This window comes from Streptomyces sedi (assembly GCF_006335015.1).
In the GTDB taxonomy this organism is placed as follows: domain Bacteria; phylum Actinomycetota; class Actinomycetes; order Streptomycetales; family Streptomycetaceae; genus Streptomyces; species Streptomyces sedi.
On the sequence record NZ_VDGT01000001.1, the window covers coordinates 56,290 to 705,547 of the forward strand.

Annotated in this window: 500 protein-coding genes, 5 tRNA genes, 2 rRNA genes, 1 other RNA gene, 9 pseudogenes, 1 CRISPR repeat array and 1 riboswitch (1 of these 519 cut by a window edge); of the genes and pseudogenes, 232 read left to right on the forward strand and 285 right to left on the reverse strand. The window is 72.3% G+C overall.

Annotated elements, in window-relative coordinates:
- Nucleotides 1-259, reverse strand: partial view of an LLM class flavin-dependent oxidoreductase gene (locus FH715_RS00275; protein WP_139639941.1) — the start only. The gene continues 971 nt to the left of window position 1, outside the view; the window shows 259 of its 1,230 coding nt (coding positions 1-259); its start codon is at nt 257-259; its stop codon lies beyond the left edge, outside the window.
- Between the two features lie 584 nt (nt 260-843).
- On the opposite strand from FH715_RS00275, the gene FH715_RS00280 reads away from it, so the two are divergent.
- From FH715_RS00280 to FH715_RS00305, 6 genes are all read left to right on the forward strand, one after another.
- Nucleotides 844-2,667, forward strand: a complete 1,824-nt coding sequence (locus FH715_RS00280) for an acyl-CoA dehydrogenase family protein (RefSeq protein ID WP_425472630.1) — start codon at nt 844-846, stop codon at nt 2,665-2,667.
- 395 nt (nt 2,668-3,062) lie between these two features.
- Nucleotides 3,063-4,247, forward strand: a complete 1,185-nt coding sequence (locus FH715_RS00285; protein ID WP_139639942.1) for an ATP-binding protein — start codon at nt 3,063-3,065, stop codon at nt 4,245-4,247.
- Nucleotides 4,244-4,642, forward strand: coding sequence for a roadblock/LC7 domain-containing protein (locus FH715_RS00290; RefSeq protein WP_097229367.1), 399 nt, complete (start codon nt 4,244-4,246; stop codon nt 4,640-4,642). Before FH715_RS00285 ends, FH715_RS00290 begins: the two co-directional genes overlap by 4 nt.
- Complete coding sequence (locus tag FH715_RS00295; protein ID WP_139639943.1) at nt 4,639-5,016, forward strand: DUF742 domain-containing protein; 378 nt, start codon at nt 4,639-4,641, stop codon at nt 5,014-5,016. The genes FH715_RS00290 and FH715_RS00295 overlap by 4 nt, the downstream gene beginning before the upstream one ends.
- Nucleotides 4,988-5,596 carry a GTP-binding protein gene (locus tag FH715_RS00300; protein WP_139639944.1) on the forward strand — a complete coding sequence of 203 codons (609 nt, stop codon included), beginning with the start codon at nt 4,988-4,990 and terminating at the stop codon, nt 5,594-5,596. Before FH715_RS00295 ends, FH715_RS00300 begins: the two co-directional genes overlap by 29 nt.
- A gap of 47 nt (nt 5,597-5,643) precedes the next feature.
- Nucleotides 5,644-6,996, forward strand: coding sequence for a cytochrome P450 family protein (locus tag FH715_RS00305; RefSeq protein WP_246108458.1), 1,353 nt, complete (start codon nt 5,644-5,646; stop codon nt 6,994-6,996).
- A gap of 330 nt (nt 6,997-7,326) precedes the next feature.
- Here FH715_RS00305 and FH715_RS00310 read toward each other — a convergent pair whose 3' ends face one another.
- The 3 genes from FH715_RS00310 to FH715_RS00320 form a co-directional block, all read right to left on the reverse strand.
- Nucleotides 7,327-8,151, reverse strand: a complete 825-nt coding sequence (locus FH715_RS00310; RefSeq protein WP_139639945.1) for an ABC transporter ATP-binding protein — start codon at nt 8,149-8,151, stop codon at nt 7,327-7,329.
- Nucleotides 8,152-8,153: 2 nt separating this feature from the next.
- Nucleotides 8,154-9,329 carry an ABC transporter substrate-binding protein gene (locus FH715_RS00315; protein WP_139639946.1) on the reverse strand — a complete coding sequence of 392 codons (1,176 nt, stop codon included), beginning with the start codon at nt 9,327-9,329 and terminating at the stop codon, nt 8,154-8,156.
- Nucleotides 9,330-9,551: 222 nt separating this feature from the next.
- Nucleotides 9,552-10,400, reverse strand: a complete 849-nt coding sequence (locus FH715_RS00320) for an ABC transporter permease (protein ID WP_139639947.1) — start codon at nt 10,398-10,400, stop codon at nt 9,552-9,554.
- Nucleotides 10,401-10,538: 138 nt separating this feature from the next.
- Here FH715_RS00320 and FH715_RS00325 point away from each other — a divergent pair, with 138 nt between their 5' ends.
- A complete protein-coding gene (locus FH715_RS00325; RefSeq protein WP_211367345.1) occupies nt 10,539-11,630 on the forward strand; it encodes a LacI family DNA-binding transcriptional regulator in 1,092 nt (363 codons plus the stop codon).
- Nucleotides 11,631-12,258: 628 nt separating this feature from the next.
- Nucleotides 12,259-15,270, forward strand: a complete 3,012-nt coding sequence (locus FH715_RS00330; RefSeq protein WP_139639948.1) for a 3-keto-alpha-glucoside-1,2-lyase-like domain-containing protein — start codon at nt 12,259-12,261, stop codon at nt 15,268-15,270.
- A 274-nt stretch (nt 15,271-15,544) separates the two neighbouring features.
- Here FH715_RS00330 and FH715_RS00335 read toward each other — a convergent pair whose 3' ends face one another.
- Entirely contained in the window at nt 15,545-17,167 is a 1,623-nt protein-coding gene (locus FH715_RS00335) for an MFS transporter (RefSeq protein ID WP_139639949.1), read from the reverse strand.
- A 114-nt stretch (nt 17,168-17,281) separates the two neighbouring features.
- On the opposite strand from FH715_RS00335, the gene FH715_RS00340 reads away from it, so the two are divergent.
- The 3 genes from FH715_RS00340 to FH715_RS28685 all read left to right on the forward strand — a co-directional run bounded on the left by FH715_RS00340 (nt 17,282) and on the right by FH715_RS28685 (nt 35,354).
- Nucleotides 17,282-17,986, forward strand: coding sequence for a TetR/AcrR family transcriptional regulator (locus FH715_RS00340; RefSeq protein ID WP_139639950.1), 705 nt, complete (start codon nt 17,282-17,284; stop codon nt 17,984-17,986).
- 158 nt (nt 17,987-18,144) lie between these two features.
- A complete protein-coding gene (locus FH715_RS00345; RefSeq protein ID WP_139639951.1) occupies nt 18,145-18,897 on the forward strand; it encodes a thioesterase II family protein in 753 nt (250 codons plus the stop codon).
- 77 nt (nt 18,898-18,974) lie between these two features.
- Nucleotides 18,975-35,354 carry a type I polyketide synthase gene (locus FH715_RS28685; RefSeq protein ID WP_139639952.1) on the forward strand — a complete coding sequence of 5,460 codons (16,380 nt, stop codon included), beginning with the start codon at nt 18,975-18,977 and terminating at the stop codon, nt 35,352-35,354.
- Nucleotides 35,355-35,620: 266 nt separating this feature from the next.
- Here the strand turns inward: FH715_RS28685 and FH715_RS00355 are convergent.
- The 4 genes and pseudogenes from FH715_RS00355 to FH715_RS00370 form a co-directional block, all read right to left on the reverse strand.
- Nucleotides 35,621-41,650: pseudogene (locus tag FH715_RS00355) on the reverse strand (SDR family NAD(P)-dependent oxidoreductase); the annotation flags it as partial.
- 41 nt (nt 41,651-41,691) lie between these two features.
- Nucleotides 41,692-52,191, reverse strand: a complete 10,500-nt coding sequence (locus tag FH715_RS00360) for a type I polyketide synthase (protein ID WP_139639953.1) — start codon at nt 52,189-52,191, stop codon at nt 41,692-41,694.
- A 197-nt stretch (nt 52,192-52,388) separates the two neighbouring features.
- Nucleotides 52,389-62,642, reverse strand: coding sequence for a type I polyketide synthase (locus FH715_RS00365; RefSeq protein WP_139639954.1), 10,254 nt, complete (start codon nt 62,640-62,642; stop codon nt 52,389-52,391).
- Nucleotides 62,643-62,840: 198 nt separating this feature from the next.
- On the reverse strand, nt 62,841-63,989 hold the full coding sequence (locus FH715_RS00370; RefSeq protein ID WP_139639955.1) for a DegT/DnrJ/EryC1/StrS family aminotransferase: 1,149 nt from the start codon (nt 63,987-63,989) through the stop codon (nt 62,841-62,843).
- Nucleotides 63,990-64,243: 254 nt separating this feature from the next.
- Here FH715_RS00370 and FH715_RS00375 point away from each other — a divergent pair, with 254 nt between their 5' ends.
- The 3 genes from FH715_RS00375 to rfbB are packed head-to-tail and all read left to right on the forward strand — an operon-like array spanning nt 64,244 to nt 67,718.
- Nucleotides 64,244-65,746: an NDP-hexose 2,3-dehydratase family protein gene (locus tag FH715_RS00375; RefSeq protein WP_139639956.1), complete on the forward strand. Its 1,503-nt coding sequence runs from the start codon at nt 64,244-64,246 to the stop codon at nt 65,744-65,746.
- Nucleotides 65,743-66,750, forward strand: a complete 1,008-nt coding sequence (locus FH715_RS00380) for an aldo/keto reductase (RefSeq protein WP_425472632.1) — start codon at nt 65,743-65,745, stop codon at nt 66,748-66,750. Before FH715_RS00375 ends, FH715_RS00380 begins: the two co-directional genes overlap by 4 nt.
- Nucleotides 66,744-67,718 (forward strand): dTDP-glucose 4,6-dehydratase, encoded by a 975-nt coding sequence (gene rfbB / locus FH715_RS00385; RefSeq protein WP_139639957.1) that lies wholly within the window; start codon nt 66,744-66,746, stop codon nt 67,716-67,718. The genes FH715_RS00380 and rfbB overlap by 7 nt, the downstream gene beginning before the upstream one ends.
- Nucleotides 67,719-67,821: 103 nt before the next feature.
- On the opposite strand, the gene FH715_RS00390 is transcribed toward rfbB, so the two are convergent.
- Nucleotides 67,822-69,396 carry an AMP-binding protein gene (locus tag FH715_RS00390; RefSeq protein WP_246108460.1) on the reverse strand — a complete coding sequence of 525 codons (1,575 nt, stop codon included), beginning with the start codon at nt 69,394-69,396 and terminating at the stop codon, nt 67,822-67,824.
- 149 nt (nt 69,397-69,545) lie between these two features.
- Nucleotides 69,546-70,493 (reverse strand): ACP S-malonyltransferase, encoded by a 948-nt coding sequence (locus FH715_RS00395; protein ID WP_211367347.1) that lies wholly within the window; start codon nt 70,491-70,493, stop codon nt 69,546-69,548.
- Nucleotides 70,494-70,837: 344 nt separating this feature from the next.
- Here FH715_RS00395 and FH715_RS00400 point away from each other — a divergent pair, with 344 nt between their 5' ends.
- Nucleotides 70,838-72,130 (forward strand): activator-dependent family glycosyltransferase, encoded by a 1,293-nt coding sequence (locus tag FH715_RS00400; RefSeq protein WP_139639958.1) that lies wholly within the window; start codon nt 70,838-70,840, stop codon nt 72,128-72,130.
- Entirely contained in the window at nt 72,127-73,023 is an 897-nt protein-coding gene (gene rfbA / locus FH715_RS00405) for a glucose-1-phosphate thymidylyltransferase RfbA (RefSeq protein ID WP_139639959.1), read from the forward strand. Before FH715_RS00400 ends, rfbA begins: the two co-directional genes overlap by 4 nt.
- A gap of 280 nt (nt 73,024-73,303) precedes the next feature.
- On the opposite strand, the gene FH715_RS00410 is transcribed toward rfbA, so the two are convergent.
- The 4 genes from FH715_RS00410 to FH715_RS00425 are packed head-to-tail and all read right to left on the reverse strand — an operon-like array spanning nt 73,304 to nt 78,025.
- Nucleotides 73,304-74,665 carry a methylaspartate mutase gene (locus FH715_RS00410; protein WP_246108461.1) on the reverse strand — a complete coding sequence of 454 codons (1,362 nt, stop codon included), beginning with the start codon at nt 74,663-74,665 and terminating at the stop codon, nt 73,304-73,306.
- Nucleotides 74,662-75,231: a cobalamin-dependent protein gene (locus tag FH715_RS00415; RefSeq protein ID WP_139639960.1), complete on the reverse strand. Its 570-nt coding sequence runs from the start codon at nt 75,229-75,231 to the stop codon at nt 74,662-74,664. The genes FH715_RS00410 and FH715_RS00415 overlap by 4 nt, the downstream gene beginning before the upstream one ends.
- Entirely contained in the window at nt 75,228-76,481 is a 1,254-nt protein-coding gene (locus tag FH715_RS00420; RefSeq protein ID WP_139639961.1) for a type III PLP-dependent enzyme domain-containing protein, read from the reverse strand. The genes FH715_RS00415 and FH715_RS00420 overlap by 4 nt, the downstream gene beginning before the upstream one ends.
- Nucleotides 76,478-78,025, reverse strand: a complete 1,548-nt coding sequence (locus FH715_RS00425) for an AMP-binding protein (RefSeq protein ID WP_139639962.1) — start codon at nt 78,023-78,025, stop codon at nt 76,478-76,480. The genes FH715_RS00420 and FH715_RS00425 overlap by 4 nt, the downstream gene beginning before the upstream one ends.
- 368 nt (nt 78,026-78,393) lie before the next feature.
- Between FH715_RS00425 and FH715_RS00430 the strand changes: the two genes are divergently transcribed.
- Complete coding sequence (locus FH715_RS00430) at nt 78,394-78,642, forward strand: phosphopantetheine-binding protein (protein WP_139639963.1); 249 nt, start codon at nt 78,394-78,396, stop codon at nt 78,640-78,642.
- A gap of 125 nt (nt 78,643-78,767) precedes the next feature.
- Here FH715_RS00430 and FH715_RS00435 read toward each other — a convergent pair whose 3' ends face one another.
- From FH715_RS00435 to FH715_RS00460, 6 genes are all read right to left on the reverse strand, one after another.
- Entirely contained in the window at nt 78,768-79,670 is a 903-nt protein-coding gene (locus tag FH715_RS00435) for a proline iminopeptidase-family hydrolase (RefSeq protein WP_139639964.1), read from the reverse strand.
- A gap of 116 nt (nt 79,671-79,786) precedes the next feature.
- Nucleotides 79,787-81,379, reverse strand: coding sequence for an alpha/beta hydrolase (locus FH715_RS00440; protein ID WP_139639965.1), 1,593 nt, complete (start codon nt 81,377-81,379; stop codon nt 79,787-79,789).
- 192 nt (nt 81,380-81,571) lie between these two features.
- Nucleotides 81,572-82,297, reverse strand: coding sequence for a class I SAM-dependent DNA methyltransferase (locus FH715_RS00445; protein ID WP_139639966.1), 726 nt, complete (start codon nt 82,295-82,297; stop codon nt 81,572-81,574).
- A 61-nt stretch (nt 82,298-82,358) separates the two neighbouring features.
- Nucleotides 82,359-85,157 carry a helix-turn-helix transcriptional regulator gene (locus tag FH715_RS00450; RefSeq protein WP_139639967.1) on the reverse strand — a complete coding sequence of 933 codons (2,799 nt, stop codon included), beginning with the start codon at nt 85,155-85,157 and terminating at the stop codon, nt 82,359-82,361.
- A gap of 1,070 nt (nt 85,158-86,227) precedes the next feature.
- Complete coding sequence (locus tag FH715_RS00455) at nt 86,228-87,403, reverse strand: zinc-dependent alcohol dehydrogenase (RefSeq protein WP_139639968.1); 1,176 nt, start codon at nt 87,401-87,403, stop codon at nt 86,228-86,230.
- Between the two features lie 50 nt (nt 87,404-87,453).
- Complete coding sequence (locus FH715_RS00460; protein ID WP_139639969.1) at nt 87,454-88,362, reverse strand: SDR family oxidoreductase; 909 nt, start codon at nt 88,360-88,362, stop codon at nt 87,454-87,456.
- Nucleotides 88,363-88,765: 403 nt separating this feature from the next.
- On the opposite strand from FH715_RS00460, the gene FH715_RS00465 reads away from it, so the two are divergent.
- The gene (locus tag FH715_RS00465; protein WP_170184576.1) at nt 88,766-89,845 is read left to right on the forward strand and encodes an aromatic acid exporter family protein; all 1,080 of its coding nucleotides are present in this window, start codon (nt 88,766-88,768) and stop codon (nt 89,843-89,845) included.
- Between the two features lie 545 nt (nt 89,846-90,390).
- Here the strand turns inward: FH715_RS00465 and FH715_RS00470 are convergent.
- The 3 genes from FH715_RS00470 to FH715_RS00480 form a co-directional block, all read right to left on the reverse strand.
- Entirely contained in the window at nt 90,391-91,392 is a 1,002-nt protein-coding gene (locus FH715_RS00470) for a proline racemase family protein (RefSeq protein ID WP_139639971.1), read from the reverse strand.
- On the reverse strand, nt 91,389-92,300 hold the full coding sequence (locus FH715_RS00475) for a dihydrodipicolinate synthase family protein (protein WP_139639972.1): 912 nt from the start codon (nt 92,298-92,300) through the stop codon (nt 91,389-91,391). The genes FH715_RS00470 and FH715_RS00475 overlap by 4 nt, the downstream gene beginning before the upstream one ends.
- A 321-nt stretch (nt 92,301-92,621) precedes the next feature.
- A complete protein-coding gene (locus tag FH715_RS00480; RefSeq protein ID WP_139639973.1) occupies nt 92,622-94,187 on the reverse strand; it encodes a PQQ-dependent sugar dehydrogenase in 1,566 nt (521 codons plus the stop codon).
- A 356-nt stretch (nt 94,188-94,543) separates the two neighbouring features.
- Here FH715_RS00480 and FH715_RS00485 point away from each other — a divergent pair, with 356 nt between their 5' ends.
- Nucleotides 94,544-95,779, forward strand: a complete 1,236-nt coding sequence (locus tag FH715_RS00485) for a Gfo/Idh/MocA family protein (RefSeq protein WP_139639974.1) — start codon at nt 94,544-94,546, stop codon at nt 95,777-95,779.
- A 70-nt stretch (nt 95,780-95,849) separates the two neighbouring features.
- Here FH715_RS00485 and FH715_RS00490 read toward each other — a convergent pair whose 3' ends face one another.
- Nucleotides 95,850-96,524: a helix-turn-helix transcriptional regulator gene (locus tag FH715_RS00490; protein ID WP_139639975.1), complete on the reverse strand. Its 675-nt coding sequence runs from the start codon at nt 96,522-96,524 to the stop codon at nt 95,850-95,852.
- 344 nt (nt 96,525-96,868) lie between these two features.
- Between FH715_RS00490 and FH715_RS00495 the strand changes: the two genes are divergently transcribed.
- The 4 genes from FH715_RS00495 (at nt 96,869) to FH715_RS00510 (ending at nt 99,940) form a co-directional block, all read left to right on the forward strand.
- On the forward strand, nt 96,869-97,711 hold the full coding sequence (locus FH715_RS00495) for an RNA polymerase sigma factor (protein ID WP_246108462.1): 843 nt from the start codon (nt 96,869-96,871) through the stop codon (nt 97,709-97,711).
- A gap of 4 nt (nt 97,712-97,715) precedes the next feature.
- Nucleotides 97,716-97,925 (forward strand): anti-sigma factor family protein, encoded by a 210-nt coding sequence (locus tag FH715_RS00500; protein WP_211367349.1) that lies wholly within the window; start codon nt 97,716-97,718, stop codon nt 97,923-97,925.
- Nucleotides 97,926-98,355: 430 nt separating this feature from the next.
- Nucleotides 98,356-99,102: a phosphotransferase family protein gene (locus FH715_RS00505; RefSeq protein WP_139639977.1), complete on the forward strand. Its 747-nt coding sequence runs from the start codon at nt 98,356-98,358 to the stop codon at nt 99,100-99,102.
- Between the two features lie 13 nt (nt 99,103-99,115).
- Complete coding sequence (locus FH715_RS00510; RefSeq protein WP_139639978.1) at nt 99,116-99,940, forward strand: serine/threonine-protein kinase; 825 nt, start codon at nt 99,116-99,118, stop codon at nt 99,938-99,940.
- Between the two features lie 34 nt (nt 99,941-99,974).
- On the opposite strand, the gene FH715_RS00515 is transcribed toward FH715_RS00510, so the two are convergent.
- From FH715_RS00515 to FH715_RS00525, 3 genes and pseudogenes are all read right to left on the reverse strand, one after another.
- Nucleotides 99,975-100,169 (reverse strand): DUF397 domain-containing protein, encoded by a 195-nt coding sequence (locus FH715_RS00515; RefSeq protein WP_139639979.1) that lies wholly within the window; start codon nt 100,167-100,169, stop codon nt 99,975-99,977.
- Nucleotides 100,170-100,253: 84 nt separating this feature from the next.
- Nucleotides 100,254-100,568, reverse strand: a pseudogene (locus FH715_RS00520) (transposase); the annotation flags it as partial.
- A 29-nt stretch (nt 100,569-100,597) separates the two neighbouring features.
- The gene (locus FH715_RS00525) at nt 100,598-102,187 is read right to left on the reverse strand and encodes a DHA2 family efflux MFS transporter permease subunit (protein ID WP_139639981.1); all 1,590 of its coding nucleotides are present in this window, start codon (nt 102,185-102,187) and stop codon (nt 100,598-100,600) included.
- A gap of 184 nt (nt 102,188-102,371) precedes the next feature.
- On the opposite strand from FH715_RS00525, the gene FH715_RS00530 reads away from it, so the two are divergent.
- Nucleotides 102,372-102,992, forward strand: a complete 621-nt coding sequence (locus FH715_RS00530) for a TetR/AcrR family transcriptional regulator (protein WP_170184577.1) — start codon at nt 102,372-102,374, stop codon at nt 102,990-102,992.
- A gap of 947 nt (nt 102,993-103,939) precedes the next feature.
- Here the strand turns inward: FH715_RS00530 and FH715_RS27995 are convergent.
- Nucleotides 103,940-104,260, reverse strand: coding sequence for a hypothetical protein (locus FH715_RS27995; protein ID WP_170184578.1), 321 nt, complete (start codon nt 104,258-104,260; stop codon nt 103,940-103,942).
- A 286-nt stretch (nt 104,261-104,546) separates the two neighbouring features.
- Nucleotides 104,547-105,662, reverse strand: coding sequence for a glycoside hydrolase family 10 protein (locus FH715_RS00535; protein WP_246108463.1), 1,116 nt, complete (start codon nt 105,660-105,662; stop codon nt 104,547-104,549).
- Between the two features lie 113 nt (nt 105,663-105,775).
- Between FH715_RS00535 and FH715_RS00540 the strand changes: the two genes are divergently transcribed.
- From FH715_RS00540 to FH715_RS00565, 6 genes are all read left to right on the forward strand, one after another.
- A complete protein-coding gene (locus FH715_RS00540) occupies nt 105,776-106,795 on the forward strand; it encodes a LacI family DNA-binding transcriptional regulator (RefSeq protein ID WP_211367351.1) in 1,020 nt (339 codons plus the stop codon).
- 127 nt (nt 106,796-106,922) lie between these two features.
- The gene (locus FH715_RS00545; RefSeq protein WP_139639984.1) at nt 106,923-108,227 is read left to right on the forward strand and encodes an extracellular solute-binding protein; all 1,305 of its coding nucleotides are present in this window, start codon (nt 106,923-106,925) and stop codon (nt 108,225-108,227) included.
- Nucleotides 108,228-108,234: 7 nt separating this feature from the next.
- Complete coding sequence (locus FH715_RS00550) at nt 108,235-109,137, forward strand: carbohydrate ABC transporter permease (protein WP_139639985.1); 903 nt, start codon at nt 108,235-108,237, stop codon at nt 109,135-109,137.
- Complete coding sequence (locus tag FH715_RS00555; protein WP_139639986.1) at nt 109,134-110,024, forward strand: carbohydrate ABC transporter permease; 891 nt, start codon at nt 109,134-109,136, stop codon at nt 110,022-110,024. Before FH715_RS00550 ends, FH715_RS00555 begins: the two co-directional genes overlap by 4 nt.
- 43 nt (nt 110,025-110,067) lie before the next feature.
- Nucleotides 110,068-112,374 (forward strand): beta-xylosidase/alpha-l-arabinosidase, encoded by a 2,307-nt coding sequence (locus tag FH715_RS00560; RefSeq protein WP_139639987.1) that lies wholly within the window; start codon nt 110,068-110,070, stop codon nt 112,372-112,374.
- Nucleotides 112,375-112,450: 76 nt separating this feature from the next.
- Nucleotides 112,451-113,362, forward strand: coding sequence for an oxidoreductase (locus FH715_RS00565; RefSeq protein ID WP_139639988.1), 912 nt, complete (start codon nt 112,451-112,453; stop codon nt 113,360-113,362).
- Here FH715_RS00565 and FH715_RS00570 read toward each other — a convergent pair.
- On the reverse strand, nt 113,341-114,333 hold the full coding sequence (locus tag FH715_RS00570) for an ArsR/SmtB family transcription factor (protein ID WP_139639989.1): 993 nt from the start codon (nt 114,331-114,333) through the stop codon (nt 113,341-113,343). The two genes, FH715_RS00565 and FH715_RS00570, sit on opposite strands and share 22 nt — an antisense overlap.
- Before the next feature lie 489 nt (nt 114,334-114,822).
- Between FH715_RS00570 and FH715_RS00575 the strand changes: the two genes are divergently transcribed.
- From FH715_RS00575 to FH715_RS00595, 5 genes are all read left to right on the forward strand, one after another.
- The gene (locus FH715_RS00575; RefSeq protein ID WP_139639990.1) at nt 114,823-115,452 is read left to right on the forward strand and encodes a DUF4178 domain-containing protein; all 630 of its coding nucleotides are present in this window, start codon (nt 114,823-114,825) and stop codon (nt 115,450-115,452) included.
- The gene (locus FH715_RS00580) at nt 115,449-115,949 is read left to right on the forward strand and encodes a DUF2617 family protein (protein WP_211367353.1); all 501 of its coding nucleotides are present in this window, start codon (nt 115,449-115,451) and stop codon (nt 115,947-115,949) included. Before FH715_RS00575 ends, FH715_RS00580 begins: the two co-directional genes overlap by 4 nt.
- Entirely contained in the window at nt 115,946-116,371 is a 426-nt protein-coding gene (locus FH715_RS00585) for a DUF4247 domain-containing protein (RefSeq protein WP_170184579.1), read from the forward strand. The genes FH715_RS00580 and FH715_RS00585 overlap by 4 nt, the downstream gene beginning before the upstream one ends.
- 257 nt (nt 116,372-116,628) lie before the next feature.
- A complete protein-coding gene (locus tag FH715_RS00590) occupies nt 116,629-117,066 on the forward strand; it encodes a DUF350 domain-containing protein (RefSeq protein ID WP_139639992.1) in 438 nt (145 codons plus the stop codon).
- Entirely contained in the window at nt 117,063-118,610 is a 1,548-nt protein-coding gene (locus tag FH715_RS00595) for a polyamine aminopropyltransferase (RefSeq protein ID WP_170184580.1), read from the forward strand. The genes FH715_RS00590 and FH715_RS00595 overlap by 4 nt, the downstream gene beginning before the upstream one ends.
- 133 nt (nt 118,611-118,743) lie before the next feature.
- Here FH715_RS00595 and FH715_RS00600 read toward each other — a convergent pair whose 3' ends face one another.
- Nucleotides 118,744-119,976: a caspase, EACC1-associated type gene (locus tag FH715_RS00600; protein WP_139639994.1), complete on the reverse strand. Its 1,233-nt coding sequence runs from the start codon at nt 119,974-119,976 to the stop codon at nt 118,744-118,746.
- Complete coding sequence (locus tag FH715_RS00605; protein WP_139639995.1) at nt 119,976-120,362, reverse strand: effector-associated constant component EACC1; 387 nt, start codon at nt 120,360-120,362, stop codon at nt 119,976-119,978. The genes FH715_RS00600 and FH715_RS00605 overlap by 1 nt, the downstream gene beginning before the upstream one ends.
- 107 nt (nt 120,363-120,469) lie before the next feature.
- Between FH715_RS00605 and FH715_RS00610 the strand changes: the two genes are divergently transcribed.
- A complete protein-coding gene (locus FH715_RS00610; RefSeq protein WP_139639996.1) occupies nt 120,470-120,715 on the forward strand; it encodes a hypothetical protein in 246 nt (81 codons plus the stop codon).
- A 120-nt stretch (nt 120,716-120,835) separates the two neighbouring features.
- A CRISPR array of direct repeats spans nt 120,836-121,291; the repeat unit is 28 nt; unit sequence CTGCTCCCCGCACGCGCGGGGATGGTCC.
- A 97-nt stretch (nt 121,292-121,388) separates the two neighbouring features.
- On the opposite strand, the gene FH715_RS00615 is transcribed toward FH715_RS00610, so the two are convergent.
- Genes FH715_RS00615 through FH715_RS00630 form a run of 4 tightly spaced genes read right to left on the reverse strand, consistent with a single transcriptional unit; the run spans nt 121,389 to nt 123,093 of the window.
- Entirely contained in the window at nt 121,389-121,847 is a 459-nt protein-coding gene (locus FH715_RS00615; protein WP_139639997.1) for an NUDIX hydrolase, read from the reverse strand.
- A gap of 18 nt (nt 121,848-121,865) precedes the next feature.
- Nucleotides 121,866-122,219: a DUF7848 domain-containing protein gene (locus FH715_RS00620; RefSeq protein WP_139639998.1), complete on the reverse strand. Its 354-nt coding sequence runs from the start codon at nt 122,217-122,219 to the stop codon at nt 121,866-121,868.
- Nucleotides 122,207-122,590 carry a hypothetical protein gene (locus FH715_RS00625; protein ID WP_139639999.1) on the reverse strand — a complete coding sequence of 128 codons (384 nt, stop codon included), beginning with the start codon at nt 122,588-122,590 and terminating at the stop codon, nt 122,207-122,209. Before FH715_RS00625 ends, FH715_RS00620 begins: the two co-directional genes overlap by 13 nt.
- 17 nt (nt 122,591-122,607) lie before the next feature.
- The gene (locus tag FH715_RS00630; protein WP_139640000.1) at nt 122,608-123,093 is read right to left on the reverse strand and encodes an ATP-binding protein; all 486 of its coding nucleotides are present in this window, start codon (nt 123,091-123,093) and stop codon (nt 122,608-122,610) included.
- A 219-nt stretch (nt 123,094-123,312) separates the two neighbouring features.
- On the opposite strand from FH715_RS00630, the gene FH715_RS00635 reads away from it, so the two are divergent.
- The 6 genes from FH715_RS00635 to FH715_RS00660 all read left to right on the forward strand — a co-directional run bounded on the left by FH715_RS00635 (nt 123,313) and on the right by FH715_RS00660 (nt 127,016).
- Nucleotides 123,313-124,173, forward strand: coding sequence for a helix-turn-helix domain-containing protein (locus FH715_RS00635; protein ID WP_139640001.1), 861 nt, complete (start codon nt 123,313-123,315; stop codon nt 124,171-124,173).
- An 11-nt stretch (nt 124,174-124,184) separates the two neighbouring features.
- Nucleotides 124,185-124,391, forward strand: coding sequence for a DUF397 domain-containing protein (locus FH715_RS00640; protein ID WP_139640002.1), 207 nt, complete (start codon nt 124,185-124,187; stop codon nt 124,389-124,391).
- 19 nt (nt 124,392-124,410) lie between these two features.
- Complete coding sequence (locus FH715_RS00645) at nt 124,411-125,001, forward strand: GNAT family N-acetyltransferase (protein WP_139640003.1); 591 nt, start codon at nt 124,411-124,413, stop codon at nt 124,999-125,001.
- Between the two features lie 502 nt (nt 125,002-125,503).
- Complete coding sequence (locus FH715_RS00650) at nt 125,504-125,953, forward strand: hypothetical protein (protein WP_139640004.1); 450 nt, start codon at nt 125,504-125,506, stop codon at nt 125,951-125,953.
- Between the two features lie 260 nt (nt 125,954-126,213).
- Nucleotides 126,214-126,759: a DUF2975 domain-containing protein gene (locus FH715_RS00655; RefSeq protein ID WP_139640005.1), complete on the forward strand. Its 546-nt coding sequence runs from the start codon at nt 126,214-126,216 to the stop codon at nt 126,757-126,759.
- On the forward strand, nt 126,759-127,016 hold the full coding sequence (locus tag FH715_RS00660) for a helix-turn-helix domain-containing protein (RefSeq protein ID WP_139640006.1): 258 nt from the start codon (nt 126,759-126,761) through the stop codon (nt 127,014-127,016). Before FH715_RS00655 ends, FH715_RS00660 begins: the two co-directional genes overlap by 1 nt.
- 30 nt (nt 127,017-127,046) lie before the next feature.
- On the opposite strand, the gene FH715_RS00665 is transcribed toward FH715_RS00660, so the two are convergent.
- The 3 genes from FH715_RS00665 to FH715_RS00675 all read right to left on the reverse strand — a co-directional run bounded on the left by FH715_RS00665 (nt 127,047) and on the right by FH715_RS00675 (nt 128,988).
- The gene (locus FH715_RS00665; protein ID WP_097233802.1) at nt 127,047-127,217 is read right to left on the reverse strand and encodes a hydrophobic protein; all 171 of its coding nucleotides are present in this window, start codon (nt 127,215-127,217) and stop codon (nt 127,047-127,049) included.
- A 268-nt stretch (nt 127,218-127,485) separates the two neighbouring features.
- Nucleotides 127,486-127,656 carry a hydrophobic protein gene (locus FH715_RS00670; RefSeq protein WP_139640007.1) on the reverse strand — a complete coding sequence of 57 codons (171 nt, stop codon included), beginning with the start codon at nt 127,654-127,656 and terminating at the stop codon, nt 127,486-127,488.
- A 129-nt stretch (nt 127,657-127,785) separates the two neighbouring features.
- On the reverse strand, nt 127,786-128,988 hold the full coding sequence (locus FH715_RS00675) for an RtcB family protein (RefSeq protein WP_139640008.1): 1,203 nt from the start codon (nt 128,986-128,988) through the stop codon (nt 127,786-127,788).
- Between the two features lie 361 nt (nt 128,989-129,349).
- On the opposite strand from FH715_RS00675, the gene FH715_RS00680 reads away from it, so the two are divergent.
- From FH715_RS00680 to FH715_RS29260, 5 genes are read left to right on the forward strand one after another with little or no spacing between them, the layout of a single operon-like run.
- On the forward strand, nt 129,350-129,619 hold the full coding sequence (locus tag FH715_RS00680; protein WP_139640009.1) for a hypothetical protein: 270 nt from the start codon (nt 129,350-129,352) through the stop codon (nt 129,617-129,619).
- A complete protein-coding gene (locus FH715_RS00685) occupies nt 129,612-130,256 on the forward strand; it encodes a DUF6879 family protein (protein WP_211367355.1) in 645 nt (214 codons plus the stop codon). The genes FH715_RS00680 and FH715_RS00685 overlap by 8 nt, the downstream gene beginning before the upstream one ends.
- A gap of 55 nt (nt 130,257-130,311) precedes the next feature.
- The gene (locus FH715_RS00690) at nt 130,312-132,684 is read left to right on the forward strand and encodes an ATP-binding protein (RefSeq protein ID WP_246108465.1); all 2,373 of its coding nucleotides are present in this window, start codon (nt 130,312-130,314) and stop codon (nt 132,682-132,684) included.
- A 37-nt stretch (nt 132,685-132,721) separates the two neighbouring features.
- Nucleotides 132,722-133,468 carry a response regulator transcription factor gene (locus tag FH715_RS00695; protein WP_139640010.1) on the forward strand — a complete coding sequence of 249 codons (747 nt, stop codon included), beginning with the start codon at nt 132,722-132,724 and terminating at the stop codon, nt 133,466-133,468.
- Nucleotides 133,465-135,183, forward strand: coding sequence for an ATP-binding protein (locus FH715_RS29260; RefSeq protein WP_211367357.1), 1,719 nt, complete (start codon nt 133,465-133,467; stop codon nt 135,181-135,183). The genes FH715_RS00695 and FH715_RS29260 overlap by 4 nt, the downstream gene beginning before the upstream one ends.
- A gap of 102 nt (nt 135,184-135,285) precedes the next feature.
- Here FH715_RS29260 and FH715_RS00705 read toward each other — a convergent pair whose 3' ends face one another.
- The 3 genes from FH715_RS00705 to FH715_RS00715 are packed head-to-tail and all read right to left on the reverse strand — an operon-like array spanning nt 135,286 to nt 138,702.
- The gene (locus FH715_RS00705; RefSeq protein ID WP_139640011.1) at nt 135,286-137,091 is read right to left on the reverse strand and encodes a CotH kinase family protein; all 1,806 of its coding nucleotides are present in this window, start codon (nt 137,089-137,091) and stop codon (nt 135,286-135,288) included.
- A gap of 2 nt (nt 137,092-137,093) precedes the next feature.
- Complete coding sequence (locus FH715_RS00710) at nt 137,094-137,780, reverse strand: DUF4956 domain-containing protein (protein WP_139640012.1); 687 nt, start codon at nt 137,778-137,780, stop codon at nt 137,094-137,096.
- A 34-nt stretch (nt 137,781-137,814) separates the two neighbouring features.
- Nucleotides 137,815-138,702, reverse strand: coding sequence for a polyphosphate polymerase domain-containing protein (locus FH715_RS00715; protein WP_139640013.1), 888 nt, complete (start codon nt 138,700-138,702; stop codon nt 137,815-137,817).
- Nucleotides 138,703-139,090: 388 nt separating this feature from the next.
- Here FH715_RS00715 and FH715_RS00720 point away from each other — a divergent pair, with 388 nt between their 5' ends.
- Nucleotides 139,091-139,828, forward strand: a complete 738-nt coding sequence (locus FH715_RS00720; protein ID WP_139640014.1) for a transglycosylase SLT domain-containing protein — start codon at nt 139,091-139,093, stop codon at nt 139,826-139,828.
- Between the two features lie 544 nt (nt 139,829-140,372).
- Here FH715_RS00720 and FH715_RS00725 read toward each other — a convergent pair.
- Nucleotides 140,373-141,569, reverse strand: coding sequence for an ROK family transcriptional regulator (locus FH715_RS00725; protein ID WP_139640015.1), 1,197 nt, complete (start codon nt 141,567-141,569; stop codon nt 140,373-140,375).
- Between the two features lie 167 nt (nt 141,570-141,736).
- Here FH715_RS00725 and FH715_RS00730 point away from each other — a divergent pair, with 167 nt between their 5' ends.
- The gene (locus tag FH715_RS00730; RefSeq protein WP_139640016.1) at nt 141,737-143,119 is read left to right on the forward strand and encodes an MGH1-like glycoside hydrolase domain-containing protein; all 1,383 of its coding nucleotides are present in this window, start codon (nt 141,737-141,739) and stop codon (nt 143,117-143,119) included.
- Between the two features lie 100 nt (nt 143,120-143,219).
- Nucleotides 143,220-145,157 (forward strand): amylo-alpha-1,6-glucosidase, encoded by a 1,938-nt coding sequence (locus tag FH715_RS00735; protein ID WP_139640375.1) that lies wholly within the window; start codon nt 143,220-143,222, stop codon nt 145,155-145,157.
- Here FH715_RS00735 and FH715_RS00740 read toward each other — a convergent pair.
- The 3 genes from FH715_RS00740 to FH715_RS00750 form a co-directional block, all read right to left on the reverse strand.
- Nucleotides 145,108-145,737, reverse strand: coding sequence for a DUF4291 domain-containing protein (locus FH715_RS00740; RefSeq protein WP_139640017.1), 630 nt, complete (start codon nt 145,735-145,737; stop codon nt 145,108-145,110). The genes FH715_RS00735 and FH715_RS00740 overlap by 50 nt on opposite strands.
- Before the next feature lie 596 nt (nt 145,738-146,333).
- Nucleotides 146,334-147,470, reverse strand: coding sequence for a tRNA dihydrouridine synthase DusB (dusB, locus tag FH715_RS00745; RefSeq protein ID WP_139640018.1), 1,137 nt, complete (start codon nt 147,468-147,470; stop codon nt 146,334-146,336).
- A 147-nt stretch (nt 147,471-147,617) separates the two neighbouring features.
- Nucleotides 147,618-149,000, reverse strand: coding sequence for a glycine--tRNA ligase (locus FH715_RS00750; RefSeq protein ID WP_139640019.1), 1,383 nt, complete (start codon nt 148,998-149,000; stop codon nt 147,618-147,620).
- Between the two features lie 207 nt (nt 149,001-149,207).
- Here FH715_RS00750 and FH715_RS00755 point away from each other — a divergent pair, with 207 nt between their 5' ends.
- The 4 genes from FH715_RS00755 to FH715_RS00770 all read left to right on the forward strand — a co-directional run bounded on the left by FH715_RS00755 (nt 149,208) and on the right by FH715_RS00770 (nt 153,071).
- Nucleotides 149,208-150,332, forward strand: a complete 1,125-nt coding sequence (locus FH715_RS00755; RefSeq protein ID WP_139640020.1) for a metal ABC transporter substrate-binding protein — start codon at nt 149,208-149,210, stop codon at nt 150,330-150,332.
- A gap of 135 nt (nt 150,333-150,467) precedes the next feature.
- Nucleotides 150,468-151,256, forward strand: a complete 789-nt coding sequence (locus FH715_RS00760; RefSeq protein WP_139640021.1) for a metal ABC transporter ATP-binding protein — start codon at nt 150,468-150,470, stop codon at nt 151,254-151,256.
- Nucleotides 151,256-152,149, forward strand: coding sequence for a metal ABC transporter permease (locus tag FH715_RS00765; protein WP_139640022.1), 894 nt, complete (start codon nt 151,256-151,258; stop codon nt 152,147-152,149). The genes FH715_RS00760 and FH715_RS00765 overlap by 1 nt, the downstream gene beginning before the upstream one ends.
- Before the next feature lie 490 nt (nt 152,150-152,639).
- A complete protein-coding gene (locus FH715_RS00770; protein WP_139640023.1) occupies nt 152,640-153,071 on the forward strand; it encodes a Fur family transcriptional regulator in 432 nt (143 codons plus the stop codon).
- A gap of 72 nt (nt 153,072-153,143) precedes the next feature.
- Here the strand turns inward: FH715_RS00770 and FH715_RS00775 are convergent, their stop codons facing one another.
- Both FH715_RS00775 and recO read right to left on the reverse strand, forming a co-directional pair.
- The gene (locus FH715_RS00775; protein ID WP_139640024.1) at nt 153,144-153,986 is read right to left on the reverse strand and encodes an isoprenyl transferase; all 843 of its coding nucleotides are present in this window, start codon (nt 153,984-153,986) and stop codon (nt 153,144-153,146) included.
- Nucleotides 153,987-154,128: 142 nt separating this feature from the next.
- Entirely contained in the window at nt 154,129-154,878 is a 750-nt protein-coding gene (recO, locus tag FH715_RS00780; protein ID WP_170184582.1) for a DNA repair protein RecO, read from the reverse strand.
- Between the two features lie 134 nt (nt 154,879-155,012).
- Here recO and FH715_RS00785 point away from each other — a divergent pair, with 134 nt between their 5' ends.
- Both FH715_RS00785 and FH715_RS00790 read left to right on the forward strand, forming a co-directional pair.
- Entirely contained in the window at nt 155,013-156,185 is a 1,173-nt protein-coding gene (locus FH715_RS00785; protein ID WP_246108466.1) for a PP2C family protein-serine/threonine phosphatase, read from the forward strand.
- 87 nt (nt 156,186-156,272) lie between these two features.
- Entirely contained in the window at nt 156,273-157,205 is a 933-nt protein-coding gene (locus FH715_RS00790) for a hypothetical protein (protein WP_139640025.1), read from the forward strand.
- Between the two features lie 500 nt (nt 157,206-157,705).
- Here the strand turns inward: FH715_RS00790 and FH715_RS00795 are convergent, their stop codons facing one another.
- Genes FH715_RS00795 through FH715_RS00805 form a run of 3 tightly spaced genes read right to left on the reverse strand, consistent with a single transcriptional unit; the run spans nt 157,706 to nt 161,764 of the window.
- On the reverse strand, nt 157,706-158,416 hold the full coding sequence (locus FH715_RS00795) for a response regulator transcription factor (RefSeq protein ID WP_281290678.1): 711 nt from the start codon (nt 158,414-158,416) through the stop codon (nt 157,706-157,708).
- Nucleotides 158,413-159,627, reverse strand: a complete 1,215-nt coding sequence (locus FH715_RS00800) for a sensor histidine kinase (protein WP_246108467.1) — start codon at nt 159,625-159,627, stop codon at nt 158,413-158,415. Before FH715_RS00800 ends, FH715_RS00795 begins: the two co-directional genes overlap by 4 nt.
- Before the next feature lie 7 nt (nt 159,628-159,634).
- Nucleotides 159,635-161,764 (reverse strand): MMPL family transporter, encoded by a 2,130-nt coding sequence (locus FH715_RS00805; protein WP_139640027.1) that lies wholly within the window; start codon nt 161,762-161,764, stop codon nt 159,635-159,637.
- A gap of 379 nt (nt 161,765-162,143) precedes the next feature.
- On the opposite strand from FH715_RS00805, the gene leuA reads away from it, so the two are divergent.
- Both leuA and FH715_RS00815 read left to right on the forward strand, forming a co-directional pair.
- On the forward strand, nt 162,144-163,919 hold the full coding sequence (gene leuA / locus FH715_RS00810) for a 2-isopropylmalate synthase (protein ID WP_139640028.1): 1,776 nt from the start codon (nt 162,144-162,146) through the stop codon (nt 163,917-163,919).
- Nucleotides 163,920-164,115: 196 nt separating this feature from the next.
- Nucleotides 164,116-164,757 carry a TerB family tellurite resistance protein gene (locus FH715_RS00815; protein WP_246108468.1) on the forward strand — a complete coding sequence of 214 codons (642 nt, stop codon included), beginning with the start codon at nt 164,116-164,118 and terminating at the stop codon, nt 164,755-164,757.
- 31 nt (nt 164,758-164,788) lie between these two features.
- Here FH715_RS00815 and era read toward each other — a convergent pair whose 3' ends face one another.
- Genes era through FH715_RS00830 form a run of 3 tightly spaced genes read right to left on the reverse strand, consistent with a single transcriptional unit; the run spans nt 164,789 to nt 166,886 of the window.
- Nucleotides 164,789-165,739 (reverse strand): GTPase Era, encoded by a 951-nt coding sequence (era, locus tag FH715_RS00820; RefSeq protein WP_139640029.1) that lies wholly within the window; start codon nt 165,737-165,739, stop codon nt 164,789-164,791.
- Nucleotides 165,739-166,113 carry a cytidine deaminase gene (locus FH715_RS00825; RefSeq protein WP_139640030.1) on the reverse strand — a complete coding sequence of 125 codons (375 nt, stop codon included), beginning with the start codon at nt 166,111-166,113 and terminating at the stop codon, nt 165,739-165,741. Before FH715_RS00825 ends, era begins: the two co-directional genes overlap by 1 nt.
- 50 nt (nt 166,114-166,163) lie before the next feature.
- Nucleotides 166,164-166,886 carry a hypothetical protein gene (locus tag FH715_RS00830; protein ID WP_139640031.1) on the reverse strand — a complete coding sequence of 241 codons (723 nt, stop codon included), beginning with the start codon at nt 166,884-166,886 and terminating at the stop codon, nt 166,164-166,166.
- A 249-nt stretch (nt 166,887-167,135) separates the two neighbouring features.
- Between FH715_RS00830 and FH715_RS00835 the strand changes: the two genes are divergently transcribed.
- Complete coding sequence (locus FH715_RS00835) at nt 167,136-167,729, forward strand: MFS transporter (protein ID WP_139640032.1); 594 nt, start codon at nt 167,136-167,138, stop codon at nt 167,727-167,729.
- On the forward strand, nt 167,726-168,304 hold the full coding sequence (locus FH715_RS00840; protein WP_139640033.1) for a hypothetical protein: 579 nt from the start codon (nt 167,726-167,728) through the stop codon (nt 168,302-168,304). Before FH715_RS00835 ends, FH715_RS00840 begins: the two co-directional genes overlap by 4 nt.
- 45 nt (nt 168,305-168,349) lie before the next feature.
- On the opposite strand, the gene FH715_RS00845 is transcribed toward FH715_RS00840, so the two are convergent.
- The 4 genes from FH715_RS00845 to FH715_RS00860 all read right to left on the reverse strand — a co-directional run bounded on the left by FH715_RS00845 (nt 168,350) and on the right by FH715_RS00860 (nt 172,505).
- Nucleotides 168,350-169,681: a hemolysin family protein gene (locus FH715_RS00845; protein ID WP_139640034.1), complete on the reverse strand. Its 1,332-nt coding sequence runs from the start codon at nt 169,679-169,681 to the stop codon at nt 168,350-168,352.
- The gene (gene ybeY, locus FH715_RS00850; RefSeq protein WP_139640035.1) at nt 169,678-170,175 is read right to left on the reverse strand and encodes an rRNA maturation RNase YbeY; all 498 of its coding nucleotides are present in this window, start codon (nt 170,173-170,175) and stop codon (nt 169,678-169,680) included. The genes FH715_RS00845 and ybeY overlap by 4 nt, the downstream gene beginning before the upstream one ends.
- 12 nt (nt 170,176-170,187) lie before the next feature.
- On the reverse strand, nt 170,188-171,195 hold the full coding sequence (locus FH715_RS00855) for a PhoH family protein (protein WP_097232896.1): 1,008 nt from the start codon (nt 171,193-171,195) through the stop codon (nt 170,188-170,190).
- A gap of 191 nt (nt 171,196-171,386) precedes the next feature.
- Nucleotides 171,387-172,505: a PfkB family carbohydrate kinase gene (locus FH715_RS00860; protein ID WP_139640036.1), complete on the reverse strand. Its 1,119-nt coding sequence runs from the start codon at nt 172,503-172,505 to the stop codon at nt 171,387-171,389.
- Between the two features lie 49 nt (nt 172,506-172,554).
- Here FH715_RS00860 and FH715_RS00865 point away from each other — a divergent pair, with 49 nt between their 5' ends.
- Nucleotides 172,555-173,889 (forward strand): family 4 glycosyl hydrolase, encoded by a 1,335-nt coding sequence (locus tag FH715_RS00865; protein ID WP_139640037.1) that lies wholly within the window; start codon nt 172,555-172,557, stop codon nt 173,887-173,889.
- Between the two features lie 45 nt (nt 173,890-173,934).
- Here FH715_RS00865 and FH715_RS00870 read toward each other — a convergent pair whose 3' ends face one another.
- Together FH715_RS00870 and FH715_RS00875 are read right to left on the reverse strand one after the other, a co-directional pair.
- Nucleotides 173,935-174,843, reverse strand: a complete 909-nt coding sequence (locus FH715_RS00870; RefSeq protein WP_139640038.1) for a ribonuclease Z — start codon at nt 174,841-174,843, stop codon at nt 173,935-173,937.
- A gap of 13 nt (nt 174,844-174,856) precedes the next feature.
- The gene (locus FH715_RS00875) at nt 174,857-175,216 is read right to left on the reverse strand and encodes a histidine triad nucleotide-binding protein (protein ID WP_139640039.1); all 360 of its coding nucleotides are present in this window, start codon (nt 175,214-175,216) and stop codon (nt 174,857-174,859) included.
- 213 nt (nt 175,217-175,429) lie between these two features.
- Between FH715_RS00875 and FH715_RS00880 the strand changes: the two genes are divergently transcribed.
- Together FH715_RS00880 and FH715_RS00885 are read left to right on the forward strand one after the other, a co-directional pair.
- The gene (locus FH715_RS00880; RefSeq protein WP_139640040.1) at nt 175,430-176,986 is read left to right on the forward strand and encodes a sodium-dependent transporter; all 1,557 of its coding nucleotides are present in this window, start codon (nt 175,430-175,432) and stop codon (nt 176,984-176,986) included.
- Nucleotides 176,986-177,123: a methionine/alanine import family NSS transporter small subunit gene (locus tag FH715_RS00885; RefSeq protein WP_139640041.1), complete on the forward strand. Its 138-nt coding sequence runs from the start codon at nt 176,986-176,988 to the stop codon at nt 177,121-177,123. The genes FH715_RS00880 and FH715_RS00885 overlap by 1 nt, the downstream gene beginning before the upstream one ends.
- 80 nt (nt 177,124-177,203) lie before the next feature.
- On the opposite strand, the gene FH715_RS00890 is transcribed toward FH715_RS00885, so the two are convergent.
- A complete protein-coding gene (locus tag FH715_RS00890; RefSeq protein ID WP_139640380.1) occupies nt 177,204-177,731 on the reverse strand; it encodes a DapH/DapD/GlmU-related protein in 528 nt (175 codons plus the stop codon).
- Between the two features lie 114 nt (nt 177,732-177,845).
- Here FH715_RS00890 and FH715_RS00895 point away from each other — a divergent pair, with 114 nt between their 5' ends.
- Nucleotides 177,846-178,784, forward strand: coding sequence for a LysR family transcriptional regulator (locus FH715_RS00895; RefSeq protein WP_139640042.1), 939 nt, complete (start codon nt 177,846-177,848; stop codon nt 178,782-178,784).
- Here the strand turns inward: FH715_RS00895 and FH715_RS00900 are convergent.
- The 3 genes from FH715_RS00900 to FH715_RS00910 form a co-directional block, all read right to left on the reverse strand.
- Complete coding sequence (locus FH715_RS00900) at nt 178,781-178,957, reverse strand: DUF397 domain-containing protein (RefSeq protein WP_139640043.1); 177 nt, start codon at nt 178,955-178,957, stop codon at nt 178,781-178,783. The two genes, FH715_RS00895 and FH715_RS00900, sit on opposite strands and share 4 nt — an antisense overlap.
- Before the next feature lie 85 nt (nt 178,958-179,042).
- Nucleotides 179,043-179,219, reverse strand: a complete 177-nt coding sequence (locus FH715_RS00905) for a DUF397 domain-containing protein (RefSeq protein WP_139640044.1) — start codon at nt 179,217-179,219, stop codon at nt 179,043-179,045.
- A complete protein-coding gene (locus FH715_RS00910; RefSeq protein WP_170184584.1) occupies nt 179,212-180,057 on the reverse strand; it encodes a helix-turn-helix domain-containing protein in 846 nt (281 codons plus the stop codon). The genes FH715_RS00905 and FH715_RS00910 overlap by 8 nt, the downstream gene beginning before the upstream one ends.
- Nucleotides 180,058-180,218: 161 nt before the next feature.
- On the opposite strand from FH715_RS00910, the gene FH715_RS00915 reads away from it, so the two are divergent.
- The 22 genes from FH715_RS00915 to FH715_RS01020 all read left to right on the forward strand — a co-directional run bounded on the left by FH715_RS00915 (nt 180,219) and on the right by FH715_RS01020 (nt 206,998).
- A complete protein-coding gene (locus FH715_RS00915) occupies nt 180,219-180,455 on the forward strand; it encodes a hypothetical protein (protein ID WP_139640046.1) in 237 nt (78 codons plus the stop codon).
- Between the two features lie 67 nt (nt 180,456-180,522).
- Nucleotides 180,523-181,305: an aminotransferase class IV family protein gene (locus FH715_RS00920; RefSeq protein WP_139640047.1), complete on the forward strand. Its 783-nt coding sequence runs from the start codon at nt 180,523-180,525 to the stop codon at nt 181,303-181,305.
- Between the two features lie 384 nt (nt 181,306-181,689).
- Nucleotides 181,690-182,808, forward strand: coding sequence for a DegT/DnrJ/EryC1/StrS family aminotransferase (locus FH715_RS00925; protein WP_139640048.1), 1,119 nt, complete (start codon nt 181,690-181,692; stop codon nt 182,806-182,808).
- A gap of 50 nt (nt 182,809-182,858) precedes the next feature.
- A complete protein-coding gene (locus FH715_RS00930; RefSeq protein WP_170184585.1) occupies nt 182,859-184,154 on the forward strand; it encodes an NDP-hexose 2,3-dehydratase family protein in 1,296 nt (431 codons plus the stop codon).
- 8 nt (nt 184,155-184,162) lie between these two features.
- Entirely contained in the window at nt 184,163-185,119 is a 957-nt protein-coding gene (locus FH715_RS00935; protein WP_170184586.1) for a Gfo/Idh/MocA family protein, read from the forward strand.
- A gap of 57 nt (nt 185,120-185,176) precedes the next feature.
- The gene (locus tag FH715_RS00940) at nt 185,177-185,950 is read left to right on the forward strand and encodes a sugar phosphate nucleotidyltransferase (RefSeq protein WP_139640051.1); all 774 of its coding nucleotides are present in this window, start codon (nt 185,177-185,179) and stop codon (nt 185,948-185,950) included.
- 53 nt (nt 185,951-186,003) lie between these two features.
- The gene (locus tag FH715_RS00945) at nt 186,004-187,416 is read left to right on the forward strand and encodes a GNAT family N-acetyltransferase (RefSeq protein ID WP_170184588.1); all 1,413 of its coding nucleotides are present in this window, start codon (nt 186,004-186,006) and stop codon (nt 187,414-187,416) included.
- A gap of 60 nt (nt 187,417-187,476) precedes the next feature.
- The gene (locus tag FH715_RS00950; protein WP_139640053.1) at nt 187,477-188,964 is read left to right on the forward strand and encodes a glycosyltransferase family 4 protein; all 1,488 of its coding nucleotides are present in this window, start codon (nt 187,477-187,479) and stop codon (nt 188,962-188,964) included.
- Nucleotides 188,965-188,971: 7 nt separating this feature from the next.
- Nucleotides 188,972-189,718: a class I SAM-dependent methyltransferase gene (locus tag FH715_RS00955; RefSeq protein WP_170184589.1), complete on the forward strand. Its 747-nt coding sequence runs from the start codon at nt 188,972-188,974 to the stop codon at nt 189,716-189,718.
- Nucleotides 189,715-190,263, forward strand: coding sequence for a nucleoside 2-deoxyribosyltransferase (locus tag FH715_RS00960; RefSeq protein ID WP_139640055.1), 549 nt, complete (start codon nt 189,715-189,717; stop codon nt 190,261-190,263). Before FH715_RS00955 ends, FH715_RS00960 begins: the two co-directional genes overlap by 4 nt.
- Entirely contained in the window at nt 190,260-191,471 is a 1,212-nt protein-coding gene (locus FH715_RS00965; RefSeq protein ID WP_139640056.1) for a hypothetical protein, read from the forward strand. The genes FH715_RS00960 and FH715_RS00965 overlap by 4 nt, the downstream gene beginning before the upstream one ends.
- A 12-nt stretch (nt 191,472-191,483) precedes the next feature.
- Nucleotides 191,484-192,425, forward strand: coding sequence for an NAD-dependent epimerase/dehydratase family protein (locus tag FH715_RS00970; protein ID WP_139640057.1), 942 nt, complete (start codon nt 191,484-191,486; stop codon nt 192,423-192,425).
- A gap of 42 nt (nt 192,426-192,467) precedes the next feature.
- On the forward strand, nt 192,468-193,970 hold the full coding sequence (locus FH715_RS00975; RefSeq protein WP_139640058.1) for a class I adenylate-forming enzyme family protein: 1,503 nt from the start codon (nt 192,468-192,470) through the stop codon (nt 193,968-193,970).
- A complete protein-coding gene (pabB, locus tag FH715_RS00980) occupies nt 193,967-196,000 on the forward strand; it encodes an aminodeoxychorismate synthase component I (protein WP_139640059.1) in 2,034 nt (677 codons plus the stop codon). The genes FH715_RS00975 and pabB overlap by 4 nt, the downstream gene beginning before the upstream one ends.
- A gap of 44 nt (nt 196,001-196,044) precedes the next feature.
- Nucleotides 196,045-197,364: a lipopolysaccharide biosynthesis protein RfbH gene (gene rfbH, locus FH715_RS00985; RefSeq protein ID WP_246108470.1), complete on the forward strand. Its 1,320-nt coding sequence runs from the start codon at nt 196,045-196,047 to the stop codon at nt 197,362-197,364.
- A gap of 97 nt (nt 197,365-197,461) precedes the next feature.
- Entirely contained in the window at nt 197,462-199,090 is a 1,629-nt protein-coding gene (locus tag FH715_RS00990; RefSeq protein WP_425472649.1) for an ATP-binding cassette domain-containing protein, read from the forward strand.
- Between the two features lie 54 nt (nt 199,091-199,144).
- Complete coding sequence (locus tag FH715_RS00995) at nt 199,145-199,759, forward strand: TetR/AcrR family transcriptional regulator (protein WP_139640062.1); 615 nt, start codon at nt 199,145-199,147, stop codon at nt 199,757-199,759.
- Nucleotides 199,760-199,810: 51 nt separating this feature from the next.
- Nucleotides 199,811-201,004, forward strand: a complete 1,194-nt coding sequence (locus FH715_RS01000; RefSeq protein ID WP_139640063.1) for an MFS transporter — start codon at nt 199,811-199,813, stop codon at nt 201,002-201,004.
- A 61-nt stretch (nt 201,005-201,065) separates the two neighbouring features.
- Nucleotides 201,066-201,965, forward strand: coding sequence for a hypothetical protein (locus FH715_RS01005; protein ID WP_139640064.1), 900 nt, complete (start codon nt 201,066-201,068; stop codon nt 201,963-201,965).
- A gap of 140 nt (nt 201,966-202,105) precedes the next feature.
- Nucleotides 202,106-203,464, forward strand: coding sequence for a serine hydroxymethyltransferase (locus FH715_RS01010; RefSeq protein WP_246108471.1), 1,359 nt, complete (start codon nt 202,106-202,108; stop codon nt 203,462-203,464).
- Nucleotides 203,465-203,612: 148 nt separating this feature from the next.
- Nucleotides 203,613-205,925, forward strand: a complete 2,313-nt coding sequence (locus tag FH715_RS01015) for a non-ribosomal peptide synthetase (RefSeq protein ID WP_139640065.1) — start codon at nt 203,613-203,615, stop codon at nt 205,923-205,925.
- A gap of 2 nt (nt 205,926-205,927) precedes the next feature.
- Nucleotides 205,928-206,998, forward strand: coding sequence for a dTDP-glucose 4,6-dehydratase (locus FH715_RS01020; RefSeq protein ID WP_170184590.1), 1,071 nt, complete (start codon nt 205,928-205,930; stop codon nt 206,996-206,998).
- Nucleotides 206,999-207,028: 30 nt separating this feature from the next.
- Here the strand turns inward: FH715_RS01020 and FH715_RS01025 are convergent, their stop codons facing one another.
- From FH715_RS01025 to hrcA, 3 genes are all read right to left on the reverse strand, one after another.
- Entirely contained in the window at nt 207,029-207,775 is a 747-nt protein-coding gene (locus FH715_RS01025) for a 16S rRNA (uracil(1498)-N(3))-methyltransferase (RefSeq protein WP_139640067.1), read from the reverse strand.
- A gap of 81 nt (nt 207,776-207,856) precedes the next feature.
- Nucleotides 207,857-208,993: a molecular chaperone DnaJ gene (dnaJ, locus tag FH715_RS01030; RefSeq protein WP_139640068.1), complete on the reverse strand. Its 1,137-nt coding sequence runs from the start codon at nt 208,991-208,993 to the stop codon at nt 207,857-207,859.
- Complete coding sequence (gene hrcA / locus FH715_RS01035; protein WP_139640069.1) at nt 208,994-210,010, reverse strand: heat-inducible transcriptional repressor HrcA; 1,017 nt, start codon at nt 210,008-210,010, stop codon at nt 208,994-208,996.
- 394 nt (nt 210,011-210,404) lie between these two features.
- Between hrcA and FH715_RS01040 the strand changes: the two genes are divergently transcribed.
- Nucleotides 210,405-211,127: an MBL fold metallo-hydrolase gene (locus FH715_RS01040; protein ID WP_139640070.1), complete on the forward strand. Its 723-nt coding sequence runs from the start codon at nt 210,405-210,407 to the stop codon at nt 211,125-211,127.
- A gap of 36 nt (nt 211,128-211,163) precedes the next feature.
- Nucleotides 211,164-212,024: a DUF3097 domain-containing protein gene (locus FH715_RS01045; RefSeq protein ID WP_139640071.1), complete on the forward strand. Its 861-nt coding sequence runs from the start codon at nt 211,164-211,166 to the stop codon at nt 212,022-212,024.
- A 197-nt stretch (nt 212,025-212,221) separates the two neighbouring features.
- Here FH715_RS01045 and FH715_RS01050 read toward each other — a convergent pair whose 3' ends face one another.
- Nucleotides 212,222-212,485: a hypothetical protein gene (locus FH715_RS01050; protein ID WP_097232917.1), complete on the reverse strand. Its 264-nt coding sequence runs from the start codon at nt 212,483-212,485 to the stop codon at nt 212,222-212,224.
- Between the two features lie 55 nt (nt 212,486-212,540).
- Between FH715_RS01050 and hemW the strand changes: the two genes are divergently transcribed.
- A complete protein-coding gene (gene hemW / locus FH715_RS01055) occupies nt 212,541-213,773 on the forward strand; it encodes a radical SAM family heme chaperone HemW (protein ID WP_139640072.1) in 1,233 nt (410 codons plus the stop codon).
- A gap of 60 nt (nt 213,774-213,833) precedes the next feature.
- Here hemW and FH715_RS01060 read toward each other — a convergent pair whose 3' ends face one another.
- Nucleotides 213,834-215,708 carry an AMP-dependent synthetase/ligase gene (locus tag FH715_RS01060; RefSeq protein WP_139640073.1) on the reverse strand — a complete coding sequence of 625 codons (1,875 nt, stop codon included), beginning with the start codon at nt 215,706-215,708 and terminating at the stop codon, nt 213,834-213,836.
- A 167-nt stretch (nt 215,709-215,875) separates the two neighbouring features.
- Nucleotides 215,876-217,741: a translation elongation factor 4 gene (gene lepA, locus FH715_RS01065; protein WP_139640074.1), complete on the reverse strand. Its 1,866-nt coding sequence runs from the start codon at nt 217,739-217,741 to the stop codon at nt 215,876-215,878.
- A 256-nt stretch (nt 217,742-217,997) separates the two neighbouring features.
- On the opposite strand from lepA, the gene rpsT reads away from it, so the two are divergent.
- On the forward strand, nt 217,998-218,264 hold the full coding sequence (gene rpsT / locus FH715_RS01070) for a 30S ribosomal protein S20 (protein ID WP_097232921.1): 267 nt from the start codon (nt 217,998-218,000) through the stop codon (nt 218,262-218,264).
- 336 nt (nt 218,265-218,600) lie between these two features.
- Here rpsT and holA read toward each other — a convergent pair whose 3' ends face one another.
- Entirely contained in the window at nt 218,601-219,593 is a 993-nt protein-coding gene (holA, locus tag FH715_RS28695; protein ID WP_139640382.1) for a DNA polymerase III subunit delta, read from the reverse strand.
- Nucleotides 219,594-219,662: 69 nt separating this feature from the next.
- On the opposite strand from holA, the gene FH715_RS28700 reads away from it, so the two are divergent.
- Together FH715_RS28700 and FH715_RS29640 are read left to right on the forward strand one after the other, a co-directional pair.
- Nucleotides 219,663-219,902 carry a hypothetical protein gene (locus FH715_RS28700; RefSeq protein ID WP_139640383.1) on the forward strand — a complete coding sequence of 80 codons (240 nt, stop codon included), beginning with the start codon at nt 219,663-219,665 and terminating at the stop codon, nt 219,900-219,902.
- Between the two features lie 124 nt (nt 219,903-220,026).
- Entirely contained in the window at nt 220,027-220,500 is a 474-nt protein-coding gene (locus FH715_RS29640) for a pyridoxamine 5'-phosphate oxidase family protein (protein ID WP_139640384.1), read from the forward strand.
- 275 nt (nt 220,501-220,775) lie between these two features.
- On the opposite strand, the pseudogene FH715_RS28710 reads toward FH715_RS29640, so the two are convergent.
- The 6 genes and pseudogenes from FH715_RS28710 to leuS form a co-directional block, all read right to left on the reverse strand.
- Nucleotides 220,776-222,377, reverse strand: a pseudogene (locus tag FH715_RS28710) (ComEC/Rec2 family competence protein); the annotation flags it as partial.
- Nucleotides 222,378-223,026: 649 nt separating this feature from the next.
- On the reverse strand, nt 223,027-224,094 hold the full coding sequence (locus FH715_RS01095; protein ID WP_246108472.1) for a ComEA family DNA-binding protein: 1,068 nt from the start codon (nt 224,092-224,094) through the stop codon (nt 223,027-223,029).
- Nucleotides 224,095-224,415: 321 nt separating this feature from the next.
- Nucleotides 224,416-225,255: a DegV family protein gene (locus FH715_RS01100; RefSeq protein ID WP_139640075.1), complete on the reverse strand. Its 840-nt coding sequence runs from the start codon at nt 225,253-225,255 to the stop codon at nt 224,416-224,418.
- Nucleotides 225,256-225,484: 229 nt separating this feature from the next.
- A complete protein-coding gene (locus FH715_RS01105; protein ID WP_139640076.1) occupies nt 225,485-225,880 on the reverse strand; it encodes a group I truncated hemoglobin in 396 nt (131 codons plus the stop codon).
- Between the two features lie 174 nt (nt 225,881-226,054).
- Nucleotides 226,055-226,759 (reverse strand): hypothetical protein, encoded by a 705-nt coding sequence (locus FH715_RS01110; RefSeq protein WP_211367362.1) that lies wholly within the window; start codon nt 226,757-226,759, stop codon nt 226,055-226,057.
- Between the two features lie 189 nt (nt 226,760-226,948).
- The gene (gene leuS, locus FH715_RS01115) at nt 226,949-229,795 is read right to left on the reverse strand and encodes a leucine--tRNA ligase (protein ID WP_139640077.1); all 2,847 of its coding nucleotides are present in this window, start codon (nt 229,793-229,795) and stop codon (nt 226,949-226,951) included.
- Nucleotides 229,796-230,391: 596 nt separating this feature from the next.
- Between leuS and FH715_RS01120 the strand changes: the two genes are divergently transcribed.
- From FH715_RS01120 to FH715_RS01150, 7 genes are all read left to right on the forward strand, one after another.
- Nucleotides 230,392-231,354, forward strand: coding sequence for a DUF1702 family protein (locus FH715_RS01120; protein ID WP_139640078.1), 963 nt, complete (start codon nt 230,392-230,394; stop codon nt 231,352-231,354).
- Between the two features lie 394 nt (nt 231,355-231,748).
- A complete protein-coding gene (locus FH715_RS01125; protein WP_425472642.1) occupies nt 231,749-233,638 on the forward strand; it encodes a CRTAC1 family protein in 1,890 nt (629 codons plus the stop codon).
- A complete protein-coding gene (locus FH715_RS01130) occupies nt 233,635-234,648 on the forward strand; it encodes an RnfABCDGE type electron transport complex subunit D (protein WP_170184591.1) in 1,014 nt (337 codons plus the stop codon). The genes FH715_RS01125 and FH715_RS01130 overlap by 4 nt, the downstream gene beginning before the upstream one ends.
- 321 nt (nt 234,649-234,969) lie before the next feature.
- Nucleotides 234,970-240,735 carry a type I polyketide synthase gene (locus FH715_RS01135; protein ID WP_139640079.1) on the forward strand — a complete coding sequence of 1,922 codons (5,766 nt, stop codon included), beginning with the start codon at nt 234,970-234,972 and terminating at the stop codon, nt 240,733-240,735.
- On the forward strand, nt 240,728-241,192 hold the full coding sequence (locus tag FH715_RS01140) for an acyl-CoA thioesterase (RefSeq protein WP_139640080.1): 465 nt from the start codon (nt 240,728-240,730) through the stop codon (nt 241,190-241,192). The genes FH715_RS01135 and FH715_RS01140 overlap by 8 nt, the downstream gene beginning before the upstream one ends.
- Nucleotides 241,192-241,728, forward strand: a complete 537-nt coding sequence (locus tag FH715_RS01145) for a flavin reductase family protein (protein ID WP_139640081.1) — start codon at nt 241,192-241,194, stop codon at nt 241,726-241,728. Before FH715_RS01140 ends, FH715_RS01145 begins: the two co-directional genes overlap by 1 nt.
- Entirely contained in the window at nt 241,725-243,098 is a 1,374-nt protein-coding gene (locus tag FH715_RS01150) for a cytochrome P450 (RefSeq protein ID WP_139640082.1), read from the forward strand. Before FH715_RS01145 ends, FH715_RS01150 begins: the two co-directional genes overlap by 4 nt.
- 81 nt (nt 243,099-243,179) lie before the next feature.
- Here the strand turns inward: FH715_RS01150 and FH715_RS01155 are convergent, their stop codons facing one another.
- The gene (locus tag FH715_RS01155) at nt 243,180-243,995 is read right to left on the reverse strand and encodes a helix-turn-helix domain-containing protein (RefSeq protein WP_342782147.1); all 816 of its coding nucleotides are present in this window, start codon (nt 243,993-243,995) and stop codon (nt 243,180-243,182) included.
- Between the two features lie 364 nt (nt 243,996-244,359).
- Here FH715_RS01155 and FH715_RS01160 point away from each other — a divergent pair, with 364 nt between their 5' ends.
- Together FH715_RS01160 and FH715_RS01165 are read left to right on the forward strand one after the other, a co-directional pair.
- On the forward strand, nt 244,360-245,400 hold the full coding sequence (locus tag FH715_RS01160) for an SDR family NAD(P)-dependent oxidoreductase (protein WP_139640084.1): 1,041 nt from the start codon (nt 244,360-244,362) through the stop codon (nt 245,398-245,400).
- Nucleotides 245,401-245,447: 47 nt separating this feature from the next.
- On the forward strand, nt 245,448-246,200 hold the full coding sequence (locus FH715_RS01165; RefSeq protein WP_170184592.1) for a maleylpyruvate isomerase family mycothiol-dependent enzyme: 753 nt from the start codon (nt 245,448-245,450) through the stop codon (nt 246,198-246,200).
- A gap of 91 nt (nt 246,201-246,291) precedes the next feature.
- Here FH715_RS01165 and FH715_RS01170 read toward each other — a convergent pair whose 3' ends face one another.
- The 5 genes from FH715_RS01170 to FH715_RS01190 all read right to left on the reverse strand — a co-directional run bounded on the left by FH715_RS01170 (nt 246,292) and on the right by FH715_RS01190 (nt 251,089).
- Nucleotides 246,292-246,972, reverse strand: coding sequence for a TetR/AcrR family transcriptional regulator (locus tag FH715_RS01170; RefSeq protein ID WP_139640086.1), 681 nt, complete (start codon nt 246,970-246,972; stop codon nt 246,292-246,294).
- 94 nt (nt 246,973-247,066) lie between these two features.
- On the reverse strand, nt 247,067-248,125 hold the full coding sequence (locus tag FH715_RS01175; protein ID WP_139640087.1) for a carboxymuconolactone decarboxylase family protein: 1,059 nt from the start codon (nt 248,123-248,125) through the stop codon (nt 247,067-247,069).
- Between the two features lie 90 nt (nt 248,126-248,215).
- Nucleotides 248,216-249,883, reverse strand: a complete 1,668-nt coding sequence (locus FH715_RS01180; RefSeq protein WP_139640088.1) for a GMC family oxidoreductase N-terminal domain-containing protein — start codon at nt 249,881-249,883, stop codon at nt 248,216-248,218.
- Nucleotides 249,880-250,410 (reverse strand): DUF5987 family protein, encoded by a 531-nt coding sequence (locus FH715_RS01185; RefSeq protein WP_139640387.1) that lies wholly within the window; start codon nt 250,408-250,410, stop codon nt 249,880-249,882. The genes FH715_RS01180 and FH715_RS01185 overlap by 4 nt, the downstream gene beginning before the upstream one ends.
- Nucleotides 250,411-250,654: 244 nt before the next feature.
- Nucleotides 250,655-251,089 (reverse strand): SgcJ/EcaC family oxidoreductase, encoded by a 435-nt coding sequence (locus FH715_RS01190; RefSeq protein WP_139640089.1) that lies wholly within the window; start codon nt 251,087-251,089, stop codon nt 250,655-250,657.
- 314 nt (nt 251,090-251,403) lie between these two features.
- Between FH715_RS01190 and FH715_RS01195 the strand changes: the two genes are divergently transcribed.
- From FH715_RS01195 to FH715_RS01220, 6 genes are all read left to right on the forward strand, one after another.
- Nucleotides 251,404-252,207, forward strand: coding sequence for a TIGR03084 family metal-binding protein (locus FH715_RS01195; protein WP_211367364.1), 804 nt, complete (start codon nt 251,404-251,406; stop codon nt 252,205-252,207).
- Between the two features lie 47 nt (nt 252,208-252,254).
- On the forward strand, nt 252,255-253,250 hold the full coding sequence (locus FH715_RS01200; RefSeq protein WP_139640090.1) for a DUF1702 family protein: 996 nt from the start codon (nt 252,255-252,257) through the stop codon (nt 253,248-253,250).
- A gap of 100 nt (nt 253,251-253,350) precedes the next feature.
- A complete protein-coding gene (locus FH715_RS01205; protein WP_139640091.1) occupies nt 253,351-254,415 on the forward strand; it encodes a carboxymuconolactone decarboxylase family protein in 1,065 nt (354 codons plus the stop codon).
- 63 nt (nt 254,416-254,478) lie between these two features.
- Nucleotides 254,479-255,546: a sigma-70 family RNA polymerase sigma factor gene (locus FH715_RS01210; RefSeq protein WP_139640092.1), complete on the forward strand. Its 1,068-nt coding sequence runs from the start codon at nt 254,479-254,481 to the stop codon at nt 255,544-255,546.
- Nucleotides 255,543-256,127 (forward strand): TIGR03086 family metal-binding protein, encoded by a 585-nt coding sequence (locus FH715_RS01215; RefSeq protein ID WP_139640093.1) that lies wholly within the window; start codon nt 255,543-255,545, stop codon nt 256,125-256,127. The genes FH715_RS01210 and FH715_RS01215 overlap by 4 nt, the downstream gene beginning before the upstream one ends.
- Before the next feature lie 376 nt (nt 256,128-256,503).
- Complete coding sequence (locus FH715_RS01220) at nt 256,504-257,952, forward strand: MFS transporter (RefSeq protein WP_170184593.1); 1,449 nt, start codon at nt 256,504-256,506, stop codon at nt 257,950-257,952.
- Nucleotides 257,953-258,059: 107 nt separating this feature from the next.
- On the opposite strand, the gene FH715_RS01225 is transcribed toward FH715_RS01220, so the two are convergent.
- Together FH715_RS01225 and FH715_RS01230 are read right to left on the reverse strand one after the other, a co-directional pair.
- Nucleotides 258,060-258,809: an SDR family oxidoreductase gene (locus FH715_RS01225; RefSeq protein ID WP_139640094.1), complete on the reverse strand. Its 750-nt coding sequence runs from the start codon at nt 258,807-258,809 to the stop codon at nt 258,060-258,062.
- Between the two features lie 112 nt (nt 258,810-258,921).
- Complete coding sequence (locus tag FH715_RS01230) at nt 258,922-259,905, reverse strand: DUF1702 family protein (protein WP_139640095.1); 984 nt, start codon at nt 259,903-259,905, stop codon at nt 258,922-258,924.
- Between the two features lie 203 nt (nt 259,906-260,108).
- Here FH715_RS01230 and FH715_RS01235 point away from each other — a divergent pair, with 203 nt between their 5' ends.
- The 3 genes from FH715_RS01235 (at nt 260,109) to FH715_RS01245 (ending at nt 262,994) form a co-directional block, all read left to right on the forward strand.
- Nucleotides 260,109-260,930, forward strand: coding sequence for a DUF6008 family protein (locus FH715_RS01235; RefSeq protein ID WP_211367366.1), 822 nt, complete (start codon nt 260,109-260,111; stop codon nt 260,928-260,930).
- Between the two features lie 375 nt (nt 260,931-261,305).
- Nucleotides 261,306-262,106 carry a hypothetical protein gene (locus tag FH715_RS01240; protein ID WP_139640096.1) on the forward strand — a complete coding sequence of 267 codons (801 nt, stop codon included), beginning with the start codon at nt 261,306-261,308 and terminating at the stop codon, nt 262,104-262,106.
- A 117-nt stretch (nt 262,107-262,223) separates the two neighbouring features.
- Nucleotides 262,224-262,994 (forward strand): helix-turn-helix transcriptional regulator, encoded by a 771-nt coding sequence (locus FH715_RS01245; RefSeq protein WP_139640097.1) that lies wholly within the window; start codon nt 262,224-262,226, stop codon nt 262,992-262,994.
- 93 nt (nt 262,995-263,087) lie between these two features.
- Here FH715_RS01245 and FH715_RS01250 read toward each other — a convergent pair whose 3' ends face one another.
- The 3 genes from FH715_RS01250 to FH715_RS01260 form a co-directional block, all read right to left on the reverse strand.
- Complete coding sequence (locus tag FH715_RS01250; protein WP_139640098.1) at nt 263,088-263,759, reverse strand: peptidoglycan recognition protein family protein; 672 nt, start codon at nt 263,757-263,759, stop codon at nt 263,088-263,090.
- A gap of 201 nt (nt 263,760-263,960) precedes the next feature.
- Complete coding sequence (locus FH715_RS01255) at nt 263,961-264,890, reverse strand: GH25 family lysozyme (protein ID WP_425472643.1); 930 nt, start codon at nt 264,888-264,890, stop codon at nt 263,961-263,963.
- 380 nt (nt 264,891-265,270) lie between these two features.
- Nucleotides 265,271-266,248 carry an LLM class flavin-dependent oxidoreductase gene (locus tag FH715_RS01260; protein WP_139640099.1) on the reverse strand — a complete coding sequence of 326 codons (978 nt, stop codon included), beginning with the start codon at nt 266,246-266,248 and terminating at the stop codon, nt 265,271-265,273.
- Between the two features lie 143 nt (nt 266,249-266,391).
- Here FH715_RS01260 and FH715_RS01265 point away from each other — a divergent pair, with 143 nt between their 5' ends.
- The 3 genes from FH715_RS01265 (at nt 266,392) to FH715_RS01275 (ending at nt 269,811) form a co-directional block, all read left to right on the forward strand.
- Entirely contained in the window at nt 266,392-266,964 is a 573-nt protein-coding gene (locus tag FH715_RS01265; protein ID WP_139640100.1) for a TetR/AcrR family transcriptional regulator, read from the forward strand.
- Between the two features lie 97 nt (nt 266,965-267,061).
- Complete coding sequence (locus FH715_RS01270) at nt 267,062-267,742, forward strand: maleylpyruvate isomerase N-terminal domain-containing protein (RefSeq protein ID WP_246108474.1); 681 nt, start codon at nt 267,062-267,064, stop codon at nt 267,740-267,742.
- A 146-nt stretch (nt 267,743-267,888) separates the two neighbouring features.
- Nucleotides 267,889-269,811 (forward strand): alpha/beta fold hydrolase, encoded by a 1,923-nt coding sequence (locus FH715_RS01275; protein WP_170184594.1) that lies wholly within the window; start codon nt 267,889-267,891, stop codon nt 269,809-269,811.
- 277 nt (nt 269,812-270,088) lie between these two features.
- Here the strand turns inward: FH715_RS01275 and FH715_RS01280 are convergent, their stop codons facing one another.
- The gene (locus FH715_RS01280; protein ID WP_139640102.1) at nt 270,089-270,565 is read right to left on the reverse strand and encodes a TIGR02611 family protein; all 477 of its coding nucleotides are present in this window, start codon (nt 270,563-270,565) and stop codon (nt 270,089-270,091) included.
- A 198-nt stretch (nt 270,566-270,763) separates the two neighbouring features.
- Between FH715_RS01280 and FH715_RS01285 the strand changes: the two genes are divergently transcribed.
- From FH715_RS01285 to FH715_RS01295, 3 genes are read left to right on the forward strand one after another with little or no spacing between them, the layout of a single operon-like run.
- Nucleotides 270,764-271,327 carry a TetR/AcrR family transcriptional regulator gene (locus FH715_RS01285; protein WP_246108475.1) on the forward strand — a complete coding sequence of 188 codons (564 nt, stop codon included), beginning with the start codon at nt 270,764-270,766 and terminating at the stop codon, nt 271,325-271,327.
- On the forward strand, nt 271,324-271,725 hold the full coding sequence (locus FH715_RS01290; protein WP_139640104.1) for a (R)-mandelonitrile lyase: 402 nt from the start codon (nt 271,324-271,326) through the stop codon (nt 271,723-271,725). The genes FH715_RS01285 and FH715_RS01290 overlap by 4 nt, the downstream gene beginning before the upstream one ends.
- Nucleotides 271,725-272,285 carry a DUF4865 family protein gene (locus FH715_RS01295; RefSeq protein WP_139640105.1) on the forward strand — a complete coding sequence of 187 codons (561 nt, stop codon included), beginning with the start codon at nt 271,725-271,727 and terminating at the stop codon, nt 272,283-272,285. The genes FH715_RS01290 and FH715_RS01295 overlap by 1 nt, the downstream gene beginning before the upstream one ends.
- A gap of 36 nt (nt 272,286-272,321) precedes the next feature.
- Here FH715_RS01295 and FH715_RS01300 read toward each other — a convergent pair whose 3' ends face one another.
- Nucleotides 272,322-272,696, reverse strand: coding sequence for a DoxX family protein (locus tag FH715_RS01300; protein WP_139640106.1), 375 nt, complete (start codon nt 272,694-272,696; stop codon nt 272,322-272,324).
- Nucleotides 272,697-272,846: 150 nt separating this feature from the next.
- On the opposite strand from FH715_RS01300, the gene sigJ reads away from it, so the two are divergent.
- A complete protein-coding gene (sigJ, locus tag FH715_RS01305; RefSeq protein WP_139640107.1) occupies nt 272,847-273,833 on the forward strand; it encodes an RNA polymerase sigma factor SigJ in 987 nt (328 codons plus the stop codon).
- Nucleotides 273,834-273,852: 19 nt separating this feature from the next.
- Here sigJ and FH715_RS01310 read toward each other — a convergent pair whose 3' ends face one another.
- Entirely contained in the window at nt 273,853-274,431 is a 579-nt protein-coding gene (locus FH715_RS01310; protein ID WP_139640108.1) for a TetR/AcrR family transcriptional regulator, read from the reverse strand.
- A 178-nt stretch (nt 274,432-274,609) separates the two neighbouring features.
- Here FH715_RS01310 and FH715_RS01315 point away from each other — a divergent pair, with 178 nt between their 5' ends.
- Nucleotides 274,610-276,283 carry an FAD-dependent monooxygenase gene (locus FH715_RS01315; RefSeq protein ID WP_139640109.1) on the forward strand — a complete coding sequence of 558 codons (1,674 nt, stop codon included), beginning with the start codon at nt 274,610-274,612 and terminating at the stop codon, nt 276,281-276,283.
- 80 nt (nt 276,284-276,363) lie between these two features.
- Here FH715_RS01315 and FH715_RS01320 read toward each other — a convergent pair.
- The 12 genes from FH715_RS01320 to FH715_RS28000 all read right to left on the reverse strand — a co-directional run bounded on the left by FH715_RS01320 (nt 276,364) and on the right by FH715_RS28000 (nt 285,968).
- A tRNA-Ala gene (locus FH715_RS01320) sits at nt 276,364-276,436 on the reverse strand.
- A 125-nt stretch (nt 276,437-276,561) separates the two neighbouring features.
- Complete coding sequence (locus FH715_RS01325) at nt 276,562-276,795, reverse strand: hypothetical protein (RefSeq protein ID WP_049575784.1); 234 nt, start codon at nt 276,793-276,795, stop codon at nt 276,562-276,564.
- Nucleotides 276,796-277,091: 296 nt separating this feature from the next.
- Entirely contained in the window at nt 277,092-278,141 is a 1,050-nt protein-coding gene (locus FH715_RS01330) for an iron-siderophore ABC transporter substrate-binding protein (protein WP_139640110.1), read from the reverse strand.
- 21 nt (nt 278,142-278,162) lie between these two features.
- A complete protein-coding gene (locus FH715_RS01335) occupies nt 278,163-278,990 on the reverse strand; it encodes an ABC transporter ATP-binding protein (protein WP_139640111.1) in 828 nt (275 codons plus the stop codon).
- Nucleotides 278,991-279,046: 56 nt separating this feature from the next.
- Nucleotides 279,047-280,105 (reverse strand): FecCD family ABC transporter permease, encoded by a 1,059-nt coding sequence (locus FH715_RS01340; RefSeq protein WP_139640112.1) that lies wholly within the window; start codon nt 280,103-280,105, stop codon nt 279,047-279,049.
- The gene (locus FH715_RS01345) at nt 280,102-281,151 is read right to left on the reverse strand and encodes a FecCD family ABC transporter permease (RefSeq protein ID WP_139640113.1); all 1,050 of its coding nucleotides are present in this window, start codon (nt 281,149-281,151) and stop codon (nt 280,102-280,104) included. Before FH715_RS01345 ends, FH715_RS01340 begins: the two co-directional genes overlap by 4 nt.
- 97 nt (nt 281,152-281,248) lie before the next feature.
- Entirely contained in the window at nt 281,249-281,875 is a 627-nt protein-coding gene (locus FH715_RS01350; protein WP_246108476.1) for an MSMEG_1061 family FMN-dependent PPOX-type flavoprotein, read from the reverse strand.
- A gap of 140 nt (nt 281,876-282,015) precedes the next feature.
- Complete coding sequence (locus FH715_RS01355; protein ID WP_211367397.1) at nt 282,016-282,636, reverse strand: histidine phosphatase family protein; 621 nt, start codon at nt 282,634-282,636, stop codon at nt 282,016-282,018.
- 20 nt (nt 282,637-282,656) lie between these two features.
- Complete coding sequence (gene rsfS, locus FH715_RS01360) at nt 282,657-283,088, reverse strand: ribosome silencing factor (protein ID WP_139640115.1); 432 nt, start codon at nt 283,086-283,088, stop codon at nt 282,657-282,659.
- Nucleotides 283,089-283,198: 110 nt separating this feature from the next.
- Nucleotides 283,199-285,139, reverse strand: a complete 1,941-nt coding sequence (locus FH715_RS01365) for an LCP family protein (RefSeq protein WP_139640116.1) — start codon at nt 285,137-285,139, stop codon at nt 283,199-283,201.
- A gap of 21 nt (nt 285,140-285,160) precedes the next feature.
- Nucleotides 285,161-285,784 (reverse strand): nicotinate-nucleotide adenylyltransferase, encoded by a 624-nt coding sequence (nadD, locus tag FH715_RS01370; RefSeq protein ID WP_097232951.1) that lies wholly within the window; start codon nt 285,782-285,784, stop codon nt 285,161-285,163.
- 10 nt (nt 285,785-285,794) lie between these two features.
- Nucleotides 285,795-285,968 (reverse strand): hypothetical protein, encoded by a 174-nt coding sequence (locus tag FH715_RS28000; protein ID WP_170184595.1) that lies wholly within the window; start codon nt 285,966-285,968, stop codon nt 285,795-285,797.
- 137 nt (nt 285,969-286,105) lie between these two features.
- On the opposite strand from FH715_RS28000, the gene FH715_RS01375 reads away from it, so the two are divergent.
- Nucleotides 286,106-287,281: a M48 family metallopeptidase gene (locus tag FH715_RS01375; RefSeq protein WP_211367367.1), complete on the forward strand. Its 1,176-nt coding sequence runs from the start codon at nt 286,106-286,108 to the stop codon at nt 287,279-287,281.
- Nucleotides 287,282-287,687: 406 nt separating this feature from the next.
- Here FH715_RS01375 and FH715_RS01380 read toward each other — a convergent pair whose 3' ends face one another.
- The 5 genes from FH715_RS01380 to proB all read right to left on the reverse strand — a co-directional run bounded on the left by FH715_RS01380 (nt 287,688) and on the right by proB (nt 292,782).
- Nucleotides 287,688-288,764, reverse strand: a complete 1,077-nt coding sequence (locus FH715_RS01380) for an SCO2583 family membrane protein (RefSeq protein WP_139640117.1) — start codon at nt 288,762-288,764, stop codon at nt 287,688-287,690.
- 114 nt (nt 288,765-288,878) lie between these two features.
- Entirely contained in the window at nt 288,879-289,643 is a 765-nt protein-coding gene (locus tag FH715_RS01385) for an SCO2584 family spore wall biosynthesis protein (RefSeq protein WP_139640118.1), read from the reverse strand.
- Nucleotides 289,644-289,692: 49 nt separating this feature from the next.
- Nucleotides 289,693-290,988, reverse strand: coding sequence for a glutamate-5-semialdehyde dehydrogenase (locus FH715_RS01390; RefSeq protein ID WP_139640119.1), 1,296 nt, complete (start codon nt 290,986-290,988; stop codon nt 289,693-289,695).
- A gap of 46 nt (nt 290,989-291,034) precedes the next feature.
- Nucleotides 291,035-291,541 carry a hypothetical protein gene (locus FH715_RS01395; RefSeq protein ID WP_425472644.1) on the reverse strand — a complete coding sequence of 169 codons (507 nt, stop codon included), beginning with the start codon at nt 291,539-291,541 and terminating at the stop codon, nt 291,035-291,037.
- A 122-nt stretch (nt 291,542-291,663) separates the two neighbouring features.
- On the reverse strand, nt 291,664-292,782 hold the full coding sequence (proB, locus tag FH715_RS01400) for a glutamate 5-kinase (protein WP_139640121.1): 1,119 nt from the start codon (nt 292,780-292,782) through the stop codon (nt 291,664-291,666).
- A 429-nt stretch (nt 292,783-293,211) separates the two neighbouring features.
- Here proB and FH715_RS28005 point away from each other — a divergent pair, with 429 nt between their 5' ends.
- A complete protein-coding gene (locus tag FH715_RS28005) occupies nt 293,212-295,296 on the forward strand; it encodes a hypothetical protein (RefSeq protein ID WP_170184596.1) in 2,085 nt (694 codons plus the stop codon).
- Between the two features lie 108 nt (nt 295,297-295,404).
- On the opposite strand, the gene FH715_RS01410 is transcribed toward FH715_RS28005, so the two are convergent.
- Nucleotides 295,405-296,064, reverse strand: coding sequence for an alpha/beta hydrolase family protein (locus FH715_RS01410; RefSeq protein ID WP_139640122.1), 660 nt, complete (start codon nt 296,062-296,064; stop codon nt 295,405-295,407).
- A gap of 150 nt (nt 296,065-296,214) precedes the next feature.
- Between FH715_RS01410 and FH715_RS01415 the strand changes: the two genes are divergently transcribed.
- Complete coding sequence (locus FH715_RS01415) at nt 296,215-297,378, forward strand: acyltransferase family protein (RefSeq protein WP_139640123.1); 1,164 nt, start codon at nt 296,215-296,217, stop codon at nt 297,376-297,378.
- A gap of 289 nt (nt 297,379-297,667) precedes the next feature.
- On the opposite strand, the gene FH715_RS01420 is transcribed toward FH715_RS01415, so the two are convergent.
- The 12 genes from FH715_RS01420 to FH715_RS01475 all read right to left on the reverse strand — a co-directional run bounded on the left by FH715_RS01420 (nt 297,668) and on the right by FH715_RS01475 (nt 316,866).
- Nucleotides 297,668-300,406, reverse strand: a complete 2,739-nt coding sequence (locus tag FH715_RS01420) for a CDP-glycerol glycerophosphotransferase family protein (protein ID WP_139640124.1) — start codon at nt 300,404-300,406, stop codon at nt 297,668-297,670.
- A 117-nt stretch (nt 300,407-300,523) separates the two neighbouring features.
- Nucleotides 300,524-302,578, reverse strand: coding sequence for a hypothetical protein (locus FH715_RS01425; protein WP_139640125.1), 2,055 nt, complete (start codon nt 302,576-302,578; stop codon nt 300,524-300,526).
- A complete protein-coding gene (locus FH715_RS01430; protein ID WP_139640394.1) occupies nt 302,575-304,080 on the reverse strand; it encodes a bifunctional cytidylyltransferase/SDR family oxidoreductase in 1,506 nt (501 codons plus the stop codon). The genes FH715_RS01425 and FH715_RS01430 overlap by 4 nt, the downstream gene beginning before the upstream one ends.
- Nucleotides 304,081-304,287: 207 nt before the next feature.
- Nucleotides 304,288-305,730 carry a GTPase ObgE gene (obgE, locus tag FH715_RS01435; RefSeq protein ID WP_139640126.1) on the reverse strand — a complete coding sequence of 481 codons (1,443 nt, stop codon included), beginning with the start codon at nt 305,728-305,730 and terminating at the stop codon, nt 304,288-304,290.
- A 176-nt stretch (nt 305,731-305,906) separates the two neighbouring features.
- Nucleotides 305,907-306,167, reverse strand: a complete 261-nt coding sequence (rpmA, locus tag FH715_RS01440) for a 50S ribosomal protein L27 (protein WP_139640127.1) — start codon at nt 306,165-306,167, stop codon at nt 305,907-305,909.
- A gap of 14 nt (nt 306,168-306,181) precedes the next feature.
- On the reverse strand, nt 306,182-306,505 hold the full coding sequence (gene rplU / locus FH715_RS01445; protein ID WP_097232965.1) for a 50S ribosomal protein L21: 324 nt from the start codon (nt 306,503-306,505) through the stop codon (nt 306,182-306,184).
- A gap of 255 nt (nt 306,506-306,760) precedes the next feature.
- Nucleotides 306,761-310,720: a ribonuclease E/G gene (locus FH715_RS01450; RefSeq protein WP_139640128.1), complete on the reverse strand. Its 3,960-nt coding sequence runs from the start codon at nt 310,718-310,720 to the stop codon at nt 306,761-306,763.
- Between the two features lie 197 nt (nt 310,721-310,917).
- On the reverse strand, nt 310,918-311,697 hold the full coding sequence (locus FH715_RS01455) for a TIGR03936 family radical SAM-associated protein (protein ID WP_139640395.1): 780 nt from the start codon (nt 311,695-311,697) through the stop codon (nt 310,918-310,920).
- A 167-nt stretch (nt 311,698-311,864) separates the two neighbouring features.
- Nucleotides 311,865-312,410 (reverse strand): GNAT family N-acetyltransferase, encoded by a 546-nt coding sequence (locus tag FH715_RS01460; RefSeq protein ID WP_139640129.1) that lies wholly within the window; start codon nt 312,408-312,410, stop codon nt 311,865-311,867.
- Nucleotides 312,411-312,574: 164 nt separating this feature from the next.
- Nucleotides 312,575-313,078 (reverse strand): pyridoxamine 5'-phosphate oxidase family protein, encoded by a 504-nt coding sequence (locus FH715_RS01465; RefSeq protein ID WP_246108477.1) that lies wholly within the window; start codon nt 313,076-313,078, stop codon nt 312,575-312,577.
- A 188-nt stretch (nt 313,079-313,266) separates the two neighbouring features.
- Nucleotides 313,267-315,528, reverse strand: a complete 2,262-nt coding sequence (locus FH715_RS01470; protein ID WP_139640131.1) for a glycosyl hydrolase — start codon at nt 315,526-315,528, stop codon at nt 313,267-313,269.
- A gap of 591 nt (nt 315,529-316,119) precedes the next feature.
- A complete protein-coding gene (locus tag FH715_RS01475) occupies nt 316,120-316,866 on the reverse strand; it encodes a transglycosylase SLT domain-containing protein (protein WP_139640132.1) in 747 nt (248 codons plus the stop codon).
- Nucleotides 316,867-317,300: 434 nt separating this feature from the next.
- Here FH715_RS01475 and FH715_RS01480 point away from each other — a divergent pair, with 434 nt between their 5' ends.
- Together FH715_RS01480 and FH715_RS01485 are read left to right on the forward strand one after the other, a co-directional pair.
- Entirely contained in the window at nt 317,301-318,608 is a 1,308-nt protein-coding gene (locus FH715_RS01480; RefSeq protein ID WP_139640133.1) for a M14 family metallopeptidase, read from the forward strand.
- 968 nt (nt 318,609-319,576) lie between these two features.
- The gene (locus FH715_RS01485; protein ID WP_139640134.1) at nt 319,577-320,827 is read left to right on the forward strand and encodes a serine hydrolase domain-containing protein; all 1,251 of its coding nucleotides are present in this window, start codon (nt 319,577-319,579) and stop codon (nt 320,825-320,827) included.
- Between the two features lie 168 nt (nt 320,828-320,995).
- On the opposite strand, the gene FH715_RS01490 is transcribed toward FH715_RS01485, so the two are convergent.
- The 6 genes from FH715_RS01490 to FH715_RS01515 form a co-directional block, all read right to left on the reverse strand.
- The gene (locus tag FH715_RS01490) at nt 320,996-321,256 is read right to left on the reverse strand and encodes a hypothetical protein (protein ID WP_246108478.1); all 261 of its coding nucleotides are present in this window, start codon (nt 321,254-321,256) and stop codon (nt 320,996-320,998) included.
- An 88-nt stretch (nt 321,257-321,344) separates the two neighbouring features.
- Nucleotides 321,345-321,566 carry a hypothetical protein gene (locus FH715_RS01495; protein ID WP_139640136.1) on the reverse strand — a complete coding sequence of 74 codons (222 nt, stop codon included), beginning with the start codon at nt 321,564-321,566 and terminating at the stop codon, nt 321,345-321,347.
- A 191-nt stretch (nt 321,567-321,757) separates the two neighbouring features.
- The gene (locus FH715_RS01500; protein ID WP_139640137.1) at nt 321,758-321,970 is read right to left on the reverse strand and encodes a hypothetical protein; all 213 of its coding nucleotides are present in this window, start codon (nt 321,968-321,970) and stop codon (nt 321,758-321,760) included.
- 8 nt (nt 321,971-321,978) lie between these two features.
- On the reverse strand, nt 321,979-322,545 hold the full coding sequence (locus FH715_RS01505; protein ID WP_139640138.1) for a hypothetical protein: 567 nt from the start codon (nt 322,543-322,545) through the stop codon (nt 321,979-321,981).
- Between the two features lie 165 nt (nt 322,546-322,710).
- Nucleotides 322,711-323,304 carry a hypothetical protein gene (locus FH715_RS01510; RefSeq protein WP_139640139.1) on the reverse strand — a complete coding sequence of 198 codons (594 nt, stop codon included), beginning with the start codon at nt 323,302-323,304 and terminating at the stop codon, nt 322,711-322,713.
- A gap of 8 nt (nt 323,305-323,312) precedes the next feature.
- The gene (locus FH715_RS01515) at nt 323,313-323,894 is read right to left on the reverse strand and encodes a putative T7SS-secreted protein (RefSeq protein ID WP_342782148.1); all 582 of its coding nucleotides are present in this window, start codon (nt 323,892-323,894) and stop codon (nt 323,313-323,315) included.
- 521 nt (nt 323,895-324,415) lie between these two features.
- Between FH715_RS01515 and FH715_RS01520 the strand changes: the two genes are divergently transcribed.
- The 3 genes from FH715_RS01520 (at nt 324,416) to FH715_RS01530 (ending at nt 325,748) form a co-directional block, all read left to right on the forward strand.
- A complete protein-coding gene (locus tag FH715_RS01520; RefSeq protein WP_139640141.1) occupies nt 324,416-324,883 on the forward strand; it encodes a MarR family winged helix-turn-helix transcriptional regulator in 468 nt (155 codons plus the stop codon).
- Between the two features lie 115 nt (nt 324,884-324,998).
- A complete protein-coding gene (locus FH715_RS01525; RefSeq protein WP_139640142.1) occupies nt 324,999-325,307 on the forward strand; it encodes a GNAT family N-acetyltransferase in 309 nt (102 codons plus the stop codon).
- 30 nt (nt 325,308-325,337) lie between these two features.
- The gene (locus tag FH715_RS01530; protein WP_139640143.1) at nt 325,338-325,748 is read left to right on the forward strand and encodes a (4Fe-4S)-binding protein; all 411 of its coding nucleotides are present in this window, start codon (nt 325,338-325,340) and stop codon (nt 325,746-325,748) included.
- 422 nt (nt 325,749-326,170) lie between these two features.
- On the opposite strand, the gene FH715_RS01535 is transcribed toward FH715_RS01530, so the two are convergent.
- Nucleotides 326,171-326,818 (reverse strand): hydrolase, encoded by a 648-nt coding sequence (locus FH715_RS01535; RefSeq protein ID WP_139640144.1) that lies wholly within the window; start codon nt 326,816-326,818, stop codon nt 326,171-326,173.
- 405 nt (nt 326,819-327,223) lie between these two features.
- Here FH715_RS01535 and FH715_RS01540 point away from each other — a divergent pair, with 405 nt between their 5' ends.
- The 6 genes from FH715_RS01540 to FH715_RS01565 all read left to right on the forward strand — a co-directional run bounded on the left by FH715_RS01540 (nt 327,224) and on the right by FH715_RS01565 (nt 332,590).
- On the forward strand, nt 327,224-328,366 hold the full coding sequence (locus tag FH715_RS01540) for an LLM class flavin-dependent oxidoreductase (RefSeq protein ID WP_139640145.1): 1,143 nt from the start codon (nt 327,224-327,226) through the stop codon (nt 328,364-328,366).
- Entirely contained in the window at nt 328,363-329,058 is a 696-nt protein-coding gene (locus FH715_RS01545; protein WP_139640146.1) for an NADPH-dependent F420 reductase, read from the forward strand. Before FH715_RS01540 ends, FH715_RS01545 begins: the two co-directional genes overlap by 4 nt.
- Before the next feature lie 88 nt (nt 329,059-329,146).
- Nucleotides 329,147-329,533, forward strand: a complete 387-nt coding sequence (locus FH715_RS01550; protein ID WP_139640147.1) for a GNAT family N-acetyltransferase — start codon at nt 329,147-329,149, stop codon at nt 329,531-329,533.
- A 115-nt stretch (nt 329,534-329,648) separates the two neighbouring features.
- On the forward strand, nt 329,649-330,977 hold the full coding sequence (locus tag FH715_RS01555) for a glutaminase (protein ID WP_139640148.1): 1,329 nt from the start codon (nt 329,649-329,651) through the stop codon (nt 330,975-330,977).
- 147 nt (nt 330,978-331,124) lie between these two features.
- Nucleotides 331,125-331,598, forward strand: a complete 474-nt coding sequence (locus tag FH715_RS01560) for a carboxymuconolactone decarboxylase family protein (RefSeq protein WP_139640149.1) — start codon at nt 331,125-331,127, stop codon at nt 331,596-331,598.
- On the forward strand, nt 331,595-332,590 hold the full coding sequence (locus FH715_RS01565) for a pirin family protein (RefSeq protein ID WP_139640150.1): 996 nt from the start codon (nt 331,595-331,597) through the stop codon (nt 332,588-332,590). Before FH715_RS01560 ends, FH715_RS01565 begins: the two co-directional genes overlap by 4 nt.
- A 93-nt stretch (nt 332,591-332,683) precedes the next feature.
- On the opposite strand, the gene FH715_RS01570 is transcribed toward FH715_RS01565, so the two are convergent.
- Together FH715_RS01570 and FH715_RS01575 are read right to left on the reverse strand one after the other, a co-directional pair.
- A complete protein-coding gene (locus tag FH715_RS01570) occupies nt 332,684-333,271 on the reverse strand; it encodes a hypothetical protein (RefSeq protein WP_139640151.1) in 588 nt (195 codons plus the stop codon).
- 69 nt (nt 333,272-333,340) lie between these two features.
- Entirely contained in the window at nt 333,341-334,003 is a 663-nt protein-coding gene (locus FH715_RS01575; RefSeq protein ID WP_139640152.1) for a TetR/AcrR family transcriptional regulator, read from the reverse strand.
- A 151-nt stretch (nt 334,004-334,154) separates the two neighbouring features.
- On the opposite strand from FH715_RS01575, the gene FH715_RS01580 reads away from it, so the two are divergent.
- Nucleotides 334,155-334,913: an SDR family NAD(P)-dependent oxidoreductase gene (locus FH715_RS01580; RefSeq protein WP_139640153.1), complete on the forward strand. Its 759-nt coding sequence runs from the start codon at nt 334,155-334,157 to the stop codon at nt 334,911-334,913.
- 39 nt (nt 334,914-334,952) lie between these two features.
- Here the strand turns inward: FH715_RS01580 and FH715_RS01585 are convergent, their stop codons facing one another.
- The 4 genes from FH715_RS01585 to FH715_RS01600 form a co-directional block, all read right to left on the reverse strand.
- A complete protein-coding gene (locus FH715_RS01585) occupies nt 334,953-335,753 on the reverse strand; it encodes an ABC transporter permease (protein ID WP_139640154.1) in 801 nt (266 codons plus the stop codon).
- A complete protein-coding gene (locus FH715_RS01590; RefSeq protein ID WP_139640155.1) occupies nt 335,741-336,793 on the reverse strand; it encodes an ATP-binding cassette domain-containing protein in 1,053 nt (350 codons plus the stop codon). The genes FH715_RS01585 and FH715_RS01590 overlap by 13 nt, the downstream gene beginning before the upstream one ends.
- Nucleotides 336,794-336,861: 68 nt before the next feature.
- The gene (locus FH715_RS01595; protein ID WP_139640156.1) at nt 336,862-337,065 is read right to left on the reverse strand and encodes an MbtH family protein; all 204 of its coding nucleotides are present in this window, start codon (nt 337,063-337,065) and stop codon (nt 336,862-336,864) included.
- Nucleotides 337,066-337,169: 104 nt separating this feature from the next.
- Complete coding sequence (locus tag FH715_RS01600) at nt 337,170-347,654, reverse strand: non-ribosomal peptide synthetase (RefSeq protein ID WP_139640157.1); 10,485 nt, start codon at nt 347,652-347,654, stop codon at nt 337,170-337,172.
- Between the two features lie 279 nt (nt 347,655-347,933).
- On the opposite strand from FH715_RS01600, the gene FH715_RS01605 reads away from it, so the two are divergent.
- From FH715_RS01605 to FH715_RS01625, 5 genes are all read left to right on the forward strand, one after another.
- Nucleotides 347,934-348,227 (forward strand): hypothetical protein, encoded by a 294-nt coding sequence (locus tag FH715_RS01605; RefSeq protein WP_139640158.1) that lies wholly within the window; start codon nt 347,934-347,936, stop codon nt 348,225-348,227.
- Nucleotides 348,228-348,666: 439 nt separating this feature from the next.
- On the forward strand, nt 348,667-349,026 hold the full coding sequence (locus FH715_RS28010) for a hypothetical protein (protein WP_170184597.1): 360 nt from the start codon (nt 348,667-348,669) through the stop codon (nt 349,024-349,026).
- A gap of 163 nt (nt 349,027-349,189) precedes the next feature.
- Nucleotides 349,190-349,630, forward strand: a complete 441-nt coding sequence (locus FH715_RS01615; protein WP_139640160.1) for a hypothetical protein — start codon at nt 349,190-349,192, stop codon at nt 349,628-349,630.
- Nucleotides 349,631-350,226: 596 nt separating this feature from the next.
- Complete coding sequence (locus FH715_RS01620; RefSeq protein WP_139640161.1) at nt 350,227-350,616, forward strand: hypothetical protein; 390 nt, start codon at nt 350,227-350,229, stop codon at nt 350,614-350,616.
- Between the two features lie 4 nt (nt 350,617-350,620).
- Nucleotides 350,621-351,103, forward strand: coding sequence for a hypothetical protein (locus tag FH715_RS01625; RefSeq protein WP_139640162.1), 483 nt, complete (start codon nt 350,621-350,623; stop codon nt 351,101-351,103).
- A gap of 647 nt (nt 351,104-351,750) precedes the next feature.
- On the opposite strand, the gene FH715_RS01630 is transcribed toward FH715_RS01625, so the two are convergent.
- On the reverse strand, nt 351,751-354,699 hold the full coding sequence (locus tag FH715_RS01630; RefSeq protein ID WP_211367375.1) for an FG-GAP-like repeat-containing protein: 2,949 nt from the start codon (nt 354,697-354,699) through the stop codon (nt 351,751-351,753).
- 416 nt (nt 354,700-355,115) lie between these two features.
- Between FH715_RS01630 and FH715_RS01635 the strand changes: the two genes are divergently transcribed.
- The 7 genes and pseudogenes from FH715_RS01635 to FH715_RS01665 all read left to right on the forward strand — a co-directional run bounded on the left by FH715_RS01635 (nt 355,116) and on the right by FH715_RS01665 (nt 365,533).
- Nucleotides 355,116-361,301 carry an RHS repeat-associated core domain-containing protein gene (locus FH715_RS01635; protein ID WP_139640164.1) on the forward strand — a complete coding sequence of 2,062 codons (6,186 nt, stop codon included), beginning with the start codon at nt 355,116-355,118 and terminating at the stop codon, nt 361,299-361,301.
- A 34-nt stretch (nt 361,302-361,335) separates the two neighbouring features.
- Nucleotides 361,336-361,776, forward strand: a complete 441-nt coding sequence (locus FH715_RS01640; RefSeq protein ID WP_139640165.1) for a hypothetical protein — start codon at nt 361,336-361,338, stop codon at nt 361,774-361,776.
- A gap of 399 nt (nt 361,777-362,175) precedes the next feature.
- On the forward strand, nt 362,176-362,427 hold the full coding sequence (locus tag FH715_RS01645) for a DUF7660 family protein (protein ID WP_425472650.1): 252 nt from the start codon (nt 362,176-362,178) through the stop codon (nt 362,425-362,427).
- A 45-nt stretch (nt 362,428-362,472) separates the two neighbouring features.
- Nucleotides 362,473-363,362, forward strand: a pseudogene (locus FH715_RS01650) (IS5 family transposase).
- Nucleotides 363,363-363,671: 309 nt separating this feature from the next.
- On the forward strand, nt 363,672-364,379 hold the full coding sequence (locus tag FH715_RS01655) for an RHS repeat-associated core domain-containing protein (RefSeq protein WP_246108479.1): 708 nt from the start codon (nt 363,672-363,674) through the stop codon (nt 364,377-364,379).
- Nucleotides 364,376-364,819, forward strand: coding sequence for a hypothetical protein (locus FH715_RS01660; RefSeq protein ID WP_139640168.1), 444 nt, complete (start codon nt 364,376-364,378; stop codon nt 364,817-364,819). The genes FH715_RS01655 and FH715_RS01660 overlap by 4 nt, the downstream gene beginning before the upstream one ends.
- A gap of 102 nt (nt 364,820-364,921) precedes the next feature.
- Complete coding sequence (locus FH715_RS01665) at nt 364,922-365,533, forward strand: hypothetical protein (RefSeq protein WP_139640169.1); 612 nt, start codon at nt 364,922-364,924, stop codon at nt 365,531-365,533.
- A gap of 746 nt (nt 365,534-366,279) precedes the next feature.
- Here the strand turns inward: FH715_RS01665 and FH715_RS01670 are convergent.
- The 10 genes from FH715_RS01670 to FH715_RS01715 form a co-directional block, all read right to left on the reverse strand.
- Nucleotides 366,280-368,202, reverse strand: a complete 1,923-nt coding sequence (locus tag FH715_RS01670) for a TIGR03960 family B12-binding radical SAM protein (protein WP_139640170.1) — start codon at nt 368,200-368,202, stop codon at nt 366,280-366,282.
- A gap of 152 nt (nt 368,203-368,354) precedes the next feature.
- A complete protein-coding gene (locus FH715_RS01675; protein WP_246108480.1) occupies nt 368,355-369,545 on the reverse strand; it encodes an FtsW/RodA/SpoVE family cell cycle protein in 1,191 nt (396 codons plus the stop codon).
- Nucleotides 369,546-369,555: 10 nt separating this feature from the next.
- Nucleotides 369,556-371,913 carry a penicillin-binding protein 2 gene (gene mrdA, locus FH715_RS01680; protein WP_139640172.1) on the reverse strand — a complete coding sequence of 786 codons (2,358 nt, stop codon included), beginning with the start codon at nt 371,911-371,913 and terminating at the stop codon, nt 369,556-369,558.
- On the reverse strand, nt 371,910-372,602 hold the full coding sequence (mreD, locus tag FH715_RS01685) for a rod shape-determining protein MreD (RefSeq protein WP_139640173.1): 693 nt from the start codon (nt 372,600-372,602) through the stop codon (nt 371,910-371,912). Before mreD ends, mrdA begins: the two co-directional genes overlap by 4 nt.
- Nucleotides 372,603-372,604: 2 nt before the next feature.
- Nucleotides 372,605-373,708 carry a rod shape-determining protein MreC gene (gene mreC, locus FH715_RS01690; protein WP_139640174.1) on the reverse strand — a complete coding sequence of 368 codons (1,104 nt, stop codon included), beginning with the start codon at nt 373,706-373,708 and terminating at the stop codon, nt 372,605-372,607.
- A gap of 78 nt (nt 373,709-373,786) precedes the next feature.
- A complete protein-coding gene (locus FH715_RS01695; protein WP_097233690.1) occupies nt 373,787-374,806 on the reverse strand; it encodes a rod shape-determining protein in 1,020 nt (339 codons plus the stop codon).
- Between the two features lie 317 nt (nt 374,807-375,123).
- Nucleotides 375,124-375,540: a nucleoside-diphosphate kinase gene (gene ndk, locus FH715_RS01700; RefSeq protein WP_139640175.1), complete on the reverse strand. Its 417-nt coding sequence runs from the start codon at nt 375,538-375,540 to the stop codon at nt 375,124-375,126.
- A 155-nt stretch (nt 375,541-375,695) separates the two neighbouring features.
- Nucleotides 375,696-376,037 carry a DUF4233 domain-containing protein gene (locus FH715_RS01705; protein ID WP_139640176.1) on the reverse strand — a complete coding sequence of 114 codons (342 nt, stop codon included), beginning with the start codon at nt 376,035-376,037 and terminating at the stop codon, nt 375,696-375,698.
- On the reverse strand, nt 376,037-377,548 hold the full coding sequence (gene folC / locus FH715_RS01710; protein WP_246108508.1) for a bifunctional tetrahydrofolate synthase/dihydrofolate synthase: 1,512 nt from the start codon (nt 377,546-377,548) through the stop codon (nt 376,037-376,039). The genes FH715_RS01705 and folC overlap by 1 nt, the downstream gene beginning before the upstream one ends.
- Before the next feature lie 135 nt (nt 377,549-377,683).
- Nucleotides 377,684-380,314: a valine--tRNA ligase gene (locus tag FH715_RS01715; protein ID WP_139640178.1), complete on the reverse strand. Its 2,631-nt coding sequence runs from the start codon at nt 380,312-380,314 to the stop codon at nt 377,684-377,686.
- Nucleotides 380,315-380,561: 247 nt separating this feature from the next.
- Here FH715_RS01715 and FH715_RS01720 point away from each other — a divergent pair, with 247 nt between their 5' ends.
- A complete protein-coding gene (locus FH715_RS01720; RefSeq protein WP_246108481.1) occupies nt 380,562-381,701 on the forward strand; it encodes a hypothetical protein in 1,140 nt (379 codons plus the stop codon).
- Nucleotides 381,702-381,827: 126 nt separating this feature from the next.
- Here the strand turns inward: FH715_RS01720 and clpX are convergent, their stop codons facing one another.
- The 5 genes from clpX to FH715_RS01745 all read right to left on the reverse strand — a co-directional run bounded on the left by clpX (nt 381,828) and on the right by FH715_RS01745 (nt 386,535).
- On the reverse strand, nt 381,828-383,123 hold the full coding sequence (gene clpX / locus FH715_RS01725; protein WP_139640179.1) for an ATP-dependent Clp protease ATP-binding subunit ClpX: 1,296 nt from the start codon (nt 383,121-383,123) through the stop codon (nt 381,828-381,830).
- Nucleotides 383,124-383,315: 192 nt separating this feature from the next.
- On the reverse strand, nt 383,316-383,966 hold the full coding sequence (locus tag FH715_RS01730) for an ATP-dependent Clp protease proteolytic subunit (protein WP_139640180.1): 651 nt from the start codon (nt 383,964-383,966) through the stop codon (nt 383,316-383,318).
- Between the two features lie 73 nt (nt 383,967-384,039).
- The gene (locus FH715_RS01735; RefSeq protein ID WP_170184598.1) at nt 384,040-384,654 is read right to left on the reverse strand and encodes an ATP-dependent Clp protease proteolytic subunit; all 615 of its coding nucleotides are present in this window, start codon (nt 384,652-384,654) and stop codon (nt 384,040-384,042) included.
- A gap of 282 nt (nt 384,655-384,936) precedes the next feature.
- Nucleotides 384,937-386,358 (reverse strand): trigger factor, encoded by a 1,422-nt coding sequence (gene tig / locus FH715_RS01740; RefSeq protein ID WP_139640181.1) that lies wholly within the window; start codon nt 386,356-386,358, stop codon nt 384,937-384,939.
- Between the two features lie 100 nt (nt 386,359-386,458).
- Nucleotides 386,459-386,535, reverse strand: a tRNA-Pro gene (locus FH715_RS01745).
- 173 nt (nt 386,536-386,708) lie between these two features.
- Here FH715_RS01745 and FH715_RS01750 point away from each other — a divergent pair.
- Nucleotides 386,709-386,779: transfer RNA gene (locus FH715_RS01750), tRNA-Gly, on the forward strand.
- 92 nt (nt 386,780-386,871) lie between these two features.
- On the opposite strand, the gene FH715_RS01755 is transcribed toward FH715_RS01750, so the two are convergent.
- Nucleotides 386,872-387,084 (reverse strand): hypothetical protein, encoded by a 213-nt coding sequence (locus FH715_RS01755; protein WP_097233682.1) that lies wholly within the window; start codon nt 387,082-387,084, stop codon nt 386,872-386,874.
- A gap of 475 nt (nt 387,085-387,559) precedes the next feature.
- Here FH715_RS01755 and FH715_RS01760 point away from each other — a divergent pair, with 475 nt between their 5' ends.
- On the forward strand, nt 387,560-388,726 hold the full coding sequence (locus FH715_RS01760; protein ID WP_139640182.1) for an acyltransferase family protein: 1,167 nt from the start codon (nt 387,560-387,562) through the stop codon (nt 388,724-388,726).
- A 378-nt stretch (nt 388,727-389,104) separates the two neighbouring features.
- On the opposite strand, the gene FH715_RS28715 is transcribed toward FH715_RS01760, so the two are convergent.
- Nucleotides 389,105-389,860: a M23 family metallopeptidase gene (locus tag FH715_RS28715; protein WP_246108482.1), complete on the reverse strand. Its 756-nt coding sequence runs from the start codon at nt 389,858-389,860 to the stop codon at nt 389,105-389,107.
- Between the two features lie 222 nt (nt 389,861-390,082).
- On the reverse strand, nt 390,083-391,240 hold the full coding sequence (locus FH715_RS01770; RefSeq protein WP_246108483.1) for a PP2C family protein-serine/threonine phosphatase: 1,158 nt from the start codon (nt 391,238-391,240) through the stop codon (nt 390,083-390,085).
- Between the two features lie 155 nt (nt 391,241-391,395).
- On the opposite strand from FH715_RS01770, the gene FH715_RS01775 reads away from it, so the two are divergent.
- Complete coding sequence (locus FH715_RS01775; protein ID WP_139640183.1) at nt 391,396-392,628, forward strand: GNAT family N-acetyltransferase; 1,233 nt, start codon at nt 391,396-391,398, stop codon at nt 392,626-392,628.
- A gap of 79 nt (nt 392,629-392,707) precedes the next feature.
- On the opposite strand, the gene FH715_RS01780 is transcribed toward FH715_RS01775, so the two are convergent.
- The 4 genes from FH715_RS01780 to FH715_RS01795 form a co-directional block, all read right to left on the reverse strand.
- Nucleotides 392,708-393,517: an Fpg/Nei family DNA glycosylase gene (locus FH715_RS01780; RefSeq protein WP_139640184.1), complete on the reverse strand. Its 810-nt coding sequence runs from the start codon at nt 393,515-393,517 to the stop codon at nt 392,708-392,710.
- On the reverse strand, nt 393,517-393,996 hold the full coding sequence (locus FH715_RS01785; protein WP_139640185.1) for a ribose-5-phosphate isomerase: 480 nt from the start codon (nt 393,994-393,996) through the stop codon (nt 393,517-393,519). Before FH715_RS01785 ends, FH715_RS01780 begins: the two co-directional genes overlap by 1 nt.
- Before the next feature lie 56 nt (nt 393,997-394,052).
- A complete protein-coding gene (locus FH715_RS01790; protein WP_139640186.1) occupies nt 394,053-394,661 on the reverse strand; it encodes a biotin transporter BioY in 609 nt (202 codons plus the stop codon).
- Nucleotides 394,662-394,845: 184 nt separating this feature from the next.
- Nucleotides 394,846-395,511, reverse strand: a complete 666-nt coding sequence (locus tag FH715_RS01795; protein ID WP_139640187.1) for a mycothiol-dependent nitroreductase Rv2466c family protein — start codon at nt 395,509-395,511, stop codon at nt 394,846-394,848.
- A gap of 190 nt (nt 395,512-395,701) precedes the next feature.
- On the opposite strand from FH715_RS01795, the gene pepN (FH715_RS01800) reads away from it, so the two are divergent.
- From pepN (FH715_RS01800) to pepN (FH715_RS01810), 3 genes are all read left to right on the forward strand, one after another.
- Nucleotides 395,702-398,293 carry an aminopeptidase N gene (pepN, locus tag FH715_RS01800; RefSeq protein ID WP_139640188.1) on the forward strand — a complete coding sequence of 864 codons (2,592 nt, stop codon included), beginning with the start codon at nt 395,702-395,704 and terminating at the stop codon, nt 398,291-398,293.
- Between the two features lie 205 nt (nt 398,294-398,498).
- Entirely contained in the window at nt 398,499-399,497 is a 999-nt protein-coding gene (locus FH715_RS01805) for a hypothetical protein (RefSeq protein WP_139640189.1), read from the forward strand.
- 127 nt (nt 399,498-399,624) lie between these two features.
- Entirely contained in the window at nt 399,625-402,186 is a 2,562-nt protein-coding gene (gene pepN, locus FH715_RS01810; RefSeq protein WP_139640190.1) for an aminopeptidase N, read from the forward strand.
- 510 nt (nt 402,187-402,696) lie between these two features.
- Here pepN (FH715_RS01810) and FH715_RS01815 read toward each other — a convergent pair.
- The 4 genes and pseudogenes from FH715_RS01815 to FH715_RS01830 all read right to left on the reverse strand — a co-directional run.
- Nucleotides 402,697-402,906 carry a hypothetical protein gene (locus FH715_RS01815; protein ID WP_139640399.1) on the reverse strand — a complete coding sequence of 70 codons (210 nt, stop codon included), beginning with the start codon at nt 402,904-402,906 and terminating at the stop codon, nt 402,697-402,699.
- Between the two features lie 46 nt (nt 402,907-402,952).
- Nucleotides 402,953-405,031, reverse strand: a complete 2,079-nt coding sequence (gene malQ, locus FH715_RS01820) for a 4-alpha-glucanotransferase (protein ID WP_139640191.1) — start codon at nt 405,029-405,031, stop codon at nt 402,953-402,955.
- Nucleotides 405,031-405,264, reverse strand: coding sequence for a hypothetical protein (locus FH715_RS01825; RefSeq protein WP_139640192.1), 234 nt, complete (start codon nt 405,262-405,264; stop codon nt 405,031-405,033). Before FH715_RS01825 ends, malQ begins: the two co-directional genes overlap by 1 nt.
- 350 nt (nt 405,265-405,614) lie before the next feature.
- A pseudogene (locus FH715_RS01830) lies at nt 405,615-406,142 on the reverse strand (HNH endonuclease); the annotation flags it as partial.
- 252 nt (nt 406,143-406,394) lie between these two features.
- Between FH715_RS01830 and FH715_RS01835 the strand changes: the two are divergent.
- The 10 genes from FH715_RS01835 to FH715_RS01880 all read left to right on the forward strand — a co-directional run bounded on the left by FH715_RS01835 (nt 406,395) and on the right by FH715_RS01880 (nt 419,624).
- A complete protein-coding gene (locus FH715_RS01835; protein ID WP_139640193.1) occupies nt 406,395-407,258 on the forward strand; it encodes a mechanosensitive ion channel family protein in 864 nt (287 codons plus the stop codon).
- 82 nt (nt 407,259-407,340) lie between these two features.
- Complete coding sequence (locus FH715_RS01840) at nt 407,341-407,967, forward strand: GNAT family N-acetyltransferase (protein WP_139640194.1); 627 nt, start codon at nt 407,341-407,343, stop codon at nt 407,965-407,967.
- Between the two features lie 235 nt (nt 407,968-408,202).
- Nucleotides 408,203-409,633 (forward strand): hypothetical protein, encoded by a 1,431-nt coding sequence (locus FH715_RS01845; RefSeq protein ID WP_246108484.1) that lies wholly within the window; start codon nt 408,203-408,205, stop codon nt 409,631-409,633.
- Between the two features lie 232 nt (nt 409,634-409,865).
- Complete coding sequence (locus FH715_RS01850; protein WP_139640195.1) at nt 409,866-410,924, forward strand: glutamate ABC transporter substrate-binding protein; 1,059 nt, start codon at nt 409,866-409,868, stop codon at nt 410,922-410,924.
- Nucleotides 410,925-411,239: 315 nt separating this feature from the next.
- A complete protein-coding gene (locus FH715_RS01855; RefSeq protein WP_139640196.1) occupies nt 411,240-412,523 on the forward strand; it encodes a hypothetical protein in 1,284 nt (427 codons plus the stop codon).
- Nucleotides 412,520-415,024: a serine/threonine-protein kinase gene (locus FH715_RS01860; protein WP_139640197.1), complete on the forward strand. Its 2,505-nt coding sequence runs from the start codon at nt 412,520-412,522 to the stop codon at nt 415,022-415,024. The genes FH715_RS01855 and FH715_RS01860 overlap by 4 nt, the downstream gene beginning before the upstream one ends.
- A gap of 2 nt (nt 415,025-415,026) precedes the next feature.
- Nucleotides 415,027-416,355, forward strand: coding sequence for a PP2C family protein-serine/threonine phosphatase (locus tag FH715_RS01865; RefSeq protein ID WP_342782156.1), 1,329 nt, complete (start codon nt 415,027-415,029; stop codon nt 416,353-416,355).
- 440 nt (nt 416,356-416,795) lie between these two features.
- Nucleotides 416,796-417,752 carry an FHA domain-containing protein gene (locus FH715_RS01870; protein WP_139640199.1) on the forward strand — a complete coding sequence of 319 codons (957 nt, stop codon included), beginning with the start codon at nt 416,796-416,798 and terminating at the stop codon, nt 417,750-417,752.
- Nucleotides 417,753-417,825: 73 nt separating this feature from the next.
- Nucleotides 417,826-418,560 (forward strand): ABC transporter ATP-binding protein, encoded by a 735-nt coding sequence (locus FH715_RS01875; protein ID WP_246108485.1) that lies wholly within the window; start codon nt 417,826-417,828, stop codon nt 418,558-418,560.
- Entirely contained in the window at nt 418,557-419,624 is a 1,068-nt protein-coding gene (locus FH715_RS01880; protein WP_139640201.1) for an ABC transporter permease, read from the forward strand. Before FH715_RS01875 ends, FH715_RS01880 begins: the two co-directional genes overlap by 4 nt.
- Nucleotides 419,625-419,652: 28 nt before the next feature.
- On the opposite strand, the gene FH715_RS01885 is transcribed toward FH715_RS01880, so the two are convergent.
- From FH715_RS01885 to FH715_RS01915, 7 genes are all read right to left on the reverse strand, one after another.
- Entirely contained in the window at nt 419,653-420,039 is a 387-nt protein-coding gene (locus FH715_RS01885) for a globin (protein WP_139640202.1), read from the reverse strand.
- A gap of 57 nt (nt 420,040-420,096) precedes the next feature.
- On the reverse strand, nt 420,097-420,756 hold the full coding sequence (locus FH715_RS01890) for a DUF8185 domain-containing protein (RefSeq protein WP_139640203.1): 660 nt from the start codon (nt 420,754-420,756) through the stop codon (nt 420,097-420,099).
- On the reverse strand, nt 420,753-421,181 hold the full coding sequence (locus FH715_RS01895; protein ID WP_139640401.1) for an acyl-CoA thioesterase: 429 nt from the start codon (nt 421,179-421,181) through the stop codon (nt 420,753-420,755). The genes FH715_RS01890 and FH715_RS01895 overlap by 4 nt, the downstream gene beginning before the upstream one ends.
- A gap of 2 nt (nt 421,182-421,183) precedes the next feature.
- On the reverse strand, nt 421,184-422,848 hold the full coding sequence (gene ettA / locus FH715_RS01900) for an energy-dependent translational throttle protein EttA (RefSeq protein ID WP_139640204.1): 1,665 nt from the start codon (nt 422,846-422,848) through the stop codon (nt 421,184-421,186).
- A 279-nt stretch (nt 422,849-423,127) separates the two neighbouring features.
- Nucleotides 423,128-424,534 carry a thioester domain-containing protein gene (locus tag FH715_RS01905; RefSeq protein WP_139640205.1) on the reverse strand — a complete coding sequence of 469 codons (1,407 nt, stop codon included), beginning with the start codon at nt 424,532-424,534 and terminating at the stop codon, nt 423,128-423,130.
- A 226-nt stretch (nt 424,535-424,760) separates the two neighbouring features.
- Nucleotides 424,761-426,524, reverse strand: a complete 1,764-nt coding sequence (locus FH715_RS01910) for a GTPase (RefSeq protein ID WP_246108486.1) — start codon at nt 426,522-426,524, stop codon at nt 424,761-424,763.
- Between the two features lie 83 nt (nt 426,525-426,607).
- Nucleotides 426,608-428,233 (reverse strand): dynamin family protein, encoded by a 1,626-nt coding sequence (locus tag FH715_RS01915; RefSeq protein ID WP_139640206.1) that lies wholly within the window; start codon nt 428,231-428,233, stop codon nt 426,608-426,610.
- 298 nt (nt 428,234-428,531) lie between these two features.
- On the opposite strand from FH715_RS01915, the gene FH715_RS01920 reads away from it, so the two are divergent.
- Nucleotides 428,532-428,604: transfer RNA gene (locus FH715_RS01920), tRNA-Arg, on the forward strand.
- 341 nt (nt 428,605-428,945) lie between these two features.
- On the opposite strand, the gene FH715_RS01925 is transcribed toward FH715_RS01920, so the two are convergent.
- Entirely contained in the window at nt 428,946-430,325 is a 1,380-nt protein-coding gene (locus FH715_RS01925; protein WP_139640207.1) for a gluzincin family metallopeptidase, read from the reverse strand.
- Nucleotides 430,326-430,665: 340 nt separating this feature from the next.
- On the opposite strand from FH715_RS01925, the gene FH715_RS01930 reads away from it, so the two are divergent.
- The 3 genes from FH715_RS01930 (at nt 430,666) to FH715_RS01940 (ending at nt 433,707) form a co-directional block, all read left to right on the forward strand.
- The gene (locus FH715_RS01930) at nt 430,666-432,024 is read left to right on the forward strand and encodes a hypothetical protein (RefSeq protein ID WP_246108487.1); all 1,359 of its coding nucleotides are present in this window, start codon (nt 430,666-430,668) and stop codon (nt 432,022-432,024) included.
- Nucleotides 432,025-432,157: 133 nt separating this feature from the next.
- Nucleotides 432,158-433,273, forward strand: coding sequence for a molybdopterin-dependent oxidoreductase (locus tag FH715_RS01935; protein ID WP_139640208.1), 1,116 nt, complete (start codon nt 432,158-432,160; stop codon nt 433,271-433,273).
- Nucleotides 433,270-433,707: a hypothetical protein gene (locus FH715_RS01940; RefSeq protein WP_139640209.1), complete on the forward strand. Its 438-nt coding sequence runs from the start codon at nt 433,270-433,272 to the stop codon at nt 433,705-433,707. Before FH715_RS01935 ends, FH715_RS01940 begins: the two co-directional genes overlap by 4 nt.
- Here FH715_RS01940 and FH715_RS01945 read toward each other — a convergent pair.
- The 3 genes from FH715_RS01945 to FH715_RS01955 form a co-directional block, all read right to left on the reverse strand.
- Entirely contained in the window at nt 433,679-434,344 is a 666-nt protein-coding gene (locus FH715_RS01945) for a methyltransferase domain-containing protein (RefSeq protein ID WP_139640210.1), read from the reverse strand. The two genes, FH715_RS01940 and FH715_RS01945, sit on opposite strands and share 29 nt — an antisense overlap.
- Nucleotides 434,341-434,976: a TIGR04282 family arsenosugar biosynthesis glycosyltransferase gene (locus FH715_RS01950; RefSeq protein ID WP_139640404.1), complete on the reverse strand. Its 636-nt coding sequence runs from the start codon at nt 434,974-434,976 to the stop codon at nt 434,341-434,343. The genes FH715_RS01945 and FH715_RS01950 overlap by 4 nt, the downstream gene beginning before the upstream one ends.
- Nucleotides 434,977-435,113: 137 nt before the next feature.
- Entirely contained in the window at nt 435,114-435,779 is a 666-nt protein-coding gene (locus tag FH715_RS01955; protein ID WP_281290681.1) for a glycosyltransferase family 2 protein, read from the reverse strand.
- A gap of 126 nt (nt 435,780-435,905) precedes the next feature.
- Between FH715_RS01955 and FH715_RS01960 the strand changes: the two genes are divergently transcribed.
- The 5 genes from FH715_RS01960 (at nt 435,906) to FH715_RS01980 (ending at nt 440,174) form a co-directional block, all read left to right on the forward strand.
- The gene (locus FH715_RS01960) at nt 435,906-436,613 is read left to right on the forward strand and encodes a response regulator transcription factor (protein WP_139640212.1); all 708 of its coding nucleotides are present in this window, start codon (nt 435,906-435,908) and stop codon (nt 436,611-436,613) included.
- Nucleotides 436,614-436,638: 25 nt separating this feature from the next.
- Nucleotides 436,639-437,745, forward strand: a complete 1,107-nt coding sequence (locus FH715_RS01965; protein WP_139640405.1) for a sensor histidine kinase — start codon at nt 436,639-436,641, stop codon at nt 437,743-437,745.
- Nucleotides 437,746-437,873: 128 nt separating this feature from the next.
- On the forward strand, nt 437,874-438,920 hold the full coding sequence (locus FH715_RS01970; RefSeq protein ID WP_139640213.1) for an NAD-dependent epimerase/dehydratase family protein: 1,047 nt from the start codon (nt 437,874-437,876) through the stop codon (nt 438,918-438,920).
- A 110-nt stretch (nt 438,921-439,030) separates the two neighbouring features.
- On the forward strand, nt 439,031-439,615 hold the full coding sequence (locus FH715_RS01975) for a GNAT family N-acetyltransferase (protein ID WP_139640214.1): 585 nt from the start codon (nt 439,031-439,033) through the stop codon (nt 439,613-439,615).
- Nucleotides 439,616-439,877: 262 nt separating this feature from the next.
- Nucleotides 439,878-440,174: a hypothetical protein gene (locus FH715_RS01980; RefSeq protein WP_139640215.1), complete on the forward strand. Its 297-nt coding sequence runs from the start codon at nt 439,878-439,880 to the stop codon at nt 440,172-440,174.
- 164 nt (nt 440,175-440,338) lie between these two features.
- Here FH715_RS01980 and FH715_RS01985 read toward each other — a convergent pair whose 3' ends face one another.
- From FH715_RS01985 to FH715_RS01995, 3 genes are all read right to left on the reverse strand, one after another.
- Nucleotides 440,339-440,938, reverse strand: coding sequence for an LURP-one-related family protein (locus FH715_RS01985; RefSeq protein WP_139640216.1), 600 nt, complete (start codon nt 440,936-440,938; stop codon nt 440,339-440,341).
- A gap of 137 nt (nt 440,939-441,075) precedes the next feature.
- On the reverse strand, nt 441,076-442,416 hold the full coding sequence (locus FH715_RS01990; RefSeq protein ID WP_246108488.1) for a nucleotidyl transferase AbiEii/AbiGii toxin family protein: 1,341 nt from the start codon (nt 442,414-442,416) through the stop codon (nt 441,076-441,078).
- Nucleotides 442,413-443,168, reverse strand: a complete 756-nt coding sequence (locus FH715_RS01995; RefSeq protein ID WP_211367377.1) for a hypothetical protein — start codon at nt 443,166-443,168, stop codon at nt 442,413-442,415. Before FH715_RS01995 ends, FH715_RS01990 begins: the two co-directional genes overlap by 4 nt.
- A gap of 187 nt (nt 443,169-443,355) precedes the next feature.
- Between FH715_RS01995 and FH715_RS02000 the strand changes: the two genes are divergently transcribed.
- The 3 genes from FH715_RS02000 (at nt 443,356) to FH715_RS02010 (ending at nt 447,731) form a co-directional block, all read left to right on the forward strand.
- Complete coding sequence (locus FH715_RS02000) at nt 443,356-444,855, forward strand: glucose-6-phosphate dehydrogenase (protein ID WP_139640217.1); 1,500 nt, start codon at nt 443,356-443,358, stop codon at nt 444,853-444,855.
- On the forward strand, nt 444,852-446,753 hold the full coding sequence (locus tag FH715_RS02005; RefSeq protein ID WP_139640218.1) for a glycoside hydrolase family 15 protein: 1,902 nt from the start codon (nt 444,852-444,854) through the stop codon (nt 446,751-446,753). The genes FH715_RS02000 and FH715_RS02005 overlap by 4 nt, the downstream gene beginning before the upstream one ends.
- 195 nt (nt 446,754-446,948) lie before the next feature.
- On the forward strand, nt 446,949-447,731 hold the full coding sequence (locus tag FH715_RS02010) for a S1 family peptidase (RefSeq protein ID WP_139640219.1): 783 nt from the start codon (nt 446,949-446,951) through the stop codon (nt 447,729-447,731).
- A gap of 15 nt (nt 447,732-447,746) precedes the next feature.
- On the opposite strand, the gene FH715_RS02015 is transcribed toward FH715_RS02010, so the two are convergent.
- Nucleotides 447,747-447,977, reverse strand: a complete 231-nt coding sequence (locus FH715_RS02015) for a hypothetical protein (RefSeq protein ID WP_139640220.1) — start codon at nt 447,975-447,977, stop codon at nt 447,747-447,749.
- Nucleotides 447,978-448,149: 172 nt separating this feature from the next.
- Here FH715_RS02015 and FH715_RS02020 point away from each other — a divergent pair, with 172 nt between their 5' ends.
- Nucleotides 448,150-448,740, forward strand: a complete 591-nt coding sequence (locus FH715_RS02020) for a riboflavin biosynthesis intermediates N-glycosidase (RefSeq protein ID WP_139640221.1) — start codon at nt 448,150-448,152, stop codon at nt 448,738-448,740.
- A 263-nt stretch (nt 448,741-449,003) separates the two neighbouring features.
- Here FH715_RS02020 and FH715_RS02025 read toward each other — a convergent pair whose 3' ends face one another.
- Nucleotides 449,004-449,288, reverse strand: coding sequence for a hypothetical protein (locus FH715_RS02025; protein ID WP_139640222.1), 285 nt, complete (start codon nt 449,286-449,288; stop codon nt 449,004-449,006).
- A 278-nt stretch (nt 449,289-449,566) separates the two neighbouring features.
- Nucleotides 449,567-451,879, reverse strand: a complete 2,313-nt coding sequence (metE, locus tag FH715_RS02030; protein ID WP_139640223.1) for a 5-methyltetrahydropteroyltriglutamate--homocysteine S-methyltransferase — start codon at nt 451,877-451,879, stop codon at nt 449,567-449,569.
- Between the two features lie 175 nt (nt 451,880-452,054).
- A riboswitch (cobalamin riboswitch) is annotated at nt 452,055-452,264 on the reverse strand.
- Between the two features lie 173 nt (nt 452,265-452,437).
- Between metE and FH715_RS02035 the strand changes: the two genes are divergently transcribed.
- Nucleotides 452,438-453,703: a hypothetical protein gene (locus FH715_RS02035; RefSeq protein ID WP_139640224.1), complete on the forward strand. Its 1,266-nt coding sequence runs from the start codon at nt 452,438-452,440 to the stop codon at nt 453,701-453,703.
- Between the two features lie 22 nt (nt 453,704-453,725).
- Here the strand turns inward: FH715_RS02035 and FH715_RS02040 are convergent, their stop codons facing one another.
- Entirely contained in the window at nt 453,726-455,816 is a 2,091-nt protein-coding gene (locus tag FH715_RS02040; protein ID WP_139640225.1) for a tetratricopeptide repeat protein, read from the reverse strand.
- A 427-nt stretch (nt 455,817-456,243) separates the two neighbouring features.
- Here FH715_RS02040 and FH715_RS02045 point away from each other — a divergent pair, with 427 nt between their 5' ends.
- Both FH715_RS02045 and FH715_RS02050 read left to right on the forward strand, forming a co-directional pair.
- Nucleotides 456,244-457,113, forward strand: a complete 870-nt coding sequence (locus FH715_RS02045; protein WP_139640226.1) for a DUF5753 domain-containing protein — start codon at nt 456,244-456,246, stop codon at nt 457,111-457,113.
- Nucleotides 457,106-457,921, forward strand: a complete 816-nt coding sequence (locus FH715_RS02050) for an SAM-dependent methyltransferase (protein WP_139640227.1) — start codon at nt 457,106-457,108, stop codon at nt 457,919-457,921. The genes FH715_RS02045 and FH715_RS02050 overlap by 8 nt, the downstream gene beginning before the upstream one ends.
- Before the next feature lie 235 nt (nt 457,922-458,156).
- Here FH715_RS02050 and FH715_RS02055 read toward each other — a convergent pair whose 3' ends face one another.
- The 7 genes from FH715_RS02055 to FH715_RS02085 form a co-directional block, all read right to left on the reverse strand.
- Nucleotides 458,157-458,747: a GTP-binding protein gene (locus FH715_RS02055; RefSeq protein WP_139640228.1), complete on the reverse strand. Its 591-nt coding sequence runs from the start codon at nt 458,745-458,747 to the stop codon at nt 458,157-458,159.
- Entirely contained in the window at nt 458,728-459,114 is a 387-nt protein-coding gene (locus FH715_RS02060) for a DUF742 domain-containing protein (RefSeq protein ID WP_139640229.1), read from the reverse strand. Before FH715_RS02060 ends, FH715_RS02055 begins: the two co-directional genes overlap by 20 nt.
- Before the next feature lie 4 nt (nt 459,115-459,118).
- The gene (locus FH715_RS02065; RefSeq protein WP_139640230.1) at nt 459,119-459,547 is read right to left on the reverse strand and encodes a roadblock/LC7 domain-containing protein; all 429 of its coding nucleotides are present in this window, start codon (nt 459,545-459,547) and stop codon (nt 459,119-459,121) included.
- A complete protein-coding gene (locus tag FH715_RS02070) occupies nt 459,544-462,513 on the reverse strand; it encodes a sensor histidine kinase (protein ID WP_139640231.1) in 2,970 nt (989 codons plus the stop codon). Before FH715_RS02070 ends, FH715_RS02065 begins: the two co-directional genes overlap by 4 nt.
- Before the next feature lie 293 nt (nt 462,514-462,806).
- Nucleotides 462,807-463,997 (reverse strand): NAD(P)/FAD-dependent oxidoreductase, encoded by a 1,191-nt coding sequence (locus FH715_RS02075; RefSeq protein WP_139640232.1) that lies wholly within the window; start codon nt 463,995-463,997, stop codon nt 462,807-462,809.
- A 99-nt stretch (nt 463,998-464,096) separates the two neighbouring features.
- Nucleotides 464,097-465,650: an AMP-binding protein gene (locus FH715_RS02080; protein ID WP_139640233.1), complete on the reverse strand. Its 1,554-nt coding sequence runs from the start codon at nt 465,648-465,650 to the stop codon at nt 464,097-464,099.
- Nucleotides 465,647-467,641, reverse strand: coding sequence for a type I polyketide synthase (locus FH715_RS02085; protein WP_246108489.1), 1,995 nt, complete (start codon nt 467,639-467,641; stop codon nt 465,647-465,649). The genes FH715_RS02080 and FH715_RS02085 overlap by 4 nt, the downstream gene beginning before the upstream one ends.
- Nucleotides 467,642-468,702: 1,061 nt before the next feature.
- Between FH715_RS02085 and FH715_RS02090 the strand changes: the two genes are divergently transcribed.
- Nucleotides 468,703-469,749, forward strand: a complete 1,047-nt coding sequence (locus tag FH715_RS02090; RefSeq protein WP_139640235.1) for a GAF domain-containing protein — start codon at nt 468,703-468,705, stop codon at nt 469,747-469,749.
- A gap of 327 nt (nt 469,750-470,076) precedes the next feature.
- Here the strand turns inward: FH715_RS02090 and FH715_RS28720 are convergent, their stop codons facing one another.
- Nucleotides 470,077-470,682 (reverse strand): TetR/AcrR family transcriptional regulator, encoded by a 606-nt coding sequence (locus tag FH715_RS28720; protein WP_139640236.1) that lies wholly within the window; start codon nt 470,680-470,682, stop codon nt 470,077-470,079.
- A 101-nt stretch (nt 470,683-470,783) separates the two neighbouring features.
- Between FH715_RS28720 and FH715_RS02100 the strand changes: the two genes are divergently transcribed.
- Nucleotides 470,784-471,761 carry an NAD(P)-dependent alcohol dehydrogenase gene (locus FH715_RS02100; RefSeq protein ID WP_139640237.1) on the forward strand — a complete coding sequence of 326 codons (978 nt, stop codon included), beginning with the start codon at nt 470,784-470,786 and terminating at the stop codon, nt 471,759-471,761.
- 261 nt (nt 471,762-472,022) lie between these two features.
- On the opposite strand, the gene FH715_RS02105 is transcribed toward FH715_RS02100, so the two are convergent.
- Complete coding sequence (locus tag FH715_RS02105) at nt 472,023-472,601, reverse strand: TetR/AcrR family transcriptional regulator (protein ID WP_139640238.1); 579 nt, start codon at nt 472,599-472,601, stop codon at nt 472,023-472,025.
- Between the two features lie 88 nt (nt 472,602-472,689).
- On the opposite strand from FH715_RS02105, the gene FH715_RS02110 reads away from it, so the two are divergent.
- The gene (locus FH715_RS02110; RefSeq protein WP_139640239.1) at nt 472,690-473,280 is read left to right on the forward strand and encodes a dihydrofolate reductase family protein; all 591 of its coding nucleotides are present in this window, start codon (nt 472,690-472,692) and stop codon (nt 473,278-473,280) included.
- Here the strand turns inward: FH715_RS02110 and FH715_RS02115 are convergent.
- Nucleotides 473,258-475,072, reverse strand: coding sequence for an ABC transporter ATP-binding protein (locus FH715_RS02115; RefSeq protein WP_139640240.1), 1,815 nt, complete (start codon nt 475,070-475,072; stop codon nt 473,258-473,260). The two genes, FH715_RS02110 and FH715_RS02115, sit on opposite strands and share 23 nt — an antisense overlap.
- A gap of 85 nt (nt 475,073-475,157) precedes the next feature.
- On the reverse strand, nt 475,158-476,018 hold the full coding sequence (locus FH715_RS02120; RefSeq protein WP_139640241.1) for a helix-turn-helix transcriptional regulator: 861 nt from the start codon (nt 476,016-476,018) through the stop codon (nt 475,158-475,160).
- A gap of 247 nt (nt 476,019-476,265) precedes the next feature.
- On the opposite strand from FH715_RS02120, the gene FH715_RS02125 reads away from it, so the two are divergent.
- A complete protein-coding gene (locus tag FH715_RS02125; protein WP_139640242.1) occupies nt 476,266-477,213 on the forward strand; it encodes an SDR family oxidoreductase in 948 nt (315 codons plus the stop codon).
- Between the two features lie 46 nt (nt 477,214-477,259).
- Here the strand turns inward: FH715_RS02125 and FH715_RS02130 are convergent, their stop codons facing one another.
- On the reverse strand, nt 477,260-479,527 hold the full coding sequence (locus tag FH715_RS02130; protein WP_139640243.1) for an MMPL family transporter: 2,268 nt from the start codon (nt 479,525-479,527) through the stop codon (nt 477,260-477,262).
- Nucleotides 479,528-479,811: 284 nt separating this feature from the next.
- Between FH715_RS02130 and FH715_RS02135 the strand changes: the two genes are divergently transcribed.
- Nucleotides 479,812-480,579: an SGNH/GDSL hydrolase family protein gene (locus tag FH715_RS02135; RefSeq protein ID WP_139640244.1), complete on the forward strand. Its 768-nt coding sequence runs from the start codon at nt 479,812-479,814 to the stop codon at nt 480,577-480,579.
- 117 nt (nt 480,580-480,696) lie between these two features.
- Here FH715_RS02135 and FH715_RS02140 read toward each other — a convergent pair whose 3' ends face one another.
- From FH715_RS02140 to FH715_RS02155, 4 genes are all read right to left on the reverse strand, one after another.
- Nucleotides 480,697-481,440: a hypothetical protein gene (locus FH715_RS02140; RefSeq protein WP_139640245.1), complete on the reverse strand. Its 744-nt coding sequence runs from the start codon at nt 481,438-481,440 to the stop codon at nt 480,697-480,699.
- Nucleotides 481,437-481,961, reverse strand: coding sequence for a SigE family RNA polymerase sigma factor (locus FH715_RS02145; RefSeq protein ID WP_139640246.1), 525 nt, complete (start codon nt 481,959-481,961; stop codon nt 481,437-481,439). The genes FH715_RS02140 and FH715_RS02145 overlap by 4 nt, the downstream gene beginning before the upstream one ends.
- 25 nt (nt 481,962-481,986) lie before the next feature.
- Entirely contained in the window at nt 481,987-482,349 is a 363-nt protein-coding gene (locus FH715_RS02150; protein WP_139640247.1) for a hypothetical protein, read from the reverse strand.
- Between the two features lie 293 nt (nt 482,350-482,642).
- Complete coding sequence (locus FH715_RS02155; protein ID WP_139640248.1) at nt 482,643-483,212, reverse strand: hypothetical protein; 570 nt, start codon at nt 483,210-483,212, stop codon at nt 482,643-482,645.
- A 494-nt stretch (nt 483,213-483,706) separates the two neighbouring features.
- On the opposite strand from FH715_RS02155, the gene FH715_RS02160 reads away from it, so the two are divergent.
- From FH715_RS02160 to mnhG, 6 genes are read left to right on the forward strand one after another with little or no spacing between them, the layout of a single operon-like run.
- Entirely contained in the window at nt 483,707-486,568 is a 2,862-nt protein-coding gene (locus tag FH715_RS02160; protein ID WP_170184600.1) for a Na+/H+ antiporter subunit A, read from the forward strand.
- Nucleotides 486,565-486,996, forward strand: a complete 432-nt coding sequence (locus tag FH715_RS02165) for a Na(+)/H(+) antiporter subunit C (protein ID WP_139640250.1) — start codon at nt 486,565-486,567, stop codon at nt 486,994-486,996. Before FH715_RS02160 ends, FH715_RS02165 begins: the two co-directional genes overlap by 4 nt.
- Nucleotides 486,993-488,492, forward strand: a complete 1,500-nt coding sequence (locus FH715_RS02170; protein ID WP_139640251.1) for a Na+/H+ antiporter subunit D — start codon at nt 486,993-486,995, stop codon at nt 488,490-488,492. Before FH715_RS02165 ends, FH715_RS02170 begins: the two co-directional genes overlap by 4 nt.
- The gene (locus FH715_RS02175) at nt 488,489-489,058 is read left to right on the forward strand and encodes a Na+/H+ antiporter subunit E (protein ID WP_139640252.1); all 570 of its coding nucleotides are present in this window, start codon (nt 488,489-488,491) and stop codon (nt 489,056-489,058) included. The genes FH715_RS02170 and FH715_RS02175 overlap by 4 nt, the downstream gene beginning before the upstream one ends.
- Nucleotides 489,055-489,321 carry an MrpF/PhaF family protein gene (locus tag FH715_RS02180; RefSeq protein ID WP_097233540.1) on the forward strand — a complete coding sequence of 89 codons (267 nt, stop codon included), beginning with the start codon at nt 489,055-489,057 and terminating at the stop codon, nt 489,319-489,321. The genes FH715_RS02175 and FH715_RS02180 overlap by 4 nt, the downstream gene beginning before the upstream one ends.
- A 13-nt stretch (nt 489,322-489,334) precedes the next feature.
- Nucleotides 489,335-489,757, forward strand: a complete 423-nt coding sequence (gene mnhG / locus FH715_RS02185) for a monovalent cation/H(+) antiporter subunit G (RefSeq protein WP_246108490.1) — start codon at nt 489,335-489,337, stop codon at nt 489,755-489,757.
- Between the two features lie 51 nt (nt 489,758-489,808).
- Here mnhG and FH715_RS02190 read toward each other — a convergent pair whose 3' ends face one another.
- Both FH715_RS02190 and FH715_RS02195 read right to left on the reverse strand, forming a co-directional pair.
- Nucleotides 489,809-490,015, reverse strand: coding sequence for a hypothetical protein (locus tag FH715_RS02190; RefSeq protein WP_139640253.1), 207 nt, complete (start codon nt 490,013-490,015; stop codon nt 489,809-489,811).
- 473 nt (nt 490,016-490,488) lie between these two features.
- Nucleotides 490,489-491,478, reverse strand: coding sequence for a zinc-binding dehydrogenase (locus FH715_RS02195; protein ID WP_139640254.1), 990 nt, complete (start codon nt 491,476-491,478; stop codon nt 490,489-490,491).
- A gap of 107 nt (nt 491,479-491,585) precedes the next feature.
- On the opposite strand from FH715_RS02195, the gene fdh reads away from it, so the two are divergent.
- The 3 genes from fdh to nrfD are packed head-to-tail and all read left to right on the forward strand — an operon-like array spanning nt 491,586 to nt 496,831.
- Nucleotides 491,586-494,828 carry a formate dehydrogenase gene (gene fdh, locus FH715_RS02200; RefSeq protein ID WP_139640255.1) on the forward strand — a complete coding sequence of 1,081 codons (3,243 nt, stop codon included), beginning with the start codon at nt 491,586-491,588 and terminating at the stop codon, nt 494,826-494,828.
- A gap of 3 nt (nt 494,829-494,831) precedes the next feature.
- Nucleotides 494,832-495,797 (forward strand): 4Fe-4S dicluster domain-containing protein, encoded by a 966-nt coding sequence (locus FH715_RS02205; protein WP_139640256.1) that lies wholly within the window; start codon nt 494,832-494,834, stop codon nt 495,795-495,797.
- A complete protein-coding gene (nrfD, locus tag FH715_RS02210) occupies nt 495,794-496,831 on the forward strand; it encodes an NrfD/PsrC family molybdoenzyme membrane anchor subunit (RefSeq protein ID WP_139640257.1) in 1,038 nt (345 codons plus the stop codon). The genes FH715_RS02205 and nrfD overlap by 4 nt, the downstream gene beginning before the upstream one ends.
- Before the next feature lie 22 nt (nt 496,832-496,853).
- On the opposite strand, the gene FH715_RS02215 is transcribed toward nrfD, so the two are convergent.
- The 20 genes from FH715_RS02215 to FH715_RS02310 form a co-directional block, all read right to left on the reverse strand.
- Nucleotides 496,854-497,516 (reverse strand): hypothetical protein, encoded by a 663-nt coding sequence (locus tag FH715_RS02215; protein ID WP_139640258.1) that lies wholly within the window; start codon nt 497,514-497,516, stop codon nt 496,854-496,856.
- 205 nt (nt 497,517-497,721) lie between these two features.
- Nucleotides 497,722-498,240, reverse strand: a complete 519-nt coding sequence (locus tag FH715_RS02220; protein ID WP_139640259.1) for a mycothiol transferase — start codon at nt 498,238-498,240, stop codon at nt 497,722-497,724.
- 187 nt (nt 498,241-498,427) lie between these two features.
- On the reverse strand, nt 498,428-499,759 hold the full coding sequence (locus tag FH715_RS02225; RefSeq protein WP_139640260.1) for an SPFH domain-containing protein: 1,332 nt from the start codon (nt 499,757-499,759) through the stop codon (nt 498,428-498,430).
- A complete protein-coding gene (locus FH715_RS02230) occupies nt 499,756-501,501 on the reverse strand; it encodes an SPFH domain-containing protein (RefSeq protein WP_211367383.1) in 1,746 nt (581 codons plus the stop codon). The genes FH715_RS02225 and FH715_RS02230 overlap by 4 nt, the downstream gene beginning before the upstream one ends.
- A gap of 154 nt (nt 501,502-501,655) precedes the next feature.
- Entirely contained in the window at nt 501,656-502,639 is a 984-nt protein-coding gene (locus FH715_RS02235) for an aldo/keto reductase (protein WP_139640262.1), read from the reverse strand.
- Nucleotides 502,640-502,944: 305 nt separating this feature from the next.
- A complete protein-coding gene (locus tag FH715_RS28015) occupies nt 502,945-503,103 on the reverse strand; it encodes a hypothetical protein (RefSeq protein WP_170184601.1) in 159 nt (52 codons plus the stop codon).
- 47 nt (nt 503,104-503,150) lie between these two features.
- On the reverse strand, nt 503,151-506,162 hold the full coding sequence (locus FH715_RS02245) for a BTAD domain-containing putative transcriptional regulator (RefSeq protein ID WP_139640263.1): 3,012 nt from the start codon (nt 506,160-506,162) through the stop codon (nt 503,151-503,153).
- 117 nt (nt 506,163-506,279) lie between these two features.
- Nucleotides 506,280-506,738 (reverse strand): pilus assembly protein TadG-related protein, encoded by a 459-nt coding sequence (locus FH715_RS02250; protein ID WP_139640264.1) that lies wholly within the window; start codon nt 506,736-506,738, stop codon nt 506,280-506,282.
- Nucleotides 506,735-507,184 (reverse strand): TadE/TadG family type IV pilus assembly protein, encoded by a 450-nt coding sequence (locus FH715_RS02255; RefSeq protein WP_139640265.1) that lies wholly within the window; start codon nt 507,182-507,184, stop codon nt 506,735-506,737. Before FH715_RS02255 ends, FH715_RS02250 begins: the two co-directional genes overlap by 4 nt.
- 1 nt (nt 507,185) lies before the next feature.
- Nucleotides 507,186-507,653 (reverse strand): TadE family protein, encoded by a 468-nt coding sequence (locus tag FH715_RS02260; RefSeq protein WP_139640408.1) that lies wholly within the window; start codon nt 507,651-507,653, stop codon nt 507,186-507,188.
- A 12-nt stretch (nt 507,654-507,665) separates the two neighbouring features.
- Nucleotides 507,666-507,899, reverse strand: a complete 234-nt coding sequence (locus FH715_RS02265) for a hypothetical protein (protein WP_122399581.1) — start codon at nt 507,897-507,899, stop codon at nt 507,666-507,668.
- A gap of 33 nt (nt 507,900-507,932) precedes the next feature.
- Nucleotides 507,933-508,883 (reverse strand): type II secretion system F family protein, encoded by a 951-nt coding sequence (locus tag FH715_RS02270; protein ID WP_139640266.1) that lies wholly within the window; start codon nt 508,881-508,883, stop codon nt 507,933-507,935.
- Nucleotides 508,883-509,848: a type II secretion system F family protein gene (locus tag FH715_RS02275; protein ID WP_139640267.1), complete on the reverse strand. Its 966-nt coding sequence runs from the start codon at nt 509,846-509,848 to the stop codon at nt 508,883-508,885. The genes FH715_RS02270 and FH715_RS02275 overlap by 1 nt, the downstream gene beginning before the upstream one ends.
- A gap of 4 nt (nt 509,849-509,852) precedes the next feature.
- Nucleotides 509,853-511,178: a TadA family conjugal transfer-associated ATPase gene (locus FH715_RS02280; protein WP_139640268.1), complete on the reverse strand. Its 1,326-nt coding sequence runs from the start codon at nt 511,176-511,178 to the stop codon at nt 509,853-509,855.
- Entirely contained in the window at nt 511,175-512,248 is a 1,074-nt protein-coding gene (locus FH715_RS02285) for a hypothetical protein (RefSeq protein ID WP_246108491.1), read from the reverse strand. Before FH715_RS02285 ends, FH715_RS02280 begins: the two co-directional genes overlap by 4 nt.
- 145 nt (nt 512,249-512,393) lie before the next feature.
- A complete protein-coding gene (locus FH715_RS02290; RefSeq protein ID WP_139640269.1) occupies nt 512,394-513,119 on the reverse strand; it encodes a hypothetical protein in 726 nt (241 codons plus the stop codon).
- Between the two features lie 220 nt (nt 513,120-513,339).
- Nucleotides 513,340-514,188: a hypothetical protein gene (locus FH715_RS02295; protein WP_139640270.1), complete on the reverse strand. Its 849-nt coding sequence runs from the start codon at nt 514,186-514,188 to the stop codon at nt 513,340-513,342.
- 188 nt (nt 514,189-514,376) lie between these two features.
- Nucleotides 514,377-515,042 carry a hypothetical protein gene (locus tag FH715_RS02300; protein WP_139640271.1) on the reverse strand — a complete coding sequence of 222 codons (666 nt, stop codon included), beginning with the start codon at nt 515,040-515,042 and terminating at the stop codon, nt 514,377-514,379.
- A gap of 120 nt (nt 515,043-515,162) precedes the next feature.
- Nucleotides 515,163-515,570, reverse strand: coding sequence for a hypothetical protein (locus tag FH715_RS02305; protein WP_139640272.1), 408 nt, complete (start codon nt 515,568-515,570; stop codon nt 515,163-515,165).
- A 113-nt stretch (nt 515,571-515,683) separates the two neighbouring features.
- Nucleotides 515,684-520,252, reverse strand: a complete 4,569-nt coding sequence (locus FH715_RS02310) for an FtsK/SpoIIIE domain-containing protein (protein WP_139640409.1) — start codon at nt 520,250-520,252, stop codon at nt 515,684-515,686.
- 620 nt (nt 520,253-520,872) lie between these two features.
- Here FH715_RS02310 and FH715_RS02315 point away from each other — a divergent pair.
- From FH715_RS02315 to FH715_RS02335, 5 genes are all read left to right on the forward strand, one after another.
- On the forward strand, nt 520,873-521,169 hold the full coding sequence (locus FH715_RS02315; RefSeq protein ID WP_139640273.1) for a WXG100 family type VII secretion target: 297 nt from the start codon (nt 520,873-520,875) through the stop codon (nt 521,167-521,169).
- 172 nt (nt 521,170-521,341) lie between these two features.
- Nucleotides 521,342-521,641: a hypothetical protein gene (locus FH715_RS02320; protein WP_139640274.1), complete on the forward strand. Its 300-nt coding sequence runs from the start codon at nt 521,342-521,344 to the stop codon at nt 521,639-521,641.
- Between the two features lie 6 nt (nt 521,642-521,647).
- Nucleotides 521,648-523,027: a WXG100 family type VII secretion target gene (locus FH715_RS02325; protein ID WP_139640275.1), complete on the forward strand. Its 1,380-nt coding sequence runs from the start codon at nt 521,648-521,650 to the stop codon at nt 523,025-523,027.
- Nucleotides 523,024-523,776, forward strand: coding sequence for a hypothetical protein (locus FH715_RS02330; protein WP_139640276.1), 753 nt, complete (start codon nt 523,024-523,026; stop codon nt 523,774-523,776). The genes FH715_RS02325 and FH715_RS02330 overlap by 4 nt, the downstream gene beginning before the upstream one ends.
- 49 nt (nt 523,777-523,825) lie before the next feature.
- Nucleotides 523,826-524,806, forward strand: coding sequence for a hypothetical protein (locus FH715_RS02335; protein ID WP_139640277.1), 981 nt, complete (start codon nt 523,826-523,828; stop codon nt 524,804-524,806).
- Between the two features lie 424 nt (nt 524,807-525,230).
- Here the strand turns inward: FH715_RS02335 and FH715_RS02340 are convergent, their stop codons facing one another.
- The 3 genes from FH715_RS02340 to FH715_RS02350 all read right to left on the reverse strand — a co-directional run bounded on the left by FH715_RS02340 (nt 525,231) and on the right by FH715_RS02350 (nt 533,145).
- A complete protein-coding gene (locus FH715_RS02340; protein WP_246108492.1) occupies nt 525,231-530,081 on the reverse strand; it encodes a DNA repair ATPase in 4,851 nt (1,616 codons plus the stop codon).
- Between the two features lie 74 nt (nt 530,082-530,155).
- On the reverse strand, nt 530,156-532,225 hold the full coding sequence (locus tag FH715_RS02345) for an SPFH domain-containing protein (protein ID WP_139640278.1): 2,070 nt from the start codon (nt 532,223-532,225) through the stop codon (nt 530,156-530,158).
- A 272-nt stretch (nt 532,226-532,497) separates the two neighbouring features.
- Nucleotides 532,498-533,145: a hypothetical protein gene (locus tag FH715_RS02350; protein ID WP_139640279.1), complete on the reverse strand. Its 648-nt coding sequence runs from the start codon at nt 533,143-533,145 to the stop codon at nt 532,498-532,500.
- Nucleotides 533,146-533,489: 344 nt separating this feature from the next.
- Here FH715_RS02350 and FH715_RS02355 point away from each other — a divergent pair, with 344 nt between their 5' ends.
- From FH715_RS02355 to FH715_RS02390, 8 genes are all read left to right on the forward strand, one after another.
- Nucleotides 533,490-534,869: a TrkH family potassium uptake protein gene (locus FH715_RS02355; RefSeq protein ID WP_246108493.1), complete on the forward strand. Its 1,380-nt coding sequence runs from the start codon at nt 533,490-533,492 to the stop codon at nt 534,867-534,869.
- Between the two features lie 81 nt (nt 534,870-534,950).
- Nucleotides 534,951-535,679 carry a potassium channel family protein gene (locus tag FH715_RS02360; RefSeq protein ID WP_139640281.1) on the forward strand — a complete coding sequence of 243 codons (729 nt, stop codon included), beginning with the start codon at nt 534,951-534,953 and terminating at the stop codon, nt 535,677-535,679.
- Nucleotides 535,680-535,814: 135 nt separating this feature from the next.
- Nucleotides 535,815-537,092, forward strand: a complete 1,278-nt coding sequence (gene nhaA, locus FH715_RS02365) for a Na+/H+ antiporter NhaA (protein WP_139640282.1) — start codon at nt 535,815-535,817, stop codon at nt 537,090-537,092.
- A gap of 74 nt (nt 537,093-537,166) precedes the next feature.
- The gene (gene ehuB, locus FH715_RS02370; RefSeq protein ID WP_139640283.1) at nt 537,167-538,078 is read left to right on the forward strand and encodes an ectoine/hydroxyectoine ABC transporter substrate-binding protein EhuB; all 912 of its coding nucleotides are present in this window, start codon (nt 537,167-537,169) and stop codon (nt 538,076-538,078) included.
- A 2-nt stretch (nt 538,079-538,080) separates the two neighbouring features.
- Nucleotides 538,081-538,824, forward strand: coding sequence for an ectoine/hydroxyectoine ABC transporter permease subunit EhuC (ehuC, locus tag FH715_RS02375; RefSeq protein ID WP_139640411.1), 744 nt, complete (start codon nt 538,081-538,083; stop codon nt 538,822-538,824).
- Nucleotides 538,821-539,474 (forward strand): ectoine/hydroxyectoine ABC transporter permease subunit EhuD, encoded by a 654-nt coding sequence (ehuD, locus tag FH715_RS02380; RefSeq protein ID WP_139640284.1) that lies wholly within the window; start codon nt 538,821-538,823, stop codon nt 539,472-539,474. The genes ehuC and ehuD overlap by 4 nt, the downstream gene beginning before the upstream one ends.
- A gap of 52 nt (nt 539,475-539,526) precedes the next feature.
- Complete coding sequence (gene ehuA, locus FH715_RS02385) at nt 539,527-540,351, forward strand: ectoine/hydroxyectoine ABC transporter ATP-binding protein EhuA (RefSeq protein ID WP_139640412.1); 825 nt, start codon at nt 539,527-539,529, stop codon at nt 540,349-540,351.
- A 199-nt stretch (nt 540,352-540,550) separates the two neighbouring features.
- On the forward strand, nt 540,551-541,324 hold the full coding sequence (locus FH715_RS02390) for an IclR family transcriptional regulator (protein WP_139640285.1): 774 nt from the start codon (nt 540,551-540,553) through the stop codon (nt 541,322-541,324).
- 16 nt (nt 541,325-541,340) lie between these two features.
- Here the strand turns inward: FH715_RS02390 and FH715_RS02395 are convergent, their stop codons facing one another.
- Complete coding sequence (locus FH715_RS02395) at nt 541,341-541,655, reverse strand: antibiotic biosynthesis monooxygenase family protein (protein WP_139640286.1); 315 nt, start codon at nt 541,653-541,655, stop codon at nt 541,341-541,343.
- 184 nt (nt 541,656-541,839) lie between these two features.
- Between FH715_RS02395 and FH715_RS02400 the strand changes: the two genes are divergently transcribed.
- On the forward strand, nt 541,840-542,268 hold the full coding sequence (locus FH715_RS02400) for an OsmC family peroxiredoxin (RefSeq protein ID WP_139640287.1): 429 nt from the start codon (nt 541,840-541,842) through the stop codon (nt 542,266-542,268).
- 63 nt (nt 542,269-542,331) lie between these two features.
- Here the strand turns inward: FH715_RS02400 and FH715_RS02405 are convergent.
- Together FH715_RS02405 and FH715_RS02410 are read right to left on the reverse strand one after the other, a co-directional pair.
- Nucleotides 542,332-542,416, reverse strand: a tRNA-Leu gene (locus FH715_RS02405).
- 158 nt (nt 542,417-542,574) lie between these two features.
- Nucleotides 542,575-543,963: a DUF445 domain-containing protein gene (locus FH715_RS02410; RefSeq protein WP_139640288.1), complete on the reverse strand. Its 1,389-nt coding sequence runs from the start codon at nt 543,961-543,963 to the stop codon at nt 542,575-542,577.
- Nucleotides 543,964-544,141: 178 nt separating this feature from the next.
- Between FH715_RS02410 and FH715_RS02415 the strand changes: the two genes are divergently transcribed.
- Nucleotides 544,142-545,461, forward strand: coding sequence for an SGNH/GDSL hydrolase family protein (locus tag FH715_RS02415; protein WP_139640289.1), 1,320 nt, complete (start codon nt 544,142-544,144; stop codon nt 545,459-545,461).
- Nucleotides 545,462-545,681: 220 nt separating this feature from the next.
- Nucleotides 545,682-548,222, forward strand: coding sequence for a transglycosylase domain-containing protein (locus tag FH715_RS02420; RefSeq protein WP_139640290.1), 2,541 nt, complete (start codon nt 545,682-545,684; stop codon nt 548,220-548,222).
- 64 nt (nt 548,223-548,286) lie between these two features.
- Here the strand turns inward: FH715_RS02420 and FH715_RS02425 are convergent, their stop codons facing one another.
- Nucleotides 548,287-548,589, reverse strand: coding sequence for a GroES family chaperonin (locus FH715_RS02425; protein WP_139640413.1), 303 nt, complete (start codon nt 548,587-548,589; stop codon nt 548,287-548,289).
- A gap of 105 nt (nt 548,590-548,694) precedes the next feature.
- Entirely contained in the window at nt 548,695-549,039 is a 345-nt protein-coding gene (locus FH715_RS02430) for a DUF3618 domain-containing protein (RefSeq protein ID WP_246108494.1), read from the reverse strand.
- 158 nt (nt 549,040-549,197) lie between these two features.
- Between FH715_RS02430 and bcp the strand changes: the two genes are divergently transcribed.
- From bcp to FH715_RS02450, 4 genes are all read left to right on the forward strand, one after another.
- A complete protein-coding gene (bcp, locus tag FH715_RS02435) occupies nt 549,198-549,665 on the forward strand; it encodes a thioredoxin-dependent thiol peroxidase (RefSeq protein ID WP_139640291.1) in 468 nt (155 codons plus the stop codon).
- A 32-nt stretch (nt 549,666-549,697) separates the two neighbouring features.
- The gene (locus FH715_RS02440) at nt 549,698-550,477 is read left to right on the forward strand and encodes an HAD-IIA family hydrolase (protein ID WP_139640292.1); all 780 of its coding nucleotides are present in this window, start codon (nt 549,698-549,700) and stop codon (nt 550,475-550,477) included.
- 156 nt (nt 550,478-550,633) lie between these two features.
- Nucleotides 550,634-551,554 (forward strand): hypothetical protein, encoded by a 921-nt coding sequence (locus FH715_RS02445; protein ID WP_139640293.1) that lies wholly within the window; start codon nt 550,634-550,636, stop codon nt 551,552-551,554.
- Nucleotides 551,551-552,240, forward strand: coding sequence for a class F sortase (locus tag FH715_RS02450; RefSeq protein ID WP_139640294.1), 690 nt, complete (start codon nt 551,551-551,553; stop codon nt 552,238-552,240). The genes FH715_RS02445 and FH715_RS02450 overlap by 4 nt, the downstream gene beginning before the upstream one ends.
- A 25-nt stretch (nt 552,241-552,265) precedes the next feature.
- Here FH715_RS02450 and rdgB read toward each other — a convergent pair whose 3' ends face one another.
- The 15 genes from rdgB to clpS form a co-directional block, all read right to left on the reverse strand.
- Nucleotides 552,266-552,877 (reverse strand): RdgB/HAM1 family non-canonical purine NTP pyrophosphatase, encoded by a 612-nt coding sequence (gene rdgB / locus FH715_RS02455; RefSeq protein ID WP_139640295.1) that lies wholly within the window; start codon nt 552,875-552,877, stop codon nt 552,266-552,268.
- Between the two features lie 30 nt (nt 552,878-552,907).
- Nucleotides 552,908-555,019: a beta-galactosidase gene (locus FH715_RS02460; RefSeq protein ID WP_139640296.1), complete on the reverse strand. Its 2,112-nt coding sequence runs from the start codon at nt 555,017-555,019 to the stop codon at nt 552,908-552,910.
- Nucleotides 555,020-555,072: 53 nt separating this feature from the next.
- Nucleotides 555,073-555,957, reverse strand: a complete 885-nt coding sequence (locus FH715_RS02465) for a carbohydrate ABC transporter permease (RefSeq protein ID WP_246108495.1) — start codon at nt 555,955-555,957, stop codon at nt 555,073-555,075.
- On the reverse strand, nt 555,954-556,892 hold the full coding sequence (locus FH715_RS02470) for a carbohydrate ABC transporter permease (RefSeq protein ID WP_246108496.1): 939 nt from the start codon (nt 556,890-556,892) through the stop codon (nt 555,954-555,956). The genes FH715_RS02465 and FH715_RS02470 overlap by 4 nt, the downstream gene beginning before the upstream one ends.
- A 9-nt stretch (nt 556,893-556,901) precedes the next feature.
- Entirely contained in the window at nt 556,902-558,308 is a 1,407-nt protein-coding gene (locus tag FH715_RS02475; RefSeq protein ID WP_246108497.1) for an ABC transporter substrate-binding protein, read from the reverse strand.
- A gap of 248 nt (nt 558,309-558,556) precedes the next feature.
- Nucleotides 558,557-558,931, reverse strand: coding sequence for a hypothetical protein (locus FH715_RS02480; RefSeq protein ID WP_139640297.1), 375 nt, complete (start codon nt 558,929-558,931; stop codon nt 558,557-558,559).
- An 85-nt stretch (nt 558,932-559,016) separates the two neighbouring features.
- Nucleotides 559,017-559,745, reverse strand: a complete 729-nt coding sequence (rph, locus tag FH715_RS02485) for a ribonuclease PH (RefSeq protein WP_139640298.1) — start codon at nt 559,743-559,745, stop codon at nt 559,017-559,019.
- 99 nt (nt 559,746-559,844) lie between these two features.
- Complete coding sequence (locus FH715_RS02490) at nt 559,845-560,600, reverse strand: MBL fold metallo-hydrolase (RefSeq protein WP_139640299.1); 756 nt, start codon at nt 560,598-560,600, stop codon at nt 559,845-559,847.
- A gap of 136 nt (nt 560,601-560,736) precedes the next feature.
- Nucleotides 560,737-561,939 (reverse strand): rod shape-determining protein RodA, encoded by a 1,203-nt coding sequence (gene rodA / locus FH715_RS02495; protein ID WP_246108498.1) that lies wholly within the window; start codon nt 561,937-561,939, stop codon nt 560,737-560,739.
- Between the two features lie 280 nt (nt 561,940-562,219).
- Entirely contained in the window at nt 562,220-563,170 is a 951-nt protein-coding gene (locus FH715_RS02500; protein ID WP_139640301.1) for a PLP-dependent cysteine synthase family protein, read from the reverse strand.
- Entirely contained in the window at nt 563,170-563,448 is a 279-nt protein-coding gene (locus FH715_RS02505) for a ubiquitin-like small modifier protein 1 (RefSeq protein ID WP_139640302.1), read from the reverse strand. Before FH715_RS02505 ends, FH715_RS02500 begins: the two co-directional genes overlap by 1 nt.
- 386 nt (nt 563,449-563,834) lie before the next feature.
- Nucleotides 563,835-564,290, reverse strand: a complete 456-nt coding sequence (locus tag FH715_RS02510; RefSeq protein ID WP_139640303.1) for a M67 family metallopeptidase — start codon at nt 564,288-564,290, stop codon at nt 563,835-563,837.
- A 68-nt stretch (nt 564,291-564,358) separates the two neighbouring features.
- On the reverse strand, nt 564,359-565,942 hold the full coding sequence (locus FH715_RS02515) for an alanine/glycine:cation symporter family protein (RefSeq protein WP_139640304.1): 1,584 nt from the start codon (nt 565,940-565,942) through the stop codon (nt 564,359-564,361).
- A gap of 98 nt (nt 565,943-566,040) precedes the next feature.
- Entirely contained in the window at nt 566,041-566,646 is a 606-nt protein-coding gene (locus FH715_RS02520; protein ID WP_139640305.1) for a DUF2017 domain-containing protein, read from the reverse strand.
- Nucleotides 566,646-566,939, reverse strand: coding sequence for an ATP-dependent Clp protease adapter ClpS (clpS, locus tag FH715_RS02525; protein ID WP_139640418.1), 294 nt, complete (start codon nt 566,937-566,939; stop codon nt 566,646-566,648). Before clpS ends, FH715_RS02520 begins: the two co-directional genes overlap by 1 nt.
- Before the next feature lie 126 nt (nt 566,940-567,065).
- Here clpS and FH715_RS02530 point away from each other — a divergent pair, with 126 nt between their 5' ends.
- Complete coding sequence (locus FH715_RS02530; RefSeq protein WP_139640306.1) at nt 567,066-568,415, forward strand: nicotinate phosphoribosyltransferase; 1,350 nt, start codon at nt 567,066-567,068, stop codon at nt 568,413-568,415.
- Nucleotides 568,416-568,503: 88 nt separating this feature from the next.
- Nucleotides 568,504-569,094 (forward strand): isochorismatase family protein, encoded by a 591-nt coding sequence (locus FH715_RS02535; protein ID WP_139640307.1) that lies wholly within the window; start codon nt 568,504-568,506, stop codon nt 569,092-569,094.
- A gap of 204 nt (nt 569,095-569,298) precedes the next feature.
- Here the strand turns inward: FH715_RS02535 and FH715_RS02540 are convergent, their stop codons facing one another.
- Both FH715_RS02540 and FH715_RS02545 read right to left on the reverse strand, forming a co-directional pair.
- Nucleotides 569,299-569,619: a hypothetical protein gene (locus FH715_RS02540; protein WP_139640308.1), complete on the reverse strand. Its 321-nt coding sequence runs from the start codon at nt 569,617-569,619 to the stop codon at nt 569,299-569,301.
- Between the two features lie 183 nt (nt 569,620-569,802).
- Nucleotides 569,803-572,157, reverse strand: a complete 2,355-nt coding sequence (locus FH715_RS02545) for an immune inhibitor A domain-containing protein (RefSeq protein ID WP_211367385.1) — start codon at nt 572,155-572,157, stop codon at nt 569,803-569,805.
- A gap of 415 nt (nt 572,158-572,572) precedes the next feature.
- Here FH715_RS02545 and FH715_RS28540 point away from each other — a divergent pair, with 415 nt between their 5' ends.
- Nucleotides 572,573-572,944 (forward strand): hypothetical protein, encoded by a 372-nt coding sequence (locus tag FH715_RS28540; protein ID WP_211367387.1) that lies wholly within the window; start codon nt 572,573-572,575, stop codon nt 572,942-572,944.
- A 21-nt stretch (nt 572,945-572,965) separates the two neighbouring features.
- Here the strand turns inward: FH715_RS28540 and FH715_RS02555 are convergent, their stop codons facing one another.
- Nucleotides 572,966-573,616 (reverse strand): RDD family protein, encoded by a 651-nt coding sequence (locus FH715_RS02555; protein WP_139640309.1) that lies wholly within the window; start codon nt 573,614-573,616, stop codon nt 572,966-572,968.
- A gap of 76 nt (nt 573,617-573,692) precedes the next feature.
- Nucleotides 573,693-575,426, reverse strand: coding sequence for an RDD family protein (locus FH715_RS02560; RefSeq protein ID WP_139640310.1), 1,734 nt, complete (start codon nt 575,424-575,426; stop codon nt 573,693-573,695).
- A 429-nt stretch (nt 575,427-575,855) separates the two neighbouring features.
- Here FH715_RS02560 and FH715_RS02565 point away from each other — a divergent pair.
- Nucleotides 575,856-576,269, forward strand: a pseudogene (locus FH715_RS02565) (SsgA family sporulation/cell division regulator); the annotation flags it as partial.
- Nucleotides 576,270-576,599: 330 nt separating this feature from the next.
- Here the strand turns inward: FH715_RS02565 and FH715_RS02570 are convergent.
- A pseudogene (locus FH715_RS02570) lies at nt 576,600-577,067 on the reverse strand (Lrp/AsnC family transcriptional regulator); the annotation flags it as partial.
- 168 nt (nt 577,068-577,235) lie between these two features.
- Here FH715_RS02570 and hppD point away from each other — a divergent pair.
- Complete coding sequence (gene hppD / locus FH715_RS02575) at nt 577,236-578,369, forward strand: 4-hydroxyphenylpyruvate dioxygenase (RefSeq protein WP_139640312.1); 1,134 nt, start codon at nt 577,236-577,238, stop codon at nt 578,367-578,369.
- Nucleotides 578,370-578,448: 79 nt separating this feature from the next.
- On the opposite strand, the gene FH715_RS02580 is transcribed toward hppD, so the two are convergent.
- The 9 genes and pseudogenes from FH715_RS02580 to FH715_RS02620 all read right to left on the reverse strand — a co-directional run bounded on the left by FH715_RS02580 (nt 578,449) and on the right by FH715_RS02620 (nt 589,819).
- Nucleotides 578,449-579,285, reverse strand: a complete 837-nt coding sequence (locus tag FH715_RS02580; protein WP_246108499.1) for a hypothetical protein — start codon at nt 579,283-579,285, stop codon at nt 578,449-578,451.
- Nucleotides 579,286-579,342: 57 nt separating this feature from the next.
- Nucleotides 579,343-579,987, reverse strand: a complete 645-nt coding sequence (locus tag FH715_RS02585; protein WP_139640313.1) for an IclR family transcriptional regulator — start codon at nt 579,985-579,987, stop codon at nt 579,343-579,345.
- A 483-nt stretch (nt 579,988-580,470) separates the two neighbouring features.
- Nucleotides 580,471-582,273, reverse strand: coding sequence for a DEAD/DEAH box helicase (locus FH715_RS02590; protein ID WP_170184610.1), 1,803 nt, complete (start codon nt 582,271-582,273; stop codon nt 580,471-580,473).
- 297 nt (nt 582,274-582,570) lie between these two features.
- Entirely contained in the window at nt 582,571-584,136 is a 1,566-nt protein-coding gene (locus FH715_RS02595) for an MFS transporter (protein ID WP_139640315.1), read from the reverse strand.
- 68 nt (nt 584,137-584,204) lie between these two features.
- Complete coding sequence (locus tag FH715_RS02600; protein ID WP_139640316.1) at nt 584,205-586,541, reverse strand: xanthine dehydrogenase family protein molybdopterin-binding subunit; 2,337 nt, start codon at nt 586,539-586,541, stop codon at nt 584,205-584,207.
- A pseudogene (locus FH715_RS29490) lies at nt 586,541-587,173 on the reverse strand ((2Fe-2S)-binding protein); the annotation flags it as partial. The pseudogene FH715_RS29490 and the gene FH715_RS02600, both read right to left, overlap by 1 nt.
- A 611-nt stretch (nt 587,174-587,784) precedes the next feature.
- On the reverse strand, nt 587,785-588,678 hold the full coding sequence (locus FH715_RS02610; RefSeq protein WP_139640318.1) for an FAD binding domain-containing protein: 894 nt from the start codon (nt 588,676-588,678) through the stop codon (nt 587,785-587,787).
- Nucleotides 588,679-588,956: 278 nt separating this feature from the next.
- Nucleotides 588,957-589,250, reverse strand: a complete 294-nt coding sequence (locus tag FH715_RS02615; RefSeq protein ID WP_139640319.1) for a DUF3039 domain-containing protein — start codon at nt 589,248-589,250, stop codon at nt 588,957-588,959.
- A gap of 11 nt (nt 589,251-589,261) precedes the next feature.
- Nucleotides 589,262-589,819: a YqgE/AlgH family protein gene (locus tag FH715_RS02620; protein WP_139640320.1), complete on the reverse strand. Its 558-nt coding sequence runs from the start codon at nt 589,817-589,819 to the stop codon at nt 589,262-589,264.
- Between the two features lie 495 nt (nt 589,820-590,314).
- Between FH715_RS02620 and murA the strand changes: the two genes are divergently transcribed.
- Nucleotides 590,315-591,634, forward strand: a complete 1,320-nt coding sequence (murA, locus tag FH715_RS02625; RefSeq protein ID WP_139640321.1) for a UDP-N-acetylglucosamine 1-carboxyvinyltransferase — start codon at nt 590,315-590,317, stop codon at nt 591,632-591,634.
- Between the two features lie 106 nt (nt 591,635-591,740).
- Here the strand turns inward: murA and FH715_RS02630 are convergent, their stop codons facing one another.
- From FH715_RS02630 to FH715_RS02665, 7 genes are all read right to left on the reverse strand, one after another.
- Entirely contained in the window at nt 591,741-592,022 is a 282-nt protein-coding gene (locus FH715_RS02630) for an HU family DNA-binding protein (RefSeq protein ID WP_097233273.1), read from the reverse strand.
- 458 nt (nt 592,023-592,480) lie between these two features.
- Complete coding sequence (locus tag FH715_RS02640) at nt 592,481-593,884, reverse strand: NAD-dependent malic enzyme (RefSeq protein WP_139640322.1); 1,404 nt, start codon at nt 593,882-593,884, stop codon at nt 592,481-592,483.
- 344 nt (nt 593,885-594,228) lie between these two features.
- On the reverse strand, nt 594,229-596,589 hold the full coding sequence (locus FH715_RS02645; protein ID WP_246108500.1) for a HelD family protein: 2,361 nt from the start codon (nt 596,587-596,589) through the stop codon (nt 594,229-594,231).
- A 104-nt stretch (nt 596,590-596,693) separates the two neighbouring features.
- Nucleotides 596,694-597,887 carry a uroporphyrinogen-III synthase gene (locus tag FH715_RS02650; RefSeq protein ID WP_139640323.1) on the reverse strand — a complete coding sequence of 398 codons (1,194 nt, stop codon included), beginning with the start codon at nt 597,885-597,887 and terminating at the stop codon, nt 596,694-596,696.
- 163 nt (nt 597,888-598,050) lie between these two features.
- Nucleotides 598,051-599,442 (reverse strand): nitrate/nitrite transporter, encoded by a 1,392-nt coding sequence (locus tag FH715_RS02655; protein ID WP_139640324.1) that lies wholly within the window; start codon nt 599,440-599,442, stop codon nt 598,051-598,053.
- 244 nt (nt 599,443-599,686) lie between these two features.
- Complete coding sequence (locus FH715_RS02660; RefSeq protein WP_170184602.1) at nt 599,687-600,685, reverse strand: DUF1015 family protein; 999 nt, start codon at nt 600,683-600,685, stop codon at nt 599,687-599,689.
- A gap of 16 nt (nt 600,686-600,701) precedes the next feature.
- Nucleotides 600,702-601,934: an ATP-grasp domain-containing protein gene (locus FH715_RS02665; RefSeq protein WP_139640326.1), complete on the reverse strand. Its 1,233-nt coding sequence runs from the start codon at nt 601,932-601,934 to the stop codon at nt 600,702-600,704.
- A 413-nt stretch (nt 601,935-602,347) separates the two neighbouring features.
- On the opposite strand from FH715_RS02665, the gene FH715_RS02670 reads away from it, so the two are divergent.
- Together FH715_RS02670 and FH715_RS02675 are read left to right on the forward strand one after the other, a co-directional pair.
- Nucleotides 602,348-603,256, forward strand: a complete 909-nt coding sequence (locus FH715_RS02670) for a helix-turn-helix transcriptional regulator (RefSeq protein WP_246108501.1) — start codon at nt 602,348-602,350, stop codon at nt 603,254-603,256.
- A 32-nt stretch (nt 603,257-603,288) separates the two neighbouring features.
- A complete protein-coding gene (locus FH715_RS02675) occupies nt 603,289-604,308 on the forward strand; it encodes a helix-turn-helix domain-containing protein (RefSeq protein ID WP_246108502.1) in 1,020 nt (339 codons plus the stop codon).
- A gap of 72 nt (nt 604,309-604,380) precedes the next feature.
- Here the strand turns inward: FH715_RS02675 and FH715_RS02680 are convergent, their stop codons facing one another.
- From FH715_RS02680 to ftsE, 6 genes are all read right to left on the reverse strand, one after another.
- On the reverse strand, nt 604,381-606,255 hold the full coding sequence (locus FH715_RS02680) for a penicillin-binding transpeptidase domain-containing protein (protein WP_139640328.1): 1,875 nt from the start codon (nt 606,253-606,255) through the stop codon (nt 604,381-604,383).
- A 237-nt stretch (nt 606,256-606,492) separates the two neighbouring features.
- Nucleotides 606,493-606,861, reverse strand: a transfer-messenger RNA (tmRNA) gene (gene ssrA / locus FH715_RS02685).
- A 134-nt stretch (nt 606,862-606,995) separates the two neighbouring features.
- Nucleotides 606,996-607,475, reverse strand: coding sequence for an SsrA-binding protein SmpB (smpB, locus tag FH715_RS02690; protein WP_097233263.1), 480 nt, complete (start codon nt 607,473-607,475; stop codon nt 606,996-606,998).
- Between the two features lie 53 nt (nt 607,476-607,528).
- Nucleotides 607,529-608,683, reverse strand: coding sequence for a S41 family peptidase (locus tag FH715_RS02695; RefSeq protein WP_139640329.1), 1,155 nt, complete (start codon nt 608,681-608,683; stop codon nt 607,529-607,531).
- Nucleotides 608,684-608,762: 79 nt separating this feature from the next.
- Nucleotides 608,763-609,671 carry a permease-like cell division protein FtsX gene (gene ftsX / locus FH715_RS02700; protein WP_139640330.1) on the reverse strand — a complete coding sequence of 303 codons (909 nt, stop codon included), beginning with the start codon at nt 609,669-609,671 and terminating at the stop codon, nt 608,763-608,765.
- 21 nt (nt 609,672-609,692) lie between these two features.
- Nucleotides 609,693-610,382, reverse strand: coding sequence for a cell division ATP-binding protein FtsE (ftsE, locus tag FH715_RS02705; protein ID WP_097233260.1), 690 nt, complete (start codon nt 610,380-610,382; stop codon nt 609,693-609,695).
- A gap of 262 nt (nt 610,383-610,644) precedes the next feature.
- Between ftsE and FH715_RS02710 the strand changes: the two genes are divergently transcribed.
- Entirely contained in the window at nt 610,645-610,839 is a 195-nt protein-coding gene (locus FH715_RS02710) for a hypothetical protein (RefSeq protein ID WP_139640331.1), read from the forward strand.
- 135 nt (nt 610,840-610,974) lie between these two features.
- Here FH715_RS02710 and FH715_RS02715 read toward each other — a convergent pair whose 3' ends face one another.
- From FH715_RS02715 to FH715_RS02730, 4 genes are all read right to left on the reverse strand, one after another.
- Nucleotides 610,975-611,712, reverse strand: a complete 738-nt coding sequence (locus FH715_RS02715) for an LPXTG cell wall anchor domain-containing protein (protein WP_170184603.1) — start codon at nt 611,710-611,712, stop codon at nt 610,975-610,977.
- 270 nt (nt 611,713-611,982) lie between these two features.
- The gene (gene prfB / locus FH715_RS02720; RefSeq protein ID WP_139640333.1) at nt 611,983-613,089 is read right to left on the reverse strand and encodes a peptide chain release factor 2; all 1,107 of its coding nucleotides are present in this window, start codon (nt 613,087-613,089) and stop codon (nt 611,983-611,985) included.
- Nucleotides 613,090-613,156: 67 nt separating this feature from the next.
- A complete protein-coding gene (locus FH715_RS02725) occupies nt 613,157-614,446 on the reverse strand; it encodes a serine/threonine-protein kinase (protein ID WP_139640334.1) in 1,290 nt (429 codons plus the stop codon).
- Between the two features lie 197 nt (nt 614,447-614,643).
- Nucleotides 614,644-616,347, reverse strand: coding sequence for a serine/threonine-protein kinase (locus FH715_RS02730; RefSeq protein WP_139640335.1), 1,704 nt, complete (start codon nt 616,345-616,347; stop codon nt 614,644-614,646).
- A 533-nt stretch (nt 616,348-616,880) separates the two neighbouring features.
- On the opposite strand from FH715_RS02730, the gene FH715_RS02735 reads away from it, so the two are divergent.
- From FH715_RS02735 to FH715_RS02750, 4 genes are all read left to right on the forward strand, one after another.
- On the forward strand, nt 616,881-619,526 hold the full coding sequence (locus FH715_RS02735) for an FHA domain-containing protein (RefSeq protein WP_139640424.1): 2,646 nt from the start codon (nt 616,881-616,883) through the stop codon (nt 619,524-619,526).
- A gap of 401 nt (nt 619,527-619,927) precedes the next feature.
- On the forward strand, nt 619,928-621,301 hold the full coding sequence (locus FH715_RS02740) for an ABC transporter substrate-binding protein (protein WP_139640336.1): 1,374 nt from the start codon (nt 619,928-619,930) through the stop codon (nt 621,299-621,301).
- A 20-nt stretch (nt 621,302-621,321) separates the two neighbouring features.
- Nucleotides 621,322-622,620, forward strand: a complete 1,299-nt coding sequence (locus FH715_RS02745) for a carbohydrate ABC transporter permease (RefSeq protein WP_139640337.1) — start codon at nt 621,322-621,324, stop codon at nt 622,618-622,620.
- On the forward strand, nt 622,617-623,543 hold the full coding sequence (locus FH715_RS02750) for a carbohydrate ABC transporter permease (protein WP_139640338.1): 927 nt from the start codon (nt 622,617-622,619) through the stop codon (nt 623,541-623,543). The genes FH715_RS02745 and FH715_RS02750 overlap by 4 nt, the downstream gene beginning before the upstream one ends.
- 145 nt (nt 623,544-623,688) lie before the next feature.
- On the opposite strand, the gene FH715_RS02755 is transcribed toward FH715_RS02750, so the two are convergent.
- The 3 genes from FH715_RS02755 to FH715_RS02765 all read right to left on the reverse strand — a co-directional run bounded on the left by FH715_RS02755 (nt 623,689) and on the right by FH715_RS02765 (nt 630,151).
- The gene (locus tag FH715_RS02755) at nt 623,689-628,647 is read right to left on the reverse strand and encodes an NAD-glutamate dehydrogenase (protein ID WP_139640339.1); all 4,959 of its coding nucleotides are present in this window, start codon (nt 628,645-628,647) and stop codon (nt 623,689-623,691) included.
- 255 nt (nt 628,648-628,902) lie between these two features.
- Entirely contained in the window at nt 628,903-629,601 is a 699-nt protein-coding gene (locus FH715_RS02760; protein WP_139640340.1) for an HAD family hydrolase, read from the reverse strand.
- A gap of 46 nt (nt 629,602-629,647) precedes the next feature.
- Nucleotides 629,648-630,151, reverse strand: a complete 504-nt coding sequence (locus tag FH715_RS02765) for a DUF6912 family protein (protein WP_139640341.1) — start codon at nt 630,149-630,151, stop codon at nt 629,648-629,650.
- Between the two features lie 205 nt (nt 630,152-630,356).
- On the opposite strand from FH715_RS02765, the gene FH715_RS02770 reads away from it, so the two are divergent.
- Nucleotides 630,357-630,788, forward strand: coding sequence for an Rv3235 family protein (locus tag FH715_RS02770; protein ID WP_139640342.1), 432 nt, complete (start codon nt 630,357-630,359; stop codon nt 630,786-630,788).
- A gap of 125 nt (nt 630,789-630,913) precedes the next feature.
- Here FH715_RS02770 and secA read toward each other — a convergent pair whose 3' ends face one another.
- Nucleotides 630,914-633,739: a preprotein translocase subunit SecA gene (gene secA, locus FH715_RS02775; protein WP_139640343.1), complete on the reverse strand. Its 2,826-nt coding sequence runs from the start codon at nt 633,737-633,739 to the stop codon at nt 630,914-630,916.
- A 131-nt stretch (nt 633,740-633,870) separates the two neighbouring features.
- Between secA and FH715_RS02780 the strand changes: the two genes are divergently transcribed.
- On the forward strand, nt 633,871-635,064 hold the full coding sequence (locus FH715_RS02780; protein ID WP_139640344.1) for a winged helix-turn-helix domain-containing protein: 1,194 nt from the start codon (nt 633,871-633,873) through the stop codon (nt 635,062-635,064).
- Nucleotides 635,065-635,142: 78 nt separating this feature from the next.
- Here FH715_RS02780 and FH715_RS02785 read toward each other — a convergent pair.
- The 7 genes and pseudogenes from FH715_RS02785 to mtnA all read right to left on the reverse strand — a co-directional run.
- A pseudogene (locus FH715_RS02785) lies at nt 635,143-635,874 on the reverse strand (response regulator); the annotation flags it as partial.
- A 116-nt stretch (nt 635,875-635,990) separates the two neighbouring features.
- Nucleotides 635,991-636,683, reverse strand: a complete 693-nt coding sequence (gene hpf / locus FH715_RS02790) for a ribosome hibernation-promoting factor, HPF/YfiA family (RefSeq protein ID WP_139640345.1) — start codon at nt 636,681-636,683, stop codon at nt 635,991-635,993.
- A gap of 299 nt (nt 636,684-636,982) precedes the next feature.
- Nucleotides 636,983-637,687: a ComF family protein gene (locus FH715_RS02795; protein WP_139640346.1), complete on the reverse strand. Its 705-nt coding sequence runs from the start codon at nt 637,685-637,687 to the stop codon at nt 636,983-636,985.
- Nucleotides 637,688-637,855: 168 nt separating this feature from the next.
- On the reverse strand, nt 637,856-639,688 hold the full coding sequence (locus tag FH715_RS02800) for an LpqB family beta-propeller domain-containing protein (RefSeq protein WP_139640347.1): 1,833 nt from the start codon (nt 639,686-639,688) through the stop codon (nt 637,856-637,858).
- Nucleotides 639,675-641,405, reverse strand: coding sequence for an MtrAB system histidine kinase MtrB (gene mtrB / locus FH715_RS02805; protein WP_425472651.1), 1,731 nt, complete (start codon nt 641,403-641,405; stop codon nt 639,675-639,677). Before mtrB ends, FH715_RS02800 begins: the two co-directional genes overlap by 14 nt.
- A 121-nt stretch (nt 641,406-641,526) precedes the next feature.
- The gene (gene mtrA, locus FH715_RS02810) at nt 641,527-642,204 is read right to left on the reverse strand and encodes a two-component system response regulator MtrA (RefSeq protein WP_139640349.1); all 678 of its coding nucleotides are present in this window, start codon (nt 642,202-642,204) and stop codon (nt 641,527-641,529) included.
- Nucleotides 642,201-643,295, reverse strand: coding sequence for an S-methyl-5-thioribose-1-phosphate isomerase (mtnA, locus tag FH715_RS02815; RefSeq protein ID WP_139640350.1), 1,095 nt, complete (start codon nt 643,293-643,295; stop codon nt 642,201-642,203). The genes mtrA and mtnA overlap by 4 nt, the downstream gene beginning before the upstream one ends.
- 176 nt (nt 643,296-643,471) lie before the next feature.
- Here mtnA and FH715_RS02820 point away from each other — a divergent pair, with 176 nt between their 5' ends.
- Genes FH715_RS02820 through FH715_RS02840 form a run of 5 tightly spaced genes read left to right on the forward strand, consistent with a single transcriptional unit; the run spans nt 643,472 to nt 648,851 of the window.
- The gene (locus FH715_RS02820) at nt 643,472-644,689 is read left to right on the forward strand and encodes a glycerophosphoryl diester phosphodiesterase membrane domain-containing protein (protein ID WP_139640351.1); all 1,218 of its coding nucleotides are present in this window, start codon (nt 643,472-643,474) and stop codon (nt 644,687-644,689) included.
- Nucleotides 644,690-644,693: 4 nt separating this feature from the next.
- Nucleotides 644,694-645,353 (forward strand): DUF4129 domain-containing protein, encoded by a 660-nt coding sequence (locus tag FH715_RS02825; RefSeq protein ID WP_139640352.1) that lies wholly within the window; start codon nt 644,694-644,696, stop codon nt 645,351-645,353.
- The gene (locus FH715_RS02830) at nt 645,350-646,579 is read left to right on the forward strand and encodes a DUF4350 domain-containing protein (protein ID WP_170184604.1); all 1,230 of its coding nucleotides are present in this window, start codon (nt 645,350-645,352) and stop codon (nt 646,577-646,579) included. The genes FH715_RS02825 and FH715_RS02830 overlap by 4 nt, the downstream gene beginning before the upstream one ends.
- Complete coding sequence (locus tag FH715_RS29265) at nt 646,576-647,544, forward strand: AAA family ATPase (protein ID WP_139640354.1); 969 nt, start codon at nt 646,576-646,578, stop codon at nt 647,542-647,544. Before FH715_RS02830 ends, FH715_RS29265 begins: the two co-directional genes overlap by 4 nt.
- Nucleotides 647,544-648,851 (forward strand): DUF58 domain-containing protein, encoded by a 1,308-nt coding sequence (locus FH715_RS02840; RefSeq protein ID WP_139640355.1) that lies wholly within the window; start codon nt 647,544-647,546, stop codon nt 648,849-648,851. The genes FH715_RS29265 and FH715_RS02840 overlap by 1 nt, the downstream gene beginning before the upstream one ends.
- 122 nt (nt 648,852-648,973) lie before the next feature.
- Here FH715_RS02840 and rrf read toward each other — a convergent pair.
- Nucleotides 648,974-649,090 (reverse strand): 5S ribosomal RNA (gene rrf, locus FH715_RS02845).
- 61 nt (nt 649,091-649,151) lie between these two features.
- Nucleotides 649,152-649,258 (reverse strand): 23S ribosomal RNA (locus FH715_RS02850); the annotation flags it as partial.

Consider the following 649,258-nt stretch of genomic DNA (forward strand, 5'->3'; position numbering starts at 1 on the left):
GCACCCTGTCGGTCCTGCCGTCGGGGCCGTCGAGGCGGGCGGACTGGAGGGAGAACGAGTCCTCGATGGTGACGAAGTCGAGCAGCCCCGACTCGGCGGTGGTCACCAGGTCGGCCCAGTAGCGGGCGGTGAACAACTCGTCGGGCCTGGCCCCGGGTTCGCGCCAGGCGGCCGGGTGCCAGCCGGCGCCGTCCAGGGCGACCGCGAGATGGAGCGGATAGGAGGAGGGGGTCGGGGACGACGGGGCGGAAGGGGGCATGGGAGTGGCCTCACTTGCCTGTCGGGGAACGTGCCGGAACATGCCGGTGCGGAACGCGCGGGCGCGGAACGGCGGCCGGCGGCGCACCCGCCGGTCGGGAGAGAGAGGGAGAGGTCCGCCGCGGAACGCGCCTCGGGCGCACGGGAGAAGCCGCGCGGCGCGGGGGTGGGCGGGGCGAGGGGAACGTTTCGCCAGGTCAGCGGACGCGCCCCGGCCGGGGGCGGGGAACGGAGGGCGTCAGCGACAGAGGGAACTGGCCGAACGGACCAGGTCGATGGGGAGACGCCTGGTCAACCGACGGGACGCGGCGGGCGCGTGGAGCGCGGCCAAGGCGTGACCCCCTTCGGCGGGACGCGCGCACCCCGGGAACGGGGCCCGCGCTCGACGACCGGCCCGACAGCCGGTGGTGGCAGAACGCTAACGCGGCGACTCACGCCCTGTCTACGGACCCCCGGGAGCCGGCGGCGGGCACCGGGGCCACTGCCGCCCCACAGGGCACGGAATCACCTACCGCATATTCCGCCCCACCAATCGTGTTCAACCTCATAACGTCACTCTCGGCCACCCGGGGGTAACTTTCTCCGGTGACTGTCACTCACCTCTCCGCACACGCGCCACAGTTGACCTCGACGACCCCACCGGCCCCGTCGTCCACCCTCAGGGAGCTGCTCTTCGCGACGCGGCGGCCCGTCCACGAACCGCTGCGGGACTTCTTCGGCTCCGCCGTCTTCGACTACCAGGAGGGGCTCACCCACGACGAGCGCATCGCGCTGTCGTACCAGCGGCTGCGCGTCGTGAACGCGGGCCTTCCCGATCCGGAGGCGCTGGTCCGGGACGCCGAGGCGCTGAGCGCGCTGCACGAGTGGGCGGGCGTCGTGGACGCCGGCCTGGCCACGATCCTGAGCATCCACTACAACCTGTTCCTCGGCAGCCTGCTCGATCACGACCACGGTGAACGGGACCTGGGCCCCTATCTCCGGATGGAGAGAGTCGGCACCTTCCTGTGCACGGAGCGGGCCCACGGCAACGACGCCGCCCAGCTCAGGACGACAGCCACGCTGGACCGCGCCACCGGGACGTTACTTCTGGAGACCCCGGACCCGGGCGCCCGCAAATGGATGCCCAACACGTCCACCACCGGCGGCCCCAAGGACGCCCTGGTCGCTGCCCGTCTGGTGATCGACGGCAAGGACGAGGGTGTCTTTCTCTTTCTGACGCCGCTGACCGACGCGCACGGCCGCCATCTGCCGGGCGTCGAGGCGGAGGCGCTGCCGCAGACGGCCAGCAGCCCGGTCGACCACTGCGCCACCACCTTCCGCGGGGTGCGGCTGCCGCTGACCGCGATGCTCCAGGGCGACCACGGCCGGCTGACCCCGGACGGCGCGTTCACCTCCTCGCTGGGCAGCCCCCGGAAGCGGTTCCTGCGCTCCATCGGCAGGGTCACCAGCGGAAAGCTCTGCATGAGCGCCTACAGCCTGGGCACCATGCGGCACGCCCTGGCCGTCGCCGTGCGCCACTCCCACCAGCGGGTCACCTCCGGCATGACCAGCGGCCAGCGGGTGCCGCTCTTCGCACACCGCACCCACCACACCCCGCTGGTCGAGGCGCTGGCGACGACGTACGCGGCCAACTTCCTCCAGCGGGAGGTGACCGACCGCTGGTCGCGCGCCGAGGGCGACGAGGAGCGGGAGGACGCCGAACGGCTGGTGGCCATAGCCAAGGGCTGGATCACCTGGCAGGCCCGGCTGGTCATGACGGAGTGCCGCGAGCGCTGCGGCGCGCAGGGGCTGCTGCTGGCCAACGGCATCGCGGGTCAACTCGCGGCGAACGAGGGCACGATCACCGCCGAGGGCGACAACACCGTCATCTGGGTCAAGGCCGCGGGCGAGATGCTGCTGGGCGGCTTCGCCCCGGAACCGGTCGCGGAAGTGCCGCCCGGCGAACGTTCGTTGCTCGACCCGCACCATCTGCTCGACCTGCTGGCCGACCTGGAGCGGACGCGTCACCAGCGCGCCAGGACCCGGCTGCGCGACCGTCGGGCCGGCTCCCCGCTGGACCGCTGGAACGGCGCGTCCGGCCACGCGCTGTCGCTGGTGGAGGCGCACGCGCACCGTCTCGCCGCCCGCGCGGTGCTGTCGGCGGCCGAACGGGCCGGCGACGATCAGACCCGCGCGTTGCTGACGGACCTTCAGCGTCTCTTCGCGCTGCGGTATGTGGCCGCGCACAGCGGGGAGTTGCTCGCGCACGAGCGGCTCACCGCCGACCAGGTCAGGCAGTTGCCCGAGACGGTCGAGTCGGTCGTCGGCGCGCTGCTGCCGCACGCCCTGACGCTCACGGACGGTTTCCACACCCTCGGGGAACTGACGGACCGTCACCCCATGTTGCACACCGAAACGGTCCCCGCGTGACGCGGGTAGCGCCTCCCGCGGCCCGTTGACCCGGCGGTGGCCGCGGCGGGCACGCGCCCCCCACGTCCACCGCCCCCTCACCGTCGAAGAGGCTCCGATCAGGCACAACGCCACTGCCGGGCGTTCACATTCGTCAGCGTTCCGGCACATCGCCGCCGCTCGTCCGAGCCCTCGAACGGTCTTCGACAGGGGCGCCGGCTGTTAAGATCAATACGCTTTTCAGCGGGCTGACGGTGCGTCACATGCGCCGACGGGGGAACAGCCACAGCAGCCCCATCGTGAAGGAGCGATCGTTGATCCGCCGGTAAAGCCCCACGGCCGCAACGCGGCGGTCGCTTGCCGGGGGCTTCCCCAGCGATCGGTATCCCGACGCGAGGCGACTTGAAGAGAGTCTCATGACGTCATTGTTTGCGGACCCACTTCTGTGGGTCCTGCTTGTGGTGCTCATCGCTGCGGTCCTCGCAGTGACGCGAGCGCGGAGAACCAACGTCCAACTCCGCGCGAGCAACAACACCCTTCAGGGTGAACTCACCACCGCACGCGGTCAGTTGACTGACCTCCGGGCGCGCCACTCCAGTGAGAGCTCCCGGCACGCCTCGGATCTTGAGGAGGTGCGCAAGGACGCGGAGTCCGCGACCAAGGCCACCCTGAAGTCGGCGGTGGGCACCCTGGCCACCCTGGCCGAGGAGCAGTTGGCCCTGCTGGACGAGCTCCAGCAGAAATACGGGGACCACCGCGCGTTCCTCGCCGACCTGATGCTGGTCGACCACACCGGCAGCCAGTTCAGCCGCCGCACCAAGGGCATCTCGGTGCTCTGCGGCGGCTGGCTCGGCCGCAGGGACCGCGACGCCTCGGTGTACGACGTGGCGCGCAGCGCGCAGGGCCGCATCCGCAGCTTCGAGCGGGTGCGCATCCACTCCCAGGCGAACGTCGCCGTCTCCAGCCGGGCCGTCGAACCGGTCGCCATGGTGCTGGCCGAACTGCTCGACAACGCCACCAAGTACAGCGCGCCCGGCTCGCCCGTCGAGATCAACGTGCAGCCCGTGCCGACCGGCATCTGCCTGATCGTGGACGACGCCGGCCTCGGCATGGACCAGGAGACGAAGACGCGCGCCGCGTCCCTGCTCTCCTCCGGCGGCGCCGTCGACATCACCAGCCTGGGCGACCCGCCGAAGTTCGGCTTCGCCCTCTCCGGGAAGCTCGCCGCCCACTACGGGTTCCACGTCTCCGTGGACGCCGTCTCGCCCTACGGCGGCGTGCGCGCCGTCATCCGGGTACCGGAGAGCCTGCTGACGGCGGAGCTGCCCACCCCGGAACCGGTCGCGCTCGACACGTCCCACGAGGACGAGGAAGAGGACAAGCCGACCCCGATCGCCTCCCTGGTCATCGGGCAGACGGCCGGCGGCCTCCCCAAGCGCCGCCGGCGCCGCGGCGGCGCCGTCACGGTGGTGCCGTCGTCCCCGTCGGAGCACGGCGCGGACGACGTCAACGCGGAGACCGCTTCACGCCTCAAGGCGTTCGCGCGGGGCACCGCGCTCGGCCGCGACTCAGACAACACGGAAGGACCTCAGAACCAGTGAGCGCAGATCTGTCCTGGGTGTTGAACGACGTGCTCGAAGTGCGCGGGGCACGCCACGCCATCCTCGTCTCGGCGGACGGCCTGCTCATGCAACGCTCCGACGGCATCGACCGGGACGACGCCGAACGCAACGCCGCGGCGATGAGTTCCCTCCAGTCCCTCTGCCGGAGCGTGGCCTCGTTCCTCGGCGACGGCGGGCACTGGAAGCAGACGCTGATCGAGTTCGACGGCGGCTGGATCTTCCTGATCGCCGGCGGAAGCGGCTCCTACCTCGCCGTCTCGACCACCCTGGACGTGGACATGGAGGCCATGTCGATCCGGATGCAGAAGACCACGGGCGCGCTGGCCAAGGCCATGAGCGCGGCTCCTCGTCTGACCGCGGACTCGGACGCATGAGTTCCCCCCACGAGGAAACCCCGGCGACCAGCGGATTCGTCCGTTCCTATGTCATCACGGGGGGCCGCACCCTGCCCTCCGAAGGCGAACTCGCCCTGCACGCCCTGGTGTGTCTGGCGCCCGGCAGAACGCTGCCGCCCGGCGCCAGCCCCGAGGTGCGGGCCATCTGGGACCTCTGCGCCGGCGGCTATCTGTCGGTCGCCGAGGTCGCCGGCCACCTCGGCCTGCCGGTCGGGGTCACCCGGCTGCTGCTGTCCGACCTGGCCGATCAGGGCCACCTCCTGCGCCGCGCCGAACCGCCCCCGGCGCAGGGCGTTCCCCGACCGATTCTGGAGAAGGTTCTGCATGGACTCGAAGCCCTCAACATCGGCTGACGCCGCGGTGAACGGATCCATCTACGTCTCCGACGACGTGACCGCCGCCGCGAAGATCCTGGTGGTGGGCCATTTCGCGGTGGGAAAGACGACCTTCATCGGGTCGCTTTCCGAGATCGCTCCGCTGCGCACCGAGGAGAAGATGACCCAGGCGTCGGTACACGTCGACGACCTGCGCGGCGTGCCGAACAAGGCGACCACCACCGTGGCGCTCGACTTCGGCCGACTGACCCTCAGCGACGAGCTGGTGCTCTACCTCTTCGGCACCCCCGGGCAGCACCGCTTCATCCAGGTCTGGGAGGACATGGCGCGCGGGGCGCTGGGCGCCCTGCTGCTGGTGGACCCCGCCAGGCTGGAGGAGACCTTCCCCGTCATCGACCTGCTCGACGAGTACGGCCTGGACTACGCCATCGCGGTCAACTCCTTCGCCGACCCCGAGAAGTTCGACGAGGCGGAGATCCGCGAGGCGCTCGACCTGCTCCCGGAGACCCCCGTCGTCTACTGCGACGCGCGCGACCGACGTTCCTCCAACGAGGCCCTGATCGCCCTGGTCCGTCACCTCCTCGACCGCGCGGCCTGACCCCCCTCACCGGGCCCCAAGGGCCCGGGCCCCCAAAGGACACGAAGATGGACGAGCACAACCCCGCCGCCGGTGCGGCGAGATGCCCCATGTACGACCAGGGCTTCGCCGACGCCCCGGAGAAGGTCTACGACTACCTCAGGGCGCACGGCCCGGCCGGCCCCGTCGAACTCGCGCCCGGCGTCGAAGCGACGCTCGTCGTCGAGCACGAGACCGCCCGGCGGGTCCTCCAGAACCCGGGTCTCTTCGCCCGGGACGGGCGGCGCTGGACCGACCTGAACGAGGGCCGCATCCCCCTCGACAGCCCGGTGCTGCCGATGATGGTCTACCGGCCCAACTGCCTGTTCACCGACGGCGCCCAGCACCTCAGGCTCCGCAAGGCCGTCACCGAGAGCCTCGACAAGCTCAACGTGGCGCGGGTGCGGCGCGACGTCGAACCGATCGCCGCCTATCTGATCGACCGGTTCAGCGAGACCGGCCGGGCGGACCTGATCAACGACTACGCCAAGCTGCTGCCGATGCTGCTGATCAACAAGCTGTTCGGCTCGCCCGCCACCATCGGCGACCGGGTCACCACGGCGATGGCCGACATGTTCGACGGCCGCGACGCGCAGGCGGCCAGCGAGGAACTGACCGCCTGCTTCCTGGAGTTGGTCTCCCTCAAGCGCCGCACCCCGGACGAGGACGTCACCTCCTGGCTCGTCCAGCACTCCGCGGGGCTCAGCGACGAGGAGCTCAAGGACCAGCTGGTGATGCTGATCGGCGCCAGCGTGGAGCCGGAACGCAACCTGATCGCCAACTCCCTGCTCCTGCTGCTGGAACGGGGCGGCGCCGAACCGAGTATGCAGGTCGAGGACGCCCTCGACCGGGTGCTGCTCAACAACCCGCCCATCGCCAACTACGCGACCCACTTCCCGTTGCAGGACGTGGACCTCGGCGGGGTCCTGGCGAAGGCCAACACCCCGGTCGTCATCAGCTTCGCCGGCGCCAACAACGACCCGGCGCTCACCGAGGCGGGCCAGGCCCACAGCCGCAGCGCCCACCTCGCCTGGGGCGCGGGCCCCCACGCCTGCCCGGCCAAGAGCCTCGCGCAGGTCGTGGCGGTCGCCGCCATCGAGCAGCTGCTGAACGCGCTGCCCGACATCGCGCTCAGCCAGCCGGCCTCCGAACTGGCCTGGCGGCCCGGCCCGTTCCACCGGGCGCTGGCCACCCTGCCCGTCGAGTTCAGCCCCGCGCCGGCCACCCGCACGGCGTCGGCGTTCCGGACCTCCGGCACCCGCGCCGCCGCCGGCTCCGGCGCCCAGCCGGCGGCCCCCATCCCGGTGCCCCCGGCGGGCTCGGGCAAGACGCCACCGAAGAAGGGCTTCTGGAGCAGCTTCCTGGAGATCTTCCGCGTCTGAACGGCTGACGGTCGACCGCGGTCCCGGGTACCTACCCACCGCGGTCGACCACGGTCCCGGCAGCCGGTTGCTCGCGGCGGACGACCACGGTCCCGGGTGCTTACCCACCGCGGTCGACCACGCCCCGCCAGCTGGTTGCTCGCGCAGTTCCCCGCGCCCCCAAGGTGCACCGTGGCACAGACCCGCGACAAACCCGCAGGTCAGAGAGAACCCCCGCCACGACGCACCCCCAAGGGGCGCGGGGAACTGCGCGGTGCATCCGCACCACCCCGCAGACGACAACGGCGCCCCACCAGCAAGGTGAGTTGTCGACCACACGCCGCCGGCAGGCTACTCCGCGTGGGCCGCCGAGCCGAGCAGTTCCCGCACCCTGCCGGAGACCCGGCGGAACTCCGGGCTCTCCAGCGTCGGTTCGTACTCCCGGTGCCCCGGCAGGTCGATGGGGAACTCCTCGATGATCCGCCCCGGCCGCGGCCCCATCACGATCGAACGCGACGCCAGATAGACCGCCTCCGCCACCGAGTGGGTCACCAGCACCACGGTCATGCCGGTGGCCTCCCAGATCCTGCGCAGCTCGACGTTCATGTTCTCCCTGGTCAACGCGTCCAACGCGCCGAACGGCTCGTCCATGAGCAGCACGTCGGGCTCGTGCAGCAGGGCCCGGCACAGGGAGACCCGCTGCTGCATTCCGCCGGACAGTTCGTAGGGCATCGCGTTCTCGAAGCCGGTCAGCCCCGTCATCTCCATGAGCGCGTCGGCCCGTTCGCGCGCCCACGCCTTGGGCAGTCCGCGCATCTCGGCCTGGAAGAGGATGTTGCCCCGCGCGTTCCGCCAGTCGAGCAGCGCCGCGCGCTGGAAGACGAAGCCCACGTCGCGCCGTGCGCCCTCGACCGGCGTCCCGCGCAGCGTGACCTCGCCGGCCGTCGCCTCGGTCAGCCCGGCGATGACGCGCAGCAGCGTCGACTTGCCGCAGCCCGAGGGGCCGGCGATGGTCAGGAACTCGCCGGGCTCGATGGCCAGGTCGATGCCGCTGAGCGCGTGCACCGTGCGGCCCTTGGAGTGGAAGGTGACGTCCAGCCCCCGGATGTCCACCATCGGCGCCTCGGACGGCGCCCCGGCGCCCCGGGCCGCGCCGTCAACGGTCTCGGCCGCCATCGTCACTCCCCCTCCCCCGCGTCACCCGCGTCACCCGCGTCTCCGGCATCACCGGCATCACCGGCATCACTGTCCGCAGCATCGCCCGAGGTGTCGCCCGCCGCACCGCCGCCCGTGAACGAGGCGTCGAAGTACGCCTCCGTCTCCCTCGCCTCGTCGATCAGCCCGGCCTCGGCCAGCGTCTCGATGGTCTGCCGCCAGTCCGCCTCGTCGGTGGTGCCGGGCGCCTGGCCCTCGGTGTTCTCCGTGGCCAGCAGCGGGATCGTCGCCTCCCACTGGTTGAGCAGCACCTCGGCGCTGGGCATCTGCGGATCGCCGTCGTCCATCGCCGCCACCGCGTCCTCCGGCGACTGCCGCGCCGCCTCGAACGCCTCCGAGGTGGCGGCCACCATCCGTTCCACCAGCTCCGGGTCGTCGGCGAGCGTCGAGCCGTGGGCGATCAGGCCGTTGCTGAAGAAGTTCAGCCCGGCGTCGGTGTAGCGCAGGTAGTTGACCTCCTTGCCGCTCTCGTGGGAGAGCGTCGGGCCCTGGTCGTGGGCGAAGCCGATCAGCCCGTCGACCTGGCCGACCATCATCGCGGCGTTCTTGCCGGCCGAGTCGAGGTTCTGCTGCTCCACGTCGCCCTCGGCCAGCCCGACCGCGTCCAGGTAGAGCGGGAAGGTGAGCGTGACCGCGTCGCCGGCGGAGACCGCGATGGTGCTGCCGCGCAGATCCCCGGGTTCCTCGATGCCGGTGTCGCTGAAGACCTGGACCGCCGAGGGCGTGGACTGGAGGAAGACGGCGACGGACCGGACGTTGACGCCCTGGTCGATGTTGGCCAGCACGGCGGGCGCGTCGGCCCAGCCGAAGTCGAAGTCCCGCTGGCCGACAGCCTGCACGGTCCTGGCCGAGCCCTGGCCCGCCTCGATGGAGAGCGAGATGCCGTGCTCCTCGAAAATCCCCTCCTCCACGCCGTAGTAGAAGGGGGCGTGTTCCCCGTAGGGATACCAGTTCAGTTGGAGCGTGACCTCGTCCGTGCCGTCGGCGGAGCCCGACCCGCCGCCGCCACCGCCGCCACCGCAGGCGGCGAGGGCGAGGGCGCAGGCCCCGGCGAGCAGGGCGGTGCGCCGGGCGCGCGCCGGGCGCGGGCGCGGCTGGCCGGTCGAACGCTTCGGACTGAGGGATGTGCGCAGGGCCATGGGTCATCCTTCGGTCGTGCGGGACGGAGGGAACGGGCGAGAAAGGTGCCGGGTGACGGAGGAGCAGGGTGACGGAGGCGACGCTGATAGGGGTGCCGAGGCGCGGGGAGTAGGGGTGGGGTGGTGCCGGGCGCGGCCCGCGCGAGACGGAGGGCGGCGGCGCGAGCCGGTCGTTCGGCCGCCGTCGCGGCGCGCCGTTCGGCCGCCGTCGCCGCGCGACGTTCAGCCGCGGTTGCGGCGCGACGCGTGCCAGGGGATCAGGAACATCTCGGCGACCTGGATCACCGCGAAGAGCAGCACCCCGAGCAGGGACATGATGATCAGCGCGGCGAAGAGCATGGCGGTGTCGATGTTCCCGTTGGCCTGGAGGATCACGTACCCCAGCCCCGAGTTGGCGCCGACGAACTCGCCGACCACCGCCCCGGTGACCGCCAGCGTGGCGGCGACCTTGAGCCCGGAGAGCAGCTCGGGGAGCGCGGCCGGCAGGCGGACCTTGAGGAAGGTCTTGACCGGGGAGGCGCCCATGGTCGAGGTGAGTTCCAGCAGTTCGGGGTCGACGGAGCGCAGCCCGCTGATGCCGGAGATCACCACGGGGAAGAAGGCCATCAGCACGGCCACCAGGATCTTCGGGCTGGTGCCGAAGCCGAGCCACACCACGAACAGCGGGGCGATGGCGATCTTCGGGATGACCTGGGCGAAGAGGATCAGCGGGTAGAACGTCTTCTCCAGCGTCGAGGAGTAGACCATCAGCACCGCGACCAGCACCCCGACCAGCGCGGCGATCGCGAAGCCGGCGAGGGTCTCCCGCGTGGTGACGAGCGTGTGTTCCCACAGGTAGTCGGGGTAGTCGGTGAACGCCGCCCAGGTGTCGGCCGGCGAGGGGATGATGTAAGGCTCGACCATCTCGGTGGCGGTGGCGAAGAACCAGGCCGCCACCACCAGCGCGAGAAAGACGGCCGGGTAGAGCGCCGCGACCAGCCCACGCGAGGCACGACGCCGCCGGGAGGGCCGCGGCCTCCGAACGAGCCGGGCCGAGGGGAGAGTTGGGGTCTGCCGGGTGAGTTCGGTCATGCGGACCTCGCGTCACGTTTCAAGGGACGATGGGGGAAGTCTCGCCGGGCTGGGAAAGCGCTTACACAACGATTCGCGGAAGCCGGGATAGCGCTTTCCCGTTTCGGGGATGTTAGGTACATGCCAGTTGGAGGGTCAATGCCCTTGCAAGGACCGGGACAGGGGAAGCGCAAGCCGAGGGCCAGGGCGTCCAGCGGCAATCCAACCCTGACCGACGTGGCCGCCCGCGCGGGGGTCTCGCTGGCCACGGCCTCGCGGGTGCTCAACGACAGCGACCGCAAGGTGGGCGCCGAGCACCGCGCGCGGGTGCTGCGCGCGGCGGCGGAGCTGGACTACCGCACGGACCTGTCGGCGCAGGCCATGGCGCGGGGCAGCTCCCCCGTGCTGGCGCTGCTCGTCAGCTCCATCGACGATCCCTACTTCTCGGCGATCGCCGAGGGCGTCGTCAGCTCGGCGCACACCCACGGCGTCATCGTGACCATCGCGATCACCGCACGTGACAGCGCGCGCGAGCTGACCTCGGTGCGCACGATCCGGGGCCAGCGACCGCGCGCGATCCTGGTCGGCGGCAGCCGCATCGCGGGGAACCCGCACACCGACGCGCTCCTCGCCGAGCTGCGGGCGTTCGCCGACAGCGGCGGGCGGGCGGTCTTCCTGAGCCAGCCGGCCGGCGGCCTCGGCGCGGTGCGCCCGGCCAACGCGGCCGGCGCCCGCGACCTCGGCACCGCGATCGCCCGCCACGGCTACCGCAGGGCGGCGGTGGTCACGGGGTCGGAACGGCTGGAGACCGTGACCGAGCGGACCGAGGGGCTGCGGCGGGGGCTTGCGCCGCTGGGCGGCGGGATCGCGGTGGTCGAGAGCGACACCTTCGACCGCTCCGGCGGGTACCGGTCCACGCGGCGGCTGATCGAGTCGGGGCGGATCGGCGGCGCCGACGTGCTCTGCGCGGGCAACGACTTCATGGCGGTCGGCGCGATGACGGCGCTGCGGGACGGCGGGATCGAGCCGGGCCGCGACATCGCCGTCACCGGCTTCAACGACATCGAGACGGCGGCGGACGTCACGCCCCAACTCACCACGGTGCGCTTCCCGCTGGCGGCGATCGGGCGGCGGGCGGCCGACCTCGCGCTGGGCGCGGACGGTCCGCCGAGCCAGGACATCAGCGTGCCGGGCGAGGTGATCATGCGGGCCTCGTGCCCGCCGCGTGACGGCGCGGTCGGGAGCGGTTAAGCGATTCCTGGGGGTTGTCCGGGTTTTGCCCGGGTCATGGATGTGAATCATCCTCAACTCCTGCGCACGTTATTGACACCCGATAGAGGCGACCGTAATTTCCAGCGATAGAAACCGCTTTCTGTCGAGCGAACGAGGGTTGCCTGTGTCTCCATCGTCGCCCTTCCTCCCGCACCTGACGAAGCGCCGCAACCGAGCCGTGTCCGCCACCCCCGCACCCCCCGTTCGCGACACCAGGTAGCGCGAATACCCGCGCGCCGTGGGCGCTTCCGCCCATGGGCGCGGCGAATTCGCGCATGAGTGATGGCCCATCAGGTTCGCGCAGGCCAGCGGCCGTTCCCGGCCGTGCGCAGGCCGAACCCCTGATACACGCCGGCTGAATCCGGCGTGAAATCGAGCACGGCCGACGGGCGTTACCGTCGCGCCGAACGCACGGAGATCATTCCGTCCTGCCCGTTCATTCGCCGTTTCCCCCGCCGCGCGTATCCGGCGCGGGTCACCGGCCGATCAGACCTGCCCTGCGCGCGCATTCCCGCACGCCCTAGACCGCCCCTTCGCCGATTCCGCCGAACGAACCGACGAAGGGGTTCTTCCCGAGTCGCACGAGTCGCATCAAAGGAGTCTGTCCATGCATGTGAGACCACGCGCCAGACGGCGCCGCCTTCCGGCGGCGACCCTGGGCGTCAGCCTGGTCGCCGCGGTGGTCCTGCCGATCGGCGCGGCCCAGGCGGCGCCGGAGGACGAACTGCCGCCGCAGGAGCCGGGAGTCACGCTGCGGGCCTTCGACGTCGGGCTCGAACTGGAGCAGATCTGCCAGTTGACCGAGGGCCAGACCCCCAACATCGACGTGCTGCGGCCGACCGTCGACTGGGAGTCCGACGAGGACTTCGGCGGCATCGGCAACAACTTCGTCGCCCATGTGATCGGGAACATCCACGTCCCGGACGACGGCACCTACGACTTCCGGCTGATCAGTGACGACGGCTCGCGTCTGTACCTGGACGACGAGGAGATCATCGTCAACGACCAGCGGCAGCCGCCGACGGCCGTCGACGGCACGGCGGAGCTGACCGCCGGGGCGCACGCCCTGCGCATCGAGTACTTCCAGGGCGCGTACGACAAGGCCCTGCGCCTGGAGTGGAGCCCGCCGGGGCAGGAGGACTTCGAGCTGGTGCCGGAATCGGCGCTGAGCACGGACGAGGGCGTCACCCGGGTGACCTCGCCCGGCGTGAAGTCCTGCTCCGACGTGGACGCCAGCCCCGGGGACGGCGCGCCGCTGGCGGGCGTGCACCCCAACTACGAGGTGACGGACCTGCGTCCGGAGGGCTACGAGCCGCGGATCACCGGCATGGACTGGTTCGACGACGGGCGCATGGTCATCACCACCTGGGCCGGCCGGGAGAGCTTCGACGGCGCGGTGGAGATCGTGGACGGCACGGTCGGCGAGGACGCGGACCCGGCGGACGTCACCACCGAGGTGGTGGCGACCGACATGAACGAGCCGCAGGGCGTGCTGGTCGAGGACGGCGAGGTCGTCGTCGCCGAGAAGCACCAGCTCAGCCGGTTGATCGACGCGGACGGCGACGGGATCTACGAGGACAAGGAGTCCCTGGCGACCTGGCCGAGCGGCGGCACCTACCACGAGTTCGGCTTCGGGCTGCTGGCCGACGAGGAGTACTACTACCTCAACCTGTCGGTGGCGATCACCCCCGGCGGCAGGACGACGGTCCCCCAGCACGTGGAGAACCGCGGCACCTCGGTGCGGATCGAGAAGGAGACCGGCGAGCTGGAGTACGTCGCCGGCGGCCTGCGCACCCCCAACGGCATCGGCTGGGGTCCCGAGGGCGAGGTCTTCGTGACGGACAACCAGGGTGACTGGCTGCCGTCCTCGAAGCTGCTGGAGATCGAGGAGGGCGCGTTCTACAACCACTACACGACGCCGCCCGGGCCGTTCGACGACCAGCCCGTCACCGAGCCGGTGCTGTGGCTGCCGCACGGCGAGATCTCCAACTCCCCGACCAACCCGATGGTGGTCCAGGAGGGACCGTTCGCGGGTCAGTTGGTCTTCGGTGACGTCACCTACGGCGGCATCCAGCGGGCCTATCTGGAGGAGGTCGACGGCCGGAAGCAGGGCGCCGTCTTCCGGATGACCCAGGGCCTTGAGTCGGGCGTCAGCCGGCTGGCGATCGGTCCCGACGGCTCGTTCTACGTCGGCGGCATCGGCGGGGGCGGCAACTGGGAGCAGCCGGGCAAGTTCCCCTACGGCCTCCAGAAGTTGACGCAGACGTCCGAGGACGCCGCGATGGACATCCTGTCGATGGAGGTCACGGAGTCCGGGTTCGACCTGACGTACACCAAGCCGGTCGCCGAGGACGTGGTGGAGAACGCGGCCGAGCGGTACGAGGTGGAGCAGTGGTCCTACACCCCGACGCAAGCGTACGGCGGGGAGAAGCGCAACGAGGAGGTGCTCGCGGTCACCGGTGCCTCCGTCTCGGACGACGGCCGCACGGTGAGCCTGGAGATCCCGGGGCTGCGTGAGGACCGCGTGGCGCACGTCCGTTCGCCCCGCCCGTTCGAGGCGGCCGACGGCACGGAACTGTGGAGCACCGAGGCCTGGTACACGGTGCACACCATCCCCAACTACGAGGAGCCGCCGAACGAGATCGGCGTCTACGAAGCCGAGGACGGGACGCTGGCCGGCCTGGCGGACATCGACGACGAGCACGGCAACCACACCGGTGGCGGCTATGTCGACGGGTTCGACAACATCGGCTCCCAGCTGACCTGGGACGTGTCCGTCGACGAGGCCGGCACCTACCCGGTGACGTTCCGCTACGCCAACGGCCCCAACCCCTACGTCGGCACCAAGACGATCTCGCTGGACGTCAACGGCGAGGACAAGGGCCAGATCGCGGTCGAGACGACCGAGGTGTGGAACGCGTGGGCGGACCACGTGGAGCAGTTGGAGCTCCAGGAGGGGAGCAACACCATCACGGTCTCGGCCGGCGAGGACGACGACCGCCACGTCAACTGGGACCATCTGCGGATCCAGCGGGAGCCGTGCGCCCCGGCGCAGCCGGACGAGGGCTACCGGATGCTCTTCGACGGCACCGAGGGCTCGCTGGCCGACTGGGACATGGCGGCGCCCGGTGACTTCATCCACCAGGCGGACTGCACGATCCGCTCGGTGGGCGGGCTGGGGCTGCTGACGCACCCCGAGGAGTTCACCGACTACCGGCTGAAGCTGGACTGGAAGATGGGCGGCGACGACAACTCGGGCGTGCACATCGGCGTCCCCGACCCGCAGGGCGACCCCGAGGTGCGCAACCAGGGCTTCGAGGTGCAGATCGACGCGACCGACGAGCCGGAGAAGACCACCGGCGCGATCTACAACTTCCAGGGCGCCGACATCGAGGCGCGCGACGGGGCGCTGAACCCGCCGGGCGAGTGGAACAGCTACGAGATCGTGGTCGAGGGCCTGCGCGTCCAGGTCTATCTGAACGACGTGCTGATCAACGACTTCGACACCGAGGGCGCCGACCCGGAGCGTGATCTCAGCTCGGGCCGCGTCGGGTTGCAGAACCACCACACCGGCTCGGACGTGTGGTTCCGGGACGTGCAGGTGATGCCGCTGGCCTGACCCGGCCGTCCGGGGAGCCGTGGCTCTTCGGAACGAGAAGCGGGAGGGGCGGAGACGGTGTACGCCGTCTCCGCCCCTCCCTTGTTCGGGACCAGCGGGGGTCCGGTCCCGAAGCGGGGGGCCACGCCCGACCAGGCCGGCCTGGTCGGGCGTGGGGTCCGGGGGTGGCTCCGCGTCCGTGCCCTGACGCGGAGCCGGTCACCGTGGTGCGGTGGTGACCCCGTGGGGGTGCTGCTCGGTACTGCCCGGTGGTGCGCGGTGGCGCGGGGTGTGGTCAGTGGTGCTCGGGGGTCCGCCGCTCGGGGGCCGGCGTCGGCTCGCCGCCGCCGTGGTCAACGGAGACCGCGCCCTTCTCCGCCGCGGCGACCCCGCGGAGGGCGAAGGCGGCCAGCAGCGTGGCTCCCAGCAGGAGCACGGCGCCGACGCCCGCGGCCAGGTTGAAGCCGTTGGTGTAGGCCTCGCGGGCGGACTCCAGGACGTCCAGGGCCAACTGCCCGTCCAGCGTGCTGGCGACGTGGGCGGCGCCGGCCATGGTCTCCCCCGCGGCGTCGGCCGCCTCGGCGGGGAGCCCTTCGGGCAGCGTGTCCTCGATGTCGTTGCGGAACACCGCGGTGCCGACGCTGCCCAGGACGGCCATGCCCAGGGCGCCGCCGAATTCGGTGGCGGTCTCGGAGAGCGCCGAGACCGACCCGGCTTGGTGGGTGGGCGAGATGCCCAGTGCGATGTCGACGACCTGGGAGAGGACGCCGACGACGCCGCCGCCGAGGATGCCGGCGCCCGCGATCAGCACCCACAGCGAGTCCGTGCCGACCTGGGTCAGCACCCCGAACCCGGCCGTGGCGACGGCGAACCCGACGACGATGACGGGCCGTCGGCCGAACGCCTGGGCCGCGGCGGCGGCGGCCGGCGCGCTCATCAGGACGGCGACCGAGGGCAGCAGGCTCCAGAGGGCGGCCTCCAGCGCGGACTTGCCGAGCACCGACTGGAGGTACTGGGCGGTGAAGTACGCCGAGCCCATCATGGCGAACATGACCAGCATGTTGAGGACCATGACCGAGCCGAACCCGGAGTTCCGGAAGAGCGCGGGGTCCACCATCGGGCTGTGGTACGTGCGCTGGCGGTAGACGAACAGGGCGGCGAAGCCGAGGCCGACCGCCATGCTCACCACGTAGGTGACGTCGTAGCCCTCGGCGGCGAACTCCTTGAGGGCGTAGACCACCGGCAGCACGGCCGCCATCGACAACGGGACGCTGACCAGGTCGAACTTGCCCGGGTTGGTGTCGCGGAACTCGGGGACCAGCAGCGGCATGGCCACCAGCAGCAGCACCATCGCCGGCAGGTTGATCAGGAAGACCGAGCCCCACCAGAAGTACTCAAGCAGCACGCCGCTGAGCACCGAACCGAGCGCCACACCACCGGCCATCGCGCCGGACCAGATGGCGATCGCGGCCGAACGCTGCTTGTCGTCCCGGAAGATGCGCCGCACCAGGCTGAGCGTGGAGGGCATCAGCGTGGCGCCACCGAGGCCGAGGAGCGCGCGGGCGGCGATCAGCATCTCGGGGCTGGTCGCGTACGCCGCGGCCAGCGAGGCGAGGCCGAACGCCGTGGCGCCGATGAGCAGCAGCTTTCGCGGACCGATGCGGTCACCGAGCGAGCCCATGGTGATCAGGAGGCCCGCGATGATGAACGCGTAGATGTCGAAGATCCACAGCTGCTGGGTGCCGGTCGGCTCCAGGTCGGCGCTGAGGGCCGGGATGGCGAAGTAGAGGACGGACACGTCCATCGACACCAGCAGCAGCGGCAACAGCAGGACGGTGAAGGCCGTCCACTCCCGCCGACCGGCGCGCGGCGGGAGAGAGGACGGGCCCGGGGGCGAGGGCACGGTGGCGTCTGTCATGGCACTCAATGTACACGCGTTTAATACGGCTGTCTAATACGGGCGTCTGAGACGCACGTCTGAGACGGTCGTCTAATAGAGCCGTTTAAAACAACCGTGCAGTACGCTGGCCCCATGGGAGCTCGTGACGATCTACTGGAGGGCGCGAAGCGCTGCCTACTGGACAAGGGGTATCTGCGCACCACCGCGCGCGACATCGCCGCCGCCTCCGGCGCCAACCTGGCCTCCATCGGCTACCACTACGGGTCCAAACAGGCGCTGATGCGCCAGGCCCTGCTCCAGGCCATGGGTGACTGGGCCGAGGACATGCAGCTGGCGCTCAACGCCGAGCTGGCCCCGGACATCGACCCGCTCGTCCGGCAGGAGCGCAGCTGGCAGCGGGCCGTCGAGCTGCTGGAGGAGCACCGGGGCCTGTGGCGCGCGCAGTTCGAGGCGCTGGTGCAGGCGGACGACGACCCGGAGCTGATGACGGTGCTGCGCGCCGCGCAGCCCGAGGCACGCCGGGCGTTGGCCGCCCTCTTCCAGGGCGTGCCCGAGGAGGAGGTGAGCAGCGAGGACGAGAGGGTTCTCGGCTCGTTCTACATGACGCTGGTGACCGGGCTGCTGATGCAGTACGCGGTCGGCCTGGAGGACAGCGCCCCCACGGGCGCGGAGTTCGCCCGGGCGCTGCGCCGCACCACGGGCTTCATCGCCGACGCCAGGGCCGAGGCGTCCGCCCCGCCCGAGGCGGCACCCCACGGCGACAACGGCGCGAGCGGCAGCTCCGGCAACGGCGACAACGGCCACGCCCGCTCCGCCTCGCTCACCGGCGGGCGTTAGGTCGTCTCGTTTGGATCTTCGCCGGTCGGCTTCCGGCGAAGACCCGAAAGACGGGCCCTGACCGGCCGGTTCAAGGGTGCGATAGGGGTTGGCCTCCGCGTCCGCCCCGCCCACCATGGCTTCGCCATGGCAGCGGGAGCGCGGGAGCGGGGATAAGGATGTCGAGAGCCGTAGACAGCGACCTGTGGATCCGCCGGTTCCACCCCGCCCCCGACGCCAAGGCCCGCGTGGTCTGCTTCCCGCACGCCGGCGGCGCCGCCAGCGCGTTCCACGCCGTCTCCGCCTCGCTCCACCCGGAGATCGAGGTGCTCGCCGTGCAGTACCCCGGCCGCCAGGACCGCCGTTCCGAGGAGCCGGTCACCGACCTGCGGACGCTCGCCGACCGGGCGTTCCACGCGCTGCGGCCCTGGCGGGAGGCGCCGCTGGCGCTCTTCGGCCACAGCATGGGCTCGGCCGTCGCGTTCGAGGTCGCGCTCCGCATGGAGGCCGAGGGCCGCCCGCCGAGCGTCCTGGTCGCCTCCGGCCGCCGCGCGCCCGCGCTGACCGGCACGGAGAACGTGCACCTGCGGGACGACGACGGCATCATCGCCGAGCTGCGCACCCTCAGCGGCACCGACAGCAGGCTGCTCGACGACCCCGAGATGCGCGAGGCGCTGCTGCCCTCGATGCGCGGCGACTACCGGGCCATCGAGACCTATGCCGGCGCGCCCGACGCCCGGCTGACCGCGCCCGTCGAGGTCTTCATGGGCGACAGCGACACCCAGGTCTCCCCCGAGATGGCGCGCGCCTGGGCCGCGCACGCCGCGGGCCCCTTCGGTCTGCGGTGGTTCACCGGCGGCCACTTCTATCTGACGGACCGTCACGCCGACTTCGTCGAGCACCTCTCCGAGGTGGTCCGCGCACACGCCTGACCTGCCAGGGAACCGCCCGGGCCGGTAGGGGGCGATAGGGGTATGACCCCCGTCCGCCGAGGTGGTGGAGTGCGCGCATGAGCGAGCCCGAAGACCTCATTCCGAAGTCGGCAGACGACGCGAGGGGCAGCGAGGCCGCCCTCTCCGAGCGCCTCGCCGGACTGCCGGCGACCGCGCGTGAGGACATCCTCGTTGACCTCGTGTGGACCCACACCGAGGCGGTCCTGACGGCCATCGACCAGGACCCGCCCGACGGTTCCGGCGCCGACCTCACCTTCCAGGACCTGGGCTTCGACTCGCTGGCCGCCGTCGACCTGCACGAGCGCCTCGCCGCCGCCTCCGGCGTCGACCTGCCGGTGACGCTCGTCTTCGACCATCCGACGCCCCGCGCCGTCGCGCTCTTCCTGGACGACGCGCTCGTCGGCGAGGACACCCCCGCCGCGCCCCGCGCCACCCTCGCCGAACGGGCGCCCGCCCTCTCGGACGAGCCCATCGCCATCGTCGGCGTCGGCTGCCGCTACCCCGGCGGCGCCACCTCGCCCGACGCCCTGTGGCGACTGGTCGACGACGAGCGGCACGTGCTCTCCCCGCTGCCGGACGACCGCGGCTGGGACATCGACGGCATCTACGACCCGGACCCCGGCAAGGCCGGCAAGAGCTATGTGCGGCACGCCGCGTTCCTGGACTCGGCGGGCGAGTTCGACGCGGACTTCTTCGGCATCAGCCCCCGCGAGGCCACCGCGATGGACCCGCAGCAGCGGCTCGTCCTCGAACTGTGCTGGGAGGCCCTGGAACGCGGCGGGTTCGACCCGCACACCCTGCGCGGCAGCACCACCGGCGTCTTCGTCGGCGCCGAACCGCAGGAGTACGGCGTCCGCCTCCACGAGGCGCCCGACGGCCTCGACGGCTACCTGCTCACCGGCACCGCGCCCAGCGTGGTCTCCGGCCGCGCCGCCTACGCGCTCGGACTTGAGGGCCCCACCCTCACCGTCGACACCGCCTGCTCCGGCTCGCTGGTCGCCCTGCACCTGGCGTGCCAGTCGCTGCGCGCGGGCGAGTCCACCCTGGCGCTCGCCGGCGGCGTCGCCGTCATGGGCAACCCGGGGGTCTTCACCGCGTTCAGCCGCCAGCGCGGGCTCGCCGCCGACGGCCGCGTCAAGCCGTTCGCCGCCGCCGCCGACGGCACCGGCTGGGGCGAGGGCGCCGGCGTGCTGGTGCTGGAACGCCTCTCCGACGCGCGCCGCAACGGGCACCGCGTGTGGGCCGTCGTCCGCGGCTCCGCCATCAACCAGGACGGCGCCTCCAACGGGCTGACCGCCCCCAACGGCCCCTCCCAGCAGCGCGTCATCGAGCAGGCCCTCGCCGCCACCCGGCTCACCCCCGCCGACGTCGACGCCGTCGAGGCGCACGGCACCGGCACCACCCTGGGCGACCCGATCGAGGCCCAGGCGCTGCTGGCCACCTACGGCCAGGAACGGCCGGAGGGCGGCGAGCCGCTGTGGCTGGGCTCCATCAAGTCCAACATCGGTCACACCCAGGCCGCCGCCGGCGTCGCCGGCGTCATCAAGATGGTCATGGCCATGCGGGAACGGCGACTGCCCAGGTCACTGCATGTCGACGCGCCCACCCCGCACGTCGACTGGTCGGCCGGCGCCGTCGAGCTGCTGACCGAGGCCCGCCCCTGGGAGCCGGGCGACCGGCCGCGCCGCGCCGGCGTCTCCTCGTTCGGCATCTCCGGCACCAACGCCCACGTCATCCTGGAGGAGGCGCCCGCCGAGGAGCCCGCGGAGCAGCCCGAGGCCGAACTCCCGGGCCCCGCACTGCCGTTGACCCCACTGGTCGTCTCCGCCCGGACCGGCGACGCGCTGCGCGCCCAGGCGTCCGCGCTCCACGCCCACCTCACCGAGCGGGACACCGACCTCGCCGACGCCGGCCACGCGCTGGCCACCACCCGCGCCGCCCTGGAGCGACGCGCCGTCGTCCTCGCCGAGGACCGCGACCACGCCCTGCGGGCGCTGGCCGCCCTCGCCGCCGGGCAGCGGGAGACCGGCGGCCTGGTCACCGGCGACGAGACCGCGCCGCGCGGCAAGACCGCCTTTCTCTTCTCCGGCCAGGGCAGCCAACGCACCGGCATGGGCCGGGAGTTGTACGAGACGTTCCCCGTCTTCGCCGCCGCGCTCGGCGCCGTCACCGCCCAGTTCGACCCGATGCTGGAACGCCCGCTGCGCGAGGTGATGTGGCGGGAGGACGAACGGGAGACCCTGGAGCGCACCGAGTACACCCAGCCGGCGCTGTTCGCCGTCGAGGTCGCCCTCCACCGGCTGCTGGAGTCGTTCGGGCTGCGCCCCGACTACGTCGCCGGGCACTCCGTCGGCGAGATCGCCGCCGCCCATGTCGCCGGCGTGCTCTCCCTGGAGGACGCCGCCGTCCTGGTCAGCGCCCGCGCCCGACTGATGGGCCAACTCCCGGCCGGCGGGGCCATGTTGGCCGTCGAGGCCACCGAGGACGCCGTGCGCGCGCTGCTCGGCGACCGCGACGACCTCGCGATCGCCGCCGTCAACGGCCCGCGCTCCGTGGTGGTCTCCGGCGCGGAGGAGGCCGTCGCCCGGATCGCGGAGCGGATCGAGGGCCGCACCACCAGGCTGCGCGTCTCGCACGCCTTCCACTCGCCGCTGATGGAGCCGATGCTGGCCGAGTTCCGCCGCGTCGCCTCCGTCCTGGACTACGCGCCCCCGCGCGTCGCGCTGGTCTCGAACGTCACCGGCGCGCTGGCCACCGCCGACGAGGTGTGCGACCCCGAGTACTGGGTGCGGCACGTGCGGGAGGCCGTGCGCTTCGGCGACGGCGTCACGACGCTGGAGAACGCCGGCATCGCGACCTTCGTGGAGGTCGGCCCCGACAGCACCCTCACCGCGCTGGCCCGCGCCTCGCTCACCGGCGACGCCCGCTGCTTCGCCACGCTGCGCCGCGACCGGCCCGAACCGGCCGAGCTGCTGGCCGCGCTGGCCCGGGTCCACACGGCCGGCGGTTCCGTCGACTGGAGCACCGCGTTCGCCCAACGGACCGAGCCCGCCGTCGAGTTGCCCACCTACGCCTTCCAGCGCCGCCACTACTGGCTGCGCGGCACCGAAGCGCCCAGGGACACCACCGGTTTCGGCCAGGCGCCCGCCGGCCACCCGCTGCTCGGCGCCGCCGTCGCCCTGCCCGGCACCGGCGGCATGGTGCTCACCGGCCGGCTCTCCGCCGCCGCCCACCCCTGGCTCGCCGACCACGCGATCCTCGACACGGTGCTGCTGCCCGGCACCGCGCTCGTCGAGCTCGCCGCGCACGCCGGTGAACTCACGGGCAGCCCCACCGTCGAGGAACTGACCCTCCAGGCCCCGCTCGTGCTGCCCGAACACGGCGGGGTCGCCCTCCAGGTGACGGTCGGCGGCGTCGACGAGTCCGGCCGCCGCGCCGTCGAGGTCTACTCGCGCGCCGAGGAGACCGCCGGCGGCGTCCCCGACGACGCCGAGGACGTGCCCTGGACGCTGCACGCCACCGGCGCCCTCGCGCCCGGACGACCGGCCGCCGCGACCGCGCGGGAGACCGGGGCGGCCTGGCCGCCGGCCGGCGCGACCGCCGTCGACGTCGGCGGCCTCTACGCCGGGCTCGCCGCCCGGGGATACGGCTACGGCCCGGTCTTCCAGGGCGTGCGCGCCGCCTGGCTCCTGGAGGGAGCCGTCTACGCCGAGGTCGCGCTGCCCCCCGAAGTCGCCGCCGAGGCCGCCGACTTCGGGCTCCACCCGGCGCTGCTCGACGCGGCGCTGCACTGCGCGGAGCTGCTGGAGCCCGGCTCCTCCGAGAAGGGCGCCGCCTCCGATGCGGGGCGCGCCAGTATCCCGTTCGCCTGGACCGGGGTGCGGCTGCACGCCAGGGGCGCCGCCACCGTGCGGGTCCGCGTCACCCCCGTGGGCGACCAGGCCGGCGGCGAGTCGCTGACCGTCGAACTGACCGACCCCGCCGGCGCCCCCGTCGCCACCGTCGACTCCCTCGTCTCCCGCCCGGTGCCCGCCGAGGCGCTCCGCGCCGACGCCGGCCCCGTCTACGGCCTCACCTGGCAGCGGCACGGCGCCGTTCCCTCGGCCGCGCCGACCACGCCGTGGACCACCGTTGAGACGGCCGCCGACCTGGCGCCCGGCGCCGAGGCCGTGCCGGGCCTCCATCTCGTCAACGGCGTCCTCCCGTCGGAGGGCACCACCCCCGAACGGCTGCGCGCCGCCACCTCGCACGCGCTCGCGCTGCTCCAGGCGTGGACGGCGGTCGAGCGTCATTCCGAGGCCCGGCTCGTACTGGTAACCCGCGGCGCCCTGGCCGCCGTTCCGGGCGACCCGCCCGCCGACCCGGTGGCCGCCGCCGTCCGGGGACTGGTCCGCTCGGCGCAGGCCGAACACCCCGGCGCCTTCGTCCTCGTGGACGACGCGGCCGACAGCCCCACCCGCCCCGAGCGGATCGCCGCCGCCGTGCTCGCCATCGAACAGGCCACCGGCGAGACGGAGTTGGCGCTGCGCGACGACGCCGTCCGACTGCCGCGCGCCATCCGGCTGCCGGCACCGGCGCCGGAGACCCCCTCGCCCTGGACCGAGGGCGGCACCGTCCTGGTCACCGGCGGCACCGGCGGGCTCGGCGGCCTGGTCGCCCGGCACCTCGTCACCGAGCACGGCGTCCGCCGTCTGCTGCTCGCCAGCCGCAGCGGTGAACGGGCCGCCGGCGCGGCCGAACTGGTCGCCGAACTCGCCGAGTCGGGCGCCGAGGTCACCGTCGCCGCCTGCGACGTCGCCGACCGCGAGGCGCTGGCCTCGCTGCTGGCGGCCGTCCCCGCCGAGGCCCCCCTGACCGGGGTCGTCCACACGGCCGGCGTGCTCGACGACGCCCTGCTCGCCGGGCTCACCCCCGAGCGCCTCGACACCGTGCTCCGCGCCAAGGCCGACGCCGCCTGGTACCTGCACGAGTTGACCAGTGAACTTGACCTGTCAGCTTTCGTGTTGTTCTCCTCGGCCGCCGGGCTGCTCGACGCCCCGGGCCAGGGCAACTACGCCGCCGCCAACGCGTTCCTCGACGCCCTCGCCCACCACCGCCACGCCCTCGGCCTCCCGGCCCAGGCGCAGGTGTGGAGCGCCTGGACCGGGGAGCACGGCATGGCCGCCACGCTGAAGGCGGCCGACGTGCAGCGCATCGACCGGCAGGGGCTGGTGGCGCTCTCCCCCGCCGACAGCCTGGCCCTCTTCGACCGGGCGCTGGCCGGCGACGACAACCCCGTGGCGCTGACCGTGCGGATCAACGCCACCGCCGTCCGCGCCCGGCCCGACGGCGTGCCGCCGCTGCTGCGCGGCGTCGTCCGCCCGGCGCCGCGCACCGTCGCCGACGGCGGCGCGGGCCGCGCCGACGCCACCGCCGAGACGCCGACGTCCGGCACCCCGTTCGCCCGTCGGCTCACCGAACTGACCAGTGCCGAACGCGAACGTTACGTGTTGGAACTGGTCCGCTCCCAGGTGGCCACCGTGCTGGGCCACGAGGGCGCCGAGGCCATCGCGCCGTCCCGCGCGTTCCAGGAACTGGGCTTCGACTCGCTGGCCGCCGTCGAACTGCGCAACCTGCTGATCAGGGCGACCGGCCTGCGGCTGCCCCCCACCCTGGTCTTCGACCACCCCAACTCGGCCGCACTCGCCGACCATCTCGTCCGCGAGGCCGTCGGCAGCGCACCCGCCACGTCAACGACCGTTTCCGCGCGGCCGGTTGACGACGAGCCGCTGGCCATCGTCGGGATGAGCTGCCGCTTCCCCGGCGGGGTTACCAGTCCCGAGGAGCTGTGGCGACTGGTCGCCGACGAGCGCGACGGCGTCTCCACGTTCCCCGAGGACCGGGGCTGGAACACCGCGGACCTGTATGACCCGGAGCCGGGCGTACCTGGTAAGAGCCTCACCAGGGAGGGTGGTTTCCTCCACGAGGCCGCCCAGTTCGACGCCGACTTCTTCGGCATCAGCCCGCGCGAGGCGTCCGCGATGGACCCGCAGCAGCGGTTGCTGCTGGAGACCTCCTGGGAGGCGCTGGAGCGCGCCGGCATCGACCCGCTGTCGGCCCGGGGCAGCCAGACCGGCGTCTTCGCCGGCGTCATGTACCACGACTGGGGCAGCACCCGGCTCGGCCAGGTCTCCGAGGAACTCGCCGGCTACCTCGGCAACGGCAGCCTCGCCAGCGTGGTCTCCGGCCGCGTCGCCTACGCCCTCGGCCTGGAGGGGCCGGCGGTCACCGTCGACACGGCCTGCTCCTCCTCGCTGGTCGCCCTCCACTGGGCGATCCAGGCGCTGCGCAACGGCGAGTGCTCGCTCGCCCTGGCGGGCGGCGTCACCGTGATGTCCACGCCCGACACCTTCGTCGACTTCAGCCGCCAGCGCGGCCTCTCCCCCGACGGCCGCTGCAAGGCGTTCTCCGGCGCCGCCGACGGCGTCGGCTGGGGCGAGGGCGTCGGCGTGCTGGTCGTGGAGCGGCTGTCGGACGCGCGGCGCAACGGTCATGAGGTGCTGGCCGTCATACGCGGTTCCGCCGTCAACCAGGACGGCGCCTCCAACGGACTGACCGCCCCCAACGGCCCCTCGCAGCAGCGCGTCATCGAGCAGGCCCTCGCCACGGCCGGCCTCACCGCGGCCGGCGTCGACACCGTCGAGGGGCACGGCACGGGCACCACGCTCGGCGACCCGATCGAGGCCCAGGCGCTGCTGGCCACCTACGGCCAGGAGCGCGCGGAAAGTGGTCAACCGCTGTGGCTGGGCTCGTTGAAGTCCAACATCGGCCACACCCAGGCCGCCGCCGGCGTCGGCGGCATCATCAAAATGGTCATGGCCATGCGCCACGGCCTGCTGCCGCGCACCCTCCATGTTGACCAGCCCTCGCCCCACGTCGACTGGTCAACCGGAGCTGTTGAACTGCTGACCGAGGCCCGCGCCTGGGAGCGCGACGGGCACCCGCGCCGCGCCGGCGTCTCCTCGTTCGGGCTGAGCGGCACCAACGCCCACGTGATCCTGGAGGAGGCCCCGGAGACCGAGCCTGTCGAGGCGGCGCCGCGGGTCGAGCCCGCAGCCGTCCCGTGGCTGGTGGCCGGCAGGACCGCGGAGGCGCTGCGGGCCCAGGCCGGACGGCTGGTGACGTTCGTGCGCGAGCGCCCCGAGCTGACCCCCTCCGAGATCGGCCACGCGCTGGCCACCACCCGCGCGGCGCTGGAGCACCGGGCGGTGGTCGTCGGCGGCGACCGGGACGCGCTGCTGCGGGAGTTGGAGAACCTCGCCAACGGGACCGCGGTCGGCGCCGCGAGGGACGAGGCCGCCGGGCGGACGGCGTTCGTGTTCTCGGGGCAGGGTGCGCAGCGGCGGGGGATGGGCCGGGAACTGTATGGCTCGTTCCCGGTGTTCGCGGCGGCGTGGGACGAGGTTCTGAGTCTTCTCGAACCCGAACTGCCGTTGTCGCTGCGGGACGTGGTCTGGCCGGCCGAGGACACCGAGTCGCCACTTGACCAGACGCTCTACACCCAGACGTCGATCTTCGCGTTCGAGGTGGCGCTGTATCGGTTGCTCGAATCCTTCGGGCTGCGGCCGGACTTCGTCGCCGGTCACTCCATCGGTGAGCTGGCCGCCGCGCACGTGGCCGGTGTGCTCTCGCTCGGCGACGCGGTCACGCTGGTCGGTGCCCGGGCGCGGCTGATGCAGGAGCTGCCGGAGGGTGGCGCGATGGTCGCGCTGGCCACCGACGAGGCGACCGCACGCGAACTGGTCGGCGACCGTGCGGATGTGTCGATCGCCGCCGTCAACGCCGCCCGCTCCGTGGTGATCTCCGGCGCGGAGGACGCGGTCTCCGGGATCGCGGACCGCTTCGAGGGGAAGAAGACGCGTCTTCGGGTCTCGCACGCCTTCCACTCGCCGCTGATGGACCCGATGCTGGAGGAGTTCCAGCGGGTCGCCGCCGGGATCACCTTCCAGGCGCCGACCATCCCCCTGGTCTCCACGGTCACCGGCCAACTGGTCAACCCGGACACCATGAACGACCCCCAGTACTGGACTGGTCAGGTCCGCGGCACCGTCCGCTTCGCCGACAGCGTCAGCACGTTGAACGGCCAGGGCGTGGGCACCATCGTCGAGGTCGGCCCCCAGCCCGCCCTCACCCCACTGGTCGGCGACGCGATCCCGACCCAGCGCAAGGACCACCACGAGACCACCCACCTGCTCCGCGCCCTCGGCACCCTCCACACCCAGGGCCATCCCCTCAACTGGTCAACCGCCTTCCCGGAGGCGCCGAACCGGCGCCTCGGGGACCTGCCGACCTACGCCTTCCAGCACAAGCGGTACTGGATCGACGCCGTCGCCTCCGCGGGCGACCCCACCGGGTTCGGCCAGGCGCCCGCCGGCCACCCCATGCTCGGGGCGGCGGTTGTGCTGCCCGCATCCGGCGGGACGGTGTTCACCGGCCGGCTCGCCGGTGACACGCAGACGTGGATCGGCGACCACGCGGTGCACGGCACGACGATCCTGCCGGGCACCGGCTTCGTCGAACTCGCCCTGCACGCCGGCGACCGCGTCGGCTGCCCCGCGCTCGACGAGTTGACCAGTCATGCGCCGCTCACCCTCGCCGAGGGCGGTGCGGCGGCCGTGCAGGTCGTCGTCGGCGGCGAGGACGGCTCGGGCCGCAGGACCGTGGAGATCTACGCCCGCCCGGAGAGCCGGGACGCCGCCGAGGACCCGGCCGACGGCTGGACCCTGCACGCCTCGGGCACGCTGGCGCCGCAGGGGCGGCCGGCGGACTTCGACCTGACGCAGTGGCCGCCACCGGGCGCGACCCCCATCGACGTGGGTGACGCCTACGCCCGGCTGACCGAGCGCGGCTACGGCTACGGCCCCGCGTTCCAGGGCCTGCGGGCGGCCTGGCGGCGCGGCGACGACATCTTCACCGAGGCGGCGTTCGCGCCCGAGGTCGGGGAGGACGCCTCCCGCTACGCGTTGCACCCGGCGCTGCTGGACGCCGCCATGCACGCGGATCTCCTGGACGACGCGGAGGGGCCGACGCTGCTGCCGTTCTCCTGGAGCGGGGTCAGTTCCTACGCGACCGGCGCCGGCGAGCTGCGGATGTGGATCTCGCGGATCAGGGGGGCCGAGGTGTCCGCGATGCGGATCGCGGACGGCGCCGGCCGCCCGGTCGCCGCCGTGGAATCGCTGGTCTCCCGCCCGGTCGACCGGGAACGCCTGGCACGCGACAGCGCCAGGACCGGTCGCGATCCGCTTTACCAGGTGCGGTGGAACGCGCTGACCACTTCGCCCGGTCAGGCGCCGACCAGCTGGGCCGTACTGGGCGACACGCGCCCGGAGTTGACCGGTGCGAGCGCCCATCACCCTGACCTGACCACGCTGTTGACCAGTCTTGACTCGGGACCGGCGCCCGAGGTGGTGGTCCTGCCGGTGCCGGCGGCGGATGACGGCGACGGCGACGGCCTGCCGGAGCGGACCCTCGCCGTCACCCAGCGGACGTTGGCGCTGCTGCGCGACTGGCTGGCCGAGAGCCGGCTGGCCTCGACCCGGCTGGTGGTGCTGACCGGCAACGCCGTGCGCGTCGAGTCGGCGGACGACGACCGGATCGACCTCACCCAGTCCCCCGTCTGGGGCCTGGTGCGCGCGGCTGCCGAGGAGAACCCGGGACGGTTCGCCGTTCTGGACGTCGACGGCACGGAGGCGTCGGCGCGGGCCGTGCCGGCCGCGGTGGCGTCGAAGGAGCCGGAGGCCGCGGTACGAGCCGGACGCGTTCATCTGCCGCGTCTGGCCCGCGTCAACGAGAGCGGCCCCGCGGGCGAGGAGCGGCTCTGGCGCCGGGACGGCACCGTGCTGGTGACCGGAGGCACGGGCGGCCTCGGCGCGCTGGTCGCGCGCCATCTTGTGACCGCCCACGGGGTGCGGCATCTGGTACTGACCAGTCGTCGCGGCGACCAGGCGCCAGGAGCCGCCGAACTCGTCTCGGAGCTGGTGGAGTTGGGGGCGCGGGTGACGGTCGCCGCGTGCGATGTCGCCGAGCGCCCGGCCGTCGCCGCCGTCCTGGACGCCATCCCCGCCGCCCATCCCCTGACCGGTGTCGTCCACGCCGCCGGGGTCGCGGACAGCGGGATGATCGGCAACCTCACCGAGCGCCAGACCGAGCGGGTGCTGCGCCCCAAGGTGGACGGCGCCTGGCACCTGCACGAGTTGACCAGTCATCTCGAACTGTCGGCGTTCGTGCTGTTCTCGTCCGCCGGCGGCCTCGTGCTCGCCGCCGGGCAGGCCAACTACGCCGCGGCCAACGTCTTCCTCGACGCCCTCGCCCACCACCGCCGGGGGCTCGGCCTGCCGGCCTCCTCCATGGCCTGGGGGCTGTGGAACCAGAACACCGGTCTCGGCGGCGAGTTGGGCGAGGCGGACCTGCGTCGCATGGCGCGGCTCGGGCTGCCCGCGTGGGAGGTGGAGGCCGGCCTCGCCGTCTTCGACCGGGCGCTGACCGCCGGCGGCCCCGCCCCCGTGGCGGTGCGCGTCGACACCGCGGCGCTGCGCGCCCGCGGCGAGCGGGTGCCGGCGCTGCTGCGCGCCCTCGCCGGACCCCGCGGGGCGGCGGCCACACCGGCCGCGGCCTCCCAGGTCGTCGCGTCCCCGCTGGCCGAGCGGCTCGCCGGCCTCACCGAGTCCGAGAGTGACCGGCTGCTGCTCGACCTGGTGCGCGGCCATGTGGCCGCCGTGCTGGGGCACGAAGGCGTGGAGGCGATCGAACCGACGCGCGCCTTCCGCGAGTTGGGTTTCGACTCGCTGGCCGCCGTCGAGCTGCGCAACGCACTGACCAGTTCGACCGGTGTCACCCTGCCGGCCACACTGGTCTTTGACCACCCCAACACCCGCGCCGTGGTCGACCTGTTGAAGCCGCAGCTCACCGGGTCCGCCGAAACCGGCTCCGGGCGCGCGGCGGCCACGGTGTCGAGCGCGCACACCGACGAGCCGATCGCCATCGTCGGCATGAGCTGCCGCTACCCCGGCGGTGTGCGCAGCCCCGAGGACCTCTGGCGGCTGGTGTTCGACGGGACCGACGCGGTCGCGGGCTTCCCGACGGACCGCGGCTGGGACATCGCCGGGCTGTACTCACCGGAGCCCGAGGACGACCGGATCTACACCCGCGAGGGCGGATTCCTGCGCGACGGGACGGAGTTCGACCCCGACTTCTTCGGGATCGGCCCCCGGGAGGCACTCGGCATGGACCCGCAGCAGCGGCTGCTGCTGGAGACCTCCTGGGAGGCGCTGGAGCGCGCCGGCATCGACCCGCGGTCGATCCGCGGCAGCCAGACCGGCGTCTTCGCCGGCGTCATGTACGACGACTACGGCACCCGTCTGGGCGACAGGGTGCCGGCCGACATCGCCGGCTACCTCGGCAACGGCAGCGCGATCAGCATCCTCTCCGGCCGTGTGGCCTACACCTTCGGCTTCGAGGGCCCGACCATGTCGGTGGACACCGCCTGCTCGTCCTCCTCCGTCGCACTGCACCTCGCTGCCCAGTCCCTGCGGGGCGGCGAGTGTTCGCTGGCGCTGGCCGGCGGGGTGACGTTCCTGTCCACCACGGATGTCTTCGTCGACTTCAGCCGTCAGCGCGGCCTCTCCCCCGACGGCCGCTGCAAGGCGTTCTCCGGCGCCGCCGACGGCGTCGGCTGGGGCGAGGGCGTCGGGATGCTGGTACTGGAGAAGTTGTCGGACGCGCGGCGCAACGGTCATGAGGTGCTGGCGGTCATACGCGGTTCGGCCGTGAACCAGGACGGCGCCTCCAACGGACTGACCGCCCCCAACGGCCCGTCCCAACAGCGCGTGATCCGCGCGGCGTTGGCCAACGCGCGGCTCGCCCCCGCCGAGGTCGACCTGGTCGAGGGCCACGGCACGGGCACCACGCTCGGCGACCCGATCGAGGCCCAGGCACTGCTGGCCACCTACGGCCAGGAGCGCGCGGAAAGTGGTCAACCGCTGTGGCTGGGCTCGTTGAAATCCAACATCGGCCACACCCAGGCCGCCGCCGGCGTCGGCGGCATCATCAAGACGGTCATGGCCATGCGCCACGGCGTCATGCCGAAGACCCTCCATGTTGACCAGCCCTCGCCCCACGTCGACTGGTCAAGCGGCGCCGTCGAACTGCTGACCGAGGCCAGGGCGTGGGAACGCGACGGCCATCCGCGCCGCGCCGCCGTCTCCTCGTTCGGGCTGAGCGGTACCAACGCCCACGTGATCCTGGAGGAGGCACCCGACACCTCCCCACCCGCCGACGCCCGTCCGGCGCCGGCCCCCGAGCCCGTCGCGGTCCCGTGGGTCGTCTCCGCACGCTCGGCTCCGGCGCTGCGGGCGCAGGCACAGCGACTGGTGTCGTTCCTCAAGGAACGCCCGGAGCTGACGCCGTCCGAGGTGGGCTACTCGTTGGCCACGACGCGGGCGACGTTCGAGCACCGTGCGGTGGTCGTCGGCGGCGATCTGGAGTCGCTGCGGCGGGAGTTGGAGTCCGTCGTGACCGAGGGCGCGGCCTCGGCCGCCCCGGGCTCGGCTGGTCCGGTGGCGTTCGTGTTCTCGGGGCAGGGCGCGCAGCGGCGTGGGATGGGTCGGGAGTTGTATGACTCGTTCCCGGTGTTCGCGGCGGCGTGGGACGAGGTTCTGAGTCTTCTCGAACCTGAACTGCCGTTGTCGCTGCGGGACGTGGTCTGGCCGGCCGAGGACACCGAGTCGCCACTTGACCAGACGCTCTACACCCAGACGGCGCTCTTCGCCTTCGAGGTGGCCCTCTACCGGCTGCTGGAGTCCTTCGGCCTGCGGCCGGACTTCGTCGCGGGGCACTCGATCGGCGAGCTGGCCGCCGCCCATGTCGCCGGAGTGCTCTCCCTGACGGACGCGACGAAGCTGGTGGCCGCGCGGGCACGGTTGATACAGGCGTTGCCCGAGGGCGGCGCGATGGTCGCCTTGGCGACGGATGAGGCCACCGCGCGGGAGCTGATCGGCGACCGGAACGACGTGACGATCGCCGCCGTCAACGCGGCCCGTTCCGTGGTGATCTCCGGCGCCGAGGACGCGGTCACCGAGATCGCCGCCCGGTTCGAGGGCAAGCAGACCCGCCTGCGGGTCTCCCACGCCTTCCACTCCCCACTCATGGACCCGATGCTGGCCGAGTTCCAACAGGTCGCCGCCAAAGTCACGTTCCAGGCGCCGACCATCCCCCTGGTCTCCACCGTCACCGGCCAACTGGTCAACCCCGAGACCATGAACGATCCCGAGTACTGGACTGGTCAGGTCCGAGGCACCGTCCGCTTCGCCGACAGCGTCAGCACGTTGAACAACCAGGGCGTGCGCACGATCGTCGAGGTCGGCCCCCAACCCGCCCTCACCCCCCTGCTCGACAACGCCATCCCCACCCAACGCAAGGACAACGACGAAACCACCCACCTCCTCCGCGCCCTCGCCACCCTCCACACCCAGGGCCACACCCTCAACTGGTCAACCACGTTCGCCCAACCCCCGCAGCGCGGGGTCCAGTTGCCCACCTACGCCTTCCAGCACAAGAGGTACTGGATCGACGCCGTCGCCTCCGCCGGCGACCCGACCGGACTCGGACAGTTGCCGGCCACTCATCCGCTGCTCGGCGCGGCCGTCGCCCTGCCGGGCATGGACGGCGTGCTACTGACCGGACGGCTCGCGGCGGACTCCCAGTCGTGGCTGGCCGACCACCGGATTCTCGGCGCGACGATCCTGCCGGGCACGGCGCTGGTCGATCTCGCCGTGCACGCCGGTGAACAGGCGGGTTGCCCGGTGATCGACGAGCTGACGCTGGAGGCGCCGCTTCCCGTTCCCGACGAGGACGTGCTGGACGTCCAGGTCACCGTGGGCGCTGCCGAGGGGTCCGGGCTGCGTGGCGTGGAGATCCACTCCCGCCCGGCGGCGGCCGGCCTCGCCCCGGGCGAGGGCTGGACCCGCCACGCCGTCGGCGTGCTGGCACCGGCGTTCGACGACGAGGTGCCGCCGGTGGGGGCGACCTGGCCGCCCGAGGGCGCCGTGCCGGTCGCCACCGACACCATGTACGAGACGCTGGCGGCGGCTGGCTACGACTACGGCCCGCAGTTCCGCGGGGTGCGCGCGATCTGGCGGCACGGCGAGGACGTGTACGGCGAGATCGCCCTGCCGGACGACGCGGTCGGCGCCGGGTCGTTCGGCGTTCACCCGGCGCTGCTGGACGCGGCGCTGCACCTCACCGACTTCCTGCCCGGCGGCGAGGGTGCCGCGGAAGGTGGGGAGGAGGAGACGCGCATCCCGTTCGCGTGGAGCGGGGTCCGCTTCCACGGTGTCGGCCCGCGTGCGCTCCGGGTGCGGATGCGGGCGGCCGGCGCCGGGGGTGGCGCGGTCTCGATGGCCATCGCCGACGACTCCGGCGCGCCGGTGGCCTCCGTCGCCTCGCTCGCCCTGCGGCCGGTGACCCCGGAACAGCTGGGCACCGGGCCGCAGTCGCTGTACCGCTTGGACTGGTCAACCGTTCCGCTGACCGGCGGCGACTCTGTTGAACGAACGCAACTCACCGAGCTGGCCGAGGTGTTCGACATGTCGGGCACGGCCGGTGTCGCCGAACTGGTCGTGTTCCGGGCGCGCGCCGACGAGGCCGAGACCTCGTCGGAGGAGGGCGGGCTGCCGGCGGCGGTCGGCCGGACCGTCGTCGAGGTGCTGGACGCCCTGCGCTCCTGGCTCGCCGACGAACGGTTCCACGGCCGGCTGGTCGTGGTCACGCGCGACGCCGTGCGGGCCGGCGAGTCCGGTGACGGTTCGCTCGACCTGGTCCAGGCCCCGGTCTGGGGGCTGGTCAGGGCCGCGCAGGCGGAGAATCCCGGCCGGTTCACGGTGATCGACGTGGACGGTTCCGAGGAGTCGGAACGGGCACTGGCCGCCGCCGCCGCGACCGGTGAGCCCGAGCTGGCGCTCCGCCGGGGCGTGGCGCTGGCGCCACGACTGGCCAGGTCCGGAGCGACGAGCGAGGGCACCGCGTGGAACGCCGAGGGCACCGTGCTGGTGACCGGCGGCCTCGGCGGCCTCGGCCGCCTGGTGGCGCGCCATCTCGTGACCGAGCACGGGGTGCGGCATCTGCTGTTGACCAGTCGCCGGGGCGACCGGGCCCCGGGGGCGGAGGAACTGGTTGACGAACTGGTCAGCCTGGGCGCGGAGGTCACCGTCGCGGCCTGCGATGTCGCCGACCGCGCGGCCGTCGCGGCCGTCCTCGACGCCGTCCCGGCCGACCGTCCGCTCACCGGCGTCGTCCACGCCGCCGGGGTGATGGACAACGGGGTGCTCGCGGACCAGACCCCGGAGCGTGTGGCCCGGGTGCTGCGGTCGAAGGTGGACGGTGCCTGGCACCTGCACGAGCTGACCAGTGGTCTCGAACTGTCCGCCTTCGTGCTCTTCTCCTCCGTCGGCGGGCTGATCCTCGCCGCCGGGCAGGCCAACTACGCCGCCGCCAACGTCTTCCTCGACGCGCTCGCCCACCGTCGCCGCGCCCAGGGGCTGCCTGCGGCCTCCATGGCGTGGGGGCTGTGGGAGGGCACCGCGGGGGCCGACGAGGGGACCAGGGGGGTCGATGCCGGCCGGATCGGCAGGCTCGGCGTGCGGGAGCTGTCCGCGGAGAAGGGCCTGGCGCTCTTCGACGCGGCGTTGGCCTCCGGTGAGGCAATGCCGGTCCCGGTCTCGCTCGACCTGGCGGCGCTGCGTTCCCGTCCCGACGAACTCCCCGCGGTGCTCCGCGGGTTCGGTCCGGCGACGCGTGCGGCGCGCCCCTCGGCCGAGGAGGCGTCGGCCTCGGGAGCGGCCGACGGCGCCACGGAGGCGGCCGAGGACGACCGTCCGCTGGCCGAGCGGCTGGCGGAGCTGCCCTGGGAAGAGGCGGGCCGCACGCTGGTCCAACTGGTAAGGACCCATGTCGCCGCCGTGCTCGGGCACGAGGGGCCGGAGGCGGTCGCGCCCGAACGCGGCTTCCTGGAGCTGGGGTTGGACTCCCTCGCGGCCCTGGAGCTGCGCAACAGGCTGAGCGGTGCCACCGGCGAGCGGCTGCCCGCCACACTGATCTACGACTACCCGAGCACGGACTCCGTCGCCGACTACCTGCGGCTGGAGATGGTCGGTGAGGAGCCGACGACGAGCGCCGTGTCGGAGATGGAGGAGGAACTGGTCAGGCTGGAGTCGGTGATGCTGGACGCACGTCCCGACGACGCCGAGGCCGCGAGGATCGAGAGTCGGCTGCGGGCACTGGTCTCCAAGTGGTCGGAGACGCACCGTGGCGCGGACGCCGCCGACGAGGAGGAGGACGCACTGGCCGCGGCCACCGCCGACGAGTTGTTCGACATGCTGGATGACGAGTTGAACGACCGCTGATCCCCCACTGACCACCGCCCTGAGACGGCGGGTGTCCGGAGCCTCTTCCCCCTCGGCTTCCGGTCACCCGCCGTCTCGCCTTGTTCGTACCGGCGCTCGGATCCGCCGTACCGCCGAGTGCGGTCATGACCGGTGGGGCGGTGGGGCGGTGGGCAACGAGAAAGGGCGGTCGGTTTCCCCGCGCGGTTGCGCGCGGGGAAACCGACCGCCCGAGGAAGGCCCTCCCGAGGGCGCGGCGGGAGTTGCGCACTCCCGCCGCACCGCGTTCAGTTGTCCAGCGAGGAGAACCAGGAGGCGATGATGTCGGCCGTCTGAGGAGCCTCGGCCTCCACCATGGTCAGGTGGTCACCATCCAGTTCCCTGACCGTGTGCACCGTGTCCCAGGAGGCGCGCCACCGGCCGGACTCGGCGCCCGTGTCCTCGCCTCCGGCCCACCTGGTGGGCCGGACGAACAGCACCGGCGCCGCCACCTCGTCCACGTCCCGGCCCTCCATCAGGTCGCCGTACCAGGCCATGGCGGAGAGGCGCGCACTGGTAAACGGCCCGAACAGTTCCTCGCGCTCGAACATCCCCTCGAACATCTCGGCGACCAGGGCGCTGAGATCCTGCGTCTTCGGGTGGTAGGTGTCCAGTAGAACCACCGCCACCGGCTTCACGCCGGTCTCCTCCAGTCGCCGCGCGACAGCGTGCGCGAAGACCCCGCCGGCGGAGTACCCGGCCAGCGCGAACGGCCGGTCGCCCGCGGCTCGTCGGATCTGCTCGGCGCACCCCTCGACCACCGTCTCGAACGAGTCCGGCAGGCTGGTGTTGTCCGCGAAACCGGGCAGCGGAACGGCCGTCACGTCCATGGACTCACGCAGGCTGGACGCCAGCCGCACGAACTGGTGCGCACCACCCATCGCGCCCGGCGACGGCAGACAGAACAGCTGCGGGCCCGGCGCTCCCTCCGTCAGCCGCACGGGCGCCGGCAACTCGGCGGCCCCCGCCGCGTTCTGAGGCGTCACGGCGAAGGTGGGCCGCAGCGAGGCGACGGCACGCAGCAGGTTCAGCCCTTCGACGAGCTTCCCCCGCCGCAGCCCCTCCTGGAAGAGCGAGTTCAACGACTCCGAAGGCAGCCCACCGCCGCCGGCTCCCCCTGCCCGCTGCCCGCCCGTCTCGGCGGCCGACGAGGCGGCGGTCGGGTGGGCCGAGGCGCCGAAGTGGGCATGGAACTCGACCAGCAACTGTGCGCTGAGCGCCCGCGTCGTCGGGTGGTCGAAGACCACCGTGGCCGGCAGCGGCACGGCGGTCGCGGACTTCAGACGGTTGCGGAGTTCGACGGCGCCGAGCGAGTCCAGGCCCATCTCCAGGAAGGCCCGCTCCGGATCGATCGCCTCCGGGCTGGTGTGCCCGAGCACGGCAGCGAGGTGACCGCGGACCAATTCCACCACGGCTTCGGCCCGTTCGTCCTCGTCGAGCCCGGCCATCCGTTCACCGAAGGAGGGGCCGGCCTCCAGCACCGGTCGAGCACCGGCCGCCGCGGCCCGACGGGCGGGCTCGCGCACCAGACCGCGCAGCTTGTGCGGTGTGCCCGGCCCCCGTCGCTGGATCGATGCGGCGTCCAACCGCGCGGGAAGCAGAGCAGGCACGTCGACCAGTTGGGTGGCGGCGTCGAGGAGGGCGAGTCCCTCGTCGGGCCGCAGTGCGCTCATGCCCCAACGACGGATGCGCTCCACATCAGTATCGGAAAGACCCTGGATCATGCCCTCGGCCTCATCCCACAACCCCCACGCCAGCGCCTGAGCCGGCAGCCCGGCCGCGGCACGATGACTGGCCAACCCGTTCAAGAACTGGTTGGCCGCCGCGTAGTTCCCCTGACCAGGACCATCCACGATGCTCGACGAAGAGGAGAACAGAACAAACGCGGACAGGTCATACCCACTGGTCAACTCGTGAAGATGCCACGCCGCATCCACCTTCGGACCAAACACATAGTCCAGACGCTCCGACGTCAGATCACCGAAGAAGGCGTTGTCGGCGACGCCGGCCGCGTGCACCACACCCCGCAGCGGAACGGTCAGCCCATCCAGAACGGCCGCCAGCGCGGCACGGTCGGAGACATCACACGCCTCCACCGAGACCGACGCACCCTGATCCTCCAACTCCTTGACCAGTTCACCAGCGCCTTCCGCAGCCAGACCACTGCGGCTGACCAGCACCAGATGCCGCACACCATGCTCAGCCACCAGATGCCGGGCCACCAGACGACCCAGACCACCCGTACCACCGGTCACCAACACCGCACCCGACACATCCCACACCGGGGACCCCACAACCTCACCAGCAGCCCGAGCAACACGCGGAACAAACCAACGGTCACCACGCACCGCAACCTCAGGCTCCCCCACCGCCAACACCCTCGAAATATCCACCTCGTCATCCGGCCCCGCATCCACCAACACAAACCGACCAGGCACCTCCGCCTGCGCCGACCGCACCAACCCCCACACCGCAGAACCCACCACATCCACCACACCCTCAGAACCACCCACCGCAACAGCCCCACGAGTCACCACCACCAACCGCTCACCCTCACCACACCCCTGCAACGCCCCCAACACCCCACCCGACACCCCACGCACACCAGCAACCACATCGGTCTCGGAGCTGTCCGCGACCGCGTAGTGAACGAGGACGTGAGCGTCGCCGACCTCTCCGGAGTCACCGTCCGGAGATGCCGGCACCCAGGTCACCTCGTACAACGAACGGCGGGCCTCGCCGGCACCGCCACCACCCAACTGCTCGGTCGACACACTGCGGGCGACAAGGGAGTCGACCGACGCCACGGGGGCACCCGCGCCGTCGGCCAGTTCGATGCGCATTCCCGAATCCGCCTCGGAAAGCGTCACGCGCAAAACGGTCGCCCCGGAGGCGAACAGCCGAATCCCCCGCCAGGAAAAGGGAATCGAGGGGCCTGACGCGTCCTCCTCGCCCTCCCGCCGCTCAAGAAGACTGACATGAAGCGCCGAATCCAACAGGGCGGGATGGACGGCGAAGCTCTCCGCGTCCGTCACGGCCTCGTCCGAGAGCGCCACCTCCCCGAAGAGAGTGCCGTCCTTCTCCCACGCCGCCCGGAGGTTCCGGAAAACCGGACCGTACTGGAAGCCACGGGAATCCAGATCCTCGTAGAACGCGTCGAGCGAGAGCGCGGTCGCCCCCTCGGGCGGCCAGACCTCCGTGGTGCTCGGCCCCGTGACCTGCTCGGACTCGGCAGCGAGAACGCCCTCGGCGTGCAGAGTCCACCGGTCGTCGACCGCCGCGTTCTCCTCGGGACGCGAATGCACCCACACCTCGCGCCGGCCGAGCTGGTCGGCCTCCCCGACACCCACCCGAACGGCGACACCACCGCTCGCGGGCAGAAGCAACGGCGCGTGGAGCGTCAGTTCCTCGACCACCGAGCAGCCGACCTCGTCGCCCGCCCGAATCGCCAACTCTACAAAGCCAGTTCCCGGGAACAGCACCGAACCCAGCACCGCGTGATCCGCCAACCACCGCTGGCTCTCCACCGAAAGCCGCCCGGAAAACACCAACCCACCGGAACCCGGCGCCTCGACGACCGCGCGCAGCAGAGGGTGTTCCACCACTCCGAGACCGGCCATCTCGACGTCGGCCATTCCCTCCAACGACTCCAGCCAGTAATGCTGCCGCTGGAACGCGTAGGTCGGCAAATCGACAAGCCGCCGAGCCGAACCGGGAGGAAAGACCGCCGGCCACTTCACCGAGCGCCCTCGGCTGTGAAGAGTCCCGAGGGTGTGGAGAAGGTCCGCGGTCTCGTTGCCTTCCTTGCGCTGGGTCGAGATCGCCTCCCCGACCAGCGGGGTGAGGACCGGCTGGGGGCCAACCTCCACGATCGTGCCCACGCCCTGACCGTTCAACGTGCTGACGCTGTCGGCGAAGCGGACAGTCCCCCGGACCTGACCAGTCCAGTACTCGGGATCGTTCATGGTCTCGGAATTGACCAGTTCACCAGTCACCGTGGAGACCAGCGGAATGGTCGGCGCCTGGAACGTGACTCCGGCGGCGACCTTCTGGAACTCGGCCAGCATCGGGTCCATCAACGGCGAGTGGAACGCGTGCGAGACCCGAAGACGCGTCTGCTTCCCCTCGAACCGGGCAGCCACCTCACCGACCGCGTCCTCCGCACCCGAAACCACCACGGAACGGGCCGCGTTGACGGCCGCGATCGACACATCGGTCCGGTCGCCGATCAACTCCCGCGCGGTGGCCTCATCCGTCGCCAAGGCAACCATCGCGCCACCCTCCGGCAACGCCTGCATCAACCGCGCCCGCGCGGCCACCAGCTTCGCCGCGTCCGCCAGCGACAACACTCCCGCCACATGGGCGGCGGCCAGCTCACCGATCGAATGCCCCGCGACAAAGTCCGGACGCAGACCAAACGACTCCAGCAACCGATACAGCGCCACCTCGAACGCGAAGAGCGCCGTCTGCGTGTAAAGCGTCTGGTCAAGCGGGGACCCGGCACCCTCCTCCGACCAGACCACCTCCCGCAACGACAACGGCAGTTCAGGTTCCAGCAGTCCAACGATCTCGTCCCACGCAGCCGCGAAGACCGGGAACGAGCCATACAACTCCCGCCCCATCCCACGCCGCTGCGCACCCTGCCCCGAGAACACGAACGCCACCGGACCCGCGGCCGACAACCCCGACGCGCCCTCACCGGCCGCCACCGACTCCAACCCCCGCAACAACCCCTCACGGTCACCACCAACCACCACCGCACGGTGGTCAAACGACGCCCGCGTCGTCACCAGCGAGAAGCCCACATCCTCCGGCTCCAGCCCCGGCCGTTCGCGCAGGAACGACACCAGCCGTCCCGCCTGCGCCCGCAGCGCCTCCGCCGAACGGCCAGAGACCACCCACGGCACCGCCACCAACGGACGGCTCTCGACGGGGGGTTCGGCGGACTCGGCCGGCTCGGCCTCCGGCGCCTCCTCGACGATCACGTGCGCGTTGGTCCCGCTCATCCCGAACGAGGAGACCGCGGCGCGACGCGGACGCCCGTCGCGTTCCCACGCCCGGGCCTCCGTCAGCAGCTTCACCGCGCCGGACGACCAGTCGACGTGCGGCGAGGGTTCGTCCACGTGCAGCGTGCGCGGCATCACGCCGTTGCGCATCGCCATGACCAGTTTGATGATGCCGCCGACACCGGCCGCCGCCTGGGTGTGACCGATGTTGGACTTCAGCGACCCCAGCCACAGCGGCTCGCCGTCCTCCGGGCGCTCCTGACCGTAGGTCGCGAGCAGCGCCTGGGCCTCGATCGGGTCGCCCAGCGTCGTCCCCGTGCCGTGGCCCTCGACCAGGTCCACGTCCGCGGGCGCCAGCCGGGCGCTCGCCAGCGCCGCGCGGATGACGCGTTCCTGGGCGGGCCCGTTGGGGGCGGTGAAGCCGTTGGAGGCGCCGTCCTGGTTGACGGCGGAACCGCGTATGACCGCCAGCACCTCATGACCGTTGCGCCGCGCGTCCGACAACTTCTCCAGTACCAGTACGCCCACACCCTCTGACCAGCCGGTGCCGTCGGCCGCGCCCGCGTAGGAACGACAGCGGGCACCGCGCGAGAGCGCGCCCTGGCGGCTGAACTCGCTGAACATCCCGGGCGTCGCCATCACGGTCACGCCGCCGGCCAACGCCAGCGAGCACTCGTCGCGACGCAGCGACTGGACAGCCAGGTGGAGACTTACCAGTGAGGACGAGCACGCGGTGTCGACGACAGCCGACGGCCCCTCAAGGCCGAGCGCGTAGGAAACCCGCCCGGACACCACACTGCCGGAGACCGCGCTGCGCGCGTAGTCGTGGTACATCAGGCCGGCGAAGACGCCGGTCTGGCTGCCCTTCAACGTGCTCGGGACGATCCCGGACCGTTCCAGCGCCTCCCAGGACACTTCGAGCAACAGCCGCTGCTGCGGGTCCATCGTCAGCGCCTCACGCGGGCTGATCCCGAAGAAGACCGGGTCGAACTCGGCCGCGTCGTGCAGAAACCCGCCCTCCCGCACATAGCTCGTGTCGGGGCGCGACAGCTCCGGGTCGTAGAGCCGCTCCACGCCCCAACCACGGTCCCTGGGGAACTCCGTGATCCCGTCCCGCCCCTCGGCAACCAGTCGCCACAGGTCCTCGGGACTGGTCACCCCGCCGGGGTACCGACACGACATCCCGACGACCGCGACGGGTTCCCTGGCCGCGGATGTCAGCTTCCTGACCTGGTCGCGCAGCCTCTCCGTCTCCTTGACCGAGGAGCGGAGCGCCGCGACCAGTTTCTGGTCGTTCGCAGTCACCACGTTGTTCAGGCCTCCTGACCACTGTCAGCGAGATCAGAGTTGTCCAGCGCCATACTGATCAGGCTCTCGGTGTCCATCGCGTCGATGTCGAGCTTCTTGGCCTGTCCGTCCAGGCCGTCGTGGGCGGTGCCGTTCTCCTCGTCCGCGAGTCCGGCGAGTCCCAGCAGGTCGGCCATCAGGCCGGCGTCCCGCAGCCGTTCCAACGGAATCGACTGGAGCGCCAGACGGACCCGCCGCTCCTCCTCCGTGGCCTCGCCCTCCTCGGGCGGGGCCAGCTGCGCGAGCAGCGAGCCGGCGAGCGACTGGGGCGTGGGGTGGTCGAAGGCCGCGGTGGACCGCACGTTGAGGCCCGTCGCGGACTTCAGACGGTTGCGGAGTTCGACGGCGCCGAGCGAGTCCAGGCCCATCTCCAGGAAGGCCCGCTCCGGGTCGACGGCCTCGGAGTCGGCGAGCCCGAGCACGGCGGCGAGGTGCCCTCGCACCACGTCCAGCACCGCGCGCTCCCGCTCCTCCGCGCCGAGCCCGGCCATCCGCTCGCCGAACGCCGCGCCCGCGTCGTCCGACGGTGCGCCGGCGGCTGCGGCCCGGCGGGCGGGCTCACGCACCAGGCCACGGAACTTGTGCGGTATTCCGCCGGCGCGTCGCTGAATGGCGGCGGTGTCGAGGTGCGCCGCCAACAGCGCCGCAGACCCGCTGAGTTGGGTGGCGGCGTCGAGGAGGGCGAGTCCCTCGTCGGGCCGCAGTGCGCTCATGCCCCAACGACGGATGCGCTCCACATCAGTATTGGAAAGACCCTGGATCATGCCCTCGGCCTCGTCCCACAGCCCCCAGGCGAGCGCCTGGGCCGGCAGTCCGGCCGCGGCACGATGACTGGCCAACCCGTTCAAGAACTGGTTGGCCGCCGCGTAGTTCCCCTGACCAGGACCGTCCACGATGCTCGACGAGGAGGAGAAGAGGATGAACGCGGTCAGATCATGGCCACTGGTCAACTCGTGAAGATGCCAGGCCGCATCCACTTTCGGTCCGAACACGTAGTCCAGACGCTCCGACGTCAGATCACCGAAGAAGGCGTTGTCGGCGACGCCGGCCGCATGCACCACCCCACGCAGCGGAACGGTCAAGCCGTCCAGAACGGCCGCCAGCGCGGCACGGTCGGAGACATCACACGCCTCCACCGAGACCGACGCACCCTGATCCTCCAACTCCTTGACCAGTTCACCAGCACCCTCCGCGGCCAGACCGCTGCGACTGACCAACACCAGATGCCGCACACCATGCTCACTGACCAGATGCCGAGCCACCAGACGACCCAAACCACCCGTACCACCGGTCACCAACACCGCACCCGACACATCCCACACCGAAGAACCACCCACACCCTCACCAGCAGCCCGAACGACACGCGGAACAAACCAACGGTCACCACGCACCGCCACCTCAGGCTCCCCCACCGCCAACACCGACCCGACATCCACCTCGTCATCCGGCCCCACATCCACCAACACAAACCGACCAGGCACCTCCGCCTGCGCCGACCGCACCAACCCCCACACCGCCGAACCCACCACATCCACCACACCCTCAGAACCACCCACCGCAACAGCCCCACGCGTCACCACCACCAACCGCTCACCCTCACCACACCCCTGCAACGCCCCCAACACCCCACCCGACACACCACGCACACCAGCAACCACATCAGCCCCAGAGCCAGTCGCATGATGCACCGTCACCGCACCCTCAACAGCGTCCGGTTCAGGCGACGGAGCCGCAACCCACTCCACCTCGAACAGCGAGCGACGGGCCTCACCGGCACCGCCGCCCAACTGATCCGTGGAGACGCTGCGCGAGACCAGTGAGTCCACCGTCGCCACGGGGGCACCGGTGCCGTCTGCGAACGACAGCCGGAGACCGGAGTCGGCCGAGGAGACCGACACGCGCAGCGTGGTCGCCCCGGAGGCGAACAGCCGAACTCCGCGCCAGGCGAAGGGAATCGAGGGGCCGGCCGTCGCGTCCAGGTCGTCGCCTTCGACGAAGAACTTGACGTGCAGCGCCGCGTCCAGCAGGGCGGGATGCACCCCGTAGACGCCGTTGACCTCGGTGTTCTCGGGGAGTGCCACCTCGCAGAACACCTCGTCGCCGCGCCGCCAGGCGGCGCGCATTCCCTGGAACATCGGGCCGTATCGCAGGCCGTAGTCGGCGAGGTTCTCGTAGAACGCGTCGAGCGAGAGCGCGGTCGCCCCCTCGGGCGGCCAGACCTCCGTGGTGCTCGGCCCCGTGACCTGCTCGGACTCGGCGGCGAGAATACCCTCGGCGTGCAGAGTCCACTGGTCGTCGGCCTCCGCGTTCTCCGGGCGGGAGTGGACCCGCACCTCGCGCCGGCCGAGCTCGTCGGCCTCCCCGACACCCACCCGAACGGCGACACCACCACTCGCGGGCAGCACCAGCGGCGCGTGGAGCGTCAGTTCCTCGACGACCGAGCAGCCGACCTCGTCGCCCGCCCGAATCGCCAACTCGACAAAGCCAGTTCCCGGGAACAGCACCGAACCCAGCACCGCGTGATCCGCCAACCACCGCTGGCTCTCCACCGAAAGCCGCCCGGAGAGGACGAGTCCACCGGACCCTGGAACCTCGACGACCGCGCGCAGCAGGGGGTGTTCGACGGCCCCGAGACCGGCCATCTCGACGTCGGCGGCACCTTCCAGCGAGTCCATCCAGTAGTGCTGCCGCTGGAACGCGTAGGTCGGCAGATCGGTGACTCGCTCCGGCCTGCCCGTGAACGTGGCGGCCCACTTCACGTTCCGGCCCCGGGTGTGCAGGACGCCGAGGGCACGGAGGAGGTCGGCCGTCTCGTTGCCGTCCTTGCGCTGGGTCGGGATCGCCTCCCCGACCAGCGGGGTGAGGACCGGCTGGGGGCCGACCTCCACGATGGTCGCCACGCCCTGACCGTTCAACGTGCTGACGCTGTCGGCGAAGCGGACCGTCCCCCGGACCTGACCAGTCCAGTACTCGGGATCGTTCATGGTCTCGGAATTGACCAGTTCACCAGTCACCGTGGAGACCAGCGGAATGGTCGGCGCCTGGAAGGCAACACTCCCGGCAACCTTCTGGAACTCCTCCAGCATCGGGTCCATCAACGGCGAGTGGAAGGCATGCGAGACCCGAAGACGCGTCTGCTTCCCCTCAAACCGGGCAGCCACCTCACCGACGGCATCCTCCGCACCCGAAACCACCACGGAACGCTCAGCGTTGACGGCCGCGATCGACACATCAGTCCGGTCACCGATCAACTCCCGCGCGGTGGCCTCATCCGTCGCCAAGGCGACCATCGCGCCGCCCTCCGGCAACGCCTGCATCAACCGCGCCCGCGCACCCACCAGCTTCGCCGCGTCCGCCAGGGAGAGCACCCCCGCCACATGGGCGGCGGCCAGCTCACCAATCGAATGCCCCGCGACAAAGTCCGGCCGCAGACCAAACGACTCCAGCAACCGATACAGCGCCACCTCGAAGACGAAGAGCGCCGTCTGCGTGTAAAGCGTCTGGTCAAGCGGGGACCCGGCACCCTCCTCCGACCAGACCACCTCCCGCAACGACAAAGGCAGTTCAGGTTCCAGCAGTCCAACGATCTCGTCCCACGCAGCCGCGAAGACCGGGAACGAGCCATACAACTCCCGCCCCATCCCACGCCGCTGCGCACCCTGCCCCGAGAACACGAACGCCGTCCGCCCGGCGGCGCCACCGCCGCCCGCGGTGGTGGCGCCCGCGGCGACCGCCTCCAGTTCGCGCAGCAGCTCCTCACGGTCGGCGCCCACGACCACCGCGCGGTGTTCGAACGAAGCCCGTGAACTGACCAGTGAGAAACCGATGTCGACCGGCTTCGACTCCGGTCGCTCCCGGACGAACGAGGCGAGCCGTCCCGCCTGCGCCCGCAGCGCCTCCGCCGAGCGGCCAGAGACCACCCACGGCACCGCCGCCAGCGGCGAGGACTCCGGGGGTTCGGTCTCCGAGGCGTCCTCGGCCGGTTCGTTCTCCGGCGCCTCCTCGACGATCACATGGGCGTTGGTGCCGCTGAGCCCGAACGAGGAGATGCCCGCGCGGCGCGGCCGTCCGTTGCGCTCCCACGCCCGTTCCTCGGCGAGCAGCTCGACCGCGCCGGACGACCAGTCGACGTGCGGCGAGGGCTCGTCCACGTGCAGCGTGCGCGGCATCACGCCGTTGCGCATCGCCATCACGGTCTTGATGATGCTGCCGACGCCCGCCGATGCCTGTGCGTGGCCGATGTTGGACTTGAGGGAGCCCAGCCAGAGCGGCTCGCCGTTCTCCGGGCGCTCCTGGCCGTAGGTCGCGAGCAGCGCCTGGGCCTCGATCGGGTCGCCGAGGGCGGTGCCGGTGCCGTGGCCCTCGACCATGTCGATGTCCGCGGGGGCGAGACCGGAGCTCGCCAACGCCTGCCGGATCACCCGCTGTTGGGACGGGCCGTTCGGAGAGGTAAAGCCGTTGGACGCACCGTCCTGGTTGACGGCCGAACCACGTATGACCGCCAGCACCTCATGACCGTTGCGCCGCGCGTCCGACAACTTCTCCAGCACCAGCACGCCGACGCCCTCGCCCCAGCTGGTGCCGTTCGCCGCGCCGGAGAACGCCTTGCAGCGCCCGTCCCTGGAGAGGGCGCCCTGCCGACTGAACTCGGTGAACATGTCCGGGGTCGCCATGACGGAGACGCCGCCCGCCAGGGCCAGGGAGCACTCACCGTTGCGCAGCGCCTGGGAGGCCAGGTGCAGCCCGACGAGCGAGGAGGAGCACGCGGTGTCGACGACCGCCGACGGGCCCTCAAGGCCGAGGGTGTAGGAAACGCGCCCGGAAATGACGCTGCCCTGGATCGCACTGGTCACATAGTCGTGGTGCATGAGGCCGGCGAAGACGCCTGTCTGGCTGCCCTTCAACGTGCCGGGGTCGATACCCGCCCGCTCCAGCGCCTCCCAGGACGTCTCCAGCAGCTGACGGAACTGGGGGTCGAGCGAGGCCGCCTCGCGGGGCGCGATGCCGAAGAAGAGCGGGTCGAACTCGGCGGCGTCGTAGAGGAATCCGCCTTCGAGCACATAGGTGGTCTCGGGGCGCGACAGCTCGGGGTCGTAGATGCGTTCGACGTTCCAGCCCCGGTCGGTCGGGGGGTGGGGAGTGATCGCGTCGACCCCGTCGGAGACCAGTCGCCACAGGTCCTCCGGACTGGTAACCCCGCCGGGGTAGCGGCAGGCGATTCCGACGATGGCGATCATGTCGTCGCCGTCGGCCCGTGCCACCGGGAGAGTCGGGGCCGCCACGGCGACCTCGCTGCCCATCGCCTCGGCCAGCAGGAAGTCGGCCAGCACGCGTGGGCGCGGGTAGTCGAAGACCACCGTGGCCGGGACCCGCAGGCCGGTCGCGGTCTGGAGACGGTTGCGCAGTTCGACGGCGGCCAGCGAGTCGAAGCCCATCTCGCGGAAGGCGCCCTCGCTCTCGATGGCGTGCGGCGAGTCGTGGCCGAGCACGGCGGCGACGTGCGCGCGCACCAGGTCGAGTACGAGTTCGGCCCGTTCGCCCTCGGGCGCCGTGGCCAACTGGACGGCGAGCGCCGGCCCTTCGGAGGTGGGTGCACTGCTGGCGACGCGCCGGGGCGCGACGCGGACCAGTCCGCGCAGGATGTGCGGAACGCCCTCGGCCCGCGCGCGGATCGCCGCCGTGTCCAAGGTGGCGGTCAACAGGCCGGGTTCGCCGGCGGCCCGGGTGGCCGCGTCCAGCAGTCCCAGACCCTGGGTCGCGGACAGCGGGACGATGCCCCAGCGGTTGACGCGTTGCACGTCGGCCTCGCTGAGCTGCTGGATCATGCCGTGGTCCTCGTCCCACAGCCCCCAGGCGAGCGCCTGGGCCGGCAGTCCGGCCGCGGCACGATGACTGGCCAACCCGTTGAGGAACTGGTTGGCCGCCGCATAGTTCCCCTGACCAGGACCGTCCACGATGCTCGACGAAGAGGAGAACAGAACAAACGCGGACAGGTCATACCCACTGGTCAACTCGTGCAGATGCCACGCCGCATCCACCTTCGGACCAAACACATGGTCCAGACGCTCTGGCGTCAGGTCCGCTATGACGCCGTTGTCGGCGACGCCCGCGGCGTGAACCACTCCACGCAGCGGAACGGTCAGCCCGTCCAGAACGGCCGCCAGCGCGGCACGGTCGGAGACATCACACGCCTCCACCGAGACCGACGCGCCCTGATCCTCCAACTCCTTGACCAGTTCACCAGCGCCTTCCGCGGCCAGACCACTGCGGCTGACCAGCACCAGATGCCGCACACCATGCTCAGCCACCAGATGGCGGGCCACCAGACGACCCAGACCACCCGTACCACCGGTCACCAACACCGCACCCGACACATCCCACACCGACGAACCACCCACAACCTCACCAGCAGCCCGAGCGACACGCGGAACAAACCAACGGTCACCACGCACCGCAACCTCAGGCTCCCCCACCGCCAACACCCTCGAAATATCCACCTCGTCATCCGGCCCCACATCCACCAACACAAACCGACCAGGCACCTCCGCCTGCGCCGACCGCACCAACCCCCACACCGCAGAACCCACCACATCCACCACACCCTCAGAACCACCCACCGCAACAGCCCCACGCGTCACCACCACCAACCGCTCACCCTCACCACACCCCTGCAACGCCCCCAACACCCCACCCGACACACCACGCACACCAGCAACCACATCAGACCCAGAGCCAGCCGCATGATGCACCGTCACCACACCTTCAACCGCAACCGGTTCAGGCGACGGAGCCGCAATCCACTCCACCTTGTAGAGCGACTCCTGGTCGCCGCCGAACGCGCTCAGTTGTTCGGCGGAAACGGGGCGGGCCAACAGTGACTCCACCGTCACCACGGGCGCACCCGCGCCGTCGGCGACCAGCATGCGCAGCCCCTCGCCGTGCGGCGAGACCTTCACCCGGACCGAGCTGGCACCCGCCGCGTGCAGGGTGACGCGGTTCCAGGAGAACGGGATCGACGTGTCGCCGAGGCCGTCGCCCTCGCCCGCGCCGTCGAGGAAGCGGGTCTGTAGCGCCGCGTCCAGCAGGGCGGGGTGAACGCCGAACGCGGCGGCGTCGTCGCCAGCTTCGGGCGGCAGCACGATGTCGGCGAAGAGGTCGTCTCCCAACCGCCAGGCCGCGCGCAACCCCTGGAACGAGGGGCCGTAGGCGAAGCCCTGCTCGACCAGGCGTTCGTAGAGGCCGTCGACCGGGAGCGAGGTCGCCCCCTGCGGCGGCCAGACCGTGAGGTCGACGGCGGTCAGCGACTCGTCGGGCCTGGCCAGTGCCGGCACCATGACGCCGCTGGCGTGCCGCAGCCAGGGTTGCTGAGCGGCATCCACCGAGTCGTCGGGTCCCGCGTCGCGGGAGTAGATGGCCACGGACCGACCGCCGGAGGCGTCCGGCGCGCCGAGCACCACCTGGAGCATCACGCCGTCGCGCTGGGAGAAGACCAGTGGTGCCTCGATGGTCAGTTCGTCGACAACTGGGCAGCCCACCTCGTCGCCGGCGCGTATGGCCAGCTCGACGAAGCCGGTCCCGGGCAGCAGCACGGTGCCCATCACGGCGTGGTCGGCGATCCAGCCGTGCGAACGTTCGGCCAACCGGCCGGTGAACACGACCCCTTCGGAGTCCGCGAGCGCCACCGTCGCGCTCAGCATCGGATGCCCGGCGGCCCGCAGACCGATCGAGGCGGGGTCGCCGGTGCTCTTGGCGTCCAGCCAGTAGCGCTGGCGTTGAAAGGCGTAGGTGGGCAGTTCGGTGGTAAGCGAGGACGACGTGCGGCCCGGGAACGCGACTGACCAGTCGAGGTCATGGCCCCGGGAATGAGCGGCGCCCAGGGCACGCAGGAGGTCGGCGGTCTCGTTGCCTTCCTTGCGCTGGGTGGGGATGGCGCCCTCGACCAGCGGGGTGAGGACCGGCTGGGGGCCGACCTCCACGATGGTCGCCACGCCCTGACCGTTCAACGTGCTGACGCTGTCGGCAAAACGGACCGTCCCCCGGACCTGACCAGTCCAGTACTCGGGATCGTTCATGGTCTCGGAGTTGACCAGGTGGCCGGTCACCGTGGAAACCAGCGGAATGGTCGGCGCCTGGAACGTGACTCCGGCGGCAACCTTCTGGAACTCGACCAGCATCGGATCCATCAACGGCGAGTGGAAGGCGTGGGAGACCCGAAGACGTGTCTGCTTGCCCTCGAACCCGGCGGCGACCTCGGTGACCGCGTCCTCGGCGCCGGAGATCACCACGGAACGGGCCGCGTTGACGGCGGCGATCGTCACGTCGTTCCGGTCGCCGATCAGCTCCCGCGCGGTGGCCTCATCCGTCGCCAAGGCAACCATCGCGCCGCCCTCGGGCAACGCCTGCATCAACCGCGCCCGCGCGGCCACCAGCTTCGCCGCGTCCGCCAGCGACAACACCCCCGCGACATGGGCGGCGGCCAGCTCACCGATCGAGTGCCCCGCGACGAAGTCCGGCCGCAGGCCGAAGGACTCCAGCAGCCGATAGAGGGCCACCTCGAACGCGAAGAGCGCGGTCTGGGTGTAGAGCGTCTGGTCAAGCGGGGACCCGGCGCCCTCCTCCGACCAGGCCACCCCCTGCAACGACAACGGCAGTTCGGGCGCGAAAAGACTCAGAACCTCGTCCCACGCAGCCGCGAAGACCGGGAACGAGTCATACAACTCCCGCCCCATCCCACGCCGCTGCGCACCCTGCCCCGAGAACACGAACGCCACCGGACCCGCGGCCGACAGCCCCGACGCGCCCTCACCGGCCGCCACCGACTCCAACCCCCGCAACAACCCCTCACGGTCACCACCAACCACCACCGCACGGTGGCCGAACGTGGCCCGCGTGGTCACCAGCGAGAAGCCCACATCCTCCGGCTCCAGACCCGGCCGTTCGCGCAGGAACGACACCAGCCGTCCCGCCTGCGCCCGCAGCGCCTCCGCCGAACGACCAGAGACCACCCACGGCACCGCCGCCAACGGACGGCTACCGACGGGGAGTTCGGCGGACTCGGCCTCCGGCGTCTCGGGGGCTTCGGGCGCCTCCTCCAGGATCACGTGCGCGTTGGTGCCGCTGAGCCCGAACGAGGAGACGCCGGCGCGGCGCGGCTGGCCGTCGCGTCCCCACGCCCGGGCCTCCGTCAGCAGTTCCACTCCGCCGGAGGACCAGTCCACCCGGGAGCTGGGTTCGGAGACATGGAGCGTGCTGGGGAGCACGCCGTGGCGCATGGCCATGACCATTTTGATGACGCCGCCGACGCCGGCGGCGGCCTGGGCGTGGCCGATGTTGGACTTCAGCGAGCCCAGCCAGAGGGGTCCGCGTTCCCGAGGGCGGTCCTGGCCGTAGGTCGCGAGCAGCGCCTGGGCCTCGATCGGGTCGCCCAGCGTCGTCCCCGTGCCGTGGCCCTCGACCGCGTCCACGTCGGCGGGGGTCAGTCGGGCGTTGGCCAGCGCGGCGCGGATGACGCGTTGCTGGGAGGGGCCGTTGGGGGCGGTGAAGCCGTTGGAGGCGCCGTCCTGGTTGACGGCGGAACCGCGTATGACGGCCAGCACTTCATGCCCGTTGCGCCGCGCGTCGGAGAGGCGTTCGAGGAGGATGAGTCCGACGCCTTCGGACCATCCGGTGCCGTCGGCGTTGTCGGAGAAGGGCTTGCAGCGGCCGTCGGTGGCCAGGCCGCTCTGGCGGCTGAAGGCGACGAAGGGGTCCGGCTTTACCAGTAGGGCGACGCCGCCGGCCAGCGCGAGTGAGCACTCCTTGCGGCGGAGTGACTGGGCGGCCAGGTGGAGAGCGACCAGTGAGGAGGAGCAGGCGGTGTCCACCGTCACGGCGGGGCCCTCAAGGCCGAGGGTGTAGGAGACGCGCCCGGAGATGACGGCGCCGCCCGCGCCGGTGCTCATGTGGTCGGCGGCGACCTCGGGTTGGGAGGAGACGACCTCGCCGAAGTCGTGGCTGCCGGCACCGGTGAAGACGCCGACCTGGCCTCCGCGCAGGGTGTGTGGGTCGATGCCGGCGCGCTCGAAGGTCTCCCAGGCGACCTCAAGTACCAGTCGCTGCTGGGGGTCGGTGGTAAGGGCCTCGCGCGGGGAAATGCCGAAGAAGCCGGCGTCGAAGCCGGCGATGTCGGACACGAAGCCGCCTTCGCCGACCTGGGACGAGCCGTGGCGCGCCCGGTCGGCCCCGAGGAGCGCGTGGAGGTTCCAGCCCCGGTCCTCGGGGAAGGGGCCGATGGCGTCGCCCCCCTCGGCGACCAGTTGCCACAGGTCGCCGGCCGAACGCACCTCGCCGGGGTAGCGGCAGCCCATCGAGACGATCGCGATCGGCTCCTGGTCCTGGGATTCGACCTGCCGCAACCGTTGACGCGTCTGGTGCAGTTCGGCGCTGACCTTCTTGAGGTAGTCGAGAATCGTCTTCTCGTCCGCCACCAACATCACCCTACCGAGCAGATACGGAGCGGATTCGGTACCGAGCGGTCTTTACCGGACGGGCACCAGTACCGGACGGGCACGGGCCCGGCCGAATCCGCGAATCATGAGCAAGAGTCCTGAGGGGCCGGCGGGGGCGGCTACCCCTAGCCGCCCCTACTGGACCTGTTTCTCGGGCCGGCGTGTGCCGGCCCGTCTCAGTTGAGTCCGAGTTCCTTGTCGATGAAGGACAGCACGTCAGCGGCGCTGGCCTCTTCCAGTTGGTCGGCGACGTTGGGCCCGTCGCCGGTGCCGTTCGCCGTGCCGTCGGCGCCGGCGTGGTCGCCGGTGCCCTCGGTGAGGCGGGAGACCAGTGCGGTCAGTCGACTGGTCAACCCGGCGCGTTCGATCTGGTCGGCCGGGAGCGCGGTGGAGGCCGCTTCCAGGCGGGCCAGGTCGGCCAGCAGCCGTTCGACCGTTCCCTCGTCCTGGCCGAAGAGCTCGGTCCGCAGATGGCGGGCGAGCGCGGCGGGCGAGGCGTGGTCGAAGACGAGGGTCGCGGGGAGCGAGACGCCCGCGACCTGGCTGACCCGGTTGCGGAACTCGACCGCCGTCACGGAGTCGAACCCGAGGTCCTTGAAGGCTCGTTCGCTCTCGATGGCGGTCTCTCCGTGGTAGCCGAGTACGAGCGCGGCTTGTTCCTTTACCACTTCGACCAGTGCCGGCTCGCGCTCCTCCTCGGGGAGGGCGGCGAGCCGGGTGGCGAGGGCCGCCTCGCCGCCGCCGTCGGTGGCCTGGGCGCCGTTCTCCGGCCCCGCGAGGGCGTCGGCGGCCTCGGGCAGCGCGGCGAGCAGCGGGCGCCGCCTGGCGAGCGCGTAGGCGGAGGCGAACCTGTCCCAGTCGAAGTCGCTGATGACCAGGTAGGTTTCGTGGTCTTCCAGGGCCTGGCCGAGCAGTTCGAGCGCCGGTTCGGGGTCGAGGGTCGAGACGCCGATCCGCCGCAGCTGCGCGTCGGCCTCCGCGTCGACCATGCCGCCCCGCCAGGGGCCCCAGGCGAGGGAGGTCGCCGCCAGCCCGCGTGCCCTGCGCCGGTGGGCGAGTGCGTCGAGGTAGGCGTTGGCGCCGCCGTAGGCGGGCTGCCCGGCGGTGCCCCAGACGGCGGCGCCGGAGGAGAAGAGGACGAACGCCTCCAGCGGGGTGTCGGCGAGCAGTGTGTCCAGGTGGGTGGCTCCGTCGATCTTGGAGCCACCGATCTCGGCGAACTCGCGGACGGACGTCTCGGGCAGCGGCTTCGGTTCGCGCATGACGCCGGCCGCGTGGAAGACCGCCGTCAACGGCTGGTCGTCCGGGATGGCGTCGAGCACCGCGGCGACGGCGTCCCGGTCGGCGACGTCGCAGGCGGCGACGGTGACGCGGGTGCCCAACTCGACGAGTTCGGCGGTCAGTTCGGCCACGCCCGGCGCCCGGTCGCCGCGGCGACTGGTCAGTACCAGGTGGTCAGCTCCGCGGTGGGCCAGCCAGCGTGCCACGTGTGCGCCGAGCGAGCCGGTGCCGCCGGTGACCAGCACGGTTCCGTGCGGGCGCCAGGGGTCGCCGGCCGCGGCGCTCTGGCGTGGCGCGTGGACCATGCGGCGGGCCAGCGTTCCCGAGGTGGTCAGCGCGAGCTGGTCCTCGCCGTCGGTCCGGCCCAGTGCCTGGGCGAGACGGTCGGCGAGTGTGTCGTCGAGCGTTTCGGGGACGTCGACCAGTCCGCCCCAGGTGTCGGGGTGGTCAAGCGACAGCACGGTGCCGACGCCCCACAGGGTGGCGGCCGTCGGGTCGGGGGCCTCGGTGCCGACGGTGACCGCGCCCGAGGTCAGGCACCACAGGGGTGCCTTGACCCCGAGGGTGTCCAGCGCGCCGACCAGTCCGACGGTCGCGGCGACGCCGCGCGAGAGCGTCGGCTCCTCGGCGTGCGGCTCCGCGTCCAGGGCCAGCAGGGAGAGCACTCCCGCCGGGGTCGACTCGCCCACGCGGTCGCGGAGTTGGGAGATGAACGTGTCCCGTTCATGGCCGTCGGCCAGCAGCAGTTCGGCGCGGGCGCCGGCCCGCTCCAGGCCGTCGAGTACCGCCAGGACACGCGAGGTGCCGCCGAGCGCCGCGGGGGCGATGACCAGCCAGCCGCCGGCCAGCCCGGAGGCGTCGGGGTCGGCCTCGACGGGGTGCCAGTCGACGCGGTAACGCAGCCGGTCCAGGGCGGCCTGGGCGTGGCTGCGCCGGTGCCAGGTGGAGAGCGCCGGCAGCACCGCCTCCAGGCTGGCCGGCTCGACGCCGAGGTCGGCGGCGAGCGAGGCGGCGTCGCCGCGCTCCACGGCCCGCCAGAACCCGTCGGCCGCCGGGTGCCGTTCGTCGCCCGGTGCCTGGTCGGCGTGGGCGGCGTCGATCCAGTACCGCTGGTGCTGGAAGGCGTAGGTCGGCAGGTCGATCAGCCGGTCCGGCGCCTCGGGGAAGACCGCCTGCCACCGCACGGCCCGGCCCCGGGTGTGGAGGGTGCCGAGGGCGCGCAGCAGGTTGGCGGTCTCGTCGTCGTCCTTGCGCTGGGTCGGGATGGCGTCCTCGACCAGCGGGGTGAGGGCGGGTTGGGGGCCGACCTCGACGACGGTGGTGGCTCCCCGCGCGAGCAGGGTGGTCACGGCGTCGGCGAAGCGGACGGTGCCCCTGACCTGACCAGTCCAGTAATCGGGATCGTTCATGGTGTCGGGGTTGACCAGTTCGCCCGTCACCGTGGAGACCAGCGGAATGGTCGGCGCCCGGAAGGTGATCCCCGAGGCGATGTCGCGGAACTCCTCCAGCATCGGGTCCATGGAAGGCGAGTGGAAGGCGTGCGAGACCCGCAGCCGGGTCTTCTTGCCGTCGAACCGCTCGGCGACCTCTGTCACCGCGTCGTCGGCGCCCGAGATCACGACCGAGCGGGCCGCGTTGACGGCGGCGATCGTCACGTCGGCGCGGTCGCCGAGCAGCGCACGCACCGTCGCCTCGTCCGCGTCGAACGCGACCATCGCGCCGCCCTCCGGCAGCGCCTGCATCAACCGGGCCCGCGCGCCGACGAGCACGACCGCCTCCTCCAGGGAGAGCACGCCCGCGACATGGGCGGCGGCCAGTTCGCCGATCGAGTGCCCGGCGACGAAGTCCGGCCGCTGACCGAAGGATTCGAGCAGCCGGTAGAGGGCCACCTCGAAGGCGAAGAGCGCGGTCTGGGTGTAGAGCGTCTGGTCAAGCGCGGACTCCGCGTCCTCCTCGGGCCAGACCACCTCGCGCAGCGGCCGTTCCACCTGTCCGTCCAGCAGCCTGACCACCTCGTCCCAGGCAGCCGCGAAGACCGGGAAGGAACGGTACAGCTCCCGTCCCATGCCGCTCCGTTGGGCGCCCTGACCGGAGAAGACAAACGCCGTCCTCCCGGCGCCGCCCGCCGCCCGCACGAGAGCCGTTCCGTCGGTCAGGGACTCCAACTCCCGCAGCAGCGACTCACGGTCACCGCCGACGACCACCGCGCGGTGGTCGAACGTCGCACGGGTGGTGGCCAGCGCGTAGCCGACCTCGGCCGGCGCCAGCTCCGGCCGTCCCAGCAGATGGGAGGCGAGCCGCCCGGCCTGCGCCCGCAGCGCCTCCGCCGACTTCGCGGAGACCACCCACGGCACGGCGGTCAACTCGACTCCGGCGGCGGGCGGTTCCGCGGTCTCAACGTCCGGCACCTCGGCCTGGGGCGCCTCCTCGACGATGACGTGCGCGTTGGTGCCGCTGAAGCCGAACGACGAGACACCGGCGCGGCGCGGGCGCCCGTTGCGCTCCCATGGCCGTTCCTCGGTCAGCAGCTCGACGGCGCCGCTTGACCAGTCGACGTGCGGCGTGGGCGCGTCGACATGCAACGTCCTGGGCATGACGCCGTGGCGCATGGCCATGACCATCTTGATGATGCCGCCGACACCGGCGGCGGCCTGGGCGTGGCCGATGTTGGACTTCAACGAGCCCAGCCACAGCGGCTCGCCGTTCTCCGGCCGGTCCTGACCGTAGGTGGTCAACAACGCCTGGGCCTCGATCGGATCGCCGAGCGTGGTGCCCGTGCCGTGGCCCTCGACCAGGTCGACCTCGGCGGGGGCGAGCCGCGCGTTGGCCAACGCCGCGCGGATCACGCGCTGTTGGGACGGGCCGTTGGGGGCGGTCAGTCCGTTGGAGGCGCCGTCCTGGTTCACGGCCGAACCGCGTATGACCGCCAGCACCTCATGACCGTTGCGCCGCGCGTCCGACAACTTCTCCAGCACCAGCATCCCGACGCCCTCCGACCAGCCGGTGCCGTCGGCCGCGCCCGCGTAGGAACGGCAGCGGCCGTCGCGGGAGAGGCCGCGCTGACGGCTGAACTCGACGAAGCTGTCCGGGGTAGCCATCACGGTGACGCCGCCGGCCAACGCCAGCGAGCACTCGCCGCCGCGCAGCGCCTGGGCGGCCAGGTGGAGGCTTACCAGTGAGGACGAGCAGGCTGTGTCGACAGCCATCGCCGGGCCCTCAAGGCCGAGCGTGTAGGAGATCCGGCCGGCGACGACGCTGCCGGAGCTGCGGCCCGTCAGATAGTCGTGGTACATCAGGCCGGCGAAGACGCCGGTTCGGCTGCCCTTCAACGCGTTCGGGACGATCCCGGACCGTTCCAGCGCCTCCCAGGACACTTCGAGCAACAAGCGCTGCTGCGGGTCCATCGTCAGCGCCTCGCGCGGGCTGATCCCGAAGAAGACCGGGTCGAACTCGGCCGCGTCGTGCAGAAACCCACCCTCGCGGGTGTAGCTGGTGTCCGGGCGGGTCGACTCCGGGTCGTAGAGCCGCTCCACGCCCCAACCACGGTCCCTGGGGAACTCCGTGATCCCGTCCCGCCCCTCGGCGACCAGTCGCCACAGGTCCTCAGGACTGGTCACCCCACCGGGGAACCGGCAGGACATTCCCACCACCGCGATCGGTTCATCGGCGTCCGCACTGGTAAACACGGGGGTCGCCTCGACGGCCGCCTCAGCCTCCACGCCCCGGACCTCGGAGAGCAGGTATGCGGCGAGCGCGCGAGGGCTGGGGTGGTCGAAGACGACGGTGGTGGGCAGCGGCACACCGCTGACGATCTTCAGCCGGTTGCGCAGCTCCAGCGCGGTCAGGGAGTCGTAACCCAGCTCCAGGAACGGGCGCTCCGGGTCGATCGGGTCGGCGGAGTCGTGCCCGAGAACCCAGGCGGTGTGGCTGCGCACCAGGTCGAGCGTGGTGTTCCGCGCTTCCTCCTCGGTCAGCCCGGCGAGCCGTTCGGCGAGCCCGGTGCCGGAGCCGGCCGCGGCGGCCGTGCTGGTCCTGGTGTCGGCCTTGGCGCGGGTGAGGGGGCGCAGCAGGGGCGGCAGTTCGGTGCCGCCGCCGATCCAGGAGCCGCGCCTGCGGGTGTGTAGGATCGCGGAGTTGAGGATCAGCGGCGCCAGCAGCGGGTGCTCGGTGGTCAGCGCCTTGTCGAACAGGTCGAGCGCCGGGCCGTGTCCCAGCGCTGGTACGCCGAGCGAACGGATGCGGTTGAGGTCCACCTCGGTGAGCTGCGCGGTCAGGCCGACCGGCGGGTCCCAGGTGGCGTAGGCCAGGGAGGTGGCGGCCATGCCCCGGGCCCTGCGGTGCTGGGCGAGCGCGTCGAGGAAGACGTTGGCCGCGGCGTAGTCGCCCTGCCCGGCCGCCAGGATGAGACCGCCGGAGGAGGAGAAGAGGACGAACGCGGACAGGTCGAGATGACTGGTCAACTCGTGCAGGTGCCAGGCCGCGTCCATCTTGGGGCGCAGGACACGGTCCAGCGAGTCAGGGGTGAGGGTGGTGACCAGGCCGCCCTCGGCGATGCCGGCGGCGTGGACGACACCGGTCAGCGGGTGTTCGGCGGGGACGGCTTCCAGGACGGCGGCCAGCGCCTCGCGGTCGGAGACATCGCAGGCGACGACGTCCACATGGGCCGAGTGGTCGGCCAGTTCCCTGACCAGTTCGTCGACGCCGGGCGCGTCCGGGCCGCCGCGACTGGTCAACAGCAGCCGGCGCACCCCGTGCCGGGTGACCAGGTGCTTGGCCACCAGACCACCGAGGCCGCCGGTGCCGCCGGTGATCAGCACGGTCCCGGTCTCGTCCCAGGGGTTCGCCGACGGGGTGCCGGCGGCGGGAGGTGGGGCCGGTGTCGCGGTCAGCCTGGGCACCAGCACCCGGCCGGCGCGCAGCGCCATCTCGCCCTCGCCGCTGCCGAGCGCCTCGGCCAGCAGGGCGGGCTCCGGCGCGGCGAGGGCGTCCGCGGGGTCGGTGTCCAGCAGCCCGAAGCGGCCGGGGGTCTCCTCGGATCCGGCGCGCACCAGGCCCCACAGGGGCGACAGCCGCAGGTCGGTCACGTCCTCGGGGGCGCCGTCCGCCTCCGGGCGGGCGCCGACGGCGCCGGTGGTGACCACGACCAGCCGGGAGCCGGTCAGGCAGTCGTGGGACAACCACTCCTGGAGCTCCGCGAGTACGGGCGCGAGGGCGTCGCGCACGCCGTCGGGCACGCCGCGCGCGCCGGCGGCCGGGCCGTGGGCGCCCAGCGCGCGGGCGTCGAGCAGCACATGGCGGGGCGCTTCGCCTCCCGCCTCGATGTCGGCGACGAGCGAGGCGACATCGCGGTGGAGCGACGCGCCGTCGGCGCCGGCCAGTTCGGTGTCCGCGCCCAGGACCGCCCACGAGTCCAGGGGCGTGCCGGGCCCCGGCGCCTGCTGCCAGACGACCCGGTACAGCTCGGGGCGCTCGGCGTCCCCGCCCAACTGCTCGGGCGAGACCGGGCGCGCGACGATGTTGGCGATCTCGGCGACCGGCTCGCCCTCGGTGTCCGCGACGGAGACGGACCGGCCGTCCGACGAGATCCGCACCCGCAGTACGGCCGCGCCGGCGGCGTGCAGGGAGACCCCGTTCCAGGCGAACGGGATGCCGGGGCCCTCGTCGGCGCCCTGCTCGTCGAGGATGCTGACGTGCAGCGCGGCGTCCAGCAGCGCCGGGTGGAGGCCGAACGAGGCGGCGTCTCCGATGGCCTCGTCCGGCAGCGCGACCTCGGCGAAGAGCTCGCCTTCACGCCTCCAGGCCGCGCGCAGCCCGCGGAAGACCGGACCGTAGCCGAAGCCGCGGTCGGCGAGCTGGTCGTAGAAGCCGGTGACGTTCATACGGGAGGCGCCCTTCGGGGGCCAGACCCGCAGATCGGTGTGGGTGACGGGGGCGGACGGCGCGAGCACGCCGCTGACATGCCGGACCCACGGCTCGTCGGCGGCGGCGAAGTCGGCGCGGGAGTGGATCACCACGCGCCGGCGGCCGGCGTCGTCCGGCCCGTCGACGACGACCTGAAGGGCGATGCCGCCCGCGTCGGGGACGACCAACGGGGCCTCGATGGCCAGTTCCTCGACCACCGGGCAGTCGACCTTGCCACCGGCGTACACGGCGAGCTCCACGAAACCGGTGCCCGGCAGGATCACCGTGTCCAGCACCGCGTGGTCCGCGAGCCACGGGTGGGTGGCCAACGACAGCCGGCCGGTCAGCAGCAGGCCATCGGTCTCCGGCAGCGCCACCACGGCGCCGAGCATGGGATGGTCGGCGGGCCGCTGTCCGAGCCCGGTGGGGTCACCGGACGGGGTACTGCCGTCCAGCCAGTAGCGCTGGTGTTGAAAGGCGTAGGTGGGAAGGTCGACCAGCCGGTTGGGCCCTTCGGGGAAGGCGGTTGACCAGTTGAGGGTGTGGCCCTGGGTGTGGAGGGTGGCGAGGGCGCGGAGGAGGTGGGTGGTTTCGTCGTTGTCCTTGCGTTGGGTGGGGATGGCGTTGTCGAGCAGGGGGGTGAGGGCGGGTTGGGGGCCGACCTCGACGAGGGTGCCCACGCCCTGGCCGTTCAACGTGCTGACGCTGTCGGCGAAGCGGACGGTGCCGCGGACCTGACCAGTCCAGTACTCGGGATCGTTCATGGTCTCGGGGTTGACCAGTTGGCCGGTGACCGTGGAGACCAGGGGGATGGTCGGCGCCTGGAAGGTGATCCCGGCGGCGACCTGTTGGAACTCCTCCAGCATCGGGTCCATGAGTGGGGAGTGGAAGGCGTGGGAGACCCGCAGGCGGGTCTGCTTGCCCTCGAACCGGGCGGCGATCTCGGTGACCGCGTCCTCGGCGCCGGAGATCACCACGGAACGGGCCGCGTTGACGGCGGCGATCGTCACGTCGTTCCGGTCGCCGATCAGCTCCCGCGCGGTGGCCTCATCCGTCGCCAAGGCAACCATCGCGCCGCCCTCCGGCAACGCCTGCATCAACCGCGCCCGCGCGGCCACCAGCTTCGCCGCGTCCGCCAGGGAGAGCACCCCCGCCACATGGGCAGCGGCCAGCTCACCGATCGAATGCCCCGCGACAAAGTCCGGCCGCAGGCCGAAGGACTCCAGCAACCGGTAGAGCGCCACCTCGAAGGCGAAGAGCGCCGTCTGCGTGTAAAGCGTCTGGTCAAGCGGGGACCCGGCACCCTCCTCCGACCAGGCCACCTCCCGCAACGACAACGGCAGTTCAAGTTCCAGCAGTCCAACGATCTCGTCCCACGCAGCCGCGAAGACCGGGAACGAGCCATACAGTTCCCGGCCCATCCCACGGCGCTGCGCACCCTGCCCCGAGAACACAAACGCCACCGGACCCGCCGAGCCCGGGGCGGCCGAGGCCGCGCCCTCGGTCACGACGGACTCCAACTCCCGCCGCAGCGACTCCAGATCGCCGCCGACGACCACCGCACGGTGCTCGAACGTCGCCCGCGTCGTGGCCAACGAGAACCCGACGTGCGCCGGGTCCAGCCCGGGGCGCTCCCGCACGAACGAGACCAGCTGCTCGGCCTGCGCCCGCAGTGCCTCCGCCGTGCGGCCCGACAGCACCCACGGCACGGCGGTGGGGGTCGAGCGGCCCGGGGCCCCGGCCTCCGGCGCCTCCTCGGTCGGCTCGGCCTCCGGCGCCTCCTCGACGATGACATGGGCGTTGGTGCCGCTGAGTCCGAACGAGGAGACCGCGGCGCGGCGCGGGCGTCCGTTGCGTTCCCACGCCCGGGCCTCGGTCAGCAGTTCAACAGCTCCGGCTGACCAGTCGATGTGGGGCGAGGGCTGGTCAACGTGGAGGGTCTTGGGCATGACGCCGTGGCGCATGGCCATGACCATCTTGATGATGCCGCCGACGCCGGCGGCGGCCTGGGCGTGGCCGATGTTGGACTTCAACGAGCCCAGCCACAGCGGCTCGCCGTTCTCCGGCCGGTCCTGGCCGTAGGTGGCCAGCAGCGCCTGGGCCTCGATCGGGTCGCCGAGCGTGGTGCCGGTGCCGTGGCCCTCGACGACGTCCACGTCCGCCGTCGACAGCCGCGCGCTCTCCAAGGCGGCCCGGATCACGCGCTGTTGGGACGGGCCGTTGGGGGCCGTGAAGCCGCTTGAGGCGCCGTCCTGGTTCACGGCCGAACCGCGTATGACCGCGAGCACCTCGTGACCGTTGCGCCGCGCGTCCGACAACTTCTCCAGTACCAGTACGCCCACGCCCTCGGCCCAGCCGGTGCCGTCGGCCGTTCCCGAGTACGCCTTGCAGCGACCGTCGGGCGAGAGGGCGCGCTGGCGGCTGTACTCGACGAACATGTTGGGGGTGGACATCACGGTGACGCCGCCGGCCAGCGCCAGCGAGCACTCGTCGCGGCGCAGCGACTGGACAGCCAGGTGGAGGCTTACCAGTGAGGACGAGCAGGCCGTGTCGACGGAGAGCGCGGGGCCCTCAAGTCCGAAGAGGTAGGAGACGCGGCCGGAGACGATGCTGGAGACGCTGCCGGCCGCGAGATAGCCCTCGATGTCGTCGGGGATGGTGGCCAGCGCGGCGCCGTAGTCGCAGTACATGACGCCGCCGAAGACGCCGGTGCGGGTGGAGCGGAGCTTGCGGGGGTCGAGGCCGGCGCGCTCCAGGGCCTCCCAGGAGGTTTCCAGCAGCAGCCGCTGCTGCGGGTCCATGGCCAGGGCCTCGCGGGGGCCGATGCCGAAGAAGCCGGCGTCGAAGCCGGAGACGCCTTCGAGGAAGCCTCCCTCGGTGACATAGCTGTGGCCGTTGCGGTCGGGGTCGGCGTCGTAGATGCCGTCGACGTCCCAGCCCCGGTCGGTGGGGAACGGGCCGACGCCGTCCCGGCCCTCGGCGACCAGTCGCCACAGGTCCTCGGGGCTGCGCACGCCGCCGGGGTAGCGGCAGCTCATGCCGACGATGGCGACCGGCTCGTGGTCCCGTTCCTCGGCCTCGCGCAGGCTGCGCTTGGCCTCGCGGAGGTCGGCGGTCGTCCGCTTGAGGTAATCCAGGAGTTTCTGTTCGTTGGACTGGCTCGCCTCGTTCGCCTTTTTGGGCTCGTTCGCCTTTTTGGGCTCGTTCGGCTTGTTCGGCTTGTTCGACTTGCTGGCCTTGTTCGACATCTCTCCGACCCCACCTGCTTTTCTGCGTCAAGAGGTGGGCGTCGCGAGGCCAGCGGAATTCACCGGCTATCGATTCAGCAGCACCCGGCCCTCGTGTTCTTTTATTCCGCTCTTCCGGCCACTGGTGAATTCACCGGGTCGACGCCCGTCGGGTCAACCCCTGTCCAGCCGGCCCCTGTTCGGTCAACCCTTGTTCGGTCAACCCCTGTTCTGGACGGCCCAGCGGACGATGTCGCAGACGCCCGCGATATCCGTCGCGTCGACGGCCGAGCCGGTCGGCAGCGACAGGACGCGTTCGGACAGCGCCTCCGCGTGGGGAAGCGGTAGCGGCGCGTGGGTCCCGGGGCTCGAACGGTAGGGCTCGACCTGGTGGCACGACGGGTGGAAGTAGCGGCGGGAGAGCACGTTGCGCTCCGAGAGGACCGCGTGGACCCGGTCGCGGTGGACCCCGGCGACGGCCTCGTCGATCTCGATGACGACGTACTGGTGGTTCGCGCGCTCTCCGGGCTCCTGGCGGCGCACGGTGACGCCGGGCAGGTCGCCCAGACCGTCCTCGTAGGCACGCTGGTTGGCCAGGTTGTGGGCCATCAGGTCGTCCATGCTCTCCAGTGAGGTGAGGCCCATCGCGGCGCTGGCCTCGCTCAGCTTGGCGTTGGTGCCGGCCGTTCCGACCTGGCCGTCGTCCTGGATGCCGAAGTTGCGCATGGCGCGGGCGCGGGCGGCGGTCTCGGGGTCGTCGGTGACGACGGCGCCGCCCTCGAAGCTGTTGATGAACTTCGTGGCATGGAAGCTGAACACCTCGGCCGCGCCGAATCCGCCGACGGGCCGGCCGCGGTAGGTGCTGCCGAGGCCGTGGGCGGCGTCGAAGAACAGCGGGACGCCGCGGTGTTCGGCGAGTGCGGTCAGCTCGTCGACGGGGCAGGGCCGGCCGAAGACGTGCACGCCGAGGATGCCGCCGGTCGCCGGGCCGATGAGCTTTTCGGCGTGCGCCGGGTCGATGTTGCCCGTCTCCTCGTCCACGTCGCAGAAGACCGGTGTGATGCCGATCCAGCCGAGCGCGTGCGGGGTGGCGACCCAGGTGAACGCGGGGACGATGACCTCGGCGCCCGGCTCGATGCCGACGGCGCGGGCGGCGAGTTGGAGTCCGATGGTCGCGTTGCAGGTGGCCACGGCGTGCCGGGTGCCGGCCAGCGCGGCGACCCGCTCCTCCAGCTCACGGACGAGCGGGCCGCTGCTGAGCCAGCGCCGGTCGAGCGCGGCGTCGATTCTCTCCCGCAGCCGGTCGCGGTCGCCTATATTGGGGCGACCGACGTGCAGCGGCTCGCGGAATGCAGGAAGTTGAGGCACGCGGTGAAGAGTAAATAGCGCCCGCCTTCCGGCTAACCCCTACCAGCCGTCGGCCGCCCCCCTACCGTGGCGGTCGGGGGCGCGACAGGTCCCCTAGCGGGCCTCTTTTACCCCTATTTCCCTCGGGGACTCCTCCCTGATTGCGGTAACTGACGGAGCATGGCCACCGAAGCGTCATTCCCACGTCACCAGTCGATATTTAGACTGCGTCGCGCCACGCATTCAGGAGCCGTGCACGGCAAGAGAGGTTTTCCATGGCGGAGGATTTTCCCACGACATCGAGTGCGACGCGGCCCTCGGGCCGGCCGGCCGACGCCGACGCCGACGCCGTGGGGCGGATAGCCGAGTCGTCGCTGGCGCGCGAGGGGGTCGTGAGCACGGCGGAGTTCCGCGAGTGGTACGCGGAGCGTCAGCGGGTGGATGTCGCGGACGTGCGGAAGGTTCCGCTGGAAGCGTTGGCAGGTTGGAAGGTCGAGTCCGGCACGGGGAACATCGCGCATGAATCGGGTCGGTTCTTCTCCGTGGAGGGCGTGGACGTCCGGCTGTCGGACGGGCCGTGGCAGTCGTGGAGCCAGCCGATGATCTTCCAGCAGGAGATCGGGACGCTCGGGCTGATCATGAAGCGGTTCGGTGGCACCCCGCACTTCCTGATGCAGGCGAAGAACGAGCCCGGCAACCACAACGGCGTCCAGCTGTCGCCGACGGTGCAGGCGACGCGGAGCAACTACACGCGGGTGCACCGGGGTTCGGCCGTGCCGTATGTGGAGTACTTCCAGGAGGCCCACCGGCACCGGCTGTTGACGGACGTCCTCCAGTCGGAGCAGGGCTCGTGGTTCTACCGCAAGCGCAACCGCAACATGGTGGTGGAGGTCGAGGAGGACGTCGAACAGCTGGAGAACTTCTGCTGGCTGACGCTGGGTCAGATCAGTCGGCTGCTGGCCGAGGACGACGTGATCAACATGGACTCCCGGACGGTGCTCGGCTGTCTGCCGTTCGCCGGTGAGGGCGCGGTGCCGCCCGGGTTCGAGCTGGGGGACGACCTGCGCTCGGCGCTGGCGCGCTCCTGTCACGGCGGCTTCGGCGCGCTGCACCCCATGGCGGCGATCCGCCGCTGGCTCAACGACCAGCGGGTGGTCACCGAGCTGCGGACCCGGCAGGTCCCGTTGAACGAGGTGGTCGGCTGGGAGCGTTCGGAGGAGGTCGTCGAGCATGAGGACCGGCGGTTCTTCCGGGTGGTCGGGGTGGATGTGCGCAGCGGCAGCCGAGAGGTCAAGCAGTGGACGCAGCCGATGATCCAGCCGTGTGGTCAGGGCGTGATCGCGTTCCTGGTCGCCCGGTTCGACGGCGTGTTGCACGCACTGGTCAACGCCAGGCCGCAGCCCGGCTTCCTGGACGGGGTGGAGCTGGCGCCGACGGTCCAGTGCACCCCTTCGAACTATTTGCCGGGGCCCCGCCCGCCGCATCTGCGGTATCTGGACCAGGTGCTGGAGGCGCCGGCCGACCGGATCGTCTTCGACAGCGTCCACTCGGAGGAGGGCGGGCGCTTCTACCACGCGAGGAACCGGTATCTGGTCGTCGAGCTCGACGACGGGGCCGGGGTGGTGGACTCGGGCGGGGACGACGCGTTCCGTTGGATGACCCTGAACCAGTTGTCCGCGCTGACGCGGCACAGCTACTACGTGAACATCGAGGCGCGCAGTCTGACCGCCTGCCTCTACAGCCTGTTCGGCGCGACCGAGGAGCTATCCACGCGATGACCACAGCAGAGACCGACATGCCGTACTCGACGCTGGGCCGCACCGCGCTGCGGGTGTCCCGACTGTGTCTGGGGACGCTGAACCTGGGGGTGCGCACCTCGAAGGAGGAGGCGTTCGCCCTGCTGGACGAGGCCCTGGAGCGGGGCGTCAACTTCGTCGACACCGCCGACCAGTACGGCTGGCAGGTGCACCGGGGCTTCACCGAGGAGCTGCTGGGCGAGTGGTTCGCGCGGGGCGGAGGGCGGCGCGAGCAGGTCGTACTGGGCACCAAGGTGTTCAACCCGATGAGCGACAGGCCCAACGACCAGGGTCTTTCCGCGCGGCACATCATCGCGGGGTGCGAGGACTCGCTGCGGCGGCTGAAGACCGACTGGATCGACCTTTACCAGATGCACCACGTGGACAGGTCGGCCTCCTGGGAGGAGGTCTGGCAGGCGATGGAGATGCTGGTCGCCCAGGGGAAGATCCGCTACGTGGGCTCGTCGAACTTCGCGGGCTGGCACGTGGCGGCGGCGCAGGAGGCGGCCAACAGGCGGCACTTCCTGGGGCTGGTCTCCGAGCAGTGCGTCTACAACCTGGTGACCCGGCACGTGGAGATGGAGCTGATTCCCGCGGCCCAGTCCTACGGCGTGGGGATTCTTCCCTGGTCGCCGCTGCACGGCGGGCTGCTGAGCGGCGCGCTGCGGAAGCTGGAGGCAGGCACCGCGGTGAAGTCGGCGCAGGGCCGGGCGCAGGTGGCGCTGGAGCGGCACAGGGACGCGATCGGCCAGTACGAGAAGCTGTGCGCCGACGCGGGGCTCGACCCGGCCGAGGTGGCGATGGCGTGGGTGCTTGGCCGCCCCGGGGTGACCTCGGTGGTGACCGGGCCGCGCACCATCGACCATCTGGCGGGCGCCTTCCGGGCGTTGGAGCTGCGGCTGGACGACGCTTTCCTGGCCGAGCTGGAGCGGCTCTTCCCGCCGTTGGGCAACGGTGGGCCGGGTCCGGAGGCGTGGGCGTGGTGAGGCGGGTTCTGGTCGCCGGCGGGGCCGGGTTCATCGGTTCGCACTATGTGCGGACGCTGCTGACCGGCGGCTACCCGGCGTGGGCCGATGTCTCGGTGACGGTGCTCGACAAGCTGACGTACTCGGGGAACCTGGCGTCGTTGGCGCCGGTGGAGGGCCGCTTCGCGTTCGTGCGGGGCGACATCTGCGACACCGAGCTGCTGTCGAGGGTGGTTCCCGGTCACGACGTGGTGGTCAACTTCGCGGCGGAGACGCATGTGGACCGCTCCATCACGGGACCCGACGTGTTCGCCCAGACCAACGTGCTGGGGACGCACCGGCTGGTGCGGGCCGCCTCCGAGGCGGGCGTCGGGGTCTTCGTGCAGGTGTCGACGGACGAGGTGTACGGCTCGATCGCCGAGGGTTCGTGGGCCGAGGACGCGCCGGTGTCGCCCAACTCGCCCTATTCGGCGGCCAAGGCGGGTGGTGACCACCTGGCGTTGGCGTATGCGCGGACCCACGGGATGGACGTGCGGCTGACGCGCTGCGGCAACAACTACGGGCCTTACCAGTACCCGGAGAAGATCATCCCGCTCTTTGTGACCCGTCTGCTGGAGGGCCGCAAGGTCCCGCTGTACGGCGACGGGCTGAACGAGCGGGAGTGGATCCACGTCGACGACCACTGCCGGGGTATCCAGCTGGTCGCCGAGCGCGGGCGGGCCGGCGAGGTGTACCACGTCTCGGGGTCGACGCCGTTGACCAATCTGGAGCTGACGGAACGGCTGTTGCGCGCGCTGGACCTGGGTTCGGACCGGATCGAGTGGGTGGAGGACCGCAAGGGCCACGACCAGCGGTACGCGTTGGACGACAGCAAGCTGCGGGCCCTGGGCTTCCGCCCCGGCACCGGCTTCGACGAGGGGCTGGCGGACACGGTCCGCTGGTATGTGGAACGCCCCGACTGGTGGAAACCACTGCTGGCCGCGGGTTGACCTGACCTGACCAGTTCGCGGGGTCAGCGCACACGTAAGGGCGCGGGTGGCGGATCTTCCGGTCCGCCACCCGCGCCCTTCCCGCTGGCCGAGGGGGAGGCGGTCAGCCGTCGAGCAGTGCGGAGGCGCGCGCCCGCAGGGCGGCGCGGTCGGTCTTGCGGTTGGGGTTCAGCGGCAGCTCCGGCAGGTGCGCGAAGCGGCGGGGGATCATCCGTTCCGGCAGGGCGCCGCGCAGGGCACGCGCCAGGGCGGCGGCCGGCTGGGCCTCACCCGTGTAGAAGCCGACGAGCGCGGTGTCGCCGTCCGGGGCCGGCACCGCCACGGTGACGGCCTCGGCGACGCCCCCGCAGGCGCGCAGCGCCTGGTCGATCTCGGCGGGCTCGATGCGCAGCCCCTGTACCTGCACCTGCGCGTCGAGGCGGTCGACGTAGACCAGCACGCCGTCGGCGACCTCGCGGACCCGGTCGCCCGTGCGGTACCAGGTGCGCCCCTCGCGGACGACGAACCGGCCCTCGCCGTCCGCCCGGTCCAGGTAGCCGTTGGTCAACTGCGGTCCCGCGATGAGCAGTTCGCCCTCCGCGCCGCTGCCGGAGACGGTCCGGCCCTCCGGGTCGAGCAGCAGCCGCCGGTGGCCCTCGTGGACCTCGCCGATGGGAACGATGCCGTGCACGGCGAGGCCGGGGGTGTCCTGGGTTGACCAGCGGTAGGCACAGATGGTGATGGTCAGCTCGGTGGGCCCGTACAGGTTCTCCACGGTGGAGGCGGGCGCGGCGCGCTGCCACTCGTCGGCGTCGACGCAGCGAAGGGCCTCGCCGGCGAAGAGGCTCCAGCGCAGCCCGGGGAGCGTGCCCGGGCCGAGGTCGCCCATGCGGCGCAGCAGCGAGATGGCGCTGGGCGTGGAGAACCAGACGGTCAGCCCGTGTTCGGCGGCGAACGCCGGCAGGTCGCGGTAGGCGGTGCCGGGGATCAGCTGCACGGTGCCGCCGGCGCCCCAGGCACTGAACAGGTCGAACATGGCGCAGTCGAAGTTCAGGTCGAACGTCTGGGAGAAGACGTCGTCCGGGGTGAAGTCGTAGCGCTTGTCGAGGAGTTCGAAGTAGTGGGCGGTGCCGGCGCGCGGGATGCGGACCCCCTTGGGACGCCCGGTGGAGCCCGAGGTGAACAGCACGTAGTCGGTGCCCTCGGGGTCCGCCGGGAGGGGCGCGGTCAGGGCACGGTCGGCGGGCGGCTCGTCCTCGTCGAGGGCGAGCACCCGCGGGCCGGGGGCGCCCGGCGGGGCCTGGGCGAGGAGCGCACGGCCGCGCGCGTCCGCGAGGACGGCGCCGACGCCGGCGGCCTCGATCATGGCGGCGGTCCGCCCGGCGGGGAAGTCCGGGTTGAGGGGCACGACGGTGGCGCCGGCGTAGAGCCCGGCGAGTATCCCGACATACGCCTCGGGCCCCTTGCCGGCGAGCACCCCGACGGCGGCGGGCGGCGGGCCGTCGCCGGCCCGCGACAGCGCGCCGGCCCAGGCCAGCGCCCGCCGGTGCAGCTCCTCGTAGCTGAGTGACCAGCCGGGTGAACGCACGGCCGCGCCACGGGGGTTGAGGGAGAGGCCGCGCAGAAAGCGGCCGGCGAGGCCGCGGGGGCCGAGGGCCTCGGCGGCGGGCGACGCGTCGGACGCGGGGGGCATCGACATCACGTGTCCTTCTCGGTGCGGTCTTCGCTGGCGCGGTGCGGTGTTTCTCGACGCCCGGGCGGCGCCCGGGCCGGCGCCTCGCCAGGCGCTCGGCTCAGGCGCCCTGGCTCAGGCGCCCTGGCTCAGGCGCCCTGGCTCAGGCGCTCGGCTCAGGCGCGGTCCGCCGCCCCGCGTGGGCGCAGGGCCATGCGGGGAGTGAGCCGGACGACGTCGAAGTGGGCGGTGGTGCGGCGGACGCGTCCGAAGAGGTTGTCCGGGCCGGCGACATGGACCGTGCCGACGCCGTTCTCCCGCAGCGCGTCGACCACCAGCGGCCAGCGCAGGGGGCGGACGATGCCGTCCAGCAGCAGGGTCCGCACCTCGTCGCCGGTGCGCAGCACGGTGCCGTCGTGGTCGGAGACCACGGGTGTCCGGGGGTCGGCGAAGGTGAGCCCGGCGAAGACCTCGTCCTCGGCCCGCCGGCGCAGCGGACCGAACGCGCCGGAGTGCAGCGGGGGGCGCATGGTGTAGAGGGAGAGGCCGCCGGCGTTCCTGATCCGTTCCTTGAACCAGTCGAGGGCGTGTTCGCGCACGGAGACCATGTGCATGTCGTCGTCGACGTAGCAGGCCATGTCGTGCCACCAGCCGCGCGCGTCCATCTCGGCGAGGATCTCCGTCAGCCGTTCCGTGGGGGTGCGGACGAAGGAGTGGGTGACGACGTCCTTGTGCTCCTCGGAGAAGTACTCGTCCTGGAGGCGGGCCAGCCGGGCCGTCATCCGGACGGTGTCCTCGACGGAGAGGCAGCCGGTGTGGGCGGCGGTGGCCTTGCCGCCGAAGCTGGGGCCCGCGCACAGCAGCGGGTCGAGGCCGAGCTGGTCCTCGGCCCAGCGGGCGAGGGCGAGGCAGTTGACCAGGAAGGCGACCTGCGCGGCCTCGGAGTAGTCCTGTTCCGCCTCGCGGAAGCGGTCGACCACCGAGTAACCGACCACCTCGTCGGCAGTGGTCAACAGGTCACGCGCCTGTGGGTTGACCACCATGAACTTGCCCACGTCATCGAACGGCATGGCCCCCATGCCGGGGAACACCACCGCCGCACCGGACCGGTCTTCGCTCACCATCGCCACTCCCACCTCCGGGTACGCGGTTCTCGCGCGTGCCGGTTCACTATGGGTGGCCGCCCGGGCGGGGATGAACCCCTACCCACCCGCACACCGCTAGGGGGCGCACCGCCGAGATGGGCGGCGCCGGGGTGAAGTCAGGGGCGCGCGGGGCGCGTTCGAGGCCCGTTCGGGGCGTGCGGGGCGGGGTGGCTAGGGGTTGGCCGGGTGGTGCGCCACTCCTAGCGTGAGCCCGCATGTGAGCGAACCCCGTTGTGCGCTCCCCGAGACCGGAGACGGACCAGCGGGCCGGCAGAGCCGGTCCCGTCCGCACCGCGGCCTTCCGTCGGACTGGAGACTGAGCCATGCGTGTCCTCATCACCACCCTCGCCCTCGATTCGCATTTCTTCAACACCGTTCCGATCGCCTGGGCACTGCGCACCGCGGGGCACGAGGTGCGGGTGGCGAGCCAGCCCGACCTCATGGAGTCGATCACCCGCGCGGGGTTGACGGCCGTTCCGGTCGGCCCCGACCTGAACCTGATGGAGCAGAACCGGGAGGCCGACGGCGGCGACCAGCCGGGCTACGGCTTCGGCTACAACATCGCCGAGACCGACCCGGAGAAGCTGACCTGGGAGTACGTGCGGGACACCCTCAAGACGTACGCGCACATAGCCGAGTTGGCCGCCAACCAGCAGACGCTGGAGGACCTGGCGCGGCTCACCGACAGCTGGCGTCCCGACCTGGTGATCTGGGACGCCATGACGTACACGGGCCCGATCGCGGCCAAGGCCAGCGGCGCGGCGCAGGCGCGGCTGGTCTTCGGCACCGACCACTGGGCGCGGATGCGTTCGCTGTTCCTGAGGCTGCGCGAGGAGCAGGCGCCGGGCGACCGGGAGGACGGTCTCGGCGACTGGATGCGCGGACGGCTGGAGGGGCTGGGGCTCGACCCGGCGAAGGCGTTCGGCGAGGAACTGGTCTACGGGCAGCGGACCATCGACCCGATGCCGGAGTTCCTGCGGGTGCCGGGCGAGCCGACGAACCGCATCCCGGTGCGTCCGGTCTCCTACAACGGCCGTTCCGTGGTGCCCGACTGGGTGCACGAGACGCCGAAGCGCCCCCGGGTCTTCCTGACGCTGGGGCTGACGCTGCCGGAGGCCAACCACCAGGGTTTCCCTGTTTACAACCTGTTGAAAGCCGCTGCCGACCTGGACGTGGAGCTGATCACCACCGTCGGCGCCGGCGCGGACCCCAGCGAGGTCCCCGGACTGGACAAGCTGCCGGAGAACGTGCGGCTGGTCGACTTCGTGCCGTTGAACGAGGTGCTGCCGAGCTGCTCGGCGATCATCCACCACGGCGGTGGCGGGACGCTCCAGAACTCGCTGCGCCACGGCACGCCGCAGATCATCGTTCCCGGCTGGCTGTGGGACGAGAAGGCGACGGCCCAGGCCCTGGCCGGCGAGGGCGCGGGGCTGTGCATCGACCCGACGGAGTTCACGGCCGACTCGCTGAGCGAGAGCCTGGGCCGGGTGCTGGACGAGCCCGGGTTCCGGGAGCAGGCCGGCCGGCTGCGGGACGAGCTGCTGGCGCGGCCGACCCCGCACGACATCGTTCCCGAGCTGGAGGCGCTGGCCGCCGAGGGCGGTTCCCCGGCGTGAGGGGCATCGTTCTCGCCGGTGGGCACGGTACCCGGCTCCACCCGTTGACGCTCTCGGTGTCCAAACAGCTGCTTCCGGTCAACGACAAGCCGCTGATCTACTATCCGCTGTCGGTGCTGATGCTGGCCGGCATCCGCGACATCACGGTGATCTCGACGCCGACGGACCTGCCGCAGCTGCGGCGGCTGCTCGGCAACGGCGCCCATCTGGGGCTGAACATCGACTACGTGAGCCAGTCCCACCCCGGCGGGCTCGCGGAGGCGTTCATCCTGGCCTCGGACCAGATCGGCGACGGGCCGGTGGCGCTGGTGCTGGGCGACAACGTCTTCCACGGCCACAACTTCTACGAGATCCTCCAGAGCCACGCGCGCGACGACATCGACGGCTGTGTGCTGTTCGGCTACCCGGTGGAGGACCCGCACCGGTACGGCGTGGGCGAGACGGACGACGAGGGCCGGCTCGTGTCGTTGGAGGAGAAGCCGGCGAACCCGAGGTCGAACCGGGCGATCGTCGGGCTCTACTTCTACGACAACGACGTGGTGGACATCGCGAAGAACCTGCGGCCCTCGCCGCGCGGGGAGCTGGAGATCACCGACGTCAACCTGGAGTACGTGCGCCGGGGCAAGGCACGGCTGGTGGATCTCGGCCGCGGCTTCGCGTGGCTGGACGCCGGCACGCCGTCGTCGCTGCTGGCCGCCGGGCAGTACGTGCAGGTGCTGGAGGAACGGCAGGGCGTGCGGATCGCGTGTGTGGAGGAGGTGGCGCTGCGGATGGGGTTCATCGACTCCGAGACGTGCTACCGGCTCGGCGCGCGGCAGTCCTCGTCGGCGTACGGGGCGTATGTCCGCACGATCGCCCAGGAGTTGGCCGACACCCCGGTGTCGGCCCGCTGACGCCTTGCCGGCGGGGGCGCAGACGACAACCCGCCTTGCCGGCGCGGCACCGTGGTCGTCTCACCCCCGCCACGAATGCACCGCGCAGTTCCCCGCGCCCCCAAACAGGCCGCCACCCGCACCCGACCGACCACGCCAACCCACACCAGGGGCGCGGGGAACTGCGCGAGCAACCACACACCGAGCCGCAGACGACAACCCACCCAGACCGGCAAGGTCAGTAGTCGACTGCGACCCGCCACACATGCACCGTGCGAGCAACGCAGCGCCGGGGCGGGGTCTATGGGCCCGGGGGCAGGGCCGGCAGGGCCGGCAAGGCCACCGCGGCGAGGATGTCGTCCGCCGGTCCCTCGTCCGCGTCGTACGCGTACCGCACATGGTGCAGGTCCGCGTGGAGCGCCGCCGAGGTGACGGTCCGCGCCCGGCCGGCGAGGCCACCCCCGTCCCCGCCTCGGCCGAACGGCAGGTCGCCGCTGTCGGCCCAGCGCAGCCGCCCCTCCTCGTCGATGTAGCTGCGGGTGCGGCCCTGGTTGTCGGGGTGGAGGCAGTAGGGGATGTCGAGATAGCCCTTGGTGAACGCCTCGGCGAGCGCCGTGCCCAGGTCGGGGTGGAGGTCGCGGACGGCGTCGACGAGGGCCGCGGCCTCCCGGTAGACCTCGTTGTCGGCGTCGACCTCCGCGACCTCTCCCCCGGTCCAGCCGCGCACGGTGTCGGCGGCGGCTGCAGCGAACTCCAGGGCGGCGACGTTCTCCTCGACGGTCGGGATGCGCATCGACTCGGCGACGGTCTTCACGATGAGCCGCTCGGCGCCGGAGCGGACGGCGAGTTCCGCCGCCGACGCCAGCATCCGGTAGGCGCCGCGCGGGGTGACCGGGTAGAGGCCCATGTAGGCGTAGATGACGACGTGCCAGCTGGGTTCCGGCAGCAGTTCGGCGCAGAGTCGGCGGAGCGCGGCGACGGCCTCGCGGTCCTGGGTGGCGTTGGTCTGCTGCGCGTAGCTGACGGAGACGCTGCGGACGCCGTGCTGGTGGAAGAAGAGCGCCTCCAGCACGGACACCGCGACCAGCAGGCTCGGCGGGCACAGCTGCCCGAGGAGGCAGCCGCCGAACGACTCCAGGTGTGGCTGGGCGCCGCGTTCCCGCAGGGTGGCGAAGAGCCGGGTGCTGTCGGCCCAGTTCCGCACGGACTGCGCCAGGGGGGTGCGGCCGTAGGGCAGGCAGTAGGAGATCGGGCCGCCCTCGCTGGCGCTGAGGCCGAGCCCGATCATCGACTCGAAGATGTGCCGGGGCACGGCCGAGCCGTGCCGGACCTGGACGGGGAAGTCGGGGCCGCGCAGCCCGGCCAGCATGCGGGCGGTGACCTCGGGCGGATGCGTGGTCAACGGGTAGCCGTTGAGTGGCCTGCCCTCGGCGAGCGCGGTGGCGAGGGCGGCCTCGTCCCGCAGCCGGGTGTAGCTGTCGAGGGTGAGGGTGCCGACGGTGGTGGCGTCGGCGGCCCTGGTGGCGGCGAGTCCCGCGCGCATCGCCTCGGGGTCCATGAACCCCATGCGCGGCTGCACCACCAGGGCGCCGGCGCTGGCGCGGCGGCGGACGAACGCGTCGAAGTCCACCGCCCCGACGGCGGGGAGCGGGGCCTCGGTCACGACGCGCTCGACGCTCCCGCCAACTCGCCCCGGGCGTACTCCTCTTCGAGGGCCGGCGCCGCGGCGGCCTCGCCCGGCCGTTCGCCGGAGAGGAGGTAGCGGCGCAGGTCGGCGGCGGCGGCGTCGAAGAAGACGGCGTCGAAGCCGGCCTCCAGCAGCGCCCGGGAGCCGCGTTCGCGGTCGGCCGCCTCGCCGCCGACGCCCAGCTTGCCGCCGATGATCATGGAGAGTTCGGCGAGTTCGGGCCTGGCCCGGACGCGGGGCGCCAGCCGGAGGCCGTCGGCGTAGCCGTGGCCGTTGATGCTGCTGATGACGACGAGTTCGGGCCGGTGCCGCAGGCACTCCTCGACGAGCAGCTCCTCGGGGACGCAGGGACCGAGGTTGACCACCTCGAACCCGCATTCCTCCAGCAGGAGTTGGAGGAGCACCAGGTTCCAGGTGTGAGAGTCGGAGGGCACGGTACCCAGGACGACGGTGCCGCCGGGGGTGGCCGGTGCCCCGCCGCCGGGCGCGCCGGGTCCGGAGGGGGTCGGCTCGTGCGCATCGCGTCGCGCGGGGGCGGTCATCGGGCGGCCCCGTCCGGCTCCAGATAGGCGCGGCGGTAGTCGAGGCGGGAGGCGGAGACGACCTCGCCGCCGCGGACCGTGACCTCGACGGGCGCGGGTCGGCCGAGGAACGCCAGCAGGCTGGCGCTGACGCCGTAGGCGCCGGCGTTGGGCACGGTCAGCACGTCGCCCGGCGCGAGGTCGGCGACCTCCACGTCCCGGCCGAGCACGTCGCCCGGGGTGCACAGCGGCCCGGCCAGCGTCGCGGTGCCGGTGGCGGGGCCGCCCTCGGGGAGGACGCTGGCGGGCAGCAGCCGCCCGAGCCCGGACATGCCGCCGAAGATGTTGATCCCGCCGTCCAGGATGGCGAACGTGCGGCCCCTGCCGACCTTCACGTTGGTGACGCCGAGCAGCAGCGTCCCGGCGCAGGCGACCAGGAAGCGGCCGGACTCGAACGCGATGCGGGGCGAGCCGTCGCGCCAGGACGGCAGGTGGGTGTCGAGGGCGGTGGTGAGTTCGCTCCGCAGCTTGGGGTAGCTGGCCCGGCCGCCGGGGACGCCGTAGGGCGCGGAGAACCCGCCGCCCAGGTCGAGCAGGGAGAGCGGGATCTCCAACTCCTCGGCGAGCGCGGTGGCCTGTTCCAGGGTGTTCTGGAACTCGGCGACCAGGCCCTCCTCGTCGGCCGCGTTGCTCAGCGGGAAGTAGTGCATCCCGGCCAGCCGCGCGCCTCGGGTGCCGGCCAGCTCGCGCACGGCTTCGGGCAGGTTCTCGACGTCGAAGCCGAACTGGGAGGGGCGGCCGGTCATGCGCACGCCGGTGCCGGCGGCGGCCGAGGCGCTGTTGACGCGCAGCAGGCAGTCGGCGACCAGGCCGCGGTCGGCGGCGGCCGAGCCGACGCGCCGCACGTCGGTGACGGAGTCGGTGGAGAAGGTCCGCACGCCCAGTTCGAGGGCGTGGCTCAGCTCCCCGGTGGTCTTGCCGGGGCCGGTGTAGAGGCACTCGGCGGGGTCGAAGCCGGCTTCGAGGGCGGCGGCCAGTTCGCCGCTGGAGGAGATCTCCGCGCGGCAGCCCTCCTCGCCGTCGGCGGTCTCGCGCAGCGCGCGGGCGACGTCGGGGTGCGGGTTGGCCTTGAGGGCGTAGTAGAGGGCGCTGCCCTCGGGGAGGGTGGCGCGCAGCTCGTCGCGGGCGGCTGCCACCTCGTCGAGGTCGAAGACGTACAGGGGCGTTCCGAAGCGTTCGGCCAGCTCGGCGTGACGGTTGTCGACGGTCACAGGTTCTCCTCCTTGAGCAGCGCGGCGATCTCCCGGTGCGCGATCTTGCCGTGGGCGGTCAGCGGGAGCCGCGGGACGACGCGGCACAGCGCCGGCACCTTCGCCGGCTCCAGGCGGGTGGCCAACTCGCGCAGCACCGCGTGCGACTCCACCTCGCCCTCCACCACGATCGCCAGGTCCGTGCCGTCGGCGGGGGGAACGACGCAGGCGGCCTCCACCCCCGGCACGTCGGTCGCGGCGGCCTCGATCTCGACGGTGCTCATGCGGATGCCGCGGCGCTTGAACATGTCGTCGCGCCGGCCCTGGAAGTAGAGGTAGCCGTCCTCGTCCAGCCATCCGTAGTCGCCGGTGTGCAGGCGGGGTTCGCCGGTGTCGGGGTCGGCCCTGAAGACGCGCGCGGTCTGCTCGGGCGCGCGCCAGTAGCCGGGCATGACGTGGGGTCCGGCGGCGACGATCTCGCCGACCTCGCCCGTGGGGACCTCCTTGCCCTCGCCGTCGAGGATGAGGACCCGGGTGCCGGGGAGGGGGACGCCGACGGAGTCGGGGCGTTCGGCGTCCTCCTCGGGGGGCATGACGGTGACGCGCTTGCACTCGGTCTGCCCGTACTGGCGGACCACCCGCACGCCGGGGAAGAGTTCGCGCAGCGAACGGATGGTGGCGGCCGGCAGGGCGGCGCCGGTGTTGGTGAAGAGCCGCACGGCGGGCAGCCCGTCGCGTGCGCGGGCGCCGAGGGCGACGATCATCTGCGCCAGGGACGGCACGATGGGCACCACGGTGGCGCCGGTCTCGCCCATTCTGCGCAGCAGCGTCAGGTCGGACTCCTCGTCGGCGAGGACCAGTTCGGAACGGCCGAGGCAGGCGAGCAGCACCTTGTAGAGGCCGTAGTCCCAGGAGATGGGGAAGCGGCAGAAGACGACGTCGTCGGGCCGGTACCGCAGCACGGCGGCGATGGCGCGCGCGGCGAAGGCCATGTGGGAGTGGTGGGACATGACGGCTTTGGGGGCCGCGGTGGAGCCCGAGGTGTAGACGAGGACGGCGAGGTCGTCGGGGGTGACCTCGGCGGGGGGCGGGCCCGCGGGTGAGGACTTCGCCAGCTCGTCGGCCTCCCGCCACACGTCGTCCTGGTCGCGCACGGGTGCCTCGGTGACCTCGGTGAGGCGCGCGACGCCGGCGCCGGCGCCGATGACCAGCTTGGGTTCGGCGTTGGCCAGCACGGACCTGAGGTGGAACGGTTTCATGCCGGGGTTGAGCGGAACGAAGACGACGCCCCGGGCGAGGGTGCCGTAGAGCATCGCGACGAGTTCGCGGCGGCTGGGTGCCTGGACGACCAGCCGGTCGCCGCGCCGCACGCCCTGCGCGTCGAGCCAGGCGCCGAACTCCCGGCTCCGTTCGGCCAGCTGCCGGTAGGTCCAGCCGCCGGAGGCGTCCCGCACCGCGGGTGCGTCCACCGCCGTCAGCAGGGCCTCGTCGAGGAAGTCGTGCACGCGCTCGGTGCCGGGGGCCAGCACCTGGGGGGCGTCGTCCGACTTCGCGAGTCCCTCCATGATCTGCCTCGCCTCTCCACCGGTGGCTCGAATCCCCGGTGATCTCGTGGGAGTTGTCCTGCGGAGTTGTCCTGCGGAGCTGTCGAGCGGAGTCGTCGTGCGGGGTTCCGCTGCTCGGGCACCCTAGGGACGGCGTCAGTGACTGCCACACCCCTAGCCACCCCTAGGCGGGCGCCGCCGGTCCCGCGGGTTCCGGGCCGCCGGGGGCGTGTGGGCGGGAGCTGCCAGCGGGTTAGGGGCCGCTAAGGGTTTCCCGGGATCGCCGGTGCGGTTGCCATGGGGGTGCGGGGTTTCCCGCGGGTTCCCGGCGGCCGGCCCGATGACCGCTCGACGGGTTCGGCCGACGGTTCGACGCACAGGGAGTACACATGTGGGATGAGCAGTTCGAGGCGATCGTGCGCAAGCACCTGCCCTTTCTCGGCGGCGACGAGGAGCTCGCCGGCGGGGCGTCGCTGCGCGACCTCGGTCTCGACTCGCTGGGCACGGTGGAGCTGTTGAGCGCCCTGGAGAACGAGTACGAGCTGCGGTTCGTCGACGACGCCCTGACGTTGGAGACGTTCGCCACCCCCGACCGGCTGTGGTCGACGCTCAGCGAGCTGCGCGGGGCCAGCGCCTGACGGGCGTGCCGGCGCGGAGCGCGTGGGGCCGCCCGTCGACGTGGGACGCACGTCGGCGGGCGGCTCTCTCGCGGGCTTGGGGGCGGCGGTTCCGGGTCAACGGCGCCCGTGGGTGGTCGGTGCGCCTATCCGGCGATCTCCTTGAGGAAGCCGCCGAGCACCTCGCGGAACCGTTCGGGCTGTTCCAGGTGCGGCACGTGGCTGGCGTCGTCGACGATCTCCCAGCGCACGTCCGGGATGTGGTCGTGGAACGGCCGCATGGTGGCGGGGGTCGCCTCGTCGTGCTCGCCGGCCAGCAGCAGGGTGGGGGCGGCGATGTCGGGGCAGGACTCGATCACTCCCCAGTCCTTGAGGGTGCCGATGACGTGGAACTCGTTGGGCCCGTTCATCGCGTAGTAGACGCTGGGGTTGTTGTAGATCTCGTAGAACGACGCCATGAAGTCGCGGGGCCAGGGGTTCACCCGGCAGACGTGGCGGTCGTAGAACGGCCGCATGGCGTTGGTGTACTCGTCGCTGTCGGTGGTGCCGGCCGCCTCGTGGCGGAGCAGCGTCTCGTTGACGCCGTCGGGCAGCCGCTCGCGCAGCTTGCCGACCTCCTCCAGCCACAGCGGGTAGGAGGCCGGCGAGCTGACGATGGCGAGGCCGCGCAGCCCGGCGGGGCGGGACGCGGCGTGCCGCGCGATGAGCAGTCCGCCCCAGGAGTGGCCCAGCAGCGTGTAGTTGTCGGCGATGCCGAGCTTGGTGAGCAGGTTGTCCAGTTCGTCGAGGAAGAGCTGGACGGTCCAGAACTCCGCGTCGCGGTCCGGGAGATGGGTGGAGCCGCCGTTGCCCAGCTGGTCGTAGTGGACGACGGGCCAGCCGTCCTCGGCCAGCTCGGCGACGGCGAGCATGTAGTCGTGGGTGGAGCCCGGCCCGCCGTGGACGACGACCAGCGGGGGGCGTCCCGAGTCGAGGTCACCGGTGATGCGGTACCAGGTGCGCCACTCGCGGAACTCCACCGTTCCACGGGCGCTCGGAGGGGGAGCCATCGTGCCGGGTCACCTCGGTCTCTTCCGGTTCGGGCGTGGTCTGCTGGCTTGGCGGTCTGGTGGTCTGGTGGTCTGGTGGTCTGGTGACCAGTTGACGGTGGTCAGCGGACCGCTGGTCAACTGAAGGGCGGGGCGTCCAACTCGACGACGGTTCCCTCCTCGGGGACCCGCAGGTCGAGCAGGTAGTCGGAGACGAGCGCGTCGCCGGCCTCGGAGAGGCCGGTGAAGCAGTGGCCGAAGCCGTCGACCGTCACCAGCCGCGCCGCGCCGAGCTGCTCGACCACGCGCTCGGAGAACGCGTAGGGCGTCGCCGGATCGTGCACGCCGCCCAGGACCAGCACCGGGATCTCGGTGCTCAGCTCCCAGGGGCCGGTGTACGGGTCGGGGGACGCCGCGGGCCACAGCGGGCACAGCGCCGCCTCGCCGAAGAGCTGGAAGCGGCTGAAGGTGGGCATCTCCGCCTCCCACTCCTCGACGAGCGCCGGCACGTCGCCCTGCGCGTGGTCGAACGGCTTGTCCGAGCAGTTGAACGCGAAGTGCGGGTCGGAGAAGAGATGTGGGCTCGGCTCCGCGTCCGGGCCGGCCGCCCCGAGCGGGGCCTCGGCCGTCAGCAGGGCGCGCGGGTCGGCCGCGCCCTCGGTGGTCGCCCCGGTCATCGCGTCGTGGGCGCCCTGGAGCTGGGCGGCCAACTGGCCGAGCCCGGCCTGGGAGAACAGCCCGTAGGCGACCCCGGTGATCAGCCCGTCGGCCGTCAGCGGGGCGCCGCCCGGCACGTCGATCGGGCCCTGGTGGAGCCGTTCGCGCAGCGCGTCCCACTTGGCGTGCGGGTCGCCCGAGCCGAAGGCGCACGCGTCACCGGCCTCCGCGCACGCGGTCAGGAAGGCGTCCAGCGCCTCCTCGTGCGCCCCGGCGCGCTGCCTGTCCTGCTCAAGCCCGTCGTTGGTGCGCAGGTCGGGGTCGACGGACGCGTCGAAGACCATGGCCCGCACCCGTTCCGGGTAGAGGTTGGCGTAGGTCGCGCCGATCAACGTGCCGTAGGACTGGCCGACATAGGTGATCCGCTCCTCGCCGACGGCGGCGCGCAGCGCGTCGAGGTCGTGCGCGACGTCCCGGGTCGACATGTGCTCGATCAGCGGGCCCGCGTTGGCCGCGCAGTGCTCGGCGTAGCTCCGGTAGCCGGCCAGCGAACCGCTGACCTCCTCCTCGTTCACCGGCGTGCGGATCAGCCGGCCGAAGACGCCGGCCGCCTCCTCGTCGCTGGTGAAGCAGCTGAACGGGGTGGAGGCGCCGGTGCCCCTGGGGTCGAAGCCGACGATGTCGAAGGAGTCCAGCACCTCCTCGTCGAGGTGGTTGGCGGCGTTGACGGCGAGGACGCGGCCGGCGTTGCCGGGGCCGCCCGGGTTGACGAAGGCGGAGCCGATCCTGGCGTCCGGGTCGTCGGCGGCGCGGCGGAGCAGGGCGATGCTGATCCGCTCCCCCTCCGGGTCGGCGTGGTCCAGCGGCACCTCGTGGTCGGCGCAGCTGTAGCGGTCGCGTTCGCCGTCGGGAACGGTGGCGAGGATGTCGTCGTCGCAGGCGCCCCAGTCGACGCGGGGGTCGGGCGCGGTGGCGCCCGCCGGCGTGGCGGCGGCCAGCAGCGGGGCGGCGAGGGCGAAGGAACAGGCCGCGGCGAGCGCGGCACGGCGTCGGGGTCGTGCGTGTGCGGGCATCGGCTTCCTCCGGTCTGATCACGACGGGCCACGAGTACCCGAGGGGTCTCGCAGACTGCCGCCGTCCGCCCGGCGGACGCACCCCCTAACTCCCCCCTATCCGCCCTTCACATGGGCAAAGCCGCCGCGGCTCGAAGGTGGCGGGACGGCCGTGGGGGCGTCACGTCGGCGGGACGCCCCCGCGGCCCTTCGTCAGGCCGTCCCGGCCGTTCGCGTCGCGACGTAGACGCCGCGGTCGCCCCGGCCCACGGGCAGCAGCCGGGGCGTCAGGCCGGCGGCGGTGAACGCCTCCTCGTACGCGTCGCCGGAGAAGAGCGCCAGGTCCTCGCGGTCGACGAAGTGCCGCACGCCCTCGCCGCCCGGCTCGGAGACCAGGTAGTGCATGTCGACGGCCGACCGGTCGCCCTCGGTGCGCCACTGGCCCATCCGGGAGATGGTCACGCCGTCCCGCTCCACGGAGGCGTGGGCGAGCTGCCCGCCCCGCCAGCGTTCGCGGAGGATCCACGGTTCGACGATCAGCACCCCGGCGGGCGTGAGGTGGCGGGCCATGGTGGCGACGGCGTCGCGCAGGTCGGGAACGCCGCCGAGGTAGCCGACGGCGCTGTACATGGAGCAGATCACGTCGTACGAGCGGCCGAGGTCGAACTTCCGCATGTCGGCCTGGTGCAGCGGGACGTCCGCCGGCAGCTTCTCGCGCGCCCTGGCCAGCATCGGCTCGGACAGGTCGAGCCCCGTCACCGCGAACTCGCCGCGCAGATGGCGCAGATGCTCGCCGGTGCCGCAGCCGACGTCCAGCAGGGTGGCGGCTTCGGGGGCGTGTTCCCTGGCGAGGTCGGCGATCAGACGGGCGTGGGCTGCGTAGTCGTACAGGGTGCAGTAGACGCGGTCATACACTTCGGCGAACTGGGTGTCGTACACGAAGGGACGCCCTTCTGGCGGTCAGGACGGGGTGGTGTGGGCGGTTCCGGCGAGGAGGGGGTCAGCCGGTGGCCGCCCGGACGGTGCCGTTGCCCGCGTGGATGCGTTGCAGGTCGGCGCGGCCGGAGAGCTGGAGCTTGCGGTAGACGCGGGTCAGGTGCTGCTCGACGGTGCTGATCGTGATGAAGAGCTTCCGGGAGATCTCCCGGTTGGTGTCGCCGGCCGCCGCCAGTTGGGCGACCCGCTGCTCGGCCTCGCTGAGCTGCGCCGCCTCCCAGCCGGACCAGGCGGGCAGCGTCGCCGGCTCGGGGGCGCCGACGGTGCTGGACTCGGGCAGCAGGGTGCGGGCGACCCGCTCGGCGCCGCAGCGGACGGCGCCGCGCCACGCCAACTCGCCGACGGCGCGGGCGCTTTGGGAGTCACCCATGTCCTGGTGGGCGAGGCTGAGGTCGACGAGCACGAGGAACCGCTGGTGCAGGTCCTGCCCCTCGGAGAGCACCTCGGCGGCCTCCGTCAGCACCCCGAGCCTGCGGTGGCGGTCCACCACCCGCGCGTAGACCCGCAGCGCGGCGCCCCGCACCCGCGGATGCTGGCCCCGTGGGTGGCGCAGCTGCTTCTCCAGCAGCCGCCTGGCCTCGGCCCGGTCGCCCTGCGCGAGCGACACCTCGGCGAGGCCGAGCCGCCAGGGCGCGAGCGCGGGGATGTCCATCTCCCAGCGCGTCAGCAGCTCGCCGCAGCGCAGGAAGTCCCGGTGGGCGGCCTGGTACTGCCCGCCGGCCAGCCGGTAGCGGGCGCGGGCGTGCAGATAGGCGACGCCGTGCAGCGTCTCGAACATGTTCTGCGGCACGATCCAGGAGAGGTACTCCTCAGCCTGGTCCAGGTCGCCGCGCGCGGTGTGCGCGGCGACCAGCACGCTCAGCGGCAGGCCGAGCGCGACGCCCCAGGCGCGGGGCGCCAGGTGCTTCAGGGCGGTCGTCGCGTACCGCTCGGCGGTGATCAGATCGCCCCTGCGCCGCATGGTCTCGGCGCGGATGGCCTGCGGGACGCCGCGCAGCGAGTCGATGCCGGCGCCTCCCGACTCGGTGACGACGCGCGTAGCGCACCGTTCGGCGCGGTCGAGTTCGTCGACGCACACCAGCGCCTGGAGCACGGTGGCGACGGCGTCGCCCCTGGTGACCCCGTCGGTGCCGATGCTCTCGCTGAGCGCGGCCACGTCGCTGGGGCCCTGCTCGCTGAACGCGCCGCGCAGCGCCCGCAGATGGCGCAGCAGGGCGGGGTCGTCGACCTCGGCGAGCCGGTCGAGGAGCGCGGGGTCGGCCTCGTCCAGCCGGTGCCGCAGCGCCGGGTAGCTGATCAGCGCCCAGCCGAGGAACGCGCGTAGCTCGGCCCTGCGCTCGGATGTCGTCGCGCGCATCGCCACGTCGACCAGCATGGCCGCGGCCTGGTCGGTCCGGCCGTGCCACAGGAAGATCGTCAGCAGCGTGACGGTGTCCTCGTCGGGGACCATCCCCGCCCGTTGGAGCGCGTGGCACTGGTCGAGGTAGCGGATGACGCGCGCCGGGTTGAGCCGCCACTGGGCCCAGATCAGCTTGGTGATGACGCGGCCCTTCTCCGCGTCGTCGAGTGGGCCGCGCATCGCCAGCGCGAGGCACCGGACGGCGAACGACCAGTCGCCCTGGCCGACGGCCTCCATCGCGGAGTCCCGCAGCACGGAGGTGGTCCACGCCGCGGAGGTGGCGTCGGAGGCGACCAGGTGCCTGGCGACCAGGGAGCTGCTGTAGCCCTCGGACTCCAGGATGGCGGCTACCTGGTAGTGCTGGGTGGGGAGCTCGGTGAACTCCGGGTCCTCCAGGAGGGTTTCGGCGGCCCGGGGGTGGCGGAACCGCACGTCCTGGACGCCGACGTCGTCCGGGTGGTCCGAGTCGTGCAGGATGCCCGCGTCCGTCAGGGAGCGGAGCTGCTCGGTGACCAGTTCGGGGTCGGTCTTCAGCAGCTGCGCCAGCAGGTCGACGTTGGCCTCGGCGCCGAGCAACGCGATGCCGCGCGCCACGGCCAGTATCTCGGGGCCGCTGCGGTGCAGGGAGGCGAAGACGGCCAACGCGGAGACGCGGCCGGCCTCCAGGCGCGGCGCCTCGGTCGGGGTCGCTTCGCCGCGACCGCGGGGGGAGTTGGCGCGCCACTCCTCGATGAGGGTGCGCAGGACCAGGGGGTTGCCGCCGCTGGTGCGGTAGCAGTCGTCGGTCATCCACTCGGCGGCCTCGGGGCCCAGGTCGCGGCCGACGACCTCCCGCACGCCGTCCCGGGTCAACGGCCCGAGGCGGAGCTGCGAGTAGTGCGGCTCGCGCATCAACTCGGCGCAGAACAGGGGGATGATGAGGTGGGAGCGGTCGGGGACCACCAGCACCACCACGACGGGACTGGTGCGGGCGAGGCGGACCAGGTGAAGGATACCGGTGAGCGACTCGGGGTCGCTGTGGTGCAGGTCGTCGACGACGGCGAGCACGGGAGTCCGCCGGGACATGCGCGCGATGTCCTCGGCGATCTGCTTGCCGTCGTTCTCCAGATCGGGCCACGGGGCGATGGGCCAGGAAGCTGTCGGCCTGCCCTCAACTCCCTCGTATTCCTTAGCCAGTTGAGTTAACATATCCATGGGTCGTCGCTTTCCCATGCGGGTGGCGTGCGCACGGAGCACGACCAGCTCGGACTCCCCTTCGAGGGATTCGATCAGGGAGTGCGTCAGCTCGGTTTTACCGACTGCGACAGGGCCGGCGACAACCGCGACGCTTCCACGCCCTTTTCGGGCGGCCTGGACAAGCTCCTGGAGTTCGGAAAGCGCACGCGAACGTTCGCTCAGAATCACGTCTTCCCCCTAATTATGGTGGCCAGAACCCGGGGAAGCACTTCTGCGGTCACACAGAATCCCCGTTGGTCGCCAGGGTCAAACTCGGTATTCCTCACTCTCCCGGGATGGCGTTTCGCGGTCCCGAGGGCGCCCTCGGCGATCGAGGACAGGAACCCCCGCATGGACGAAGCGAAACCGCGCAGCGAGGCGCGGTCTCCGTGTCGGTCCTAGCTTCGTGCACACGCCTGGTCCTTGCTCCGTGTACACGCGTCTACTATAGACACGCCACCTCAACTTGACCACCCCTTTAAAGCACCTTTGCGTTGCACCATTCTCACAACGATGCGCCACTACACGGCGAGAGGCGCGGATACGTCGCACTGTGGGGCGGCCACGGGGAGATGGGACCGAGGCGCGCACAATGTCCGACTCGCCGTTTTTACCCGCCCGGGCGCGCTCCGCCCTCGCCAGGGATTCGACCTGCGTACACGGCTCCGACGGCGGCCACACGCGCCCGCGCGCCCGCCGTCGGCACCACCCGGGGCAACGGGGCGCGGAGGGGCGAGTTCGCCCGCGCAACGAGAAGGGCGTCGGCTACGGAACGGCGTTCCGAGGCCATTCCAACGGCTTCCGGAACACACCTGATGATCGGAAAGCGCTTTACCAAGCGGGACTGCGAACTCTTGGGATTGGGAGGTGAATGCCGCGCCGGCCGACGCGGCACTCCTCTCCGCACAGAACCGGAATTCTTCCCTCCGCTACGGGTTCCCCCGCCCGCCGACCGCCCCCGGAAAGCGCCGCCCGAGGCGCGGTTTACACCGCCTCGCGGCGAACGCCGCCACGACGTACCACCGGAGAAGGTACGAATCCTCCACCGCCACCGAAGGCGGCACGCAATCCGAGTGAACGGTGAAGATCCGTCCACACGGGACGTCTTCGACGTTCATCCCCCGGGCGGCACCACCCGGTTCGGGGAGAGATAAACGCGCCGTCGCCCACAGTTTCTCGACCGTTTCTCGCGCGTTTCTCCGGTATGGCCGGCTCCCTGAACGTCGCCTGACCGGTCTTCCCCGTGCCGGCCGGCGCGTTCAGGGGAGCAGCACGACCTTTCCCGTCTCCTTCCGCTGAAAGCGCTCGTACGCGTCGGGTGCTTCGCTCAGCGGGCGGTGTTCCGCGGCGAAGTCGTCCACGCCCAACGGGTCGTCGTCACCGAGCAGCGGCAGGATCTCCGGCACCCAGCGCCGCACGTTGGCCTGCCCCATGCGGAGTTCGATCTGCCGGTCGAAGAGTTTCAACATCGGCATCGGGTCGGCCATGCCCCCGTAGACGCCGCTCAGCGAGATGGTGCCGCCGCGCCGCACCATGTCGATCGCCGGATAGAGAGCCGCCAGCCGGTCGACCCCCGCCTTCGCGGCGGCCCGTTCGGCGAGGTGCCCCGGGAGGAAGCCGACCATGCTCTGGAGCAGCGAGGCCACCACCCCGCCGTGCGCCTCCATTCCCACGGCCTCGATCACCGAGTCGGGGCCGCGCCCGGCCGTCGCGTCGCGGACGGCGCCCACCACGTCGTCAAGCTGGTTGAGGTCCAGCACCTGCACGCCCCTGGCGGCGGCCCGCTCCAGCCGCTCCGGCACCAGGTCGATGCCGATCACCTGGCCTGCGCCGCGGTGCAGGGCCACCCGGCAGGCCATCTCCCCGACGGGTCCGAGCCCGAGCACCGCCACGCTGCCGCCCGGCGGGATGCCCGCGTACTCGACGGCCTGCCACGCCGTCGGCAGCACGTCCGAGAGATACAGGTAACGGTCGTCCGGCCCCTCGTGCGGCACCCGGACCGGGCCGTACTGCGCCTGCGGCACCCGCAGGTACTCGGCCTGGGCGCCCGGAACCGAGCCGTAGAGCTTGGTGTAGCCGAACAGCGCGGCGCCGCTGCCCTGTTGACGCACCTGCGTGGTCTCGCACTGGGTCTGGAGCCCCCGCCGGCACATGAAGCACTCACCGCAGGCGATCTGGAAGGGCACCACCACCCGGTCGCCCGGCGCGAGATCGGTGACGGCCGAACCGGTCTCCTCCACGATGCCCATCGGCTCGTGCCCCAGCACGTCGCCGGGCGTCATGAACGGCGCCAGCACCTCGTACAGATGGAGGTCGGAGCCGCACAGCCCGGTGGACGTGACGCGCACGACGGCGTCGGTCGGCTGCTGGATGACCGGGTCGGGCACCTCCTCCACCCGGACGTCGCGCTTGCCGTGCCAGACATTGGCCTTCATCTCGAAACACCTCCGTGGATGCGGGGGACAGGAGCCGGACGCCGCTTCGTTCAGGGCAACGGTGCGCCGCCCGTGGCGTTGACCACCTCAGCCGTGATGAACGCGGCGTCCTGGGAAGCCAGATAGACATAGGCGGGCGCCAACTCGGCGGGCTGCGCGGGCCGTCCGAACGCCGACTTGGCGCCGAACTCCGTGGTGTCCGGCATCGTCGACGGGATCAGCGGCGTCCAGACCGGGCCTGGCGCCACCGCGTTGACCCGGATGCCGCGCTCGGCGAGATGGGTGGCCAGTCCCTTGGTGAAGGTGACGATGGCGCCCTTGGTCATCGCGTAGTCCAGCAGGTGCGGCGACGGCTGGTAGGCCTGCACCGAGGTGGTGTTGATGACACTGCCGCCCTCGGTCAGGTGCGGCAGACACATCTTGGTCAGCCAGAACATGCCGTAGAGATTGGTTTTGACCACCCGGTCGAACTGGTCGGTCTCGATCTCGTCCAGACTGCCGGGCCTGGCCATCTGGTAAGCCGCGTTGTTGACCAGCACGTCGACGCCGCCGAACTCCGCCACCGCGCGGTCCACCACCCGTCGGCACTGCTCCTCCTCGCGGATGTCGCACTCCACGGGCACGGCGCGCCGGCCGGCCTCGGTGATCAGCCGGGTGGTCTCACGGGCGTCGTCGGCCTCCTCGGGGAGATGGGTGAAGAGCACGTCGGCGCCCTCCCGCGCGAAGGCGAGGGCCACGGCCCGTCCGATCCCCGAGTCGCCGCCGGTGATCAGCGCGCGGCGTTCGCCGAGCCGCCCGCAGCCCCGGTAGGAGTCCTCGCCGTGGTCGGGGCGCGGCGCCATCTCGTCGGTGTGGCCGGGTAGCCGCTGGGACTGGTCGGGAAACTCCGGGCTGGGCTGTCGCTCGGCCGGGTGGGCCGCGCCGCCGTCGGGGGTGTCGTCCGGGCCCCGCTGGTTCATGTCCGTTCCTCCTCCGTGTTCCTTCCGTCCGCCCGCCGCCGTGTGCGGCGCGGCCTCGCCTGGCCCCGCGTGCGGCGGAGCTCCCGGGTGCCCGGTGCGACGGGGGAATATGCGGGCGCCCGCCGCCGGGTCGACGACGGTGCCGGGTGGGCGGGGCGCGGTCGCACCGGTGAGTGGCCGCTCGCGCGGTTTCCCGCGTCCCTCCCTCACGCCGCCGCCCGGGACCCGCCGGCGGGCGCCGGGCGCGCCGCCTCCCCGCGGGGCGGTTGAGACGCGTCCCGCCGGGCAACCCGGTGTGCTCGCCCGGTGGCGGGACCGGGCGACGGCCGGAGAGAGGGGAGGCGGACAGATGCGCGGGGGAGCGTCACGGCTCCGGTGGTCAGCGCGGCGGTCCTGGGAGGCCGTGCGGCGCGCGGCCCACGGTCCCGGGCGGGAGCGCGACCTGGCGGCGCAGTCGGCGAAGAGCGCGCTGGCGGCGCTGCTGGCCTGGCTGGTGGCCTCCTGGCTGTTCACCGACAGCCTGAGCCTGATGGCGCCGTGGGTCGCCGTGGTGCTGGTGCAGTCGACCGTCTACCGCTCGCTGGCGGACGGGCTGCGGCAGACGGTGGCGATCGTGCTGGGCACGGCCCTGGCGACGGGGACGGCGCTGGTGCTGGGCGACCAGTTGCTCACGCTGGTGGTGGTGCTGCCCGTCGCGCTGCTGGTGGGGAACCTGGACAGGTTCGGCGAGCAGGGGGTCACCGTGGCCACGTCGACGATCTTCGCGCTCGCGGGCGGCCCGGTGACCCCGCTGGTCAGCGCGGAACGGGTGGGCGCCGCCGCCGTGGGAGCGGCGCTGGGGATCGGGGTGAACGCCCTGGTGCGGCCACCGCGCTATCTGCGGGACGCGGGTGCGGCGGTGCGCGACGCCACGGACGAGGTGGCAGGCGTGTTGGCGGAGCTGGCCGCGGTGTTCGACGAGGCCGACTGGGGCGATGCCCCGCGGGTCGCCGATCGGGCCCGGCGCCTGCCGCGGTGGGCGAGGGCGACACGCGCGGCCTGGGAGTGGGACCGGGAGAGCCTGCGGCTGAACGTGCGCCGCCGGGCGACGGAGAGCGTGCTGCCCTCCGACTACACCACGGAGGACGTGGTGCACACCGTGCGGCAGCTGGTGGACAACGCGGAGGGACTGGCCCGCGTCGTGGAGGAGGCCGCCGCGCGGACCGCGGACGAGCCGGCCCTGCCCGGCTGGCTGAGGCCCACCTACGCCCGCTGTCTGCGTGACACCGGGGCCGCCGTCGACGCCTACGGCCGGTATGTGACGGGCGCGGGCGCGGAGGAGCGGCGGGAGCTGACCGACGCGGTGGCCCGCGCCTCGGCGTCGCTGGAGCGGCTGACGGTCAGGGTCGTGCCGTCGGAGCTGCCGGATGTCGGCGCGATGGAGGTGGTCGGGCCGCTGCTGTCGGACGCCCGGCGGATGGTCCGCGCGTTGGACGCCTCCTGAACGGGCCCCGCCCGGCCGCATCCCGCCCGAGACCACGGCGGCCCGCAGCGCGTCGGCCACCATCTCGCGCAAGCCGCCCACGGCCGTGCAGGGGCGCGGGGAACTGCGCGAGCAACCCACCACCGGGCTCACGCCGACCACCCACCTTGCCGGTACCGCACCGTGGTCGACTGACCCCCGCCACACATGCACCGCGCAGTTCCCCGCGCCCCCAAGCAGGCCGCCACCTGCCGCAGGTGAACCCGCACCCGCACGACGGCGCCAGCCCACACCAGGGGCGCGGGGAACTGCGCGAGCAACCCACCACCGGGCTCACGCCGACAACCCACCCAGACCGGCAAGGTCAATAGTCGACCAACCCCCGCCACCCAGCATGCGCGCAGTTCCCCGCGCCCCCAAACAGCCGCTCCCGCCTGCTCAGCGGCCCCAATCCCGCGACGGGCGCCGTCTCCCTCTTCCCCTCCGGACCCTTCACCTTCGCCCGCCTCCCCTTGCCCCCGGCCCCGTCCCGCACGCCGCCGCGCGGGACCGTGCCGCCGCCCCGCTCACAGCACGAAGCCGCGGGGGAACGGGTCGCGCGGGTCGAGCAGGTACTGGGCGGTGCCCGTGATCCAGGCGCGGCCCCTGATCGTCGGCACCACCGCGGGGCGCCCGGCGACCTCCGTCGACTCCACCAGGCGGCCGGTGAAACTGGTGCCGAGGAACGACTCGTTGACGAAGTCGGTCCCCAGCGGCAGCAGCCCCCTGGCGTGCAGCTGCGCCATCCGCGCGCTGGTGCCGGTGCCGCACGGGGAGCGGTCGAACCAGCCGGGGTGGATGGCCATGGCGTGCCGCGAGTGGCGCGCGGTGGATCCCGGCGCCTCCAGATAGACGTGGTGGCAGCCGACGGTGTCGGGACGTTCGGGGTGGACGGGCGGCCCCTCGTCGTTGATGGCGCCCATGATCGCCAGCGCGGCCTCCAGCATCCGCCCGCCGGCGGCCCGTTCGAAGGGGATCGCCAGGTCCTCCAGGCGGACGACGGCGTAGAAGTTGCCGCCGTACGCCAGGTCGTACGGAACGTCGCCGAGCCCGGGGACCGCCGCGACGCGGTCCAGGGCGACGGCGTACGAGGGCACGTTGCGCAGGGTCACGGAGAGGGCGGCGCCGTCGGCGACCTCGACCTCGGCGACGACCAGGCCGGCCGGGGTGTCGAGCCGCACGGTGGTGACCGGCTCGGTGACGGGCACCGCTCCGGTCTCCACCAGCACGGTCGCCACACCGATGGTGCCGTGCCCGCACATCGGCAGCACGCCGCTGACCTCGATGAACAGCACGCCCATGTCGGCGTCGGGCCGGGTGGGCGGCTGGAGGATCGCGCCGCTCATCGCGCTGTGCCCGCGCGGCTCGTTGACCAGGAACTGCCGCAGCTCGTCGGCGTGTTCGACGAACCAGAGGCGCCGCTCCGCCATGGTGGCCCCGGGGAAGACCCCGACGCCACCGGTCACCACGCGCGTCGGCATCCCCTCCGTGTGGGAGTCGACGGCGTGCACGACGCGCCCGCTCCTCACCGGTGCCCCCGCGCCAGCACGGCCTCCGTCTCGGCCACGACGCGGGCGGCGGCCTCGGGGGGCAGCGGGGAACGCGGCGGGCGGCAGGGCCCGCCGCGCAGCCCGGCCACGTCCATGGAGAGCTTGATGGCCTGCACGAACTCCGTCCTGGAGTCCCAGCGCAGCAGCGGGTGCAGCTCCCGGTAGAGGGGCAGCGCGCGGGCGATGTCGGCCGGGTCGCCGGAGGTCGCCAGCCGGTAGAGCTCGACGGTGGCCTTCGGCAGGGCGTTGGGGTAGCCGGCGATCCAGCCGACCGCGCCGGCCAGGCCCAGCTCCAGCAGCACGTCGTCGGCACCCACCAGCAGGTCCAACCCCGGTGCCAGCTCGGCGATCTGGTAGGCGCGGCGCACGTCGCCGGTGAACTCCTTGACGCCGACGATCAGTCGCTCGTCGGCGAGCCTGGCGAGCAGCGCGGGGGTGAGGTCGACCTTCGTGTCGACGGGGTTGTTGTAGGCGACGACGGGCAGGCCGACGGCCGCCGCCTCGCGGTAGTGCTCGACGACGGCGGCCTCGTCGGCGCGGTAGGTGTTTGGCGGCAGCAGCAGCACGGAGCTGGCGCCGGCCCGCGCGGCCTGTTCGGTCCAGCGGGCGGCCTCCCGCGCGCCGTAGGCGGCGACGCCCGGCATCACGCCGAACCCGTCGGGCGCGGCGGCGACGGCGGTCTCCACCACGGCGGCGCGCTCGGCCTCGGTGAGGGTCTGGTACTCGCCGAGGGAGCCGTTGGGGCAGACGCCGTCGCAGCCGTTGTCGGCGAGGAAGCCGACGTGGGCGGCGAAGGCGTCGAGGTCGACCTCGCGGTCGTCGGTGAACGGCAGGGCGGTGGCGACGTGCACACCGTGCCATGCCGGCCGGGGAGCGGTGGTACTCATCGTTCTCCGATCGGTGGGTGGAGCGCGGAGTCGCCTCCCCGCGGGGCCGGGGAAGGAGGCGCCGCGGGGAGGTTCACCGTTCGCCGCCCCGGTCCCTGACCAGTTCGCGCGGACTGGTCAGGGACCGGCCGCCGCCGGGGCCGTCGTGCGCGAGGTCGTGGGTCGGGGGCCGCGATGTGGTGGGTGACATTGCACCGGCGTCGGCCCTCGTGGCGCAAGGGGTCCGCGCGGGCCCCGGGGAACGGGCGAACGCCCGCCGGCGGGGCCGACGGGCGTTCCCACCGCCCCGGAGAGGCGGCGTTCCGACATCAACTCAACGCGTCAACTCAACGCGCAGGCGCCCTCGTTGAGGGTGAAGGCGACCGGTCCCGTGGCGTCGCCCTGGTGGCGGGCGACCAGGCCGAGGCTCACGCTTCCGCCGGCCGGGATGGTGGCGTTGTGCGCGTCACCGCGGGCGACGACGGTGTTCCCCTCCGCCGTGAAGACCGCGCCCCAGCCGGAGACGAACCGCTGGCCGTCGGCGAGCGCGAACGTCAGCTCCCAGCCCTCGACCGGTTCCTCGCCGGTGTTGGTGAGGGTCAGCGAGGCGTTGTAGCCGTTGTTCCACGACTCGACGTCGACGGCGACCTCGCAGGTGGTGGCCGGCGCTGTCTCCTCGAAGGTGATCCGGTGCAGGCCGCCCGGCAGGTCGTTGACGGCGTAGAACTCGCCGTCGACGGTGGTGCCGATGGCGGTGATCTGGGTGCTGTTCTGGCTCACGTTGCCGATCTCGGCGGTGTCGTAGCCGCCGCCCTCGGCCGGGCGGATGCCGAAGATCTTCGACGAGCAGTAGTCGACGGTCACATAGGTGCCGCCGGCCAGGTCGGCGAACTCCTGGCCCCGGTAGACGTGTCCGCCGATCACGGCGCAGTTGCCGCCGGTCAGCGGGTAGGTGAAGATCGGCTCGGTCAGCTCGGCCGAGGGGTCGCACTGCTCGGGGTCGAACTCGGCGTCGCCCTCGCGGCAGGACCAGCCGAAGTTGGCGCCGCCCTCGCCGGCCGGCAGGTGGTTGATCTCCTCCATCGTTCCCTGCCCGACGTCGCCGATCCACAGCGAGCCGTCCTCGGGGTCGAACGAGAACCGCCACGGGTTGCGCAGCCCGAAGGACCAGATCTCCCCGCGGGCGTCGGGGTCGTCGGCGAACGGGTTGTCCTCGGGCACGCAGTAGGCGAGTTCGCCGCAGGACTGGCTCACGTCGAGGCGGAGGATCTTGCCCAGCAGGGTGTCGACGCGCTGCCCGGTGTCGAACGGGTCGCCCGAGCCGCCGCCGTCGCCGATCGACAGGTACAGATAGCCGTCGGGGCCGAACGCCAGCTGGCCGCCGTTGTGGTTGTCGTACTCGGCGTGCTCCTGGCTGAGCAGCACCTCCAGGCTGTCGTCGTCCAGCCCGTAGCGGGCCAGCGTCACCGCGCCGTCGGCGGCGGCGGTGTACGCGAGATACAGCTCCTGGCTCTCACTGAAGTCGGGCGCGGGCGCGATGCCGAGCAGGCCGCGTTCGTTGGCCGAGGAGTCCACCTCGTCGATCACGTCGAGCAGCGGCTCCGTCTCCAGGCCCGAGTCCGGGTGGTAGGCGCGGACGGTGCCGGGCTTCTCGGTGATGAACAGCCGGCCGGTGCCGTCGTCGGGCGCGACCACGGCGGTCGGGCGGCGCAGCCCGGAGGCGACCTGGGTGGTGTCCGCCGTCAGGTTCTCCAGCGGGACGGCGGTGGTCCCGACGTCGCCGGGCGCGGACTCGGCCGCCGTGTCCTCGGCCCCCGAGGCCGTGGCGGTCGTGGTGAGGGCGAGCGGGGTCAGCAGGGAGAGGGAGGCGGCGACCAGCAGGGGCGTTTTCCATCGGCGTCGTGGCATAACGGCTCCAACGGCGTGAGGGGGTGGGACCCGGATCGACCGGGGGCGGCCGGGCGCGCGGGGGTAACGGCCGCGACCAGGCCGCACGCGGGGTGGGATGTGCGCGACGCTAGCCGTTCACCAGGCGCCACACCAGGGCGCCCACGCCAGTTCCCGGTAGTAAACGTTGTCCCCAACTCGGCTTGTTTGGCGGGTGGTTGGGAATCCCGTCCGAAGCGCGTGGAAGTTGACAGGCGACAGACCTTTGACCAGCGCATCACGCCCTGCCTAGGGTTCTCTGTGGGAAAGAGTTTGTCCGTGATCGTTCCTGATGCCCATCCGGTGTCCCTTCGGAACCCCCAGTGAGGATTCGCTCCATGCCCCTTCCCAGGCGCCCCAGGCCCTCCGGCCCCTTCTCCATCGGCATCGTCGGCGCCGGCCAGTTCGCCGGCTCGTTCAGCAAGCTGTTCCATCTGCACCCCGGTGTCGGCTCCGTGTACGTCACCGACCTGATCCCCGAGCGGGCCGACTCGCTCGTCGCCGACCAGGGCCTCGCCGGCACGCTGCCGTCGTTCGAGGCGATGCTGGAGGACGACCGGATCGACGCCGTCGCGCTCTTCACCCAGCGCTGGACCCACGGGCCGCTGGCCGTGGCCGCGCTGCGGGCGGGCAAGCACGTCTACTCGGCCGTGCCGATGGCGGTCTCGGCCGAGGAGATCGCGGCCATCGTCGAGGCCGTCCAGGAGACCGGCCTCACCTACATGATGGGCGAGACCAGCCACTACAACCCGGCCACCGTCTACGCCAGGAACCGCGTCGGGGAGAACGCCTTCGGCCGGCTCTTCTACGCCGAGGGCGACTACGTCCACGACATGGACCTCGGCTTCTACTCCGCCTACCAGTACAGCGGCGGCGAGAACTGGAAGGCCACGGCCAGCTACCCGCCGCTGCTCTACCCGACCCACTCGGTCGGCGGGGTCCTCGGCGCCTGGGGCACCCACGCGGTCAGCGTCTCCGCCGTCGGGGTCCGCGACGAACGCGGGGACGGCGTCTTCGACAAGGAGATCAGCCAGTTCGACAACGACCTCTCCAACGCGACCGCGCTCTTCGAGGTCGCCGGCGGCGGGTCGTTCCGCATCAACGAGTTCCGCCGGGTGGGCTACCCCTCCCACATCCGGGAGTCCAGGTTCCGCTTCTTCGGCACCGAGGGCAGCTTCGAGCAGCTGGCCACGTTCAGCGTATGGCAGGACAAGGAGGGCGTCCACGACATCAGCGAACTCCTGACGCCCAAGCGGACGTTGGCCGCCGACGACCCCTCACTGGAGCACGTCGACCCGGCGCTGCGCGACGCGTTCGTCTCCGGCACCGCGCCGGTCCACGACATCTCGCGACTCCCGAGCCAGTACGCCCACGTCCCCAACGGGCACGAGGGCAGCCACCACTTCCTCGCCGACGACTTCGTCAACGCCGTCAACCAGGGCACGCTCCCCTCGGTCAACGCCTGGGTCGCCGCCCGCTACACCCTCCCCGGCGTGGCCGCCCACGCCTCCGCGCTCCGCGGCGGCGAACGCGTCCCCGTCCCCGACCACGGGGACGCGCCCGAGATCGGCTGAACGAACCGACGCCGCCGGGCCGTTGCTCCCCACCCCCAGCCCGGCGGCGTCGTGGCGCGGCGCACCCGTGTCACGGCTCAAGGAACTCGGGGGCGACCCTCGGGGGCCAGGAATTCCTGACGAGGGCTCCCGACGCATAGGCGCGGGACACGAGCGCCGTCCTGTTGGGAACCCCGAACTCACGCAGGAGACCCGTCATGTGGTACTCCACGCCCTGGCGGCTCAGGTTGACGAGAACGGCCAGGGACGAAGTCGACCTGCCCTCCGCGACCCCCTCCAGAATCCTGGCGTTGATGGCCGTCAGAGTCCGCGTCTCCCGAGGATCCGGCGGCGGCCGTACGTCGTCGCGCGCGCCCGGCGCCTCTCCCCGCATGACGAGCGTCATGGCGGAGACCTTCCGGGCCTCGCCGTAGACCGCCACGGCGGTCAGGGCCACGGGCCGCGCGGTTCCGCCCAGCGACGTGACCACCGCCCGCATGAAGAAGTGGTCCTGTCGCCCGTCGAGCAGCGCGAACAGCCTGCTGCGGAGGCGCCTCTGGACTCCGGGATGCACGAGGTCCATGATGCCGCGCCCGAAGACGCCCCTTCCCTCGCCGTCGAAGACACTCACGAAGGCGGCGTTCGCGTGCCGCACCCTCAGCGCCGTGTCCAGGTGCACGACATACGTCTCCGCTTCGGCGGGCCGCGACGAGGGCTGCTCTGCCGAGCGCTCGAAGGAACCGGCGTGTGAATCGTTGTGCCTCATGCCCGTCAGTGCGGCGGGACCGCCGGAACGTTACAGCCGGCGCGCCAGCCCGGAGGGCCGCACTGGGGAGTCCCCCAGTGATGCGCGGAGAACCCCGCGTCGCGCGCGTCTGCGGAGGAACGGCCGGGGAGCATCTCCCCACCGGTCTCCACCGGACTCCACCGGTCTCCACCGGTCTCCACCGGTCTGTCGAAACCCGAGCAGAAGGAGGGGCATCGATGCCACGCCCACGGGGGTCGCGCACGGGTGCCGTGCGCGCGGGTGGCGCGTACACGGGTGCCGTGCACCGAAGTCGTCACCACGGCCTTCGGCATGGCCGGCCCTCCGGCGAACGCCCGAGCCCGGTGACCTTCCCGTTCCACCCCGGGCACCACTCCCACGACGCCCACGACGCCCACGACGCCCACGACGCCCACGACGCCCACGACGCCCACGGGACGGAATCCCCGGCGCGCCCTACGCTGTTCCCGCAACTGACGGCCGTCGAGGGGAAGACAGTGGCGGATGCGCGCGAACTGCCGCCGGACGGGGAAGTGGTCCAGCGCTTACGGGACGGCGACGAGGAGATGTTCGCCCTGGTGCTGGACACCTGGTCGAGCGGGATGCTCCGGCTGGCCACGTCGTTCGTGTCGACCAGGGCCTCGGCGGAGGAGGTCGTCCAGGAGACGTGGCTGGCGGTCATCAGGGGCCTCGGCGACTTCGAGGGGCGTTCGTCCCTGAGAACCTGGGTGTACCGGATCCTGGTCCGCACCGCGAAGGCCCGCGGCACGAAGGAGAGCACCACCATCCCCTTCGCCAGTTTGCGACCGCGGGAGGAAGGACCAACGGTGGACCCCTCGCGCTTCCGGGACGCGGGTCACCCCGAGGCCGGGCACTGGGTCACCGGCCGGGAGCCCCGCTTCTGGCACGTACCCGAGGACCACGTGCTGCGTGGCGAGGTCCGCACGGTGATAGCCGAGGCCATCGACGCGCTGCCCTCCCGGCTCCGCACGGTACTCAGCCTTCGCGACGTCGAAGGGTACAGCTCGGAGGAGGTCTGCTCGCTGCTGGACATCTCCCCGGGGAACCAACGCGTTATTCTCCACCGCGCCAGGGCCGTGGTACGCCGCAGGCTGGAGAAATACCTGTCGAACTCCCAAGGCGCCACGGCCGGAGAGGACCATCGTGGACTGCGTTGCATTCGTTGAACTGGTGACGGACTTCCTTGAGGGCGCGCTCCCCGAGGACGACGAGCGACGCTTCGTCGAACACCTGGCGGAATGCCCTGGTTGCGAGCGCTATCTCGACCAGTTCCGGCAGACGATCGCCATGACGGGCGAACTGACAACGGAACACATCGCTGCGGACGCCAGGCAGCGGCTGCTCACCTCTTTCAGGGACTGGCCGCGGCAGCAGGCGTAGGGCGCGCCATCTTCTGTGGTGCGTGGTGGTGCCGTTGCATTCTTCTGTGGTGCCGTGGTTGCGGTGTGCGGCAGCGGTGGGCGGTCTACGTGGCGGGTCGGGTGCCGGCTTTCCCTCTCGTGCGAATGACCGCCGAGGGCGGCTACGAGGGGGAGGGGTGGGGGTACGCGTGTCCCGGCTGCCGACCGGTGAACGGTGGTGGCGGGCCGCGCCAACCGGGCGCCATGACCGCGCCGTTGTCACGGGCCGACCCGTGCCCGGGGGCACAGGTGGCGCGCACCCGGCTCCGCCGGGCCACCCACGGCGCCTCCTCCCCACGCCCCTTTCCCTCTCCCCGGGCTGAACGCCCACGAACCGCCGAACGGGGCGGGGCTTCGTGCCCGGCAAATCCCGGCGACATCCCCGACCAGCCCCGGGATACTCGGCGCCCATGGATGAGGTCAAAGTCGTCGTCGCCCATTCCGAGCGCGCGACCCTGCGCGTCGGCGACGTGTTTCTGAAGGTGGACGCCGATCAGGCGCGCATCGATGTCGAGGTCGAGGCGTTGGCCCTCGTGCCGGTCCCGACTCCCCGGGTGCTGTGGCGCGAGCCGCCCGTGCTCGCGATCACCGCGGTCCCGGGAACGGCCCTCGGCCGTCTCGGCGCGCCGTCGCCCGCGTCGCCGGCGGCGTGGGCCGCCGCGGGCGCCGCCGTCCGGCGGCTGCACGAGGCGCCGTTGCCGCCGTGGACCGGCCGACGCCGCCGGGGGCCCGAGGAGTTGGCGGCGGAACTCGACGGTGAGTGCGAGTCGCTCGTGGCGAACGGCATCCTGCCCGCCGACCTCGTCACCCGCAACCGCCAGGTCGCGGAGGCCGCGATCCGGCCGTGGACACCGGCGTTCACGCACGGCGACCTTCAGCTGGACCACGTGTTCGTCGACGGCGACGAGGTCACGGGCATCATCGACTGGTCCGAGGCGGGCCCGGGCGACGCCCTGTTCGACCTCGCCACCCTGACGCTCGGACACGAGGAGCACCTCGACGACGTCCTCGCCGGTTACGGCACCGACGTCGACGTCGACGTGATCCGCGCGTGGTGGTCGTTGCGGAGCCTGCTGGGCGTCCGCTGGCTGTTCGAGCACGGCTTCGACCCGTCCGCGCCGGGCTGTGAGGTCGACGTGCTGAGAGCCCGGATGTAGAGAAGGACCCGTCATGAGTGCGGGACCCTACGAACCGACCGAGGAGATCAAGCGTCTCCTGCGTCCGCGTTCGACTCACCCGGTGACGAACCGGCGCGGTTCCTCCGTCTGGCGCGTCACCGGCGAAGACCGCCGCCGGCACGCCGTGAAACTCGGGTATGTCTCCTCCCCCACACACACCTTCACGGCGCTCGCACCGGCGAGGGAAGCGGTGATCCTGCGCCAACTGGACCGCACGGGAGTGCACTGGGGCGAGTGGGAGCACGGCACGTGGAGCGTCCAGCCCTGGCGGAAGGGCGAGAGTCTCTGGGAGCTTTGGGAGGGCTACCGAAACGGCAGCCGCGACACGGACGCGCAAACGGCCGACGCCCTCGCGTGCGCGAGGGAACTCGCCCGTCTCCACGACGCCGGTTGGGTGCACGGTGACGTGCAACCGCATCACTTCATCATCGGCGATCAACGTACCGATCTCATCGACCTCGGCCTGGCGCGCGGGGGCGACATTCCCGAAGTCCTCGACTTCCCGTTCCGCGGTTGCCTGGTCATCTACGAGAGCCCCGAGATCTCGCGCAGCGTCCTTGAGTACGGCCATGCCGTCCCGACCACGGAAAGCGACGTCTTCGGGCTGGGTGCGAGTCTCTTCATCAGCGCGACGGGGCTGCGGGCCGTGGAGTTCCCGCCCGACGCGGAACGGGAGGAGCAGCGCCGGGTGATCGCGAAGGGGCACCACCGGAAGGTCACCGTTCCGGGGCCCCTGGGGGCGGCCATCGAAGCGATGCTCAGCCCCGTTCCGGCCGACCGGCCGACACTCGCCGAGATCTGCGACGCGTGGGAGTGAGCGACCTGGCGTGGTCGCCGATCGGACGGAAAGCTCAGCGCTTGACCCGCGCGAGGAAGGCGGCCCAACTCCCAGCGGGGAACGCCACGGTGGGCCCGTCGACATCCTTGCTGTCACGCACCGGCACCATCCCCGACACCCCGTCCGCGACCTCCAGGCATTCGCCGCCGTTGGGGCCGCTGTAGCTGCTGCGACGCCACGTGGGCTCGGAGTATTCGTAGCGAGTCATGAAGCAAAGTCCTTGAGTGCGGAGCCCAGCAGGCTCACCGAGTCGTCGGGCGAGAGCGCGACCGCCTTACTGTAAGACCGTGTCCTACGTGGTGAGTCGGCGGAGGCGTTCGCAGCAGGTGAGGGTGGCGGCGAGGCCGAGAAGGGCCAGGTAGTCACGGGGATGGCGTTCGTAGCGGGGTGAGAGGCGCCGGTAGCCGGATAACCAGGACCTCGTGCGTTCGATCACCCACCGGTGCCGGCCGAGCGTCTGGCTGGACTCAACTCCCTTACGGGCGGTCCTGCACGCGATGCGCTTGCCTCTCATCCATCTGCGCAGGCCGGGCTGGTCGTATGCCTTGTCGGCATGAACCTCGCCCGGGCGGTAGTGCCGGCCGCGTTCGGGGTCGTCTCTCGATCGCGACATCCCTCGCGGGCGCCGCCACCGGATCAGCGGGGTGCGGAGTCGGAGGCGACCGTGGGACCGGTCGCTGCGGGGGCAGCCGCGGCCTTGGCGGCCTGCTTCTTCCGGCTGGGCAGGATGATCAGGGCGAACAGGCCGCCGACGAGCGTGCCGATCGCGGCGGTGGTGAAGCCGATCCGTAGGCCCTCGGTGAAGACCGGGCCGACCGCGTCCATCACCGGTCCCTGCAGCCGGGCAGGCAGTTGTTCGATGACGCTCAGATCGCCGTGTGAGAGCGCGCTCACGGTCTCCTGCCGCGCGTCGGGGGCCATGGCGATCCCGCCCACCGCGTCCGGGACGGCGCCACCCAGGTGACGGAGGAGCAAGGTGCCGCAGAGGGCCACGCCGAAGACGCTGCCGACCTGCCGGAAGGTGTTGGAGACGCCGGAGGCGGTGCCCGCTTGCTCAGGGCGTACCGAGGAGAGCAGGGCGACGGTGGCGGGCGCGCCGACCAGGGAGACGCCGGCGCCGAGCAGGGCCATCGACCACCAGTACTCGCCGAAGCCGCTTCCCGGGTCCAGCAGGCCGAGCTCGAAGAGACCCACGGCGCTGGCCACGGAGCCGATGAGAATCGGCACCTTGGGGCCGAACTTGGCGGCGACCACACTGGCGACGTACGAGAACACCATGATCGAGACGTTCAGGGCGAGGAAGCGTACGCCGGTCTCGGTGGTGGACAGCCCGTTCACCTGCTGGAGGTAGAAGGTGAGCAGGAAGATGCTGCCGTAGAGGCCGAACAGGCCGAGGAAGTTGACCGCGCCGGCGACCACGAGCACGGGGCTGTGGAAGAGGCTCATCGGCAGCATCGGCTGCTCCTGGCGCAGCTCCCAGCCGATGAAGGCGGCCATCGCGACGGTGGCGAGGGCGAAGGCGGCGACGATCACCGAGTCGCTCCAGCCCCTGGCGCTCGCCTCGATCAGCGCGTACGCCAGGGCGGCGATGGAGACCACGAACAGGATCTGGCCGACAACGTCGGCACGCCGGCGGCCGGGGGCCTTGCTCTCGGGGAGCCTGGCGTTCAGTACGGCGAGCGCGATCAGCCCGAAGGGCAGGTTGACCCAGAAGATCGACTGCCAGCCGAAGGCGTCGACCAGCACGCCGCCGAGGACGGGGCCGGCGGCGAGGGCGAGGCCGCCGATGCCGGCCCAGATGCCGATGGCGCGGGCGCGGGCGGCGGGCTCGGGGAAGGTGGTGGACACCAGGGCCAGCGAGACCGGGATCATGACGGATCCCGCGGCACCCTGGAGCACCCTGGCGATCAGCAGGAACTCGTAGCTGGGCGACACGGCGCACAGCATGGAGGCGACGAGAAAGCCGACCAGGCCGCTGAGGAAGATGCGCTTGCGGCCGAAGATGTCGCCGAGCGTGCCCGCCGTGAGCAGCAGACAGGCGACGACGAGAGCGTAGGCGTCGATGATCCACTGCAGCTGGGTCAAGTTCGTGGACAGGTCGTGCTGGATCTCGGGGAGTGCCACGTTCACGATCGTGGAGTCGAGATAGACCATGAAGATCCCGATGCAGATGAAGGTCAGCAGGAGACCTTTGCCTCGGGTGGCAGCTGGACTGGAGCTTGGCATGTCATCCTCAGGTTCGCGCGGGAGCGGAAGGGGGATCGCAGCTGGCCAGGGCGACGACGCGGCAGGCCCTGCCGGGACTGCGGCACCACCGAACGCTAAGGGACTGACCGTCAGTCAGTCAATCGACCGACGGTCGGTCATGTACTCTGGGGAACGAATGAGCCATGGAAGGAAGGCGTGCGGAATGCCCCAGAGCTCGGCCCCGGCCAAGCGCAAGCGCGTCCACAAGAGTCCGGAGGCCCGCAGGGCGGACATCCTGCGGGCCGGGCGCGAGGTGTTCAGCACCATCGGGTTCTCCGAGGCCACCATCCAGGACATCACCACCGCTGCCGGCATGGGCAAGGGCAGCTTCTACATGCACTTCGAGACCAAGGACCACGTACTCGGGGCCATGTGGGAGGAGTACATCAACGCCTTCTACGACACCACCGAGGCGATCCTGGCGGAGGGCGAGGCCTGGTGGCCGACGCTGGACGAACTGCTGACCCAGCTGATCCAGCACGCGGTCAACCACGCCGAACTGCACCGCCTGGTCTACGGGTCGGCGAACGCGAAGGCTCTGGACCTGTGCAAGGAGTCCAACGCGCGGGTGGTGAACCGCATTTGTGAGTTCGTCGTGCGCGGAGAGCGCGCCGGGGCGTTCCGCAGCCGCAATGCCGACTGGGCCTTCCGCATGATCTATTACGCGGCCGACGGACTGCTGGACGAGCTCATCGCGCAGGGCGGGACCCTCGACACCGAGGAGATCACACGCAGCGTTCTGGAACTCGCGCACCGGACTCTGGGCGCACCGGCCACCGGGTGAGCGCCGTCCGCGCGAACGGAGAGCCAGGTCGCCCTCGGGAAAGCAGACTCCGTCTCGGCGGACCGAAATGCCCCTGAGGGGCGTTGCCGAGATGGAGAGGGCCATCCGTCGGCATGGCATCGTCCTGACCGAGAAACTGATCGCCGTCCTCGACGCGGCGCCGCCCTTGACCGGCGGTGCCGATGAGACCGCCCGTGCCCGCCGAGGAGCCGCCTCCTCCTGATCAATCCGCACGACGACGAGACGCACCTGCTCTATGAAGCGGGGCTCGCCGGGACCCACCAGATCAAGGTGTTGAGCACCGGCCTGGAGACAGGCTTCCTGGAGAAACTCGGAAGTGTCACCGCGAAGGCTGATTGAGCCGGAGCGCGGGGACGGACTTCCCCTTCTGAACAAGCCACCCCCTACCGATCGCTTTCCCGGTAGGGGGAATTCCCCTCTGCCCGGACAGAGGAAGTTATTCCGGCGTTCAGCCCGGCGAGAGGGGAAGGGGCGTGGGGAGGAGGCGCCGTGGGTGGCCCGGCGGAGCCGGGTGCGCGCCACCTGTGCCCCCGGGCACGGGTCGGCCCGTGACAACGGCGCGGTCATGGCGCCCGGTTGGCACGGCCCGCCACCACCGACCACCGGTCGGCAGCCGGGACACGCGTACCCCCACCCCTCCCCCTCGTAGCCGCCCTTGGCGGTCATTCGCACGAGAGGGAAAGCCGGCACCCGACCCGCCACGTAGACCGCCCACCGCTGCCGCACACCAAAACGGGCGCCGCACGCGCCCGCTGCCGAACCCACCACAGCGGGAGCGCGCCTCAGCGGGAGCGCGCCACAGTGGGAGCGCGCCTCAACGGGCGCACGCCTGAACGGAAGCACGCCATGACCATCGGGACTGGTCAGGCGAACTGGTCAGATGAACTGGTCAGGCGAAGCTGGTCAGACAGGGTTGTCAGGGCTGGTCAGGGCTGGTCAGGAGCCAGCACGGGCGCGAGTGCGGGGCCGCCGGCCGGTGCCGGGAGCTGGGAGGCCGGCACCGGTGGCAGCCGTGGCGGCGCCTCGGGGGCCTGCGCCTCGGCGCCGGTGAGGAGGACCGTCCCGGAGAGCAGCACGCCGGCGCCGACGCCGACGGCGGTGCGCCGGGCGACCCGGACGGCGAGCGGGGCGGGGGCCGAGAAGTCGGCGAGGTCCTGGAGCTCGTCCACGGTCGGTGGCCCGACGCGGGACGCGCGAACGTTCTCCCGCGGCCCGGCGGGACGCAGCCGCTCCAGAGCGGATAACACGCGTGGAACTGTCATGCTCCCGCAGAGTAGGCCCGGCGCGGCGCGCTGTCGAACTCGCCGCCCGCGCACGGGCGTTCACGCGGAGCGGTCTCCGCAGCGCACCCCCGCAAGGGGGCGGGGGCGCGGGGCACGGCCCGAGCGACCACCAGCCGCAGCGGGCGGCGGACGGCGGACGGCGAACGGCGGACGGCGGACGGCGGACGGCGGACGGCGACTCATCCACACCACCCGGGTGAGTCGCCGCCCCCGCCCCGCCGGCAAGGCGCTACGCGCTACGCGCTACGTGCTACGCCGCTCCGAAGCCCTGGAGGATGCCGTCATAGGCCGGCTTCGGCTGGTAGTTCTCGTCCCAGGGCAGCGCCGCTCCCTGGCCGGGGAACGTGCCCGGGACCCAGGAGTCCGCGTCCCCGAAGCCCCAGATGGTCACGCCGGCGCAGCCGTTCACCGCGACGCAGACGCCGACCACGTCGGCGTACTGCGTGGCCTGGGCGGCCAGCTTGCCGTCGTCGGACGGCATGTCCATCCGGATGTCCAGCTCCGTGATGACCACCTCGACGCCGAGGTCGGCGAAGCGTTGGAGGTTGGACTGGATGTCGGAGGCCGAGTACTGGTCGAGGATGAGGTGCATCTGGAAGCCGACGCAGTCGACCGGCACCCCCTGGTCGAGCATCCCGGAGACCAGGTCGTACAGGGCGTCGCTCTTGGCGTTGGTGTGCTCGGTGCTGTAGTCGTTGATGCACAGCTTGGCCGAGGGGTCGGCGGCCTCCGCGTAGCGGAACGCGTCGGCGATGTAGCCGTCGCCCAGGGTGTTGAGGAAGACCGACTGACGCAGCGAGCCGTCGTCCTCGAAGACCTCGTTCACCACGTCCCAGTAGGCGATCTCGCCGGCGTACTCGCCGACCACCGTGGAGATGTGGTCCTGGATGATGCCGTCCAACTCGTCGGCTCCGAAGCCTCCGTTGCTCACCCAGCCGGGCAGCTGGCTGTGCCAGACCAGGGTGTGGCCCCAGACCTGCTGGGCGTTGGCGGCGGCGAAGTCCATCAGCCGGTTGGCGGGCTCCAGGTTGAACTGGCCGCGCTGGGGCTGGATGGCGTCCCACTTCATGACGTTCTCGGCGGTGACGCTGGAGAACTCGCTGCTCGCGATGCCGGTGTACGTCGAGTCGCCGAGGCGGCCGTCCGCGATGGCGGTGCCCATGAAGCGGCCGGTGGCCTCGGCCGCCTCCTTGAGGCTCTCGGCGTTGGGCTCCACCTCGGTGGTTCGGGTATCCGGGGCGGTGCCCGGGCTTTCGTTGGCCTGTGCGTTGACGAGGGCCGCTCCGGAGAGCAAGGCTCCGACGGAGACGGCGATCGCGGCTCTGCGCACCAGGGGAGACATAGCGATGCCCCTTTCGGTTGTCATGCCCCCGCAGGCTGACTGGACCGTTTCTAAGGGGCACTTGGGGACGCGTCAACCCTTCCGGAATAATGTTGAAAATCTTCCGGAGCAGCGAGAACCAACGAAGAGGTACCACCATGGCAGCGGAACGCAAGGTCACCATCACGGCCATCGCCCGGGAGGCGGGCGTCTCCGTGCCGACGGTATCGCGCGTGGTCAACGGGCGTTCCGACGTCGCGCCCGAGACCCGCGCCCGGGTCGAGGAGCTGCTGCGCCAGTACGGCTACCGGCGGCGCACCCATGCCCCGGGAGACCGGGCCGCGCTGATCGATCTGGTCTTCAACGACCTCGACAGCCCCTGGGCCGTGGAGATCATCAGGGGCGTGGAGGAGGTGGCGGGCGCAGCCGGCGTCGGGACCGTGGTCTCGGCGATCCACGACCGGGCGGGCGCGGCGCGGCAGTGGATGACCAATCTGCGGGCGCGCGCGTCGGACGGCGTGATCATGGTGACCAGCGTGCTGGAGCCGTTGCTGCACAAGGAGTTGCACCGGCTGGGCGTGCCGCTGGTGGTGGTGGACCCGGCCGGCGCGCCGCCGTTGGACGCGCCGACCGTGGGCGCGACCAACTGGGCCGGCGGGCTGGCCGCGACCGAGCATCTGCTGTCGCTGGGGCACCGGCGGATCGGCTTTGTCGCGGGGCCGCCGCGGCTGCTGTGCAGCCGGGCCCGGCTGGACGGGTACCGGGCGGCGCTTGAGGGCGCGGGGGTGCCGGTGGCCGAGGAGCTGATGGTGCCCGGCGACTTCTACCACGAGTCCGGTTTCACCGGCTGCGATCGGCTGATGGAGCTTGCCGACCCGCCGACGGCGCTGTTCGCGGCGAGCGACCAGATGGCGATGGGCGCGATGGAGGCGCTGAGGCGGCGTGGGCTGCGTGTGCCGCAGGAGGTGAGCGTCGTGGGTTTCGACGATCTTCCGGAAATGCGCTGGTCCGCGCCGCCGTTGACCACGGTCCGCCAGCCGCTCGCCGAGATGGGCAAGGTTGCCGCGCGCACGGTGTTGCGGCAGACCAGGGGCGAGGAGATCGACACGCCGAGGCTTGAGTTGGCAACGGAGTTGGTGGTGCGCGCCTCGACCGCGCCGCCGCCGCCGGCCGGCTGAAAACTGACGTCCCCTCAGGGGCGGACACGCGCCAGTTCGGTCAACACCGTTGACGGGGCGCCGCCGCGCCCGTAATTTGCCACACCCATCCACCGATAATTATCGGCGTCCTTCCGGAAGGTGTGCGATGCGAAGCCCCAACCTGAGACCGCGACTTCGGTTCCTGGCCGTGTCGGCCGCGTGTACGGTGGCGGCGACCACCCTCGCCGCCTGCGGCAGCGACGGCCCGGGCGGCAGCTCGGACAGCCTGGAGGTCTGGGTCTACCAGGACGGATCGACCACGATCCAGCAGGACTTCGTCGACCAGTTCAACGAGAACTCCGACATCAAGGTCAACCTGACGGAGATACCGGGCGACAACTACCAGGACCGGATGCGCACGGCGATGGGCAGTCCCAACGCGCCGGACATCTTCTTCAACTGGGGCGGCGGCAGCATCTCCGACTTCGTCGAGGAGGACATGCTGATCGACCTCACCGACACCCTCGCCGAGGACCCGGAGTTCGGCGACGCGTTCCTGCCCACCATCCTGGACTCCGGCGCCATCGACGGCCGCCACTACGGGGTGCCGATGCGGGGCGTGCAGCCGGTGATCCTCTTCTACAACCAGACGCTCTTCGACGAGGCCGGCGTCACGCCGCCCACCACCCTGGACGAACTCCTGACGCTGGTCGACACGTTCGCCGACCGGGACGTCACCCCCGCGGTGCTGGCCGGCGGCGACCCGTGGACCGAGCTGATGTGGCTGGAGTACCTGCTGGACCGGCAGGGCGGCTCCGAGATCTTCGAACGGATCAGGAACGGCGACTCCTCGGCCTGGGGCGAGCCCGCCGTGCTCGCCGCCGCCGAGCACGCCGCCCACCTGGTCGACGCGGGCGCCTTCGGCAACAACTTCCGTTCCGTCAGCTACACCACGGACGGCGCCTCGACGTTCTTCGCGCAGGGCGAGGCCGCGATGCACCTCATGGGCAGCTGGGAGTTCCCCAACCAGCTCTCCAACCAGCCGGATTTCGCCGAGAACGACCTGGCCTGGGCCACCTTCCCCTCCATCGAGGGCGGCACCGGAGACCCGGCCGCGCTGGTCGGCAACCCGACCAACTACTGGTCGGTCAACTCCAACGTCGAGGGCGAGAAGTGGGACGCCGCCGTGGAGTTCCTGAAGCTCCACGCCAGCGACGAGTACGCCGCCGCCCTGATCAGCAACGGCGACATCCCGACCACAGCCGACGCCGAGTCGCTGCTGGACGACGCGCCCACGCCGGACTACGCGCGCTTCCAGTACGAGCTGGTGCGCGACGCCCCCAGCTTCACCCTCTCCTGGGACCAGGCGCTCACCGCCGACCAGGCCACGCCCATGCTCGACAACATCGAGAAGCTCTTCAGCGGCCAGCTCGACGCCGAGCAGTTCGTCGAAGCGATGCAGAACCTCTAGGACTTCCGTGAAGCGCGAGACGACCCACACCCCGCGCGCCGGGCGCCCAGGCATCGCCTGGGCGCTCCCGGCCGTGCTCTTCTTCTTCCTGTTCGCCGCCGCCCCCATGGGGATCGTCGGCTACCTGTCCTTCACCGACTGGGACGGCCTGAGCGACCCGAGCTGGACCGGGATGGACAACTGGTCCCGCCTCTGGAACGACGACGGGATGCGCAACGCCATCTGGCTCAGCCTGCTGCTGACCGCCCTGACCTGGCTGACGCAGACGCCCATCGTGCTGCTGCTCGGCGTGTGGGCGGCCGGCCGGCAGCGGAACCGGGCCGTGCTGTCGGCGATCTTCTTCCTGCCGCTGCTGGCCTCCTCCGTGGCGCTGGCGCTGCTGTGGCGGACGATCTTCGACCCCAACCTGGGGCTGTCCGCCGACGTCGCCGACTGGTTCGACCTCGACAACGCCGACCTGCTGGGGTCCCCCACCGGCGCGTTCGCCGCGATCCTCTTCGTCACCGGCTGGCAGTTCGTGCCGTTCCACACCCTGATCTACCAGGGCGGCGCGCGGCAGATCCCGCAGTCGCTCTACGACGCGGCGGCCATCGACGGCGCGGGCACCGTGCGGCAGTTCTTCCACATCACCCTGCCGCAGCTGCGGAACACCATCGTCACCTCCACGGTGCTGATGGTGGTGGGCGCGCTGACGTACTTCGACACCGTGCTCATCCTCACCAGAGGCGGCCCGGGCGACTCCACGTCGATCGTGCCGTACCTGATGTACGAGACCGGCTTCAAGGCGTTCGACCTCGGCTATGCCAGCGCCGTCGCCGCCGCGCTGGTGATCGTCGCGACGGGCACCTCGCTGCTGCTGGTGCGGCTGACCGGGTTCAACAGGATGCGCAGCACCCGGGAGGGCATGTGAGCACCGACACCGCGCCTCGCCCGGCGCCGCCGCGCGAGGAGAACGCGCCGCGGAAGCCGCGCACCCGACGCGCCCGCCGCGCCAACTACCCAGCCGGAGTGGGGGCGTTCATCTGGCTGGTCATCGTCGTGGTGCCGCTGTACATCCTGGTGGCCTCGACGCTCCAGAGCCGCAGCGAGTACCTGGAGAACGGGCCGCTGTCGCTGCCCACCAGCCTCTCCTTCGGCAGCTACCAGCAGGTGCTGGAGGGCGACTTCCCGCGTTACCTCCTCAACACCGTGATCGTCACGGTCTCCTGCGCCGCGCTGGTACTGGCCCTCTCGGTCACCGTCAGCTACAGCATCGTGCGCACCCGCTCGCGGCTGAGCCAGAAGACCTTCCAGCTCTTCCTGCTGGGGCTGGCGATCCCCTCCCAGGCGGTGATCATCCCGATCTATCTGATCATCACCGAACTCTCCCTCTACGACTCGCTGTTGGCGATCATCCTGCCCACCGCCGCGTTCTCGCTGCCGGTGAGCGTGCTGATCATGGTGGGCACGATGCGGGACATCTCGGAGGAGCTGTACGAGTCGATGGCGCTGGACGGCGCGCGCTCCGTGCGGGTCCTCTTCCAGCTGGTCATCCCGATGTCCAGGGCGGGGATCTCCACGGCGGGCATCTTCTCGGCGCTCAGCGCCTGGAACGGCTTCCTCTTCCCGCTGATCCTCACCCAGTCCCGCGAGACACGGGTGCTGACGCTCGGCCTCTACGACTTCGTGGGCGAGTTCCGCGTGGACATCCCCGCGCTGCTGGCCGCCGTGGTGCTGTCGATCGTGCCGATCTTCACGGCCTACCTGTTCGCACGGCGTCAGCTGATCAACGGGCTGATGGGGGTGGGCGGCAAGTGAGCCGTCCCGCGCCCCGGACGCCCGCACCGAAACGAGGAGTTCGATGAACCACCCCTGGCACGACGCCACCCGCGGCCCCCTCGACCGGGCGCGGGCGCTGCTGAGCGAGCTGACGCTGGAGGAGAAGCTGGCCCAGCTGGTCGGCCTCTGGCCCGGCTCGGACGTCGGCAACGCGGACGAGGCCGACGTCGCCCCGCTCCAGCACGAGATCAACGCCGGCCAGCCCGACCTCGCGGAGCTGCTGCCGCACGGCCTCGGCCAACTCACGCGCCCGTTCGGCACGTTGCCCGTCGACCCGACCGAGAAGGCCAAGCTGCTCGCCGAGGACCAGCGGCGGATCGTGTCCGCCGGGCGGTTCGGCATCCCGGCGCTGGCACACGAGGAGTGCCTGACCGGGTTCACCGCCTGGCAGGCCACCATCCTGCCGACGCCGCTCGCCTGGGGGGCGACGTTCCACCCCGAACTGGTCGAGCACGCGGCGGAGTTGATCGGCGAGTCGCTGCGTTCGGTCGGCATCCACCAGGGCCTGTCCCCGGTGCTCGACGTCAGCAGGGACCCGCGCTGGGGCCGCACCGAGGAGACCATCGGCGAGGACCCCTATCTGGTGTCGACCGTCGCCACCGGCTATGTGCGGGGCCTGGAGTCCGCCGGGATCGTCGCCACCCTCAAGCACTTCGTCGGCTACTCGGCCTCCCGCGCCGCCCGCAACCACGCCCCCGTCTCGATGGGGCCGCGAGAGATCGCCGACGTGCTGCTGCCACCGTTCGAGATGGCGCTGCGCGAGGGCGGCGCCCGCTCCGTGATGGCCGCCTACAACGACATCGACGGGGTGCCGGCCTCCGCCGACGAGGCGTTGCTGGTCGGGCTGCTGCGCGACGAGTGGGGCTTCGAGGGGACGGTCGTCTCCGACTACTTCGGGATCTCCTTCCTTGAGGTCAACCACGGCGTGGCCGGCTCCCCCGCCGAGGCGGCGGCCCTGGCGCTGGCCGCGGGCGTGGACGTCGAACTTCCGGCGCAGCGCTGCTACGGGCCGCCGCTGGCCGAGCTGGTGCGCGCGGGCCGGGTACCGGAGGAGCTGGTGGACCGCTCGGTGCTGCGGGTGCTCGCCCAGAAGGCCGAACTCGGCCTGCTGGACGCCGACTACCGCCCCGACCCCGCCGCGCTCGACGACGGCGCGCGGGTCGACCTCGACCCGCCGGCGCTGCGTGCCGCCGCCCGGTCGCTGGCCGAGGAGTCCGTGGTGCTGCTGGCCAACGACGGCGGCGCGCTCCCCCTCGCGGGCGAGGCGCGGATCGCGGTGGCCGGGCCGCTGGCGGACGACGTGGCGCCGCTACTCGGCTGCTACACCTTCCCGCGCCATGTCGGCGTCAGCCACCCGGAGTTGCCGCTGGGTGTCGAGGTGCCGACGCTGTTCGCCGCGCTGAGGGCCGAACTGCCCGACGCCCGGCTGACCAGGGCGGCGACGGCCGCCGACGTGGCGGGCGCCGACGTGTGCGTCGCCGTGGTCGGGGACCGCTCCGGGCTCTTCGGGCGCGGCACCTCGGGCGAGGGCTGCGACGCCGCCGACCTCGAACTCCCCGACGGTCAGGGCGCGTTGCTCGACGAGCTGGTGGCCGGCGACGTTCCGGTCGTGGTGGTCGCGCTCACCGGCCGGCCCTACGCGCTGGGCCGGTGGGCGGACCGGCTGGCCGGCATCGTGCAGGCGTTCCAGCCGGGGCAGGAGGGCGCCGGCGCCGTCGCCGGGGTGCTCTCCGGGCGGGTCAACCCCGCCGGCCGGCTGCCGGTGGGCGTCCCCCGCGACGCGGGCGGCCAGCCGGCCGGCTATCTCGCGCCGCCCCTGGGGCAGGCGGGGGAGGCCAGCGCCGTCGACCCGACCGCGCTGTTCCCGTTCGGCCACGGGCTGAGCTACACCTCGTTCGTGTGGAACGACCCGGCGCTCACCACGGCGACCGTGCCGACCGACGGCGAGACCACCGTCTCGGTCACCGTCACCAACACCGGGGAACGGGAAGGCACCGAGGTCGTCCAGCTCTATCTGCACGACCCGGTCGCCCGCACCGCCCGCCCCGTCAACCGGCTGGTCGGCTACGCGCGGGTCCCGCTGGCGGCCGGCGCCTCGGCCCGCGTCGACCTCGCCTTCCACGCCGACCTCGCCGGCTACACCGCGGCGCCCGGCCGGCGGATCGTGGAGCCCGGCGCGCTGGAGCTGCGGCTCGGCGCCTCCGTCGGCGACCTGCGGCACGCACTGCCGCTGACGGTCACCGGCCCCGAGCGCCGGATCGGCCACGACCGGCGGTTGCGCTGCCCCGCGACCGTCACCCCGCTGCCCGCGCCGCCACCCGCGACGTGAACGCCGCCACCGACGCGCCGAGGTGACGGTCAGTCACCTGGCCGTCGGCCACCGGGGCGCGGCCTACCCTGGGTCCATGCGATGGACCGCACGGGACATCCCCGACCTCAAGGGCCGCACCTCGGTGGTCACCGGCGCCAACGGCGGCCTCGGCTACGTCACCGCGCGTGAGCTGGCCAGGCGCGGCGCCCGGGTGGTGCTCGCCTGCCGCAGCCAGCGGCGCGGCGAGTCCGCGCTCTCCCGGCTCTTCGACGAGGTTCCGGAGGCCCGCGCCGAGCTGCGCCTGCTCGACCTGGGCGACCTCGCCTCGGTGCGCGCCTTCGCCGGCACCTGGGCCGACGCCCCGCTCCACCTGCTGGTCAACAACGCGGGAGTGATGGCCGTCCCCCGCTCCACCACCGCCGACGGCTTCGAGAGCCAGTTCGGCGTCAACCACCTGGGGCACTTCGCCCTCACCGGCCTGCTGTACGGGGCACTGCGCAACGCGCCCGGCGCCCGCGTCGTCACCGTCTCCAGCGTGCTCCACCTGCTGGGGAACATCGACATCAACGACCTCAACACCGAACGCCCCTACCGCCGTTGGCTGGCCTACGGCCGTTCCAAGACCGCCAACCTGCTCTTCACCCGCGAGCTGGCGCGCCGCACGACCGACGTGGACCTGCTGGCCGCGACCGTGCACCCCGGCTACGCCGACACCGACCTCACGCTCCAGTCCGCCCGGGCGCGGCGCAAGCCGGCCGGGGAGCGCGCCGCACGACTGGTCAACCGGACGTTGGCCAGTTCCGCGGAGGCCGGCGCCATGCCCACCCTCTACGCGGCGACCGCGCCGGACGTCGCCCCCGACTCGTTCACCGGCCCCGCCACCGTGCGCGGCCGGCGCACCCCCACCCTCCGCGCGCCCTGGACGCTCAACGACGCGGTCGCCCGCCGCCTGTGGCAGGTCTCCGAGGAGCTGACCGGCGTCCGCTACCCCGCCTCACGCGGCTGACGCGCCCCGGGACCGCCGTCGGCCGGCAGCAGCGTCCTGCCGACCGGCGTCACCGTGTGCAGCACCTCGTTGCCGCGGCGCGTCGAGTACAGCAGCCCCGACTCACGTAACACGCGGGCATGTTGGGACACCGAGCCCAACGAGACCCCCACGCTTCTGGCCAACTCCCCGGTCGTCGCGCCCCCTTCGGCCGCACACACCAGCACCCGCGCCCGCGTCGTCCCCAACAGCCGCCCCAGCGCCGCCGGATCGGCCGTGGTCACCGGGGCGTGAGCCACCGGATAGACCAGCACCGGCGGCAGCCCCGGGTCGGCCAGCATCACCGGCGTCCGCCAGCAGAAGAACGACGGCACCAGCAGCAGCCCGCGCCCCGCCAGCCGCAGCTCCCGGTCCACCGGATAGTCCACCTCCAGCACCGGCGGATCCCACCGCATCGCCGGCCGCAGCCCGGCCAGCAGCGCCTCCACCCCGCCCGACGCCAACCTCCGTGCCCGCACCGCCAGATCGGCGTCCACCGCGGCCCGCACCGTCGACCACACCGGATGCCCACCCACCGCGACCCGGTGGTAACGGTCCAGGTCGTCGACGAGCCGCCGCAACGCGCCCGGCCGCCCCTGGGCCAACTCCCGTAACCACACCGGGTACTCGGGGCTCCTCGCCAGCCGCGCCAGCTCGGAGGCCAGCCGCCGCCTCGGCGTCGCCCGCACCGCGTCCAGCGCCGCGCCCCAACCCGCCGCCGACTCCTCCGGGTTGAGGAAGTCGGGGAAGTAGCCGTGCCCCGGTATCAGCACCCGCAGGGTCTCCGGCACCTGCGCCGCGCGCAGCGAACGCCGCCACGCCCCGTACACGTGCGGCGCGTGCCCGTCCCGCAGCCGGTGCACGCTCAGCACCGTCTCCCACATCGGGTCGGCCCCCGCGGCCAGCCTGACCCGCCCCAGATCCTCCCCCGTGAACCGCACCCTGAGCGCCATCGGCCCAAGCCTCCCCTGAGCCAGGCCGAACCCCGGGGAACGGGAAGGTGTCCACCGGCCCCCGGTAGTGCGGCTGTTCGCGACTACCCGGCGGTTTTAGCCTACGTCGAAGCCGCTGGCCCCACATTGCCCCAGGGGCCACCCTTGGCCATCCGGCCCCGCTCGGGTCGGGGGAAAGAAACGGTGCCTGACCAGCGCCGGCGACCAGTCGTTGGCCGCGCCGGGCGGAAGACCCCTTCCTGGTGTCCCGGCGCACCGACGACTCCCCCGAGCGGAGGCCGCCCCCACGGGGATCCGTGCCGGCGCCGGCCCGAATGTCATCACCGGGACACAGTCCCGCACCGCCCCGGGAAACCGGCTGGTTCTCGTGCCATACTCTGCGCCGAACGGCCCCGGTGGAGCCTCGCTTGCGCACATCCGCGCGCATCGGGGCGCATCCGGGGGAATCCCGGTGGTTGCCGGGGAAATGCTCAACGGGGGAAGAACGTCATGGGGTTGGTACTGGCCTTCGTCGGACTGGTCGCGCTCGCGGCCGTCGTCGTCACCTTCGTGCTGCGCGCCCGCGCCAAGCCGCGGGCCACCGCGCCGCGCGCGCCGCGCGACCCGTTCGCGCCGGACGCCGAGACCGGCGGCGACCCGAGAACGCTGAAGGCCGGCGACATGGTCGAGTACCTCGGTCAACGCCTGTTCGTACGCGGCTCGTTGCGGCTCACGGAGGGCGGCTTCACCTGGTCGGAACACTTCCTCGACCCGATGGACGCCGACGTCGGCGAGGACGGCCGCCGCTGGATCTCCGTCGAGGAGGACCCCGACCTGGAGGTCATGCTCTGGACCGAGTACCGGGGCGAGGGCGAACTGCTGCCGTCCGCGAAGACGTTGACCGTCGAGGGCGTCACCTATGTCCGCGCCGAGCACGGCACCGCCGCCTACCGTTCCGAGGGCACCACGGGCCTGGGCGCCGACGGCCGCGTCGAGTACGCCGACTACGAGGCGCCGGGCGGCCGGGGCCTCGCCTTCGAGCGGTTCCCCGGCGCCGGCGGCCCCGGCCGCTGGGAGGTCTCCCTGGGCGAGCGGGTGCCGCGCGGCACCCTGACCATCTACCCGGGCGGCGACGCGTGAGCGGCGGCATACGCCTGGCCACGCCCTACCGCGACACCAGCGCCGACCAGCTCCGTTTCACCCTGACCGGGCCCCGCCGGCCGGCGCTCGCCGTCACCGACGCCGAACTCGACGGCGTCACCGTCCAGTTGCGTCTACTCGGCGCCTCACACCAGGTGCTGGCAGGACCCGTCAGCGAAACCCTCGCCTGCCTCCCCGCGGAGCCGGGCCAGGGCCCGCCGCACACCGTGCGCCGCGACATCGACGGCTGGCGCTACGCGTTCGACTCCACCGTGACGCGGCTGGAGTCCGACCAACTCAGCGCACGCGCGGCGGAGTTGCGCGAGGACCTCGCCCACCGACCGGCCGCGCTGCACGGCGTCTTCCCCGGTTCGCCCGACGCCCTCACCGGTCTGCTCACCTGGCGCGCGGGCCGAGTGGTCAACTGGCGCACCTGGCATGTCTATCCGCAGGCCGGCCAGGTCGTGACGACCGAGACCCGTCTGGAGATGCCGTGACCCACCGTCAACCGAGGCGCGTCGGCGTCGCCCTGGCCACGACCGTCGGACTCCTGCTGGTCGGCTGCTCCGGCGGCGGCTCCGCCGACGCCCCGCGCCGCTGGATCGCCGAGAACTACCAGCGCGACACCACCGCCACGTTCACCTATCTCGACACCAGCGACGCGCCGCGCGAGGTGGCCGACGAGATCCGCGGCAAGGCCAAGCCGGAGGACCAGATCACGGACTCGACCAGCGGCCAGATCTTCCTCCGCTACGACGACGACATCGTGGCCGTCAGCCCCCACCGGCCGAGCGGCAGCCGGATCGAGATCGAGGGGTACCGCAAGGGTGTCCAACGCTGGCACTCACACGTCGGGCACCGCTGGTCCTCCTCCCAGCACGACAACTTCCGCGGCGGCGGCCCCGGGACCGGCAAGTGACCCCCGCGCCCCGCACCCGCCCGCGCCCCGTTGCCCGCTGGCTGCCCCCGCTGACCGCACCGGTCCCCTCGGCCTTACCAGTCGGTTCGCCGGACGCTTACCAGTCGCGTTCCACTTACCAGTCCGTCGACCTGACCAGTCGGTTGACCTCACCAGTCCGTTGACCTGACCAGACGGTTGACCTCACCAGTCCGTCGACCTCACCAGTCCGTCGAATCAACAGAGCAGAAGTGCACCGCACAGAAGGCAGGTAGACCATGGGGGACATCTTCGAGTCCGCCGGCGAGACTCTCCTCTATGGCCTCGTCGGCTTCGCCGTGATGGCCGTCGCGTTCGTCGCCCTCGACCTCGTCACCCCCGGCCGGCTGGACCGCGTCGTCTGGCGGGACCGCAACCGGGGCGGCGCCATCGTCCTCGGCAGCCAGATGCTCGGCGTCGGCTGGGTCGTGATGCGCGCCGTCGGCAGCAGCGAGTCCGAGGACGGCCTCGGCTGGGGCCTGGTCTCCACCGGCGTCTACGGCCTGGTCGGCGTCGTGCTGATGATCCTCGTCTTCGTCGTCATCGGCTGGCTCGCGCCGGGCCGCATGGGCGCCGTCGCGTTCGAGGACCGGGACGGCCAGGCCCACCCGGCGGCCTGGGTGCACGGCGCCACCTACCTCGGCACGGCACTGATGGTCGGCGCGGCCCTCTCGTGATCCCGCGCCCTCGGCTGGCGCGGTTCCTGCTGCTCCTCACGGTCTTCCTCTGCGCCGCCTGCGGGCTGGTCTACGAGCTGGCCCTCGTCGCCCTCGGCGGCTATCTGATCGGCAACACCGTCTTCCAGACGTCGCTCGTCCTGTCCGTGATGGTCTTCGCCATGGGCGTGGGCTCGCTGGCCGCCAAGCCGCTGCGGTCCCGCGCCGTCGGCGCGTTCGCCCTGGTCGAGGGGCTGCTGGCGCTCGTCGGCGGCTTCTCCGTGCTGCTGCTGTACGTCCTCTTCGCCTGGGTCGGCATCTACACCGAGGCGATGGTGGTCGTCGCGTTCGTCGTCGGCATGCTGATCGGCGCGGAGATCCCGCTGCTGATGACGATGCTCCAACGCATCAAACGCCAGGAGGCCGGCGGCGCCGTCGCCGACATGTTCGCCGTCGACTACCTGGGCGCCCTGGTCGGCGGACTGTGCTTCCCGCTGATGCTGCTGCCGACGTTCGGGCAGCTCAAAGGCGCGCTGGTGGTCGGCGCCGTCAACGCGGCGGTCGGCATGGCGGTCGTGCTGTGGATCTTCCGCCGCCAGACGCGGCGCTTCGTGCGCGCCTCGCTGCTCACCACCATGGCGGTCATCCTCGCCCTGCTCGGCGGCGCCTACGCGTTCGCCGAGGACATCGAGGTCACCGCGCGGCAGCGCCTCTACCGCGACCCGATCCTGCTGGCCGAACGCACCCCGTACCAGGAGATCGTCGTCACACGGTCGTTCGCCTTCACCGGCGGCCGGGACCTGCGGCTCTTCCTCAACGGCGACCTCCAGTTCTCCTCCGTCGACGAGTACCGCTACCACGAGGCCCTCACCCACCCGGCGCTCGCCGGGACCCGCGGGCGGGTGCTGGTGCTGGGCGGCGGCGACGGGCTCGCGCTGCGCGAGATCCTGCGCTACCCGGACGTCGAGGAGGTCACCCTCGTCGAGATGGACCCGGCGATGACCGACCTCGGCAACGGCTTCGGGCCGTTGCGCGACCTCAACGAGCGCTCGTTCGAGGACGAACGGGTGAACGTCGTCCACGACGACGCGTTCAACTGGCTCCGCGACGCGCGCGGCCCCTGGGACGCGGTGCTGATCGACTTCCCCGACCCGGAGGACACGGCGACGGCGAAGCTGTACTCGGTCGAGTTCTACTCGATGCTCACCCGCGTCCTCGCGCCGGACGCCCGGGTGGTCGTCCAGAGCGGTTCGCCGTTCTTCGCCCCCAACAGCTACTGGTCCATCGAGGCCAGCCTCCGTGAGGCCGGCCTGTCGACCACGCCTTACCACGTGGACGTGCCCAGTTTCGGCAACTGGGGCTTCGTCCTCGCCGCCCAGTCCTCCGACCCCCCCGACCTCGCGCTCTCCCCCGACGCCCCGCCCCAGCGCTACCTCTCCCGCGAGGTCCTCGCCGCGTCCAGCGTCTTCCCCCCGGACCGCCAACGCCCGCCCGGTATCCGCCCGAACACCCTGATGGAGCCGGTGATCATCGAGTACAGCAAGGACGAGTGGCAGTACAACTAGGTCGGGTGGACGGCGCGTTCCACCCTCGCGTCCGCGGCGTTTCGGTACGGCAGGGCACGGGACGGCGGGGCACAGAACGGCTCGGCACGGCGCGGCCACCGCTGGCCGGCCCCCGGCCCTCCGACTCACGGACTCACGGACTCCGCTGACGCGACGGCACCACCCGCACCGCCTCCTCCATGATCCGGGCGTCCGAGACGCGGTGGGACCGCAGTTCGACGCTGTCCGGGTGTGGGATGGCGACGATGACGAGATGCCTGCCGGTGCGCTCCTCGTCCAGAAAGGCGACATCGAGCTTCGACAGATAGGCCCCCGGCTCGGGACGCGAATGGTAGACGACGACGAGGTCCTCGCCGTTCCGCTCCATGCGCTGATACGCCCTGACCGCCTCCAGGCCGTCGAACTCCCACATCTTCTCGGGCGAGTGCGCGACGTTGGTGATCCGGATCAGATGATCGGGGCGGTCCGAGCCGGCGGGACCCACCACCACGCCGCAGGCCAGCCGGGGGTACTCCTCCCTGGCATGGGCGACGATCTGGTCGCAGACCTCCTGGCTGAGGGTCAGCACCGCACGCGCGCCCCCGCCCCCGAGCGCCGGCGCGGCGCGCGGCGGCTGGTGCAGCACGACGTCCGGCGGCGCCCAGGCGCGGTTGCGGCCAAGCGCCAGCTGCCTGGCGGTGTTGCGGAACGCCCCCTGCGGCACCGGCCGCCCCTTCGCCCGCAGGGCGCGTTCCATGGTGCCGAAAACGGTCTCCAGATCGAGCAGTTCCGGGCCTCCGGGGATGCCCCGCGAGAGCAGCCCGACCAGCTCCCCGGTGAACGCGGTGTGCGGCTCGTCCGGCGGCGCGGCGGCCACCCGGTTCTCGTGGGCGGCGGCGAGCACGGCGGTGCCCTCCGCCGCGGCGACGGCCGCGATGCCGTCGTCGGCCATGCTGTTCAACGCCCGCCCGCTGAAGCAGCAGTCGAGCACGACCAGGCGTCGTTCCGGTCCTCGCGGCAGGCTGCGGCGGACCCATTCGTACGGGGTCGCCGTCGCGTGCACCCGGGCCGGGTCCGTGCGGTGCGCGGCGAGGTGCAGCGTCCCGTCGTACTCGTCGACCAGGCCGTGCCCGGCGTAGTAGACGATCAGGGTGTCGGTCGCCTCGGCCGCCGCCGAGGCGACCGCCCGGTCCATCTCGTCCGGAGACACCGGGCCGTCCAGCACCGTGCAGTGGTCGGCCGGCAGGCCCAGCAGATCCGGCGCCGTGAACAACGCGCGCAGCGCGGACAGGTTGTTGACGACACCGGGGAGGCCCGGCAGCGACTCGTACTCACCGACACCGATCAGCACGGCGCGGGTGCCGGCCGGGTCCGGGAGCCCGGCCATCAGTCGGCTCCCCTCGGCGCCCCGTCGCCGTCCCGGCTCTCCCGCTCCGCGGCCAGCACGTTCTCGATCAGGGCGGGAGCGTCCCGCACCCGCCGCGCGGTGACCGACACGCGCCTGCCGTCGCTCGCCGTGATCTCCACCCGCACGTCCGAACGGCGCTGCCGCAGCCACCCGGACAACGAGCCCGCCAGCACCGTGACCACGCCGCCGGCCCCCACCGCCACCGTCAGCGTGTCCGCCAACGCGCCCATCTCCCCGGCACCGACCGGGCGCCGCTCGACATCGACGGCGCCCCGCAGCCCGGCCTCGGCCTCCAGCCAACGCCGCAACGACGCCAGCTCCCGCGCCCCGTCCTCCCCCGCCGCAACGCGAATCCGTACCCGCACGCCCACCCCCAGGTGTCCGAACTCCGGTCCCCCCGCTTCGTCTTGATGGTGCCACGGCCGGGGCGTCGCAGCGTGCCGCTCACTCCTGCTCCGCGAGCGAGCACGCCGTGACGGTGAGCGTGGCCGCGTCCGTCTTCCTTCCCACCACGGCGATCGAACGCTACGGCGGGCCCGAGCAGATCGCCGCGGGCGACCTCTTCCTCGCCAGCCTCAGGCGTCCCACGCCACCAGCCCGGATGCGCTGGCCGCGCGGCGCGGCGCGGCGCGGGGTGGGGCGGGGTGGCGGGGCGCCGCCCGCCCGCCGCAGGGCGGGCGGCCACGCGACTAAGCTGGCGGCGGCGGCCGTTGGCTAAGCGACAGAGTGGGAGGAAGCCGTGACGCCTCGGAACAGCGGTGAGCGCGGCCGAGTTGGACCTGAAGGTAAAGTAAGTAAAATCCACCACCCCCACCGATAAACCGGCAGGTCACGAACCCTGCTCCCCGCACGCGCGGGGATGGTCCTACGGTCCTTCGTCCACGGCTGCACCGTGCGGGCTGCTCCCCGCACGCGCGGGGATGGTCCCGGCTGGTGTCCCGCTCACGGCGGCGGGCCTCCCTGCTCCCCGCACGCGCGGGGATGGTCCTGTCCCGGGCCACGTACTCGCCCGCACCCTCCGACTGCTCCCCGCACGCGCGGGGATGGTCCCGGGGAGCTGCGCCTGCTCCTCACCCGCCCGCTCTGCTCCCCGCACGCGCGGGGATGGTCCAGGTCCGCTGGTCAACCCGAGTCGATTGGTACGCTGCTCCCCGCACGCGCGGGGATGGTCCCTCGATGCTCACTCCGTGCCTCCGGGCAAGCAGCTGCTCCCCGCACGCGCGGGGATGGTCCCTGGGCCATGGGCCGTGTACCTGACCAACGACCCTGCTCCCCGCACGCGCGGGGATGATCCGCCGCAGTGGGTATACGACTGGCAGGACGCGTTCTACTCCCCGCGTTGCGGGGGTGCCCCCGGCCCGGGCCGGCGCCTGGGGCGCCCCGACCGTCGGTCAGATGAAGGCGGATTCGGGGCGGTCGGTGTTGATGAGGAGGGGGAGGCGGCGGCGTTGGCCGGTGGCGATGATGGCGTACTGGTAAAGGGCCGGGGGCTCGTACAGCTCCCGCATCGGGACCCAACTCGCCCCCTCCTTCGGGTCCCTGGACGGCACGTCCGGGAGGACGCCGCCGTCCAGGACGTACGTCAGCCCGTTGAGCGTGCCTTCGTCGTCCGTCGTCGGAGTCACCGCCACCACCTCCGACAACGCCCGTTCGCAACCCGTCGCCTCAAGGAACGCCTCGCGGGCGGTCAGGATGATGCAACGGCCGGGCGGCACCTGGCCGTTGGGCAGGATCCACCCCTCCTGGCCGTCCTCCCGCAGACCGCGCACCATCAGCATGTGGTTGCTCTGCGTCGTGGCCAGCACATGGAATGTGATCGGGATCGGGGAGTGGTTGATAGTGGTCAACATGACTGGTTTCTCCTTGCGTTAACTGGTCAAGGCAGGCAGAAGGCCCGACAGGGCCGTGAGCAGGCACATCAAGCCGACGAACGCCGGCCCCAGGAAGTCAGAACCCGAAGAGGCGGCCGGTGGTGGGTCGTCCGGGCGCGGGACCACCCGCCAGTGGCATTCCGTCCGGGCCAGGAAGAGCGTGTGGTCGGGCCGGTCCTGGGAGTGTTGGAGCGCCCAGACCGCGACCGGGAGCGAGTCGTCGTCGAAGAGCGGGGAGACCGCCTCGCAACTCATGCACTCCGCCCCGTAGATGCCCTCCGGCACCCCGGGCCCCCGCTCCTGGATCAACACCCGATCCGCGCCGCGCACGATGTCGTTCACGACGGACACGCCCCCGTCCAGAAGCGGGTCCCGAACGTCGTGCGGGCCCGAGGCTGCCAGCGGCCCCGCCGGCGCCGGGACGTCCAGGCGTCGCCGGGCGGCCGGTAGGGTTCCAACGCCCGTCCGTCGGGCGCGCGGGGCGCGGCCCGTTCGGCGTCGGTGAAGTCCCATGCCATCGCGGCCAGTTGGCGTAGGCAGGCGTCGCAGGCGTAGAGCGGGGCGGTGGCGCCCTCCGAGGTGAGGCACCCGATCCACACCACCGGCGAGACGCGATACCCGCACCAGAACCAGCAGGGCCCCAGAGCCCGTTGCTCCGCACCGACGATCCCCGGCACCGGTATCTGGAACTCCCACTCCGAAGGCTCCGTGTCCGAACGCACACCGTGCGCCCGCGCATTCACCCGATGCTCCGTTCCGGGACGACGCCCCTGCACGAGAACCAAACACTCTTACCCATGCGCAGCACGGTTCCTCGGCGAGCGACCCGCTGGGCGTAGGGCCTGGGCATGTAGCCGAAGTCGTCGACCATTTCGCGCAGCATCCACAGGCCCCGCCCGGACTCCGCGTCCCAGTCGGGCACTTTCCCAACCAACGGCGGTCGGTCGGAACGGTCGACGACCTCGACCAGCACATCGCCACACGCACGAGTGACGTTGAGACGGCAACGTTGATCCTCGACATGGCGGCTGACGTTCGCCAGCAACTCGGAGACACCGAGCCGAACGACCTCGGTCGCGGCCGTGGAGGCACCCCAGTCGGCCATAAGCCGACCGACGGCCTGGCGCCAGAACTCGATCTCGGCAGGGCGCACTTGTAAGGCCCAGCCACGTTTCGCTCGTACGGCCACACCGTGGCCGTCAACGGGTCGCAACGGATTCGTCATGGCACCTCCCGGACACGCCAACGCTCGATGAGGGCGCGCGAGGGCAACGGCTAGTCACTCGCCAGGCGCGCAGCGTCAGCGCCTTCAGAGTGACCCAACGGTCAGCGCTTCGCAAGCCGCTCAGCGCAGATTTGCGATTCGTCCAAGCGTTCTGATATCCCAACAGGTGCGGGATGCGGCAGACTTGTGCGCCATTCACCGAAGTCACGGGAGGTAGACATGGGACGACCGGTCAGCACTGTTCGTCGGATCAGGCTCGGCCTGGAGCTGCGTCGACTGCGCGAGCAGGTCGGCAAGTCGCAACAGGACGCGGCCGAGGCCCTGGACACCAGCGACACCAAGGTCAGTCGCCTCGAAGGCGGCAAGACCGGGCTCAGCCGCCTCGAACTGGTCGCGCTCCTGGACCTCTACGAGGTGTCCGACCGCCGCCTACGTGACGGGCTCCTCGAACTCAACCGCAACAGCAAGCAACGCGGTTGGTGGCAGCAGCGCCAGGATGTGATGACTCCCAAGCTCGTCGAACTGATCGAGCTGGAGTCCACCGCGAGCACCATTTTCCAGTACGAAGCGCTGGTGGTCCCGGGGCTGCTCCAGACCGAGGCCTACGCCCGCGCCATCATCAGCGGCTTTCCAACTCCGCACAGCCCATCCGTCGACCACGCCGTCCAGGTGCGCATGGAACGCCAGCAGTTGCTCACCCAAGACGAGAAGCCACGCCTGCTCTGCCTGTTGGACGAGGCGATCCTCCGCCGCCAGGTCGGAAGTCCCGAGGTCATGGCCGAGCAGCTCCGCAAGCTGGTCGCGGTCAACAACCCACCGCATCTGGCCATCCAGGTCATCCCGTTCGCCCGTGGAGCGCACGCGGGTCTGGACGGGAGCTTCCTCCACTTCACCTTCAGTGGAGCCGCGGACATGGACATCGTCTTCCTGGAGCAGAAGGGCAGCCGGGTCTTCGTCGAGGAGGAAGCCAGCGTGGAACCCTACCGAATCGCGGCTGAACACCTCCGCACCCAGGCGCTATCCTCGCCAGAGTCAATGACCTTGATCTCCGCTATCGCTGCGGAGTTCGACGGCAAGTGAAGGACACGACGATGCGATACGACCTGCCGGCCTCCAGGTGGCGCAAGTCGACCTACTCCAACGGCGGCAGCGGCAGCTGCCTCGAAACTCAACGCACCAACGACGGCCTCGTGGCCGTCGGCGACAGCAAGGACCGCGCCCTCGGCGCGTTCACCTTCCCCACCCCGGCATGGAACGCCTTCGTGACCGCCGCGAAGCGTTCCACCTTCGCCGACTGACCGCACGACCTTCTACGGCATGTACCCGATCGACCTCTCCACCGACCGGCTCTCGCTGCGCGAGTTGACGACGGACGACGTGGACGCCGTCCACGCCCTCTACGGGAACGCGGAGGCGACCCGGCACCTCTCGTTCGAGCCGCGCACCCGGGACCAGGTCGGTGGGATCGTCGCCCGTTCGATGGTCTCCGCCGTTGCGCAGCCGCGCGACGAGTACGCCCTCGCGGTGTGCGCGGCGGACGGCAAACTGATCGGGTACGCCCGCCTCGCACTCGAAGGACAACGCGCCGCCCAGATCGGATTCGCCCTGCACCCGTCGGTATGGGGACGCGGCCTGGGCACCGAACTGGTCACCCTGCTCCTCACGTTGGCCTTCGACCGCCTCACCCTCCACCGCGTCTGGGCCGCCCGCGCCCCGCGCAACGACGCGTCCGCCGCGCTGCTGCACCGCGTCGGCATGACCGAGGAAGGCACCATCCGCGACCACGTCCACGTCGCCGGAACCTGGCGCGACTCCGTGGTCCACTCCATCCTGGAACAGGAGTGGAAGGCGGGCGCGGTGCTCACCGCGGCGAGAGACGACGGACGCGCAGCGGCCTACGACCGATGAGTTCGTGTTCTGGCTGATGGGGGAACCGTGAAAGCCAACAGCGAGTGAGCAGAATGCCTCCCTCGAATAAACCCGCGGCTCACGAACCTCGCGCCCCGCGCCTGCGGGGGTGTTCCGCACTTGTCCCACGCGCATCACGAAGGTTCGAGAGCGATCTGCTCCCCGCGTGTGCGGGGATGTTCCAGCCCGGTGGCGCGGGCGGCGTCGACAGTCGGGAAAGCACGTCTTCGACTCCGCGCCAGCTGCTGGGTAAGCCAAGTGCCCTCCAGCGGCTACGACCAGAAGGGGCCGACTCGTGGTTCAAGGCCCACTCCCCCATACACCCCGGCACGAGTTTCCGCCCGACCTACGGCGCCAGCTCACCCTTGGGCATATCCGGGAATGCGGGATCGGACGGGTCGCGGAGTCTCCGGTCCCCTACCGGAGGTGGGGTGGCGCCGGACTGTCGATCGGGGTCACCCTCGGAGTGTTCCTGGCCCTGGGGATCGCGGCGGCGGTCGGTGTGTCGAACAGTGATGACGCCGATGTCCCGGTCGCCGTACCGGTGTTGGCCTCGATGGGCGCCTGGGCGGTGCTCTACGGGCTGCCGGTCCTGCTGCCTCACGCCCTCCGGGCCCGCCGCCTCAGGCGCCGGCTCACCGCCGCAGCGAACGCCTCCCCCGCATACGCTCAGACGCTGCCGGGATTCGCCGAAGAGGCGGCGGGCCGGGTCAGCTACGGCGATGGCCGACTGCGGCTGCTCACCGCCGAGGGGACGGCGTGGGAGGTGCCGTTCGCCTCCATCCACGTGGTCGAGGAGCTGCCGCCCAAGGGGCTGTTCGGCCTGCCAGGGATCGATGTGCTGACCCATGGCGGCACTTGGACGGAGATCCGCGCCGTCAGCAACCAGGAGCTGCTCAGCACCCTGGAACAGGCCGGCACCCCGGTGCTGCGGGCCGTCAACCGCATGTGAAAGTCGGCTGTGCTCCTGCCTGCGCCTTCGTGGACGCCGCCAAGCGCTCCCCCCCCCCTCGCCGACTGACTCCCCACTCCCCACGCGCGCCGACGAGGCCGCTTCGCACCGAGACCGAGGTGCGGAGCGGCCTCGTCGCTGTTCTGCGCCATGTCGGTCGGAAACCGACCGGACCCGACCGGACCGCGGACTCGACCACTCCAAGGGGCTATCGAATAATGATAGAGTTCTATCGTTAATCGATAGAACATGGAGTCCGGATGACACACCTCCTCCCACGCGCCCTGCGCGCCGCCCTTGTCGCGGTGTTCGCCCTCGGCCTGGGCATCCAAGCGCTGACCGCGTACCTCGCGCACACCGAGGGCGGCCGGAACGGCGACCTCACCGTGTCACCCGACGGGACCGTCACGGTGGGCGGCGACCTGGTGTCCTCCGTCATGCGGGCGCACGGCACCGAGGTGGCGCTCTACACCGTCGCCGCCCTCGTGCTGGTTCAGGTCGTCGTGGTCTGCGTCTGGCGACTGGCGACTCTCGCCCAGAACGGCGAGGCCCTCAGCTCCGCCTCGCTGCCCTACCTCACCGTCACCATCCGCGCGTTGGCCGGCGCGACGGTCCTGCTGACCCTTCTCGCGCTACGCATCGGCGACGCCGTGCCGCTCAGCTTCACGCTCTACCCCTGGGGGGCCGTTCTGGCCGCCGGCACCGGGACGCTGGTCATGGTGCTGCTGCGCACCCTGCTGCACCAGGCCATCGAGCGCGACGTCGAAGCCACTCGTATGCACGATGAACTCAAAGGGCTGGTCTGATGCCGATCGTCGTCGACATCGACGTGATGATGGCCAAGCGCAAACTCACCACGGGCCGGCTCGCCGACTACGTCGGCATCTCCCCCGCCAACCTCGCCGTGTTGAAGAACGGCCGCGCCAAAGCCGTCCGCTTCAGCACCCTTGAGGCCCTGTGCGAGGTGCTCGACTGCCAGCCGGGCGATCTCCTGCGCTACGTCCCCGCCACTGACGACGCCGAGCCTGCCGAGCCTGCCGAAGCGGACGGCCCGCCCGAGTGAACGAAGCTCCGTCCGGTCCCCGTCCGCGCCCTACCAGCGGTACCAGCGGCCCCGCTGGCCGCCCGCTCCGGCGGGGCGGATGAAGAAACCGAGGAGCCAGATGATCAGAATGATCACGGCGATCCACCACAGAGCCTCCACCGCGAACCCGAGGCCGAAGAAAATCAGAGCGAGAAGCAGTACGAGAAGTATCGGACCCACGAATCAAACCTCCAGCGCTTCGCGTTTCCCGCTCAGCGCGGGACGCCCGTGAAATGTCTCTCTCACGTTGCGCCCAGGGCCCGAGTACGGCGACCCGGGTGAGGCATTCGTGTTCAGACCTCACCGCACACGTTCATTCGGTCACGCGAAAAACGTTCCCGCTGTCGAATAGTGGGCGCTGCCGGCCCGGTGTGTCACCGGCACCGGGCCGGCAGCGGGTCTGGGAATTCCCCGGCGGCGTGCGCTCGGGGCAGAGGAGATAGGTCCGCTACCAGCGGTACCAGCGGCCCCGGCTTCCGCCCGTTCCCGCGGGGCGCACCACAAAGCCGACGACCCACACGACCAGCACCACCACGGCGAGCAGCCAGAGAACCTTGAACGCGAATCCCAGGCCGAACAGCAGCAGTGCGAGAAGCAGAACGAGCAACAGCATGCCCATGGTTACCAACCTCCTGACTTCGCTGCTGCCCGACCGTCCCGAGAACATTCCCCGTTTCGCCGGGAAATGACGAGAGAGACGACGGGTCCCCGGGATCGGACGACCCCGGGGACCCGTGCCGCAAGGGCCTCAGCCCTTGACGCAGACGACCTGCCGCAGCTCCGCCGTCACCTCGACCAGGTCGCCCTGACGTGCGATGACCTGCTCGATCGGCTTGTAGGCCGAGGGGATCTCGTCGACGACCCCCGCGTCCTTGCGGCATTCGACGCCGCGCGTCTGGTCCGCCAGATCCCGTTCGGTGAACCGCCGCTTCGCCGCCGTCCGGCTCATCCGCCGGCCAGCGCCGTGCGAGGCGGACTGGAAGGAACGGGGATTGCCCAGCCCCCGCACGATGTAGGAACGCGTCCCCATCGACCCCGGCACGATTCCGTACTCGCCCGCGCCTGCCCTGATCGCGCCCTTGCGGGTGACAAGCAGGTCCATTCCCTCGTAGCGTTCCTCGGCCACGTAGTTGTGGTGGCAGGAGATCTCCTGCTCGAAACGGGGCTTCGCCTTTCCGAACTCCTTACGGATCACGTCCTTCAGCAGCGCCATCATCACGCCACGGTTGTAACGCGCGTATTCCTGCGCCCAGAAGAGGTCGTTCCGGTACGCCGCCATCTGCGGCGTGTCGGCCACGAAGACCGCGAGGTCCCGGTCGATCAGGCCCTGGTTGTGCGGGAGGCCCTGGGCGACGCCGATGTGGTGGTCGGCCAGCTCCTTGCCGATGTTCCGCGAGCCGGAGTGCAGCATCAGCCAGACCCGGCCCTCGGTGTCGAGGCAGATCTCCACGAAGTGGTTGCCCGAGCCCAGCGACCCCATCTGCTTGGTCGCCCGTTCGCGCCGGAACGACACGGCGTCCGCCACCCCGTCGAACCGCGACCAGAAGTCGCCCCAGCGCGCGCCCGTTCCGGAGCCGTAGTCGAACAGCCGCGTCGGGTCGACCGGCTCGTCGTGCATACCGCGCCCGACCGGGATGGCCCGCTCGACGCGCGAACGCAGCCGCGACAGGTCACCCGGCAGGTCCTCGGCGGTCAGCGAGGTGCGGACGGCGGACATGCCGCAGCCGATGTCGACCCCGACGGCGGCCGGGCAGACGGCGCCCTCCATGGCGATCACCGAGCCGACGGTGGCCCCCTTGCCGTAGTGCACGTCCGGCATCACGGCGAGCCCGCGCACCCACGGCAGCGTGGTGACGTTGCGCAGCTGGCGCATCGCGCTGTCCTCCACCTGCGTGGGGTCGGCCCACATCCGGATCGGTACCCGGTCCCCCGGCAGCTCGGTGAATCCCATGTCTCCCCCTCGGTCGTCCGCGGTCACGCACACCGCAGCCGCCCCCAACCGCCTTGCGGCGGCCGGGCGTTGTCAGCGCGCGGTGCCTCCATGGTCGCGCGCGGGGGTGGGTCCCGCACAACGGGTTTTCGCCCCGCGCCCCGGCCACGCCGTTGGTCAACCCGGCCGGCGCGCTTCGCTCAAAGGGGCTAACTTCGGACGAACGCCGGTGGGACAGCCTCACGCCCCGGCGCTTTCCTGCGCGGGATTCCCCGTGTCAACTGGCCGAGCGCCACCTTGTGACACCGGGAAGGCGCTCCCTACGCTGTGGAGAATTCTCACGAACGGGGTGGAAGCAGCGGAGAGAAGCGGAGTGCGGGCCATGACACGTCCCTGGGAGGCCGACCCCTCGGCCTCGTTCCACCGCAGGCTGGGCCGTTCGGCGCAGGAGACCGACGACTCGGACGGGCGGGACGCGTGTCCGGACATCTGGCAACTGAGCAACGGCGATGTCGCGGTGATCGGCCGTGACCTCACGGGGACTTACGCGGCTCGCCTGCCCTCCGGGGTCAGCGTCGCCGCGGACGAGCGTCTCGTCGTCATCCCGGGGAACATGCTCAGCGCCGCGAAGAGCGACATTCCCGATGCCTGAACTCAGCATCCCCCCACTCGACCCCGCGCGCGGCCTCCTTCTCGACAGCGACGCGTACCGGGAGGACTTCCGGGCGACGGACGCGCGGGTGCACGGGCACGACTCGTGGAAGTTGGAGCGGGCGCAGCACTTCGAGGAGGCCGGACGGCCGGCGCGGGAGGCACTACGGCAGGGTGACTGGGCACGTTCGCTGAGCCTGCTGGAGGAGAACCGCGAGTCGCTGGCCCGGTTCGCGGAGGAGGACCGCCGCAAGGAATCGTTCTTCCACCGGGTGCGGATTGTGGAGGAACCGCTGACGCCCTATCTCCAGTGGGAGTTGCACTCCCTGCGGCTGGCCGCCGAGTACGGCGAGCGGGTGCGGGTGGTGCCGGTGGATCTGGTGCGCCGTTGGGAGGCAGCCGGGCCGCTGCCGGAGCTGGTGGTGCTCGGCGGTCTCGCGGTCTACCAGGTGCGCTACACCCCGGAGGGGGTGCCCGACGGGGGGGTGCGGTTCGACGATCCGGCGCTGGTGGCGTCGTGGGAGGGGTTCCTCGCCGGCCTGTACGGGCAGGGTGAGGAGTTGGGCGCCTACTTCACGCGCGCGGTCGCCCCGCTGCCGCCGCCCGTGCTCGGAGGCTCGGGCCATCAGCCGTCCTGAGGACGCCGAGTCGGGCGGGACACACTCCGAACTCTCCGGCATCTCGCGCGACGTAGTGCAGGCGGGAGCCGTCAGCGGCGGGGTGCACTTCCACTCCGCACCGGGGCCGACCGGGACCGGTGGTGGCCCGGTACCACGTCAACTCCCCGGCGGCATACCGCACTTCGTCAACCGGGACCGGGAGCTGGCACGGCTGGACGCGATGCTGGTAGAGGAGGGCGGTCCGCCGTTCGCCGTCCCCGTCTGTCTGATCACCGGCACGGCCGGCGGCGGCAAGACCTCCCTGGCGCTGCGGTGGGCGCGGCAGGTGCGGGAGCGCTTCCCCGACGGGCAGTTGCACATCAATCTGCGCGGCTACGACCCGGGCGAGCCGGTGTCCGCCGCCGAGGCGCTGCACCGCTTTCTGGGCGCGCTCGGGGTGCGGCCGGAGAACGTGCCGGCCGCCCCGGACGCCGCCGCCGCGCTCTACCGTTCGTTGCTCGCCGGCCGGCGGATGCTGGTGCTGCTGGACAACGCGGCGACGGCCGCGCAGGTGCGCCCGCTGCTGCCCGGAACAGCGAGCTGTCTGACGTTGGTCACCAGCCGGAGCCGGCTGCCAGGGTTGGCGATCCGGGACGGCGCCCGGCGGATCACGCTCGGCACGTTGCCGGAGGCCGAGGCGGTCACGCTGCTGCGGTCGGTGACGGCCGAGACGCGAACGGGGGACGCGCCGGAGGAGTGGGCGGAGTTGGCGCGGCTGTGCGCGGGATTGCCGTTGGCGCTGCGGATCGCCGCCGAACGCGCGGCGGGGCGCCCGCATCTGGCGCTGGGGGAGCTGATCGACGAACTCCGCGACGAGTCGGCGCTGTGGGACGCGTTGAGCACCGGGGAGGACGAGGAGGCGGAGGCGGTGCGGACCGTCTTCGCCTGGTCCTTCCGCGCGCTGCCCGCGGAGGCGGCCCGGATGTTCCGGCTGCTGGGCCTGCATCCGGGCCCCGACTTCGCGCCGGGCGCCGCCGCCGCGCTGGCCGGTGTGGGGCGGGCACGCGCCAGGCAGCTGCTCGATGTGCTGGTGGGCGCGCACCTGTTGGAGCAGTCGGCGCCCGACCGGTACGCGTTCCACGACCTGTTGCGGGCCTACGCCTTCGACCAGGCGCGGCGCGACGAGCCGGAGGAGGGGCGGCGCGCGGCGCTGCGCCGTCTGCTGGAGTGGTATCTGGGAATGGCGGTGGCCGCCGCCGCGTGGCTGAGCCCCACCGAGGAGTGGTCGGTACCGGAGGCAGGGGATCCAGGGGTGGCGGCGGCTCTGGTCGAGGCGCGCTTTCCGGGGTTCGACGCGGCGATGGACTTCGCGGAGCGCGAGTTCGCGAACCTGGTGGCCGCGGTACCGCTGGCGGCCCGGCTGGCACTGCCGAAGCTGGGGTGGCGGTTGGCCGCCGTGCTGTGGGATGCCCAACCGCCTTCGACCGGAGCGTTGTTGTGGCCGCCCGCCGGACGTGTCGGGCGGGAGATGGCGGAGGCGGCCGGCGACGCGGTGGGGCAGGCAGTCCTGCTGACCAGTCTGGGGATGGCACTGGTCCGGGCCAACGAGCTGACGGACGCGGTCCTCCACTACCGGAACGCGCTGGACCAGTGGCGGGGCGTGGGTGACCGGGCCGGGGTGGCGGATGTGCTCAGCCTGCTGGGGCTGGTGCATATGCGTCGGCGAGAGCTGGGGCAGGCGGTGGCGTGCTTCGACGAGGCGCATGCCACGTTCCGCGCTGTGGGCCCGCCGCACCGGGCGGCGACGGTGCTCGCCAACCTGGCGACGGCACGGCTGCGCGCCGGTGAGTCGGCGGCGGCGGGCGCGGGTGCGGAACGTGCACTGGCCGAGCACCGGGAGTTGGGCGACCGACGCGGTGAGGGGAACGCCTGGAGCCTGATGAGTGAGGTGCTGCGGGAGCGCGGGGAGTTCGAGGCGGCGCGGGACGCCGCGCGGCGGGCGGTGGGCATCGCGTGGGAGCTGCGCAACCGGCGGTTGGAGGGCTACTGGCTACTGGCTCTGGGCGCCGCCCAGTTGGCTCTGGACGACCCTGCCGAGGCACTGGTCTCTTACCAGCGTGCCGCTGCCCTCCAACGGCGGCACGCGGATCGGGGCAGGGAGGCGTTGGCCTGGCAAGGGGCCGGGGTGGCCTATCGGCGGCTCGGCCGGGCGGCGGAGGGCGTGGACTTTCTGCGGCGGGCCGTCGCCGCGCAGCGCGCGGTGGGCGATGACTGGCACGCGGCGCTCGCGCTGGCCGACCTGGCAGACGCGCTGGCCGACGACGATGCGCCGACGGCGGCCGGGCATCGGGCGGCGGCCGTGCGTCTGCTGGGCGGCGCCGACGATCCGCGGGCCGTGGCCGTGCGGGAGCGGCTGCGGGGGGCGGAGGCCCGGAGTGACCGGGGTGGCCGGAGCGGCGGGCCATAACGGTGGTTTTACGTGTCGTGGGTCAGGGTTCGGCCCCATGGAGCCGCGTGTCATAGCCGAGGGGGTCGCCGGTGAGGTGGCCCGGGTGCTCATCGTCGAGGATGAGCCGAACATTCTGGAACTGCTCACCGCCTCGCTGGAGTTGAGTGGGTTCGACACCCGGGGGGCGCCGGACGCGCGGGGTGCGGTGGTCGCGGTGGGGGCGTTCGCGCCGGACATCGCCGTGGTGGACGTGACGCTGCCGGACCGCAGTGGGCTGGAGCTGGTGGGGGATCTGCGGGGGGTGCGGCCGGGGCTGCCGGTGTTGTTCCTGACGGCGAGGGACACGGTGGACGACCGGCTGGCCGGGTTCCGGGCGGGGGCGGACGACTACGTGACGAAGCCATTTAGCCTGGAGGAGGTCGTCTTCCGGCTGCGCGCGATCCTGCGGCGTTCGGGCGGCGACGGGGAGGAGGACGCCGGGGGCGCGGAGCCGTTGCGTTACGCGGATCTGGAGCTGGACGAGGACGCGCACGCGGTGCGCCGGGGCGGGCGGGCGGTGCGGTTGTCGCCGACCGAGTTCTCGTTGCTGCGTTACCTGTTGCTGAACTCCGGCCGGGTGGTCAGCAAGTCCCAGATCCTGGAGCGGGTCTGGGGCGGGCAGACCTGCGACACCCGGGTGGTGGAGACCTACGTCAGCTATCTGCGGCGCAAGGTGCACGCCGCGTCGCCGGGGCCGGCGTTGATCGAGACGGTGCGGGGGGTCGGCTACAGTCTGCGGCTCGCGGAGGAGGAACGGCGGTGAAGGCGGCCGGTGCGCGGCGGTGGCGGCTGTGGCCGCGGAGCCTGGGCGGGCGGCTGACGGCGGCGCTGCTCTGTCTGACGGCGGTCGGTCTCGTCGCGTTCGGCGCGGCGGGGACCACGCTGTTGCGGCACTCGATGATCGACGAAGTGGACAAGCGGCTGGTCAGCCTGCGTCCCGCGGACAGCCACCCCGTCGAACTGCCCGCCCCGACCGATCCGTTGCACCCGGGAGACCAGTTGGAACCGGGAGACCTGTCGGATTCGTCAGGTGACCAGTCGGACCACTCGGACGACCAGCCGGACCCCTCGGGTGACCAGTCGGAGCACCCGGACTACCAGCCGGCCCCTTCGGGTGACCAGTCAGCACCTTCGGGTGACCAGTCGGTGCCTTCGGGTGACCAGTGGGATCTGGGTGATCCGTCGCGTCCGGCCGCGCCGGGTGCGGTGCCGGAGGGGCGGGGGGTGCCGCCGTTCCCGACGGATTTGCGGAGCCTGGAGGTGGACGCCTCGGGCAAGGTGCGGAGCGTCGTCGGGATCACCAGGGACGACCAGACGTTGCCGGATCTCTCGGGCTGGAACGTGGAGGAGCTGCTCGCCGAGCGGGACAAGCCGTTCACCGTGCCCAGCACGGGAGGCGACGGCTCGTGGCGGGTGCTGTCGTTGCCACGGGAGGAGGGGGGCGTGCGGATCACCGCCCAGTCGCTGGACGAGGTGGACGACACCCTCGGCCGGCTGGTGATCATCGAGACGGTGGTGGGGTTGGCGCTGCTGGTGGTGCTGGGCGCGGGGGCGGTGGCGACCGTGCGGCTCCAGCTGCGGCCGTTGCGGGAGATCGAGAGGACGGCGGCGGCCATCGCCGGCGGGGATCTCGACCGCCGGGTGCCGGCCCAGGACCCGGCGACCGAGCCGGGTCGGCTGGGCGCGGCGCTCAACACGATGCTCGGCGAGCTGGCGAAGGCCATGCGGGAGCGCGACCGCTCCGCCGAGACGACGAAGCGGTTCGTGGCGGACGCCTCCCACGAGCTGCGCACGCCGCTCTCCTCGATCGTCGGGTTCGCGGCGCTCTACCGGCAGGGGCGCGACCAGGGCGTGGTCGCGGACGATCCACGCACGGAGCGCTGGATGTCGCGCATCGAGGAGGAGGCCCAACGGATGGGGGCCATGGTGGACAACCTGCTGGTTCTCTCCCGCTTCGATGAGACGCCCCATCTCCAGCCGGCCGACGTGGAGTTGGGGGGCATCGCGGAACGGGTGACGCAGGCGGCGCGGGTGCGGGCGCCGAAGACGCCGATCGCGCTCGACGTGCCGGAGCCGGTGTTGGCGGTGGCCGACGGGGAACGGGTGCGCCAGGTGCTGGAGAACCTGGTGGGCAACGCGCTGCACCACCCCCCGCCCGGCACCCCGGTGTCGGTCGCCGTGCGGCGCGCGCCCCGGGCGCCGGCGCCGGGGGCGGCGGCGGTGGGCGCGCTGCCGGCCGGGGTCAGCGAGGTGGCGCTGCTCACCGTCCGGGACGAGGGGCCGGGCATCGCGGCGGAGGAACTGCCCCGGCTCTTTGACCGGTTCTACCGCGCCCCTGGCGCGCCGGGCGGTCGCGGCGGCGCCGGTCTCGGGCTGGCCATCAGCGCGGCGTTCGTCGCGGCGCACGAGGGGCGGCTGTCGGTGACCTCGGCCGAGGGGCGCGGCACCGAGTTCACGGTGGTGCTGCCCCTCGGCTGAGGCCGGGGCTGAGGCCGGGGCCAGGGCCGAGGCCAGGGCCAGGGCTGAGGCCGAGGCGACCGGGATCGGCCCAGCGACGGGACGGCTCCCGGCCGGACCGTCTCACTCCGGCGGGGCCGCTCCCTCGGGGAGGCCGCCGGTCTCCTCCGGCGGGGCCGGGCCCCGGCCGCCGCCCGAGCCGAGCGGGGTGTCGTCCGGGTCCTCCGGCGTCTGGGCCAGCAGTCCGGTCAACTCGTCCGCCGCGCGGGCGGCTTCGTCATCCCCCGCGCGTTCGGCGCGGGCGGCAAGGGAGTCGAGGAGATCCCGCACGGAGTCGACGCCGCCTGCGTCGCCCACATAGCGCTCGCGCAGCTCCGCGTAGGCGTTCTCGTACAGTTCGTCGAACGCGTCGTCGGCGAGGAAACGGTTCACCAGCGCCCCGCTGCCGACGCCTTCCATCCGCATCATCCCGCCGGCCCCGTCGTCCTCCTCGTCGGTCTCGGCTGGCGAGCGCGCTCCGTCCGGGAGTTGGCCCTCGTCGGTGAACGCGCCCCCGTCCGGGAGGCCGCCGCCGTCCGGGGAACCGCCGCCGTCCGGGAGCGGGCCGTCGCCCGGGGGACCGCCGCCTTCGGGGAGCGTGCCGTCGCCCGGAAGTTCGGCCTCCCCGGGAAGTTCGATGCCCTCGGTGACCCGGCCGTCTCCCATGCCCGCGAAGGCGAGGTTGAGGTCCCAGGAGAGCACGGTGAACCGTTCCTCCTCGATGTCGTACCAGAGGTAGTAGTTGTTCCCCGGACCGTTCATACCGTCGAAGTTGGCGAACAGCGCCTGGGTCGCGAGATAGCGGGCGAACGAGTCGATGTCCACGAACTCGCCCAGCCGCTCGGCGAACTCCTCGTCGTCCGCCTCGTCGACAAAGCGCAGCAGCCGCATGACCGGTGTCAGGTCATGGCTGCCGAGGCCGTTGATCTGGCGGAAGGACTCCTCGTAGTCGGTGGGGTCGTCGCCGAGGTAGTCGAACGAACCGCCGGCGCGCGCCTTGTAGAGCACGCCGTCCCCCGGCGCGCCCTCGCCGAGCCCGCCCTCGCCCAACTCCGTCGCCCACGGGCCGTCCGGGGACTCCAGCAGCAGCCGGGGCGCGGAGTCGCCGCCGTTGACCGAGACGGAGGCGAAGGTGAAGCGCTGCGTGGGCTGGCCGTCGTCCGCCGTCAGCGAGAGCGCCAGCGCCTCGTTGAGCGCCGTCCCCGAGGTCATGGTGCCGGGGCGCAGGGCGATCTCCGTGCGCCCCTGGTAGGCGCGGCCCGCCTGGAACTCGTCGAAGCTGATCAGCCAGGGCAACGTCTCGGGGTGGTCCTCCGACAGCGCGGCGTCCCTCTCCGGTTCCTCCGCGCCCGCCAACTCGCCACGCTGGGCGGGACGGGCGCCGTCCGGAAGCCCGCCGTCCGGAAGCTCGCCGTCGTCCTCGACCGGCACCCCGGGTTCGCCGCCGAAGCCGTCGCCGCGCAGTTCCATCAGCGTGGAGTTGCCCTTGAGCCGCAGCGCCACGTCGTTGATCGTCGTGCCGTCGATGACGATGTCCGCCCTGATGTACTGCTTCTCGCCCTCCTCGCGGAAGACGCGCAACATGTCGGCATACTCGTCCTCGTTGAACGTGACCTGGATGTCGTGTTCCCCGTCGTCGAAGAGGTCGCCCTCGCCCTCGATGTCGTGGATGACGGTCTCCTCGGCGACCAGCTCCGAGCTGACGTAGGGGCGCACCCGTTCCGCGCCGACCAGCAGCGACAGGACCAGCACCGTGGCGCAGAGCGCGCCGAGCGTCGGCCAGTGGCGGCGCAGCCGCACCGGCAGCCGGTGCCGCAGCCGACGGCGGGGGCGGGCGCTGGGACCTGGACCGGGAGCGGAACCGGGGTGCTTAACGGCCTTCGCGGGCACGGTCACAGGTCCGTCTGGTCGTAACCGGTCAACACGGCGGCCTTCTGGCCGGCCGTCGACTCCCGCAGGGAGCTGACCAGTTGACCAGGGGTAACGTCCTTCTTCAACCGCGCGGTATAGGCCAGTTCCAGCAGCGCGCCGCCGCGCACGGACTCCGTGCTGATCAGCTCGTGTTCGTCGGTCAGGCGCAGCAGCACGTCCTCCACGGTCGGGCCGTGGTCCTCGCCGTCGGCCGGGACCTGCACCTTGACCAGTTGACGCTTGACCTCCAGAGCAAACCAGTTGAACCGGTGCATCAACAGGATGACCAGGCAGATCAGCAGCGTCGCGATAGCGGCCAGCGCGTAGAAACGGGTGCCGCAGGCCATGCCGACGGCCATCACCAGGAAGATGAAACCGACGTCCCTGGTCTCCTTGATCGCGTTGCGGAACCTGACCACCGAGAGCGCTCCGACGAGCGCGAAGGCGCGGGCGATGTTGGAGCCGACCACCAGCATGATCAACGCGATCAGCATCCCCAGGATGATCAGCGTGTGCACATAGCTCTGGCTGTAGGAGATGTTGCGGTGGGTGGCGCGGTAGGTCCAGGCGACGACCACGCTGGCCACGAAGGCGAGGGAGAGCGCGAGCGTCACGTCCAGCACGCTGAACGTGCCGGACAGGTCGGTGAGACCGAAGTCGAGATCCATGGGGCTCCTCGATCGAAGAAACGGCTTGCGGGGTTCAGGCGGGCTGCCGCTCGACGGCGGTGCCGGGGCCGCCCGGAGCGGCGAGGGGCGTGTCCTCGGTCTCCGGCACGTGGAAGACGGAACGCGGCGCGCGGCCGAACGCCTCGACGCTCTGGCAGTACTTGGAGATGCGCCGCACCTGGAGCCCGTGGCGGGCGGCGAGGTCGGTGATCCAGTAGGGCGCCCGCTCGTTGGCCTTGACCTCCATCACCACCAGGTGCGGGCTGATGATCGAACGGTTCTGCGCCTCGGCACACAGGTCCAGGTCGTGGTCACGCCCACGGACCCGGTGGTCGAAGGTGACGCGCAGCCCCAGGTCCGAGTCGACCCCCACGTAGGGCTCGCGCCGGTAGCCGGTGATGGCGGTGGGCCGCAGGTCGAGCCGGGTGACCAGTTCGAGCACCTCGTCAACGAACGCCCGGTCCGCGTCGGCGCGGCCGGAGTCGGCACGGCCGGAGTCGGCACGGTCCGCGCCGGCACGGTCGGCGTCGGGCGGGACGATCGGCCGTCGACCGTCGCAGAGTTCCCTGGCCGCCGCGTAGGGGAGCAGCACGCGGCGCTTCTGGGTGACGCGGTTCACCCGTTGCTTGATCTCCAACGAGACCGGCAGGTCGTCCGGTGCCGCACCCGGCTCGCCGTAGCGGCGGATGCGGAGCTTGCGCCGGAAGCGCAGCCCCTCGATCTTCTCCCAGTAGAAGCGGAGCCCGGTCGTGTCGTAGTAGAGGCTCCACACCCCGTAACCGTTGGGCCCTGCGTTGCCGTCCTGGCGCATCCTCGCGGCCACCTCGCGACGGATCTCCGCCACCCCGGCGGCCGGCACCAGGTACTTCAGCTCGTAGCGATTGAAGGCGTGCGGCGCGTGGGCGGGTGCCGTCGTTGCCATGAACGCTCCTCTCTCCGTGGCGACAGGGAGTAGAGAACGCCATGGAGATGGGAGAACCCGCAGAGTTACCTGAGAGAACCCTGGGAGCCCCCGAACGCGCCACCCTCAGCGGTCAGTTGCCGACCCTGAGTGGGGGTGGGGGGTGTGGGGGTGTGAGGGGTGGCACAGGTCGTTGGTCCTCTACGAGGGGTGTTCGTGGGTGGGTGGGGGTGGTTTCGGGGTGGGGTGCGGGGGGTGTGGGCGGGGTCGAAAGCCCCCCACGGTGGGGGTGTTTTCGCAGGTCAGGGCCTTGCGTGGGGGGTGGAGCGGCGTGCATGTTGGGGGTCGTCGCGCAGTCGGAAGCGGCGCTCGCACCGCACCATCTCCCCTCTTGCTTGGAGGCAGCTTCATGACCGCCAGCACCCACGGCACCCACCGGACCATGACCCGTCCGGTCGTGATCGCCGGCCTCGTGACCGTCGGCGCCACGGCCCTGACGCTCCCCTTCGCCGCCACCGCCCACGCCGAGGACACCCACGCGGGCGTGGTCGCCACCGCCGAGCAGACCACCTCCCCCACCGCCTACACCCCCACCACCGGCACTCTCGCCCCCGACAACGGCACCCCGGACAGCGGGGCCCCGGAGGGCGACGCCCCGGCCAAGGAGCCCCAGGCCCCCGAGGAGCCCCAGGCGCCTGAGGCGGGTGTGACGGACGGGCGTGCGGACGGCTTCACCGCCGACACCGGCCGGGGCGAGGAGTACGGGGACGACGGCTCGCTGGTCGTGATCGACAAGGCCGAGCAGCCCAAGCCCGAACCCGCCACCGACGAGGACATCGAGGGCTGGATCAACGAGGCCCTGGAGATCATGGACGAGGAAGGCATCCCCGGCACCTACGAGGGCATCCACCGCAACCTGATGCGGGAGTCCGCCGGTGACCCCCTGACCATCAACCTCTGGGACACCAACGCCGAACAGGACATCCCCTCCAAGGGCCTGCTCCAGGTCATCGACCCCACCTTCGACCAGTACCACGTCGACGGCACCAGCAAGAACATCTACGACCCCGTCGCCAACATCACCGCCGCCGCCAACTACGCCGCCGACCGCTACGGCTCCATGGACAACGTCGACAGCGCCTACTGACACAGGCGGCCGGTGAGGTCCGAGCGTCCCAGCCCGCCGCCGCTGAGGGTTGAGAGGTGGCGGCGGGCCACGACGTTCCCTGCGACCCGGAAGGGCCGCGGGGAGGGTGTCTGCCCTGACAGCGGGAGGCTACCCCGGATTTTGCTCATCTGAGCATTTCTGTGATCAGACGTGGCGGGCGTCACGGTGTTCCGCCGGGGGCGGGGGCGGGAGCGACCACCCACCTTGCCGGTGCGGCGTCGTTGTCGACTGCGTCCCGCCACGGATGCGGGCCGGCGGACGACCACCCACCCGGACAGTGCGGCAGCGTCGTCGACTGCAGCCCGCCACCCAGCATTCGCGCAGTTCCCCGCGCCCCCAAGCCGCCCACCGGCGGTGAAGGGGCGCGGGGAACTGCGCGAGCAACCCACCACCGGGCCGCACCCGACAACCCCTAGAACCCGCAGCGCGAGCAAGCCACCACCGGGCCGCACCCGACAACCCACCCGACCACGAAGCTCCGTAGTCGACCAACCCCCGCCACCCACCGCCGCCCGTTCGGCGTTCAGGGCATGTCCGCCAGGCGGCGGTCCGCGCGGTCGGGGGCGTAGAGGGATTCGACGACCATCGCCGCCGCGCCGGTCAGGCCGGCGCGTTCGCCGAGGCGGGACGTGACGACCTGGAGATACGCGGTCGTTCTGGGCATCGCCCGCTGGTACAGCGACTCCCGCACGCCGGTGAGGAACGGCGGGCCGGCCAGGTCGCCGGCGATGACGAGGACGCCGGGGTTGAGCAGCGTGACCACGGTCGCCAGCACCCCGCCGACCAGCCGCCCCGCGTCGCGCGCCAGGCGCAGCGCGTCCGGCTGGCCGACGGTGAGTTGCTCGCGCACGCCGGAACCGGAGGCGGTGGGGACGCCGGCCGCCGTGAGCTGTTCCGCGAGGGCGCGCCCGCTGGCCACGGCGGCGAGGCAGCCGTAGGAGCCGCAGCGGCAGAGCGCGTCGGGATGGTCGCCCAGCCGGATGTGGCCGATGTCACCGGCGGCGCCGTCGAAGCCCCGGTACATCTCGCCGTCGACGACCATCCCGGCGCCGATGCCGGTGGAGACCTTGAGCAACAGAAACGCCGAGCAGTCGGGGTAGCCCTCGCGCTGCTCGGCGTACGCCATGAGGTTGGCGTCGTTCTCCACCAGCACGGGTATCTCGGCGGCGCGCGCGCCGACCTGGGCGGTGAACGCGCGGCGCATGGTCTCGACGATCGGGTGGCGGTCCCAGCCCGGCATCATGGGCGGCTGCACCACCTGCCCCAGCCGCGCGTCCACGGGGCCCGGAACGGCGAGGCCGATGCCGCAGACCGCGTCGAGGGGGACGTCCGCCTTCTCCAGGAGCAACGCGAACCACTGGGCGAGCCGTTCGATGACCTCGTCGGGGCCCTGGTTGATCAGCAGCGCGCCCGAGTACTCGGCGAGCACGGTGCCGCCGAGGTCGAGCAGGGCGGCGCGGGCGTGGCGGGTCTCCAGGTCGGCGCAGAGGACGACGGCGTGCTGGGTGTCGAACCGGAGCCGTACGGCGGGCCGTCCGCCGGTGGGGGCCTCCACGGGGTCGCCGGCGCTCTCCCGGACCCAGCCGGCGCGGAAGAGCTGGTCGAGGCGTCCGCCGACGGTCGATCGGGAGAGCCCGGTGACGCGTTGCAGCTCTCCCCGCGTGGTCGCGCGGCCGGTACGGATCAGCCGCAGAAGGTGACCCGCGCTCGACTGGTTCATGCCCGCTGCCTTCCCCTGGGGCGGATCTCTCACCCCCGGAAGCTTGTGAAGTAGATATTACAGCGGTACTTTTGCGTGTTAAGTAGACGTAACTCTACGGTACCTTCGACATAACACCGTGTGCCGTCGCGCCCCGGTCGCCGGCGCCACCGTCCATCGGAGATCACGTGGATCGCGCTGACCAGTCCACCAGCCCGCACACAACCGCATACAACGGAGCGCGCCGCGTACTCACGGGGAACTGGGTCGGCGCCTCCACCGTTCCCTCGCGTTCCCTCTATCCGCACCAGTGGAGTTGGGACTCCGCGTTCATCGCGATCGGGCTGCGGCACCTGTGGCCGCTGCGCGCGCAGCGGGAGTTGGAGACGCTGCTGGCGGCCCAGTGGGACGACGGGCGGGTGCCGCACATCGTCTTCAACCCCTCGGTGCCGCTGGCCGCGTACTTCCCGAGCCCCGACTTCTGGCGCTCCTCGTCGGCCGGCACCGCGTGCGGCGCGCCGCGCGCCACCGAGACCTCGGGGCTGGTGCAGCCGCCGGTGCACGCGCTGGCCGCGTGGCTGGTGCACCGGGCGGACCCGGTGTCCTCGCGGCAGCGGGGCTTTCTGCGGCGGATGTATCCGCGGCTGGTCGCCTGGCAGCGCTATCTGACGGGCGCGCGCGACCTGGGGGGCCACGGGCTGGCGTCGATCGTGCACCCGTGGGAGTCGGGGATGGACAACAGCCCGTGCTGGGACCCGCCGTTGTCGCGGATCGAGCCGGTCGGCAGCGACACGTTCCACCGCGCCGACCTGGACCACGGCCGGGCCGACGACCGGCCGACCGACCTGGACTACGGCCGTTACGTGCGGCTCGCGGAGAACTACCGGGACCACGGCTACCGGGACCACGACTGCGGGCATCCGTTCGCCGTCGAGGACCCGGGGGTCAACGCGCTGCTGGTGCTCTCGGAGTACGCGCTGGCCGAGATCGCGGGGGCGCTGGGGCGCGACCCGGCCGATCACCTGGTGCGCGTCGAGGAGTTGACCAACGCGCTGGTGAAGCGGCTGTGGGACGAGGAGTCCGGGCTCTTTCTGCCGTTCGACGTGATCGCGGGCGAGACGGTGCGGGAGCACAGCGCGGCGGGGTTGATCCCGCTGGTGCTGCCGGGTCTGCCGGAGCGCACGGCGCGCGCGCTGGTGCGCACGGCGCGCGGGCCGCGCTTCGGTCTTGGCGACACGACCCGGATGGTGCCGAGCTACGACCTGACCGGCCACGCGCACGACCCGTCGCGCTACTGGCGCGGCCCCGCCTGGTTCAACGTGAACTGGCTGGTGGAGCGCGGCCTGCGCCGCCACGGGGAGTTGTCGCTGGCCAACGGGCTGCGCGCCGAGCTGATCCACCTGGCGGCGCGCTCCCGCTACGCCGAGTACGTCGACCCGGTGTCGGGCGAGGCGCGCGGCACCCGGGACTTCAGCTGGACGGCGGCCGTCACCATCGACCTGCTGACCGGCGGCCCCTCGGCCGCCGCGCTGCCGGCCGAGGGGCGAAGGATCGCCGTCGCCGTGGACTGACCCGCCGCTCGCGGGGCAGGCCGTTCTCATGGGTGCCCACCAACGCCCGCCCCTCCCGTCAACGCACTTGATGACCTCAAGGACCAAAGGAGTCGCGGTGATCCCGACGCACCACTGCCTGCTCGTCCGGGACGGCACGTTCGCAGCCGTGGGCGAGGGGGGTGACATCACCGGTGAGCGCGGGGTCGCCCCCGACGGTCTCTTCGCGCGCGACGCCCGGCACCTCAGCCGCTGGCAGCTGACCATCGACGGCGTGGCGCCGACGGTGCTGGTGGCGACGCCGACCGGGCCGACCGGTGAGACGCCGGCGCGGGCGAGCGCCGTGCTCACCCAGCCGGCCGGCCGCTCGGACGTCCCCGGCATCACGCTCTTCCGGGAGCAGACCGTGGCGCAGGGCGAGCTGGTCGACGAGATCCGGGTCGAGGGGAACGGCGCGCGGCCGGTCTCCGTGCTGCTGGCGCTCACCGTGGACGCCGACTTCGCCGACCAGTTCGAGCTGCGCGACGACCACCGCTGGTACCAGAAGCCGCACGCGGTGCGCACCAGGAAGCGACGGCCGGACGGCGTCGAGTTCGGCTATCTGCGGCAGCAGTGGCACTCCCGTACGGTCGTCGCGGCCGACCCGGCGCCCGACGCCGTCGAGGAGACCGGCAGCGGCGCGCGCCGGCTGTGCTGGCGGATCGAGCTGCCGCCGCACGGCGGCACCACGCTGCGGCTGACGGTGACCGCGTTCCCGCACGGCGTGCCGGTGCCGCTGACGGCGCCGCCGCCCGTGCCGGCGGCGCCGGAGCCGGCCGCGTACGGCGGCGGCGAGTTGGGGCGCGCCTGCGCGCAGGGCGCGGCCGACCTGGAGGCGCTGCGGATGCCGGCGCTCGGCCCCGACGCGGAGCAGCTGCGGGTGCCGGCGGCGGGGGTGCCGTGGTTTCTGACGCTGCTGGGGCGGCACGCGTTGCTCACCTCGCTGCTGACCCTGGACAGCCACCCCGACATGGGCCGCGACACGCTGCTGGCGCTGGCGGCGACGCAGGCGGTGGACGCGGAGCCGGAGCGCATCGCGCAGCCGGGGAAGATCGTGCACGAGGTGCGGAACGGCGAGTTGGCGTACTTCCGGCAGGTGCCCTACGGCCGCTACTACGGCTCGGTGGACGCCACCCCCCTCTTCCTGCTGCTGCTCGGCGCGCACGCGGAGCGGACCGGGGACGACAAGCTGGCGCACCGCCTGGAGCGCGCGGCGCGCGCGGCGGTCTCCTGGATGTTCGACCACGCGGGCCTGGGCGACCACGGCTATCTGCGCTACCGGGCCGACGAGGGCGGGCTGGCCAACCAGAGCTGGAAGGACTCCCCCGACGCGATCTGCTTCCCCGACGGCGAGCCGGCGCGCGGCACGATCGTGGCGGCTGCCCCGCAGGGATACGCCTACGCGGCGCTGGTCCGCACCGCCGAACTGGCCCGCGACGTCTGGGCCGACGCGGCGTGGGCCACGCGCCTGTCGGAGGCGGCGGAGGCGCTGCGGGAACGTTTCCTGCGCGACTTCTGGCTGCCCGAGGAGCGCTTCCCCGCGCTGGCCCTGGACGGCGAGGGCCGCCAGGTCGGAACGCTCGGCTCGGACGCGGGCCATCTGCTGTGGACGGGCGTGCTGGAGGGCGAACGGGCCGACGCGGTCGCCGAACGGCTGCTGTCCCCCGCGTTCTTCTCCGGCTGGGGCATCCGCACGGTGGCCGCCGGGCAGGACGCCTACCACCCGCTCGCCTACCACCGCGGCGCGGTCTGGCCGCACGACAGCGCGATCGCCGCGCTGGGCCTGGCCCGCGCCGGCCACCACGAGCGGGCCGCGACGCTGACCGACGGGCTGCTGGCGCTGGCCGCCGCGCACGGCTACCGGATGCCGGAGGTGATCACCGGCTACGGCCGCGAGGACCACCCGGTGCCGGTGCCCTACCCGCACGCCTGCTCGCCCCAGTCGTGGGCGGCTGCCGCCCCGTTGGCCCTCAGACGCTGCCGCTCGGCCCGGCCGGACGCGACGGCAGAAGGTGACTGACGTCGGCCTCCGCGACCGGATAGGGGCGCTCGGGCGGCAGCAGCGCGGTGGCCCGGTCGAGTGCGCCGGCGCGCACGAGGGCGTGGATCTCGTGGGCGAGCGGGGTGACGTCGCGGATCGAGACGATCCACTCGTCGGCGTAGCGGCGCACCGCCTCGCCTGACAGGCCGAGTTGGAGCGAACGGTGACCCAACGGGCGCAGACGCAGGTCGCGTTCGGGGTCCCACTGCACGCGGGTGGGGGCGGCGCGGAGGGCTGCACGCCAGGTCTCGCGGTCGGGGTGGACGGCCGCGTCGTGGTGGGAGAGCGCGGCGTTCCGCAACGCCCAGCCCAGTCCCTCTCGGCTGATCTCGACGGCGAGCACCGTCTCCTGCCCCGGCTTCTCGCCCCAGCCGCAGCGGTACATCATCCAGCGGAACGAGGGCTTGACCCAGGTCATCCGCTCCCGCTTCCACGCGGCGGGGAACCTGCCGTCGCGGGCGGCCGGCAGGCCGATGTGCGGCCCGTACGCCTGGTAGACCGTGACGGTCTCGTCCGTGTACACCGCGCGGATCTCCCGCGCGGGAACGTTGTGCGCCATCCGGCGATGCTCCCCGCGGCGGCCTGCGGCCGGCAACCGGGTTTGTCCCCACCGGCGGTGGAGGGAGCGCCGGGAACCACGCACCGGGCTCACGCCGACAACCCGCCTTGCCGGCGCGGCACCGTCGTCGTCTCACCCCCGCCACACATGCACCGCGCCGCCAAGCAGGCCGCCACCTACCGCACGTGAACCCGCACCCGACCGACCACGCCCGCCCCCACCAGGGGCGCGGGGAACTGCGCGAACAACCCACCACCGGGCCGCAGACGACAACCCACCCAGCCACCAAGCTCCATAGTCGACCAACCCCCGCCGCCCATGCACCGCGCCCCCAAGCAGGCCGCCACCTACCGAACGCGAACCCGCACCCAACCCACCACGCCAACCCACCCCAGGGGCGCGGGGAACTGCGCGAGCAACCCACCACCGGGCCGCACCCGACAACCCACCCAGCCACCAAGCTCCGTAGTCGACCAACCCCCGCCACACAGCATTCGCGCAGTTCCCCGCGCCCCCAAACAGGCCGCCACCTACCGAAGCTGAACCCGCACCCGACAACCCACCCCGACCGGCAAGGTCGGTAGTCGCTCCCGTTACTACCCCCCGGACGTGGACAGCTCCGCGTCCGCCGCGACCGCGGCATCCGCGTGGGGGTCGTCGAGCCAGCCGTCGGGGAGGGTGACGCGGTTGCGGCCTGAGGTGCGGCCCCGGGGGCCGTCCGCGCCGGCGGGCCACGGCTGGTCGAGGTCCAACTGGTCCAGCAGCGACGCGAGTTCGTCGAGCGAGCCGGCGACGGCCAACGCGCGCCGCAGGTCGGAGCCGACCGTGAAGCCCTTGGTGTACCACGCGACATGCTTGCGGAAGTCGATCACCCCGCGCGCCTCGTCCTCCTGCCACTCCCCCAACAGCCGCGCGTGCCGCAGCATCACGTCCGCCACCTCACGCAACGCCGGCCGCGCGTAAACCGGTTCACCGCCGGAGGCAAAGGCCGAGACCAGGTCCGCGAAGAGCCAGGGCCGGCCCAGGCAGCCGCGGCCGACCACGACGCCGTCGCAGCCGGTCTCCCGCACCATCCGCGCGGCGTCGGCCGCCGACCAGATGTCGCCGTTGCCCAGCACGGGGATCTCCGGCACGGCCTCCTTCAGCCGGGCGATCGCCGACCAGTCGGCCTCGCCGCCGTAGTGCTGGGCGGCGGTGCGGCCGTGCAGCGCGACGGCGGTGACGCCCTCGTCGACCGCGATGCGGCCGGCGTCGAGATACGTCAGGTGGTCGTCGTCGATGCCCTTGCGCATCTTGATGGTGACCGGCAGCCCGCCCGCGTTGCCGACGGCCGCGCGCAGGATCGCGCGCAGCAGCGGTCGCTTGTAGGGCAGCGCGGAGCCGCCGCCCTTGCGGGTCACCTTGGGAACGGGGCAGCCGAAGTTGAGGTCGATGTGGTCGGCCAGGTCCTCGTCGGCGATCATGCGCACGGCGCGGCCGACGGTCTCCGGGTCGACGCCGTAGAGCTGGAGGGAACGCGGCTTCTCCGCCGCGTCGAAGTGCACCAGCCGCATGGTCTTGGCGTTCCGCTCCACCAGCGCCCTGGTGGTGATCATCTCGCTGACGAAGAGCCCGCGCCCGCCGGAGAACTCGCGGCACAGGGTGCGGAACGGCGCGTTGGTGATCCCCGCCATGGGCGCCAGCACCACGGGCGGGTCCACCGTGTGCGGGCCGATCTGCAACGGCTGGGACATCGGGCGTTCCTCACGTTCCTCACTGCGGCGAAGGGGGCGGCGGCCTCGGGCCGTCTCCCATTGTGCGGCCCCCCGCGTCGAACGGCCGACGGCCGGGCCCCTGGGGAAGGGTCCCGGCCGTCGGCCTCGGGCATGCGCGGCGCGGGGTCAGCAGCCGATCAGGCGGGCGCCGAGGTAGCTCTCCACCTGGTCGAGCGAGACCCGCTCCTGCTTCATGGTGTCCCGCTCGCGGACGGTCACCGCGTTGTCCTCCAGGGTGTCGAAGTCGATGGTCACGCAGAACGGCGTGCCGATCTCGTCCTGGCGGCGGTAGCGGCGGCCGATGGCGCCGGCGTCGTCGAACTCGATGTTCCAGTGGCGGCGCAGGGCCGTCGCCAGCTCCTTGGCCTTCGGCGACAGCTGCGGGTTGCGGGAGAGCGGCAGCACCGCGACCTTGACCGGGGCCAGCCTGGGGTCGAAGCGCATGACCACGCGCTTCTCCATCTTGCCCTTGGCGTTGGGCGCCTCGTCCTCCCAGTAGGAGTCGAGCATGAAGGCCAGCATGGTGCGGCCCACGCCCGCCGCCGGCTCGATCACGTAGGGGATCCAGCGCTCGCCGGCTTCCTGGTCGAAGTAGCTGAGGTCCTGGCCCGAGGCCTTGCCGTGGGCGCCGAGGTCGTAGTCGGTGCGGTTGGCCACGCCCTCCAGCTCACCCCACTCGGAGCCGCCGAACCGGAAGCGGTACTCGATGTCGGCGGTGCGCTTGGAGTAGTGGGACAGCTTCTCCTTGGGGTGCTCGAACCACCGCATGTTCTCCTCGGAGAGGCCGAGGTCGCGGTACCAGTTCCAGCGCTGCTCCATCCAGTAGACGTGCCACTCCTCGTCCTCGCCCGGCTTGACGAAGAACTCCATCTCCATCTGCTCGAACTCGCGGGTGCGGAAGATGAAGTTGCCCGGGGTGATCTCGTTCCGGAACGACTTGCCCATCTGCGCGATGCCGAACGGCGGCTTGCGGCGGGAGGTCTGCTGCACGGCGGCGAAGTTGGTGAAGATGCCCTGCGCGGTCTCCGGCCTGAGGTAGGCGACGGAGGCCGAGTCCTGGGCGGGGCCGAGGTGGGTGGACAGCAGCCCGGAGAACTGCTTGGGGTCGGTGAAGGCGCCCTTGTTCCCGCAGTTGGGGCAGTTCACGTCGGCGAGGCCCTGCGCCGGCGGGTGCCCGTGCTTGGCCTCGTATGCCTCCTCCAGGTGGTCGGCCCGGAAACGCTTGTGGCAGGAGGTGCACTCGGTGAGCGGGTCGGTGAAGGTGGCCACGTGGCCGGAGGCCTCCCAGACCTCCGTCGCCAGGATGACCGAGGAGTCGATCCCCACCACCTCGTCGCGCGAGGTCACCATGGCCCGCCACCACTGGCGCTTGATGTTCTCCTTCAACTCGACGCCCAGCGGGCCGTAGTCCCAGGCGGCGCGCTGTCCGCCGTAGATCTCACTGCTGGGGTAGACGAAGCCACGGCGCTTGCTGAGGCTGACGATAGTGTCGATCTTGTCGGCGGCCACGGTGCTCTCTTCAGGACGAGGGGAGACAGGGAATTGCCTCAGGTTACCGGCGTCTCCCAGGGCGTCGGCAAATCGGTTGGCGGGTATCGGCCCACGGGGTGCGTTACCGGTGGAAACAGGGCCGTGACCGGGAGTTCCCGTTCGCCACAAGATCTGTTTCGTTCACCCACTTGACCCATTTGACAATCGTTTCCACCTAACTTGAAAATGGCTGTCATGACCGGACGACGCCGCCCCCGCAGCCGAATAGCCATCGCCGCCCTCGCCGCCTCCAGCCTGATCGGGCTGACCGGCTGCGGCCTCTACGACGACGAGGGCGGCGGCGGGGGTGGGTCGTCCGACGGCACGCTCGACGTGGTCGCGTCGTTCTACCCGATGGCCTATCTCGCCGAGCGGATCGGCGGGGAGCACGTCTCGGTCAACACCCTCACCGGTCCCGGGGTCGAGCCCCACGACCTGGACATCAGCCCGCGCCAGACCGCGGCCGTCGCCGACGCCGACCTGGTCGTCTACCTGAAGGGCCTCCAGCCGGCCGTCGACGAGACAGTGGAGCAGTCGGCCACCGGCGAGGTCGCCGAGGCGACCGGCTTCACCTCCCTGGAGAGCCACGACACCGAGGAGGAGGACGGGCACGACCACGAGGGCGAGTCCCCCGAGGAGCACGCGGAGCACGCCGACGAGGGCCACGACCACGGGGACGAGGGCCACGCGGAGGACGAGGGCCACGCCGAGGAAGAGCACGACCACGGCGAGGAGGAGCACGACCACGGCGAGGACGGGCACGGCCACGACCACAGCCACGACATCGACGGCATGGACCCGCACATCTGGCTCGACCCGTCGAAGTACGCGCAGGTCGCCCAGGGCGTGGGCGCCTCGCTCGTCAACGCCGACCCGGACCACATGGCCGACTACGAGCGGAACACCGCCGAGCTGGTCGAGGAACTGACCGCGCTGGACGAGGAGTTCACCGAGGGCCTCGCCGAGGTCGAGGGCGGCACGTTCATCACCACCCACTCCGCGTTCGGCTACCTGGCCGCACGCTACGGGCTGCACGAGGAGTCGATCACCGGTCTCGACCCGGAGGCCGAGCCCAGCGGGGCGCGGATACGGGAGCTGCGGGAGGTCGCCGAGGCCGACGACGTGACCACGGTCTTCTTCGAGACACTGGTCAGCGACGAGACGGCACGCACCCTCGCCGACGACCTGGGCCTGGAGACGGCGGTGCTCGACCCGCTGGAGGGAATCACCGAGGACTCCCCCGGCGCTGACTACCCCGAGGTCATGCGGGCCAACCTGGAGGCGCTGCGGCAGGCCCTCGGCGCCGCCTGACCCGGCACGCCGCGGGGTCGCCGAGGCCGAGGACGGCCCCCATCGTGGGAAGACGACCCCCATCGTGAGAAGCAGAGAAAGCGGGAAGCCGGGAGGCGGACCGCCAGGACGGCACCAGGAAAGCGGAGGCGAGCCATGGAGCGCGAGGCCGAGCCCGTCATAGGGGCCGAGCCCGTCATAGGGCTGGACGAGGTGTCCGCCGAGCTGGGCGGGCGCCCCGTGCTGCGCGGCGTCAGCCTCACCGTCGGGCGCGGCGAGGTGGTGGCGCTGCTCGGCGCCAACGGTTCGGGCAAGTCGACCGCCGTCCGGGCCGTCGTCGGGCAGGTGCCCGTCACCGGGGGCCGGCTGACGCTCTTCGGCACGCCCGTGCGCCGCTTCTCCGACTGGTCGCGGGTCGGCTACGTTCCGCAGCGCTCCACGGCCGCGGGCGGGGTGCCGGCCACCGTGCGGGAGGTCGTGGCCGCCGGGCGGCTCGCGCGGCGCCGGCTGCGCCCCATGCGGCGGGCCGACCGGGAGGCGATCGACCTGGCCATCGAACGGGTCGGGCTCGCCGACCGCGCCGGGGAGCCGGTCGACGCCCTCTCCGGCGGCCAGCACCAGCGGGTGCTGATCGCCAGGGCGCTGACCGTGGAACCGGAGCTGCTGGTGATGGACGAGCCGCTGGCAGGCGTCGACCTCGACAGCCAGCGGGTGTTGGCCGAAACGCTTCGCTCCCAGGTGGAGGGCGGGGCCTCCGTGCTGCTGGTGCTGCACGAGCTGGGCCCGTTGGCGCCGCTGATCGACCGGGCCGTGGTGCTGGGGCACGGGCAGGTCGAGCGGACCGTCGACAGCCCCTCGCGGCTGCCGGAGGGCAGCCACCCCTGCCATCCGGCCGACGCGCTGGAGCCCTCGGCCGAACCGACCCTCCAGACCGGAATCCTCTGATGACCACCACGCTCGCCGGCTCCGGCGTCCTCGAACTCCTCGACTACCCGTTCATGCAGCGGGCGCTGCTCTCGGCCGTGCTGATCGGGCTGGCGGCGCCGGCCGTCGGGATCTACCTGGTGCAGCGCCGACAGGCGCTGATGGGCGACGGCATCGGCCATGTGGCGCTGACCGGCGTGGCGCTCGGCTTCCTGCTCAACACCAGCCCGGTGTGGATGGCGGTCGCGGTCTCGGCGGTGGGCGCCGTCGCGATGGAGCTGCTGCGCGCCTCGGGCCGGGCGAGGGGCGACGTGGCGCTCGCGATGCTCTTCTACGGCGGCATGGCCGGCGGCGTGATGATCGTGAACCTGGCGCCGGGCGGCTCGACGGCCAACCTCACGTCCTATCTGTGGGGGTCGGTCACCACCGTCTCGCCCTCCGACATCACCGCGATCATGGTGCTCTCGGCGCTGGTGCTGCTGGTCACGCTGGGGCTGCGGCGGCAGCTGTTCGCGGTCTGCCAGGACGAGGAGTTCGCCCGCGTCACCGGGCTGCCGGTGCGGGCGCTGAACCTGCTGCTGGCGGTCACGGCGGCGGCGACCGTCACGGTGGCGATGCGGGTGGTCGGGCTGCTGCTGGTCAGCGCGCTGATGGTGATCCCGGTGGTGGCGGCGCAGCAGCTCACACGCGGCTTCGCGGCGACGCTGGCACTGGCCGTGGGCTTCGGCGTGACGGTCTCGGTGGCCGGCACGACCACGTCGTACTACGCGGACGTCCCGCCGGGCGCGACGATCGTGCTGCTGGCGATCGGGGTGTTCGCGCTGGTCTCCCTGCTGGCGCTCCCACTGGCCCGCCGCAGGGCGCCTGCCGGCGGGGCGGAAGCGACGACCCACCTGGCCGGCGCGGCACCGTAGTCGACTGCGGCCCGCCACGGATGCACCGCGCAGTTCCCCGCGCCCCCAGGCAGGCCGCCACCTACCGCACGCGACCCGTACGAGAACGACCACGCCAGCCCACCCCAGGGGCGCGGGGAACTGCGCGAGCAACCCACCACCGGGGCGAGGACGACAACCCACCCAGACACGAAGCTCCGTAGTCGACTGCGGCCCGCCACGGATGCACCGCGCAGTTCCCCGCGCCCCCAAGCAGGCCGCCGCCTACCGCACGTGACCGACCACGCCAGCCCACCCCAGGGGCGCGGGGAACTGCGCGAGCAACCCACCACCGGGGCGAGGACGACAACCCACCCAGCCACGAAGCTCCGTAGTCGACCGCGGCCCGCCACGGATGCACCGCGCCGGGGCGAGGGCGGCGACCGGCCCCGGCCGGCAAGGTCAGCGTGAGGCCGTCAAGGGGCTACCCTGGGCCGGCAGGGGATGCGAAGCACATGGCAGGAGGTACCCCGTGGGGACGGCAGAACCGCCGGTTCGCGGACGTTCGACCAGGCAGCGCGCGGCCGTGGCCGCCGCGCTGGCCGACGTCGACGAGTTCCGCAGCGCGCAGGAGCTGCACGACATGCTCAAGCACCGGGGGGACTCCGTCGGGCTGACCACGGTCTACCGCACCCTCCAGTCTCTCGCCGACGCCGGCGAGGTCGACGTGCTGCGCACCAACGACGGCGAGGCCGTGTACCGCAGGTGCAGCACCGGGGACCATCACCACCACCTGGTCTGCCGCTCCTGCGGCAAGGCGGTCGAGGTGGAGGGCCCGGCCGTGGAGCGCTGGGCCGACACGATCGCCGAGGAGCACGGCTTCGTGGACATCGACCACACCGTGGAGGTCTTCGGCACCTGCGGCGACTGCGCGCGAAGCGCGGGCCGCGCCGACCGCTCCTGAGAGCCGACCGCGACTGAGAACCGGCCGCGCCCGAGAACCGGCCGGCGCTGAAAGCGCACCGGCCGGCACCGTTCAGCGAACGGACGGCTCGCCGCCCTCCATCTCACGCGCGATCTCGTTGGGGATGGCCCCGCCGAAGCGGCGGTCCCTGGAGGCGTACTCCAGGCAGGCCTTCCACAGGTCGCGGCGGTCGAAGTCCGGCCACAGCACGTCCTGGTAGACCATCTCCGCGTAGGCGCTCTGCCAGATCAGGTAGTTGGAGATCCGCTGCTCGCCCGAGGGGCGCAGGAAGAGGTCCACGTCGGGCATGTCCGCGTGGTACATGTAGCGCGCTATCGTCTTCTCGTTGATCCGCTCGGGGCTCAGCCGCCCCTCCCGCACGTCGCGCGCGAGCCGCGTCGTCGCGTCCACGATCTCCGCCCGGCCGCCGTAGTTGACGCACATGTAGAGCGTCATGGCGTCGTTGTCGCGCGTGACGTCCTCGGCGTGCTTGAGCTGGTTGATCACGGACTTCCACAGCTTGGGCTCGCGGCCGGCCCAACGGACCCGCACGCCCAGCTCGTTGAGCTGCACGGTGCGCCGGGCGATCACGTCCCGGTTGAACTCCATCAAAAAGCGCACCTCGTCGGGCGAACGCTTCCAGTTCTCGGTCGAGAACGCGTAGAGCGACAGGTTCTTCACGCCGAGTTCCAGGCAGCCGGCGACCACGTCGAGCACCACGCTCTCGCCGATCTTGTGCCCCTCGGTGCGCGGCAGCCCGCGCTCCTTGGCCCAGCGGCCGTTGCCGTCCATCACGATGGCCACGTGCTGGGGGACCAGATCGGACGGCAGCCGCGGCGGGCGGGCCCCGCTCGGGTGGGGGTCGGGGGCGCGATAGTCGCGACGCTGCCGGGACAGTATTCCGCGGCGGCTCATGGGGCACTCCAGTGGTCGGACGGTCCTGCCGCGAGCGTATCCCCTCCGCGCCGCGCGGCCGAACCGGACGAACGTTCCTGCCCAGGCGGCCCGTTGCGCGCCCGCGTCACACCACCGCACCGAACGGCCCCCTCCCGAACGGTCACCCCTTCTGGACGAAGCGCAGCGACCGCAGGCCGCGCTCCAGGTGCCAGTGCAGATAGGCGGAGACCAGCCCGCTGCCCTCCCTGACGTGGCGCCGCTCGGCCGCGTCCGCCGTCGGCCAGTCGCCGGTGAGCAGCGCGCCGAGCAGCAGCAGCGCCTCCGGCGAGGGCACCACGCTGCCCGGCACCCGGCAGTCCACGCATATCGAGCCGCCGGCGGCCACCGAGAAGAAGCGGTTGGGCCCCGGCAGCCCGCACCGCGCGCAGTCCGCGAAGCTCGGCGCGTACCCGCCGACCGCCAGCGAGCGCAGCAGGAACGCGTCCAGCACCAGGCTCGGCGCGTGCTCCCCGGCCGCCAGCGTCCGCAGCCCGCCGACCAGCAGCAGATACTGCTGGACGTTGACCTCGCCCTCGTGGTCGGTGAACCGTTCCGCCGTCTCCAGCATCGCGGTGCCCGCCGTGTAGCGGTCGTAGTCGGAGACGATCGAGCGGCCGTACGGCGCGATCGACTCGGTCTGGGTGCACAGCGGCAGGCCGCGCCCCACGAGGGTGCTGCCCCGCGAGAAGAACTGCACGTCGACATGGCTGAACGGCTCCAGCCTCGCGCCGAACTTCGACTTGGTCCTGCGCACCCCGCGCGCGACCGCCCGAATCCGCCCGTTGCCGCGGGTGAGCAGGGTGATGATCCGGTCTGCCTCGCCCAGCTTCTGGGTGCGCAGCACGATGCCGTCGTCGCGGAACAGGCTCATGCCGCCCATTGTCGCCCGGCCCGGCGGCCGGCCGGTCCCCGGCTTCATCCGCCGCCGCGCGCCCCCGCGACGACGGTCCTCTTTCAGCGGAGCGCGCCCGCGCGCCCCGCGCGCTCCTGCGGGATGGTGAGAGGGTGAGCCCTCTCCTCCTGCCGCGCCGGCGCAACGAGCGGGAGACGCCGTCCGACGTTCCCGCGCTGGACCCGCCGATCACGGTGGGGCGCTGGGACGTGTCCTGGACGCTGCCGGCGGCGCTGCTGCTGCTGATCGTGGTGGCGGACTGGCGGGCGCCGGAGCACATGCGGATCGTCACCTGGGTGGGTCTGGTGCCGGCGTTCGCCGCCGGGATGTGCGGGGTGTGGACGACGGCCGCGTTCGCCGTGGTGTGTCTGGGGACGGTGATCGGGCTCGAACAGTCGCTTGACCACCAATACCCGATGGGCGTCAGCGAGTTTCTGCTGGTCGTGACGGCCTGCGTGCTCTCGGTCCTGGCCTCGGCGCTGCGGCTGCGCGCCAACCGCCAGGTGCGGCGGCTGGAGGACGCGGCGCAGGCGACCCGGCTGGCGGTGCTGCGGCCCATCCCGCCGCGGATCGGCGGGGTGCGGACGGCCAACGTCTATCTGGCGGCGGAGCGCGCGGCGAAGGTCGGCGGGGACTTCTTCGACGTGCAGCCGACGCCGTTCGGGCCGCGGGTGCTCCTCGGCGACGTGCAGGGCAAGGGAACGAGCGCGGTGGACGCGGCGGCGGCGCTGCTGAGCGCGTTCCGCGAGACGGCGTACTACGAGGCCGACCTGGCGGTGGTGGCGGAACGGCTCGAACACCGGATCCGGCGGCAGAACCAGTATGTGTCGCTGCTCGGGGAGAGCGGCGAACGGTTCGCCACGGCCGTGCTGGTCGGGCTGCCCCCCGAGGACAGCGGCTGGCTGGAGATGGTCAACTTCGGTCACGAGGCGCCGTACGCGATCACGGGCGAGCGGGTGTGGGCGCTCCCCGAGGGGGAGGGCACCCCGCTGGGCCTGACCGAGCTGACGGGGCGGCTGCCGCCGGTGCGGAGGGTGGCGTTCCCCGGGGAGGCGACGCTGCTGCTGTACACGGACGGCGTCAGCGAGGCGCGGGACCGGAACGGGACGTTCCTGCCGCTCGCCGAGGAGCTGGCGGGCGCCTCGGACACCTCGCCGCGCGGAGTGGTGGAACTGGTGGAGCACGCGGTGCTGCGCCACACCAGGGGCCGGCTCACCGACGACACCGCCGTGCTGGCCGTGCGCCGCGACCCGGACCCGCCGGCGGACGGGCTCACGCTGGACTGACCCGTCCCGCTCCGGGAGAGACCCCGCCGTGGCGGGGAAACTACCCGGGGTGAGGGAACGGGGGACGGTCCGGCTACTCTCCTGCCCATGTCAGCTGTGGGAGACCGCGCGAGCGGTCCGAGACCCGGACGCCGCGCCGCCACGGCGCTCACGCTCGCGCTCGCGCTGGTGGGGACCGCCGGCTGCACGCTCACCGAACGGGCGGGGCCCGGCGGCGACGTGCTGGCCGCGCTGGAGGAGGTGCGCTACGAGTCGCCGCCGCCGACCGGCCTCACCTATGTGGACGCGACCAGGGCCAACGAGCTGCGTACCGAGGACGCCGAACGGTTCGCGTTCGTCGCCGGCCTCGGCACCCCGCTGCTCAACCTCAGGGACCTGCCGGCCGAACGCTACGGTCTTGTCCCCGGGGACGCCGAGACCACGGTGACCGTCGACTTCGGCGCGCCGTTCGGGCACTGGGACGGCTCCTTCGACGCGGCGGCGATCGTCGACGACCTGGCGGCCGACGGCTTCACCGAACGGGAGACCGACGCGGGCACCGTCTGGATCAGCCACGACCGCGGGCTGGGCCTGATGGTCACGGACGACCGCATCCACTGGGGCGACGAACAGCTGAACCCGGCGCGAACCGAGTCCTCGGGCGAGCCGCTCGCGGCGCGGGACGCCTACCGCGACCTCGCGGACTGCCTGGGCGACGTCTACCGCGCGGACTTCGTACAGGCCCGCGAGGGCGCGGCCGTCCCCGTCCACGCCGTCGGCCACCGGGCCGAGGCGGCGGACGAGACGTCGACGGTGCTGTGCGCGGTGACGGAGGACGAGGCGACGGCGGACGCGGCGCTGGAACGGCTGCGGGAGGAGGTCGAACGGGCGACGACGCGGTACGCGGGCGCGGAGGTGTCCGCGCTGGACGCGGGGGGCTCCGTCGGCGTCCGGGTCACCGTCCCCGACCGCCCCGAACAGCGCCCCGGCCGCCTCCTCGCCGGCGACACGGACCTGACGGACGCGCTACGCGAACTGTGACCTGGCGGCCGGCCGCCCCCGCAGGGGCGCCGACAACCCGCCTTGCCGGCGCGGCACCGTCGTCGTCTCCATGCACCGCGCCCCAAGCCGCCCACCGGCCGAGAAGGGGCGCGGGGAACTGCGCGAGCAACCACGCACCGGGCCGAGGACGACAACCCACCCACCCACGAAGCTCCGTAGTCGACCAACCCCCGCCACACATGCACCGCGCAGTTCCCCGCGCCCCCAAACAGGCCGCCACCTACCGCACGTGAACCCGCACCTGACCGACCACGCCCACCACAACCAGGGGCGCGGGGAACTGCGCGAGCAACCACCCACCGGGCTCACGCCGACAACCCACCCACCCACGAAGCTCCGTAGTCGACCAACCCCCGCCACAGATGCACCGCGCAGTTCCCCGCGCCCCCAAGCCGCCCACCGGCCGAGAAGGGGCGCGGGGAACTGCGCGAGCAACCACCCACCGGGCGCACGCCGACAACCCGCCCCGACCGGCAAGGTCAGTGGTCAGTCGGCGTGATGAGCCCCGACTCGTACGCCGCGATGACCAGTTGCGCGCGGTCACGCGCGCCCAGTTTGCCCATCACGTGGCTGACATGCGTCTTCGCCGTCAGCGGCGACATCCGCAACGACGCCGCGATCTCCGCGTTGTTCTGGCCCCGCCCGACCAGGACGAGCACCTGGCGTTCGCGGTCCGTGAGCCGTGCCAGCGCCGCCGTCGGCGGCGCCGGCGCGTCCGGCACGCGGAGGGCGCGGGCGATGAGGCGCGCCGTCGGGCCGGGCGACAGCAGCGCCTCCCCTCCCGCCACGGTGCGGATCGCCGCGAGCAGGTCCGCCGGCCGCGTGTCCTTGACCAGGAACCCGGACGCCCCGGCGCGCAGCGCCGCCAGCACGTGGTCGTCCGTGTCGTAGGTGGTCAGCACCAACACCCGCAGCCCGGCGAGCCGTTCGTCCCCGGCGATCCGCCGCGTCGCCTCGATGCCGTCGAGGTCGGGCATCCGGATGTCCATCACGACCACGTCGGCCGGGGTGGAAAGGGCGAGGGCGACGGCGTCGCGCCCGGTCCCGGCCTCGCCGACCACCGCCATGCCGGGCGTCGCGGAGACCAGCATCGCGAACGCCGACCGCACCAGGAGCTGGTCGTCGGCCAGAATGACCCGCGTCTCGGGCGTGCCGTCCGTCGTGCCGTCCGTCGTGCCGTCCGTCGTCACGACAGGTCTCCCTTCAGGGGCAGTTCGGCGGTGACCTCGAAGCCGAGGGCACCGTGGGCACGTGGCCCGGCGCGCAGCGTCCCGCCGGCGGCCCGGGCGCGTTCCCGCATCCCGGTCAGCCCCAACCCGGGTTCCGAGGACGCCGGTTCGGGCCGGGCCGTCCCCGGGGACGGCCCGCCGTCGGCCACGTTCACCCGCAGGGTGTCCCCGTCCCGCCGCACCGCGACGGCGACCCGCGTTCCCGGCCCGGCGTGCCGGACCGCGTTGGTGAGGGCCTCCTGGACGACACGGTAGGCGGCGGCGCCCACCAGTCCCGGGACCGCTCCGAGGTCGGGCGCCACGGTCGCCTCGACGACCGCGCCCGCCTCCTCGGCGATCCTCACCAGGTCGGGGAGGGCGTCGATCCCGGGCGGCGGCCCGTCCGGCTCCGGCTCGTCGCCGCGCAACCCGCGCAGTGTGTGGCGGAGTTCGGCGCGGGCGTCGCGGCAGACGTCGGCGATGGATTCCAACGTGCCGGTGACGGCCGGCAGGTCGGCCCTGGCCGGTTCCACGGTGAGCAGATGGGCGGCGACCGAGGCGCGGACCCCGATGACGGTGACGCTGTGCGCCAGCAGGTCGTGCAGGTCGCGCGCGATCCGCAGCCGTTCCTCGGCGACCCGGCGCGCGGCCTCCTCCTCGCGGGTGCGTTCGGCGCGCTCCGCCCGTTCCCTCGCTGCGGCGAGCAGCCGGCGGTGCAGCCGCGCGGCCTCCCCCACGGCCAGCACGCACAGCAGCCAGCCGGAGATCCGCAGCAGTTTGAGCGCCGAGCCGCCGCCGTTGCCCTGCCAGACGACCAGCACCGCCAGCAGCACCCCGCCCGCCAGCACCAGGGTCCGCCACCGGGGGCCGGCGGCGGCTGCCGTGTAGGCGCCGACGGCGGTGGCGGCGAACGGGGCGGCGTGCTGGTAGTCCAGCCGGTGGTAGACGGCGGCGAAGGCCAGCGACAGCAGCAGCGTGCCGAGCGGCGCGCGCCGCCGCCACGCCAGGGGCGCGACGACGGCGCCCAGCAGCGCCAGCGCGGGGCCGTCCGTCGCCCGCCCGTCGTGCGGCAGCAGCACGGCGATCGCGCCGCAGGCCACGGCCAGGGCGGCGGCGAGCAGGGCGTCGACCCGGAACTCCCCGAGCCGCGCGGGGAGTTCCGAGAGTCGCCGGACGGCCGACACGGAGGTCACGCGGCCATCATCCGGCATCGCCGCGCGGCCCCGCCCCGGCGGGCACCGCGTCCACCGCCGCCCGCTGGCCCGGCGCCGCGGGCCGCCGGCCCAGCGGCCCCGGCCACCACACCCGCCGGCCCAGCAGCCAACTGGCCGAGGTGACCAGGTAGGTGCGGACGAGGAACGTGTCCAGCAGCACCCCGACCGCGACCACGAAGCCCATCTCCGCCATGACCACCATCGGCATCCCGGCCAGCACGCAGAACGTGGCCGCCAGCACCACGCCGGCCGAGGCGATCACCCCGCCCGTGGTGCGCAGCGCGTCGAGCGCCGCCGTCCTGGTGTCCGCGCCGTTCAGCGCCTCCTCGCGCATCCGGTGCATCAGGAAGATGCCGTAGTCCACGCCGAGCGCCACGCAGAAGACGAACGACAGCAGCGGCACCTGCGCGTCCAGCCCCTCGAAGCCGAGGACCGGGCCGAAGACCAGCCCGCCCAGGCCCATCGCCGCGCCCCAGGAGGCGACCACGGCCGCCAGCAGCAGCAGCGGCGCGACCAACGCCCGCAGCAGCACCGCGAGCACCAGCAGCACCACCGTCAACACCAGCGGGATGACGAGGCGTTGGTCGTGTGAGGCGGTGTCCGCCAGGTCCATGGTCTGGGCCGTGGGCCCGCCCACCAGCGCCTTCGCCTCCGGCAGTTCGGCCAGCCGTTCGCGCAGCGCGTCGACCGTGGCCTGCTCGCCCTCCGACTCCGGCGGGTCGGTCGCGAAGACCTGGATCTCCCGCCAGCCGCCGCCCTCCCGGCCGGCCTCGGCCTCCGCGACGCCGTCGGTGGCCAGCGCCGCCTCCCGCACCTCCTGGGCGTGGTCCGCGTCGGCCAGCACGGCGATCGGCTGCCCGCTGCGTTCCGGGAACGCGTCCGCGACCAGTTCCATCGCGCGCACCGAGGCGGGCGTCTCGGTGAAGTTGTCCTGCTCGGCCAGCGGCCCCGGCAGCCGGAACGTTCCCAGCGCCAACGCGCCCAGCAGCAGCGTTCCGCCCACGAGCACGGTGACCGGGCGGCGGCTGATCGACGAGCCGAGCCGCGCGAAGAACGTGTCGCGTCCCGTCGCGCGGGACTCCCCGTGGCGCGGAACCAGCGGCCAGAACACCCGACGTCCCAGCAGCACCAGCAGCGCCGGCAGCAGCGTGACCATCACGGCCAGCGCGCAGAGCACGCCGACGGCACCCACAGGGCCCAGGCCGCTGCTGCTGTTGAGGTCGGCGAAGGTGAGGCAGAGCAGGCCGAGCGAGACCGTTCCCGAGGAGGCCAGCAGCGCCGGGCCGCAGCCGCGCAGCGCCGCCGCCATCGCCTCGCCCGCGCCGGGCAGCCGGCGCAGCTCCTCCCGGTAGCGGGCGACCAGCAGCAGGGCGTAGTCCGTTCCGGCGCCGAAGATCAACACCGTCATGATCGAGCTGGACATGGTGGTGACGGTGAGGTCGAACCACGACACCAGCCCGTTGACCAGCGCCATCGCCGCGACCGCGGCCACCCCGACGGCGAACAGCGGCAGCAGCCACAGCAGCGGGCTGCGGTAGGTCAGCACCAGCAGCACGGCGACGATGCCGGCGGTGGCGAGCATCAGCGTGACGTCGATCGACTCGAAGACCGCCTCCGCGTCCACGCCGAGGGCGCCCGGGCCGCCCAGCGCGAGGGTCAGCCCCTGGGGCGGGTCGGCGATCAGCTCCCTGATCTCGCCGACCGCCTGGCCCTGCTCCTCCTCGCCCAGCTCCCCCAGCGAGAACGGGTGCAGCGCGGTGCCCCCGTCGCCCGAGACGACCCCGGCGGCGGCCGGGTCGCCGGCCGCCACGTCGAAGAGCGCGTCGATCCGTTCCAGTCGCCGCTCGACGAGCGCCCGGTCCTCGGCGGTCAGCCCGCCGGGCCGCTGGGCGACCAGCAGCAGGTCGGTGGTGTCGCCGCCGGGCAGCAGCTCCGTGAGCCGCGCGACCTCGGTGGACTCGGCGCTGGCGGGGAGGTAGTCGACACCCTCGTCCTCGGTCGACTCGCCCAGCTGGCCGGCGAGGGGCAGCGCGAGGACGACGACCAGCAGCCACAGCCCCAGCACCCCCCAGGCCAGCGGGGAGGAACGGGAAGGGCGCACGTCTGATCGACCCATGGCGGGGCTCCTGGGAGAGGAAGGGGAACGCGGCGAAGCGCCGCGACCGTTCCAGACTCCCGCCCCGTTCCGCCGTCCTCGTCCCCCCGCGGACCGGTCTTCGCCCGCACCCCCGGCAGGCCTCCGCCCTCCCCCTACTCCCCCGGGAGTAGACCCGCCGGCAGGGAGGCGGGTCATCTCGCATCGTGGGACGTGGGGGAACGGCGCACACGGGCCGGTTAGGCTGGTCGTCGCGATGCGAATCTGGACGCTCCTCCTTAGCCGCCGCGGCGAGGGTCCCTAGGCCAGGACCGACCCCCTCCCCGCGGAGTTCGGCGCTGCCTGTCGGTCATACCGTCCCTGCCTCACGCCCGACCGCGCCCCAAGGAGTCCCTCGCCCATGAGCACGCCGCCCCTGAAGAAGCCCACGCCGCAGACCAACGCCACCGGCACCCAGCGGCCCTCCGGGATGCCGATCCACCGCTACCGTCCGTTCGAGGCGGTGGACATCCCCGACCGCACCTGGCCGGGCAACCGCGTGACCCAGGCCCCGCGTTGGCTCTCCACCGACCTGCGCGACGGCAACCAGGCGCTGATCGACCCGATGTCGCCGGTCAGGAAGCGGGCGATGTTCGACCTGCTGGTGCGGATGGGCTACAAGGAGATCGAGGTCGGCTTCCCCTCCTCGGGTCAGACGGACTTCGACTTCGTGCGCTCCATCATCGAGGAGGACGCGATCCCGGAGGACGTCACCATCTCGGTGCTGACGCAGGCCAGGGAGGAGCTGATCGAGCGGACCGTCGAGTCCCTGGTCGGCGCCCGCCGCGCGACCGTCCACCTCTACAACGCGACCGCGCCCACGTTCCGCCGGGTGGTCTTCCGCGGCGGCAGGGACCAGGTGCGGGCGATCGCGGTGGACGGCACCCGGATGGTGCTGGAGTACGCGGAGAAGCTGCTGGACGACCGCACGACGTTCGGCTACCAGTACAGCCCCGAGATCTTCACGGACACCGAGCTGGACTTCGCGCTGGAGATCTGCGAGAGCGTGATGGACGTCTGGCAGCCGGCCGAGGGGCGGGAGATCATCCTCAACCTGCCGGCCACGGTGGAACGTTCGACGCCCTCCACGCACGCCGACCGCTTCGAGTGGATGGGGCGGCACCTGAGCCGCCGCGAGTTCGTCTGCCTGTCCGTACACCCGCACAACGACCGGGGCACCGCCGTGGCCGCCGCCGAGCTGGCGCTGATGGCGGGCGCCGACCGGGTCGAGGGCTGCCTCTTCGGGCAGGGCGAGCGCACCGGCAACGTGGACCTGGTGACGCTGGGCATGAACCTCTTCTCGCAGGGCGTCGACCCGCAGATCGACTTCTCGCAGATCGACGAGATCCGCCGCACCTGGGAGTACTGCAACCAGATGGAGGTCTCCCCGCGCCACCCGTACGTGGGGGACCTGGTCTACACGGCCTTCTCCGGCTCGCACCAGGACGCCATCAAGAAGGGCTTCGACGCGATGGCGGCCGAGGCCGAGGCGGCGGGCCGCTCCGTCGACGAGCTGGCCTGGGACGTGCCGTACCTGCCGATCGACCCCAAGGACGTGGGCCGCAGCTACGAGGCCGTGATCCGGGTCAACTCGCAGTCCGGCAAGGGCGGCGTGGCGTACGTGCTGAAGTCGGAGCACGCGCTGGACCTGCCGCGCCGGATGCAGGTGGAGTTCTCCCGCACCATCCAGGAGAAGACCGACGCCCAGGGCGGGGAGCTGACGCCGGCCGCGATCTGGGAGATCTTCTCCGACGAGTACCTGCCCGGCGGGCCCGGGGTGCCCGGCTGGGGCCGGATCGCGCTGCGCGACGTGCGGACCACCAGCACCGGGGACGGCGAGGACGCCCTCACCGTGGACGCGGTGCTGGACGGCGCCGAGACCACGCTGACCGGCGCGGGCAACGGGCCGATCGCCGCGTTCTTCGACGCGCTGGCCGGCACCGGGGTGATCGGGGACGACATCCGGCTGCTGGACTACGTCGAGCACACGATGAGCGAGGGCGCCGGCTCCCAGGCCGCCGCCTACATCGAGTGCGCCGTGGGCGACCGGGTGCTGTGGGGCGTCGGCATCGACGCGAACATCGTGCGCGCCTCGCTCAAGGCCGTGGTCTCCGCCGTCAACCGCGCGGCGCGCTGACGTCAACACCGCTTGACGGCGGGCGCGTTGTCCGCACCGGGTCGGGGTGAACGTTTCTCGTCCGCCCCGACCTGCGCTTTCCCGGCCAGGGAACGGTCGGCCCCGGTCACTTCGTTACGCACTACTGACGGCACCCGCCGACTGTGGTTAACATCACGGACGCGGCGATGGAGCCAGCGGGTAACGGAGGTACAGCGTGGTGCACTCCCGGTTGGCCGGGGTCAGGACTGTCTGGCGGGTCACTGACGACGGGGATTTCTTCTGCGTCGACTGCGGCGGCGACCGTCGTTACCAACGCCTGGAGGGCAGGCGGCGGTTGACGGTGCTGGCCGTGCCCGTGCTGCGCCGGGGCGCCGCCGAGCCGGTGGTGGAGTGCGTCTCCTGCCGCGCCCGGTTCCCCGAGCGGGCACTCGCGCAGCCCACGACGACCCGGCTGGCCACCCTGCTGCGCGAGGCGGTGCACTCGGTGGCGCTCGGCGTGCTCGCCGCCGGCGGCACGGAGTCCGAGCCGGCGCGGCGGCTCGCGCTGGACGCGGTGCGGGACGCGGGCTTCCCCGACTGTTCGGAGGAGCGCCTGCTGACGCTCCAGGCGACGCTGGCGGCGCGCAGCCTGTCGCTGGTCGCGACGGAGATCGGCGAGACGGTCTCCGTGCTCACGCCGCACCTGTCGACGCCAGGCCGGGAGAGCCTGCTGCTGCGCGGCGCGCGGATCGCCCTGGCCGACGGCCCCTACCGGGAGGCCGAGCGACGGATGCTGACCGCCCTGGGCGAGGCCCTGTGGCTGCCGAGCGCCGACACCGAACGCCTGCTGGAGGCCGCGGCCACGGCCAGCAGCTGAACCGGTCCCCGCGGGGCTCCCCGGTGACGGCTCAGAAGCCCAGGCGGCGCAGCTGCTTGGGGTCGCGCTGCCAGTCCTTGGCGACCTTCACGTGCAGGTCGAGGAAGACCGGCGTGCCCAGCAGCGCCTCGATCTGCCGCCTGGCCTTGGTGCCGACGTCCTTCAGCCGCTGGCCCTTGGGTCCGATCACGATGCCCTTCTGGCTGGGGCGCTCGATGTAGAGAAACGCGTGCACGTCCAGCAGCGGCCGGTCGGCCGGGCGGTCCTCGCGCGGCAGCATCTCCTCGACAACCACGGCGATCGAGTGCGGCAGCTCGTCCCGCACGCCCTCCAGCGCGGCCTCCCTGATCAGCTCGGCGATCATGACCTGCTCGGGCTCGTCGGTGAGGTCGCCCTCCGGGTAGAGCGGCGGGCCCTGCGGCAGCAGCGGCACCAGCAGGTCCGCCACGAGCCCGACCTGCTGGCCCGACACGGCGGAGACCGGCACGATCTCCGCCCACTCGATGCCGGCCTCGCGCCCCAGCTGGTCGACGGCGATGAGCTGCTGGGTCAGCGTCTCGCGGTCGGCCAGGTCGGTCTTGGTCACCACGGCGACCTTCGGTGTGCGCTTGACCTGCGCCAGCTCCTTGGCGATGAAGCGGTCCCCGGGGCCGACCTTCTGGTCGGCCGGCAGGCAGAAGCCGATGACGTCGACCTCGGCCCAGGTGGTGCGGACCACGTCGTTGAGCCGCTGCCCGAGAAGCGTGCGCGGCTTGTGCAGCCCCGGGGTGTCGACCAGCACCAGCTGCGCGTCGTCGCGGTGCACGATGCCGCGCACCGAGTGGCGCGTGGTCTGCGGCCGGTTCGACGTGATGGCGACCTTCGTGCCGACCAGAGCGTTGGTCAGCGTGGACTTGCCGGCGTTGGGGCGGCCGACGAAGCAGGCGAAGCCGGAGCGGTGCGGGGCGGCGGCCTGGCCGGCCGTGGGATCAGGGGAGTTCATCAGGCCGCGATGGTCCCACGAAGCGTGCCGTCCGGGCCAGCCAGCAGCAACGGCGTTCCGGCGCCCCCCAGGTCCCGCACCGCCGCCAGGTCCGTCTCCGGCAGCGTCTCAGCGGCGGTGACCACGGCCGCCGCCTCCAGCGAACCGGCGCCGCTGGCCACCGCCATGGCGACGGCGGTGCGCAGCGCGCTCAGCCGCAGCGAGTCCAGGGCGACGGTGCTGGCCACATAGGTGCGGCCCATCTCGTCGCGCACGGCGGCGCCCTCGGGGGCGCCGTTGCGGGCGCGGGCGCTGCGCGCCAGCGTGAGGATCTTGCGGTCTTCGGGGCCGGGCTCCTCGGGGCCCGCCGCCGGGGAGGCAACGCCATCGGTCATACCGGTGAGCTTATGCGGTGGCCCGCGCGCCATCGCCACCGGTCAGCCCCTCACAGCCGGGTGGTGCCCGGCTGGTCGGGGCTGGGCGCGGGGGTGCCGCCGCCGGCGACCTCGGCGAGCTTGGCGACGGCGCGCTCGGCCATGGGCGCCAGCTCGCCCTCCTCGGCCGCGTCGCCCGCGTCGCGGCCGGCCTGCGCGACCCGCACCAGGTGCGGCCCGACGCGGGCGACCACCACCTCCAGCCGCACCGGGGTGCCGGCGCCCTCGCCGTCCAGGGAACGCCGATAGCTCAGCGCGGTCGACTCGTCGCCGAGCCCGCCCGGCGTCTCACCGGGCTGCGCCTCGTAGGCGACGGTGACGGCGTTGCCGGCCGGGCCCTCGTCGGCGTGGAACGTCTCGCAGCGGCCGGCCGCCGCCCGGAACTCGGCGAGCGCCGCCCGCGCCTCCCCCGTCGAGCCGTGGTCGGTGGCGGTGGTGGTGACGAACGGGCCCGTCTCGGTCTTGGCGAAGCCGGCGCTCTGGCTGCCGTCGACGGAACTGTCGAACAGCTCGCGGCAGCGGCGTTCGCTTGGCTCGGGAACACCGAAGCCGCGCCGCTCTGCGGCCTCCTCGCTGTCGCTCGCCCACCCCTCGGGGAAGTCCACCGCGTCCAGCAGCGCCTCCCGCAGCCGGGCCTCGCCCAGCGAGTCGTCGGCGGCGGGCTGGCCGGGGGCCAGCGCGAGGCTGAGGGTGGCGAACCCCGCGACGGTGACCGTCCTCAGATGCGCGTTCATCCCCCCATGGCGCCACCCGAACGGCCCCCCTGCCACCCCACTGACCCGTTCGGGTGAACGGGGATGTCGACGACCGGGGTGTCGCTGAGTCCCGTCGCAGGACGAACGGCTTGGCGAGCGCCGGCATTTCCGCGAGAGTGGAGCGCCGGGCCTTCAGGAACGGTCTCGACGTCCTGCTCGGCGCCCCGTCCGCTGCGGGGTTCCCCCGCCGCGCCCCTCAGCGGCGGAACGAGAAGAAGGGGTCTGATCGTGCCGGAACACGAGATCGTCGCGCGCTTCGACGGCTCGCCTCGGGTGGAGTTCCCCGTGCGGCTCAACCAGGGATTCGTCGTCTCGATAGCGCACGAATTCGGCTACGCGGTGGACGAGGTCAAGACCACCAGCCAGCACATCGCCCACCGCCTGGTGTTCCGGAGGGACGACAGCGAGGCGGCACGTCAACGCGCCGCGTGGGCACAGCACATGTACCGCACCACCGGCGCCTGGTGGGCCGTCTGCTGGCCGCCCCATCTGCACGACAAGCCGGAGACGGTGCACCCCACCAAGGCCGGTGAGGTGCGCCTGGCCCTGCACAGACTCGAATACGACGGCCAGGTCCGGCTCGTCGCCGTCATGCTGATCGTCGCGGCCTTCACGCTCATCATGGCGTGGCTGAACCGGGCCACCGTGGGGCTCGCCATCCCGCTGGGCGCCCTTTCTGCCGGCCTGCTGGCGGGAACGCTGCTGACCGGTCGCCTGTCGCGGTGGACGCGAGCGCGCCATCGAGCGCTTCTCGCACGTTTCGAGGCGCAGCGCTACTACCCCTCCCCCGACGACGGCTTCGAGAACCAGGGAGCCTCGTGAACGAGCATGAGCTGATCACCCGCCTCGACGGCTCCGAGCACGTCTCGATCAACATCAACTCCGACGGTCGCCTGCTCGTCGCGATCAGTCACGAGTTCGGCTACCGATTGGCGGAGATACGGGGCCACGGAGTCAGCATCACGCTGGTCTTCCAGCGGGACGACAGCGAGGAGGCGCGGCATCGAGCCGCCTGGGCGACCCACCTCTACCGCACCACCGGCGCCTGGTGGAACCCGTGCTGGCCGCCCCATCTCCAGAACCAGCCGGACACGGTCACCCCGGCCCAGGCCGGAGCGGCCAGGATCGCGATCCACCGCTTCGAGCGCGGCGGCGGCACCGCACCCCCGCGTGCCGTGCTGCTGATCGGCGCGGTCGCGGCCCTGATCGGAGCCGGCTTCGCCCTCGACACCCCGTGGCTGGCGCTGTCCCTGGCGGCCCTCGGCGTCCTTCTGCTCGCCCTCGTCCCCGTGGCGGGGCGGTGGGTCCTCAACGGACACCAACGCCAGCTCGCACGCGTCGAACGGTTCGAAGCGCAGCGCTACTACCCCTCGCCCGACGACGCGAGGGGGGCCTGACGCGCGTCGCGCCCGGCGTATCCGGACCGGCACCCCCGCCAGGGGCTACTCGTCGCTCCCCGCCTCCTCCGGCAGGTCGCTGACCACCGGCTCGACCAGCACCCGTTCGATCCGGTTGCGGCGGCCCGACGGGGACTCCGCCGTCAGCCGCAGCGCGGCCACCGGCGGGCCGGCCGCGTCCAGCGGCTGCTCGTCGGAGACGTCGACCACGGCCCGCGCCCCCGCGATCGGCACCCGTCCCAACGCCTTCGCCAGCAGCCCGCCGACGGTTTCGACGTCCTCGTCGTCGAGCCGCAGGTGGTACAGCTCGCCGAGCGCGCCCAGGTCGAGGCGGGCGGTGACCCGGTAGCTGCCGGCGCCCAGCTCCTCGACCGGGGGCAGCTCGATGTCGTACTCGTCGGTGATCTCGCCGACGATCTCCTCCAGGATGTCCTCGATGGTGACGAGCCCCGCGGTCCCGCCGTACTCGTCGATCACCACCGCCACGTGGATGTGGTCGCGCTGCATCTCGCGCAGCAGGTCGCCCGCGTTCTTCGTGTCGGGGACGAACGTCGCCGGCCGCATCACGGACTCCACGGACTCGCTCTCCGACTCCCGTCGGACATGGGTCTGCCGGGCCAGGTCCTTGAGGTAGACGATGCCGACGATGTCGTCGTCGCTCTCGCCGGTGACCGGTATCCGCGAGAAGCCGGAGCGCAGCGCCAGGCTGAGGGCCTGGTGGAGTGTCTTGCCCCGGTCGATGGAGACCAGGTCGGTGCGGGGCACCATCACCTCGCGCACCAGGGTGTCGCCCAGCTCGAAGATCGAGTGCACCATCCGGCGCTCCTCGTCCTCGATCAGCGACTCCCGTTCGGCGAGGTCCACCATGGCGCGCAGCTCCGCCTCCGAGGCGAAGGGCCCCTTGCGGAAGCCGCGGCCCGGGGTGACCGCGTTGCCCAGGATGATCAGGGCCTGGGTCAGCGGGTTGAGCACCCGCACGAGCGGGACCAGCACGAACGAGGCGGCGATGGTGGTGGTCAGCGGGTGCTGGCGCCCGATGGTGCGGGGCGAGACGCCGACCGCGACGAAGGAGAGCAGCACCATGATCCCGAACGCCACCGACAGCGCCGGCAGCAGACCGTCGAAGAGCTCCAGGCAGGCGTAGGCGACGAGCACGGCCGCCGCCATCTCGCTCGCCACGCGCAGCAGCAGCGCCAGGTTGAGGTAGCGGGTGGGGTCCTTGGCGACCTCGGCGAGCCGGTCGGCGCCGCGCCGACCGGCGCGCGCGGCCTCCTCGGCGCGGTAGCTGGTGATCACCGCGAGGCCGGCCTCGGCGCAGGAGGAGAGCCAGCCGACGGCGAGCAGCCCCACGACGGCGACCAGCAGGGTGCCGGTCATGTCAGCGTGGGGGCCGGGGAGGGCCCGGAAAGGCCGCGCTCGGCGCGCCAGCCGTCGACGATGGCCTGCTGGAGTCCGAACATCTCGGCGCGCTCCCCCGGCTCCTCGTGGTCGTAGCCCAGCAGGTGCAACACCCCGTGCACCGTGAGCAGTTGCAGCTCGGTGTCCATGGAGTGCCGGGTGGGTGCGGCCCGGCCCTGCTCGGTGGCGACCTCGGGGCAGAGGACGATGTCACCGAGCAGGCCCTGCACGGGCTCCTCGTCCTCCTTGGCCGGCGGACGCAGCTCGTCCATCGGGAAGGACATCACGTCTGTGGGGCCCGGCAGGTCCATCCACTGGAGATGGAGCCGCTCCATCGCCGCCGCGTCGACCGCGATGACGGACAGCTCGGAGAGCGGGTGGATCCGCATCCGGGCCAGCGCGTAGCGGGCGATGTCGAGCAGCGCGTGCTCGTCGAGCGGCTGGCCGGACTCGTTGTTGACCTCGATCGCCATGGTGTGCGGCGGCTACTTTCCGGTCCGGTGGTCATAACGGTCGTACGCGTCCACGATGCGCCCGACCAGCTTGTGGCGCACCACGTCCTGGCTGGTGAGCCGCGAGAAGTGCACGTCGTCCACGCCGTCCAGGATCTCCTGCACCTGGCGCAGACCGCTCTGGGTGCCGCCCGGCAGGTCGACCTGGGTGACGTCGCCCGTGATCACGATCTTCGACTCGAACCCGAGCCGGGTGAGGAACATCTTCATCTGCTCGGTGCTGGTGTTCTGCGCCTCGTCGAGGATGATGAACGCGTCGTTGAGCGTCCGTCCGCGCATGTACGCCAGTGGGGCGACCTCGATGGTGCCGGCGCTCAGCAGCCGGGGGATCGAGTCCGGGTCCAGCATGTCGTGCAGCGCGTCGTAGAGCGGGCGCAGATAGGGGTCGATCTTCTCGTAGAGCGTGCCCGGCAGAAAGCCGAGCCGCTCGCCGGCCTCGACGGCAGGGCGGGTCAGGATGATGCGGTTGACCTGCTTGGACTGGAGCGCCTGGACGGCCTTGGCCATCGCCAGATACGTCTTGCCGGTACCGGCGGGGCCGATGCCGAAGACGACCGTGTGCTGGTCGATCGCGTCCACGTAGCGCTTCTGGTTGAGCGTCTTGGGCCGGATCGTCTTGCCCCGGTTGGACAGGATGTTCTGGGTGAGCACCTGCGCCGGGCTGGCGTCCTCGCCGCCGGTGCCGCGCAGCATGGCGATGGAGCGCTCGACGGCGTCCTCGGTGAGCGGCTGGCCGGTGCGGAGCACCAGCATCATCTCGTCGAAGAGGCGCTGCACGAGGCGGACTTCGGCCTCGTCTCCGGTGGCTCGGATCTCGTTGCCCCGCACATGGATGTCGGTGGCGGGGAAGGCCCGCTCGATCACGCGCAGCAGCGTGTCGCCCGAGCCCAGCACGGTGACCATCGGGTGCTTGGCCGGAACGGTGAACCGCGCGGTCGCCTCGTCGGTGGGGCTCGGCTGGTGTGTGGGTGTCTGCGTCATGGGCGGCCCGGAAGGACCTGCTCATCCCTCTCTGCGCTGGGGTGCCTTGGGTCCCAGAGTACGACGGGAAGCGGTCGTTCCCCCAGGACATTACGGAGCGCGATCCGCCTGCCGCGCTGCGGTGTTGACCACCCGGCCGGCCTCACACGGAGCCGCCACTGAGCGACGATTCGATCACTCCGAGTCATCGTTCAGCCCCGGAATCCGAGGGTGGGAACGGCTCTGCGGCGCGGACCCGCGGCCGTGGCGGCCGGCAGCAGGCCGGCCAGGAACGCGTACCGCTCGACCAGCGGGTGGCCCTCGGGCTCCGGTCCGGCCGGGGTGAGGGCCTGGGCGTTGCGCCACCATGTCTCGATCTCGGTCCAGCCGGGGGCGGAAAGCGAACCGCCGAACTCCCGCACCGAGAGTGAGGCCGTCAGCCCGGCCAGGGCCAGCCGGTCGGCGAGCGGCCAGCCCGCCAGCGAGCCGGTGACGAAGCCGGCCATGAAGACGTCCCCGGCGCCCGTGGTGTCGAGCGCGTCCACGACGATGGCGGGCACGTGCGCGCTCTCCCCCGTGCGGCCGTCCACGCCGTAGGCGCCGTCGGCGCCCATGGTGACCACGGCCAGCGGCACCCGCTCGGCCAGCGCGTGGGCGGCGGCCCTCGGGTCGTCGGTGCGGGTGTAGCGCAGCGCCTCGGCCGCGTTGGGCAGGAACGCCTCGCAGTGCGCGAGGTCGGGCAGCGCCGCCAGGTCCCAACGGCCGCTCTCGTCCCAGCCGGTGTCGGCGAAGAGCAGCACCCCGTCGCCGGCCGCCTCCGCGATCCACTCCTGCGGGCGGCCCGGCGCCAGCGAGGCGACGGCCGACCGCGCCTCCGGCACGTTCCCCGCCGTCGGCTCGGCGGCCGGCGGCGGCGCCTCGTGGCCGTGGGAGACCATGGTGCGCTCGCCCTCGTAGGCCATGGAGACGGTGACCGGCGAGTGCCACCCGGCGGGCGTCCGGGAGCGGGAGAGGTCGATGCCCTCGCCGCGCTCCAGCGTCTCCCAGCAGTACTCGCCGTACTTGTCGTCGCCGAAGGCGGCGGCGAGGCTGGTGCGCAGGCCGAGCCGGGCGAGGGCGGTCGCCATGTTCGCCACGCCGCCGGGGCTGGAACCCATGCCCCTGGCCCAGGACTCGGTGCCGCGCACGGGCGCCGAGTCGAGCCCGGTGAAGACGATGTCCAGGAAGACCGTGCCGGTGAGGAAGACGTCGCAGGCCGGGTCGGCGGGCCCGCGCACGGCGGCGAGCGGGTCGATCGGGCAGCGCTGCGGGGGCTCGTTCTCGGGGGTCACCTGTGGCTCCGGGCTGGGTCGTGGACATTTCTACGGTACGTTCCGGCCCATGAGGCTCACGATCATCGGCGGCGGTGGGTTCCGTGTCCCCCTGGTATACCGGGCGCTACTGACAACGGCGGGTGACGGTTCATCCGTTCGCTGTAGCGAGGTCAGACTCCATGACACGGACCCGGTGCGCGTGCGGGTGGTGGCGCGGGTCTGCGAGGCGCTGGCCGAGGGCGTGCCGGGGGCGCCGGCGGTGCGGATCGCGGAGACGCTCGACGAGGCGGTGCGGGACGCGGACTTCGTCTTCCACGCGATCCGGGTCGGCGGCACCGGGGGCCGGGTGCGGGACGAGCGGGCGGCCCTGGACGAGGGGTTGTTGGGGCAGGAGACGGTCGGCGCCTCCGGGGTGCTCTACGGGCTGCGCACGGTGCCGGTGGCGCTGCGGGTCGCGGAGCGGGTCGCCGAGCTGGCGCCGCGCGCCTGGCTGATCAACTTCACCAACCCGGCGGGCATGGTGACCGAGGCGATGGCGAGCCGGCTCGGCCACCGGGTGATCGGCATCTGCGACTCTCCCGTCGGGCTGGTGCGCCGCGCCGCGTGGGCGGCGGGGGTCGACCCGGCGGAGGTCAACTACGGCTATGTGGGCCTCAACCACCTGGGCTGGCTGAACTCCCTCAGCCACCGGGGCGTCGACCTGCTCGCCGGGCTGCTGGCCGACGACGCGGCGCTGGCCGGCTTCGAGGAGGGCCGGCTCTTCGGCGGCGAACTGCTGCGCGCGCTCGGCACGTTGCCCAACGAGTACCTGCACTACTACTACCTGGCGCGGGAGACCAGGCGGGCGGTGGCGGAGGCGGAGCAGACGCGGGGCGCGTTCCTCGCCGCCCAGCAGGGCGCGTTCTTCGACGAGGCGGCGCGCGCGTTGGAGGACGCGCCGGCGCTCTGGGAGCGCACGCGCCTGGAGCGCGAGCGCACCTACGGCGCCGAGCAGCGGACGGCCAGCGGGGGCGGCGAGCGCGACAGCCGCGACCTGGAGGGCGGCGGCTACGACGGCGTCGCCCTGGCCCTGATGCGCGCCATCGCCGACGACCGCCGCACCCGGCAGATCCTCAACGTGCGCAACGCGGGCACCGTCCCCGGGCTGCCGGACGACGCGATCGTGGAAACCGTCTGCGAGGTCGACTCCCAGGGCGCGCACCCCGTCCCCACCCTCTCCCCCGGCCTCGCGGAGCTGGGGCTGATGCTCCAGGTCAAGGCCGTGGAACGGGCGACCATCCAGGCGGCGTCGACCCGTTCGCCCGCGCTGGCCCGGCACGCGCTGGCGCTCCACCCGCTGGTCGACTCCGCCCGGGTCGCGGAGCGCGTCCTGGCCCGCGCCGGCTGGCCGGAAACGGTCTGAGCGGCCCCCGGCAGAAGCACCCGGATCAGGCCAGGTTGACGCCGGTCAGCCGGCCCTCGCCGGTACCGGCACCCGGCTGAGGTCCTCCGCCACGGTCAGCTCGCCGGTGAAGCCGGCCGCCCGCGCCTCCTCGGCGAACGCGGCCGGGTCGCGGTAGCGCTGCGAGAAGTGCGTCAGCACCAGGTGCCGCACCCCGCACTCGGCCGCGACCCGCGCCGCCTGCCCCGCCGTCAGATGGCCGTACTCCTCGGCCAGCGCCTCGTCGGCCGCCAGAAAGGTGGACTCGATGACCAACAGGTCGCAGCCGTCGGCGAGTTCCCCCACCGCGTCGCACAGCCGGGTGTCCATCACGAACGCGAACCGCTGCCCCGGACGTTCCTCGCTGACCTGGTCCAGGGTCACCCCTCCAAGCCGCCCCGCGCGCCGCAGCCGCCCCACGTCGGGGCCGCTGACGCCGAGCGCCGCCAGCCGCTCCGGCAGCATCCGACGCCCGGCCGGCTCCTCCAGCCGGTACCCGAAGGACTCCACCGGGTGGGAGAGGCGCCGCGCGCTCAACGTGAACGCGTCCGTCCGTTCCAGCACGCCGTCCTCGGCGACCGGCGCGGGGCGCAGCTCGGCCGTCTCCTGGTAGGCGGTGGCGTAGCGCAGCCGCTCGAAGTAACGCTGCCCGCTCGCCGGGTAGTGCACGGGCACCGGGTGCGGCACCCGGTCCAGGTTGATCCGCTGGATCACGCCGGCCAGCCCCAGCGAGTGGTCGCCGTGGAAGTGGCTGACGCAGATCCGGTTCAGCGAGTGGGCGCTGACCCCGGCGAGGGTCAGCTGCCGCTGGATGCCCTCGCCCGGGTCGAAGAGGATGCCCTCCCCGTCCCAGCGCAGCACGTACCCGTTGTGGTTGCGCCGGCGCGTGGGCACCTGGCTGGCGGTGCCGAGCACCACCAGTTCACGACCGGCCATCGAACGGCGCCCCTCAGCCGGGCGGCCAGTTGAGGCCGCGCCCGCCCAGCACGTGGGCGTGCGCGTGGAAGACGGTCTGCCCCGCGCCGGCGCCGGTGTTGAGGACGACGCGGTAGCCGTTGCCCGCGACCTTCTCCTGCTCGGCGACCGCGCCCGCCTCACGCAGCACGTCGGCGGCGACCTCGGGCGCGCCTGCGGCGAGCGAGGCGGCGTCCGGGTAGTGCGCCTTGGGAATCACCAGCACATGGCTGGGCGCCTGCGGGTTGATGTCCTGGAACGCGACGGTGGTCTCCGTCTCCCTGACCACCGTCGCCGGCACGTCGCCCGCCACGATCTTGCAGAACAGGCAGTCAGCCTGCGGCTCTCCGGCCATCCCCCGGGACCTCCCGTGCCTTGACGCTGGGCAGTGACCGAAGGATGGTATCGCCTCGGCGCCGGCCACGGACTTCCCCGCCCTTGACGGCGCGGGGATCGCGGCCCGTGAGTCCGTTCCGAGGGAAGTGGCCGACTGGTAGCGTGCAGCGGTCATTCGTTCCACCATCAATGCGAGCAAAGCGAGCAGTCGCCCGAGGAGACCTCCAGAACCATGTCGACCAAGGCCGCACAGCCGCAGCGCGAGCAGTGGGGAAGCCGGCTGGGCTTCCTCATGGCCGCCATCGGATCAGCCATCGGGCTGGGGAACATCTGGCGCTTCCCCGCCGTGACCTACGAGCACGGCGGCGGCGCGTTCCTGATCCCGTACCTCGCCGCGCTGCTGACCGCCGGCATCCCGCTGCTGATCCTGGAGTACACGATCGGGCGGAAGTACCGCTCCTCGCCGCCCGGCGCGCTGAGAAAGCTGGCGAAACCGGCCGAGGCCATCGGCTGGTGGCAGGTGGCGATCTGCTTCGTGGTGGCCACCTACTACGCGGCGATCCTGGCCTGGGCGGTCCGCTACACCGGCTTCTCGTTCGACCAGGCGTGGGGCGACGACCCCGAGGGCTTCCTCAACAACGACTTCCTGAAGCTGAACGAGACGCCCGGCGAGGTCTCCACCTTCGTGCCGGGCGTCGCCTGGCCGCTGGTGGCGGTCTGGGTGCTGACCCTGGTCGTCCTCGCGTTCGGCGTCCGCCGGGGCATCGAGCGGGCCAACATCGTCTTCATCCCGCTGCTCGTCGGCTTCTTCCTGGTGCTGGTGGTCAGGGCGCTCACCCTGGACGGCGCCGCGGAGGGCCTGAACGCGCTCTTCACTCCCGACTGGGGCGCGCTGAGCGAGGGCAGCGTGTGGGTGGCGGCCTACGGCCAGATCTTCTTCTCGCTCTCCGTCGGCTTCGGCATCATGATCACCTACGCCTCCTATCTGCACCGCAAGTCGGACCTGAGCGGTTCGGCGATGGTCGCCGCGTTCGCCAACAGCTCGTTCGAGATCCTGGCGGGCGTCGCGGTCTTCGCGACGCTGGGCTTCATGGCGCAGGCAGCGGGCGTCGGCGTCGCGGACGTCACGTCCAGCGGCGTGGGGCTGGCCTTCGTGGCGTTCCCGCAGATCATCTCCGAGATGCCGATGGGCGCGCTCTTCGGCGTGCTCTTCTTCGTCTCCCTGGTGATCGCGGGCCTCACCTCGCTGATCAGCATCGTGCAGGTCATCGTCGCCGCCGTGCAGGACCGCACCGGTCTGGCCCGGGTGCCGGCCGTGCTGGGCGTGGGCGGCGCCGTCGCCCTGGTCTCGCTGCTGCTCTTCGCCAACGACAGCGGCCTCTACTTCCTGGACACAGCCGACCACTTCATCAACCAGTACGGCATCGCGCTCGCCGGCCTGGTGCTGCTGATCACGGTCAGCTGGGGTCTGCGCAAACTCCCCGCGCTGCAACGGAACGCCGACGCGACCTCGTCCGTCGGCCTCGGCAGGTGGTGGCGGATCTGCCTCGGGGTGATCACGCCCCTCGTGCTGACCTGGATGATGGTGGACAGCCTCCGCCACGAGCTGGACGAGAACTACGGCGGCTACTCGACGGACTTCCTGCTCTGGGCCGGCTGGGGCGTCGCCGGCGGCGCGCTGCTGGTCGGCGTGGTGCTCGCCCTGCTCTTCCGCCGCAGGCCGGCCGCCGACCATCCCGAATCCGCCGACCGGCCAGAATCCGCCGACTCGCCGGAGAGGAGCGCCTGATGTCCACCTCGGCCATCGTGATGATGATCGTCGCCATGCTGGTGGTGTGGGGCGGCCTGATCGCCGCCATCCTCAACCTCCGCGGCCACCCCGACGCCGAGGAGCCGGACCCGGAGGACGTTCCGCACCCGCTCTGACCCACGAACGACCGGCGGGCCGCCCCCACATCGCCAACGGGGGCGGCCCGCCGTCCGTCACGCGGCAGCGGCCGGCGGACTCAGTCGACCGACTTGACCACCCGGGCGGGCGTCCCCGCGACCAGGGTGCCGGCGGGAACGTCGCGGCTGACGACCGCCCCCGCGGCCACCACCGCCCCGGCGCCGATGGTGACTCCCTGGAGGATCACGGCCGTCGCCCCGATCCACACGTCGTCCTCGACGACGATCGGCGCGAGGGACAGATACGCGCGACGCTCGGCCAGCGGCAACGGATGCCCCCCGGTGATCAGGCTCACCCTCGGACCGATCATGACACCGTTCCCGATGCTGATCCCGCCCTTGTCCATGAACGTGCAGCCCTGGTTGACGAAGACGTTCTCCCCGAACGTCGTGTGCAGCCCGCACTCGGTGAAGAACGGCGGGTAGAGCGTCACCGACTCCGGGAGCGCCCCGCCGAACACAACGGCGAGTAGTGCGGCGCGACCCTCCCTGTCGCCGAAGGGCAACACGTTCAGCCGGGACGTCGCGTCGGTCACCTCCTCGATGCGCGCCGCATGACGTGCGAACTCGGCTGTTCTGACATACATGACCTGCTCGGTACGGGTGGACATGCGGCGATCACACCAGCACGAGAAGCCGGCGATCAAACAACCACCCAACCCCCCGGACACAACCAATAGTTGTGCGGTTAGCCTGACGGCGTGGACGTGGAAGCCCTGCGCACGCTCGTGTGCGTCGCCGAGACCGGCCAGTTCCAGGCGGGCGCGGACGAACTCGGCATCAGCCAGCAGGCGGCCTCCAAGCGGGTCGCCACCCTGGAGAGACAGCTCGGGGTCACCCTCCTGACGCGCACCCCGCGAGGCTCCCGACTCAGCCTGGACGGCCAGGTCTTCCTCCCCCACGCCCGGCGCATCCTCGCGGCCGTCGACCAGGCCGAACGCTCCATACGCCCCGGCAGCCGTCCCCTCCGCGTCGACGTACTCCACCGACGCATCGCGCCGGCCCAGGCCGTGTACCGCTTCTACCGCGCCCACCAGGAGAAACCACACCTCGACGCGGTGACCCTCGGCGACGAGAACGCGGCTCAGGCCGCCCAGGCGGTGCGGGAGGGAACGGTCGACGCGTCCTTCCGAGCCCTGCCGAACGACCGGGTCCCGGCCGGGATCAGGGCCGAACGGCTGCTCGACGCGCCCCTGGAACTCCTGGTCGGGCCCGGCCACCCGCTGGCCGGCGCGTCACGGGTCCGGCCAACGGACCTGGCCGGCCACCGCATCTGGGTCCCCGGGATCAGGCCCGGCACGGAGTGGGGGGCGTTCTACCAGGCGCTCTCCGAGACCTTCGGCCTCAGCATCGACGCGCTCGGCCCCCACTTCGGGGACGAGGCCCTGATGGACGCACTCGCCGAGTCGCCCTCCCTGGCCACCCTCGTCGGCGGCGGCGACCGTTATCTCTGGCCCGAGACCCACGACCTGCGGCGCATCCCGCTGCACCAACCGACCCCGGTCTACCCGCACATGCTGCTGACCCGCACCGACGACCGCCACCCCGTCCTGACCGCGCTCCGCGACCACCTCCGCGCGACGGGCCCACGGCTCCCCGACGACGCGTGGGTGCCAGCGGCTTGGGCGGAACGGATCTAACGCGCGACGTGCCGTACGAACGCGCTCCAGGCGCCCGCCCCGAACGTCACGACATCCCGCTTGTCCTTGCTGTCCCGAACCGGCACCGCACCCGGCACCCCGTCCCGGATCTCCACACAGGCTCCGCCGTTACCACTGCTGTTGCTCGACGTGCGCCACCGCTGCTCACTCACGGATTACCTCCTCGGTATGGCCAACGACCAACGGCGGGCCGCCCGTTCAGGACAACCCGCCGCATGGATGCAACGCGCAACGGATCTAACGCGCGACGTGCCGCACGAACGCGCTCCAGGCATCCGCCCCGAACGTCACCACGTCGCCCCTGACCTTGCTGTCCCGAACCGGCACCGCACCCGGCACCCCGTCCCGGACCTCCACGCAGGCTCCGCCGTTACTACTGGTATAAGTCGACGTACGCCACCGCTGCTCACTCATGGAATTCCTCAGCCAGTTGGTTCAGAAGAGCGACTGAGTGTCGTGGGGCCAACGCATCAGCCTTCAGCCGCTCGATCCTCCGGGCCGCATCGCTCAGACGAGCCTCGTCATTGCTGAGCTGGCCGCCCATCACTGTATCGGAGTACAGGCATTCCAGGCCGTCTGATTGTCGGAGCATGATCATCGGGTCGGCTGACGGAGGGGCACCCAACTCGATCGGCAGCACCTGGAGCGTCACCTGCGGCAGCGCCGCCATCGTCACCAGATGAGCGAGCTGCGCCCGCATGACGCCTCGGCCACCAACCGGGATACGCAGGCAGCACTCGTGCAGGATCGCCCAGAACACCGCAGGTGTCTCACCCGCGAGTACCTGCTGGCGCTCCAGCCGGGCCTTCACCTGTGCTTCGATCTCGTCGGCCGTGGCCTCCGGCGCGTACGCCTCGAAGGATGCCCGCGCGTAGTCCCCCGTCTGAAGCAGACCAGGCACGAGTGTCAACGAATACTCCGTGATCCACCGCGCCTTCCGCTCCTGCTGGACGAACGGCTGGAACCACGCCGGGAGGCCGGTGTTGACCACCCGGGCCCGCAGCCGCGCGTACAACCCGTCCGTCCCCAGCGCGAGATCGCAGCCCTCCACGAATCGCTGCGACGGAACGATCAGCCCGGACTCCACCTTGGACACGTAACTCAGGCTGTAACCCGTGGCCTTGGCCAGATGCTCCTGAGTGAGACTGCGCCCCAGACGGCCGGCTTTGATCTCGGAACCGAGAAACACGAGATCGTTCAAACCACTGCCGAGCTTCCCCGCCTCGTCCCCGTTGACCTGCTTCTTTGCCACAACTTCCCCCCATAACCCACCGGTTGGACTTGAATTTCGGCCAATGTACCCACTGCTCACGGCTTTGTATGTGCTCTGCTGAGGAAGTTCCCCCGCAAGAGCGACTCCGGACCGCCCGCAGGCCGGCCCGGGTTATTCCCAAACAAAGTGGAGGCCCAGCCGTGATCTTCCAGTCCCACGCCGACTACCTCGCCCCGCACCTCGGACTCCCCGAAGGCCCCCTGCCCACCGACCCCATGGGCAGGGCGGCGCTGCCCGAACCCGAACCCGTCGAGGGATGCGCAGAGTGCCTGCGCCTCTCCCACGGCAGGGACCGCGCCAAGTACCTGCGCGACTGGTCCTACGTCACCGACTTCAACATCTTCCTGCGCCAACACCCCGACCACCGGCCGATCTGAGGCCGCCGGAGGCGGTCCGGGCCCAACGGCGCGAGGAGTCGCGCAGTCGCCTGAGACACTGATCGGCATGGTGACACTTGACGGAAGGCCGGTATCCACCGCCGAGCTGCTCCCGCTGGCGCTGACCAACCTGGGGCACTTCACCACGATGCGCGTCGACGCCGACGGCACCGTCAGAGGGTTGTCACTGCACATGGAGCGTCTCGCCCGGGACTGCGCGACCGTCTTCGGGGCCGAGCTGGACACCGCGCGCGTCCGCGCGTTCGTCCGCCGCAGCCTGACGGGGCATGAGTCGCCCTGCGTCGTGCGCGTCACGATCTATGACCCCAGCACCGACCTGGGGCACCTGGCGGAGGCCGACGACCCGCACGTCCTGGTGACCGTACGCGCGGCGGCCACGGGGCCGCTCCCGCCGCTACGCGTCCGGAGTGTCAGGTACGAACGCGACCTCCCGCCGGTCAAACACGTCGGCCTCCTCGGCGCTCTGCACGCCCGCCGCACGGCGCAGTTCGCCGGATACGACGACGCGCTCTTCATTGACCGCGACGGTCACGTGACCGAGGGGAGCAGCTGGAACGTGGGCTTCGTCGACCAGGGCGGCGCCGTCGTGTGGCCGCTGGGAGACGTGCTGCCCGGCGTCACCATGGCGCTACTCCAAGAGAGCGCAACACACCGGGTCGCCGTCGTCACCCCGGAGCAGGCCGGAAACATGGCCGCCGCGTTCGCGACGAACACGAGCTTCGGCGTCCGCCCCATCGCCTCCCTGGACGGGATCGAACTCGCCGTGGAGCACCCGACGTTGGAGCGTCTGAGCGCGACGTACCTGGGGCTCCACGGCGCGCGCCCGTAGCTTGGGCAGGGCCGCCTCCGCTCGACCCCGAACACTTACCGGTGGCCCCTGCGGCCGGATTCGTTTAACGTAACACCGACAGTCGACACGCTCGGCCGCAGCAGCGAGGCCCCCCGAGGGGGGCCTCGCGCAGGCACCCCCTGGCAGGGGGCGCGTGTCACTACGGCGCGCTCCGCAAGTACGCGCACCGCGACGCTCGACCACCCCCGAACACCCCTCCCAGGCGGAAGCTTTACGTTTTATCACAGTCGAGATAGGGTCTGGTCTCATCACCGATCCGACGCGGGCTTGGGGAATCCCGTTGAGGCGCGCACAGCCGTGCGCAAGGCCAGTTGAGGTTTCACCGCAGTGTCGCCACACACGTGGTTAAGGGGGTGCGTGAGGATGAAGTCCATCCCGCAGAAACGTGAAATCAGCATGTACAGACCAGAAGTGGCCGCGTCCTCGATAGAGCGACTCCGTATGGTTCTGGAATCTGGCTGGATCGGCCTTGGACCGGCCACTAAGAAGTTCGAGGAACAGTTGGCTAAGTCGGAACTGATCGGCAAGCATCCGGTTGCCGTCAATTCCGGTACTGCGGCGCTTCATCTTGCTCTGGTGGTGGCAGACGTCCCCCGGGGCAGCGCCGTGATCGTGCCAGCCAACACCTTTGTCTCAACCGCTGCGGTGGCGCTCCAACACGGGTGTCGCGTCGTTCTCGCCGACATCGAACGCACGACGGGCAACCTCGATCTGGATTCCGTACGGGAGATCCTCCGCACGGAGCCGGACGTCAGCGCCGTCATCGCCGTTCACTACGCCGGCATACCTTGCGACATAGCCGGCCTGAACGAGATATCGGCCCGCCACGGCGTGACCGTGGTGGAGGACTGCGCCCACGCCATCGGCTCGACATGGCGAGGGCGCCCGATGAGCGAGTCCCCGAACATCCAGGCGTATTCCTTCCACGCGACCAAGGCCCTCGCCATCGGCGAAGGAGGTTGCGTCACCTTTCCTGACGCCGCGTCCGCCGAGCGCGCCAGCAAGCTGCGCCGACTCGGGATTGACATGGGCGCCCGGTCCTGGTCGAACCCCTACGACATTCCCGAATTGGGTTTCAAGTACAACATGGGCGATGTCGCGGCCGCGATCGGCCTCGCCCAACTGGAAACGTTGCCGGAGAAGCTGCGTCAGCGCAGGTCGATCGCCCGTCGCTACCGGGAACAGCTGGCCGACTCCCCGGTGGAACTTGTCCACGAGCGCCACGAGTCCGACCGGTCGGGGGGCTTCGCCGTCCCGGTCCTGGTCCCCGAACGGGACCGCGTCCGCAAGGAGCTCAGCGCCGCGGGAATCCAGTCCGAGATCTATTTTCGACCGCTGGGGGAATTCCCTCTTGGCGCGACCCGTTCCACGCCGGTGGCCGAGCGGTTCGCCCGGGACGTCATCTGTCTACCTATCCATCCGCTCCTCGACGTCGACGATGTCGACCGTGTCTGCGACCGACTTCTCGGGTGCGTGGCATGAGTACGCGCACAAGGGGAGGCACACACGTTGTCGACGGACCCTGCACACAAGTGATCGACAGCGTGGGGGAATTGCGCTCGGAGTGCCTGCGTCGGCGTCATTCCCTGACCGCGCGCGTTCTTCCGCTGCCGCTGGCCGACCTCCGCCGCTGGTCTCTGACCGAGGAAGGGGCCCTGGCCCACGAGACGGGAAGGTTCTTCCGGATCGTCGGCGCGCGAGACACCTCAGACCCGCTTCACCCTCTCGAACAACCCCTCATCGAGCAACACGAAGTCGGAATGTTGTGCCTGTTCGTCACACTTTTCGACGGCGAGTTCCACGGCTTGATCACCTTCAAGTTCGAGCCGGGAACCCCCGACGGCGTCGAGGTCGCGCCAACCGTGCAGGCCACCCGCAGCAACTACGAGGCCGCACATGGTGGAACACGTGTGCCGGCCGCCGAGATCGCGCTCTCCAACGACGTACGCACGTTCGCCGACGCGGTCCAGCGTGAACAGGAGTCCTGGTTTCTCGGGAAGGTGAACCGGAACCGAGTCGTCCGCCTCGCCCCCTCCGAGGCAGTCGAAGTCGCGCGGTCCCTCCCAGAAAGTCGATGGGTTCCTATACGAGTCCTGTTGGCAGCGGCTTTGGAAAGTCGACTGCTCAATATGGACCTGCGCTCCGTCCTGTCCATGTGGCCGCTGGAAGCCCTTTCACCCGTCGTTCCCCACCTCGCCGAGGAGCCCCCAACCCGCGGGCTGGAACCGCCGGTAGGGCGCTCGTCCCCCGCGCTGGTGCCGCTGCGCCGATTGTCGGAGTGGTACATGGCCGACAACATCGAGCACCGACAGCGCCGCTTCTTCTCCGTCGTCGGCTGTCGCGTCGAGGGCCAGGGCCGCGAGGTCGCCTCCTGGGATCAGCCGCTGCTCGCGCCGGCGGGCATGGGCCAGTGCACGCTGCTGATGCAGCGGAGCGTGCGTGGACTTGAGTTGCTTGTGGCCGACCGGGTACGGATCGGCTCTGTGCGCGGCGCCAGCCTGGAGGCACGGTTCCAGCGCGGCGACATCGCCGACCACGCCACGGGCGCGCGGCGCCTGTCGATGAGCGAGGAGGCGTCGGGGCTGGCCCGCTGTGCGACGGTCCACGCGGTGGTGCACGCCGAGGAAGGCGGCAGGTTCCGCGGCGCCCTCACCACCTACCAACTGGGACTGCTGTCCGACGCCGCGGGCGAACGGCCGGCCGGCCGCTGGATGACGCTGCGCGAGGTGGAGGCGCTGGGCCAGCGCGGTGACCGGCTCGGCGTCGAACTGCGCACCTGTCTGGTGATGGTAAAGGGACTGCTCGCGACCGGGGTCCTGACAACATGATCGCGGCAATGGGCAACTCCGAGTACCTGAGCCGCAGGACCGCACCGCTTCTCCAGGAGTTCAACGCACCCGACTCGCGTCTCCTCGTGGGCACGGACCACACCCCGGGGTCGGGCGCCGACGCGCGGGCCGAGGGGATCGAGTACGCCGACCGCGACGCGGTGCTGTCCGACCGGGACGTCGAGACCGTCTACGTGTCGAGCGCTACCGGCCGTCACTTCGACGACTGCCGCCGGGCGTTGGCGGCGGGAAAGCACGTGCTGGTCGAGAAGCCGGTCTGTCTGACGGCCGAGGAGGCCGGGGAGTTGGACGGCATGGCGCGCGCGTGCGGCCGCACGATCTTCGAGTGCCTGTCCTACCCGTACCACCCGGCCTGGGCGGACTTCTCGGCCCGGGTGCGCCGCCAGCGCTGGACGGGGCCGGTATCCGTCTCCGCCGTCTTCCGTATCCCGGGGCGGGTGCCGACGGACTTCCGCCTGCATCCCCGCCACGGAGGAGCCGCCGCCGACCTGGGGACGTACTGCGTCGACGCGCTGCTGCGGCTGGGCGCCGTCGCCGAGGACTTGGGCATCGGCACGGTGATGTTCGGCGGCGCGGAGACCGACGGCGGCACGGCACTCACCAGTCGCCTGGTCGACGGGCGCCTCTCCACCTACACCGGCTCGTGGGCCATCGGCGATTCCTACGCCAACAGCGTCGTCGTCGCGGACAGCCGGCGGCGGCTGGAGCTGCTGCGCGCGTTCTCACCGCCAGTGGACTCCCCTGTCCGGGTGGTCGAGAGACGCCCGGGCGCGCCCGGGTCGGCGGTCGTCGCGACCTCCGCGCCGGCCAACGCGACCCGCGCCTGTCTGAGCGCGGGTGCCAGACACGTGCGGGACACCGGGACGGCGGGACTCGTCGACCATCGCGGAATTCTGCGCCGCATCGCCGTCCTGGAAAAGGCGACGGCACCTCTTCCCGCTTGACCCACTCCCGACCACGGATCGACCACGGCCCCACTGCGGGTCAGAAGGCGGTAGGCAATGGGGGAACTGAACCCTGTCAGTGAACGAGTCGCCGGAATCGTGCTGGTGGGAGGCACCGGATCACGGTTGTTTCCCACCACCCGCGCGGTGAACAAGCATCTCCTCCCGGTGTACGACAAACCTGCGGTGGCCTTCTCCATGGAGGTCATGGCGGAGTGCGGCGTCGACACCCTCGTTCTCGTCTGCAACGCGGAGGACGAACCGACGTACCGCAGCATCCCGTCGTGGCTCGGCTACGCGGAGAGCGAGATCCGTACGGTCGTCCAGCGGGAGGCGAACGGCATCGCCGGCGCCATCTCCTGTGCCCGGGAGCATCTTGAGCCCGAGGGCTACGAGCGGGTCGTCGTCGCACTCGGAGACACGCTCTACGTGCACGACTCGGCCTGGGCCGGCGGCATCCTCGGGGCATTCGAGACCACCGGGTGCGGCGCCGCCGTCGCGGTCATCGAGCATCCGGACCCGAGGGACTTCGGGATCGTCGAGAGCGACGAGAACGGGACGGTCGTCCGTGTCCGGGAGAAGGCCGACGTGCGCTACGGAGGCCAAGTGTGCACGGGCCTCTACTCGTTCGACGGCTCGCTCTGGAAGCGGCTGGAGTCGGTCGTCCCGTCCGCCCGGGGCGAGTTGGAGATCACGTCCCTCCTGGAGTCGTACATCGACGACGGAGGCCTAGCCACCGTGACCGTCCCGGAGGAGGCCGGCTGGTTCGACGTGGGCACGCCCGACCGGCTGGTCGACGCCGCCGTCGCCCGCCGTCGCCTGCTCGCCTGATCCGTCCGGCCACCGGACACGCCTTAACCTCACGCAAGTCTCGGGGAGTTGCCTTGACCACTCAGCAGAAGAACAACGAGAAGCCGTCCGGCGAGAGCGACGAGATCGTCATCAGGGACGCGACCGAGGCGGATCGCGCGGTCATCCGGGCGCTTTTGCACGGCTCCCTCCGGCGGAACTACGACGGCGACCACGTTGCCCAGGCGGACCGCATCATCGACGCGCACCTGGGCGGCGGACGCGACCCGGTGGGCCACTTCTCGAAGACCCAGCACGTGTATGTCGCCGAGGCCGACGGCGAGGTCGTCGGCGTGATGAACATCGCTGAGAAGCGCCAGGGCACGATGAAGATCAGCCCGCTCATCGTCAATCCGGACTTCCGCGGCTCCAACGGCGCCGGCTCCGCACTGCTCGCGAAATCCGTCGAGGTGGCGAAAGCCCGCGGCGTGCGGCAGCTCTACGGCACGGTCGCCGAACCCAGCTCCTGGATCGAGACCTTCTATCTCAACCGGGGCTGGACATGCGGCTCGCAGTCCAACAGCCAGTACCGCCCTGGCGTCGTCGAGCACGCGATCTACTACGACGTCGAGGACGACGACCCAGCCCCGGCGCCCGAGCCACTGAAGTTCGAGGAGTACTCCCCGTCGAGGTACGAGGAGCTGGAACACTTCCTGATATCGCGTATGGACGTCTTCGTCGACGGGATCGACGAGGAGTTCGTGCGCGCCCTGGTCGCAGGGCACGAACGGCGGAGTTCCGGTGCGGTCGAGGCCAAGTACAAGGAGGTTTACCTCGGCTACGAGTCCGATGTCCTCAGCTCGGTCGTGGCGTTCGGCCCGAAGAAGGGCGGCTCGGTCAAGCTGATGCCGCTCAGTGCGACCTCACGGCGGGCGCTGCGGGAGACCCTGAGGTTCGCGCAGGGCTGGGCCGAGGGGAGGACACACAAGCTCTACACGCACCAGCACGTGGACCCCGAGGTGGTAGCGGCGTTCCAGAGTGAGATGTGGACGCTCGAAGGACTGCTCCCGCAGGCCTACTCTGCGGAGAAGGTCGCCGCCCAGTGGGGTTGGCTGCCTGGCGAGACCACCCACCTGGGGCGTGACTCCGATCGGCTGAAGGCCTACACCGAGCGCTTCCTCACGTTCGTCCGCGACCGCGGCTGGGACGAGTTGGAGGAGGCGCGCAGCCTGGCGATGGCGGTCGGCGGGGAGGCCGGCGAGCTGCTCGCCGAGCTCCAGTGGCTCAGCGAGGCCGACATCGTCGAACTGCTCGGCTCGGAGCGTGGGTTCAGGGCCAAGCTCTCCTTCGAGGCGGCGGACATTCTCAACTACCTCATCCGGTTCGCCCGTTACTGCGACTTCGACCTGATCGAGGCGGCGGACAAGAAGCTGGCCGTCAACATCGACCGGTTCCCCGTGGAGGAAGTGCGTGGATCGAAGGGAAAGCGGTACAAGTCCGACCGCTGATCCCCGGTCGCCGGCCGGCGACGAGTCGAGGCAGGAACCGGATCGAGGATTGCGGAACCAGTGAACATTCTCTTCGTGTGCAGCGTGTACCACCCGGTGACCGGTGGCGCGCAGGACCCCATAGACCAGCTCGGGGCCGAGCTGGTCACCCGCGGGCACCGGGTGGACGTGCTCACCCGGCACGTGCCGCCCACCACTCCGACGCGCGAGGTCCGCAACGGCGTTCGCGTGCACCGCGTGCCCAACACCGTGCTGCCCTCGGATTTCCGGGCGCTGTCGGACGAGCTGCGGGAGTTCGTCCGCGAGGTCCACAGGCCGGACGTCATCCATGTCGTCGGCCTGCGCCGGCCGCTGCCGCTGGTCGCCGAGTTGCTTGCCCGACTGTGGGGGGTGCCGGTCATCCAGACGGTCGGCGGCTACGACATCCCAGACGTGGTCGACCCCGATCCGCGACTCGTCTGGCTGACCGGCCGGGACCTGGTTCTGCCGGCCATGCGGCGGGCCGACCTGCTGAACGCGGCGTCGGACGACCTCGCCCGGCAGACCGAGTTGCTGCTCGGTGACCGTGCGCCGGTGCCCACCCTCTACGTGGGGATCGACCACGGCCTCTTCGCGGACGCCGAGCCCCACCGCGACGCGTCGGCCTGGGGGCCCTATGTGCTGTCACTGCGGCGTCTGGAACCTGCCAAGTCCGTGGACAGGACGATCGAGGCGCTCGACCACCTGAGGGACGAGATTCCCGAGCTGTGCCTGGTCGTGGCGGGTGACGGCAGCGAGCGGGCCGCCCTGGAGGAGTACACCGAGAGGCTCGGCCTGTCCTCCCGCGTCCACTTCGTCGGGGAGGTGCCGTTGGAGGAGGCGGCCTCCCTGCTGAGGAGCGCGTTCGCCACCGTCGTGGCGTCCAAGTCGGAGGGCGGCGGTCTGGTCAACATCGAGGCGCAGGCAGCGGGTTGTCCGGTGATCGCGACCCGGGCCGGGGGCATCGGCGAGTATCTGGGCGGCGAGTCCGGCGCGATGTACGTGGACGCACCGGACGGCGCCCTGATCGCCGACGCGCTGCGCGCCCTGTGGAACGGCCCCGAGGCGCGGGCCCGGCTCGTCGAGGACGCGCGCCTGCTGTCCGAGCGGCTGTCGACCCGCACTCTGGCCGTCGAGTACGCGGAGCTGTACGCGGAGCTGGCCGCGGGCCACCGTGCGCGGGAGTTCGTTCCCTGGGAGGCGATCGGCGCGGCCCTGTGGGAGGACCTCGCCCTCCCTGAGGGGCGCGCTCCGACACTGGACGCGCCCTGGCGTGCTCCGCTCGCCGTCGAGGAACTGGTGCTGTCAACGGCGGACAAGGAGTTCCGCGCGCTCGGGCCCGGGGCGGAACGCTTCTACTACCTGGCCTGGTCAAGCGGCGTGTCGACCGAACGGTTGGGCGAGGTCTGCGCTTACGTGCTGCGGGCCACGCGGGAGCTGCCCGGGGAAACCGTCGCCGCCGGCCTGGAGCACGCCGCGGACTGGGGGCGCTTCGACATCGAGAGCTGCCTCAGCTATGTCCGGGACTAGGAGAGCCATGTCGAAGAGTTCTACACCGCCGACCTCCTCGGTGACGTCGAAGCGGTTCTACGACGCCTACGCCCACGGCTACGACTCCTACATGACTCGCCACGAGGGCTACTTCGAGGCGGTGGAGGGTGAGGTCGCCGCAGCGGTCGGACAGCCGGGGCTCGCGTTGCTCGACGTGGGCACCGGAACCGGCGAACGACTGAGCCGAGTCGTGGCCCGAGTCCGCCCCGGTCATGTCGCCGCCATCGACGAAAGCCCAGAGATGGCCGCGCTCGCCCGGAGGAACTGTCCCGAGGCGCGAGTCCTGGCGAAGCCGCTCGGGGCACCGGAGCTGCCGGACGCCCTCGCCAAGCGTTTCGACCTGGTGACCTGCCTGTCGAACGTGCTGGGCCATGTCCCGAGCGCCCAACTGGTGCCAGGACTACGGCAGATCAGGGAGCTGCTGACGCCGGGCGGCGTCCTGGTGTTCGACGTCAACAACCGCTACAACGCCGTGGCCTACGGCCGGCTCAGCGCGCTGCGCAACGTGGCGCGAGACCGGCTCCGATCCGGCAGCGGCGACTTCACGGCGTCCTACCGGAACGGCGACAGAGTCCTGCACACCTCAGTTCATTTGTTCAGCCCCTCCGAAGTGGCCCGGCTGCTACGGGAGTCCGGTTTCCGGGTGGCGCGTATGGCGTTCCGGGACTACTCCACGGGACAGGCACGCGGCCGGTTCGGCGGAAGCATCGTGGTAAAGGCGGTCAGCGCATGAGAGTGTCCCCGGTCCCGACGCCGAAGGTGTTCCTCGCGGCACCCTTCGGGAACCTCGTCCGCGACGGGGTGTTCCTGCCGGAGCGGAAGGCGGAGATCCTCGCCTACCACACGCGTCTCTCCGAGCTGGGAGCCTCGGTCTTCAGCTCGCACCTGAACGAGAAGTGGGGGGCGGCGGGGCTGCCTCCGGAAGAGTGCATGCGGGACGACCTCCGTGCCCTGCACGTCTCGGACAGCCTGTGCGCGCTGGTCGGTGACGAGCCGTCCTCCGGGGTGGCCTTCGAACTCGGCTACGCGGCCTCGGTTCGCCGGCCGACAGTCCTGGTCACCTCGTCGTTCGCGTCGCTCTCCTCCATGATCCGCGGCATGGGCACCCTCCTCGAACTGGAGGTGGTCGAGGGCGATCCGGCCAACCCGTCCGTGGTCGAGAAGGCGTGCTCCCTCGCCTACGACCTCGGAACGAGGTTTCGCGCCACGGATCGCCTCTGGGAGAGCGCGGAGGTCGCACAGGCCCTGAAGTTCCGCTCGCGGGAAGAGGCACGGTGACCGCGCGGGACCGGGCCGGTAGCGGGCTCCGGGTCGGTGTCCTCGGCGTCAACTTCGGCTGGGGGCCACATGCCGCGCTGGAGACCGTGATCGGCGAGATCCGACGGATGGCGCCGGACGACTGCCGGATCGTCGCCTTCGGCAGCGAGTACGGGCGCTCCCTCATGGAGGACGTCGTCGACGAGTGGTGCACGTTCGACGGCGCGGACTACGACGCGCTGACCCGGGCCGCCGCCGCGAAGGAACTCGACGTGGCACTGGTGACGTTGGAGGGGTTCGCCGCCCGCGCCTTTGAGGCGGCCGGGGTGCGCACCGTCTTCCTCGACCTCATGCCGTTCCTGTGGCACGGCGCGGACCTCGCCGTCCCCCCGCTGGAGGTCAGCCGTTATCTCGCCCTCCGACTGCCCGGGCTGTCCGACGAGACCCTCGGCTGGATGCGGGACATCCGCGCGCTGCGGTGGATCGGCGCGGTGGTCCCGTGGCAGGCGGGGCGGGCGGCCCGGCACTCGTTCGGCCACGCCGACGGCAACCGGCAGGCGATCGTCACGCTCGGCGGGATGCTCGGCCTGACCTCGCGGGACACGACGACCTATCCATCGCTGGTGCTCCCGGGGGTCGTCGAGGCCCTGGTCGAGGCGGGCTTCGACCGGGTGCTGGTCGCCGGCAACACGCCGGTGGCCGCGTTGGAGGCCGTCGTCGAGCCGTATCGGGGGCGGGCAAAGTTCCGCTGCGGTCCCCTGCCCCGCGCCGAATACCGGGCGCGAATCGCGGAAAGCGCACTCTGCCTGAGCCAGCCGGGGCTGATGAGCCTACTGGAGGCGAGTGCGTGCGGGACCCCGCTGATCCGGCTCCCACCGCAGAACGTCTCCGGATTCCAGCAGGCGGAGATCCACCGGATCGCCACCGGGTCCGGAACGGGGGCTCGCTGGCCCGCCGAGGTCGTCGACGAGGCAGTCGTCGCGCGGGAGGCTGCCAGGACCGAGGCGGCGGGAAACGAGTACGTCTACGGGGCCATCGCCGACGGGCTGGCGCTGCGCTCCGAGCTGACACGCCGGTCTTTGAAGGCCCAGGTCGAGCGGCTGATCCCGGAGGCCCTGACGCTCCCGGCCGACACCTGGACAGGCATGGTCGACAAGATCGGGACCGACGGCGCGAAGGTGGCCGCGGAGGTCGTGCTCGACACGGCCCGTGCGGCCACCGGGAACTGACGGGGCAGCGGGATGACAGGCACCGTGGTCGTTTTCGGCGCCGGGGGGTTCCTCGGGGGGCACGTGGCCGAGGCGCTCGCCGCCGACGGTTGGAACTGCACCGGCGTGGACCGGCGCGGACGAGCGACGGACGGCGGGCACGTCACCGGCCCCTACTACTCGGGGCACGACTGGTCGTCCGCCGCCCTGTCCCGCTTCCTGAGGGCGCGCGGCCCCGCCGTGATCGTCAACGCGGTCGGCGCTCCCTGGGCCATCGACCCATCGGTGGTGCGTCGGGACAACGTGGTGTGGCCGTGCCGTCTGGCGGAGGCGTGCGAACTCTCCGGGACGGCGAAGTCGCTGGTGCACCTGGGGTCGTCACACGAGTACGGCGACACGGTCCCCGGTATCCCGGTGAGCGAATCGACCGCGCTGGCGCCCACGACGGAGTACGGGAAGTCCAAGGTGAGCGGCGCCTCCTATCTGGTGCGGGCTGCCTACCGGACGCGCCAGCCGCTGACCCTGGTCCGTGCCTTCAACGTGATCGGCCCCGGGCACGGCCGCCACGGTCTGTGGGCGGCGGCCGCCGGACTGTACCGGGCGGCCACGGCAGCGGGCCACGACCGGGTGGTGGCCAACGTGCCCCGACCGGAGACGGTGCGGGACCTCGTCGACGTCCGGGACGTGGCACGGTTGGTAGCCCTGGCGGCCCGTCGCCCCGGCCCTCCGGTGGCCGTCTACAACGCGGCGTCGGGGACCGGGACCAGCATCGAGCAGCTCTTCGAGGCGTTCGCCAAGCAGACGGGCGTGCCCTGCCGGTTCGTCCCGGGCCCCGGTGGACTGCGCACCGGCTCGACCTGGCAGCACGCCGACATCTCGCGGGCGACGACGCGGCTGGGCTGGACACGGCGGTACACACTCGCCGACTCGATCGGCGCGGCCCTCGGGCGCGCCCCAGCGGTCGCACCCGGCTGACCGCGACCTTCCGACGGCATATCCACGAAACGGGGGAGATCCATGGAAAGCGACACACTTCTTCTCGCCACCCACCTCGCGGACCGCGGCGGCTGGGGCGACACGGCTGCGGTAGTGGACGAGCGGACGGGCGACGTCCTGCGGCATCGGGACGTGCACGCACGTGCCCAGGAACTCGCCGGGACGTTCGTTGACCACGGGATCAGGTCCGGGGACCACGTCGGGCTGCTGATAGGTGACCGGCCCGACTGGATGCCCGCGTTCCTCGGACTGCACTCTGTCGGTGCGGTGCCGTTGGTGGTCAACCCCGATCTCGACTCACGCGTGCGGGTGCGGATGCTGGGCGTACTGCCCACCAGATTCGTGGTCTCGCACCGGGAGTGCGGCCCGCACATCGAACGCGTCGCCACGCGACCGCCGCACGGCGAGGAAAGTCGCCGGTCCCTCGACGGCGCGGCCTCCTCGCGCTACTACCTGTACAGCTCGGGCACGACGAGCGTCCCGAAAGCCGTGGCGCACACCGTCGCCGACCTGCCGTACTTCCACGCGGCGGTCGGTGGCGCCGACGGGCTGGACCTGCGGGCGGACGACACCCTGGTCTCCCTGTCGCAGTACTACTTCACCTACGGCTTCAACAACCAGTTCGTCTACCCGCTGTTCAGCGGGGCCTCGGTCGTGGTGAGTCCGCGGCGCAGAAGCCCGGAGGGCTTCGCCGACACCCTGCACCGGTACGGCGCCACCGTGGCGTTCTCCGTCCCGTCGGCGCTCGCCAGGCTCGCCGACCATGTCGAGGCCACGGCCATGGAACGCCCGGAGGGGCTGCGGGCGCTCGTCTCCGCCGGCGAGCCGCTCCCCCACTCCGTCGCCGCGCGGCTGGAGGACCGCTGGCAGGTTCCGGTGCTGAACCAGATCGGCTCGACGGAGGTCGGCAACGCCTTCTGCGCGAACGGCGTGGCCCGTCGGGCGGAGGGCACGACGGGTCCGGTCTGCCCAAACTACCGGGTCGAACTCCGCGAGGCGGCCGATCTTCCGCCGTCGGTGGGGCCCGACGGGCGCAAGATCGGGGAGGTCTGGGTGTCGGGGCCGACGCTGCCCCGCACCGCGGTGACCGTGGACGGCCCTCTCGAACTGTTGGCAGACGGCTGGTGGGAGACCAAGGACTACGGCTACTGGGCCGACAACGGGGGGCTCGTGGTCGTCGGCCGCACCGATGACTTCCTGCACGTCGGCGGCATCTCCCTGTCGGCGGTCGAGATCGAGACGGCTCTTCGCAGCCGGCCGGAGGTGGTGGACTGCGCCGTGCTCGCGCCCCTGGTCGATGGCGTCACCACCCTCAGCGCGCTGGTGGTCCTCGCCCCGTCGGTCGAGGATCCGGAGGAGCGCTTCGCCGAGCTCCGGGCGGAACTACGCCGGCATTTGGACCCCTTTCGCGTCCCGAAACGGTGGACGCCGGTCGCGGAGATCCCGCGCACCGGCAGCGGAAAGATCATGAGGCACCAGCTGGGCCACGCGCTCGGCGCCGGAGAACCTGGAATGGATCGATGACCCGAATCCTTATCGTCGACAACTACGACTCCTTCACCTACAACCTCTGGATGTATCTGAGCGAGCTTCCGGACGTCACGTGCGTGGTCGTCAGGAACGACGGCCCGTTGGCGTCGGTCTCCCTGGACGAGTTCGACGGCGTGGTGATCTCGCCGGGTCCCGGAAGTCCCGACGTGTCGGCGGACGTCGGAATATCCCGCGCGCTCGTGACCTCGGTGGATCTGCCGCTCCTCGGGGTCTGCCTGGGGCACCAGCTCATCGGTGACGTACACGGGGCGAAGGTCGGGACGGCGCCGCGGATCATGCACGGCAGGACCTCGCGCGTCCGGCACCGCGGCGACCGGCTGTTCCACGGGATGCCCGAGGAGTTCACCGCGGTGCGGTACCACTCCCTGGCGTTGTCAGACGTCGGGGAGCCGCTGCGGGTCGTCGCCGAGGACGAGGACGGTGTCCCCATGGCGATCCGTCACGTCGAGCGGCCTCTGTGGGGAGTCCAGTTCCACCCGGAGTCGGTCCTCAGCGACGACGGAAGGGTTCTGCTGCGGAATTTCGTCGAGATTGTGGAGGAGTACCGGAGGCAGCCGCGTACCGGCCTCCCCGCCGACGACGCGGTCGAGTGCACGTGGACACGCGTGGACGGCGAGGTCGACTCCGCAGCGCTGTACGAGGCATTCTGCGGGGCGTCGCGGGAGAGCTTCTGGCTCGACAGCTCCGCCACCGGTCACGGGCGGTTCTCCATCATTGGTGGAATGCCGGACGCCCGTTCCACAACGGTGAGTTATCGGGTGGTCGAGGGACGCACCACCGTGACCCGCCCGGACGGCTCGGCGTGGAGCGTCGACGAGGACATCTTCACGTTCCTCAACAGCCAGCAGCGGGCTGTGCGTGTGACCGGGGACACGGCGCTCCCCTTCCAGTTCCGCCCGGGCTTCGTCGGCTACTTCGGGTACGAGTTGCGGGCCGACACGGAGAACATGACCGTCACCCGGCACTCCCCGCTGCCTGACGCCCGCTTTCTGCTCACCGACCGCTACGTTGTCGTCGATCACGCCGAGCACTCGGTCTATCTGCTGTTCGCCTCGGGGCGAGGCCTCGGTGAACGCGCCGAGGGACGAGCCTGGTTGGAGACCGCGGCCCGCACGGTGGCCCGGGTGCGGGCGGCTCCACCGCACGCCCCGGAGCCCGGACCGCGCGCCGAGTCGGGCGAGATCGTCTTCCGAGACGGCAAAGACGCGTACCTGGCGAAGATCCAGCGCTGCCAGGATTATCTGAGCAGCGGCGAGTCGTACGAACTCTGCCTGACTAACACCGCCACCGTACGCGGCGAGTTCGACGCTTGCGAGACCTACACCCGGCTGCGCGCCGCCAGCCCGGTGCCCTACGGCGCGCTGCTGCGGAACGCCGAGTTCTCCGTGCTGTCCGCCTCGCCCGAGCGGTTCATGGGCATCGACGGAGACCGGCGGGTGCGGGTGAGCCCCATCAAGGGCACCCGCCGACGCGGCGTCAGCGCGCGTGAGGATGCGGCGTTGAAGCGGGAACTCGCCAGCGACGAGAAGGAGATCGCCGAGAACCTGATGATCGTGGACCTGATGCGCAACGACCTCAGCCGCGTCTCGGAGATCGGCTCCGTCCGCCCCGTCGAGCTGTTCGGGGTACACACGTTCGCCTCGGTCCACCAGCTGGTGAGCACGGTGGAGTCGCGCCTGCGCCGTGACGTCACGGCGGTCGACTGCGTGCGCGAGGCTTTCCCGCCCGGCTCGATGACCGGCGCACCCAAGCTGCGCAGCATGGAGATCCTGGCCACCCTGGAGGAGGAGCCGAGGGGAGTCTATTCCGGGGTGCTCGGCTGGATCTCGCTCGACGGGCGCGCCGACCTGAGTGTGGTGATCAGGACCCTTGTACTGCGGCGGGACTCTGCGTCGTTCGGGGTCGGCGGCGCCATCACCCTGCTGTCGGATCCGGAGGCGGAGTACGCGGAGACGCTGGTGAAGGCAGCCGCCCCGCAATCCGCCTTCGGAAACCTCGACTGAGCAGGACGCGGAAGACAGCACAGGACGAATCTCAGGAGGCATGTGTGTCCACCGGCGGCGAGAAGGACGAGATCCTTCGACTCACCCGCAGCTACCACCAGGCGAGTGCGGAGGGGGAGTTCGTTCCCGGCGTCACCCCCATCTGGCCCTCCGGCGCCGCGCTCGACGAGAACGACCGGGTGGCGCTGGTCGCCGCGGCGCTGGACATGCGCATCGCCGCGGGAACCAGTGCCCGGAACTTCGAGCGCCGCCTGGCGCGGCACCTCGGGCTGCGGAAGGCCCACCTGACGAACTCGGGGTCGTCGGCCAACCTGCTCGCCGTGTCGGCGCTGGCCTCACGCCAGTTGGGCGAGGAGCGACTGCGCCCCGGGGACGAGGTGATCACCGTGGCGGCGGGATTCCCCACCACGGTGAGCCCGCTCATCCAGAACGGCCTGATCCCCGTGTTCGTCGACGTTGAACTTGGCACGTACAACGCCACGGTCGAGCGGGTGGCCGAGGCGATCTCCCCACGCACCAAGGCGATCGCGATGGCGCACACGCTGGGCAACCCGTACCGGGCGGCGGAGATGGCCGCTCTCGCCGAGGAGCACGGCCTCTACCTGGTGGAGGACAACTGCGACGCCCTCGGCTCGACATACCGGGGTCAACTCACCGGTACGTTCGGCCACTTCTCCACGGTCAGCTTCTACCCCGCGCACCACATCACCACGGGAGAGGGCGGCTGTGTCCTCACCAACGACCTGCGGTTGGCGCGGCTGGTGGAGCAACTGCGCGACTGGGGCCGGGACTGCTGGTGCGAGCCGGGGCAGGACAACACGTGTTTCAAACGGTTCGACTACCAACTCGGGACGCTCCCGCACGGCTACGACCACAAGTACATCTTCTCGGAGATCGGTTACAACCTGAAGGCCACCGACCTCCAGGCTTCGCTCGGTATCAGCCAACTCGAAAGGTTGCGGGAGTTCGGCGAGATCCGGCGGCGGAACTGGAACCATCTCCGGAAGGCGCTGGACGGGCTCCCGGGGCTGGTGCTTCCGGAGCCGACGCCGGAGAGCGACCCCAGCTGGTTCGGTTTCGTGCTCACGGTGCTGCCGGAGGCACCGTTCAGCAGGCAGAAGCTGGTGGCGTTCCTGGAGGAGCGGCGCATCGGAACCCGACGGCTGTTCGGCGGGAATCTCACCCGTCATCCCGCCTATGTCGGGCGTGATTACCGGGTCTCCGGGGAGCTGATCCACACCGATCTCATCACGGAGCACACCTTCTGGGTGGGGGTCTATCCCGGTCTGAGCATCGAGAAGATCGACTATGTGGCGCAGAGCATCACCGAGTTCGTGAAGGCGCGTGGCGGCCCCGGGGCGTGACACCGAACTCGACCCCGTCTATCACACCCGTGATAAGATCGCGGCCGTGGGATACATCGACGTCAACACTGTTTCGTACGGGCTGCCGGACGGCCGGATGCTGCTGGACGAGGTCTCGTTGCGGGTCGGCGAGGGCGCGAAGACCGCGCTGATCGGGGCCAACGGGTCGGGGAAGACGACGCTGCTGCGGATGATCTCCGGCGACCTCGCGCCGCACTCCGGTGCCGTGACGCGGGGCGGAAGCCTCGGTGTGATGCGGCAGTTCACCGCCCGCGAGGGCGACCAGGTGCGGGACCTGCTGCTGTCGGTCGCCGACCCGCGCGTCCGCCGCGCGGCGGCCTCCGTCGACCGGGCGGAGGCGGCCATGGAGGCCGGCGGCGACACCGCGGCGCAGATGGCGTATGCGAACGCGCTGGCCGAGTGGGGCGACGCCGGCGGTTACGACGCCGAGGTGCTGTGGGACGTCTGCACCACGGAGGCGCTCGGGATGACCTTCGACCAGTGCCAACGACGCCCCGTGGACACGCTGTCGGGCGGCGAGCAGAAGCGGCTGGTGCTGGAGGCGCTGCTGCGCGGCACCGACCAGGTGCTGCTGCTGGACGAGCCGGACAACTTCCTCGACGTTCCCGGCAAGCGCTGGCTGGAGAACCGCCTGCGCGAAACCCCGAAGACCGTGCTGTTCATCAGCCACGACCGCGAGTTGCTGGCCCGCACGGCCCAGAGCATCGTCACGGTCGAGCTGGGCGCGGCGGGCAACACCGCCTGGGTGCACCCGAGCGGCTTCGACAGCTACCACCGGGCCCGCGTCGAGCGGTTCGAGCGCTTCGACGAGATGCGCAACCGCTGGGACGAGGAGCGCGCCAAGCTCAAGGCCCTGGTGCTGATGTACAAGCAGAAGGCCTCGTACAACTCGGACATGGCCTCCCGCTACCGCTCCGCGCAGACCCGGCTCGAACGCTTCGAGAAGGCCGGTCCGCCGCCCGCGCAGCCGCGCGAACAGCAGCTGGCGATGCGGCTGCGCGGCGGGCGCACCGGCAAGCGGGCGGTGGTCTGCGAGGGGCTGGAACTGACCGGCCTGATGAAGCCGTTCGACCTGGAGGTGTGGTTCGGCGACCGGGTCGCCGTGCTGGGGTCCAACGGCTCGGGCAAGTCGCACTTCCTGCGGCTGCTCGCCGCCGGCGGCAGCGCCCCCGAGCCGGAGCACGAGCCGGTGGGCGACCTCCCGGTGGATCCTGTGGCGCACACCGGGGTGGCGCGGCTGGGGGCGCGGGTGCGCCCGGGGTGGTTCGCGCAGGTGCACGGGCGGCCCGACCTCGCCGGCCGCACGCTGGTCTCGGTGCTGCACCGGGGCGACGAGCGCCGGTCGGGGCTGCCGCGCGAGGAGGCGTCGCGGGCGTTGGCGCGTTACGAGTTGGCGGGCGCGGCGGAGCAGACGTTCGACTCGTTGTCCGGCGGGCAGCAGGCGCGGTTCCAGATTTTGCTGCTCGAACTCGGCGGCACGACGCTGCTGTTGCTCGACGAGCCGACGGACAACCTGGACCTGGTCTCCGCCGAGGCGCTCCAACACGCGCTGCGCGCCTTCGAGGGAACGGTGCTCGCCGTCACCCACGACCGGTGGTTCGCGCGGGACTACGACCGTTTCCTGGTCTTCGGTTCCGACGGCGCCGTGTACGAGTCGCCCGAACCGGTCTGGGACGAGAAGCGGGTGGTCAGGCGCCGAGGTTGAGCCCGCGCGTCGGACAACCCCCTCTTTTTGTCACACCTGTGATACCATTCGGCAATGCCAGCTCGGATTGACCTTGAACAGCGCCGCAGGGATGTCATCGAGGCGGCTTTCCGCCTCCTGGTCTCCGAGGGCTTCAGCGGCGTCTCTCTCAGGAAGGTCGCCGCGGAGTCGGACTTGAACATCGGTTCCGTACGCCACTACTTCGACGACCACAGAAGCCTTCTCGTCGCCGCCGTGACCGAGGTCGGCGACCGCATGGGCGCGCGACTCACCCGCTATCCGACCGACGCGCTGGCCGGCCTCACTGGGGAAGCAGCCGTGGAAGCGCTCCAGCGACGACTGGAGGAGCTGTTGCCGATCGACGAGGAACGTCGCGTCGAGTCGATCGTGCTGACGGAGTTCATCGTCGCCGCCCGGGTGAACCCGACGTTCCGCCCGGTGACGGAACAGATGGCCGCGGACATGCGCCTGGTCATCACGGACGCGCTGCGCGTCCTCGAAGTGGGCGACCCGGCCGAGGAGGCCGAACGGATCATCGCCGTCCTGGGCGGCCTGATCCTGGACTCGGTGACACCGCACGGGTCGCTCGGCGTGGAGCGCGTCCGCACGACACTGCGCGCGCACCTGAGGTCGACCCTGAGGACCACCCCCGCACCGATCGACGACTGATTCGGCTTCCGCGCCCCAGGCGCGAACGACGACTCACGAAGGAGACCAGTAGTGCCCGCGTGGCTGTTCGCGCTACTCGCTGCGGCTTTTGTCCTGTATACCGATGATTACGTCATCGCGGGAGTCCTGCCCGAGATCGCCCGGGACCTGGATGTCAGCGAGGCACAGGCCGGTCAACTGGTGACCGTTTTCTCCCTCACCGTCGCCCTGGCGGCGCCGATCGCCGGAGTCGCCCTGGCACGAGTGTCCCGGCGTCTTCTGTTCAGCGCCGCGTTCACACTCTTCGTCGCGGCGAACCTGATGGCTGCCGCCACCCACAGTTTCGAACTTCTTGTGGCCCTGCGGATCGTGGCAGCACTCGCGGCAGCGGCCTCGACCCCGGCGGTGTTCGCCTTCGCCGCAGAACACGCCCCGGAAGGCCACATCGGGCGGTACGTCGCCGTCGTGGCCCTCGGCGTGACGGGCTCGATCGCCGCTGGGGTCCCGATCGGCACCTGGATCGGTGGCCACCACGGCTGGCGGACAACCTTCGTCGCCATGGCCGTAGGCGGGGTGCTGGCGCTGCTCCTTCTGCTCACGGCGTTGCCGCGGGAGGGCGACACGGCGGACGATGTGCCCCCGGTGCGGGACCAGCTGCGGACGCTCGCCAGCGCGCCGATCTCCCTCGGGCTCCTGGCGAACTGCGCGCTCATGACCGGTTCGATGATGATGCTGACCTACATGGCGCCCTATCTCGCGGCGGTGAGCGACGCCAGCGTGAACCAGCGCGCCCTCGCGTTCAGCCTGTCGGGGTTCGCCGGCATCGTCTGCATCTGGGCCGGGGGGAAGGCGACCGACCGGTGGGGACCGGACCGCTCGCTGGTCGCCGGCATCGGCATCTTCACCGGGATCATGGTCCTCCTAGGGCTGGCCTGGTTCGTACGCCCGGTGCCCTTCACCGTGCTCGTCGTGGTGGGCACGATCTGGGGCGGCATGGCCTTCTGGAACTCCCCCGCCATTCAGGCGCGCCTGTATCTCCTCGCCGGGCCGGTCGCCGCCCAAGCTCTGGCGCTCAACACGTCGAGCACCTACCTGGGGGTCTCCCTGGGCGGGGCCATCGGCGGCCTGACCCTCACCAGCGCCGGCGCCGGGTTGTTGCCCGTCGTCGCGGCCGTACTCGGTGTCAGTGCCCTCGGGTTGCTGACGCTGGCCATCAACGCGGCGAAACATTCGCCGATCGCCGCGGGGGCCGTGGCGAAGCCCTGAGTCGGAGCCAAGGAGTCCGGCGGGCGCGATCGTTCCCCATACAGCGAAGGACGGGGTTGCCATGACGAAGTGCATATTGTTCGGACCTGCCGACGCCTCGGTGGACTTCCGCGGATACGAACCGGTGTTGCGAAGTTCTGCGGTCGCGCGGTCGGTCTATCGCGAGTTCGCCGACGTGGTCGGCATACCAGTGGACCAACTTGTCGACGGCGAGGTGCCGCACATCCATCCGGTGCTGCTGCGCTGGGTCCGGCAGCTTGCCGCCATGCTCAGCGCGGCGCGCGTCCTGGAGCAGCGGCACGGCGCGGCCTCTGTGTACGGTGGCGTCTCCCTGGGCGAACTCGCCGCCCTGCGGGCCGCCGGCTCGGCCTCCACGGAGACGGTGGTGCGCTTCCTCAGCGAGCGGCACCTACAGGACACTGATCGGGACGAGGCGATCGGCTTCGCGTTCGTCCCGGCCTCGGTCGACTGGCGCTACTACGAGCAGCCGACGCACATGACCGTCTCCTGCGACTTCGGCCCGGTCCTCGGCGGCGCCGGCCGCATGATCATGGTCTCCGGCCTCCGTCCGGTTCTCGAAGCCGCGCGCGCCGACGGCCCAGCGGAACTACAGGTCGTCGAGCGCTCCCTCGCACACCAGGCGTACCACTCCCCGTTGCGCGAGCCCAGCCGTCGACGGCTGGAGGCGCTGCTGCGCTCACGCCCGCTCGCCCATCCGCGCGTGCCCGTCGTCACGGCCGTGCCTGGCATGTACACCGTGACGTCCGCCGAGGAAGCGGCCGGTGCCCTCGTCGCGAGCGAGACCCGGAGCCTCGACTTCCCGGGCCTGGTGGCGGCGTTGAGGCAGGTCCCCATCGACAGGGTTTTCGTGGTCAGTTCCTTCCTGCGTCAGCTGGAGATCGATTTCGGCGTGACGACCAAGCACGTCGACGACGACTGGGTGAAGCGGAACTTCGGTTAGGTCGTCCCGTTTGGACCTTCATGGATCAGGGCGCGACGCCCTAGGGCCGGACCGGCGCGCCACGCGCCAGCAGCCCCCGCAACGGATTCCGAGACCTCTTCGACGACCAGCGGCATGCGATCACCTGTAAGGAATCTCCTGTGCTCGAACCTGGGCGGATAGCCGCCCCTACGACCCGTTCCCTCTCCGCGCTGGGCTGGGACACGCTGACGAGAGCAGACCCGGACCTCGGGACGCTCCTCGACGCCGAGGCGCGTTACCAGGCCGACAGCCTGTCGATGGTCGCCTCCGCCAGCGCGGCCCCGCCCTCGGTGCTCTGCGCGCACGGCACGGTCCTGTCTAACGTCACCGCCGAGGGCTATCCCGGGGCGCGCTACCACCCGGGCGCCGCGCAGTTCGACGCGATCGAGAGGCTGGCGGTCAGCCGCGCCCGGCGCGTCTTTGGCGCCCGCTACGCCAACGTCCAGCCGCACTCCTGCTCCTCGGCCAACCTCGCCGTGCTGGGGGCGCTGCTGCCACGCGGCGGCCGAGTCCTGGCGCTGGGCCTCGATGCGGGAGGACATCTGACGCACGGCGCCACGGCCTCGGTGAGCGGCAAGTACTACGATGTGGCCCACTACGGCGTGGCGCCCGACGGAACCCTTGACTACGGCGCGGTCCTGGACCGCGCTCTCGCCCACCGTCCGCACGTCGTCATCGCGGGGGCCAGCGCCTACCCCCGGAGGTTGGACTTCGCCCGCTTCCGGGCCGTAGCCGACCGCGTGGGCGCCTGTCTGATCGCCGACATCTCGCACATCGCCGGGCTGGTCGCCGCAGGGCTGCACCCGAGCCCCATCGATCACGCCCACATCACCACGACCAGCACGTACAAGCAGCTCGCCGGGCCCAGGGGCGGCCTGATCCTACTCGGCGAGGACCACCGCCGCACGGCGCCGGACAACCGGACCGAACTTCGAAAGCTGATGCAAAGCGCCGTCTTCCCCGGGTTCCAGGGGACGCCGGACGCCTCCGCGATCGCGGCCAAGGCGCGCGCCCTGGCCATTGCGTCGACCGAGTCCTTCCGCGCCACGATGGGGCGCGTCGTGGCGAACGCGAGGACGCTGGCGGACGAACTCGCCACCCTCGGCTACAAGGTGCTGACGGGCGGCACGGACAACCACATGGTGCTGGTCGACATCCGGCCCGCAGGGCTCACCGGCGTCGTCGCGGAGCGCGCGCTGGAGGAGTGCGGAATCCTGGTCAACAGGAACAAGATCCCGGGAGACGCGCTGCCCCCGTCGGTGAGCGGCGGCCTGCGCTTCGGCACCAACATCCTCGCGCAGCGCGGCATGAGCCCCTCCCAGGTCCGCGCCTGCGCTGGCGTCGTGCACGACGTGCTGCGCGGAGTCACAGCTCTGGGCACCACTCGTTACGCGCTGGACCCGGCCACGCGCGACGCGGCGCGCGCCCGGGTGGACGCCCTCTGCGCGCGCTTCCCGCTGCGCTCCGACGACGCGTAGACGCCCCGGCACGATCGGAAGGAACGCACTGGTCATGACACTCGACGCCCCCTCGCCCCGACCGGCCCCACCCGCCTTCCCCCCGTGGTTGGGACCGCGCGCGTCAACAATGCCGCCCGGCGGGCGTCTGGAACGCGCCCTGGACCTCGTGCCGCTGCCAGAGGACGGCAAGCTGCCCACCGCCCCGGTCCTCGCGGTGGCCATGGCCCTGCTCACGCACCGGTACACCGGCTTCGACCGGGTCGACGTCGACGTGCTCGACGGCCCGGAGACCCTGTCCGTCGCGCTCACCGAGGAGGCGACCACCGCCGACCTCGTGGCGGGTCTCGCCGACGCGCCCCGCGCAGGTCGCCAACCGGCGCCACTGGCCCTCTCGTTCGCCGTTGGCCCGGACGACGCGGCGTACGCCGGGCGTGAACTGGTCCTGCGCGTCGACACGGAGACGTCGAGGGGGACTCTCAGCTTCGATGCCACGGTATTCGACGCGCCCTACGCGGACCAGGCCGCCGGACACTACCGCGCGCTGCTGAAACGGATGACGAGCTCCCCGCACACGCCCGTCGCCCTGCTGGACATCCTGACGCCCGACGAGGCCGACACCATGCTGCGCGCCTGGAACGCGACGGACGCGCATCTCACCGAGGACGTCTGCCTGCACCAGGTGTTCGAGGAAAGGGCGGCACTGGAGCCTGCGGCGGTCGCCGTCGTGTGCGGCACAGACGCCTGGACCTTCGACACGGTGAACCGGCGGGCCAACGCACTGGCCCACCGGCTGATCGCGCTCGGGGTCGGGCCTGACGTCACAGTGGGCATCCGGCTGGAAAAGAGCCCCGAGCTGCTGACGGCGATCCTGGGCGTGCTGAAGGCCGGAGGAGCGTATGTGCCGCTGGATCCGGGCTATCCGGAGGACCGGTTGGAGGCGATGCTCCTCGGCACCGGCTGCGCCGTGCTGATCGGCGGCCCGGAAGGGGACCTCTCCGCACAGGTGCGCCACCACCTGTCCGTGAAGGATCTGGAGGCCCCGTGTGGCGCGCACGAAACGGAGAACCCTGCCACCGCGGTGCGCCCGGACAACCTTTGTTACGTCATTCACACCTCGGGCTCCACCGGGGCGCCCAAGCCGATCGCCCTGTGCCACCGAGGGGTGCTCAACAACCTCGCCGATCTCAACGCACGTCACGGGGTCGGGTCAGATGACGCGGTGCTCGCGCTGTCCTCGCCGGGATTCGACATGTCGGTCTACGAGTTCCTCGGCATCACCCTCGCCGGCGGAACAGTCGTCATCCCCGAGACAACGGCCGGATACCACCCGGCGTCGTGGTGGGAACTGATCCACCGGCACCGCGTCACGGTGTGGAACACGGCACCGCCGCTGATCGAGCTGTTCCTGGACTTCGCCGAGGCCGCTGGTAGCGCCCGCCCACTGCCCTTGAGGCTTTGCATGACCGGCGGTGACTGGGTTCCGGCGACGATGCCAGAACGCTTCCGGGCGATCGCCCCCAACCTCAGGTTCGTCGCGTTGGGCGGCGCGACGGAGGCCTCCATCCACTCGACGGCTCACGAGTGGCGTCCGGGGGGCTGGAACGGCGGCCACCTTCCCTACGGCCGTCCGCTGGCCAACCAGCGGACGTACATCCTCGACGAGTCGATGATGCCGGTACCTGTCGGCGTACCCGGGGAGCTGTACCTCGCTGGCGTCGGCCTGGCCCGTGGGTACCTCGACCGCCCCGAGCAGACGGACGAGCGCTTCGTCCAGTGGTCCCACGACGGGCACCGGCCCGAACGTCTGTACCGCACAGGCGACATGGCGCGCTTCTGGCCAGGAGGGCTTATCGAGATCCTCGGTCGGCGCGACTTCCAGGTGAAGATCAACGGAATCAGGGTGGAGTTGGGGGAGATCGAGTCCACACTGGCCGCGTATCCGGGGGTGCGCCGCGCGGTGGTGGTCTCCCGGCCGGCCCCGGACGGGCGACCGGCAATGGTCGCCTGGGTGACCGCGGAACGTGGCCGACGGCTGGAGCAAGCACCGCTGTTCGACGCGCTGCGCGCACGACTCCCCCGGCACATGGTCCCCGGCGCGATCGAGATCGTGAGCGCCCTGCCGCTGAATCCGAACGGCAAGGTCGACCGGCGCGCGCTCGGTGCCATGGAGCCGGGGCGTACGCCCTCACCGCCGCCTACCCCCACGCCGGGACCGGAGGGCGCCGGGGGGTGGTACGGGCTGGTGCTCGACGCATGGCGTGATGTCCTGGGCGTCCCCCTGAGAGGACACGACGACTTCTTCGAGAACGGCGGGGACTCCATGAAGGCCATCAGAAGCATGGTGCGCATCGATCGTCGGCTGCGCGTCTCTGACATCTACCGCCACCCCACAGCCGCCGCGCTGACGGATCACCTGACCAACCGTTACGGCACGCGACCGGACGCCTCATGCCCCGAGTCGCCCGATCTCAGGAGCTGACCATGCCCGTCTATCTCGTGACCGGCGCCGCGGGTTTCATCGGCGCGAACTACGTGCGGCACCTGCTGGAGTGGGAGGCAGACGCCGAGGTGGTCGCTGTGGACTACCTGGGCTTCGCCGGTAACCGGTCAAACCTGGACGGCGTCTCCGACCGGGTCGTCTTCGAGCAAGCCGACATCGCCGATCTCGACACCATGCGGGCCCTCTACCGCCGTTACCGGCCGGACCATGTGGTCAACTTCGCCGCGGAGTCCCACAACGACCGCGCGATTCTCGACCCCAGCCTGTTCATGCGATCCAACGCGCTCGGGGCGCAGGTCATGGCCGAGTGCAGCCGGCTGGTGCCTGTCCGGTCCCACGTCCATGTGTCGACGATCGAGGTGTACGGAGAACTACCCTCCCGGAGCGCGTGCTTCACCGAACGCTCCCCGTTGAACGCGAAGACGCCGTACAGCGCCGCCAAGGCGGCCGGAGACCAGATCGTGCGCGCCTACATGCAGACTTACCCGGAGCTGAACATCCGGATGACCCACTGCGCCAACAACTACGGTCCGTTCCAGATGCCGGAGAAGCTGGTGCCGCTGGCGGTGACGAACCTGCTGCGCGGGCGGAAAGTGCCGGTCTACGGCGACGGGCTGCAGCGCCGCGACTGGCTGCACGTGACGGACCACTGCGCCGCGGTGCACCGAGTTCTCCATGCCGACCTGCAGCCGCCCCCTCCGGAGGCGGCCACCGCGCCGGAACTGTTGCCTATCTTCGATGTCTCCGCCCGCCACGAGGTGACCAATGTGGAGATCGCGCGTCGAGTCGTCACCGCCCTCGGGATGGACCCGTCGGAGTGGATCGAACACATCCCGGACCGGCCGAACCACGACCGACGTTACCTGATCGACCCGAGCAAGATCGAAACACAGCTGGGCTGGCGCCCCGTACACGAGTTCGACGCGGGTCTCGTAGGAACGGTCGACTGGTACGTCGAGCAACGTCCCTGGTGGGAACGGATCCTGGAGACAAAGGGAGAACTCGGCTTCGACTGGGGTGCGGTGCGCCCCGGCCACGTCCCCTCCCGGTAGCCACGCCACCGGCACCGGCCCGGTAGCGGATCAGCTCCAGCGGCCGGTGCGGGTCAGCAGCAGGGCCGTGGCGGCGGGGCCGGCCGTCGAGGTGCGCAGGACGGTGGGGCCCAGCCGGTAGGGGGTGGCTCCGGCGTCGGCGAAGGCCGTCAACTCGGCCTCGGTGATGCCCCCTTCGGGGCCGACCACCAGCAGCAGCGGGCCGCCGGCGGGCAGCGGGGCCGTGGCCAGCGGCAGCGTGGCGCTCTCGTGCAGCACGGCGGCGAACGAGGCGCCGGCGACCAGTTTGGCCACGCCCGCCGAGTCCAGCGGCTCCGCGACCTCCGGCACCCGCAGCCGGCGGGCCTGCTTCGCCGCCTCGCGGGCCGCGGCCCGCCAGCGTGTCAGCGACTTCGCGCCGCGCTCGCCCTTCCACTGGGTGACGCAACGGGCCGCCGCCCAGGGCACGACGGCGTCCACCCCGGTCTCGGTCATGGTGCTGACCGCCAACTCGCCGCGGTCGCCCTTGGGCAGCGCCTGCACCACGGTGATCCGGGGCGTCGGCTCCGGCTCGTCGCGGCGCTCCAGGACCGTCACCTCAAGCCGGTCCCGGCCGTCGACCTCGGCGACCCGGCCCAGCACCCCGGCGCCCTCGCCGTCGCTGAGCACCAACTCCTCACCGACGCGCAGCCTTCGGACCGCCACCGCGTGCCGCCCCTCGGCGCCGTCGAGGACCCACGGCGCCCCGGGCTCGGCGCCGGCCAGCGACCCGACGAGAAACACCGGCGCGCTGCTCATCGGACGCCGCTCGTCGAACGGCCGCCCGCCGAAGGGCCGTTCATCGACCGCCGCTCCTCGAACCGCTTCATCGAAACCGCTTCATCGGCCGTTGAACGCGTCCTTCAACCGCGAGAACAAGCCCTGCTGACCCGGCTGGAACTGGCCTGTCGGCCGCTCCTCACCGCGCAGCTTGGCCAGCCGCCGCAGCAGCTCCTCCTGCTCGGGGTCGAGCTTGCCCGGCGTCATCACCTCGACATGGACGATCAGATCGCCCCTGCCGTTCCCGCGCAGATGCGTCACGCCGCGGCCGTGCAACGGGATGGACTGCCCCGACTGCGTGCCCGGGCGGATGTCCACCTCCTCGCGGCCGTCGAGCGTGTCCAACGGCACCTGGGTGCCGAGGGACGCCGCCGTCATCGGGATGGTGACCGTGCAGTGCAGGTCGTCGCCGCGACGCTGGAACGTCGAGTGCGGCTTCTCCTGGATCTCCACGTACAGGTCGCCGGGCGGGCCGCCACCGGGGCCGACCTCGCCCTCGCCGGCCAGCTGGATGCGGGTGCCGTTGTCCACGCCCGCGGGGATCTTCACGTTCAACGGGCGGCGGGTGCGCACCCGGCCGTCGCCCGCGCAGTCCGGGCAGGGGTTGGGCACCACGGTGCCGAAGCCCTGGCACTGCGGGCACGGACGCGAGGTCATCACCTGGCCGAGGAACGAACGCGTCACCTGCGAGACCTCGCCGCGACCGCGGCACATGTCGCAGGTCTGCGCCGAGGTGCCGGGGGCGGCGCCCTCGCCGTTGCACGAGTTGCACACCGTGGCGGTGTCCACCTGGATCTCCCGGGTGGTGCCGAAGGCGGCCTCGTTGAGGTCGATGGACAACCGGATCATCGCGTCCTGGCCGCGCCTGGTGCGCGACTTGGGCCCGCGCTGGGACGCCGTGCCGAAGAACGCGTCCATGATGTCCGAGAAGTTCCCGAAGCCCGCGCCGAATCCGGCACCGGCGCCGCCACCGCCCGCGCCCCCGAGCGGATCCCCGCCCAGGTCGTACATCTGCTTCTTCTGCGGGTCGGAGAGCACCTCGTAGGCGGTGTTGATCTCCTTGAACCGCTCCTGCGTCTTGGGGTCCGGGTTCACATCCGGGTGCAGCTCCCGGGCCAGCCGGCGGAAAGCCTTCTTGATCTCGTCCTGCGAGGCGTCACGCTGCACGCCGAGGACCGCGTAGTAGTCCGTCGCCACCTAGTTCTCCGCGAGGATTTGTCCGACGTACCGTGCCACCGCGCGTACCGCTCCCATCGTTCCGGGGTAGTCCATCCGGGTCGGTCCGACGACTCCGAGCTTCGCGACCGCTTCGTCCCCAGAACCGTAGCCGACCGACACAACCGATGTGGAGGTCAGGCCCTCGTGAGCGTTCTCATGGCCGATGCTCACCGTCATCTCCGAGCCCCTGGCCTCGCCCAGCAGGCGCAACATGACCACCTGCTCCTCCAACGCCTCCAACACCGGGCGGATGGTGAGCGGGAAGTCGGTCGGGAACCGGGTCAGATTGGCCGTGCCGCCGATGACCAGGCGTTCCTCTGTCTCCTCGACCAGGGTCTCCAGCAGGGAGGAGAGCACGGTCGAGACCGCGCCCCGCTCCTCGGAGACGAACGCCTCGGGCAGCTCGGCGACCAGCCGGGGCACCTCGGAGAAACGTTGACCCACGATCCGGCTGTTCAGCCGGGCGCGAAGATCGGCCAACGAGGTCTCGCCCAGCGGCGCCGGGCAGTCGATCATCCGCTGCTCGACCCGGCCGGTGTCCGTGATCAACACCAGCATCACGCGCGCCGGGGCGAGCGCCAGCAACTCGACGTGCCGCACCGTCGAGCGGCTGAGCGAGGGGTACTGCACCACCGCGACCTGCCGCGTCAGCTGCGCCAACAGCCGCACGGTGCGCGCGATCACGTCGTCGAGGTCGACCGCGCCGTCGAGGAAGTGCTGGATCGCGCGCCGCTCGGGCGACGACAGCGGCTTGACGCCGGCGAGCCGGTCCACGAAGAGGCGGTAGCCCTTGTCCGTGGGCACGCGCCCGGCGCTGGTGTGCGGCTGCGCGATGTAGCCGTCCTCCTCCAGCGCCGCCATGTCGTTGCGCACCGTGGCGGGTGAGACCTGGAGGTTGTGTCGCTCGGTCAACGCCTTGGAGCCGACCGGCTCCTCGGTGCCCACGTAGTCCTGGACGATGGCCCGCAGCACTTCCAGCCTGCGCTCGTTGAGCACGCCGCACACCTCCCGTCCGGCTCGTCGGTCCCTCGTCGCTCTCCTGGCACTCAGCGGCGCAGAGTGCCAACACTGCTCCAGTGTACGGCGGAGTAGCCCGCCCGGGGAACGAGCGACCGAAGAGAACCACGCCGGAATCCACGGGCAAAGCGGGACACTCGGCGCTACCGGGGCACTACGGGAAGTCGACCGGAACCCCGCCGAAGAACGGCCGGAAACGGACGGCCTCCGCGACCGGCGGAGGGAGAGCGGAGGGAGAGCGGAGGGAAAGGAGCCGCCCAGCGGCACGGGAGGGGCGCGGGAAACCGCGCGAGCGATCACACACCGGGCTCACGCGTACACCCCACCCAAGGCGCTGACGTGAGTGGTCGACCTCCGCCGCTACGCTCACCCCGTGGCAACGGGAAACGACCAGCCCCCATGGGAGCAGCTCGCCGCAGGGGTGGCGCGCCGGCGCCTCCCCGGCTGGGACGAGACGGTCGGCGCGGTGGCCGGCCCGGAGGGCGTGCTGGTCGTGGACGCGGGGCCCTCGCTGGCCGCGGGCGCCGCCCTCCACGCCGAGATCACGGAACTCGCTGGCCCACCGCGTTGGTTGGCCGTGACCCACCCGCACTTCGACCATGCGCTGGGCGCCGGCGGCTTCCCCGGCGTCGAGGTGCTGGCCGGCGGCCCGCTGCCGGCGGCCGGGCTGGCGGCGGACGCCGTCGCCCACGGCCTGGACCGCGCTGAGGCGGAACGTTCGGCCGCCGCGCTGCCCACCCCGGCCCGCCTGGTGACCGAACCGCTGACGCTGGGGCTGGGCGGCGGCCGGCGCGCCGTGCTCACCCCGCTCGGGCCGGCGCACGCCCCGCACGATCTGGTGGTCGCGGTGTACGACGGGGCGGCCGAACCCTCGGTGGTCTTCTGCGGCGACCTGGTCGAGGAGTCGGGCGAGCCTCAGGCGGGGCCCGACGCGGAGCCGGCGCGCTGGCCGGCCGCGCTGGACCGGCTGCTGGCGCTGGGCGGCGGGGACGCCGCGTATGTGCCGGGGCACGGCGCGGTCGTGGACGCCGCGTTCGTCCGCGCCCAACGGGCGGCGCTCGCACGGCGCTTCGGGGTGGCGGACGGGGCGGGCTGACCGCCGACGGGAACGGTCGCGTGGTCGAATGGGGCCATGCGCGCGCGTTCCTATGACCCGGACCTGACCCCGCCGTGGAAGCGCCCGGCGGCGGTGCCCGAGGTGGAGGCCGAGCCGGGGCTGGTGGTGGAGGAGGTCGCCACGGGCTTCTGCGGGGCCGTGATCCGCTGGGAGAAGACGGCGGAGGGGCCGACGGTCACCCTGGAGGACCGGTTCGGGGCGCACCGGGTCTTTCCGATGGTGGCGCGCGGCTTTCTGCTGGAGGGGCGCGAAGTCACCCTCGTGCGCCCCAAGCCGGCCGCCGGGGCGCGCCCACCCGCCCGCACCGCCTCCGGCTCGGTCGCCGCGCCCCGGGCGCGGGCGCGGGTGGCGCGCGCCGGGCGGATCTTCGTCGAGGGGCGGCACGACGCCGAGCTGGTGGAGCGGGTCTGGGGCGACGACCTGCGGGCCGAGGGCGTGGTGGTGGAGTTCCTGGCGGGCGTGGACGATCTGGCGGCGGTGGTCGAGGAGTTCGGGCCGACGCCGGAAGCAAGGCTCGGGGTGCTGGTGGACCATCTGGTGCCGGGTTCCAAGGAGTCCCGCATCGCCGACGAGGTGCGCGCGGTGCACGGCGAGGACGTGGTGCTGGTGGTCGGGCACCCGTTCGTGGACATCTGGGCGGCGGTGCGCCCGGCGGCGGTCGGCATCCCGGCCTGGCCCGAGGTGCCGCGCGGCCAGGACTGGAAGACGGGGGTGTGCCGCGCCCTGGGCTGGCCGGAGAACACGGGTGCGGCGTGGCAGCGGGTGCTGCGGAGCGTGCGGGACTACCGCGACCTGGACCCGGGGCTGCTGGGCCCCGTCGAGCACCTGATCGACCACGTGACGGTCGGCTCGCCGGCCGGTCCCGTGGGTCCCTGACCCGGGCGCCCGTCGAGAGCCCGCGCGCCGGCGGCGCGCGGAGCGGAAGAACCTCGGACCGGAAGACGTTCAGAGCCGAGGACGTTCAGAGCTGAAGACGTTCCGACCCGAGGACGTTCAGACCCGAACACGCTCAGACCCGAACACGCTCAGACCCGAAGACGTTCCGCCTCGAACACGCTCAGCCGCGAAGACGCTCAGACCAGGAACAGGTCCTCGTCGAAGACGGTCACCACCACGACCACCATCAGCCCCTGACCGATCAGGTACTCGATCAGGATGCCGGGCGCGACCTGCGCCTTGCGGTTGTCCTCGTGGGTGCCGACCGGGGCGCTCGCCTTGTGGTACGGGTCCTGGGCGAGCTTGGCGAGGCCCCGTTCCAGCAGCTTCTTGCGGTGCGGCGCCATCCGCTCGGCGGACTCGGCGGCCTCGGTCGTGAAGGAGATCCGCAGGTCGAACACGGTGCCTCCTCCCCGCCTCGCGGCCGTTCCCCGTCGATGCCGGACAATGGCGAGTATGCCCTCCGCCCTGCCCGAAGGCGACCCCGCGCCGCGTGACGGCTCCCTGCCGCCCGCCGCGCTGGCCAGCGCCGCCGAACGCCCGCTCGCGTTCTATCTGCACGTGCCGTACTGCGCGACCCGCTGCGGCTACTGCGACTTCAACACCTACACGGCGAGCGAGCTGCGCGGCTCCGGCGGGGCGCTGGCCTCGCGGGAGAACTACGCCTCGGTGCTGGCCGAGGAGATCCGGCTGGCCAGGAAGGTGCTGGGGGACGATCCACGCCGCGTCGCCACCGTCTTCGTCGGCGGTGGCACCCCGACGCTGCTGCCGCCGGCCGACCTGGCGGCGATGCTGGACACGGTGCGCCAGGAGTTCGGGCTGGCCGAGGACGCCGAGGTCACGACGGAGGCCAACCCCGACTCGGTGGACCGCGCCGGGCTCGCCGCGCTGCGGGAGGCCGGCTTCACCCGTGTCTCGTTCGGGATGCAGAGCGCCAGCCCGCACGTGCTGCGCCTGCTGGAGCGCACCCACACCCCCGGGCGCCCGGAGCGCGCCGTCGCCGACGCGCGCGCCGCCGGGTTCGCGCACGTCAACCTGGACCTGATCTACGGCACCCCGGGCGAAAGCGAGGCGGACTGGCAGTCCTCGCTGGAGGCGGCGATCGCCGCCGGGCCGGACCATGTCTCGGCGTACTCGCTGATCGTGGAGGAGGGCACCAGGCTCGGGCAGCGGGTGCGGCGCGGCGAGATGCCGATGACCGACGACGACGTGCACGCCGACCGCTATCTCCAGACCGAGCGGGTGCTGGGCGCGGCCGGGTTCGCCTGGTACGAGGTCTCCAACTGGGCCACCGCTCCGGCCGGGCGCTGCCGTCACAACGAGCTGTACTGGACCGGCGCCGACTGGTGGGGCGCGGGCCCGGGGGCGCACAGCCACGTGGGCGGGGTGCGCTGGTGGAACGTGAAGCACCCCGGCGCGTACGCCCAGGCGCTCGCGGAGGGCCGTTCGCCGGCCGCCGGGCGCGAGGTGCTGGACCCGGACGACCGGCGGGTGGAGCGCGTGATGCTGGAGCTGCGGCTGGTGGACGGTTGCCCGTTGGCGCTGCTGCGGCCGGCGGGGCTGGCCGCGGCGCGGCGGGCGCTGGCCGACGGGCTGCTGGTGGAGGAGGCGTTCGCTGACGGCCGCGCGGCGTTGACGCTGCGCGGCCGTCTGCTGGCGGATGCCCTGGTCAGAGACCTGGTGGACTGAGCCGCCGCCCTGCGGGCCGGGGCCGGGCCGACGGGCAGGGGGCAGCGGTCAGGGCCGGGGTCAGGTCGTCGGGTACATCTCGTCGATCAGGTGCTGGTACTCGCCCTCGACGACGGGGCGCTTGAGCTTGAGGCTCGGGGTCAGCTCGCCGTGCTCGATGTCCAGTTCGCGGGGCAGCAGCCGGAAGGACTTCACCGACTGCCAGCGCTGGAGGCTCGCGTTGAGCTGCTCGATGTAGCCGTCGACCATCGCGACGGTCCGCTTGTCGGCGATCACCTCGGCGTAGTCGCCGGGGACGTCGTTCTCCTTGGCCCAGGCCATGAGCGCCGGCTCGTCGAGGGCGATCAGCGCGGAACAGAACTTGCGGCCGGCGCCGATCACCAGCATCGAGGAGGCCAACGGGCAGATGACCTTGAAGCGGCCCTCGATCTCGGTGGGCGCGACGTACTTGCCGACCGAGGTCTTGAAGAGGTCCTTCTTGCGGTCGGTGATGGTCAGATAGCCGTCGTCGGACAGTTCGCCGATGTCCCCGGTGTGGAACCAGCCGTCCTCGGTCAGCACCTCGGCGGTCAGGTCCTCCCTGCCGTGGTAGCCGTCCATGATGCCGGGGCCGCGCAGCAGCACCTCGCCGTCCTCGGCGATCCGCACCTCCAGGCCGGGCAGGGCCTTGCCGACGGTGCCGACGCGGTTGGCGTCGCGGCGGTTGACGAAGCTGGCGGCGGCGGACTCGGTGAGCCCGTAGCCCTCCAGGATGGGGACGCCGGCGCCGGTGAAGAAGTAGCCCAGCTCGGGGGTGAGCGCGGCGGAGCCCGAGACGCAGCCGATCATGTTGTCGCCGAAGGCGGCCCTGATCTTCGCGTAGACCAGCTTGTCGGCGATCCGGTGCTTGGTCGCGAGGGCCGGCGGCACGCTGGCCCGCCCGGTGCGGCGCCGGGTGTCCTGGGAGACCTTGGCGTACTCCTTGGCGACGTCGGCGGCCCACGTGAAGATCCGGTGCTTCACCGCGCCGCCCGCCTTGGCCTTGGCGGCGACACCGTTGTAGACGCGTTCGAAGATGCGCGGAACGCCACACATGATGGTCGGGCTGACGACCGGAAGGTTCTCGATGATCTTGTCGACCCGACCGTCCACGGCCAGGACGTGACCGACCTTGATGTGGCCGGCGAGCAGCACCTTGCCGAAGACGTGGGCCAGCGGCAGCCAGAGGTACTGGGTGTCCTCCGGCAGCATCATGTCGATCTGCTCGATGCCGCACCCCATGTACGACCAGGTGTCCTGCCGCAGCCGGACCCCCTTCGGGCGGCCGGTGGTGCCCGAGGTGTAGATCAGCGTGGCCAGCTGGTCGGGGCGGAGCGCGGAGACCGTGTCGCGGACCGCGTCCGGCTTCTCCTCCAGAAAGCGGGCGCCGCGCTCGGCCAGCTCGGCGAGCGAGAGCACCCAGCCCTCGGGGTCGCCCTCGGCCGCGACCGCGTCGTCGCCCTCGATCACCACGACGTGCTTCAGCTCGGGCAGCTCGGCGCGGCGCTCCCTGACCTTGGCCAGCTGCTCCGCGTTCTCGGCGACCAGCACGCGGCTGCCGGAGTCGGCCAGGATGAACGCGGTCTCGTCCTCGTTGGTCTGCGGGTAGACCGTGGTGGTCGCGGCGCCGGCGCACATGATGCCGAGGTCGGTCAGGACCCAGTCGACGCGGGTAGAGGAAGCGATCGCGACCCGTTCCTCGGGACGGACGCCCAGGTCCATCAGCCCGGCGGCGATGGCGAAGACCCGGGTGCCGGCCTCGGCCCAGGTGTAGGAACGCCAGTCGTCGGGGCCCTCGCCCGCGCTGGGCACCGGGTAGCCGTAGGCCTTCCGGTCCGGGGTGGCCTCGACCCGCTCCAGGAACAGGTGCGCCACGGACGGTGGCCGGTTCGCCATGGCCTGCTCACTCTCGCTCACGAATTCCTCCGGGTGCCGCGCTGCAACGGGGGTGACCTGCGGGTAACTTTCCGCCGGGGCGAACAGACTAAGCGGCGCGGCCCTCTCTGTTAAGGGGGATGTCAAGGGGGGATGGTCACTCGTGCCGTCGTGGGCGGGCGGGCCCCGGGCGCCGGGGCCCGCGCACGCTACTTCTTGCTCTTCGCCTCGCCGCCGCCGTCGGAGTCCGAGGAGAGAGCCGCGATGAACGCCTCCTGCGGCACCTCGACCCGGCCGACCATCTTCATCCGCTTCTTCCCCTCCTTCTGCTTTTCCAGCAGCTTGCGCTTCCGGGAGATGTCACCGCCGTAGCACTTGGAGAGCACGTCCTTGCGGATGGCGCGCACGGTCTCGCGCGCGATCACCCGCGAACCGATCGCGGCCTGGATCGGCACCTCGAACTGCTGCCTGGGGATCAACTCCCGCAACTTCCCGGCCATCTTCACGCCGTAGGCGTACGCCTTGTCCTTGTGGACGATCGCGGAGAAGGCGTCGACCTTGTCGCCGTGGAGCAGGATGTCGACCTTGACCAGCGCGGCGGTCTGCTCGCCCGTGGGCTCGTAGTCCAGCGAGGCGTAGCCCCTGGTCTTGGACTTCAGCGCGTCGAAGAAGTCGAAGACGATCTCCGCGAGGGGCAGCGTGTAGCGCAGCTCGACGCGCTCCTCGGAGAGGTAGTCCATGCCCTGGAGCGAACCCCTTCGGGTCTGGCACAGCTCCATGATCGCGCCGATGAACTCGCTGGGGGCGATCAGCGTCGCCCGCACCACCGGCTCGCGGACCTCGTCGATCTTGCCGGTGGGGAACTCGCTCGGGTTGGTCACGATGTGCTCGGTGCCGTCCTCCATGGTCACGCCGTAGACCACGTTCGGAGCGGTGGCGATCAGGTCCAGACCGAACTCGCGCTCCAGGCGTTCACGGATGACCTCCAGGTGGAGCAGGCCGAGAAAGCCGACCCGGAAGCCGAAGCCGAGAGCCGCGGAGGTCTCCGGCTCGTAGACCAGCGCCGCGTCGTTGAGCTGGAGCTTCTCCAGGGCGTCGCGGAGCGCCGGGTAGTCGGAGCCGTCGATCGGGTACAGCCCGGAGAAGACCATGGGCTTGGGGTCCTTGTAGCCGCCGAGCGGCTCCGTGGCGCCGTGGCGCTGGAAGGTGACCGTGTCGCCGACCTTGGACTGGCGGACGTCCTTCACCCCGGTGATCAGATAGCCCACCTCGCCGACGGCCAGACCGTCGGCGGGGGCCATCTCGGGGGAGTTGACCCCGATCTCCAGCAGCTCGTGGGTGGCGCCCGTCGACATCATCTGGATGCGCTCGCGCTTGCTCAGCCGGCCGTCGACCATCTTCACGTAGGTCACCACGCCCCGGTAGGAGTCGTAGACCGAGTCGAAGATCATCGCGCGCGCCGGGGCCTCGCCCTCGCCGACGGGTGCCGGCACCTGGCGGACCACCTCGTCGAGCAGCTCGGCGACGCCCTCGCCGGTCTTGGCCGAGACGCGCAGCACGTCGCCGGGGTCGCAGCCGATCAGGTGCGCCAGCTCGGCGGCGAACTTCTCCGGCTGGGCGGCCGGGAGATCGATCTTGTTGAGCACGGGGATGATCGTGAGGTCGTTCTCCATGGCCAGATAGAGGTTGGCCAGGGTCTGGGCCTCGATGCCCTGCGCGGCGTCGACCAGCAGGATGCAGCCCTCGCAGGCCGCCAGCGAACGGGACACCTCGTAGGTGAAGTCCACGTGGCCCGGGGTGTCGATCATGTTGAGCACATGGGCCGTGCCGTCCTCGGCGCCCCAGGGCATCCGGACCGCCTGGGACTTGATGGTGATGCCGCGCTCGCGCTCGATGTCCATCCGGTCGAGGTACTGGGCGCGCATCTGCCGCTGCTCGACCACCCCGGTCAACTGGAGCATCCGGTCGGCGAGGGTGGACTTGCCGTGGTCGATGTGCGCGATGATGCAGAAGTTGCGGATGATGGCCGGGGCGGTACGGCTGGGCTCCGGCGCGTTCGAAGGGATCGCGGGCACGCGGGGTCCTGTCGGTGATGGCGGTGGGTCGCTTGGTCGCTCCCATGGTCCCATGCGCGGGAAGCCGGCTCCGATTGGGAAGGGCTCGGGGGGCGCTGGTACGCTGGCACACTGCCTCCGGTATGGGACGGACCGCCGGGGGCGGAACCACGCTTCACCCGCTTCACCGCCGTCCCGTGCACGACCGAACATCCGAAACGTTCGGGCGCCCCGTCGGGGCTTCCGATACTTCTCGAACCTGCAAAGGCTCTCTTTCGTGGCGAACATCAAGTCCCAGATCAAGCGGATCAAGACCAACGAGAAGGCCCGGCTGCGCAACCAGTCGGTCAAGTCCGAGGTCAAGACCGCGATCCGTCGCGCCCGCGAGGCCGCGGCCAGCGGTGACTACGAGTCGGCCGAGGCCGCTCGCCGAGTCGCCGCCCGCAAGCTGGACCAGGCCGTCAGCAAGGGTGTGCTGCACCCGAACAACGCGGCCAACAAGAAGTCCGCGCTGGCCGCCCGGGTCAACGAGCTCCAGGGCTGACCGACTCCGCGCCCGGGGCTGAACGAGCCCCGAGCCCGGGCGGACGACGACGCCGGTCAGGCTTTCGCGGCCCCTCTCTCCGCGCCGACCGACGCTCACCGGCACCGCGCTGATCCCAAGTTCGCCACGCGGGTGCGGTGCTCACCGCCCGGCCGCCAACCGGCGGAGCCGGCAGGACCGGACGACACACACAGCAGGGCCGCTCACGCGGCACCCGAGGGGCCCCGACCGCCACCCCAGGCGGCCGGGGCCCCTCGACGTGTGCGGTCCGGCATGTGGGGATCCGGCATGTGGGGATCCGACGTGTGCGGGCCGACGTGTGCGGGGACGGAGCGCTCAGCGGCGGGCGTGGGCGATGGTGATCACGGCGTGCTCCAGGGCGTACGCCGGGTCGTAACCGCCGCCCTTGACCGCGGCGTCCGCGTCCGCGACGGCGCGCAGCGCGACGGCGACGCCGTCGGCCGACCAGCCTCGGGCCTGCTGCCGAACGCGGTCCACCTTCCACGGCGGCATCCCCAGCTCCCGCGCCAGATCGCCGGGACGCATCCCGCCCGGCGCCGAGGCCAACTTCCCAATGGCCCGCACCCCCTGGGCCAGCGCGCTCGTCACCAGCACCGGGGCCACGCCGGTGGCCAGGGCCCAGCGCAACGCCTCCAGGGCCTCAGCCGTGCGGCCCTCGACCGCGCGGTCGGCGACCGTGAAGCTGGACGCCTCGGCGCGGCCCGTGTAGTAACGGCCCACCACCGCCTCGTCGATGGCACCCTCGATGTCGGCGGCCAGCTGGGCGCAGGCCGAGGCCAGCTCCCGCAGGTCGGCGCCGATCGCGTCGACCAGCGCCTGGCAGGCGCCCGGGGTGGCCGAGCGGCCCAGCGCGCGGAACTCGCCCCTGGTGAACGCCACCCGGTCCGCCGGCTTGGTCATCTTCGGGCAGGCGACCTCGGCGGCACCGGCCTTGCGGGCCGCGTCCAGCAGCCCCTTGCCCTTGGCGCCGCCGGCGTGCACCAGCACCAGGCTGATCTCCTCGGCGGGCGCCGCCAGATAGTCCTTGACGTCCTTGACCGTGTCGGCCGCGAGGTCCTGGGCCGCCCTGACCACCACGACCTTGCGCTCGGCGAAGAGCGAGGGGCTGGTCAGCTCGGCGAGCGTCCCGGGGCGCAGCTCGGGGGCGGCCAACTCCCGCACGTCGGTGTCCGGATCGGTCGCCTTCGCCGCGTCGACCACCTCGCGCACCGCGCGGTCCAGCAGCAGCTCCTCCTGGCCCACGGCCAGCGTCACCGCCGCCGGCTGCCCCGTACTTCCGCTACCCCTGCCAGCCATGCCGCCCAGCATCGCACGCGCCACTGACAGCGGAGACCAGGTCCGCTTCGGCCGGAGCGTGGAGGGCGGGAGAATGGCGGCGTGACTGACGCGCGACTCATCCTGGTGCTGCCGGACCGCGAGGCCGCCGAGGAGGTGGCGGAACGGGTGGCAGAGCTGCTGGGGCTCCCGGAGGAGCCCGAGCCGCTGCGGGACGCGCTGGCCGGCGAGGACGACGCCGAGGACGCCCAGTGGCTGATCGTCCTGGAGGGGCCGGTGGCCGATCCCGCGCCGCTGACCGCCCTCGCCGAGGAGCACGACGGCTGGCTGGAACGGGAGTAGGGCTCCCGGCCGAGCCCGGTCCCCATGCCCTCGGGCCTGCGCCCTCGGACATGCGGCCTCGGGCGGGAGCCCGAGGGCGTGCGGCCGATGTGGCCGAGCCCGGACGGGGGTTAGCGTCCACGCCATGGTCGACAACCCGAACACGCCCCGCACCGGCGCCCAACGGCGACGAGACCTCCTGGCCCGCCTGGAGCGGGAGCCGGACTGCTGGGTGGCGACGGCGGGTGCCAACAGCCCCGACGGCGGCGCGGTGCCGTGCATGGTGCCGCTCTCCTTCCTGTGGTGGGACGGAACCGTGCTGTGCAACACCCGCGAGACCAACCCGACCGCCCGCAACGTGGCAGCGAACGGGCACGCGGTGATCAGCCTCGGGCACACCAGGGACGTGGTGCTGATAGAGACGGCGGGCGAGCTGCTGCCGGATGAGGCGCTGCCGCCGGCCGTGGGCCAGGCGTTCGTCACCAAGTCCGGCTGGGACCCGAGGGGGAAGGCACCCTGGCGGTTCCTGCGCTTCCGTCCACGCCGTATCCGCGCCTGGCACGAGGAGCACGAGATCGAGGGCTGGGAACTGATGCACGAGGGGCGCTGGCTGGTCTGAACCCGGCCGTCGCGGACCACGCCGCCGGGACGGCCGGGGGCGGACTCGACCACGGCCAGCGCGCCTTCGGTGTCGGTGCGCAGCACCACGGCACCGGCCTCGGTGAGGGCCGTGACCGTGTCGGGCGCCGGATGACCGTAGGCGTTGTCCGCGCCGGCCGAGATCAGCGCCAGCCGGGGCCTCGACGCCCGCAGCAGCGGCGGATGCTGGTGGCCAGAGCCGTGGTGGGGAACCTTCAGCACGTCGACCGGGCCGAGGTCGGGGTGGGCGTCCAACAGCCCGCGCTGGCCCGACGGTTCGAGGTCGCCGGGGAGCAGCAGCGTCAGCCCGCCGGCGCGCAGCAGCAAGGTGACGCTGGCGTCGTTGTCCCCCAGCCCGGTCGCGTCCGCCGGCGGCCACAACACCCGCCAGCTCAACTCGGGACCGGCCCGACGCCGTTCACCCGGCTCCGCGCGGCGCAACGGCACCCCGGCCTCGGCGGCGGAGCGCGCCACCCGCGCGGCCTCGGCCGAGGACTCCCCCGCCGGCCCCGTCTGAATCGCCGCCACCTCTCTACCGCGCAACACGCCATCCAGACCGGCCACATGGTCGCTGTGGAAATGGGTGAGCACCAACAGCGGCACCCGACGCACCCCGAGACCGGTCAGGCAACGGTCCACGGAGGCCGGATCGGGCCCGGCGTCCACCACCAGCGCCGTCCCGGGGCCCGCCGCCACCACCAGGGCGTCTCCCTGACCGACGTCGCACGCGACCAGCCGCCAGCCGTCCGGGGGCCAGCCGGTAAGCACCCGGGTGAGGGGCGCGGGACGCAACACGGCCACCAGCAGCGCCAACACGGCGAGCAGCGCCCACACACGTCGCCACGGGGAGCGGCGGGCCAGCAGCACAGCCAGCGCGACACTGACCGCGGCCAGCAACGCCGCGCCCCACCAACCGGCCGGCCAGGCCAGCTCGGGGCCGGGCAGCGCGGCGCCGCCCCGCGCGACGGCCGCGATCCACCGCGCGGGCCAACTCACCAGCCAGGCCAGCACCTCCCCGGCCGCCGGCCACCACGGGGCCAGCGACAACAGCGCCCAGCCCAGCACCAGTACGGGCGCCACGGCCGGCTCGGCCAGCAGGTTGCACGGGATGGCGACCAGACTGACCTGGCCCGCGAAGACCGTGACGACCGGGGCACAGACCAGATGCGCTGCCGCCGCCACCGCGAGGGCGTCGGCCAGCCGCACCGGGACACCACGCGCGCACAGCGCCCTGCTCCAGCCGGGGGCGAGCAGCAGCAGGGCGCCCGTCGCCAACACGGACAGCAGAAAGCCGAACGAGCGCGCCAGGGACGGATCGTGCAGCACCAGCAGCAGCGAGGCAGCTGCCAGCGCCGGCAGCAGCGCGCGATGGCGGCCGGTGACCACGGCCAGCAGCGCGATCCCGCCGCAGAGCGCGGCCCGCAGCACGCTGGGCTCCGGGCGGCAGATGAGCAGAAACCCCAGCAGCAACAGCCCGCCGCACAGCGCCGTGGTGCGCAGCGGCAGCCCCAACCGGGCGGCGAGGCCGCCGCGTTCGCCCCGGGAGACGCTGCCCGGGGTGCCGATCAGCAGGGCGAAGAGCACCGCGAGATGCCCTCCGCTGACCACGATCAGATGGCTCAGCCCCGTCGCCACCACCGCGTCGTGCAGCTCCTCGGGGACGCCGGAACCGTCCCCGACGATCAGGGCGGGCAACAGCGCCTCCGCGTCCGGCGGCAGCCCCGCGACCGCCTCGCGCAGCGAGGAGCGGAGCATCCCCGCGAACCGCTGGAGCGCGTCGGGCGCGCCGGTGACCTGGGGCGCGCTCGCGCCGTCGGCGCGCAGCACCGCGCTCCACTCGCCGTCCCGGTGCGGCATCGGCTCGCCGACCCGGACGGTCAACTCAAGCCGGGTGGAGGGCAGTAACGCCAGCCAGGGCGCCGGTTCCTCGGCCTCCACCACCAGCAGCACCGGCCCCGCCGACGACCAGACCTCGCCGGGCCCCGCGGTCAGCCGACGCACCTCGGCCGTGAGCAGCACGGAGCGGGTCGGACGCTCCGGCCTGGCGGCTGCCAGGCGCGGGTCATCGGTCAGCCGGGCCTCGACCGTCACCTGTCTGCCGGTCAGCTCGGTCCAGGGGCCCGAACGGATTGTCGCCACATGGCTGGTGGCGGCCACCGCGCCGGCCGCCGCGCAGAGCAGCGCCAGGCTGAGCGCCGTCACCACCGGCCGTGGGCGGCGTCGAAGGGCCAGCGCCAGGAGGGCCAGTCCCGCCAGGCAGCAGACGGCGGCGGAGAGGACCCCGGCCCGCACCGGCAGATCCCAGGCGACGGCGGCAGCTCCCCAGGCCGCCGCGGCGCCGGGCACCAGCCGCAGGTCCAGCGGGCCGCGCTCGGCGGGCGGCAGGGCCGACCGCCGTCCGCCCCGGGCGTCGGACGGGCTGTCGGGGGGCGCCGCCCGCGGCTCGTCGGCGACCGGGCGGAGGCGGCGGGCAGCCGACCGGTGGCCGTCGGCCGGGCGGAGGCCGTCAGAGGGTGACACGGTCGCGCAACTCCGCCAGTCGGCGTTCGCCGATGCCCGAAACCTCGCCCAGTTGCTCGACAGCGGTGAAGCCGCCCCGCTCCTGACGGTGGGCCACGATCTCCTGGGCCAGTACCGGGCCGATGCCCGGAAGCGCCTCAAGCTGCTGGGTCGTCGCCGAGTTGAGGCTGACCGGTCCCGCCGGTGGTCCGCCGCCCGGTCCGCCGCCGCCTTCGGGTGGTGGTGCGGCGGCGGGGACCGGCGCTTCCTCGCCGACCAGCAGTTGCTCGCCGTCGATCAACAGCCGTGCCTGGTTGAGCCCTTCGGCGTCGTCCGAGGCGACCGGGCCGCCGGCCGCCTCCAGCGCGTCCGCGACCCGGGACCCGGTCGGCAGCCGGTAGAGCCCGGGCTCCCGCACCTCGCCCGCCACGTCGACCACCACCACGCTCCCCCCGCCCCGCTCACCGGCCGATGCGCCGGCGGCCTCGGCCGAGGCGGGGTCTCCCGAGGTGAACTCCCCCTCGGCAGCCACCTCGGCCGTGGGGTCGTCGTCCCCCGTGGTGGCCGGCTCGGTGACCGGGACGGCGCGCGCTCGCCCCGACCAGAAGTGGTGGACGGCGAAGCCGGAAGCGACGACCAGCACCAGCAGCAGGGCCAGCCAGGAGCGTGGTTCGAGACCGCAGCGCCCCCGCAGCCAGGCCGGCATCCGCTCGGACAGCGCCAACCGCGTCCGCTGCCGCCAGGGCAGCGCGGCCGGCGGCGGCTCCGGAAGCTCCGGATCCTCCCCGCCGGCGTCGTCCGCGTCGCGCGAGCCGACGAAACCCCCCGACGCATCCGACGCATCCAACGCCTCCCCCGAGCCCGAGGTGGCGAACTCGGCATAACCACCGCGTGCCCCGAACCCGCCCGGCACGCCGGACCGCCGCTCCGTGCCCTGCCGTGGCTCCGCGTCCGCTCCGCCGGCCAACGGGCGGGGCCACGGCTCGGGCGGCGGGTCGAGGCGGGCCGTCGTCGCCACCGGTGTCGGCGGTGTCTCCCTGTCGCTCGGGAAGAGGTCCGCCGCGCGGCGCTCCACGCCGCCCGGCGGTGGCGCACCGGGCCGGCGCGGGCGCGGCCGGCGCCGCACCGCGTGCCGCGGCCCGGCGCCACGCGCCGGTCCGCGACCGCTCTTCCGCCCGTCGCCCGGCCCTCGGCGCGAAGCGCCCCCATGGCGCCCCTGGCGCCCGTCGAACTGCTGAGTCTCCATGACCCAGGAAACTAGCCCGATTTCACACTCCGTGACCGAACGGGCCGAAATCTGTGGACAACCCGCCCCCTGTGGATAACCTCGTCACCCTCCGGAGTGAAACCGCCGAAAGCCCGGCGCGACGGGAACCACCACCGACGCCGCCCCCGTTCAACGAGGCGACACCACCGCACCCAGCAGCCCGGGCCCCGTGTGGGCCCCCAACACCGCGCCCACCTCGCTCACATGGAGGTCCACCAGTCCGGAAAGCCTTCCCCGCAGCCGGTCCGCGAGCTGGCCCGCGCGTTCCTCGGCCGCCAGATGGTGTACCGCCACGTCCACGGGCCCCGACCCGGCGTGCTCCACCGCCAGTTCCTCAAGGCGGGCGATGGCCCGGGACGCGGTACGCACCTTCTCCAGCGGTTCGATGCGCCCGTCCGTCAGTTCGAGCAGCGGCTTCACCGCCAACGCCGACCCCAACAGCGCCTGGGCCGTGCCGATGCGGCCACCCCGCCTGAGATGCTCCAGCGTGTCGACGTAGAACACCGCCCGGGTCGCCTCGGCCCGCTTCACGGCGGCGGCGACGGCCTCGTCGAGGGAGCCGCCGGCGTCGACGACGTCGGCGGCGGCGAGGACGCTGAAGCCGAGCGCCATGGCGATCATGCCGCTGTCCACCACCCGCACGGGCACGGGGGCCTCCCGAGCCGCCAGCACCGCGGCGTCGTAGGTGCCGGAGATCTCGGACGACAGATGAAGGGAGACGATGCCCGTAGCGCCCTCCTCAGCGGCACGACGGTAGGTCTCGCCGAACTCGGCGGGGCTGGGGCGGGACGTGGTCACCGGCTGCTTCTGCCCGAGCGCCTGCGCCAGCCGGCGGGCGGCGTGCTCCGTGCCGTCTTCCAGCGCCTCGTCGCCGAGCACCACGGTCAACGGGACGACGCGCACCCCCCGTCGCTCGACCGTCGGTCGCGGCAGGTAGGCCGTGGAATCGGTGACGAGGGCGACGGGCATAGACCGGAGACTAGCCGAGCGAACGCTTCCGCCTCGCCTCGGACTCCCGGCCACCGCGCGCCGGCCCCGAGGGCCCCAAGCGGCGGGCCTGGGAGCACGTCCCCGTGGAGTCGCTGGAGGAGATACGCCCGGGGAGCGGGTACGCGCCGCACACGGACGGCGCCCGTGCCACGGGCAGCGGCGCCCGGTCCGGAGCCGGGTGACCGCGCCCGCCGGCCGAGGACGAGCGTCAGGCGGTGACGATGTCCGCCTTGAGTGGAAGCAGGACCTCGGCGATCGTGCCGATGGTCGCCTCGTCCACCCCTGACTCCATGAGCGCGCCGGCCAGGTGGTCGACGACCTTGCCGAAGGCGTCGTCCGTGATGGCCAGGTTCTCGTGGGCCCTGCGCATGGAACGGCCGGAGTAGGGACGGGTGGCGCCGAGGGCCTGGCTGAGGAAGCGCCGCTGGTGCAGCTTGAGACGGTCGAGGTCCACCCCGGTGAAGTACGGCTGGAGGTCGGGGTCGGCGAGGACCTTGCCATAGAAGATGTCGACAACGGACCCTATGGCGTCCTCTCCTCCGAGCTGCTCGAAGAGAGTCGGGGAAGGGTCCCCGGATGGCTTGCCGGAGATTGTCTCGGTCATGGTGTCAGCGTCGTGCCGCCGTCTTGCCGGTACGTGAGGAGACGGTTTCCTGGCTGTCAGAAGACCCTCCGGCCCGCCCGGGACGGCGGTGAACTCTTCGCAACCGGCTCCTCACACGCCGAGTGGACGCCGGTAACACGGCATCAGTTGCTCCGGTACGCCTTCAGGACACGCTCAGCCGCGCCGCTCCCCCGGCTCGTCCCCCTGCGCGACGCCGGGGTGCTTCTCGCTCCGCGCGACGCCCGGGCGTTCCTCGCTGGGCGCCGGAACCTCGGCGGACCCGCCGTGGACCGGCCTGCCCTCCGTCGACCTGCCCTCGGTCGGCCTGCCCTCGGCCGGCGACCAGTGCCGCAGCGCCGTCGCCTCCAGCTCGATCTGCCGCTGAAGGGAGTCGAGGTCCGACCCCTCGTCGTGCTGGGCGCGGTCCCTGGCCGCCTCCCGCAGGGAGTCGGCCGAGGAACGGATGGCCTCCGCCCGCTTCTTCAGCTCGGGGAGCCGGGCGTTGATCCGGGCCCGGTCCCGCTCGCCGCCGGCGACCAGCGCGTTCAGCTCGCCGTCCAACCGTTCGGCGTGCCCCGAGAGCTGCTCGCAGAGCGCGAGCGCCTCCCTCAGCGACTCGTCCTGGGCCGCACCGGCCAGCAGGACGGCCCTGGTGTTCTCCACGCTGGCGCGCAACTCCCTGCGCACCCGCGCCACTTCGCCGACGGCGCCGGGCTGCGCCGCGCGCGCGGTCAGCGAGGCGTTGGCGGCGCGCCGACGCAGCTCCTGGTTGGCCTGACCCAGGCGCGCACGCAGCTCACGCACGACACGTCGCACCACGACGACCGCCGCCGCGACGCTCATCGCGAAGAGCACGAAAAGGACGAGGACCCACTCCATGCCTCCAGAGTAGGCCCTCGCCCGCAGTAACCCTTCCGGTCAGGTCCGGTCAGCACCGTTCAGGCCCGGTCAGCGACACCGACCGGCGTCCGCCCCAAGTCCGACCACCGTCCGACCGGGCTCCGGCCGAGTCCGCACGAAGTCCGACCGGGCTCCGGCCGAGTCCGACCAATGTCCGACCGACCCGGCTCACGCCGGAACGATGTTGACCAGCTTCGGCGCCCGCACGATCACCTTGCGGATCTCGGCGCCGCCCAGGGCCGCGACCACCGCCGGCTCCGCCAGCGCCAGCCGCTCCAACTCGGCCTCGCCGATCCCCGGCACGACCTCCAGCCGCGCCCTGACCTTGCCGCGCACCTGGACCACGCACGTCACCGTCTGGTCCGCGACATACGCCGGATTGGCCACCGGGAAGCGCGCGTGCGCCACGCTCGGCTCGTGCCCCAACCGCCGCCACAGCTCCTCGGCGACGTGCGGCGCCAGCGAGGCGATCAGCAGCACCAGCGTCTCCGCCGTGCTCCTGGGGACCTCGCGCAGCTTGGTCACATGGTTGTTCAGCGCCGTGATCTTCGCGATCGCGGTGTTGAAACGCAGCTGGTCCAGGTCCTGGCCGACGCCGTGGATCGTCTTGTGGGTGATCCGCAGCGTCTCGTCGTCCGGCTCCGCCTCGACGACGGAGACCTCGCCGGTCTCCTCGTCCAGCACGTTCCGCCAGATCCGTTGCAGCAACCGGAACTGGCCGACGACCGCGCGGGTCTCCCACGGCCGGGAGACGTCCAGCGGGCCCATCGCCATCTCGTACAGCCGCAGCGTGTCGGCGCCGTAGGCGGTGAAGATCTCGTCCGGGGAGACCACGTTCTTCAGGGACTTGCCGATCTTCCCGATCTCCCTGTCGACCCGCTCGCCCTCGTGGAAGAAGGCGCCGTCGCGCTCCTCCACCTCGGCGGCCGGCACCGGGAAGCCCCGGGCGTCCCGGTAGACGTACGCCTGGATCATGCCCTGGTTGAACAGCTTGTGGTACGGCTCGGGCGAGGAGACATGCCCCAGGTCGAAGAGCACCTTCTGCCAGAAGCGCGCGTACAGCAGGTGCAGCACCGCGTGCTCGGACCCGCCGATGTACAGATCGACGCCGCCGGAGGCCATGCCCTCGCGGGGCGCCATCCAGTACGCGTCGATCTCCGGGTCGACCAGCTTCTCCGCGTTGCGCGGGTCCAGGTAGCGCAGGTGGTACCAGCACGAACCCGCCCAGTTGGGCATCGTGTTGGTCTCCCTGCGGTACCGCTTCGGTCCTTCGCCCAGGTCCAGGGTGACCTCGGTCCACTCGGCGTTCCGCGACAGCGGGGTCTCCGGCCGGGTGTCGGAGTCCTCGGGGTCGAAGGTGCGCGGCGAGTAGTCGTCGACCTCCGGCAGCTCCAGCGGCAGCATCGAGTCGGGCAGCGCGTGGGCCACTCCGTCCTCGTCGTAGACGATGGGGAACGGCTCGCCCCAGTACCGCTGCCGGCTGAACAGCCAGTCGCGCAGCCGGTAGGTGACGGTGCCCTCGCCCAGCCCCGTGGACTCCAGCCAGGCCGAGGCGCGGGCCTTGGCCTCGGGGACGCTCAGCTCGTTCAGCGACAGCGAGTCGTTGGCCGAGTTGACCAGCGTCGCCTCGTAGGAGGTGTAGGAGTCGTCCCAGGTGTCCGGGTCCGTGCCCCGGCCGTCCGTCGGGCGGACGACGCAGCGCATCGGCAGCCGGAAGGCGCGCGCGAACGCGAAGTCCCGGGAGTCGTGCGCCGGGACGGCCATGATCGCGCCGGTGCCGTAGCCGACCAGCACGTAGTCGGCGACGAAGACGGGTACCCGTTCGCCGTTGGCCGGGTTGGTGGCGTAGGCGCCGGTGAAGACGCCGGTCTTCTCCCGGGCGTCGGACTGCCGTTCCACGTCGGACTTGGCGCCGGCCTGCCGCCGGTAGGCGGTGACCGCCTCGGCCGGCGTCGCGTGACCGCCGGTCCACTCCTCGCGGGTGCCCTCGGGCCACGCGGCCGGCACCACGTCGTCGACCAGCTCGTGTTCGGGGGCCAGCACCAGATAGGTGGCGCCGAAGACCGTGTCCTGGCGGGTGGTGAAGACGGTGACCGTGCGCCCCTTCTCCGCTTCCCCAATACCGAACGCGATCCGCGCGCCCTCCGAGCGCCCGATCCAGTTGCGCTGCTGGATCTTGATGGCCTCCGGCCACTCCACCGTGTCCAGGCCGCTCAGCAGCCGCTCGGCGTAGGCGGTGATCCGCATGTTCCACTGGCGCAGCTTGGACTTGAAGACCGGGAAGTTGCCGCGCTCGGAGCGGCCGTCGGCCGTGACCTCCTCGTTGGCCAGCACGGTACCCAGGCCCGGACACCAGTTGACCGGGGCGTCGGAGGCGTACGCCAGCCGGTACTCGCCCAGCAGCTCGGCGCGCTCGGCGGCGGACAGCTCACTCCAGGGGCGCCCGTCGGGCGTCTTGCGCTCCCCCGAGGCGAAGGCGGCGACCAGCTCGTCGATCGGCCGGGCGCGCCCCTCCTCGGTGTCGTACCAGGAGTCGAAGATCCGCGAGAAGATCCACTGCGTCCAGCGGTAGTACTCGGGGTCGATCGTGGCGAACGAGCGCCGCTCGTCGTAGCCCAGGCCCAGGCGCCGCACCTGGCGGCGGTAGGTCTCGATGTTGGCCTCGGTGGAGACCCGCGGGTGGGTGCCGGTCTGCACGGCGTACTGCTCAGCGGGCAGCCCGAACGCGTCGTAACCCAGCGCGTGCAGAACGTTGTGGCCGGTCATCCGCTGGTAACGGGCATAGACGTCCGTCGCGATGTACCCCAGCGGGTGGCCGACGTGCAGCCCCGCGCCCGACGGGTAGGGGAACATGTCCATCACGAACTTCTTCGGCCGTGCGGCCAGCTCGGCGTCGTCCGCGAGATCGCCGGTGGGGTTGGGCGCCTCGAAGGTGCCGTGCTCCGCCCAGTAGTCCTGCCAGCGGGCCTCGATCTCGGTCGCCAGCGCCGCGTCGTACCTGTGTGTCTCGCTCATCGTCCTCGAAGTCCCCAAAAGCGTCGTCGATCCTGCTGGCCCGGCGGCGCCAGCCGACGAACCGGCCGCGCCCGCCCACGAAAAAGCCCCTCGCACAGGAGGGGCTGGCCGCGCCGGCGTCGTCTCTATGTCGCTCAGCGCGGCCGGAGAAGAAGGAGGCGTGCGGCACGCATGGCAGACAGGGTAGCGCACCGGGGAAACCGCCCGCCCCGCCGATCGGCCGCGAACCGCCCGGTCCGAGCCAGTGCACGGCGCGCGAATCCGCTTGCCCCCGCCATAACCGCGCGCCACCGCGCGACCCGGCGCGCCCCTCCCCCGCACTCCCCGGCCCACACGGAATCCACACACAACCGGCCGGTATACGTACCAGTAATCCGCCCTACGCAACAGTAATCAGCAGCAGTAACGAGCGACGGCCACTTCCCGCCGCGTTTCGCTGAGTCCGTTACGGCTTCCGATCTCCGCCTCCCACGCGACTCCCGGACCCACGAAGGCAAGAGAGAAGATGAATCCGGGGAACCCCGATGGCAGGCTGTCGAGGCGACGACGGATCACTCCGCCTTGGGAATCGTCAATTCCACGAGACAGGGAGTCACATGCCGACCGTGACGGGAAAACTACGCCGGCGGCTTCTGGTGCCGGACGACTCGGAGGTCACATTCGACAGACGAGGATTCCACAGCGGGGACCCGATGAGGCAGAAGCATCTGGAGAAAACCGCCAGACAATTCCTCACCGGGCTCCGACACGGCGTCGAGAACAGGTCCATCCAGGAGATGCGCTCCCGACTCGAAGAGGTGGAGCGCCCCTACCGGGGCTTCGCCTACGAGGGCGCCGGCATGGGGGTGGCCGTCTCCGACGCGCTGGCGCCCTGGCGGCGCTCGCGCACCCGTGAGCTGCTCGACGGCCCCGGCGCCCCCCATGTCTACATGGTCTACGTGGGCGTCGGCTGGGCGATGGCCCGGCTGCCGCGACCGCTGTGGCGCGGACTGGCCCTGCCGGACCCGCTGCTGCGCTGGCTCGCCCTCGACGGCTACGGGTTCCACGAGGCGTACTTCGCGACCACCCGCCATGTCGCCCGGCACACGCCGCCCCGGGTGCGTGTCCCGTGGGCCGACTCCTCCGGCTACGCCTCCCGGGGCGTCGACCAGGGCATCGGGCGAGCACTGTGGTTCGTCTGCGGCGCCGACGTGCGGCGTCTCGCCGACGTGGTCGGCGACTTCCCGCCCGCCAGGCACGCGGACCTGTGGAGCGGCGCCGGGCTGGCCGCCACCTACGCCGGGGGCGTCGGGGACGAGGACCTGGCGCTGCTGGTCAAGCTGGCCGACCGGCACGGCCCCTCGCTGGCGCAGGGGGCGGCGTTCGCCGCCAAGGCGCGGGTGCGAGCCGACCTGGTGGCACCGCACACGGAGGCGGCCACCCGGGTGCTGTGCGGACGCACCGCGGCAGAGGCGGCAGCGGTGACGGACGAGGCGCTGGAGGGGCTGCCGCCGGACGGCGCGCTGCCCGCGTTCGAGACGTGGCGGGAGCGCATTCGAAAGGCCCTGGAGCGGACCTAGCGCGCGGAGCGGACAGGGGCGCCGGAGTTCCGGCGCCCCTGTCCGCCGTGCCCAAAAGTCGTTCCGGATTCGGCGGGTAACGGGCGGCGGGAGCCATCGGCCGCACCCCGGACCGCATTTCTGGAGATGCGCCCCTCCGAATATCCACACCACACTTGCGGTACATCGAACAGAACTCCGAGCGCCCCGGGTTGCGCGGGGCGCTGCCATTGCGTCAGGCCGCCGATATCCGCACTCACTTCAAGCGTTTCCGTGGACCGAGGAACGGTCTCAGAATCCGACAGCTGGGGAGAAGAAATTGACCGGCTTTCCCACACGACTACGCCTGCTGGTTCCCGGCGTGGTCGCCCTGACCTTCATGACGTCTCTTTTCTTTCTCGCCAGACTTCCGGAGGTGTCTGCCGCCACGCAGCGCGAGATGGCGGAGCGCTACGAGTTCACCGAGATGGAGATCGCCATGCCGCCCGGCTACCAGGCGGACCAGACCGTGCGGGAAGTCAATCCCGCGTTTCACCACATCAGGTCGTGGATATCGTCCGTCGGCGCCTCCGTGGCGCTCAACGACCTCCAGGGCACGGGCAACCCCGATGACCTGTGCATCGTGGACCCCAGGAGCGACGAGATCGTGGTCACCTACGCCCCGACCGCGCCGGAGGAGGGGCGGTTCACGCCGTTCCTCCTCGACCAGGGCGAGTTGCCGATGGACGACTCCATGGCGCCGATGGGCTGTACCCCTGGCGACTTCAACGGCGACGGCCGGATGGACCTGCTGACGACGTACTGGGGCCGCACCCCGGTGGTCTTCGTGGCACGGTCGGACGCCGAGGAGCTGAGCAACGACGCCTACCGGCCGGTCGAGCTGATCCCGCAGGAGTCCTTCGACGGCGGCTACCACGGGGCGCGTTGGAACACCAACGCCGTCAACGTGGCCGACTACGACGGCGACGGGCACCCGGACATCCTGATCGCCAACTACTTCCCCGACTCGGACGTCCTCGACTCCGACGGAGTGGACAACGTGGAGATGAACAACTCACTCTCCAACGCCAAGAACGGCGGCGGCGCGCACCTGCTGCGGTTCCACGACGCGACCTCGGGCCCCGACCCGACGTTGGAGTACGTCGAGGTGCCGGGCGCGATCCCGCAGGAGGACGCGACGGGGTGGACGCTGGCGATCTCCAGCGCCGACCTCACCGGCGACGGCCTGCCGGAGATGTACATCGCCAACGACTTCGGCAAGGACCACCTGCTGCACAACGTCTCCGACGCGGACGGCATCAGGTTCGAGACCGCGCTCGGGGAACGCTCCTGGTCGGACCCCAAGTCGTTCGTCCTGGGCTACAGCTCGTTCAAGGGCATGGGGATCGACTTCGGCGATCTCGACAACAACGGCAGCTTCGACATGATGGTCAGCAACATCACCAGCGCCTGGGGGCTTGAGGAGAGCAACTTCGCCTTCGTCAACCAGGCGGACAGCGAGGCCGAGATGGCGGACAGCCTCGCGGGCGGCACCGCGCCCTTCACCCAGGACGCCTACGACCTGGGGCTCGCGTTCACCGGCTGGGGCTGGGACGTCAAGATGGGCGACTTCCTCAACAGCGGCAACCTGGAGATCGTGCAGACCGAGGGCTTCGTGAAGGGGGAGATCAACCGCTGGCCGTGGCTTCAGGAGATGGCCATGACCAACGACAACCTCTTCACCGATCCGGCCATGTGGCCGAAGATGCAGCCGGGCGACGACCTGGCCGGCGGCGATCCGATGGCCTTCTACGCCCGCGAGTCCGAGGGGGAGCGGTTCGCCAACCTCAACGGCGAGCTGGGACTCGACGAGGCGATCCCCTCGCGCGGGGTCGCGATGGCGGACACCCGAGGGAACGGCGCCCTCGACTTCGCGGTCGCCCGCCAGTGGGGCGCGCCGGTGTTCTTCGCCAACAACGCTCCCGAGCTGGGCAATGTCCTCGACCTCGACCTCTACCGGCCGCACGCCGAGGGCGCCGCGGACGGCGGGATGCGGTTGGCGGGCCAGCCCGCCTACGAGGCGACGGTCCGGATCGAGACGCCGGACGGCCACACCCAGGTCAACCGGCTGGACGGCGGCGGCGGCCACAGCGGCAAACGCAGCTTCGAGGTGCGGTTCGGCCTCGGCGAGTACGACGGGCCGGTCTCGGCCCAGCTGCGCTGGCGTGACGTCTCCGGCGAGTACCGCGAGGAGACGCTGGAACTGACGCCCGGCAGCCACAGCCTGCTCCTGCACGAGACGGCCGAGGAGGTCACCGGCTCATGACCACCATCACCCGATCGAACGCCCCCTCAGAGGTGCCGCCCGCCACGCCACGTCCGCCGGAGGACAAACCGCGGGACGTGCGCTATCTGGCGCTGCGCAACTTCGCCCTCTCCCTCACGGTCTTCAACATCCTCGGCTACACCGTGCTCGGTTTCGAGCAGGCTCCGCTGTGGCCCTTCCTGGCCCTGGCGACCGGCTACGCGACGGAGATCGTTCTGGAGATGGTCAGCGCCTGGTCGGAGCGGCGCGCGCCGCGCTTCCTCGGGCGCGGGCCGCGCGGCGTGATGGAGTTCCTGCTGCCGGCGCACATCACCGCCCTCGCCGTCAACATGCTGCTGTACGCCAACGGGTCGTGGTGGCCCGTCATGTTCGGTGTCGTGGTGGCCGTGGGGCAGAAGCACGTGCTGAAGGCGCCGATCAACGGACGGTGGCGGCACTTCATGAACCCGTCCAACTTCGGGATCGCGTTAACCCTGCTGTGTTTCGGCAGCTGGGTCAGCATCGCGCCGCCCTACCAGTTCACCGAGTACGCCAACACGGTATTCCGCATTCTCATCCCGCTGATCATCGTGACGGCGGGAACAGTCATCAACGCGATGCTGACCCGCAGGGTGATGCTGATAGTCGGTTGGCTCGGCGGATTCGTGATCCAGGCGTTGATCCGGTATTGGTTCTGGGACGTGGCGCTTTTCACCGCACTGGGCGTGATGAGCGGCGTTGCCTTCGTTCTGTTCACCAACTACATGGTCACCGACCCGGGAACCTCCCCGTCCAAACCGCGGCCGCAGTTCATGTTCGGCGCGGGGCTGGCGATGATCTACGGCGTCCTCATGCTGTTCAACGTGGTCTACACGCTGTTCTTCGCGACCGCGATCATCTGTGCGCTGCGTGGCGGTTACTGGTACGTCGTCTGGGCGCGCGAGCGTATCCAGCGGCGTCGGGAGGCGTCTCTGGAAGAGCCGGCCACCGACGTGGTGGCCGCGCCGCAGGCCCAACCCGTGCGGGCCTGACCTCCCCGTACCCCCGCACGGACCCCGAACGAGACGCCCGGCTGGACCACCAGCCGGGCGTCTCGCCCGTATGGGGTCGCCGCGCCGCAGCGCCGCCTGGGGCGATTCCACCGAAGCAACCGGGAAAAGCGGGTCATCGCCCCGGCATAACGCCTCTACATAACGGCGACACATAACGTCGTGATGCCAAAAACGCAGGTCAGGGCGGCGCATTAGCATACTGAAAGAAGACACCCTCCTTTTCCGTGGTGCAGAGTGGGAAGCGATCGCGATCCCCATCTCCGAAAGCAACGCGGACAAGAGGAAGAAGGCCATACCAGCATGGACAGGATCGCCGTTGTAGGCATGGCTTGCCGCTATCCGGACGCCACTTCCCCGAACGAACTCTGGGAGAACGCCCTGGCCGGCCGCCGGGCGTTCCGCCGGCTGCCGGACGAGCGGATGAACCTGGCGGACTACTGGGACCGGGACCCGTCCGTTCCCGACCGCTTCTACGCGAGGAACGCGGCCGTCATCGAGGGCTACGAGTTCGACCGGGCGGCGCACCGCATCGCGGGCAGCACCTACCGTTCCACCGACCTCACCCACTGGCTGGCCCTCGACATCGCCGGCCGGGCTCTGGCGGACGCCGGCTTCCCCGAGGCGGAAGGCCTGCCGAGGAAACGCGCGGGGGTCGTCGTGGGCAACACCCTCACCGGCGAGTTCGCCAGGGCCAACCTGATGCGGTTGCGCTGGCCTTACGTCCGTCGGGTGGTCGGCGGCTCCCTGCGAGAGCAGGGCTGGTCGGACGAGCGGCTGGACACCTTCCTCACAGAGCTGGAGCGCTCCTACAAGAGCCCCTTCCCCGCCCCGGACGAGGACACCCTCGCCGGCGGGCTGTCGAACACCATCGCCGGCCGGATCTGCAACCACTTCGACCTCAACGGCGGCGGCTACACCGTGGACGGCGCCTGCTCCTCCTCGCTGCTCTCGGTCGCCACCGCCTGCCGGGGGCTGCGGGACGGCGAGTGGGACGTCGCCGTCGCCGGCGGCGTCGACCTGTCGATCGACCCCTTCGAGATCGTCGGCTTCGCCAAGACTGGCGCCCTCGCCAGGGGCGAGATGCGGGTCTACGACCGGGGCTCCAACGGCTTCTGGCCGGGCGAGGGCTGCGGCATGGTCGTGCTGATGCGGGAGCGCGACGCTGTCGCCTCCGGCCACCGCGTCTACGCCACGCTCAGCGGCTGGGGCGTCTCATCCGACGGCCGCGGCGGCATCACCCGGCCGGAGGCCAGCGGCTACCGGCTCGCGCTGGGCCGCGCCTACGAGATGGCCGGCTTCGACGTCGGTTCGGTGACGCTCTTCGAGGGGCACGGCACCGGCACCGAGGTGGGGGACGCGACCGAACTCTCCGCGCTGGCCGCCGCCAGGGCCGAGGCCGGCACCGCACGCGGCCCGGCGGCGATCGGCTCGATCAAGGGCATGATCGGGCACACCAAGGCTGCGGCTGGGGTGGCCGCGTTGATCAAGACCGCGCTGGCGGTGCACCACGGGGTGCTGCCGCCCAGCGTCGGCTCGTTCGAGCCGCACCAGGTGTTGGAGGAGAACCCGGATCTGCTGCGGGTCCTACGGCAGGCCGAGCCCTGGCCGACAGACGCCCCTCTGCGGGCCGGCGTAACCGCCATGGGGTTCGGCGGCATCAACACCCACGTGGCCGTCGAGGGCGTAGAACGGCGCCGGCGCCCCGCCCTCAACGCCCGCGCGCGGGACCTGGCGACCACCGCCCAGGACGCCGAACTGCTCCTGCTCGACGCCGCCTCGCCGACCGAACTACGCTCCTCTGTGGCCGAGTTGACCGCGTTCGTCCCGCGGCTCTCGTACGCCGACCTCGCCGACCTCGCGGCCGAGACACAGCGCGGCCTGCGCGAGCTGCCGTACCGGGCGGCGCTGGTGGTGGCCTCACCGGACGACGCGGAGCTGCGGCTGCGGCGGATGCTGGACCACCTCGACGCGGGCGAGGAGAGCTGGGGCTCCACCGACGGCCAGGACCTGTACGGGCGAGCGGGCGCCGGCCGGATCGGCTTCCTCTTCCCCGGACAGGGGTCGGGCCACGGGGTCAGCGGTGGCGCGCTGCGCCGTCGGTTCCCCGAGGCGGCCGAGGCGTACACGCGGGCCGCGCTGCCCTCGGGGGCCGACGCCGTCGCGACCGAAGTGGCCCAACCGCGCATCGTGACCGGCTCGTTGGCCGGGCTCCGTGCGCTGGCCTCGCTCGGCGTAGAGGCCGAGGTCGCCGTCGGCCACAGCCTGGGCGAGATCTCGGCACTGCACTGGGCGGGCGCGCTCGGCGAGTCGGCGCTGCTGCGGGTGGCCGCCACCCGGGGCGAGACCATGGCCCGGCACAGCTCCACCGGCACGATGGCCGGGGTGGAGGCGGCGCCGGACGTGGTGCGTTCCCTGATCGGCGCGCTGCCGCTGGTCGTCGCCGGCTTCAACGGTCCCGAGCAGACCGTGGTCGCCGGGCCGCCGGAGGCCGTTGACGCTTTCGGTGAGCAGGCGTCCGCCGCGGGCGTGCGCGCGACCCGGCTGCGGGTGTCGCACGCCTTCCACTCGCCGCTCGTGGCACCGGCCGCCGACGCGTTCGCCGACCGCCTCGCCGACGAGGAGTTCGGGCCGGTGATGGGGCGGGTAGTCTCCACCGTCACGGGCGAGCCGTTGGTGCCGGAGACGGACGTGCGGGCGCTGCTGCGCCGCCAGATCGTCGAGCCGGTGCGCTTCGCGCAGGCGGTCGCGGCGGCCTCCGACGAGGTGGACCTGTGGATCGAGGTGGGCCCCGGCCGGGTGCTGGCCGGGCTGGCCGGATCCGTCTCCCCCACCCCCGCGGTCGCCCTGGACACGGACGACGAGTCCCTCACCGGGCTGCTGCGGGTCGTCGGCACCGCGTATGTGGCCGGCGCCCCGGTGGACCACGGTGCTCTCTTCCGGGGGCGGCCGGCGCGCCCGTTGCCGATCGGGCGGAGCTTCACGTTCCTGACCAGCCCGTGCGAGGAAGTCCCCACCCTGACGCCGGGGCAGGCCCCCGGCGGGGCACCGGCTCCCAAGGGACCGGCCGAGGAGCCGTCGCCGTTGGCCGCCTCGGGCTCCAGCCTGGAGATACTGCGCCGACTCGTCGCTGAGCGCGTGGAGTTGCCCGGAGACCTGGTGAGCGACGACAGCCGGCTCCTGGAGGATCTGCACCTCAGCTCGATCACCGGCGGCCAGCTGTTCAACCAGGCGGCCGGCTATCTCGGGGTCTCCCTCGTGCAGCCGCCGACCAACTTCGCGACCGCCACTCTCGCCGAACTCGCCGAAGCTCTGGACTCGTTGGCCCAGAACGCGCCGGAGGCCCGGCGCGCGCCGGCCGCCGAGGGCGCCACCGCGTGGGCCAGGGCCTGGTCGGTCGCCCTGGACGAGGTGCCGCTGCCGGCGGGCGCCGGCGCCAGCGCCCCCGGGCACTGGGACGTGCACGCCGTCGAGGGCGACCCGCTGGCCGCCCCGCTGGCCGAGGCCCTGACGGACGCGGCGCTCGGCGGGGGGCAGCTGGTGTGCCTTCCGGAGCACGAGCCGGAGCGGCACCTGTCATTGGCGCTCGCCGGCGCCAGGGCGGCGCTCACCGGGCCGTCGGACGGGCGTCTCGTGCTGCTGCAACCGGGCGGCGGCGCGGCCGGGTTGGCGAAGTCGCTGCATCTGGAGGCGCCCGGGCTGCGAGTGACGGTGGTGCGCGCGCCCGCCGTGCCGGAGGCCGTCGCGTGGACCGTCCAGGAGGCCGCGGCGACCGTGGGGTTCGCGGAGGCGCACTACGACGCGGAGGGGGTGCGCCGGGTGCCCACGCTCCGCGCCATGCCGGTCCGCGCCCCTGAGTCGAAGACCCCGCTCGGCCCCCAGGACGTGCTGCTGGTCACCGGCGGGGGCAAGGGCATCACCGCCGAGTGCGCGCTCGCGCTGGCCGGGGACAGTGGTGCCGCGCTGGCGCTGCTGGGCCGCTCCTCGCCGGACGAGGACGCGGAACTCGCCGCCAACCTACGGCGGATGGCGGACGCCGGCGTCACCGTCGGCTACGCCAGGGCCGACGTCACGGACCGCCAGCAGGTGCGGGACGCGGTCGCCGAACTGGCGGAGCGGCTCGGCGCGGTCACCGCCGTACTGCACGGCGCGGGGCGGAACGCGCCGACCGGACTCGCTACCCTGACCGAGACCGAGCTCTCGGACACGATGGCGCCCAAGACCGAGGGGCTGCGCGCCGTGCTGGAGGCGGTGGACACCGAACGTCTGCGGCTCCTGGTGACTTTCGGCAGCGTCATCGGCCGGGTCGGTCTGCGGGGTGAGGCGCACTACGCGACGGCCAACGAGTGGCTGGCCACGCTCACCGAGGAGTTCGCCGCCACCCACCCCGACTGCCGGACGATGTGCGTGGAGTGGTCGGTCTGGTCCGGCGTGGGCATGGGGGAACGGCTCTCCGTCGTCGAGTCCCTGGCCCACGACGGCATCACGCCCCTCACCCCCGACCAGGGCGTGGAGATCATGCGCCGGCTGGTCGCCGACGCCGGCGCGCCACCCGTGGTGGTGGTCAGCGGGCGCACCGGGGCGATCGACACCGTGCGGCTCCACGCGCCCGAGCTGCCGCTGCTGCGCTTCGTCGGCGAGCCGCTGGTGCGCTACCACGGTGTGGAGCTGGTGAGCGAGGTCGAGCTGAGCGCGGGCACCGACCTGTATCTGGCGGACCATCTGCTGGACGACAACCTGCTCTTCCCCGCCGTGCTCGGCCTGGAGGCGATGGCCCAGGCCGCCGCCGCGGCGGTGGGCGAACGGCGGGCGCCGGCCTTCGAGGACGTCGAGTTCCCCCGTCCCGTGATCGTCCCGCCGAACGGCACCACCACCATCCGGGTCGCCGCCACCGTGGTGGACGACGGACTGCTACGGGTGGTGCTGCGCAGCGAGGAGACGGGCTTCGCGGCGGACCACTTCCGGGCGCTGCTGCGGTTCGGTGAGGCGCCGCCGCCGGCGGGCCCGCCGGAGCGGGTGCCGGCCGGGCTGCCGCCGGTGCCGCTCGACCCCACGCGCGACCTCTACGGCTCGGTGCTCTTCCAGGGGCGGCGCTTCCAGCGGCTGACCACGTTTCACCGGGCCGCCGCCCGGGCGGTCGACGTGGAGACCGTGCCGGGCCCGACCGACTGGTTCGCCGACTTCCTGCCGGGCGAGCTGCTACTGGGCGACCCGGGTGTCCGGGACACGTTGATGCACGGCAACCAGGTGTGCGTGCCGGACGCCACCCTGCTGCCCGTGCGGATCGAACGGCTGCGGACCTCGGGACCGCGCCCCACGGCGGAGCCCCTGCGGTTCAGCGCCACCGAGCGCCACCAGGACGGCGACACGTACGTGTACGACATCGCCGTACGCACCCCGGACGGCGAGGTCGTCGAACGCTGGGACGGGCTGTGGCTGCGCGCGGTACGCCGCCTGGACGGCACGGGGCCGTGGGTCGCCCCGCTGCTCGGCTCCTACCTGGAGCGGACGCTTGAGGAGGTGACCGGGGCCCGGGTCGCGGTCGCGGTCGAACCCGACGGCCCGGAGCCGGCGGAGCGTGGCGAGCGCACCGCGCTCGCCGCCGGGCGCGCCCTGGGCCGCCCGGCGACCGTCGACTACCGGCCGGACGGCCGCCCCGAGGTGGCCGGCACCGGGGTCTCGGCTTCCCACGGCGCCGGCGTCACCCTCTGCGTCGCGGGGTCTGGCGCCCTCGGTTGCGACGTGGAGGCTGTGGCGCCCCGCACGGCGGAGGAGTGGGCGGGGCTCCTGGGCGCCTATCTACCGGTGGCCGATCTCCTCGCCAAGGAGAGCGGGGAGTCCACCGACTCCGCCCGCACCCGCGTCTGGTCGGCGGTCGAGTGCCTGCGCAAGGCCGGACTGCCGTTGGGTGACGCGCCGTTGACGCTCGCCGCGCGGGAGCGCACCGGCTGGTCGGTGCTGGTCTCCGGCACGGCGCGGATCGCGACCTTCGCGACGGCGCTGCGGAACGTCAACGAACAGGTCGTGTTCGCGATTCTCTCCGAAGGGCGGTCCCTGACCGATGCCTGAGTACTTCGAACTCCGCCACACCGTTGGTTTCGAGGAGACCAACCTGGTGGGCAACGTCTACTACGTCCACTACGTCCGTTGGCAGGGCCGCTGCCGGGAGATGTTCCTCAAGCGTCTGGCACCCGAGGTGCTGGAAGACCTGCGCGACGACCTGAAGCTCTTCACCCTCAGGGTGGAGTGCGAGTTCTTCGCCGAGATCACCGCGTTCGACGAGCTGTCCATCCGGATGCGGCTGATCGATCTGGGGCAGACCCAGCTGGAGTTCGGCTTCGACTACGTGCGGCTGGACCCCGAGGGCACCGGCGTGGAGACACTGGTGGCCCGCGGGCGGCAGCGGGTCGCCTGTATGCGCGGGCCCAACACCAGGACCGTGCCGAGCCGGGTGCCCGACGCGCTGCTGCGCGCGTTGGAGCCCTATCGGCCGCGGGTTCCGGCCGCGGCGCGGAGGGCCGCCTGATGGCGCCGGAACGGCTCTCCGGCCGGGCGCTGGAACCGGGGACGCTGCGCAGGTCGTTGGGGGCGTTCGCCACGGGGGTCACCCTGGTGACGGTCGGCGGGCGGACGCCGCACGGCATGACCGCCAACTCCTTCACCTCCGTCTCCCTCGACCCGCCGCTGGTGCTGGTGTGCGTCGACCGGGGCGCGCTGATGCACGCCAGTCTGGAGTCCCACGCCCACTTCGGACTCTCCGTCCTCTCCTCCCGGCAGGAGCCGGTGGCCCGGCACTTCGCCGACCGGCGGCGCCCGTTGGGCGCGGCCCAGTTCGACACCGTCGACTGGTTCCCCGGGCGCGCCACCGGGGTGCCGCTGATCCGGGACGCGTTGGTGACCCTTGAGTGCGCGGTGTGGCGCGGCTACGCGGGCGGCGACCACACCATCTACGTCGGCCGGCTGCTTACGCTGACCGACGGGCCGGAGGCGGAGGCGCTGCTCTTCCACGCGGGCCGGTTCCGCCAGCTCAGCCACACCGATTCCAGCGGGGTGGCGACATGAGGGGAATCGCGCGGACGACGGCGCCGACGCCGCCGGGACCGCCCAGGAGAGCGAGTCTGCGGCTGCTCGGCGAGCTCGCCAGGGACCGGCTCGGCGTGATGCGCGCCGCCGCCGACCGCTACGGCGACGCGGTGCGGCTGCCGATGGGACCGACCCATCTGCACTTCTTCAACCACCCCGACCACGCCAAGCACGTGCTCGCCGACAACCACGCCAACTACCACAAGGGGATCGGCCTCACCCACGCCAAACGCGCGCTGGGCGACGGGCTGTTGACGAGCGAGGGCGAACGCTGGCGGGCGCAGCGCAGGACCGTTCAGCCGGTCTTCCAGAGCCGGCGGATAGCCGGGCAGGCCGGGGCGGTCGCCGAGGAGGCGGCGGCCCTGGTGGCCCGGCTGCGGAGCCGGCTGGGGCAAGGACCGGTGGACGTGCGGCAGGAGATGACGGGGCTGACCCTCGGCGTGCTGGGGCGCACGCTGCTGGACGCCGACCTCGGCCCGTACGCGACCATGGGCGGGTCTTTCGAGACGGTCCAGGACCAGGCGATGTTCGAGATGATCTCGCTCAACATGGTGCCCGCCTGGCTGCCCATCCCCCACCAGCTGCGGTTCCGCCGGGCCAGGGCCGACCTGGACCGGGTGGTGGCTTCGCTCACCGGGAGCCGCGGCCGGGAGGGCCTGGCCGGCCGGGACGACGCGCTCTCCCGGCTGCTGCTCTCCGTCGCGGCCGAGCCCGATCCGCGGGTGGCCGAACGGCGGCTGCGCGACGAGTTGGTCACCTTGCTGCTCGCCGGCCACGAGACCACGGCGTCGACGCTGAGTTGGGCGTTCCACCTGATCAGCCACCACCCCGAGGTCGAGGAACGGCTGCGCGACGAATCCACCAAGGTACTGGGGTCGCGGCTACCGACTTACGAGGACCTGCGGGAGCTGACCTACACGAGCCAGGTGGTAGAGGAGGTGATGCGGCTCTATCCACCGGTCTGGATTCTGACCCGCAGGGCGCTGGCCCAGGACGACGTCGGCGGCTACCGGGTGCCGGCCGGCGGCCAGGTGCTGGTCTCGCCGTACACACTGCACCGGCACCCGCGCTACTGGCGGCGGCCCGACGCCTTCGAACCGGACCGCTTCGGCCCGGGCGCCGCCGAGGACCGCCCGCGCTACGCCTACATCCCGTTCGGCGCGGGGCCGCGGTTCTGCGTGGGCAACCACCTGGGGATGATGGAGGCGGTCTTTGTCATCGCCCAGTTGAGCCGGGAGTTGCGGTTGGCCGCGGTGCCGGGCCACCGGGTGCGGCCGGAGGCGATGCTGTCGCTGCGGGTGCGGGACGGCCTGCCGATGACCGTCAGGCCCGCGCGGAGCACGAGCTGAGGAACGAGCCGAACGCCTTCGGGCCCGCGCGCTGGCGCGGGCCCGAAGGCGTTTTCTCACGTCGTGGCGGTGGCGCCGCCGCTACGAGGCCACGGGGATGACCCGTTCGGCTTCGGCGACCGGCGCGAGTGCCACCAGCACGGGCGGGTCGAACGACTCCGCCCTGCGTAAGAGCATGTCGGCGCTGGCCCGGCCGAGCCCCGGCCCGACCGCCAACGGTCCGCTGCCGCCCACCAGTCGGAGCGGCGGCGCGGCCTCGTCTTCGGGACCGTCCGGCTCCCCGGCGGGCACGGCGGAGCAGGCCAGGACGTGCCAGACGCCGTTCGGCACGTCCTCCAGCAGATAGTTGCCCGGGCCGCGCAGCTCGGCGCACCTGACGGGCGCGCCCTGCGGGACGACGTCGGGGAACAGCCCGACGAAGACGGGCGCGTTCCAGGCGGGAACGGGGAACGAGATGTGCCCGCTGACGGTGGAGGAGCCCCGGCCCTGGCCGCCGGGGGACTGGACCGCGCGCCAGGCGGTGTGCCCCCCGGTCGCCCGGTAGACGGTGGGCGCGACGCCCACCGCCGCCTTGAAGCGGGTGGAGAACGTCCCGACGCTGGAGTAGCCGACCCGGTTGCTGATGTCGGCGACGCTGAGCGCGGTCGACAGCAGCAGCCGCTTGGCGGCCTCCAGGCGCAGCGCGGACAGGAAGCGACCGGGAGACATGCCCGTTTCGGCCCGGAAAGTGCGAGAGAAGTGAAATTTGCTGAACATTGCTATGCGGGCCATGTCGTCGATGGTGAGCTGTTCGCCTAGGTTCTTGTGCATCGCGTCGATGACTCGCTCAACGGAGCATTTCATACTGCTTTCCATGGGTCGTTCTCCCGTGTTTCTGAGTGGCATCTGGTCAGGCATGCCGGCCAGGCGAGGGAGGGAGTCTCCAACAGATTTCACGGAGCCGGATGGTCACTCCAGGATTGGCTCGACCGTCGCCCCCGTAACGCCCATTCAGAATCGGACGCACGCCTCGCCCAATTAACGTGAACAGGCGCAGCATAACCCGGAAGAAGTCGATCAGCAAGGGGCAAATAGGCGTCGAGTTCAAGCCAGTTCGAGCCCGGCCTCCGCATCACCTCGATTGGCACCCGGTTCACCCCATGGTGATCGACGCCGTGAAAGCAACGTGGAAGAAGACAACGGCACCCGGTTGCCGTGATGCTGGGGGAACCGAAATGCCCACGGGCGCCACACGTCGGCGACCGGCGGAAAGGAGACCCCCGTGCTCGTCGCGGTTACCGGCGGCACCGGCTTTGTCGGCGCCCACTCGACTGCCGGAATCCTCGCCGCCGGCCACCGCGTTCGCCTGCTGGTGCGCGACCCCGCCCTGGTGAACAGGGCGTTGCGCCCATGGGGCGAACACCGGGCGCGAGTGTCCGTCGTGACCTGCGACGTCACCGACGAGGACGGCGTCGCCACCGCGCTGGCCGGCGCGGACGCCGTGCTCCACGCGGCCTCGGTCTACTCGTTCGACAGCAGGAAAACGGCCGAACTGCGCCGGGTAAATACACGGGGAACCTGGAACGTCCTCACCACCGCGCACGCGCTCGACATGAATCCGATCGTGCACGTTTCCAGCGTCGGCGCGCTCTTCCCTGCGCCACGCAGCCCACTCGACGGAAATTCACCGGCGGGTCGACCGCGCGAACCCTATCTGGCGAGCAAGGCCGCAGCCGAACGAATCGCCCGACAATTACAGGAAAACGGCGCTCCCGTTCTCATCACCTACCCACCGGCACTTCTCGGCCCACACGATCCCCATCTCGGGGACCAGACGACCCGTTTACACAACACGCTCAGAGGAATGATGCCGATCTGGCCCACCGGCGGATTCCCGCTCGGCGACGTCAGGGACACCGCCGCTCTGCACGCGCGACTGTTCTCCGCGCCACCGCGGGGAAAGAACCGGTTCTTCGGGCCGAACCACCAGGTGTCGACCGCACGTTTCCTGGCCACCCTCAGGGCGGTCACGGGGCGTGCGCTGCCCGCCGTCCGGCTGCCGGCGCGCGCCCTGGTCCCGGTGGGGCTCGCGGCCGACGCCTTCAGGAGGGTGTGGCCCTGGCCCGTTCCAGCCGAGTACGGCGCGATCTACACCTGCCTGTGCGACACCCGGGTCGCGGAGCACGCCGAGGGCCTCGGATGCAGGCCGCGACCGCTGGGCGAGACCGTGCGGGACACCGTCGCCTGGCTGCACCAAAGCGGCCGGCTCAGCGACCGGCAGGCAGGGCTGGCCGCCATGTCCCGCCGCGCCGGCGTCCGTTGAGTCACCGACACCGTGCGGGCACCGAAGGCGAGGGAGAACGGAAGCACATGGAGAGCGAGCGACGAGCGACCGACGCGCCCGGCACCGGGTGGTGGACCCCCGCGCCCCGGCACGTCGCGTACGCGCACACCAGGCGGAGCCTCACCCGCCTGCTGGAGCGGCGCCAGAACGCCGGCGGGACTCCGGTGCCGGCCTGCCCCGGATGGAACGTGACCGACCTGGTGCGGCACCTGGTCGGCATCTGCCTGGCCGTGCGGACCAGGATCGTGCGGGGCGAGGACGCGGAGGTGCCGGCGCTGGCCACGGCGACCGGGCCGGACAGCGGGGACCTCCGCCGGCTGCTGGAGCTGTGGGCCCAGCTGGGGGCAGAGCTGGACGCCCGAGTCGGCGGCGGCACGGCCGAGTTGAGCGAACCGCTGATCATGGACGCCTTCACCCACGAACTCGACATCAGGCGCGCCCTGGACGAGCCGCCGCCCGTCGGCCATCCGGCGTTCGCCGGCTCGCTCGACCTGGTCGCCAGGGGCTTCTGCCACGCCGTGCGCACGGCCGAACTCCCGCCGCTGCGCGTGGTGTCGGTGGGTGGCCCCAGTTGGCCATCGGGCCCGGGGGAGCCGGTGGCAACGCTGCGCGCCGCGCCCTGGGACCTGCTGCGCTCGCTGACCGGCCGGCGTTCGCCCGCCCAGTTGGCCGCGCTCGACTGGCGGGGCGCCGACCCGGCCCACTGGCTGCCCGCGTTCACCTGGGGCCCCTTCACCCCGCCCGCCACCGCCCACGAACGGCCCGCGCTGGCCCGCTGACCTTGGCGCGAGCCGCGCGGCCCGTGTCGGGGCCTCTCTTTCGGATCCTCGCGGGCTCGCGGGGTCGGTGAGGATCCGAAAGAGAGGCCCTCTAGGCACTGTCCGCCGCGTCCCACCCGTCCGCCAGCGGGAACGGCTCGCGGGCGCGTGACGCGTCGACCGAGCGGACGGCGGCCCTCACCTCGTCGCCGGCACTGGTCATCAGGCCCACCAACTGAGCCTCGAAGGTGCGCTCCGCGTCGTACGGCGCCACCAGGTACTGCCCCAGTTCGAGGGTCACCAGGCCGTGCGTCGCGATCCACATGCGCTGCGCCACCAGCTCGGCGTCGTCCGTGCGGAACCTCCCGCACGCGATGCAGCGCCGAGCGCAGGCGATGACCGGCGTCAGGGTGTACCGGCCGTGGGTGCGGTCGTCGTCCGAGAGCGAGAAGCCGGCGAGCGAGGCCCCACCGAACATCACCGCGTACAGATGCGGACGGACACGCGCGTTGTGGCGGTAGACCCGGCCCAGCAGCGCCATGTCGGCCACCGGGTCGTCGGACTCCGCCACCTCGCTGAACCCGTCCTGGAGCCGGGCGAATCCCTCGTGCACGATCTCCCGCACCAGCCCGGCCATCCCGCCGAAGTGCGTGTAGACCGGCATGGTGGAGCTGCCGGCCTCCTCCGCGATCCGCCGTGCGGAGAAGGCGGCGGGCCCCTCCTCGGCGAGCAGCCGGGCGGCGATGTCGATCATGGCGGTGCGGAGCTGCGGGTTGACCTTGCGCGGGCTCATCCGGGAGCGCCCCCCTTCCTGACGTTTTGGACGTTCCTGATGACGCGGATGTCTCCGCCGGCGCGGACGTCGCTGGCCCCCCGGGGGAGAGCCGCTACGCCGCCTCGGGGGCCGACCAGGCCACCACGGTCCTGGCGGCGGCCATGGCGGCCCAGGAGACGAGCTCGACCAGCGCGCGTTCGTCCCGCGCCGGCTCCGGGAGCGCCGCCAGGTCGTCGTCAGTGACCTGGTAGGAGGCGAGTGCGACCAGGAGCGCCACCCGGCCGGCGGGGCGCTCCCCCGGCGTGAGTGGCGCGACCGCGTCGTCGACCCAGGCGCGACTCGGCCCCCTCGGCCGGCCGTCCCAGTCGGCGAGTTGCCCGGCGAGCAGCTCCCGCACCGCGAGCGGTGCCGCCCGCGCCCCGGCCGCCTCAGCCGCAAGAGCGGCCTCAGCGACCGCCCTGGCCACCGACCCGTTGCCGGCCGCCCAGCGCAGATCGGGCGGCGGGGCCGCGCCCGCCGCCGGGGCCCGGCCCGGCGGGCCGACGCGCCGGCCGGCCGAGCGGATCACCCAGGCGAGCACCGGCGAGACGGCGCCCATGGTGCGGGCCGGCGCCCACGGTGGCAACGGGAGTTCGCCGAGGAACACGTTGACCACGCGGTTGAGGTAATGCAACAGCAGTGCCACGCCCATGAGTTCGGGCGCGGCGGCGGGGAAAGGGGGCGGCCCGGCCGAATCCCGGCGGGCTCCGGCCGCCGCCCACCCCGCCACGGCGCGCGTTCCCCCCTCGGGGATCGCCTCGAACGCACCGCGCTCGACGGCGCGCGCCACCGGGCCGGCGGCCAGGCCGCGCAGCGCACCGGCGTGCATGGTGACGCAGTACGGGCAGACGTTCCCGACCGAGACGGCAGCGGCGACCGCCTCCTTGGCCTCCCGGCTCGCCGCCCCCGGCACGAGCAGCGTTTCCCGCAGCAGCGCCCAGCAGGCCGCCAGGGTGGCCGGCGCCGCGGCGTGCGCCGCCAACGGCGGGGCCAGCACCCCGAACTCCCGCTCCACGGCCCGGTACACGCGCCGTACCCCGGGCGGCGCCGCGCGCGCCCGCACCGGCGTCACGTGGCGTAGCTGCGCCAGCGACAGGCCGCGCAGCGCGCGACCGACGAGTCGCGCCGTCATGGTGCCTCCCTCATCTCTCTCCTCATGGCGCGCCGGGGCCCGCCCTGTCCTGGCGGCGGGTGGACCCCTGGCACACGGAACGGCGGCCCCTCAGTCGCCCACCAGATGCGCGACGCTGTCGCGCGTGGCGCGCCGCCCACTGGTCGAACCGTCGGGCGAGGGAGCGCCGTAACGCACCGCCACCCCCCGCTCCCTCGCGGCCCGCACGATGCCGGGCACCGCGCGCTCGGCGAGCGCGGCGATGGTCAGCGCCGGGTTGACGGTGAGGCCGCCGGGCACCGCCGAGCCGTCGGTGACGAAGATGCCCTCGTGGCCGCGGAGTTGGTGGCCGTCGTCCAGCGCGGAGGTCGCCGGGTCGTCGCCGATACGGCAAGAGGAGAGCGGATGCACCGTGTAGGCGCCCACGACGTCGTTGGTCCAGGGCATCACCCGGGCCAGGCCGTCGCGTTCCAGGATCTCCCTGACGGCGGCGTCCGACAGCTCCCAGCCGCGCAGCGTGTTCGCCGTCGGGTGGTAGCTGAGGGGGCCGAAGCCGAGCATCTGCTGGGAGAGCCGGTCCGCGTTGCCCCGCTCGGGCGGCGGGCCGAAGACCCCCTCGTTGTCGTCCTCCGACATGGTGAAGACCGTCAGCCAGGACTGCCAGTCCCGCAGCATCTCCTTCTTCTCCGCGCCGAACCAGGTGGGGCCCTGGGCGTCCGGCACCTGGGCGAGGATGGTGCCCAACCCGGGCGGGAAGTACAGCTGTTCCAGCGAGAACCGCTCGAACTCCGGGAGGGCGCCGTCCAGCCGGTCCCAGGTCGCCACGGTCGGCCCCTTGCCGATCTGCGCGGCCCGAAACGCCACCCCCTCCTCGCGGGAGAGACCGAGCAGTTCGCCGACCCGCTCCTCGTTCAGCACGGCCGTGTTGAGCCGCTCCCCGTTGCCGGAGAAGTAGCGGCCCACCGCGCGTGGCAGCGCGCCGAGACGGGGTTCCGAGCGGCGCAGGATGACCGGGGTGGCGCCGGCCCCCGCCGCGACGATGACGATCTTCGCCCGGATGCGGCCCTGCCCGGTCCGCACCCGGTAGTCGACCTCGTCGAGCACGTCGTAGTGCACCAGGAAGCCGCCGTCGTCATTCCTCGCGATGTGCTGCACCTCGTGGAGCGGGCTGACCTCGGCCCCGTGGGCGACGGCCGCCGGCAGGTAGTTCAGCAGCAGCGAGCGCTTCGCGTCGAAACGGCAACCCGACATCATCCAGTTGCAGTTGACGCACAGCGCGTTGTCGATCGCGGCCGGCACCGGGTTGGCGGTGTGGCCGGCCCGGGCGCAGGCGGCGCCGAAGACGCCGCCCGCGTAGGTGGCGGTGTTCCAGTCGGACATCGTCACGGGCAGCGCCTCGACGACCCGGTCGTACCAGGGGTCGAGCGAGTCGCGGGTGACGGCGGCCGGCCACATCCGCCGGCCGATGCTGCCCTGCCGCTCGAAGACGAACCGGGGCGCGCGCGGCATCGCGGCGAAGTACACAACGCTGCCACCTCCGACGCAGTTGCCGCTGAGCACGCTCATCCCGTCGCCCACGACGAAGTCGAAGATCCGGGTGGTGGAGGACCCGAACCGGAAATCGTGGTCGAACTCGGTCCCGCTCAGCCACGGCCCGCGCTCCAGGACCCGCACCCGCGCGCCGCCGGCGGCGAGATGGTACGCGGGGATGGCTCCGCCGAAGCCGCTGCCGATGACGAGGACGTCTGTCTCTTCCGGTGTCTCTTCCGAAGTGGTCATGCCGGACTCCCTGTCGGGGTGGTGTCGGGGTGCGGCGAGGCCAACCGCTCGCGGTAGGAGAAGTCGGGGAAGCGCCACAGCCCGTCGCTGTCTGGCGCGGCGAAGCCGAGGGTGACCAGGCCCGGGTGGCCCTCCCGCAGGGCGTCCACGGTGTGCGAGTGCGCACCGGTGTCGAAGGCCATGTTGCAGAAGAGGGCCAGCCCGGTCCACAACTCCTTCTCCGGATGCCCTGGCGTCGTCAACTCGACGACCAGCGCGACCCGTTGCTCGGCGCTCAGCGCGACGAACGGGGGCACCGAGCCGTCCTCGGCGAGCGCGTGCCGCTCGCGGTACTCGTCGGCGTGCGCGTTGAGCGCCTCGGCCAGATCGTCGAGGGCGTTCTCCATGCCGCCCTCCGGCATCTCCAGCAGCATGAGGGCGCCCGCGGCGACGGCGCCACCGCCCTCGGAGATGCCGGCGACCGCCCGGTCCCCCGGCCACCTTTTCTCGCCGGGAATGATCGTGTCGGCGAACGCCTCCAGCGTCATCGTCCTTGTCTGCCTGTCGTCCGGGGCGTTCGCCACCGCGGTGCCTCCTGTCGTCGACCGCGTGCCGGGGAATTCCGGGCAGTTTCCCGGAATTCCCCGTTCGGCGGTCCGGAGAAGAAAAGGGTGAAGGGGGGTGGGTAAGAGACGGAAAAGGCGCGCGGAAGGAAGTCGCGCCGACCCGCGCCAGGGGTGCCGCCGGGGGAGCGCGGTCGAGGGGCCGCGCTCCCCTGGCGGCTCCCGACCGTCAGGACGGCGTGTTGACGGGCGTGTTCTGGTAAGCCGCGACGTGCCAGTCGCCGTCCCGGCGGACGCAGACCCAGGTCGCGCGGATCGCCCGCGCGGCGGCGACCTCCGTCTCCCCCGGCACCAGCACGCCCCCGTAGGTCACCATCACGCAGGCGTCCTCGCTCAGGAAGGTGACGGTCCTGGGGTCGCCGGTGACCCGGGTTCCCCGGTAGGGGCCAGCGTAGGCGGCGGTCATGTAGGTGCGGATCTCCGCGCGTCCCCGCAGGAAGACGTCACCCGGCAGGATGACGGTGGCGTCCTCGGTGAAGACGTCGGCGAAGGCGGTTCCGTCGTTCTCGGCCCACGCGCCGGCGATGCGGCCCGAGAGCGCGCGGACGCCGGCGGCGTCCACCGCCTCGTCGGCGCTGGAAGCCTGGGTACTGGCCTGGGACATGTGCTCCGCCCTTCGTGGTGGTCGGTCAGCGTGCCGCCATGGCCGTCGGCGCGGCCATGCCACGGGAAATACTTCTGCCGGCCGCCGGGGCGCGCATCTTCGTGGTTGCCCTCCGGGATCTGCGGTGCCGTCGACCGCTTTCCGCGTGCCCGCCGAGACAGCACGCAGCGAGAAGACAGCACCCGTCTGACTGGTGATACTCGGAGTCACGAACCAAGGGGCCCGGTATTCCGATTACCGGGATACCGGGCCCGCTTCCACATTCGTCGATTCCGGAAAATCCGACCCGCTCTGCCGGGAAAAGAGGAGAAGGCGTGAGGGAACAACAGGACGTGTACGCCGCGCTGACCGCCGAGAGTGAGGAGATCGACGCCCTGGTGGCGGAGTTGGACGAGCACCAGTGGGCGCTGCCGACGCCGGCCGCCGGCTGGACGATCGCCGACCAGATCGCCCATCTCGCCTTCATCGCCAGGATCGCCGCCGCTGCCGCCACCGACGTGGAGCGGTTCGAGGCGCTGGCCGCACCGGCGCGGGTGGACTTCCAGAGTGCCATCGACGCGGCGCTCGCCGAGCACCGCCGCGACACCCCGGCCGCCAACCTCGCCTGCTGGCGCGCGGAGCGCGAGGTCGCCACCCGGGGGCTGGCGGCCAAGCCCGCCGACTCCGTGGTGCCGTGGCTGGTCAACCCGCTGCCGCCGGCCGTGCTGGCCAGCGCCGGAATGATGGAGGTGTTCGCGCACGGCCAGGACATCGCCGACGCCCTCGCCATCCGGCGCGCCCCCACCGACCGGATCGCCCCCCTGGTGGCCTTCGGCGTCAGGACCAGGGACTTCGCCTATCTGGCCCAGGGCATCAAGCCCCCGGCCGAGGAGTTCCGCTTCGAGCTGACAGCGCCTTCGGGGCAGTTGTGGGCGTTCGGCCCCGAGGACGCCGAGCAGCGGGTCACCGGCACCGCGCACGACTTCTGCCTGCTGGTGGCGCGCCGCCGGCACGCCACCGACCTCTCTCTCGAAGCGAACGGGGTGGCCGCCACGGCGTGGTTGGAGATCGCCCAGGCCTACCGCGGCCCGGCCGGCGACGGCCGGCGCCCCGGCCAGTTCGCGCCCGTCCCCGGCTGAGCCGGCCCCCGGCCGCCGGCCGTCGACCCGTTGTCAGAGAGGTTGCCATGACAGCGACGCTGCTCGGTTCCTTGCGTAAGCGCCTGACCACCCCGGACACCTCCGAGATCCGCTTCACCACGCGCGGGTTCGACACCGCGAGCGCGCCCGCCCGCGCGAAGCTGGAGCACAGCGCGCTCCAGTTCCTGCTGGGATACGAGTTCGGCATCGAGCAGCGGGGACACGAGGCGCTGGTCACCCGGCTGGAAGGACTGGAGCGCGAGTACCAGGGCTTCGCCTACGAGGGCGCGGCCATGGCCCTGACCATCCGCGACGTGCTCCGGCCGACAGGCGGCAACCGGCTGGTGGAGACCTTCCTCGCCGGACCCGACTTCACCTCCGGCCCCGGCTCGCGGCACATCTTCATGGCCTACATCGGCGTGGGCTTCGCGCTGGCACGACTGCCTCGCGCGCTCTGGCGCCGCGCGCTCCCCGACGCGCGGGCCCTCGCCGACCACCCGGCCCTCAACTGGCTGATCATGGACGGCTACGGCTTCCACATGGCGTTCTTCGACCACCGCACCTGGGTGGAGGGGCAGCACGTCGGCGGCCCCTACCCCTGGCCGGGGCCGGCCGACTACACCCGCCGGGTGGTCGACCAGGGCGTCGGGCGCGGCATGTGGTTCACCCACGGCGGGGACGTGGAACGGCTGCTGACCACCATCGAGGGCTTTCCCCCGGAGCGCCGCGCCGACCTGGTGTCGGGGGCGGCCCTGGCCGTGACCTACGCGGGCGGCGTCGAGGCCGACCAACTGGAGGCGTTCGCCAAGGGCACCTCCGCCTACCGCGCCGAGGTCGGCCAGGGCGCGGTGTTCGCGCTGCGCGCCCGTGCCGTGGCCGACCTGGTCACACCGCACCACGAGGCAGCGGCGCGGCTCTTCTGCCGCAGGGACGCGCACGCCGCGGCCGAACTGGCCGCCGCCGGCGTGGTCGACCTGCGTGACGAGGGACGGACCCCCGCCTACGAGGTCTTCCGACAGCGCGTGATGCGGCACTTCGCCTGAGCGCGGCACGGCGGGCACAGCGCACACGGCACGCACACGCCACCCGGCGACCGCCCCGGTCCCCCGGGTGTCTCCCCAGCGACAACGAGAGGTGGTCCGCATGGCCGACGCGTCGAGACGCGTGCGCTACGTCGCGACCGTGCCGCCCGAGCGGGCGACCGGGGCGGTGGCGGCGGTGTACGGGCAAGCCAGAAGCGAACTGGGCCGGCTCGTCGAGGCGGTGACCATGTTCTCAGCGGCTCCTGAGCTGCTCGTCGCGAACTGGGTCGCCTTCCGCGAGACGTTGCTCGCCACAGGCCACGCCCCCCGGCTGGCGAAGGAGGCACTGGCCGCGACCGTCTCCCGGCTCAACGAGTGCCCCTACTGCGTGGACGCCCACACGGTGATGCTCTACGGCGGCGGGGCCAGCGCCTTCGCCACCGGGCTGCTGGACGGCGTCGCGGTGGACGACCTCGACCCGGCCTACCGCGAGCTGAGCAGGTGGGCCGGGTCCGGGATGACCGAGGCGGGCGCGTCGCCGACGCCGTTCAGTGCCGCGCAGACGCCGGAGTTCGTCGGCGTCTGGCAGTACTTCCACTTCCTGAACCGGGCGATCAACGTACTGGTCGAGGGGTCCTTCCTGCCGGGCGCCGGCCGCACGCTGCGGGTCGCCCGGCGGGTCGGCGGGCGCGCCATGGCCAGCCGGGTGGCCGCGACCAACCCGCCCGGGCTTGCCGCCGGGCTGGTCCGCGCGCCACGGCCGCTCCCGTCGGAGCTGGGCTGGGCGCGCTCCAACCCACCGGTCGCCGACGCCTTCGCCCAACTGCACGGCGCCGTCGAGGCGTCGGCCACCGCGGCGACGACGGATGCGATCCGCCGCCTGGTCGGCGACGTGGTCGGCGACTGGCGTGGCGACCCGCTCGGACTCTCGGGCGCATGGGTCGACTCCCTGGTGGAGCCGCTCCCCTCGGACGAGAGACCGGCGGCGCGGCTGGCGCTGCTGACCGCGCTCGCGCCCTACCGGGTGACCGGGGCCGAGGTGCGGGAATTCCGGGCGACCCACCCGGCGGACGACGCGCTGCTGGGGCTGGTCGCCTGGTCGGCGCTGCTTGCGGCGCGGCGGATCACCGGCTGGACCGTCGGTGCGGCGCGGGTGCCCGAGACACGGGGCGGGGCGGAGCGATGAGTCCTGGCGCCCCGCGGGGTCTCTACTCCGAGCCACCGCCAACGTCGTAGTCAGGGAGTGGACATGAGCAGCGAGGCGACGGAAGCCAGGCCCGAGACGGCGGTCCGCCCCGGGCCGGCCGGTCCCAGCGGCGAACCCGCCCCGGACCGGGCGGACTTCGTGCGGCTCACCGACCCGTTCCGCAAGGAGCTGCTGGCGCACTGCTACCGGATGGTGGGGTCGGTGCACGACGCGGAGGACCTGGTGCAGGAGACCTATCTTCGCGCCTGGCGCTCGTTCGACGGCTTCGAGGGCCGTTCCTCGTTGCGCTTCTGGCTCTACCGGGTGGCGACCAACGCGTGCCTCGCCTCGCTCGAACACCGCAGCAGGCGGCTGCTGCCCTCCGGGCTCGGCGCACCGAGCGAGGACCCGGAGCAGCGGCTGGTCGTCGCCGGGCGCGACGTCAGCTGGGTGCAGCCGCTGCCGGACACCGTCCTCAGCACGATGGCCGCCGACCCGGCCGCGGTCGTCGCCTCGCGCGGCAGCTTCCGGCTGGCGCTCATCGCGGCCCTCCAGTACCTGCCGGCCCGCCAGCGGGTGGTGCTGCTGATGCGGGAGGTGCTGGGTTGGCCGGCGGCCGAGGTCGCCGAGCTGCTCGGCACCAGCACGGCCGCGGTCAACAGTGCCCTGCAACGCGCACGCGCCCAGTTGGAGCGCGTCGGGCCGATCGAGGACGAGGTGGAGGAGCCCGACGAACCGCGCCGCCGCGCCCTGTTGGAGCAGTATGTCGCCGCGTTCGAGCGGGCAGACATCCCCGCGCTGCTGCGGCTGCTACGTGCGGACGTGACGCTGGAGATGCCACCGAACGTCACCTGGTTCGCCGGCCGCGACGCGGTGCTGCGCTTCATGTCGACGCGCATCCTGACCGCGCCTGGCGCGCACCGGCTGCTGGGCACCACGGCCAACGGTCAGCCGGCGCTCGCCGCTTACCGCCGCGGTCCCGACGGCTGGCACCACGCGCACGCGCTCCAGCTGCTGACGTTCTCCGGCGATCGGATCGGCGGCATCCTCGCCTTCCTGGACGGCGAGTTGTTCGACACCTTCGGCCTGCCGCCCCGACTGGCCCCTGCACGAACGCGCGCCCTCCGGTGACCGGGTCGGCCTCCGGCCTCGACCTGCTCACGCGGGCCGTCAGCTTCGGGAGGGACAGCGTCGACGCGGTGGCCCCGCACCATCTCGACCGCCCGACACCCTGCGCCGAGTGGAACGTGCGGGCGCTGCTCGGCCATCTCAACGAGTCGATGGCGCTGCTCCAGAAGGGCGCGGACTCCGGTTGCCTGACCGTGCCGCCCTCGACAGGCCCCGGCGGGGCGGAGTCCTCGGCCGAGTTGATCGCCGAGTTCCACCGGCGCAGCGGGGAACTGCTGCGCGGCTGGCCCGCTTCGGCCGGCTCAAGAGACCTGATGGAGGTCGGCGGGCTGCCGCTGGCGACCGACATCGTCGCGGTCGTCGGCGCGATCGAGATCGCGGTGCACGGCTGGGACCTGGGCATCGCCTGTGGCGCGCCCCGACCAATATCGGCCGAACTGGCCTCCGACATGCTGACCGTACTGCCCGTGGTGCTGGGGGGCGCCCCGCACGAGGCGCTGTTCGCCGCGCCCGTCGTGGTGGCCCCCACGGCCGGCCCCGGCGACCGGCTGGTGGCGCTGCTCGGCAGGTCGCCCACGCGCTGACCGCGCCGACCGCGAGGGCCACCGCGCCGTCCGGCGAATTCCCGGGGGACGGCGCGCCGAGCACGATGAGTTTGCCGCGCCCCTCGGATCTCTATAGGTGGAGCCCGGAGGGACGCAACGTCACTTCTCCCCCTCCCTCCGGGCTCCGCCGAGGAATCGCCCCCGGAAGTCCGTATTCAGCCGTCATCCGGGCGAATCCGTGACCGGGCCGCCGACTTCCGGGGGCTCCCCCGCGTATTCGCCCGCATGTTCCCTCCCGCGTACGAGACGACGCATTGAACGGAGAAACCACCATGTCCGAACTCACGCCCGGGACGCGCCGAAAGGCCGCGGCACGGAGCGCGCCGCTCCCGGTTCAGACCGAGGGGAGCCACTGATGGCGAACGTCACGAAGCAGGGGGGCGGGGCACGCACCACATGGACGCTGATCCTGGCCTCGATCGGCACTTTCGTCGCCGCGTTGGACGTCGTGGTGGTGTCGACCGCGCTGCCCACTCTCCAGGAGGATCTGAACGCCAGCCTTTCCGACCTGGAATGGACGATCAACGCCTATAACCTGGCTTTCGGCGCACTGATGTTGACCGGAGCCGCGCTCGGCGACCGGTTCGGCCGGCGCCGCATGTACATCGTCGGACTCGGGGTGTTCACCGCCGCCTCGGCGGCGTGCGCCCTTGCCACCACCTCGGACGGACTGATCGCCGCCCGGGTGGTGCAGGGCGTCGGGGCCGCCGTGGTGCTGCCGTTGACCCTGACCCTGATCAGCGACGCTTTCCCCACCGAGAAACGCGGCATGGCCATCGGTATCTGGGGCGGGATCACCGGGCTGGGCGTCGGCACCGGCCCGGTGGTGGGCGGCGCGATTGTCGAGGGCATCGCATGGCAGTGGATCTTCTGGATCAACGTGCCGGTTGGCGTCGTCGCCATGGTCCTCTCCGGCCTCCTGTTGCGCGAGAGCCGCGGCCCCCGGCCGCAGTTGGACCTGGTGGGCCTGCCCCTGGTGATCGCCGGGCTCTTCGCGTTGACCTGGGCACCGGTGCGTGCCCCGAGCGAGGGTTGGGACAGCGTCGAGGTGATCGGCTCGCTGGTGGTCGGCGCCGCGCTCCTCTCGGCCTTCCTCGGCTGGGAACGCCGGGCCCACCATCCGATGCTGCCGCTGGAGTACTTCCGCAGGCGCGGCTTCTCGACGGCGAACGGCGTGATCTTCTGCCAGTTCATCTCGCTGATCGGCTCGCTCTTCATGATCTCGCAGTTCTTCCAGATCGGCATGGGCTACCAGCCCTTCGAGGCCGGGCTGCGCATCCTCGTGTGGACGGGGATGCCGCTGCTGTTCGCGCCGGTCGCCGGGGCGCTCGCCGACCGCTTCGGGAACCGGCCGTTCATGATCAGCGGACTGCTGCTCCAGGGCATCGGGCTGGGGTGGCTCGCCGCCGTCAGCGAACTCGGCGTGGGCTTCGGCACCCTGGTCGCGCCGCTGGTCATCGCCGGCATCGGCATCGCGTTCTGCTTCCCGACCGTCGCGAACGCGGTCGTGGCCGCGGTCCCCGTCAACGACTCGGGCGTCGCGGCCGGCACCAACAACGCGCTGCGCGAGGTGGGCGGGGTCTTCGGCGTCGCCATCCTCGCCGCCGTGTTCACCGCCAACGGCAGCTATGCCTCGCCCGAAGCGTTCATCGACGGGTTCAAGGCAGCCGAGTGGGTGGCCGCCGGGGTCGCGCTGCTGGGCCTGGTAGCCGCGTTCCTCGCCCCGTCCAAGGCCGAGGAGTCGCTGCCGCACCCGGGTGACCCCACCCCCAGGGCCGACACGGCCAAGCCAGTGGCTGCCTGACCGGTCCGCCGGCCGTTCGACGCGCCGGCACACAGCGGGGCCCCGGCGAGTGCGCTCTCGCCGGGGCCCGTCTCTTCCCCGGCCGACTCGGCCGGACGGTCGTGAAATCAGGCCATGGCCCTGAGGCCGGCGGGGGTGAGCAGGCAGGCCAGCCCGTGGTCGGGATCGGACAGCACGTCGATGACGGCCTTGCCGACCTGTTCGACGGTGAGCGCCGGTCCCATCGCTTCGAGAAACGTCGGCACGTCCACGCCCTGTTGGGCGGCGTAGGCGGCCACGCCCCCGGCGCCCAGCTCCGTCTCCGGGGTCAGCTTGGGCAGAAGCGAGACGAACCTGGTGTCGAGCCCGAGCCGCTCAGCCTCCGCCGCCGCGTAGGCGGTGACGAAACGCACGGTCGCCTTGGCTCCGGCGTAGCCGCCACTGAGCGGCGAGCCGTTGACAGCGGCTCCGCTGGAGAGGGCGATCACGGTACTGCCCGGGTCGAGCGGCCGGAGCAGCACCTCGCGACACCAGTGGAACGCCTGCTGGACGTCCACCTGCCACGGCCGGCTGAACGACTCCCAGGTCTGCTGGTGCAGCGGTCGGGTCAGGGGGTTGGCGCCGGCGTTGAGCACCAGGGTGCGGGGCCGGTGGGTGTCAAGCAGCCGGCCGGCGGTGACCGGGTCGGCCGCGTCGGCGACCACCGGCACGAAACCGTCCCCGAGCCGTTCGCGCAACTCGGCCAGCGCCTCACCGTCCCGCGCGACCCCCACCACCCTGGCCCCCGCTTCGGCCAGGGCGGTGGCGATGCCCCGGCCGAAACCCCGGCTCGCGCCCGTGACCAGGGCCGTGGTGCCGGCGATGTCCTGTGGGTTCATGTCTCACTCCTCGAAGTGCGCTGCCTTCCCTGGCCGCCGAGCTGACGGCACATCAGTAGAGATCGCACGGGGCGTGCGAACTCATCGCGCCACGGTGTCCGCGTGGCCGGGGTCATCTCCGATCCGCTTCGGCCTGCGGAATGCGGCCGGCGATCCGGCGGCGCCAACCCTCGTAGGACAGGCCCGCCTCCGCACGACCGCCGGACTCCTCGGCCCGGTCGGCGAGCGCGACGGCCTCCGGCACCGACATGCCGGCGAGGAGAGCGGAGGCCGGCTCGGTGTGCTTCGGTACGAAGCCGGCGTGCACCCGCGCCTTGACGGCCAGCACGGTGCCCAACCCGACCTCGGCCCAGTGCTCTCCGGAGAGCCGGCGCAGCGCGGAGAAGTCCTCCGACTCGCAGCCGCCGGCGAAGGTGGCGGCGAGGCCGACCCCGCTCCACAGGTCCGCGCGCCGGTGCTCGGGGAACCGCAGCACGGCGTCGGTGACCGCGGCGACCCCCGCGCCGTGGATGAACCACAGCGCCCGGCCGATCCCCTGGTCGACGGCGCGCAGGAAGTAGTCACCCGAGCCGGCCCAGGGGTAGGCGTGCGGCACCTTCTGAGCGGACACCCACCGGTCGGTATGGAAGTACGCGCGGTCGAAGCCGTACCCGTCCACGGCCAACCAGGTCACCCGCGGGTAGTACCGCGAACCCGTGAGGTCGGGCACTACCTTCCGCCACAGCCGCCTCGGCAGCCGGGACAGGGCGAAGCCCACCCCGATATAGCTGAGGAACAAGTGCGGTTGGGCCGGCCCCAGCAGCAACTCCCTGGTGCGCTTGCCATGGATCGCGTCGCGAATGGTGTAGGCCATGGTGGCGCCCTCGTAGGCGTAGCCGCGCAATTCGGGTTCCACCATCAGGAGCCTTCGTTCCACCTCCCACAGACCACGCGCCTCAATCGCCCATTCGAATCCGCAGATCACCGACTGGGGTATCACCTCCAAGCGCTCGGTGCGCGACGTCGCCTTTACGGGAAACCCACGCCGATTGAAAGTGACGTCGCGGAGCGAAGGGGTGAGTGCGAGCCTGCGCAGCGACCCCAACAGTGTTGGCATAGAACGTCCTTTCCTACGCTGCGGCCATTTGCGTGGCCCATGATGGTCGGCATCTCAGCGGCCCGCATCTTCCTGATTGTTTTCGTGCGCGCGGAACTTGCGGAAAACTGAGCAACTTCGAGGATGGGGCGCACCCGACGGGCGACTACCGTGAATCGAAGTCCTCAACGGCACACGGTCCGCAGTCGGTAGCGGGAGGCGAAATGACGCACGACCACGCATCTTTCCTGGACGTTCTCGGGGCGGTATTACTCGTGCTCTGGGCGGTCGCCATGTGGGCGGCCGTCGGGGTGCTGGCCTACGCGAACCGTCGCTCGGTGCACCCGATGCTCTTCCAGGCGTCGGCCTGTCTGATCCTGGTCGGCATCGTCGGCCAGCTCGCCCACGTACAGGAACACTTCGCGCAGGCCGCCTACTGGATCGGGCACAACAACGACGAGGCGTGGATGACCCCCTGGGGGGACAGCCTCGCCAGAGGGCTCGGGCAGGTGGACTCCTCGACCCCCGAACTCGGCATGGAGATCCTGCACCTGGTGGGCAACTTCGTCTTCCTCGCCGGCCTCGTCGGGGTACTGCTGATCACCCGGCGGGCGCTGCACACCAAAGCCCGCAAGTGGGGGCGGATGGGCGTCTGGATGCAGGGCATCCACGGCGTGGAGCACCTGGTGCTCACCGTCTCGATCGCCCTGGGCGCCAGCCAGGCGATCGGGCTGTCCACGTGGTTCGGGGTGATGGAACCGGGCCCCGGTCTGTGGACCTACCGGGTCTGGTGGCACTTCGTCGCCAACGTCATGGGCTCGGTGATCTTCATGCTGGCCCTGCGCCACCTGTGGTTGGAGCGCCGGGAAATCGAGGCCACCTACCGGGCGAACGCGGGCTCACCGGGCGCGGCCCCAGTCGCGCGCGCCACCCGGCCCAGGCTGGCACCCGCCGACGCCCCCGTGGCCGAGGAACCGGCCGCTTCGCCGGCGCGAGAGCACGCCACCACGCCCTCCAGGGGCGCCCCCGACACCCCGCCGCGTTGACGCTCCCGACCTCCTGACGCTCCAACGGAGGGCCCGGCCGGCCGAACGCGGTTCGCCGTCGTGAAGCAGGACCCGAGGAGGGGGCAAAACAGCCCAGGCCACCGCAAGGCGCTCGGGGCCTGTGCGGTCTTCGCCCGAGCGACGTTGACTCTTTACAGGAAGCGCCCATACGCTTTTGGACGTAGTCGCCAGGCTTGTTTCACGGGGGAAGTGAGTGGCCTGACAGCGCGCCTGACCAGCCGGCCCTCGGGGCGACCTCGCCCGCGGCGGCAGTCGGGCCCTCGCGCTCTCCCATGTCCTGTCAGGCATGCCCCCGCGGACGTGCCCGCGCGCGTCCCTCCTGGAACGGCGATGCCCTGACACGAACGGGGAATCGTGTTTGTCCTGGGCAGCACCCACGCGGAACGCGCACCACAGCCGGCTCGGCCCCCCGACCTTCCGGGCGTCGAACGCCGCCCGCCGGGGGCGGCGGCCTCGGCCGGCACCGCCCGCCGGCACCGGCCGGCCGCCCGGTCCGCCGTCCGTCACCTCGACGGCACCCGACTGCCGGCGACGGCGCGGCGGCTGCTCGACCGGGCTGACCACTTCGCGGTGGTCACCACCAGTGGGAGGCCGGAGTTGACCACCTTGCTCGCCGGCGGGCTGCGCGCGTTGGAGACGGCGAGGGCGCGCGGTGTACCGGCGCGCGTGCTGTTGACGCCGCGCGCCGTGCGCGCCTCCCGTGCGCGCCTGCTGGCGCTCGCCGCCGGCGGCTGCGAGATCCGCGTGGACGCGGGCCAGCCGCGGGAGATTCTGCTGGTCGACGGCGAGCTGGCGTTGATCGTTCCTCCGCGGGCGGCCAACGGGCAGCGGCCGGCCCTGGTGCGCGACCCGGCGATGGTCGCCGTCACCTGTCAACTGCTGCGGGGCGCCTGGCAGGCGGCCAGGCCGCTGAGCGACTTCCACGGCGCGGTCGCCAGGCTGCGGACCGAGCCCGCGCAGAACGTGCTGCGGTGCCTGCGCGGCGGCCTCACCGACGAGGCAGCCGCCCGCCGGATGGCCGTCTCGCCGCGCACCTACCGGCGGACGGTCGCCCAGATCATGCGCGACCTGGGCATCACCTCGCGCTTCCAGGCCGGCGCGCGCGCCGCCGAGTTGGGTGTGCTGCCCACCGCCGGCCCGCCGAACGCGTCCTAGCGGAGGAGACGCCGGGCGAACGACCGGGCGGGACCGGAAGGAGTAGCCGGTCCGTGCGCGGGCCCGGTGGTGAGGAAGAACGGGCGACAACGCGGCGATGACACTGGGGGAATTGCCATGCCCACCGACCATCCACCCGTCGAGAACGGGCAAGAGAACGAGAAAGGGCCCCCCGCGCCACCGGAGGTGGCCGGGCTGCTCGACCTCCTCAGCCGCCATCGGGCGCCGGGCTCGGGCCGGGGGCCGATCACCCCGCTCCGTCAGGAGGGCGGGGCACTGCACGACCGGGTCGCGCGGTTGTGCGCGACGGCCGAGGAGCGCGTCGACGCCGTGCTCGCGCCGGCGCGCGAGCCGGCTCGGGAGCGGGGAACGCGACCGGACCCCGACCAGGGGCTCGACGACGCGTTGCACGAGGCCCTGGCACGGTATGGGGGACCGGCGCGCGTCAGGGGGCTGACCACTGGTAGCGACCACCTCGCACCGGGGCTGCCGGGCCACTGGCGCACCGCGCCGCTGCCGCCGATGGGCTTGCTGCTGATCGACGGGACCACCGCACTGGTCCTGGTCGACTCGGCGCTCGGCAGGTGCGCGGCGCAGGTCGACGACGCCACGCTCGTGGGCACGCTGCTGTCGCTCTTCGAGGGGCTGTGGCGGCGTTCGGCGCCGCCGGGCCTCCCCGGGTGGGACGGCCGGGGAGGCGCCCCGCTGACGCGTGCGGTGCTCAGGGCGCTGAGCGAGGGGGTGACCGACGAGACGGCCGCCCGCGAGCTGGGGATGTCGGTGCGGACCTACCGCCGCCATGTCGCGGAGATCATGAGCCGGTTGGGCGCCCGTTCCCGCTTCCAGGCCGGCGCCCTCGCCGCCGACCTGGGGCTTCTCGACGACTGAACCTCCGGGGGGCGCGGACGCCCCCCCGGTCGCCCACAATCGACCCCGACCGTTCAGCCGTTCAGCCGTCCAGCCGTTCAGCCGTTCAGCCGTTCAGCCAAGCAACGCCGCGACCTCGTCCCGCAGTTGCGGCAGCATGTCGTGGAAGATGCCCGGGCACTGCGTGTTGCCGAAGTCCATGTGCCCGTAGATCTCCTGCGGGTCGATCGTGTACTGCGAGGCCGCGTGCGCGCACAGCTGCACCAGCGCGTCCCACTGCGCGGCGGGCGGCGTGGCGCCGTCGTGGTAGGCGCCCTCGTTGGCTATGCCGATGCCGACGTCGTTCTGACCCGACGTGTGGGCGCCGAACACGAAGCTGCTGCCCCCGCGGAGCGTGGCGAGGCTGCGGTGGCGGCCCTCGGTGATGAACCCGCCCCTGCTGACCAGGAAGTTGTAGCCGGTGTCCACCCAGCCGTTGCCGTCCATGTGCAGATCCTGAACCCACTTGCTGTGCGCGTGGGCCTGGGCGCGGGAGAAGTCGTTGGAGTTCTCGCTCACCGTGTGGTGCACGATGATCATGCTGGGCGTGTAGTTGAGCGTCGATATCTCCCCCGACGGCGTCCGCGCGGCCCAGGCGTCCGTGGCGTCGATGGGCGGCTCGGCCACCCGCGCGCGGGACGACGAACGCCCGGCGGCTCGGGCGACGCCGGGAACGGCGGCTGCGGCGGTGACGCCGGCGGCGGCGGCGAAGAAGGTCCGGCGTCCGAGGGAGAGGTCACGTGCCATGGGGAACTCCTTGGGCTCTGCGGGGTCGCCGGACGTCAGGGAGCGCCCGGCGGGGTGTGGGGGAGGCTGCGCGGCCGTGCGGAAGAAAGCGGTGGCGTGCGCGAGAAACGGAACGAACGAGCGGTGCGGAGCGAGCGGAACGAATGAGCGGTGGGCCGGCGCCGGCGCCGGCCCACCGCGGGGAGCGAGCCAACAACCGTGTCAGGCGGTGTTGTTGGCGAGCGCCAGCAGCCGCTCCCTGGTCCCGTTGAACTTGTTGCGGTCGACGCCGCCGGAGACGCCGCTCACCGAACCGCGGTCGGTGTACTGCCAGGCCGTCCAGGTCGGGAAGCCGGCCGGGATGGTCGGGCTGCCGGTGGTCCAGTGGGCCACCCACAGCGGGGCCTTCGTGGACATGCCCGACCAGTTGCCGGTGCAGGTGTTCCACCAGCTGGCGGTCGTGTAGATCACCACGTCACGGGTGGTCCGGGACTTGTAGGTGTTGTAGAAGTCGTTGATCCAGGTGCGCATCTGAGTCTGCGACAGGCCGTAGCACTGGGAGCCGTACGGGTTGGACTCGATGTCGAGCACGCCGGGCAGCGTGAGGTTGTCACGCGACCAGGCGCCACCGTTGGAGGCGAAGAAGGTGGCCTGCGTGGCGCCGTTCGACACGTCGGGGCGGGCGAAGTGGTACGCGCCCCTGATCACACCGGCGCCGTGCGAGGCCGGGTAGTTGGTGTTGAAGCTGGAGTCGCGGAAGCTGGTGCCCTCGGTGGCCTTCATCCAGGCGAACTGGATGCCCGCGCCGCGCACGGAGGTCCAGTTGATGGACCCCTGCCAGTGCGAGACGTCGATCCCCTGAACACCGGAGGTGTCCATCGGGTCGATGGTGCCACCATCCCTGGCGTCCAGTTCACGCCCCTCGTGGATGGCGGTCCCCGCGCCCATGAACGCCTCGCCCTCGGCGAGCGTACCGACGGCGGCGGGCACCTCGCTCGGCCCGGCGGCCGGCTCGGAGGCGTCGGCGGCGGCCGACGGAGTGGTGAGCAGCAGCCCGAACACGGCGGTGAAGACACCACCCACGGTTGCCATGCGCAACCGCGCACGGCGGGTGAGGGAACGGGAGAAGAGCATGACTGACTCCTGAAGCATCGAGGGGGACGGTACGGATCAGCTGCACTTGACGAGAGCACGTCACGTCAGAGCCAGTTTACGCACGTAGACCCGCCCCTCCGGAAGGGCTTTCCACGCACCCCACCGGTCTAGCCCAGTGAAGAACTCGCCCAACTGCACCGACACGACCCCGTATCGACGAACTTTCACCGCTTCGCCACCGAGCGCCACCGGGTGGCCACCTCGCGCCCCTCAACGCGCCTACCGAACACGGCACGTGACAGACCCTCACCCATCCGGCGCCCAACCCGTCCCAGAACTCGCGCTTATTCCACGCCCCAGACGCGCGGGCGGCTCACCCACCAGCGCGAAAGAGCCAACGGGGCGCGGAACACCGTCTCCGACACGCCATCACGCCATCACGCCAACAAGAACGGAGCCAACCGCTCCAGGTCGTCCACCGCCGACGGAAGGTCAGCCGTCAGCGGATGCAGCAGCACGTGGTCGGCCCCCGCCTCCAGGTGCTCCCGTGCGCGTGTCACCACCGACAGCGGCTCACCATGCGCTAGAAGCGCGTCCACCAGCGCGTCGCTGCCACCGTCCACCAGATCGGCATCCCCGAAGCCAAGGCGCCGATAGCTGCGGTCATAGGCGTTTCCCCCATCCCCCCCACTCATCTCGTTCTCCCCGCCCTCCCCCGGCACGGGCCCGGAGCCGCTGGCCCTGCGCACGGCCCGAATAGCCTCCCGCGCCAGCGCGGGCTCCGGCTCCAGACTCACCGCCAAGTGCGGCACGACCAGCGGCCCCTCCCCCACCACCCGTCTGGCGAACGCCGTATGCGCCACCGGCTGGAGGAACGGGTGTACACCGTCGACCCGTTCACGCGCCAACCGCAACGCCTTCGGCCCGAGCGCCGCCAGCACCCGGGGATACCGGGCGCCAGGCAACGCGCGCGCCGCCACAGCGTCCAACGCGTCAAGGTACTCCCGCAGCGCGCTCAAAGGCCGGGGCCCACCCGCTCCGCCGAGCCCCAGCACTAGCCGGTCCGGGTACGCCTCGGCCAGCGTGGCCGCCGCGGTGTGTGTCGCTGACGGCACCCGCGCCGCCACGTTCGCGATCCCCGCCCCCAGCACCAATCGGTCGGTGGCCGCAAGCGCCACCGCGAGCTGGCTGAACACCTCGCGCCCCGCCGCTGGTGCACCCGCCGGCGGCTCCCCCGTCCAGAACGACCCGTAACCCACCCCCTCCAGCCTGCGCAGCTGCGCGCGGATGACGGCCACCGGCGTGGCGAGCAGGGTAGCCGGCGCGACCCACACCCCGAAGGGGCCGAGCCGCGCCCTGGCCCGTTCCGCCGTCCACCAGCGGTCGGCCACCCCGTCGAATCCCGCGCTCTTCATGATCGTTCGCCCCTCTCACCCGCCGGCCGCTGGAAACCCGCCATCCGAAGACCCAAACGGAGCCTACCTCCGTTTCCGGGGATCTACCATACGGAGGCGGCCCTCTGCGGCCCAGAGGGAAGACGGAATGGGGAAGTGGAACAGTGCACGAGGCCAAGGGCCCGCCACGCCGCGCCGATGCCAGGAGAAACCGCGAGCGGTTGCTCGCCGAGGCGCAGGCGACCTTCGCCGAGCACGGGACACGTGCCTCGTTGGAACAGATCGCCACCCGAGCCGGCGTCGGGATCGGCACCCTCTACCGCCACTTCCCCACACGCCAGGACCTGTTGGAGGCACTGCTCGGGGCCCGCTTCGACACCCTGACAGCCACCGGCCGCACGCTACTGGCCACCCGTCCGCCAGGCCCGGCCCTCACCGAGTGGACCCACTCCTTCGTCGCCGCGACCACCACCTTCCGCGGTCTGACCGCCGAGGTCGCCCAGCCCCTGGACGACGAGACCACCCGGCTGCACGCCTCCTGCGCCGCGATGCGCGAAGTCGGCACCGAACTCCTGCGCCGAGCCCAGGAGTCGGGAACGGTCCGGACCGACGTCACCCCCACCGAATTCTTCGTCCTGGTCGCCGGCGTCGCCTGGGCCCACGAGCAGGGCCTGCCGGACTCGCCGGCGCGCGTCGCCCGGCTACTCGACCTGCTCTTCGACGGGCTGCACCGTTAGCGGGGCACCGAAAACGTGAGGCGCCGGCAGCAGCCGGGGCGCGCGGGCGCGGGAAGTCGGTTGTCCGCCCCCGCGCGCGCCCCTAGCCTCCGACGGTGTGAACACCGTGGACGCCCCGCACGAACCGCTCTTCTCACGCGCCCTGTCGGCGCTGCTGACCGCCGTCGCCGAGACTCCCGACGAGGACTTCGCGCTGCCCTCCGGCTGCGCCGGCTGGCTGGTGCGCGACCTGGTCTGCCATCTGGTGATCGACGCCCAGGACGTGCTGATCACCCTGGCCACCCCGGCCGAGACGGAGCCGACGGCGGACGCCGACAGCTACTGGCGTCTCCTCGTCGAGGCCCCGACCGGCGACGCCCCGCTCGACGCGCTGATCCCCCGCCTCGCCGCCGCCTACGGCGACCCGGCGCTGCTCAGGTTCCACCTGGACGACGTCGGCTCCGCCGCCGGCCGCGCCGCCCGGCTCGCGGACCCGGCCGCCCGCGTCGGCACCCAGGAGATGGTGCTGACCGTGGAGGACTTCCTCTCCTCCTACGTGCTGGAGTGGACCCTCCACCACCTCGACCTGGTCGCCCACCGCCCGACGGCTCCGGGGCCCGCCGCCGCGTCACTCGCCGCCGCGCGCGCCGCCCTGGAACGCCTCGCGGGCGCGGCGTTCCCCGCCGCGCTCCCCGACGCCGACGCGCTCACCGTCGCCACCGGCCGCCGCCCACCGACCGAGGCCGAACGGGAGGCTTTCGGCGACCTCGCGACCAGGCTCCCGCTCGTCCTGGGGTGAGCCGGCGCCCTCCGAGGAAACGTCCGCGCCCCGTGCACGTGCCTCCCCGGGGGAAGCGTTCCGCCGGCCGTAGACCTCCAGGCCTACGCCGAAGTCAACCGCGGGTGTGACGCCTTCGCCCACTCCCGGAACCTAGCGTGACCCGCGTGAAGAGGTCAGCGATCAACAAGGTGTGGAAGAGCAGGCGGTTCGCCGCGACCGCAGCCGCTTTCACCGTGCTCGGTGCCGGAGCCGCCGTCGGCGTCGAGCGGAACGGACGGACGGACGATCCGGCCCACGACACGGCGCGCCACCCCTGCGCCGAGGCGACCGAACAGTGCGACGGCACGCTCGACGTGCCGCTGAACTGGGCGGAGCCGGAAGGGCGGACGATCGAGGCGGGCTTCGCCTGGGTGCCGCGCGCGGGCCGGTCGAGCCCGGCGACAGGTACGGTTCTGGTCCACCCCGGCGGGTTCGGTGCCTATACCGGGGGCACGGAGGTCTTCCGCGAACTGCTCGGCCCGGCGCTCGACCATCTGAACCTGCTGGTCGTCGACATGCGTGGCACCGGAACGTCCAGCCCGCTGCGCTGCCCGGGGCTCGACGTGCGCGACCCGGCGACGATTGCGTCGTGCGCCGAACAACTGGGCCCCGACCGGGACTTCTACGCGACCGATCAGGCCGTCGCCGACATCGACGCGATCAGGGACGCGCTCGGCGTGGAGCGGCTCAGCTTCTACGGCAGCTCGTACGGCACCGTGTACGCCCAGGCCTACGCCACCCGGTTCCCCGACCGCACCGCGGCCGTTCTCCTGGACAGCCCCGACCTGATGCGCCCCGAGGGGTACGGCCGCGCGCTCGCCGTGGACTCCTTCGGGCGCGGCCTCGCCGACCTGGACATGGTGTGCGAACGTTCCGTCGCCTACCGGGAGCTTCCGGGCAGCGCGGACGACAGGCTCGCCTCCCTCGTGGAGCTGCTGCGTGAGAGGCCAGACGAGCGGGTGCCGCTGGAGGCCCTCGCGCAGGTCGTCCAGAAGAAGGGCGGGGACGCGGTGATCGGCCGGGAGATCAACGCGGCGGTCGCCGCCTATCTCGACGGCGACCCGGCGCCGCTGCACCGGCTGGCGCTGCCGGTGCTCGACATCGTGCAGCAGCCGGGGGTGCCGATCAACGAGGACGACACCGCCGCTCTTCCCTACAGCTGCGGCGACTTCACCTACCCGTTCGACCGCGAAGCCCCCGCGGCTGAGCGTCAGCGGCAACTCGACGAGAACTACGCGAACGAGCGGCCCGTCGCCCCCTTCACCGTCGAGGAGGTCTTCGGTTTCACCGGCGGCTCCTACCCACAGTGGTGCGTGCCCTGGCCGGCCGGACGCGAGTCGCCGCCGATCCCTCCCGGCGCCGCGTATCCGGATGTCCCCGCCCTGGTCATCGGCGGCGAACTCGACGGCGGAATGGGAGCGGACGAGGCCGAGCTGGTCGCGGACCGCTTCCCGAACGGGCAGGCGCTCACCGTGCCGTTCGGCGGCCATGTCGACGCGCTCGACGGCGCTGACCCCCACGGCGCCTGCCTGCGCGAGGTGGTGCGCTCCTTCCTCGCCACCCCGGAGCAACCGGTCGGCGAGCCGGGCTGCGACGCTGAGAACTACCGCGCGCTGGGCACGTTTCCGCGCGTCCTGGCCCAGGTCCCGCCCCCGGTCGGCCCGTCCGACGGGCTCGACCCGGCGGACGGGCGGCTGCTCGCCGCCGCCTTCGGCACGGTCGACGACGCGCTCTCCCGCACCCTGCCGGAAGCCGGCCTGGTCGGGCAGGAGGCAGAGCAGCCAGGGCTCCGCGACGGACGGATCACCCTCGACCGCGAGTCCGGCACCGTCGTCCTCGACGGAGCCAGCTGGGTCGAGGACGTGGCCGTCACCGGCGAGGCGCACGTTTCGGAGGGCGACACGGCCGGCGCCGACGTGCGGGTGGAGGCGGACGGCGACGTGGCGGACGTGCGGTTCGACTGGACCACGCGCACGGCCGAGGACGCGGTACGGGTGACCGGCACGCTCGACGGCACGCCGTTCGCCGTCACCGTGCCGGCGCCGTAGGCGCGCGCGACGTGGAAGTCCGGCCCCTGGCCGGTGAGCCGAGGTCCGCCGGCCGGGGGCCGCCCGCGCGCTGGGCGTCGGCGCTTTCGTCGAGGCCGCGCGGGCGGGCGGCGTCCGCGACCCGCGGTCGCTCCCCGCTGTTCGTCCGGACGCTCCTCCCCGCGACCGCGGTCGTGGCCGCCGTGGGCATCGGCGCGCCCCGCGCGGCCGGGAGCTGGCGCGGGCCCGGGGCCGTCACCTTCGCCTCAAGAGGCCGGCCTGGTCACGCCCGGCAGGGTCACTCGCTGATGCTCCACGGCATGACGATGCCGTACTTCCACAGGTAGACCGCGAGCAGCGCCCCGCAGATCACGAGGCCGACGGTCGTCAGGATGATGTTCCGCCGCCGCACCCTGGGGTCGAGCGCCCGCTGCGCGTACTCGGTGACCTTGCGCTTGGTCCAGCGCAGCACCAGCTGCGCCCAGACGAACTCGGTCGCCCAGATCGCCATCCCCGCGAAGATCACCAGCCAACCGGGGCCCGGCAGGGGCAGCATGATGATGCCGACCACCACGACCACGAGCCCGACGATGAAGACCCCGACCTGCCAACACGCGTGCAGCGGGCGCGAGTTGCGCACGAACGACGGCGCGCGCGTACCGAGCGGCTTCTCGTCTGCCGGAACCGGGACGGGCACGGGTTCGGTGACCGTCCCCACCCCGCCGGGCGCGGCCGTGAGGCCTCCTTCGTCGCTCTGCGTATCGGTATGGGTCATCGCGTCGGGCAACTCCTCGTCAGCAACCGGCACCGTCCGCCCGACCCTGTCACCAGGACACCACCCGAGCAAACCCGGGACGTCCGCCCCGGGCGCCCCGCATCTTTCCAGACGCCCAACCCCCCACGGAAGGTTGCGGACCACGGACGGTCATTCCCGCGGCTGGCGCCTGTACCTATTGGTATGTACAGTCGTGCCATGGAGACTCGAAAGCGCCTCCTCGCCGCAACCCGGGAGTTGCTGTGGGAGCGGGGCTACGCGGCGACCAGCCCGAAGGTCATTCAGGCGGCGGCCTCGGCCGGGCAGGGCAGCATGTACCACCACTTCCACGGCAAGGAGGACCTGGCGGTCGCGGCACTTGAGGAGAGCGCGGAAGCGCTGCGGCACGACGCCCAGGCGGTGCTGTCCGGCCCGGGGACCGCGTTGGAAAGGTTGGAAGGTTACCTCCGTCGCCAGCGGGAGAGTCTCCGCGGCTGCCGGATGGGGCGGATGACCTATGACGCCGACGTGCTCGCCTCGCCGGCGTTGATGGCGCCCGTGACGAGGACGATGGACTGGCTGGTGGAAACCCTCGCCGGTGTCGTGCGTCAGGGCGTCGAGAACGGTGAGCTGCGCGAGGACATCGATCCCGAAGCGCTGGCCTGCACCGTCGCCGCGGTCGTGCAGGGCGGCTACGTGCTCGCGAGGGCGCACGGCGACACCTCGCCGTTCGACGCCGCGGTGGACGGCGCCGTCGCCCTGCTGGAACGGGCCGCGGCGTGACCCTCCCCGAACACCCGACATTCACCGGCCGGGTCAGCGCGAGGGCACTGCGCGTCGCGGACGGCGATTCCAGGCTGGTGGCCTACGAGGTCACCTTCGCCGCCGAGGCACGTACGCACTGGCACACGCATCCCCACGGACAGCTGCTCCTCGTGACCGCGGGGGTCGCCCGCGTCCAACTCGAAGGAGCGCCCGTCGCGGAGCTCGGCCCCGGAGACTCCCTGTGGATCCCACCCGCCGCCCGGCACTGGCACGGAGCCGCACCGGCCGGGCCCATGACGCACATCGCCATGCAGGAAGCCGCGGCCGACGGCGCCACCGTGACCTGGAGCGAACCCGTCTCGGACACCACCTACCACCACGACGAGCGATCAACGCCTTCGAAGGGAAGTCCCTGATGTACGCCATGCGGTACTCCGTCCCGCTGCCCGCCGACTACGACATGCGGATCATCCGCGAGCGCGTCGCCCGCACCGGCCATCTCCTCGACGGATTCCCCGGCCTGAACTTCAAGGCCTATCTGATCCGCGAGAAGGCGAACGGTGCCACGGAGAACGAGTACGCCCCGTTCTACGTCTGGAACGACATCGACGGGATGCGGGCGTTCTGCTGGGGCGAGCCCGGCTACTCGGCGATCGTCCGCGACTTCGGCCGACGCCCCATCCAGGACTGGACCCTCATCGACCTCCGCGAGGGGCCCCGCGCTCTCGACCAGGCCCGCGGGATGTCGGTCCAGACCCGACCGCTACCCGCCGGCGTCGCCCCCGTCGACGTGATCGACGACCTCACCAGGGACTTCCTCGCCTCCGGCGGCCCGTCGACCGTACGCAGGGTGGCCGCGGTCGACGTCACGACCTGGACCCTGCTGCTGGCCGAACTCACCGCCGACCAGCCGACGACGGACCACGGGGCCACCGGCTACGAGGTCCTGCACGTCTCACCGGGGCCCCGCGGCTGAGCCGAACACGGCTCCGTCGGGTCGGTGGACCGCGGATCAGTGGAAGGGGAACGGTCCGAAGCGCCCCCAGGCCACGAAGACCATCGCGGCGAGGAAGACCAGGTCCCCGAGCAGCTCCCTGTACTCGGCCCGCCTCATCCGCTCGGTGACGGCCCCGGCCATGTACAGGGCCAGCCCCGAGGCGGCCACCGGCACCAGAACGGGCGCGATGTCGAAGACGCCGGGGAGGACCAGGCCGAGCCCGCCGAGAAGCTCGGCGACGCCCATGAACTTCACGTTGCCGGGCGTGAAGTCCCGCGGCCAGTGCAGCTTCGCGGCGTATCTCTCGTAGGGCCAGGTCAGCTTGAGGACGCCACCGGCGACAAAGCCGAAGGCGAAGAGGCTGGCGACCGCCCAGAGTGCGATGTTCATGGTTCTGCTCCCGCTCGCGATGACGCTTCCGAAGCCGAGACGAGACGGCGCCCGCCGGTGTGACACCGCTTCGGGTTCGGCCGGCCGTGTCACAGCGCGGGGCGCCGCGTCGTCTCCTCTGGGGAAGCCCATGACAGGAGGGGAGCAGCGGTGGCACGAGAGAGCGCGGGCACCGGCGAACGGTCGGCCGACTTCGAGGAGTTGCGTCCGACCCTCTTCGCCGTGGCCTACCAGATCCTCGGCAGCGTCGCCGAGGCGGAGGACGCGGTGCAGGAGACATGGCTGCGCTACGCGACGGCGAGGGTCGAGCCGGACTCGCTCCGTGCCTACCTGTGCACCATCGTCACGCGCCTCTCCATCGACGTGCTCCGCTCGGCGCGGGTGCGCCGGGAGACGTATGTGGGGCCGTGGTTCCCGGAGCCGCTCCCGACCGGGACCGGCGGCAGCGGACCGTGGAACGGGAACGGGACCGCCGATCCGATGCGGGCCGTGGAGCTCGCCGACTCGGTGTCGATGGCGGTGCTGGTGCTGCTCGAACGGCTCAGCCCGCTGGAGCGGGCGGTGTTCGTACTGCACGACGTCTTCGGTTTCGACTACGCGCGGATCTCGGGGATCGTGGGCCGCACCGAGGGCGCGTGCCGTCAACTCAGGTCACGCGCGCGGCGCCACGTCGACGCCGGGCGCCCGCGCTTCGAGGCCGACCGCCGCAAGCGGTCCCAGCTGGCCGACCGTTTCCTCTCCGCGCTCCGGGACGGCGACGTCGAGGCGCTGGAGACCTTTCTGGCCGCCGACGTCGCCGCGCTCAACGACGGCGGCGGCATCGCCGGCGGCACCGGGGGCACGTACGGCGCTCGGCGCACCGCACGGTTGCTGGCGAACGCCGTCTCTCCGCTGCTCGCCCTCGGGGCGGGGCTCCGACGGCGCGAGCTCAACGGGCAGCCCGGCGCGCTCGTTCTGGACCGAGACGGCGGCGTCCTCGCCGCGTGGGTGCTGGAGATCCACGACGGCCAGATCCAGACGCTCCGCTCCGTGACGAACCCGGAGAAGCTGGCGCACCTCGGGCCCGTCGGCGACCTCCGCGCGACCACACGCGAACGCAACCGGGCCCGCCGGGACGCTCGGCGCGACACGGACTGAGCGGCGCGACGGCCGCCTCTCACCCGCCGAGGGCCGCCCGGACGATCTTCCGCACCTCCGCGTGCGGCGGAGGGGCGCACTCCCGTTCCGTGCAGAGCAGATGGACCGCGCCGGTGAGCAGCGGGGCGATGGTGCCCACGTCCGCCTCGCCGGCCAGATGTCCTCGTCGCCGCGCGGCGGCCAGACAGGCGCGGATCGTCTCCGTGCCCTCTCCCAGAAGCGGGATGCGAGCCGTTCCCGCCTCGCGCAGCCGGTCCCGCAGGGCGGGGCGAGCGATGATCAGCCCGACGATGGAGACCGTCACCGGTGAGAACAACCGCACCAGCGCTTCGGTGAGATGCTCGACGACATCGTCCTGTCCTGCGGATGCCGACAACGCGCTCGCCTGCCGCTCCCATCGGGCCGTGCGGTCGAGCACGAGACCGGCGAGGAACGCGTCGAAGTCCGCGAAGTGCCGGTGCACCAGCCCTTTCGCGACGCCGGCTTCGGCGGCGACCGCCCGACTGGTCAACGCGCTCGGCCCGTCGCGGAGCAGGACGCGCTCGGCGGCGGCGAACAACTGCTGCTCCGCGTCCCGTATCGGCACTCCGGTGGGCACGCGGCTCTCCTTCCTTCGCGCGAACGCGCGTGTGCCGCCTGGTGGGCACCCGGCCACTCTACGTCGGGGACCATCCGCCGGTCACCGGAACCGTGAACCGTCGCTGGCTTTGTGGGCGTGCGCCCACTCATAATGGGCGCACGCCCATTCCATCCATCGGACGACAGGGAGCTCTCCCATGACGGACTCAACCCCCACCGACGTCCTGATCGTCGGTGCCGGGCCAGTGGGGCTCACGCTGGCGTGCGATCTCGCCCGCCGCGGCGTCGATGCGCGCGTCGTCGAGCGTGCCGGCGCCCACCCGGTCGGGACGCGGGCGCGCGGGGTGCGCGCCCGCACCCAGGAGGTGCTGGAGGATCTCGGCGTGCTCGGCGACGTGACCAGGCACGCCGAGACGCCGCTCCCGACGCGCTTCTACGACACCGAGGGGCGGCTGGTGCGCGAGGCGACGCTCTACGAGGCACCACCTGTTCCGGGCGCCCCGTACCCGGGCAGCCTCATCGTGGGGCAGCAGTTCACCGAGGCCGCGCTGCGCGCGAGGCTGGCATCACTCGGCCGGCACGTCGAACTCGGCGCGGAACTGACCGATGTCGCGCAGGACCACGAGGGGGTCACGGCGTCGATCCGTGCCGGCGGAGAGCCGCGGGCGGTACGGGCGCGCTATCTCGTCGGCTGCGACGGCGCCGGCAGCACCGTGCGCAAGCTGGCCGGGATCAGCTTTCTCGGGGAGACCTGGGACCGGCAGCGCATGTTGTTCGGCAATCTCGACGTCGACGGCCTGGACCCCGCGGTGGCGCACATGTGGGCCACCGGCACCGGCGGCATGGTGACCCTGTACCCGATGCCGAGGAGCCGCACCTGGTTCTTCACCGCGCCGCTGCCGCCGAAGGACGGCCGGGACGACGCGCCCGTCACCCTGGAGACCGTCACCGCGGCGTTCGACCGGCACGTCGGACTGCCCGGGGTGAGCTTCCGCGACGCCGTCTATCTCTCCGTGTATCAGGTCAACATCCGCGTGGTCGACCGGTTCCGCCGGGGGCGCGTCTTCCTGGCCGGCGACGCCGCTCATGTGCACACTCCCGCGGGCGGCCAGGGCATGAACACCGGCATCCAGGACGCCTACAACCTCGGCTGGAAGCTCGCGGAAGCCCTCCGCGGCGCCCCGGCCTCGCTGCTCGACACCTACGAGGAGGAGCGGAAGCCCGTCGCCGAACGCGTGCTGGCCTCGACGACCGCCCGCGGGAAGTCCTGGGCCGGCTCCGACACCGCGCGGGTCTCGGGGCGCATCGTCGACGCCTTCCGGGGCCGCGACCCGTTCGCCGACACCAGCCAGCTCGCCCTCACCTACCGGGGTGGCAGCCTCGCCGTCGACTCGGCCTCCCAGATCGGGATCCGCGCGGGTGACCGCGCTCCGGACGCGCGCTGCACCAGCCCGGCGAACGGCGAACGCGTCAGGCTGTTCGACCTGTTCCGCGGCACGCACGTCACGCTGCTCGTCTTCGGCCGCACCCCCTTCCCACGCCTTCCGGCGGCGACGCGAAGCGCCGTGCGCGCCCACCGCGTCCTCGCCGCCGGCTCCCCGCCCGATCCCTCGGAACCGGCCCTCGTCGACAGCGCCGGTGAGGCGCACGACCTCTACGGCATCGCGGACAGCGGCCTCGTGCTGGTTCGTCCCGACGGCCATGTGGGAATGACGGCGGAGGGTCCGGATGCCGCCGCCGTGGCCGCGTACCTGCGAAGGATCACCGCCGCCGACCCGTCACACCCGGCCCCGTCCCGCGCGGAACGGTGCGCGACGCCGGTGCGCGCGCGGACGAATCCCCGTGAGGGGTCCGACCACTTCAGGCTCTGAGACACCGCGGGGACGGTCAAGCAACCGTGCCCAGCGACACCAAGAGGCCGCCTCCCTCGCGGGAGACGGCCTCTGAGCTGTGGAGCTAAGGAGAATTGAACTCCTGACCTCTTGCATGCCATGCAAGCGCTCTACCAACTGAGCTATAGCCCCTTGCCTGGTCCGCCCGAGGTTTCCCTTTCGGGTTCCCCCTGGCGGCGATGCCTACTTTACACACTCCCCCGGGCCCTTTGCCAATCCGTTGGGGGCGGGCCCCGGACAGGCGGAACGGGGGTCGGTCAGACGCTCGCGAACGAGTAGAACCGCTTGAGGGCGCAGTGCTCGTCCAGGAGACGACCGTAGATCGGCTCGCCCTCCAGCTCGCGGTAGACCTCGATCGGGTCGCCCTTGATGATCAGGGCGCGGGCGCACTCCACGCACCAGTACTGGTAGGCGACGTTGACCGGCTGGAGGTCGCGCACAATGGGCGTGCCAGCGCCGCACCAGTCGCACTTCCTGCTGTGTGCACCCATACGGTCAGCTCCACCCTCGGTTGTGGGCCGTGCACACGAGGCATACCCCTCCGTCGCCGCCGGGTCACTCGCCGGAGCGCCCGCTGCCCGGCGTGTCCACGATTCTGCCATGTCACGGGCTTTCCGATAAGCCGCTTGATCCCGCCTCCCCGACAAGGAGACGGGATCGAGACCAGCGAACCCCCCGCTTCGCCCGCCGTTGGGCGGGATGTCGCCGGCGCTTCAACGCCCGCGCGAGCGGCGCGGAACCGTCTCGGCGAGCCCGGGGGAGGTCGCCGTTCGGCTCGCCCCTCGGCTCACCCGTCGGCGGTCAGTTCCTCCAGCACCGGCACCAGTTGTTCGAGGGCGTGCGGGATGGAGAGCGGGGTGTTGGCGGCGAACGGCTCGCCGACCTCGCGCTCCATCACGGTCGCGCGGCCGTCCTCGACGGCCGGCAGTGAGCGGTACAGCGGGTCGTCCTCGATCATGGAGGCGTCCACGCCGATGACGGTCATCAACATCACGTCGGCGTCCAGGAGTTCGAGCCGCTCGTGGGAGATCGAGACGGAGAACGCGTCGGTGGCCTGCTCCTGGATCTCCGCGTTGTTCTCGAAGCCCAGCGCCTCGACGAACTCCACGCGCCCGCCGCCCCGCACGTAGGCGCCCCAGCCGCCGCTGTAGAGGCTGCCGACGGTGATCTCCTTGCCGGCGAACTCGGGGTGTGCCTCGGCCTGCTCGGAGAACTGGCCCTCCAGGTCGGCGATCAGCTCCTCGCCCCGCTCCTCGCGGCCGAGCGCGGTGGCGACCAGCCGCGTCTGCTCCTGCCAGGAGATCTTGTACTCGCCGGCGTCCGCGTCCGGCACGCCGACGGTCGGCGCGATCCGCGACAGCTGCTCGTAACGCTCCTCGTCGCCGCTGGACTTGGTGTCGAGGATGAGGTCCGGGTTCAGCTCGCTGATGCGGTCGTACTCCGGCTCCAGCGTGCCGATGATCTCCGGTGACTCGTCGTAGAGCCCCTCCGCCCACGGGCCGACGCCGTCGCCGCCGAACGCGAGCCAGTCGCTGGCGCCGACCGGCTGGACGCCGAGCGCCAGCGCGGTCTCGGCGTCGCCCCAGCCGAGGGCGAGCACCCGCTGCGGCTCCTCGGCGACGGTGACCTCGCCGAACTTGGTCGGGACGTCGACGGGGAACGCGCCCGAGTCGCCGGACTCCCCGGACTCCCCGGACTCCGGGGACGACTGGTCGTCCCCCTCGTCCTCTCCGGACCAGGCGCAGGCGGTGGACAGGGCCAGGAGCAACGCCGACAGGCCCACTCCGGTGCGGGTGAGCCGGGAGCGCCGGCCGTGGCGGGAGACACGTGCGTACATGCCGGTTAGGTTAGCCTAACCTCAGCCGCTTTCGGCGGGGAGGTGCCGGTCGTCACAGTGGTGCCGCCCCACGGGCACCACCATCGGTGTTCCGGAGAGCGGGTCGGTCAGCAGCAGGCACCCCATGCCGAAGACCTCGGCCACCACGTCCTCGGTCAGCACCTCGGCCGGCGCGCCCTGGGCGACGATTCGCCCGTCGCGCATCGCCACCAGGTGGTCGGCGTAGCGGCAGGCCAGGTTGAGGTCGTGGAGCACGGTCACCACCGTGGTGCCCTCGGCCCGGTTGAGGTCGGTCAGCAGGTCGAGGACCTCCACCTGGTGCGGCAGATCCAGGTACGTGGTCGGCTCGTCCAGCAGCAGCAGGTCCGTGTGCTGCGCCAACGCCATCGCGATCCACACCCGTTGGCGCTGCCCGCCGGACAGCTCGTCGACCGGGCGGGCCGCCAGCTCCGCCACGTCGGTGGCGACCAGCGCCTCCGCCACCGCCGTCTCGTCCTCGGCCGTCCACCGCCGGAACCAGCCCTGGTGCGGGTAGCGCCCCCGGCTGACCAGGTCCGTCACCGTGATGCCCTCCGGGGCCAGCGGGCTCTGCGGCAGCATCCCGAGCCGGGCGGCCACCTCCCTGGTGGACAGCTCGTGGATCGCGCGCCCGTCCAGCAGCACCGCGCCGGAGGCGGGCGCGAGCAGCCGCGCCATGCCGCGCAGCAGCGTCGACTTGCCGCAGGCGTTGGGCCCGACGACGGCCGTGAACCGGCCGGGCGGCACCTCGAACGACAGCTCCCGGACGACCTCGCGCCCGTCGTAGGCCAGCACCAGCCGTTCGGTGCTCAGCGTGTGCCTGTCCGTCATCGCCCTCTCCCCGCGTCGTGCGTCCGCTCCGTTCCGTCCGTCCCGTCCGTTCCGGATCATCCGCCGCGCCCCTTCCGGTTGGCCCGGGTGAGCAGCCACAGCAGATAGGGGGCACCGATGATGCTGGTGACCATGCCGACCGGGAACTGGTTGGAGCCCAGGGCGTGTTGGGCGACCTGGTCGGAGACCAGCACGATCAGCGCGCCGATCAGCGCGGACGGCAGCAGCGCCGGCGCCTCGCGCCCCAGCAGCCGCCGCGCGATCGGCCCGGAGACGAAGGCGACAAAGCCCACCGGCCCGGCCGCCGCCGTCGCCGCCCCGGTCAGCGCGACCGCGCAGCCGATCAGCGCCACCCGCGAGCGCTCCACCCGGGTGCCGAGCGCGCTGGCCGCCTCGTCGCCCAGTTGCAGCGTGCCGAGCGAACGGGCCGCCGCCACCGTCAGCGGGAAGAGCAGCACGACGGCGGCCAGCAGCGGGCCGACGTGCTCCCACGTCCTGCCGTTGAGGCTGCCGGCCAGCCAGATCCGCGCCTCCTGCGCGACCACGGCCGAGGAGCGCGTCATCATGTGCGAGACGACGCTGGTCAACGCGGCGGCCACGCCGATGCCGACGAGCACCAGGCGCTGCCCCGACACCCCGTTCCGCCAGGCCAGCAGGTAGATCAACGTGGCGGCCAGCAGCGCCCCGCCCAGCGCGGAGAGCGACATGGCGGCGCCGCTCAGCCCGAAGGCCACGCTGGCGACCACGGCCGCCGCGCTGGCGCCGGCGCTGATGCCGATCACGTCCGGGCTGGCCAGCGGGTTGCGCAGCAGCGTCTGGAAGAGCGCGCCGGCCAGCCCGAAGCAGAGCCCGACCAGCAGCCCGGTCAGCGCGCGCGGCAGCCGCAACTCGACGACCAGGTAGTACGTGGCGCGGGTGCCGCCCCCGCCGAGCGCCTCGACGACCTCGCCGAGCGAGACGGTCCGCGTGCCGTAGAGCACGCTGCCGACGAACGCCGCGGCGACCAGCACCACCAGCACCGCGGAGACCACGACCTCGCGCCGCTGCCGCGTCCGGCGGGTGCCGCGCACCGAGGCGCGGGCCGCCGCCACCCGTTCGGTGACCACCGCGCTCACAGCTCGGCCGTCTTCCAGCGCCGCACCAGCAGGATGAACGGAACGGAGCCCAGCAGCGCCGTCACGATCCCGACCTGGATCTCCGAAGGCCGGGCGACCAGCCGCCCGATCACGTCGGCGGTCAGCAGCAGCGCCGGCGCCACGACGGCCGCGTAGGGCAGCACCCAGCGGTAGTCGGAGCCGGTCAGGGCGCGCACCATGTGCGGCACCACCAGCCCGACGAAGACGATCGGCCCGCACAGCGCCGTGGCCGAGCCGCAGAGCAGCACGACGGACAGCGCGCCCATCGCCCGGACGAGACCGACGCGCTGCCCCAGGGTGCGGGCCATGTCCTCGCCCAGCGCGAGCGTGTTGAGGAAGCGCCCGCTCAGCAGCGCGCCGACGGCGCCGACAAGGATGAACGGCGCGGCCTGGCCGACGATGTCCGCGGTCCGGGAGAGCGTCCCGACCTGCCAGAACCGGTACTGGTCGAAGGTGTCGGTGTCGCTGAGCACCAGCGCCCCGGTGATCGAGCCGAGCGCGGCCGTGGTGGTGGCGCCGGCCAGCGCGAGCTTGACGGGCGTCGCGCCCTCGCGGCCCACCGCGCTCACCCCGTAGACCAGCAGCGCCGCCAGCAGCGCGCCGACAAAGCCGCACCAGACGTAGCCGGAGAACGAGGAGAGCCCCAGCCAGCCGATCCCGATCACGACGAAGAGCGCGGCGCCCGCGTTGATCCCCAGCATCCCCGGGTCGGCCAGCGGGTTGCGCGCCACACCCTGCATCACCGTGCCGGCGAGGCCGAGCGCGGCGCCGACCAGCAGCCCGGAGAGGGTGCGCGGCAGCCGCAGATGGCGCACGACCAACTGGTCGCGGTCGGTGGGGTCGTAGTCCGTGAGCGCGGTGACGACCTTCCCCGGCGGCACGCTCTCGGCGCCGAACGCGAGGCTCGCCGCGCAGGCCAGCAGCAGGAAGAGCAGCCCGACCAGCAGCCCGGCGACCAGCCTCGGCCGCCCGGTGACACGACGGCGCCCGGTGTCCTCGGCGTCCCGGGGCGGCGCGATCACCATCCCGGCGCCCCGGTGACGGGCATGACGACCGCTGTGCTCCCTGCCGACATGCCGTTTCCCCGCCGCTCGCCCGTGCCTCTACTTAGGCAAGGCTAGCCTATGTGTCGACGACGATCGGAGGGGGCGTGGGAGCGGTGGCCGGCCAGGTCTCGGGCTTCCACAGGCCGCCCTTGGTGAGCGAACGCGAGCAGTGCCGGTAGACCTCGCGGGTGCGGATGACCAGCGCCATCTTCGGCGGCACCCCGTTGAGGGCGAGCTGGTCGAAGAACGGCGCGTCCCGCACCAGCCGGGCGGTGCCGTTGATGCGCAGCGTCTCGCCATGGCCCGGCAGGAAGAAGATCGTGCCGACCTGCCCGTTGCTCAGCACGTTCCGCCAGCTGTCGGCCCGGCGGTTCCCCGGGCGGTCGGGGATGACCAGGGTGTTCGAGTCCAGCACCTTGGCGAAGCCCGGCGGGTCGCCCTTGGGCGTCACGTCGCAGCTGCCGTCCGCGCCCGAGGTGGCGATCAGACAGAACGGGGAGAGCGCCAGCCACTGGCGCTCGAAGTCACCCAGGTCGGAACGGACCTTGGCGATCACGATCGGGTGCGGGGGGCCCAGCAGCTCGGCGAACTCGTCCTCCGAGGTGACGGGCACGCTCCCCGCCAACGGGTCGTCCACCACTGTCGTCGCCCGGTCCGGCTCCATGGCCGACCTCCCCTCCTCGATCGGCGACAGGTCACACACCCGCCCGAATCGTGCCGGACGCGCTGACACCACCCTGGCACGGGCATTCGACGGACGAACACGCAGGTGTCCGCAACGGGGTCGAACGACCGCCCGGGCACCGCTGTCGACCGCTCCCCCAGCCTCTCGGGGCAATACGCCTAGACGTCGTCGCCGATGACCGGCTCGGGGAGGGATCCCGCGTTGTGCTCCAGCAGACGCCAGCCGCGCACGCCCTCGCCGAGGACGGACCAGCAGCAGTTGGAGACGCTGCCCAGCGCCTCCCAGCTCTCCGGCGCCAGACCCAGCAGCCGCCCGATGGTCGTGCGGATGGTCCCGCCGTGGCTGGCCACCACCAGCAGCCCGCCGGGCGGAAGCTTCTCCACCGCGCGCTCCACCACGGGCGCCGCCCGGTCCGCGACCTCGGTCTCCAGCTCGCCGCCCCCGCGCCGCACCGGCTCACCGCGCTTCCACGCCGCGTACTGCTCGCCGAAGCGCTCCTCGATCTCCGCGTGGGTCAGGCCCTGCCAGTCCCCCGCGAACGACTCGCGCAGCGCCGCCTCGTACGACACCGGAAGGCCGGTGACGGCGACCAGCTCGGCGGCCGTGGCCCTCGCGCGCCGCAGGTCGGAGGAGACCACCGCGTCCGGCCCCAGCCGCGCCAGCAGCCCGGCGGCCCGCCTGGCCTGCGCGACACCCACCTCGGTCAGCTCGATGTCGGTGGTGCCCTGGAAGCGGCTCTCCAGATTCCATGCCGTCTGGCCGTGCCGCCACAGCACGATCCGCCGGCCGCCCGGGGCGCTCAGGAGGGCTCACCGCCCGCCGTGTCGTCCGCCCCGGCCTCGGACTCGGCACCCCGGCCCCTGGTCGCCACGGCGTCCTCGGGGAGCGCGATCTCCGGGCAGTCCTTCCACAGGCGCTCCAGGGCGTAGAAGACGCGCTCCTCCGAGTGCTGCACGTGGACGACGATGTCGACGTAGTCCAGCAGCACCCAGCGGCCGTCCCGCTCGCCCTCGCGCCGCACCGGCTTGGCGTCCAGCTCGCGCAGCGCCTCCTCCACGCCGTCCACGATCGCCCTGACCTGCCGGTCGTTGGGCGCGGACGCCAGCAGGAAGGCGTCGGTGATGGCCAGCACGTCGCTGACGTCGTACGCGATGATGTCGTGCGCCAGCTTGTCGGCGGCGGCCTGGGCGGCGGCCCTGACCAGCTCGGTGGCGCGGTCCGTGGCGGTCACAGCTGCGGCAGTCTCCTCGGTGATCAGAGGTCGGTGCGCTCCGCTGTCACGGGCGTCGGCGGTCCCGTGACCCGACCCTGGAACCCCAGGGTCTCATGTCCCACTGACGGTCACGGCTCATAGTCCTGCCCCAGCACCACCGTCACGTCCGCCGTCCCCGGGCCGTCGCCCTCGGTGACCACTTCCTCCGGCAGGCCCAGGGTCCGCGCCGCGTTGAGGGCGGTCTCACGGTGCTCCGCGACCTCGTAGAGGATGCTCGACTCGGCGGCCGTGTCATCGACCACCCGGTTGTCGACCACCGTCAGACCGGCTCCGACCAGGGCGATCCTCGCCATCTCGCCGAGCGCGCCGGTGCCGGACGCGTCCCTGACCCCGAAGCGGACCACACCGCCGGACTGCGCGTTGCTGACCGAGCCGCCCAGCACGTCGTGGACCAGGCCGTCGGCCGTCTCGTCACTGATCGTGCCGTCGTCCTCGACGGGGAGCGGCGCGGTGGTGTACTCGCCGGACTGCGCGTAGCCGGCGAGCGTGGCCAGGCTCACGCCCAACTCCTGCTCGGAGAGCGAGGGGTCGTGGATCTGGCGAAGGTTCTCCATCGCGGTGACGGCCTGCGAGTCGGTGGCCGGCAGCTTGTCCAGCACCGCCTCCATCACCTGCCCGAAGCGGGCCAGCTGCGCCGACTGCGGCTCCTCCTCGGCGCGGTAGGTCGCGTAGGCGACGGCCTCCTGGCCGGCCAGCCGCACCTCGTCGCCCGCCTCGACCAGCGGGCCCTCGTCGTCCTCCCCGCCCGGCACCTCGGTGTCGGTGGCAACGGTGATGCCGCTGACGAGGTCGACCAGGTTCGCCAACGAGGGGGTGTTCAGCCGCCAGGTGCCCTTGATCTCCGCGCCCAGCAGCGCGCCGACCGCGTCCCGCACCGAACCGGCGCTCTCGTCGGACACGGCCTGGCCGAGGGTGGTGGCGCCGCCGTCGGGGGTGACCGCCAGCTCGTTGGGCAGCAGCAGCGTCGTGCCGCTGCCGCTCGTCTCGTTGGCGACCAGCAGCGCGGTGGAGGTCTCCTGCGAGTCCACCGGCCACAGATGGACCACGATCACGTCCCGCGCCTCGGCGCCGCCCCCGGTGGCGCCCTCCTCGGCGTCGCCGCCCAGAAACGGCAGCCGGTCGGTCGACCACAGGAAGCCGACGCCGCCGAGCAGCGCCAGCACCAGCGCGATCACCAGCAGCCGCTTGCGGCTGCGCCCGCGCCGCTTGGCCTCCTCGCGGCGCTCGGTGCGGCTCTCGCTGAACTTCAGCCAGTCGATGACGTCCTCGGACTCCTCGGTCTGCTCGTCGACGAAGGAGAACTGCTCGGTCTCGTACGACTCGTCGGGCGACGGCCGGCGCTGCTCGGGAACGGTCGCCCGGCGCGGCTCGGCGTCCGCCGGCGGCACCGGCGCCTGCTGCCCGGTGTCCTCGACGGGCGCCTGGCGACCGGTGTCCCACCCGTCCGCGACGGGGGCCTGCCGCCCCGTATCCCAGCCCTGGTCCGTCACCGGAGCCTGCCGCCCCGTATCCCACCCCTGGTCCGTCACCGGAGCCTGCCGCCCCGTATCCCACCCCTGGTCCGTCACCGGAGCCTGCCGACCCGTGTCCCACTCGCCCGTCACCGGCGGCTGCGGGCCGGTGTCCTGGCTGGTGCCCTGCGGGTAGCCGTAGCCGGGCTGCTGGTAGCCGTAGTCGGGAGCCGACGGAGGCACCGGGCGCTGGGCGCCGGTGTCGGAGGCGTAGGGGTCCCACTGGTCGTGGCCGGGCCGCGTTCCGCCGTAGCCCTCCTGGCCCTGGTAGCCCTGGTAGCCCTGCGACTGCTGACCGGGGTCCTGGTACCCCTGTCCGCCGCCGCCACGGTAGTCGTGCTCCTGGTAGCCGTAGCCGCCGCCGTAGCCGTCCTGGTAACCCGAGTGGTCCGCGGTCCCCCGGTCGCCGGCCTGGTCCTGCGGGGGCTGGTGGTACAGCGGGCGCCCGTACGCGTCATAGCCGTAGATCTGCCCGTACGGCTGCTGTCGGTCGTTCACCAGTGCCGCCCTTCGGTCCGTTCAGCGGGTGGGTTGCGACGGGTCCCGGTAGAGGGCGCGCTTGTTGATGTAGCGCACCACGCCGTCGGGCACCAGATACCAGACGGGATCGCCACGGGCCACCCGGGCCCGGCAGTCGGTGGAGGAGATGGCCAGCGCCGGCACCTCGATCAGCGAGACGCCGCCCTGCGGCAACCCGGGGTCGGCCAGCACATGACCCGGCCGCGTCACCCCGATGAAGTGCGCCAACGAGAACAGCTCGCCGGCGTCCCGCCACCCCAGGATCTGCGCCAGCGCGTCGGCGCCCGTGATGAAGAACAGGTCCGCGTCCGCGTACTCGGCACGCAACTCCCGCAGCGTGTCGATGGTGTACGTCTTGCCGCCCCGGTCGATGTCGATCCTGCTGACCGAGAACTGGGGGTTGGAGGCCGTCGCGATGACGGTCATCAGATAGCGGTCCTCGGCGGGCGAGACCGACCGGTGCCCCTTCTGCCAGGGCTGCCCGGTCGGCACGAAGACGACCTCGTCCAGGTCGAACCGCGCGGCCACCTCACTGGCCGCGACGAGGTGCCCGTGGTGGATGGGGTCGAACGTGCCGCCCATCACCCCGAGCCGCCGCTTGCCGTCGGCTATCCGGTCTCGCATGGGGCAGACCCTAGCGGTCGCGGTTGAGCCGGGTGGTGATCCAGAGCAGCAACAACAGGCCAGCCAGCGCGCCGCCGCCGATGGCGTAGGCGTTCAGACTGTCGTGCGCACCCCCCTCGGAGGCGAGCGGAAGCAGTGCCTCGGTGACGGAACTGTCGGCGGTCAGGGCGTTGATCTGGGTCATGCGACGGCCTATCCGGGAACGGGACGCTGGGACGTAGGGTCATGGTATGCGGAGGCGGAGGCGGCAGCCTCTTGCCCCCACCCGTCCGTGCGGTTCAGGGTGGGCTGACGGCCGCATCACGGACGGAGGGGGCGGACATGACGGACAACACGGGGCAGGGGAACGACGCGGACGGCCCGGACGGCCCGGGCGGCGACCACGGGGAGGGCGCCGGGGGCGCCGCGCACCCGGGCGACGAGGTGGCGGGCCGGTCGGAGACGGGGGTCGAGTCGACGGTGAGCCGACCCGACGACGGGCGGCGGCGCTTCCCCGGGATCTCCTCGCGCGCGTATGAACACCCGGCTGATCGTTCGGCGTTGGTCGCCCTTCGAAAGTTGACCGGTTTTGACACCGTGTTCAAGGCGCTGAGCGGGATGGTGCCGGAGCGCAGCCTGCGGCTGCTGTTCCTCTCCGACTCGGTGCGGGTCGACGAGCGGCAGTTCGCGCACCTCCACGAGATGCTGCTGGACGCCTGCGCGATCCTGGACCTGGACCGCGTTCCGCCGCTCTACGTCTCGCAGGACCCGAAGCCCAACGCGATGTGCATCGGGCTCGACCAGCCGGTGATCGTGCTCACCACCGGCCTGGTCGAACTCCTCGACGACGAGCACGAGATGCGGGCCGTCATCGGTCACGAGGTGGGCCACGCACTCTCCGGCCACGCGGTCTACCGCACGCTGCTGCTCTTCCTGACCAACCTCGCGGTCCGGGTCGCGTGGATCCCGCTGGGGAACGTGGCGATCATGGCGATCGTCACGGCGCTGCGTGAGTGGTTCCGCAAGTCCGAACTCTCCGCCGACCGCGCCGGCCTGCTCGTCGGCCAGGACCCCGAGGCGTCGATGCGCGGCCTGATGAAGCTGGCAGGCGGCAACCACCTGCACCAGATGAACGTCGACGCGTTCCTCGAACAGGCCAGGGAGTACGAGTCCGGCGGCGACCTGCGCGACTCGGTGCTGAAGATCCTCAACGTGCTGCCGCGCACCCACCCGTTCGCCGCCGTCCGGGCCGCCGAGCTGCACGACTGGGCGAGGACGCGGGACTACCAGCGGCTGATGGACGGGCACTACCCGCGCCGCGACGAGGACGGCGACGCGTCCGTCAGCGACTCGGTCCGCGAGTCGGCCGGCCACTACGCGCGAACGGTCCGCACCAGCAAGGACCCGTTGATGCGGCTGGTCAACGACGTGGCGGGCGGCGCGAGCGATCTCGGCGGAAAGCTGCGGGACTTCGCGACGGGCCGTCGCCCCGGGGGCGAGACACCGCCCGACCAGTGACCGGCGGCCGACCACCCGCCTTGCCGGCGCGGCACCGTAGTCGCCTGGCCCCCGCCACCCAGCATTCACGCAGTTCCCACCGGCGTGCCAGGGGCGCGGGGAACTGCGCGAGCAACCACCCACCGGGCCGAGGACGACAACCCACCCAGACCGGCAAGGTCCGTAGTCGACCAACCCCCGCCACCCATGCACCGCGCAGTTCCCCGCGCCCCCAAGACCGCCACCGGCCTGACAGGGGCGCGGGGAACTGCGCGAGCAACCACCCACCGGGCCGAGGACGACAACCCACCCAGCCACGAAGCTCCGTAGTCGACCAACCCCCGCCACCCATGCACCGCGCAGTTCCCCGCGCCCCCAAACAGGCCGCCACCAACCCAGGCCGGCAAGGCCGGTAGTCGCCCCCCTGCTACGTCACGTTCAGCTGACCGGGCGTGAGGGTCGCGCAGAGCACGGGGCGGTCCTGTTCGGCGGTCAACGGGTCGATGCCGCCGGCCAGTCGCTGGGATGTCGTCTCCCCGGCCAGCAGCGGCGCGAACGCGTCGGCCGGGTCGGCCTCGCAGGCCATCGGCCCGGCCAGGGTGTCCACCTGCCGCAGCACCACGTTGCGGTCCCGCAGCTCCTCCTTGCCGAACTGGAAGCGCACCTCGCGCCGCACCCCGAAGAGCGAGGCCGGCGCCCCCATCGACTCGGGGGAGCGCAGGGCGTAGACGAAGACGTGGTGCCCGGCTATCTCCAGCATGTCGTCGGTCGCCTCGGTGAAGGTGAAGACGCCGTCGACCCGCACATGGGGGTCGGCCATCTCCACGCGCTCCCGGTCGAAGCGCACCAGCCAGTCCGTGGCCCAGGAAGGGCCGCCTTCGCCGTCCATCGCCACGTCGAACTGGTCCTGCTGCTCGACCCCGAGCAGCTCGCGCACCTCGCTGAGGGAACCGCCGACGAGAACGTCCGGGTTGAGCGCGCTGGCCGTCAGGTACTCCTTGGCGAGGGTCAGCGCGGTCAGCACCTGCTCCCGGGAGAAGTGCGTGGTCGACTTCGGGTCGGGGAGTTCGAGGCCGCCGGGGCCGACTCCGAACTCGCGGACCGGGCCGGTCCCGTAGAGCAGCTCCACGTCGATCTCGCCCGGCACCTCGCCGTCCGGCACCAGCGCCACCGTGCTCCCGGCGGGGCGGCCGGCTGCCAGCGAACGCGGGGACTGATAGGGGTTGTTGGCGCCCAGATAGATCGCCGCGGCGAACGCCAACAGGATGATCATCGCCAGGGCCAGCCCCTGCTTGGGCACCGTGCGGACGATGCCCAGCGGCTGCTCGGGCGCCCGGTCGCGCACGGCGACCGTGTGGTCCACCAGCCGCTGCTCGGCCGAGTACTCCTGGAGGCGCGCGGAACTGACGAACGAGTCGTCGAAGACGATCGATCGGTACTCCTCGTCCCCCGCTCCCGAGGAGCCACCGGGGCCTCCTTCGGGAGGGTCAGGTCTCCCGGCCACCGCTCCAGCCTAGGACTCCTCCGGAGGTGCCAAAAGCCCCCTCGGGCGGGGATTTTGCCCGATCGGCGCTCGGCCAGCAGCCGAACCCGGGGAATCGGGGCGCGCGGACGGCGCTCACGGGCCCCCCTCGACCAGCTCCGCGCCCCCCGCGAAGGTCTCGCCGGCCGGCGTCCCCGTGGCCTGCGGCGCGCTCTGCCCGGGGCGAACGGTCGGCGGCGGCGCCGGCCGTTGCTCGCGGCCGGAGCTGGCGCGTTGGATCGCTATCAGGGTCAGCGCGATCACGCTGAGGCTCATCACCATCGCCAGCACGCAGGCCACCGGCCGTTGCCAGCGCATCGGCCGCCGCGCCCGGCCCGCGGGCGCCGGGGCCCGGCGCGCGGGCAGCGCGGAACCCGGCTCCGCGCGCTCGTGCGGGTCATCGGAGTCGGCGGGGTCGGGAAGGTAACGGGTGTAGTCGGAGCGGTCGAAACGGCCCTCGTTCTCCGGGGAGTCCGGGTCGTCCAGCTCCGCGAGAGCGTCCAGCTCGTCGAGGCCGTCCGAGCCGTCGGGGTCGTCCCGGCCGTCCCGCACGGCCGGCTCCTCGGCGTCCGTCCGCCCCTCGGCGCGCTCCCACGCCTCCGTGCCCTCGAACCGGCCGAACGACCGGCCGCCCCCGGGGTCGAGGTCGGGGTCGCGGTAGAAGCCCGGCCCCTCGGGGTCGGCCCGGCCGGCGGCGGCAGCGCGGGACCGCTCCTCCGCGCTGGGCTCGTGGACGCGGGCGGCGGTCACGAACTCCTCGTCGAACACCACGGCGGCAAGGGCCTCGTCGGCCGCCCCCGCTTCCTGGCTGTCGGGCCCCTCGCCGTCCGGGAACGGCGGGCCCCCCACGTCGTCCGGCACCCTTCCAGCGTAGGGCGAAGAAGGCGGCTTAGGGAGGCCCGAGGGGAATTCACCCCCGGGTGTGACCCTCTCCGGTCACCACATAGGTCGTCGAGGTCAGCTCGGGCAGCCCCATCGGGCCACGGGCGTGGAGCTTCTGCGTGGAGATGCCGATCTCGGCGCCGAAGCCGAACTGGCCGCCGTCGGTGAAGCGCGTCGAGGCGTTCACCATCACGGCCGCCGAGTCCATCCGGGAGACGAAGCGCCGCGCGGCGGCCGTGTCGCCGGTGACGATCGCCTCCGTGTGGCCGGAGGTCCAGCGGCGGATGTGCGCCACCGCAGCGTCCAGGTCGGGCACCACGCCCGCGGCGATGTCGTAGCTCAGGTACTCCACCGCCCAGTCCTCGTCCGTGACGGCGGCCACCTCGATGCCCGCCTCCGCGCCCGCCCGACGCCACGGCTCGTCGCCGTGCACCGTCACGCCGGCCGAGGTCAGCGCGGCCAGCGCCATCGGCAGGAACCGGTCCGCGACCGCCTCGTGCACCAGCACGGTCTCCGCCGAGTTGCACACGCTGGGGCGGTCCGCCTTGGAGTCGACCAGGATCCGCACGGCGCGCTCCAGGTCGGCCGCCGCGTCCACGTAGACATGGCAGTTGCCCGTGCCGGTCTCGATCACCGGGACCGTGGACTCGGTGACCACCGTCTCGATCAGCGAGGCGCCGCCGCGCGGGATCAGCACGTCCACCAGGCCGCGCGCCGTCATCAGCTCGTGCACCGAGTCCCGGCTCTCGCCGGGGACCAGCTGCACCGCGTCCGCCGGCAGCCCGACGGAGACCACGGCGTCCCGCAGGACCGCCACCAGCGCCGTGTTGGAGGCGTGGGCGGAGGAGGAACCGCGCAGCAGCACCGCGTTGCCCGACTTCAGGCAGAGGGCGGCGGCGTCCACCGTGACGTTGGGCCTGGCCTCGTAGATGATGCCGACGACGCCGAGCGGCACCCGGACCTGACGCAGCTCAAGGCCGTTGGGCAGGGTCGAGCCGCGCACCACCTCGCCGACCGGGTCGGGCAGCGCGATCACGTCCCGCACGTCGGCGGCGATCGCGGCGATCCGCTCCTCGGTGAGGGTCAGCCGGTCCACGATGCCGGCGGAGGTGCCGTTGGCCCTGGCCCGCTCGACGTCGCTCCCGTTGGCCTCGACGACCTCGGCGGCCCTGGCGACCAGCGCGTCGGCGACGGCCGCCAGCGCGGCGTCCCGCGCGGTGCGCGGCAGCGGCGCGAGGTCGGCGGCGGCCACCCTGGCGCGGCGCGCGGTGGCGAGGACGGCGGAGTCGGAGAAGGCGGTCGCCGAGGGCGCTGTGCTGCTCATGCCGTTACCCTAACGGCCGGCACCGACAACGGGCGTGCCGATCACGTCAGTACGGATGGACCCCGACCGGATGCGCCGGCGGTGGCCCGTACCCCTCGGAGATCCGCTGCTGGTAGGTGTCCCGGCCGATGACCTCCAGGCCGACGATCTCCCAGGCCGGCAGCTTGGCGGTGCGCCGGTGCTCCCCCCAGAGCCGCAGCGCCAGCGCCGCGGCGTCGTGCAGGTCCCTGGCTTCCTCCCAGTACCTGATCTCCGCGTGGTCCTCGGCGTAGCGGCTGGTGAGCAGGAACGGATGGTCGTCCGCCAGCCGCTCCAGTGCCCGCCGCACGTCGGCCAGCGGAACGGACCGCCCCGCGACGCTCAACGTGATGTGCCACAGCCGCGACGGCTGCTCCTCGGTGCTCCCCCGTGCTCGCTCCGCGTGGGCGGGATCGTCCCGCTCGCGGGCCGGCCGGCCTCCTTCGACGCTGGCCAGTCGTCTCACCGACAGCCTCCTGACATGGTGCGAAGTCCTGCTGCGTGTGCGGTCGGGTGCCGGTCGGGCACCACGCACGAGTGGACCAGCTCACCCGCCCCGCCGGGTGCTTTTCCACGAACCTTCGGTGGAAAGGCTGGTCTTTCACAGATCCGGCGCCGGCCCGGCGAGCCTCCCGTGTACGGCCCCCTCGGGATGACTTATGCCCGCAACAGCACCAGGTCATCGCGATGGATCACTTCTCTTTCGTAGTCGGGCCCTAGCTCGCGCGCCAGTTCCCTGGTGGAACGGCCGAGCAGCCGCGGCAGCTCCCTGGCGTCGAAGTTGACCAGCCCGCGGGCGATGGCACGGCCCGACTCGTCGCGCAGTTCGATCGGTTCGCCGGCGACGAACTCGCCGACCACGTCCGTGATCCCGGCCGGCAGCAGCGAGCCGCCACGCTCGGTCACGGCCCGCACCGCGCCGGCGTCCAGGACCACCGCGCCGCGCGGTACCGAGGCATGGGCGAGCCACAGCAGCCGGCCCGTGGCGCGGCGCCCGGTCGGCCGGAAGTAGGTGCCGGTCGGCGCGCCGGACAGCGCGTCGGCGACCTGGCTGGCCGCCGTCAACACCACGGGGATCCCCGCCTCGTTGGCGATCCCGGCCGCCTCCACCTTGGTGACCATCCCGCCCGTGCCGACGCCCGCCTTGCCGGCGCGGCCCAGCTCGATGCCGGCCAGGTCGTCGGGGCCCTCGACCCGCGTGACACGGCTGCTGGTCGGGAGGGCCGGGTCGCCGTCGTAGAGGCCGTCGACGTCGGAGAGCAGCACCAGCAGGTCGGCCTTGACCAGGTGGGCCACCAGCGCCGCCAGCCGGTCGTTGTCGCCGAACCTGATCTCGTCGGTCGCCACCGTGTCGTTCTCGTTGACCACGGGAACGGCACCCATGGCGAAGAGCTGGTCCAACGTCCGGTAGGCGTTGCGGTAGTGCGCGCGACGGCTGGTGTCGGTCGTGGTCAGCAGCACCTGCCCGACGCGGCGGCCGTAACGGGCGAACGAGGCGGTGTAGCGCGCCAGCAGCAGCCCCTGGCCGACGCTGGCCGCGGCCTGCTGGCGGGCGAGGTCCCGCGGTCGCCCGGTGAGGCCCAGCGGCGCCAGTCCCGCGGCGATCGCACCGGACGAAACCAGTACGATCTGCCTCCCGTCCTGTTTCACCAGCACATCGACCAGCGCGTCCACCCGGTCGGCGTCCAGCCCGCCGGCCGCCGTGGTCAGCGAGGATGAGCCGATCTTGACCACGATCCTGCGGGCGTCGGAGACGTCCTGCCGTGCCGCTGTCATGGCACCTTCCTGTTCACGTTCGCTCTCCGGCCCGGCCGCGCGCCGCGCGATATCCGCGGTCCGCCGCCCCCGCGTCTAGGGCGCCGGCGGAGCGCGGGTCCGAACCATCCGGGCACCGCGACTCCCCCACGACCTGGGACCTCCCGGGGCACGCCCGACACCGGGCCGGTCTGCCGACCGTAATGTATGCCACCCCGCTCGTCGGACGCTCTGCCGTTTCATCGGAGGCCCCCGCGCGCGGCCACCCACAAGGGTGAATTTCCCCGTTCCCGGGATGACTCAGGCCCTTTCGCACGGTAGATGGCTTGCCCACGGGTTCCGTGGGTTCCGCGCCCCTCCCCGCCGCCCGCCCCGGGCGGTCTCCCCGCCCCACGTTCGATGAGCGCGCCCGCGTTCCCTCGAACGCCTCACACCGGAGCTGAACTTCCTGTGGCCGCTGGACCGTCCCCGCGCCGCGCCGCCCAAGGGCTCGCCCTGGGTGTGCTGCTGATCCTGCTCTGCGCCCAGTTGGTGGGCGCCCAACTCCCCCACGCCGCGCTGCTGTGCGTCGCCGGCGCCGCGGGGCTCGCCCTCGACCTCGCGCTGCGCCGCTGGTGGCCGGCGGCCCTGGCGCCGTTGGGCCGGGTCCGCTGCGACGAGACGGTGCGCCAACTGCTGCGCGACCTGCTGGTGGTGCTCGGCCTCGCGCATCTGGCCGAGGTCTCGCCGGCCGTCAGGATGCTGGTGGTCGCCGGCCTGCTGGCCTGCTACGGCGCGCACTTCCTGACCCGGGGGCTGGCGGTGCTGGTGCGCCGCTCGCGGACCCTGCCGGTGCTCACGCGCAACATCGACACCTCCGAGCTGCGGCTGAGCCCGGCCCCGCCCCGGGTGCTGACCTCGGCGCACCGGCGGATGCCGCTGTTCTCCGTGCCGGCGACGGCGGGGATGCTGGGCACGGTGGCCAGCGGCGAGGCGGCGTGGAGCCTGCTGGGCATCGGCTGCTCGCTGCTGCTCTTCGCCGGCGCCGCGCTCTGGTTGGCCGGCCGGCTGCTGCCCGGCAGACGGCCGCCGGCGACCGAGGAGGTGATCGCCTGGTTCCAGCGCTGGCTGGAGTCCTACCGCCCCGACGTGGGCCTCTACTTCTCCGGCGGCGGCGGCACCGCCTACCAGGTCAACATGTGGCTGGGACCGGTCGCGGCGCTGGAGGGCAACGGCCTGGTGGTGCTGCGGGAACGCGCCCTGGTGCCGCAACTGGCGCCGACCGAGCTGCCGGTGGTCTGCGTGCCGAAGGTCGTGCACCTGATGCTGCTGGAGCACTCCACGCTCAAGGTGCTGATCCACCCGGCCAACGCCCCCAAGACGTCCCAGGTGTTGCGCATCCCCACCATCAAGCACGCCTTCGTCAACCACGGCGAGAGCGACAAGCTCTCCAGCTGCAACCCGTACGCCAAGGTCTACGACGAGGTGTGGGTCGCCGGCCCGGCGGCGCGGGAGCGGTACGCGCTGGCCGACGTCGGGGTGGACGACCGGGACGTGGTGGAGATCGGCCGACCGCAGCTCGCGCCGATCCACGCGTACACCGGGCCGCCGCCGGCCGACGGGCCGATCACCGTGCTCTACGCGCCGACCTGGGAGGGGTGGACGGACGACCCGGGCAACACCTCGGTGCTGCTCGCCGGCGAACAGCTGGTCACCTCGCTGCTGTCCGACCCCCGCGTGCGGCTGCTCTACAAGCCGCACCCGATGACCGGTTCGGTCGATCCGCGCTTCGGCGAGGCCGACCGGCGCATCAGGGCGCTCGTCGAGGCGGCCGAGACGCGCCGCGCGGCGCGCACCGGCTCCTCCGCGCCGGCGCTCGCCAACCGCCGCGCGCTGCTGCGGCGTTCGACCGGCGTGCTGGCCGAACGCGGCGCGCTCACCGCCACCCGCGCGCCGGCGGACGACGAGACCGCCGCCGAACTGACCCGGCGCACCGCCCGGTTGGAGACCCTCACCACGGCCTGCGCACGGCCCGGCGCGGACGACGCGGAACGGATGCTGCGCGAGTCGGCCCCGGACGAGGGCCGCGCGGAGGCCGTGGCCGCCGCGACCCGCGCCTGGCGCGCGGCGTTCTGGGCGGCGCAGGACCCCGAGGGCCATCTGGTGCTGACCGGGCCGCGCCCCGACCTCTACAGCTGCTTCAACCAGGCCGACCTGCTCGTCTCCGACGTCTCCAGCGTGGTCGCCGACTATCTGGCCGGGGTGAAGCCCTACGCGGTGGTCAACACCAGCGGCCTCGACGAGGCCGCCTTCCGCGCCGCCAACCCGACGGTCAGGGCCGCGACCGTGCTCGGCCCCGACGCGGCGGAGCTCCCCGCCCTGCTGGCCTCGGTCGTCGACCCGCGCCGCGACCGGCTCGCCCAGGCGCGACACGACCTGCGCGAGTTCCTCCTCGGACCGAGCACGCCCCCGTCCCAGACCCGCTTCCAACACGCGGTCACCGCCCTGTGCGCGGCGGCGGACGCCCGCAGGGCGCGCGAGACCCTCCGGGGGTGAGCGGGGTGCGCGGGCGGAGCGACCTCACCCGGTGAGCCGCCGAGCGCCCCCGGCGGCTGGGGGACCGCGCGGCTCCCCAGAGGAGTGCGGGGAGCGCGGCGCCGTCGCCTAACGCACCGCCGCCAGCCAGTCGGCGACCGCGTCCGTCAGCATCGTCAGCGCGGCCTCCTGCCCCAGCGCCGCCCGCTTCGGGACGGCGAAGGAGTGGTCCGCCTCCGGCACCTCGACCGGCCGCACCTCCTCGGGGAACTCCGCCGGCCTGCCGAACGGGTCGCGCCCACCCTGCACCACCAGCAACGGCAGCTTGCCCAGCCGGAGTTCGTCCGCCCGGGAGCGCTCGGGGCGGCCCGGCGGATGGAGCGGGAACGCCAGCGCCAGCACCCCGCGCGCGCCCGTTTCGAGCGCCGTGCGGCAGGCCACCCGCGCGCCGGCGCTGCGCCCGCCGACCACCAGCGGCAGCCCCGGCTCGGCCAGCGCGGGCGCCACCGCGCGCCAGGCGGTGTCCAACGTGCGCGGCGCCGGCGCCAGCTTCCGTCCCGCCACCCGCCACGGCTGCTCGACCAGCGCCACGCTCACCCCGTGCGCCGGCAGCACGGCGGCCAGCGCCGCCAGGTCACGCGCCTCGATCCCGCCGCCCGCGCCGTGCCCCAGCGCCAGCACGCACCCGGCGTCCGACGCGTCCCACCAGCTGATCCGCGCCTCGCCCGCCGGCGTCTCCACCGACTGCCGCCTGCCCGCGCCGTCCACCGCGTTCTTCCTCGCTTCCATGGCGGCCAGTCTGCCCCGCCCGCCCGGTCGGGGCCGTGCGGACACCTGCGGGACACCGCCGGGTCACCGACACGCCCACTGCCGTTAGGGTTCGTGAGTGATGAGCGTTACCCCTCCCCACACCCGCAGCGACGAGCCTCAGGGGGCGTCATGACCGGATCGCCGCAGTCCCCACCCGAGCGGTCCGCCGAGCAGACGATGGCACTGCGCCTGCCGAAGCAGCCCAAGGCGCCCAAGCAGCGCGACGCGTTCTTCGACAACGCCAAGTACCTGGCGATCGTGCTGGTCGCCATGGGCCACGCCTGGGAGCCGCTGCGCGCCGACTCGCGCGCGGTCACCGCGCTGTACATGTTCGTGTACGCGTTCCACATGCCGGCGTTCATCCTGGTCGCCGGCTACTTCTCACGTAACTGGGACGGCCGCCCCGACCGGGTGCGGCGGCTGATCACCGGCGTGCTGGTGCCGTACGTCCTCTTCCAGATCGCCTACACCTACTTCCTGCGCCGTCTCGACGACAACGACGACAACTACCTGCCGCTCTTCGAGCCGCGCTGGCTGCTGTGGTTCCTGGTGGCGCTCTTCATATGGCGGCTGACCGTGCCGCTGTGGAGGACGGTGCGCTGGCCGGTGCCGCTGGCGCTCGCGCTGGCCGCCGTGGCCACCGCGTCGCCGACGATGGGCGGGGACCTCCAGCTCCAGCGCGTGGTGCAGTTCCTGCCGTTCTTCGTGCTGGGCATGACGGTGCGCGCCGAGCACTTCCAGATGCTGCGCCGCCGGGCCGCCCGGCTGCTGGCGCTGCCGATCGGCGCCGCCGCCGCCGTCTTCGCCTACTGGGCCGAGCCTCGGATGGACTACGCCTGGTTCTACCACCGGGGCAGCGCCCAGGAGCTGGGCGAGCCCTGGTGGGCCGGGGTGCTGATGACCCTGGCGATCTTCGGCTGCTCGGTGCTACTGACCTGCTGCTTCCTCGCCCTGGTACCCGGCCGCCACGGCTGGTTCACCGCGCTGGGCGCCGGCACGCTCTACGGCTATCTGCTGCACGGCTTCCTGATCCGCGGCTCCGTGGAGTGGGGCTGGTACGACGGCGAGCTGATGGAGAACACCCCGACCGCGCTGCTGATCAGCTCGGTGGTGGCGGCCGTCGGCATCTCACTGCTCTGCTCGACGCCCGTGCAACGGCTGCTGCGCCCGGTGGTCGAGCCCAACATGCGCTGGTTCTTCCGCCCGGACGAGCCGAAGGACGGCTCGAACGGGAAGGGCGACCCCCAGGTGAAGACCCCCGCGACAGCCCACCCGGCCAGCACCGCACCGTAGTCACACCACGCGGTTCCCCGCGCCCCCAAGCCGCCCACCGGCCTGAAGGGGCGCGGGGAACTGCGCGAGCAACCACACACCACGCCGCAGACGACAACCCGCCTTGCCGGCGCCGCACCGGGGTCGACCAACCCCCGCCACCCAGCATTCGCGCAGTTCCCCGCGCCCCCAAGCCGCCCACCGGCCTGAAGGGGCGCGGGGAACTGCGCGAGCAACCACACACCACACCGCGGACGACAACCCACCCAAACCACGCACGTGGGTAGTCGCCCGCCCCCCGCGGCAGCGGCTACGCGCGTTCCCTGCCGATCTCCAGCATCCGGTCCACCACGCGGCTGGTCGCCAGCCCGTCCGACGGCTCGCAGAAGTCCTTCACGAACCTGGCGTACTTGCCCAGGTAGTCCCGCTCCACCTGGTCGATGTCGCGGATCGACCTGACCAGCTCCTCCGAGGTCTTGATCAGCGGCCCCGGCGCCTTCTCCGTGAAGTCGAAGTAGAAGCCGCGCAGCGTGTCCCGGTAGTGCTCCAGGTCGTACGTGAAGAACAGCATCGGCCGGCCCGAGTGCGCGAAGTCGAAGAGCACCGACGAGTAGTCGGTGATCAGCACGTCGGTGATCAGGTACAGCTCGGCGATGTCCGGGTACGCGGAGACGTCCCACACGAAGCCCTGCCCGGCGCCGGGGATGGCGTCCAGGATCTTGGGGTGCTTGCGGAAGAGGAAGACGTGGTCGTCGCTGAGCGCCCGCTCGGCGGCCGTCAGGTCGACCTGGAGGTCCAGCTTGAACTTCGAGGCCGTGTGCCGCTGGTCGTCCCGCCAGGTCGGCGCGTAGAGCACGACCTTCTTGCCCTCGGGGATGCCGAGCGTGGCGCGCACACGCTGCGCGATCTTCTCCCGGTCCGGCCGGTGGAAGATGTCGTTGCGCGGGTAGCCCGCCTCCAGCACCTCTCCCTCGCAGCGGAACGCGTTCCGCATGATCGGGGTGGTGAACGCGTTCGGCGAGACCACGATGTCGAACTGGCGGAACCGGTGCGGCAGGCTCGCGATGTAGGCCAGGTTGGCCTTCGGCGTGCCCAGCAGGTCGGCGCCGATCTTCTTCAGCGGGGTGCCGTGCCAGGTCTGCACCACGCACTGCCCCTCGCGCCGCTCGTACCAGTCGCCGAGGCCGACGTTGCTGACCACGTAGCGGCTGCGGGCCAGCGCCTCGTACCACTCGGTGCTGTGCCACTCCACCGGGCGGACGCCCGGCGGCAGCGCGACCTGCTCGTCGGCGACCGACCACAGGTGCTCCACCTCGATGCCGCGCCGCTCGAACTCCTCGAAGATCGCGCGCGGCGAGTCGGAGAACTGCTTGCCGCCGAAGCTGTTGTAGAAGACCGCCTCGCGCAGCGGCTCCTTCTTGAACCGGGGCGTGTGGACCTGTCGTAGCTCCCGCTGCCGCCACGCGCCGCGCTCCTCGGCCTTGAGCACCGGGCCCGAGCCGAGGAAGAGCCGGTCGTAGTAGCGGCGGTTGACGGTGTAGGTGCGGCCGGCGACGCGCTTGCGCAGCGGCAGCGTCTCGTCGATCAGGTCGGCGCGCAGCTTGACCGGGGTGTCGGCGCCGTTGCCCCACGCGTCCCTGTCGCGCAGCCACATGTACCAGCGGCCGGCGCGCAGCGGGAGCGTCGCGTCGTAGACCGCCATCTGGTCCGGGACGATCCGCACGCGGAAGCGGCCGTCGGCCCACTCCAGCGGCAGCACGTGCTCCTCGAAGCGCTCGCCGTGGCGCAGGATGAAGCGCTTGGTGTCGCCGGGCCCCTCGTAGTCGCCCTCGGCGACCAGCTCGCCGCCCTCCCAGCGCAACGAGTCGACGACCGCCTGCCGCGCCCGGTCGTGCAGCTTCAGCAGGCCGGGGCCGTCCGTGGTCACCGCGATCTCGCGGTTCGACGGGCGGGCGTAGCGGCCAGGCACGAAGCCCTCGCGCACGGTGGCACGGCGGTCGCTGCCGTCGACGAAGTCGATGTGGGTGACGAAGTCCTGGGTCTTCTGGTCGGCGCTGGTCGCGACCGCCAGGTTCTTCAGCGGGATGTCGACGGTGTACCGGGCGAAGCCGACCTCCCCCTCGCCCTGCTCCAGGGCGTAGGCGTCGCCCGACTGCTGGCCCTTGCGGGCGATCCGCAGCTTCGTCGGCCGCTTGCCGCCGGCCGGGGCGCGCAGCCCCAGCCGCAGCGTCTCGCCCTCGACGAGCTCCTGGTCGGTGATCTCGGCCTCGGGGATCTCGACGGCCACCTGGAAGCGGCCCTCGACGAAGCTGGCCACCAGCCGGGCGCCGTCCCCCAGGTCACGCGACTGCGAGTGGCCGGCCGAGCCGATGTCGACGCGGTCGACATGGCCGGGCACATAGCCGCCGGGCCGCGGCAGCGCCAGCGTCAGGCCCCAGGTGCCGGCCTTCCAGCGGCCCCTGGACTTCAGCTTGGCCGGGTCGATGACCAGCTCGAAGCCGGCGTTGTCGTAGTTGTGCAGCGCCTGCTTGGAGTCCCTGGTCGCACGCGTCGCCTCCTCGGTGCGCAGCTTGACCGGCACCCGCCGGCCGCCCTTGGCGCGCAGCCACGCGAGCCTGGGCAGCGGCGCGTGCGCGCCGTCCGGGAGGTTGAGCACGTAGCCGAAGCCGCGCACGACGAGCTTGCCGTCCTGCCACAGCACCTCGGTGGCCTTCGCCCGCACCGGCATCTCGCGCAGCCGCAGCCGGCTGACGGAGGCCGGCAGCCGCGCGGCGTCGGCGCCCGGTATCGCGACGGCCGGCCGCAGCCGGCCCCGCACCGGGAACGCCGACGGGTTCTCCCGCTCGAACGCCAGCACGGCCAGCAGCTCGTCGACGCGGCGCTCCTTGGCCAGATGCCACTTGATGCGGGCCACCGGCGGGAACTTCCGCAGCTTGTTCGCGTCGGCTTCCGCCAGGAAGGCGGTGACCTCCTCGAAGAACTCCTCGCGCTCCGCCCCGGTGGCCTCCGGGAGGAACCGCATCCGTCGCCGGAGTTCCTCCGGGATCATCTCTTCAGGCTTCGCGACCACGGACTCGTGCCTCTTCCTCTTACTACGAACGACGGGCGGCGGGACGGGCCCGCCGCACCGGATACAGCTCGGACGGTCAATTCAGGACGGGCACGACTAGGACGTGCCCACCACCGCCGCCGTTCCCGCCTCGCCGAGGGCCTGGTTGCGCGCCTCGGCCCGTGCGGCCAGCCCGTTGACCGCCGCGTTGAACCGCTCCAGCGAGGTGGGCTCGTCGGGGCCCAGCAGGTAGTGCTTCAGCTCGACGCGGTCCTGGGCGAGCGGGTCGGCGCCCGGCGAGGTGACGGCGTCCAGCAGCTCGTCGAGCTGGGCCGCGTCGTTGGACAGGATCACGGCGGCCCGCACGGCGGTGTTCTGCCGGCGGAACTCGTCGGAGCCCAGCCCGGCCGAGTCGGAGACCGCGTACGGCTTGCCGCTGGCGATCCAGTCGGAGACCACGCTGGAGATGTCGGAGACGAGCGCGTCCGACTCGTTGAAGCAGTCGAACAGGCGCGGCTGCGAGCCGGTGATCACCCGGTGCTCCCACCAGCCGAACGAGCGCCAGAACGCCTCGTTCCACTCGGCGAAGGCACGTTCCTCCACCGCGGCCTGGTCGGCCGGGGTCTGGGCGTCGCGGGAGACGGAGGCGTCGTCCCAGACGGTGGCCAGCACGGCGGAACGCCCGCCGCCCGCCTCCTCGACGGCACGCAGCGTCGCCTGCGCCGTCGCCCGGTCGGCGGCCGTGCGCTCGGCCTCGGCGGCCCAGCGCGGGTCGGCGGCGCGCGCGGTGGCGGCCTCCTCGATCAGCGCGACGATCCGCTGGTGGGCGGCGCCGGCCGCCGGGTCGCGGGTGCCGGTGAACGGGTGCGGCTTGTAGATCACCCGCACCGGCCGTTCGGCGGTGAGCAGCTTGCGGACGATGTTCTCGCCGGCCAGCAGGAGCGAGGTGTTGCCCGGGTCGTCGGTCCAGCCCTCCCAGGTGGGGGCGTAGAGCACGGTCGGGACGCGCCCCTCGGGCCTGGCGCTCGCCGGCAGGATCGACGCCAGCTGGGGGCGCCCGACCTCGACGATGTCGTCGTCGCGCACCCCGACGTCGGCGAGCGCGTAGCGGTCGCGGCCGGCGCGGCCGGCGGACCACACCTCGTCGTACGCCTTGGCGTACGGGTTGATGCTGGCGATCTTGTCGCTGTCGCCGTGCCCGATGAAGACGTGCTTCATGGTGGGCACGCGCAGCAGGTGCAGGTTCTTGCCGACGTTGGCCGGGTAGAGCCCGACGCGCAGCGAGGAGAGGTCCATGTTCATCAGGTGGACCGCGCTCGGCACGCAGACCACCGGCACGGTGGTGGTGGCCAGCCGGTTGAGGATGGCCCGCTCCCGCAGGATCACCAGCGGCTTGCTGTCCAGCCGCTCCATGGTCTCCAGCCACATGTCGGCCTGGTAGACGGACTCCTTGGAGCCGGAGAAGTAGAGCGCGGTCTCCGGCCGGTGCTCGCGCAGCCAGCCGTCGAACCACTCCAGCGCGCCCTCGGGGGCGGGCGGCAGCTTCGCGGCGCGCAGATAGGGCAGCAGCGCCAGCAGGTACAGCAGCACCAGCGTCGGCGCGGCCACTATCCCGACGTAGCCGGGGAGCGTCTCCTCGGTGATCACCATCGCCAGCAGCCCCGCGAACATCGGGACCTCGGCGTGCAGCACCTTCTCGACCGCCCGGTGCGTCAGCCAGCGCGGCGCGCCGTCGGGCACCGGCATCGTCGACAGGTCGATGTTGCGGGTGGCGAACGGCAGCCGCCGCTTGCGCCGCAACACGGTGACCAGCGCGGTGTGCGGGACCTGGAGCGCGTAGAACGCCAGCAGCGCGACGACGGCGGCCTGCGCCACCGTCTCGTCCGTCCAGCCGGTGCGGGCCAGCAGCAGCACGAGCAGCAGCTGGCGGACGAGGAAGCGGACCGTGAGGCCGACGCGCGCCTTGCCCATCCGCACCAGCAGATAGCTGCCGCTGCGGTGCAGATAGTGGTCGCCCAGGTAGCTGAGGGCCGCCGCGACGACGAACGCGCCGGTGGCCGGCAGCAGTGCGGTGAGCAGCATCAGGGGGTAGCTGACCACCACGACCAGCGCCGCGAGCAGCTCGGCGCCGGACGTCACGCCGACAAGGCGGCGCAGCAGACCTGCCGTCATGCCACCCCCCCGTCGGCCTCGGAGCTGAGGGCGGCGGCCAGGGCGCGCTCGAACGAGCCGGCCTGCGTCGCGTCGGCGGTCGGGTCCTGCTGCCGGACGTCGATGACGTGTCCGGTCATGGAGGACAGCAGCACGTCGAGCGAGGTGCGGGCGACGGCCTCCGAGGAGAGCAGCGTGCCGGCCGGCTCCTGCCCGAACGCCTTGGTGCGCATGGGGGTGGCGGTCCGCTCGGGGTTGACGCAGTTGACGCGGATGCCGTCACCGGCCCACTCGTCGGCGAGCGCCTGGGTCAGGTTGACCATGGCGGCCTTGGTCGACGAGTAGAGGCTGTACTCGGCACGGCCCCTGGTGTAGCTGCTGGAGGTGTAGAGCAGCAGCTGGCCGCCGCTCTCCGCGAGATAGCGGTGGGCGGCCCTGGCGATCCGCACCGGCGCCAGGTAGTTGACCTTCAGCGCCTCCTCGATGGTGGCGTCGTCGGTCTCGTCGAGCCGGCCGATGCGCAGCACGCCCGCCGTGTTCACCACGTAGTCGATCCGGCCGGTGTCCGCGTGCGCCTTGGCGAGGGCCGCGGCCACGTCCTCCGGGTTCTCCACGTGGGTGCCGGTGGTCGAGCGGCCCAGCGGGTAGACGCTCGCGCCGTAGCCCGCGGCCAGGTCGGAGATGTCCTTGCCGATGCCGTAGGAGCCGCCGAAGACGACCACGGTCTTGCCGGCCAGGCGCTCCCGGTAGGCGGCCTCGTCGGACTGCGCGGGGGCGGCGGTGGAGGCCAGCTGGAAGAGCTTGTCCGTGAGGAACACGTCGACCGGCTGGGTCACCTTCATGTTGAACTCGTCGCCGGGCACGACGTGGATCGGCACGTCCGGCAGGTACTTCAGGACCACGGAGCAGTCGTCGGTGGCCTGGAAGTTCGGGTCTTCGGCCGCGACCTCGTAGGCCCGGCGGATCGTGGAGAGCCGGAACGCCTGGGGCGTCTGGCCGCGCCGCAGCCGGGACCGGTCGGGGACGTCGGTGATGAACTCGCCGTCCTCGCCGTGCGTGCGGGTGACGATGATCGTGTCCGCGGACGGTATGGCGACGTCCACCGCCTGGTAGCGCTCCAACGCGCGCACGCAGTCGCTGATCACCCGCTGGGAGAGCAGCGGCCGGACGGCGTCGTGGAAGAGGACGTTCCGGTCCTCGCCCTCGGCGAGGCCCTCCCCCAGGGCGTCGATGGCGCGCTGGGTGGTCTCGTTCCGCGTGCTGCCGCCCTCCAGGACGCGGCTGACCTTGGTCAGCCCGCTCTTGGCGACGATGCGCTCCACGTCGGGCGCGTACCCGGGGGCCATCAGCACGATGACGTCGTCGATGTCATCGGCCTCCTCGAAGATGGCCAGCGTGTGCTCGATGACGGCCTTACCGGCGACCTTGATCAGCTGCTTCGGTATGGAAAGCCCCACACGCTGGCCCGTGCCACCGGCGAGAACGACCGCTGTGGTGTGCGGGGACGGCCCTTTGGGTTGCATGGTCAAGGAAGCTCCTGCCGGTATCAAGAAGTGTCGCCTACGCGAGGAGAAGGTTAACCCCCGTGGAAGCTTGACCCCTAAGCCGGACTAACCGTTGCCGACCGTTATCGCTTTGAGACAGCGTACCGTTACCCTGCGGGGCCCCCAAACGACGATCCCCGCAAGGGTTTTCCGAACACTCCGTGACGTTCGGCCGAAACGTGCAAATCAGTCAAAGGGTCGGAATTCCTCGAACTCCCGCTGGGCGGCGTCCTTCCGCCTGGCCTCCCGGTCCCTGCGGCGCGCCGCCGCCGGTCGCAGCGGGTTCATCCGGTGATCCTCGCCACGCCTGCCCAGCATCTCGGCGCCGGCGGTGACGGACGGCTCCCAGTCGAATACCACCGCGTTGTCCTCGGGACCGATGGCGACGCCGTCGCCCTCCCTGGCGCCCAGGCGCAGCAGTTCGTCCTCCACGCCGAGCCGGTTGAAGCGGTCGGCGAGATATCCGACGGCCTCCTCGTTGCTGAAGTCGGTCTGGAGCACCCAACGTTCCGGCTTCTCCCCCCGAACCCGAAAGAAACCTTCACCTTCCGGGGCAACGGTGAAGCCCGCCTCGTTAACGGCCTTCGGCCGGATCACGACGCGCGTCGCCTCCTCGCGCGGTTTCGCCGCCCGAGCGCTGGTCACCAGTTCACCGAGAGCGAAGGAGAGTTCCCGGAGGCCCTTTCGGGAAACGGCGGAGACCTCGAAAACGCGCAGGCCGCGCGCCTCCAGTTCGGGGCGGACGATGTCCGCGAGATCCTGCCCCTCGGGAATGTCGGTCTTGTTCAGCACCACCAGCCGCGGCCTCTCGTCCAACCCGCCGTACTGGGCCAGCTCCTCCTCGATCACGCGGAAGTCGGTGAGCGGGTCGCGTTCGCTCTCCAGCGTCGCGCAGTCCAGCACGTGCACCAGCACCTCGCAGCGCTCCACGTGCCGCAGGAACTCAAGCCCCAGCCCGCGCCCCTCGCTGGCACCGGGGATCAGCCCCGGCACGTCGGCGACCGTGTAGACGCTCTCGCCCGCGGTGACCACTCCGAGGTTGGGCACCAGGGTGGTGAACGGGTAGTCCGCGATCTTCGGCCGGGCCGCGGAGAGCACCGAGATCAACGACGACTTGCCGGCGCTCGGGTAGCCGACCAGCGCCACGTCGGCGATGGTCTTCAGCTCCAGCACCAGGTCGCGGCTCTCGCCCGGCTCGCCCAGCAGAGCGAACCCCGGCGCCTTGCGGCGCGGCGAGGCCAGCGCCGCGTTGCCGAGCCCGCCCCGGCCGCCCTGCCCCGCGACGAACGAGGTCCCCGGGCCGACCAGGTCGGCCAGCACCTCGCCCGAGGGGCTGAGCACCACGGTGCCGTCCGGCACCGGCAGCACCAGGTCCTTGCCGAGCGCGCCCGTCCGGTTCCCGCCGGCGCCGGGCTTGCCGTTCGTCGCCTTGCGGTGCGGCCGGTGGTGGTACTCCAGCAGCGTGGTCACCTCGGGGTCGACGACCAGGGTCACGTCGCCACCGCGCCCGCCGTCGCCGCCGTCGGGGCCGCCCAGCGGCTTGAACTTCTCCCGGTGCACGGAGGCGCAGCCGTGGCCCCCGTTACCCGCGGCGACATGCAGCTCGACGCGGTCCACGAAGGTTGTCATGACGAATGCCTCCCGGCGATCGAACGGTGCCCGCCCTCGGCGGGGCACGGGTGGTGAGGGGACGCGGAGCGCCGCGTCGACGGTGCACGCCCTTCACGGTGCGCAACAACGCAAGGGGCGGACCGCTTCCCGGCGAGGGAAGTGCGGTCCGCCCCGGTACTGCTTCCGGTCGCGCCTTACTGGGCGGCGACCGACACGATGTTCACGACCCGGCGGTCACGGTGGGTGCCGAACTGCACCGCGCCGGCCTGGAGGGCGAACAGGGTGTCGTCCTTGCCGCGGCCCACGCCCTTGCCGGGGTGGAAGTGGGTGCCACGCTGGCGGACCAGGATCTCGCCGGCGCTGACCACCTGGCCACCGAACCGCTTCACGCCCAGGAACTGGGCATTGGAGTCACGGCCGTTCCTCGTCGAGGACGCGCCCTTCTTGTGTGCCATCTCGGTTCAGTCCCTTACTTCGCGGCCGGGGCGGGGATCTCGGTGACCTTCAGCTGGGTGTGCAGCTGGCGGTGACCCATCCGCCGGCGGTAGCCGGTCTTGTTCTTGTACTTCTGGATGCGGATCTTCTCGCCCTTGTGGTGGTCGAGAACCTCGGCCTGGACCTTCACGCCGGCCAGCACCCACGGGTCGCTGGTCACGGTCTCGCCGTCCACCACGAGCAGGGTGGAGAGCTCGACGGTGTCGCCGACCTCCTTGGTGGCCAACCGGTCGACCTCGATGACGTCACCCACAGCGACCTTCTGCTGACGGCCGCCGGTGCGCACAATCGCGTACACGCGAACTCTCTCTCACTCGGTGCGGAGCCCCTGATGCCAGCGACGGGCCCAGACCCGGCCTCTCCCGACCGGCACGGCGCGGGGCCGGTGACCGTCGTCGGGAGGAAAGATGCTCAGAGGCGTGGCGTGTCCAGTGACACGCCAGTCGCCAAGAATACGGACGGCGCAACAAGCCGGTCAAATCCGCCCGCCCGGCCGCCCGCCCGTCGGGGGCGGTCGGCCGGGCGGGGGCGCTTCCGGCGTGCGGCGGAGCCGTCAGTCCTCGGACGGGGCGGCCGTCTTGCCCGCCGTCGTCTTCTTGGTGGCCGCCTTCTTCGTGGTGGCCTTCTTGGTCGTGGCCTTCTTCGCCGCCGTCTTCTTCGCCGGGGCGCTCTTGGCCGTCTTCTTGGTGGTGCTGGCCTTCTTGGTCGCCGTCTTCTTGGCCGTGGACTTCGCCGTGGTCTTGGTCGCCTTCCTGGCGGCGGCCTTGCGCGGCGCGCGCCCGGCGGGCTTCTCCTCCGCGTCGTCCACGGCGTCGGCGGCCTCCGCACCGGCGGGCTCCGTGTCGGCGGCCTCGGCCTGCTCGGCCGACTCGGCGACGACCACGGTGACCACGGCCTCCTCGGCGCCCCCCGGCGAGCCGGCGGCCCTGCGGGCCACGCGGCGGCGGGCGGGGGCGGAGCCGTTGACCGGCTCGGCCGCGGGTTCGCTCGGCGCCTCCTCGGGCGCCGCCTCGGGGGCGGCGGCCGACTCCGCGGCCTCGCGGGAGACCACCAGCACCTCGGGCTCGGCCGCGGCGCGCGGGGCGCCGGCCGGGACCGACACCTTGCGGCTGCCCCGGCGACGGGCCGGCTTCGACTCCTCGTCCGCGACCGCGGGCTCGGGCGCCGACGCCGGCTCGGGCGTCGACTCGGGCTCCGACTCGGGCTCAGGCTCGGAAGCCGTCACGACCGTGACGACGCCCTCCTCCGCGACCTTGGGCGGACCGGCCGGGGCGCTCACCTTGCGGGTGGCGCGCCGACGCCGGCGACCGCCCCGTTCGGGCTCCTCCTCGGGAACGGACGAACCGACGCGCTCCACCGGCTCCGGCTCGCCGACGACCTCGGCGGTCTCCTCGGGCACGATCGGCTCGACCGCGTCCTCGGAACCGGCCGGCTCCGGCGACTCGGTGACACCGGTGGGCTCGGGGACCTCGGTCGGCTCGGGCGCGTTCCCGCCCTTGCCGCGCCGGCGGCTCTTCTTGCCGCCACCGCCACCGCCGCCCCCGCCACCGGCCAGGTGCGCCTGCTCCATGTGGACCAGGACGCCGCGCCCGTTGCAGTGCACGCAGGACTCGGAGAACGACTCCAGCAGGCCCTGCCCCACCCGCTTGCGGGTCATCTGGACCAGGCCGAGCGAGGTGACCTCCGCCACCTGGTGCTTGGTCCGGTCCCGGCCCAGGCACTCCAGCAGGCGGCGCAGCACCAGGTCCCTGTTGGACTCCAGCACCATGTCGATGAAGTCGATCACGATGATTCCGCCGAGGTCGCGCAGCCGCAGCTGACGCACGATTTCCTCGGCCGCCTCCAGGTTGTTCCTGGTGACGGTCTCCTCCAGGTTGCCGCCCTGGCCCGTGAAACGACCGGTGTTGACGTCGACGACCACCATGGCCTCGGTCCGGTCGATCACCAACGAACCACCGCTGGGCAGCCAGACCTTGCGGTCCAACGCCTTCATCAGCTGCTCGTCGATCCGGTAGGTGGCGAAGACGTCCACCTCCGAGGTCCACCGCTCCAGGCGGTCGCCCAGGTCGGGCGCCACGTGCGAGACATAGCCGTGGATGGTCTCCCAGGCCGCGTCGCCGCTCACGATGACCTTGGAGAAGTCCTCGTTGAAGATGTCCCTGACCACCCGGACCGTCATGTCCGGCTCGCCGTAGAGAAGGGTGGGCGCGTTGCCCTTCTTGGCCTTCTTCTGGATCTCGGCCCACTGCGCCTGGAGCCGCTCCACGTCACGGGTCAGCTCGTCCTCGGTCGCGCCCTCGGCCGCGGTGCGCACGATCACGCCCGCGTCGTCGGGAACGATCTTCTTCAGGATCTGCTTCAGTCGCGAACGCTCGGTGTCGGGCAGCTTCCGGCTGATCCCGGTCATGGAGCCCTCGGGCACATAGACCAGGTAACGGCCGGGCAGCGAGATCTGGCTGGTCAGCCGCGCGCCCTTGTGCCCGATGGGGTCCTTGGTGACCTGCACCAGCACCGGCTGGCCCGACTTCAGCGCGGTCTCGATACGCCGGGGGCCGTGGCCGAGGCCCAGCGCCTCGAAGTTGACCTCACCTGCGTAGAGAACCGCGTTGCGGCCCTTGCCGATGTCGACGAACGCCGCCTCCATCGAGGGCAGCACGTTCTGCACCTTGCCCAGGTACACGTTGCCCACGTACGAGGAGGACTGCTCCTTGTTGACGAAGTGCTCGACGAGGACGTTGTCCTCCAGCACCCCGATCTGGGTCCGCTCGCCCTGCTGGCGCACCACCATCACGCGCTCGACCGCCTCGCGGCGGGCCAGGAACTCGGCCTCGGTGATGATCGGCACCCGGCGGCGGCCCTGCTCGCGGCCCTCGCGGCGCCGCTGCTTCTTCGCCTCCAGACGGGTCGAGCCCTTGATGGACTGCACTCCGTCGGACGCCTCGGTGGGCTCGTCGCGCTTGCGACGCGGCTCGCGCACCTTGACGACGGTGCGCTCCGGGTCGTCCCCGCCGGCGGCCGACTCGGAGGAGTCGCCGCTGCGCCGGCGGCGACGCCGGCGGCGACGGGACGAGCCGCCGCCCTCGTCGGAGGCGGCGTCGCCGTCGTCGGCGCCGTCCGCGGCCTCCGGCTCCGGCTCCGCCTCCGCGCGGTCCTCGGCGGCGTCCTTGGGACGCACGTCGCCGTCGGACTCGCCGGCGGCCGTGGCAGCCGCGCGCTCGGCCAGCTCGCCCCTGCGGCGGCGCCGGCCGCCCCTGCGGCGCCGGCGGGCCGGCCGCTCGCGACCGCCCTCGTCGGAGGCGGCGTCGCCGTCGTCGGCCTCGGACTCCTCGTCCGCGCCGGTGCCGGCGGCGGCCTCGGTCGCCTCGGTCAGCTCCTCTTCCTCCTCCGGCTCCTCCTCGGGCCCGGAGTCGGCGGAACGGTACGCCTCCTCGGCGGCGCGCTGCGGCGTCTGGAACATCGGCGCCTGGAAGACCGGCGCGCGGAAGACCGCGGCCGGCGCGGCCGGGGGCTGCGGCTGGCGCTCCTCCGGCTGGGCCTCGCCGGCCCGCTGGTCCGCACGGGTCGCGGTGTCGGCGGACGCCTCGGTCCCGCGGGCGGAGCGGCGGCGCTTGCGCGCCGGCTCGCGCTCCTGCGCGCCGTCGGCCTCCGCCCGGCCCGGCTGGCTCTGCTCCGGCTCGGACCGCTGGGGCTGCTCGGACTGCTCGGACTGCTCCGCGGAGGCAGCCGCCCTGGTGGCGCGGCGCCTGCGGCGCGGGGACTCGGGCTCCTCGCCTGACTCGTTCCGCTCCTCGCCCTTGGCGGCGCGCTTGGCCTTGGCGCCCCTGGCGGACTTCGCGCCCTTGGCGTTCCCGGTCTCCTCGGGCCGCGCGTCGTCCCGCTCCGTGCCGTCCGACCCGGCGTCGCCCGGCTTGGCGTCGCCCGACCCGGCGTCGTCCCGCTCGCTGTCGTCCGAGGAGGCCCGCTCGGGCCGGGTGTCCTCCGGCTCGGGGGCGGAGGCGGCCTTGGTCGCCCGGCGGCGGCGCACCGGCGCCTCGGCGGTCTCGGGCTCGGAGGCCGGGCGGGTCGCCCGGCGCCTGCGGCGCGGCGGCGTCGGCTCCTCGGCCGCGAGGGCCTCGGGCTCGGCCACGTCCACCAGCTCGGCGACCTCGGGCACCCCGGTCGCCTCCGCGACGGGCGCGGTCTCGGCGGCGGTCACGGGGGTCTCGGGCACGCTCCCGCCCTCGGCCGCGGTCTCGGAGCCGACGGGCTCGGAGGCGGGGCGGGTCGCCCGGCGCCTACGGCGCGGCGGCGTCGGCTCGTCGACGACCCGCTGCGCGGGCGCGGCGACGGGTTCGGCCGGGGCCGGCTCCGCCGCCGACTCGGCGGCAGGGGTCTCGGCGCTCGACGTCGGCGGGCCGGCCGGGCGGCTGGCCACGCGGCGGCGCCGGCGCGGGGGGAGGGTGTCGCTCGGTGTGCTGTGGTCTTCGGTGCTTTCCGCACCGTCCGCGCGGGCGGACTCGTGTCGTTCGGGCATTGCGGGCGGTTCTCCCGTCACGCTCCCGGGCGCCCCACCGGTGAAGGCGGGCGCCGCTCGGGAGCTGTCGTGTCACTCGCCGGTTCCGGACCTGCACGATCCGGCTACGGCGAAAGTCTGCTGGTCGGTGCGCCGGCCGGAACTGTCGGGCCCGAGTGGCTCCCTGGACCAAGCGGTTCGTCGGCGCTGCGACGGCCTCACTGTCCGGCGGCTCCCGGCGCCGCCGCGGGTCGCTGCCCACCGGCCGTGGCTGGCACGGCCCGGGCTGCGTCGCGGTCGGGCGCGAACGGATCGAGCACCGTGGCGGTCTCCTCATCGAGCGGCCCCTGCGCCAGCCTGGTCACCGCTACGGGGACCGGCGGCGCCAGGTCGGCCACAGCGCGGAGACCGGACAGGACGTCGTCGGGTCGCACGGCAGGGGTGAGATGCCGTACTACCAGGCGCAGTATCGCACAGGTAACGGACCCGGGCCTATCGGACCCTCCAGGCTCGACGCGCAACGCCGCGACGGCGCCCCTCGCGTCGAAGTCCCGCATCCCCTTCTTCGTCTGCCGGCGGACCACGACCTCCTCGGCGGCGAGGAAGGCCTCCACCGCCCGCCGGGCCTCGTCCGGCGCCACGCCGTCCATCCGCAGCCGCCACTCGGAGGCGGCGAGCCGCTCGGCGAAGTCACCGGTTACCGCGGGAACGGCCTCGACGATGTCGAGCCCGTCGGGCATCGACTCGTCGAGGCGTTCCCGCAGCGGTTCCGGGTCCCTGGGCGCGGCGAGCGCGATCTCCAGGTACTCCGCCTCGCTGGCCGTGCCGGTGGGCGCGGCGTTGGCGTAGGAGACCCGGGGATGCGGGGTGAACCCGGCCGAGTAGGCCATCGGCACCTCGGACCTGCGGAGCGCGCGCTCGAAGGCGCGCTGGAAGTCGCGGTGGCTGGTGAACCGCAGACGGCCGCGCTTGGTGTACCGCAGCCGCACGCGCTGCACCACGGGTGCCGGCGGCGGTCCTACGGGCTGTCGCTTGCCCAGTTGTCCTCAGTCCCTCGGTCGTTCAGGGCCGCGCGTGCCACGGGCGGTGGCGCGCGGCGGTGGGCCGTGTCGCGGGGGCTGCCTGCCGGCGCTCCGGCCGTTCCCTGGCGCGGCCCTTCCCCAGGTTACGACGGGGAGGTGGGAATCCAGTACCTGAGCTTCTCCCCGCGTCTGTCCTCGAAGACGCCGCCGCTGGCCTCGATGACCTTGCGGGAGGCGACGTTGTCCGCGTCGCAGGTGACGAGCACGGGGTCGAAGCCGAGGCCCCAGGCGTGGGGCAACGCGGCGCGCAGCATGGCGCGCCCGTGGCCGCGGTTGCGGGCGGAGGGTCGGACGTCGTAGCCGATGGTGCCGCCCCACTCCATCAGCCGCGGGGTTAACCGATGGCGGATGGAGAGCCGGCCGAGCCAGGTCTCGCCGTCGACGAACCAGAGCGTGGTGGCGGGCACCATGCCCTGGGGTCTGGGCGTCTCGGGGCGCGCGTCGGCGATCAGGAACCTGACGTACTCGTCGAATCCGGCCTCGTCGGCCCAGCGGTCGCGCCAGACGGAGATCTGGTGGCCGAGCAACGTGTCGTCGGACGCGCCGCCGCGTCCCTCACCGCGGAACTCGCGAACGGCCTCAAGGAAAGTGCTCCGCAGAGCATTGCGGGGTGTGATCAAAATGGACACCGCACCATCCTGCGACCGTGCCCAGCCCCCGGCAACAGTGCCTCCCGGCCCCCCACCGAGCACGCCGCCATAACAGCAGGTCAGAGCGGGACTACGGAGTGCACACTTTCGAGGGCCACGGTGCCGCCGCGCGCGCCGGCCCGGCCGACCCGCCGCCCGGCGCCTCAGCGGAGGTCGTAACGCGTCTGCGCGTACTCGCCCTTCGCGAAGCCGAAGACCCGGCTCGGAACGATCTCGAAGAGCAGCGCCTCGCCCGCCTCCTGGGTGAGCACCCCTTCCCCCACGCCGAACGCCCAGTCCGACCCGTACTTCTCCGCGTAGGCGTCCGCGACCGCGCGCAGCACGGCCGGCTCGACGACCCGGGCCGCCCCGCCCTCGACGACCACGTCCACGCCCTCGGAGAGGGAGTTCCGGCCGGTGGTGAGCACCACGGCCGGGTTGTCCGCGAGATTGCGGGCCTTGCGCTCCTCCGCGCCGGTCGCGAGGTACGCCCGGCCGTCGCGCCAGATCGCCAGGAGCGGGGTGACGTGCGGGCGGCCGTCGGGCCTGACGGTCGAGAGCCAGTAGGTCTCGGCGGTCCGCAGCAGCTCGACGACGGTCCCCCACGGCGTGGGCCGCGCACCTGGCTGGCTGTACTCGGGGGCGAGGGTGGCGGCGGGCTCGGACACGGGCACGGGATACCTCCGGGGAAGGCGAACGTTCCTTGCCCCCGGTGGACCCGCGCCGCCCCGGAAACTCATCGGCCGTGCCCGCCACGACCGGCGTCGCCCCGCGCCCCCTCCTCGGGGGACACGGGACGACGCGCGGTGGGGGGAACCCGGGTGGTGACCGTGGGGGCCCGGGCCGGTGGTTCGGGTCAGCCGCCCTGGGTGGCCGACGAGTTCGGGGGAACGGTCAGGGTGGCGCCGTCCGAGAACGTCACCGTCTGCTCGCTGTCACCGAAGTTGTGCGCGGTGTAGGTGGTCGTGGATCCGTCGGAGAACGCCGCGGCCGTCGGGCTGTCGGCGGTCACCGAGGTGTCCGGCGCCCCTACCGCGTCCAGCGTGTATATCCAGTGGTAGACGTGCGCCCAGGACTCGCCGGCCTCCGGATCGCCGCTGCCGCCGCCGTCACCGTCGTAGGCCGCGCGGGCCGCCGCCGGGTCGGCGAGCGCCTGGAACTCCCAGAGGATGTCCTTCCACTCCACCGGCGGACCGCCGTTCTCCTCGACCATCTCCTCCAGGTTGCGGACGATGGCCTCCTTGTCCTGGGCGAGGTGGAGCGAGCCACCGGTCACCGGCAGGACGTTGATGCCGTGGATCTCCTCGGGGTTGCCCGTCCACCAGGTGGAGTGGGCGCCGCCGTTGCCCCAGACCATGCCGAGGGTGTTGTGCTCGTAGTCGGCCGGGAAGTTGGTCTCGTCGGCGTCGAACCAGTACTGCCGGATCGCCTCGGACTCGGTGGTCAGCAGGTAGACCCCGAGGTCGCGCAGCTCGGTGTCACCGGTCGCCGAACCCCAGAGGATCAGTCCCGCGGAGAGATTGACCGACTCGGAGGACGACTCCTGGTTGTTGCCCGCGGCGAACCCCTGGTGACCGGCGGCCCAGCTGTGGCCCGCGTACACGTCGAAGCCGCGCAGGAACGGGTAGCGGTCGTCGTCGCGCGCCGGGTTGGCCGCGTCGCCTATCAGCTCCTCCACCATGCCGCCCCAGGCGGACTCGGCGGCCCACTCCGGGTCGTACTGGGCGACGACGGCCGCCGCGTAGACGAAGTAGGAGTAGTGGAAGTGGTGGTCGTTCAGCTCCTGGTCGCTGCCGTAGGAGGCCGGGTAGCCGGTGAGCGTGCGCCACTCCGAGTCGTAGGCGAACTCGGCGGCGCCGCCCGCCGTGAACCACTCCTCGAAGCCGGCCTTCATCGCGTCGACGAGGGTGTCCCTGGCGGCGGTCTCGCCTATCTGGTCGGCTATCCCGACCACCTGGGCGAGGCGGCCGAACTGCTTGCCGCTCCAGTAGGTGTCGCCGAACTCGATGGCGGCGTCGGCCGCCACCTCGTTGACCATCGCGGCGAGCTGGGCCTGGTCGGGACCGCCGCTCTCGGGCAGCGTCGGCAGGACACCGACCACGTCCTGGGTGGTGGTGAACGAGGCGCCGTCGCGCACCCGCATCACGCCGCGCGGCGAGGCGTACTCGTAGTCGGTCAGCTCGTCACCTGTGTGCTGCCACTGGTGCGGGTAGAGGGCCTGGACGGTGCCGGTCTCCTCCCCCTCCTTGGCCTCGGTCTCCAACGTGTAGGTCGCGCTCATCCGCCCGCCGGCCTCGTCGTAGGACCAGTCGACGGTGGAGCCGGTGACGAAGCTGTACGCGTACTGGGCGTAGAGGTCGAGCGCCCCCTGGTCGGGCAGCACGGCGACGGAGTAGTAGTCGCCGCCGCCCAGGTCGGAGCTGATGGTCTCACCGGAGACCGTCCAGCCGCTGCCGCCGGGAGCGAACAGCGCGTAGTCGCGGCCGTTGACCGTGACGCCGAGGGTGCTGCCGTCGTCGGCGAAGACCTCGGGGGTCGCGCCCGCGGTGATCTCGGCGGCGCCGCCGGTGCCCTCGGCGTAGACGAAGGGGCTGCCGTGGCCGATGGTGGCGCGGAAGGTGCGGCTGTCGTCCTCCCAGTAAGGGGTGACGGTCCAGTCGGACCAGCCGTCGGCCTTGGTGTCCGGGGAGTCGAGCCCTGCGAGCCCGAGGGTCAGGTCGGCGACGTGGGGGTAGTTGTAGCCGGCGCCGTCCACGGTGGCCTGTGTCTGGTAGCCCACCTCAAGGCCGCCCGCCACCGCCTGGTAGCTCAGCGGGTGCCCGTACATGGGCTGGGAGTGGGGGATGTCCGCGTACCGCTTGAACACCAGCGAGGACCACCAGTCGTTGGTGGGCACGGGCTGGTCGGCGACGGCGTCGGTCACCTGGGGAAGAACGGGGTTCCCGTCGGCGTCCGAGGGGCCGACCGCCCCTTCGGGCCTGGTGTCGGAGTAACTACCGCTGCCGACCGGCACCTCGGCCGCGGTCGCCGACCCCGGAATCAGGGTGAGCCCGGCGACCGCCGTGGCCGCGGCCGTCAGGGCCAGGGCGAGGCGTCGGGGATGAGTGAGTGGGCGCATGAAAGGTCGTACCTCGCAACCCGTGGGGGAAAGGTGGCTGAGAGCGCTCTCTTTGTGCGCTCGAACCTAGAGACCTGCAAAATTTGTGTCAATGGATGGACAGGAAACCGGAACCTGAGCCGCCGTTCTCGCCCGGCGCACACCGACTCCCGGCGCGGCGGCCGGAGTTGGAGCCTCAGGGAGGACGAGCGGTGTTCCATGCCCACACCCAACCACCCGCCACTGACAGTCACGACCCTCGCACGCCCTCACGCCCCCCTCACCGGCTGAAACGGTCACCAGTTCGACCCTGCCGAAGAGATTGTGACCAAGAGTGACCACCTCCGAACAACCCCTTCCCTGACCGTCGGACGCGGCCATACCGTGACTCTCGGTCACGAAAGTGTTCCTCCGGTGAAGGAGATGGGCATGTGGTGGAGATGGCGAGCGGGCAGGGTCGCGAAGGCGGCGACAGCCGGGCGAGGGCGTGGCCGGCGGGCCCGGGGAGTGCCGTCGCTTTCCCGGCGCAGCGCCAGGGCCCGGCCCCCGTCGGGTGACGGGGGCCGGGCCCTGGCGAGGTTCTTCGGCCGCGGGGGGCGTCGGTCGCCTGTGTCAGTAGGCGCTGTCGACGTTGTCCATGGAGCCGTAGCGGTCGGCGGCGTAGTTGGCGGCGGCGGTGATGTTGGCGACGGGGTCGTAGATGTTCTCGCTGGTGCCGTCGACGTGGTACTGGTCGAAGGTGGGGTCGATGACCTGGAGCAGGCCCTTGGAGGGGATGTCCTGTTCGGCGTTGGTGTCCCAGAGGTTGATGGTCAGGGGGTCACCGGCGGACTCCCGCATCAGGTTGCGGTGGATGCCCTCGTAGGTGCCGGGGATGCCTTCCTCGTCCATGATCTCCAGGGCCTCGTTGATCCAGCCCTCGATGTCCTCGTCGGTGGCGGGTTCGGGCTTGGGCTGCTCAGCCTTGTCGATCACGACCAGCGAGCCGTCGTCCCCGTACTCCTCACCCCGGCCGGTGTCGGCGGTGAAGCCGTCCGCACGCCCGTCCGTCACACCCGCCTCAGGCGCCTGGGGCTCCTCGGGCTCCTCGGGGGCCTGGGGCTCCTTGGCCGGGGCGTCGCCCTCCGGGGCCCCGCTGTCCGGGGTGCCACTGTCGGGGGCGAGAGTGCCGGTGGTGGGGGTGTAGGCGGTGGGGGAGGTGGTCTGCTCGGCGGTGGCGACCACGCCCGCGTGGGTGTCCTCGGCGTGGGCGGTGGCGGCGAAGGGGAGCGTCAGGGCCGTGGCGCCGACGGTCACGAGGCCGGCGATCACGACCGGACGGGTCATGGTCCGGTGGGTGCCGTGGGTGCTGGCGGTCATGAAGCTGCCTCCAAGCAAGAGGGGGGATGGTGCCGTGCGAGCGCCGCTTCCGACTGCGCGACGAACCCCAACATGCACGCCGCTCCACCCCCCACGCAAGGCCCTGACCTGCGAAAACACCCCCACCGCGTGGGACTTTCGACCCCGCCCACACCCCCCGCACCCCACCCCGAAACCACCCCCACCCACCCACGAACACCCCTCGTAGAGGACCAACGACCTGTGCCACCCCTCACACCCCCACACCTCCCACCCCCACCGGGAGTGCACGAGCGACCACGAGGCGACACCGGATTCCCACTCCGTGTGACGCTCCGCTCTCACGCGGGAATCGACGTCGGCCCGCCGGGAAGCCCCGCCGAGGGAAAGGGGATCCTTGACCCGCTCATGCCATCCTCGGGAGTATGGCGCGACCCCCACACAGGAGTTGCGTCATGCAGAGGCTCTCACGTGGCAGGCGGACCGCCCTCGCCACGACCGTTCTCACCGTCTCGCTGGCCCTCGCGTTCGGCGCGCAGGCCAGCGCCGTCCCGGACGCGGCCGAGTCCGGGACCACCACCGCGACCTTCCGGCAGTACGAGGTCGGGGACGTCGCCACCACCGACCAGCGCACCGAGCTGGCCCGCACCGGCACCGCGATCGACGAGGTGCGTGATGCCTCCGTCGTGATCACCGCCGACGAGCGGCAGGCGGACGAGCTGACCGGCCTGGGCTACTCGTTGACCGCGCTCACCGGGCCCGCCCAGCGAGACGTCAGCGCTGCCGCGCCGGAGGACTACCACACCTACGACGAGGTGGTCGCCGCCGTCGCCGAGGCGGAGGAGGCCCACCCGGACCTGGTGAGCAGCCAGGTCATCGGCCAGTCCGACGAGGGACGCGACATCATCGCGGTGAAGGTCAGCGCCAACGTCGACACCGACGAGGACGAGCCGGAGGTGCTGTTCACCCACAACCAGCACGCCCGCGAGCACCTGACCGCCGAGATGGCGCTCTACACCCTCGGCGAGCTGACCACCCAGTACGGCGGCGACTCCGAGGTCACCGAGCTTCTCGACAGCCGCGAGGTGTGGCTGATCCCCTCGGTCAACCCGGACGGCAAGGTCTACGACCAGGAGTCCGGCGAGTTCCAGATGTGGCGCAAGAACCGCCAGGCCAACGAGGGCTCGTCGTCCATCGGCACCGACCTCAACCGCAACTGGGCCTACGAGTGGGGCTGCTGCGGCGGATCGTCCGACTCCCCCGGCGGCGAGACCTATCGCGGCTCCGGCCCGGAGTCGGGCACCGAGACCCAGGTCGTCGCCGACTTCGTGCGCGACCGCGTCGTCGACGGCGAGCAGCAGATCACGGCGCACATCGACTTCCACACCTACAGCGAGCTGGTGCTGTGGCCGTACGGCTACACCTACGACGAGACCGGCCCCGGCCTGACCGAGGACGACGCCGCCGCGTTCGAGGCGTTGGGCACGGCGATGGCCGAGACCAACGGCTACACCGCGCAGCAGTCCAGCGACCTCTACATCACCGACGGCGGCATCAACGACTGGGCCTGGGCGGACCAGGGCATCTTCTCGTTCACCTTCGAGATGTACCCGACGTCCCAGGCCGGCGGCGGGTTCTACCCGCCCGGTGACGTGATCGACCGGGAGACCAGCCGGAACCGGGAAGCCGTGCTCACGCTGCTCAGCTACGCGGACTGCGCCTACCGGGCCGCCGGCCTGGAGGGCGAGTACTGCGCCTCCTGACCCGAAAGAGCCCCCACTACTGCGCACCACCCCGTGGCCGGCCGCGCGACAACGCGGCCGGCCACGGCCGTTCACCCCCGAACCCCGGCGCGGCGCGGAAGCGGAGCGCCGCGGGACGCCCCCTCCCCGGCGCGGCAGCGGGGCCGGCGCGCGTCCCGTTCCCCGGAAGCGGAAGGGAATTGATCGGAAACTCCTTCCGGCCACGGCGGTCCGTGTCCGGGAAACTCGCCACCTGCGGAAACCCGGGGTTTCGGAATAAGGAACCCGACGCCACTCGGCCATCGTCGACAAATCTCCCGGGAGAATCGCGAACCGACTTCCCACACGCGGCATTCACCACATGCCCCACCCCTCCCCTGAAAGCCCGAAGAACGCCGAAGAACGCCGAGGAACGCCCGAGCCGGCCGGACAGCCCCAGGGAGGGCACCGCGCGGCAGCCGGCCGTCCCCCGGTCATTCCGGGAAAGCGCGCCGCCTCGAAGAACACCTCCGCCTGATCCCCCCACCGCCGCACCCGGGCCCGCGACCCGCCTCTACTCCCCTGTTCAGAGCGTCGAGAGGGCGGGGAGGAGAGAGCGAGGGGCGGAAGGCCGCATCACACACGGCACGTGACCCATGTCTCGCACTCCGTACGGATAGATTCACCCCCATTCCGCGTCGGGCAATCGCCGGAAGACACCCCGAACTCCTCGTTCCCCGCGCGCCTTCCGTCGCCCGCCCCGCCGTCCCACCTCGGGAAACGCCACCCCGCCGAAGCGCCGCGAAGGCGCCGCCCGCCACCCCGCGCCCGCTCACCCTCCGCCACCGTATGGAGACGCAGAACTCACCCCGCAGAACGCCCGCGTTTCCCTCACCAATCAATCGCATCCGTCGGCCGCCGACACGTTCGCCCCTTGAACACCCGGTTCCCGGAGAGCTATTAGGGTGAGAAACGCAAACGAGCCCCAATCATGGGAGTTGAAGACTGTCGTGCGTTTCCCCACACGCAAGCAGACGGCGCTCGTCGCCGCCACGCTGGTCGCGTCATTCGCCGTTGCGGCCCAGGCCGTCGGCGTGCCCGGCGGTGGCGACGACGCGCCCCAGAGCCCCGAGCCCGACATGGCGGCGGTACGGGCCGCGCTGACCGAGTCGACCGAGCTGGGAGCGCCGGGAGCCATGGCGCGCTTCGACGGCCCGGACGGCTCGCTGTCCGAGACGGTCGGCGAGCGGGAGGCCGGCACCGGCCAGCAGATGGACACCGACGCGCAGTTCCGCATCGGCAGTGTGAGCAAGACCTTCTCCGCCGTCGCGCTGCTCCAGCTCGTCGAGGAGGGCGCCGTCGAGCTGGACGTGCCCGTGAACGAGATCCTGCCGGGGCTGCTGCCGGACGACTCGATCACCGTGCGCCACCTGCTGACCCACCGCAGCGGCCTCTACGACTACAGCAACGACATGTTCGCGGAGACCGTCCCCGGGTTCGAGGCGACCCGCGACGAGGTCTACCCGCTCCAGGAGCTGGTCGACCTGTCGACCGCGCAGCCGCTGACGGTCGAGCCGGGCTCCGCGTACGCCTACTCCAACGCCAACTTCGTGGTCGTCGGGATGCTCATCGAGCACCTCACCGGCCAGCCCCTCGCGGACGCCTACCAGGAGCGGATCATCGACCCGCTCGGCCTGGAGAACACCGCGTACGTGCACCCGGACACCGCCATGCCGGGCGACCACATCGACGGTCACCTCACCCCGGACGAGGCCGGCGAGCCGCTGGTGGACTCCACCGAGCAGACCGTGTCGTGGGCCCAGTCGGCCGGTGCGGTGATCTCGAACCCGACCGACCTGAACACGTTCACGAGCGCGCTTCTCGGCGGCGAACTGCTGGGCGACGAGCAGCTCGCGGCGATGACCGACGTGCAGCCGACCGACGACACCGGCACCAAGCACTACGGCCTCGGCCTGCGGCGCTACGACCTGTCGTGCGAGGTGTCCGTCTACGGGCACACCGGCACCGTGCAGGGTTACTACACCTACGCGTTCACCACCGAGGACGGTGAGCGCAGCCTCGCGGCGACCGCCAACACCTCGAACAACGGCGACGTCAACACGGCGCTCGGCGACTCCCTGGAGGCCGCCTTCTGCGGCGCCGACGCCGCCGAGCAGCGGACCGCCTCCGTCGAGGACGACAACGAGCGCTTCGTCGCCCCGGCCGAGCCGGACCTGCCCGAGGGCCTCCAGCGCGACTGAGCGCCCACGGCCCCGAGTTGATCGACGGCCCGCCACCCACCCCGGGCGGCGGGCCGTCGTTCCGCCCGCCGCCCCGCCCCCCTTACCCATGCGACCGAGAGAGCACCACCGCGGCTCGGCCGACGAACGACGCGCCCCCGCCCCAACCCGCTGACGGCGAGGAGCGATTCATCCGTCGTCGAATACGCTGGCCAGCGCCTCATCGATCTCACGAAACGCGTGCAAGACCTCGTCGAGGCACGTGGCAGCCGCATCGGAGAATTCGGCCATCTTCCCGATTCCGTACTCCCACTCGTCCCCGAAGTCATCCATCCGCTGTTCGAGCCGATCCACGCCCATGTCGGAACCGTTCACGTCGGCCATCGCCCGGCAGGGCTGCTCCAATAGCTGGGCGATATTGCGAATGTTGTCGCGGTTGGTGCTCAACATCTCATAGTCCAGGTACAAGTCACACGTACTCATAGCACTCAACTCAATCTCTTGTGGGCGACGTTCCCTATTGAACAGAGGGGCGGCATCAGCCTATGGAATCCGCGGACACGAGTGCCTCCTGCTCGGAAAAACAGAGACTCCGCAGCACCCTCACCAGCAATGGCATATACCGCTCCCAATGTCCCGCGACCGGAGTGGTGAACGTGAGGACGAGCATCTGGCGATCTGCAACCATGGAGTGCTCTGGAACGGGGACATACGCCTGCAGCTCCGCGAAAGGCACATCGGAAGGCTGCATGTCACGCATCCGAAGTATCCGAGGACCAGTCACGATAGCTGCCGGCTGGCCACAAGGTAGTGGATAAACGTTGCCAGACCATTGCGAGCCGCGCGAGGCGACCAGGGACTGCAGCGCGCCCTCAGCAGCCACGCGCGCGTCCGCCCCATAGTCCAGCCTCTGGACAGCAACCGTGAGAACGGCCAGTGAAAGCTCTTCTTCTAGATACCCAATACCGCTCCCGCGTAGATCACTCCTACCTGTTCCAAGGCAAGCGAACATCCCCTGATTTCATTGAGGAGCGCTCTTTCTCTTTCGATGTTGCCATCCGAGTATGCGCGAACGTTTTCGGCGGCGAAGGCATAGGCACTCTCCTTGCTCATCCCGATGGGCAAGCTAGAAAACCACTGCGGTATATCGAAACCGGCAAACATCAGGCCTTCTAATCCTCGTAGCTCCAAAATATGCGCTGCGCTTCGTACTGCTCGATCACGGACAGATGCCGCGCTTCGGCAGCGTCCCGACCTCTTTGCGTCAATGGAGCTGCCGCCAACAGTAGGAAAGCAAAGGCGACAGTCAACAAAGCAATCGGCCAGAAAGCGACAGCAAAAAATACTGTCATCGCCAAAACCAGCGACTCGGCGAGTGCGAAGCGCAAGCGGGCAGACATCAGACTGTGGCGGGTAATCAGAAAGAGCTTGAGCCGATGCTTTCCCGCCTCCTGGGGAGAAATAGCCCCGGGAGGTGCGCTCGGCGGAACGGCTGTTGCCCACCAGGCGCCGTTCACTCCGTAGTGATAGCGCGTCCAAGCAGCGCGCCTCCGAGATTCCTCGCTGTCATCCCGAGTAAACTGCAACTGGGTCGGACCGTGCCCCAGACTCGCGCCGTAACCAGTCAGGTCATACCCCATCTCGTACCCCATGGCGACAGCCAGATCGGCATGCGAGTAGAGAGCCACCTCAACTCGTTCCGCCCCGTTGAAGTCTGGGACATAATCCTTGTTGGCCATCCGCTCGTCTCCGTCCTGATGAAACCTCGGTGGATACGGAGCCCTCATTTCCCACGCATCGCTTACCTCCGCATCGTCCAGCTTCCCCCGCTTCCTCGGCAAATCCGCACTACGCAAAACCACAACCGCGATAGCGTTTCCGAGTCGACACGACAGTTCGATCCGTCAGGCGGGCCGCCCCACGACTGGCTGACGCCAAGCGGCGTCAAAGCGACCGAGGAGCTCACTCCCCTGAAACTGCCCCCATTCAATGGGTTCGGGTGGCGCGAAATTTTCAAGCACTGAATGATCTTCAAGCAACCCAAACACACTGTCTGCGGTACCAATATTCCCCAGGCTCGACATCACCGGAGTTCGGGTCAGCGCATGAGCCGCTCGGCCGAACAAACCCAACACTGGTATCACACCAAGAGAATCCTGCACAAAAGACCGGAATGGAACATCGGCCCCACCCAGCGCAGCGGCTCCGTGAAACGCCAATGCGCCTGCGGCGAATCCGGTGGCGACGGCTGTGAGCCCGGCAGCCGTCGCCATTCCGATCGGACCAGTGGCCAAGAGCGCCAGGGCACCCACGGCCGCGACGGTGCTGATAAACGACAGCATGTCGCCGACGATGCCGAGAGTCTTGGCATTCTCCACGATCCACTCGCCAACGGCCGAGGCGATCTCTCCCACCGCGTCGACGATGCCGGATGCCGCATCCACCAACGCGCTGCCAAGACGAGAGAAGAAGCCCGGCTCGTTCGGGGCCATCGCCATGGCACGGGCTATCCGCTCGGCGATGGCCCTTGCTCTATATAGCTCTCCCGTAGCCACTCAGCCTGCTGGCGCACTGCGTCCAGCTGTCTCTGCAACTGCGGACGGTTCTCCAGGAGCTCCAGTCGTTCCTGACGGGCTCGCTCGGCCTCCTCCTCGTCCTGCCCGCCGTCGCGACCGACCAGTTCGTCCCAAGTCGGTGCCGGCGGCAGCGCATCCAACGAGTCTTGGAACCTCTGCGCCCGATCTTCCAGAGCCATGGCAGCACGCTGCTGCCCGGGCACGAACTCAGCCCACTCCTCAAGGGCTTGCGCCGCCAGGAGAAACGATTCGTGCGCCTGTTCGACTTTGGGCTTGAAGTCATCATCGAACCGTTCACGGAAGGCTTCTGCGGACTGCCCGCGCCACTGCCCCCGGCCCCTTCCCCGCAGGAGATCGACGATGTCGCCCAGCGCAGTGGTGGTGCCCCTGACCTGCTCGGCCACATGGTCCATGGCGCCCTGTTTCCCGGGGCAGGGCACGAACCCCAACGCCCGGTACTGTCCAGCCTGTTCCGCGTCCGGCTCCACCGGTACCGAGGGCCACAATGTCACTCGAACCCCCCGAAACCGCAGCGCTCCGTGAACGAAAAATAAGCCATGTGCCCCCCTACGACTCGCCGGGACGACTCACGGCACTGCCCTTACCGCCGAGCCCCCCGACCACCGGTCACGAACGCCCCTCGGCCGAGCCCGATCGAACGCTCCGGGCGCCGGACACGTTTGGTGACACGCGCACAGCAGAGAGGCAGCGCCCAGTATTACCAATGAACCACCCGATGTCACCACCGGGTAGGCGCACGATTACTCGCCAATGGTCTACTCCCGGTCGCTCGGACGCCGCTGGGTGAGTGGGCCTACCCCACCTCTACCGCTCGGAGCAGGAACGGCGTGATGCTTCCCCCGGCTGGCTGCACACCTAGCGATCACCACCACGGGCGACGGCGGCGGCGCCGCGGCCGTCGCCCGTGGTGGCGACGGGCGGCCCGCGCGCGCCTCAACGCCGCCGGTCGGCGGGTGAACGGGGCGCTCCGGCGGGATAGATGAGCTGTCAACGATCTCGTTACACTCCCCCCATGAACGCAACGCCTCGCTGGCTCACCCCGGAGCAGAAGGCCGCTTGGGACAGTTTCATCCGCATGCAGGAGACACTCATCGGACGGCTCACCCGCCAACTCCACGTCGACTCCCGCATGTCCGCCTCGGACTTCATCGTGTTGGCCAGCCTCACGGAGAGGGGCGGCGGGCGGATGCGGTTTCTGGATCTGGCCAAGTCGGTGGAGTGGGAGAAGAGTCGGATGTCCCACCAGGTGGGGCGGATGGCGAAACGGGGACTGGTGGCCAGGGAGGAGTGCCCCGACGACGGGCGCGGCTGGTTCATCGTGGCCACCCCGGCCGGCTACCGGGCGATCGAGGAGGCCGCGCCCATGCATGTCGCGCACGTCCGCCGGCTGTTCGTCGAGGCCCTCTCCCCCGAGGAGTTGGACACCCTCGCCCGGATCTCCCAACGCGTCCTTACCCACATGGAGCAGCAGCCCGACTGACCTCCCGCCGCCTCGCGCGTCGGTGTCGTGGCCCCGCGACGCCCAGAATGTTGATGCGTCAACCGGATGGGGCTAGTGTGGACGGACCCACACCCGCCCGGCCCAGGGAGAAGACATGACCGTCGAGGTGAAGGACGCGCCCGCCGCGAAGCGGTACGAGGCCAGGGTCGACGGCGAGGCCGAGGTCGCGGGCTACGCCGCGTACCTGCGCACGACGGAACTGATCGCGTTCCTCCACACCGAGGTCGCGCCGGAGTACGAGGGGCGCGGCGTCGGCTCCGCGCTGGCCCGGGCCGCGCTGGACGAGGCGCGCGCCGCGGACCTGCGGGTGCTGGCGACCTGCCCGTTCTTCGCGGCGTGGATCGCCCGCCACCCCGAGTACGAGGACCTGCTGTACCAGTCCCGCAGCAAGGTCAGCGACTGAGAAGCCGAACGAGCCGGTAAGGGGGCCGACATGAGCGGCGGACCCGAGAAGAAGAGCTACGAGGGGCGCGCGATCACGGTCACCTTCGAGGCCGCGCGCTGTCTGCACGCCGCCGAGTGCGTCGGCGGCCTGCCCGAGGTGTTCGACACCGGCAGGCGCCCGTGGATCGCGCCGGACCGCGCCGACGCCGACCGCCTGGCCGAGGTCGTGCGGCGCTGCCCCAGGGGCGCGCTGCACTACGAACTCGCCGACGGCGGCAAGGAGATCCCGGAGCGCCCCACGCGGATCACCCGCAGCCCCAACGGGCAGCTGACCGTGCGCGGCGAGCAGAGCGTGCAGACGGCGGACGGCCCGCGCACCGAGACCAGGGCCGTGCTGTGCGGCTGCGCGCTGAGTCGCCGGCAGCCGTACTGCGACCACTCGGGGCCCTGCGGGCGGTGACCGCGGGGCCCCCGGGGGCAACTCCTGCGAGCTGACACGGCGTTCGACGCCGTGGCCGTTCCCCAGAAGCCCTACCGGTCCGGTACCGCGGTGCGGAACGCCTCCAGCCCGTCGGACATCCCGAGGCGGTGCCGCGTGCGGTGAGTCCTTCGCGGCGAACGGGAACAGCTCGCGCGCGGCCGGAGCGCGGTCCCGGTGTCGCGCCGCGCCTGGTCGGCCCGGTCATCGGGACCGGCGCGGCCGACCGCCCAACGGAAGGGCCATCACGTTCGGACGACCCCGTCGGTGACGGGCCGCGCCGGCCGTCGTCCGGGAGCACACCGGTCAGCGACGGGCGGCACCCGACGCCGAGGACGGCCGACGCGGCCTTCACGTCACCTCAACCGAGCTCGGCTCAACTCAGCTCACTCAGCTCACTCAGCTCAGCCGCGGCCACTGGCCAGGAGCTGCGTCTCCCACTCGAAGGCCACACCCGAGGCGCCGCCGTGCTGCGCCTGGATGCCGATGACGTCCTGCAGGGTCTCCTCCCTGGCCCAGTCGCGCTGCCACTCGGCCATCACGGCCAGCCAGGTGATCGGCACGATGCCCGCCTGGACCATGCGCCGGACGGCCATGTCGTGGGTCTCGGCGGAGGCACCGCCCGAGGCGTCGGTGACGACGTGGACGTCGAAGCCCTCGCCCGCCGCCTGGATGGCCGGCATCGCCACACAGACCTCGGTCCAGAGACCGGCGATGATCAGCTTCTTTCGCCCCGTCGCCTTGACGGCGTCCACGACGCGCGGATCCTGCCAGGTGTTGATGAGGGTCCTGTTGATCGGCTTCTGGTCCGGGAACACGTCCTGTATCCCCTTGATGAGGAGGCCGCCGCGCTCCTCCAGAACGGTCGTCAGAATCGTCGGCACGCCGTACGCCTTGGCGGCCTTGGCCAACGCGACGGAGTTGTTGACCACCATGGTCGGTTCGTGACTGTTCAAGTTCGCGAACTGGAAGGGCTGGTGATCGATCAGCACGACGACGCTTTCCTCGGGCGTCAGCAGTGCGTCGAGTCCGGCCTTCTTGCCAGTGCTCATGGGGTTCCCCTTCTGGGACTTCGCAGCTTCGCGTCCAACGGGTCCAGACGGCATACCGGTTCCTCGACGCCACGGCGGGCCGCACACGGGCCGGCCGGCTGACGCCCCACCATCTGGTTGACGCGTCACCTACGCTAGGTTCCTAGTAGTTGACGTGTCAACCAGCCTCGGACGCGCCGCCCGGGAACGCCGGAACGCCGCACGCCGGAACGCCGACGACGACCGAGGAGCGGGCGTCCCGAGCGGGCACCCGGGGTTTAGTTGACGTTTCAATGACCTGAATCTAACCTAGGTGATACATCAACCAGGCAGGGGCTTCGGGAGAGCGAGCGCCCTCCGCGGCCGGGACACCGGCCCCCAGAAGCCCACGCAGGTGTGACGCGTCAACCGGACGGGAGAAGGCCGATGTCGACGAACGCCCCGCAGGAGAGCCCGGCGCGGGACTCGCGGCAGGACTCGCGGCAGGACTCGCACCGGGGCGACGCCTCGCGTGTCGAGTTCGGCATCGACAGCTTCGGCGACCGGCCCCGGGACGACCGGGGCGAGGTCCTCTCGCACGCGGCGGCGATCCGCGCCGCGGTGACCGAGGCGGTCCTGGCCGACCAGGTCGGCATCGACGTGGTCGCGTTGGGCGAGCACCACCGGCCCGAGTACGCGATCTCCAGCCCGGAGACGGTGCTCGCGGGCATCGCGACCGCCACCGAGCGCATCCGGCTCGCCTCGGGCGTGACGGTGCTCTCCTCGGACGACCCCGTGCGCGTGTTCCAGCGGTTCGCCACGGTCGACGCGCTCTCCCGCGGTCGCGCCGAAGTGATCCTCGGCCGCGGCTCGTTCACCGAGTCGTTCCCGCTGTTCGGCTACGACCTCAAGGACTACGAGGTCCTGTTCGACGAGAAGATCGACCTGTTCCACCGGCTCCTGGACGAGAAGCCGGTGACCTGGGAGGGCACCACCCGCCCCGCCCTGCACGAGGCGGACCTGTTCCCGAAGACCGAGTCGGGGCGCCTCGACACCTGGGTGGGGGTGGGCGGTTCGCCGCAGTCCGTGATCCGCACGGCGCACTACGGGTTCCGGCTCATGCTCGCCGTCATCGGCGGCGCCCCCGACCGGTTCGCCCCCTACGTGGACCTGTACCGGCGCGCGAACGAGCGGGGCGGCACCACGGCGCGGCCGGTCGGCCTGCACTCCCCCGGCTTCGTCGCGCCGACCGACGAGGAGGCCAAGGAGCTGTTCTACCCCGGGTACCGGGAGATCCGCGACCGGATCGGCGCGCTGCGCGGCTGGCCGCCGCTCCGCCGCGAGGAGTTCGAGGCCGAGGTGGAACGCGGCTCGCTGTACGTCGGTTCGGTCGAGACGGTGGCGGCCAGGATCGCCCACGCGATCAGGGTGCTGGAGGCGGGCCGGTTCGACATGGTCTACTCCGCCGCCGGCACCGTCGCGGCCTCCGCACGGCTGCGTTCGGTCGAGCTGTACGGCACCCGGGTCATCCCCCGGGTCCGCGAACTCCTCGCCGAGCGCCCCACGTTGACGACGGGAACGGCACGATGACCGCCCCCGTCACCACCGTCGGAATCCTGGGGGCCGGAAAGGTCGGCACGGTCCTGGCCCGGCTGGCCGTCGGCGCCGGCTACCGGGTCCTGGTCTCCGGGTCGGGCGACCCCGCGAGAATCGCGCTGACCACCGAGGTGCTCACCCCCGGGGCGACCCCCGTGTGGCCGGCCCGCGCCGCGGAGGCCGCCGACGCGGTGATCCTCGCCCTCCCCCTCGGCAGGCACCGCGAGCTGCCGGTTCCGGAGCTGGCGGGCAGGCTCGTCGTCGACGCGATGAACCACTGGTGGGAGGTCGACGGTCCCCGGGAGCGGATCCTCCCGCCCGACGTCTCGTCGAGCGAGGCCGTGCGCCGGTTCCTGACGGGCGCACGCGTCGTCAAGGCCCTCAACCACATGGGCTACCACGACGTTGAGGGCGGGGCCCGTCCCGCGGGCCACCCGGAGCGCAGGGCGATCGCGGTCGCCGGTGACGCGGCCGAGGACGTCGCGGTCGTCTCGGAGTTGGTCGACACGCTCGGGTTCGACCCGCTCGTCGTGGGCGATCTGGCGGCGGGCGTCCTGCTCGAACCCGGGGCCCCCGCGTTCGGGGCCAACGTCGGCATCGACCGGCTTCGCGCGCTCACCCGTCCCCCCGCCCCGACCGACGACACCGCCGCCGCCGCACGCCAGGCAACACCCTCCTTGTCCTAGAACCCTGTCCCGGACCCCGGTCCCGGACACCCTCCCCCGCTCGTTCTCCCGCTCGTTCTCCCGCTCGTTCTCCCGAAAGGAAGGCCCGATGGCCCAGGGGTTGACCGACCACACCGGCGCGCCCGTGACGGTCCGGCTGGAACTCGACGGCCCGATCAGCGCCTACACCGTGCGAGTCGACGACGGCCCCCCGGTGGGCAGGGCCGAGTTCGTCGACTCCCCCGACACAGCCGCGGAGCGGATCTTCTTCCACACCGAGGTAGACGGGGAGTTCGGCGGGCGCGGTCTGGCGAGGCTGCTGGTGCGTGAGGCGCTGGAGGACAGCAGGAGGAGGAAGCTCACCGTCGTGCCCGTGTGTCCGGTGTTCGCCCGGCACCTGAGGAGGCACGGTGACGAGTACGTCGCGAGCGGCGGCGTGTTCCGCCGGGCGACGCGGGACGATCTGGCGCTGATCGCCCGGACGACCCGGGGCTGACGGCCGGTCTTCCGGGCGGCGGCCCGGTGCCCGCGCCGGCGGGCGCGCGAGGCGCCCGCCCAGGATGGCCCGCCCATCCAGGAGGCTCGCCCATCCAGCAGGAGAAGGAGAACCCATGCGGTCGGTCATCCCCGACTATCTGACCGAGGCGCTCGGAGACGTGGTGTCGGACACGTCGGGCGAGCCGGCGGGGTACATCCCCGAACTCGCCGCGGCCGACCCCGAACGCCTCGGCGCGGCCTTCGCCACCGTCCAGGGCGAGGTCTACGGTGCGGGTGACATCGACACCGAGTTCACCATCCAGTCGATCTCCAAGCCCTTCGCGTACGCCCTCGCGCTCGCCGACCGGGGGTTCGACCCCGTGCTCGCCAAGGTCGGGGTCGAACCGTCGGGAGAGGCGTTCAACCAGATCTCCCTCGAAGGCGACACCGGACGCCCGCTCAACCCCATGATCAACGCCGGCGCGATCACCACCCACACGCTGGTCGGCTCGGACGACCTCAAGCCGGCGGAGCGCGTGGAGCGCGTGATCGACGGCCTCTCGGCCTTCGCCGGCCGCCCGCTGCGGACCGACGAGGCGGTGTGCGTCTCGGAGATGGAGCACGCGCACCGCAACCTCGCCATCGCCCACATGCTCCGCGGCCACGACATCCTCACCGAGGACCCGAGGACCGTCGTCGACGGCTACACCCGGCAGTGTTCCGTGCGCGTCACCGCCCGCGACCTGGCCATGATGGCCGCGACGCTGGCCAACCGCGGGGTGAACCCGCTCTCGGGCGAGCGGGTGGTCCCCGAGCCGGTGGTGCGCCAGGTGTTGAGCGTCATGTTCACGTGCGGGATGTACGACGCGGCCGGGGACTGGGCGACGCAGGTCGGCATCCCCGCGAAGAGCGGCGTGGCGGGCGGCCTGATCGGCGCGCTCCCCGGCCAGATCGGCATCGCCACCTTCTCGCCGCGGCTGGACCGCCACGGCAACAGCGTGCGCGGAGTCTCCCTGTTCGAACGGTTCTCGTCCGACATGGGGCTGCATCTGATGGGGACTCCGGCCGCCGCGCGCGCGGTGGTGCGTTCCCACCACGTGGTCGGCGGCGGCGGTCCGGACGCGCTGCGGGTCCTCGAACTCCAGGGCGGGATCGGCTTCGCCGGAGCCGAGAGGATCGTGCGGGAGGTCGTGGACTCCGCTCCCGAAGAGGTCAGGGTGGCCGTGGACCTCACGTGGGTCTACTCGATCGACGACGTGGCACGGCGCATGGTCCTGGAGGTCGCGCGCCGGCTCACGCTGGACGGCCACGAGGTCTACCTCGTCGACCCGGAGTCGCTGCTGCCCGACCCCGACCCCGGTGACGGAGGCCGGGTCACCGTCGTGGACACCGTGACCGAGGCGCTGCCCGGGCCGCACGCCGCGCCCGGCGACCGGAACCGGCCCCGGGAGTACGGGGCTTGACCCGCGCGGCGCCTCACCGCCCCGCACGGACGAGGCGAACGCCACACATGTGCGACTTCCTCACGGAGTGACGGCACGATGGCCAGGGCGCGACAACCGCGCGGAAGACTGCGGACGGCAGGCCGTCCCGGCGAGAGGGGAAACACGATGCGTCCGTATCTGGACAAGGTCATGCCCGAGGCGTGGCGGGCCGCGACAGCGTTCTCGTCCGCGATCCGCGAGGCGGCGCTGAAGCGCGGACTGACCGCGCAGGAGGTCGAGTTCGTCATGCTGCGGTCGTCGCAGCTCAACGCCTGCGCCTACTGCCTCGACCTCCACGCGCGCGAGGCGAGAAAGGCCGGGATACCGCAGCAGAGACTGGACCTGCTGCCGGCCTGGCGGGAGACGTCGGTGTTCGACGAACGGCAACGGGCGGTGCTCGCGGTGGCCGAGGCGGCCACGTCGCTGCCCCTCACCGAGGAGGCGGAGGCCGACCTCTCGGGCGCGCGGTCGGTCCTCGGCGAGGAGGCGTTCGTCGCCGCCGAGTGGGTGGCGGTCACCATCAACGCCTTCAACCGCGTCTCCATACTCAGCCAGCACCTGGTGCATCCCCGCGACGCGGAGGGGAAGATCGTCCGATGAGCAACCTGGAGACCGACCCGCGGCCGGCGGTGCTCGACCACGGGGAGCCGTGCACCGCCGTGGAAGTCCTCACCCCTCGCCTGGTGCCGCTCGGCGGCGTGCGGGCGATCTCCGTGCACCGGACCCTCCCGCAGCGGCGGAGGTCGTTGGTCGGATCGTGGTGCTTCCTGGACCACTTCGGCCCCGACGACGTCGAGACGACCGGCGGGATGCGGATGCCGCGGCATCCGCACACCGGGCTCGCGACGGTGTCCTGGCTGTTCGAAGGGCACGTCGAGCATCTCGACTCCGGCGGCAACGCGGCCCCGGTCGTGCCCGGCGAACTCAACCTGATGATCGCGGGCCGCGGCATCACCCACCAGGAACTCAGCGCCCCCCGGACCAGCACCCTGCACGGCGTCCAACTCTGGTACGCGCTGCCGGAGGAGACGCGTTTCGGCGAGAACGCGTTCGTGCACCACGTTCCGGAGCCGGTGACGCTTCCGGGCGTCACGGCGCGCGTGTTCATCGGCGCGCTCCTCGGCTCGGTCTCCCCCGTCGACACGCGGACACCCGACCTGCTCGGCGCCGAACTGGTCCTCGCCCCCGGCGCCTCGGTCCGGCTCCCGGTGCGGGCCGACTTCGAGCACGCCGTCCTCGCGGAGAACGGCCCGGTCACGGTGAACTCGTCCGCTGTCGACCACCGTTCGCTCGCCTACGTTCCCGTCGGCTCCGACACGTTGGAGATCACCGCGGGCGACGAGGAGGTCCGCGTCATCCTGCTGGGCGGCGTCCCGCTCGGGGAGCGGATCGTCATGTGGTGGAACTTCGTCGGGCGCGACCACGACGAGATCGTCGAGTACCGGCGCCGCTACCAGGCCGAGCTGGGCTTCGAACCCGCCGACCCGCTCGACGCCGGCAAGCCCGCGCTGTTCGGCGAGTTCCCCCCCGACCAGCTGCCGCCGCTGCCGGCCCCGCCCCTGCCGAACTCCAGGATGGTCCCGCGCACCTGACCCACGCCCCTCACGACGCGGCGGCGGAAGCCCGGGGACGGTCCCGAGCGGCGGGGCGCCCCCGGTTCCCCGCTCCCCCTCGACGGGGCCGTGTCAGCCGAACCCGCCGCCTCCCTCCCTTCCGTCGTAGCTCCAGAACACCCGCTGCCGCTCGAACTCCTCCAGCGTCCGCCGGAACTCCGCTTCCCTCCGCGCCCGCCAGCGCGGCCCCCAGAGCATCGTCGCGCCGCCCAGCAGAGCGATTCCCAGGCAGACCACCGCACCGGGCCACGCCGTGAGGAGAAACCAGACGCCGGCCGCTGCCGCCACCGCGACGAGGGCGCCGGCCGCCCTCAAGTACCGCCCGATCGGCCGCTGTTGGTACAGGTAGAGCCCGAACCGCGCCTCCGCCGCCCGCATCGGCGAGATCGCGTGCGGCGAGGGCCCGGGGGTCGCGGTCGCCCACCAGGCCCCGTTGATGCCGTAGTGGTAACGCGTCCAGGCCGCACGCCGCCGCGCCGACTCGCCGTCGTCCCGGACGAAGGTGAACGCGCTGATGCCGGTCTGCGGCCTGATCCGGTGCGCGGTCAGCACATACCCCAGCTCGTGGGCGATGGCCATCACCGGGATGACGCGTCCCTGCGTCACCACCTCGACCTCGGGAGATCCGTCGAAGAGGGCGACTGTCCGCTGGTCTCGCACGCGTGGCTCCCGTCGGGTGCGGCTGACGCGGTCGGAGTGGCGTCGCGGGTGTCGAGCCCCGCGCCGTTGTCAACGTTCCGGCTTCGGGGCGGGCCGGCCGGGCGGGGCGTATCTGGCGAGCATGGTCTGGACGGCCTGTTCGACGGCGTCATCGATCTCGGAGGCCGTGGGGTTCCAGTCGGTGAGCAGCATACGGGGCCACAGAACGTAGTTGGCGATCATGCCGAGGAACTGGTTCGCGGCGCTCACCGCGTCCGGGACATCGGCGTTGCCGGCCTCGTGCTCGGATTCCAGGTACTGCCGCACGGAGGTGAAGTAGGGCAGCTTGCCGAGCTGGAACTGCATCCGCCCCAGTTCGGGGAAGCGAGGCAGCTCGGCGATGACGATGCGGAACAGGGCCGTCATGCCGGGCTGGTCGACCAGGTCGGCGTAGCGGCGGCCGATGCTTGTCAGTCCGGAGCGCAGATCCCCGGTCCCCGGCCGCGCGGCGGCATCGCCGGCATCGCCGGCATCGCGCTGCCAGGACTCGGTGACGATGGCCTCGAAGAGGGCCGCCTTGGTGGGGAAGCGCTTGAAGAGGGTGGACTTCGAGACCCCGGCTGCTTCGGCGATCCGGGCCAGCGAGGTGCCGTCGTAGCCGCGCTCCAGGAACAGTTCCGTGGCCGCGGTGGTGATCGCCTCACGTTTCTGCTGGGCGAGCCTGCGGTGGTGTGCGGAGAGCTCTGCTGCCATGCGCACAGTATGACGCAGACCCGAGGCGAGTCACTTGACTCGCCTCCACGATCCCGCCTACAGTCCGGAACCAAGGCGAGTCGAGTGACTCGCCTCCCAACTGAGGCGGCACCGGTCGAACCCCGGTAGCCGCACGCTGTGGAGGAAACTGATGACGACCGACAAGATCGCACTGGTGACCGGCGCGAACCGCGGCCTCGGCCGCGCCGCGGCCCGTGCCCTGGCCGCACGCGGGGTGCGGGTCCTGATCACCCACCGCGACGACGCGGCCGAGGCGGAGAAGACGGTGGGAGAGGTGCGGGCCGCGGGCGGGAGCGCCGACGCCCTCCGGCTCGACATCAGCGACCTCGCCTCGTTCCCCTCCTTCACCTCCACGCTGCGCGAGCGGTTGGAGCGCTGGAGCGCTTCCCGGCTCGACATCCTGGTCAACAACGCGGGTGTCGGGGTCTTCGGACCGCTGGAGAACGTCACGACCGACGACTTCGACACGACGATGGACGTCAACGTCAGGGGCACGTTCTTCCTGATCCAGTCGCTCGCGCCGCTGCTGACCGGGGGCGGCCACATCATCAACGTCTCGTCGTCGCTGACCCGCCACACCAGCCCCGCCACCTCGGTCTACTCCGCCTCCAAGGCCGCCGTCGAGGCCCTGGGCCGCACCCTCGCCGTGGAGCTGGGCCCGCGCGGGATCCGGGTCAACTCCGTCGCCCCCGGACCGACCGCCACCGACTTCAACGGGGGAGCGATGCGGGACGACGCCGAGATGCGCCGGGGCCTGGCCGGGCAGACCGCGCTCGGCCGCGTCGGCGAACCCGAGGAGATCGGCGACGCCATCGCCACACTCGCCTCCGACGGCCTGCGCTGGGCCACCGCCCAACGCGTCGAGGTCTCCGGCGGCGCCTTCCTCTGACCGCCCGGGCGGGCGTCTGGCACCGCGGGCCGGCCGCCTTCAGCCGCGGGTGATGCGGCGGTAGCGGCGGATGGCGAGGGCCATGAAGAGCGCGGTGATCACGGTCGTGGTCACGAGGGCGTAGGGCAGGGCGTTCCGGACCGGCCAGGAGGCGGCGGTCTCCAGGCCGGGCGGCGGCTCGTTGCCGAAGAGGTCACGGGCCGCGGTGGCGGTGGCGGAGACCGGGTTCCACTCGGCGACGTGGCGCAGCGGCCCCGGCATGTCGGTGGTGGAGACGAAGGCCGAGGAGACGAAGGTGACGGGGAAGAGCCAGATGAGCCCCGCGCTCTGCGCGACCTCGACGCTGCGCGAGGTGAGGCCGATGGTCGCACCGACCCAGGACATGGCGAACGCGAAGAAGAGGATGACGAGGAAGGCCAGCGCGGCGTCGGCGGGGGACGTCTCGACGCGCCAGCCGACGAGGACCCCGCACAGGGCGGTGACGGTGAGCGTGACGGCGCTCATCGCGAGGTCGGAGAGGGTGCGCCCCAGGACGACGGAGAGCCGGGGGGTGGGCAGGGAGCGGAACCGGTCGACGAGCCCCCTGTCCATGTCGTTGGCCAGGCCGAGGGCGGTGAAGGCGGCGTTGAAGGTGACGGCCTGGGCGAAGATGCCGCCCATGAGGTAGGTGCGGTAGCCGTCGCCGCCGAGACTGCCGCCGAAGACGTAGGAGAGGAGCAGGACGAACATCAGCGGTTGGACGAGGGCCGCGATGATCGACCCGGGGGTGCGGCGCAGGTTGAGCAGGTTGCGCCAGGCGATGAGGGAGGCGTCCCGTCCGGCGCGGGTCATCGCTGCCATGTGCCGGCTTCCTCTCGGTGGGGCGGGAGGGGCGCCGTCGGGGTGTCGGGCGGGGCGTCGTCCGGGGGCGCGGGCGGTCGCTCCGCGGTGGGGGGCCGGCCGGTCAGGGCGAGGAACGCGTCGTCGAGGGTGGGCGGCGCGAGCGTGACGTCGTGGACCCGGATGCGGGCCCAGCGCAGTTCCGCGAGGGCCTGTTCGAGGGTGTGCGCGCCGAGTTCGGTGGCGACGCTGAAGTGGCCGGTGCGGGGGTCGTGTTCGGGGACGTGGGGGCCGAGGGAGGCGAGAACGGTCCACGCGAGGGCGTGGTGCCCGGGATCGGGGACGGTCAGGCTCAGGCGTTCCCCGCCGACCGCGGCCTTCAGCTGCGCGGCCGTGCCGCGGGCGATGACGCGACCGCGGTCGATGACCGCGATGCTGTCGGCGAGGTGGTCGGCCTCTTCGAGGTACTGGGTGGTGAGCAGGACGGTGGTTCCGCCGTCGACGAGTTCCCGCACGGAGCGCCAGGTGTCGGCGCGTCCACGGGGGTCAAGTCCCGTGGTGGGCTCGTCGAGCACGACGACGGGAGGTCGGGCGACGAGCGCGCCGGCGAGGTCGAGGCGGCGGCGGGTGCCACCGGAGAACGCGCCGCTGAGCTGGTCGGCGACGTCCCCCAGGGCGAAGCGCTCCAGGAGTTCGTCGGCACGCCTGCGGGACTGGCGGCGGCGCATACCGTAGAGGCGGGCCACCAGATAGAGGTTCTCGCGCGCGGTCAGTTTCGGGTCGACGGCGGCGTACTGGCCGGAGAGCCCGATCCGACCGCGGACCGCCTCGGGGGCGCGGAGCACGTCGTGGCCTGCGACCCGTGCGGTACCGGAGTCGGGGAGCAGGAGGGTGGACAGGACCCGCACCACGGTGCTCTTGCCCGCGCCGTTCGGGCCCAGGAGGCCCATGACCGTGCCCGCCGGGACGCTGAGGTCGACCCCGGCGAGTGCCTGCCTGCTTCCGAAGCGGCGGGTCAGGCCCCGCGCGCTGATGGCGGACGAACTGACGTGGTCGGTCAAGGCTGCCTTCCCTGGGCCGGTGCGAGGGGGTGTGCCGGGGGCGGCGCGGTGGCCGCCCCCCGAAGGTGTCACCGTGCGGCGAGGACGCTGCGCGGGGTGAGGTCGGTCCAGTTCCGCTCGACGTAGTCCAGGCAGGTCTGGCGCTCCTGGGGGCCGAAGACGGCCGTCCAGCCGTCGGGGATGTCGGCGAAGGAGGGCCACAGGGAGTGCTGCCCCTCGTCGTTGACCAGGACGTGGTGCCGGGTGCGGGGATCGTCGAAGGGGTTGGTCATGGTTCCTCTCCTCGCGGTGCGGTGGTGCGGTGGTGGCGGTGGGTGGTGCGCGGGGGCCGGGCCGTCTCGGGGACGTCTCGACGGGGGCGGTGCCGGGGCCGGGGTCAGCTGCCCGGTGCTCCCGGCAGGGCGCGGAGCGCGGCGGCCAGAAGCAGGCCGATGTGTCGGGCGGGCCGCGGCTGCGTCAACTGGGCGTGGGCGAAGGGCACGTCGTGGTTGTCGAAGCGGCCGGTCACGTGGGGGGCCCACAGTTCCGGGCCGGAGGCGGCCTCGGCGCGTCCCTCGGTTGCGGTGAAGAACAGGACGTCGCCGTCGAACACGCCGGGGGTGTGGTGACGCATCGCGCGTGCCTGGCCGGCGAAGTGCTCCACCATGGCGTCGAGGGTCTCGGGGCCCAGCGAGCCCAGCGGGTTCCCGGTGCGCAGCAGCGCGTCGCTGACCGAGGCCGCGTCGACGGCCTCGTCGCCGTCGAGCACGTCAGCGCCGATCCCGAGGTTGGTGAGCAGCGCGCGGAAGACGGTGTCCCGGTCGGCGTCCTCCAGCCCGTCCCGGGGCGCCAGGGGGAAGGCGTCCATGAGGGCCAGCAGTTCGACCTCCTCCCCCGACCGGCGCAGCAGAACGGCGGCCTCGTGGGCGACGTTCCCCCCGAAGGACCAGCCCAGAAGCCGGTAGGGGCCGTGCGGTTGGACGGTGCGCATCGCCTGGACGTAGAGCGCGGCCATCTCCTCCATGCTCTCCGGGTGGGGGGCGCCGCGCAGTACGGGGCTCTGGAGTCCGTAGAGGGGCTGCGCCGGGTCCAGGTGCGCCAGGAAGGCGGTGTAGGACCAGGAGAGGCCGTTGGCAGGGGGGAAGCAGAAGAGCGGGGTCCGGTCGCCGCCGGCGCGCAGCGGCAGCAGGACGGCCAGCGGGTCCTCCTCCGTGCCCGACTCCAGCCGGGCGGCGAGGGCCTGGACGGTGGGTGCCTCGAACAGGGCGCGGATGCCGAGTTCGACGCCGAGGACCTGCCGGACGCGGCCGATCAGCCGGGTGGCCAGGAGCGAGTGCCCGCCGAGCGCGAAGAAGTCCTCGTCGGCACCGACCTGTTCGCGGTCCAGCGCCTCCGCGAAGAGGGTGCACAGCACCTCCTCGCGGGGGGTGCGGGGCGCGCGCCCGCGAGGCCGGCCGGCGGTGGCGGGGGCCGGGAGGGACCGGTGGTCGAGCTTGCCGCTGGCCGTCAGGGGCAGGGACTCCAGGGCCGTCCAGAGCGAGGGGACCATGTAGTCGGGCAGCAGCCGGGTGGCGTGGGCGCGCACGGACTCGGTGTCGAGTGCGCCGTCGGCGGGCGAGGGGTCCTGGCCGTTCGGGACGAGGTAGGCCAGGAGGCGCCCGCCGGTCTCGTCCTCGTCGAGGACGACGGCGGCGCGGGAGACGGCCGGGTGGGTCTCCAGGACGGCGGCGACCTCGTCCGGCTCGACGCGGAAGCCGCGCACCTGGACCTGGGAGTCGGCCCGTCCGAGGAACTCCAGGTGCCCGGCCCTGGTCCACCGGGCGAGGTCGCCGGTGCGGTACATGCGTTGCCCCGCGGGCCCGAAGGGGTCGGGCAGGAAGCGGACGGCGCTCTCGCCGGGGCGGCCGGGGTAGCCGCGGGCGAGGCTGTCCCCGGCGAGGTAGAGCTCTCCGGGGACGCCGGCGGGGGCGAGGCCGAGGTGGTCGTCCAGGACGTAGGCGCGTGTGCCCGCCACGGGGGTGCCGAGTACGGGGTGGGCGGTGTCGGCCAGGCGCGCCTCCAGGGTGTCGACGGTCGCCTCGGTGGGGCCGTAGAAACTCCAGCAGGTCAGCTCGGGTTCGGCGTGCAGCCGGGACCACAGGGCGGCGGGGACGGCCTCTCCCCCGAGTACGAGGTGGGAGGGACGGTGGGGGGCGTCCGGGGCGAGGAGTCCGGCGTCGAGCAGCTGCCGGAGATGGGTGGGGGTGGTCTCCAGAACGTCGACGGCGTGGGCGCGCACGTGCGCGACGAGGGCCTCCGGGTCGCGGCGGACGGTGTCGTCGACGATATGGAGCGCGTGGCCGGCGACCATCCACTGCACCGGGTCCCAGGAGGCGTCGAAGGACAGGGAGGCCGTCAGCGCGACGTTCAGCGGGGTGTCGCCGGCGGCACGGCGGGCGGGGGTGAACAGGTGCTGCCGGTGGTGGTCGTGGAGGCGGCCCAGGGAACGGTGCTCGACCAGGACGCCCTTGGGCCGCCCGGTCGAGCCGGAGGTGTGCAGCAGGTAGGCCGCGTCGTGGGGCCCGGGCCCCTCGGGGAGGGGGAGGCCGGGAGCGGCGGCGAGGGCGGCGGAGGTGTCGGGATCGTCGAGGGCCGCCCAGGGGCTGCCCTGGGGCAGGTCGCCGGCGGTCGCGACGGTGGTGAGGACGAGCGCGGGGCGCGCGTCCTCCAGAACGGCGGCGACGCGCCGGGGCGGCAGGGCGGGGTCGAGGGGGGCGTAGACGGCTCCGGCCTTGAGCACGCCGAGGAGCACGGCGACGGAGTCGGTGGATCTGGGTATCCGGACGGCCACGGTGTCGCCGGTGGTGACGCCCCGGCCGCGCAGCCAGTGGGCCAGTCTGTTGGCGCGGGTCTCCAGCTCGGGGAAGGTGAGGCAGCCGTCGGGCGCGGTGACGGCCAGGTCGCCGCCGCGGGTCGTGGGGAGGGTCTCGGCGAACCGGTGGAGAAGGGTGGTCTCCTCCGCCAGACCGGGCCCGCCGTCGCCGAGGGCCAGCAGGGCGTGGCGTTCCCGCTCGGTGAGCGGGCTCAGCCGGGAGACCGGCGTGTCGGGCGCGGTGACGGCCTGCTCCAACAGGCGGGGGAACCAGTCGGCGATGTCCTGGGCGTTCTCGGTGTCGAAGAGGTCGCGGCTGAACTCCAGGGTCCCCTTTAGTCCTCCGGCCCCGCCGGAGGCGGAGGGCCGCTCGGTGAGGCTGAGGGAGAGGTCGAACTTGGCGGCTCCGGTGTCGACGCCTTCCCACTCGGCGTGCAGGCCGGGGAGGTCGAGCCGGGGACGCTCGGTGTTGTTGAGGGCCAGCATCACCTGGAACAACGGATGCCGCGCCAACGAACGCACCGGCGCCACCTCCTCCACCAACCGCTCGAACGGCACCTCCTGATGCCCGTAAGCCGCCAAATCCACCTCCCGCACCCGCCCCACCACCTCACGGAACGACGGATCACCCGACACATCCACCCGCAACACCAACGTGTTCACAAAGAACCCCACCAACCCCGCCAACGCCTCATCCGTACGCCCCGCCACCGGCGACCCCACCACCACATCCGTCCCCCCACCCAACCGACACAACAACGCCGACAACGCCCCATGCACCACCATGAACGTGCTCGCACCCAACTCCCGCCCCAAAGCCACCACACGCCCATGCACCTCAGCCGAAACCGACAACGCCACACACCCACCCCCACCACCAGCCCGCACCGGACGCAACCGATCCACCGGCAGGGGCATCTCCTCGGGGAGGCCCGCCAACGTGCTCTTCCAGTAGGCGAGTTGCCGGTGGAGAAGACTGTCGGAGTCCCGGGCCGAGCCGAGCAGATCGCGCTGCCACAGGGCGTAGTCGGCGTACTGCACCGGCAACGGCTCCCACCGCGGCGCGCGACCGGCCACCCGCGCCGCGTAGGCGCCGGCGAGATCCTGGGCGAGCGGCCCCATGGACCAGCCGTCCGTCGCGATGTGGTGCGCGGTCAGCAGCAGCACGTGGCGGTCGAAGGCGGTGGTGAACAGCTCGACGCGCAGCGGTGGTTCGGCGGTCAGGTCGAAGGGGCGGGCCGCGGCGGCGCGCAGGGCGCCGGGGAGTGCCGTGGCGGAGGTCATGGTGCGGAGCAGCGGAGGACGGGCGTCACCGGGCTCCAGGATCACCTGGACGGCCTCGTCCTCGGCGCCTTCGGACGCCGGGGCGACGGTGGCGGCGTCGCCCGTCGGGGACGGGTCGTGGAAGAGGGTCCGGAGGCTCTCGTGACGCGCCACCACGTCCCCCAGGGCCGCGCGCAGGGCGCCGAGGTCGAGGGCGCCCTCCAGGCGGACGGCGACGGGAATGTGGTACGCCGGGTCGCGGGGGTCCATGCGGTGGAGGAACCACAGGCGGCGCTGGGCGTAGGACAGCGGTGCGCGGTCGGCGCGGTCCACCGGGCGCAGCGCGGGGCGGGCCTTCCCGGCCTCGCCGAGCCGGTGGGCGAGTGCGGCCGGGGTGCGCGCCTCGAAGAGGGCCCGCACGGGGAGTTCGACGCCGAACGCCTCCCGGACGCGGCTGACGAGACGGGTGGCGAGCAGGGAGTGGCCGCCGAGGTCGAAGAAGTCGGCGTCGCGGCCGACGGCCGGTCGCCCGAGGCTGTCGGCGAACAGCGCGCACAGGATCTCCTCCTGGGCGGACCGGGGCGGGGCGTCGTGTGCGGCCGAGTCGGACCGGGGGTCGGGCAGGGCGTCGAGGTCGGCCTTGCCGTGCACGGTGAGGGGGATGTCGGGCACCGCGGCGATCGCGGACGGCACCATGTAGCCGGGCAGTTGGTCGGCGACGAACCGGCGGATGCCCTCGGTGGTGTGCCCGGGGCCGCCCTCCGGGACGATCCACGCCACCAGGGTTCCGGCGCCCGAGCTGTCGGGGCGCACCGCGACGGCGGACCTGGCCACTCCCGCGTGCCGGGTCAGTGCCGCCTCGACCTCCGCCGTCTCGACGCGGAAGCCGCGGACCTTGACCTGGTCGTCGCCGCGGCCGAGGTACTGGAGGCCGCCGTCGGGGAGGCGGCGCACGAGGTCGCCGGTGCGGTACATGCGGCTGCCGGCCGGTCCGTGGGGGTCGGCGAGGAACCTCTCGGCGGTCAGGGCGGGGCGGCCCTCGTAGCCGCGGGCCAGGGAGGCGCCGGCGAGATACAGCTCGCCGGGGGTGCCGGGCGCCACGGGCCGCAGTCGGGCGTCCAGGACCCTGGCCGAGGTGCCGTCGACGGCGTGCCCGATCCGCGGACCCGTTCCGGGCGTGATCTGGCAGATGACGCTGTCGACGGTGGCCTCGGTGGGGCCGTAGAGGTTCCAGACGGTGGTGTCCCGCAGCGCGGCGAGTTCGTTCCACAGGCCCTCGCCCACGGGTTCGCCACCGAGCGCCAGCAGCCGGGGTCGGGGGCGGCCGGGGGCGAGCAGGCCGTGGGCGCGGAGCTGTTCGAGGAAGGACGGGGTGGTTTCGAGCATGTCGACGCGGTGGGCGTGGAGGAACGCGGTCAGCGCCTCGGGATCGCGTCTGGTGGCGTCGTCGACGACGTGGAGTTCGTGACCGGCCACCATCCACAGGATCGGGTCCCAGGAGGCGTCGAAGGTCGCGGCGGCGGTGAGGGCCACCCGCAGGGGCCGGTCGTGGTTGGCGGCCTCGGCGGGGTCCATGAGACGCGCGCGGTGGCTGGCCAGCAGCCGGGCCAGGGAACGGTGTTCGACGACGACGCCCTTGGGCGTTCCGGTGGAGCCCGAGGTGTACAGGACGTAGGCCGCGTCGCCGGGGGCCGGCCGGTGCGGGAGGGGCCAGACCCGGTCGGCGGACGCGCCGGCGGAGCCGTCCAGCCGCAGCGGGCGGTGAGCGCCGTCGGGGAGGCGGGCGGCGGTCGAGGCGTCGGTCAGGACGCGGGCGGGGCGGGCGTTGTCCAGGATGACGCGGTTGCGCTCGACGGGGTGGGTGGGGTCCAGCGGCACGTGGACGGCGCCGCAGCGCAGTACCGCCAGCAGCGCCACGATCTGCCCGGTGCCTCGCGGCAGCGCGGAGGCGACCCGGTCGCCCGGGCGTATCCCCTCCTCGTGGAGCCGGGCGGCGAGGAGTTGGACGCGTCGCAGGAGGTCGCCGAAGGTCACGGGCCCCTCGGCGTCGACGACGGCGGTCCGCCGGGGGGTGACCAGCGCCTGCGTGGTGAAGACGTCGACGATCGTGCCCGGCGCCTCGCCTCCGTCGGTCGGCCCCGAGCCGGTGGCGGCCGGTGCGGACGTCCCGGGGACGGCCTGGTCGAGGGCGGCGAGCCGCTGCACGGGGTCGAGGAAGTCCAGGTCGGTGACGGGGCGCTCGGGGTCGTCCAGCGCCGCGGTCAGCAGCCTTACCAGGTGGTCGGCGAACCGCTGCGCGGTGGCCCGGTCGAACAGGTCGCCGCTGTATTCGAGTTCCCCGGTCAGGCCGGCCGGAGCCCCGTCGGGCGTGTGCCGCTCCGTCAGGTCCCACGTCAGGTCGAACTTGGCCCCGGTGCGCCCCACGGAGGTCTCGTGCCGCGCGTGCAGGCCGGGGAGGTCGAGCCGGGGACGCTCGGTGTTGTTGAGGGCCAGCATCACCTGGAACAACGGATGCCGCGCCAGCGAACGCACCGGCGCCACCTCCTCCACCAACCGCTCGAACGGCACCTCCTGATGCCCGTAAGCCGCCAGATCCACCTCCCGCACCCGCCCCACCACCTCACGGAACGACGGATCACCCGACACATCCACCCGCAACACCAACGTGTTCACAAAGAACCCCACCAACCCCGCCAACGCCTCATCCGTACGCCCCGCCACCGGCGACCCCACCACCACATCCGTCCCCCCACCCAACCGACACAACAACGCCGACAACGCCCCATGCACCACCATGAACGTGCTCGCACCCAACTCCCGCCCCAAAGCCACCACACGCCCATGCACCTCAGCCGAAACCGACAACGCCACACACCCACCCCCACCACCAGCCCGCACCGGACGCAACCGATCCACGGGGAAGGTGCACTCGGCGGGCAGGTCAGCCAACGCGTTTCCCCAGTAGGCGAGTTGGGTGGCCAGCTGGCTGTCGGGCTCGTCGGGGTCGCCCAGTGTCCTGTGGTGCCACAGGGCGTAGTCGGCGTACTGCACCGGCAACGGCTCCCACCGCGGCGCACGGCCCGCCACCCGCGCCGCGTAGGCGTCGCCGAGGTCGCGCATCATCGGGTTCAGGGACCAGCCGTCGGCGGCGATGTGATGCAGCGTCAGCAGCAGCACATGCTCGGTGGCGTCGAGTACGAAGAGTTCCGCCCGCAGCGGGAGCGAGCGGGCGAGATCGAAGGGACGACGCCCCAGACCGGCGGGCAGGCCGTCGGGCGCGGGCACGACATCCAGTGCGGGGCGGGCCAGCTCGGCCGGGAGAACGCGCTGGTGGGGTCCGTGCTCGTCCTCGGGAAAGACGGTGCGCAGGCTCTCGTGCCGGCCGGTCACGTCGTGCAGCGCGTCCCGGAGCGCGTCCACGTCCAGCGGGCCGCTCAGCCGGAGCGCGAGGGGCAGGTGGTAGGCGGCGCCGCCCTCCCCGATGCTCTCCAGCAGCCACAGCCGGCGTTGGGCCGGGGAGAGCGGCAGGCGCTCGGGGCGGGGAAGGACGGGGGCGAGGGCGGCACGGGCCGGGGCCGCCCCCTCAAGCCTGCGGGCCAGCGCGGCCGGGGTGGGCGCCTCGAACAGCGCCCGTACGGGCAGTTCGACGTCGAAGGCGGTGCGGAGGTGGCCGACGAGACGGGTGGCGAGCAACGAGTGGCCGCCCAGGGCGAAGAAGTCGTCGTCCCGGCCGACGCTCCTGGCGTCCAGGCCCAGGGACTCGGCGAACGCCGCGCACAGCGTGGCCTCCTGGCTGGTCCGCGGAGCCTGACCGTCCCCCGCGCGGGGGGCCGTCGCCTCGGGCAGCGCGGCCGTGTCGAGTTTGCCGTTGGGCGTCAACGGGAGCCGGTCGACCGCGGCGTACAGGGCCGGAATCATGTGGTCGGGCAGCGCGACCGCGAGCCGCGACCGCAGAGCCGCCAGGGTGGCCTGGTCCCCCTCGTGCCGCCCGTCCCCGAACGCCGATCCGGCCGCGGGGTCGAGAACGACATAGGCGGCGAGCTGGGCGAGACCACCGGCTCCGGGCCGCGCGACGACGGACGCCTCACGCACCGGGGGCAGCGCGGTGAGAGCCGACTCGACCTCCCCGGCCTCCACCCGGAACCCCCTGATCTTGACCTGCCCGTCGGTGCGGCCCAGGAACTCCAGGGAACCGTCCTCCCGCCAGCGCGCGAGGTCGCCCGTGCGGTACATGCGGCTGCCGGACGGCCCGAAGGGGTCGGGCAGGAAACGGTCGGCCGTCAGGCCGGGACGGCGGTTGTAGCCGCGGGCGACGCCCTCGCCGGAGAGATAGAGCTCCCCCGCGGTTCCCACGGGCAGCGGATGCATCCCCGCGTCCAGCACATAGGCCCGGGCGCCGCTGACGGGGCGGCCGATGACCGGCGTGCCGCCGGACACCCGCGAGGTCACGGCGTCGACGGTCGCCTCGGTCGGACCGTAGAAGTTGAACACCAACAGGTCGGGGTGCGGGGAGAGCTGCGCCCACAGGGCGTCGTTGACGGCCTCGCCGCCCAGCGCGATCACGTGCGGCCGGTGACCGGGACCCGTCAGGAGCCCCGCGGCCAGCAGCTGCTGGAGATAGCTCGGGGTGGTCTCGATGGCGTCGATGCGCCGACCGCGCAGGAAGGCGACCAGCGCCTCGGGATCGGTGCGCGTCCGGTCGTCGACGACGTGAAGCTCGTGACCGGCCACCATCCACAGCACCGGGTCCCAGGAGGCGTCGAACGAGGTGGCGGCGGTGAGCGCCACGCGCAGGCCCCGCCCCAGCGCCCGCACGGCGCAGGCGTGGGACTCGCGGCGATGGTGCTCCAGCAGGTTGCTGAGCGAGCGGTGCTCGACGACGACGCCCTTGGGCGTTCCGGTCGAGCCCGAGGTGTAGATGACGTAGGCGGTGTCCCGGGCCGAGGGCTCCGCGAAGGGCATGGGCGGTTCGGCGCGCGGGGACCGGACATCGCCCGGGTCGATCCGCGGGAGGTCGCCGCGGGGATCGACCGTCGACGCGGTGAGGACGTCGGCGACCAGCGCGACGGGGGCTGAGTCGGCGAGCATGAAGGCGACGCGGTCCCCCGGATAGGAGGGGTCGACGGGCAGATAGGCGGCGCCCGCGCGCATCACCGCGAGCAGGGCGACCACCAGGTCGGTCGAACGCGGCAGCGCCACGGCGACCCGGCTCCCCGGCCCGGCACCGGCCCGCACCAGGCGATGGGCGAGCCGGTCCACCCGGCCGTCCAACTCGGCGAAGGAGAGCCGGACCTCCCCGCAGACGACGGCCGTCTCCCCCGGCGTGCTGGCCGCTTGGCGAGCGAGCTGAACGGGCAGGGCGGCCGGACCGCCGCGTTCCGCGTCCGCGCCGGTGTCGGCCTCCCGCCGCGGCGGCCCGGCGGCGAGACCGGTGACGCGGTCGCGCTCGGCCCCGCCGAGCAGCCCGATGGAGCCGAGAGGCCGGGACGGGTCGACGACGAACTCGTCGAGCAGCCGCAGGAACCGGTCCCGGTGGGCCCGCAGTTCCTCACGGGCGTGGAGTTCGGGGTTGGCCAGCAGGTCCAGCCGCAGACCGCCGTCGGCGAACGAGGCGTGCGCCGCGACCACCAGGTCCTCGACGGGCCCGATGGACAGGTTGTGGAGGGTGGCGGTCGCCGGGCCGAACGCCAGCGTGTCGTCGAACGCGAGCACGTTGACCGCCGGGCCGGTCAGCCGCTCACGGCGCCCGAGCAGCCCCCGGTCACGCCGCAGGTCCTCCGCCGGGTACCGCTGGTGTCGCAGCACCGTGCGGACCTGCCGGGAGGTGCGCCGCAACAGTTCCTCGACCGTGTCGGCGGGCGAGACCTCGATCCGCAGCGGCAGCACGTTGGAGAGCATGGTGGGCGTGGACCGCGTCAGATCGGTCCTGCGGGCCGTCACCGGCAGCCCCAGGACCACCTCCCCCACGCCACGGATGCGGTGCAGATAGGCGGCGGTGGCGGCGATGAACATCGAGGGCCAGCCGGCGCCCGCCGTCTTCGCCGCGTCCTTCAACCCCGCGAGCCACAGCGCGTCGCGCTCCTCGCCCGCCAGATGGAAGAAGCGCGCCGGCACGGCCGTGCCGTCCCTCAACCCGACCGGTTCGGGCGCGCCGGCGAGATAGCTCGACCAGAACTCCTGGTCCGCCGCGCTTCTCTCGGAGGCACGGTACTTCTGCTCCTCCTCCAACACCGGCAGCAGCGGCGCCGGCCTGAGCGGCACCGGAACGTCCGGTGCCGCCGTGAACTGCCCGTAGACCTCGGCGATCCGCGTCAGCGCCAGCGCCGCGCCGTAGCCGTCCAGAGCGAGGTGGTGAACCTGCTGGTGGAAGAGGTGACGGTCGTCCGCCAGCCGGTACAGAACGACGCGGACCAGCGGCCCCACCGCGGTGTCCGCCGGACGGGACAGCTCACGGCGCATGCGTCGCAGCGCCTCCTCGAACGGGTCGGGATCGCCTCGGAGGTCCACGAGGGGCAGAGGCATGTCCAGCCGGGAGTGGAGCAGTTGATGAGGTATCCCCTCCCGCTCCCCGAACGTGACCCGCAGGGCCTCGGTCTCCCGCACCACGTGGTCCACGGCCCGCGCCAAGGCGTCGACATCCACCTCGCCACGCACGTCGACGTACTCCGCGATGTTGTAGGCCGGATTCGCCGGGTCGAGCTGCTGCGCGAACCACAGCCCCTTCTGGGCCGCGAGGACGGGAAGTTCGGTCTTCTCGTATTCAGGCACGCCAAAAACACCTTGCGCTGGACTACCACTGCCGTTCGTGGCGGCGGCGGGACGCGCCGCGACGGACGACGAGGTCCGGCGGGCGCTCCCATGCCCGGCATTCGACCGTCGAAGGGCCGCCGGATTGCCCGTGTGGCCCACCTCACAAGACGAGTCCGGCCGTTCGGAGTTCTTCCCGGAGCACCCGGCGAGACAAATACCGGCAGGTAACCCATCCGGGCGACGCGCCGCTCCGGATAAGGAACGCGCACCCTTCGCCAACGGATCTGAGGAGAACTCGTGAACCACCGTGGAACCCTGCGCCGTCTGGCCATCGCCGCCGCGACAGCGGGCGTCCTGACCTGCGCCTCCGTCACCGCGGCCCAGGCCGCGACCGTGCCGTCGACCGAGCCGTCGACCGACCGCAACACGGCAGCCGCCACACAGGAGAGCCGCTTCGTTCAGGGCAAGAACTTCTGCCTCCTTTCCACCTGCCACGTCGGCGGCGGCGGCGAAGGAGACGACCGGGGCGGAATACTCGGCATTCAGGGACTGAACTTCTGCCTGCTGTCGGTCTGCGAGGTACACGGCTGAACCGAACCGCCCACCGGAAAGCGAGAAGAAAACCCGGCAACGCACCACGCGCGCCCGCGACCTGACAGCCACGCCATAACCGACACCTACCCCGCTCCCGTGCACGAGCCCCGGAAGTTGACGCTCCCGGATCAGCGACGCGACCACGCCACGCGGGAAAGCCGAGCCCACGGCAGCGCTCAGGCCGTGCCTCACCCACCCATCACACCGGCCCGCGCCCGCGCCCCAACCAGCCACACACGCACCAGCCCGGGCGCGGCCCGGGGCGACGCGGCACGTGTGCGTCGACGGGGTCCTCGTGCTGTTACGGCTTGTGGGGCCACTGAGAACCGGTGGCCGCCACCCGCACCGACACCGTTCACGACGGCGAACCGTCGAACCGCGCTCCTCCACCGACGCCGACCGCACCAAGTTCCAGAGCGCCACCTATCGTTACGACGTGGCAGGCAACCTCGCCGGCATAACCGACGCAGCCGGCAACGACTGGAGCTGCGAGTACGCCAAGCGCGGCAACCAGACCCGCGCCGACGCCCCGAACAACGGCACCACCCTCGTCAGCTACGACACCCTCGACCGGCCCGTGTCGACGACCGATGCCCGCGACACCACCATGACCACGGGCACGCTGGCCAGCGAGTACACGAGGTACCCACAAAGTGTTTCTGGGACTCATCTCAACATGGATCACCTTCCTGGCGATACTGCTCATCCCCGACGGTCCGACCCGGTTCGCCGAGCTACTGCTATCCCCCTTCAACTTCGGGGACCCCGAGACCTTGCCGATGAAATTCGTCTTTAGAGCCGGATTCGCGCTCCTCACCCTCATGCTCATCTTCTACGGACTCGCCGAACTTTTCCCCGATCGCTTCGCAAGAGACCGCACCGATTGAGTTGACAGGACACGGTTGCCGGATGGCGGTAGCCCTGAGGCAGCAACGGCCCGACAGACGAAGGAAGATACTTTGCTGATAGTAGTTCTCCTGATGGGCGCGCTCCTCGTCGGCGGCGGCAACTGGATCACTCTGCGACTTTGGAGAAATGGCCGCATAGGCGACCTGCCGGCAGCAGAGGCCGTGGAGAGTACCTTCTTCTACCTCAAAAAAACGGGAAGCCGGCGCGCCGCAGTGCGCATACTGCCAGTTTCACTGGCTGGCCTTGAAGCCGTCTGGTGCGCACTCCTTTGGAACGAACTGGTGGGCGATCCAGCCGACCTACTTCTCGTCATACTGTTCGTAGCACTCTTCGGCTGCATACTCACAGCGGCGTCCATCGCTTTCTTTAATCGTCCGAAATCACTGGTACCGCCCGCGAGAAGAGCCGATTTCGGCATTCTCCCCGAGTGGTCCAGAAAGAGGAGTGCCGGAAAACTGCCAGACGGCCCTACCGATTCGTCACCAACATGACACACAGCACCGGCGGTTCCGATGAGCACGTCACCCCGAACGACGCGACCGCAGATCGCAGATCGCAGCAAGGGGTCACTAGCGCCGAGCGGTGGCGTCATCGTGGCGCACATGTAGCAGTCGCAAGCGAGGAAGAACGACAAAATGAGCGATGACAGTTCGCGCCTCGGCTACACCGGGCGCCACGACGGGGAGTGCTCAACCACATAGGCGGTCTGGTGCGATGACGGCACACAAGAGAAAAATTGACGCGACAAAATGCCTAACCGGCAGACACATTCCACTCGACTACCTATCGAAGACCCAGGGCCACGACTACTCCGTCACACTGCGCAAAATATTTCGCGATTGCTGGTGGGGGACATCCCTGTGGCCACTGGCGCTAGTCTTCACCGCCATCGCGTATTCCTGGAAAGTCTCTGTCGGGCTGCTCGGAATCGCCCTAGCAATGTTCCTCCTGGCGGCATGTTATCGATCCTGGCGTGGCCACAGACCGAGATGCGCAATCCTGGGAGGCGTGGCAATCATTCTCGGATTCGAGTGGATCTAACAGCGAGATGAGTGTGCTCACATGGCACGAGAGACAGGAAAATCCGGTGAACAGCGACTACCCAACCGATGCGGTCGGGTGTTCTCCACGCCCGGGATGTTTCCACGGAACACTTGACAGCGGCACCATGAACGGCGGCCCGGCCAACGGCTGGATCACCGAGGCCAAGTGGACGGGGAACGAACGACAGTGGTCCAGTTCCCCCTACAGCACAACCCACGACCTTTACCACGAGGACCAGATCCCCATCCAGGCCAATAAGCTTCTGGACCTCTACGACGGGCTGGGCGGGAGCGGTGTACGTTACGCGGCATCCAACCTGGAAGGCGCCCAGCACTTCGCCAACGTCTTCGCGGGCAATGCGAGGCTCGCCGAGGCAATGGCAAGCGGGAGCCTGGGAGTCTTCCACGTGCCGGGGAACGGAATGAGGGGATGACGGGATGAACGAGGTCATCGCGCTAGTGGAGGCCTTGGGGCAGCGGAACCCTCTCAGCAGCGAGGACGTTGCCGCAACGCTGGAGAACCGTGGCTGGCAGCCCCTTCCCCGCCGCGTCACGGCGCCCTTTCCTCGCGCCTGGCACTTCGGCGACCGCGCCCTGAGCATCCAGGGCGACGCCCCGAACACCCGGGTGGAGATCTCACTGCGGGTGTGGGAGTACGACGAGCAGGCGGCAGCCGACAGCGAGGACTTCGCCTACCTCGACGGCCTCTGGGACCAAGCCGAGACCGAGGCACGACGCCTGGTCGATAACCTGACAGCCGACGGCTCACAGTTCCCAGGTGCTCCGGTCACGTTGGAGGAGGACGACGCCGACGAGTTCCTCTGGCACGCCGCCTGGTCCCTCTCGGGCCGCAGACTCATCGTCGGCTCCAAGCAGGACGACACCGATCTCCCGGTGCGCGTGGTGGCCGTCATCACCTGACCCAGGAACCGGCTGGTCGGCATCGCCAGTGAAGCCGCCACGGCAATTGTGAAAGCGGTCTCTATCTGGCCTACTCGCGCTCGCGGTTGTCCCCGTTTCTTGTGAGGCTCGCACGCGTACGACAACACCGTTGTGCGATCGGCAATGACGCCGTGTCCGTGGAGGAGGTAGTGGGTCTCGCCCGGGTGGCGTCGCACCCTGGACTGCCGCCGTGCGGGGTCAAACGAAAGCCAGCTCAGTGGCAGGGCATGTCCCGAGCCCGACGCAGGCTGGAGAGGGAGCACGCACCGCGCCGGGGGAAGCGAGGAACTCCCCCGTTCGGCCTCAGACAGCCCCTCCAGAAGCCAAGTGCCCCTGACAGCGGCCTCGCCCCACACCCGCACCCATCACCGCAGGTCAGAGACTCACAGCACCTTCAGCGGCAGCAGCTTCTTCCCCGTCGGCCCCACCTGGATCTCGGTGTCCATCTGCGGCCAACAACCCCACAACAACCAGCATGCCAGCCGCCACTCAACCGTGCCCGAAAGCAGTCGAGTTCGTCGCCAGCACACCACCTCGCCAAGGAAGTGTTCGCGGACAGCAGCCTTACGCACGTAGCCGGACGGGAGCCACCGCGACCGGCTGAGGCGCCTCGGGCCCACGAGGAGTCAGCTGATGTACCGGTAGCCGACGAAGTCCTGGTTGAGCACACGGGCATCGCCGATGAGGCCGCCCTCGTCCACCACCGTTCCATGGACGAGATGCCCGCTGTTCATCGCGCCCCAGAACTCCAGCACATGGGAACCGGTCGACGTGGGAATCGCGGCGTGGGTCAGCACGTTGTCACTGCTCCACCCCCAACCGATGTAGGCACGCTCCTCAAGGGAGATGGTGTACCCCCCTTCGGCCAACGCGCCGTTGTAGACGTAGAGGTCGCCGTGCTCCGGTCGATCGTGGCTGACGATGAGGTCCAGGGCTCCGTCGTCGTTCCAGTCGCCCGGGGCTGAGATGGTGATCTCAGCGATCGTCGCCCCGTTGTCGGAGATCGGATCGTCGGGCCCCGCCAGCAGTACCGGATCGCGATGGGCATCCAGGCGAAGATCCGGGGACCCGTAGTAGAGCCAGAGGAACTGGCCGTCATTGACGAGCAGATCGGGGTACCCGGGTATCTCCTCGGTCCCGTCGCCGTCGACGTCCAAGCCCCCGTCCACGTCGCCCAGCGCGACGATCTGTTTCACACCGTCCGACCAGTGGTCGTTCTCCTCGTCGTACACCGCCAGTTCGACGGGTTCCTGCTCCAGGCAGCTGTCGCAGACGGCGCCCGTGCCGGTGTTGGGATGCAGCCACAGCTGGTGCGTTCCGTCGACGTCCCGTAGGGCGAGGAGGTCCTCGTAGCCGTCGCCGTTCCAGTCACCCTGGTGGGTGATCTGGGCGTCGCCCCAGTCGCCCTCGTCAGCGGGCTCGGCGGCGGAATGGACGGAACCGTCCCCCAACCCGTAGTGGCGTGTCAGTGTCCCCGAGCCGTCGATGCCCCAGATGTCCGAGTAGCCGTCGCCGTTGATGTCTCCCGGTGCGTCCGGAGTCGCGAGACCGCTCGCGTAGAAGAGGTAGTTGCGGGTGTCCGAGCGGTTGCCGGCTGGATCGCCGCTCTGCACGTAGAGGAGGTTGGGGCCGGCTGTCGTCGGAGTGAGCTTGATGGAAGCACTGCCGCCGGCGGGGACGGTCGCGGTCTTCACCGTGGTGTCCCAACTCGTCCAGTAGCGATAGGTGGTGACGTCCGTGACCCCGTTGGGAGCGAGCGTGAAGGTGCCCTCCTGACGCACGGCGCTCGTGTCCGGCGGCCAGCCGTTCTCACCGTCCGGGAACTGCGCGCTGGTGACGTCCGGGGGCGTGCTGGGTCGCTGCGGGTCGTGGAGGAAGCGACAGCCGTAGGAGGGTACCCAGGCCGAGTTCAGGCTGCCGTCGCTGGCGCGCACCTTCCACGTGAAGTCGCCCCCGGTGGTCGCGAGGTGCGGTGCGAGTTCGGCTCGGGTGATCTTGACTCGGGCGATTCCGCCTGAGGAGACGGAAACCGTCTTGTTGACGATCACTCCGTCACCGTGGCGTCCGGTCGGCCACAGGTGGAAGGTTGCTCGGACAGTGCCGCCGTCGCCGTCCTTGACCTTGGCCTGGAGGTAGAAGTCCGTGTTCCCGATGTACTGGTAAGGGGCGGAGCTGCCGCAGTCGCTGTCCACCGTGGAGACGGGGTAGGTGTCCATGCCCGTGGGATTGGCGGGTCGGGTGTTGTAGGTCGTGGAGAGCACGGCGCTGCTGGCGGAGAACTTCTTCCAGCCGTAGACATCGCCCTCGTTGGTTGCACGCATCCCGAGGGTGAGGGTGTTGAATCCGTTGGACTGCGCGGTGCGCGCGCCCTGTGTGGTGTCGAAGACAAGGTTGCCCGCCGGACATCCGGAGCCCCAGCCGCGCGCGTCGTTGACGGTGTCGAGACGGCTGCGCCACGCGGGCTGGTTGTTCCAGGTGGACCGGTTGGTGAACGCGCCGGTGTACCAGAGCTGCACCTCGCGCTTGGTGCACGACCAGGACCACGTGTTGCGGATGCGGAAGCGGGAGGAGCTGATGACCCGGTTGGTGTCCTTGAGGTTCTTGGTGTTCATGCGAAAGAACGAACGGGCCGTGCCGTCGGTCTGGTTCTCGTAGCCGACGCGCGCCTCGTTGGTACCGCCGTTGAAGCCGGAGCCGTTGTAGAAGCTGCTGTTGGGGTACTTCTTGTAGGCGATCGTCCACGAGTGGCGAGAACCGTCGACCGAGGGGTCGATGTAGACCGGATAGGTCGTCTCGCTGCCCGAGAGCACCTCCTGGTCGGGGGTGAGCACCAGGGTGTCGTCGACGATCGCGGTCTCGACGGTGGCGTGGCGCGCGCCGATGCCGGGGCTGAACTCGGTGGAGACCGAGGGTTCGGCTTGGGCAGCTTCGCGCGAGGACGTCGCGTCCTCGAGGTTCTCGATGACTCCGCTGTCCCACATGAGCGGGGTCGCCGCGTTGAAGACTTCCTGCTCGGCGGGGTTGATCGCGCTGACGTTGCCGTGTTCGTCCGCGGAGACCTCGAGTCCTGCCGTCTCGATCCCGTAGGCGAGTTCGGCCAGCGCCGGATTCGCCGCCGCTTCGGCGTCGTGCACGACGAGGACCTGGCCGAAACCACCGCTGCGGGCCTGCAACTTGAGGTCCACACCATCCAGGACAGCCGGGTAGGTGACGGTGTCACCCTCGACCGTCGGTTCGGGCAGGGCTTCCGGCCACCGCAGCCCGAGGGACCGGCCATCGCGGGTCACGGTGGCGAGCGCCGTGTCCCCGCCACCGGAGAAGGTCACCGCGACCTCGGTCGCCGCGGGCGACAGGCTCCCGTCCGGGTTGGGCGACAGCGTCGTGTCGATGTCGAGGAGCCGGCCGTCCCGCCGTACCCACTGAGCGGTGGCGTAGACGTCTTCGGTGAAGTCGCCCTCCGGGTTGGCGAACACCTGGCTGGTCTCGGTGCGCTGGGAGAGCACTTCGACGGGCTCGCCGGTGTTGGCCGCCTCCCGAAGGGCATCCGTTTCGTCCGCCGTGTGCAACGGCGTCACCGCGGCCCGACGGTCGGATGCGGATGGCCGCTCGCTGTACGCCTGAGCCAGGCCCGTCGGCAGCACCGAAGCCGCCACGACCCCCGCCAGCAGAGCGCTTCGCCTACGCCCCGGAGTCCGTCTCGCCATGCCAGATCCCCCACCCACGATCCCTGCCCCGCCCGACACTCGTCGACGTCTGAGCTTCACGGTCAGTCAACGACTGGGCACACTAACCCAGTCCCGTCACATCCGCACCCATAAGGTCACTCCAGAACCATGAAACGGTCATTCAAACCCCCTGAAGCGCCGATTCACGCAACTACGTGAACATTACGCGTGGATAACGTATGCCTGCGGACTGTCGAGGTTCCGTCAACGCACTGCTACTTTCACGTCCGTTCGTGCCAAGTGAAGATCGATGGGGGTGGGGACCGATGTCGGTCAGCAGAGGTTTGCGGCACTGGTGGCGCCTCGTCAGCGTGCTGCTGGCAGCACAGTTCCTCGTCACCGTCCTGGCTGGCCCCGTCTTCGCCCAGGAACAACTCGATCTACGCGACCCGGAGTCGATCGACCCCGTGGAGACGTCCCCCGTTGAGGGGGTTCCGCTTGTGCGCACGGACGAGACCGAGGGGAACGACTGGGCCCCTCCGGCGCCCCCGGAGTGGGATGCCGAGGACGTCTCCACGCTCGATGTCCCGGAGTTGGGAGAAGTGGGGCTCCGCGTCCTTGACAGCGACAGGGCGAATGAGGCCGGCGTTCGAGGCGTTCTCTACGCGTTGTCCATACCCGAGGCCGACGAGCGCGAGGCGCGAAACTCGTCGGCCGACGACGAACCGGTCACCACTTCGGTGACACTGGACTATGGCGCCTACGCCACCGGGTTCGGAGCTGACTGGGCGCAGCGGCTGACGGTGCGACCGTTGGCCGAGAGCGGCGTCACGGTGCAACGCGTGACGAACGAGCACGCGGCACAGACACTCCAGGTCGAGGTCGCTCTGGCCGCCGACGCCCCGGGGGAGATCGCGCTGGCGGCAGAGCCCGCCGGCTCCGGACCGGGAGGCGACTTCACGGCGACCGACCTGTCCCCCACCGGTGAGTGGACCCACGGCGGTTCGTCCGGTGGCTTCACCTGGTCCTACCCGATCGAGGTTCCCGACGCTCCCGGCGGCCTACTCCCTGATCTGTCGCTCGACTACTCGTCACAGAACGTGGACGGACGGACCGCGTCCACCAACAACCAGGCCAACTGGGTCGGAGACGGTTGGTCCCTGTCCCCCGGCTTCATCGAACGCCGCTACGTCGCCTGCGAGGACGACAAGGGCAGCGGAGCCGTGAACCCCTCCCACCGGGTCGGGGACCTGTGTTGGAAACGCCACAACGCCATGCTGGTACTGAACGGTTCAGCGAGCGAGCTGGTCCGAGACGACTCCTCGGGCGCCTGGCGGAAGAAGAACGACGACGGCACCCGGATCGAGCTGCTGACCGGGGCCGAGAACGGCGACAACAACGGAGAGCACTGGCGGGTGACCGACCCCGACGGCGTTCAGTACCACTTCGGACGGAACCGGTTGCCGGGCTGGACCGAAGGCGACCGTACGACGGACTCCGCCTGGACCGTTCCGGTATTCGGCAACCACCCCAACGAGCCGTGCCACGCGTCGGAGTTCGGCGACGCCTGGTGCCAGCAGGGATGGCGCTGGAACCTGGACTACGTGGTCGACCCGCACGGCAACGCCATGTCCTACCACTGGGCGCGGGAGACGAACCGCTACGCACGAGCCATCAACGCCTCCTTCGAAGGCACCCCGACCGCCTACACCCGCGGCGGTCATCTGAAGACCGTCGAGTACGGCCTCCGCTCGGACGCCCCGCTGAACGGCAAGCCCGCCGGCCGCGTCGCCTTCGGTGTCTCGGAACGCTGCCTCACGACCGACACCGTCGAGTGCGACTGGTCGGACATCGACGAGGACAGCGCCCAGCACTGGCCGGACGTCCCCTTCGACCAGCACTGCGCCTCCGGCGCGGACTGCGAGGGCAACGCCTCCCCCTCCTTCTGGACCACCAAGCGCCTCACGGCGATCACCACCTATGCCCGCGTCGGCGACGGCGAGCAGAAGGTCGACTCCTGGGCACTGGAGCAGAGCTTCCCCAGCACGGGCGACGGAAGCGCGGCCGCTCTCTGGCTGAAGTCCCTCACCAGGACCGGCCACACCGGCGAAGCCATCACCCTCCCGCCCGTCACCTTCCGCGGCATACAACTCCCCAACCGCGTCGAAGGGGCCCTCGACCCGATACCCCCGCTCAACCGCTACCGCGTGTACGCCATCGACACGGAATCCGGCGGCACCATCGGCGTCACCTACACGGACGCGGACTGCGCGGCCGACGACCTGCCCAACCCCGAGACCAACACACGGCGTTGCTTTCCCGTCATCTGGTCGCCCCCGGACGCCCCCGCGCCCGACTTCGAGCCCTACCAGGACTGGTTCCACAGCTACGCGGTGGCGCAGGTCCTCGAATCCGACAACACCTCGGGCGCTCCCGTCGCACGCACCGACTACCGCTACCCCGACGGCATGGCCTGGAGCCGGAGCCAGGACGACTTCGTACGCTCCGAACACCGGGCGTTCGGTGAACGACGCGGCTACGCCCGCGTCCAGACCCTGGTCGGCGATCCCGCCGAAGGACCCCAGACGCTCACCGAGACCCGCTACTTCCGCGGCGTGCGAGGCCAGGACGTCGAGGACAGCGAGGGACACGGCATCGCCGACCACCCGGCCTACGCCGGCCTGGTGCGTGAGACCTCCACCTATCTCGGCGACGACGGCCCGCTCCTCGACGCCGTGTCCTACACCCCCTGGCGCTCCGCCGCCACAGCCACCCAAACCCGCTCCGGGGTGGCGGCGCTGAACTCCTTTCACGTGGACGTCGCGACCGAGTCCGCCAGGGAACGGCTGTCGGACGACTCCTGGCGCCGCACACGGATGACGACCAGCTTCGACACGTTCGGCATGGTCGAGCAGGTCAACGACGAGGGCGACCTGGCCGTCGCCGGCGACGAACGCTGCACCACCGTCCGCTACGCCCGCAACGAGGAGACCAACCTCCTCACACCGGAAGCGGAGACCCGGACCGTGGCAACCGGCTGCGGCTCGGACCTCGATCTCCCGGAAGACCTCGTCACCGCGGTCCGCACCTACTACGACGGCGCGACCAGCCTGACGACTCCCCCGAGCCGAGGACTGGCCACCCGCACCGACGGCCTCGACGCGGACGGCGAAGGTTTCCACACGGTCAGCACCACCGGTTACGACACCCATGGACGCCTGCTGACCAGCACGGACGCCGAAGGCAACGAAACCAGCACGACCTACACCCCCACCACCGGCGCGGCGCCCACCAGCACCGTCGCGACCAACGCACTGGGCCACACCACAGAGACACGATTCGACCCACGTCGCGGCCTCACCACATCCGTCGAGGACCCCAACGGCGTCCGCACCGACATCACCTACGACGCCCTCGGCAGAACAACGGCCGTCTGGCATCCCGGTTGGGCCAAGAGCAACAACCCGAACACCCCTTCCGCCCGGTACAGCTACCGCGTCTCCACCAGCGAGCCCAACGTGGTCACCACGGAAACGCTCAACCACCAGGGCAACTACCAGACCGCGCACTCCTTCTACGACGGTCTGCTGCGTGAACGCCAGACCCAGGCCCCGGCAGTACAGGTCACCGACGGCCGCCTGGTGACCACGACCCACTACGACACCGCCGGCCGCGCCTGGCTCACCCACAGCCCCTACCTCACCACCGGCGCCCCCGACCGCACCCTCGTCACCGCCGGTGACAACGCCGTCCCCACCACGGTCCGCCGGGAGTTCGACGTGGCGGGACGGCAGACGGCCGAAGTGGCCTTCCGCTACGGAGACGAGACCACCCGCACCGACACCGTTCACGACGGAGCCGAGTCCACCACCGTCATCCCGCCGCCCGGCGGCACCGCCACCACCACGGTCACCGACGTACTCGGGCGAACCGTCGAACTACGCTCCTACACCGACGCCGACCGCACCGAGTTCCAGAACGCCACCTATCGTTACGACGTGGCAGGCAACCTCGTCGGTATGACCGACGCAGCCGGTAACGAATGGAGCTGGGAGTACGACAAGCGCGGCAACCAGACCCGCGCCGACGACCCGGACAAGGGCACCACCCTCGTCAGCTACGACACCCTCGACCGGCCCGTGTCGACGACCGACGCCCGCGACATCACCCTGACCACCACGTACGACGCCCTGGGCCGCCGCACCAGCCTCTCCGAGGGCGACGAGACGCGCGCCGAGTGGACGTACGACACCGTCAAACTCGGCGCCCCCGCCACCAGCACCCGCTACGTCGAGGACGCCGCCTACACCACCGCCGTCGACGGCTACACCAACCGCTACCAGCCAACGGCCACCACCGTCACCCTGCCCGAGAACGAGGGCGCGCTGGCCGGCGAGTACACCTGGCGCTACACCTACAACGCCCGCGTCGGCCTGCGGGAGTCGGTCATGCACCCGGCTCTCGGCGGTCTGCCGCAGGAGCGGGTCACCACTCTCTACAGCAGCCAGCACCTGCCGACGCGCACCGTGGCCGGCCAGCAGGTCCTGGTCGGAGACGTCCGCTTCGACGCCCTCGGCCGTCCGATCCGGGCGGAGTTCGGAAACCTGGGCCAGAAGGTCTACCAGACCCTCGACTGGGACGAGCACAACGGACGCCTCACCCGCGCCACCGTCGACGGCGACATCGCGCTCCGCGTCCAGGACACCCGCTACGGCTACGACGACATCGGCAACGTGACCCGGGTCGCCACCGCCGCGGGACAGGGCGAACAGGCCAGCAGTGACGTCCAGTGCTTCACCACCGACGCGCTCCGCCGACTCACCGAGGCCTGGACCACCGCCGGCGCCGAAGACGACTGCGCCACCGGCCCCGACGCCACCACCGTCGGCGGACCCGACCCCTACTGGCACAGCTACACCTACGACCTCACCGGCAACCGGGTCAACGAGACCCAACACGCCACCAGCAGCGACGCAACCGACATCGTCCGCGACTACACCGTCGGAGAACCCGGCGAGAACGCGCCCAACACGCTCCGCTCGGTCAGCACCGACGGCGGCCCCCAGGAACAGGCGACCGAGACCTTCGAACACGACCAGGCCGGCAACCCGATCGAACGCGCCGGAATCCGCGACCAGACCCTCGACTGGAACCCCGAGGGCAACCTGGAGACCGTCACCGAGAACGGCACCACCACCGGCCACATCTACACCGCCGAAGGCGACCGCCTACTCACCCACCACGCGGACGGCTCCGCCACCGCCTACCTACCCGAAGGAACCGAACTCACCCTCGGCACCGGCGGCGCGAAGACAGCGCTGCGATACTTCACCCACGGCTCTGACACCGTCGCGGTCCGGGACAGCGGCAACAACAACGCCGTCACCTACCTCGTCCCCGACCCGCAGGGCACCGCCATGCTCGCCATCACCTGGGGCGCCGCCCAACTCGTCCAACGCCGCAAACAACTCCCCTTCGGCGGCCAACGCGGCGAAGCAACCGACTCCTGGCCCGGCGACCGAGGCTTCCTCGGAGGCACCACCGACCCCACCGGCACGACCCACCTCGGCGCCCGCGAATACGACCCCACACTCGGCCGCTTCCTATCCGTCGACCCACTCCTCATCCCCGACGACCCCCGCCAACACAACCCCTACCAATACGGCAACAACAACCCCCTCACCTTCTCCGACCCCACCGGCGAAGCCTTCGAGGAATGCCGCAGCGGCCAGTACAAGTGCAACTACGACCGCAAGGGCAAACTCACCGGCGTCGAATACGGCAAGAACTACGAAAAAATCACCCGCTCCGTCGGCGGCACCCCAGCCCCCCGCTACATCCGCCAAAAACAACGCATCCAATACGCCTGCGCCAAAGACCCCGGCTGCACCGGAACCGCACAGCAGCAGACCGCAGGAGCCGGAGCCCGACGAGCCACCGAACAAGCTGCAATAGCCCGGACACTCGGCATCGCACAGCGTGGGATTAGCGACCAGCTTCTGACATACGCGAACGGGCTCATCGCGGCAAGCGCTGCAACCGTCGCCTTCCACCACGAGGCCGGAAACATGTCCACTAGAGTCAGTCACCTGATGCGCAATGGGGAGACAGCGGCCATACGAAGCCAGGCGGCACGTGACCTTGGCTATCTCAGTCATCACTCCACCGCTCAGAGAATCGCCGACCTCGGCCGCAAACCAATAGTAATGGCAGCAGCTCGAGTCCTCTTCTGGGGCGGCGTCGCCGCAACTGCCGCAGGTAACCTCCACGCTAACAACGGCGACATCGGCCGCACCGTCGCACAGACGGGAGTGCAGGTCGGATACAGCATGGGAGCGGTGTACACGGGGGCCGCGCTCGGCGGCCTTATCGGCAGCACTGTGCCCGGTCTTGGCACGGTCGTCGGCACTGGGGCGGGGGCATTGGTTGGTACTGGAGTCGCTTTCTTCACATCCCCGATCGTTGGAGATATTACTGGCGCGGTATGGGACAAGGTGACGGGGTGGTGGTAGCCATGCGCCCAAGTCTGAATCGGAGGGTCACACCTTGTTGATCGTGCTTCTGTTTATGGGGGTCTTCTTTGTTGGCTGCGGAAACTGGTTTATGTTGCGTTTGTGGAAAAACCGCCTCATCGGCGAAGTTCCGGCGACTGAGGCCACAGAGAACACTTTCTTCTACCTCAGCAAGCCGCGAAGTCGACGTGCCGCAGTACGCATTCTTCCGGTGACGATAGTCGGCATCGAAGTCATGTGGTGTGCGCTACTTTGGAACGAACTAACAGGCGAGCAGGCCGACCTGTTCCTCGTGGCGCTCATCGCCGTGTTCGTCATATGCATGTTCATGGCGGCCTCCATCGCACTCTTCAATCGCCCCAAATCCCTCGTACCACCACCGAGAAGAGCCGATATCGGGATTCTGCGCGAGCGATTCGGGAAAAAGCGCGCCAACCGGCAGACGGACGAGTCGACGGATTCACCACCCACGTGAGTCAGCAATGAGATGCGCCATCGATCTGCGGCCGCCGCCGAAGAACGGGGAACGACCGGCCGCCATCCCTACTCCGGACGTATTCCAGCCGACTTGCCGTTGCCACGAGCAACCGAAAGGCTCACTCCTACCTTGACGACTCGCCAGCCCCATACCCCGTTTTGTTTTTGGCGGTCCTGCAAGAGGACCCCGCGATCCGACTCGCCATGAGAGAAGGTAACCTGTTCACCCTGGACAACCGGCGCTTGGTCGCCTTCCAGATGGCAGGGACGCCCATTCCCTTCCGCATGGCAACCGCCGTCGAAGCCATCAACGAATCCTGGAAGTTCACGACAGTGACTGACGGTATGTCCATTGTCATACGTGAACGAGACGAGGTGTGGAATATATCCCGTGACGATGCCAGCCCCAGACCTTTCAGGAATCACCTCTCGACAAGAACTCGCCGCATATCTACTCCGACTCGCCCAGCGAGTCGAACAAGGGGAAATCCGGCAGGAGAACGAGCAATCAGTCGACTACGTCAAGGCAGCAGCATACTGGACCCGTTCCATGCACGGCTTCTTCGCCAACCAGGGAAAGGAAACTCCGGAACAACCTGACTGGGCGCTCATCGCGATGATCTTCAGCGCCGCATTCATCTACGAATAGGCTCCGCGAACGGGTCACTTCGGACGCTCAGAGCGCGTTTGAGATCTGAAGTGCCTCGTCTGGGGCTTGGTCGTTGAATGGTGTGTGAGCGTTGCCGGAGAGGATTACCCGTCGGACCTGACGGGTCAACAGTGGGTGTTGGTGGAGCCGTTGCTGCCGCCGCCTCGGACCGGGCCGAAGGGCGGGCGGCGGGAGAAACACCCGCGTCGTCGCATCGTGAAGCGATCTTGTACCTGGCCCGGACCGGGTGCCAGTGGCGCTACCTGCCCAGGGACTTCCCGCCCTGGCCCACGGTGTACTGGTACTTCACCCGGTGGCACGACGACGGCACTGTGGAGAAGATCCACGATGCGTTGCGCGACAAGGTCCGCCGGACCGACGGCCGCGATCCCGCACCCACCGCCGGGGTGATCGACTCGCAGTCGGTGCGCGCGGCCGACTCCGTACCGCAGGCCACCAGCGGATACGACGCGGGAAAGCGCCAGCGTGGCCGCAAACGGTTCATCGTCACCGACACCCTCGGACTGCTACTGGCCATCCACGTCGTCTCCGCCAGCGTCCAGGACCGCGACGGGGCCAGGCGTCCACTGCTGTGGGCGCGTCTGGACCACCCATCGGTGCGCCTGATCTCGGCAGACGCCGGCTTCGCCGGACGCCTGGTGGAGTGGACCAACCAGATCCTGTGCCGCACGCTTGAGATTGTCCGTAAGCCGCCTGACCAGCGTGGTTTCGCCGTCCAGCCCCGGCGCTGGGTGGTCGAGCGGACATTCAGCTGGATCACCATGCGCCGCCGGCTGGCCAGCGACTACGAAACCAACCCAGCACACTCCGCCACCATGGTCCGCTGGGCGATGACCGACGTGATACTCCGCCGACTCACCCGTGGCCAACCCGCGACCCGACCCGGACGGCGCCCCCTACGACGCACCTCATAACCAGATCTCAAACGCACTCTCAGCGACGAACAGGGACCCCATCACACACCAGCGCCTGATCGACGAGGTGACCGCCCACACTGCCCCCGAACCGCGCCGCACCGGCGATGCGCGCGACACCGTGACCTTGACCGGCCGAGCCCGCTCCCGTCAGCGGTCGGGAAACCACCGCCGTCGCGCCCATGCTCACCGCCGACCACAACCACCAAGATCGATGATTGAGCGCTTTCAGCGTGCCCACTGATCGAGTGACAGGTTGGTGTGGGATCGGAGTGCGCAACGGACAGGGCGCCCGTGCCGTTGAGGGAGGTGCTCGACGTCTTAACTCAGCAACACAGGAGCCCTATTGGCTCCATATCCTGCCGCACTCGACCTGCCCCACGCCCTACTCAACCCACTCCACCACACTCTCAACCTCCGGCCGCCGCCGGGGCGGCGGCAGCGACTGAGGAGGAGGGGCGGGCCGGGCTGGCCACCGCTGCGGGCGGCGGCCAACGCGGCGAAGCAACCGACTCCTGGCCCGGCGACCGAGGCTTCCTCGGAGGCACCGCCGACCCCACCGGCACGACCCACCTCGGCGCCCGCGAATACGACCCCACACTCGGCCGCTTCCTATCCGTCGACCCACTCCTCATCCCCAACGACCCCCGCCAACACAACCCCTACCAATACGGCAACAACAACCCCCTCACCTTCTCCGACCCCACCGGCGAAGCCTTCGAGGAATGCCGCAGCGGCCAGTACAAGTGCAACTACGACCGCAAGGGCAAACTCACCGGCGTCGAATACGGCAAGAACTACGAAAAAATCACCCGCTCCGTCGGCGGCACCCCAGCCCCCCGCTACATCCGCCAAAACAACGCATCCAATACGCCTGCGCCAAAGACCCCGGCTGCACCGGAACCGCACAACAACAGACCGCACGAGCGGAACAGGCACGCATCGCTCAACGAGCCGCCGAACGAGCCCAGGCCGTCGCCCATCGCGAACAGCAGAACAAGCGTGCTGACTTCATGACCAGCCTGCTCGCCGGCGACTGGCTCGGCGTCGCCGACGCCACCGTCGGACGCGGGATGGACTGGCTCAACGAATCCGTGAAACATCCTGTCGAGGAATGGGCCGTTCGCAATGAGGATCTCCTCCGCGACGTCGGACATCGCCTGCTCAATGTGGGCATCGGAGTGGCCGCAGGTGCGACAGGCGTGGCGGTCTGCGCAGGCACTGCGGGCATGGGATGCGCAGTGGCTGCCTCCGTCGCCGTGGCGGTCGGCTACGGCACTGTGGCACACACAGGTCTGGCTGTGGCAACCCGGGAGGAGATCACCGTGCCCAAGGTCCTGACCTGGATGCGTCAGTCCGTAACGGCGGGCCTGGTGAATGGATACTCCCAGGCACGAGCGGGAGTGGGCCCCCTGCGCTATTTTTTCCAGGAGATCAGGAGCCGACGCATCGGGTGAACAGCGTTGGTATGAGTCAGGGAAGATCCGGCAAATGAGGGGGCGGGCGCGATGTGGCGCGGAGCTGTTTGGCAGGGGATGCTATTCGTTGGATTGGCCTCGATGCCCCTGGCGGCGATAGGGGTGATCGGCCCCGAGTGGTGGCGGTTCAGTCTACTTTGGTTCGCCGCCATCCTGCCGTTCGGAGTCTGGTTCGGCGTTCGCCACTACGTGAGGGCACGGCGGGATACCCAGCGACGGGCTGAGGAGCCGGGGTTGATGATTGTCGAAGTGCCTCGGTGGGGGAAGAGAGGCCTGCGGTGGCAGCGGACTATGGACCTGGCGGGGCAGCGGTTCACGCTGGAGTTGCGGCAACGGGCAGATGGAATCGCGGGAACACTGAGCGACGCAACTGGGACAGAGATCATCCAGTTGCCAGAGTGGACTCAACAACCGGGCTGGCTGCGGCGAGAACTGAAACGGCGAAGCCTTTCCGGTGAATATCTTGATGTAACGACTCGAGAGACGTTGACCATCTGGTTGAGGGAGGAGGAGATCACCATCTGCTGCGGCCAGAATCCGGCATACGAGGTAAAGCGCCAAGGTATATGCTCCGGAGACCGCGTGTTGGCTACACGAGACACGCTCGGTTGGCGCGTCTCGAATGACCTCACCAGAGGAGACGCCGCGATATGCGCACTCACGCTCCTCGCAGGCATCGCCGACTCAGTCTGACCGAAGAACTCCCTGGAACGAATCCGGTCGAGAAGCTGAATCTCTTCGCCGAACGACGTTGCACTCAATCCAGACAATACGGACACACCTCGCGCAACCACGCAGGCAGCCAGAACACTTCCACCTCCTGGCCCTGGGGGACCCGGACACCACGGCGGCGTTGTTACCCCTCCGAGGGGCGATGAGGACCCGCGTCCGCGGCGCCACCCTCGTCGCCGTCCCCGCCCAGTTGTTACCCCTCCGAAGGGCGATGAGGACACCGTCTCCTCGGGTGATGTCGGCTGGCGACACCGCCAGGGCGTTGTTACCCCTCCGAAGGGCGATGAGGACACCGCATCGTGAAGACGCAGGCCAGCACGGGAAGCAGGCCCCACGCCGAACCGGAAAATGCAGCGACCCTCCAGTAGTGTCACCGACCCCGGGGAGTCGCTGAAATCCACCACGGCCATCAACCACCGAGCCAACCGCACCCGCACTCGCACCACACACAGGAACGGGAAGAAGCACACCCTCCTACACCCACTCCACCGTGCTCTCCACCTCCGGCCCCCGCCGAGGCAACGGCACCGACGACCGCAACGAACGAGGCGGAGGCCCACTCCGCGCCGACCGCCGACCCCGACGGCGGCCAGCACCAAGCGAAGCGAGCAGCCTCACCCGTTCGGCCTCAGACAGCCCCGCCAGAAGACGAGTGACCTGCGCCACAGCATCATCCACGCCCTCACTCATCACCGCAGGTCAGCGCCTCAGAGCACCTTCAGCGGCAACAGCTTCTTCCCCGTGGGTCCCGTTTGTGGCCATGTGTCCATTTGCGGGCAGACCCCGCAGTCGAAGCACGGGGTCCAGCGGCAGTCCTCGACCTCGGTCTCGTCGAGGGCGTCCTGCCAGTCCTCCCACAGCCAGTCCTTGTCGAGGCCCGAGTCGAGGTGGTCCCAGGGCAGGACCTCCTCGTACGTGCGCTCCCGCGTCGTGTACCAGGCGACGTCGACGCCGTAGGTCTTGAGGGCGGGCTCGGCGCAGCTCATCCACTGTTCGTAGGAGAAGTACTCGCGCCAGCCGTCGAAGCGTCCGCCCGCCTCCCAGACCGCGCGGATGACGGAGCCCACGCGGCGGTCGCCGCGGGAGAGGAGGCCCTCGACGATGCCGGGCTTGCCGTCGTGGTAGCGGAAGCCGATGGAGCGCCCGTAGCGCTTGTCCTCGCGGATGGCGTCGCGCAGCTTCGCCAGCCGCTCGTCCGTGGCCTCGGCCGCCAGCTGCGGCGCCCACTGGAACGGGGTGTGCGGCTTGGGCACGAAGCCGCCGATGGAGACGGTGCAGCGGATGTCGTTGGAGCCCGAGACCTCGCGGCCCTTGGCGATGACCTTGACCGCCATGCTGGCGATCTCCAGCACGTCCTCGTCGGTCTCGGTCGGCAGCCCGCACATGAAGTAGAGCTTCACCTGGCGCCAGCCGTTGCCGTACGCGGTGGAGACGGTGCGGATCAGGTCGTCCTCGGAGACCATCTTGTTGATGACCTTGCGGATGCGTTCACTGCCGCCCTCGGGCGCGAAGGTCAGGCCGGAGCGGCGACCGTTGCGGGTCAGCTCGTTGGCCAGATCGATGTTGAACGCGTCGACCCGGGTCGAGGGCAGGGAGAGACCGATCTTGTCCTCTTCGTAGCGGTCCGCGAGCCCCTTGGCGACGTCGGCGATCTCGCTGTGGTCGGCCGAGGAGAGCGACAACAGCCCGACCTCCTCGAAGCCGGTGGCCGCGAGTCCCTTGTCGACCATCTCCCCGATGCCGGTGATCGACCGCTCCCGCACCGGCCGGGTGATCATCCCCGCCTGGCAGAACCGGCATCCACGCGTGCAGCCGCGGAAGATCTCCACCGACATTCGTTCATGAACGGTCTCCGCCAGCGGCACCAGGGGCTGCTTCGGGTAGGGCCACTCGTCGAGGTCCATCACCGTGTGCTTGGAGACCCGCCACGGCACGCCCGAGCGGTTGGGCACCACCCGCGCGATCCGGCCGTCCGGCAGGTACTCGACGTCGTAGAACGCCGGAACGTAGACACCGCCGGTGCGGGCCAGCCGCATCAGCAGCTCCTCCCGCCCGCCGGGGCGCCCCTCGCGCTTCCAGTCGCGGACGATGTCGCTCATCGTCAGCACGGCCTGCTCGCCGTCCCCGATCACCGCGCAGTCGACGAACTCCGCGATCGGCTCCGGGTTGAACGCCGCATGCCCGCCCGCTACCACCACCGGGTGTTCCTCGGTGCGGTCGGCCGCGCTGAGCGGGACGCCGGCGAGGTCGAGCGCGGTCAGCAGGTTGGTGTACCCCAACTCCGTGGAGAACGAGACCCCCAGCAGGTCGAACGCGCCGACCGGCCGGTGCGCGTCCACCGTGAACTGCGGCACCTCGTGCTCCCGCATCAGCGCCTCCAGGTCGGGCCAGACGCTGTAGGTGCGCTCGGCCAGCACGTCGGCGCGCTCGTTGAGCACCTCGTAGAGGATCATGACGCCCTGGTTCGGCAGTCCCACCTCGTAGGCGTCCGGGTACATCAGCGCCCAGCGGACGTCGACGGCGTCCCAGTCCTTGACCGTGGAGTTCAACTCACCGCCGACGTACTGGATCGGCTTCTGGACGTGCGGAAGCAGCTCCTCCAGGCGAGGAAAGACCGACTCGATGGGCATGTGGCGTGCGTCTTTCGCGACGGGGAACGGTCCCGACCGGCGACACGCCGAGCTGTGTCGATCCGGCGGTGTCGATCGGGCTGACGAAGGCTGGACCATTCAGCGTACCGGCCCCCGCGCGCCCGCCCGTCCACCGGCGGCGGCGACCGGCCTCAGGCGGCCAACGGCCGCTTCATCCGGACCGACTGGAGAAGCCCTATCGCGATCCACACCACGAACATCGCGGTGCCACCGTAGGAGAGGAACGGCAGCGGCACCCCGGCGACCGGCATGATGCCCAGCGCCATCCCGATGTTCTCGAAGCACTGGAACGCGAACCAGGCGACGATCCCCGCCGCGATGATCGTCCCGTACAGCTCCGTGCTGTCCCGCGCGATCCGCAGTGCCCGCCACAGCACCACCCCGATCAGCACGATGATCCCGCCGGCGCCGAGGAAGCCCAGCTCCTCGCCGGCCACCGTGAAGATGAAGTCCGTGTGCTGCTCGGGAACGAACTGCCCGGTGGTCTGCGTGCCCTGGAAGAGCCCCTTGCCGTCCAGCTGCCCCGAGCCGATCGCGATCCGGGCCTGGTTGGTGTTGTAGCCGACGCCCGCCGGGTCGCGCGAGGGGTCGGCGAACGCGGCGAACCTGTCGATCTGGTACTCGTCCAGTATCCCCAGCGCCCAGACCAGCACCGCGCCGAAGACCCCGGCGAGCATCAGCCCGATCGACCACTTCAGCGAGGCGCCCGAGCCCAGCAGTATCCCGAGCACGATCATGCTGAGCACCATGGCCATGCCCAGGTCGTCGATGACCACCACGCAGATCGGCCCCGCCGCCAGCGCCAGCGCCTGGAGCACCGCCCGCCGGCTCGGGTGGTCGCGGTCGCCCGCGTCCACCTGGTCGGCCATGATCACCGCCATCCCGAGGATGATCGCGATCTTGGCGAACTCCCCCGGCTGCAACGTGTAGCCGCCCAGCGAGAGCCACGCCCGCTGCCCGTTGATCTCCGTGCCGAGCGGCGAGAAGACCAGCAGCATGAACACCATCGCGAAGGCGAAGATCAGCGGCACCGCCGACCGCAGCCGATGGTGCCCCAACCACATCACCCCGACGGCGAGCCCGACCCCGATCGCCAGGTTGAGGCCCTGGCGGATCAGGAAGTAGTGCGGGTCGCCGCTGTTGATCTCGGTGCGGTTCCGCGTGGCCGACCAAACCAGCAGGATGCCGATGACCGACAGCGCCATCGCCGCGAGCAGCAGCACCCAGTCGATGCGGCGCAGCACCGAGTCCCGCGCGGTCAGCCGACGCCAGGTGCCGGGGTCGGGGGCCAGCCGGTTGACCCTGAGGTGGTGGTTGTTCAACAACTGACCCTTACTCGTCTTCCCGTCGCGTCTGGTGATCCCGCGGATCGTCGGCGAGCAGGGGCGGCGGGCCGCCGCTCCAGGCGGCCTGGGAGTCCCCGGCCCCCGGCGACGTGGGCGTGGTGCCCCCCGGCAGGAACTGCTCGGCGCCCTCGGGCTGTTCGCCCGGCTCGCCGCCCTCCTGCCCGTCGAAGGTGTCGGCGTCCTGCCCCTGGTCCCCGCCCTGGTCCTGGTCGCCGCTCTCCTCGTTCTCCTCGTTCTCCTCCGCGTCCTCGTCGACCTGGGGAACGATGGCCCCGGTGTCGTCGATCTCCGGCAGGTCGCTGACCGGCGCGGGCAGCAGCGCCGCGTCCTCGTTGACCCCGCCGCCGTCGACGCCGTAGATCGCCTCCCAGATGCGGCGCACCGCGTCGCCGGAGGCGCCGGAACCGGTACCGGCCTGCGAGATGGTCATGACCACGGTGAAGTCGTCGCTGAACGTCGCCAGCCAGGACGAGGTCTGCTGGTCGCCGGAGCCCTCCGCCGTGCCCGTCTTGGCGTGCAGCGGAATCTCGTCCTGCGGCCAGCCGCCGAACTTCCAGGCGGCGCTGCCGGTGGTGACCACCCGCTCCGTGGCCGCCCGCAGGTCGTCGATGGTGCCGTCGTCGGCCGGCAGTTCGCCGGTGGCCTGCGGCTCGAACTCCTCGATCACCTGGCCGTCGGGGGCCACCACGGCCTTGCCGACGGACGGCTGGTAGAGGGTGCCGCCGTTGCCGATCGCCGCGTAGACGCTGGCCAGCTGGATCGGCGTGACCAGCACGTCGCCCTGCCCGATCGAGAAGTTGAGCATGTCACCGGCGCGCATCTTCATGCCCTCGGTGCAGTTCTCCCGCGCGATCCGCGCCGGGTAGTCGTCCCGGTCGCTCTCGGCGACCTCGCACCACGCCTCCTCGTTGGCCTCCCAGTAGTCCTGCTTCCACTGGCGGTCCGGGATGCGGCCCGACGCCTCGTTCGGCAGGTCGATGCCGGTCTGGGTGCCGAGGCCGAAGCCGAGGGCGGTGTTGAAGAAGTAGTCGTTGGGCTCGTCCACCGGGTCGTTGCCGCCGTCCCGCTGCCACTCGCGGTGCGCGAGGCCGTAGAAGACGGTGTTGCAGGACACCTCGATCGCCTGCGTCAGGCTGATCGCGCCGTAGGAGGAGGACTCGAAGTTGCGGAACGTCTGGCCGCCGATGTCGTAGGACGAGCCGCACTCGTAGCGGCCGTCGAAGTCGTAGCCGGCGTTGACCGCGGCCGTCGAGCTGATCACCTTGAACGTCGATCCCGGCGGGCCCTGGCCCTGGATCGCGCGGTTGATCAGCGGGTCGTTGGCGTCCTCGTCGGTCAGCCTGGCGTACTCGTCGCTGGAGATGCCGCCGACCCACACGTTCGGGTCGTAGTCGGGGGCCGAGGCCATCGCGACCACCCGGCCGGTGTCGTTCTCCAGGACCACGGCCGAGCCGGAGTCCGCCTCGTAGTCGCGGCCGGTGATGTCGTCGTGGGTGGCCTGCGCGCGCTCCATGGCGCCGACCAGCTCCTCCTCGACCACCGACTGGAGGCGGGAGTCGAGGCTGGTGACGACGTTGGCGCCGGCCATCGCCGGGTCGTTCTCCGCCTCGCCGAGCACCCGTCCGAACTTGTCCACCTCGTAGCGCGTCACCCCGGACTCGCCCCGCAGGTAGCTGTCGTAGGTGCGTTCCAGCCCTGAGCGCCCGACCTGGTCGGAGCGGAGGAGCGGCGAGTCGGTGTCCTCGGAGTCGGCGACCTCCTCGTCGGTGACCGGCGAGAGATAGCCGAGCACCTGCGCGGCGCGCGAGCCCTCGGGCGCGGGGTAGCGCCGCACGGCGGTCGGCTCGGCGCTCACGCCGGGGAACTCCTCGGCGCGCTCCCTGATCTGGAGCGTCTGCCCGGTCGTCGCCTCGTCGGTGATCGGGATCGGCTGATAGGGAGAACCGTTCCAGCACGGCTGCGGCGTCTCGGAGTCGCAGAGGCGGACCCGGTTGGTGACCTCCTCCTCGCTCAGCTCCAGCAGCTCCGCCAGGTCGACGAGCACCTGCTCGCCGTCGTCCGGCAGCTTGGAGAGCTCGGTGCGGTCGACGGAGACGACCAGCCGGGTCTCGTTGTCGGCGATGGGCACACCACGCGCGTCCACGATGGAGCCGCGGACCGCGGGCTGGATGACCTGCTGCACGTGGTTGCCGGCGGCCTCGGCCGCGAACTCGTCGCCCTGCCGGATCTGGAGGTACCACAGCCGGCCGCCGAGGGTCAGCAGCAGCGAGAAGACCAGTATCTGGATGACGACCAACCGGATCGTGATCCGCGAAGTCCTGCCGGTCTCGGGGATGTTGGTCACAGTCGCTTGACTCCCTTGATGCGCCCCGCACCGTTGCGCGCGGAACGGCTCAGCAACGGGGAACGCTGACGCGCCGCCTTGCCGTAGCGGCTCCGGCGCGGGGAGCGGGGGCGCGCGGCGACTCCGGTCGCGCCCCCGAGCCAGCTGATCGGGTTGTCCGACCCGGTGCCGTCCCCGGAGAGCGGATCACCCTCGCCGCGCCGGGCGGCGGCCATCACCAACGGCACCACGAACGGGGCCAGCAGCAGGTCGTAGATCGTCGCGCTGACCAGCAGCCCGGTCAGCCCCACGTCGCGCGCCGGGGTGTCCCCCACCAGCGCGCCCACGCCCGCGTACAGCAGCGTCGAACTCAGCGCGCCGCCCGCCACCACCAGCATCGGGACGGTGGCGGAACGGTGCTGCCCGTTCTCCGGCCGGGTCAGCCCCGCCGCGTAGCCGATCACGCAGAGCACCAGCGCGTAGCGGCCGACCGCGTGGTCGGCCGGGGGCGCGAGATCGGCGAGGAGGCCGGCGGCGAAGCCGACCAGCGCGCCGCCGGTGTGGCCGTAGACCAGCGCCAGGCCGAGCACGGTCAGCAGCAGCAGGTCGGGCACGGCGCCCGGCAGGCCCAGCCTGGCCAGTATCGTCACCTGCGCCAGCAGCGCGACGAAGACCAGGACGGCCGCCAGCAGGGTGCGGTAGAGACGCATGGTCAGCTCCTGCTCGCCGTGGAATCGCGTTCACGCCCGGGGGCGAGGGCACCGAACTCGGTGCCGTCACCACCGCCCTCACCGTCCCCGCCGGTCTCGTCGCCGTCCTCGTCGGGCGGTGCCAGGCCGTCGGGCTCGGGGAAGTCGTCGGCGGCGCCCTCGTCGCCGGCGTCCTGCCCCTCGTTCGCCTCGCCCTCCTCCTCGGCCTCCGCGTCGTTCTCCGCCGAACGCCGCTCGGCGTCCTCCGGCCGCTCGGGCAGCACGGAGTCGCGCGGGTTGTCCCGGGGCGGGTCGACGACGACGCCGACCAGGTCGAGTTGGGTGAACGTGGCGTAGGGGCGGACCTGGACGGTGCGGGTCAGGTCGCCGTTGGAACGCTCGACGCTGACCACCTCGCCGACCGGGACTCCGGGCACGAAGGGCTTGTTGTCCGCCGAGCCGAAGGTGACCATCCGGTCGCCCTCCGCCACCTCGGCGCGCTGGTTGAGCAGCTGCACCTCAAGGGTGTTGTCGCCGCGCCCCGTCGCGAAGCCCAGCTCCTCGCTGCCCTCCAGGCGCGTGCCGACGGTGAACCCCGGGTCGTTGGCCAGCAGGACCGTCGCCGTGCCCTTGGCGACGGTGGTGACGCGGCCGACGAGGCCGTCGCCGTTGAGCACCGTCATGTCGCGGGCCAGGCCGTCCTCGCTGCCGGCGTCGATCGTGACCGTCCAGGAGAAGCCCTGGCCGGCGCCGATGGCGATGACCTGGGCGCCGACGATGCCGTACTGCCCCGCGCCCGCGGTCTGGAGCAGCTCGTCCAGTTGTGCTATCCGCGACTCGCGGTGCGCGTCGCTGCCCAGCTCCTGGCGGAGCTCGGCGTTCTCCCGCTCCAGCTCGCTGATCCTGTCGTGCCGGTCGCCCGAGTCGCGGACGGCGGCGATCGCGTTGGCGAAGGGGTCGACCGCGCCGGCGACGCCCTCCTCCACCGGGCCGAAGAAGGACGCGGCGGCCTCCCGCGGACCGTCCAGCGGGGAGTCGTCCCCGCCCCGGATGTCCATCGTGATCAGCGCGAAAGCGATGGAGACCAGCAGTACGAGAAGCAGCCGGCTCTCTCGGGTGTCCCTCACGTGCGGCGGCCGTGCCTTTCTGGGTCGGTCAGACGAATCCCTGGGGCCGCCCGGCTGGGCCGGGCGCGCGCCTGGCGACTAGCGCCTCGGCTGGGCGTCCAGAACCTGCTGGAGCGCCTCGAACTCCTCGACGCACTTGCCAGAGCCCAGCGCCACCGAGTCCAGCGGGTCCTCGGCGATGTGGATCGGCATCCCGGTCTCCTGGCGGAGCCGCTCGTCCAGGCCGCGGAGCAGGGCGCCGCCGCCGGTGAGGACGATGCCGCGGTCCATCACGTCGCCGGACAGCTCGGGCGGGCACTTGTCGAGGGTGGTCTTGACCGCGTCGACGATGGCGTTGACGGGCTCCTCCATCGCCTTGCGGACCTCGGCCGAGGAGATGACCACCGTCTTGGGCAGCCCGCTGACCAGGTCGCGGCCACGGATCTCCGTGTGCTCGTCCTGGTCCATCTCGTAGGCCGAGCCGATGGTGATCTTGATGCTCTCGGCGGAGCGCTCGCCCAGCAGCAGGCTGTACTCCTTCTTGATGTGCTGGATGATCGCGTTGTCCAACTCGTCGCCGGCCACCCGGATCGACTGCGCCGTGACGATGCCGCCCAGCGAGATCACCGCGACCTCGGTCGTGCCGCCGCCGATGTCCACCACCATGTTGCCCGTGGCCTCGTGGACGGGAAGGCCGGAACCGATGGCCGCCGCCATGGGCTCCTCGATGATGTGCACCTGCCGCGCGCCGGCCTGCGTCGACGCCTCGATGACCGCCCTGCGCTCGACTCCCGTGATACCGGACGGCACGCACACAACCACCCGGGGGCGGGCGAGATAACGCCTTTTGTGGATTTTCAGAATGAAGTAGCGGAGCATTCGCTCGGTGATCTCGAAGTCGGCGATCACACCGTCCTTGAGCGGACGAACGGCCACGATGTTGCCGGGGGTCCGGCCGATCATCTTCTTCGCCTCGGCACCGACGGCGAGAATGCCACCCGTGTTGGTGTTGATCGCGACGACGGACGGCTCGTTGAGGACAATCCCTCGACCCCTGACGTACACCAGCGTGTTGGCCGTCCCGAGGTCAACTGCCATGTCACGACCGATGAACGACATATTGTTCGCCATAGGGATGCATCTGGCCTTCCAGCTGGAGCGTTATGTGCGGGAGGTCGGCGGAGGGTGCGATGGTATGCGCACGAGGGCCTCTCCCGCCGAGGGGGGAAGAGACGCGGCAATGCCATCGTATCCACGGCCGGACTGACACGGAGCGCCGGAGCGCCGCTTTCGCCATTGTCGGCGGAACCGACCCCACCCTCCCTCATGATGACGTCGCGTTCGGGTGAGGGGTTCCCCTGTCCGACCTTACCGACCGCGGCGGAGCATCGCATTCCACCGTGCCGGCGTGGCCCGGCTTCTTCGCTGACGGGCGCTCAGTTCGACAGGTGCGGGAAGAAGATCTTCATCTCGCGCTCGGCCGACTCCTCGGAGTCCGAGGCGTGGATCAGGTTCTCCCTGACCACGGTGCCGAAGTCGCCCCGCACGGAGCCCGGCGCCGCGGCGATCGGGTCGGTCGGCCCGGCCAGCGTGCGCAGGCCCTCGATGACCCGCTCGCCCTCGACGACCATGGCCACGCTCGGGCCGGACGCCATGAACTCGATCAGGGGTTCGTAGAACGGACGCCCCACGTGCTCCGCGTAGTGCGTCTCCAGGGTCGCGCGCTCCAGCGTGCGCAGTTCGAGCGCGGTGATCCGCCAGCCCGCCTTGCGTTCCACCCGGCCCACGATCTCGCCGATCAGCCCACGGCTGACCGCGTCGGGCTTGAGAAGAACAAGAGTGCGCTGGCTCATGGGGGCGGCTCCTGAGAAAGATGGCAGCGTGGTGGCGGGAGCACCTGGGGCGTGGCGCGCGTGGGCGCGCGGCCCGTGCCTCCGGCCGGTGGGCCGGACGGCGCGGGGAGCGTAAGAGTACCGGGCAGTGCCGGGCGCGCCGCACGCAGGGCCGCTCAACCGGCCGCCGCGCCCGCCTCCCTGGCGGCACGCAGCGCGTCGACCCGGGCGCCGAAGTGGACCGAGGCCCACCACAGCCCGGCGAACGCGGCGCCCAGCACGAACATCGCCGGCAGCACGAAGCCGGCGGCGATCAGCGCGCCCTGGAGCGCCCAGCCCAGCCACACCCCGATCGGGCGGCCGGCGACACCGCACAGCAGCAGGCACAGCAGCATGGCGCCGCCGCAGACCCACCAGAGGGTGGTGGTGGAGACGGTGGACAGCCGGCTGGCGGCCAGCCCCGCCAGGCCGATGACGAAGAACTCGCCCACCAGCGTGCTGGCGCAGAACGTGCGCATCAGCGCCCACCCCGCAGCAGCAGCCTGGCCTCGCCGACGGTGATCACGGAGCCGGTGACCAGCACCCCGGCGGCGGCGTACTCGTGCTCCTCCTCGGCGAGGGCGACGGCCGCCTCGATGGCGTCGTCGAGACGGGGCTCGACCTGGACCCGTTCGGCGCCGAAGACCTCCACCGCGACGGCGGCCAACTCGTCGACGTCGACGGCGCGGGAGGAGGTGTTGCGGGTGACGACGACCTCGGTGAAGATCGGCTCGAACGCCTCCAGCAGCCCCCGCACGTCCTTGCCCCGGGTGGCGCCGACCACTCCGATCAGCCGGCTGAAGCCGAACGCCTCGGTGACGGCGTCCGCGGTGGCGAGCGCGCCGCCCGGGTTGTGCGCCGCGTCCACCAGCACGGTGGGGCTGCTGCGCACCACCTCAAGGCGGCCGGGCGAGGAGACGGAGGCGAACGCGGCGCGCACCACGTCCTGGTCAAGCGGCTGGGCGGGGCGGCCGTCGCCCACCCCGAAGAACGCCTCGACGGCGGCCAGCGCGACCGCCGCGTTGTGCGCCATGTGGGCGCCGTGCAGCGGGAGGAAGACCTCCGGGTACTCCCCGCCGAGGCCGCGCAGCGTCAACAGCTGCCCGCCGACGGCCACCTCCCGGGAGAGCACCCCGAACTCCATGCCCTCCCTGGCCACCGTGGCGTCGACCTCGACGGCCCGGCGCAGCACCACGGAGGCGGCCTCGATCTGCTGCTGGGCGAGGACGACGCGGGCGCCGGGCTTGACGATGCCCGACTTCTCCACGGCGATCCGCTCGGGCGAGGTCCCGAGCCGGTCCGTGTGGTCGAGGCTGATGGGCGTGAGCACGGCGACGGAGCCGTCGATCACGTTGGTGGCGTCCCAGCTGCCGCCCATCCCGACCTCGACGACGGCGACGTCGACGGGGGCGTCGGCGAAGGCCGCGTAGGCCATGCCCGTCAGCACCTCGAAGAAGGACAGCCGGTGTTCCTGCCCCGCGTCGACCAGGTCCAGATAGGGCTGGATGTCCCGGTACGCCTCGACGAAGCGCTCGGCGGCGATCGGGGCGCCGTCCAGGCTGATCCGCTCGGTGATCGACTGGACGTGGGGGCTGCTGTAGCGGCCGGTGCGCAGGTCGAAGCCGGCCAGCAGCGCCTCGATCATCCGGGCCGTGGTCGTCTTGCCGTTGGTGCCGGTGATGTGGATGGCCTGGTAGCTCCGCTGGGGGTCGCCCAGCACGTCCATCAGCGCGGTCATCCGGGCCGTCGACGGGTCGAGCTTGGTCTCGGGCCAGCGGGCCAGCAGCTCCTTCTCCACCTCGGCGAGGGCGCGGTCCAGCTCCGGGTCCTCCGGCCTGGTCGGCAGGTCGCCGCCGGGCGGGCCCGCCTGGGCCCGCAGGGTGCGGCTGCCGGCCTCGATCACGGCCAGGTCCGGGTCGCGGTCGCGCTCGGCGGAGACGATCTGCTCGAACTCCCCGTCGTCGCTCGGCTCGTCGTCGGTCGGGGGGATGCCGGGGAGATCCTCCGGCTCCTGGCCGGGGTCGGGCTGCGCGTCGCTCACGCCGGCCAGTCTACGGAAGCCCTCCCGGTCCCCCGGGGGCCGGGAGGGCGCTCCCCGGGCGCGGGGCCCGGGGAGCGGAGCGGGTCAGCCCGGGAGCTTCGCCAACTGCTCGGTGATCCGCGCGATGTCGGCCTCGGCCGACTCACGGCGGGCGCGGATCTTGGCCACGACGGGCTCGGGCGCCTTGGCGAGGAACGCCTCGTTGCCCAGCTTGGCCGTGGTGCCGGCCAGCTCCTTCTCCGCGGCGGCCAGGTCCTTGGCCAGGCGCTTGCGCTCGGCGGCGAAGTCGATCGCCCCCGAGAGGTCGAGCGCCACGACCGCGCCGGCGGCCGGCAGGCTCGCCGTGGCGCTGAACGCCTCGCCCGCCGGCTCCAGCCGGAGCAGGGAGCGCATCGCCGGCTCGTGCGCGGCCAGGCCGGTCTCCCCCAGGTCGAGGGTGGCCGGGACCCGCTGCCCCGGCTGGAGGCCCTGGTCGGCGCGGAACCTTCGCACCTCGGTGACCAGCTGGCGGACGGCGTCTAGCTCGCGCTCGGCCGCCGCGTCCCGGAACCCCGAGTCGGTCGGCCAGTCGGCGATCACCACGGAGTCGCCGCCGGTCAGCGTGGTCCACAACTCCTCGGTGACGAACGGGACCAGCGGGTGGAGCAGCCGCAGCGTCACGTCCAGCACCTCGCCCAGGACGCGGCGCGCGACCTCGGCCGGGCGCCCGCCGGCGGCGAAGGTGGTCTTGGAGAGCTCCACGTACCAGTCGAAGACCTCGTCCCACGCGAAGTGGAAGAGCGCGTCGCTCAACTTGGCGAACTGGTAGTCGTCGTAGTACGCGTCGACCTCGGCGACCACCGAGTTCAGCCGGGAGAGCACCCAGCGGTCGGTCGCGGACAGCTCGTCCGCGGCCGGCAGCGGGCCCTCGACGGTGGCGCCGTTGAGCAGGGCGAAGCGGGTGGCGTTCCACACCTTGTTCGCGAAGTTCCTCGACGCCTGGACCCAGTCCTCGCCGATCGGCACGTCGACGCCCGGGTTGGCACCCCTGGCGAGCGTGAAACGGACGGCGTCCGAACCGTAGGCGTCCATCCAGTCCAGCGGATCGACCGCGTTCCCAAAGGACTTGGACATCTTCTTGCCGAACTGGTCACGGACCATGCCGTGCAGCGCGATGGTGTGGAACGGCGGGACGCCGTCCATCGCGTACAGGCCGAACATCATCATCCGGGCGACCCAGAAGAAGAGGATGTCGTACCCGGTGACCAGGACCGAGTTCGGATAGAACTTCTCGACGCTCTCCGTGGCGTCCGGCCAGCCGAGCGTGGAGAAGGGCCACAGGCCGGAGGAGAACCAGGTGTCCAGCACGTCGGTGTCCTGATGCCACCCGGGGCCGCTCGGCGGCTCCTCGTCCGGGCCGACGCAGCGGATCTCGCCGTCCGGGCCGTACCAGACCGGGATGCGGTGGCCCCACCACAACTGGCGGGAGATGCACCAGTCGTGGAGGTTGTCCACCCACTCGAAGTACCGGGAGGACATCTCCTTGGGGTGGATCGCGACCCGGCCGTCGCGGACCGCGTCCCCCGCCGCCTCGGCCAACGGGCCGACCCTGACCCACCACTGCATGGACAGCCGGGGCTCGACCGTGGTGTGGCAGCGGGAGCAGTGGCCGACGGAGTGCTGATAGGGGCGCTTCTCCGCGACGACGCGCCCCTCCTCGCGGAGCGCGCCCACGATGGCCGAGCGCGCCTCCAGCCGGTCCAGGCCCTGGAAGGGACCGGGCGCCGTGATCACCGCGTGCTCGTCCATCACCGTCAGCTGCGGCAGTCCGTGCCGGCGGCCGATCTCGAAGTCGTTGGGGTCGTGCGCCGGCGTGACCTTGACCGCGCCGGTGCCGAAGTCCGGGTCCACGTGCGGGTCGGCGACGACCGGGATCGAACGGTCGGTCAGTGGCAGCCGGATCTCGCGGCCGACGAGATGGCGGTACCGCTCGTCGTCCGGGTGGACCGCGACGGCGGTGTCACCCAGCATCGTCTCCGCCCTGGTGGTGGCGACGACCAGCGAGTCCTCACCCTCGCCGTACCGGATGGAGACCAACTCGCCGTCGTCGTCCTGGTACTCGACCTCGATGTCGGAGATGGCCGTCAGACAGCGCGGGCACCAGTTGATGATGCGCTCGGCGCGGTAGATCAACTCGTCGTCGTAGAGGCGCTTGAAGATCGTGTTGACCGCGCGGGAGAGGCCCTCGTCCATCGTGAAGCGCTCGCGCGACCAGGCGACTCCGTCGCCGAGGCGGCGCATCTGCCCCGAGATGGTGCCGCCGGACTCGGCCTTCCACTGCCAGACCCGCTCGACGAACGCCTCACGGCCCAGGTCGTGCCGGGACTTGCCCTCGCCGGCCAACTCGCGCTCCACGCGGTTCTGGGTGGCGATGCCCGCGTGGTCCATGCCCGGCTGCCAGAGGGTCTCGTACCCCTGCATCCGCTTGCGCCGGGTGAGCGCGTCGATGAGCGTGTGCTCGAAGGCGTGGCCCAGGTGGAGACTTCCCGTGACGTTGGGCGGCGGGATGACGATCGTGTACGGCTCCTTGTCGCTGGCCGCGTCCGCCTCGAAGTAACCGCGGTCTACCCAGCGCTCGTACAGCTTCCCCTCTACGTCGGCCGGCGTGTACTGCGTCGGCAGATCTGCGGGGGCGCTGTGGGGCCCGTCGGCGGGCGGCTGAGTGTTCTCGGTCACGGCGGTAAGTCTAGAACGCCCCACTGACACTCGGCGCACCAGTTTCCCCGCGCCGCCGACCGCCCGACGGTCGCCGGTCAACACCCCCGCGCCGCCGGGGAGATCGGCGGGTATGCCCGTTCCGGAAAGAAGCCCGGGGGGACTTGCGCGGAGTGGGGAGATGTGATTGGGGTGGATGTACAGCAAGCCATCTCATCCGACAGGATGTGCTCGACGCTGACGATGTCGGGTTTTTGAGGGGAACACCATGAGTCACAACCAGCCGGGCCCCTACGGGCAGCAGCCCCCGCCGGGGCAGCAGCCCGGGCAGCCCGGCCCGTACGGGGCGCCGCCGCCGCAGGGCGCTCCAGGCGGCGGGCCGAACCCGTACGCCCAGGGCGGCGCACCCGGCGCGCCTCAGGGCCCCGGCTACGGATACCCGCAGCAGCCCGGCGGCGCCCCTGGCCAGCCAGGCCCCTACGGCCAGCCCCAGCCGCCCGGCGCCCCGGGACAGCCCGGGCCCTACGGCCAGCAGCCGCCGCCCGGCCAGTACCCGGGTCAGCCCGGCGCTCCCGGTCAGCCCCCCGGGCCCTACGGCCAGCCGCAGCCGCCCTCGGGCGGTGGCGGCAACAAGACGCTGCTCATCGTGATCGCCTCGATCGTGGCACTCGCCGTGGTCGGCGGCGGCGCCTTCTTCCTGCTCGGCGGCGACGATGACGACGAGGGTGGTGGCGGCGGCGGCGGCAACGCGGGCGGCGACCCCGACGCCAGCTACATGCTGGAGTTCCCGCAGACCACGGGCGAGTACACGGCGGTGCAGCCTCCCACCGGCACCGACGACTTCACCGAGGAGGAGCTCGCCCAGATCGGTCTCACCGACGCGGAGGTCTCCACGGCCACCTACCTGGCCGGGATGACCCCCGAGGAGGCGGCCTCCCTGATGGACCCCTCGGAGCTGGGCTCCACCGAGGTCACCACCCTGTTCACCGTCGGCATGTGGGGCACGGTCGAGGACCCCGCGGGCACGGTGGACGCCTTCCTGGCCTACGGCGCCGAGGAGGCGTCCGGCTCCGGCGGTGAGGTGAACCTGCTCGGCGAGCCCGAGGAGGTGAACCCCGACGGCCTGGACGGCGCGGTCATGAAGTGCCAGCAGGCGGAGTCGCAGGACGCCTTCACCGGCGAGATGGTGCAGGTGCCGCTCTGCGTCTGGGCCGACTACAGCACCGCCGGCTTCATCACGATGCAGCGGCAGTCCGGCCAGGGCAGCACCGAGGTGCCGCTGGAGGAGGCCGGCGAGCACGCCGCCCAGCTGCGTTCGGACTCGCTGGTCGAGGACCAGGGCGGCTCCGGCGGCGCGGGCGAGGGCGAGGGCGACGGCGCCTCCGAGGAGGAGCCGGTGCTCCCGTGAGCGCACACCGCTGACGAGCCAACGCGAGAGGGGCCCCGGACCGGTCGGTCCGGGGCCCCTCTCGTGGCTCGTGCGACTTCGTCGCCGCGGGCGGGCGGGCGCCCGCCACGCGCCTCAGGCCGGCCGTCAGGCGGTCTTCTCCTGCGGCGGCACGGAGGCGTCCCGCTGCTTGGCCAGCCGGGAACGGGGCACCAGCGTCGGGTTCACGTTGGAGCGGACCACGTCCTCCGTGATCACGACCTGGCCGACGTCCTGCCGGGACGGCACCTCGTACATCACGGACATCAGCACCTCCTCCATGATCGCCCGCAGGCCGCGCGCCCCGGTGCCCCGGAGGATGGCCTGGTCGGCGATGGCCTCCAGCGCCGGAAGGTCGAACTCCAGCTCCACCCCGTCCAGCTCGAAGAGCCGCTGGTACTGCTTGATCAGCGCGTTCCTCGGCTCGACGAGGATGCGCAGCAGCGCCTCGCGGTCCAGGTTGTGCACCGAGGTGATCACGGGGAGCCGGCCGATGAACTCGGGGATCATCCCGTACTTCACCAGGTCCTCGGGGAGCGCCTCGGTGAGCAGGCCCGCGCTGTCCCGCTCCCGCTTGGAGCGGATGTCCGCGCCGAAGCCGATGCCCCGGGCGCCGGAGCGGGCCCTGATGATGTCGTCGAGCCCGGCGAAGGCGCCGCCGACGATGAAGAGCACGTTGGACGTGTCGATCTGGAGGAACTCCTGGTGCGGGTGCTTGCGCCCGCCCTGCGGCGGCACGGCCGCCGTGGTGCCCTCCAGGATCTTCAGCAGGGCCTGCTGGACGCCCTCGCCCGAGACGTCACGGGTGATCGACGGGTTCTCGCTCTTGCGCGCGACCTTGTCGATCTCGTCGATGTAGATGATCCCCTGCTCGGCCTTCTTGATGTCGTAGTCGGCCGCCTGGATCAGCTTGAGCAGGATGTTCTCCACGTCCTCGCCCACGTAGCCGGCCTCGGTGAGGGCGGTCGCGTCGGTGATGGCGAACGGGACGTTCAACATCCTGGCGAGGGTCTGCGCCAGCAGGGTCTTGCCCGAGCCCGTGGGGCCGAGCAGCAGGATGTTCGACTTGGAGAGCTCGATCTCCTCGTCGCGCGCGGCGTGGGAGTCACTGGCGCGCACGCGCTTGTAGTGGTTGTACACGGCGACGGAGAGCGCCTTCTTCGCGTCCTCCTGGCCGACCACATAGCTTTCGAGGAAGTCGTAGATCTCCCTCGGCTTGGGCAGCTCCCCCAGGTCGGAGTCGGGCGATTCCGCCAGCTCCTCCTCGATGATCTCGTTGCAGAGATCAATGCACTCATCGCAGATATAGACCCCCGGGCCCGCGATGAGCTTCTTCACCTGTTTCTGACTCTTGCCGCAGAACGAGCACTTGAGCAGATCGCCGCCATCACCGATGCGTGCCACGAGGTGCTTCCCCTTCGACTGCGCACCGCCGGGGTGACGGTGCCGAGTGCTTACAGAAGACGACGGTACCTCGTTGGCCCGGTGGATTGGTCCCCCTTGACGGGAATCCCCCTGGGCGGGGCCTTCCCGTCAAAGGGGACAGAGCCGTTTCACGTGCCGAATGTGGTGTCCGGCACAGGTACCGATGGTGGCCTATTCGGCCGTGGAGGTGCGGGTCGTGATGATCTGGTCGATCAGGCCGTAGTCGACGGCCTCGCCCGCGGTGAGGATCTTGTCGCGCTCGATGTCGTCGCGGATCTGCTCGATCGGCTTGGTCGAGTGCTTGGCCAGCATCTCTTCGAGCTGGGTGCGCATCCGCTGGACCTCGCGCGCGGCGATCTCCAGGTCGGAGACCTGGCCGCGGCCGGTCTCCGAGTAGGGCTGGTGGATCAGGACCCGCGAGTTCGGCAGGGCCATCCGCTTGCCGGGGGTGCCCGCGGCGAGCAGCACGGCCGCGGCCGACGCGGCCTGGCCCATGCAGACCGTCTGGATGTCCGGCTTGACGAAGACCATGGTGTCGTAGATCGCGGTCAGCGCCGTGAACGAGCCACCCGGGCTGTTGATGTAGATCTGGATGTCGCGGTCCGGGTCGATGGACTCCAGGCAGAGCAGCTGGGCCATCACGTCGTTCGCCGAGGCGTCGTCGATCTGCACCCCGAGGAAGATCACGCCCTCCTCGAAGAGCTTCGCGTACGGGTCGTACTCGCGCACGCCCTGCGAGGTGCGCTCGACGAAGCGCGGGATCACGTAACGGGACTCGGCCGGCAGACGGTCGTAGAGGCCGGAGCCTGGGAACTTGTTCATCGGTGTGTGTACCGCCTTGGTCTAGGCTTGCGAACGGGGCAGCGAGCGTCGGTGCGGGTGGTCCGGCCGGGACTCAGGCGCCCGTGCCTCCGCCACCCGTGATGTCCGACGCGCTGCCGATGACCCGGTCCAGCAGGCCGTAGTCCCGCGCCTCCTCGGCGGAGAACCAGCGGTCCCGGTCCGCGTCGCGCTCCCACTGCTCCTCGGAGACGCCCGAGTGCTCGGCGGAGAGCTTGGCCATCTTCCGCTTGGTGCGCAGCAGCTGCTCCGCGTGGATCTTGATGTCCGAGGCGGAGCCGGCGAGGCCGGCCGACGGCTGGTGGATCAGCACCTCGGCGTTGGGCAGCGCGTAGCGCTTGCCGGGGGCACCCGCCGTCAGCAGGAACTGGCCCATCGACGCCGCCAGGCCCATGGCGATGGTGACCACGTCGTTCTTGACGAACTGCATGGTGTCGTAGATCGCCATGCCGGCCGAGATCGAGCCGCCGGGGCTGTTGATGTAGAGAAAGATGTCCTTGTCCGGATCGGCGGCGAGCAGCAGCAGCTGCGCCGTGATCCGGTTGGCGATGTCATCGTCCACCGGCTGGCCCAGGAAGATGATGCGCTCGTCGAGCAGCCGGTTGTAGACCTGATCGCCGAGGCTGCCGCTTGTCGGCTCCGCTGCGGCGGAGGGCATCAAGAGCGTCACGTATCCACCTGCTCATTCCTGGACGGTCCAGGCCACGTGTGCCCGGCCGTCACTCGACTTCTGGCGTGTTTCTAGGGACCCTAACGCGCGGCTCCGACAGACCCATCCCGACCAGGGAACTGTTCGCTGTGAGCGCAGGGTCGCCCCTCCCGGGCGGTAACGGGGCGGCGGCGGGCTGACGGTGAGTCTGCGGGCGCCGCGGGGGAAAGGGGCGCGGGGTGCGGGAAGGGGGCCGGACGCTCGCGGCGTCCGGCCCCCTTCCGTGGTGTGACTGGGGCCCGCTCAGCTCTCGTTGGGCTTCGCTTCGCCCTGCTCGCCGGTCGTGGCGGCCTCGTTGGCCTCCGCGGCCTCGGCGACGGCGTCGGTGGCCTCGCCGGCCTCCTCGCCCTCGTCCTCGTCCTCCAGGTCGACGACCTCACCGTTGGTGTCCTTCACGGTGGCCGACTCGACGACGGAGGCCAGCGCCTTGCCGCGGCTGACCTCGCCGACCAGCATCGAGACCTGGTTGCCCTCGACGACGGCCTTCGCGAACTGGTCGGGGCTCATGCCGGAGGACTGCGCGCGGCGCACCAGGTGCTCCGTCAGCTCCTCCTGGCTCACGTTCAGCTCGTCGCGGCGGGCGATCTCGTCCAGCACGAACTGGGTGCGGATGCCCTTCTCCGCCTGCTCCCGCAGCTCGTCGTCGAACTCCTCGGCGGTCTTCTCCTGGAGCTTGAGGTAGGCCTCCAGGTCCATGCCGAGCTGCGGCAGCTGGTGGTGCTCCAGGTTGTGCTTGCGGGTCTTGATCTCCTCCGCCAGCAGCTTCTCGGGGAGCGGGACCTCGACCAGCTCCAGGAGGGCGTCGAGCACCTTCTCCTGGGCCTCGGTGGCCTGCTGGTAGGTGCGCTCCTCGCTCAGCCGGCGGCGGCTGTCGTCCCGCAGCGCCTCCAGGGTGTCGAACTCGCTGGCCAGCTGGGCGAAGTCGTCGTCCAGCTCGGGCAGCTCGCGGGAGGAGACGCTCTCGACCGTGACGCCGACCTCGGCCTCCTGGCCGGCGCCGGAGCCGCCCTTCAGCTCGCTGGTGAAGGTGGCGGTGCCGCCGGCGGCGAGGCCGGTGACGGCCTCGTCCAGGCCGTCGAGCATCTGGCCGGAACCGATCGTGTAGTCCACGCCGGTCGCGACGCCGTCCTCCAGCAGCTCGCCGTCGACCCGGGCCTCCAGGTCGATCTTGACGACGTCGCCCTCGGCGGCCTCGCGCTCGACGACGCTGGTGGAGGCGAAGCGCTCACGGAGCTGGTCGACGGCCTTGTCGATGTCCTCGTCGGCGACCTCGACGGCGTCCACGGTGACCTCGATACCGGAGTAGTCCGGGATCTCCAGCTCGGGACGGATGTCCACCTCGGCGGTGAACGTCAGGGTGTCGTTGTCCTTCAGGTCGGTGATGTCGACGTCGGGCTGGCCCAGCGGGTTCAGCTCGCCCTCGTTGACCGCCTCGGTGTAGAACTTGGGCAGCGCGTCGTTGACCGCTTCCTCAAGGACGGCGGCCCGTCCGAAGCGCTGGTCGATGACGCGGGCGGGGATCTTCCCCTTGCGGAAGCCCGGCACCTGGACCTGCTGGTTGATCTTCCGGTACGCCGCGTCGAGGCTGGGCTTGAGCTCCTCGAAGGGCACCTCGACAGTGAGCCGAACCCGGGTGGGGTTCAGGGTCTCCACGGCGCTCTTCACGGTAGGTCTCCTTGGGGCTGACAATCGAGAGATAGGCGGTCGTCGCTGAAGCGCTCCATATGTCGGACACACCACAGGCGCACAGGTGAGTCATCGTACGTGGTCGGGGTGGCCGGATTCGAACCGACGACCTTCCGCTCCCAAAGCGGACGCGCTACCAAGCTGCGCCACACCCCGTCGTGGCTCACGACGCGATACGTAGGGTACAGGGCCGCGGACACGGGCCATCCCCCGGTCCCATGCCGCGTCGGCGGCGATCTCACCGGCTCGGGGCGGGGTTTGGGCGCTGGTACGATGCCCATTGTTCGGGAAGTGGGGCGCGGGCCACCGCGACCTTCCGTCCCCGGCAAGCGGGCGTAGCTCAATGGTAGAGCCCTGGTCTTCCAAACCAGCTACGCGGGTTCGATTCCCGTCGCCCGCTCTCGTCTCCGCCCCGCGCGCCCGGCGCGCACCTGTCGGCCCGGCCCCCACGGGGAGCCGGGCCCTCGCGTTTCCGGAGGCCGACCGCGCCTCTCAGGGCGCGCTGTTGATCGAGTCGTCGACCTCGTTGACACCGTCGGTGACCGACTGGAGGAAGTCGTTTATCGGGTCGGCGGCGCCGGTGGAGGCGAGGGAGAAGCCGAAGAGGATCGCCACGATGGCCGGTCCCCACTTGACCGCCCCGCTCCGGATCATGAAGAACATGATCACGCCGAACAGCAGGGCCAGAGAGAACGAGATAACCACAACTGATCACACCTTCGGAAGGTCGCCACTGCTCCGTCAGGGGCTTGACCACGGCCGCCGCACCCCCGCAGGCACCATCGTGCCATCAACTACCGGGTCAGTGGAGGCGGATGACCAACCGACGGACCCGATCGGGCGGTGCCGACGCGACGTTGGGCGACGAACCGCCCGTTATCGCTCCGTTAGCCACCGCCGTCGCCCCGCGTATGCATTTCCCACGCTCCGTAAACCGTGTTCGGGATCACGCCGGCCGGTGATCGGACGGCGTCATTCGTCGAGCACCACGTGGAGCGTCGGGGACCGGCAGACGGGGCGAAACACACCATTTAATCCGGTCAAATCGCATCATCAAGGACAGGTGCCGTCGCCTCCCCCACCCATGGGCTCTCGTTTCATCGGATGAATCTCTTCCAAGATTCCCGCATTCCGCTCGGCGAATGTACGGACGACCTGGGGAAGCGCTATCGTGCGGACAATGTTGCAGGTCCGTAACCAACGAGCCGCCCCGCCCCGGGACCGGGCGAGGCAGGCTGTCCCCCCACCGACAGTCACGGACGGTCAAGCACCGGTTAACACCCGGGACCCCTTCTTCGACAACGCCAAGTACCTGGCGATCGTGCTGGTCGCCATCGGTCACGCGTGGGCGCCGCTGCGGGACGACTCCCGCACGCTGGCGGCGCTGTACAACGCGGTCTACGCGTTCCACATGCCGGCGTTCATCCTGATCGCCGGCTACTTCTCGCGGAACTTCACCGGCCGGCCCGAGCAGTTGCGGCGGCTGGTCGGCGGCGTGCTGGTCCCGTACCTGCTCTTCGGCGTCGCCTATGTGCTCTTCAAGCGCTGGGCCACCGACGACCCGAACCACCCCTTCGCCCTGCTCGACCCCTACTACCTGACCTGGTTCCTGATCGCGCTCTTCGTCTGGCGGATCACCGCGCCCCTGTGGAACGTGGTGCGCTGGCCGATGCCGATCGCGCTGACGGTCGCCGCGCTGGCGAGCTTCGCCCCGTCGTTGGGCAACGACCTCAACATCCAGCGGGTGCTCCAGCTGCTGCCGTTCTTCGTGCTCGGCATGAAGCTGCGCCCCGAGCACTTCGAACTGGTCAAGCGGCGCGAGGTGCGGCTGGCCGCGCTGCCGGTCGCGCTGTGCGCGCTGGCCACGGCGTACTGGTCGGTGCCCCGGATGGAGGCGGGCTGGTTCTACCGGACCTACGCCGCGCAGGACCTCGGCTTCGAGTGGTGGGCCGGCGTGGTGATGAGCCTGGCGCTCTTCGGCTGCGGCCTGGTGTTGACCGTCTGCTTCCTGTCCTGGGTGCCGTCCGGCCGGCGCTGGTTCACGGCGCTGGGCGCCGGGACCATGTACGGCTTCCTGCTGCACGGCTTCGTGGTGAAGGCCTCGCGCTGGTGGGACTGGTACGACACGTCGTGGGTGGCGACCCCGGCGGGCCAGCTCGGAGTGACGGCGATCGGCGCGGTGGTCGTCACGCTGCTGTGCACGGCGCCGGTGCGTCGCCTCTTCCGCTTCATGGTGGAACCGCGGCTGGGCTGGCTCTTCACGCGGACGCCTCGCGGCGCGGTGCCTCGCGGCGCGGTGCCTCGCGGCGCGGAGGCAGGGGCGGACGGTCCGTCGCGGTCACGGTAGTCGCCCGTCCGCGCCCCGGTGGACGGTTGCCCGCGCAGTTCCCCGCGCCCCTACGGCCGGTGGGCGGCTCGGGGGCGCGGGGAACTGCGCGAATGCTGAGTGGCGGAGCGAGGACGACCACCGTCCCGGACAACCCCGACGCGTAGTCGACACAAGCCCGGCGCACAGTGCCCCGCGCCCCCAAGGCCGGTGGGCGGCTCGGGGGCGCGGGGAACTGCGCGAATGCTGAGTGGCGGAGCGAGGACGACCACCGTCCCGGACACCCCCGGCGCGTAGTCGACACAAGCCCGGCGGACAGTGCCCCGCACCCCCAAGGCCGGTGGGCGGCGAGCCGGGTGGTCGCCCCCGCCATCAGCCCAGCGGCAGCGTCTCAGCGTCTCAGCGCACGTCCACGCCGTGGGCGGCGAGATAGCTGAGGGGGTCGACGTCGCTGCCGTAGACGTTGCTGGTGCGCACCTCGAAGTGGAGGTGGGGGCCGGTGGAGCGGCCGGTGTTGCCGGAGTCGCCCAGCCAGCTCTCGGCGGTGACGCGCTGACCTGGCTCGACCGCGATCGAGTCGAGGTGGGCGTAGAGCGCGTAGTGGCCGTCGTCCATGGCGACGGTCACCGCGTTGCCGTAGTCGCCCGAGTAGCCGGCCTCGACGACCCGGCCCGGGCCGACCGAGTGGATGGGTGTGCCGACGGGGACAGCGAAGTCCACGCCCGTGTGGTAGCCGGCGGCCCAGCCGCCGGGGATGCCGTAGGCGGCGGAGACGGGGTAGCCGGTGACCGGCATCGCCCAGTCGCCGGCTGCCAGCGGGTGCCAGTACCAGGGGTGGAACGGCTCGCCCCCGCCGCGCTCGGTCAACGACCCGTAGTAGGGCCCGAGTCCGCGCGGGCCGCTGACCGCCGCGTCGCCGATGCCGCCGAGGAACTGGTCGATCTCGGCGGTGCGCGCCTCCGGACGTTCCTCGTGTCCGAGGGCGGTCACCGCCCAGGGGCCCGTTATCGCCACCGCTCCCAGCAGCGTGCAGCCGACGGCCCAGCGTCCCGAGGGGCGGGAGGGACGCAGGGCGGCCAGCGGGCGGGCGAGCCGCCGGTTGAGGGTGGCGACGAGGGCGTGACCGTTTCCGCGGGTGCTTCGGGCGTTGCTCATGTCCCCGAGCCAAGGGCAGCCGATGGCGCGGCGCATCCCGCCCGGGGGCCGTCCGCACGGCCGTTCGGCCCAGTTCGGGGGTGGTGCGGGGCCGCTTCGTCGCAGCTCAGAGACATGACAACGGAGCGTCGACGATTCGACACCGGAGAGTGATCAGCCCGGTGGGGGGCCGCCACTCTTCCAGGGGGCGCGGGACCGGCCGGCGGCGGGCCCCGGACCTCCCTAGTCGCGGCCGATCAGCACCAGCGCCCTGTCGTCGTTGACGTCCTTGGCGACCGCGTCGATCAGGTCCCACGCGGTGTTGCGGAAGCCCCTGGTGACATAGCGGTCGGCGGCGCCGGTGAGGCGGTCGATGCCCTCGGAGAGGTCCTCGTCGGGGCGTTCGACCAGGCCGTCGGTGAAGAGCATCAGCACGTCTCCCCGGCGCAGCGTGCCCTTGGCCGGGTGGAACTCGGCGCCGTCCCAGACCCCGAGCAGCGGACCCTCGGCCGCGACCTCCTGCCAGCGGCCGGTGCCCGCGTGCAGTTGGAGCGCGGGGAGGTGGCCGGCGGAGAGCAGCTCGTAGTCACCGCTGTCCAGGTCGAGGACCAGGTGGATCGAGGTGGCGAAGCCCTCCTGCCAGTCCTGCCGCAGCAGATAGCCGTTGGCCGCCGGCAGGAAGCCGTGCGGCGGCAGCGAGCCGAGCAGTCCGCCGAAGGCGCCGGAGAGCAGCAGCGAACGGGAGGCCGCGTCGATGCCCTTGCCCGAGACGTCGGTGAGGACGACCTCCAGGGTGCGCCCGTCGGGGCCGGTGCGCGCCGCCACCACGAAGTCGCCGGAGAACGACTGCCCGCCGGCCGGGCGCAGCGACACCTCGTGGTGCCAGCCGTCGGGCGGTGCCGGCAGGGCGCTCTGCGCGCTGATCCGCTCGCGCAGGTCGAAGAGCATGGTGTGGCCGCGCCGCCAGGGCACGCCGACCCGGCTGCGGAACTGCGCTATCAGCAGCCCGATCAGGGCGACCGCGGCGACCAGCAGGATGGTGCCGGGGGTGACCGGGTCGGGCGCCGAACGCTCGGCGTCGATCAGCGCGGTCTCCAGCACCAGGGCGAACGCCACCGCGACATACAGCCCGAGCAGGCTGGCGGGGCGCAGCAGCAGGCCGGCGGCGACCAGCGGCAGCAGCAGCGCCTCCGGCGGGCACCACTCCGGCCAGCCGGCGGTGGACAGCGCCAGCACCGGGATGGAGAGCAGCAGCGCGGTGAGGGCGATCCAGTCCGAGCCGTCGCCCCTGAAGTAGTCGACGGCGGAGCGCCGCAGCCCGACGCGCGCCCGGTGGACCGCCCGGCGGAGCCGCATTCGCCGGCTCTCCCGTGGCGTGGTCGCCAGGCTGCGGCGTGTCATGGTGTGGGACCTTATCCACCGGATCACGGCCACGTCGAACCTCGGGACCGCTCGGACATCCGTGCGCCGTCCGCGCGGGCGGGCGCGGCCCGGCGCCGGAGGTCGCGGCGCGAAAGCCCTCGCCGCGCGGCGTGCGCCTTGGTAGGGATGTCGCCATGACCATCGAACTGCGGCGGATCGACGCCGACGAGTGGGACCGCTGGCACCGCACCCTGGACTGGGCCTTCGGCGGGCTGCCCCAGTCCGTCGAGGAGCGGGAGCTGTGGCGGGGGCTGGTGTCGCTCGACCGCTGTCTCGGCGCCTTCGACGGGGGCGAGGTGGTGGGTACGTACGGCGAGCTCTCCCTGGGAATGTCGGTGCCGGGCGGGGCCGTGGTGGAGACCGCGGGGGCGACCATGGTGTCGGTGGCGGGCACACACCGCAGGCGAGGGCTGCTGCGCCGGATGATGCGGCGGTCGCTTGAGGCCGCGTGGGAACGGGGCGACGTGCTCTCGGCGTTGACCGCGGCCGAGGCGCCGATCTACGGGCGGTTCGGCTACGGGGTGGCGGCCCACTCGTTGGCCGCCACGGTGCCGAAGCACAGGGTCGTGGTGGGCACGCCGCCGCCCGGCACCGACGACGTGCGGCTGACGGTGAGCACGCCGGCGGACGCGTTGGAGCGGTGCGAGAAGCTCTACGCCGAGCTGGTCACCCGGCGCCCCGGGGCGCTGGAGCGGCGCCCCGGCTGGGAGCGGCTGGCGCTGCTCGACCCGCCGGCCGAGCGGCACGGCGCCTCCGAGATGCGCTGCGTGCTGGCCGAGCGGGAGGGCGAGCTGGTCGGCTACGCCCGCTACGCGCTGCGGGTGGAGTGGGAACGCTCGGTGCCGGGCGGCCCGGTGCTGGTCAGAAGCCTGGACGCGGTGGATCCCGCCGGCTACGCGGCGCTGCTGCGCTATCTGCTGGGCCTGGACCTGACCGACCGGGTGGAGCTGATGGGGCGTCCGGTGGACGATCCGCTGGTCCATCTGCTGAGCGACATCCGCGTCAGCGATCTCCAGCTGAGGGACCGGCTGTATCTGCGACCGCTCGACGTCGGCGCGGCGCTGGCGGCCCGCCGCTACGCCGCCGACATCGACGTGGTGCTGTCCGTGGCGGACGCCAACTGTCCGTGGAACGAGGGCCGTTGGCGGCTGTCCGGCGGCCCGGGGGGCGCGGTCTGCGCACGCACCGACGATCCTGCCGAACTGGAGCTTGACGTGCGGGCGTTGAGCGCCGCCTACCTGGGCGGGACGTCGCTCGGGGCGCTGGCCGGCGCCGGGCTGGTCGGCGAGGCGCGGCCTGGCGCGCTGGCCACGGCCGCGGCGGCCTTCGGCCATCCGCTGGCGCCGTGGCTGCCGCACGGCTTCTGAGGCCATCACGTCACGCCCTCCCGGCAGCTCCCACCCGATGCGCCCGAGGATACGGGCCGGGACCGACATCGCGCAGCTCTCAACGGGGTTGGCAGCGCGGGCACCAGAAGAGGTTCCGCGCGGCGACCTTCGCGGTGGCCACGGGGCCTTCGCAGACCAGGCACGGCTGGCCCGCCCTGCGGTAGACGTAGACCTCGCCGCCGTGGTCGTCGACGCGGGGCGGCCTGCCGGTCGCCTCGGGGGTGTGCTCGGGGCGAACGGTGTCGATGCGGCCCAGCCGCACGCCCTCACGCATCAGCGTGACCAGGTCCTCCCAGCACGCGGTCCAGGTGGCGCGGTCCACCTCGCGCCCCGGACGGTGGGGGTCGACGCCGTGGCGGAAGAGGACCTCGGCGCGGTAGATGTTCCCGACGCCGGCGACGACGGCCTGGTCCATCAGCAGGGTGCCGATCGCCGACCTGCTGGTGGAGACGCGGCGCCAGGCGCGTTCGGGGTCGGCGTCGGCGCGCAGCGGGTCGGGGCCGAGGCGGGCGGCGACGGCGGCGCGTTCCTCGTCGGTGCGCAGGGCGCAGGTGTTCGGGCCGCGCAGCTCGGACCAGTGGTCGTCGTTGGCCAGCCGCAGCCGGATCTGGCCGACGGGCCGGGGCACGGGGGGCTCGCCGAAGGCGACCTTGCCGTAGAGGCCGAGGTGGATGTGGACCCAGCCGACGGGGGCGAAGCCGAGGAAGAGGTGCTTGCCCCAGGCCTCGGCGGCCTCCAGCGGCTGGCCGTCGAGCAGCGCCGCCGCGTCGGCGAACTTGCCCTGGGGGCTGTCCACCCGCACCGGCCGGCCGGCGAACCGCTCGCGGTGGGCGGTCGCCAGCCGGTGGATGACGTGGCCCTCGGGCATCAGCCCTGCTCGGCGGGGAGCGGTGGCAGGACGCCCTCGGTCTCGTAGGCGCCGAGCATGGCGACGCGGCGGCTGTGGCGTTCGGCACCGGAGTAGGCGGTGTCGAGGAAGACGGCGACGAACGAGGTCGCCTCGTCGGCGGTGTGCATCCGGGCGCCGACGCTGAGGACGTTGGCGTCGTTGTGCTCGCGGCCCAGGCGGGCGGTCTCCTCGCTCCAGGCGAGGGCGCAGCGCACGCCGCGCACCTTGTTGGCGGCGATGGCCTCGCCGTTGCCCGAGCCGCCGATGACCACGCCGAGCGAGCCGGGGTCGGCCGCGACGCGCTGGGCGGCGCGGAGGCAGAACGGCGGGTAGTCGTCCTCGCCGTCGTAGTGGTCCGGGCCGCAGTCGACGGGCTGGTGACCGTGCTGGGTCAGCCAGGCGACCAGGTGGTTCTTCAGCTCGAAGCCGGCGTGGTCGGAGGCCAGGTAGACGTGCATGGCCCCCAATATGGCATGGCGCCGGCGGCGCGTGGCCGCCGGCTCCCGGCCCGGGGTCAGTCGCCCGCGCGCCCGCGTCCCACCAGCCGCCAGGCGGCCGGCAGCGCGCCCATCGCCAGCGCGACCTTGAGGGCGTCGCCCAGCAGGAACGGCGTGAGCCCGGCGGCGACCGCCTCGCCGGCCGACATCCCGGTGGCCAGCGCGAGGTAGGGGACGCCGACGCCGTAGATCAACGCGCTGCCCAGCGCCATGGTGGCGACCGTGCGCGGAACGGTGCGGTCCCCGCCCCTGCGGGCGAGTTCGCCGACGACGACGGCGGCCAGGGTCATGCCCAGCAGATAGCCGAAGGAGGGCATCCCGTAGCCGGAGGTGCCCTCGGAGAACCACGGCGTGCCGGCCATGCCGGCGAGGACGTAGAGGGTCATGGACAGCATCGCGCGCACGGGGCCGAAGGAGGCGCCGACCAGCAGCGCGGCGAAGGTCTGGCCGGTCACGGGGACGGGCGATCCGGGTACCGGCAGCGAGAGTTGGGCGGCGACGCCGGTGAACACGGCGCCTCCGACGACCAGCGCGAGGTCACGCGCCCTGGCGGCGGGAACGGTGCTGGCCGGCAGCAGATCGGCGAGGACGGCGCGGGGCCGACCGGCGACGATGGCTGAACTCATGGATTACTCCAGGACTTCGAACAGGCGGGACCTGTCGACGCTAGCGGAACGCGGCGCCGGCGGCGGCGTGAGTTTGCCGACACCGGCGGCGGCGCCGGCGGCGCGGACGGGCGCGGCGGGAGCGGCCCCCGCGCGAAGGAAGGGCGCGGGGGCCGACTCGCGCGCCGGAGCGCGCGCCTGGCGCTCAGCCCTCCGCGTCCTCCGCGTCGTCGAACTGCGGGCCGACGTCCCTGGTGCGCTTGATCTCGTAGAAGCCGGGGGTGCTCGCCACCAGCAGCGTGCCGTCCCACAGCCGGGCGGCGGCCTCGCCCTTGGGGGCGGGGGTCACCACCGGGCCGAAGAAGGCGATCTGCTCGCCGTCGGCGCCCGGCACCGCGATGACCGGCGTGCCCACGTCCTGGCCGACCAGGTCGATGCCCTCCTTGTGGGAGGCGCGGAGCGCGTCGTCGTAGCGGTCGCTCTCGGCGGCGTCCGCGAGCTCCGCCGGCAGGCCGACGGAGGTCAGCGCGTCGACCAGCGTCTCGCGGTTCCTCGGCAGCCCCCGGTGGTGGAAGCGGACGCCCAGGGCCGTGTACAGCGGGCCGAGCACCTCGCCGCCGTGCTCCCGCTCCGCCGCGATACAGACCCGCACCGGGCCCCACGCGTCCTTCATGGCCTCGCGGTACTGCTCCGGCAGCTCGTCCAGCCTGGGCTCGTTGAGCACCGCCAGGCTCATCACGTGCCAGCGCGTCCGCACCGGGCGGACCTTCTCCACCTCCAGCATCCAGCGTGAGGTCATCCAGGCCCAGGGACAGAGCGGGTCGAACCAGAAGTCCGCCGGTACCGGCTCGGTCGCTGCGTTCTCGGGCATCGTGTCTCTCCTCGTCTCGGGGAGTGCGCGCGGGCACCCGCCGACGGCCGGTGTCGTCCGTGCCCAACACGGTGGCACGCGGTGGCATTCCACCGTGCGCCCCCTCACCCCCGCGTGACATGCTGAACGGCGCCCGCGCCGCGCCGTCGGCGGGCTCCGACAGCACCCGAACCACAGGGAGTCGACCAGCGTGCCTGGAGAGAACCTCACCCGCGAGGAGGCCCGCGAGCGGGCCGCACTGCTGACCGTGCACAGCTACGAGGTGTCGCTTGACCTGCGCGCCGCGACCGACCCGGCGCCGGCCGACGGCCCGCGCAGGTTCCGCTCCACCAGCTCGGTGCGGTTCTCCTGCGCGCGGGAGGGCGCGACGAGCTTCGTCGACCTGCTGGCGCCGCACGTCCACTCGGTGACCCTCAACGGCGAGTCGCTGCCGGTCGACCGGCTCTTCGACGGCACCCGCGTCACGCTCCCGACGCTACGCGCGGAGAACCACCTGGTGGTGGACGCCAGTTGCGCCTACAGCCACACCGGCGAGGGGCTGCACCACTTCACCGACCCGGAGGACGGGGAGACCTACCTCTACACCCAGTACGAACCCGCCGACGCGCGCCGGGTGTTCGCCAACTTCGAGCAGCCCGACCTGAAGGCGCCGTTCTCCTTCCGGGTCACCGCGCCCGCGCACTGGACGGTGCTCAGCAACGGTGCCGAGGAGCGGCGCGAGGAACTGAGCGACGGCACGCACGCCACCTGGACGTTCGCCACCACGCAGCCGATCTCCACCTACATCACCGCCGTGGTCGCCGGCCCCTACCACTACGTCGCCGGCTCCTACAGCCGCGCGCTGGAGGACGGGACGACGCTGGAGATCCCGCTGGGCGCGCTCTGCCGCCGGGCGCTGGCGCCGCACTTCGACGCCGAGCGGCTGCTGGCCACCACCCGGCAGGGGCTCGACTTCTTCCACGAGCACTTCGGCTACCCGTACCCGTTCGGCAAGTACGACCAGGCGTTCGTCCCCGAGTACAACATCGGCGCGATGGAGAACCCGGGCTGCGTCACCTTCCGCGAGGAGTACGTCTTCCGGGGCCGCACCACCGCCGCCGCCTACCAGGGCCGGGCCAGCACGCTGCTGCACGAGATGGCGCACATGTGGTTCGGCGACCTGGTCACCATGGAGTGGTGGGACGACCTCTGGCTGAAGGAGTCGTTCGCCGACTACATGGGAACGTACGCGCTCGCCGAGGCGACCGAGTTCACCCGGGGTTGGATCAGTTTCGCCAACAACCGCAAGGCGTGGGCGTACCGGGCCGACCAGCTGCCGTCCACCCACCCGATCACCGCGGACATCCGCGACCTCCAGGACGCCAAGCTCAACTTCGACGGCATCACCTACGCCAAGGGCGCCTCCGTCCTCAAGCAGCTGGTCGCCTACGTGGGGCGCGAGGCGTTCTTCGAGGGCGCGCGGCGGTACTTCCAACGCCATGCCTTCGGCAACACCCGGCTCACCGACCTGCTGGCCGTGCTGGCCGAGACCTCGGGCCGCGACATGGCCGAGTGGTCCGCCGCCTGGCTCCAGACCGCCGGCGTCAACGCGCTGACGCCGCAGGTGAGTTACGCGGCGGACGGGCGGGTCGCCGAACTGACGGTCCTCCAGGAGGCCCCCGACTCCCACCCGACGCTCCGCCCGCACCGCATCGCCGTCGGCCTCTACCGGCGCGAGGGCGGCGTCGGCCCGCTGGTCCGCTACGCGCGGGCCGAGGTCGACGTGACCGGGCAGCTGACCCGCGTGCCCGAGCTGGCCGGCGCCGAGGGCCCCGACCTGGTGCTGGTCAACGACGACGACCTCAGCTACTGCAAGGCCAGGTTCGACGAGGGCTCGCTGGCCACCCTGCGCGCCCACCTCGGCGACATCGAGGACCCGCTGGCCCGCGCGCTGTGCTGGTCCGCGCTGTGGAACATGACCCGCGACGCGCTGCTGCCCGCCGGGGACTTCCTGGCGCTGGTGCGGGACTTCGCGGGCGCCGAGGACGAGATCAGCGTGCTCCAGATGGTGCACGCCTGGGCGTTGATGGCACTCCACTGGTACACCCCGGGCGAGCGGCGCGCGGCCCGCGAGGCGGAGCTGGCCGAGGCCGCCCTCGGCGAGCTGCGGCGGGCCGAGCCGGCGAGCGACCACCAGCTGGCCTGGGCGCGGTTCTTCGCCGGCTGCGCCGTCTCGGACGCCGACCTCCAGCTGCTGTCGGGGCTGCTGGCCGGCTCGGCGCGGATCGACGGGCTCGACGTCGACCAGGAGCTGCGCTGGCTGCTGCTGCGTTCGCTGACGGCCGCCGGCCGCGTCGGCGAGGCCGAGATCGCGGCCGAACGCGCCAGGGACAACACCGCTTCCGGCAACCGCCACCAGGTCCGCTGCCTCGCCTCCCGCCCGGACCCGGCCGTGAAGGCGGAGGCGTGGAGCTCGGTGGTCGCAGGCGACACGCTCTCCAACGCGCTGGTCGAGGCGACCATCGACGGCTTCTCCCAGCCGGGGCGGCGGGAGCTGCTGGCGCCCTACGCCGAGCGGTACTTCGAGGTGATCGAGGGCGTCTGGCGGGAGCGGACCATCGAGATCGGGATGGCCGTGGTGCGCGGGCTCTTCCCGATGCTCCAGGACTCGCCGAAGACCCTGGAGGCCACCGACGCCTGGCTGGCCGCGCACGAGGACGCGCCGCCGGCGCTCCGCCGGCTGGTGCTGGAGGCGCGGGACGAACTGGCCCGGGCGCTGCGGGCGCAGGCGGCCGACGTCTGACGCCCGCGCGGGCCGAGCACGCGGACATCCCGCCCGACGCCCGCCCCCCACCCCTCGCCGAGCACGCGGACATCCCGTCGCGCAAGAACGGACACCCCGGCCACGCCGGGGAACATCCGTCCTAGCCGCGGCGGGATGTCCGCGTTTCCCCACGACTCTGTAACAGCGGGTAGTCCCCCCGCCGTCCAGCGGGAATCGCCGCCGCATGACGCACGAAGCTCCGCTCACCCCGCCCACGCCCCGCCGCCCCGAGGCCGCGCCCGCCGCGCCCCGGGTGACCACGCTGCTGGCGCTGCGCGCCGAGGGCGTGCCCGCCGCCACCACCCGCCGCCGCTGCCGCCCCGGCGGCCCCTGGCAGATGCCGCTGCCCGGCGTCGTGCTGCTGCACCCCGGGCCGCCCGACGGGCACGAACTGCTGCACGCCGCGCTGCTGTACACCGGCGGCGCCGAGGCCGGCAGCGTGATCACCGGGCTGGCCGCGCTCGCCGTCCAGGGCGTGACCTCGGCCGGCGCGCCCGACGCGGCGCGCCGCGTCGACGTGCTGGTGCCGCACACCAGGCGGCTGCGTTCGCTCGCCCGGGTGCGCGTGCTGCGCACCGCCCGGCCGCCCAGGCCGCGGCGGATCGCCGGGCTGCCCGTCGCGCCGGCGGCCAGGGCGCTGGCCGACGCGCTGGCGCACCTGGAGGAACCGGCCGCGCTGCGCCGCCCGTTGGAGGAGGCGGTGCGGCTGGGGCTGTGCGCACCACGCGCGGTGGTCGCGGAGCTGGAGCAGACCGGCCGTCTCGACGAGCCGCCGGTGGCCCGCGCCGTCGAGGGGCTGCTGGCCGCCGCCCGGCCGGCCGCCGAGGAGCTGCTCTTCCACATGGTGCGGCAGGGCACGCTGCCCGACCCGTGCTGGAACGTCGGACTGTGGCTGCCGGACGGCCCGTTCCTCGGCGACGTCGACGCCTACTGGCCCGAGTCGTCCGTCGCGGTGCGGCTCGACACCCGCCTCCCGAGGCAGCGCGGCGCCGCCCCGACACCCGACGAGGCGGAGGCCACGCGCCGGGAGCAGACCCTCAGGGGCCTGGGCGTGACCGTCGTCCGGATCACGCCGCGCGCGCTGCACGCGTCCTGGCGGCGGCAGGCGAACGCGGTCCGCGCCGCGCTGCGCGCCGGCGCGACCCGACCGGGCACGGACTGGGTGGTGGTACTCCCCCGCTGACCCGCGCGGGCCGGCGGCACGGCGTGGGAAAAGCGGACGGCGACCGGCACGCGGCCCGTGCGAGGATGACGCGGACGACGGCCTCCCCCCACCCCGACGCAGCCAAGCAGACCGAAGGAGACACCAGGTGCCCGGTACCAACCTGACCCGGCAAGAGGCCCAGGAGCGCGCCCGACTGATCAGCGTGGAGAGTTACCAGATCACGCTCGATCTCTCCGGGGCGCCCCAGGGCGGCACCTTCCCCTCGCGCACCGTACTCACGTTCACCGCGGGCGCCGCCGGGTCCACGTTCGTCGACCTGGTCGCCCCGGCGGTCACCGAGGTCGTGCTCAACGGCACCGCGCTCGACCCCGCCGAGGTCTTCGTCGACTCCAGGATCGCCCTGCCCGAGGTGGTCGAGGGCACCAACGAGCTGCTGGTCGTCGCCGACTGCGCGTACACCAACACCGGCGAGGGGCTGCACCGCTTCGTCGACCCGGTCGACCAGGAGACCTATCTCTACACCCAGTTCGAGGTGCCCGACGCGCGCCGCGTCTTCGCCTGCTTCGAACAGCCGGACCTCAAGGGCACGTTCGAGTTCACCGTCACCGCGCCCCAGGGCTGGAAGGTCATCTCCAACTCGCCCACCCCCGAACCGGACGGCGACGTCTGGCACTTCGCGCCCACGCCCCGGCTCTCCACCTATGTCACCGCGCTGATCGCCGGCCCCTACCACGCGGTCCACGACACCTGGGAGAAGAACGGCCGCACTGTGCCGCTCGGCATCTACTGCCGCCCGTCGCTCGCCGAACACCTCGACGACGAGGCGATCTTCTCCCTCACCAAGCAGGGCTTCGACTGGTTCGAGGGGCAGTTCGACCACCCGTACCCGTTCGCCAAGTACGACCAGCTCTTCGTCCCCGAGTTCAACGCCGGCGCCATGGAGAACGCGGGCGCCGTCACCATCAGGGACCAGTACGTCTTCCGCTCCAAGATGACGGACGCCGCGTACGAGGCCAGGGCGGAGACCATCCTCCACGAGCTGGCCCACATGTGGTTCGGCGACCTGGTCACCATGGAGTGGTGGAACGACCTGTGGCTCAACGAGTCGTTCGCCACCTACACCTCCATCGCCTGCCAGGCCGACGCCCCGGGAAGCCAGTGGCCGCACGCCTGGACGGGCTTCGCCAACACGATGAAGACCTGGGCCTACCGCCAGGACCAGCTGCCGTCCACCCACCCGATCATGGCGGAGATCACCGACCTCGACGACGTACTGGTCAACTTCGACGGGATCACCTACGCCAAGGGCGCCTCCGTCCTCAAGCAGCTGGTCGCCTACGTCGGCAGGGACGAGTTCTTCCAGGGCGTGCGCGCCTACTTCAAGCGCCACGCCTGGGGCAACACCCGCCTCTCCGACCTGCTGTCCGCGCTGGAGGAGACCAGTGGCCGCGACCTCAAGTCCTGGTCCAGGGCATGGCTGGAGACCGCCGGCATCAACGTGCTGCGCCCGGAGATCGAGGTCGACGCGGACGGCCTGATCACCCGGTTCGTCATCCGCCAGGAGGCCCCGCCGCTGCCCGCCGGCGCCAAGGGCACCTCCACGCTGCGCCCGCACCGCATCGCCGTCGGCCTCTACGACCCGGTCGACGAGAAGCTCGTCCGCGTCCACCGGATCGAACTGGACGTCACCGGCGCCGAGACCGAGGTGCCCGAGCTGGTCGGCCGCGCCCGTCCGGCGGTGGTGCTGCTCAACGACGACGACCTCTCCTACGCCAAGGTCCGGCTCGACCCCGAGTCGACGGCGCAGATCACCCGCCGCGTCGGTGACTTCACCGAGTCGCTGCCGCGCGCCCTGTGCTGGGCCTCCACCTGGGACATGACCCGGGACGGTGAACTCCCCACCCACGCCTACCTGGAGCTGGTGCTGGGCGGCATCGGCAAGGAGAGCGACATCGGCGTCGTCCAGTCGCTCCACCGCCAGGTCAAGCTGGCGCTCGACCTCTACGCCGCGCCGGAGCGCCGCGAGGAGGGCCTGGCCCGCTGGTCGGCCGCCGCGCTGGAACGGCTGCACGCCGCCGAACCCGGCGGCGACCACCAGCTGGCGTGGGCCAGGGCGCTGGCGGCGACCGCCAGGAGCGAGGAGGAACTGGACACGCTGGCCGGGCTGCTGGACGGCGGCGTCACGGTCCAGGGCCTGGACGTCGACACCGACCTGCGGTGGGCGCTGCTGCTGCGGCTGGTCGCCACCGGACGCGCCGGCGAGGAGGCCATCGCGGCCGAACTGCGCCGCGACCCGACCTCCGCGGGCGAGGAACACGCGGCGGCGGCGCGCGCCGCGCGCCCGACGGCGGAGGCGAAGGCGGCGGCCTGGGACGCGGTCGTCAACGACGAGTCGCTGCCGAACTCGGTCCGCGAGTCCACGATGCGGGGCTTCGTCCAGACCGACCAGCGGGAGCTGCTGGCGCCCTACCGGGACCGGTACTTCGAGGTCATCGCCGACGTGTGGGCGCGACGCAGCCACGAGGCGGCGCAGGCGATCGCGCAGGGGTTCTACCCGGTGACGCAGGTCGCCCAGGAGACGCTGGACGCGACGGACGCGTGGCTGGAGGCCACCGAGCCGTCGGCGGCCCTGCGCCGCCTGGTCACGGAGTCCCGCTCCGGCATCGAACGCGCGCTCCGCGCGAGGGCGGCCGACGCGTCAGCCTGACGGCGGTCCACCTCGCCGGTCCACCTCGCCGGTGCGGCACCGTAGTAGCCTGCGGCCCGCCACACAGCATTCGCGCAGTTCCCCGCGCCCCCAAGCAGGGGCGCGGGGAGCGACGCGAGCAACCCGACGCCGGGGCGCACCCGACAACCCACCTCGCCGGTGCGGCACCGTGGTCGTCTGCACCCCGCCACAAATGCACCGCGCAGTTCCCCGCGCCCCCAAGCCGGCCGTCACCGACTGCGTGTGAACCCGCACCTGACCGACCACGCCCACCCGCACCAGGGGCGCGGGGAACGGCGCGAGCAACCCAACACCGGGGCGCACCCGACAACCCACCTTGCCGGTGCGGCACCATGGTCGTCTGCGGCCCGCCACACAGCATTCGCGCAGTTCCCCGCGCCCCCAACCAGGGGCGCGGGGAACGGCGCGAGCAACGCAACACCGGGGCGAGGACGACAACCCACCCGGCCACGAAGCTCCGTAGTCGCGTGCGGCCCGCCCCCGCAGGGGTCAGCGGCGGTCGCTGAGCATCACCGCTCCGGCGATCAGCGCGAAGAGCAGCAGCGGGGCCGCGACGAACAGGCCGAGGGTCTCGGCGATGCTCAGACCCGTGCCCGGGTCGTCGCCGTCGTCCCGAGTCAGCGCCTGGGCGGCCGGGGAGGAGAGCAGCGTCAGCAGCGCCGCGGAGACGGAGACCGCGACGGCGCGCTTCTTGTTCATGTTGACCACGCCCTTACAGTAACCAACGCCGCTCGCCCGCCCCGTCTCAGGGCCCCGGGTCGCGGACGGCGGCCAGCAGCCGCGCCAGCCGTTCGGAGGCGGTCAGCTCCTCCAGCGACACCGGCCGCCCCTCGGAGTCGGCCACCGGCAGCCGCCAGTTGGGGTACTCGCGCCACGTTCCGGGAACGTTCTGCGGCCGGCGGTCGCCGACCGCGTCGGGCAGCCAGACACCGAGCAGCCTGGCCCGGGTCAGGGCCAGGAACCGGTACGCGGCGGCGATGCGTTCCTCCTCACCCCCGTCGGAACCACCGTCGGACTCACCACCGTCGAGATCGAGCAGCCCGCGCCGCGTGAAGGTCTCCCGCCAGTCGGCGAGCTCCTCCGCCGCCTCCCGCCGCGCCGACTCGGGGTCGGCCAGCAGGCCGAGCGACGCGCGGAGCCGGACGTCCGAGCCGTCCCAGCGGGCCGCCGTGGACGGAAGGTCGTGGGTGGTGACGGTCGCCAGGCAGTTGGCGCGCCACTCGGCCGGTTCCAGCGGCGGACGGCCCTCCCGTTCCCAGTGCCGTTCGAACCAGAGCACCGAGGTGCCGGCGACGCCGCGCTCGGCGAGCCGTTCGCGGACGCCGGACTCGACCGTTCCCAGGTCCTCGCCGACGAGCAGCGCGCCGGCCCGGTGTGCGGCCAGCGACAGGACGGCCAGCATGGCGTCCGCGTCGTAGCGCACATAGGTACCCTCGCGCGGCTCGGCGCCCCGCGGGATCCACCAGAGCCGGAACTGGCCCATCACGTGGTCGACCCGGAGCCCACCGGCGTGCCGGGCCAGCGCGCCGGCCAGCTCCAGGTACGGCGCGTAGCCGGTCTCGGCCAGCGCGTCGGGGCGCCACGGCGGCAGGCCCCAGTCCTGGCCGCGTTCGTTGAACGCGTCCGGCGGCGCGCCCACCGACATGCCGCCGGCGAACACGTCCTGGCCGGCCCAGGCGTCCGAACCGTCCGGGTGGACGCCGACGGCGAGGTCGTGCAGCAGGCCGACGCCCATGCCGGCCTCGGTCGCCGCGCGCTGGGCGCGCGCCAGCTGCTCGTCGGTGAGCCAGGTCAGCCAGCGGTGGAAGTCGACCCGAGCGGCGAGCGCGCGGCGGGCCGCCTCCGTCTCCTGGGAGTCGGGGCGGCGCAGCCCGGGCGGCCAGCGGTGCCAGTCGGGGCCGTGGCGTTCGGCCAGCGCGCACCAGGTCGCGTGGTCGGTGAGGGAACGGCCGCAGGAGTCGACATAGCGATGGAACGCCGCCGCGCGCTCCGGGCTCGGCGGCACGGCGTGCAGCAGCTCCAGGGCGGCGCGCTTGACCGCCCAGACGGCGTCCCTGTCGATCGGACGGCGCTCGTCGAGCACCGCGCGCCGGAGCGCGTCGCCGCGCGCCAGCAACGGCGCCATGCGTTCGCGCGCCGCCGGGTCCAGCGCGCCGAACTCCGGGACGTTCTCCAACCGCAGATGCACCGGGTCGGCGAAGCGCCGCGTCGCCGGCCGGTAGGGCGAGGGGTCGATCGTCTCGCCCTCGGCGGGCGGCACGGCCGCGTGCAACGGGTTGAGCTGGAGAAAGCCGACGCCGCCCGCCGAGCCGGCCCAGGTGGCGAGGTCGGCGAGATCGCCGAGGTCGCCCATGCCCCAGGAGCGCCGGGAGAGCGTCGAGTAGAGCTGGACCATCAGCCCGATCTCGCGCCGCGCGGCGACGGGCGCCGTGTCGGGCGGAACGAGCAGGGTCGCTGTCGCGGTGCGCCCGTCGGGCGCGGTGGCGCGCAGGGTGTGGCGGCCGACGGGCGGGGGCGGCCCCGTGGCGGGGCGGCGTTCGCCGCTCTCCGTCTCCAGCAGCAGCGTGGTGCCGGCGGGCAGCCCCTCGGGAGGGGCGAGCTGGCGGGTGGGGCCGGCCACCAGGGTGGGCGGCAGCAGCCGCCCGGCGTGGCGCGGGCCGCGGTCCAGGGCCGCGCGGATCGCCTCGGGGCCCGCGGCGTCCACGCCGAGGGCGGCGAGCGCGGCGACGACCGTGTCGCGCGGCACCTCGACGGACTCCCCGGGGGACGGGGCGTACGAGGTGGCGACGCCGTGGGTCGCGGCCAGCCGCGACAGGGCGTCCATCAGGCGCCGATGGCCTCCGCGCCACCGCGCCCGCTGGGCTCGGCGACCAGCGGCGGCTCGGCGGCCAGCGGCTGCTCGGAGGTCAGGGGAACGAGGTCACCCGGCGAGGGCTCGCTGGTGAGCGGCAGCTCGCGGGCCGCGGCCTGGGCGGGCACGGCGATCATCGGTGGGGGCAGCAGGCTGTCCAGGCGTTTGCTTTTGCTTTCGCATTCGGTCCGGGTGGCGACGGCCACGGGGGTCTCCGTTCGCAGACGGTTGGCTGACGGATCACTGACGGTAAGTGTCCTGGGTAGTGCCCTACCCAGTGAACGCCATCGCATCCGTGGTCGCGACGGGAAAGCGACGCAACGCACACGTCGGGAGCCGGAAATCCTCCCGCCCCACCGGCCGTCGGCCTCGGTTTTTCGTGCTCCACCAGGATGACCCGACCGGGTGGGCGATCCGGCCGGGGCCCACCCGTTCGGGTGGTAGCTCAGACCGGCTCGGCGGACTCCGCGGCCAGCGGGGTGAGCGCGGCGCCCCGGCCCTGCCGGCCCGGCTTCGCGGCCTTGCCCTGCTTGGCCGGGCGGCCACCGCGGTTGGGACGCGCCTCTATGCGGGCGAGCGCGTCGTCGGCGCCGTAGGGGCGCAGATAGGGCAGCCACCGGGGGTCGCGGTGCCCGGTGCCGATGATCCGCCACGCCAGCCCGGACGGCGGTCCCGGCGTGTGGCGCAGCCGCCAGCCCAGCTCGGCGACGTGCCGGTCGGCCTTGATGTGGTTGCAGCTGCGACATGCGGCGACGACGTTGTCCCAGGCGTGCTGGCCGCCCCTGCTGCGCGGGATCACGTGGTCGACGCTGGTGGCGACACCGCCGCAGTAAGCACAACGGCCGCCGTCCCGGGCGAAGAGCGCACGTCGGGTCAGCGGCACGGCGGTGCGGTAGGGCACGCGGACGAAGCGTTTGAGTCTGACCACGCTGGGCGCGGGGATCGCGTGGCTGGCGCTGCGCATCAGGGAACCGGAGGTCTCCAGGCTGACGGCCTTGTCGTTCAGCAGGAGGATCAGCGCGCGCCTGACCGGCACGACGCCCAGCGGCTCGTACGAAGCGTTGAGGACCAAGACGTGTGGCACGAACGCCCTCCGTTTCCGTCGGCGGCGCGTGGCTCGCGCCGTGACGATCTCCCTCAGTGTGTCCCGGGTGGGGCCACCGGCGCCACCACGATCCGGGAATGTGCCCCAAGTGTCATCCACCACATTCGCCCCACGGGGGACCTCCTCCCCCGTTGCCGACAGCGGCTCCGCACCGTCGGCGTCCGCCGCGACGCGCTCCCGCGCCGACTACCGTTGGCCCGCGCGGGGGTGGGGAAACACGGAGAGAGCGGCATGGACAACTGGGAGACCTGGCTCGCCGGCGGGTTGCGCATCCTGCTGATCACGATCATCGCCGTCGTCGTGCGGTTCGTGGTGCGGCGGGCGCTGACCCGGCTGATAGCGCGCCTCAACCGCGAGGACAAGGACGGCAAGCGCCGCGCCCTGCGCGGCGGCCGGCTGGTCAACGCCGAGCGGCGGCGGCAGCGCTCGGAGGCCATCGGCTCGGTGCTGCGCAGCACCGCCTCCGTGGCGATCCTCGGCACGGCCGCGCTGATGGTGCTCTCGCAGTTGGGCATCCAGCTCGGGCCGCTGGTCGCCAGCGCCGGCATCATCGGTGTCGCGATCGGCTTCGGCGCCCGGAACCTGGTGACGGACGTGCTCAGCGGCATGTTCATGCTGCTGGAGGACCAGTACGGGGTGGGCGACACCATCGACGCGGGCGAGGTCACGGGCGTCGTGCTGGAGATCGGCCTGCGGGTGACGACGCTGCGCGGCGAGGACGGCGCGATCTGGTACGTGCGCAACGGCGAGATCAAGCGGGTGGGCAACCTCAGCCAGGGGTGGGCGACGGCGGCCGTCGAGGTCGCGGTGGCGCCGGAGAGCGACTTCGCCACGGTCAGGAAGCTGATCGCCACCGCCGGCGAGGAGATGTCGGCGTCCGCGCCGTGGGACGAGCAGCTGTGGGAGCCGGTCGAGGTGCTGGGGCTGGAGTCGGTCTCGCTGGAGTCGATGGTGCTGAAGGTGAAGGTGAAGACCCCGCCGAACCAGGCGGCGCCGGTGGAACGCGAACTGCGGTGGCGCATCAAGCGGGCGCTGGACGCGGCCGGCATCACCCAGGTCGACCCGCCCGCGGTGTCGCTGGAGAAGGGGGACTGACCGCCGGGGCGCCGCGGCCCCCGCGCGTTTCCGGTTCGGCACCCCCTCCCGCCGTGACCTGCGGTGCCGCAGAATGGCGGCCATGTCGAGCACTCACCCCGCCCCCACCATCCGCGGCTACCGCCCCGGCGACCGCGACGCGCTCTCGGACATCTGTGTCAGGACGGCGCACGCCGGTGGCGACGCGACGGGCCGCTACCGGGAGCCCGAGATCTTCTCGGCGATCTTCGCCACGCCCTACGCCGAGTTGGAGCCCGACCTGGTCTTCGTCGCCGACAACGGCGAGCGCGCCATCGGCTACATCGTCGGCACCGCCGACAGCACCCGCTTCTACAGGCGGTTCATGGAGCACTGGCTGCCGACCGTCGCCGACCGCTTCCCCTTGCCGGCGGGGCCGGTCGAGGGCGTCGACGACGGGCTGCGGCACCTGCTGCACCACGCGGACTCGATGCTGGTGCCCGAGATAGCCGCCGACTACCCCGCGCACCTGCACATCGACCTGCTGCCCGAGGGGCAGCGGCGGGGGCTCGGCCGCCGGTTGATGGCCGCGTTCACGGACGCGCTGCGCGAGCGCGGGGTGCGCGGGCTGCATCTGAGCATGAACCCGCGGAACACCGACGCCCGCGCCTTCTACGATCGGCTCGGCTTCGTCGAACTTCCGCGCCCGGAGGGGAAGAAGGACGTCGACTATCTCGGCATCCGACTCTGAACGGTCCCGGAGTCCCGGCGTCTTGGCGTCCCGGCGTTTCGGAGTCCGGCTCCGGGCCCGGCGCGGTCGCGGTCTCTGTGTCTCCTGTGACACAAGGGAAACGAAGACGCAAGAGAAGATCGCGAAACCGACAAGATCCGGGCAACGGCGGTGTGTGGCCCGGGCGGGGGCGTCATACTGACTGGCCGTGGCCCATGCCGACCATGCCGACGACGCGAGGGGGAGGGTCCGTCACGTGACTCAGCCGCCGAGCGCCCCACCGGCGAGCCCACCGGCGTTCCCGGCGCCGCGCGCCGAGGTGCCGGCGGGCCGCGCCGCGCCGGCACCGCCCCCCGGGCCCTCCGCCGAACCGTCCGGGCGGCTCGCCGCGCCGCTCGGGTGCGTGCGACGGCTGCGGGCCGCGTTCGGCACCGAGCCCGGGCGGCTGCGGCTGATCGGCCTCGCGCTGGCGGGGCTGCTGCTGCTCTTCGGCGTCACCACGTACTGGCAGTCGGCGGACCGCGCCGAGGCCGCGCGCACCGCGCGGGAGACCAGCCAGCCGCTGAGCCGGAACGCCGCCGACATCTACCGCTATCTCGCCGACGCCAACACGACGGCGGCCAGCGGCTTCCTCGCCGGCGCCGACGAGCCGAGGAGCGTGCGCAACCGCTATGTGCGGCACATCGCCAACGCCTCCGAGCTGCTGGCCTCGGCCGCCGGCCACGGCCAGGACTCGGCGCTCTCGGCCGTGCTGATCGCCCGGCTCAACGCGGAACTCCCCCGCTACACCGGCCTGGTGGAGACGGCCAGGGCCAACGACCGGCAGCGGCTGCCGCTGGGCAGCGCCTATCTGCGGTACGCGGACGAGCGGATGCAGGACACGCTGCTGGCCTCGGCCGACGAGCTCTACCGGCTGGAGACCGCCCGTTACCGCGCCGACCTGGCCCAGGCACGTTCCTGGCCGTGGCTGTCGATCGGTCTGGGCGTCGCCTGCGTGGGGGCGCTCGGCTGGGCGCAGCGCCGGCACTACCTGCGCACCCACCGCGTGCTCAACCCGGGCCTGGTGGCGGCCACCACGGCGGCGGGGGTGCTGCTGCTGTGGGTGGCGGGAGGGCACCTGATGGCCAGCTCCGCGCTCCAGGAGGCGGAGTCGGGCCCGGGGCGCGCGCTGACGACGCTCAGCGACGCGAGGACCGAGGCGTTGCTGGCGCGCGGCTCGGAGAATCTGACGCTGGTCGCGCGCGGGGGTGACAGCACCTTCGACGAGGAGTACATCTCGTCCATGGACCGGCTGTTGGCCCCACCCGACAGGGCGCGCGCCGGGCTGCTCCTGCTGGCGCTGGCGCAGACCGAGGGCGAGAGCCGCACGGCGGTGAAGGAGGCGATCGGCGCGGCCAGGGTGTGGGAGCACCGGCACGAGGAGGCCCGTCGGTTCGAGATGGAGGGCGACTACGACGGCGCCATCCGGCAGGTCATAGGGAACGCGGGCTCGACCGGCGAGTCCTTCGATCGGGTGAACAACAAGCTGACGGACGCCGTGGATCGACAGCAGCGGCTGTTCCTCGACGCGGCGCAGAGCGGGCTGAACTGGCTGGGCGCGATGCCGCCCGCCGCCGTCGTCCTGGTGCTGCTCGCCGCCGCGGGCACGGCACGGGGCGTGGCCAGGCCGCTGGCGGAGTACCGATGAACGACCGGGCGGGGCGACGCGTGGCGGCCGTGGCCGGCGCGCGGCCGTGCCGCGTTCCGGCCGTGGGGGCGGCGCGGCCGGCGGGCCCAGGGCGCCGGGCGGCCTTCGGGCGGCCGGCGATGAACGGCGCCGACGCGAATCGCGTCTCATGCGGCGAGGCGCGCGCGGCGTTCCCGCCGACCGGATCGCGCGCCCCCCGCGGGGTTTCCGTGGACGAACGGAGGGTGGGGCCATGAGGGGAACGACGCGCGGCGAGGCCGGCGTGGGGCGCGGACTGGCCCCGCACTGGCGGGCGTTGCTGCTGGGTGGCGCGGGGTTGGCGCTGACCGGGGCGATGGTCGTCGGGACGCTGACGGCGGGATCGCCGAGGGAGGGGGGCGACGGCGGGGTACCGAAGGAGACGGCCGACGCCACCCGGGCCAGCCTGGACGAGGACCCGGTGCCGTTGGCCAGCCGGGAGCGGTGCGACGACAGCGGAGAGGGCGGCGGCTTCGACCCGGCCGAGAGCCTGGCGCCCAGCCGCGAGGGCGGGCCGGCCGTCGACCGCATCCAGGAGAGCGGCCAACTCGTCGTCGGCATCGACCAGAACAGCTACCGCTGGGGGTACCGCCAACCGGACGACGGGAAGATCGTCGGCTTCGACATCGACCTGGCACGCGCCATCGCCGAGGACCTGCTGGGCCCCGACCCGGACATCGTCTTCCGCGCCATCCCCACCGACCAGCGGATCGGCGCGCTGCGGACGGACAAGGTCGACATGGTGGTGCGCTCCGTGTCGATCACCTGCGAGCGCATCGAGCAGGTGGCGTTCTCCGCCTCCTACTTCGAGACGGGGCAACAGCTGATGGTGCCGCGCAACTCACCGATCACCGGCTTCGACGAGTCGATGGAGGGGCAGCGGGTGTGCAGCGCGAAGGAGACGACCGCCACCCAGCTGCTGGAGCGGGAGAGCCACGGCGCCCATCTGATGGAGCGGCCCAACCACCTGGACTGCCTGGTGCAGATCCAACTCGGCCTGGCCGAGGCGCTGATGACGGACAGCGCGCTGGCCGCCGGCCACATCGGGCAGGACCCGACGATGCGGCTGGTGGGCGAGGAGCTGACCGCCGAGTCCTACGGGGTGGCGATGCGCAGCGAGGACGAGGACCTGGTCCGCTGGGTCAACGCGGTGCTGGCCTCCTACCAGGCCGGCGGGACGAGCAGCCGTTGGCACGCCTCCTTCGACGAGTGGCTCTCGGGCTATCTGCCGGAGAGCGCCGGCGTGCCGCCCGAGCCGTTGTACCGCGACTGAGATCACCGTGCGAGGACAGAGATACCCGGCGGGTCAACCGGGGAAGAGATCGTTCCGACGACATCCGACAGTCCGCCCGCGGCGAAGGGAGAGCGCGACGCCCGGGGTGGCCGTCGCACCCCCGCGCCACCCGTACCGTTGGCCGCGCCCGCACCACCGTCCGGACCGCCTCCCGACCGACCACACCGGCGCGGCCGTGGGTGCGCCGCCCCGGCCACGGCCCGGGGCCGCGCGCCCACTGGCCGTGACCCGTCCGAGCACGACCGACCACAGCCGACACGCGGATAGCCGGCGGGAAAGACTGAGGGGAGAGCGATGGCCCCGGATTCCGGCGGAACGGTGCTGAACCGCGAGGAGGTTGACCGCTCGCTGGCCAGGTTCTCGGCCGAGCACGAGGCGGTCGAGACCTCGCTGCTCGCCCTCCAGGACCATGCCGGTCGCCGCCTGCTGGAGGGTGCCCGGCTGACGGGCGCGACCCAGGAGCGGTGGGTGCGCGCCGAGTTGACGCTGACCCGGCTGTGGGGCTGGTTCGACCTGCTCACCGAGGCGTTGGAGACGGCACGGGAGCTGCGGGCGCGGCGGCGGGAGCCCGGCCGCGAGGAGCTGCTCCAGCTGAGCATGTTGCTGGACGGCGCCAACCTGGCGGTGCCGGGCGACGAGCGGGGCGTGGAGCACCTCGGCTGGCCGGAGCTGGTGGGCCGGCTGAACGCGGGCTACGCCGGGGTGCTCGATCTGCTGGTGGCCGCCGACGTGGTCTGGTCGGCGCTGCCGGCGCGGATCGACCTGCTGGCGACGGAGTTGCACCGGCTGCGGGAGCTGGCGCACTCGGTGGGGGTGCGCCCGGGCGCCCATCCGGCGGGTGACGAACTGAACGGGATCACGGCGGAGTTGACGGGGCTGCGGGCCGAGGTGATCGCCGATCCGCTGGCCTTCTGGGCGGCGGACGGCGGCAGCAGCGCGCCCGGCGGCGGGCGGCCCGACACCTCGCGCTACGACCGGGCGGCCCGCGCGCTGGACGACATCAGGCGCGAGGTGGACGCGGTGATCGGGGTCCGCAAGGACGCCGAGGAGCGGCTGATCCAGCTGCGCGACGTGCTCTCCCGGGCCGACCGCACCCTGGCGGAGGCCCGCACCGCGCGGGGCGAGGTGCTGGCGAAGATCGCCGCCTCCGAGGTGCCGGCGGTCCACGGACCGGCGAGCGCGCTCCACGAACAGCTGCTGACGGCGGCCGACTACCGCAGGCGTTCCCAGTGGCACCGGCTCTCGCCGCTGCTGGAGTCGTTGGAGCGGCGCGCCGACGAGGAGCTGCGGCGGGCCAGGGACTCGCTGTCCGCGGTGACCGCGCCGCTGGCGGTCCGCGCGGAGCTGCGGGGGCGGTTGGACGCCTGGCGGGCGCGGGTCGTCCGGGCGGGGAGGGTGGACGAGCCGCTGCTGTCCGAGCGGTACGACGTCGCCCGCCGACTGCTGTGGACGGCGCCGTGCGATCTGCGCACGGCCGAGACGGCGGTGCGGCGCTACCGGGAGGCCGCGGCGGAGGCGCTGGCCCCGCCGGCGGACGAGCCCGAGGAGCACGCCGCCCGGCTGAGGGGGGACGCATGAGCCCGGTGGCGGAGGAGGAGAGCGGCCGGCCCTGCCAGCGCCCCGACTGCGGCGGGCGCTACCAGCTCGCCGAACGCGGGCAACTCTACTGCGACGGCTGCGGGTTGGCGCCGGTGGTGTCGGCCGACGGCAGCATCGGCGACAGCAGGACCAGCACGCGGATGCCGGGGCCCAGCGAGGCGCGGGACAGCGAGGGCGCGTCCGGCTCGCGCTCCAGCCGCTCCTCCAGGTCGCGGTCATCGCGGCGCTCGGTCTCCGGGCGGCTCGCGCGGAGCGAGACGGGCGCGGCGGCGGGGCCGATGGTGATCACGCGGGGGACGCGCAGCCCGAAGACGACCCGGCTGCGGCTCGGCGCAGGACTGGTGACGATGCCCAGCGTGCCGCGCCCCGACCCGCTTTCGGCCGTGTTGCGGAACCCCGAGGTGCCCGAGCGCAAACGGTTCTGCGGGAACCACGAGTGCGGCGCCAGGGTGGGCCGTTCGCGGCAGGGGCGTCCCGGCCGTACCGAGGGCTTCTGCACCAAGTGCGGACACCCCTACTCGTTCGTACCCAAGCTGCGCCAGGGCGACGTGGTCAAGGACCAGTACCGGATCGCGGGCTGCCTCGCGCACGGCGGCCTGGGCTGGATCTATCTCGCCGTGGACACGGCGGTCTCCGACCGCTGGGTGGTGCTCAAGGGCCTGCTGGACACCGGCGACGAGGACGCGATGGCGGCGGCGATCTCCGAGCGCCGCTTCCTCGCCGAGATCGAGCACTCCAGCATCGTGCGGATCTACAACTTCGTCGAGCACCTGGACCGGCGCACCGGGAGCCTGGACGGCTACATCGTCATGGAGTACGTGGGCGGGCAGTCCCTCAAGCAGATCGCCAACGCCCGCCGCACGCCCGAGGGCAGGCGCGACCCGCTGCCGGTGGAGCAGGCGTGCGCCTACGGCATCGAGGCGCTGGAGGCGCTGGCCTACCTGCACGGGAGGAACCTGCTCTACTGCGACTTCAAGGTCGACAACGCGATCCAGCAGGACGACCAGCTCAAGCTGATCGACCTCGGCGCGGTCCGCAGGATGGGCGACACCGAGTCCCCGGTCTACAGCACGGGCGGCTACCAGGCTCCCGAACTGGTCGAGCGCGGCGCCTCCGTGGCCTCCGACCTCTACACCGTGGCCCGCACGCTGGCCGTGATGACCTTCGACTTCCAGGGCTACACCAGTGTCTTCGCCGACAGCCTGCCCGATCCCGAGCACATCGAGGTGTTCCGGAAGTACGAGTCGTTCTACCGTTTCCTCGTGCGTGGCACCGATCCCGACCCCGACGCGCGGTTCGCCTCCGCCGAGGAGATGGCCGAGCAACTGACGGGCGTGCTGCGGGAGATCGTCGCCGTGCGGACCGGTCAGCCGCAGCCCGCCGTCTCGCAGATCTTCGGCCCCGAGCGGGGGGTCGTGGACACCGAGCCGCTGCGGGCGCCCGCCGACGGCGTCTCGCGGCTGGGAGCGAGGAGCTTCCGCCGGTGGCCACGTAGGAGCGAGGCCGGCGCGCCGCCGCCGACCCCGGCGACGCCGCGGGTGGCACCGCCCGATCCCCAGGAGATCGGCCTGGCCCTGCCGCTGACCCTGGTCGACCCCGAGGACCCCAACGCGGGCTTTCTCGCCGGCCTGATGGCCAGTGCCCCCACCGAACTGATCATCGCGCTGCGCCAGGCGCCCACCGACTCCGTCGAGCGCCGGCTGCGCGAGGTGCGGGCCCGCCTCGGGCTGACCGATCCCGCCTCCGGGGTGGCCGCACGCGCCCGTCTCGCCGAGCTGCGCGAACTCCACCCGGGCGACTGGCGGGTGGTGTGGCACCACGGGCTGGTGTCGCTGGTGGAGGGCGACCTCGCGACGGCCGCCGAGGCGTTCGACGCGGTCTATGACGCCTTCCCCGGGGAGGTGGCCCCGAAGCTGGCGCTGGCCGTGTGTGCCGAGTGGCTCGGGCAGTTCGACAACGCGGCCGACTACTACGAGCTGGTGTGGGCCTGCGACCCCAGCCACGTGAGCGCGGCCTTCGGGCTGGCCAGGGTCCGGCTGACGACAGGCGACCGGGCCGGGGCCGTCGCCGTGCTGGAGTCGGTGCCGGAGACCTCGGCCTACCACACCGCCGCCCGGGTCGCCGCCGTGCGCGCCAGGCTCCGGGAGGGGGCGACGCGCGAGGACGCGCTGCCGGACCTGCTCGCCGCCGGCCAACAGGTGGTGCTTTTGCGTGGCGCCGGGCTGGAACCATCCCTGAGCGAACAACTGTCCTGTGAAGTGCTGGGACGTGCTCTGGACTGGCTGCTGGCGGAGGCGACCGAGCAGCCGGGACGGCTGCGCCCGCAGCTGCGACTGATGGATGTCCCCTTGGACGAGACGGGTGTCAGGCAGGGGCTGGAACGCTCCTTTCGGAAACTGGCCAGACTGGCACCGACCAGTAGTGAACGGACGGAACTGGTGGAGGCGGCCAACCGCTTCCGCCCCAGGACATGGGTGTGACGATGCCGCAGCTCGACCAACTCTCCGCCTGTCCCGGCTGCGGTGAGCCGCTGGAGGAAGACGACCGCTTCTGCGGCGTCTGCGGCACCGACCTGCGCACCGCCGCCCGCCAGCCGGCCGCCCCGCCCACGGACGGCACGGGGGGACGCCCGCCGGGCTACACCCCGACGGAGCACGACTTCCCGCTGCCGCCCCCGCTGCACACCCTGCGCACGGAGGGCGCCGAGCCACCGCCGCCACCACCGGCCGCGCCGCCGGTGCCACCACCGCCGACCACGCCGCCGACAGTCGGCGCCGCACCCGACCCCAGAACCCACCCCCCGGCGGCACCGGGGGCCTCACCGCAACCCGCCGAGGCGCGACGCCCCGCGGCGCCCCAGCCGGCCGCGCCGCGCGGCGCCGACCCGCGCGCCGGCGCGACGCCTCCGGCCCCCGCCGCCCGCTGCACCGGCTGCGGCCGGGCGGAGGCCGAGGCGGAGGGCGGCCGGTGCGCCGACTGCGAGCGGCAACGCCCGGTCAACCGCGACCATCTGGAGCGTGAGCTGGGCGGCGTGGCCGCCGTCAGCGACCTGGGGCTGCGCCACCACCGCAACGAGGACGCCTTCAGCGTGGCGGCGACCGCGCTCTCGGACGGCACGCCGGCCGTCGTCGCCGTCGTCTGCGACGGGGTCTCCTCCTCCAGCCGCCCGCACGAGGCGTCGGCAGCCGCCTCCACGGCAGCCGCCGAGTCCCTGCTGACGGCGCTGCCGCGCGGGGTCACCGGGCCGCAGGCCATGCACGACGCCGTGCTCGCCGCCGCCGACGCCGTCAACCAACTCGCCGACGCCGAGGGTGAACCCGGCCGCAACGCCCCCGCCTGCACCCTGGTCAGCGCCGTCACCACCGGCGGCCAGCTGACCGTCGGGTGGGTCGGCGACAGCCGGGCCTACTGGGTCCCGCAGGACGAGGGCGGCACGGCCGCCCGGCTCACCGAGGACGACTCGTGGGCGGCCCAGATGGTCGCCGCCGGGCTGCTCAGCGAGGCCGAGGCGATGGCCGACCACAGGGCGCACGCGATCACCGCCTGGCTCGGCGCCGACGCCCAGGAGGTGGAGCCTCACACCGCGACCTTCCAGCCCGACCGCCCCGGCGTCGTGATCGTCTGCACGGACGGCCTGTGGAACTACGCGGAGACCGCCGAGCAGATGGCCGGGCTGGTGCCTCCGGAGTCCCGGCAGGCGCCGCTGCCCAGCGCCCAGCGGCTGGTGCGCCACGCGCTCGACTCCGGCGGCCACGACAACGTCACCGTCGCGGTGATCCCCTTCCCCTCTCCGCGGGCGGAGACCGCGTAGCAGCCCCCGGAGCAGCCCGGCCAGGGCTCCGGACGCCCGGCGAAGGGCGGAGCGCGCGGAGCGGAGCGGGGACGGGAGACGCGGTGGCAGGGACTGTCGGGGACGGAAACCTTGGCGCGGCATGGCACACCTCACACGGTGACGACTCTGGGTCAAACTCTGCTCACGGATCGTACGGTGCGCCACTGACAATCCCCGTCAGAGCCTCGAAGACCCGCCCGCCACCGGCCCCTTCGCCGACTTCCCTCCCGCCCCTCACGCGTGAAGCCGCAAAATGGCCGCGAAGGAAGTGGACCTGCAGGATGCGGCGCCCGGTACTGTTCGCTGGGGGCACCCGTCCCGCAGGCTGATGTGATGGCACAGCCACACAGCAGTCCCGAGGCAGTACCGACGCAGTCCCGACAACGAGCGAAGAAGTGACGTGAGGGGGAGGCAGTTCCATGCCGACTTGCCCTAACGGCCACCAGTCGATGGCCGATGACTGGTGCGAGGTGTGCGGGCACCGCATCATGGCACCCGCCGTCGCGATGCCCCCGCCGCCTCCACCGGCGCATGACTTCCCCGGCCAGCACGGCGGCCCGAGCCAGCACGGCGGCCCCCTCGGCTACCCGGGCCACGGCGGCCCGCCCGGCTACCAGGACCCCGGCGGCCCCGGCACCGCGCCGATGCCCGTCGCCGAGCTCTGCCCGCAGTGCCGCACGCCGCGCGAGGCGCAGGCCCCGTTCTGCGAGGAGTGCCGGTACAACTTCCTCACCAACTCCCCCACCACCTACACCCCGCCGGCCCCCGCCTACCCCGGCGCCCCGCAGGGCGCGCCCGGCGGCCCCCCGCCGGCGCCGCCCGCGTTCCAGCAGCCGCCGCCGGGACCGCCCCCGCAGCCGGCCCCCGGGGGCTACCCCCCGCCGCAGCAGACCGGCGACTGGATGCTTCCGCCTCCCAGCCAGCCCACGCCCCAGCCCGGCCCGCCCGGGTACCCGGGGCAGCCCACCGGCGGCGGTTGGCTGGTCTCGATCGGCCCCGACCCCGAGTACTTCACCGCGATGATGCACCGCTCGGGCCCCGAGGCCGCGCAGCTGACGCTGCCCGCCTACGCCCCCGAGCAGCAACTGCCGCTCAGCGGCCCGCAGGTGACCATCGGCCGCAGGAGGAACTCGACGGGCGAGGCCCCCGACATCGACCTGTCCCGGCAGCCGGAGGACCCCGGCGTCTCCCACCAGCACGCGATCCTGGTGGAGCAGCCCGACGGCGGCTGGGCCGTAGTCGACCAGGACTCGACCAACGGCACCACGGTCAACGGCTCGGAGGACGCGATCCAGCCGTTCGTCCCGGTGCCGCTGCGCGACGGGGACCGGGTCCATGTGGGCGCCTGGACCACGTTGCGCATCTACCGACAGTGACCAGCCGACGGCCGGGCGTCTCCTCGGAAGGGGCCCGGCCGACCGGAAACCGGCCACGGCTACCATCACCGGGGTGACCAAAAACATACCGGCGATAGCGGTCGAGGGGCTGCGCAAGCGCTACGGAGACGTGCAGGCCGTCGACGGGGTGACCTTCGAGGTCGCACACGGGGAGTTCTACGGCATCCTCGGCCCCAACGGCGCCGGCAAGACCACCACGATGGAGCTCGTCGAGGGGCTGCGCGAGCCCGACGAGGGCACCGCGCACCTGCTCGGCCAGCCCTCCTGGCCGCGCGACCCGAAGCTGCTGCGGCGGATCGGCGTCCAGCTCCAGGCGTCCGCCTTCTTCGAGAAGCTGACCGCGCGCGAGCAGATCCACACCTTCGCGGCGCTCTACGACGTCCCGCCCGAGCGCGCCGACGTGATGCTGGAGACCGTCGGGCTCACCGACAAGGCCGGCACCAGGGACGACAAGCTCTCCGGCGGCCAGGCGCAACGGCTCTCCATCGCCTGTGCCCTGGTCCACGACCCCGAGCTGGTCTTCCTCGACGAGCCGACCACGGGGCTCGACCCGCAGGCCCGCCGCAACCTCTGGGACGTGCTGCGCGCGATCAACTCCCAGGGCCGCACCGTCGTGTTGACCACGCACTACCTCGACGAGGCGGAGATCCTCTGCGACCGGGTGGCCATCATGGACTCCGGCCGAGTCCTGCGCGTCGGCGCGCCGTCCGCGCTGATCGAGGAGCTGGGCGTGCGAAGCCTGGAGGACGTCTTCCTCCAGCTGACGGGACGGGAGTACCGCGAGTGAACGCGTTCAGGAGTCTGTCCCTCGCGATGGTGAAGGGGCTGCTGCGGGACCGCATGGCGGCCTTCTTCACCCTGCTCTTCCCCCTGATGTTCCTGCTGCTCTTCGGGGCGCTCTTCCAGAACAACACCGTCTCCCGCTCCCATGTGCTCCAGGTCGGCGAGGTCGCCGTGCTGGACGAGATGCCGGCCGCGGAGCGGAGCGGGCTGTCCGAGGCGCTGGACATCGAGCGGATCGACGACAGGGAGGAGGCGCTGGCGCAGGTCAGCGACGGTGACGCGGACGCGGTCGTCTGGGAGGAGGACGACGGCCGGGTCGAGTTGCGCTACTCGGCGGCCGACGCGGCCCGCGCCGGCACCGTGGAGGGGCTGATGCGGTCCCTGGTGCAGACCGCCAACCTGGCCGCCACCGGCCAGCCGGCGACGTTCGAACTCGCCACCGACCAGGTCGAGGACAAGTCGGTCAAGGCCATCCAGTACCTCGCCCCCGGCCTGCTGGGCTGGGCGATCGCCATGGGTGCCTCGTTCATGTCGGCGCTCACCCTGGTCAACTGGCGGAAGAAGCGCATCCTGCGCCGGCTCTGGCTGGCGCCCGTCTCCCCCGGCACGGTGATCGGCGCGCGGATCGGGGTGAGCCTGGGCATGGCGTTCGTCCAGACCGCGCTCTTCCTCTCGGTCGCCACCATCCCGTTCTACGGGCTGCGGCTGACCGGCAGCTGGTGGCTGGTGATCCCGCTGGTGGCCGCGGGGACGCTCGCGTTCATGTCGGTGGGGCTGCTCATCGGCGCCTGGGCCAAGTCGGAGGAGGCCGCCAACGCCGCGCTCCAGCTCGTGGTCATGCCGATGGCGTTCCTCTCCGGCTCCTTCTTCCCGCTGGAGAACACGCCGGAATGGGTGCGTGCGATCTCCAACGCGATGCCGCTGAAGCACCTCAACGAGTCGGTGCAGGGCGTCCTGTCCCGGGGCGAGAGCTGGGGAACGGCGCTGCCCGCGATCGGCGGGCTGTTGCTCTTCGCCGCGGTGCTGGCCTTCGTGGCCTCGCGGCTCTTCCGCTGGGACGACGCCTGACGGCCGGCCCCGGCCGGGAAGTCCCGGGTCAGTCAGGGGCGTTGACCATGGAGCGGGCCGCGAAGACCAGATAGTCCCACAGCTGCTTCTCCAGGGCCGGCTCCAGGCCGATGCTGTCGACCGCGTCCCGCATGTGCGCCAACCAGGCGTCGTGTGCGGCGCGGTCCACGGTGAACGGCGCGTGCCGCATCCGCAGCCGCGGGTGGCCCCTGGTCTCGCTGTAGGTGCGCGGGCCGCCCCAGTACTGCATGAGGAAGAGCGCCAGCCGGTCCTCGGCGGGGCCCAGGTCCTCCTCCGGGTACATCGGCCGCAGGATCGGGTCCTCGGCCACCCCCTGGTAGAACCGGTGGACCAACGCCCGGAAGGTCGGTTCGCCCCCGACCTGCTCGTAGAACGTCAGCTGCTGGAGTCCCATGACTCCATGGTCGCAGACGCGGCGACCCGGGCACGCGGGTGCGCCCGCGGACGGCCGCTACAGCGGGGTCACGCCGAGGCCGCCCGTGCCCCGGGGGCGCACGGCCGTCGAGCCCAGGGCGGTGCGCATCCGCAGCCAGCCGCCGCGCTCCAGCACGCGCACCGGCGCGTGCGCGCGGAGCAGGCCCAGCGCGTGCGCGGCGTGCACGGCGCGCAGCGGCAGCGCGGTCTCCGCGAGCGAGCGCGACCAGATCTCCTCGGCCAGCGCGTCCAGCGTCGCCCTGGTGCGGTCCGCCGGCGCGAGCGCCTCCGTGCGTTCCCTGAACTCGGCGACCACCGCCGTCGCCGCCTCCCACACCGCGCGGTGCGGCAGCTCGGCCACCGGCCGCCAGCCGCCGCGCGGCGGCAGCAGGCCGGCCCAGGCCGGGCCGGTCACGGCCGCCGGCAGCCGCACGGCGTCGCGCTCCTCGTCCAGCGCCTCGACCAGCTCACCGACCGAGACCGTGCGATCCAACGGGTCGGCGCCGGCGGTCAGCCGCACGGGCCGCACCACCAGCGCCTCGAACCTGGCCGGCCTGGTGAAGACGGCCAGCACCTCCCCCTCGGCCTTCAGCCGCGCCGCCGCCGTGCGGTCCCAACGCAGCTGCCGGCCGAGGAAGGCGACCAGTTCGGCCGCCTCCCCGGTCTCGGCGAAGGCCAACTCGGGCTGGCTGGTCATGCGTCGAGGGTGCTCCCCGTCTCGTCGTCGAAGTAGCGGGAGAGGAAGCCCCGCTCGTCGTCGGTGAGCCGACGCGGCTTGCCGAGGTCCAGGTCGAACGGGACCACGACGGTGCGGGCGTTGACGTAGACGCCCCGCTCGTCCTTGATCTCGTAGTCGACCGTGACCGAGGCATGGCCCAGCTTGCTCACCCACAGCTCGATCACGACCGGTTCAGGCCGGTGAACGAGCGGCTTGCGGTAGTCGATCTCGTGCCGCGCGACCACCGAACCGCCGGTGAACGCGCCGGAGTCGGCCTGCCGCGCCAGCCGGAACATGAAATCTATCCGCGCCTCCTCCAGATAGCGGAGGAAGACCACGTTGTTGACGTGGCCGAAGGCGTCCATGTCCGACCAGCGCAGCGGGCACTCGTAGCGATGGCGCATCGTCACCCCCGGGTCAGCTTCTTGTAGGAGGTGCGGTGCGGGCGCGACGCCTCGGGGCCCAGCCGCTCGACCTTGTTCTTCTCGTAGGACTCGAAGTTCCCCTCGAACCAGAACCAGCGGGACTCGCCCTCGTAGGCCAGGATGTGCGTGGCCACGCGGTCCAGGAACCACCGGTCGTGGGAGACGACCACGGCGCAGCCGGGGAACTCCAGCAGCGCGTTCTCCAGCGAGGAGAGCGTCTCCACGTCGAGGTCGTTGGTCGGCTCGTCGAGGAGCAGCAGGTTGCCGCCCTGCTTGAGGGTGAGCGCCAGGTTGAGCCGGTTCCGCTCGCCGCCGGAGAGGATGCCGGCCGGCTTCTGCTGGTCGGGCCCCTTGAAGCCGAACGCGCTGACATAGGCGCGGGAGGGCATCTCGACCTGGCCGACGTTGATGTAGTCCAGCCCGTCGGAGACGACCTCCCAGAGGGTCTTCTTGGGGTCGATGTTGGCGCGGGACTGGTCGACGTAGGAGATCTGCACGGTGTCGCCGACCCGCACCGAGCCGGAGTCGACGCTCTCCATGCCGAGGATCATCTTGAACAGCGTGGTCTTGCCCGCGCCGTTCGGGCCGATGACGCCGACGATGCCGTTCCTCGGGAGGGTGAACGACAACCCGTCCACCAGGATCTTGTCGCCGAAGGCCTTGCCGAGCTTGTCGGCCTCGACGACCACGTTCCCCAGCCGGGGGCCCGGCGGGATCTGGATCTCCTCGAAGTCCAGCTTCCTGGTCTTCTCCGCCTCGGCCGCCATCTCCTCGTAACGGGCGAGGCGCGCGCGGGACTTGGCCTGCCGGCCCTTGGCGTTGGAGCGGACCCAGTCCAGCTCCTCCTTGAGGCGCTTGGCGCGCTTGGCGTCCTTCTGGCCCTCGACCTTGAGGCGGGTCTGCTTGGTCTCCAGGTACTTGGAGTAGTTGCCCTCGTAGACGTAGGCACGGCCGCGGTCGAGCTCCAGGATCCACTCGGCCACGTTGTCCAGGAAGTACCGGTCGTGGGTGATGGCCACCACGGTGCCCGGGTACTTGGCGAGGTGCTGCTCCAGCCACTGCACGGACTCGGCGTCCAGGTGGTTGGTGGGCTCGTCGAGGAGGAGCAGGTCGGGCTGTTCGAGCAGGAGCTTGCAGAGCGCGACGCGGCGCTTCTCACCGCCGGAGAGGTGGGTCACCTGCCAGTCGCCCGGCGGGCAGCCGAGGGCGTCCATCGCCTGGTCGAGCTGCGCGTCCAGGTCCCAGGCCCCGGCGTGGTCCAGCTCCTCCTGGAGCTGCCCCATCTCCTCGCCCAGGGCGTCGGTGTACTCGGTGGCCATCTGCTCGGCGATGGCGTTGAACCGGTCGAGCTTCGCCTTGGTCTCGGCGACGCCCTCCTGGACGTTCTCCAGCACCGTCTTCGACTCGTCCAGCGGCGGCTCCTGCATCAGGATGCCGACCGTGTAGCCGGGGGTGAGGAACGCGTCGCCGTTGGAGGGGTGCTCCAGACCGGCCATGATCTTGAGGACCGTGGACTTGCCGGCGCCGTTGGGACCCACGACACCGATCTTGGCCCCCGGCAGGAAGCTCAGGGTGACGTTGTCCAGGATCACCTTGTCGCCGTGGGCCTTGCGCGTCTTGCGCATGGTGTAGATGTACTCAGCCAAGAGAAACCGTCCGGCAGCTGTCGTCAGTGGGTGGGAAGCCTGCCTCCATCCTGCCGCATGGCCACGCGCCGAACGAAACCGGTGCCGGTCCGTGCACGCGCTGGGGCCGGTGCGGCGGGCGGGGCGGAACGGGGGCCCACGCGCGGCCGGGCGCGCGGGCAAACGGGAGGGGGCGGGCCCTCGATGGGCCCGCCCCCGACGCCCGACGGAGAACTCCCGTCAGGCCCTGGCGCACGTCAACGCTTCGAAGACGCCCGCCCTAGCTGTCCGTACCTCGGGTCACTGCCCCGCGGCGGCGGAACGACGACGCATGAAGAACACCACGCCACCACCGACGGCCAGCAGCGCCACGGCGATGCCGCCGATCAGCATCGGGCTGCCGCCGCTGCTGCCGGTCTCGGCGAGGTCGGCACCGTCCTCGCCCTCGCCACCGGTGCTGGCCGGGGCCGGCTCGTTGACCTGCTCCTGGCCGCCGTCGTCACCGGTCTCGCAGTCGAGCACACCGGTGAAGACCCAGGGCTCGGCACCCTCGATCGCGTTGTCGATGGTGATCTCGTAGGCCTGGCCGTTCTCGACCGGGACCACGACGGACTGCGACTCGCCGGCCGCGATCTCGTAGGACTCGCCGTCCAGCTCGAAGGTGAACGGCACGTCACCCTCGTTGCTGGCGGTGATCTCCACGCCGCCCTCGACGCACTTCTCCACCGCGTTGACCGCGACGGCGGGCTGGCCGGGGGCCGCCCAGCTGACGCTGGCGTTGGCGGTGACGGAGGAGTCGGAGGACCCGGCCAGGATCATCGTCTGGGTCCGGGTGTCGATGCCGGTGAAGGCACGGCCGAGCGGCACCTGCGAGGTGGCGGTGGCGCTCAGCGAGGCGGAGCCGTCGGCCGCGTCCTCGGGGATCGAGAAGTACAGCTCGGTGCCGCCGCTGACCGGCTGGTCCTCGGTGATGTACTCGCCGTTGGCGTCGACGATGGTCACGCCCTGCTCGGTCGCGCTGGCGTCCGGCGTGACGAAGACCGACTCCGCGCTGGAGTTGACGGTGACCGGGCCGACGATCTCGCCGGGCTGGCCGGAGACCTGCGGCGGGGTCAGTTCGAGGGACGCGCCGGGCTCGGCGACGTCACCCGCGTTCTCCAGCAGCCAGTCGGTGAGCTTGGCGGCGTTCTCGTTGGTCGGAACGGCGTCGACGCCGTCCGACAGCTCCCAGATCGCGGCCTGCGTGCCGGCGGCGGCCTGCTCCTCGTTCAGCGACTCGGCGCCGGCCTGGCCGGCGAGCGAGGCGAGGTCGTTCACCGCGGGGAACGAGTTCTGGAGAATCCAGTGGATCTTGCCGGCGTCCGGGTTCCCGTGGAGAGTCGAGGACTCCCAGGCGGTCTCCTTGTACTGGGCGCCGGTCTGGGCGCCGGTGGCGAAGTCGATGCAGTAGGTCTTCAACGTGCCGCCGTCGTCGGCGGTCATGTAGAACAGGCCGGCGCGGTAGGTGTCGGTCTCCCCGTTGTGGGTGACGTTCACCCCGTCCTGGACCTGGAGACCCTCGTTGACCGCGGTGGCTCCTCCGCTGCGCGGGTTCAGCTCGTCGGCGGCGGCGGACCCGGCGGTGGCGAGGGCGCCTCCCGCTATGAGCCCGGAGGCCACGGCCGTGGCCGCAAGGCGGGATACGACCCGCTTGCGCGCGTGCTTCATCTGTAAGTCCCCTCCACGAGATCACAAGGCGCAGCCGTGTCTTCCGACGGCACGCTCATCAACATCCCCGTGCGTACGGTGGATCGTAGAGAGGCAGTTGACCGATGTCCCCACCGAACGGGTGACTCACACGTTCCGAGGTCGAATCGTTACCTGGAGGCTTCGGCGAACGCCTCACCGGAGACCATGGTGGGGCAGTCGCCCGAATTCCGCCGGAGCCCGTGGATTACCCGCCCGATGCGGACAACTCCGCGCCCCCCGCGGGTGAGGCGGCGACCACGAAACGCTCCCTCACCTCGCGGTAGCGCATCAGCTCGGCCGCGACCGGTTCCACGACCTGACGGTGCCCCAACTCGGCCGCCAGCCGGCGCATTCGCCACTCCTCCGCGCGCCCGTGCGCGTGCGCCGGGCCGCGCGCCGCGATCCGGCAGCCCCACGCGAGCAACGGGCCGCCGACCGCGCCGACGCCCAGCAACAACAGCGGCAGCCAGCGCCCCATCACCGGCTGACCGATCAACACCGTCAACAGCCAGCACAGACCCAGCAGCTGAGTGGCCAGCAGCACCGCCTGCCCCGCCGCCGCGGCCGACCACCAGCCCGGCCGGGGCGGCCGGCCGCGTTCCCGCTCCCCCAGCGCACGCTCCAACGCGCCCGGCAGCGCCTCCGCGCCCCGCCAAGCCGCCTCCCGCACCGCCCTCGCCCACGGCTCGGGCAGCCCCTCCGCCGCCTCGTCGGACAGCTGCCGCACCGCCTGCTCCACCACCGGCGCCGACACCGCGGGCGAGACATCGGTGCGCAGCCGCCCCGTCGCCAACGCCGGCGGCTCACCCCTCCGTTCGGCCCGCCGCGCCACCAGCCGCCGCAGGCCCTGCGCCAGCGGCGTGCCGCAGGCGCGGTCCGCGCGGCGCAGCCAGCCGCGCTCGGCGGCCAGCCCGGCCGCCGGCGCCCCGACCGCCGCCGCCAACCGGTCGCCGAACTCCTCCCGCGCGTCGTCCGTCAGCCCGGCCGGCGCCTGCGCGCCGTCCGCGACATAGACCGACTCCAGGCCGCGTGCCACACTGTCCACGTCCGCGGCCAACCGCCGCGCGGCGGCCGTGCGCGCCGCCACCAACTCGCCGATCAGCTTGCGCAGTTCCCCCACCCCGTCGCCCGTCAGCGCCGAGCCGGCCAGCACCCACGCCCCCGGCTCCCCGTGCTCGCCCAGCGCCACCCCGCGCTCGTCCAGCAGCCGCCGCAGGTCGTCCAGGACCGCGTCGACCGCCTCCGGCGGCAGCCGGTCGGCCTGGTTGAGCACGATCAACGAGACGTCGGCGTGACCGGCGAACGCCCGCAGATACCGCTCGTGCAGCAGCGCGTCCGCGTACTTCTCCGGGTCCACCACCCACACCACCGCGTCTACCAGGCCCAACAGCCGGTCCACCTGCTCACGATGGGCCGGGTCGACCGAGTCGTAGTCCGGCAGGTCCAGCAGGATCAGGCCACGCAGCCCCGGGTCCAGCACATGCGCGCGCCGCCGCGCCCTGGCCGGCACCCCCAGCCGCTCCAGCAGCCCGTCGGGGCTCTGCTCCCGGCCCGCCTCCCAGGTGCAGGAGACCGGCGAGGCCGTCGTCGGGCGGCGCACCCCCGCCTCGGAGAGCTGCGCCCCCGCCAGCGCGTTGAAGAGCGTCGACTTCCCGCTGCCGGTCGCCCCGGCGATCGCCACGGTCGTGTAGGCGCGCGGCAGCCGGTCGCGCGCCGCCGCCTCGTCCAGCACGCGCCCCGCCTCGGCCAGCACCCGCTCGTCGAGCCGGGTGCGGGAGAGCCCCACCAACTCGCGCAGCGCGCCCAGCCGCACCCGCAGCACCCCGTCCTCCGCGGTGCCGGTCGTCCCCGTCGCGGCCCGCGCCCCGCCGGCGGCCGGCTCGTGGCGTTCGCCGGGGGGCGCTCCGGCGTGGTCCCCGGCGTGCTCGCCGAGTCGCCGGCGATGGCCTGAAGTCTGGTGCTCGCTCACGTGACGCTCCCTGTGCTCCTGGCGATGTGGTCCTGCCGGTGTTGTCCTGGCGGCGTTGTCCTGGCGGCGTTGTCCTGGCGGTGTCAGACGGCGGTGTGGCGGGGGTCGGCACGCACCGCGGACAGCGCGGAGACCAGCTCCACCTGCGTGTCCACGACGATCCCCAGCCGATGCAACGAAGCCCCCCTGCGCCGCTTCTCCGCTTCCAGCGCCCGGGCCACGCAGGCACTCAGCTGCTGCGCGCCCTTCTCCCGAAGCCGGGCCGCGCCCCTGGGCCCCAACGCGCCGGCCAGCGTCTGCTGCGCGACCGTCGCCGCCCGGCCGCCGAGCAGCGCGGTCGCCAGCAGCGCCGCGGTCTCGCTGTCCTCGCTCGGCCCGGAACGCGGCTGCGGCGGCTGGCCGAGCGGCGGCGGCGCGTGCCGCGCCTCCTCCACCAACTCCTCCAGGCAGCGCCGCAGTCGACGCACCACCACGGCCACCCGTTCCTCCACCGCCCCCGGCTCCTCCACGTCCGCCGGCGGCGCGCCGCCCACCGCGCGCCAGGCGGTGTCGGTGCTCTCGTCGGCGGTGGCCACGGCCTCGGCCAACAGCCCGGTCAGCGCGGAGGTCAACGCCTCCAGCAGCTCGTCGGCGCTGGAGTCGTCGGGGAACGCCAGCCAGTGCGCCCGCGCCTCGCCGGCCAGCAGCCCGCCGGAGGCGAGCGTCGCGCGCACCCGTTGGTCGGCCGTCGCGTACGCCTCCGCGAGACGCTGGTCGAGACGGACCGCCGTCGCGTGCTGGTGCGCCGCCGCACCCGCCAGCGCCATCACGCGCCCCCGCAGCGAGGCGAGCGCCCCGCGCGCCGTGCGCAACGCCGCCAGCTCCCGCGCCTCCCGATCCCTGGCCCGGTGCCCCAGCCACTCGCGCAACCCGGAGACCGCCGTCGCCGGCAGCACCCCCGACCCGCCCCGCGCCGACTCCGGCAGCTCGGGCACCGTGAACCTCGGGGTCGCGCCGAGCCCCGCCCGTTCCAGCAGCGTGCCGTAGTGCCGGGAGACCTCGGCGGCCAGCTGGTGCGGCACCCGGTCCAGCACGGTGACGACCGTCACGTCGTACTCCCGCGCGCTGCGCAGCACATGCCACGGAACGGCGTCCGCGTACCGTGCCGCCGTCGTGACCAGCACCCAGATGTCGGCCGCGCCCAGCAGGTCGGCCGCCAGGTCGCGGTTGCCCTCCACCAGCGAGTCGATGTCGGGCGCGTCCAGCAGCGCCAGCCCGGCGGGCAGCGCCCTGGTCGTCTCGACGGCCAGCGCCGGCTCCCCGTCGCTCCGCGCGGGCGGCGGCTGCTCGGCCTCCTGGCGTGGCATCCAGATCCTGCCGAGCTGCGGCAGCACACGCTTCCCCGAGAACCAGTGGTGGTCGTCGGGGTGACAGACCAACACGGGGGTGCGGGTGGTGGGGCGCAGCACCCCCGCCTCGGTGACGCGGCGGCCGACCAGCGAGTTCACCAGCGTCGACTTCCCGGCGCCCGTGGAGCCGCCGACCACCGCCAGCAGCGGGGCCTCGGGCTGCCGCAGCCGGGGCAGCAGGTACCCGTCGAGTTGGGAGAGCAGCTCGGCGCGCGACCGCCGCGCGCGCTCCGCCCCGGAGAGATCGAGGGGGAAGCGCGCGGCAGCGAGACGCTCCCGCAGGAGGGTCAGAGCGTCCAGCAGTTCGGGCCGTGCGTCCATGATCGCCACATGCGCAGAATGCCCAACTTCAAGCGGTTTCCCAAGCATATTCCGCCGAACGACGCCCCAAGCCGACCCGGGACCCACACGGCGTGGCATAACGAGTACGCAACACCCCTCCTCGAAGCGCCCAAAACCGCTGCGCACTTCGCACTCGCCTGCGATTATCAGGGCTGGCTTCACCGGATCTCCACAGGAGGGGGCTGCGGTGAAGCAACCGGGGCGATGCCCTCGACGCTCTATCCTGTGCGCGGCGAGGTCACCGAGGGGGCGCCGTCCCACGCCATGACCAAGACCGGCCCCCGTAGCTCAGTGGATAGAGCAGGTGCCTTCTAAGCACTTGGCCGCAGGTTCGAGTCCTGCCGGGGGCACTTCCTTCACATCTGACATACGCACAGGTCAGCGGGCGCGCGGTTGCCCGGCGGGCGGGCTTGCCCGAAGGGGCTGATATCCGGTTCGCGGTGTTTTGCCCCCACCCTCCCCGGGTGTCTGTGTCACATACGTGTCCAAGTTCTCCGTCGGCGGGGCCGGGGCAGCGGCCCTTCCGGTGAGGTCCTGTACGGAGAGGGACGGGGACGCCGATCCTCAGCCACGTGGTCGGACAGGTGTGCCGCGGGGCGGGGACACATGCCCGGCGCCCGTTCGCTCATGTGCGTTGCCGAACGAAAGTTGATCTCATCGGTCCCCGCGCCCCACGTGGCGTGAGGGCCGGTCAGGACCGCGGTGCCAGGGCTCCGGGCCAGAGATAGGAGGGCGCGGGTTCCGACCGGCCGCGTACCCAGGCGTCGAAGAAGCCCGTCATGTCCCTGCCCGCCTCCTCGGCCGCCATGGCCTCGAACTCGTGCCAGCGGCGCACGCTGTGGGCGTTCTCGGTGGGCCAACGCGTCAGCAGCCGCCGAAAGGCGTCCTCGCCGACGTAGTGCGACAACGCGTGCATCATGAACGGGGACTTGGTGTACATGGCGGCACCGGACTCGATGGTGCCGCTCCACCACGCCTCGTCGCCCCGGTGCTCCGCTATGCCGTCCCGGTAGCGGTCGTCGAGATCGACGCCCGACTGGTCGGCCGCCCACATCCACTCGGTGTAGGTGGCGAAGCACTCGCCCAGGCAGCCGCTCGCCGTTCCGTCCCCACCCACGGACGCCCCGAACCACTGATGCGCCAGCTCGTGGACGAGGACGCTCTCGTCGGCCCAGTCCGGAGCCGGGAAGATGACGCGTCCCTGGGGTGCGTAGAACGGGGTGTCCTGACTCAACGCCTCCACGTAGATGCCCCCGAGCGTGTCGAAGGGGTAGGGGCCGTAGGCGTCCTCCAGGAACTGGATCATCCGCGGCGCCTGGTCGGCCAGCGGCTTCATGAGCTTCCTCTGCCCCGCGCCGTAGACGTTGGTCACGGGCGTTCCGTCGCTCAGCCGGGAGCGTTCCGTCTCCCACGGCCCCATTCCCAGGACGGCGCTCTCGGGCGACAGGGCGTGGGAGGTGCTCCATCTGAACACGGCCGTGTCGCCCCGCACTTCGGGAGGAGTCTCCGTGCCGTTGGAGACGGCGGTCCAGTCGGACGGGACGGCCGCCTTCACTCGCAGGAGCGCCTGGTCGCGGGGCGTGTCGTGCGCGGGGAACCAGGTGCCGACCGAGCCACCGGTGACCGTCACGGAGCCGCCGTCCGTCGTCGGAACCCAGGCCGGGCTCTCCCCCGGCACTCCCTCGTAGGTGATCTCGACGGTGAAGCGGTGCCCGTCCGGCAGGGGTTCGGGAAGGTCGATGTCGAGGGTGGCGTCGGTCTGGCCGAAGTTCTCGACGGGGGTGCCGTCGACGGTGACGGAGGTCGCCGTCAAGCGCAGGGCCAGCTCGACGCTGTGCAGGTCGGGGCCCGCCGTGGCGGTGAGGGTGGTCCTGCCGCTGAGCGTCTCGGACTCCGGCGTGTACGCGATGTCCACGTCGTAGTCGTGCACGTCGTAGGGCAGGTCCACCGTGGCGCGGGGGTCCCCGGGGGACGCGGTCTCCGGCGCGGCGACGACGTGCGACGCGGCGAGGAACAGGGGGAGAGGCGACGCGAGGAGGGCTGTCCGAAGGCGGCGGCCGGGGCGTGGCATGGCGGTTCCTTTCCGTGGTGGCCCGCCCGACGGGAGACCCGCGGCAGCGGGCGCGGCCTGGGAATCGACACGCTAGGCGCCCCGTTTGATCGCCCCGCCCCGGCACGATGAGCGTTCCGTGACGGCCTGCGCCGGCCCGGGCGATGGGCGTGTCCCCGGCGCCCGGGCCCGGCCGGCAGCGTCGCGCCCCCGCCCCGCGCGGCGGCCGTCGGAAGGGGCGAGGACGTGCGACAGCCGGGGTGCGGGGCCGCTCGCGTGACCGATCCGGTGTTTCTGACGAAGCCGTGACGTCCCGCCGTCGGGCCGTCCACGCGGCCCCGGCCGCGCCTAGCGTGAACGCGTGAACGTCCGCAAGCCCTCATCCGACATGGTGGCCGCCGCCTCGGCGCTGCTGCTCTTCGCCGTCTCCGCCGTCGTCGGCGCCGCCGTCAACGGCGACGACGTGCTGTTTCTCGACTGGCCGCCGCTGTTCGCCGAGTGGGAGCCCCATCTGGGGCCCGGCACGCCGGCGGCGCTGCTGGTGACCGCCGTGGTGGTGGTCAACGGGCCCACGTGGGCTCGCCGGTTGAGTTGGCGGGCGCTGGCGTGGGCCTCGGGCGCCGGTTCGCTGCTGTGGATCACGTCGCTGGCGCTGGTCGACGGCTGGCGGCGCGGGGTGACCGAACGGCTCGCCCACGGGCAGGAGTATCTGACGGCGCTGGACGACATCGGCGGGATCGGGCACTTCCTGCGGACGTTCACCGACCACATCCCGCTGGACTCCCCCGACAACTGGCCCGCCCATGTCGCGGGGCATCCGCCGGGCGCCACGCTCACGTTCGTCCTGCTGGACCGGGTGGGGCTGGCCGGCGGTGGCTGGGCCGCCGCGTTCTGCGTGGTGGTCGCGGCCTCCGCCGCGCCGGCGGTGCTGGTGACCGTGCGCGCGCTGGCCGGGGAGGAGTCGGCCAGGCGCGCGGCGCCGTTCGTCGTGCTGGCGCCGGCCGCGGTGTGGATGGGGGTCTCCGCGGACGGCTACTTCGCCGGGGTCGCGGCCTGGGCGGTGGCGCTGCTGGCGCTGTCGGTGCGCGGCTCCCGGGGCCGAACGGGGCGCCGGCTGGCGGCCCTCGGGTCCGGGCTGCTCTTCGGACTGCTGCTGTACCTGTCGTACGGGCTGGTGCTGATGGCGGCGCTCGGGGTCGCGGTGCTGCTGGTCGCGTGGGACGCCCGCCCGCTGCCCTGGGTGCTGCTGGGGGTGGCGCCGTGGGGCGTGGCGTTCACGGCGGCCGGGTTCTGGTGGTTCGACGGCTACACGATCCTCGTCGACCGCTACCACGCGGGGGCCGGCGGCTACCGGCCCTACTCCTACTTCGTGTGGGCCAACCTCGCCGCCCAGGTCGCCTCCGTCGGCCTGGCCACCGCCGCCGGGCTGCGCCGCGCCGTGGTGGACGGGGTGTGGGGGGCGCGGGAGTTGGCGGCGCGGCGCCCGGTGGACGCCGAGCACCTGGCGCTGATCGCTCTGGTGGCGGCGGGCGCGGTGGCCGTGCTCGCGGCCGACGTGTCCGGGATGAGCAAGGCGGAGACGGAACGGATCTGGCTGCCGTTCGCCGTCTGGTTGCTGCCGGCCGCCGCGCTGCTCCCGGCGGCGCTGGCCCGTTCGTGGCTGGTCGCCCAGGCGGCGACGGCGCTACTGGTCAACCACCTGTGGCTCACCCGCTGGTAGGTCCCGAGCCCACTGGTAAGCCCAAGCCCGCCGGTAAGCCCAGGTCCGCTGGTAAGCCCAAGCCTGCCGGTAAGCCCAGGTCCGCTGGTCAACCCGAGTCGATTGGTACGTCCGAGCGAGGGGGAGGGGCACGATGCCCGAGGAGTCTACGGCGCGGGGGCGCGCCCGGTTGCACGACGCGCGCACGGCGACGGCGGTGGGCCGCTGGCTGGGGGCGGGGGTGGTGGTCTGCTTCGTGACCGGACTGGTCAGTCACGGTCTCCAGACGCCGCCCGGCTGGCTGGCGCCCCATCTGCCGACCCGCCCCGTCTGGGGCTACCGCTTCACCCAGGGGCTCCATGTGGCGACGGGGATCGCGCTGATCCCGCTGCTGCTGGTCAAGTTGTGGACGGTCCGGCCGAAGCTGTTCGTCTGGCCGCCGGTGCGCTCCGTGCGCCACGCGGCGGAACGGGCCTCGATCGGGGTACTGGTGTCGGCCGCGCTGCTGGAGGTGTTCCTCGGACTGGTCAACACCGCGCAGTGGTACCCGTGGCCGTTCCCGTTCCGCGCGGTGCACTGGGCGCTGGCCTGGGTGCTGGTGGGCGCGACGCTGCTGCATGTGGCGTTGAAGGCGCCGGAGATCGCCGCCAACTGGCGGCGGGCGCCGGCCGATCCGCAGGGCCCGGACCGCAGGTCGCTGCTGCGCGGGACGGGGGCGGCGGTCGGCGTGCTGACGCTGGTGACGGCCGGGCAGGCGTTCGCGCCGCTGCGCCCGTTGACGCTGCTGGCGCCGCGCCGCCCCGACGCGTCGGCCCAGGGCATGCCCGTCAACCGGACGGCGGCCCAGGCGGGCGTCGCCGGCCTGGTCGCGTCGGAGTGGCGGCTGGAGGTGGCGGGACCGCGCCCGTTCTCCCTCGCGCTGGCCGAGTTGAACGAACTGCCGCAGCACACCGCGCGGTTGCCGATCGCCTGCGTCGAGGGCTGGAGCGCGTCGGCGGACTGGACGGGGGTGCGGGTGCGTGACCTGCTGGCACGCGTGGACGCCCCGGAGGGCTCGGCCGTGCGCGTCGTGTCGCTCCAGAGCCGGGGCGGCTACCGGGTCTCCGAGCTGCCGCCCCCGCACGCCTGGGACCCGCTGACGCTGCTGGCGCTGCGGATCAACGGGGAGGAACTCTCCCCCGACCACGGGTTTCCCGCCCGGATCATCGCCCCCAACCGCCCCGGGGTGCTCCAGACCAAGTGGATCGGACGGATCGAGGTGCTGTCATGAGGATCGCGCGGGGAGCGCTCGCCGTGGTCGGTCTCGCGCTGATGCTGGCGGGCGCGCGGCTGCTGCTGGTGGCGACGCCGGACGGCGCGCCCTTCGACGTGGCGGTGTGGCTCGGCGGCGCGCTGGTGGCGCACGACGTGGTGCTGGCGTCGCTCGTGATGCTCGCGGGGCTGGCGGTGCCACGGGGGCCGGGGCGCGGGGTGGTCCGCGGCGGGATGGTGGTGGCCGGGTGCGCGACGCTGGTGGTGCTGCCGATCCTGCTGCGCCCCGGCGCGCCGCGCAATCCCACCGTGCTGTCGCTCGACTACGGCACCAACCTGGCCGCGCTGCTCGCGGCCGTGGCGGTGGCCACGGTCGGCGTCGCGCTGTCCGCCCGGCTGCGGGCGGCGCGCCGGGCGCGCGGGCTCAGCGCGCGCCCCGACGCAGGGCGCTGAACGCCCGGCCGTCGACCGTCCACTGGTCGGCCGGCCGCCAGCCGCCGCGCCGGGCCAGGGCGCGCAGTGCGCCGGGACCGACGCGGGCCCACGGGAACGCGGCGCCGAAGGAGCCCGCCGCGCCGGCGAGGCGGACCTCGAACCGTTCGTCGACCTCCTCGGCAGCGGTCTCGACGACCAGCAGGCCGCCCGGCTCCACCACGGCGGCGACCCGCCGCAGCAGCGCGGAAGGGTCGCCGCCGATCCCGACGTTGCCGTCGACCAACAGGGCGCTGCCCCAACGGCCTTCGGCGGGCAGCGGCTGGAAGACCGAACGGAGCAGCGCCGTTCCGCCAGAGGCCCGGGTGCGGGCGACGGCGGCCGGCGCGGTGTCGATGCCGAGGGCCGGGCGCGCGGCGCGGGCCAGCGCGGCGACCATGCGCCCCGGGCCGCAGCCGATGTCCAGCACCTCGCCGCGACATCGTTCGAGCACCGACAGGTCGGCGGCGTCGGGGCGGGCGCACCAGCGCGCGACGTCCAGCGGCAGCCTGGCGCCGTCCGCGCGCAGCAGATACAGCGGCCCGCGCCCGGCGCGCAGGGCGGCGGCGTAGGGGTCGGCGGTCCACGGGTGCGCGGGCGACGCGACGACGGCGGTCATCCGGCGCTCCCCTCGTGCGCGGGGGCGCCGGACAGCGCGGCGTGCAGCGCGGTGAACCGTCCCGGCGGCGCCCCGGCCGCCACCAGGGCGGCGTCGGCCGCGGTGTCGACGTCGCGCAGGGTCGGCAACTCCTCGACGGAGAAGCCGAGTCGGCGCAGCCGGGCGCGTTGCGCGGCGCCCGTGTCGGCGCGGGACATGGGGACGCCGGCGACGGCTTCGGGGCGCGGCTCGGCCATGCCGAGCGCCCAGAAGCCGCCGTCGGCGGCGGGGCCGAGCCAGGCCCGGCCGGGCGGCCAGGCGTCGGGGGCGGTGGCCGGGGCGAGGAGTTCGGGGGTGAGCTGCGGGGTGTCCATGCCGACCAGCAGGGCCGGGCCCCGGCACGCGGCGAAGGCGGCGGCGATCCGTTCGTCGAGCCCGCCGGCCTCCTGCGGCACCACCGTGAACCCGGGCGGCAGCCACCGGCCCGGCCGCCCGTCGAGCACCAGGACCCGGCGCCTGGCCGGAACGCGCAGCACGGCGCGCAACGTGTCGGCGAGCGCCGCCTCGGCCAGCGCGGCGGCCTCCTCGGGGGTGAACGGCGGGGTGAGCCGCGTCTTGACCCGGCCGGGCACCGGCTCCTTCGCGATGACCAGCAGCGTCGCGGGGCCCGCCGGGGCGGAGGCGCGCGACTCCGGGGCGGCGCCCGCGGCGTTCCGTCCGCCGTCCGGCGTTTCCCGTTCCGTGCCCGCGGCGTTCCGCCCGGAGCCTGCCGTTTCCCGTTCCGTGCGCGTCACTTGAGCACCGCCCGCATGTCGGAGACCGCGCGCCAGGTGCCGAGCCAGGTGCCCGTCACCTTCGAACGGCCGGTGCGCGGGGCGTAGGGGACCTCGGTCTCCTCGATCCGCCAGCCCGCCTCCGCGGCCCTGACCACCATCTGGAGCGGGTAGCCGCTGCGCCGGTCGGTCAGCCCCAGGTCGAGCAGCGCCTCCCGGCGTGCCACGCGCATCGGGCCGAGGTCGGCCAGCCGGACCCCGGTGCGCCGCCGCAGCATCCCGGCGAGCACCCGGTTGCCGGCCCTGGCGTGCGGCGGCCAGGCGCCGCGGGTCGTGGGCCGGCGCCGCGCCAGCACGAGTTCGGCGTCGCCCGCGGCGACCGGCGCGGCGACGCGCGGCAGTTCGGCGGGGTCGAGGGTGCCGTCGCAGTCGCAGAACGCCACCAGCGGTGCGGTGGCCGCGAGCAGCCCGGCGTGGCAGGCGGCGCCGAAGCCGCGGCGGGGCTCGCGCACGACCCGGGCGCCCAGCCGTTCGGCGAGGGCCGCAGAGCCGTCGGCGGAACCGTTGTCCACCACCAGCGCACGCCAGCCGTCCGGGACCCTGGACAGCACCCAGGGCAGCGCTTCCGCTTCGTCGAGGCAGGGCAGCACGAGATCGCCCTGCGTGATCGGGGAGTTGGTCACGCCACACCACCCTACGGAGCCGAATCGGGCAAATCGGGGCATGAGGTCTTACGGAACCCTGACATCGACCCGTCAGGGGCGCCCGCGCCCTCGGCGGGAGCAACGCCCGGTGTGACACTCGGTGCTATGCGCCAGCCGAACCCCGCGACCCCGCCGTCCCGGGTCCTCGTCGTCGACGACGACCCGACCGTGGCGGAGGTGGTGACCAGTTATCTGCGTCGGGCCGGATTCGTCGTCGACCGGGTCGGGGACGGGCCCGCCGCCCTGACCAGGGCGGCCGAGTGCCCTCCCGACCTGGTCGTCCTCGACCTGATGCTGCCGGGCCTGGACGGCCTGTCCGTCTGCCGGGGACTGCGCGAACGGGGGCCCGTTCCCGTCGTGATGCTCACCGCGCGCGGCGACGAGGAGGACCGGGTCCTCGGCCTTGAGGTCGGCGCCGACGACTACGTGACCAAGCCGTTCAGCCCCCGAGAACTGGTGCTGCGCGTCACCTCCGTGCTGCGCCGCGCGCAGGCCCGCCCCGCCGCGGACGAGGGCGTGCTGCGGGCCGGGGCCCTCGTGCTCGACCCCAGGGCGCACACCGCGTCCGACGCGCGCGGCGAACTGCGCCTGACCCTGCGGGAGTTCGACCTGCTGGCGCACTTTCTGCGCCATCCGGGGCGCGTGTTCGGCAGGGAGGAGCTGATGGGTAGCGTATGGGGGTGGGACTACGGTGACCTGTCGACCGTGACCGTGCACATCCGCAGGCTGCGGCACAAGATCGAGACCGATCCCGCGAAGCCGCGCCTGATCACCACGGTCTGGGGAGTCGGTTACCGCTTCGACGCCGGGTGAGGGGCGCGTGGGATTCCAACAGCTGCTGCGGGACCTCCCGCTCATCGCCCTCTACGCGGCGGCCGGGGCGGCCGTCGCCGGCGCCGTCGGCGTGGGTGTGCTCGCCATGGTCAGACGGCGCTCGGTCTCGGTCTCGCTGGCCGTGCTGATCGGGATCACCGTCAGCGCCCTGCTGGCGGGGACCCTCTCGGTGGCCTGGGCGATGTTCCTGTCCGCCCACGACCTGGCCGTGGTGGTCACCGTCAACGCGGTCGGCGCGCTGGCCGCCACCGCCACCGCGCTGCTGCTCGGCCGCTGGGTGACGGGCGCGCACCGCGCGTTGCAGCGGTCGGCGCGCACGCTGGGCGAGGTCGGCACCTTCACCCCGCCCACCGGCCCGATGCCCGCCGAACTCACCTCCCTCGCGGAGCAGTTGGCCGCCGCGCAGGACAAGCTGGCGGAGGCCAGGGAGCGCGAACGGGCCCTGGAGTCCTCCCGCAGGGAGCTGGTCGCCTGGATCTCCCACGACCTGCGCTCGCCGCTCGCCGGGCTGCGTGCCATGGCCGAGGCGCTGGAGGACGGCGTCGCCGAGGACCCCGACCGCTACCACCGGCTCATCCGCACCGAGGTCGAACGGCTCGGCTCCCTCGTCGGCGACCTCTTCGAACTCTCCCGCATCCAGGCCGGGGCGCTGGCCCTGAGCCCGACCCGGCTGTCGGTCTACGACCTCATCAGCGACGCCATCGCCGGCGCCGACCCGCTCGCGCGGCAGAGCGGCGTGGTCCTGGCCGACCACGGCGTGGAGCCGGTGCCCGTCGAGGTCGACGGCAAGGAGATGCACCGCGTGCTGGCCAACCTGCTGGTCAACGCGATCCGCCACACCCCGCCCGACGGAACGGTCGCCGTGGCGGCGGCGCGCCGCGCGGAGACGGTGGTGCTGTCGGTGACGGACGGCTGCGGCGGCATCCCGCCGGACGCGTTGCCCCGCGTCTTCGACACGGGATGGCGCGGCTCCGACGCGCGGACGCCTCCGGCGGGGGCGGGGCTCGGGCTGGCGATCGTGCGCGGCATCGTCGAGGCGCACGCCGGCCACACGGGCGTCCGGAACGTGGAGGGCGGCTGCCGCTTCGAGGTCGTGCTGCCTGCGCGCTGAGCCGCCGACTCCCGTGCGGGGGCGGGGCGTTCGGGGGCACTCCCTTCCGTAACGGCGCGCCCTTACGGAAGTATGACGTCAGGGCCGGACACGGCGGCCCCGGCGCGCGGCGCGGATAGCGTTCCCCCATGCGTGTACTGGTCACCGGCGGCGCCGGTTTCATCGGGTCGCACATCGTCGACGAGCTGCTGCGTGAGGGCCACGAGCCGTCCGTGCTCGACGTGCGCCGCCCCCCGCCGCACCTCGCGGAGGCGGCGGACGTCCGCTGGCACCACGCCGACATCCGCGACCCCGCGCCCCTGCGGCACGCGCTCCGCGACGTGGACGCCGTCTGCCACCAGGCGGCCATGGTCGGCCTCGGCAAGGACTTCGCCGACGCACCCGCCTATGTGAGCGTCAACGACCACGGCACCGCGCTGCTGCTGGCCGCCATGGCGGACGCCGGCGTGGAACGGCTGGTGCTGGCGGGGTCGATGGTCGTCTACGGCGAGGGTCGCTACGACTGCCCCACCCACGGCCCGGTGCGGCCCGGTCCGCGCGGCGCCGACCGGCTCGCCGCCGGGGAGTTCGAGCCGCCGTGCCCCCGCTGCGGCGCCCCGCTGGTCCCCGGGCTGGTCACCGAGGACGCACCGACCGACCCGCGCAACGTCTACGCCACGACCAAGCTCGCCCAGGAACACCTGGCCGCCGCCTGGGCCAGGGCGACCGGCGGGCGGGCGACCAGCCTGCGCTACCACAACGTGTACGGCGACCGGATGCCGAGGGACACCCCCTACGCGGGGGTCGCGTCGTTCTTCCGTTCGGCGCTGGAGGCGGGCCGCGCGCCCCGCGTCTTCGAGGACGGCGGCCAGCTGCGCGACTTCGTGCATGTCACCGACGTGGCCGCCGCCAACGTCGCCGCGTTGACGAGCGACACCGTCCGCCCGGAGGGGGAGCTGCGCGCGTTCAACGTCGGCAGCGGCGAACGGCGCACCATCGGCGAGATGGCGCGCGCCCTGGCGGACGCCCACGGCGGGCCGGCCCCCGTCGTCACGGGCGAGTACCGCCTGGGCGACGTCCGGCACATCACCGCGTCCCCGGCACGCGCCCACGCCGCGCTCGGCTGGACGCCGCGCGTCGCGTTCGCGCCCGGGATGCGGGCCTTCGCCAACGCGGAGCTGCGCGAGGCCGGTTGAGGCACCCTGGCGTGTCCGGCGGGCGCGGGACGGGGCGGTCGGCGAGCATCGCAGCTGGTCCACGAGGTGTGGACCGTTCCGCGCAGGCCCCGCACCCCCGAAGGAACCAGATGAACCGGCCACTGCCCCGCGCGCTCGCGGCGGGCGACGCCCCGCTGGTCGCGGACGCGACGAAGCTGCTCGTCGACGTCTTCAGCCGCGACCCGAGCTGGCGGCGCCACTACTGGTACCTGGGGGCGGGCGGCATCCGTCGCAGGCTGCGCCGTTACTACGCACGGGCGGTGGCGACCTCCCTGGCGCACGGGCGCGTGGAGGTCGTGGTGGAGAACGGCGGCGCCGTCGCCGTCGCGCTCTGGGAGGCGCCGGGGGCGCCCCGCCCCTGGGCGCGCCGGGTCGCGGCGCGGCTCGGGCGCGGGCCCGCGCCGGGCGGGGCGGTGGGGCGGCGCTGGCGTCTGGAGGGCATCGCCGTGCACGGGTCGGCGCGGGGGCGCGGCCTGGGCGGGGTGCTGCTGGCGCACGGGCTGCGCTCGGTGGACCGGCAGGGCGCCGAGGCGGAGCTTGAGGCGACGACGCCCGGCAGCCAACGCCTGTACGAACGTCACGGATTCGTGGCGACCACCCCCCGGATCTCGCCGACGCGCCCCCGCGAGGTGCACATGGTCCGTCCGGTGCGCCCGGCGCAGCGGGAGGAGTGAGGAGCCGTCGGCTCCTCGTCGGCGATCGACGGGCTCGGCTGGTTCGACGGGCTCGACGGGCTCGACTGGTTCCGCACGCCGGTAGGGCGGATGTTGCGACGGGTTAAGAGAAGCCGCCCGAGGATCGTCTGTCCCTTAACCGTGCCGAACGTGCCGCCGCGATGAGATGGAGGCACGACGAACACGGCGGGGACGCCGAGTTCGGGAGACACCCGTCAGACAGCCGCGTCCGACAGACGCGCCAACGCAACAGGGAGCACTCATGCGCAAGTTCCGAGTCGTGGGCATCATCGCCTCGTCCGTCGCCGCCCTCGGCCTGACCGCCCTCGCCGTCACCTCCGCCAACGCCTCCGACAGCGACGCCGGGGAGAAGAGCGGCACCCCGTCCTCCGGCCAGACCGAGTCCGGCCCCACCCAGCCCGGCGAGGGCGACATCGACCTCGGCCCCGGCGTCAGCGTGGAGAAGAACGAGGACGGCTCGATCGACCTCACCCAGCTCACCCAGGAAGAGGTCGAAGAGGCGGACGGCTGGGAGCCGGTCACCCCTCCGGCCGAGTAATCCCCCGCGCTCGGCAGGGAGCCCGCGTGGTCCGCGCGCGCGAGCGGACGACGCGGGCCTGCCGTTCCACCGGCCAACCGGCCAAGTCGTCAGCGGGTCACGTGCAGCCGGGGCGCGCCTCGCGCTCCGCGCGGATACCCGTTGTTCCCGTTCACCCGCCTCCGCTACCGGCCCTGCATCGCGTCGAGCGCGACCGCGAGGGCGACGACCAGGCGGCGGTCGAGGCGGGGTTCGTGGATCTCCACCAGATAGCGGTCGCGCACGGTGCGCTTCCGGCTGACGGAGAGGGCGAGGGTGCCCTCCAGGTGGAAGTCGAAGTGGTAGGCCCAGATGGGCAGGTCGTCGACGACGGGGATGAACCGCGCGACGCGCCGCGCGACCGCGACCTTCTTGTTCCGCTCGGAACCGGTCATGGTGGGCAGCCCCGGCTGGTCCAGATGCCAGGTGGAACGTGTCAGCGACTTCTTGAAGTCCTTGCTGAACGTGCCGACGACCGTCTCCCCGTCCGCGCCGGTCACGTCGTAGGTGCCGCCGAGGTCCACCACCTGACGGTGCGCGAAGCCGCCGAAGACGCGGGAACGTTCCGTGTCGTGCCAGAACGTGACACGTTCCTTCAGCGCGAGTCGCTTCTGCTGGGCGAACGCGATGAGTTCACCCTGGCCGCCGCCCGGTGCCTCCTCGGATATCTCGTACTGGTTCACCGCGAGCCGCACCCGCTGGGCGAGGATCATGCGGTTGACCGCCTGAAGTCGGTCGCTCTCCATGGCCGTCTCCTGATCGTGTGGCCCGCGCTGGTGGTGGGGCCGGGACAACGAAGCGTACGGAACGGGCCTGTCCCGGACGCACCCGCCGTTCCGTCATCCACTCGGTCGTCCGGTCGGTCGTGCACTCAGCCGTGCACTCAGCCGTCCGGTCGGTCGTCCTGCTCCTCGCCCAGGTCGCTCAGGGTGAAGCGCAGGAGGTGCGGCCGGGACCTGAGCCACGACCAGCGCTCGTCGGCGGCGAGCACGGTCTCCATCGTCTCCCGCACCGAGGGCGCCTCCGCCCCCGCGAGCTCGCGCAGGATCACCACCGCGGCGGTCAGGCCGGACGGGCCCTCCACGGCCAGTTCGCCGAGGGCGGCGGCCCGTTCGCGCGGGTCGCGGGCCCGCGCTTCGTCGATCAGCGGCGCCAGCCAGCGTGCCCAGCGCCGGTGCGGGGTGTCGCCCGGGCGGTCGGCCTCGGCCAGCAGCGGGGCGACGACGCGGCGCAGCCGGGGCTCGTAGTCGGCGGTGCGGGCCGCCAACTCCGGGTACTCGCGCTCGAAGTGCTCCCACTCGACGCCCATGTCCCCGAGCCAGGAGATCCACCAGTCGCCCGGCGGCGTCAGACGTTCCCCCTCCGTGCTCGGGACGGCCAGAAACGCGGCGCGGACCAGGTCGAAGTCGGGCGGGGTGTCCTCGGCGAGAAGCAGCGCGTCGTAGATGTCCTTGCCCTGGACGTGCATGTCGGACACCACCCACAGCAGCTTCCAGGCCAGCGACAGCCCGGGCGAGACGCCGAGGACCAGCGCGCCGGGGCCCTCGCCCAGCGGGCGCGACCGGACGGGCTCGGGCGGTTCGGGTAGCGGTTCGTTGAAGACCAGGTCGAGTTGGACGGTGCCGCCCGGGGTGCCGGGCGCGGTCCAGGGCAGCACCATGCGCCGGCCGGGCACCCGGTCGTAGGTCCAGATGTCCTCGACGGCCGCGCCGGCGGCGTCGATCGCCACCCCGGCGTGCGCGCCGGCGTGCGCGCGGGCCGCGGCCTCGGCGTCGCGCGCGAGGTCGGTGAGCAGCCCCGAGGTCTCGGGGCCGTCCATCGCCCACTCGGCGGGAGTGACGACGAAGTCGAGGTCGCCGGGGTCACGCGCCGCCTCGCCGAACCAGCCCGCGAGCAACGCGCTGCCGCGCAGCACCAGATGGTCCGCCCACCGGCCGCCGGCGACGCCGGCCAGCACCAGGTCGAGCGCGGTGCGCCGGGCGAGGTGCCAGGCGTCGCGGGCGGCCGGGTCGTCGAACACGGGCTCGCCGGCCCGGAAGGCGCCGGGGAAGTGCTTGAGCGCGGGGTCGAAGATCTCGGGCCGCCGCAGCCCCTCGGGCGCCGGCAGCAGCGTGGCGGGAAACCGGCGCCGCCGGGGCGTCTCGTCGACGGGCGTGCGCGGGGGCGGGGCGGCGGCTGCCCCTGGCTGGCCCACGGGCTCGGAGTCGCGCTCGGGCTGGTTCACGGTGTGGTCGTCCCCTCGGTAACGGTGCTTCCCTCTTGCGCCTCTCGTGTCCCTCGCGCTTCTCGCGTCCCTCGCACGTCCGGTGCGGCGGCGGCCGTGAGCCAGCCGTCGTCCAGGGCGAGGTTGCTGTCGTGCGCGACGTACTCCCGTTCGACCTCGACGACCCGGTGCGGAACGGACGCCACCGCGAGCGCGTCCAGCAGCGCGGCCAGCCGGCGGGCGGCGCTGGAGGAGCCGACGCCGGCGCAACGCTGCGTGACGAACCGTTCCTCCGCGCCGTCGGCCCGGACCCGGCGGGCGTTCCGCGACAGGTGCGCGCCGTGGGCGACGGCGAGGCGTTCGAGCGAGGGCCGGTCGTGGTCGGGGGCCAGCAGCAGCTTCACATGGTGCTCGAAGTAGCGGTCCCGGTGGTCGGACCCGGCCGCCGCGTCGTGGGTGGGGACGCCGTGGGCCCAGGGGGTGGTCTCGATCTTGACGCGGGTCAACGGATAACCGTCGTTGGCCAGTTGGGCCGCGACGCCGGCGACCTCACGACCGGCCCCGGCGAGCGGGCCGAGGCCGCTCAGGTTGACCATCGGCTGGGAGGGCGTCGCGCCCCGCGCCAGCACGATATGAACGAAGCCGTGTCCGTGGCGTTCCGCCCAGGCGGCCAGCGCCTCCACCCCCGAGGGTGGGCAGCCGACCGTCAGATGGGCCTCCCACTCCCCCCGGATCGCCGGCAGCCCGCCGGCCAGGTCCCGCGTTCCCTCCATCGGCCCACCCTGCCAGAGGGGCGGCGGGTTCGGCCAACGGGTTCACGGACCGGGACGGCCACCGCGCCGGCCCGCACTCCGGTGACCCTCGCGCGGCGCCCGGCGGGTTCCGTTGGTGGGGAGGGGGCGGGCGCGCAGAGTGGGGTGTCAGCCGTCCGGCGCGCCCACCGAGGGAGAAGACCGCCCTATGAACGATGCCCACTCATCCTCAGCCTCCCGCACGGCCGTGCGCGACCCGCGGGTGCTGGTGATCTTCGGCGCGACGGGCGATCTGGCCCGGCGCAACCTCTTCCCCGGGCTCTTCCGGCTCTTCCGCGCCGGGCTGCTCCCGGACGACCTGCGGATCATCGGCTCGGGCCGGCGCGCGCGGGGCGACCTCCAGCACTTCCGCGACCATCTGGGCGAGGGGGCGCGCGAGTTCGCGAGCGAGGTCTTCGACGCGCGGCGGTGGGCCGAGTTCGCCGCCCGGATCGACTTCGTCGCCGCCACGACCGAGGACGGCTCCCAGCTGGCCGAGGCCCTGCGGCGCGCCCGCGAGGAGGCGGGGGAACGCGCCCACCCGCTGCTCTATCTCTCCGTTCCGCCGTCCATCGCCGAGGAGATGGTGCGGATGGTCGGGCGGACCGGGATGGCCGACGGGGCGTCGCTGATCATGGAGAAGCCGTTCGGTACCGACCTGGCCAGCGCCCGCCGACTCGACGCCACCATCGCCGAGTTCGTGCCGGAGGAACGCGTCTTCCGCATCGACCACTTCCTCGGCCTGGAGGCGGTGCGGACGCTGCTCGCCCTGCGGTTCGGGAACGGGATCTTCGAGTCCTTCTGGAACCGGGACCATGTCGCCTCCGTGGTGATCGACGTGCCGGAGGCGCTGGGCCTTGAGGGGCGCGCCGCGTTCATGGAGTCGACGGGGACGTTCCGCGACATGGTCAGCACCCATCTCTGCCAGATGCTGGGGGTGGCCGCCATCGAGCCGCCGGCCAGGCTGGACGCGGAGGGGCTTCGCGCCCGACGGCTCGCGCTCTTCCGGTCGTTGCGGCCGTTGGACCCGGCGGAGACGGTCTTCGGCCAGTTCGACGGCTACCGGGACGAGGAGGGGGTCGCCGACGACTCGACGGTGGAGACCTTTGTCGCGCTGCGCGCCTGGGTGGACAACTGGCGGTGGCGGGGCGTCCCGTTCCTGCTCCGCACGGGCAAGGCGATGGGCAGTTCGGAGCGGCTGCTGACCGTGCGGTTCCGCGAGGCGCCGCTGGCCCTCTTCGCCGGCGGACGCGGCGGACGCGGCGAACGTTCGAGCGAGGGGCGCGGCGCGCGCCCGGATGACCTGCCGGACGAGCTGCCGGACGAGCTGTCGCTGGAGCTGAGCGACCGGCCGCTGCTGCGGCTGCGGCTCGGCGCCAAGCGCCCCGGCGCCGAACTCCGTGTCGCACGCGGTGATCTGACGTTCCGTCCGGACATCGCGTTCCCCGACGACGAGCCGCTGGAGGCGTACGAGAAGCTGCTGCTCGACGCGTTGAGCGGGGACCAGACGCTCTTCACTGGCGCCGCCGAGATCGAGCGGCTGTGGGAGGTGTGCCAGCCGGTGCTCGACGACCCGCCCGGGCCGTTGCCCTACGCGCGCGGCTCGTGGGGCCCCCGCGCGGCGCTCGACCTGGCGGCGCCGGACGGTTGGGCGGTGCGGGACGCGTGAACCGCCTCGACCCGCCCTATCTCCCGATCGCCGAACACGGCCTCATCGGCGACCTGCGCACCGCGGCCCTCGTCGGCACGGACGGCAGGATCGACTGGTTCTGCGCCCCGCGCTTCGACTCCCCCAGCGTCTTCGGCGCCCTGCTCGACCCGGAGCGCGGCGGCCACTGGCTGGTCAGACCGGGATGCGAGGTGGCCAGCCGGCAGCAGTTCTACTTCCCCGACACCAACATCCTCATCACCAGGATGCTCACCGAGGACGGCATGGTCGAGGTCCAGGACTTCATGCCGGTGCTGCGGGAGCACGACCCCGACCACCGGCAGCGACTGGTCCGCCGGGTGGTCAACGTGCGGGGCACGACCCGGATGCGGGTCGAGGTCGCGCCCCGTTTCGACTACGGGCGCGGCACCCACCGGGCCGAACCCCGGGCCGGCGGCGTGCTGTTCACCGGGGACGGGCTGACGCTCTCGCTGCTGGCCGACGTGCCGCTCACCGTCGAGGACGGGGACGCGGTGGCCGGGTTCCCGCTGGCCGAGGGCGAGACGGCGCTCTTCGTCCTGGACACGGCGGGTGGCGGGGAGCCGTCCGGTGTCGACGCGGAGGAGGCGGAACGGCTCTTCACCGCGACCGTGGCGTTCTGGCGACGCTGGATCGGCCAGTCCGTCTACTCGGGGCGATGGCGGGAGACGGTCAACCGTTCCGCGCTGACCCTCAAGCTGCTCACCCACGAGCCGTCCGGCGCGCTGATCGCTGCCCCCACGCTGGGGCTGCCGGAGCGGATCGGCGGCGAGCGCAACTGGGACTACCGGCACGTGTGGATCAGGGACGCGGCGTTCTCGCTCTACGCGCTGCTGCGGCTCGGCTTCACCAACGAGGCGGAGGCGTTCATCAACTGGCTGACGGACAACCTCGGCACCACGGCCGAGGCGCCCGACGGCGTCGGACCGCTGCGCGTGATGTACAGCATCGACGGCGAACCGAGCCTGCCGGAGGAGGAGCTGAGCCATCTCGCCGGCTACTGCGGCACCCGCCCGGTGCGCACCGGGAACGGCGCCTCGCACCAGCTCCAGCTCGACATCTACGGCGAACTCGTCGACAGCGTCTACCTGTTCAACAAGTACGGCACCGGCATCTCGCACGACAGCTGGGTGGGGCTCCGCGACAAGCTGGAGTGGCTGCTGGAGAACTGGGACCGCCCCGACGAGGGCATCTGGGAGACCCGCGCCGGCCGGCAGGAACACACCTACTCGCGGCTGATGTGCTGGGTCGCGGTGGAACGCATGATCAGAATGGCCCGCCAACGGGGCCTGCCGGGCGACCTGACGCGCTGGATGGCGGAGCGGGACCGGATCTACGCGCAGATCATGGACCGGGGCTGGGACCCCGAGGCCGGGGCGTTCACCCAGCGGCTCCGTGCGGCGGACGCGGGCGGCGCACCTCGGCCCACCGGGGAGGAACGGGGGCACACCGGGGGCGAACCGCCGCGCACCGGGGGCGAACGGCCGGTGCTGGACGCCTCGTTGCTGCTGATGCCGATGGTGAAGCTGATCTCGCCCACGGACCCGCGTTTCCTTTCCACCCTGGACGCCATCACCGAACACCTGGTCGCCGACACCCTGGTCTTCCGCTACGACCCGAGCCTGACGCCGGACGGCCTCGGCGGCACCGAGGGCACGTTCTCGCTCTGCTCCTTCTGGTGGGTGGAGGCGCTGACCAGGGCGGGCCGCGTCGAACAGGCGCGGCTGGGGCTGGAGAAGATGTTCACCTACGCCAACCACGTCGGGCAGTACGCCGAGCAGATCAGCCTGACGGGCGAGCATCTGGGGAACTTCCCGCAGGCGTTCACCCATCTCGCGCTGATCAGCGCGGCGGTCAACCTGGACCGGGCGATGGGCTGAGCGCGGCCCTCACGCTGGGGCTGCCGGAGCGCCGGCGTCACGGCTGTGTACGGGAGATGACCGCGCTGGGAGGATGGCGTGTTGACGGCTTCGACGTCATGCCCGTGTGTCCGTGTGCCCGCAAGTCCCCATGCCGGTATGCCCGTACGCCCGTACGCCCGTCTGTCCGCGTCTTTCGTGCCTCCGGGAGGACCCGTGAGTACCGCACGTTCCCTGTTCCGCCTCCGCCTTCGCGCCGGCGTGCGCCCCGCGACAGCCGCGCCCCGCCCACCGGTCCGCGCCTGGGCGGCGCTGGTCGCCCTCGTCTGCCTGCTGGCGTTCCCGACGGGCGCGGCGGCGGCCCAGACCGCCGGAGCGCCGGCCGGGGTGCCGCCGCACGCACAGCCGGTGGGGGCGCCGACCGACGCCGTTCCGCTGGTGGCCGGCGGTGACACCGTCTATTCGGACGCCGGCGTTTCCTGCACGGTCGTGGTCAACCTCGCCATCGGCGACGACCGTTTCGGACTGCTCCCCGGCACCTGCACCGACGGCTTCCCGCACTGGTACGCGGACCCGGGGCTGACGGTGCCGATCGGGCCCACCACCAGCGGCGTGTTCCCCACCCACGGGCTCTTCGCCTACGAGAACCCGGCCGTCCCCGTCGAGCGGACCCCCAACTGCGGCGGCGCGCCCCTCACCTCGGCCGGCAACCCGACCGTCGGCCAGACCGTCACCCGCGGCGGCACCACCACCGGCTGCCACAGCGGAACGGTCACCGCCCTTAACGTCACGATCAACTTCGGTGGCGGCGTGGTCGTTACGGGACTGATCCAGACCAACCTCTGTATGGAACCGGGCGACCGCAACGGCCCGCTCACCTCGGGCACCACACTGCTCGGCATCCCCGTCGGCGGCAGCGGCAACTGCTCCAGCGGCGGCACCACCTACTACCAGCCGGTGCCCCAGGTGCTCGCCCAGTACGGCGCGAGCCTCGTGTGAACGCGCGGGAGCCGGTCAGTACTCCTCGCCGTCCCGCACCTCCTGGAGGTACGCGTTGGCCGAGGCGCCCTCGTCCACCAGGTCGGGAGCCAGATCGAGCGAGGCGAGCCACGAGGCGCCGCGCCCCTCGGCCGGCTCCCAACGCTCGGCGATGACGCGCTGCTTGTCCTCGGGCTGGCCCTCCATCCACCGCCGGTTCTCGGGGCTGAGCTGCCGCAGGAAGTGGGCGAGCGGATCAACGGACATGGCCGGTCCCTCCTGACTCCGACCCGCGCGGGCCGGCTACTGGGCGAGCCACCAGCGTGGCCGAACGGCACGGCCCGCGCGGGCCGTGCCGTTCGGCGCCGGCCGATTCTCACCCGGCCGGCGGCACCGTTAACCGATGGCCCCGACACCCGGTCCGCGTCAGGCTGAAGCCATGAAGAACCGCCGGACCCCACCGACCGACCTCGACGAGCTCCGCCGCTGGGAGCGTTCCGGCCGGCCCCTCAAGTACCTCTGCTTCTGGGGCCACCGCGCCGGCCGGAACGACGCCCCGGGGCCCTGGGTCCTCAGCCAGTGGTGGGCCGCGCCGTTCACCGTGGACGGCGTCGGCTACCCCAGCGCCGAGTCCTACATGATGGTCGGCAAGGCGAGGCTCTTCGGGGACGAGGAGACCGCCGCCCGCATCCTGGCCGCTCCCCACCCCGGCGCGGCCAAGGCCCTGGGCAGGCAGGTCGCGCGCTTCGACGAGGAGACCTGGCGCGCCGGCCGCATGGGGATCGTCGTCCGGGGCAACACCGCCAAGTTCGCCCAGCACCCGGCGCTGCGCGACTACCTGCTCGCCACCTCCGGCCGCGTCCTAGTCGAGGCGAGCCCCGTCGACCGCGTCTGGGGCATCGGCCACGCGGCCGACGACCCCCGCGCCACCTCCCCCACCCGCTGGCGCGGTCAGAACCTCCTCGGCTTCGCCCTGATGCGCGTCCGCGAGGCACTGGCGAAGGGGGATGTCGCGGACAGCGGAAAATAGGCCAACTGCCGGACGCCCGACCGTTTCTGACGTTATCGTTCGCGCACACTGAGCGACACGTGACGGTGCGGTGAAGGGGCTGGGGGCATATGCGGGAGATGGTCAAGGGTGGGAACGTCGGTCTGGCCTCGCTGAGCGAGCACGCCGGCGCGGTGGTGGTCGGCCCCCTGGAACGCGGGGCCGGCCGTCGGTGATCCCCGCCCCCCGCTCGGGGCGGGGGGCGGGTCCGGGGGCTGAGCGAACGAGCCCCGGGGAGTGCCCCCTCAGTGGCGCATCAGGGAGCGGACCATGCGGCAGGTGGTCGTCGACGGCGGATGGACGCCGATCAGCGGGGCGATGGCGCGTATGCGCTCGTCGCTGGCGCCGGCCGGATGGTAGACGCCGGTGTCCAGCAGGGCCGTGGCCAGGCGCAGCGCCTTCAGCCTGCGGTTGTGCGACTCGTACCAGGCGCGCGGCTGCCCGGCGGGCAGCCGCTTTCTGCGCAACTCGGGGGCGGTCGGGGAAGAGAGCGGAATCTCCAGCGGAAGGGGTGTCACGACAGCGGCCATCGGTACCTCCGGGAACGACGGCTGACCATTCGAACACTGTCGATTCTACGGGCCACCACTGACAATCCCCGCTGGTCAACGACCGTGCGGGGGACGGGAGCCACTCCTGGGACGAGATACGGGGGAAGGGGTCGGAAGAGGTCAGGGAGAGAGCGGAAACAGAAGCCTTCCGGCGCCCGCCGGTCCGTCCCGGTCGGAAGTGGACACCTCCCGACCGGGACGGACCCGCGAACCGCGAACCGAACCCGCGAACCGAACCCGCGAACCGGACCCGCGCCTCAGGAAAGCCCGCCCCGCAACTCCCGGGCCGCGCCCACCAGATGCGTCAGCGCGTCACGCACCTCCGGCCACCCCCGGGTCTTGAGGCCGCAGTCCGGGTTGACCCACAGCCGTTCCGGCGGGATCGCCGCGAGACCGGCGCGCAGCAGGGCGACGACCTCCTCCCGGTCCGGCACGCGCGGCGAGTGGATGTCGTAGACGCCGGGGCCGACCTCGCGCGGATAGCGCGCCGCCGCCAGCTCGTCGGCCACCCGCATGTGCGAACGCGCCGCCTCCAGGCTGATCACGTCCGCGTCCAGGTCGTCGATGGCCTGGAGGATGTCCCCGAACTCGGCGTAGCACATGTGCGTGTGGATCTGCGTCGCGGCGGTCACCCCGCCGGTGGTGAGCCGGAACGCCTCGGTGGCCCACGCCAGATACTCCGGCTGGTCGGCCGCGCGCAGCGGCAGCGTCTCGCGCAGCGCCGGCTCGTCGACCTGGATCACCGCGGTGCCGGCGGCCTCCAGGTCGCCGACCTCGTCCCGGAGGGCGAGCGCCACCTGCCGCGCGGTCTCGCCCCTGGGCAGGTCGTCGCGGACGAACGACCAGGCGAGCATCGTGACGGGCCCGGTCAGCATCCCCTTGACCGGCCGGTCGGTGAGCCCCTGGGCGTAACGGGTCCACTCCACCGTCATCGGCGCCGGCCGCGAGATGTCGCCGGCGAGGATCGGCGGGCGGACGTAACGGGTGCCGTAGGACTGCACCCAGCCGTGCTGGGTGGCCAGATAGCCGGTGAGCTGCTCCGCGAAGTACTGCACCATGTCGTTGCGTTCGGGCTCGCCGTGCACCAGCACGTCGATACCCGCCTTCTCCTGGAAGGCGATGGTCTCGCGGATCTCCTGCCGCACCCGTTCCTCGTAGCCCGCCGCGTCCAGCCGGCCGGAGCGCCGTTCGGCACGCGCGGAACGAAGCTCGGTGGTCTGCGGAAACGAGCCGATGGTGGTGGTCGGCAACGGCGGCAGCGCCAGCCGGGCGCGCTGGGCGACGGTGCGCTCGGCGTAGCCCTCGGCGCGACGGGTGTCGGCCGGCGAGACGGCCGCCGCCCGCGCGCGGACCGCCGCGTCGTGGGTGATCGGCGAACCGGCGCGGGAGGCCAGATCGGCCCGGTTGGCGGCGAGTTGGGCGGCGACGGAGTCGGCTCCCTGGGCCAGCCCCCGCGCGAGCGTGACGATCTCGGTGACCTTCTGGCGGGCGAACGACAGCCAGCGAAGGATCTGCGGGTCGATGTCCCGCTCGGCGGCGGCGTCCAACGGAACGTGCAGCAACGAGCAGGAGGAGGCGACGTCGACGCGGTCGGCCAGGCCGAGCAGGGTGGCGAGCGTGGAGAGCGAACGCTCCAGGTCGTCGATCCACACGTTGCGCCCGTTGACCACGCCGGCGACCAGCCGCTTGCCGGGGATGCCGCCGGCGGCGGCGAGGTCGTCGAGGTTGCCGGCGGCCGGGCCGGTCAGGTCCAGGGCCAGGCCGTCGACGGGGGACTTGGCCAGCACGGGCAGGGCGGCGCCCAGCCGGTCGAAGTAGGAGGCGACCAGCAGCCTCGGCCGGTCGTCGAGGGTGCCGAGCAGGCGGTAGGCCCGTTCGACCGCGGCGAGTTGGGCGGGCGTGCGGTCCTGGACCAGGGCCGGCTCGTCGAGCTGCGCCCACTCGGCGCCGCGGGCGCGCAGGTCGGCGAGGACCTCGGCGTAGACGGGCAGCAGCCGGTCCAGCAGGGTGAGCGGGTCGAAGTCCTCGGCGACGCCCGGGGCCGGCTTGGCGAGCAGCAGATAGCTGACGGGGCCGAGCAGCACGGGACGCGCGGACAGCCCGAGCGCGAGCGCCTCGCCCAGCTCGTCGCACTGCTTGCGCGAGTCGGCGGCGAAGACCGTGTCCGGCCCCAACTCCGGGACCAGATAGTGGTAGTTGGTGTCGAACCACTTGGTCATCTCCAGCGGCGCGACCTCCTGCGTGCCGCGCGCCATCGCGAAGTAGCCGTCCAGCGGGTCGGCGTCGTAGGCGGCGCGGTGGCGGGGCGGGATGGCGCCGACCATGACGGTGGTGTCCAACACGTGGTCGTAGAGCGAGAAGTCGCCGGTCGGCACCTCGTCCAGGCCGGCGTCCGCGAGCTGGACCCAGGTGGCGGCGCGGAGTTCGGCGGCGGTCTCCAGCAGGGGGGCGGCGTCGATGCGGCCCTTCCAGTAGCGTTCGATCGCCTTCTTCAGCTGGCGGTCGGGACCCTGGCGGGGGAAGCCGTGGACGGTGGCCCGTACTGCCGCGGCTGCGGGCTTGGCGGTCAAGGAACTCTCCTTCGCGAGACAACTCCCGTGCGGTCGGAGACCCGACACGGGCGCGAAGGCGTGACGACGGCGGTGCTCCGCGCTGCCGTGAGGCACGCGACGGACACGCGTCGTGTTCACGCGACCCGCCCACGAGGTCACCGAACCTCCGCGCGCGGGGCTCGCGCGCGGGCAGTGGCAGGTCTTCGGACTCGCGGGCGACCGTGCCGGAACGCCGCTCGCCGTGCGAGCGCGCCTGGCGCGGACCTACTGACCGTCGCTTCCCAGACCCGGCCGGGCCCAGTGCGTGTGACGGCGGTCGTTCCCACTCACCGCTGCGGGGCAGTCCCGGATTCCCACCGGGTTCCCTCTTGCGACGCGCCTGCCTGGCGGGCAGGGCGAACCAGCTGCGTTCCTCAGCCTATCCCGTACGCCCCGGGTTGAACCGGAGCCGTGGGGGTGGAACGGGGAGGGGCGGGAGAGGAACGCGTTCGTGGGCATACCGTTCCGGTGCGCGAGACCCGCTCGTTCGTCGGTCGGACTCGCTTCACGCGATCCATGGACGCACCGGGGGAAGCAATGACATCCACCGTCTCGGCACGGCGCACCGTTCTGGTCGTCGCGCACACGTTGGTCTACGCGCAACGGGTACGGCAGGCGGTGGGGCTGGTGGAGTCCGACCCTCGTGTCCACGTCACGTACGCGGTGGCGCCGCACCCGTTCGGTCGCGGCGTCCGGCGTTGGCTGAAGGAGGATCAGGGGGTCGACGTGATCGCGTGGGAGGAGGCCAGGCAGAGCCCTTTCGATCTCGCGTTGCTCGCCGGCTCGCGCGGGATGCACGAACTGAAAGCGCCCGTGCTGCGGATGCAACACGGCGGAGGGAACATCAAGGCCCTCCGGCCGTCCGCCGGGAGCACTGCGAACGAGATCGAGGCGCCGTCCACGCTTACTCGGCGCTATCTGACACACGACGGCCAGCTGGTGCCCTCGATACTCGCGCTGGCGCACCGGGACGACCTGGAGCTGCTCGCGCGCTCCTGCCCGGAGGCGCTCGACGTGGCGCGGGTCGTCGGCGATCCTGCCTACGACCGGGTGCGGGCGGCACTGCCGCACCGCGAGCGCTACCGGACGGCGCTCGGCCTTCGGTCGTGGGAACGGCTGCTCCTGGTCAGCTCCACGTGGGGCGGCGCTTCCTCCTTCGGCTGGTGTCACACGCTGCTACCGAAGCTGCACCGCGAACTTCCGGCCCACACACGGATCGTCCTGTTGCTTCACCCCAACATCCACGCGGCTTACGGCGGTCCCCGGAAGCTCAGACGGTGGCTGGGCGACGCGCTCGGCGAGCGTGTGGCGTTGGCACCGCCGGAGACGGCCTGGGAGGGACTGCTCGTGGCCGCGGACTGGGTCATCGGCGACCACGGCTCGGTGACCAGCTACGCGGCGTTGACCCGGCGGCCGGTGCTGCTGGGCCGCTTCACCGGCGGGGGCGTGGTCACGGGCTCGACCGCGGCGACGCTCAGGCGCGCGGCACCGGCGCTTTCCGAGGCCCGCCCGCTCACCGAGCAGCTGGGCCACGCGCGCGACGCCTACGACGCCGACGCGCATCTGCGGGTCGCCCGCCAGCTCACCTCCGAGCCGGGCCGGTTCCACACCCTGATGCGAGGAGTGATCTACGAACGGTTGGGACTGGACGAGCCGCCGTTCGCCACCGCGATGTTCCCGGCGCCCGCACCCGCGCCGCTGGCGACGTGGGCGGGCAGCGGGCGGGCCGCCTCGGTGCGCGGTGCGCGGGGAGGTCGCGACACGCTCCCGACCGGCCGCTTGTCCTCCGGAACGGCCAGGTGAGTCGGCGCCGGTGCCTCCCCGTTCACAGCGAGCGCAGCCGCCCGCTCAGGCGTTCGGTGTCGCGCGCGCTCACGGACTCGTAGAGGTCGCGGGACCGCTCGTATCGGGCGGCGGCCTCGGCTGGCGCCCCGTGGTGCTGCGCCACCTCGCCCAACAGCTCCCAGACCCTGGCCTGCCAAGGGGCAGCGCCCGTCGCCCCGAACTCGCGAAGCGCCCGCCGCAGCCGTCGCTCGCCCGCACGCCGGTCACCGCCCAGGCCGGTGGCCCTCCCCAGCAGGGCCAACGCACGGGCGGCGTCATACGCGTCGCGCACCTCGGCCAGCCTCACCCTCGCCGCTGCCAGGAGTGCCATCGCCCGCGTGTACTCGCGGGTCTCGATGGCCACCTCGGCGAGCGACACCTGGCTCAGCGCCGCACCTCTCCGGTCCCCGCTGGCCTCACGCAGCGCCAACGCGTCGCGCAGTCGTTCGGTCGCCGCCGCGTACTCGCCCAACCACAGGTACGTGTTGCCCAAGCCCTGGAGTGCCTGGGCCTGCTGGCGCCGGTCGTTCCTCTGGCAGGCCAACGTGTAGGCCGCCCCGTACCACTCGGCCGTCTCTTCGTGTAGCCCGGCGTTCCGCAGGGCGGCGCCGCCTGAGGTCAGCATCCGGACCTGGCCAAACGTATCGCCGTCGCGCTCCGCGGCGTCGCGGCCGATCTCATGCGCCTCCACCCAGATCAGGGCAGGGCGGAGCCGGGCGAAGAGCGGGTGGAGTGCGTCGACCAACTGCCAGCACACGCGGTACCGGCCCGTAGCGCCAGCCAGCCGGACGGCTTCCATCAGTACGTCCTGTCGCCGGTCGAGCCAGCGGACGGCCTGCCCCTCGTCGGCGAACCCGGAGACGGACGGCAGGGAGTGAGCGCATGCGCGCGACGCGTGGTGACTAGGGGTGACAATCCGGTCCGCCTCCGTCGCCATCGCCAGACACCAGCCGAGGAAGCGGTCGAGCAGCGACTCCCGCCAGGGCTCCTCGACCAGGGCGCGTTCCCTGGCGTGAGCGCGGACGAGGACATGCGCGCGGTAGGCGCCGCACCGCAGGCGGGCCACCAGGCTGGCGTCCACCAGCACGCCCAGGGCGATCTCCGCCTCCGTCGTCGGGATTCCGGCAGCCGCCCCGACCATTGCGGGCTCAAAAGCTGAGGCCGGCAGGAGCCCCAAGGCACGGTAGACGCTGGCGCACTTGGTCGAGAGCAGCCGGTAGGACGCATCGAACGCGCGCCGGACAGCCCCCTCGTCGTCCACCAGCGGGTCGAGCACCGCACCCTCCTCGGACAACCGCTCCGCCAGCGCCGCGGCCGATTCCCAGGGGCGCACGGCGAGATACCCGGCGGCCAGACAGACGGCCAGCGGGAGGCGTCCGCACCGTTCGACCACGCTCAGCGCCGCCTGCCGTTCCCTGGCCACCCGCTCTCCGCCGCCCGCCCGGTACAGCAACTCCACGGCCGCCTCCTGGCCCAGCACGTCGAGTTGGTGACTTCGCGCCCCGTCGCGGACGAGTCCTGGCAGCTGCCGACGGCTGGTCACGACGAGCAGGCAGTCGGCCGAACCCGGGATCAACGGGCGCACCTGCGCCGGGTGGAGGGCGTCGTCCACGAAGACGGCGGCCCGCAGGTCGCTGGTCAACGTGCGCCACTGGGCCACCCGGTTGGCCAGCCCCGAGGGCACGTCGACGGCTCCCCACGCATGGAGAAGCTGTTCCAGCGCCTCTTCCGGCTCGACACGTCCGTGCGGACCGTGGCCCCTGAGGTCGACGAAGAACTGGCCGTCGGGGAAACACCCGTGAACCATGCCCAACCAGCCGAGGACCAGCGTCGTCTTACCGACCCCTGCCTGCCCGCTCACCACGATCAACCGCGGCGCGCCCGGGTGGCCATGGCCGCGAAGGTCTTCGAGCCGGGCGAGATCGGCCTCCCGCCCGCCGAAGTGCGCGGAGATGGGCGGCAGTTGACGGGGCGTCCGCAAACAGTCGACCACGCCGACCCCGTGCAGGTGGATGCCCCCGCGAATCTCGCCGGCCTGCACGCTGGCCCCGTGGACCTGGGCTAAGTCACTCAGCTTATTGGTGTGCCGCATGTTCCTCATGATGAGTAACTGAACCTCCCGCGACGATTCACTCGAACGGGTTCCGGCCACGGGCTTTCCCGCTTGTCGATCGGCCGCTTGCCCGACCGGCCCCAGTCGGCCCCGCCCCGAAGCACATGCTCAGAACCCCGCGTGGTCCGACGCGAAGCCGCGTTGACAGACCACGACGCAACGGAGCCTCCGCCATGCAACGGAACCCCACCGGCTCCCTCCGAGAGCAGAATGGCCGATACCCACGCCCGCGTCGATACGTCCGCTTCCCCCGCATCCGCCAACTCGCTGCGCCACAGGGGGCGTTCGCACTACGCTGCGAGAGGTCACGGTCCGCGATCCGGGGAACGCGCCGCGGCGCCTGGCCGGTTGTCGCCGGGTGGTCGCACCCGGGTGCGGGGTCGGGTGAGTGTCGGAGGGGGCTCCCATGTCGGCTGGTCATGTCGCCGCCACGGCCGGCCGGATGCTGCTGGGGGCCAGGCTGCGCGCGTTGCGTCGGGCGGCCGGGATGTCGCTGGCCGCGGCGGCGTCCGTGCTCGACGCTGAGCCGGAGGCGGTGCGTCGGCTGGAGGAGGGCCGCGCCGAGCTGGCCCCCGGCCGGCTGGGGGCGCTGCTCGCCGCCTACGGCCGCCTCGACGCCGCCGGCACCGCGCGGCTGCTGGCGCAGGCCGAGCGCGCCAACACGGCGGGCTGGTGGGAGCGTTACCGCGACGTGCTGCCCGACTGGCTGGCCGACCATGTGGGGCTTGAGGAGCACGCCCAGCTGATCCGCGTCTACGCGCCGGCCGTGGTCCCCGACCTGCTCCAGAGCCCGGCCTACGCCTCGGCGCTGCTCCGCCGCCAGCATCCGGGCGACTCGGCGCAACGCCTGGCGCGGCGCTTGGAGTTGCTGCGCCGGCGGCAGGCCGTGCTGGAGCGCGCCGAGCCCCGGCCGCCGGCCGTGTGGGCGTTGGTGGAGGAGGCCGCCCTGCGCCGGCGGGTCGGCGGCCCCGCCGTGCTGCGCGAGCAGTTCGCCCATCTGCGGCGGCTGGTGGAACGCCCCGGGTTCACCATCAGGGTGGTGCCGCTGCACACCGCCCACTCGGCGCTGCTCTGCGGCCCCGTGCGCCTGCTCCGCTACCGGCCCTCCGAGCTGCCGGACCTCGTGCTGTTAAGTACGCTGGGGGGCGCCGAGATCTGTGAACGGCCCCAGGTCGTCCGCCAGTACCTGATGGCGCTCGACTCCGCCGCCTCCGTGCGGGACAGCGTGCCGATCACGGACTGGATCGCCAAGTGGGAGGACAAAGCCGTTGCTTGAGGAACAGATCGACCCGAACAAGCCAGATCCGGCGCGGGTCTATGACTGGTTCCTGGAGGGCAAGACCTCCTACCCGGCGGACGAGCAGGCCGGCCAGTACATCGCCGGCATCTGGCCGGGGGTGAAGACGGCCGCCAGGGCGAACCGGGCCTTCATACACCGCGCGACGCGCTGGCTGGCCGAGGAGGCCGGCATCCGGCAGTTCCTGGACATCGGCACCGGCATTCCCACCGAGCCCAACCTGCACCAGATCGCGCAGGGCGTGGCGCCCGAGTCCCGCATCGTCTACACGGACAACCGGTTGATCGTGCTGCGTTACGCCGAGGCGCTGATGCAGGGCACCACGGAGGGGCGCACCGCCTATCTGCACGCGGACTTCTTCGACCCGCCGAGCATCCTGGAGAGCCCCGAGCTGAGCGAGGTCCTCACGCTGGACCGGCCGATCGCCCTGTGCCTCAACGCGCTGCTGCACTACATCGCCGACGACGCCGAACGCGGTGTGCCCGCACACGAGTTGGTCGCCGAGTACGTGCGGGCGCTGCCCTCGGGCAGCTATCTGGTGGTCACCCATGTGACCGGTGACTTCGACCCGCCGACGTGGCAGCGCATCGCCAACGTGGACCGCAACGCGACCGGGCAGATGGGCCAGGTGCGGAACAAGGCGGAGATCCTGCGGTTCTTCGACGGCCTGGAGCTGGTCGAGCCGGGGCTGGTCCCGCCGCAGGACTGGCGCCCCGACGGGCCGGTGCCGGCGGAGGCCACCCACGAGACGGTCTCCATGTGGGCCGGCGTCGCCCGGGTGCCCTGACCGGCGGCACGGGCGCTCCTCGACGAGACGCGGAAGTGGCCGCCCCCGGCCCGGAGAAGGCCGGGGGCGGCCACTTCACGTCCGGGCACGTCGACGTCCCGGGAAGGGAACGGCGGCCCCGGGCCGGGGGCGAGGCGAGCCCGGGGGCAAGGCGAGGCGAGCCTGAGAGCGAGCCGAGGCGACCGTCCAGAGCCGTCGAGCTGGCCGACCGGCCGACCGGCCGACCCGGCCGGGCTCAGCCGATGGCGACCGTCTTGGCCGACTCCAGCAGCGCCAGCAACACCCGCTTGCTGGACTCTCGTTCGCGCACGTCGCACATCACGACGGGCGCCGGGTTGCGCAGGTTGAGCGCCGCGTTGACCTCCTCGGCGGTGCACTCCCTGCGTCCGTAGAAGCAGTTGATGCCGATGGCGAACGGGATCTGGCGCTGCTCGAAGAAGTCGACGGAGGCGAAGCTGTCCGCCAGCCGGCGCGGGTCGGTCAGTACCACGGCGCCGAGCGCCCCCGCCGCCAGGTCGTCCCACATGAACCAGAAGCGCTCCTGGCCCGGGGTGCCGAAGAGGTAGAGCACATGCTCGGTGTCGAGCGTGATCCGGCCGAAGTCCATGGCCACGGTGGTGGTGGTCTTCTCCGGGATCTGCGCCAGGTCGTCGACGCCGACGCTGGCCTGCGTCATGTACTCCTCGGTCTCCAGCGGGGGTACCTCGCTCACGGAGCCGATCATGGTGGTCTTGCCCACGCCAAAACCACCGGCGATGAGGATTTTCAGCGCCGTTGGCATGGCCAGCTGCGAACCCCCCTGCTGGCTATAGCCTGCGGATTCCATTGATGACCCTCTCCAGTAGTTCCACACTGGGGGCTGACGCCTCATGACTCGGCTTTTTGACAGCAATCATGGACTTGTCGAGCAGATCCCCGCAGAGCACTTTCACCACACTGGCCGGCAGGTCAAGCCGCGCCGCGATTTCGACGATCGCCAGTGGGCGTTCCTGAGTTAAATCGAGGATGGCGGTCAACTCCGGCTGCTCACGGCGCCTGTCCAGGGTACGCGAGGCCGGCATGGCGACCACCAGGGTGATCAGGGCGAAGTCAGATCCTTCCGGGGACGTGCGGCCCCCGGAAATCGCGTACGGGCGGACGAGGTATCCGGACTCCTCGTCGAACCACGAAGATTTCTTCCTCCCGACCCCCACCGAATTAGTGCCCCGACGCCGTGGCCGACGAGGTCTCGGTCCGCGGCGCGGCGCTGAGGTACTCGCCGACCTGCTGCACGATGCGGGTCATCTCGTACGCCGCCATTCCCGCGTCGACCTTGTCCGAGGTCAGCACGGCCAGTTGGGCCCGCTGACCCGCGTTGGTCACGAAGAGAAACGCGTTGTCCATCTCGATCACGGTCTGTCGGACGTGGCCGCCCTGGAACCGCAGCGAGGCGCCGCGCGAGAGGCTCTGGAGACCGGAGGCGACGGCCGAGAGGTGCTCGGCGTCGTCCCTGTTCAGCGCCGAGGAACGGGCGAGGGGCAGCCCGTCCTGGGACAGCACGATGGCGTGGTGGACCTCGGGCACGCCGGCCACCAGGTTGTCCAGAAGCCAGCCCAGGTGAGCGCTGGCGTGGGTCTGGTCGGTCATCGCTGTTCCTTCCTCACAGGGCCCGCATCGGTGTGGTGGCCGGCGGGGCGCTCCTGCGGGTCATGTCCTTCGGCAGGGGGTGCGGGCTGGGGGAACCGGGCGCGCTTGTTGCCCGACTGGATGGCGGCCATGGTGGCGCCTGCCCGCCCCGGGGAGAGCGGACGGGCACGGTCCTCGTCGTCCGCCCCCGGACGCAGGTGCGCCTCCGCGCGGAGCTGGTCGGCCAACCGCTCGCCCCGGACACGCACGGGTAGCTTCAACGGCGTCCCCGACCCGGCTCCAGGCCCGGGGGTCGCGTCGATGGTCCTGGGCGCCTCGGCGCCGGGGTTCGTGACGTCGGAATGTGCACGTGGCATATCTTCCGCCGTGTCGACGGCCTTGTCGACCGGCACCCCGCTCGGGGGGGTCCCCCGGGTGGGCAGGCCGCTTCCGCTGTGGCCGGGGCCGACCAGGGAGGGGGCGGGGCCACCGGTCGGGCGGCCCTCGCGGGCCGCGGGCGGTGGGGTGGGGCGCTCCGGCGGGCCGGCGCGGTGGGGCGTGGGCGGATTCGGGGGTGTGCTGGGCGTGTTGGGCAACAGTCCGGCGCCTCCGTACGCGGGGTATCCGCTGTCGTCGTAGACGGTGGGCGGATGGGGCAGTGCCTCCGTTTCGACTTCGTGCGGCTCGACCACGGGGGGAGTCGTCGTCTGCTGCGGCGCCACCGCCTGGTCGCCGGCGAAGGCGTGGTGGCCCTCGCCACCCGCCGCCACGCGCACCTCGGACGCGGGCGGCGTCTCGGAGGAGTCGACGCCCACCAGGTCGGGCTCGGAGCGCTCGGCGCCGAGTGCGGGCGCCTGGTGCGCGGAGCCGAGTGCGGGGGCCTGGCGTTCCGAGCCGAGTGCGGGGGCGGGTTCGAGGCCGCTGCCGATGGACCGGCCGCCGGCCAGCGCGTCGAACTCCGACGGCTGCCGCGGGTCGAACTCCGGGGCGCTCTCCCACCGCTCCCGCTCGGGCTCCGGCTCCGCGGACGCGCGGGCCGCCTCGCCCATGATCCCGGAGAGGATGGAGGAGCCCTCCTCCAGCAGCTCGTTGGGGAGCAGCACCACGGCGAGCGTGCCGCCGTAGGGGGAGGAGCGCAGCACGACCTCCAGGCCGTGGCGCTTGGCGAGCCTGGCGACCACGAAGAGGCCGAGGCGCGGTGCCTCGCCCAGGGTCATCATGTCGAGCTTGGGCGGGTCGGCCAGCAGGTTGTTCAGCCGGGTGTACTCGGCCTCGGACATGCCCAGGCCGCGGTCGATGATCTCGACGGCGAGCCGGCCCCTGGCGACGGTCTGGGCGCTGACCGACACCTTGGTGTCGGGCGGGGAGAACGAGGTGCCGTTCTCGATGAGTTCGGCGAGCAGGTGGACGACGTCGGCGACGGCGCGGCCGGTCAGCGCGACGCGGGGCGCGGGGGGCGCCTCGACGCGGCTGTAGTCCTCGGTCTCGGAGATCGCGCTGCGCATCACCTCGTAGATCGGCACCGGCTCGCCCCAGCGGCGGCCGGGCATGGCGCCGCCGAGGATCAGCAGGTTCTCGGTGTGGCGGCGGACGCGGGTGGCCAGGTGGTCGACGGCGAAGATGTCCTTCAGCAGCCGGGAGTCCTGGTGTTCGCGCTCCAGCTGGTCCAGCTTGGGGATGATCCGGTTGATGAGGATCTGGGTGCGGCGGGCGAGGCCGAGGAAGACGGTCTCGGAGCCCTCACGGCCCCTGGCCTGCTGGATGATGGTCTCGATGACCTGCTGCCGCTGGCGGCGCAGCGCCTGGTCGAGTCGGCCGACCTCGTCGTCCCCGCAGGGACCGTCGTCCGGTGCGGCCGGCACCTCCAACTGCCCGTCGTGGCCCATGCGTTCGACCATCCGCGGCAGCGTGACGTCCGAGACCTCGTCGGCCGAGGCGCGCAGCGCGGTGAGCCGGTTGATGAGCGATCGGGTCGCGCGCAGCGTCAGCAGCACGGCGCCGACGAGCACGGCGAGCGCCAGCACGGTGCCGAGGGCGGCGCCGATCAGCATCCGGGTGGACCGGTCGGAGGCGTCGGACGCGGCCGAGGCGAAGGTGTCGTCGCTGAGCGTCCGCAGCTCGTTGTTCACGGCGTCGGCGGCCTCGCGCCAGGTGGTGGCGTTGCCGGGCAGCGCGTTGGCGCCGTCCTGGCCCGGCGCCTCGACGGCGATCAGCTCGGCGAACTGGGCGGTCTCGACGAGGCTTTCGTAGGCGTCGGCCTGTTCCTGCGGCAGGTCGCCGATGTCCAGGGCGGTGCGGGTCTGGCTCTGGAGCGCCAGCGCCTGGGCGTGCGCCTGGCGCACGGCCTCCTGGTCGGCGCCGTCCTCGGCCGCCGTGTACAGCAGCGCGTCCTGGCGGGAGAACGCCTCGGCCAGCTCCAGGAGGTCGGTCGCGGCGATGGCCCGGTGGCTCAGGGAGGCGTCGGACATCCGGTGCGCGGCGTCGAGCAGCGCGATGGCCTCGGTGACGGTTCCGGTGAGGATCCGGTGGGCCTCGGCGCCCGTCAACTCGCCGTCGTCGGCGGCGGAGCGGCGCTGGTCCAGCTCGCCGAGCGAGCCGTCGAGCCGGCCGGCCCAGCCGCGCAGGGTGGAGCTGCCGGACTCCAACTCGGAACGCGCGCCACGAAAACGTTCTACGGCCGCGTCCGTCGCGGCGCGGGCCTCGTCCACGGTGTCGAGCGAGGCGGAGTCGTCGTCGGCCAACCAGGCGGCGGTCGCGCGGCGTTCGCTCTGGAGGCAGGCGATCAGTTCACGGGTCGGTTCCCCGACCGATTCGGCGCGATCCGCGTCGGAACCGAGCGTGAGACTGTCCCCGACCAGAGAACTCCCCGCCCAGCCCCACAGTCCGGTGAGCGTGAGCGCGGCGATGAGGACCGGCAGAACCAGCGATATCCGGAGAGATCCACGCGAAGTCCTGGGATCACTGCGTCGGTCGCGTATGCCTGACATCTGATTCCTCGGGGGCGGCGGAACGATGATAGCGATAGGGGACACCCGTCGCGGGGATGCGTGCAATGTCCGGTTGCTACAGTGGAAATGTCGTTTTCGCAGCGTAACGCCACGTCAACTAACGTCCAACCCGGTGCACCGTACCAGGTCACGCCGAACTCGTTCGGCGATGGCCCGTTGACATCGAACGACACCCATCCGCTCTGTCACGCACCGCACTTGGTTCGACAACAAGCCGGAACCGGAACGCTTCGCCCGCCCCTCTGCCCTCCCTTCACCTGTCCCGTGAAGCTTCACAACAACGCCATCAACCGTGGAGTGTAGAGCGACTCGGAAGATCCGACCCCGGCCACCAGGTCGAAGTAGATCGACGTCAACTCCTCGTCCTGCCGTATCGCGCGCAGCAACGACAGCCGCTCCTCGTGGACTTCGAGCCGCGCCACTCCTAGCGTCGCCTCGAAACCGCTCGTCAGCGTCGCGTCGCGGTCGGCCGCGTAGGCGTCCAGCGCGCTCGACAGCCGCACGGGGTCCCGGAGTTGGTCGCCGATGTTCCGCGCCAGGGACTCGGCCTGGAAGAACGCGTCGCTGATGCCGCGCGCGGTGATCGAGTCCTTGTGGTGGCCCGCGTCCCCGACCAGGGCCCAGCCGGGGCCGGTGGCGGCGCGGAAGAAGTTCTGCTGGTCGCCCGTGCCGCGCAACCTCTCCACCTGCTGTTTTCCCGTGAGCCTGGCGAAGAGCTCGGGGGCCGTCGACCTGATCTGCTCCGTGTAGGCGGCCTCCGCGTCGCGCCGCACCTCGTCGAAACGTTCCTGCGGGAAATAGGTGAGCACCAGCGTCGCGCCCTCGTTGGTGGGCACGGCAGCGACCCAGGCGCCGGACCCCTCGTAGAGTTCGAGGCAGGCCGGCACATCCTCCCAGTAGGAGTAGTAGGCGCAGGTCAGCGTGGGTTTCCTGGAGGTGAAGGGCGCCTCGACGAGGGCCGCGACCTTCGAGCGCATCCCGTCGGCGCCGACCACCAGCCGCGCCCGTTCGCGGAACGCCCTCCCCCGGTGCGTGCCCGTCACCCCGACCACCCGGCCGTCCTCGTCGCGCAGCAGGTCGGTGACCGTGCAGCGGCCCCGGAACTCGACGCCGGCCTCGACGGCGCCCTCCAGCAGGATCGGGTCGAGCAGGAACCGGCGGGGCGCGTAGCCCGCGCGCTGCCCCTCGACGCCCCGGCCGCTGCCGGCCAGCCGCACGTCGCCGACCTGGTACGTCACCCGGTCCAGCGGCGGACAACCGGAATCCACCACGCGCCCCAGCAGTCCCCAGCGCGCCAGCGCGGCCACTCCCGGCTGGTGGATGAGATGCGTGGAAAGCGTGTCGGACGGGAATTCCGCCCGGTCCAACAGGAGCACCCGGTATCCGGCCCTGGCGAGCAGCATCGCCGTCGGCGAACCGGCGCAGCGCGCGCCGACCACGATGGCGTCGAACGCATCGGACATGTGTGAGCCTCACTGGGAGTCGGCTATTTCGGCCAGGGCGGCCAATTCTCGTTCGTTCGGAACGGTTTCCGGCCGGAACACCGGCGCGGTGATCCGCTTTCAGGAATGACCGGATTCGAAGGTGCCCACCAGCGCGCGGCGGTCGATCTTTCCGTTGGCATTCAACGGGAGATTGTCGAACACGGTGATGCGGCGCGGAATCATATAGGGCGGCAGACGATCCCCGAGTGCCGAATACAGCGGTTCGGGGTCGGTGTCGGCGCCGCTGACGGCCGCCGCCAGTTCCTTCTCGCCGTCCGGTCCCGTCACCGCGACGACCGCCGCGTCCCGCACCCCTTCCTGCTCCCGCAACAGCGCCTCGATCTCGCCGGGTTCGATCCGGTAGCCGCGGATCTTCACCTGCTGGTCGACCCGGCCGAGGTGGACGAGCAGCCCGTCCTGGCGTCCGACCCGGTCCCCCGTGCGGTACCAGTGGTCCTCCGTCAGCGGCTCCTCGCCGTTGTAGAGGTGCACCGTTCCACCCGCGTCAACCGACAGGAAACGCCCGGCGTTGTTGGCCGGGTCCAGATAGCCGGGGAAGCGCTGCGCGCCGCGCACGCACAACTCGCCGTCGTCGGCGGGGCGGCCGTCCTCGTCCAGAAGAAGGAACTCCAACTCGTCGTAGCCGGCGCCGAGCGGCCCGGTGCCGTTGGCCGTGCTCGGCCAGTCGGCCGGGTCGGCCGGCAGCCGGTACTCGGTGCAGGAGACCGTCACCTCGCTCGGCCCGTAGAGGATCTCCAGCGTGCTGTGCGGCGCGGCGGCGGCCCAGGCGCGGGCGGCGGCCAGCGGCAGCGGCTCGCCGCCGAAGACGCTCCAGCGCAGGGTGGGCATCGCCCCCGGCTTGAGGGTGCCGAGCTGCGCGGCGAACGACACCAGCGAGGGCACCGAGAACCAGTGGGTCAGCTCCCTGCCGGCGATGAACTTCACCGGCGACAGCAGCTGGGTGCGCAGCGGCACCACCAGCGTCGCGCCCGAGCCCCAGGCGACGAAGAGGTCGTAGACGGAGCCGTCGAAGGTCAGCTCGAAGGTGCCGGACATCCGGCTGCCGGGGCCGGCCTCGGCGCGCGGCACCACATGGGTGAGGTAGGAGGTCGCGTTGGCGTGGGTGATCGGCACGCCCTTGGGCACGCCGGTGGAGCCGGAGGTGAAGACCAGATAGGCGATGTCCTCGCCGGTCGCGGAGTGGGGCGGCGCGGTGGGGTCGCCCTCGGCGAGGGCGCGCAGCTCGTCGGCGTCGAAGGCGAGGGTGACGACGCCCGGCGTGGCGTCGGCGGACGCCGGGTCGGCGACGGCGAGTTCGACGCCGGCGGCGGCGGCGACCGCCCTGTTGCGGGCCGGCGGCGCCTCCGGGTTGAGCGGCACCAGGGTGGCGCCGACCCGGAGGGCCGCCAGATAGCCGACGTAGGCGGTGACCGAGCGGGCGGCCGACAGCCCGACGGCGCCCGGCGGTCGGCCGCCGTTGACGGCCAACATCCGCACGGCCAGCCCCTCGACCAGCCGGCGCAGCTCGCCGTAGGTGAGCCGCTCGGGCCCCACCTCAAGCGCCGGTTGGTCGGGGTGCCGCTCCGCCGACACGGCGAACCAGTCCCAGAGCGTCGCGCGCCCACTGTTCATGCTGCCTGGGCCTCCAGCACGTGCAGCCAGTTGCGGAAGTCGCCCACGGTGCGCAACCCGGCCAGCTCCTCGGCCTCGACCTCGTAGCCGTGGTCGGAGGCCAGTCGCAGGATGATCCGCACCCGGGCGAGGGAGTCGATGCCCATGTCCGTCAGGAGCGAGCCGTCGGAGTAGTCGGCCGAGGTGCTCCTGGCGTGCTCGCGCAGCACCGTGGTGGCGAGGTCCGAACCGGCGGCCGGGGTCTCGGCCACCCGCTCGCCCGGCCAGTAGCGGCGGGTCTGCCAGGGGTAGGTGGGCAGCGGGACATAGAGGTGGTCGGGGCCGAAGACGCTCTCCCACCGCACGTCGTGGCCGCGCCGGTACTGCTCGGCCGCGGCGGCCAGCGGCAGCGAGGCGACCTCGGGGTCGGCGAGCCGGCCGGGGTCGGTGAGCGCCCGCACCATCGCCTCGCGGCTGTCGGCCATCACGGCCACCCGGAACGGGTGGTGCTCGCGCCGGGTCGCCGCGCTGAAGCAGATGTCGGCGAGCGCGAACTCGGCGCCCCTGCCGCCGGGCGACAGGTAGTCGACATAGGAACGCACCAGGTCCTGGAGCGCGGGGATGGAACGGGCGGAGAGCGTCAGCAGACAGACCTCCTCGTCACCGCCGGCGTGCCGGGGGTCGGCGTGCCGGGAGGTGACCGTCTCTCCCTGACGCACCACGACGTGGGCGTTGAGCGCCGACGATCCCTGACCGCTGACACCGGCGATGGCGGGGCGGCCCGCCCCTGGCAGCTCCTGGAGCCGGGTGGCGAGGGCCAGCGGCAGTCGGTCCCAGGCGACCGTGGGGTTGAGGCGGGAGACGTTGAGGCTGGGCGGCACCTGGCCGTGTTCGAGGGCCAGCACCGTCTTGATGAGCCCGGCGATGCCGCCGGCGGCCTCGGCGTGGCCGATGTTGCTCTTCACCGAGCCCACCAGGCAGGGGCGTTCGGCGGGGCGTCCCTCGCCCAGCACCTCGCCGAGCGCGGTGAGTTCGAGGGGGTCGAGGGCCGGGGAGCCGGCGCCGTGCGCCTCGACGAAGTCCACGTCCGCCGGGCATATGCCGGCGTCCTCGTAGGCCCAGCGCAGCACGTCGCGCTGGCCGTCGAGCGAGGGCGTCAGCACGGAGTCGCTGGTCTGGCCGTCGTTGCCGATGGCGCTGCCGGCGATCACCGCGCGGACCCGGTCGCCGTCGGCTATCGCCTGCCGCAGCGGCTTGAGTACGACCACGCCCACCGCGTCGCTGGGGGCGAAGCCGTCGGCGTCGGCGGAGCCGAACTTGACCCGGCCATCGCTGGAGAGCGAGCCGGCCTGCGTCATCAGCACGCCCTCGTCGGGGCGGAGCAGCAGGTTGACGCCGGCGACGACCGCCAGCCTGGTCTCGCCAGCGCGCAGGCTCATCACGGCGGAGTGCACCGCGGTCAGCGAGGAGGCGCAGGCGGTGTCGTAGACGACGCTCGGTCCGCGCAGGTCGAACTCGTGCGAGAGCCGGGCGGCCAGCAGCGAGCGGTAGTTGTGGAACGCGGAGGGGGTGACCGCGGTCAGGCCGCGCCGGTACTGCTCCTCAAGGAAGTCGGAGCGGGCCGCGCCGACGAAGACGCCGGTGCGGGTGCCGGCGAGGTCGCGGGGCAACTGCCCGGCGTCCTCCAGCGCCTCCCAGGTGGCCATGAGCAGCAGTCGTTGCTGCGGGTCGAGTTCGGTGGCCTCCGCGGTGGAGATCCCGAAGAACTCGGCGTCGAAGTCGGCCATGCCCCGGACGTATCCGGCCCGTCGGGCGCCGACGGTGCCGGGCTCCGCGCGCGGGGAGTAGAGGGCGTCCACGTCGTAGCGGTCGGCGGGGGTGTCGCTGGTCGCGTCCAGGCCGTCGCGCAGCACCTCCCAGAGCTGGTCGGGGTCATCGGCGCCAGGGAGCCGGCAGGCTGTGCCGATCACCGCGACCGCGCGTTCCTCGACCTCCGCTGTCGAACTCTTCACCAGTCAACTCCTTCGTTTCTCTGACGTCCCTGCGGTGGTGCGGTGTTCGTGCGTGGTGCTCGGGTGGTGCGGGGGGTGCCTGACGGTGGCGCGTCGCGGTGCGGGCGCCTACTCCCCGTAGAGAATCCGGGTGTTGTCCTGCCTGTCCGTAGCTGTTCGCTCGCGGGTTGTTCCGCTGCCTGGCCGAACTTGTGCGGGGCCGGACTCGCCGTCCGCCCCGTGCCCCTATCGGTAGGCCACTCCCGTGGTCGGGGGAGTGGTATCGCGCCAACTCCGATACGGGTTGTTCGCTCGTCTGTGGTCAGCTCCGCTCTTCTGAGTGCGTGGTGCCTCGGTCATATGCCTTACGACAGGGCATGGTGCCGCCCACGAGCCGGAAACGCCATCCATGACGGGGAATCAGGCCGCCCCCATTTCGGAGCAACCTTGCCTGGGGGTCCGGCGAGTACGGACGCGCCGATCCGAACAGTTCGGCACGTCTGGAGCGAATCGGGCACCGAACCCGTCCGACCTGCCGGAAATGGCCGGGCCTGAACCTCGGCGGTACCGGCGTGGAGGCTTGCTCTCGGCTGTCTCATGACCTCGTGACTGACGAAGTGACGCGGGCGACGGACACGGCAGACGCACCCTACGCGAAAGTAGGCGATCAACTCACGGTTCTTAACCGGCTCTTTACGGTGATGACACGCACTTGTTCGTTCAGATTCCGGTACACAAGTGACCAGCTGGTGCGTCCCCTGCCTCACCGGACACACCCGCCCTGCGGGGTACCCGCCGGCAGTGACCGCGACACGTTGCCACCCGAAGTCATCGATCCCATCGGAAGATTGTCGTACGACCTAGGGAGTTCCGCCCGTTTCTGACCGGGAATGACGAAAACTGAGCGCGCCAGGATTGAGGAGGTCCGGATCTGGACAAGCTCCGTAGTTGCGCCCTCCTCGGCGGCGTGAGCGAACGGTGAGACAGAGGAGCAAGGTGTGACGAGCGCCGCGTGACAAAAGGCGCCCCAACTCCCCCGGCGGGGCGGCGCACCGGGGTTCGGTTCTGGTTTCATGTGGGCCATGAAGCCCCTGACACCCGATCAAGCCCCCAACGAGGGTGAGCAGCGCAGGCGGCGGTTGCAGCTTCTCGGTCTGAACGACTCCGAGCCCGAGGCAAAGTTTGACCGCATCGCCCGGCTGGCCGGCAGTCTCGCGCAGGCACCCCTTGCCATGGTCAATTTCATCAGCGACGAGCGCCAGATGTTCCGTGGTATGTACACGCCCCCCGTCGCGGCCGACGAGAACGCCGGCCTGGAGAGCGACGGCCGGGGCATAGCCTTCGACCTCAACAACATCCCCGAGATAGCCCGCGAGGCGCCGGTCGACTACGGGTTCTGCCCCCATGTCGTCGCGCAGGGCTCGCAGTTGGCCCTGGACGACGTCTTCGACTACCCCAGGTTCAAGGGCAACCCGCTGGTCAACGAGATGGGCGTGCGCGCCTACCTCGGCACCCCGCTGCTCGACCACACCGGGCAGATCCTCGGCACGGTCTGCGTCGCCGACATGCGTCCCCGCCAGTGGGACTCCCGCCACATGGAGGGGATGCAGAACCTCGCCGAGACCCTTCTCTCCGAGTTCCAGCTGCGGGACAGCCTGCTGACCCAGCAGCAGGAGATGTTCGCCGTCTTCGACGGCGCGCCGTTCCCCATCATGCTGACCCAGGGGCCGAACCACCTGCTGCGTTACGCCAACGCCAAGCAGGGCGCCTCGTTCGGGCGGGTCCAGCAGCTGAGCGCGGGCCGCGAGTCGCTGCCCGGGCTCGACGCCGTCGGTGTCTTCGCGACCATGGACCGGGCGTACCACACCGGTCAGACGGCCAGCCTGGCCGAGGCCAGGATCGCCTCCTACGACGCGACGACCCCGCAGAACTTCACCTTCACCTGCACCCCCGTGCGGCTCTCGCCCAAGGCACCGGTGAGCGGGGTGCTCACCGTCGCGGTGAACATCACCCACCAGACGCCGGCACAGAGCGAGGCCCAGCAGATGGCCGCCGAGTTCACCTCACAGGTGGAGCGGCTCGGTTCCGGGGGCGTCCCCGGCTGGTCGCAGGCCCGCCCGGCGATCTGACGGTCGGGCGGTCCCTTTCCGGCCGCCACGGCGGCCGGAAAGGGGGCGGAGAGGGGCTACTTTCGGCCATTCCTTGGTGATTGACCGTGACGGTTATCGCGCCATCCAGACGGCGCGGTGACCGTTTCACCATCTCTGCGGAGATCTCTCCCGATCCCTCACCCCTTCCGCGCCCCCGCCGCGCACACCCCGTGGAGACAGAACACCCCCTTCTGTCCGGGCCTCCGCCCGACGCCCCGCCACGGCCCGACGAGAACCGGCCGATTCCGCGCCGCGTCCGGCTGACCGGAAACACCGTACGGCGCCCGGCGGTTCAGGCCCGGGGTGCTAGGTGTGTTGTTCGGGCAGGTTGGCGACGTTCGCCCCCCGCCGGGGCGGCTGCGCGCGCAGCGCCAACAGCGCGAGTTCCGCGTAACGGCGGGACGCCGGCCCCGGATCGGGGCCCGCGGCGGCCACCACACCCGCGTGCCCGAACGCCAGCAGGCACAGGTCCCCCCGGTCGACGGAGCGGCGCACGACCCCGGCCGCGCGGGCCCGCGCCAGGATCGCGTCCAGGCGTCCCAGCTCCTCGGCCAACGTCTCCACCTCCGCCAGCGCCCTGTCGGTAACCCCCCGGTCCCGCAGCTGCGTCGCACACATGCGCAGCACCATCCCCCGCACGGCCTCCCACGGGTCGGGGTGCGCCTCCAGCCGTCGCAACACCCCGTGGCACTCGGCGCGTTGATCGGCGCACGCCGCCTCCACCAGGTCCTCCCTCGTCGGAAACCTGCGGTACAGCGTCGCCACCCCCACCCCCGCCCGGCGGGCGACCCGGCTCGCGGGGGCGCGTTCGCCGGACTCCGCGAACACCGCGCGGGCCGCCGCGACGATCCGCCCCCGGTTCCCCTCGGCGTCGGCGCGCAGTCGCGCGCGCGGCGGCTGAGACGCTTCCATGCCGCTTCCTCTCACTTAGCCCCGGAACCCGCCGGTCCGCGGTGCGCCGACGCTACGTTCACCCAGCGTAAGCCGCTCTCTTCCCGCCTGGAGGTCCCACCGTGCTCGCCGCCCGCTACCACCGTCACGGTCCGCCCGAGGTCCTGCGGGTGGAGGAGGTGCCCGAGCCCGAACCCGCCGCCGGCCAGGTGCGGGTGCGGGTCCACGCCACCAGCGTCAACGGCGGCGACCTGCACGCGCGCGCCGGCCGGCTGCGGTGGATGTCACGGCGCCGGCCCCCGTTCGGCACCGGGCTCGACATCTCCGGCGAGGTGGACGCCCTCGGCCCCGGCGTCACGGACCTGGCCGTGGGGCAGCGGGTGTGGGGGGCGCTGCCCCGCTCGGCGGTCTTCGCGCCGGTCGGCGCCGCGGCAGAGGCGACGGTGGTGGAGGCGGCGCGGCTGGGGCCGCTGCCCGAGGGGATCGACCCGGCGCGGGCCGCGGCGCTCCCCGGCGTGGGAACGACCGCCGTCAACGCGCTGCTGACCCGGGGACGGCTGCGCGCCGGGCAGCGGCTGCTGGTGCGCGGCGGCGCGGGCGGGGTCGGCAGCGCGGCGGTCGTACTCGGCCACGCGCTGGGTGCGCATGTCACCGCGCTGGCCGGGGAGTCGACGCTGGAGGCGGTGCGCGCGCTCGGCGCGGACGAGGCGCTGGACTACCGCGAGGCGCGCCCCGCCGAACTGGAACGTTTCGACGTGATCCTGGACACCTCGGGCGCGCCCGGGCTGCCGGGCTGGCACCGCCGGCTGCGCCCGCGCGGCCGGATGGTCACGATCGCGCCGACCCACCCGCGTACCGCCGTGGCGATTCTCCTCTCCACGGTGCACGGCCCCCGCCGGATGCGCTTCTTCAGCGGCGACATCCGCCGCGCCGACCTGGACGCGTTGGCCGCGCACGTGACGCGCGGCGAGCTGCGTCCCGTGGTCGCCTCAACCCACGCCCTGGCCGAGATCGCGGACGCGCACCGGGCGTTGGAACGGGGTGGCGGCGTCGGCAAGCGGGTTGTTGTTGGCGGGGCGACAACTGTTCGCGGCGGCTGAGGCGATTTGTCGGCCTCAGGTGGTTGTTCTTACCCGGGCGACAACGGTCGGGGGCGGCTCGGGTGAGGTGCCGGCCTCAGCCCGCTGGCGGGTTGCTCGCGCAGTTCCCCGCGCCCCCGCCGGCGCCGGCAAGCGGCTCGGGTGGACTGTCGGCCTCAGCCCGGTGACGGGTTGCTCGCGCAGTTCCCCGCGACCCCGCCGGCGCCGGCTCAGTTCGGTGGGGGTGGCTCGCGTCCCTGCCGGCGTCGGTAGGCGGAGCGGTCAGGGGGTCGCGATCACGCGGTCGACCGCGGCGCGGATCAGTTGCGCGCGTTCCGTCTCGTCGAAGACGTCGGGCAGGGTGAGCTGTTCGACGATCAGCCAGTTGTAGGCGCAGATCAGCAGCTTGACGGCGGTGGCGTCGCCGGGCAGGCCGGAGGCCTCCTGCGCGGCGACGTTGTGCGCGATGTCGGCGCGCACCCGCTCCGTGAGCAGTCGGCGTAGCTCGGGGCGGCGGGTGGCCTCCAGCCGCAGTTCGAGGAAGGCGAGATAGCCGCTGCGGAAGCCGCCGACCCGGGCGACCAGGTCGCTCATCAGCTCCGCGTAACGCTCGGTGGTCGGGGGCCCCTCCTGGTGTGCGGCGACGGTGGCCTCGTCGGGCGTGAGGCGTTCGTAGACCCGGGAGCCGGCCTGGATGAGGAGCTGGTCGCGGTTGGCGAAGTAGTTCGAGGTCGTGCCGCCCGGCACCCCCGCCTCGGCGTCCACGGCGCGGAAGGTCAGCCCGCGCGCCCCCTGGTCGGCCAGCACCTGGATCGCGGCATCGAGAAGGGCCGCCCGCCGTTCGTCGTTTCTGCGGACCATTGACACCACTCCAGTCGTAGTACTACGGTTAAACCACTCCATTCAGAGTACTTCCAACCGCGCAGTCACGACAAGGCGGGAGCCACCCATGCGCAAGCTTGTCTACTACGTCGCGACCTCCCTCGACGGACGGATCGCCGGCCCCGACGGGCAGTTCGACTTCTACTACTCGGGCGACGAGCGGCAGGCCGCCGCCTACTCGGCCTGGATGACCGAGCGGTACCCGGAGACGGTGCCGACCGCCTTCCGCGAGCAGGTGGGCGTCACCGACGCCGAGCCACGGCGCTTCGACACCGTGTTGATGGGGCGCGGTTCCTACGAACCGGCCCTCAGCCAGGGGGTGGTCAGCCCCTACGCCCATCTGCGGCAGTACGTCGTCTCCCGCACGCTCCCAAAGAATCCGGAGGCCGGGATCACGCTGGTCCGCGAGGACCCGGTGGGCCTGGTGCGGGAGCTGAAACGGGAGGAGTCCGACAGGGACATCTGGCTCTGCGGCGGCGGCAAGCTCGCCGGGGTGCTGATGTCCGAGATCGACGAGCTGGTGATCAAGAGCTACCCGGTGCTCGCCGGCGCCGGAGTCCCCCTCGTGGACGGGGAGTTCGACCCGACGGTCTTCACTGTCACCGACCGGCGCACGTTCGACGGCGGGGTGGTCGTCAGCTGGCTGGACCGGCGGTGACGTCGACGGCGGGGGCTCCCGCCGCCTCCCCCCGCTCGGCGAGGAACTGCGTGGCGGCCAGCTCGGCGTACAGCCCGCTGGCCGCGACCAGCTCCGCGTGGGTCCCGACCGCCCTGACCCGGCCGGCCTCCAGGACCACGATCCGGTCGGCCGAGGTCACCGTCGAGAGCCGGTGCGCGACCACCAGCACCGTGGTGCGGAGGGCGACATCCGCCACGGTGTCGCGCAGCGCCGCCTCGTTGACCGCGTCCAGCTGCGAGGTCGCCTCGTCCAACAGCAGCAGCCTGGGCTGACGCAGCAACGCCCGCGCGATGGCGACCCGTTGGCGTTCACCGCCGGAGAGCTTGGTGCCGCGGTGGCCCACCACCGTCTCCAGCCCCTCGGGCAGCCGCTCGACCAACGCGGTCAGCCGCGCGGTGCGCAGCGTCTCCTCCAGCGCCGCCTCCGAGGTCTCCGGCGCGCCGAAGAGCAGGTTGTCGCGGAGGGTCCCGGAGAGCACCGGCGCGTCCTGCTCGACATAGCCGATCGCCGCGCGCAGCTCGGCCAGCTCCCACTCGCGCACGTCGCGGCCGTCGAGCAGCACCCGGCCCCCGGTGGCGTCGTAGAACCGCTCGATCAGGGAGAAGACCGTGGTCTTGCCTGCCCCCGAGGGGCCGACGAACGCCGTCATCCCGCGCGCCGGCACATGGAAGTCCACCCCGTGGTGCACCGCCGGCAGATCGGGCGCGTAGCGGAAACGCACCCCCTCGAACGTGACCGCCGCCGGCTCCCCGCCCGGCGGGCGCGGCGCGCCCTCGGAGACCGGCTCCGCCGGCATCGCCCACACCTCGCGGATGCGGCTGATCGCCGCCGAACCGACCTGGTACTGGGTGACGGCGGTGACCACGTCCTGAAGCGGGGAGATCAGATAGAACACGTAGAGCAGGAACGCCACCAGGGTGCCGATATCGATCGTCCCCGTCGCGACCCGCGCGCCGCCGACCGCCAGCACGGTGAGAAACGCGCCCTGCACCGCCAGGCCCATCGTGTTCCCCGCGATCGCGCCCCACTTGGCGGAGGTGACGCTGGCCCGCCAGGAGCGTTCCGCCGCCTCGTGGACGGTGCGCTCCTCCCGCGCCTCGGCCCCGGCGGCCTTCACCGTGCGCAGTGCGCCCAGCACCCGCTCCAGGCTGGCGCCCATGTCCCCGACGGACTGCTGTGCGCGCTTGCTCGCCCGGTTGATCAACGGGGCGATGAACCCGATGACCACACCGGCCACGGCTATCACTCCGAGCGTCACCGCCAGCAGCACCGGGTCGACCAGGGCCATCATCACCAGCGTCGCCACCAGCGTGAGCCCGCCCGTGCCGAGGCCGATCAGCGACTGGGTGGTCATCGCGCGCAGCAGCGTGGTGTCGGAGGTGGCGCGGGAGAGCAGGTCGCCCGGCTCGCTGCCGTCGACCGCGGAGACGCGCAGCCGCAGCAGATAGGAGGTCAACGAGCGGCGCGCGGTCAGCACCACGGACTCGGCGGTGCGGGACAGCACGTAGTAGCCGAGCGCGCCGAGCGCCGCGTTGGTCACGACGAGGCCGGTGAGCAGGAACAGCTCGCCGGCGATGCCGCCGTCGTCGTCCAGGCTCTCGATCAGCGAACGGGCCACCAGCGGCAGCGCGAGGCCGGTGGCGCCGGTGACCAGCGACAGCGTGGCGCCGAGCAGCAACGCCCAACGGTGCGGGCGGACATACCCCAGCAGCACCCGCCATGCCGGGCCCTCGTCGGCGCGGGTCTCCGTGGCCGTGGCCGGCTCCGACATCGTTCCGCTCCCCCCGGGGATGGTCATTCCCCTCCGGGAGACAGAACGCACGAGGCGGCGCGAAGGTTGCCTCGCCCCGGGACGTTCACTCGCGCGGTTCCCCGCGCCCCTCCCACGCCCGCGAGCCGACCACGGACAGGAGCTGGAGCCGTTCGTAGCTCTCGGTGCCCGGCTCGGCCGTGTAGACGAGGAGCCGGTGGGACTGGTCGAGGTCGAGCAGCGACTGGCAGCTCAGCTCCAGCCGCCCGACCTCGGGGTGGACGAAGCGCTTGACCGCGTCCGGTCGCACCCCCACCCGGTGTTCGTCCCACAGCGCGCGGAACTCCTCACTCCTCGGGTAGAGCAGCTCCGCCAGACGCGCGGCCCTGGAGTCGGGGCCGCGCAGCCCGGCGATCTCACGCAGGCCGCAGCCGAAGAGCCGGGAGAGCGCCGGATGGTCCTCCGGGGCGTAGAGCCGCCGGGAGTCCGGGTCGGTGAACCAGCGGTAGCCGATGCTGCGTTCGGGCCCGGTGAACCGGGTGGTGTCGCCGGTCAGGGCGACGGCCAGCGGGGTCTGGCGCAGCGTCTCCCCCAGTTCCGTGACGATCTCGGCGGGGGTGTCGTCCAGCCGGTCGAGGATGCGCAGCATCCCGGGGCTGACATGGTCGCTGGCCGGGCCCCTCGGCGGCGGGTTGTGGCCGGCCAGCCGGAACAGGTGGTCGCGCTCGACGACGGAGAGGTGCAGCCCCTGGGCGATGGAAGCGATCATGTCGGGCGAGGGCTGGGGGCCCCTCTCCCGTTCCAGCCGGGCGTAGTAGTCGGTCGACATGTGGCAGAGGAAGGCCACCTCCTCGCGGCGCAGCCCGTCGGTCCTGCGCCGCCGACCGCGCGGCAGCCCGACGTCCTCCGGTTGGAGCGACTCGCGCCGCCGCCGCAGGAACGCCGCGAGCCCGGTCCTGTCGATCACGCGCGTTCTCCCCGCTCCCGTGTCGTGCCGGCGACGCGCGTCGCCGGCTACCGCCTTTGTACCGCCGGAACGGTGCGGCAGCCACGGCCCGCCGATCCCCCCTTGCCGGTCCACCCGCCGGTGGACCGGGGGCGCCGGGGGCCGGCGGATCAGTGGACCGGGAAGTCCTGGATGTCGCCGGCGGACTCGCCGACGGTGGATCGGGGACGACACCGTCCGCACCGCGAGACCGCCAGGAGGAGCCGCAATGGCCCGCACCACGCCCTCGTTCACCGTTCCCGACCTCTCCGGCAGGCGCGCCGTCGTCACCGGGGGAAGCGACGGCATCGGGCTCGGCATCGCGCGGCGGCTCGCCGCCGCCGGGGCCGAGGTCGTGCTGCCGGTGCGCGACCCCGGGAAGGGCGAGGCGGCGCTCGCCTCGATCCGGGAGAGCGTCCCGGACGCCGAGGTCTCCCTCCGCCGGCTGGACCTCGCCTCGCTCGCCTCTGTGGCGGAGCTGGCCGGGACGCTGCGGGACGAGGGGCGCCCGATCCAGCTGCTGATCAACAACGCGGGCGTGATGACCCCGCCCGCGCGGCGGACCACCGTCGACGGGTTCGAGCTACAGCTCGGCACCAACCACCTCGGGCACTTCGCGCTGGTCACCGGGCTGCTGCCGCTGCTGAAGGAGGGCCGGGCGCGGGTGACCTCGCAGATCAGCGTCGCGGCCAACCGGAACTCCCTCCACTGGTCGGACCCGCAGTGGGAGCGCTCGTACCGGGCCTTCCCCGCCTACAGCCAGTCCAAGATCGCGCTCGGGCTCTTCGGCCTCGCGCTCGACCGGCGCAGCCGGGCCGAGGGATGGGGCGTCACCAGCAACCTCGCCCATCCGGGCGTCGCCCCGACCAGCCTGCTCGCCGCGCGCCCCGAGACGGGCCGCGAGCGGGACGGCCGCGACGTGCGGCTGATCCGGGCGCTCTCCGCGCGGGGGCTTCTCGTCGGCACGGTCGACAGCGCGGCGCTGCCCGCGCTGTACGCCGCCACCTCGCCCGACGCGCTGGGCGGGCGGCTCTACGGCCCCAGCGGTCCCGGGCATCTCGGCGGGCCGCCCGCCGAGCAGCGGATGTACCGCCGGCTGCGCGACGAGGCGGAGGGGGAACGGGTCTGGCGGTTCTCCGAGGAGCTGGTCGACGGCGCGCCGCGCGCCGCCCGCTGACCCGCGCCTTTCGCGGCGCGGGTCGGCGCGGGGCTTGCGCGGCGGTTCAGTCGGAACGGGCCGCCGACGACAGCGGCGCCGGGGCGTCGTCCGGCGCGGCTGCCGGCGGCGCCCCGGCGGACGGCGCCTCGTGCAGGCCGAAGCGGTCGTGCACGCGGCGCAGCGCGGGCGGCGCCCACCACATCGCCTCGCCGCCCAGCCTCATCGCGGCCGGCAGCAGCGCGCCCCTGATCAGCGTCGCGTCCATCAGCACGGCGAGCGGCAGGCCGACGCCCAGCGCCTGCATGAAGGAGATCTCGGAGATCAGGAACGCGAGGAAGACCACCGAGAGCGCGACCGCCGCCGCCGTCACGATCCGGCCCACGCGTTCCAGTCCGACCGCGACCGCCGCGGTGGGGTCGGCGCCGCCCTCGTACTCCTCGCGGATGCGGGAGAGCAGGAAGACCTGGTAGTCCATGCCGAGCCCGAAGGCGCAGGCGAAGAGGAGCACCGGGACCGTGGAGACCACCTCGCCGGTGACGGTGAAGCCCAGCAGCCCGGAGAGGTGGCCGTCCTGGAAGCCCCAGACCAGCACGCCGAACGCGGCCGTCAGCCCGAGCGCGCTCAGCAGCATCGCGACGAACGGCAGCAGCACGCTGCCGGTCAGCAGGAAGAGCAGCACCACCATCGCGGCCAGCAGCGTCAGACCGGCGACGGGCAGCCGGTCCAGGATGCTGTCCGTGCTGTCCATGGCCACCGCGACCCGGCCGCCCACCTCGGCCTCGCCGGGCGCCTCCACCGCGCGGACGGCCCGCACCAGCTCCTCAAGGGCGCTGTTGCCGACCGCGTCGGGCACCACCCGCAACGCGGTCGCCCCGCCGTCGGCCGAGACCGTTCCCGCGTGCGCGGGCCCTGGCGCGGCGACCGGCACGCCGTCCGCGTAGGAGCCGGTCGGGGCGTCCACCCGGGCGACGTCGTCCAGTTGGGACAGCCGCACCGCGTAGGCGCCGAGTCGGTCGGTGTTCTCCTCCGGCGGCAGCGAGGGCAGCACGACGGAGAGCGCCTCGGACTCGCCGGCGTCGAAGTCGGCCCGCAGCTCCTCGGCGACCTGCCGTCCCGCCGAGGACTCCGGAAGCCCGCGCTCGTCGGCGCTGCCCAGCTTGATGTCCAGGAACGGAGCCCCGAGGACCAGCAGAAGCAACGTGCCCAGCGTGGCCACCGGCACCGCCCTGCGCATCACCACCGAGGCCAGCCGGTGCCAGAACCCGTTCTCCACCGGGTCGCCCGCCGGGGAGCCGCCGCGCCGCCGCAGCATCCGGCCGGCGTTGGCACGCGGCCCGAGCACGGCCAGCAGCACCGGCAGCACCGTCAACGTGACCAGGGCCGTCAGCAGCGAGACCGCGATGCCCGCGTACGCCATGGAACGCAGCGCCAGCGCCGGGAACCAGGCGAGGCTGGCCAGGGTGACGGCGACGGTGACCGCGGAGAAGATCACGGTGCGGCCGGCGGAGAGCATCATCAGCCGGATCGCCTCGGCCTGTTCCCGGCCGGCCGCCAGCTCCTCCCGGTAGCGGTTGACCATCAACAGGCTGTAGTCCACGGCCAGTCCGAGACCGAGCACGGTGACCACGTTCACCGCGAAGACCGACAGGTCCGTCACGCCCGCCAGCATCCACAGCAGCCCCAGCGTCCACAGGATCGTGACGACCCCCACGGCCAGCGGCAGCGCGGCGGCCAGCAGGCTGCCGAAGACGGCGATCAGCACGACCAGCAGCAGCGGGAAGGCGAGCAGTTCGCCGCGGATCGCGTCACGTTCGCTCAGTTCGCTCAACTCCTGGTTGATGACGGCCGGTCCGCCGAAGGTGACCTCGACGCCCTCCGCCACCTCGCCCTCGTACGCGGGCTCCAGGTCGGCGAGCCGCTTTCCCGCCTCGGTCTCGTCGCCCTCGACCGCGGCGAGCACCAGCGCCGCGTCGCCGTCCTCGGCGCGCAGCCCGGGCGAGGGCGCCTCGTCCCAGTAGGAGACGACCTGCGCCACCCCGTCCTCGGCCGCCAGCCGCCCCGCGAGGTCGGCGCCGGTCGCGGCCACGCCCGGGTCGTCGACGCCGTCCTCGGCGCGGACCAGCAGCACCAGGTTCAGCTCCTCGCGGCCGAAGCGCTCCGCGAGGGCGTCGGCGGCCCGGCTGGACTCGGCCGCGGGGTCGTTGAAGCCGCCGCCCTTCAGCCGGTCGAAGAGCACCCCTCCCGTGCCGGCGCCGGCCAGTGCCAGCACCACAGCAACCAGCAGTACGGCGCGGCGCCGCCGCAGCAGCACAGCGCCCAGTCGTCCCAACATGCCAGCTCCGCTTCGCAGGTGTTCGTTTCGCTTTCCCGTACGACAGATCCGACCGGAGCGGCTGTGACACCGGACGCCCCCGGGGCGGCGAATGAGACCCGGATCACGTGCCTCCCCGCCGCGGCGCCGCGTCAACGAACGGCGACGAGGTGACCGTTTCGCCCCGTTGAGCGGAGCCCGGGGCGGCGGGAGGATGGGAGGCGGCCACCGGATGGGGCTGAGCGCGGCGTCACGGGACGGGTCGCGCGCCGGCGGTTTCCCAGCCCTACCCTGGAGCAGCCCCCATGCACACCCGTGTCCGAAACCCCAGGGCGGCCGTGGCCGCCTCCGCACTGCTCACCCTGGTCGGCGCCCTGTTGCTGACCCTGCTGGCCTCCCCCGCGCGGGCCGCCGAGTCGTCGTCGGCCCCGGCCGCCGAACCGACGCGGATCATGGCGCTCGGGGACTCGATCACCGGCTCCCCCGGCTGTTGGCGCGCCCTGCTCTGGCAGGACCTGCGGGACGCCGGCTACACCGACGGCGTGGACTTCGTCGGCTCTCGCGCCCCCGACGGCTGCGGCTTCGACTTCGACGGCGAACACGAGGGCCACGGCGGCATCCTGGCCACCGGCATCGTCCGCGACAACCTGCTGCCCGGCTGGATGGCCGGCGCCGACCCGGACGTGGTGATGATGACGCTGGGCACCAACGACGTGTGGAGCGGACTGCCGACGGAGAACGTGCTGGAGGCCTACACGACGATGGTCGGCCAGATGCGCGCCCACAACCCGGACGTGCGGGTGCTGGTCGCCCAGATCCTGCCGATGAACCCCAACGGCTGCGCCGACTGCGGAAGCAGAGTGGTCGAACTCAACGCGGCGATCCCCGGCTGGGCCGCCGCGCTGTCCACGGCCGACTCCCCGCTGACCGTGGTCGACCTGTGGACCGGCTTCGACACCGCGACCGACACGGCGGACGGCGTCCACCCCAACGACGCCGGCATCCGCAAGATGGCCGACACCTGGTACCCGGCGCTGACCGGCGTGCTGGACGGCCTCGCCGCCGTCGCCTGACCGCGACTTCACACACGGTCGGTCCGAGGGCCGGTGAGGCGGCGCCTCACCGGCCCTCGGAGGCACGCGGCAGTGCGCGCACGCCGGGCACGCGCCGTGGCGGGGAGGCAGGGGACCCTACGGAACCTCGTATCCCAGGTCCTCGTTGTCGTTCGCGGGGACGCAACAGTTCGCGAAGTCGAACGGCGCGCCCTCCTCGTCGTAGGCCACGACCTCGAAGCCGGTGTCGATCTCGGAGCTGTGCAGCGGGTCGAGAAAGTAGACGCCCCAGTCCTCCCCCTCCAGGGCGACCACCGTGGCCTCGACCGTGGTCGACTCCCCGTGCGGCAGCACCTCGATCCGCGACGGCGGTCCGTCGTCGGAACGCCACGTGCCGCCGATCAGGGAAGGCTCTCCCTCATCCATCTCCAGGTGCAGGCTGATGCTGTCGACGCCGAGGTTGTCGCCTGAGACGCCCCGCGCTTCCTCGACGGCCTCGTCGAAGGAGTCCGGCGAGGAGAGCACGTAGTTCTGCCGCCCTTCCGCCAGCAGCCCCACTACCAGGGCATCGTTGATCGCGACCGGCTCCGCCGGACCGACCTCCAGCACCTCTCCCGGCGCGCCGACGACGGGCGGCGCGGCCTCCCCCCGGGCGCCGTCCTCGCCACCCCACCACGACGGAGCCGACGCGAGCACCACGCCCAACACTCCCGCGGCCCCCGCGCTCCCCACGGCAAGCGCCCGCCGACGCGCCCTGAGATGCCGCCCCCGACGCACGATCCGATCCACCGGGACGGGACCCGCCTCGACCTCCTGCGCCGCATGACGCAACTCCACCAGGAGCGAGTCATCCTCGCTCCACTCGTTCGGCACGTTCGTCACCTCCTACTCCCTGCATGGCGCAACGCGCCAACAGCCGGGTCGGCGCGCAGCTTCTCCAGGCCGCGCGCCGACCGGCTCCGCACGGTGCCGAGCCGAATCCCCAGCAACGCCGCGACCTCGGTCTCCGTACGGTCCTCCACATAACGCAACACCACCGCCGCGCGTTGCTTGACCGGCAACCGCTGCAACGCCCCCGCCAGCACGTCCCGGGCCAGAATGTCCTCTGTCCGATCCCGGTCGGCGCGCTCGGGGAACCGGGTCGTCAACCACTCGAAGACCCGAAGCCCACGTACCCGGTCACGATGCGCGTTGATCATGACTCGCCACACATAGGCATCGCGGTCACTGGCCTGCGCGACCCGGCGCCACTGGACGTATGACTTCGCCAACACGGTCTGCACCAGGTCTTCCGCGTCGTGGTGGTTGCCGGTCAGCAGGAAGGCGGTGCGCAGCAACCGGGGCCACCGGTCGACCGCGAAACTCCTGAACTCGGCCTCGTCGGCTTCGGATGTTCGAGTCATGTGGGGGAATTACCGATTCTCTGCGTCAGTTGAGCGCTTCGTCCTCGTTCTCGTCGCCGTCCTGGAACAGCGACTCGGGGTCGATCGGCTCCCCGTCCTGGCTCTCCTCGACCAGCTCCTCCATGTGGGCCCCCATCGCCTCGTTCTCCTCGGTCGCTTCCTCGACGTCGTTGTCGACCTCGATCTCGTCGAGCACGTTGCCGTCGGCGTCGGTGGCGGTGAACGCCTCGGCCTCCACGGCCTCGTAGGCCGCGGCCTCGATCGGTTCGAGCGCCCCGCGCTCCTCCGCGTCGTCCGCGGTGGCGGTCTGCGAGAAGAGGAAACCGGCCCCGGCGACCGCGACAGCGCTCGCGATCACGGTGCGCCGCAGGGTGGTCCTGGCAATCATGAGGCCCTCCGAAGGGTCCCGTCGTTCGATCCGTCCCCCTTCAGACGCCGACCGACCCCCTCAACTATCCGCTCGTCCGAAGATATTTTCTCCGCCCCACCGGAGCCGACGCGAGCCCGACGACGGACACCCCCGCGCCATGGGGCGCGGGAGTGTCCGAAGCAGAGCGTTCTCGATCCACGTGCCGGGCACGTTCCGTCACCCGTCGCGCCTCCGCAGACAGCGGGGGCGCGTACTCCTGGCACGTGCGCCGCCGAGAAAGGTCAGAGAAAGGAAGTCACCGGGAGTCCGGCTCACTTCTCCTCTTCGGCGCCGACGTGGACCTCGTCGATCACGTTGCCCTCGTCGTCGGTGGCGGTGACGGTGTAGCCGTCGGCCTCGACGCCCGCGGCGGCCGGGTCGAAGTAGTAGGCGCCCCAGCCGTCCTCGCCCTCAAGCGCCAGCGGCTGCGCGCCGTAGCCGAAGTCCTGGCCGTCAGGGGTGACGGTGATGTGCGGCACACCCTGGTCGCTGCGCCAGGCGCCGGCGAACAGCTCGCTGTCGTCCTCGGTGTTGAGGAACGTGGAGAGGCTGATGCTCTCGGGGTCGATGTCGTCGCCCTCCAGGCCCTTGGCCTCCTCCACGGCCTCGGCGAACCCCGCCGGGTCGGAGACGACGTAGTTCTGCTCGCCCTCGGGCAGCAGACCGATCGACCAGTCATCGTTGATCTCCACCGCCTCGTAGGGCGCGACCTTCACCACGTCCATTCCACCGAGCGTCTCCGCCTCGTCCGCGTTCGCGGTCTGGGAGAAGAGGAAACCGGCCCCGGCAACGGCGACAGCGCTCGCGATCACGGTGCGCTTCAGCGTGGTCCTGGCAATCATGAGGCCCTCCAAAGGGTCCCGTCGTTTGGTCTGTCGTACCTCAGACGTGACCTCGGGCCCGAACCTATCCCCTCGTCCGCGGGAGTTTTTCCGCCGGGGCGCGTGCCGCTACGCCGGCGGGCGGGGCCTGGGGCGGTCGGGGCCGGGCGGGGGCGGCGGGACGGGGTCGGGCGGGGGTGCGGGCTTCGGGGGAACGGGGTCCGGCTCGGGCCCCGGCCTCGGGGTGCTCATCGTGTGCCCTCCCTCGACCTCGGCGACAGGGGAGCGTGCCGGGTACCCGCCGCCGTTCGCCCCCAAACGGCGCGACCCTCCGGCCGGCGACACGCGACACGCGACCGGAGCACGCTGTGCGCGGTTGCGCGGGCTCGGCCCGGGATGATCGAAACCGTGCCATTCCGTCAGGAAGCCCCCGGATCGGTGGCGTGGCGGTTTCACCGAGGACGCCTCGGGCACGCGCCGGGAAGTCGCGAAACCATAACGAAGGAGGGCGGAAGGTGCTCGCACTCTTCGCCCTGCACGCGGTGGTCGCCGCGTTCCTCCCCTGGCTCGCCGCCCGCGCGCCCCGCGCCGCCTGGTATGTCGCGGCGCTGCCGCCGCTGGCCGCCGTCGGGTGGGCCGGGTGGCACACCTCGGCGGTGCTGGACGGGCGGACGCTGAACGAGACGCTGTCCTGGGCGCCGGCGCTCAACCTCACGATCGAGCTGCGGCTCGACCCGCTCTCGCTGCTGATGGTCTATGTGGTCAGCGGCGTCGGCGCCCTGGTGCTGCTGTACTGCGCGCGCTATCTGCCGGGGGCCGGCCGGGAGGCGGCGCTGCTGCTGCTCTTCGCCGGCGTGATGTTCGGGCTGGTCACGGCCGACCAGTTGATCGCCCTCTATGTCTTCTGGGAGTTGACCAGTGTCATCTCCTTCCTGCTGATCTCCGGCCGGAGCGAGGGTTCCGACCACCGCAGGGCGGCCGAGCAGGCGCTGCTGACCACGGCGGCCGGCGGTCTGGCGATGCTCTTCGGCTTCATCCTGCTGGGCGCCGAGGCCGGCACCTACCGGGTCTCCGAGCTGGTGGCCGACCCGCCGAGCGGCGGGCTGACGTGGCTGGCGGCGACGTTGATCCTGCTGGGGGCGTTCGCCAAGTCGGCGCAGATCCCGTTCTCCGCCTGGCTGCCGGCCGCGATGGTGGCGCCGACGCCGGTCTCGGCGTATCTGCACGCGGCGGCGATGGTGAAGGCCGGCGTCTACCTGGTGGCGCGGCTGACGCCGGCGCTGGAGGGCGTCGGGCCCTGGCGGCCCGCGGTGTTGGCGGTCGGGCTGACGACGATGGTGGTCGCGGCCTGGCGCGCGCTGCGGCAAAACGATCTGAAGCTGCTGATCGCGTACGGAACGGTCAGCGAACTCGGCATGTTGATCGCCCTGTTGGGCGCCGGGACCAGGACCTCCGCGCTGGCCGGCGAGGAGATGCTGCTGGCGCACGCCGCGTTCAAGTCGTCGCTGTTCCTGACCGTGGGCGTGGTGGAGAAGACCACCGGCACCCGGGATCTGACGCGGCTCTCCGGCGTGGGGCGGCGGCTGCCGCTGCTGGCGGTGGCGGCTTCGGTCTCCGCCGCCTCGATGGCGGGGCTGCCGCCGCTGGTGGGCTATCTCGGCAAGGAGGCGGCGTTCGACGGGCTGTGGCACGCGCCGTTCGCCGGCGGCGCGTGGGCGGTCGCGGGGATGGCGCTCGGCTCGCTGCTGACGGTGGCGTACTCGGCGCGTTTCGTGTGGGGCGCGTTCGCCCGCAAGCCGGGCGTCCCCGAGACGGAGCCGGGGCCGGCCGCGTTCGGGCTGCTGTGGCCGATCTGCCTGCTGGCCGCCGCCGCGCCGGTGCTGGGCGTCTGGTACGCGGGCACCGCGCGGCTGGTCGAGCCGTACGCGGACACCCCGGGGCTGCTGGTCGGCGAGGGCCACGCCTACGCGGTGAAGCTGTGGCACGGCGTCACCGCACCGCTGCTGCTCTCCGTCACGATGATCGTGCTGGGGCTGGTGCTGCACCAGGCGCGGCTGCCGGTGGAGCGGGTCAGGCAGCGGATGCCGAGGCTGCCGGACAGCCAGCGCGGCTACGACCTGACGGTGCACGGCGTCGACCACGCGGCGACCTGGCTGACCCGGCACACCCAGGTCGGTTCGCTCCCGTTCTATCTGACGGTGCTGCTGGTCACGGTCATCGTGGTGCCGGGCGGCACGCTGCTCTCCCACTCGCCGGAGTGGCCCGAGGTCGTCGGCTGGCACTCGCCGATCCAACTCCCCCTCAGCATCGTGGTGTTGACCGCGCTGGGCGGTCTGGTGATGGCCCGGCACCGGCTGACGGCCGTGCTGCTGGTCGGCGCGGTCGGCTACGGGGTGGCCGGGCTGTTCCTGGTGCAGGGCGCGCCGGACCTGGCGCTGACGCAGTTCCTGGTGGAGACGCTGACCCTGGTGGTCTTCGTGCTGGTGCTGCGGCGGCTGCCGTCCAACTTCACGCCGGAGCGCCCCTCCTCGCGCGGCCGGCTGCTGCGGGCCGGGGTGGCGCTGGCCGCGGGCGGCTGCGTGGCGTACTTCGCGGTCTCGGCGACGGCGGCGGGGAACTCCCTGGAGCTGTCGGAGACCATCGTCGAACGGGCACCGGAGACCGGCGCCTACAACGCGGTCAACGCGCTGCTGGTGGACTTCCGCGCGCTGGACACCCTGGGCGAGATCAGCGTGCTGCTGGTGACGGCGATCGGCGCGGGTTCGCTGCTCGGCTACCGCTCCTCGCGCCGGCAGTGGCCGACGGGCAGGCGCGACGGCAGCCGGGCCGCGCGCGCGTTCCGCGGCATCCACTGGGACGTGCCGCGCGAGCCGTGGCTGCCGGAGTCGGACGAACTGCCCAGACGGGACCGTTCGTTGCTGCTTGAGGTGGTGGTGCGGGCGCTCTTCCCCGCCGTGCTGGTGCTCTCCGTCTATCTGCTCTTCGCCGGCCACTACCGGCCGGGCGGCGGCTTCGCCGGGGGGCTGGTCGCCGGGCAGGCGTTCACGCTGCGGTATCTGGTGGGCCGCCGCGCGGAGGCCGCTTTCCCGCTGCCGATCACGCCGCGCGCGGTGGCCGGCGGCGGGCTGGCGCTGGCGGCGCTGGTCGCGCTCGCTCCGCTGGCCTTCGGCCAACCGCCCCTGTACAGCGCCTCGTTCGAGCTGGCGATCCCGCTGCTCGGTGACCTCAAGGTGGTGACCAACGTCTTCTTCGATCTCGGCGTCTACCTGCTGGTGCTGGGCGTCTGTCTGAAGCTGCTCTTCGCCCTCGCGCAGGCCAGGGACGCCGGCGACACCCTGGTGCCCTACCACGAGCGGCCACGGGGGGTGCGCGGATGACCACCCTGGACCTGGTGATGGCGCTGGTCGTCGGCGGTCTCTTCGCCGCCGGTTTCTATCTGCTGCTGGACCGTTCGCTGATGCGGGTGCTGCTCGGCGTGATCGTGCTGGGCCACGCCGCCAACCTGCTGCTGCTTCTGACCGGCGGCCCGCCCGGGATGCCGCCCGTGGTCTCGGACGGGGACGAGGCGGAACGCTACGCCGACCCGTTGCCGCAGGCCATGGCGTTGACCGCGATCGTGATCACGTTCGGCATCACGACGCTGCTGCTGGCGCTCGTGCACCGGGCGTGGCAGCTGGACGGGCACGACGAGGTGCGGGACGACGTGGAGGACCGCCGGATCGGCACCGTCGAGGACCGGGAGGAGAGCGGCCCGCCGCTGCCCACCGACCGGGACCACGAGCCCGGAGGGGGGAGCGGACGGTGACCGCCTGGCTTCTGGTCGCGCCCATGCTGCTGCCGGTGCTCGCCGCGGGCGTCTCGTTCACCCTCTCCGGCAGCCGGGCGGCCCAACAGCTGCTGGGTGTCGTGGTGTTGACGCTGGTGCTGGCCGACTCGGTGGCGCTGCTGATGATGGCCGAACGGGACGGGCCGACGGCGGCGACGCTCGGCGGCTGGCCGGCGCCGCTGGGCATCACGCTGCTGGCGGACCGGCTCTCCGCGCTGCTGCTGATGGTCTCGGTGGCGGTGGCGCTGGCGGTGCTGGTCTTCTCCATCGGGCAGGGCTTCGCTGACTCGGGGCGCTCCTCGCCGTTCGCGTTCCATCCGGCGTATCTGCTGCTGACCGGCGGCATCTGCCAGGCGTATCTCGCGGGCGACCTGTTCAACCTGTTTGTCGCCTTCGAGATGATGCTGACCTCCTCCTACGTGCTGATCACGCTGGGCGCCGGCTCGGGCCGCATCCGGGCGGGGATGACGTACACCATCACCAGCCTCGCCTCCTCGCTGCTCTTCCTCACCACCATCGCCCTGTGCTACGCGGCGACCGGCACCGTCAACCTCGCCGACCTCAGCCAGAAGATGGAGAACGTGCCGGGCGGCCTGGTCTCCGCGCTGAGCGTGCTGCTGCTGGTCGTCTTCGGCATCAAGGCGGCGGCCGTCCCGCTGCACTTCTGGCTCCCCGACAGCTATCCGACGGCGCCCGCGCCCATCACCGCGGTCTTCGCCGCGCTGCTGACGAAGGTCGGCGTCTACGCGATGGTCCGCACCCAGACGCTGCTCTTCCCCCGCGAGGAGACGTGGACGCTGCTGGCGGTCGCCGCGATCCTGACGCTGCTGCTCGGCGTCCTGGGCGCGGTCGCGCAGGACGACATCAACCGGCTGCTCTCCTTCGTGCTGGTCAGCCACATCGGCTTCATGCTCTTCGGCCTCGCGCTCTTCGACGTTCCCGGGCTGACCGGGACCGTGCTGTACACCGTGCACCACATCGCCGTGCAGGCCGGGCTGTTCCTGGTGGCGGGCATCGTGGTGCGGCTGGCGGGCACCGCCTCGCTCAAACGGCTGGCGCGCGCCGCGCCCCCGCCGCCGGTGGTCGCCGGGCTCTTCCTGATCCCGGCGCTCAGCCTGGCCGGCATCCCGCCGACCTCGGGGTTCGTCGCCAAGTTCGTGCTGCTCCAGGCCGGCGGCGAGCACGGCGGCGCGGTGCCGGCGCTGATCGCGGCGGCGCTGGTGACCAGCCTTCTCACCCTCTACGCGATGGCCAGGCTGTGGCGTGCGGTGTTCTCCGCCGGCCCGGAACGCCCGCCGCCGAGCCGTTACCCGGGTAACGCGCTGATCCTCGGCGCCGCCGCCGGCATCGTGCTGACCGGGGTCGGGATCGCGGTCGGCGCCGGGGAGTTGGGCCGGATAAGCGAACGCGCGGCGCACGACCTGCTGGAACGCGACGGCTACCGCGAGGCGGTGCTGGGAGAGGAGGCGGGGTGACCGGCCGACGCGCGCGCCTGCGCCAGCGGGCGAACACGGTGCTGTGGCTGTGGGTGCTGTGGCTGCTGCTGTGGGGCGGGGTGCGCCCGGTGCCGCTGGTGGGCGGGCTGCTGGTGGCCGTCGGCGTGGTCGCCCTCTTCGGCCTGCCCCCCGTCCACCGGCCCCGGCTGCGCCGGCCGCTGCGGCTGCTGGGGCTGATCGGGACGCTGCTGACGGAGCTGGTGACGTCGTCGGTGCTGGTGGCGTGGGAGGCGGTGAGCAAGGGCCCGAAGGTGCCGACCGGCATCGTCGAGGTGCCGCTGCGCAGCGACAGCGAGCTGCTGATGGCCTCCACCGCGCTGCTGAGCCTGATGGTGCCCGGCTCGCTGGTGCTGGAGATGGACAGGGAACGGCGGCTGCTCTACATCCACGCGCTGCCGGTGCGAGGCCGCGCCGACGCGGAACGCCGCCGGCAGGAGGTGGCGGCCGTGGAACGACGGCTGGCGCGGGCCTTCGCGGAGCAGCCGAACGACGGGCAGCCGAACGACGCGGCGGCCGGATCCGCCGGAACGGGAGGTGGCGCATGACCACGGTGGCCAACATCGCGCTGGTGCTGGTCAGCCTGGCCGGGCTGTTGGCGGTGGGCCGGCTGGCGGCGGGCCCCGGGGCGCTGGACCGGGTGGTGGCGCTGGACGCGCTGGTCACCCTGACGGTGGTGGGCGCGGTCCTCGGCACCCTGGCGCGTTCGGACACCACCACCGGCTATGTGCTGGTGGTCCTGTCGCTGCTGGGCTTCGTCGGGTCGATCGCCTCGGCCCGGCTGATCGAGCGCCGCGAGGACATGCGGTGAGGGGGAACGGGGCGTGACGGACGTGGTCCTCGACGTGGTCTCCGCGGTGCTGATACTGGCCGGCGCCGGGTTCTGCCTGCTCAGCGGCATCGGCCTGGTGCGGTTCCCGGACACGGTCTCCCGGCTGCACGCCGCGTCCAAGGCGCAGACCCTCGGGGTGCTGCTGGTGGTGCTCGGCGCGGTCCTCCAGACCCCGGCGGGCAAGGCGCCCTCGCTGCTGCTGATCGCGCTGTTCTCCCTGCTCACGGCGCCGGTCACGGGCCATATCGTGGCCCGGATCGCCTACCGCACGGACGCGGTGGAACGCCGCAGGGTCGTCCTCGACGAGCTGGCGACCCGGCTCGTCGACGAGCACTCCCCCGACGACCGCCGCCGGGACGGCGGGGAGCCGGACGACCGGAGGCCGGACGACCGGGAGCCGCCGTCCCCCCGCTGAACGGGGTGGTCGGCGGCTCCCGGTGCGTTGCCGAGCGGTCGGAGCCGCGCGTCAGAGCCGCGCGGTGACGAACTGCTCGAAGCCCTGCACGCAGTCCCCGCAGTGCCCCTCGTGCACGACGCCCTCACACAGCTCGGGCCGGGGCCCGCCGTCCGGACTGGTCATGTCCTTGCCACACAGCGCGACCAGACTGGCCTTCGGCGTGACATGCCAGTTCCGGTGACCCTGCGCGTTCACTTCGGCTCGCATCTCATGCATCGCGGGAGCATCCTCTCGGCGGTTCACGGTTCTCATGGAAGGCGTGCCTCTACGTGTGGGCCGGTCGGCGGTGTGACCACCGTTTCGCCTCGCCCAGGTGGCAACGTCCCTTAAACCGTGACATAGGTGACCAAAGATCGCCTGTTGGGATGTATTGCCCTACGGAGCTCGGGTGAGGTAGGGCGCTCAGAGGTGAACGAGCCGCACCCCGTCACCGCGGAGTCGGAGCGCCACACGCCGACAGCCCACGTAGCCGGTACCGCACCGCAGTCGACCGCGACCCGCCACCCGGCATTCGCGCCGTTCCCCGCGCCCCCAAGCCCGCACCGGCCCAGCGTGGACCCGCACCGGACCGCACACGCCCACCCCAGCAGGGGCGCGGGGAACTGCGCGAGTAACCACACACCCGCCGCACGCCGACAGCCCACCTAGCCGGTACCGCACCGCGGTCGGCCGCGACCCGACCGGCAAGGTCAGTGCGCGCTGGTGCGGAGGGCGACGCGGCGGCCGTGGGTCGTGCCGTCCGTGACGCGGCGGTGTTCCTCGACGATGGCGGACAGCGGGCGGACCGCGGTGCGGCGGGAGGCGAGGCGGCCGGCGGACAGCAGCCGGTTGACCCCGACGGCCGCCTCGGCCAGCTCGTCGACCGTGGCCCGTGAGATCACGAACCCCCGCACCGTCAGGTCCCGCTGGTAGAACGCGGCCACCGGCAGCACCGGCCGGTCCCCTCCCCCCGCGCCGCCGGCCAGCAGCACCAGCCGGCCGCGCGGCGCCAGCACCTCGACCGCCCAAGCCAGGTCGTTGCGGCCGGCGGCGTCCACCACCAGCGCGGCGCCCCCCGGCGCCGCCCGCGCCACCGCGCCGGCCAGCGACGGGTCGCGGTAGTCCAGCACCTCGGCCGCGCCCAGCGCCCGGCAGTACTCCGCGTCCGCCGGCCGCGCCAGCGCCAGCACCCGCGCGCCCGCCTCGGCGGCGAACGCGACGACGGCGCCGCCCACGTTCCCCGCCGCGCCCACGACCACCACCGTCTCGCCGGGGCGCAGCCGCCCGTGGCGGAAGAGCGCCAGCCAGGCCGTGGCACCCGGGTGGAGCACCGTCACCGCCGCCGTCGGGTCGACGCCCGGCGGCAGCCGGTAGAGGCGGTCGACGGCGACCGCCGCGTACTGCGCCGCCGCGCCCTGCCGGCCGCCGTGGCCCAGGCTGTTGGTCCACACCGGCTCGCCCACCGTGAACCCGGTCGCCTCGCCGGCCTCGGCGACCGTTCCCACCGCGTCCCTGCTCAGCACCAGCGGCAGCGGCACCGGGGTGACGAAGGCGCCCGAACGCACCAGCGCGTCCACCGGGTTGACGGTCGTCAGCTCGACCCGCACCAGCACGTCCGTCGGCCCCGGCGCCGGGCGGGGCAGCAGGCCGATCCTGATCTCGCCCGGCGCACCGAGCCGTTCCACGAAGGCCGCTTCCATGGTTCCGATGCTGCCAGCAGCCGCCCCCGCCGACTCGCGCCGAGGGGGCAACCAGGTGATGATCACACCGTTCACTGACTTTTCGGTCGTAAGGGAAGGAACGGCGCATGGGCGTGCGCACCTGGATTCAGGACTGGCCGGTCTACCGGCAACTGACCGGGCAGGACCCGCGCGGCGCCGCCGCCCGTTCCCCGGAAACGGACGCGCTGCGCGCCCGCACCGAGTCCGCCGACCGCGTCGTCGACTCGATCTGCCCGTACTGCGCCGTCGGCTGCGGCCAGCGGATCTACGTCGAGGACGAACAGATCACCCAGATCGAGGGCGACCCCGCCTCCCCGGTCAGCAGGGGCCGGCTGTGCCCCAAGGGCGCGGCGACCCGCCAGATGGTCTCCTCCGACACCCGCGAGTACCGCGTCCGCTACCGGCCGCCGCACGCCACCGAGTGGCAGTCGCTCGACCTGGACACCGCGATGGACATGATCGCCGACCGGGTGATCGCCACCCGCCGCGACACCTGGCGCTGGGAGCAGGACGGGCGGCGCGTGGCACACACCCTCGGCATCGCGAGCCTCGGCGGCGCCGTGCTCGACAACGAGGAGAACTACCTGCTGAAGAAGCTCTTCACCGGCCTCGGCGTCGTCTCCGTCGAGAACCAGGCGCGGGTCTGCCACTCCTCCACGGTCGCCGGCCTCGGCACCTCGTTCGGCAGGGGCGGCGCCACCACCTTCATGCAGGACCTCCAGAACTCGGACTGCGTCGTCATCCAGGGCTCCAACTTCGCCGAGGCGCACCCCGTGGGCTTCCAGTGGGTGATGGAGGCCAAGGCGCGCGGCGCGACGATCATCCACGTCGACCCGCGCTTCACCCGCACCAGCGCCCTCGCCGACCTGCACGTCCCGATCCGCGCCGGCAGCGACATCGCGTTCCTCGGCGGGCTGATCCGCCATGTGCTGGAGGAGGAGAAGGACTTCAGGGAGTACGTGCGGACCTACACCAACGCGGCGACGCTGGTCGGCGAGGACTTCCGCGACACCGACGACCTCGACGGCCTCTTCTCGGGGCTCGACCCGGACACCGGCGCCTACTCCTCCGCCAGCTGGGCCTACGCCGGGACCTCGGTCCGCGCCCCCGCCGGCAGCCAGCGCGCCCAGCCCGGCGAGGCGATCGCCATGGCGAGCCGCGCCGGCGGCTCCGAGTCCCACGGCTCCGGCGGGCACGACGTGCCGACCGCCCCCGAACGCGACGAGACCCTCACCCACCCGCGCTGCGTCTACCAGGTGCTGCGCCGCCACTACGCCCGCTACACGCCCGAGATGGTCGAACGGGTCTGCGGCGTGCCGCCCGAGACGTTCCGCAGGGTCGCGGACGCGCTCACCGGCAGCTCGGGACCGGAGCGCACCGCCGCGTTCGTCTACGCCGTCGGCTGGACCCAGCACACCGTCGGCGCCCAGTACATCCGCGCCGCCAGCGTCCTCCAGCTGCTGCTCGGCAACATCGGCCGCCCCGGCGGCGGCATCCAGGCGCTGCGCGGCCACGCCAGCATCCAGGGCTCAAGCGACATCCCCACGCTCTTCAACCTGCTGCCCGGCTATCTGCCGATGCCGCAGGTCACCCACGACCCGGACCTGGCGTCGTTCGTCGACGCGGTCCGCACCCACAAGGGCTACTGGGCCGAGACCCGCGCCTACCTGGTCAGCCTGCTCAAGGCGTACTACGGGGACGCCGCCACCCCGGAGAACGACTTCTGCTTCGACCACCTGCCGCGCCTCACCGGCTCGCACAGCACCTACGACACGGTCCTCGCCCAGCTCGACGGCGCCTGCAAGGGCTACTTCCTGCTCGGCGAGAACCCGGCGGTCGGCTCGGCCAACACCCGGCTGCAACGCCTCGGCATGGCCAACCTGGACTGGCTGGTGGTCCGCGACTTCCAGCTGATCGAGTCCGCGACCTGGTGGCGCGACGGGCCCGAGGTGGAGAACGGCGAGATCTCCCCCGAGACCAACGGCACCGAGGTCTTCTTCCTGCCGGCGGCGGCGCACACCGAGAAGTCCGGCTCGTTCACCAACACCAACCGCTGGCTCCAGTGGCACCACGCCGCGATCGAGCCGCCCGACGACGCGCGCAGCGAGCTGTGGTTCGCCTACCACCTCGGCCGGATCATCCGCGAGAAGCTCGCCGACTCCGACGACCCGGCCGACCGGCTCTTCCTCGACCTGGCCTGGGACTACCCGCTGGTCGGCGCGCACCGGGAGCCGGACGCCGAGGCGGTGCTCGCCGAGATCAACGGGACCGGACCCGACGGCGAACCCCTCAGCGCCTACACGGAGTTGCGCGGCGACGGCTCCACCTCCTGCGGCTGCTGGATCTACTGCGGCGTCCGCGCCGACGGCGTCAACCAGGCGGCCCGCCGCCGCCCGCACACGGAGCAGGACTGGGTGGCCGCCGAGTGGGCCTGGGCCTGGCCGGCGAACCGCCGCATCCTCTACAACCGCGCCTCCGCCGCGCCCGACGGCCGGCCGTGGAGCGCGCGCAAGGCGTATGTCTGGTGGGACGAGGAGTCCGGCGACTGGACCGGCCACGACAACCCGGACTTCGTGCCCGGTTTGCGCCCCGACCATGTGCCGGACGAGCGGGCGAGCGGGGTGGCCGCGCTGCGCGGCGACGACCCGTTCGTGATGCAGGGCGACGGCAAGGGCTGGCTCTACGCGCCGGCCGGCCTCACCGACGGCCCGATGCCCAGCCACTACGAGCCGCAGGACTCCCCGTTCACCAACCCCCTGCACCCGGCGCACTCCCGCTCCCCGGTCCGCACCACCCACCCCAGGCCCGGCAACCTGTACCACCCGTCGGGCGACGAGCCGGGCGCGGCGGTCTTCCCCTACGTGGTGACGACCTACCGGCTGACCGAGCACTTCACGGCCGGCGGCATGACCCGCTGGTCGCCGTATCTCGCCGAGCTGCAACCGGAGTTCTTCTGCGAGGTCTCCCCCGAGCTGGCCGCCGAGCGCGGCCTGGAGCACCGCGGCTGGGCCACCGTCGTCACCGCGCGGGGCGCCGTCGAGGCGCGGGTGCTGGTCACCGCGCGGATGGCGCCGCTACGCGCCGACGGGCGGACCGTGCACCAGATCGGGCTGCCCTACCACTGGGGGCCCAACGGCCACACCACGGGCGACGCCGCCAACGAGCTGTCCTCCATCGCGCTCGACCCCAACGTCCACATCCAGGAGGTCAAGGCGCTGTCCGCCGACATCCGCCCCGGCCGCCGGCCGCGCGGGCCGGCGCTGCTCGAACTGCTCGCCGACTACCGCCGCAGGGCGGGCGTCACCACCGCCACCGGCACGGAGGTCTGACCGTTGACGACCGAACAGACGACCGGACAGACGACCGGGCAGACGACCGGAGAGACGACCGGACAACAGCCCCCGCGGGTCGGCTTCTTCACCGACACCTCCGTCTGCATCGGCTGCAAGGCGTGCGAGGTGGCCTGCAAGGAGTGGAACCTGGTCCCCGAGGACGGGCTCACCCTCACCGGCATGAGCTACGACAACACCGAGGCGCTCGGCGCCTCCACCTGGCGGCATGTCGCGTTCATCGAGCAGACCAAGCCGCTCGGCGGCCAGCAGGCCCACCAACCACACGCGGACCTCGACGTGTTGGCGCTCGCCGCGCGCGGCTCCGCCACCCCGGTCGACGAGGCGGCGATGACCCCGACGACGCCGGGGCCGCCGACCGCCGACGGGCGCACGGAGCTGCGTTGGCTGATGGCCTCCGACGTCTGCAAGCACTGCACGGAGGCCGCCTGCCTCGACGTCTGCCCGACGGGCGCGCTCTTCCGCACCGAGTTCGGCAGCGTCGTCGTCCAGCAGGACGTCTGCAACGGCTGCGGCTACTGCGTGCCGGCCTGCCCGTTCGGAGTGATCGAGCAACGCGAGGGCGACGGGCGGGCGTTCAAGTGCACCCTCTGCTACGACCGGCTCGGCGCCGGGCAGGAGCCGGCCTGCGCCAAGGCGTGCCCCACCGACTCCATCCAGTTCGGCCCGCTGGACGCGCTGCGCGAACGGGCCGAGCGGCGGGTCGCCCAACTCCACGCGGCCGGCGTCCCCGACGCCCGGCTCTACGGCGCCGAGCCCGACGACGGGGTCGGCGGGGCCGGCGCGTTCTTCCTGCTGCTGGACGAGCCGGAGGTGTACGGGCTGCCGCCGGACCCCAGGGTCACCACGCGTGACCTGCCCACCATGTGGCGGCACGCCGCGCTGGCCGCCGTCACCCTGCTCGGCGGGATCGCCGCCGCGCACCGCGTCTTCGGGAGGAAGCGATGAGCGAGGCACGAGTCACCCGCGACGGCCTGGAGGGCGTGCGCCCCGGGCGGGAGGCGCTCTTCGGCAACGGGCTCGACGGCGGGAGGCGGCGGGGAAGAGAACGACCGGTGGTGCCGCAGGCCGAGTTCACCTCCTACTACGGGCGGCCGGTGCTGAAGGTGCCCTCGTGGGAGGCGCGGGACATCGCCGGCTACATGTTCCTCGGCGGGCTGGCCGGCGCCGGCTCGGCGCTGGCCGCCGCCGCCCAGTTCACGGGGCGGCCGGCCACGGCGCGGGCGTTGAAGCTCAGCTCGCTGGGCGCGATCTCGCTGTCCACCGCCGCCCTCGTCCACGACCTGGGGCGCCCCGCCCGCTTCCTCAACATGCTGCGGGTCGCCAAGCCGACGTCGCCGATGAGCGTCGGCTCCTGGCTGCTCGCCGGCTACGGCCCGGCGGCCGGGCTGGCCGCGGCCAGCGCGGCGACCGGGCTGCTGCCGCGCCTCGGCACGGCGGCGACGCTGGCCGCCGCCGGGCTGGGCCCGGCCGTCGCCACCTACACGGGGGTGCTGCTCGCGGACACCGCGGTGCCCTCGTGGCACGAAGCCCACCGCGAACTCCCGCACCTGTTCGCCGCGTCCGCCGCCACGGCCGGCGCCGGCATGGCCCTGCTCGCCGGCCCCCGCCGGGAGAACGGGCCGGCCCGCGCGGTCGCGGCGCTGGCGGCCGGCGGTGAGGCGCTGGCGCTGCGCTCCCTGCTGACCAGCGCGGGGCACGCCGCCGAGCCCTACCGCACGGGCCGCCCCGGGCGGCTGCTCACCACGGCGAAACGCCTCGCGTTCCTCGGCACGGCGGGCGCCACGCTGCTCGCCGGCCGCAGCCGCACGGCCGCCGCCCTCAGCGGCGCCACCCTGCTGGCCGCCTCGGCCGCCACCCGCTTCGCCGTCTTCCACGCGGGCATCGCCTCCGCCCGCGACCCCAAGTACACGGTCCTCCCCCAACGCCTGCGCCTCCAGGCGGAGGCGGAAGCGGAAGCGGAAGCGACGGGCGCGGCGTAGCGGGGTTCGGCGGCCGGTCGCGTCACGCCGCCGTCGGCGCCCGCACCGCCTCCGCCGGGCCCGTGGCGCGGGCCGTCGCGACGAGGGCGTAGCCGAGGGCGAGGGTGGTGGCGGCGAGGGTGGCGAGGGCGGGGAGGAAGGTGGGGTCGGACGGGTCGAGGAAGGGGTAGATCGCGGCGTCCGAGAAGAGATAGACCACCAGGTAGGCCAGCAGCGCCCCGCCCCAGGTCAGCGGGTACCACCAGCGGGAGTCCCGCTGGCGGCGGCCCACGCAGAGCCAGTCGACGAGCGCGGCCAGCGGGGTGAGCAGGTGCTCGAAGAAGGACCAGGTCTCGTCGATGCCGCCGCCCATCGCCGTGAACCAGGTGACCATCACCACCAGCAGGCTGACCGACAGCAGCCCGCGCAGCCAGGCCGTGGGCGGCTCGGGGCGGCGCAGTGCCGCCGCCGTGAGGGTGGCGACGACGACCGCCGAGTAGCCGAGTGCCGCCGCGACGCTCGCCAGTTGGCTGAGTCCGAGCAGTGTGCCGCCGTCCGTCGCCCGGTAGCCGAGGACCGCGCAGACGACGATCAGCACCCGCCACAGCGTCTCGCCGAGGAGCGTTCCCGACGGGCGGTCGGAGGGGGAGGCCGGCGGGGCGGGGGCGGCGGGGCGCGGGCGCTGGTACGTCGGGGCGTGGTGCATCGGAGGGCGGGTCCTTCGGAGGGCGGTCCTTCGGAGGCGCGCGGGCGGTCTCTCGCTGGGGCGATCCCTCGCGGGCGCGACCTTACGAGCGTAGGACCGGAGGGGCCCCGGCGGGCGCCATGCGGGGCGCCTGCCACGGCCTTGTCGAGAAGGGGTTTCGAAGTTGTGACAGGGGCGGCTCCCCGGGCCGCCCCCGGCGGTCGGCTCAGGCCGTTCCGTCCCTCAACAGGCCCCGCACATAGGCCGCCTGCCCCACGTGCTGGAGGTCCTCGGCGACGAGGCTGACCAGCCGGACGCCGAGCGTCACCGGCGGGTTCCAACGGTCGTCGACGATCTCGGCGAGGTCGCCGATCTTCACCCTGTTGAGGTAGGAGACGGTGCGTTCGTGGACGCCGACGTGGTAACCGATCAGCAGCTCGGCCTCGGGCGCGCCGAGGGCGGCCACGTCCTCGGAGGTGTGGCCGAAGCCGGTGGCCTCGGTGGGGAACGGCAACGCGAAGCGTTCGGCCCAGCGGTCCCTGGTCCACACCTGCGCGCGCCCGGTGACCTCGGCGATGTGGTCGTCCTGCACCCGGGTGAGGTGCCAGACCAGCCAGCCGATCGGGTTGGCCCGGGGGCCGACGCGGGCGGCGATCTCCTCGGGGGTCAGCCCGGTGACGGTGGCCTCCACCTCCTCCCTGATCCGGTCGAAGGCGTCCACCAGCAGCTCGGTGCTCGCGTTCACGACGGGCTCCTCTCGGCTTCCGGTTCGGGCCGGAAACGGCGTCCGTGGGGCCGGGTCGGCTTCCGGGGTGGTGCGGAACGGGGCCCGGCACAGCGACTATGGCACCGCGCGCCGCCGCGCGCCGCCTCACACGACGGCGCGCCCCCCGGGTTTCCCCGGGAGGCGCGCGCGTGCGGGGGAAGGGGCGTCACTCCGAGGCGGCCCGCCGCAGCTGCGCCGCGAGGTCGGCCTGCGTCGCGCCCGCGCGGTCACCGCGTTCGGAACCGTCCAGCCGGGGCAGCAGCTGCGCCGTCAGCAGGGTGGCCAACGCGGAGGAGTCGCCGCCCGAGCCGGCGTCGGTGCGGACCACCACCGGCTGCGGGGCCTTGCCCGCCAGCTCGGCGCCGACCTCCAGCCGGCGCCTGGCCAACTCGTACTGGAGCACCGCGCGGTTGTCCCGGTACGCCTGCGCCAGCCTGCTCTGCGCCCTGGCCTCGTTCTCCGCCGCGATCAGCCCGCTGCGGCCCCTGGTCTCGATCTCGAACCTGACGCGCTGGGCGTTGGTCTCCTGCTTCTCCAGCAGCTGGGCGACCTGCTCGCGCGCGTTGTTCAACGCCGCGTTGACCTCGACGATCCGGGCGTCGCGCACCTTCTTGGCGCGTTCGATGTCCATGCCCAGCGCGTCGATCCGCCGCTTGCGGGTCAGGCCCCACTCCTGGTCGTAGGCGACGCGCTCCTTGGCGACCCGCTCGCGGGTGGCCAGGTGCTGCTGGTACTGGGCGGGGAGTTGGACGTCGGGGATGTTGCTGCCGGTGATCCGCACGCCGTAGCGGGAGAGCTGCCGGTTCAGCAGCTCCTGCATGTCGGCGACGTCCGAGCCGCGCAGGTCGTAGGCGCGTTCGGTGCTGATCTGTCGGGCGCGCTGCCGGATGGCGTCCTGCACGGCGCTGGAGAGGACCAGGTCGAAGTTGCCGGCGCCGATGATGCGGACGAAGAGCACCGCGTCGGTGATGCGGAACTTCAGGAAGAACTCGATCGACCGCAGCGGCACGTTCTCCCGCGTCGGGCACGCCATCACCGGCGCCGAGTAGGGGATCTCGGTCGACGTGTCGACCACGAACTCCACCCGCGACCAGGGGTGCCACAGGTAGTGGCGGCCCGGGTCGAGGGTCCTGACCACCGCGCCGTAGCGGGTGAGGATGCCGTTGGTGCCCTGCTCGATCTCGACGATCGAGGAGCGCCACCACCACAGCCCGCCCACGAGCAGCAGCAGCACGCCGGCGCCGTAGGCGGGCACGGCCAGCGCGTCGTAGGCGAACTCGCCGACGCCGGAGGCGTCCTGCAGGACCAGCATCACGCCGGTCAGCATGGCGAAGACACCCAGCCACAGCGGCGCCATCCACCAGAGGCGGCGGCGGTGGCGCGGGATGATGACGGGGGTCAGCGTTCCCGCGTCGCCGCCGCGCAGCAGCCGCGCCACGTCGCCCCAGGGGGCCACCGCCTCGGCGATGACCGAACGGTTTCCACGTGGCGTGCTCATGCGTCACCTTCCTCGTCGTCGCCGAAGGCCCGCCCGCCGAACGCGTCGGAACCGCCGGTGTCGCGGAACGCGCCTGCCGCGTCCGGCGCGTCGAACCCGCGCGGTTCGGCCGGCTCCCCGACGACCGGACCCGCGGCCGGGCCGCCGTCCTCCCCCGGCGCGGAAACGGTCGGCCGCGCGGCCTCCCGCAGCGCCTCGATCTCGGCCTGCCGGCCGGCGATCCGCTCGGCCACCTCGGGCAGCCTGGCCCGCACCGCCGCCATGTCGGCCTCGGTGAACAGCTCGGCGCCGCGTTCGCCCACCAGCTGGCGGGCCAGCGCCAGGAAGTCGACGCCGGTCGCGCCGTCCCCGTCCCGTTCGGCGCCGATCCGCACCAGCCGGGGCAGATGGTCGGCGACCTGCTCCAACGTGTCCAACACCTGCTGCTGGTACCGGTACTCCAGGATCTCCGGCGCCTCGGCCGCGGTCACCGCGCGGATGTCGAGCGCCTGGGCCTCCAGCAGCGCCGCGTTGGCCCGCGCCTCGGACTCGGCCATCACATAGCGCTCGCGGGCGAGCGCCTCGGCGCGGTTGGTCTCCCGCTCCACGGCGGTGTCCATCTGCGCCTGGTACTGGGCGATGTCGGCCTGGATCGCGGAGAGTTCCTCCTGCTGGGTGGCCAGCTCCTTGGTCAGGTCGCCCTCGTCCTGCTCCTTGCGGAGCTGGAGCGCGTACTCGTGGGTGTAGGCCTCCTTGGCGACCCGCACCATCTCGGGCGCCGCGAGGTCCATGCGGTAGCCGCGGTCGCTGGGCTCGGCGTGGGTGATGTTGGCGTTGGTCAGCGCGACGGCCGGCAGGAACTGCTGGTTGAGCTGTTCGAGCAGTCGCCCGGTGTCCTCGCCCACCATGTTGTAGATGCCGGCGGCCTCCTGCTCGTAGATGAGGCTGCGAATGGTCTCGCTGACCGCGTTGTTCAGCTTCTCCTGGAAGCCGCGCACCGCGCCCAGGGTGTAGACGAATTCCACCGGGTCGCTGATGCGGAACTGAATGAAGAGATCGATCGACGCCTTCACCCCGCTGCGCGTCGGTGCCTCACGGACGGGCGCGTTGAACGGGTATTCGCGGGTCGTGTTGATGATGTAGGAAACGCGCTTCCAGGGATTCAGCAGAATGATCCGGCCGGGGCCGACGACCTGTTCCAGCTTGCCGAACCTGGTGATCAGCGCGTGGCAGCCGTCGGGCACCATCACCATGCCCTGGCGCCACCAGACGAAGCCGAACGCCAGCACCACGATCACCCAGGAGTGGATGCCGAAGAGCGGGTTGGTCAGCACGTCGTCCGTGGCGGCGCCGACGACCAGCGTGCCGACCGCGACCACGACCAGCAGCAGGAGCACGGGGAACATGCTCAGCAGCGAACGGCCGCGCGGGATCACCATCGGGCAGATGACGTGCACGCTGCCCGAGCCGGCGCGGCGCTGCTCGCTGTGGTTCAGCGCCTCGCCGGCGTCGTCCAGTGCGACGGTCTTCTGCTCCATGATGGTGTCGGTCGCCGCACCGCCCTGGTCCTTGGCGGCGGGGAAGTCGTTCGGGTCCATCCCGTCTTCCCGACCGTTGTGCGCCGCGCCCCGCGTTCCGCCGTTCTCCGTCTCGCCGAGGCGGCTGTGGACCTCGCTCTGAACGGCGGCCCTGGGATCCGTTCCCTCGGTCACCGCGCGCGCGATTCTTCTCACGCTCTGGTTTCGCGCCACGAGTCCCCCCATCTTTTCCGTCGTGCCTGTGCGTCGTGCATACGCGTCGCACGTTTTCCGCCGTACGCGCGCCGGTCATTGGACACCATGACCGGCGCGGGGGAAAGGCGGGGCGGGAGATCGTTACAGGGTTAACGCTTCCGCGAACGCGGTGCGTGGCGCGGGATCAGCGCAGCGGGGCGGCGACGCCCGTCACGGCGTGCGGGGTGTACGGCTCGGCGAGATGGGCGATCTCCTCGTCGCTCAGGGTCAGTTCGGTCGCGGCGAGGGCGTCCTCGACATGGCCGGCGCGGGTGGCGCCCACGATGGGGGCGGTGACGGTGGGCTGGGCGAGCAGCCAGGCGAGCGCGACCTGGGCGGGCGGGACCTCGCGGCGGCGCGCGGTCTCCCGAACACGGTCGACGATCTCCCGGTCGCCCGGCTGGTAGAGCGTGCCGGTCATGGCGTCGGTCTCGGAGCGGGCGGTGGTCTCCTCCCAGGGGCGGGTGAGCCGGCCGCGCGCGAGGGGGCTCCAGGGGATGACGCCCACGCCCTGGTCGGCGCAGAGCGGCAGCATCTCGCGCTCCTCCTCGCGGTAGATCAGGTTGTAGTGGTTCTGCATGGAGACGAAACGGGTCCAGCCGTTGCGCTCGGCGGTGTGCTGCGCCTTGGCGAACTGCCAGGCCCACATGGAGGAGGCGCCGATGTAGCGGGCCTTGCCGGCCTTCACCACGTCGTGCAGGGCCTCCATGGTCTCCTCGATCGGGGTGTCCGGGTCGAAGCGGTGGATCTGGTAGAGGTCCACGTAGTCGGTGCCGAGGCGGCGCAGGCTGTGGTCGATCTCGCTGAGGATCGCCTTGCGCGACAGCCCGGCGCCGTTGGGTCCCTGGCGCATCCGGCTGAAGACCTTGGTGGCGATGACGACCTCGTCGCGGCGCGCGTACTCGGCGAGGGCGCGGCCGGTGATCTCCTCGCTGGTGCCGTCGGAGTAGACGTTGGCCGTGTCGAAGAAGGTGACGCCGGCCTCGACGGCCCGGCGGATCAGTGGCCGGCTGCTCTCCTCGTCCAGTGTCCACGGGTGCGCGCCGCGCTCGGGCACCCCGAAGCTCATGCAGCCGAGGCAGATCGCCGAGACCTCCAGGCCTGTCGTGCCCAGTCGTGTGTACCGCATCCTCGGCCTCCCGTCGGTCGTCGCGGCCGTGGTCGTTCCCGGCCGTGGCGGTGCCGATCCTAGGCGGCTGGAGTCCACACGAGGCAAGTCCGAGTCCGGGCGGCGGTACCGGACATCGCGCTCCCGGACATCACCATCGCCGACACAGCAGACATAGCTGACATGACGGACGGCGACGCGGTGGTCGGACCCGGCTGCCCGTTCGTCCTCAACGGCGGCCCGAGGGCCTCGCGTCGCACCGCTGAACCGCCATCCCGGCGCCCGCGGGCCCGCGGGCACCGGCCTCGGTCTGTCTCACGGGCCTCCTACCCCACCGGGTCCCAGAGGCCGACGCCCCGACGCTCCTCCCCCGCTGCCACCCGCACGCGCCCGTCCACCTCCACCACCGCGACATCCACGATCGCCTCACCCGAGGGAATCCGGCTGCTCCTGACCAACCGCCCGTCAGCGTTACTCTCCGTCATGTCCCCGACGCTAGCCGACGGCTCTGACAACGCGCTCCGTGACGACCTCAGCCCAGGGTCGGGGCCGACTCGCGCCAGGTGGGGAGGAGTTCGTCGAGCAGGCCCTCCGTCTGGGCGGGCAGCGGGGTGGCCGGGCCGAAGAGCTGGCCGTGGTGGGCGACCAGCCAGGCGACGGCGCCGGTCAGCCACTCGGCGCGGCCCGTCGCGTGGGCGGAGCGCAGCAGTTCGTTCCAGAGCCGCTCGTCCGTGGGCGCCGCGGCCAGCGCGGAGCGGACGGCGGCGTAGGCGGCCTCGCCGTCGCCCGCCGCGCGGTGCTCCCCGGCCAGGGTCAGCGCGATCTCGGCGACCAGCAGCGGGTACTGCGCGTCCACGATCTCGTGCTCCAGCCAGCCGAAACCGGCACCGGCCTCCCGCTGTTCGCCCAGCGGCGCGCCGCGCGCCAGCGCCAGCGCGTCCGTCAGCTTGCGCATCCGGTCCGCCGGGCGGCCGGCCTCCGTCGGGTTCTCGCTGACCAGCACCTGGTGGTGCAGGGTGCGCAGCACGTCCCAGTCGGAGAGCACGTCGTCGGTCAACGCGAGGCGCCCGTCCGGCTCGACCCGCAGCCGGGGCCGGCCGGTCTCGTCCGCGCCCAGCCAGCGCGCGAGCCGTTCGACCAGCGCGTCCCGCGGCTCGTCGCCGCCGCCGCGCGGCCACAGCGCCGAGCCCAGCACGCGCGGGTGGACGCCCTCGCGGTGCAGCGCCAGCAGCGCCAGCGCCTCGCGCAGCCGCGCCGCGCGCTCCGCGTCCGGCGGCGCCTCAAGGCCGGTGATCTCCAGCCCGCCCAGCATCCGCACATACACGCCGGGACGCCCACGGCCCAGGTCGACGGTGGGCCCACCGGCCGGCGCCGGTGCGGCGTCCGCCCCGGTCAGGCCGGTGAACAGCTCCACGACGGCGGCCCTTCGCGCGGCGGGCAGCCGTTGCGCGGCCAACGTCAGCCCCATCTCCGGCTCGCTGAGCGTGCCGTCGGGCGCGATCTCGAACTCCCAGGCCGCGCCGGGAATCTCGGCCCGTTCGACGCCCAGCAGATAGCCGATGCCCAGCTGGTCGGAGGTGACGGCCAGCGCGGCGAGGCGTTCCGACTCCTCCTCGGTGGGCGTGGCGCCCACCACGACCAGGTGCGGCGCCCACTGCTGCTGGCGCGCGGGCCCCGTCCTGCCGCTGAGCAGCGACTCGTGGCCCGAGTGGCGCAACGCGCCGCGCCGCAGCCCGGTCTCGGTCTCCATCACCTCCAACAGGCCGGCGATGTCGTCGAGATGGCGCACCCGGGTCGGCGCAAGCGCGGTCAGCTCGGGCGCGAAGCCGACGAGGGTGACCGTCATCCGGTCCGACCAGCCGCTGGTCGCCAGCTCTGCGGCGATCGAGGAGAGCACCGCCTCCCGGTCTGCCGGCGCGCCGCGCACGGCGACGATGCCGGGAACGGCCTCCAGGTTGAGCAGCAGCCGCAGCTCCTCCCGCATCCCGAGGCTGACCAGGCCCGGGTAGGGGGCCTCCGCTTCGGGGGCGGCCTCGGTGTCGTCGGGGAGTTGGGCGCGTTCCACCGTCCAGTACGTCTGGTCCGGCCCCTGCGTCCAGGGCGCCGGCGGGCGGCCGACCGGCCCCGCGAGCTGGAGGTGGAGCGCGGTGGGGCCGAGCCAGGCGGCGTAGACGGCCGGCAGCGTCCGGCCCTCGCCGGCCAGCACGGCCGACAGCAGCCGCAACGCCCGGTCGAGAAACGACACCTGCTCGGGGGCGGCGCCGACCAGCAGCGCGTCCCTGGCGTCCTGGCCGCGCGGCGACCGGGGCGCCAGGTCGTCGGCGACGGAACGCGGCAACGTGCCGGCCGCCGCCTGCCACAGCGCGGCGCGCCGGGAACGCCCCAGCGCCATCAGCAGCCCGGCCGCCAACAGCGGCGCGGCGACCAGCGCTTCGGGCAGCCCGGGCGAGGAGTCGGCGGCCTCGGAGGCTTCCGCGTCGCCCGCCTCTGCGGGTCCGAGCGACGCCGGCAGGTCGGCGGCGCCGCCGCCCGGGCCGACGGGCTGCGCCCCCTCCGTGCCCTTGGCGCCGGGCGCCGGCCGGTTGTCGGCCTCGCCCGGACCGGCCGACGACTCCGACGCCTCCGAGGCGTCGTCGCCCGTGGCGTCACCCGTCGCGCCGTGCCGGTCGAACGCGGCCGACTCGTCGGCGCTCGCCTCCTCGCCCGGCAGCGTGACCAGTTCGCCGCCCTGCGCGTCGGCCGGCATCTGGAGAACCCAGCCCGGCCTCACCAGGCTGGCCTCGGTCAGCCGCGAACCGTCGGGCTGGAGGCGGTCCTTGTTGAGCTGGAAGATCTCCTTGTACCGCATCCCCTCGCCCAGGTGCCGCTCCGCGATGCCCCAGAGGGTGTCGTGGTGGCGGCCCTCCGGCGGCTGGATGCGGTAGTACAGGGCGTCGCCGGCCTCGGCCTCCCCGCCGGAGGTGGTGCGCGGCCCCGTCCCTGCCGGGTCGGCCGGGTCGACCTTGCGGTCGTCGGCCTCGTACGCCGCCGGTGCGGCCGTGGACCCGGCGCCCGGCAGCAGCTGCGCCTCGGCCACCACCCGCCCCTGCCCCGGCGCCTCGTGGGTCTCGCCCAACTGGCTGAGCCCCGGCGTCAACGAGGCCGCGGCGGAGGTCAACAGCAGCACGGCGCCGACCAGTTGCCGCGCCAGCAGCTGGCTGGGCCCCGCGCCCGGCACCCGGCGCGGGATGCCGACGCCGGAGACCGCGGCCCACACCTCGACCAGCACGCAGGCGGTGAACTGCGCCCAGGCCACCCACACCAGCACGGCGAGCACCCGCACGAAGGTGCCGGTGTCGATCTCCTCGGTCAGCATCTCCAGGCTGGGCACGGTGCGCGGCAGGGGCCAGCCGACGAGGGTGGCCAGCGACAGCGGCACCCCGACCACCAGGCAGAGCAGCGCGAGCGCGGCGACCAGCGCCAGCAGCACCTCGCGCGGTCCACGCCTGCCCCGCACCGGGACGGGCGTCCGGTTCCCCGGAACGGGCGGTGGTGTGCGGGCCATGGCGGTTGCTCCCGGGGTCGGACGGAACGGCTTGCTGGATCGGCCTGTCGGAACGGCCTGTCGGAACGGAACGGCGGTGTGGAACGGCGGTGTGGAACGGGGTCGTGCGGGCGGTGCTCAGCCGACCTGGGCCTCGGCGGTCGCCTCGCCCCAGACGGTGAGCGGTCGGTCGTAGACGATGCCGGTGAAGACCGGGCGGTAGGTGAGCCTGATGCGGACGGTGACCTGGTTCTCGGCGGCCTCGGAGCACTCGGCGGCGGCGATGTCGGAGGCGTCCATGCCGACGGACTCGGCGTACTCGGCGACCCGGTTGGCGCAGTTGCCGAAGTTGATCGGGGCCGGCGCGACGCCCTCGCGCAGCGCCCCCTCGTCGAGGTCCTGCGCGGCGTAGCGGGCGGCCTGTTCGGCGATGTCGGCGGCGCGTTCCCGTTGCGCGATGGACAGCCCGCCGTCGACGACGAACGCGGCCAGCGCCAGCACCACCACGGCGAAGAAGATCACCACGATGGCGCCCGAGCCCCGGTCCCCCTCCCGACGTGCCACCGGCCGGCGCGCCAGCCCCCTGAGCCTCGTCATCCCGACCTCCGGAACGGGTCGATCGGCGAGCTGGACCGTCCGGAGAGCGTGGATTCCAGCCCGATGCCGAGCATGTCCAGGCCGCGCACCCGGCAGCTGACCTCGACGCCGAAGAGCGAGCCCGGCTCGTGCCCGCCGGGAGTGGTGCGCTCGACGCGCACCGAGCCGCCGACGCAGACGTCGCCGAGCTGGCCCTCTGCCGCGTCGGCCGCGGCGCTCATCGCGGCGTCGGTGGAGCGCTCCAACGAGCCGGCGCGCGCGGCGTCCCTGGCCGCGCCGTTGACCGCGTTCCGTCCCGACACCTGCTGACCGAAGCCGACCAGCAGCAGAATGAAGACGATCATCAGCGGTGCGAGCAGGACCACTTCGAGCGAGGACATGCCTCGGTCGCCCGCCGCCCGACCCTCGCGGTCGGGGCTCGGGCGCCCTCGCGCGTCCCCAGCCATCTCACCCTCCATCCGGCACGAAGCGCTCGATCGGCCCCTCGGAGGCCGCCGTCACCGTCAGATCCACTCCGGGCAGGATCGACGGCACCCGCCCCTCGACCTCGACGCGCACCGTGAACGCCCCCGGCTGGCTGCTCACCACGTCCGGCCTGGACAGGAAGAGCCCGGGGCCCAACTGCGCGACATAGTCGTGCGCCTTGTCCTCGGCCGCGCGGCGCCACCCGGCGGGGTCGGCCTCCGCCTGGGCCCGCGCCGTGCGCGCCCCGGCCTGCGCCGCGGCCTTCGCCACGTGCTCGGCGAAGGAGTACATCGCGAACTGCACCGCGCCGAAGATCATGAAGAACATCACCGGCGTGAGAAAGACGAACTCGATCGCCGAACTCCCCCGGTCCCCCGCGCGCACCACCGAGCCGCCCCGGTCGGCGCCCTCGGCCACACGGCGGCGCAGAAAGCCCACCAGCCGCCGCATCGCAGGCACGCCCTAGCAGTTGGCGTAGTTCTGGGCGCCCTCGATGCAGTCGCCGACGCTCTCCGCGCGGTCGTCGAGGGCGTTCATGATCACGGCGGCGACGCCGGCCACGATGCCGACCACCACGGCCGCGATGATCACCCACTCGATGGCCGAGGCACCCCGGTCCAACTCGCCCGACCTGGCCCTCGCCAGCCGGGTGCGCAGAAACCCGATCAGATAGTCAGTCGCCGGATGGCGCACCATGGCATTACCTCCACACTTCGTCGCTCGACCCCGTCACGCCTGGAAGACGCGCATCCCGGCCGGAAAGATCAGAAAGATAAGGAAACCCATACAGAGCAGAAGCTGAGCGATCAGCATCGACTGGGACTTCTCGCCCGCGCTCCCCTCGATGTCGGCGAGTTCCCTGTGCCGCATCGTCTCAGCCCGCGCCGACAACGAGGCCCGCACCTTGGCGCCGTCGTCCGCGACCAGCGCCAACGACGTGGACAGGTCCTTCAGCTCGTCCACACCCACCTCGTCGCCCAGCCGCCCCAGCGCCTGCCACTGGGTGAGCCCGGTGATCCGCGCGTCCGCCAACGCCGTCTGGATGCGCCGCAGCGCCCAGCCGTCGCTGACCTCGGCCGCCGCCTTCAACGCCTCCGGCAGGCCGCGCCCGCCGGCCAGGCTCATCGCCACCAGGTCCAGATAGGCCGCCACCACCCGGCGGAAGTCCCGCCGCTTCGCCTTCGCGTCCCGCCGCACCTCCAGGTCCGGCAGGAAGAAGAAGCCGGCGGCGAACGCCAACGCCAGCCACACCGGCACCACGGGACTGCTGCCGAAGCCGAGCAGCCACGCCATCGAGAAGACGAACGGGCCGAAGAACAGCCCCAGCGCCGCCAGCACCACCTTGTTGGCGAGGAACCCCTCCCAGGTGCGGTCCAGCAGCGCCAGATCGGCCCGCAACGAACGCTGCTCCCAGCCGCGTTGCAGATACAGCTCCGCCACCCGGTCGCCGATCCTGGCCTGGAGCCGGTCCCGGCGCCCCGCGCCCGGCTCGCCGGCCCCCGGCGCCGAGGGCGCCGACGGGGCGAACCCGCCGAGCCCGCCGCGCGCCCGCATCTCGTCGATCCGCGCCACCGTCGAGACCGGGCCGCGCCGGCTCGGCAGCAACGCCCGCACCAGCGCGTACAGGCCCAGGCCGAAGACCGCGCCCACCACGACCGCCCCGGTCACCGTCGAGTCCATCACCGGCCCGCCCCCCTCTCGAAGCCGCCCGGCAGCCGGGCGTCCGGCACCCCGCCGGCCCGGTCGCGTTCCCGCAGCGCCTCGACCGGCTCGCCGCGCGCCAGAAAGCGCTCCGGCGTCTCGATCGTCGACAACCGCCGCATCCACCAGAAGCCCAGCCCGAACAGGCCGCAGACCACGGCGAGCACCGCCTGGCCCAGCGGATCGCCGAACGGCTCGACAAAGCCCGGGTTGAAGATCGCGAGCCCCAGCGGGAACGCCACGCTCACCCCGACCACGATCTGCACGCTCCGCCGCGTCGAGGCGCGCTGCGCCATCACCCGCTGCCGCATGTCGACCTCCTCACGCGCCGACTTGGCCAGCGCGCCCAGCACCTCCCGCAGCCCGGGGCCGCGCAGCCTCGCGTTGAGGATCAACGAGGCGATGATCACGTCGGCCGACGAGTCGTCCAGCTCGTCCGCGAACTCCTGGAGCGCGTCTGGCAGCGGCGTGCGCGCACGCAGCCGGTCCACCAGGTTGTTCAACGGGCCGCGCAGCGCCGGCGACGCCGCGCGCGCCGAGGAGGGGATCGCCTGCTCCAGACCGACCGCGCCGGCGATCGTGTCGCGCAGCGACTCCGTCCAGCCGGCCAGCGCCTCCACCCGGCGCATCGCCGCACGCTCCTCGGCGGCGCCGCCGAAGAGCTGGTTCCACATGAACGCCAGCAGCGCCGTCGCCAGCGCCGCGATCGGCCACCGCGTCAGCAGCAGCACCGCCACCGCCGTCGCCACCGCGATCGTGCCGCGCCGCCCGAAGAACGCCGCCAGCTCCGAACGCCGCCGCTGCCGCGCCGCGCGCTCCTCCGCGCTCGTCGGCGGCAGCCCGCGCAACGCCACCACCAGCAGCGCGAGTCCACCGCCCACCGCGACCCCGCAGAGCAGGCCGAGAAGCGTGGTCACCGAGAACAGGCCGCCCGAGACCGTCACCGACTCACCCCCAGCCGCCGCGGTAGCCGTACATCGCCAACTCCTCGGCGCAGGCCAGCGCCGCGTGCGGCCGGACGGCGCCGTCGCGCCCCTCGGCGAACACCTCGCTGGAGAGCACCCGCCCGTCGACCCCGTTCACCTCGCGCACCGAGGAGACGAACCGCCGCAGCTTCCCGCCCTGCGCGTAGGTGTTGCGCCGCTCCACGAAGAGCACGAAGTTGACCGCGCCCGCGATCAGCATCTGGCTCGCCTCGATCGGCAGCCGCTCGTTCGCCTGGAGCGCGTAGGTGGAGATGCGGTTGAACACCTCCTGCGAGCTGTTGGCGTGGATCGTCGACAGCGAACCGTCGTTGCCCTGGCTCATCGCGTTCAACATGGTGACGATCTCGTCGCCCAGCACCTCGCCGACGATCACCCGGGACGGGTTCATGCGCAGCGAACGCCGCACCAGCTCGGCCATCGTGATCGAGCCCTGGCCCTCGGAGTTCGGCAGCCGCTCCTCGAACGCCACCACGTTGGGGTGGAGTTCGGGGAACTGGTCGAGCCCCAGCTCCAGGGCGCGTTCCACGGTGATCAGCCGCTCCTCGGCCGGGATCTCGTTGGCCAGCGCCCGCAGCAGCGTCGTCTTGCCGGCGTTGGTGGCGCCGGCGATCATGATGTTCTTCCGTGCCCGCACGGCCGCCGTCAGGAACTGGCCCAGCTCCGCGGTGAGCGTGCCGTTGCCCACCAGGTCGGCGAGGAAGACCTTGCCCAGCCGCGCCCGCCGGATCGACAGCGCGGGCCGCCGCGTCACGTCCATCACGGCCGACAGCCGCGAACCGTCCGGCAGCCGCAGGTCGAGCTGCGGGTTGGCGGAGTCGAACGGGCGGGAGGAGAGCCCCGAGTAGGCGCCGAGGATCTGGATCAGCTCGACCAGCTCCTCGTCGCTCTCCGCCACCGGCTCGCCGCGCACCTCGCGGCCGTCCGAGTAGCCGATGAAGACCTGGTCGCAGCCGTTGACGTCGATGTTCTCCACGTCCGGGTCGTCCAGCAGCGGTTGCAGCCGCCCCACCCCGAAGAGCGCGGCGTGCACGGCGGCGGCGTACGCCTCCTCCGAGGCCGCGTCCAACGGCGCGCGCCCCTCGGCGATCTCCGCCCGCGCGTACTCCTCCAGCACCTGGGCGATCACGGCCCGCGCGTAGTGCCGCTCGTCCTCGGACGACATCGGCCGCACGCCGCTGGCCTGGTCGATCCGGCGCTGCTCGGCTATCCGGTCACCGGCGTCCTGCCGGAACCGCTTCACCAGCTGGTGGTTGACCTCCCCCGCGCGCCCGGCCTCGCCCGCGTTCATCCCGCACCTCCCGCGGCGCCGTCGCCCGGCCGCCAGGGCGGGCCCTGGGGGGCGGCGTGCGGCGGGCCGTAGCCGGCGGGCTGCTGGCCCTGGCCGGGCGGCGGCGCGCCGTAGCCCGGCGGGGGCTGGCCGTAGCCCGGCGGGGGCGCGTAACCGGGCGGCGGCGCGTAACCCGCCGGCGGGGGCGCGCCCTGCGGCGCTGGCGGGCGCTGCGCGCCGGGGGGCGGCGCGGGCTGGGCGCCGGTCGCGCCACTGCCCGAGGGCGCCAACTCGCCCCGATACACCTGGTGCAGATCGGCCACCACCCGCCGCGCCGAGCGCACCAGCAGCGAACGGTCCAGCCGTCCCCGTCTGCGCCCCGCCAACTGCTCGGCGCCCACCGGGTCCTCGGCCAGCAGCCCCACCACCCGCGAGCCCGTGCCCGAGGCGATCAGCATCTCGTTGACCTGCGTCGCGACCCGCTCACCGCGCTGCGGGTCGGCCACCAGCACCACGCCGATCTGCGGCAGCGCCAACTGCGCCGTGCCGCGCTGCCCGCCGTGCAGCTTGTTGTGCAACGCGGCGGCACGGTCCCTGACATGGGCGATCTGCTCCGGCGAGGAACGCGTCACCAGCAGCAGCACCGAGGCGTGCGGCAGCAGCGCGTGCACCGGCGAACCCGCGTCCAGCCGCCCGCAGTCCGCCAGCACGTCGGCCGCCACCTCGGGGTGCGGCGACTGCGCCAGCTCGGCGAACGCCCTGCCCAACGCGCCCCACTGGCCGGTCAGCCCGGCCGCCTGGTCGGAGTTGGCGAGGCCCACCAGCACGTCGAGACCGCCGGAGAGCCGCTGCGCGTGATCCCACAACTGCTCGGCCACGACACCCCGGCGGGCGGTGGCGGCCAGCGAGAGTATCCCGGTGGTCGGGTCGGGCGGCCGGCCGTTCTCCGTCACCGAGCGGTAGACCAGGTCGCCGCCGGCCGGGTCGATCTCGGCCAGCAGCGCGCGACGCGGCCAGAGCGCGGCCAGGGCCACGGCCGTGGTGGTCACCCCCGGCGCGCCCTTGTCAGCGGCCACTGCGATCAGCGCCATCCGCCTACCGTTCCTCCCCCGTGCGCGCGCCCTGCGCCTCTTCGTCGACCACTCGCCGGCAGGCCGGCGGCCATCCGCTGGCCGCTCACCCGCTGGCCGGCCACCCGTTGGCCGTTCGTCCGCTGGCCGTTCACGCGTCGGCCGCTCACTCCGTGGGGGCGGCCACGACCACCAGCGACACGTCGCCGGCGGCAGCCGCGCTCGTCAGGTCGGAGACCACGGCCTCCTCGACGCGCAGGGTCACCGGCAACGTGCTGTTGCCGCCGCCACCGCCGTCGCCGTGGATCGCCGAGACCTGCGCCGAGTCGGTCAGCAGCGTCTCCCGCCCCGACTGCGCGCCGTCCTGCCCCCCGTCACCGGCTTCACCCGCGGGGCCGCCGTCCCCCACCCAGTAGGCCGCGACCGTGTCGCCGGCCTCAAGTCCCGAGGGGTACTGGCCCGGTTGGAGCGAGACGCCCACCATGACCTCGCCCTCCGGCAGCGTCGGCTCGCCCGTCAGCATCTCGCCGACCAGCACCGTGCCTCCGACCAGGTCGGTCGTCGGCCGCAACTCCTCCATCACGGTGCCCCGCTGCTCCCACCGCACATAGCTCACCGCGTCGTCCTCGGCCACCAGCACCGGCTCCATCGCGGACTCCGGTATGCGCTGACCCACGGGAACGCGTTCGGTGATGCGGATCGCCTCGACCCGGTCCCCCGCGCGCATCACGAGAATCGTCGCCCCCAGGGCCCCGAACAGCACCAGCAACGCGGCAAGCGCCGCGAGCGCGGGCTTCCGCTCACGCGGCGGAGCCGGCAGCCGGTCCCCGGCCACTGGGCCAACGGCGATCGACTTCTTCGCAGCCGTGGATACCCGGTCCTCAGTCCTCATCCGCCAACCCCGGTTCCACGTGGAGGAGGGCGTTCGCGACCAACGCACGAACGCTCACGCAAAAGAACGGTCTCATTACCCTATCCGGTGATTCGCACGCTATCAGTCCGCTGACAGCGCCTTCAACGACGATCGCGCAACATATCGCGGACCCGGTCGAGGGCGTGACCTGCGTGCACGTGCAGCGCGCCGGGCCACCGGCACGCCAACTCCCCACGCCTCAACGGACGATGGTCTGCACCTCGTCGACGGTCACGTCGTACGTCGTCTCGAAGACCCCGTCCGGCAACGTTCCCCCACTGCCGTCCGAGCCCTCCCACGCGATCTCCCACCGCACGGAAGCCGTCAACTCGTACGCCTCACCCTCGGGCGTCGACCGCAGATACGTCACCCCACACGCGGGCTCCCGATCCTCCCACCCCTCCCGGTAAGCGGGCGCGTCGATCGCGCACTCCCCCGACCCCGGATGCGTCTCGGCATCCTCGGTCCCCGGCGCGATACTCAACCCCACCGGCGTCGCCGTCGTCGTCGCCGACAGCCCGTACCCGTCGAGCGACGCCGTCACCGAAACCGGCTCGAACCCCCCGTCCGTCGGCCAGATCCACGTCGCGAGATTCACGGTCTGCGCCCCACCCGGGTTCATCTCCACCTCGGTGTCGGGCACCCGGATGCGCTCGTACGCCAACTCGGCGAGCAACGCGATGTCGACGACCTGAGGAATGTCGGCGGGCGGCGGGTCGTCGAAGTCGACCCAGAAGGTGCGGGATTCGCAGGCGAACCGCGCCTCCCGGTCGGGGTGGTTCTCGTTCCGCACGACCTGCCAGAACATCCCCTCCCCCTCCTTGTCGACGTTGTAGTTCGGATACTCTCCGTCCTCGCCGTAGCTGTTCTCAAGGGACTCCCGCAGCGCCTGCTTGTCCTCGTCGAGATGCCCCGCGCCGTAGAACTCGCGCGACAACTCGTTCCAGTACGCCTCGAACTCCTCTGGCGAGTACGCGGGAGCGTAGTAACAGGCGGGAGGCGTCCAGTCGGTCCGCGCACTGCTCAGCCCACTCGGGCCGTCAACCACATCACCGCTGTAACTGATGCGAACGACGCTGGCACTCGCTTCGATGTCCTGGGCTTCCGAGTCGCCCTGGGTCTCCTCTTGCCCCTCGTCGATGGCGTCGTTCCACTCTTCAGCACGAGCCCCCGGCGCGCAAAAGAACAGGAGCAGAAGGAGCGAGGCCCCTCCGACCGCAAACCGCGCCCTTTGCTTCACACACATTCAGGGGACTCGGATTCCTGCTCGAAAGCGACCGTCTGCCAAACCCCAGCCTCGTTAAGTTCCATCCTCCCCGAGTAGAAGGACGGCATCGCATCGGGCTCCTCTTCGCTGACGACTTCCCTGGTCTCAAAGTCGACAGTCACCACCTGACTGAAATCGCGACAGTAACTGAACGTTGCCGACTCCTCGCCCTCCAGAATCGTCACGTTCCTGTCGAAGTAGCGCACGACCCCTGTGGATGTGTTACCGCCCTCCTGGATGTTCGACAGGGCGTTCAACGTCTTGATCAGCGCGTCCCCAGCGACGAAGTAGCGCAACGCCGGTCGTTCCACGTCGTGATGAACGATCGCCTCGGCAACAGCGTTCTCGAAACCCTCGTTGTCGCGAAGCGCCGCGTCAACAAGAGGGTCTCCGGTCGGCTCGCCCTCGAAGACGTTCTCGTAGTCCGCCCCCAGGTCGATCTCCGGCCGCCCGTCGTCCGGCTCCTCCGTCGGCTCCGGGTCCTCGCTGGCCTCGGGCTCGTCGCTGGGGGTCTCGACGCCCGCGATCTCGTCGTCCTTCCCCGAGTCGTCCCCACCGCACGCGGTCAGCACCAGCGCGCTGGCCGCGACGACAGCCCCGTACACGATCCTGTTCCGGCGAGCCACACGAGCCACAGCAACTCCGTATCAAAGAAGGACGATCACACAGCCACGCGATCCAAGCCTAGTTACCGGCCGGGCACAACGAGCCACGACCCCCGTCAGTCTGCCCGCTTCGCGCCAACTGGGACAGGGTCAGCTGGTCCGGAAACCCAACTCGGCGACGATCCGGCCCGAGAGGGCGATCATCTCGTCCCGCGGCAGCGCCGCGGGAACGCCGGGCGGGGTGAGGGCGCGCGCCACGAACGCCTCAGGCAGCGCCGGGGCGTAGTGCCTCACGTAGGGGGCCAGATCGTGGCGCCACACGAACTGGCCGTCGGTCACCACCGAGGAGCCCCCGGGGACCTGGAAGGCGCCGTCGACGACGTCATAGGTCAGCTCCATGACGTCCAGCACGGGCAGACCGGCGTCCAGGTACCCGGCCACGGCGTCCGCCGGGTAGTCGCCGGGCGGGGAGAGGGCCTCGCGCAGCGAGCCGCGGTGGAACGCGGGGGCGTGCGGGGTCAGTTCGCGGAAGAAGCCGACGTAGGTCAGTGCGCTCACGGGCACTCCGGGCAGTGGCGAGGAGGGCCGCCGAGACGACGGCCCGTGCCCGCCCCTCCGCGGCAGCGGACGGGCGGGCACGGGCCGTTCGGGCGGTGCGGGCGGCGGTCAGGTCACGGCGCGGGGGTCGTGACGGAGAACGGCGTGCCGTCGCCGAGGTGCAGGATCGCGCGCCCCGGCGTCGGCTGCTCGGCTGCCGCGCTGCGCGGCAGCTTCGCGCCGATCAGCTCGCCCGAGCGGTGCGTGGTCGGCGAGAGCAGCGCGCCTCGGCGGGCCTTCTTCGCGTCGACCTGCCAGCCGGAGAAGCCGCCGCAGATCTCGCCCTCGTCGCCGCCGAGCACGAGATAGCGGCCGAGCTGCGAGCCCTGGGTGACCAGGGCCTTGAACTCGTCCGCCGCGTCGCAGCGGCGCAGGTCCTCGCCGTCGTCGACGAGGACGACGATCGGGTTCTCGACCGACGAGGTGGAGACCGCCTCGCGGAGGTCCTTCTCGTCGAGGTCGTCGCCGGTGAAGACCTGCACGACGCCCTCCTGCCCGGCCAGGTCGCGCAGCGGCGAGGGCCGGGGCGCGGCCACGACCACCCGCACGCCCTGCGCGAGGTAGGACTTGGCGAGCATGGTGAGGACCGTGGAGCGGCCGGACTTGGGCGGGCCGGCGATGATGAACGCGGGCGTGCCCTGGGCCAGGTCGGGACCGTAGCCCATCAGCTCGTCGCCACCGACGCCGATGAGGCCCCACAGGCGGGAGTTGGAGGTGTCCGGGTCCCGCATCTCCCACGCGTCGGCGAAGGTGAGGCGGCTGGGCAGGACGTCGACGCGGAACGGCCGGCGGTTGCGCGGCACCGCCGCGTCCCGCTGGGTCGCCCAGTCGCCGATGGCGCCGAGCGCCGCCGCCTGCGCCTGGCCGGACAGCTCCTCGGCGAGCACCGCGACCTGGATCTCGGTGAGCGCCTGGTTGCGGAACATCCGTCCGTCGGCGATGTTCTCCGGGACCTTGCGGGCCGCCATGCCGATGTTGGAGTAGTCGGAGCGGTCCGAGAGCCGCATCGCGTACCGCTCCTCGGTGAGCGTGGAGATCCGCCCGGAGAGCACGCTGCGGTCGCCGACGATGACGACGTGGATGCCGACCGAGGCGCCCTCGCGCATCATCACGAACACCTCGTCGGTGAGCGCGCCGTGGTCGATCTCGCCGAGGGTGGAGACCCAGCCCTCCCAGCGGTCGATGAGCACCACCAGGTGGGGCAGCCGCTTGTCGGGCTCGGCGCTGGCGCGCTGCTCGTTGATGTCGGCCAGCGCGTCGGCGGCCAGCACGTCCTGCCTGCGGTCCATCTCCTGGCGGAGCCGGCGGATGAGCCGGCGGACGCGCTCGACCTGGTTCCTCGTGACCACGGCGCCGCAGTTGGGCAGCCGGGTGAGGGCGTTGAGCGCGCCGTTGCCGCAGTCGATGCCGTAGATGTGGACGTCGGCCGTGGAGTGCACCCAGGCCAGGGAGCCGGCCATCGTCCGCAGCATCTGGGAACGGCCGCTGCGCGGCGCGCCGCCGACCAGCATGTGGCCGAAGGTGCGGAAGTCGATGGCGACCGAACGCCGCGCCTGCTGCGTGGGGAGGTCCTCCACGCCGTAGGGGGCGGCGGGCAACATGCCGGCGGGCGCCGGGTGTTCGAGGTCGCGCAGCAGCACGCTGTCCCCGAGCGCGGGCAGCCAGGGGCTGTGCTGCTTGGGGAAGCCGAGCTGGCGGTCGGCCTCGATCACCGCGTCGACCAGCACCTTGAGGTCGGTGATCTCCTCCTCCTGGGACTTGGCCCCCGGGGGCTTCTTCAGCGCGGCGCGGCCCAGGTTGTTCCACTCCAGCTGGCCGGACCAGGGCCGGGAGACCGCCGGGTCGACGGTGCCGGGCCGGCGGCCACCGACGCGCCCCGACTGGAACGGGACGAGCGAGGCGTGGCCGAGCCGGACGTAGGCGCGACCGGGCGTGGACTTGGCGATGAAGCCGGCGTCCGGCGCGTCGATCACGTCGGATGACTCGCTGCCGTCGGTGACGCGCAGCGCGATCCGGAGGTTGGTGTTGGCGCGGATCTCCGGGGAGACCACGCCGCTGGGCCGCTGGGTCGCCAGCAGCAGGTGGATGCCGAGCGAGCGGCCTCGCTGGGCGATGTTGACCAGGCCCTTCACGAAGTCCGGCAGCTCGCGGACCATCGAGGCGAACTCGTCGATCACGATGAGCAGTCGGGGCAGCGGGGCCAGCCGGCCCGGGTTGCGCCGGATGAGGTCCTGGTAGTCCTCGATGTCCTTGGCGCCGACGTCGGCGAGCATGTGCTCCCGCCGGGTCAGCTCGGCGCCCAGCGAGGAGAGCGCGCGTTCCACCAGGTAGTTGTCGAGGTCGGTGACCATGCCGACGGTGTGCGGGAGCTGCACACAGTCCTTGAACGCGGAGCCGCCCTTGTAGTCGACGAGGACGAACGTCATGTTCTCCGGGGTGTTGGCCACCGCGAGGGACGCGACGATCGTCTGGAGCAGCTCGGACTTGCCGGAGCCGGTGGTGCCGGCGATCAGGCCGTGCGGGCCGTCCCTGCGGAGGTCGATGGCGAACGCGCCGTCGTAGGACTCGCCGATCACCGCCTCCGTGGACTGGCCGCCCATCTGCCAGCGGGCGGCGACGGCGCCGGGGGACGGCGGCTCCATCTCGATGACGTCCAGCAGCCGGGAGGCCGAGGGCAGCGCCGCGTCCTCCGACTCGCCGCTGATGTCGCGGATGGGGCTGAGCGAGCGGGCCATCAGCTCGCACCACTCGGGCAGCACCCAGTCGGGTCGCACGCCGCGGATGCGCCAGGCGCCGGTCTGCTCGACGCGGAGCCGGTCGGCGGAGACCGTCGGCGCGGGGGCCGAGGGCCCGGCCTGGCCGGGGAACGCGCTGCCGGGGACGGCGAGGAAGGTGTGGAAGCCGGTCGCGAAGCCGGGTTGCCGCGTGCCGCTCTTGGCGGCGCGGTCCGGGTTGGGCTCGGCGATGACCACGGCCTGGCACTCGCCGGGCAGGAAGCGCTCCTCGTCGTCGATGCAGAGCGCGAAGATGGAGACCGAGGGCCCCTCGCGCAGCAGCCGGATCACGCCGGGCAGCGAGCGCATCTTCCGGGAGCCGTCGAAGACGACGACGATGTCCGGGTCCTTGAACGACGAGGTGCCGTTGGAGCGGGCCTGCTTGGCCGCCTTCTGGCGGGCGTCGAGGGCCGCGGTCAGCTCGGCGACGCGGGCGCCGATGGTCTCGGCGTCGTTGCCGACCAGGAGGTTGGTGTCCTGCTCGGGGGCCGGCCTGGAGTGCGGCAGCCAGCGCATCCACTCCCAGCTGTACTGGCCGGTGCCGTCCGTGAGCATGACGAACTGGACGTCGATCGGGCTGTGCAGCACGGCGATCTGGCCGACGGACCAGCGGGCCAGCGCGCGCGCCGAGTCCCCGGAGCCGGCGTAGCCGATGACTCCGAGGGTGCGCAGCGGCAGGGTGACGGGGGCGTCGGCGATCTTCCAGGCGACCTGGCGCTTGTGCTCGTCCTGCTCGGGGTCGGTGAGCACGACCTCCGAGTCCAGCTGGACGGTGCCCACGCGCAGCAGCAGGTGGTCGTCGTCGGTGCGGCGGCGCTCGAAGAGCCGGGTGCGCGGCCCGGTGGCCTGGGTGAGCACGGTGGCCGGGTCGGGTGCGGCGTGCCGACGGGCGAACCGCTCGGCGATCAGCGCGTCGCGCGCGTCCTTCTCGATCCTGGCCTTGCGCTCCTTGTACTCCTCCAGCTTCTTGGCGTGCGATATCCGGCCGCGCTTCTTGTCCATGAAGTAGTTGGACAGCAGCATGACCGGGCTCATGAAGGCCATCATGAGGAAGAGCCAGCGGCCGGTGATCGAGGCCATGGCGACGGCGCCGACCACGGGGAGGATCGCCATCAGCCAGGGCAGCGGGCGCTTCTCGCGCTCGCCGGGCGGCTTGGGGAGCTGGAACTGCGTCTGCCGCTCGGGCGGCAGCAGCCGCGGCGGGCGGTTGTAGTCGAGGCCGGCGCCGTCCTCGGAGACCTTGAGCGCGGCGTCCGGCGGGAAGTAGGGGGTCAGCTCGAAGAGGGAGTCGCCGACGGAGAGTTGCTTGCCCAGCTTCCAGACGGCGCGGTCGCCCTCGTTGTGGAAGAAGGGCTCGCCGTCGATCAGGGGCTGCTCGTCGCTGTAGACCGTGACGTGGCAGGTGCCCTCGGCGGCGACCCGCAGGGTCATCGCGCGGTCGGGCAGCGTCGGGTCCGGCACGTGGATGTGGACCTGCTGTCCGGCGCCGATCTCGACCTTGCCGACGCCGATGCGGTGCACGGCGCCGGCGGCGGGGCCGCCCACGACGCGCAGCTCCACCAGGCCGTTGGGCTCCGGCGGCCAGCAGCCGCTGGGGTTGTGGAGGCTGACGACGCCGCCCTCGCGCAGCGGGGACTGGGCCAGCGTGAGACCGGGGTCGACGTACTCGCCGTTGACGAAGAGGTGGGCCCCACCCGGTGCCTCCGCGTACCCGGGCTGGCCGCCGGCCTGCGCCGGCGCGAATCGGCTGCCGACCGCCTGCGTGAACTCGGGTGTCAGGTCCGCGATCTGCGTCTCCGGGTCGGCGTCGACCACGGTGTCGGCCCGATGCCCCCCGACCGGGTCTACTACTGTCAGGGTCAGGCGCACACTCATCCTCCCGTTGCTGACACGGTCTCCTTCTGGTCGAGACCGGCTCAATCATCGCATCCCGCACCGACAGGAACGCCGGGACGGTGGACGGCCTTCGAAACGGTCGCGGAGCGCGGCCGGGCCATCGCCACGGTGAGAGATGACGCGGTAAACGCCGCTGGTTCCCGTCGGTTGGTCGCTTCTCCCACGATGCCGCAGTTTTCGCCGCTCCGGAAGCGGATCGGGCGCGTGGGAGGCGCTTACCGGACGCCAGCGTACGGGGCGTGCGCCACAGGGGGCGCGAGCCGGCGCGTGAGGTGTTCGGGGGTGGTGGTGGTTCACGCCGACCCGTGTTCTTTCCGGGGCCTTTCCGGGACGGGTGTGGGGTCGGTGTGGGGGGTCGTGCGGGGCGCGTGGGCGCGTCGGGGCCGGTGGGAGGGCGCTCGGCGATGTTCGTGCGGATCGGGTGCAACCGTCGGGGAACGAGTGGCGTCCTTCGTGTCGTTGAGGGCGCGAACGACTCGCGAGGAAGGCACCGAGACCGGGCTTTCGTCCGAAGTGCCGCCCACGTAGGGTGAGTACCTCAACGAATTGCGGGAGGAAGCCGCCTCCCGCCAGGGCCAGAGGAGGGGACCGCCATGAGCGATATGGATGTGACTTATGACGATATGCAGGAGGCGGGGGACCGACTCATCGACGAGCGGGAGCAGATCGACCAGAAGCTGTCGTCGCTCCAGAGCTACATCGACAACCTGGTCCAGACCGGCTTCGTGACGAGCCGGGCCTCGCGTGCCTTCGACGACTCGTACCGCGAGTTCACCCAGGGTGCCCGCAAGGTGATCGAGGGTCTTGAGGGCATGGGTACCTACCTCAAGACCGCGGCCGACACCTACCGCGACACCGACGAGGGCCTCGAAGGCGCCATCCGCGGCTGATCCCCGCCTGCGCGTCGAGGGCGGCGCCGGGTGTCCTCGTGACATCCGGCGCCGCCCTTTCGGCTGCCGGGGGCCGTCCGCCCCGGCCCGGGAGGCGCACGCGAGGGGCCGGGCGGGAGCACACGGCACGACGGGGGAACGACGGGGAGACGACGGGGAGAGTAGTAGCGAGATGTCCTTCTTGAGATTCTTCGAGGACGAGGTCAGGGAGTTGGCGGCCCGGCTGGAGGCGAGCGGCGACGACATGCGGGAGGCGTCGCGCAGTCTCGCCGACGCCAGCGGTTCCCGCATCGGGCCCCCCGACCTGGGCAGCAGGTGTGACGACTTCGCCGACTCCTGGGACTACGGGTTCGGCCAGCTCTCGGAGTTGACCTCCGGTATCGGTGATGTCGCGATCAACGCGGCCGAGACCTACACCGCCACCGACGAGGAGCTGGAACGTGCCCTCAACGAGGGCGGAAGCGGGGCCTGACCAACCATGAGTGACGCGTATCCGAACCTGGGCTTCGACCCGTGCCCCGGCGACCTCGCCGCCGCCGAGTCCGTGGCCCAGACCATCCACGACGTGGCGAGTCTCAGCTCGTCCACGCACACCACCCTGACCGCGATCAACACCTCAAGCGGCATCTGGGTGGGCCGCGCCGCCGACGCGTTCAGTGAGACGTTCGACGAGGTGCCGCCCTATCTCCAGCGCGCGGTCAACGCGTTGGACGCCGCCGCGCGGGCCCTCCAGCACTGGGTGCACGACCTGGACCGGTTCCAGCAGACGGCACGCCACCTGGAGGAGGAGGCCGCCACCGCCCAACAGCAGGTCGCCAGCGCGCAGTCGGCCGTGGACTCGCTGCCGTCCGACACCTCGGAGATGGACGACGACGAGCTCTCCGAGCACGAGGACGACGAACGCGCCAGGGGCAACGCGCTCAACAACGCGAACGCCGCGCTCAACGAGGTGATCCGCCGCGCCGAGCAGCTGCACCGGGACTACCAGGAGGCCGCCGAAGACACCTCGCGCGCGCTCTCCGCCGCCGCGGACGACGCGCCGCCGGAGCCGGGACTCTTCGAGTCGATCGGCAACGCGGTCGCCGACATCGTCGACTTTCTGACCGACCCCAACACCTGGAAGCTGATCGGCGACATCTTCGCCGACATCGCGGCCGTGGTCGGCGTGATCTGCCTCGCGGTGGCCGTGATCGGGCTGTTCGTCGCCAGCGGCGGCACGGCCGCGCTGATCCTGGGCGCGATCGGCACCATCGGCGGCTACATCGGGCTGGGCGCCGGCGCCGCCGGGCTGCTCTTCCACGGCATGGCGATGGCCGGCGGCGCCGAGGGCGTCACCTGGGAGACCATCGGCTTCGACCTGATCACGGTCGCCACCGGCGGGCTCGGCGTGCTGGGCTCCGGCATCGCGGGCGCGGCCAGGGCGACGGGCCCCGTGGCCGGGATATTCAGCGGGTTCGGCGGCGCCGGTCGCGGCTGGTCGCTGGTCGGCAGCGGCATGGACTGGGCGGGGAACATCCTCGGCAACGCCGGTTCAGCGGAGAGCCAGCGGCGGCGGATGAACGACGACGGCACCACGTTCAGCGACATCCCGATCATCGGCCCGATCGCCGACCTGGGCGACCTGGCGGGCGAGCACATGGCGCCCGACGCCCAGTTCGTGCCGCCGCCCGTCGGCGACTCCGGTCCGGTGCCGATGCCCGAGGTCACCCCGCCCGGCGACCCGATCCCGATGCCGGAGGTCACCCCGCCGGGCGACCCGATACCGATGCCGGAGGTCGTGCCCGCGGCGCTGACCCCGGACTCGGTGCTCACCGGCACGGACGGCGCGTTCCTCAGCGGCCTTGAGGTCGCGGCATGAGCGCCCCCGCCGAGCCGGCCGAGGGCGCCGGCATACCGATCGACTTCACCGCGCGCATCCCGGACAGCTACGTCCCGCTGCCCGACTCGCCCTCGCCCGAGGAGTGGTCGCACACCCTGGACCGGCTGATGCCGACGGTCGAGGGCGAGGGCCGGAACTACGCGATGGACAACATGCCGCGCGTGCTGCCGATGCTCCAGGTCGACGAGGTGTGCAAGACGGCGCTCCACATCAGCGTGGAGAACGGCTCACTGGCGCTCGGGATGCTGGTCGTCGGCCTGCTGCCGACGGGACACGAGTCGGCGCTGATCGCGGCCGAGTCCATCTACCGGGTGAAGAAGGAGGAGTACTTCGGCGAGGTGCCCGAGGACCAACTGACCGACATCGACGAGCGGTTGGCGAAGGGCTCGCGCGGCCCGCAGGACACCCTGATGGCGACCAAGCTGCCGGGCGGCCCCGCGGTGACCTCGATCTCGCTGCGGTCGATGACGTTCACGCGTCCCGAGGGCATCGGCCACGGCCCGCCGCCGAAGCTGGGGATCTCCTTCCTCCAGCTGGCGATGCCGGCGCCCAGGGACTACTGCGTCTACTTCACCATCGCGACGCCGACCCTGCGCCACACCCCGGTCTTCGGGGATCACCTGGCGAAGATCGCCCGCACCGTCTCGTTCGACCCGGACACGGTGGCCAAGGCCGCCAAGGGCGACGACGTGGTCTTCACCAGGGACCTGCGGGGCGCCCCCGCCTGAGGGGGCCGGCCCGCCGGGATCGGGGGACCCGGCGGGCATCATGGTGGTCATGAACGTGACGACGGGAGACGGGGACTGGCTGGGCCGGCTGCGGCCGATCAACGACTACCTGGTGGCGCTCGACCGGCAGCACTACGAACGGTCGGGCGTCGCCCCGCTGGTGCTGGCGCTGCTCGCGGTCCCCGTCGCCGCGTTGGCGGTGCTGGCGGGCGTCGCGATGCCGCTGACGAACGTCGAGGAGTGGGCCGGCTGGCTGCTGCCCGGCGTTCCGGTCGCGGCGGTGTCGCTGTGGGGGACGTGGCTGGCGTTGCGCCGGCTCACCCCGCGCCACGGGCCGCTGGGCGCGGAGTTCCGCGCCGGTGAGGATCAACGGGCCGCGCAGCTCGCGCAGTTGTACGCGCTGCCGCCGCTGGGCCCGGCGTGGGGCGCGGCCCTGTGGGGGCGTGCGGAGGAGCTGTACCAGCGCTCGACCTCGGGGCTGACGGCGTTCGCTCCGCGTGACCAGCGGGAGCTGGTGCACGGGATGCGCACGGCGCCGTTCCGCAACTTCCGCTGGACGCTCGCCGGTTGGGGCGTCGGGGCACTGACCGTGGTCGGCACCCTCGGCGCGGCGGCGCCGGTGCTGGCGGCGCCGTCAGAGAACGCGCCCCTGCTGCTGGTCGTCGCGGTGGTGGCGGTCGGCTGGTCGCTCTGCTTCCGGTACTGCTTCCTGAAGTGGCGGCCGGCGGGCGACCGGGTGCCACGCACCCAGAAGGTCGGCTGGCGCCACGAACTGGCGTGGCTGCGCCACCAGATGGTGGCCAGCGGCGTGCTGGCCGGCTGGCGGGTGCCGGCGCTGCACACCGAACGGCTGTGGCGGCTGACCGGCGGCGGTCGCCGCTCCCCCGCGGCGACGCTGGCCCGGCTGCCGGAGAACGCGTTGGCCGTGCGGCGCTTCTACTGGCGGTACGTGGGGGCCGGGGTGGTCCGGCTGGCCGCGTTCTTCGTCGGGTGCTACCTGATCGCCACGGCGGTCAGCCTGGCCGGCTGAGCCGGAGCGCCCACCGGCGCGACAGGCACCCACCGGGCCGCAGACGACAACCCACCCGGCCGGTGCGCCACCGTAGTCGTCTCACCCCCGCCACACAGCATTCGCGCAGTTCCCCGCGCCCCCAAGCCGCCCACCGCCGGTGAAGGGGCGCGGGGAACTGCGCGAGCAACCCGCCACCGGGCTCACGCCGACAACCCACCCGGCCGGTACGGCACCGTAGTCGTCTCACCCCCGCCACAAATGCACCGCGCAGTTCCCCGCGCCCCCAAGCCGCCCACCGGCCCAGAAGGGGCGCGGGGAACTGCGCGAGCAACCCACCACCGGGCCGCAGACGACAACCCGCCCCCACCGGCCAGGTGAGTAGTCGACCAACCCCCGCCACACAGCATGCGCGCAGTTCCCCGCGCCCCTTCAGGTGCACCCCTCAGGCCGCCCCGGCCTGAGGGGTCCCCTTCAGGGCGGCCCAGCGGGCGGCCTCCTCCGGGGTCAACCGGCCGCGCAGCTCCGCGAGTTTGAGGAGGTTGGCCTCCGCGCCCGTGGTGAGGGTCTGGGCCTCCGCCCGGTAGTGGTCGTCGATCAGCGCCTCCAACTCCTCCTCGTTGAGCACCGGTACGATCCGCTCCGCGATCTGGTTGGTGTTGCGGTAGGAGCCCTGGAGGCGGAACGGCGGCTCGACGCGGGTGGCGTCCTCCTGCGTCGCGGAGGCGATGTACGCCGCGTTGACCTGGAGCATCACGTCGCGCACCCGCAGCAGCAGCCGCAGCACGGCGAGGATCTGCTCCAGGTCGGCCGGCGTGTACGGGTGGCGCAGCCGCTCCGCCGAGGCGGTCTCGTCGCCGCGCGCCAGGCGCACCAGCAGCTCGATGTCGGCGCGGTCGCGGGAGGCGAGCGGCGCCAGCGTCGGGTTGGCGGTGAGCGCGTTCTCGATGTGGCTGAGCGCGAAGAGTTCCTGACGGCCCGTCAGCACCTCGCCCAGGTTCCACACGTCGGCGCGGTTGGCCAGCATGTCGGGGACGCGGAAGCGGTGGCCGGACTCGGTGAACGGGTTGCCCGCCATGCAGACGGCGAAGCGCTTGCCGCGCAGGTCGTGGCTGACGGCCGCGCCGTCGGAGGTGCGGACGCCGTCGATGCGGCGCTGCGCGTCGCACAGCGGGATGAAGCGCTGGAGCAGCTCGGGCGAGCAGTGCTGGATGTCGTCGAGGTGCAGCAGCACGTTGTTGCCCATCTCCAGCGCGAAGTTGAGCTTCTCGATCTCGCGCCGCGCGGCGGCGTCCGGCGCGGCCGTCGGGTCGAGGGAGGTGGTGTGGTGGCCGAGGGCGGGCCCGTCGACCTTGACGAAGACCATCCCGAGGCGGGCGGCGACGTACTCCATCAGCGTCGTCTTGCCGTAGCCGGGCGGGGAGAGCAGCAGCAACAGGCCCTGGCTGTCGGTGCGCCGCTCGGCGCCGGCGGCGCCGAGCTGCTTGGCGAGGTTGTCGCCGATCAGCGGCAGGTAGACCTCGTCGAGCAGCCGGTTGCGGACGAACGCCGGCATCACCCGCGGCCGGTGGTTCTCCAGCCGCAGCCGGCGGCGTTCGGTGTCGAGCAGCGCGTTGCGGCGGCGGACGTAGGCGCGGTGGGCGGGTACCCGTTCGGTGCGGAACGTCTCCGTGCGGGTGAGGAACTCGTCGAGCCGCAGGGGGAGTTCGCCGCGTTCCAGCCGGGGGTGGCTGCCCAGCAGTCCGCTGATGACGGCGGTCAGCTCGGCGTCGACCGGCCGGTGGTCCAGGGTGTCGGCGGTGAGTTCGAGGGCGGCGGCCTCGGGGAGGTCGGTGGCGTCGCGGCTCTGGGCGCCGGTGAACGCGGTCAGCCAGGCGGTGACCAGCTGGTGGCGGGCGGCGAGGTCGGTGCCGACGGCCGCGAGGTCCTGGGCCAGCTCCTTGACGCCGGACTCGCCGAGCGCCGAGTGGAAGTCGCCGCGCAGCGTGCCGGCCGCGGGGCTGGTGACGAACGCGGGCCCGCCGGCGGCCAGTTCCTCCAGCAGGTAGGGGCCGACACCGGCCGGCGCCTCGCGCGGCAGACCCGCCTCCGGCGGCAGCGCGCCGAGGAACGCGCCGACGGCCTCGGTGAGTTCGTCGCCGAGCGCGTCGACCGCGGCCGTCGCGCCGAACGTGGCGCGGGCGCGGGCCAGCGACTGGGCCCTGGTGGTCAGCGCGGAACGGGTCGGTTCCGTGGTGCCGTGCGCCCAGAACAGCTGGGCGCAGGCGCGGAGTTCGGGCGGGAAGCGGAGCAGCCCCGCCGCCTCGCGCAGCCGCAGCACGGCGCCGAGGATGTGGGCGGCGTCCTGGTCGTGGACGCCCCTGTCGTACCCCTCGTCGTAGGCGGCCTCGGCGAACCGGCGGACGAGCGGCAGCAGTTGGTCCTCGGCCGCCGCCGCGGCGAGTTCGGCGTCGCCGGCCTCGGTGAGCACGGTCGCCGCGAGGTGCTCGGCGCGGTAGACCTGGGGTGACTCGGAGGCCAGCGGCTGGTCCCAGAAGTGGCGGGCGGCGGCGAGTTCGGCGTCGGTGACGGCGGCCCGGTAGTCGGTGCCGGTGACGGCGAACGCGAGGCCGCCGTCGTGCGGCACCAGGGTGAGGTCGATGGGCTGGGTGGAGGCGGTGAAGTGGTGGCGGCCGAGTCGGATGGTGCCGTCGGCGCCGAAGAGTTCGGCGCGGTCGCGGAGGGTGCGCCCGGCCTCCTGGCGCAGCGCGGTCAGCCGCCCCTCGATCTCGTCGGCGCGCACGTCCTCGCCGACGGAGCGTAGTTCGTCGGCGGTGGCGCGGACGCGGGCGACCAGCGGGTCGGCGGCGAAGTAGGCGTTGATCTCGTCCTGGCTGCCCTGGGCGCCGGCGCGGCGGCCGACGGTGTCCAGGACGCGTTCGGCGGAGGCGGCCAGCCGTTCGGCGTGCCGGGCGCGCTCGTCGAGCTGTGCCTGCTTGCGGGCGGCGAAGGTCTCGTAGATCTCCTCGCGCTGGTCGGCGAGTTGGGTCAGGTAGTCGTCGAAGGTGCCGAACCTGGCCTCCAGGTTCTCCACCGCCAGCAGCAGCCGGCCGAGGTGTTCGTCGCACTCCTCGGGGGTGGTGGCGGCGGCGAGCGCGCCGGTGACGGCCTGGCCGAGCAGCGCGTACTCGGCGGCGAACTCGGCGCGGCCCTCGCTCTCCAGCAGTTCGCGGCGGCGTCCGTCGAGGACGGCGCGGGCGCGGTTGACGGCGCCGGTGACCTCGCCGATGCGGGTGAGGAGTTCGGTGCGGACGACGGCGTCGGCGATCTCCAGGGTGCCGATCACCTCGGTGACGGTGCGGAGTTCGTCGGCGTGCTCGGCGCAGGCCTCGGCGAGCGGCGCGGCGTCGGCGACGCTCTCCACGGCGGCGGCGCGTTCGGCGAGTTCGGCGATGGCGGTGTGCGTCTCGTCGAACGCGTCGTCGCGGGAGAGGAAGGCGACGGCGCGGCGGCCGGTGGCGGCGAGCGACTCGGTGAGGGTCTCGTCGAGCCGGTCCAGCGCGCCGGTGTCGATGTGCCGGGTGTCGCGGAGCGCGGCGATCCGGCCCTGGGCGCGGCGCAGCCGGGTCAGCAGGGTGACCCAGTCGGCGGCGCCGCGCGGCGCCTCGCCGCGGGCCCGCCGCACCAGCCCGGTGACCTCGGCGTCGGCCTCGGCGAGGGTGGCGGCGGCCTGCCTGCGCAGCTCCCGCACCCGTTCGTACTCGGCGATGACCTGCTCGGCGGTGGCGCGCAGCGTGCCGACCGGCTCGTGCAGGGCGTGCGCCTCGGGCAGCGTCAGCCAGTGGTACTGGTCGGTGAGCCGGTCGCAGGCGCCGACGACGGCCTCGAACACGGCGGTGTCCGGCTCCAGTTCGGTGGCCATCCGGACGACGGTGAACGCGTCGGAGACGCCGCGGACCAGGTCGGCGTTGCCGATCCTGGCGAGCGGCCCGGTGCCGGCCGGCTGGGCGGCGGCGTGCTCCTCGCTGGCGAACGGCGTCGCCCACAGCTGCACCGGGTGGACGCGGGACGCCTCGGCGGCGCCGGCCCGGCAGACCACGAGGCGGCCGTCGTCGAAGAGCGCGAAGCCGAGGCAGCTGATCGGGTTCCGCACGGACTTGTCGATCAGGTTGTACGGCAGCAGCAGCGCCCGGCCGCGCGCGTCGTCGCGGAAGACGTAGAGCAGGTCCTCGCCGTTGGGCGAGCGCAGCAGCCGTTCGAACGCCAGGCCGTCGGCGTCCACGTCGAAGGTGCGGGCGGCGGAGCCGGCGGGCGCGGCCGACAGGTAGTAGCCGCCGGGGAAGATCACGCCCTGGTCCTCGGGCAGCACCCGGCAGCCGCGGCCGACGCCGTCGAGCCGGGTGATGTCGCCGGTGCGGGTGTTGTGGACGAGGTAGCGGTGGTCGGTCTCGTTGTAGGGCAGCACGTCCAGCAGCAGCAGCGGCCCGACGCGCGCGTGCGCGACGCGGGCGTCGGCGAGCGACTGGAGCGGCTCGGCCAGCGGCTCGCTGTGGCGCGGCGCGCCGTCCTGGTCGTCCTGCGCGGTGCGCAGGGTGAGGGTGCCGCCGCCGGTGGCCAGGCGGAGGACGCCGGCGACGTCCAGGTGCGGGTGCTGCCCGGGGGCGGCGGCCGGCACCTGGTCGTCGCGGGTGGCGGGCACCCAGGTGATCTCGTGCGCCGCGGGCTGGACATGGTCCCGTTCGCCCTTGGCGTCGACGTACTCGGGCCGCCCGTCGGGGTGCAGCCGCCAGCGCAGCACCCGGATGTCGTCGATCCGTTCGCCGGTGCGGAAGACCGCGAGCAGCAGGCTTCCGACGGTCCGCAGCCGCAGCAGCGAGGACTGCTGGAAGTAGCGGAAGAGTTCGGCGAAGTCCCGCTGGAACGCGGGGTCGTCGAGCAGCCCGGGCACCGCGTCGGGGCCGACCGGGGTGAAGCCGTCGCCGTCGGCCCTGTGCAGCCCGAAGACGTCGCCGACGCCGGTGGACTGGCCGGGCGCCGGCGGCACCCGGTAGCCGAAGAGCAGCGCGTCGCCGACGCGCACCAGGTCTCTCGGCAGGCTGTCGCGTTCGGTGCGCAGCCGGCCGGTGGCGACCAGGTCCAGCTCGCCGCCGCCGAACGTCGCGACCCGGTCGGCGTTCAGCCGCCTGGTCCGTTCCCCCAACTCGCCGGCGGCGGCCACGAGTCGGTCCCTCAGCACCTCGTAGCTGCCCCGGTCGGGCGCCTCGGCCGCGCCCGCCGGCGTCTCACGCTCGCGCGTCTCCACCCTCGCTACCCCCACGTTCGTCTCTCCACCGTGCCGACCCGGGCGCGGCGGCCCGCCCCCGACGTGGGGGACGGGCCGCCGGCGTCACGTTACGGCCGCTTCTCCAGGACGGGCCCGTCGCCCTTGGCCGGCCGGCCGTTGACTCCGGCGCCCGCGGCGCCCGCCAGCTCGGCCAGCGGCAGGTCGCCCAGGCCCTGGGCGCGCACCGTCTCCAGCAGCCCGCCCAGCTGTCCGCCGGTGTCCCCGCCGCGCGAGATCAGGCCGCTGAGCAGCCCGGCCAGCGTCAGGTCGCGCAGCCCGCCCGCGCCGAGGCCGCCCACCATGCGGGAGAGGTCCTCGGTGAACGTCGACCCCTCCTTGTCCAGCCAGGGGCCGACGAGGGTGCGGGCGTGCTCGGAGCGGTCCAGGAAGCCGTCGACGCTCTTGCCGGCGGAGATGGCTCCGACCAGCCGGTCGAAGAAGACGGAGTCGCCGCCGACGATGTCGATCTTGGCGTTCTCCAGCCCGGCGGCGACCAGGCTCGCCTGCGCCTCGGCGATCTGCCGGTGCACGTCGATGCCGGCGAGCCGGACGTCCTTGTCGGCCTCCAGCCGCAGCCGGTACTCCTCGTGCTCCCTGCTGGCGGCGTCCAGGACGGCCATCGACTCGGCCTTCTCCTTGATGCCGGTGGCCTCCGCGCCCATCTTCTCGCGCAGCGCCTCGGCCTCGGCCAGCCCCATCTGCCGGGCGGCCTCCGCCTCGGCGTGCCGGGTGGCGGCGATGGCCTGCGCCATCCGCTCCTGCACCTCGGCCTCGGCCATGCCGGGCGCGGCGGCGTCGGCCTTGCGGCCCTCGGCCAGCCGGATCGCGGCCTGCGCCTCCAGCTCGGCGGACTTCCGCTTGGCCTCGGCCAGCGTCAGGCTCTCGGCGGCCCGGTGGGTGGCGGCGGCCTCGGCGGCCTCGGCGGCCTTGATGTCCTTGACGAGCCGCTCCTGCGCCTCCGCCTCGGCGGCGATGATCACGGCCTGGCGGTCGCGCTCGGCCTCCTCGACGGCGCGCAGCCGCTTGATCTCCTCCTCCTGCTGGGCGACGGTCTTCTCCACGGCGATCCGCTCCCGGATCACGTCGGCGATCTCCCGCTTCTCGCCCTCGATCTCCTTGTCGGCCGCGATGCGCGACAGCCCGGTCTCCCGGTCGCGGGCGATGACCTCCAGCACCCGGTCCTTCTCGATGCGCTCGTTCTCGATGGCGACGACCCGGTCGCGGTTGAGCTTGGCGACGGCGACCTCGCGCTCGCGGTTCTCGTTCTGCACGCCGAGGGCTTCCTCGGTCTTCAGGTGCGCGCCCTGCGCGCGGAGCCGCTCTTCGGCCTGGACGCGGGCGGTCTCGGCCTCCTCGCGGGCGCGGACGGTCTCCACCTCGCGGCGCTGCTTGATCTCGGCGTCCGCCTGGCGGCGCTCCAGTTCCAGCACGGCCTCGCGGGCGTCGACGTTCTGCCGGGTGATCTCCTTCTCCTCGTTGCGCTGGAACTCGTTGGTGAGCACGTGCTGCGCGGCGGTGAGTTCGGTGATCTTCCGGATGCCCTGGGCGTCCAGGATGTTGTGCGCGTCGAGCTGGCCGAGCGGCGTCTGCTCCAGGTAGTCGATCGCCGCGTCCTCCAGGCTGTAGCCGTTGAGGTCGGTGCCGATGACGGCGATGATCCGGTCGCGGAACTCGTCACGCTTGGTGTAGAGGTCGGCGAAGTCCAGCTGCTTGCCGACGGTCTTCAGCGCCTCGGAGAACTTGGCGTTGAACAGCTCCTGGAGCGTGGACCGGTCGCTGGCCCGCTCGGTGCCGATGGCCTGGGCCACCTTGATCACGTCGGGAACCGTCTTGTTCACCCGGACGAAGAACGAGATCCGGATGTCGGCCCTGATGTTGTCCTTGCAGATCAGCCCTTCCTTGCCGGTCCGGCCGATCTCGATCGCCTTGACGGAGATGTCCATCACCTCGGCCCGGTGCAGCACCGGCAGCACCACGGCGCCGGTGAACGTGACGTCCACCTTGCGCACCTTGGAGACGATCAGCGCCTTGCCCTGCTCCACCTTGCGGAAGAGTCGCGTGAGCAGGAACAACGTGGCCAGGATGATGATCAGCGCCGCGGCGATCAGTACGCCGAGGCTGGTCCCGAGAGTGTCCATGGATGGCCCCCCTTGTGTCTTCGTTTCGGCGGGCACCGGGCCCGTGCCGGCCGCGACGGATCGCGGACTTGACTCCGTGGATGGGCGCGCGGCGGCGCCCCGTTCGGCGTTGCGTGGCAACGCGTGGGTCGTGGCCCCGGCGTCGGCCGGGGCGCGTGGCGGCTGGGCGCGGTCGGCCGGTGCCGTCCGCGCGCGGCGGCGCCGCCACGTGTCGGAAGTGCGTGTGGTCTGAAGGACTGTGGAGAAGTCGTGGCCTCAGGAGTGAGGACGCGTCAGTCCAGTGCCCGGTTTCGCCCGGGCCCCGGTTCGTCGGGGCCGGGGTCCAACGGACCCGCGTCGTACGGCGCGACCCAGAAGAACCCGCCGTCCGCCTCGTAGCCGTAGATCAGCGCCCGGCGCCCGGCCGCCAGCTCGGCGGCCTCGGGGCCCTCGGCGCGGACCTGCACGACGGCGGTGCCGCCGTCGTCGGCCGTGACCTCGGCCTGGCCGAAGGAGGCGGTCACCCTGCTGGTGCGCACCTCGCAGACCCGGCCCACGAAGTCCCTGTGGTAAAGCCCCGACTCCGGCTCGAAGAGCCGTCGCAGCGGGCGGACCGCCAGCCAGGCCCCGGCCCAGCCGAGCACCAGCGCGACCGGCGGCACCAGCGCGCGACCGACCTCGTCGTCGATCAGCTCGCCGCCCGCCATGGAGGCGAACCAGGCCAGCGCGGTCAGCAGGGACAGCGGAACGGCCAGCGGCACACCGCCGAGACCGAACCAGCCGAAGCCCCCGCCTCCTTCCGCGACGCCGTCGGCCGCGTCGACGGCTCCGGCGCCGACGCCGAAGGCGAGCGCGAAGAGCCAGTAGAGCAGGACGACGGCGAGCGGGAGCGAGAAGACCACGGCGGGAAACTCCAACGCCGTGGAGAAGAAGTCCGCCATGTCACCCCCCGCAAGGTCACGTCTCTTTCATTAATACATCCTTAACGCCCCGCCGCGCCAGTGCCGTTCGGCATCCCGCACGACCGGAACCGGGACGAATCACCGGATACTCCTCCTCTCCTCCGGGCCGTCAGCATCCCCGCCACGCCCGCTCCTACCGATCACAGGAACGGCCGACCGGCGCCCGGAAGGGGACGCGGAAACCAGTGACGCAGGGACCCGCCGGGCCCCCTCCCGGACCCCGTGCCCGCGCCGCCCACGCCCCCGAACCGGGCCGCGCCGCAGAGGCACCGCACCACCCCGAAACGGCGGAAACCACCCGGAAAACAACTATGCTCACGTCCGTGGCGCATCTGGCCCTCCCCCTGCGGCGCTGGCTCGCCGGGACCCACCCGGCCCGGCTCGTCGTCCTCGCGCTCTTCGCGGTGATCGCGCTGGGCACCCTCCTGTTGAAACTGCCCGTCGCCTCCGCGCCCGGGGAGTCCCCGAGCCTGCTGACCGCCCTCTTCACCGCCGTCTCAGGCGTCTGCGTCACCGGGCTGCTCGTCGTGGACACCGGCAGCTACTGGACCGGGTTCGGCGATGCCGTGGTGCTGGTGCTGGTGCAGGTCGGCGGCTTCGGCGTGATGACGCTGGCCTCGCTGCTCGCGCTGCTGGTCGCCGGGAAGCTGCGGCTGTCCACCACGCTCAACCTGGGCACCGAGACCACCTCCGGCGGCGGCGCCATCCGCCGGCTGCTGGTCAGGGTCGCGCTGATCACGGTGGTCGTGGAGGCCGCCACCGCCACGGTGCTGACGGCCCGCTTCGCGCTGGGCCACGGCGAACCGTTCGGCCGCGCCCTCTACCACGGCGTCTTCCACGCGGTCTCGGCGTTCAACAACGCGGGGCTCAGCCCCTATCCCGGCAGCCTGAGCCGCTTCGCCGGCGACCCCTGGACGCTGCTGCCGATCGCGGTCGCCGCGCTGCTCGGCGGGCTCGGCTTCCCGGTGATCATCGAGCTGCTGCGCCACCGCGCCCGCCGGAGCGCCCCCGGCGTGCGCCCCCGTCACCCGTGGTCGCTGCACCTGCGGCTGACGCTGGCGACCAGCGCGCTGCTGCTGCTCGCCGGCTGGGTGCTGACCCTGACGTTCGAGTGGAGCAACCCCGGCACCTTCGGAACGTTCGACGCTGGCCGGAAGGTGCTCAACGCCTTCTTCCACTCCGTCGTCGCCCGCACCGCCGGCTTCCACACCACCGATGTCGCCGCGATGGAGCCCGAGACGCTGCTCGGCACGGCGGCGCTGATGTTCGTCGGCGGCGGCAGCGCCGGCACCGCGGGCGGGATCAAGGTGACCACCCTCGCCGTGCTGGCCGCCGCCGTGCTCGCCGAGGTGCGCGGGCACCGGGAGGCCGGGCTCTTCGGCCGCCGCGTCTCCGAGCACGTGGTGCGGCAGGCCCTCACCGTGACGCTGCTGAGCGCCGTGCTGCTGGTGGTCGCGGTGGTGGCGCTGATGTCGCTGCTTCACGCCCGGGCCGAACTGGTCGTCTTCGAGGCGGTCTCCGCGTTCGGCACCGTGGGCCTGCACACCGGGCTCGCCGGCGAGAGCGAGGCGGCGGCGCGGGTGATCCTGATGGTGCTGATGTTCGTCGGCAGGGTCGGACCCGTCATCCTGGTGTCCGCGCTGGCGATGCGGACGCGGGAAGCGCGCTACCGGCTGCCGCGGGAACGGCCGATCATCGGATAGGCCGAGCGGGTCCGGCAGGTCGGACGGGTTGGACGGGTCGAACGGGTACGACGGGGAACGCACGGGACGACGGGGAACGCCATGAGTTCACAGCTGCACGCGATGCGCCGCAGGCGCGGCAAGCGCTCGGCCGCCGCGCACGCGTCGGCGGAGCACCACAGGGACCAGCGGGTCGCGGTGATCGGCCTCGGCAGGTTCGGGATCTCGCTCGCCGAGGAGCTGATGCGGCGCGGCTGGGAGGTGCTGGGCGTCGACTCCGACGAACGGCTGGTCCAGCAGTACCGCGACGCCCTGACCCATGTGGTGCTGGCGGACGCCACGGACGAGGTGGTGCTGCGCCAGCTCGGGATCGACGAGTTCCCGCGCGCGGTGGTGGCCATCGGCACCCGGATCGAGGCCAGCATCCTGACCACCTCCAACCTGCTGGAACTGGGCGTTCCCATCCTCTGGGCCAAGGCGATCAGCCGCCAGCACGGAAAGATCCTCGAACGCCTCGGCGCCCACCACGTGATCCTGCCGGAGCACGAGATGGGCGAGCGGGTGGCGCATCTGGTGACGGGCCGGATGTTGAACTTCATCGAGTTCGACGACGACTACGCGCTGGTCAAGACGGTCGCGCCGCAGTCCACCACGGGGATGCCGCTGAACGAGAGCGAGGTGCGCCGCCGGCACGGGGTGACGGTGGTGGGGGTCAAGCGACCCGGCGAGCAGTTCACCCACGCGACGGCGGAGACGGTCGTCCAGCCCGGGGACGTGATCGTGGTCACGGGCAGGACGTCGGCCGTGGAGTCCTTCGCCGACCTGACCTGACCTGACCTGACCTGAGATTATTCGCCGGGCCTCGGGGTACGGTGGGCGCGAGGACGTGCCCCGGCGGGGTGCGTGTGGGTGTGCCGGGAAGTCTGGTCGGCGAGTCGTTGTCGTCGACCGCTGAGAAAGGCCCCGATGAACGCCAGCCCCTCCCCCGGCTCCCCCGGCTCCACTGACTCCTCAGGCTCTCCCGGCTCTCCCGGCTCCTCCGCGACGGCACGCGACCGCCGCTCGGTCGCCGAGTTTCTGCGCCTTGAGGTCACCGGCGGGATGCTGCTGCTGGCCGCCGCGGCCCTCGCGCTCTTCCTCGCCAACTCCCCGTGGAGCGCCGGATACGCGACCGTGCGCGACCACCATCTGGAGATCCCGTTCCTCGGACTCGACCTGTCGGTGGGCCACTGGGCGGCGGACGGCCTGCTCGCCGTCTTCTTCTTCGTCGCCGGCACCGAGTTGAAGCGCGAGCTGACCGTCGGCGAGCTGCGCCGCCCGGCCGCCGCCGCGCTGCCGGTGGTGGCGGCCGTCGGCGGCATGGTCACCCCGGCGCTGATCTATCTCGCCGTCGCGCTGCCGTCGGGCGGCGCGTCCGACGGCTGGGCGGTGCCGATGGCCACCGACATCGCGTTCGCGCTGGGTGTACTGGCCGTGGTCGGCCGGCGGCTGCCGAGCGCGCTGCGCACCTTCCTGCTGACGCTGGCGATCGTCGACGACCTGATCGCCATCCTGGTGATCGCCGTCTTCTTCACCTCAGAGCTGGACGTGCTGGCGCTCGCCGGCGCCGCCGCCGGCCTGCTGCTCTTCCGGCTGCTGCACGCCAGGGGGGTGCGCGGCTGGTACTGGTACGTGCCGCTGGCGCTCGCGGTGTGGACGTTGACCTACCACAGCGGGGTGCACGCGACGGTCGCCGGCGTCGCGCTCGGGATGCTGCTGCGCGCCACCCCGCGCGACGGCGAGGAGTCGAGCCCGGCCGAGCGCGTCGGGCATCTGGTGCACCCGTTCTCCGCCGGCCTGGCCGTGCCGCTCTTCGCCCTGTTCGCCGCCGGGGTGCCCGTATCGCCCGCGACGCTGGGCGAGATGGCGGGCGAGCCGGAGGCGTTGGGCGTGGTGCTGGGGTTGTTCCTCGGGAAGCTGCTCGGGGTCTTCGGCGCCACCTATCTGACGGCGCGCTTCGCCCGGGCCCGGCTCGACCCGCGGCTCGGCTGGCCCGATGTGGCGGGCGGCGCGCTGCTGGCGGGCATCGGCTTCACGGTGGCGCTGCTGATCGCGGAACTCGCCTTCGCCGACGACCCGGCGATGACCGAGCACGTGAAGGCCGCCGTGCTGCTGACCTCGCTGCTGGCGGCGGGCAGCGCCGCCCTGGTGCTCACTCTGCGTGGACGCAGGCTGGCCCGTTCCGGCGACTCAGCGTCACCGTAACGACCAGACAACGGTGTGCCCGTACGCCCGAATGGGCCCGCATAGATGTGAAGGCTCTGGGTAGCCGCGCGCCCATGGCTCCACCGACAAGAAGTTTTCTTCAGGACGGACACCGAGGGACCGGGCTCAGCCGCCGTTCTCTGCTGGCCGGTCTGGCGGTGTTCGGCGGCCTCGCGGCCACCGGGTGCAGCCGGGTGGCCGCCGAGGACGCGGTGGAGGGGGGAAACCTGCTCGATCGGCTGCGTGACCAGGGCAGCGTGAAGATCGGAATCGCCAGCGAACCGCCGTTCGGCTATGTCAACGACGACGGCGAGCCCACGGGCGAGGCGCCGGAGATCGCCAAGGTGATCTTCTCCCGCCTCGGCGTGGACAACGTCGAGGCGATCCCCGTGGACTTCAGCGCGCTGATCCCCGGGCTGAAGGCGCAGGTCTTCGACATCGTCTCGGCCGGGATGTACATCACGCCCGAGCGGTGCGCGCAGGTCCTCTTCGCCGATCCCGACTACCAGATGCCGGACTCCTTCATCGTCCCCGCGGGCAACCCGCTGGGAATCGCCAAGTACGAGGACATCGCCGAGCAGGGGCTGACCCTGGCGACCGGCCAGGCGTACGCCGAGATCGACTACGCGCTGGCCGCCGGCGTTCCCAACAGCAAGCTGCTGATCCTGCCCGACCAGGTCGCGGGCCTCGACGCCGTCAGCCAGGGCCGCGCGGACGCCTTCGCCGGCACCAACGTGACCGTGATGGACGTCGTCGAGGGCAGCAACCGGGTCGAGGCCACCGAGCCCTTCGTGCCCATCGTGAACGGCGAACCGGCCTACGGCGCCGGCGCGTTCGCCTTCCGTCCCTCCGAGCAGAACTTCCGTGACACGTTCAACGAGGAGCTCCACAAGCTCAAGGAGAGCGGGGAACTGCTGGAGATCATGGAACCCTTCGGCTTCACCGAGGCGGAGATGACCGACCTCACCGCTGAGGAGCTTTGCTGATGATGACCGAGGGGATGTTCGACAACTACTTTCTGCCGGGCATCTGGATCACGATCCAGGTGACCCTGTACAGCGCGGTGCTCGCCGCGGTGGTCGCGTTCACGGTCGGCACGCTGCGCACCTCGCGGCTGTGGATCGTGCGGTTCCTGGCGGGGACCTACTTCGAGATCTTCCGTGGCATGTCCTCGCTGGTGCTGATGTTCTGGCTGGTCTTCTCGCTGCCACTGCTGCTGGAGTGGCGACTGGTGCCGATGTTCGCCGGCGTGCTGGCGCTGGGTCTGACCTACGGGGCGTACGGCTCCGAGGTGGTGCGCGGCGCGCTCGCCGCCGTGCCGGAAGGGCAGCGCGAGGCGGGGGTCGCGCTGAGCTTCACCCGGTGGCAGCGGCTGCGGCGGATCGAGATCCCGCAGGCCCTGCCGGAGATGATCCCGCCGTTCAACAACCTGCTGATCGAGCTGCTCAAGGGCACCGCGCTGGTCTCCGTCATCACCGTGGCGGACATGACCTACGCGGGCAACCTGGTCCGGCTGGGCTCCAACGAGTCCGCGCCGATCTACACGCTGCTGCTGGTGCTGTACTTCGCGCTGGCGTTCACGCTGACCCGCGGGATGCGGGTGATCGAGCGCAAGGCGAACGCGAACGTCGGCCGGCCGCAGCAGCGCCGCGGCCTGCTGGCCAAGCTCTCCCTGCGGGAGAGCGCCAATGAGGGTTCGGGCGCGCTGACCACGGGGGGTGCGGCCAAGTGAACTGGGACTGGGAGATCGTCAACGACTTCATGCCCTCGTTCTGGGACGGGGTCCTCGTCACCCTCCAGGCGTTGGTGCTGGGAAGTCTGATCGCTTTCGGGCTCGGCCTGGTCTGGGCGATGGCCCAGCGCGCGCCGTTCGCCTGGGTGCGGTGGCCGGTGACCGCGCTCACCGAGTTCGTCCGGAACACCCCGCTGCTGGTGCAGCTGTTCTTCCTCTACTACGTGGTGCCCGAGTGGGGTCCCTCGATGTCGGCGCTGACGACCGGCATCATCGGCCTGGGCCTGCACTACTCGACCTACACGGCCGAGGTGTACCGGGCGGGCATCGACGGCGTGCCCGTCGGCCAGTGGGAGGCGGCGACCGCGCTGAGCCTGCCGCGCGTGCGCACCTGGGTCGCGGTGATCCTGCCGCAGGCCATCCGCCGTGTCGTTCCCGCGCTGGGCAACTACGTCATCGCGATGCTGAAGGACTCCCCCATGATCGCGGTCATCGGGGCGATGGAGATGCTCGGAGAGGCCGAGAACTTCAGCAATACCACCTTTACCACCGAGGCCTACACCATCGTCGGCATCGCCTTCCTGGTCATCGCCTACCCGGCCTCTCTGCTGATTCGAGTTCTGGAGCGTCGTCTTGCCCTCACCAGCTGAAAACCCCGAGAACGTGAAGAAGACCCAGGACACCGAGTCCGCCGAGCCGACCGTGGCCGACACCTCAGCCGACTCCGCCGACTCCGCCGACTCGGCCGAGTGCCGCGCGGCCGGCAGCGAACTGGTCAGGTTCGACAAGGTGACCAAGCGGTTCGGCGACGTGACCGTGCTTGACCAGTTGGACTTCCGGGTCGAGACCGGCAAGCACGTCACGCTGATCGGCCCCTCCGGCTCCGGCAAGACCACGATCCTGCGGCTGCTGATGACCCTCCTCACCCCGGAGGAGGGCACGATCAAGGTCGACGGCCAGTACCTCACCCACGAGGAGCGCGACGGCAAACTGGTCAAGCCGGGCGAGAGGCACGTGCGCGAGGTGCGCAAGAAGATCGGCATGGTCTTCCAGCACTTCAACCTCTTCCCCAACATGCGGGTGCTGCGCAACGTGATGGAGGCGCCGGTGCACGTGCTGGGCCTGTCCAAGGACGAGGCCGAGGAGCGCGCCAAGGAACTGGTCGAACTGGTCGGTCTCACCGAGCACCTGGACAAGTACCCCAGCCAGCTCTCCGGCGGGCAGCAGCAACGGGTCGCCATCGCCCGCGCGCTGGCGATGCGCCCGCAGGTGCTGCTGCTGGACGAGGTCACCTCCGCGCTCGACCCGGAGCTGGTCGCGGGCGTGCTGGACGTCCTGCGGGACATCGCCCTCTCCACCGACATCACCATGCTGGTGGTCACCCACGAGATGTCCTTCGCCCGCGACATCTCGGACGCGGTGCTGATGTTCGACAAGGGGAAGATCATCGAGTCCGGTTCGCCGGAGAAGATCTTCAGCGAGCCGGAGCACGACCGCACCAAGGAGTTCCTCTCGACGGTGCTGTGACTCCGCTTCGGCCCCCTGTCCTGGCCGAACGCCCCCTGGGCCGCCGCCCGTCGGCCGCGGCCGGGGACCGGACCCGGTGGTGTGTCGTTCCTGTGTGAACCGGCGCACCACCGGTGTCGTTCTCGCTACTCTGGGGAGGCTCAGCCCCCTCGTGTCCTCCCGGACGCGTGGCCCTTGTGAACGCTGGCAGGAGGACGACGTGGCGACAACGCCCGGCCGCACGGCTCCGTTTCACTCCGTGCGCTACGCTCTGCGGCTGCTGGAGACGATCGCCGGGCATCCGGACGGCATACCCGGCGGCGAGCTGGGGCAGGCCACCGGGCTGCCCCCGGACCAGCAGGAGTATCTGCTGAGGATGCTGCTCGCCGAGGGCTATGTGGAGGAGCCCTTCGACGGGGTCTACGCGCCTGGCCGGACGCTGCTGATGCTCGGCGGCGCGGGCGACGACGGCGAGGAGAGCCGCCGACGCTTCCGTGATGAGCGGCTCCAGTCCGCGCTCGACGCGCTGCGCGACTCCCTGGACGCGCCGGTCTATCTGGCCCGTTACGCCGACGGCGAGTTGGAGGTGCCGCAGGTCTCGGACACCCCGCGGGCGCCGGTGGTCAACGAGTGGGTCGACTTCCGCTCCGCCGCGCACGCCACCGCGATCGGCAAGTGCCTGCTGAGCCAGCTCGACCACGACGGCCGCCAGGACCACCTCACCCGCCATCGGGCGGCGCGGCTCACCTCCCGCACCATCACCGACCGCAGGGTGCTGCTGAGCACCCTGGAGCGGCAGCCGCCCACCATGCCGGTGCTGGACTTCCAGGAGTACGCGATCGGCACGCTGTGCGCGGCGGTGCCGCTGACGGCCGGCGCCACGGTGGGCTGCCTGGCGCTCTCCCTGCCGGTCGGCCAGGCCCACCGACTGCGTGAGGCCGCCGAGGAGTTGAACCGTCAGGCGGCCACCACGCTGCTCTCGCTCACCATCTGAGCCGGGGGAGACCGCCTCAGCCCTTGGGCGCGGCCTGCTGGACCACTTCGAGCGACCACAGCTCGGACCCGGTCGCCGCGGGCCGCCGGCCCTCGCCGCCCCCGCCGTGGGCCTGCCGCATCGAGCCTTCGGCCCAGGCGCGGTAGTCCTCCTCGCTCCGCCAGCGGGTGTAGACGAGGTAGCGGTCGGTCCCCTCGACGGGTCGCAGCAGCTCGAACCACTCGAACCCGTCCTGTCCCTCCACCATCCCGGCCCGGCCGGCGAACCGCCGTTCCAACTCCTCCCGCTGCTCGGCGGGGACCTCCAGCACGTTGATCTTCACCACGGACACCCGAACGTCTCCTCAATGCGTTGAGCCTCCGGCCCCGCCCGGCTCGTGCGGAGCGGGCCGCCGGCCCCCAGTCTGCACCCGGCGGAACGTGCCGACGTCGAGCCCCCGGTCTTGGCCGCCGGCCCGGCGGCAGCGATAGCGTGTAGATGACCCGCTTCTGGTTTTTCCTTTCGGAGGATCGCCCATGGCAACCACACGCACCGCGACGACCAACTGGGAAGGCTCCCTCATGGAGGGCGCCGGCAAGGTGAACCTGGACTCGTCCGGGGTCGGCACCTTCGACCTGACCTGGCCCTCGCGCGCGGAGAGCCCCGAGGGGCGGACCAGCCCCGAGGAGCTGATCGCCGCCGCGCACTCCGCGTGCTTCTCGATGGCGCTCTCGCACGGGCTGGCCGGCGCCGGCACCCCGCCGGAGACGGTGCGGACCTCCGCCGACGTCACCTTCCAGCCGGGGACCGGCATCACCGGCATCGTGCTGAAGGTCCAGGCGAGGGTGCCGGGGCTGTCGGCCGAAGGCTTCCAGGAGGCGGCCACCACCGCCAAGGAGAACTGCCCGGTGAGCCAGGCGCTGGCCGGCGTCACCATCACGCTTGAGGCCGAACTCCTCGACTGAGGCGCCGCTTCCGGCCCCCGGCACCCGTTCCGTCGGCGGTGTCGGGGGCCTTCTCGTGCGGGGTGCGGCCGGAGGGATTCGAACCCTCACGCGCGCGAGGCGCACTGGGACCTAAACCCAGCATGACTGCCAGTTCCATCACGGCCGCTCGTGCGGGCGATTCTACGACAGACGTCCGCGACGACCACGCCCGCGAACGACGCGGAAGACGGCCCCCGACACCCCGCCGACGGAACGGCGGGCCCGGCCGGCGACGGCCAGCGGTTCAGCGGCTGTTCAGCGGTTCAGCGGCGGTTCAGCAGCGGTTCAGCCGCCCAGCGCCCGGGTCACCGCGTGGATCACCAGTCCGGCGAGCGCGCCGATGACCGTGCCGTTGAGCCGGATGAACTGGAGGTCGCGCCCGATGTGCAGCTCGATCTTCCGCGAGGTCGTCGGGGCGTCCCAGGCCGCCACCGTGTCGGTGATCAACGAGGTGATCTGCGCCCGGTAGCCGGAGACCACATGGACCGTCGCGTCGGCGACCCAGCCGTCGAGCTTGGCGCGCAGCCGGTCGTCCGAGGCCAGCCGCCCGCCGGTGCTCAGCACCGCGACCCGCGCGCGCAGCCGCAGCGCGCTGCGCTCGTCCTCCGCCGAGGCGAGGATCATCGCCCGCAGCGCGCCCCACGCCGAGGCGATGAGGTCCTGCACCGCCGGCCGGTTGAGCAGGTCGTTCTTCACCCGCTCGACGCGCTCCCTGGTCTCCGGGTCGTGCTGCAACTGCTGGGCGAAGTCGGCGAGGAAGCGGTCGACGGTCTCCCTGGCCGGGTGGTCCGGCTGGTCCTTGGCCTCGGTGACGAAGCGCAGCAACTCGCGGTAGACCCGCTCGCCGACCCTGCGGTCGACGAACCTGGGCGTCCAGCCGGGCGAGCCGCCGGCGACCGCGTCGAGCACCGCGTCCCGATGGGTCGTCAGCCAGCCCTGCGCGGCCTCCAACAGCAGGTCCACCAACCGGCGGTGGCCCTCGTCCGCGATGGTCCGCTCCAGCAGCCGGCCCAGCGTCGGGGCGATCTCCTGCGCCTCGGCCCGCCGGGTGATCGACTCGGAGAGCACGGCCTGCACGTCGGCGTCCCGCAACACCCGCAGCCCGCCCCGCACCGCCGTGGCCAACTCGGCGGTGACGCGGTCCGCGTTGTCCGGCACGGCGAGCCAGTCGCCCAGCCGCTGCGAGAGCTCGACCGAGCGCAACCTGTCCCTGACCACCTGCTCGGAGAGGAAGTTCTCCCCGACGAACTCCCCCAGGGACTGGCCCAGCTGGTCCTTCTTGGTCGGGATGATCGCCGTGTGCGGGATGGGCAGCCCTAGCGGTCTGCGGAAGAGCGCGGTCACCGCGAACCAGTCGGCGAGCGCGCCCACCATCCCGGCCTCGGCCGCCGCCGCGACATAGCCGGCCCAGGCGCCGGCGCCACTGTGCTCGGCCCAGGTGGCGAGGGCGTAGACCACGGCGACCAGCACCAGCAGGCCGGTGGCCACCGCCTTCATCCGGCGCAGCCCGCGCAGTCTCAACTCGTCCGCGGCGGTGAGCACGCCGGCGGGGCCCGCTCCCTCGCCCCGCACGCCACGCTCGCCCCGCACGTCGCGCTCCCCGGCGCGCTCGACCTCCTCCGCGCGCTCGCCACGCTCCGCTTCCTCGGCGCGCTCGGCGTCCTCGGTCCGCATCCCCGTCACTCCCTCCGCGTTCGCCGTGGGCAACGACCCGTGCCCCACGCGTCGTTCCCGCATCATCCCCCCTCGGGCCGTTTCTGCCCCATTCGCCATCCACAGGGCCGGTGTGATCATTCACAAGCTGTGGAGGGTTTGGTACGGCCGTACGAGTGACGCGTGGGATCATCGACGCGTGGGAGAGGTCAGTAAGCGAGGAGTCTTCGGACTGCTCGCCGCTTTGCTAGTGATACTGCTGGGGGTCGCCCTCGCCATCGGCACGGGGCGGGGCGAGAGAGTGGACATCGCGGCGCCGACGCCTTCGGCGCCCGAGGTGGTGCCCGCCGCGCGCGGGGAGTGGGTCGGCACCTGGTCGGCCGCGCCCTCGGGCGCCGAGCCCGGCACCGCCGACGGCTTCGCCGGCCAGACGATCAGGAACGTGGTGCGCACCTCCGTCGGGGGCAGCGGCGTGCGCGTCGAGCTGTCGAACAGGTACGGCGACCAGCCGGTGACGTTCACGAACGTGACCGTCGCGCTCTCCTCCGCGCTCGGCGGCGCGGCGGCGCACGAGGGCACGATGCACCGGGTGACGTTCGGCGACGGCCGCTCGGTGACGGTGCCGCCCGGGGGGTCCGTCATATCCGACGCCACCCCGCTGGAGCTGCCGCCGGCCGCCGACCTGTTGGTCTCCCTCTACTCGCCCGAGCCGTCCGGCCCGGTCACCTATCACCGGATGGCCCAGCAGGGGAACTACCTGGCCGTGGGCGAGCAGACCAGCCGGCTCTCCGGCACCGGTTTCACCAGGACCTCCGACGTGTGGCGCTATCTGACGGGCGTCCAGGTGCTCACCGCCCAGGCCGACGGCGCGGTGGTCGTCATGGGCGACTCGTTGACGGACGGGATCACCTCCACCCCGGACGCCAACCGCCGCTGGACGGACAGGCTCGCCGCGCGGCTGCGCGACGACCCCGACGCCCCCGACCTGGCCGTGCTCAACCAGGGCATCAGCGGGAACCGGCTGCTGCGCGACGGCCCGCCGGACCGCCTGTTCAACGGGGCGAGCGGGCTCAGCCGGCTGCACACCGACGCGCTGCCCCAGCCGGGCGCCCGCACGCTGGTGGTCCAGTTGGGCATCAACGACATCCTGTTGGAGCCCCGCGCCACGGACCCGTTGGCGATAGCGCACGGCCTGCGGCGGCTGGCCGACGAGGCGAGGGCCGAGGGGATGCGGGTACTGGGCTGCACGCTGGCGCCGTTCGGCGGGCACCCGGCGTGGACGCCCGAGTGGGAGGAGATACGCCTGCGGGTGAACGACCAGATCAGGGCGGGCGGGGTGTTCGACGCCGTGGTCGACTTCGACGCGGCGCTGGCGGACCCGACGACCCCGCACCGGCTGCTGCCCGCCTTCGACTCGGGCGACGGTCTCCACCCCAACGACCGGGGGTTCCACGCGATGGCCGAGGCGGTCGACCTCGCCGAGCTGCTCGACCACACGACGGACGCCCAGGCCCTCTGACCGCCCGGAGGCGCGCGGCGCGACGGCCCGCAGCCGCCCCGTTCGCGCCCCGTCGGCCGACGGGGCCAACGGGTGAGACGGCGCACCCGTCCGGGGGACAGCGGACGCGCCGGTGAGGTGCGGGGCGCGGGGGTTTCGTTACGCACGGTGCGAAAGTGTTTACCCAAGGCAGATAAAAGCACCGCCGACGCACCGAGACCCAGGTCGTGACGAGGGCCCCATGAGCGACGCAAGCCCGCCCAGCAGCAGCGACGACGAACCTTCCCCGGACGCGACCCCCGAGGCCGGCACCCCGTCCGCCGCCTCGCCCGCCCCCGGGCAGGCCCCCGAGACCGACGCGTCCGGGACGCGCTCCGCGCGTTCCCGCTTCGGCGGCTGGCCCGGGTGGGCGCCGCGCCCGCCGCGCCCACCCGCGCGCCGCCGCACCGGCTGGCGCCGGCTGGTGCCGACCTGGCGGCTGGTGCTGGTGGCCGGCGCCGTCGCCCTCGTCGCCCTGCTCGGCTCGCTGATCGCCGGCTATCTGCTCGTCGACATCCCCGAGCCCAAGTCGGCCGCCGCAGCCCAGAGCAACGTCTATCTCTACGCGGACGGCAGCCAGTTGGCCCGCGTCGGCGAGATCGACCGGGAGAACGTGGACCTCGACGACGTGCCCGAGCACGTGCGCCACGCCGCGCTCGCCGCCGAGGACCGGGACTTCTACCACGCGCCCCCGGTCGACATCGGCGCCATGGCACGCGCCGGGTGGAACATGATGCGTGGCGGCGGCCGGCAGTCCGGATCGACCATCACCCAGCAGTATGTGAAGAACTACTACCTCGACCAGCGCCAGACCGTCACCCGAAAGGTCAAGGAGCTGTTTATCGCGGTCAAGCTCGATCGCGAGGTGAGCAAGGACGAGATCCTGGAGGGCTACCTCAACACCAGCTACTTCGGCCGCAACGCCTACGGCATCCAGGCCGCCGCCCACGCCTACTACGGCAAGCCGGCGAAGGAGCTGAACGCGGCGGAGGGCGCCTACCTGGCCGCGTTGCTCAACTCCCCCAACGCCTACGACGTCCGGGCCAACCCGGGCGCCCGCGAGCGGGCCGAGGCCCGTTGGGAGTACGTGCTGGACGGGATGGTCTCCGAGGGCTGGCTGGAGGAGGAGGAACGCGAGGGGATGCGTTTCCCCGAACCCCAGGACCAGAACCCGTCGGCCGGCCTCGACGGTGAGCGCGGCTATCTGGTGGAGGCCGTCAAGCGGCACCTCGACGAGCGCGGCATCGTCGACGAGCACCAGCTCGCCGCCGGCGGCTACCGCATCACCACCACCATCGAACCCGCCCGCCAGCGCGCCCTCACCGACGCGGTCGACGCCCAGCTGGAGACCGCGCTCAACGAGGAGCGCGAGCAGGACAGCTGGGTCCGCGCGGGCGCCAGCTCCGTCGACACCGAGACCGGCCATGTCGTCGCCATGTACGGCGGCCGGGACTATGTCGAGCAGTACGTCAACAACGCGACCCGCCGCGACTACCAGGCCGCCTCCACGTTCAAGCCGTTCGTCTACGCCGCCGCGCTGGAGAACGACTCCACCAACCAGAAGGGGGAGCTGATCGGCCCCTCCACCAAGTACGACGGTCGCAGCGGTCGCGAGGTGGTCTCCCGCGACGGCAGCGGCACCGGCTGGGCGCCGGAGAACGAGTCCAACCGCGACTACGAAACCGTCCCCGTCAGCGAGGGCATGGACAAGTCGATCAACGCGGTCTTCGCCCAGATGGGCGTGGACGTCGGCCCCGAGCTGGTGCGGGACACGGCGGTGGCCCTCGGGCTGCCCGAGGCGACGCCCGGGCTGACCGAGGCGGACGCGTCGATCTCGCTGGGCACCGCGACGCCGAGCACCCTGGACATGGCCGGCGCCTACGCGACGCTGGCGCGGCACGGCGAGCACCGGGAGGTGCTGCTGGTCTCCGAGATCACCAAGGACGGCGAGACCGTCGACCTGCCGGAGCCCGAGCGGGGCGAGGCGATCTCCCGGGAGGCGGCCGACGGCACCACCGCGATGCTGGAGGCCGTGGTCCGCGGCGGCACCGGCACGGCGGCGGCCAGCTCCGGACGCCCCTCGGCAGGCAAGACCGGCACCGCGGAGAACGACCGCGCGGCCTGGTTCGCCGGTTTCACTCCCGAACTGGCCACCGTCGTCGCCATCTTCGGGCAGGACCCGGAGACCGGCGCGCAGCGCGAGCTGTACGGGGCGGCCGGGCAGGAACGCATCAGCGGCGGCGGCTTCCCCGCCAGGATCTGGGGCCAGTACACGCAGGCCGCGTTGGAGGGGCAGCCGGTGACCGACTTCGAGCTGCACCAGCCGGAGCGCCGCGAGCACGACGACAGCGACCTGGACGGCGACGAGGACGACCCCGACTCCAGCTCGGACCCGGACTCCGAGGACGGCCCGGAGTCGGACCCCGACTCGGACTCGGACTCGGACTCGGAGGAGAGCGACGGCCCCGAGGGGTCGACGGGCCCGGAGTCGGACCGGCCGAGCACACCGGGCGGCAGCGCCGAGCCCGGCGGCTCCGGCTCGCCGAGCGCCCCGGACAGCCCGGGTTCGCCGGAGAGCGGCGGCGGTGCGGGGACCCCGGACGACAACCCGCCGGCGGTCGAGGACAACGCGCCGGCCGACCCGGGCGGTGCCGTCACCCCCGGCCAGGGCGCGGTCAGGGAGGAGCCCGCCGACACCGACCCGGCCACCGACGCCGACCGGGCCGCCGCCTCCGGCGGTTGACCGGGGGCGACGGCCCGGCGGAAGGGGTCGTCAGGGGATTCGGGGGGGGCGGACGACGGGGGCGCTACAGGTAGAGGCCCGTCGAGTCGTCGGAGCCCTGGAGCCGCTCGGCGGCCACCGCGTGCAGGTCACGCTCGCGCATCAGGATGTACATCACGCCGCGCACCTCGACCTCGGCGCGGTCCTCCGGGTCGTAGAGCACCCGGTCGTTCGGCTCGACGGTGCGGACGTTCTGCCCGACGGCGACCACCTCGGCCCAGCTGAGCCGGCGGCCGACCTGGGCGGTGGCCGGAATGACGATGCCGCCGGTCGACCGGCGTTCGCCCTCGGCGCTCTCCGCCCTGACCAACACCCGGTCGTGCAGCATTCGGATGGGCAGCTTGTCGTGGGTGGGATGGGAACTCACGGAACGACCGTATCTCAGGGACGTGTCGTCGCGACGACCGGAGTCGGTGCGCGGACGGACTCCGCGCTAGCGGCGGCGACGGCGCGAGGAGAGCACCAGCAGCCCGGTGACCGCGACGGCCAGCACCGCGACGGGGATGACCCGGTCGAGCCGGGGACCGCCGTCGGCGGAGACCAGCTGGGCGCGGACGCTGTCCACGGTGCGGGTCACGGCGACCGAGGCCTTCCCCGTGGTGCGGTCGACGGCACCGGCGGCCCTGGCCTTGACGTCGCCGACGATGGTCGCGGGGTGCACCCGGACCGCGATCTCGTCGAGGGTCACGGCGAGGTTCTCCCGCCGGCGGGCGAGCCGCTCCTCGATCTCGGCGGCGCTCCTGGCTGCTTCCGGCACGTCGATGCCTCCATCGTCCACACGGTCAACGGTTGTGGGGTTACGGCACAGTGTGTCAGCTCGACCAGGGCGATGCGCGTCGGATACCCCGATTAGGCTGGGTGGCGCACCGTTGAGCACGTGCACGACGGCACCACGACGAGACCACGACGCCACACCGCACGCTGAGGAGCACCGCGATGAGCGAGCGCCTGCAACCCGGGGACACCGCCCCCGCGTTCACCCTGCCCGACGCCGACGGCAAGCCCGTCTCGCTGGCCGACCACGCGGGCCGCAAGGTCATCGTGTACTTCTACCCGGCGGCGCTCACCCCCGGCTGCACCAAGCAGGCCTGCGACTTCACGGACAACCTGGAGCTGCTGGCCGGCGCCGGGTACGACGTCATCGGGGTCTCCCCCGACAAGCCGGAGAAGCTGGCCAAGTTCCGCGACAAGGAGGACCTGCGCGTCACCCTGGTCGGCGACGAGGACAAGGCGACGCTGACCGCCTACGGCGCGTTCGGCGAGAAGAAGATGTACGGCAGGACCGTCACCGGCGTCATCAGGTCCACGGTGATCGTCGACGAGGAGGGCAGGGTCTCCCGGGCGCTGTACAACGTGCGGGCCACGGGGCACGTGGCCAAGCTCATCAGGGACCTGGAACTGTAGGGCCGACCGGACTTTTGGAAGGCGGAGGCGTCGTGGCGGAGCGAAAGCCGATCGAGTCCTGGCTGACGGACATGGACGGGGTGTTGATACACGAGGGGGTGCCGATCCCCGGCGCCGAGGAGTTCCTGCGGCGGCTCCGCGAGTCGGGGATGCCGTTCCTGGTGCTGACGAACAACTCGATCTACACCCGGCGCGACCTCCAGGCGCGGCTGACCCGGATGGGGCTTGAGGTCCCGGTGGACGCGATCTGGACGTCGGCGCTGGCGACGGCGCAGTTCCTGGACGCGCAGCGGCCGGGCGGTTCGGCGTATGTGATCGGCGAGGCGGGGCTGACCACGGCGCTGCACGACGTGGGCTACGTCCTCAGCGACGTCTCGCCGGACTACGTGGTCCTCGGCGAGACCAGGACGTACAGCTTCGAGGCGTTGACGAAGGCCATCCGGCTGATCAACGACGGCGCGCGGTTCATCGCCACCAACCCGGACCACACCGGCCCCTCGGCGGAGGGCGCGCTGCCGGCCACGGGGTCGGTGGCCGCGTTGATCACCAAGGCGACGGGCCGCGACCCGTACTTCGTGGGCAAGCCGAACCCGCTGATGATGCGCACCGGGCTGAACATGATCGGCGCGCACTCGGAGACCAGCGCGATGGTCGGGGACCGGATGGACACCGACGTGCTGGCCGGTCTGGAGGCGGGCATGGAGACGTTCCTGGTGCTGACGGGGCTGACCGAGCCGCACGAGATCGACCGCTTCCCGTTCCGGCCCTCGGCGGTGGTGGACTCGATCGCGGATCTGGTCGACCGCATCTGACCGCGTCTGACCATGTCTGAACATCTGACCGCCGACGGCGGGTGAGGGGGCGCGCCGGTCGGGTTCTGACCCGACCGGCGCAAGCGTGAGCGGCTGCGGATGCGGCGGGCGACGCCCCGGGAGACCTTCGACGGGTAACCACCCGGGAGGTTGGACATGGGCATCACCCGCTCACTGACACTGACCCTGTGCGCCGCGGCGACCGTGACGGCCGCGGTCGGCGCCGCCCCGGCCCGTGCCGCCGACGGGCGGTCGGGCGAGGGGGACGCGGTACTGGTCACCCCCGCCAGGCCACTGCCCGGTGAGGGCGTCGGGCTGCTGGTTCCCGAGTGCGCGGGGGCCGAGTCGGGAGAGGCCGTCTCGCTCGCCTTCTCCGGCACGGTGCGGCTGACGCCTGGCCAGCCGGGCGGCGGGCTCGTCGGCGAGGCGAGGATCGACGCCGAGACGGTGCCGGGCCACCACCCGATCCAGGTCACCTGCGGGCAGCCGGACGGCGCGCTGTACGGGCTGGTCACGGTGGGCGGCGGCGCCCCCGCCGCCGACCACGCGGGCGGCGGCGGCGACCCGACGGCCGAAGGCCCCGAGCCGCTGGGCGCACCCGCATCCGAACCGACACCCGAACGGGGCGGGCGCGCGGAAGACGGGGAACGCGGCGAGCAAGGGGAACGCGGCGAGCACGGCGAACGGTGCGGGCCCGGCCACGAGAAGCCGGAGAGGCCGGAGAAGCCGGAGCACACCGACCGACCGGGACACACCGAACGCCCCGAGCACACCGAGCACTCCGAACGCCCCGACGACCGGCGCGACGGCGAGGGCCGGGGAACGGGCCACGGCACGGGCCACGGCACGGACGAGCGTTGCCGCCACGACGGCGGCCGGGAGCACGGTGCCTCGCCCTCAGCGCCGGTGCGGGCCGGCGGCGGGGGCACGGCCGCGAGCCTGTCGTCGACTCCCGCGCAGCCGGCGGTGAGTTGGGGCGACGCGCTCCCCGCGAGCCTCGCCCTGCTGGCCGGCGGCGGCGCGACCTGGGCGGTGCGGCGGCTGCGGTCGCGTTCCGGTTCCAGGGCCGGCAGGTGAGCGGCGGCGACCGGGGAAGGGCCGGCGTCGGGGCGCTGACCTCGCTGGTCGCCTGGACGGTGCTGCTGTGCGGGCTGTGGCTGTGGGCCCGCGACATGACGGGCGGCCCCGGGCTGCCGCCGCTCGCCTTCGGCGCGACGGCGGGCCGGGCCGAGGCAGGGGCCGGGGCCGGGCGCGCCGAGCCGGCCGAACTTCCGCCGCCCCGCGCCCCGTTGGCCGGCGACGCGGCGCCCGAGTCGGTGACGGTCGACGCGGCGGGGGTGACGGCGGAGGTGGTGCCGCGCGGGCTTGACGGGGACGGCGGAGTGGAGGCGCCGCCGTTCGAGGCGCCCGAACTGGTCGGCTGGTACGCGGACGGCGCCGCGCCGGGTGCCGAGGGCGCCGCCGTGCTGGTGGGTCACCGGGACACCGAGAGCGCCCCCGCGGTCTTCCACGAACTGGCCGATGTCGAGCCGGGCGACCGGGTGCGGGTGCGCCGCACGGACGGCCAGGTGGCGCTCTTCACCGTGGACGACGTGCGCACGGTCCCGCGCGCCGGCTTCGACCCGGACGAGGTCTACGGCCAACGCACCCGGGGCGCGGCCGAGCTGCGCCTGCTGACCTGCGGCGGCGCCTTCGACCCGAACGGGGGCGGCTACGCGGCCAACGTGGTGGTCTCCGCCTATCTGACCGGCGTCGCCGTCTGAACGACCGGCCCGGCGCGGTGCCCGTTCAGCTCCCCGAGGGGACCAGCTCCGCGACGAGGGGGGCCAGCGCGCGGAAGGCGAGGCCACGGTGGCTGATCGCGTTCTTTTCCTCGGCGGTCAACTCGGCGCAGGTGCGGTCGGAGTCGGTCGGCTGGAGGATCGGGTCGTAGCCGAAGCCGCCCGCTCCGGCGGGCTCCCGGCGAAGCGTGCCGGTCAGCCGGCCCTCGGTGACCCGTTCCCTGCCGTCCGGCAGCGCGAGGGCCGCCGCGCACGCGAAGTGCGCGCCCCGGTGCTCGTCCGGCACGTCGGCCAGCTGGGCGAGCAGCAGCTCCAGGTTGGCGGTGTCGTCGCCGTGGCGTCCGACCCAGCGGGCGGAGAAGATTCCGGGCGCCCCGCCCAGCACGTCCACGCAGAGCCCGGAGTCGTCGGCGACGGCGGGCAGCCCGGTGGCCCGCGCGAGCGCGTGGGCCTTCAGCAGGGCGTTGGCCGCGAAGGTCACCCCCGTCTCCTTGACGTCCGGCACCTCGGGGAAGGCGTCGGCGCCGAGGAGTTCGAGGGTGACCCCCGCCTCACCGAGGATGGCGCGCAGCTCGGTGACCTTGTGTGCGTTGCGGGTGGCGAGAACGAGTCGGTCCATGCCCGCGATTATGGCCCGCCGGCCGGGCGGCTACGTCGCCGGCGTGCGTTCGGCCAGCACCCGCACGTCCCAGGGGCCGAGGGCGAGGCGTTCGCCCGCCGCCAGCTCCGTTCCGCCGGTCAGCTCGGTGGCGGCGGTGGGCACGGTGAACTCCCCTTCCTCCCATGACCAGTTGTGCACGAAGTGCAGCCGGGTCCCGTCCTGGGCTGTGGCCCCGGTGACCGTCTGGCTGGCGCCGCCGGGGCGCCAGCCGTCGTCCGCGCCGCTCCGCGCCGCGCACCAGCGGAGCACGGCGGCGGCGAGCGCCGGGTCGGGAACGGTGCCCAGCGTCGTGATCCGGCCGGCGTGGTGGGCGCGGGTGGTCACGGCGGCGAACCGGCCGAAGTGCGGGTGGTCGTAGCCGGCCAGCACCTCCGCGTCGGTGGGCGTCAGCCCGTCGACCCAGCGGGTGGCGAACGCCTCGTCGGGCAGCGTCAGTTCCGATCCGGGCGCCGGGCTGACCGGCAGCGGCTCGCGGAGGGTGGCGATCTCGTCGTACCAGGCGCCGGCGGCCGTGTCGAGCAGCGCGGGCTTGCGTTCCCGCCGGGCGCGCACCTCCTCGTCGCCGTAGCCGGTGCGCACCCCGAGCAGCAGATGGCCGCCGGCCGCCGCGTACCGCTCCAGCCAGCCGAGCAGCGCGTCGTCCGCGACCAGCAGCCCCGCGGCCACCAGCACCGGGTGGCGGTCGGCCACCTCGGCCGGGTCGGCCTCGGCGAGCTGTTCGGCGTGCAGGATCGCGACCTGCCGGCCGGCGTCGAAGGCGCCTCGGTAGAGCGCGTCGAAGACCGCGTGGTAGGAGTCGCGGTCGCCGCCGGAGCCGTCCGGCAGCGGCAGCATGGGGTAGTCCTCAAGGGCCCACTTGGAGTCCGTCGAGTAGACCAGTGCCACGTCCGCGTCGGGGACCACTCCGGCGACCAGTTCGCCCGCCCGCTCGAACTCGGCGCCCAGCGCGGCCAGTTCGCGGTAGACGCGGCCGGGTTCCTGGCTGTGCGGGAGGATGCCGCCCCAGTAGGTCTCGGTGCCGTAGTGCAGCGTGTGCCAGTGCCAGTACTCGATCATCCGGGCGCCGCGGGAGACCAGCGCCCAGGCGGCCTGGCGCCACTGCCCGTCCCAGGCGGGTTCCATCGTCCAGGAGGGGCCGATGGCCTGGGCGTTGGTCTCGGTGACCAGGAACGGCTCCTGCCGGGAGGAGTACATCCGGTCCGCGGAGCGGTAGAGCGCCCACACCCCGTGGGTGGTCCACCCCTGGGACGCGGAGCCGGTGTCGGGCAGGGTCAGCGCGTCCCGCATCGCGTAGTACGGGTTGCCGGCGGTGACGTCGAGTCGCTCGGTGAGCCGCTGGTCGTGGACGGCGGGGCGGGCGTAGGCGATACAAGTGGTCACGAACTGGTCAGGTCGGGCCAGCTCCCTGACCACTTCGGCCTGCCAGCCGATGAACTCGGTGGTCAACTCGCCCTGGAACCGGCGCCATGCCAGGTCGTACTGCGGCTGGCCGTTGGCGTCCGGCGTCCACAGGTCGGCCCAGGTGGACAGGCGATGTGACCAGTAGGTCAGGCCCCAGGCCCGGTTCAGCTCCTCGACGGTTCCGTAGGTGGTCCGCAGGTGGTCGACGAAGCGCTGGAAGACGCCCCGGTTGTGGAGGATCTCGTTGCCCGGCTCGTTGTCCACCTGGTAGCCGATGACGGCCGGGTGGTCGGCGTAGTGGGTGACGATCCGCCGGATCACCCGCTCGGCGTGGAAGAGGAACGCGGGGTGGGTGTGGTCGATCTCCTGCCGGATGCCCCAGCCCATGGGCTGGCCGGTGCGGCGTTCGGCGTTGATCTCGGGGTGGGCGCGTTGCAGCCACGGCGGCACCGCGTAGGTCGGGGTGCCCAGGACCACGGAGATGCCGCGCGCGTGGGCGCCGTCCAGCACCGGCCGCAGCCAGTCGAGGTCGAAGACGCCGGGCTCGGGTTCCCAGGTCGACCAGACGGACTCGCCGACCCGGACCACGCTGAACCCGGCCTCCCGCATCAGGTCGAGGTCGGTGTCGAGTCGCGGGGTCGGCTGGTACTCGTGGTAGTAGGCCGCGCCGAAGAGGACCCTGTCGGGGAGCTTGGACATGCCTGCCTTTCGTGACGGTCCGCCGCTTGTCCGGGTGCCCGCCGCCTGGGCGTTCACCCCTTGACCGCGCCGGCGGAGAGCCCCTCAAGCAGCTGCTTGCGCAGCAGCAGGAAGACCAGGATGGTGGGCACCGAGGCCAGCACGGCCCCGGCCATCACCAGGTCGTAGGAGCGGTTCTCGGCGCGGAAGAGGATGTTGAGACCGAGCGGGATCGTGTACTGGTTGACGTCGGAGAGCAGCACCAGCGGCCACATGAACGCGTTGTAGCTCTGGAGGAACTGCCACACGGCCAACGCGCCGAGCGAGGGGCGCAGCAGCGGCAGGACCACCCGCCAGAAGGTGCCGAACTCGCTGCTGCCGTCGATCCTGGCGGCCTCGATGATCTCGTCGGGGATGGACTGGACGATGTACTGCTGCATCATGAAGATGCCGAAGGCCGGCGCCACCCACGGCACGATCAGCGCGAACCACGGGTTGGACAGCCCGGACTTGACCACCAGGATGAACAGCGGGACCAGGATCACCGCGAACGGCACCGACAGCGAGCTGAACATCACCCCGAAGAGCACCCGCTTGCCGGCGAACCGGAACTTGGCGAAGCCGTATCCGGCGAGCGCGCAGACGAAGACCGCGACGGTGGTGGCCAGCAGCGCGGTGACCACGCTGATGGCGAACCAGTTCCAGAACGGCTGGGTGTCCAGCAGCGTCCGGTAGTTGTCCAGTGTGGCGGGGCTCGGTATGAGCTTGGGCGGGTACTCGAAGATGTCGCCCCTCGGCTTGAACGAGGAGCTGATGGCCCAGACCAGCGGCGCGACGAAGATCAGCAGCAGCACGGTGAGCGTGGAGTAGAGCGCGACCTTTCCGGAGCGGCTCATCCCCCCGCGCCCCGCGCGTCGTCGGGGCTCGCGGGTCTTCCGGGTGACGGCACGGGTGCTCATTCGGCCCTCCCGATGGCCAGCAGCCGGTTGAGCAGTTGGCTCACGGCGAAGACGACGACGAAGAGCACCAGCCCGGCCGCCGCCGCGTAGCCGAACTGCTGGCGTTGGAACGCGGCCCGGTAGACGAACATCGCGACGCTCAGCGTCGCCTCGCCGGGACCGCCGTTGGTGATCAGATACGGCTCGTCGAAGAGCTGTGCGGCGCCGATGAACGAGGTGACCACCACGAACGCGGTCACCGGCTGGATCGAGGGCAGGGTCACGGTGAAGAAGCTGCGGATCGCCCCCGCGCCGTCCAGTTCGGCCGCCTCGTAGAGGTCCTTCGGCACCGCCTGGAGCGCGGCGAGGAAGAAGATGGTCAGATAGCCGACCCAGCGCCACAGGACCACCACGGCGACGGTGGACTTCGCCCAGTCGGGGTCGCCGATCCAGTCGACCCCGCCGCCTCCGAAGAGCGCCTTCAACACGGAGTTGACCAGTCCGTACTGGGTGTCCAGCAACAGGCTGTAGACCAGTGCGATGACGATCGGCGAGAGCACCATCGGCACGAAGAACGTGACCCGGAAGAGGTCCCTGGCCCGCAGCCCCTTGGTGTGCAGCGCCTGGGCGAGCAGCAGCGCGCAGGGCACCACGACGAAGACGCTGACCAGTACGTAGAGCGTGGAGTTGGCCAGTGCGGTGTGGAAGCTGGTGTCCCTGGCCAGGTCGAGGAAGTTGCGCAGCCCGACGAACTTCGGGGTGCCGAGGCCGACCCACTCGGTGAGGCTCAGGCCGCAGGCGACCAGGATCGGCACGATCATGAAGAGCACGTACAGCACGTAGAACGGGGCGATGAAGGCGTAGGGAGCCCACATGCGCCGCCGCCCGCCGCCCCCCGGAGGGGGCGACTCGGAGGACGCGGCCCGGGGTGGGGGCGTCGTGGTGGGGACGGTCAACTGGGCTCCTCAGTCGCGGGAGTTGCGGGTCTGACCCCGGAAGTCCTCGGCGGTCCTCGCCAGCGCCTCACGCGGGGAGATGTCCCCGTGGTACGCCTGGAGCAGATAGCCGCTGAGCACGGTGTCGAGGGTGGACTTGTCGGCGCTGAGATGGATCGACGGCGCCTCGTCGATCAGGTCGCGGTAGACCTCGAAGGTGGGTTGACCACCGCAGAACTCGTCGGGGATGGCGAGGAGTTCGGGGTCCTCGTAGACCGAGCGACGGGTCGGCAGATAGCCCAGGTCGCGAAAGCGCCTGACCTGTTCGGAGGGGGTCAGATAGGCGGCCTTGACCAGTTCGACTCCGGCCAGGGTGTTCTCCTTGCCGCGTGTCACCCCGAAGCCGGTGCCCCCGGTGAACGAGGTGCGCACCCCGCCGCTCCGGAACGCGGGCAGCGGCCTGATGCGCCACTGGCCGGCCTGCTCGGGGACGTTGGGCTCAAGACCGTAGATCCGGTACCAGGTCGCCATCCACTGCCCGAGCACCGCGCCGCTCTTCAACGCGGCCTGCATCGGCGGGTGCAGCAGCCCGGCGACGCTGCTGAGGAAGCCGGTGCGCAGCCCCTCGGCCAGGAAGCCGAGCACCTCCTCGGCCTCGGGCGACTCGATGGCCAGCGCGCCGTCCTCGTCGAAGAACCGGCCGCCGCGTTGCAGCAGCAGCATCTCGAACCCCTGGGTGTTGACGCCGGCCTCGCTGCCCACCGGCACCGCGCCCAGCGAGACGCCGTGCCGCTCGTGCGCCCTCGTGCCGGCCTCCGCGAGCTCCTCCCAGGTGGCCAGGTCGGTGGGGATGCCGAGCCGTTCGAACTCGGACTCCCGGTAGTAGTAGACGACCAGCGGGGCGTCCGAGTCGAGGGCGTAGAGGCGCCCGTCGCGGCTGAACGGCGCGGTCCTGGAGGGCAGCAGGTCGTCGGCCGCGTCCCCGAGGTCACCGCTCAGGTCGGTCAGCAGCTCCTCGGCGAGCACCCCGCGCAGCAGCCGGGGGAAGGCGCCGATCTCGAAGCCGGCGACGTCGGGGGTGCCGCGGCCGGCGATGGCCTGGGCGATGGCCTTGGTCACCAGGTCCTCGGCGCCGGCGCGGCTCAGCCGCAGGCGGTAGCGGAAGTCGCTGGCCCGCTCGGCGATCTCGGCCGAGACCTCGAAGAAGTCCGCGTACGCCTCGTCGTGGGTCCAGAACGCCAACTCGACGTCGCCGGAGGCGCGGGGGTCGGCGTTCTGCCCGCCGGCGCAGGCGGCGAGCCCCGGTGTCAGCGCGGCGGCGGCCCCGAGGCCGGCGCCGGCCCGCAGCAACGCGCGTCGGGAGAGCGGGCCCTGGGGTGGCGGCGGGGCGCCGCTCGGGCGTCGGTAGCGGGAGAACTTCGGGACCTGTGCAGCCACGCCACCAGCTCCTTTGCCAGCGTGCTCACGCCGGCCCGCCTGGTACCGCGACCGGCCCGCCACACGCTAGGAACGGTTTTCGGCCACCGTCAAGAGTCGTGTTCGAGAAATCGTGATTCGTTCGGCCAGGCGAACGAGGGTTCCGCTCGCCGTGCCGGATCGTCGCCCCCACCTCGGTGGACGGTTCCCCGCGCCCCTCCACGCCGGTGGGCCGGCGGGGGAGCGCGGGGAACGGTGCGCTGCGTCGGTCAGGACGCGCAGGCGGAGGTCAGTTCGTCCGCCGCGTCGCTCAGCGGCGACAGGTCGGGGGACTCGCCGTCCGCCACCCCGTCGCGCACGTTGGCGAGGGCGTCGCCCACCGACTCCGCGGCTGCCCGGACGTCCGTGTCCGAGACGTCGTCGGTCAGCTCGTCCAGGTCACGTTCCGCCTCGTCGGCCGCGTCGACGAACCCGGTCGGGTCGTCACCGTCGATCGCGCGCCCCAGCGTCTCCACGCTGCTGGAGACGTCGAGCGCCAACCGCCCGCAGTCCACCGCCCGGTCCAGGTCGCACCCCAGGGTGCCCAGCGCGGCCGTTATCGCCAACGTGCCGCCGGCCAGCCCCATCCTGATGGTTCGCACCATCAACTCCCCTCCATCGGGCGGAGGTTCCGCCCTCGTTACGCTCACTACCCCCGTCCGGCCCCGACAACGTCACGTGGACCGGCCGTCACCCCTCGGCCAGCGCCGCACGCTGCGCCTCGGCGAGCCTGGTGCAGCCGCCGACCGCCAGGTCCAACAGGGCGTCCAGCTCGGCGCGTTGGAACGGCGCGCCCTCGGCGGTGCCCTGCACCTCGACGAAGGCGCCGGTGTCGGTGCAGACCACGTTCATGTCGGTCTCGGCCCGCACGTCCTCCGTGTAGGCGAGGTCGAGCAGCGGCTCCCCGTCCACGATCCCGACGCTGACGGCGGCGACCTGACCGGTCAACGGCTCGTTCTTGCCCCTGACCAGCTTCCGCCCCCTGGCCCAGGACACGGCGTCGGCCAGCGCCACATAGGCGCCGGTGATGGCCGCCGTCCTGGTGCCGCCGTCCGCCTGGAGGACGTCGCAGTCCAGTACCACCGTGTTCTCGCCCAACGCGCGGAAGTCCACCACGGCGCGCAGCGAACGCCCGATCAACCGCGAGATCTCGTGGGTGCGCCCGCCGATCTTCCCGCGCACCGACTCCCGGTCGCCCCTGGTGTTGGTGGCGCGCGGCAGCATCGCGTACTCGGCGGTGACCCAGCCCTCCCCGCTCCCCCGCCGCCAGCGGGGCACCCCCTCGGTGAAGCTGGCCGTGCACAGCACTCTGGTGTCGCCGAAGGAGACCAGTACCGATCCCTCGGCGTGCTTGCTCCAGCCGCGTTCGATGGTCACGGGGCGGAGCTGGTCGGCCGTCCGGCCGTCGATGCGTGACATGGATCGACCCTATCCGGCGTCCGGCCTGCGCCGATCCCCGGATTCCGGTCGGGCGGGGCCGCACGGCGAACGGGCCGGCGGCGCGCCGCCGACGCCGCCTCAGACCACGTAGACGGCACCGGGGCGGGCCAGTTCGACGGGGCCGTCGAAGGCGGACTTGGCGTCGCGCAGGTTCACCTGGGCGTCGGTCCACGGCGGGACATGGGTGAGCACCAGCCGGTCGGCGCCGGCCCGTTGGGCGCAGACGCCGGCCTCAAGACCGTTGAGATGCACCCCGGGCGCGTCCTCCTTGCCCTGGGTGAAGGACGCCTCGCACAGGAACAGGTCGACGCCGCGCGCGAGACCGTCCAGCCCCTCGCAGTTGCCCGTGTCGCCCGAGTAGCAGATCGAACGGCCGGCGTACTCGATCCGGAAACCGTAGGTCTCCACCGGGTGGTTGACCCGCGCGACGCGGACCGTCAGCGGCCCGAGGACCAGGTCCTCGCCGGCCTCCAGGTCGTGGAAGTCGAAGACCTCCCGCATCGACGACTCGTCCGGCACGTCGTCGTAGGCGGTGATCAGCCGCTGTTCGGTGCCGCCCGGCCCGTAGACCGGCACCCGCGGCGGCCGGCCGCCGTCGTGCCGGTAGTAACGGGCCACGAAGTAGCCGCACATGTCGATGCAGTGGTCCGGATGGAGATGGCTGAGCGCGATGGCGTCGATGTCGTACAGCCCGCAGTGCTTCTGTAGCTCGCCGAGGGCGCCATTGCCCATGTCAAGGAGCAGCCGGTAGCCCTCGGCCTCGATGAGGTAGCTGGAACAGGCCGAGTCAGGGGCCGGGAACGACCCCGAGCAGCCGACGACGGTGAGCTTCATAAACGGGGGAACCTCCGTAGTGGGGTTCGAACGACTCTAAGTCGCCAAGCGCCCCGCCGCGCCTCGCACGGCGCCGGGTGTGGGCGGAATCACCAGCCCGGGGGTGGTCGACAAAACACCAGCTCGAAGAGTTCGATCACATTCTGCTGTGCGAGCGAATGCGAATGGCGAGCAGCAGTCCCACCGCGATCCAGATGGCGAACATCGATGATCCACCATAGGAGAGGAACGGCAACGGAAGTCCGGTGACCGGCATGATCCCCAAAGCCATCCCCATGTTCTGGAACGCCTGGAAGGCCACCCACGCGACAATGCCGACCGCCACGATCGTGCCATAGGGGTCCGGCGCGTCCCGCGCGATCCGGCAGCCGCGCCAGAGCACCACTCCCAACAGCACCACGATCAACCCCGCCCCCAGAAAGCCGAGTTCCTCGCCGGCGACGGTGAAGACGAAGTCGGTGTGCTGTTCCGGAACGAACTGCCCGGTCGTCTGGCTGCCGTGGAAGAGCCCCTGCCCGAAGAGCCCGCCCGAGCCGATGGCGATCCTGGCCTGGTTGGTGTTGTATCCCACGCCCGCCGGGTCGAGCGCCGGGTTGGCGAACGCGGCGAACCTGTTGATCTGGTACTCGTCCAGCAGCCCCACCTGCCACACCACGATCGCGCCGGCCACGCCGAGCGACACGAGACCCAGGATCCACGCCCGCCCGGTACCGGAGGCCGCCAGCACTCCGAGCGCGATGACGGCGAGCACCATGGTCTGACCGACGTCCGGCGTCAGCATCACCAGCACCGCCGGGACCGCGATCACCAGCAGCGCCTGAAGCACCGTCCTGCTGTCGGGGCCGTCCCTGCGCTCGTTGTTCCCCGGCGCCGCGAGCAGCAGCGCCATGGCGAGGATCACCCCGATCTTGACCAGCTCGGACGGCTGGAACGCGAAGCCGCCGGGCAGCTGCAGCCAGCTGCGGGAGCCGTTGACGGTCGAACCCAACGGGGACAGCACCAGCAGCGAGAGCACCACGCAGAGCAGGTACAGCACGGGGACGGCGGCCCGCAGCCGCAGATAGCCGTACCAGATGATCAGCCCGCACAGGCCGAGCCCGATGGCGACGTTCATCAGCTGCCGCATCAGGAAGAACTCGGGCTCGCCGCCGTTCAGGTCGGTGCGGTTGCGGGTGGCCGAGTAGACCAGCAGGATGCCCAACGTGGTCAGGGCGAGGGCGGCGAGCGTCAGCGGCCAGTCCAGCCGCCGCGCGAGCGAGCCCCGGGCGGTGATCAGCCGCCAGACGCTCTGCTCGCCACCGGCGGGGGGCGCGGTCAGGGAGTAGCTGCGCGTGGTCACACAAATGACCATACGTGTTGACGCTACTTCATTCCGTGATCTGCACCGGGTGCGGGGCGAGGGCGACAACCCACCCGGCCGGTGCGGCACCATAGTCGACTGCGGCCCGCCACAGATGCACCGCGCAGTTCCCCGCGCCCCTGACGGGGCTACCCGCACCCTACGGCGAACGCCCACCCACACCAGGGGCGCGGGGAACTGCGCGAGCAACCACACACCCGGCCGAGGACGACAACCCACCCAGGCCAGCAAGGCCGGTAGTCGACTGCGGGCCGGCCGGCTAGGCCCAGAGCTGGCCCTGGAGGCGCTCGACCGCCTCCTCCGTCGTGGCGGCCTCGTAGATGCCGGTGGAGAGGTACTTCCAGCCGCCGTCGGCGACCACGAACGCGATGTCCGCCGCCTCCCCGGCCTCGACCGCCCTGCGGCCCACGCCCAGCGCCGCGTGCAGCACGGCGCCGGTGGAGACGCCGGCGAAGATGCCCTCCTCGTCGAGCAGCTGCCGCACCCGTCGGACCGCGTCCTCGGAGCCGACCGAGTAGCGGCCGGTGAGCACCGCGTCGTCGTACAGCTCGGGAACGAAGCCCTCGTCCAGGTTCCGCAGACCGTAGACCAGGTCGTCGTAGCGCGGCTCGGCCGCGACGATCTCCACGCCCGGCCGGTGCTCGCGCAGATAGCGGCCGACGCCCATCAGCGTGCCCGTGGTACCGAGGCCCGCGACGAAGTGGGTGACCGACGGCAGGTCGGCGAGGATCTCGGGGCCGGTGCCGGCGTAGTGCGCGCCGGCGTTGTCCGGGTTCCCGTACTGGTAGAGCATCACCCACTCGGGGTGCTCGTCGGCCAGCTCCCTGGCCACCCGCACCGCCGTGTTGGAGCCGCCGGCGGCCGGCGAGGAGATGATCTCGGCGCCCCACATCGCCAGCAGCTGACGCCGTTCCGCCGAGGTGTTCTCCGGCATCACGCAGATGATCCGGTACCCCTTGAGCCGGGCGGCCATGGCCAGCGAGATGCCGGTGTTCCCCGAGGTCGGCTCCAGGATGGTGCAGCCGGGGGTGAGCCGGCCGTCCTTCTCGGCCTGCTCGATCATGTACAGCGCGGGACGGTCCTTGACCGAACCCGTCGGGTTCCGGTCCTCCAGCTTGGCCCAGATCCGCACGGTGTCGCTGGGCGAGAGCCGGGGCAGCAGCACCAGCGGGGTGTTCCCGACGGAGGCCAGCGCGCTGTCGAAGCGCATCAGCCCATGCCTCCGGCGACCGCCGGCAGGATGGTGACGCTGTCGCCGTCCTTGACGGGGGTGGCGATGCCCTCAAGGAAGCGGACATCCTCGTCGTTGAGGTAGACGTTGACGAAGCGGCGCAGCCCGCCGTCGTCCACCAGGCGCTCCCGGATGCCCGGGTGGTTGGCCTCCAGGTCGGCGAAGAGCTCCTCGATCGTCTTGCCCTCGCCGGTCACGACCTTCTGGCCGTCGGTGTGGGTGCGGAGGATGGTCGGGATGCGGACCTCGATGGCCATGAAAGGACTCCAGAAGCAGAGATTCGAACGCGAGACTGGCTGGGCGAGGGACGAACGGGCCGCCCGGTCAACGGACCACCGGACACCCGGCGCGGCCGAGGCGCCCCGCCCCGAGGGGACGACGGGCCCGGCGCGGCGCGTGCGGTCGGAAGTCGCTCACGTCCGGGAGAACCATGGCGTCATCGTATCGATTCCCGGATGGGCGATCGAGAGCGTTCAGCATACGAACGGAATCGTCTCAGATCGGACCAAGCGCCCCACTGACCAGGCCCGTTGACCGAAGCGGCGACCGGTACGGCCCCCGAAGCCGCGGCCGGAGCGGCGGCCGACGCGGGCGCTGACCGCGCTGACCGCGCTCACCGGCCCGGTGCCGCCCCCGTGCCGGACTACTCGTCCGCGTCCGCCCCGGTGTCCGGGTAGGCGTCGACCACCGCGACCTCCTCCTCGGTGACCTCCCCGTCCACGATGCGGAACGAGCGGAACGGGACCCGGCCCTCGTCGTCGGCCTCCGACTCCGCGGTGGAGACCAGCACGTAGTGGGCGAAGGGCTCCATGGCCAGCGAGACGTCGGTCCGCGAGGGGTGCGCCTCGGTCGCGGTGTGCGAGTGGTAGATGACCACCGGATCCTCGTCCCGCGCGTCCATCTCCTTGTAGAGCCTCAGCAGCTCCTCGGAGTCGAACTCGTAGAACGTGGGCGAACGGGCCGCGTTGAGCATCGGCACGAACCGCTCCGGCCGGTCGGTGCCGGCGGGACCCGCGATGACACCGCACGCCTCGTCGGGGTGGTCGGCCCTGGCGTGGGCGATGATCTGGTCCCGCAGTTCCGCCGTGATGGTCAACATGACTCCAGCGTAGGACGCCCCGCCCGGTGGTCGGGAGGGGCGTCCCGGCCCGTGGACACGCCCCGCGGCTACTTGGCCAGCGTGATGTCCTCCGCCGACTCGGCCTGCTCCGCGGCCCGCTCGTCGGCCTCGATCGCCTCGTCCGAGTCGCCGGCGTCCTTGCGCCGCACGTAGTTCAACACCTTGCGCAGCTCGGCCCTGACGACCGGCGCGAGGAGGTAGAGCCCGATGATGTTGCAGACGGCGGCCAGGAAGAGGAACGCGTCGGCGAGGTCGACCAGCGTGCCCAGGGAGAGCAGGGCGCCGCCGACGGTCAGCAGGCAGAAGAGCGCCTTGTAGCTGCCGTCGGCGAGCCTGCTCTGCCCGAAGAGGTGGGTCCATGCCTTCAGCCCGTAGTAGCCCCAGGTGATGATCGTCGCGAAGGCGAAGAGGAAGACCGCGAGGGTCAGCACGTAGGGGAAGCCGGGCAGCGCGGTCTCGAAGGCGTCGGAGGTGATCGAGATGCCCACCGCGTTGCCCTCGACGGGCTCGCCGGCCGCCACCCGTTCCCTGGCCTCCTCGTAGAGCGGACCGCCGGCGATGACGATGGTCAGCGCGGTCATGGTGCAGATCACCACGGTGTCCAGGAACGGCTCGATCAGCGCGACCAGCCCCTCGGTCGCCGGCCGCTTGGTCTTGACCGCCGAGTGGGCGATGGGGGCGGAGCCGACGCCGGCCTCGTTGGAGAACGCGGCCCGCTGGAACCCGACGATCAGCGCCCCCACCACGCCGCCGGCCACGCCGTCGGGGCTGACCGCCGCGCGGCAGATGGTGGCGACGGCGTCGGGGACCGCGGCGGCGTTGCAGCCGATGACGACGAGGCAGGCCGCGCAGTAGAGGATCGACATCGCCGGGACCAGCCGGCTGGTGACCCGGCCGATGGCCCGGATGCCGCCCACCAGCACCAGCCCGGCGAGCAGCGCTACCACGGCGCCGAAGAGCAGCGCGCCGGAGGAGTCGGCGAAGAACGAGGTGTGGTCCTCGGTGACGGCGACCAGCTGCTCCAGGCTCTGGTTGACCTGGAAGAGGTTGCCGCCGAAGAACGCGAAGAAGAGGAGCGTCACCGCGGCCAGCAGCGAGAGCGCGCCGCCCAGCCGGGGCAGCCCGCGTTCGGCCAGGCCCTTGCGGAGGTAGTGCATCGGGCCGCCGGAGACCCGTCCGCGCGCGTCGATGTCCCGGTAGCGGACGCCGAGGGTGCACTCGACGAACTTGCTGGCCATCCCGAGGAGGCCGCAGAGCATCATCCAGACGGTCGCCCCGGGGCCGCCGATGGAGACCGCGATCGCCACACCCGCGATGTTGCCGAGGCCGACGGTGCCGGAGACGGCCGAGGTCAACGCCTGGAAGTGGGTCACCTCGCCGGGCGCGTCCGGCTGCTCGTAGCGACCGCGCACCAGGCGCAGCGCCAGCGGGAAGTGCCGGAACTGGACGAAGCCGAAGAGCACGGTGAAGACCAGCCCGGCCACCGCGAGCCAGCCGACGATCAGGGGAAAGTCGCTCCCGAAGAGGCCGACCTCGTAGAAGACGACGTCCGTCAGCACACGACTGACCGGTTCGAAGAGATTGTTGACCGTCTGGTCGATCTCGTCGGTCCAGGAGTGTTGACCTGCCATGCGCTACTCCTGACGGTGCGAGAGGTAAAAGCACCGTCAGGTTATCCGCGAGAGGAATTCCCGGCCTGTTCGCGAACCGGCGGGAGAGGCGTTCCCCGTTACTCCGGAAGAAGCGTGTCCACCAGCGTCTCCTGAAGGCTCCCCAGCCAGAGAAAGGCGATCACCATGGCCTTTCGCGGGTCCTCGTCCGGGAGGTCGAAGAGCTTCTCCGTGGTCGACTCGTCGTCGATGCCGAGCCGTGCGCCGATCACCAGCCGCAGGTCGTTGAGCCCGCCGAGCCAGCCGTCCGAGGCCGCCCTGTCCAGCGTCAGCACCGCGTTCCCCTCGCGGTCGCGGGGCGCGCCGCGCGCCTCGTCGAGGGCGTGCACCATCGCCAGCAGCCGTTCCCGCTTCTGGGTGCGCAACTCGTTCTCGGTATAGCGGCGGAATTCGGCCGAACGGGTAACCGCCGCCTCGTCGGCCGGCGCCCCAGGGGCGCCGTACGCGTCGGGGAAAAGGCGCGCCAGCGCGGGATCGCGCGGCGGCTCGCTCGGGCCCTCGGCGAAGAGCGCCTGGAGCGGGTCGGCGTCCTCGTCCTCGTGCTGATCCGGTCCGATCAGCTCCAGAAGCTGAACGGTCAGGCTGCGGATCACGGAGAGCTCGCCGTCGTCCAGCGCCACCGAGGCGCCGCCGTCGGCACCCGCCGACTCGAAGAAGCCCGGCATCAGCTGTCCCGCTGGAGCGTGGCCCAGAGCCCGTAACCGTGCATCGCCTGCACGTCCCGTTCCATCTCCTCGCGGCTGCCCTGGGAGACCACGGCGCGCCCCTTGTGGTGGACGTCGAGCATCAGCTTCTTGGCCTTGTCCTTCGAGTAGCCGAAATACGCCTGGAAGACATAGGTGACGTAACTCATCAGATTCACCGGGTCGTTGTGCACCAGGGTGACCCAGGGGACTTCCGGCACCGGCGCCTCGTCGGGCGTCGCCTGCTCCTCGGTGCGTTCGATCTCCACGGGCATGGCAGTCACACCCCCATGCTGCCACCCCCGCGCCTCCCGAGCCCAAACGCCCAGGACAGAGGGGGTGGGTGACGCCACGCCGCGAGATATCGTCAGTTTGACGAGATTAGGGGTACGCTGGTCCCCATGGACGTCAAGGACCACAGGCCCAGCGGGCTGCCGGTGACGGTGCCCTCGACCGCGCTCTTCACCGACCAGTACGAGCTGACCATGCTGCGTGCCGCCCTCCGCGCGGGCACCGCGCACCGGCGCTCGGTGTTCGAGGTCTTCACCCGCCGACTCCCCGAGGGCCGCCGCTACGGCGTGGTGGCCGGCACCGGGCGCGTGCTGGACGCCGTGACCAACTTCCGCTTCGAACCCGAGATGCTCGACTTCCTCGACCGCCAGGAGGTCGTGGACGGCCCCACCCTCGACTGGCTCGCCGACTTCCGCTTCACCGGCACGGTGCGCGGCTACCCCGAGGGCGAGGTCTACTTCCCCGGTTCACCGATCCTCCAGGTCGAGGGCACCTTCGCCGAGTGCGTGGTACTGGAGACCGTGGTGCTCTCGATCCTCAACCACGACTCGGCCGTGGCCGCCGCCGCCTCCCGGATGGCCGTGGCGGCGGTCGGCCGCCCGCTGATGGAGATGGGCGCCCGGCGCACCCACGAGCTGAGCGCCGTGGCCGCGGCCAGGGCCGCCTACGTCGGCGGCTTCTCCGCCACCTCCGACCTGGCCGCCGGCTTCCGCTACGGCATCCCCACGGTGGGGACCAGCGCCCACGCGTTCACCCTGCTCCACGACACCGAGCGGGACGCGTTCACCGCCCAGGTCGACGCGCTCGGCCGGGGCACCACGCTGCTGGTGGACACCTACGACGTGGCCGAGGCGGTGCGCGCCGCCGTCGAGATCGCGGGGCCCGAGCTGGGCGCGGTGCGGATCGACTCCGGGGACCTGCTGGTCGTCGCCCACCAGGTGCGCCGGCAGCTGGACGAGCTGGGGGCGCACGACACCCGGATCGTGGTCACCAGCGACCTCGACGAGTACGCGATCGCCTCGCTGGCCGCCGCGCCCGTCGACTCCTACGGCGTCGGCACCCAGCTGGTCACCGGCTCCGGGCACCCGACCTGCTCGATGGTCTACAAGCTGGTGGCGCGCGCCGACGGGGACGGCGCGGGGGCGCCACTGCGCCCGGTGGCCAAGAAGTCGCTCGGCGGCAAGCTCTCCGTCGGCGGCGTCAAGTGGGCGGCCCGGCCGGTCGACGAGCGGGGCATCGCCGAGGCCGAGGTCATCGGCACCGGCGAGGTGCCGGAGGAGTTCTCCGAGCGGCTGCTGGGCGTCGAGCTGATGCGCGACGGCGAGCCGGTCGGCCAGGAGCCGCTCAGCGCGGCCCGCGACCGGCACGTGCGCGCGCGGGGCGCGCTCCCCCTGTCCGCCACCCAGCTCTCCCGGGGCGAGTCGGTGCTCCCCACGCGCTTCCTCACTCCCACCTCATGAGCCGCGCGCCCAGTAGGCTCTTGCCGATCCCGGCCGGCCACGCGGCCGGGAGCGACCAACGGAACAACGCACCAACGAGGTGGTTCGGATGCACCGCGCGCTGATCGTCGTCGACGTGCAGAACGACTTCTGCGAGGGCGGCAGCCTCGCCGTCGCCGGCGGCGCCGATGTCGCGGCTGCCGTCACCGACCTGATCGGGGCGGCCACCCCGGGCTACCGCCACGTGGTGGCCACCCGCGACCGGCACATCGACCCGGGCGACCACTTCTCCGACACGCCGGACTACGAGACCAGCTGGCCGCGGCACTGCGTGGCGGGCACGGAGGGGGTCGGCTTCCACCCGAACTTCGCGCCCGCGATCGCCTCCGGGGCGGTGGAGGCGTGCTTCGACAAGGGCGCGTACGAGGCCGCGTACAGCGGCTTCGAGGGGCAGGACGAGGCGGGCACGGGGCTGGCCGGCTGGCTGCGCGAGCGGGACGTCACGGAGGTGGACGTGGTGGGCATCGCCACGGACCACTGCGTGCGGGCCACCGCGCTGGACGCCCGGCGGGCGGGCTTCCGCACGCGGGTCCTGCTCAGCCTGACGGCGGGCGTCGCCCGGCCGACCGTGGACCGGGCCCTCACCGAGCTGGACGAGGCGGGCGTCGAGCTGACGGGAGCCCCTGTCGTCAGGGGGTGACCTCCGGTCGTTCGCATGAGCGACTACGGAGGGGGTGGTGCGGCAAGCGGTCGCGTGCACCCCGGTGGTGAGTTGCTCGCGCAGTTCCCCGCGCCCCTGATCCGCCCCGGGCGGCTTGGGGGCGCGGGGAACTGCGCGGTGCATGAGTGACGGCCCGCACCCGACGACGGCGTCCAGCCGCGCGGGACGGGCTGTCGCCCCCGGTCAGGAGGCCAGCGTGGGGGCCGAGCGGAAGAGGGCGGTCATGGGGTGCCAGCTCTCCGTGAGGCCGCAGGGGGCCGAGCGCCAGACCACGCCCTCGGGGTGGTGCAGCACCGCAGAGATCTCGTCCGGGGTGGGCGGCGCCGCGTTCCCCCTGAGGTAGACCGCGCGCAGGCCGAGGTTCCGCAGCCGGGTCAGCGCCCTGGGGCGGTTCGCCGCGTGTACCAGCACCCGCACCGTGCGGCCCGACGCGTCGGGCCTGGGCACGGCGAGCGCGACGACGACGCTGCCATCGGGCAGTCGCACAAACCCTCCGTCGGCCATGGAACACCTTTCCCGGTTCGTTCTCCTTCGAGATGGACTTACTCAATCCTTACGCGATCGGCCGCCGCCCTGTCGAGGGGCGGCGGCCGATACATGCTCTGACCTGCGGTTTTCTAGTTGGTCACATCAGCGTCCGTCAGATATCGACGCATCGCGACGGATCAACGACACTCAGCGACAGGCTCAGCGACCGCTCGGCGAGACCTTCACGACGAGCGGCTTGGCCGGGTCGCGGGGCTCGCTGAGGACCGTGATCCGGGTGTTGGTGTCGGGGACGACCACGCTGTTGCCCGGGTTGGACTCGTCCCAGTACTCACCCTGGCGGTCGTCGAACGCGCGCACGCCGTCCTGGCTCGGCAGGGTGGTGGGCACGCCGTCCTGGTGGACCGTCAGTTCGGCGCTGTCGGAACGGCCGAACGTGGCGTCCCTGGCCTGGAAACGGTTGCGCATCAGGGTGCCGTCGGACCAGGTCTCGGCGGTCGGCCTGGCGTCGACCGGCAGGATCAGGCCCTCGCCCGGGTGCTGGCTGGTGTTGTTGTTGGTCTGCGAGGTGTCCCACAGCCACACCAACATGCCGTTCTCGTAGGAGTAGTGCTCCACCCAGTCCGGACGGTCGGTGAGCCAGCCGAAGTTGTACGGGCCGCTCTCCAGGGTGTCGTCGTAGCCGACGTACTGACGGCTCTCCACGATGTAGTACTGCGGGTAGTCGTCGGTGATCGAGGCGCCGACCACGGAGAAGCCGTCGGCCGCCCAGTCGCCCTCGCCCTCCTCGGCGTTGTCGCTGAAGACGACCTCGCCGTCGGCGGTCACGGTGATCTCGTCGGCGGTGAAGCCGATCTCGGCCAGCGCGCCGTCCGTCTGGTAGCGGAACCGCAGGTCCACGGTGCCGCCGGCGTACTCGTCCAGCGGGAAGGCCAGGGCGCGGTGGCCGTCGGAGACACCGGTGATCACCGGGCGGTCGGCGCTGTCCCTGGGCAGCGGCTCACCGTCGACGGTGCCGTCCAGCGGGGCCCACACGGAGCCGTCGAGGGACGCCTCGACGTAGAGGTTGTCGTAGCCCTCCTCGATGGACCACCAACCGGTCAGGTCCAGCGAGGCCGTTGAGGTGCCGGCGAGGTCGACCGTGCGGATCAGCGTGTTGTTCAGGTCGTCGCCCGAACCGCTCCACCACTGCGCCTCGCCCTCGGCGGGCTCGGCGATCTCGTGGGTGACGGTCTTCTCCGGCAGCTCCACGATGACGGACTGGGTGCTGCCGCGCTGCGGGTAGACCTCGCTCGAAGGACCGAGCCGGTGGACCGAGTTGGTCGCGGCGCGCGCCACCTCGTAGTCGAGCCAGCCGAGTTGCAGCTTCTCCCAGGAGCCCATGTCGTTGGGCAGGGTGCCGATGGCGCCCTCGCCGCGGCTCAGCCAGGAGCCGGAGGACATCGCCGACCAGAACGCGGTGCCGTTCTCGCCGCCCGCGGTGTCGTACAGGTCGGGCAGACCGAGGTCGTGGGCGAACTCGTGGGCGAAGACGCCGACTCCGCCGTTCTCCGGCTGGATGGTGTAGTCGCCGACCCACAGGCCGGTGTCGGCGATCTGGGTGCCGCCGGCCGGGTTGTTCTCGGGGCCGGTGAAGCCGGCCTGGTCGCCGTAGGCGTACCAGCGGTGCGCCCAGATGGCGTCCTCGCCCTGCGCGCCGCCGCCGGCGGACTCGTCCTCGCCGGCGTGCACGATCTGGAAGTGGTCGAGGTAGCCGTCCGGCTCGTTGAAGTCGCCGTCGCCGTCGTAGTCGTAACGGTCCTGGACGTCGTACTGCGCGAGGGTCTCGGCGATCTCCTCGGGGCTCACGCCGGCCGCGATCTGGTCGTCGTACCAGGCGTTGACGCCGTCGGTGATGACGTTCCAGACCTCCTCGCAGACGTTGTCGCCGCAGGAGTTGGTGCCGTACCTGGCCTCGTTGTAGTCGACGCGGACCCAGTCGGTGACCAGGCCGTCGACCGTGTACTGGCCGGAGGACTGCTGCTCGAAGTACTGCTTGACGGACGGTACCTCGGGGTCCTCCGAGTAGTAGACGTCCTCGTAGTACTGCCGGTCGAAGTCCTCCTGCCAGATGGTGGAGTTGTCGTTCTCCCGGTCGGGCTCCGCTATCTCGTTGACGCGCGGGCCCGGCGTGCCGCCGTAGTCGGGGTGGATCTCGTCGCCGAACTCCACCAGCACGGTGAAGATCTTGTCGGTGCCGGTGGTGGCGACCTCGACGAACTCGCCGTCGCTCAGCTCGACCACCTCGGAACCGGCCAGCGTCTGGGCGTCGGCCTCCCCCGCGATCAGCTGCTCGTACGCCTGCTGCCGCTGCGCCTCACGCTTCTCGGCGAGCGGGTTCTCCAACTCGGGCTCGGCGGCGCTGAACCGCTGGTCCTGGGTGCCGACGGTGTCGTCGGCCGGCGGCGTCTGCGCGTGCGCGGCGCCGGCGGGCACCAACGACGCGGCTCCGAGCGCGGCGACGGCCGTCACGACGGCGGCGGTCGTGGATCTCGTGGATCTCTTTCCTAGCTTCACCTGTTCGCCAGTCCTCCCCTGCGCACGCAGTGTTGTCGCAGTGTTCTCAAGGGGTTCTAACCCGACGCATTTGACATGAGTAAGACAGAAAAAGACAGACCTTGATTCGAACTCCTCCGCCTACTAACGTTTTTGGGCCGCACCTCGGTGATACGTGCGAACCGATACGCCCCGGGAGGAGTCTTCCCGCGAGCCGCGGGGCCCCTCGTTCCGCCGCCTTTCAACGGAGCGCCGTCACAGCCGCGTTGCTCCCGGCCCGATGAACCGGTGCGCCCCCCTGTGCTCCCGTCACGTCGCCGGTCCGGTGCTTGACCGACTCGCCCGGCGGGCATCCGGGCTCGTAGAGTCGTTCGAGAGAGGGCACCCCCTTCCTCCCCCGACGGCTACAGCACCCCCTCCGAGGACGGAACCCGCCATGCCGCATCCGACCCCCGTGCAGATCGTCTACGGTTCGGTCACCGTCGTCTCCCTCACCCTGCTCCTTCTTCTTCTCGCGCCCCGCGCCTCGGGACCCGCCGCGTTCCTCGTCGCCGGGAGCGCGCTCGCCGCCGGGACGGTCGTGGCGCTGCTCGTCGGGACGCGCGGGAAGGCCGCGTCGTCCCCCGCGTCCGCGCCGGCCCCCGGGGCCGCGAGCGAACCGGCCGCCTCCGCCGGGAGGGCAGCGTCGGCCGAAGGGACCGCGTCGACCGAAGTCCCCTCGGCCGGCGCCCACTCCGAGCCCACGCGCCGACCGGCCGACACCCACGACCGCGCCCGCGACCACACGCGCGACCACGCCCGCGTCTGAGCGCGGGCGCGGGTGGCGCGTTCAGGCCGTGGAGACCACCACGGTCCGCGCCGCCTTGTCGTGCAGACACTGGCGGTAGGGCTGGTCCCACGTGCAGAAGAGCACGTTGACCAGCCAGAAGATGAAGCCCACGCAGGGCAGCAGCTGCGGCAGCGAGTAGACCCCTGCCCGCAGCCAGCCGGCCTGGCCGCGCGGCAGGGAACCGTCGGCGAGCATCGCCACCCGGATCCTCATCGCCATCTTGCCGAGCGTCTGCCCCCTGGTGGTGAGCATCAGCGCCTCGTAGACGAAGTAGACGAGCAGCACCACGGCCTGGCGCCCGTAGGAGCCGCCGCTGCCTCCGCCGTCGTCGAAGTCGTAGGAGCCGGCGAACGGCCAGAGAAGCAACGTGACGGGGATGCCGACGACCAGGGTGTCGATGATGCGGGCCACCAGCCGACGCCACCGCGCGGCCAGCGGGGGCATCCCGGCCAGCGGGTCGGCGGCGCCGCTCGGCCCGCCGTAGGGACTGCTCCCGTAACGGTCGCCGCCGCCCGGCACCCCGGTGGTGTCACCGGAGGCGGGCGGCGGGGGCGCGGGCGGCAACCCGGACTCGTTCGAGGTGGCCTGATCGAAGGGGCGGGGGCGCCCCGGCTCGCCGCCGGGGCCTGGCTGGGGCTGCTCGCTGCTCATGCCAGCGAGTCCACCCCGGCCCCGGCCTCACCGCATCCGGGAGGCGGCGTACGGGCGTAACGGCCGGGCGTCCGGGCTACGGCTGTGCGCCGACCGGGTCACCCGGCGGTCGGCCCTTGCCCGCGACGAAGGTCTTCGCCGCCTTGTCGTGCCAGCCCTGGCGCCAGGGTCGGTCGCGGACGGCGAGGATCATGTTGACGATGCCGACCAGCACTACCGAGAGCAGGTTGTAGACCAGCCATCGGACGAGCGACTTGCCGAACGAGGGCGCCTCCTGCTGCTCCATGTCCAGCACCTTGAGGCCGAGCATCGCCTTGCCGAGCGTGGTGCCCCACAGCGCGACGGGCAGCACCTCGAAGAGCAGACCCACGCCGAGGAAGACCCCGAGCACCATGGCGAGATAGCCACCGGTGGTGCCGTCGATCAGCCAGACGGTCTCGTTGACGCCGGCTCGCTCGATGGAGTCGATCCGGTCGCTGATGTGGTCCTTGGCGTCGCCGAGCAGCGGCACGGCGAGGGCGGCGGCGCCGCCCAGCGGCAGGATCGCGTCGATGATCCGCGCGAAGAGCCGCTTGCCGGGCGCGGCCGGGTACTTCTGCTCCGGCTCGGTGAACTTCGCCATCATCGTCAGCGGCGCGCCCTCGTGGGACTGGAGGTACGCCGACTGCCCCTGCTGCTGGCCCTGTTGGGGCGGGTAGCCGTAGCCGCCGCCGGGCTGGCCCGGCTGCTGCGGCGGGTAGCCGTAGCCACCGGGCTGCTGGCCGCCGGCCGGCGGCGGGAAGCCGTAGCCGGCGCCGGGCTGGCCGGGGGCGCCGGGCTGGCCCGGCGGCTGGCCGGGGCCGCCGGGCTGCGGGAAGCCGTAGCCGGCGGGGGGCTGCTGGGCCGGGGGCTGGCCCGGCTGCTGGCCGGGGGCGCCGCCGGCCGGAGGCGGGAAGACCTGGCCGGGCCCCGGGATGCCGCCCTGCGGCTGGCCCTGCTGGCCCTGCTGGCCCTGCTGGCCCTGCTGCGGGAAGCCGTACCCGGGCTGGGCAGCCGGTTGGGCGCCCGGCTGGCCCCCCTGCTGGGGCGGCGGCTGCGGAGCGGCGGCCGGCGGGTCGGCGGCGGGCGCCGCGTTGGCCGCGCCCGGCAGGCCGAACCCGGGCGGTCCCGACTCCGGGCCGCCCGAGGCGGGCGGCTGCTGCTGGCTCGGCGGCTGCTGCCGCGGCGGCGCGGCGGGGGCCTGGCCCTGCTGCGGGGCCGCCGCAGGCGGCGTCCCCGGCAGGCCGAGCCCGGGCGGGCCGCCCGCGGGCGGCGTCCCCGCCGGTGCCGACTGCTGCGGCGGCAGGTCGGCCGAACGCAGCCCGAACGTCTGCTCGTTGGGCCCCTCCGGCTCCGCCTTCGGCCGCTGGGCCGGCTGCGCGGCCGGCGGCGGCTCGGAGCCCTCGGACGGGGTGCGCAGGAACTGGCCCCTGGGGTCGACCCGCCCGGGCGCGGCCACCGGCGAGGTGCTGACGTCCTCGTCGGGGCGCGGCCCCACGTGCTGGTCGCGGCTGGCGGCGATCTCGGCGCGGTTCTCACGGACGGGCAACGCGGCCCTGTCGCCGGCCTCGTCCCTGGCCGCCGGCACCGAAGCGGCTCCGGCCGGCGGGGCGGAGGCGGCGCCCGAGGCGGGCGGCGTCGGCAGCGGCTCGCCGTCCCGGGGCTCGGGCCGGCTGCTGCCGGCGACCCAGGTCTGGCCGTCCCAGTACCGGATGTATCCCGGAATGGACGGATCCGGATACCAGTTGGGCCCCGGGCCGCCGCTGGCGTTTCCTGCGGGTGGGAGGCTCATAGGCGGGCCGAATCTCCTCGTCCGTGCACTCGTCCGTGCGTCCTGCTGTTGATGCGCTGATGACTCGCTGAAGACTCTCTGAGGCATACGATGCTACGTCGCCGGGTGAGCGGCGGTATCCCCCATCGGTCTGTCGTACCACGGACCCTAACCAACAGCCGTGGCCCGCGGAGAACCGAGGCACCCCAAGGGCCGGCAAAAGCACCCGACTCCGGCCACTCCGGGGCCCGTTCGACGGGTGGCCCCGAGGCCGCCGGGGCCCGTTCCGGGGACACCCGGTGGAGAAATTCCGAGAAGTTCCACCGAACCCGCGTAAGAGTCGGCGCCCGATCCGCTCTCTCCCCACGCGGCGACGAGGCCGCGCGGCGCTCTCGGTGGCCCGAGGCATCGGAAAAGAGATTCGAACCCTGGAAACTGGGGGGTCCTGACATGCAGACCATCATCGAACGCGAGCTGGACGTCCGGCTGGTCCTCGCCGGCGACCGCAACATCCCCGTACCCGCCCGGCTCACCTACCGCTCGGACGACCCGTTCGCGGTGCACGTCACGTTCCACATCGGCTCCGACTCCCCCGTCCACTGGACCTTCGCCAGGGAGCTGCTGGTGGAGGGCATCTTCCGGCCCGCCGGTCAGGGCGACGTGCGGGTGTGGCCCGAGGCGTCCGAGGACGACGAGCGGTTGACGACCACGCTCTGCCTGTCGCTGCGTTCCCCCGACGGCGACGCGCTGCTGCGGATCCCCGGGCACTCGCTCGCGGCGTGGCTGGAGCGGACGTTGCGGGTGGTGCCGCCGGGAGGCGAGGCGCGGGGGCACGACCTGGACGGCGAGTTGGCGGCGCTGCTGACCGCGCCGTTCACCGGGTGCGGCGAGTGCGGGGCGCCGTTCGGCGACGGCGGCGCCGCGCCGGCCGCCGGCGTGGAGGGCGCGGCGCGGCACGCGCGGCAGCCGGAGGAACGGCACGAGCGGGCGGCGGACGAGCTAGCGCAGGGGCCGTTGCGGGCGCCCGGCCTGCCCGACCTGTCCCGGCTCAGCGACCTCACCGACCTGGTCGGGCTCTTCGGCCTCGGCCGGCCCGGCGACGGCGCCCCCCTCGCCGACCCCGGCGTCGACCTCCCCGAGCGGGCCGACGACCCCGACGCCACCGGGGCCGACGGCGCCGGGGAGGCCGCCGGCTGAGCCGGCCGCCGCGTGCCGCACCAGCGGGATCAGCCGCAGCGGCACCGGGTTGGACAGGGCGATCACGGTGGACGAGCGGACGATGCCGGGGAAGCAGACCACCTCGTCGATCACCCGCTGGAGGTCCTCGTTCGAGCGGGCGACCAGCCGGCACAGCAGGTCGCCCTGGCCGGTGATGGTGTGGAGTTCGAGCACCTCGGGGACCCGGCGCAGATGGACGCGGAGCTGCTCGCCGACGCCCTGGGTGATCTCCAGGGTGACGAAGGCGGTGACCGGGAAGCCGATGGCCGCCGGGTCGATCTCGGGGCCGAAGCCCCGGATCACGCCCCGCGCGCGCAGCTTCTCCAGCCGCGCCTGCGCGGTGCCGCGCGCCACCCCGAGCCTCCGGCTCGCCTCCAGCACCCCGATGCGCGGTTCGCGCGCCAGCAGCTCGATCAGCCGGGCGTCCAACGTGTCGATGGCCACTTCCGCCCCCGCGTCTCTTCCGTCTCTCCCGCCCCGAGGACACCGCTGCCCCCGAAGCCCTGGACACCCTGTCCTGAACGACCGGCATCCCCCGGATGGCGCTGTACAACATGCCCAGCGAAAGCGACAACTATTGCACAGTCTGTCGGGGTGCCGCACGCTGCGCACATGACTGCGCAGAGAAGTGAACACACCCGGGACGACCCGTTCCCCGTGCGGGGCATGGACGCGGTGGTCTTCGCGGTGGGCAACGCCAAGCAGGCGGCGCACTACTACTCCACGGCGTTCGGGATGACCCTCGTCGCCTACCGGGGCCCGGAGCACGGCAGCCCCGAACTCGCCTCCTACGTCCTGGAGTCGGGCGGCGCCCGGTTCGTCTTCACCTCGGTGGTCAGGCCGACGAGCGAGGAGGGCCACCGGCTCGTGCGGCACGTCGCCGACCACGGGGACGGCGTGGTCGACCTCGCGATCGAGGTGCCGGACGCCAGGGCCGCGTTCGCACACGCGACCGCCCAGGGCGCCTCGCCGCTCAGCGAGCCCGAGGAGCTGTCCGACGAGAACGGGACGGTGGTCGTCGCCGCCGTCGCCACCTACGGCGAGACCCGCCACACGCTGGTGGAACGCCGCGACTACAAGGGCCCCTACCTGCCCGGCTACGTCGCGGCCTCCCCGCTGGTCGCCCGCCCCGAACGCCGCTTCTTCCAGGCCGTCGACCATTGCGTCGGCAACGTCGAACTCGGCCGGATGAACGAGTGGGTCGAGTTCTACCGGCGGGTCATGGGCTTCACCAACATGAAGGAGTTCGTCGGCGACGACATCGCCACCGAGTACTCGGCGCTGATGTCCAAGGTGGTGGCCGACGGAACCCGCAAGGTCAAGTTCCCGATCAACGAGCCGGCGCCCGGCCGCAAGAAGTCGCAGATCGACGAGTACCTGGAGTTCTACGGCGGCCCCGGCGTCCAGCACATCGCGCTCGCCACCAACGACATCGTCGCCACCGTCTCCGCCATGCGCGAGGCCGGCGTGGAGTTCCTGGGCGTTCCCGACTCCTACTACGACGAGCTGGGCTCCTGGGTCGGCGAGACCCGGGTGCCGGTGGAGACGCTGCGGGAGCACCGGGTGCTGGCCGACCGGGACGAGGACGGCTACCTGTTGCAGATCTTCACCAAGCCCGTACAGGACCGGCCTACGGTCTTCTTCGAGTTGATCGAACGGCACGGTTCGATGGGATTCGGAAAAGGGAACTTCAAAGCTCTCTTCGAGGCGATCGAGCGTGAACAGGCGCGACGGGGGAATCTGTAACCCCACACCCCCCACAACCGCCCCCGCGACCTGCACTCGCGGGGGCGGTTCCCTTTCCGCCGCGCGGCCCGCGGCGCGTTCAGCAGGAGGGGACCGAGTCGCCGTCGCCGGCCAGCGCGCGCAGGCTCGCCACCGCGTCCTCCAACGTGTCGACGGGGACCAGCCGCAGCCCGTCCGGCGCGTTGCCCTCGGCCGCCTCGCACTCGTCGCGCGGCACCAGGAAGACCGTCGCGCCGTCGTCCCTGGCCGCGTGCGTCTTCAACGGCACCCCGCCGACGGCGCCGACCGTGCCGTCCGCGTCGATGGTCCCGGTGCCGGCGACGACCTGCCCGCCCGTGAGGTCGCCGCCCGAGCCGTCGCCGTCGAGCAGCGCCACGACCCCGAGCGAGAACAGCAGGCCGGCGCTGGGGCCGCCGACGTCCGAGAGGTTCAGCTCCACCTCGACGTCGTCGCGCCCCAGAAACCCGAGCGCCGCCGCGACCGCGGCGTCCTGCGAGGCGCGCATTTGCTCCTCGTTGTGCTCCCTGATCTCCTCCGTCGAGTCGCCCACCGGATAGACGGACTCCCTCGGCAGCACCGCCCGGTCGTCGGCGAGATAGCCGCCGACCACGTCGCTCAGCCGCACGGTCGCGTCGGGCGAGGTGGCGTTGATCGTGGTCATCCGCAACTCCCCCTCCACGGGGCGGGTCTCGGCGCCCTCGACGCGGATCACCGGCTCCCCGTCGTGCTCGCCCAGCACGTCGGCCGTCATCCCCGGCTCGGTGACCGCGAACGGCAACGGGGCGAACGCCGCGACCCCCAGCAGCGCGGCGAACGCCACGCCGCAGCCGGCGAGCACCCGGCGCCTGCGGCGCTCGGGCGACGGGGAGTCGGCTGAGTCGGAGGTGGCCTTCGATGCGGCCGGCGCTGCGGGCATGGCAGCGAATCTAACGCAGCGCCGCCCCCGCCCCCACCGGCAGGCCCACCGCGGCCGTCAGCGCAGCGCCTCCGCGACCTCCCTGGCCGCCCGCACCACGCGCGGCCCCACCTCGGGGGGCACCGTGTCGCTCAGCATCACCACGCCGACGCTGCCCTCGATCCCGCACGCCGCCGGCAGCGGCGCCGCGGCCCCGCTGGCGCCGGCCTCCAACTCGCCGTGGGTGGCGACGAAACCGTCCTCGTTGTCGATGTCCTTGCAGCGGCGGGTCAGTATCGCCCGCCCGGCCGCGCCGCGCTCCAGCGGATGCCGGAAACCCGTGCGGTAGGCGACGTGGTAGTCCGTCCAACTCGGCTCGACGACCGCTATGGCCAACGCGTCCGTGCCGTCCACCACCGTCAGATGCGCGGTAGCGCCCAACTCCTCGGCCAGCGCGCGCAACGCGGGCAGCGCCGCGTCCCGCACCAGCGGGTGCACCTGCCGGCCGAGACCGAGCACCCCGATCCCGACCCTGGCCCGACCACCGGCGTCGCGGCGCACCAGGGAGTGCTGCTCCAGGGTGGCGATCAGCCGGTAGACGACCGTCCGGTTGACGCCGAGCCGCCGCGACAGCTCGGTCACGGTCAGCCCGTGGTCGGTCTCGGCGAGCAGTTTGAGGACCCGCAGTCCTCGGTCGAGCGTCTGAGAGGTCTCCGTGGTCACGACGCCCCCTTCTCAGGTGAGCCCGCCATCGCGAGCCCGCGTGCCCGGGTCGGCCCGGCCGCACGTCCCGGGGGCGGCTCTGCCGTCCGGGGTATCCGTGTGCCCGGAAATGTATCCAGCGTTACCGCTCAGCGGAAGTCCCTGTCCAGAATCCGAGCAATCGCTGGGCCGCCTCGCCGGCGCGGCACCGTGGTCGTCTGCCCCCCGCCACGAATGCACCGCGCAGTTCCCCGCGCCCCCAAAGCCGCCCACCGGCGTGACAGGGGCGCGGGGAACTGCGCGAGCAACCACACACCGGGCTGACGCCGACAACCCACCTGGCCGGTGCGGCACCGTGGTCGACCGCGGCCCGCCACAAATGCACCGCGCAGTTCCCCGCGCCCCCAAAGCCGCCCACCGCCGGTGAAGGGGCGCGGGGAACTGCGCGAGCAACCACACACCGGGCCGCAGACGACAACCCGCCCAAGCCACGCAGTGCAAGCGTCAACGCATCCTCGTGGCCCACTCCCGCACCTTGAGCTTCCGCTGCTCCAGCTGCCCCGGCGTCGCCTCCGCCGTCGGCGGGCCGCCGCAGACCCGGCGCAGCTCCGTGTGGATCACCCCGTGCGGCTTGCCCGACTGGTGGGAGTACGCCCCCACCAACGAGTTCAGCTCGCGCCGCAGCTCCATCAGCTCCTTGTGGGAGACCACGGGCCGCCGGTCGGCTGGCAGCTCGACCAGGTCCGCCTCCGCGTCCGGCTTCTTGCGACTGTGCGCGATCTGCCGGGCCTGCCGCTTCTGGAGCAGCATCTGCACCTGGTCCGGTTCGAGCAGCCCGGGAATGCCCAGGTAGTCCTGCTCCTCCTCGCTGCCCGGGTGCGCCTGCATCCCGAACTCCGCGCCGTCGTACATCACCCGGTCGAAGACCGCGTCCGACTCCAGCGCCTCGAAGGGGAGTTGTTCCTCCGCGCCCGGCTCGTCCCGTTCCCGTTCGGCCTCCGCCAGCAGCGCGGCCTCCTCGGCGTACGGGTCTTCCTCCTCCTTGCCCTTGGGCTTGTCCAGCACGTGGTCGCGTTCCAGCTCCAGCTCGTGCGCGAAGCCCAACAGCGACGGGATGGTCGGCAGGAAGACCGACGCGGTCTCCCCGCGCCGGCGGGACCGCACGAAGCGGCCCACGGCCTGCGCGAAGAACAACGGGGTCGAGATCGTCGTCGCGTAGACCCCGACGGCCAGCCGGGGCACGTCCACACCCTCCGAGACCATCCGCACCGCGACCAGCCAACGGTCTTCCGAGAGCCGGAACTCCTCGATCCGGCCGGAGGCACCCGCGTCGTCGGAGAGCACCAGCGTCGCCTTCTCGCCGGTGATCTCCCGCAGCAGCTTCGCGTAGGCGCGGGCCGAGTCCTGGTCGCTGGCGATCACCAGGCCGCCGGCGTCGTGTATGGAGCGCCGCACCTCGTTCAACCGCCGGTCGGCGGCGCGCAGCACGGCCGGCATCCACTCGCCCCTCGGGTCGAGCGCGGTGCGCCACGCCTGAGAGACGGCGTCCTTGGTCATCGGCTCCCCGAGCCGCGCGGCCACCTCGTCGCCCGCCTTGGTCCGCCAGCGCATGTTGCCGCTGTAGGAGAGGAAGATCACCGGCCGCACGACGCCGTCGGCGAGCGCGTTGCCGTAGCCGTAGGTGTAGTCGGCGACGGAACGCCGCACCCCGTCCCTGCCCTCGGCATAGCCGACGAACGGGATCGGGTTGGTGTCGGAACGGAACGGCGTCCCGGTCAACGCCAGCCGCCGCGTGGCCGGTTCGAACGCCTCCAGGCACGCCTCGCCCCAGGAGCGGGAGTCGCCCGCGTGGTGGATCTCGTCGAGGATCACCAGCGTCTTGCGCTGCTCGCAGCGGTTGCGGTGCAGCATCGGTCGGACCCCGACGCCGGCGTAGGTGACGGCCACGCCCTGGTAGGCGCGTCCGACGGGCCCCGCGCTGTACTCCGGGTCGATGCGGATGCCTATCCGCGCGGCGGCCTCGGCCCACTGCGTCTTCAGGTGCTCGGTCGGGGCGACCACGGTGACCTGCTGCACCACGTGGTGGTGGAGCAGCCAGGAGGCGAGGGTCAGCGCGAAGGTGGTCTTGCCGGCGCCGGGGGTCGCGACGGCGAGGAAGTCCTGTGGCTGGGTCCGCAGATACTCGTCCATCGCACCCTGTTGCCAGGCACGGAGCTTGCTGGCGGTGCCCCAGGGCGCGCGCCCGGGGAAGGCCGGTGAAAGGTGCGAGGAGTGAGCCGACGATGCGGACGAGGCGGTGGTACTCACGGTCTCCGAAACGGTCTCGACGACACGGACGATCGACAACCGCGCCAGCCTAACCCTTCCGGCACCCCCCGCGCGGGGTGCCTCCGACGGGAGCGCGAGCAACCGGACACCGGGGCGAGGACGACAACCCACCTGACCGGTGCGGGCCGTAGTCGTCTCACCCCCGCCACCCATGCACCGCGCAGTTCCCCGCGCCCCCAAGCCGCCCACCGCCGGTGAAGGGGCGCGGGGAACTGCGCGAGCAACCACACACCGAGGCGAGGACGACCACCCACCCCCCACCGGCCAGGTGAGGAGTCAGGTCGCGCCGCGAAAGCCGGCCCCGGCCGGCTCGTGTTCCCGCAGCCGGCCGCCGACCACGATGCTCAGCAGCGCCATCGTGAAGGCCGCCGCGTAGACCGCGACGAACGCGCCGGGGCCGACCGCCGTGTCCACCGTCGTCGAGGACTCCGAGGCGTGCCCCGCCGCGGCCGTCGCGTCGCCGCCGAGGGCGGCGAAGAGCGAGCCGACGCTGGTGAGCATCACCACGTTGGCGAGGCTGTCGCACAGTTGGAGGGAGGCCACGTTGCCGCCCGCCTCCTTCGGGGTGGAGAAGCGCAGCACCAGCACCCCGACCGTGGAGACGACCAGGCCCATCCCGAACGCGCCGACCGCCAGCGTCAGCACGGGGAGCCAGACCGGCGCCGCGTCCAGCAGCACCAGCGGCGTGGTGCCCACGCCCACCGTGACCGCGACCGTTCCCCCGCGCACCAGCCGGAAGCGGTGCGGCTCGGCCCACGCCCGGGACTGCGTCCAGGAGCCGGCGGCCCAGGTCGCGCCGGACGCGGCCAGCGAGAGGCCGGCCTGCGTGTAGGAGAGGTCCCGCTGGGTCACCAGCAGCAGCGGGAGGAAGGTCTGCGTCGACAGGTAGGCCGCCGACATCACCCCGCGCAGCGCGATCACCGACGGCAGCCCGCGCCGGAGGCGGAACGTTCCGGCCGGCAGCAGCCGCGCCGCCGAGGGCGCCAGCAGCGCGAGGCCCACGGCCACCGGCAGCAGCGAGACCCACCGCAGCTCCTGCCCGCCGTACTGGAGCAGCCCGGCGCCCACCGCGACCGCGCCCGCCAGCTTCAGCCGCCTCCGGTCCAGCGTCCGGCTCGCGCCCTCCGGCGGTCCCGAGGCCGCGCGCCGCAGCGCCGGCACCAGCGCCACCAGCGGCAGCACCACCAGCACCGTGATGCCGAGGAACACCCAGCGCCAGCCCAGCTGTTCGGTGATGGTCCCGGCGATCACCGGGCCCACCATCGAGGGCACCACCCAGGAGGCGGAGAACGCCGCCAGCGCCGCCGGCCGCAGCCGTTCGGGGAACGCCAACCGCACCGTGACGTACAGCGCCACGATCACCAGCCCGCCGCCGGCGCCCTGGAGCGCCCGGCCCGCGACGAAGACCCACATCGACTGGGCGACCCCGGACAGCAGCAGCCCCAGCGCGAAGGTGCCTATCCCGGCCAGCACCGGGGCCAGCGGCCCCGACCGGTCGCACCACTGCCCGGAGACCGACATGCCCAGCAGGCTGGTGGTGAAGAACGCCGAGAACGCGAACGCGTAGAGCGACACCCCGTCCAGCGCGTCGGCCGCCGCCGGCATCGCCGTGCCGACCGCCATCGCCTCGAACGCGATCAGCAGCACCGTCGCCACGCAGCCCAGCGTCAACGCCCGGTAGGGGGCGGACAGCACGCCGCCCGCCGGTTCGGCGGGCGGGTCGGCGGGGCCGTCGGGGGCGGGGGCGGTGGGGCCGCCGGGACCGCCCCGTTCCGATGTCGTTCCCTCTCCCGCGGGCTCTTCGGGGTCGGCACCGCGCGCGGCGGTCTCGGTGGGCTTCATGGGTCCAAGGTAAGGACCGAACCGCCCCGCTGCCTATGTACTTTCGCCGTAGGGCCGGAGCCCGATCCTCACTCCGTGACGCCGACCGCGAACTGCGGCTTGATCGGGAGGCGGTTCACCGGCTGGCCGGTGGCCGCCCTGACCGCCGCCGCCACCGCCGCCGGCGAGACGACCAGCGGCGGCGCGCCCGCCGCCTTGGCGCCGAACGGCGCGACCACGTCGCGCTCCTCCACCAGGGCCACGACCTTCACCTCGGGCGCGTCCAGCGCCGTCGCCAGCTGGTAGCCGGTCAGGTCGGCGTGGCGCACCTCGCCCCTGACCACCCGCAGATGCTCGGTGAGCGCGGCGCCGATGCCCTGGTTGACGCCGGCCTCGATCCTGGTGCGCAGCTGGCGCGGGTTGAGCACCCGCCCCACGTCCTGCGCCACCGCCATCTCGACGACCCGCACCGAGCCCAGCTCCACGTCCACGTCCACCACCGCGCGCACGGCGGCGAACGCGAGCCCCACGAAGGCGTCGCCCTGCCCGTTCGCGTCCAGCGGCTCCGTCGGGTGCGGGCGGCACTGGGCCGTCGCCCACAGCTCCTTGCCCTCCAACGCCTCGACGACCGGCGTGGACAGCACCCCGTCGTAGGAGGTGATTCGGCCGTCCTCGATGGTCAGCAGCTCGGCGGACATGCCGAAGTTGGCCGCCAGCGGCTGGAGCAGCTGGGTGCGCACCATCCGCGCCGCCCGTTCCACCGCGCCTGCCGAGACCCAGGTGTGCCGGCCGCGGCCCCCGGGCCCCGCCGGCGGCTGGTCGGTGTCGACGGGAGCGACGACCACGTCGTCGATGCCCAGCACCTCCTGCACGACCTGCCGCGCCAGGGTCGCGAAGCCCTGCCCGGTCTCCACGGCCGCGCAGAGCACGGTGGCCGTGCTGCCCTCGACCCTGACCGTCGCCGTCGACACCTCGTCGGTGCCCTCGGCGCCCAGCATGTGCACCATGCCCAGGGCGTAGCCGACGCCGCGCCGCACGGCCGCCGGGTCGCCCGCGCCTTCCGGGCCGCCGGGCAGCAGCCAGTCCTCGATCGGTCCGTCCTTGGGCAGCGAGGGCAGCGGCGCCTCGCGCACCGCCGCCAGCAGCTCGGCGACCGGCGCGGGGCAGGTGACCGCCTGGCCCGTGGGCAGCGAGTCGCCGGTGGCCAACACGTTGCGGGCGCGCAACTCCGCCGGGTCCATGCCCAGTTGGGCGGCCAGCCGGTCCATCTGCCCCTCGTGCGCCGCGCACACCTGCATCGCGCCCTCGCCGCGCAGAAAGCCGGCGGGCGGGTTGTTGGTGCGCACCGCCCAGCCGTCGACGACCGCGTTGGGCACCACGTACGGCCCGGCGGCGAACGAGACGGCGGCGGCCAGCGCCTCGGCCGAGTCGTCGGCGTAGGCGCCGGCGTCCAGCACCAGCTGCGCCTCGACCTTCACCAGCCGCCCCTCGCGGTCGGCGTGGTGCCAGTACCGCAGCAGCGTCGGGTGGCGGTGCGCGTGGCCGAGGAACGACTCCTCGCGGGTGGCCGCCAGCTTCACCGGGCAGCCGGTGCGGATCGCCAGCAGCGCCAGCGGCAGCTGGAACGACTGGTCCTCGCGGTCCCCCAACGAGCCGGGCACGCCCGTGACGTAGAGCTTGACCTGCTCGGCCGTCAGCCCCAGGCAGCCGGCCAGCCGGTCCCGGTCGGTGTGCGGGTCGGTGGCGGCGACATAGACCTCCACGCCGCCGTCCGGCCGGGGCACGGCCAGCCCCGACTCGGCGCCGATGGGCGCCGAGTCCTGGCGGCCGATCCGGTAGAAGCCCTCGACCACCACCTCGCCGGTGGCGTTCGGGTCGCCGTGGCGCAGCGGGATGTGCCGCACCACGTTGCCGTCCGGGTGCAACGGCTCGGCCTCGAAGGCGCGTTGCGGGTTGGTGACCGCGTCGAGCGGCTCGTACTCGACGGCGATCGCCGCCGCCGCCAGCCGCGCGGTCTCCGGGTGGTCGGCGGCGATCGCCGCCACGGGCTCGCCGTGGTAGCGCACCACCTCCGAGGCGAACGCCGGCCGGTCGGCGACCCGCCGCCCCAGCAGCCCGTCGCCCTCCAGGTCCTCGTGCGTCACCACGGCGCGCACCCCCGGCATGGCGGCGGCGTCCGTGGTGTCGATCGACCTGATCCTGGCGTGCGGGTGGGGCGAACGCAGCACCGCCGCCCACAGCAGGCCCTCGGCCCACAGGTCGGCGGTGTAGGGGAAGGTGCCCCTGGCCTTGCTCCGCGCCTCGGCCGGCGGCAGCGAGGTGCCGAGCCCGTGCGGCGTGGCACGGGCCGGCTTCGGCCTGCTGCCGGTGACCGTCGGCAGGGAGACGGCGGTGGCCGCGTCGGCCGGACCGTGGGCCTGCGCCATCACACTCCTCCTGCCTGTCCTGCCTGGGGATAGCCGCCGGCGGTCGCCGGCGGGCCCGCCTGGTGCGGAATGCGGGGCACCACGGCCTCGCCGCCGACCGGCGGGTCGGCGCCGCGTGCCGGTGCCTCCTTCTCGGCCGCCGCCTCCTCGACGCGCGCGGCGCGCTCGGTGATGACCCGGTCCACCGCGTTGAGCACGCCCCGGTAGCCGCCGCAGCGGCAGAGGTTGCCGCAGAGCGCGCGCCTGGTCTCCAGCTCGGTGGGCGCGTGGTTGCCCTCCAGCAGGTCGTGCACCGTCATCGCCATGCCCGGCAGGCAGAAGCCGCACTGCACGTCGCAGCCCGCCAACGCCCGCTGCACGTCGGACGGTTCGCCGTCGGAGCCGAGCCCCTCGACGGTGCGGATCTCGCTGCCGGCCGAGGTGGCGGCCGGCACCAGGCAGGCGGCGACGAGCCGGCCGTCGACCTGCACCGAGCAGGCCCCGCACTCGCCCTGCGAGCAGCCGTCCTTGGCGCCGGCCAGGCCCAGCCGCTCGCGCAGCACATAGAGCAGGGACTCGCCGATCCACGCGTCGGTCACGTGGCGTTCGACGCCGTTGACCCGCAACGCGTAGGAGACGCGGGGGTGTTCGCTGCTGCTCGCGGCCGGCGCCGGCGCCTCGGGCGCGGCGTCCACGGGATCGGCCGGATGCGGCTCCCCGCCGGAGGGCGTGGGCCAGGGCGCCGGCGCCGCCGGCGCGGGCCCCTCGGCGGCCCAGGCGTCCGGCTCGGCCTGGTGCGTCGCCCGCTCCTCCGGCCCCTCGCCGAGCGGGCGGCGCTCGGCGCGCCCCTCGAACGAGCCGGCGAGCGCGGCGGCGGCCCCCTGCCCCATGGCACCGGCCGCCGGGGAACGGGACTCCGCCGGGTCGAAGGCCCCGGACGGGTCGAACGTCCCCGTCGGGTCGAGCGGCCCCCCGGGATCGGGCGGCCCCGTCGGCGCCCCGGGCTCCTCGCCCGGCGCCGCGAACGGCATCGTCCACTGGCCGGTGGCGGCCGGGTCGACGCTGGGCTGCGTCGTCGCCGGCGGCCCGCCCGACTCGATCACCGGCGGCTGGTAGCCCTGGCCGGGCGCGGCCAGCGGCTCGGTGCCGCCGAGCGCCGGCAGGCCGCCCGGCAGCTCAAGGAAGCCGGTGGCCTCGGCGTCGTACTCGTTGCCCCAGTTGGGCTGCGGGCCGGGCGCGTTCGGGTCAGGGGGGTGCTCGTTGCTCATCGGAGAGCCCTTCCGAGTCCGCGGCGGGCCAGTGCCGCCACGGTACGCCTCAGGTGCAGCACGGCGGGCGCGAGTTGGGCGGGTTCGCCGCCGTCGCCCGCCGGTCTCGGGTCGGGGATGCAGGCCATCCCCACATAGTCGCCGAAGGCGGCCAGCGCCTCGGGCGCGAGCCCCCGCTGGCCGTCCCAGTCCACCAGCGAGGCGACCCAGCGCTCCGCGTCCAGGGGACGCAGCGGCATCGGCGCCACCGCGCCGACCGCGCACCGCACCTCGCGGCGCAGCGGGTCGAGCACCACGGCGACGGAGGCCAGCGCGCGCGAGGGGCCGGTGCGCGCGGTGGCCTTGAGGAACGTCTGGGGGGCGTGCAGCAGCGGGACCCGGACGTGGGCCAGCAGCTCGCCGGGGTTGAGCCGGTCCCGGCCGGCCAGCAGATGGCTGACCGGAATCTGCCGCCCCTCGCCGTCCGGCGCCGCTACCAGCAGCGTCGCCTCCAGCGCCGCGAGCACCGGCAGGGTGTCGCCGGAGGGGGCGGCGGAGATGATGTTGCCGCCGAGCGTGCCGGCGTTGCGGACCTGGGGCGGGCCCGCCGCGCGGGCGGCGGTGGCCAGGGCGGGGATCAGGGCCGAGAAGTCGGGGCGACTCATCCGGGAGTGGGTCAGGCAGGCGCCCAGCAGCGCGTGACCGTCCTGGTACGCCCAGCCGCGCAGCTCAGCGAGCCGGCCGAGCCCCACCAGGGCGGCGGGCCGCAGCATCCCCGCGTTGACGCCGGCCATCAGGTCTGTGCCACCGGCGACCGGCACGGCCGCCGGATTGTCGGCGAGGGCCGCCACCGCCTCGTCCAACGTGGCCGGTAGCGCGACGAGCTGGGCCCCCGGCGCGTGCGTGCTCAATCCTGCTGCCCCTTTCCGGTTGTCCCGGCTGCCGAGCCGTACGGTACGTGGTCCGGGCCCGGACGTGGCAACTCTGGCACATTTTTCGCCGCCGCAGCGGCGCGCCCCCGGTCGGCTTCGGGGCGCAACCGCCTTCGTGCCGTGGCACGTTGGGCGCACGCTCACACGATCAGGGCACGCACACGATCAGGGCACCGCTCGAACGCGGGTCGGCCACACCCCGGACACCGCGCCACGGGGCGCGACCCGGCCGGCGGGCCGGCCCGGGGTGCGGGGCGTCACTTGTCGCCCTTGCCGCCCTTACCGTCCTTGCCACCGAACGCGCCCATGGACTCGTAGATCTCCTTGCAGGTCGGACAGACCGGGTACTTCTTGGGGTCGCGCCCCGGGACCCAGACCTTGCCGCAGAGCGCGACGACGGGGGTGCCGTCCATCGCGCTGGCCATGATCTTGTCCTTCTGGACATAGTGCGCGAACCGCTCGTGATCGCCGTCACCGTGCGTGGTCTGCGGGGTGGGCTCGACGATCGTGCCGGTGCCCGCTCCGCGCTCGGGCTCCTCAACAGTGCTCATGAGTACCTAGCCTAATTGAGCGAGGGGTCGTCCGGGTACGTGGCGAGCAGCGCCAGGTTGCCGCGCTGACGGCGCAGCACCGCCCGCCACAGCCGTTCCGGCTCCGGCTCGGAGACGTCGCCCGGCTCGGAGTCCACGACGTACCAGGCGCCCTCGTCCAGCTCCCGTTCCAACTGCTCTGGCCCCCAGCCGGCGTAGCCGGCGAAGACGCGCAGCGAACCCAGCTCGGCGGCCAGCACCTCGGGCGGCGCCTCCAGGTCGACCAGGCCGATCGAGCCGTGCACCCTGCGCCACCCCAGCGGGCCGGTGCCGGGCACGACGGCCAGCGCGAGCGCCGCGTCCAGCGCGACCGGCCCGCCCTGGAAGACCACGCCCGGCTCGCCGGCCAGCGCCGCCCAGGGCTCCAGCACCTCCGAGACATCGACCGGCGTCGGCCGGTTCAGCACCACGCCCAGGGCGCCGTCCCCGTCGTGGTCCAGCAGCAGCACCACGGAACGGTCGAAGTTCGGGTCGGACAGCGCGGGGGTGGCCACCAGCAGCTGCCCGGTGAGCGAGGAGACCTCGGACATGCGCCCATGATTCCCCATCCCCCACCACGGACGGCAGTGGGCGGCCCAGCCCAGGCGCGCGGGGAGCGGGCTCACGCCGACAACCCACCTGGCCGGTGCGGACCGTAGTCGCCTGACCCCCGCCACGAATGCACCGCGCAGTTCCCCGCGCCCCCAGACAGGCCGCCACCTGCCGAAGCTGAACCGCGCACCCGACCGACCACGCCCACCACAACCAGGGGCGCGGGGAACTGCGCGAGCAACCACACACCGGGCTCACGCCGACAACCCACCCAGCCACGAAGCTCCGTAGTCGACCAACCCCCGCCACGAATGCACCGCACCCCCAAGCCGCCCACCGCCGGTGAAGGGGCGCGGGGAACCGCGCGAGCAACCGACCACCGGGGCGAGGACGACAACCCACCCCGGCCGGCAAGGCCACCCGCACCGCGCGCGTTCGGGCCATTACCATTCCGAGTGGTCCCCCCGCACCCGTTCGAAAAGATCGCGAGTTCCATGAGCGACGACGTACTCCTTGTCCACGGCGGCACCCCGATCGAGGGCGAGATTCGCGTTCGAGGGGCGAAGAACCTGGTCCCGAAGGCGATGGTGGCCGCCCTCCTCGGCAGCGCGCCGAGCCGGCTGCGGAACGTTCCGGAGATCCGCGACGTGCGGGTGGTGCGCGGCCTGCTCCAGTTGCACGGCGTGACCGTGCGCAGCGGGGAGGAGCCGGGTGAGCTGGTGCTCGACCCCTCGCACGTGGAGAGCGCCAACGTCGCCGACATCGACGCGCACGCCGGCTCCTCGCGCATCCCGATCCTGTTCTGCGGCCCGCTGCTGCACCGGCTCGGGCACGCGTTCATCCCCGGTCTCGGCGGCTGCGACATCGGCGGCCGGCCGGTGGACTTCCACTTCGACGTGCTGCGGCAGTTCGGCGCCACCATCGAGAAGCGCGCCGACGGCCAGTACCTGACCGCGCCGCAGCGGCTGCGCGGCTGCCGGATCAGGCTGCCCTACCCGTCGGTCGGCTCCACCGAGCAGGTGCTGCTGACGGCCGTGCTGGCGGAGGGGGTGACGGAGCTGGCCAACGCGGCGGTCGAGCCGGAGATCGAGGACCTGATCTGCGTTCTCCAGAAGATGGGCGCGATCATCTCGCTCGACACCGACCGCACCATCCGGATCACCGGCGTCGACCAGCTCGGCGGCTACACCCACCGCGCGCTGCCGGACCGCCTTGAGGCCGCCTCCTGGGCGAGCGCGGCGCTCGCCACCAAGGGCAGCGTCTACGTCAGGGGCGCGAGCCAGCGCGAGATGCTGACGTTCCTCAACGTGTACCGCAAGGTCGGCGGCGCGTTCGAGGTGGACGAGGCGGGCATCAGGTTCTGGCACCCCGGCGGCCCGTTGAACGCGATCGCGCTGGAGACGGACGTGCACCCCGGCTTCCAGACCGACTGGCAGCAGCCGCTGGTGGTGGCGCTCACGCAGGCGTCGGGGCTCTCCATCGTGCACGAGACGGTCTACGAGTCGCGGCTCGGCTTCACGAGCGCGCTCAACCAGATGGGCGCCCACATCCAGCTCTACCGCGAGTGCCTGGGCGGCACGCCCTGCCGCTTCGGGCAGCGGAACTTCCTGCACTCGGCCGTCGTCTCGGGGCCCACCACGCTCCAGGGCGGCGATCTGGTCATCCCCGACCTGCGGGGCGGATTCTCCTATCTGATCGCCGCGTTGGCGGCGCACGGCACGTCGCGGGTGCACGGCATCGAGCTAATCAACCGGGGCTATGAGAACTTCCTCCACAAGCTGGAGGAGTTGGGCGCCAAGGTCGAACGTCCCTGACCGGCCACGACGGGCCCGAAGGGCACGCGTGAGCGAAGGGTGAACGAACATGCGTAAGGGGTGGCCCCATTGCGGGGCCACCCCTTCAGTCGTCCTCAGCCGAGGGTCACTTGCCCTTGGCGGCTTCCTTCAGCTTGGTGCCGGCGGAGACCTTGACGCTGTACCCGGCCGGGATCTGGATGGGCTCGCCGGTCTGCGGGTTGCGCGCGGTGCGGGCGGCGCGGTGGGTGCGCTCGAAGGTCAGGAAACCGGGGATGGTGACCTTCTCGTCGCCCTTGGAGACGACCTCCCCCACGGTCTCGGCCAGGGCCGCCAGCACGGCGTCGGCGTCCTTCCGAGTCACCTCGGCGCGCTCGGACAGAGCGGCCACCAGCTCACTGCGGTTCATATTTCGTACTCCCAAGTTCATCTTGCCAATGAGGCGTGAGATCGAAGCCGATGCTGCCAGGACCCACTGACACTGCCAGGACCAGGGGTCCTCCCTGGCACCCGGGTACGCATCCTGCCCTCACCAGTGGCGGGAAGGCCAATCCGAGGCCCCCGGTCGGACGCCGTGAAGCGCCCTGGTCCCGCAGGTTGTGACGTGCCCGAGGCCGTGCCTCCCGGTCACCCTAAGGGGCAGCCGGAGCGCGTTGGCAACCGACTCGCCGCCCCGCGCGCCGCCGCCGGGGCGGCTCGGCGTGAACGCGACAGCCCGTGCACGGCCCGTAGAACGGCCCCGAACGGACCGGAGCGGAAGGCGCGGCCGGAGGTGAACGCCGCCCCCTGTCCCCGACGCCCTTGCGGCGAGGGCGAGTTGGGCACCGTCCCGCTCCGGGGGCGCGCCGGGGCTCCGGCGCGCGCCGCTCAGCTCTCGCGCGCCGCCTCGCGCACCGCCTCGGCCACGGCGCCCGAGACCCGCTCGTTGAAGACGCTGGGCACGATGTAGTTGGCGTTCAACTCGTCACCGCCCACGACGTCCGCCAGCGCCCGCGCGGCGGCCAGCATCATCTCGGTGCTGACGGAACGCGACTGCGCGTCCAGCAGGCCGCGGAACACCCCGGGGAAGACCAGCACGTTGTTGATCTGGTTCGGGAAGTCCGAACGCCCGGTGGCCACCACGGCGGCCGTCTGGCGGGCGAGCGCGGGGTCCACCTCGGGGTCGGGGTTCGCCAGGGCGAAGACGATCGCGCCGTCGGCCATGGCGGCCACGTCGTCGCCGGTCAGCACGTCGGGGGCGGAGACCCCGACGAAGACGTCGGCGCCGACGATCGCCTCGCCCAGCGTGCCGGTGACGCCCTCCGGGTTGGTGTTGTCCGCGATCCACCGCAGCGGCGAGTCGCCGTCGGCGTCGACCAGGTCGGGGCGGCCGGCGTGCACCACGCCGTGGATGTCGGCGACGACCGCGTGCTCGACGCCGGCCGCCAACAGCAGCTTCAGGATGGCCGTCCCGGCGGCGCCGGCGCCCGACATCACGACCCGCACCTGGTCCAGCCGCTTGTCGACGACGCGCAACGCGTTGTGCAACGCGGCGAGCACGACGATCGCCGTGCCGTGCTGGTCGTCGTGGAAGACGGGGATGTCCAGCGCCTCGCGCAGCCGCGCCTCGATCTCGAAGCAGCGGGGGGCGGAGATGTCCTCCAGGTTGATGCCGGCGAAGCCGGGCGCGATCGCCTTGACGATCTCCACGATGGCGTCCGGGTCCTGGGTGTCCAGGCACAGCGGCCAGGCGTCGATGCCGGCGAAGCGCTTGAAGAGCGCCGCCTTGCCCTCCATCACCGGGAGCGCGGCGTGCGGCCCGATGTTCCCCAGGCCGAGCACGGCGGAGCCGTCGGTGACGACCGCCACGCTGTTGCGCTTGATGGTCAACCGCCTGGCGTCCTCCGGGTGCGCGGCGATCTGCGTGCACACCCTCGCCACGCCCGGGGTGTAAATCATGGACAGGTCATCGCGGTTGCGAATGGGGTGCTTCGAGGTCATCTCGATCTTGCCGCCGAGATGCATCAGGAAGGTCCGGTCGGAGACCTTGCCGAGCGCCACCCCGTCGATGCCGCGCAGCTTCTGCACGATCTCGTCCGCGTGGGCCGTGGAACTGGCCGCGATGGTGACGTCGATGCGCAGCTTCTCGTGGCCGGACGCCGTGACGTCCAGACCCGTGACGGAGCCGCCCGAGGACTCCACCACCGTGGTCAGCGCGCTGACGGCCGTGCCACTGGCCGGCACCTCCAGCCTGATGGTCATCGAATACGAGACACTGGGCGCCGTTGCCATGGCCGAACTTCCTTCACATTCCTCAATGCCCCTGCCGTCCGCTCCCGGCGGCGAAGGGTGAACCGCCGAGCGGACCGCTGCCACCTTACGAGAGGCCGCCGTCGGCCCGGAAGCCGGGACCAGCCGAGGGCCCGACCGTAACAGCGGGGTGGAAGGCGCGGAAATCACGCCGGGACGAGGGCGTGAACAACGGGGGGAAGAAGAAGGGCGCCGACCCGCCAGCTCGCCTCGCGGCAAGTGGTCGCTCGTAGCGACAATGGTTGGGCCCGGGGGCATGGAACGGGCCGACGCCACTTCCAGGCTACCGCACTGAGCCCGGGGGTCAACCGGGCTCAGTGCGCAGGTCAGCGCGGTGTCGCCGACACGGCGGCGGCGTCGGGGCCGGCCGCTTCCCGGTCCGCGCCGGCCCGCAGCGCCTCGGGCACGCCGGCCTCGTCGGGGGCGTCCCCCGGCCCGGAGAGCACCGTCAGCCGCTGGGTGGACCGGGTCAGCGCCACGTACAGCACCCGGGCGCCGGCCGGCGACTCGTCGGCGATCCGCGCCGGCGCGACCACCAGCGTCGCGTCGTACTCCAGCCCCTTGGCCTCCAGGCTGCCGAGCACCACGAGCCGGTCCTCGGCGCCGGCCAGCCAGGTGCGGGCGGTGGCCCGCAGCCCCATCGCGACCACGACGCCGACCGTTCCCGGCACCTCGGACAGCAGCCGTTCCGCCTCGGCGCGCACCGCGTCCGGCAGTTCCTCGTCCGTCCCGGCCACCGCGTAGCGCGGCAGCACCCCGGTGGAGCGGACCGCGCGCGGCGGCCTGGCGCCGGGCATCGCGCGGGCCAGCACGCCGTCGGCGACCCGCGCGATCTCCGCCGGGTTGCGGTAGTTGACGGTCAGCTCGAAGCGGCGCACCGAACGGCCGCCGAGCGCCGCCCGCCGCTCCTCGGCCGCCTCCTCCGGCGCCGTCCAGGAGCTCTGCGCGGGATCGCCCACCACCGTCCAACTGGCCTGCCGGCCGCGGCGCCCCACCATCCGCCACTGCATCGGCGTCAGGTCCTGCGCCTCGTCGACGATCACATGGGTGTAGTCGAAGCGCTCCTCGTCGCGTTCCCCGCGCTCGCCGCGCTCGGCCCGGCGCTCCTGCCGTTCCGCGTAGGTCGTCAGCTCGGCGACGCCGGCGAGCGCGTCCAGCTCGTCCAGGCCGCCGCTCGGCGCGGGTCTCGCCGGCTTCGGCGGCGCGCCGAGCAGCGCCCGCAACTCGTCGAGCAGCGCCACGTCGTGGGCCGAGAGCCCGCGCCCGTCGGGGGTGACCCGGCGCAGCGAACGGGCCAGCAGCCGGATCTCGCGTGGCCGCAGCAGCCTTCTGGCCTGGCGGGCCAGGCGCTTCTCGTCGGCCATGGTCAACAGCGCCTGGAGCGGCGTGCGTTCGGGCCACCAGGCGGCGAGGAACTCCCGGAAGGCGTCCTCGTCGCCGATGTCCTCGAAGAACGCGTCCCTGGCCTCGGCGGCCAACTCCGGGTCGTGCTGGCGCTCGGCGGCCCCGGAACGCTCCCACAGCGCCTCCAGCAGCAGCCGGCGGGCGCGCGGGCGCAGCAGGTTGACGGGAGCGGAGCCGCCGAGCACCTGGCGGCGGACGCGCGCCAGCTCGTCGGCGTCCAGCTCGACGCGGCGGCCGAACGCCACGACGCGCAGCCGGTCGGGGGCGTCGTCGGCCTCGGTCGCGTCGCGCGCCACCCGGGGCAGCAGCCGCGCCATGGCGGCCGAGCCCTTGACCGCGGCGACCTGCTGCTCGTCGTAGGCGTCGGCCTCGAAGCCGTCGACCAGGGAGCCGAGCGCGCGGATCGCGACCTGCCCCTCCTCGCCGAGCGAGGGCAGCACCCCCTCGGTGTACGAGACGAGCAGCGGCGTGGGGCTGACCACCAGGATGCCGCCGGCGTAGCGGCGCCGGTCCTGGTAGAGCAGATAGGCGGCGCGGTGCAGGGCCACCGCCGTCTTGCCGGTGCCGGGTCCGCCGCTGACCTCGGTCACCTTGCCGGCGGGCGCGCGGATCACCTCGTCCTGCTCGGCCTGGATGGAGGCGACGATGTCGGTCATCCGGTGGCCGCGTTCCCTGCCGAGGGCGGCCATCAGCGCGCCGTCGCCGACGACCGGCAGCTCGCGGCCCGCGAGCGAGGCGCGCAGCCCCGGGCGCAGCAGGTCGTCCTCGACGCCCAGCACCCGCCGCCCCCGGCTGCGGATCACCCGGCGGCGCACCACGCGCCCGGGACGCAGCGGCGTGGCCCGGTAGAACGGGGCGGCGGCCGGCGCACGCCAGTCGATGACCAGCGGAACGTAGTCGGCGTCCAGCACCCCGAGCCGGCCGATGTGCAGGGTCTCGGCGATGTCGGCCGCCGGGCCCTCGGGCTCCTCGCGCACGGCGTCGTCGGCCGGCTCGACGGAGGTGGAGGCGCCGTCCGGGCCGCGTTCGCCGTCCTTGCCGGCGAGCAGGTCGATGCGGCCGAAGAGGAAGTCCTCGAACTCGCGGTTGAGCCGGGAGAGATGGAGTCCGGCCTGGAAGACCTGGGCGTCCCGCTCGGCGAGCGCGCCGGGCGTGCCGACCTGGCCGCGCCTGGCGGCGTCCGCCATCAGGTACTCCGCCTCGTGGATCTTCTCGGTCAGCCGTCCGTAGACGGCGTCCAGATGCCGTTGCTCGTCCCGGATCTCCCGGTCTCGCACGTCCAACGCTCGGCCCCCTTCTGCTGCTGTGGCAGGGCGGCCGTCAACCGTACGCGAAGTCGGGACCACCGGCAGCCACCGCGCCACGGCGGGGTCCCCACCGGCCACGCTCAGTCGCCGTACTTGGCGCCCGCGGGGGCGGGGTCGATGGCCAGCCGGTAGCCGCGTTTGACCACCGTCTGGACCACTCCGGGCGCGCCCAGCGCGGTGCGCAGCCGGGCCATCGCGGTCTCCACGGCGTGTTCGTCCCGGCCCGCGCCGGGGAGCGCGCGCAGCAGCTCGGAGCGGGCTACGACCCACCCGGGGCGGCGCGCGAGGGCGCGCAGCAGGGAGATCCCCGCCGGTGGAACGGGCTTCAGCGCGCCGTCGAGTACCACCGCGCGCCCCCTGATCTCCAGCCGGTGCCCGGCGACCGGCAGGGTCTCCACACGCGCCGGCAGCTCGGCGCAGAGCAGCTGCACCAGCGGGCCGAGCCGGAACCGTTCGGGCTGCCGCGTCGGCACGTCGTGCGCCTGGAGCGGCAGCGCGGTGACCGGGCCGACGCAGGCCGCCAGCACCCGGTGCCGCAGCGCCTCCAACAGCGGTTCCAGCAGCGCGCGTTCCTCCGCCCTGCGCAGCAGCGAGGTGGCGGCGGGCGCCGAGGTGAACGTCACCGCGTCGACGCCGCGCGCCAGGACCGTGTCGATCAGCCGGTCGACGGGGGCGATGTCGGCCGGCGGCATCCAGCGGTAGACCGGCACCTCCACCACCTCGGCCCCGGCGGCGCGCAGCGCCTCCAGGAACCCGGGCTGGGGCTCGCCGTGCAGCTGGAGCGCGAGCCGCTTCCCCTCGACCCCCTCGTCCAGCAGCCGGTCAAGCACCTCGGCCATGGACTCGGAGGCCGGCGACCAGCTCTCCCGCAGCCCGGCCGCCCGGATCGCGCCGCGCACCTTGGGGCCGCGCGCCAGCACCTCGCCGGTGGCGAGCGCGCCCAGCAGCGGCTCGCCGAGCCCCCAGCCCTCGGCCGCCTCCACCCAGCCGCGCAGGCCGATCGCCGTGGTCGCCACCGTGATGTCGGGTGCGCGTTCGATCAACTGGCGGGTGGCGGCCAGCAGTTCCTCGTCGTCGGCGAGCGGCACGATGCGGAGCGCGGGGGCGTGCGTGACCTCGGCCCCACGCCGGCGCAGCAGGGCGCCCAGCTCCTCGGCCCGGCGCGCGGCGGTCACGCCGACGGTGAAGCCGTCCAACGGCCGGACGGCGGCCCGCCGCGCTTCTTCGTGCTCTTCGTGCTGGTCCTGCTGGTCCTGCTGGTCCTGCTGAGGCATGACCGTTCCACCCTGGTGGTTCGCTCGCTGACGGGGACATGGACGAGGTCGACGGACGGCGCAAGGCTGCCGGGCATGGAGTGCCGTCGAGCCTAGACAGACGGGCGTGACGGGGCCGGTTCCGACGCGTTGCGCCGGCGTTAAGCGGCCCCCGCCCGCCCCTTCAGACTCCCACGTAGCCCGGCGCCCGCTCCGCCCGGCCGCCGGCGACCGCGGTCTCCCGTGTCCGCGGACCCCGGGCACCGCGCAGATAGACCGCCCAGGTGACCACCGAGCACAGGGCGTAGAAGGCGAGGAACGCGACGAACGCGTTCACCCCCGACCCCGTGGCCTGGAACGACTGCCGGAAGGCGAGGTTGATGCCCAGCCCGCCGAGCGCGCCGACCGCCCCGATCAGCCCGATCGCGGCGCCCGAGAGCCGCCGCCCGTAGGCCGCCGCCTCCTCGCCGTGCAGCCCGAGCGCCACGGCCTTCGCCTGGTAGATCCCGGGGATCATCTTGTATGTCGAACCGTTGCCGATCCCGCTGAGCACGAAGAGCGCGACGAAGCCCACCAGGAAGACCCCGAGCGACTCGGCGCGCGAGGCCGCGATCACCACCCCGGTCGCCGCCGCCATCCCCACGAAGACCCACAGCGTGATCCGCGCCCCGCCGAACCGGTCGGCCCAGTGCCCGCCGAACGGCCGCACCAGCGACCCCAGCAGCGGGCCGATGAACGTCAGCGAGGCCGCCTGGAGCGGCGTCCGGTCGAACTGTGTCTGGAGCACCAGACCGAACGCGAAGCCGTAGCCGATGAACGAGCCGAACGTGCCCGTGTACAGGAACGACATGATCCAGGTGTGACGGTCCCTGACGGACTCCCGGGCCGCGCCGGTGTCGTTGGTCACCGGGGCCAGGTTGTCCATGTGCCGCCACGCCAGCACGGCCGCCACCACGATCAGCGGGGTGTACGCGGCCAGCAGCACCCTGGGGCTGCCGTCGCCCGCGGTGGCGATCACCAGCAGCCCGGCGAGCTGCACCACGGGCACACCGACGTTGCCGCCGCCCGCGTTCAGGCCCAGCGCCCAGCCCTTCTTGCGCAGCGGGTAGAAGGCGTTGATGTTGGTCATCGAGGAGGCGAAGTTGCCGCCGCCGATGCCGGTCACGACGGCGACCAGCAGGAACGTGCTGTACGAGGTGCCCGGTTCCATGACGACCCAGGCCGCGACGGTGGGCAGCAGCAGCAGCGAGGCGGAGATCACCGTCCAGTTCCGGCCGCCGAAGCGGGCCACGGCGAAGGTGTACGGCACCCGCACCACGGCGCCCACCAGGGTCGCGGTGGAGACCAGGAAGAACTTGCCGGCCGCGTCGACCCCGTACTCGTCGCCCATGAAGAGCACCAGCACCGACCAGAACGACCAGACCGAGAACCCGATGTGCTCCGAGAGCACGGAGAGCAGCAGGTTGCGGCGGGCGACACGCTCGCCCGTGGTCCGCCAGAAGTGCTCGTCCTCCGGGTCCCACTCCTCGATCCAGCGTCCACCCCGACGGGCGGGACGTGGCCTGACGACTGACATGGTGCCTCCAGCGCGGTTCGAACGAAAGGAGAACGTAACAACGGGCGACTTCGGCACTGTTGGCGGCAGATGACACCCACGAAACCAGTGCCTCACCCGCGACGCCCCTCCACGGTGAGCGCCCACCGGCGGTGCAGGGGCGCGGGGAACGGCGCGAGCAACCCACCACCGGGCTCACGCCGACACCCCACCCACCCACGAAGCTCCGTAGTCGACCAACCCCCGCAGTCCGGCTGAACGCCTGCTACCCCTCGGTCAGGTGGCCGGGCAACGGCGAAGGCCCCAGATGCGTGCTCTTCGGGGGCATCCCCGCACCGCTCGCCGCGCCCGCCCAGATCTGGTCCCAGGTCGGCGGCGGCAGGATCAACCCCACCTCGTCCGCCGCCGGATAGTGGCTGGTGTAGCGCAGCGCCGGCGACAGCTGCTGGTCCTCGCAGAGCGCCGGGACGAGCACATGGTCGCTGATGGCCGCCGGCAGCTCGACCCACTCCACCGGCAGCGTCCGCAGCCGCCCGGCCAGCGCGACGGGCGAGATCTCCGAGAGAGCCCAGATCCGGCCCTGTCCGGTCAGCAGATAGGTGCCGGGCCGCGGCACCGGCCGCCTGGCCGGCGGCAGTTCGCGCACCCGCGCGATCCGTTCCGCGGCGCGCACCGCCCGTTCCAGGTCGAGCCCGGGAACGACCCGGTGGGTGGCCGACAGCGTCAGCGGATAGCGCCGGTGGTCGACGACGAGCGCCAGCAGCCGGTCACCCACCGCGTCGGGGTGCGCCCGGCGCAGCCGCCTGGCGGCCTCCAGCCGGTGGTGGCCGTCGGCCAGAAGCATCGGCGGCAGCGGCGGCGGGTCGAGCGCCCAGGACGCGTCGCAGGCCCAGAGGCGTTGCAGCCCGCCGCCGGGCACCGGCAGCTCCTGGTCGGCCGGGCGTCGCACGGTCTCCTCCACGCAGTCGTGGAAGGCGCCGAGATCGGGCGCGGCCAGCAGCAGCGGTTCGACGCTGCCGCCGCGCTCCTTCAGCAGGCGGGTCTGGAACCTGACGGCGTTCTCGCCCACCTGCTGGTGGCGCAGCACATGCCCGCTCTCCACTCCGTGCAGACCCAACGCACCGATGACTCCCCGCTGTTCGACGGAGCCGACGGCGTCGACGCGTTCCAGCACGTAGTAGCTGGCCCGGCCGAGCGGCCGGCCGAGGACGCCGTGGAAGGGGAGCAGCAGGTCCGTGCGCGGCGCCGGGCTCTCCGGCAGCACCAGCGGGCGGGACAGCTCAGGCAGCAGTGTGCTCCTCCTCGTTCGCGGACACGGGGAGCACGACGGGCCGCAGGACGTCCTGGGCCTTGCGGAGTACGGCCTCCAGCTCACACGGCGCGTCCGCCACGGCGATGACGCAGCCATGTCCGGCGACCCGGCTGGTGGTCTCCGGAACATGACCGCCCGGCGGGACGGAGATCTCGACGTCCGTGACTCCCGGCAGCGCCAGTGCCTCGCCCATCCCTTCGACCGTGACCAACGCGCCGGGGGGCAGGCGCAGTTGACGGAGACCGGCGAAACGTTCGCGGGTCCGGCCGGCGGGTTGGGGAAGACCGAGCGCGGCGGAGAGGGCCAGGGCTTCGAGGTCCGTTCCCTCGGCCAGCAGCAGCAGTTCGCTGAGCCGGTCCTCGCCCGGGTGGGCGTGGGACTCGACCAGTCGAGGCCCCGCCGAGGTCAGTATCACCTCGGTCTGTGAGGGGCCGCTGCGGTGGCCGGCGGTGTTGAGCGTGGCGACGACCAGCTGGTGGATCTGGCGGGTGGTGTCCCGGTCCAGCTCCGCCGGCAGGTCGTAGCCGGTCTCCCTGCCCTCCGGCACGCCGGAGGTGTACCGCCTGGAGATCACCAGGACGGTGTGCGTGCCGGCCAGGGAGTGGGCCACCACGCTGTACTCGGGTCCTTCCAGGAACTCCTCGACGATCAGCGCAGGTTCCGGCGGCAGCCCGGCGGCCAGGAACGCCGCGTCCGCGGCATCACGCAGCAGATGGACGTCCTGGCCGCCGAAGCCGGTGCGCGGCTTGGCCACGCACGGGAAGCCAACGCGCAGGGCGACGGCTTCCAGATGCGCGGCGCGGTCGCAGTGCTCGAACCGGACGGGGGCACCGGTGAGCTGATTGACCTTGCCGCGCAGGGCCGCCTTGTCCGTAAGGTACGCGACGGCCGCATGGGGGTTGCCAGGAAAGCGCAGGGCTTCGTTGGCCCGAGCCGCCGCGAGGGCGCTGGCCTCGGCGAAGCCGAAGACGGAGATCCTGGCGGGAACGTGGGCGAGGTGGCCGATCGACATCAGCAGCCGCGAGTGGTCGCGCCACTCCACGGTCATCGCGTCGTCGGCGGCCTCCACCGCCTCCCGGACCTCCGGGCTCGAAAGGTCGGGTGCGAGAACGAGCGTGGTGGCTCCGACCGCGTGGGCCGCCTCCACCACCGAGCGGCGTGGGCTGAGCAACACCGCCAGCGGTTTCGATGGCGTGGTCATGCCGGCCTCGCTGCTCACACGAACCCTCCGAGGACCCGGATCAGGCCCAGATGTTCCCGGCCTGGGATGCTGCCTGGGTGGAACCGGACTCGACGGTGGAGCCCTGAGCTGCGGCTACTCCACCGGACACAGCCGCGACGACAAGGGCTGCGAAAAGGCTGAGAGCAAACTTCTTCACGGGTTCCCTCTTCCGTGTCCACATAGACGAACATGAGTGGCATGCTGGCGCAATCATGCTCACGAGCATTCACGGAGAAGTCGATAGAGTCACTGTGGCATCATCTCGCCTGTCAAGTTGACGCCAAGGGGCTGGCCGACGTCGTTCGAGGAAGAAGAGCGTGCACGAATCCGGCGAAATAGACGCAGCAGCGACCCGAGTTTACCGGCTCCGCGTGATCCATCCCACAGATTCGGTGAGCCAGATCGCGACGCGCGCCGGATTGGCCGAGGACGAGGTCATCGCCGCCGAGGAACGCCTCTTCACACTCGGCCTGTTGCGCACCTCACCGAGTGGCGGACGTGTGGCGATCTCGCCGGAGAGCGCGGCCGACGCGCTACTCGCCCCCCTCGAACAGGACATCCTGCAACGACGGATCGCCATGGCCGCCACCAGGGCGAGGCTGCACGCGCTCTCCGGGGACTACCTGGAGGCCCGCTCGATGCGCTCGGCGAAGAGCAGCATCGAGGTGGTCGAGGGCATCGAGAACATCCGCGCCGTCATCGACGACCTCGCCCGCACCTGCGTCAGCTCGTTGGACGCGCTGGTGCCGGGCGGCGGCCAGCCCGAGGGCGCGATCCGCGCGGCGACCCCGCTGGACCTGGAGACGCTGGAGCGCGGCGTGAAGACGCGGATGCTCTTCCAGCACACCGCGCGCAAACACCGCGCCACCGTGGTCTACGCCGGCACCCTGATCGCCGCGGGCGCCCAGGTGCGCAGCGTCAGCGTGCTGCCCTCCCGGATGCTGATCTACGACGCCAGCTGCGCGGTGCTGCCGATCGACCCGCTGCACACGGCCGCCGGCGTGGCCCTGGTGCGGGCGCCGGCCGTGCTCAACTTCCTCCAGCAGCTCTTCGAGCACTACTGGGACCGCGCCATCGACTTCGCCGAGGAGGACCAGCGCTCCGGCAGCGAACCGACCGACGTCGAACGCGACGTGCTGATGCTGATGGCCGCCGGGAAGAAGGACGAGGCGATAGCCCACCAACTCGGCATGTCCCCGCGCTCGGTGAGCAGGATCGTGGCCAGGCTGATGGAACGCCTGGGCGCCGACAGCCGGTTCCAGGCGGGCGCGCGCGCCGCGCTGCACGGCTGGCTGTCCTGACGGGCCGGAGTGGGAGGAGGGGACCGAGCACGATGATCGACCACGAACCCGACGTGCTGGCCGACGGCGAGATCGACGCCACCACGGTGCGGATCTACCAGCTGCGGGTCGCCCATCCCACCGACCACGTCACCGAGTTGGCCGAACGTGCCGGCCTCACCGCCGACCAGGTGCGGGCGGCGGAGCGGCTGCTCTCCCGGCTCGGCCTGCTGCAACGCACCCCGGGCGGCGGCTGGGTGGCGATCAACCCGGAGAACGCGGCCGAGAGCCTGCTGGCCCCGATGGAGGGCGACATCCTGCGCCAGCGGGTGGCGATGGCCGCCACCAGGGAACGGCTGCACGCGCTCTCCGGCGACTATCTGGAGGCCCGCTCGCTGCGCTCCGCGAAGACCAGCATCGAGGCGGTCGAGGGCATCGAGAACATCCGCGCCGTCATCGACGACCTCGCCCGCACCTGCGTCAGCTCGTTGGACGCGCTGGTGCCGGGCGGCGGGCAGAGCGAGGCCGCGCTGTCGGCCGCGGCGCCGCTCGACCTGGAGCTGCTGAAGCGCGGGGTGCGGATCCGCTCCCTCTTCCAGCACGGGGCGCGGCGGCACCGGGCGACCGCCCGCCACGTGAGCCGTATCACCGCCGCCGGGGCCCGGGTCCGCACGGCGGGGGTGCTCGCCTCCCGGATGCAGATCTACGACGGGGAGCTGGTGGTGGTGCCGCTCGACCCCGGCCACTCGGCAGCCGGCGTCGCGCTGGTCCGCGACCCCTCGGTGGTCGACTACGCCAGCCAGTTCTTCCAGCTCAGTTGGGACGAGGGGCTGGACTTCGACGGCACGGGCGAGGAGGACGCGCCGGTCCCGGGGACGGCGCCGATCGGCCAGGAACGCGACGTGCTGCTGATGATGGCGGCCGGGCTCTCCAACGACGAGATCGCCGACCGGCTCGGCGTCTCCCCGCGCTCGGTCAGCCGGGTCGTGGCCAACCTGATGACCCGGCTGAACGCGACCAACCGCTTCCAGGCCGGCGTCGAGGCCGCCACCCAGGGCTGGCTCACCAGCTGAGCGGCACGGGGGCCGGGGCGGGGACGGAGGCGGGGCCAGGGGCGCGGAAACGTATCCGCGTCAGTAGCCGCGTCAGCGCCGTTCGAGGAAGTCGGCCGCCACCGGGCCCGCGTCCTGCCCGCCGGAACCGCCGTCCTCCAGCACCACGGCGAACGCCAGGTCCTCCTCGCCGAGATAGCCGATGATCCAGGCGTGGGTGGCGAGTTCGCCGTCCTCGTCCGTGAACTCGGCCGTGCCGGTCTTGCCGTGCGGCTCGCCCGGCACGTCGGCCAACGCCGACGCGGAGCCATCGGTCACGGTGTCCCGCATCAGCCCCTGGAGCGCCTGGAGCGTCTCCTCGGACAGCTCGGCCGTCGCCTCGTGCCGCCGCTCGACCGCGTCGGGCACCAGCACCGGCTGGTGGAATCCGCCGGCCGCCACCGTGCCGGCGACGGAGGCCATCGCCAGCGGGCTGGCCTGCACCTGGTGTTGGCCTATCAGCGAGGCGGCCAGCTCGTTCTCCTCCGCGGTCGGGGGCACCGAGCCGTCGAAGGTCGCCGCGCCCACCTCCCAGGTGGCCCCTATGCCGAACGCCTCGGCCGTCCGCCCCAGCGACTCGTGGTCGAAGCGGTCCAGGTTGCCTATGAACGCCGTGTTGCACGAGGCGGCGAAGGCGTCGTGCAACGTGGTGTCGTCGCCCAGCTCGAACTCGTCCTGGTTCTCGAAGCGCTGCCCGTTGACCGTGACATGGCGCGGGCACCCCAGCGGGTCCTCCACACCGACCCCGCTCTCCAGCAGATGCGCCGCGGTCAGCACCTTGAAGGTGGATCCCGGCGCCAACTGCCCCTCCAGGGAACGCGCGAAGCCGTCCACCGGGGTGTCGGCCGCCGCCAGCACCTCGCCCGTGGAGGCCCGCAGCGCCACGATCGAACCGTCGCTTCCCGCCTCGGCCAGCGCCTCCTCGGCCGCCCGCTGGATGTCGGCGTCCAGCGTGGTGACGACCGGGCTGCCCGGCTCGCCCTCGCGCCGCTCCAGCGTGGCCACCGCCTCCCCCGACTCACGGTCCGCGACCACCAGCTCGGCGCCCGGCGTGCCGGCCAGCACCTCCTGGTACCGCACCTGGAGTCCCGAGACGCCCTCCCCCGACTCCGGGTCGACCGCGCCCACGACGGCGCGCGCGGCGTGCGCCAACGTCCTTCCCTCCTCGGCGAACTGGAGCCCCGGCACGGAGACCAGCTCCTCGGCGTGCTCGGCGTAGACCTGGTCCCGCAGCGTGACCACCGGCACCGCCTGGTCCGGCTCGGCCTCGGCGACCCGCTCGGCGAGCGCCTCGACGTCTATCCCGGCGTCCAGCGCGTCCAGCGTCTCCCAGGCCAGCTCCTCGTCGGTCAGCTGGGCCGGCCATATGCTCACCGCCCAGACCCTGGCCGGGCCGGCGACCGTGGTCTCGTCGGCGGTGACGATCGGCGCGCGCTCCGGCCAGGAGACCGTGTTGACCAGGGTCTGCCCCTCGGACAACTCCGGGTGCAGCAGCGACGACTGCCAGCGCAGCCGCCACTCGTCGCCCGACCCGGGAACGGCGAGCGCGACGCTCTCCCAGGAGACCTCGCCGATCCCCGGCAGCGTGAAGTGGGCGGTGAACCCGACCGCCCGCGCGTCGTCGGGGGCGCCGTCCGGCTTGTCGACGGCGCCCGTGACCTCGAAGGAGACCTCCTCGGGCGCCGTGTTGTTCGCCACGGAGCCCAGCAGCGACTCGGCGGCGGCGGGGTCGTCGGTCCCGGCCGCGGCCTCGGCCAGCTCGCCGGCGGCCCAGGCGTCGAGGAAACGCTCGGTGGCCGCGCGCGCCCGCTCCTCGCCCCCGCCGTCCCCGCCGCCGCGCAGCAGCAGTACCGCGACCACGGCGAGGACCGTCACCAGCGCGGCGCCGCCGATGAGCGTGACCCGCTGATTACGCCAACTGTTCGCCATGGTCGCGACCTTACCGGCCCACACCGACAAAAAGACGGGCTTACGCCCACAATCGGTGGCCCCCCGAGGAATCCCGGGCGCCGCGCGCCACGGCCGCCACGAGGGGCCGCCGGCACCTCACGCGAGCACCCCGCACCGGCGCGAGGACGCCACACACCCGCACCGCGATCGCGCCGCTGTCGCCCGCGGGCCCCGGGACAGCGAAAAGCCCCGGACCGGGAACCCGGTCCGGGGCAAACGTGGAGATGGCGGGAATCGAACCCGCGTCCAACGAAGTGGAAGGAGGGCTTCTCCGAGCGCAGTCCGCTGCGATTTTCTCGGCCCCGGAGATCACGCGGACAAGTCTCCGACGGGCTCAGTCACTGTGTGATGTCCCACACACCCCCGTGACCGGGGCGGGTGGTGAGTCCCCTAGCTGATGCCAGGACCCGGGACGGGAACTAGCCCGGGCTGACACCTCGCGGTCGCTGCTCAGGCAGCGAGGGCGAAGGAATCGCGCTTGGTATTGGCGATTATTTTTTTGCGGCATATGGTTAACGAGATCATTGCCGCTTCCTCGGCTCGCTTCCCCTGCTTCGACGTTCGCTGTCGAAACCGATCATCCCCATGTTGAGTTGACAAACGGCCCGCCGCGGGTGTCCCCGACGGCCCGTGCCGTGCTCTGTCGTCCAGTATAGCGCGGCGCCCCGCGGTACGCCCGGTCGTTTCGGCCCCGCCGAGCGCTCGACCGGGCTCCCCGCTCAGCCGCGCTGCTTGCGGCGGGCCGCCGACATGACGCGCTCCGCCTCCCTGCGGTCCTGCTTCTCCCGCAGCGTCTGCCGCTTGTCGTACTCGCGCTTGCCCCTGGCCAGCGCTATCTCGACCTTGGCCCGCCCGTTGACGAAGTAGAGCTGGAGCGGCACCAGGGTGAGACCGCTCTCCTGGAGCTTGCCGATCAGCTTGTCGATCTCCGAGCGGTGCAGCAGCAGCTTGCGCTTGCGCCGCGCGCTGTGGTTGGTCCAGGTGCCCTGGGCGTACTCCGGAATGTGCACGTTGTGCAGATAGGCCTCGGCGCCGTCGATCTGGCCGAACCCGTCCACCAGCGAGGCGCGACCCGCGCGCAGCGACTTGACCTCGGTGCCCGTCAGCACCAGCCCACACTCGTACGTGTCGAGAATGAGGTAGTCGTGCCGGGCACGCTTGTTCTGCGCGATGAGCTTGCGTCCCTTTTCCTTAGCCATGACCAGCCAAGTCTACCCATCGGAGATCGTCGGGCCGAAGCGATATTCCGGGCCTACACCCCGAGCCCGGCCAGCACCCTCCCGGCCTCCGTCTCGGCGTCGGCGCCGGGCTCCACCAGCAGGTCGGGCACGAGGCCGTCCTCGTCGACGGTGCGCCCGGAGGGGGTCGCGTAGTGCCCGACGGTCAGCTCGGCGACCGAGCCGTCCGGCTGCTCGCTCGGCATCTGGACCGTTCCCTTGCCGAAGGTGTGGTGACCGACGATGACCGCTCGATTGCGGTCCTGGAGCGCGCCGGTGAACATCTCGGCCGAACTCATGGTGCCGCCGTCCACCAGCACCACCAGCGGGGTGTCGGTGTCCCCGCCGGCCGGGGCGTGCAGGGCGCGCTCCTCGCCGTGCACGTCGTAGGTGGCGACCAGCCCGCCGTCCAGGAAGACGGAGGCGGCCTCGGCGGCCTCGGTCAGCAGCCCGCCCGCGTTCCCCCGCAGGTCGACGACGATGCCGTGCCCCTCGGGGACCTCGGCGACCGCCTCGCTCAGCAGCGCGGCCGAGCCCCGGGTGAACGAGTCCACCTCGACGCGGGTGAAGCCGTCCCCCTCGGTCACGGTCACGCTGCGGATCGCGAGCCGGGCGCGCTCCACGGACAACTCCCGGCGCTCGCCGTCCCGTTCCATACCGAGCAGCACGGTGCTGCCGGGGCCGGCCTCGGCGGCGCGGTCGCTGCCGCGCAGCCGGCTGACCACGTCGGTCACCGGGCCGCCGGCCAGCGGAACGCCGTCGATGGTGTGGATCTCGTCGCCCGGCCTGACGCCGGCGCGCTCGGCCGGGCTGTCCGCGTGCACCTCGCCGACCTCGATCCGGCCGTCGGCGGTGCGCAGTACCGCTATGCCGGTGCCGACGTACTCGCCGTCAAGGCCGCGGCGCAGCGCCTCGTACTCCTCGGGGCTGTAGGCCGCGGCCCAGCGGTCGCCGCTGCGGCTGACCAGCCGGCCGGCGTCGTCGAGGGCCGCTGAGGCGGACTCCCTGGCCTCCTCGACGCCGAGGCCCGCTCCGGAGCCGGAGGCCAGTACGGCCGCCTCCGCCTCGTCGTTTCCCCTCGGCCACGAACCGGTCGCGGCTCCGGTCACCAACACCCCGGTGAAGACACACGCCAGAGCGGTGCCCCGCCGGACGCTCCGGGACGAACCGCGGTGAGACGGACCAGACATGCTGGGGAGTGTAGGACATCCCCGACGGGCGCACGGTAGTTGACAGTTGCTTCACCGCCGGGGATACGTCACACCGATTTCACACCTTCAGGTACTTGTACAAAGCGAAGAATGCTGCAAGAGCGGGCATCGCGATGCCCGTCACCAACACATAGGGCAGCACCGAGAAGACGGCGTCCCAGCCGACGAAGTCGATCACCGGGATGCGTTCGGCGAGGAAGCCGTCGATGCCCAGATAGACGCCGAGCAGCAGGAAGCACGCGAGCAGCGCGCCCATCAGCCCCGCGATCGTGGCCTCCAGGATGAAGGGCAGCTGGATGTAGAAGCTGGAGGCGCCGACCAGCCGCATGATCCCGGTCTCGCGGCGCCTGCTGAACGCGGAGACCCGCACCGTGTTGACGATCAGCAACACCGCCACCACCAGCATCAGCATCATCAGCCCCACGGCCGCGATGTTCACGCCGTTCAACAGGTTGAACAGGTTCTCCAGCAGGGAGCGTTGGTCCGTCACGGACTGCACGCCCTCCCGGCCGGCGAAGGCCGAGGAGATCACCTCGTACTTGGTGGGGTCGGTCAGCTTGATCCGCAGGGACTCCTGCATCTGCTCCGGGGTCACCACGGAGGCGAACGGCGAGTCCTTCTGCTGCTCCTGGTAGTGCTCGTAGGCCTCCTCCGCGCTCTCGTGGTAGACCGTGTCCACGAGCTCCAGGCTCTCCAACTCGGCCGCGATCTCCTCCCGCTGCTCCTCGGTGGCCGGGCCACGGGAGCAGGCGGCGTCGGTCTCGGCGTCGACCTCGTTGCAGAGGAAGATCGACACCTCGACGCGGTCGTACCAGTAGTCCTCCATGCTGTTGACCTGCTTGCGCGCCAGCAGCGCGCCTCCGAGCAGGGCCAGGGAGAGGGCGACCGAGACGATCACCGCGAAGGTCATGGTCAGGTTCCGACGGAGACCGACCCCGATCTCCGAGAGGACGAAGTGGGCGCGCATGGCGTCCTTTCCGTGGTCGAGTCAGTGCTGGTAGCCGTAGACACCGCGGGTCTGGTCACGCACCAACCGACCGCGTTCAAGTTCGATCACACGCTTACGCATCTGGTCCACGATCTGGGCGTCGTGGGTCGCCATGACCACGGTGGTGCCCGTGCGGTTGATGCGGTCGAGCAGCTTCATGATGCCGACCGAGGTCTGCGGGTCCAGGTTGCCCGTGGGCTCGTCGGCGATCAGCAGCAGCGGCCTGTTGACGAAGGCGCGGGCGATGGCGACACGTTGCTGCTCACCGCCGGAGAGTTCGCCCGGCATCCGGTCGTCCTTGCCGCCGAGGCCCACCAGGTCCAGCACCTCGGGCACGGTCTTGCGGATCTGGCCGCGTGGCTTGCCGATCACCTCAAGGGCGAAGGCGACGTTCTCGCCCACCGTCTTGTTGGGCAGCAGCCGGAAGTCCTGGAAGACGGTGCCGAGTTGCCTGCGGACCTGCGGCACCTTCCAGTTGGAGAGCCGGCCGAGGTCCTTGCCGAGCACGTGCACACTGCCCTGGCTGGCGCGTTCCTCCCGCAGCAGCAGCCGCAGGAAGGTGGACTTGCCCGAGCCCGAGGAGCCCACCAGGAAGACGAACTCGCCACGTTCGACCTCCAGCGAGACGCCACTGAGGGCCGGCGCCTGCTGCCGGGGATAGGTCTTGGAGACGTTGTCGAATCGAATCACGGTTACACCAAGTCGGGACTGGGTATGGACGAGGGGTTCTCCCTTGCTCGGCAGACCCTACGCGAAGCGCCGCGCGCCGCGCAGTTCCGCGGGCCACGTGGCCGCCCCACTTGCCCCCACTCGCGGGGGTTCTCCCGCCGGTGCCCACCGCCCCCGACGCCTTCCGCCCCGCATCCCGAGGGCCCGCCGTCCGCTCTCCGTCGCGGGCCGGCGTTCCGCCTGGCAGAGTGGAGGAGACGGGGGGACGAGAGGAGACGATCGCATGACCGCCGAGTGGCTGGTGTGCGCCAACTGCGCGGGGCGGGTGAGCGAGGGGCGGTGCGCGGTGTGCCGCGCCGAGCTGGCGCGGCTGCGGCAGACGCGCGGCCCCTGGGACCTGCTGGGCCACCCGGGCGCGCTGATCGCCCTCCTGGTGGGGCTGGCCGCCGTGGCATGGCTGATGGCCCGGCCCGCCTGAGCGGGTCCGCGGCATCCCGCACCCGTCCGCGCGGGCCGGGAAAGTGACGTCGAACGAGGGAAGGGCCCGGAACGCCTGAGCGTTCCGGGCCCGTTGCCCTGATTCAGGGTCGGTTCAGGGTCGCCTGCCGCCGGTTCAGGCGGGGGTGGCGCCGCCCTTGTTGATGAGACGCGGCAGGTAGCGGAAGCCCACACCGCCGGCGATCATGGTGGCAGCACCGATGACCAGCAGGGTCTCGTTCATGGAGGAACCGGTCTCGGCCAGCTCCTCGCGCTCTTCGGTGGCGGCCTCGTCGGTCAGGTCCTCGGTGGGAGTGTCCTGCTCGATGGGGCTGCTGCCACCCTCGGTGTCGGGCTCCAGGCCGCCGTCGCCGCCCTCGGCAACGCCCTGCGGGCCGCCGGAGGCGGAGCCGCCCTCGTCGCCGCCGTTGTCGCCGTTGTCACCCTCGGCGCCGCCGTTGTCGCCGCCGTTGTCACCCTCGGCGCCGCCGTTGTCACCGGCGTTGTCGCCCTCGGTGTCACCTTCGGTGTCACCCTCGACGGAACCCTGGTCGTCACCCTCGACGGAACCCTGGTCGTCGCCCTCGACGCTGCCCTGGTCGTCGCCTTCGGTGTCACCCTCGGTGTCACCCTCGACGGAACCCTGGTCGTCGCCCTCGACGGAACCCTCGTCATCGCCCTCGGTGTCACCCTCGGTAACGCCCTCGACGATGCCGACGATGCCGCCGTCGCTCCCCTCGATGACGCCGACGATGCTGGCGTCCTTCGTCGAGGTGTCGGCCGCCTTGGCCGAGCTGTTGCTTGCCGACGCGGTGCCAACGACGGCGAGCGAAGCACCCGCGGCGAAGACGGCGGCCGCGGCGATACGCGCCACGTTGGCCCGAGTCTTGGGACTGGCCATCTATCCACTACCCCCTGTAGCTACTTGGTATGTGACGGAGATGCCATCACAGTGTCCCGTGAATGGGGCAGCCTCACGCAAGGGCGGCGGAACCGCTTGGGGTTCACCTTGCTCTTGCGCCCCTCGCGCTACTCGCACCCACGGATCACAGGCGTGCCAAGTGAACACCCTTCCCCCTGAACGCATCCCCGTCAAGCAGGATGTCCGGTAAGTGCCCTGCGAGGGGAAGAAGTTGTGTGAAGGTTACTTCTCGTGCTGTTTACGCCAACGGATTCCGGCTTCGAGGAAGTCGTCGATATCCCCGTCCAGCACACCCTGAGGGTTTCCGACTTCGTGTTCGGTGCGCAGATCCTTGACCATCTGGTACGGCTGGAGAACGTAACTGCGCATCTGGTTCCCCCAGGAGTTTCCGCCGTCTCCCTTGAGGGCGTCCATCTTCGCCTGCTCCTCGGCCCGTTGGTGGGCGAGCAGCCGCGCCTGGAGAACGCGCATCGCGGCGGCGCGGTTCTGGATCTGTGACTTCTCGTTCTGACAGGAGACGACGATGCCGGTCGGCAGGTGGGTCAGCCGGACCGCGGAGTCCGTGGTGTTGACCGACTGGCCGCCGGGTCCCGAGGAGCGGAAGACGTCCACCCGGATCTCGTTCTCCGGGACCTCGATGTGGTCGGTCTGCTCCACCACGGGCAGCACCTCGACGCCGGCGAACGAGGTCTGGCGCCGCCCCTGGTTGTCGAACGGCGAGATCCGCACCATCCGGTGGGTGCCCTGCTCGACGGAGAGGGTGCCGTAGGCGTAGGGGGCCTTGACGGTGAAGGTCGTGGACTTGATGCCCGCCTCCTCCGCGTAGGAGGTGTCGAGCACCTCGGTCGAGTACCCGCGGCGCTCGGCCCAGCGCAGGTACATGCGCTGGAGCTGCTCGGCGAAGTCCGCGGCGTCGACGCCGCCGGCCTCGGCGCGGATGCTGACCATCGCCTCGCGCGGGTCGTACTCGCCGGAGAGCAGGGTGCGCACCTCCAGCTCGTCGACGGCCTTGCGCACGGAGGCCAGCTCGTCCTCGGCCTCCCGGCGGGCGTCGGCGTCGCTCTCGTCCTCGGCCAGCTCGAAGAGGACCTCCAGGTCGTCGATCCTGCCGTGCAGCTCCTCGACCTTGCGCAGCTGGCCCTGGAGCAGCGAGAGCCGGCTGGTGACCCGCTGGGCGCTCTCCGGGTCGTCCCACAGGTTGGGCGCCGCCGCCTGCTCCTCAAGCTCGGCGATGTCGGACCGCAAACGGTCGAGATCGATCACGGCCTCGACGGACTCCATGGTGGAGGCGAGGGACTTCAACGCTTCGGAAACATCGACGACTGCCACCCCCCCAGCGTAACCGTTGGTCCCGGGGGCGCCCGGCCGCCCGACGGCGCCCCGGGGACGGGGGCGCTCAGCTCGTTCGGGCCTCGTCGACAACGGCCTCCTCGACCACGGCCTCGTCGACAACGGTGGGAACGATCGCCGGGCCCATCCCGTCGCCGCCCTCCCCCTCGTCGCCGCCGGAGAGCAGCAGCCAGCCGGCCACGGCGGCGAGCACGGCCGCGCCGGCGACCGTCACCGCGAGCCGGCGGCGGCGCCTGGCGCCCGGGGTGGTCGCGTTGCGCGCCGAGCCGGCGCGCGGCTGCCCGGCCGCGCGGGGCGCGCGGGCGGTCCCGCGCGCCCCGCCGGAGAGCTCGTCGGCGTCCGGGACCCGCATCCGGGTGTGGGTGACGCGCTCGGAGTCGGGCGCCGCGCCCCGCACCAGGGGAACGGCGGCCCGCGCCGAGGCGGCCGTCGCCAGCGCGGCCTCGTCCTCGGCCGGCTGTCCGCGGTCCTCCTCCGGCGTGGGATCGCCGAGGTCCAGCGGCTCGCGGCCGACCAGCGCCGGCTGCAACTCACGCAGGCGCGAGGCCAGTTCGGCGGCACGCAGCCGGGAGGCCGGCGCCTTGGCCAGGCACTGCTGGATCAGCTCCCCCAGCTCGTCCGGCAGCCCGGGCAGCGGCGCCACCTGCTCGGTGACCTGCCGGCGCAGCACGGCGCCCGGGTGACCGCCGCCGAACGGGGTGAAGCCGGAGAGGAGTTCGTAGAGGACGGTGACCAGGGCGTAGATGTCCACGGAGGCGCGGGGCGGCAGGCCCTCGACGATCTCGGGGGCCATGTAGTCGGGGGTGCCGACGACCCCGGACTTCCCGCCGTGGCGCGGCTCGTCGATCAGCTTGGCGACGCCGAAGTCGGTGAGCAGCGCGTGCGGGCGCTCGCCCGAGGTGTCGAGCAGGATGTTCTCCGGCTTGACGTCGCGGTGCACGATGCCGGCGGCGTGCGCGACGGCGAGGCCGCTGGCGATGCCGGCGACGACGGCCGCCGCCTCGGCCGGGGCCAGCCGGCGCTCCCTGGCGAGGTGGGTGCGCAGGTCGGGCCCGCGCACCAGGTCCATGACCAGGGCGATCTCGCCGCCCTCGCCCGCCTGTTCCTCGGGGACCAGCAGTTCGCGCACGCCCACGATGTGCGGGTGTTCCAGGCCGAGGAGCGCGTGCCGTTCATGGGCGAAGCGCTCGGCGAGGTCGGGGTCGGCGGCGAGGTCCTCCCGCAGGAGCTTGATCGCGACCGGGCCTTCCGGGCCCTCCCCGAGCCACACCGTTCCGGCGCTGCCGCGGCCGAGCACACGGTGGGCGGTGTAGTGGCTGCCGATGTTCCGTGCCATGGCGTGAGGCTACGTCGCCACTCCGCGCGACACAGGACAGCACGCCGGGATTGTCCCGGTTTACCGGCATGTCCCGGACGAAATTCCTGATGGGAAGTCGATAAATCACCGAGATCATCGACGAGTTGCGCCGCGAAGGTGATCGGGATTCACCAACGAACGGAAGCGGGGCCTCCATTCACTCCGCTTCACTCCCCTCAGGGAACGTTGTCCTGGAGGTCTTCGACGCCCTGCTGCGCCTCCTCGATCAGCCCGAGCTTTTCCCGCACGTCGTCGAACCAGTCGGTGACGGTGTCCCAGAAACTCCGGCCGTCGGCGATCCAGTCCTGAAGCGGCGTGAAGTTCCAGATGAGAAAACCGATCACGACGAGAATGAGCAGCATGAAGAGGCAGCCCTTGAGGCAGCCGAGCCCGGGAATCCGCATCGGGTTGGCGCCGCGGGAACGGCCGCGCGGCTCGCGGTCCTGACGCGGCTGGGGCTCCTGGTAGGGCGGCGGAACGGGCCGCTGGTACTGCTGCGGCGGCGGCTGGTAGCGCTGCTGCTGTTGTTGCGGAGGGTAACCGTAGGGGTCCGGCCGCGGCTGGGGCGGCTGCTGGGGCTGCCGCTGCTGAGGCCGGCGCTGGGGGCGCCGCTGGGGCTGGCGCTGCGGCTGCCGGTGGAGCGGGTCCTGCGGCTCCTGGACCGGCTGGACGCGGGTGGGCTCGTTGCGGTCCCTGGCGGCGCGCATCTGGTCGCCCCACGGGTGCGGCCCCTCGGGCTCGGGCGGCGTGGGCGGCTGGGCGGGCAGGGAGCGGGTGTCGCCGAGGCCGTCGCTCCGGCCGCCGTCGGCGCCGACGCTGGGCATGACGTTGGTCGCGGCCTCGGAGTCGGCGTCGCCGCCCGTGTCCGGGGCGCCGCGCGAGCCGCCCGGCATGACCTGGGTGGGCTCGGCGGAGCCCTCCGGGCTGATCCCGGTGCCGGGGACGCGGACCGGCGAGGACTCGGGGAGCAGCAGGGCACCGACGCCGAGCGCCGCGTTGCGCTGGTCCGGGGTGGCGTTCTCGTTGATGCCGGCGGCGACGGCGCGCAGCGCGCGGGCCACGTTGGCCGCGGAGGGGCGTTCGTCGGGCGACTTGCGCAGGCAGCGGTCGATGACGGTCCACAGCGGGCCGGGGACCCCGTCGGGGCGGTGCGGCTGCTCGCTGATGTGGCGCTGGAGGACCTGGAGGGTGTTTCCCCCGCCGAACGGCGGCTGTCCGACGATCAGTTCGTAGAGCAGGATGCCGGCGCCGTAGACGTCGACGGCCGAGGTCTGCTCGCGGCCCTCGGCGGACTCGGGCGCCACATAGGAAGGGGTGCCGACGAACTCGTGCGCCCTGGTGACCCCGGGAGAGTCCGCGAGGCGGGCGATGCCGAAGTCGGTGAGCATCGGGCGCAGCGGCTGTCCGTCCTGGCCGCCGGCGAGCAGCACGTTGGCCGGCTTCAGGTCGCGGTGGACGATGCCCTTGCCGTGCGCGGCGGCGAGGGCGTCGGCGATCTGTGCGGTGAGGAGGGCGGCGCCGACCGGCGTCATCGGGCCGTTCTCGTAGAGGTGACGGTGCAGGTCGGGGCCGTCGATCAGGTCCATCACCAGGGCTATCACCTCGCCCTCGACGACCAGGTCGCGGGTGCGGACGATGTTGCCGTGGTTGGCGGCGGCCAGCCGCAGCAGCACGGAGCGCTCGCGCAGGAAGCGCATCACCACGTCGGGGTCGTGGGCCAGCTCCTCCTTGAGGACCTTGATCGCGACCAGCTCGCCCGGCTCCCCCTGGACGGCGGCCTCCGAGCCGGCGACCTCGCGCTGGCGCCCGCGCCAGACGGTGCCGGTGGCGCCGCGTCCGAGCGGCTCGTCAAGCAGGTACTTGCTGCCTACCGGCCGCACGCTGGCTCCCTGATGCTTCGCTGAATGGTCACGTGTCCCGAGACACCTACTGTAGTGCCGCACTGTAGTGCCACCGGGTGACATCGGGGCCTCGCCCCGGGCACTGCCGGGTGGGACGCGGCGCCCGCCGGGTCGGTTGCGTGCGGTCGGCGGGGCCGGGGCGTGAGAGGGCGGTCGGCGGGGGCGCGTCCGAGTGATCGCGCGCGGTTCCGCGGAGGGGGCGCGCGGGGGTGGCGGGGCGGCAGGTGGATGATGGGGGCCGAGTGGCACCTCCCGGTTCCGGCGGAACGCGGGCGGCCGGACGCGGAACGCGGGCGTGCGGCTTGGGGAACGTTCCGGCCCGGTAGCGGCCCGGTAACGACCGCCCCTGGTAACGACCGATCAGATCTGGTCAGATATAGCCAATCAAGATCATTAAGCATCAGATGCGCGTTCCGCTGTCAGTGACGGGTGCGAGGATGCCACCAGCATCATCCGCATCCCCGCGGGTCGGGACATGACAGCCGGGAGTGACCGGGAGGGCCGCGATGCCGATTCAGATCAGGGTGACCGTTCTCGGGCCCGGCGTTGCCGACGGCGTCGACGTGACCGTCACCGCCCCCGCCGGCACCCCGCTCTCCGCCGTCGTCGGCTCGTTGGCCAGCGTGGTCACGCCCGGGGGATCGACGCCGGGCGCCGTCTACTGCGAGGACCGCAGGCTGGACCCGGCGCTCAGCCAGCTGGGGCAGCCCCCGCTGGTCGACGGCGCGGTCCTCTCGCTGCACCGGCCGCTGGAGGGGCCGGGCGCGGAGCCGGTGCCGGCGCGGCTGCTGGTCGCCTCGGGGCCCGACGCGGGCGGGGTCCATCTGCTGCGCGGCGGCACGGCCACCATCGGCCGCTCGGCCGACACCGACATCCCGCTGGACGACCCGGACGTCTCCCGGCTGCACTGCGCCCTGACGCTGTCCCCCGACGGCACGATCACCGTCGCCGACCTCGGCTCGACCAACGGCACCTGGCTGGACGGCCGCCCGGTGCGGGAGCACCCCGTGGCGCTCCCGTCCGGCGGGATACTGCGGCTCGGCGAGTCGGCCCTCCGGGTGCTGACCGCCGCGGAGCGGCCGGCGGCGCCGGCGCTCGGCGGGCAGCCGGCGCCGGGCGCGGCGCCCGACCGCCGGGGTGGGGCCTCGGGCCCGCCGCCCGAGCCGCCGCCGACCCGGGTGCAGCGCCGCGTGGGCTGGGGGCGCCGCGCCTCCGGGCGCCCCGAGGAGGCCCCGCCGGAGCCGGTCGCGGCCGAGCGGGTGCCCAGGGTCGCGCCCGCCGAGGAGTCGCGTTGGCCGGATCTGGCCGCTCTGCTGCTGCTGGCCGTCGAGTCGGGACCCCGGCTCTGGGAGCGCCGCGCGGGCAGCCGGGACGCCTACGGGATAAGGCTGGGCACGGCGCAGAGCCCCGCCGACGGGCTGCCGCCGGTCACCGTCAGCCTGCCGGCCGTGGGATCGCTCGGCCTGGCGGGGCCGCGTGAGCGGATCGCCGGGCTGGCCCGCGCCGTGCTGGCGCAGCTGGCGGCGCTCCACCCGCCGAGCGCGCTGGAGCTGGTGGTGCTGGCCCCCGGCCGGGCCGCCGAGTGGTCCTGGCTCGGCTGGCTGCCGCACACCCGCCCGGCGCGCGGCCAGGACTGCCGGCTGCTGCTGGGCTTCGACGAGGAGCAGGTGGCGGCCAGGCTGAGGGAGTTGACCGAGATCGAGGCGCCGGGCGAGGGCCGCTCGCCGGCCAGGCGCTCGGTGGTGCTGGTGGACGGCGGGCTTTCGCCGGCCGCCGCCCAGCGGCTGGCGCGGCTGGCCGTCGAGGGCCCGGCCACCGGGGTCCATCTGCTCTGCCTGGCCGAGACGCCGCCGGCCACCCCCTCCTCCCCCGTCGCCGAGACGCTGGGCGCCGCGCGGTCGGCGTCCCCGGCCTTCGCCGCCTGCGGCTCGGTCGGCCTGCTCAGCGGCGCGATGGCCACGGCGGTCCGGCTGGTGGGTCCCGACGGCAGACCTGGCCCCGCGGCCAGCGCCGACGCGGTCTCGCCCGCGTGGGTCGAGCGCTTCGCCCGCGCGCTGGCGCCGTTGCGCGAGGAGGGCGTGGGTGGCGCGGGCGGCGCCCAGCCGGGGACGGCTCCGCTGCCGGAGAGCTGCCGCCTGCTGGACGTGCTGGAGCTCTCCCGGGTCACCCCGGCCTCGCTGCGGCGGCGCTGGGCAGGGGGCACCGGGCTGCCGCTGGTGCTCGGGGCCGGCGAGCGGGGGCCGGTCTCGTTCGGCCTGGGCGGTTCCCGGGTGCCGCTGCTGGTCGAGGGCGGTCCGCGCTCCGGCCGCACCGAGACGTTGAACGCGCTGGCGGCCTCGCTCGCCGCGACGCTCGGCCCGCGTGAGCTGTCGCTGCTGCTGGTCGAGGGCGAGGGCGAGGGACTGGCGGCGTCGGCCGAGCTGCCGCAGGTCGCCTCGCATGTCGGGGCGACGGACCCGGTGCGGATCAGGGCGTTCGCGCAGGCGCTGCGCGGCGAGTTGAAGCGAAGGGCGCTGCTGCTGGGTGGCACCTCGTTCGATCCGCGTCGCGGCTTCGGCGAGGGACTGACGCCGGCCGCCGGGGAGTTGGGCGAGGGCCGCGTGGTCGCGCCGCGCAGCGGAGGGGAGGCGGCGGGCCAGGAGCCCGAGCCGCCGATGCGTGCGCGGGGCAGCGCGCCGCTGCCCTGGCTGGTGGTGCTGGTGGACGACCTGCCGGCGCTGGTCTCCCCGCCGTTGGGCGCCCCCGGGCGGCAGGCGGCGGGCTCGATGATGCGGGCGCTGGACGCGGTGCGCCGGGAGGGCCCGGCGCTCGGGGTGCGGCTGGTGCTGGCCGGCGGGCCGCCGGCCGGCGAGGACCCGCTGCGGCTGGCGGTGGCCGCCCGGCTCGTGCTGACCGGGGCGCCTCCCGGCCGCGGCGAGCTGCGCACGGTGGACGGCGGCCGTGCGCCCACGCAGGCCGGCCGCATCACGGGCCGCATCCCGCGCACGGCGACGCTCCGCCCGACCGTGACCCGGCTCGACTGGGCGCGGCTCGGCGACCCGCCGGCCCGCCGTCCGGTCCGCGAGTTGGGGAACGGCCCGACCGACATCGCCCTGCTGGCGAGCGCGGCGGCGCGCGCCGCCTCCCCGAAGGAGTCGGCCTCGGCCACCCCCGTCTGACCCCTCCCACCAGAACGCACGAGACCCGACCGGACCGCTCGGGAACGCTCGGGACCGCACGGGACTCCCCGGTACCGCACGAGACCGCCCGACACCGGGGGTCTGATTCCGGCCAGTTCCGCCCGGTCCGCGCCGACGGTCCTGACCGGTTTCGCCGCAGGTCGTTGCGGTAGTCCGGCACGTCATCGCAACGCCCACTTCAGGCCACCGGAGCACCCCCTGGCGCTTTGGCCCCGCATTGTCCGCGCGGGACGTTACAGCACCATCACAAAGGCCCCCGGCGCTCACCTCCGTCTTGATCGGATACCGGACAGCGCGTAGGAACATGCGGCGTAGGGACGTGCGGCGTGGCAGGCCCTGCGCAGACGGGGGTTGCCGCATCCAGGATTGAGGCGGTGTTCATGCGCGGTTCGGGCCCAAGCCCAGGCCGGAGAGTGAAACGGGCGACGGCAGCCGTGGTGGCCACCACGGCCCTTGCCCTGTCGGCCTGTGGCAGCGAGGAGGAGGGCGAAGCGGCGCATCGGGACCCCACCGTCGAACTCCCCGACCTGAACGGGGAGTCACTGGAGGTCGGCGCGGTGTGGACCGGCGCCGAGCGGGACAACTTCGTGCGGGTGGCGGAGGAGTTCGAACGCCGCACCGGTGCCTCGGTCACGGTGGTACCCAGCGGGGACAACGTCTCCCAGTTCGTCGGCACCAAGATCGAGGGCGGCGCGCCGCCCGACGTCGTGATGGTGCCGCAGCCGGGTGTGCTGCGGGAGTTCGCGGACAACGGCTGGATAGCGCCGCTCGGGGAGACCACCCGGGCGCAGCTCGACGCCAACTACACCGAGGGCTGGCAGCAGTTGGCCGCCGGCGGCGACGGCGACCTCTACGGGGTCTATGTCAAGGCCGCCAACAAGTCGCTGGTCTGGTACAGCTCGACGGCCTTCGACTACGCGGGCGTCGAGGCGCCCGACACCTGGGACGCGTTCGTCGACACCGCCTGGACCGTCTGGGAGTCGGGCACCACGCCGGTCTCCGTGGCCGGCGGCGACGGCTGGACGCTCACCGACTGGTTCGAGAACATCTATCTCTCCCAGGCCGGCCCCGAGATGTACGACCGGCTCGCCGCGCACGAGATCCCCTGGACCGACGAGAGCGTCACCGAGGCGCTGACCACGCTCGGCGAACTCTTCGGCGAGGGCCGGCTGTTGCTGGGCGGCCAGCGCGGTTCGCTCCAGACGGACTTCCCGACCTCCGTCACCAACACGTTCTCCAACCTCACCACCCCGGACGCCGGGATGGTCTTCGAGGCGGACTTCGTGGGCTCGGTGATCACCGACAACACCGACGCCGAGGTCGGCGTGGACGCGCGGGTCTTCCCGTTCCCCGCGGTCGGGGCCGGCGACCCGCCGGTGGTCAGCGCGGGTGACGCGGCCGTGGCGGTCGCCCCCGACGGCGAGATGAGCGAGGCGCAGGAGGCGTTCCTCACCTATCTGGCCTCCACCGACGCCGCGGCCATCTGGGCCGAGCCGGGCGGCTTCGTCTCGCCCAACAAGTCCCTTGAGTTCGACGTCTACCCGAACGACGTCCAACGGGGCATCGCCGAGGCGCTGATCGCCGCCGGCGACGACTTCAGGTTCGACATGTCGGACCAGACCCCGGCCGCGTTCGGCGGCACCACGGGGCAGGGCATGTGGCAGGGACTTCAGAACTTCCTGCGCGCCCCGCAGGACATCGAACGGGCCCAGGAGTACCTGGAGTCCCAGGCCGCCGACGCGTACGGCCACTGACGGACGGAGACTGACAACCCATGGCTTCCGGCAAGGCGGTGATCAGGGCACGCCCCTGGGTGGCGGCGAGCTTCCTGCTCCCGGCGCTGCTGCTGCTCGGCGCGCTCGTGGTGTACCCCATCGGGTACTCGATCCAGCGCAGCCTGTTCGACGCTTCGGGCGACAGCTTCGTCGGCCTGGACAACTTCAAGGAGATCTTCACCAACGACGGCATCAGGACGGCGCTGAAGAACAACCTGATCTGGATCGTGGTGGCGCCGACGGTGGCCACCGCGCTGGGTCTGGTCTTCGCGGTGCTGACCGAACGCATCCGCTGGGCGACGGTCTTCAAGCTGGTCGTCTTCATGCCGATGGCGATCTCGATGCTGGCCGCCGGAATCATCTTCCGGATGGTCTACGAGCAGAACCCGGACCGCGGTCTGGCCAACGCCCTGGTGACGACGGTGCACGACACCTTCGCCGACAGCAGCGGCTGGCCCGACGCCGAGCCCCGGCCCGGCGGCCCGCTGACCGTCGAGGACGACGGCTCCTATCTGCTCACCGAGCCGGTGACCGCCGGCACCCCGGCGTTGCTGCCGCTGGTGGCGGTCCCGCAGCCCGAACTCTCCGACGCCGAACCGGCCGTGGCGCCGAGCGGCGGCCCGGGCGAGGTGTCGGGCACGGTCTGGATGGACTTCACCCGGGGCGGCACGGGCGCCGACAACACCATCGACCCCGAGGAGTTGGCGCTCTCCGGGGTCAAGGTGGAGGCGGTGGTGGACGGAGAAGTGGTGGCCGACGCCAGGACCGGCGACGACGGCACCTTCGCCCTGCCCGCCGAGGCGGACGGCGCGCAACTCCGCCTGACCTCGGACAACTTCACCTCCCGCTACAGCGGGATCGAGTGGCTGGGCCCCAAGGTCGTCACCCCGGCGATCATCGCCAGCTACGTGTGGATGTGGGCGGGCTTCGCGATGGTGCTGATAGCCGCCGGCCTGGCGAGCGTGCCCAGGGAGACCCTGGAGGCGGCCCGGGTGGACGGCGCGGGCGAGTGGCAGGTGTTCCGCAGGATCACCGTTCCGCTGCTGGCCCCGGTGCTGGGGGTGGTGTTCGTGACGCTGATGATCAACGTGTTGAAGATCTTCGACCTGGTCTATGTGATCGCGCCAAGCTCCAGCCAGGCGGACGCCAACGTCCTGGCGCTCCAGCTCTATCTGTCCTCCTTCGGCACCGGAGCCGACCAGGGCGTGGGCAGCGCGATCGCGGTGTTCCTGCTGCTGCTCGTGGTGCCGGTGATGATCGTCAACCTGCGCAGGCTGCGACGGGAGAACCAGCGGTGACCGCTCCCACCAAGACCGCACACGTACCCGACCCGGCGGACCCGCCGGCCTCGGCCGCCGCGGGCCCGCCGCGCCGCCCCTGGGGCGAACGCCTCGCCTCCCTCGCCTCCGGCTCGGTGGTGCGGGTCGTCCTGGTGGTGGTCGGCGTCCTGTGGCTGCTGCCCACCGCCGGGCTGCTCGTCTCGTCGTTCCGCGATCCGCGGGACATCGCCTCCACCGGCTGGTGGGAGGCGCTGACCGACCCGGGCCAGTGGAGCTTCAGCAACTACGACAGCCTGCTGGGCAACGAGAAGTTCACCGGCTCGGTGTGGACCACCGTCGCGATCACCCTGCCGGCGACGGCGCTGGTCGTCGTGGTGGGGGCGCTGGCGGCCTACGCCTTCGCCTGGATGGACTTCCCCGGCCGCGACTGGGTGTTCCTGGTCGTCGTCGGCCTGCTGGTGGTGCCGATCCAGGTGGCGCTGATCCCGGTGGCGCGGCTCTTCAACACGCTGGGGATCTTCGAGACCACGGCCGGGGTGGTGCTGTTCCACTCGGCGTTCGGCCTGCCGTTCGCGATCTTCCTGTTGCGGAACTTCTTCGCCGAGATCCCACGGGAGCTGTTGGAGGCCGCGCGGCTGGACGGCGCGGGCGAGCTCCGGCTGTTCTTCCGGGTGGTGCTGCCGTTGGGCGGCCCGGCGATCGCGGCGCTGGCCATCTTCCAGTTCATGTGGGTCTGGAACGACATGCTGGTCGCGTTGATCTTCGCCGACGCCGGCTCGCCGCCGATGACGGTGGCGCTCCAGCAGGAGATGCGGCAGTTCGGCAGCAACTTCGACGTGCTGGCGCCCGGCGCCTTCCTGACGATGCTGATCCCGCTGGCGATCTTCTTCGCCTTCCAGCGGCAGTTCGTCTCCGGCGTGATGGCCGGCGCGGTGAAGTGAACGCCGGCGCGGTGAGGAGAGCCTCGTCGTGAAGGGGTGAACGCGGGGCGCGGGCCGCACGGCGCGCGCCCCGGGGGCCTCGAACGGCCGGTGGGCCGGTCCCGGGAGATCCCGGGGCCGGCCCACCGTCGTTCGTGCGTCCGGGTCAGCGGTTGCTGCGCAGCAGGGTGCGCATCGTCCGCATCGCCACCGAGAGGTTGGCCAGGTCGAAGCTGTCCGAGGACTGGATCTCGTGCAGCGTCGCCCTCGCCCGGCCGAGCACGGCGGCGCTGCGGTCGGCCCAGGCCGCGAACCGCTCCTCGGGCGTGGCCTCGGGACCGCCGGCGGCCAGCACGTCGGCGGCGATCAGCTGGTGCGCCGCGTACAGGTCCTCCCGGATCGCGGTGCGCGCCATCGACTGCCAGCGGTCCAGCCGTGGCAGCTCGCTGATCCGCTCCTGGAGCCGGGAGATGCTCAGCTCGTCGCTGAGGTGGTAGTACACCTCGGCCACGTCGAGCAGCTCGCGACCGGTGCGGTCGGCGACCGCCACGATGTCCAGCGCGGAGAAGACGGCGGACAGCCCCGCCACCCGCCGCGCCAGCTCGTCCGGCACCTTGGCCTCGGCCAACTCGGCGTGCTGCGCGTCGAGATGGTCCAGCTCACGGCCGCGCAGCAGGCTCGGCAGCTCGGCCCAGACGAGGCCGACCCGCTCGCCGAACAGCTCCGTGTTCTCCGCCAGCCGCAACGGCTGCGGGCGGTTGTTGAGCAGCCAGCGGGCGCCGCGCTCCACCAGCCGGCGGGAGTGCAGCCGGATGCGGGTGAGGGTGTCGGCCGACACCTCGTTGTCCAGCCGCTCGGCGGTGTCCCAGATCTCGGCCTGCCGGAAGATGTCCCGGGCGACGGTGTGCGCCCGCACGATCTCCTCGGTGGACGCCCCCGACTCCTCCTGCATCCGGTGGACGAAGGTGCAACCCGCCACGTTCAGCGTGTCGTTGACCAGCACCGTGGTGATGATCTCGCGGCGCAGCGCGTGCCGCTCGATCAGCTCGGGGAATCGTTCCCGCAGGGCGCCGGGGAAGTACGCCCGCAGCAGCTGCCCGACATAGGCGTCGTCCGGCAGCTCGGTGGCCAGCAGCTCGGCCGTGGTGGTCAGCTTGCCGTAGGCCAGCAGCACCGACAGCTCCGGCTGGGTGAGGCCGTGCCCGGCGGCGCGCCGCTCACGAATCTCGTCGTCCGACGGCAGGAACTCCAACTCCCGGTCCAGCAGCCCCCGCTCGCCCAGCCGGCTGATCACCCGCTGGTGCGCCAGGATCAGGCCGGAGGCCGTGGCCTCGCCGTTGGCCAGCGCGACGTTCTGCGCGTAGTTGTTGCGCAGGACCAGGTCGCCGACCTCGTCGGTCATCTCCGCGAGCAGCACGTTGCGCTGCTTGCCCGTCAGGTCGCCGGCCGCCACCACGGCGTCCAGCAGCACCTTGATGTTGACCTCGTGGTCGGAGGTGTCCACGCCCGCGCTGTTGTCGATGGCGTCCGTGTTGCACCGTCCGCCGGCGAGCGCGAACTCGATCCGGCCGCGCTGGGTCAGGCCCAGGTTCCCGCCCTCGCCGACCACCTTGGCGCGCAGGTCGCGGCCGTTGACGCGGATCGCGTCGTTGGCCTTGTCCCCCGCGTCGGCGTGCGACTCGGACGCGGCCTTCACATAGGTGCCGATGCCGCCGTTCCACAGGAGGTCGACGGGCGCGCGCAGGATCGCGCGCATCAGCTCGGCCGGGGTGAGGGAGACCGTGCTCTCCGGCAGGTCCAGCGCCTCCCTGACCTGGGGGGTCAACGCGATGGACTTGGCGCCGCGCGGATGCACGCCGCCGCCCTTGGAGAGCAGCGAGGTGTCGTAGTCGGCCCAGGAGGAACGCGGCAGCTCGAAGAGCCGGCGCCGCTCGGCGTAGCCGACGGCCGCGTCCGGGTCGGGGTCCAGGAAGATGTGCCGGTGGTCGAACGCGGCCACCAGCCTGATCTCCTCCGACAGCAGCATCCCGTTGCCGAAGACGTCGCCCGACATGTCGCCGATCCCGGCCGCGGTGAACGGCTCGGTCTGCGTGTCGTGTCCCAGCTCGCGGAAGTGGCGCTTGACGGACTCCCAGGCGCCGCGCGCCGTGATGCCCATCCCCTTGTGGTCGTACCCGGCGGAGCCGCCGGAGGCGAACGCGTCGCCGAGCCAGAAGCCGTAGGACTGGGCGACCTCGTTGGCGATGTCGGAGAAGGTGGCCGTGCCCTTGTCGGCGGCGACCACCAGATAGGTGTCGTCCTCGTCGTGCCGGACCACGTCGGCCGGCGGCACCACCTCCCCGTCCACCAGGTTGTCCGTGATGTCCAACAGGCCGGAGATGAACGTGCGGTAGCAGCCGATGCCCTCGGCCAGCCACGCGTCCCGGTCGGCCGCCGGGTCCGGCAGCCGCTTGCCGACGAAGCCGCCCTTGGCGCCCACCGGCACGATCACCGTGTTCTTCACCTCCTGGGCCTTCACCAGGCCCAGGATCTCGGTACGGAAGTCCTCCCTGCGGTCCGACCAGCGCAGCCCGCCCCTGGCGACCTTGCCGAAGCGCAGGTGCACGCCCTCGACGCGCGGCGAGTACACCCAGATCTCGAACGCGGGGCGCGGCTCGGGCAGCTCGGGGATCGCCTGCGGGTCGAGCTTCATCGACAGATAGGCGTGCGGGCGGCCACGGGAGTCGTGCTGGAAGTAGTTGACCCGCAGGGTCGCCTTGATCACGGTCAGGAACGCGCGCAGGATGCGGTCCTCGTCCAGGTTCTGCACCTGCTCCAGGGCGCCGTCCAGCTCCTCCAGCAGCCCGTCCGTCAACTCCCGGCCGGCGCTCTGCCGTTGCGGGGCGTGCCGGGCCTCGAAGAGGTTCACCAGCAGGCGCGTGGTGTGCACGTTGCGCCGGAGGGTGGCCTCCATGTTCTCCCGGGCGAACCGGGCGCCGGCCTGCCACAGGTACTTGGCGTAGGCGCGCAGCACCATCGCCTCGCGCCAGGTGAGACCGGCGGTGAGCACCAGCGCGTTGAACCCGTCGTCCTCGGCCGCGCCCGTCCAGGCCGCGGCGAACGCGTCCTGGAACCGCTCCCTGGCGCCGCCGCCCAGGCTGTCGGCGAGCGCCTCCGGCAGCCGCAGCCCGAAGTCGTAGACCCAGGTGGGCGAGCCCTCGGTCGGCCGCAGCTGGTAGGGGCGCTCGTCGACCACCTCGACGCCCAGGTGCTGGAGCACCGGCAGCACGTCGGAGAGGGTGACCGGCTCGCCGATCCGGTAGATCTTGAAGCGCCGCTCCCCCGGGCCGGCGTTGACCGGCTCGTAGAGGCTGAGCGCGAAGTCCGCGCCCTCCTCGGGCCGCAGCCCGATGACGTACTGGAGGTCGGCGACGGCGGCGCGCGGCGGGAAGTCCGCCTTGTACCCCTCGGGGAACGCGTGCGCGTAGCGGCGGCCCAGGTCGGCGGCCTGCTCCTCGCCGCACTCGGCGAGCAGCGCGTCGGTGAAGCCGTCCGTCCAGGAGCGGGACGCCTCGGCCAGCCGGGCCTCGATCCGGTCCAGGTCGGCCTCGGTCAGCTCGGGCAGCTCGGTGCCGGGCGCGACCCTGATGACGAAGTGCAGCCTGGAAAGGACGGACTCCGTGTTCCACGCGGTGAAGTCGACACTCTGGCCGTCCAGTTCCTCCAGGAGGATCTGCCGCAGCCGCAGCCGCACCGAGGTGGTGAACCGGTCCCTCGGCAGGTAGACCAGCGCCGAGTAGTAGCGGCCGTAGTCCTCCTGCCGCAGGAAGAGCCGCAGCCGGCGACGCTCCTGGAGCCGGAGCACGGCGGTGGTGATGCTGCGCAGCGTCTCCACCGGGGTCTGGAACAGCTCGTCGCGCGGGTAGGTCTCCAGGATCTGGAGCAGGTCGCGACCGCTGTGGCTCTGCACGGTGAAGCCGGCGGCCTGGAGCACCTCGGCGACCTTCCGCCGGATCACCGGCACCCGGCGCACCGACTCGGTGTAGGCGGCGGCCGAGAACAGCCCGAGGAAGCGGCGCTCGCCGACGACCCGGCCCTGCTCGTCGAAGGTCTTGACGCCCAGGTAGTCCAGGTAGGAACGGCGGTGGACGGTGGCCCGGCTGTTGGCCTTCGTCAGGACCAGCAGCCTCGGGTCCCTGGCCCTGGCCCTGGCCGTCGGGGAGAGCCGGTTGAACGCGGCGGAGGAGGCGGGATGGTCCTCGCCCGGCGCCGGGTAGGGCGGGTCGGAGCGGAGGATGCCCAGCCCCGTGCCGGGCACGGGGAGCAGCTCGTCGGAGCCGCCGCCGTCGTCCTCCCTGGCCAGCTCGTACTCGCGGTACCCCAGGAAGGTGAAGTGGTCGGCCGCCAGCCAGCTCAGCAGCTCGGACGCCTCGTCGACGTCCTGCCGGCCCAGCTCCTCGGGCAGCGTCTCCTCGGAGAGCCCCTCGGCGATCCGCAACGCGGTGGCGCGCATCTTCTGGTAGTCCTCGACGGCCTCGCGCACGTCGCCCAGGACCCGCCGCAGGTCGGCCTCGACCTGCTGGGCCTGGTCCCGGTCGGTCTCCCGGTCGATCTCCACGTGGATCCACGACTCGACCACGGCGTCCGGCGGCAGCTGCTCCGGGTCGACCGCGCCCTCGCGGTCGCGCCCGGTGTCCAGCACCTCCAGCATCCGGCCGGTGACGTCGCGGCGGACCACGACCTGCGGGTGGACCACCAGATGGATGCCGCGCTCCTGACGGGACAGCTCGTTGGTGACGGAGTCCACCAGGAACGGCATGTCGTCGGTGACCACCTCGACCACCGTGTGGGTGCACGTCCAGCCGATCTCGTCGACGGAGGGCGTGTAGACCCGGACGTTGGCCGTGCCCTGCGGGCGCTCGGCGGCGAGCCGGTGGTGGGCGAGGGCAGCGCCGTAGAGGTCGACCGGGTCGCGCTCGGTCATGTCCTCGGGAGCGATGAAGAGGTAGTAGCGCCGCAGGTAAGCGCGCAGCGCGTCCGGGTCCATCCCGTGCGCCGGCGGCTGCCCCTGGTTGGGGCCGTGGTCGGCCACCTGGGCCGCCTGCGCCAGCAGTTCGTCCTTGGCTTCGTCCAGCTTGCTGTGCATGTCCTGCTCCTGTCGCGCACCGTCGCGTGACGTCGAGTAACGGTCACCGGACAGCGCTCGCTCGGATGGCTGGGATGCTTCCGGTGGTACCGAGGGGGAAGTCAGTCGACAGGCCGGCCGCCGAGCTGGCGGAGACGCCGAGAGAGGCCACGTTGCCTCCCGTGCGGAGGCAGGCGGCTATCGCACTGAACACGCTCCCAGGCTATCGCCCCGTCTCGCGACGCGAACGGGCGCCGGTCGCCATGCGCCGGCGCGTCAGCCGCGGCGCACCACCTCCTGCGCGACGGACACCGCCTCCGCGAGGGTGTCGACCACCGGCACGCCGGCGCCGGACAGACTCCGCCGGCTGTGCGAACCACCCGTGTACAGCACGGCCTTGGCGCCCGCGTGGGCCGCCGCCCGCGCGTCGTCCGCGGCGTCGCCGATGACCACCACCCGCGCCGGGTCGACCCCCGTCAGGGCCGCCAGATGCCGGGCCATCTGGGCGGCCTTGCCGACCGAGGGGCCCGCGTCCCTGCTGCCGTCGACGCGCACGAAGTGCTCGGCGATGCCCAGCCGGGTCAGCCAGGGACCCAGCCGGTCGTGCTCCGCCAGCGAGCACACGGACTGCGTCCGCCCGGCGCGCGTCCAGCCGGTGACCAGGTCGGCGGCGCCGTCGGCGAGGGCGGCCGTGTCGGAGTGGGCGAAGTAGTGCCGGTGGAACGCCTCGTCCAGCGCCCGCCCCTCCTCGGCGGTGACCGCCCGCCCCAGGGCCCGGCGCTGGAACTCGCTGATCGGGACGCAGTACAGGTCGCGGTACCGCTCCAGGGTCAGGCCGGCTATCCCGACCTCGGCGAAGGCCGCGTTGGTCGCCGCGAGGACGATCTCGATGTCGTGCAGCAGCGTGCCGTTCCAGTCCCAGACGAGGTGGGGCACCGTGTCGGGTCGCGGGGTCGGGTCCTGCGAAGAAGCCATGCCCGCACACTACGACGGGGCACTGACAACGCGGCAGGGCCCGGCGTCAGAGCAGCTGGTCCAGCTCCTGAACGCCGTACCAGAGCAGTTCGTGGTCGGCGGCGCCGTCCACCACGAAGCTGGCGTCGTCGTCGCCCTGGTCGGCGGCGCCCACCGCGCCGGCCGCCGCGGCGACGGCCTCGGCGGCGTCCTCGGCGTCCACGTGCAGCGCGGCCAGCCAGGCCAGCGGGACCGCCTCGGTGAGCCGGACCTCGCCCAACGCCTCGCCGGTCAGCGCCACGTCGGGGTCGGCGAACGCCACCCCGTCCGGCACCTCGGCGGCCACCACGACGCGCCTCCTGGCCACCCCCAGCTCGGTGGCGACCAGCCGCAACGAGGCCACGGCCGCCCTGCTCAGCGCCGCGTACTCCAACTCCTCCTCGTTGCCCGAGAGATACCACTCGCGCAGCGCGGGCGTGACGGCGTAGGCGGTGAGGGGGGCCGGGGCGATCTCCCTGGCGTTGTGGAGCCGAGCGAGCCCGGAGAGCGTGAGGGGAATGTAGACGCGCACTGAACCGACGCTTCCTTCCTGGGCCTGAAGGCCGCCTCACCCTACCAGGGGGCGCGCGAGCCCCCCTCGCGCCCCGCCGTCCCCCTCCGCGCGCTCCGGTCAACTCTTGCCCGACAGTGGGGACTTGATTACACTCCGCATTCGTTACTTGTCAGTAGAACTCATCGGTAGCATCACGCGGCGCGGGGGAAAGGTACGAGCTGCCATGGCCAGTCATCGGGGCCCAGGGGCCCATCGCGGCCCCCGGCCGACCGGGCCCGGAGGTCGACGCACCGACCCGAGGAGGCCGGAGCCGCGGCGGGGCGGGCGCTCGCCGGCGCGCCCACAGGAGTGGTTCGCCCGCCAGCTGCTGCTGGTCCTCAGCGGCCAACGGCCGGTCACCGCGCTGCTCGGCCATGTGCGGGACCCGGCCTACGAGCGGCTGGTCCGGCTGGCGCCGCTCGCCCCGCTCCGCCCCACCGAGGGCGAGCCGACCCCGGCGCTGCGCGTGGTGCGCGGCTCCCGCCCCAGCAGCGCCGCGATCGAGGCGTGCGCGGTGTTCAGCGTCGGGGACCGCACCAGGGCCCTGGCGTTCCGGCTCGAACAGCGCCCGGGCGGCTGGCGCTGCGTCGCCGTCGAGCTGGACACGGTCCCGTGACCTCCCGCCGTCGGCCGGGAGCGCGCACGACGAGGGGGCGCGCCCCGTGTGGGACACGCCCCCTTCCGCGCCTTCGGCGGTCGGGCCGGAGGGCGCCGGCCTCGCCGGCCGGCTCCCTCCCGGCGTCACTTCTTGCGGCGACGGCCGCCCTTCTGGGCCTTGCGCCGCTCGGCGCGGGTCTGCCCCTGGCCGCTGCTGGTGGCGGCGGGCGCCGCGTCCTCGGCGGTGAAGTCGCCCTCGACGACGCCCCCGGCGCTGTCCACCGTCGGCGCCGAGTACCGCAGCCCCTGGGCGGGCTTGGGCGCTTCGAGGCCCTTGGCGAGGATCGCCGGGCGCGCGCCGGCGGGCGCGGACTCCAGACCGCCCTCGGTCTCCGCCTCCTTCTCCGCCTCGCCCCGCACCGGCACCTGCTCGACCTGCCGCTCGACCTGGACCTCCAGGTTGAAGAGGTAGCCGACCGACTCCTCCTTGATGCCCTCCAGCATCGCGGTGAACATGTCGAAGCCCTCACGCTGGAACTCGACGACCGGGTCGCGCTGCGCCATCGCGCGCAGCCCGATGCCCTCCTGGAGGTAGTCCATCTCGTAGAGGTGCTCGCGCCACTTCCGGTCCAGCACGGAGAGCACCACGCGGCGCTCCAGCTCCCGCATCACCTCGGAGCCCAGCTCCTCCTCGCGGCGGCTGTACTGCTCGTGGATGTCGTCCTTGACGGAGTCCGTGAGGAACTCGGGCGTCAGCCCGTCCCGGCCGCCGGACTCCTCCTCCAGGTCCTCCACGGTGACCTGCACGGGGTAGAGCTGCTTGAACGCGCCCCAGAGCCGGTCCATGTCCCATTCCTCGGCGAAGCCCTCGACGGTCTCCGCCTGGACGTACGCCTCGATGGTGTCGTCCATGAAGTAGCCGACCTGCTCCTGGAGGTCCTCCCCGGAGAGCACGCGGCGCCGCTCGTCGTAGATGACCTCGCGCTGCCGGTTCAGCACCTCGTCGTACTTGAGCACGTTCTTACGGATCTCGAAGTTCTGCTGCTCGACCTGCCCCTGGGCGGAGGCGATCGCGCGCGTCACCATCTTGTTCTCGATCGGGACGTCGTCCGGCACGTTGGCCATGGCCATCACGCGCTCGACCATCTGCGCCTTGAAGAGCCGCATCAGGTCGTCGCCGAGCGACAGGTAGAAGCGGGACTCGCCCGGGTCGCCCTGCCGGCCGGAACGACCGCGCAGCTGGTTGTCGATCCGGCGGGACTCGTGGCGCTCGGTGCCCAGCACGTAGAGCCCACCGAGCGAGGTGACCTCCTCGAACTCGGTCTCCACCGACCGCTCGGCCCGCTCCAGCGCGGCGGGCAGCTCCGCCGCCCACTCCTCGGCCTGCTCCACGGGGTCCAGCCCCTTGGCGCGCAGCTCCTGCTCGGCGATGTCGTCCGGGTTGCCGCCGAGCTTGATGTCGGTGCCGCGGCCGGCCATGTTGGTCGCGACGGTGACGGCGCCCTTGCGGCCCGCCTTGGCGACGATCGCCGCCTCCCGCTCGTGGTTCTTCGCGTTGAGCACCTCGTGGCGCACGCCCCGCTTGTTGAGCTGCTGGGAGAGGTACTCGGACTTCTCCACCGAGGTGGTGCCGACCAGCACCGGCTGGCCCTTCTCGTGGCGCTCGACGATGTCCTCCACCACGGCGGCGAACTTCGCCGGCTCGGTGCGGTAGATCAGGTCGGCCTGGTCGACGCGGGCCATCGGGCGGTGGGTCGGGATCGGGACGACGCCGAGCTTGTAGATCTGGTGGAACTCGGCGGCCTCCGTCATCGCCGTACCGGTCATGCCGGAGAGCCGGTTGTAGAGGCGGAAGTAGTTCTGGAGGGTGATCTTGGCGAGCGTCTGGTTCTCGTCCTTGATCTTCACCCCCTCCTTGGCCTCGATGGCCTGGTGCATCCCCTCGTTGTACCGCCGGCCGGCGAGGATGCGGCCGGTGTGCTCGTCGACGATGACGACCTCGCCGTCCATGACGACGTAGTCCTTGTCGTTCTTGAACAGTTCCTTCGCCTTGATGGCGTTGTTCAGATAGCCGACGAGCGGGGTGTTGACCGACTCGTAGAGGTTGTCGATCCCCAGCCAGTCCTCGACCTTGCTGACGCCGGCGTCGTGGATGGCGACCGTGCGCTTCTTCTCGTCCACGTCGTAGTCGCCCGTCTCGGGCTCCTGGCGGGTGGGGACGGCCGGCTCGCCCTTCTCCAGGCGCTGCGCCAGCTTGGCGAAGTCCGCGTACCACTTGGTGGCCTGGTCGGCCGGGCCGGAGATGATCAACGGCGTCCTGGCCTCGTCGACCAGGATGGAGTCCACCTCGTCGACGGTGGCGAAGTTGTGCCCGCGCTGCACCAGCTCGTCCTTCGACCACGCCATGTTGTCGCGCAGGTAGTCGAAGCCGAACTCGTTGTTGGTCCCGTAGGTGATGTCGCAGGCGTACTGCTCACGGCGCTGCGCCGGACGCATCCCGCCGGTGATGCAGCCGACCGACAGGCCGAGGAAGCGGTGCACCCGGCCCATCCACTCGGAGTCACGCTGCGCGAGGTAGTCGTTGACCGTGATGATGTGGACGCCCTTGCCGGAGATGGCGTTCAGATACGCCGGCAGCGTGCCCGAGAGGGTCTTGCCCTCACCGGTCTTCATCTCGGCCACATAGCCGAGGTGCATCGCGGCGCCGCCCATCAACTGCACGTCGTAGTGGCGCTGCTTGAGCACGCGCTTGGCGGCCTCGCGCACCGTGGCGAACGCCTCGGGCAGCAGGTCGTCCAGGCTCTCGCCGTCGGCGTGACGCTGCTTGTACTCGTCCGTCAGAGCCCGAAGCTCGGCGTCCGTCAGATCGACGAAGTCCTCTTCAATCGAGTTGACCTCTTTGGCGAGGCGCTGCAACCTGCGCAGGATCTTGCCTTCGCCTGCACGCATGATCTTGTTGAAGACGGACACGAGGGCTGGTCTCCTTGCCGGTCGGGCCTGGCGCGACATGGGATCGCGGGCACAGCGGAATGGCCCCGCCGCACCGGCCATGGTAAGCGAGCGCCCACACGGGTGTCAGTGGTCGGCCCTACGATCCCCCCATGACTGCCGCTGTTTTGTCGCTCTCCGCCGACGAGGCCCGCCGTATCGCCCTGCGCGCCCAGGGCCTGCTGGGCTCCCCCGACCGCCGGGCCGGGGTGCGCGGGGTGCTGCGCGGCCTCGGCGCCGTGCAGCTGGACACGATCTCCGTGCTGGCCCGCTCCCACGAGCTGCTGCCCTACGCCCGGCTGGGCGCGGTCGGCCGACCCGCCGTCGAGGAGGCGTACTGGTCGGGGCGGACCGCCTTCGAGTACTGGTCGCACGCGGCGTGCGTGCTGCCCGTCGAGGAGTGGCCGCTCTTCGCCTTCCGCCGCCGCGCCTACCGCGCCCGCACCAACTGGTCGCACGACGTGCCGGAGGCCGCCTACCGGCAGGTGCTCGACCAGCTGCGCGCCGAGGGCCCGTTGACGGCGACCGAGCTGGGCGGCGCGAAGAACGGCGGGCTGTGGTGGGACTGGAGTGAGAGCAAGGTCGCCGTGGAGCGGGCGCTGGCGCTGGGCGACGTGGTGGTCACGCGGCGAAGCGGCTGGAAGCGCGTCTACGACCTTCCCGAACGCGCCCTGCCCGAGCCGCTTTACCACGATCGGTTGAACGACGAGGAGTGCCTGCGACAGCTGGTCACCCAGGCGGGTGCCGCGATGGGGGTGGCCACCCAGGCGGATCTCGCCGACTACCACCGGCTGAAGGGCGCCGAGGTGGAGGCGGTGATCGAGTCCACGGGCCTGGTGCCGGTGACGGTCGCCGGCTGGCCGGAGCCGGAGTCGCAGGGCCGGCGGCACCGCGCCTGGGCCGATCCGGCGGCGCTGGCGGCCCCACCGCGCGGGCGCCACCGCACGACGCTGCTGTCGCCGTTCGACTCGCTGGTGTGGGACCGGCCGCGCACGGAGCGGATCTTCGGCTTCTACCACCGGCTGGAGGCGTATGTCCCCCGGCCCAAGCGGATATACGGGTACTTCGCGATGCCGCTGCTGGCCGGGGGCCGGCTGCTGGGCCGGGTCGACCCGGCGCGCGAGGGCCGCACGCTGGTCGCCAGGCACGCGGCGTTCGAGGGGCAGACGCACCAGGCGCGGAAGGCGGTGCCGGCGATGGCGCGGGCGCTGGTCGAGGCGGCCGGATGGGTCGGCTGCGACCAGGTGCGGGTGGAGCGCTGCACCCCGGCGGAGCTGGCCGCCCCGCTGACCGCGGCCCTGCCCTAGGACTCAGGAAGGCGTCCGGCGGGGCGACGTCCGGCGGGTCGGCGTCCGGCCCTCCCCGCCGGAGGTCCCGCCCGTCTCCAGGTCCAGGATCTTCTCGCGCATCGCGTAGACGACGGCCTCCATGCGGGAGTGGAGCTGGAGCTTCTCCAGGATGTTCCGCACATGGTTCTTGACCGTGTTCTCGCTGATGAACAGCTCCTTGGCGATGTCCCGGTTGTTCTTCCCCGTGGCCACCAGCTTCAGGACCTCCAGCTCCCGGTCGGTCAGCCGTGGCGCGGGGACCAGGGGCCGCTCGTCGGTGCGTTGGATCATCGACTTGAACTCGGTGAGCAGCTTCGCCGCCATCGAGGGGCTGATCTGCGACTGGCCGTCGGCCACGGCGCGGATCGCGGCGGTCACCTCGTCGGTGGAGATCTCCTTCAGGAGATAGCCGGTCGCCCCCGCCTTGATCGCGTCGTAGAGGTCGGCCTCCTCGTCGCTGATGGTCAGCATGATGATCCGCGCGCTGGGGGCGACCTCCTTGATCGAGGTGCACGCCTCGATGCCGCCGCGCCTGGGCATCCGCACGTCCATCAACACGATGTCGGGCAGCAGGTCCGCCGCCTTCTCCACCGCCTCGGCGCCGTCGCCGGCCTCCCCGACGACCTCGATGTCGGACTCCTGCGCGAGCACGATCTCCAGCCCCCGCCGGAACAGCTCGTGGTCGTCCACCACCAGGACCCGGATCGGCTCGCGCTCGGCCTCCGGTTCCCGCTCGCCCCGGGGGGACGGCCGTCCCCTGGGCATTCTGGGTCCGAACGTCTCCACCATCGAATCCCTCCCCCTGGCCGGTTCACCACACTCGGCCACCCCATGATTCCATGGCGACACCCCCCGCCGGATCCACGATCCGGCCAAGGGGTGCGCGTGTCAGGTGCGGCGCGCCCTCAGGCGCCCAGCGTGCCGCCCGCGCCCTCCGGCGCGACCTCGCCCAACGGGTCGGTCTCCAGCCGGATCACGCCGTAGTCGTACGCGTGGCGCCGGTAGACCACGCTGGGCTGCTTGGTCTCGATGTCGACGAAGAGATAGAAGTCGTGCCCGACCAACTCCATCTCGTAGAGCGCCTGGTCCAGGCCCATCGGGGCGGCGGTGTGGGTCTTCTCCCTGACCACCAGCGGACCGTCGCCCTCCACCACCACCGGGCCCATCCTCCGCACCGGCACCTCGTCCGGCTCGGGGGTCTGCGCCGGCAGCATCCCGTGGCCGTTCAGCGGCGCCGCGTCGGGCACCACGTCGGCGACCGCGCTGGCCGGGATGCGCCCGCGTCCCCTGCGGGAGGTGCGCTTGTCGTTCTCCCTGCGCAGCCGGGACTCCAGCTTCTCCACCGCGAGGTCGAGCGCCGCGTACGGGTCGGCGGCGGACGCCTCGGCCCGCACCACGGGGCCACGGTGGCGCATCGTGATCTCGACCCGGTCGGAACGGTCCGCCTGGCGGGGGTTGGGCTCCTTGGACACCTCCACGTCGAGACGGGTCACCTTGCCGTCGATCCTCTGGATCTTGTCAAGCTTCAGCTTCTCGGCCACATGGCGACGGAAGCGCTCCGGTACCTCGGTCTTGCGGCCCTTGACGACGATGTCCACGTGAACTCCGTTCCCGGACTGCCCCACGCTGGGGTGGGGCACCTCCTTGGTGCACTTTCGCCGGGCGGGCCGGTGTCCACGGCCCCTGCCCGACGTTACGACGGGGTTACGACTTTCACCTCCTCTTCCCCGGGGAGGAAGATCGACACCCCCTCCAGCAACGGGGTGATGGTCGGAAGTCGATCCTTCGCGAACATATGGGCATCTGTAGTTGTGGCGGGCTGATCATCCGCTCCGAAGCGGAATGCGCATATCCGCTCTTCTTCGAACGTACCGCTGACCACCCCGGTCCGGCACCCCTACCCACGCGTACGCCCGACCCATGCCGAGAGCGGCCCGGCGACCACCGCCGCCGCGACCGGCAGCGCCCCGTGGGCGCGCACCGCGCGGGCGGCCTCGGCGAGGGAGGCGCCGCTCGTCACCACGTCGTCGACCAGCACCACCCGCTCCCCGGCGGCCAGCGCGCCGGGCCGCACGGCGAGCGCCCCCGCGAGATTCTCCGCGCGGGCCCTGCCCGGCAGCCCCGCCTGGTCGACCACGGGCCGCACCAGCCGCAACGCCGGCACCACCCGTGCGCGCACCCCGCCCGCCCGCAGCGCGCCCGCCGCGCGCGACGCGATCCGGCGCGTCGGGTCGTGCCCGCGCCGGACCACCGCGCTCCGCGACGACGGAACCGGAACGAGCGCCCACCCCGCGTCCCCGCCCGGCCGCACCGCGCCCGAGGCCAGCACCGCGCGCTCCAGCGCCGCCCCCAACGGGCGGGCCAGCGGCAGCACTCCGCGTTCCTTGTGGGCCAGCAGCATCCCGCGCACCGCGTCCGCGTACGGCGCCGCCGCCCACACAGGCGGCAGCCCCGCCGGTGTCGGCACCGGGAACACCCGCCGCGCCCGACCGGCGCGCAACTCCGTGACACAGCCCTCGCACACGCCCTCGCGCCCCCGGCCGCAGCCGGCGCACTCCGTGGGCAGCACCAGGGCCGCGATCTCCCGCCACCATCCGCGCATGGGCACCACCGTGGCCCATCACCCGCGCGGCGCAACGGAGTTCACCCTCCGTTTCCCCCGAAACGGGGAGCCCCCGTCAACGCCGGACGACGCTCACGCGCACACGCACGCCGCCCCACACAAAGAAGACCGGGGAGACCGGGGAAACGGAGACAGCCCGGGTAGTCCTCACCCCGGGTAGAACGGCCCCTGCCCCACCTCGGCGACCAGCTTCCACTGACCGTCCTCGCTCAGCCGCGCGATGCGGTTGCCCGTCTCGGCGAGCATCGGCAGCGCGTCCTCCTCGGTCGCCGCGACGGCCCGCACGTCGTTGAGCCCCGGCACGCTGGGCCCGCCGCTCGTCGACCCGTCCGTCTCCACATGGCTGATCTGCTCGACCCCGTCGACCGGGCGGCCGACCACCACCAGCCCGCTGTCCCCCGCCCAGGAGACCGCCACCGTGTCCGCCAACTGCGGCGCCACCGGGCGCAGCTCGTTGACGGTGATGGCGACCCCCTCGTCGGTCCTGGCCCGCTCGACGCGCCCGATCTGGAGGCTGCTGCGCTCGCCGTCGCCGACCAGCATCGCGATCCGCACCCCGTCGGGCGCCAGTCGCAGCGCCTCGATCCGCTGCCCCTCGCCCAGTCCCTCCACCGGCACGCCGCGCGGCGCGCCCTCGCCGTCGCTCAGCCTCAGCAGCTCGGGCTCGGCGGCGTCCCGGTCGGCGAGCCACAGGTCGCCGAGTCCGTCCCAGCTGGGCGCGGTCAGCCCGTCGCCCTCCGCCGTGCTCAGCACCAGCTCCGTCGCCGCGGTCTCCTCGTCGTCCAACGGGCCCACCAGCAGCGTCGAACCGTCGGTGCTCACCCCGGCAGCGCGTTCCCCGTCCCGGCTGACGGCGGCGCTGCGCAGCCCGGCGCCCGGCTGGCCCAGCGGCCCGTCGACCGGGAACGGCTTCTCGTCGTAGTCCTCGGCGAGCGACACCAGCCGCTCGTCGCCGTCCACGTAGTAGCCCTGCGCCATGCCGCCGTCGAGGAGCCCCGGCTCGTACCGGGGCGCCTCGGGCGCCTCCTGGGCCTTCCGCTCGCACAGCTCGTCGCCCGAACGCGTCCTGAGCCTGGCCTCCTTGATCTCGACGGAGGCCACGTCCTGCGCGGTGTGCAGCAGCTGCGCCGCCATCCGCTGGCACCGCGACTTCGGCCAGTCCTCCGGCACCCCCGCCAGCCGCACGCCCAACTCGCCCTCGCCGTCGATGCTGACACCGCCGCCGGTCAGCTCGACGTCCGGCGGGAACTCCGAGGAGACCACCGGGCTCAGCCAGTCGCTCGGACCGGCCAGCAGGGTGCGCACGCTCTCCGAGACGGGCTCCACCCGCCGCCGCACATAGATCGGGTCCGGCACCAGCACGCCGCCGCCCCGCTCCGCGCGCTCCGGCTCGGAGCTGAGGTCGGCGTAGTAGTACGTGTTGACCGCGTGGTAGATCCGTCGGAAGTCCGGCTCGCCCATGACCAGGCCGTCGGGGAGCGTGTCGATCCGCCACTGCCCCTCGTCGCGCCGCAGCGTGAGCAGGGTGCGGAACTCGCCCTCCCTGGGCCGGTAGACGTGCCCGTCGTCGACCTCGGCCAGTCGCGTCCCCGAGATCTCGATCCGGCGCAGCTCACCCCGGGTGTCCTCGTCGACGTCCACCTCCGGCACGCCCGTGTCGACCGCCGTCGTCAGCACCGTCGTGCTGTCGAACGGGTCCCACAGCTCGCGCCGCTCCGGCGTCAGATACTCCCTGGCCGTCTCGTACTCGGCGTCGTCGCTGGTCGTCGCCTCAAGGAAGCCCTGCACGATCTCCTGCGGGGAGGCGTCCTCCGCGGGACTGACGCCGTCGACCCGCACCTGGGACTCACTCTCCGCGCGCTGCGAGGAGTCGACCCCCTGCACCGAGCCGCCGCTCGGCATCGAGGCGCAGCCCGCGAGGAGCAGCACCGAGGCCACCGCCGCCGCCGGCCAACGCCGACGCCGCTCACCGCTGTTCATGGCCGCCCTCCCCGCCGCTCGACGCGCCGCTCGACGCCGAGGACCCCGGGTCGCGACCGACCGGATGCCCGTTCCCCTCGGCGGCGCCCGCCGAAATGGCGCGCGCCCCCGCGATCGCCCCGGAGCGCACCGCCCGGCGCGCCCGCGAGTCGTCCGGCTCCAGTGGCAGCGGCGAACGGCGCGGGCGCGCGCCCACCGTGCACGGCAGCGTCAGCCGGAACTGCGCCCCGCCGCCCGGCTCGCCCCACGCCTCCAGCAGCCCGCCGTGCAGCCGCGCGTCCTCGGTGGCGATGGAGAGCCCGAGACCGGTGCCGCCCGTCGTCCGCGCCCGCGCGGGGTCGGCGCGCCAGAAACGGTTGAAGACCCGTTCCGCCTCGCCCGGCCGCAGGCCGATGCCGTAGTCCCGCACCGCGACCGCGACGGCCTGCCCGTCCCGGCCGGCGGCCAGCCGCACCACCACGTTTCCGCCCTCGCCGTGCTCGATCGCGTTGACTACCAGGTTCCGCAGCACCCGCTCGATGCGGCGCGGGTCGACCTCCGCCACCACCGGCGCCCCGTCGCCGCGCACCAGCAGCCGCCCGCCCTTCCGCTCGGCCAGCGGCTCGGCGCCCTCGACGACCCGGTGCACCACGTCCCGCAGGTCCGTCGGCTCCGCCTCCAGATGCGCGGCGCCCGCGTCGAACCTGCTGATCTCCAACAGGTCGCCCAGCAACGACTCGAACCGGTCCAGCTGGCTCAGCAGCAGCTCGGCCGAGCGGGCCGTCGCCGGCTCGAAGTCGCCGCGCGCCTCGTGGATCAGGTCGGCCGCCATCCGCACCGTCGTCAGCGGCGTCCGCAGCTCGTGCGAGACGTCGGAGACGAAGCGGCGCTGCATCCGCGACAGCTCCTCCAGCTGCTGGATCTGCGTCTGGAGGTTGCGCGCCATCTTGTTGAACGACTCGCCGAGCCGGGCAATGTCGTCCTCGCCGCTGACCTTCATCCGTTCCTGGAGCCGCCCCGCCGCCAGCCGCTCGGCGATCCCCGCCGCCATCCGCACCGGGGTCACCACCTGCCGCACCACCAGCCACGCGATCGCGCCCAGCAGCGCCACGAGGAACAGCCCGGCCGTGGCGAGCGTGCCGGTGACCAGGCTGAGGGACTTCTCCTCCTGGGTGAACGGGAAGAGGTAGTACAGCTGGTACTGGTTGCCCTCGTTGTCCGGCAGCCGCTTGCCGATGATCAGCGCGGCCTCGGTCTCGCCGTTCTCGCGCACCACCGTGCCGTACTGGCGGTAGGTCGTCGACGACCCGTCGAGGGACTGCCGCATCTCGGCCGAGATGCTCTCCGCCGCCTGGATGTCGCCCATGGAGCGCGTGCCCCGCGGCGGCGCCGGGCCGTCGTCCGGGCCGAACGGCACCTGGTCGGAGCTGAGCGCCACCACGTAGTAGACGCCCTGCCCGCCGCTGGCCAGCTGCTCCACGATGTTGTTGAGCCAGGTGCCCGCGTCGACGGCCGGCGCGGCGCCGCTGTCGCCCCGCTCGTCGGCGTCGACCGCCAGGTCCTCCGCCACGGCGAAGCCGCCGTCGGCCTGGCTCTGCGCCGTCTGCCGCTTCGCCTCCAGCAGCCCGTTGCGCACCTGCCCCACGACCACGACGCCCAGCACCAGCACCACGGCCATCGACAGCAGCAGCGTGCTGGCGACCACCCGCAGCTGGATGTTCCGCCGCCACAGCCGCATCACCGACAGCAGCGGACCGCGCGCCACCCGCCCGAAGATCCGGATGGCTGGCTGCGCCCGGCCGCTGTTCGCCCCTTCGGACAACAGCCGGGAACCACGCCACCACACCCGGTCGGACACCTCAGCTCGTTCCGGCCTTGTAGCCCACGCCTCGCACGGTCACCACGATCTCGGGACGCTCCGGGTCCCGCTCCACCTTGGAGCGCAGTCGCTGGACGTGAACGTTCACCAGCCGGGTGTCCGCCGCGTGCCGATAGCCCCAGACCTGTTCGAGCAGGACCTCGCGCGTGAACACCTGCCACGGCTTGCGCGCGAGCGCCACCAGCAGGTCGAACTCCAGCGGCGTCAACGAGATCGTCTGACTGCCGCGCTTCACCGAGTGCCCCGCGACGTCGATCACCAGGTCGCCGATGGCCAACTGCTCCGGCGCCGGCTCCTCGGAACGCCGCAGCCGGGCCCGGATGCGGGCGACCAGCTCCTTCGGCTTGAACGGCTTGACGATGTAGTCGTCGGCGCCCGACTCAAGGCCCACCACCACGTCAACGGTGTCGCTCTTGGCCGTCAACATGACGATCGGCACCCCGGACTCGCCCCGGATCAGCCGGCAGACCTCGATGCCGTCCCGTCCGGGAAGCATCAGGTCCAACAGCACCAGATCCGGTTTGATCTCCCGGAAGGCCGCCAACGCCTTGTCCCCGTCCGCAACGAACGACGGTTCAAACCCCTCCCCACGCAGCACGATGCCCAGCATCTCCGCCAGCGCGGTGTCGTCATCGACGACGAGTACGCGTCCCTTCATGGGCCCATCATCCCATTGCCCGATGGCGCCTCATATGAACGTGATCTGGAACACACCTCAGCCAGCCGACCGTGATCCACCGGAGCCACCACACCACGTTCCGTCACCACCGCCGTCACCAGCTCCGGCGGCGTCACGTCGAACGCCGGGTTGTACGCCTGCGCCCCCACCGGCGCCACCGGCACCCCGGGAGCCAGCTCCGTCACCTCGTGCCCCGGCCGCTGCTCGATCCGGATCGCCGCGCCGTCCGGCGTCCCCAGATCCACCGTGGACACCGGCGCCACCACCACGAACGGCACCCCGTGATGCCGCGCCAGCACCGCGAGACCGTAGGTGCCGATCTTGTTCGCCACCGCCCCGTCGGCCGCGATCCGGTCCGCCCCCACGACCACCGCGTCCACCTCACCCGCAGCGAAGAGCGACCCCGCGGCCCCGTCCACCTGCACCGTGTACGGCATCCCCTCCCGCGCCGCCTCCCACGCGGTCAGCCGCGCCCCCTGCAACAACGGGCGCGTCTCGTCCACCCACAGCCGCCGCAACTCCCCCGCCCGGTGCGCCGCGCGCGCCACCGCGAACGCCGTCCCGCCACCGACGGAGACCAGGGCGCCCGTGTTGCAGTGCGTCAGCAGCCGGTACCTGCCGCCCGGCAGCAACTCGCCCAGCAACTCACGCCCCAGCGCCGCCATCCGCTCGCTGTCCTCGACCTCCTCCCGGTGCAGCGCCCGCGCCTCGGCCAACGCCGCCGCTGCCGCCACCTCCCCCGCGCCGCCGGCCGCCTCGTGGGCGGCGACCGCGCGCGCCACCCCGTACCCGAGGTTCACCGCGGTCGGCCGCGCCTCCGCCAACGACCGCGCCGCATCCCCCACGTCGAAGCCGCGCGCCGCGGCCAACGCCACCCCGTACGCGCCGGCGACACCCAGCACCGGCGCCCCCCGCACCGCCAGCGACTGAATGGCCGCCACCAACCCCGGAACGTCAGTGACCGTCAACTCCACCTCCTCCGAGGGCAGTCGCGTCTGGTCGAGCAACAACAGCACGGGACCCTCGGGCGGCTCGGCCCAGCGCAGGGTCGGGACTCTCAGATCAGCCATCGCCCCAGTCTGCCGCCCACCCCCCGCCGGGAGAAGGCGCGAACCCCCGACGCACACGGCCAGCCCCCCGGCACCACCTCCATGGCACGATGGGCGCCAGGAAAACGGCAACGGCGGGACCGGCACACGGCCGCAAGGGGCAATCCCCCCGTAAACCACACCACAAGGGAGCAACCGTGAGCGACAAGCCGGGCTGGACCTCGCCCGGGTCCCCGTCCCCTGACCCGGACAACGGCCCGCGTGACCCGGACAACGGCCCGCGACAGGACCCCCCGCCCCAGGGCCCCACGCCACCGGCCGGCGGCCCGCCCCAGGGCTGGGGACAGGCCCCCGGCGGCTGGGGCCAGGCCCCGCCCCCCGGCTGGGGCGGCCGGGGCCCGACGCCGCTGGCCCCCAAGCCGGGCGTCGTCCCGCTGCGCCCCCTCGCCCTCGGCGAACTCTTCGACGGCGCCGTCTCCACCGCCCGCGCCCACTGGCGCACCGTACTGCTCATCAGCCTGGCCATCGCCATCGTCACCCAGGTCGCCGCCACCCTCGCCATGCGCCTCTTCCTCAGCGACAGCGAGGGACTGGACGCCCTGGAGAACAACCCCGACCCGACCGACGAGGAGTTGCGCCAGGCCCTCGGCGACCTCGCCGCGTTCACCTCGGTCACCGGCGTCGTCACCCTCCTCGGCAGCGTCCTCGCGACCGCCATGCTGACCATGGTCGTCAGCCGCGCCGTCCTCGGCCGCGGCGTCACCCTCGAAGAGGCCTGGGGCGACTCCCGCAGCCGCCTCCTCCCGCTGCTCGGCGTCGTGCTGCTCGTCCCCCTCCTGGCCGTACTCGCCGTCGCCGTCCCCGCGTTCGCCCTCGCCCTCTCCGGCAGCGCGGGCCTCGCGGCGCTCGGCGTCGTCGGCGGCGCCGTCCTCGCCGTCTGGCTCTACGTCAGGCTCTCCCTGGCCGCGCCCGCCCTGATGCTGGAACGCCAGGGCGTCCTCGCCTCCCTGCGCCGCTCGGCCAAGCTCGTCGAGGGCACCTGGTGGCGGATCTTCGGCATCCAGCTGCTGATGCTGCTGCTGGTCGTCGTCGTCAGCGGCATCATCGAGTTCCCCGCGACCGCGATCGCCGGCTTCATCGACGGCGAGGGCACCAGCTCCCTCACCGGCGACATCGGCGACATGACGTGGACCTATCTGATCCTCTCCGGGATCGGCGCGGTCATCGCCGCCACCATCACCCTCCCCATCAGCGCCGGCGTCACCGCACTGCTCTACATCGACCAGCGCATCCGCCGCGAGGCCCTCGACCTGGAACTCGCCCGCGCCGCCGGCCTCACCCGCGAAGGGGACCCCGGCCCCGCGGACACCGGCCCCGGGAACGCGGGCCCCGACCACGACGGCCCGGAGCGCTGACCCCGTGCGTTCGGCGGACGAGGTGGGCCCCCCGCTCACCGTGCCCAGCGACCCGGCCAGGGAGGCCGCCGAACGCGAACTCTCCCAGGACGTCTACACCCGGCACGAGCCCGGCCTCTTCCGCCGCGTCTGGGACTGGCTCTGGGAACGCCTCTTCGGGGTCCTGGAGTCGGCCGCCTTCCACACCCCGGGCGGCTGGCTCGGACTCCTGGTCATCGTGCTGATCCTGGTCGCCGTCCTCGTCGCCGTCCGCCTGCGCCTCGGCGCCCTGCGCACCGCCGCCGGCCCCCGCGCCGACCGGGCCCTGTTCACCGACGAGCCCCGCACCGCGGCCGAACACCGCGCCGCCGCCGAGGCGCACGCCGCCGCCGGCCGCTGGTCCGAAGCCGTCCGCGAACGGATGCGCGCCCTCGTCCGCGCGCTGGAGGAACGCGCCCTCCTCGACCCACGCCCCGGCCGCACCGCGACCGAGGCCGCCGCCGAGGCCGCCCGCGCCCTCCCCACGCTCGGCACCCGCCTCCACGACGCCGCCGCACTCTTCGACGCCGTCGCCTACGGCGAACACCCCGCGACCGCCGACGACCACGCCCGCCTCGCCGCCCTCGACGACGAGGCGCGCCGCGCCACCCCCGACCTCGCCGCCGCCGGCTGGACCACCCCGTGACGGCGCCCGCGGACACCGCCGTCTCCCCCGACGCACGCCAACTGCTGCGCCGCGCCCGCCCGTTCGCCATCGGCGCCGTCGCCCTGGTACTCGCGGGGCTGCTGCTCGCCGTCCTCAACTCGGGCGAGAGCGGCGCCCTCCACCCCCGCGCCAGCGTCCCCCAGGGCAGCCGCGCCGTCGCCGAACTCCTCGACGAACGAGGCGTCACCACCACCCTCGCCACCACCGCCGCCGAGGCGGCCGAGGCCCTCGGCCCCGACAGCACCCTGCTGGTCGCCCAGCCCGAGGCACTCACCCCCACCGCCCGCGACACCCTGCGCCGCGCCGCCGAGGACGCCGCCACCCGCACCGTGCTCGTCGCCCCCGGCCCCGAGGCCACCGCCGCCTTCGCCCCCCGGGTCACCGTCGCCCCGCCGGTCGAGGCCGAGGAACGCGCCCCGCGCTGCGCCTGGCCGGCCGCCCAACGCGCCGGCGAGGCCCGCCTCGGCGGCTACCGCTACGCGCTCCCCGAGGGCACCACCGAGGCCGCCGACTGCTACCCCGCCGGCGGCACCGCCACCCTCGCCACCGTTCCCACCCCGACCGGCGAGACCGTGCTCCTCGGCTCCCCCGACATCCTCACCAACGACCGCCTCGACGAGGCCGGCAACGCCTCCCTCGCCCTCCAACTCCTCGGATCCCACCCGCGACTCGTCTGGTACCTGCCCAGCGGCGAGGAGGCACCGGCCGCCGACGAACGGCGTTCCGTCACCGACCTGCTGCCCCCCGGCTGGCGCTGGGCCGCCCTGCAACTCGGCGTCGCCGCCGCACTCGCCGCCCTCTGGCGCGCCCGCCGCCTCGGCCCCGTGGTCACCGAGCCGCTGCCCGCCACCGTGCCCGCCGCCGAGACCGTCGAGGGCCGCGCCCGCCTCTACCACCGCACCCACGCCAGGGCCCAGGCCGCCGACGCCCTGCGCGCCGCCACGCGTGCCCGCCTCGCCCCCGTCGCCGGCGTCGCCCACGCCGACACCCACGACGACGAGGCGCTGCCACCCGCCGTCGCCGCCCACACCGGCACCTCGGCGGCCGAGGTCCGCGCCCTGCTCTTCGGCCCCGCCCCGGAGGACGACCGCGCCCTGGTCCGGCTCGCCGACGCGCTCGACGCACTCGAACGCCGCGTCACCGACGAACCCGCCACCGCATCACCCCCCGACGATCCCCCGACAGGCGAGGAGCCACGCACGTGACCGCCGCACCATCAGCCGAAGCCCCGCACGCGGTGCTGGAGTCCCTGCGCGCCGAGATCGGCAAGGCCGTCGTCGGCCAGGACGCCGCCGTCACCGGCCTGGTCGTGGCGCTCCTCTGCCGGGGGCACGTGCTCCTCGAAGGCGTGCCAGGCGTCGCCAAGACCCTGCTGGTCCGCACCCTCGCCACGGCGCTCGAACTCGACACCAAGCGCGTCCAGTTCACCCCCGACCTGATGCCGAGCGACGTCACGGGCTCGCTGGTCTACGACACCCGCAGCGCCGAGTTCTCCTTCCAGCCGGGACCCGTCTTCACCCATCTGCTGCTCGCCGACGAGATCAACCGCACCCCGCCCAAGACCCAGGCCGCGCTGCTGGAGGCCATGGAGGAACGCCAGGTCACGGTGGACGGCGAGCCGCGCCCGCTGCCCGACCCGTTCATGGTCGCCGCCACCCAGAACCCCGTCGAGTACGAGGGCACCTATCCGCTGCCCGAGGCGCAACTCGACCGCTTCCTCCTGAAGTTGACGCTGCCGCTGCCCTCCCGCGAGCAGGAGGTCGACGTGCTGACCCGCCACGCGGCCGGCTTCGACCCCCGCGACCTGGCCGCCGCCGGCGTCCGCCCCGTCGCCGGGGCCGCCGACCTGGCCAACGCCCGTGCCGCCGTCGCCGGGGTCGCGGTCTCCCAGGAGATCGCCGGCTATGTCGTCGACCTCTGCCGCGCCACCAGGGACTCGCCCTCGCTCGCGCTGGGCACCTCGCCGCGCGGCGCGACCGCGCTGCTGGCGACGGCCCGCGCCTGGGCCTGGCTCTCGGGGCGCGAGTTCGTCACCCCCGACGACGTCAAGGCCCTCGCCCTGCCGACCCTCCGCCACCGCGTCCGGCCCCGTCCCGAGGCCGAGATGGAGGGCGTCACCGCCGACCGGGTCCTCACCGGCCTGCTCGCCCGCGTCCCGGTCCCCCGCTGATGGCCCTCACCGGCCGCACCGCGCTGATCGCCGCGCTGGGCGCGCTGGTCGTGGGACTGCTGCCCGGCTGGCACGGCGTGCTCGCCGTGGGTCTTCCGCTGCTGGCCGGCGTTCTCTACGACCTGGCCAGGGCCGCGCCGGTGCGCGCGCTGCGGCTGACCCGCGACGGCGACACCTCCGCCCGGCTGGGCGAGACGGCCGAGGTGCGGCTGACCGTCACCAATCCCGAAGGCCGCCCGCTCCGCGCCGAGCTGCGCGACGCCTGGCCGCCCAGCTCCTGGCAGCCGGGCACCGCGTTCGCCGCCGCCCGTCACCGGCTCACCGTGCCGCCGCGGGAACGCCGCCGGCTCACCACCACGCTCCACCCGACCCGCAGGGGCGACCACCGCGCCGTCCGTGTCACGGTCCGCTCGCACGGCCCGCTGGGCCTGGCGGCGCGTCAGGGGAGCCACGAGGTGCCGTGGACCGTGCGGGTGCTGCCGCCGTTCACCAGCCGCCGCCATCTGCCGGCGAAGCTGGCCAGGCTGCGCGAACTCGACGGCCGCACCTCGGTGTTGACGCGAGGCGAGGGAACGGAGTTCGACAGCCTGCGCGACTACGTGCCGGGTGACGACGTCCGTTCCATCGACTGGCGCGCCACCGCCCGCCGTTCCTCCGTCGCCGTCCGCACCTGGCGCCCGGAGCGCGACCGGCATCTGCTGCTGGTCCTGGACACCGGCCGCACCTCGGCGGGGCGCGTCGGGGACGTGCCACGGCTGGACGCGGCGATGGACGCGGCGCTGCTGCTGACGGCGCTGGCCAACCGCGCGGGCGACCGGGTCGACCTGTTGGCCTTCGACCGGGAGGTACGTGCCTCGGTGCGGGGCCGCACCGGCTCCGACGTGCTGCCGGCCACGGTGGCGGCGCTCGCCGCTCTGGAGCCCCGGCTGGTGGAGACGAACACCTCGGCGCTGGCGGCGACGGCTCTGGCGCGGGCGCCCCGCCAGTCGCTGCTCGTGCTCTTCACCGGCCTGGAGGCGGCCCCGGTCGAGGCCGGACTGCTGCCGGTGCTGCCCCGACTGACGGAACGCCACGCGGTGCTGGTGGCGGCGGCGGCCGACCCCCGGGTCGAGGCGCTGGAGTCCGGGCGGTCCACGGTGACCGCGGTCTACGAGGCCGCCGCCGCGGCGCACCACCGTGCCGAACGCCAGCAGACGGCCCAACGTCTCCGCGGCCTGGGCGTCACCGTCGTCGAGGCCACCCCCTCGAACCTGGCACCGGCCCTCGCCGACGCCTATCTGACGCTCAAGGCGACCGGCAGGCTGTGAGCGGGGGCGACATTCGGACGGTGTTCGGACGGAATGCGGTATCCGGGGGGAGAAACAGAAAAGGCTGAGGGGCCTCACGAAAACTGATTTTCGTGAGGCCCCTCAGCCTTATTCAAATAATTGTCCGGCGGCGTCCTACTCTCCCACACGGTCCCCCATGCAGTACCATCGGCGCTGAAGAGCTTAGCTTCCGGGTTCGGAATGTAACCGGGCGTTTCCTCTCCGCCATGACCACCGGAACCCTAAAAAGGACATTCCCTCGGCAGTCAGCCAGAAAAAACACAGTGGACGCGAGCATCTATGGACAAGCCCTCGGCCTATTAGTACCGGTCAACTCCACCTATCACTAGGCTTCCATCTCCGGCCTATCAACCCCGTGGTCTCCAGGGAGCCTTACCCCATCAAGT

Coding starts and splice junctions, on each gene's coding strand:
- FH715_RS00285 (WP_139639942.1), top strand. CDS start 3,063: ATGACGTCATTGTTTGCGGACCCACTTCTGTGGGTCCTGCTTGTGGTG.
- FH715_RS00295 (WP_139639943.1), top strand. CDS start 4,639: ATGAGTTCCCCCCACGAGGAAACCCCGGCGACCAGCGGATTCGTCCGT.
- FH715_RS00300 (WP_139639944.1), top strand. CDS start 4,988: ATGGACTCGAAGCCCTCAACATCGGCTGACGCCGCGGTGAACGGATCC.
- FH715_RS00305 (WP_246108458.1), top strand. CDS start 5,644: ATGGACGAGCACAACCCCGCCGCCGGTGCGGCGAGATGCCCCATGTAC.
- FH715_RS00310 (WP_139639945.1), bottom strand. CDS start 8,151: ATGGCGGCCGAGACCGTTGACGGCGCGGCCCGGGGCGCCGGGGCGCCG.
- FH715_RS00315 (WP_139639946.1), bottom strand. CDS start 9,329: ATGGCCCTGCGCACATCCCTCAGTCCGAAGCGTTCGACCGGCCAGCCG.
- FH715_RS00320 (WP_139639947.1), bottom strand. CDS start 10,400: ATGACCGAACTCACCCGGCAGACCCCAACTCTCCCCTCGGCCCGGCTC.
- FH715_RS00325 (WP_211367345.1), top strand. CDS start 10,539: ATGCCCTTGCAAGGACCGGGACAGGGGAAGCGCAAGCCGAGGGCCAGG.
- FH715_RS00330 (WP_139639948.1), top strand. CDS start 12,259: ATGCATGTGAGACCACGCGCCAGACGGCGCCGCCTTCCGGCGGCGACC.
- FH715_RS00335 (WP_139639949.1), bottom strand. CDS start 17,167: ATGACAGACGCCACCGTGCCCTCGCCCCCGGGCCCGTCCTCTCTCCCG.
- FH715_RS00340 (WP_139639950.1), top strand. CDS start 17,282: ATGGGAGCTCGTGACGATCTACTGGAGGGCGCGAAGCGCTGCCTACTG.
- FH715_RS00345 (WP_139639951.1), top strand. CDS start 18,145: ATGTCGAGAGCCGTAGACAGCGACCTGTGGATCCGCCGGTTCCACCCC.
- FH715_RS28685 (WP_139639952.1), top strand. CDS start 18,975: ATGAGCGAGCCCGAAGACCTCATTCCGAAGTCGGCAGACGACGCGAGG.
- FH715_RS00365 (WP_139639954.1), bottom strand. CDS start 62,642: ATGTCGAACAAGGCCAGCAAGTCGAACAAGCCGAACAAGCCGAACGAG.
- FH715_RS00375 (WP_139639956.1), top strand. CDS start 64,244: ATGGCGGAGGATTTTCCCACGACATCGAGTGCGACGCGGCCCTCGGGC.
- FH715_RS00380 (WP_425472632.1), top strand. CDS start 65,743: ATGACCACAGCAGAGACCGACATGCCGTACTCGACGCTGGGCCGCACC.
- FH715_RS00390 (WP_246108460.1), bottom strand. CDS start 69,396: ATGTCGATGCCCCCCGCGTCCGACGCGTCGCCCGCCGCCGAGGCCCTC.
- FH715_RS00395 (WP_211367347.1), bottom strand. CDS start 70,493: ATGGTGAGCGAAGACCGGTCCGGTGCGGCGGTGGTGTTCCCCGGCATG.
- FH715_RS00400 (WP_139639958.1), top strand. CDS start 70,838: ATGCGTGTCCTCATCACCACCCTCGCCCTCGATTCGCATTTCTTCAAC.
- FH715_RS00415 (WP_139639960.1), bottom strand. CDS start 75,231: ATGACCGCCCCCGCGCGACGCGATGCGCACGAGCCGACCCCCTCCGGA.
- FH715_RS00425 (WP_139639962.1), bottom strand. CDS start 78,025: ATGGAGGGACTCGCGAAGTCGGACGACGCCCCCCAGGTGCTGGCCCCC.
- FH715_RS00430 (WP_139639963.1), top strand. CDS start 78,394: ATGTGGGATGAGCAGTTCGAGGCGATCGTGCGCAAGCACCTGCCCTTT.
- FH715_RS00435 (WP_139639964.1), bottom strand. CDS start 79,670: ATGGCTCCCCCTCCGAGCGCCCGTGGAACGGTGGAGTTCCGCGAGTGG.
- FH715_RS00440 (WP_139639965.1), bottom strand. CDS start 81,379: ATGCCCGCACACGCACGACCCCGACGCCGTGCCGCGCTCGCCGCGGCC.
- FH715_RS00455 (WP_139639968.1), bottom strand. CDS start 87,403: ATGAAGGCCAATGTCTGGCACGGCAAGCGCGACGTCCGGGTGGAGGAG.
- FH715_RS00460 (WP_139639969.1), bottom strand. CDS start 88,362: ATGAACCAGCGGGGCCCGGACGACACCCCCGACGGCGGCGCGGCCCAC.
- FH715_RS00475 (WP_139639972.1), bottom strand. CDS start 92,300: ATGAGTACCACCGCTCCCCGGCCGGCATGGCACGGTGTGCACGTCGCC.
- FH715_RS00480 (WP_139639973.1), bottom strand. CDS start 94,187: ATGCCACGACGCCGATGGAAAACGCCCCTGCTGGTCGCCGCCTCCCTC.
- FH715_RS00485 (WP_139639974.1), top strand. CDS start 94,544: ATGCCCCTTCCCAGGCGCCCCAGGCCCTCCGGCCCCTTCTCCATCGGC.
- FH715_RS00490 (WP_139639975.1), bottom strand. CDS start 96,524: ATGAGGCACAACGATTCACACGCCGGTTCCTTCGAGCGCTCGGCAGAG.
- FH715_RS00505 (WP_139639977.1), top strand. CDS start 98,356: ATGGATGAGGTCAAAGTCGTCGTCGCCCATTCCGAGCGCGCGACCCTG.
- FH715_RS00510 (WP_139639978.1), top strand. CDS start 99,116: ATGAGTGCGGGACCCTACGAACCGACCGAGGAGATCAAGCGTCTCCTG.
- FH715_RS00515 (WP_139639979.1), bottom strand. CDS start 100,169: ATGACTCGCTACGAATACTCCGAGCCCACGTGGCGTCGCAGCAGCTAC.
- FH715_RS00525 (WP_139639981.1), bottom strand. CDS start 102,187: ATGCCAAGCTCCAGTCCAGCTGCCACCCGAGGCAAAGGTCTCCTGCTG.
- FH715_RS00530 (WP_170184577.1), top strand. CDS start 102,372: ATGCCCCAGAGCTCGGCCCCGGCCAAGCGCAAGCGCGTCCACAAGAGT.
- FH715_RS00535 (WP_246108463.1), bottom strand. CDS start 105,662: ATGACAACCGAAAGGGGCATCGCTATGTCTCCCCTGGTGCGCAGAGCC.
- FH715_RS00540 (WP_211367351.1), top strand. CDS start 105,776: ATGGCAGCGGAACGCAAGGTCACCATCACGGCCATCGCCCGGGAGGCG.
- FH715_RS00545 (WP_139639984.1), top strand. CDS start 106,923: ATGCGAAGCCCCAACCTGAGACCGCGACTTCGGTTCCTGGCCGTGTCG.
- FH715_RS00560 (WP_139639987.1), top strand. CDS start 110,068: ATGAACCACCCCTGGCACGACGCCACCCGCGGCCCCCTCGACCGGGCG.
- FH715_RS00565 (WP_139639988.1), top strand. CDS start 112,451: ATGCGATGGACCGCACGGGACATCCCCGACCTCAAGGGCCGCACCTCG.
- FH715_RS00570 (WP_139639989.1), bottom strand. CDS start 114,333: ATGGCGCTCAGGGTGCGGTTCACGGGGGAGGATCTGGGGCGGGTCAGG.
- FH715_RS00575 (WP_139639990.1), top strand. CDS start 114,823: ATGGGGTTGGTACTGGCCTTCGTCGGACTGGTCGCGCTCGCGGCCGTC.
- FH715_RS00590 (WP_139639992.1), top strand. CDS start 116,629: ATGGGGGACATCTTCGAGTCCGCCGGCGAGACTCTCCTCTATGGCCTC.
- FH715_RS00600 (WP_139639994.1), bottom strand. CDS start 119,976: ATGGCCGGGCTCCCGGACCCGGCCGGCACCCGCGCCGTGCTGATCGGT.
- FH715_RS00615 (WP_139639997.1), bottom strand. CDS start 121,847: ATGTTGACCACTATCAACCACTCCCCGATCCCGATCACATTCCATGTG.
- FH715_RS00630 (WP_139640000.1), bottom strand. CDS start 123,093: ATGACGAATCCGTTGCGACCCGTTGACGGCCACGGTGTGGCCGTACGA.
- FH715_RS00635 (WP_139640001.1), top strand. CDS start 123,313: ATGGGACGACCGGTCAGCACTGTTCGTCGGATCAGGCTCGGCCTGGAG.
- FH715_RS00640 (WP_139640002.1), top strand. CDS start 124,185: ATGCGATACGACCTGCCGGCCTCCAGGTGGCGCAAGTCGACCTACTCC.
- FH715_RS00645 (WP_139640003.1), top strand. CDS start 124,411: ATGTACCCGATCGACCTCTCCACCGACCGGCTCTCGCTGCGCGAGTTG.
- FH715_RS00655 (WP_139640005.1), top strand. CDS start 126,214: ATGACACACCTCCTCCCACGCGCCCTGCGCGCCGCCCTTGTCGCGGTG.
- FH715_RS00660 (WP_139640006.1), top strand. CDS start 126,759: ATGCCGATCGTCGTCGACATCGACGTGATGATGGCCAAGCGCAAACTC.
- FH715_RS00670 (WP_139640007.1), bottom strand. CDS start 127,656: ATGGGCATGCTGTTGCTCGTTCTGCTTCTCGCACTGCTGCTGTTCGGC.
- FH715_RS00675 (WP_139640008.1), bottom strand. CDS start 128,988: ATGGGATTCACCGAGCTGCCGGGGGACCGGGTACCGATCCGGATGTGG.
- FH715_RS00680 (WP_139640009.1), top strand. CDS start 129,350: ATGACACGTCCCTGGGAGGCCGACCCCTCGGCCTCGTTCCACCGCAGG.
- FH715_RS00685 (WP_211367355.1), top strand. CDS start 129,612: ATGCCTGAACTCAGCATCCCCCCACTCGACCCCGCGCGCGGCCTCCTT.
- FH715_RS00695 (WP_139640010.1), top strand. CDS start 132,722: ATGGAGCCGCGTGTCATAGCCGAGGGGGTCGCCGGTGAGGTGGCCCGG.
- FH715_RS00710 (WP_139640012.1), bottom strand. CDS start 137,780: ATGGATCTCGACTTCGGTCTCACCGACCTGTCCGGCACGTTCAGCGTG.
- FH715_RS00715 (WP_139640013.1), bottom strand. CDS start 138,702: ATGGCAACGACGGCACCCGCCCACGCGCCGCACGCCTTCAATCGCTAC.
- FH715_RS00720 (WP_139640014.1), top strand. CDS start 139,091: ATGACCGCCAGCACCCACGGCACCCACCGGACCATGACCCGTCCGGTC.
- FH715_RS00725 (WP_139640015.1), bottom strand. CDS start 141,569: ATGAACCAGTCGAGCGCGGGTCACCTTCTGCGGCTGATCCGTACCGGC.
- FH715_RS00740 (WP_139640017.1), bottom strand. CDS start 145,737: ATGGCGCACAACGTTCCCGCGCGGGAGATCCGCGCGGTGTACACGGAC.
- dusB (WP_139640018.1), bottom strand. CDS start 147,470: ATGTCCCAGCCGTTGCAGATCGGCCCGCACACGGTGGACCCGCCCGTG.
- FH715_RS00755 (WP_139640020.1), top strand. CDS start 149,208: ATGGCTGTCATGACCGGACGACGCCGCCCCCGCAGCCGAATAGCCATC.
- FH715_RS00760 (WP_139640021.1), top strand. CDS start 150,468: ATGGAGCGCGAGGCCGAGCCCGTCATAGGGGCCGAGCCCGTCATAGGG.
- FH715_RS00765 (WP_139640022.1), top strand. CDS start 151,256: ATGACCACCACGCTCGCCGGCTCCGGCGTCCTCGAACTCCTCGACTAC.
- FH715_RS00775 (WP_139640024.1), bottom strand. CDS start 153,986: ATGAGCCGCCGCGGAATACTGTCCCGGCAGCGTCGCGACTATCGCGCC.
- recO (WP_170184582.1), bottom strand. CDS start 154,878: ATGAGCCTGTTCCGCGACGACGGCATCGTGCTGCGCACCCAGAAGCTG.
- FH715_RS00790 (WP_139640025.1), top strand. CDS start 156,273: ATGTCAGCTGTGGGAGACCGCGCGAGCGGTCCGAGACCCGGACGCCGC.
- FH715_RS00805 (WP_139640027.1), bottom strand. CDS start 161,764: ATGGGTCGATCAGACGTGCGCCCTTCCCGTTCCTCCCCGCTGGCCTGG.
- leuA (WP_139640028.1), top strand. CDS start 162,144: ATGAGCACGCCGCCCCTGAAGAAGCCCACGCCGCAGACCAACGCCACC.
- era (WP_139640029.1), bottom strand. CDS start 165,739: ATGAACTCCCCTGATCCCACGGCCGGCCAGGCCGCCGCCCCGCACCGC.
- FH715_RS00825 (WP_139640030.1), bottom strand. CDS start 166,113: ATGACCGATGGCGTTGCCTCCCCGGCGGCGGGCCCCGAGGAGCCCGGC.
- FH715_RS00830 (WP_139640031.1), bottom strand. CDS start 166,886: ATGAACGCGCATCTGAGGACGGTCACCGTCGCGGGGTTCGCCACCCTC.
- FH715_RS00845 (WP_139640034.1), bottom strand. CDS start 169,681: ATGACCGGCACCCTGCTGGTCGCCGTCGTGGGGCTGCTCGCCGTCGGC.
- ybeY (WP_139640035.1), bottom strand. CDS start 170,175: ATGGCGATCGAGGTCAACAACGAGTCCGGCCAGCCGCTCGACGAGCAC.
- FH715_RS00855 (WP_097232896.1), bottom strand. CDS start 171,195: ATGACGCAGACACCCACACACCAGCCGAGCCCCACCGACGAGGCGACC.
- FH715_RS00865 (WP_139640037.1), top strand. CDS start 172,555: ATGAGGCTCACGATCATCGGCGGCGGTGGGTTCCGTGTCCCCCTGGTA.
- FH715_RS00870 (WP_139640038.1), bottom strand. CDS start 174,843: ATGGCCGGTCGTGAACTGGTGGTGCTCGGCACCGCCAGCCAGGTGCCC.
- FH715_RS00875 (WP_139640039.1), bottom strand. CDS start 175,216: ATGGCCGGAGAGCCGCAGGCTGACTGCCTGTTCTGCAAGATCGTGGCG.
- FH715_RS00880 (WP_139640040.1), top strand. CDS start 175,430: ATGTCGACCAAGGCCGCACAGCCGCAGCGCGAGCAGTGGGGAAGCCGG.
- FH715_RS00885 (WP_139640041.1), top strand. CDS start 176,986: ATGTCCACCTCGGCCATCGTGATGATGATCGTCGCCATGCTGGTGGTG.
- FH715_RS00890 (WP_139640380.1), bottom strand. CDS start 177,731: ATGTATGTCAGAACAGCCGAGTTCGCACGTCATGCGGCGCGCATCGAG.
- FH715_RS00905 (WP_139640044.1), bottom strand. CDS start 179,219: ATGAGTGAGCAGCGGTGGCGTACGTCGACTTATACCAGTAGTAACGGC.
- FH715_RS00920 (WP_139640047.1), top strand. CDS start 180,523: ATGGTGACACTTGACGGAAGGCCGGTATCCACCGCCGAGCTGCTCCCG.
- FH715_RS00925 (WP_139640048.1), top strand. CDS start 181,690: ATGAAGTCCATCCCGCAGAAACGTGAAATCAGCATGTACAGACCAGAA.
- FH715_RS00935 (WP_170184586.1), top strand. CDS start 184,163: ATGGGCAACTCCGAGTACCTGAGCCGCAGGACCGCACCGCTTCTCCAG.
- FH715_RS00940 (WP_139640051.1), top strand. CDS start 185,177: ATGGGGGAACTGAACCCTGTCAGTGAACGAGTCGCCGGAATCGTGCTG.
- FH715_RS00955 (WP_170184589.1), top strand. CDS start 188,972: ATGTCGAAGAGTTCTACACCGCCGACCTCCTCGGTGACGTCGAAGCGG.
- FH715_RS00960 (WP_139640055.1), top strand. CDS start 189,715: ATGAGAGTGTCCCCGGTCCCGACGCCGAAGGTGTTCCTCGCGGCACCC.
- FH715_RS00970 (WP_139640057.1), top strand. CDS start 191,484: ATGACAGGCACCGTGGTCGTTTTCGGCGCCGGGGGGTTCCTCGGGGGG.
- FH715_RS00975 (WP_139640058.1), top strand. CDS start 192,468: ATGGAAAGCGACACACTTCTTCTCGCCACCCACCTCGCGGACCGCGGC.
- pabB (WP_139640059.1), top strand. CDS start 193,967: ATGACCCGAATCCTTATCGTCGACAACTACGACTCCTTCACCTACAAC.
- FH715_RS00990 (WP_425472649.1), top strand. CDS start 197,462: ATGCTGCTGGACGAGGTCTCGTTGCGGGTCGGCGAGGGCGCGAAGACC.
- FH715_RS00995 (WP_139640062.1), top strand. CDS start 199,145: ATGCCAGCTCGGATTGACCTTGAACAGCGCCGCAGGGATGTCATCGAG.
- FH715_RS01005 (WP_139640064.1), top strand. CDS start 201,066: ATGACGAAGTGCATATTGTTCGGACCTGCCGACGCCTCGGTGGACTTC.
- FH715_RS01020 (WP_170184590.1), top strand. CDS start 205,928: ATGCCCGTCTATCTCGTGACCGGCGCCGCGGGTTTCATCGGCGCGAAC.
- FH715_RS01025 (WP_139640067.1), bottom strand. CDS start 207,775: ATGAGCAGCGCGCCGGTGTTTCTCGTCGGGTCGCTGGCCGGCGCCGAG.
- FH715_RS01045 (WP_139640071.1), top strand. CDS start 211,164: ATGCGCGCGCGTTCCTATGACCCGGACCTGACCCCGCCGTGGAAGCGC.
- hemW (WP_139640072.1), top strand. CDS start 212,541: ATGCCCTCCGCCCTGCCCGAAGGCGACCCCGCGCCGCGTGACGGCTCC.
- holA (WP_139640382.1), bottom strand. CDS start 219,593: ATGCTGGGCGGCATGGCTGGCAGGGGTAGCGGAAGTACGGGGCAGCCG.
- FH715_RS29640 (WP_139640384.1), top strand. CDS start 220,027: ATGGTCGACAACCCGAACACGCCCCGCACCGGCGCCCAACGGCGACGA.
- FH715_RS01100 (WP_139640075.1), bottom strand. CDS start 225,255: ATGCCCGTCGCCCTCGTCACCGATTCCACGGCCTACCTGCCGCGACCG.
- FH715_RS01105 (WP_139640076.1), bottom strand. CDS start 225,880: ATGACCGAGACAATCTCCGGCAAGCCATCCGGGGACCCTTCCCCGACT.
- FH715_RS01110 (WP_211367362.1), bottom strand. CDS start 226,759: ATGGAGTGGGTCCTCGTCCTTTTCGTGCTCTTCGCGATGAGCGTCGCG.
- leuS (WP_139640077.1), bottom strand. CDS start 229,795: ATGAGCGAGACACACAGGTACGACGCGGCGCTGGCGACCGAGATCGAG.
- FH715_RS01120 (WP_139640078.1), top strand. CDS start 230,392: ATGCCGACCGTGACGGGAAAACTACGCCGGCGGCTTCTGGTGCCGGAC.
- FH715_RS01130 (WP_170184591.1), top strand. CDS start 233,635: ATGACCACCATCACCCGATCGAACGCCCCCTCAGAGGTGCCGCCCGCC.
- FH715_RS01135 (WP_139640079.1), top strand. CDS start 234,970: ATGGACAGGATCGCCGTTGTAGGCATGGCTTGCCGCTATCCGGACGCC.
- FH715_RS01140 (WP_139640080.1), top strand. CDS start 240,728: ATGCCTGAGTACTTCGAACTCCGCCACACCGTTGGTTTCGAGGAGACC.
- FH715_RS01145 (WP_139640081.1), top strand. CDS start 241,192: ATGGCGCCGGAACGGCTCTCCGGCCGGGCGCTGGAACCGGGGACGCTG.
- FH715_RS01150 (WP_139640082.1), top strand. CDS start 241,725: ATGAGGGGAATCGCGCGGACGACGGCGCCGACGCCGCCGGGACCGCCC.
- FH715_RS01155 (WP_342782147.1), bottom strand. CDS start 243,995: ATGCCTGACCAGATGCCACTCAGAAACACGGGAGAACGACCCATGGAA.
- FH715_RS01165 (WP_170184592.1), top strand. CDS start 245,448: ATGGAGAGCGAGCGACGAGCGACCGACGCGCCCGGCACCGGGTGGTGG.
- FH715_RS01170 (WP_139640086.1), bottom strand. CDS start 246,972: ATGAGCCCGCGCAAGGTCAACCCGCAGCTCCGCACCGCCATGATCGAC.
- FH715_RS01175 (WP_139640087.1), bottom strand. CDS start 248,125: ATGACGGCGCGACTCGTCGGTCGCGCGCTGCGCGGCCTGTCGCTGGCG.
- FH715_RS01180 (WP_139640088.1), bottom strand. CDS start 249,883: ATGACCACTTCGGAAGAGACACCGGAAGAGACAGACGTCCTCGTCATC.
- FH715_RS01185 (WP_139640387.1), bottom strand. CDS start 250,410: ATGACGCTGGAGGCGTTCGCCGACACGATCATTCCCGGCGAGAAAAGG.
- FH715_RS01190 (WP_139640089.1), bottom strand. CDS start 251,089: ATGTCCCAGGCCAGTACCCAGGCTTCCAGCGCCGACGAGGCGGTGGAC.
- FH715_RS01200 (WP_139640090.1), top strand. CDS start 252,255: ATGACAGCGACGCTGCTCGGTTCCTTGCGTAAGCGCCTGACCACCCCG.
- FH715_RS01205 (WP_139640091.1), top strand. CDS start 253,351: ATGGCCGACGCGTCGAGACGCGTGCGCTACGTCGCGACCGTGCCGCCC.
- FH715_RS01210 (WP_139640092.1), top strand. CDS start 254,479: ATGAGCAGCGAGGCGACGGAAGCCAGGCCCGAGACGGCGGTCCGCCCC.
- FH715_RS01220 (WP_170184593.1), top strand. CDS start 256,504: ATGGCGAACGTCACGAAGCAGGGGGGCGGGGCACGCACCACATGGACG.
- FH715_RS01225 (WP_139640094.1), bottom strand. CDS start 258,809: ATGAACCCACAGGACATCGCCGGCACCACGGCCCTGGTCACGGGCGCG.
- FH715_RS01230 (WP_139640095.1), bottom strand. CDS start 259,905: ATGCCAACACTGTTGGGGTCGCTGCGCAGGCTCGCACTCACCCCTTCG.
- FH715_RS01235 (WP_211367366.1), top strand. CDS start 260,109: ATGACGCACGACCACGCATCTTTCCTGGACGTTCTCGGGGCGGTATTA.
- FH715_RS01245 (WP_139640097.1), top strand. CDS start 262,224: ATGCCCACCGACCATCCACCCGTCGAGAACGGGCAAGAGAACGAGAAA.
- FH715_RS01250 (WP_139640098.1), bottom strand. CDS start 263,759: ATGGCACGTGACCTCTCCCTCGGACGCCGGACCTTCTTCGCCGCCGCC.
- FH715_RS01255 (WP_425472643.1), bottom strand. CDS start 264,890: ATGCTTCAGGAGTCAGTCATGCTCTTCTCCCGTTCCCTCACCCGCCGT.
- FH715_RS01260 (WP_139640099.1), bottom strand. CDS start 266,248: ATGAAGAGCGCGGGATTCGACGGGGTGGCCGACCGCTGGTGGACGGCG.
- FH715_RS01280 (WP_139640102.1), bottom strand. CDS start 270,565: ATGACCCATACCGATACGCAGAGCGACGAAGGAGGCCTCACGGCCGCG.
- FH715_RS01285 (WP_246108475.1), top strand. CDS start 270,764: ATGGAGACTCGAAAGCGCCTCCTCGCCGCAACCCGGGAGTTGCTGTGG.
- FH715_RS01295 (WP_139640105.1), top strand. CDS start 271,725: ATGTACGCCATGCGGTACTCCGTCCCGCTGCCCGCCGACTACGACATG.
- FH715_RS01300 (WP_139640106.1), bottom strand. CDS start 272,696: ATGAACATCGCACTCTGGGCGGTCGCCAGCCTCTTCGCCTTCGGCTTT.
- FH715_RS01315 (WP_139640109.1), top strand. CDS start 274,610: ATGACGGACTCAACCCCCACCGACGTCCTGATCGTCGGTGCCGGGCCA.
- FH715_RS01325 (WP_049575784.1), bottom strand. CDS start 276,795: ATGGGTGCACACAGCAGGAAGTGCGACTGGTGCGGCGCTGGCACGCCC.
- FH715_RS01330 (WP_139640110.1), bottom strand. CDS start 278,141: ATGTACGCACGTGTCTCCCGCCACGGCCGGCGCTCCCGGCTCACCCGC.
- FH715_RS01335 (WP_139640111.1), bottom strand. CDS start 278,990: ATGACGGACAGGCACACGCTGAGCACCGAACGGCTGGTGCTGGCCTAC.
- FH715_RS01345 (WP_139640113.1), bottom strand. CDS start 281,151: ATGGTGATCGCGCCGCCCCGGGACGCCGAGGACACCGGGCGCCGTCGT.
- nadD (WP_097232951.1), bottom strand. CDS start 285,784: ATGCGAGACCGGATAGCCGACGGCAAGCGGCGGCTCGGGGTGATGGGC.
- FH715_RS28000 (WP_170184595.1), bottom strand. CDS start 285,968: ATGACCCAGATCAACGCCCTGACCGCCGACAGTTCCGTCACCGAGGCA.
- FH715_RS01375 (WP_211367367.1), top strand. CDS start 286,106: ATGACGGACAACACGGGGCAGGGGAACGACGCGGACGGCCCGGACGGC.
- FH715_RS01390 (WP_139640119.1), bottom strand. CDS start 290,988: ATGAGCAGCACAGCGCCCTCGGCGACCGCCTTCTCCGACTCCGCCGTC.
- proB (WP_139640121.1), bottom strand. CDS start 292,782: ATGACAGCGGCACGGCAGGACGTCTCCGACGCCCGCAGGATCGTGGTC.
- FH715_RS01410 (WP_139640122.1), bottom strand. CDS start 296,064: ATGGAAGCGAGGAAGAACGCGGTGGACGGCGCGGGCAGGCGGCAGTCG.
- FH715_RS01415 (WP_139640123.1), top strand. CDS start 296,215: ATGACCGGATCGCCGCAGTCCCCACCCGAGCGGTCCGCCGAGCAGACG.
- FH715_RS01420 (WP_139640124.1), bottom strand. CDS start 300,406: ATGATCCCGGAGGAACTCCGGCGACGGATGCGGTTCCTCCCGGAGGCC.
- FH715_RS01425 (WP_139640125.1), bottom strand. CDS start 302,578: ATGACGGCAGGTCTGCTGCGCCGCCTTGTCGGCGTGACGTCCGGCGCC.
- FH715_RS01430 (WP_139640394.1), bottom strand. CDS start 304,080: ATGCAACCCAAAGGGCCGTCCCCGCACACCACAGCGGTCGTTCTCGCC.
- obgE (WP_139640126.1), bottom strand. CDS start 305,730: ATGACAACCTTCGTGGACCGCGTCGAGCTGCATGTCGCCGCGGGTAAC.
- rpmA (WP_139640127.1), bottom strand. CDS start 306,167: ATGGCACACAAGAAGGGCGCGTCCTCGACGAGGAACGGCCGTGACTCC.
- FH715_RS01450 (WP_139640128.1), bottom strand. CDS start 310,720: ATGCCCGAACGACACGAGTCCGCCCGCGCGGACGGTGCGGAAAGCACC.
- FH715_RS01470 (WP_139640131.1), bottom strand. CDS start 315,528: ATGCGCCCACTCACTCATCCCCGACGCCTCGCCCTGGCCCTGACGGCC.
- FH715_RS01475 (WP_139640132.1), bottom strand. CDS start 316,866: ATGACCGCCAGCACCCACGGCACCCACCGGACCATGACCCGTCCGGTC.
- FH715_RS01480 (WP_139640133.1), top strand. CDS start 317,301: ATGCAGAGGCTCTCACGTGGCAGGCGGACCGCCCTCGCCACGACCGTT.
- FH715_RS01490 (WP_246108478.1), bottom strand. CDS start 321,256: ATGTTGAGCACCAACCGCGACAACATTCGCAATATCGCCCAGCTATTG.
- FH715_RS01495 (WP_139640136.1), bottom strand. CDS start 321,566: ATGCGTGACATGCAGCCTTCCGATGTGCCTTTCGCGGAGCTGCAGGCG.
- FH715_RS01500 (WP_139640137.1), bottom strand. CDS start 321,970: ATGTTTGCCGGTTTCGATATACCGCAGTGGTTTTCTAGCTTGCCCATC.
- FH715_RS01505 (WP_139640138.1), bottom strand. CDS start 322,545: ATGGCCAACAAGGATTATGTCCCAGACTTCAACGGGGCGGAACGAGTT.
- FH715_RS01510 (WP_139640139.1), bottom strand. CDS start 323,304: ATGGCGATGGCCCCGAACGAGCCGGGCTTCTTCTCTCGTCTTGGCAGC.
- FH715_RS01520 (WP_139640141.1), top strand. CDS start 324,416: ATGAACGCAACGCCTCGCTGGCTCACCCCGGAGCAGAAGGCCGCTTGG.
- FH715_RS01525 (WP_139640142.1), top strand. CDS start 324,999: ATGACCGTCGAGGTGAAGGACGCGCCCGCCGCGAAGCGGTACGAGGCC.
- FH715_RS01530 (WP_139640143.1), top strand. CDS start 325,338: ATGAGCGGCGGACCCGAGAAGAAGAGCTACGAGGGGCGCGCGATCACG.
- FH715_RS01535 (WP_139640144.1), bottom strand. CDS start 326,818: ATGAGCACTGGCAAGAAGGCCGGACTCGACGCACTGCTGACGCCCGAG.
- FH715_RS01540 (WP_139640145.1), top strand. CDS start 327,224: ATGTCGACGAACGCCCCGCAGGAGAGCCCGGCGCGGGACTCGCGGCAG.
- FH715_RS01545 (WP_139640146.1), top strand. CDS start 328,363: ATGACCGCCCCCGTCACCACCGTCGGAATCCTGGGGGCCGGAAAGGTC.
- FH715_RS01550 (WP_139640147.1), top strand. CDS start 329,147: ATGGCCCAGGGGTTGACCGACCACACCGGCGCGCCCGTGACGGTCCGG.
- FH715_RS01555 (WP_139640148.1), top strand. CDS start 329,649: ATGCGGTCGGTCATCCCCGACTATCTGACCGAGGCGCTCGGAGACGTG.
- FH715_RS01560 (WP_139640149.1), top strand. CDS start 331,125: ATGCGTCCGTATCTGGACAAGGTCATGCCCGAGGCGTGGCGGGCCGCG.
- FH715_RS01565 (WP_139640150.1), top strand. CDS start 331,595: ATGAGCAACCTGGAGACCGACCCGCGGCCGGCGGTGCTCGACCACGGG.
- FH715_RS01575 (WP_139640152.1), bottom strand. CDS start 334,003: ATGGCAGCAGAGCTCTCCGCACACCACCGCAGGCTCGCCCAGCAGAAA.
- FH715_RS01580 (WP_139640153.1), top strand. CDS start 334,155: ATGACGACCGACAAGATCGCACTGGTGACCGGCGCGAACCGCGGCCTC.
- FH715_RS01585 (WP_139640154.1), bottom strand. CDS start 335,753: ATGGCAGCGATGACCCGCGCCGGACGGGACGCCTCCCTCATCGCCTGG.
- FH715_RS01595 (WP_139640156.1), bottom strand. CDS start 337,065: ATGACCAACCCCTTCGACGATCCCCGCACCCGGCACCACGTCCTGGTC.
- FH715_RS01625 (WP_139640162.1), top strand. CDS start 350,621: ATGAACGAGGTCATCGCGCTAGTGGAGGCCTTGGGGCAGCGGAACCCT.
- FH715_RS01635 (WP_139640164.1), top strand. CDS start 355,116: ATGTCGGTCAGCAGAGGTTTGCGGCACTGGTGGCGCCTCGTCAGCGTG.
- FH715_RS01645 (WP_425472650.1), top strand. CDS start 362,176: ATGCCAGCCCCAGACCTTTCAGGAATCACCTCTCGACAAGAACTCGCC.
- FH715_RS01660 (WP_139640168.1), top strand. CDS start 364,376: ATGACCAGCCTGCTCGCCGGCGACTGGCTCGGCGTCGCCGACGCCACC.
- FH715_RS01665 (WP_139640169.1), top strand. CDS start 364,922: ATGCCCCTGGCGGCGATAGGGGTGATCGGCCCCGAGTGGTGGCGGTTC.
- FH715_RS01670 (WP_139640170.1), bottom strand. CDS start 368,202: ATGCCCATCGAGTCGGTCTTTCCTCGCCTGGAGGAGCTGCTTCCGCAC.
- mreD (WP_139640173.1), bottom strand. CDS start 372,602: ATGCGTCTCTACCGCACCCTGCTGGCGGCCGTCCTGGTCTTCGTCGCG.
- FH715_RS01695 (WP_097233690.1), bottom strand. CDS start 374,806: ATGTCGTTCATCGGTCGTGACATGGCAGTTGACCTCGGGACGGCCAAC.
- ndk (WP_139640175.1), bottom strand. CDS start 375,540: ATGAGCCAGCGCACTCTTGTTCTTCTCAAGCCCGACGCGGTCAGCCGT.
- FH715_RS01705 (WP_139640176.1), bottom strand. CDS start 376,037: ATGCGCACGTTCTGCGCCAGCACGCTGGTGGGCGAGTTCTTCGTCATC.
- FH715_RS01720 (WP_246108481.1), top strand. CDS start 380,562: ATGAGTCACAACCAGCCGGGCCCCTACGGGCAGCAGCCCCCGCCGGGG.
- FH715_RS01730 (WP_139640180.1), bottom strand. CDS start 383,966: ATGAACAAGTTCCCAGGCTCCGGCCTCTACGACCGTCTGCCGGCCGAG.
- FH715_RS01760 (WP_139640182.1), top strand. CDS start 387,560: ATGTTGCAGGTCCGTAACCAACGAGCCGCCCCGCCCCGGGACCGGGCG.
- FH715_RS28715 (WP_246108482.1), bottom strand. CDS start 389,860: ATGAGCAACGCCCGAAGCACCCGCGGAAACGGTCACGCCCTCGTCGCC.
- FH715_RS01770 (WP_246108483.1), bottom strand. CDS start 391,240: ATGACACGCCGCAGCCTGGCGACCACGCCACGGGAGAGCCGGCGAATG.
- FH715_RS01775 (WP_139640183.1), top strand. CDS start 391,396: ATGACCATCGAACTGCGGCGGATCGACGCCGACGAGTGGGACCGCTGG.
- FH715_RS01780 (WP_139640184.1), bottom strand. CDS start 393,517: ATGCCCGAGGGCCACGTCATCCACCGGCTGGCGACCGCCCACCGCGAG.
- FH715_RS01785 (WP_139640185.1), bottom strand. CDS start 393,996: ATGCACGTCTACCTGGCCTCCGACCACGCCGGCTTCGAGCTGAAGAAC.
- FH715_RS01790 (WP_139640186.1), bottom strand. CDS start 394,661: ATGAGTTCAGCCATCGTCGCCGGTCGGCCCCGCGCCGTCCTCGCCGAT.
- FH715_RS01795 (WP_139640187.1), bottom strand. CDS start 395,511: ATGCCCGAGAACGCAGCGACCGAGCCGGTACCGGCGGACTTCTGGTTC.
- FH715_RS01805 (WP_139640189.1), top strand. CDS start 398,499: ATGACGCACGAAGCTCCGCTCACCCCGCCCACGCCCCGCCGCCCCGAG.
- FH715_RS01815 (WP_139640399.1), bottom strand. CDS start 402,906: ATGAACAAGAAGCGCGCCGTCGCGGTCTCCGTCTCCGCGGCGCTGCTG.
- malQ (WP_139640191.1), bottom strand. CDS start 405,031: ATGGACGCCCTGTCGCGGCTGGCCGCGACCCACGGCGTCGCCACCTCG.
- FH715_RS01835 (WP_139640193.1), top strand. CDS start 406,395: ATGGACAACTGGGAGACCTGGCTCGCCGGCGGGTTGCGCATCCTGCTG.
- FH715_RS01840 (WP_139640194.1), top strand. CDS start 407,341: ATGTCGAGCACTCACCCCGCCCCCACCATCCGCGGCTACCGCCCCGGC.
- FH715_RS01850 (WP_139640195.1), top strand. CDS start 409,866: ATGAGGGGAACGACGCGCGGCGAGGCCGGCGTGGGGCGCGGACTGGCC.
- FH715_RS01855 (WP_139640196.1), top strand. CDS start 411,240: ATGGCCCCGGATTCCGGCGGAACGGTGCTGAACCGCGAGGAGGTTGAC.
- FH715_RS01860 (WP_139640197.1), top strand. CDS start 412,520: ATGAGCCCGGTGGCGGAGGAGGAGAGCGGCCGGCCCTGCCAGCGCCCC.
- FH715_RS01865 (WP_342782156.1), top strand. CDS start 415,027: ATGCCGCAGCTCGACCAACTCTCCGCCTGTCCCGGCTGCGGTGAGCCG.
- FH715_RS01870 (WP_139640199.1), top strand. CDS start 416,796: ATGCCGACTTGCCCTAACGGCCACCAGTCGATGGCCGATGACTGGTGC.
- FH715_RS01885 (WP_139640202.1), bottom strand. CDS start 420,039: ATGGGACTCCAGCAGCTGACGTTCTACGAGCAGGTCGGGGGCGAACCG.
- FH715_RS01890 (WP_139640203.1), bottom strand. CDS start 420,756: ATGACCAGCCAGCCCGAGTTGGCCTTCGCCGAGACCGGGGAGGCGGCC.
- FH715_RS01895 (WP_139640401.1), bottom strand. CDS start 421,181: ATGCGCCATCGCTACGAGTGCCCGCTGCGCTGGTCGGACATGGACGCC.
- FH715_RS01905 (WP_139640205.1), bottom strand. CDS start 424,534: ATGAAGCACGCGCGCAAGCGGGTCGTATCCCGCCTTGCGGCCACGGCC.
- FH715_RS01915 (WP_139640206.1), bottom strand. CDS start 428,233: ATGGACGCACGGCCCGAACTGCTGGACGCTCTGACCCTCCTGCGGGAG.
- FH715_RS01925 (WP_139640207.1), bottom strand. CDS start 430,325: ATGCCACGCCCCGGCCGCCGCCTTCGGACAGCCCTCCTCGCGTCGCCT.
- FH715_RS01935 (WP_139640208.1), top strand. CDS start 432,158: ATGCCCGAGGAGTCTACGGCGCGGGGGCGCGCCCGGTTGCACGACGCG.
- FH715_RS01940 (WP_139640209.1), top strand. CDS start 433,270: ATGAGGATCGCGCGGGGAGCGCTCGCCGTGGTCGGTCTCGCGCTGATG.
- FH715_RS01945 (WP_139640210.1), bottom strand. CDS start 434,344: ATGACCGCCGTCGTCGCGTCGCCCGCGCACCCGTGGACCGCCGACCCC.
- FH715_RS01960 (WP_139640212.1), top strand. CDS start 435,906: ATGCGCCAGCCGAACCCCGCGACCCCGCCGTCCCGGGTCCTCGTCGTC.
- FH715_RS01970 (WP_139640213.1), top strand. CDS start 437,874: ATGCGTGTACTGGTCACCGGCGGCGCCGGTTTCATCGGGTCGCACATC.
- FH715_RS01975 (WP_139640214.1), top strand. CDS start 439,031: ATGAACCGGCCACTGCCCCGCGCGCTCGCGGCGGGCGACGCCCCGCTG.
- FH715_RS01980 (WP_139640215.1), top strand. CDS start 439,878: ATGCGCAAGTTCCGAGTCGTGGGCATCATCGCCTCGTCCGTCGCCGCC.
- FH715_RS01985 (WP_139640216.1), bottom strand. CDS start 440,938: ATGGAGAGCGACCGACTTCAGGCGGTCAACCGCATGATCCTCGCCCAG.
- FH715_RS01995 (WP_211367377.1), bottom strand. CDS start 443,168: ATGGAGGGAACGCGGGACCTGGCCGGCGGGCTGCCGGCGATCCGGGGG.
- FH715_RS02000 (WP_139640217.1), top strand. CDS start 443,356: ATGAACGATGCCCACTCATCCTCAGCCTCCCGCACGGCCGTGCGCGAC.
- FH715_RS02015 (WP_139640220.1), bottom strand. CDS start 447,977: ATGTCCGTTGATCCGCTCGCCCACTTCCTGCGGCAGCTCAGCCCCGAG.
- FH715_RS02020 (WP_139640221.1), top strand. CDS start 448,150: ATGAAGAACCGCCGGACCCCACCGACCGACCTCGACGAGCTCCGCCGC.
- FH715_RS02025 (WP_139640222.1), bottom strand. CDS start 449,288: ATGGCCGCTGTCGTGACACCCCTTCCGCTGGAGATTCCGCTCTCTTCC.
- FH715_RS02035 (WP_139640224.1), top strand. CDS start 452,438: ATGACATCCACCGTCTCGGCACGGCGCACCGTTCTGGTCGTCGCGCAC.
- FH715_RS02040 (WP_139640225.1), bottom strand. CDS start 455,816: ATGCGGCACACCAATAAGCTGAGTGACTTAGCCCAGGTCCACGGGGCC.
- FH715_RS02045 (WP_139640226.1), top strand. CDS start 456,244: ATGTCGGCTGGTCATGTCGCCGCCACGGCCGGCCGGATGCTGCTGGGG.
- FH715_RS02055 (WP_139640228.1), bottom strand. CDS start 458,747: ATGGAATCCGCAGGCTATAGCCAGCAGGGGGGTTCGCAGCTGGCCATG.
- FH715_RS02065 (WP_139640230.1), bottom strand. CDS start 459,547: ATGACCGACCAGACCCACGCCAGCGCTCACCTGGGCTGGCTTCTGGAC.
- FH715_RS02070 (WP_139640231.1), bottom strand. CDS start 462,513: ATGTCAGGCATACGCGACCGACGCAGTGATCCCAGGACTTCGCGTGGA.
- FH715_RS02075 (WP_139640232.1), bottom strand. CDS start 463,997: ATGTCCGATGCGTTCGACGCCATCGTGGTCGGCGCGCGCTGCGCCGGT.
- FH715_RS02080 (WP_139640233.1), bottom strand. CDS start 465,650: ATGAACAGTGGGCGCGCGACGCTCTGGGACTGGTTCGCCGTGTCGGCG.
- FH715_RS02090 (WP_139640235.1), top strand. CDS start 468,703: ATGAAGCCCCTGACACCCGATCAAGCCCCCAACGAGGGTGAGCAGCGC.
- FH715_RS28720 (WP_139640236.1), bottom strand. CDS start 470,682: ATGGAAGCGTCTCAGCCGCCGCGCGCGCGACTGCGCGCCGACGCCGAG.
- FH715_RS02105 (WP_139640238.1), bottom strand. CDS start 472,601: ATGGTCCGCAGAAACGACGAACGGCGGGCGGCCCTTCTCGATGCCGCG.
- FH715_RS02110 (WP_139640239.1), top strand. CDS start 472,690: ATGCGCAAGCTTGTCTACTACGTCGCGACCTCCCTCGACGGACGGATC.
- FH715_RS02115 (WP_139640240.1), bottom strand. CDS start 475,072: ATGTCGGAGCCGGCCACGGCCACGGAGACCCGCGCCGACGAGGGCCCG.
- FH715_RS02125 (WP_139640242.1), top strand. CDS start 476,266: ATGGCCCGCACCACGCCCTCGTTCACCGTTCCCGACCTCTCCGGCAGG.
- FH715_RS02130 (WP_139640243.1), bottom strand. CDS start 479,527: ATGTTGGGACGACTGGGCGCTGTGCTGCTGCGGCGGCGCCGCGCCGTA.
- FH715_RS02135 (WP_139640244.1), top strand. CDS start 479,812: ATGCACACCCGTGTCCGAAACCCCAGGGCGGCCGTGGCCGCCTCCGCA.
- FH715_RS02145 (WP_139640246.1), bottom strand. CDS start 481,961: ATGACTCGAACATCCGAAGCCGACGAGGCCGAGTTCAGGAGTTTCGCG.
- FH715_RS02150 (WP_139640247.1), bottom strand. CDS start 482,349: ATGATTGCCAGGACCACCCTGCGGCGCACCGTGATCGCGAGCGCTGTC.
- FH715_RS02155 (WP_139640248.1), bottom strand. CDS start 483,212: ATGATTGCCAGGACCACGCTGAAGCGCACCGTGATCGCGAGCGCTGTC.
- FH715_RS02165 (WP_139640250.1), top strand. CDS start 486,565: ATGACCACCCTGGACCTGGTGATGGCGCTGGTCGTCGGCGGTCTCTTC.
- FH715_RS02180 (WP_097233540.1), top strand. CDS start 489,055: ATGACCACGGTGGCCAACATCGCGCTGGTGCTGGTCAGCCTGGCCGGG.
- FH715_RS02190 (WP_139640253.1), bottom strand. CDS start 490,015: ATGCATGAGATGCGAGCCGAAGTGAACGCGCAGGGTCACCGGAACTGG.
- FH715_RS02195 (WP_139640254.1), bottom strand. CDS start 491,478: ATGGAAGCGGCCTTCGTGGAACGGCTCGGTGCGCCGGGCGAGATCAGG.
- fdh (WP_139640255.1), top strand. CDS start 491,586: ATGGGCGTGCGCACCTGGATTCAGGACTGGCCGGTCTACCGGCAACTG.
- nrfD (WP_139640257.1), top strand. CDS start 495,794: ATGAGCGAGGCACGAGTCACCCGCGACGGCCTGGAGGGCGTGCGCCCC.
- FH715_RS02215 (WP_139640258.1), bottom strand. CDS start 497,516: ATGCACCACGCCCCGACGTACCAGCGCCCGCGCCCCGCCGCCCCCGCC.
- FH715_RS02225 (WP_139640260.1), bottom strand. CDS start 499,759: ATGAGCACGCCACGTGGAAACCGTTCGGTCATCGCCGAGGCGGTGGCC.
- FH715_RS02230 (WP_211367383.1), bottom strand. CDS start 501,501: ATGGGGGGACTCGTGGCGCGAAACCAGAGCGTGAGAAGAATCGCGCGC.
- FH715_RS02235 (WP_139640262.1), bottom strand. CDS start 502,639: ATGCGGTACACACGACTGGGCACGACAGGCCTGGAGGTCTCGGCGATC.
- FH715_RS28015 (WP_170184601.1), bottom strand. CDS start 503,103: ATGACGGAGAGTAACGCTGACGGGCGGTTGGTCAGGAGCAGCCGGATT.
- FH715_RS02245 (WP_139640263.1), bottom strand. CDS start 506,162: ATGGCCCGCACACCACCGCCCGTTCCGGGGAACCGGACGCCCGTCCCG.
- FH715_RS02250 (WP_139640264.1), bottom strand. CDS start 506,738: ATGACGAGGCTCAGGGGGCTGGCGCGCCGGCCGGTGGCACGTCGGGAG.
- FH715_RS02255 (WP_139640265.1), bottom strand. CDS start 507,184: ATGGCTGGGGACGCGCGAGGGCGCCCGAGCCCCGACCGCGAGGGTCGG.
- FH715_RS02260 (WP_139640408.1), bottom strand. CDS start 507,653: ATGCGGCGGCTGGTGGGCTTTCTGCGCCGCCGTGTGGCCGAGGGCGCC.
- FH715_RS02265 (WP_122399581.1), bottom strand. CDS start 507,899: ATGGTGCGCCATCCGGCGACTGACTATCTGATCGGGTTTCTGCGCACC.
- FH715_RS02270 (WP_139640266.1), bottom strand. CDS start 508,883: ATGGACTCGACGGTGACCGGGGCGGTCGTGGTGGGCGCGGTCTTCGGC.
- FH715_RS02280 (WP_139640268.1), bottom strand. CDS start 511,178: ATGAACGCGGGCGAGGCCGGGCGCGCGGGGGAGGTCAACCACCAGCTG.
- FH715_RS02285 (WP_246108491.1), bottom strand. CDS start 512,248: ATGGCGCTGATCGCAGTGGCCGCTGACAAGGGCGCGCCGGGGGTGACC.
- FH715_RS02290 (WP_139640269.1), bottom strand. CDS start 513,119: ATGAGGACTGAGGACCGGGTATCCACGGCTGCGAAGAAGTCGATCGCC.
- FH715_RS02315 (WP_139640273.1), top strand. CDS start 520,873: ATGAGCGATATGGATGTGACTTATGACGATATGCAGGAGGCGGGGGAC.
- FH715_RS02320 (WP_139640274.1), top strand. CDS start 521,342: ATGTCCTTCTTGAGATTCTTCGAGGACGAGGTCAGGGAGTTGGCGGCC.
- FH715_RS02325 (WP_139640275.1), top strand. CDS start 521,648: ATGAGTGACGCGTATCCGAACCTGGGCTTCGACCCGTGCCCCGGCGAC.
- FH715_RS02330 (WP_139640276.1), top strand. CDS start 523,024: ATGAGCGCCCCCGCCGAGCCGGCCGAGGGCGCCGGCATACCGATCGAC.
- FH715_RS02335 (WP_139640277.1), top strand. CDS start 523,826: ATGAACGTGACGACGGGAGACGGGGACTGGCTGGGCCGGCTGCGGCCG.
- FH715_RS02345 (WP_139640278.1), bottom strand. CDS start 532,225: ATGGACACTCTCGGGACCAGCCTCGGCGTACTGATCGCCGCGGCGCTG.
- FH715_RS02350 (WP_139640279.1), bottom strand. CDS start 533,145: ATGGCGGACTTCTTCTCCACGGCGTTGGAGTTTCCCGCCGTGGTCTTC.
- FH715_RS02360 (WP_139640281.1), top strand. CDS start 534,951: ATGAGTTCACAGCTGCACGCGATGCGCCGCAGGCGCGGCAAGCGCTCG.
- nhaA (WP_139640282.1), top strand. CDS start 535,815: ATGAACGCCAGCCCCTCCCCCGGCTCCCCCGGCTCCACTGACTCCTCA.
- ehuB (WP_139640283.1), top strand. CDS start 537,167: ATGGCTCCACCGACAAGAAGTTTTCTTCAGGACGGACACCGAGGGACC.
- ehuC (WP_139640411.1), top strand. CDS start 538,081: ATGACCGAGGGGATGTTCGACAACTACTTTCTGCCGGGCATCTGGATC.
- FH715_RS02400 (WP_139640287.1), top strand. CDS start 541,840: ATGGCAACCACACGCACCGCGACGACCAACTGGGAAGGCTCCCTCATG.
- FH715_RS02410 (WP_139640288.1), bottom strand. CDS start 543,963: ATGCGGACCGAGGACGCCGAGCGCGCCGAGGAAGCGGAGCGTGGCGAG.
- FH715_RS02420 (WP_139640290.1), top strand. CDS start 545,682: ATGAGCGACGCAAGCCCGCCCAGCAGCAGCGACGACGAACCTTCCCCG.
- FH715_RS02425 (WP_139640413.1), bottom strand. CDS start 548,589: ATGCTGCACGACCGGGTGTTGGTCAGGGCGGAGAGCGCCGAGGGCGAA.
- bcp (WP_139640291.1), top strand. CDS start 549,198: ATGAGCGAGCGCCTGCAACCCGGGGACACCGCCCCCGCGTTCACCCTG.
- FH715_RS02445 (WP_139640293.1), top strand. CDS start 550,634: ATGGGCATCACCCGCTCACTGACACTGACCCTGTGCGCCGCGGCGACC.
- rdgB (WP_139640295.1), bottom strand. CDS start 552,877: ATGGACCGACTCGTTCTCGCCACCCGCAACGCACACAAGGTCACCGAG.
- FH715_RS02460 (WP_139640296.1), bottom strand. CDS start 555,019: ATGTCCAAGCTCCCCGACAGGGTCCTCTTCGGCGCGGCCTACTACCAC.
- FH715_RS02465 (WP_246108495.1), bottom strand. CDS start 555,957: ATGAGCACCCGTGCCGTCACCCGGAAGACCCGCGAGCCCCGACGACGC.
- FH715_RS02480 (WP_139640297.1), bottom strand. CDS start 558,931: ATGGTGCGAACCATCAGGATGGGGCTGGCCGGCGGCACGTTGGCGATA.
- rph (WP_139640298.1), bottom strand. CDS start 559,745: ATGTCACGCATCGACGGCCGGACGGCCGACCAGCTCCGCCCCGTGACC.
- FH715_RS02490 (WP_139640299.1), bottom strand. CDS start 560,600: ATGAAGCTCACCGTCGTCGGCTGCTCGGGGTCGTTCCCGGCCCCTGAC.
- FH715_RS02500 (WP_139640301.1), bottom strand. CDS start 563,170: ATGCGCTTCGACAGCGCGCTGGCCTCCGTCGGGAACACCCCGCTGGTG.
- FH715_RS02505 (WP_139640302.1), bottom strand. CDS start 563,448: ATGGCCATCGAGGTCCGCATCCCGACCATCCTCCGCACCCACACCGAC.
- FH715_RS02510 (WP_139640303.1), bottom strand. CDS start 564,290: ATGTTGACCATCACGGCGGAACTGCGGGACCAGATCATCGCCCACGCC.
- FH715_RS02515 (WP_139640304.1), bottom strand. CDS start 565,942: ATGGCAGGTCAACACTCCTGGACCGACGAGATCGACCAGACGGTCAAC.
- FH715_RS02520 (WP_139640305.1), bottom strand. CDS start 566,646: ATGCCGGGCTTCTTCGAGTCGGCGGGTGCCGACGGCGGCGCCTCGGTG.
- clpS (WP_139640418.1), bottom strand. CDS start 566,939: ATGCCCGTGGAGATCGAACGCACCGAGGAGCAGGCGACGCCCGACGAG.
- FH715_RS02530 (WP_139640306.1), top strand. CDS start 567,066: ATGGACGTCAAGGACCACAGGCCCAGCGGGCTGCCGGTGACGGTGCCC.
- FH715_RS02535 (WP_139640307.1), top strand. CDS start 568,504: ATGCACCGCGCGCTGATCGTCGTCGACGTGCAGAACGACTTCTGCGAG.
- FH715_RS02540 (WP_139640308.1), bottom strand. CDS start 569,619: ATGGCCGACGGAGGGTTTGTGCGACTGCCCGATGGCAGCGTCGTCGTC.
- FH715_RS28540 (WP_211367387.1), top strand. CDS start 572,573: ATGCCGCATCCGACCCCCGTGCAGATCGTCTACGGTTCGGTCACCGTC.
- FH715_RS02555 (WP_139640309.1), bottom strand. CDS start 573,616: ATGAGCAGCGAGCAGCCCCAGCCAGGCCCCGGCGGCGAGCCGGGGCGC.
- FH715_RS02560 (WP_139640310.1), bottom strand. CDS start 575,426: ATGAGCCTCCCACCCGCAGGAAACGCCAGCGGCGGCCCGGGGCCCAAC.
- hppD (WP_139640312.1), top strand. CDS start 577,236: ATGACTGCGCAGAGAAGTGAACACACCCGGGACGACCCGTTCCCCGTG.
- FH715_RS02580 (WP_246108499.1), bottom strand. CDS start 579,285: ATGCCCGCAGCGCCGGCCGCATCGAAGGCCACCTCCGACTCAGCCGAC.
- FH715_RS02595 (WP_139640315.1), bottom strand. CDS start 584,136: ATGAAGCCCACCGAGACCGCCGCGCGCGGTGCCGACCCCGAAGAGCCC.
- FH715_RS02600 (WP_139640316.1), bottom strand. CDS start 586,541: ATGGCGCAGGCCCACGGTCCGGCCGACGCGGCCACCGCCGTCTCCCTG.
- FH715_RS02615 (WP_139640319.1), bottom strand. CDS start 589,250: ATGAGCACTGTTGAGGAGCCCGAGCGCGGAGCGGGCACCGGCACGATC.
- FH715_RS02620 (WP_139640320.1), bottom strand. CDS start 589,819: ATGTCCGAGGTCTCCTCGCTCACCGGGCAGCTGCTGGTGGCCACCCCC.
- murA (WP_139640321.1), top strand. CDS start 590,315: ATGAGCGACGACGTACTCCTTGTCCACGGCGGCACCCCGATCGAGGGC.
- FH715_RS02630 (WP_097233273.1), bottom strand. CDS start 592,022: ATGAACCGCAGTGAGCTGGTGGCCGCTCTGTCCGAGCGCGCCGAGGTG.
- FH715_RS02640 (WP_139640322.1), bottom strand. CDS start 593,884: ATGGCAACGGCGCCCAGTGTCTCGTATTCGATGACCATCAGGCTGGAG.
- FH715_RS02650 (WP_139640323.1), bottom strand. CDS start 597,887: ATGCCTCAGCAGGACCAGCAGGACCAGCAGGACCAGCACGAAGAGCAC.
- FH715_RS02655 (WP_139640324.1), bottom strand. CDS start 599,442: ATGTCAGTCGTCAGGCCACGTCCCGCCCGTCGGGGTGGACGCTGGATC.
- FH715_RS02665 (WP_139640326.1), bottom strand. CDS start 601,934: ATGACCACGCCATCGAAACCGCTGGCGGTGTTGCTCAGCCCACGCCGC.
- FH715_RS02675 (WP_246108502.1), top strand. CDS start 603,289: ATGATCGACCACGAACCCGACGTGCTGGCCGACGGCGAGATCGACGCC.
- FH715_RS02680 (WP_139640328.1), bottom strand. CDS start 606,255: ATGGCGAACAGTTGGCGTAATCAGCGGGTCACGCTCATCGGCGGCGCC.
- smpB (WP_097233263.1), bottom strand. CDS start 607,475: ATGGCTAAGGAAAAGGGACGCAAGCTCATCGCGCAGAACAAGCGTGCC.
- FH715_RS02695 (WP_139640329.1), bottom strand. CDS start 608,683: ATGTCTGGTCCGTCTCACCGCGGTTCGTCCCGGAGCGTCCGGCGGGGC.
- ftsX (WP_139640330.1), bottom strand. CDS start 609,671: ATGCGCGCCCACTTCGTCCTCTCGGAGATCGGGGTCGGTCTCCGTCGG.
- FH715_RS02710 (WP_139640331.1), top strand. CDS start 610,645: ATGACCGCCGAGTGGCTGGTGTGCGCCAACTGCGCGGGGCGGGTGAGC.
- FH715_RS02725 (WP_139640334.1), bottom strand. CDS start 614,446: ATGGCACGGAACATCGGCAGCCACTACACCGCCCACCGTGTGCTCGGC.
- FH715_RS02740 (WP_139640336.1), top strand. CDS start 619,928: ATGCGCGGTTCGGGCCCAAGCCCAGGCCGGAGAGTGAAACGGGCGACG.
- FH715_RS02745 (WP_139640337.1), top strand. CDS start 621,322: ATGGCTTCCGGCAAGGCGGTGATCAGGGCACGCCCCTGGGTGGCGGCG.
- FH715_RS02755 (WP_139640339.1), bottom strand. CDS start 628,647: ATGCACAGCAAGCTGGACGAAGCCAAGGACGAACTGCTGGCGCAGGCG.
- FH715_RS02760 (WP_139640340.1), bottom strand. CDS start 629,601: ATGGCTTCTTCGCAGGACCCGACCCCGCGACCCGACACGGTGCCCCAC.
- FH715_RS02770 (WP_139640342.1), top strand. CDS start 630,357: ATGGCCAGTCATCGGGGCCCAGGGGCCCATCGCGGCCCCCGGCCGACC.
- FH715_RS02780 (WP_139640344.1), top strand. CDS start 633,871: ATGACTGCCGCTGTTTTGTCGCTCTCCGCCGACGAGGCCCGCCGTATC.
- FH715_RS02795 (WP_139640346.1), bottom strand. CDS start 637,687: ATGCGCGGATGGTGGCGGGAGATCGCGGCCCTGGTGCTGCCCACGGAG.
- FH715_RS02800 (WP_139640347.1), bottom strand. CDS start 639,688: ATGAACAGCGGTGAGCGGCGTCGGCGTTGGCCGGCGGCGGCGGTGGCC.
- mtrB (WP_425472651.1), bottom strand. CDS start 641,405: ATGCGGCTGTGGCGGCGGAACATCCAGCTGCGGGTGGTCGCCAGCACG.
- mtrA (WP_139640349.1), bottom strand. CDS start 642,204: ATGAAGGGACGCGTACTCGTCGTCGATGACGACACCGCGCTGGCGGAG.
- mtnA (WP_139640350.1), bottom strand. CDS start 643,295: ATGGCTGATCTGAGAGTCCCGACCCTGCGCTGGGCCGAGCCGCCCGAG.
- FH715_RS02840 (WP_139640355.1), top strand. CDS start 647,544: ATGGCCCTCACCGGCCGCACCGCGCTGATCGCCGCGCTGGGCGCGCTG.